The sequence below is a fragment of the Pseudanabaena sp. PCC 9330 genome (assembly GCF_055795045.1).
In genome coordinates this window covers 1-785,987 of the sequence record NZ_JAYFES010000115.1, presented here as the reverse complement: position 1 = coordinate 785,987, position 785,987 = coordinate 1, and the positions used below count along the sequence as shown (strand labels likewise).

Genomic DNA, 785,987 nt, shown 5'->3' with positions numbered 1-785,987 from the left:
CGACTGCGAGCCATGGGATTAAGTCCCACTTACAACCCAATACATTCATCGTTATACTCCCTAGTCCCGTCATAAGAACCTTAAGTTTGCTCCGATGGGGGCCTGCGCCCCCGGGAAGAAACAAAATTCTGCGGTGTTTTTCGGCCCTAGTTCTCTGCTGCATCGTCAGGGTTGGTTGCCATACTGGCCGCAGGACCAGACGGCTGATCTAGGCGCAGAGCCAGGGCCAAGGCCGATCGCGCCTGGGCCATTTGCACGAGTGGTTCCACTTGTTCTGTCGTTAGCCCGCTGAGCAGGCTGAGAGCCTGGCGATTTAGACCCTTGAGCAGCATCTCGATACACCAGGTGGCGCGAGCTTGCTCTACCCCGAGGCGATCGCCCGTGGGTGTGATCAGCCCCTGGGTCACCTCGGCCCAGACCTGCCGCACCCGGTAGGGGGTCATGGGCTGGTCGTCTAGCCCTAAGAACATAGCAGGGGAGTCATCGTTGCGGGCTTTGAGCCAGCGGGTGAAGGGGTTTTTGGTATAGGTGCCGTAGCGTCGCCCCATGATCCACTGATTGAGGGGCACCTGGCGGTGGTGGGGGCCAACCAGCAAAATGTGCTGGCTACTGTCGTAGATAGCGCTGGCGCGGGTCAGCAGCGGCACCTCAGTAACGGCTACCCCGGCCCCAAACAAGACATAGATCAGGGCGTAGGTCTGGCTGTCGGCCTTTCGAGCTGTCTGCATAATCTGGTGCACCACTGGGGCAGGCAGGTCGATCCAGGTTTCTGTATTGGTGGCAGCAGCAGACAAACTAGAGGAGTCTGGCACCAACTCGACCTTCACCGGCCCAAAGCGCAGCCCCAACAGCCAGCTCGCCAGGCTATCGACAAAGGCCGTCTGGCTGGGCCAGAGGCGTGCATGTTCGGCGAGGCCGAGGTCGTCGGGATGGCTCTCGGTAGCGCTTGCGATCGCGGTATAGCCCAGCAGCAGCGCCATGACCAACTCTGCCACCGCCTCTGGACGCAGGCTGGGGTTGTCGCCCAGGCCGAGCAGCGCCTCCAGATACTCAGCCATAAAGTCGCGAATGGTTTGCAGCCCGCGCCCCAGGGCCAGGCTGTTATCGGCTGAGAACTGCCCCGCCTCACCAATCACCGATCGCACCAATTCTGCCCGCTGCCCCAGAATGGCTAAACACTGGCTAAGAAAGTCTTGCAGGCTCTGTTCACTGGGCGCTTGCCCTAGGGTTTCTCGATCAAACATCGAGGCCATGCCTTGGGCCGAGCCAGACAGCACCTCAGCCTCGGTCATCACTGCCGCAAGCAAGCCATGCTTGCTACCAAACTGCCGAAACAGAGTAACCTCGTTCACCCCCGCCAGATCGGCCACCTGGCGGGTAGTCGTAGCCCCTACGCCCTGGCTAGAAAATAGCTGAAAGGCGGCATCTACAAGCTTTTGCCGAGCCGATTTGCGCTGATCTGCCATAGAAAAAAGAAAGCAACGCTTGCATTTTACCAGAGGGGTTTGCTAAGGTTGTTTTGCAAGCATCACTTGCACAAGACTCCCAGCAGTTCCCTCGGGGCAAAAAGGAGTTAGGCAAGGGTTTGCCCCGAGCCAGGCTAGATACCCGGCTGACGATTTTAGCCCCATAGCGCGTAAAGGAGTTGTAATGACAACAACAATGAAGCAAATCCCGCAGAAAAAGCGGATTACAGACTTAGACTGGACATTAGTGGGCTTTTTAGCTGCTATTCACGGCATGGCCCTGCTGGCCCCCTGGTTCTTTTCATGGTCGGCCTTGGGCGTCATGGTGGCGCTGCACTGGCTGTTTGGCAGCATTGGCATTTGCCTGGGCTACCACCGCTTGCTCACCCACCGCAGTTTGCAGGTGCCCCGCTGGTTAGAGTACGTGATTGCCACCATCGGCGCGATGGCGCTTCAGGGTGGGCCAATCTTTTGGGTGGCGGGCCACCGGCAGCACCACCTCTACACCGAAGATGCCGAAAAAGACCCCTACGCCGCCAGTCGCGGCTTTTGGTGGAGCCACATGCTCTGGATGGTCTACCGCAACCCGGCAGTCTTTAACGGTCAAATTTACCGCCGCTATGCCCCAGATATTGCCCGTGACCCCTACTATCGCTGGCTCGATCGCTACTTTCTGCTGCTGCAAGTACCGGTTGCGATCGCCCTCTTTCTGCTCGGCGGCTGGTCTTTCGTCATCTACGGCGGCTTTCTGCGCATTGTCACCCTCTGGCACTCCACCTGGCTGATCAACTCTGCCACCCACATGTGGGGCAAGCGCCGCTTTCAGCTCAACGACGGCTCGCGCAATCTTTGGTGGACGGCCCTGCTGACCTATGGCGAAGGCTGGCACAACAACCACCATGCCTACCCCAACGTGGCCCCCGCAGGCTGGCGCTGGTGGGAGGTCGATGTCACCTGGTACGCCATTTGGGCGCTAGAAAAACTCGGTCTAGCTCGACGGGTGGTGCGCCCCCCAGCCGAGGCGATGGCCCAAACTCAGCGCTAGAAAGCATCAGCCGGATGAAAGCGGGGGTGCAGGCGATCGCGCACTAACTCCCCTTTCCCCAAATGTTGCTCGACAATCGTTGGTACATCCTCAGGGGTGACCTGGCAGTACCAGGTATTACCGGGCATGACTTTGACCGTGGGGCCAGCACTGCACTGGCCCATGCAGTCGCTCTCAGCCACAAAAATATGGGCGCTTTGGTACTGTCGAAAGGCAGCTAAGACCTGCTCAGAACCGCCGCGATCGCACGATCGATGCCGACACACTTGCACCAGCCAGCGAGTTTCACCAGAAGAAGAGGGCTCTGTTGGCATCGTCTCTCACCTGCAATCTGATCTCAGCCTGACACAGACTGGCAACAGCGTCAGAGATAGTCGCCAGGGCGGGGAGCTAAAGCGACGTCTGGAAAAGAGTTTCCCAAATGGTGGGCAGTGCCCACCCTACGACCGCCGTAGGGGCTGAATTAAAGCTGGCATCTTCTTTCTTGGAAATCTGCTTATTCAAGGTAACGGCTAGTCATCGTGGTGCTGCTATGGCCAAGTAAACAGTCACCTCAGCTACCTCCCCACAATGCCATTCTGCCCATTCAAAGTCGATATTTCAGAAAACCAGTTGATTGCAGGAGGTCTAACGTTCCGCCTCACCCGTCGCTAGCAATCTTTTGAACTCAACGAAAAGACTCTAAACGGTCGGGTGCAGGCAGATTGTTAGCTTATTATGCATCTGTCAAATCTCTTAAGGTCTATCTGTTAGTTAGCTTCACGGTGACTGTAATCTTTACCCCATAGGCCGCTGATGATCATCCATATCATTTTGAACAAACCCATAAAACCCAATTTATGAATCATGGTTTCTACACCTAATACTATGTTGAAGTCGTAGGTATAAGCGATTCCTGGCTTTGGTGTACGATTAAGGGCAATGAACATGAAGTCATTGGGAGACAGCAATCTTATAAACTCGCCAATTAACACCCGCTCAGTTTCTGTAAACATAAGTGAGCATTGGAAAAAATGTTCCAACTCCTGCTCCGCATGGGCTACGATGCTCGTCGCAGCAGGGGCAAGAGTTCCACCCATCGCGAAATCAGGTTTTGCTGCTGCAATTTTGTTTGCTTTACGCTCATACAGATAATCCACCATATTCGCCACCAAAGTATCCCGTTCCTCAGGACTTAAATCATCTGCACTTGGATACTTGGAAGGCGACAGTATCAGCTCTATAGGAATTCTAGGCCACTCGTTTCGTGTATTGAAGACTTTCCCACAGGTATCTTTTAATTCTGAAGACGGAACCAGACCAAAAGTGTTAAACATATCCAAAACAAAATCGAAATCATTTAATTGATCAAGCTCACATTCAAAATATGTTATTCTTGGGAATTTTTTCTTGTAATCCTCAGCCCGAAGCCGGACTTCTTCCACGTACCACTCGCAGATATCATATAAACCAGCATTTTCAGGAGGACAACTCAAATTTCGTTGTGCACCAGATTGGAGATACCAAGTTCTACTCCACTCAGAAACTCCAGGTGCTTCATGGACACGAAGTAAGCTGTAAACTGTTTTTTCAACAGTTCTGCTAAGGATAACCACACCTATTTCTTCCTGGGGAATGTATTCATCAGGAATTAAATACCCCCAACCCTTGATATAGGAATGGTTGGTTTCGCAATACACTTTTTTGCCATTTTTATTCTTCTTTAGTATCTCTTTCATTTTCAATGGCATTAATCTACGTAAGGCTGAGCTGTCTCCATTGTTGAACTGCTGCATTTCAATACCATTCATTATCGGAAGTCCTTCGTGAATACTCATAGAATTCACTGCCATAGATAGCAGTTCAGTTAAGTAATCCGATCCTGACCGTCCGGTATTGATACTGAAAATATATTTGATGCTCACTCGTAGATACTCCTGTAGTAATCCCAACCTAATTTAGATGACGTGCTTCTAACCATAAGAATGGCATTTTATTTTTCGATAACTACTCACGTTGAAGCATAGTTGGTATAGTTGGATTACCCAAGAAGACTTACTTGAGTGTATCCAAAGTATTAAGTGCGATTGCTCTCATCTACGAGTAACTCGTTATTAGAGGGAAAATTTCTGCCTAATACTCCCATGCAGGATCTTAGGTGGAAATCTGTCTGCCTAAACACCTCCACAGGGATCTTAGGTGGAAAAATTCAGTGTAAATCCTTGGCGACTGGGAGGCAGACAACTTAAGATTCCCTTACGGCCAGTACAGAATTACTCATGGATGGTTCAACTCCACCACGGCGCTTGCTTGACCATGTGCGCGATGCGATTCGGCTGAAACATTATTCTTACCGGACGGAGCAGTCCTACGTTCAGTGGATCCGTAGGTACATTCTGTTTCACAACAAACGGCACCCCAATGAAATGGGGGTGCCAGAGATTGAGGCATTCTTAACCCACCTAGCAGTACAAGAGCATGTGGCTGCATCTACGCAGAATCAAGCCTTAAGTGCCCTGCTGTTTTTGTATCGGGCAGTGCTTTTTCTGCCGTTGGACGAGCGGATTGATGCCGTTAGGGCAAAGCCATCTCGTAAACTGCCTACAGTGCTGACCAAGGACGAGGTGCGTTCGATCCTTTTGCAGATGACGGGGGTGCATCGACTCATTGCTCAAACCCTCTATGGCAGTGGGCTGCGCTTACGAGAGGCGATGCAGCTCCGAGTCAAAGATTTAGACTTTGCCCAACATCAAATTGTGGTGCGTGATGCAAAAGGTCACGAGAGCCGGGTGACGATGCTACCGAGCCGTCTCGTAGCCCCCCTCCAGGAGCATCTTCGTGGTGTACAACGCCTGCACCATCAGGATCTAGAGCTGGGTTATGGGGCAACGACATTACCCTTTGCCTTGGCACGCAAATATCCCAATGCTGATCGCCAGTGGATCTGGCAGTTTGTCTTCCCATCATCAACCCGGTGCCGGGATCCTCGTAGTGGGGTTATTGTTCGCTATCACCTGCACGAGAGCGGTTTGCAAAAAGCGGTCAAACAAGCGGTGAGGTGTGCAGGGATTCAGAAACGGGTTGGATGTCATACGTTTCGCCACAGTTTTGCCACCCATCTGTTACAAAATGGCTGTGACATTCGCACCGTGCAGGAAGTGCTAGGCCATAAGGATGTGAAAACTACGATGATCTACACCCATGTGCTAAATCGGGGTGGTCGCGGCGTGATTAGCCCGTTGGATGATTAGGGACTTTGTGCCCACAATGCTAAGGTCTGTCTTCCATCGGGTATCTTTTTTCTCAGAAATCGACTACGGCTGCAAATATTGCCGAAAAAACTCAATTTGCAGCTGGGCCGCCAGGGGCTGATAGCCCGACCCGTAGAGACTGTGGCCCACCCCCTCAAACTCGTAGAGGGTCACCGGCACCGCCGCTAGATCGAGCACATCGTGGAAATTGCGGGCCATGTCAATCTGCAAAAAGTCGTCGGCACCGTGGAACAGCAGCGTTGGCGTGCGCACAGCCCCAGCGCTGTAGAGGGGCGAAGCCTGGAGGTAGGTGGCAGGGGCCACCATTGGCGTTTGCCCCACCAAGTACGACAGCAGCGACGAATAGCCCAGTTGCCACTCGGTCAAGAGATCGAGCAGCGAGCACTGGGGATTGGCCGCCGCCACTAGCTGTGGAAACTGGGCGATCATCTGGGCGGCGTAGTAGCCGCCGTAGGAGCAACCTGTCACACCCACCCGCGCTGCGGTCGTCCACCCCCGCTGAACCAGCTGACCCAAAATTTCAGCACCTTCGACCACATCCACCCGGCCAAAGTTTTGATCCTCAGCTAGGGCAAGGTAGCGATCGGGGCCAAAGCCCTCCCGGCCTGAGAGGGGCACCACCAGCACCGACAGGCCAAAGTTGGGCAGCAGGTTGAGCGGCATTTCTACCTCGGTGGCAAATTCGTTAACCATCGAGCCCCCCGGCCCGCCCTGCTGCCAAAACACAATCGGCTGCTCTACCGGCGGAAAGACGCTCCCCGCTGGCTGAACCAGAAAGCCCGATCGCACCCCCTGGCTAGTGGTAAAGCTCACCGGCTGCATCTGCACCCGATTGCGATCGGCGACAGCGGCGTTGATGTTGGTGAGCGATCGCGGTTCTTGATCCCCGTCTAGGTCAATGGCGTACAGCTCTGGCGGCTGGGTCACCGATGACAGGCCATAGACCACCGTGGCCCCATCCTCGCTAGCAGTGACCGCTAACGGATCCACCGCCCCCGGCGGCAGTGGCAGCGGTGTGAGCTGCCGCTGCGCCAGATCGTAGACATGCAGAGGCCGGTTGAGCCCGTCGGTGCCCCACAGCAACAGGCGATCGTTGCCCAAAAACCAGCCGTCAGACTCTTCTGGGCCTTGCAGAGGCTCGGCGTCAATGGTGTCGAGCACAGTGCCCTCCAGATCAATCAGCTGAAAGTAGGCCGATTCAGGGAAGACATAGGAAGGATGCGATCGCCCCGCCAAGACACTGGGCCGATAGCGCTTGATCAACACCCGCTCGCCGTCAGGGCTGATCTGGGCACCGCCAAAGGTATCGCCCCCGAGGGCTGGAGCCAAAAGCTCTAGCCGCAGCGGCTCGGCCTGGGTAAAGTCAAAGACCCGCAGGGCACTGTGCTGGTAAAAAGGATTGTCTTCTGGGGTCAGGGTACCCAGAGCATCTTGCACCAGAGGGTCGGCCAGGCTAGGGCTGCTAGGAGTGCGATCGAACAGGCGGCTTTCTGCTCCGGCGGCGGTGACCAGCACCACGCGATCGCCATTCGCCGACCAGGTCGGCGGCTGAATCTGCAAGTCCTCCGGCAGCCGTGCCACCTCTAGCCGCCGCAGCGACGGCAAAAACACAACATAGATGATGTCGTCATCCTCGCCATAGACCCGCAGGGCAAACTTAGAAAAATCGGGGGCAATACCGAGAATTTCGCCATCTTCCGGCTGAATCGGGTAGATGCTAGTGCGCGAGGCGATCTCCGTGACCCGGTTGACCGTAATGATTTCCCAGGGGCCGTAGACATCTTGCTGCACAAACCGCAGAGTGTCATTGTCAACCCAGCGGAGGGGAAGCTCAGGGGCAAACAGATCACTTTCTAACACCAGCGCCTCACTGAGTTCGCCGCTGTCAAGGGTGAGAAAGTGCAGACTGCGCTCCCCTTGACCCTGGCGGTTGCTGACCGCCACCACTAGGGTGGTGCCATCGGGGCTGAGAGTACTCAAAATCTCGATCTGCTGCACCCCCAGCAGCGCTTCGAGCCGAGTTTGGTCGTCTGCGGAGAGAGGGGCCAGCTCCAGTCCGTCAAGGCCCACCGAAATGATTTCTCCCCGTCCTGGGGCAACGGTCAGCGTCGTGGCCAGGGTGGCAACTAGAGTGGCGATCGCCCCCATCCAGCTCAGCCGCCGCCCCTGCCTTACTCGCCCAGGGTGGCGCTCAACCGAGCAGGGCAACAGAAAACTAAAAATACGCCAGGAATTTGCCACCAGGGGTCTGTAAATAGAGACAAGTCATCATACCGTCATCCCCCCGGCGATCGATGTGTCTAGCCGTAGTTTGTTAACAACCCGTCGCCCCCCATCCCCGACATGGACACCACAAGCTACCGTGAAAGAAACTCATCCCTACCGTCCAGAGCCCAGGCCGTGACCCAGAAATTTCATCTCTCTATTACTCCCGTGGGCCCTGACACCTACTGGCTGCGCACCGAAGCCGTCGCCAGCGGTGTACCCCTGGCCGAAGCTCAGGTCGTCTGGCCCCTAGAGACCTGGCTAGCTCAGACCGAAGCCCTATTTCAAGATCCGCTGCAAGCGCTGCTCCAGACCCCTGTCGAGGCTCACCTCGACAACGCCTGGATGGCCCTGGGCCAGGCTCTCTATACCGGCCTATTTCAGGGTCGCATTCGCGATAGCTGGGTAGCGGCCCAGGGGGTGGCCCAAAATCGCCGACAACCCCTACGGCTGCGGCTGGGGTTTAAAGACAGTCGGGTGCAGCGTCTCCCCTGGGAGCTACTCTACGGAGACGATCGCCCCTTGGCCACCGGTCTAGACGTCACCCTCTGTCGCTACTACCAAGGCCAGACCGTCACCGACCTAGCCACCATGGTTCCGCTGGCTCCTGCCACTGTTCCCATTCGAGTGCTGGTGGTAATCTCGGCACCCAGCGATCAAGATCGTCTAGCCCTGCGTCAAGAAGTGCAGCGTCTGGTCGAAAGTCTGCAAATAGCCCCCGTCGATGCCAGTACCCTGGCCTTAGACATCACAATTTTGGAGCAGCCGGGCCGCCCCGAGCTGGTGCAAGCCCTCGAACAGGGCAACTTTCAAATCTTTCACTACGCCGGTCACAGCGACATTGGTGAAGTCGGAGAAACAGGCGGTAGCCTATATTTGGTCAATCGCCAAAACGGCCTCTCTGAAAAGCTCAGCGGCGGTGATCTGGCCGGGCTGTTGGTCAACAACGGTACTCGCCTGGCGGTGTTTAACTCCTGTCGGGGTGCCTACACCCCGCAAGACGATGCCCAGGCCAACTGGCTCGATCAAAACCTCGTGCAGGCCCTGGTCAACCGGGGGGTGCCGGGGGTGATCGCCATGGCCGATCGCATCCCCGACGATGTTGCCCTCACCTTTACCCAACTGCTCTACCGCAACCTGCACCAGGGCCACCCCATCGATCTCTGCCTCAGCCGCGTGCGCCAGGGGCTGATGTCGGCCTACGGCTCGGGCCAGCCCTTTTGGATGCTGCCGCTGCTCTACCTGCGGGCCGACTTTGACGGCTACCTGTACGCAGGCGATCGCCCCACCTTCCATGCCCTAGACAACCTAGACGATGACGACCTCAGCACAGTCGCCCTGATGCTGCCCGACTACAGCACCGACCCCGATATTGCCGGTCTAGCCGCAGAGATGCTCACCCCCCAGGCCGAAGAGTTGCCCAGTGCTCCAGTCAGTGATGACTCCCCGGCCCCGCTCTACGACTGGTTGCCAACCATCGCGGCCCCAGACTCAGACCCAGCAGCAGACACCACCGTCACCAGTCTAGTGCAGCGGCTCTCTGGCCCAGCGGCCTCCCAGCCCGATCAGCTCCTCCCTGCCGATCTGAGCGAAAATCTTTTGCCTCCGGCTCCCCAGCCCCCTCAATCCAATAATTTTCTTTTCCAGCCTACGGAGCCCGACTCTCCCCCAGACGCTCTGGTAAGGGTGGGCAAAACCAGGCTCACCATCCCGTTTAATCTCCTGGCCTGGGGGGGGCTAGGCCTGGCGGGGCTAGCGGTGGTGTGGGCCTTGGCCCTAGTCACGCTCACTACAACTAGCCGCCCTGGCGACCCCGCACTTACGCCTACCCCCACAGCCAGTGAGAACACCCCAACCGCCGCCACCCCAACCGCTACCCTGGTCGAGAGCAGCGTCGCCGCTATCGGTCTGGGCAATACCGAGACAGCCCGCGATCTGCTTGAGCAATTGCTCGATCGCGGCGACTTGGTCAGCGTCGAATCTGTCCTCGAGACGGTACCTGGCCCCTTGCGAGACGACTCTCAGCTTGCCTACGTGCAGGGTCGCTTACTGTGGCAGCAGGCGACCACCGGTGGCAACCCCGATGCCAGCCCCTACGACGCCCGACGAGCCTGGGATCTGGCCACTCAGGGCAATCCTGATTTCGTAGAAGCCTGGGTGGCGCTAGGGTTTGCTCAGTACAGCCTGGGCGACTATGCCGAGGCGATCGCAGCCTGGGAGCGGGCGATCGCGATCGACACCGACAACCGCCGAGACATTAACCCCGAGGTTGCCCAGGTCGCCAATCCCTTAACCATCAATGCCTATGCCGGTCTAGCCATGGCCTACCGGCAAGAGGGTGCCATCACCCTGCTACCTGAAGAGCAACTGCCCTTTGAGCAGCAGGCACAGAGCTACTTCAGACAGGTGCTGGCCCTCGATCCTAGGCTTGTCAACCCCGGTGCCCTGGCAGTTAACTGGCTCTGGTCACAAGCTCTCCTTAGCGACTGGCAGACGACCGTGACCCAGCTAGCCAACGGTGATCCCAGTTCCGAGACCGCCCCCTCTAACTAAACCGGCATTAGCATGACAAGTCATAGAGCAGACTAAAGTCTGGGTGGTAGCATTGGGACATCGTTGAGATTGCCCTATGCCCAGCACCCTAGCTGTTCTTGCCCACCCCACCCAAATAGACAGCGTTCTAAACTGGCTCTCTAAACACCAGCGAGTTTTAACCCACTTTCAGATCATGTCCCCGGTAGAGATGGCCGAGGGCATTGAGCGAGGTTGGAGTAATGTGGCAACCATCGATCTGATTACTCTCAAAGCATCGAGCCAGGGAGGCGACATTGAGCTAGCTAGCCACATTCTCAATGGGGATGTCGCTGGGGTGCTTTTCTTTACTGAACCGGAGGCGATCGCCACCGCGTTCCCCAGCCTGCCCCTAGTGCTACGGGCCTGCCAACTACGGGGCATTCCTATCGCCCTTAACGATGCTTCGGCCACCCTGCTGCTGCGGGGCATCGCCGAAAGCCAAATCGCCTACCTGATCTTCAACCCCGTGGCCGGCCAGGGCAACCCCAATATGGATCTCGCCCTGATCAAAGAAGTATTAGAGCCTCAGATCATGGTCAACGTGACCATGACCCAGCCCGACCTAGACCCCGCTGACCAAGCCCGAGACATCATCGAGCACATTAAGTCTAAAAACGAGCACGACCTAGGCCGCAGCCTGATCATTGCCTCCGGCGGTGATGGTACTGTGTCGGCAGTAGCCGGGGCCGCGATGAATACCGGCATTCCCTTGGGCATCATTCCCCGGGGCACTGCCAACGCCTTTTCGGTTGGGCTGGGCATCCCCACCAACCTACGGGCCGCCTGCGAGACTATTTTGGCGGGCAACACCCACGTGATCGACGGCGCTCGCTGCAACAACATTCCTATGATTTTGCTGGCTGGGGTGGGGTTTGAGGCCGGTATGGTCGACGGCGCCACTCGTCAGCTCAAAAACGAGCTGGGCAACCTGGCCTACGTGCTCTCTGGGGTACGGCAGCTGGCCTCTGCCACCCCCTTTACCGCCACCCTTGAAATCGAGGGCGAAGTCTCAACCGTCACCACCAATGCCATCACCGTCGCCAACGTCGCCCCCTCAACCTCAGTCTTAGCCCAGGGTCTGGGCGAGGTGATCCCCGACGATGGGTTGCTCGAGGTCACCATTTCCACCAGTACCACCCGGCTCCAGGGCATCAACGCCCTAGCCTCGCTGATGGCCGCCGCCGCCTGGGGTAACCCCACCCAGCGCGACGACATCACCTGCCTGCGCACCAACCGCATCAAAGTCACCACCGACCCACCGCAAAAACTGGTGATCGACGGCGAAATTTTAGAGGCCAACCCTATGGAGTTTGAGTGTCTACCCCAGGCTCTGACAGTGTTTGCCCCCCTTAAAACCGTTTAGCCGATCCAACGGACTGGGAGCAATGTCATGACTGGTCTCTGGGTGGTTTAGCAGGTCTAAAGCACATCATTTACTGTACCAAGATGGGCAAACCAACACTCTTTACTTGAGCGATGGTTGCGCTGCCTGTCTAGCGTGTTGAGGGCCGCTCGTCTAGAAACTGCGGTGCATCTAGTAGCTGTGGTGCTGCTCGTCGGGGCGATATTCTCGCAGCCAGCAGCGCTCTAGGTAGCGCACCTGATGGAGATACCAAAACCGCCAGGGATTTAGGACAGTCTTGTAGGTGCTACTAAAGACAGGCTGATGCAAATAGGGCAATAAAGGAAACCGCATGGTTATAAATCGGATTGATAAAACGTGAAGTAGCCGATTAGCATTGGCTCAAAGGGCTGATTGGGAGGGCAATACAGCCTTCGACCTAGGCTGATATTTTTAGTATAGGCAGATGCAAAAAGAGACCCAACAGAGGGTCTCTCACTTGGAACGATAATTAATAATCGATTACAGAATTTATGGTGAATGCCCGGTGATCTTCATACCCCTGGTGGGTGCGGGATGACTCAGGCCTCGGTCTCTATCTCGATCTGGATTAAAAATCCTCTCCCCACACCTACCTGTCTAAGTGCCCGCTGTGCTCCTCAGTTAGGAGAGGCAGCTAGGATCCTCTGCGCTACAAATTACATCCACAAGACCTGTTACGGCAGCAGGCAAATATCGACTAAAGTCATTTCCACCAGAGAAAACTCCCCCAGCTTTTGACTCGTCCCGAGGGCGCAGACCCTACGCTCCTAACGGACTGGGGCGTCTTCTTTGCTGGAGATCTGTGGACGTGGGTGGCGATCGCAACCTATAACCGCAGCTAATAAAGCTAGAGCTTTATGGAAATGGAGCTGACGGGAGTCGAACCCGTGTCCGCTTTGAGTATTAACACACCACTCATTCACAGGCTTAGCCCATCTAACCCTCAGGGCCGGAACCGCCACTTATCCCGGACGGCGGGATTCTCTGGCTAAGTCTTAGTCAATGGATCCACCAGAGGAGATTCATTGAAGCATCCGTTGGGGTTTGTCTATAGCTCTTAACGGAGTCGAACTATAAACGCTCGCTAACTAGGTTAGAACTAAACTAGGTTTAGATTAAGCGGCAACAGGTGCAGCTTTACGAGCAAAAGGAACGATGTTGTTCGCATTTACGTTTGTTTTGAGCCTTGATTTACGAGAGTAGACTCCCTCTCGGCCTGTATCACAGCGTGACTTTCGTCAAAACGTCGAAACCGTTACAGCCCCATGATCTTGTGTATACATTGATTATAGATCATTCATTTAGAGATGAGAGTGGGGATGAAGGCATATCTAGCATTTGGCTTAGCACCGCGATCCCCGCTGCCTCACCCGGTACAAATCCCTTATGAGGGCAATAACCTTTCATAAACTCGATGGTGTAGCCATCAAAGTATAATAATTGCTTAACGGTTCTGTTATGGCGGGGGTTGCCCACCGGCAGCATGCGCCCAGGCAGACTCTAGACCAAACCAAGTCCAACTCAGAGTTTAAGCTTCCCCTCCGGGAAACTTCAGGTCTGGGCTTGAGTTTACATGACTAATTTCTTTTCATAGTCACCTCAGCGTTTTGCCCCCTGGGCAGCTGTTTGCAGCTAATAAGGACTTTTTACTCCCATGACCACCACCGAATCTAGCAACGGTAGCGCCGATACCCCTGAAAAAGAGCCCACTGCCAGCCGTTCTAACCGAGGTAGCCGCACTAAGCGCGGCGCGTCGTCTACCGGGGGCATTGTCAAGGCCAGCCCTGAGAGCGGCGACGTGATTGTGCTGGCTGACCACACCCGTCTGGTGGAAACCGACAGCCTGCCCAACCATCGCCCGATCGCCCTGAGCACCTTTGAGATTGTGGGTACCCTCGATCGCGCTGGTGTTCGCCCTATCGGTGCCAATACCTTTGAGATCTCCACTACCGACACTCTGCCTGGGCACCGTCCAGTGGGGGTCAATACGCTGCATATTGCCGACATTCACACTCTGCCCGGCGATCGCCCCATTGCCGACAACGAAGTCGATCCGCCGTCATCAGTGCTGATGGGCTATTTAGACTAGACACCCCAATCTAAATTCCCACTAAAAAGCTCCCCATATGGGGAGCTTTTTAGTGGGAGCAAACGGTGGCAGTCTGATCGATTAACTCAATCGCAATGCTGACTCTACCCAGCCCAGATAGCGTCTCAAAGCCAGAAACCCTACGCAGATACTTCAGCTGCTGCGGGGTAGACGCTGACTTTTTTCTTGTTTTTGCCGCGACGCTCAAAGGTGACGATGCCGTCTACCAGAGCAAACAGGGTGTCATCCCCACCGCGACCAACATTTTCACCGGGGTGAATTTTGGTGCCCCGCTGACGAATCAAAATGTTGCCAGCGGTGACGACCTCGCCGCCGTAGCGCTTAACGCCCAGGCGTTTGGCGTTTGAGTCACGCCCGTTACGAGTACTACCTGTACCTTTCTTATGAGCCATGGGTGTCTTCCTTAACCTACCTACTGTTTAATCTAGCGCGTCAATCTAGCCTGGGTCTAGCTGTCAGCTGCGACTTCAGCCGTAGCATCTACCGTTGCCGGGGCGGCAGTCTCGCCTGCGATCGCCTTACCGTTCACTTCGATAGCGTTGATCATCACGCGGGTGAGCTCTTGGCGGTGGCCCTGCTTTTTGCGGGTTTTCTTTTTGGGCTGCATTTTGTAGACGATGATTTTGCGGCCCCGCAGATGGCTGACCACGCTACCCGTCACCGTCGCGCCCTCAACCACAGGCTGACCGACCAAGGCCTCGCCATCGTTGTCAACAAACAGCACCCGTTCCAGGGTGACGGTGTCGTCTACCTCTAGAGCTAGGCGGTCAATGTCGTAAAAACGGCCCGGCTCTACCCGCAGCTGCTTTCCACCCGCTTCAACAATTGCGTACGTCATTTTTTACCTCATAACCGCCGTGCAGGTGCCAACCTGGCAACCCAGCCAAAAACAATTTGCCGGGGCGTTAGCCTTAGAAACCTGATCCGAGCGCATAAACAAAACAGTCTTTTATTATCGTGAGTTGCTTTCAACTCTGTCAAGGGGGCCAGCAAACCCGATAAGATCCCACGGCCCTGGTTAGCCTGTCTGCCATTTCGTCCTGATGGAGACGTTTTGTCAGGGAAAGGATATCAGAAGTTCTGCAAGACAGGTATGGATATGTGGCTCTTGGCGGCCCAGCTGACCATGGGTGGGTTTGGCCCTCCCAGTCTGACTACCACCAATACAGTGGCTACCCTGCCGCCAGAACTAGAGACCAGAGGGTGCGCGGCCTCGCTGGCAGAAACTGACTTTGAGACAGTGTGCTCAAATCCTGGCATGGTGACCTCTGGGATGGCGGCGATCGCCGATTCTGTCCCTGCGCCGCAGCCTCAATCTATGAGTGCCGCCGCCGCCCGCTGGCCTCGCCCCGAGCAGATGATGACGCCCCGCACCTCCGCTCTGCCCCCAGGACGTGAGCACCTCAAACCCATCACCGGTTCGCAGCTCTACCAGTTTCGCCTCGCGGCTCTACAGGCCGGAGAAGCCTACGCCCAGGCGGAGCCCTATCGCTATCTCAATCAGTGGCAGGGGGCCTTTGACAGCCCTACCCATGACCAGTGGCGGGAGTTACTGGCGGCAGAGGCGGCAGCCATGGCCCGCCGTCAGGGTCAGGCCTCCCTGACGGTCTTGGTGGGCGATTCTCTGGCTCTGTGGCTGCCCATCGACGATCTGCCCGTCAACCAGCTTTGGCTCAACCAGAGCATTTCTGGCGAAACCACTGCCCATATAGGGCAGCGACTCCACTACTTTGCTGAGACCCGGCCCACGGCGATTCATGTGATGGCAGGCATCAACGACCTGAAGCAGGGGGCCACCGAAGCAGAGATCATCGACAACTGGTACCAATTGCTGACCCAGCTCAAGCGGCAGCATCCCCAGGCTAGGCTGGTGGTGCATTCAATCTTGCCCACACGACAGCTAGATCTGCCCAGCGATCGCATTCAGCGCATCAACCACCGTCTAGTGGCCCTGGCTCGAGCCCAGGGAGCCATCTTTGTCGATTTGCACCCAGCCTTTAGCGACGACCAGGGCCAGCTGCGGGCTGACTTGACCACCGATGGGCTGCACCTCAGCCCGCAGGGTTATGCTCTGTGGCGGGCGGCTCTGGTTACCCCGTAGATTGCCGCGATTGTGGGTCGGCACCGCGCCATAATAGGATCACCACAGTGCCCTTTGCCCGAGCTCATGCCCCGTGCCTAAGCGATCTGCCCAACCCAAGCTGGGACGCCTCAAAAAACTCGACCCCACCGACTATTGGCAGACCCAGGCCGATTTTCAGCAATGGCTGACGGATGAGGAAACCCTGGAACTGCTGGGAGAATCTCTGGGCCTGAGCTTCTGCCTGGCGAATGACCTGCCTGCTGAGGGCTATAGCCTGCTGAGTCTCGCCCTGACCGAACAGGACGAGGGCGCAGGCAAAACAGCAGCTCTGGTGGCGGCCCATCTAAATACTCCCAACGCCGCTGACTTGGGCTGGCTGCTGACCTGGGCCGCCGTTGAGAATGTGGCCACCGTGCTCTGGGTAGCCCCAGAGTTTTCTACTGAGATGGTGCTGACCTTTGACTGGCTGAACCAGACCAGTGACGTCACCTTTGTAAGGCTGACAGTAGAACTGTGGCAGATTGGTAAAACGGCAATGGCGGCTAATTTCATCCCCGCCTGCGGTGCGGTGGTGGATGACGGCGATCTCGACGACGGGGACGATGAAACCGATACACCCACCGCAGTGACGCCCAGCGCCCCAGAGCCAGAGCCGCTGACACCCCTACAGCAAGAAAATTTAGATTTTTGGGGAGGCTTGTGCGATCGCCTCGACCGCCATGGCAGCCTGGTTAAGCCAGGGTCTCCCGCGACGGCGGCGACCATGGGCTTTGCCATTGCCCGGGCCGGGTTTCGCCTCAATGCCATTCTCGATCGCGACCATGGCAGCCTCTACGCTGAGCTGCTGCTGTCGGGCGTCGACGCTCAGCCCCACTTTTATCTGCTGGCCGCCGAGCGGGAGCAGATCGCCGACGAGATCAATCTGCCGCTGATTTGGGACGAATCGGGTGAACACAGCTGTGTCATCGCCAGTACCTTGACCGAGGTCGATTTAGCCGATCGCGATCGCTGGCCTGACTACCAAGCCTGGTTCTGCGACTGCCTAGAGCGCTTCTACGAGGTCTTTTTCGACCGCATTAAGCAGCTTGACGCCGCTGGCTATCAGCCGCCGCGTCGGGCCAAGCCCCTGGTAGATGCGCTAATTTTGCCCGCCAGTGGGCGATCCTAGGGGCGAGCACCATGGCTGAGCCGATGCCCTGCCCCTGCGGCCACGGTCGCCCCTACACCGACTGCTGCCAACCCTACCTGACGGGTGCCGCCTTGCCCCCCACGGCGGAAGCGCTGATGCGATCGCGCTACACTGCCTACCACCAGGGCAACGCAGACTATCTCATCGCCACCCATCACCCCACCCAGCGCTACCCAGCGCAAAGGGCCGCCATTCTGCAAACCATAGCGACCACCACCTGGCTGAGGCTGCAAGTGCTGGCGACCGCAGCGGGCCAACCAAAAGATAGACAGGGCGTGGTGGAGTTCATCGCCTACTACGCAGACCCTAAACCGGGTCAGGTCCATGAGCGATCGCGCTTTGTGCGGCAAAAAGACCGGTGGATCTACACCGATGGCGACCCCCTGCCGCCCCTAGTGCCTCAACGCAGTGACCCCTGCTGGTGTGGCAGCGGCAAAAAATATAAAGCGTGCCACGGGCGCTCAAAACCTTAGACCCTGATCTCCACCATGGCCGACCCCGTCAAGCTCCAGCCGTCTAACGAGCCATCTCATCAGCCAGCGGCGACCCTCACGCCCGAGGCGATCGCCCGCGTGCGTGAAGGGGTAGCCATGGCCCAACATCCCTCGGTGCGGCGCTGCATTGAGCACGACCTGGCAGAACTGAGCGCGATCGCCAACAGCACCGCCGATCGCCGGGTCAGTGGCCGATTTCGCCGCTGGGCCATGCGCCGGTTTATCAAAAGCTTCTTTCGGGTGCGCATTGAGCATCCAGAGAATATTCCCAATGAACCCAACATTCTTACCGCCAACCACCTCAGCCATCTGGATCCATTTTTAATTCTTGCCTTTTGCCCACCTCGCCCCTACTACTACATCTTGGGCGATGCCCGCACCCTGTTCAACAAACGCTGGAAACGCTGGCTGATCGACTGGGCCGGTGGGGTCATACCCCTAGAGCGCTGGTGGAAGGAAGAAATAGCCGTGATGGCCGCCGCCGATGGGGGCAGGGAAGATCTAACGCCTCTGGCCACCGAAATTCGCGATCGCGTCCCCAACGGCAGCTCGATTCAACAAATGCGTCAGATCGACCAGGCAGTGCAGGCGATCCTGGGCCGGGGCGATGGCATTATGCTGTTTCCCGAGGGGCGGCTGGGCGCAGAGGAGGGGCAAATGCATCCGCTCAAACGAGGTACCGTGCTCTACGCCATGCGATCGGGAGTGCCTATCTACCCCGTCGCCATCATCGGCACCAAAACCCTATATTTTCGCAAGCGCCTCACCCTGCGATTTGGGCCGCCCGTGCAGGTGCCCCACCAGGCCAGACCCAAGCGGGCCGACATTGACGCCGCCCTGGCAGACCTCAAACGGGCCTTTGACGCCCTACTGCCCACCGACTATCAAGAACCCCAAGGGCCTAAGCTATTGAGCGGATGGCTAGACCACCTGTTTTGGTAGCGACATCAGCGTGCCACAGCTAGCAGTGGCACCAATGACCTATCTTGACCAGCATTTATCTTTCTCAAAGCCCTTAACGAGATTTGAACTCGTGACCTCTCCCTTACCAAGGGAGTGCTCTACCACTGAGCTATAAGGGCAATTGTCGCGGATGGGCCGGGCTGGATTCGAACCAGCGTAGGCGTAGCCAGCGGATTTACAGTCCGCCCCCATTAACCACTCGGGCACCGACCCGCCCTATCCACGATTTTCAATCCTAGCATGGGTTGTGCACTTATCTTTGCCAATATTAAAAAGTTCTACCAATTATATTTTCCAGTCGTCGCGGCGGCGCTTTGGCGGGCTAGCCTCGATAGGCCAACCAAGCAAAAAACCAGCCAACCAGCAGGCCTAGCCCACCAAAGCGCACCGCCTGCCAAAAGGGTTCTTGCAGGTGCTGCCAAGACATGACGCGGCTAGCTAGCTCCAGCTCAAAGGCATCGACGGCCTCCTGTAGCCGCAGGGTCTCCTGGGCCGCCGCTTGGAGATCGTCTGCCGGAGGAGCCGTTTCGGCCTGCTGGAGCTGTAACAGGTTAGAGAGACCGGCCTTGAGCTGATGGAGTCGGGCTTCTAACCCTTCTAGCTGCTGCAACAGCTCTGGCAACGAGGGGCTGGCACCCTCAGGACTGCTCCCAACAGAGCCCTGCTGGCTATGGTTTCTGTGTCGCCGATAGACTCGCTTCATGGTGCAAAATAAATAAATGGAAGATGCTGCCCATTGGCCAACGGATTGAACAGGGGATTAGCCTCAGCCAAGGCCAGAAGCGAAGTTCTACCGAGGAAAACCGACGGCTACCGAGCTGGACTTGGGATATCTTCTAGTTAACCCCAACTGGTTTCAGTATCTATGGCTTTTTCATTTGATTCATCGCTGCGGCCTTCGTCGCCCCAGCCCACCGATGACCTCACCGACCTAGAGCTAGCCCAGGCGTTGGCCGAGCGACTGGCAATCAAACCGGCTGACTGGCACCGGCTCAATCGCGATCGCCGCATACGCGCCAAAGAGCAGCTAGCCGCTGCACTAGTCTTTTTGCTCAGAGACAATTCTGAAGAAGCGCTGGCCCGAGTGGAGCAGGCAGCCGGGTGGCTCAACCACAGCCTGCAAGCGCCCCCCTGCCCAAGCCACGGCGATCGCAAGGCGCGATCAGCTCAAGATAGCTAGACTGCCTACCCCATTACCCTACCGAATCAGCGGTAGCCTGTGGGCCTGACGCACCACCTTGCCAAGGTGTAGCTCACGACCGCCATTGCGCCAGGTGACCTGATCAAATACCTGGTAAAGAATATAGAGACCACGACCGCACTCTCCAGGGTGAGAGGTGCAGTTGCTATCTTCAGCTTCGTCGCAGTTGCAGGGATGGTGAAAGCCACTGCCTTGGTCAGCAATCACCCACCAGATCTCAGCAGCCGAGGCAGTGTACTTTACGGAGATACATTTGGCAGGGTCTAGGGCGTTGCCGTGCTTAGCTGCATTAACTAAGGCCTCTTGTAGACCTAGGCGAACCTCTGCCTGCCACAGCACCGGCACATCTTTGAGCAAGAGGTCTAGCACCGGCTGCAAGTATAAGGTAGACACGAAACTCAACGTGTCCCACTTTTGCCGTTGTGCAGATGGAGAAGTTGCAATCACTCAGGCCATCTCCAATGTCTTGAGTTGAGGGTTTTAGAACAGACAGGTTCAGAAGCTTGGCACTAACCTGTGAGGATAAATCGTAACAACCAATAAATTATTTTTATGACATGCCCTACACAAATCTTCAGGCGTCAGCCTTAAAGGCTTTTACCAGAACATTAATTTAGGCATTGTTTAAACTAATGCTCAATGAGCTCAAACTAGTACAGAAATAGTAATACGAGCACTGCTTTACTATAGCAAACTTTGTCAGGCCATCGCAAATGGAGCATGGTTTTGAGGCATCCAGCTATTTCAAGGCTATTTTGCCTGCATAGGAATTTTGTTTGCTTCTACCTTGACAGGCAAGTGACAAAAGTTGCTCTATTTGCCCGCTGCTCAATCTTTAGGAAAGTTAGCGCTTTTCTGAGAGGGTGTTAAGCAGTGTTAAGCAAATTTGAAGTGTCTTAGCTCGTCAAAGGTGGTGGTGCTAACGGGTTAAATGCTGGCGAGCTGCGCCCGCTACGATGTCAGACTCGTCTTGGGTGAGCTGTTCTAGAGCGGCTTTTGCTTCGGGTTCCGCAAATTGCGCCAGACTCTGCACCAGTCGGTGGCGCACCTGCCAGTCTGAATGTTGGGTATAGGTAAGCAGCAGGGGCAGGGCACGGCGATCGCCCAGCTCGCCCAACGCCCCAATAGCGGCGGTAGCAATCAACTCGTTGTCTGAGTTGAGGGCTTCTTGCAGCAGGTCAAAGGCGTCCGGTTCTCCTAGCTCCCCTAGGGCGGCGACAATGCTAAATTTCACCAGCCACTCTTCAGTGCTGTGGTAGAGCGCGGCCAGATCGGGGTAGGCGCTGGTCAGCTTGAGCCCGCCAATGGTGTCAGCGGCAGCGGCCTGCACATCGGGCTCAGGGTCTTGGGTGAGCGATCGCCGCAGCAGCGGCTCTACAGTAGCCAGATCTTGCTGCCCCAGGCTGGCAATCTGGCTAATCGCTGCGTAGCGCACCCGGGCATTGCCATCGTTGGCCGCCAACTGCACCAGCTCAAAGGCCTCTGCTGGTTCTAGCTCACGCATTTGGTTGACGGCTCGCAGCCGATCCCCGTAGTCGTCAGAGTGGAGCAGCTCTCGCACCGAGTCAGGAGTAATCGCCATTTTGTAGAACCGAACACAATTCTGTTCTTTCTACTATCGGCCATTTTGGGGATCGGCGATAGGGGGGATTGAGTGGGAGAGTTTTGAAGGTTGAATTTTGAGTTTTGAGTTGAAGCATTACCGAAAGAACTCAACCCTCAACCCTTAAAACTAAGTCCTTAAAACTCACCCTCCATCAGGCGTAGCTATTCGCCATCTCTCGCACGATGTCGCCCCGAGTGAGAATGCCGACGACCTGCTTCTCGGCATTGACCACAGGTAGGCGACGCACTTTCTTTTCGTGCATCAGGTGGGCAGCGTCGCGGAGCGATTGGTCGGGGGCGATGGTAACGACGTGGTCGGTCATGACGTCTTTGACCAGTTGGCCCAGGGCTTTGTGAAGTTCTTGGTTGTACTGGGTGGGGTTTTTGAGGTAGATGACGCTGTCAAGCAGCATGATGTAGGCCGGCATATCGACCCCGGTGGTTTGCCACATCAAGTCAGATTCTGACAAAATGCCCACTAGATCGCTGTCTGCGTTGATCACCGGCAGCCCGCCCACGTGGTTGTCGGCCATGAGCTGAATGGCGTCTTTGAGCACGGTGTCAGGGGTCACCGAGATCGGGTTGGGAGTCATCACATCTGAAACGGTTTTGGCCATAGCTTTGCCTGAACGTGTTTGCCGAAAGGGGCTTAATTTTATTCTAGAAAAGGTTTGGGCCTAACCTGGCCCCTGTCACAGGTCGTTACAGTAGTGCTCTAGAATGTCGGCGCAGTGGGCGATCGCCCCCAAATGCGCAATCTCATACCCATGGGTGTTGTGGGTAGGGAAGCTGAGGCAAGCGGCCCGCGACACATGGCCAAACTTCATGGCGATCGAGGCGTCGCTGCCAAAGCCACTGATCACGGCCATCTGGAGCGGGACATCGTGCTGGGTCGCGGCGCGGCGCAGTTCGGCATTCAGCCCCTCATCGTAGAGGCCGTAGCCATCCTGACTCAGCAGGACGGGAATGTCTCCGTCCTGAATGGGGTATTCCTTCGAGAGCGGGCAGATTTCCAAGGCAATCAGCGCTTCCAGCCGTTGCCGCTGGGCAAAGTACAGCGCTCCCAAGGCCCCCACTTCTTCCTTCGCGGAGGCCACCAGGTACACGGTCACGGGCGGCTCCTGCAGCCGTTCCGCCAGCATCAGTAGAATGGCCAAGGATGCTTTGTTATCGAGGGTGTAGCTGGCGATGTAGTCACCCAGACGAAAGGGAGCTTTGCGGTGCTTGCCGACGACCACCCGGGTGCCGGGGCGAATACCAGCGGCGGCGAGTTCTTGGGGCGATCGCTTGGTTTCGACCCAGGCGGTTTCCCACGTCACTGGTTTGGTCTCCTGCTGGGCCTTTTGGGGCGACTCGTGGGAGACATGGCGCGAGCCAAAGCTGAGAATGCCGCTGATGGTTTCGTGATCCCCCAGCAAGTCCATCACGCCTTCGCCATAGACCCAGGGAAACGAGCCGCCCAGTTTGCGCACCGATACGCGGCCATCGGCGTAGATGCTTTTGACCAGGGTACCGATTTCATCTTTGTGGGCAGTGATGGCAACGGCGCGGCTGTCGTCGCGGCCCGGAATTTTGGCGATCACGTTATCGGCCTCATCGCGCCAGTGGTCTACCCCGAGGCGAGCCAGGTCATCCATGAGACGCAGGTTAATTCCGTCTTCTACACCGCTGGGAGAGTGGCACAGGACGAGGTCTGAGATCTGCGCAAAGAGAGTGTCGTAGGGCATGAGAATGGGATGGGGATAGGGGGGGTGGGCAGGGGCGCTAGCGTTGCTGCTTGGTTAAGAAGCGATCGAGCTGGTTGGCAAAGGCGGCGGTGTCTCGCTGGCTAAAGGGGGGTGGGCCGCCGGTTTCTACCCCGCCGCTGCGCAGTTCGTTCAAGAAATTTCGCATCGATAGGCGTTCGCGAATGTTGCCGGCATCGTAGAATTCGCCCCGGGGGTTGAGGGCGTAGGCTCCTTTTTCAATGGCCTCGGCAGCCAGGGGAATGTCGGCAGTAATGACTAAACCCTGGGGCTGGAGGTGCTGAACGATGTAGCTATCGGCCACATCGAGGCCCGATCGCACCTGCACAAAGTCGATGTAGTCAGATCCTGGGATTTGGATCTCTTGATTGGCCACCAGGGTGGTTTTGATCGCAACCCGTTTGGCGGCCCGAAAGAGAATTTCTTTAATCACATTGGGGCAGGCGTCGGCATCGACCCAGATCTGCATGGTGTATCACCGTTTTCCGTTAGCCTATCGCGCTCTGTGGGATTCCTAAACCCATAGAAGTTTTCCTAAAGCTTGTGCATCTACCACTTTCTCCTCGGCCTAGGTCTGCTTGGCTGCGCTGGGCGATCGCCTTTGGACTGGGCCTTCTGCTATTTGTGGGAGTCAGTAGCCAGTTTCGCAGCGAGGCGACGCTGCCCACCCTCGATCCGCTGCCGCAAGATCCTTATATTCAGGCGTATTTTAACCAAAACCAGGCGGCGGTCTACACTGACCCCTACCGTCAGATCACGCGCTACGGCGACGATCTGGAGCAGGTGGTTGTAGATGCGATCGCCACCGCCCAAACCTCTATCGATGTCGCTGTGCAAGAGTTTTCGCTACCGGCGATCGCCCATGCCCTGGCCGATCGCCAGGCGGCGGGGGTAACAGTGCGGGTGATGCTAGAGAATACCTACAGCAAGCCGATGGCGCAGCGGGGCAACCCAGCCGCCTTTGCCCAGCTCGACGAACACTACCAGGACAAGGCCAACGACCAGTTTGCCTTTATCGATGTCAATGGCGATGGGGTGCTGAGTGCAGAAGAGTTGGGCGATCGCGACGCCCTCACCATTCTCGACCAGGCAGGCATTCCTCGCCTTGACGACACCGCCGACGGCAGCAAGGGCAGCGGCCTGATGCACCACAAGTTTATGGTGGTCGATGGCCGCACCGTAGTCATGGGCTCAGCGAATTGGACGCTGAGCTGCACCCATGGCGACTTCACCAACCCCGACAGCCGAGGCAACGCCAACAGTATTTTGGTGATCGATAGCCCGCCCCTGGCCCAGCGGTTTCAGCAGGAGTTTGACCTGATGTGGGGCGATGGCCCCGGCGGCAAAACAGATAGCCTGTTTGGTCTGCAAAAGCCCCACCGGGCCTCGGCCCTAGCTTCGACCCCCGGTTCCGTTTTAGAACTCCAGTTTTCGCCCACCTCTAAAACCCAGCCTTGGGCGCAGAGTGTGAATGGATTGATTGCCAAAACCCTGGGCCAGGCCACCCGGAGCGTAAACCTGGCGCTGTTTGTGTTTTCGGAACAGGCGATTAGCGATCGCCTATTGCCCGTAGCCGATCGCGGCATTCCCGTCAAAACCCTAATCGACCCCGGTTTTGCCTACCGTAGCTATAGCGAGGGTCTGGATATGCTGGGCCTCACCCTGCCCGACCACAACTGCAAGCGTGACAGCAGCGTACCCTGGGCAAGGCCGATCACCACGGTGGGCACCCCCGCCCTGCCCGATGGCGACAAGCTGCACCACAAGTTTGCGGTGCTTGACCAAAACATCGTGCTGGTGGGGTCTCAGAACTGGAGCCAAGCAGCCAACAACACCAATGACGAAAATTTACTGGTGATTCGCAACGCCACGGTAGCAGCCCACTTTGAGCGCGAGTTTCAGCGCCTGTACGACGGAGCCAGCCTAGGTATGACGGAGCAGTTGCAGGGGGCGATCGGCCGACAGCAAGCTAAATGCGGTTCATAGCTGCTAGGAGACTGTCCTCGAAGAGGATATATCTACACAATGTTGAAAGAACATCCTGAGGACTATCCAGAGGATGGTTTCCTAAGCAATACTGAAAGAACATCCTGAGGACTATCCAGAGGATGGTTTCCTAAGCAATACTGAAAGAACATCCTGAGGACTATCCAGAGGATGGTTTCCTAAGCGATACTGAAAGAACATCCTGAGGATTGTCCGGAGGATAGCGATGAACCCTGGGGAAATTGATCGGTATCCAGTCAATCAGTTGCAAGACCGTTATAGTCTGGCCCGCAGCGCTGTGTACAAACGCATGCAGGACTTGGGGATTGTCCCTGACAAGGTTGGACAGCGCTCTTACATCACCGCCCAACAGTTGCAGCTGATGGACGAATTGCATCGATTTATTAACCAAGGGGGCAGCGCCGCTGAATTTATTGAGGCACGAGGGCTGAGGCCGCGATCGGGGAACAGTGGCAGCGGTCAATCTGGCAGTGGCTCTGATCTGGCAATTAATCCGAATGATTTTGGCGGCATGATCGGCGCGCTGGCCGAGTTGTTGGGGCGTATGGGAATTGGCCAACCCGACCCGCTGAAATACTTTGAGACTTTAGAGAATGCGGCTAAAAATGGTTGGCTGCCTAGTACCAGGGAGCTGGCTGAGCTGATTGACCTGTCACCTAGAGAAATTGAGAGCTACGGCGATCGCTTCTCTGAGGCCGGGTTTATCTTCAGCCGTGCTGGGTACCGAAAAAATGGTGAGATTGCCTGGAAGGTCACCAAGCGTTTAAAATAAAAAGACCAGCACTGGAACTGCTGGTCTAAATAAGCTAGTTGTTTTCTTTTTTTCCTTTGGTGGTGATGTTGGTGGTAGCACTGGCATCACCTCTCTTTTTGAGGGGTGACGGGTTGTTAACCGCTCTGGCGTGAGAGTTTGCCAGCGGGAGCTATACCCACCAGTGGGGGCGGTGTCTCCCTGGGCCCTTCAACCTTGGTCTTATCCTAACACGTCCTGAGGACAATCCTGAGGACAAAGACAAAATATTCCTCAGGATTGTCCTCAGGACACATCGACAAAGATTAGGAGGAGCTTTACGCCCACGAAATATCTGTTTTGGAGAAATCGTTCACTTTGAATAGCAAAGGCTGATTTCTGGCTTTTGCCAAAGCGTTAGGCAAAGCGGTCACTCTAAGCTGGGCAGTCCATAGTCGCCATAGCCCACAATTTCGTCTGGACTGCGGCTGTCAAAGTCTGGCAGGGCGGCGCAGCGCAGCGCAATCTCATTCAACCGTTCGACCAAAGGGCGAGGCTCGGACGTAATCTGGTTAGCTTTGATCTGAGTAAGCGCCTGCTGAAGCGCCATTTTGACGGCGTCGGTAAGACTTTGGCCGGTCAGAGCGGCTAACTCCTGAGCCATGCTGTGGGCTTGGGGGTCTTTGATATTCATACCCATAGGAGCAATGGTAGAAATCTATAGACATTCTACCTAGATAAGAAGTGTCGCCTTCTTTAAGGTCTAAAGGGCTGCTAGCGGCTGGATGAATCTCGCATCCTGAGTCATCTTGCTCATTCCCAGGCTGAAGGACTGGAGGGTTATTTGTAACGGCAACCTGCATTATTTGCTGAGCTGGCACTGGAGGGCGGCGATCGCATCGTACTCCCGCTCAAACACCACCGTCAGGTGTTCGAATACTGGCAATACTTTCTTATAAACCGTCACATTTTCTGCGATTGGCTGGTGGCGATAGGTTTCGCCAATCATCGTCGATACCGTCTCCAGCGACGGCACCCGGCCCAGGGCGTAGAGGCCCAGCACTGCCGCCCCCAGGCAGGAGCTTTCGTAGTGCTCAGGAATCGTCACCTCGCGGTCAAAGATATCGGCCATCATCTGCCGCCACAGGGCCGACTCGGCAAAGCCCCCCGTCGCCTGAATGAGCGTCGCGGGGCCAGCAAAATCTTCTAGCGCCTTGAGCACCAGATAGAGGTTGTAGACAATACCTTCTAGCACCGATCGCACCAGGTGCGACTTGGTGTGCTTAACGCTGAGGCCAAAGAACGAGGCCCGGGCATTGGCGTTCCACAGGGGCGATCGCTCGCCCATCAGGTAGGGGTGAAACAGCAGCCCCTCTGAGCCGGGGGGCACCGCGCCCGCCATGGAGGTCAGCAGACTATACACGTCCTGGCCCAGGCGTTTGGCGGTGGCCACCTCGGCATCGGCCAGCTGGTCGCGCACCCAGCGCAGGGCAATGCCGCCGTTGTTGACCGCGCCGCCAATCACCCAGTGGTGCTCGGTGAGGGGGTAGCAAAACAGCCGCTCTTGGGGGTCGGTAATGGGGCGATCGACCACGGCCCGCACCGCGCCGCTGGTGCCCACGGTGACGGCCACCAGCCCCGGCGAAATTGCCCCCACCCCCAGATTTGACAGCACCCCATCGCTGGCCCCAGCAATGATCGGCGTCTCGACCCGCAGGCCCATGGCTGCCGCCATGGCGGGCTTGAGTCCGGTGAGCACGGCGGTAGTGGGCACCAGTTCTGAAAGAGAATCGGGGGCGACTCCGGCGATCGCCAGCGCCCCCGCATCCCAGTCCAGCGTCTCTAGATTCAGCAGACCCATGGCCGTGGCGATGGAGTGATCGACCACGTAGCGGCCCAGCAGCCGGTAGAACACATACTCTTTGATCGAAATAAACCGCACCGCCGACTGAAACAGCTCGGTCTGTTCGTGCCGCAGCCAGGCCAGCTTCACCAGGGGCGACATCGGGTGAATTGGAGTGCCCGTGCGCCGGTAGACGGCGTGGCCCTCCATATCAGCCTTGACCCGCTTTTCCCAACCGGCGCTGCGGTTATCGGCCCAGGTGATGCTGCGGGTGAGGGGTTTACCATCGGCATCGACCAAGATCAGGCTGTGCATGGCGGCGCTAAAGCACAGGCCCAGCACCTGGGAGGGGTTGAGCACGTAGGCTTCCATCAGCTTCTGCACGGTTTTGACCACGGCGGCAAAGATTTCCTCCGGGTCTTGCTCGGCGGTGGCGACATCGGGGGTGTAGAGAGGGTAGGTGACCAGGGCTTTGCCCACCACTTTGCCTGCCTCAGTAAACAGCACCGACTTGGTGCTGGTGGTGCCAATATCGACCCCGATGATGTAGTTTTGGTCAGCCATGGTAAGGAAGGGTGTGAGAAATGTTGATGGGGTAGGGGCAAACGGTTGTTTGCCCTGGCAAAATTCATGCCGCAGTGATGTCGAAGCCTGTCTGGTTACCCCCGATTAGGCAGGGCAAACGCCGTTTGCTCCTCCAAAGTGCCTCGTTTTTGAATCGGAGATTTTGAACTCGGGTTTGGTATTGGACCTTCTTTAGAGGAACAGCCCCACGAGCAGCATAATCCCCAGGCCTACCAGGCCAACGATAGTTTCCATCACCGTCCAAGACTGGAGGGTCTGCTTCTCGGTCATACCTAAGAATTTGCCCACCAGCCAAAAGCCCGAGTCGTTAACGTGGGAGAGCACCGTGGCCCCGGAGGCGATCGCAATCACAATCGCCGCCACCATAGGGGCCGAATAGTTGGCCAGCTCCACCGCCGGGGCCACCAGGCCCGCCGCCGTCACCATCGACACCGTGGCCGAGCCCTGGCTGACCCGCACCACCGTGGCAATCAAAAACGCCAGCAGAATAATCGGCAAATTCGAAGCGGCCATTGCCCCCGCTAGGGCTTCTCCGACCCCGGTTTCAATCAGGGTGCGGCCAAACACGCCGCCTGCCCCAGTCACCAAGATGATCATACCGATGGGCTCAAACGACTTGGTGGCAATGCGCTGAATGTCGTTGCGGGTGTAGCCCCGCATCGTGCCCAAAAAGTAGAACGACAGCAGCGTCACAATGGTCAGGGCCGTGAACGGGTGGCCAATGAACGCCATCCAGTCGCGCACTGGGTTACCCTCGGGCAGCGTTACCCCCAACACGGTGTTGAGCAAAATCAGCACCAGGGGAATCGCTACTAGCGTTATCACCATCGTAAAGCTGGGCAAGTCTTTGAGGGGAACGCCCTGGGGCGGCGGGGCAGCCTCTTCCATCTCAGCGGGGACATTGAGGTGAATCTTGCCCGCAATTTTTTTGCCGAAGTAGACCCCGCCAATGGCCATGGCCGGAATACCCGCCACCAGACCCATGAGAATAACCCAGCCCAGGTCGGCCCCAATTAGCGAGGCCACCGCCACCGGCCCCGGCGTCGGCGGAATGAACGAGTGGCCCACCGCAATGCCCGCCACCAGAGGAATGGCGTAGTAAAGCAGCGATCGTCCCGTGCGCCGCCCCAGGCTATACACCAGCGGAATCGACAAAATCAGCGCCACATCAAAAAACACCGGAATGGCGATCACCAGACCGGCCAGGCCCAAGGCCCACTGGGCCTTGTCTTCGCCAAACTTTTTCACCAACGAGTTGGCGATCTGCTCGGCCCCGCCCGAGACCTGGAGCATTTCGCCAAACATCGCCCCCAGGGCAATCACAATGGCAATGTAGCCCAGGGTATTGCCCATGCCTGTCTGAATCACCCCGGCAATTTCGGCGGGGGGAATGCCGCCAATGACGGCGACAAAGAGACTCACCAGCAGCAGGGCCAAAAATGCCTGCAACCGCACCACAATGACCAAGAAAAGCAGTAAGGCAATACCCAGAACTGCAATAAACAATAATGAAAAAGTGGACATATTTAAAAATCCTAACTATCCAACGTCAAGACCCAAGCTCGCGCAGATTTTTAAGCCTTTACCATCGCATTCAGCCAAGAAAAAACACTACTTTTCTGCTGAAAGTCAATCAGCCAAAAGACAGATATTTTGCGCCTCGTGCCCCGCCCAGAGAGCTTTACAGCAGCTTCCAGATATTTCTCAAGAAAAGATTGAGCCGAAGCACTGCTCTAGAACTAAAGTCAATCTCCCATGAGCAGATCAAGACTTGCTTAACCCTATACACGGGCGAAAAAATATAATTGCTGCCTTTCGTAAGGCTTTACCACCTAATTTTTGCAGCTACTTTTACCATAAAAAGAAATGAGCATTAAATATTCATCTGATTTACAAAAGTAAACCAGCCTCGATAGGAATGGCGAGGTGTCGGGCATGAAAGAGGCATTTTGCCATCGTTTCATCTAGGCAAACCTAACTCGGCCCTTGCCCGTTGGCCTGATTTCCTCAGGGCGCAATTTATGGTTAGCGATTTAACATCACTTCTCGGTAATGGGGTTCGACGGGGTGGTGGGGTGAGACTGTCTGCTGAGCTGACTGAGGCTGGAGCCGCAACCTGTGGTTCAGGGCGGCGATGTCTACGGTGAGCACCCGTCCCTGATCGACCAGCTGTCGCCCCTGCACCCAGGCGGCTTCGACCACATCGGTGGGGCGTCCCAAAACCAGCAGTTGCAGCGGGTTGTTGCGGGGCAGCATTGAAGGATGGTTGAGGTTGTAGAGCACCAAGTCAGCGTCCATACCGGGGGAGAGGGTGCCAGTGCGATCGCCCAAATTCACCCCTTTAGCTCCGCCCGCAGCCGCCATCTCCACCGCCTGCTCGGGAGTCAGCCAGTTCTCGTAGTCCTGATCGGTGACCGTGTGCAAAATCGTGCCCAGCTTGATCGCGTCCAGCATGTTTTGGGCGTCGTTGCTGGCGGCCCCGTCGCAGCCGATCGCTACGTTTAGCCCTGCTTGCAGGCATTTGAGAATGGGAGCTAACCCGCTGCCGAGGCGCAGGTTGCTGACGGGGTTGTGGACGAGGGTGGATCCGGCATTGGCTAAGAGTTCAATGTCGGCGTCATCAATCCAGACCCCGTGGGCCATGGAGGTGCGGGGGGTAAGGCAGCCAAGAGTCTGTAGGTGCTGAACGGCGCTGATGCCGTAGCGCTCTTGGGCCAGGCGCTGCTGGGCGCGGGTTTCGAGCAGGTGGGTGTGGTAGCAGAGATCGTGGCGATCGCTCAGTTCTGCACAGCCCACCAGCAGTTCATCCGAACAGCGGTGAAACCCCGTCGGCCCCACACCGATATAAATGCCGCTGTCGGGGTCGTGGAATTCTGCAATGATTGCCTCCATCATCGCTAGCAGATGGGCCGCCGACCTTGGCAAGGTCGACTGGGGCAATAGGCACCCTTGCGGAAACCCAGCCGCAAAGGGCAAATCTTGAATCAGCGGCGCGATTACAGCGCGAATGCCCACGGCTTTGTAGCCCTGCACCAGGGCATCCACCGTCTCCAATTCCTGCCCTGGAATCACATAGGCGTGATCCATCAGGCAGGTGCCGCCGGAGAGCAGAGTATCCACTGCCGTGCTGACTGCGCCCCAGTAAAACTGGTCGAGCTGTCGGGGGGTAGAGTCGAACACGTTAGCCAGCCACAGTTCTAACGGTAGCTGGGGAATTAGCCCCCGCTGCCACACCTGGGAGGAGTGGGTGTGGCCGTTGACAAAACCCGGCAGCAGCAGCTTGTCCTGGCCCGAAATCACCCGCTGGTGGGGGGCGACGGGCAGGGTGTGGGCGGGGGCGACGGTGTGGATGCGATCGCCCACCAGCAGCACATCCACCGATTCAAGGGTGCCGTTTTGCAGAGCGAGGACGGACTGGATGATGGTTTGCATAGGAATTTTAGATTTTGGCGGGTTGAGAATATGGGTGGCTGGGACTTCGCTAGCTTGGCAATGAATTGCTAGGCTGGCAGCGAAAGATCTCTGGCCAGGACAGGTGCTTTTGTGAGTCGCGGTATGATCAGGAGTAATATGCTTGCTCCATACTCGGTTGGACATAATCAATGGCCACTATGTCGAATAAGCGACGGGTGTCGGTCACTCTGGATGCTGAGCTTTTAGCTGAAATCGATCGCCTCTCGGACAACCGCTCAGCAGCGATTGAGGAAGCGCTGAGGCTTTGGCGTAATCAAAAAATTGATGACCAGCTGCGGCAGTTTTACCAATCGCGCGGCCAAGCTGATTTAGATCAAGAGGAAGCATGGGCAGAGTTTGCGCAGCAACAGTTTGAAGAAACCATAGAGAATGGGGAGCTCTAGGGGATTGTGGCAGCTTACCCACTCCAGGGGGAGATTTACTTGGTCAGAGCTCTGCGCAGTCTGGGAGATAGCAAAAAGCGCCCAGTAGTTGTGGTGTCGATCAACCTTCGCAATGAGTTCAGCCAAACAGTTTTGGTGGTTCCCTTTACCAGCGACCTGGGCAGTGGTGAGACACCGACGCGCATTTTGGTCAAAGCTGGGGAGGGTGGGTTGCAGGCAGATTCTCTAGCAATCTGCGATAACATTTTGGCCGTGAGCAAAAGCTATCTGGAGCAAGGGCCGTACGGCAGGGTCAACTCGCGATCGCTACAGCATATTCAGCAGGGTATTCAACTTGCCATCGGCATCTACCCCGGCTAGGGCAGGCAATGCTCACCAGCGCTACACCTCCGCCAAAACCCGCCCATTCTCCTGAACCAACTCATAGGTCTTAATCAGCGCGGCGAGCTGTCGGCGCATGATGATGCCCGGCTGATCCGACGGCATGTGTTGCTCACAGGACACGTCCACCGGGGTGTCGTAGTCGGTCGATTCGAGCACTAGCTTGTCTTCGTTGACCACCTGGCGATCGAAGGCGATGATCGCCTCGGCGCTGGCCTCAGCCTCGCTGTCGTTGCGAATGCAGAACTGCACGATCTGGGAGATGCGATCGCTCACTGGAGTCGCCGCCGTAAAGATCAAGTGCATCAGCCCGTTGGGATAGGTAATCTTCAGCGTGCGGCTAAAGGGCACGTACCAGGTCGATTCCACCTCCCGCATGGTCAGGCTGTCGGGAATGTTGAGAATCTGCTGCTGGATTGGCGGGTTGACCACGGGCACGGTGGCGTAGGCCTTGAGGCCCAGCTCCAGGGGCACCAGCTCTGATCTGACGGGCTTGGGCTGCTCGGTCACGCCAAAAGATTCGGCATGGACGATGCTGAAGTGGGCGTTGTCGAAGGAATTTTCCATCACCCGCAGGCCGCTGCACTGCCAGGGTTCGTAGAACTGGGGAATCAGCCGATTGTTGGGCTCGTCTGCCTCAGGGATCTCCGGCAGAGGCAGCAAGGGATCGTCGGCCAGGCAGACCCAGGCGTAGCCGTAGCGCTCAGCACAGTGGAAGGCATCGACCCGGTAGGTGTTGGGAATTGCCGCGCCGGATTCGAGCTGGGGCACTTTCGCACAGGCCCCAGTTTCATCATATTCCCAGCCGTGGTAGGGGCAGCGCACACAGCCGTTTTGCACCATGCCCATGGAGAGCTTGGCAGAGCGGTGACAGCAGCGATCGCGCAATGCAGCCGGTTTCCCTGCCGCCGTTAGCCACAGCACCAGGGGTTCCCCCAGCAGCGTGAAAGATTGGGGGCCATCGCTGAGGTCGGCGATGGGGATGACCGGATACCAAAAGCGTCGCAAGACAGGATGTTGGGTGACAAGCATAGGTGGTCTCGGGGTGGATGGGTGAAGGGATAGGAGTAGGGTGCATTGCTTCGCTTCGCTACACGAATGCACCCTACGGGGTGGTGGCTGCTGCCAATGGTTTAGCAGGCACGATCGCCGTCCTGGCTCGCCTCTGCTCCACTTCGCCGTGTTCTTTTAGCAGTTTGGCCAAGCGGTGGCGCATGAGAATACCGGGGCGATCGCTCGCCATGTGCTGTTCCTCAGCCAGACTCAGGGGTGCATCGTAGTCGGTGCCTTCGAGAATGACGCGGTCTTCACTGGTCACCTGGCGATCGAAGGCGATGATGTCTGCCGCCTTGGCCTCGGCCTCGGTGTCATTTCGCAGGCAAAACTGCACCACCTGGGAATTTTGGTCATCAATCGGGGTGTAGGCGGTAAAAATCAGGTGTTCTAGACCGTTGGGATACTGAATTTTGAGCGTGCGGGCAAAGGGCATATACCAGGTGCGGGTATTGGTGCGAATGGTTTTTTCTTCGGCGATGCCCAGGTTTTTCTTTTGCAGGTCGGGGTTGAGCACCTCTAGCCAGTGCTTCATCACAAAGCCAAAGTCGGTTTCGGTGACGTCATCGATCGGCGGCGGCTGAGGGTTCGACATATCGCCCCAAGAGCTAGCGTGAACAAAGTGCCCGTGGGCGCTGTCGAAGGAGTTTTCGATCGCCCGCAGCCCCCCAACTTTCCAGGGTTCATAAAATTCGTGAATGAACCGAAAGTTGGCATCGGCAAATTCAGGAATCTCGGGAATCGGCTGAAGGGGATTTTCATCCAGACAGATCCACACATAGCCGTAGCGCTCGACGCAGTGGAAGGCATCGATCCGGTAGGTTTTGGGAATCGCCGCGCCCGCGTCGAGCTGGGGCACATCGACGCAGGTGCCGCTGGCGTCGTACTGCCAGCCGTGGTAGGGGCAGCGCACGCAGCCGTCTTTGACAATACCCTTCGAGAGCTGGGCAGAACGGTGACAGCAGCGATCGCGCAGGGCGGCGGGCTTGCCATCACCATCGATCCACAGCACCAGAGGTTCTTCGAGCAGGGTGAAGGATTGCGGGCCGTTAAGCAGATTATCCAGAGGAATGACGGGGTACCAAAAGCGCCGCAGCACGGGCTGTTGAGTGGTGAGCATGGGGATTTCTCCAATTAAGGGCAAAAGGTGGAGGTGGTAGGGTGCATTCGCGCTAGCAATGCACCGATGAAGGTTTTTGTACATCAAGAATTTCGTCGCCATTATGTTGACGGAATCCTTTTTGCAAAAGCTTTGGTGCATTGCTTCGCGAATGCACCCTACAAGAAATCGGGCTAGTTCTCGTGGGTCATGGCGCTGGCGTGCCAATCTTTGAGCAAATAGTTCGACAGGGCTGAGAGGGCGGCGAAGATGGCAATCCCCGACACCGTGATCAGCAGCAGTGCCGCAAACATACGAGGAATTTGCAGGTTGTAGCCCGCCATCAAGATCTGGTAGGCCAGTCCTGATTGAGCACCGCCAGTACCGGCGACAAATTCTGCGACTACGGCTCCAATCAGCGCGAGGCCACCGCTAATTCTTAAACCTGCTAAGAAGTAGGGCAGGCTGGTGGGCAGGCGCAGGTGCCACAGGGTTTGCCAGCGGCTGGCCTTGTTGAGCTTAAACAGGTTTACCAGCGAGGGGTCGGTGCTGTTTAGCCCCAGCACAGTGTTCGACACGATGGGGAAGAAGGCGACAATCCAGGCGCAGACCACCAGGGCGGCGAAGGTGTTGCTCTTCAGCCAGATGATGATCAGCGGAGCAACGGCGACGATGGGCGTGGTTTGCAGCAGCACCGCGTAGGGAAAGAAGCTGCGCTCGATCCACTTACTCTGGGCAAAGAGGATCGCGACAAAGAGGCCCGACAGGGTGGCGGCGACCAGTGCAGTGAAGGCGATCTTCATGGTCACAAACCAGGAAGGAATCAGCGTCGGCCAGTCTGTTGCCAGGGTTTGCAGAATCAGGATAGGGCCGGGCAGGATGTAGGCGGGAGTATTGGTGAAGCGGACGGCCAGTTCCCAGGCGGTGAGCAAAACGAGACCGACGATGACGGGAGCGAGCACGTCGGGGGAGAGGAGCGCCTTCAGCCACCGGGGCTGCGTTTGGGGCTGTTCTAGGGCGGGAGAGAGCATGGGGGTTAACAATTTTGGATGGAGGATTTTGGATTGCCAGAACCCGGTTTTTAATCAAAAGGCCAGGTGTAGGCTGGGTGAAGCGCTAGCGGAACCCAGCAGAGGGGTTGGGTGCGTTGGGTTCCACTCCGTTCCACCCAACCTACGCTTGAGAAATCGCTAAAGCGCCAGGGCCAACGACTCGCCCATGGCCTCAGACAGGCTGTGGGAGACATCGCGGCAGTAGCGGTTGAACTGGGCGGAGGTGCGGTAGTCGGGTTCGCGCGGGTGGGGGCTGTCGATCGCAATCTCCGCCACCACCCGCCCTGGCTTCGAGGCCATTACCACCACCCGGTGAGCCAGGTACACCGCCTCATAAATGCTGTGGGTGACAAACAGAATCGTCAGATTACGCCGATGCTGAAGCTGGAGCAGATCCTGGTTGAGCTTGCCGCGAGTCATCTCATCTAGAGCCCCAAAGGGTTCATCCATCAGCAGCACGCTGGGGCAGGTGACCAGGGCGCGGGCGATCGAGGCCCGCATTTTCATGCCGCCAGAGAGTTCGCGGGGGTAAACCCGCTCAAAGCCTTGCAGACCGACTTGGGCGATCGCATCTGACACCAGCTCCAGCGCCTCGCGCTTGGGCACTCCCGCCAGCTTCAGCGGCAGGCGAATGTTGTCGATCACCGTGGCCCAGGGCATTAGCGCCGCCTCTTGAAAGACGTAGGCCAGCTTGTGGTCGTCGCTGTTTTGCCAGGTCATGCGCCCGGTGGTCAGGTCGCCCAGTTCGGAAATAATTCGCAGTACGGTGCTCTTGCCGCAGCCCGATGGCCCCACCAGGCTGGTGATTGTCCCCGGCTCGACGGCCAGGTTAAAGTCTTGCAGGGCCACCGTGCCGTTGGCGTAGGTTTTGCCCACATGCTCCAGGGTGAGGATGGGTTGGGTCTGCATGGCGATCGCATTGGGTAACGTTGAAACAATCATCGGCCAAACCTCCGGCCTGGAGGGTCGTAGGTGAACAATTCGATAACGGGCGAGCTAACCCACCCCTCCGAGGAGGGGATTTAGCCTCCCCGTCCCCTCCTCGGAGGGGTGCCCGCAGGGCGGGGTGGGTCACGAGGACTGGGCTGACCCACCCCTACCCCTCAGAGGAGGGGATTTAGCCCCCATTCCTCCTCGGAAGGATGCCCATTCGCGAAGCGTTTCGGAGAAAAGGGCGGGGTGGGTCTAAGCCTGGTATGCCTCTGGCCCCTTATTCACAAAGTCGAGGGAATAGGCCTGCTTGTAGTCAACCGAAGCATCAAACGCCCCCAGGTCAGACATCACCGTGAAAATTTCTTCCCAGCGCGCATCGGTCATCGCGCCAATGCCCTGGGTTTCGGCATCGCCGCTGAGAATGATGCCGTACTCCGCCATTTTCTCTAGGCCAAAGGCGATCTGCTCATCGGTCATCTCGGGGTTGTCTTGTTTAATCAGCTCGTTCCCCGGCGCAGGATTTTCCAAATAGCTATACCAGCCTTTGATCGAGGCATCCACAAACCGCTGCACCAGGTCGGGGTTGCTCTCCATGATTTCGCGGCGAGTTTCGATGGTGGTGGTGTAGTTGGGATAGCCATGGTCGGCCATGAGCAAAATTACTGGGTCAAAGCCCCCCTCCCGATTTACCGCGAAGGGTTCAGACGTAATGTAGCCCTGCTGTACCAGGTTTTTATCGGCGACAAACGGCCCCACGTTAAAGGTGTAAACCCCCATCTGGTCATCACTCAGATCGTACTTAGCCTTTAAAAACGGCCAAAAAGTGGTGTGAGCAGCGGTGGACATCAAAATCGTCTTGCCCTGCAGATCTTCAAAAGCATCTATCCCAACCCCAGGGTGCGCCATCAGCGCCTGAGGATCTTTTTGGAAGATAGCGGCCACCGTCACCTTAGGCAAACCCTCTTTAATGCCGTTAATCGCATCAATGGCATAGCCCATGTTGAAATCGATCGCACCCGCCATCAACAGCTGGTTGCCGTTGACTTGGGGGCCACCCATGCGAATGGTGACATCAAGGCCGTGCTCTTCGTAGATACCGGTGGCTACCGCCTGGTAAAAGCCGCCGTGCTCAGCCTGGGCAAACCAGCTGGTGCCAAAGGTGACTTTGTCTAGCTCGCCAGGGGCCGCGCCCGTCGAAGTATCTGTCGGCGCAGTGGTGGTTGACGTGCCGCCCCCGCAGGCCGCCAGCACCCCGGTGCCTAGAGCCAACGAGCCATAGCGCAGAAAGCGGCGGCGGTTGAGTGCGATCGCAAAAGACTCAGCATGACGCAAAAATGACATAGCAAAAGGCCCAATTTAATAGAAAGAACACAACAGTTAGACAGAACAGGGGCCAACCATCACTCCCCCAAGAAATCCTTTTAGCTTAGTATCCAGAACCCAATGGGTTGCGTATACTAGACATACAACAATGAATGCCCCAGAAAATTTAACCCTGAATTCAACGTTGTATACAAGAGACGTTAGTGGCTTTGCCTAGGCGCTTCTGTGTTTTCAGGCACAGTTTTTATTTCATCTTGACAGTTGGAGTGCGATCGTGGCCAAAGCAGGTTCCCAGGCTCCCCAAACCCAGGCCGCCCCAGCAGCCAACCCCCAGGCCAGTAAAGCCCGCAAGCCCTCCGGCAGCAGCGTCGATCGCATCTACGAGCAGCTCAAACAGATGGCGATGACCTACAAGTTTCGCCCCGGCGAGCCGCTCAATGAAGTAGAGCTAGCGGCCTCCTTTGGGGTCAGCCGCACGCCCCTGAGAGAAGTGCTAAACCGCCTGGTGGCCGAGGGCCTGCTCGACTTTGTGCCGCGCAAGGGCTTCTCCTGCAAACCGCTAGATACCAAGCGCGTGTTTGCCCTCTACGAAGTGCGCTGCGGCCTGGAGATGATGAGCGCCAAACTGGCCACTGAGCGCGCCAGCGACGACGAAATCGACGCCCTGATCCAGTTTTGGCAGACTGCCAGCGAAAATTTTTGCACCCTGTCGCCGGTCGACTGTGCCCGCTGCGACGAAACCTTTCACGAGCGCCTGGCGGAGCTGTCGCAAAATAGCGAGCTGCTGCACATGCTGCAAAACGTCAACGCCCGCGCCCACTACCTGCGGCTGATCTCCATGGAGCAAGAGCCCTACCGCCGCAACACCTGCGCCGAGCACCAGCTAATTCTCAATGCCGTTCAGAACCGCAATGTGGAGGCCGCAGTGAACTGCATGTCGGCCCACGTCAGCCTGCGCCAAGAGCAGCTGGTGGAAGTGATCAAAGAAGGCGTGGCGCGCTTATATATGAGTTGATACGAGTTGAGCCGCACCCACGCTCCCATGGCTGACTGATTGTTTCTATGGCTGACTCTACACCGGTACCCCTACACTACCGGGGGCGGCTGGCCCCTACGCCCACCGGGCACCTGCACCTGGGCCATGCCAAGACTTTTTGGACGGCCCAGATGCGATCGCAGCAGCACCACGGTACCTTGATTCTCCGCATTGAAGACCTCGATCGCGATCGCTGCCAGCCCCAGTACGCCGCCGATCTGCTCGAAGACCTGGCCTGGTTTGGCCTGCGCTGGCAGGAGGGGCCAGACGTGGGCGGCGAGTATGGGCCGTATACCCAGAGCGATCGCCAGCCCCTGTACCGACAAATCTGGCAGCAGCTTAACGAGGCCGGGGCCATCTACCCCAGCCCCCACTCCCGGCGCGATGTGGCCCAGGCGCTCAGTGCGCCCCACGAGGGCGATCGCGAGGTAATCTTTCCTCCCCAGCTACGCCCCACCACCTGGAAACCCGTCAATGAGCCTGGCGCAGTAAACTGGCGCTTGCGGGTGCCCGATGGCGAAACCATTGCGTTCATCGACCAAAATTTGGGGCCGCAGACCTTCACCGCAGGCCAAGATTTTGGCGACTTCATCGTCTGGCGACGGGATGGATTTCCCAGCTATGAGTTGGCGGTGGTGGCTGACGACCACACCATGGCCATTACCGAGGTGGTGCGGGGCGCAGATCTACTACTCTCTGCCGCCAAGCAAATTTTGCTCTACCGCGCCCTGGGATGGGAGGTGCCCCAGTTCTACCACTGTCCGCTGGTGCGTGACGAGACCGGTAGGCGGCTGGCCAAGCGAGATGGGGCGCGCAGTCTGCGATCGCTGCGACACCAGGGCATGGCCCCAGACATTCTGTGCTCAACCTGGGAGAGACCTTGCCCCGACCACGCCAAAGGGTAGCGCCATACGCTCAGGCCCACTGCGGCCATGACCAGCAGGGTTACGCCTTCTCTCGGCCCATGGATCTAGAAGCAGCTACGACCTTGATCACCCAGCCTCTAGCACACCTAAAACGGAAACGGCTTGTAAGGAATCCATTGAGCCCACAGCTTGGCCAGAGTGCCATTCACAATCAGCTGGTTGAGGGCGTGGTTGAGGGCTTCGAGCAGTTCGCGGTTGCCGGGCAAGACCCCAATGCCAAAGGGATGCTGGGTCGGCAGCTGAAAAGCTACCCGCAGATGTTTGCTGTCAGCCTCGGCGGTCATCAACATCAGGGCATCGCCCACCAGGGCATCGATGGTGCTATCTGACAGAGACGTCATTAGGGTAGCCAGGGTTTGGTCTGGCCCGGTAAAAGCCACCCACTCCAGGTCGGGGAGTGCCTCGGTCAGAGCTAAGGGGGTGCTGCCCGCCAGTGCCCCCAGGCGCTTGCCCGCCAGGTCGGCGGCGGCGTAGATGGGGCTCTCTTCACGCACTAGCACCGCCTCATCAAAGCGCCCATAGGGCCGGGTAAAGTCGGCCCAAGCGCGGCGATCTTGGGTGATGGCCTGGCTAAACCACACCACGTCGTAATCGCCGGTGCTGAGGGTGGGGTAAAACTGCTCTGGGGCAATATCAAACCACACCGGGTCTAGCCCCAGCACCTCCCCCACCGCCCGAGCCACAGCGGGTTCGTAGCCAAAACGCTCACCCCCTTGCACAAAGCTCATGGGCCGAGCGTCAAAGTCGCTAGCGATGATTGACAGCTGCCCTGGGCAAACGGTGGTGAAATCCATATCTACACAAAAGACTGTAGGGCTATTGTGACACCAAACTTGGCATCCCCATGGGGGCTAAATCCCCCCAACCACAGAGAACTCAAGCGTCACCCATTCTGCCCTTGAAATCATCGGCCATTCTGTGGAATGGTAAAGGCAGTATTACGAGACTATACGAGAGCGGCATGACTGTTGGTAACCCTGCAACCGATCCGGCCTTTGCCCCCCTACACGAGCTGCGATCGCTGCTGCTCAAGGCCCACAAAATTTTGATGGATGCTGAAAAAGACCGCTACGAAGCCAGCCACGGCCCTATCGCCCACAAGGGTGACTACCTGCGTCTGGTGCTCAGCCACGAGCAGTTTAGCTGGCTACGACCCATTTCTCAGCTGATTGTGCAGATGGATGAGGTGCTGATGGCCAAGCAGCCCCAGCCCCTCGATCGCGCCCCTGAGCTGCGCGACCAGGCACGGCATTTGCTCTACGACAGCGAAATTGGCCAGGCCTTTCAAGAACGCACCGAGGCCGTCGCTCCCCAGCATCCTGACTTGGCTGCCATGGCCCAGCGCATCGCCCACCTGACCCAGCCCGATGCCCCACCCCAAAGCACCAACCCCGCCTAATCTACCAGCGTTGACCTGGAGCACCGGGGCCATCCTGTGCAAAGATAATAGGGTTGTAACCAAGTTTTCCACCTGGGTGCCAGGCGCTAGGGAGGATTGAACAAGAGCGAGTGTGTGCTATGAACGTTGGCGATCGCGTCCGAGTCAAAGAATCTGTTACCTTCTACCACCACCCGCTACACCGCAACGAAGCCTTCGAGGCCAAGGGCTTGGAGGGGGTTGTTGTGAATATTTTGACCGACTATAAAGGTCGCCCAATCAGCCCTAACTTTCCTGTACAGGTCGAGTTTGCCGTTGAAGGGGCTAAGCGACCCATGCGTGCCCACCTCAAGCAAGGTGAGCTAGAGGCTCTATAGTTCTAGCTTGTTTTTAAGACGGTCTTGCCCCATCAGTTGAGCCGACTCTGCAACCGGGCGGCGGCTCAACCAACCCAGTAGATTTAGCTCCGATCGCATGCGGGCAAAATCTTGTCGGTTTTCAGCGGCTACCTGGTAATACCACTGGCAATAGGCTTCTACCTGAGCCCGATGTTCCAGCTCTAGACGAAATGCCTGGGCTGCTTGGTGCAGCTCTAGATATTCAATGATTTCTGACGAGGTGGCCTGTGAGCGTGGCAACAGGTACTCAAACATAACAGCCCAGCAAAACACAAAGGCATCATAACCTGTCACTTCTAGCAGACAGGGCCAACTGGGAAACAGAACCGAGGGAAATACCAGTTCATTCTCTGTAGCCTAAACCGGCCAGCCAGGTCTAGGCTTCTCCGTGCCCTACCAAAGCGGCTACTGCTACGCAGCCCCAGCCCAACATCAGCGCCGCACCGCCCAGGGGTGCCACCGCCCCCAATATGTTTTGCCCGGTCAGGGCCAGGGCGTAGAGGCTACCCGAAAACACCGCGACTCCGGCCACAAAAGCCCACCCCGCCGTCGTGAGCAGCGCCGGTGCCCCCAGCCCCTGACTGCGAATTACCACCACCAGCAGCAGCGCCAAGGCGTGATACATCTGGTAGCGAGCACCCGTCTCAAAAATGGCCAGCAGGCGATCGCTGAGCTGAGCCTTGAGAGCGTGGGTTGCAAAGGCCCCAGCGGCCACTGCAGTGCCGCCCAACAGCGCTGCGATCGCTATAAAAACTTGCTCTATCCCCATGGTCATCCATTGCGCTGTTACTGCAATATCCCCGGTCAAACCCTGGGGCCACCCCGGGCTGACCCCAACTATTTCGCCAAGCTAATCTCTAACCGCTTCTAGCATGCGCGAGAAGTAAAACTGAGTTTTCGTCATCGCCCGCCGCTCGATGCGCCAGCCATCGGCCTCCAGCGCTTTGACAATGTCAGCTTCCCGGTGCAGGTAGGCGCGGGTCGTTTTGCTAGGGCCAGGAAAAAACTCACCGACCTTTTTCAGGGCGCTGTAAAACACCGTCTTAGGGGCAAAGCTCATAATCAGCCGCGACTCCGCCAGAGAGCTCAGGTGACTGATCATGCCCTGCACCTGGTCTTGGGGATAGTGAATCAGCACATCTAGACAAATCACCGTGTGGTAGCGCCCCGACAAATGCTCCAGGTCTTTGACCTCAAAGGTGGGCAAGTTTTTGCCCTCTAGGGCAACCTCGGCTCGGCGATGGGCCTCTTCGACCATCTTGGCAGAGATATCACTGGCATAGACCTTAGCCCCTGCTTGCGCAAGGGGAATGGTCAGACTGCCAACCCCACAGCCCGCGTCGCAGCAGGTCAGCCCAGCCAGGTTGCCATCGGCCTCTAGCCAGCCCAGCAGGGTGTCAACCGTGCGCTGGTGCCCCTTACGAATGTCGAGTTGCACCTTGTTGACCTCGCCATCGCCGTAGATGCGCTGCCAGCGGTCAAACCCCGTGGCATTGAAATACTCGCGAACTACGGTCTTGTCGTCAGTGGCAGTCATGGTCAGGTGCTTAGCTTTGCTAACTTCTGTAAAATTCTATGATGTTTTGCTGCGCCAAACCCACCCGCAACGAAACTCAATCTTTCCTTGCTAGAGGCAACGACCCCCACCGAAGCCTGCGGGTGGCATGATGGGAAAGCAAAATCTAGCGGTGGTTGAGGCTATGACCCTCTCTGACAGTGGCCCTGAAGTCGGCATCATCATGGGCAGCGACTCTGACCTGCCCACTATGGCGGCGGCGATCGAAGTTTGCAGCGAGTTTGGTATTGCCCACGAGGTGGCCATCGTGTCGGCCCACCGCACCCCCGAACGCATGGTGACCTATGCCCAAACTGCCCGCGATCGCGGCCTTAAGGTAATCATTGCTGGCGCAGGAGGGGCAGCCCATCTGCCCGGCATGGTCGCCGCCCTCACCCCCCTGCCGGTGATCGGCGTGCCCGTGGTGAGCAAAACCATGCAGGGGCTCGACTCGCTTTACTCGATTGTGCAAATGCCAGCGGGTATTCCGGTCGCCACTGTGGCCATTGGCAATGCCAAAAATGCCGGACTGCTGGCAGTACAGATATTAGCCACCGATCGCCCCGTCCTCCTCGATCGCATTGCCCAGTACCGCAAAGATCTAAACCAGGCCGTCTTGGCTAAACAAGAGGAGCTAGAGCGCCTCGGTCCCCAGGTCTATCTGCAAAACATGACCATCCCTGCTCACAAATGACAAAACGCACAGGTCAAAAGATGACTTGTACGTTCTGTCGTGGCAAACTAACCCCGATTTACTGGCTCACCGACGGAGCTTTGAGCACCGGTAGGGCGGCGATCGGGGCTGAGCCTTCGGTTACCGCTTCGCTAGCGATAAACACATCCCCCAGCCGCGCTGTCAGCTTTTGAGTGGTAGCGTCGTAAATCTGGGTCAACATCTTGGGGTAGAAACCAAAGCCGATAATCGGCACGAGCAGGCAGGCGATGATAAACACCTCGCGGGGTTCGGCATCGGCTAGCACCTCGTTTTCGATCAGTTCTTTGTTTTCAGGGCCGTAGAAAATCTCCCGCAGCATCGACAACAGATAGATCGGAGTAAGAATTACGCCGATCGCCATGAAGATGACCGTAATCAGCCTAAAGGTAAAACTGTAGGCATCGCTGGTGGCAAAGCCCACAAACACCATCAACTCGGCCACAAAACCACTCATGCCTGGCAGCGCCAGCGACGCCAGCGAGCAGGCAGTGAACATGGCAAAGATCCTCGGCATCTTTTTGCCCACACCACCCATCTCATCCAAAATCAGTGTGTGAGTGCGATCGTAGGTGGCCCCCACCAAAAAGAACAGGCTAGCCCCAATCAACCCGTGGGAGATCATTTGCAGCACCGCGCCGCTCAGCCCCAAGTTGGTAAACGAAGCAATCCCAATCAACACAAAACCCATGTGGGAGATCGACGAGTAGGCAATCTTGCGCTTGAGATTGCGCTGGGCAAAGGAAGTCAGTGCCGCATAAACAATATTCACGCAGCCCAAGATAACCAGAATCGGCGCAAAGTAGGTGTGGGCGTCGGGCAGCATGCCCAAATTCATGCGAACTAGCGCATAGCCGCCCATTTTGAGCAGAATGCCCGCCAGCAACATGTGTACCGGGGCCGTGGCCTCGCCATGGGCATCGGGCAGCCAGGTGTGCAGCGGAATAATCGGCAGTTTGACGGCGTAGGCAATCAAAAACGCACCGTACAGCAACAGCTGCAGCCGTAGCGGATAAACCTTCTCCGCCAGCGCTCGCATGTCAAAGGTGATGGTGTCGCCGTAGAAGGCCATTGCCAACGCCGCCACCAAAATAAACAGCGACCCACCCGCCGTGTAGAGAATAAACTTGGTCGCCGCGTAGAGCCGCTTCTTGCCACCCCAGATCGACAGCAACAGATACACCGGAATCAGCTCTAATTCCCAAAACAGGAAGAACAGCAGCATATCCTGTACGGCAAACACGCCGATCTGGCCACTATACATGGCCAGCAGCAAAAAATAGAAAAACTTCGGCTTTAGCGTTACCGGCCAGGCTGCCAGGGCCGCCAGGGTGGTGATGAACCCGGTCAGCAGCACCAGCGGCATTGACAGACCATCGACCCCCAGCGACCACTTGAGATCGAGCTGCGGCACCCAGGTGTAGCTCTCGACTAGTTGTAGGCCAGGATTGCTGAAGTCGTAGTTGAGGTAAAAGGCCGCCACAATCAGCACAAAGTCGATCAGCCCCACCGACAGGGCATACCAGCGCACCGTCTTGCCGTTGTCGTCGGGCAGAAACGGTATGGCTATGCAGGCCACCAGCGGCAGCAGCGTAACGGTAGTCAGCCAGGGAAAAGTCGCGAGGTCCATATCGTCGTTTCTCGTCGCGTTCTGCTAGAAGGGCAGGATATTGGGGCAATTGAGACGGTGGTGAGTAGGCAGGGGTGGGAACGCTGGCAGGTTAACAAGTTAGAGCCTGCTAACCTAACAACCTTCAAACCTCTAAGTCACACCCGACAGCAGCACTAGCCCCAGCACCGCGCCAAACACAATCAGCGCGTAGAACTGGGCGCGGCCATTCTCCAGGTACTTGAGTCCTTCGCCGGTCACCAAGGTGACTAGGCCCGCCAAGTTGACGATGCCGTCGACAATGCGGATATCGACTTCCAGCACCTGTTTGGCCAGCTTGCGGCTGCCCTGGACAAAGAGCACCTCGTAGATGTCGTCGATATACCACTTGTTGAGCGAGAGGTTGTAGAGGAAAGGAACTTTAGCAGCGATCGCCTTCGGGTCAATCGTCTTGGTGCGATACATCAACACGGAGATGATGATGCCGACAGTGGCGATCGCCACAGAACTGCCCGCCATGAGCGCAAACTCGTTCCAGTCAAAGGCTGCCGCCGTCTCTAGCGCCTCCACCACTTCACCCGGAGGATGGATGAAGGCCTCAAAATAGTTGGCGAAGGGCGTACCCAGCAGACCTACCAGCACCGAGGGCACCGCCAGCGCCATCAGCGGAAAGATCATGGACAAGGGCGACTCGTGAGGCTCATGGGCGTGGTGCCCGTGGTCATCATGGGGGGCATCTAAGGTCAGTTCCTGAGGGTTCATCGCGCCGGGGCCAAGGGAGGCACCCATTTTTTGGAGCTGTGCCCGCTTCAGATCACGGCGAATGCCTTCGTCGTTGCCGCGAAACTCACCCTCAAAGGTAGAGAGGTACATGCGGAACATGTAGAAGGCGGTGATTCCCGCCGTCAGCCAGCCCACGGCCCAGAGAGCTGGGTTTGCCGCAAAAGTCGCACCTAGAATCTCATCCTTAGACCAGAAACCCGCAAAGGGAGGAATGCCGCAGATCGCTAGGGTACCGATCAAAAAAGTGTAGGCGGTAACGGGCATATACTTCCGCAGGCCGCCCATCAGGCGCATATCCTGGGCCAGCACCGGGTCATGGCCCACGACCGCCTCCATGCCGTGGATGACAGAGCCAGAGCCGAGAAACAGCATGGCCTTGAAGTAGGCGTGGGTCATCAGGTGAAACAGACCAGCGCTATAAGCCCCGACACCCATGGCCATGACCATATAGCCCAGCTGCGACATGGTGGAAAAGGCCAACCCTTTCTTGATGTCGTTTTGGGTGATGGCGATGGTCGCGCCCATGAAAGCAGTAAATGCCCCGGTGTAGGCAATCACGGTCATTACCGTGGGGATGTGCTCAAACACGGGGTACATGCGGGCCACCAGGAACACCCCTGCTGCCACCATCGTCGCCGCGTGAATCAGCGCGGAGATCGGAGTAGGGCCTTCCATGGCGTCAGGTAGCCACACGTGGAGGGGAAACTGGGCCGACTTGGCCACGGGCCCGAGGAACACCAGAATGGCGAAGATGGCGGCGACGCTAGCGGGCAGGGTGGCCAAACCTACCATGCCGGTAAGCCGTTCACCCATGATTTCAAAGTCAAAGCTGCCGGTGGCCCAAAACAGCCCGAGGATGCCCAGCAGCAGGCCAAAGTCGCCGACGCGGTTGGTGACAAAGGCCTTTTGACAGGCATCGGCTGCGGGCTTGCGGTTGTACCAAAAGCCGATCAGCAGGTACGAACACATACCCACCAGCTCCCAAAACACGTAGACCTGGAGCAGGTTGGGGCTGATCACCAGACCCAGCATGGAGGAGCTAAACAGGCTCAGATAGGCATAAAACCGTACATAGCCAGGGTCGTGGGCCATGTAGCCGTCGGTGTAGATCATCACCAGAAAGGCAACGGTAGTGACCACGACGAGCATGAGTGATGCCAAGTGGTCGATGGTATAACCCATCTCGATGCGGAAGTCGCCTGCCGAGGCCCATTCAAACATGGCCTGGTAGGGGGCGTGCCCCTGCCACTGGCTCCAAAAAATTAAAAATGACAGCACCATCGCCGCCCCGGTGAGGGAGACGATCAGCGCCGCCGAGGGCTGCCGTAGCTTGCTGGTGGCTTCGCCGTAGGAAATTAACCCTACACCGACGATAGTCGCCCCAATCAGAGGCAACACCGGAATCAGCCAGGCGTATTGATAAAGCATGTCTACAGAATTCATTTCGACTGCCTACTCCAAGAGCTTGGGTGAGTTGGCAAAAAACCGCTTACATTCTGACATACCCTTCCCCAACGAAAAGTCGGCTGGATACCAAAGTTGGGCAGATTTAGCGGCGATCGCCCCTTAAATCAGTCAGCCCGATACCGCGTCTAAGCCTTGTGCTAGGCCCATTTTGGGGATACTGGCCGGGCGATCGCGGCTTTCTTAAGAAAGTTGTCGGATTCTCTAAGTGCTTCCTCATGGGGATCAATCCTACTGAGACATTCCATAGAGGAGCGAGGGGAGACGGGCTAGCGATTTCTGCCCACTATTTTTACCTACTACAGGCTCCTGCAATTAGAGGCGGCATTCCCTAGAGATTGAGCCATAATCGTGACAGCCTGAACTTGGTTAAGGAGACAGTGCGCTGGCTGACCGTGTGCCGCCCCTCCCCAGGCGTCGTCAACAACCCCTTCCATGAAGCTCTGGATCGTCTCCTTTTTGCTGCTCTTCTTTGCTGCTGAAACCGCCCAATGGCTTGGTCAACTGCCCTGGCTGAGCAGCCCAGAGCTATCGATGCCGCTCACGATCTTGGGTGGCGTCGGCCTAGCGATCGCATCCAACTCGTCCTATCGGGTTAACCGATCGCGGTCTAAACTCGACACTACGGCCCCAAAGCCCCAAGAGACGCCCCTGCCCTCCCCACAGCTTGAGTCACTCTCGCCAACTCAACAGCCCAAAGCCAGCAAAGCAGACACTATCTCCTTTGAGATTAAGAAAGCCAGACAAAAGTAGAGGCGGCGGCACAGCAACCATCGCGCAGGAGTACCTAAAGCCTCCTAGCGCTGCTAACAAGGCTACAGCTAAAACCAGTTATCCCCAGGCTTTGAAGGGATTGCGGGCCAGGTTGGAGTTGTGATATCGAGTATCCCCGCTAACTTCCTCACCAATCCAATCGGGCAAATCGACCGCCTGATCGGCATCGGTCAGCTCCACCTCAGCCATGACCAGGCCTTCGTTGTCGCCCCAAAATTCATCGATTTCCCAAACGATGTCGTCCTGAGGGAGGCGGTATCGAGTCTTTTCAATCAGCGGCGGCTGGCAGAGGATGTCGAGGATGGCCTGGGCATCGTCAACCGGAATGGGATACTCGAACTCGGGGCGCACTAAGCCCACAGCAGGGCCTTTGAGGGTGAGGTAGGCGCGATCGCCCACACGCCGCACCCGCACCGTGCGCGCATCCTGGGTAGGGATGTAGCCCTGACAAATCACCTCGCCCTTAGACTGTTCACGCCAGGCATTGCCCACCACCAAAAACTTGCGCTCAATCTCTTGACCCATGGAGCTGCCTTGAATGACCTCTGTAGATTGAGTTCACTGTAATTTGAATGGTGGCAATTGTCGTTAAAGAACCGCGACCCCGTGGGCTATAGCATTGCACCCTCACAATACTCAATCCGTTTAGGAGCAAGGGTTTTAAGCGCAATGGCCACCGCACACTTGGCAACAGCCTCAAAGCGCCAGCAGCTGGTCTAGCGCATCTAGCGCTTCGCAGCGGGGAGAGGTAGTGGGCGATCGCCGGGCATCGGCAGGTTGCGCTTCACGATGGCTGAGTCGGGCAGAGTCTTGAACGCCCCTGCTATCGTTCACGTCCAATGGACGGCCGTATAAATAGTCATCGCAGTAGCGGCGAAAGACCGCTTCAACCGCAGCGCGGGTGTTTTTGAGACCCCACTCGGCAGCAATGCGATCGGCTTTTTCGAGCACGTCCTGACTGAGGCGCACTTTATTGTCTTGCCGGGTTGTACTCGACTTTACTTGGTGGTCATACATAGTTGGGTATCCCCAGTCATCAAAAACAGGCCGCGAACGTTGGCAAACTGAGGGTCACCCATGACAGCGAATAGGTCATGTCCCTGCAGGCGATCGGCAATCAGATGCGAGCCACCACCGGTCACCAAAAACCTAGTAACGCGGGGCATATAGGGGGTGTACTGGGCCTTTACGGTTTGAAAAATTCCCTTAAACCAGGGGTCGAGGTACTCATCGAGCCAGTCAGCCCAGGCCAGCCCAGTGTCGGCGTAGACATGATCAATGCGAAAACCATCCATAACGATGCAGGGGTCGGCGCTGCTGCCCAGAAGATCGGTGAGGCGATGGTCAAAGCTGATGGCGGTGGCCAATTCGTAGGTGCCACCACGATCCATGATGTTTTCATCGATCACTTCGCCGTCGGCATCCACCAGGCGAGTGAGCCAGGTACCACCGCCGATATCGACCACAATGGTATACCCCTGGCCAGGAATGATGCCCTGGGCCTTGGCGTAGTGGTAAGCGCCCATACCCTCGCGGCCCACTTCTACCGATTCCACATTGATCCGAAACGGAGTTTCATTGCGGATGAATTCGTGGATGCCAAGCAGTTGCCGGCGAATGTCTTCACCGTTGCGGGCGGGATCGGGGGTGGAGACATGGAGGTTGAGGGTATAGTCGGCCACGTCACCAGGCAGAGGCTCTAGGCAGGCGTAGAGGTGCAGCTTGGCCAGCTCGACCTTATTCTCGATCACGGTTTGCTGTTGGCGACGGTATTTATAGGCCTGGGCGCCAAAGTGGTAGCGGCGGCCATCAGGCAGCTCAATCAGGGGAGAGGCCTCGGAAAAACTAACGGCGTCGCGCCCCTGGGGCAGCTGGTAACGCACGGAGCGAATCGCCTTGGGGTGACCGCTGCCAGCGAAAAACTTGAGGTCGTAATTGCCAGCATCGAGGGCGAGCACTGGGGCAGTGGCGGTCGGCTGTGTGCCGCGAGCCTTGGCCGAAGACCGAGCCGCACCAGTGGCGCGGCTGCGGGGGGCGGTAGTCGTGGTCATAGGACACTCTTTTGACAATACAGGGCAGTAGTGTTGTGGAAGTGCGTCTCACCGGGGTGGGAACGGTTGTACCCACAAGTACACATGCACCAATACTAATTCAAGCGTACTGCCGTGGCAAGGGGTGGCGCTTCATTTGCTGAGTGCTGCTGTGGATTTGCGGTGGCAAAGTCTCTCACCTCACACCAAGGGTGTAGAGCAACTGTGCCCATGGTCAACCCTCAACGGCTACGTCGATACCCGGTTCCTAAATATCGATGAACCGGCTGCGCACTGCGCTTTCTTCACCAATACGTTTCCAGAAAACAACACTAATACCATCACGATCGCCTTGGTTCGACCGTCGATCACAGTCTTGATAAAAACTTGGCGAGATGAACGTTCTAACGCTGGAACGTTCATCTCGCCAAGTTTACAACCTGCTAACCCTCACCCCGGCAATGTTCCTACACCAAGACTAAGCGCACCCTATAGGGATCATCTAAAAACCACTATCGTGTTGCAGGTCACATTCCATCACAATCTTCCCAAAGACCCCTTGTCAACCGGTACCCTCGGCCTCAAACTGTAAATGTTGAATAAAAATGGCGTAAAACAAGCCAGCGTCTGTGGCTTATCGAGGGAAACTTGTGAAATCAGTTCTAGCCATAATCTTAGGCGGCGGTGCCGGCACTCGCCTTTACCCATTAACGAAGTTTCGGGCCAAGCCAGCGGTTTCCCTGGCTGGCAAGTACCGCTTAATTGATATCCCTGTCAGCAACTGCATCAACTCTGAGATCCATAAAATATATGTGCTGACCCAGTTCAACTCCGCCTCGTTGAATCGGCACATTGGTCGCGCCTACCAGTTTTCACAATTTACCGAAGGCTTTGTGGAGGTACTGGCAGCTCAGCAGACGCCCGAGAGCCCTAGCTGGTTTCAGGGCACAGCTGACGCCGTGCGCAAATACCTCTGGCTGTTTGACTCTTGGAATGTAGAGGACTTCATCATCCTTTCGGGCGATCACCTCTACCGCATGGACTACAGTCTGTTTGTTCAACGCCACCGGGCCACCAATGCCGACATTACCCTGTCGGTGGTGCCTATTGGCCATAAGCAAGCGTCAGACTTTGGGCTCATGAAGGTCGATAGCAGCGGCCGCGTCGTTGACTTTAGCGAAAAACCCAAAGGCGACGCCCTAGAAGCCATGAAGGTTGACACTACATCCCTCGGGCTGAGCCCAGAGCAAGCCAAAGAGCAACCTTTTATTGCCTCAATGGGCATTTATGTATTTAAAAAGCAGGTTCTCATTGACCTATTACGCAAAAACCTCGACCAAACCGACTTTGGCAAGGAAATTATTCCTGCCTCAGCCCGTGACTACAACGTACAGGCTTACTTGTTTGACGGCTACTGGGAAGATATCGGCACCATTGAGGCCTTTTATGAGGCCAATTTAGCTCTAACCCAGCAGCCCCACCCTGACTTCAGCTTTTACCACGAAGACGCACCCATCTACACTCGCGCTCGCTACCTGCCGCCCAACAAACTGCAAGACTGTCATGTCACCGAGTCAAGCATTACCGAGGGCTGCATTCTCAAAAACTGTCGCGTTCACCATTCGGTGATTGGTCTGCGCCAGCGTATCAATGCTGACTGTGTAATCGAAGATTCGCTGCTAATGGGGGCTGATTACTACGAGCCGCTGTCGGAGAGCAGTCAGAACCTGACCCGCAGCAAAATTCCCATGGGCATTGGCGAGGGTTCGGTCATTCGCCGCGCCATCATCGACAAAAATGCCCGCATTGGCCGCAATGTGCAGATTGTGAATAAAGAAAATGTGCAGGAAGCCGAACGCGAAGACCTAGGCTTCTACATCCGCAGCGGTATTGTAGTAGTGCTGAAGGGGGCAGTGATTCCCGACGGCATGATTATCTAGACAGTGAGGGGAAATCAGCCTAGCGCTGATGTTGCCATCCCTCTGCTAATGCTTGTCGGCATTCCTGGCAGCGGCAAATCGACATGGGCCAAAGGCTGGGTGTCATCCAATCACCGCTATCAGATTGTCTCCACTGACGCGATTCGTGCTGAGGTCTACGGCAATGACGCTGTGCAGGGCGACTGGCGACAGATATGGGAGACCGTTGTGGCCCGGTGGCGGCTAGGGGTAACGGCAATCTCCCAAGGCAATTTAGATGGTGTCATCTACGACGCTACCAATGCCCGGCGCAGGCACCGACGGGAGACGATCGCCGCCGCTCGTCAGGTCGGGTTTACCTATATCACCCTAGTTTGGTTTGATGTGCCCCTGCGGGTGGCGCTAGAGCGAAACCGGGAACGATCGCGTCAAGTACCCGCAGACATTATTACCACCATGCACCGCCAGCTTCAGGGCGCACCACCAGCGGTAACTGAAGGGGTCGACCAGATGATCCATAGGCGTGACATGTCGTAAAACTAACCGGATTTGTTCCCGCTCCATGCGTAACAACCAAAAGCGTGAACGGTTTAGAGCACCCGATGAGAAGTACCCCAATTTTGACCTGCGCCTCGCTGCTGGCGGTAACCGGCTACGGCACCGCCGCCAAAGCGACCACCGTGATTTCTGACAACCAAATTAAAACCGACCTCAAGGCAGCCATCTGTGAGCAAGACTGGCAAAAGGCGATCGCCTTTTCGAGTCGTCTGATGGCGTCCAGCACCATAACTCCCGAGCATCGGCAAGAGCTAGTCACCTGGCGGCATCGGTTTTCTCAGTACGCCGCCGGAGGCACCTATTTCGACCATATTCCCAACTGTGAGGGCTTTGCCCCCTACCAGGGGCCAAAGCCCTCGGAAACTGCAGCAGCCCAGGCTGCTACTGCCGCGGCCCAAGCGGCCCATGCCCAGACTGAGCAGATTAAAGCCGATCTTAAAACGGCTATCTGCCTCCAAGATTGGCAGGGTGCCGTAGCCCTCTCAAGTCAGCTGATGGCCTCCAACACGATCACTGCAGACCACCGCCAAGAGCTGGTTAAGTGGCGCTATCAGTTCACCCAGTACGCCGCTAGCGGCACCGTCTTTGCCGAAATTCCCAACTGTGGCTACACCAGTAACCCCATGGCCAAGGCCGAGGATCACGTCTCCAGAGCTGACTCGCTGCCACTAAGTACCCCCCGAGCAACATCCAGGACTCAAACAGCAACGACCATCGCACGACCCCAGCCCACCGCCGCGCCCAATGCCACCTGCTACATCACCTACTCCGATGGACGCACCATTAACCTTGGGCACCTGTGCGGCGGCTAAGCACCTATCAAAAACAGTAGCGGTGGCCATATGACCACCGCCACTGGGTAGGGCGTCGCAGCGATAGCAGTTTAATCGCGCATCGGCATTAGTGAAGTCTACAGGCCAGCGATCGGCTATACCAGTGGACAGACTACACAACTAGAGAGAGTTTGCCCCAGCCACCACTTCCAGAATTTCCTGGGTAATGGCGGCCTGTCGCGCCTTGTTATAGGTCAGGTTAAGGGTCTTGGCCAGTTCCTTCGCGTTGTCGCTGGCATTGTTCATTGCGGTCATCCGAGCCGCTAGCTCGCTGGCCGCAGACTCTTGCAGAGCGCGCAGAATCTGGTTATTTAGATACAGCGGCAGCAAAGCGTCAAGAATTTGCACCGGGTCTTGCTCAAAAATCATATCCTGGGGAAACTCTGCCGGAGTTGGCCCAGCTACTTTCTCGCGCTCCACCTGGAAGACACCCCCTCGTGTGGTGAGTCGGAAAATTTCGTCATCAGACACTTCTAAACCCTGAGGATCGAGGGGCAGCAGCGTTTGAATGACCGGACGTGAGCTGACCAGAGAGACAAAACGGGTGTAGATCAGCTCTACCCGGTCAACCTCGTCTGACAAAAATAGCGACAGTAGTTCATCGGCAATGGTGGAAGCTTCATCCGCTGTGGGAATCTGCTCCATGCCTGTGAAGCTAGCTTCGATGGGCTGCTCTCGGCGCTTAAAATACTGACTAGCTTTACGCCCCACCAAAATGAGGCGGTAGTCAACACCCTCCGCCGCTAGTTCTTGAGCACGAATCTCGGCCCGGCGAATGACGTTGGCGTTATAGCCACCACATAGGCCGCGATCGCCAGAGATGACCAGCAGGGCCACGGTCTTCACCTCCCGCTGCTTGAGCAGAGGTAGGTCGGCTTCCTCAAACTTGAGGCGGCTTTGCAAGCCGTAGAGAACCTGGGCTAGGCGATCGGCAAAAGGACGGGTAGCAATCACCTGCTCCTGGGCACGACGCACCTTGGCAGCAGCCACTAGACGCATGGCCTCGGTGATCTTGCGAGTATTTTTTACAGACTTAATGCGGTCTCGAATCGCTTTTAGGTTAGGCATAGTGGATCCCTAAGGGGTCGTCGAAAACCGAGACGCTGAAATAGTCAACGCCTCGGCTAGAACAGAAGTTTAGACTGCCGCCAAAAAGGCTTGCTTAGCTTCAGCGATCGCTTCTTTCAGAAGGGTTTCGCTTTCATCACCAAGCTTCTTCTCGCTACGGACCAGTTCCGCAAACTTGGGCTTGTTGTTGCGAATGTAGTCGCGCAGCGCCTTAGAAAAGGCCACCACTTGATCGACTGGCACCTCATCCATAAAGCCATTAATGCCAGCGTAGATAATCGCTACCTGCTCTTCCACCGGAATGGGAGAGTACTGGGGCTGCTTCAGCAGTTCCCGCAGACGCTGCCCACGAGCTAGCTGTTTCTGGGTGGCGGCATCCAGGTCAGAAGCGAACTGGGAGAAGGCCTGCAGTTCGTCAAACTGGGCCAGTTCCAGCTTCACCTTACCGGCGACCTGCTTCATGGCCTTGATCTGAGCCGCAGACCCTACCCGAGATACCGAGATACCGGCGTTGATAGCGGGGCGCAGACCTGAGTTAAACAGGTCAGAGGACAAGAAGATCTGACCGTCGGTGATCGAGATCACGTTGGTGGGAATGTAGGCAGATACGTCACCGGCCTGGGTCTCAATCACGGGCAGGGCGGTCATGCTGCCTTCGCCCAGTTCGGGGCTGAGCTTAGCGGCTCGCTCCAGGAGGCGAGAGTGCAGGTAGAACACATCACCAGGGTAGGCTTCACGCCCAGGAGGACGACGCAGCAGCAGCGACATCTGGCGGTAGGCTTGGGCCTGCTTGGTCAAGTCGTCGTAGATGATCAGGGTAGCTTTGCCTTTGTACATAAAGTACTCAGCCAGGCTGGCGCCTGTGTAGGGAGCCAGGTACTGGAGCGGAGCGGGGTCGTTGGCGCTAGCAGTAACCACAATGGTGTAGTCAAGAGCACCGCGATCGCGCAGTACGTCCACAATCTGAGCCACCGAAGAGGCCTTTTGACCAATCGCTACATAAACGCAGACCACATCCTCAGACTTTTGATTGAGGATGGTGTCAATGGCGATCGCCGTCTTACCAGTCTGGCGGTCACCAATGATCAGCTCGCGCTGGCCCCGACCGATAGGAATCATGGCGTCAATGGCGGTAATGCCGGTCTGCATCGGCTCGTACACCGACTTACGGGCAATAATGCCAGGAGCAGGAGACTCAATCAGGCGGGATTCGGTAGTTTGAATGTCACCCTTACCGTCAATAGGGCGACCCAAAGCGTCGACCACGCGGCCCAACATAGCCTCACCTACGGGCACTGACGCAATCTTGCCGGTAGCGGTAACCGCACTACCCTCTCTAATATTAATGCCGTCGCCCATCAGCACCGCACCCACGTTGTCTTCTTCTAGGTTGAGGGCAATGCCCACGGTGCCGTCTTCAAACTCCAGCAGCTCGCCGGACATGGCGGTTTCGAGACCGTAGATGCGGGCGATACCATCACCCACCTGCAACACAGTACCAATGTTGGAGACTTTGACCTCCTGGTTGTACTGCTCGATCTGCTGCTTAATGATGCTGCTAATTTCGTCAGGTCTGATACTAACCATAGGACTCGCTCTGGATAAACCTACATAAACACGAAAAAATCAGAGAAACTGCCCAGCTATGGGGCCAGCCTATTGTTACTAGGCAGTGGTCGCCAACTGCATACCAATGCGGCGAAGCTGCCCCCGCAGGCTAGCATCAACCACCTGAGAACCCACCTTGATCACTAAGCCACCGAGTAGGGATGGATCGAGCTGAACCGACAGGTCGACGTTGTGGGCACCAGTCATGGTTTTGACGCGATCGCGAATGGCGTCTTTCTGCTCATCAGTCAGCTCAACGGCAGCAATGACTTCGGCTAAAACCGTTTGATTTTGCTCCCTCAGCAGAGCCTGATACTGCTCTAGCACCGGCTTTAGAAACGCAACCCGACCTCGGTCAACCAGCAGCAGCAGGAAATTCAGCAAAAAATCGCTCACCTTACCTTCGGCGACCTGGCGCAATACACCCTTCTTGGCGTCGGCAGACATCAGCGGGTTGGCCAAAAAGCGGGCTAGCTCATCAGAGCTGGCCAAGACTTCGAGTAGCTCGGCCACTTCGCCCCCCACCTGATCCACCGCATTGTGGTCATTGGCCACCGACATCAGAGCCTTGGCGTAGGGACTAGAGATTTCAGAACTGAGTGTTGAGTCATTCATAGCTACTCTCCTTTAAGCAGAGCGATGCTGGAATCAACCAGTCGTCGCTGCAAATCATCGTTTAGCTGGCCGGGCAAGTTGGCTTCACTGCGCTCAACTGCTAGGGCAGCAATACGCTGCTGGAGCTCCCGCATCACCCTAGATTCCTGAGATGAGAGGTCTTGAGCAGCACTTGCCCGCATCCGCTCAACATCGATTTGAGACTGCGCCAAAATAGATTCACGAGCTCGCTCCGCTGTGAGCTGAGCGTCAGCCAATATCTTTTTGGCCTCTTCTTGGGCTTGGGCCAGCTTCTGCTGCTGCTCTGCCAGAGCGGCAGCAGCCGATTGCTTACGCTGCTCCGCTTCAGTAATAGCTGCAGCAATGTCTGCCTGACGCGTCGACAGAGTTTTGCCTAAAAATTTGCCGCCAAAGTAGTACAGCACGCCAATAATAATGACCAGATTAATCAGGTTGGTTTCTAGAATGTTGAAATCCAGACCAACCCCACCTTCTGCCGCTAGTAACCAACCAATAGTCATATCCCTACTTTCCGTCAACGACGCGGGCAGCCCTGAGTGGGCGAAACCAGCTATTCACCAATCACCTAGGCCGCTAGAGATCCCAGCAACTTGTCTAAGATCTGCTGGCTCAAACCATCGACCTGCTGCTCCAAAGTAGACAGGGCCTGGCTCTTTTGCTCATCCAGCTCTCGCTGCACCTGCTCTCGCTGGGCCTGAGCCTCTTGCTGAGCGGCGGCAACGGTTTGAGCTGCAATCTTCTGCGCTTCTTCCTGGGCACCAGCAATCACCGCTTGAGCTTGGCGACGGCTATCGGCCAATTCTTGCTCATACTGCTTGGCAATCTTCTCAGCCTTGGCCAAACGCTCGGCAGCGTCGACCTGATTAGAACTGATGTAACCATCTCGCTCGTCGAGCACCTTACCTAGCGGCTTGTAAAAAATTGCATTCAGCGCCACCGCCAGCAGCACAAACTGCACCGCCATCAACGGCAGCGTTGCGTCTAGATCAAATAACCCGCCGCTTTCTTCTGCAGCTTCAACCGCCAGTAACCAAACAAAATTCATCATTGTGGATATGCCCTTCAAATCGGCCCAGGGCCAACACTACAAAGTGACAAGAGACAATCTCGACAGGCCGGGATGAGTGTGACACCCTATCCCAGCCCAGCGAATTGAGTCTACGCGAAGGGGTTGGCAAACAGCAGCACTAGGGCCACCACCAGACCATAGATAGTCAGGGCTTCCATGAAAGCCAAGCTCAGCAGTAGGGTGCCGCGAATTTTGCCTTCAGCCTCGGGCTGGCGGGCAATCCCTTCTACCGCTTGACCTGCTGCATTACCTTGACCAATACCAGGGCCGATAGCTGCCAGACCAACGGCTAGAGCAGCAGCAATTACGGAAGCAGCAGCGATAATAGGATCCATGTCTTTACCTCGATTTGGACAATTTAACAACTCATTAATCAGGTCGTAGACAACGCGCAATCGGCGTCTCTTGTGGATGTGGCCCTAGAACCACGTCGGCTGGCAGCACCTGCCCCACCAGCCAATGCAAACTGAATGACCCCCAAAAGGGAACTACTGAAGGTCATCCATGCTCTTCACCACCATGCCCCTCAATCGCCTCGCCGATGTAGGCCGCTGCTAGGGTTGCAAAGATCAGCGCCTGAATCGCACTGGTAAACAAACCTAGAACCATTACTGGCAGAGGCACGAAGAGAGGTACCAGCAAAACCAGAACAGCGACCACTAGCTCATCGGCCAGGATGTTTCCAAACAGACGGAAACTAAGGGAGAGAGGCTTGGTGAAATCTTCGAGAATGTTGATGGGCAGCAAGATTGGGGTGGGTTCGATGTACTTGGCGAAGTAACCTAAGCCACGCTTGCTAAACCCGGCATAAAAGTAGGCTAGGGAGGTCAACAACGCTAGCGCCACGGTGGTGTTGATGTCGTTTGTGGGAGCGGCCAACTCACCTGAAGGCAGATGAATTAGCTTCCACGGAATCAAGGCCCCAGACCAATTGGAGACAAAGATGAATAGAAATAGGGTGCCAACAAAGGGAACCCAAGGTCGATACTCCTTTTCACCAATCTGATTTTTGGCTAGGTCGCGGATGAACTCCAGGGCATATTCCATAAAGTTCTGAAGACCAGAGGGTATGCGCTGAATGTTGCGAGTGGCCAAAAACGACACCAGCAACAGAGCACCAATGACAAACCAGGAGGTCAGAAATACCTGACCGTGGAGCTTTAGGCCACCGATCTGCCAATACAGATGCTCGCCAACTTCTAGCTTTGCCAGAACTAAGGGATGAATCGTTAACATAGTGAGCGCCATCTCTTAAATCGACTTTTCCTCAAGACCCGCCAGGAAAAAGCATGCTATGCTGTGGAACCACCGATCTAGGAAGACCCAGACACCTGAGACGACTCAGATGGTGATTTTGGCAGCACTGCAGTCCAGAGGGTGTAAGCAATTAACGCCCCCTTGTAGGTCAAAAACCCAAGAAACACAGGCACGATCTGAAGCTGTTGCCACTGACTAGCTACCAGTACTAAACCAACCACAAGGGCTAGCCGACCACTGCCTAATCTAGTGCTTCCGCGCCCAATGTTGGCCACGCTTTTTGCCAACATCCTCAAGTAAACCACACCGCCGCACGCTCCTATTAAATAATTCAGAGCGATTGGCAAGGAGTAGACCAGCCAGACGCTCAAAAAAATCACACCAGTGAAGGCAAGAGTAGTCAGCAGCAAGTTTTGCTGGAGCTGATAATACTCTTCCATGGCCGTTACTGAGGCTGGAGGCAGAACTTGACCATCGATTTGGCCGGGGTCTGCCTCTGACTCAACGGTAGCAACCGGGTCGGTGTGTTCGGAGGGCAATGGAGCCACGAAAGCGCCTAATCCTTAGCCGTTAAAGGGTTTTACCTGTCGTAACAGGCCGTAGAAGATCATATCACGGCAATAATACTTAATAGACGCTCCTCAAAAGGAAATCTGGCATTTTCGACTGAGCCTTGTTGAAATCACTGTGACGGCTGCAACAGGATCAGCGATCGCCGCTGCAGGTCTCGCACATCCTCAAGGCTTCCGGGCCATTGGGTGAGCAGGTCGGCCACTGTCGCTGGCTGGTCTTTTTGAGCACCATCGCAGGCCTGCAAAAACTCAAACTCCGACGCTGTCAGAGAGATGATCTGATAGTTGTGGTCAAAAATACTCTGGCTGGGCCAACCCTCCATGCAGGGGTTGCGGGTGGGAATGGCGGCGAGCAGATCGGCGTCATTCTCCCAGCCCATCTTGGGGTAAGGGGGGCGGGCCAGAAACCATTCGAAGTGGGTGATCTCAGGATCGAGCAGTTCTACCAGACGCTGCTGATCAGTGACAGACAGCTGCTGAGCCCGAGCCAGTAGATCAGGATTGTTTGCCAACAGGCGATCGATCTGCCACACCTCGGGATTGGAGAAGCCCAGGAACTCAAGCCCTGAAGCGTCTATCAGCTCAAACAGGCTATCCAATCTATAGTCCACCTCCTGGGGATGAACATACATATCGGCGAAGCATTCGTCGCGGTGGTTTTCCATGGCCCAACGGGTTTGCTCTCGCTGCTTCAGCCGATTGCCCTCAGGCAGGCTAGCGAAGATCTGTCGCCCCACCTGCACGCCGTCGCGGTAGTCGCCCCGCTGGCTGCCCTGAACGAGGGCGATCGCCCGCTGCATGAGCGAAATCTCCCAGCGACCAATAGCGGCATAGACAAACAGATGCATGAACCCGCCGGGGGCCAGTTTGGTGGCCAAAGCCTGGAGTCCTCGCAAGGGGTCAGGCATGTGATGGATGACACCGACGCAGTTAATCCAGTCAAACTCGCCCTCAAGCTGATCGACGTCATAGATGCTGAGCTGGCGAAAGGTGACGTTGGTTGCTCCGGAGGACTGGCAGCGCTGGGTGGCAGTGGCGATCGCTCCCTCGCTGAGATCGATGCCCAACACCTCGGCCTCGGGGTTGAGATGAGCGATATATTCTGTACTCACCCCTGTGCCACAGCCCGCATCTAGCACCCGCACCTGATGACTGGCAGGTGTCGCCCCAGTACAAAAGCTGTGCACCGTAGGCCAGTACCACCGCCAGTTATAGCCCGGTGGCGCTTCATCTAGAAACGGCTCTGGGGGAAATGGGTAGGTGTTGTAGAGGCTGGCCACCGCATCACTGACCGCCTGGTTTTTAGTCGAGTCGTCCATAGGTTTACAGAGAAATTAGTTAAAGAACTTAGTCTGCCGACCCTCTGATGCCATGACCAAAAGCAGCGCAGACGTTCACTCAAACAGCTCCAACAGAGCCAGCGTTACAGTAGTCGACGAATCAAATTCCACAGCAGAGGAGACTTTGGGCCGTTAGCGGCCTCGGCTTTATCACGAAACGTTACAAAACTTATCCGCCTTCTCAGGGGTGTAGTGACCATCCTCTATGATGACCACAGGCATTTGTCAGGTGGGATGTTACACACTTTTTAATAATCTGTGTTGCTGTCCTGAAACGGTTTAATCTGATTCCAAGTCAGCGAACAGTCCGCCCTTCATTGATACCGCATTCGGCGTCCGGCTCGGGTGTGTACCAGGTGAGGTTAACAACGCTTTACCTTGAGGTGGGTTGAGGGTTTGGCGCTACCCATTGAGAAAGCATTTTGGATGCTTTTTCTTGGTCGGCGCTTTGGTCTGCACCTGCTTACCGTCTTGATAGATTCTTTTTTTGATGCCGTCATTGTCCGCATAGGGAGCCTTTGAAAACGCATGAGTGTTAAAGCAAGTGGTGGAAGTGCACCAGCGCGGCCCCAGCTCTACCAAACTCTGCCAGTGGCCACAATTTCCCAGGCCGAGCAGCAAGATCGCTACATGGGCCGAGGGGAGCTAGAAGAGCTGTCGGGCTTTTTTAACTCCGGTCTGAAGCGAGTGCAGATTGCTGAGTTGCTGACCCGCTATTCTGAGTTGATTGTCTCCCAGGCGGCCAACCGTATCTTTACCGGTGGCTCTCCCCTGGCTTATCTAGAGAGAGTAGAAACTGAATTACCCCTAGAGAAGACCCGAGCCGGTACAGTTCTGGATGAAACAGAAGCGTCTCGACTGGGGACTTCAACGTTTATTGAGAGCGGCGGTGGGCTGTTTCAAAACCTGTTTACCTCGACTCCGTCGGGGCCAGTGCCTCCTGGGTTTCGGCCTATTAGCGTGTCACGCTATGGCCCCGGCAACATGACCAAGTCGCTGCGCGACATGAGTTGGTTTCTGCGCTACGTAACCTATGCGATCGTAGCAGGCGACCCCAACATCATCTCGGTCAACGTGCGCGGCCTGCGCGAGATTATTGAGACGGCCTGCTCTTCGGCGGCCACCATTGTGGCAATTCAGACCATGCGGGCGGCGTCGCTGCGCTATTTCAATGGCGACTCTGATGCCCAAGGCATTGTGGCGCAGTACTTTGACGTGTTGCTGACCGAGTTCAAGGCACCAACACCTTCTAATAAAGTGCGCCAGCGCCCCTCCAGCGACCTGCAAGGTCTGGAACTACCGCAAATCTATTTCAACGCGGCGGAGCGGCGACCCAAGTACGCCATGAAGCCGGGCCTATCGGCCAGCGAGAAGAATGATGTGGTGAAGGCCGCCTACCGGCAGGTCTTTGAGCGTGACATTACCCGCGCCTACTCCCTCTCAGTTTCTGATCTGGAGTCAAAGGTCAAAAACGGCGAAATCTCCATGAAGGAGTTTGTGCGGCGTCTGGCCAAGTCACCTCTGTACCGCAAAAACTTCTTTGACCCCTACATCAACAGCCGCGCGCTAGAGCTGGCTTTTCGGCATATTCTGGGGCGTGCGCCTAGCTCCCGTGAAGAAGTGCGCAATTATTTCTCAATTGTCTCGAGCGGCGGCCTACCTGCCCTGGTTGACGCTCTGGTCGACTCTAAGGAGTATGGCGATTACTTCGGTGAAGAGACTGTGCCCTACCTGCGCGGTCTGGGGCAAGAAGCTCAGGAATGTCGTAACTGGGGGCCGCAGTTTGAGCTGTTTAACTACAGTGCACCCTTCCGGAAGAAGCCGCAGTTTATTACGCTGTTTGCCTCCTACGAGCAGCCCCTGCCCGACCAGCACCCCTACGGCTCGGGCAATGACCCTCTGGAAATCCAGTTTGGGGCCATCTTCCCCAAAGAGACTCGCAATATCAGCGCCACTCCGGCCTTCTTCAACAAAGACACTCGCCGCATTCTGATTCACCGCGGCCCCGGCATCAACAATCAGCTCAGCAACCCCGCCGCCCGGCCCGAAAATCCTGGTTCTCTCGGAGCCAAGGTGTTCAAGCTGGATCAAATTCCCCGCACGGGTAACACCAAGGCGAGCGTGCGCTACTCCGAAAGCTCGACTCAGACGGTGATCAGTGCTGCCTACCGCCAAGTATTTGGCCGCGAAGTGTATTCGGGCCAGCGCTCTAACGTCGCTGAGATCAAGCTGGAGAACGGCGAGATTACGGTGAAGGAATTTATTCGGGCGATCGCCAAGTCTGAGGCTTTCAGAAAGACCTACTGGACCTCGCTGTACGTGATGAAGGCGGTGGAATACATTCATCGTCGCCTGCTGGGTCGCCCCACCTACGGTCGTAAAGAGACCAACGCCTACTTCGACATCTCTGCTAAAAAGGGCTTTTATGCTCTGGTTGACGCCATTATCGACAGCCAGGAATACGCCGAGGCCTTTGGCGAAGATACCGTACCCTATGAGCGCTATCTAACGCCGAAGGGATTGGCCCTGCGCAGTATGCGGGCAGGCTCTCTGGCCGAGAAAGGTATGGTGCCTGTGGCTGACACCACGGTGCCCCGCTTTGTGGAGTTGGGCGCGGTTACCGAAGATCGGGCAATTCTTGATGTGCAGCGTCGTCTTAACCAGGGTGTCAACCGTCAGCGCCAGCAGACTAAGGTGTTTAAACTCACCTCTCTGGCCGACAAGCCCAACCTCAAACAGGTGACGGCTGCCGCCTATCGGCAAATCTTTGAGCGCGATATTGCGCCCTACATTGTCAAGAACGAGTTCACCGCCCTGGAGAGCAAGTTGGGCAATGGCGAAATCAGCGTCAAGGAATTTATCGAAGGGCTCGGCACCTCAACGCTCTACATCAAAGAGTTTTACGCGCCCTACCCCAACACCCAGGTGATTGAGTTTGGCACCAAGCACTTCCTCGGTCGGGCACCCCTCGATCAGGCGGAAATTCGAAAGTACAACCAGGTGTTGGCCAGCGCAGGGATTCGCGGGTTCATTCAGGCGATGCTCAACACCCCTGAGTACGCCGACAACTTTGGGGAAGATACGGTGCCCTACCGTCGCTATCCGACCTTACCGGCTGCGAACTTCCCCAACACTGAGAAGTTGTATAACCGTTTGACAAAGCAAAACCGCGATTTGATTGTGCCTAGCTTTGTCAGCGCCAATGGCAAGGTGGATGTGGCCGACATGCCGCTGATGGCAGATGCGGTGGCCTCGGCGGCAGCGGCCTCGGCTCAACTGGCAGCTACGGTGGGCCGATCTGCTGTAGAGACTGAGACCGTAGTGGCTCCGTTGGTGACGCGGTTCTATCGGCACCAGGCTGGTGCCAGTGCCGATCGCATTAACGAGGTGCTCGAAGCCGTTTACCGTCAAGTAATGGTGCTGCCCGAGGGCGACATTCCTACCGAGTGGCGGCTGACTGAGGCGGAAGCAGCAGTAATGGGCGATCGCATCACCCTACGCGAGTTTATTCGCCAGTTGGTGCAGTCTCCGGCCTACCAGGCCAGGTTTGTGGCGGCCTACCCAGTCGCCAAGGTGGTGGCGATCATGGGTCGCCAACTGCTGGGGCGAACTGTGGATGCCGATGAGTATGGTGCCACTGCCGCCGAGCATGGTGCCATGGCAGTAGCTACGGCCATGCTCGACTCCACAGAGTACCTGCGCTACTTTGGTGAACAGGGCGTCCCCTACCGTCGCGCCTAGGTTAGCTACTTCTCCCTGAGGATGGGCTGTGATGGCTCATCTTCAGGGAGTGCTGCTGCTTCAGGGAGCGATCGTGGCGATGGCAGGGCTTTGTCCGTCTGCTGTGCTCCATCAGCTCAGTAACGAAATATTAAATCTCAACCCTAAATTGAGTCAGATTGGTGGTTTTGCCTGGTCTAAGCTGTCTTAGCCCGGCTCCTGGAATGGCGTTGCCATCAGGCTTCAGCAAAACTGAGGAAAACTATTACAAAATATTTCGCAGCTTTGAAGAAGGTTGACGCAATACCGGACAATTAATCGGGAAGGCTGCCAGGTCTGAGGTTCTTCATAGAGTTAGCTCTGGTCCCGAACCCTTAAATGCCAGTTTCAAATCATCTGGTTATATTTTTCGGAGGAATCCATCAATGAGTATTGTCACGAAATCCATCGTGAATGCCGATGCTGAGGCTCGCTATCTCAGCCCCGGTGAGCTAGACCGTATCAAAGGCTTTGTCACCTCTGGTGAGCGTCGTCTACGCATCGCTCAGGTGCTGACCGAATCCCGTGAGCGCATCGTCAAGGAAGCTGGCAACCAGCTGTTTCAGAAGCGTCCCGACGTTGTCTCTCCCGGTGGCAATGCCTACGGCGAAGAAATGACCGCTACCTGCCTGCGCGATCTGGACTACTACCTGCGCCTTGTGACCTATGGCGTAGTGGCTGGTGACGTGACCCCCATTGAAGAAATTGGCCTGGTGGGCGTAAAAGAGATGTACAACTCTCTGGGCACTCCCCTAGCTGGTGTAGCTGAAGGCGTACGCGCCCTCAAGGCTGTTGCGGCCGGTCTGCTGTCCGGTGAAGATGCCGCCGAGGCTTCTGCTTACTTCGACTATGTTGTCGGTGGGCTGCTCTAAGCCACCGTCTTCATTGCGTTGTCAACTCAACTAAGGTCTTTTAGGGAAAAATCATGCAAGACGCAATTACTTCTGTAATTAATTCTTCTGACGTGCAGGGCAAGTACCTGGATAGTTCAGCTCTAGATAAGCTTAAGGCTTATTTTCAAACTGGTGAACTGCGCGTTCGTGCCGCTAGCACCATTAGCGCCAACGCTGCTGAAATCGTGAAGGAAGCTGTGGCTAAGTCGCTGCTTTACTCCGACATCACCCGCCCCGGTGGCAACATGTACACCACTCGTCGCTATGCTGCCTGCATTCGCGACCTTGACTACTACCTGCGCTACGCCACCTACGCCATGCTGGCTGGGGATCCCTCCATCCTGGATGAGCGGGTGCTGAACGGCCTCAAGGAAACCTACAACTCCCTGGGTGTACCCATCGGCGCTACCGTCAACGCCATTCAAGCCATGAAAGAAGTGACCAGCAGCCTGGTGGGCGCTGACGCTGGCAAAGAAATGGGCGTTTACTTCGACTACATCTCCTCTGGCTTGAGCTAATTCAGGCTCATCCATCGCGCTTTGGCCGTTAGCCAGAGCTGACCCAAGCCAGAGTCAGGGGCGAGTGTTGAAGACACTAGGTTGTGCTGTATTGTCTTCCTGCTGTCTAAGCATTGGCTTTCGACTCTGGCTTTTAAGTGTTTGTACTAGGTCCAGCTCGGAATCTGTGGTTTTGCCATCAGCAAAACTCCATTTCTGGACTTGGATTTGGTTTACATCTGTCCAATGAGGTAGTAGGAGAGTTTTCGGCCATGCGCATGTTTAAGATTACCGCTTGTGTTCCTAGCCAAACCAGAATTCGCACCCAGCGGGAACTGCAAAATACCTTTTTTACCAAACTGGTGCCCTACGACAACTGGTTCAAAGAGCAGCAGCGGATTCAAAAGATGGGTGGCAAAATCGTTAAGGTTGAACTGGCTACCGGACGCCAAGGGGCCAACACTGGTCTGCTTTAAGGAGCTTATCCCAGGAAAGAATCCGATAAAATTTTTACTGCATTCTCAATGCTGCGATATGTGCAGGGTCGGCCAGTGGGCTAGCCCTGCTGTCGTTTTTGGGGCATAAGAAAGCCGATTTCTTCAATCAGGAACTGCAAGAAAATACTACGTGTCATTTTCAGCTAAATTTAGCCGAGGCCGCAGATCTTCGGTTAAGGAATGGGTTAGGAGTTTGTGGGCATGCTGAGGAGACCGAATGGCCCAAGTCATTATCAGGGCTATGGCATAGGCCAGATAACCATTGGTATTGATCAGCGGCGGTACAAACAACGGCAGAAGAATAAAGAATTTCCCCAGGGTTGTGGTGCGCTCATAAAGATAAACAAACAGCGGGATGTACCAGCTGACTCCCATGATCCAAGCTTGGGCATTAAAGAGCGGAACCGTAGTCAGAACAGCAAAAAACTTGTACTGGCTCGATAGTTGACGACTGGCCAGCAGAAGCACTGTTAGGGCGATCGCGCCAAATATGAGAGCAGCCACCGCATTAGCGGAAAACAGGGGGTTCATCCGCCCGTTGACAAAGTCATGGCCGAAGATTTTGCCGTTCCCCTGCAAGGCTTGGACAATAAAAAAATTCAGCACACCCTGACCATGGACATTGATCGGGGTTGGGCTAGAAATAGCCCCAAACACCCCCGGCAGCGATCGCTTCAAGAAACTTACATAGACCCCAGAACCAAAGTAGAGCAACGGAGCCAGGGACAAGACAACCGTAATCGCCAGAGTTTTAAGGATGAGTTTAAGATCTCGTTGCTCGACAAAGTAGGCCAGGACAAACAGGGGAAAGACTTTGATAGATGAGGCGATCGCTAGGAACCAGGCCGTGCCCCAGTTGGCTTGTTTTGGCTTGTAGACAACAAAGGCTCCAACCACCAGCCATAGCAACAACAGATCAATTTGTCCCCGCTCAAAATGGGCCAAGATGGGAAAGCTACTCATGGCAAATAGAATGGCCGTTCCTTCTATCCGCATACCATTCAGTCGGGCGAGGTAAAAGCAAGTCAAAACAAACAGCCCAAAGTTCAGTAGGCTAAACAAGATCCGTGAGGGCTCATAGGCCAATAAGCCAAGGGGCGTAAACAGCAGTGCCGCCAGCGGCGGATAGCGAAATCCAGAGGCTGGGTTGGCATCGGCGTTTCCAGCAGCAAAGAGTTCTGGGAACTCAGAAACCGGGTTCAGGTAAGGATCGAGGTGATGCAGCACAGATTTAGCTGCCACATAGAAAGCTCGGAAGTCCATTTGATAAGACTCAGCCACCAGATAGCCTAGGTACATAATTGGGGCAAAGTAAATCACGTAGCGGCTAAGAAATTGGCGAAAAGTCATATTTGGCATCGGCAGAAGGGGACGGCAAGGGAGGACAGTACTCCGATCAACAAGGTCTGCACTGTGCAAAAATCTCGCTGCATTGAGAGCAGTGTTTTTTGGTTGCAGTGTCACCAGTTAGTCAATTTACGCATCTGTGCATAAGGACGCGGAGGATAGACCCTGGGTAGTTCGAGGGTTTGGACGAAAAGATCAGCTTTTTGAGAGGATATTTGAAAAGCCGGAGAGAACCCGCCTTGATTCTGCTTGCGCAGGATCAAGGTAATTCATACTGCGAGTATTTGAAGTAGCCCTAAGGCTACACCAGAGGATATCTCTTTTCAAACGCCCTCTGAGAGGAGTTGTAGAGTGTTCAAGAGCACTGATCAGCCCACAACTCGTCCCGAGAATCTTGGCTTACTTCAACCCCCTCCGCTATACTTGGCCCTTGAAACACTCAGCCCTTGGGCACGCGGAGTAGCAGGGTGAACATCGCTCGATTAGTACCATGGATGGACTCAACGGTAAATCTTTGGTCGGCGGAGGCCCGCTGGCTGCGTTGGCTCACCCTGGTTTGGTTAGGGGGCGGACTGATGGTGCTGTTTTCGGCCTCCTACGCTGTGGCCGTGGCCGAACGCGGTTTTGGACTGCACTACGTCATGGTGCAACTACTGTGGGTGGCCATCGGTCTACTGGTGTTTAATCGCATGGTTCACACCTCCTTAGATCGACTGCTCCAGGGATCGGGAATTGTGCTGTTGATTTTGGTGGGACTGGTAGCGTTGACGCTCGTGCCATCCCTCGGGGTGACGGTCAATGGAGCCACTCGCTGGCTGCCCCTGGGGCCATTTATGATTCAGCCGTCAGAGTTGTTGAAGCCTTGTCTGGTGCTCCAGGGGGCACGGTTGTTTGGGCGGTGGCACCAGCTCACCTGGCAAACGCGGATCACCTGGTTGGGTATCTTTGCCGCTATTTTGGGGCTGATTTTAATGCAGCCGAATCTGAGTACTGCTGCTGTCTGTGGTCTTACCCTATGGTTGATTGCGCTGGCTTCGGGGTTGCCTTACCTATACCTGCTGCTAACGGCGGGGAGTGGGCTGCTGGTGGCGGCGGTGAGCATCAGCCTGAAGACTTACCAGCGCCAGCGCATTATTTCTTTTCTTAACCCTTGGGCCGACCCTGGAGACCAGGGCTATCAGCTAGTGCAGAGCCTCTTGGCCATTGGCTCGGGTGGTTTTTGGGGTCAGGGGTTTGGGATGTCACAGCAAAAGCTGTATTCGCTACCCATTCAGTACACCGATTTCATTTTTGCGGTGTTTGCCGAAGAGTTTGGCCTTGTCGGCTGTGTGCTGCTGCTGCTGTTTTTAGGCATCTATGCCTCGATCGCCATGGTGGTCGCCCTACGGCTCAAACAGCCCTTGCATCGGCTAGTGGCCGTGGGGGCCATGGTGTTGCTAGTGGGCCAGTCGCTGTTAAATATGGGGGTAGCCACGGGGCTGTTGCCGACGACAGGGCTACCCTTTCCGCTGCTGAGCTACGGAGGAAGCTCTATGGTGGCCAGTTTAGCTACAGCAGCGTTGCTCGTGCGAGCCGCTCGGGAAATTAATTTGGATGCACCTGTGCCCCTGCGGCGATCGCCTCTGCGCGGTCTGAACGGTGGCCGCTCGCCCGTGGCGTAGTTCTCTATCAGCTGCATATAAGTCCCAGGACATTGGTTGAATCATCACGACACCCTGTGAACGTTTGAACGTTCATGGAGAAATGTCTCAACCAGACTGGCCCCAGCTAAACCTGAGAGCCGGTTAAAGGATTGTTACAATGGTGAGTGCTTTTGCGTTTCACCGGGCGGCAATGTTTGAAAGCCTTCAGCTCTATCTGTACGAAATCGCCCAGTGGGCTAACCAGCTGGTCAATGCTCAGCTAGCCCAGGTGTCTTGGGTCAGCCTGACGGTGGTGGCCCTGGCGGGGTTGCTGACCAGCCTGTCGCCCTGCCTGTTGTCGATGCTGCCGATTATGGTGGGCTATATGGGAGCCTACGAGGAGGGGAGTAAAGGCGGGGCAGTGGTGCGATCGCTCTCCTTTGCCCTGGGTCTGGCGACCACCTTGGCGCTGCTGGGCCTGATTGCTGGTCTGTTTGGCCTGGTCTATGGTCAGGTGGCCTGGGGGCTACCGATCGTGGTCAGTCTAGTGGCGATCGCCATGGGGTTAAACCTGTTGGGCATCGTACCGCTGGCACTGCCCGCTGGTGCTGGCCCCACCTTTGACAATTTGAACTTGCCCCCCTGGCTCAGAGCCTACGCTCTGGGGCTGACCTTTGGCATTGTGGCGTCGCCGTGCAGCACTCCGGTACTGGCGACTCTGCTGGCGTGGATTTCGACAACGCAGGATCCTGTCCTGGGAAGCGCTCTGCTGCTAGCTTATGCGGTGGGCTATGTGACGCCCCTGGTGCTGGCGGGCACGTTTACCGCTAGCCTCAAGCGGCTGCTGGATCTGCGGCAGTGGTCGAGCTGGGTGACCCCCGCCAGCGGAGCGCTGCTGTTGGGGTTTGGGGTGTTTTCGCTGCTGTCGCGGCTGCTGCCAGCCACCCTGGTGTGACGGCATTAGGGCGCACCGCATTGCGCCCATACAGGGATCAAATCCCTTGCTTAGCTGTGTTTAGATGGTCTGAAGAATTTTATGGCTCCGTCTGAGGCCTCGCGCTCTCGCCCCTGGGACGGGGTGCGCAACTACTTTCAACAAGATTTGCTGCCGCTGCTGGCGGATCTGCGGCTGGCGATCGCCCTACTGCTGGCGATCGCCGTCTTTAGCATCAGCGGCACCGTGATCGAGCAGGGCGAAACTCTGGAGTTTTACCAGACCCACTACCCGGCAGATCCGGCCCTGTTTGGCTTTCTCAGCTGGAAGGTAATTCTCACCAGCGGTCTGGATCATGTTTACCGCACCTGGTGGTTTTTGGCTCTGCTGATTGTGTTTGGGGCCAGCCTGGTGGCCTGCACCTTTACCCGCCAGTTTCCTGCCCTGGGGGCCGCGCAAAAGTGGAAGTACTACAGCCAGCCGCGCCAGTTTCAGAAGCTAGCGCTGAGTGCCGAGCTGGCCGATGCCGATTTGGCGACCCTGGCGGAAGCTTTGACCCAAAAGCGCTATCTCGTCTTTCAAGAGGGCAACCAGCTCTATGGGCGCAAGGGCATTGTGGGTCGCATTGGCCCTATCGTTGTCCATGCCAGCATGATTTTGATTTTGCTGGGGGCGATCTTGGGAGCCATGACCGGCTTCTTTGCCCAGGAGATCGTACCCAGCGGCGAGACTTTTCAAATCCGCAATATTTTTGATGCCGGGCCTTGGGCCGAGGCGCAGATTCCTAAAGACTGGTCGGTGCGAGTCAACCGTTTTTGGATTGACTACACCCCTGAGGGCAACATTGATCAGTTTTACTCTGACCTGTCAGTGCTTGACCTTGGCGGCGACGAGATCGACCGCAAAACCATTTTCGTCAACGAACCCCTGCGCCACAAGGGCGTGACTCTCTATCAGGCTGACTGGGGCATTGCAGCGGTGCAGGTAAAGCTCAATAACAGCCCGGTGCTACAACTGCCCATGCAGCTGCTAGACAACGACGGACCCCGGTTTTGGGGCACCTGGGTACCAACGAAGCCCGATCTGAGCGAAGGCGTGACGCTGCTGGCCAGCGACCTGCAAGGCTCGGTGCTGATTTACGACAATGCTGGGCAGCTAGTCTCGACGGTGCGCCGGGGCATGGCTACGGAGGTGAATGGCGTGCGGCTGTCGCTGGTGGATGTGGTGGGCAGCACCGGGCTTCAGATCAAGGCTGACCCTGGTATCCCGCTCGTGTACGGCGGGTTTGGTCTGCTGATGCTGGGGGTAATTATGAGCTATGTGTCGCATTCCCAAGTGTGGGCGCTGGCGGAGGACGGCAAGGTGTATGTGGGTGGCCGCACCAACCGAGCCCAGGTGGCCTTTGAACGAGAGCTGCTGGAGCTGCTAGAGGGAGGGCTGTCGGCATCTTCTCTAGCTAACTCTAGGTCGGAGGCCCGGATGGCCTGATGCTGGGCATGGTATTGTGTCAGGCGCATTTTTGGGTTGCGTTCGTGGTGCGATCGCCCCTGCCACCGCCACCTCACCGCAAGGGCGTCAATCATAGTTATGGAGTTTTCCATCGCCGCTTGCCCCTTGTAGTCGGCTATTGTAGATCATGCGGTTTGTGGCCTCGTTCGCCTTGTCATATCCCAGTCAGAGCTCTACTGCTGGCCTTGGGTTTGGTTTAAGGTTCGGGCCAGGCTAGACCGAGGTTCCTCCACACCCAGCAGTGCTATGCCCACCTACCGTTCTAAAACCTCCACCCAAGGGCGCAACATGGCCGGGGCTCGTGCCCTCTGGCGCGCCACCGGTATGCAGAGCGAAGATTTTGAGAAGCCGATCATTGCGGTGGCTAACTCGTTTACCCAGTTTGTGCCCGGCCACGTTCACCTCAAAGATCTGGGTCAGCTGGTGTGCCGCGAGATCGAGGCAGCGGGCGGGGTCGCCAAAGAATTTAACACCATCGCCGTCGATGACGGCATCGCTATGGGCCACGACGGCATGCTCTACAGCCTGCCCTCCCGCGAGATCATCGCTGACTCAGTGGAGTACATGGCCAACGCCCACTGCGCCGATGCCCTGGTCTGCATCTCCAACTGCGACAAGATCACCCCTGGCATGCTGATGGCGGCCCTGCGGCTGAATATTCCTGCTGTGTTTGTCTCGGGCGGGCCGATGGAGGCGGGCAAGACCAAGCTGGCCGACCACAAGCTTGACCTGGTCGATGCCATGGTGGCCGCCGCCAGCGACACCATGAGCGACGAAATGGTAGAAGAATATGAGCGCTCCGCTTGCCCCACCTGCGGCTCGTGCTCGGGCATGTTTACCGCCAACTCGATGAACTGCCTCACCGAGGCGATCGGCCTGTCGCTGCCGGGCAACGGCACCACCTTAGCCACCCACTTTGATCGCAAAGACCTATTTCTCACCGCTGCCCGCACCATTGTCGAGATCACCCGCCGCTACTACGAGCAGGGCGACGAGTCGGTGCTGCCCCGCTCCACCGCCAGCTTCAAAGCCTTTGAGAACGCCATGATGCTGGATATCGCCATGGGCGGATCCACTAACACTATTCTGCACCTGCTGGCGGCGGCCCGCGAAGCCGAGGTGGACTTTACCATGGCCGACATCGATCGCCTGTCGCAGCGAGTGCCCCAGCTGTGCAAGGTAGCCCCCAACACCCCCAATTACCACGTCGAGGACGTACACCGGGCCGGGGGGGTGTACGCCATTTTAGGCGAGCTTGACCGGGCCGGGCTGCTGCACAGCGACGTACCCACGGTTCACAGCCCCACCCTGAAGGCAGCCCTGGAACGATGGGACGTGACCCGCACTGCCGACGAAGCCGTGCACACCTTCTTTAGGGCTGGCCCGGCGGGCATTCCCACCCAGGTGGCCTTCAGCCAAGACACCCGCTGGCCCTCGCTGGATCTGGACCGCGAAACCGGTTGCATTCGCAGTGTGGAGCATGCCTACTCCCACGACGGTGGCTTGGCCGTGCTCTACGGCAACCTGGCCGTCAATGGCTGCGTCGTCAAGACCGCAGGCGTTGACGAAAGCATGTTTGAGGCGGAGCAGTTGCGCTACACGACCAGCGTCCCGACCTCGACTCTGCGGGTGTTTGAAGGGCCTGCCCGCATCTTTGAAAGCCAGGATGCCGCCGTCACCGCCATTCTCAACGACCGGGTGCAGGCGGGCGACGTGGTGGTCATTCGCTACGAGGGGCCAAAGGGTGGGCCAGGGATGCAGGAGATGCTTTACCCTACCAGCTATCTGAAGTCGAAAGGGCTGGGCAAGGTCTGCGCCCTGCTCACCGACGGGCGGTTCTCTGGGGGCACCTCGGGCCTCTCTATCGGCCATGCCTCACCTGAGGCGGCAGCGGGGGGCAATATTGCCCTGGTGGAAGAGGGCGATCGCATCGTGATCGACATTCCCAACCGCACCATCAATGTGGATATCTCTGACGAAGAACTGGCCAGCCGCCGCACTGCCATGGAAGCCAAGGGCGACGCCGCCTGGCAGCCTGCCGAGCCTCGCCAGCGCAAGGTAACGGCTGCTCTCAAGGCCTACGCCCTATTAGCCACCAGTGCCGACCAAGGTGCTGTGCGAAATCTGGAGATGCTCAAGTAGGGGCAAACGGTCGTTTGCCCTTTGCCCCAACCAGGAATGTTGCGGTTTTGATGCATACCCAATCCGAGTGACACAACCCCGATTTGAACCGATACCTCGTAGGGCGCATTGCAGTGCAATGCCCCTACAAACCGGGGGTAGACAGATAGAATTGGGTGCCACACCTGCACCCAGCAGCGCTAGGTTTTCTCTCACTGCACCAGCAAATTGAGCTGGTAGTGGATGCGGCCCGTGCCAGTGGTCTGCTGCTGCACCACAGTATCTGGCCCATTGAAGGCGATCGCCACTCCGGCGGTGGGGGGCGAGTAGCTGCCGACAATGGTGATGCGGGTGATCGACTCGCTCAGGTAGGGGCTAACGTCTAAAAACTCTGAGCTGGTGCTCAGCGGCACCCGGGTGTGACCGTCAATCTCGATGTAGCCCTGGAGACTACCCCCGGCAGGCACGCTCACCGACAGCAGGTGGGGCTCGTCTAGGTTGGCGCGATCGAGGCTAATGGTGTTGGTTTGCCGCTGATAAGACTCCATGACATCCTTCGCGGTGGCCTTAGACAAAATGGTGCTGAGGGCTTGGTAAGTGCCCGCAAACGACTGATTGCCATTGGCCGACGATGGCCCCACGGCCGTCGTGACAGCCACCAAAATTAACAGAGCAACTCCGAGAGCTGAGGGATGCTTCATGACCATGACATCTCCAGGAAGAGGGAAGGTCACCCTAGATCTGAGCCAGCCCGCTGGGGGCCAGTCAGACCTGGGGCAGACATTATGATGCCTTAGACTGCATTGCTCTAACGATCGTTCCAGTTGACTGAGGGTGGTCTTTCGCCAAAAGAGCCTAGCGCCGGAGGCGATCGGCTGGGTTGTAGACATCGACCTGCACCTCTACGGGGATGGCCACCGTCGGCCCTGCCCCTACCGAACTCTCAGACCCAGACCCGCGAATTTGGTGGCGGCTCTGGCGAGTTTGACGCACTTCGCCCGTACCGCCCACCTGCACTTGGCGGCTGGTGCTGACGCTGGTGTTACCCCGGCAAGCACCGTCGGCATCGATGGCGACATCATTGGCTTGATTGGCCGGTGGGCCACCGTGAATGGCGGCCTGAATAGCCACATCGGCTACCACGCAGGTGGCCGATGCTGGTGCCATTGGCGTCAAAGTGGCCAGAGCTCCAGCACAGAGGAGCCCCAGGCCAACGTACTGAGGTTTAATCATAGTGATAGCCCAATGGTAAGTTTCGAAGGGTGCAACTCAGGAAAGAAGCACCCCTACTGGCACACCCGAGTGGTGCTGCGGTTTTCGCTATAGACCACGCCCCCCGCCGTCGAGCGGGTGGAATGGGCACTGTGGGATCGCGCTGTGCACCCTGGAGCAAACGTCGCGGGGCGCAGCAGGGTTGCCCCTGACTGGGTGACCCGAGGTAGGTTAACGGTAGGGGCGTCGGCCAGGGTTCTGATGTAAACCTGCCCATTGTTGCCCACCTGCACCTGCACTCGATCGGTAGAAATAGACACAGCGCTGGCCAGGGCCGCAGGGGTTAGAGTCGCCAGGGCGATCGCCCCCAACAGCCCTGCTTTGATGATGGAATGGGTCATAGTGGTCTCCTTGCTACAGCAAGCGGCGGAATCGGCAGGGTGCGATCGCCAGGGGCGGCAATCGCACCCCAAGGGTCTACTTACGCATGTCGATGCGAGCGCCCCGGCCACGGGTGTTGTTGGGCTGTACCCGCTCACGGATGACATTGGTCTGACGGCTCTCTTGGTAGACAGCGTTGTCGTCGCCCAAAACAGTACCAGTTTGGTAGATGTCTTGCACTACCCCACTGGCCTCTACCCGACGCCCAGACGGCCCCTGACGCTCAATGCGATTGCTCTGCTGACTGCGCTGCACGGTGCCATTGCCGTCGCCTTGAATATAGATGTCTTGCACGCCCTGCTGGATGACAGCGGTATCGGCGCTAGCGGGCAGAGCCACAAAGCCCAGAGCAGCAGCAGCCAGTAGACCCAGAGTAGAAATGTGCTTCAACATGAGAAATGTCCTCAACGGATAAATTTGCAAAGCTAAGCTGGCGAAATCAGGCATTCTTAAACAGATTAAAAGGAGCAATTTAGCTCGCCAATCAACCTAATTTAATTCGTCCCTATCACACACTCTATGACCCCATAGATTCCTCGAAGGTTCCCAAAATTAAAACTATTTTTGACTGATTTTTGAGAGCAAATAAAAATTCCCAAAGACACAAATGCCTTTGGGAATTTCTCAAAACTGTAGGAGACTACAAATCAGAAAATAGTCAAACTGGAAGAGCTGATCTAGATCTTATGGGGGCAACTCATCAAAACCTTTGCACAGCCAACCCTTCGCACTGTTGCTTCATGACTTTGCCCTATCCACGTTTTTTATACTCCGGCCTAGGGCAACTAGATAGGCTGAGGACAATTCTGGCAATCAACATACCGGAAGGGCGCAGGCCCTGCGCCCCTACATGGAGGTATTCTCTTTCCCAGAAATTTCCTTAGTCGTCGTCATCATCATCATCATCGCGATCGCGATCATGACCCCGCCGCTGGCCTCGGTTCCGGCCCCGATCATCATCATCGTCGTCGTCGTCGCCAAAGCGGTTGTTATTGCCCCGATTGGGCCGACCGGTAGAGCGTTGCTGGTTAATTTGGTTAGATTCTTGGTAGACGCTATTGCCATCGCCATCGATGGCGACACCCTGGTAGATATCTTGAACTGTGCCGCGACGGCTGTTATTTCCCAGTCCGCGACCGAGCCCTGGATGGCTGATATTGACCTGATTGATCACCTGAATGACTTGGTTGTTACTGCCGTTGATAGTGGCCGACTGTGTGCCAATTTGCTCACTGGCTGTATTGGCAAAAACAGGTAGCGCCATCGTGCTAATGGCCGCTGCTCCTAATAGACTAAAGGCTCCGTGCCGCTGTTTCATTGTGGTTCAATCCATCAACAGGTGAGACGAGTTAATAGACCGCAGCGGATAGTCAAAGAGTTCCAGATTTTTCGTAAAGCTTAGGTAAAGGCGATCGCGATCGGGTCAACGTTCACCGATTAAGGTTTGATACACGGCTAAGGTTTTTTGGGCCAGATAGGGCCAACTGTAGCGCTGGCAGACCTTCTGATACCCAGCCTCGCCCAGGGCAACTCGTTGGTCAGCATGGTGGAGTAAGTAATTGATGCGATCGCCAATTTCTGCTGCCGACTGCTCGACCAAATAGCCATCTTGCCCATCACTCACCACCTCGGCAACGGCGGGAATATTGCAGCCAATCACTGGCTTTTTAAAACTCCAGGCTTCGGTGTAGACACCGCCAAAGCTCTCTTGGCTGGAGGGCACGCAGAGCAGGTCACAGGCGGCTAGGGCGTTAGTTTTTTCTTGCAGCGAGACAGCTCCGAGACGATGGATGCGGGGGTCAGCGAACTCGGCAAACACTGCTTCAGAATCATTGACAGGGGGGCCAATAAACACAAACTGAGCATTGGGGTGCTGCGCCCACACGGCAGGGGTAGCGTCCAGCACCTGGCGGAAGCCTTTGTAAGAATAGTGCTGACCTAAAAACAATACGACTGGCCCCGTTAGCCCGTGGGTAGATCGAAAGGCCGTAGGGTCGGACTGGGAGGCCAGCACAGGGCCATGGCCGGTGATATGAATGCGATGTTGAGCAACACCCAAACCAGCCAAAATCTGAGCTTCGGCTTTGGTTAGGGCAATCACGGCGTCGGCCTGCTGGTAAAGCTTAATGTATTCGCGATACCGCCAACCCACCCAGCGGGGGTGATGCACAGGGGTGAGCACAAAGGGAATGTCGCGCTGTCGCGCTACCTGTAACGAAGCGTAGGTGAGCCCTTCGCGGCCAATGCGCACGTTGTGGATCAGGTCGCTGGTTTGGGCTAGGGCGGCGATGGGCTTGGCGATTACCTGGGCAATGGGGGGCAGGGCCGCAGCCATCCAGGGATAGTAGAGGGGTAGCCAGGGAGCCATACGCAGCTTGTCGGCCCAGCTAAACCCCAGGCGGCGAACAGAAATGCCGTCAACATCGTAGTTGTGAGGTTGACTGTGGGCCTTGAGGGTGGTGCCGAGCAGCCAGTCGGTGCGATTGTGGTTCCAAAAGGTGGCGACTTGGATGCGGTGGGTAGCCTGAAGCTGCTGAGCCAGCAGGTGCTGATGGAGTTGGGCGCCGCCAATGTAGGGAGGGTAGGCGGTTAGTGTATAAAGAAGATCCATTTACCGAGAGACGATATTTCTTTTATTGATGTGATAGAACCGTGGAATACGATTCTGCACTAGAGCCAGATTTAACTAAGGCCTAGATGAGTTTTCGATAATCGGCAATAAACTTTCCTACATCAGCAATATCAATATCTGAGACACCGGCAGATGACAGCTGCTGAGCCTTCCCCATGTGGGGAAAAATCAAGGGCACATAGTTTGCGCCAGTTAGCATGGCGAGCTGCCAAAAACACCAGTGAACATAATCAGCATTAAATAGCTCAATAACGAGAGGCTTTTTCGCACAAAAAACGAGGTTGGCAAGCCCCGCACCGTGGGGGGCAATAATCTCCCGAGCATGATAGAAAAGATTGATTTGCTCTTTCCAGGAGAAGTTTTCTAGGTGAACACGGGCAAATCCGTGAGGTTCAAGCGATTGAAAAAAGCTGTCTTCATTGACTACCCGTCTCACCCCGGCTGACTGGCGAGAAATAAACAGTTTTTCAGGATAGGAAGCTGACGGAGATATTAAATGAGCAACCGCCTGAGTCAAACGTTCTACCAGATAGGGGCTTGGCTTTCCGGTGGTGGCTACGTAGGAGGGGACGATCAGAGCATCGCATTGATAATGCTTGACCTGATCTAAAAAATTGATGGGTTTCTTATCTAGCCCAAGGTGTTGTATAGCCTCTCGGCAGATACGACTATTTTTAGAACACACAACTTGGTCGTATTCTGGCAGATTGGGCAACAGATGGCGGGGAAGCTCATCGAGGAGCCAATGATAGTAGCTGTGGGTGAGCCAGGAAGCTACGCTGAGGATTCGGCCTCTGAGGCTATAGCTACGGTGAATAGGACGATTGAGCAGGTAGTGCGACTCGAAGGGATGGGTAAAGTCTAGGGATAAATCGCGGGCCAGTGTAGAACCATCAGGAGAGAGAACAACCCCATTAGCATAGGTACGCCCGCATGGAATTTGGGAGAGAGTAACAGCTGGGTATTCGCCATGGGCATGCTGAGCAAAAAAGTCGGTAAGGGCCGGATTGTCTGATTCAGGAAGAGGGAAGTCATAAGATCCCCCGTCTAGGATGGTGGTGTGACTACCCCCTGCAGCTATAGCAATGTCGGAGACTAGGCCACAGCGAACTGGCCCACGGATTGGGGACAGGGTTGGGCCATCGTAGGGCTGAACGCTTAGATAGGTGTCTTTCAGCGTTTTTTTGAGCAGACCAGAGGGCCAACGGGCCGCCATCACCTTCAACCAACCAGGTCGCTTCATTGGGCTAGCTCCTTCGGTGGTGGAGAAGAATTTAGGAGCATGAACGCTTTCATACCTTGGCAGCGACCGAGTGATTGATCCTTTTTAATCGGCAGGTACAGTATCACCATAACGAAGCCGTAAATCAAGTAGGCCAATAACCCTAGCGCTGTACCATGTTGCCTGAGAATTAATAGTCGGCCAAAGACATAGTTTTTATACATAGACTGTACATTTCTGCCAATAATAGAAGAAACCCTGTGGCTTACCAGAGTTTTGTTAGTGACTGCTACCCGACGGCCCTGATTGGCATAGCGCAGGCAGAAGTCAACATCCTCAAAATAAAGAAAATAGCTGTTGTCGAATTCAGGCAATTCTTGGAAACGGACTAGATTAATGATTAAACTACAGCCCGTCACCCATTGAACAGACCTAGTCAGCTGATTGTCGCCAGGGGCTGTGATGGGGTTGCTCTCATGTTTTAGCGAGCCCGTCCAGCGGTTAAACGTCCCTTCAGAAAACCAAGTGCCGCCGCTTTCTGTTCTAATTTGCGTGCCGAGAATAGCAATGGTGGGGTCATCTAGGAGGCATTTGTGAATGTGAAGATCAGCGTCGGGATCTAGGGTAGCATCAGGATTAATGAGCCATACTAAACTCTGGCAATCGCGCTCCCAAACGTGGCGAATGCCGAGGTTACAGCCCTGACCAAAGCCTAGATTTTCACTGGCCTCGATGACTCTAACCTGTGCTCCGGCAAGCTGATGAATTGCAGTGTCTTCTGGTGAGTTATTAACGATCAAAAGCTCGTAGGGGCTAGTGATGCCAGCATGAATTGAGTCGATTAGGTCTTTGACAAGTTCTGTAGAGTAGTAGTTGACGGTAATGAAGTAAATCATGGCTATGAGTGAGGGCTATTCCTCCGCAGCCAAAAACGTAGATTTTGAATTAGAGCCTTTAGCGCAGGGAATCGATAATATAAATATTTTCGAGTTTTCATGGAGAATAAGCCAGGCCTATAGGTTGACATCAGGGTTTCTTTTAGCACTTCTATTCTCCAGAGAGCATAGCTCCAGGCTTTGATTTTATCTTGATCTGGTACACCCACTTGATCATTCATAATCAAGGTAGAGTTGCTTAGATCGCTGAAGACTCGATACTCACTCACCACTTCTTCGACATAAGTGGGCAGATGATGAGTGGCTAACTTAAGCAAAAATGCATAGTCTTCGGCTAGATTATAGCTTTCGTCGAAGGTGAGCAGATCAGGACAAATTTGATCTCGATCTAATAGGTAGCTGTTAATCGGGATGAAATTGCCTTGAAAAAGCTGCTGGAGCGAGAACCCTGATGCTCTAAACGGATAATCTACACTGTGCTTAACAATGGAATTTTCAGTAGTCACAGAGCAGACTACTAAAGCCACGTCTCCATAGGCCCAGGCAGTGTGCTCTGAAGTTTGCAAAGGCTTTAGCAGAGATGCGATCGCATTGGGATAATAAATATCGTCTTCATCTAAAAAGCCAAGGTAGCGACCAGACGCTCTAGCGATGCCCAAGTTAAGGTTTTTAGCCCGTTCATCTTGTGCTGATGGGTTAACTATGACCACGGCCTCACAACTGTCTCGACGGTATTGTGAGGCTAGTTGTTTAACCTGATCTAAGAAGTCATCATCTAGAGTTTGCGCCACTATCACAATCTCAATAGGGCGATAAGAATTCTCAGACAAGCTGCGAAGAGTTTCTGCCAGCAACGGCAATTTCTTGGGGCTATGGGTTCTAACGATTATAGAAACGAGATTTTGATCTAGAGTTGTCATAATCTACCTTGAGGATGCTGGGCTTACCTCTGCCCACGCCTAAATTAAGCCGTCAGGCGTCGTTTTAGGGTCATTATTTTTTTGCGGGTGCTAATTGGCAATAGGCGCAGCATGGTAATGATGGTGAGTTTGGGCAGCAGACTGAGATACTTAACGCCAAACAGCCACACCCCTAAAAGACCATGATCTACGGTGAGTAAAACCCACCATACCCGCCAACTCAAGATAGATTGCGGCTGAAAAATAAGTTGAAAAATTTTGCCTGGGCCGCCCGTTTGGAGCATCCAAGAATTTGGCTGGAGTGCAGACTCTCCAGGCATATCGGTAGGGCTTGTGCGACCATCAACGTGCAGATTAAAGCCAGCCTGGCGGGCTCGAATGAGATATAAGGTGTCACCACCGTAGTGGGGCAGGATGATATCGGGCAGGCCAATGGTGGCAACAACGGCCTGAGACAGGCAAACCAGGTTGCCGCTGAGCATATCGCAAGGTGCTATTTCGCCGGAGGGGCAGGGAAACAGGTGATAGTAACCGTGGTGCAGGTGCTTACCGCCAAAGACCAACTGACCACCTACGCTATAGCCCTGGGCACCAATAATGGCCCTAGGCTGCTGGTCTACAAAGCTAATTAAGTTATGGAGGGTGCCGGGGGGAACTAGGCAATCGTCGTTGAGCCAAATAAAGTGCCTGGCTCCCTGCTGGTGGGCGTAGTGCATGCCTTGGGCGATGGCCCCTGTCCACCAAAGCTGACCGCTGCCGGAGAGTACTGTGACTGAGGGATACTGAGCCTGGATGGCGGTAGAAGTGCCGTCTGTAGAGCCATCGTCAACCACGACTACCGAGTATCTGTCTAGATCGCCCTGAGTCTGGAGATTGGCTAGGCAGCGCAGCGTAGTGGCACAGCGGTTGTAGACGGGGATGATGATAAAAACGGAGTGGGTATCCCCTGGGTTAGACGAGGGCATAGAAAGGGCGGTGAAAGGGGCGATGAGCTAAGTTTAATATGCCCTGCAAAGCCCCAAGCGCTGCAAGGGTTTACAAGAGTTAGACTAATTGCGATGCCTACAAAGATGCCAGAACTTTTTTGTAGAGGCTGATGTAGCGATCGCACTGAAGTTCAATAGAGTATTCGTTGATGGCAACATCACGGCAAGACTGTTTTAGACGATGACGCAGCGATTGATTTTCAAAGATTTCAACTATTTTTGTTGCTAGATCCGATGAGTCTTCGGGGTGGGCCAGCAGACCCGTAATGCCTGGTCGCACCATTTCAGAAACGCCACCAACATCAAATGAAACGATAGGAGTGCCGCAGGCCATACTTTCTTGGATTACGACCGGCAGGTTATCAGCACGGGTTGGAAAAACAAACACATCAGCCGCCGAATAAATCAATGATTTGAGGCGGTCTCCTGCCACATAGCCTAATGACAGGGTTGGAATATCTACAGCGTTAGTCAGTGAATTGCCGCCGTTGCCGACAGTTACTAAAACCAAGTCGCTCTTGAGCGAGGCCGGTAGTTGTTGTAAGGCGGCCAGCAATAAATCACCGCCTTTGCGGGAGTCTTTGAGGCTTTGAGCCATAAACAACAAAACTTTTTGACTAGAAGATAGCCCTAGGGAAGCTCTGCATAGGTCAGGATCAAGCGGTTGATAGGCAGTGATATCTAACCCGTTAGGAATGTGATAAATAGGAAACTGTTGAAGCAAACTTTGACGAGCCAGGTTTGCCAGCCACTGACTAGGCGTTACAATTGTTAAATGAGACCGGCTGTAAACCCAGCGTTTTAACTTCCACTCAAGGGCAGTGCTATCAAGCGTTATTTCAGGGTAGGTATCAGGATAAGGGCATTGCCCACAGCCATGTTTCCAGCGATCGCAGTCAAAGCTGTAGGCACAGTGCCCTGTAAAGCTCCACATATCGTGGAGGGTATGAACAGCCGGTTTGGCTTGGGTGAGCTTAGCAATGGCAAGATAGTTAAAATAGCCGCCATGGAGATTGTGAAAGTTAAGTAGATCTACTTTTTGATAGATTTCACTGGAGGCAATTTTATTGGTTCCCAAGATGTGGAGATAGTTTAAGCCTAGTTTAGAGGAGAGGCGTCCTGCTAGATCTTCAACAAATCGCCTACGCTGAATGCAGTAGGTTGTTGAGTCATCTTGCGTTGCGATATCTACCAGCAAATATGAATCTATTAACTGCTTACACAGCTGCTGATGCAGACGATAGGCCGCAATATTGCCGCCGCCTGAGAGATCGCCTTGATTGATCTGGAGAACCTTCATAGACTCCCTTTAAGTGCCTCAATAAAAAGAGAATCAGGCTTACAAACACTTCCATCAGGCTCGGTGTCTAGGTTAAAGGTTGACCAGTTAGCAATATAGCTTTCATTAGCTTGGCGTTGCACGATGTTGACAAAGCCACATTGATCTAGCAAACGTGTTAAAGAATAACGATCATACATCCAGTAGTGAATTTCACCACTTTGACGCACTCGCCCGATTTCCAAATTAGAATACTCGCGCCCTAGCATTAACTTAAGCCAAAGGTCTCGGCGAAAACTTGAACTGATAAGAAAAAGATATAAGGGTTTGAATACTTTTTTGATTTGAGCCAGGGATTTTTTTCTATCTTTACGATCTTGATTTTTATATAGGTCTTCAAGGATATGATTGGCTTCTGAACCAATACGACTTTGAATAAAATCTAAGTTAGTCATATTAGGATTGCTCAAATACTCTACCATGGCACCGCCAGGAGTATTCCGAGACATTTGATCAAAGAGTTCTAACAAGATCCAGTCGTAGTTGACTGGCCAGCCTGGCTCCCCTGAGAGAGATTTTTCTAAAGCTAACAGATAGGCACGGGTAATTTGCTCCAGGTCTGGCACAACAACTCTGATCACACCTTGAGGCTTTAAAACCCGGTAGCACTCTTGCATGAACTGAAAGCTAGATGCTTTTGTGAAGTGTTCTAAAACGTGGGAGTGATAGACTACATCAAAAGATGCCTCTTGAAAGGGAATACCTTTGCCTAAGTCATGCTGGATAACATCTGGACTGCTAGACACGAAGTCTAGGTTAAACCAGTCAAGATTAAATCGGCTTCCACAACCTAGGTTGAGATATTTCATGATATCAAGCTACTCACAAATTGACGTGCTTTGTGCAAGTAAAAATGGATCATCATAATTAAGCTAGGAACTAATGCACTACGCTTAACGGAAGCACAAAACCATACATTTTGATGCTGATTACTATTCTTAAACAATAGCCTTAGAGCCAGTTTAAGATTATACTTTGGAGCTAACTCATATAAAATACTTTCAGCCTGATCCTCTGCGAAGAAGAATTGACCAAAAACATCAGCCTCCAACTGAGTTGGAGAAGTAACCAACTCACACAAAAGTAATTCCGAGGCTTCTAGCCAATTATCTAAGTTGAAAGTGCTAGCTTCAAAAATTTCCACGGCTTGCTCAGTAAATTCCAGCACAGCCTGTTGTAAGCAGTTGAGACCCCAATACAAGGCTGACGTGTTAGTCTGAGAACGCAATACAGGTTGGTAACTGTGATCATCTTTAGTAAAGGATAGTGTACTGCCATGGGTGGCAGAAACAAATAGCTCTAATAGTGCCAAGTGACACAGCTTGTCTCTTGAGCTTGGCTTTTCGCAATCAACGAAGTAAGCCATAAGCTTATCTTCAGGATGAGCCTTGAAGCGATTAAACAATCCAAAATAAAAACCTGTTATTCCGTCGGCTGGATAAAGGCCTTCAGTTTTCAGGATTATGCTTAAAGATCGTTGAAGCCTGCCATTCCATCCAACATCAACCAACGCGAACTTACTTGTGTCGTTGATACCTTCTTGTTTTAGATAGCCAACTAAGTTTTTTCTATAATGCTGGGAACGTCTAACAATTGGTTCTTGGATAGCATCTTCTAAAAACCAATTTCTAAGTCTTTTTCTCTCCTCTACACTCAAGTTTTTCTTCCAAGCTTCTTCAGAAAATCCTGAGGAGACGAGTTGGCTTTTAAATTCTTGAGGATCAAAGTTAATTCGTTTAAGGGCTGATTCAACAGACAAAAAGTCTGTTGGATCTAGGATCCAGTTTAGAGCAATATCGTCTACTGTCTGAATGGAGGGGAAATGCCAGGATTGTCGAGATGCATACAGATAGTGACAATCAATTGGAATGTTCCATTTTTCTACTATAACTCTAGCAATCTGAAGTAGTATTTCACCATCCCTTGCTAAAAAGTAAAGTTTCTCTATTCTTAGCCGTTGAGCCTCTAAAAGAACCCACCAAACAAAGCCGAAGAGAAGTGGGGCGACGACGTTAGAAGCAGTATCCCAGATTGTTTTATGATGAAAATCAAGATATTCAAGATTTTGTAGGCGAGCCAGGCGACTAGCACCTGCTACAAGAGATAAAAAAACAGGATCACAATTGCTAGCTTTGAGCAATAAATTCTCATAGCGATTGAGTTTAACTTCCTGAAAAAGCTCTGCCTTAATACCTATTTTTTGAGGCACCTCCAAATCAGACTGTTCATTATCACCTTTGTGGTGCAATTGTTCAGGCAAACATTGCGCTTCCTGTATGACAAGCTTGAAAAGTTCACCAAAGGCTTTATTTTTTCGATGCTCGGAGGAAACATACAACTTATCTTGTTCACCCCACAGGCCATAAAAAGCAAGTCGGTTTTGAATCACTTCACTGGGCAGATACATGTCAGATAAGTAGTAAATACTTGCCCCTAGGCTGTGAAGTTCATGTATTTCTTTTTGAATTGTTGGAACGGGTCTTAAGCTAGCTTTTTCGTATTCTATCTCTAGCCCTATAGCTTTTTCAATTTGTTCTGAACTCCAGCCAAGGCGTTGAGAAATTCGAACATAGATCTCTGATAGACGAATTTCAAGGTTCTCAAACTCTTGGCGAGATTCACGCTCTGTTGTTATTCTAAGGTTTACCCATTGTTTAATAGATATATTCAGAAAGCCGCAACTATCCAACTGTTCGCCAAGTTCCCAAAACAAGTCGGTGGGCTGTGCCCAGATACGAGTTAAGACCGTATCAAAGACATCATAACTATAGATGACAGACGGGCTCTTCATGGTTTAGTTGCTGTTGCCAAAAGATTTAAGGAAAGAGGAACAGCTTTGCCTTGTTCCCATCCCAACTCGGCCATCATTGTTAACCGATGACTAAAACGCACCCAACGAAGCAACCACCAATGAGTTTGAGCCTTCCAATAGCCCTTACTGAAAATTGCTTTTTTAAAGGAGCTGATTTTTGGCTTCTCAAAAAATTCAGTTTCAAGCACTGAAATATCATGGAACCCAGCGTTAAACAACAAAAAATCTAAACTATGTTCCGAAAAACTGATGTGATGAGTCCAATCAATATAGCGCCAGCGACTAGCCAGGATAGAACTTGCGTTGGGTACTGTGCAGACAAGCCTACCTCCATCTCTTAAGGAATTTGCAATGCTTTTCACAAAAGCCAATTGTTCAACATAAGGAATGTGCTCAATTACATCTAAAGCAATAACCAAATCATATTTATTCCTTCTGCTGTTGAGGTAATTAGCAGAATCTTCTACCTGAATTGCATTTAAACCTTTGGCCATGCAAGACTTGATCTGACTAAAATCGATGTCTATCCCTTCGATATTTCTATAGCCTAGATCTTGCACAGCTAGCATAGCAAAGCCCATGCCACAGCCGACCTCTAAAATTTCAATATCTTTCTCTTCTGGCAAAAATTCCTGGACAATCTTGCCAAAGTATTGCTTCATCGCCTGAATATGCTCAGGTGTGTCAGAGTGCCATTTTTGATAGATTCGTGTGTAGTCGAGTTTGCTTACTTCCATTTTTTTCACGATTGACAAATCACTACGCCCTTACAAAGCTAAATATTTTGGAGCTTACTTTTAGCCTAATAACAAGCCTTTTTGGGCAAAATCGATATTTATTTGGGCCACCAATTTCGTCTTAAAGAATTTAGTATTCTTCTGATTCCAAATTTCACCTTTGCCTTCAGTGTATTTGGTCTTGAATTATTCAAAAGCATCAAGTAGCTAATGTCATATTCACAATCTACTTTAATTTCTGATGGGTACACTAAAGGAAACTGCAAAGACTGAACTGAATAATTAGTGAATATATTTTCATTTTTTGTGTGTGTCGCATCTATACCAAAGCCAATATTTTCAATTAGATTTTTCTGGGGAAGGACAGATAGAGTATATTCCTTTACACAAGTAAATGCCCAGTATGAATCCCAAGTGTCAACTAGCTCTCTATATGCAGATTCAAAGACCTGATATACATTCTCTGCTTCTGAACCAAAATACTGAATATCATTAGTTTTACAGTAACTAATCCATGAAGACATATTTGCATCATACCTTTCCCATGCTCTTCTCCAAGTGGCCCATCCCCAGATAGGAACCAGGCGAGAAAAGACAAAACTTGACTTGCAATGGGGCAGTGGCAGGAGATTAGTCCCTGCTATATGAAAAACGCTGTGATTGTCTCGATAGGCATTTAGCATCTCTTCGCAAAACGGAAAAAAGCTCGGATCTGGTAGGCAGTCATCTTCCAAAATGATCGCCTCTTCTACCTGGCTAAAGGCCCAATCTAAACCTGACGATACACGCTGACGACAGCCCAAGTTAGTATCCGAATAGTTTCTAAAAACCTCACAGTCCCAATCCACTTGTTCTGTAATAGTTCTGGCTTCTTGACAGCGTAAAGCCTCTTGAACATCACGAGGGCCATCAGCAACCACAAAAAGTTTTTTAGGCTGAGCTAGGCGAATTTGTTCAAACACCCTTGCCGTCACGTCGGGGCGACGAAAGATAATAAAAACAATTGGTGTAGAACAGGTCATAGGAGAGGGAGTACAAGGAGCAGCAATAATAACTTAAATATCTACATAGCGTAGAAAGTCAGCTTCTATAAATTGAGGGAACCAGTGACCTGATCGATGACCAGCCCAAAATCGAGGAGCCAGGAACAATTTACTATAGTTTTGAATTTGAGATAAATAGGCAGCCCACCATGAGAAGCTGCTTGCAGAAAGAATACCACTTTCACACAGTGTCATCAAAGCAAAGTCTTCAACATCGCTTTGCTTTGAAATATAGCTGTCTTTAACGTTACTAAAACAGTCTTGCACATAAAAAGGATCGTCTGACACGAAAATAAAAAATGGATTTGAAATTTCTGAGCGAATAATATCGATGCACTTCAGATAATAACTCGCTGATAAGATTGCAGGTGTCTCTTGGCTAGGCCACCTTACATAATCTCCTCTGCGTATATGAACAAAAATTGGCGTTCTTCGCCCTGCTATTTCTTGAATCAATTTCTTTGCCTGATTCAAGAGGACTGATTTAATTTTTAATGACTGAGCTTTTTCTGCATCAAAGAACTTTTCGCCTTGAAAATAAGTCTTTCCCGAAAATTTGACTTCCCTTATCAATCCCAGCTTAATGACAGACTCTTGCAAGTGCTTGGATTCTTCAATCCTAGAGAATATTCTGATAGAGGATAACTTGTCAGCCAGTTCATACAGGCGATAGAAAAAATATCTCTCAAGCCTAGAACTATGTTGGTTAATTATTTTTGCCTCAATACCATCAAAAACAACTTGTAGTGCCTCAAAGCCAAGCAGTATGATTGTTTCTCCATCTTGGCAGATCGTACGGAGAGCCAAGTATTGAAACAGTTGATTGCCTAATCTCCCTTCTTCTCTGAAGATAATCATAATGCCGATTTACTATCGCAGAAGATCACTTATGACTATGCAGCAAACTACATCTAACTCTCCGGAGAAATACCGGCATTCTTCTGCTGACAGGTTCTTCTAGTTCTGCGATCGAGAACTGAAAGCTTTTGTCATAATTATCCCGAATTGAATTAACGTAATTTATTGCGCTTGAGTTGTCTTTTAAGGCAATCAGATTTCCGTAAACATCATCTTCCTTAAATAGATTTTCAGCAGAGAAAGAATCGCCCTCTAAATCAGATACTCTTATTTTTGCCTCTGCCGAATCAATAATGAGAATCTGTTTGTATGCAAGCTGCTTAAGAAGAGTGATGGCGTTAACGGTATCATCAAAGATTTCTTTTTCCCAGCCACCTACACCACTTTTCTTAGTATTACCTCCACCATATTCAAACATTAAGATATCAGGTAGTAAATCTTTTTTCAGATCAGATAACTGATGAATAATAGAAAATTCGACACCTTCAACATCAATCTTAATGCATGTAATTTTTGAGTACTTTACCTCTTTCAGTAGATCATCTAAATTCATAGATGGGACAATTACTTTTTGAGCACTACTTCCCCACCAATCATGTCTCAAAGAACTAAGATTTAAGTTTTCCTGACCCTCAAATTCTCCTATGAACATCGCCACATCGCCTTGCGTTTCAGAGATGCAAGTTTGAATAAGTCTAATATTCCGACGACAGCAGATTTTGACAAGCTGCTTGGTAGGCAAAGGCTCTACCGCGACTGTTTTAAATCCCAGCTTGTCAAACAGTTCGCAGTAAAATGCAAAAGTCCCTACACCAATATCAAGAGCTAGACCGCGTCTTTTAGGATCAACTAGGGGCAGTAATTTAGATAGTATTGACTGACAACAATCTTCTACGTACACCGGAATAATACCTTCTTTAGTTGCTTTTTCGATCTAGATTATGTCCCCAAACTAGTAGCGATATCTCGCAACTTGCATCAAGATCACTCAGTCTTGATTTGGATTTTATGATCTCAACTTTATCTAATCTTGTAAGCAGCTCTGACTCCGAATATTGCTGTGAATCCCAAGTGTGAGTCTTGAAATTACAAAGCATGTATCCTCGTGGGCTATTTTTTAATATTTTCTCTAAGTAAACATCCTGGATATCTCTTCGAATTTCACTAAATGCATAGTTGCTAATGACCAAGTCGGATTTAAGCTCGCTAGGCAAATCTTCACTAGTCTTGTAATCGACGTTTTTTACTTGAAGACTAGAAAGATATCTTTGAGAAAGTTTAAGGCATGGCGATAAATCCAATATTGTATAGTTCTGAACATCAAAAATATCGCCTATAATTTTACATTGTCCGCCATAGCCTCCACCAATCTCAACGATCTTCATGTCGTCAAGATTCCCGAAAAAAAACATAAGATCACTTAGAACTTTAACGTATCTAATAGTTGTTGGAGAAAGATGGATTTTTGGAGAAAACCAACTAACTTTATAAGGAAATACTTCTGGGTCACCCAAACGTTCACTAGACGCAAACTTGTCAACATACTTCTTAAGGACTGGTGTTTGTTCAACAGCAATCTTTAAATATTCTTTCCCATTTCTATAGGGCACTGTTTCAACTATGCTTGTATATTCAGGAGAGCGCCTGAACGTCTTAAATGTTTCGTCATCTGTGGCAGCACGCAAACAGAATTCAGGATATTCTTCATTATCAGAGCAGCTTGACTTATTTTTCACGTTAGATCCTCTCCTCGTTCAAAGGCTTTACTTTCCATTCTGCTCGAACCAAACATATACCATGAGAAAGAGGTGGTACTTCACCAGAATTGTAAAAGTCTCCATCAATCACTGTGACTCCAAAAGCATCCTTTAAGGAGTCATAATATTTACCATCAAGTCCATTATTTGGCATGATGCTATAACTTACCTTATAAGTGCCTGCTGGCAGTGGAACTGAGAGCAATCGGCAAATAAATACACCCTTGTCTTTGACGTGATTGAATTCTTGTCTAATTAAGCGGTTATGATGCAAAAAGACTGGCTGATCTAATTCAGTTTTAAATGATATTCCCGCTAGAACCTTGTTGAATTCTTTAATTCCTTCGCACTGAAAACAAAGATGAATATCAACAGTTTGGCCAGACTTTATCACTTCTAGCTGATCACCATTTTCTCCACATATTTTTACTTCTGTAATCTTAATTTCTCCACTTCCTTGTCTATCTTTTCGCTCCTCTAGAGAAATATATAGATCTGTTGAATTAGATAAATATTGACTGATGGCTTGAGTGCTATCGCCAAGGAATACTAAGCCTCCTTTTTGAAGCAGCAATCCTGTTCTACATAAATATTCAATAGCTGCCATATTATGACTAACAAATAGAACCGTTCTCCCTTGTTTGCTGACCGATTCCATCTTCCCCAAGCATTTTTTCTGAAATGCCGCATCTCCCACTGCCAGCACTTCATCCACCACCAAAATCTCTGGCTCTAGGTGTGCAGCCACCGCAAAAGCCAGCCGCACATACATGCCGCTGCTGTACCGCTTAACCGGCGTATCTAAAAACCGCTCTACCTCTGCAAAGTCAACTATTTCGTCAAACTTGCGTTTGATTTCTACCCGGCTCATGCCCAAAATGGCACCGTTCAAAAAAATATTTTCTCGCCCCGTCAGCTCTGGGTGAAACCCCGTACCCACCTCCAGCAAACTCGCCACCCGCCCCCGCAATCGCACCCGCCCCTCCGTCGGCTCGGTAATGCGGCTCAAAATCTTTAGCAGCGTCGACTTGCCCGCCCCATTGCGGCCAATAATGCCCACTACTTCGCCTCGCTTCACCTCAAACGAGACATCTTTCAGCGCCCAAAACTCTTCTTGGTTGGGTCTTACCCTCGGCTTGCCAGGGTGGCGCAGCCGTTGCCCCAGCGCCCTCGCCCCATCGCTCAGCACATCCCGCAGAGCCACGTAGTGCGATTGGCCCTCCTGTTGGTGGCCAATGATGTACTTTTTGCCGAGATTTTCGACCTGGATAACCGTGTCAGACATGGGGCTGTGAAACGGGGGCAATTCACTTAGCGGTTGCATCCGCCATTGTGCTCATTGTGCCCCCTGACTTCATGAAAATTGCATGAACACATACTTAGTTACGCAGTTTCCCAGCCAGCTCGACCGCCCACCACCTTACCCTAGCCCCTAAACTCAACGGATATGATAAAAGAACCAAGCCACCACCTATCCCTATGGCCACCACCGCTGACGACGTCTGGCGCATACTGGGCGAACTCGCCGAAGCCCAAAAAGAAACCGAGCGTCGCTTTCAAGAGACCGATCGCCAATTCCAAGAGACAAAGCAGCTCATCAAACAGCAAAACCAGCAGCTCAACGAGCAACTAGGCAAGTTGGGCAACCATCTGGGCGAGTTTATCGAATGGCAAGTGCGCCCTGCTGTCGCGCGGTTGTTTCAAGAGCGCGGCATTGCGGTGCACGAGTTTTATCCTGGCGCGTCTGCCCAGCGCGATGGTGAGGGTATCGAGATCGCCCTGTTGGTGGTCAACACCACAGAAGCCGTGCTGGTAGAAGTCAAAAGCAAGCTTACCCAGGCCGATGTCGATGAACACCGGGAGCGCCTGCGCAAATTTAAGCGGCTCATGCCCCGCTACGGTGATGTTCAAGCCATGGGGGCCGGTAGTGCCTGACGACGTAGCCCGCTACGCCTATCGTCAGGGGCTGTTTGTACTGGCGCAGTCAGGCGACGGTGTAGTAATTCTCAACGATCGCAGCTTTCAGCCCCAGGTGTGGTGAGCGATCCACCTCAACAGCAGCATGCCTTACGCGCCTTCCTGCTCCGCTGGCGCTGATGCCTGAGCGATCGCCGCTGGATGAGCCTGCAACCAGGCCTCCAACGCAGCCAGATCCGCTAAATCAAACAAAACCTCCGACAGGGCATTGAGCTGCTCCAGCGACAAAGCCTGCACCCCCACCACCTGCTCTTCCGACAATCTCCCCAATCGATACCCCAGAAACCGCAGAAGGAGCATAGCTTCTGCTTCTCGCCGCCCCTCCTGAAGACCCTCTTGACGCCCCTCTTGGAGGCCTTCCTGACGGCCTTCCTGGCGGCCTTCTTCTAAAATTTCTTGAAAGAAGCGGGTTTGGCGAAGGTCGGCGGTTTTAATATCTAACATTGCTAAAACCTCCTGGGTGGTTAACTGGGGAAACTTACTTGCCAGTATAGCTTCCACCAAATTGAGCATCTGCTGAACCGCCTCTGCTCCCTGAGGCTGAACGTTGTGCAGTAGAGTTTTTGCCGCCTGAGGAGTTGCCTCATTGGGCAAGACAATTAATTGCAACAGGGCTAGACCGGGGGGTAGCTGCGTTTCATCCAGCAGATCGTTCAAATAGATGCGCTGTACTTTGCCACCCAGCAGGTCGCTATAGTGCGCTTCATCGCCATGGTTGTGCTGCCGCGACTGAAAGATCAATAGCCCTCGCCAGGGCCGCTCTACCTGGTATTGGTAGAGATAAAGATAGGTCTCGGCAAAGAAGCGCCCGTAGAAACGGCTATCGGGCTGCATCTGCGCTTCGATAAAGATGACCGGCGCATTGGGGTTCTCGGCAGTAGGTACCAGCAGGCCATCGAGACGAAACTCGCTTTCTTTGACCACCGGGGCGACGTACTCAAATGCACAGTCGTCTGGCAGCCCAGGGATAAGGTCTGCCAGTAGGGCGGGCTGAGTGAGAAAGATTTGGTAGTAAAGTTTATCGGTTCTCATGCGATCGCCCCATCTGCCCCCATCGCTGGCCTAAGCGACCCCGGCAAACATCGCGTCGTAGGGCTGGGGGTTGGCGTTGTCTTGGGCGACGATCTCTACAATTTTGTTGCGCGACTGGGGCAGATACAGCGCCTCTACGCACGCCTCGGCCACCTTGAGGCGCGGTACGCTGCCCTCAAATAAGGTGTCGGCAGGGGCCATGACCAGGGGCCGGGCATCGGTGTCGTCATCCTTGAGGCCGCCGGGGCGGACGATGGTGTAGGTGAGGCCGCTGGCCTGGAGGTAGGCCTCGGCCTGGTGCTTCCAGTAGAGAACGAGAAAGAACAGGTTGAGCGGGTGAAAGAAGCGGGAGACGCAGAGGGATGACACCATCACAAAGTGGTCGATGCCGACTTCTTTGGCCACATCGACCAAGTTTTTGGTGCCTTCGTAGTCGACCTGGTAAGGGCCGGTGGGGTCGAAGCTAGGCCGGGCTCCGGTGGCGCAGAGTAATACGGTGCAGCCTGAGAGAGCGGCACGAATGCTGGCTTTGTCGGTGACCGTGCCCTCGGCCAGGGTGACCTCGGGGGGGAGCGTGGCGCGGGCGCTGGCAGCATCGCGCACAAAGGCTACCACCGGCACGCCGCGATCGACGAGCTGACGCACAATTCTCGATCCGGTGGCTCCGGTGGCCCCTGCAACAAATGCTTTCACCGCTCTCTCCCCGCTGTAAACTTGGCCTGATCTTACGAAATCTCTGCCTAAATAGAAACTCACCCAGGGGCATAGTCGAGCAAACCGTGATCGGCATCACAGTTCTAGGGGGCACAGTTGAGATACTAAGGGCTTACGATAGGCTAAAGCTTTGGTGCAGTTTTACGATTCAGTGTCGTTTTAGCGTTTGGTTTTACCGTGGCTCTGGAATCTATGTCGCCCGCTCAAAATTCTGACTCGTTGCCCTTGGGGGCGACGCAGGAGGGGGCTGAGGTAGACCCGGTGACCCGTGAAGATGCGATCGCCCCCAGCGCCCCCCAAGATCTCAGCCCCGCCCACGATGCTCTGCTGCTAGAGGGCCACTACGCCGGCAAAATGGATATGGCCGCCGATGTAGACACGGTGGGCCGCTACCTCAACAGCCACCGGGGCTGGTTTACCCGCTCGGCTCACCCCATGCAGGTCGAGCCGATCTCTGACCATGGCTATGCGCTGGTAGTAGGGCATTTTGCGGTGCTGGGCTACGAGGTAGAGCCCAAGGTGGGGCTATATCTGTCGCCCCTCGACCACGGGGTGTATCGCATCGACACCATTCCCATACCTGGCTATGTGGCACCGGGCTACGAGGTAGACTTTCAGGCGGTGTTGCGGCTCAAGGAGGGGGCTGAGGTGGTGCCCCCGGCTACGGCCCTGACCGAGGTTGACTGGGAGCTGAGCCTAGCGGTGAAGATTCATATGCCGCGCATGCTGAACTCGGTACCGCGATCGCTGCTCAAGGCCTCCGGCGATCGCCTGCTTAACCAGGTGGTGCGTCAGGTTTCTAAGCGGCTCACTCGCAAGGTGCAAGAAGACTTTCACCACAGCCACAGCCTGCCGCTGCCAGAGAGCTACCGGGGCCATCACTTTTGGTCAAACTGGGGACGGCGGGGCCAGTCTTCGTGATTTGTCTGGGCTTTGCAGTTAAATAGGGGATGGTTCTGGCGGTGGCCAGATGCTGTTTACCCGGCGAGGCCCTGTGTCAGACGCAAAACCCTCTCGTTCTTTGGCCAATATTGCGGGCATTGTGGCGATCGCCACCATTCTCAGCAAGTTTGTGGGGCTGTTTCGTCAGCAGGCGATCGGGGCGGCCTTTGCGGTGGGGCCGGTGGCCGACGCCTACAGCTTTGCCTATATCATTCCGGGCTTTTTGCTGATCTTGCTGGGGGGCATCAACGGGCCGTTTCACAGTGCGATCGTCAGCGTGGTGGCGCGGCAAGACCGCAAAGACACCGCCAAGCTGATCGAGGCGGTGAATACCCTGGTGGGGCTGATTTTGATCGGGGTGTCGGTGCTGCTGTTTGTACTGGCGGGGGGCATCATCGATGCGATCGCCCCCGGCCTTTCCCAAACCGACACCGTGGCGCGAGACATCGCCGTGCTGCAGCTGCGGATCATGTCGCCCATGGCGCTGCTGGCGGGGCTGATTGGCATTGGCTTTGGGGCGCTGAACGCCGACAGCCAGTTTTGGCTGCCCTCGATTAGCCCAATTTTCTCCAGCGGGGCGGTGCTAGTGGGGCTGGGGCTGCTCTACGGGGCGATCGGCGGCGACATCACCAATCCAGAGTTTTACCTGCTGGGGGGCGCGGTGCTGGCGGCCAGCACCCTGGGCGGCGCGGTGTTGCAGTGGCTGGCCCAAATTCCAGCATTGTGGAAGTCGGGGCTGGGGCGACCGCGCCTGCGGTTCGACTGGTCGATTCCGGGGGTGCGCGAGGTGATGCGGGTGCTGGTGCCCGCCACCCTGTCGTCGGGGATGCTGCAAATTAACCTGTTCACCGATTTGTTCTTTGCCTCGTTTATTCCCGGCACGGCGGCGGCGCTGAGCTACGCCAACCTGCTGGTGCAGACGCCCCTGGGCATTATCTCCAACGTGATTTTGGTGCCGTTTTTGCCGCTGTTTGCCCGGCTGGCCGAGCCGCAGGACTGGCCCGAACTCAAGAGTCGCATTCGCCAGAGTTTATTATTCACGGCGCTGACTATGCTGCCGTTGGGGGCGCTGTTTGTGGTGCTGGCGCTGCCGATTGTGCGGGTGATCTACGAGCGGGGCGCGTTTGACCAGGAGGCGTCGAACCTGGTGACCTCGGTGCTGATGGTCTACGGCCTGGGCATGTTTGTGTACCTGGCCCGCGACGTGCTGGTGCGGGTGTTTTATGCCCTGGGCGATGGGCAGACCCCCTTCCGCATCAGCCTGATCAACATTGTGCTCAACGGGGTGCTCGACTTTTTCTTCATTCGTTGGCTGGGGGCACCGGGTCTGGTGCTGGCCACGGTGGGGGTGAATGTGTTTTCGACCCTAGCGCTGACGGTGATTTTGCACCGCAAGCTGCGGGGGCTGCCGCTGGGGGAATGGGGCGGTGCGATCGCCCTGCTGACTCTGCTGAGTGCGATCGCGGGCACCGCTGCCTGGGGCGTTTTACAGGGTTTAGAATCTTGGCTGGGCACCGAAGGCTTTGGGGTGCTGGTGCTGCAACTGGTCATTCCTGGCGGGGTCGGCCTGCTGGTATTTACCCTGGGAGCCTGCTTGCTGCCCATACCTGAAGCGAAGCAGCTAGCCGCACGTCTACGAGAACGCGTGAGGCGCTAGGTGCCCTTTTAGCAATTGGGTGATGTGATTCGGATTTCGTATAAGTTGGAATAATTACGAGATTGACCTTGAACCGCCCTCTTCCTCAGCGAACAAGCCGCATCATCTTGCTTCACGGAGCCTCAAGTTCCGGAAAATCGACGTTATCGAAAGCCATACAGACAGAGCTGGATGAGCCCTTTCTGCATTTCGCATCTGACTATCTCGCTCTCGGGCTGCCGACGCGGCGCGACCCCGACGGGCCGTTTCAATGGTGGGGCAACCTGCGTCCACGGTTCTTCGACGGGTTCCAGCGTTGCATTGTCACCCTCGCCATGGCGGACAACGACCTCATCGTTGAGCACATCATTGAGTTTCCAGAGTGGCGAGCCGATCTCAGGGAGCTGCTGAAATCCTTCGATGTCTTTCTTGTCGGGGTGCACTGCTCTCTAGAAGAACTGGAACGGCGTGAGCACGCTCGTGGCGATCGCTGGATCGGAGAGGGGCGCTCCCATATCATCGACGATAAAATCCACAGCTTCGGCCCGTACGACTATGAAGTCGACACGACTGGCCGCGAGCCGTCCGAGGTGGCAGTGGATGTCGTTCACCGCTGGAGAGGGCGATCGGTATCTGTTTTGTTCAACGAGAACTCGGCCAGCTAACCTCTAGAGGGAGCCGACACGCCCATCATCCTGGCACACGCGACTAGCAGCTCCGGCAAGTCTACGGGTATGGCGGCGGCGGCGATCGCCCTAACCCAGCCACTGCCGCATAATAGAAGTACGCGCGCAGCGACAGGATACAGACGATGGCAGAGCCAATCACCCTCGACGACATTTACGCCCTATTTCAAACCTCCCAAGCCGAGGCCGATCGCCGCTTTGCAGAAGCCGATCGCCGGGCTGCTGAATCTAAAGCAGAAGCTGACCGCCGGGCGGCTGAGGCCGATCGCCGGGCTGCAGAAGCAGCCCGATCGATGGAAGACCTGAGGCGTCTTGTGGACAACACTACCCGAGCCGTAGACGGGCTCACCACTCGCTGGGGGCAGTTTGTTGAAAATCTAGTCGAGCCTTCGGTGGTACGGCTCTTTCGCGAACGGGGTATAGAGGTGCAAGAAACCTCTCGCCGAGTAAAGTCACAGCGCCCCGGAGCCGAGATGCAAATCGACATCTTAGCTATCAATGGCGATGTCGCTGTGGCGGTGGAAGTCAAGTCGCGACTGTCGCGCCAGGATGTAGAGTACTTTTTAAGCTGTTTGAAACGGTTTAAGCAGTCGTTTCCCCACTATGCAGACTATGACATTTACGGTGCCGTGGCTGGTATTGAGATCGACGAAGGGGTAGATCGCTTTGCCTATCAGCGGGGGCTGTTTGTGATTAAGCAAACGGGCGACACCGTGATGATTGCCAATAACGCAACCTTTCAGCCCACTGCTTGGTAAAATCTATGACCACGGCAGCACCCGTCGATCGCGAGGCGGCGCTACAGGAAATTCGGGCCGGGCTGCGGCGGGGGCAGCAAGAACTGGCAGACTGGGCTGGGGGGCGGCTGGCAGTGTCGGCGGTGCCCGGCTCCGGCAAGTCTACGGGGATGGCGGCGGCGGCGGCGATCGCGATCGCCCGTCACCAGCTGCACCTCAATCGCCAGCTGGTGCTGGTCACCTTTACGCGATCGGCGGCGGCCAACCTCAAGGCAAAAGTGCGCGGGCACCTGAAAACTTTGGGATTGCCCCAGACCAGCTTCACCGTCTCCACCCTGCACGGGCTGGCCCTCACCATTGCCACCCGCAACCCCGAGCTGTCGAACCTAAACCTGGACACGCTGACGCTGGTTTCTCCGGCGCAGAATAACCGCATCTTGCGCACCTGCGTGGAGCAGTGGATTGTGGCCCACCCCGACCTCTACTACCGCCTGGTTGAGGGCCGCCAGTTCGACGGCGAAGAAACCGAGCAGCTGCGTCGCCAGTCTGTCTTGCGTACCGAGGTGCTGCCCAGTCTGGCCCATACCGTAATTCGTGAGGCCAAGAGTTCGGGCCTGATGCCGGGCGAGCTGGGGGAGTTGGCTACCACCGTAAACCATAATTTGCCCGGCGATGGTTCAGACTACGACGTGCTCACCATTGCGGCGGGGCTGTACGATCGCTACCAAACCCTGCTCCAGCAGCGGGGCTGGATCGACTACGACGACATGATTCTCGGTGCCCTGCGGACGCTGGATGACCCCGACAGCCGCCGCTTTTGGCAGGGGCGCACCTTTGCCGTGTTTGAAGACGAGGCCCAAGATTCTTCGCCATTGCAGAGTCGATTGCTGACGCTGCTAGCGGGCAACCCAGACGACCCGACCAGCGAACCCAATCTGGTGCGGGTGGGCGACCCCAACCAGGCAATCAACTCGACCTTTACCCCAGCGGATCCAGTATTCTTCAACCAGTTCTGCGACGACTGCCGAGTGCAGGGGCGCTTGGTGACGATGGACCAGGCGGGGCGCAGCACCGGGGTGATCATGGCTGCCGCAAACCGCATGTTGGCCTGGGTAAATCAGGCGCAGGTGGCCGGGCCAGAGACCCCCTTTCGCGATCAGGCGATCGCCCCTGTGCCCCCCGACGACCCCCAGCCAGGGGCAAACCCACACCCCCTGGGGGCTGGGGTAGAAATACTCTCGCCGCCCACCACGGTGGAGTCGGTGAAGCTGATCGCCCAGCGAGTGCGCAATCTCTATGGTGAGAATCCCGAGACCAGCTTTGCGATTTTGGTGCGGGAGGGTCGCCAGGGCCAGTTTGTTGGCAGTTTGCTGCGCGACCCCGAGCAAGTGGGGGTAGATCTGCCCGCCCTGGGGCTGGCAATTTACGACGTGGGCGAGCAAGACCGGCAGACCAAAGTGCCCGAAGACATGCTGGCAATGCTGCAATTTATCGAGCGGCCCCACTCCGCCGATCGCCTCAAGGGGGCGCTGCGGGTGCTGGTCGATCGCCAGCGCATTCCCACCCAAGATCTCAACGCTCTGGCCCAGGCTCCCGAGCAGTTTCTCTACCCTGGCCCGCTAGATACGCCGCCCGATACCGAGGCAGCTCGTGCAGCCCGACGATACTGTACGGGGCTGCTCAGAGCCCGCCTAGAGCTGCCCCCCTACAGCCTGTTTTCCTTCATTGGCCTGACTCTGAGCTACAACCAGAGCGAGCTGGCCACCGCCGACAAGCTCGCCGCCCGCGTCAGCCAGCAGATTCGTAATGACGATACGCTAGCCGCTGCGATCGCCGTCCTCCAAGACATCGTCGGTTCTGAGCGCTTTACCGCCGTCGATACCGAAGACACCGACGATCGCTACACCAAGCCGGGCCAGCTCACCCTGATCACCATGCACAAAGCCAAAGGCCTCGATTGGGACGTGGTGTTTCTGCCCTTTCTCCACGACAAAACCATCCCCGGCACGCTCTGGGTGCCGCCCCAGGGAGAATTCCTCGGCGACTTTACCCTAGCAGAGGTGGCCCGAGCCCAGATCCGCGCCCGCGCCCACGCTGGTGCCGCTCACAGGCAAAGCGAAATTCCCGACATTATCGCCGCCTGGCAGCAGGCCAAACACCTCAAAGCCGCCGAAGAATACCGCCTGCTCTACGTCGCCATGACCCGCGCCAAGCGCCTGCTGTGGATGTCAGCGGCCCAGCAAGCTCCCTTTACCTGGAGCAAACCAGAGAATGTACAGACGGCAAACCCCTGCCCGGTGTTACCAGTGTTGAGAGAGTGGATAAAGGGTGAGGGGTAGGAACAGACCTCTGGGTCTGCCCGTGAACATCAGGCATTCGCAAAGCGCCGCCAGCATAAAACCACAACCGGTGACCCGCCATGGGTCACCGGTCACCCCTCCAAAATCTAAGGGCGTCAGTCGATGCGTTCAATTTGCCAAAGAATTTGATTACCTTCGCGCCGCACCCGCAGCACCGACCAGTTGCGCCAGGCCCAAGATTCACCTCTGCTGGTGACGGCACTAGCATTGACATCCATCAAATCAGCTAGCTCAGAGCTAGTGATTAAGTAGCCCTGCTTGGCAATTTCGTCGGCGATTTGCAGGGTTTCTAGAACGTTGCGGAGGCTATCTACCCTAACCTCGCGCGAGAGCGATTCAAAATTTTCACTAATCGAAGAAGTTCCAGAGTCTGCCATGATTCATAATGCCGTGCAAAGCTAAAATCAAGCTAAATTCTACCCTTAGACCTTGAGCTTGACAGTAGTTCGGGCCATAAATCATTTATCCTTCTCATCAGAAAAACTTATACAAGACGATAGGCTAGCCGATCGCAACCCGCTTAGGCCTCTATCTTCAAGGGCACATAGATGGGGCGCATCCTAGTTTTGCCCGTTGGCCTGCCCCAGGGGCAGCCGCAAGGGTTCGTCACGCGATCGCCAGGGCATCTAGCTCATACGGTCAAAATTTGATCGATATCTAGCAAAAATAAGGGGGGCTCGTCGCTACCCAGGGAAACCAAAACCTTGACGCCGCGCAGGCGATGGGTGATCAGGTAAGCGACCGGCACCGGGCTAAAGGCTGACTGCCGGGCGCGTTTGAGGGCGGGGGTATGGTCAACGACGAGCCCGATGCGACCGAGACGGGGAGATTCGACAATCAGAACAGTTTGGTCAGGGGCGGTGTCCTCCAAGCTGGGTGAGACGCTGTCGGGCAGCAGTGGCGCTTCGGAGAAAATCCACGGAGCAATATTGACCACAGGGATTTGCTCGGCCTGGACTTGCACTAGACCAGGGCTGCGGGCGGCCTCAGCCGCCGGTCGATACAGCACCCGGTGGGCAGCGGCCAGGGGTAGGCAAAAGTGGGCCTGGCGAAGAACAAAGCTAATGAGCCGCAGAGTGGGCTCTGGAGCCGCAGGACGGCGGTAGCGAGTGAGGGCAGTCATAGGGGTGGGGAGTGGGGAGTGGGGAGTGGGGGCCTTAGGGCGATCGCTGGGAAAGCAAATACCCTCCGGTGGGGGTGCGGGGCCTGCGCCCTCGGGAGGGTATTTGCTCGATCAGAATTGTCCTGACTCAAAATTCAAACCTGAGACCTCAAAACGGCTTTAGAAAACCAAGGCGGGCTGGATCATGTCTTCGAGGGTTTTGAGCAGGGTCTGCTCGTTGTAGGGCTTGGTAAAGTAGGCGGCGGCTCCGAGGTTCATGGCCAGCTGGCGGTGCTTTTGGCTGCTGCGAGAGGTGAGCATGGCCACAGGTAGATCGCCGTAATCGGTTTCAGAGCGCAGGCGGGCGAGAAAGCCGTAACCGTCGAGGCGGGGCATTTCTACATCGCAGATGACGGCTTCGACGGCGAGCCCGGCAGTAAGTTTGTCGAGGGCGTCTTGACCGTCTTTGGCCTGGGCCACCTGGTAGCCCGCTTTCTCTAGGGTGAGGGCCAGCAGGCGACGCACGTTGATCGAGTCGTCGACCAGCAGCACCGTAGGGCGACGCGAGAGGCTGCTGGCTTCGTAGCCGGGGCCGCTAGTGAGAAAGGCAGGGATGGGGGTTTCTGCCAGGGTGGCGGCTCCGGAGACTTCGCAGCTGGCGATCCAGTAGAGCATCTCGGCGGTGTTGACCAGGGGCACCACCTGGCCGTCACCCATGATGGTGCAGCTATTAAAGCCTTTGGGCATGGGCAGGTTGCCAATGACGCGGCGCAGAGCCACCTCCTGCTCGCCCCACGATCGCTCGACTTGAATGCCCACAATCCGCTGGTTGACCTGCACCATCAGCACCGTGGGGGTAGAGATGGCGGGGGCGGTTTCGGGGCTTTCGATCGCCACCGGGCAGTTGAAGTGCAGCCAGTCGGCCAGACGCACCAGCTGCACCAGCTCGCCGTTCCACTCAAAGCTGTCGCGGCCAGCGGTGGTGAGAATGTGCTCGGCGGGCAGGGCCACAATCTCTTCGATCGCATCGACCGGAAAAGCCATGCGCATACCCCGGCTCTCGGCGATCAGCACCCGCGTCACCGACAGGGTGTAGGGGATAGAGAGGGTGAAGGTGGTGCCCTCGCCCGGCTGGGTGTCTACCTGAATGTCGCCGCGAATGTCTTTGAGTTTGCTGCGCACCACATCCATGCCGATACCGCGACCGGAGAGGTCGGTGACCTCGCTGGCGGTGCTAAAGCCGGGCTCAAAGATCAGCGACAGCAGCTCTTGGGTGCTGGCGACGGCCAGTAGCCCCTCGTCGAGGCCCATCTGGCGGGCGCGATCGCGAATTTTTTCTACCGCAATGCCGCCGCCGTCGTCTTGAATGGTGATGATGGTGCGGCTGCTCTGCTGCTGGGCACTGATGGCGATCGTGCCGACGGCGGGTTTGCCTCGCTGCTGGCGGGTGGCGGCGTCTTCAATGCCGTGGTCAAAGCAGTTGCGCAGAATGTGCATCAGCGGCTCTTGCAGGGCTTCGAGCACGTTGCGATCGACCAGGGTGCGATCGCCCCGCAGCTTGAGCTCCACTGGTTTGTTGTACTGCAACGACATCTGCCGCAGGGAGCGGGGGTAGCGGTCAAAAATGTCGGCCAGGGGCCGCATGCGCAGCTGGGTGATGTTTTTTTGCAGCTGGCGCGAGGTTTTGCGCAGGGTGTGGGTGGTCTGCTCGGTGCCCTCCAGCGACAGCTCAATGTCGGCCCCCACCTCTTGCAGCTGAATGATGGTCTCGATGGTTTCGCGGAAGGGCAGGTGCAGGTCGCGGTAGTGGTCGAGCTCAAGCACGTCAAACTGCGATCGCAGAGACTGGTCGGCAGGCGGGGGAGAACCGCCACCGTTGTGAACCCCGTTTGGCCCCTGGGCGGCGGGCAGCAGCGGCACCGATGCTGAGCGATCTTGGGTGGCGACGCGATCGTAGGCGGCGCGCAGATCGTTGTTGACCTGGTCGAGGGTGCGCATGCGGGTTTGCAGGGTGCCCACCAGCCCTCGCAGGCGGCTCACCTCTAACTCTAGGCGGTGGCGCTCAATGGTGAGTTCGCCAAACAGGTCGCTGAGCTGGTTGATCTGCTTCACCGGCACCCGCACGGTGCTGTCGCTGTCGGCCTCGTCGGGGTCGGCAGTGGGGGTCTCGGGGGCGGGCGTCTCAGGCTCTCTGCCTAGCTCTGGCTCCGCTTGAGATTGGCCCCAGCCCGCGGCCGCAAAGTCGTCAAACTCTTCCCCAGCGATGGCTCCAGCAGCCGCATCTGGCCAAGACTCTACGGCGGCGTCACGGTCAAACTCTACCGTCAGGTCAATATAGTCGGGCCGCAGCAATTCATCGTCGCTGGGGGGCCACAGGCCAGCGGTGATCTCGTCATCGTCTAAATGGGGAATCGCGTCATCTACCAGCTCGGGGATGGCAATGGTGGCGATCGCCCCAGGCATTTGGGTGGGCAGGGCACTGAGGTTGCCGGTCAGTACCAGGGCCTGGGCCTGCCGCCAGATTGTCAGCGCCTCCTGCACCACTGCCTCCAGCCCGTCGTCAGCGGTAGCGTTGACCTGGGCGGTGACCGACTGACACAGGCTGACAAAACTCTCGAGCTGGAGCATTTCTCCCAGGCCACCCAGCTCCTGGGCCAAGATCTGGGCCTCTTCGCGCAGGCAGGGCGATCGCTCCGCCAGTACCCCCTCCAGCCGTTGCAGACAGCCCTCGACCTCGCTCTGAAACAGCAGCAGCACCACGTCGTGGCCATCTTCGGGCGACAGCATCGAGTAGGCGTCTTCGTCTACCGGGTCGCCCAGGCGATCGTGCAGTTGCTCAAAGATGGGGAGAACGTGCTGATCGAGCCAGCTTTCTTCTACCGGCAGCTGGTGGGGGTGGCCCTGGCTGAGGCAGTGGCGCTGGCCCACCATCACCTGGGCCAGGCAGTCAACCGCCGCCAGCAGCAGCTGCTCTAGGGCGGCGTCGATCTCGACCTTGCCCCGCTGCACCTTGAGCACCTTGAGGCTGTCTTCGAGCCGGTGGCCCAGGTCGCTGAGCAGCTGAAAGCCCATCAGCGCCGCCCCGCCCTTGATCGAGTGGGCCGCCCGCAGGGCTTCGTTGATGGTACTGGCCTCAAAGGTGTGGGACAGCCCCATCAGCTGGGTGCCCAAGCTCTCCAGATATTCTTGGGCCTCGTCGAGAAACTGGAGGCGAATTTCGAGTTCCTTTGCGTCGGACATGGTTGGGGAAGGGGTTGTGGGGATGGGGAGGTGGGGAGTGGGGGAGGTGGGGAGTGGGAGATAGAAACTCCATCACCCCATTACTCTTCGCCGGTCTTAAACGTTCCTACCGTCGCCTGGAGCGATCGCGCCACACCGACCGTCTCGCGCAGCGATGTGGAGATATCCAGCGACGACTGAGAGGTACGAGTCGACTCGGCGGCAATGCCCTGCATCAGCTGGGTGACAGTCTCAGAAATTTTCACCTGGGAGACGGTGGCGTCGGAAATCGATCGCACCAGCAGGTCGATCTGCTGGGAGACGTCGAGAATGCGGCTGAGGCTCTGCTTGGCGTCTTCGACTAGGCGGGTACCGGCAACGACCTCGGTGGTGCTTTGGTCCATAGCGTCGACCACCTCAGCGGTTTCGCGCTGAATGGTTTCGACAATGCGCTCAATTTCTTTAGTCGCTTCGGCAGAGCGGGCGGCCAGTTCGCCCACCTCTTCGGCCACTACCGCAAAGCCCTGGCCCTCTTCTCCGGCGCGGGCAGCCTCGATACCGGCGTTGATGGCCAGCAGGTTGGTCTGCATGGCGATCTGGTTGATCAGCGAGACGGCCTTAGAAATCTGCTGCGACGACTCGCCCAGGCGTTTTACCTTTTTAGAAGTTTCGCCAATGATCTCCCGCAGGCTGAGGATGTTTTGCACCGTTAGATCCATCGCTTGGCCACCGCTCTCGGCGGTCGCAGAGGCGCTGTTGGCCACCAGGGCAGCCTGCTGAGCGCTGGTAGCCACCTGCTGAATGGAGGCGGTCATGGCTTCTACCGAGGCCAGGGTTTGGGTGACCTCGTCGGCCTGGCGCAGGGCCTCGTTGGCCAGGTCTTGAATGGCCCCTTCGTTTTGCCCCAGGGAGGCATTTACCTGCTCGGCAGAGGTCTTCACCTTAGTGACGATCTGCCGCAGGCTCTCGACAATGGAGTTGAAGAAGTCGGCGACGGTGCCGATCTCTCCGGCGGTGACGTCGGCGCGCACGGTGAGGTCGCCCCGGGAGGCCCCTTCTACCTCGCTGAGCAGCTCGATCAGCTGCATTTGCAGGGCCTCCTGCTTTTGGCGGCGCTCTTCAGAGAGGGCTTCGGTTTGGGCATAGAGGCGCGATTGCTCTAGGGCAAAGCCCAGCTGGGTGGCCACCTGGCGGAAGAAGTTGACCTCCACGGCCTCCCAGTTGCGGGGGCGGCTGCACTGGTGGGCGATCAGCAGACCTACCAGCTCTTCGTTAATGATAATGGGGGCGACCAGGTTGGCCTTGACGTTGTACTGCTCAAGCTGGCGCAGGTGGCACTCGGTGAGACCGGCATCGGCCAGATTGGCGACTGCCTGCACCCGACCCTGGCGGTACTGCTCGATGTATTTTTCTTTGAAGCAGGGGTCGTAGATGTCTTGGCCCAGGGCGGTGGGCCAGCCCTGTTCTACCGACTCAGCGACAAAGGTGCCCTTCCAAGTTTCGTCAAACTGGTACACCACCACCCGGTCGGTTTGCAGCACCCGCCGAGTCTCGGTGACGGCGGTGCGAAAGATGCGATCGGCTTCTAGACTTTCGCGCAGGCGAGAGACAATCTCGTTGAGCTGCCGCTCACGGGCCACGGTCAGCTCCTGCTGTTGCAGCAGACGGGCCTGGCTGAGGGCGTAGCCAATCTGCACCGATACCTGTTGCAGGAGGTCAATTTCCTCCGGTGTCCAGTCACGGGGGCCGCTGCACTGGTGCACGCACAGTAGACCAATCAGCTCATCACCGGCCAGCAGGGGGGCGACCATATTCGCCATCACCTCCAGCTTTTCGAGAATCTCGCAGTGGCAGTGGGCGATCGCGGCAGTGGTGCGGTTGGCCATAGCGGTCACCCGACCGGCATAGTAGCGATCTAGAGCCTCTGGGGTGAGAGGGTCTTGAATGATTTGCCCCAGGGCTCGCTTCCAGCCTCGGTTCACCGATTCGGCAGTGACATCGCCCCCTTTAAAGTCGGGGTGGAAGCGGTAGATCAGAACTCGATCGACCGCCAACACCTCCCGCAGGCCATCGACGCTGGTGCTGAGAATGGTCTGCTCGTTGAGCGACTGGCGAATGCGGCTGGTGAGGTTGGCCAATAGGTTGGCCCGGGCAGCGGAGAGCTGCTCTTTTTGACCCTGGCGGCGCAGCAGGTCTTCGGATTCGACCACGTTTTCGGCCAGTTGGTTGAAGGCCTGGGCCACCTGGCCGACCTCGTCAACGGCAAAGACCTCGGCCCGGGCGGTGCGATCGCCCATGCCAAAGCGCCAGGTGGCCTGCTGCAAGTTTTTCATCGGGCGCAAAATCGATCGCCCCAGCAGAGCGGCCAGCCCCACATCAGAGGCCAGGGCGATCAAGGCAATCAGCATTTGCAGCCGCAGGCTGTTGCCGATCAGCTGGTTGAGGGCGGTCTCGGAGGTGCCCCGCACCATCACCGCTACCGGCTCGCCGTTAAAGTCTTCGATCGCCCGAGCGGCCAGGGTATAGGTGGTGCCGTTGATGCGATCGCGGCGGGCAATGTCTTGGCCGGGGCGAGCCACGGCCTGATTGACCAGGGTCAGCGCATCGAGGGGCACATTCTCGGCGGCGGCCTCAATGTCGGGGTTGTCGCCCGCGTAGAGGCCGGTGGCCAGCTCAAACTCGCCGTTGTCGCCCCGCTGGTAGAGGGCGCTGTAGCCGTTGCCAAAGGGGGCGATCGCCCCCTGCGGAATCACCGTCTTGCCGTTGACAATGTCGCCCGACACCAGCGCCCCCACCACCTCGCCCGAGTCGGGGTCATTCACCGGAGTAATGGTGTAGCGCACCAGGGCGTCTTGGTTGGCAAGGCCGGGGGGCAGGGGCGGCGCTTCGTTGCGCAGCTCCTCCCAGCTGACGATGGCGCTGGCTTTGATCTGGCGCGGGTTTTGCAGCACCGTGCCCACCAGGCCATTGGGGTCAAACGGCTGCCCCCGGCGATCGCGGTTGGCGTTGGTGATAATTCTCAAGTCGTTGCCCACCAGGGTGGCGTACTCGATGTTGCGCGCCTGGATCTCGTTTTGAAGAATTTGCTGCACGTCGGCGATCGCCCCCGCCGACAGCGCCTCACCTCGGGCGTAGGCCGCCGCCGCATCAACAATGGCGCGGTTGTCAGACTGCCCGCGAAAGCCAAAGCCCATCTGATCAATTTTGATGTTGTAGCGAATGTCGGTGACCGCCAGCTCAGCCTTGGCCTGGTTGAGCAACTGGCTACGACCGCCCGAGATAATCAAAAACGACCCCACCCCCACCAGGCCCAACACCGAGATCACCTCGGAGGTAAACAGACCGGTGAGCTGCTTTTGCCGCACGCTCAGATTGCTAAACCACTGCACCGGGCCAAACCGCGATCGCCGGGTAATTTTGACGGCCTCGGGGCTGTCGGCACCGTAGGCCACGCCGCGATATTTGAGCCCTCTGGCTGCGTCGTCTGCCAGGGGGGCAGGAGCAACCCCATTGGTGGGTTCCTGGCTGGGGTCTGGGTCAACTTGGGCCGGGGTGTAGGGTCGAAAGTCGGTGGTCATGGGTCATCTACCTTCTTGAATTGGGATTGGGTGGGAGTGAGGTGAGTTCTAAAAATGCACATGCCAGCAGGAGTACAGCGATCGCCGCTGTAGGGTAGGCAATGCCCACCATGGGGAGAGATGCTTTCTAGAAATCACCTCAAGCCAGCGCGGGGGCGACACCGGCGATCGATCGTGAACCTTAGAGATGCTGAAGAGACACTGATGGTAGGGAGAAGATCTACAGCGGCTGCAGGGCCGGCGCTCTGAGCAGCGCCTCGCCATCGAGGGCCAAGAGCACCGTGCCCTCCTGCACCACACAGCCCCGCAAAAAGGGCACCAGCCCTGGGGGTACGTGGGTGGGAGCAGGCTGTAGATGCTGATGCGGCAGGCTGAGAATGCCGTCGATCTGGCTCACCCGCAGCCCCAGAGAGACCGCCCCCACCTGCATCAGCACCAGGTTGTACTGCTGCGAGTTGGGGTAGGCGGTGGGCAGCCCCAGCAGCAGGGCCAGATCGACCACCCACAGCACCCGACTGCGGCGGTTGATCAGCCCCAGCAGGGCCGGAGCCATGTTGGGCATAGGGGTAATGCGGGCGGCGGGGGTGGCGATCGCCTCCTGCACCTGGCGCGTGGGTAGTAGAGCAAGCTGGCTCCCCAGGGTAAAGCGCAGGTAGCTGTGGGTCAGCGGGGTCAGCGATTGGGTGGCGAGGGCAGCTTCTCCCCAGGGGTGAGGCTGCACTAACGACAGCTTGCTCATCGGTTTACCCTCACCACGCTGAGCACCACCTGCACCAGCTGCTCGCGGCTGTAGGGCTTGGTCAAGTAGGCGTCGGCCCCCTGGCGCATGCCCCACAGGCGGTCAATATCCTGATTTTTTGAGGTGCAGAGCACAATCGGTACGTGGGCGGTGGTCGGCTGTTTTTTGAGGCTGCGGCACAGCTCAAAGCCGCTCATGCCCGGCATCACCACATCGCTGACGATCACATCAGGAATCTGGTTGGCAGCTTTTTCGAGCGCCTCCTGGGCGGTGACGGCGCAGATCACCGTGCAGCCACTGTCACGCAGGTAGTGCACCATCAGCTCCATTTCTGAGGGGGTATCTTCAACCACTAAAACGGTGCTGGTTAGAGTCGCTTGCATAGTCAAGTCACCTAAAGAATAAAGAACTGCAACCCGAGCAGAATTCGCTGCCTAGACTGCTGCGATCGCCAGAACTATGAGCCAGAGTCTGATGCTGTAGCCGGGCTGGGGCGCGCCTAAATCTACAGAATTGCCGCATCAGAACTGGGCTTTGACAAAGCCATGTTTAACAGCAGAGAGCGAGCTGGCCAAATCCAATTCACCCCTAGATCTGGAGTGCCAGTCATGGCAAAACTACAGACCCAAAATGCGTGTGAACTGGCCAGCTAATTCAAATATTTAAAAATAAACTTCAGCAGATCAGACTGATTAAACGGCTTGGTCAAATAGCCCGACGCTCTCACCAGCTTTGCCTTGGCACGATCGATAAAGCCGGTGTTGCTAGTCACCATAATAATGGGAGTATTTTTAAAGTCTGGATGGCGTCGCAGCAGAGAGCACAGCTCATAGCCATCCAGACTGGGCATAGTGACATCGAGCAAGATCAAATCGGGCTTGGTTCTGATCACCTGCATCAGCGCCTTGACCGGGTCGTCAATCATAATGACTGAGAAAATTTTGTCGTCTAAAAAGCTATTGATCGCCTGCAACACCGTGGGGCTATCGTCGATGCAGGCAATGGTGTAGTGAGCTTTTGCACCGGTCGGCATCGCCCTCGGCGGTGCCCCCTCGGGGGCCAACGCCGCCGGAGCCTGGGCACCCGCCGCGATCGCCCCGCCAAACTGCTGGTAACTGCCGTTAGGGCTGGCCCCACCAGTGCGCCGCTGCTTGAGCCGAGCGTAGCAGGCTTCTACCGTGGTGCGCAGGTTGAGTTGGCAGTAGCGCGGGGCGCCGCCAAAGCTGTCGCCCTCCACCAGTTCGTAGCTGCCCTGGCGCACTTCTAAAAAGGCTTCTAACACCTCCTGGCTGAGGGTTTCTACCAGGGTAGAGGCCTGCTCGGGGTAGAGGTGCTGCTGCTCGACCAGCCAGCAGATCGCCTGATAGTCGGCTAAGGGGGTGGGCTGTTGTTCAAACAGCAGGCGCACCTGCACCCGCACCGCACTGACCAACGAGGGCACCTGCACACTCAGCCGCCGCAGATGGCGGTCTAACCGTTCAAAGGCCCGGTCGGTGGTCGAAACGTAGTTGAGCTGCCCCTGGTTGAGGTGCAGCAGCCAAGTGGTGGTGGGTGTCATCACCTGGAGGCAGCCGGTCACCTGTCGACTGCTCACCTGAGCCAGCAGACTCAGCGGGTGCAGCGGTGGAGAGGAAGACGGAGATGCCATGGGAACGGTGTTTAAGAGCGAAGGTTGCATAGCGATTCACAACAGAAAGCGGGAACACGGGAGGTAGATGAACGCCATCAGGCCGCGATCGCACTGGGGGGCAGCAGCGCAAACATCGCGGGCGACAATACTTAATCGATGAGAACCTAAACAGTGCGGCCAAACACCACCAGAGAAACTTCACCAGCGGCAAAGACCATCTCAAGGGCTGCCATCTCAATGGACGATCGAGGGGTTCGCCAAATACAAGATTCAAAACGTCGTCGCTGGGATGACGCTATCTACGGCGATCGCCGCAAACAAACCTTTAAAGACTATGGCAACGATACTGACCGATCGCAAAGAGATGCCGTTCTTAGACCCGATATTCGAAGGCTAAAACTGTCGCTTTTATGTCGATAGCTTTAGACAAATAGATGCTAAGCAAATGAGGGCAAAGCTCGATCTAAACTGGAGGGTTGACACAAGCCCTAACCTGAAAAATAGTCAAGCTTTGATCGAGAAGTCAGGAACCAATTGAAACGTGAGCGATAGTCAGGAATGAAGCGCTAAACCGTTACCTAATAAATTAATACTAACAGCTAGGGAGACAGGAATAATAAAAAACAAATGAACGATCGCAACCGAATAAGTTGAATCATAAAGAGGCGGTAAAGTTCTCGATCGGCCCTCAGCAATATGATTTATCTTTTGTGCGATCGACTACAGATACAGCAATCGCCCATTGAATGGAGGCGTAGAAAGCCTGAGAGCGTTGGCAGGTTGAAACGTTCAAACCCGTTGAGGCCGTACGGATAACGGCTGTCTGGCGTTGCTGGATACAGGTATGAATCAAAAATGCCAACGGCTCTCGCAAGGGCAAACGGCCGTTTGCCCCTACCCAAATTCATGAGTCGGTTCAGCAACGCCACAGCTGTCTTAAATCTGAAGCGCAGATCCTGATGTAGGCATTACGCCAGCGATCGCAACAATGTCTGAATCTTGCGCCGCTGCTGGGCCGCCAGGGCGGTGGGAAACACCAGCTCCAGCACCAGCCGCGACTCCGTTCCGGGCCGGGGGGGCAACTCCATCGCCTCATAGACCTGGGCCACCAGGCTTTGGGCCGTAGCCAGGCCAGGCCCCGCCGGAAACAGCAGCCCCACCGTAGGCAAGGTCTCTAGCAACGTCGCCCGATCGAGCTCGGTCACCTGCTGTACTTCTAGACGCAGGTCGCGGCTGCCGATTTCGACCACGCGAGCCTGGTAGCTATCGCTGTGCCAGCCATCCCAGGCTAGCTCTACCGGGGCCTGCACCTGCTTGCGCATTTTTTGCCCCGTCGCCGGCTGAAACTCAGTGAACACCCGCCACAGGGTGGTGGCGATAAACTGGAGCGATCGCAGCGGATGATCGACCTGCTGGCGGTTTTGCGAATACCACTCTTTAACGTCAGAAAACAGCACCAGGGTGAGATCGTCAGCCTGAGCAGGGCTCAGGTCAATAAAATTGAGCGACAGCTCGGTTTCTAGGCGGCTGGTGGCCGTAGCTCGCACAATTTGCGCCTCGACGAGCACCCGAGCATCGTAGTCACCCACCAGCTCAACCCGCACCTGGTCGGCCACATTGGGCCATTCATCGAGCCTGATCTGGGCACCGCTCTCGCTCACATCGATGGTCTTACCCATCCACTGTTGGCCATCGCTGTGGAGAATGGCAGTGAGCTGCCGGGGCAGGCGGTGGGCGCGGCGCAGCTGGGGTTGTTCGAGCGCCACCAGGCAGGCGGCCAGCACCAGCACCAGGTTAAAGCCGCACCACAGGGCGTTGATCAGCACCGCCTGGGTATCTTCGGGGCTGAGCAACAGCCAAAAGGGCACCGACACCAGCGAGGCCGCTGTCAACAAGCCCAAAATCAGCAGATATCGCACCGTACTGGCGTCAAAGGTGCGCTGGTTGACCACCAGCCCCTTAGCGGTGACGTTAAAACTGCCCAACTTAGGGTTGACCAACGCCAGCAGGGTGACAATGCCCGCCTGAAACGACATGGCAAACTCGTAGATCTCATTCCAAAACGAAAACCGCACCCGCTTGTAGGGAATGTGGTTAGTCTGCATCGACAGCACAATGTGGGGCAGGGCGTAGAACAGCGTCTCAATGCCCAACCCCTTGACCGAGTTGATGCTAAACAGCAAAAACAGCGTCGGTGCCAGGGCATACATCAGCCGGGGAAAGCCAAAGAAAAAGTGCGAGGTGGCGCTGAAATAGCAGATGCGCTGAGACAAGGACAGCTTGAGCCGCCGGTTAAACAGCGGATTTTCTAACCGCAAAATCTGGGCCATGCCCCGCGCCCACCGCACCTGCTGCCCCACGTAGGCCGAAAATTTTTCCGGGGCCAGCCCCGCCACCATAATCTTGTCGTAGTAAATAGTGCGGTAGCCCAGCGAGTGCAGGCGTAGGGAGGTGTGGCAGTCTTCGGTGACCGTTTCGGTAGCAATGCCCCCTACTTCGAGCAGATGGTTGCGCCGCACCACCGCCGCCGAGCCGCAAAAAAACGCCGCATTCCAGGCGTCGTTGCCCTTTTGCAGCACCTTGTAAAACAGCTCGTTGCCCACGGGCACCTGGCCCTGGGTGAGCAGGTTGCGCTCAAAGGGGTCGGGGTTGTAAAACCAGTGGGGCGTCTGCACCAGGGCCACGGTGGGGTCGAGAAAGAAGCCGACGGTCTCTTGCAAAAAGGCCCGCACGGGGATGTGGTCGCAGTCGAGAATGAGCACCAGATCGCCATGGGTGCGCCCCAGGGCGGTGTTGATGTTGCCCGCTTTGGCGTGGTCGTTGTTGTCGCGGATCAGCAGCTCTGCTCCTAGCTCGTCGCAAAGGGTTTGCAACTCGGCTCGCCGCTCGGGGTACTTGCGCCCGTCATCGAGCACGTAGACCTGTTTTTTGCCGAGGGGATAGTCGATCGCCACTGCGGCTACGACGGTTTTGCGCACGATCGCCACGTCTTCGTCATAGGTGGGGATGTACACATCTACCGTGGGCCACTGGCTGGGGGGCACCGGGGTGAGATCGACAGATTTGCGATCGCGCAGCCGCAGGGTCTGAAAGTACGACAAAAACAGCGTTCCCAGGGCGTACAGCTCGGCCCCGTAGAGCAGCAGCGAAAATACGGCATCTAGCGGGGTGTCAAAGTTGAGCGTGTAGCGGGTGCGGTAGTAGAGGTAGCGCAGAGTAGTCAAACTGCTGAGGGCAATCATAAACAGGTGCAGCCGCTCGCGATCGCCACTACTGCGGGCCTGACCATCTTCTAAATGCAAAATGCCGTAGCCCAGCACAATCAGCAGCACCGCCACTACTGCCTGCTGCCAGACCGCCAGATGGGCCAGCAGCAGCGGCTTGGTCATCAGCCCCAAACAGCCCAACAGCACCAGCATCTGCCAGCGGCTGAGGTAGCGCATCAGGGCATGGGCGCGATCGGGCAGGGTTTTAGTCAGCCAGTGGTGCAGGGGTGGGGTGGGGTGGAGCATGGGGTATGGATGGGGTGAAGGGTGGCTGGGGCACGGGGGACAGGGAGCAGGTGACCGGGGCAAAACGTCAGGACAAAGCGTCAAATCACGCCTCCACCCACCCATTCATCTACTCCCCATCACTCCGCCGCAGGTACGACTGCGCTGCCCCGTACAGCAGCAGGGCCAGGGCCACAGTGCCAGGAACGATCAAGAGCCAGTTGTGGCGGGTGACTTGCCAGAGCCAGGGGTAGGAGGCGGTGGTCGCCAGCTGCACCGTGGGGGTCTGACGCAGGGTGGCAATGCGGTAGTGGTTGCTGGTGTAAGGGTCGGGGTCGGGTACCTGGGCGCTGACCAGCACCGTATCGCCGTCGATCTGGTAGAAGAGGGGGTCGTGGCGCAGCAGGTCGGCCACCTGGGCCAGACCGATGTCATCGCGACCGCTGAGGGCCAGCACTAGCCGCTGGGAGTTCCAGGGGGAGATGACTGACTTCATCAGGCCTTCGCCGTCGGGCAGGGGCTGCACCTGGGTGGTGCCCCACTGGCGAGTGCCGCTGCCGCGCAGGGCAAAGCCGTTGTCGGTGAGTAGCTCCGGCAGGGGAAATCGGGGCTGGGGGCCGATCGCCACCAGGTGCTTTTCATTGCGATCGCCCTCGGGTAGGTCGCTCTGTTGGTAGACCGCCAGCTGCACCGAGTCAGCGCGGCTGAGGCGGCCCAGGCGATCGGCCAGCTCCAGCAGCACGGCAATGTCGGTCGAGCTGGGCGCGTCGGGGACGACAACAGCGGTGGTGGACAGATCTTGCGGGGCGGTGAAGGGGTAGCCGGTTTTGAGCAGATCTAAGTCGGGCAGACTGGTGACGGCGGTGCGGTTGAGCTTAAAGCTGGTGTCGCTGTGGATGGTGCCCCACAGCTGCTGGTCGGTGACCCGGCTGCACGATCGCCGCTCGCGAGGGTCAAGGCGAAAGTTGACGTGCAGTTGGGAGGTCGGGGTAATGCGATCGCCCGGCAGATCGACCACCAGGGTGCGGCGATTTGCGCCCTTGACCTCGGTCAGCCGCTCACCCTTGAGCGAGACGCCGTCTAGCTCCACATCTACCATAGAGGTCAGGGGGTTGACCTGGGGGCCATAGCTGTACACCAGACGCATTTGGCTGCCCCGCTCTAGGCGATCGTCGGGCAGCGCCTTAAAGTCAACGGCAATGGCCGGAGACTGAGACCCCCGCACCGTGACCTCATCTAGCGGCTGGCGAGTAGAGGTAGAGAGGTCGGTGAGCAAAAAGCTGTCGGCTTCCGGCAGGTAGCCCGGCCACTGGCGGGGCGAGGGGGAAGAGACTGCTCCAGCCTGGTGAACTATCAGCCCGTGGCCCGTAGCGATCTGCCGATCTTGGGGCTGCACCAGATACTGCACCGCCTTGGCCACCCCGGCCTCGCCATTGCCGCTGACCACCAAAACGAGGGAACGGTCATCGGCAGCGGTGGCCCACATCAGCAGCCCCGCATCGTCAGGCAGCGGGGTGCCATTCTCATCGACAAACTGCCCGTCGGCGAGGGCAAAGGGCAGAGTTAGATCGGCGAGACTGGGCTGCTGGGCGGGGGTGCCCAAGACCACCAGCTTTTCGTCTATCTCCAGATCGGTCAGGTCAGCTACCAGACGGCTGTCGAAGGGGCGGTAGTGGGCGGTGCGGCCCAGGTAGGTTTGCAGCCGTGCCGTCGCCGTCAGCCAGGGGGTGTCAGCGGCAGCGGGTTGCAGGTACGCCACTCGGTTGGTCTCCAGACTCAGCACGTCAAACAGCGGGTAAGGAAACTGGCTAAAGTCTGGCGTTACAGCCTGGGGCTCGTAGTCAAACACTAGCTTCGAGTCGGGCAGCACCTCGGTCCACAGGGAGGGGTCGTAGGGGTCTTGGGTGCAGGTGGGCGAGTTGTTTTGCAGCACCGCCACCACCAGCTCATTGTTGTCTTGCAGCAGATCGATCGGGATCTCCATCACCGCGTCGCCAATGTCACCCATGGGCTGGTTGAGGGGCAGACTGCCAATGTTGGTGTCGTTGACCAGTACCGTCAGGTTTGAACGGGTGGCGTAGAGGGCGGCAGAGTGACGATAGCGCAGCAGCACTTTGACCGATTGTGGATGCCAATTGCGGGGCCGGGTAAAGTACAGCCGCTGCTCGTCGTAGATGCCGCTAAACCGCAGCCGATTGCCCACCACCGCACTGCGGTTAAACTCCAGCACGTATTGGCCAGGGTCGCCGGGGGCGATCGCCGGAGCAGCGGGCAGATCGCTGGGCAGGCTAATCTCCGCCAGGGGCAGAGCGTCCTCGCCGCTGGGGGCATTTTGGGCCAAGAGCGGTTGCCCGGTGATGAGCACCAGGGTGACCAGGTAGATCGCCAAACGGCGGCGGGCGCGGGGAGAGAGGGGAAGCATGGGTAAAAAGGTGAGGGAGGTGGGGAGATGGGTAGGGGCGCACCGCTGTGCGCCCGCCCAGGGGAGATGGAAAAAATAAGTGACCAATCCCCTCGTGGGAGGGGCAGGGGCTTCTAGGGAAAAGATGACGTTAGGGAGAGCAAACACCTCCAGCAGCGGCCTGCAGGCGATCGGGCGACACCTCCAGGGGCAGCAGGCCAAACCAGGCCAGGTTTTGGGTGTAGTAGGCGATGTCGCTGTCCCAAAAGCCCTTGTCGTAGGCGGGCTGGAGTTTTTGCTGAAGGATCTGATCGGCAATTCGCCCCGGCAGCGCCCCCTCCACCTGCACCAGGGCCAGGTAGAGCATGGCGTAGTGGGCCGTGGCTTCGTAGCTGCTTTCGGCACCGCCGTCGAGGGTGATGCGGGCGGGCAGACGGCCATCCCGCTGCCAGCGGCCCATCAGCTCCGGCAGCCGGGCTTCGAGGTAAGCCTGGGCGCGGGGTTCGCCAAACCAAGCCGCATCTTGGGCCACCCGCCACCAGACCCGAAAGGCATCAAAGCTGTAGCGGCTTTGCAGAGCGTGGTCGAGGGGCAGCTGGCCGTAGGTGCCCAGGGCGGGGGTGTAGGCCACCCAATCGGGGGGCAGCCCGGTAGCAGAAAACTCTCCCAGGTCGGCCAGCAGGGTGTAGCCGCTGTCGATCAGGCTCTGCCAGTCGCGGTCTGGGTCTAGCTCAGCAAACAGCCGAAAGCTAGCGGGAGCAAAGTACGACGGGTTGAGAATCACCTGGGCAGGCTCCAGGCGAAAGTCTTCGGCGGGGCCGGGAATGAGTTGTCGGGTGCCGTCGGGCAGGGCCAGGGTGCCGTGATTCCAGATGTCGGCCAGCAGGGCGCGGGCTTCGTCACGGTACTGGGGGCAATTCCAGCGATCGGCGGCGAGAATCAGGGCAGTGGCGGCGTCGATGTCGGCGTCGGTGGCAAAGTTAGAGTCGAGGGTGCCCCAGCTGCCATTGGGCCGCTGGCCCCACTTCCAGGCCCAGAGGCGGTCGGTGGGTTGCCCAGCTTCGTCTACGCGGGCCAGGTTAGTTTTGGCCCAGGTGTAGGTGCGATCGAAGGTGACGGGGTCGTTGATGGCGACGGCCCGCAGCATGGCGTAGGCCTGCCCCTCTGAGACGGTGCGATCGCCGTCTTCGCGATCAATCACCCGCCCATCGGTTTGGATAAAGCGATCGCGGTAGGCCCGCCAGCTCTCTAGCAGTTGGTCATTGTGAATGCTCTCGACCGGTAGCGCTAGAGCAGCCTCGGCACCCGATGCCAAACAGGGGCAGGCGAGGCTCTGCTGGGTGCAGCCGGGGGCCACCACCGCCAAAACCGTTACCAAAGGCAGTATCGAGAGCAGCAGGGGTCTGGGCAATAGCCGCAGGAAAAAGAATCGAGCCATAGTGGTCACCGAAAAGGGTGGATGGGTGAATCGTGAATCACCCCAGGGCTTAGGGTGGGCACGGCCCACCCTGCCCTAAAGCTTTAGGGCAGGATCAATACCGTTCCCAGCCCGGCTGAAAGCCCCGGCGGCGCAGCAGGTCAAACTCCACCTCTTGGGCTCGCTGCTCCAGGTTAGCCGGAGCGGCCTCGGGGGGAATTTGGCGCAGTTGCTCCAGGGCCAGCTGCCGCTGGTCGTCGGCGATGTTGAGCTCTGCGATCGCATATCGAGCCTCCCAATCGTCAGCCTCTAACGCCAGCACCTGGTCGTAGAGGGCACGGGCCGCAGGCAGGTTACCCTGCTGAAACTGCACCCCCGCTAGGGCACTGAGGGCACCGATATTGTCAGGGTCCTGGGTCAACACCCGCTGGTAGGCAGCGGTGGCTAGGGACAGATCGCCCTGCTGCTGGGCCAGCCCACCCTGCCAGAAGTACACCGTGATGTCGTCGGGGTTGGCGGCGATCAGCGACCCCAGCTCGGCCTGGGCCTGGGCAGGGTCGGTCTGGGCCACCAGCTCAATAGTTCGCCAGCGCAGCCACAAGTCGCCAGGTCGCTGGGCTAGTAATGCTTGGTAGAGGCTGGCGCGATCGCCATCGGCAGGCAGAGCCCCCACTAGCTCAAACAGCTCAGTCGGGGCCGAGTCTAAGCTTTGGGCTCCACTCTCGGACACCTGCCAGGCCGCTAATGTTGCCGCCGCTTCGGCAGCAGGGATCTGCCCGGTGCGGTAGGCCAGCAGGGCATAACCCAGCGGCAGGGTAGGATCTTCAGGGTAGGTGGCCAGAGCCTCGGTGTATATGAGGGTTGCGGCCTGGGGCTGACCTTGCAGAGTGCGCACAAACCCCAGCCCCCGCAGAGCCTCGGCGGTCACCCTGGCCCCCGGCTGGGCAGCCACCACGGCTTCGTAGCGCTCAGCACTGGCCTCCAGATCACCCAGCTGGCGCTCTAGGTCGGCCAGCAGCAGATCGGTACCCCAGTCGCCCTGGCCCACTGGCGTCAGGCGGTAGGTCTCCAGAGCGTTTCGCGCCGCCTGTAGATTGCCCTGGGCCAGGTGCATTTGGGCGATGCGGTAGGTGAGCAGAGGCGCATCCACCGCCATAGCAACGGCGGCATAGACCGGCAGCAGGGCCGGATCAGGGTTGTCGATGGGCATTAGCGCAGTGGCCATGGCCCGCTGCTCAGGCTGGGATGGGGGCATCGGATCAACCAGCGGCAGGATGGTTGCAGCCGCCTCAGAGGCGCTGGCTCTCCCCAGGCGGTAGGCCAGTAGGTCAGCTTTGACCGCCAGGCTGGCTACGGCGGGGTTTTCTTGGGCCAGCTGCTCCACCATCTCCAGGGCCACCGCTTCTGTATCGGGCCATTCGCTCAGCACGTCGGCCACCTCTACCCGCAGGCCGTAGCTGGGGGCTGGGGTGGCCGCCAACGCCTGGCGATAGAGCACCGTAGCCTGCTCAAACAGATCGGGGAGCTGCTGGCGGCGAGCGATCGCACTGTAGGCACGGGCCAGGGCCAGCCCCGCCTGGGGTTTTCCCTCCAGAGGAGTCAGGAGAGCCAGCGCTTGGTCGGTCTGGTCGCTAGCATCGTAGGCGTTGGCCAGCCCGGCCCGCAGGCTGAGGGAGAGATCGTCGGTGCGCTCCGGCAATCGCAGCTCTGGCTCCAGCAGGGCGATCGCCCCCTGGACATTGCCCGTCTCTTGCAGCGCCAGGGCATAGGCGGGCAGCGCCTCGGTGGGGAATGGCCCCGTCTGCCTATAGCGGGTGAACAGCGCCAGCGCCCCGCTGTAGTCACCGCTAAAGGCGTAGATCTGCGCGGCCCCCAGCAGAGTCTGGGGCGAGGGGTTGCGAGCCAGTAGGCGGTCGTAATCGGCGAGAGACTCGCTAAAGCGGCCTTGGTAACCGTAGAGCAAGGCCCGCTGGCTCAGCACCGCCGTATTTTGAGGATTTTGCCCTAAAAGTCGGGTCAGGGCGCTAATTCCCTCCGCCTGCCACTCGGGACGATAGCCCCCCAGGGTGCCGATCGCCTCCAGCGCCACGGCATTCTCGGGGCTGACCTGGAGCACTGCCTGGTAGGCCACCCAGGCGTCGGCATCGCGGCCCGCCCGCTGATAGGCGATCGCCAACCCCAATCGCGCCTCTGGGGAATTTGGCTGCTGGCGCAGGGCCGCTTGGAAGGCGGCGATCGCGTCATTCATCCAGCCCCGTTCTAGCAGGCTGTAGCCCGCGCTTGTTTGGGGCGATCGCTGGGCTAGGGCGGGGCTGAGTAAGGCCAGTTCTAGGCCAAGACCGAAGGCTACGGCTAGCAGGAAGATTCTCAGTGGGCCAAAGCTTCTAGGGATCCCCCCGGTTGCTCTAGGGAAGAGATTCCCTCGGTCGCCCCCCTTTCCCAAGGGGGGCGTTTTTGGGCGATTTTGAAGTCCATCACGGCCCCCCTTTCTCAGGGGGGTGGGGGGGGTCGTCTTCATTCTGCTGTCCTCCGGAATGGTTGCCACCTGAGGTCGTAGCGCACCCGCAGACCCAGGTAGGTCTCGCTAAAGCCGTTGCGCTGCTGCACGCTCACCCCGGCCCGCAGGTGATCGATGATCTGGGCGTCGTAGAACAGCTCCCACACGTCGGGGATGCCCCCCTGCTGGAGATCGCTATTCGAGAGCTGGCGACCGTAGCCCAGCCCCAGGCGATCGCCGGGCAAAAACACATCTAGCCCGTTGGCCCCCAGGCTAAAGGTCTGGCCGCTGGCCCCCAGGGTTTGGTTGCTGTACCAGCCGTAGCGGCCAAAAAAGCCCAGCCTCAGCTCTGGGATAAAGGCCTCGGCGTTGAGGCCAAAGCCTGTCTCGCGATCGCCTGGCAGCGCCCCAAACTGACCATTGCCCCGATCGATTGCCCCCAGTTCCGCAAAGCCATCCTGACGGCCAGCATCGACCGAAGACACGTAGGTGCCCCGCACAATGGCGTTGCCCAGGCGCACCCCCACCTCCCCAGCAAAGGAGTCGAGGGCAAAGCTGCCCAGGCTGCGATTGGCCGAAAAGGTCGTGGCCGTCAGCGAGACCGCATCCACCGGCATCCAGTTCACCAGGGCACCGGGGCGCGAGGCCACATTGGCCGTGGCCAGGGCCGGGTTGGTTTGAAACACCGGGTTAAAGAAGTGGGTGAGCGAGTCTTTGGCAAAGCTGTTGCGATCGAGGTAAGAGGTCAGGTCCATCAGCCCCATCGTCAGCCGCAGTTCGGGCACATTGGCGGGCGAGGCGGTCAGGTACAGCTCGTTCAGGCGCAGCCCGGTCTGGTCGCTGTCTGAGAAGGCCTGCCCGGTGCTCAGGTCGGCGGTTATACCCGCTAGCACCGAGGGGCTGAGCACGTAGATACCGCCCCCCCGCAGCCGGGCCGACAGGTCATATCCAGTTTGCAGATAGGCCGCCTGCACAAACACCTCCGATCGCTCCGCCGGGGCTACACCCTGGGGCAAATTCAGAGAGGTTTCGGGCTCTAGGGTATCGGCCTGGGCGATCGGGTCTGGCGGCTCAGCATTGGCGGCATCAGGCAGGGCCGCCGCTGAGAATAAATCTGGGTCGTCGGGGGCACTGGTCGAGGGTCGAGCCGCTGGGGCAGTCGCCTCATGGTCCAGGCCAGCCAACGCCCTCTCTGGGGCTAAAAATGCCGCCTCTGGCTTGGCCACCTCAGGCTTAGCCACCATACCCAGCCCCAACTCGCCAGACCAAACTGTCTCGGCGTCGCCCGTCGCCGGGGGCGATGCTCCCTGGCCCCAGGCAGGCGATGGGGCCGCAGTTAGCGCCGTGGCCAATGCGATCGCCCCCAGCGCCCACCCATTCAGCACCCATGGGAGCGCTATCCAAGCACCCAAAGAAAAATTCATAGAACACTCAAAATAAGAGAAAAATAGTCGAACCAGACTACCTCTGCCCCACGTTAAAACCAGGGTCAGCGTTGATAACTAAAGGCCAGACCGCCCGTGAGACTAAGCAGCCCAAATAGGGCACTCAACCTCATGTGCTGCGGATGATTGCACCTAAAATAGTCAGCCAAAAATGGTTGCCCAAAGACACCAAAAGCTGTCAAATCAAAGCTGCACACCGCCACTAAGGCAGAGCAAGAGTTATCTAGAAAGTCAATTAACGAGACCAAGACAAAGGCTTGATCAGCCCATGAATGTGTCGAAAAAACTAAAGGCTAAACCTGAGTATTCAGTGACGATATATCAAGCCCAGCTTAAGACCTGTAGGTTTTCTACAGGTAGAACTCCATATCTAGGCTTGAATCAGGTTTAGATCAGGGTCGAGACGATTTCAGTCGGGTGATTGATAGAGCAGTGGCCTAGGCGCGATCGCCCCAGAGGACAAGTCACCGTTGCCATTAGTCTATCTATAGGAGCTAATCACGATTAGGTAATGGGTTAGCCAAACACTTAGCGCTACCCCTTACTACAAAGCGAATTTACTCTGTCAGGACAGAAATTCAAAAAAATGTGGACATCATAGATCTCTGTAGAGAGTTCCAAATTTTGCCGTTGCACCGCAGGCAGAGACGCTTACCTATGATTTGATCATACTCAGTAGCCCCCTCTGAGAAAGTTTCTGAGAAAGTTGCAGATTGCGCTCTCGCCACCCTCGACCACCCGCCAAATCAACCGTTCCGCTCTTGCCCCATCTACGCTCTCTCCCAGGCCTACTTACCGACATCTCGCCCATGACTCCGCGACCAAGACAAACAACGTCTCTATTGCTGTCGATGCTGGTGCCGATCGCCGGTGCTGGGTGCCAACAGACCCTGCGATCGAGCCCTGCCCCCGTGTCAGCAACAACCACACTCACCCTAGAGGCCACCCCCCTCGAAAATGGCAAGTTTGCCCTCACTGGCACCACCAACCTGCCCGACAACACCCAACTCACAGCCCTGGCCCTGCGCTACTGGGTGCCCGCTGGGGCAGAGGCTCCAGATTCAGCAGATGCTATTAATCCATCGACCCAGACTGCCGTCGGAAAATTGGCCCCCAGCCAGCAGCCCCTCTACTCAGTACTCGACTACCAGCCCGTAACCGTGACCAAAGGGCAGTGGTCAGCCCAGATCCAGCTCTGGCAGGTGGCCGCCGACGGTCGCTACCAAGAGCCCTGGCAGGCCCAGGCCGAGAGCCTCAACTTGACTGCCATCCCCCACGACACCGTGCAGTTTGCCATTACCCTGGCCCCCGATCGCCTGGGGGCCGTCTTGGATCAGGTGGGGCGACAGCGGCTGGCCGGGGTGCTGCGGGTCACCGCCGACGGCGAACCCTTTCTCTGGGCCGATCAAACCCTGCCAGCAGCTCTGCCTCGGGGGCAGACCACACCCCCTGCCGACCTGCTGGCTCGCACCAACGGCGGTTGGGGCGATCGCCATGTGCTAGTGCCAGAGCCACCGTTGCCCTATACCCTCACCCCAGAGAATGCGCGGCAAACCGACCAGCCTCTCACCTTTGATGAGCTGCTGCGGTAGGTGCTGTCATCTCAGGTTATTTGAGAGCCGGGCACTGGGAGTCGCGAGTTGTGCCGTCGGGCATGATCGTCTGACAAAATTTTGCTCCCGTCAGGTTGGCACCGGTCAAATTGGTGCCAGTCAAATTGGTATAGCGGAGGTTGGCCCAGTAGAGATTGGTGTGGCTGAGGTCGGCATGACTGAGATTGGCCCCCTCAAGATTGGCGTGGCTGAGGTCGGCATGGTCGAGGCGACTTTCGCGCAGGTCGGCATTGATCAGGGTCAGCCGATGGCCTTGGGCTCGGTGCAGGTCGGCCTCGCGCAGCACAGCATGGGCCAGAGACGCATGCCTTAAGTTGGCTTGACCCAGATTGATTTGGTAACCGTCAATGTGGGTGAGATCGGCCCGGTTCAAGTTAGCCCGAGCCAAATTAGTGCGTCGCAGATCGGCCTGGGGCAAATGGACTGAGGCCAGGTCTAGCCCTTGCAGGTCTAGACCATGGAGGTCGCGGGCACCAGCTTGGTAGTAGCGGTTGACCAATTCTCGCAGAGTAGCTGGATTCATCGTTGCCATGCCCTCACAACAACAGGGGTATGACGCTGGGGCCATGGCTCTATTGTCTCTCTGCGATCGCCCCAGCGCATCAAGCATTACAAGAATGCTACATTTCCCTGGCCTCAGCGGTTCTGGCCTCAGGCCTAGAGCCGGTACCACCAGCACCAGCACAGGGGCTGCGACGGCAGACAGGGGGCGATCGCCATACAACTCGCCCTCCTGGGGCAAGGCGCTGCTGATTTTAGAGATGACCGATTGCTGTAGCTATTGAAACTCGTTCAAATGTTGGCAAAGTAGTACTGCCATTCTGCAACAACTGCGTCAGCAAGTTGGCAAACTAAGCATAAATCTCTATCTTGGGTGCGACCTGATTATTAAAATAAAAAAATAAGATAGCAGTATTGGATACCTTTTAATAATTAAAAAATGTTTACCACGCCCGAGCCATCTAAGTTTCATATCTTGGTGGTAGACGATCTCAGTGACAACCGCTTTTTGCTGCAGACCGTCTTAGAAACGGAAGGATACAGGGTTGATACAGCCGAAGACGGGCAGTCGGCCCTAGCCAAGATCCAGGCGACACCACCCGATCTCATCTTGATGGATGTGATGATGCCCGACCTAAATGGCTATGAGGTGACCCAGCAAATTCGTCAAAATGCTAGCCTGCCGACTATGCCTATTTTGATGGTGACCGCCTACGACGACACGGTACACCATCAAAATATGACCGTAGAAACCAATGGATTTATCCGCAAGCCCATTGACTTTAATCAGCTATTGACTCAAGTTGCCCACCTGCTAAGCGTCGGTGTAGCGTAACAAACCCATCTACAACGACTGCATGAGAGTCGCGATCGCCCCTAGCAGTTCCTCAGCCTCAAAGGGTTTGCTGAGATGGCACTCAAAGCCAGCGGCCAGAGCGTTTTGCCCATTCACGTCGCCAGCATAGGCCGTCAGGGCGATGGCCTTAAACGGCAGCGCTCCGTCCTCAGCGGCATGCTGAGCCACGATCTGCCGCATCAGTATATAGCCATCCATATCGGGCATACCGATATCGCTAATCAGCAGGTCGATATCTAAGTTGGCCAACAGGGTGAGGGCTTCGATCGCAGAGCCAGCGGCGGTAACGATCGCCCCTGCCTGCCCTAAAACAAACACTACCAAGTTACGCGCATCGGCCTCATCGTCTACGACCAAGACCCGTAGATTGTCTAGCCTGGTAGGCAGAGCCAGGGGATTTGTCGGGTTAGCTGGCATCTGAGCCATGCTCAGGGCCTGGCGCAGGAGCGGTAGCCTGACGGTAAACGTGGCCCCCTGGTCTTCGCCGGGGCTATCGACCGTGATGGTGCCACCGTGCAGCTCTACCAGCTGTCGCACAATTGCCAGCCCCAGCCCCAGCCCGCCAAACTGCCGCGTAGTCTTGCTGTCAGCCTGGCGAAAGCGCTCAAAGATGTGGGGCAGCACCTCTGGGGTAATGCCTTTGCCCGTGTCGCTGACCGTGATCTGAGCTTGAGCGGCCCCGCCCTCACCCACGGCCTCAAGGCGCACCGCCACCCGGCCCCCCTGGGGGGTAAACTTGACGGCGTTCGAGAGCAGGTTCCACACCACCTGCTGCAAACGACCGGCGTCGCCCAGCACCCGACCGAGGTTTGGGTCAACCCAGGTGGCGATGGCAATGGCCTTGGCCTCTGCCGCCAGCCGCACGGTCTCTAGGGCAGATTCGAGCATGATCGACAGATGCACCTCTTCCACATTGAGGGTGAGCTTGCCGCGCAAAATCCGCGATACATCGAGCAGGTCTTCGATCAGCTGGGTTTGCAGCTTGGCGTTGCGCTCAATGGTCTCTAGGCCCTTGGTCAAAATTTTGGGGTCGTGCTGGCGAGTTTGCAATAGCTGGGCCCAGCCCAAAATCGGGTTGAGGGGCGACCTCAACTCGTGGGAGAGCACCGCGAGAAATTCATCCTTGGTGCGGTTGGCGGCTTCGGCTTCGCTGCGGGCAGTTTGTTCGGCCTGGTAGAGTCGGGCATTGTCGGTGGCGATCGCCACCTGGTGGGCAATGTTTTCAGCCAGAGCCAAATCGACAGGGGCATAGGTGCGGTCTGACTCGGCGGTAATAAACGAAATCGCCCCCAGAATTTGCCCACGCGCGATCAGGGGGGCCACAATGCAAGACTTGAGCCCCAACGCCTGCAACTGCTCAAGGTGGTCGGGGCTGTGGGCGATCGCGTCTAAGGCCTGGGCAGGAATGTTGGGCACCAGCTGGGTTTGGCCAGCGCGCAGCAGCGTGACCATGCCCTCGCTGTCATCCATCGCCGAGTGCTGGTGCAGTTGCCAACCCAGAGCCACCATGGCCGGGTCTGTATGGGCGATCGCCACGCGCTCGATCGCCTGATCGGCGTGGAGCAGATCGATCACACACCAGTCGGCAAAGGCGGGCACCACTCGGTCGGCAACCTGTTGCAGGGTGTCGGTATGGTTGAGCAACGAGGCCAGGGTAGTGCTGATATCCACCAGCAGCGCCGAGCGAAACTGCTCAGCCTCAGCCTCTAGTCGGGCCGCCTGCTCGCGGATGAACTGGGCGCGTTCGGTCTCAGCTAGCTTGCGATCGGTGATATCAAAAAACGAGGCCACCACCGCAGAGGGCTGGTCGCTGTCAGACTGAAACAGCGGTCGGGCATTGATCGAGATCCAGGTGAGGGTGCCGTTGGGTTTGCAGACTCCCATCACCACGTTGGTCTGGGGTTTCCCGGTGCGCAGAGTGACCATAGCCGGGTGCTCGTCTCCAGAGAAGGGCGACCCATCTTCATGAATCGAGGCCCAGCGCGCATCGAGGGAGGTACGCCCCATCATCTGATCGGCGGTCAACCCCAAAATCTCTTCGGCACTGGCATTGCAGGTAAAAATTTCGCCGTCAGCCTGCTGCAAGACAATGCCTTCGGCGGCGGTCTCAATCACCGATCGGTAGCGTTCTTCTGACTCTTGCAGCACGGTCTCGGCCTGCTTGCGCTCGGTAATGTCGCTGATAGAGGCCACCACATGGGTGATCTGGCCCTGGCTATCGACCATGGGCGAGGCGTTGATGCAGAGGATGGTGCGGCTGCCGTCGGCATGGGCAATGGATTGCTCGACGTTGTAGACGGCTTGGCCGGTGCGCATCACCTGGGCAAAGGGCAGATCGGCTTCGGCCACGGGCTGCCCGTCAGCATCGGTGATCTGCCAGGCCACGTCGTTGTAGGTGCGCATAGCCAGATCGCTAACCGACAGGTGCAAAATCTTTTCGGCGGCGGCGTTGGCGGTCACCAGTTGCCCCGTCGCATCGAGAATCAAAATGCCGTCGGGAATGGTTTGAAAAATGCTGGAAAGCTGAGATTCTCGATCGCGCAGCGTGTTTTCCATCTCTTTGCGTTCGGTGATGTCGTGCATCACCACCACGGCCCCCAGCCGATTGCCGTTGAGATCGGCGATCGCCCGCCCGCTGGCCAGCAACGCCCGCACCTTGCCCCGCTGCGGCGCAATTACCATCTCAGCATTGTGGATAATTTCGCCCTGCAACGCCCGAAACAGCGGAATGGCCTCCTTGGCCATGGGGGTTTTGCCATCGCTCAGGTAGAGGTCGTAGTAGTCGGCCCACTGGTCGGCGGGCAGGGGGTGCTCGGGCAACCCATGAAAATCGCAGGCCGCTTTATTAAACAGGGTCAAAATGCCCTCGCTGTTGCAGGCCACAATGCCCGCCTGCACACTGTCGAGCAGCACTTGCAGCGTCTCTTGATCTTTTTGTAGGGCGATCGCCGTCTGCTGCCGCTCGGCACTCTCGCGCCGCAACTGCTGGTTGGTCGCAGACAGCTCTGCCGTGCGCTGGGCCACCAGCTGCTCTAGCTCGGTTTGCATTTGCTGCCGGGCCGCATCGGTGCGCTGGCGATCTAGCTCTGTAGCCGTGCGCAAGGCAAAAATAGGCAGCAGGGTTTCGGCCAGGTGCACATTGGTTAAGGGCTGGCGATGCATAATGCCCAGCAGCCCAATGGCCTGGCCCGCCCCGTCAAAGCAGGGCACCGCCGCATAGCTCTCGATGCCCAACTGGCCGAGCATCGGGGCGCGCGGAAACTGCTGCTGCACACCGCTGGGGTAGCAGCACAGCTGGCGATCGCTCAGCACTTTAAAGCAGGGGCTATGGCGCAGGGGATAGTCGAAGTTGTCGGCAATGGTGCCCTGGGCGCAGACCGCCAGGGTTTGCATGGTCTCACCGTCGCTGACCAAACCAATGTAGGCGTAGTCAACCCCCAGGGTTTTAGTAAAGCGCTGCACCAGGGTTTGCAAAAAAGCATCCCCCGTTTGAGTCGCCACATCCTGGGTTACCTCTACCAGGGCCGACTCAATCTCCAACACTTTGCGGGCATTGAGACGCAGATCTAGGGCATCCATTACCATGGCGGCCAGGTCGGCCAGCAGCGATCGCTGCTCAGCCTCAAACGCCTCCCGGGGCTGGGTATCTAGCACACACAGCGTGCCCAAAACAAAGCCATCGTGGCTGACCAGGGGCATACCGGCATAAAAGCGTATCCCCGCTTCTCCCTGCACCAAGACATTTTGGCTAAAGCGCTGATCCTGCTGAGCATTGAGAATCACCAGGCCATCGCTCGATTGCAGGGCCAGACTGCAAAAGGCCCCATCGCGCGGCACCGATTCCTTAGCGATGCCGTAGCACGACTTAAACCACACCCTCGACTCATCGACCAGAGAAATCAGGGCCATGGGAACGTCAAATAGACGCGCTGCCAGGGTAGTGATGCGATCGAAGGCAGCTTCTGCAGGGGAATCGAGAATGTTGTATTGCCGCAGGGCTGCTAAGCGCTCAGCCTCATTTTTGGGTACTGGGGCTGAGGGCCATAGCGGCTTAGAGAAGGCATCAGCCATGGGGGAACGCAACCATCAACAGGGGTCAAGGCAAGATAAGACCATCAGACAATCACATCCTACCCGTTTTCCACCCATGGATATACCAGCTAAAGCCGTGAATAGGGCGATCGCGATAGAGCTTAAAGAAGGGTCATTTTATGCGATCGCAAACTTCTTATGTCTAGCAAAATATTGACAGCTAATCACATTCCATAGCATCCTCCCTAGGGAATACTTTAAGCCTATGCCAAGGCCAGAACAGGAGCTGTAGCTTTCCTATCGGTAGACTTCTACATGAGGAGTTATGTGCGGTTTAGATCGGGTGAACGCAGCCCCAGCGATCGCCGTCAGTTCGACCCTAGGCAAATGACGACTGACGATCGCTGACTAACCGCAATAAAATTACTCTTCCCAAAATTTATTAGCAGACCGCTTTCTCTACGGCCAGCACTCCCTTTTTCAGCAGTTTTCTTAATCTATCCCACTGAATCTGTCTAACAGTAGACGAAAATCATTGAGTCAATCTTTAACTTAAAAGAACAGGCCGGTTAGTTAGTGCCGCCATTCCAGACACTGACAAGGCACTGTTTTTTTGAGAGGAGATTTTGTAGCAGTAGGCTCAACCTGAGCGTAGCCGACTACAGGATCTAAAAAACCTTTTTGTTTGCTCACCTCTGACATCACCCTGAGAGTAGGAAATCACCATGTGGAGTATTTTGTTATCCGGGCTGGCTACAGCCCTCAGCCTTCTAGTCGTTGATTTAGTTGTACCTGGTGTCACCATCTCTACCCTGACGGCGGCGGCGATCGCGGCTGTTTCGGTAGGTGTGGTCAATGCCTTTGTTAAACCCGTGCTGCAAACCCTGACCCTACCCTTGAATGTGGTTAGCTTTGGAGCATTTTCGCTGATTGTCAATGGCCTTTGTCTGTGGCTAGCCTCCACCGTGGTGCCTGGGTTTTATGTCCAGGGCATCATTGGCTTTTTGCTGGGGCCAGTGGTGTTGTCAGCGGTCAATACCTTTATTGGCAGCTACTTCGACAAAAAAGCCCCGGTCTTTCTTAAGTCTGGGTCTCAAACCAGCACTGAGCTAACCACCGACAGCTCGGCTCAATCTTAAGGTCCCTGGCCTAAAGGTCCTGGCCTAAAGTGCCGAGACAAAGCGCAACAACAAGGGTTTCTCCCGCAGATAGCCAGTTTGATCGGGCGATCGCATCAGAGAAACCCTTTTTTATGGTTGCTCCCGGCCACCCACGCTTTCTGATCAAGGGTGGCACCCCCTAATAACGGCCCGTTGAGCAGGTTGCCCAACCACAAGGCATCGAAAATTCAACGACTTTAGCCGCCGTAGATGGGGCACTGCCCACCCTTGGTGAAACCATTTTCCAGCAGCCCCTCCACCGCCGTTCAATCGACTGGCATGTCAGCGTTCTATCTACCTGTTGCAGAAAGGATCGGTATGCAAGGCAATTGCTTGGAAGCAATTCCTGTTTTATCTCCCCCGCCCCCAGACCCACCTTCGCCAACGGGGCCTGTCTCCCGATGGCGCGCCTCTGGTCAGGTGAGTCGGCCACCGTCGCTACAAACCCAGGTATCTGTGATTGTGCCCGTGCGCAACGAAGCCGAAACCCTGCCTGGCACCCTGCGGGCGCTGGCCGATCAGGTCGATTTTGAGGGGCAGCCGCTGGCCCCTGACAACTATGAAATCATCGTCTTTGCCAACAACTGCACCGATCACTCCGCGGCCCTGGTGCGGCAGTTTGCCCGGCAGCATCCCCAGGTGCAGCTGCATCTGATCGAGCAGACTCTGCCGCCAGATCAGGCCCACATTGGCCGCGTGCGACAGATCTTGATGGATGAAGCCTACCAGCGGCTGCGGTGGATTGGTACGCCTAGAGGTGCGATCGCCTCCACCGATGGCGATAGCCGGGTTGACCGCCATTGGGTCGCCGCCATACGACACGAAATCGATCGCGGTGCCGATGCCCTGGGCGGGCGCACCGTCACCGATCGAGCCGAACGGGCTGCCCTCGATGCCGCTACCCGCGCCACCTACCTGCGCTTTGTGGGCTACCGCTATCTGATCAAACAGCTCGAAGACTACCTCGACCCCGACCCTTTTGATCGCGCCCCCCGGCACTATCAATTTTTTGGCGCTAACTTTGCCGTCACCTACGAGATGTATGCCGCCGCCGGGGGCATGCCCCCACTGCCCACCGCCGAAGATGTTGCCTTTCATCGCGCTTTGGTGCGGGTGGGGGCCAGGGTGCGCCACAGCCCGCTGATGCGGGTGACCACCTCAGCCCGCCAGTGCGGTCGCGCCTCTCTGGGGTTGGCCGATCGGCTGAGTCAGTTTCAAAGCCTGGGCCAAACCCGGCAGGCGTTTTTAGTTGAGCCTGCCGCCGCCATTGAGGCCAAGCTGCTAGCCCGTGGCGATCTGCGGCGCTACTGGCAGCAGTACTCTACCGGGCAGCCGCTGTCGGTGCTGGCCCCCCCACAGCTGGTGCAGTTGGCCACCCGTTTAGCGGTGCCTATCGCCGCGCTACGTCAAGCGGTCGAGCTAGCGTCGACCTGGGGCGACCTCTACCAGCGCGTAGAGCAGTGCCAGCAAGATGCTGATCTATGGCAGCAGCAGTGGGGCACGGTAGCGATTGAACGGGCGATCGCCGACCTGCGCCTGCGCCTTTACCACCTGCGCCAGACAGCTGACCATGCCTAACCTGAGTTCAGCATCAGCCAATCCTCTAAGCAACCTAGCTATCTGACCCCGCCTCGGCGGGGTAGGGGTGGGTTATTTGCGACAAAAAAGTCTTTATCCCACAAGCAGAAACTCTTTTGTCGTCAGCATTTTGACCCACCCCGCCCTCCGGGCACCCCGCCGAGGAGGGGACGGGGCCAACGTTTCCACGGCCTAAGGTTTGATCGAGCTGACGTTGATCTACCTCATACCGCCTTGGCGTAGAGATCGAGCCGGTAGTCGTCGGTGCGGTGCCCCAGCAGATGGGTAAGCCGCGAGGCTGCAAAATTGTAAAACGCATTGTGCACGTCATCGCCGCGCAGGGGATAGCGGGGCGCTTCGTGCAGCCAGTGCACCAGCAGCAAGTGTCCCCCCGGCTGTAGCGACGCATAGATACGCTGCTGGGCTAGGTGCAGATCGGCCCAGCACCAGTAGTAGCCCACCTCAGAGAGCACCACCAGATCAAAGCGATCGGTAGGGTAGTCCTGGGGCACATTCATAATTTGAAAGCGCACCTGGGGCAGGTGTTGGCAGCGCTGTTTGGCCTTGGCCTGGGCAATGGGAGACAGATCGACCGACAGCAGCGCGTCGCAGTGGAGGGCGAGTTGCTCGGTGAGCACCCCAATCGAGCCGCCAATTTCAAAGGCCGAACGGTATCGCCGCTGGGGTAAGGCAGCGATGGTCGCGGCATATTTCGCGGCTTCGTACTCACTGGTCTCAAACTGCCAAGGGTCGGGGTCAGCCTCATAGAGCTGATCAAAAAAGTCGGCCCCTAGCGATGGCAGCGATGGATCGGTCATGGGGCAAGCTCCAAAAAAAGTTCCCACGGGTTGAGAAAGGTGGCGATCAGCTCTGGAGCGAGGCGAAACCCGGTGGGGTCATCGTGAATCAGATCGGTAGTCTGGGAGCGGTAGCAGGCGATCGCCTGGCGCTTGACCTCTAGGTAGGGGGCAATATCCAGCCGCCAGGCCTGGTAGCGGGCATCTAGCGGCTGGCGCTGCTGGGGGTCCCAATCCCAAATTGGGTACTCAATCAGCCGGGGGCGCTGGGGCAGACTGGCGATCGCCGCTTGCACCAGGCTCCAGGTAGCCCGATGGTCACGGTGGGGGTCGTGCCGGTAGGGCACAAAAATTGTGCCGGGGGCAACCCGGCGCAGCTCAGCGGTGCAGCGCTCTAGAGCCACCTGGACGGCGGCGGTTTGGGGCGGCCAGGGGCTGACGGCGGGCACCGAGCCATCAGGCAGCCCCAAAAACGTCACCTGCTCAGCCTCTACCCCCAGCACCGCCAGCGCCAACCGGGTCTCAGACTCGCGCACCTGCCGCAGCCGAGGGGCTGGATATGCTCGGGAATTGGGATGAGATCGAGTGCCATCGCTCACCACCAGCACCTGCACCGCCGTGCCGCTGGCCCGCAGTCGGACGATCGCACCGCCGCAGCCCAGGGTCTCATCATCGGGGTGGGGGGCCACCACCAAGACCGGATCCTGTACCGTTAGCGATTGCATGGGCAGCGCCTCTGGAGTGGCCAGGGGTGAGAATGCCAGTTTTTCAGCGGTTATTTCAGCGGTTATGGGTGCCATAGATCCTCCGCTGGAGCGGTCTGCGACAGCACGTAGGCTCCGGCTCCGGCGATCGCCGCATCGTAGGCGGGCTGCCGCAGGTAGAGAGTCAGATCGCGCAGCACCCGCTCTAGAGGGGCGGGGGGCAGCAGTCCCCGCGTGCCTACCGATCGCTGACAGAGCTGCATCATATCCATACAAATTTGCTCGATCGCCGTGCGCATCATATTGGCGTAGGCCAACAGCTGCGCCTGCCGAGGGTTTAAACGCTCCGGGTCGCCAGCAAACTGGGCGTCGTAGGCGGCGATCTGGTCGGCAGCCCCGCGCAGCCACAGCTGGCCCGTCTCTAGGGCGATCGCCATCTGCCCCAGCCGCTCTTGTTGAGAGGGGTGGTCAACCCGACCCAGCGACTGCAAATACTGCCGGGTCAGGTCAAAGATGGCCTCGGCCCCGCCCAGCTGCACCGCCGCAAACCGCACCACCCCCGCCGTCAGCCAGGGCTGCCGCAGGTAGTCACCGGGCTGGCCAATCAGATCGTCGGCCCCCAGCTCAACACCGGTAAAGTCAATTTTGTAGCTGGCGGTGGCCCGCATGCCCATGGGCTGCCACCAGTCTCGGTTCCACTGGGTGCTGACCTCATCCATCGGCACAATGGCCATCTGCCAGGTACCGTCGGGCAGTTTGCCGTTGACAAAGGGGCGATCGACATAGCCCGCCCCTGAGCAAAAGGTCTTGGCCCCCTCCAGGCGATAGCGTTGGCCCTGCCCATCGCCCCCCACGGGCACAATGCTCAGGCCCTCGGCATCCTCGGCATTCCAGACGCCAAAGATTTTGTGGCGATCGCGCACCGCCTGCCCATAGCGCTCGATCTGCGCTGCCGTGCCAAAGGTTTGAATGATCTGGAGGGCGTTGACGTGGCCCTCATACACCCGCCCCACCGCCAGATTGCCCAGGCCAATATGCTGAAGCGATCGCAGCAGATCGTAGGTGGTCGAAGCCTCAATGCCCAACCCACAACCCCCCAACTCCGCTCGCAGCGGGGCGACCAAAAACCCTGCTGCCGCCAACCGCCGGAAAGACTCTACCGGAAAGGCCTCTGGGCGATCGACCGCCGTTGCTTCGGCGGCAAAGTTCTCCGCTAGCTGGGCCGCAAGCCGCACCAGATCTGCGCTCCTCGCCACCACCGGCGGCAGCGACCGATCAGCTGCGATCGAAACCCCTCCCGAAATCACGCCTGCCACCCCGAAGCCCTCCCAGATCAGCAACAATCCCTAACTGCCCCCTCAGTCCTTCGGTACCCACACCGACACCGACCCGGCTGCGCAGCTAAACTCAGCCCAGCCTTCATCGTTAGTCGTCACGGTTTCCTGAATGTGCTCGGTGATGTCGTAGTAGACGCAGTTGGGCTGACCCACCTCCATCCACTTGCGGCCATCGTCGCCGTTGGTCAGCACCACGGCCATGCCGCCGGGGTTTTCGTCATTGCCGAGGCGAGTCCAGCCGACGGTGCTGGGGTGGTCAAAGTAGTCGTACTGGTCGCCAAAGGCGTAGGTACTGCGCACGCACAAAAATTTGTCGATCAGCCAGCGGTGGCTGTCGAGCCAGACCTCGTATTCGCCGCCGTCGTTACCGGTGTCTTTGTAGTGAGCCCCGTAGTAGTCGGCGTAGAAAATGCAGGGATAACCGTCTTGCCGCAGCAAAATCAGGGCGTAGGCCAGGGGCTTGAACCAAGGCTCCACCACCGACTCTAACGATTGCAGCGGCTGCGAATCGTGGTTATCGACCAGGGTGACGGCCAGGGCGGGCTGCTCTTTCACCAGGGTATTGTCAAAAATGGTGGTGAGGTCGTAGTCGCCCCCGGCCTTGCTGGCCTCGCTGAAGTTATAGTGCAAAGGCGCGTCAAACAGGTGCACGTCGCCACCGGTAGTGTCAATAAAGTGGTGCAGCGCCTCAATTTCGTAGGACCAGTACTCGCCGACGGCAAACAATCTGCGTCCGGCGGTTTTGCGACAGTGCTCTAGCCACTTGGGAAAGAACCCGGCCCGCACATGCTTGACCGCATCGAAACGGAAGCCATCTACCTGGGTAATCTCGGTATACCAAGCCCCCCAGGCTTTGAGAGCCTCGCGCACCTCGTCTGACTCCATGTCGAGGTCGCAGCCCATCAGGTAGTCAAAAGCACCTTTTTCCAGGTCTACATTTTCGTCAAACGACTTGCCTTCAAACAGGTAAACGGCGTTGTAGTCGGGGTTATTTTCGTCATAGTCAACGGCGTCAAAATGCCACCAGTGCCATTCCATGTCAGAGTATTTGCCCTGGCGACCGGGAAAGGTGAAATGAGTCCACACCTTTACGGTGCGGGGCTCGTCAATGGGTTCATGGCGGTTGTCATCGCTCATGGGGGTGGCTGTGACTTCCTCGGCCTCATCGCCGCCCAGCATATGGTTAATCACCACATCGGCATAGACCCGAATGCCTGCGTCTTTAGCTGTTTTGATCGCCTGAAGGTATTCGTCTTTAGTCCCGTACTTGGTGCGAACACTGCCCTTTTGGTCAAATTCTCCTAGGTCGTAGAGGTCGTAGACGCTGTAGCCCACGTCGTAGCCGCCCGCATTGCCCTTGTAGGCGGGGGGCAACCAAACCGACGTAATGCCTGCCTCGGCCAAGTCTTTAACGTTCTCAGCAAACTCATTCCACAGGTTGCCGTCGGGCTCGTTATACCAGTGGAAATATTGCATCATGACGCCATTGGGTTCAGACATAACCCCTAGTCTCCAAAGGTTGTAAAAAGGTTTGATCGAAACAGTGCCGCGCTTCGGCTGGGTAATCTAGTCGATTTGACTGACAGGAAAGCCAAGGCCTCACGCTAGACTTGGCGTTGGATTTGGTTTAGCTATGAAATCATGGCAGATCAACCATCATTTCCCAGTCTGCCTACGGAGATATTTCCACCGATGACCGAGACCAAAAGTCATCCCTATGGCTGGCTCGATCGATCGCTGGCAGCCCTGCACCGCGCCCACCGCTATCGCTCGGTGCAGACCGTTGACGGCATGGCTGGGCCAACGGTGCAGCACCAGGGGCAGACCCTGGTAAATTTTGCCAGCAACGACTATCTGGGGCTGGCCAGCGACCCCAGGCTGGCCGAGGCGGCGATCGCGGCCATTCACACCTACGGCACCGGCAGCACGGGCTCGCGTCTGCTCAGCGGCGATCGCCCACTACATCGGGAGCTAGAGCAGGCGATCGCCGCCCTCAAAGGCACCGACGATGCGATCGTATTTAGCTCGGGCTATCTGGCCAATCTGGGGGCGATCGCCGCCCTCGTCGGCACCCCAGATCTGATCTTGGGCGACGAGTACAACCACTCCAGCCTGAGAACCGGGGGCAAAGCCAGCGGCACTACGATGTTGGACTATCGCCACGGCGATCTGACCCACCTGCAAGCCTTGCTGGCCACCCACCGCGATCGCCATCGCCGCTGCCTGATTGTCACCGACAGCGTCTTCAGCATGGACGGCGACCTCTGCCCGCTGCCAGAAATACTTAAGCTAGCCGACACCTATAACGCCATGGTGCTGGTCGATGAAGCCCACGGCACCGGGGTGTTTGGCGATCGCGGTGCTGGTGCGATCGCACATTTGGGCTGCGTCGGGCAGCCCCTGGTGACGGTCGGCACCCTGAGCAAGGCCCTGGGCAGCCTAGGCGGCTATGTAGCCGGTTCAACGGCGCTGATCGACTTTCTCCGCAACCGGGCACCGGGGTGGATCTACACCACCGCCCTCTCCCCAGCCGATGCGGCAGCGGCCCTGGCAGCGGTGCAGATAGTACAACAAGAGCCTCAGCGTCGTCGGGCTCTCTGGCACAATGTAGCGCTTGCGATCGAGCAAATTGATCAGCTCTTAACCCAGGCCAAACCCTCAGCCTTGAGTTGGCGACGGCTACCCTCAGCCTCACCGATTATTTGTCTAGAGGGGTCGTCAGCAGCAGCAATCATGGCTGCTAGTCAACAGTTGCAACAGCACGGTCTGTGGGTTGCCGCAGTGCGCCCACCCACGGTGCCCACCAGTCGCCTGCGCCTTACCCTGATGGCCACCCACGATCGCAGCCACCTCGATCGCCTACTAACGGGGCTCCAGAAGTTGATCGGCTAAGCAGCAGTAGCGATCGGCCAGGCCCAACCATGAAAAAACCTGTGGTCTCTCGTACCGACACAGGAGACTACAGGGATATTTCTACTCACCGTGGCTTGGGGCGTGGCGTCGAGCCAAGACCGGCGTTGAGCAATACAGGTCTAGAACACCTAGCCCAGCAACGTAGCATAGTCTGCACTGACGGTGGTGGTAGTGCGAGGCTGCTGCATCCGCTGTAGAGCAGAGCGAGTCCAGAGTGAGTCGGCCTGCCCTGCCGAGGCCTTGCTCTCAAGAATGTAGGGCATGTCTGACAAGGCTTCTAGATTTAACCCATGGGGCTGGGCCAGCGCCTTGAGAATCCAGGGTAGGGCATCGGGCAGCTCTGCCCCCACCAGCGTGAGATAAAACTGGCAGGTACGGTTGTGGCGGCGAGTGCCCCGGCCAGCCCCCGCCCCCATAAATAGCTCTGCCCCAAGGTTAACCCCCACCCGGAGCACCAGAGGGCGATCGGGCAGCAAAACATCTGGGGCAGAGTGCCCGTACATGCACAGGTAGTTTGAGCGACCCTCACCATCTAACCAAGACACCCGGGGCAGAGTACTGGCGTAGGATTTTTCTCGGGTAATAGTGACAGCGGTACCAAGGGCATCGGCGAACGAGGCATAAAACTGCACACGCAGTTCTGAAACCTGCTTTGCTGACTCGGGAAGCATGAGCCGGTCTCCTGTACAAACGATCAAAATAACCGAAAAATCCTAGCCAGAAGGCCTGAGAAAATGCCCAGGAAAGAAGCTGCAAGCTTCAACTCAGCAGCATAGCCACAGTTAAGTGGGCAATGCCCACTCTCTAGAAAGCTATTCCCTGAAACCATCCTGGCTCAGTTCCTGCAAGCATCTAGCCATAGCAGCCCTAGAGAGCTAACAGTACAGCCGTAACCACAACCTATTGGCTTCAGCATAGAGACTCTGCAAGCCCAGCCTGATGTTTTGCTAGCGCTTCGATCCCCAGCGGCGCTGCTTTTGACGAGCGATCGTTTTGCGCTTTTTCTTTTCGATGGGGGTTTCAAAGTGACGATTTTTTCTCATGTCTGAGAATATGCCAGCCCGAGCCACCTTGCGCTTAAATCGCCGGAGGGCTGATTCAATGTTTTCGTCTTCTCCCAATACAACCTGGGCCATTACTACTCCTAAAAACTTAGCCAACGCTAGCCAAACATTGCCCTAGCAGCGTCAACCCTAAACTACCGGGTACCGCATTAGCGGTACCCTCACTTGAAAACTTAAAGCTCGACAGATGCAAAGCACCAGGGTAAGCCTTATCGGTTTACCTAAGGTAGCGCGTCTAGCGGCGGTTGTTCCAGCCGCCGCCGCCACCGCCGCCAGTGCCACCCCGAGACTCGCGGGGGCGAGCTTTATTCACCTTCAGGTCGCGACCCATCCACTCAGCCCCGTCAAGGGCTTCAATGGCGGCATCTTCGTCGGCTTCTTTTTCCATTTCGACAAAGGCAAACCCCCGAGGACGACCGGTTTCGCGATCGGTGGGCATGCTGACGCGACTGACAGCACCGTACTCAGCAAAAACCTCGGTCAACTGATCTTGAGTTGCGTTGAAGGCGAGGTTGCCTACGTAAATTGACATGACTACATCTCCGGATAGAGAAAAAGGACAGGAAGTTTTAGGAGATGTACTCAAACTCAGACCGAGGTCCAGTCGGTAATGCAACTAACAACTCACTAGTGACACCATAGCACAGGGCTTTCATGGGTTATGGCCAAGTTGCGCAGCCTCTTAATCTTGAGCTACGGGCTCCCATTCCAAGTCCAGCCTGGGAACTATAGTTTTTCCACAGGCAGAAGGTTTCCCACTGGCAAAACTCCACGTTTGGACTGGGATGAAGTCTCGTCTTCGGGTTTAGTCTTCGGGCAGCACCCACTTGGGCGGTTGAGCAGCTCGCTCCAGCATCTTTCGCTGCACCGCTTCGTTGGCCAGAGCCAGTAGGTCGTCAAGGGAGGTATCTGAGATAAATTTTGAGGCTTCTGCGGTGTACTTGAGGTTAGGGCAGTCGTTGCCGAGTACACAACCGTCTTTGCAATCTATCGCGCAGTTCACTGCCATGGGTGCTCTCTCCTGCTGCATTGAGTGGTCTGGGGATATAGTCTTCAAAAATTGTAACAACCTGAGTTCAGCTCTCCAAGACAGAATTTAAACCGTTAATGTTAGGCAAAACCCTAGGTCAGGCTATGAATCGATCGCCCCAGCCACCGCCCCGATGGCCGCTGTGGATTTTGGCTGCAACCCTGCTGCTGCTACTGGGGCTCACCTACATCTATTTGGTTCAGCCCGATATGCTGGCTTGAGATTGGCTATCTAGGCGAGCGGTGATGCCTGTAGCCGGGAGGGGATGGGCAAAAAAATAGCCCTGCCCCGTCTGGCAGCCCAGCTGGTGGAGCAACTGGTGCTGGTAGCCAGTTTCTATGCCTTCGGCGACGACGGTCATATCCATCGCCTGGGCCAGCCCGAGAATGGCGCGAATGATCCCCATAGCTTCGGGCTGGCTGTTGTCAGGGTGGATGGCTTGGATGAAGGATTTGTCAATTTTTAGCACGTCTAGGGCAAACCGCTGGAGATAGCTGAGCGACGAGTAGCCGGTGCCAAAATCGTCCAGGCTGAGAGAAATGTGGCGTTGGCGTAGGGTGGTCAGCACCTCGGCACTGTGGGCGGTGTCTTCGATCAGGGCGCGCTCGGTAATTTCGAGGTGCAGGTAGGTGGGGGCTAGCCCGGTATCGGCCAGGGCGCGATCGACCATAGCGATAAACCCTGGCCGCTGGATCTGCTGGCTGGCCACGTTGACGCTGCCGTAGAGGTGAATATCTGGAAACTGCTGCTGCCACTGGCGGAGTTGAGCGCAGGTGGTTCGCAGCACCCATTCGCCGATCGCCCCAATCAAGCCAGACTCTTCAGCAATGGGAATAAACACCTGAGGGCTAATCATGCCCTGGGTGGGGTGGGGCCAGCGGGCCAGCGCCTCTAGCCCCACCCACCGGCCCGTAGCCAGATCGACCTGGGGCTGAAAGTACACCTGGAGCTGATTGGTCTCTAGGGCTTGGCGCAGATCGTGCTCGAGGTTGAGGCGGTGGAGCACTTCTTGATGCATCTCGGGGTCGAACACTTCGTAGCAGGCTCGACCTTGGCTTTTGGCTCGGTACATGGCGATTTCGGCATCGCGCACCAGCTCGGTGCCGCTCTGGTAGTGGGGGGCCGACCAGACGATGCCAATGCTGGCGCTGACCACTACGGGCTGGTGTTCGAGGGCGATCGGTTGCTCTAGCCCGGCCTGAATGGCAGTGGCCACGTCGACGGCGCTGGTCATGTCGTCGAGCTCGGGCAGCAGTAGGGCAAATTTGTCGCCTCCCCAGCGGGCCAGGGTGTCGAGGGAGCGCAGATAGCTACTGAGCACCTGCCCAACAGCCATGAGCAGCTGGTCGCCGGTAATGTGGCCCAGGCTGTCGTTGATCAGCTTAAAGCGATCGATGTCGATAAACAGCACGGCAAACGGTTGCTGGTGCTGCCCCTGGTGCAGAACATAGTTGACCCGCTCCATAAACAGGGTGCGGTTGGGCAGCTGGGTGAGCTCGTCGTAGAGGGTGTGGTGGCGCAGCTGCTCTTCGGCCTGCACCCGCTGGGTGATGTCGCGGGAGACGGTCTGCACCTGGCTAATCTGACCGCGATCGCCCGCAATTGATCGGGCTAGGGTCTCAACCCAGATATAGTCTCCCGATCGCTGGGCAACCCGGTAGACTATCGACAACACCTGGCCGGGCTGGTGCAGGGTTTGCAGTTGTAACTGCACTCGCTCCCGATCGTCGGGGTGAATCAGATCGTAAAGGCTGCGACCGACCAGAGCCTCAGCGGCATAGCCCAATACCCCCTTGCACGACGGGCTGAGATAGACGTAGCGCCCATCGGGGGTGTGCAGCCCCACCAGATCGCTGATGTGGTCGGCTACCAGCCGGTAGCGGGCTTCGGACTCCCGCAGATGTTGCTCAATCCGCTTGCGGTCTTCAATTTCGTGACGCAGGCTTTGGTTGGTGGCGTCGAGCTCAGCCGTGCGCAGCTTGACCTGCTGCTCTAGCTGCTGGTTCATCTGCTGAATGGTGGTTTGGGCTGCCTGCAAAATGAGCTGGTTTTTGACCCGCACCAGCACCTCGTCGAGCTGAAAGGGCTTGGTGATGTAGTCTACTCCGCCCACCGCAAAGGCCTGCACCTTATCTAGGCTGTCGCCCAGGGCGCTGAGAAAAATGACCGGAATGTTGCCGGTTATCTCGCCCGCCTTGAGGCGACGACAGACCTCATAGCCATTGAGGCCAGGCATCCGAATGTCGAGCAAAATCAAGTTGGGGGGGGCGGCCTGGGCAGCGCGTAGGGCCATTTCACCGTTGATCACCCCCCGCACGTCATAGCCCTGGTTAGAGAGAGCGGCATTGAGCACCCGCAAATTTTCAGCAGTGTCATCTACGATTAGGATGATCGGCCTCGGTCGTTGCGCCACGAACTCGCTCCACCAGTTCGACAATTTTGTCACAGCGAAAGTTTTGCACCCACTGCCGTAGGGCCTGGGCCAAGGGGGCTTGGGATTCAGAAAGTTGCCCGATTAGGTCGGTGAGAGCCTGGTTGTTGACCGCGATCGCACTTTCGTAGAGGTTGGCAATCCATTCGTCGGGCATGCTCGCCAAATCTACGGCGGCAGCGGGCTGTGACGGGGGGGCAGGAACGTCGCGATCGCCATATAGATAGCGTACCCCGAGACACCGCGAAATCTCGTCGAACAGCTCGGCCTCCCGAATCGGCTTGCGCAAAAAGCCGTCACAGCCACTGCCGAGGGCCACCTGTTCCTCTTCGTCAAAGGCGCTGGCGGTCAGAGCCAAAATTATCGGTGGCGCAGCGGTGGCTTTGATCTGCTGGGTCGCCTGGTAGCCATCGAGCACCGGCATCCGCAGATCCATAAAAATCAGCTGGGGCTGCCCAGTGCGCCACTGGTCAATGGCCTCTTGGCCGTTCGTGGCCGCCTGCACCTCAAAGCCCACAGACTCTAGCAGCGTCACCATGAGGCGACGGCTGGGTTCATTGTCGTCGGCCACCAAAATGCGCACCGATGGCTGGTCGGCAGCCAACCCCACCACGCGGCGGGTGGGGCGGCGGGGCTTGAGTTCCACTTGGTGGACTGAGGTAACCGGCAGCCGCAAACAAAAGGTGCTGCCTGCGGCAGTAGAGCTCTCCAGGGTCAGATCTCCCCCCAGCAGGTGGGCAAACTGGCGACTAATCGCCAAGCCGAGACCACTGCCCTCCTGAATGGCGCGTCCAGCCTCGGCCTGCCCAAAGGGCTGAAACAGCGCCTGGGCCTGGTCGTCGCCAACACCAGGCCCAGTGTCGCTGACGGTAAACAGCAGGGTGGCCGTGGTTTCGTCATTGGGGATGGGGTCTTGTGCCACCTGCACAGCCAAGCTCACCCTGCCGGTTTCGGTAAATTTGAGGGCATTGTCCAGGAGGTTGAGCACGATTTGCTGGAGTTTGCCCTGGTCGCTGCGGATATAGGCAGGCACCGCTTCATCGACGGTGAAGGTCAGGGTTAGACCTTTGGCATTGGCCCGAGGCAGCACCATGTCGATCAGGTGCTGCACCAGGTCGGGTAGGCTAAAGGCCGTCTCGGTAACGGTCATTTGGCCCGCCTCAATTTTGGCCATACTGAGAATGGCATTGATCAAACTCAGCAGGTGCTCGCCGCTGGTGTTGATGGTGTCTAGGTAGCTCTGGGTGTCTGCCGTCAGGGTCTGGTCGCGCAGCAAGTACTGAGCGTAGCCAATGATGGCGTTGAGGGGGGTGCGCAGCTCGTGGCTCATGTGAGAGAGAAACTCACTCTTGGCGCGGCTGGCGCGCTCGGCGGCGGCTCTGGCCTGCTGGGCTTGCTCTAGCAGGGTAATTTGGTACAGGGCCACACCCAGGTGGTGGGCTACCTGGGACAACAGCGCCATATCTTCTGGCTGCCAGCGGCGGGGGCCGCTATTTTGATAGGCGCTGAGCAGGCCCCACAGCTGGGCTTGGCCTTTTACTTGGCTAAAGATCGGGACGATCGCATAGCCCCGCACCTGAAACTGCTCCAGAATATCTAGGTGGCAGGGGGTGTGGTCACTGAGGTAGACATCGTCGATGGCAAAGGTTTCACCCCGGCGGTAGCGGCCCCCCTCGGTCTCTTGTAGATGGGTGTCGGCCCATACGGTGCGGGCATCGGGGCCAACTAGGGGCAGCCAGCCATTGGCGACCGACTCAGCCACAAAGTAGCCGCTCCAGTCGGGGTCAAACTGGTAAATAGAGGCGCGATCGCAGCTCAGCAGCTGCCGCACATCCTGGGTGGCGACGGCAAAAATGTCGTCTAGGCTAAAGCTCTGGCGCAGGCGATCGACCAAATGACCCAGGGTCTGCTCGCGCTCGACCCGCTGTTGCAGGCGCAGTTCGGCCAGCTTGTAGCGGGTAATGTCGCGCCCCACCGCCCGAATTTCAGTTAGCTGGCCCTGGGCATCGAATTGGCCCTGGTTGTACCACTGCTGCCAAAGCACCTCGCCAGTCGCCGTCCGAATGCTTGACTCGTGGTTAATCTGGGGATGGCTGGGAGTCAGGGTGAGCAGGTTGAGCTGGGGCCACCCCTCTAGCCCCTGGGCCAGGTGGGGTGGCTGGGCACACTGGTCTAGACTGGCCTTAGCCCAGCCAAAGTAATTGCAGTAGGCAGCATTGGCAGAGATTACCCGGCCATCGGCCCGGAACTGGCACTCTAACTCTGCTTGGGTCATGGCATTGTGGCCTTGGGCATGGCTCTGCCCAGGTAGGGTGTGAACTGCTCGTCAATTTAGATTAATGGCATTTTTGAGATAAATAGAGAGATGTAACAGTTTGGCAATAGCCGTGGATCCGGCAAAATTCCCGTCAAACCTTGCATATTTGCCTTGATTTTTCCGATAGCATCAGGGCAAACACTGAGACTGGGTAGTAAGAGACTATGGCTGTGCGTCGGTTTTGGCTGCTGGTGGGGGCTACGCTGGGCCTAACAACGGGGGCCTCGTGGGCCACGGTGGCCATGGCCCAAATGACTGCCCTGGGGGCTGCCCCCGCCAACCAGGGACAGGCGCTAGCGCTTCTGGGGGCCGCAGAGACGATCGCCTGGTCGATGCCCCGCCGCCTCGCCAGAGGCCTCAGGCGAGCGATAGATCTGTCGCCAGAGCTGCTGCTGCTGGGGCTAGGCCTGCTGGGCAGCATCTTGCTAGTGCTCACGGTGCTGTGCCTTTACCAGCAGCAGCGCCGCTGGCGACGGGTCGATCTGGCTCGCCAGGAGGTGAAGGCCTTTCGAGAGCGAGAGGCGGTCAAAAACGTGCTGGATATTCTCGACTATGAGGAGTACCGCACGTTCTATATCCACCACCCCGAGGATGGTCGGCTGATTGGCTTTGAGGCCAATGACTATCGCCTGAGGCGGGCACTGCGATCGCACGACCAGATGGTCAAAATGCGCAACGGCCTCGACGAAATCAAGCGTTTGGCCGACCAAAACCACAGCATTGCTCCCAAAACCCTAGAGCTGGTGCAGCAGTACGACAACGAAGAGTTTGTCATTGAAATTGCCCTGCGCGACTGGTTTGACTCGTTTCTCAGCGGGCTAGAGTACTTCGAGATCATGATCGAGTCGGGGCTGGTAACCGCCGAGGAGATCAAGCCATTTATTATTTACTGGATTAATTTAATTGGCGATCGCCGCTATCGTCGCAAGGGCGGCTCTGGTTTCTACGACAAGCTGTTTCACTATATCTACTGGGCGGGCTACGGACGGGTACAAAACCTGTTTGAGCGCTACGGCTTCAAGATTTTGCCGCCCCCTTACAGCACCCACGACTTTAGCGGCATTGAGGCAGACAGTAAGTACGACACCTACCGAGCCCTGTGCCTGGCCAAAGCCGCTCACCTAGTCTACGAAGACCGAGAATACGTGACCGACATTTCACGGCTGTGGCTGAGCGACGACATCGACAACCGCTGGAAGCGGATGTCAAATCGGCAATACGTGGTCGAGGTGATCAAAGACTGGCTGCGAGAAGGCGAAGAAGTGAGCGAGCGCGACATTCGCATGAACTTCAAGTACCTGAATATGCTGATGACCAACACCCAAGCGTTTATGTTTCGCAAGGGCGACAACCTGATTTTGGTGTTCAAAGGTACTCAGCAGCTCGCCGACTGGAAGACTAACCTAAAAATTCGCCTAAAAGAATTTACGGTACTGGCCGATCAAGAATCTATCCCCCCTACCGGTCGCGTCCACCGGGGCTTTTTAGACGCCTGGCAGAGCGTCGAAAAGCAGGTGATCTATTACCTGCGCAAGTGGTGGACCCCCGACACTAAGCTGTGGGTGACAGGCCACAGTCTAGGTGGTGCCCTAGCGGCGGTGGCAACCATTTCTCTCGAAACCCAGGGCTTTAAGGTCAGCGGGCTCTATACCTATGGCCAACCCCGAGTGGCCGGCTGGAAACTGGTCAACTACATGAATAAGCGCATGGGCGATCGCATCGTCCGCTACGTCAACAACAACGACATCGTGCCGCTGATTCCGCCCCAGATCATTCCCTGGGTGCCGACGCGGGTCTATGGCCACATGGGCCAGTTTCGCTACTTCAACGACTTTGGTAGCCTGCGTCGGCAATCGTTTATGCTCCAGCGCTTCCCTGATCGCCTGTTTGGCATTGTGCGGGCAATTCTCACCTCCGGCAGCCCCGACGCCGTCGATGACCACAAAATGGAGTTCTACGTGGCCAACCTGCAAAAAGCCCTCGACCGCGAAGCCGAAGAGGCCCAGCTAGAGGCAGAGCAAGAACAGTTGAGCAGTGACTTTGTCGAAGGGATGAAAGAGCGTATGCGAATTCGCCGCAGCCGCGCAGAAGAGTAGGCAGGCAGGATTTGTATCAGCCCCAGATACCTCTAGGGCGGGTAAACCATATATGTGGAGGCAAAACCCAGTGGAATTGGCGATCTGGCTATCAGTAGTGCTGGCTATTCTAGGCTTTGGCATGGGGGTCATGGTCTGGGCCTACCGGCGGCCCCTGGGCAATAGCCCCCTGTTCCCCGCTCCGGTGGTCGATCTGTCGATTCCCCTCAGCGCCGACGGTCGGGCTCAGTTTGAGGCGGGTTGCACCGCCTTTGCCCAGGGCCAATACCCCGCCGCCATCGACCAGTTCACCGCTCTGATGACCATCGAGCCCGACTGCGCCGAGGCCTTTCACAACGGTGGCTTAGCCTACGCCAACATGGGCACCGATGGCCTGGCGGTGCAGGCCTTACTCAAAGCCTGCGATCGCTACGATCGCCAGGGCACCAAACCCGGCCTCGACCTGGTCAAACAGCAGCTCGAACAAATCGCCGGTCGGCGGGGGCTAGCCGTCTCAGCTCCGAGCCAGAAGGAAGGATCCCAGGAAAAGGGATTTAAGAGTTGACCATGGCCAAACAACGTCTCGATGCCCTACTCGTAGAACGCGGGCTGTGTGAGTCTCGCCAACAGGCCCAGCGGCTGATTCGCGCTGGGGAGGTGCAGGTCAACCATGCCGTCGTCGATAAACCGGGCACAACGTTTCCAGAGACCGTCGAACTGTTGGTCAAGGCGCGATCGCCCTTTGTCTCTCGGGGGGGCGAAAAGCTAGCCCAGGCGCTGACGGAGTTTCCCCTCTCGGTTGCAGGCCGCATTGCCCTAGATGGCGGTATTTCAACCGGTGGGTTTACCGACTGTCTGCTACAAGCTGGAGTAGAGAAAGTCTACGGCGTCGATGTGGGCTACGGCCAGGTGGCCTGGGCCTTGCGCCAAGACCCGCGCCTAGTGCTGCGCGAACGCACTAACCTGCGCCACCTCACCCCCGATCAGCTCTACAGCGAGGGCGACCCGCGCCCCGACCTGGGAGTAATGGATGTGTCATTTATTTCGCTCACCAAAGTGCTGCCAGCATTTTGGGCGCTGTTGGTGCCACCTCGGGAAGCGGTGCTCCTGGTGAAGCCGCAGTTTGAGGTGGGGCGCGATCGCGTCGGCAAAAAAGGCGTGGTGCGAGACCCAGGCGATCAGGCGGCGGCGATCGCCAGCGTTCTCAGCGCCGCCCAAGCCCTAGGCTGGGTCTACCGGGGTCTCACCTGGTCGCCCCTGCTTGGCCCAGCGGGCAACATCGAGTATCTTTTGTGGCTGACCGAGTCGGGCTATGGAGAAGCGGCTACCGTGCCAGATCTGAAGGCGATCGCCGTCAACGCCCGCCTTGCCTTAGGCGATTAACGCTCCAGGGCTACTCGGGTTGAAGCTTGCCGCCCGTAGCGATAGATTAAAAGCCTACGCCAGGCTGCCCCCGGCCCCTCGTATCATCTGCCATTCCGCCTGAGGACAATACCCATGGCTAGCGCCACCAACGTACTCGGAACCGAACTACTGCCTTGCAGCACCGACCCCATGACCGGCTTTTACCGCGACGGCTGTTGCACCACGGGGGCCGGTGACCTGGGGGTGCACGTAGTCTGCGCCCAGGTCACCACCGAGTTTTTGGCCTATACCAAAGCCCAGGGCAACGATCTCTCTACCCCAGTACCGGCCTTTCAGTTTCCGGGGCTAAAGCCGGGCGATCGCTGGTGCCTGTGCGCCGCCCGCTGGCAAGAAGCCCTTGAGGATGGTGTTGCCCCGCCGGTAGTGCTGGCAGCCACCCACGCTGCCGCCGTAGAGCACGTGTCCTTGGCTGACCTCAAAAAGTATGCGATCGACGGCAACTAAATCGCCCGCAGATGCTCTAAGAAATTTCTGGGCAAAAAGATACCCCATGTAGGGGCGCAAGGCTTGCGCCCTCGAGCAAAAGCGGAGTTCTTCGGCATTTTTTGCCAGAATTGTTCTAATCTAACCGCACCGCCGTGCCGCTAGCGGCCACCATCAGCATGTTGCCGCCGTTGGTAATCTCCAGCGACTCATAGTCAACATCGACGGCAATGATGGCATCGGCACCCAGCTCCTTTGCCGCCTGGGTCATCTCTTTGATCGCGGTATTGCGGGCCTGGCGGAGAGAATGCTCGTAAGCCCCCGATCGCCCCCCAACCACATCGCGAATGCCCGCAAAAAAGTCTTTGAAAATATTGGCACCTAAAATAGCCTCGCCATGGACAATGCCGCAGTACTGAGTCACCTGCCGCCCATCGACATTGGGGCCTGTGGTTAAAATCATCGGTCACCTCCGGTTAGAGCAAGCTAGAGCGATACCATCTGCATACTAATATCCAGCCAGGGGGCCCGGGTGACCGGGGCACTGCTAGAGATAAAATCTACCCCCGTGGCAGCAATAGAGGCCAGGGTGTCTAGAGTGACATTGCCCGAAGCCTCGATTTTGATCTCTGGCCTGGCTTCACGAATGCGGGCCACCGCCGTTGCCATGGTCTCTGGCGACATGTTGTCGAGCATGATGATATCGACAGGGCAGCCCAGCGCTTCATCAACCTGGGCCAGAGAACTGGTCTCTACCTCCACCGTCAGCGGATAGGGAATCGCTTGTCGAATGTAGGCCACCGCAGTGGTAATTCCTCCAGCGGCGGCGATGTGGTTATCTTTAATCATCACCGCATCGTCGAGCCCCAGCCGGTGGTTGATCGCGCCCCCAACTCGGCTAGCGTACTTTTCGAGCTGGCGCAGGCCAGGGGTGGTCTTGCGGGTATCGACAAATTGCGTGGGGCTATGGGCCAGCTGGTCAACGTACTGGCGGGTGGCTGTGGCGATACCGCACAGGCGCATTACCAGGTTGAGCGCCGTGCGCTCCCCGGTGAGCAGAGCCGCCAGGTTGCCCTCAATCTGGGCAATGGTGGTGTCTTTGGCGCAGGCATCACCCTCCGCCACCAGGGGCGTAAAGCTACTCTCGGCATCGAGCCGGTGAAACAACCGGCGGGCAAAGGGTAGCCCCGCCACCACGCCTGGGGCACGGGTGACCCAGATCGCTTGACCGGGCCGCTGCACCAGATCGCCCAGCCCAGCGGTAGTCCAGTCGCCCCGACCCATGTCTTCTTGTAGCCAGGCTTGCAGCCAGGCATCTAGGGTCATCTCAGATATCAAAGGCGGGGAAATCAGGGGCATAGAAGACCATAGAGTGAGGTTGGGAAACAATACAGGAGGTAGCGTCACCGGCCACCAGCCCTGCAAAGCCTGGAATATTTCTGACACAGCTAGAAATATTGTGTTAATTTACGAGTAATGCCGCTGTTACGGCAGTTAGCTCTACAGATTTTATCGTTTAGCCACTCAGGAGGTGATGCCCATGCAAGAGAGTAGTAAACGTATGGGTCTTCAGGTTGAGATCAGCCGGCTGTGTGCCGGGGCTGTACTCTAGCTTCAGTGCTGGCTGTCTAGGCAAATCGCTGCTTCGGCAACTGGCTAAGCTCTCGAAGCTGGCTGAGTAGGGTTCCTCCCGGCAGTCAGGTTCAACCTAAGATCCAACTAGACCGCCCCTGCTTAGGAAGAGTTTCTTCCCCTGGCAGGGGCGGATAGCTTTTAAAGGGGCAATACTCAAACGGCAGCGCTTAAGTAGCCCTCGGTTAGATGCGATCGCAAACTCACCGCCCTAGGATTAAGGGGCACTATATCCCCTTTCTACCATGGCCACTCTCCTCAGCGATCGCGACATCCAAACCCACCTCACCCAGCTCCCCGACTGGAGTTTGAGCGGCAAGAGCATTACCTGCACGCGCAAGTTCAAAGACTTTATCGCCGCCGTTGACTTTGTCAATCAGCTGGTAGAGCCCGCCGAAAGCGCTGGGCATCACCCCGATCTAGAGATTTCCTACAATAAAGTGGTGATTACCCTCTCCACCCACGATGCCGGGGGGCTGACCGAGAAAGACTTTGCCCTGGCCTCGATCATTTCTTCCCTAGGGTAAGGCGCTACATGGCAAGCCTGCGGAGACAAGCCACAGGCATTCGAGAAGACCCCAGGGGTCATCCCTGTCCCGCTCGCCTCGCCCCAAAAGAAAGATTTAATCCGTTCTTAGTGAGATGGTCAGTCAGGGTTAATGCTCCTTTGACGCGGCCCTAAGCGGACTCAGATAGTTTTGTTCATGATGCACAGACGAGAGCAGGGATATATCTGTCGCTTTGTTGTCGCAGATATATCTTTCCCTCTCCGGCATCAAGTTCAATGATTCTGCGGCGATTCTATGCCTGTAGATAGTGGTCTATCGGCATAGAACTGCCTCCATTAGTCTGCTTAAGGTGTGAGGAGAAATATTGAATGACTAAGTCTATCTGGCAATCTCTGCTGGCCCTGCCTGCTGCGGTGGCTGTATCTGGCTCTGCGATCGCAGCCGAAGCTACATCTACCGTTCCAGTCAGCAACTTCAATCAAGACTCGATCCAGCTAGCTCAAATCACCAGCGTGTCAGAGCTCACCGACGTGCTGCCCTCCGACTGGGCTTTCCAAGCGCTGCAAAGCCTGGTTGAGAACTATGGCTGCATTCAGGGCTACCCCGACCGCACCTTTCGTGGCCAGCGTCCCCTGACCCGCTTTGAGTTCGCCGCTGGCCTCAACTCCTGCTTAGACGTGGTCGCTACCCTGATCGCCCAGTCCGGCATCAACCCCGACGACTTGGCCACCATCCGTCGCCTGCAAGAAGAGTTCCAGGCTGAGTTGGCCACCCTGCGCGGTCGCGTCGATGCCCTAGAAGCTGAAACCGCCACCCTGCGCGCCCAACAGTTCTCCACCACCACCAAACTGCGTGGTCAGGCTGACTTCCACATCGTTACGCCGTTCGATACCCTACCCACCGAGACCAGCACCAGTGTTGCCGCTCGGGCTCGGCTCAACTTCGACTCCAGTTTTACCGGTCGCGATCGCCTGCGCATTCGCCTGCAATCGGCTGATGGCAACGCCGTTGCACCGGCCACCCTCGGCGGCCTGGCCAACGCTAGCGGCGGGGCTTACAACGTAGCTGTTGACGACTTTTATTACAGGTTCCCAGTGGGTAGCCGCATCAGCGTCACTGCGTCGGCCCGCGGCCTCTCAGGTGGCGACTGGGTAACCAGCACCATCGTGCCTTTCGACGGCCCTTCCGTAGCTGATGCCGGTGGTCCTCGGTTCTACGATGTTTTCGGTAGCTCGTCCAACGGTGCTGGTCTGGGTGTCAACATCAATTTCACCGACAATATTGCCCTTGACTTGGGCTACACCGCTGGCAACCCTGGCGGTGCCACCAATCCCAACGTTGGTCTCTTTGCAGCTCGCAACCAGAGCTACATCGCCCAGCTCAACTTCCTGACCGACAGCTTCTTCAATGCTGCGGTTACCTACCTGCACAGCGATGGTGCTGCTGCCGGTAGGCTGGGGTCTACTGATACCTTCGCTGGCTTGGTCAACCTAGACTTCGGTGGTTTCTTTATTGCTGGCCACGGTGCCTACAGCACCTTTGCTGACAATGGCAGCGGCAACACCAATGACTTCAGCTGGACTGCCGGCCTGGGTTTCAACGACCTCCTGGTAGAAGGCTCGAAGTTTGGTGTCTATGGAGGCCAACTTCCCACCGTCCTGGCTGACAATCCCTTCCTCATCGAGGGTTATTGGGAAGTGCCCTTTAACCGGTTCCTGACCATCACCCCGGCCCTGATCTATGGGGATACCAACCTGGGCGGTACAGATGACACCGGCTTCTGGGGTGCTCTGCGCGCCACCTTCCGGTTCTAGATCGAGACCTCTTGGAGGCTCTGCCGATCGCCGCAGAGCCTCCTCCTTCACGAGGTTTAGCCCAGGGCCCAGGGGGTGCAGCTCCGCCAGGGCCAAGTTTTCTTCTGATCAATAGGGTTATTCTGCCTCCATCCGGGAACCTTAGGCACAGATAGAGCGTCTTTACCGCCAGTTAGATTGACAAGCTTTGGCCACTCAAGGTCAAATCTTATCTAGCCGATGGTGAGTATATCTGCTACTATCGTTTTGAGATGTACGCAAGGTTCAGCAACTCTGCTCTGTGGTGGGTCGAGTCTGTTCCGTATTTCGAGAGATTGGCTTAGGTCAATCCCTTTGTCAGGTACACAATAACCTTGTATAAGGTGTGAGGAGAAAACTACGCATGGCTAAACTACTCTGGCAATCTTTGCTGGCTGCTCCCGCTGCTCTGGGTGCGGCTGTAGCTATTTCTGGGAGCGCGATCGCAGCTGAGTCTGCTGTCACCACCCAGGTCAGCAGCTTCGACCAAGATTCTATTCAACTGGCTCAAATCACCAGCGTGTCGGAACTCACCGATGTGCTGCCTTCCGACTGGGCTTTCCAAGCGCTGCAAAGCCTGGTTGAGAACTACGGCTGTATTCAGGGCTACCCCGACCGCACCTTCCGTGGTCAGCGTCCCCTAACTCGCTTTGAGTTCGCCGCTGGTCTCAACTCCTGCTTGGACGTCATCGCTACCCTGATCGCCCAGTCCGGCATCAACCCCGACGACTTGGCCACCATCCGTCGCCTGCAAGAAGAGTTCCAGGCTGAGCTGGCTACCCTGCGCGGTCGCGTCGATGCTCTAGAAGCTGAAACCGCTACCCTGCGCGCTCAGCAGTTCTCTACCACCACCAAGCTGGCTGGTCAGGCCGACTTCCACCTAGTCACTCCCTTTGACATTGTGACTGGCGAAACGAGCACCAGCATTGCAGCTCGTGCACGGTTGAACTTTGACTCCAGCTTCACCGGCAACGACCGTTTGCGCATTCGTCTTCAATCTGGCGATGGCAATGCCATTGTTCCAGGTGTACTAGGCGGTCTGGCTAATGCTGGCAACAGCGGCCCCAACTACAACGTTGGTATCGACGACTTCTACTACAGCTTCCCTGTTGGTAGCCGAGTTACCGTTACCGCTTCTGCTCGTGGCCTAGTAGCCGATGACTGGGTCACCAGCACCATCGTTCCCTTTGATGGGCCTTCTGTGGCTGATGCCGGCGGCCCTCAGTTCTATGATGCTTTCGGCAGCACCTCCAACGGTGCCGGTGTTGGTTTTAACATCGCTTTCACCGACAACATCATTCTTGACTTGGGCTACACCGCAGCCAACAACTCCACCGATGTTGCGACCGGTATCACCACCTTTGGTGCAACCGATCCTTCCGTTGGTATCTTCGCTGCCAGCAGCCAGAGCTACATCGCTCAGCTTAATTTCCTGACCGATGGCGTCTTCAATGCTGCTGCTACTTACCTGCACAGTGACATCCTTGGCAGCACCGACACCTTTGCTGGTCTTGTGAACTTCGACTTCGGTCGCTTCTTCATCGCTGGCCATGGTGCTTTCAGCAGCTTCGATGGTGGGGATGACTTCAGCTGGACTGCTGGTGTTGGCTTCAAGGACTTTTTGGCTGAAGGTTCTCAACTTGGTGTCTACGGTGGCCAACTTCCCACCACGGGCCCTGAAAATCCCTTCCTAGTTGAAGGTTATTGGGAAATTCCCTTCAACCAGTTCATGACCATCACTCCTGCTGTCATTTACGGGAATGCAAACTTTGGCCTTCCCGGTGTTGATGACACTGGTTTCTGGGGCGCTCTACGTGCCACCTTCCGCTTCTAAACTACTTAGCTAGTTTTTGAGTGTAGAGGGCGCTGCCATTACTGGCAGCGCCCTTTGTTTTTGCAGGCTTTGCTTTGGGTTAGCCCTGATTGTCCTCAGACCATGCTCCCCCAGGCAGCCATCGACCACCCAGGGTGATAACTCTGCCGGGTGACATCACGTAGACCCAGGCACCGCCCAAAGGCTGCTGTCGTAGGTCATAGATAGGCTGCTGCTGGCGCTGGTATTCGCTGTCAGCCGGGCGATCGGGGTAGTAATCTTCAAAAACATCCAGATCTGCCAAGACAGTCGAGCTGGCAAAAGTCAGCAGCACTCCTTGCACCCAGCCGCCGGGCTCTAGGGTCATAGCCGGGTAGCCCAGGGGCAGATGGTAGAGACGGCCTGGGGTTTGGGCCGGTTGAGTGGCGATCGCAAAGGGCTGGCATAGCTCCGCAAAGGCACGCTCACCCGGCTTCAGCGTGCCATATGCAAAAAGACAGCAGGGAGGGTTCATAGATGTGGAAACGCTACTTATTCAAATGCGTACCGTAAAAAATAGACTCCCTAAGGTATGAGTCCTACAAAACTTTACGAAGAGCTAGTAAGGGAAGCAACAATTTTTCTGGGTTGCCCATCGGCAACTCAACGGTGGCATTTAGACAGGAGTTAAATTTAGATACAAGTTAAATTATTGGTTACTACCCACCCGCTGATAAACCTAATTAATAATCACTGCCCTATGAGAATTCTCGTGACCGGCGGAGCCGGATTCATTGGCTCCCATCTAATCGATCGCCTCATGACCGAGGGGCATGAAGTTATCTGCCTAGACAATTTTTATACGGGTCACCGGCGCAATTTGCTGCAATGGCTAGACCACCCCTACTTTGAGCTCATTCGCCACGATGTGACCGAGCCCATCCGTCTGGAGGTTGACCAGGTTTACCACCTCGCCTGCCCTGCTTCCCCGGTGCACTACCAGTACAACCCCGTCAAAACCATTAAGACTAACGTCCTGGGCACTATGAACATGCTCGGTTTAGCCAAGCGGGTAAAGGCAAGGTTTTTGCTGTCGTCTACTTCAGAGGTCTATGGTGACCCAGAGGTGCATCCCCAGTCTGAAGAGTACCGAGGTAACGTCAACCCCATTGGCATTCGCAGTTGCTACGACGAAGGTAAGCGAGTAGCTGAGACCCTGGCCTTTGACTACCACCGCCAAAATAACGTCGATATTCGGGTAGCCCGCATTTTTAACACCTACGGCCCTCGAATGCTTGAGAACGATGGTCGAGTGGTAAGCAATTTTGTGGTGCAGGCGCTTCAGGGCAACCCTCTGACGGTCTACGGCAGCGGTGCCCAAACCCGAAGCTTCTGCTACGTGTCTGACTTAGTAGACGGTCTGATGCGTCTGATGAATGGCGACTACATTGGCCCGGTCAACCTGGGCAACCCCGATGAGTACACTATTTTACAGCTGGCTCAAGCGGTGCAGCAGATGGTGAACCCTGACGCTGACTTAATCTACAAGCCCCTACCCCAGGATGATCCCCAGCGCCGCAAGCCAGATATTACTCGGGCTAAAACTTTTCTTGATTGGCATCCTACGGTACCTCTACAAGAGGGCCTCAAGCTCACCGTTGAAGACTTTCAGGCTCGTCTCACGCCAGCGGTGCTTACGTCTACAGTGCCTTCCTTAGCTGCCTCCTAGGGTAGCCCAGCCTTAAATGGCGGCCATCAATTCTCTATCTAAATACCCCTAGCTTTAAGGAAATTTTCTATGCAAGTATGTGTGATTGGCACGGGCTATGTTGGCCTAGTCACGGGTGTCTGCCTAGCCCACGTGGGCCACGATGTGGTCTGCATTGATGTCAATGAAGAAAAGGTCAAGCTCATGCAGTCTGGGCAGTCGCCCATTTTTGAGCCTGGCCTCTCTGAGTTGATGAAGTCTTCTATGGCCGCAGGGCATCTACAATTTTCGACCGACCTCAAGGCTGGCGTTGAGCACGGTGACATTCTCTTCATTGCGGTGGGCACCCCGGCGCTGCCTACGGGCGAGAGCGACACCCGCTATGTAGAAGCCGTGGCAAAAGGCATTGGCTCTCACCTGAATGGGGGTTACAAGGTGATCGTCAACAAATCTACGGTGCCCATCGGCTCGGGCGACTGGGTGCGCATGATTGTCATGGATGGCGTCACCGAGCGGCAGCAGGTGCCGGTCACTGCTGGTAGCATTCCCGAAGTCGCTCACCCAGAGATGACCGCTGACTTTGACGTGGTCAGCAACCCTGAGTTTTTGCGGGAGGGGTCGGCAGTCTACGATACCTTTAATCCCGATCGCATCGTGCTGGGCAGCAACAGCCCCCGCGCCATCGCCATGATGAAAGAGCTCTACACTCCGATCGTAGAGCGTCAGTTTGCCGAAAATCAAACTACTGAACCAGTGCCTGTGGTGGTGACCGATCTGAGTTCGGCAGAGATGGTGAAATATGCTTCTAACGCCTTTTTGGCGACCAAGATTAGCTTTATCAATGAGGTCGCTAATATCTGCGATCGCGTCGGAGCCGATGTCACCCAGGTCGCCCAGGGCATTGGCCTTGACTCTCGCATTGGCAAGAAATTTTTGCAGGCGGGTATTGGCTGGGGCGGGTCTTGCTTCCCTAAAGACGTCTCGGCGCTGATTCACACCGCTGACGACTATGGCTACGAGGCTCAACTGCTAAAGGCCGCTGTGGATGTGAATAATCGCCAGCGTCAAATCACTCTTGAGAAGCTCCAGCAGGTGCTGAAGATTCTCAAGGGCAAGACCGTGGGGCTGCTGGGGCTTACCTTTAAGCCCGACACCGACGATATGCGCGATGCCCCGTCATTGATCTTGATCGAGCAGCTCAATCGCCTAGGGGCCAAGGTAAAAGCCTATGACCCTATTGTTTCTCAGAGCGGTCTGCGCCACGGTCTCAGCGGGGTGATTGTCGAAACCGATGCCCAGCATCTGGCTGACCACTGCGATGCTCTGGTACTCGTGACTGACTGGCAACAGTTTCAAGACCTAGACTATGCGGCTATGGCCCAGCGCATGAACAGTCCCATCCTGATCGATGGCCGCAACTTCCTCAATCGCGAAGTCATGGTGCGGGCTGGTTTCCAATATCTGGGTATTGGCTGCTAGACAAAAATTCTCTAGAACTCTCTAGAACTCGCTAAAGCCCCAGGCAACATCGAGTTTCCGGGGGCTTTAGTTTCTCTAGGGGTAAGATATAAGACATCTCTACGGGTTGTGCTGCTATGACTGCTTACCAATCCACCTCTAGCTCTGCTTACACCTTGGACGACGAGGCCTGGTGGGTACAACGATGGGTCGAGCTGCTCAACACGTACCGCTTTAAAAAGCGCCTAGAGCGAGGCCGCATTTACGCCCGAGAAGGTCATATTCTCAGTCTTGAGTACAAGGGGGCCAGGGTAACGGCGCTGGTGCAGGGCACCGCAGAAGAACCCTATAAACTCTCGATCTGGCTAGACGCCTTCACCGATGAAGATTGGAACTATGTGATTGATTCGATGTCGGAGCAAGCCATCTATTCTGCCCAGCTCCTGGCTGGGGAAATGCCTGCGGAGATTGAGACAGTGTTCACCGCCAACGGGCTTAGCCTCTACCCGTTCAACCTGTCGGAGGTGCATTCAAAATGCAGTTGCCCTGACCCCAAAAACCCTTGCAAGCACATTGCGGCGGTGTATTACCAGCTAGGCGACTTTTTTCGAGAAGACCCGTTTGTGCTGTTTCAGCTCAGAGGGCGGAGTCGAGACAGTATTTTAGAAGCTCTACGGCAGCGGCGTCAAAACAGTGGCCCTGCTGGGGCGATCGCCCCAGGGCAGTCAGCGGCCCCAGAGACTCGCCCTGAGCCGGCCAAGGGCGTAGACCTAAACCTGTTTTGGATCTACGCCGCTCCCCTCGACCCAGATCTGGTGGTGATTACACCATCTGAGTCAACGGTGCTTGACGTACTGGGCAAAATACCTCTGCCGCCCGAAGATGCTCCTGCCGTGATGGGGCACCTGCGGGCCATCTATCAAGCCACAGCCCAGCAGGCCATAATGCAGGCCCTAGGATGAAAAGGTTACTGGCCATTCCCCCTGGAAGACAGCAGGCGACGTAGGCCAACCCAGCCGATAGTAGAGTATCCCGCCGCCAGCAAGAGACTAATTAAAGTGACACGCAGCCCCGATCGTCGGGCCTCGGTTTTAACCCGGCGCTCAGCTTCACTACGACGAGTGCTGATTTCGGTTTCGATTTGCTGCTTGGCTTGGTCTGCCTGTTGCTGAAGGAACTGAGTCAGGCCTTCGGGGTTGTCGCGAAATTGGCCAATGTCGGGGGGAAGCTGACCACTTTGAATCGCCTGGGAGAGCAAATCTTCGTTTTGCAACAGAGCACCCAACTGGTTTTGCTGCTGGCTGAGCTCTGTCGACAGCCGCTGCTGGAGCTGGGCTGCGGCCTCGCCAGCTTCGTTGTTAACCTGGTCTAGGGCCTGCTGGCTAGAGAGCCGCACTGCGCTTAAATGCAGCAAAATTAGCAGCAGGTAGGCTAACCCAAGGAGGCTGGCCAGGGCACAGATCCAAATTCGGAGGTTACCGATCAGCTTTTTGGGTTGGCTCAGATTTGAGGTGCCGCCGTCGACCCAGAAGCCAGTGAGCAGCAGTGCCATACCCACCAGCGGTACGATGCCTCGATCGACTAATTGGGTGGTGGTAGCTAACTGCCACTGGGCATTGGCCAAGTTGGGCGGAATTAGCAGAATTAAAAAATCTAGCAGGGCTGACAGAATGGCAATCGCGCCCGCCACCTTCAGGGCGATCGCAGCCAGGGGAGACACCACCGGACTGGTGACAGCAGGTTCAGAGGTCATAGGAATGGGGTCGGTTGCTACAGATAACCATTCTGCCTTGGCTGTGCCAGAAAACCACAAAATCACTGGAAAAGTCAGCCCTGTCTAGGCGCTGCGGTTAGGCTCTTAGGAGCACGGTACTGGCAGGAGCACAGTACTAGAGATGCGCTTTGGGTAGAAGGTAACGACAGAAGCAGGCCACAGGCAGGCAAAGCTGACGGTATAGAAGCCAGCATGGTCACCAACAGGCAACCGCTCAGCGTCTATTCTGCCTTCTAGCGCACCGTCAGGAACCGCTCTCTGTCGGAGCCGGTCGCCACTGACCGATCGCCCAGGTACTAGCATCCCAAGGGGTAAATTCAACATCGGTGAGGCGATCGCTAACCGCATTGGTCATCGCCCGGTGCACGATAGGGATCACCGCCACGTCGTCTGCGAGCAGTTGGTTCATCTGCTGGAAGAGCTCAGCCCGGCGATCGGGGTCGAGTTCTTGCTTGGCCTCTTCCCAGAGGCGATCGTAGTCGGGGTTGCAGTAGCGGGCATTGTTGGGCTCTTGCCACTGATTGGCCTGAGAGGCAATTTTGCCACAAGTCCACCAGCCCATGTAGGTACTGGGGTCGGGGCTTTCATTGCCGATAGAGTACACCTGCATGTCGGCAAAGAAATGGTTGAGGCTGTTGGTATCGGCGGGGTCAGCAGAGAAAAACTCATCTATCCGCACCCGTGAAATCTGCACATCGACCCCCAGCTCCTTCAGGCTGTCGCTGACGATCGCCTGGGTCTGCTGCCGCACCGGGTTCACCGCCGACTGAAACAGCACTTCCAGAGGCACCCCAGCCTTTTCACGAATGCCATCGCCGTTGGTATCGACCCAGCCCGCCTCGTCTAGCAGCGCCTTGGCCTGATCCAAGTCATAGGTGTAGTCGATGGCGGCAGATTGGTAGTCGTCGGGGGCCACCAGCAGTTGAGCCGTGGGCTTGCCTGCTTCACCGTAGAGGGTCTTGGCAATGGTGTCGCGATCGACCGCCAGGTTGATCGCCCGCCGCACCCGCACATCACTGAAGTAAGGGTGAGGAATCTGCTGGCTAGAGCGCTCCCCGTCCTCAGTGCGGGCAAAGGGATGGGAGAAGTTCAGCATGATCCGCTCCACCTGGGAGCCAAACAGGGTTGATACATGACCGATCGCGTCTGTTTCTAAATCATCTAAGGCCTTGGCCTCTACCTGAAGGTTGTAAGCAAAGTCGGCACTGCCCGTCTGCAAAACATCTCGCGCCGCCGCATAGGGCGACAGCCCCCCCACCAGCTCCACCCGGTTAAAGGCCGGTCGGCCGTCCCAATAGCTGGGGTTGGCCTCATAAATTACAGTACCGGCTTCAAACCCCACTGCTTGGTAAGGCCCAGTGCCCACAGGCTGGAGGTTAGCCAACGCCTCGCGGGCATTAGGGCCGTTAAATTCTTCAAAGATGTGTCGGGGCAAAATTAGCCCAGTTTGGCCGGTAAAGGGCACTGACCAGGCTGGAGTTGGCGCAGTAAAGGTGATCTCAACGGTGTAGTCATCGATCGCCTCGACCCTCTCCACCCCTTCGTAGTACTGAGCGGTGGCCGCCGCCACCAGCGGGTTGCGAATAAACTCAAAGGTAAACACCACATCGTCAGCGGTGAAAGGTTCGCCATCGGCCCAGGTGATGTCGGGGCGCAGCGTCCAGGTGACCGAGGTGCCATCGGCGGCCACACCGCCATTCTCTAAGGAGGGAATTTCGTCAGCCAGAAAAGGTACCAACTCTCCTGCCTGGTTGTAGCTAGCCAGGGGCTCGTAAACAATGCGGGCCGCCTCAAAGTCTTGATATCCGGTAGCCAAGTGGGGGTTGAGGGTCACCGCCGATCGGCTATAGAGCAGCCGCAGCGTATTTGCATCGCGCCGTGGCTCATTGGCGGCAGTGGTCGCAGGCGCATCTGAAGCACCGTCAAGCTCTGTAGATTGACTGCAAGTCACACTAGCCGCTAAAACTGCACCGGCGGCGGCTACTAACAGCAATGTGCGAAACCGTGATCTAGTCATTGCTGAACAGCTTTCAACCTCAAAATAAATCGAACTCAAGCCCAGAAGGAGAGTTTTGCCCCTCGGCAAACTACCGCTCCTGGGCTAGGCAAGGTGCCTCGATGCCGCGCTAGGTTTGGGCAGGCTGACCGGGAGGCAGTGATGTCTAAACCTATGGTAGTCAATCTGCTGACTGAACGAGGTTGAATTGAGGTAAGTAGCGGCTATAGTGCTCGGGACGCATGTTGGCCTTGGCCGAGATCATGACCGCAATCGACTCTTCTGGCGTTGCGGCAAAAAACTCAGCCATCTGGGCCTGATCCATAGGCCGGGGAGTCCAGTAACCGTGGCAGAGATTCTTCCAGTCAGGGAAGTGAGCAGCAGCCACGCCCATAATGCGATCGACAAAAACCCCGTAGAGCATATACTCTGACATACTTTTGGCCCAGGCCAGGGTTTCTAACCAGGGGCGACCCGACACCTGTTCGATGCGATCGCAGAGAGCCATAACGTTGCTCTTTCGCCAGCTAATGAGGTTGCCGATGTAGTTGGGGCGGGGGGTTGCGGGGGGATAGCCCTCAATCCCAAGCAGACGGTAGGTTGAGGTGTACAACGGCTCAAAGGTAGGATCATAGAAATCTGCCACTCGCAGTAGACGAGTTTGCCCCCGACGAATAAAGTGATCGAGGCTAAAGGGGCGAACAAACACCACGTCAGAATCGACGAAAATCGTGACGGGGGCAGGCGCATTTCTGGCAAAGGAGATTTTGATCATCTGCTGAATCATCCAGTTCCGGATGGGGGGCGACTTAAGGCTAAACCAGGCCCACCGGAGCCAAGGAACGCGGTAGATCCAGGATGATAGCAGCGTCTCAGCAATTAGAATCTCAGTGGTGCTGGTGGCCAAGGGTTTGAATAACCCATAATCGCGCCGGTCAACGATGATGTAATGGCGAATCGGTGTTTTGCTCAAGGCATGAACACTGTCTACCAGCAACTTACAGCGCTCAAAGTCAGCACGGTAGCTGGGGGTTGCTAGAACAAGGGTTGGGGATGTCATTGGTATTATCAACAGAAGTTGTACCCCCGGGGTGCATATCGAGAGCGCGCCCGTTAGCGGGTAGCAGGCCAGACAGCTCTAGACCGCAGATATAGCCCTCTGGACGTACTTCATAAATCTCTAACTAGCCACCCCTCAGCTTAGGGCGGTGACCGCAGTCATTCACTAAGCCTTCATGTAAAATCGGTAAAGCCAAGCTTAAGGTGAAACCAAACGCTGAAGGGCACTGCGATCAAGGAGCCTACGGCGAATTCTGAGAGTTCACAATTACTGAAATCTCGTTGCTGATATCAACCAGGCTGTCTTTTTCGAGGTGCCCTTGAGAAGAAAAATAATCAGATGCATCGAGCCCACTTCAGGCTCTGGACTTAGCTAAGGTTGAATTTTTCGCGATGGACCCAGGAAAGGGTGAATAAATTGGGAAAATTAGTTATTCTTATGCGTCAATAGCCCTATTAGTGGCTGTGTGTTGAGTGTGAGACTACGCGACCAGGATCAGGCACCCCTATGACTGACACTACGGCTTCGAGCGCATCCCCCCAGCCCCATGGGGACGACCGGTTAACCAACCCGGCAGATGTTCCTGGTGAGACTCCGACCCCCAGCAGCAATAAGGGGAATGGTGTTGGCGAGTGGAATACAGTCACCTTCCCAGGTCAGCTGTCGCTGACAGACAGCTCGACCGCCGAAGCCCCTGAGCCTTCTATTCCGGGCATTATGCTAACAGAAACTGATCAGGCCAGCCCCGCTGATGAGGTGGCATCCCCAAGTCTCGAGCCCGAAAACGTTATTCAGCTGATTCAAGATTTGAACCAGTGCAATGATGCGCTGTTGCTGCGGGTGACCGAACTGGAGGAGGCTTTGGAGCGATCGCAGGTGGCTCTCCAGTCAGAGATTGAACGCCATCAATCCGCCCCTGGTAGCCTTCCCCTCACTGCTGTACCAGGCCCAGTACAGCAGCAAATTGCCCAGCTCTTGAACGAGCTTGAGATCGCCAACGATGGCCTGCGGCGTACCACGATCCACAATGAAACCCTGCAAGCCGAGCTCAACGTCAACCAGCAGCGGGTGGCTCAGCTAGAGCGAGAATGTACCCTACTACAGCAGCGCTTTAGCGAAAAGAGCACCGCCCTGCACCAGGCTGAAGAGACGTGCCGCGACCTCAAGGCTCGCTTGCATCGTCAGCAGCGCTATACGCTTCAGTTTAAGGCAGCCCTAGAAAAGTGTCTCAATATGTCTGCTGCCCCAGCGGCAGTGGAACCTAGCTCGGCGATCGCCCAAGGGCAGCTTCCCCTCGGCCTACAGCAGATGCTGGCGTTCGATGACGCTGGTCAGCCGCTTGGGCTACCGCGATCGCAGCAGATTCAGCCCTGGTCAGCAGGGGGAGAGACCCCAGCTGAGTCCCCCGACTTGACCCAGCTACTGCGCGGTCTGCAAAGAGCGGCTAGCGGTGTCGCTCCCGCATCCCCACCCGCACCCGCTATTGAGCCAATCCAGGCGCCGATGGCAGTGGTCGAGCCAGCGATCGCCCCAGCATCGCCTCAGCCTGTACCCATAGCTCCTCTGCCAGAGGCTTTACCTAGGGCGGTTGCCCCTCCAGAGGCTGCTCCAGCCGCCGCCGACCCCTGGCTTGAGGAAGCAGCAGCGGTCACAGCTGACCCTACTCCCTCTGTCTTCACTGAGCCATCTCCCTGGGGTGAACCGATCGCGCCCCCCGTGGTAGCCGCCCCAGCCCCAGCCCCAGCCAGCGTAGCCGCCCCAGCTATGCCCGCCGCCGCTCCCACTGCGGCCCCAGCCATGGCTGCCCCTGCGCCAGTGCCCGCTTACCTCACAGCCAGTGCACAGGTATCGCCGTCGCCGCTAGTCTACCCCCTGCGATCGCAAAAGAAAATTAAATCTATCGCTGCCGTTGAGCTGCCCAGCTTTGGGCGCACGGCTCGCCGTCGCTAGGCAAACACCTAGTACATTAGCTGGCACATGGGGCCAGTCACAGGCAATGAGGCCTACCTCAGCAGGTTACCGGCTCGAGGGACCTACTTGCTGTGGTAACCAATGACCATCTGGAGCAGGGTAGGGTCGCCACCGGGCTGGTGGTACTTATCTGCCCAGGCCCTAATCACCTCATCTAGCTCCTGCAGAGCGGCCTCCCGCGTCTCAGAGGGAATATCTAACTCTTCTAACACCCGCATGGTGCCAGGAATATGATTGGCCCATTCGCGCATCATGCGAAAGTACTGGGCAGTGTCTTCGACCATGGCATACATACGCTCTTGGTCGTCGACCGGCGCGTAGGAAGTGCGCACTAGCCCATAGTATGACGCTCCCCAGGAGGCATCAATGCGGGTCACAGTGCCAGAGTAAATCAGGCGGCGGCGAATGTGCTCGGCCAGAGCCTCGCTGAGAGGAATGTGGTGGTCAGCCGGCAGGTCTTCCTGGGCCTTTTCGTGGAGAATTTCGATCAGCTCTAGAAACTGAAAGGAGTTGATAATGCGCGCGTCGGGACAGGGGGAAGGCAGCTTGCCTTCCAGCATTGCCCTCTCAGCTCCGGTGAGAGAGGTGCCCGCCACCCGCGATTTCCCAGGCTCCCAGGGGTAGCGCCGCAGCCACATATAGGGAAATTGAATCAGGTAGCGCGGCTCCTGAGAGCCCAGCATTTTGAGCAGCTTGCCCTCGGTCAGGGCCTGGCGCATTTCTTCGACGATGGCTTTGACCCGCTTGGGCTCAATGTGGTGCAGGTGACCCGTCATGCGCAGGTTTTCGCCCTGCTCTAGATAAGTCATGTAGATGGCACACTTGGCCGCCGTCGCCGCTGCATCTAAAAAAGCCCCGTGGCGATGCCCCCCAGTGCGCATGGCGCTAAAGGCGAGGTACAACAAAATCTGATCAATGGCACTCGGGCTCAGGCAACGGATGAGCGCCTCGTCCTCAACTGCTGCGATAGACGGGGACATGGAGAAGATCGGATTAGCCATTGAGCGTGCAATACCCAAAATAACAGACAGAGGTGCAGCCGAGGCCGCTGAGGGGCAATACCGCCAAAATACCCTGACATAGCTAGCGCAGCCCGGGCTCAATGGCTTTTGAAGAGGTCTACCTGAGGTTATCGGTAGCTTCTACATCAACCAGCAATTTGCCTGACTGGCCCTAGGCCATGGTTTCCACAAGAATAGACTCTCACCGGTACAGCGGAGTAGAGTCCGAGGGCTGCCCAAAGAAGCCAGTTGAACTTGCTGGAGCCCCATGGCTCACGCTGAGATGCCTGATTGCCCCTAAGTGTGGCGCAAAAGTAAGACAAGAAATGCTTTTAGCCAGCAAATGTTTAAGGTTTTTAGGTCTTATTTTACGTAATCTTGTTTTTCGTTATCGGTAGGCAACCGTTGCTCAGCTTAATTGTCGGTAGCTAGAACAGCGAAAGCTGGAAACCTTTGCCCCCTCACCAGTTAACTGATGCGGGGCTGGGTAATTCTGCCACTGCCGCGATAGGCGACGGGGCTTTGCCAGGAGTTAGCAGGGGCGGGGGGAGTGGGGTCAATTCGCCCACTGCCACGAAAACTGACCATATCAGCCAGGATTGGCACCCGGGTGAGGCGTCCACTACCGCGATCATCTTCAGACCGCGAGGCAGATTGGATGAGCCCAGAGGAATGAACCTCTCGGGCGGCAGCCTGCCAGCCCAGGGGAACTGCGGCTACTACCACTAGGCCTAGGCTAACGGCATAGACCACGCGATTAATAGAAAAACGGAGAGTAGGAGGATGCATAGGACCTGGCCTTGTTAGCGCTTCTAGTCCTAGTTACAGAGGTTTTCACCCTCAGTCAGGAAAATCTTTATGCGTAAATCTGCTGATTTCCAACTTTTGCTGATCTATAGCCCAGGTTCAGAGTGCTGGGGCAGATAGTCATGAGCAATGATCAGTCTGACTAAGGGCTCACCCCTGGCTGTATCTTTGGGGCAGATAGGCTGCTGAAGGGCTGCCCGAGGCTATGTCAGGAAACCCGACCGACTACCATAGCCAGAACCTGTCAAACGATCTACTCTTATGGGGATATTCTGTGATTGAGTTTGGGTTAAGGGTCTTGTTGCCAGATGCTCTGTAGGCTGGAAAGCTCTTAACCATTGTTTGTTGAGGTGTGCCCATGCCCCCGTTAGCCCTGGCCAGTCGTGTTACCTGCGTAACGCCGTCAATGACTCTGGCCATCTCAGCCCGCGCCAAGGCCATGAAGGCTGAGGGGTTGCCCGTCTGCAGCTTTAGCGCTGGAGAACCCGATTTCGATACTCCCGACCACATTAAAGCGGCAGCTAAAGTAGCCCTTGATCAGGGCAAAACCCGCTACGGCCCAGCGGCGGGAGAACCGGCACTGCGTCAGGCGATCGCCCATAAGCTCCAAACCGACAACGGCCTCTGCTACGGCCCTGAAAACGTCATCGTCACCAACGGCGGCAAACATTCTCTCTACGGCCTGATGATGGCCCTGATCGAGCCGGGCGATGAGGTGATCATTCCGGCCCCCTACTGGCTGAGCTACCCGGAGATGGTGAAACTGGCGGGCGGCACGCCCGTGATTGTGCCCACTACCGCTGAGCAAAACTACCGCATTACCCCTGAGCAGCTGCGTCAGGCAATTACCCCCAAAACCAAGCTGTTTATTCTCAATACGCCCTCTAACCCGACGGGGATGGTGTACTCCCCGGCAGAGATTGCAGCCCTGGCAGCAGTGGTAGTAGAGACTGACATCTGGGTGGTGTCAGACGAAATTTACGAAAAAATTCTCTACGGTGGAGCCACCCATCTGAGCATTGGGGCAGTGTCACCCGAGGCGTTTGAGCGCACAATTATTAGCAACGGGTTTGCCAAGGCCTACTCGATGACTGGCTGGCGAGTGGGCTACCTGGCGGGGCCAGCGGAGTTGATCAAGGCGGTGGCTACCATTCAGGGCCACAGCACCTCCAATGTCTGTACCTTTGCTCAGTACGGGGCGATCGCAGCCCTTGAAGGCCCCCAAGACTGCATTGCGATCATGGGTCACGCCTTTGCCGAGCGGCGTCAGGCCATCATTCAGCGCTGCCGGGCCATCGATGGCCTCAGCTGCGGCGAACCAGAAGGGGCGTTTTACCTATTTATCGACATCAGCGCCCTGGGTTTACCCTCCCTCGATTTTTGCACCCAGCTGCTCAATGAAAAGTACGTGGCGACAATTCCGGGCGTCGCCTTTGGGGCTGAGGGCACCATTCGCCTCTCTTACGCTACCGATATGGACACGATTTTAGAAGGCATGGATCGGTTGGATGCATTTGTGGCGGCTCAGTTGGGGTAGCGACTATGCCTAAGATTCGTTACATCTGATGTCAATCGCTTAGTTTTTGCCCCAGACAGGAATACTAATAGGACTATTGGTAGTTCATGTTACATGAGGCATCGTTTCTCGAACTTGCTCCACCGAGGTAACGTGAGCCGTCTACCGCTGCGGGTGCTGATCGTGGTGCCCTTTGTGGTGCAGGTGTCGGTGGCTGTAGGACTGACCGGGTGGCTGTCGCTGCGCCAGGGGGAGCGGGCGGTAAACCAGGTAGCCAGCCAGCTGCGCGACTCGGTCTCGCACCAGATTGAGTACAAGCTGGAAGACTTTTTAGCCACCTCCCACCTGATTAATCAGCTTAATTACGACGCCATTACTCTGGGCCAGCTCGACCCCAACAATCCTGAGGCGCTGTTTCGCCACTTTATGCAGCAGTCTTACACCTTTGAGCATATCGACTCAATTATGTTTGGCAATGCCAATGGCGAATTTGTGGGTCACACCAACCTGGGTCAGCAGGCTCACCAAATTATGCGGGCCGGGCCGTCGTTAGAAAACCACATTCAGTTTTCAGAGGTCGATCTGGCCACGGGTCGGCCTACCCAAATCATGACCTCTACCCCCGGTTGGGAGACCCAGGGGCGGCCTTGGTATCAGGCGGCGGTGCAGGCCAAAGGGCCAGTTTGGGGCAAAATTTTTCCGTACCACGCCTATCCGGTGCTAGCGATGCCAGCATCTCGCCCCATTTACGGAGAGGATGGCAAACTGATTGGGGTGCTGGGCAACAATTTCTTTCTGACCCACATCAGCGATTTTTTGCGGGCGATGCCTATTAGTGAGCATGGGCAGGCGTTTATTGTCGATCGCTCTGGTCTCTTGGTCGCTAGCTCTACTCAGACAGCCCCTTTTGACCTAGTGGCGGGGCGACCGCAGCAGTCGTACTCGGTGACGAGCAAAGATCCCCTCATCCGCGCCAGTGCTCAGCTATTGCTCCGCCAGTCAGGGGGTGACTGGAGCCAAATTCAGTCCCAGCAGGCGGAGTTTAAGCTAGGGCGCGATCGCCAGTTTATGCAGGTGGTCACCCTCACCGATGACTACGGCCTCGACTGGCTGATCGTGGTGGTCATGCCCGAGAGCGACTTTATGACCGAAATCAATGCCAGCCGTCGCAACACCACTGCCCTGTGTGCCCTGGCGCTGGCAGGGGCGATCGCCTCTGGCCTCTACACCAGCCGCTGGATAACTCGGCCCTTGAGCGCTTTGAGTACCGCCTCACGGGCGATCGCCGTCGGCGACCTCGACCAGAAAATTGACCCCACCGGCCTACAAGAGCTAGACGGGCTAGCCCAGGCCTTTAACCACATGGCAGCCCGGCTCGAATCATCGTTTGGCGATTTGCAGCGGTCTAAAGGGGAGGTAGAGCGCGCCAATGCCGAAATTCAACATCAGGCGGCGCTGTTTCGCCTGATAGCTGAAAACATGAGCGATTTAGTCTGCCTCCATGCCCTAGACGGCACCTATCTCTACGTCAGCCCCTCGGTGGAGTGGCTACTGGGCTACACCCCAGATACCCTGATTGGGCTACATCCCTGTAGCCTGGTGCACCCCGAAGACATTGCCCTGTGCCGCCAGTACCTGCAACTACCGGCAGAGGGTACAGTTCTAGCTCCGGTGATCTGCCGCATGCGCCATCGCCAGGGCTATGATCTCTGGCTAGAGACCTTTACCCGGCCCATTGTCGATGCTACCGGCGCAGTGGTGCAGCTACAAACCGCCTCCCGCGACGTCACCGACCAGGTGAGAATGCGCCGTCAGCTAGAGCACGACGCCTGCCACGATAGTCTGACGGGTCTACCTAACCGCAAGCAGCTGCTAGACCAGTTAGAGAGCGCCCTAGAACAGATGCGCCAGGGCAGTGGCTACTGCTTTGCCCTGCTGTTTTTAGATATTGACCATTTCAAGGTGGTCAACGACAGCCTTGGCCACCTGATTGGCGATGAGCTGCTGATGGAGGTGGCCAGTCGGCTCAAGAGCGTGCTGCGGCCGGCAGACCTGGCGGTGCGCTTGGGGGGCGACGAGTTTGTGGTGCTGCTAGAGGGCATTGGCCATTTTGAAATGGCCCAGGCAATGGCCGAGCGAATTTTAGCGGCTCTGCGCCAGCCCTTTCAGCTCAGCAGCCATCAAATGTTTGCCACGGTAAGTCTGGGGCTGGTGATGGGCAACGCCAGCTACCAGTCGGCCTCAGAGCTGATTCGCGATGCCGATACGGCCATGTACCGGGCTAAGGCCGGGGGGCGCGACAGCTATGAGGTGTTTGACAGCGCCATGCACGATCGCGCGATCGCGCGCCTCACCCTAGAAACTGAGCTGCGCCGGGCTCTGCTTGAGCACCCCGAAGAGTTTGTGCTGCACTACCAGCCCATTGTTGACCTACAAACAACCGAAGTGAAAGGGTTTGAGGCTCTGGTGCGATGGCATCATCCCCAGCGGGGTTTGATCTGCCCTGGCGATTTTATCGCCGTAGCCGAGGAGACAGGATTGATTGTGCCCCTAAGCTACTGCCTGCTGGAGCTGGCCTGCAAGCAAATGAAAGTATGGCAAAGCACCTATGCCCAAGCGCTGGGGTTAACCGTGAGCGTCAATCTGTCGGCGATGCAGCTCCACAGTGTTGGCCTACTGGAGCGAATAGACGAGGTGCTGCTCAAAACCGGGCTGTCGCCTTGCAGCCTAGTGCTTGAAATTACCGAAAGCATGCTGATCGACAACATTGACGACACCATCGTGGTGCTCAACGGACTGCGTCAGCGGGGCATAGCCTTGAGTATTGATGACTTTGGCACAGGCTACTCATCCTTGAGCTATCTACACCGCTTTCCGATTAGCAATCTAAAAATTGATCAATCCTTCGTCAGCCAGATGACAATCAGCCCCAGCCACGAAAGAATCGTGCACACCATTATCACGCTCGGTCGGCAGTTGGGCTTTAGGGCGATCGCTGAGGGCATCGAAACCCCTCACCAGGTCAACACCCTCAAACGCCTCGGCTGCGACTACGGCCAGGGCTACTGGTTTGGCAGACCCCAGACTACGACAGACATATACACCTGGCTGGCCAACATGAGTACCCACTACCGCCCCCATGCGGTTAGCTGAGCCGCCGATCGACCCACCGTTTTGCTTTATAGATCGCCTCAGACCGACTCACCACCCCCGGCACCGCCACAGCACAGCCGGTATCGTAGTTAGCCCACACCGCGTAGAGGGGCACCCCATTGTCAATGCTCTGGTCGAGCTCAAGGCGAAAACCCCGGTAGTTGAACGACAGCACTATGTGGGAAAAGTCTGGATCGATAAAGTGCATAGGTGTTTCTGGGCGGAAGGAACAGGTGAGCGCAAAAAAAGGGTAGGCTCTAGCCCACCCTATGCGTCACGGAGAATGGCTGCGGTAGGCCTGTCTAGGCAGCGGCGAGGTTGCTGGCGGCAAAATCCCAGTTCACAACATTTTTGAGAAAAGTCTCGATATAGTCGGGCCGTTTATTTTGGTAGTCGAGGTAGTAAGCATGCTCCCACACATCCATCGTCAGCAGGGGTACATGCCCGGCGGTAAGGGGATTGTCGGCGTTGAGGGTCTTGGTCACCTTGAGGGTGCCATTGTCCAGCACCAGCCAGGCCCAGCCGCTGCCAAACTGGGTAGCCCCCGCATGCTTAAATTCTTCGGCAAATTTGTCAAAGCTGCCAAAGTCGGCGTCAATCTTGGCGGCTAGGTCGCCACTGGGGAGGCCACCGCCACCGGGCTTGAGGGAATTCCAGTAAAAGGTGTGGTTCCAGGCCTGGGCGGCGTTGTTGAAGACGCCCTGTTTGGAGCTGTCACCGGCGATCGCTTTGATCACATCCTCAATGGGCTTACTGTCGTGGTCGGTGCCTTTGACCGCATCGTTGTACTTGCTGACGTAGGCGGCATGGTGCTTGTCGTGATGAAACTCGAGGGTGCTTTTAGAGATGTAAGGCTCTAGGGCATCGTAGGCGTAGGGGAGAGAAGGCAGTTCGTAGGCCATAGGTCTTTTGGTGGGGCTCTGGGGAACATCTACAGTCACACCATAAATTGTTACTAAAACGAAAACTATCCCCCTCCGGTGGAGGGGGATAGGCTGAAACCCACATTTGCCTGTGTCTTTAGGTAGAGGGGGGGGCGCGTCGGTCAGGCCTGAATCGCCACGAGTTCAATGTCAAAAATCAAGGTCTCTCCCGCCAGGGGATGGTTGGCATCTAGGGTGACCTCAGCCTCTGACAAATCGGTCACCATGACCGGCACCATTTGGCCCTGAGGCCCTTGAAGCTGGAGTTGCAGGCCCACATCGAGGGGAATATCATCGGGGATGTGGTGGCGCTCGACCACCATCACCATGTCGGCCTGGTGGGGGCCGTAGGCATTTTCAGCCGGGATGACTTCGGTTTTGGCGTCGCCAGGGGCCATGCCCACTACCGCTGCCTCAAAGCCAGGAATGACTTCGCCATTGCCAATGGCAAACTCTAGGGGGTCGCGATCGCGCGACGAGTCAAACACGGTGCCATCTTCGAGCCGACCCGTGTAGTGAATGGCAACGCTGTCGCCGAGTTTAGCCTGAGTCATAGAGCTGTCCTGCAATGAAGGGGGGTTTTGCTAAAGGGTTTGTCTCCCCTCACGCTAGCGGCCCTTTTGTGAAAGCCCCCCAATACTAGAGATTTTCCTAAGGTTTCGTCGATGACTGAGGGCAGCACCTGTTCTTTCAAGCATTCAACCCTGAGTTCCATGAACGATACTGATATCAGGCCAAACACTGCTACAAGCCCCAGCCAATTGTAGTTAATTGTAGGATGGGCAGTGCCCACCGGCCCTAGTTTGCGACCTGCCTATCCATGGAACAACCTGCTGCCAATGCCCCTTTGCCTCTGGAGCCCAGCATTTGGGTGGCCGAATTTCAGGCGATTTTGCAGGGGGCTATGGGGGGCTTTTTGTTTGGCATTCCGCTGTTGTATACGGTAGAAGTGTGGGCCATTGGCGAGGCCACAGGGCCGCGCTGGCTGCTGGCGGTGTTAGCCGCAACTCTGGTGGCCGTGAGTCTGCTGACCCAGGTGCAGGGCTTTCGCCAGACCCTGAGGCTGCACCCCATTGAGGCGCTGCTAGAGAGCATTGAGGCCGTGGCGATCGGGGTGGTCTGTGCGGCGATCGCGCTCATGCTGCTCTGTCGCATCACACTGGCCACTCCCCTGGCCGAGGCTCTGGGCAAGATAGTGTTTGAGACGATGCCCTTTTCCCTCGGGGTGGCCCTAGCGCGATCGACCCTGCAAGGTCGCCAGGGCCAACTGGCTGGCATTGACCGCACCGCTAGCCGCCGGGTGACGGCACCCATCTCTCAAAGGCTAGCAGCCCTGACGCGGGTTACTATCCGCGATGCCCTGATCGACTTTGATGCCGCGCTCATTGGCACGGTGCTGATCGCCTTTAGCATTGCCCCCACCGAAGAGGTGCCCCTGATTGCAGCATCACTACCGGCGCCCTGGCTGCTGCTGATCATGGCCGCGTCTCTCGGCCTCTCCTACGCCATTGTGTTTGCCTCGGGCTTTACCGATCGCGCCGAGCGGCGACAGCGAGGGCTGCTGCTCAGCCCAGTCACCGAGACCCTAGCAGCCTACCTGCTGGCCCTGCTGACATCAGTGGTGTTACTAGTGCTGTTTCAGCAGCTCAACCCCAGCGACCCCTGGTCGGAGTGGCTGCGCGATGTGCTAGTTTTGGGCCTGCCCGCCTCTATTGGTGGGGCCGCAGGACGTATTCTTATTTAGATAGGCCAAGTCCAGCTCGGGATCTGTCGTTTTTTCGCAGGTAGAACTTTACTGCTGACTTGGCAGTGGTTTATGAGCAATATTTTGACGTGAATTTGCCCAACGCCCCCGACCGGCAACCGCCTGCTGACCCCACGGGCAGTTTCACCCAGCGCACTGCCGCCGAATGGGTGACCTTTGTCGTCGCCTCTGTGATTTTGCTGGGGCTGGTGGCGCTGATTTGTTTTGAGTGGCAGACCAACCAAAACCGCCCCCCGGCCTTTTCGGTGGCGGTCTCTGAGGCTGTACGGGTCACCGATGGGCGCTACTACGTGCCCTTCGCCATTACCAACACCGGGGGGCGCATTGCCCGCATGGTGCAGGTCACCGCCGAGCTTGACATAGCCGGGGTAGATGAGGAAACCGGTGAGCAGCAGATTGATTTTCTCTCAGGCCATGAGACTAAGGCAGGGAGTTTTGTCTTTTCCCATAACCCCCAGCAGGGCGATCTGGTGGTGCGGGTGGCCAGCTATCGACTACCGTAGAATTTGTTTGGGGTGGAGCGCACAACCGAGGGCAGCCCTCAAGGACAACAGGGGGGTACATGCTCGGCTATGGCTTAATTTTGCTGGCGACGATTTGCTTTGGGGCGCAAAACCTGATCACGCGGGTTTTATTTATTCCGTCCAACTTGCTCGGGCTAGCGGAGACCGGTGGCTTTGTAGAGCCTACCCTGCCCAATTCGTTTTTGCTGATGTTTATGCGCATGGTGGTGGGGGTGCCTCTAATGGCGGTGCTGCTGCCGCCGGTCTATCCCCAGCTGTGGAGCGACCTCCGCCGACTGCGATCGCCTAACTACCGCCGCGAACTCTATCTGGCGCTGGGGGGCGGCGTTCTGATGTTTTCTTACCTGGCGCTGCTCTATGTGTCGGTGGGGCGAATTGCGGCAGGCATAGCGCTGACGCTGTTTTTTACCTTTCCGGTGTATACCGCCCTGCTGGACTGGTACTGGTTTGGCCAGCGCCCCAGCCCTAGCCGCTGGGCGATTTTGGCCCTAATTTTGCTAGGTAGCGCCCTGACCATTCCGATGACGGGGGCGGCGATCGAGAGCTGGCTAGGGGTGGCGTTTGGCCTGGCCTCAGGGGTGGTCTACGCCTTCTACACCGTGGCGGCCCAAAAGGCCTTTGAGACCTTCCACCCGGTACCGTTTACGGGCATCAGCTTTGCGGTGACGCTGGTGCTGTCGGCGATTAGCCTGCTGCTGTGGCCGGGAGATCTAGCAGGGCTGCTGTGGCCAGCGCTGTGGGTGGGGGGGCTGCTGTCGGCGATCGCCACCCTCAGCGGTCACGTGCTCAACAACCTCGGCATTCGCGCGGTGGGGGCCACCGCCGCCTCTATGCTAGGGGCGGCCAACCCGGCCCTCACCGCTGTTTTGGCCTGGGGAGTGTTGCAAGAGCAGCTATCTTGGGTGCAGGCGATCGGGGTGGGGTTGGTCACCGTCAGCGTGGCCCTACTGAGCCTGAGCAAACCCGCTTAGGGACTGGGCCTCTGACCATCTAAAGGCCCGGCGAAAAATTTGCCGCGCTACCCCGGCCACCCATGGCGTATCATTAACGGTTGTTTTCGTCAGGCCGTTGGTTCTCTAGGAAAGTTGGTTGCGTCCATGACTCGCATTATCGTAATGACCTCGGGCAAGGGGGGCGTTGGTAAAAGCACCTGCACTGCCAACTTAGGGATGGCCCTAGCCCAGCGCAACCAGCGGGTCGCCGTCGTCGATGCCGACTTTGGCCTGCGCAACCTCGACTTGCTGCTGGGGCTAGAAAATCGCATTGTCTATACGGCGCTAGACGTGCTGGCGGGCGACTGCAAGGTCGAAAAGGCTCTGGTTAAGGACAAGCGCCAGCCCACCCTAGGTCTGCTGGCCGCCGCCCAAAACCGCAACAAAGAAGCCATCACCCCCGACCAGATGAAAGAGCTGGTGGCGGGTCTGGCCCCCAGTCACGACTTTATTTTGATCGACTGCCCGGCGGGCATTGAGCTGGGGTTTCAGAATGCGATCGCCCCGGCCAAAGAGGCGATCGTGGTCACCACTCCTGAGATTTCGGCGGTGCGCGACGCAGACCGCGTGATTGGCCTGCTCGAAGCCAACGATGTCAAATTCACCAAGCTGCTGATCAACCGCATCAAGCCCAAGATGGTGCAAGAAGACCAGATGATGTCGGTGCGCGACGTGCTCGACATTCTGGCCGTACCGCTGCTGGGGGTAGTACCCGACGATGAGCGGGTGATCGTCGCTTCCAACCGAGGCGAGCCCCTGGTGCTCGACCAGGAACTTTCCCTAGCCGGAGTCGCCTTTACCAATATCGCCCGCCGCCTGATGGGCGAAGAGGTGCCCCTGATCGACCTCAACGCCACTCACAACGATCTGTTCAGCCGCCTGCGCCGATTCTTTCGGGGCAGCTAGGGAAAAGTCTTGGTTTTAGCCACTCCCTTGGCCTCACTACGGATGTTCAATGTTTTCTCTACCTAGCCGCCCGTGCCGATGCTAAGCGAACTTCTCGATAAGCTGTTTAACCGCCACCGCCACCTCTCTAGCCGAGCAGCGGTAAAACAGCGCCTACAGTTTGTGCTGGCCCACGATCGCGCCGACCTCACTCCCGAAATGGTCGAACAAATGCGCCAGGAGATTCTCGCGGTAGTCTCCCGCTACGTCGAACTCGACCAAGATCACCTAGAATTTACCCTCGAAAGCGACCAGCGCATGACAGCACTGATCGCCAACCTCCCCATTCGCCGAGTGCGCCCCGAGTCGCCCCTGGTGCCCCCACCCCAGGCCCCAGAAGATTCCCCCAAGACCTCTACCGAAACTCAACTAGAAGCAACTCAACCCACTGAAGCCAACCCCGACTCTGCCATAGCGCCTGCCCCTGAGATTGCTACCACCCCCGCGACTTCTAGCGCTGATACCCCAGTAGCTGAGACCGCTGAACCAGCCGTAGCCACCGATCACCCACCCGACAATACCTGACCAAACAAGCGGTTATTCCCGCTCTTAGCGCTTCAAAATCCAGTTCACTAGGGGAATGGCCGCCTGGGCAGGCAACAGCTGTACCGAGAAGCGAAAGGGCAGCAGCAGCACAATGGGCCTCGCCCCCCGTCCCGAGAAGGGCATCAGCTGCACCACCAAATCGAGGGAATAACTGGCCATTTTTAGCCCCGCCACCTTCGGAATATCGACCAGGGGGGATGCCACCTGAAGCACTTGGGTTTCGGGGTTGCGGCCAAAGCAGTCTTCGCTGGTCACCGCCGTGCTGAGAAACTGGTTGGGGTTGACCACGCTAGTCACCTGGGGCAGGGCCAGGTCAAGGCGCATGCCCGGCGTATGGCGAATCACGCGGCGAATGTCGCTGCCCAGACGGGTGATGGAGCTACGGTCCCAATCGATCGTGACCTGAATAGCCCGGCTCTGGTTGACCACCTGTACGATCAATCCGGAGAGAGGCTTAAGGGGTTGCGGCCCCTGGGGCAGCACCTGCACCATTATTTGCCCCTCAGCCCGTGAGCCATCCTTTTCAGGGCCATAGTTTTTGGGCTCAGGCATGGCTAAGCGTAGAGTCATGGCTGGCTTGAGCGGATGAGACCCAGCGGCCAACACCTCTACCGATTTCGCTCCAAAGCCCTGGCGCACCAGCTGATCGCGAGCGCTGCTCTCTAGGGCGTCGGGGTCGGGCACCAGCTTGACTTGGTCTTCGAGGTCGGCCTCAATCGACAGCGCCATCTGATAGACCACGTAGCCGATGCAGATGAAGTACACCGTCAAAATGAGAATATCGCGCTCCATGCCAGACCAAAATGGAAAGTGAAAAGAAGGTCAGCGATCGCCCCCCAGCCAGCTCAAAAAAGCTCAAACCATAGCCAGGCGACGATCTAGGGTAACACCGATAGCTGCAATCGAGCCCGAGTCGGGCGGGTGTTACCCCGGTAGGGCATAGGCCTGCTGCTTCACCAGGCAAAACGGCCCCATCTGTGGCCCCCAGGTAGCCTTACCGGTCTCGGGGTCAACACCGCGATCGCCCATTTGCAGCACTACCGGACTGCCGACAGCCATCGACGCAGGGCCAATATCTAGCAGCAGACGCACATAGGTCGTGGCCCCATTGGCGGTAAAGCTGCACAGACGATCGCCCGGCAGACGCCCAGAGAACGTCGCCGTCCCAGGGTCATAGGTAAAAGCCAGACCGCAGGCAGGTAGATCAATCAGCGCTTGGGAGGTGAGGTCGGCCAGACGCTCGGGTGCGATCGCACTGCCCGCATAGGCCGAAGGATCGGCCAGGGCGTAAAACTGGCCCCACAGCTGATTATCCTTAGCAGTGACATGGAGAATGCGCTGCCGATAGGGCGGTTGCCCAGAGGCCACGCTGACCTGCTCGATAAAAAAACCGTAGCCCTCTGCAAACAGGTGCCGGGGCAGAGGCCGATACCACAGCCGCAGATGCAGATACCAGGTCGGGTCTGCCAGAGATTGCGCTTTGTTGTCAAACTCACCGGCCAGAGAGGTAACTAGGTGTTCAAGCTGGGCTGCGATCGCGATCGCCATAGAGCCACATCCTATGATCAGAACTACGGTCTAGCCCTGATGCTACCGGAAAGCGCACAGGTTTAGCCGTCGCTACCCACCCTCAACAAATCAGCAAAACGATGCCCCTGACCCAAAATCTTCCTGACTACGAGCACCACCTGCTATTGGCCATGGCCTACTTCCTAGGGCGCGACCCCGAAGCCCAGGCCCGCGCCTGCTTAGCGATGTATCTGCGCCAGGCCGAGCCCCGCATCATGGCCCAGGTGCGCTACTACGCCCAGCGACTCACGGCTCAAACCGGTCAGCCCATAGAAGCCTATGACCTACTCAGCCTGATTGCCCAGTCTCCCGAACTAGTCACCGAGATGCTACCCACCCTCGGGCATGTCCATGACCCTAACCAGCCCGACCGATTTAGCGAGCCCTCTGACTAGTTGATCAGCGCACCGGTTTAGGCCACAACAGCCCAGTTTCTGCCGGTTAAGTTTCGCAATTTATGCGGAAATCAAGTCGGCACCTATGTATAGATTTTACCAAGGCACCTAGTGGAGCTTCGCCATGGCCTTCTTTTCTCAGGCTTTAAACCCAAACCTCAGCGCTTCAGGAAAAATGCTGAGGCGACAGCTCGGGACAGCAATCCTGGGTGGCACCGTCGCCCTAGCATTGGGGCACCCAGCCCTAGGGCAGTCGATCACCTCTGCCACCATCACTGAAGTCCTTGACAGCGACCAAGTCTATATCCAAAACCGAGCGGCCCAGGTTAACAGCGTTGCCCAGCAGCGTCAGCAGGTCAGAACCCAGGCTGCCCGCACATCTTTGCGCTTCAACACTGGGGCAGTAGGTCGCCTCAGCCACAACTCAAGTCTGGTGATTGGCCAATGTGCCCAGCTGAGTCGAGGCACACTGCTGGTCAATGGAGCGGTGAATGGCTGCACAACCTCCACTCTAGCTGGTGTACGCGGCACGATTTATACCATTCAGGTCAACGAGGCAGGGCAAACCATCGTCCAAGTATTTGAAGGTGAAGTGGTCGTAGAGCGCCACAATCAGCTCGAACCCGTTGCCCCAGCGGAGGGAGAAGACAATATCAATCCTTTAACCGATCCGGTGGTGCCTTCTACCGACCCGGTCGTGCCCTTCGTCAACCCAGCAGAACCCCCTGTCAGCCCAGCAGAGCCCCCCCTGGGGCCGAGCCCAGACCCGGGCAATCCAGCCGATCCATCGTCTCCGCCTCCAGAGCCACCGACCCTTCAGCCCCCACCCGATACGACCGCTCCCCCCGAGACATTTATTCTCAATTTCAGCCCGTTCAACTCCTTTGAGACAGCCGAGACGGCAACCCTCAAGCTCTCTAGTCTGCGGGCAGCCTACAACAAACAAAATGCATCGCCCTCGACATCCATCGAGGCTCCCCAGAGCGATGCGTCAGCAGGCCATACCCCAGGCGACTCCATAGATTTCACCGAGAACGACGTGATTACCGTAGCTGAGGGACAGCAGGTGATGATTGATGCTGAGCGCGATGAGGCCGTTGTCGCTCCTCTCACCCCAGAAGATTTTCTGGCTCTATTAGAAGGGCCTTTGGTACAGGGCTTTGCCGTTGATTTACCGGGTCTGGGCAACTTGAGAAGTGCCTTTGAGCGTCTCTTCCCAGGCATTCCTCTGCCCTCCTACTGGAGACCGCCTATTCCTACTCCCCCAATCCGCTTTCCCTTTCCGTTTTAGGGCGACGCTGGTGCAGACGTTTGGATCAACGCCGTGGTTAAGTCTCATCGACGCATTTTTCAGCTAGGGCACGGTCTCATGGTAAGTTGGGCGGTGTTTGGCGCTATTGCCTTGGCCTCTCAGCACCCCTGGATTTTGCTGATTGAGGGCCAGGCCCAATCCTTTTTGCTGGGTTTGCGAGGGCCAGTACCGGTTCCCGAAGACATTGTCATTCTGGGTATTGACGAATATTCCCTTTCCCATGGCGATCTCTATCGGACCGAACCGAGTCGGTACCCTTTTCTAGCCCCCCTGGAGGCTTGGCCCTGGCAACGCCGGGCCTACGCCCAGGCCATTGATCAACTGATGGCAGCTGGCGCTAGGGCGGTAGCCCTCGATGTGCTTTTGGTTGACCCCAGCAGCTATGGGGCCGATGACGATGCGGCCCTAGAGCAAACCCTAGACCGCTGGGGCGATCGCGTAGTTTTAGCGGCCAGCTACGACACTGGCGGCGCTATCTTTGGTGGTTTTAGTACCCTCATGGCACCGATTTATGGCGATCGGGCCCACGCAGGGCTGATCAACGTTGGCGTCGACAGCGATGGCAAGCTGCGAAATTTTCCCGATCGCGAGATTGAGCGCCTCCGCCAAGAGCATGGGTTTACCGACGAGTTGCCCTCTCTGGCCCAAGCCGCCCTCGTAGCCGCCAACCTGCCGCAACCTAGTCATAACCGCCAAGGAATTTTCTTTTACGGCCCCGCTGGCACGTTTCAGTCGATGTCCTTCGTGGATGTGATTGACCCCATCAACTGGCCCCTCTATCGCGATCGGTTCAAAGACAAGATTGTGCTGATTGGCCCTACAGCCGAATCCTTCCAAGACTTTCACCGGACGCCGACCGCGAACAAAATGCCTGGGATCGAAATTCACGCCCATGTCCTGGGGTCGTTGATAGAAGGCCGGGCAGTGAATGCGGCGATCGCCAACCCCATACTCCAGGGCTTGCTGACCGCGATCGCGATCGGGGCGGTGGGCTTGGGCTTGGGCTACCGATTGACCCAGCCGATTTCAAGACTGGCGGGGTTTGTGGGAGCGATCGTGACCTGGGGTGCCCTCGCCTACCTGCTAATGGTGAACCGCGATCGCCTCATACCCGTAGCCATTCCCGTGGCCTGCTTGGGCATGGGTGGTGTCACCTACATCGCTACCGGCGCGGTCAGCAACCGCCTCGAAGAGCAGCGTCTACGCCGCACCCTAGAGCGCTACGTGGCCCCATCCGTAGCTCAAGAAATTCTCAGCCAGCCCGAAGACTTTACTAGCCTCACCGTAGGCCGACGGTTTCAAGCAGCGGTACTGTTCTCAGATATTCGAGGGTTTAGCCGCATCTCATACCAGTTGGGAGCAGCAGAAACCGTCAGCCTGCTCAACACCTACCTCGACGTTATGGTCGACGCCATTCTCAAACATCGGGGCACTATTGACAAATTTATTGGCGATGCCGTAATGGCTGAGTTTGGGGCACCCACCTCCCAAGGAGCCGAGCAAGATGCCTTGGGGGCCGTGTTAGCCGCTCTGGCCATGCGGCAGGCCCTGGCCAAACTACGCACCACGCTGCACACCCAAAACCTACCGCCCTTATACAACGGCATTGGCATTAGCTACGGCGAGCTAGTGGTTGGCAACGTCGGTTCAGTGCAACGGCTGGAGTACACCGCCATCGGCGATACCGTCAACGTCGCCAGTCGCATCGAGGGGCTGACCAAACTGATTGGCACCGATATTCTCATCACCCAGCCCTGCTACGAGCTGGTCAAAGACCACATTGTCGCCGTTGACCAAGGCACCCACCTGCTAGCCGGGCGCGAACATGAGGCCGTGCAGGTGTACGGCGTAGTGGCGCTCAAGGGCGAAAGCGATGCTCTCTACCATCAGGTTCAAGCCGATCTAGTGCAGCATCTGGGGCAGCTACCCCACACTCCCAAACCCTGAGCCCAAAATTACAACATCAGACGGTTCAACAATTCCCCTGCCCTTGCCGCGCAAAGCCACTCAACGTCTGTTTACATTCCGAGACCACCTCTCAGGGAAACCACTGACCTGCGCGGAGTAGCCCAGCGCAACGATCAAAACCTGTCAGCGCAAAAATTAAACTTAATTGGCCCCATCCGGCAAAGCGACCTTGCTTAACCAAAACTTTACGGCCCTGTGGACATTCTGCAAAGGCATCAAAAAGCCCCGCCAAACAAGGGTTATAGGTCGCACACAAGATGTTTTAGACCACCTTATAACTAGAGTGGAGCCGTAACAGAAACAACAGACCCACCCTCAACACAATTTAAGGCAACAGCTCCCATAGAATATGAGTATATGGAGAGGGTCTCCGTGGTTTTGCCATTGTGACCCGTTCTCCCAGCCATTAGGCTGATATCACGAGCACACGATCCTGTCCTACCTATGCATTGGTTCATTCCTTCAGCCTGTTCTCTAGGAGATACCTAGGCGATCTCCCAAGGGTGAAACCAGAGAATTGACTGAATTTGGTCGTCGCTTAGAGATCTCGCTCCCAGCGGGTGCATACATCTCTTAAGGCGTGCAGGTTCCCAATGCGCGTGGTTAAGTTAGTTTCGGCTGGATTTGACGTTTCCTGAAATCGCCATGGTTGCTACTTCTCAGTTTCAGTCTAAAGGCAGCACCCTAGAACTGCTTCGGCTCTATCAAAGCCAGCCCAATCTCAACTTGCGCAACCAGCTGGTACAGCTCAATATTGGGCTAGTGCGGAGCGAGGCCTACCGCTGGCTGCGACAGTCTACCGAAACCTATGACGACCTCATGCAAGTGGGCAGCCTTGGCCTCATTCGCGCCATTGAGCGCTTTGACATGGGCAAAGGCTACGCCTTTAGCTCCTTTGCAATTCCCTACATTCGCGGCGAAATTCAGCATTATCTGCGCGACAAGAGCACATCAATGCGTATTCCCCGTCGTTGGCAAGCCCTGCAAAGCCAGTCATTGCGAGTGATTCGCCAGCTGCAAGCTGACCTCGGTCGGTCGCCTACCGATCGAGAAGTGGCCGAGGCTCTCGACATTCCCTGTGCTGAGTGGCAAGAGGTAAAGCTGGCCAACCGCAATCGGTCACTGCTCAGCCTAGACGCCCCGGTGCAAGACGAAGAATCAGCCTGTCTAGGCGACCTGCTGCCTGACCTGAAGTATAAAAGCTTTCAGCTTGCCCAAGAAGACCAAATTCGCCTCCAGCAAGCTCTTCACCAGCTTGAGCAACGCACCCGCGAGGTATTAGAGTTTGTGTTTCTCTACGACCTCACCCAAAAGGAAACCGCTGAGCGCATGGGCATTAGCTCTGTGACCGTATCGCGCCGTGTCAAACAGGGGCTTAAGCACCTCAAAGCCCTGATGGTCTCTAGCGAAGATTAAATAAAAAAGCCCAGGAGATTTCTGGGTAAGCAAGGACGAGCGTTGATGCAGCGACTGGAAACACTGTAGAGCAGTCACTGCCCGCCCTGGGGAAACTGCTGTTCAGCGGTCATCTCAGCAAGCGGGCAAAATCCTAGGACAAACCCAGCACCAGCCTTCTGTAGCCAGAGCTTCATCGTCTAGGCCCGTTGGCGTTTTGCGCAGGTAGATTTAAGCAGGTAGATTTAAGCAGGTAGAACAGTGCACTAAGGCCGTGGCTTAGCCAGGCAAGCCTGCCCCGGCCAAAGCGCTCTGCATTTGCAGAAGTGAGCTATCTTTGAGGAACATGGGCTCAGGAAACAAGGAGGCTTGGCCGTGGGGGCGATCGCATTTGTATTACTGCTAATTCTAGGGTTTCTAACGGCTGTGGTAGGCAGCGTCGTTGGCCTAGTCGACGCTTTTCGAGTCAGTCCGGTCTGGGGGTTACTCTCACTATTTATTCCCTTCGCCTTGCTGGTCTTTTGCCTCAAGTTTTGGAACCGCAAATGGGCCCGCAATAGCTTGATTATGAGCGTCAGCGGCGTTGTCATGATGCTGCTTTCTACCCCTTTCTTGGGAGCGTTTAACGCCCAGCGAGCCAGCCAAGCCCCACCCAGCGGCGAAACTTTTCCCATTGAGGAGGGCACGGTTGAGGCCGTACCCATTCCCGAAGCAGGCACCCCCAGCACAGAAGAATTTGCCGAACCCCTTGTGCCGGTCGCTCCTCAGCTTTCCCCCATTGCTCGGGCTGATTTGATTCAGTCCACTGACCCCAACGAGCGGCTTCAGCAGATCAACGATGGCCGCACCGATCCCTTTGCCGTAGTGCCTATTCCCCCCGCACCGCAAGTGGTGACTCCCCCGCCTCCGGTGCCCGCAGGGCCACCACTGCCCACAGCCGGGCCAGGGCAACCCGGTGCTGGCACTCCCGGCGGGTCGGTGGCCAGCACCCCTGGTAGTCCCGGTGCTGCAGGAGGGACCACACCTGGAACCTCAGGCGGCCCTGGCCGACCCAATACCCCTCCCGCTCTATCGCCTTTACCGCCATTGCCCCAGCCTACTCAGGCCGAAGCAGTGCAGGTCTCTGGGGTGATGACCATTGGCAACCAAAACTTTGCGGTGGTGCAAACCCCGGCGGGTAGCCAATATGTGAGAGCTGGCCAGCGCATTGCCAATGGTCAGGTGCTAGTAAAGCGGATTGACATGCGTGGCAGCGACCCCGTAGTGGTGCTAGAAGAAAATGGCATTGAGGTCTCTCGCCCGGTTGGCGTCTCACCCGTCGAGGAAGAAGTCGCTGTCAACGACGCCCCTGCGCCTGGTGTAGCCCCCCAGGTGCAGTTCTAGCCACCTCCTCGGCCAAGTCGTGTCAGAATGTGAATTGCTCGACACGCTTTGGAAATGGTTATGCCGCTTGAAACGGTTGTTTGGCAAAGTCTTTGGGCTGCGATCGCCGTTGTAGTAGCAGAGATGGTGCGGGATATGTACCATGCGGTGAGCCACTACTGGCCACCCCTAATGAGACTGCACAACTGGCACCACCGCGCCTACAAAAAAGACTTTACGCCGGTCAGCCCAGAGCTGTATCGCCAGGCCCAGCTGCATAACGATGTGCCAGAGTCGATCGTCATGACGGGTGCCCTGGCCGGGCTGGCCATCTCTACGGGCATTGCGGGTTTGTGGGTGGGGTCGTTCTATGGGTTGGGCTTTATGGCGGCGGCGATCGCCCGTTCCCAGGGTTGGCTGCTGACCACCGATCTCACCCACGAGCCGGGCGAGCTGACTACCATTCCAAGTAACTGGTGGGTCAATCGCACTTACCACTGGCGGCACCACTTTGACGATACCAACGCCTACTTTGCCGGATCGTTTACCCTGCTAGATAAGCTGATGGGCACCGCTGTTTCTCTCAAGGGCAAGACTGTGGCCGTCACCGGAGCCTCGGGCACTCTGGGCCGGGCTTTAGTGACAGCACTGGCCCAGCAAAAGGCTCGCCCGATCGCCCTCACCACCTCAATTGACGCTGATTTTGATGAGGGTATTGCCTGTTGGCAGTGGCAACCTGGGGCTGAGGCCGACCTGAGGGAGGCTCTCAAGAAGGTCGATATTCTCGTGATTAACCATGGGCTAAATGTCCACGGCGATCGCACTCCCGAAGCCATCCATACCTCCCTAGAAGCCAACGCTCTCTCAGGCTGGCGGCTGATGGAGGTCTTCTTCAGCACCGTAGAAACCTCAGCTCAGCGGGCCAACAAAGAGGTGTGGGTCAATACCTCCGAAGCCGAGGTCAGCCCCGCCTTTAGCCCCCTGTACGAGGTGTCTAAGCGCCTGATGGGCGACCTGGTTACCCTACGGCGACTTGACGCTCCCTGCGTGGTGCGCAAGGTAATTTTGGGGCCATTTAAAAGTAATCTGAACCCGATTGGGGTGATGTCTGCTGACTGGGTGGCTTGGGCGGTCGTGGCTCTAGCCAAGCGCAACATGCGCAACATCATTGTCACCATCAATCCGCTGACCTACCTATTCTTTCCTCTGAAGGAATTGGGTCAGGGCATCTATTTCAGGCTCTTTACTCGCCGTGGCCAAAACTAGCTGCGGTTAAAAAACTCGACCTCGGGCAGGCGAGCGTCGCTTACCATGCCCAGGCCCTGAAACCCCCAGCGGTTGATCAAGGGCTTGAGATTGGAAGCAGTAACCGTTTCAACGGCAAATTTGTCGCTGAGGTCGGGGGCGTGGGCGTTGAGGTAGCTGAGGGCGTCGTAGTCAGCAGAAAATACTAGCAGAAACCCTAGCGGAGTCGGCTGGTCAGGGCTGCTACCACCATGAGGACGGGCTACCAGGTAGCTGCCGTCGGCGCGCGATCGCAACAGGTAGTAGAGCTGAGAAATCATACGACCAAGGCCTAAAAGTTAAGGATGAGGGTCAGTAGGAGACGAGGTTGTGCAGATGGCGACCCGGTTAACCGTCAATTCGCGAACCAGGATATAGGTCGCCACCACCAGATCAAAGCTGATACAGCTGATGGCGTACCATTCTGGCGCGAAGTTGGCTCCACGGCCTGACAGGTGCAGGCCTACATCCCACAGGGGATGAACTAGCCAGCCCAGCATCAGCCACCAACTCGATTGACACAGCCCCAGCCAAGCGATCAATCCATAGATGCCACCTCCTGCGGTTTCGATCGCCAGCCAAGGGGGCGGGGCGTGACCCATAGTGACGAAGGCAACGTATATAAGCGCAGCACCCCCCAACCCCAGAGCCAAAAACCGGTTTTCCTGGGGCGATCGCCGCCCAAGCGCCAGAAAGACCGTCCCCCCCAGGGCTCCCAATACTAGCCAGAGCAGGGTAAGCATAGGCTACCTAATTCATATCCGACAGGCGAATACGGGGATCGACAGCGCTCAGGAGTAAATCGGCCAGCAGGTTGCCGAGGATCAGCATCACCGCCCCCATCATCAGACTGGCCATCACCAGATAGAGATCCTGGGCCTGCACCGCTTCAAGAATGAGCTTGCCCAGTCCGGGCCAGTTGAAATAGGTTTCGGTGATAAATGCGCCTCCTAGCAGGCTGGCGAACTCAAAGCCCAGCAGGGTGATCAGCGGGTTGACGGCATTGCGCAGGGCGTGGACGTAGATCACCCGATTTTCTGCCAGCCCCTTGGCACGGGCGGTTTGGATGTAGTTTTGGCGCAGCACATCCAAGAGCTGGCCCCGAGTAATGCGCTGGAGCCCAGCAAAGCTGGTAATGCTGAGAGCCAGGGTCGGTAAGATCAGATGCCAGCCTACGTCGAGAATGCGGCCAAACCAGTTGAGGTCGTCGTGGATAATGCTGGTGCGCCCGCCGATGGGAAACAAAGGGGCAACGCTCTGGGCAAAGAACAGCAACAACAGGCCAGTCACAATAGTGGGCATGCCCTGGCCCAGGTAGCTCAGCACCCGCAGGGCTTTGTCAAGCAAGCGGTTTTGGTTCACCGCCCCGATGACGCCCAAGGGGAGGGCAATCGACCAGGTAACCACGATCGCCGCAAAGGAGAGCAGCAGCGTGTTGGGTACCCGCTCCCATAGCAGATCAACCACCGGGCGCTGGTAGGCAAAGCTGAGACCAAAGTTGCCGTGAAAGATCACCTGGTAGAGCCAGTTGAGGTACTGCCGCCACACCGGCTGGTCAAGGCCAAACTGGGCCTCAAGCTGCTGCAACGTCTCGGGAGAAAACTGCGGGCTTTGCCGATACTGGTCGAGAAAGTTGCCCGGCGCTAGCTGAATCACAAAAAAGCTCAGGGCTGAGGCCAGCAGCAGGGTTAGCAGTGCCTGCAAGATGCGCTTCACCACATAGAGTACGGTTTCACTGGTGGCAAAGGCGACCAGACGATCCCATGGGCTAATCTGCAAGCGGCGAGACGAAGAAGACTGAGCCATCCCAACTATCGGTAAAGGTGCGCTGTGGTGATTCTAAACCAATTGGGCTTAGCCCTTAGGCCAGATCGGGGCGCGGGTGTTGAAATCTATTACGATTCGCCGCAATTTCGCCCCAGTTATCAGCGCTATTGCAACGTTAGATTGCTGAATTGAGCGAACTAGGGTGGCCATATCTTTTGATATTTATATTCCGGTTTAGCGGTCTTGCCCTAGGGCTGCGGCTGCGATCGCACCCATGCTCCTGATGGCTTCCTCTCTTCGCCAAGACAACTCCCTATGACCACCCTTCAAACTCCACTGGCAAAAACCAACACCCTAGTGCTGACGGCCCCGCTCTCGGGTCTAGTGGTGCCGATTGAGTCTGTGCCTGACCCGGTGTTCGCCCAGAAGATGGTGGGCGACGGGGTATCTATCGACCCGATTAGCCAGGTGCTGCTGGCCCCCTGTGAAGGGGAAATCGTGCAGTTGCACAGCGCCAACCACGCGGTGACGGTCAAGTCCCCCGAGGGGGTTGAGATTTTGATGCACATTGGCCTCGACACCGTGGCGCTAAAGAGCGAGGGCTTCACGCCTAGGGTCAAGGTGGGAGACAGGGTTAAAACTGGCGATATTCTCATCGAGTTTGACGCCGACTATGTGGCCCTCCATGCCCGCAGCCTGCTGACCCAGATGGTGGTGACCAACAGCGATCGCGTGGCCGAGTTTAAGCCCGCTAGCGGCATGGTCAACGCCGCCCGCGATACGGTGCTAGAGCTGGTACTTGCTGGGGGCACAGCGGCTAGTGCCGAGGCGAGCGGGCCAACGGTCACCTCTCAGCCCATCATCATTCCCAACCCGGTGGGGCTGCACGCCCGTCCGGCGGCGGTGCTGGTGCAGCTAGCGAAAAAGTACCAGTCAACCCTTCGTCTGCATCGAGGCAGCGACAGCGCCAACGTGCGCAGCGTGGTGGCAATCATGGGGCTAGAGGTGAGCCGGGGCGATACGGTGACCCTAGAGGCCACAGGGGCCGATGCCGAGGCGGCGATCGCAGAACTCTCCGTCGCCCTGCGCGACGGATTAGGCGAAGAGGGAGCCGTCCCCGTGACCGCCGCTGCGGCTAGCATTGCCCAAGCCGATATTTCTGCCCCGGCTCCCCGCCCCAAGAGCGACGACCCCAATATTCTCTTGGGGGTGGCGGCTTCTCCAGGGGTGGCGGTGGGCAACACCTACCGCCAGCGACGGCACGAGATTCGCGTCGAAGAAACCGCCGACAGCCCCAACGCCGAGCAGCGCAAACTCGACCACGCCATTGACCAGGCCGCGCTCGAAATTGAGAGCCTGCGGGCCAAGGTGCACGGCCAGGGAAACCCCAGCAAAGCCGCTATCTTCGCCGCCCACCAAGAGCTGCTTGAAGACCCAGAACTGATGGAGATTGCCAGTAGTGCGATCGCCAAGGGCAAGAGTGCCGCTTTTGCTTGGCAGCAGACCTACACCACCCAGGCCGATACCCTGGCCCAGCTCAAGAGCGAGCTGCTGGCCCAGCGAGCGAATGATCTGCGGGACGTGGGCGATCGCGTGCTGCGCATTCTCACCGGGGTCAAAGCAGAGACGCTGGTCTTCCCGGCCAACACCATTTTGCTGGCCGAAGACCTGACACCATCAGATATGGCCAATATCGACCCGGCGCGGGTGGTGGGCTTTGCCACAGTGGCCGGGGGGGCTACCTCCCACGTGGCAATCTTGGCTAGGTCAATGGGCATACCGGCGATCGCCGGGATCGAACCCCGCATTCTCGACCTGGCTGACGGCACTCCGGTGATTCTTGACGGCACTAAAGGCCGGGTAAAACTCAATGCCTCTGTGGCCGAACTAGAGCAAACCCAGGATCGCATTACCCGCCAGAAGGCCAAGCGGGCTATCGATCTGGAGCATGCCTTTGAGCCCGCCATCACCACCGACGGGCGACAGATTGAGGTCGTAGCCAACATCGGTAGCCAAAAAGACGCCGAAGCATCTCTCAAGGTCGGCGGTGAAGGGGTAGGCCTGCTGCGGACAGAATTTGTCTTTATGGAGGCCAGCTCTGCTCCGAGCGAAGACGAACAGGAGATAATCTACGCAAACATTTTGCGGGTGCTGGGCGATCGTCCCATGATCATCCGCACGCTAGATGTCGGCGGCGACAAGCCCCTGCCCTACCTACCCATGGCCCACGAAGAGAACCCCTTCCTGGGCGAGCGGGGCATTCGCCTTGGCTTTGACCGCCCCGAGCTGATGCGCACCCAGTTTCGCGCCATTCTCAAAGCCAGCACCGCAGGCAAAGCGCGGGTGATGTTTCCCATGATCGCCCGCATGGAGGAGCTGACCATGGCCAAGGCCGTGATGGAAGAGGAGCGGCTCAAGCTGGGTGTGCCTGCGATCGAAATTGGCATCATGGTGGAGGTGCCCGCCGCCGCTGTGTCCGCTGAACGGTTTGCAGAACAGGTCGACTTCTTCTCCATCGGCACCAACGACCTGACTCAGTACACCCTGGCGATGGATCGCGGCCATCCTAAGCTGGCCCCCTACGTGGACGCCCTCAACCCCAGCGTGCTGCGCATGATCGACCTGACGGTGCGCGGAGCCGACAAACACGGCAAGTGGGTGGGAGTCTGCGGCGGCGTCGCGGGCGACCCCCAGGCGGTACCCATCCTGGTCGGATTAGGGGTGAAAGAATTGAGCGTCAGCGTGCCGGTGATTCCAGCGGTGAAGGCTCAGGTGCGGGCGCTGAGCTATTCCCACTGTCAAGCACTAGCGCAGCAGGCATTGAATTTAGATTCTCCTGCCCAGGTGCGCGATCTGGTGCCGCTAGAGGAGGTTTAATCTGGCCTGCCCCTCCCAGAAGGGGCAGGCCAGTGGGTAGGGTGCATTTGGCGACTAGGGTGTATATCCAATGCCCCATTGTCTCCGCGCCGCCAGGGCACCACCCCAAGGCAGAATTGCCCAAACCGGGGCATTGGCGAAGCGACAGGGGAGGGCCATCAAGCCATACCTCAATCGCCGAATGCAACCTACCGATGCTCTACGATCCGAAATTCTTGGCGCAGGGTTTAGGGCAGACCACGTGTTGGCCCCTACGCACGCCCTCATCTCCCCCCCACTCATCCCCTTACCCATCCATCCCTAACTATGAACATCAAAGCCACCTGGGATAAAGCCTTCGGACTGCTGCAAAAAATGGGGAAATCCCTCATGCTGCCGGTGTCGGTGCTGCCAGTGGCAGGGCTGCTGCTGGGCCTGGGCAGCGCTCGGCTGATCGAGCTACAGCAGATTGAGCAGGGCGTGCTCACTGACCCGAAGTTTTGGTGGCTACCGGAATGGCTAGCCGCGATTATGAAAAGTTCGGGGGACGCGATTTTTGCTAGTCTGCCGCTGATTTTTGCGATCGCCGTGGCGATCGGGTACACCGGTAACGATGGCGTCTCAGCCCTGGCCGCTACCGTGGGACTGATGGTGTTTCTCGCTACCCTGGGCACCGTGGCCCTGGGCATGGGGCTTGAAACCAATACAGTGCTGGGCATTCCCACACTAGATACGGGGGTGTTTGGTGGGTTGATCATGGGCTGCATTGCCGCCTACATGTTTAACCGATTCTTTCGCATTAGCCTGCCCCGCTACCTGGGTTTCTTTGCGGGCAAGCGATTTGTGCCGATCATCACCGCCTTCGCCGCGATTTTGATGGGGCTGGTGATGAGCGTGATCTGGCCGCCGATTGGGGCCGCCATCAACAGCTTCGCTCAGGCGGCAGCAGAGGGCGACAATGTGCCGCTAACGGTGGCGATCTACGGTTTTATTGAGCGGCTGCTGATTCCCTTTGGTCTGCACCATGTGTGGAATGTGCCATTTTTCTTTGAGATTGGCTCGTTCCAAGACCCGATTACCGGCGAGACGGTGCGGGGCGACATTGCCCGATTCTTTGCAGGCGACCCGACGGCGGGCATTTTGGGCGGGGCCTACTGGTTTAAGATGTTTGGCCTGCCTGCTGCGGCGATCGCCATTTGGCACAGCGCCAAGCCCAAAAACCGCAAGCAGGTCGGCGGTCTGATGATTTCTGCCGCCCTGACCTCGTTCTTGACCGGCATTACCGAGCCGATTGAGTTTTCGTTCTTGTTTGTGGCCCCTCAGCTATTCGCCATACATGCTGTGCTGGCAGGGTTTGCCGACTGGCTGTTTGTCACCCTGGGGGGGCGCATGGGCTTTACCTTCTCCCACGGGTTGATTGACTTTGTGCTGTTCAACGGCCTGGGTACTCGGGTGTGGCTGATTCCAGCTCTGGCTCCGTTCTTTGTAGCGCTGTACTACTTCGTCTTCCGCTTTGCTATCCACCGCTTTAACCTGCTGACCCCAGGCCGCGAAGACGATGTGGAGGTGGATGAATCGACCACCGCGATCACTGGCGACAAGGCCGCCATGGCCCAGGCCCTGGTGCTGGCTTTTGGCGGTCGCAGCAATATCAAAAACCTCGATGCCTGCATCACCCGCCTGCGTATAACCGTCGACGACATGGCCAAGGTTAATGTGCCCCGCCTGAAGGCCCTGGGAGCCTCGGGAGTGTTGCAAATGGGCAACAACGCCCAGGCTATCTTTGGCCCCCAGTCAGACAACCTCAAGACTGACATGGCCGACTACCTGCAAACCGCCGGGCCTGAGGCCGACGCAGTGGAGGTACCCGCCGAGGGCTTTGTCGATGAGACGGCTCCCGATCTGGCCAAAATTCCGCCCGATCCTCAAGCGGCGGAGAAGGCAGCGGCGATCGTGGCGGCCCTGGGCGGTGCCGACAACATTCGCACAGTAGATGCTGTGGCCCTGACTCGCCTGCGGGTAGAGGTGACCGACCCCGTTGCGGTAAATGAAACCGCGCTGCAAGTCGCAGGGGTACAGGGGATGATGAGGCTACAGGATGACGTACTCCACCTGGTGGCGGGGCTAAATACCGAGCAGTATGCCCGTGAAATTGCCGAGCACCTGGGTAGCAAGGTGTAACCGGCTGCGATCGCAACTACTTCTAAAGTCAAAAATCGAGCTGTCTTAGGGAGCTCTGGTGATCTCTTTGGATCCCAAAGCAGCGAAGATTTGGGCTCTGTGCCCCACAAGCCATCCAACAAACCTACGGCATTCCTAGAAAAGTGCGGTTTATTTTTTGATGTGATGTTTTTACAAAACCTTGCCATGAACTCTAAGCTAAACCGGGGCGCTCTCGTTCTGGGCGCTAGCCTGCTCGGGTTCAGCCCTCTGGCCGCTGCCACCCTAGGCCCCAGCCCGGCGACCATCGAGGCCCCGATGCTGGCACAGGTAGAGCCAAATCAAGACAACCTACAAATGCAATGTCCCGGATCCATCGGGGTCAATGACGTCAACTTTACAGCCCTCTTTACCCGCGAGGCTGGTTTCTCGCGCATCGTTCTACGCCGTCGCAGCACTGGCCAACAAATTGCTGAGGCTTTTCTCAGCTACGATCGCAAAAACACCAAGGGCCAAGACATCTGGCGCGGCTCTGTGCAGGGGGCAGCTGACATTGTGCTGGTGCACCTAGCCTCTCGCCCGGCCCAGGTGGGCGATCAAATATCGGTAGGGTATGACGGCCAGTGGGGGCGCGGCACCTGCGCCCGTTCTAGCACACCGCTATAGGACCAGCCCCGGTGAGCCTCAAGCAGGCTGAGGTCTCACCGGGGCAAGCCGCTATATTAGAGAGCGCCATGGGCGCTTTAACTCCGCTAGGTTAACCGTGCTGAGATCAATTTGTTCTATCTCTGTTTGTCTCTTTGCTAGTGGGTTGTCAGTAGCGCTAGGGCTGATGGGTTGCGCCCCTCTGCCCCCTGGGCCAGAGGCAGCAGGGGTGACTGGGTCAACCGAAAAGTTAGACCACCCCCCGATCTATGAAACCATTGCCCTGCCCGCCGCTACGGTGCATGTAGTGACCATTCCCGACCCAGAGCAATACCCGGTGCGGGTGGCTGTGGTTGAAGCTCTGGCTCGGGCCGATCAAATTGCCGCTGAGGTCTGTCCAGAGCCTGGTTGCCTCGCTGCCATCAATGCCGGGTTCTTTGACCCCAACAATGGCCTGACGACTTCTCATGTAGTAGTGGAGGGCACCTTGGCAGCTGACCCTAGGTTAAACGATCGCCTGGTGGGCAACCCAGACCTGACCAGTTATATGGATAGCATTCTCAATCGCTCTGAGTTTCGTCGCTATGACTGCGGCAGTACCCCCCGCTACGCCATTACCTTGCACCAAGATTCAATCCCGATGGGATGTACTTTGGTGGATGCGGTAGGAGCTGGCCCCCAACTGCTACCGGAGGATACATCAGAACTTGAAGGCTTTGTCGACCCCACGGTGGGTCGAGATGCCCTGGGCAGTCAAACGCCCAACGCCCGCTCGGCAGTGGGGCTCAAGGCCAACGGCAGTGTGGTGCTGGTGATGGTGGCTCAAGTGCCAGGGGTGTCGCCCTCGGGCCTGACCACGGCTGAGGTGGCGGCATTGATGGCCGATCGCGGCGTGGTGCAGGCGCTCAACCTCGACGGTGGCAGCTCATCAACCCTGGTTTACCAGGGCACTACCCATTACGGGCGACTAAATGCCTCTGGCGAACTGGTGCAGCGCCCCATAAAATCAATTTTGTGGGTCGCCCCTGCTGACTGACCCCAGGGAATTTGTCCTTTACTAGGGTTACCGCAGATCGCGCCACCCCTCCACCCCATCACCCTTCCGTCGCTAGCCGCCGCTCGGCCACCGCTCGACTGCGCTGGAGATTCAGCTCTAGTTCTACCAGGTCGCTGAGCTGATTGGTGAGCAGGTCAACCCGTTTTTGAGCAGTTAGTTTGCGGTGCAGAGCAGCTCTGGCCAGATCGTCGCGATCGCGCCCCAGGGCTGCTTCGGCCACCCGTTGCCAAGTACGCAGGTCTTTTTGGGCAGTCTGCTGGTCGGCCAGAGTGGTGGTGTAGGCGGTAGCGATATCGCCTAGCGCCTTTTGAAAGCTGGCCCGAGCCTCGGCCGGAGAGGGAGTGGCGCGACTGGAGCCAGACACGCCCTCCGCCAGACGCCGCAGCTCGGGCAGGTTGAGTTGGTCTACCCGCAGACCAAAGCTGGCCAGCTGACGACTTTCACTACGGCCCGTGGTACACCAGTTGGCAAAGTGTTCGCAGTTGTTTTGCAGCAGGTCGTACTGACGCTCGCCCAGGCGGCTCTCGGCCCGCTGCACAACCAGGTCAGGGGTGTAGGCATCGGTCTGCCGCGCCGGATTAACCGGGTTGCCCCAGGCAAAGGCGTCGTAGCTGGTGCGGGCAACCTCGGCGATTTCCCGAGCCTTGCTGTAGTGAATGACAGTACCATCGCCACAGTCGATGCCGTGGTGTTGGTATAGACCCGGCAGGCCTACCAGGTCGCGCATGACGTAGATTTGGTCACCTCTGGCCATGGGTGTGTACTGTCTCCTGAAGGCTGCTGGCGCACGGGCGATCGCCCTTCTCGCTATGGTAGCCCCCGCCGATCGGAAAGGGTTTGCCCCTCAGACCAAATCCGAGTCCCATAACCCCGATTCCCAAAAGGCCGAGCCGTGTTGTTTGCCCTACCGCATCGCGGGTAGCCAAGGAGGATTTAGTATCAGACCCTGCCATGGTGATTACAGCTTTAAGTTGCCACTAAAAACCCCCTTAATGTAAGGGGGAATCGATAGGAGACAGACCCACAGAAGTATAGAAAACCGGACTTGCTTAGAGAACTTCGACAGTCTCGGCGTAGGTGTCGCCGTCAAAGGGCTGTACCCCAATTTCGGGATAGTTGTTGTCGTCAGGGGCAAAAATTCGGCCAGCGGGCTCGGCTAAATATTGCATTAACCCGTTAAAAAAGTAGCCAAATACTGAGAGCTTCAGGCCTTTCATGACTGGCACCTCGCGGCTAAGGGAGTAATTTTGAGTTGTCGGTTAACTTGTCTGGGGCGATGCGGTGTAGCGAATATCCAGGGCTTTATTTGGTGTACCCTGATACTTAAATCCTAGGGGATCCCTAGACAGCTTTGACTTAACGGTGATCATTCTTTACAGCGGTTGGCAAGTTGTAATATGTGAGATGGAGTTCTTAAACTCGGTGGGTTGAGGCATCTGAATCCCCGGTTTAGCAGTTGAAGGAGAGTGTTCTGTGAGACGCAGTTACGCGGCGATCGCCCTTTTGTGTGGGGTCATGGGTGGCCTGTCAGTAACCCCAGACGCCCAAGGGGCCTCCACCGCAGCTTCGGCTTCGGCGATAACAGTACCCCAGGCTGAGAGTTTTTTTGGGCTCGCCCAGGCAAGCAGCACCGGCCTCAGCTCAGCCCAACAAGATCAAGTCGATGAGCTGCTGCGTCAGGGGCAGGCGCGGGTATCGGCCCGCGACTATGCTGGGGCGATCGCCATCTACCAGCGGGCGGCGGAGATCGACCGCCAAAACCCGCGACTGTTCTCTGGTATTGGCTATCTCTACGTGCAGCAGGGTAACTATGCCGAGGCGATCGCTGCCTACCGCCGGGCGATCGCCCTCGACAGCAACAACCTCGCCTTTCGCTACGGCCTAGCCCACAGCCAGTACAACAATGGCCAGCTTGACGACGCCCTGGCGACCTACCAGGCCATTCTCGCCACCGCTCCCCGCGAGATCAACGCCTCTCTAGGCATTGGCAGCATTCAGCTAGAGCAGGGAGACATCGATGCCGCCCTGGCTACCTACCAAAATTTGGTGCGCATCGCCCCCGGCAATGCCCAGGTCTACACCGCCCTGGGCAGCCTCTACATGCAGCAAGAAGACTACGATCAAGCCCTGACCTATCTAAACCAGGGTTTGAGAGCTAACCCCAACAGCGGCGACCTCTACGTCAGTGTTGCCAACCTCTATATTCTCCAAGGCGACTACGACAAGGCAAAAGAAAATTTGCAGCAGGCGCTGCGCATCGAGCCCCAAAATGCCCAAGGCCAACATCAGATGGGCTATGTACTTTACCAAGGGGGCGATCGCGAAGCCGCCTTTGACTATCTGCTGCGATCGGTGCGCCTTGACCCTGACCTCGTAGCAGCGCACGCTCTGTTGGGAGCATTACTGCTAGAGCGAGAGCAGTACCTGCAAGCGGTGCTCTCTTACCGCAAAGTAGTCGAGGCTTTACCCAATGACCCTGCCGCCCACTACAACCTGGGTTTGGCCCTCTGGGGTCAGGGGCTCCAGGCCCAGGCGCTGTCTAACGTAGAGCTAGCAGCAATTCTCTATGCCCGCCAGGGAGACACCGAGGGTGCCGATCGCTCCCGTGAACTGATGAATTTTTGGGGGTTTGAGCGGTAGCCCATGCCCGAAGGCCCCGAGATCCGCCGTGCCGCCGACAAGATCCACCGGGCGATCGCTGGCAATATCGCCTCCGACGTGTTTTTTGCCTTCGACCACCTCAAACCCTACGAAGATGAACTTATAGGCCGCACGGTAGTAGCGGTAAAGCCCTACGGCAAAGCCATGGTCACCTATTTTGACAATGGTCTCGGGGTCTACAGCCACAACCAGCTCTACGGCAAGTGGGAGATCTGCAAGCCCGACAGTGCCCCCGCCACCCGCCGCCAGCTGCGCTTTGCGGTGCACACCCCCCAGCGCTGGGCCTTGCTCTACAGCGCTTCAGAGATCGAGGTGCTCGATGCTGAGGCCGTGCCCAACCACCCTTACATCGCTAAGCTCGGCCCTGATACCCTTGATGCCACCGTCACCCCGGCACAGGTGGCAGAGCGCACCCTCAGCCAGCCCTTTCACCGCCGCCAGTTTGCTACCCTGCTGCTCGACCAGGGGTTTCTCGGCGGCATTGGCAACTATCTGCGCACCGAGATACTCTACGTGGCGGGCATTCACCCCGGCCAGCGGCCCATAGACTGCACCCCCGAGCAAATTGCCACCTTCGCCGAGGCAGCCCTGGCTCTACCCCAGCAGTCTTATCGCCACAGCGGCATTACCAACGACCTAGGCCTCGCCGCCCAGCTCAAGCAAGATGGCTACCGTCGCCGTGAGTATCGCCACTGGGCCTTTAGCCGCCAGGGCCAGCCCTGCCACCGCTGCGGCAACACCATCGCCAAGCTTATGATCGGTGGCCGCCGCTGCTATATCTGCCCCCAGTGCCAGCCAGGTTAGTGTTGAATATCACTCAATGCTAACCCCGCCAAAGGTTTCAGCTTTCTTGCCTGCCCGCGCCGGAACCGCTTTTTCGAGCTGGCGGGCCTGCTGCCGATGGCCTTGAAAGTGGCTGAGCCAGGCTTCGGGAGCATTCATGGTTTCACCGCCGTGCTGGGTAAGGCGCTTGCGCACTTGGCAGAGCACTGGAGTATTCACACAGGCTCCCGACACGATCACCTGCCCCTTAGTCAGCGAGGGCAGCTCCTTGAGCAAATCCCGCCCGGCAGCCTCAACCCCGTACTTGAGGCTGTCCTGGTCTACGGGGTTGACGATGCGCATGAGGAACTGGCTCATGCACTGGCTGAGCACATCGGAGTCGAGCTTGCCGGGGCGCTGGGTGATCAGCCCCACCCCCATGCCAAACTTGCGGCCCTCGCTGAGAATGGTGCGCAGCACCTGCTTACAGCGAGCGGGCTCGTTGGCCGGGGCAAACCGGTGGGCCTCTTCGATCAGGATGAACACCGGGTAGGGCAAGTAGTTTTCGTCATCGGCAGAGATTTTATCTTTGGCGGTGTTGATGCGGGCCTGGTAGCTCTGGCGCAGCACAGCGGCGCAGATCACCTGCTGCTCTTCCTGGCTGATCTCGTTCATTTGCAGCACGGTGACCTGGCCGGGGGCGAAGAGATCCTTGGGAGCCAGGTGCTCCATGCGGTGGAAGTAGTCCGATCGCTCGAGTTTGCCCAGCTTCCACTCCAGTGCTGGAGCCGAGGAGCCGGTTTTCTCGTTGCCCTCGTCGTCGGTGGTGCGGTCTGACTCATAGCAGGCCGAGATTAAATCCTGCACATCCCAGCGGTGTTCGCCAAACTTGTGCTTGCCCAGCAGGCTAAAGGCCTTGTTGAGAATGGCCTGCTGGCGATCGCTCATATCGGGCAAGAGCGTCAGAATGTCGTAGTAGTCGAGCGACGACATACGAATGCGAATGTCGTCGGGGGTGAGCAGCTTCACCTCGGGGCTGTAGCCATCGTCGCTGCTAAAACTGGTGTGCCCACGCATATCGGCCAAGGTGCCATACTCGCCGTGGGGGTCAAAGATCAGCACCGCCGCCCGGTTGTAGGGACTGAGCAATTCTTCGATCAGCACGCCCGCCGTGTAGCTTTTGCCGGAACCCGTACCCGCCAAGATCGCCATATGGGTACTCACCAGCTCTTTCACATCTAGCGTCACAGGCACCCGCCCGCCAGGGCGCAGCAGCAGCGAACCGATGTGGGCCGAGCCGATTTCCTCCCGCTGCTTTTTATTGATGATCTGGCGCAGACTGTCATCGTCGGCCAGGGTGACCTTGGCCCCTGGGTCGGGGGCAATGCGGGGGTTCATAAACCCTAGGGCGGGGTGAAAGTGGCCCACCACATCTACCGTCACCTCATAGATCTCGGGGTTGGGGTGGGCAAAGCCTACCAGGGCGGCGATCGCCTCAGGGTCAATATCGGGGTCGGCAAAAATGCGATCGGGCAGGTGGTCGATCAGGCGGCGGTCGGAAATTTTACCCAAAATCTGGGCATTGGGGATGTCTGCGAGATCAACGGTGTAGTAGACAAACTCACCAATCTTTACCTGACGGTTGTCGGCGGTGATAAACACGTATTGGTTGCCGTCTTCTCCCGGCCCCTTGACGGTGCCAATCACCTGAGAAGCCGAAGCCTGAGAAGTTGAGGATCGTGCCGACCGCGCCATAGGTAACTACCCGATAGAAAAGCCGTTGCTGCCAGTGTAGCCAGAATCGTTGTGGCCCAGACTTCATTAATACTAATGTCCTGCTGAAGATTAGGGTAGGGGAAACCATCAAGGCATATGAAGACGGCGTAAAACCGCTGATGCCATTGCCCGGAGATTGCGGAATTCTCGGGGCAGGAGGCTGAGAAAGATTGGCGAATTCACGGATACTGCCGCTGGGGCTAGTCGATACGCTAGAGGTGGTCGGAGGTAAGACTGTCGCTGGACTTACCTCCGGCTCAGGAGGTTGAGGAACCTGTCGCTCGCTGGTTGCCCATGGCATTTGAAAACTCGCCGGTTCTGTTCCAGGCCCGCCCCCCAGAAAGATTTCGACCCGAGGGGCTATCGCTGGCCTCTCCCAGTCTGGTCGATGGGCGAGAAACCTGGCCACTCGTTCACACCCTTGCCGCTACTCTCAATGACCCCAACCCCTTGCCCGCTCTAGCCGAGGTGCTAGGCACCCACACTGGGGCCAAGGCCTGTTTGCTGCTGTGCCACTATCCCAGTACTCAAGATCTAATTTACATTTGCTGGCACCAAGGCGCTGCTCCCGCTAGCCAGCAGCTCACTGGGTCTAACCTAGACTGGCAGCGTCGGGTAGCCCTGGAGCTCATTCAGCAAACCCTTGACCAAGCGGCAGGCAAAGCCCGACTGCACTGGCAAAAGGGGCTGACGGCACTGCTGCGCGATGGGGACTGCGCCCCGGCGTGGCTGCGCACCACGGCCACCTGCACAGCGATCGCCGTCGATGGGTCGGGGTTGCAGGGGGCCATTTTGCTGCTGGGATCGGCGAACTTGGCGGTGGAGCCAACGGTGCAGGCTAACCTGGCCAGTCTGGGAGCGATCGCATTCCAGCAATACTTTCTCCAGGGGCAAGCTCAGCACCACACCGAACAACTCCGCTATCTGCAATACCTTAAAGAAGACTTTCTCAGCACTCTCAACCACGAGCTGCGCACCCCCCTCACCAGCATGATGCTGGCCATTCGCATGCTGCGCCGCCCCGACCTCACCCCCGAGCGCTCGGCGATGTATCTAGACATTCTGGAGCAGCAGTGCAGCCGCGAAATTAACCTGGTCAACGATCTGCTGATGCTGCAAACGCTGGAGTCTAAAGTTTCCCCAGTGGAGCGCCAATCTACAGATCTAGGAAAACTGCTGACTGAGGTAGCGGCCCCATCAACCACCCAGTTGCAGCAGGCAGAGTTGACCCTAGAGTGGCAGTTGCCCGCCAAACCAGTGGTGTTATTCACCGATGCAGAACAACTGACCAAGGTGCTACAAGAGCTGTTGAGCAACGCCTGCAAATATTCGGCACCCCAAACCACCGTCACCCTGGCCCTGGCCGACAACCAGACCCAGAATGGGCGGGTCACACTACAGATTAGTAACCTGGGGGCGGCGATTGAAGCAGAAGAACTGCCCCATGTGTTTGACAAGTTTCGGCGGGGGCGCAACGCCACCAAAGACGGCATCGCGGGCACCGGCACCGGCCTTGCCCTAGTACGTGGGATTGTTGAACAAATCGGGGGCACTATATCGGTGTCGAGCCAGCCCATCGCTGGGGGGCTCTGGCAAACCTGTTTTACCCTTGAGTTTGAGCACCACGACCGCACCACCTAGAATTTATACCTAGGTTTTACGAGACCAATATTGTTCTACCGATTTTTGCTGGTATCCTGGGCACAGGCGTGGTGGCCAGGCCAAACTAAACCGTTACGGTTGGTTTAACTCATGATTGCGAAAAACCCCGACACCACTAATCTTGAGGCTGTACCCCTGGATGCCAGGACAGATTTGGCGATCGCAGCAGAGACCGGGGTGAGCATCCACACTGAGAAGCTGGAGGGTCAGCAACGCCGCATTCTAGCCTTCACCGAGATACCCGCCACGGCAGAGCAGGTGTGGCAGGTGATCACCGACTACGACAACCTGGCCAGCTTTATTCCTAACCTGTCGTGCAGCCAGCGGCTGAGCCATCCTCAGGGGGGCATTCGCCTAGAGCAGATTGGATCCCAGTGCTTTCTCAGTATTAAGTTTTGCGCCCGGGTAGTCCTCGACATGGTCGAGGCCTTTCCCCAAGAACTACGCTTCTCCATGGTGGAGGGAGACTTTCGCCAGTTTGAGGGCAAGTGGACATTGGAACCTGTGGAAGGGACTGAGGAAAACCGGGTGCGTCTGGGCTACGACCTAGTGATTCGCCCGCCCCGTGCTATGCCAGTGGCGCTGATCGAGCGGCACATTCGCCATGACTTGACCCGTAATTTGCAGGCGATTGGCGATCGCACCACCGCCTTATTTTCTGCCTAAGGGGCTCTGGATTGCAGCGGTGACGTTGAGTCATTCCGTTGCCCCATTAGGCCAGTGGCTTGATTAGGTACTTGGGCGACTCGGTGTAGCCCTGTCGGTAGTAGAACTGATGGGCACGATCGCGGCGACTGTGGCAATGTACCTCAATGCGATCGCATCCCCGCGCCCTGGCCAGCTCGCAAGCGTAGGCTTCTAGCGCCGCCCCTACGCCCTGCCCCCGCACCTCGGAGCTGACACAGAGATAGCTAATGCGGCAAAAGTCACCCGCTAGCCCCAGCTGAGGCACAAAGTTGAGGGATATTACCCCGACCGGGATGGTCTGGTCTACGGCTACAAACAGGGCTGCATCGGGGTGATCGATCTGCCGCTGGATGCTCTGGGCCATAAAAGGTTCTGTCACTGGGTAGCCCAGGTCGGTGAGCAAAGCGGCGATCGCCCTCTGGTCTCCTACCGCTGCGAGTCGAATCTGCATGGCCCTAACCCAACGCTATCTGCGGCCAGGGTAAGGGATTCGCTGGGGCCAAGTCTAGGGAACGTGTGGTTTGACCAGGGGCTCCAGACGCTCGGCAATCACCGCGTAGAAGGGGTCGCCGCCGGCCATGCCCAGCATTTGCAGAATTGATGGAACGCTGGGCGTGTGGACGATCACCTGGGGGGTGCTAAAGCCCGGCACCGAGCCAAAGTAACCCTTGACCAGGTTGACTCGGCGGCTTTCACTGCCGTCACGCCAGGCGGCGATCGCCTTTTGGTAAAACATCCGGTTTGAGAAGCTCACGATCGCAATTCCCCCCGGCTTGAGAATGCGGTAAATTTCCCCAAACACCACCTCGGGCTGCTGGAGGTACTGCACTGACACGGTGTTCAGCACCGCATCGAAGGATTGATCTTCTAGGGGCAGCCTGGGGTTTTCGTTCAGGTTTTGGACGAAGTAGTGGTCGAGGCGGCGGTTTTTGGCCAGTTCTTCGCCGTTCAGACCGTGGCCCTCGACCCAGTCAAACTCCACATCGCTGGGCAGGTGCGACACCCAGCTGCTCATCAGGTCGAAGATGCGGCTGTGGGGAGCGAGGCGATCGCGATACAGATCCGTCAGGCGAGCAATAAAGCCATCGTCCACGTGGGTGACAAAGCGAGGGGCACCGTAGAAAAAGGTGTCGCTCGATTCGTCAAGCTTGGTGCGCTGGTCAGGTTGAAGCAGCATGGGGCAGAGGGCTAAGACTATTCTCTGAGTGTAAACAAATCTTAAGACTAAGGGAACGGCCACCGTCGCCATGGAGATAGCCATCTGCAGCCGCCCCTAGGCTACTCCAGGGGCGATCGCTCTGCCTACAGCACCAGGGTGTACCACTGAATGTCAGGGGGATGATCCACCAGATCGGGAATTTCGCACATAAACTCATCCATGTAGCCAGAGCGGTAGTGAGCCTGAAACGTGGCGTCATCCTGCCAATCGCCCAGGGTGACAAACTCACCAGGGTTTGCGTTGCCCTGCAACAGCTCAAACCGCAAACAGCCAGCATTTTCGCGGGCCAGTTAGACCACTTCGATCAGCAAGGCCTTGAGGGCTTCTTCTTGGCCAGCACGGGCGATTACTTTGGTGATGGTGCGAATGGTGTTGGCCATGGCTGCCTTGGTGAGATTGCACCCCCTGAGTATCTCAAACATCGAGCAGGGATGGCTAGGAGCAGGGATGCTCCGGTTGCAGAAGCAGGCCAGTTAAGGAGCCAAGTCCTAGACTGCGTTAGGATTTTACAGGTTACAGGGGGGCAGCGAGCTTTGGCAAAAGGTTGGGTAAGGGGAGTGCTGGTGCTACTGCTGGGGGCGATCGCCGTCTTTGCCGCCCCCCAATCGTCTCTGGCTACCACCTGGTACCCCGTGGCCGAGGCCAGCCAGGGCCACCAGCAGCAGTTTGTCGATATTGACTCCATTGAGCCCATGGAGCTGGGCCACGTGCGGGTGAGCAGCTACTATATCGACCGGCGATCGGGGTCTGCCCAGCGCACCACCTATCTGACTGAGTACGACTGCCCCAACCGCCGCTTTCGCGATGTCGAGTTTGACGGCCCCGTAGGTAGCGATCGCTGGCTGTCAGTAGCCCCTGACCCGCTGAATACGGCAGCAATGGAGTATGTTTGTGCGATCGCCCAGACCAGTAGAGGAGTGGGAGATTAGATCGTTGCTCGGGGATCGTCTAGCCCACCACCATCACCTGCACCGTTGATCCATCCGGAATCAGCATCGTCCCCACAGGAACTACCGCTAGGGCATTGGTGCCCGCCAGGTTGATCAAATTGCCAGAATTGTGGCCGCCCCCGGCCAGCTCAAACTCGTAGCCCTGGGGTGTGGCCTCCAGTCTGCCCCACAGGTAGGTCTCTCGCTGCCCCCCTGCCTTAAGCCCATGGCGGGTGGTGGCGGGCACAAACACTGGCCCCCAATCCTTCCCTAGCCCCGATCGCTTGCGCAGGGCCGGAGCCACAAACCGCCAGAACGTGACCAGGGCCGACACCGGGTTACCCGGCAGCCCAAAGTACAACGGCACCTGCCCAGAGACCTCTGGAAATGTGGCAACAGTCAAGGGCTTGCCGGGTTTGACCGCCACCGCGCGAATGTGCAGCGTGGCCCCCAGCTCCACCAAGATCTCATCCACATAGTCAAAGTCGCCCACCGACACGCCGCCCGATGACACCACCACATCGGCCTGGGGCAGAGCCGTCCGAATCGCTTCGCGCAGAGCCTGGGGGCGATCGGGCACAATGCCCAAGGGAAGAGGAATGCCGCCAGCCTGACGCACCAGCGCCGCCAGGGCGTACTGGTTAGAGTCAACAATTTGCCCCGGCTGTAGGGGCGTCTCTGGGGTCACCAGCTCATCACCAGTGGAGAGAATCGCCACCCGAGGCTGACGAAACACGGGTACTTGAACGCACTGGGCGGCGGCCAGCACCGCCAGCTCTGGCCCACCGATGGCCAGCCCTGGGGCCATGAGTGGCTCCCCGGCACGGCAATAGCTGCCCCGATGCCGCACAAACGCCTGGGGTGCTGGTGCTTTTAGCACTATCACCTGCTCCCCCTGCCGCCGAGTCACCTCTTGCATGACGATGGTGTCGGCCCCAGCGGGCAGCATCGACCCGGTGAGAATGCGAGCCGCCTGGCCTGGCCCCACCGGTAGAGTGGGCAACTGCCCCGCTGGAATAGTCTCGGTCAGCAGCAGCGCCACTGGGGTGTCAGCCCTGGCCCCTTGCACATCGTCGTAACGCACCGCGTAGCCATCCATCGCCGAATTATCCCAGTGGGGAAAATCTAGCGGGCTGGAGATAGATGCTGCCAGCACTCGCCCCAACGCCGCATCTAGGGCAACAGACTCGATCGCCGTCGGCAGCCCCACCAGATCAAGAATTTTTTTCGCAGCCTCAACCGCAGGAACCATAGGGCAAGGGGTCAAAAATCGGGGCGAGTGATCAGGCAGCTGAGCCCCAGAGCCACCGACCCCGCCAAGGTAGCCGCCGCCGAGGCATCGGTGCCGAAAAACACTAGCAGGCTGTATAGCCCCAGCCCCACGCTAGCCACTATACCCAGGGGAGTGGTCAGAACGTCGAAGAACTCCAGCAGCCCTTCCAAAAACCGCAAAAACTGAAGCCAGCGTGCCAAGAGTGCCATAGGGGTTACCAATCAGGTAGCGTTGGCCAAATTGCTAGGAGATCAGCTTAAGTAACTATTTCCACAATAACTGTCGTGACCTTAACCAAAGCTAGTTGGCGCAAAATTCTTCAGATTTTTCTCAGTCTTGTAGCTAGTACAGAGCCTGCATCAGACGTTTGCGGTAGGTGATGGTGAGTGGGTCGCCGTCGCCCAGCAGCTTAAACACCGCCAGCATGGCTTTGCGGGCACCATCGCTGCGGTAGGCGCGGCTTTGCTCCACCACGCCTAGAAAGCCTTCCAGAGCCGTGGCAAAATCCCCCGATAGGGCACCATTACTTGCTTTACCAAAGGCAACATCGAGTTCGCCATCGCCTAGGTCAGCCAGCGACTGGCGGAGGGTGATCAGCCCTCGCAGGCCATCGGCTTGGTCGGCGGCGGTGCGATCGCTAGGGTCAATCAATTCCAGATATTGACTGGCCAGGGCGTCATCTCCCTGAGCCATGTAAATCTGAGCTGCCTTCAGCAAAATCTGGCCGTTGTTGGGGTAGCGGGTCAGCAGTGTGGACAAGGCCGGTAAAACCGCCGCCAGATCGCCTGCTGCCTGGGCCGCCTCTAAGGCGGCTAAGTCTTCTTCTAGGGGCGATCGCAACCCCAGGCCATTTAGCAGCTCCCGCAGCTGGGGCTCAGGCAGCACTCCCACAAACCCTTCCCGCACCTGCCCCTGGCTGACAATGCGCACGTCGGGCACCCCCTCGACCCCAAAGGCCTTAGCCAGCTCAGGGTTTTGGTCAATGTCAACCTTGGCCAGAGTGAAGTCGTACTCCTGGGCCAGGGTTTCGAGCATGGGTTTGAGCAGCTGGCAGGGGCCACACCAGGTGGCAAAAAAATCGACCAGCACCGGCTGCTGAAACGACGATTGCAGCACCGCCTGCTCAAACTCGGCCTGGTTAACGGTAATTGACTGTCCCATCGATACCTCTGTAGGGGGCGTTTAAGTATAGTGATGACCATTGGCCTTATTGCCATTGGCCTTATTGCCATTGGCCTTATTTCAAAGACATACCCCAGCCACGATTAAGAACTGGGACAGCTCAATGGCGCACAGGGAAACCATTTTGTAGACGTCGCCTAAACGCGGAGTCATTAAAACCGAGGTCTTAAAAATAGGTCGTAGAGCGACAGCAGCACTTCTACCACGATTAGCAGCACCACGTACCACTCTAGGCGCAGGCCGGTCTGGTGGCGCTGCAGGTCGAGCACAGTTTCGGCGGTGCGGCTGACCAGGTCGAGCTTGCGCTCTAGGGCCGAATGGCGATCGCGAATCTCGTACTCATCCTCTAGACGGTGGTAGAGGGGGTCGAGGTCAGGATACTCCCACAGCAGCTCAGGCTTATCGACGATCTCGACTCGCCCCACAATTTTGTGCTGAATCATCAGCGTTTGGCCGATCTGCTTGAGCAGCTGTGCACCCTGAATGCTGGTGCGACGCTGGGATTGTAGGTCGGCGGCGTAGGGCTCAATGCGGTCAAACACAGCAGCGGCACCAATTTCATAGTGGGCCAGCACCACACTCTTAGCCATCACATCCGCCACAATTTGCAGCCGCTCTCCGTCTAACGACGACAAGAAAATCAGCCCATCCTGCACCTTACCGCTGCTGTTGGGGGTGAGGCGAATCGTAGCCGCCTCGGTTTCGGGTTGGTCGAAGGGGTTAGCGATGTGGGGCTTGAGAGTGGCGATAAAGGCCTGCTGTGCCCCGTCGGCCAGCCCAAACAGCACCGCCGCCCCATAGCCAAACAACACGCCCTGGCCCCTGTCGCCAATGGGCACCACCAGAGGCGAGGTGGGGGGTAGGGCCGGTGATGGGTGATCGGCGATCGCCCATCGGTCTCTGGCCAAGGCCATTAAATCAATGCTCTGGCCCAAAAAATAGGCACAAACCATCACATCAGGAGCATTGGCTTCGGGTATCTTTGCGGAGGGCGACATTACTGGCCCCGGTGGCAAGGTAGTCATCGTAAAAGAAAAGCTCGGTATAGAGTGATCGGCCAAAGTACCCTAACGACAACATTGCTATACATCGCTCTAGGGTCAAAGTTTCAACAGCCGAGCGAGCATTGAGAACTATTGCAGAATGCCCGCAGTACAGCCATGTCCCGTACATGCCATCTTAGGTTATGTTAAAAAACTGGCATGGGTTTATCTCAAGGTACTCTAGGAAAAGTAACTCTAGGGTGAGTTCCCGAGCTGCTCCCCCCGCTAGAGTAGGGTTAGGGTGGTGCTCAATCTAGCTGTCAGCGGTTAAATATTGTTGATTAGGGCCGCAGCCATGAAGCGTGTGGTATTCATTCTCGGTGTTTTAGAAGACGAAGATGTCGATTGGCTCATCGCTGCGGGGCAACGTCAAGAGTTACAGTCTGGCGATGTCTTAATTTACGAAAGCGCGCCCTGCGATCAGCTATTCCTCATTTTAGATGGTGAGCTTGAGGTCTCAGTAGCCGCCCTGGATAGTCAAGCCATTGCACTGCTAGCTACGGGGGAGGTGGTGGGCGAAATGTCATTTATTGATGGCCAGCCCCCCTCGGCAACGGTGACTGCCCTAGAGCCAAGCATTGTGCTGGCTATTTCATGCAAACTACTGCGCCAAAAGCTTGAGCATGATATTTGGTTTGCGGCTCGGTTCTATCGCGCTCTGGCAATTTTGCTATCGAGTCGCCTGCGCAGCACCGTTAAACACCTCCAGGGTGAACATTGGCGTCCGGTCGCTAGCCTTGATGATCTGGGTATCGATGAGATGAGCGACATGCTGTCTATGGGCAATATTCGCTTTGACTGGATGCTGAAGCGCCTACGCGATGTCAACTCAAACCCCTGGGACGACATGGAGCCAACTTCTGCCGATAAGAATAGCTAAGGAGTCATTGTCTAACCTGTCTCCCTGATAAATTTGTGAGGCCGGTTTTGAGATCTGCTCAGGGATGTTCGTTAACTCTGTCAGCCAGCTATCAAGGATTCTGCTACCATTCAGGCAATGGTTATCGGGACGTGAGATCAAAGACCAAAGCTGTTGCACCCTCTGGGGTCGTACCCCTCCTGGCCAAAGATTGATAGAGCATGCCAATCCACACCAAACTCACTAACATTCTCATTGTCGAAGACAGCAAGGGCCGTCGAGAAATTACCTTAGATGGGTCGGTGTACTCGATTGGCCGCGACCCCAAGTGCGATATTCGGCTATCGTCTCAGTTTGTCTCGCGTCACCACGCTACCTTGGTGCAACTACCCAAGGATGATGACTCGTTTTACTACCGCATTGTCGATGGCAACCTCAAGGGTAAACCCAGCGCCAACGGCATGTTGATCAACGGACGCAAGCTACAAGCCCACGACCTCAAAGACGAAGATGAGATCGTGTTTGGCCCCCAAGCCCGTGCTGTCTATTACCAACTCAAGCGCGACAGTCAGTCTACCCTACCCCCCGACGAGTTTGATATCACTCTGATTAGCCCCAACATGGTAGAAGAGGGCGAAGAAGAAAGCCTAGGGCTAGACGATGATGGAGATTTTTAGCCCAGCCAAAGGTCTCTCGCCGCAGCTTTAGGGTCAGGAATACTCAACCTATCAGGCAGTCGCTGTAACCACAGTAACGTTAACCAATCGCCCCAAACCGTTGCCACTGGGTGGGGGGCGGCATGAGAAATTCGTAGGCTCCGGCGGCCTGGCCGGGAGCAGCGGTGAGCACAATGTCAAAGGAGAGCGACAGGCGCAGATCGTCGGTGTGGTTGGGCGTGACGCCGTGGCGCTGCTTGGCGGGGAAGATGATCAGCCTGCCCTCGGTGGGTAGGTAGAGCGCCTGGTCTTGGTTGAAGTAGTTCCATGTGGCGATGATGTTGGTATTCTCGCTGCCGAGGCCGGGGCTAACTTCGTTGGGGCGAGCGTCGTCTAAAAAGGTGAGGCAGCCTGCGGCATCGGTGCCTGACTCAGGCACGGCGACGTAGTAGACGGCGCTGACGTGGGCGGTGTTGTGGCAGTGGGCACCGACCTCTTGCTGGGGGCGCGACACCACCGGCCAGGCCCGCTGAATGTAGAGCTCGACCTGGCTGAGGTCAAGGCCTAGCTCGGTGAGGTAGGTAACGACGTGAGTCTCGACCTGGCTGACCACCCAGCTAAAGCGGGGATCGGTGTGCACTTGCTCGACCCCGTGGAGGTCGCCCGTCCAGGCCATTTCGGGAAAGTTTCGGGGCTCGCTGCCGTTGGCTTCGAGATCGAGAATGGCCTCGGCTAGGGCAGCGTTGTGCTGGGCAGCATCGGGCAGGTCATCGTAGTAAACCGCGAGGGGAAACCAGGTATCAACGGGCATAGGGGGGTTGGCGGGGATAGGGGGTTGGTCGTACTTTAAGGAGAGAGACGACGGTAAGTGATACAGGCAAAAATTAAGACAGCTTGACCCGCGTGTAGGTTAGCCCAGCTTAGCAGGGTAGAGGATGCCCCCGATGGAGTGGATTACGACTCGACCCATTGCCCACCGAGGCCTACATCACGATACGGCCGTGCCAGAAAATTCGCTGGCGGCGTTTGAGGCGGCGATCGCCGCCAATCATCCCATCGAGCTAGACGTGCAGCTGTTGGCCGATGGCCACCTGGCGGTGTTTCACGATCGCGGCCTCAAGCGGCTGACAGGCTGCAAGGGGCGCATCACCGACCAAAACCTCCGTAGCCTCAAGGGGTTTTATCTGCGCGGCAGTGACCAAATCATTCCCTCCTTTGCTGAGGCGTTGGCCTGCATTGATGGCCGGGTGCCGGTGCTGATTGAGCTTAAAAACGAGAAAAAAGTCGGCCCCCCCGAGCAAGCCCTGGTCAAAACCCTGGCTAACTACCGGGGCGAGTTTGCGGTGCAGTCGTTTAACCCGCGATCGCTCCAGTGGCTGCGGTACCATGCGCCCCACATTACGCGGGGGCAGCTGGCCCGGCGGCCCCAAAAATTCTTGCGCAGTAACCTGCTGCTCACCTGGCTGAGCGCGCCCCACTTTATTGCTTACAACGTCAAGGCGTTGCCCAACCTGCCCACCACCCTAGCTCGCAACTACTTTAACTTGCCCCTGCTAGCCTGGACGGTGCGTAGCCAGGCGGAATGCGACAAAGCGCATCAGCACGCCGACAACTATATCTTTGACCCATTCTAAGGAGTCTAGCCGCTGGGCTCAGCCAATACTTAGGTGCCATTCATCAAAACCACCCCTGGGATTGGCTACAGTAGCGCTTACGATTGCCTGGCTCTCCACTGCCGCTAGGGCTTTGCCCCGATGTCTTGGTTCCAATGTCTTTGCCCCACATTTCGATTATTGTGCCGACCCTCAATGAGGCAAGTAACTTACCAAAGACCTTGGCCACCTTCGCCGCGACGCCTGAGATTGAGGTGATTGTAGTCGATGGCGGCAGTGCAGATCAGACCGTAGCCGTGGCCACACGCTTTGGGGTGAGGGTGATTGGGTCTGCACCGGGGCGATCGCGTCAGCTCAACCGGGGGGCCGCAGCGGCCACGGGCGAAATTCTGCTGTTTCTCCATGCCGATACTCGCCTACCCAATCGGTTTGACCAGGCGATTCGCTCTACCCTGGCGCAGCCGGGGGTGGTGGCTGGGGCCTTTTGCCTGGCCATTGATGGCAAGAGCTGGGGGCTGCGCTGGGTGGAATGGGGGGTGAATCTGCGATCGCGCCGATGCCAAATGCCCTACGGCGACCAGGGGCTTTTTCTCAGGGCCGAGGTCTTTGACAAAATGGGTGGGTTCCCCGACCTGCCGGTGATGGAGGACTTTGAGCTGGTGCGACGGTTGAGGACGGTGGGGCGGGTGGCGATCGCGCCCAGGGCGGTGGTAACGAGCGATCGCCGCTGGCGCACCCTCGGCATTTTGCGCACCACTTTGGCCAACCAAGTCATGATCGCCGGTTACCTGCTGGGGGTTAATCCCAAAAAACTGGCTCGCTGGTACCGCAATCTGGGTAAACCCCGCCCCATGGCCTAGGCCATGGGGAACGATTATGGCGCTTTAAGCACCGTCAAAATGACTACGATTTAGTAAGATTCGCAGTAGGATGACCTAATATCCCATACATCACGGGCATCTCAGGCTGAACGAGTGGGCCTAGGTGCAGGGGTTTGATATCATTGCCATCCCCAGTTTTTCGTCACGCAAAGGTTCATTGCTCCCATGTCCACCGCCCACCGCACCGCCCTGCAGGATGACAACAACGGCTACAAGTCGTTTGAAATGCCGGGGGCCAAACCCCACTACAACCCCGATCGCCCTGGGCAGGTCGAACATATCGCGCTGGATTTGAGCCTAGATCTTGAAAACAAAATCTGCGAAGGCACCTGCAAAATTCGCATTAACCCCGTGCGCGACGGCGTTGATAGCCTGACGCTGGATGCGGTAAACCAGCAGATCGAGTCGGTGAAGGTGGGCACCGCCAAGCAAGACTTTGACTACGACGGCGAGCAATTGGTAGTGCGGCTGAAAAAGCCGACCGTGGCGGGGGAGAGCTTTACCGTGGCGATCGCCTATCGCCTGGTGCAGCCCGAGCGCGGCATTTATTTTATCGGCCCCGACAAGCACTACCCCGACAAACCCGTGCAGGTCTGGACCCAGGGCGAAGACGAAGACTCCCGCTTCTGGTTTCCCTGCTTCGACTATCCCGGTATGCTCTCGACTTCAGAAATCCGGGTGCGGGTGCCCGCCCAGTACCAGGTCGTCTCCAACGGTGACCTGCTAGAAACCAAGGAGGACGGCGACCACAAGGTCTTTCACTGGCACCAGCAGCAGGTGCATCCTACCTATTTAATGGCTCTGGCCGTGGGCGAGTTCGACGTCATCCAAGACCAGTGGCAAGACATTCCCGTCACCTACTACGTTGAGAAGGGGCGCAAAGACCAGGGCCAGCTCACCATGGGCAAAACTCCCCGCATGGTGGAATTCTTGAGCGAAAAGTACGGCTATCGCTACGCCTTCCCCAAATACGCCCAGGTGTGCGCCGCCGACTTCATCTTTGGCGGCATGGAAAATACGTCGGTGACGATCTTGACCGATCGCTGCCTGCTGGATGAACGGGCTGCGATCGACAACCGCAACTCCGAAGCCCTGGTCGTCCACGAGCTGGCCCACCAGTGGTTTGGGGATTTGCTGGTGATCAACCACTGGAGCCACGCCTGGGTCAAAGAGGGCATGGCCACCTACTCCGAAGTGATGTGGACCGATCAGGAGTACGGCGCGGACGAGGCCGCCTACTACCGCCTCGGCGAGGCCCGCAGCTATTTAGATGAAGACAAAAGCCGCTACCGCCGCCCCATGGTCACCCACGTGTACCGCGAGGCCATTGAACTCTACGATCGCCACATTTACGAAAAAGGGGCCTGCGTCTACCACATGATTCGCGCCGAGCTGGGCGATACCCTGTTCTGGAAAGCGATTCACACCTTTGTGCAAGACCATGCCCACAGCACTGTCGAAACCATCGACCTGCTGCGGGCGATCGACAAAGCCACCGGGCGCAACCTGCGGCCCCTGTTTGACCAGTACGTGCTGCGCGGCGGCCACCCCGACTACAAAGTCACCTACAGCTGGGATGGTGACAGCAAGCTGGCCAAGGTCACCGTCACCCAAACCCAGGCCAAAGACGGCGACACCAGCAGCACCAGCGGGTTATTTGACCTACGAATCCCCATCGGCTTTGGCTTTGTTGGCAAAGGAAAGTCCACCAAGGTCGAAGTCAAACCCTTCACCGTGCGGATTCACGAGCGCGAACAAGCCCTGTTCTTCCCCCTCGACAAAAAGCCCGACTTCCTGAGCTTTGACGTGGGCAACCACTACCTGAAAACGGTGGAATTGGAATATCCTGTGGCGGAACTCAAGGCCCAACTCAAGCACGACCCCGACCCCCTCTCGCGCATCGAGGCGGCGATCGCCCTAGCCAAGAAGGGCAGCCTCGAAGCCGTCACCGCCCTCACGGAATCTTTGACGGACGAACCCTTCTGGGGCGTGCGGGCTGAAGTAGCCGAACAGCTAGCTTCCGTGAAATTGGATCAAGCCGTTGAGGGATTGCTGAAAGGTCTCCAAGACCCCGAAGCCCGCGTGCGCCGTGCCGTGGTGGAATCTCTGGGCGACATCAAGACCGCCGAGAGCTACAAGGCGCTTAAAAACATCGCCGAAAAAGGCGACCCCAGCTACTACGTCGAAGCCGCCGCCATCCGCTCCCTGGGCAAAGTCGGGGCCGCCGACCTGGAGGGCAAAGCCAAAGACAAGAAAACCCTCAAGCTGCTAGAGAGCATTCTCAAAGAGCGTCAGGGGTGGAATGAGACGGTCAGGTCGGGGGCGATCGCGGCCCTGAGCCAGTTCAAATCCTCCGAAGAAGCGCTAGATCTGGTGCTGAAGTACACCGAACCCGGCATCCCCCAGGCCCTGCGGCTGGCGGCGGTTCGCGCCTTGGGTGCCATCTCTAAAGGGCAGAGTAAGCCCAGCGTGGAGCGGATACTCGATCGGCTAGATGCGATCGCCCACGAATCCTTCTTCCTTACCCAGGTCTCTGCTGTCTCGGCCCTGGGCAGTATGGAAGCCTCCCGCGCCATCTCCATTCTGCAAAGCCTGGCTGACCACACCCCCGACGGTCGCGTGCGCCGCCGCGCCCAGGAAGCCGTGCAGGATGTTCAGAAAGCGATCGGCAAAGATAAAGCGGTGGAAAAACTGCGCCAAGAACTCGACGACCTGAAAAAGTCTAACCAAGACCTCAAGAGCCGCCTCGAAACCTTAGAAGCGAAAGCAAAGTGACTGAGTACTGTCGAGGCTTCTATCCAGTTATGGAGTCATGACACTAAAGAGCTGCGCCCAGCAAGAGAATCTTGAGCCCAGTGGGCACACTTCGCTTGCCCCTATGCAATGAGGTTTTGCTTGCTTAGCGAAAAATCTCAGCCATAGGAGTACTAAAGCCTGGCAGTAGCGGAGATGAGAGAGTGTCGTCAACCAAGAGCGTACCAGCCAGCTGGAGCTGGGCTTCAGCGCGGCGATAAATTTCCAGGGTTTTGAGTTGCCAGTTGACGATCCAATATTCCTGCACCCCGTAGCGCGAATAGAGTTTGAGCTTAACTTCCCTATCTCGCTGCTCATTGAGATCGCCAGGGGACAGCACCTCCACCATCAGCTCTGGAGCCACGATGAGGTGCCCGGCATCGTCTACCCCATCGGCTAAGCGCGTCTGGCTAATCCACACCACGTCGGGAATTACAGCGTCTATCGGGGTGAAAACGACCCCTGGAGCCTGAAATGCGGAGCCTAACCCTGTCTGCTCAGACCAATTTTCTAGACGCACATGCAGCTTTCCGGCTGCACCCTGGTGGCGAATGTGGGGGGCACGGGTCACGTAGAGTTCTCCGTCGATAATTTCGTAGCGTTTCCAGCCGCCGTCGTCGGGCATGGCGGCTAAATCGCGGGTAGTCCAGGGTTGGGAGTAGGCGACCATAGCAGGTACCGATGGGCTTGTTTTAAGTCTAGTAGCTTCCCTGATAAAGCTGCTCCCAAGGGCGGCAATTTTTGGGCGAGCGATCGCCCTACATCTGGCTCTGCCAAAGCGACAGTTCGGTGGCGGGGTCAAAGAGGTGGGCTTTTTCGGGGGCGATCGCCAGCCACACCGCATCCCCAATGCGCACCACCTCATCGGGTGGAACCTTGGCTAGCAGCGTCAGCCCCTCGCTCTGAACCGTCAGATAGGTCTCACTGCCCAATGCTTCTAGATGGGTGATGTGGCCGTGAAAGTTTTTGGGTGCGGGCAACGCTAGGCTCAAATGCTCGGGGCGAATACCTAGCAGCACCTCATGGTTGTCGAAGGGCAGCAGGCGGTCATCCCACTCGCTGGGCAGCGATAGGCGAAACTCAGGGTGCACCAGCAAAAATGGAGCCTGCACCCTGACCGGGATCAGGTTCATCGGCGGGGAGCCAATGAACCCAGCCACAAAGCGGTTGGCGGGGCGGTTGTAGAGTTCTAACGGTGTGGCCACCTGCTGAATTTGGCCCTGGTGCATCACGGCGATGCGGTGGCCCATGGTCATGGCCTCCACCTGGTCGTGGGTGACGTAGATGGTGGTGATGCCCAACTGGCGCTGTAAATTCACAATCTGGGCACGGGTCTCCATGCGCAGCTTGGCGTCCAGGTTTGACAGGGGCTCATCCATCAAAAACACCTGGGGGTTGCGGGCCATGGCGCGACCCAGGGCCACCCGCTGCTTTTGCCCGCCCGAGAGCTGGCGGGGGTAGCGGCCCAGCAGCCCATCAATTTGCAGCATTTTGGCCACGGCGCGGATGCGATCGTCGATCAGCCGCTCGGCCTCAGACACGTAGCGCAGACCGGGGGGCAGCCTGCGGGTGACTGAAACCAGGGGCTTTTCCCACCAGCGGCTGTCGGTCAGCAGGCGCTCTAGCTCCTGGTTGGCGGGGGAGTCGCTGAGGGGGAGAGGGGTTTCGCCCAGCTCCGGCAGGGCCTGGCTCAGGTCGGCCCCCATGCGGCGCAGGCCAAAGGCGAGGTTGTCGTAGACGCTGAGGTGGGGGTAGAGGGCATAGCTCTGGAACACCATGGCGGTGTCGCGCTGCTTGGGGGGCAGGTCGTTGACTTTGCGATCGCCCACCCAGATACTGCCACCCGTAATCTCTTCTAGCCCTGAGATCAGCCGCAGTAGGGTGCTTTTGCCACAGCCCGAGGGGCCGACTAGCACCATAAATTCGCCGTCGTCAATGGTGAGGTTGATGCGCTTGAGCACCGCCAGAGAGTTGGGATCGGTGTCTGCCATGAGAGCCGCTTCGTCGGTAGACTGGCGCGACTTGGGGAAGGTTTTGTAGACGTTTTCGATTGCGACGTGGGCCACGGGGTTGGGCGAGTGTGAGGAGTATGCGGAAGATGTTTGGGGCTGCGTAGGAAGATGGCTTAGGAGAATCGTAGAAGGTGGCGCATTGCTAGCGCGAATGCACCCTACGGTAGACCACCAATCCAAAATTTATCTTACTCTTCTTCTGCCGATGCCCCTTGATCGGGCAGCGTAACCCGCCGCACCTGGGTCACAGTCTCACCTTTGTTGGGCTTGACAATGCGATCGCTCTCCCCGGTTCTACCCTGACGCGGCACAGAATCTACCGAAATAACGGCGGTTCTGTCGGCGCTGGTGAATAGCGTCACTGATTCTTGAGAGACCGCCGGCAGCAGCGCCACCAGCCGGTCGGTCTTGAGGCTGAACTGGAACGATTGGGTACCGATGTCGCCGCGCTTGGCCACCCGCAGCCCCTCCACCGGCAGGCGCTTAGCGTAGCCCGCCGCCGTCACCAGCAGCACACAGTCTTTGCCCGACTGCACCCGCACACAGCCCGCCAGAGTTTCGGTCTTGCCCAAGCGAATGCCCTGAGGCCCCTGGGCGGCACGGCCCATGACTTGCAGATTGTCGTCGTCGATCGGGAAGCGCAGCAGTCGCCCACCCGTGGTGCCCAACACCAGGTCGTCGCCCAGCTCGGCCAGGGTGACGTAGGCCAGCTCGTCGCCGTCCTTCACCTTCATCGCTGTCAGGCCGCGCCCGGTGAGGTTGGTGAACTCACTCAGCGGGGCGCGTTTGATCTTGCCCCTTTGGGTGACCAAAATCAGGTCATGCTCCAGCAGGTCTTCGCGAATCACAAACTGAGCCACGATCGCATCGGCATCCGGCGGCACTGACCCCGGCAGCAGGTTGACCAGGGGCGACCCCTTGCCCTGGCGCGGGTTGTTGGGGATGGCCTCTACCGCCACGGTAAAGGCGCGACCGTCGCGGGTGAGGGTGAGCACCTCCTGGGTGGTGAGGGCAGGCTCGGTTTGGATAACCGGGTCGTCGTCAATTTCGTGAAGTTTAGGATCGGTGTCAGCTTCTAGCCGCGCCTGCCGCCGCTGGTAAGACTTTTGCGAGTAGCGACGCACGTAGCCTTTCTGGGTGAATTCCACCACGGCGGCTTCTTCGGCCACCTCAGCGATGATCTCCTCTACCTGTTGAGATTCCTCAGCCCGCTCGGCCTCGGTCTGAATGCGGGTGCGGCGGGGGTCGTTGAATTTTTTCTTCAGCGCCCGCAGCTCTTTTTTCATGGCTTTGAGCAGCTCATGGCGATCGCTCAATAACCGATTCAGCTCGTCTCGCCGCTGGCCCAGTTCCTCCGCTTCGGTGGCCAGGCCCTGGCGCTCCATGCCCGTGAGCTTGCGCAGGGGCATGGCCAAAATCGCGTCCGACTGGCGCTCGCTGAGGTCAAACTGCTGCTGAAAGATCTGCTTGGCGGTGGTGCCGTCGGCTGCGTTGCGGAGGATGTCGATGATCGCATCCAGATTGTTTAGCGCGGTGAGGAGACCCTCGGTGATGTGCAGCTTGGCCTCGGTTTTCTCTAGCTGGTGCTGGTACTGGCGGGTGAGGGTGGTCTCGCGGAAGGTGAGAAACGCCTGCATCACGTCGCGCAGGGGCAGCTGGCGGGGCTGGCCATCGTCTAGGGCCAGCATGATCACGCCGAAGTTGGTTTGCAGGGGCGTGGTGCGGTAGAGATCTTGCAGCACCCGCTGGGCCGGGGTGTCGCGCTTGATCTCGATCACCACGCGCATGCCGTCGCGATCGCTCTCGTCGCGGATATCGGCAATCCCCTCCAGCCGCCCCGCATTCACCAGCTGGGCAATCTTCTCGATCCAGCCCGCCTTGTTTACCTGATAGGGCAGCTCGGTGACGATGATCGCGTTGCGCCGCTGCCGCCCCTTGCCCGGATGCACCTCCTCAAACTGGCAAATGCCGCGCACCGGAATGCTGCCTCGCCCGGTGCGGTAGGCATCCAGAATGCCCTCGGTGCCGATGATCTCGCCCCCGGTGGGGAAGTCGGGGCCAGGAATGAGGCGAAACAGCTCATCGTCGGAGAGCTGGGGGCGATCGATCATCGCCACCAGCCCGTCGATCACCTCGCCCAGGTTGTGGGGCGGAATGTTGGTCGCCATGCCCACGGCAATGCCCGAAGAGCCATTTAGCAATAGGTTGGGCAGCTGGGTGGGCAGCACCACCGGCTCCTGCTGAGAGCTGTCAAAGTTATCGCTAAAGTCAACTAGAGCCTCGCTGATATCCTCCAGCATCGCCCCGTGGCTGATCGGCGACAGGCGTGTCTCGGTGTAGCGCATCGCCGCCGGAGGGTCGTTGTCGACCGAGCCAAAGTTGCCGTGGCCGTCGAGCAGCGGGTAGCGGCTAGAGAAGGTCTGCACCATGCGCACCAGGGCATCATACACCGCCTGATCGCCGTGGGGGTGGTATTTGCCCAGCACGTCGCCGACCACGCGGGCGCACTTGCGGTAGGGGCGATCGGGGGTCAGCCCCAGCTCGTGCATGGCGTAGAGAATGCGGCGGTGCACGGGCTTGAGGCCGTCACGCACGTCGGGCAAAGCGCGGCCCACAATCACGCTCATGGCGTATTCCAGGTACGACCGCTGCACCTCGGTGTGGAGTGAGGTGGGCACAATTTGCCCAGAGGCAAGCATGTCGAGTTGGTCGGCCATGGAAGAGTCCTGGATAAAAAAGCGACGGTTTAGGCGGCGTAGCCCGGTTGATAGCTGAGTGTAGCCACAGCCTGAGACTGAATTAACATTTCACGGCTTAATTTAGAATGCCTTGATAGATTGGCATTAACAATGCTGTAACTTATAGGCAAGCCTGTGGCTATGGCAAGCACCTGGGCAGAGTTTTAGTTCCATAGTCCTCCGATGACAGGGGTTAGGCACACGCGATGAAGACCGTCTTACTGGTTGAAGACGACCTGGTGAACGCTCGGGTATTTTCGAAGATTTTGACCAAGCGCGGCGGTCTGGCGGTCAAGCACACCGAAGATGTGGAAGAGGTGATCGCCATTGCCCGCAGCGGTGAGGTAGATGTGGTGCTGATGGATGTCTCCCTGGCCCACAGCATGTACCAGGGCAAGCCCATGGATGGTATCAAGATTACCCAGCTGCTGAAGGCCGACCCCAATACGGCGAAGCTGCCGGTAATTTTGGTGACGGCCCACGCCATGGAGGGCGATCGCGAAAATTTCTTGAGCCAGAGCGGTGCCGATGGCTATATCTCTAAGCCAGTGATCGACCATCAGGAATTTGTAGATCAAATCAAAGCCGCTATGGGAGACGCCGAATAAGTACATTTGTACTTTATTCATCCGGTTTCTGCAAGCTGAATTCGGGTATTGGGCTTTGGGTGCTGAGATAGGTACCGCCATAGGGCCATGGCAGCGCAATGCCCTAAGGCAGCCGCGCGGTGAGCAAAGTTCTCCTATCTATGGAGCCGATCCTATGGAGCCGATCCTATGGAGCCGATCGCACCCGTCGGTCAGGGTTTGTGAACTTATCTGGCGAAAGTGGGGGCGATCGCATCTATTTTGTAAAAATAAATACAGAAACTTTTGATTCTTCTCTTTGGCCGAGTCTCTCTCCAGGGGCATCCAGAGGCTGCAATCACGAGTCTTGACCGCCTGGAGACAATACCAATGATTCCCAACCTCAAAGCCCCCGCTGCCACAGCCTCAGACTGGAGCCCGGCTTGCCACATTGCCTACACCCGCGACACCTGGGTAAAGTTGGCCATCCTGCTCAACCCCTACGCCGCTGACGAGGCCCAGCTACTCTGCCAAGAATCGCCCGACACCTGGGTGGTTTGGGTGCCTGACCACGGCGAAGTCGTGTTGAACAAGAGCCACTTTTACGTCTAATAGCGGCCCCATCGCCCATGTATGGGCATGAGCTATGCGCGTACTTGCCTGGCATCTCCGCACCCCAAACCCATGTCAGCCCAGCTTTCCACCGCTAAACCCCGCTCCTCCATCGTGATCATGGGAGCTGCCGGGCGCGATTTTCACAATTTCAACCTGGTCTATCGCAATGACCCTGGGGTGGAGGTGGTGGCGTTTACCGCAGCCCAGATCAGCGGCATTGGCGATCGCACCTATCCCCCCAGTCTGGCTGGCCCGCTCTACCCCAACGGCATCCCCATTGTCGAAGAGGTCGAGCTAGAGACCCTCTGCCGCCAACACCACGTCAGTCAAGTAATTTTTGCCTATAGCGATGTCCCCCACAGCCAGGTGATGCACCTGGGGTCTAGAGCGCTGGCCACCGGGGCCGACTTTGTACTGCTGGGGCCAGCGCGCACCATGGTACAGGCTACTGTCCCCGTGATCGCCGTCTCAGCGGTGCGGACAGGTTGCGGCAAATCTCAGGTGACGCGCTGGCTCTCGCAGCGGCTGCGCCAGCGGGGTCTGCGCCTGGCGGTCATTCGCCATCCCATGCCCTACGGCGATTTAGAAAAACAGCAGGTGCAGCGGTTTGCCACCCTGGCCGACTTAGATGCGGCAGCTTGCACCGTTGAAGAGCGCGAAGAGTACGAGCCCCACCTGGCGGCGGGCAATGTGGTCTACGCCGGCGTCGACTATGGCCAAATTGTCGCCCAGGCTGCCGCCGAGGCCGACCTGATTTTGTGGGATGGCGGCAACAACGACTTTCCCTTTTTGCGGCCTGACTTGCACATTGCCCTGGTTGACCCCCTGCGGCCCGGTCACGAAACCAGCCACCACCCCGGCGAGGTGGTGCTGCGCATGGCCGATGTGGTGGTAGTAGCCAAAGTCGATGCCGCAGCCACGGCGGATGTGCAGCGAGTGATTGAAACGGCGCGATCGCTCAACCCCCAGGCCAAAATTGTGCGCGGCGGCTCGCCCATTACTCTGGCCCAGGGCGATCGCGTCAACGGTAAGCGGGTGCTCGTGGTCGAAGACGGCCCCACCACCACCCACGGGGGCATGGCCTACGGCGCAGGCTATGTGGCCGCCACCCAGGCCCAGGCGGCCCAAATTGTAGACCCGCGCCCCTTTGCCACTCCTGAAATTGCCGCTGTCTATGCCCAGTACCCCCACATTGGTCCGGTATTGCCCGCCATGGGCTACTCAGCCACCCAGCTAGAGGCGCTGCGCCAAACCCTCAACCGAGCTGAGGTAGATGTGATTATCTCCGGTACCCCCATCGATCTGGCGGCTCTGATCGAGGTTAACAAGCCCATTTTGCGTACCCGCTACGAATTTGCTGACCTAGACGAGCCTGGGCTAGGGGCGATCGTCGAGCAGTTTTTGCTGCACCTGGATGGACTTGAGCCCACCCAGGTGCAGCGGTAGTCCGCAAGTTATCTTGAATCTGAATGCCATACCCCCGATTTCCCACCGGCCAACCTGTAGGACGAACCGCGGTTTGCGCTGCTAAATCGGGAGCAGACGAGCAGACTTGGCGCTGACCATAGCCCAGCTTTTCATCGTTGGGGTGTCGCGCCAGCGGCATGGACGATTGGTCTTATCGATCTATGCGGCGATCGCCCTGCTGGTTCAACTGCCGCTAGCAGAGCCAACTCCTCAGCTTAGACATCCCTGCATTCCAGAGGGCTTGGGGTCAGTCACGATAGACACGCTCGATGGTGAAGTCGTGGATCGTGTCTTCAAAGCGGTTGAGGGTAACCCGCATTTCGCCGTAGGCTCGGGCGGTGGAGACACCCTGCGGCGTCGGACACTGCACCTGCACCAGGGTTTGAAACGACTCAAATACCTCGTGGGTGTACAGCGTTTTTTCGCAAACAGGGCTAATGAAGCCTTCAATGGCCAGCTGGTTTAGCGCTGCAATACCCAAGGGGCTTTGCAGCACAACGCGCCAAATGAGAGCCTGATCGGCTTCGCTAGCCGGTTGCCAAACCGATGGCAGAGCCGCCGCCTCAAAACCTTGGGCCAGGGCTGCGGCCTGGGCAGTCAGCCCTAGCCCGAGAATGCCGCCCAGGGCAACGACTCCACAGGCAAGGGAGGGAGGGAAGGACATGGCGCTTTTCTCAACGGTTGCCCTCATTTTAAGGGTTGCGATGAAGGGTGAGATATCTCAGGGGCTAACCCAGGTGACTACCCAGGCGGCTGCGCCTTGGTACAACAGCCGTCCTGGGAACAGGCCAGGCACTAAGACCAGTGAGCATTGTCCACCCTGCGATAGATCGGAGCCCTAATTGCCCAGCGCCTCATCCAGAATTTGGCGGGCATGCTCGGCCTGGGCACAGGCTTCTTTGAAGCGCAGATTGCTCTGGGCAAACGACTTTAGCAGCTTGAAGCCGTCTTTTAAATCGGTGAGCTGGGTCTCGGTGATGGGGTCGTCGACAAACAGCAGATCGATCAGATCGCGCACCTGAAGAGCCTCATCGCGGGAAGACTGCACCTTGACCTTGAGGGTGGCCAACTGGGTTAAGACCTGGATGGCTTCGACTACGGCGTCTTCTTGTTGCTGCACGGCTTCAGAGGTAGTTGGGGGCTGAACTTCGACCAGTTGCTCGGCGCTAAAGCCGTCGGCGAGGGAAGTGGGCAGGTCACCCTCGTCGAGCATAGCCATAAGCTGATCTAGGGCTTTTTCTCGCGCTTTACGAGAGTCTTTGCCAGATACTGTCAAGACCACCTCTGGGCTTTGGGCCAGGGTATATTGAACCATTTTTATAGGCCTTATGTACTAGCCCAGTATAGACCACCGGGGCTCTAGAGCCTAGCCTTAGTCTCTCATGCCGCCTTTGACCACTGCCCTCAGCCGCTGGTGCAGCTCAGAGCTATCTTGCCGGGGCACAAAGGGCTGAATCTCTTCGGCCTGGGGCCAGGCCGAGGCGAGGTCAGACACCAGAGGCTGAAAGTTGGGAATGACCGCAGAGGGGCGGTTGAGGTGGCCAGGAAGGGCGATCGCCGCTGGATTCCCGCCCTTCTCATTGGGTAAGCTGGCCTGGGAACCCTCGGTCTGGGAACCTTGGAGCTGGGAATCTTGGACAGACAGGTCGGCTACGGCCCCATTGCCTCCTTTGAGACCAGGCGAAGGCTCGATCGTTTGAGTCGCTGGGGTAGCGGCGGGGCCTGCGTCACGGCTGTCGCTACCGTCGCCATAGCCCGTGGGGCAGAGCAGAGCTTGGCCCAAAATAATTGACTCAAACTCTCGATTAAAGTGGCGAATAGGCTGTCCTCGGCGCTGCCACAGCTTGAGAATGTGATCGATCGAGACTACCTTATAACGCCCTTGATAGAGCGCTTCGGTAATGGCATGACTCACCCACACAGGGCCACACTCCTCTAGCCAGCCACCAATAACGGCATCCATAGCGTAGGCTTCGGTATCGAAGCTATAGCTGGTGAGCAATTGGTATATCGGCTCAATATCGGGAGAGTAAATAGACTGAGTCATGGTGTTAGCCTAGGCTTGACCCCACTTTAAATAGGCCATATTCGGCATTTTGGGGTACGGGTCTTGGAAAAGTTTTGGGGCACAGGCTGTGTCTACTAGCTTAATTCTACGCTATCTCAAAGACCACACTCGTAAGCATGATTACCGTTGGGCTAGATTTAGGGCACAGTGACATCAGTGGGGGCGTCGGGGTCGGCATCTAAGGGCGCTGGACGCCCGCTCCAGTCAAAGGTGCTAATACGAAAACCCACAAACCCGGTCTCCTGCTGGGGGCTGTAGGTCAGTAGCAACCCATAGGCCCGGCGGCGATATTCTAGAATGACATTGGTATCGATGACGCGGCCAGTATTGAGGTTGATTTGACTTTGAAAACCCGCCAAAAAAGGGCCATAAATTTGTTGCACGATGCCCCCGTTCAGCACTAGCTGATCAACGATGCGATCGAAGAGAAATGGGGAGGTGTCGCCCCCAATAAAACTGTTGCTCACACCAATGTTGAACTGGGTGTAGTCAAACAGATCGCGCTGCAAGCGACCAACCTGGCCCGTGAGAGACACTCTGCCCTCCAGAGACTCTTGGATATCGTTGCTGGTGTAGTAGGTGGCGACCCCCCGCAGACCGGCATTGAGGCTGAGGTTAGGCACCAGCGGTCGGTCAGAGTAGCGCAGCCCCTCCGTAGCCGTAGCGGGCAGCGGCTGCGCCTGCCACAGCAAAAAGCTGCGGCTGAGGTCAGCGGAGCCCTGAAACCGCCCTAAACTTGCCAGGCCAGTGCCCTCTCCGGGACTGATCAGATCCAGGCGATCGGTGTTAGCAGTCACGTATTGGCCCGAGAGCTGATAGTTAAGGTTGAGGCCAGTGTTTCCCAAGATAATATTGGGCGACTCTAGCAGCATGCCCAAGCTGGCTTGCACATCTTGAAAGCCCAGGGAGCCGTTAAATAGGCGATCGCGGTAGCTGTACTCAAGGTTGAGGCGATGGGTGCCCAACCGCTGCTGCCCCCTAACACTGGCCCGCAGGCGATTTTCTAAATTGGCCAAATCGAGCCCAGACAGGCTCAGGTTAGCCGTGACAGAGGTGCGAGGCCCCAGCGGGCCATTGACGCGGGCGGCCAGACCAAAGTTGGCCGGGTCGGCCAGATTGTAGTTAGAGTCGCCCAGCCAGCGCGAGACCAAAAACTGCGGCGCGATCGAAACACTCAATGGCCCGGCCACAGCGATGGGCAGCTCACGCTCTACAAACATCCCATCGCGATCGCGGCCATCAAACCCAATACCGGTGGGAAGCGGGTTAAACGCATCCTCCGGTAGCTGGCCCCGGTTGAGTACGTAGCGCCGCCGCAAGATGGGAATGCTCAGCCACTGATCAAGCACCAGCCGAGGGGCAGAAAACACCAGCTCATCTTCCTCTTCGTTGAGCGGTGTCAGTCGCACATTATCGGCCCTAAACTCTAGCTGGGGCGGCGAGAAAGGGTCGTTGGTCAACCGCAGGCCCTCGGCATACCAGCCCTCGGCGTCAAACGATAGCTGATCGGTCTCAAACCGCAACCGCTGAGGAGTCGCTGTCGCTTGCCCACCGGTTAAAGCAGCGGCGTCGCTCGTAGCCACCGCCGCCCGGCCAGTTCCTGTTGCCTGAGAAATCGACCCCCGATTTTGGAGCCGGTAGTCGAGGGGGCGTCGATCTCCTGGGGTGGCATCAGCAAACGGGTCAGATAAATCCTGCTCCAGGGTAGCAATCTGCAATTCGCCGCGACCGTTCTCTAGGGTGCCAGCCCCCTGGAGCAGGTTATAGGTGGCTGAGTCGCCCTCTATGACCTGGTTATTGCGGTTAAAGAAGACGTTGCCTGCGGCCCGCACATGACGATTGGCCAGGTTGATCCAGAGGCGATCGGCGGCAATCTGGCCAGTACCAAACTGAATCAGCACGTCTCCGGTGGCGGTGACAATCTGCCGGATGGGCTCAAACACCTGGCGATCGGCCCGCAAAAAAATTGAGCCCTCACCCATCGGCGGAGAAGCCGAGTCTAAGGGCTGGGTGGGCTCTACCGGAGACCCAGCATCCGTCGCCGGAACGGGATTATCACTGCTGCCTGAGCTATCGGGCTCGCCCTCAGCCTCAGGATCTGCAGCGTCACCGCGCGCGGGCTCGTCACCGCCCCTGTCAGCCTCTGGCTCCGTCTCACCACCGTCTAAATCATCGGAGTTGGTCAGGGGTTGGATAGGTGCGGCATCTTGTGGCGAATTCTGAGCCAAGGGGTATAGCCACCGGGCCTCGGTTAGAGGCGTAGTCTCGATCACCTGCGGCATCGACGCCTGCGGCACCGACACCTGCGGCACTGGCACCTGCTGCGCCACCACGGCCCTATCAGCAGTGAGGCTATCAGCAGCAGGCACCACTAACTGCGCTACTCGATCTGCCTTTGCAACCACAAGCATATCGGCCGGGGGAGGGGCCGAGGGCACAGCAGACAAGATTGGCAGCAGAGGCATGGGCTGGCATCCCCAAAGCAAAAACAAAGCCCGACAAGCGGGCTTGAGAAGGTCGCGGCCACTAAGCCAACAACCTTGGGCAAAAGGCTTTAGCAACAAAAGCTAAGTCGGGGCAGCAATCACCTTACCGCCCCAGTTTGCAAAGACTAGATTAAAGGATGAAGGTTCCGCTGGCCCACATGCAGACTCAGATCTATGAGCACCGTGCACCTCACACCAACCTAGTCCATATCTTGACGGCCGGGGTTGCGAGAGGGGTCGCCACTCAAGAAGCCAAAAATAAACAGCGAGACAAAGAAGGCAACCACGAGGTAAACCACGATTTTGAGAGTCAGCATGAGTTAGGTCTCCAAAGGGCTAGCACAGTAGGCGCAAGACCTGCCCAAAACAGCAACAGCATTCCACAGTTGGAAACGGCCCTGGTGCAGGACTAAGCTTGAACTATCATATCGCCAAATGTTCGTCTCTCTGGGTCGGGGCTCTGCTTTACGCTTTGGTTTCCCTGGCCGAGGCAGGGCCATCTACCATTGCTGTCGCAGCCAGGCCCAAAACAGGCGCAGACGAGTTTCGATCGCAAATAGCACCCAGTCTAGACCACGCAGCACTAGCACCAGCGGCGAGTCAACATAGCTAACCTGCACCACTTGCACATCTAGGGTGTTTTCTTCAGGGGTGGCGGAGAGATGATGGCCAGAGTTGAGGCTGTATGCTGACGTTGCCGGGCCTGGGGCGGCTTGCTCTAACGCAGCTAGGACGACGAGGTCGCCCTCACCAACAACCGTCGGCAACGACTCTAGAGCCGCTGGTGGAGATACCATGAGGCCCGGTTGCAAGCCCGCCGCTGCTGGGTTGGCCAGGGGTGAGGGAGCGACAGCCACTGGTCTAGAGGTCGCTGCCGCCAGCTCAACTATGTGATCTAAGGCGGTCGTCAGGGGCAGAGATGTCAGATTAGCGGCCAGCTCGTCAGAGGGCAGGGGCGATCGCAATGGCGATCGCAATGGACTATACCTACCCCCAGAAAACTTGACTTCGGGCTGCGGCTGGGCAGCAGATAGAACGGGGCGATCGCCCAGCCGCCTGCCCTGGCGACGAGCCATCGCCTGGGTCGTCTGGTCGGCCTCGCCAAACAGGTTGGTCGCCGCCGCTAGGGGGCTAGTCTGCATCCACCGTACCAGAGACGGCAGCCACCGCAGGGGGGGCAGCAGAGCGGGGTTGGATTGAGGCAGGGGGAGACCTGGCGATTGCAGCTGGCGATCGCCCGCCCGCCGTCGCTCTAGCCGACCATATTCTGCCAGCATGAGCACAATGGCCCGCTGCAACCGCTGCTGTTGGTCTGCCGTCAGGTCAGTAAAAATGTCGTTATCTACCGTGACGAGCACCAGACGGCGATCGCTCAGGTCTGAGGCAATGCCTCGAATCTGGGTCTGCCAGGGCACCAGCTGCCACTGCCCTGGGGTGAGCACCGCCCCCGCCTGAGACTGTTGCAGCCACTGACCGTAGACATTGACCAGCCGCAGGCCACCCAGACGCACCAGCGCAGACGACATGACTGGCGGCTGCACCACCGACAGCAGAGCCCGAATCGGCAGATCGGTCGCCACCAGGTCTGTGGGGCGGCGACCCGTCAACTTGTTTACCACCGGCTGCCAGGGCCGCGCCGCCTGCAACTGCCGGTAGCCCACCCGCAGCCCCTGCACCGCTGCATACAGCGGATAGATCGCCACCTGCAAGCCCCACACCGCTGCCGTGCGCCCCCGGCGCAGCCAGTGCCCGGCCCCCTGGGCCACCTGCCGATACCCCGTCACCAATCGGGCCACGGTCTGGCTTTGAAATCGGCGCGACGACGTCGCCATAGCGCTGCCTACATTCTCTGCATAAACTGGGGAGACTGCCTAAATCATACCGGAGCCATGCCCTCTGCCACCGTCGCCGCCGCCGCCCAGATTTTAGCCATCCTCGATCGCCTGCGCAGTCTCAGCCAGCTAGACGTGCGCGGCAGCTGGCACCACGGCGCTGCTCCAGGGGATATTCCTCCCAACGTCGAGGTCTCACTGGCCTGGCCCCTAGCCCCCCTGAGCGATCGCGGCCATATCGTGTGGCCCCAGGGCCAACGGCCCCTCTGGCTGCACCAGCGCTTTACCTGGCCCAGCCACCTCAATGGCTACCCCTTGCAGGGCCTCACGGCGAGGCTAGCACTGCGGTGGTGGGCCGATCGCGCTGATATGTTTATCGACGGCAAGCTAGTGCAAACCGGCGATATTTTTGACTGCTGGACGCGCCTTGTGCTGAGCGAAGGCGTGGTGCCGGGAGAATCGGTGGATGTGGCCCTTAAACTACTCAGCCCCGGCCACGACGCCGGGGCGCTGGTAGAGGCCACCCTGATATTTGAAGTCCCTGAAAACGCACCGGAGGACTGGGCGGCCCTGGGGGCAGAACCGGGCTTTGTGGCCGATGAGCTAGGGGTGTTGGCCACCTACCTGGCCCAGTTTCAGCCGGAGTGCCTGGATGAGCTGGAGCGGGCGTTGGCGGGCATTGCCTGGGAGGCGCTCAGCGATCGCACCTTAGGATCCAGCTCTGAGCGTCGCGATCGCTTTCAACGGTCTCTGCTGGCCCTGCGAGAGACTCTCCAGCCTTTCTCGCCCTGGCTCAAACAGCGCACCATTCACTGCCTGGGCCATGCCCACCTCGATCTGGCCTGGCTCTGGCCCGTAGCCGACACCTGGGTGGCCGCCGAAAGCACCTTTCGCTCGGTGCTTGCCCTACAGCAAGCGTTTCCCGAACTCACCTTTAGTCATTCGTCGCCAGCCCTGTTTGCCTGGCTAGAGCAGCACCGCCCCGAGCTATTTGCCACCATTCAAGCCCAGGTCAAGGCCGGGCGCTGGGCGATCGATGCCGGGCTGTGGGTCGAGCCCGACCTCAACCTGCCGGGGGGAGAGGCGATCGCCCGGCAGATTCTCTACGGCCAGCGCTACTGTGCGGAGAAATTTGGTGCGGTCAGTGCGATCGCCTGGCTACCCGACACTTTTGGTTTCTCGTGGCAGCTGCCCCAGCTGCTCACCCAGGGCGGCATTCGCTACTTTGCCACCCAAAAGCTGCGGTGGAACGACACCAACCCCTTTCCCCACGACCTGTTTGCCTGGCAAGGGCGAGACGGCACCGCGATCGCCGGGGTCACCCTGCCCCCCATCGGCACCGATCTTGAGCCTATGGCCATGGCCCAGTACGCCTGCGGGTGGGAAGCCAGCACGGGGCTGGCCGAGGCGCTCTGGCTGCCGGGGGTCGGCGATCACGGCGGTGGCCCCACCCGCGATATGCTGCAAAAAGCCCGGCGCTGGGCCAGGTCTCCCTTTTTCCCCACTTTGGCCTGGGGCCACGCCGTGCCGCTGTTCGACCGGCTCGCTCAGACATTACCGGCAGAGCAGACCCAGGGGTCTGCCCCTACGTCCGTTCTCCCGATCTCCCCCTCTCCTCATCCCCCTCTCTCCCCATCCCCCCACCCTCTCCCGCTCTGGGACGACGAACTCTACCTCGAACTCCACCGAGGTTGCTACACCACCCACGGCGACCAAAAGCAGTACAACCGTCGCGGTGAAGACACCCTGTTTCAGGCTGAGCTGTTTGCTGCTATTGCCGCTATCTCGGGCTTGCAGCCCTACCCCCACCCTGAGCTAGAAACCGCCTGGAAGCAGGTACTGTTTAACCAGTTCCACGACATTTTGCCGGGGACGTCTATTCCTGAGGTGTTTGAGCAGGCCAATGAAGGGTGGCAGGCGGCGCTAGAAACGGGCGATCGCATTCTGCAAACCTCTCTCCAGGCCCTCGCCCAGCGCTGCCCCCAGCCCTCGCCCCCCGAGGCCAATGCGGTGCCGGTGGTGCTGTTTAACCCGCTGAACTGGGCCCGCAGTGAGGTCGTGACTATTCCCCTAGGGCCAGCCCTTCAGGGCCAGCCATGGCAAGCGCAGGATGCTAGCGGTCGGCCTTTAACCACCCAGCTCACCCAATTCCCAGCGGCCTCGCTGCTGGTCTATGTTTCTGACCTGCCGCCCGTGGGCTATCAGCTCCTCTGGCTGGTTCCTGAGGAAGCTGCACCGTCCCCGGCTCCGCCCCCAGACTGGCGGCTAGAAAACGACCACCTGCGGGCGACCATTGACCCGGCGACGGGCCAGATTGCCAGCCTGATTCACAAAGCGACCGGCCGTGAGACCTTTCAGGGCACCGGCAATCAGCTCCAGGCCTTTCAAGACCAGGGCCAGTACTGGGATGCGTGGAATATTGCCCCCGACTACCAAGACCATCCCCGCCCGCCCGCCCAGGTCAAGAGCATTGAGTGGGTTGACTACGGCCCGGTGCGCCAAACCTTGCGCGTCGTCTATCGCCTTGGCCAATCCACCCTCACCCAAGACTACGGGCTAGAGGCGGGGTCGCCCCTGCTGACGGTGTACACCCAGGTCGATTGGCAAGAGACCCAGGTGGTGCTGAAGGTGGCCTTTCCGCTGACGATGTCGGCCCCCGAAGCCACCTACGAGATTCCCTTTGGGGCGATCGCCCGCGCCACCACCCCTGCCACCCCCCAGGCGGCAGCGAAATGGGAGGTGCCCGCCCTGGGCTGGGCCGACCTCAGCGATGGGGAGCGGGGAGTGAGCATTGTCACCGACTACAAACACGGGTTTGACGCTACCCCTAACCAACTGCGGCTGACGCTGCTAAAGGCACCGCTGTGGCCCGATCCAGGGTGCGATCGCGGTCTGCAAACCTTTCGCTATGCCATCTATCCCCATTGCCAGGGCTGGCAACAGGCCAATACCGTGCAGATAGCCCGCAACTTTAATCTGCCGGTTTTGCCTGTGATCGTTTCGCCCTCAGGCATTTTGTCCTCCGACAGAGATCAGGCTTCAGCACCTACGCCTGGCCCTACCCGCGCCAGCTACCTCGATCTTGGCGACTCTAGTTTTGTGATCTCCGCCTTTAAGCGGGCTGAAGACAGCGAGAGCCGCTATATTTTGCGCGGCTATGAAAGCGTTGGTGCCAGCACCTCTTTTTCGGTGAGCAGCCGCTTGCCTCTGACTGTTTTGGGACAAACCGATGGCTTGGAGCAACCCTTAGAGATCGATTCTGATGGCCATTCCGATGTCGTCCATCGCCCTGGGAAGATTGCGCTGCGACCCTGGCAGGTGGTGAGTGTCGCGATCGCCAGCCCAGAGGGAGGGCCTTTTAATCAGCGGCCATAGTTGTAGCCATTGGGCAAGATGGTAGTGCGATCGCAGTAGCCATCCCTCAGGTCTACCCCTGTCGCCCGAAACAGATTGCAGCGGCTCAAGCTCGCCCTGGAGAGGATAGCCCCGTCGAGCTTAGCTCCGCTCAGGTTGGCCCCCGTCAGCTTGGCCTCGGTCAAGTCGGCCTGACGCAGATCGGCCCCGCTGAGGTTGGCCTCACTCAAGTTGGCCTGGCACAGCTTTGCTCCCCGTAAATCGGCCCGGTCCAGGTCGGCTTCCACCAGCAGTGCGCCGGACAAATCGGCCCCGTAGAGGTTGATGTCAGCCAGCTGAGCCTTGACCAGGCTGGCGTTGCGCAGGTGGGCCAGGCTGAGGTTCCCGTAGGGGATGTAGCTCTCGTCAAGGCAGCTACCCTGCAAGTTGACCTGGCGTAAATCCACCTCAAAGAGTTCAATGCCGGACAAATCTGTCGGGCCAAAATCTCGTTGGCCAGTTTTGTAAGCCCCTAGCAGGGCCTCTCGAGTGAGTCGATCCATCGCTGTCAAAACCAGGCAGGATGCCTGAGTATTTCTGCTTAATTAAACGTCAGCACTTACTCTAGACGTTTACCTTTCGCAACATCGATGGGTTAAGCATCTCTTCAGATTTTCTAGCTGTGCTAGGTCGAGCCCATGCTCGCCAGTGCAGGCACCCTATTTCTTGCCGACACTGACTTAAGCGCAGTCGGGCAGGTTAAACGCAGGGGGGCGATCGAGCAGGGCTAGGGCCTCTGGTAGGGGAAGCGGGTGACTAAAGAGAAAGCCCTGGCCAGTGGCGCAGCCCATGGCCTTGAGTGCGGCCATCTGCGCCGGAGTCTCAATGCCCTCGGCCACGGTGGGCAGGCCCAGCTTATGAGCGATGTCGATGATAGACCCCACTAAGATTTTGGCGCGATCGCTAGTGCACAGCTTTTGAATGAAAGATTTATCGATTTTGAGACAGTCAATCTCGCAGCGCTCCAGGTAGTTGAGGCTAGAGTAGCCGGTGCCAAAATCGTCGAGAGAAACCTCAAAACCAGCGGCGCGGCATTTGCCAATTGAATCAATGGCCTCCATTTCATCTAAAAAGATGCGCTCGGTGACCTCTAGCTTGATCTGATGGGGACTGACACCGTGGCGCTGGGTACAGGCGGCCAGACGCTCAAAAAAATCAGCCTCTTGAAACTGTCGCACCGAAATATTGATGCTGATAAAGAAGTCAACGCTACTCTGTCCGACCGCTGCTAGCTGGTCTTGAAACCGGCGCAGATCGGCGCACGAATGCTCCAAAATCCAGTTGCCCATGGGCAAAATGAGCGAGGTCTCTTCGGCTAGGCCAATAAACTGGTTGGGGGCCACCATACCGCGCTGGGGGCAATGCCACCGCAGCAGCGACTCAAACCCAATAATCTTCTCGCTGCCCAGATCAAGGAGAGGCTGATACATCAGCGACAACTCGTTGTTATCGACGGCGTTGCGCAGGTCAGACTCTAGCTTGATATCGTCTAAGATTTGCTGGTATTGCTGGGTTTTGGCATAGCTCTTTTCGGTGACAGCCGGGCTGGGCAAGCTCACCTGAGGGTTGGAGAGGGTTTTGAGATAGGCATTGTAGGTACGGTTGCGATGCAGTGACATCGAGATAAACAATCGCACCATGGGCGACGACGACTCGATGCGCTCCGCCACCTGGGCCGCCGATACCACAATGCAGCGGCAGGGGCCAATGGCCTTAGCTGAGGCCGATCGGGGGGAGGCATCGATAATGCCCATTTCGCCAAAGATATCGCCTGCCCCCAGCACGCTAAGCTGAAGGGAGTCTGGGCCACTGCCGACAAAAATCTCTACGTAGCCCGTCTCAATAATGTAGGCTCTGTCAGCAGAACTACCCTCGGTAAAAATAGTCTCCCCAGCACTAAACCAGCGGATGTTGCAGTCACTGCCAACGGCAATGTCTGCGACGAGAGCGCTGTTGTCACTATCGTCGGCTGACTTTTCCATGGTGGCTATTGACCCGATAGGGATCGGTGGCGACAGACGAGACGATTGTTTCATGACGATAGCTTCAGGGGAATTTAGATCTAGCATCCCGTATTTCAATGGGAACCATTGGGGGCAAATTGTGAAGTGTCGGTAAGCATTTTCAAAGCTGTTGAGTCATCACTACAGCAGCATCGATATGTCACCCAAACGCCATGATCTAAATCACAACAATAACGTTTCAAATGGTCTTGCTTCCGGCAAGATGAAACTGTAGCTGGGTTCACTTCAACGTTTGACCTGTTTTTGGAGTGACATTAATTCTAGCTTTATATAGTCATCACCAGAACAGTTAGGCTATGCCTTATATGTCTAGGACACCGCTACATACCAGATCCATTTCAGGAACCGTATTTTCCCCCAAACAGAACTCCACTTCTGGAATTGGATGAGGTTCATTACTCAGCTTTTCTTTACTTAGGCCTAAGTCTTCCTATGTCGCTTCCCCTTACTGCCCCAGTCTCTTGTCAGCCCAGCCAAATCGCCGTCGTGGGCGCTGGCAACGTGGGCAGCACCCTGGCCCAGCGCATTCTGGAGCGCAATTTGGCCAACGTCGTGCTGGTTGATATCGTCGAGGGGCGGCCCCAGGGGGTAGCGCTCGATCTGGCCCAGGCGGCGGGCTGTGAGGGGCACAACCGCACCATTGTGGGCACCAACGACTACCAAGACACCGCCAACTCCGACATTGTGGTGGTCACCGCTGGGCTACCCCGCCGCCCCGGCATGACCCGCGACGACCTCACCCAGGTCAATGGCAAAATTGTCATTGACGCCCTGGGCAAAGCCTTGGCAGTGTCACCGTCGGCCAGCGTGATCGTCGTGACCAACCCCCTCGATGTCATGACCTACCTGGCCTGGAAGGTGAGTGGGCTGCCGCCCCAGCGGGTAATGGGCATGGCTGGGGTGTTGGACTCAGCTAGGTTTCAGCGGTTTATCGCCTGGGAACTGGGGGTGCCGCCCCAGGATGTGTCGGCCATGGTGCTGGGGGGCCACGGCGACCTGATGGTGCCCTTGCCCAGCTACACCACGGTGAGCGGCATTCCGGTGACGGAGTTGCTGAGCAGCGATCGCCTGACGGAGCTGATCGATCGCACCCGCAACGGCGGCGCTGAAATTGTGCAGTTGCTCAAGCAGGGGGGCGCTTACTACGCTCCGGCGTCGTCAGCCTGTGTGATGGTGGAGGCAATGCTGCTCAACCAGCGCCGCATTTTGCCCGCTGCGGCCTACCTTCAGGGTCAGTACGGCCTGGAGGATCTGTGCCTGGGGGTGCCCTGTCGGTTGGGTCGGGCCGGTATCGAGACGGTGCTAGAGCTGTCTCTGACCGAGGCAGAGCAGGCCGCTCTGGAGCGATCGGCGGCGGCGGTCAAAGATCAGCTCCAGGGCGCACTGGCGCTCATTGAGTGACCCACCCCTCCCCCACCCGGTGGGGGACAGTGAGCCTGCTTTTTTAAAGGATTTTCTCATCTCGAACTCCAGGTTGGGCTATTAACCGAACAGCTACTCAAAGGCGGGGAGGCCCAGATCTTCTTGACTGCCCGAGGCTCCGGGAAGGGGATCTAGATTGAGCAGCCCATTGAGGGGGTCGCTGTCGTCGGGCAGGTCTTCGCCTAGCTCTCGTAGGATTGGGGCAGCGGGGGTAGGTTCTTCTAAAAAGATCGTCGACAGTACCGAGGCCAGGGTGGGGGCCATGGCAATGCGGTTTTGATAGACCATGATCACGCGGGTGAGGGCAGGCAGCTGGTTTTGCTCGGCCACCAGGTAGAGAGGCTCGACGTAGATCAGCGATCGCTCGATCGGTATCACCAGCAAATTTCCCTGCTGGGCGCGAGATCCCTGGGTATTCCATAGAGAAATGCGCTGGGAGATCTCGGGGTCTTGGTTGATGCGGGCTTCGATCTGCTCAGGGCCAAACACCAGCTCTTGCTTGGGAAAACGATAGAGCAGCCGCCGGCCGTAGCGATCGCCGTCAGATCTGGCCGCCAGCCAGGCGATCAGATTGTTGCGCTGGGCCGGGGTAAACAGCCGCAGCAAAATAAACTCCTCCGTGGCCTCCTCGGGCAGTTTCATGATCAGGTAGTAGGGCTCGACCCGCTGGGTCTCACTGGCATAGATCTCGGTGGGGGCCCGCCACTGGTCTTCGCGGTTGTAAAACACCTGGGGGTCGGTCATGTGGTAGGTCATCAGGGTCTCGGCCTGCACCGAGAACAGATCCTGGGGGTAGCGAATGTGGTCGCGCAGGTTGCCAGGCATTGCCTCTAGGGGCTCAAACATGCCGGGCAGCAGCCGACTCCAGGTTTGAATGATCGGGTCGCTGGGCTCGGCGACAAAGAAACTCACCGCCCCGTTTAAGGCGTCGACCACCACCTTGACCGAGTTGCGAATGTAGTTAAAGTCGTTGTCGCCGGGGTCGGAGTAGGGGTAGCGGCCACTGACGGTGTAGGCGTCGATCACCCAGTAGAGGTAGTTGTCGCCGGTTTGGGTGTTGAAGTTTTCGAAGGTGATGTTGGGGTCGCGCTCCAGAAAGTCTTCAAAACTCACTTCTGCGGGAGCGCGACTGCCGTGGGCGGGGCCGATGCCCCACTGGCGCGAGGCATCGCCAATGTTGGCCGTGACCAGGTAGGGGTCGGTGTCAAAGCGCAAAAAGGGGGCGATCGCCTGCACCCGCTCGGCAATGTTACGGCGAAACAGCAGCCGCGTGTCGGGGGTAAAGTCTTCGGTAAACATCATCCGCCAGTCAAACAGGTGACGGGCAAACAGCAGTCGCCGCCAGCCGTCGTTGAGGTTGATGCCGCCGCGCCCCAGGTAGGTGGTGTAGATATTCTCGTTGCCGCTGGGGTAATCGAGCTCTAGCACCCGCGTGTTGGTCATGATGTAGGTATCGGTCAGCTCGCCAAAGTAAAGGCGCGGGTCACCGATGGGAATGCTCTGGCGCACCTCCTCACTGCTGGGGAGATTCTCAATGCCGCGCACAAAGTAGGTGGGCAAGCCGTCGGGGCCAGCGGTATTGACCGGGCTCATGGTGAAGCCAAAGCCGTGGGTATAGACCAGGTGCTCGTTGACCCAGGTTTTGGCGATGTCGGGCACCCGCTCGTAGTTCAGCTCGCGGGCCGAGATCATCACCTGGCGGCGCTCAGACCGGCGTTCGAGGTTGAGAATGTTGTAGCGATCGAAGTCGGCGTCTTTAAATTCGTAGTAGAGGCGAATCTGCTGGAGCTGGCGATTGCTCTCCAGCAGCGGGCGCGGATCCCACAGGCGAATATTTTCTAGGGTGAGGTCGTTTTGCTCCAGATCTTCTGCGGTGAGATCGCCACTGGGGTCAAAGGGCTCGTCGTCGATCGCCTCTAGGTCAAAGGCGGCCCGAGTCAGGGCAATAGAGTCGATGATGTAGGGGCGCTCGCGCTGAAGTTCGTTGGGCTGCACCACCAGCCGCTGCACCACCGCTGGCGCGATCACCAGACCCAGCAGGGTCAGCACCAGGTAGCCGCAGACCCCCTTCACCAGCAGGCTGGTGTGGCCAACACTGGCCCACCAGCCCAGAGGCACCGGCTCGCCTAGGGGAAATTTGTCCGCAGAGGGGCCAGGGTTGGTCAGCAGTCGCCCCCGCACCAAAAACACCAGCCCCAGCACAAGGGTGAAAATAGCCAGCACCCAGTTCATCGGCAGCAGCACGTTGACATGGGTGTAGCCAGCGCCGTAGACCACCCCCTCGCGGGAGTAAAGCACCTCGTAACGCCCTAGCCAGTGGCTAAAACTGGTGGCCAAAAACAACAGCCCCGCCAGGGTGTACAGGTGTCGCTGCTGGGATAGCGAAAAGCCAAAGAAGCGCCCCTGGCTGAGGGTACTTTTGCCCAGTAGATACACCAGGTAGACGCTAACCAGGGTAAAAAACAAGGTGCCAATGACCCAAAACTCCACCAGGTGGAGTACCGGCAGGCGAAAGATGTAGAAAGCAATGTCGCGCTTAAACAGTGGGTCAACGGTGTTGTAGGGCACCGGGTTGAGCGCCAGCAGCGCTGCTGGCCACTGTTTGGCCAAGATCAGCCCGTAGCCCAGGCTCATGAGCACCGCCGCCAGCCGCCCCAGCTGCCGGGGATACAGCAAAAACGCTACGGTGCTAATACCCAGGGCAATCAGCAGCCAGGGCTGGGCCACAAAAATCTGACCCACCACCCCAAACAGCTGCAGTTTGGGCCACAGGGGCAGCGGCGTAGCCGAGTCGTAGAGGGTGGTTGACTGTTGCCAAAAGTCTCGGGCGATTTGCCCCTGGTAGATCAGCTGCACCCCCACCAAAAAGCTCAGGGTGCCACCCACAGTCAGCAGACCCGCTAGGCCCAAACTATCTAGACGAGAGGCGCGATCGCCCGGCGGCGGCAGTGCCTGAGCGCGATCGGCCAGGGTCAGGTTGCCCCAGGTAAACAGCAGCGTCACCAAGATTGGAATGATGCCCAGCAGCAGCTCAGATCGCAGCCGCAGCCAAAACACCTCCAGGTAGTTGACCTCGACAAACCACAGCCGCTCGGCCTGGAGGTTGATCAGAGCGTCGAAAAACAGCAGAGTGACGAGCAGCAGCCCCAGCCAGCCCCAGCGAGGTAAGTGCTTAGTCAAGGTCTTGCTGGCAAATGCCTTACTCACCATGGGCCTGTCAACTAGAGGGCTAGGCCAGTCAAGCTTACCTGACGGTGCCATTGCAAAGCCGCTGAGAAAAAAGATTGTCGCCCTGATCTAGCGATCGCAGGCAGTCAGCAATAGCCACCACTCGGGCTCAGGTTTCCCGACTGTTTCCTAAATTCTACCGCTGCCGCGCCAGGGCATGGTCTCGCCCCCGATCGCCGCCCCAGCCCCTAGGCAGGCTGGGCCAGAGTTACCGACGCAGAAGCCTGGTCTTCTGCCGACTGAGCCGATCGATCGGCCACCGGTAGGGGCTTGCGGCCAGAGCTGAGCTGGTTGAGCCAAAACACATCTTCGGTGCGCACCTGCTCAAACCCGGCGTAGCCCAGCCAGGCATCGACATTGCCCTGGCTGTATTCGCCAATGAAGGGCTCTTCAAAAATGGTGCTGAGCCAGTCGGTGGCGCGCAGGGTGCGCTGATTGCCGTCAAGTACCAGCATTTGTCCGCCGGGGGTGAGCAGTCGAAAAGCCTCGGCGAGGATGGTTTTGGCCACCGCCGGGGGCGTCTCATGAAACAGCAGCGTGGCACAGACCACATCAAAGGAGGCCGGGGGTAGCCCTGTCACCATGGCGTTGCCGTGGCAGAAGGTGACCTCTACCCCAGCGGTGCGGGCCTTGCGGTCAGCCATGATCAGCATCTGGGGCGACAGGTCAAGGCCCACCACCGCCGCCGCAGGAAACCGGCGCTTGAGCATCAGAGTGGTGGTGCCGGTGCCACAGCCCAGGTCGAGAATGCGGCGGGGATCGCCTGCGATCGCCTTTACCAGACTCTCTCGCACCCAGGTTTCACCGGGGGGTAGCACGTACTGGGTGATGGGGTCGTAGGTCAGGGCCGCGTCTGTGCTTAGATACCCATTTTTGACGCCGTGAAAATTGCTGGTTTTGTAGTAGTTGGGGTAGACCACCTGGGGGTTGGTGAATTGTGTCTCCCCAGCCTCCCAGTCAATGCTTTTGCTCAGGTGCACCAGAGCATCGCGATCGATCAGGTGCGAAAAAAGCGGGGCGAGAAACTGCTCGAACAGCGTTTTAGACTGAGATGCCATAGACCGACTAAAGCCCGATAGAACAAATTATACAAAACCTTGCTTGGCCACCCCCGATTCAGCCGGGCAAACAACCGTTTGCCCCTACGGTTTGGCCTTTTGGAAATCGGGGTTATGTGACTCGGATTTGGGATTAAACACCCGTGGGAGTTGAGCAGCAGAATTCTACCCGAGGCAATCGACAAAGCCCGCTCTAGACTGGGTATGAACTTGCCCTCAGCCTAGCAAGTTCATTTCTCTCTCGCCAGATTTTTTAGCTAAAACTATGGGTCTAGATCTGCCCAGCCTGCTCAGTTGAATGTAGAGATGAATGTAGAGAGATCGTCGGGCTGCGCTGGTTTAAGCTGCCCCGGTCATCCGTCGGCAAAGTTGGTTGAACCTCCAAGGATAGAGAGATCTGAGGGGTGCTGCGGTCTATACTCGTGTCATTCCAGAACCGTTTGGGCGATCGCGGGAGGTGGCTTTTATGGTGACGACTAAACAGGAAGCGGCAAACACAGTAGAGTCGCCAGTAGACGATCGCACCCGGTTTCAGCAGCTCCAGGCCACCCTGCGTGATCGCTGGCTATCCACCGACGCCTTTGACACCGAAGAGCGGCACATTGTGGTGGTGCCCTCCCTCAGCCTCGATCAAGAAGAGCTGCTCAAAATCGAAGGGGTCAACCACTACGAAGAGCGGCTGCTGTTTTCGCTGATTCGGCTGCGCAACCCCAAAACGCGCATGGTCTACGTCACCTCTCAGCCCCTGCACCCCAGCATTGTCGACTACTACCTAGAGCTGCTGCCGGGCATCCCTAGCTCCCACGCCCGCGATCGCCTCACCCTGTTTGCCGCCTACGACGGCTCGCGCAAACCCCTCAGCCAAAAGCTACTAGAGCGCCCCCGCCTGCTTGATCGCATTCGCCGGGCCGTAGACCCCCAGCGGGCCTACATGACCTGCTACAACTCCACCCCTTGGGAACGCGATCTTTCCCTGGCGCTCGATCTGCCGCTGCTCGCCCTCGACCCCGACCTGCTGCACTGGGGCACCAAGAGCGGCAGCCGGGAAATCTTTCGGCGAGCGGGCATTCCTCACCCCATCGGCAGCGAGCTGGTGTTTAACGAAGCTGATCTGGCAACGGTCACCGCTGAGGTCTGGGAGCGCGACCCCAGCCTCAAACGCATGGTCATCAAGCTCAATGAGGGCTTTTCGGGGGAGGGCAATGCCATCTTAGACCTGCGCCCCCTGGGGGCCGTGGCACCGGGGCAGGGGGGCCAGGGCGATCGCACCCAGGCCATAGCCGACGCCTTTCACCAGCTCAGCTTTCAGAGCGATCTCGAAACCTGGGAGCATTTTTCGGCCAAGATACCGGTGCTGGGGGCGATCGCCGAGGCCTTTATCGAGGGCGATCGCAAAGAGTCGCCCAGCGTGCAGGGGCGCATCACCCCCCTGGGCGAAGTCGAACTTCTCTCTACCCACGACCAGGAGCTGGGTGGCCCCGATGGCCAGATCTTTCTCGGCTGTTCCTTTCCCGCCCGGCCCGACTACCGGCTTCAAATTCAGGCCATGGGGCAGCGCATCGGCGAAGAACTGGCCCGCCAGGGTGCCCTCGAACGCTTTGGCGTCGACTTTATCGCCGTGGCCAAGGGCAGCCCTGAAGCCCCAGATTGGGATCTCCAGGCGATCGAGATCAACCTGCGCAAGGGCGGCACCACCCACCCCCTGATGGCCATGAAAATGCTTACCGAAGGCCGATTTCACCCAGCCGACGGGCTTTTTTACACCAAACAGGAGCAGGTGCGCTACTATCGCGCCTCCGACAATCTGCAAAAACCCCACTATCGCGGCCTGCTGCCCAGCGACCTGATGGATATCATCGTCGCCCAGCGGCTCCACTTCAACTCGATCAGCGGCGTGGGGGCGGCCTTTCACCTGATGGGCAGCCTGTCGGAATACGGCAAGGTGGGCCTTACCTGCATTGGCACCAGCCCCGACCACGCCCGCGAAATCTACGACCAGGTGGTCGCCGCCCTCGACCAATCGACCGGTGGCTAGAGCCTCATACCGAATCCGACTTCTATACACCCGATTTCCAAGCGACCAACCTGTAGGGTATCAGGGGTATGGACTTCGGATTTGGTATAACTCGATTGCTGCCCCCACCGCTTGCTGCTTGTGGCATCTCACAAAAGGCACAAAAAACCCCAGCCGTCCAAAGCTGGGGTCAGGGGAAATGGTTCATTCAAGGGCTTGATTTAAGGTTTTGATTTAAAGGTTGGATTTATTTAGAATGCAGTAGTGCTAACTCTGCCCGAGAAAGTCAACTGTTCTAAAGGCCTAGCCTATAAAAACGGGTCAGCAATCTCTAACATTGTGAACACTGCATACACACTATGGTAGCTCACCAGCAGCTGCCGTTACAAAGACTACGTTTAAACAATTCCCACATTAAAGTAACAAAAATTCAACGTTGCAGCTTTCCAGGGATGAGGCATACCAGATCGGAAATCTATCACCCCGATCGCCAATTGGCCAACCTGTAGGGGTGCAGCCCTGTGCACCCTGCTGAAGCGGGGGTAGCCAAGCAAGATTTTGTATTTGATCAGGCGATCGCCCTACCGGATCTCCCGCGCTGCGTTGTAGATCGTCTCGTTGGCCTCCACAGACTTTTGCAAATCGACCACCGGGCGAGGATAGTCAACCCCAAGGGTGACGCCAAACCGCTTTTGCTCCACCGGCTGAAGTTTCCACGGGGCGTGAACTTTTGCCCCAGGCACATTGCCCAACTCGGGTAGCCAGTGCTTGACGTAGACTCCGTCGGGGTCGTAGTCCTTTGACTGCTTGGGAATGTTGAAATAGCGAAAGCCCCGAGCGTCGTTGCCGACCCCGGCGGTGTAGTTCCAGTTGCCGTAGTTGCTGCACGGGTCGTAGTCAACCAGCAGCGACTCAAACCACTCGGCCCCCAGGCGCCAGTCAATACCCAGGTTTTTGGTCAAGAAACTGGCTACATTCTGCCGCCCCCGGTTCGACATAAACCCAGAGCAGGCCAGCTCTCGCATATTGGCATCGACCAGGGGAAAGCCGGTTTTGCCCTCTCGCCAGGCGTCGAAGCGCTCCCAGTCCTGTTTCCAGTCGATCAGCAGGCCGCGCAGACCCGAGGGATAGAAGATGCGATCGCCGTGCTTGGCGCCGATAAAACGAAAGTAGTCGCGCCACAGCAGCTCAAAGATCAGCCAGTAGGTCGAGTCGTTGCGCACTCGCTCGGCCTCGTAGGCTTGCACGGTCTCGTACACCCGGCGCGGCGACAGACAGCCCAGCGCCAGCCAGGCCGACAGTTTAGATGAATAGTCGGCCCCCACCATGCCGTTGCGGGTCTCTTTGTAGCGGCGCAGGCAGTCGGTCTCCCACACGTAGTGGTGCAGGCGGGCCAGCCCGGCGGTTTCGCCCCCCGCAAAGGTCAGCACAGCGCGATCGTCAGCCCCGGGCGGCTCCAGGCCAAACTCTGCCAGCGTTGGCAACTTCCCTGGCTCCACCGGGGGCAGAGGGGGCATTTTCTTTGGCGTTGGCAGCGCCCCGTCGACCGTGCTGTGCTGCTCAACTTTTTTGCGAAACTGAGTAAACACCTCAGGCAGACGACGGATGTCAAAAGGCAGATTGTCGGGGTGGTAGAGCGTCGCCCCCCAGTACACCTCGCTGGCGCAGCCCATCGCCGCCAGCTTCGACTCTAGGGCCTGCTCCACGTCTAGCTCTTCGCGGGTGACCTCTTCGTGCCAGTAGACCCTGTCGATACCGTGGGCCTTCACCAGGTCTGGGATGACCTGCTCTGGCTGGCCTACTCGAATGACCAGATCGCTGCCCAGGGTTTGCAGCGATCGCCGCAAATCGGCCACCGCCTCTAGCAAAAACTGCGATCGGTAAGCCCCTGTCTTGGGGAAGCCAAAGCGGGTCTGGCCAAACTGGCGCGGGTCAAAGCAATAGACTGGCAAAATTGGCTGCCCCGCCCGCAGCGCCTCGTCGAGGGGCTGGTGATCGTGAAGGCGGAGATCGTTGCGAAACCAGACGAGGGTGGGCATAGGGGTAGACGAGTAGGGGGTGGACGGGTGCGTAGGGGAAATTCGGCGGCAGATTCCCTGGGCCTATAACCCACAATCCCCATGCCGCCAATGCACCGTTTGGGATCTGCCTACGGCGGTGCATTGGCAGGGCAGGGACGATCGGCCATTAAACCATCCCACCTGCCCGCCGAATGCACCCTACGGGTGATGGGAGAAACTCATTCGCCAGCCACGCTGCCGCTTTATTAAGTATTCTAAAGAACTATTCCCCCTCGCGCAGGAGACTCTACCCATGGCCATTGCCGTCGGCGACACCGCCCCCGATTTCACCCTGTCCAACCAGGCAGGCGACAGCATCACTCTCAGCAGCTTTCGCGGTCAAAAGGCCGTCGTGCTGTACTTCTACCCCAAAGACGACACCCCCGGCTGCACGGTAGAGTCTTGCTCCTTTCGCGACAGCTATGAAGACTTTGTCGCCGCTGGGGCCGAGGTGATCGGCATCAGCAGCGACTCACCCGACTCTCATCGGGCTTTTGCCAGCAAGCACAATCTGCCTTTTACCCTAGTGAGCGATACGGGGTCTGCGGTGCGCAAGGCCTACGGCGTACCGGCTACCCTGGGGCTGCTGCCCGGTCGGGTCACCTATGTGATCGACAGAGAGGGTGTTGTCCGACATATCTTTAACTCTCAGTTCAACCCCAAGGGGCACGTGGCCGAGGCCATGGGCATTCTCAAAGGTCTACAACCTGCCTGATACGGATATGGAGATCAAACCCGAGCACTACGAGCTAACCATTGCCCTCTCAGCCCTAGAGGGGGCGCTAGGGGGTCTGTGGTACCCCAGCGAAAGCGACGCCCTGGTGTCGCTGGTCATTTTTGCCGACCCCCTACCCACCCCAGAAGCCGTGGCCCAAAAGCTCGCCACCGACAGCGATCGCTGCGAAATTCACCCCGCTGCGGCTTTCTTTAGCCCCATTCTCAACAACCCCTACTGGGCCAGCGAGCAGGGCGGCCACCTGGCCCAAAAATATGCCAACCTGCGCGACGTGCTCGAAACCCACTTAGAAGACTTGCACAGCTATCGGGTCGGTCAGGTAAATGTGACTCTGTACATTCTCGGGCGGCATTCGAGCGGCTGCTATTTGGGTGTGTGCACGCATGTAGTGGAGACCTAGGGGCAGACCGAGGAGCCTAGGGCAGTTCCCAACCGTCTGCCATGGCCAGCTAGCCCAGATGGCGGTAGCCTATGCGTAGCAACCGAGGCACCAATTCCATGGCTTTTCAAACCCCAGACTGGGTTAAGCACGCGGTCTTTTACCAGATCTTTCCTGACCGATTTGCCCGTACCCATCGGCATCTGGATGACCCCTCAATGGCGGTGGCGCTAGAGCCCTGGCATTCGCCGCCGACCCCATCGGGCTACAAGGGGGGTGACCTCTGGGGCGTGGCCGAAAAGCTCGACTACCTACAAAATCTAGGGGTGACGGCGATTTACTTTACGCCGATTTTTCAGTCGGCCTGCAACCACCGTTACCACACCCACGACTACTACCAGGTCGATCCACTGCTGGGGGGGAATGCGGCGTTTTTTGACCTGCTCGAAGCTGCCCACAGTCGAGATATGAAAGTTGTGCTGGATGGCGTGTTTAACCACGCCAGCCGGGGCTTTTTCTTTTTTAACGACATTCTTGAAAATGGCCCCCACTCACCCTGGCTCGACTGGTTTAGGGTGAGTGCCTGGCCCCTGTCGGCCTACGATGGAGCGCTGCCGGCCAACTACCACGGCTGGGTTGACAACCGCGCCCTACCGACTTTTAACCACGACAACCCGGCGGTGCGCGAGTACATCATGCGGGTGGGAGAGTACTGGGTGCGCCAGGGCATCGACGGCTGGCGGCTGGATGTGCCCTACGAGGTTGAGACCGAGGGCTTTTGGCAAGAGTTTCGCGATCGCATCAAAGCCGTCAACCCCGAGGCCTACATTGTCGGTGAGGTGTGGACTGACGCCCGCCAGTGGCTCGATGGCACCCAGTTTGACGGGGTGATGAACTATCTCTTTACCGGGCCAGCCCTGGCCTATGCGGCGGGCGATCGCATTCGTATGGATCTAGTTGAGCTGCCCCACTACTACCCCTACCCGGCTCTCAATGCAGCAGGCTACGCGGCGAAAATCGAGCACCTGCTCGACCTCTACCCCTGGGAGATTCAGCTGACTCAGCTCAACTTGCTCTCTAGCCACGATGTGGCCCGCGCCTACTCTGTCGTGGGCGAAGACGAGGCCAGTCTGGTGCTGGCGACGCTGCTGCTGTTTACATTTCCGGGGGCACCGAGTATCTACTACGGCGAGGAGGTGGGGCTGCCGGGCGAGCTAGACCCCGACTGTCGTCGCACCTTTCCCCCCGAGGCCGACTGGCACCGGGGGATTTTAGAGATTCACCGCGAGCTGATTGCCCTGCGCCACGGCTACCCGGCCCTGCGCACTGGCACCTACAAGACTCTCTACGCCGAGGGGGATGTCTATGTGTTTAGCCGATCGCTGGAGGAAGAAACGCTGGCGATCGCCCTCAACACCGGCACCAGCCCGATAGCCTTAGACGCCAGCACCCTCCTCGGTTTAGAGGGCACTGTAGTCTTTGCCTACCAGGGGGCTGAGTACCAGGGCGATCGGCTAGAGCTGCCGGGGCGGTCTGCGATCGCGTTGGCAAACTCTCCATCAGAGAGTCGCGCTTTAGGGGGTTGATAGCGAGGCCTATGGGCCGTCTTCATCTGGGTGGCGGGCGATCGCACCCTACCGCAGGAGCCGCTGTTAAACTGCAAACAAGTAGTTGATTCTCGTAGGGTGCATTCGCGGCGCGATCGCACCTACTATCCCTCTTCACCCCCGCCCTGCCGCAATGCACCAATGACGGGGCGGCAGATACAGGTTCTCTCGATGGGTGGGCGGTGCATTGCGGCGCGGGGATTGGCGGGTGGTAGGCGTGGATTTGGGGCCGCGATCGCACCCTACCGCAGGAGCCACCACAGCAGGGCGGCGATAACGAGATCCACCAAAAACCAGGCGGCGATGGGGATTTTGTGGGTGGGGTGGGGTGCTGCGTGGGGCAGCGGGCAGCGACTTGGCTAGCCAATCGGGTTCTTTGGCCGGTGGTTCGCCAATGGTGGGGGCTGGCTTGGGCTGCATGACCTCCATTTAGCCAAGGCTATCAAGAGCCCGATCGCACTGTTCTACTCTATGAGCCAGCCCCATGTCTTGGAATAGTGTCTGCGCGGCTTCATAGGTTTGGCGGGCGTCCCATTTTTGGTCAACCGTGGCTAGGGCAATGCCAAGGTTGAAAAGGGAAATGGCCTCGCCTGGGCGATCGCCAATCTCCCGCATGATCGCTAACTGCTGCTGATAGTACTCAATAGCCTGAGGGTATTGCTTCAGTGAATAGTATGCAATGCCCAAACTGCCCAGGCTATTGGCTTCGCCTCCGCGATCAGCAATCTCTCGCTTGATGGTTAACGACTGCTGGTGGTACTCAATGGCCTGGAGGTATTGCTCCAACGAAAGGTACGCATTGCCCAAATTGTGCAAGGAATAGGCCTCGCTTTGGCGATCGCCGATCTCCCGCGCGATTGCTAACCATTGCTGTTGGTACTCAATGGCCGTTTGGTATTGGCCCAGCGCACGGTACGCATTGCCTAAGTTGCCCAGAGAACGGGCCTCGCCTTGGCGATCGCCGATCTCCCGCGCGATTGCTAAGCATTGCTGTTGGTACTCAATAGCTAGTTGGTATTGGCTCAGTGAACTGTACACAAGACCCAAATTGCCTAGGGAATGGGCTTCACCTCGGCGATCGCCAATCTCCCGCGCGATCGCTAACTGCTGCTGGTGGTACTCAATGGCCTGGGAGTATTGCCCTAGAATCTGGCTGACGAAACCAAGCTCATTTAGCGTTGCTACTTCACCACTGCGATCACCCAACTTCTGATACTTACTCAACGCCTGTTGGTAATAATCCACTGCCTGAAACGGTCGTCCGCACTTCCTCAACGCATCCCCTAAATTGCGTAGCGACCTGGCTTCCCCGGCGGAGTCGCTTTTGGCGGTGGTCAGAGCCAGCGCTTTTTCGTACAGTTCTAACGCTGGCTGATACTCGTATTGTCCCTCATACACCTCCCCCAAGTTGTTGTAGAGCGTAATCAGCAGCGGCGACTCTGGGGCGGTGGCCTCTAGCTGGGCGATCTGCTGTTGCAGGTCGGCCATAGCCACCGGGCTTTTCTCCCGCTCCGCCGCAATTTCGCGGCTGGGCATCGACAGAAGCTCTCGCCCCGGCCCTGGCTCCCTAACCTCGGCCACAAACTCAAATACACCGCCGCGCCAGCTCCAAAAGTCGGGGGACTGCTGGGCCAGGCGGGTCGCCACCGCATCCGGCAGCCACAGCACAATGGGGAAGGCAAACTCCCGCAGCGCCTCCCGCGTCCACTGCAACGAAAAGAAAAACTTCTCCTGCTCAGATTTTTCGTCGTTCAGGCGCACCCCTAGCAGCTCGCCCGCATTCAGCACCGTCACCACAGCGGGTTCCCCCTTTTGCAGGGCGGGGGTTTGGGCCACCAGCTCCTCTAGGGTGGCACGCAGGCTGGGGCGCTTGGGGTCGAGGCGGGCGCGCAGGGGGGCAATGCCATGGGCCTTTAGGTCGGCTTCGTAGGCCGTGATCAGTTGGTCTTGCAGGTTGCGATCGTCAGTAATGGCGATCAGCAGATCGAGCCGCTGGCTGTTGAGGGTCAGCGTCAGCAGCAGCTTGCGATACTCGCGATTATTCAGCGGTGAGAGGTCGGCTGGGGGCATTGCCAAAACCAGGGTTACGCCATCCCCTCCTCGGAGGGGTGCCCGAAGGGCGGGGTGGGTGAGAGTCTGGGCTGACCCACCCCTACCCCTCCCAAGAGGGGAGCTAGATCAGGTTTTTGCGCTTGAGCAGATCCGTGACTAGGGGGTGCAGGTCGTACCAGAGGTCGTCATTCTCATATTCCAGCACATACAGCCCGTGAAGGAGATCTAAAAACTTCTCATCCCCCGCATCGGGCGGGGCGAAGGAGCGGTAGGTCTCAGCCAGCAGTGCAAACTGGTTGTTACCCAGGGGGCGGGCGTACTGGTTGCGCAGCGACTTTTGGGCGGCAGTGAGAATAGCGGCATCAATTTTTTGGCTGGTGTTGGCGGGGTCGAGCTTCAGCTCTAGCCGACATTCGCGGCAGCACTCTTTGCCTAGGCGCACCAGCTCCCGCAGCACGCCGCCGCTTAGCAGTACAATCTGCCGCAGGGTATCGGGTTCAATCAGATCCGGCTCAATGCGCTTTTTCAGCATCGCTTCTAGCGTCGCCACGCTGGACTCAATAGGAGGGGCATCGGGCTGGTGGGCAACATTCTGAGGGTAAAACTTGGTTACGGGCAGCAGCACCACCTGGCACATTGTATCTAGCGTTGCCTTGAGTCGCGTATCGCGCACCACCGCAATGGGGATAGTAAACAAAATGCGAATGCGCGGCGAAAATAGGGCGTTGATGTTGTCGCTAAAGATAGCTTCCACCACCGCCAGATCGAGCTTATCCAGATCGTCGATAATGACCAGCACCTCTTTGCCTGTGGCGACCTGGATAGCAGCGGCGATTTGGTCAATGTGCTGAGTCAGATCAGAGACACGGCGTTCGTAGGTTTCTGTGATTTCTTCGCGAAAGGAGTCTTCCTTTTGCAGCTTGCCTGTAAACAGCTTAAAAAAATCAACGCCGAGGGCCATCTCCTGCTTGAGCTGGTCGGTGTAGGTGCGCGACGTGGTTTGGGTAAACCACGTCGTAAGTGACTCCCGCACAGCATCGGGAATCGGGGCCTCTAGGTTAACGGCCCGCTGCAACAGCTTCAGCGCAATGGAGTAGAGAATATTGATGTGGTTAACCGCCGACATCTCCACCATCTCGGCAATAGAAAAGAAGGAAACAAACAGCCCCTGCTTACGCATGTTCAGCGCCAGCTGGTTGAGCAGGGTCGATTTCCCACAGCCCCGATGGCCGGTAAAGACTAGCTTACCGTCGGCATCAATGTCTAACAGGGCATCTTCAAGGACGGCCAGGGTGCGACTGCCGTAGGCCACCCGAAACTGCTCAATATCTTCCGACGACAGCAGCGGATCCAGATTAAGGTGACGCGAAGCGACGGTAAACCGCTGAAAGAGTTCGTCGTTCATACTCAGGTCTAAAGAGAGCCTAGCCCATCATACCGAAGGCATTGATCGGCGCTGTAGTTTTGCTGGGTCAGACGGCTAGTTCTAGAGCCTCAGTCAGCATACCCGCCAGCTCGGTCTTGCCCAGTTGCCCCTGGGCTACCTGCATGGTTAACTCGTAGGCTTGCTCAGGGGGCAGTCCCAGACGAGCACCGTTGAGCCTGATGAAGGTATCCATCACCGCAAACGCTGTGCGCTTGTTGCCATCCACAAAGGGATGATGTTTGGCTAGATGGTAGAGGTACGCCGCTGCCTAATCGGCCAGCATGGGGTGCAGCAGTTCGCCGCCAAAGGTGGCCTGGGGCTGAGCCAGGGCAGACTCCATCAGCCCGCGATCGCGCACTCCAGCCGTACCGCCAAACCGCTCAATCTGGCGGCTGTGGATCATTAAAACCGTTTCTGCATCGAGAAATTTAGGAGTTGGCAAGACGGGTATAGACCTCTTCGTACTCTTGCTCTGACGCTAGATAGGCCTGCATCGCGTCTGCTTGCGAGGCGATCTGGGGACTGCCGTTCAACGCCTTTACATAGGCCAGGGTTTCAACCAGAGCGTCTAAAGAGAGGTCATCTAGCTCGGCCAGAATTTGTTCTTTGAGGGTGGCGGTGGCAATTGTCATGGCTCTGGCCTCAATCAAATGGCTTGCGTCAGGCTGCATCACCATTTTAGCTGGGCTGATTCACTGGAGTGTGCCTGTCGATCGCATAGTCCAGACGTGGGACAATAGGCACCCTGTGCGCAAATGGTAACAACGGTATGACGGCGGCAATGCCCTATTCTCCTGAGGTGATCGAGTCAGCAATGCAGGCGGGGGAGCTGACCTTTGCTCTGCCCGACCCCACCGACGACAAGATCTCTGACTACGAGTTTAACCAGCAGATGGAGGCCGCCTGGCAGGTGTGCGATCGCTTTGATCTGCAAACCGACATCTGGCGGGGGCGAATTTTGCGGACGGTGCGCGATCGCGAAAAGAAAGGCGGCGACGGGCGCGGCACCGGCTTTCTCAACTGGCTCAAAGACCGCGAAATCACCAAAAGCCACGCCTACAACCTGATCGAGCTGGCCGAGAGCGCCGACCAGCTGCTCGACGCCGGTATGCTCACCCCTAAAGAAGTCAACCAATTCAGCAAGCGGGCCTTTGTAGAAACTGCCAAATCGGCCCCCGAGGTGCAGCAGCTGGTCAGCGACTCAGCCCGCAAGGGCGACCACATCACCCGCCGCGAAGTGCGCCAGGTGGCCAACGAGTGGGCCGCCATGACCTCTGACCTAATTCCTGAAAGCCTACGGGAAAAAGCCGCCGACAACACCATCCCCAGCCGCTACATCGCGCCCTTGGTGAAGGAAATGGAAAAGCTGCCCCCCGTGCACCAGAGCACCCTCAAAACCGAGGTGGAGCTAAACCCCGACCTAGATACCCTCAAGCAAGTTACCGCCGAGGCCCGCTACCTATCGAAGTATCTGGCTTCCGCCAACCAGGTGCAGCTGCTCGAAGCCAGCGGCATTGATCTAGAGCTGGCGTTGGAAGAAGCTCTGCGGGTGGGCTGCCTAAATTCTGCTGCCGATATGGTGGCCCAGGCTGCCCAGATCGAGCAAACCGCCGTCAAACTCTTCACCGCCTGGAAGCGGCTAAACCAGTTGGCTGAGCGGGTGTTTGTGGACAGTGGCGAGAGCACCCCCAACCTGCGGGCGCTGCTCACCGCCCTTGGCCCGGTCACCAGCGAAACCGTACAGGTGCGCCTGGGCGAAATCGACAGCGTCACCTCCCAAACCATTCGCTGGCGACTGATGGTAGAAGAGGATTAGAACAGCATCTTAAAATGTTGCCGTGCTTACTTTAGAAACTCATCTGGGGTGATGCCAGCCTGCTTCAAAATAGCCCTGAGAGTTCCTTCAGGCATATCACCCGGATGGTTTGGAATAGTGGTGTAGCAATTGGTTGTAGGGTTGTACCAAATATCTCAATCATAGTGCTCAGACCCAATGGGCTCTGGTTAAGAGCCGCAGCATAACTGCTAAATCATCTGCTGGCACTAATAGAGGCATAGTGAGACTGTAAAGCCTCCATCCCCTGGGGCGTGAGGCAGAGACAGACGATCGCACTCCGATACGCCACAATCAAGCCCTGGTCGACCAGCCCCGTCAGCAGTCGCTGGCGATCGCCCACCGGCACCCGGTGGTGAATCTGCCCTGGGCCAATGCGACCCCCCAGGCACGAGCGCAGAATCAGTCGCTCATCCGGCGTCACGGGCCACACTGAGCGATCGAGGCCCAGCAGGGTTTTGCCAGTCAGGGTGAGGCCAAACTGAGTCATATCGAGGTCGTAGGTGAGCCAGCCGCGATCGCTCAGTTGCTGGCAGGCTAGACCTCGCTGCCGGGCCGAACTCTTTAGCGTGATGGGCAGCGCCGTCAACGTCGGGCAAGCGCCACCAACCGCCTGGAGCTGCTCCAGAATGTGGATTTCTAGGGCGGTAGGGGCTGGGTTTGGGGATAAAGAATCAGTCATCGGCTGAAAATGATGCTGTCGTCCTGAGTCCATTCCTCCTGAGGTGAAGTGTAATGGAAAGGGGTCAGACACCTTCTACGAATAGAAATTGGCTGGCGCGCTCTGCATCTTACCCACCGTGACCGCTACTGTGTCTTTGAACTCGCAAACCTACCTGGGCCACAACCAGGCCGTCTACCAAGAGCTGCGCCTAGCTCTGCAACTCAACCTGCGGCGGCAGTTGCTGCTGGCGGTGTGCGACGACGTGGCCCTGCAAGCTACGCTGGCCCTGCGCCTAGAGACCAACTTTAGCCCCCTGCCCGAGACGGTGCCAGTGGCCCCCGAGGTGCGATCGCGGCAGCTGACCCTAGTGACCTTGCCCCTGAGCGGCGATCGCCCCGATCTAGTGCGCGAAGTCTTGCTATGGCTCAAGCAGCAGCGGCGACAGCAGGGCAGCCTGCCCGCCACGCCAATTTTTCAAATTATCGGTATCGATCAGCTCACCCGCCAGTCACCCACGGTGCAAAATCGGTTTTTGGCCTCGCTGCTGCGGGTCGATGCGCTGCTGACTCAGCTCGACTGTCGGCTAGTGATTTGGGTGCCGCGTCCGTGGCTGGGCAAGATTCGCCAGGCTGTGCCGGGGTTTTGGCGATCGCGCAGCGGCCTCTTTGAGTTTATGGGCGAGCCCAGCCCCCAGACAGCCGCAGCAGAGCCACCTCAGACACCAGCAGAGCCCCCCAGCCCGCCAGCCTCTGCCGGTAGCCAACCCGACCTCTGGCGAGTGCTGCGCGACGATCTCTCTACCTTTGAGCAACCTGCGCCCCCCGCATCAACGTCTCCGGCCCCGCCCCCGCCGCGCCCCAAACCCACCCCGGTGGCCCCGCCCCCCCTCGCGTTGCCCACGCCCGCTTTGCCTACGCTCTGGGGGCAAACGCCATCGCCAACTGCCACCGACCTGGGGGAGGGGGTATTTTCTAGCATTGTGATGCCCCCAGAGGCGGCCACCACCGCCGAAACTTTGGCGGCCCTACAACGGGCCGAGCCCACCCCACCCCCGGCCAAAATACTGGCAGAAACTCTGGCCCCGTCAACAGCAAGCCCTGCCGCTGCGGCCCCTCTAAACCCTGAGCCCAGTGCCACCCTGCAACTGCCTGCCCATCTGGCTCAAGATGCCGAGCTAGCCAACCTGTGGCGCTACATTCAAGCTCTAGCCAAGCAGCAGGCCGGGCCATTGACTCTGTCACGGGCCTACCTGGCGCTGGGGCAGATCGGGCGCGATCGCCTGGTGGGAGAAGCGCCAACTCCCGACACCCTAGACTTTGTGATCGCCGTTTACGATCAGGCTCTAGGCCACTTGCCCGAGGGCACCACCGACTGGTGCGATGCTCTCAACGACCTGGCCAGTCTCTACTGGCTCCAGGGCCAGCACGAGAGCACTACCGACCCCACTCCCTGGCTACGCCGCAGCGTGGCCACCTACAAAAAAGCGCTCAAGGGCGGTCAGGGTCATATCCCTACTGATACCCTGGGGCGCATCTACGGCAACCTGGCCACGGTCTACGGGCTGCTGGCAAACATAGAGGAACCGGTGCCCTGCCTGGAGCAGGCCGTAGAGGCCTATCAGCACGCTCTAGACTATAGCCCAGCAGAGCGATCGCCCCTCGACTACGCCAACCTGCAAAACAGCCTGGGGGCGATCCACTGGCGGCTGGCTCAGCACCACCAACCTCAGCACCACCTGGCCCAGGCGATTCAGGCCTATGCCGAGGCGCTGCGCTGCCACACCGCCGAGGCTAACCCCCTCGACTACGCCATGGTGCAAAATAACCTGGGCATTGCCTACTGGAGTCTGGCCCAGCACCAGCAGCCGATATTTTTGCTAGAGCGGGCGATCACCGCCTACCAGGCCGCCCTCACCCATCGCACCCTGGCCACCACCCCAGCGGGCTGTGCCGCCACCGCCAACAACCTTGGCACCGCCTACTGGGATCTGGCCCAGCAGGGGGCGATCGCCGTCGATCAGCGGATCCTCACCCTACAGCAGGCCACAGCCGCCTACGAAACCGCCCTCAGCGCCGCCGAAGCTGCCCTGCAAACCGCCCCCTCTCCATCTCTGGGGTTTGACCCGTGGGCCACTTGCCACAGCGCCGGAGTGGTGCACGACCAGCTGGCCCAGGCTCTCCCCCCAGGGCAAACCGAAGCGCGCCAGCACCACCTAGAAGCCGCCCTAGACCATTATCTGCTCGCCTACCAGGGCTGGCACGACAGCCCCCAACAGCTAGAGGTGCTACTCACGGCGATCGTGTACAACGTGCATCTCAATTTTGAAATTTTTGGCATTTCTGGCCAGCAGGCGGTGTTGTCAAAGCTGCCGGGTGAATTGCTACCCCAGGTGCTGAGACGGCTTTGATATCGTGGCAGCCCGATGACATCCCATGCAGCAGCAAAGCTGGCCACATCCCCTCCGTGGAGGGGTGCCCAGAGGGCGGGGTGAGTCAAAACTGCTGCGGAATACACCAGATACGGTGAACTCTCTTACTGGCATAGACTAACTGGCCTAGACTAAAACCACCCCTACCCTTGATTGGGAGGGGACAGTGAGCCTGCTGCACCAAAGACTTCCTTATCCCAAAATCAGGTCATGTCAGGTTTACTGCGTCTACTGATTTGCGGGTTTTTGGCCCTGAGGCCGACTCATCAGCACCACCGACGATCGCGGCCCAACCGGGTATAACGTTCCCTCGACCATAGGTGACTGGTCGGGGTAGCAAAAGTCTCGGGGCGGTGCCACACAGGTATCGACAATGCGGTGCCAGTGATTGCCCGGAGCCAGCCCAGGCAGATCAAACATCAGCGGCTCCCAGTAGGCGTTGAGCATGACGTGAATCTCTTCCTTGGCGTCGGGGTGACGTAGGGTAAACGCCAGCGTGCGCGAGTGTTCAGACCAGTCAGGCTGGCCCAGGCGAGTGCCATGCCAGATGAGGTGAGGCTCTGGGTGCCAGGTAGTCGTCACCCGCAGCAGATACTCCAGACGAAACACCTGGAGGGTTTGAATAAAGTGAATCAGCCCTTGGGTAAAAACCAGCAGCGCTTTTTCTTGCCCGACGGCATCCCAGTTAAACCAGCTGATCTCGTTGTCTTGGCAGTAGGCGTTGTTGTTGCCCCGCTGGGTGCGGCGAATCTCATCGCCCATCAGCAGCATCGGGGTGCCCTGGGCCATAAACAGCAGTGTGAGAAAGTTTTTGATCTGCCGCTGACGCAGCTGTTCGATCTCTGGCGGGGCCTTGGGGCCTTCGACGCCACAGTTCCAGCTATAGTTGGCGTCGGTGCCGTCGCGGTTATGCTCACCGTTGGCCTCGTTGTACTTTTGGTTGTAGGAGACCAGGTCATTGAGGGTAAAGCCGTCGTGGCAGGCGACAAAGTGAATGCTGCGGTTGGGCTCACGGTCGGGCTTTTGGTAGATGTCAGGGCTACCCAAGAGGCGGGCCGCCAGGTCGGGCACCACGCCGGGGTCGCCTTTGACAAACTGACGTACGTGGTCGCGGTAGGGGCCATTCCACTCGGCAAAGCGATCGCCGATAAACGTGCCCACCTGGTATAGCCCGGCGGCGTCCCAGGCTTCGGCGATGATTTTGGTACCCGCCAAAATCGGCTCCGACTCAATATTCCAGAGAATGGGTGGATCTTCTAGGGGCTTACCGGTGATATCTCGCGACATGACCGAGGCCAGGTCAAAGCGAAAGCCATCCACATGCATCTCCGACACCCAGTAGCGCAGGCTGTCAAGAATCATGCGGCCCACCACGGCATGGTTGGGCGATAGGGTGTTGCCGCAGCCGCTGTAGTTAGAGTAGTAGGCCGGGTCGTCTTCAAGCAGATAGTAGGTTTCGTTGTCGATGCCCTTAAAGCTGAGGGTAGGGCCTTCGTGGTTGCCCTCAGCCGAGTGGTTAAACACTACGTCAAGAATGACTTCGATACCGGCCCGGTGCAGCGCCTTGACCAGATCGCGAAACTCGTTCACTGGCCCCAGGGGGCTCTTGTCTGAGCTGTAGGCGCGGTGAGGGGCAAAAAACCCCAGGGTGCTGTAGCCCCAGTAGTTTTCGCGGCCGGGCATGGCGTCTTGACGGTCAAACTGGTGAATGGGCAGCAGCTCAACAGCGGTGATACCCAGATCTTTGAGGTAGGGAATTTTTTCAATCAGCCCCGCGTAGGTGCCCCGCTGCTCTTCGGGCAGCCCCGAGGAGGGGTGGTGGGTAAAGCCGCCCACATGCATCTCGTAGATGACGCTGCGAGAGTAGGGCAGCCGCAGGGGGCGATCGCCCTGCCAATCGTAATTGCGGGTGTCGGCCACCACCCCCTTGAGGGCAGTAGCGCAGTTGTCGCCGGGGCAAATAGCCGCCGTGCGATCGTAGGCGTCATCCCCGACAATAGCTCGGGCGTAGGGGTCGAGTAGCACCTTGGTGGGGTCAAACCGGTGGCCTAGGGCGGGCTCAAAAGGCCCCTGAACGCGGTAGGCGTAGATCTGACCGCTCTTGAGCCCCGGCACAAACATATGCCAGTAGAAAAACGTGCGGTTCCACTCTGGGTCGAAGCTGATCACCCGGCTGGGCTGGGTCAGATCGGCAGCATCGAACAGCAGCAGCTCAATGCCCGTGGCGTGTTTGGAGTAAAGGCAAAAGTTGACCCCGACAGCATAGACGGTGGCCCCCAGGGGGTAACTCTGACCCGGCAAAACTTTTGGACTCATGGCGTGACCCAAGATCCCCACCCAGGGGCCTGAAATGATGCCTAACCCTAACACCGAAGATGGCTATATCCCCGAGGTGCAACACTAAATTAAGAGATGAACAGTCTAGAGATGCAGCTCAGTGGTGAGCGGGCCTCGGCCCCATTGGTTGCCCTTGGGGCTCTCAGCCAGGGCGATCGCGAAATGCAGCTAAAAATGCACCTACAATCAAAGAGAACTCTTGCAGGGAACTCCAAAGGCTCGCTATGCCCACGCCCCTAGCCGAACCCAGCCCAGCCCTGTCCCTTCGCTATCCCCGGCGATCGCTCCAGCGGGCCGAACGTGCTTTTCGGTGCTCTTCCTTACGGCTAGAGCTGCTGGCCGATCTGCGATCGCAAAGTGTTTCCATTCGCCAGGTGTGCGGTTCAGCGGGCGTCAAGAGCGGCTACAGCCGCCGCCGCCTAGCCGAGCTCCAGGCCGAAAACGAAATGATGTGGCTGATTGCCGTGGGCCTGCTGCGCCGCGAAGTCGACGGCCAGGGCCTCACCGATAGCTTTCGCCTCACCCCCCTGGGGCGGCAGGTATTTAATCACCTTTCTGCTCTCTCCCCAGCCCAGTATCGCCCCTCCCTAGGCGATCATCTCTATAATGCGTGGTGCCGATGGCTGCGATGGCCCTATGGGGTGGGCATCTGAGCACTATCCCGCCCAGAGCCAAATAGACCCTAGGCCAAAGTTCCGGCCCAAAGCCCCAAAGTAGAGTCTTGCCGGGGTAAAACCAGGCACTACGCCACGTACTTGAGATAGCATCGTCCTGATAAGTTGTGTTGTTCCTGAAGTATCTGCATAGGGAGCGGCTTCGGGCACAAGCCTGAGCCCTGCCGTCAAGCTCATTCAACTTTGGAGACGCTCCATGAGAGCAATCATGGTAGTGGGAACAGCCTCCCACGTGGGTAAATCATTAATCACCACGGCCCTCTGCCGCATTCTCAGCCGTCGGGGCTGGCGGGTTGCCCCCTTCAAAGGGCAAAACATGGCCCTCAACTCCTACGTCACCGCCACTGGCGGCGAAATGGGCTATGCCCAGGCAGTCCAGGCCTGGGCTGCTGGCGTGCCCCCCCAGGTCGAGATGAATCCGATCCTGCTCAAGCCCCAGGGCGACATGACCTCCCAGGTCATTCTCAAGGGCCGAGCCGTGGGCCGCACCACCGCCATGCAGTACTACGAAAACTTCTTTACCCAGGGCTGGCAGGCCATTCAAGAAAGCCTCACTCGCCTCGGCCAAGACTATGACTTTTTGGTCTGCGAGGGGGCCGGTAGCCCAGTCGAGGTCAACCTCAAGCACCGCGACCTGACCAATATGCGGGTGGCCAAGCACCTCAACGCCCCCACCGTGCTGGTGGCCGACATCGATCGCGGCGGCGTGTTTGCCCACATCGTCGGCACCCTAGAGCTAATGGATCCTGAAGAACGCGCCCTGGTCAAAGGCATCATCATCAACAAGTTTCGCGGCCAGCGCGAAGTGCTAGAGCCCGGCCTAGCCTGGCTCAAAGAGCGCACCGGCATCCCCGTGCTCGGCGTCGTGCCCTGGATTGAAAACGCCCTACCTGCCGAAGACTCGCTGAGCCTGCTCGATCGCACCCCCGGCAGCAAAAAACAGGCCGACATCACCATCGCCGTCATTCGCCTGCCCCGCATCTCCAACTTCACCGACTTCGACCCCCTAGAGGCCGAGCCCAACGTCCGCGTGGTTTACCTCAGCCCCAAAGAAAAACTCGGCTACCCCGACGCGGTGATCATCCCCGGCACCAAGACCACCATTGCCGACCTGCTGATTTTGCAGCGCAGCGGCATGGCCGAAGAAATTCAAAACTACGTCGCGGCTGGGGGCACCGTCATGGGGGTCTGCGGCGGATTTCAAATGATGGGTCAGTTTTTAGCCGATCCCGAGGGCATTGAGGGTCACGAGGGCCGTTTCCCCGGCCTCGATCTGTTTCCCCTGCGGACAGTGATCACCCAGCAAAAAATTGCCCGCCAGCGCACCGTCAGCTCCCGCTTTCCCCAAGAAGGTCTGCCGGTGTCGGGCTACGAACTGCACCAGGGCCGCACCCAGCTCATTCTCTCCGAAGGAGAAGAGCAGGGCGGCAACAAGTTTGAGTTTTTGTTTGAAGACCGCAGCCTGGGCGTAGTCGACGCCAGCCAGTCGCTATGGGGTACCTACCTCCACGGCATTTTTGACAACGGCCCCTGGCGGCGGGCCTGGCTCAACCGCCTGCGCCAGCAGCGGGGTCTGGGGTCGCTGCCCACAGGCATCCCTAACTACCGAGAACAGCGCGAGGCCATTCTCAATGAACTCACGGAGGCAGTGGGTGAGCACCTAGATCTCACACCGCTGCTGGGCTAGTCAACCCGCATGCAGATCGGGCTGGTCGATAGCCAGTACCCGATCTCAAACACCCCACTGCCGAGCGGCCTTGATCTCGGCGATGTTGAGCTGTTGTCGACGCCGCTTTTGGGCATACATGGCGGTATCGGCCTGGGAAACCAGCTGATTCAACGTTGGGTTGGCACCCTCCGCCTGGCTCACCGCTAGCCCCACACTCACCGAGAGGGGATAGGGGAGATCGTTTTCTTGGGCAAAGATATCGGCATTGGCTTTGAGTCGATTGACCACCTCTTGGCTATCGGCGCAGTCGATCGCTAGCGCCACAAATTCATCGCCCCCCAGCCGCGCCAAAATATCACCCTCGCGGAAGGTTTTGTGCAGACTGGTGGCGGTGCCCAAAATCAGCCAATCGCCTGCCTCGTGGCCATAGTGGTCGTTGACCTGCTTGAGATAGTCAACATCTATAAAGAAGACCGTCACCGACTGTTGCTGACGATGGGCTTGCAGCAGCTGTGGGTTAGCCAACAGAAAAAAGCCGCGTCGGTTGTACAAGCCGGTCAAGCTATCGGTGAGCGAGAGCCGCGTTAGCTCAGCTTCGGTCGTGTGGCGCTGCAAGACTTCGGCCCGCAGTTTGGCATTGGTGTGCTCAAGTACTTCGAGCTGCGATCGCGCCTCCGCCTCTGGCATCTCTTGATCGAGCAGGCGATCGAGCACCGTGGCAGTGGTGTCGGCTAAGATTTGCAGCAGTTCCACCTCCTCGGCCAGGGGGTGATGGCGTTCGGCCCAGTACACGCCGATCACGCCGACCGGGTTGTTCTGACGCATGGGCACGACAGTCAGGCTTTTCACAAAGGTTGGGGCGTAGGCTTCTACCGGAATCCGCGCATCGCTGTACACGTCTTCAATGATGGCGGCCTGTTTATGGTTAATCGCCCAGCCACAGATGCAGCTACAGAGCGGAAACCGCTGCCCCTTCCAAAGGGGGGCCACCGCGTTTTCGTGGGCGTAGAAGCACTGATCCCCCTCTTTGAGTACAAAGGTAGCCCCATCGGCATGGGTGAGTTCGCGGGCAGCGACTCCCACCAGGGTCATGAGAATATCGAGGCTAGGGGCGAGGCATAAGTCTCGAATAATCTCAACTAAGCGCTTTGTGGCCTGTAAATCGTTAGCCATTGGTGTCCTCCACCGCATACTAGGTGGTTCGATAGAGGCGCTTAGTATGGCTGTAGATGGGGTCTTGACGTGTCGGTTCGCGCTATATTGCCGGTTGACATGGCAAGGTAGTCGCTACATAAAACGCTCTCGCCTCTATTAACTCCGATCTTCAGGTCAATCTAAATCCGTAAAGATACTGCTTCTTCATGAAATCTTTAAACAGCGTTCTGTCATCTGATTGTCTAGAGCAGCTTGTAGTGAGGAGATTGCTGAAAAGAAGATACCCTCTGTAGAAATGCAGGGCCTGCGCCCTCGGGAGGCAACAAAATCCTGAGGTATTTTCGCCAAAGTTGCCCTAAAGAGCCTCTACCATCGCCAGCAGCTGCGCCGGATCGGCATGGGAGTGCAGCAGCGAAAATAGATGACTGGAGCGCAGCCGTCCCTGGGCGTCGAGCACAAACTGAGCTGGCAATGGCGATCCCCAGGCCCGGCCAGTGTGGTAACGGCGGAAAGTGTCGCCTGTCGGGTCGCACAGCAGCGGCAGCGTGAGCTGTAGATCGCTCACCATCGCCTGCCCCTGGCGCGGTGCAGCAGGGGTCACCGCCAGCACCTCAGCCCCCGCATTGCGAAAAGTCGGGTAGGCCTCATTCATGGCCACCAGATGAGCGTATCGCTGGGGACTGTAGACCAGATCAGCTAAACCCCGCACAAATGTAATCACCACTGGCTGCTTACCGCGCCAGTTGGCCAAACGCACTGTGCGATCGTGGGTGACATCCCAGAGAGCAAAGTCTGGAGGAATTTGCCCCAAGAGAAGATCAAAACGCGGCGGCAGCGGCACCCAATAACGCCAGCCAGAAACAGTCGAAGGGCTAGAGAGAGCCGGTGTCATAGGGAGAGAAGAAGAGGTTAGACCTCAGCAAAGAACTCTTTCGATTTGACCGGGTCGGGGTTCATCGTTTTATCGCCGGGCTGCCAGTCAACGGGGCAGACCTCGTCAGGGTTGGCCTGCACATGCTGAATCGCCTGCAATACCCGCAGGGTTTCATCGACCTTGCGGCCAAAAGCCAGGTTGTTGATGGTGGCATGCTGCAATACCCCATCACGATCGACGATAAACAGCCCCCGCAAGGCAACGCCGCTCTCAACATCGAGTACGTTGTAGGCCGTGCTGATTTCTCTTTTAAGGTCAGACACCAGGGGATAGTTGAGGTCGCCCACACCGCCCAGCTTGCGCTCGGTCTGAATCCAGGCTAGGTGAGCAAACTCACTATCTACAGAAATGCCGAGTATCTCAGCGTTGAGGTCGCTAAACTCACTGTGGCGATCGCTAAAGGCTGCAATTTCTGTCGGGCATACAAAGGTGAAATCGAGAGGGTAAAAGAAAAGAACAACGTACTTACCCCGGTAGTCAGACAGCCTGACCACCTTGAAAGTTTGATCGACAACGGCGGTGGCAGTAAAGTCTGGCGCCATCTGACCGACCCGTAAACAGCCTTCCTTCGCATCAGTCATAGCGCGCTTCCCAACAGTACAAGCCCATGATGAACAATACCATCATAGTACTTAGCCTATGAAGGCTGCTGGCGCTACGTCGGGTAAAAATGGCTCAGGCGTGATTTGAACACGCGACCAAGGGCTTATGAGTCCCCTGCTCTACCACTGAGCTACTGAGCCATAACGATAGATTAGTTGCTTATAGGTTGGCCTATTGGTGGGCAAAAGCCAACTATGTAACAACTAACCAACAGTTAATAAATTTATCACACTATAGGTCTCTATACCAAACGAGATTTGATACCGAATCTGAATTCCCTAGCCCCGATTTCCAACCGGCCCACCTGTAGGGGCGAACAGTCGTTCGCCCTGCTGAATCGGGGGTAGGCAAGCAGGATTTGTATGAGCTGCTTCCCACTTTTGTCGCCCGCCCTGCAGGAAGCCAGCTATAGCTGTGATCCCGCTCCCGTTTTGGCAGCAGGGCTTCAAAGTCTAAACCAGCAAGAGTCGAAAAACTCATATACCCAAAAAGCGGGCTAGCCTGAAGCTAGCCCGCTCAAAATTTACGTATAAGCCTAAACCAATGCCATAAGCGACATTTGAACCTGGGGAAACTACTGCCCCAAGTTAGGCCTGACGTAACTGATCTATCGACCTGGCAGGTAAGCCATGGGGTTGACCGTACCAGCGCTGGGCAAATGTACTTCAAAGTGAAGGTGAGGCCCAGTGCTGTAGCCCGTGCTGCCCATGGCTGCAATCTGCTGCCCCTGGCGCACCTGCTCACCTTCACGCACCAGCAAGCGGCTGTTGTGGGCGTAGCGGGTCATGCTGCCGTCAGAATGACGAATGTCAACCAGATTGCCGTAGCCACCTGAGTTCCAGCCGGAGCGTACGACAGTACCACTGGCGGCAGCTACAATCGGGGTGCCCACCGGCCCAGCGATATCAATACCCCGGTGCATGCGGCCCCAGCGTGGGCCATAGCCAGAGGTAAAGGTGCCTTGAGTAGGCCATATATAGCCATTTGACAGGGCAGGTGCCTCAGGCAAAAACTCACTGGCCCCAGGCATCATCGGCATACCTGGAGTCACCGACTGCCCCACAGGCACATTAGGTGCAATCCGGTAGGCCTCAGCCCCAAGGGGCGCGGCGGCTAAAAGATAATTGGGTGCTGAATTATCGCCAGTGATAGAGGGCTCATCTGCAGTGACCGCAGTATTTTGCCGAAGAGCCGCAATTTGTTGGGGCTGCTCTTGGCCTGCATCGCTCTGAACGACATCAGCTTGGGCGACATCCGTAACCGTCCAGTCGGCCAAAGAGGGTTCAACTCCCTCTCGAACGCTTAGAGCAGAAGAAGATGTGGCCGGCTTAACGCCGTCTACGCTGCTAGACGCCAAGGCGACCGGCTCGGGAGCGTAGTACTCAAGGGAAACGGCCTCAGGGGCGACTGCCTCAGGAGCATCTTCACCACGGCTACGGGCCAGCTCATCTCGAGCATCGCGAATGCGCGCGTTTAACTCATCGCGATTAAGCAGTGCGTTGTTGGTCTCACGAATACGGGCCAGATGATCACGAATCACCTGGTCTCGATTGCGAGGAGCCACCGCCAAGCTGGAGGTGCTGACCACAGCAGACTCAGTCGCCTCCGCTGCATCAGCATTGCCTGCGATCGCAGGCAGGCTGAGATTGTCACCCACTGCCAGAGCTTCAGGCTGGCTGACCGCCTGGTTATGGCTGAGCAGCTCTTGCAAAGTCAAACCATTGCGGGCAGCAATGGACCAGAGGGTATCGCCAGGCTTGACTTGATAGGTGCGCGCATTGACCGCAGGACTGGAGACTTGGCGTGCCGCTGAAACGGAGGGCAAAATCGCCACCAAATCTTTTTTAGTGCTGCTCTCGCTAGCTGCCTCAGGAGACGAAGGCTGAGGCTCAACGGCAACCACCTCCTCATGGAGGGGGAGACTAGCGAAAGGGACAGAAGATTCGGACTCAGTCGATGAGGACGAAGCAATAGCAGGCTCTGGGGCAGGCACCGTCGCGGCAACGATCGGCTGAGCCTCTGTGACAGACCACTGATCATCAGCCTCGGGTGTCGGGGGAACCAGAGCAACTTGCACAGACGAGGTTTGTGGAGCAGCCTCAGCCAAGGTAGAGCCTTCGCTGTCGTCTAGAAGTGAGTCGACAGTAGACGCGGTATGGCCTGGCTCAAGCTGAGCAGACAACTCGTCATTGTCCAAATCAGCATCGGCAGACAGCAAGGCCTCAAGTTCTGAAACCTTCTCCAGATCGTCAACCAGAGGAATAATTGGCGCAGCACTGGTGGTGGCCAGCGACGACATCATGTCACCCCCAACACCGCCGGTGGTATCAAGCTTCAGCGCTAGGCGAGAGACTTCGGCATCAGTAGCCAGGCTGGACATACCAACGGAGGGCACACGAATGACCTGTCCTACTCGCAGCACGTCGTCAGAGGCAATACCGTTAGCGACCTTGATCGACTGAACATCGGCCTTGTGACTAGCTGCGATCTGCCACAGGCTCTCACCCGGGGCCACAGTGTGATAGGCAGATGGCTTGGTGCCCTGGGCAGCAGTGAACTCAGAATACTGGGGCGAGGCTTGGCTCGACGCAGGCAAGACTTTGACTGTAGAGCCGTCGGCGGCTAGGGCCATCTCCGGCTCGGCCAGCAGCGAAGCAGGTGCTCCGAAGGACAAAGCTATACCGAGCATGGCTGCCGAAGTTTGCACTCGGCGATAACCTCCGGATATCTCAACTTGAGAACCACTCAAACTCGGACTGTGGCTATCTACCTGAGACTCTTGGGGAACTACGCGTTTCAAGGAACGACCTCCTGTAAACCAGCGCTTAACAACCTATGAAAACCTATGAGCCGACCGAACTAAAGAGGCACCAAGGGGTGGAAACCTCAGACAGAACGAAACTTTAGGTGGGCTGTCAGCTACAGAACAACAACGGATCAACAGAACTTCGCCTTGGCTAGGTAAGATTACCCCGCTTTGGCAATCAAGGCAAGTTTACATGACTTAACACGAAAATCAAGTCTAAACTTTCTGCCTTCTTCCTGCGTTTGGGTATGCAACCGGATAGACTGCGATATTTTTGCAGGCTCAACATAAACGTTTAACCCTAAAAAAAAGTATTTGGCAAGCGTGTTACCTACCACAGTACTAAGGCCTATATCAGCAGCCTAGCTCCACTGCCAGGCCGACAAGATGTCTCAGACAAAAACCATAAAACCTTTGCTGACAGGCTCGATCGCTATTGTGTAAGACCGTCTTAGCCGAGGTCGCATAGTCGGCCTTCTGGGCAGATCGTCCGGTTTTTGACCAGGCTATATGAATTTCTTATCGGGCTTGCCCTAGTTTGGTATCGCCGATGACCGCTATTTTCAGAGTCAGCTCGTTTGCCTAAAACTGCTGTGCAGATGGAGCGGATGAAATGGGCTCAAGCCTTTGTTCTAGGGGCTGTTGCCCAGGCAGCAAGGGCACCACCAGTTGCTCTATGCATCACGGGGGAGGATTGGCAATGGGCAGGATTCCCATTACTCCATAGTGATTAACCGCTTCACCTTAATCAACCGATCTCTGCCAGCGGGCTGTCTAAAGCACCTAACCTGGCCCACGAGAGGCACCGATCGGTCGATGGCTTTGAACTAGCAGCTTTGGGGTGGGCTAGCTGCAAGCTGGCGCAAGGCTTCAAAAAGACCAATGGCTGCACTGACCGACAGATTGAGACTGCGGACAACGCTGCGATCCATCGGGATGAAGGCGGTCTCATCGCAAGCGGCAAGTATGGGCTTAGGCAGACCTTCGGTTTCACTGCCAAACAGAAGCCAGTCATCGGCTCGATAGGCGATGTCTGTATAGCTACATCGCCCAGAGGTACTAAACCCGATGGTGCGCCCTCCCCTTTGGCGGTGCTGGGCAGCAAAGGCCTCCCAGTCGGGGTGAAGAGTGAGGTCAACCTGGGGCCAATAGTCGAGACCGGCTCGCTTGAGCGCGCGATCGCTCAGCTCAAATCCTAGGGGCTCTACCAGGTGTAGCGGGGTGGCTGTAGCGGCACAGGTGCGGGCTATGTTGCCCGTATTGGGGGGGATTTGGGGATTAACTAGGACGATGGCGGGCATGGCGATCGCAGCAATAACGGCAGCTTGGGTAGATTGGCGCAGGATTGATCAGGAGGAAAAGCAGAAAAGTCTAGGGGATATAGATTTTATTAATACTTCCCTCCGCAATTTCACCCTGATGGAAAAGTAGCTCGGGGCAAGGGGATCGGGTTCTACTTATAAAAGCTTTCCTTATTGCTCCTATAAGTAAATATTGACCCTAAGGGCGCTTTAGGCTCAGGCCGCGCAGGGTTCACAGAGCTCTCGAGCGAGCAGTCCTTCGCTGGTGGCAACATCGGCGATCGCCCTCTGGATCACCTGATCGATAGACTGTCCTGTTTTATGCTCGCTCAGCCAGCGTTGGGCTTCATTACCTTCCCGCAGAATTTTTTTGACCGGGCTAAGAAAGCAGCTGATGCCGTTGGCCTTAGCGATCGGCCAGACTTCATCGTACAACTCTTGGATCCACTCTCTTGCAAGCATAGGACGCCCGTCTTGCCAGTGGTGCAGGGTGGCATCGAGGCTGTGCTTGGCAGCGGCCATTTCGTTGGCATCGCTGAGGGCCACCAGGTCATCGTTGCGGCGATCGGCGGGGAACTGACTCAGCTTGAGGGGATCTAACTCAGGATTTTGGATCAGCTGCATTAGCCGCGATTCTAGCAGGGCCGCCACCGCCAGCAGCGCTACGGGGTCGCTGATTAGATCGCAAATGCGCAGTTCGAGGCGGTTGAGGTTGTAGGGGCGGCGATCGCCGTTGGGCCGCACCGACGACCACAGATGGCGCACGTTTTGCATGGTGCCTGCGGCCAGTTGTTGCTCGGTCCACTGAATGTGGTGGGCGTGGCTGGTAAATAGGGGCACGTGGGCGGGCGTCTTGGGGAACACCTGCCAGCGGCTAGAGTGGGAGCCAGTAATCTGCCCGCCCAAAAAGGGCGACGAAGCGGTGAGGGCCAGGTAAAGGGGCGCTTCGACCCGCACCAGCCGACAGGCTCGCATCAGGGTTTCAGGGTCGGAAATGCCGATATTGATATGGACGCTGGCGGTGACCACGGTGGTGCCATAGGTCTGCTCGATATAGGCGTGGTAAGGGTTGCTGGGGTCAGAGCGATAGAAGCGATCGGTGTCGCCCAGGGCGAGAGTGCTGCCGGGTATGAGGGTGTAGTCGCCCAGGGTTTTGAGGTAGCGGCGCAGCTCGTGGCGGGGGCGCACCAGTTCGCACAGCAGTTTTTCGTACTGGCACAGGGGCGGGGTGGTGTATTCGACATTGCGACTGTCGGGTTCGCGCACAAAGCCATTCAGGTTGGCGACAATGCGATCCGAAAGGCCGACGATTTCCCCCGCCGGGGTGCCGGTATACATCTCGATTTCAAAGCCTTTAGACAGCAGCACAGCATTCCTCGCTGGAGACAGCACTCTATATATATTGATCGTCTCTATTGATCGTCGTGTGAACGTTAAAACGTTCTAACGTTCACACGTTCGGACGCTTAAAGGTCAGGGGCGGTGGTCAGGGCGATCGCCCGTTTGGCGGCAAAGGCCCGAGCAATCACATCGCAGCGCTCATTGCCGGGGTCGCCAGAGTGGCCGCGCACGTAGACCCACTGGAGGGGGCGATCGAGGGTTTGGTTGACTTCGATCACCAGGGCATCCATGACTTCCCACAGATCGCGGTTGAGCACGGGCTTTTTGGCCGAGTTGACCCAGCCGCGCCGCTTCCAGCCCGCGATCCACTGGGTGATGCCCTTGAGCACGTACTCGCTGTCGGTGTGTAGGGTGAGAGGGGTAGTTTGGCCGCTGTCGCGCAGCAGGGTGAGCCCGGCGATCGCCGCCTGCATTTCCATGCGGTTGTTAGTGGTTGGGGCCTCGCCACCACCAATTTCATGCATCCCGCCATCGGCCAGATACAGCACAGTACCCCAGCCACCGGGGCCGGGGTTGCCGGAGCAAGCGCCGTCGGTATAAATTCGCTCGATGATGGCCATTTGTAACAAAAGTCCTTAAAAATCGCGGGTTAGTCTCTGTCGAGTTGACCCTACCAGAGGGAATGCTAAGGGCAAGACCGGATTGTCCTCCCTGGACACCATCAACAAGGTCATGGGCAGGGTGTACCTACTATCGTCACGACTCCCCACGGTGTAACCCCATGATGCTACGAGAACTGGACGCATTTGAGGCTTGCTGGCTAGATCTTAAGGATATTTACCCGACCAACAGCCAAGACAACATGCTGATTGCCCACGCCATGGGGCAGTTGGTCGATTTGCTAGAGAAACCGGCCCAGGTGGAGCAAGATCTGCCCGCCCACCTGAAAGACCTGTTTCGACGGCTAGCGCTGGCCTATTTTCGAGGCTATGGGCCGGGCGACAGCCCCCCACGGGCGACCATGATGGCGCATTTGCCAATTGCTCCGCCACCCGAGGCGCAATGCCAACGCCAGCAAGACATTTCAGCGGCGGTCAGCCAGGTCAAAGTCTTGGCCCAAAAGACCCAGGCACGAGTCCGTCAAAGCCGGGGGCAGGCCTCCCAGATCGCCATGTCTGAGATGGAAACGCTGATCATTGAGCTTCCAGAACACTGGCAGCCAGCCTAGACCGCTTAACCTATCGGGTTAACGGGCCATCGGGTCAGCGGGCACGGTATCTTAGTGCTATGGCCTACGAACCCTTGCACCACAAGTATCGCCCCCAGACCTTTGGCGCTCTGGTGGGGCAAGATGCGATCGCCACCACGCTCACCAATGCCCTCAACCAGCGGCGCATTGCCCCAGCCTACCTGCTTTGCGGCCCGCGCGGCACGGGCAAGACTTCTAGCGCCCGCATTTTGGCCAAATCGCTCAACTGTATTGCCCAAGACCACCCCACCCCCCACCCCTGCGGCACCTGCGAGACCTGCCGCTCGATCACCAACGGCTCGGCGCTCGATTTTATTGAAATTGACGCTGCCAGCAACACAGGCGTCGACAACATCCGCGAACTGATCGAGCGCGCCCAGTTTGCCCCAGTGCAGTGCCGCTACAAGGTCTATGTGATCGACGAGTGCCACATGCTCAGTACGGCGGCGTTCAATGCCCTGCTCAAAACTCTAGAAGAGCCGCCGAGCAATGTGGTGTTTATTTTGGCCACAACGGATCCGCAGCGGGTGTTGCCGACGATTATTTCACGGTGCCAGCGGTTTGACTACCGGCGCATTCCCCTAGAGCCGATGATTGGGCATCTGCGGAAAATTGCTGATTTAGAAGATATTGCCATTGACGACGAAGCCCTGCGCCTGGTTGCTCAGGTATCTCAAGGGGGGTTGCGCGATGCTCAGAGTCTGCTCGACCAGCTGAGTTTACTAGAGCCACCCATTGGGGCCGACGCAGTATGGGATCTGGTGGGGGCGGTGCCCGAGCGCGATCTGCTGGCCCTGGTGCAAGCCATTCTCAGCGACGACAGCACCACCGTGCTCGATGTGGCCCGCCGCCTGATGGATCGAGGCCGCGAACCGCTGATTGTGCTGCAAAATTTGGCGGGGTTTTATCGCGATCTGCTGATTGCCAAGACGGCGGGCGATCGCCAGGATCTAGTCGCCATTACTCCCCCTACCTGGGCCGAGATGCAGACCCTGGTGCAGCCCCTAGATGCCACCATTTTTTTGCTGGGCCAGCAGCACCTGCGGGCCGCCGAAGTGCAGGTGAAAAACACCACCCAGCCCCGGCTCTGGCTAGAAGTTACCCTCCTGGGCCTGCTGCCCTCGACTTTGGCAAGTCAGGCTATGGGAAATGGAGGTGCGATCGCCATCCCCAAGGCCAGTTCTGCCGCGATCGCCGCTCCCACTCCCCTACCGCCCCAATCAACACCACTCCCATCCTTATCTCCACCCCCCCCTCAATCCACCCCCACCCCCGCCGATACCTCACCCCCACCGCCTGTTGACCCAGTCTCTCCCCCTGCCGACAGTGGGCAGGCTTCTTCGTCCCCTGTCCCCGGCGGCAATTTAGCCGATCTATGGATCCAAGTTATTGCAGTGCTAGAGCCCCTCGGCACCCGCGCCCTCATGCAGCAGCAGGGTAGCCTGCTGTTTTACGATGGTGTGGTCGCCCGCGTGGGCATTAGCTCTAGGCCGCTGTTCAAAATGGCCCAGGGCCGCATTGACAATGTCGAAGCCGCGTTTCACAAGGTGCTGGGGCAAACGGTGCAGGTTTCCCTGGAGGTGCTGCCCGACCCAAAGCCTGAGGCCCCGGCGGCCAATATCAGCCAGGCTGTCGGTCAAAGCCAGCCCCCCGTGCCAGCCCCATCGCCAACCCATGCGCCAGAACCAGCCGTTGCAATCCGGCCCATAGGAGCGGCACCGGTTCCCCCGCCGCCGGTTTCGTCCCCAAAGACAGACTCAGCTCCAGCGTCACCCCCGCCCGATCACACCCCGCCCGCGCTGCCGGCCATTGCCAGCGACTTCGATCGCGCCGTTAAGAACTTTGCCCAATTTTTCAACGGCCAGGTGGTCGATTTAGATGACGGGCCGTTGGGGAATGAGCCGCTAAAACCTTCAGAGGCCGCCGCCAAACAACCCTCCCACCCTGACAAAGACGTACCGTTTTAGCGCCGGAAAGCATACCTCAGTAGTGCAACTAGGGTGCGTTTTAACCAGGCGCAACTCGGCATCGATGTAGAGGTTGCTGAGCTAGGGCCAACCTTGGCAACTTGCTCGCCCTGTCTTGCAGGTTCTTCAGCCTCGTTGCCCAAAGCTGCGATCGCACCCCTCAGGATACGTATCTTTGGCTACCCATAGACTCAAGTTTATGAGTTCCTTAGATTTGGACCATAGAGTAAAAAAGTACAAAAGTTCTGCTCAGCTAATCCAATTTCGGCCCCAATCGTCGTTCCTAAGGCTCTGCCGGGGGGAAGCGCGGCCTGATGGACGTTCTCGACTGATTTTAAGGATCCATACCCTATGAAAATACGCAATCTGGCGATCGCCCTGGTGAGCGCCGCCGCCGCCGTCGGTCTCTCCATGGCAGCCGCCTTTGCCCAAGTGGCCGAGGTGCGTACCGACTTGTTGAATGTGCGCTCTGGCCCCGGCACCAACTTCGCCGTGCGCGGCACCCTACCCAGGGGCACCCAGGCCAAAGTGATTCAGGTTGATGGCAGCTGGCTCTACATTGTCACTGGCCCCATCGAGGGCTGGGTGTTTGCCGCCTATGTGGAGCTGTACGAAGATCAGCAGATCCCCGGTGTGCCAGCACCCGCCGCTGAGACCACGGTGCTGATCTGTAATGGCACCAACCGCACCACCGCCCGCGTCTATCGTCGCGACAACGACCTGATGCTGCGGGTGCACGATCGCCTCGACGGCATCACCTGGCTCGACACTCCTGCTCGCATGGAAACCGGCGGCGGCGCAACCACCTACTCCAACATTCGCGGTGAAACCACCGTGCGGGTGATGCAGAGCCAAAGCAGCCCCTCACGGTGCTCTATTCAGAGCACCAACATGCCGCTAGAACCGGGCAGCGTGACTGGGCTACAGCCCTAGTTAGGATTGCCTACCGATACTGACCGGGGGCAGTGCCCACAAGGTGTTATCTGCCCATTGCGGTGTCGATATCAGCCGGGGTGCCACAAAAACTTAGCCAAAGGTGCCGCCATTCCAGCCCCACATCACTCCGGGGGCATCGGCAAACTCTATATAAATACGGTTTTTGGGCACCTCCAGAGCACTTTCGACCTTCGCACAAAACTCCTGGCTCATGGCCTTGGTCTTGTTGCCCATGGTGCCCACGCTTTTGATTTCGATGTAGCACACCGGGTCGGTGGTACCGCCAAAGGTCATCGGCACATCTCCCTCAAACGCCGTCATCACATAGGATTCGGGCTTGCCCAGGTGGCTGGCCAGGGTGGCGGAGAGATCCTTCAGTAGCGTTTCAACCTCGGCTTTCTCAGGGGTGGGGATAGAGGTTTGAATTTTGATCAGGGGCATGGAGGATATGAGAGAGGATATGAGAAGGGTGGGGAAGATGAAGGAGAGCTTTGAATTTTGGATTAAAGCTTTACCCGGACAACTCAGCATTCAAAACTGAGACTTCAAAACTTACTTAGCCGCCGTAGTTCCAGCCGGTGCTCTCTAGCAGCAGTGGCTCCCCTTCTCGGTGGATTGCGGCACCGACGACTTCGCCGACAAAGACGGTATGGTCACCGTGCTCGACACTACCGACGACTCGGCACTCGACATAGCCAAGGGTGTCTTTGATCACGGGGCAGCCGGTGACCGGGCCAGGGTAAAACTCGATGTCTTCAAACTTGTTGCCCGTGCGGCGCAGGGGCTTGAAAAAGTTTTGGGCCAGATCTTTCTGCCCCGCCTCTAGAAAACTTAGGGCAAAGACGCCGCTGGCTTTGACCATGGCATGGGAGGTGGAGTCATTCTTAACGCAGTTGACCACCAGGGGCGGTTGAAAGGAGGCCTGCATCACCCAGCTGGCGGTAAAACCGTTGAGGTCGTCGCCATCTTTGACCCCACAGATGTAGAGCCCGTGAGGAATTTTGCGCAAAAGCGTTTTTTTAGCCTGTTCGTCTAGCACGATAGAACCTGGGGGACACGTCTCTAGGGCTAGTGTAGTACAGACATTGCCACCCACCTCTACCCAGCACGATAGAAAAACGGCAATAAAAAGGCGCACCGAAGTGCGCCGAGTGTTGCACATACAACCGCTACCGTCAGCTCAGCGTCAGAGTCTCGCAATAGACAAAACCCTAGAACTGGGCTGAGGTGCGATCGGGCAACCTACTTGTTGGGTTGGGGGGTCATGCGCAGGTAGGGCTTGATCTCGGTCACGCCCTTGGGGAAGCGCTGCTTGGCTTCTTCGGTAGGAATGGTGGGGACAACCACCACATCGTCGCCGTCTTTCCAATCTACCGGGGTGGCGACGCTGTAGTTGTCGGTCAGCTGCAGGGAGTCGATCACCCGCAGAATTTCGGCAAAGTTGCGCCCGGTGCTAGGCGGATAGGTGATGGTGAGGCGCAGTTTTTTGCTGGGGTCGATCACAAACACGCTGCGCACAGTGAGCTTGGCGTTGGCATTGGGGTGAATCATGCCGTAAAGGTCAGAGACCTTTTTGTCGTCGTCAGCAATAATCGGGTAGTTGACGCTGACACCCTGGGTTTCGTTGATGTCACCAATCCAGCCCTGGTGCGACTCGGCGCTGTCTACGCTGAGAGCGATCACCTTAGCGTTGCGCTTTTCAAACTCGGGCTTGAGCCTGGCGACGCTGCCCAGCTCGGTGGTGCACACGGGCGTATAGTCGGCGGGGTGCGAAAATAGCACCACCCAGCTGTCGCCAGCCCAGGTGTAAAAATCGATCTCACCCTCGCTGGTCTGCTGGGTGAAATTTGGAACTTGATCGCCAAGTTGAAGCGTCATATCTAATCTCCGTTAATCTCTCTCGACAGGGGCAAAAAATGCTGCTCAGCAGTTGCTGAAGCTATTCTCCCACAAACCCCGGTATTCCGGTCGGGGTTTAGAGGATTGTCTTAATGATTGTATCGCGGTCGGCTCAGGCTGTGGGCGATCGTCGGCTTCAAGGCCGTGACCCAAGCTGTGATGCTGGCGCTGAGAATGGCTTGGATACAAGAAGGCACCCAGGGTGATACCTAGGTGCCTACTGGTGGGCTCACTGACGAGCTTGGGTTAAATCTGTCGATCAAAGACTTTTGGGGCATAGCTGCTACAACCATCGCAGGGGCCCATGGGGTTGACGGCGCAACGGAGGTAGGGCGATCGCGCATTTTGGTCGCAGGTAATGTCGCCAATCATGTAGCCCAGCCCCTCAACAAGGTGCATGTCGGCATTGCCGTCGAGCAGTTTGCGCATACCCTGGCCCAGGCCTGTCGCCATCGCCGAGCAATCGTTTTGCTTTTCGTCTTGGTCAGCCCGTACGCTAAACCAGGCCGAAATGATGGCTGGGGCAAGACCGACAACAAAAATCAGACCGATAACGAGCATAAACCTGCCATAGGAAATGAGCAAAATCATCCTACCCTAAGCGATCGCCTACTTAGGTGACGGCAGCGATGAATTGGTACCTAGCGTTGCGTTCCTTAGCTTTTCTCCATGTACTTTTCGTTACATTCTTCGCGGTAGCTTGCACTACTGCCCGATCAAAGCTGCCGCCCTCACCCCCACCTCCGCTGGCAGCGTGGATTTCATGGCCATTACTCGGTAGCAGGCCAGGGCGTCAACCGGGTCAAACAATTGGAGCCGACGCCCCCACGCCGAGAAAGTTCCCAAGTTGGCGGAATATTTTGATGGATTTTTGGGTAAGCTCAGAAAAGCGGGCATTTTTTCTCCAGTTCTCGCTCTTAAAGCTTTGGCTTACCCCTTTCCTGACTAAGATCCAGAACTTTCCAGAACTTTCATGTATTGGCGGATCTGGGTCTATGGCCGATTATTTAGACATCCTGTAGACTCGCGTGTGCTCCAAAGCTAAGGCCGGGTAGGGCCACAGGACATTGCGGGGGTTCGCTCCTCCTCAGTGATAGCGCCTTACCCGGCTTTTTATTTTTAAACGTCTCAAAATCCTGCTTGGTTATCTCCGATGAAACCGGGCACACAGCGGTACGCCCCTACAGGTTGGCCGATTGACCATCGGGGGGGTGGAATTCGGATTCGGTATGAGACCAAATTCTGCTTGGTTACCCCCGATGCAACCGGGTGCACAGCGGTACGCCCCTACAGGTTGGCCGGTTGGGAATCGGGGGGGTGGAGTGCAGATGCAGTATCAGCAAGTATGCGATGCGGATTTGGTGTAACTGAGGGCTCTGTCTAGGGATAAGGCCATCGGTTAGTCGCCAGGGTCTAGAGATTGAGCCCAGTCAATCTATGCCTAGCCCTCCTTTGGCCCTCTTTGCCGATGCCAATTACGGGGGCGAGGTACCCACTGCCATGGCCCAAATCTCTAGCCACTCAGCCACAACGTAGGGGGCTGCTACCAGTCGGGCATCTGGAGCTTTGGCCTGGGGCACCAACAGGGTGAGGGGAATGGGCTGTGAAAGCTGACTGAGAACCGCCGCTAGATCGTACTGGGCCACGTTGTCGGGTAGGGCCTGGGTTTCGGGGTCTAGGGCAGGGGAAGCCAGCCACCGTGTAGCAGTGCCAGTCTCAATGAGCAGCTCGCGCCGCAGGTCTACCGTAGCCTGCCCCGGAAATCCTACCAGCCGCAAGTAAGCTCCCTGGAAGTCTTCTCCCACATAGCGCTTAAAGACAGTGGCCTGCCAGGCCATATCGTTTTGGTCGCGCAGGCTCTGGCGCGATCGGTAGGTGGTCTGTCCTGGCTGTTCGTGGTAGGTATGTACCGAAGCCAGGGCCGGGGCCGCCAGGGCTAGCACCAGCAGCAGAGCTAGGGTCAAGGCTACTAGCAGCGATCGCACCGTCTTCCAAAAAGGCATCCAAAGGGGCATCACTCAGCTCACCTTTGGGGCCAGGGCCGCCTTGGGGTAAGCGATGCGCTTGTGGTTGTACTGCTGCCACACCTGCACAAAAATTTCGGCAATCAGGGCCATGTGGTGGCGGGTAAGCCCTGAGTCGACTAGCTGGTTGTCTTTCCAGCGAGCGCGGAGAATGCGGTTGACCATGGCCAAGGCCTCGTCGGGGGTGGCATCAGTGAGCGATCGCAGCGCCGCTTCGCAGGAGTCAGCCAGCATCACAATGCCCGTCTCAGGCGATTGGGGCGTCGGGCCATCGTAGCGAAAGTCAGCTTCTTTCACCGTGAGAGTGGGGTCGTCTTTGGCCAGTTCTTGGGCCTGGTGGTAGAAGTAGCTGATCTGCATAGTGCCCTGGTGCTCAGGGATGAAAGCCCGCACCGCCTTGGGCAGACGGCACTTGCGGGCCATGACAACGCCTTCGGTAACGTGTTTTTTAATGATGTCGGCGCTGAGCCAAGGGTCATTTAACTCGTCGTGCTTGTTGGGGCCACCCATCTGGTTTTCGATAAAACCCTGGGGGTCGTGCATTTTGCCGATGTCGTGATAAAGGGTGCCAGCTCGCACCAGTTCGACATTGCAGCCCAGGGCACGGGCGGCGGCTTCGGCCAGACTCGACACAAACACCGTGTGCTGAAAGGTGCCCGGTGCCTCAGAGGCCAGTCGCTTAAGCATGGGCCGGTTGGGGTTTGACAGCTCTGCCAGGCGAATGGGGGTAACCAGGTCAAACAGATGCTCTAGGTAGGGGCTCAGGCCCAGGGCCGCCACGCTAGAGATGACCCCGTAGATGCCCTGGAGCGCTGCCCCAGTGAGCATACCCGACCAGGCAGAGATCAGCGACACAGGACTGACCACCAGGGTGAGCAGCAGGTAGGCGACCCCCTGGGTGAGGCCAACCCCACCGCCAAGGAGAGCCAGCTCTTCGCGCGATCGCATGCGTCCGGCCAGCAGACTACAGACAAAGGCTCCAGCGGCCCCTGCCATAAACGAAATGCCGCTGGCCCCCGCCCCTAAGGGCAACAGCGTAGCCACCAGCAGCACCAGGGTACCCCCCAGCACCGGGCCGTAAAAACTGCCTGCCAACAGACCAATGGCCGGTAGCCCGTAGGCCGCCACCCCCACCATTTTCATCACCCCGGTGCTGACTACCATGGCGGTAATCAGCAGATAGTCTTGCTGGCGCAGGCGCTGGGGCACCCGATGCTCGATCAGCAGAAATAGGCCTACCCCCCCAGCCACGAGGCCGCCAAACATGCCCAGCCCCCAGTAGTTAAATCGCCGCTGGCTAAGGTTGAAATGGTCAAGCAGCACAAATGTGCTCTGGGTGATGGGGTCGTCGGCATTGACAATCAGATCGCCTTGCTGCACCTCGACGTAGACAGGCTTGACCGCCTCAGCAGCCATATCGGCCTGCAGTCGGGTGCGATCGGTATCTTCTACCAGGTTGGGCTGAAGACTCGAAAGGATCAATTCGCGGGCCAGGGGTTCGACGGTACGCGGCACCGTATCTTTGAGCTGGAGATACACTGCCCGGTCAAGCATCTCCGGGGGCAGACCCGCAGCAATGCCCTGGGCGAGCATGCGCTCCACCGCCCGGCGAATCTCAACCTGGGTAGTGGCCCAGTCCTGCGAGGGCAGATCAAACACCTGAGGCGTGGGGGTAATGTTCTCGGTTTGACTGGCCAGCAGGGTGAAGTTAGCCATGGCCTGCTGATAACCCTGCCGGGCGGTTTCAACGGCAGTCAGCAGCTGGCTCAGGTCACTGTTGCTCGAGCGCTGGCCGTAGCTCCACAGTTCACCCAGGGCTTGCTGCTGGTCAGGGCTGAGGGCTTGGTTTCGCAGCAGCGCCTCTAGGGAAACGGGCTCTCCCCGTAGGCTGTCGTCAGCCAGGGGGTCGATCAGGCTGCGCAGCTTTAGCCAGGTGGCATCGTCAGAGCGGCGTAGGTAGATCTGCACCTGGGTCGACAGCCTCTCAGTGGAGACAAAGGGCACAACCCCGGCCTGGCGGCGAATGTCACCCAGCTGAGTGATTGTGTTGCTGAGCGATCGCAGCACAGCATCATCGGTGGTGGGTTCGACACGCATCACCCGTAGCGCTCCATTACGGGCGTCGCGACGACGCTCTTCGGTGGTCTCTTTGTCTTCGACCCGGGCATCGTCGGGAGCAAAAATAGTATTGGGGGCCACGCTGCCCACCTGCAACCCGGGCTGGTTGTAAAATCGCTGACCCAGCACTGCCGTCAGGGTGAGCACCGTCAGGGTAAAGGCCAATTTAGGATGGCGAATGCCCTTGCGACGACGGTTAGATCGACAGGGTTGAGGTCGCCCTCCAGAGAGCAACCTGGACTGCGGCACCAAAAGGTCAACGGTGGCAACAGGCTGATCGGGCTGGGAGGAAACGCTGGGCGATCGCGTTGCCGTTGCCGGGCGCGATGCCAGAGACCGCAGAGCCTGCTGCTCCAACGCCCACCAGCGCTCAACCGCCGCCACAAGTTCTTGTATCGCCTTCATAGATTACGACAGCTAAAGAGGCGCAGACAGAAACCCGCAAATTTCAGCATCTCCGGGCTGGGGCGATCGACGCATCGGGTTCGAAAACCCGCCGCGCGTCCCTGCCGTCATTATAAGCGGCAGCCTAGGCCTCCGAGTGCGCCAGCCCCCAGGCCAGCCCATCGGCCATAGAGATTAGCCGTAAACCGCTCCAATTCAGCCGCCTCTAGCCCTTGCCAAGGATCGGTAGCCATCGGCTGAGGTTCGATCAACCACTGCTGACGCAGGGCTGCACCCAGGCTAGCCCGACCCCCAACCCAGCCCACTAGCAGCCCCACCAGCGCTAGCGAGGCCCCACTCCAGCCGCGTCGTTCGGCCAGAGTCAAGGCTGGTGTCCACTGGCCCTGGCTCTGGGCTACCAGGGCGATCGCAGCGGTCAAGCCATCTTCCCAGTCATGACCCGCCAGCTCCCTTTCCCCCGCCGGCATCGGCCAAGGCCCGCCGGGGCGGCCAAGGCCCGCCCCCGTACAAAACAGCTGAAATAAACCCAGACAGGCATTTTCAGCGGCAGGCGACAATTCTAAATCGGCCACCCAGCCCTCTAGGGCAGAGCGGTGGTGGCCATAGGTATCGGCCTGCTGCCACAGGTAGGGCAGCGTCACTAAAGCCACCGCCGCCGGTGAGGCCAACCCCTGCACCAGTGGTTTCCAGCGATCTGGCGATCGCCGCCCCCGAGCACAGAGGTCGCTAGCCGCCAGCAGTGCCTCCCGCCAGCCGCCATCTGCTAGGTCAAGAGCCCCGCGCCGATGGGTGGCCCAGCGATCGCTGATCACCATCGCTTCGACCATGGCCCCCAGGCGATCGGGCAGGGCTACCGATGCCCAAGGCAGGCGAGTTATGTCGTGATCGCCGAGACTTGCAGCCGCCGTCATCCTTTGTACCCATCAACCATAGTCAGCCTCATCCACCGATCAGTATTCAGTCATATTCTTCTGTCTTCTGCCTGCCCTAGTGCGTCCACCGCGCCTTGGTTGCTCGAGCATCTAGATGCACCAGGGCTGGAAACTGGCCGTAGCGCCCCAACCCACCGGGCCACCAGGGATCGAGAGACCAGTAGACCTGGTTGCCGGTGAGGCCTACGCAGTAAAAGTCGATGGCATCGCCGACAATGTGGCGGCTCTGAGACGCACCGCCCACCCGGCGGTTGATCTCTGCCGGGCGATACCAGCTGGTGATCAAAAAAGGCCGACCAATGCGATCGCGGGCCTGCTGGGCCAGGGTAGCAATGCGCACAATAGCATCGACCGTCGCCTGGTTGGGGGGCATGCGCGCGCCGCCTCGGGTGGCCTCGGCCCAGGTAAAGTTGCCATTGGGCACAATGCTGGCATCCAGCTGAATGTTGTTGGGCGTCCACTGTCTGGGTCGCGGGGGGGCGGGGGCTGGCACCGGCGCAGGCATGGCCTCGGGGGCGCTGGGGGCCGCCCGCTCCAGCCGCCGCAAATCTTCAAACAGCGACTGAATGGTGGGAATGCGCCCCTCCTGCCGCCGCCAGATCTGCACCAGGCGAATCAAGGCCTCCCGCTGCTGTTCGGTGGGGGTGTAGGCGGTGGGAATGCTGGCAGCAAAGTCAAGCAAGGCCCGGTCGAGGGTGCGGGCAGTGGCCACCAGCGCCTCTTGGTTTTCGGCATTTTGCACCAGATCGCTGGGGTCAACCCCCAACCGCTCGATCGCCGTGGTGCGCGAGTCGAGGCCCAGCCAGCGGCGATAGCCCTCGGTCAGGGCAAAGCGCAGGTCACCCTGGCCCCGGTAGGCCTGGGGAATGTTCTGCACGAAGGCGATCAGAGCCGGGTCGATGATTTCCAGATTGGTTTCGTGGGCAAAGGGGTCGTTGGTGAGCAGCCATTCCACCGTCTCTTCGCGTGAATCGATCTCGCGCCACAGCTGCACCAAACGAATCAGCGCCTCTCGCTGGTTGGGGTAGCCCGAGTAGTAGCGCGCCGCCGACTGCATAAAGGCCACCAGGGCATTGTCGAGGGCAGCCTCGTCGGGCACGTCATCAACCACCGCCACCCCGAGCGCGTCATAGGTCGCCGCCCTGGTATTGAGCTGTCGCCACAGGCGCACTGCCTCCACCATGGCCTGTCGCTGAAAGTCGAGCCGACTGTAGTTGGGTGGCACCCGCTCGGCAAAGGCCAGCAGGGCCGGGTCAAGCTTGGCCAGGCTCTGGGGCAGCTGGGCACCGCTATAGTCGGTGCTGATGTCTTCGATATAGGCTTGCAGCAGCGCCACCGGGTCGCTGGGTTCGAGCTGGGCGGCATCGCGATCGCCCACCCCTGGCACAAACCCCTGGGCCACCGTCTCTATGAAGCGATCGCTGTAGCGACCGACGCTGGCATCCCAAATATCGCTGCTGCTCCACCCTTGCTCGACCAGGCTATTGGTGAGGCTGCGAATCGTGTTGGCACCGTACTGCACCTGGGCCGCAAAGGTATCGACCTGGGCCATCGCCACCTGGTTCGCTGGCGAGATGCCCAGCCCCGTTTCGCCATCGGTCAACTGCGGCTGGTTGTGCACGGCGTAGAGAGCCGCCAGAATGGGCTTGTGCACCCCCGCCCGCCCCCCTTCGATGAGGTAGTAATAGTTGCGCTGATCGGGTGCTAACGTGCTCATAGCCTTCACCGTTTTGTCGTCTCAAAGTGTAGACCCGATGGGCCAGGTTCAACCAATCCCCCTAGCTAAGTTCTCAGGGGCTACCAGTCTCAAGCTGCTGGCCACCGATATGGATGGCACCCTCACCCGGCGCGGCAAGTTTACCGCTGCCCTACTCAGCGGGCTAAAGCAGCTCCAGGCCGCCGGGCTCCCCGTGGTGATCGTCACTGGGCGATCGGCGGGGTGGGTCAACGGTCTCGCCCACTACCTGCCCATTGCCGGGGCCATGGCCGAAAACGGCGGGGTTTATTTTCCCCCAGCGGGGCCAATGGAGTTGCTGGTCAACCTGCCTGACCTCACCGCCCATCGCCAGGCTCTAGCTGCCGTCTTTGCCCAGCTCCAGCAGCGTTGGCCCCAGCTGCAAGAGTCTGACGACAATCGCTATCGCCTCACCGACTGGACTTTTGACCTATCGGGGCTGGCCCAGGGCGATCTAGACGCCATGGCCGATCAGTGCCAAGCCCTCGGCTGGGGGTTTACCTACAGCACGGTGCAGTGCCACATTTTCACCCCCAACCAGTCTAAGGCGGCGGGGTTGCAGCAGGTGTTGCAACACCATTTTTCGCCCATTACCCCCGCTGAGATCGCCACCCTGGGCGACAGCCCCAATGACGAGAGCCTATTTGAGCGATCGCTCTTCCCCCATGCGATCGGGGTGGCCAATGTGACCGACTACCTGACCCGACTCACCCACCACCCGGCCTACATTACCCAGGGGGCTGAGGTAGAGGGCTTTTTAGACGTTGTCAATGCCCTAATGTCGGCTTCTTAGCCCCTCGGAATCAGCCTTCCTGGCGGCTCATCTGTCAGGTGCCGTCCTAGCGATAGTGAGGTTGCCCTGGAAATCTCTCAGGCTCGGCGAGGTTTACATGACATCGTCTAGCCGCAAGGCAAGCTCGGGAAATAGCCCTGACACCAGCGGTTGTCCCAGGCGATAGATCTGTTCCTGATACCTGTCTTCAACTAGCTGACACACCGTCAGGGTTGGCTGCTTGGGTTTGCCGATAAACTCAATACCTCCCAGACCTCGAAAGTCCACAATCCAATATTCGGCAATTCCCAGCAGAGCGTAGTCTTCGACCTTGCGGGCATAGTCGTCTTGCCAGTTAGTGCTGACCACTTCTACGACCAGGGCGATCGCCTGACCAGAGCTAATTACAGGCTCTCTTTGCCACAGCGGTTCTGTGGTTAGGGCCACTTCATCTAGCACAATGACATCGGGGCGCAGGGCCGTTGCAGTAGCGGCGGGGGGGCTAATCAGGCAGGTTTTAAGAATCGTCCAGGGTTGCTTGAGGCGGAGAATTTCTGCAAACAAATACCCAGCAATCTTGCCAGCAACGATTTTATGGGGGCCAGTAGGTTCCAAATCTCGCAGTTCCCCATCGATCAGTTCGTAGCGAGGGTCATCGCCATATTGAGCCAGAAAGTCTTCAAGGCTCAGCGTTTTGGCTGGCGTATAGGTCATAAAAAAAGGCCTCTGCTACTGAGGGTGCAAGGGCTTTGGGCACATCTTTTGCCAGTTATTCTACCAAGCCAGGCAGCAACCCGGCTTTTCGCCATTTCTAGGTGTCCTCCAAGGCTGCGGTGGGCCACCCCAACAGGGTAAGATCTCTCCTTGGTTGAGCAACTGAGAGGACAGACCCCTGAAAACCCGCGTTATTATCGTTCGCCACGGGCAGAGCACCTACAACCAGCAAAAGCGCATTCAAGGCCACTGCGACGAGTCAGAGCTCACCCCGGCGGGCGAGGCCCAGGCGCTACAGGTGGGCCAGGCGCTGGTGGGCATTCCCTTTGATGGGGTGTGGGCCAGCCCGTTTAAGCGCGCCCGCAAAACGGCAGAAATTATCACCGCTGAGCTGCAAAAGACTGCCCCCAACCTAGCCGGGCCAAGGTTTTCTGACAATCTCAGAGAAATCAGCCTGCCCCTGTGGGAGGGGGTGCCCTTTGCCGAGGCCGAGGCCCAGTACCCTGAGATTTTTCGTCAGTGGCGCGAAGACCCGGCCAACATGGTGATGGCGGTGCCCCAGCCCGATGGCGCGATCGCAGACTTTTACCCCATTCGTGAGCTGTATCAGCAGGCGGCGCAGTTTTGGCAAGAGCTGTTGGCGGAGCACACCGGCAAAACCATTTTGATCGTGGCCCACAGCGCCATCAACCGAGCGCTGATCAGCACCGCCATCGGCCTGGGGCCAGAGCGGTTTAACAACCTCAACCAGGCCAACTGCAACATCAGCGTGCTCAACTTTGAGGGCGGCTGGGGCAGCCCAGTGCAGGTGGAAGCGATGAACCTGACCAGCCACATGGGGGCACCCCTGCCCGAAATGCGCCGGGGTCATCGGGGGCCGCGTATGCTGCTGGTGCGCCACGGCGAAACCGAGTGGAACCGCCAGGGCCGCTTTCAGGGTCAGATCGATGTGCCGCTCAACGACAATGGCCGTGCCCAGGGCCAAAAGGCGGCAGAGTTTCTCCAGCCGGTGGCGATTGATGCGGCCTACACCAGCTTCATGGCCCGCCCCAAAGAAACAGCGGAGATCATTCTGCAACACCACGCTGGGCTGACGCTGCAATCGGTCAACGAATTGCAGGAGATCAGCCACGGGGAATGGGAGGGCCTCTACGAAGCCGACATCGAGGGCAACTATCCGGGGATGCTGGAGCAGTGGCAGAGCCAGCCCGAGACCGTGCAGATGCCGGGGGGCGAAAATCTGGAGCAAGTGTGGATGCGATCGATCGCCGCCTGGAAAGCCATCGTCGCCGCCCATAGCGGGGGTGACACCGTGCAGACCGTGCTGGTGGTGGCCCACGACGCGGTCAACAAGGCGCTGCTGTGCCACGTGCTGGGCCTGGGGCCAGAGTCGTTTTGGCGGTTTAAGCAGGGCAACGGAGCGGTGAGCGTGATCGACTACCCCAACGGCATCGACAGCGCCCCGGTGCTGACCACGGCGAATATCACCATTCACCTGTCGGGCAGCGTGCTCGATAAGACCGCAGCGGGGGCGCTGTGACGGAGGTTGCGGGGCCTGGAGCGCAGCTGATCCAGCAGGTGCGGGTGCTGGATGCGGTGACGCAGACCGACCAGGTGGCCGATGTGCTGGTGCAGGATGGCGTTGTGGCCCAGATCGCCCCATCGCTGACGGTCATTCCCGCCGATGCCGAGATGATCACAGGCCAGGGCAAAATTCTCATGCCAGGCTTGGTAGATCTCTACAGCCACTCCGGGGAGCCAGGAAACGAATCGCGGGAAACCCTGGCATCGCTGCTGGCGGCAGGGCAGGCCGGGGGCTTTACCCGGCTGGGTATGTTGCCGACGACAGAGCCTGCGATCGACCATCCAGCCATGGTAGAGAAACTGCTGAGGCAGCGAGAAGCGCTGGCCCAATCCCATCCATCGCTACCCTATCTGTACCCCTGGGGGGCGCTAACCCAGGGTGGCCAGGGCGATCAGATGGTAGAGCTGGTGGAGCTGGCGACGGCCCCGATCGCAGGCTTTGCCGACGGTCGAGCGCTGCAAAATCCGCTCTTAACCCAGCGGCTGTTGCAGTACCTCAAGCCCCTGGACAAGCCGGTGGCGCTGTGGAGCTGCGATCGCACCCTCCGAGGCGCTGGCGTCGCCCGCGAAGGCCCCTTCTCGCTGATCTACGGCCTGGTGGGCGACCCCGCCAGTTCTGAGACCGCTGCTTTGGCGGCGCTGCTGGAATGCGTGGCCGAGGTGGGCACCCCCGTTCACCTGATGCGAATTTCTACCGCTCGGGGCGTGGAGCTGGTGCAGCAGGCAAAGGAGCGGGGCTTGCCCATCACAGCCAGCACCACCTGGATGCACCTGCTGTGGAGTGCTAAGGATTTGGGCAGCTACGACCCCACCCTGCGACTGTCGCCACCATTAGGCAATCCTGAGGATCAAGCAGCCTTGATTGCCGGGGTGAAGGCGGGTGTGGTGGATGCGATCGCCATCGATCACACTCCCCACACCTACGAAGACAAGACCGTCGGCTTTCCCTCCGCGCCTGCCGGTGCGATCGGCCTAGAGCTAGCGTTAGGAATTTTGTGGCATACATTTGTGGCCAACGGCGATTGGTTACCCCTGACGCTGATTCGAGCCCTGAGCACCAACCCCGCCACCTGCTGGGGCCAGACCCCGCCCACCATTCAGCTCCAGCAGCCTGCCGAGATAGTGCTGTTTGACCCGGCAGAGAGCTGGACGGTGAGTGCATCGACGCTGCGATCGCTCTCCAGCAACACCCCCTGGCTCAGCAAATCAGTTGCAGGGCGGGTCATCCGCAGCTGGGTTCCAGGGGGCTAGAAGGTTGCGATCGCAAGCCTTCTGCATGAAAACCCTCCCAAAATGGGCACTCTAGGAAAGTAGTGCGTTTTGGGTTGGGCGAAGATTCTATGGTGGCGCGTACATTGGGTTGCTTGGGTACCGCTGTGGTGGCGACGGCGGGGCTGGCGGGCAGCATTTGGGTGCTCAACCTGCCCTATCCGATGATTCGCTGGCCCGTGTCGCGGGTGGCCCCCATCGTGCTGCTGCCCAGCTACATCAAAATGGATCGCGACTATCGCCAGGCTATTTCCCTGGTAGAACAGGCCGACCAACTCGTCAACCAGGCCACCTCCGCCAGCGATATCGACCTGGGTGAACAAAAAGTTGACCAGGCCCAGGAACATCTGGACGGTTTGCCAGTGTGGTTTCTCGGCTACTATCCCCAGGGCTACTGCAACTTTTTTGGCTGTAGCTGGCGGTTTACTGTCGATGAGTTTCAGTCGGCCCGAGCCGAGATTGGCCGGATGGAGGCGGTGGTGTTTCAAGAGCGCAACGCCCAAAGCCTTTTAGAAGAGGGCACCCTGGCGGTAGAAGGAGCCCAGCAGGCCTTTCAAACCTCCCAATCTGGCCCAGACCGAGCCACGGCCCTGGCCACCTGGCAGCGCGGCATGGATCGGCTGAGCGAAGTGCCCCCCACCACGCTGGCGGGGCGACAGGCAGACACCAAACTGGTGGCCTACCAGCGCGACTACCAGCAGGTAGCGGGGAATGTGGCTGGCGGCGATCGCTCAAACACCCTAGTAGATGCCGCCAAAGCCTTCGCCTACCAAGCCGCCCTGGCTGGTCAAAACCCACCCCACAGTGCAGCCACCTGGGAGACTATCGCTGGGCTGTGGCAAACCGCGATCGCCCGTCTAGACAACATTCCCGTGAGTGACTCTGGCTACGGCGAAGCCCAAACGCTACTGGCCCAGTACCAAAGCAACCTCGGCATCGTCAAAGAGCACAAAACCAAAGAAGAATCCTCCAGTCGGGCTTTGGAAAGCGCTACCGATAAAACCACCCGCATGCTGGCGCAAAATCTTGAAGCGATGGATCGCAATCAGGTAGCCAGCCTGTTGCAAGACATCATCAACGACCTGGAGAAGGTGCAGCCCAACACCACCAGCGCCGCCAGAGCCAGTGAAATGCTCAGGTCTGCCAACCAAAAGCTGGCTCAGCTCAAGTAGCCAGGCAATTTGCGGCGATTGCTGTAGTTTTAGCTGGAAAGGCACCATTAGCTGGATAGTATCCCTTGCGGTGGAAAAGCTGGCCTCATCCCCTCCTTGGAGGGGTGCCCGAAGGGTGGGGTGGGTCAAAATGGTGACAAAAAATGAGTTTCTGAGTTCAGAATAAGGACTTTTTTGTTCAGACTAACCCACCCCTACCCCTCCCAGGAGGGGACGATCAGACCGTTACCCAAGCATTATTTTTGTCGAACTCAGGCTCTAGCCAAAGTAGGGGGGCTCATTCCCTGGTGCCCACTTAATGTTGCAGCCGACGCTGGGGGTTTGGTCAGGGGAGACGGGCTTACCCGCCAGCACCGCATCAAGGGCGGCGCGCAGATCTTTGCCGGTGACGGGCTTGCCATTGCTGGGGCGGCTGTCGTCGAGCTGCCCTCGGTAGACTAGGGTCTTGGCCTGGTCAAACACAAAGAAATCGGGGGTGCAGGCAGCGGTGTAGGCCTTGGCTGTGGCCTGGGTTTCATCAAAACAGTAGGGAAAGGTAAAGCCCACTTCTTCCGCCTGGGCCTTGAGGTGCTCTGGCCCATCTTGGGGATGGGTTTGCAGGCTGTTGGCGCTGATCGCGACAATGCCCAAACCCCTGGGTATGTAGTCTTTGCCGATGCGGGCCAGCTCCTGCTCCACATGCTTGACAAAGGGGCAATGGCGACAGATAAACATCACCAGCAGAGCCTCGTCGTCGGTAAAAGTGTCTAGGGTAATGATCTCGCCACTGACTACGCTGGCAAGAGCAAAGGCGGGGGCGGCGGTGCCCAGAGGCAGCATGGTAGATTCCACCATAGCCATGGGTTGAGTCTCCAGGTGTGTTTTCTCTATCCTACCGAGATAACCTACGGTAAAAACCTACCGTGAGAATGGAACGAGGGCATGGGGTATGACCAACGCTAAGCTGAGCGACATTACCAACTACCTAGCCATTGGCCCCCACCTGGGCACCGCTGGCCAGCCCACCGCCGCGCAGTTTAAGGCAGTGGCCGATGCGGGCTATGCCGTGGTCATCAACCTGGCGCTGTCGACCTCCGACAACGCCCTGCCCCATGAGGCTGAGCTAGCCAAAAGCCTGGGCATGAGCCATTTTCATCTGCCAGTGGTGTGGGAAGCGCCTACCCAGGGTGACCTGGCCCTATTTTTTCGGCTGATGGATCGCAATCGCCACCTCAAGGTGTTTGTCCACTGCGCTCTGAATATGCGGGTTTCGGTGTTTGTCTACCTCTATCGCGTGCTCCACCTCAGAGAAAGCGAACCCACCGCCTACGCCGATATGCGCCGCATCTGGCAGCCTAACCCCACCTGGCAAGCCTTTATCGAGCAAACCTTAGATTGACCCAGCCTGCCCTGGCCACGGCTCTAGGTCATCCTCGCTCCCCCAATCTCTACTGCCCTACCCCTCCGGCCCGGCCTCCCTTAAAATATTTTTATGGAAAAGGCTAACGAGACCCACTACCAAACCCTCGACGTGCACGAGACGGCGACCCAGGCAGAGATTAAGCGCGCCTACCGCCTGCTTGCAAAGCTGTTTCACCCCGACAGCAAGACGGAGCAAGCCTCCCACGATCGCATCGCCCGCATCAACACCGCCTACGAGGTGATCGGCGACCCCTCACGGCGCACGCTCTACGACCAGCAGCGCCAGGGAATGTCTGTGGCCGACCCGGTAGAGAGTGCCGCCAACCGGGCCAAGCGCGCTGCCGAGGCCCAGGCGGTCTATCGCTCCGTTCGCAAGGCCACCCAATCGTCTGAGGCGAGAGAAGACGCCTGGCTAAAGCTGGTCTATGGCCCGGTCGATCGCCTGCTGGGCAAGATTATGTCGCCGCTGCGGGCAGAGATTCGCAAGCTGTCGGCAGACCCCTTTGACGACGAGCTGATGGAAGGGTTTATGGCCTATCTAGAGCAGGGGCGCGCCTGGCTAGGCCAGGCCCAGAGCAAGTTTAATAGCATGGCAAACCCGGCCAGCACGGCTGGGGTAGCGGCAGATATTTACCACTGTCTGGGGCTGCTAGAAGATGGGCTCGATGAGCTAGAGCGGTTCACCATGAGCTATGAGGAGAGCTATATTCACACGGGAACTGAGCTATTTCGGCGGGTGAAGCTGCTGCGGGCAGAGGCAAAAGAACGTTTGAAGCAGTTGGCGTAGAGTATTCCTCTGTAGGGGCAAACGGTTGTTTGCCCTCCAAGGCATTGTTTTTCAAAATTCAACCCGTAGGGTGCATCCGCGCAGCGATGCACCGTTGCCAAGGACTGCATGAACCAAGGGTGGGTCTACACCGATCGCATTACCACCACCGAAGCCAATCTCTCGGTGCTCGACTTCTACGCCAGCCGCTACCGGCACTCGACGCGGGATGCGTGGCGCGATCGCATTCTCGCGGGCCAAATTCACCGAAGCGGCATTCCCCTAACCCCCGACGATCGCTTGCAGGTAGGGGAAACCCTGACCTACCACCGGCCCCCATGGGAAGAGCCGGAGGCCCCGCTGGAGTTTGAGGTGCTGTACGAGGATGAGGATTTAGTGGCGATCGCTAAGCCCTCTGGCCTGCCGGTGCTCCCCGGCGGGGGCTTTCTCACCCATACGCTGCTGCACCAGCTCCGGCTGCGCTATCCAGAGAACCCGCCGATTCCGGTGCATCGGCTGGGGCGGGGCACCTCGGGGGTGATGCTGTTGGCGCGATCGCCCCTGGCCCGCTCTGTGCTCAGTCGCCAGCTGCGCGACTCTACTGCTGCCGCCGCCGATCCCCAAGCCCCACACCCCATTCGCAAGACCTACCGAGCGCTGATTGGGGCCAGCGATCTGCCCGATACCTTTACGCTGACCACCCCCATCGGCAAGGTCGATCATCCCGCCCTGGGGTATGTGTATGCAGCCTTACCTACGGGCCTACCCTCCTACAGCGATGGAAAAGTCATCCAACGCCGACCAGACTCTACCCTGGTAGAAATCACTATTCGCACCGGGCGGCCTCACCAAATTCGCATTCACCTGGCGGCAGCGGGGTTTCCCCTGACCGGGGATCCACTCTATGGGGTCGGCGGCCTACCGCTGCCAATTGTACCGGCTGAAAATGGCAGAGTCCCCGTGCCTGGCGACATGGGCTATCACTTGCACGCCTACCGTCTCAATCTGACCCATCCCCGCAATCAGGAGGTTTTAGAGATTGTGTGTGCTGCCCCAGCCGCATTGCAAACTGCCAACAGCTCGGTGCTTTAATGTCAGTTCTGGCCACAAAAATACCGAAAAATTTGTTGCCTACCGAAGGCGCACGCGGTGCGCCCCTACAGGTTGACCGATTGGGAATCGGGGGTATGGGATTCGGATTCGGTATCACCCATTCTTGCCCTTACCCACCAGGCCGCACCATCAACAACTGCTCCGCCTGGGTAAAGCCATACTTTTCGTAGAAGGGCTGCATCTCGGGGGTGCAAAACAGCTGAATGCACTCTACCTGGGCGAGTTTAGGATGGGTCGTCACCAGCTCGATCAGCCTGGCCCCTAGCCCCTGGCCGCGATAGTCAGCTGCCACAATCACGTCAAAGACGATCGCCCGATAGACCCAGTCGGTCAGCACTCGGCAAAAGCCCGCCAGTCGCTGGGCATCCTCATTCCACAGGCCAAAGAGTAGGTCGCTGCTACTCAGCAGGGTGGGCACATCGGCCAGGGTGCGCTCCTTGCTCCACCATTCTTGCAAATACATCTGGTGTAGCTGCTCTATTTGGGCCGAGTTGAGCTGGTGAATGGGGGTCAGCATGGGTGATTATCGTTTCGTTAACGGTACGGGGATCCTCCCCCGCTGGTCTGAGTTGAGAGCTACGATCGAAGGGTAGCTCAGGCAAAAAGCCTATCTTACTGCCGATGGCAGGTCGCCAGGCCGCCGATACCGTAGTGATATAGCTGCGATCGCTTTGTTGTTGCCCCTCATCCCTGCGATCGTGAGCTGCCGCCAGCTTACCCCTATGGCTTTACTGAGATTAAACCCTAGGCTTTGGTACTGGCTCTGCCGCTTTACCCCGGAGGATCTCTCCATGAAACTTACCCTACTAGTCGGTGCCGCCGCTGCGATTCCCTTTGCGATCGCCGCACCGGCCCTAGCCGAAAACCCCACCCACGTGCAGCAGCTGCTCGAAACCAATCTCTGCCAGGGCTGCGATCTGTCAGGGGCCGATCTAACCCAGGCCCACCTGATCGGGGCCGACCTGCGCGACGCCGATCTATCGGGGGCCACTCTCTACGAAGCCAACCTCGAAGGAGCCGACCTGAGCCGCGCCGATCTGTCAGGTGCCAACCTTACCCGCGCGTTTTTGACCAATACGTCGCTGGTAGACGCCAACCTCGACTGGGCCGACCTGACCGATGCCACTATTTACTTTGCCGATGTTACCGGCGCTTCGTTGCTCAATGCAGATCTGACCGGGGCTACGATCATCGGCACCCCCCTCAGCATCGGTGGAGATTGAGGCCGTAGTGACAACGTTCTCGGCCTTAGTTGATTCAAGGGTCAGCTAGCGCCTTAGCAAAACCAAATCTTAGGGTCACAGACACCCTCAAAGACCTAGGGCTTGGTCTTGGCGCTGCATAGGCCATCGTCAATCCGATCCTAGGGCGACTGTTGCACCTCAGTTATTCCTAAGCGATTGCCTTTTAGGGCTGATAGTCAGCCCTAAAAGGCAATCGTCCCGCTTGCATGAAGGGCCAAGCATTTTTCTAGACAAAATAGTACAAATGCACTAAATTGATAGAGCATTCGTACGGTCGAGGGTTGACCTCGGTTTTTGTCTCTATGGACGTTCGCCAGAGCAGAGGGTTCGCCCTGAGATGGATTGTTGTGCTGAGTTTGGGTGTTGGCATCATGGCAGAACTGATCAAATCGGCTCCCCAAGGCATCGCCGACGATCAGGTCGCCGTGACGGCTGCGGCCAACCCCTGGTCTGGGGCATCGTTTCCGTTAGAAAATTTTTCGCGCTATACGTCGCCCTTTGGCTATCGCCAGCACCCCATGGGGGGGCACCGCTTCCACTACGGGCTAGATTTGGCCGCCCCCATGGGCAGCTACATTCGCAGCTGGTGGGAGGGCAAGGTGATCGAGGTTCACGACCACACCGCCTGTGGCACCGCTGTGATCGTTCAGTCTGGTCGCTGGACTCATATCTACTGCCATATGCAGGGCCATCTGGTGGTCGAAAAAGAAGGCGGGCGGGTGATCGTCGATCGCTCTGGCGGCATCGAGATTCGCCAGGGGCAACGGGTAACCTCGGGCCAGCGCATTGGTCGGGTAGGTATGACCGGCAGCACCACCGGGCCGCACCTGCACTGGGGGCTTAAGTACGATGGTGTCTGGGTTGACCCCGCCATGGTGATCAAGGCCGGGGCTGACTACCAGCTACGGGCCTCGCAAGCCGTAGATTAGCCCCTGACAGACCCCGGTGAGAAAGCCTGGGTCAAGGGTGTCGAGGGTGTCGGTAGCCTTGTGATAGTGGGGGTTGCGCAGATTGGCCGTGTCGGTGATCAGCAGTGCCGGGTAGCCCAAATCCCAAAAGGAGACATGGTCGCTGCGGCGGCTGTCAGGCACCGATCGCCCCCCATTCACCACCGGTAGCCACTGGCTCCGTACCCCGACAGCACGAAACCCCCACCACAGCCGCACCATGGTGGGAATGCTCTGCCAGGGGCCAATCTGGGCAATGTAGTTGCCGCAGTTGGGGTAAAGACGATTTAACCCCGGTGGATAGGTCTGAGAGTGGGGCTGGTGGCAGCAGTAGCCCAGCATTTCGAGGGAGATCATGAGGCGGATGGGGTCGTCGCGATCGCGCAACATTTCGGCATAGTGGCGGCTGCCCACAAAGCCCAGCTCTTCTAGGTCAAAGGCCACCAAACGCAGCGGCGACTTGCCTGGTTGCTCGGCAAAGGCGCGGGCTAGCTCTAGCAGTACCGCTATCCCAGTGGCATTGTCATCGGCCCCAGGGGAACCGGGCACAGAGTCGTAGTGAGCCCCAATCAGAATCGGCGGGCGGCGAGGGTCTTGCCCCGGCAGGTTTAGAATCCAGTTCGTATGCGACTGCCCCCGAAATTCAAACCGGTGGGCCGTGACCTGGCCCCAGCGAGCAAGTTCTTGCTGGATATATTGCTGAACGAAGAAGTGTTTGGCAGAGGCGAGGTAGGGGCTGCGATCGCCCACCACTTGGTGGAGATGGCCCATTAGACGCGATCGCAGGTCGGTCTGGTTCACCCCTGATCTCCTAGGCGGGCTTTTGTAGGCTCTTGGTAAAGCCTGCCAGGGTTTTGCGAGACACCAAGCGACTCCCCAGCGATAGCAGCTTGTTCACCCTGCCATGCACCGCGAGGCGCTGGCCTTTTTCCATCGCTTGGTAGCCGTAAATGGCAACCTCAGCAGAGGTGGGCAGGTTTTTGCTGTCAAACAGCTTGCCATCTTTAATCTCAGCCCGCTCTTGAAACTCAGACTGGGTCGGGCCAGGGCACAGGGTGGTAGCGGTGACACCCGTGCCTTCGAGTTCGGTGGCAATACCCTCGGTAAAGGCCAGCACATAGGCTTTGCTGGCGTAGTACACCGCCATGTACGGCCCCGGCACAAACGCCGCTGTCGACGCCACATTGAGAATGCGGCCCTGGCCCTGAGAAACCATACCCGGCAAATAGAGTCGCGTCAGATGGGTGAGCGCCACAATATTCAACTGGAGCATTGCGTTTTGCTTGGCCCAGTCAGACTCTGCAAAGGGGGTAAGGGCACCAAAGCCAGCGTTGTTAATGAGGGCGTAGGGGACAATGCCCTGCCCCTGGGTCCAGGTAAAAAACTGCTCGCGGGTCTCGGCCCCAGTCAGGTCGCCGCCGTAGGTGAGCACTTGCACCCCATGGGTTGACTCCAGATCGGCCTTCAGCGCCAGCAGGCGATCTTCTCGGCGGGCAACCAGTACCAGGTCGTGGCCCTTGGCTGCACCAACTTTGGCCAGTTCGTAGCCGATGCCGCTCGAAGCGCCGGTAATAATAATCGGCTTTGCCATGGCTTGCCCCTGTAGATCACCGGCTTGATTGTAACCAATAGGGCTAATCACCCGACTGAGTTCTAAACTCTTGGGCCTTGAGATAGATCTGCACCCACTGAGCCTGAATTTGTCTCGACTTTAGCCCCAGACGACGAGCGAGCTCATCGAGGGGCTGGTTCTCTTTGTAGGCGGTGAGAATCGCCCGCTCTTCAGCCACTAGCCTCTGACAAAACTGATCCCACTGGCTGGGGGTAAGGCCAAAATTGTGCTCTTGTAGCGAGGTTTTGAGCCAGCCCAGTACCAGGGTTGGCTGCTCCTTGAGGGCAAAAATTCTCACGGCGTGGTAGCTGATTTTTTCGCGCAGACGGTAGACCTGCTGAATGGGTAGGTCTAGGTTTTGGGCGATTTGCTCTTGGCTGAGGCCCTTGAGGTGCAGCTCTAGCCAGCGAGCCGCGGTGTCGTCGAGGTTGCGGCTGAGGTAGTTGGCAAAAGAGGTTTTGACCTGGTGGCGCATACTCTGCTGCTCCAGTTCACTCTGCTGGGCCTGGTACTGGTTCCAGGCTTCTACATCGAGCAGGCTGAGAGAGTCGTCGCCCTCGGTGGTGGCAATCTCGTCTGAGATCAGGCGAATCAACTCTCCGGTGGGCACCTGGGTCATGCCGCCCTTTTGGCTGCGGCGCAGATAGTTGACAAAGCGATAGACAATCAGGGGCTGGTTCCGAATGGGGCGCAGGCAGTATTCTTCAATGCTGGCCAGCATCAGCAGGTTGCGCAGCCGAGGGCTCCGAGTACAGGTCGAAATCCACTGGAGCTGCTGGGCGAGATGGCGATCGCTGCGCATCATTTCTTGGATCACCTCCTGAATCACATCGACCACGGTGCGGCGGCGATCGCGGCTCAGGGCAATCCAGGTTTTGATCTTGCTACGAATTAAAAACAGGCTGCTGAGACGCTTAATCAGCCGCTTGTAGCCTTCCTCAGGGCCGACATTCCAATACCGCTGCTGCAAAATGCGATAGCGATACTCGATCGCCCGGTGAGCGATCGCCAGCTCAGCCTCGGTTAACGTCAGCAGGCGATCGGGGGCCTCTCCCAGCAGCCAGCTCACCACACTTTTGCAAGTTGACTGGGGCTGGCCAGGAAAATCCTCCTGCAAGCGCGATAACCAAACCTCGGCTATGTTGTCTGCCGCGACCATGCAATCAGTCCTTTACTGTCCCTGGAGTTGGCTGTGGCCCTATCTTAATATCTGTTTCAGCTTGCCCCATGGTTTAGAGCATTGATCCGGAGCATTTTCTGGTTTCAGGACGTCATAAACCAAGTCCACCTCAGGGACTGTAGTTTTCCCCAGGCCGTACCCCACTTTTGAACTCAGATTTGAACTCAGATGAGGGAGATTAGGCCCATTGGCCTTCTCCAAAAGCTTTACATAAAATTTACGCTAATTGCCTGAATGCCAAGATCTTACGAATCCTCGGCTTTACCAGCAAAAACTACCTTGACACAATTGATACTGTTCCTACGCGCAAACATAGCCACGATTGTTCAGCTTGTGATGGTTGTCACACTAAGCCCCACGGGGCTCTAGTAGACTTGCCAACACAGTTAAGCTCCGTAGAACCATGGGGAGCTTAGCGTAAAAAAGTTGCAAAATTGCCTGAGCTTCAGTGCCATCACTGATACTGCCAGCACAAAGTTTACTTGGTTTGTTCAGCACACGCATTTCATCTACAGGGCCTACCATGTTCACTGCTAGCCAAATTCGCACCCAGAGCGATTCCCCAGGATGTTCCATGCACCCGTCGACTAAGTGTCTAATCAAGCGCTCTATAGATGTGCTGGGTGCCTTAGTCGGTCTGCTCATACTCGCCCTAGTGGTAGTGCCCGTCGCCTTAGCCATCACCTTAGACAGCCCTGGGCCAATTTTCTACAGCCAAAAACGTTATGGCTTGAAGGGCAAACCCTTTACCATTTGGAAGTTTCGCTCCATGGTGACCGATGCCGATCGCCTCAAGCAGACAGTCGTCAACCAAGCCCAAGGGCTGATTTTTAAGAACGAAAACGACCCCCGCGTCACTCGGGTGGGCCAGTTTTTGCGCAAGACCAGCCTCGATGAGTTTCCACAATTTTGGAATGTGCTCAAGGGAGACATGAGCCTGGTAGGTACTCGCCCCCCCACCGAAGACGAGGTCTCACGCTACAGCCCCCATCATTGGCGGAGACTAGACGTTAAGCCCGGTATTACCGGTCAATGGCAGGTCAGTGGCCGCTCGGCTATCAAAGATTTTGAAGAAATCGTACATCTCGACCTTCAGTATCAATTGCTCTGGTCTCCGCTTTACGACCTAGGCGTCATTGTCAAAACTTTTGCTGTCCTCATTAACCGCACAGGGGCCTATTAGGCAATGGGCATCACCCATCTCCTGTGTCATCCCGACAGCAGCCCGCCGCTCATGCGCTTCATCACCCGACTGGCAATGTCGGCATAGCGCACTTCTCCAGTCAAAATTTGCCCCAGCCGCTGGGTCGCGGTGGGTCGCTTAATGCCCACTCGGTAGCCGATCCCCGGCACGCGAAAAAATAACCCCGCAATGCGTTTGGCCCAGGGCATGTCTTCGCCCCAGGTGGCGTGCATGGTGGCGGTATAGCTCGCCAGCGCCTTCGCATCTCCCCCTAGAGCGGCGTGGATCGCCTCTGCGGCCCGCACCCCGCTAATCATGCCGGGGCGAATGCCCTCGGCGCTGAGGGGGTCAACAATGGCACCCGCTTCGCCCACCAACACCGCCCGATGGGTATGCAGCGGATGGTTGCCATCCCACAGCTTTAGGGGGTGGCTGTAGACCTGGCCTGCATCGAGGCCGACGCCAAAAGAATGGCTATATTTTTCGAGCACCTTGCGGTAGTCTGTCGTGCCCTGGCCGAGAAAGTTGGCCACCCCGATGGAGTAGCTCTCGGCCTTGGGAAAGTTCCAGGCGCAGCCCTGCTTGACCAAGCCAAACTCAAAGTTGATAGCGCAATCGTCGCCCACGGGGGCGGGCACTTCTAAAATGCTGGCGGTGCGCAGGGTGAGATCGGGAAAGCCCAGCCACTTCGCCATCGGGCCGGTGGCTCCGTCGGCGGCCACTAGGTAAGCGGCGTCTAGGGTGCCCTCGGTGGTGCTGACCTGCCAATAGTCACCCTTGTTCTCAATGCCCGTCACGGCGATCGCATCCTTGAGCTGTGCCCCCTGACCCTGGGCCTGCTGCACGAGAAAGTGGTCAAATACCTGACGATTTACCATCCAGATTGGGTCGGTGGTGGTGAGTTCGGCCTCGATGGGGTCGCCCAGCTTGTAGGTGTAGCGCACCCGGCGCATGGAGCGAGACACCACCGGGGCAAAGTCAAAGTCAAAGAACTCGGCCACGCTGGGCGACACCGCGCCACTACAGGGCTTGTAGCGGGGTAGGGCATCCTTCTCTACGATCAAAACCGAATGTCCCTGCTTAGCCAGGTGATAGGCGGTCGAAGCTCCGGCGGGGCCAGCCCCTACCACAATGACGTCGTACATAAAGTTTGCCCAGCCCACTGAAATTCTTTGCCCTCATCCTACCGTTCTAAAAGCTAAAGAAATCTAGGAGAACTGAGGGAGGGTGCCCCCCCAGGGCATTGAAGTTTATGGATTATCGGGGTTAAGTAAACGGGTTGGGCTACGGTTCAAGGTGCCAGATATGACCTGGCTGTCGTGGCATAACTCGGCTCTGCGGCAAGATTTCTGCTCCAAGATTTAGTGATTGATTTAGGTTTTATGCAACACAACACATTCAAGCAGGTGGCTATGGCCATGGTCGCTAGCGCCACCCTAGGCGGGCTGGCCGGCTGCGGTGGCGATCGCCCCACCGCCACCGCCCCTGCTACCGATGTCCCCGAAACCGCCAGCGCTGATGGCGAGACCGGCACCCTAGTGATTCGCGCCAATGGCGAAGATTTTGTGCGCGAGGGGTTCACCACCAAAGACGGCTGGGAGGTTGAATTCGACAATGTTTTTGTCTCCCTGACCGACATTACCGCCGCTCAGACCGACCCACCCTTTGACCCCGAAGCCAGTACTGAACTCCAGGCCAAGGCCGAGGCCAAGGTGGAGGGCACCCAAGTGGTAGATCTGGCCGAGGGCGATGCCTCTGCAGAGCCAATCTCCGTGGCCGAGGTCGAGGCTCCGGTGGGACGTTTCAACGCTCTGGCTTGGCGCATGGTGCCTGCCGAGAGCGGCCCGTCAGAGGGCTACACCGTCTGGATGCAGGGCACAGCCACCAAAGACGGCGAAACCGTGCCATTTACCATTCGGGTAAATGAGGAACTAGCCTTTACCTGCGGTGACTTTGTCGGTGATGAGCGCAAAGGCATTCTCACCGCTAACAACGAAGCTGACTTAGAAGCCACCTTCCATTTTGATCATCTGTTTGGCGATGGCGATGCCCCCGCTGACGACGGCATCAATACTGGAGCGCTGGGCTTTGACCCGCTATTTGCCCTGGCCCAAGGGGGCGTAGTCGATGTGGACAGTGCCGCGCTCCAAGCAGGGCTGTCGGATGCTGACTACACCACATTTCTGTCGATACTGCCGAGTCTGGGTCACGTGGGCGAGGGCCACTGTGCAGAAGTGAAGCTGACTACGCTATGAGACTAGACTTTGTTTTGGTACTGGCCTTGGGAACGGTGGGCTGGGCCGCACCAGCGCTAGCTCACGGGGTTGAGATTGAGCAGCGCCAGGTAAGCAGCGTGGAGCTAGAGGCCCGGTTTGAAACGGGGGAGCCCATGGCCCAGGCCCAGGTGCTAGTCTATGCCCCCGGCAACCCCACCGAGGTCTGGCAGCAGGGCACCACCGACGACCAGGGACGGTTTAACTTTGTGCCTGACGAAACTCAGCCCGGCACCTGGGAAGTGATGGTGCGCCAGGCGGGCCACGGCACAATTGTGACGATTCCGGTCAGTGCAGAGGCGGTTGGGGATAACCCCGAAGCAGTGTCACCAACGCCCGTGGCGGGTGAATCGGCCCCGACAGCAGAGGGAGAGCCAACGGCCAATTCTATAGTTTCCCAGAGCACTAAGCTACCTCCAGTGCAGCGGGGCATTACCATGGGTGCTGTGATCTGGGGCTTTATCGGCACCGCTCTATTTTTTGCTAGGGGCAAGCGTTAGTGCACATTCCCGACGGTATTGTATCGGCCCAGGTCTGCGCGGCGGGCTATGCCATTACTGGGCTAGCCACCTGGTATTCGCTGCGGCAGATCAACCGCAAGCCCGACCCCACGGCAGAAATTCCTAAGGCATCGCTGCTGACGGCGGCGTTTTTTGTAGCGTCGTCGATCTATATTCCGGTGCCACCCGCCAGTGTGCATTTGATTCTCAACGGGCTGCTGGGGGTGGTGCTGGGGTATTTTGCCTTTCCGGCGATTCTGATTGGTCTGTTTTTTCAGGCGCTGGTGATTGGCCACGGCGGGCTCACGACCCTGGGGGTCAATGCAGCGATGATGGGTATTCCGGCGCTGCTGGCGTACCATGTCTTTCAGGCGCGCAACTCGGTGGGCAAGGTGTTGTCAGAGCCGACCCGCACGGGGGTGTTTGCCTTTTTGGGTGGTGCGATCGGGCTGGGGATATCGGCGCTGATCTTTTTGGCGCTGATTATTTTGAATATTCCGGCGGAGCTGGATGTGGGGGCCGAGCGGGCGGCGGTGCTGACGCTGTCAATCGGGCACATTCCCCTGGCGATGGTCGAGGGCGTGTTTACCGCCATGCTGGTGCTGTTTTTGCGCCGGGTCAAGCCCGAACTGTTGGAGGGGTAGACCGCTGTGGGAGCCGCTAGTTTTGATACCTACATTCACCGTGAGTCGGTGATTCACCTCTGGGCACCCCGGCTCAAGCTGGTGAGCCTGCTGGTGCTGATGTTTGCCTTTGCCACGGTGCGCGAGTTAGCCCTGGTGCCGTGGATGCTGGCGCTGGCGGCGCTGCTGTACCTGCTGTCGGGGCTGCCCCTGGCATTTTTGCGTCAGCGGCTGAGCTATCCGGGGCTGTTTATTTTGACGGTGGTGGTGCTGCTGCCGCTGACGGTGGGCGACACGGTGCTGGCCCAGTGGGGCTGGCTCACCCTGCGGGAAGAGGGGCTGCGGGCAACGCTGCTGATTGTGGGGCGGTTTTTGTCGATTTTGACCCTGGGGTTTATTTTGCTCGGTACGACGCCGTTTTTGACCCTGCTGCACGCCATGCGATCGCTCGGGCTACCCACCCTGCTGGCCGATATGACGCTGCTCTCGTACCGCTATCTGTTTGAGATAGCGGCGATGCTAGCCACCATGCAGCAGGCTATGCGCCTGCGAGGGTTTGGCCAAAAGCGCCAGCGCTGGCTGCGGATCAATAGCCAAACTATGCAGCAGCTGGCCCTACTGGCGGGGAATTTGCTGATTCGCAGCTATGAGCAGTCGGAGCGGGTGTACAAGGCCATGCGGCTGCGGGGCTACGGCTACGGTACGCCGTCTACCCTAGGGCAGAGTGCAATGACTCAGCCCACGGCTCTAAGCTGGGGGTTGACCGGGGCGGTGTTGACGGCGGCGATCGCATTAGTAATGGCAGAACTCGGATGGCGATGATGAATATGGTCTCGACCGATTTTGACCCCGTGGCCCAGGCGAGAGGAGAGCGACCGATGGCGATCGCCGCCCAAGCCCTCTCCTTTGGGTACCCCGACCAGCCCCATGTGCTGTGCGACATCTCGCTAACAATTCAGGCGGGCGATCGCGTCGGCATCATTGGCCACAACGGCTGTGGCAAAACCACTCTGTTCATGCTGCTGTGCGGCGTCCTACACCCCGCCGCTGGGGAAATCCAGCTGTTTGGGGAGCCGCTCAAACCCGGCCAGTTTCGCCCCGAGGTGGGCCTGCTGTTCCAAGACCCCGACGACCAGCTGTTTTCGGCCTCGGTGCGCGACGACATTGCCTTTGGCCCCCAAAACATGGGCTTTGAGCCTGCCGAAGTCGCCGCCCGCGTCACCCAGGCCGCCGACATGGCGGGCATCACCCACCTGCTCGATCGCCTGCCCCACCACCTCTCGGGCGGCGAAAAGCAAATGGTAGCGATCGCCGGCCTGCTGGCCATGACCCCCCAAATCATTCTCTACGACGAACCCACCGCCAGCCTTGACCTGCGCACCCGCCGCCGCCTGATCCGCTTTTTGCAAAACTCTACCGAAACCGTGCTGATCTCCTCCCACGATCTGGAGTTTGTGCTGGAAGTCTGCGATCGCGTCATTTTGATCGACGAGGGCTGCATCATCGCCGACGGCTGCCCGAAGGCGATCATGGGCGATCGGGCGCTAATGGAGAAGCACGGCCTAGAGAAGCCCCACTCGCTGATTCCCCACGGAGACCCGCACCACAGGTAGAGGCCGCCGAGACAGACCCATAGGTCTGCCCAAAGCCTAGGGCATTACTCAAGGGCGTCGACGGTGGCTTCGATCGCCGGTCTGGTCGGTAGCGCACTGCTAAAGCCATTGATTAAACGGCTCTCTTGCAGACGCTGCTCGGCTGTGGTGCGATCTAGGGGCTGCACCTGCTGCCGCAGCACCTCAATATCGGTTTCGCCAGGGGTGACAAACAGCTGCTCACCGCTGGTCAAGATCACCTCTTCACCACCGTTGACCAGCCGCACGGCAACCTCGCCTTCCCAAGAAAAAAATTCGATGGGCGCGGTGGGGTCAGCAGCTATGTTGACAAAGACCGTGGTGCCGCGAATACCAGCGATGGCGACGGGGGTAACAATCTCAACGGGCGCTGCCAAGGCCCCTTCGGCCCAGGTGATCATTTGTCCCTCCGTTAGGTCGATCTGGTTGGGGCGCAGGGTGAGAGAGGCATTGCCGCCAACGCGAAAGACCGCCCCATTGATCAGCCCTACCTCGGCCAGAGCTTGATCTTCGGTGCGCAGGCGATCGCCGTAGGCCATTTCTTGGGCTGGTTGGGCGGGCTGTGGTGCCCCCTGGCCCAGGGTGACCCACACCGGCTGGGCCACAATAGCCTGAATAGTGGCGATCGCCTCGCTCGGTGGTGCCTCGGTAGAGTTGGGCCTGACAGCAGACTCACAGCCAGCGAGGGCCAGCGACAAAGCTACGGTCAGCACCCAGCCCGGTGGGGTAATAGAGATGCTAGAAATTGAGCAGGGCATGATCAGCGGTGCCTCTGTAGAAGGCATGACGGAGCAAATGTGGAATCCCTTCGATGGGTAGAAATCTATCTGCATGTATCCCAGCAGCCATTCTGCTTAGAGACTCTGGGCGGTTTCGTAGTCTAGTAGAACGCAGGGGCCTAGCCACATTCTGCGCTCCTGGAAGTTAATCGATAGGGTTAGTTTCTCCTGATCGGCATTACAGGTCGCTGGGGAGCCCTGACCGGCGCTAGATTCTTGGTAGTCGAGTTGCCCACTTAGACTCATACCCTTGAGGTTGGCCGCCTTGTAATAGCGGTAGGGCTCTCCAGGTTTAACCACGACAAAGCCCAGGTTGACGCCGTCGCTACTGTCTTCTACCGCTTTGCGAATGTCGTCAGTTGTTTTTGCCCCAATCGGGAAATATAGCAGCTTCTCAATCGTCACATTGGTACCAAAGGGAGGCTCTACCTTGGGCACAGACTCTACGTGAACCGAGAGGGTTTTTTCATCGACAATGCGCCTCACCTCGGTATCAGACATCAGGCTGGGGCTAGGGGAATTAGGCCGATAGAGTCCCACTTTTGTATTCAACGTCCAGGGGTTTAGCCCGAGCTTAGTGGCGTTGAGATACTGATCGAGCAAATCCAGAACAGCCTCTACATCTAGACTCGCTAGACGTTCATCGGTTGAGTCAACAATTTGCTGTTCAATTAGAAAAGTTTTTAGTTTAGCAATATCTACACCGCTCTCTATGGGGGCAAGCACCTTATCAATTTGAGTCAATATAAGCAGAGAGCTGAGGGCTAATAAAATGATAAAAGTTGCCGTTGGCCCTTTGGCCTTAAATTTAAGACCCGGCAAAACCTTGATAATATTTTCTCCCTCGGCCTCAATGGCTTCTGTCGGAGAAATTCTAAAGGCCAGCACTGAGATAATAATGGTCGCAAGCAGAGGAATAAATAGCCATAGAGAAAGCAGCAGAGCAATTGACCAAATATTGCTCGAAGCCGCTGATGCGATCGCGCTTTCAACCGGCGCCCCCTGGGCAAGGCCTTTATAACCCATAGTTAAGGCAGCAAAACTAAACCCCAATGGAATAGTAAACTTGACTATCCACCGGATAGACTTATTGCCCATAGTTCTTTGAGATTACACTTCACACCTGCAATTATGCATTGGCCGCAGGGGCATAGTCTTGAAGCGATCACTAAAACGACAAATAAATCATCATAAATACAAGAACTTTTGCCCCCAGACATCCCTAAAGTCTCGGTAGGATCTTAGGAATGATCGTTTTTCTTGGTTTGGGACGGGTTGATGACTGAACGAGGGCATTACCTTTCATGGGGATGTTGTTCTATCTAAGGGAGTCAAGCGCTAGCAAGTCGCAATAGCGGCAACATGTTTAGCCCTTGACTCCCCTATCTCGCTGGCATCTTGGCTGATGCCTCTGTTGGCGAAGAAGGCAACGCCAGGATCGGCAACTAGGGCAAGGGCGCAAAATCAAACCCAGTGCCCGAGCGGGTGCCGGGCTGCACCTCAACCAGCAGTACGGTGGTGTTGCGATCGCCCGACGGCAAGAAGCTAATCGCTCCAGTAGATCCATTAGCGGCGAACCCTTGGGCGGCTAGAGCCTGACCGATCGCAGTGCGTCCCGAAGTACCGCTGCCGGGAGCTACGTTCCCAACCGTGCGGGCCGAACTCAACGCCTGGAAGGCGTCGTAACTGAGAGCAGTGCGCCAGTTGACATCGCCACCCCAGAGACCCGAGGAGGTCTGGGCAAAGGGTGGGGTCGATTTGAGCGGGTGCCAGGGCACGGTGACGACGGTGCCCGTCAGACTAGCGCCGCCCTTTTCTAACGCATCAATGCGGTAAAAGGCGTCGCCCGCCAGCACCGGCAGTTGGCCATTGTTAAGCTGGGCAACGGCGATCGCCGCGTCAAAGGTGGCCGAGTCGGGCAGCAGCACGATCGCATCGGCCCCGCTGCCCTGAAGCTCGGTGGCAGGGTTGCCCTGAGAGAGATCCACTAGCTTGGTCACCTGTCCCCCCTCTAGGCCCAGGGTGGTAGAGAAGGCCTCTTGCAGCGAGTTGCTGTAGGAACTCTGGGAGTTGTAGAACACGATGGGCCGACTTTGCCCCTGGGCCAGCATATGACGGGCCAGGGTGGTGCCGGTGAACTGGTCGCTGGGGATAACCCGGAAAACAAAGTTGCCGCCGTCTCTGGTCAGCGTGGCCAGCTCGGTGGTGGTGCTGGTGGGGGAGATGATCGGCAGTTGCCCCTGCTGGTAGATGGGGGCGGCAGCCAGGGTGGTAGTGCTGGTGCCGTGGCCGATAACGCCAACAACGTTGGGGTCTTGAACGAGGGCGTTGGCGATCGCCGCTGCCTGGCCCGCATCGTTGCGATCGTCGGCAATCAGCACCTTCACAGGGGTGCCGGCCTTGATCGCCTCATCCTGGGCTTGGGCTACACCGCGCAGCAGCTCGCGGGCGGTGTTGGGGGTGTCGCCGATGGGCACCACAGCGGCAATACCCAGGGCGGGGGTGGCCCCCAAGCGGGCGTTGTTGAAGTAGATCAGCGCTTCGGGGTCGTTGCGGACGGCCTGGCGGGCGGCCTCGAAGCGGGCGGCGGCGGTGGCGTAGTCGCCCGTGGCAAAGGCGGCGGCCCCGGCCTGCATGTCGGCGTTGGGGGCGTCGGTAAAGAGGATGCGATCGCCCCAGCTCAGTGCATTCGCCACATTGCCCGGCTGCCCTGAGGTCGTCGGCGTCGCAGCCGTCGGATCCACTCCCGTATTAGCATTGGCATCCACCGGAGGATTAGTGGGATTGGTGGCCTGGGGAACAGGCTGGGACGCATCCTTACGAAAAAAGGCGTTGTAGCCCGTGAAACCCAAGGCTCCTAAAAAGATGGCGGCCCCGACCCCTGCAATGACGGGAGCTATCGACTTACTTTTTTTCAGAGGCTGGCCGCAGATCTCACACTTCTGGGCCGTGGTGGAGTTTTCTTCGTAGCCGCATTTTGGGCAGGTGACGTGGTTGAAGCTGTCGGTCATGGTGTTTTAGGAAAGGAGGGAAAGGTAGTGGAGTAAATGGATTTTGGATTTTGGATGGGGAACCCCCGGCAAATTGACGATTCCCGACTTTTCAGGAAACAGTCCAAAATCCAAAATCGCGAATCTAACATGCCTATGGTCTATTCATTTCAGCGCGCACGTTGTCTTCGATAGTGGCGACCTGTTCGTTGGTAAGGCCTATTTCTTCCTGGAGTTCGAGCAGTTGGGCCTGCTCTTCTAGGTCGATTTCGCCGTCGTTGTCGAGGAAGGCGCGAAACATTAGGGCAAACTCGGCGGCGGCTTGTTCGAGGGTGTCTTGGGGAAGGAATTGGGCGGCGATCGCATTCGCCTGTTCCACCGATACCCCGTACTTCACCCGAAACTTCTCCAGCAGCTCTAACTCCGTGGCGGAAGGCGTACCGCGACGGTAACAGCTTTCCACTAGCTTGGCGTATTTGGCCAAGTTTTCGGAATCGAGAACGACGGGGGCGGGGTTGGTGACAGGGCGGGCAGCCACTGGGGTCGGAATGGCCACAGCCACCGGGGGTTGGTCGCCGGGGATAAACAGGCGGTGGGTGGTGACGAAGTTGGAAATCGCCGCCTGAATGCGCTTGAATTCATCGCTGTCGGAGCCGCCGGGGAGCGTTTGCTCCTGCTGTTGCAGGTAGGTCATCACCTGGGTGTATAGGGCTTGTTTCTGGGGTTTGGTGGCGGCCTGCTCGCCGATCGCCCGAATGCCGTTGTCTAGAGTTTCGGCCAAGCGACGGTTCTGGTCGGTAAGGAGGAAGTCCTCCGCCTCTTGCCAGGTGGTGCCCATGACCTCGGTTTTGTCAAAGCCGGTGAGCTTGTCACGGTAGGTAAATTTGACCTCCGCAAAGCCCGTCACCCGGTTGTCTTCGCGGCGCACCAGGCCCAGGGCGTTGGCCAGCATCAGGTTGTAGCGGGCCTGGCGCTCGTTGCTGGTTTCGGGCATGACATCGCCAAACTGGCGATAGTCTTGGTGGGTGTGCAGGGGGTTGTGGTCAGCTTGGCTGACGGCGCGGTAGAGCGATCGCATCCGCTCCATGCCCTCAATCAGCCGCAGGGGGAACGCGCCAATCTCCTGCACAAAGTAGATGTGGTAGGGGTCGTTGAGGGGGCGAATTTCTTTGTCGGTGACGGTACTGGTTTTGCGAATCATCGGCAGCAGAGCCGAGACCGCCGGGTCGGTGGGTTTGCTGCCGCCCTGGATGCCGACCAGTTTTTGGTACTTTTCCAGCTTGTCGTCCCAGCCCAGTTTTTTCTGCTCCTGGCTGAGGCGCAAAAAGGCTTCCGACTTCTCGAAGGTGGTTTTGATCTGGGCCTCCTGCATTTCCACCGTAGGGTACTGCTCTAGAAATTTGCGGGCGGTGGAAATGTCGAGCTGGCTGCGGCGACGAAACACATCCATCGCCTGACCCAGCAGCCGCTCGTAGAGGTCTTTGGTCTTGAGGGCGTCGTAGGGGTAGAGGTCAAACAGGCGCAGCCGCAGTTCTTCGAGCACCTGCTGGGAGAGGGTTTGGCAGAGGGTTTCTTCCTGGTCGGCGACGGTGTTGCGGTAGGCGGCGTCGATCTCTTTTTCGTCGTAGAGCAAAATACCGTTGACGGTGAGGCCGCCAGTCTCGCGGGTGTAGACGCGCTCTTTGTCCTTCAGCTCGACCTGGACGTTGGCCAGCACGGTTTCAAAGGCGGTCAGATCGACCAAGAGCTGGTCAATTTCTTCGCGCAGGCCGTCGAGCAGCATCACCCCCAGGGTGCGGGCTTTGACCTCCACTTTAGAGACATAGATCTGCTCTAGCGCCTGCATGATGCCCTGAAAGTCGTCTTCGATGACTTTCTTACGGTTGAGCATCATCATCTGCTTGGCGTGGTTGTCGATCTGCTTGAGCAGGGTTTGCAGGGCATTTTGGGCCGATCGCTCGCGGGGCAGCCAGTATTTTTGTCGGTCCTGGTCAAATTTGCTGCGAAAGTCGGCGAAGACCTCGATTAAGACTTCTAAGAACTGCCGGGTAAACTTCGGCCCCCGGAAGCGGTCTTCCACCATTAGGTACACCGCCGCCCGCAGTTCCTTGCGCTTTTCGGGAATTAGCCAGGTGAGGTTGTCCCACATTTTTTGGAAGTAGTCGCTCCAGCGCTTTGGATCCGTCCCGGTGTCGTGGAAGTGGGGGGAATATTTCTCCTGCTCGTTGGAGATGAACCGTTGCAGGTTCTCAAAGGGGATATTGAGGTCGTTGCGGCGCTTGCGAATGCCCGCCGCCCAGTCGGCGACTTCTTTGGCGTAGGGCTTTTTGTTGTCGCCCATGCTGATGCTGTCAACGATCTGGTGGTCGTGCTCTGACTCAGCGAGGAACAGCCCGGGGAGAATCTCGGTGCGAATCAGGTCAGACATGGCCGCCGGAGCCGGGGTGGGGTTGCTCCACCAGTCGACTAGTTTGGCAGCCAGGCGGGCGGAGCAGGCGTTCAGCACCCGCTCCACCGGGAACTGAATGCTGGAGAGGCCAAAGCTCATGAAGTTTTGCGGATAGCCCAGGGCGTCGGGGCTGGCCCAGTGTTTGCGCACGTTGTCGCGCACCAGCTTTTTGTACTGGCTAAAGCCGGAGCTAAAGTCGAGAAACACGTTCTGGGCGACCATTTCGAGTACGTCGCCCAAGGTGGGAAAGGTGACTTTGTCGTTGCTGTTGCCCACCAGGTAGGTGAAGTTGAAGGGCACATCGAGGCCGCTCTGGCTGGTGATGCGATCGCTCTGGCTGTCGCTGTACTGCACGTCAAAGCGGGTGTCGCTGCGGCTGTAGTGGTTCAGCTCCATCAGAGCGGCGTAGGCGTTGGCGATGACGCGATCGCCCAACCCCGAAAACGCCCCCGGCAGCACTAAAAAGGCGCTGGTCTGGGGCAGTTCTGACACCGGCACCCAGTCGCGCAGGTTGTAGGCCAAATCCATCACCATGCCCGAGCCGGTGCCGCCGGAGAGCGAGCAGACCACAAAGATGTTAATGCCCTTGTCGAGTTGTACCTTCCAGCGATCGAGCATGAACTTTTCGTGGCCGACGATGCGCCCCTTGGCCTTGGTGAAGTAGTCCTTGATCAGCGGGTAGTTGAGGCTAAAGGCAAACCGGCCCAGGGCGCGAATCTGACCGGCTCCCGAGAGAATCGAGTCGGTGCCCTTGAGTTCGCTGGGGAACCATTCGTCTAAATATTGGTAGGCCGAGAGCTTGTTGAGAATGGCCTTGGCGTCTTCGACCTTGGCCCACACCTGCTCGATCGGTCGCAGAGAGATGTCTTGCTTGAGGACGGTTTGCGCTTCGGAGACGCGGGCATTTTGCTCAGTATCAATGTGCAAAAACGAGACGATCGGCAGGGCGTCGAGGGAGCCATACTGCTCCACGATCATGCGGCGAATTTTGATCAGAATCTCTTTGCCAGTGCCCCCCACGCCAATGATGACGGTGGGGGTCATGCCTGTATATTCGCTCATAGGTGGGGCACCGAGGGAGGGCTACTGCTTGTAAGGTTTCCCAGGTAACTTCCGTAAAATTCCGGACATTCCGCACGAGCTTAACAAAAGGTGACAATGGTCTTGAATCTCAATCAAGTCGAGCAGTGGAGTTCTAGCGATAGGAAAGCTAACGATCCCGAGCTGGACTCGATATGGCCGGAACAGTCTAAAAAAAGTTAAGCCCTCTAGAATTAACAACCTTCTCAGGGGTGGAGATCGCTAGACTTTAAGAGCCTGGCCCTTAGAGTATGTCTCTGAGGCTATTGTTTCCGCCCCTAGTTGCCATCCTGTGACCTACTCTCCTGCGAAGTCGCTCCGAGCCCGTCGATTGCTGCCCTGGTTGGTAGCCGTTACGCTACTGCTGGTATTTTCGGGCGGCCTGGTGCATCTGCTGACCGAGTCGTGGTGGTTTGAGTCGGTAGGCTATGGCTCGGTGTTTTGGCTGCGCGTTAAGTGGCAGCTGGGGCTAGGGCTGGGGGTGTTTGCCCTCTACGCCGGGGTGCTGTGGACTAACTATGTCTTTGCCCAGCGGCTGACGCGCGATCGCAGCTACCGTTTTCTCAGCCGCTACAGCGACCTGACCCAGCGAGAGCAACTTGAGCGGTTGATCAACCTGGGGGTAGTGGGGCTGATCTTTTTGCTCGCCCTGGGGGTGACGCTGCGGGCCGCCGGGGGCTGGCAGACGGTGCTTCAGTTTCTCAACCCCACATCTTTTGGCACCGTTGATCCGATCTTTGGCCGCGACATCAGTTTTTATATGTTTCAGCTGCCCCTGTGGCAGGCGCTCCAGACCAACCTGCTGGGGCTGCTGGTGTGGGCGCTGATGCTCGCCGCTGGGGTCTATGCCCTTAAGGGTGAGGTGCGCCCTGAGCGCGGCTGGAAGTACTTCATCACCGGGGAGGCTAAGGCGCACCTGTGTCTGCTGCTGGCGGCGATCGCAGTGCTCCTAGCCGCAGGCTTTTGGCTCGATCGCTACGGGCTGCTGTACTCCGACACCGGCGTCATCTTTGGGGCGGGCTACACCGATGTGCACGCCCGGCTGCAATCCTACTGGCTGATGGGCTTTGTCACATTGGCAGTGGCGGTGCTGTTTTTGATCGCCCTCTGGCGCAGCGGCTTTTCGCTGCCGATCTTTGGCATTGTCATCTACCTCGGGGTGCTGGTGCTGGTAAATGGCCTCTACCCCTGGTTTCAGCAAAACTTTTTTGTGGAGCCCAACGAGCTCACCATTGAGCGCCCCTACATTGAGCACAATATTGCCTTTACTCGCGCGGCCTACAACCTCACCACCGTCAACACCCAGCCCTTCCCCGCCGAAAACAACCTCACCCGCAGCCTGGTTGACACCAACGGCCCCACCATTGGCAACATTCGCCTGTGGGACTACGCCCCGCTGCTGAGCACCTACAAGCAGCTGCAAGAAATTCGCCTCTACTACAACTTTGAAGACGTCGACATTGACCGCTACACCCTCAACGGCGACTACCGCCAGGTCACCCTCTCGGCCCGCGAGCTGCCGGTCGAGCAGCTGCCCCCCGAGGCCCAAAACTGGATCAACCGCCAGCTCAAGTTCACCCACGGCTTTGGGGTGGTGATGAGCCCGGTGAACCAGGTGACCCCCAACGGGCTGCCAGATTTCTTTATTCGCAATGTGCCCCCGGTCTCAACGGTAGATGTGCCCCTCGACCAGCCCCGCATTTACTATGGCGAAAGCCCCCGCAACTACATTTTTACCGGGGCCAATACCGACGAGTTTGACTATCCGCTGGGCGACACCAATGCCTCCTACCGCTATACCGGAGATGGCGGAGTTCCCCTCAATTCGCTGCTGCGAAAACTGGCCTACGCCTACGACCTGGGCAACTTTCGCATTGTCATTTCCAACTATTTCAGCCCCGAAACCCGCATTCACTACCATCGGGTGATCACCGAGCGCGTCCGCCAAATTGCCCCCTTTCTCACCTACGACACCGACCCCTACCCGGTGGTAGTCGATGGGCGCATCAAATGGGTGTTAGATGGCTATACGAGCAGCGATCGCTACCCCTACTCAGAGCCGCTCAACCGCCGCACCGATCTGGTCTCCCTGGTCGATAGCGCCAACCCGCTGATGCGCAACGGCGTCAACTACATTCGCGATGCGGTCAAGGTGTTTATCGACGCCTACGACGGCACCCTAGAGTTTTACGCCCGCGACGGCGAAGACCCGATCTTGGCTACCTACAGCCGCATTTTCCCAAACCTGTTCAAGCCCATGGGCGATATGCCAGCGGGCTACCGCGAGCACCTGCGCTACCCCCAGGATATTTTCACCGTGCAGGCCCAGATGTACCGCGCCTACCACATGGAAAACCCCGAGGTCTTCTACAACCGCGAAGACCTGTGGCGCTTTCCTGAACAGACCAGAGACGGGGTAGCCGAGACCATGGAGCCCTACTACATCATCATGAAACTGCCCCAGCTCCAGGGGGAAGAGTTTATGCAAATTCTCCCCTTTACCCCTGCCAACCGCGACAACATGATCGCCTGGATGGCGGGCGGCTCTGACGGCGACAACTACGGCCGGCTGCTGCTCTACGAATTTCCCAAGCAGGAGCTGGTGTTTGGCCCCACCCAGATCGAAGCCCGTATCAGCCAGACTCCCGAAATTTCCCAACAGCTCACCCTCTGGAGCCAGCAGGGCTCCGGGGTAATTCGCGGCACCCTGCTGGTGATTCCGGTGGAGCAGTCGCTGCTGTATGTGCAGCCCATCTACCTGCGGGCCGACCAGGGCGAACTGCCCGAGCTGCGCCGGGTGATTGTGGCCTACGGCGATCGCGTGGTCATGGGCGAAACTCTCAACCAAAGCCTAGAGGCTATCTTTGGCAGCGCACCAGCCAGTCCTACTAGCCCAGACACGGCCACCGGATCAGAGAGCGGCACCGCTGAGCCGCCGCTGCCCACGGGTCTCACCGACTTAATTCAGACGGCGATCGCAGCCTATGAAAAGGGCCAACAGGCATTACAGCAGGGAGACTGGCAAAGCTACGGCGAAGCCCAACGACAGCTCGAAACCGTGCTGCGACAGCTAGAACAGCAAAATCCTTAAGTTCTCAACAATCAGATCGCAACGATTCGTCCGTAACGATCCGTAACTCCTTAACGATTTGAAATATTGAAAGTCGTACCATTGAGGGGGACAAAACACCCAGTTTCAGCACTGCTTCAGGTTGATTGTGCCAATATCTGTCACCACGGGCATACTATAGGGAATTCTCCGGCCCGTGCGCTGAATTCATAGAATTCAAGAGAGCCCTATGTCTACTACGCCTCAGACTACTCTACAACTAGCCCGCCAAGGCGACCCAGACGCGATCGCGGCTCTGATGAATCGCCACCTTGAGGCCCAGGGCATTACCGCCCAGGTGGTGCAACAGGAAGGCACCCTGCGCGTCAGCCTAGAAGCCGACCAGGTGCCTAACCAAACCGACCTAGTAGCTTACGTTAGAAAAGGCATTACCGGTCTAGAGCTGGCTCACATCGATCACCTGACGGTGATGGCCCGCCAACCCGGCACCGACGCCCAGGCCTGGAGCGAAGATCTGGCCCTTCAGCCCCAGCCAGCCTCCCTAGAGACAGATCTCAATCTGTCTAGCACTAATGATCTCGACTTTGATCTCGACGGCCCTGCCCTTGAGGTACACAGCCTAACCGATCTCGATGCTGTTTTAGACAGCGGTATCGACAGCACCGATCTCGACTTTGACCTAGACTTCACCGACAGCAGCCATGAAGAGCTCGGGCCTGTCGATGATTTTGACCTCGGGTTTGCCAACGGCGACCTCGACCTCAGCGAGGGCAGTGCCGTTACCAATGCTACCGACTTTGACCTGAGCTTGACCGATAGCGACCTTGGCTTTGATCTAGGCCCAGATAACACGGCTGCACCAGCCGCCCTCGACTTTGACCTCGGGTTTGACGACGCCCCCGCCGAGACCCCTACAGATTTAGATTTTGACCTTGGGTTTACCGACACTCCCGCTGAGGCCTCCACAGATTTAGATTTTGACCTTGGGTTTACCGACACTCCCGCCGAGACCCCCACAGATTTAGATTTTGACCTTGGGTTTACCAACACTCCCGCTGAGGCCTCCACAGATTTAGATTTTGACCTCGGGTTTGCCGATACTCCCGCCGAAGATTTGAGCTTTGATCTTGACCTAGCCGAGGCGATGCCGCCAACCGACGCCACTGACGACGACTTTGACCTGGGCGCAGACACCACCAACATTGATTTAGATCTAGGGTTAGAGCCAGAAGTTCAATCAGATGCTACCCCCCTCAACTTTGAACCAGTGGATCTGAGCTTTGACTCCGAGACCGATCTGGCGGCAGAGCTAGGTTTAGCAGCTGAAACAGATTTTGACCTCGAGCTCGGTTTGGTTGATGGGTCAGAGGCGACGATCGGCGCCTCTGATGAGACCGACCTTGGCCTCGACCTAACCGCCGAGACTCCGAGTCCCAGCGACACCATTACCTCCGATCTAGACGACCTCTGGGAAAGCAGTACCACCGGCACCTCTGACCTAGGGTTTACCGCCGCTGCTGATAGCTCCAGTGACTGGGAGCTAGACGTCGATTTTCCACCCCTAGACGACATGGCTGCGCTGGAAGAGGATGGGGCCTTAACCCCAGAGGCCACCGCTAGCGTTGACGACCTAGCCGGCATAGATTTTGAGCCCATCCCTGGAGGGTTCGAGACAGAAGGGTTCGAGACAGAAGGGTTCGAGACAGAAGGGTTCGAGACAGAAGGGTTCGAGACAGAAGGGTTCGAGACAGAAGGGTTCGAGACAGAAGGGTTTGAGCCAGAAGGGTTTGAGCCAGAAGGATTTGAGCCAGAAGGGTTTGAGACCGAGGAGTTTGACCTCACGAATCTGAGTTCAGAGGATGTGGCCCAGGCAGAATTTGGGGCAGAAGCCCTAGATGCTGAGGCGATCGCAACCGAAGACATAGCCTTCCCTGACTTCGATCTTGCCTCAGGCTCTGGCCTAGACGATCTATCGCCAGAACTGCTGCCCTCTGAGGAAGTAGCCTTTGAAGATCTTGGCTCTGCTGACATCCTTGACCTCTCTTCCCCCGCCAGCGACGCGGCCTTTGCCACCCTGGAGCCATCGACTCCGGCAGAAGACGATCTAGATAGCTACCTATCTTCTGGCACTGAGGAATTTGTAGCCGATCAGGTTGACTGGGGCAGCACCGATACCCCAGTCATCGATCTCGAACCTAGCGATGACCTAGACCTCTACACCTCTAGCGAGGAGGGTCTCAGTACTGGCTCTTTAACCAGCCCGAGCGCAGGCGCTGCCCCCGACCTAGCCTGGGACCTGGGCTTAGAAGAACCAGCTGCCGCTGACGAGCCAGGCTTTGTCGGCGACTCTAGTGCCCCCTGGGGAGAGGGCGGTTTTGATCCCGATCTCGCCCTAGACAACCCTGAAGATGCTGAGCTTGACCTCGGCAACGAGTTTGACCCTGGTCTGGTGTTTGCCCCCGCCGCCGAGGCCGCTGACGCAGCTGAAGCTAACGCCTTCGCCAACGATGACTTCGCCACCCCCGACCTGAGCTTTGCCCACAGCGAGCCTGAGGCTGAACCCGATTTTTCCTTTAATTCCACCATGGAGCTTGACGAAACCGTTGAAGGTGACTTCATCGTCCCTGGGGAGTTTGATGATGACGCAGCCTTCTTGGCAGAGACCCCATTCCCCCTAGGGGACATGGCTGAACCGGGGAATCTGGACTTTGGCGGCACCGATGAAGACCTCGCCTTTGAGTCCGTCGAGCTGGGGGCTGAGGATCTAGCCTCAGGGGGGACTACCGCTGCTGGCTTTGACAGCACAGGGCAGGGCAATGAGGACATCGACGTCATCAATTTTGACGAAGAAAGCTTTGACACTGACCTATTTAGCGATAGTGCCAGCGACTCCAATGGCTTTATCCAAGACCACGGTGGCCTGCCCCTATCCAGTGACGAGCCCGACGCTACCGATGACTTCATTCAAGAGTTTGGTACAGATCCGTCTACCCACGTCTCTCTCTCGCCCGATCAATTTGACAAAGACGGCGGGGTGAAATCATCTGGTGGTTCAGGGTTGCCTATGCGGCTGATTTTGGGCCTCGGCCTGGGTGCCCTGATTTTGGCCTTGGCCGGGCTGTTGCTCAACGGTCTGCTGGGGCGCATGCGTCAACCCACCCCCAGCGACCCGGTGGTGACTGAGCCCGAGGTCTCTGCCCCCGATAGCCCCAGCCCCACTCCGGCCCCCGTCGCTGAAGCCGACTTTTTTAGAGAGGCGGTGAATGCGGCCCAAACCGCTGCCAACCAGGCCCAAACCGCTAGTACCTCAGCCCAGTGGCAGGCGGTAGCAGACTCTTGGACCAGGGCGATCGATCTGATGCAGCAAGTGCCTCAGTCTGACCCTAACTACGCAGTGGCCCAGCAAAAGGCGGTCGAGTACCAGCCCAACCGCAGCTATGCTCAGCAAAATGCCGATCGGCTGCGGTAAGATGACCCAGGCAAGCCGCCCATCCCCCTAGTCGGGGCGTTGAGGCAGCAAAATACATCATGACTATGGTCGCCCCCGCGCTCAATGGTCGATCGCCAGTTTTTGCGCCTCTAGAATGCACCTCTAGATGTTCGCCATCCCCTTACTTTGGGGTTGGGGCAGCGACGTCAGATTGAACTTGGGGCAGTGAGGCCGCCCCAAGTTCAATCGGTTACAAACAGCTATACCCTTTATCATGAGGGCCATACAGACTTTTGAAGCGATTTTATGACGCCATGACTTGTAAAGAAGTCGGCCACAAGGCTTTATATTTTGTTACAACAATAGGGGAATTAGGTTGGTAATAACCTCTATGTTCGGTGGCTTTACCGGGTTTCAGTCCAAAGGATCCAATGACTTTGGCGAACGAATGATCAACTCTGTGGCTACCCAGTCGCTGCGTCACCTCTTTAGCCGCAGTGATGTGGTGGAGGTTGCCGTGCGCTGTTCTCCGCCCAGCAAGATGTTGCAGGGCACTATTGACAGTTTTCGCATGGAGGGGCGTGGTCTCGTCATTCGCAAAGAATTTGAGGCCGCTGAGATGATGTTTGAGACCGATGCGGTCTCTATCGATGTGGGTTCGGCGATTGGTGGCAAGATTCGTTTGCGCCAGCCCACTCAGGCGGTGGCCCAGGTGGTGCTGACTGAAGATGCTATCAACCGCGCCTTTGAAGCCGAGCTGGTGCGACAGCATCTCGAAGGGGTGACCGACGAAGCTGTCACTACCCTGTCGGGGGGTGACCCGGTGACCTTTCGTAACATTCACATCACCCTGCTGCCCGACCAGGGGGTCACTATCTCGGCTCTGACTGACCTGCCCAACCGCAAGGATGTCCCCATTCAGCTGTCGGCTCAGGTGACGGTAGAAAAACGGCGACGAGTTATCTTCGCTAACCCAGAGTTTTTGCCCGAGGGCATTCCAGAATCAATTCTCTCGATTTCGTCTACCTTGACCAAGGGCTTTGCGGAGGTGCTCAACCGCATGGTTGATCTAGAGCGGTTTAACCTCGACGGCGTGCTGCTACGGGTGAATCGGCTAGAGACCAAGGGTAAGCAGCTGGTATTTAGCGGCTACGCTCAGATCGAGCACTTCCCCGGCACGATGTAGGGGAGCAAAGGTCAAAGGAGCCGCTTGAACCTTGTCCTCTGCATGTTGAACCGTAAACCTATCTAGGCCAGTATCATGGTTGGGGTTCTAGGGTAAAGGTATATGGGTAACTGGTTTGCAGCGGGGGGCATTGTGATGTGGCCGCTGCTGCTGTGTTCGCTGTTGACCCTGGCCCTAGCGGTCGAGCGCGGCTGGTTTTGGCTCCAAATCGGTCGGCAACAGCGAGGGCTGATTCCCCAGGTGCTGAGTACTTTTAGCCAAAATCCCCAGCGGGCGATCGCCAAACTGAAGCAGCACCAGCAGTTGCCCATTGCTCGCATTTTTCTGGCCGCCCTCACCCTGAGCGACGCGACGCCAGAAGAGTTTCGTCTGGCCTTAGAGAGTGCGGCTCAGGCTGAGATGCCCCTACTCAAGCGATTTCAGACCCTGTTTGAAACTGTGGTGGGGGTGGCTCCTCTGCTGGGGTTGCTGGGCACCGTGCTGGGGCTGATGCAAGTCTTCTCAACCCTGCGTTTGGGAGAGACTGGGGGGCCAGCCGCCAGCGGCGTCACCTCGGGGGTAGGCGAGGCGTTAACCTCCACGGCGGCGGGGCTGGTGGTGGCACTGCTGGCGCTGCTGCTGGCGAATCTGTTTCAGGGGCTGTACCGCCGTCAGCGGGCCGCCATTCAGGCGGCGGGGGGCAAGTTAGAGATTCTCTACCGGCGGAGCCAGCGCCAGGGCGGGGTGAGCACGACGGTCTACCCGCCGGGGAGTCTGCCGTGAGCAGCGCCCATTCGACGGTGATTGTGGTGGGGGCCGGGGCGGCGGGGTTGTTTGGGGCGATCGCCTGCGCCGAAGCCAACCCCGACTGCTCGATCCACATTTTTGAGGCGGGGCGCGAGGCCCTGGCCAAGGTGAGAATATCGGGGGGTGGGCGCTGCAATGTCACCCATGCCTGCTTTGACCCGGCGGTGCTGGTGGGCAATTACCCTCGGGGCAAAAACGCCCTGCGCGGCCCCTTTAGCCGGTTTCAACCGCAAGATACGGTGGCCTGGTTTGAGCAGCGAGGGGTGCAGCTCAAGACCGAGGCCGATGGCCGCATGTTTCCCACCACCGATGACTCGGGCACCATTGTCGACTGCCTGCTGGGGGAAGCGCGGCGGCTGGGCATTCACCTGCACACCGGCCAGGCCATTGCCCAGGCAAAGCGCGACGACGAGGGCTTTGCGCTGTCAACGCGATCGGGCGCTGAGTGGCACTGTCAACGGCTACTGCTGGCCACGGGCAGCAGCCCTGGGGGCTATCGTCTGGCCCTCAGTCTGGGCCACGATCTGGTGCCGCCCGTACCGTCGCTGTTTACCTTTACCATTGCCGATCCAGATCTGCATCAGCTGGCGGGGGTTTCGGTCGAGACCGTGCAGCTGCAATTAGTGCTCGAAGATGCCCCCGTTCTCACCCAGAGCGGGCCGCTGCTGATCACCCACTGGGGCCTGAGCGGCCCGGCGGTGCTCAAGCTCTCGGCCTACGGTGCTGTAGGGCTACACCGCCAGCGCTACCGGGCCACCCTGGCGGTGAACTGGCTACCTGACCTCAAACCAGATCAGGTACGGCAACAGTTACTAACCCTCAAGCGAGACCAGGGCAAGCGCCCGGTGGCAGCGTTTTCACCCTTTTCGGCCCTGTCGCGGCGGCTGTGGCAATACCTGGTGCAGCACCGCGCCGATCTGGGCACTGGGCTAAACTGGGCCGATCTGTCGAAGGCGCAGATGCAGCGGCTGGTGACGGAGTTGAGCCGGGGGGAGTATGCGATCGCAGGCAAAGGGGCATTCAAAGACGAGTTTGTCACCTGTGGGGGCATTCCCCTGCCCGAGATCAACTTCAAAACCCTGGAGAGTCGCTGCTGCCCAGGGCTCTATCTGGCGGGAGAACTTCTCAACATTGACGGCGTGACCGGCGGGTTTAACTTTCAAAACGCCTGGACTACCGGCTGGCTGGCGGGTTGCGCCATGGCCCAAGCCTAGGCCGTCAGACGGTCGATCCAGTCCAGAGTGCGGTTCCAGGCCCACCAGGGGTCGCTGTCGCCCGCCTGGCGCTGGCCCACACTGCCGCTGTAGTAGCCCACATGGCCACCGTAGTCAGTCAGCACCAGGTCGAGCTTGGGGTTGGCCCCATCAATCTGCCGCAGGTCGGGGATGATCGCCGGACTAAATAGCGGGTCATCGGCAGCGTAGAGAATCAGGGTGGGAATCGTCAGGTCGGCCATAAAGGGTAGGGGGCTACTGGCAGCGTAGTAGTCTTCGACTGAGGCAAACCCTAGGCGACCAATCACCAGCTCGTGGTCAAAGCCCCAGATGCTATTGGCGCGATTAATTGCTGCCAAGTCAAAGTGGTCAGGGTGCAGCTGGTGCAGCCGTTGGGCCAGGCGCTTGAGCTGCCTAGCGATAGATTGCTCTAGCTGTCGCCCCAGGGGGTCGTCGGTCAAATATTTGAGCGATCGGGTGGAGTCAAGGCTGGGGCACACCACCGCCACGCCGCCAATATCCCCATTTACCAGGCCGCTATCGGCAGACAAATTCATCGCCGCCTTGCCCCCCCACAGGGCCAGTTGCCCGCTGAGAGAATAGCCCACAAACCAGTAGGGCGGTGGACAGCCCAGCACCTTGGCCTGGGCGGACAGGGCGACGTAGTCGTGCCCCTCGTAGATGCCGTCGGAGGTCAGGGTGGGCGATAGCTCGCCGGTCTTGCCGTGGGCGCGCCAGTCAAACAGCACCAGGGCATAGCCCCGGTGGTAGGCTTTGCGACTGAGAATCTCAAGCTGCCACTGATCGTCGAGGCTGCCGGTAATGCCGTAGGTGGCGATGATAGTACCTTTGGGGTTGTTTTTTGGCAGGGTAGGCACCGCCCAACGGCCAAAGATGGGCACCGCTCCATAGCCCGTAAAGACGTGGTCTTGATAAGCTACGGGGGCCAGATCAATATTCTGATGCCAGGTCTGGCTGGCCACTGCGGCGATGTAGATGGTCATGGCCAGGCCATTTTGTAAAAACCAGGGCGGAGTATAGGGGGGCATGGGGGAGTGAAGAGGTGGGGGAGTGAGGGGGAGGACGTCCGTTAGGCTGCTATCCCACTTACCCCACTATCCCCCAATGGAGAAAAATCAGGGTACACAGCAGAAGGAGAGCATGGTGGATGACAGGGTACGGGTCGGAATAGTGGGCACTGGGTTTGTCGCCCGGTTACGGGCTGAGGCCCTGGGCCAGATGCCCCAGGCGCAGCTAGGGGCGGTGGCGGGCCAGCGCCAGGCTGAGACTGAGCTATTTACCGATCGCTATGGTGCGATTGCCCTGCCAGACTGGCAAACCCTGGTGCACCATCCTGAGGTGGATTTGGTGATGGTGTGCCACATCAACAGCGGCCATGGCGAGGTAGTGCGGGCCGCGCTGGAGGCCGATCGCCACGTCGTGGTCGAATATCCCCTCGCCCTCGATGCCGACGAGGCCCAAGCCCTCATAGCGCTGGCCCAGACCAAACAGCGCCTGCTGCACGTAGAACACATCGAGCTGCTGGGCGGCACCCATCGCGCCCTCAAAGCCCATCTGGCGGCAGTAGGGCAGCCCCACTATGCCCGCTACTGCACGCTCTCGCCCAAGCATCCGGCCCCAACCTCGTGGACCTACAGCCGAGAGCTGTTTGGCTTCCCCCTGGTGGGGGCGCTGTCGCGTCTGCATCGGCTGATCGACTGCTTTGGGCCGGTGGCGCGGGTGTATTGTCAGAACCACTACGGCGGACTAGAGAGTGAGAGTGGGGTGGTGGGAAAGGTGGGGGAGTCGGGGAGTGGGGGAGTGGAGTGCTATAAGACTTGCCTTTGTACAGCTCAGCTTACGTTTGCATCGGGGCTGGTGGCGGAGGTGACCTATGGCAAGGGAGAGGGCATTTGGCAAGCTGCGAGGCAGCTAGAGGTGTGGGGAGACGCTGGAGCGCTGTGCTTTGACGGCGACGAGGGGCGGCTTGTGGATAGACAGGGAAATCGCCCCATTGCGGTGGGTTCTCGTCGGGGGCTGTTTGCCACTGACACGGCCCAGGTGATCGACCATTTGTTGACGAGGCAACCCCTGTACTGCCAGCCGGAGGACAGTTTGTACACGCTACGGGTAGCGATCGCCGCCCAGCAATCTGCCGCCACCGCTCAGGCCATCTATCTCAGCTAACATTACCCCGCCACCGTATATCCCGCCTTCTGAATGGCCTCAGTCAGCGCCTCAGCACTCACGCTGGCATGAATCTCCACTGCCTTAGACTCTAGATTGGTCTTGACCTCAGCGGCAGGGTCAATCGCCTTCACCGCTTGGGTAATGGTAGTGGCGCAAGCCCCGCAGGCCATATCAGGCACGGTTACAGCAAGAGTAGTCATAGCAAGCCAGCCAGAAACGTTTGGGACTCTCACTACTCTAGGCGATCGCCCCAGATAGACCCTATCGAAACTTGGCTCAGTTGACAGTAGGCCTAGGGTTGATCAAATGATTTGGTAGCGTTGAAGACGGCAGGGCGATCGCCCCCATTGGAATCATAGGTCAGAGAATGGGAGTAACAACTACATGACTGTATGTGAGTACCGACCCGGTTTAGAGGGTGTACCGGCCACCCAGTCGAGCATTAGCTACGTGGATGGCAAGACGGGCATCTTAGAATATCGCGGCATTCCCATCGAAGAGCTAGCCCAGCGCAGCACATTTTTAGAAACCTCTTACCTGCTGATTTGGGGTGGGCTACCCTCAAAACCTGAATTGGCTGCCTTTGAGCACGAAATTCGCTACCACCGCCGCCTTAAGTACCGCATTCGCGACATGATGAAGTGCTTTCCCGAGAGCGGCCACCCCATGGATGCCCTGCAAGCCTGCGCGGCAGCCCTAGGCCTGTTCTACTCCCGCCGCGCCCTGGATGATCCTATCTACATTCAAAAAGCAGTGGTGCGGCTGCTAGCCAAAATTCCCACCATGGTGGCGGCGTTTCAGATGATGCGCAAGGGCAACGACCCAGTGCAGCCCCGCGACGACCTCGACTACGCCGCCAACTTTCTCTACATGCTCAACGAGCGCGAGCCCGACCCCCTGGCGGCCCGCATTTTTGACATTTGCCTCACCCTCCACGCCGAGCACACCATCAATGCCTCCACCTTTTCGGCCATGGTGACGGCCTCCACCCTCACCGACCCCTACGCCGTGGTAGCCTCGGCGGTGGGCACCCTGGCTGGCCCGCTCCACGGCGGTGCCAACGAAGAGGTAATCGAGATGCTAGAGCAGATCGGCTCGGTCGAGAATGTGCGCCCCTACGTCGATCGCTGCATTGCTGAGAAGTCTAAAATCATGGGCTTTGGCCACCGGGTCTACAAGGTCAAAGACCCCCGCGCCACCATTTTGCAGGGGCTGGCTGAGCAGCTGTTTGACAAGTTTGGCCAGGATGAATACTACGCGATCGCCCTAGAGATGGAGCAGGCCGTCTCCGAAAAACTGGGAGCCAAGGGCATCTACCCCAACGTCGACTTCTACTCAGGGCTGGTCTACCGCAAGCTGGGCATTCCCACCGATCTGTTCACGCCGATCTTTGCGATCGCCCGAGTGTCGGGCTGGCTGGCCCACTGGAAAGAGCAGCTCGGCGAAAACCGCATCTTTCGCCCCACCCAGATCTACACCGGCCCCCACGACCAGCACTATATCGACCTGGCCAACCGCCCTCAAATCTGGGACAAACAGGGATTTTCTACCTCTGTCCCCTCCTAGGGGATGCCCTGAAGGGTCTGACCCCCCTGGGCACTCGGCCCTTTAGCTCAGACTATTAGTACAGTGACGATTTTCAGGAACTCCTGCCCCTCTAGCGCTTGCGCTGGGGGGCTTTTGTTTGGATAGGTTCCAGGTATTAGGGAAAAGCCCAAAACCCGACGCCCAATCCCCTACCTCCCCTCATCCCCCCGTTGCTGCCCACACCATCCCGATCACTCCCGCTAGGCCCAGGTAATAGGCCACCACGGGCAAAAGCTGGCGAATGAGAATGCCCTCGCGACCCAAAAGCCCCACTGTCGCCGCTGCGGCCACGACATTCGATACACAAATCACGTTGCCTGCCGAAGCTCCCACCGTTTGCAGGGCCAAAACCAGCGGCGAAGGTGCAGCAATATTTTCTGCCACACCAAACTGAAACAGCGAAAACATCATGTTGCTGACGGTGACGCTGCCCGCCACAAAGGCTCCTACCATACCCACCACCGCTGCAAAAAGAGGCCAAGTCCCCCCCGCCACCGCCGACATGCCCTCCGCCAGGGCCAGGGGCATACTGGGCAGCCCCGCGCCATTCACGCCAGAGTTAATAAATACCCGCGCCATCAGCACCGCCGCTCCTAGGGCCAGGGTAGTTTTTTGCAGCACGGGCAGCGATCGCCCCACCGCCAGCCCCAGATCCCTCGGCTGCATCTGGTGAAGAAAGTAGGTGATCGCCACCACCGCCAAAAACATGGTGGCCGGTAGATAAAACGGCGTAGAGGCAGCGACGATCGCAGTGCCAAAAATGCCCGTCCACGAGGCCCGAATGCCCTGGAGCCAGCCCTTGAGGGGCACCTGCGACAGTCGCGACAGCACCAATAGCCCCCCTAAAAGCACGTAGGGTAGCCACGCTTTCAGCACCGTCATCCCCGGCGGGGGCATGGCCAGGGTGGGCGTTATGCTACCCGACCAGGCGTCGGGCCATTGCTCCTCCGGCGGAAAGTCCCAGGGATGGGTGGGTTGTAGCCAGCCCTGCCGAATCACAGTGACGACGATCGCCAGCCCCACCAGCCCGCCAATCATGGATGGAAACTCTGGCCCCAGAAAAATCGCCGTCAGGGCGTAGGGCACCGTAAAGGCCAGCCCCGACACCAGAGCAAAGGGCCACAGGCTCAGCCCCTCTTTTTTAGCTTCCCCCACCCCAAACAGGCGGGTCATCAAGACAATCAGCACGAGTGGAATAAAGGTACCGATAACAGCATGGACGATCGCCGCCCGCGTCCCTACCTGGGCAATGTAGTCCAACAAACTCACCCCTCTAGTGGCCAGGGATGCCTCCACTGCCGGTGCCCCGCTCAGTCCCGCCTCCATGCCAAACACCAGGGGCGTGCCCACCGCCCCAAAAGTCGAGGGCGTACTCTGGATGATCAGCGCCGCCGCCACAGCCGCCATCGCTGGAAACCCCACCGCCACCAGCAAGGGCACACAGATCACCGCCGGGGTGCCAAACCCCGACGCTCCCTCAATAAAACTGCCAAACAGCCAGGCAATCACAATCATCTGCACCCGGCGATCGGGGGATAGCACTAAAAGACTCTGGCGAATGACGGCGATCGCCCCCGAGGCTTGCAACACATTCAGCAGCAAAATCGCCCCAAAAACGATGAAGAGAATTTCGGCGGCAATCACCAACCCCTGCACCAGCGACGCCGCAATGTAGTTTACCGGCACCCGCCATACCCCCCAGGCCACCAGCGCCGTCACCGCCAGCGCTCCGGGCATCGCCTGACTCGCCGGTCGCCGCGCCACCACGAGCAGCAAGCAGACCGTCGCGATGGGCAACAGCGCCACAAGAGAAGTCAGCAGCAGAGACATAGTTCAAGCGATTAACAATGGTCAGAGGGTACTGCATCTGAGCCCAGCAGGGGTGTTAGGAGAGATTGCCGGAGAGCGAGAGGAGTTTTGAACGTTGAATTTCAAATTAAAACGCTGCCACAAGCACTCAAAACTCAGCCCTTAAAACTTTCTTCCCACCCGCTTCCTCAATCCCTACCCCCCAAAACTTCCCATGAATCCGCTGCTCCCACGCCGGTGAATGGGGAAAGATGACGGTAGAATCTAAAGTGTTTTCTCTTTGCCAGAGTTAACCCTACCGTTGCTAAGGACTGGCCCATGAATCAAGGAATTGACCTACAGGGTAGTTTCGTCAGCGCCCTAGTTGACCTAGGGGTACCCGCCGGAGCCGCCAAAGCTCTGTGGCTACCGCTGCCCATGGTAGTGATTCTGATTGGGGCCACGGTGAGTATTTTTGTCACCGTCTGGCTAGAGCGCAAGATTTCCGCCGCCGTACAGCAGCGCATCGGCCCCGAGTTTGCTGGCCCCTTGGGCACCCTTCAGGCCGCCGCCGACGGCATCAAGCTGATCTTCAAAGAAGATATTACTCCTGCCAAAGCTGACCCCATCTTGTTTACCCTGGGACCTGCGATCGTCGTAATACCAGTATTTCTGTCGTATTTGATTGTCCCCTTCGGCCAAAATTTGGTCATTACTGACCTGGGCGTCGGCATCTTTCTTTGGATTGCACTGTCCAGCATTGCCCCCATTGGTCTGCTGATGTCGGGCTACTCTTCCAACAATAAGTACTCTCTGCTGGGCGGTCTGAGGGCCGCAGCCCAGTCGATCAGCTACGAAATTCCCCTAGCGCTGGCGGTGCTGGCAGTGGTACTGATGTCTAACAGCCTCAGCACCATTGACATTGTCAACCAGCAGTCAGGCTATGGCATTCTCGGCTGGAACATCTGGCGTCAGCCCGCCGGTTTCCTAATCTTTTGGATCGCAGCTCTGGCCGAATGTGAGCGTCTTCCCTTTGACCTTCCCGAGGCAGAAGAGGAACTGGTGGCAGGCTATCAGACCGAGTACACCGGCATGAAGTTTGGCCTGTTCTACGTGGGTTCATACGTCAATCTGGTGCTTTCAGCGCTGATTGTCTCGATTCTCTACTTGGGTGGCTGGGAGTTTCCCATCTCGGTGAGCTGGCTGGCCAGTCTGATCGGAGTGAGCGAAACCACCCCCTGGCTTCAGGTGATTACCGGCTCCATCGGCATCATGATGACCCTGTTCAAAGCCTATGCGCTGGTATTTATTGCGGTGCTGGTACGGTGGACTATGCCCCGCATTCGCATCGACCAACTGCTCGACTTTGGCTGGAAGTTTTTGCTGCCGGTGTCGCTGGTCAACCTGCTGCTAACCGCTGCCCTCAAGCTCACCTTCCCGGTGGCCTTTGGTGGCTAGGTCATAGCGACTCTGGGGATGTTGTTTTACCCTGTAGGTAGTAATCCCTAGAGAGCTTTAAGCCACCTTTTACCAGCGACCGACGCCCCATCGCCAACCTGTAACCATCTGGAGGTCACCGCCCATGTTGGGTTTTCTCAAACAAGTCAGCGACTACGCCAAAGAAAGCTTGCAGGCGGCCAAATACATCGGCCAGGGGCTATCAGTCACCTTTGACCACATGAGCCGCCGCCCGATCACGGTGCAGTACCCCTACGAAAAGCTGATTCCCTCGGAGCGGTATCGGGGTCGCATTCACTTTGAGTTTGACAAGTGCATTGCCTGCGAGGTCTGTGTGCGGGTATGCCCCATCAACCTGCCCGTGGTGGATTGGGAGTTTGACAAGACCACCAAGAAAAAGGATCTCAAGCACTACAGCATCGACTTTGGGGTCTGTATTTTTTGCGGCAACTGCGTGGAGTATTGCCCCACCAACTGCTTGTCAATGACCGAAGAGTATGAGCTGGCGGCCTACGATCGCCACGAACTCAACTACGACAACGTTGCCCTCGGTCGCCTACCCTACAAGGTCACCCAAGATCCCATGGTTACCCCCATGCGCGAACTGGCCTATCTTCCCAAGGGCGTGATGGATCCTCACGATCTGCCTGCTAACGCGCGACGGGCCGGTCAAATGCCCCAGGAAATTTTAGAAGCCGCCCAGGCCAAGGAAAAGTCTGAGGCCAAGCCCGATGCAGGCAGTGCTGGCTAATCACTCTGTAGGGTTCCGTGGTACATTCGCGTTGGCTACCACGGCTGTCATAGCTCGATTGTTTATCAGGAGTTCAAAACTGTGACGCTAGCGGAAGGGGTACAACTGGTTGCCTTTGGCATTTTGACCATGATGACGCTGGGGGGTGCCCTGGGGGTCGTGCTGTTAGACAACATCGTCTACTCAGCGTTTTTGCTGGGGGGGGTGTTTACCAGTCTATCGGGTCTCTATATTTTGCTCAACGCTGGCTTTGTGGCGGCAGCGCAGGTGCTGGTCTACGTCGGTGCCGTCAGCGTCCTCATCCTGTTTGGGATCATGCTGGTGAATAAAGAGCAGCCCTTTACCCCAATCAAGCAAGCCTGGGTAGGTAAAGTCGCAGCCGGTGGAGTTTGCGTTGGTCTGTTTGCCCTGCTGGCCGCGTCCACGCTGAACACCCCTTGGGCGATTTCTAGCGAAGTGGCCAGCGGTGACATGGCAACCGTCGCCATTGGCATCCACTTTTTCACCGATTACCTGCTGCCCTTTGAGCTAGCGTCGGTGCTGCTGTTGATTGCGCTGATTGGGGCGATCGTGCTGGCCCGCCGCGAGTTTATTCCCGATGCCGCACCCGGCGAGCCAGAGTCGGAAGCGCTACAGCTGCCCGAGCGTCCTCGCGAACTGGTATCTTCCATCTCTATCCCTGACGCCGATAGCTAACCGCTGCCAAAGACCCTAAAAAAACTCTGGGACGTTGGCCAGATTCTCTAGCGATCGCCAGACATAACCCTGGGATCTCTCCATTTTTCCACCCCATCACCCCCTCTGCCCTAGCCATGCAACTTGAGTACTTCCTCCTTGTCGCCGCCGCCCTATTTTGCATTGGGGTCTATGGCCTGGTCATCAGCCGCAACGTGATCCGCGTACTGATGTCCATCGAGCTGATGCTGAACGCGGTGAATCTGAATCTGCTGGCATTCTCCAACTATCTCGACCCGGTGGGCATTAATGGTCAGGTGTTTGCGGTGTTTGTGATTAGCATTGCGGCGGCTGAGGCGGCGGTGGGCCTAGCGATCGTGCTGTCGATCTATCGCAACCGCGACACCGTCGATATGGAGCAGTTCAACCTGCTGAAGTGGTAACTCACTTTGCAACTCGATCAAGTCATTATCGTCCACAAGGCCGGAAATCGCCTGAGCCAGCAGTGGGCTGGCAAGTGTGCTCAGCAGCTAGAGGCCCAGGGCAGCAGGGTGCTGCGCGGCCCCAGCGGGCCGAAGGATAACCCCTACCCGGTATTTTTAGCGTCGGTCAGCCAGCCCATCAACCTGGCGATCGTGTTTGGTGGCGATGGTACTGCCCTTAGCGCTGCCCGCAGCCTGGCCGCAGAGAACATCCCCATTCTGGCGGTGAATATTGGCGGGCACCTGGGGTTTTTGACCGAAAGCTCTGAGGAGATGGACGACACTGAGGCCGTGTGGGAGCGGCTCAGGAGCGATCGCTTTGCCGTGCAGCGCCGCATGATGCTCCAGGCCCGTATCTATGAAGGCCATCGTACTAACCTTGATCCAGTGAGCGATGCCTACCTGGCCCTCAACGAAATCAGCATTAAGCCTGCTTCCCCCGATCGCATGATCACCTCCCACCTCGAAATGGAGATCGACGGGGAAGTGGTCGATCAGTACCAGGGCGACGGTCTGCTGATTAGCACCCCCACCGGCTCTACGGGCTACACCGTGGCCGCTGGCGGCCCAATCATTCATCCGGGCATGGATGCGATCGTGGTAACGCCCATTTGTCCGCTCAGTTTGTCTAGCCGCCCCATCGTGCTGCCCCCCGGTTCGGTGGTCAGCGTCTGGCCCCTGGCCGACCCAGACCTGACCACTAAATTGTGGACTGACGGTGTTTTGGGTACGGCCATCTGGCCCGGACAACGGGTAGATGTGCGCATGGCCGAGGCTATGGCCCAGTTCATCATTCTGCGGCAAGACCATTCCTACTACGGTACCCTGCGCAATAAGCTTAACTGGGCCGGCACCCGCATTACCTACACCAACAACGACCGTAATTAGGGCTCCTACGAAAATTTCTAGGATCAGTAGATCGCAAAGTCCCTGCACCCCTCACCCCCAGCCCCTCTCCCAAGAGGAGAGGGGAGCCGGAAGCTGCCTTCAAAGTCCCTCTCCCAAAGGGAGAGGGATTTAGAGTGAGGGCTGGCTCGCGGCAAAAGAGCGCGTTTGTGATCTACTGAGGATCAGAAGATAACTGTATCCTTCCAGCGACTGTAGCCGCTGAAAGGTGGGCACTGACTGCTATTCAATCCTTTGAGGAAACTTAGGAGGCCACCATCGAGGTTTTGGGTCTAGCAAATATCATGCGACCAGCAGAGGTTTGCAGCGACCCGGTCACGACCACCTCTAGATCTTCGCCGATGTAGCCACGGCCCTCTTCGACCACCACCATGGTGCCGTCGTTGAGATAGCCCACCCCCTGGGAGGGCTCTTTGCCCTCCTTGAGAATTTTTAGATCAATGTCGTCGCCGGGCAGGTAAGCGGGGCGAATCGCCTGGGCTAGGTCGTTGATATTGAGCACTTCCACATTTTGAAAGCTGGCGACTTTATTTAGGTTGTAGTCATTGGTCAGCAGCATGGCATTGAGCTCTTGAGCCAGCTTCACCAGTTTGGCATCGACCGTCGAGATATCGTCATAGTCAACGGAGTTGATCAGCAGGCGGTTAGGGTAGGCTTCGCGAATGCGGTTGAGCACATCTAGCCCTCGCCGACCGCGATCGCGCTTTTGGTCGTTGCTGGCGTCGGCTACGTTTTGCAGCTCTTGCAGCACAAACTGGGGCACCAGCAGCTGCCCTTCTAAAAAGCCCGTATCCATCAGGCCCTCAATGCGACCATCGATAATACAGCTGGTATCGAGCACCTTGGTTTTGCTAGATTTGAGGGTGCCCTCGGCCACCAGAGTAGACTCTAGCGTGCTGGGGCTGATCAGACGCAGCAGCGATCGCCCATGGGTATCGGCTAGGTTCATACCCGAGACGGCGAACAGTACGCTGCCCAGCACCGCTGTCATCGGTTTAATGAAACCAAACTCTGAGGGAATCGGCAGCAAAAACAGCGGTGCCAGCATCAGGTTGGCGATCAGCAGACCCAGCACCAAACCCACGGCGCGGGTGAGCAGGCGATCGGGCGGAAGCTCTTTGATTTGGCGCTCTAGGCGGCGGTAGCTAGTCTGCATGACTAGGCCCAGTCCGGTGCCGATTAGCCCGCCAAATACAGCGGTGACCGCCCCCAGCGCCTCAATGTTAGTCACCTGCTGCAAAATGGGCTGGGGCAACAGATCGATGCTGTAAAACCCAATGCCCGCCCCGGCCAGGATAAATGAAAATACAATCAGTGCGTCTAGCATGGTGGTCTGCGGTTCTGGCCTTGATTTTGCAGCGGCTACAGGCTATCTGCCTACAACTCCCAGTGTACTCCCCTAGATCAAAAGCGCCAGAATAGACGCAAGAGGGCAGTTAAGCTGGCAAAAGTATACCGCTAATAGCCGTTTCCCTAGCCGCCCTACTGACTCTGCAATAATGGGGGGGTTATTGCACTTGCGTTCTCCATGGCTTTGCCCTTTTTGCGATCGGCGGTGGTTCAGCTAGCGGCCTACCAGCCCCACGTTGAGTCAGCCGATGACCCGGCCCCCGCCAGTCTCGATATTCTCGATACCAACGAGTGCCCCTACGACCTGCCCGAGGCGCTGAAAGCAAAGTTGGCCTGGCATCTGCACCACGACATTGCTGCCAACCGCTACCCCGACGGTGGTCATGGGCCGTTAAAAGCTGCGATCGCCCAGTACGTCAGCGAATCGGCTGCCGGAGCCGACTTTAAGGCTGACCACATTTCCGTCGGCAACGGCTCTGACGAGCTGATTCGCTCGCTGCTGATCGCCACCTGTGTTGGTGGTGAAGGGTCGATTTTGGTGGCCAACCCCACCTTCTCGATGTACGGCATTCTGGCCCGCACCCTGGGCATTGGTGTGGTGACAGTGGGACGCAGCGAGGACAGGTTTGAAGTAGATCTGGCCGCAGCCCAGCAAGCCATTGACCAGCCCCAGGCCGCACCCGTGCGAGCGGTATTTATGGTGCATCCTAACTCCCCCACTGGCAATGCCCTCACCGCTGCCGAGGTAGACTGGCTCACCGCCTTGCCCCCCGAAATCCTCGTGGTGGTGGATGAAGCCTACTTTGAGTTCAGTCAGCAGACCACCGTGGCAGAAGTGCTAACTCGACCCAACTGGGTGGTTATGAGAACCTTCTCGAAAGCCTTTCGCCTGGCGGCTTACCGGGTGGGCTACACCGTGGCCAATCCAGAGCTGACCCAGGCGTTGGAGAAAGTGCGATTGCCCTACAACCTACCCAGCCTCACCCAGGCGGCAGCCCAGATCGCCCTAGCCCACCGCCAAGAGCTGCTGGCGGTGGTGCCCGAGATTCAGCAGCAGCGGCGAGAACTGGCCCATGCGATCGCCCAGCACACACCCCTGCGTCTCTGGCCTAGCGATGCCAACTTTCTCTACGGACGCCCTCCGGTGCAGGCAAACCAGCCCCTCAATGCAGAGCTAGAGCGCTGGTTTAACAACTTGCGGCGTCAGGGCACGCTGGTGCGTCACACGGGCGGCGGTCTGCGAATTACCATCGGCACTCCGGCAGAAAACCAGCGCACTCTTACCCACATGCAGCAGCTTTAAACTTCTCGGTAGGGGCACTGCATGTCATGCCCCTACACCAACGCCCGAGCCCGACGGACGGTGTAGGGCAACACCCCCACCAGCAGGGCAAAAGCCTCATCTGGCACCTGGTCGACAATGCTCTGGTCAAAGTAACTCTTGAACTGTTCAAGGATCAGCTGAGCGCGATCGACCGGAACTGGCTTATCGGTAAAGTTTTGGGTCAGTCGCACCCACTGAAGGCGAATCTTAAGCGCCTTTTGCTGGGCCTCGGCGGAGTCAGGCTCAATCAGCGATAGGCTGCCCAAAGGAATAACTGCTCGACAGTCGGCATCTAGACCGCCGCCGACCGCCGCCCCCGGCCCAGCAAACTCGGTATAAAACTCCTTGTGAATAATCAACCCATTGCGACGACGGCTATTGACGACCCACAGATCGCCGCCACGAATTTTTGTCAGAATATCGTCGTCCTCTGACATCAGCAGGCTTGACTCAGAAAGAGGATGGAAGCGACTCACGGGACTAACCGAAGGAAGGCTCGGCGTGGAGGAGCGATGAGGAACCTCATGGGAGTGTAGAGAACTCCCGTAGGTTGACGCTGAGATATTCTGCTGAAACTTAGAAAACATCCCCGTCACATAGTACTGACAACAGACCGATGAATCGATGCGCCACGACCTGCTAACTTTTAGCGCCTTAACTTTTAGCGCTCTGGTCACCTGAGTTCTGTAGATTACCTTAAGGTCGGCAGATCATCATTCTAGGGTAAATGCCCTAGACTCCTGGGCAGAAATGTTCAGATGCCCTGAAGGAGGAGTGAATTTCTTCCCTAAGAGTTTGAGGTTTCAATAAAGTCGTCGAGGGACGCGGCTACTGGAGACGGATCGGCAGCGGCAGCAGAGCTTTGTGTAGCAGCAGTCTACGGGCCTGGAGTCCAATCCATGAAGCTGGCGAGTCTTCGGCTTGCAGGGTTAAGAACCCAGCATCTCGGTAGAGCGCCCGGGCAGCGGGGTTGTCTTCCATCACGTGGAGGCGCAGCTCATCGATCTGCCACTCTCGAGCCACCTGTTCACAGGACTTTAGCAGTGCAGTAGCAATGCCTCGGCGTCTAAATCTCTGGCCTACGGCCAGATTGGAGATATATCCGTGACGATCGCCCTGCCAAGGCCAAGGCGATCGCAGCGCAATCTCAATCGTACCGGCAATCTTGGCCTCGCCCGCCGAAGTCAGCACGGCGGCCAGACAGACATAGCGTGGCGAGTCAGCCCGCAGCCGCTGTTTTAGATCTTCTTGTATGCCTAGACGAATAAAGGGATAGATCAACTGCCGCCAGCCCTCAGCCTCATAGAAGCTAGCAGTGATGACATCAGTCAACCGATCGATGTCATACAGATTGGCAGGGCGAATCTGCACCGGCAATTGAGCACATGTCGACTGGGACGGAAGATGAGGGTCAGTCTGTACCATCGGCCTCTGGGGCGAACACAACTTTGTGCCCCTAACGGGCATGTCTTGCTAGATGGAATACCTTAAGACAATATACCCTCCTATTCTTGCCCCAGGGCGGTCGGGGCTCGGGCCAGCAATTTTTAATCAAAGGATTACTATCATGGGATAGATAGAGCGATCGCCCCATAGATTTTTGGAGAGTTCGTGCGGGTGAGATCACCTCTGGCCACAGCCAACTCCTTATTTTTAACCAACCAACCTCACCACCGCGCCCCTAAACTGCTGTGGCCGTTGGCCGCCGTAGTCTCAGTGGTAAGTCATGGCCTAGCCCTAGGCTTGGTGCGCACCCTCACGCTGCAAACCCCAGCCTTGCCAGCGGGGGAGATGGCACCGGTACCGATTCAGCTCGTTACCCTACCCACACCAGATCAGCTTCCAGGCCAGCCGCCAGAAAGTACCGGTGCGTCGATTGTTTCTACCCCGGTCACTCCGGTCGCTGAGCCCGCTGAGTCCCCTATGGCAGTGGCTCCCCAGACTGCTCCCATGGTCAGTGCCCGCCCACCCGCTGCCCTGCCAGAGCCAACTCGCCCCTTTATAGAGCCTTTTGTCTCGGCACCACCCTCGACCGTGGCGAGTCGTCCTGGGGCTGCGCCGAGGCCCAGCCCCCAACCCCCAACCGTTACCCCTGAGCCGCCTCGTCCCGCTTCACAACCTGTTCGTCCGTCCGCCGGTACTGCGCCCCCTCAGGTAGAGGCCCCGCCGTCGGTCACACCAGGGCCCGCTGCCCCCCCAGCAGATTTACCTGGAGCTGCGACCCCTGACCCCGGAGGCAGCTCGGGCGAGGGTGGGCAGGTAGTACCCGTAGGGCTACGCCCTAACCCCCAGGGTAGAGATGTGCCTGAGATTCCGCCTCAGCTACTGGGTAGCAACACCATCGCCATTCAGCCCTTGGCCTCAACCTGTGGGTTTACTAACTTAGCCGCCCTGCTGGGCGGAATGGGGGCGACCACGGTGCAAATGCAGATTCGGGTAGAGACCAGCGGCGAGATCTCTCAGGTCAGGCTGTTGCAGGGCACGGGCAACAGCGCGGTGGACGATTTAGTCGGCTGTGTGGTGAAGCAACGCCTGCGGCTACAGCCAGCTAGCTCAGCGGGGGTGCCCCAGCTCACCGATGCCTTCATTCTCGATGCGCGCATCCAGTTTTTCTAGGCGGGAGACCCAAAGCCTGAGCGCAGCCTATCTGCAAGACAGACAACTGCGCTCGGCCCTCGGCTCATGAAGGTTGAGCGCAGTCGAAACCTGGCTTCTGGGTAGACCGTTAGCCCGCAGAGCCCCTAGGGCGTGCCACGCCCGTTCAAACAACAGGCTAGGGGCTGTAACCTCTGGCCCTTGGGCCATACACGACTAATTGATGACAGCCCCTAAGACTCAAACCCAAAATCCCAGACAATCGGCTCCCAGCCGTAGGCACTGCCTTGGGCGCGCACGTGGCCGAGGCCAGGGAAGGGCATGTGGGGCACCAGCAGCATACGGCGATCGCCCACGACGGTATCCAGCAGCTGTTTCCGCGTTGCCACACCCTGGGTGGGATCGGTGTCAAACACCACTTCCCAGTCGGGGTTTTCCAGGTTGAGGGGGTCGCTAAAGAACACATCGCCGGTGGCTAGCAGGCTGTCGTCACCGGAGGTGATTAGGTAAGCGGCCTGACCGGGGGTATGGCCCACCGACGGCACCGACACAACGCCGGGGATGATCTCATCGCCCAGGGCAAAGCGGGTGGTGCGGTCGGCGATCGCCCCCAGCCATTCCTGCGCTACGCCCACCAGAGTCGCCTGGGTATCCTCATCCACCAGAGTGTTGGGCATATCCACCGTCGTCGCTGTCCAAAAATCCCACTCTGGCTCAGAGATGTAATAGCTGGCGTTGGCAAACACCGGGTCGCCGCTGGCGTCGAGAATGCCACCAATGTGGTCGGGGTGGGCGTGGGTGACAATGATCGTGTCAATGCTGTCGGGGGCAATGCCCGCCGCTTCGAGATTGCTAGCCAGATAGCCCACAGTGGGGCCAAAGGTGTTGCCTGCCCCGCTGTCGATCAGCACCCGGTGCTCGGCAGTCTCCAAATACAGCACATTGAGGTGGGCCAAGACATTGTCAGTTGGCAAAAAGTTGTCCGCTAGGGCGGCGGCGGCGGCATCAGGATCGGCATTGGGCACAAAGAACCCCACGGGAAACGTCAGTGTACCGTCGCTCACCACCATGGCTCTATAGTCGCCCACGGTGAAGCGGTAGGTGGTGGCATTGGTGGGGGTTGCCCGTTCTACAGCGGGCTCAGCCTGGGCCAAGGCTGTCAAAGGCTGCCCGCCCAGCCAGAGGGAAAGGCCAAAGGCCATGGTAGCGACTAAGGTGATCAGGCCCCATCGCTTGAGGCCCCACCGCGTTGAACGCTTTGTAGCAGCTAGAAAATTGGGCACGGATCGTCTCCTCAGTACAATGTCAGGCTGATATCGGGGAATTGCCTCCAATATGCTCATCTATGGTAGGACAGAAGGTTTGTCGCTGCAGGTTGCTGGATTAGGATAGAGCTAGCGATCGCCGCCCATCTCGTCCAGAAAGGAACGTCATCAGGTCTCTGGTCTGTCAAGCGCTGCTGCAGGGCAAGGTTCTCTATGGTTGGCGATAATTACCCTAGATGTCTATGTTTCAGGCGACTCGGCGGCGACTGGCGCTTTGGTATACGGCGGTAACAGCGGTGCTGCTGCTGCTGTTTGCCAGCGGATTTTACCTCTACGTGCGCACCACTCTGGTTGAGCGAGTCGATGACACCCTCAACCATGTGGTAGAGATTGTGGAGCGATCGCTCGTCATCGAACCCGCCACCGCAGGCGATCGTATCTTCACCACCGTCGATGCCGACGGCCCTCCAGTACGGGTGAATGTTGAGGCCAGCTTTCGCGACAACGCCCGAGCCGTCGAAGACGACCACATTGACCTAGAGTGGTTTGGCCCCGGTGGACAGTTGCTGTGGTCAACCTTTTCAGAGGTAAGCCCTGTACCCCTGCACGTCAACCCGGCAGGCGAAACGGTGCGAGTGGGTCAAGAAACCTTTTTTCGCCAGATCACCGAGCGGGTGCAGGCCGGCGGCCAGGTGCTGGGCTACCTGCGAGTCAGCCACCCCTGGTTTGAGGTCACGAAACCCAGCCGCAGGCTGATTGTGGACCTGGCCCTGGGCATCAGTTTGATGGTCGGGGCAGTGGCGGCGATCGGCTGGCTGCTCTCGGGCATTGCCATGGCCCCGGTGCGTGACTCCTACCAACAGCTCAAGCAGTTCACGGCCGACGCCTCCCACGAGCTGCGCAACCCGATCGCCGTGATTCAGACCAATGCTCAGGTGGCGCTGTCAGATCCTCACCCCGATGTCGAGATTCAGCAAAAGCAGTTTCAGGTGATCGAGCGGCTCACCCGGCGACTGGGGCGGCTGGTGGATGACCTACTGTTTCTTGCCCGCCAGGAGAGCGGCCTGATTGCCTTCACCCCGGCTTCCCTCAGCCTGGAGGGGCTGCTAGAGGAGGTGATAGAAGAACAGCAGGTGATGGCCAACGAACACCAGATCTCTCTACAGGTAAATGTGGCTGAAGATAGTTCTGGCAAACCACGGTCTAAACACACCGCGTTATTGGCTGCCCCCCCCACCGCCAGTTCCACGATTTTGGGCGATCCGGGCCAGCTCACTCGGCTGTTTACCAATTTGATCAGCAATGCGGTGCAGTACACCCCCGACGGCGGCACCGTGACGGTGCAGGTCAAGCCCACTAAGCACCAGGGGCAGGCAGCCGTACAGGTGACGGTGCTAGATACGGGCATTGGCATGAGTAGCGAGGCGCTGGCCCACGTTTTTGACCGTTTTTACCGGGCCGATCGCTCTAGAATGCGCAGTGGAGAGCAGGGGACGGGGCTGGGCTTGGCGATCGCTAAGGTGATCGTCGACACCCATCGCGGCCACATTCACCTCGACAGCCAGCCGGGGAAGGGCACGGTGGTGACAGTGGTATTGCCCCAGGGAAGCAGGGGCCTAGGAGAATAACCGCTTAGATTCCAGGCCACCCGTTTTGCATCCTGCCTGGGCATCCGTCAGGTTCGGTACGGCTTTCTATACCCGGCGTTTTGAGAATCTCTGACAGAATAGACGGGTGGCTGACAAGCCGTTGAATCTGCGCTAAACATCCACAGACGGCGCATGACTTGCCTGCCCCCGCATACAACAAGGAGAGTTTCATGGATACCAACAACCTTTTGCGCCAGCTCCTGATGATTGGCGTGGGCACGACCTCTCTGGTAGCGGAGCGAGTCAAGGTGGTGGCCGAAGAGTGGGTGCGCGAAGGCAAGTTCAACCCTGACCAGGCTAGAACACTGGTGGATGAAGTAATGGCCCAGATGAACGAGGGCAACGGCGCGCTAGAAGACCAGTTTCAGCGGCTGTTTCGCAACACTCTGCAAGACTTAGGCGTACCTCGTCAGGCCGAAATGGACGAGCTGCGCGGACGGCTCGATCGCCTAGAGCGCCAGGTACGCGATCTGGAAAACCGAGCTTGGAAGTAGCCTATTGAGCCGTCGAGGTCTTCGAGGGCAAAGACGTGGGGATCGGGGTCTTGCACCCACAGCCAGTGTCTCCTCCAGGGGGTGGCGTTGAGGGGCAATTATAGGATGAGGGCGTCGGCCTTTGCGCCCTGCTCAGCTGAGGCCGCAGCCTTGGATCCGCAAATGCAAGGTCAAGGAGGGCTGCCCTACCTCTGCTAGGGTCAGGAGATACGACGTCGGCAGTGAGAAGGGCTACACTCAGCATCAGACTATGAGTTTTCTCGGGCCAGTCATCGGTGCAAATTCTCCTTGACTTTATGGTGGGCAGCTTTGCGGCTCTGTTTCCGGTGGTAGACCCCATTGGCGCGGTGCCGATCTTTTTGGTGCTCACTACAGGAATTCCGGCCAGTTTGCGCAATCGCTATGCCCTGAATATTGCCCGTAACGTGGTGGTGCTGCTGATTGGCAGTGTACTGGTGGGGGGCAGCGTGCTGCGGTTTTTTGGCGTCTCGCTGGCGGTGGTGCGGATTGCCGGGGGCATTGTGGTCTTCCATGCCGCCTGGAAAGCGATGAACTCTGACCCCAAGCTCAACGAGGTGGATAATCAAGATGCAGTCCACCGACTCGATGAGCATAAAGATATTTCGTTTATGCCGATGACTATACCGCTGCTGGCGGGGCCGGGGGCGATCGCCGTGGCGCTGGGTCTGGCCGCTCAGGCGGGAGGCGACCTATCGGTATCGACGGCGATTAATCTGCTAGTGATCGCCGCCGCTATTCTGCTGATTGGCATCGTGATTTACCTGTCGCTGCGATCGTCTACGCTACTGCTCAAAGTACTGGGGGCTAGCGGCATTCAGGCCATGAGTCGGCTGCTAGGCCTGTTTGTAATGGCGATCGGGGTGCAGCTCATTTTAAACGGGTTGGCCGACTGGTTGGCCTCGCTCAACCGGGTCTTGCCCTAAGGCGTCGGGCAGCCGCGTTGGCAATCGGTTTTTTGACTTAAACTTGGGATGTTCCCTGAAAAAGTTCATACCCTCAACGATTCGGCAATTGAGGTTGGGTGCGGATCCAAGCCAGCGCTCGAGCAGTCTTTCGCTGTTCTCAAAGCCCTTGAGAGGGTAAAGCTTGATTTGGCGCTGCTGCATGTCATTGACCGCCAGCCTACCCTGGGAATTCTCAACCTATGAGCTATCCAAGCTTTCATAGCTTTATTAAACTTTTGCGCAGTCTGCTTAAGCGCAGACAGCCTATTTTGTTCGAGGAATCTATTTTTCTAGCCGATCTCTGTTTGGCCTATGGCACCATTGCAGGACTGAGCGATCGCGACAAAAAAACGCTGTTTTTAGCTGCCCACTTTAAAAACTTGGGTGCCATTTACCTCGAAGACTACAACCTCAAGCAACAGTACGCCGACCATAGCCAAGTCATCACTCAGATGGAGACTCTGTTCAACGCCAGCGCTCAACTGGCCAAAGACGCCGGGCTAGACGAGGTAGCCACAGTACTAGAGCAGTATCATCTGCGAGCTATTCCTGAAAATACGCTGGCCCGCATCTTTCAAGTGCTCAACGCCTGGGTGTCGTGCCGCCAGCGCAAGGGCTGGCGTAGCTCTATGAGCGACAAAGAGGCATTGATTATTCTCAAGCAGCGTGCCGAAATGAAATGGTCTGATCCCAAGGTGGTGTTTCACTTTATCGAACACCTGTGCCGCTATTCATCGCGACCCGAGCGTCGCCAGGCCTGTACTTTGACTGGGTTTGAGGTGCCGCCCCAAGTACCCGAGGTCAGAGACTACGGCTTTGACACCCTAGAAGACCAGTTTCAGTATCCCCTAGAAGTCGAGCCCGCCAAGGGCATTTAGTCTAGTTAGACTGGGATGTAAATTACAGATAGCGCGATCGCAACTGAGACGTCTTCTGAAAAACAGGCTTTCCTGCTGGGCACGGCCCACCCTACAGCCACCGGATAGCGTTGGACTTTTCTTTCCCTAGAATTCTCCTCAAGTCTCTGTGCAGTGAACGTTGTCTTACCCACCTGGTGCCAGCATTATGGTTCAAACCAACCCCCCGCAAGCGGCCAAGGCCACCTTGCCCACCATGTACGATCTACCCAGCGAAAACCCGGAGGAACCTGGCTTGCCTGACGAGTTTCATCTGCTTCAGCCTGAGTTATTACGTTCAACCTTTCGTCCCCCCGCCTACTCAGCCGATCAGATCTTCTCTGCCAGCGATCTCAACCTCTACTACGACGCTAACCATGTGCAGTGGTACAAACGCCCCGACTGGTTTGGGGTGCTGGGGGTATCTCGCCTCTACAATGATCGCGACCTGCGTCTGAGCTACGTCACCTGGCAAGAAGGCGTTACCCCCTTTGTTGTCGTTGAGCTACTCTCGCCCGGCACCGAGGCCGAGGATCTAGGCCGCACCCTGCGCGATGCTAGCAAACCGCCCAACAAATGGACGGTCTATGAGCAGATATTGAGAATTCCCTATTACATCGTCTTTAACCGCTACACTAACGAGCTACAGGCTTTTGGCCTGATGATGACCCGCTACCAGCCGCTGCCCCTAGAGGGTCTGGGGATATGGTTTGAAGATGCTGAGCTGGGCCTCGGGCTGTGGGCAGGAGAATACCAGGGCATTAGCCGCCTGTGGCTGCGCTGGTATAATCGCGACCAGCAGTGGGTACTCACCCCAACGGAGCAAGAAGCCCAGCGGGCAGAGCAGGAAGCCCAACGGGCCGATCGCCTGGCGGCTCAGCTGAGGGCACTCGGGGTTGAGCCAGAAGCCTAGGGTCTAGACTTGCAGTTTTATCAGGAGGTCAGCCGTGGTCAAAATCCTTAGTCGTCAGTCTCTCGGCGTGCAGCCTGTCTACGACATTGGCGTGGCCCACGATCACAACTTTTTGCTGGCCGATGGCTCGGTGGCGTCTAACTGCTTTAACAAATCGCACTCCACCGCCTACGGGTTTGTCACCTTTCAGACCGCCTACCTGAAAGCCAACTACCCGGTGGAGTACATGGCGGCGCTGCTGACCTCCAACAGCGGTGACCAGGACAAGGTGCAGATGCACATCGGCAACTGCATTGCCATGGGCATTGAGGTGCTGCCGCCCGACATCAACCGATCGCTGGTCGATTTTACCCCCGAGGGCAAGAGCATTTTGTTTGGCCTGTCGGCGGTGCGCAACGTGGGCCTGGGGGCGATCGAGTGCATTCTCAAACACCGCGAGGCAGAGGGGCCGTTTAAGTCGCTGGCAGAGCTGTGCGATCGCGTCGATCTGCACTCTGTCAACCGCCGCGCCCTAGAATCGCTGATTCTCAGCGGGGCGCTCGACCCCATTGACCCCAACCGCAACCAGCTGATGAAGGATCTGGAGCTGGTGATCGACTGGGCCCAGGGCCGCGCGAAGGATCGCGAGATTGGCCAGGGCAACCTATTCGACATGATGGGCGGCGGTGGCGATGCTCAGAACGCCACTCCTTCCACGGGTTATGAAACTGCGCCCAAAGCCGCCTCAGTGGAGGATTTTGAAGCCCAAGAAAAACTCCGCCAGGAAAAGGAGTTACTGGGCTTCTATATCTCTGACCACCCCCTCAAGTCGGTGCAGCGATCGGCGCGGGTGCTGGCCCCGATCAACCTGGCAGAGCTGCACGAGCAGCCCGACAATGTGACCCTGAGTGCGATCGTAATTCTCGCCAGCGTCAAGCCGGTGGTGACCAAGAAGGGTGACAGAATGGCGATCGTGCAGCTTGAGGATCTAACGGGACAGTCCGAAGCCGTGGTCTTTCCCAAATCCTTCGAACGCATTGGGCAGCACATCGTTGCCGACAAGCGGCTGATGATCTGGGGCAAGGTCGATCGCCGCGACGATCGAGTACAGTTCATCATTGACGATGCCGAATCGATCGAAGACGTGCGCATGGTCATGGTCGAGCTCGATCCACGCCTGGCAGGCGACATTGAGCAGCAGCACCGCCTGCGCAACGTGATTCGCAATAACCAGGGCGACGACCCCAAGTATGCCCGCGTGCCGGTAATCGCAGTGATTGGCGGCAACCAGCAGCGCCAGTTTGTGCGCCTGGGAGCCCAGTTTCGAGTGAAGGATCCTGAGGCGGCGGTGACGGCTCTGGTGAATGCAAACTTCCAGGCCAAGGCGACACCACTGATTAGTGCGTGAGAATTTTACGCCAGCCACCGGGCTGCCGGGCATGGAAGTTAAGTTTAGTAACGGCGTCTGGGCTAGCCTTACACAAGCGCTGAAAAAACCCGCCTATTTTCAAAGCAATGGTGAGCGTTATCGCTTTGTGAGTCTGTGCTGGGTACCCTACCAGTACTTTTGAGGGGTATGACCCCCCACGGCTATGCCCCCCATGAACCTGCGCCAAAAGACGCTCTTGCTCACCACGCTGCCACTGCTGGGGCTGCTGGCAATTTTGTTTGGCAGCTTTTCGGCCATTTTGCAGCGCAGCTACGGTCGTCTAGAGCAGCAAGACGCCCAGCGCAACCTCCAGCGGGTCGACGAAGCCCTGGCGGTAGACCTCATGCAGATGCAGAGCGTCACTGAAGACTGGGCCGCCTGGGATGACACCTACGCCTTTGTGGGCGATCGCAATCTCGACTTCATACGCTCTAACCTGAGTAAATACGCCCTAGAGAGCCTGCGTCTCAACCTGGTAGCCATAGTCGATCGCCAGGGAGAGATCGTCTACAGCACCGGCTACGACCTTGAGAATCGCGACTTTTTGCCCCTGCCCGCCGATATCAAGCAGCATCTAGGGGGCGATCGCCCGCTGATGCAGTTTCCCAATCTGGCCCACCACTACGAGGGCATTATCGCCGTCGATGGTCAGCTGATGCTGGTGGTGGTCGAGCCAATTTTGCGCAGCGATGCCACCGGCCCCGCCAGGGGAGCGCTGCTCATGGGCCGCTACCTCAATAGCGACTTAGTGCGATCGCTGTCTCAGCGCACCCAGTTAGACCTGGCGCTGTATCCTCTGCTGGGGGGTGACCTGCCCACCGATCTCCGACTCCCTTTGGCCACCCTGTCAGGTACCACCAACGCGGCCCAGTCTCCCACCCTAATACAGCCTCAAACCGCCAACACCCTGGCGGGCTACATGCTCTGGTCTGACCTCTACGGCGACCCTGCGGCGCTGCTAGAGGTTAGCCTACCCCGCGACATTTACCACCAGGGGCAGATTAGCCGCCACTACCTGGGCTGGTCGCTGCTGGGCACCTGCCTGGTGTTTACCGGCGGGCTACTGCTGCTGCTCGATCGCGTCATTTTGCAGCGGCTGGTAGGCCTCAGCCAAGCGGTGCAGCAGATCGGGCGATCGAACGACCTGACCCAGCGGGTACATGTGCAGGGCAACGACGAGCTGGGCCATCTGGGCTACCAGATCAACACCATGCTGGGTGAGCTGCAAGTCAGCAACGAAAAGCTGGCGGCGGAGCAGCACAAGGCCGAGCAGCTATTGTTGAACATTTTGCCGGCGGCGATCGCCGGAGAGCTGATGCAGACCCAGGCGTCGGTGCCCCAGCACTTCGACGAAGTCACCATTCTATTTGCCGACATCGTCGGCTTTACCACCCTCTCCCACCACCTGTCGCCGATCAAGCTGGTCAATCTGCTGAACCAGATTTTCTCTGCCTTCGACGGCCTGGCCGAGCAGCTGGGCCTAGAAAAAATCAAGACCATCGGCGACGCCTATATGGTGGCAGCAGGGCTGCCCACGCCGAGAGAAGACCATGCTGAGGCGATCGCCGAAATGGCCCTGGCCATGCAGCAGGTCACCGCCTCCTTCCAAGCTGAGTCGGGCGAACCGCTCGAAATCCGCATCGGCATCAACACTGGCGTGGTCGTGGCCGGGGTGATCGGCACCAAAAAATTTATCTACGACCTCTGGGGCGATGCGGTCAACGTCGCCAGCCGCATGGAATCATCCAGCGAGCCAGGCCAAATTCAGGTCACCGCCGCCACCTACGAGCGGCTCAAAGACCGCTACCGGTTTGAGTACCGGGGCTCCATCGCCATCAAAGGCCGGGGTGAAATGGAAACCTACTGGCTGCGCGGGCATCGCCCTGAGGCATTATTCTGCTCTCTGCGCGCCGCTAGCACCAGTCCTCAAAGTCACTCAGCTATAGGCGGCCCGATGAGATGATCTGGGCGGCATTCAAACCGTCGTTGGCGGTGGCATTGTGCATCAGAATTGGAGCGATCGCCCCGATCCTACTCTGTAGTCCCCGGCACATCCATGCCAGTGTGAAGAAAGACTAGCAATTCTCTCCGGCTGCTTCACAGTCTCTAGAGCCCCCTCACAGCCTCTCTAGAATGGAAGAAATCCTCAGCGTTGGAGTGGCAAGCAATATGGGCTCGACGATCGCCGGTACGTTTTTGGTAGTACTGCTGATCCTGGGCAGTATGGGTATTAAGCTCGATCGCGAATACCAACGGGGGGTAATCTTTCGGCTGGGGCGGTTAAAGGGCGTGATGGGGCCAGGCCTATACTGGATTGTGCCCTTGGTCGATCAAAAGGTGCAGCTGGATGTGCGCACCAAAACCGTTTCCATTGAGCCCCAGGAAACCGTCACAGCCGACAGCGTCACCATTAAGGTCAATGCTGTTTTGTATTACCGAATTCTGCGGGGCGATAAAGCCATCAACCGGGTCGAGAACTACGAGATGGCCGTATACCAAGTGGCGCTGACGACCCTGCGCAACGTGGTCGGTCAAAATATGCTGGATGACGTGCTGCAAAATCGCGACAAAATCAACCTCAAGGTTCAAGAAATCGTGGACGAAATTACAGAGCCCTGGGGTATCGAGATCGAGCGCGTGGAAATGAAGGATGTGGAAATTCCCCTGGGCATGCAGCGCGCCATGGCCAAAGAGGCGGAAGCCCTGCGCGAAAAACGGGCTCGTCTGATTAAAGCGGCGGCAGAACAAGAGGCCTCCGTCAAGCTCTCAGAAGCCTCCAAAAAAATCATGGAAAACCCGGCTGCCCTAGAACTGCGACGCCTGCAAATGCTCACAGAAATCGGCACCGAAAACAACACCACAACAATAGTTATGCTCCCTTCAGATCTGATCACGCTGGCCAAAAATTGGTCAGTTCTTCCCGGCCCCCCCCAGCCAGCCCCAGCGGTGGTGGCACCGATCGAGCCGCCCAACCATGCCAACATTGCTGAATCTTAGGAGGGTCTGGTCGGCCCCAGCGGTCAAGCGCGATCGCCCTCAGACAAAAAACTACTAGAGGGCTGTGCTCGGGTTCTAAATCTATCGGTTTAAACAGTGGTTCAGCGTATCGAGGGCGTAGGGCGCAAAGGAGCCCAGCCAGGCATTCCAGGTGGTTTGGCTGACCTCGGCGTCGAGCAAGGCATTGACGGTGGCCACCCACTCGGGGTCGTCGCTGGGCAGGGCCAGGCTGTAGTATTCGCAGGTGAGCGGCAGCTCGGGTACCTGGGTCAGGCCTGCGGGCGATAGCCCACTGCGCACCACCTCGGCAAAGGTGAGCACATCATCGCCAAAAAAGGCATCGATTTGACCGTCTACCACCGCCTGCACGGCGTCGGTGCGCCCAGTGGGGCCGTCAAACCGGGTCACGGTCGCCTCAGGAAAGCGCTCTCGCAGCACCAGCTCGTTGGTGGTGTTGGCCAGCACCCCCACCCTCACCCCTGTCAGAGGCAGGGCTGGGTTAAGTTTGGGAGGCTGAGCCTGGGTGGTGAGAAAGCGACTGCCGGTGGCAAAGATCAGGCTAGAAAACTCAATGCCGTCGATGTCGTCACGCACGGTGTTGGGGCCACATTCTAGATACACCTGGCCGTCTCGCACCAGATCGTAGCGATCGCCCAGGGTAGAGGGCAGCGCCACCAGCTCAATGGCAATGGCGCTGCTGGTCTCTTGCTGTACGTAGTCGCGCAGGGCTTCAGCTAGGGCCGGGCAGTAGCCCGTCCAGCCAGTACTATCTACATAGCCAAAGGGGGGAGCATCGCGGCGCATGGCAATTCTCAGCTCGCCAGTGCGCTCAATAGCCGCCAAAATCGACTCTTCCCTCGGCGGCACTGGGGTGACAGGGGGCGGCACAATCGCCACGGGCGGGGTACCCACGTAGGCGGCGTTGACCTGCTCAGCGCTCAGACTGGTGACAATATCCATCACCATCGGCTGACCGGCGCTGGCAGATTTGGCATAGGCGGCGCTCAGGTAGGGCAGGTATTGGTCATCGCCCTGGAGATGCGCGCCCAAAAAGGCCACAGTCAGCCCCTTGTAATAGCGAGAGCCCACATCCCGGTTTTCGCCCATCAAAATATTGGGTACATCCCCGGCCCCTTCACCCGGTGGCTTCGTCGAAAAGTGGGTGCCCTGCTGCAACATCACCAGGTAGCGAGGCTCGGCATTTAACCAAATGAAAGGGGCAAACTGCTGGGTCACCACCGGCGAGGTGACATCGACATTGCCCGACACCATCATGATCGGGATGTCGATCTGGCCCACCCCTTCGGGGCCGTAGAGGGTGGATCCCATATGGTGGGCTGAGATCACCGCTTTAATGCGTGGGTCAGTCAGGTTAAAGTTTTTGGGCGGCAAAAATCGAGCCCGGCACTCTAGATAGAGGGGAAAGCTGAGGGTGAAGGTGCGGCGATCGCAGGTTTCTACAATCCGCGATCGGTTAATCGGTGCCCCCGCCAGGGCCATCACCGTCGAACTGCCCAGAGAGTCGCCGATCGCCCCAATGCGATCGAGATCTAGCCGTGCTGCCCATTCTGGCGAACTAGCCACCAGCCGCTTTAGCTCGTCAATCAAGAATGAAATTTCTTGTGGCCGGTTAACAAACTCAATCGGGCTCAGCAGCGTGTTTAGCCGACCGCCCAAAAACTCGCGCCGATAGCTCAGGTCACTGCCCACATGCTCTGGGGCAATCACCACATACCCATAGGAAGCCAGGTGCTGGTTGAGAAAAATAAAATCCTCCTTCACCGCCCCAAAGCCGTGGGAGACAATCACAATCGGTGCTGGCCCCGATCGCCCCTCCGGCAGATACACATCCACATCAAAGTCGTAGTTCACCGTCAGCCCCTGCCCCGTCTGGCGCAGGGCAGGGTTGGTCACCGTGATCGTGGTTTGCGAAAACGAGTGAGGGCCTGGCTGGGCTAGATCGGGCAGAGCGCTCACATTAAGGCCTGCTTGGGTAGCGGCCTCGGCCTCGGCCTGAGCCTTGATCGCCTGCACCGCCGCCCGGTTGTAGCTCAGGTAAATGGCCAACTCTCGCTGGAGCGCTTGCAGCCCCTCCAGATTGACGCTGATCGAGTCAGCCGGAAACTCGCGCATAACGTCGATCAGCGTCCAGCCCTCAGGCTCTGCCTTGGCCGCCGCGTTAATCACCGCCGCCCGCATGGCATGAAACCCATTTTCATCGGGGGTAGACTGAAAAATCATGCCCAGATTGGCCATCACATCGCGACCCAGGGGCGAATAGCTGAGGTTGCCCGCAGTAGCGACGTCAATCGGAAAGCGAAAGGTGAGCAGCGGGCGCAACCCGGCCAAGGCCTCACCGCTCAACACCCGCGCCAAGAGACGAAAATTGCCGGTGACCTGGCCCGTTTTAGCAAAGGTTTCTAAGGAGTCAACCGACAGATTAAACACTAGCGGCCCGGTCAGGCGAATGGTGAATGCCTCAGCGCTCAGGGCCGCCTGGGGGTGTAGCCAGGTTGCGCCAAAGCCTAGACCCGCTAGACCTAGGGTCGTGGCCAAAGTACCAGAAAACAGCCGGGTGCCCATAGACCGAAAAAAGGTCATCGGTGAAGTTCCTGAAGGAATGCTTCCAAATAATAGGATTAACCCAGGCAAGAAACTAGCCGGTTGAGGTCTCAAACCCAAGTTTTACGGCATTATAGAGAGTCAAATGACTGACCTCTGAGATTGCGTCGCGCCTACTCATGAAACCTGGCAGCAAATACTACCCGCTCTTTAACCACCTCCAGACCTCTGGCCAGGCCGAGATCGTGTTGACCTTTGGTGACATTGAGACGCTGCTGGGTGGCCCCCTGCCCAAGTCGGCCCTAAAGCGCAAAAACTGGTGGAGCAACCGCGACACCCCCACCGCCCTTCAGGCTAGCGCCTGGGTGGGGGCCGGCTATCATGTCTATGCGATCGATCTAGAGGCTAAAACCGTCACCTTCCGCAAATTTGAGGCCCAATACAACATCGAGCAAAAAGACGGCAAAATCATCTGGCAGCAAGATGCCATTCGTGCCCTGCGCAAACACATGAGCCTCACCCAAATGGAGTTTGCCGAGCAGATGGGCGTGCGCCGCCAAACCGTCAGCGAGTGGGAAAACGGCGTCTATGACCCCGATCGCAGCACTTCTAAGTTCTTTGAGCTGCTGGCCAAAACCGCCCGTTTTGAAGTGCCCCCGACAGAAGACAGTTGACCACTCTTGACTTATGTCCGTCCAGCGTTCATAATGATTTTCAGGCTGCTATGCGGCCTGAAAGCCATTATGAATTTGGGAGTCTTCTATGTCGTCCGAGCGTCCGCCTCTGCCTCTGCCCGCCGTCGGTGAGGCCAACATTCTGCGGGTGATGGCCATTGGCACCCTCGATGTAGTCAACAACTACGTGGTCACCCAGCATCGTCTCGGCTTTGCCGAAGTCGCCGAATGGTCGCGCCCTCTGCCCACCGCCAACCCTGGCGAAATCATGCGCATTCTCACCAAGCGCTTTGGTAGTGAGCGCTTTGGCAGTGAGCTGTCGTAAGTCGTGCAAAATCCGCATAAAACAATGAGTCCCTGGCTTCAAAGACAGAGATTATCGTTTTACCAAGTTGCTCACGCTCTACAGCGAACTGGAGTCTAGACTGGCCGCTTCTTCGGGTGACTGGGGCAGGTGCAGGCCACACTCTTGCTTCAGCCCCTTAAACCGGGTGTCGCGCTCGTTGGCGTCGGCAGCGGTGATCGGGCGGCTAGAGTGCCAGTCGCCAACGGTGACATAGCCCTGATCAAACAGCGGGTGGTAGGGCAAATCGTGGGCCACCAGGTACTCATAGACATCCTTAGATGTCCACTTGAGAATGGGCAGCAGCTTGTAGCGCCCCCCCTGCTGCCCTACCCGGTCTAAGGATTTGCGGTGGTCGGTCTGGTCAGAACGCAGCCCAGTGAGCCAGGCCGTGGCCTGCAACTCGGTCAGAGCGCGCTGCATCGGCTCGACTTTGCGAATGCGATCGTAGCGGTTGAAAGACTCTACATCGTTGTGCTCCCACAGCCGCCCGTGGAGTGCCTCCATGCGGGCCGGGCTGAGGGGTGACTGGTAGACCTTGAGGTTGAGGCTAAGGCGATTGGTCAGCTCGTCAGCAAAGCGGTAGGTCTCTGTTGGCAGATAGCCCGTATCGACCCAGATGATCGGAATCTCTGGCACCACCTGAGTCACCAGATGCAGCATCACCGCCGACTGAATGCCAAAGCTAGTGCTCATGACTAAGCCGTCACCAAAAGTGTCATGGCCCCACTGCACTAGACGAAGGGCGTCAGCGTCTGCCCATTCTCGATTAATCGCGTTTAAGTCAAGCATGGGAGCGGTCTGCACCTGGCGGGGCAAAAGTGCGGTGTCTGCCATGGATTTACTTCTTCCGTTTACCAATGTGGTAGCTCCATTGCCACAGATCTGGGGGTCAGGTGGATGGGGGGCGGTAGGTGGAGCCTGAGGCTCTATCGAGGTCTGCCGTTAACCATCGCAGCATCGCTAAGGGGTAAATAGGGTATTAAAGCCCTATTTTATGAATGTTCCATAGCCCCATTGACGATCTTTATGACATTAGCCCATCTGCTGATCATAATCGACAGCCTATGAACATTTGTATAAACGCAGGCTGACCCAAGATTTTGTCGCAATAGACTCGTTTTTTAGAGGAAAAACAGCTTTAGTGGATCCATTTTTGACTAGGATAATGGGTCAACGCCGGTATTGCTGCCCCATAAAAGTTTGCCCTGGCTGGACGTATATTTTGTATGCACTGCGTTGTTAACCCTCGCCTCGTTTTATGACTGTTAATCCCCCCTATCCTCGTGATTTGATCGGCTATGGTCGCACTCCGCCCCACGCCCAGTGGCCCGGTAACGCCCGCATAGCGGTGCAGTTTGTGATCAACTACGAAGAGGGGGGCGAAAACTGTATTCTCCACGGCGATGCGGCCTCGGAGGCGTTTTTGTCAGAGAGCGTAGGGGCGGCACCGCTGAAGGGAGTGCGCAATATCAATATGGAGTCGATGTATGAATACGGCAGCCGGGCCGGATTTTGGCGGCTGCACCGGCTGTTTACCAGCCGAGGCCTGCCGCTGACGGTGTACGCCGTTGCCATGGCCATGGCCCGCAACCCCGAGGCGGTAGCGGCTATGAATGAGGCCGATTGGGAGGTTGCCAGCCACGGCTACCGCTGGATTGACTACCAATATTTGGGCATCGATGCTGAGCGCGAGCATATTCGCCAGGCCGTAGACATTCACACCCAGGTGGCGGGCACCCGGCCCCTGGGCTTTTACCAGGGCCGCAACAGCCCCAACACTCGCGCCCTGGTGGTCGAGGAGGGCGGCTTTCTCTACGATGCCGACAGCTACGCCGACGACTTGCCCTACTGGAGCACCGAGTACGGCAGACCGCACCTGGTCATTCCCTATACCCTCGACAACAACGACATGCGCTTTGCCACCTACGCGGGCTTTAACTCGGGGGATCAGTTTTTTGCCTACCTGCGCGATGCCTTTGACACCCTCTATGCCGAAGGCGACGAAGCGCCCAAGATGATGAGCATTGGCCTGCACTGCCGCCTGGCGGGGCGTCCGGGGCGCACGGCAGCGCTGGCCAGGTTTTTAGATCATGTGCAGGGGCGCGATCGCGTCTGGATCTGCCGCCGCATCGACATTGCCCACCACTGGCACGAACATCATTCATGCCCTAGCGTCGGATAAGCCAACAGCCACGCTCAACGGCTACCCACAAGCGCGCGCTCCTGGCCACACCGTGCAGACACGTATCGGTAAAGCGGCCCTGTTGTCTGTCATGGGTGAGTCATTTGCGGCTTAGAAAGTGTGGCAGATTAGATGTTGCGTTGACGCGAGGCAAGCTATGGGTGACGGCAACGGTTCGGCAGCGGCAAACAGTACCCAGCCAGGGCTGACAGGCCCTTCTAAGCGGCACATTGTTTTGACCTCGCACCCCAGCCGCTCGGGCCTCAAGGGTGCCCCCATCTACTGGGGAGCGGGTGACCCGGCAAAACGGGGGGCGATCGTAGCCACGGTGAGCGACCCCAGCCATCGCAATGCGATCGGCACCCACTCGGGGTCCTACGCGGTGTATCGAGCGCTGGCGGTGGCCAGCGGGGTGCTCAATCCTGATCATCGGCCCGACTTTACCAATACAGCACCCACCATCCCCATTGGCCCTTACCCTAGGTGGGGCGATCCAGAGAAAATTGTTTCTCTCGACCCCTTTGGGGCGCTGGTGGGAGAGGTGTATCAGGATCTGCTAGCAGCGGGCATTGATGTGCGGCCCACGATCGCCGTCACCCGCGCCCACATTCAAATGCCGGAGCTGCTGGAAGCGGTGCGCCAGGGGCGAATTAAAGCAGATGGCGAAATTGTCAAAGCCGGTGGCGACCTGGTGGTGACCAAGGCGGCAGTGGAGCCGGTGTGGTATTTGCCGGGGGTGGCCCAGCGCCTCGGGGTGAGCGAAGAGGACTTGCGCTACGCCCTGTTTGAGCAGACCGGGGGCATGTTTCCGGAGCTGGTGACGCGGTTTGATCTGAAGGTGTTTTTGCCCCCCATCGGCGGCATTACAGTGTATGTCGTGGGCGATATGGCGGCGATCGCCGACCCCGATCGCCCCCTGGCGGTGCGAGTCCATGACGAGTGCAATGGCTCGGATGTGTTTGGCTCCGACATTTGCACCTGCCGCCCCTACCTGGTGCACGGTCTGGAGGAATGCATTGCCACGGCTCAGGCCGGGGGCGCAGGGCTGATTGTGTACTTCCGCAAGGAGGGGCGCGCCCTGGGAGAAGTGACGAAGTTTTTGGTATACAACGCCCGCAAGCGGCAGGAGGGGGGCGATCGCGCCGATGCCTACTTTGCCCGCACTGAATGCGTCGCCGGGGTGCAGGACGTGCGCTTTCAAGAACTGATGCCCGATGTGCTGCACTGGCTGGGGGTAACCCGCATCGATCGCATGGTGTCGATGAGCGATATGAAGTACAACGCTATTGTGCGATCGGGCATTGAGATTGTCGAGCGGGTGCCGATCCCCGACGAGCTGGTGCCACTCGATGCGCGGGTCGAGATCGAGGCGAAAAAGGCAGCGGGCTACTACACCGAGACCGTGGCACCGACAGAGGAAGATTTGGCCCAGATCAAGGGACGGGGGTTGGAGTAGGGATGGGGTCGTCAAGCCAAGATGGAGCTACGCCAGCAGCGGGGGCAGTCTATCTCCAGAGTCCGCAGGCCATTCGCGATCGCACCCGCCTGCTCTTTACCCTGGCCGAGCAAGATCAGCTCCAGCACTGGCGCTACCATCCTGAAGCGCTGCCTGCCACGGCCGCCTATGTGCTCCGGGTGATGGAGCAGCAGTATCCCCAGGGCGAGATCCCCGTTCACTCTCGCTGGCGGCATTTTGAGGTCGAGGGGCGATCGCGGCTAGAACTCCTGGAACCCAAGCTGTCGGGGCTCTCCCCCATCGAGCAGGCGCGGCTGAAGGTCGATCTGGCTGTCACCAGCGTGCTGCTGGATGCAGGGGCAGGGGGTCAGTGGCGCTACATCGAGCCGGGCACAGAGCTGGGGTTTGCCAGGTCAGAGGGGCTGGCGATCGCCAGCTTCCACGCCTTTGCCGCTGGCCTGTTCTCTAGCCAGGTCGACCAGCCCTGGCAAGCCGACGCCCAGGGATTGATCAATCTGACCGCCAAAGACTTGGGGCAAGCCTTTCAGGTCCATGACGACAACCCTCTGATCGGGCTAGAAGGGCGAGTCTCCCTGCTGCAAAAACTCGGACACACCCTTCAACAGCAGCCAGAATTCTTTGGGGCAGACCTGCCCCGACCGGGTCATTTGGTCGATTACTGGCTGACCCTGGCGATGGATAACCGACTCTCTGCCCCCACCCTTCTGCAAACCATTCTCCAAGGTCTCGGCCCGATCTGGCCGGGGCGAGTAGAGCTGGCCGGGGTGAATCTGGGCGACGTGTGGCCCCATCCACAATTGCCCGATACCGGCCCCGGCAGCAATCTGGTGCCCTTCCACAAGCTCTCTCAGTGGCTCACGTATTCGTTATTAGAGCCGCTGCAAGACCTGGGTCTGGCGATCGCTGACCTCGACCAGCTCACGGGCCTGGCCGAATACCGCAACGGTGGCCTGTTTGTAGATAGCAGCGTACTGGGTCTGAAAGATCCCACCGCTGCTGAAAGCGCCCACGCTCCTGGTTCGCCCTTAATTGTTGAATGGCGCGCCCTCACCCTGTGCCTGCTAGACGAGCTGGCCACCCACATTCGCCAAACCCTCGGCGTGGATGCGGCGACCCTGCCCCTGGCCAAGATTCTCCAGGGTGGCACCTGGACGGCGGGACGGCAGATGGCGGCGGCAAAGCGCCCCGGCGGCGGCCCGCCGATACAGCTTGCCAGTGACGGTACGGTGTTTTGATCAATGCAGCAGGTCGGCAATGGTCTTGAGCAGATCGCGAAAATCGTAGGGCTTGGGCAAAAAGACCCTGGCCCCGGCGGCGATCGCGGCGGGCTGGTAAGTGGCCAACCCGCTAGTGGCCACAAGGATCAGCTCGGGCTGGCGGTGCTTGAGGTGCTGCATCAGGGTGAGGCCATCCATGCCGGGCATCATCATGTCGAGTACGGCGAGGGTGGGCTGGTGCTGGGTGCAGAGTTCGAGGGCTTCGGGGCCACTGCTGGCGATCAGCGGGCTGTAGTTGTAGCTGACAAGCAGCGATCGCAGAGCCTGCTGTACCGAGGGATCGTCATCGACCAATAAGATCATTTCTCCCTGCCCCAGGGGGGGAGCCTCGGAGCCAGGGGCCGGCAGACTGGGGCCGGCAGGGGTATCTAGGGCCGGCAGGTAGACCTGCATTTGGGTGCCCTGCCCCAGCTCGCTCTCGACCTGCACAAAGCCACCGCTACCCTTGACAATGCCCAGCACCGTGGCCAGGCCCAGCCCAGTGCCCTCGCCCTTGGTGGTGAAAAAGGGGTCAAAGATGCGATCGCGCACCCCTGGGTCAATACCGGTACCGGTATCGGCCACGGTCAGCCGCAGATACTGGCCCACCTGGGCATCGAGGTTGATGGCGACGGTGGCAGCATCGATCGCCACCGGCTCGGCGGCAATAGTGAGCGTGCCCCCCTCAGGCATGGCGTCGCGAGCATTGACACAGAGGTTCATCAGTACCTGGTGCAGATGGGTGGGGTCGGCACTGACGCGGGGCAGCTCTACCCCCGGCTCAAACCCCACCGATTGCAGCGTAATCTGCCTGGGCAAGCTCTGCTCAAGCATGCGACTGAGGTCTTGCAGCAGCGGCGGTAGGTCAACCTCAGTGCGCACCCCGCTACTGGTGCGACTGATCGACAAGATTTGCTGCACCATGCTGATGCCCCGTTTGGCGCTGTCTTCGAGCAGACGCAACTGCTCTTGGGCATTGCGGCCCAGGCCCGTTTGGGTATAGCGCAGCAGCTGGGCCATGGTCAAAATGGGGGTGAACACATTGTTGAGGTCGTGGGCAATGCCGCTAGAGAGACGACCCAGGCTCTCTAGCCGCTGGGCCTGGTAAAACTGGGCCTCTAGGGCTTTTTTGTCGGTGATGTCGGTCTCTACCGACAAAATAAACCCAGGCTGCCCCGTCTCGTCGGGCACCAGGGTCCAGCGGGCCGATACGGTGACCGACTGCCCGGCTTTGGTGATCTCGTGCAGCTCGCCGCGCCACTCGCCCTCGGTGTAGAGGGTCTGCATAATGCTGTCGAGCCGGAGCAGGTCGCCGCGCAGCAGATCACTCACTGGGCGATCGAGAGCCTCAGCAGCACTCCAGCCGTAGAGGCGTTCGGCCCCACGGTTCCAGTAGAGCAGGCGGTGATCGAGGTCACGCACAAAAATGGCGTCAGAGGCGATGTCGAGCAGAGCCGCCTGCTCCTGAAGTTTGCGATCGGCCTCTTTGCGCTCGGTGATGTCTTCGATGGCACTGACGTAGCCGCTGCTGTCGCCCGTAGCCGTGCGCAGGGGGGCGATCGCCACCTGCACCCAGCGCACCTCGCCGGTGGGGGTAAGCAGACGAAACTCGGGCAGGTGCTGGCGCTGACCCGCCAAAAACGCCTCCCAAGCGCGGGCCAGCAGGGCGCGATCGTCTGGATACACCACCTGCATCCACCCGTTCCCCAGGGAGGCCTCGGCGCTCAGCCCCGAGATCGCCTGCCAACGAGCGTTGGTGTAGATACAGTGCCCATCGGCATCGATCTGGCCAATGCCGATGGGGGCGGTGGCGCTGAGGGTGCGAAACCGGGCTTCGCTCTCTTGCAACACCTGCTGAATGCGCTGGCGCTCTTGCAGCTCTTGCAGCACCTGTCCATAGAGCTCTGACTGCTGAATGGCAACGCTGGTCTTGTTGGCAATGCGCTTGACTAAGGCAATTTCGGCGGGTTGCCACTGACGAGCAGCGGCACACTGGTGGGCAATCAGCAGACCCCAGAGCCCCTCACCCTGTAAGATCGGCACCACCAGGTTGGCCCTGACCTGAAAGAGCAGCAGCAGATCGCGGTGGCAGGGGGCTAGGCCGACCTCGTCAATGTCGTTGATGGCACCCACCCGACCCTGGCGGTAGGCTTCGACAAACTGATCGCTAAAGCAGGGGTCGTGAATCGTGCTGTCAAGAATAGAGGCAAACCCGTTGCCCACCGACTCGGCAATCACCTGGCCCTGGTCATTGCTCTCTAACCGAAACACAATCACCCGATCGCTCGCTAGCACCGCCCGACTGCGTTCGACGACTCGGGCCAGCACCGCCTCAAAATCAAGGGATTGGCGAATGTCGTCGGTGATGTCGTTCAGTAGATACTCTTGCTGAATTTGGCGCTTTAGGGTGAGGTCTGCCTGCTTGCGATCGGTAATGTCGCGGCCCTCGGGCATCAGCATCACCACCTGCCCGGCCTCATCGACAATCGGCTTGAGCGAGAAGTCGAGCCAGGCCTGGGTGCCATCGGCCCAGATGTGCTGGGTTTCAGTCTGAATGGTTTCGCCACTAGCGGCCCGGCGAATCAGATCTTGGAGCTGCTGCTGCTGCTCAGGAAACTGCGCCCACCAGCGGGTTTGCCAAAAGGGCAGACCGACCACATCCTCGAGGTCGGCGGCGATCGCATCGAGGGCCGTGCGGTTGGCATCGATCAAGATGCCCTCAGGGGTGAGCATGCCCATAAACTCAAAGGTGCTATTAAAGGCAGCCCGCAGCTTGCGCTCGCTGGCTTTCAGGTCGGCCTCAGCCCGCTTGCGATCGGTAATGTCGTGGTTGACCGTGGTGACGAACCAGCAATCCTCAGCTATTTTGCGGGAGTTGTAGGAACTGGAAAACCAGTGCATCTCGCCATCTTGGCAGCGGAACCGATACTCGACGCTGGCCTCGCCCTCGGCATAAAAGGTCGCGAACAGGGGCATAAGCTGCTGCTCGCGATCGTCAGGGTGTACCTGCGCTAGCCAAAACTGCTTGTCGTCATAGTGGTCTAGGCTGTAGCCAAACAGCCGTTCGCACCCGGCAGACCAGTAGTCGTACTCAAAGTCGCCGTCGGCATAGACGCGAAAGCTGGAGATGGCGGCGATCGCGCTGTTGAGCACCTCGCTCAGCTTGGCTTCGGAGGCCGCCAGGGCCTGCTCCATCTGCTTCTGGTGGGTCACATCCTGGTTGATCGCTATGATCTGCCAGCCGTCCTCGCCCAGGGGCTGCGAGGCGTGGGTGCAGGACAGCCACCGCAGGGAGCCATCGCGGTGGTGAAACCGACACTCAAAGGAGGGGGCCTCTCCGGCAAAAATAGCGGTCAAGAAAGGCTCAAATAGGGCGTTCAGATCCGCTGGTTCGACCCGCGAGAAAAAGAGGTTAGGATCGGCCAGCAGCTCAGCGGGGGTGAAGCCCAGCAGGGTTTCGCAGCCCACCGAAAAGTAGTCGTATTGCCAGGTTCCGTCGCGAAAGAGCTGATAGCTGACAATGGCGGCATTGGCGCTGTCGAGAATGGAGCTAAGCCGCGCCTCGGAGGCGGTGAGGGCCAGGGCCAGCTGCTTGCGCTCGGTAATATCGGTGGCAACGGTGGTCACCCGCCAGCAGGCATCGGCCTCATCCCACTGGGCCATGAGGGTTTCTGAGATCCAGCGCAGGCGATCGGATTGATCGAGAAAGCGATACTCAACGGTGAGGGTACTACCCGCAAAAATCTGCTCGAAGGCCCGCTCTACAATGGTTTCTAGATCCTCGGGTACAATGCGCGCCATCCACTGCTCTGGATAACTGCGGAGGTATTCTGGAGAATAGCCGTAGACTATCTCGCAACCCGCCGACATAAAGTCATTCACGTAGGTGCGATCGCCATAGACGCGAAACTCGGCGATCGCGGCCCCAGCGCTATGCAAAATGCGGCTCAGCTTGGCTTCGGAGTCCGCCAGGGCCTGCTCCATCTGCTTCTGGTGGGTCACATCCTGGTTGATCGCCGTGATCTGCCAGACGCCCTCCCCCAGGGGCTGGGCGGTGTGGGTGCAGGAAATCCAGCGCCGGGAGCCGTCGCGGTGGCGAAAGCGATAGTCCACCGTGGGGCTGCCCCCGGCCAGCACCGCGTCGATAAAGGGTTCCAGGCTGGCGTCGAGATCCGTGGGCACCACCTGGGACAGCAGCAGCGTGGGGTCGGCCATCAACTCGGCAGGGCTGTAGCCAAACACCCGCTCGCAGCCCGCCGAAAAGTAGTCGTACTGCCAGGTGCGATCGGCGAACAGGCGAAAGCTGGCGATCGCGGCGTTAGCGCTGTCGAGGATAGAATTGGCCTGCGCTTCGGAGGCGGCCAGGGCCAGCTCCAGCCGCTTGCGATCGCTGATGTCCTGGCCCACCACGGTAATTTGCCAGCCGTTGTCGGCAATTTTTTGCGCGGCGTAGGTGTTGGACAGCCAGCGCCAGCCCCCATCCCGGTGGCGAAAGCGATACTCCCACACGGTACTGCGCTCGGCCAGCAGGTTGGCCAGCCGCTGGTCGAGGACGGCCAGATCGTCGGGGTGCATGCGCGATCGCCACAGGTGCTTGTCGGCCATAAACGCCGCAGGCGAGTAGCCCAAAATGCCCTCACAGCCCGCCGAAAAGTAGTCATACTCCCAGTCGCCGTTCTCAAACATGCGAAAACTGATGATCACGCCGAGGGCGCTGTCGAGAATCTGACTGAGCTGAGACTCAGAGGTTTGCAGCGCCAGCTCTAGCCGCTTGCGATCGCTAATGTCGCGCAGCAGCCAGTAGAGATGGGTGATCTGGCCCTGGCGATCGCGCTCAGCCGACACCGACACCGACACGCTCAGAGGCGACTGCTGACGGGGCAAAACCAACAGCTCCTGATCTTTCAAGATGACCGTCCCAGTCGAGGCCGCTGTCGGCGCTGTCGGGGGGGAAGCCAGATCGGGTGAGCGCGAGTCGAGGCGGTTGAGCTGCTCATAGATAAAGCCGTGGTCGGCTTCGGCAATAAACACCGTTAGGGGTTTGCCCCCGGCATAGTCAGCCTGCACGTTGATCAACCGGGCTGCCGCCCCATTGATCGCCTCGATATTGCCCTGGGCGTCGGTGACCACATAGGCATCGGGGGCAAAATCAAAGAGATTTTGGTAGCGCTGGCGCTCGTCTTCGAGCCTGTGCTGAGTGACGACTAGGGTTTCGTTTTGCTGGCGCATAGACTCAACGACCATCTGCAACTTTTCTAGAGCCACCGAGGTCTCCATGATCGAGGCCGCCAGCAGCGGGTTATGGTCAGGCAAATGGGCGATCGCCTCCCGCTGAATCTCGTTTAGACGCTCCTGGGCTAACTCGATCTGGCGCGCTAGGTCTAAGTCGTTGATCATGGCTCCCTCCGCTCCTACTTCGCTCTGACCCTAGCTCTACCTCTTCCCGCCCAGACCAGCTCTAGTGTTTTGGGGTACATCTATCATCGACTCAAAAAACTATTTTCTGACAAAGAATCGTTGAGTAATTCTTCAAATTTGTGCAAAAAAGTGGGAACTTTTCTGCCCCTCACAGTTCCCTCACAGCAAACCACTAAACCTGAGATTAAAGTGTTGAACGCTACTGCCCTGGGTTTAGGATTTTGATCCTAAACCCAGGGTGTTTTTCCTGAATGGGTTAATGTCATGGCCTCGTGTGCTCCGGTTCATTTCGCCAGTATCTCAGGGGCGATCGCTCACCCAGTTCTCAAACTCTTTGGCCCGCTGTCGCTAGAGGCTGCTGCGAGCCAAAGCAGCATTTATATCTACGATCTAGTCAACCAAAGCAACCTAAATTTGACGGCTTCAGTCACCACCCTGCTGGGGTATGACACCGAGACCACTGCCGTGGCAAAGGATCTCAGCCTGGGCCACCTCATTCACCCCGACGACCTCGACCGGGTGGCCGATCACTTTCAACGGTTTAGCACCCTGCAAACTGGTGAGGTGATCTCGCTCGACTATCGCATGCGCCAGGCCGATGGTACCTGGCGCTGGTTGCGCAGCCATGAGTCATCGCTCATGGCCACTCACGATGGGCTGCCGCTGCAAATTCTGGGCATAGTTCAGCTGTTGCCTGGGCAGGTCTCGAGTACCTCGGTGGCAGCCTGGGAGTCGATCCTTAGAGAGCGTTTGAAAAGTGATGTGCTGTAGCTTTAGTCACCTGCCGATCCCCCCTGCCCCCCTTAAAAAGGGGGGTAAAAGTCCCCCTTTTTAAGGGGGATTTAGGGGGATCTCCACTTTTGCTACAAGAAATAGGACTTTTCAAACATCCTCGTCAACCCCAAAACGAGCTAACCGCGCACAAAATCAGGGGTTTCAGCCTCTTCAAAAATGGTCAGCTGCGTCGGGTGACATTGCTTGATAATCACCTGTAGGGTGTGAACGCCCTCCTCAAGCAGGTCGTCTACATAGCCAGGTCGCGCCATCTCGGCCTCTTGAAAGGTACTAAAGGGGCCAAAATAGTAGATACACTGGGGTTTACTGGTGATCATTTCTACCCACCAGTCACCCTTACCAAGCTGGGCAAGATTGAGGAAAAGTTGTTTTATCATTAATTTTTAGCTAAAAGAACAGCCGACCTGGCGCAAAGCCTAAAACGGCAGAATCACTACAGATATTTTTAAGGTTCTTCTGTGAGCAAGTTGTGAGCCTTCCCCACAGGTGTAACAAAAACGTTACAAAGATTGATTTAATTCTATTTAAGTCTTGAGAACTCATTAAGCTGGTTGGCAGAGCAGTCGTAGATACTTAAGGCATCAGGTTCCAGGTTTATTTGCCCTGGCCCTGAGGTTGCTTAGAGTTTGCATCGCGATTTGTTTAGTTTTGTACCGAGTTCAGATTCAGGTTTGTCGTTTTTTTAAACAGGCAAAGCCCTCTTCTAGATATAGATAGGTTTTAATATCTGTTTTTTTACCGTCTATAGTCAAGTCACTCTGGTTTTTATCTCATCACTTAATTTTCGCTAATTGACGCTAACTGACTGGCTAAATGTCACCCTTCACCGCGCTGCCGCTAGCAATAGACCCCAACGGTTTGCGCCTCTTGAGGCTGCTGACTTACCCGGCTTGATCGCTGCCCTGAGGTGGGGGCAATGATCAAAGGCTCCAGTCTGGGTTGAGCTACGGCCTCGATCATCGCAGTCCTAGGGAGATGGCTATGCGATTTTTAGTTGTAGAAGACGATAGGTTTGTAGCCCAGGCTCTCAAGCTACTGCTGGCAGAGCAGAGCTACAGCATCGACCTAGCCCCCACCGGTAGGCTCGCCCTAGAAATGGTGGATGCGTTTGACTACGACTTAATGATTTTAGATCTGCTGTTGCCCGACATCGATGGCGTACACCTATGCCAGCAACTGCGGGTGCAGGGCTACTCAATGCCAATTTTGCTGCTGACAGGAAAAAACGAAGTCGAGCAAAAAGCCATTGCTCTCAACACCGGGGCCGACGACTACATGGTCAAACCCTTTGACAGCCGAGAGTTAGTCGCTCGGGTGCAGGCCCTGCTGCGGCGGGCTGGGGGCCAGACCCTGCCATTGCTCACCTGGGGCAACCTCCAACTCAACCCCAGCAGTCGCCAGGTGACCTACAACAGGCAGGAAATCATTCTGACTCCGAAAGAATATGCCTTGCTAGAACTCTTGCTGCGCCACAGCGATCGCACCTTTAGTGCCAGAGTCATTCTCGATCGCATTTGGGCCGCCGAAGACTATCCCGGTGAAGAATCTGTGCGCACCCACATCAAAGGGCTGCGCCAAAAGCTGCGCTCAGCCGGTGCCCCCGCTGATCTCATTGAGACCATTCATCGGGTAGGCTACCGCCTCAACCCCCTGGCTAACCGGCCAGAGGCGATGCCCCCAGCCCCAGAGGCAGCCGCGCCAACCTCAGCGCTTACAACCCGCCTATTAGCAGTGGCCCCCAGAGCCATACACCCCAGCCTACAGCAGACCCTTGACGATGACAAAACCCTAGAGCTCACCATCGTCAGCGAGTACGCTGACCTTTGGCCCGCCCTCAAAACCTACGATCCCGCTCTGCTAATTTTGAGCTACGACCTAGACCCAGAGCAGTGCCTAGACATCTGCCGCACCCTCAGGCAACAAACGCCCTGGCAGACGCTACCGATTATTCTGGTGCTATCTGCTACAACTATTAACGCCATCCAACAGGTGTTTGTCGAGGGTGCCAGTGATGTGGTCATGCAGCCCATTTTGGAGCCAGAGCTCAAAGGTCGCATTGCTCACCAGCTGAGCCTGAGCAACTCCTCTAGGTAGCCCGCCGGGCATCCTGTCCTCAGCCCTACCGCGACACCCCCAGACGCTCTGCGCTCAGGCAACGGCTCTGCGAAGATGGCGCTGCCTGAGCGATCGCCCCCACCACCAGCCGTGGGGAGACCCTGAAGCGCCCAGCGCCACCCCCTCACCCTCACTCACCACCGTCCTATGCCCGACCTTCACCTGATCGATCACCCCCTCATTCAGCACAAGCTCACCCTCATGCGCCGGGCCGAGACCAGCACGGCAAAATTTCGCACGCTGTTAAAAGAGATCAGCCTGCTAATGGCCTACGAGGTGACGCGAGACCTGCCCCTCAAGCTAGAAACTATTCAAACGCCCCTGGCGACGATGGCCGCCCCGGTGCTGGCCCCTGAGAAAAAGCTGGTGGTGGTGTCAATCATGCGGGCCGGGCAGGGCATTTTGGATGGGATTTTAGAACTCATGCCTTCGGCGCGGGTGGGGCACATTGGGCTGTACCGCGATCCGCAGACCCTGCGGGTGATTGAGTATTTTTTTAAGGTGCCGGAAAATTTGAGCGATCGCGACGTTTTAGTCGTAGACCCCATGATCGCCACGGGCAATACGGCGGTGGCAGCACTGTATCCACTCAAGCAGGCGAGGCCGCGATCGCTGCGCTTTCTCTGCCTGCTGGCCGCCCCCGAAGGCGTGGCCCACTTTCACCGCGAGCACCCCGATGTGCCCCTCTACGCCGCCGCCGTGGATGAAAAGCTGGATGAGCGGGGCTATATTTTGCCGGGGCTGGGAGATGCGGGCGATCGCCTGTTTGGCACCAAGTAGCTTCAACGGGCGCTCTGATTACATCTGATACCAAATCCTGCTCGCCTACCCCCGATTCAGCAGGGCGAACCGCTGTTCGCCCCTACAGATGGGCCGGTTGGGAATCGGGGGTGTGGAATTCGGATTCGGCATGATAGAACAATACAAATTGACCCCAGGAGATGAGGCGCTCAGCCTCCTGAAAGATTACTTTTTGCCAGATTGGGCTGGGCTAGTGTAAATTTCAATCGTGAGTTCTTCCGTAAACCCATTCACCAGAGATGGCCACTTGGGTGCCCCAACCCGCAGTACAGCCCCAACGCGATAAATCGTATCGGCTTTTAGCCCTACCGACAGGGGGGAACCGAGCGCCAGCGTGGGCGCATAGGTCAACACATCAGGCTGGGTGTGAATGGCCGTTGTGCCCAAAACCATACCCGAGTCTGGGCCTAGGGGCTTGGTATAAAACTCTACCTGAACAGCTAACGACAGGGGCATAAGGGCGATCGCACCCGGCCCAGAAAACTCAACCGTAACTTGCAGCGAAAATGGCTGGTGGCCCTGCAAAACGGTCTCTGAAAACCCTTGGTTAGCATTGGCCGTAAACACAGTCAGGTTAGACAGTTGACAGACGATCGCGCCAACATTAACTTGAGAATCGCTCATGAGGCGTAGGGTAGACGCAAATGGGGCAAATCTTGCCGCATGAATGACGGAACTTCATGAGGCATCATACTACCCTAAGGATTAGAAACCGGCTGAACCTTGCCGTCTCTCTCACAATACGGCGTTAACGGTCTGTCTGCCATAGCGATCGCTAGTATGGTTAGGACATTTCAGAATTTCTGGAGCAATGGTTATACGCCAGTTCGCCACACGAGTTTTCGCCATTGCCATTTGCCCATGTCCTAGCGAACTGGCCACTGCCATATTCAAGCGAAAACCCGCCTTGAGCGGGTTTTCGGATCGGTTCAAAGGGTTTGACTCTACAGCAGCTGATTCAAGCTCTGCACAATGGGGCATGCTTGCTTCTGCTTGATCGTGCGATAGGCGGTCACTATCTCAGCCGCCACCCATTCTTCCACCTCCATAGCCGCCTTTTGCGTACCGCAGGACTGATACAGCTCCGGGAACCGCTTGGGATTCAGCGCCGTCTGGACGATTTCTTCGAACAGGGCTTCGTCGATGCCAGAGCTAGGCGGCTGGGTTGCGGGCTCTGCCGCAGCCATGGGCTCAGGCGGCCAATTCTCGCCCTGGTCACTACTACCAGAGGGAGTAGATTCAGAGATAGCCGTCTGCACCGAAAGGCCAAGGGTGAACCCCCCGGCAAAACCCTTGGCATGCTGCGAGAGGGAAGGCATCTCGCCATCTGGAATAGCCTCTTGCACATAGGTTTGACCGCCTAATCGCTGAACCGACGCGATAACCGTACGGCCGGTGGCATCGGCCATTAACTGGTTATGGGCGGTGAAACGGGCAAAGGTGCGAGAGGGAAAGGTCTTAGGATCAATATCCATCTTGGGTTCGAGTAACGAGAACAACACAACAGTCGTCAGCGCAATACCGCTAGCCTGCAATACCGGCTAGCCAATGCCACCAGCAGATTAAGGCTATGGTAATGCCTGTTGTGTATTCAGGTTACCCAAAGGTGTTGGCCCCTTACCTTCACATGCAGCAAGGGGCAGAATAGTTTGCCGGTCACACCACGTTTAATAGCGGCAGTTCAACGGAAGATAGAGCCATGGCTGCCCCTGAAAGGCTTGTGATCACGTGCAAACGATACATACCCGAGTCTAGGGTTTGGTTGAATAGCCCTGCCATGTAAAGCTGGCTATCATCCGTTAAGACCATCGGTCGCGTTTCCCCAAGATTTATCCACTGGTGGGCAGTGCGCTTTTGGGCAAACACCTGAACTTTGTAAAAGACTTCCTCCAGGGCGATCGCATCGGCCCATTGCCCTGCTAGGCAAAATTCTACTTCTACAGAAAATGGCTGCCGACTGTTGAGAGAGCCCAGCCCAGTGGATGGGGACTGCCGCAGCTGTGCCGAACGCACCACAATTTGATGGGGGGCTTGCTGAATCAAAAGCTGATGGATCTCAACATTGATGGCGAGATCTATCTCCTGGGGAGGGGCCGCTTTGGTGGTTTTCTTGCCCAACGATGGCTTGCTTTCAGCAACCGCCGCGACTGGCTGGGCTAGGGGGACTGGCATGGTTGCGGCCGTCTTGGCGGCGATCGGTTGCCTGGGGTCAGCGGGGGCCTCGCGCAAGGGAATAGTTTTAGCCTCTGCTAAATGTTGGCGCAGCCAAAGTTGCAGCGGATGCTCCTTCAACCCCGGCCAGACCTGTGGTGGAGCCGGTTCCCCAGCGTTCACGACGGTTCTATACTCGGCCTGGTCATCCACCTGTCTGGCTTGAAGTTCTACCGTTAAGCGTTTTAGGGGCTGCCAGGAAAGGGGATCTAGCTCGGTTGCGGTCTCTGACAGAGGCTCAATTGCTGGGGGATCAATGCTCGTTTCCCGCGATGCAGAAACAGGCTCTGGGCCTAAGCTGGCTGTACCGACATCATCGGTAGCGGGGAGTTCGGCAGTGGCTGGGTGATCGGCTGGGATCGCCCATTCCCGGCCCTCAGCAACATGCCCTTGCAATTCCAAAAAAGCCTGATACTCTGCCTCCATCATGGCTTGAAAGGATTGGTAGCGATCGGCCCCTGGCAGATAGTCAGCAAAAAACCATGCCTCCCACTCGCCGTCGGGGGTGACCACCTGAGGGTTCAGCAGATAGATAGAATCAACCCCTACGTCGCTAATGGCAATGGCCGTTTGCAGATACTCAAGTCGAAGTTTGCTAGGGTCCTGCGCCTCACCATACTGCAAGTATTCCTCATCGGAAACGCCAACCAGCTCCCACTGATTGTCCAACTCCTGAAACTCGTCATCCACAGGAATATCAGAGACTGCTTGGCGCTCAATAAACGCCCTAATCCACTGGGGATACCGGGCAACAAACCTCTCAATATCCTCAACAGACCAGAACTTGTGGTTAAAGCTAGCGGTTTGTCGCCAACCATTCGTAACCTTCAGAAACTCTCGGTAAGACGGCGGCAGCGTTGCCCGAAGACGAGCCTCTGCCCTGGCGATTTCAGCCTCTGTTGCGCCTGGATAGCCCAGCCAACTAGATTCCACCACCTCTAACGGCAGTAGCTGCCGCTCTTCCTCATCCATTGTCTCCAGAATGGACTGACTCCATGGCCGCAAAAAGCTTTCCCAGTCGAAGGCACTCATCTCCATCTATTCCCCTTGAGTTAGCCTACGGATACTTTTTCTTTGGGAAAGTCTAGCCCATCTCAACTGAGAAGTTTAAGCTTTTTCACCAGAAGCCCTAGACAACCTGCAAAATGGGCACCTCGAACAGAGTAGGAGGTACAGAGGCATGATGCAGCGTTACAACAATATCCAGTTGATAGGGACCTGGTGAGAGTTTGATATCAGGTAAGCACATCGTGTAGCTATACTGATTTTCAATTAAATGAGATAACTGATTGCTACCCACAGAAATATTAGCCCCAGTCATGCGATTGTGAAACTTACTTTGAATTTGGTAAGGGAGAGCCTGCTGAATTAGTTCAGCTACATCTAGTCCAACTAGCTTAAAGGCCACCTCCAGTGCAATGGGCTCATTGCTATTGAGTAGGCCTTGGGGAAATGCATTAGCCTCATCCACCGCAATAGCGACGCCAGCGGCAAGAGGCTGTAAGAATCTGACCTGGGTAATCTCAATAGTTGGGGGTGCTATCCTTGGTTGCTCTGCCTGGGGAAGGCGTTCTAAGGCTTTGGCAACCCGATGCAAAATCCAAGGATAAATAGTATCATCATCTAAAGCCGTCCAAACATTCTCGTCATCACCCTCAATATATTGAACAACAACCTGCTGATCAGGATAATGGTCAACTGACCGAGTCTGAAACTCGAGAGTAAACGATGCAATAGGCATCCATTTTTTCAGGGATTCATTTTCTAGAGGCATACTCTCCTGATCTTCGGGAATGGAATTATTGAGCTCAAATTTATCAGTATTCACTGACGAAGACCCTTCTGCTTGATTTACTTTATCAAAATCTTTCATGCTTGCTTGATCTTCCTGATTTATGCTGTTTTCCACAGCAGAATTGACTTCAGATTCCATAGGATGAACCTCTTCCGAAACGATTTTAATTATTTATACTTGTGCGTGCCGAGAAGCTCGGATGTGATCCTCACTGCTAGGTGGATTCAGGTAAGTTAAAGAAAAATAATATTGCGCGATTGGATTAGTGAAGTGATTGAATATTAAAATCATTCTTATTCTGGCAAAAACGGTTTTATTGAAGATGTTGATTAAAGATGAATTCAAGGCACCATTTAAGCTGTATTGGCTATCTGGATTGGCACCTTTTGCTCCCGGCTGGCCGGGAGCAAAAGGCATCTTTTGGAAATAAAATAGGATCTGCTGAGAATAATTTATGGCAGATTCTATTTCATCTTTGCACTGAGAATCAATCAGTCGGTTTCAATGACTTATGCTTCAAGTGCATTGATCTGGAGCATAGTTTCTTCGTATCCAACCCACCCTTTGAAAGTGGGAAAAGTAACTACAGCGATCGCCTTATAAACCCCTTCGGGTAAGGCTAGACCACCTGAAAGTGGAACACCTCCTGTCAGAGTAATTTTTGTGTCGTCTCCAGAATAGCTGTACTTGCCAGGCGTGAGAGACCCAGTCTTGACGCCAACGACTGCCTCTGGAGCAGGACCCGTTAAACTGTTCACAGTGTAAGTCACTGTAAAGGGTACTCCACTATCACACATGCCCTCAAAAGTTCCAGAGCCATTAAAGCTGACTGCCAACTCGAAGGTTTCCCCTAGATCGATAATCGATGGAGGGTTAGCTCCTGCTGGCTCGAGAACACTAAGTGTGCTGATCGTGAACGTACTTGTTGCCACACCAGGTTGAGAAATGCCCATTTTTGGTCTCCTATTTTGTGTCTAAATGTACTTAAATTAGGAGTGCTTTGAACAAGTAGTAGTCATGTTTTTGACTGACTGTTTTTCCGCCTCTCCATGACTGAATAATCGCAGGATTTTCTCGATCTGAAATACTTACCCTAGGGCTATTTCACTCAGTTCATTCCCCAGAAACGATTCCAAGGGCCCAAATCACAGGGTGTTTAAGCCGTTTATTGCCACCACAGCTTTAGTACTGCCATATTGCAAAATATTACGTTGCGCGATCTATCCTGGTACTTTCTCGAGCAACTGGGCAGTCCTGCGAACGATGGCTATCTCTAACCTACTCCCTGGGGGAGTAACGCGCCCTCGAAAAGGCCTGATAGGCTAATAATGGGAAGGCTTAGATCAGTAATCTTCTGGCCCAAGCCTCTCTGAAACTAAATAGTTAGTGGAGGATTGGTGCTACTCCTGGCCCTGTCGATCGCAGCGATCAGCCATGCCCAAGTTAGTCCATAACCCGTCATAGAAGCGCTCTGGTCGAAGCGTTTAGAGCTTTCTTAAGTATTAAAAGACGGGGGCAAGGTAGTTAATGAGACTCTCAAATATCAACTTGTCTGCTGATCAGCGCTTGCTATGGAGTATTTGGCAAATTGGCATGTTAAGTCTTTGAATTTGAGTAGTAGTAGTATCTTGGGTTCAGTTGCAGGATTCATTGTATTGGGCCAGGCATGATGTAGATTGGTTCACAATTTTAGGAATGCGCCCCAAAAATGCTAAGCCTTAGTCAGTGAAGATGTTCCTGTAGATCAAATGTTTTATCGGATGCGATCGCATCAACCATGACTCTCTGCTTTTCGTCAGGGCAGATTTTTTCTCTCTCATGCTGAAGAGCGTGCGTATAAATTTCTACCCTGAAGAGTTCTGAGAGCTATTTTGTTGTGTTTTAGTGCATGGGCTCTTCCTGGTTACTTTCCTATGGTTGCAACAACAGTGGCTAGATACGCATACAGATGGCTATAGGATAAATCAAAAATAGATATTTGATTTACGTCTATCACAAACGGGGTGGATAAATCATGCTTTTTATTCGGGTGCCGATAGAAAATCTTTTGCGAGATAAAAACCAGGCTGGAGAAGCGCTGGAATTTACCGATCAAGATCAGATCGATATTCGGGATCCGGTGGTTGAAGAAGCACTGACCAAATTAACCAACGGAATTTTGATTATTACCGAAGGCAGCCAGGTGCTCTATGCGAACGACTGTGCTTGCCGAATTTTGCGGCAGGTTAGTCAGCAGAGGCATTCAGCGGAGGCAATCCCAAAGGAGATCAGCTATCTTTGTGACTCTATTGCTGATATTCGCCGAAGATTTCCTGGGCAGCACTGGGTGATGAAAACCAAAATCTGTATCAGCAGTGCAGTCACTTTCAGCGTTACTGCCCGCTATATGAAGCTGGATACCCTAGGCAAGTCTTGCATTGTCTTTGAACTGCGAGATCAGTACCAGCTGATTAGAAACATTGCAATGGATGAAGCAAGAGATTATGCTCTCACGGAGCGTGAAACCGAAATATGGCTTCTGCAGCGGGCGAACTATACCTATAAGCAAATTGCTTCAGAGCTATTTATTGCCCCTAACACAGTTAAGAAGCATATGCAGAACATTCACCTTAAGCAAAAGGCTGCTTCCGAAGGTTCCCTGTGGCCGATGCCCAAGTGTAGTTGAGCCGACGACGCATTTCTTTATTGCCCTGCATCATGCAGACAATAAAATGCTTAAGATAATTAGGATCATTGACCTAGCACTGGAGCACGGTGCCTGAATGTTATTACCGAGCTCAATGTAACAGCGCTTTTGGCGACATTTAGAATACTTCATGAAATTTTCGTTACATTTGAACCGACCTCAGGGTAAGGGTTTCGGGCTTGGCAAGCCATTTAGCCTAGGCTCTGACGCACTAATTAACATAACTTAATGGTTTGAAATCACCTCTTCATACTATTGCGCTTAACACTTTCTTCGGGATTGGGCAAATGCACTGTGTAGCGGTGCATGGCGGCGATCGCAGATGGCATTCTATCGCTTTCTTGGCGGTCTTGAGCAGGCTTTCTGTCGGCAGATTTTAGAGTTCTTTCTGCGCTTTGCTAGGCCCCTTTGTTGGTTTTGCGACAGTGGTTTATTTGCGGCCAGTTAAAATGGGGCAATATGTTAATGCCTGAGCGTATAGTTTTTGTGGGTTTATGGTTTGGTCGGGGCTTGACGGGTAACTAATTTGGTCCCGGTTCGGGTTTGTTGGTGTCAGGGTCATGGGCAATTTAATGTTCCATTGGCAAAGTGCATGGTCTGACTATGCCCGAGGTAGGGCGATGTGGCCTCTACTTCGAGCCTACGGGCTACCAGCAAATTCTTGTACGGTAATTACAGTCTTGAAGGATTTCTATGGTTAAGCAATCTGTTCATCTGCCCCAGTCGAGCACGGTTACAGCGATGCCGCTGTCGCTAGAGGCTGAGGGCAATGTTGCCTTAGATGCCGAAGCCCAGGTCAAGCAAATACAGCAGACGTTGGTCAACAATCTGCACTGGGTACAGGGCAAAGACGAGCAGTTTGCCAGCGCCCACGACTACTACATGGCCTTGGCTCACAGCGTGCGCAACCAGCTACTCAAAAAGCGCATTCGCACCGCCAAAGTCTACGCCGACCAGCAGGCCAAGACAGTCTATTACCTGTCGGCAGAGTTTTTGATGGGTCGCCAGCTGGGCAATGGGCTGATTAATCTGGGCCTCTACGACACTATGCGCCACGCCCTGGCCGACTGCGGCTTAGATCTAGATGAACTGCTAGAGCACGAGGCCGAGCCCGGCCTGGGCAACGGTGGCCTAGGCCGTTTGGCCGCCTGCTTTATGGATTCGCTCACCACTCTCAACCTGCCAGCGGTGGGCTACGGCATTCGCTACGAGTTTGGTATTTTCACCCAGCTGATTCGCCAGGGCCACCAGGTAGAGGTGCCCGACAAGTGGCTCCGCTACGGCAACCCCTGGGAAATTGCCCGCCCCGACTACCGAGTTGAAATCAAGTTTGGCGGCCACACCGAGGTCTACAAAAACGACGGCGACGATGACTACCAGGTGCGGTGGATTCCGGGCCAGACGGTGATTGGCATTCCCCACGATGTGCCGGTGCCCGGCTACGGCACTGAGAATGTCAACATTCTGCGGCTGTGGAAGGCCGAAGCTGGCGAAGCCTTTGACCTGGGAGCCTTTAACGCGGGCGACTACTTTGGGGCCGTGGCCAACAAGATGGTCTCTGAGAACATCACCAAGGTGCTCTACCCCAACGACGAAACCCGCCAGGGCAAAGAGCTGCGCCTACAACAGCAGTATTTCTTTGTGGCCTGCTCGCTGCAAGACATCATTCGCCTGCACCTGCGCGACCACGGCGACCTGACCAAGCTGGCCGAGTCGTCGGCCATTCAGCTCAACGACACCCACCCGGCCATTGGGGTGGCTGAGCTGATGCGCCTGCTGCTCGATGAGCACCATCTAGAGTGGGAGACCGCCTGGCAGATTACCCAGCGCACCTTTGGCTACACCAACCACACCCTCATGCCCGAGGCGCTGGAGAAGTGGTCAGTGGATCTGTTTGGCCAGCTGCTGCCCCGCCACCTAGAGCTAATCTACGAAATCAATCACCGCTTCCTCGACCAGGTGAAGCTGCGCTACCCCAACGACCCCGATCGCCTAGAGCGCCTCTCGCTGATCGAAGAAGGCGGCGAGCGGCGGGTGCGCATGGCCAACCTGGCCTGCGTGGGCAGCCACGCTATCAATGGCGTCGCCGCGCTGCACACCGAGCTGCTGAAGCAAGAGGTGCTGAAAGATTTCTACGAGCTGTGGCCCGACAAGTTTACCAACAAGACCAACGGCATCACCCCCCGTCGCTGGCTGTTGCAGTGCAACCCTCGCCTGGCCCAGCTGATCTCTGAAACCATCGGCGATCGCTGGATTACCAACCTTGACCATCTCAAGGATCTAGAAGCCCACATCGACAGCGAAGAATTTCGCCATGCCTGGCAGGCCATCAAGCAGGAAAACAAGTGGGCCTTAGCCCGCTACATTCACGACGCTGTCGGCATCGAGGTGAACCCCGACTCGATGTTTGATGTGCAGATCAAGCGCATCCATGAGTACAAGCGCCAGCTGATGAATGTGCTGCACGTGATCACCCTCTACAACCGCATGGTGCAAAACCCCGGCGATCACGTCGTGCCCCGCACGGTGATCTTTGGCGGCAAGGCAGCTCCGGGCTACGCCATGGCCAAACTGGTGGTGAAGCTGATCAACGGCGTCGCCGATGTGGTCAACAACGACCCCATTGTGGCCGGACGGCTGAAGGTGGTGTTTTTGCCCAACTACAACGTCTCCCAGGCCCAGCGGCTGTTTCCGGCCTCTGACCTGTCAGAGCAAATCTCCACCGCTGGCATGGAGGCCTCGGGCACCGGCAACATGAAGTTTACCCTCAACGGGGCGCTCACCATTGGCACCCTCGACGGCGCCAATGTGGAAATCCGCGAAGAGGTGGGGGCCGACAACTTCTTCCTGTTTGGCCTCACCACCGAGCAGGTGGCTGCTTGTAAAGCCGTGGGTCACAACCCCTGGTACTACTACGACACCAACCCCGAACTCAAGCGAGTGCTGGATTTGATCGCCTCCGGTCTGTTCTCCCCGGAAAACTCTGATCTGTTTTTGCCCATTCTCGACTCGCTGCTGGTGGATGACCCCTACATGGTGATGGCCGACTACGCCGCCTATGTGCAGTGCCAAGAGCATGTCAGCCGCACCTACGAAGACCGCGATCGCTGGGTTCGCATGGCGATCGTCAACACCGCCCGAGTCGGCAAATTCTCCGCCGATCGCACGATCGCCGAGTACGCTCGCGATATCTGGAAGGTGAAGGCAGTTCCGGTAGGGGAGTAGATACGTTGTCAGGGGCGTGGTTTCGAGTTCTAGTCAGCAGAATTCAAAACCACGCCCCTACCCTTCTTTCCCGATCGCTATCATCGCTTGGTGCAAATGCTGGTGAATGCGGGCCAGGTGCTTACTCACTCGACGCAGCCAGCGAATCGCCCCCAGGCGAGCGGTGCCGGTGGCCACATCGAGGCTGCCGTTGGCCACCTCAACCAGGGTGGCTTCGCGGTAGGGACGCACTTTTTTGTGCACCTGGCGGGCCGCCTGACCGGTCTGATAAGCAGCTTTGTCCCATTGGTTGAGCGGCAGGGCGTAGATCGCATCGGCGATCGCCTCCAACACCAAAGCCCGCTCTTCCGCCAGCTCAGCGGTGGCATTGACCAGGGTGGCGCGATCGGCCTCTTCCTCGCAGCGCTCAAACAGGCGCTGGAGGTGATCGAGGCTGTGCACCAGGTTGATCAGGCGGTTCCAGCTGGGGTCTTGGTCAGCACTCAGGTGGATTTGATCCAGGTAGGCAGAGGTTTCTTCCATGGCGGTTTCTAGCTCGGCTAGATCAATGCGCTGGCCCTCAGGGTCGCCCAAAATAGCCCGCAAGTGCCACAGCAGCGCCAGCAGCTCCGATTGAATCGCCCCCTGCACCGCGTTGAGAGCCAGGTCGGGCTGTTTCAGCAGTTCATCACTCAGCCCGTTGGTGTAGGCGGCCCCCTGGCCTGGCAGCAGTCGAATGATCAGCCGGGCGAACCCTTGGGTGACCGGCAAAATGGTCAGCACCCCCAGCAGATTAGACGAGGTATGAAACATCACCAGAGCCAGCCCCGACTCTTCAACCAGCCGCCCTGGGGCCAACTGGTTCCACAGCCAGATATAGATCGACAGCAGGCTGAGCGCCAGAGTCCCGGTCCACAGGTTGTAGAGAACGTGGGAGAGAGCCGTACGCTTAGCATCGATCGACCCATCGAGGCTGGCGACCACCGCTTTGACAGTGGTGCCCAGATCCATGCCGATCACCAGGGCAGCAGCCTGCTCAAAGCCAATGGCCCCGGCATAGAGCGCCGTCAGCGCCGTGGCCACCCCCGCCGTCGACGACTGAGTGATGACCGTAAAGATCATTCCCAACACCACCAGCTGCAGCCGCCCCAAAAATGTGGGGGCGGGCAGGGTCTCGGGGTCGATCAACGCTGTCAGCCCGGCCATGGCCCCTTGGAGGGCGGTAATGCCGACAAAAATTAGGCCAAACCCAGCCAGGGCATAGCCCACGTAGCCCGTCTTGCCCTTGGCCAAGAGCTTCAGGCTGGCACCCATGAAAATCAGAGGCAGAACCGCCGTCCCCAGCTGAAACTGAAACCCCACCAGAGCTACCATCCAACCGGTGGCCGTGGCACCCACGTTGGCTCCCAGGATGATCCCTAGGGACGCGGTGAAGGTGATCAGTCCGGCGCTGACAAAGCCGATGGTGGCCATGATAACGGCGCTGGAAGAGTGCAGAATGGCGGTGGTCAAAGCCCCGGTAATAGCCCCAGTCAGGGGAGTGCGGGTAAACCGCATGAGCACGCTGCGCATGGCGTTGCCCGCCAGCGATCGCAGCCCCTCGGTCATGACAATCATGCCCAACAAAAACAGGCCCAGGCCACCCGATGCCCGCACCACAATTCCAACTATGCCGTCAATCGCTGTCACCTACTGAGTCACATCACCATCCAGTCGTAGCAAGGTCTGGTACGTCCCAGCGCCCAGGGGTGCAAAAGCTAGGGTTTCTTCATAATGAAGGCTGCTCTAGGCCTCTCCCCGCTTAGCCGGCTCTCGCAGGGCCGCCACCAGCAGGCAGACAATGCCGATGTTAATGCAGATATCGGCCACGTTAAAAATGGGAAAGCGAATCAGGCGAAAGTCAAGGAAGTCAATCACCTCTCCGGCCAGGAGGCGATCGATGCCATTGCCCAAGGCTCCGCTGAGAATAAAGCCGTAGCCCACCTCTTCCCAGCGGTTGGGCAGTCGCGCCCTAAGCCCCAGCACGACCAGGCCCAAGCTCACCGCCATCGAGAGCCATTTGAGCCATTCGCCGTTGTTGCTAAACAGGCTAAAAGCCGCACCGCTGTTGGTGACGTAGGTAAAATAAAACACCCCCGGCCAGATCGGCAGCGAGTCGGGCGGGGTGGTGAGTTCAAAGGTCTGGGCTACCCAGAATTTAGTCAGCTGATCGAGGGCAAGCCCAACTCCAGCAGCGATCCAAAACCAACGATTGCGCAATCTCATGGGCCTAATAAAACAACAGCTGCCGCAGCACCAGCGACAGCACCGCCACTGCACAGACCACCACCAGTTGCCCAGGTAGCGGCAAAATCGAGTAGCTCAGCAACAGCTCCCAGTAGGAAGCTGACACAGTCTGTAGCCAGCCTAGCAGGGAGGCGAGAGTCAGGTAAATAATCCCTAGTGCGTGGATAATGCCCAACCCGCTGAGACCACTCAGAGCCAGCCGCTCTAGCTTGGGCGGGTTCTGAAAGGCCAAGTAGCCGCACACCCACCCAGCGGGCACAAAGCCCAGCAGATAGCCAAAGCCCGGTTCGCGCACGTAGCTCAGCCCGCCGCCCTGGGTAAACACCGGCAGCTCAAAGACTCTAAATAGCGCCAGCCCCAGCACCAGGTAGGCAATCTGCGACAGGGCCGCTGCATTTTTGCCCCCCACGCAGCCGGTCAGCAGCACCGCCCCCACCTGAAAGCTCACCCCCAGAGACAAAATCGCCATGCCCGACTGGCCCCAGGCCCAGGGTGCATTGAGGGTAAAGGCCTCCATCCAGGTGGCCACAATGGTGAGCACCAGCCCGATCAAGGCCCACATGAGTTCAAATGGTGCTAACACTGGCGACGACTTCACCCGATGGCGACCCTGCAAAATTAGACATTTAGCCTAGCAGGGTTTGCCAAACTGAGCGCGATTGTTAGACAAAATATTTCTTGAGCCATTGCCTGGGCATCTCAGAGCCAGGGGCAAAGCCACAATCAAGCTTCGCTCCCGCATCTGTCAGGGCCACAACAGCCGGATTACAAGCAATACACAGGCAACAATAAGCAGTGGGGTAGAGATGGCCACCACCCGCGCCGACAGCCAGGGGGGAAGGTAGATGTCAGTCACTGGCTGGCCCGCTGGGGTGAGGTCTTCGGCCAGAGTTCTTAAGGGGCAGCGAAAGCCGTTGCCAGCGTAGATGATCACTTCTACAGAGATTAGCCCAAAGGCAAAAGCCGTCCAACGGGTCAGGTGATTGACCAGGCCGCAGTAGAGCAGGTAGAGAATGGCCCCAAACATCACCACAAATACCACGGTGTGCAGCAGCTTAACCCAGGTCAGCCGCATGGGGTTTCTCCCGAAGTCGGCTCGTTTTTGAGCCAGTAGGCCGAGCCGTTGGGCAATCGATCAACGAGGCCGCGCTCAAACATTTCACGTCGTAGCAGAGCCGGGTCGCCAAAGGTGTGGTGCTGGTTGAGCAGGGCGTTGACCTCGCGCTCATGGTAGCGGGTGGCAGGCTCAAACTTAGTCGTGAGATACTCCAGCGCTAGCTGCTGAAAACGGCCCCTGTTGCGTTTGGAGGGCCATTCTTTGAGCCGCCCCTCGGGGTCTAGATAGTGCCGCAGCTCGGTTAGGTAGTCCATATCGGTTGCCTTGGGTCAGCCTCTCTCGATCTCTCGCTACAATAGGCGACAGACAGATTACGGAATGCATTTCTATGAAACGCTTGCTCCTTGCTTTGGTAATGGCTCTGGCCCTGGTGGGGTTTCCGGCCCAGGCGTGGGCGCACCAGGTTGAGACCTTCTACACCCTAGATCGCCAGCTAGAGTTTCAGTCTCTATTTAGCTCTGGGGAGCCCTTTGCCGGGGCAACGGTGAGCATCTACGCCCCCAACAACCCCGACCAGCCCTGGATGACCACCACCACCGACAGCGAGGGGCGGTTTGCCTTTGTGCCCGATGAGTCGATCCCGGGCGACTGGGAGGTGGCCATTGAAGATGCCGACAACCTCAGCCATGCCGACTACTGGACAGTGCCAGTGGGCGACAAGGGCATTATCTACGATGGCATTAGCCTAGACTCTACCGAAGATGTGCACTATCGGGCAGCCATGGCGTTTATGCCGATGGTGATCTCCATTGGCGGGGCGCTGGCCTGGCTAGGGTTTACCCGGCGGCGCTAGGGGGGCACGGGTAACTGCGATCGCCGCTCCACCCGGTCAGCAGCTGCTCAGTGGCAGCCACCGGCAGGGGCCGCCCCAGATAGTAGCCCTGGCCGTAGTCACAGCCCATGGCCCTGAGCTGGGCTAGCTGGGCCTCGGTCTCGATGCCCTCGGCGATGATGGTGGTTTTGAGGGCGTGACCCAGGGTAATGATGGCCCGCACGATGTCGGCGCTGGTGGCCAAATCTTGAGTAAAGGAGCGATCGATTTTGAGGGCGCGGATGGGGAACCGGCTCAGGTAGCTGAGGGAAGAGTAGCCGGTGCCAAAGTCATCGATGTCGAGATCGATGGCGCGGGCTTTAAGCTGATCCATCAGGGCAATGGCGCTTTCTACATCGTCAATCAGCATGCTTTCAGTGATTTCAAAGGTGAGGCTGCGGCCCGGTAGCCCGGTGGTGGCCAGCACCTGATCGACCTGGTCGAGAAAGTTGGCCTCTTTGATCTGCTTGACCGATAGATTGACGCTGATCGTCAGGTCGGGCTGGTCAAACTGCTGCTGCCACTGGCGAGTCTGGCGGCAGGCGGCCTGCATAATCCAGTGGCCGAGGGCAACGATTAGCCCGGTCTCTTCGGCCACCGGAATAAACTCATCGGGGGAAATCAGCCCCTGGGGTGGGTACGACCAGCGCACCAGGGCTTCTAGCCCGGCCAGGGTCTGGGTTTTGAGATCGACGATGGGTTGGTAGTAGAGCTCAAACTGCTGCTGCTCTAGGGCACAGCTCAGGTTGCTTTCGAGCTGGAGCTGCTTGAGGGCGGCCTGGTGCATGCCGGGGTTAAAAATTTCGTAGCGGGCCTTGCCCTGGCGTTTGGCCTGGTACATGGCGATATCGGCGTCGCGCAGCAGCTCGGCCCCTTCGCGGTAGGCAGATGAGCTAAGCACAATGCCAATGCTGGTGGTAATGATTACCTCGCGCCCCTCGATGACAAAAGGCGATCGCATCTGCTCTAGAATGCGCATCGCCACCTGCACCGCCTCGTGGATGCCCTCAATGTCTTCGAGCAGCAGCACAAACTCGTCGCCCCCCAGCCGCGCCAGCAGATCGACTGGGCGAGTGATGGTCTCTAAGCGCGCCGCAATCTCAATCAGCAGCCGGTCGCCCACGCCGTGGCCCAGGCCATCGTTAATTAGCTTAAAGCGGTCGAGATCGAGAAACAGCACGGCAAAATGCCGATCGGTGTAGCGATCGCTGCGGTGCAGCGCCAGCTCTAACCGCTCCATCAGCAGCGCCCGATTGGGCAAATCGGTGAGGCTGTCGTGGAGAGCGTTGTGCATCAGCTGCGCTTCACTCTGCTTGCGATCGTGAATATCAGACACCGCCCCAATAAAGCCGGTAAACTCGCCCTCCAGGTCAAAAAGCGGCACCCCCGTCCCCTGCACCCAGCGGTAGGTTTGACCGACGGTTTGCAGACGATATTCCAGGGTGAAGGGCTGGTGCTGGGCAAAGGCCTGCTGAAAGGTTTCCAGGCACAGAGGCCGATCGTCTGGGTAGAGCACCGTGGTCCAACCGTGGCGCTGCATGTGGGCCAGGGTGCGCCCGGTAAACTCTAGCCAGCGCTGATTGACAAACTGGCAGTGGCCCTTGGCGTCTGCCATCCAAATCAGCACCGGGGCAGCGTTGGCGACAATGCGAAAGCGAGCCTCGCTGGCCTGAAGGTCAGCGTTGAGCTGGGTGAGGGCCTGGGTGCGCGCCGCCACCCGCTGCTCCAACTCGGCATTCAAACTGAGAATTTCGACCCTGGCCCGCTGCAAAGCCAGGTGGTGCTCTACCCGCGCCACCACCTCTTCAACCTGAAAGGGCTTGGTGATGTAGTCAACCCCGCCCGCCTGAAAGGCCCGCACCTTGTCGAAGGCGTCATCCAAAGCGCTGAGAAAGATCACCGGAATATCGCGGGTGATGGGGCTGGCCTTAAACCGCTGGCAGACCTCAAAGCCATCCATCTGCGGCATTTTAATATCGAGCAAAATGAGGTCGGGGGGATTGGCCCGAGCGCCGGTCAGGGCCAGGGCTCCAGAAATGGCGCACTGTACCCCGTAGCCTTGCTGAGCCAGGGTATCGGACAGCAGCCGCAGATTTTCGGGTACGTCGTCGACAATGAGCACCGTGGGATGGGACATGGATGGATCTAGCGCATTCATGGTTCAGCCCCATCCTGGGTGAGCTCCAGCAGGATATCGTAGCGAAAGTTGTGGACCAACTGCTGCAGGGGTTGGACCAGGGCGCTGTGCTCTGGGGGTAGGGTGGCAATCACCGCGAGCATCTGTTGGGCATTCAGGGTTTGGGCGGCCTGGTGCAGCTGAGATTTCCAGGGGGCGGGCAGCAGGGCTAGGTCGGTCGCTGCCAGCAGGGCAGCGGGCTCGACGAGGGGCGCTGGAGTGTCGTACACAAAGACCACCCCCAGATGCTGGGCCAACTTACTAAATAACTCGTCTTCGCGAAAGGGCTTGCGCACAAAGTCGTCGCAGCCCACGGCCAGCACCAGGGCTCGCTCTTCTTCGTAGGCACTGGCGGTAAGGGCAACAATTTTGGTCGGTGGCCGCCCTGGCTGGGCCGCCTCTAGGGCACGAATCTGGCGGGTGGCCTCGTAGCCGTCCAGGCCAGGCATGCGCATGTCCATCCAGATCAGATCGGGGTGCCAGGTTTGCCACCAGGCGATCGCCTCCGTGCCGTCCTCGGCTTCCTGAGTTTCGTAGCCCAGCAGACCCATAATGCGCACCACCAGCTGCCGATTTTCCCAGCGATCGTCCACCACTAAAATGCGGTAGATCGGCTGCCCTGGCTCAAGCCCTATGACCCGGCGTATGGGCAACCGTTGGGGTAACTCGGCGGCACTGGCCACCTCGACCGGCAGGTCAAAATAAAACCGCGACCCCTGGCCCAGGGTGCTCTGCACCGCCAACTGACCGCCCAGCAGCTGCACAAACTGGTGGCTAATGGTCAGCCCCAGCCCGGTACCCTGGCTAGTCAGCAGGCCTGCTTGAGTTTGCACAAAGGGCTCAAACACGCGATCGATTTCCTCGGGGGCAATGCCTGAGCCGGTATCGGTGACCGCAAAGAAAAGCCGCAGCGGGAAACCTGCCTCAGCCGGGTCTGGCGCTGCAGCGGCGACTGCTGGCCGTTCTATCGTCAGGGTGACCTGGCCGGTGGTGGTGAATTTGATCGCGTTACTCAACAGGTTAATCAGCACCTGGCGCAGCTTGCGCTCGTCGGAACGAATGTATTGCGGTACCGCCGCTGAGTGACTGACCACCAGCGTCAGGCCCTTGGTTTCTGCCCGCAGATGAAACATATCCTCCAGGGTGGCGAGCAGCCCGTAGAGGTCGAAGCTCTCTAGGGTGAGGGTGGTGCGCCCGGCTTCGATTTTGGCCATGTCGAGCACATCGTTGATCAGGTTGAGCAGGTGCTCACCGCTGGTACTGATGATATTTAAGTAGTTGCGCTGCTCGTGGTTGCCGTTGATCTGGCGCTTGAGCATCTGGGTAAAGCCCAGAATGGCATTGAGGGGGGTGCGCAGCTCGTGGCTCATGTTGGCGAGAAAGTCGCTTTTGGCCTGGTTGGCCACCTCGGCCGCCGCTTTAGCCTCTTGCAGCTCGGCGGTGCGCTCGGCAACCCGGGTCTCTAGCTCGCTGAAGGCGGTTTTGAGCTGGTAGGCCATCTGGTTAAAGGAGTGGGACAAACTCTCTAGCTCTCGCACGCCGGTAGTTGCGGTGGTTTGGTCGAGGTCGCCGCTGGCGATCGCCTGGCTGGCCTGGTTTAGCCGGATGATCGGTCGGGCAATCCATTGGGAGGTCAGCAGACCCAGCCCCGTGGCGATCGCCAGCGCCAGCAGACAGAGCACGATGGTCGAGCGGGTATTGGCTTGAATCTGGGCCATAAAGTCGGCCTCGGGCACCACCACCACAATCAGCCAATCGAGCCCCCGTCCGTCGTTAAAGGGGGCCACCTGCACAAACTCCCGCTGCCCATTGAGCTGAAACTCCAGCTGCTGGGGAGTGCGAATTTGGGCTAAATCGCCGTATTTATCCGCTAAAAAGCGGCTGGTTTCCCTAATGAGCGGCACCTGGCTATCGCTGGCGCGCAGACGTTCGGTGGCTTTGCCATCTGCCCCCGTGATAAAGGGAGCTTCATCGGTAGACGAAGCGACGATCAAACCCGTGCGATCGACGATATAGGTCTCCCCCGTGGTGCCAATGCTGAGATTGTCTAAAAATTCGCTAATGCCGATCAGATACATGTCGGTGCTCACCACGCCGCGAAATGTCCCGGTCGCATCCACGTAGGGGCGGCTGGTGGAAATGCCCAGATTGGCCTCGATAAAGTACTGGTAGATATCGTTCCACACGGGCTCTCCCGCCGCCTTGGCATTGACATACCAGGGGCGCACCCGGGGGTCGTAGTCGGGGTAGGTTTCGATCGCACCGGTGGGGTTGCCAGCCCCATCTACCACTGCAATAGTGTTGACAAAGTTGGTGGAAGCGTCGGTAATCTCGATCACCAGGGTGCCATCGGCCTTGCGACCCGCCCCGGCATACTCGGTCTGCTCACCCCCAAAGCTGATGTAGCTCACCGCCGGAAACTGCTGTAGCTGCCAGAGAAAATAGCTGCGTAGGGCGCTCATGTCCTGCGGGTTCCACAGGTCGAAGCGGCCAATGGCATCGACGCTAATGGCGTTAACCGTGTGGGGAATATCGAAGTAGACGGTGAGCTGCTGGTCGATGCGATTGCTAATTTCGCTCCGCAGCTGGCTGGCCACCTCGTTGACCGCCTGCTGGCCATTGCGCAGCGAGAGCCAGCCGGTCAACCCCACCGCCGCAAAAATCTGCGTCGCAAAGGGCACAACCAGTAACAGCCGCAGGGGAATGCCCCGCAAAAAGCGCGATCGCCCAGAGTGCGAATGTAGAGGTGAAACGGGTGCTCGGGCCATGACCTAACTCTCCTAGCCAACCCCAGAATCGGCATAAATTTTTTGCGCCCTACCAAGCCCAGCTCGGAATCTGTAGCTTTCGCCAGGCAGAGCTCCATGTCTGGCCTGGGCCGAGGTGTATGGGGTGATTTTGAGCCTCTACACTCTCTATCCTTGCAGAAGCCTCCCTCAAGATGTCCGAACCGTGATCAATCCCTAAAAAAGCTAACAATTCTTGAACAGAGCCCGCACACCACTACCCGCCAAGGTGGTTCTAATTCCTGCAACACCCTTAATAATCAAAGCAATCCATTCAGCGATCGCTATCCTGACCTGTATCCCCCACCCGCCTGCCTGCCATGGCCGATGTTTTTATTTCCTACTCGCGCCGCGACAAAGAGTTTGTGCAGGTGCTCTACGATGCCCTGCGGGCCAGCCAGTACGACACCTGGGTAGACTGGCAAGACATTGCTCCCACCACCGAGTGGTGGAAAGAAATTGAAGCGGGCATCGAAGCGGCCCACACGTTTATTTTTGTCATCAGCCAAGACTCGATCGCGTCGAAATACTGCCGCAAAGAGATTGACCACGCCCTTCAACACGGCAAACGGCTGATACCCGTGCTGCGTCGCAAAGATTTTGCTCGGGAAGATAGTCACCCCCGGCTGAGTCAACACCAGTGGATTAGCTTTCAAGCTGAGGATGATTTTGACGCGGCTTTTGCCACTCTGGTAGAGGCGATCGACACCGACCTGGAGCATAAGAAAAACCACACCCGGTTGGAGGTACGGGCGATCGAGTGGGCACAGAGCCACCGAGATGACAGCCTGCTGCTGCGGGGCAGTGAGCTAAACCGGGCGGAGCAATGGCTGCTCCAGGCCAGCGCTGGCAAAGACCCCAGACCCACGGAGTTGCAGGCAGACTACATTGCCGCAAGTCGTGAAGAAGCAACTCAAGCCCAAGAGCGGGCGAACCATCGACAGCGGCTGACGGTGGGAGGCCTTTCGGGTCTGCTGGTGTTGGCGATCGGGTCAGGCATTTGGGCTTGGGTGCAGCAGCAAAAAGCATTGACTGGCGAAGTCAACGCCCAGTTTTTAGCCGATAGCTTAGCGATGGAAAACTATTTAGAGTCAGGCTTAGAGCAGCAGGCTGTAACAAAGGCCATGCAGACCGGGCAGGCTTTAAAGAGTAAAAAGGCCTATCGGCTAAAACCTAGTGCTCGTTTTCGCGCCATTTCTTCAATTCGTGAAGTGATGTACGGGGTTAAAGAACGCGATCGCTTGATTGGCCACAGCGATTGGATCTTAAATGTGGCCTTTAGCCCCGACGGAGAGACCATTGCTACTGCCAGTGTTGACCAGAGCATCAAGCTGTGGAACCGGCAGGGGGAAGAATTACAAACCCTCAATGGCCATAGCGATTGGGTCTGGGCAGTGGCCTTTAGCCCCGATGGTGAGACCATTGCCACCGCCAGTGCTGACCAGACCGTCAAGCTCTGGAACCGGCAGGGGGAGGAATTACAAACCCTCAATGGCCATAGCGCTAGTGTCTGGGCAGTAGCTTTTAGCCCAGATGGCAAAACGATTGCCACTGCAAGTAAAGACCGGAGCGTGAAGTTATGGAACCGACAGGGGGAGGAGTTACAAACCCTCAATGGCCATAGCGCTGGTGTTGGAAGTGTGGCCTTTAGCCCCGACAGCGAGACCCTTGCCACCGCCAGTCATGACCAGAGCATTAAATTGTGGAACAGAAACGGAGAGGAATTGCAAACCCTCAGAGGCCACACCGATTGGGTCAATAGCGTAGCCTTTAGCCCCGACGGCACGACTATTGCCACCACCAGTTATGACCAAAGCGTAAAGCTGTGGAACCTCAAGGGTGATAACCTACAAACCCTTAAGGGCCATACTGCTGGAGTTACTGCAGTAACTTTTAGTTCAGATGGCAAAACGATTGCCACTGCCAGTACAGACCAGACTGCCAAGTTATGGGAGTGGCAAGGGGAGGAGTTGCAAACCCTCAGAGGCCACACCGATTGGGTCAATAGCGTAGCCTTTAGCCCCAATGGTGAGACTATTACCACTGGCAGTAATGACCAGAGCGTCAAGTTATGGAACCGACAGGGGGAGGAGTTGCAAACCCTCAGAGGCCACACTGATTGGGTCAATAGCGTAGCTTTTAGCCCCAACGGTGCAACTATTGTCACCACCAGTGATGACCAAAGTGTGAGGTTATGGAACCTCAAGGGAGAGGAACTACAAACCCTCAATGGCCACACCGCTGGTGTTAATGCAGTAGCCTTTAGCCCTGATGGCGAGGTCATTATTACCGCCAGTAATGACCATGCCGCCAAACTATGGAACCGGCAGGGGGAGGAGTTACAAACTCTCAAAGGCCATAGTGATAGTCTCTGGGCGGTGGCCTTTAGCCCAGACGGCGTGACTATCGCTACTGCCAGTGCGGACAACACCGTGAAGCTATGGAGCAAAGATGGCAAGAAGTTACAAACTCTCCACGGCCACGCTGATTGGGTCAATAGCGTAGCTTTTAGCCCAGATGGCAAAACTATCGCTACTGCCAGCGGGGACAACACCGTGAAGCTATGGAGCAAAGATGGCAAGGAGTTAGAAACTTATCAAGGTCACATCGCTCCGGTCTTGTACCTTGCTTTTAGCCCAGATGGCGAGACTATCGCCACTGCCAGTCAGGACAACATAGTTAAGCTGTGGAGCCGTCAGGGAGAGGAGCTTCAAACCCTCCAGGGCCACAGTAGTGCAGTTCGGGGTGTAGCTTTTAGCCCAGATGGCAAGACTATCGCTACAGCTAGCGAAGACAATACTGTGAAACTGTGGGACTTTCAGCTAGATAATTTGATATCTAAAGGCTGTAAATGGCTAGGAACGTATTTTGTAAAGCAATCTCCAGAGTTACTTATGGAACTAGAAACCTGCCAGGACAGCGACCCGTCGTTAAAAGCGGCGGCAGCACCCATGCTAGTGACACAGGGCGAAAAACTAGCCCGTAACGGCAGCATTAAACGAGCTAGAGAGTTATTCGAGCAAGCCATAGAGTGGGATAGCAACCTTGACATTGACCCCAAAACTAAATTACAAAACTTGGCCCAAGCTCAGACCCTAATCAGCGCGGCAGAAGATTTAGCTCAGGCAGGGCAAATGTCTGATGCAACGGCTAAGTTTGCTGAAGCCAAACAGCTAGATTCTGGTTTAGATTTCGACCTAAAAGCACGCGAGTATCTGGATCAAGGCAACCGGTATATTAGCGCAGGCAATGTTTCAGAAGCGCTATCAGCCTATCGCCAAGCCGAAGCCATAGCTTCGAAAGATAGCATTTCAACCAATGATTGGAACGCGCTTTGCTGGGATGGCAGCACCTATAGCCAGGCAGAAGCCATTATGTTCGCCTGTGAAAAAGCTGTTGCCCTTGCGCCAGAAGACGGCAACATTATTAATAGCCGTGGCTTAGCTCGTGCCCTTGTTGGCGACACCCAAGGGGCCATTGCAGACTTCAAAGTCTTCATCGAATGGACTCAAGACGAAGAAAAGAAAGCCCAGCGCCAGGAGTGGATTAAGGCTCTAGAGCAGGGCAAAAACCCTTTTACGCCAGAGGTGCTAGAGTCGCTGCGGTAACAGTAGGTAGTCGCATAGTTGCCCGGCCCTTTGCCCCATTGATTGCTATGGATAAATTACAACTCCAGCCCGGCCCCGTGACGCTGGTGATTTCAGAATTGGTGGAGCCCAGCCAGGTGCCGGCCTACGAAACCTGGACCAAGGGCATCAACCGTGACGCCAGAGAGGTAGAGGGCTTTGTGGGTGTGGAGATCATTCGCCCGCGCGATCGCAGCCACCCCGAGTATTTGGTGATCGTCAAATTTGACACCTACGAAAACCTGCACCGCTGGCTGGTGTCGCCCACCTACCGCGCCTGGCTAGAGCAGGCTGGAGGGCTGATTGCGGCGCGTTCCCAGCAGCACCTGGCCAATGGTTTAGAGCTGTGGTTTAACCTGCCTCAGCAGCGCACAGCCTTAGAGGCTCCCCAGCCGCCCTACTACAAGCAGGTGGTGGTGGGGGTGCTGGCGGTCTACCCGCTGATTTTGCTGGCCAATGGGCTGCTGGGGCCGCTGCTGGCGGGTCTACCCTCACTGCTGGGGCTGTTTATCTCAGTGATTTTTGTCTCGGCGTTGCTCACCTACCCGGTGCTACCCTGGCTCAGCAAGGGACTGGAGTTTTGGCTGTACCCCAAAGCCCGCCGCCCTCGACGACGTTCCTAGAGTCAGCCTATTTTCAGGGCAAATTCGGCTCACAAACCCCCGACTCGAACCCAATACCGGGTAGAGAGCAGTGCAGTGCAATGCCCCTACGCATTGGGGTCGTACAGACAAGGTTTGCTATTAAACCGGTGAATCAATCAGCCCCGGATGATCTGCCGGGCGGGGGCCAGAGGTATCCCAGAAGAAGCGACGTTCTGATTCGGCGATGGGTTTGTCGTTGATGCTGGCTTCGCGGCGACGCATCAGGCCGTTTTCGTCAAATTCCCAGTTTTCGTTGCCGTAGGCGCGATACCACTGGCCCGCGTCGTCGTGCCACTCGTACTGAAAGCGTACGGCAATGCGGTTCTCGCCGTAGGCCCAGACTTCTTTAACCAAACGGTAGTCGAGTTCTTTATCCCACTTGCGGCGGAGGAATTCGCGGATGGCCTCGCGGCCCTGAAAGATCTCAGCCCGGTTGCGCCAGTGGCTGTCTTCGGTATAGGCCAAGGCCACGCGATCGGGGTCGCGGCTGTTCCAGGCGTCTTCGGCCATGCGGGCTTTGGCGATCGCAGTCTCTAGCGTAAAGGGAGGGACGATAGGGGTGGGCATAGGGGTGTGGATGGGTAGGGCATAGGAAAGGCTGTCAGCGATCGCCAACAGCCCGGAGATTTTGAGTCAGGACAGGAAACAGAGGTCTACCACTTTTTGTAGGGCAGGAATTTGCCGTTCATGATCACTTTGACGCGATCGCCCTTAGGGTCTTCTTCCTTCTCTACATCAAGGGTAAAGTCGATGGCGCTCATGATGCCGTCGCCAAATTTCTCGTGGATGACGGCTTTCATGGGCATGCCGTAGACCTGCATAATCTCGTAGAAGCGGTAGATCAGCGGGTCGGTGGGGATGACGGGATCGAGACCGCCTTTGACGGGGAAGTCGGTCAGGGCCTCAGCCAGCGAAGCGTCGGCCCCCAGGATTTCGATTAGCTTGGCGGCTTCTTCAGGGGAGGCGCTGGCCTGGCGGTAGAAGACGGAGGCAATCCACACTTCGTCGTAGCCGGTCTTGGCTTCCAGGTCGGCGAAGCTGAGGCCAGCGGTTTTCTTAGCGGCCAGCAGCTTTTCGGTAATGGGGGAAACGGTCATGGTTAAGTCCTCTTGAGTACGTCTGGTGTGTAATTTCAGCTCCCCTCTCCCTGGAGGAGAGGGGTTGGGGGTGAGGGTCGCAGGGTCTAGGGGAACCCACCCCTACCCCTCCGAGGAGGGGATGAAGTCCGCCGTCCCCTCCTCGGAGGGGTGCCCGGAGGGCGGGGTGGGTTCGTCTTGCCACGGTGGGTGGTGGGTTACGGCGGAGCAGGGATAGGGTGAGGGAGCCAGGGTTTAAGTGGCCGCCTAACCCACCCTACGGTTGTTCGGGGTTCACCCATTCACTCCGTCACTCCCCTACTTCCCCACCCTGGCCGCTTCCACTGCGCGGGTTTCGCGGAACAGGTGGCTCTCCATCTCGGCCTTTAGCTCGTGGTAGGCGGGGTGCTGGTCGATGGTCTCGCGATCGCGCGGTCGCGGAAAGGGCACCTCCAGAATTTCGTCGATGCGGGCGGCGGGGCCACGGGTCATCATCACAATGCGATCGCTCAGCAGCAGCGCTTCATCAATGCTATGGGTAATCATGATCACGGTCTTGCGCTGCTGTTCCCAGATGCGCTCGACCTCTTCTTGCAGGAATCCGCGAGTCAGAGCATCCAGCGCCCCAAAGGGCTCATCCATCAGCAAGATCTGGGGGTCGATGGCCAGGGCGCGGGCGATGCCAACCCGCTGGCGCATGCCGCCCGAGAGTTCGTGGGGATGTTTCTTTTCGGCCCCGGTGAGGCCGACGAGCTGAATGTGCTCTTTGATGATGCGATCGCGCTTTTTCGGCGAAATCTTTGGATCCACGGTTTCCACCGCAAACCGCAGGTTTTCTTCCACGGTCATCCAGGGCATCAGGGCGTAGTTTTGAAACACCATGCCCCGGTCTGGCCCCGGCCCGGCGATCGGCTGACCATTGAGCAAAATTTCGCCGCCGGAGATCGGGCTCAGGCCCGCAATCATATTCAGCAGGGTCGATTTGCCACAGCCCGAGGGGCCAATGATCGACACAAAGGTATTGGGCTCAATCTCCAGGTTAATGTCTTGAATGGCCACAAAGTCGCCGCTGGTTTTGCCCGTTACCTGGTTAAACAGCCCCTTTTTGCCGGGGAAAACCTTAGTGACACGGCGAATCGACAGCTGAGCCGTAGGTGAGGGCGGATCCGCAGAGACGAAACTATTCACGGGTGCAGTTCTCATGAGTTTCGACCAAATGCAACAAACTTTTCCAGGGCGGCAAACAAACTATCCAGCAGCAGCCCCGTCAAACCAATGATGAAAATCGCCACCAAAATGTTAGGAATCGACAGGTTGTTCCACTCGTTCCAGATGAAGTAGCCAATGCCGGTGCCCAGCAGCATTTCCGCCGCCACAATCACCAGCCAGGCAATGCCCATGCTGATACGCAGCCCCGAGATGATATTCGGCAGCGCCGCCGGAATGATCACCTTCCAGATGGTGCGCAGGCGGGAAGCACCCAGGGTCTTAGAGACATCCAGGTAGTCTTGATCGACGTTGGCCACCCCAAAGGCGGTATTGATCAGCGTCGGCCAAATGCTGGAAATGAAGATGATGAAAATCCCCGTCTTCTCGGAGTCGCGCAGCAGGTAGAGGCCCAGGGGTAGCCAGGCCAGGGGCGACACCGGCTTGAGCAGCTGAATGTAGGGGTTAAACGCCTTCATGGCCACGGGCGAAATGCCGATGAGAATGCCCAGGGGCACTGCCACCAGTGAGGCCGCAATGTAGCCGATCGCCACCCGCCGCAGGCTGATCAGCAAATTCCAGCCGATGCCCAGGTCGTTGGGGCCGTTGCGGTAGAAGGGGTTGGTCACCCACCACCAAAATTCTTTGATGGTCTCGCTGGCGGTGGGCACCCCCTGCACAAACCAGCCCGCCCTAGCCCCCACTTCCCAAATCAGCAAAAACAGGCCCAGGGAGAGCATGAACAGCCCGAAGGCTCTCACGTTTTCGTTGTCCCAGACGGGGGCCTGTTTCTCGGCCCCGACCAGTCCAGGCGGAGCAGAACTAACTGCCATAGCCATATCCTCAAAACTGCATGGAACGAACCTGCGGTGGCATTGCTGCCCGAAAAGCTGACGGAGCTGACCGTGCCACCCTACCTGGGCTGGGACACCCTAGCCCAGGACAATCGCTGAGCGGCTACACGCCAAATTTGTCGATCTGCTCTTTGACGTAGTCGCCGGGGGCTGCCGGGTCAAAGGTATCAAAGGCCAGCTTTTCTTCGCGGTTGGTGTCGGTGGGGGGGTTTTGCCCCAGCTCCTGGGCCAGTTCCCGTGCTAGGTCAGTGAGAAAGACCTGCTCGCCCACGGTGTCGTAGGTGCCATCGGTGATTTCTTGGGCGGCCTTGCCGTCGCCCTGCAAATCCCACCGCACCAGCTGCGACGAGATCCACTTGGCGAAGCTCTGCCAGGGGTAGGGGTCAAAGCCAATGCGATCGGGCACGTCCAGGGTGTTGCCGTTGCCGTCTTCAAAGCTGCCGGTGAGCACGGCTTCTACGACTTCGGTGGGCTGGTTCAAAAAGGCGCGATCGGAGATGGCGGCGGCAATCTCGGACCGGTTGGCCGGGTCTTGGGCATAACCAGCGGCCTCAATAATCGCCTTATTCAACGCCCTAAAGGAGTTGGGGTTTTCGCCAATCCAGGCGTCGCTGGCGGCAAAGGCGCAGCAGGGGTGGCCGTCCCAGATCTCCTTAGACAGCAGGTGAATGTAGCCTGCCCCCTCGTACACGGCCCGCTGGTTGAACGGGTCGGGCATTAGCATGGCGTCGATGTCGCCCGCAATCAGCTGGGCGATACTGTCCGGCGGGGGCACCGGGCGAATCTGCACATCTACGTCTGGATCTAGCCCGCCCGATGCCAGGTAGTAGCGCAGCAGCAGGTTGTGCATCGAGTAAGGGAAAGGCACCCCAATCACAAAGCCCTTGAAGTCTTCGGGGCCGTTGACGTTGCCCTTGTGGCGCTCGGCCACGGTGATCGCCTGGCCGTTGATATTCTCAATGCTGGCCAGCTTGACGCCGAAGCTGCCGGAACCGAGGCCCAGGGTCATGGCGATGGGCATGGGGGCCAGCATATGGTAGGCGTCGAGTTCACCTGCGATCGCAGAATCGCGCACCGCACCCCAGCTCGGCATCTTCACCACCGTGGCGTTAAAGCCGTACTTTTCGTAGAAGCCCAGGGGTTCCGACATAATGATCGGCGTCGCACAGGTGATGGGAATAAAGCCCACCTGAATGTCGGTTTTCTCCAGGTCGCCGGTTCCCACCGGGGCATCGGCGGCATCTTCCGTGGCAGGCTCGCCACCGCTGGCACAGCTAGCCAGGGTAACGAGAGCTGCCCCCACCGCCATGTTGCGGAGAAACTCACGCCGGGTGGCACCGCTGTTGCGCACGGCATCGCCAAAGAATAGGCCTGCCTGGGGGCCAAAGGCGGCGGCAAAAGCATTCTCTAGACCACCCGCCTGCTTGCAGAGCGCCAAAATCAGTTTTTCACGCTGGGGGTCGCCCCGCCCTACCCGCTTGAGAAACAGCGCCTTGCGCAACTCATAGGCGTTGACAGAGTCGGCGGCGCGCAGCTGGTTCTCTTTATAGATGCCCATTTTTACCAGATCATCGACCATATCCACCGGATCTTGGGGCATGGTCTGCATAAACTGCGCGTGACTGCCGGTAAAGTGCATACCCCCACAGGTGCCACAGGGCTGACCCGGCAGCGCTAGGGAGGTGCAGCTTCCCCAGTCGCTGAGCGATTTTGCTACTGTTGAAATGACCATAGGTGAAGAGTTGAATGCGACAAAAACCTTTCCCGTACCAGCGGATCAGCCAAATCTTCAAATGGTCATATACCACCTGAATCTTGTGCCATAGCTATCCCTTGGCATCTACCAAACCAACGATTGCCTAGGGCTGGATCTAGCGCGATTTATCAGGCAAAAACCTAAATTCCTCGACGCAAGATCTGGACAGAAATCTAATTAGCTTTACCCTATCAAGACTGACTCACATACACATTGGATCATTTTTTGGACTCGATAGGATTTTCTTTTGGACTTATTTTTGAGCTTGAAATTAATCGCTAATTTGTTAGTTCTGCTACAGATTGCTGTCGCCAGGCCTGGGGAGAAAGGCTGTGAACCTGACGAAATTGCCGCGTAAAATAGCCCGCATCGCTATAGCCAGAGGCCTCAGCCACTTTGCGCACCGGCTGGTTGGTGTGGGCCAGCAGGGTTCTGGCCTGGGCCATGCGCCGCTCAATAATCCACTGCTTGATAGTGCGCCCGGTTTGCGACTGCACCAGGTTAGTCAGGTAGGCGGGGGAATAACCGGCTTCCTGGGCCACATCGTTGAGGCTCAGGGGCTGACGGTAGTGGGTTTCGATGAAGCGAAACACGTTGGCCAGATGCGGGTCATTAGGAAAAATCGAGGCATCTCCAGGGTTACAGGATGCCTTAGAGGAATCCCCCCTGCCCCCCTTTGAAAGGGGGGTAACGAGGGGATCTGAATTAGCAAAGGTCTGGGGGGATCCGTCGCCGTACAGGGCTGAAAGCTGGTCGTGGCGGTGCAGGCGGCTGTGGATGGCGGCGAGAAACTGCTCTACGGTGCAGGGTTTGGTGAGGTAGTCGTCGGCCCCGAGTTCCATGCCCCGGCGCAGGTCGGCCATGGTGACTTTGGCAGTGAGAAAAATCAGCGGAATTAGAGCAGTCTGGCGAGATTTGCGCAGGGTTGAGAGCACCGAATAGCCATCCATATCGGGCATCATAATGTCGCAGACGACTAGGTCGGGGTGGTGCTGCTGGGCCAGGGTGATCCCGGTAGTGCCGTCGCTGGCCCCGACCGCTCGAAACCCTTCAAACTCCAAACATTTGACAAAAATATTTCGGGTCTGGGTTTCGTCTTCAATGATGAGAATGGTTTTCACGACAACTTTAGCTGATGGAACTCTGCCAGGATTTTTTTGATAACAGTTGGGGTGAAAGAATTATCTTAGATACAGCCCAAAACCCTGTGGGTTATCTCTAGGAAAAAAGGATTTCTAATGGTGGGCAGCGCCCAACCTACAATGCTGGCGATCGCTGAACCCAAGACAAAATTCTCCTGCCTTTAAAATCACCCGATAAACGCGTATGGTTGGGTTTCAGCTAGCTGCCCTGTTATTCTTTAGTAAACCTTAAGAAGCCGGGCTGTTGTGTAGCGCGATACATTCTCTAGGAAGACAGCCCGAGGATGAGAAGCCTGCGCTGGGCTGAGGATTAACCGATTTTTTGTTGCGATCGCCCCTGCTCCAATGCCCCAAACCTACTGGCTGCCCCCGCGAGAATCGTCCGAAGTTGCCACCGAAGCCCCGCTGGATCACGAGCTAGAGCACCTGCGCCGTCAGCACCAGCTGATTCTCAACGCCGTGGGCGAGGGCATCTACGGGCTGGATCTCGATGGCAACGTCACCTTTGTCAACCCCGCCGCCGCCGCCATGATCGGCTGGTCGGTCGAGGAGCTGATTGGCAAATCCATGCACGCCGTCATGCACCACACCTTGGCGGACGGCAGCCCCTACCACCGCGAAGCCTGCCCGATCTATGCGGCATTTCAAGACGGCAGCGTGCGACGCATCACCAACGAGGTGTTTTGGCGCAAGGACGGCACCAGCTTTCCGGTGGAGTACATCAGCACGCCCATGCGCGATGAAGACGGGGCGCTGATCGGCACGGTGGTGACCTTTCGCGACATTACCCAGCGGCGCTGGGCCGAAGAGATTCTCCAGCGGGCCAACGAGGAGCTAGAGCAAAAGGTGCAGGAGCGCACGGCGGAGCTACAGAGTGCCAACCAGCAACTGCGGCAGCTCAGCGACATGCGATCGCGCTTTGTCTCCATGGTCTGCCACGAGTTTCGCAACCCGCTCAACAACATTGCCCTGACGGTGTCGTCGCTCAACCGCTACGATACCCAGCTGCAACCGCAGGAAAAAACCGACTACCTGCTCACCATCAACGCCAACGTCGAGCGCATGACCCAGATGATCGACGACATTCTGGTGATCGGCAAGATCGAGGCCAAGGTGCTAGAGGTCAACCCCCGCCCGCTCGATCTGGTCACCTTTTGCCAAGAACTGCTGGCCGAGGGCGACTACCGGCGGCCTCAGGTGCCCATTCAATTTGTCTGCCGCAGCCGCCAGGTATTGGCCTGTCTGGATGAGCGGCTGATGCGATCGATTTTGAGCAACCTGCTGTCGAACGCGATTCGCTACACTCCCGAGGCCAACTCCATCTGGCTCAAGCTGGCCAAGCAGCGGGGGCAGGTCATGCTCAAGGTGCAAGATGAGGGTATTGGCATTTTGACGGGCGATCGCAAGGCGCTGTTTGAGCCCTTTCACCGGGGGCAAAATGTCAGCAACATTCCGGGTACGGGGCTGGGGCTGAGTATTGTGAAGCAGTTTGTGCAGCTCCAGCAGGGCACCATTAAAGTCACCAGTCGGGTGGGGGTGGGCACCACCTTTACTGTGAGCCTGCCGGCCTAACGGGGCTAACTATTGAGAGGGCAGGGCCAGCGCAATAACGGCTGGCCTATGCCACAATTAGCGCCGTGTGATGGGGAGATGACATTGTGATCCAGAAGTCGGGCCGGGGCCTTTTTATCGTTGCGATCGCGGGGCTAGCGGTTGGGTTGAGTCTGCCCCAGCGATCGCTGTTAGCCCAGGATGCTGTATTCCCAGACCTAGAGCACAGTGATAGTGCTGAGGGTATTGCCGAAGATGGGGCCTTACCGATCGACGCCCCTGGGGCCGACCCTGAGGCCGATGAGATTGCCCCACTGCCGTTAGAAGATCCATCTCTTTCGCCCCGCCCCGGTCGGCGACCGGCCCATACCCCAGCGGTGCCGCCGCTGCCCCCGTCTCAGCGGCCCAGAATTCTTCAGCCGACTAACCCAGACCCCGCTACGACCAACTTGCCCAGCCCTGGCGACCCGGCGGAGGAAGTGGCCCCGGCGGTGATCGAGCTATCGCCTACGCGCCCCCCCAGCCCCGTGGTGTTTTTGGCCATGCAGCAGGAGCTAAAAAACCTGATTGGCCGCTTTGAGAGCGCCCTGATCATGGCCAGCTCTGGGGATATGCCCACGGTGGTCAGCCTGCCCGAGCGCCAACCCGTGCTGACGGCTACCACCGACCCGGTAAACGTGGCTGGGGGACGCGGCACGTTTTTACACCCTGCCCTGGGCGAAGCGCAGCAGCTCTTAAATGAATGGGATGGCCTGTTGACCGCCGGAAAACATGCCGAAGTGCGCGATCGCTGGCTGGCCGTCCGGGCCGCCCTATGGGAAAACTTTCCTGCCGATCGCACCGTAGACCAGGGCGAAATTCGCGCTGTGTGGCTCGATCGCGGCACCATTGTCAGGGCGCGATCGCCCCAGGGGCTGAGCCAGGTCTTCGACCAGCTAGCCGCCGCTGGCATTAACACCGTCTTCTTTGAAACCGTAAATGCGGGCTATACCATCTACCCCAGCCAGGTAGCCCCCGAGCAAAACCCCCTCACCCGCCAGTGGGACCCTCTCGCCGCCGCCGTTGATCTGGCCCACGAGCGGGGCATGACCCTACACGCCTGGGTGTGGGTATTTGCGGCGGGCAACCAGCGTCACAATCGCCTGCTCAATCTGCCCAACGACTACCCCGGCCCCGTCCTCGCCCGACATCCTGGCTGGGCGGCCTACGACAACAGCGGCAACCTCATCCCTCGTGGCCAAGACAAGCCGTTTCTAGACCCGGCCAACCCCGAGGTGCGCAGCTACCTAACCCGGCTGATGACCGAGATCGTCACCAAGTACGAGGTTGATGGGCTGCACCTCGACTACATTCGCTACCCTTTTCAAGACCCAGGGGCCAACCGCACCTACGGCTACGGCGAAGTCGCCCGCTGGCGGTTTCAGAGCATGAGCGGCGTTGACCCAATGACCCTCAACCCTCGCCCCGACAGCGGCCTAGAGCGCAATAACCAAATTCAACAGCAGGTGCTGTGGGAACGCTGGACAGAATTTCGCGTGCAGCAGGTGACCTCGTTTGTAGAAACCATCTCCAGCACCCTGCGGCGGCAGCGCCCCGGACTGGTCATGTCGGCAGCAGTGTTTGCCAACCCCGAGCATGAGCGGCTCCAGCGCATTCAACAAGACTGGGGCACCTGGGCGCGGGCCAACTACCTCGACTGGATTGTACTGATGAGCTACGCCGCCGACACCAGCCGCTTCGAGCGCCTGGTGCAGCCCTGGCTGGTCGATCAATCTTTTGGCTCGACCTTGGTCATACCGGGTATGCGCCTGCTCAACCTGCCGAATGCCGCCGCTATCGACCAAATGCAGGCCAGCCGCGACCTACCTACCCCCGGCTATGCCCTGTTTGCTGCCGCCGATTTGAACACCGACCTGAGCACCGCACTCGCCCAAATCCAAGGTAGTAGCCAGGCTGGCCCCACCACTCCCTACAGCATGGCCCAGAGTCGCTACGCAGCGCTCCAGCGCGAGTGGGCCTGGCTGCTGACCCAAGAGCGCCTCTGGATGAATAGCGACACCCTGGCGCTCTGGATCAATGCCGTAAACGACCTAAGCAACGAGTTTGAAGCCCTTGCCCAAGAGCCATCGCGGCGTCATCTGGCCACAGTCAGGGCGGGGTTGGCCGAGGTACGTGCCCCCCTCAACCGAGATGTTTTGATTGATACGACCAATGGCAGCTATCGACTGCGATCGTGGCAGCATCGACTGACGGCGATCGAGCAGTTACTAGAGCACGGCGAAAGACAACAGCCCTAAAGCCTAACTGGGCCCTTAGCGCGTAGGTGTAGAGAATTGAATTGGATTCAGCATAACTCTGAGCCTGTAGCTTTGGAGTAGTTCCGCTGTTGCCCAAAGAATCACCGTCACCCCTACCATCTCCAGCAGTTCCTCGATATGCACAGTCAAGATACGCGCAATACTCGCCCCTGAAACAAAATTGATCAGAAGTTCAACACCTAAGGCACCGCCTAGAAATATGACCAGTCCGACCATATATTTAGAGACAGAGCCTGGCCTCTCATCAAACAAGGGTTTTAGCCTAGCTGCCAAATAAAATAAAAAACAAGATACTGGTATACCAACTAAAAATATCCACACGCCAGTCAAAGTAAAGGGTGTGTTGACGCGATCGCCGCCTGGCAGCAGAAAGTCTGTCAGACTGCCGATACGCTCATGGATCTCCGCGGCTTCATCCAAGGAGAGGACGAGAAAAATTCCAGCCATAAAGCAGATGAGCCAGGAGATAGTATTTTTCCGGGAAAAGTTCCTCCAGGCAAATAGGCCAAACATAACCGACAGCACAAAAAGCTTAGTAGAAGAGTACCAACTCGGCAGATTGCCTTCCATATCGACATAAAAAAACCGGAAAATAGAACCATAGAAACCGTCGTCTTCAAAGCCCTGCAGCCACAGATTGACGAGCAAGCTAGCAAGCACTATGACCAGATCAGTCATCAATAAGACAGTCGCCAAGACCAGCGGCCAATCCATAATAGACAAACCACTCCTAACAGTCTTTAGAGTCATTATTATTCCTCAGTTTTATAGGGGTCGCCCAATCAATTTCCACCTGTTGTGCAGAGGTGAGCCAGAGCAACCAACGTCGCATAAATAGGAGTAGCCACTGTGCTTAAGACGACTACCTTAGTCCCTAGCGAAAAGTGAGCAGCACCATGACATATCACTACCGCCTGCGGAGAATAGATCATGCTCCAGTTCCGTAAGCGATAGCGATGGACTTAACTCTGCTCTAGTGATTGAGTTGACTCAATATGCGTGATTCCACGGCTTTAGACAACCTTTCCTTAATGTACCTTTAACTATCTTTTAACTATATGGTGGTTACTTTGAGGAGTCTATGAAGATTTCGTGAGAGCTTTTTAATATTGAGGGCAAATACGCCCTCTCGCACAGCTGTCCCCCATGGCGTTCATAGACAGGCTCCTAAGGAGAAAGGCGCAATTAAATACAAACCCGCTTAGGCTGGACACGGGCAGCAGTTCTCAATACGCTTTTTTGGGCAGTTTTGAGGCGACAATCTCGTCTATGAACGACCTTAGGGCGACAAAACGGTAAATTGACCTTGGAAGCCTCCTCATCCGCGAGAATCATTCTCATACTGAGAACTGCTGGGACACGGGCTTTGCCCTTGGCCATTCCTACGTTTAATTACAACTTGCCTGCCGCTCCACACGGGTACAGCCCTACATCCTTTTGGCCTGCGGTAACAGCTCTGCTTACTCTCCCAGCCAGGCTAATTTGTTGTTATAGACACGATTCTTGGAAGCAAGTTAAAGTGGTACTGAGTATGCATTACGTCTCTGCCATGAATGAGCAAGCCGAGTTAAAGAAACCCATTGCCTCCCTAGACGATGCCATTGAGCGTTGTCAGTCTCTCGGCATGCGGCTGAGTCGGCAGCGGCGCTACATTTTAGAGCTGCTGTGGCAGCACCAGGGCCACCTATCTGCTCGCGAGATCTACGATCGCCTCAACCAGCAGGGCCGCGAAATCGGCCATACCTCCGTCTATCAAAACCTCGACGCTCTCTCAGAGCAGGGCATTATCGAATGCGTCGAGCGGGCCGATGGCCGACTCTATGGCCATTTAAGCGACTCCCACAGCCACGTCAACTGTCTCGATACCGACGAGATCATTGACATAGAAGTGACCCTGCCCACCGACTTGATCCAGCAGATCGAAGCCCGCACCGGGGTTACCATCACCGACTACCGCATCGACTTTTTTGGTACCACCGCCCGGTAGGGGCAAGGTTTTGGGTGTACGGTTCACAGCAGACCTGAAACCTAAGACCCAAACCTCTCCCCCTTTGCTTGATCTCAGTACTAAGGACAATTCTGGCAGCAAAAATACCGAAGATTTTTGATTTCTCCCAAGGGCGCAGTCCCTGCGCCCCTACATAAGGGTATCTTCTTTCCCAGAAATCTCCTAGGTCGATCGCACCGGATTGTGGCGGCGCGATGCAGCTTTGGTTGGAGCGAGGATCTGGATCATCGGCTCTACCAGCCAGGGGGCCAGGCGCTGGGCCAACACAGCAGCGTGGCTCTGCCAGCCGACTAAAATTTCGGCTCGCCCCTGGCGCAGCCCCCGCACCAGGGCATCGGCTACCTGGTCGGGAGTCGAGGGTTGCACCCCGCGAAACCAATCAAACCCTTTCACCATGTCGGTATCGGTGAGGGAGGGCAGCAGCGCCACCACCCTGACCCGGTGGGGAGCCAGCTCGCTGCGCAGGGCCTGGGTAAACCCCACGATCGCAAACTTGGTAGCCGAGTAGGTGGCCATAGTCGGGGCCGCCACCTTACCCATCAGACTCGATACATTGACAATGCAGCCCTCGCGGCGAGCGGCCATGCGGCGGGCAATCAGGCGAGTGACGGTATAAAGACCGATCAGATTGGTCGAGATCTCAGACTGCACCTGGGGCAGCTTGGCCTGCAAAAACGGGGTCTGGTGGGCTACCCCGGCACAGTTAACCAACAGGTGAATGGGGCCGTGGTGCTGCCAAACTCGGGCGATCGCCACATTGGCCTGAATCGGATCGGTCAAATCGACGGGCAAGATCACCGTCTCAGCGCCCAGGGCTTGCACCTCAGCGGCCACCTTCTCCAGTCGCTGGGCACTGCGGGCCAGCAGCACAATGCGCTGCATACCCTGACGAGCCAGGGCGTGGGCAATGGCGCGACCAATGCCGCGCGACGCCCCGGTAACCAAAGCGGTTTTACCGTAAAAATCCATAGAAAACCTCCTGCTGAACCGAGAATGGGTATCAGCGCAATTGAAAAATTGGTTGAGAATTAAGCTTTAGAGCAATTCAGCAGAGCGTAGCTGGGGCGGCCTCTGGCCCCTGAACTGTCTGCACGAGACTGTTTGAATTGGACTGTTTGAACTGAAACGATAGCGATCGGCCCTGGGTTAGGAAGGTATAGTCGTGTACTCTTCTCCATCCATGAGGGGAGACTTGCCTGGGGCCGAGCCAGGGCAGGCCAGCGCCTAGGGGGTAACTCGGTGCGATCGGCAACGGTGAATCATGGCTGTAGCTCTCCTGAGTGAAAGACCATTCGAACCATTGACTCAGACGTTAGCACCGGGATCAGCCATCGACAACGATCCTGAATAGGGCCAAAAAATTGTAACAGTGCTTATCAGATTTCTCAGAAAGCTCCAGGCAGGAACCCTAGGTTTTCCTGCGGCCATTTTTTATGCCCCACAGAGAATTAACGGGCTATCAGCAATATCAGGATCCACAGCTTGCCATGAGAGCCGCAACCTAGGGGAACCCAAATCTGAGAAGCCAGTAAATAACTATTTCAGTGGCAGGAGGCTGGTCACGCGCCTAGGTGACTACACCGGGTCAGCCGCAGCAGCATGGCATCGAGGCGAGACAGATCGCCAAAGCCACCTCCTTGCCCGGTGCCAAAACCGCCCGCCACCAAAGAGGTCAGCCGTGGCATCTGCCAGTACCACAGCGCTGGCAGATGCCCCATGGGTGCATCCAGGTCAAACTCTAGCTGAGAATAAAACTTGAGAAACCCGACTGGCCGCAGGGGAAAGAGCATCAGCCAGCCCACTGCTTCAAAAAACGGATGGGGGTTGCCCCAGTTGTAGAGGGATGGGTCAAAGTCTTCAGCGGCGAGAATCTCTTGATAGACCTGGAGCTGGGCCGAAAAGCCAAACTGCCCGCCGCTGGCCCACCGCCAGCGATCGTCAATGGCGTAGAGCAGTTGACAGGGAGTATAGGCCAAGGCTTCAGCGGTGAGCCAGGGACGTCGCCCCAGTCTCGGTACAGCGCCAGAGTCAAGGTTTTGCTCTAGGGCCAACAGCAATAGATCAGCGGTGAGGCGATCGGCCTCTGCCCAATCTTCGTCGCTGAGCAGCAGACTGAGATCGTCGAGATTGGCCCTGAGGTTGCCGTCAAGCAGGCTAGCTATCACCGATCGCGCTCCCCGTCATTGCAGTCGTACTAAATGTCGCCATACTAGCGGCTTCTAAGGGCATCGACTGATTGAGATGGGCCATGACAGCCTCTACAAACTCTGCGTCGAGATGGTAGCGATGCCCCAGACTAGAACAGCCCCAGCGCCAAGTGGGCAAATGCCCCTGGGGTGCTTCTAAGGAAAAATCAAGCGCGCCGTAGGGTTTCAATCCTCGGTACCACCAGGTGGGTAGGTCTCGCCAGCCCAGATCGATCTGAAAGTCTCGCCAACGCCAGCTCTCGTCGCGCTGGATTTGCTCTTGATGCCGGTAAACCTGCTGCTGCACCTTAAACCCAAAGCGTCCGCCACTATAGCGGCTCCACAGGGCATCGATGGTAGCCAGATCGATCGCGGGCAATAGATGCACAGTCTCAGCAGTGACGGGCTGCATATTTGGGTTGAGGGCTTTGAGCAAGGCGGCCTCTGTCTCAAGATCTGCGGCCTGCCAGTCTTGCTGGTGCAGCAACTCTCGCAGTCGGCTGTAGTCGACCCTAGCCGCAGACTCGATGCCGCCGTAGAGCTCAGCCCGCACCGCTGCCTCGATCTGGACTGCCTCATCTCGTGAAATCTCACGCAGTCGCCGCGCCTGATCGATGCGCCCCTGATCGTACTCAGAGGGGTAAAGACTCTTGGCCATGGCCTCGCGGCACAGGGTCTTGAACTGGTCGCGCCGATCTTGGGCCTGCTGGGCCTGCTGCTTGCGATCGGCTTCGGCCTGGGCTTCAGCGGCTAAGCGCGCCTCTTCAGCATCCTGGGCTGCTTTCAGCGCTCTATCGTTCTCATTATCACTGTCGTAGCGCTGCTGCTGTTCGCGATAGATGCCCTCGGCTACGTCGATGGGGAACCCTAGGTTTTCAGCCAGCTCCCGTAGCACGGGCCAAATATCCTTGGTAGCAAAGGGTGGGCCTTTCCGCATCGATCGCAGGCGACTAAACTCCGCCTGGACGGTTTCTTCAAAATGATGGCGCTTCTCAGATTGAGTTCTATAGGGGCCAGCCGCCTTGGCATTGAGAACCTCAGCGTACTCGGCTGAGAGACCCAAACTCTGACGTAACAGGTTGAGATTATCCATCTCGGTGGGCGTCAGTTCGCCTCGGGTGCGGCTGTAAGTTTCAACCTCAGCTAGATAGTCGCGTTCTGGGGCAAACAGCAGCCCGCTGCGAGTCATAGCGATCAGGCCCGTCAAGTCGTCAGCTCGATGAGTTTGAATTTGCAGCCTAATGTCGGAGATCTGAAGGAGAAAGCAGGTTTGAAGGGGATTGTAATAGAGGCGATCGCGCAGCCGTCGCAAAATTGACCCTAGCTGAGTTGAACTCGCCACAAATTGGATACCAACTTGAGTTTCAGCCGCATCCCTCACTTCTGAATAGATCTCATAGCGCACCTGGCTCATTCCTTCCAGGTCACGCAGATCTTCGATCAGATAACGTACCTCAGTAGCCACCTCGTCGGCCTTGAGCTGTTGATCTTCAAATTTGATTAAAAATTCTACCTTTTGTGCCAAGCCAGCACCCCAAAGACGCACTCAGCCATGGGTCAACAGTAGTCAGTTGAGCCACTGAAATCTTATATTACGCTCGATAACAAATACAGCTCATCGAATACCTTCTTTTCTAAGGTGTCGATCTCTGGCTGGCTGAGGTTGTAAAACTCTCTGGCTTGGTTTAGCCTGCCGCCGCGAAAGTCGGAGGCAGATAGGCTAGCTAAGAGGCTCTGTTTGAGTGCTGCTGAATCTTGCTCTAAAAAACTTTGGTCAATAGAGCCTGTGCCGATTACTTCGCTCACCAGTTGCTCAAAGATGTGTCGGTAGGCGATCAATCGCTGCTGTTGTTCGAGGTACTGCTGGCGTTCGGCTTGGGCTTTGGCCTCAGCTTGATGCCGACTTTGGGCCGCCTCGGCCCTCAAGATCTCTAAACGCTCTGCCTTAAGAAACTGAGCATCGGCCCCAGGCAGTCCCATGGTAACGGCCTTATCCTCCATGACCTGCCAAAAGTCTCCCCCAAGGGCGTCCTCTTGCTGACACACCAGCAGCTCTTTACGAAAATGTTGATATTTCTCCGCCAGGCTCTTAAAAGGCCCCATGGTCTGGTCATTGATATCGTTCGCTTCGTCTATTCCCAGCCCCACCCGCTGACGCACAAGCGCTAGATTGGCCCTACATGCCGGGGTAAAGTCACCAAAGGTGTCGATATAGTGCTTAGCCTTAGCCCAATAAATCGCTTGGGGAGGAAGGAGGGCTTCCCCAAGGGGTAGCAGCTGAGCCAACACTCTAGCCTGACTAGTTTGCAGAGTCATGGTGTAGGTAGGTGGAATCTCAATGGCAAAAAGATTTTTGTGACCAGTGCGATCGAGCCAGTCACCTACACATCGCAAAACCACCTTAAACTTGTCAAGCGGTGCCTCAAATTGCAGCCCAGAAGAAAAAACAGGTTTAACAACCTCAGATGATTTAGCCAAATCTGGGCGAGCGCTGACGGTATGTACCGGGGAAAAAGTGAACGGTGTTTTCTCTAAGTCACTCAACAGGCAGATGCGATCGCGCAGCGCCTGAACATAGTCATTCACCAGGCTTGGATCCAATTTCAAGTCTAGAGACTTGACTGAAAATCTGAACCCCTGTAGCGAGTCAGTGCTCTCAAACATAGCAGCCTGTTGAGCGAACGAAATTAGTATATCAGCACTGTCAGATCTGGGTTGATCGACAAAAGATCAAGGGCTGGCGGCGGCTAAAAGCTAGACATAGGCCGACACGCCTCGCCTACGCCAGTTGAGGGCAATCATCCAAAAAGTCTATATTTCGTAAGTAGACGGCCCTAAATAAACCTAGTTTTGTCCTATTATTCGCGAAGCGAAAGCGTCATGACATCGTTTAATTATGATGCTCTACCTACCAAGCCCAAATCTGCTTCTATAGCTTATCTCCAGGCAAAACGCCGCTGCTCCTTCATAACCTAAAAAGCTTCAGCCTCTTAGGAGGCTGAAGCTTTTTGGCAAACAGAAAGATATTTATCTTAAGCAGTGGCGACGTTAGGAAGTAGCACTATGTCTACTTAAAGCCCACAGAAGCCTGCCACACAAAGGCCAGCAGCAGGAAAAACACGGGGATGATAGGCAGCACATCCACCAGGGGATCAAACAAAGAATAGGCTTCGGGGAGCTTCGCCAGCAGCATTGCGACTTCCATTGACTTGTTATCCTCTCATTACACAGCCAGGACGGGCCAACCTCAGAGGCCAGCCGAGCCCTACCCTTAGCGCTTTGGCTGAAACCTGAGAATTGGTAAATTTTCTTCGCATTTTATCACGGCTGGGGGGCGTCCAATGCAGTTGCTATCGGGTTTGGCGCTAACCAGTGGGCAAATTCTTCGGTGAAGCGATCGCCCAAAATCGCCTCCCGGATCCGCTGGGTAAACCGCACCAGTTCCGTGATGTTGTGAATCGAGATTAGCGTAAACGCCAGCATTTCCTTAGCGTGGATCAGGTGGCAGAGGTAGGCGCGGGTGAAGTTTTGGCAAGTGTAGCAGGGGCAGCTAGCGTCGATCGGGGTGTAGTCGCGGCGGAACTGTTTATTTTTTAGATTCCAGCGTTCCCCATCCACCAGTGCTGCCCCGTGCCGCGCCAGCCGGGTGGGAATGACGCAGTCGAACAGGTCTACCCCAGCGGCGATCGCCTGGGCCATTTCCCGATAGGTGCCCACCCCCATCAGGTAGCGAGGCTTGTGCTCGGGCAGGCAGGGGGCCGTGGCTTTGACGATGGTTTCAATCAGCTCCGGTGGCTCGCCCACGCTGACCCCGCCGATCGCATAGCCCGGCAGATCGAGCGTCGCCAACTGCTGAGCCGCCTCGGTACGTAGGTCGGGGTAGACACCCCCTTGCACAATACCAAACAGCGCCTGGTCGGGCCGCTTGTGGGCCTCAGCACAGCGCAACAGCCACCGCCAGGTGCGGTCTGTAGACGCTTTGATAGTCTCGCGGCTACACGGGTAGGGGGGGCATTCGTCAAAGGCCATGATCACATCGGCCCCCAGATCGTTTTGGATCTGAATCGAGGTCTCGGGGCGAATATTAATGATGCGGCCATCCTTGGGCGATTTGAAGGTGACACCGTCTTCGGTAATCGTCCGCATTTGGCTGAGGCTAAACACCTGAAAACCGCCCGAGTCGGTCAGCATGGGGCCATCCCAGCCCATGAAGCGGTGCAGCCCGCCCGCCTCGGCGACAATGTCTTCGCCCGGTTGCAGGTGCAGGTGGTAGGTGTTTGACAGCACCATCTGCGCCCCGGTGGTGGCCAGCTGCGCCGGGGTGACGGTCTTGACGTTGGCCAGGGTGCCCACGGGCATGAAGCGGGGCGTGTGCACAGGGCCGTGGGGGGTGGTAAAGGTGCCCGCCCGCGCCTGGGTGTGGCTACAGCGAGCGTCGCAGCTAAAGGAAAAAGCCTGGGTCAAGGTCGCGAACCGGGGGGTGAGAAAGCGGGTTTCATCATATCACCCGACATTCCGGCATGGGTGACGGGGGCGGGCAAGACCCTGGGTTAGGCGCAGGCTCATCTGGATCTAACTTGGGCAATTCACGCAAGGTCACTGGGGGACAAAAAAGAGGCTGGACAAATCCGAATTCCATACCCCCCAGTTCCAACCAGCCAACCTGTAGGGGCGCACCGCCGTGCGCCCTGCTGCATCGTGGGTAGCTAAACAGAGCTTGGTGTAAGCCGAAAACGCACCCTATAGTTTGGATGGATTGGCGGGATGCAATTGATCCTCTTGCCAGGTAACAGGGTTGTTGTGGATGTATTGCTGAATGTAGTGGAGAGAATCTTCGCTACGAATAATGTGCTCGTAGTAGTTGCGCTGCCAGATGGGCGTTCCTGCTGTATTGCATTGAATGTTGATCTGTTTTGTCGTTACAGATTTGAATCCGGCGATGAAGGACGAAACAAAATAGGGCCGACGATAGGCGATCCCTGGTTTTGCATTAGGCGGGGGTTTACCGCCGTGCGTCCGCAGATCCCCAGACGCATGGGGCATACCGGGCGCACGGCGGTGCGCCCGGTATGCCCCATGCGTCTAAAGGTGGGCTATAACTGGGAGACAGCCCCAGCCGCCCTTCGCCTGGCCCATGCAGAAGATCAAGCTATTTTTGGCCTCTTCCTCGGAGCTTAAAGAAGATCGAGAGCAGTTTGAAATTCTTATCTATCGCCAATGCAAGGCATGGTTTGACCGGGGCATTTTTTTGCATTTGGATGGGTGAGAAGACTTTATAGAAAAAAACAAGACTGGGCCTCAGTCAGCAGGTAATGAGACTGCAAACCAATGTCTATTCCCCAGGACTCTACAAATTATTATGCGGTCTTAAAGGTTACGCGCCTGGCCAGTCTAGCAGCAATCAAACAGTCTTACCGGCAGCTAGCCCGTCAGTTGCACCCCGATCTCAACCCTGACAATGAGGCGGCGGCAGAGCAGTTCAAAATCTTAAATGAAGCCTACGAAGTGCTTTCAGATAGTGCAAAGCGCAGCCAGTACGATCGCTATGGTGCCCATTGGAAAGAATTTCAGAAAGGCAATGGGTCTAGCAGCTACCCCAACGCTAGACCGCCTGACGACTTTGACGAAATGGAATTTGGCCGCTCCGGTAGCTTTGAAGACTTGCTGGGGGATCTGCTGAACCGTTATCGATAGCAAACCCAGACCGCAGACAATTTCCCCACCGCCAAAGTGCCCGCAGACCCACCCCTGCCCCTCCGAGGAGGGGATTCTGATCCGCCGTCCCCTCCTCGGAGGGGTGCCCGCAGGACGGGGTGGGTAATCCAGGCCGGAAGAAAGCTTACTCCATGAAGCGTTGCCCGCAGACCCACCCCTGCCCCTCCGAGGAAGAGATTCTGATCCACCGTCCCCTCCTCAGAGGGGTGCCCGCAGGGCGGGGTGGGTAATCCAGACCGGGAGAAAGCTTACTCCATGAAGCGTTGTCCGCAGACCCACCCCTGCCCCTCCGAGGAGGGGATTATTGCTTTACAGGTGCGATCGCACCCGGTAGCCCAATTGACCAAATCGAGGGAATCCCGCATTCTAGAGTGGTTCTAGCTAGATCTGCCCCATCTCTGAGGAGTCCCCATGAGCTATCGCATGGATCGCCGTGCCTACGCCGAGACCTTTGGCCCCACGGTGGGCGATCGCATTCGCCTAGCCGACACCGAGCTGATCATTGAAGTCGAGCAAGACTTCACCACCTACGGGGACGAGGTCAAATTTGGCGGCGGCAAAGTCATCCGCGACGGCATGGGGCAGTCGCCCATTGGGCGCGAGGCCGGGGCGGTAGATCTGGTGATCACCAACGCCCTGATTCTCGACTGGTGGGGCATCGTCAAGGCCGACATCGGCATCAAAGACGGCAAAATCGACAAAATTGGTAAAGCGGGCAACCCCTACATTCAAGACAACATCGACATCATCATTGGCCCCGGCACCGAGGTAGTGGCCGGAGAAGGCATGATCGTGACGGCGGGGGGCATCGACAGCCACATTCACTTCATTTGCCCCCAGCAGATCGACACCGCGATCGCCTCGGGCATTACCACCATGATTGGCGGCGGTACCGGGCCAGCGACAGGGACAAATGCCACCACCTGCACGCCAGGAGCCTGGAACATGTGGCGCATGCTGCAATCGGCAGACGCCTTCCCGATGAATCTCGGATTTCTTGGCAAAGGCAACAGCGCCCAGCCCGAAGCCCTAGTGGAGCAGATCAACGCCGGGGCCATGGGCCTCAAGCTGCACGAAGACTGGGGCACCACCCCTGCCACTATCGACACCTGCCTGGGCGTCGCCGACGAGTACGATGTGCAGGTGGCCATCCACACCGACACCCTCAACGAGGCGGGCTTTGTCGAAGACACCATCGCCGCCTTCAAAAACCGGGTAATCCACACCTACCACACCGAGGGGGCCGGGGGTGGCCACGCACCCGACATTATCAAAGTGTGCGGCGAGGCCAACGTATTGCCTTCCTCCACCAACCCCACCCGCCCCTACACCCGCAACACCCTCGACGAACACCTCGACATGCTGATGGTCTGCCACCACCTCAGCCCCAGCATTCCCGAAGACATCGCCTTTGCCGAATCGCGCATTCGCCGCGAAACCATCGCCGCCGAAGACATTCTCCACGACCTGGGGGCCTTTAGCATGATCGCCAGCGACTCCCAGGCCATGGGCCGGGTGGGCGAAGTGGTGATTCGCACCTGGCAGACCGCCCACAAGATGAAGGTGCAGCGGGGGCCGCTGGCCGAAGACAGCGATCGCAACGACAACCACCGGGCCAAGCGCTACGTGGCCAAATACACCATCAACCCCGCCATCACCCACGGCATCGCCGACCACGTGGGCTCTATCGAGGCGGGCAAGCTGGCGGATATTTGCCTGTGGCGGCCCGCCTTCTTTGGGGTCAAACCAGAAATTGTGATCAAGGGCGGCTTGATCGCCTGGGCACAGATGGGCGATGCCAACGCCAGCATTCCCACGCCGCAACCGGTGCACATGCGGCCCATGTTTGGCAGTTTTGGGGGTGCGATCGCCGCCACCAGCCTCACCTTTGTCTCCAAAGCCGCCATGGATCTAGGCGTTCCCGCTCAGATCGGCCTCACCAAAGCCACCGCTGCCGTGGCCCACTGCCGCAGCCTGAGCAAGGCCGACATGAAGCTCAACGACTACCAGCCCCACATGGAGGTGGATTCCGAAACCTACGAGGTGCGCGCCGACGGCCAACTGCTCACCTGCGAACCAGCGGACGTACTGCCCATGGCCCAGCGATATTTTCTGTTTTAGATTCTGTTTTAGATAAAGTGCGACGGCCGGTCTACCGTCGCACTTTACTTAATCGTCAGAGCTGTCGTCGTCAAAATTTAAAAACGAGCCTGAGATGGTGTGCTCTAGCTCCATGCGCTGCTCCATCTGACGGAGAAAATAGCCCGTCATCATGGCAGAAGCCAACAGCCCGGCCAAATTTTCGCGATCGGTGGTGATCTGCACGTTAAACCCATCGCTAGGCAGCACGCCAACTAGCCCCTGCACATTGTGGGCAATGATTTGTTTGATCTCACCGCTGACCGACTGCGCTACTCGGGTGAGCACCTCCGGCGACTGGTGCTGGAGATATTTGAGCAGCTCATTGGCGGTGTCGGTGTCGGTCGACATACCAATGAATTCAGCATCTTCGGGGTTGAATACCATGTAATCTCAGAGACCTCTGGTCACGACGTAGGCGACGGCGGGAGACAACCAGCATGGGCTGTGTAGATCCACTGTAACAAAAGGCAACCCTTACCCGGCCTGTACCTATCAGTATTCCCGATGATAGCGTAACGAATCCTTCACGGAGTTGAGGCAAGGAGTTAGGATGCTGCACTGACCTCTGGCTCTACCCTAGGGTCATTGTCCTCATCGGCCTCTTCGTCAGCGGTGACATCGGCTTGGGCAGCGCTAGAGCCCTTAGGGCGGAGCTGAGGAAGCTGATCGATCTCAAAGTGTTGGTAAAACTTGTCGGTCACCTGCACCAACGACGAGCGGCCATCGGCCTGGCGACGCTTGCGCACAAAGCCCTGGGCCACCAGCTCTGGCACATGCTGATAGACGCCAGAGCCACGCAGATCAACCAGGTCGGTCTGGCTAATGGGGCCTTTGAGGGCGATCGCCGCCAGGGTGCGCAGCGCCCCCACCCCCAAATCGATGGGAATCAGCAGATCGACCAAAAACCGGTAGCGCTCCTTGAGCTGAAGACAGTAGCCATCGATGGTTTCAACAATTTCCAGAGCACCGTCTCGGTGGGCGTACTCATCGATCAGTTCGATCAGGCCTTCTTCGACATCGTCGCGATCGCAGCGGGCTAGCTCAGCCAGCTTGGCAATATCGAGGGGCTGCCCCTTGAGATACAAAATTGCTTCAATCGTTGTGGCCAAACCAGACATAACCATCGCCATTTGTTAGACCAACCCTCAGCCTAGCGTCAATCGCTAGAAACGGCGGATCTTCAGTACTAATCGTGATCTCAGCCCAGTCGTAGGGTGCATAACGCTAAGGCGAGGCTCCACCCACGCACAGCAATGCACCACTAGGAAAGCTGGCAATCAGTATCTTGTTTTCTTGCGCGTCCCTACTCATGATCCAAGCTCAGCAGTAGAGTTTTACCTGTAGGAAAACGCCAGCCCCCAGCTAAACCCGACTTACTCAGGCTCGACCCAGCGCCCGTCGGACTTGATCAGGTTGATCAGCTCCGCCACGCCTTGATCTTCGGGCACCTTTTTGATCTCGTCGCGCCCCCGGTACAGCGAAATATAGCCGGGGGTTTTGCCCACGTAGCCATAGTCGGCATCGGCCATTTCGCCGGGGCCGTTGACGATGCAGCCCATCACCGCAATGTCTAGCCCGGTGAGATGCTTGGTGGCCTCGCGCACCTCATGGAGCACGTCTTCGAGGTTAAACAGGGTGCGGCCACAGGAGGGGCAGGCCACATATTCCACCATGGTTTTGCGCAGGCCCAGAGCCTGCAAAATGCTGTAGCAGACGGGAATTTCCTTCTCCGGTGCTTCGGTCAGCGACACGCGAATGGTATCGCCAATACCCTGGGCCAGCAGGGTGCCAATACCAGCGGTGGATTTGATCCGACCATACTCGCCGTCGCCCGCCTCAGTGACGCCCAGGTGCAGGGGGTAGTCCATACCCAGCTCATCCATGCGGTGGGCCATCAGACGGTAGGCGGCCACCATCACCGGCACCCGCGACGCCTTCAGCGAAATCACCAGATTGCGAAAATCCAGCGATTCGCAGATGCGGATAAACTCTAGGGCGCTCTCCACCATGCCCTCGGGGGTATCGCCGTAGGTAAACAGCATGCGTTCGGCCAGCGACCCGTGGTTGACGCCAATGCGCATGGCCTTGCCCTGGTCGCGCAGCGAGACCACCAGCGGCTCTAGGGTCTCGCGAATCTTGAGGCCAATGTCCTCAAACTCGGTTTGAGAATAGTCGGTGCGGCCCGCCTGGGGCTTCTCAAACACGTAGAGACCGGGGTTGATGCGCACCTTATCTACATGCTTGGCCACCTCCAGGGCGATTTTCATGCCGTTGTGGTGCACGTCCGCCACCAGGGGCACAGGGAGGTAGGTGTCTTCAAGAATTTTGCGAATGTCGGCCAGGGCCTTGGCGTGGGCCATGCTGGGCACAGTAACACGCACAATCTCGCAGCCAATCTCGTGCAGACGGCGAATGGCGGCAGCAGAGCCCTGGATATCGAGAGTGTCTTCGTTGATCATCGACTGCACCACGACCGGATGACCACCGCCAATGGTGACGCTACCTACTTGAACCGGACGAGTCTGGCGGCGGTGAATGGTGGTGTCGAAGGGGTCAAAGGAAGAGGTGGCAGGGGCCTGGGAGACGGGGTTGGAAAGGGTTTGCATAGCCTTGGCTCAATGGTTGCCGATGCTGAGGACAGCGATCTATTCGCGATTACACATCCACCTCCAAGGTTGCCACAGAATGGGGTCTCCAGGCGATGAAAAAGCTCTGTCTATCTCTCAATCTACCCAAGGCCGAGGTCATCCCCATCGCTACAGACCATCGCTGTACATGCAATCTCCAGCCGATGTGCTTGGCAGATCAGCGGCGGGCGGCGGGTCTTGGGCCAGAGCTATAGACCAGCGCTTTAGGCCAGACTCCGACCGGTTGCCTTGATTTCCCCCAAAAAATAGGTCCAGAATAGATGTATCGCTAAGACCGTTTCAGGCTTCTATGACTGCCACCACGCCACCACTTTCCTCCTCATTGCCTGCGAACGACGCCCAGTTACAGGAATATGCGTCTCCGCTGACGGTAGATGTGGCCATTGTCGGCGGCGGCATTGTGGGGTTGACCCTGGCGGCGGCTCTAGCGCCCAGCGGTATGCGGGTGGCTGTGATTGAGGCGCAAACGGCGCTGAAGGCGTCCTCGCGGCCGCGAGCCTATGCTTTTTCAATCACCTCCGCCGACATCTTCAAAGGATTGGGCCTGTGGCCGCAGATTGGGCCTTACATCTGCCATTTTGACCAAGTGCGGCTGTCCGACGGCGACTACAGCAAGGCAGTACAGTTTCTGCCCACCGATCTCCACACCGAGGCGGTTTACTATGGGGCCGAGCACGGGGTGCTGATGGCGGCGCTCCAGGGGGCGATCGCCGCTGCGCCCAACGTCCACTACCTGACTGTGGCCACCCTAGGATCCATTGAAGACGGCGACCCGGTCATGCGGGCCGAGGTGACGACGCCCCAGGGGGCGATCGCCCTAGAGACCCCGTTAATCGTGGCCGCCGACGGCAAAAACTCTCCCCTGCGCCAGCGGGCAGGTATTGGCAGCGTGGGCTGGCGCTACCGGCAGTCTTGCGTCACCACCGTTTTAGCACCCGAAAGCTCTCACCAAAATACCGCCTACGAGCGGTTTTGGCCCAGCGGCCCGTTTGCTATTTTGCCCCTGCCGGGCAATCGCTGCCAGGTGGTGTGGACGGTGCCCCACACCGAGGCCGAAGCCATTCTCAACCTGCCTGAGGCCGAGTTTATGGTCGAGCTAGAGCAACGCTACGGCACCCAGATGGGGCACCTCAAGCGGCTAACGCCGCCAGCAATGTTTCCAGTGCAGCTCATGCAGAGCGATCGCTACGTACAGCCCCGATTGGCCTTGATAGGCGACGCGGCCCATAGTTGCCATCCCGTTGGCGGGCAGGGCCTCAACATGGGCATTCGCGATGCGGCCGCCCTAGCCGAGGTGCTCATCACCGCCCACGAGCGCGGTCGCGATCTGGGCAGTCTCTCGGTGCTGCGCCGCTACGAACGCTGGCGACGACTCGAAAACTGGGTCATTCTGAGCTTTACTGATCTGCTGACCCGCACGTTCTCTAACCAAATTTGGCCAGTGGTGGTAGCGCGACGGGCTGGGTTGTGGGTGCTCAGCTCCATTTCACCGCTCAAGCAACTGGCTCTCCGGTTGATGACTGGCCGACTGGGGCGAGTTCCCCACCTTGCCCGCCGAGGACGCCTTAATACTGATACTGAGCCTCCGATCGGGTGTAGTCGCGCAGCGGAACAGCATGATTGAGGGCTAGATTTTTGGCAAACTTAAACAGGCTGTCATAGTTGCGCTGGCTACAAACCAAGCGGCCATTTCCAGAATATTCGTTGCCATCATCGCGCAATTCGACAACGCAGTCAGACACGTATACAGAAAAAATTCGAGTTGCAACATTCATGGCGATATGCGACCTTGCCTAAAACTTCTTGAATAAAGCAACGACTCTCGGTGGGCAGATTCAACCCGAAGGCAAAGCCCAGACTGCTATAGCCCAGACTCTGTCAAAGGTCAGAACCTAAACGGTGATCAACCAGCAATAAAGCAAACAATGACTTAACAAAAGGCTTTGATGTTAGCGGGGTCTACGTAATAGCAAGCGGCGCTGTCTAAACAAATATGAGCCCAGCCTGCGGCGCTGACATCTACCAACTCATAGGTAGTCTCTTGCACAAAAAAGCCCCGATGGTCGCGGGTGCCAGGCAGCACCGAAAAGCAGTAGCCTTTATCGCCTTTGGTATTCATGGTGGGTTCTAAAGAGAGAATTTTTAAGCCAGACAGAAAACCCTCCTCACTTCTTAATCTTATATGAAGGAAATATGAGGCAAGCTTATTTTTTGCGAATTAATTTTAATCTTTACCTTCAATTCCGAAAATGTTGTTACAAATACTGTTTTGAGAAAATCCTCATTAATAACCTTTAAGCAGGTATGGCTCTCATTACCAACTGTGTTGAAATCCATAGACCTATGTCTTCAGGCTATAGACGCAGCATGAGTTGCAGAGTGCTCACCCTTACCTCCGTATCAATGCCTTAAATCAGGGTCAGTTAATGCGTTCTGCGACCCGCAGTTTAGCCGATCGGGCGCGGGGGTTTTGGCTGATTTCAGCCTCAGTGGCAATGACGGGTTTTTTGGTAATCACCTTGAGGGCCAAAGAGTCTTTAAGGGTGTGCTTCACCAGGCGGTCTTCTAAGCTGTGAAAGCTGATGATGACCAAGCGACCACCGGGGGCTAGCCAGATGGGAGCCGCCGTGAGCAGAGTTTCGAGCACCTCTAGCTCACGGTTAACCGCAATTCTCAGGGCTTGAAAGGTGCGGGTGGCGGGGTGAATGCGGCCATAGCGATAGCTGCGGGGCACACAGTAGGCGATCGCCTCAGCCAGGTCGGTGGTAGTTTGCCAGGGGCGCTGATCGACAATTTTGCGGGCAATACGGCGCGACAGGCGTTCTTCGCCGTAGGTGTAGATCAAGTTGGCCAGGTCGGTCTCATCCCAGTGGTTGACGATATCGGCGGCGGTGAGCTCTTGGCGCGGATCCATACGCATGTCGAGAGGAGCACTCTGGCGAAAGCTAAAGCCGCGATCGCCCACATCCAGCTGCACCGAGCTCACCCCCAGGTCAGCTAAAACACCGTCAAAGGACGGGCCAGTCGGTTTAAACTCAGCAAAGTTGCCGTGCCAGTAGGTGACGCGATCGCCAAATTCGGCCAGGTTGGCCTGGGTGGCCGCGATCGCATCCCCATCCTGATCCACCGCCACCAGGCTCACCGTGGGGTCAGCTTCCAGAATCAGCCGACTGTGCCCTCCTCCCCCAGCCGTCGCATCCAGGTAATGGCCACCGGGCCGAATGTTGAGCCCTTCGATCACCGCCTCGGGCAGCACCGGTATGTGGTGAAACTCTGGCTCTGCCATTGACAATCTCAATCCTCGCTTTGTATCGCCAAGGCAGGCGATACCCATTAAGATACTCAAAGATACAGCACAACCAGCCTTCGACCATTAGGTAGCCCCTATGTCGCTCATTCAAACTAAGACCGAACCCATGGTGCTCAACATGGGTCCTCACCACCCCTCGATGCACGGGGTGCTGCGGCTCATTGTCACCCTCGACGGCGAAGACGTGGTTGACTGCGAGCCGGTGATTGGCTATCTGCACCGGGGCATGGAGAAAATTGCTGAAAGCCGCACCAACGTCATGTTTGTGCCCTACGTCAGCCGGTGGGACTATGCGGCGGGCATGTTTAACGAAGCGATTACCGTCAACGCTCCCGAGAAGCTGGCCGATATCGAGGTGCCCAAGCGGGCTAGCTACATTCGCGTCATCATGCTGGAGCTAAACCGCATTGCCAACCACCTGCTGTGGCTTGGCCCCTTCTTGGCCGACGTGGGTGCCCAGACGCCCTTCTTCTACATCTTCCGCGAGCGGGAGATGATCTACGACCTGTGGGAAGCCGCTACCGGCAGCCGCCTGATCAACAACAACTACTTCCGCATCGGCGGGGTAGCCGCCGACCTGCCCTACGGCTGGATCGACAAGTGTCTAGATTTCTGCGACTACTTTTTGCCCAAGGTCGATGAGTACGAAAAGCTCATCACCAACAACCCCATCTTTCGCCGTCGCATTGAGGGAATTGGCACCATCACCCGCGACGAGGCCATCTCTTGGGGGCTGTCTGGCCCCATGCTGCGCGGCTCTGGCGTCAAATGGGATCTGCGCAAGGTAGACCACTACGAATGCTACGACGATTTTGACTGGGAGGTGCAGTACGAAACCGCTGGCGACTGCATGGCCCGATACCAGATTCGGGTGCGCGAAATGCGTGAGTCGGTCAAAATCATTCGCCAAGCCTGCGCCGGTCTGCCCGGTGGCCCCTTTGAAAACCTTGAGGCCAAGCGCATGGCCGAAGGCCCCAAGTCTGAGTGGAACAGCTTTGAATACCAGTTCATTGGTAAAAAGATTGCCCCCACGTTCAAAATTCCGGCGGGCGAGCACTACGTGCGCCTAGAGGCTGGCAAGGGTGAGATGGGCGTCTTCATCATGGGCGACGACAACATCTTTCCCTGGCGGTTTAAGATTCGTGCCCCTGACTTTAACAACCTGCAGATCTTGCCCCACCTGCTCAAGGGGGTGAAGGTGGCCGACATTATGGCCATTCTAGGCAGTATCGACGTGATTATGGGCTCTGTCGATCGCTAGGCGATCGCGCAGGGTATCGCTAGGCGATTGCTGAGGGCGACACCCTAGCACAACATCAACAGTCAATGCACTAGTATAGCGATGGCTGATTTTTATAGCTGTGGCACCGCTGCCCCAGGTTGGCGATCGCCCGTCGTTGTTCTGTTAGTCTGTCGCCTGTGACCTCACTACGCTCGAACCCCACTCGCGATCGGCGTCGGCAGCGCCAGCGCGCCAAACGGCGACGAGCCACGTCGATCTTGGTGGTGCTGCTGTTGGGTATGGGGCTAGTGGGCGTGCGATCGCTGCCTCGCCCCACCCTGCGGCAGATCCAAGAGACCGTCTGGGTCAGTCACCCCGAACCCTTAGCCATGAGCGGCGGCGACCCCTATATTCGCGCCTTGATGCGCACCATCTCAGCCGCAGAGTCTAACACTGCAAGGCCCTACAATGTGCTCTACGGCGGCGACGAGATTACCCAGCTCAGCCGCCACCCCGACCTCTGCATTGAGATTGTAGCTGGCCCTAACCAAGGCCGCTGCACCACCGCTGCCGGACGCTACCAATTTTTAACCAGCACCTGGCAAGAAAAAGCCCGTCAATATCATCCTAAAGCCTCTACCTGGTTTGGCGGGTGGGGCGACTATAGCTTTGATCCCGAATCGCAGGACTTGGTGGTTTACCACTGGTTGCGTGACACCTCCGCCTGGAACTTAGACATTTCTGCTGCCCTGCGGGAAGACCGTCTCGATGATGTGCTGCGCCGCCTCTCTGGTACCTGGACCAGCCTGGGCTATGGCATTGAGTCCAATAGCATGACAGCCCGTCTTCCTCGCATTTATGACAACCTGCTGCAAGAAGAACTAGAGCGATCGCCCTCCAGCCAGACGCCACCTACATCTCCATAACTGACTCAGGCCTAGCTCGTCTAGGATGAACCATAGATCGCCAATAAAAAGCCCCGCGCCCTGGGTAGGTTATACCTGGGGTGCGGGGTGACTCAACTTAGCTTTGCCAAAGAGAGATACAGCATGGCAGGCTGTCATTCCGCAAAGAAGGATCGATCAACTCAGAAGTCTCTTGAGTCGGCGAAGTTCACCCCAACATCAGCCCAGCAGTGGAGTTAGACCAGGGGGAAAGTTCCAGCTCCCAAGCAGGACTGGGTATAGATGCACCAGAAAGCCTCAGCTAGGCCAGATTGGCCTTGTCAAGACGCTCTTCGCGGAGCTTGCGAAAGTCAACCTTGTCGCGGTTCTCTTCGCGCAGGCGGTCAAAGTCTACAGCAGATTTTTCAAGGTTCTCTTCACGCAGTTTTCTGAAATCCACTTTGTCGAGGTTCTCTTCACGCAGGCGGTCAAAGTCTACTTTTTCAGTCGCTTCCTCGCTAGTTTCGTAGGATGGGGTAAGCGCTGCGAAGGCAGGAGATAGCGTGGCAACAGCCAGAGCCGTGGTCAAGATCATCAGGGCAGTGCGTTTCATCATTTTCAGCTCCTTTAGAACGAGTGTTGAGGAAATCAATCAACTTGAGTTCTATAGTGCTGAGGGCACCTGAGAAATCTCTGACCTCAGCCTGAGGGAACCTTAAGAGCTGCCTGAGAAGACTGATATCAAATCCGAGCCACATACCCCCGATTCCCAAAAGGCCAAACCGTAGGGGCGCACAGCGGTGCGCCCGGTTTCATCGGGGGTAACCAAGGAGGATTTAGTATGAGAGCTCAATGACGCAGGCGATAGGCTGGCTTTTATCTATCGTGAGGTCAAGGCCTGCCCCTGTATCAGGAGAAATCCTGAGCTTTGCCATCGGCGACGGCCTCAAGAACCAGATTGTCTCGGTGTACCACGGTATCAGCCCCCCCGTGACCCAAAATAGCGGGAATGTCCTCAGATTTGCGCCCGATAATTTTTTGCAAATCAGCGGCGCTGTAGTTCACAAGGCCTCGGGCAATGTCTTCCCCTAAACTGCCGCAGATGGCTACCGCATCTTGAGCTTCAAAGCTCCCCTCAATGCGGAGAATACCGGCGGCCAGCAGCGACTTGCCACCCCGCAGAATGGCCCTAACCGCGCCCTGGTCGAGGTAGAGCCGACCGGCAGGAGCTATGCCCGCCGCAATCCAGCGCTTGCGCCCCCGGCTAGGCCGGGGGGAAGGAACAAATTGTGTACCCACCGCCTCTCCCGCCAGCGCTTGAATCAGGTTTTGTGGCTGACGACCATCGGTGATCACAGTGCGCACTCCGGCGGCACCAGCAATCTCAGCGGCCTCTAGCTTGGTCAACATGCCCCCTGTGCCCCAGGCAGACCCTTGCCCTCCGGCTCCGGCCTTAAGGGCTTGAATGTCGGCCAGGCAATCGATGGTGACGATGGGCTGGGCGCTAGGGTTCGATCGCGGATCAGCAGAGTAAAGGCGATCAACATCGGTGAGCAAAAACAGCCACTGGGCCCCAATCAGGCTGGCGACTAGGGCCGAGAGCGTGTCATTGTCGCCAAATTTAAGCTCCTCTACAGCGACGGTGTCATTTTCGTTGACGATGGGAATGACCCCCAGCTGCAGCAGCTGACGAAAGGTGCGGTAGCTGTTGACATAGCGCGATCGCTGGCCCAAATCACTGCGGGTCAGCAGCACCTGGGCAATGGGTTGGTTGAGCGCCGAGAAGAGGTCATCATAGATGCCCATCAGCCGACCCTGCCCCACCGCCGCCACCGCCTGCTTCATGGCTAGAGTCTTGGGGCGCTCCGTCAGCTGTAGGCGGCGACAGCCGATGCCCACCGCCCCCGAAGAGACCAACACCACCTGATGCCCCTGCTGCCGCAGGATGCAAAGGGTTTCGACCAGGTTGGCCAGAGTAGAAAGCGCAAACTGACCAGAGGTGGTACCCGTCAAGCTAGAGGTACCAATCTTAACCACCAGGGTTTGAACGGGGCTCACAGGCAAAGGGCAAAACTCAGCAAAGTTAGCTCTGGCAGTATACCAATCCCTTTAAAGAAACATTGGGTGCCTCACCAAGAAGCACCCAACATATAGATATCAAAGTAAGAGCCTATATAGAGCGGGCTCCTTTTGTATGTTATTAACTCTACAGCGAACGAAAACCTTTCAAAGTGACTCTAATATTTTCTTTATGTTTAGCCCTATAAACTTTTTGCCACCGGTCATGGACTTTTGCAAAGTTATGTTACAAGAAGATCTCTGGAGAAATCAGAAGGTAACGCCAAAGTATTGAGAGATCATGACTTCTAGGGTGCGCACTGGGGAAGTTCGCACAACTTGGTTGACCCCAGGCATAGGGTCAACCAGAATGGTGAATAGGCCAACTCGGTTGCCAGCAATGATATCGGTAAATAGGCGATCGCCCACCATGGCGACCTGGTTCACAGGTAGATCCATCGCGGCTAGGGCTAGCTTGAGCTTGCGCCCTGAGGGTTTGCCTGCGCTCGTTAGGTAGGGCACATCGAGCAGGTGGGCAATGCGGCTGATGCGGTGAGCGTTGATGTTATTGCTGACTAGCCAAACCGAGGCGACAGATTTTATCTGAGTCATCCACCGGGCTACGTCAGGGTTGGTTTCTGCCTGTCTGATCGGCACCAGGGTATCGTCTACATCTAAAATTAGGCCCTTCAGGTTGTGCTGGGCCAACAGGGCAGGCGACATAGTTAAGATGCTGCCATCTAAAACTAAATCGGGTTGTAGCAGGCGCGAAAAGGACATAATAAACCAATAGCCCCAAAGCAAGCATAATCTAGATTGACGAATCACGGTTAGGGTTCTGAGGAAAGGCTAGTCAGTCAACTGCGCACCTCCTTAGACAACATCCTGTTGAGACAGATAAACTTAGCCCAGAGAGTCGATCGCGCCGCAGGCTAGGTTAGAGATTCCCTTAGAACCCTCTCAGCTGTGTTTCCTGATACAGAGGATTCCCCCAGTTCGAACCAATCTAGATGTATGTAGGTCTGAATGTAAATGACAGTCAATACTCGTGAATTCTGCTGTTGCAGGCTTGGATAAATTTGGCCCCGACGTACCCAGCCAGGCTCGACTGCTACTCGATCTGCAGCGAGTCAATAAGATCGCCCAGCGGCTATCGGGATGCTTGGACGTCGATAGCTTGGCGAAGACTGTCACCGACGGATTGGTTGATCAGTTTAGCTGTGCCTTGGCTCGCATTTGGATCGTTGAGCCAGACCAAGCCAGTCTTAAGTTAGTAGCGTCTTCAGGACTTTACACCCACACTGACGGTTCCTTTGCACGGGTACTCATGGGTGCCTATAAGGTAGGCAAGATTGCCCAAAACCGTGTCCCGTTCCTCAGCAATCGCCTAGCCGAAGAAGCCTGGGTCAAGGACCGGGATTGGGCGATCGCCAACCAGATTCAAGGATTTGCGGGCTATCCGTTGATGACCGGCGATCGCGTCATTGGGGTGCTGGCCACCTTTAGCCACAGCACCATGGCACCAGAGTTTCTAGAGGTGTTGCAGGTCATCTGCATGACGGCCACTATTGCCCTAGACGCCGCCCTACGAATAGCCAGCCCAGCTCCGGCCAGCCCAGTCGTGGGGCAGCCGTGGTCTCTATCTGACCAGTTGGCCAGCATTCTCACCACCGCTACGATGGCCCTTGTCGGCACGGAAAAGCCCCTACCGGCCTCCCTCAGCCATATTTTTATCAGTTTGGCAGAGTTGCTCAACGAGGCTAAGTGCGACTACGCCCGCCTGGTATATGGTGCCGAAGAGGTCGCCTTAGAGGCGATTGTTGCTATCCCCGCTGCGGCTCAGGCCAACGATGATAACACTAAGAATTTCGGGGCTCAATGGCGATCGCGCTGTCACCAGATCAGATTTATGGCCACCTGCCTAGGGGGCAGCTTGCGCACTGAGCCAGGCCCCCAGCAGCAGATGGTGCAGGTAACCCTGCAAATGTCTTACCCCAGCGAACAACCCAACGGCAAAGTCAACATTCAGTGCGATACGGCCCTACTTCAGGTGGCACTCACCGCCCTCGCCTACCGCGCTGGGCTAACGGTATGCGGCCCCTCTGAGCCAGAGGCCATCTTAATCACAGATAGCGTAGTAGCCGCCCAGGGCAAATCGCCGGTACTTTGGGTGCAAGCCCAGCCCTCTGCCCCAATGCCCTCCCAGGTCTCAGCAGTCATCGACTGGTCTATCGATGCTACTCAGCTCCGTCAGCTGGTACAGGCTCTAGAAGAGGGCCTGCCGGTCGTGCCCCTGTCCGCAGGAGACAATGCCCCTCGTCTGTCGGAGCGCGAGCAAGTTATCATGGCTCTGCTGGCTGAGGGGCTGCGCGATCGCGACATCGCCAACCGCCTTTACATCAGCGAAAGTACCGTAAAATTTCACATCAACAATAGCCTCGCCAAGCTGCGGGCTAAAAACCGCTATCAGGCCGTCTACCAAGCTGCCATTCAGGGATGGATCTCAGCAAAATCATCTTAAAAGAGACGAGTCTAAGTTTGGGCTGCAAATGCCGTTAGAGCGAGGCCATCTGGGCACAGTAGGTCTAGGTGTCACCTACCCCACTCGCGTCAAAGAGCTGAGCTGAGAACGCGGTCACAAGGAGCTAACCATGGATGAACTACTCTACTTAGTAGTGCAGCTGCTAATCGCCCTAGCCTGCGCCTTTATCGCCAATATTTTGGTGCCGCGCCAGATTCCCGGCAAAATGTTTGGCTTAGTGCTCATCGGCCTGATTGGAGTTTTGCTAGGCCAGTGGGTAGTGGACTCGCTGTTAGACCAATATGAACTAGCCCTGCCCTGGCTCACCTGGGCTGTTCAGGGCGTACCGATCATCCCCTCGGTGGTGGGGTCAATGATTGTGCTCTACCTGGTGACAGCGTTTCTCAGCTGGGGGCGTTACGGCAACCGCTAAAAAAATCCTCAGTGCAGCGCAATCAACTCAACCCCGGCCGAGGGCAGGTTATCAATTCTGGCAGAAATCTTAAACTCATCAGCCGTACCACGCCCGCCCCAAAAATAGGCTAGGGGCTGTGACTACTGACCGTTGAGCCGCCAGGGGCAAATTGCTAGCAGCCCCTAGCGATCGCTGTAGCGCTCCTCTGCCCAGGGTTCACCCCGCTGGTGATAACCATTGCGCTCCCAAAAGCCTAGGGCCGGAGCCGCCAAAAACTCAATGCCGCTAATCCATTTAGCGCTTTTCCAGGCGTAGAGGTGAGGCACCACCAGCCGCATGGGGCCGCCATGATCCGCAGATAACGGTGCGCCTTCCAGGGTGTGGGCAAAGAAATTTTCGGGCCGGTTAAAATCTGCTAGAGCCAGGTTGGTGGTGTAGCCGCCGTAGCAGTGCAGCATCACGTGAACCGCCGCTGGCTCAACCACCAGCTGCTGCATCAGATCGGGCACACGAATACCCCGCCAGGTCACATCCAGCTTTGACCAGGTGGTCACACAGTGAAAGTCGGCGGTAAACTCTGTCTGGGGCAGCGCCATCATGTCGTCCCAGGTAAAGGTTTTAGCCTCAGCCAGACCAGTAATTGATAACGACCAACTCTGTGGAGTAACCACAGGCGTGTCACCGTAGGTGAGCACTGGAAAGCCCTTGGCTAGGTGCTGTCCGGGAGGGACGCGATCGGCCAGCTCTGGCCCTGGTTTGTGAAAAAACTTACCGACCATCGGTGCCTCGCAACTAGGGTAATGCCATTGTCACCCAATCAGGCGGACTGTAGCCACTGGGCTAGGCGGCAAGATCTCTGATCAAGCGCTTGAACCAGTGGGGCGATCGCACATCGACGTAGGCACCACAGCGAGAGCAGCGACGAATTCCGCGCACCCCAATGCGCAGCAGGCTGTGGTTATTGCAGTGGGGACAGTGGTGTTGCTGAGCCATAGCTATGTCAGAAAACTAATATTTCAAAGATCAACCCTCGGCCATAGCCCCCTGGGGGAAGCAAACCACTTGGAGGGTCAACGCATCCCAACCCTGTCATTCTGACAAGCCTGGTCTAGGCCTTAGCATGCCCAGAGACAGAATCTAAATTGTCTTCGTCGCAAAGTTATCAGCCATTTCCCCTAGACCCTGATCACCGCCCCTCGTGAGAGATGGGGCGGCACCCGGCTGTCTATCGCCATCGCGTCAGATCGAGGGAGAATGCTCTGAACAAGCTGGCGATGCTAGTTACAGACAAAAAACTGCACCTTGCCACAAGGACAAGGTGCAGTCGAAGCAGAGCTAACCGAATCTCGAAACCCTAGTCAATCTCGGCAACAGCCCCACTGGGCAGCTGAGCTACGGTGACCTGAGGGGCAACCAGAATATGGGCATAGAGCGACGAGTTAGAATCAGCCGCCAGCAGGGTGTCCTGCACTCGGCTAGCCACCTGCACCGTTTTCACATCGTAGACCTGAGTCGCCAACTTGGGGTAGAGACCAATGCCAATGATGGGCACTAGCAAGCAGGCCGCGACAAAAGCCTCACGGGGCCGAATGTCGATGATATTGGCAACTTTAGCCACTACTTTGCCAGGGTCACCGTAAAAGATGCGACGCAGCATCGACAGCAGATAGATAGGCGACAACACTACTCCGACTGCGGCACCAACAATAATGACTGTCTTGAACGTGGTGCTGTAGACATCGCTAGTGGCCATGCCCAAGAACACTGCAATCTCGCTAACAAAGCCGCTCATACCGGGCAACGCCAGCGATGCCATCGAGGCAGCAGTGAAGAAAGCAAAACTAGTAGGCATCTTGCGAGCAATGCCACCCATTTCATCCATATCGAGGGTCTGGGTGCGCTCGTAGGTCACCCCAGAGAGGAAGAACATGACTGCCGCAATCAACCCGTGGGAGATCATCTGCAGCATGGCACCACTCATGCCCAAGGTGGTAAAGGCCGCGCAGCCAATCAGCACAAAGCCCATGTGAGCTACCGACGAATAGGCCATCCGGCGCTTGAGGTTGTCTTGACCAAAGGCGGTCATAGAAGCATAAATTACATTCACCACACCCAAGATGGCCAGGAACGGGGCAAAGTAGAGGTGCGCATCGGGCAACATCTCAATGTTCATGCGAATCAGGCCATAGCCAGCCATCTTCAGCAATACCCCAGCCAAAATCATCGACACCGCTGCTGGCGCTTCACTGTGAGCGTCTGGCAACCAAGTGTGCAGTGGGAAGATCGGCAGCTTGACCGCAAAGGCGACTAAGAAAGCGGCATACACCCAGAGCTGAAATGTCAGGCTGTAGTCTTTCTGAGCTAGCTCAGCCAGGTTAAACGTAACATTGTCTCCGTAGAAGGCCATCGCCAGGGCCGCCACCAGGATAAAAATCGAGCCAACAGCCGTGTAGAGAATAAATTTAGTGGCCGCATAGAGCCGTTTCTTGCCGCCCCAGATAGAAATCAGCAGGTAAACCGGTACCAGCTCCAGCTCCCACATCAAGAAGAACATAACCAGGTCTTGGGCCAAAAACACACCGACCTGGGCACTGTACATCACCAGTAGCAGGCTGAAGTAGAGGCGGGGCCGACGGGTGATGTTCCATGAGGCGAGGATGGCCAGGGTCGTAACCAGGCCGCTAAGCACTACCAGGGGCATGGCCAAACCGTCGGCGGCCAACGACCAAGTGAGCCCCACCTGAGGCACCCAGTCGTAGCGCTCAACTAGCTGTAGACCAGGCTGGTTGAGGTCGTAAAAATTAAAAAAGGTGTAGAGAATTAAAGAAAACTCAATGAACCCAATACCTAGGGCGTACCAGCGCAGGGTCTGTCCGTTGCGATCGGGCAACAGGGGAATGGGCAGAATCGCCAGCAAAGGCAGGATAACTAGGGTCGTCAGCCACGGAAATTGCTCGGTCAGCATGAGAATTCGCGTGAATAGTACTACAACAAAACAGCCAGCGCACTCAGATTCCGGTTTAGTGTCTGATTTGAGGCGGACACACACCCTGGAGGAGCCATTAAAAATGGTCAACCTTGCTGTTCGCGGCGGCCTACCCTAGGCGAGGAGGTCGGAGGACTTCAGCGAGCAGTCGTTACCGATGAGGGCACGACGGAGAAACAAACCGGACTACAAGATTGATAGAGAGATATACCTATCTTTGCGCCCGTTTTCAGTATAGGAAACTTAATAAACATTTGAGAATTAATTTCTAGCAAAAATCCAATGAATTTTGCCGCTCCAGCGCTGGATATATAGACTGAGCAAGGGTTACAGCCATTTTGGCGCTTGATTTAATTAAAGCGAGCATTCACATTTAGGTATGTCAATAGTCTGCGCTGTAAACTTCTGTGACAGGCGCTCATGGTGGCTAGACAGGCATTGGTAAGGCCCGTTCGTTAGTGGTCAGAGCACTGTTGGATGCAGACTAGACGCTAGGGGTGGTGGATACAGTTGCTCCTTGGGTGTCGAGGGCCAGCACCTGGGCCTTAACGGCTTGCCCAGCAACTTGCCATGCCGTAGCCAAAGCAGTACACACCTCAGCCGCGATCGCAGCAGGGGCCAGAGCCAGCAGGGTAGGGCCTGCGCCACTGATCACCAGACCGTAGGCTCCCGCTGCGATCGCCGCCTCAGACACTGCCCCATAGCCAGAAATTAAGGTTTGCCGGTAGGGCTGGTGGATGCGATCGCCCAACGCCACCCGCAGCCAGTCACCGTGGCCGCTCTCTAGCCCTCGCAGCAGCAGCCCCAGGTGAGCGGTGTTAAAAATCGCGTCGGCGCGGCTGTAGGTAGCGGGCAGCACTCGACGGGCTTCAGCAGTAGACAGCTCAAAGTCAGGAATGGCCACCACCGGGACAACGTCGCTGTGCCAGGGAATGGGGCAGAGCGTGAAGGTACCGTCGTCGTTGGCTACAGCCAGTTGACAGCCGCCGACCATGGCGGGCACCACATTGTCGGGGTGGCCTTCGAGGGCGATCGCCATCTCCACCAGCGCCGAGCGATCTATCGGCTGATCACACAGCCCATTGGCCCCCAGCAGACCGCCGACAATAGCGGTAGAAGAGCTACCCAACCCTCGCGCTAGGGGCACGTCTAGGTCAATGGCGATCGCCACTGCCGGTACCGAAAGTCCTCGACTGTGGAAGTAGTGGGCAAAGGCCTTGTAGGCCAGATTAGAGCTGTCGGTCACCACTCGCTCTGCCTCTATCCCCTGCACAGCAATGGTGACGGTTCCTGTGGGCTGGTCGAGGGCCGTGAATTGAAAGCGATTGTAGAGGGTCAACGCCGCCCCCAGACAGTCAAAGCCAGGGCCAATGTTGGCGGTGGTCGCGGGGACAGTGACAGAAATAGATCGAGACACCGCAGCAGCCTCCGGCAGGTGGGGAACATTCAGGCCAGAGATAGTATCACTTTTTTGGGATGCCCTGGGCCGTCGGAGGGTGCAAAAGCGATAGCCGATTCGCTAGGTTTATATGGAAATGGTTGTACCAAGTCCAGGTCACGGTCAGGAGTTCTCCCCAAACAAAACTCTATCTCTGGACCCGGCTTTGGGTAAAACAGGCAAGCAGCAAGGAAAACCTATGAATTCACTCATTCGGGCAGGTTGTGGAATGGCGGCAGGTATCGGAGTCAGTGCCGGGTTGGCGATCGCTCCTGCCCAGGCAGAGCCTGCACCTGCCGCCCTCACTGAGGATATCGCTCAAACCGGTGAGCGGCAGCTGGTGCTGCCCTTTACCGATGTACCCCCCGATCACTGGGCCTACGAGGCACTCCTCAACTTGTCCGGGGTCTACGGCTGCATCAGCGGCTACCCCGACGGCACTTTTCGGGGCGACAATGCCGTCACCCGTTTCGAGTTTGCGGCAGGCATGGACTCATGCCTGAGCGTGCTGGCGGAGATGGCGGCTCAGCAAGCCGAGATCCGCGATCGCGAGGTGCAGTCTCTCATTCAGTCCATGGAGCAATCCCTCAGCGACCTGCGCCAGCTAGAATCTGACCTACCCGAGACGCCCTAGCTACAGGAAGAGCCCCAGTTCACTGATTGCCCTAGAGTCCTTTTGGGCTGACAGGAAAAGCAACCGAGGTTCTGAATGGTCATTAGAAATCTTCCCGAGCCGCGATCGCCCCAGCCACCCGCTCCACAAACTCCGCTACCGACAGCGCCCCCAGCTCACCCTGGGCGCGGGTGCGAATATTGAGGGCGTTGGCCTCCACTTCCTTCGCCCCAATCACCGCCATGATGGGAATTTTGCCCTTTTCGGCATTGCGCACCATCTTGCCGAGGCGATCGCCGCTGGCATCCACCTCCACCCGCACGCCTCTGGAGAGGAGCTGATCGGCCACCGATTGGGCAAAGGCCAGCTGCTCTTCAGTCACCGGCAGCAGCCGCATCTGCACCGGAGCCAGCCACAGAGGAAAGTCGCCCGCGTACTCCTCGATCAAAATACCGATCAGGCGCTCTAGCGAACCAAAGGGAGCGCGGTGAATCATCACCGGGCGCTGGCGCGAGCCGTCTTCGGCCACATACTCCAGGTCAAAGCGCTCGGGCAGATTGTAGTCAACCTGCACCGTGCCCAGCTGCCACTCCCGCTCTAGGGCATCGCGAAAGATAAAGTCCAGCTTGGGGCCATAGAACGCCGCTTCCCCAGGGGCCTCAAAATATTCCATGCCCAAGGTTTGCACAGCGCGGCGAATGGCGTTCTGAGAGGTTTCCCACACCGCATCACCGCCGATGTACTTGGTAGATTCCGGGTCGCGGAAGCTGAGCCGCGCCTTAAAGTTTTTCAGCTTCAGGCTGCGAAACACCGTCAGAATCAGATCCACCACCTTGAGAAACTCGTCGTCGAGCTGCTCGGGACGAACAAACAAGTGAGAATCATCCACCGTAAAGCCCCGCACCCGAGTCAGGCCGCCCAGTTCCCCCGACTGCTCATAGCGGTAGACCGTGCCAAACTCTGCCAGCCGCAGGGGCAGCTCCCGGTACGACCTGAGTTCGCTCTTGTAGATTTGAATGTGAAAGGGGCAGTTCATCGGCTTCATCACAAAGCCTTCTTCCGCCAGGCGGGCCGCGTCGTCATCCGCCATCAGCGGAAACATGTCTTCACGGTAGTTTTGCCAGTGGCCCGAGATCTTAAATAAATCAACTCGGGCAATGTGGGGAGTCACCACCGGCAGATAGCCCCGCTTGGTCTGCTCATCCTTCAAAAAGCCTTCTAGAGTAGAGCGCAGCACCGTACCCTTGGGCGTCCACAGGGGCAAACCTGGCCCCACATCGTCAGCAAAAATGAATAACCCCAGCTCTTTACCCAGCTTGCGGTGGTCGCGGCGCTTGGCCTCTTCGCGGCGACGCTTATACTCCTGCAACTGCTCAGGGGTTTCCCAGGCAGTGCCGTAAATGCGCTGGAGCTGAGCGCGGTTTTCGTCGCCACGCCAGTAGGCTCCAGCCACGCTCTCCAGCTCAAAGGCCTTGGGATTGAGGTCGGCGGTGCTGGCCACGTGGGGGCCAGCGCAGAGATCCCACCACTGGTCGCCCAGATGGTAGAGGGTGATGGGTTCTTGCAGATCTTTTAGAATCTCAAGCTTGTAAGGCTCGCCGAGGGCTGCGATGCGGCGCTGAGCCTCTTCGCGGGCAACGGTTTCTTGAGTGACTGGCAGCTTTTTGTGGATGATCTTGATCATCTCTTTCTTAATCGCCTTCAAATCTTGCTCAGTGAAGGGCTCGGGGCTGTCAAAGTCGTAGTAAAAGCCATAGTCAATCCAGGGGCCAATGGTGACCTGCACCTTGGGAAATAGCGTCTGCACCGCCATCGCCATGACGTGGGAAAAGGTGTGGCGAATGCGCTTGAGCGCCTCTGACTCGCTGGTACGAGGCAACACCATGGGCACACTGGCTTCAGATACAGAGAGGTCGGTTTGAGCCATTGGTCAGTAATGAAGGCATCAATAAAAAAGGCAATCTCTAGTTTAGCGACTATTGCGTCAAGCCTTAGACCCAAGTAGCCTTGAACCCAATCAGCAGTAACCCGCCCACACTGGGTACGGTAATCTTCCCCTCATGTTAGGCGTTTCCCGAGGGCAACAACCGGTGTCGCCAAGTACAATAGTGGTTGTGGCCGGTCGTCAACTCAGATTGTGCCGTTGGCATAGCAAAATACGCATGAGCCAAAATTGCGCTTTTCCTCGCTTGTGCTATGCTATTTTCCTGAATAGAGGGTTAGTGCCTGCGCAAGTTTCAAGAGTGTGCAGATTAGCTCTCACCTAACGTTCTCAAGAGCTTTTTTAATCGAAAATATGACTGAAGCAATCGCCGACTTAATTGTCGCTCACCCGATGGTGAAATTTCAGCGCCAAGTTGAATCTCTAGTTAAGAAATCTAAAGTGATCAGCCCTAGCGATCCAATCTGGAAGATAGCTTTTCTGTTTGGGGATGACTGGGCCCACTGGAAGCACGAGCTAGAAGAGTTTGATTTTTCTACCCAAGACCCGATTGGCGAGCTATTGGCCGTCCAGTCGTGGGAAGAAGATTAGTAGTCTAGGGATCTGGCCCCTTGCACTCTTCATGTAGAGCAGCTTTCATACAAGGCCCAAGTCTAGAGTTTTTCCAAGGGGCAAACCTACATATCTAGACCTGAATCAGGTTTAGCAAAGACAATCCCAGCTTCTAGCAATGACTAGAACTAGCCCATCAGGGAACCCATGTCGGGCTGGAGTTTGATTCGCACTAGGATGGTCGTGACATTGTCATGACCATTTTTTTCGTTGGCTAAATCAATGAGTTGAGCAACGCCCTTGTCTAGGCTAACCCGAGAACTCAGCAACTCAGCAATATGAGTATCGACATGACGCTCCAGAAGATTGTTATCGCTCAAACCATCAGAGCACAACAGCAGTAGCGTATCTTCGGTAATCTCGTGGTAAGCGATGCTGGGAATAATATCCTCTTGGCTTCTTGGCCCCAGCGCTTGAGTGAGTTGATAGGCATCTGGTCGGGCATAGGCAATGGCTGGCTCGACTCCTCGGTTGATTTCGCGCTGACCCACTTCGTGGTCTAGGGTCAGTTGCCTGAGCCCCCGGCGCTTGCTGTAGCTATACAGTCGGCTATCGCCCACGTGCACTACGGCAATAGTTAGGTTGTGTATCAACACCATCACTAGGGTGGTGCCCATGCGCCCTATCCCCGAGGTGGCCTTAGATTGGTTGATGTCGAAAATAGCCTGGTTTGCGGTAATAACGGCCTGGGTTAGGGTTTCATGATCGGGCAGGCGATCGCCCCAGTGCTCAGTCAGGTAGTCTCGCAGGGTCCGTACAGCCAGCTGACTAGCCACCTCACCCGACGCATGGCCACCCATACCGTCGCACAAAATATAAAGCCCTTTAGATCGCAGCACGGTACCGTGGGGGCCACTGACTTTGTGCAGCTGAGTCTGCGTAAAAAACCAATCTTCATTATGGCGGCGCTGCTGCCCGACATGGCTTTGGCCGCTGTCGTCGAACTGGGCTAGCTTCATGGGTAAAACCATGGTGGGAGCTTCGATTAACCCATTCCCATCGTCATCGGCAATTTCCTCGGCCTCAGCGGCAATATCGTCTGAGTCGTCGACATCATCCTCAAGCTCAAGATCGAGGGCAAAGTCTAAGTCTGCGATCGCGTCTATCAGCCCAGAATCATCTCCAGACGCGTCTTTCCACTCCTCTGAGTCAATCCAGGTGCTAGCAATTATGTCAGCGGCGGGCTCTCGATAGTCTTGGGCAGCCTCAGCGAGGGCATCTTGCACCTGAGCGAGAGCGGTAACACTGCCCTCCGCCACCGCCGTCACCAGATCTTGCACTGCTAGCGGTAGGCAGATGTTACAAAGACCCAACAAGCTCTGCCACATCTGCCCAAGGGTACGCAGCGGCAAGGATGGGCCCTTGATCAGCTGATCAATCTGGGTCAGACAAATTAAGTTGCTGTTATTCAACGTCAGCCGATGGGGATGGAGCAGAGTAGATTGGCCGTGCCAAGGGGCCAGGGCATCCCACAGTAGAGTGGTTTCAAATAACCACTGAATATGTTCTAGCGGTTCACCTGAGGTGGCCCAAGCCTCGGTCAGCAAAGGCCAGCCTGAACGGTCTTCAAGCAGCAAAATCGTGCGCTGAGGATTGCGCCAGGCATGGTGCACCTCGGGAATAGCCGGAAAGTAATCTGCCTGGAGGGCCAGGTAAGGATAGGCCTCAGCAGGAACCTCAGCCGCCAGGGGATGGTTAGCAGGTTTGAGAGTAGGGGTGTCTAACCAGGCCTTTTGCAGATCTTGCAGAGGAGAACCCAGCTTAGGCTGACAGTCAATTACTATCAGCCCCCGATCGCCAGCATCGTCTGTGGGAGAAGGCAACAACCGATAGCGCTGGGCGTCATCAAGGAAGATGTCATTACCGCGATCGCCCACGGCAAGAGGTGCCGCCCCAGAGCTGGGCAAATCTATAACACGCCAACGCTGCAATAGCTGACCACAGGCATCGCAGGATAGCTGTTCATAGGCATTTTGAGCTTTACAAAACGGGCAGGTCAGCATCCTAGCGTTGATCCAAAGTTAGGCTAGTGAGCCATCGGTCAAGACAATAGCCATTACGTAGCCATTGAGCAGGTAGATAAATGAAGCCGGTAGATAAATGGTTGAGTTGGTAGCCAAATGAACCTCAGGTCATGACCTCCAGGTAAATTGACTGAGAACCTGGTCACACACTCTCACAGCAGGACAGCGCAAACCTCATATAGATCGACGGTAGAGCCAGCCCTGTCGGGGGCGCTGTAGCTCTATGGTAACTTACCGTTTCAGCCCAAACATGCCCATCCCATCGATTCTTGACCCAGCATCCGCCAATTTGCTTACGGCAAGGCAGACCTACAGTCGCAGCAGGCCCTGGCGCTCATGAGGGGTGGCCAATCGCCACTGACCGGGCTCTAGGGTGCCGAGCTGGAGATGGGCGATCGCCACTCTGACCAGGCGCAGGGTGGGGTGGCCCACGGCGGCAGTCATTCGCCGGACCTGCCGGTTTTTGCCCTCATGGAGGGTGATCGCCAACCAAGCGGTGGGAATGCTCTGGCGATGGCGAATTGGCGGAACTCGGGGATGTAGAGTCGGCGTCTCCCTCAGCAACTGCACCTGGCAGGGGCGCGTTCGATAGGTCTTGATGGTCACCCCCTGACGCAGCTGATCTAGGGTCGCCGCGTCAGGCACATGCTCAACTTGAACCCAGTAGGTGCGGGGATGCGCAAAGCGCGGATCACTGAGGCGATGCTGCACTCGGCCATGGTTGGTGAGCAGCATTAACCCTTCGCTATCGCGATCGAGCCGCCCCACAGGATAAATATTGGGAATCGGCACAAAGTCTTTTAGGGTTAGCCGGGGCGAAGCGCTAGCCGCTGGCGGGGTTGAGCCCTCGGTAAACTGGCTGAGCACGTTATAGGGCTTATGGAACAAAATAAATTGATCTGCCATTGTGAAATCCACCTCACAGGGTGCAACATTTCATTGCAAGGTTTGTGGAAATGTTGAGAAACCATAGCGAGCATGGCCAGCCCGATATGCTGATCACTATTAGGACTGATCGTGGCAGGAAAACGCAATGGACTTTGGGAATAAGTATCGTTTTAAGTGCACCCTCACCTTTGGCGACATCTACGGCCAAATCATTGCCTGGCTGGTGATTTTGTTCATCAGCCTGGCGGCCTCCCTCGCCCTCATGGGTGCCCGACAGCCCGTGTTTGCTCTGGCCACCGTAGGGTTGATCTTGGTGCTATCGCTGCCGTTTTTGCTGTTTGCCTTTGTCACCACCCTGTTCAACCACATTGAGTTTGAAACCGTGGAAGCTAGCCCAGCAACCGCCGACCGGTCAGAGAGATCTTTGGGCGCGACCTCCCCAGCCCAGGTGTTGAGCTAGCCTATTCGGCGGCATCTGGCAATGGCAGTTCGACGGTTTCGCCGCCATCCCCTGCTGGGGTTTGGCTCTGGGCGGCGATCGCATCAATTTGGTCTTTGAACTGGGCGGGGGCAAGGGCCGTGGCCTGGGCAAAGAGTGCCTTAGCGGTGTCAACTTCCCCCTGGTCTTGGAGCACCAACGCCTTCGCCAGCACTGGACGAAAGTCTTCTGGGGCGGAAGCAATGGTTTCGTCGTAGATGGCCAAGGCCTGATCGGGGCTATTGGCCTCGACATGCACCTGGGCTAGCAGCAGCTTGACAGAGACAGTGTCAATATTTGCGACCGCACCCTCAGATTGCAGCTGCTCAGAGGTCTTAAGGGTGTCTTGCAGCAGCCCCACGGCAGCCTGGGGCCGATTTTGCTGCACCAGTAACACCGTTAGCCCCTGCAGAGCATTCATGTTGCCAGGCTGCTGGTCGAGCACTTGACGATAGATTTGGGCCGCCCCCTCTAGATCGCCGAGCTGTTGCTTGGTTTGGGCCAGCAGCACCGCGTAGTTGGGCACATCAGGATTGAGCTCTACCAGTTTTGTCAGCGGGTCAACGACCCCCTGCACATCGTTGAGCTGTACCCTAGTATCGACCAGGCCCTGAAGAGCAGTCTGATTGTCAGGCTCACGTTCGAGCACGAGCTCATAGCCGCGCGCCTGGGCCTCTAGCTCAGCCTGCATAGAAGCCGGATCGGCCGGGGCAGTGGCATCGGCGGTCACCTCTCCGCGACGGTTACCAGTGCCACCCAAGATGGGCAGCAGCGACAGCGACAAAAAAGCAGCGAGGGCGAGGGTCAAAACAGTGCCGACGAGCCATCGGTTTCGGTTTGCAGTCACAGGTTTCTACCTCAATTAAGTGGAAAGAGCAGGGGGCGATCGCGCAGACTTTAGGCCAACAATAGTAGCGCTTTGACCACCATCCTGCACCGGGGGCACAGAAGACACCACCCCAGTCGCCAAGAACACTAGCAAAGAAGTTGGCGAGAAACTCAGAAACAATACGGATTGATAACCGTCAGCTGTGAAAATTGAAGCTGTTAGCCCGTAGAGGATAGGCTGGGGCCATGGGCTTGGGCTACGCCCAGGCTGAGCCGCTGAAATCAAACCTTAATCATTAGGCGAATTGCCTATCTGATTAAAGTTTTGTAAGCAGCGGCGTCTATTCCCTAGCATCTGGAAGAGCCTTGCTCAAATATTGACCCTGTCAATGCATATGAAAGGGTGAATGTTACGCTAGGCTTACAGGCTAGGTCATGCGCATACTTGCTTGCGCCCGGGTGGTTAGTCAATGTTGAGAGTAGATCGGTGGTGTCATGGGTTCTGCAGATCAAGACGCATCTAAAAACGACGTTCACGCCAAGGTTGGCCATGATCAGGGGGAGACAAGACCACCACTGATGTCACCGCCACAGCGCCCCGTGCGTCCCGTGCGCCCTGCGGTAGCACCCGAGGCTAGCCCAGTAGCTGCTAAGCCAGCGCCCAAAGCCCCAGCGGCTGTCACAGTTGAAGCGACAGCCACCCCTCCGGAGCCAGACCCATCAGCCTACCGCTACCAGCCGATTGCCCCGCCCAGTGAGCCCATGCAGTATCGGGCCATTGGCCTGGTGCGTGGCACCTACGAGCCCAGCGAAGCCGACCAGCTGAATCGAGGCAATCTGACCACAGAAGACGGCCACGTCATCGATTCCGTTCTGCTGGGTCGCATCACTAGCCTAGTTAAAAAGCACATCGATCTGTCGATGCCTCATCTTTGGGTGGTGTATCCGCGCACTCGCCGCGAGCTCGACACCGACGATCAAGACCTTCATCTTCAGATCGTTGGAGTCTGGGAACCCGAAACCCTCGGCCTACCCGGCGAAACCCCCAGCAGCGAGGCTGATGGCGAAGATGCCGACACCGATGAAGCCGCCCCGGAGAAAGCTGCCGAAAAGCCCAGCTTGGCTGACCTGCCACCCGTAGACGACAACTTCTTCTCCATTCGGGGCGAAGTGGTGAAATACACCCCTGAGGACGAGTGCATCACGGTCAAAATTTTGCAGGTGGCCAAGCGCGCCCCAGGCACGGCGAAGCCTTTTAAGCTCATGATTCAGGGCACCATTGCGGGGCGCACCGTGGGCTATTTTTGGGACTTTAAAGTCAAACGTGAGGCCAAGACCCTCGTGCTCAGCGAGGCTTCGGTAGTGGGGATAGTGCCGCCGAAAAAACGGCCCAAGGGCAGCAGCGGTGGTCCTCGCCGCAGCAAGCCGGGTCTGCGCAGTGGCCCCGGTGGGGGCAGTCGGCCCCCCATGCCCAACCGACGGCCTACTGGTGCTAAAGTCAGCGATCGCCCCAAAAAGCGAGACGATAACTCAGAAAGCCATCCGGAGAAAAGTGCTGACTAGCCTCAGCTAGCCCCCCAGGGCGTCTTGCGGTAAAAAGGTGCGATCGGCGGGCAGCGGTGCCACAGGAGCCGTCAGCTCAAACCGCTGGGTCTCTATCCATCGTTTTAGCTCATCGGCGACCTGGCGGGCAAGGTAAATGCTCGCCAAGGGGGCCGTGCGCACTGGCTGCCCTTCGATGGTGATCGTACCTGACTTGAGCTGAGCGTAGCTAACCAGGCCAAACGTAGGGCGCACCCGCCGAGGAATTGAGAAATCCATCACTGGGGCCACAATATCGGCATCCTGAACTGCGCAGCGAGCCGCCACCGCTTCACTAATCAGCGGAATCGGCACCCCCACCCCTAGCATGAGCGACGGGCCATAGCCTTTGAAGTAGCAGCCTCGTACCCACTGGGGCTGCATTTGCTTAGCGTCACCGATGAGCGCCAGGGTAGCCGCCGGGCCGACCGGGGTGCGGTTTGGCAACCGCCGCTGAAGCGGAAAATGCTGAGTGCCTTCCCAAGCGACATAGCCAACCCCGCCCCCGTAGAAAATGCGAGTGCCAATGCCGATCACGTCTAAGTCAGGGTCGTTTAGCAGTGGCGACAACGCACCAGGATTGGCGTACACAGCATTGCCCAGCCGTGGCTGCAGCGGGCCCAGGTAGGTAGAGAGAGGGCGATCGCCCCCATTTACCCCGACAATAAAGTTTTGATACAGCCCCCGGGGGCTATACAGATAAAACTGGTTGATCGTGTCGCGGGTAATGGTGGTTTCGAGTGCGGTGCGGGGGTAGCAGTCTGTACCGTGACCAGTCGCCTGGATCTGCACAGTGCGACCAGCCACTAAATCAGCAATCACATGGCCACCGCCGTGCTCCCTCAGGTCTTCGCCTTCGCCCAGATCAGCGCCACGACCGGCTACCGCTGGCTGGCTAGCTCCCAGGCAGACATCAACCGCTCCAAAACCTGCATAGGCCGGCACCCCATCCAAAAAGCACTCCAGCAGCTTTATTGGCGGGTCAGTGTGGCCCAGATTCAACATGGCCCCAGACGATTCCATGGGTTCAAACGTGCCCGTGACCACCACATCTACGGCCTTTGCCGCAGCGGCCACCCCCTGCTCTCGGACATGGGCCTTAAAGGTTTCGGCAGTCTGCACCACCACCGTGCCCTGGCGAATCTTGTCGTTGATGCTGTCGATGGTGCGCATGGTCTGAGAGCCTTGATACGGTGGGTTGGAGACCCCAGGGTTCTACCAGGAGATACATCCACATCCACAGGATTAACCCCATAACCGTAGGATCTCTAGAATTTAATCTATCTCAGCATTTGACCCCAGGTCAGCGCCGCGCTGCAGCCAGAGCAGGCCCCCCATCAGGGCCGAGGGGGCGATTAGCAGCGCCACTACGGTAGCCAGGGCAGGGGTGTTCTGCGCGGCTGGAGAGTTGCCCAGCAGCCCTGGCAGCAGGTACTTGATGCCAACACCGATCGCCCCAGACACGAGCAAAACTTTGACTATAAAGCTGAAACTAGAGGCATTCATCGGGTTACTGCTGAGAAGATCGGCGAACATTCAAACAACACCACTCCTGTCTTCGCCACAGGGTCGCCACCACCCAGCCATGCTGCTCTAGGGTATCGGCCACCAGCTTCGACTGGTCGAGCAAGATGCCGCTGAGAATGCCCCAGCCGTCGGCGGTGACAATGGTGTGCATCTGAGGAATCAAATCCATGATCACCTCTGCCAAAATATTGCAGACAATGCCGTCTACGGGAGCGTCGATCGCCTGGGCGATCGCATCTAAACTCCCGACCAACAGCGGCATGGTCTCTTCGGTGAGCCCATTGAGGGCACGGTTACCCATGGCCGAATGCACAGCCAAATCGTCAATATCTGCCGCGTAGGCTTTCTTCGCCCCCAGCAGCAGCGCCCCGATGGAGAGAATGCCAGATCCACAACCAATGTCAGCCAGAGTGATGTCAGACCGCTCGTGAGTAAGCCGCATTTCTAACGACTCTAGGCAGAGCTGGGTAGTGGGATGGTTGCCGGTGCCAAAAGCCACCCCTGGGTCGAGGCGCAACACCAGGCGCTGGTTATCGTCAGGGGGCTCTAACCAGGCGGGGGTAATTAGGAAGCGATCGCCAATCGGCTCCGGCTGCCAGTGGTCTTTCCAGCTCTTTGACCAGTCTTCTTCTTCGATAATCTGCCAGGTAATGCGAGGCAATACCTGGTGGCTACAGAGAGCATCTTGCTTGATCAGCAAGGCCAGGGCCGACAAGTCTAGCAGCTCCATGCGGTGCTGCGGAAAATAGGCTTGAACAACACAAGACGATCCACGCTTTTGAGTGGACGTACCCTGGCTGCCAAAACTGTCGAACCGCCAAAAAACTGTGTCCTCCAGGGCCGGATCACACAGTACTTTTACTTCCCACCAGGTGCTAACCACAGCCATTCGCCTAAAGATTACAAGTTAACGGTGTAGGCGTCGCGAATGCCCGGCACTTTGAGAATTTCCTCCAAAATGCCCTCGGGCAGAGGGTCATCGAGGCTCAGGGCCATCACCGCATCGCCGCGCACAATTTTGCGGCCCACCTGCATACTGGCGATGTTGACGTTAAAGCTGCCCAGCAGCGAGCCAATCTTGCCGATAATGCCCGGCATATCGCGGTGCAGAGTAAACAGCATGTGCTGGGTGGGCGGTACGTTGATGGGGAACTCGTCGATGTCGGTGACGCGAATTTCGCTGCCCCCCAGCAGCACCCCAGTGACCGAGTGCTCACCCAGACTACCCTTAGCCGAGAGATTCAACGAACCCGTGTAATCGCGAATATCGGCATCGCGGGTTTCGATCACATGAATGCCGCGCTCCTTGGCTTCGATCGAGGCGTTGACGTAGTTGACTCGCTCTTGCAGCGCGTGGGAGAGTAAGCCCTTCAGCGCCGCCACCATGATTGGCTGGGTGTCGCCCCCGGCAATATCGCCCTGGAGCCGTACCGTCAGTTCTTCTACCCGGCCCCCAGCGAGCTGCCCCACCAAATTGCCCAAAGTTTCGGCCAGTTGCAGGTAAGGGCGCAGCTTTTGCATCACCTCGGGCCGCAGACCGGGGATATTCACCGCCGATCGCGCCGGTAGCCCTAGTAGTACGTCACGAATCTGCTCCGCCACATCGATCGCCACATTCACCTGGGCCTCTTCAGTCGAAGCCCCCAGGTGAGGCGTCAAAATAATTCCCTTACCCAGATCTCGCAGCTCAGACTCACCCAAAGGTTCTGCTTCGTAGACATCCAGCGCGGCCCCGCCGATGGTGCCCTCACGCAGGGCCTTAGCCAGCGCGGCCTCGTCAATGATGCCACCCCGGGCACAGTTGATAATTCGCACCGTGGGTTTCATGGTGGCCAAAGCTTTCTCGTCTACCAGATGGGTAGTCTCAGGAGTTTTGGGCAGATGTAGGGTAATGTAGTCGGCCTCACGGAAGAGCAGGTCTAAGTCAACTAGGCGGCAGCCCAGCTGTTCGGCCCGCTCAGCCGAGATAAACGGATCGTAGGCTAGCAGCTTCATGCCCATAGCCCGGGCCACCGTGGCCACGTGGGAGCCAATTTTGCCCAGGCCTACCACGCCCAGGGTCTTCTTGTAGATTTCGACCCCAGTGAAATCTTTGCGCTTCCATTCGCCGGCCTTAACGGAGCGATCGGCACTGGGAATATAGCGCGACATCGACATCATCATCGCCAGGGCATGCTCTGCGGCTGCGATAGTGTTACCCTCGGGGGAGTTGACCACCACAATGCCTCGCCGGGTGGCCTCGGGCACGTCTACATTGTCAACTCCAACCCCAGCCCGCCCAATAATCTTCAGATTTTGCCCAGCCTCAATCACCGCTTTGGTAACGCGAGTGCCAGAGCGAATCATCAGCGCATCGTAATCGCCGATGGCGGCTACCAGCTCCTCCGGAGACAGGCTGGTGTTGACATCCACCTGGGCAACTTGGGAGAGAATATCGAGGCCCGCCTGATCGATAGGGTCGGAAACTAAAACCTTGGGCATGGGTCAGCCATAAAAATGTCACAGGGATCTACTTTACTGCAAAGACGGAACCCGGCATTAGTATGAGGAGCACTTTTGAGGCGGATGGTACGGCTTTGATCTCGTTTACTTGCTCGAAAAATCGCCGGAGCTGCGCCGCCCTTCGCGGTAGCGCTCTAGGCGCTGCATGGCCATTTGTAGACTCATCTGCATGCGGTTAAAGGCCTCTGCTAGCTTGCCCACCTCATCGTTAGAGTTGACCACAAACTCAGCTCCGGGGTCGCCCATGCTCGCAGCCTCTGCGGCTTGGGCCATGCGGTTGAGGGGGCGCACCACGTAGCGCTTTAGCCACAGATTCACCAGTAGTATCGCTACCGAAAACGCCAGCACAAAAATCCCCAAGATCAGCACCAGAGACTGACGGGCATTTTTCAGCACCTTCTCTGCCGGTACCGAGATCATTTGAGCCCCGACAATTTCGTCGAGCTGCCAGCCAAAGCCGTTGCTGGCACCATAGCGATCGACCATGCTGGCAGGGGCAGCGGCGGGGGTGCTGTGGCACTCTAGGCAGCTAGCCTTGGTAATTTTGATGGGGCGAGCAATGTAGTAGAGGTCGCCCGCTGGGGTTTGCCGAAAGCCGCTGGTCTCTTGGGCAGTACCCTGCTGCCTGAAGTTTTCGACTAGCTGAGCCTCAAATCCGTCGGCCTTATCACGCAGGTTGGTCGGGTTAAGCGTCGCCTCTTTATAAAAAAAGTCGGCATAGATGGGGTTGCCGCGAAAGGTCTCAAACACTTCGCGGGCCGAGTAGGCGGGCACCGTCTCAGGTAAAAATTCGGCTGTTAGGCGATGAGTTAGCTCTGGGCTGACCTGGTTCGTGGTGTAGTCTCGCACCGAGTTCATGGTTTCCATCAACATCAGCGCGTTGGTGGTTAGTTGAGCCTGAGCGTTTCGATTTAAAACTGAGGATAGGGCGATGCTGCTGGCAATGATGCCGCCGAGAAAAACCAGCACCAGCAACAGGGTAAATTTTTGACCCAGTTGTAAATTGTCAAGCTTCAACATGGCGGTAGATGTGTGGTTAGTTCCGTCATCAGATACACCTGTGACCGACCTGTTTCCGGAGCTTTCAGGAGCTTTGCAAAGAAGAGCAACACTCGCAGATACTCAGGCAAGCTATCCAGCGACGGCTAACGGGCATGGCATGGCCAGTAGGATACCCATAACGGGTCACAACCTAGAGATAATCGCCTGGAACCACCGACTAGAAAACGCCAAGACCCGGTGGTGCCCGAGTGACGACCCCATGGCTAAAGCCTGAGTGACAGCGCAATGTTGTGGATAGGATATCTGCCTCAGTCGCAGGCTGCGACTGAGGCAGATATTTGTGTGTAGAAATCTATACTCTCTTGTCGAAAACCTACAGTATCAACGACAGCCTGAAACCGTAGCCTACTATACAGATATAGAAATACATCGTTCATCTCCCCCGCTAGAGCGTGTGCCCCTCAGACGCTACGGTCAGGAGACGGAAGTAGGGACACTCCCGAAGGAACGCGCCTCACTACGCCATCGCTTCTAGGAGGCGACATTATGAAACTCACCTATCGCGGCATCAGCTACGACTCTACTCCCAACCCCGCTCCTAAGCTGGGTGAAACCATTGATACAGGTAACTACCGGGGTGCCCCGGTGGTTTTCAAAGCCCTGGCTGAAGTACCCGCTCAGCCGGCAAACGACTTAACCTGGCGGGGTGTCCCGTACCGCACCGGCATTGCTGCCCCAGTGGTGGCCCCTGTTGCTCTGCCTACTGTGGCCGCTAGTGTTGCGACTCCGGTGGTCGAGCCAGTGGCCGTCCCAGTGGCGACGGTGTCTAATATTCCTAACTTGGCCCGCAATCTGTTTATTCGTCGGCACCAGCGCAGCCGTAAGCGTGAGCAGGGCATGATGGTGCGACTGGCGGCTGAAGTCGGCATGCCGGTTGAAGATGCGGCCCACTACGAAAGCCACATTCAAGGCAAAATGCCCCACGATTTTGCTGGGTACGATCGCGGCTCATCAGCCATGAGCTAACTCTCAGGACGATACGGCAGATGGCCCGGTGCACTGGCACTCCGGGCCATTTTTTAGGCTATTTTTTTGCACCAGGGCGTCGATCTCTGCCCACTCTCGCTGGCTCAAGGGTTGGGGAATGAGTTGCCCCTCAAAACAGCTTTCTGCGGCCTGGGTAAGGGCATCGATAATCTGAAGCAGGATGAGGCCATTCTTCACGGCGATCTGGACTTCGGTGGGTGGCGCGGCTGGGGTTTGAAACACCTGCTGCCAGAGGGCTGGGTCGGTGGCTAGGCCCATAGACCCATGCTGCAATAGGTGAGCACCGCGCCGCAGTTGGGCGCTACCGATGACCTTGCGACCCTGGGCATCTACCAGATCGGCACTAGTGGCGAGGGCAAAGCAGTTGTGCGATCGCCCATAGTCTCGCCTTGGCTGCCCAAAATCGAGCTGTATCCCCAGCTTTGCCCAGCCTTTAATCAAAAACTGGCACAGCCGTCGGTAGGCTTGGTCGCGGGTACCGGCAATGTGCGACGTCACTAGGGCATAGGTTAGATCGCCCTGGTGCAGCACCCCCCGCCCTCCGGTCGGGCGCTGCACTAGATCTATCGGCTGCCCCTGCCAGACCAAGGTTTTCCAATGCTTGGGAACCTGCCGCCGCTGGCTCGCCCCAAGGGAAATGGCTGCCGGGCTCCAGGTATAGAACCGCAGGGTAGAAGGATGGCCGTAGTACTGATGTTGATCGAGCAGCCACTCGTCGATCGCCATCTGCACCGCGCCAGAGGCTTCTATTAGTGGAATCAGCCGCCAAGTCGTCTGACTCAAGCCGATTCTCCCGCGTGGTACGAACTGCGGACGAGGGGGCCAGAGCGTACATGGTCAAAGCCCAATTCTCTGGCAATGTCCCCCAGGCGATCAAATTCTTCTGGTGTCCAGTAGCGATCGACCGGGCGATGATCGAGGGAGGGGCGCAGGTACTGGCCAATGGTGATGCGATCGCACCCCACCCCCCGCAAATCTCGCATGGCCTCAATCAGCTCTATCTCGGTTTCGCCATGGCCCACCATCAGCCCCGACTTGGTGGGCATGGCCGGGTCAAATTCTTTGACTAAAGCAAGGACTCTGAGGGAGCGATCGTACTTGGCCCCGCGCCGCACCGGGTCTTGCAGTCGCCGTACGGTTTCTAGATTGTGGTTGTAGCAGGCGGGTTTGGCCGCTACGACAGTGCGCACGCGATCGGCCTGGCCCTCGTCGCGGCTGGTGCCGCCCCAAAAGTCTGGGGTCAGCACCTCAATTTCTATGCCCGGATTTTCTTGACGAATGCGATCCATAACAGTGGCGAACCAGCCTGCGCCATGGTCGGGCAGATCGTCTCGCGCCACAGAGGTCAGCACCACGTAGCGCAAACCCAGCAGCCGTATCGATTCGGCTACTTTCTCTGGCTCGTGGGGGTCAAGAGTCATAGGGGCATGGCCCTTCTCCACCTGGCAGAATGAGCAGGCGCGGGTACACACCGAGCCCATCAGCAAAAACGTGGCGGTGCGGTTGGCATAGCATTCGCCCCGGTTTGGGCAGCGGCCTTCTTCGCAAATGGTGTGAATCTGCCGCTCTTTGACCAGGCGCTGCACGGTCGAAATCTCGCTGGCGTTGCCAATGGGGCGACGTAGCCAGTCAGGCATGCGCTCTAGCTCTGCCCTAAGCTGCTGACGGGAGTTGGGTGAAGAAGGAGTCATTAGCCACTGTAGGGTGGGCACTGCCCACCAAATTCTTTGCCACCAGCAGGATTAAATCGCCCTACAAACTCAGGGTAAACGACCCTTTGCCCCTACTGGATTCTATCGCGGGTGATTTCTACTGCAACCTGGCCGGTGTAGTCGGGGATGGGCGGCGTGAGTTTGGTGACCTTGACCGTTACCCGATGAAGGCGTCGGTCAGAATCGAGGGCCATGGCAGCGATCGCCCCCGCCAGCCGCTCAATCAGCGCAAATTTCTCTTCGCGGATAATGCGCTGGGTGCCGTTGATCACGGTGCGGTAGTCGTGGGTGTCAGTGAGGCGATCGCTCTCGGTCGCCGCCGCCAAATCTAAATACAGAATGACATCGGCCTGAAACCACTGACCTAACACATTTTCTTCCGGTAGCGCCCCGGTATAACCAAAGGCACGCAGGTTAGTTAAATGAATAGCATCCATGCGATAGAGAGTTAATGGGGAGGGCTAGTTGCCGGTGCGATCCCCCCAGATACTTGTGACCAACACCTCACTCCCCCGCCTTAACCAGAAGATTAGGGGAGACTTTGGGCAAGGATTTCTGAGATGAAATGATTTGAGTGTCGCGAAACTCTGAGAGCACACGACCATTGAGGGCAAACAACCGTTTGCCCCTACTTGAGCCAGCCCTTGAGGCGAGCCGCCACCTGGGGACGGCGTAGCTTGCGCATGGCCTTGGTCTGGATCTGGCGCACCCGCTCCCGCGACAGGTTAAAAATGCCGCCCACCTCTTCGAGAGTATGGGTTTCGCCAGTCGCTAGGCCGTAGCGCAGGGTAATAATGTCTTTTTCGCGCTCCGTCAGCACCTCAGACAGCACGCTGGTGATTTCTTGGCGCATCATGTTTTCGCTGATCTTAGACTCTGGCGTCTGGGTGCTGCTGTCTTCGAGCAGTTCCATCAGCTCGGTGTCTTCACCTTTGCCAACGCGGTGGTTCAGAGAGAGCGATCGCCTGCGCACCTGCTGCAAACTTCTAAGCTGATCGACTGTGACATCCAATGCATCGGCCAACTCTTGCTCGCTGGGGTTGCGCTGTAGATCGCGCCGCAGATCGCGGTGGGCTTTTTTGAGCTTATTCAGCTTTTCCACAATGTGGATCGGCAAACGAATGGTGCGGGCATCGTTGGCGATGGTGCGAGTAATGCCCTGACGAATCCACCAGTAGGCGTAGGTCGAAAACTTATAGCCCTTATCGGGGTCAAACTTTTCGGTGGCGCGGTTAAGGCCAAGGGCTCCCTCTTGGATCAAATCGAGGAAAGGTACGCCTCGATTTAAATAGCGCTTTGCGATCGACACTACCAGCCGTAGATTAGATCGAATCATACGTCGCTTAGCCGTTCGACCCTCGTGCAGCTTTTGGGTAAACTCAGCTTCGCTGACCTTCATCTTTTCGACTAATTCTTGTCGAGTGGGCTTTCGACCCAGCTCTTTCTGAAGTTTCTCGCTGGCCGTCTCTACCTTAGATAGAAACCTAACCTGACGAGCCAGCTCGATTTCTTCGCTGGGCTTGAGCAGTGGGTAGCGCGCCATCTCTTTAAAGAAAGCGCCCACGGCATCGTCAGTAATGGTTTTGCTATAGCCCGACAGCCCCATCTCTGACATGGCTTCTGACTGAGAAAACTTAGCCAATACCTCGCGATCTTCATCCCATGCAGTGAGGTCGGGAGTAAGCTCGCCATCGGCGGCAGAGACCTTGTCGGCCACACGATTGAGGTCGGGAGCAAAGCCATCTAGCGCTTCGTCAGCCCAGGCAATAGAACTATCTCTGTCAGAGTTATATGTAGTAGTCATGGGGTAAATAGAACTGTATACCTACAGGGCTGAGCATGCAGATTTGAAGATTGAATATCAGGGTGCCCTGCCGATGGCAACCCCTCAGCAAAACCTCTTGATCTCAAACCGAATCTTTCGGATTCATTTTGTGTGTCCACAATACGAATTTTTCCAAGAATTCCCAGGCAATGTAACATTTCTTTGGCATCCTGCGTAGTGTAACAGCGAATCCAAAAAATGGGCGACAAACTCAAGGTAATCATTGGCCAAAAATTTGCTATCCTCGGGTGCTTCCTTAATCTATTGATCGTTATTCACGAAAATCACCCCGCCAGATAGCGTGATGATTGCTTGTTGTTGACCGGCCACGACTGCAAAAAATTTCTGTTTACACCCCAGGAGCAGTTTTCCACAAAGGGGAAAAGTTTTCCACAGGCCAGCATCTGTGGAACACATGAGGCTTTTGGGCTGAAAAATGGTGCGAATTAGAGTCTGAAAATAGCCCTGTAATCTAGGGCTAACGCTTCCGGCTGCTTCGCCCAGCTCTTACACTGGCAATGAGAATGTAGAGGATAAACGCGCGTGGGCCTTGGTGACAGTGAGACTCAGCCCCGTTGGGTCAACGTTTTAGTAGACTATGGCGGCCAGCCTGCGACCTATACCTACGAGATACCTAACGATCTAGAGGTGCAGGTGGGCGACATTTTGACAGTGCCCTTTCGTCACCAGAGCATTGGCGCGATCGCCCTGTCCCTGTCCTCAACGCTGCCCGCGAACCTACTGCCCAGCCAAATTCGCCCGGTGGAGGGCATCGTTGAGCAGCGGTTCTTTGCCCCCAGCTATTGGGCACTGCTGCAGCGGGTGGCGCAGCACTACCAGGTACCGATGATGCAGGTGCTCAAGACGGCCCTGCCACCAGGAATTTTGGCCAGATCCCAGCGCCGCATCCGGCTGCTGAACCCTGACCTCAACCAGGGCACCACCCGCCAAAGCCTGGTAGACGATTTGATGCGATCGCCCACCCGCGACTATACCTGGCAATACCTGCAAAAGCGGGGCCACAGCTATCGCACCCTACAGCAGCTCATTCAGCTGGGGGCAGTGGAGTCGTACCTGGCCCCGCCTGCCCCGCCTAGAGCTAAGCAGCGCCAGGCCGTCACCCTGGTCTGTGGCGACACCTTGCCTCCCGATCTCACCCCCCGCCAGCAAGACATTGTCACCACGCTGCGGCGGCAGGGGGGCGACCTCTGGCTCAGTGATGCCCTGCAACTGTGCCAAACCACTAGCCCTACCCTCAAGCGGTTAGGTCAAGCGGGCGTGTTGGTGATCGGGCCGCGCGAGCAGCTACGGGCGGAGGCGGGGCCACGGCTTGCCCCTGATCAGCCCAAGCCGCTGACCGCCGATCAGGCTGCTGCGCTGCACCTTATAAATGAGAGTAAGCAAGGTAGCCAATTTTTGCTCCATGGCGTCACTGGGTCGGGCAAGACTGAGGTGTATTTGCAGGCGATCGCCCCTCGCCTCGCCGGCGGCCAATCGGCCCTGGTGCTGGTGCCCGAGATTGGCCTCACCCCCCAGCTGACCGATCGCTTTCGCCGTCGGTTTGGCGATCGCGTCTGGGTCTACCACAGCGGTCTCTCCGATGGCGAGCGCTACGACACCTGGCGGCAGAGCCTGCGCCCCGCCCACCCCCTCGTCATCATCGGTACCCGCTCCGCCATCTTTATGCCCCTGCCCAACCTGGGGCTGATCATTCTCGACGAAGAGCACGACAGCAGCTACAAGCAAGATGTGCCTCCCTGCTACCACGCCCGCACCGTCGCCCGCTGGCGCGCCGAGCTAGAAAACTGCCCCCTGGTACTTGGCTCCGCCACCCCCTCCCTCGAAACCTGGGTACAGTGCCGGGGGCTGGGAGAGTTGTCCCCAACTACCGCGACATCCAACCGCAACCTAGGGGCACTGCCCACCACCAGCACCGACCGGGCTGAACCACCTGCTGCCAATAGTCACCTAGACTGCCCAAGTTCCCCAACTACAGAGAGTCTAGAGCCTCCATCGCCTCCCCCTCTCCCCTCTCCCCTACCCTGGACCTATCTCTCACTGCCAGAACGAGTCCAGGCCCAGCCGCTGCCCGAAGTGAAGGTCATCGACATGCGCGAAGAGCTGGAGGCAGGCAACCGCAGCATTCTCAGCCGCCCGCTGCAAACCGCCCTCACCCAAATGAAAGCCGACGGCAACCAGGGGCTGCTGTTCATCCATCGGCGGGGGCACAGCAGTTTTGTGTCGTGCCGCAGCTGCGGCCACGTGATCATGTGCCCCCACTGCGACGTATCCCTCTCCTACCATCAACCGGGGGCTAATGGCGCTATGACCCTGCGCTGCCACTTCTGCAACTACAGCCAGGGCCACCCCAAGCAGTGCCCCGCCTGTAGTTCGCCCTATCTCAAACATTTTGGCAGTGGCACCCAGCGGGTGGTGAATGCTCTGGCCGAAACTTTTCCAGAGTTGAGCTGCATTCGCTTTGACAGCGACACCACTCGCGCCAAGGGCTCGCACCGTGCCCTGCTGACTCGCTTTGCCGAGGGCGGGGCCGATTTGCTCGTGGGCACCCAAATGCTAACCAAAGGCATCGATCTACCTCAGGTCACCCTCGTGGGCATTATCGCCGCCGATGGACTCCTATATATGAATGATTATTGGGCCAGCGAACGGGCACTGCAAATGCTGATTCAAGTGGCAGGGCGGGCGGGGCGGGGTGACCTGCCGGGTCAGGTGATTTTGCAAACCTACACCCCCGAGCACCCGGTGATCGAAGCCGTTACCGGCCACGCCTACGAGGGTTTTATCGCCGCTGAGTGGGCCCAACGGCAGCTATTGCAGTACCCCCCCGCCGGGCAAATGGTGCTGCTGCGGCTGAGCAGTTCCGACGAAAAAGCGGTGCAGCAGACTGCCCAAGCTCTGGCCCAGCGGGTCACCCAGCAGTTAACCGGTACAGCCTTTCAACTACTGGGGCCAGCCCCAGCCCCTATTCCTCGGGTGGCCCAGCGATTTCGCTGGCACCTGGTGGTCAAAGGGCCATTGGGGACGCCGCTCCCTGAGTTGCAGAGCCTCAAGCAGCACTGCCCGGTCGCAGTCAGCCTCACGATCGATGTCAACCCTTTGAACTTAGCCTGAAGATAGGGCTCAACTCACTACCCTTAAGCCTATTCCTATGTCCTTGTTTTAGGCCAGATTGCTAACATTGCAAACCACTGTAAAGACGAATCACAATCCGTTAACTCCTTTCGATCGCCTCTTGGGGTGTGTTAGTTTAGATATATAGAAAACAACTGAATAGCTCCGGCCTAACTCGGTTTAATTGTATTTACGAGCTGGCGTTTAGTTCGGAATAACCCCAAACCTCGCTTGCCAACAATCCATTTTAAGGTTGCCATTGCTGGCTATACCTAACCCAACTGTCGGTCAGACAACGGATTGTCACGAGCACTGTAGTTTAGTGAGTTTGCTAATTCTGCTTAGTTCTTCGCTTTTTTCTAAGCTGTTTCGATCGATTGAGCAGCCATTCCAGCCACGGCAATCCTTCTATTGTCTGGCCTATGTCAAGATAACGCCTTAACGAAGAGTGGCCAAGATGGTCACTCTTCAGTTGTTTAAAGAGATATTTTTGGCAAGCAGTTTTTTTATTGAACAGAAAAAGTTAGATGCTCAGCTGAGGCGAGATCAGGTCGCAGCAATCCCTTTCAATTTTTCTCATTCCTTGACATAAGTTAGTAGTCTTAGCATGGGCGAGAGGCAAGATTTTTGGCTGGGGCTGATCATTGGTAATACCCGCTGGCACTGGGGATTGTTTGAGGGCGATCGCTGGCTAGGCGGCTGGCATACCCGCCAGCTTTCAGAGGTAGAGGCGCGATCGCTCCTATGCACGCCCCTTACCACGGCCTTTCTTGCCCTTGACCCATCCCTCAGGCTGCCCGATCTTCCCAAGACCCAGCCAAATCTATGGGCGGCCTCGGTGGTGCAGGCTCCCCTAGGATGGCTGGTGGATGATCTGGCGGTTCACACTGTAACCCTGGCGGCAGTGCCCCTGGGCAACACTTATCCCAGCCTGGGCATCGATCGCGCCCTTGCCCTGGTGGGGGCCGGGGCGGTCTACGGCTGGCCCGTGCTGGTGATCGACTGCGGCACAGCGATCACCTTTACCGCTGGAGCCGATCAGAGCTTGATTGGCGGTGCTATTTTGCCGGGGCTGCGATCGCAGTTTCGCGCTCTGCACACCGACACCGATCAGCTGCCTCTGGTAGATAACTTGTCCCAGGGCTGGCCCCAGCGGTGGGCTAGGGATACGACAGGGGCGATCGCGAGCGGCATTCTGTATACCCAACTAGCTGGGGTACTCGACTTTATCGGCGCATGGCAGGCCGAGTACACTGCTGGTGCCGTGGTGATCACCGGCGGCGACGGCGGCATTATCGCTGCTGGCCTAGAGCGACAAACCCCAGACCTAGCCCAGCAAATCAAGCTGGATCTGGATCTGGGGTTTTGGGGGTTAAGGGTCTGCCGAGGGCGATCGCTGGCCTCCCTATAGACCGCTGGTACGGCTGCGGTAGGCTGCGGCATCCAGGCCAGCGCCGGTATTGGTGTAAGTGCCTGAGTTGTGCATGGCCTGAAGGTTGCTCACCCGGTTACCGGGGTTGGGGTGGGTGCTCAAAAATTCGGCGGTACCCCGACCCCCCTCAAGCTTTTGCATAAAGCTAATAAAACCTGTGGTGTCGTAACCCGCCCGACCCATATTGTGAAAACCACGGCGGTCGGCATCGTACTCGGCCTCGCGGCTGTTGGGCAACTGCAGAGCCAGTTGTACACCCAGATTGACCATGGCGTCTTGGCGTACCCCCAGGCTACCGGCTACACCGCTGGCTAGCGCTTGCTGCCGCATTTGGTTGATAGCATGGCGTCCGGTAATGTGGCCAATTTCGTGGGCCATCACCCCCGCCAGTTCGGCCTCGTTGGCAGCGGCGCGAATTAACCCAGTTTGAACATAGACAAACCCGCCGGAGGTGGCAAAGGCGTTGACGCCGTTGTCATCGACGACCTGAAAGGTATAGGGAATGCTAGGGCGATCGCTGGTGGCCGCCAGCCGCTGGCCAATCTCATTGATATAGCTGTTGATGGCAGGGTTGCGGTTGTAAACACGCACCCCCTGGGCCTTGAGTTGGCGATCGATTTGGGTGCCCAGGGCGACCTCATCGCGGTCAGATAGGTTGCCCAATTGCACGTAGCGAACGCCCTGAAGCAGCAGCTCAAAAATGCTGGCGTGGGACGGTGTCGGCGTCGCTAGGCCAATGGTGACAGCCATGATGGTGGCCATCAAGCCATACAGCCCACGCCGAAATAAAGAGTTTTTCTTAAACAAGGTGAGAGGAGAGAGCATAGCAGCGCCTCGCGTGCGGCGGAGGGTCATAACTATAACTATCTTGCCCGGCCTAGCGGTTTGCGGCCACAGTCAGTGGTCAATAATAAATTTGGCACCATCTTATTGCGATGGCCACTGATGTCAGAACGCCAACCCTGACCAATGGTGAGACCACGTGCTTATGGCCTGCATCTTCGCCTGGCGGGCTGGGCAAATGCCCCAAAAGAGTCGGCCTATGATTCAATGGTATCGGCATTCTCCTGTGCTGCAAAGACCTAATCACCCCGTCGAGGGCACCCCAGCCATGACTCTTCTTGACTCTAAAGGCCGCCTGTTTGGCAAAGTCAGCATCTTAGATGTGGCGGCAGGCTTAATCATTTTGATGGTGCTGTTTGGCATTTTTCTCTACCCAGGCACCTCGGGGTCGGTGGCACAGGTCGGAGCCGTAACTAAGCCCGTTGAGGTCGATGTGATGGTGCGGGGGCTGACTTCTTCTAACCCAGAGGGGCTGTTTCAATCGATCCAAAACTCTGAAACCACCAACATCATTATTCGCAACCAGCCCTACGGCCAAGTCAAGATCAAAGAGGTGAGAAAGCTACCCCGCAGCACCGTAGCGCCCCAGCCCGACGGCACCGTGCTAGCTCTGCCCGACCCTCGGCCTGAGCTCAACTACACGATTGATATGCTGATCACCCTAGAAGACAACGCTCAGATTACCGACACGGGGCCGGTGTTTGGCAACAGCAAAGTCAAGGTGGGCACCCAGATTGAGCTCGATGGTGACCTCTACAACTTCAACACCAGCACCGTTGACGTGCGAGTACTAGAGAATAGCTAGGAGATCATCTCTAGGGTGTCAGTTTCTAGGACAATAGAAGCCTCAGTTCACCCACAGCCCTTGGCCTTTTTGCTATGACTGTTACCTCTCTCGCTACCTCCCGCACTGACTGGCAAACCCTGGCAGACCAGGCTCTAGCAGGGGAGGTGATCAGCCGTGAGCAGGCCCACAGGGTGCTCGCGGCTCCTGACACTGAGCTGCTCGATCAGCTGGCGGCGGCCTACCGGGTGCGACGGCACCACTGGGGCAATCGGGTGCGGCTGCATTTTTTGCTTAACGCCCAGAGTGGCCTCTGCCCCGAAGACTGCCACTACTGCTCCCAGTCGAAGATCTCCTCGGCGGAGATTGAGAAATATCCCTTTATGGCTCAGGAGAAGATTTTAGCGGCGGCGGAGCGGGCCAACAGCCTCAAGGCAGGCACTTTTTGTATGGTGATCTCGGGGCGATCGCCCTCTGACCGCGTCTTTGGTGAAGTGCTCGATGCTGTGCGCCAGGTCAAGGCCCGCTACCCCATGAAAATCTGCGCCTGCCTGGGCCTGCTCGATGAGACCCAGACTGAGCAGCTAGCGGCGGCGGGGGTAGACCGCGTCAACCACAACCTCAATACCAGCGAGGCCAACTACGGCGACATCTGCACCACCCACACCTTTCAAGACCGGCTAGAAACCATCCAGGCAGTGCAGGCGGCGGGCATGACCACCTGCTCCGGCGGCATCTTTGGCCTGGGCGAAAGCCACGACGATATCATCGACATGGCCCTAGCCCTACGGCGTCTGGGGGTGACCAGCGTACCGCTGAACTTTCTCATTCCCATTGACGGCACACCGTTAGCAGGTCGGCAAGACCTGAACCCGCGCCAGTGCCTCAGAATTCTCTGTCTCTATCGGCTGCTGCTGCCCAGTCAAGAGATTCGCATCGCTGGAGGGCGTGAGGTGCAGCTGCGCCAGCTTCAGCCCCTGGGCCTCTATGCCGCCAATTCCATCTTTGTCGGCGACTATCTAACCACTCCTGGCCAGGCCGCCCAGGCCGACTACGCCATGATCCGCGATGCGGGCTTTGTGCTGGAAGGGCCTGATGGCAATGAGATCGGCCTGCCTTCGCTCGCCCCGCTATAGGCGACCCTTCTCCTTCTTGGGGTAGACCTGGCGAGGGGCCGATGTCTCCCGATGGGGTGAGCGATAGTCATGGGTCACCCTGCTAGGGTAGAGCCTACCTTCACATCGTGAGGGTAGCTGCGGCTTAGCCTGGGAGGTAGACTGTGCAATATCGGCGAAAACAACCTGCGAACAGCATGACTCGGGGCACTAAGGGGCTGATCAGCTACTTTGTGATGTTTTTTGCCATCGGCTTTTTGCTGCTACAGCTCTTTTCTCGGGTTGTGTGGACCTTTGGAGACTCATCAGAGGCCGGGTTTCGCAGCATCGCGGCGGCAATACTGCCGCTGATGATATCGGCTTACTTTGGGTTTATTGCGCGTCCGCGCATGCCGGTGAGGGATAGTCGTGCCCCGATCATCAATAACTTCATTATTTTTCTACTGTGGACTGTGGTTGTCATCGGCGTCGATCGCAGCATTGGTATTGCTGTCTTTCCCCTGGCTGAGTTGCTCTACTCTATTACTCTGGCGGCCATGCTGTGGCGCTATCGCTATCTCGATTCGTTAAAGTCGCTGATCGCCGCCTGCTACGGCATTTTAGCCGGTGCTCTGGCAGCCATTATTATCTTTGGCGGACTGGTGATCTAGGGAATGACTGTGCAACACTGCTGAACAGCAGCCCCCTAACGTCAATCTATGTCTGGTTCTTCCCCCGCCGCCGGTCAGCTCCCCATTCCAGAACGGTTAGCCAAGCACACCGTGCGCTACGCCGACCACCACTCGGTGAATTGGGACGACCTGACGCCGATGATGCGCCACTACGTGGAGATGAAGGAGCAGTATCCCCACGCTCTGGTGCTGTACCGGGTGGGCGATTTCTTTGAGACCTTTTTTCAAGATGCGATCGCGATCGCCCGTGAGCTAGAGCTCGTCCTCACCAGCAAAGACGCCGGTAAGGCGATCGGGCGGGTGCCCCTGGCGGGCATTCCCCACCACGCGCTGGACCGCTATTGCACGCTGTTGGTGGAAAAGGGTTATGCGATCGCCATCTGCGACCAGGTTGAGGACCCCGCCGTAGCTCAGGGCTTGGTCAAGCGCGAAGTCACCCGCGTGATCACCCCCGGCACCGTGATCGAAGAGGGCATGCTCAGCGCTAGCCAAAACAACTTTTTGGCCTCGGTGGTGGTGGCCGGGCACCACTGGGGCCTCTCCTACGCTGACGTCTCTACCGGGGAATTTCTCACCACTCAGGGCGAAGACCTCGACCAGCTCGCTCAAGAACTGCTCCGGCTCCAGCCCGCCGAGGTGCTGTTTCCGGTAGATGCGCCGAACTTGGGGGCTATGCTCAGACCGGGGGATCAATCCGATCAACTGCCGAATTGTTTGCCGCGACAGTTTTGCTACACCCTCAGGCCCCAAGGCCCCTACAGCCAGAGTGAAGCCCGCCAGCGCCTGCTCCAGCGATTTCGGCTCAGGTCGCTGGAAGGGCTGGGCTGCGATCATCTGCCCCTGGCGGTGCGGGCGGCGGGGGGCCTGCTGCACTATGTGGAAGAGACTCAAAAGACCGTACAGGCTCCTCTGCAACCCCTCTGCACCTACACCCTGGCCGCTTACCTGGTGATCGACCACCAGACCCGCCGCAATCTAGAGATCACCCAAACCCAGCGCGACGGCACCTACAACGGCTCGCTGCTCTGGGCGCTCGATCGCACCGTGACGGCCATGGGCGGGCGCACCCTGCGGCGCTGGCTGCTGCAACCGCTGCTGGATGTGAAGGGCATTCAGGCGCGACAGTCCACAATCATGGAACTCTTGCAGGACGGCAACCTGCGGCAAATGCTGCAACACAAGCTCAAGCAAATTTACGACCTAGAGCGGCTGGCAGGAAGAGCGGGTTCGGGCACGGCGAATGCCAGGGATCTGGTGGCCCTAGCAGATTCTTTCTTGCGCTTGCCCGATTTGGCGGCCCTGGCCGAACAGGCGCAATCCCCCTATCTGCAAGCACTTCAGTATGTGCCGCCAGAGCTAGAGCAGCTGGGTCAAACGCTGCGATCGCACCTGGTCGAGACCCCACCCCTCTACCTCACCGAAGGCCACCTGATTCGCGATGGGGTGAATGCTCAGCTCGACGACCTGCGGCAGCAGGCAGTGGACGACCAAAAGTGGATCGCGGAGCTAGAACCCGCCGAACGCAAGCGCACCGGCATTTCTACCCTCAAAGTCGGCTTTAACAAGGCATTTGGCTACTACATCAGCGTCTCCCGTGCCCGCGCCGACCAGGCCCCAGACGACTACATTCGCAAGCAGACCCTCACCAACGAAGAGCGCTACATCACCCCCGAACTCAAGGAGCGAGAGGCGCGGGTGTTCAACATCGAGTCTGAGATCAACGCTCTGGAGTACGAGATCTTCAACCAGCTGCGCGACAAAGTGGGCGAACAGGTCGAACTGATCCGCAAAGTCGCCGCCGCCGTCGCCGCCGCCGATGTGCTCTGTGGACTGGCGGAAGTCGCCATCTTCCAGGGCTACTGTTGTCCAGAAATGGATGAGAGTCGGGCGATCGCCGTCACCGAGGGCCGCCACCCAGTCGTCGAGCAACTCCTTCCCGCTGGCTTTTTCGTGCCCAATTCAAACTTTATGGGCACGCTTCCGGCAGATCGCGACGCCGCTCATCCCCAAGACCTGATCATTCTCACCGGCCCCAACGCCAGCGGCAAGAGCTGCTACCTGCGCCAGGTGGGGCTGATTCAGCTGATGGCGCAGATGGGCAGTTTCGTGCCAGCGAAGGCGGCCAGGCTAGGGGTGTGCGATCGCATCTTCACCCGCGTCGGTGCCGTAGACGACCTGGCCAGCGGCCAGTCTACCTTTATGGTCGAGATGAACGAGACCGCGAATATTCTCAACCACGCCACGCCCCGATCCCTGGTGTTGCTCGACGAAATTGGCCGGGGCACCGCCACCTTCGACGGTCTCTCGATCGCCTGGGCGGTGGCCGAGCACCTGGCCGTCGAGATTGAGGCCCGCACCATTTTCGCCACCCATTACCACGAACTGAATGAGCTAGCAGCCCTCATTCCCAATGTCGCCAACTACCAAGTCACAGTCAAAGAATTGCCCGACCAAATCATTTTTCTCCACCAGGTACAGCCCGGCGGAGCCGACAAATCCTACGGTATCGAGGCCGGGCGGCTAGCGGGGTTGCCCAGTTCGGTGATCCAGCGCGCCCGCGACGTTATGCGCGAGATCGAGCGCAACAGCACGATCGCCGTGGGCCTGCGGGGAGAGGTACCCAAAGCCACCAAACCCCGTCGCCGCGCCAGAGATTTAGCCGCCACCTACGATCCATCAGAACAGCTCGACCTATTTGGCAAGCCGTGAAGTTTGCCGTGGTGACAGCACACTATCGTTTGCCGCCGTCAATTCAGGGGGAGCTAACGACCATGCATTCTGATCCTGTTCAAAGCGAATATGCGCATCTTGCGTCTCGGTATGATCGCCGTTGGTCGTTTTATGTAGATGCAACGGTTGAAGAAACGATACAGCGTCTAGATCTCAATGCTCACGAACGTATCTTAGATCTTGGCTGTGGAACAGGAACTTTAATTCAGAGACTTTTGCACTTAGCGCCAGAGCTAGAGATTGTCGGCTTAGATCCTTCCGCAGAGATGCTGAGTGTAGCTCGGCAAAAATTACCACAGTCCGTTGAGTTGCAAGTTGGTAGTGCCGCTAATATTCCTTTTCCAAACGATAGCTTTGATCGAGTCATTTCAACGAATGCGTTTCATTACTTCCGCAATCCTGCCCAGGCGATTCAAGAGGTGAAGCGAATTCTTAAACCCAATGGTCAGCTCGTAATTACGGATTGGTGTGATGATTATTTAACATGCCGCATCTGTGATATTTTTCTAAGCCTTTTTAATCGCGCTCATTTTCGCACCTATGGCATCAGTGAATGTCATGCAATTCTTCAAGGTGAAGGATTAGCCCAAATTTCAGTTGAGAAATACAAAATCAATTGGTTTTGGGGCATGATGACAGCAACGGCTACCAGGGAAGCAGCTACACCATAAACGACCCAGCTAGAGCGCACTGTCAAACCAAACCCCCCATTGGGGCTAAGATCGTTAAGCACCTCAATCCCTCATCAGCATGACTGCCCAAGCTGCCGCCCCCTTCAGCCCCGACGAAATTGCCGCCGAAGGCATCAAGCCCGACGAGTACGACGACATTGTGCAGCGTCTGGGTCGCCACCCCAACCGGGCCGAGTTGGGCATGTTTGGGGTGATGTGGTCAGAGCACTGCTGCTACAAAAATTCGCGCCCGCTGCTCAAGCAGTTCCCCACAGAGGGGCCGCGCGTTCTGGTGGGGCCGGGGGAAAATGCTGGCGTGATCGATGCGGGCGACGGTCTGCGGGTAGCCTTCAAAATCGAGTCCCACAACCACCCTTCGGCGGTCGAACCGTTTCAGGGAGCGGCTACCGGGGTGGGTGGCATTTTGCGCGACATCTTCACCATGGGGGCGAGGCCGATCGCCGTACTCAACTCCCTGCGGTTTGGCGATCTCAATGACGCCCGCACCCGCCGCCTCTGCCAGGGCGTAGTCTCGGGCATTGCCCACTATGGCAACTGCTTTGGGGTGCCCACCGTGGGTGGCGAAGTGTATTTTGACTCGGCCTACAACGGCAACCCACTGGTGAATGCCATGGCGATCGGCATTATGGAAACCGACGAGATCGTGAAGTCGGGGGCGGCGGGTCTGGGCAACCCGGTAGTCTATGTGGGCTCGACCACCGGGCGCGACGGCATGGGTGGGGCCAGCTTCGCCAGCGCCGAACTGACCGATGAGTCGGAGCAAGATCGCCCTGCCGTGCAGGTGGGCGATCCGTTTCTAGAAAAATCGCTGGTGGAAGCCTGTTTGGAGGCATTTAAGACGGGGGCGATCGTCGCCGCTCAAGATATGGGGGCGGCGGGCCTTACCTGCTCCACCGCCGAGATGGCGGCTAAGGGCGGCGTCGGCATCGAGCTGGATCTTGACCTGATCCCCGTGCGCGAAACCGGCATGGTGCCTTACGAATACCTGCTGTCAGAGTCTCAGGAGCGGATGCTGTTTGTGGTCGCCAAAGGCCGCGAAGCCGAGGTGATCGAGATTTTTGAGCGCTGGGGACTGCACGCCGTGGTGGCTGGCACCGTAATCGCCGACCCCATCGTGCGGATTTTGTTTCAGGGCAGCATTGCTGCCGAAATTCCGGCCTTGGCGCTGTCAGAGAATACGCCGATCTACCACCGCGAACTGCTGCCCGAGCCACCCGCCTACGCCCAAACCGCCTGGGCCTGGCGCGAAGACAGCCTGCCCCCCTGCTCGCTGTCAGGCATAGCCCTGCCTGACACGGGGGAAATTTCCTGGACTGGGGTTCTCCATCGGCTCTTGGGTCAGCCCACGATCGCCTCTAAAGCCTGGGTCTACCGCCAGTACGACCACCAGGTACAAAACAACACCGTGCTGCGCCCTGGCCAGGGCGACGCCGCCATCATTCGCCTGCGGCCCCAAGAAGCAGTTCCTGGGTATCAACCCGGCGCTGTGGCGCGAGGCCTCGCCGCTACCGTAGACTGCAACGCCCGCTATGTGTACTTGAACCCCTACGAGGGTGCCAAAGCTGCCGTGGCCGAAGCCGCCCGCAACCTCAGCTGCGTCGGTGCCCTGCCCCTGGCGGTAACCGATAATCTGAATTTTGGTAGCCCCGAAAAACCCATTGGCTATTGGCAACTGGCCAACGCCTGCCGGGGGTTGGCCGACGCCTGCCGCGAGTTTGAGACCCCGGTGACCGGCGGCAATGTCTCCCTCTACAACGAGACCGTGGATAGCCAGGGCAACCCCCAGCCTATCTACCCCACCCCCGTGGTCGGCATGGTGGGGCTGATTGACGACCTCACCTACACCTGCGGCCAGGGCTGGCAGCAAGCCGGGGATGTGATCTATCTGCTGGGGATTCCGGTGGAACAGTCCACGACAGCTACAGCAGGCGATTGGCCCCTAGTCACCCTGGGCGGCTCGGAATATTTAGCCGGGGTACAGGGGCTGGCGACCGGCCACCCCCCGGTGATCGATATGGCCCTCGAAAAACGGGTGCAAGCAGCCTGCCGCCACGGCATTGCCCAGGGTTGGGTGCGATCGGCCCACGACTGCGCCGAGGGCGGGCTAGCGGTAGCCCTGGCCGAATCTTGCATCGGCGGTGAGTTGGGAGCGATGGTGCAACTGCCCCTGGCTACGACCCAGACCGATCACCGCTGGGATCGACTGCTGTTTGGCGAAGGTGGCGCGCGCATTGTGGTTTCCGTCAACCCAGAGCACCAGGCGGAGTGGGAAGCCTACCTAAGTCAGCAACTGGCTGAGACCTGGCAGATGCTCGGCACTGTGCAGGGCGAGACTCTGACTGTAACAACCGAGGAGGGGCAGGCGGTGATTGCAGACGGTGTTGCGGCTCTGGCGGCTACCTGGTCGGGGGCGATCGCCCAGAAGCTGTCAGGCGATCGTTAACCTCTGTCGGATAGCGTCCCCTCCTGGGAGGGGACGATCAGCCTGTTTGCCCAAATAACATTCTTTGTCGAACTTGCGATCGCTACAGTACGCGCCCCGACGCCCCGCGCGGCAAATACTCGCCCATGCCCGATCGCCCTAGCCATTCATCCCCATCCACAATGCACTGGCCGCGCAAAAAGACCTTTTTTACCTTGCCGGTGACCTCGCGCCCCTCAAACAGCGAATAATCGACCAAAGAATGGTGGGTGCTAGCGCTGAGGGTGTGGGTTTCGTTGGGGTCAAACAGCACCAGGTCGGCGTCGCTGCCGACGGCGATCGTGCCCTTGCGGGGAAACAGGCCAAACATTTTCGCCGGGGCAGTTGCGGTGAGCTGCACAAAGCGGTTGAGGTTAATGCGCCCCGCCCTCACGCCGCCGTCATAGAGCAGGGTGAGGCGCAGCTCTACCCCAGGGGCACCGTTGGGGATGCGGTTAAAGTTGTCGCGGCCAAACTGCTTTGACTTGAGAATGCCCAGGGGGTTTTCATTCATACAAAAAGGGCAGTGGTCGGTGGCGACCAGCTGCAAATCGTCGAATTGCAGGCCGCGCCAGAGGGCGTGCTGGCAGTCGTGATTGCGCAATGGCGGAGTCATCACGTATTTGGCCGCCTCAAAGCCGGGGGCATCGTACTCCGACTCATCCAGAAATAGGTAGTGGGGGCAAGTTTCGGCAAAGGCATGGATGCCGCGATCGCGCGCTTCCACCACTGCATCTAGTGCCTCCTTAGCCGATAGGTGCACAATGTACACTGGCACCTCCGCCAGCTCCGCAATGCGAATCACCCGGTGGGCGGCTTCGCCCTCCATCAGGCTAGGACGGGTGAGCTGGTGGTACTTGGGCGAGGTGTTACCCTGCTCCAGCGCCTCTTCGATTAAAGCCTGGATCACCACCCCATTCTCAGCGTGGAGATTGACCATGCCGCCATGGTCGCCCGTGCGGCGCATGGTTCTGAAGATGTCGGCGTCGTCGACCATCAGTACGCCGGGGTAGGCCATGTAGAGCTTAAAGCTAGAGACCCCGTCGTTGTTGATTAGATCAGGCAGTTCCGCCAAAGATTCCGGATTAATGTCGGTGAGAATGACGTGAAAGGCGTAGTCAACACAGCACTGGGGTTCGGCGGCGGCCAAGCGGCGATCGAGTGCGGCCTTGGGGCTGTCGTCGTGGAACTGCTGGGCAAAGTCGATGATCGTAGTAGTGCCACCAAAGGCCGCCGATCGCGTACCGGTTTCAAAGGTGTCGCAGGTGTAGACATCGTTGCCCATGGGGGTTTCCATGTGCACATGGGCGTCGATGCCGCCGGGCAGTACGAGCAGCCCAGCGGCATCATGGCGCTCGGCATTCTCTACCGAGAGCTGGCGACCAATGGCCTCAATGCGACCATCTTGAATGAGAATGTCGCCCACGTAGTCGTCTACGGCGGTGACAATGCGACCACCCTGAATCAGTACCGAAGTCATAGCAAGCCTTTTAAGTCGAAAGGGCTGACCGCTGGGGCCAAGCTGCGCTGCCCGGATAAGCGAGCGGCGAGGCGTTGCTATGACTATAGAGATGCGTCTAAATCTTGCCCATTAAATAATTGTGCAGGAAATAGCTGTGCAGCATCCTAGCTGCGATAGTGCAGTTCTTCCAGCCAGACCCGCAGTTCGTCGGCGGAAGCATGGTCGATCGCCAAATGGGTAATGGGGTCGTAGGCATTCCACAGGGTTTCACCCTGGGTATTGTTGGCCTTCCACACTCGCGGCTCTGAGGTGGCTTCGAGGTGGGCCAGTGCCCCTTGCCAAAAGTTAGCTAGCTGAGCCACCAAGCTGGGAGCAGGGCTGGATTTATGGATGGGCCAATAGCTGGTGTTCATAGCAGATCTCCGGTTGCGTTGAAGGGTTTTCACCCACAACTCAAGAGTACATTTTGGTATCTAAAGTTACAAAAACATCCTGTCATGGTAGCTATGAATAACTTTCATAGAAGGCAACGATGGCCAGTCCCGTCTGGGTTCTGCCGTTCCCGAGGATAGACAGCATTCTATTCCTGCACCTGGATGAGGTTTAGTACCAGGTGCAGCTCGAAATCTATGGTTTTCCTACCGGTAGATCTCCACGTCTGGACTCGGATCAGATTTAGAGTCACAGAATGCGAAGAAGGCCTAGAATCCGGGAGTCTGTCGGTCTAAGCTGCATAGGGGTGCCACTTGACAAGGACATGTTGGGATGGCTTCTGGCCTAAAACTATGGAACAACTGGGGCGGTGGTGGCGATTTTGTTTAGTGGGTCTGCTGGCCGTGCTGCTGGTCAAGGCCTCAGGTTGTGGCCCGGTCAAGGTGTATGAGCAGCCCATGCGGCTCACCGTAGGACTGGTCAGCTATGACGACGGCGCTAGCTCCCTAGACAAATATCAGCGCTTTCAGGCCTATTTGGCTGAGCAGCTCAAGGCGGTGGTCGAGCTAGAGCCGGTGTTTAACGAGATTCGCGCCGTGGAGCAAATCCGGGCGGCGAACTGGTCACTGGTGTTTGCCCCCTCGGGGCTGGCGGCGATCGCCATTGCTGAGGCCAACTATCTGCCGATCTTTCCGCTGCTGGGCACCCCCAACCAGCGATCGGTATTGGTGGTGCGCGACGATAGCCCCATGCAGGCGCTGGGCGATCTGGCAAACCAGGCGATCGCCCTAGGTGAAGCCGGGTCGGCCACAGGCTACTATCTGCCCCTCTACGATCTCTACGGCCTGACCCTGCAAAAAATTGAGTTTGCCCCTACCCCGGCGATCGCCCTGGGCTGGGTAGCCGAGGGCCGGGTCACCGCCGGAGCCATGGCCGAAGAAGATTTTCAGCAGCATCGCGCCGACTTCGATAGCGGTGTCTTTCGGGTGTTGCACACCAGTCGCGCCATTCCGCCGGGGGCCGTGTTGATCGGCCCTGGCGTCGATCGCAACCAGCAGCAGTATATCGAGCAGGCCATGCAAAACGCCGATTCGAGCATGGCCGCTGACGCTGGCTATATCGCCAACGCTGCCCCTCCCGACCTGTCGCAGCTGATTCAGCTGGTAGAAAAGGTGCGCCCCCTTGAGGCGCGGGTCAACGAGCAGCCAGCGGTGCTGACCCTAGAGACGACGAGCCTGTCTTCAGGCTTGACCAAGGGGCTGAGTTAGTGAGCTAGGCGACAGCCTGGCTCAGAGGGGCAGCCTAGGATCAGGAGTGCTACTACTGGGCTTCATATTCAATCCGACTCATAACCCCCCGATGCCAAACCGATACCCGGTAGAGATGTTGCAGTGCAACGCCCCTACGAATCTGGGGCATACAGACAGAACCTGGACTCAACCCAAATCCGAATCGCATAACCCCGATGCTAAACAGGCGGATTGCGTGGGGGCAAACGGTGTTTGCCCAGCCCAACCGGGGCTAACCAAGTCAGATTCGCTATCAAAGGGTTTTAGTAAACCGCTGCGGATGGAATGAAGCTAACTATAGTGAATGGATAAGGTGCAGCCCTAGCTGACCCAAACTTCTCTTGCGCCCCTTGGAGCTGACTCCCGTGACCCACGGATACCGCACCCTAGCCGCCATTATGCTCACCGATGCAGTGGGCTTTAGCGCTCGCATGTCGGTGCATGAAGAGCTCACCCTCTCTCAGCTACAGCGCGACCAGGCGCTGATGAGTAGCCTCTGCGAACAGTTTGAGGGCAAGGTGCTCAAGTCAACCGGAGATGGTCTGTTAATGTACTTTGCTAGCGCGGTGCAGGCGGTCAGCTGCGGGCTAGAAATTCAGAAGGCAATGCACCACATTAACGCCGACGCCGATGGAGACTTAGCCCTGCTCCACCGCATTGGCATACATCTAGGAGATGTGTTTTTTAGCCAGTCTGACGTCATGGGCAACGGCGTGAATATTGCCGCCCGCCTGCAGACCGAGGCCCGCCCCAGCGGTATTTGCATTTCTAAAATTGTCTATGACGTGGTCAGATCGCGACTCGATCTAGATGTGACCTATGCGGGGCCGCTCCAGCTCAAAAATATTCAGGAGCTGGTGCCCGCTTACCATATCAATGTTTTCTCCGAGGGTCACCAGGTTACCACTCCAGAGCCAGACGAGGTTCTAGAACCGCCTGTAGAAACCCCAGCAGACCGCCAGCTTTTGGCTCCGGGCAATCGGGTAGGGGGGCGCTACACCATCCAACGGGTGCTGGGCCAAGGAGGCTTTGGTCGGTCTTATCTGGCCGAAGACTCCCAGCGCTTTGGTGAAGCCTGCGTGCTAAAGGAGTTCTTTCCGGCCAAAAAATCGGGCCGCAATCTGCAAAAGGCGCTAGATCTATTTAAGCGGGAGGCCAAAACCCTCTACCAGCTCAACCACCCCCAGGTACCTAAGTTTTTGGCCTGTTTTACCCAGCGCAACCGGCTGTTTATTGTGCAGGAATATATCGATGGGGTGCCCTACTCTCAGCTGCTGAAGCAGCGCCGCCAACAAGATAGCCAGTTTTCTGAGGCAGAGGTGGTGCCGTGGCTGATGCAAATGTTGCAAGTGCTCGACTATCTCCACGGGCTCAACATTGTGCACCGCGATATTTCGCCTGACAACATCATGTACTGCCGCGATCGCAGTCTGCCCGTGCTGATCGATTTTGGCCTGGTGAGCGACGCCATCAGCACTCTGCTCTCCGGTGATGTCGACGCCGCTGACGATGGGCAGCCGGCGACCATGGTGGGCAAATTTGGCTACTCCCCGCCCGAGCAAATTCACCTGGGCCAGTGTTTTCCCAGTAGCGATCTCTATGCGCTGGGGGTGACAGCGATCGTGCTACTCACAGGCCGCTATCCCCGCGATCTGATCGATCAAGAGACCCTGGAGTGGCGCTGGCAAACCTACGTCAGCGTGGGCCAGGGTCTAGCAGCCATTCTCACCCAGCTGGTACAGCAAAAACCAAAAGCTCGCTTTCAGACCGCCCAAGCCGTGATGCAGCAGCTAGTCCAACTCACAGAGGCCGCTGCAGATCCCATCTCTCCCCTAACTATAGAACCGGCTTGGGCTAGCGCTACGGCCCCGGCGCTAACTTCCTCAGAGCTGTCCAACCCGGCCTTTATCGAAGCCTGCCGCCAAGCCCTGACCCACTGCATTGGGCCCATGGCCAGCGTCATCGTCGAAGACATGATCGATCAATACCCCCAGGCAACCCCAGAGGAGTTTGTCGAAATTTTGGCCAGTCAGCTCTCTGACGGACGTCAGGCCACCAACTTTATCAGCCGCATTCAGGGGGTAGTCGAGGAGCACTCTGCCAGCCAAGAGCCCAATCCTCACGACGTAACGATGCCCGATCTAGAGCCGCTGTCTGAGCCCCCATCTCCTGTCGCAAACGCTCTCAGCCCAGAGTTTATCAGCCGCTGTCGCCAAACTCTGATGCGCTGTATTGGCCCCATGGCCAACTATCTCGTAGACGATACCCTAGCCGATTTTCCCCATCTGTCGCCCCAAGATCTAGTGACTCGCCTAGCAGCTGAGATTCCCGATCGCAAAAAGGCCGATGACTTTCGCCAACAAATGCAGTAGACAATGTTGCCCGCCCACAGTGCCTGGGGTAGAGAGTTATTTTTTGGGGAGATCATAGCAGGCAGCTGACTTGAAGCTATAAGTCTTGGCCAGTCCGTTAAAACGACACCACCTCATTCGTCACCCAAATCTTCCACAGCGCGAAAGCAGTCGGAGAGCACAACATTGGAGAATAAAAAGCCCTCAGGATCGCTGAGGCGCAAACGGCGAAGAGTGGCCCAGGAGTCGCCCTCAACCATGACCAACCCCGCTTGTATATGCGGCTTCAGAGTTTGATAGAGAATCATCCAGGTAGCCGGAGAGCAGTAAGACCGCACCTCATCCCCACTGATCCCCTCCTTGAGCCGCAACCCCACCATGAGCCGATCTAACAACTGCTCCAGGGCCGGCGTCGGTAGTTCGCTGTGGATGCCTCCGGCGGCCTGAAAGGCGGTCACCCAGTCGCCGTAGGACGCTAGCGTTCTGGGACGACTGACGCGCTGACGTTGGGTGTAGCTGGTAGCCCCGAGGCCAAAGCCGTAGTAGGGCTGATTGCGCCAGTAGGTCAAATTGTGCTGACATCGGTGCCCCGGCAAGGCGTAATTGGAAATTTCGTAATGCTCATAGCCCTGGGCCGTGAGCACTGTTTGAGCGAGCTGATACATAGTGGCCGTTTGCTCGTCCGTAGGCAGGGGGGCATTGCCCGGTTGGTAGCGTTTGGCGAAAACGGTTTGTGGCTCTACGGTAAGGTCGTAAATGGATAGGTGGTGGGGATGAAGGGCTACAGCTTTAGTGAGTCCAGTTTCCCAGTCGGTTAGGGTCTGGTGGGGCAGCCCAGAGATTAAATCCAGGCTCCAGTTGGCCATGGCAACCTGGTGCAGCCAGTCCACAGAGCGATAGACATCGGCAGTGCGGTGGTAGCGACCACAACTTTCCAGCGTTCTATCATCCAACGCCTGGACACCCAGACTGATGCGGTTAATACCTGCGGCCAGGTAGCCTTGTAAATGCTCCAGGTCAAAGGTTCCCGGATCCATTTCCATAGAAATTTCGGCGGTGGGGGCGATGCCAAAGCGGCGATCAAGGTGGGCAAGAAGCCTGTCTAGCTGCGGGATGGAGAGCAGGGAGGGGGTACCGCCGCCAAAAAACACCGTGCTGAGAGGGGGGTCGTTCAGCTTGGGAGTGGCCGCAATCTCTTTGCAGAGCAGATCCACGTAGCTTTCTACGGTGCCAGAGGTCTCGCCCCGCTGCTGGTTGCCGAGCACCGAGATGGGAAAGTCGCAGTAAAAGCAGCGACGACGGCAAAAGGGAATGTGAACGTAGGCAGAAGCAGGGCTACAGATCATGCCACCACGCTAACACTATCCCCAACCCGGAGGACTTGACCTGCCTGCCCACAGATATTGGTATTGACGGCCAGTTTGTAAAAATGGTTGAACCGTTGGGTTGAGGCCCAGGCTGGCAAGGTTGCCGCGCGCTGCTGAGCAAACGTCTTTTGAAAGTCAGGGGTAGCCGTGCCGGTGAGGGCGTTGCGGGTGGGCACCACACAGCGCTGGCAGGGGTTGATGCCCTCTAGCACCACATCACCGATCGCAAAGCGCACCGGGCTACCATCGGTGCTAAACAGCTGATCTTCCCAGAAGGGGGGTACGCCGTCGATTTCGAGATTGGTGCGAAAGCGGCGGCGGGCTTCTTCTAGGGTAAGGCTGTGCCAATCGGCAACGGTCTGAAGGGTAGCGGTGCTAATCACCGTTGGCCCAGCAGCGTTGGTGTCGTCAGGGAATCCGCTGTCGGGATTAGCTTGAAGTGCGATGGGCTGCTGAAAGTAGGTGCTGAACCAGGCTTCGAGTTGTGAACGCTGCTGCTGAAAGTGAAAGGTGGCAGCAGGGGGCTGGTCGTCAACGGCTAGGGTGATGGACTGGCCATCCTCAGAAAAAGTTGATCGCAGGCGGTGAATGGTGGCAGTTTGTTTGGCGTTGATGAAGCGGTTTTGGCTGTTGAAGAGGGCGTAGGTGCGATCGCCCCCCAGCGCCCCACTCTCTAGCACCCTGGCCCAGGCCACCGAAACCCCATCCAGCGACTTGACCGGAAAAATATCAATGCGGGCGAGATGGCCGGTCATAGACAACTATGGCAAAGAACCCTAGCCATAGTAGCGACTGACAGCAACTACCGGCCACTGGCGTGGGAAAGGTCGACGGTGCCAAAGTTCAAGCTCATGGCGACGTTGATATTTTCAAACATGTTGACCAGCCAGGCCACCGTATCGCTAGAGGCAGACTCGTAGTGGTTAAACAATAGCGAAAAGCGCCGCTCCAGAAAGGGTTTGACCTTCTGACAAATCAGCAGAATGCGCAGCAGCAGCCCAGTAGTATTGACCGGGCCGAGGTTGTTGATCAAGTCGAGAAAGACATAGTGCTGCCGCCCAGAGCTGGGGTCAACCACCAAAAAGTTGAACAGATTGCTACAGGTTCGTACCTTGAGAAAGTCGTCTACTGGCTTGCCATCGCTGGTGGCAAAGGTAGAGAGCAAATGGTCTTCCAACATGGTCTTAAACTGCCGCTGACCATAGCCAGTGTCTATATCAGCCATGATGTAGTCAAACAGATCGGCTTTGAACTGCCGAAACGAAGATCCCTCGTTGTGGGTAATCAAAAAGCGCTGAGCACCGTCACGATAGCTTTGGCCCTGGTCACGACGACGAGAAAACTGCTTGAGTGAGACCACTAGGTCTTTGTCGCTCAGCAGCGTGGGGTTGGGCACCTCCCGCAGTTTGGTGGCAAAGTCGGTCTGCCCCTGGCGATGGAGCCGCCCCTGGCGCACCCGGTAGGTGACGTAATGGCTGAGGTCTACCTCAAACTTGCGCTGGGCCTCGGCCTGCATAATACGCACATGCTGCTGGTGCTGAGTGTCGCTGTCTTCGGTAACTAAGCAGTGCTCGTAGAGGTAGGGATAGCGGTTGATGAGAGACCCGAGGGGCACCACATCTGCCTGCCGATTGCGGGGCAGACTAGACTGACGCGCCTCAACCACACAGGCCAGGCGCTTGAGCGCTAGATATTGCTCGGTATCGAGAAACCCATGGGTAACCTGGCGCAGGCGACGCACAGAACGAGAGCGAGACAGCTCGGGCACTCGACTCGGAGGCGTAGACTCAAGCAGCCCTATCAGGGTGGGAATGGCGGGCTGAAACTGAGTATTGGTCTGCCAGCGGTTGATCAAGATGTGGCAGCAGCGGTTGAGAATGAACCGGTAGTAGTCGTCAATTTCTGGGTTGGACAGCAGATGGTCGAGAGCCTCTGCGATCGCGCGATCGGGGTAGCCAAAGCCATTGATAAATAGCGCCTGAAACCTTTCTACCATGGCTTCAGGGGACTCTACCGCCACGCAGGAAAGCAGGTGGTTGTACAGGCGTTGCTCGTCTGCCGTAGTGGTTCTATTGTTGTGAGTTACTTTTGTCTTCACGGCTTCACCGCCCTGATCTCATCTACAGATGCGCCCAACTTCACATGCCCAAGGGGCATGCGATCAAACGGGCTGCGATGAGAAGAACTTTGCAATCAACTGACCTACTCTACGAACCTAACGAAATGCACGAAGCTGATAGCAGCAACAATCTCTAGATCTATTAAAGGCTGTTGGCCCCCAGTGCGCGTCAGTTTTTACACCGGCTTACCCCTAGTATGTCTCTAGACTACTGCGTAAATTTTCTAGTTTTGGGGACTGTGTAGGGTACGCAAACAAAGTTCTGGCAAAGTTTGCTACCCAATTGTGAGGCCACCATGAACAACCGAGAGACCTTGGGCACCATCGAGACAGCTTGGCCCCAGGATAGGCCATTGATTGAAGGGGGCATCGACTCTGGCCTCATTTTCAACCATCGCAAGCAGTCAAGCCTCAGAGCGTCAACATGCTAGCCCCCAGGGTACCCAAATTCCAGAGACAGTTATAGCCACTTTGCCGGGGTAAGTTTCCTTTACAATCAGAGCACTATGGAGAAAAGCTTGGGCAAAGCCCGGCCGCAATGCAGTCTCCGCTACACCACACCCTTGAGGGCTATGAGTTTTTCTTCCCTAGCTACCCTGGCCGATGTCATCGGCGCATCTCTCGACCATGTGTCGCCATCGCCCCTCAAAATTCAGGTAGCAAATATCACCACCGATACCCGCAATCTCAGTGAAAACGCTCTGTTTATAGCCCTGGTGGGAGAGCGATTTGATGGCCATGGGTTTGTCGAAGCCGCGATCGCCCAGGGCGCGATCGCCGCCGTTGTCGAGGCGGGTAAGCAAATTCCACATCTTCCCTGTCTGCCCGTAGCCGATACCCTAGCGGCCTACCAGGCGCTGGGGCGCTGGTGGCGGACCCAGCAGGCCGCCCGCATTGTGGCCATTACCGGGTCGGTGGGCAAAACCACCACCAAAGAACTAATTGCGGCAGCCCTGGGCACCCAGGCCCCAGTCCACAAGACCCAGGCCAACTACAACAATGATATCGGCGTGCCCAAGACCCTGCTCCAGCTCCGGCCTGACCACGCCTTTGGGGTAGTGGAGATGGGCATGCGGGGGCCGGGAGAAATCGGTCGGCTCGCCCGTATCGCAGCTCCAGATGTGGCAGTGATTACCAATGTGGGTACGGCGCACATTGGTCGGCTGGGGTCAGAGCAGGCGATCGCCGCCGCCAAGTGCGAGCTGCTAGCCGAGCTGCCATCCCAGAGTACGGCAGTGCTCAACCACGACAACTCCCGGCTGATGACCACGGCGGCTCGGGTATGGTCAGGGCGCACTCTCACCTTTGGTCTAGAGGGAGGCGATGTTAGAGGTGAGCCAGTGGGGGCAAACACCCTGGTGGTAGAAGGAGTACCCATACCCATGCCGCTGCCCGGTCGTCACAACGCGCTGAATCTGCTGGCGGCGATCGCCGTCATGCAGGCTCTTGACCTCGACTGGCGCGTGCTCAGCCAGGGCCTCACCGTAGATCTGCCCAGCGGCCGCGCTCGCCGGGTGGCGTTGCCCAACGATGTGTTGCTGCTCGATGAAACCTACAATGCCGGGGCTGAGTCAATGGCAGCCGCCCTGCATCTGCTGGCCGAAACCCCTGGCCAGCGCCACATTGCCGTACTGGGCACGATGAAAGAACTGGGAGAACGCTCCATAGACCTGCATCGCCAGGTGGGCGAGACCGTTAGTCAGCTGGGCTTAGATGCCCTGCTCACTCTAGCTGACCCAGACGAGGCCTTAGCCCTGGCCGAAGGAGCAGCAGGGGTGAAAACAATCGGCTTTGCCGACCACGAGACCCTAGCCGATTACCTGCGATCGCTGCTGCAACCGGGCGATCGCGTCTTGCTCAAGGCCTCGCGATCGGTCGCCTTAGATCGGGTCGTCAATCAGCTAGTAGAAACCTTGCCCCCCCAGGCTGACTAGCTTCGTCCTAGAGTCTAGCCCTAGCGACAACCTGACCACGTCTAGTAGTCGTACTCGTTTACCGGGTTCATGGGGTCGGGGGCAAAGGCCAGCCAAAGAGGAAACTGGAGCAGCGCCAAGCTGATCACCGACTCAGCTTCGTCGACCACAATAAAGGGCAGGCCATTCTCAGCTGTGATGCGATCGGCCCGCTGGGCTAGAGGTTCAGGGGCGTCGAACAGCATCACCCCCTGGCCGGTGCCAAAGTCAACCCGAGAGATGCCCAGGCAGTCTTGCAGGCCGCGCCGCCAGTCACCCAAGCGCTCGGGGCTATTAGAGAGCACCAGGGTGCGCAGGCGGCTACCGTAGAGGGCATAGAGAATGGAGATCGCCGCCGAGGCCACCAGCACGTTTTGTAGGCGGCTGCCCATGCTCTTGACCGCACCACGACCCCCCTGGGCAAAAAACCAGTTGGAGATGCGATCGGCGTGGATGGGCTCAAAGGTGCGTCGCAGCTGCCACAGGGGGCCATAATAGTCGGGCCGCATGCGGTACTGATCGAGCAGACTGCGAATGCGATCGGTCTGGTCTTGAAAGCTGCTAGAGGCAAAGGCTGGCTGGGCAGTTGTGGCCTCCTGAGAAGTAGCTCGGCGGGAGGGGCGATTCGCCAGGCGTTCTGTGCCAGTATCGCCACCGCGCTCGACTGCTGGAACTACAGCCGGACGAGTGGGGGCTAAATTGAGCTGCTCGGCCGCCACCGACAGATCCTGCAAGCTGCCCACTAAATAGTCTTTAAAACCCTGTACCCGCACCGCCAGGTCTTGAGACGCACCCGCAAAGGTGGTGCGCATTTCGGCCTGAATGCGCTCTTGGCGACGCTCCAGGGTTTCAATTTCCTGCTGGAGGGTGCGCTTGCGCTGCTCTAGCTCAGCAGTGCCCTGCTGCACCATGCGGCCAATGTCAGTCTGGATTTTTTGGAACTGATCTTGGGTGAGGCGATTGTAGGTCGCTTGCAGGTCGACAATGCTGCGTTTGAGGTCAGCTTCCTGCTGGCGTAGGGCGTCAATGCGGGTGCTCCAGTCTGACTTAAGACCCGCTCCCTCCGCCGAGCCACCGGGGGCATCACCGCCGCCGCTGCTCTGTCCCAGGCTTGATTTCGATAGCTCCTCTGCGGTCATAACGGCTCCATAGACCTGTTGTCAGCCTATCAGATGAGAGCCAGGGTGAACCCTGGGCAGCCCGATTACGCCAGGTCTTTGGCTGAGGCACAGTGGTTTTCTAAACAGACGCGCAGTTCTCCAGGGCTAAAGATAATCGGCAAAAAGTGGATGCTGTTGACCTCACGAAAGTAGAACAGCACCGGCACCGGCTCCCAAAAGATCTCCCAGTGCTGCCATTCGGCATAGGGAAACTGACGAATCATTGTTTCCCTGCGATACACCTCTAAGGCGCTGTCGGTAAACCGTAGAGTGAGCATGAGGGTCTGCACCAGCAAAAAAAGTCCAAAAACTCCTACTACGGCCCCTAGCCAGAGCTTTGCAAAGGCTAGGGGTATCGCCAGACCAATCACCACTAGAGGAATACGGAAGCTGGGAGACAGGTCGGTGGAGATCGCTGTTGGGGTAGAGGTCACGGGGGCAATGACAGATAATGGTGCTTTTCACAGTATAGAAGAAGCGGAGGCTGGCGTTTTCTAGCCTATTTTGAAGAGCGTTGGCCCCATGACCTTGCACGCCCGTAGCGACCACTCCGCTCACAGGCCAAACACGGTGCCAAACGTCATGGAGCACAGAACTAGGCTTCAGTGCTCTAAAAATTTCTCATGACAGCGCTACTGGTGCCCTGGAACATCAGCCACGAGAGAAAGAAATTGCTGATGAAGATCGCCAAAAGAGCGGTAACAACCGCAGTGGTAGTGGATTGACCTACCCCCTTAGCGCCACCGGTAGTAGTCAGCCCCCAGCTGGTGCCAATCACAGCAATTAAAATGCCAAAGAAAAACGCCTTGATCAGCGAGCTGACTAAATCCCAGACCGACAAAAAGTTCTTAGCTGAATCTAAAAACACTGAATAGGGAATACCGTACTGGCTGGTGGCGATCAGTAGGCCACCGGTCATACCCGTAATGAAAGACAGCACATTGAGCAACGGCAGCATCAGGGCACAGGCAATCACCCGAGGAATCACCAGGTAGTCGATGGGGTCGGTTTTTAGAATTTGCAGGGCATCGATCTGTTCGGTAACTCGCATGGTGCCAATTTCGGCGGCAAAAGCTGACCCCACCCGCCCGGCAATAATCACCGCTGTGAGCACCGGCCCCAGCTCGCGGGCCAGGGTGAGCGCTAGCACACCACCGATCGCCGCACCGGCCCCAAAGGTCAAAAACTCTCGGGTGACTTGAATGGTAAACACCATGCCCACAAAGGCGGCGGTAATCAGCGCGATCAGCAGCGACTCTGGCCCCACGGCGGCCATTTGGTCGAGGGTATTGCGCCGATGTACAGGTCGAGAGATTAGGTGGATCACCACCTGGCCCGACAAGAACATTGCTGCTAGGGCGCGCTGGGCCCAGAGCTTGAGGTTTGAGCTATCTACCGCCTGTGTCAAAGCCCGCCCCTTTATACAACTATGCGAACTCTACCCAGGATCTAAGGCTTTTGACAACTGCCTTGGGCAAGGCACTGAGCCGCCCAGGAACGCTAGCCCAGAAGAATGGTCATTGCCCGCAGGACTCCACTATCCTGATAAGCGGAGTCTTTACTCAGTGATTACTAACCCTGTGTTTGATGGCAGCCGGATGAATCAAGTACCGCACCATACTCAACCCCGTGCCCGATGGTCTGTAGATCGGCTGGCCCCCCGCCTGGGCCGATGGCTAGTGGGCTGGGTCGCCCTGGTCAGTCTCGGGCTGATGTGGTCGCAGCCGGCGATCGCCCAAGGCGCTATTCAAACGGCCCAGACCATACAGCCCTATCTAGACCGAGTGGCGGCGGGGGTGACGGAGTTTACCCTCGACAACGGCATGAAATTTATTGTGCTGGAGCGCTCCCAGGCCCCCGTGGTGTCGTTTATGATTTACGCCAATGTGGGGGCGGTGGATGAAACCGATGGCAAAACCGGAGTAGCTCACTACCTAGAGCACCTGGCCTTTAAGGGTACTAGCCGCATTGGCACCAAAGACTTTGCCGCTGAGCAGCAGATCTTTGCGCAGCTCGATGAGGTGTTTGAGGAGTTTTTGGTCGCCCAGGCGGCAGGCGACGAAGCCAAAGCATCTGAGTTGCAGTCTCAGCTAGAAACGCTGCAAAAAGAGGCGGCTGGGTTTGTGGAGCAAAACCAGTATGGGCAAATTATTCAGCAGGCGGGGGGGGTCGGGCTCAACGCCACCACCTCCGCCGATGCCACTCGATATTTTTACAGTTTGCCGGCCAACAAGCTGGAGCTGTGGATGTCGCTGGAGTCGGAGCGGTTTTTAGATCCAGTATTTCGGGAGTTTTACGAAGAGAAGGACGTCATTCTCGAAGAGCGCCGCATGCGGGTAGACAACTCTCCCATTGGCACCATGATTGAGCGGTTTTTGGAGGAGGCCTTTGTCAGTCACCCCTATCGCCGTCCGGTAATTGGCTACCAAGAGGATTTGTTTGTCGCCACCCGCGACGATATTCAGGCGTTTTACGACACCTACTACGGGCCTGGGAATCTGACTGCTGTGGTAGTAGGAGACGTGAATCCGGCTGAGATGCAACGGTTGGCGGAGGTCTACTTTGGCCGCTATCAATCGCGCCCAGCCCCCCCACAACCTGAGATCAATGAGCCCCGGCAGACAGCACCGCGCGAGTTTACCCTGGCTCTGCCCTCTGAGCCCTGGTATCTGGAGGGCTACCATCGCCCCGGTATCGATCACCCCGACCACGTAATTTACGGCATGATCGACAGTTTGCTGATGGGAGGGCGCACCTCGCGGATCTACAAGGCGGCAATCGACGATGCTCGCATTGCGCTTGATGTAGGCAGCTTGAATGGGTTTCCGGGCGATCGCTACGACAATATCTTTTTGCTCTACGGTCTGACGGCTCCCGGCAATACCCCAGACGACCTAGGCGCGCTATTTACCGACGAGCTGCAGCGGCTGCAGCAAGAGCCGGTCACCCCCCAGGAGCTCGAGCGGGTAAAGACTCAGTCCCGAGCTGGGCTGTTGCAGACCCTGGCCTCAAACAGCGGTATGGCTTCTCTGTTGGCCGAGTATGAAGCCAAAACTGGCAGCTGGCGCAATGTCTTTGACGATCTGACCGCCATTGAGGCCGTTTCAGCGGCAGATATTCAGCGGGTGGCTCAGGAGCTGTTTCAGCCTGCTAACCGCACGGTGGGCAAGCTCGTCCCAGCGGAGTCACCTCAATAGTTGTTGGGGGCTAGGCTCAGGGGCGCAGGTAGGACTGACCAATCCATCGCCGCTGTTTGTTCAGGATCTTTGCACAGAGTTTCGCACAGGATAATTACAGGGAACCCATGGTGATGAATGCGTTCAGATGGTTGGCGGAAACCCGACGGTCGGCGAGACGGCGGTGGCTGATGCCGCTGCTCACCCTGACGGCTCTGCTGGGGGTATTGCTGCTGGCCTGGCAGGCTCCGGCCAACGCCCTCACCCCGCTTCACTACGACGAGCTAGAGTTTCCCCCCCTGCGGGACATTGAGATTCCGGCCTATGAGCGCTACGAGTTGCCCAATGGTCTGGTGGTCTATTTGCTAGAAGACCATGAACTCCCCCTGGTGAGTGGGTCGGCGACCTTTCGCACCGGGTCGCGGTTTGAACCGGCCGACAAGGTGGGGCTGGCCAGCCTTACCGGTGACGCCATGCGCCTGGGCGGAACCGAGAGTCTCGATGCCGATGCTCTCAACCAGGCCCTAGAACAGCGGGCGGCGGCGATCGAAACCAGCATTGACACTAGCGAGGGCAGCGCCACCTTCAGTGCGTTGAGCGAAGATACAAGGGCAGTGTTTTCCCTGTTTGCCGACGTGGTGCAGCGGCCTGCCTTTGCCGACGATCGCATCGATCTCCTCAAGCGCCAGTACAGCGGCAGCATTGCCCGCCGCAATGACAACCCCGACAGCATCACCAGCCGCGAGTTTCGCAAACTGGTGTACGGGGCCGACAGCCCCTACGCTCGCACCACCGAGTACGCCACCCTGGCTGCCATCAGCCGGGAAGATATTCAGTCGTTTTACCAGGCCTCAATTCGCCCAGAGCAGACTATTTTGGGCATCGTGGGCGATTTTGACAGCGCCCAGATGAAGGCGTTAATTGCCGAATACTTTGGCCCCTGGCAGCCTGAGGGCACAGGTCTAGCAACCGATCTACCCCCAGTGCAGCAAGCCCAGACGGGAGTATTTATGGTGTCGCAGCCCCAGCTGACCCAGAGCTACATTCAGCTCGGGCACCTGGGGGGGCAGCTTGACTACCCCGACCACGCCGCCCTGGCGGTGATGAACGAGGTGCTCAACGGCTTTAGCGGCCGCTTGTTTAATGAGGTGCGATCGCGCCAGGGGTTAGCCTACTCAGTCTATGCGCTGTGGGCCCCCCGCTACGATTACCCTGGGCTATTTGTGGGCGGTGGCCAGACCCGCTCTGAGGCGACGGTGCCGTTCATTCGCTCGACCCTAGCTGAGATTAACCGTCTGCGCGGCGAACCCATTACCCAAGCAGAGTTGTCGCAGGCACAGGATTCGGTACTCAACAGCTTTGTATTTAACTTTCAAAGCCCTAGCCAAACCCTGGCGCGGCTGATTCGCTACGAGTACTACGACTACCCCCAAGATTTTGTGTTTCAGTTTCAAGATCAGGTGCGCGCCACCACCGCCGAGGCGGTGCTAGCGGCCTCTCAGGCCCGCCTCAGCCCTGACCAACTGGTGATTTTAGTGGTGGGCAACCCCGCTGAAATTCAGCCTGAGCTGAGCAGTCTCACCCCCAACACCACCGTGCAGGCGATCGATATCACCATCCCTCAGCCCGGCGCTTAGCTAAGGTTGAGGCGGGTCACTGGCACCGGGCATCAGGCTGGTGGTGTCAAACCAGTTGCCCGGCAGCATGTTGGTATCTTCGGTAGGGTCGATGTCATCCCAGTCTTCGGCGTCGGTAGAGAGCGCTGGCGAGCCCAGCGACCCGCCAGCGACGGCAAGTGAAGCGAGAAAGTTGTCGGGTAGAGGCTGCGATCGCACTACCGCTTCGACCCCGGCCAGGTCAGCCAGCACTTCTTCGGCCCGCTGGTAGCGATCGGTAAAATCGTAGAGCACTAGCCGGGCAATGATGTCACCAAAGGTAGAGTCGAGGCCAGGGGCCTCGTGCCGCCAAATCACCTCACCGTTAACATCCCTCCGCAGGGCATAGGCCGGAATGCCCGTCAGCGCCTCGATCGCCGTAATGCCTAGGGCGTAGAGATCGCTGCCAAACTTGGGCAACCCCGCCGACTGTTCGCTGGGCATATAGCCCTGGGTGCCCACCCCCACCGTGGAGGTAAGATGCACCCCCGTATGGGCCAGCTTGCTAGAGATTTGCTTGACCGCGCCAAAGTCAATCAGCACCAGCTGCCCATCTGCCTGCCGCCGAATAATATTGGAGGGCTTAATGTCGCGGTGAATCACCCCCTGATCGTGGACAAAGGCAATCACCGGCAGCAGCCCCAGCAGTAAATCGAAAACGTAAGCTTGGGGCAGAGGGCGACGGGTGGCCAGTTCATCGCGCAGCAGGTGCCCCTCGATCATTTCTTCAACCAAATAAAACGAGCTTTGGATCTCAAAGTAGGCCAGCAACCGGGGAATTTGGGCATGGTGCCCCAGTTTTTCGAGGGTCTCAGCCTCGCCCTCAAAAAACCGTCGCCCCAGCCGGTGAGCCCGGGGGTCGTCGCTGATGATGCGCAGCTGTTTAACCACGCACACGGGCGAGCCAGGCCGCTGGGTATCTTCGGCCACATAGGTTTCGCCAAAGCCTCCAGAGCCCAGCAGGCGCACAATCCGATAGCGGTTGGCTAATAGCAGGCCAATCACCTCAGCTTCCCGCAACTTGAGCAGGTCTTGAAGGTCGTCCTGCTGACTGATGATCTCCTGCACGATAGGCGAGGTGACGTACTGCTCTAGGGTTTGGCGCAGCCGCTGCTTGCGAATCTGCTCGGTCACAATGTCAGCCACGATATAGGTGCCACCCAGCACCATCAGCCCCACCAGGGGAGCGCCCGTAGGCAACAGCACCCCCGCCCCGGCAAAAGCCCCATAGCTGAGCCAAAACCAGCTGCCAATGGTGGCACCCGTCCAGCCGAGGCGGGCCACGGGGCGGTTAAATCGACGAAGCAACAGCACAAACCCCCCGCCACCAGTCATCACCAGCAGCCCCCGTAGCCAAGCATTGCTCAGCCCCTGTCGCAGGGCTTGGCCGCTGCGCAGATTGGCCACATCGGTAGCTAAGATCTCAACCCCAGCCATGGCTTCGGGGTGCAACAGCGTCTCCGAGAAGGGGGCCTGATGAAAGTCTTGGAGAAATTTGGCGGTGCCCCCAATGATGACAATTTTGTCCTTGAAATACTGGCCGTCGTTAAGCTGGTTGGCCCAGGGGTCGGGGTCGAGCACGTACCAAAAGGGCAGATGCCTAAAGCTGCGGGTCGGCCCGTAGAAATTCAAAAAATCGCCCCTGGGGGGAAGCTGCTCAACCCCCGCCGCCGCCAGAGTGGCCTCAGCAAAGGACTGGGTAGCATCGACCTCACTGCCAATCTCACTGGCCTCGTCGAGGTCGGCCTGGCTGGCCCCCAGCCCGTTGAGGTAGGCCCGTCCGTGGCGATGAATGCGGCCATCGGGCTCGATGGGAAAGTTAATATTGCCGGTGCGGGCGGGGGTGTTGAGCAGCTTGGGAAAGGGCTGGGTCGGGCGCACCAAGGCCCCCTGGCGCAGACCAGCATCGTCGACAGAAACCGCCAGTACGACGCGATCGCCGTAGCGCTCCAGCACATCTGCTAGGGCCTGATCGTCGGCGGGGCCGTAGCTGCTCTCTGAAAACATCAAAATATCTACCGCTACCGCTCTAGCCCCCGCCGCCAGCACGCGCTCAATGGCGATCGCATGGGCTCGCCGCTGCCAAGGACTGCCCGCCAGGGGAGCCAGATAGGGATACTCGTCGGGGTCGGCACGGTAGTACTCGGCCTGGCCAAAGGATTCTTCATCCATCGCCAAGATGACGATGTCGTCAGGGGCTACGCGGGGGCCGCGAATTTCAAAAAAGAGGGTTTGTAGACGTCGTTCCAACAGCTGGGCAGGCACCGAGTCGGTAGCCACATGGGCCGCCAAAAAGCTCAGCCACAGCCCCGCCAGCGAGAGCTTCACCCAGTCTCGCTTGATCTGCCGCAGCATCCAGCCCTTGACTCGATAGGCGGTGGGGATAGCGGCAGTGGCGGTTTTGGGAGAACGGGTCATGGGCGATCGCACAGCAGCCCTGGGCAACGGGGGTGCAGACCCAGGCTAGAACTCTCCTAGCTTAGTCACCCCAGGGGTCAACGGGGGCGGAGTTTACGGAATCTTAGCCCCCGCCGCTAGCGGCCATCCCTGAGGTGTGCCGCCAGGGTTTGCAACAGCCCTGGAGACAGCTGAGGATGGGGAGTCGTATCGGCAATGATAAGGGTGATTAGGACTGCCAAAACCAGACGGTGCCATTTCAGATCGAGCTTAGGGTAGGCCTGCATAAATCGCGGTCTCTCAATGGTGGGGGACTCAATAACTACACCGTCACCAACGGCAACTTCTGATCAAAGCTCAACAAGATTGAGCAACCATTCCACCTCGACCACGCCAGGGCTGACTCTAAAACACCCTAGCCAGGGCACCTTTAAGCATAGAAGACAGTAATTTTGGCCCCGGCACAAAGACGATGTCTAGCTGCTGCATTAGCCCCAGCGCTCGGCAATACTATGCTTTGGCTGCATAGGGCAGGCTGTACAAACCGACAAAATCAAACTAAACGGTTTGGTAAAATTAGTCAATAGCCCATTACCATTAGAGGTATAAGCCTATACTTTGCTGCAAAACATCCTGCGGGATGCTCTGGGGGAGAAGCGCCTCAGGATGTTCCAACTAAAAAACATCCCTTTCCAGGAGGCGAACTTATCCCGTGGGGCCGATCGCAGTCAAATTCTGGATAAGTATTTAGCTGGAGCACCCTGAACCTAATTGAACAGGGTGCGGGGTGATGACCAGCAATCGGGTGCTATACATGGAATCAGTCGGGTTAGAGAGGTGAAAGCGCGTGGTTCACAGTCCAGCAGTGCTGAATGAAAAAGCGGTGCAAATTTTGCAGGGGGCGATGCAAGAATTCCTACAAAATGGCTACGCTGGCACCAGTATGGACCGAGTGGCGGCGACCGCTGGTGTGTCAAAACCAACGGTATATAGCCATTTTAAAGACAAAGAGGGGCTGTTTAGAGCGCTGATACAGTACGTAGCTGAGGCCCGCTGCCAGCAGGTGATGGGCGACGGCAACCTAGAGGGTCGCCCTGAGGAGGTGCTGCGGCGGTTGATTACCAACGCCATCGAGAGTGAGCTGCACGACATTGACTACCAAAACTTTGTGCGCCTGGTGGCCGGTGAGTCGGGTCGGTTTCCGCAGTTGGCCCAGGCCTTTGTGGAGTATCTCACTAAGCCCGCTGCCGATCAGCTGACCGACTACCTCAAAACCTGCCCAGAGCTTGACCTGCCTGACCCCGAGGCCACAGCCAGGGTCATACTCGGGGCCACAATTTTCTTCATCATGTCCCAAAGCATGATGCATGGGGAAGCTATTATGCCCATGGATCCGCAACGCCTGGTCGATAGCCTGGTGAGTTTGGTGACGCGATCGCAGACTGTCTAGCCCTGGCTCAGGGCACCCACGCCGCTAGCTTGCCTCATCAAAAATTTTGAAGGTTTGGGAACTTATCGCCGGGGCCATCTAGCGTTGAATAGTACAGTGCGCGATCGCATCTCCCATGGCCCCCACCGCAGACATCATTATCATTGGCGCTGGCATCTCCGGGCTGGCCGCCGGGTGTTACGCCCAGATGAACGGCTACCGCAGCATCATTTTTGAGGCCGACGATCAGCCGGGGGGCCTGTGCACGGCATGGCAACGGCAAGGCTACACCTTTGACGGCGGCATTCACTACATCTTTGGTACCGGACCGGGGCAGCCGTTCTACTCGCTATGGCAAGAGCTAGGGGCCTTTGAGGGGCTAGAGTTTGTCAACCAAACCGAGTTTATGCAGATTCATGGTGCCCAGGGGGAGGTGCTGCGGGTGCACAGCCAGCCCGATACGTTGCAAGCGCATTTGCTGGCGATCGCCCCCGACGATGCCAAGCTAATCGAGGCCTTTTGCAAAGGGGTGCGCAAGTTCAAAGAGTTTGACCTGTCGATGTTGCAGCAAAAGCCCAAGTCGCTGATGACGGCGGCAGACTGGGCGCGGCTGGGCAAGCAGGTGCTGCCCTTTATGGGGGCGCTGGGCAAGTGGAGCCAGCTGTCGTTGCGCGACCTCGCGGGGCAGGTAAAGCATCCGTTTTTGCGATCGGCGCTGCCCCACATGTTTGCCTGGCCCGATGTGCCGGTGATGGTGGGCATGTCGCTGCTGGCCTACCTAGACAACGGCAACGCAGGGTCGCCTGTGGGGGCGGCCATTAGCTTTGCCCGCGCCATTGAAAAGCGCTACCTCGATCTGGGGGGCGAGATTGTCTACTCGGCTCAGGTCGAGCGGGTGCTGGTGGAAGATGATCAGGCGGTGGGGGTGCGCCTCTACAGCAACGAAGAGTATCGCGCAAAGCGGGTGATCTCGGCCTGCGACGGTCGCCGCACCATTTTTGACCTGCTGCAGGGTGAGTACATCAACCGCCGCATCGAGAAGCTCTACGATGGGCATCTGCCGCTGCATTCTCAACTGCAAGTGTCGCTGGGGGTAGGAATGGATTTTTCGCATCGACCCCACTGGGTGACCCATTTGCTCGATAGACCGATCGCGATCGCAGGCCAAGACCGCTACGAAATCGGCGTCAAGCACTACGGCTTTGACCCATCCCTGACTCCGCCGGGCAAGTCAGTGGTGACGATCATGCTGACCAGCCCCTACAGCTATTGGCAACAGCTCTACGGGCGCACCGCCTACCACGCCGAAGAAAGCCAGGAGGCGAAAATTTTGATTGAGCGGCTAGAGGAGTTTTATCCGGGACTGGGGGCCAGCATTGAATGTATGGATGTAGCCACCCCCCTTAGCTACGAACGCTACACCGGCAACTGGCAGGGGGCCAGCTGCGGCTGGCTGCTGACCAAAGACACCCTGCCGCTGATGATCAAAGGCGTGCCCAAGCGCCTGCCGGGTTTAGACAACTTCTACATGGTTAGCCAGTGGACGGAGCCCGGCGGCAGCCTGCCGATCGTGGCGCTGTCGGGACGAAACATGATCTATGAGATCTGCCGGGAAGATGGGCGGGCGTTTGAAGCGGCAATGCCAGAATAATCGATCGTCACGCCCCATCCGATCTTGAACCGTGGGTCACAGGGTTTCGCTTATGTTTGGCCGAGTTGGGTGGGGATGACCCACGCCATCCCTCCACCCCCTTACCTCTTACTCCCGGCCCCCCACAATTTCCTGCGGTGAAAGGTTATGAAATGCGATCGCACATCACACTTCATTGCATTACCCCGCCGCCGCCAAAACTCCGCAAGACAATAGAAGTAAGGAAAACGGTTGCACCCTAGTGACGTTACGACCTAGGTGCAACGAACCAAAGCCCCCTAGACGTGCCCGGCACGGGGAGGATCACGCCATGCTATCCCTCATTTTTACCTATCACGACTCGCTCTATCTCACGACCGAACTCGGTGCCCTGGTGCTGGTGCTCTTCCTCTGCTGGCTGACACCCCGCCTAGATCACCATCGGCCTCAGCACCACTAGACCACCCACTAGATTCATCAGCTACAGTTACCGGGAGGACGCCCATGTACCAAAAACTTCTCGTCGCCCTAGACAACAGCCCCAGTAGCGATGCCCTATTTGCCGAAGCCCTAGACATGGCCCAGGCCACCGAAGGGGCGCTTCTACTCGTACACAGCCTGTCTAACCAAGACGACGATAGCCCTCTACCGATGTCGCCCAAGCTCAACAGTATCTACTGGGCACCGGGCACCGAGCTTAACCTTGAGGCCTGGCGGCAGGAGTGGGTGCGTTACGAAACCGAGAGCAGCGATCGCCTACGGCACTACACGGCGATCGCCAATACCGCTGGCGTCACCACCGAATTTCGTCAGCTAGTGGGCGATCCTGCTGCTGTCATCTGCAAAGCCGCCCAAGACTGGGACGCCGACCTGATTTTGATCGGCAACCGGGGCCGCAAAGGGCTGGCCGAGCTGGTGCTGGGTAGCATCAGCAACGAGGTCATGCACAAAGCTCCCTGTTCTGTACTGGTGATCAAGACCAAGGCGCTTACCCCAGTCGTCGAACCGGCGATCGCAGGCATCGCCTGACGCTAAGACTAGGTGTGAGGACATTACCTAAGACAAGGAACCCTGCTCAAACGTGCAGGGTTCCTTGCTTTAAAAGTCAGGGGCTACAGAAAGAGACATGGGCGTGGCGACTGATGAAGTGGATGGGTAATGTGACCCATAAAACGGTGTAGAATGGATCCGGCAATGAGGTATTTTCTCCCCATTAGTTCCCATCAGACTGGAAAATGCTCAGGGCAAGACAGCTCATCCCCCGGCAGGCAAAAAGCCCACAGCCCAAGTTCCATAAGCTTTTTCGGATCCTGGCCAGCTGAGAACCAGAGCCTAACATAACGTTTTGTAACGTTTCTCTCAAATATTTCTGGGGAAAACAGAGCAAAAGCCGGGGAAAAGCCTTCCCTTTAAAGGGGATAACCTCTCGCTTTGGGTAGAGATTGTCTCACCCACTTCCATGGGTGTGGAAAGTGGAAAGAGTTTTCCTTACCTTTTCCCCATCTCCGTTAGCAAAGCAGACCATACTGGGCAAATGCTTCAGCGGTTCTCCCCAGTTTTCACAGGCTCTTCTACTACGACTACCTTTTAAATTTTTCTTCTTCCGGAAAGCAAACCTGACTTAACAGGGCCAGCATTGGTAAACCAAAGATAGGGTGATACGATAAACGCCCAATCGAAAAGTAGCTTCTTTCAAAACGCTACAAAGCTCTCTCCACAAAGGATCCAGCCTCTTTAGATCTGGCACTCAAGGGCACTTTAACCAGGAATCTATGGCAAAGGTGAGATACTGCTAGTACGGAATTAGCTATGCTTCACCGATCAGCCGTTGGTCATAGCCTTCTGCTCCAGTTGCGTTTCTTTTTCTCTCTGCCATGAAGTTTACTTGCCCCCAGAACGAGCTGAGTTCCCAACTGTCGTCGGTCAGCCGCGCCGTCTCATCTCGGCCCAGTAGACCTGTGCTGGCCAACATTTTGGTCAAGGCTGATATTGAGAGCCAGTCGGTCACCCTGGTGGGCTTTGACGAAGTGCTCGGTATTGAAACCCGCTTCAGCGCTCAGGTCGATGAACCCGGCACCCTCACCCTGCCCTCTAAGCTCTGGGGCGATATTGTCTCGCGCCTAGCCAACGAAGACATCATCCTAGAATCTGAGGGTGACAGCACTACCGTTACCCTTACCTCGTCCTCAGGTCGCTACGAGGTAAGGGGCCTCAGCGCCGAAGACTACCCCTCACTACCGACCGTAGAAGATGGTGAGGCCATATCGCTCTCTGCCGATGCCCTGCTCCACGGGCTGCGCGGCTCGCTTTTTGCCACCAGCGGTGACGAAACCAAGCAGGTGCTTACCGGCGTGCACCTGCTCTCTGAAACCGACTCCCTTGAGTTTGCCGCCACCGATGGCCACCGCCTGTCGGTGGTTTGCACCACCGATAACTCGACCACCGACACCCCAGCGATGGATGTCACCGTGCCCGCCAAGGCTCTGCGGGAGCTAGAGCGCATGATTCAGGGCTACACCTCCAACGAGCCGGTAGCCCTGCGCCTCGATGAAACCCAGGTGCTCTTTGACCTGGGTGCCCAGCGCCTCACCACCCGCCTGCTCGAAGGGCAATATCCCAACTACCGGCAGCTGCTGCCGAAGCAGTTTGCCCGTCAGGTCACCGTCGATCGCCGCCTGCTTATGGCTAGTCTAGAGCGCATCGCCGTGTTGGCCAGCCAAAAAAACGACATCATCAAAATCACTCTCAACCCCGGCGACCAGAGCATTGCCCTCTCGGTAGAAGCCCAGGAAGTGGGTAGCGGTCGCGAAGAACTGCCCGCCCAGGTCACGGGGGACGAGCTAGATATAGCCTTTAACGTGCGCTACCTGCTGGATGGACTGAAGGCGTTTGACACCACCGAGGTACAAATGCAGTGCAATGCGGCCACCAGCCCAGCCGTGTTTGTGCCGCTGGGTGAAACCAAGATTACCTACCTGGTTATGCCAGTGCAGATCCGGGGGTAGACGGCAAAGAATGGCTCAGTACCAATTCTTTGCGAGAAGAGTTCGGTTAGTTTTGCGTCAAGGAGGAAAATCAACGAACAAAAGGGCAATGAACAAGAGCTTCCACCTTCTTGCAACATTGCCCCAATGAATTCGGTATCAGGCACGCTCAGACAGTTCAAGGCGATCAACCTAAGTCTGTAGCGCTGCCAACCTAGTAGAGCTTTAGAGGCCTGTAAACCCCCAAGGCATGTAGGACAGCATATCATAGCTGTACCAACTTTATGCTGCAAAGTTTTATAGCTTCAAAAGTCTCTCTAGAAACAACAAGTTGAAAAGTTGTTCATTTTTCGAGAGGAAATTATGGCTAAGAGCAAGTGGAAAAAAGACGATGAGATTAACTGTGAGCTAAAAATTTGCGATTACTTGAATAGGCGCTCAAAGAGACTGTTCCTAAAGGATGTTTGCAGACCCGAGCTTATGTATGCAACGAGAGATTGGGCTGTTGAAAATAAAGTTAATCCTCGTCAATTGTGCGCTCAGGTGCATGACCAGATAAACCTTAAACTCCAAGGTTTAACGTCCAAGGAAATCAGGCATTTACTTGAAATTGGAGACAGAGAACTGATCCGAGATCGCTTCGATACAGGTTCTCTCAATTGGTACTCATTGATCAATATTGCGGCTGCTAACTTTATTAAACGGGGAGTTGATCCATTGAGTGCAGTTAATCAAGCCTGTGAAATTTGCCTTTCGCCTGACTATGTTCCGCGTCCTGCCATTAAGCAAATAAGCATACACTTACAGGGACTAGCGATAGTGAAACGGATCAAAAAGATGAAACAGCAAACCACAGAAATTCAACTTGATTTGTTTAAGGAGGTTTCGTAGAGATGGCTGATAACAAGTAGCTAGAAATTACAGTTGCTTACTTTAACGGCTTTCAAGCTTGAACTTAATATAGCAATCCGACATGATTCTTGGACAGAAAAGAGGGCCGAAAGCCATACCTGGAAAGAGTGTCTATTTCACGAATCAAATAGGATTGCTATAGCATCGACCATCATCGTGGTCGACTCGCATGTGCCCACCTGTATTTGCCCTGTGAGTACACAGCCGCCGCCGAGCAACTGCTGAAAAGAAAGGGAATCTGACAAAGCCTGGCCTATTAATGAGTAGCCTAGCGAAAATAAGTGGCTTTAGCTCCTTCTCTAGCGACAGACAAATTTCATATTGTAGAAATATTAAGTGTTGCAAAACACTTTTATTGTTGGCCCACAGGAGCAGGCTGGATTGATTAGGCTGACGGCATCAACAAACTCGTAGTAAGTATGACTTGAGTCGGGCCGGGTTAGCCCCTCGGTTTAACGGGGCCACTCGCATCGGCTTGACTTAGTTGGAATCTTCTACCTCTAGCTGAAGTCGAGTAAGGAGCTGGGCCAATGTTGTTCCACTATGGGGGCCAGCGTGTCCCCCACATAACATTTCGGCTGTTTTCAAAGGCGGGTTGGTACGACCTCTCAACGACCGATCTCTTTGAGCATAAAACGGTGGTCGCGTTTGCGGTGCCAGGAGCCTTTACCTGTCCCCATTCACCGATTCAGCTATTGGCCTATAACGAGTATGCCCCCATATTTCGAGCCAACGGTATTGATGAAATTCTCTGCATTTCAGTCAACGACCCGTTTTCGCTGGCGAGTTGGGCGCAAGATGAAGGGGCTGATCAGGTGCGTTTGATCCCCGATGTGACGGGTGACTTTACCCGCAACCTGGGGATGCTGGTAAACCTTTCTGACAAAGGCATGGGGTATCGCTCAAGGCGCTATTCCATGCTGGTTAAAGACGGCGTGATTGAAAAAATGTTTGTAGAACCAGAGGGCTTTGAAGCCATGCCCGTCGTTTCTGACGCTAAGACTATGTTGCACTACGTTAATCCAGAGGCCAAGCCGCCCATGCAGACCACTGTGCAAATGCAAATGTGGCAGACGATGCTTTCTGCCTAAAAGGAATCGTCACCCAGAGAAGAACCCAAACCCCAACAGGAAAGAAATTATGACGAGTAGCCAAATGAAATGCCCGTTTCCTATGAGCAGCAAGCTAATGGATATCTGGCGGGCTCTATCCTCTGTTCTGACGTCTAGCAGCGCCGAAAATGTTGAAACTGCTAGTCTGCCCCAGTCTGCCCTAGCCAATGGCGGCAGCAGCAAATGCCCGGTGATGAGCGGGCCGCTATCTCGGGTCGGGCCTTCTAATCGCGATTGGTGGCCGAGTTCGTTGAATCTCAACATGCTCCATCAGCACTCAGCCAAGGCTAACCCCATGGGTGAGGATTTTAACTACGCGGAGGCCTTTAAGAATCTCGATTTAGCGGCTTTGAGGGCAGACATCTACGAGCTGATGACCACGTCGCAGGACTGGTGGCCCGCTGACTATGGCCACTATGGGCCGCTGTTTATTCGCATGGCGTGGCACAGCGCTGGCACCTATCGCATTGGCGACGGTCGCGGCGGGGCCGGCTCGGGCAGTCAGCGGTTTGAGCCGCTGAACAGCTGGCCCGACAATGCCAACCTCGACAAGGCGCGCATGCTGCTCTGGCCCATCAAGCAAAAATACGGCAACAAAATTTCCTGGGCCGACCTGATGATCTTTGCAGGCAACTGCGCTCTGGAGTCGATGGGCTTTAAGACTTTGGGCTTTGCTGGCGGGCGTGTGGATGTCTGGGAGCCAGAGGTGGATATCTACTGGGGAGCTGAGAAAGAATGGCTTGGCAATGAGCGCTACGAGGGCGATCGCGTACTCCTAAACCCCCTCGCCGCCGTGCAGATGGGCCTGATCTATGTCAACCCGCAGGGGCCAGACGGTGAGCCAGACCCCCTGGGCTCAGGGCGCGACATTCGCGAGACCTTTAAGCGGATGGCGATGAACGACGAGGAGACCGTCGCCCTCACTGCCGGAGGACACACCTTTGGCAAATGTCACGGTGCGGCCGAGGATACCCACCTCGGGGAGTCGCCGGGGGGGGCCACCATTGTTGATCAGGGGCTGGGCTGGAAGAGCAACTTCAACACAGGCGTCGGGGTCGATGCGATCACCAGCGGCATTGAGGGGGCCTGGACGCCTACCCCCACCCAGTGGGACAACAGCTATCTTGAAACCCTGTTTAAGTACGACTGGGAGCTGACCAAGAGCCCCGCTGGCGCGTGGCAGTGGAAGCCCAAGGGCGACTCAGGGGCGGGCACCGTGCCCGATGCCCACGATCCGTCGAAGCGACACGCCCCGATGATGACCACGGCGGATATGTCGATGAAGATGGATCCGATCTACAACCCGATCGCCCAACGCTACCGCGATCACCCCGATGAGTTTGCCGAGCAGTTTGCCAAGGCGTGGTTTAAGCTCACCCATCGCGACATGGGGCCGCGATCGCGCTACCTGGGCCCCGAGGTGCCCCAAGAAGAGTTCCTGTGGCAAGATCCTATCCCTGCCCTCGATCACGACCTGATCGATGAGCAGGATATCGCTGGCCTCAAAGCCAAGATTCTTGAATCGGGGCTGTCGGTCTCGCAACTGGTCACAACGGCCTGGGCCTCGGCCTCCACCTTCCGCTGCTCCGACATGCGCGGCGGCGCGAATGGGGGACGCCTTCGCCTTGCGCCCCAAAAAGATTGGGAAGTCAACCAGCCCCAGCAGTTGGCTACGGTGCTGCAAACTCTGGAGAGCATCCAGCAGGCGTTCAACAGCTCGCAGTCGGGCGGTAAACGGGTTTCGATCGCCGACCTGATCGTTCTAGGCGGCTGTGTGGGGGTTGAGCAAGCGGCGAAGAACGCCGGCCACGAGGTGATGGTGCCCTTCACGCCAGGCCGCATGGATGCCACCCAGGAGAAAACCGATGTGGAGTCCTTTGAGCCCCTGGAGCCGATCGCCGACGGGTTCCGCAACTATACCAGCGGCAAGCACAGCGAATCGCTGGAGGAGCTGCTAGTGGATCGGGCGCAGCTGCTGTCGCTGTCGGCCCCGCAGATGACGGCGCTGGTGGGCGGCCTGCGCGTCCTCGGGGCAAACTTTGGCGGGTCTAAGCACGGCGTCTTCACCGATCGCCCCGAGACCCTGACCAACGACTTCTTCGTCAACCTGCTCGACCTGGGCACCACCTGGAAGGCAACCTCTAAGGAGGAGATTGAATTTGAAGGCAGCGATCGCAAAACCGGTGCCAAAAAATGGACTGCTACCCGAGTCGATCTGATCTTTGGCTCTAATTCACAGCTCCGGGCCCTGGCAGAGGTTTACGGCGCTGCCGACTCGCAGCCCAAGTTCATCCATGATTTTGTGGCGGCGTGGGATAAGGTGATGAACCTCGACCGCTACGACCTGAGGGCAGTCCAGGCAGAAAGCTCTGCCAGGGGGTTCTAACGCCATATCCGGCCCACACCCCGATTAAAACTGATCACCCTGTAGTGGTGCACAACTGTGCGCCACTACTTCATTCGATTTCAGCGGCAAAATCGCCAGGGGGCAGTTCATAGCCCACAGCCGCGCTGGTAGGAGGGGCGATCACCTCCACAATTCCAGTCTCACCATTCACCCGTACCCACTGGCCATTGTGCAGCCGCTGGGTGGCGTTGGTCACATCCATCACGGCTGGAATGCCGTACTCCCGCGCCACGATCGCCCCGTGGGAGAGACGGCCCCCGACCTCGGCAATCAGCCCCTGGGCGCGGGCCAAGACCGGTGCCCAGCCCGCATCGGTGTAGGGCACGACGAGAATAAAGTCATCCTCGCTGGGGGGGAGAGCTTCGAGGTGGGTCATCACCCGCACTGGCCCAGCCACAATGCCAGCGCTAGCGCCAATGCCCTTGAGCGTTTGCTGCACGGTAGCGGTGGGGGCGATCGCGCGATCGCGGCTGGGTGGCTCGTTGCCAAACACCAGGTAGGGCACAGCGGCCATGTGTTTATCTTGGTCGTACTGGGTCTGGCGACGGCTAATCAGCCCCCGCACCGCTGTCCAGTCCGCCGATGTTTGACTCACCAAAGCTCGAATTTCCTCCAGGGTGAGCAAGAAAATGTCGTCGCGCTCCGAGAGGTGGTGCTGCTCGTGCCACTGGGTGGCCAGGGCCAAAATGCTGTAGCGCAGCTCGGCCAGCAGCTGGTTGTAGAGGGTGTTGATCTGGCCCTTGAGGTCGAGGCGGTGCTGCACCAGGGCGGCTTTGCCCGCTGGCGTTGCGGTAGCGGTCTTGGGTGGTGGCGGTTGGCGCACAAACTGGGCCAGCAGCTCGCGCACCGGGGCCGGGTTTTCTCGCCAGGTGGCGACGGCAATGTCGGTGCCCACGGGGCTGAGGTAGCCATAGCTGTCGAGAAAGCGACTCATCGCCGAGAGTAGTGATTCGCCGTCGGTGCTCTCGGCTAGGGCGGTCATTAGCGCTGGCCCGTCGGTGATGCGATCGATCTCGGCGGTTGAGAGCACCTGGCGAATGTCTTGGGCGATCGCCCGCAGCTCATCCAGGGCCGCAATTTCCTCATTTTGCATGGGGTTTAGGCTTTCTTCGGGCACCTGGAGCAAGGCACGGCGCAGGGCAAAACTGAGGGGGCCGAGAATGTTGAAGTAGGTGACGCGGCTGAGCAGGTCGAGTATTTGGTCGATGCGGTTGAGCAGGTCTGGGGACGTTAGAGATTCCCTCGGGGTGGCGTTGAGAGATTGTAGGGCGGGGGCAAAGCGATCGCGATTTTCCCGCCTAAACTCCTGCTCTAGCTTCAGTTCTCGACCTACCAGCCGCAGCAGACCCGGAACGTTGCGCAGGGTAGACCCCAGGGGCGGCTTGCTAAACTTGGCCCCCCGGGTAAGAAACTCCAGACTCTCAGCGGGCAGACCCATGCGGCGAAAAATATCCCCCAGTAGGGTGGCGTTAAAGTAGGCGTGGGCATGGTGCAGGGTGGCGGTCTCTTCAAAGTCGAGCCCGGTGGCGCGATCGCCCAGCACCACCGTAAAAATCTCGCCCCACACCCCGCAGGTCAATGGCCGGTTGATCGACCAGGTCAGCGGGCGAATGGTGCCGGGTATCACCTCGGCGGCGATCTTGCGCGTCCACAGCGGTTGCAGGGTGGTGATCGGGCGGCTCTGCAACAGCCACAGGGTCTCGCCGTCGTAGCTCCACTCAATGTCTTGGGGAATGCCCTGGAAGCGGCTCTCTAGGTGGCGGGCCAGGTAGGCCACCTGTTGCAGCAGCCGAGCGGGCACCTGGCCGCTGCCCTCCACCGTTAACGTCAGCGCGTCTGAGATCTGCCAGTCGGCCTCGGCAATCTCGGCCAGAGGTGGCACGTCCTCTGGCTGCACCAGCACCCGGTATTGCTCGGGGGTGACCTGGCCACCCACCACCTGCTCGGCTCCGCCGGGCAGGGCCTCGATCACCACCGCATCGCCACAGCGAGCAATCGGGTCGCGGCTAAAGGCTACCCCCGAAAACTGCCCCTGCACCTGCTGCTGCACAATCACCGCCAGCCCTCGCTCGGGCAGATTTTGGCTTTGGCGATAGGCGATCGCCCGCTGGGAGTTATAAGACGAAAACACCCGTAAGATTGCCTCTGACAGCCCCTCTTTGTCAGTGATATTTAAAAATGACTGGTAAACCCCTGCTGCCGAGGCACTGGCAGTATCCTCATCCTGGGCAGACGATCGCACAGCGAGGGGCTGAGCTGTGGAGGGGCTGGCAATCTCTAACAGTGCTGTTGGGTCATCGCCAGCGGGCAGCACATAGCCCCGAGGCACCGGGTAGCCCCAGGCGGTAAGTTGGCCCAGGGTCGCCGCCTTGTGGCCATACTTAGCGGCATCCAGGAGTTGGTCGAGGGCTACTAGGGCGCGATCGCCGCGAAAAAAACGAAACATGGTGCGAGACTCCAAGCGTCCTTCGTCGTCGGGCAAATCGAGATCGTCAGGTAGTTTTTCATAGATCCAGGCGATCAGCACGCTGAGACAGGTCATCGCCATGGTCAGCGCCCCATCTTGGTGGCGCAGGGCCGTGATCAGCGGCAGCAGCACCAGTGCCAGCAGTCGCCCCTGCCGCCGCTCCCGAAAAATGGTAAATCCTAACCCGCTGAGCAAAAACGTCAGCACCGCCGTGGGCCAATCGTAGGCCACAATACCCCACACCACATTGGTGGTGCCCGCCCCCTTAGCAAACCAGTAGCGGCCCATCACCAGCCCGATCAGAGCCATAATCTCCCACGCCGAATCTGCCGGGAAGTAGTACCGCGCTAGCAGCACCACCCCAATCCCCTTGGCTGCTTCCAGCAGCACCGCCGCAATGCCCGCCACCTTACCGCCGTGGTAAAACGCCGCCGACACCCCCACATTGCCCGTGCCCACCCGGCTCAGTCGCTGCCCTGTTAACAGCCAGGTTGACCACCCCGTCAAGGGCAACCCGCCCACAACCGGAGCCAGCACAAAAATTAAAAAAGCACCCCACACCTGGGCGAGAGTCATAGAACGTTTCGATTTGGAATGGGCACGTTGGGAGCGGTGAGTTGGAATGGCTGACGGCGAGGCTGCTTGTCTAAAACCTTACACCTTCTTCCCGATTAACTCATCACTCCCTCTATTCCTTCACTCCTGGTAGGGGTCCTTCACTCCTGGTAGGGGCGTACATCGTACTGCACGTAGGGCTGCTGTTGTGCCGGGGGCGGCAGCGGCTGCCGCTCATAATAGTAGTAGGGGCTGGGCGGCATCCGCATGGGGTAAGCCACGGGTGGTGGCTGGTGGGCCGTGCGCCGCTGAATATGCATCAACCACAGGGCAATGATGGCAAAGGCCGTGCCCCCGCCCAGCATCAGCATCAAAAATAGCCCCAAGATGCCCCAGAGAATCATGGTCTGGGTTTCATTGTTGCGCGGAATAGACTCAATCAGGCGCACCTGTTGAGAGGTCATCTCTTCTACGGCTGTCTGGTAAGTGTTGAGTTGGGCTAGCACCTGGTCAGTTTCGGCCTGCTGACGCTCAAGCTGGGCCTTGAGGTCGTCAGCCAGATTTTTTTGGGCGCGCAGCTCGTCTTGCAGACTGCTGACCATATCTTGCTGCCGGGTGAGGTCGTGCTCTAGGCGGCTTTGCTGAATGTCACCAGCACTGGGCGGCGGCGGCACTGGCACTGGCTGCAGGTTGAGCACTTCGGTGCTAGGGGGTGGAGGCGGCAAGGTCGGGGTTCTACCCGTGCCCGATCGCACCATCAGCATCAGCAGCACTAACGCCCCACCGGCAGCGCAGCTGGTAATCAAGATCGACCTTTCCTTCATCAATCCCCGATGCAAAATCTCATTACCTTGGCGTGGTGGGTGTGGTGAGTCAGGAGTTTCAGGAACTGTAGAGGGTGAGTCAGCTAGATCGCGATCGATGGCTAGCGTCAAAGACAGCTAAAGGCATCAAAGGTAGCCAAATCTGTCTGCCATAAACCTAAGGAAAAAAGCCCAAGGTTGCAAATGGTGCTGAACCTGGCAGTCAACCCGCGATCGCATCTGACAAATAGTAAAAACGATGGCGGATAAACCCTCTATTTTTCAAGGTTTTCACCAAATTATTATACATCTGGTCAGAATTGGCACAACAAATATACTGACGCCCCCCAAGTTAGGCCCAGACCCTCAGCTTAAGCGTGGAAACCCTTGGGCGATCGCGCCATGGCGAGCGTCATTCTAGACTCCCCACGGGCCTGTAGATACGCCCCTGCATCCTCAAAACCGGCCCATAAAAAACCGGACTTCTGCTGGGGTTGCCTAGGTCAGGCGATATCTCCCGTTAGAAATCCGGTAGGGCCGTTGTGACGATGATTGACCACTGGCCGCAACGCGGTCAGTTAAACGAGCATTCCACCGTAATTTTTAGGTTGCTCTCAGCGGTGCCTTTAGTAACATAAGGAACGCCTGCCTCTCCGCCGACCTTCAGGCCAAACTCTAGGGTGACTTTTTCAACGTTGGCTGTGGCCATATCTTTGAAGGCATTCATGGTGTAGCCGGTATAAGCACGAATGGTGCCCTCAATGGCCTTAAAACTCTGGGCCGTGTGGATTTGGGCCGTCGGGTTAGGCATCCCCAACCCCTTAGCGGTGCGGGTGGTTTCACCGTAGGCGTCAGCCGGGGCCGAGTCTGGGGCAACCACATCGTCGGTGGCCTCCATATAGATCTCGGTGCCATCCTCCAGGCGGATCGGTACCAGTTGAGTCATAGTGCACACTCCGATGGTTAAGATGCATATCCATCGATTAGCATTCCCGAACGGCGCTAGCTCTCACCATTTTGGCGCTAGAGGCGGTGACGATAGGTTTTCCGTACCCTAACCGCCCCCGCAATTCAGCAAATTTTGTCTATAACCAAGAAAGGGGCTTTGCTTCCCAGGTTTTAGCGACAGAGAATAGCAATGGCCGATTTACTAACCGATCTGTACTCCAGCGACGGCGAATTTTTATATCCCGCCGAAGACGCTCAGCAGATTTTGAGCCTTGCGATCGCCCGTCAAACCGATTCAGGTGAGCTTTCCCGCGCCCAGCTACTAGAGATTGCCGATGAACTGGGCATCTCTGCCGATACCATCGCCGCAGCCGAGCGCGAATGGGACGTAAAAAAGTACGAACTTGCCGACCAAAGACTGTTCGATAGCCAGCGCAGGCAGCGGTTTCACCACGGGCTATCTCAGTTCGCCATATTTGGCGGTTTCTTGCTGCTGTTCTTGGTACTGACCGGCGGGGTCGGCTTTTGGGGCGGGCTGGTAAAGTTTTTGCTTTACCTTGGCGTTGCCCCCTGGAGCCTCAAGCTCAGCTGGGATGCATGGCGCATCTACCGCCCCAATGAGTATAGCTACCGCAAAGAATTTCAGCGCTGGCGGCGCAAGCAGCAGATGAAACGAGCTGTAGGCGGTGCGGTGCGCCGCCTGTTGGGGTCGTGGTAAGACTCTAACTAAACCTGATTGAGACCGCCTTACTGTTCTGGGGAGCTGGGCCAGATCGACTCCCAGTCGGGGCAGTGACGCTCTTCCTCGGGGCCATAGGGATGCATCGCGCACACCAGCGTGTTGCCCCCAAAAGACTGGCCACAAAAATTGCGACAGCCAACACAGGCTGGATAGTTTTGCAGCAGCGGCTCTACAGTGCTGTTGATCGGGCCGGAGACCTCCTCAAACCATTGATCAATACCTGACAGCCCAGCCACCAGCGGCCCCAGCACCTCATTGAGCTGTTCGACAACTCCATCGAGCTGGCTGTTGAGCGATACCCGAAAAGGGGTCACTGCGTAATTGATCTCATTGACGATGCGATCGATCTCCGGGTCGATCGTATCCTGCACCTGCTCTGCCCATTGATCAGTTGTCTGCACCATCGCATCAGAAGCGCTGGCTAACTGCTCAGATAGCTCGTCGAGCCACCGCTCTGTGTCGTCTGATAGCTGCTGAGTCAACCCCTGCACGGCATTGCCAAACGTATCAAACCATTGCTTTGACCAGTCATCCATAGGGCTAGTTACTCGACTTTTGCTTTAGGGTTTCCAATTCTTGCCGCAGGGCGGCTACCTGCTCTCGCAGGGCAGCGGTAGAGTCGGCGGCGGCAGGTTCTTCATCGTCTAAAATTTCGATGGGACGAGGCTCGGGAAAAGTTTCTACGGTCTCATTAACCGTGGTTTGAGCCCGGTTGACCATCTCGTTGACCAGCCGCTGGGCTTCTTCAGCCGTTATCTCACCCCGAGCCACCAACTCGTTGACAACGCCCTGGGTTTGCTCGCGCAGGTCATTGAGGGTGTCGCCCGCCTTTTCTCCAGCATAGGAGGCTACCCCCACGCCCAGGTAAAACGCTTTTTTCACCAAATCTCCAAAACTAGCCATGGTCGGCAGCCTCCCGTCACTCATGTACAGTGCCAGCCTAGATAAAAATGCTAGCCCACCACCAGGGGCAATATCACACCCTCTTAGGTGGAAAACCAAACCCCAATTCTTCTAGCCTAAACAAAACTGCGCAGATTGGGGATGAGGAGAAATTTTACGTTACTCTAGGGCGTTACCTTGGGGTCGCAGCCGCTGTAGCGTTACAGCTACGGCCCCATAAAAGCTAAAAGACCCGGAGTCCACGCCTGTCACAAGCATCCCGTAATGCTGCTACCTTCCGGTTCTGACATGATTTGGGCGTTGCGACCGCATGGGTCCGAGTCATTTACATCATAGCACTTGCCTTCCATGACAAACCAACGGCTCCAGCAACAAATTGCCTTCGTGGTTGAAATCGACCGGCTCAAACAGGTCTTGCGCCAAACCCAGCTAATGGATGCTAGCCGCCGCGAAAACAGCGCCGAGCACTCCTGGCACCTGGCGATGATGGTGCTGACTCTGGCCGAGTATGCTCCCGAGGGCGTCGATCTCCAGCGAGCCCTTCACCAGGTGCTGATCCACGATTTGGTAGAAATCGACGCGGGGGATACCTTTTGCTACGACACTGCCGGGCATGACGACAAGGCGGAGCGAGAGCAGCAGGCTGCCGATCGCATCTTTGGCCTGCTACCCGAGGCGATCGCCCAAGATCTGCGCCAGCTGTGGGACGAGTTTGAGGCCCAAGCCACCCCCACCGCCCGCTTTGCCGCCTCGCTCGATCGCATTCAACCCCTGCTGCACAATTGGCAGACCGGCGGCGGCACCTGGACGCAGCACCACATCAGCCGCGCCCAGGTGATGCAGCGCATGGCTCCGGTAGAAACCGGCGCTCCAGAGCTCTGGCCCTTTGTGTTGGAGGTGATTGAGGAATCTGTAGCCGCAGGATATTTGGCAGCCTAAACAATCTGACGCGAAAAAGCTCTGGCCATTGGCTGCGACGAGTACGACACCCAACCCATCGAGCTGCCGCGCCTGTTCAACAACATGACCGCACTCCTGGGAAAAAACTCGGACGCCCTAGACCCAGCAAACTCGGCCAATCGATAGCGCTGCTCAACTTTTTTAGTGACAATAGAGAGACATTGCCCAACGGCATCGGTGGCCAAGAGGTCATCGGATACCGTGGCAGTTCTGCATCTCTATCTCTACTTTACGTCTGCCCTCCTACAAAGCCCTCCTGTGTCATCTGGTGCGGGAGGGCTTTGTAGGCCGTCTTAGCCCTATTGCCTCCTGGTATGACCGCTGAACCCAACTTTGTTCTAGATCTCACCCTGGCCCTCGGGTGCTCTGCCTTGGGCGGCTACATTGCCCATCGCCTGAAGCAGCCAGCGCTGCTGGGCTACCTGATTACCGGGCTGGTGATTGGCCCTTTTGGGCTGGGTCTACAGACCGATGTGGAGCAAATTCAGGCATTGGCGGAGGTGGGTATTGCCTTTTTGCTGTTTGCCCTAGGGGTTGAGTTTTCGCTGGGCGAGCTGAAGCGAGTGAAGGATATCGCCCTCAAGGGCAGTTTTCTACAGATGGGGCTGACCACGCTGCTGGTGTGTTCGGTGTCGCTGCTGTCGGGCACAGCCAACTCTCCCCTGCAGGGCATTTTTCTGGGGCTGGTGCTGTCGCTGTCCTCCACGGCGGTGGTGCTCAAAACCCTCACCGATCGCGGCGAAACCGCCACCGTCCACGGCCAGGTGATGCTGGGCCTGCTGATCGCCCAGGACATTGCCCTGGGGCTAATGCTGGCGGTGCTGCCAGTGCTCAACCAGCCCGATGCCCTGGGGCCAGCCCTGGCGATCGCAGCATTGAAGTTTGGGCTATTTTTGGCCGGGGCGATCGCCCTGGGGCGCTGGGTAGTGCCGCCGCTGATTCAGCACATTGCCGCCACCGAGAGCAGCGAGCTGTTTTTGCTCACCGTGGTTGCCCTCTGCCTGGGCATCGCCTGGATCACCTCCAAACTGGGCCTCTCCATCGCCATGGGGGCCTTCGTGGCTGGGCTGATGATCTCCGAAATTGACTACGCCGACCAGGCCCTGGGCAAAATTTTGCCCCTGCGGGATACCTTTGCCTGCCTGTTTTTTGCCTCCATCGGCATGCTGATCGACCCCCACCTGATCGTCAACAACCTGGGCAAAATTTTGGAACTGGTGGCGCTGATCATGGTGGGCAAGGCGCTGGTGATTTTGCCCATTGTGATGGGCTTTGGCTACTCCCTCAAAACGGCCCTCAAAACCAGCTTTGGCCTCAACCAAATCGGCGAATTTTCCTTTGTGTTGGCGCTGATGGGGCTGGAGCTGGGGCTGATCACCGAGGAGCGCTACTCGCTGCTGCTGGGCACCATCGCCATTTCGCTGATGCTCACCCCCCTGTGGATGAACCTCGCCCCTCGGGTGTCGGACTGGCTCCACACCCTGCCGGTGGTCAAAGATTTTCTCGACCAGGCGGAAGAACCCACGCTGCTGTCGGTACCCGGCGACCTGCATGACCACGTGATTGTGGCCGGGTATGGCCGGGTGGGCGAGGTGCTGGTCAATGTGCTGCTCAGCCGGGGCTACCCGGTGCTGGTCATCGAAAACAGCGAAACCGCCATTCAGCGCTTGCGCAACCGCCACGCGCCCCTGGTGCAGATTCCCTACGTCTACGGTGATGCCGATAGCGAGCTGGTGCTCGAAAAAACCTACCTGGAAACCGCTAAGGCTCTGGCTATTACCCTACCCGACCCCGCCACCACCCGCCTGGTGCTACAGCGGGCATTACTCAGAGCGCCGGAGCTGGATATCATTGCGCGATCGCACAACAACGATGAAATTGACATTCTTACCCAGCTCGGTGCGCGGGAAGTAGTGCAGCCCGAGTTTGAGGCTGCCCTGGAGCTAGGCTCTCACCTGCTCAACACCCTGGGCGAAAAGTCGATCGAAATTCAGTCGGTGCTCGATTGGATTCGCCAAGACCGCTACCGCAGCATTCGCCCCGCGGCCCAGGTGGGCGAGGGGTAAGGGCCATCGGTGCATTCAGGCAGACTAAACTATAGACGTAGGTCTGACAGGCATTGCCCCCATGGTTCAGCAGCTACAGCCCGACGCCTCAGCCCAAATTGATTACCCCGACAGCGATGGGCAGCCCATAGCCGACAACACCAAGCAATTCCGCTGGATTGTGGTGATCAAAGAAAACCTGGAGCTGCTGTTTGCGAATGATCCCCAGGTTTTCGTCGCAGGCGACTTGCTGTGGTATCCGATCGAAGGCGATAATGCCATCCGCCAGGCTCCCGATGCCATGGTGGTGATAGGGCGGCCCAAGGGTGACCGAGGCTCCTACCGCCAGTGGGAAGAGGGTGGCATCGCCCCCCAAGTGGTGTTTGAAATTTTGTCGTCGGGCAATCGCTTTGGCGAAATGCTGCGCAAGCTGAGCTTTTATGATCGCCACGGCGTCGAAGAATACTATATCTACAATCCTGACAAGCCAGAGCTGACCGGACTTCAGCGCGGTGAAGGGGGGCTAGAGGTGATTGACACTATGGACGGTTGGGTCAGCCCCCGGCTGCAAATTCGCTTCCAAATGGCAGACTCAGGGCTTAAAATCTATCGCCCCGATGGTGGGCTGTTCTTAACTTACACAGAGCTGGGGCAGCAGCTAAAACAAGAGCGCGAACGTACACAGCAGGAGCGAGATCGGGCTGATCGCCTGGCAGCGCAACTCCTGGCGGCAGGCATCGAACCCGACCTGTAGCCCTCATCATCATTGCATCCGATCAATGGTGCGGTACTGGATCGCTTCGGCGATGTGGTGGGTTTGCAGGTGCTCAGCGCCATCTAGATCGGCGATCGTGCGACCGACTTTGAGAATGCGATCCATGGCGCGGGCTGACAGCCCCAGCTTGCGTACCGCCCCTTCTAGCAGCGTTTTACTGGTGTCATCTAGCGGGCACCAGTGCTTGAGGTGGCGGCTCTGCATGTCGGCGTTGCACTGCAAACCCGGTTCAGCTTTGAAGCGATCGTGGGCGCGCTGGCGGGCAGCTTGAACGCGATCGCGCACCGGTTCTGAAGCTTCCCCCGGCTGGTGCTGGGTCATCTCTTCGGGCTTAATGCGGCTGACCACCACCTGCAAATCAATCCGATCCATCAGCGGGCCAGAGAGTCGCGACCAGTAGGTTTCGCGGCTGCGGGGGCTACAGGTGCAGGGCTGTACCGAGTCACCATAGAACCCGCAGGGGCAGGGGTTGGTGCTGGCAATCAGGGTGAACTGGGCAGGGAAGACGACGGACTGGCGGGTGCGAGTAATGGTGACGTAGCCGTCTTCCAAGGGCTGGCGCAGGTACTCCAGCACGTCGCGCTTAAATTCGGTTAATTCGTCGAGAAAAAGGATCCCCCGATGGGCCAGGGAGATTTCCCCCGGCTTGGGGTAGCTGCCGCCGCCCACCAGGGAAGGGCCAGAGGCCGAGTGGTGGGGGCTGCGAAAGGGGCGGGTATTCACCAGGGTGCCTTTCTCCTTCAGCAATCCCGCGACAGAGTGAATCTGCGTCACATCCAGCGCTTCTTCAAACTGTAGCGGCGGCAGAATGGAGGGCAACCGGCGGGCCAGCATGGTTTTGCCGCTTCCAGGCGGCCCCACAAATATCAAATTATGGCCGCCCGCAGCGGCGATCTCTAGCGCCCGCCGGGCCTGGGCCTGACCTTTCACATCCCGCAGATCTAGCGCGTTGGGGGCAGCATTCATCGCCAGGGTGGTATCGACGGCCACTGGGTTGTGACCGGAGGGATTATTAAGAAAATCGGCCACCTCCGATAGGTGGCTAAAGCTGTAGACCGTTAGCCCCGGCACTACGGCGGCCTCGCGCCCGTTGTCTGTGGGCACCACCAGGCCGCGAATACCCAGTTTTTGCGCGGCGGCGGCGATCGGCAGCACCCCGGCCACTGGTCGCAGACTGCCGTCTAATGAAACTTCGCCGAGAAACAGCAGATCGTTGAGGGCGTCGGTATTCACCTGTTCTGACGCGGCAAGAATGCCGACGCTGATGGGCAGATCAAAAATCGGGCCTTCTTTGCGCAGGTCGGCGGGGGTGAGGTTGACCACCACCTTGCGCATGGGGAAGGGGAAGCCAGCATTTTTGAGCGCTGCCTTAACCCGCTCACGCGACTCTTGTACGGCGGTGTCGGGTAGGCCAACCACCACCACGCCGGGCAGTCCGCCAGAAATATCGACTTCAACGCCTACCTTGAGGGCGTCGATGCCCACCAACGCTGCGCTCCAGACCCTTGCCAGCATGTTGTATTTCCCCTGAGATGGCCCCTGATTCTGGGGTTTAGGGTGCCCAGGGGATGGGGTGCGATCGGTAAATCAGCATTTTTTACGATGAAATACTGAAAGTGGGTTGTTGTCTTTGTGGCTTAGGCATCACCGTCTATGAAGTACCTGAGTACCTAGGGTTCGAGATGACCGAAACCGACATTCTCAATGACTTCCCCCATCTGACGCGAAAAGACCTGCAAGCCTGCATCAGCTGACGGCATTAAAATGTTGAAGGTTTGGGAACTTTTGCCCTGGGCAATCTAGGGTTAAAAAACTATCCGCAGTCGACATAAACCTGCCTACTCTGCGATGTGTTTGAGTATGCGCTTGTCGGTTGTAGAGAGTACATCGTCGCCCATGGTCTGGGCTTGCTGGGCGCGATCGCTCAGTTCTTGCATTTTTTGGCTAGCGGCGTCTCGACCTGTCTCAATCGCCTGGTTGCGGGCGTCGGTCTTGCCGATAATGTCTTTGGTGGTGTCGAGGCCGCTATAGACCTGTTCTGAGAGAGCCTTGGCCTTGTCGGCGGCCTGCTCTAGCTGCTCAGAGCCTATGGGCTGAGGAGCAACCTCTTGCCCATGGCTGGCCGCAGAGAACGAGGTGCCCCACACAATCAGCCCAATGGCGATCGCCAGTAGCCCGGCTGCGATCGCGCCGCTGAGAGTAAATATCCGCTTCCTGAGTCCCATAATGCTTTCCATGCAGCGTCTTTAGCCTAGACATTGGGACTGGCTGCGCCATCCTTCTCCCGAGAGACACCGGCTTGCCTCGGATAGTTATTGTCCAGGGAGCGATGGCCAAGCTGGAGGCGATGGTAGCAGGGTGCTCATTCCATTTGGGTTAGCGGCTAGGTCTTGGGATTGACATAGAAAAGCTGAGGTACTGGGGTGTCAAACCGAAATGGCTTGGCTGCGTCAGGGCTGTTCTTGCTCCAAAATCGCCAGTAGCTCTAGAAAGACGCCGTTAGTCCAGCCGAAGCCGACCTCGTTGCTGCTGTAACCAAAGTCGATCGCCCCTGATACATTGCCCGTGCATTTCTCAATGTCATACTTCTCTAGCAGCACACCGCAGCGTTCAAAGTCTTTGACCAGCAATGAGACAAACTTTTCGGCGAGGCGCAGGGCCTCGGTTTTGTAGCCGTAGCGCAGCAGCCCCTTGACGGCAAAGTGCTGTAAGGGTGCCCAGCCAAAGGGGGCATCCCACTGGTTGCCAGAGACAAAGTTGCTGGTGCGGAGGCCGCCGGGGGCTTCAAACCGGTGCAGGTTGTCTACCATACGCTTGGCCTGATCGGCGGTGGCAACGCCACTCCAGAGGGGGTAAAAGGCGGTGCCAAATTCGTAGCGACGGTAGCAGTCTGAGCGGAAATTGTAGTCGAGAAAGAAGCCGCTCTCTTCGTGCCACAGGTACTGGTGGATCAGGCACTGGCGGCGATCGGCGCGATCGCGCCACTGGCTGGCCAGCTCTGGAATCTCGATAATGTCGTAGATGTGGGCAATGTCGAGCTCCATCTGGTGCAGCAGCACGTTGAGACACACTGGCGCGTAGTGGATTACATCGACGCTGAAGGGGCCAAAGCGATTGGTGGGGTCGAGGCCTGACTCTCGCATAGCGCGATCGCCCTTATAAAACAGATCTGTCAGCTCATCGGCCTCGGCGTCGTAGTACAGCGAGACATCGTAGTCGGTGACCTCGTGGGTGCGGTAAAACTCGCGCACCCGGTCAAAGTGGCTGCGGCCTTGCTCATCGCGCTCAGAGTAGAGCACCTCTGGGGCAGGGCCATCGGCCACGGCGTAGTAGCGCGATAGGCCCGTGGCCTGGTTGAGGTGAGGAGGCACCACCCAATAGTAGTAGTAGCTTTCGAGCTGGGGCAGGGTATTGGTCAGCCAGTCGGTGTCGTGGCAGTGCTCGTACCACTCCAGCACCATGCGCGACAGCAGCGGCGGCTGGGAGCGGTTGAGGTAGTAAGTACGGTTGGCGTTGAGCACGGTGCCATAGTGCTTGACCTCGTAGAGCAGCTGCTCGATCAGGCTTTTGGCCAGGGCAAATTCGCCATCGCGCAGCAGACCAAGCTGAATGAAGTAGCTATCCCAGCCGTAGAGTTCGTTAAAGCGACCACCGGGCACCACATACTCGCCAGGCAGATAGAGCAGGCCGTGGCCCTCGATCTGATCGCTCTCCAGGGGCAGCGGTTTGACGGCGATGTTGGCCATCTCCGCTGCCGAGACAAACTGGCTGAGGTGGGTGGTGATATTGTCGGCGTCTTCTTGACCAGAGACATAGATCAGCCAGGAGCCATTTTTTTCGTGGGCAATTTTTTCGTCGTAGGCCGCATCGAGAATATGGTCGTGGGAGCGGGTCAGCCCGTGCCACTGCTCGCGAATATAGGTTTTGATAGCGGGAATGGTGGGGGACTGGAGAATGGATGCGGTGGTCGCTGTCATCGGTATTTGGGTTAGTGGGTTGATGGAAAGTCTAGATTTAGGAATCACTGCCCACGAGAATGGCGACGGGGAAGGTGGCGAGCAGGTCGGCTAGCTTGGCGTCGCCATCGGCGCTAAAGCTTTGGCCGGTGATCCAGTTGTGCCAGGGGCCAGAGTTGGGCAGGGCCAGGGTGGTGTCGCCCCAGCAGTCTTTGCCGATGGGCAGTTCGCCGGGGGCAATGCGGCCGGTGAGAAAGCGGGGGGCGATCGCTACCACCTGCTGCCCTTGCCACTGGCGACCAAAGGCCACCACGCTGTCTTCGGCTTTGCCCCGAGCAAACAGCGGCTCGTAGTCGCCCTGGGCAAACAGCTCGGGGTAGGTACGGCGGGCCGACAGGCCACAGTGGGTGAGCCACAGCTTAATGCGGCCATCGTGGCGAAATTCCAGCAGGTTGTGCAGTAGGCCGGGGCGATCGGTCTCGGCCCACTGCTTGAGTTCATCGAGCCACTGGCGGCGGCGATCGTAGTCTACCGGGCGACGGTTGTCGGGGTCTACCAGGCTAAAGTCCCACAGCTCTTGGCCTTGGTAGATGTCGGGCACCCCCGGCAGCATCAGTTTGAGGGTTACCTGGGCCAGGGCGTTGTAGATGCCGTAGTCGGCGATGGTCTGCTGAAACTCGCGAAAATCTGTGAGAAAGGCGTTGTCGTCATCGGGGGCGAGAATGGCGCGGGCGAAGTCTACATAGCCATCTTCATAGTCGGTGTCGGGGCGCAGCCAGGCGGTGTGTACCTTGGCCTCGCGCACGGCCTTAACCACGTAGGCGGCAATGCGATCGCTAAAGCTGGCCAGTTCATTTGCATCGAAGGGAAACGCCCCCACCAGGGTCTGGTAGAGGAAATACTCATCGTTGGCGTCGGGCACCACGCGATCGCGCACTACCTTTTTGTAGCTGCTATTCAGGCTGCGCCAGCGGTTTACCGCCGCCTCCCACTGGCTGGGCAGTTCTGAGAGCACATTGAGCCGGGCGCGCAGGTCTTCGCTGCGCTTGGTGTCGTGGGTGGAGGTAGCCACCATGGCCTGGGGCCACTGGCGCTGGCGCTCCTGCTGGAGCTGGTGAAACTGGCGCAGCGACAGGCCAAACTGCCCTGGCGACCCACCCACCTCGTTGAGGGCAATAAAGCGGTTGTAACCGTAGAACAGGGTGTCTTCTAACCCCTTGGCCATCAGCGGCCCGGTGAACTGCTGCAACCGCATGACAAAGTGCAGCCACTGGGCCTTTTCTGCGGCGGGTAATGAGTCTTCGTAGTTGAGGCAGAGAAACTTTTCGATCAGGTTTAGCTCGTTGATCAGCTGGGGAATGCGCTTGCGAGCGGCCTCGATCGCCTCTTGCACGTAGGCCAGGTCACGCTGAGAAATACCCTCTTCGTTGGCGTAGGTGCAGTAGATCGGGAACGCGATCAGCACCTCTTCGATCGCCGTGCGCAGGCCATAGAGGGTGAGGTCGCGGCCATAGCGGTACTGCTGGCAGACCCGTTTGAGGTAGCGGGCTAGGTTGTTGATGTCGCCCACCAGGTTAGTGTCGGCGATCAGCCGCTTTTTGGCCGCGACCAGCTCGCTGTAGGCGGTGGTTTCGCCCGTGATCTGGTGATAGATGCGGGTAAACTCTTCCTGGTTGGCCTGCTGGCAAAACAGGCCGTTGATCTGAACCAGGGCGTCGTAGCCAGAGGTGCCCTGAATGGGCCAGGTGGTGGGCAGGGTCTCCTCGGCTTCAAGAATTTTTTCGACCACGGTGTAGGTATCGCCCAGGCGATCGCGCAGCCGCCCCAGGTAAGTGGTCGGGTCGTAGAGGCCGTCAATGTGGTCGATGCGCACACCCGTAAACTGGCCCAATCGCACCTTTTCGGCGATCAGCTCGTGGGTCTGCTCAAACACCGGCTCGTTGTCCATCTTGAGGCAGATCAGCTCGTTGACGGTGAAAAAGCGGCGGTAGTTGAGTTCTTCCGCTCCCACCTTCCAAAACGACAGCCGGTAAAACTGTTCGCAGAGCAGTTCGTCGAGCAGATCAAAGCTGCTGGGTTCGTCGGGGGTGCCGTTGAAAATCACCAGGTTTTGGTCGATAAACTCCCGCACCGCGTCGCTGTTTTGGTAGATATCCCACAGCAGCCCCTTAGCAAACTGAGCCTGGTCGCGGTAGGCCTTGCCCGTCAGGTCGGCGATCGCATTTTTGACCACGTAGACCAGGCCAGAGATTTTCACAAAAGTGCGATCGCTCTTATCTAAATGCTGGGTCAGCCGCCCCGACTGATAGCTCAAAAACCGCCCGTAAGACTCGATTCGCACCGGAAACCGGAGGCCATAGTAGTTGACGCTGAGGCCCGCCTCGTCGTAGCTGAGCTGAATCTCGCCTCGCTCCAGGCACTGGTCGTAGAAATCCCCCAGCATCGGGGCCAGCACCTTGCCTCCCAGCTCCTCCGACCCATCCCACTCGATGTCAAAAAAGTTGAAATATTCGGAGTCGGGGCCAAACTCCATGACGTCCATCAGGTAGTGGTTTTGCCCGTCGTAGGCCATGTGGTTGGGGACAATGTCTTGCAGCCAGCCCATGCCGTGGTGGTGCACGGTGTCGATCAGCGGGCCAAAGCCATCCTCGCCCCCTAGTTCAGGGTTGAGCTGGGTGGGGTCGACCACGTCGTAGCCGTGGGTACTGCCCTGGCGGGCCTTAAAAATCGGCGAGGCATAGATATGGTCAATGCCCAGACTGCTGAGGTAATCGACCATGCCCTGGGCGGCGGCAAAGCCAAACTCAGAGTTGAACTGTAGGCGGTAGGTAGCGGTGGGAATACGCATGGGGGTGGGGAGTGGGAGGGTGGGGAATAGAGTTCTAGGTTTGGCCTGCTACCGTCATGCAGCTAGGTACATCACAAAACTCTGGGGGGATAGGGTGAGGGGCTGGGGCCCAGCGACGGTGGCAGGAACGCTGCTGCCGGGGCCATCCCAGGTGGGGTCGGCGGAGTCGATTTGCAGCTGCCAGGGCCTGGCAGAAGGGGGCAGATCGGTCGAGCTGGCAGCCTGGCTAAAGTTCATCGCGCACCACAGCACACCATTGTTGAGCGCCCGCTGGTAGATCACGATTTGCTGAGCTTCATGGGCACTGGCGTGGATATCTTTGCTGGAAGACGGCAGGCCGATCTGAAGCTGTCGCCGCAGCTGGAGCAGGCGCTGGTAGTAGTGCCAGAGGGTTTTGTGGTGGCCCTGATGGCGCAGATTCCAGCTGAGCTTAGAGGCTAAAAATGTGTCTTTGTGGTGGGCGGGGGCGGGTTCGCCAAAGCCGTGGGCGTCTTTGCACTCGCGCTTGCGGCCCTGGTAGACCGCTTCGATCAGATCGGCATCGCTGTGGTCGATAAAGTACTGAAAGGGGGCGGTTTCGCCATATTCTTCGCCCATAAACAGCAGGGGAATGTAGGGAGCGGTCAACAACACCCCTGCCGCCAGCTTGAGCGCCTCAAAAGAAACTGTCTGGGTGAGGCGATCGCTGCCTTTGCTATTGGCCACCTGGTCGTGGTTTTGGGCACAGACCACAAACTGGCTGCTGGGCAGATCGCTGGCCGAGTTGCCGTGGCGGCGGTGACGAAAGGGAGAATACTGGCCGCTGTAGACAAAGCGATCGCCGATCGCCGTCGCCAGAGCCTCGCAGGTGCCAAAGTCTCGGTAGTAGCCATAGTCATCCCCCGTCACCAGAGTGTGCAGGGCGTGGTGAAAGTCGTCGCTCCATTGGGCGGTGAGGTGGTAGCCCCCCTGGTCGGCGGGGCGCAGCAGGCGGCTGTCGTTGAGATCGCTCTCGGCGATTAGATAGAGGGGTTTACTCAGCGTCTGGCCCAGCTCTGTCACCGCCTCAGCCATCTCGGCCAGCAGGTGTCTAGCGCCAAAGTCATAGATCGTGTGAACGGCATCTAGCCGCAGCCCGTCAAGGTGAAACTCGCGCAGCCAGTAGAGGGCGTTGTCAATGCAGTATTGGCGCACGCCGTCGCACCAGGCGTCATCGAAGTTGATCGCGCCGCCCCAGGGGGTGCTGTATTTCTCGGTGGTGTAGGGGCCAAAGCAGCCGCTGTAGTTGCCCTCGGGGCCAAAGTGGTTATAGACCACATCTAAAATTACCGCCAGACCCTGCTGGTGGCAGGCATCGACCAGGCGCTTAAAGCTGTCGGGGCCGCCGTAGGAGTTTTGGGTGGCGTAGGGGTAGACGCCGTCGTAGCCCCAGTTGCGATCGCCCGGAAACTGCGCCACAGGCATGATCTCAATGGCGGTGATACCCAGAGAAACTAGATCGGGGAGGCGGGCGATCGCCGCCTCAAATGTGCCCTCAGCGGTAAACGTGCCGATGTGCAGCTCATAGATCACATAGTCGGCCCAGGGGATGTTGGCCCAGTCGCCGTCACCCCATTCATACCGGCTGTGGTCTACCACCGCCGAGGGGCCATGCACCCCCTGGGGCTGATAAAACGAGGCCGGGTCGGGGCGTAGAGTTACCTCGTTGCCATCAATGCAGTAGAAGTACTGGGTGCCCGCCGCTACCCCTTTCACCGTCGTGCTCCAGTAGCCACCTTCAGCCCTCTCCAAGGAAACAGTGCCGACCTGGGGCGACAGCAACCGCAGTTCCAGCGTTTCTAGCTCTGGCCCCCAAACTGTAAACTGGCATTGCTCGCCATCCGTTAACCATGCCCCTACGGGTTGGGTTACTGCTGTATTGGCTGTCATTGTGAAAGTCTCAACTTACTAAGTCAGCACCCGCTACCTGCAATCTGCATAGGCACGCGCTCTGCCCAGTAAACCTATCAGGGCTGTCTTACCAGCGAATCCTCTGGTGGGTAGACATTCTGCCGGGGCATGCCTATCTATAGACATACTCGCCAGATTTGCTCGCCCAGAGCCGCGGCTGTGAGAGCGTTCATTAACCCAACCATAAACTTTGGTATCATCCCTGGCCATGGCTGAATAGAAGGAGTATCTTAATAGATAAGGAAGTGAATTAACGAATACAAAAACGTGATTCCTTCCCCGACAGATCAAACGGTTCAGTCCTGTTAAATAGGAGGTACGTTATCGATTTAACGTCTGAATCTATCTCGTCAAATACCAGCAGCACTTTACTAGGTTGTTGATATTTCCTCTCTTTAACTGGAGAGAGCTCTGTTAAGAAATGCCCAGAGACGCTATAAACCCCACGCGATGGTTTCTTTACGACGGCATTTAAACATCTCTACTTAAAACATACTTGAGGAAAACTCTCAAGTTGACCAGTCAAAGTGCTGCTGGCTTCAAATCGTTCTCAAGGCAGTTTGTCTAAGGAGATTTGCTCTACAGCAATCGTCTAGTTATAGGTCTAACTTAAAACCCCCCGGCAAATATTGCCGGGGGGTTCTGCTATCAAGGTGCAATTCACCCCTGTGGATGCATCACTACCAGACGGCTGGTGTAAGCAGGCAGCGTGACGTTGATCTGCCCTGATTGAATTGGCGAGATCTCTACTAGCTCGTCTTGAACAGCTTCGCTAAACTCCCAAATACTCCCTTCACCATCGATTAACCAATCAGATACATCCACACTCAGGAACTGGGCCATAGGCTGATCGTTAACTACCAAGAGAGATAAGTCTCCTGGTTTTGACTGAGTTGCAAGAACCATGGCTGAGCCATCGTTAATTGTGCTCAATAGAACTGATCGGCCCCCTTGCAGTGCTCGAATGCCCATGCGAAAGGCATAGTAGCTGAGACGGCGATCGCCCTTGGCACTGACTAAACCCTCAAAATCACCTCGCTGCCCCCAGTCATAGAGCGAAAAAAGATGACTCCCGTACACGTAGGTGTCTCCAGGCTGAGACATCTGCATCATATTTTTGATTAGATTGAGGGCAAAAGCGAGATCGGTGTAGTCTCCGGTATAAGTGCCCCATTCCCCTAGCCACAGGGGTGACTGGGCATGACGAGTACCCTGCATCCATTTGCGTACCTGGCGCACGTAGGGGGCAATATCCCAGTCGTAATTATGGACATTGACACTGTCAAAGTAGGTGGGAATAGTCGTTAAAGCATCCTCTGGCCAGCGACTACCGCCCACGGTTTTAGGCGCATGAATATGCACAACGCGATCGGGCAGATAGGTGGCATAAACGTAAGAAATTGCATCTGCTGCCACGCGCACCATCTCAAAATAATCTTGTTGGTTGCCGCCCCAACCCTGCTGTCGATTGTCAGGCTCGTTGTGAATTTCAAAGTCATCAACATGGTAGTCATTTCGCACATTTAGCCAGTAGACAGTGGCAAACACATGCTCCCACCACTCGTTCCAATCTGCCTCGGTGCGGGGTGGGTTAAGTTGTAATGCCCAATCTGGCCCCCAGCCTGGGTCTGTATTGCGAATTGTCAGCACAGGGCGAATCTGGCCTTGCTTTAGGGTTTCAAATATCGTTTTTGCACTGCCCTGCCACAGTTCTTCAGGAACTCCTGAAAAGGCATAATCGGTGCCTGTGGCAGGCTGAGTCATCACTGCATCCCACCGCTCCCACGGCACTATATCTGGGTTGGCTTTGATCTGAGCGATAGTTGGGAATCCATACATCTCGTCATCATCTTCGGGTTCCCACCGCGACATTCCCCCATAGATGCGATAAGTATTGATGCCCAGGTCAGTAAAATCTGCGAGGTCAAAGTTGACACTACCTTCGCAGACCCCAATATGATGGGTACTAAGCCCAAGAAGCCGGTTGGATACTTTTACTGTTGTAGCAACTGGGCGACCTAGGGCAGAATTAGCGAGGCCTGCTTCTCCTAAAGAAAGTGCCAAAGCCAAGCCTAGTGTGAATATCAAAATCCACTGAATCAGATACGAAAATGCTCCAGTTCTGAGAGCTTTATATTTGACTATAAGCCTTAAATTCATGATTACTTGTTGATAACAGGGGTGCCACCCTGAGACCAGTAGAGGGGTGGTTGGATCACTCCCTTCTGAGGAACGGAAGACTGGATGGTTAAGGGATAACGATGCCAGTGAAAGTCATATATTTCTGCCCAATCAATTGAAAAAATGCCGGGATTGATGAAATAATCTCCTTTTGCCAGATCTAAGCGATCTATCTTCAACTGTGTTAAAAAAGGAATACCTACCTCCGCTGACATGTTCATCTCAGTAAAGTCTGTGTCTAGGTAGATCTCACCTAGTGAATTACTAAGGCTAATAGAAAATAAAGCTGAACCAATAGATTGATTAAATTTATAAGAGAGTTTAATTTCTAAGCTGTCGCCACTCTGAATTGTGGCTAATGGAAAGAGAGAAATGTCCAAAATCTCAATAGATTGAGTTAACTTTAGTTTGCTCAGATGCCTCAAATTAACTGAGTCAGTGAAGCACTTTTGTAAATAGATCGCGGGATGAACAATCGCCGTCTGATTATCTTTACTTTGAAAAATATCTTTTAGTTTAAGATTGTTTTTGAGGAAATCTTTTTTGACAAAAAGAAAGCTGTTTTGAGCATACCAAGGTTGAACATCGGGATCAGCCCAGATCCTCTGACGCAGGGCATCAATGACAACGTAGCCATGGGCCTGAAACCGAGTAATCCAATAATCTGGCCATTGCTCATTGACATGATTGGTGCCGCCCTGATGGGGAATTGCCGCTGAGAATAGAATTACATCACTGAGTTGCACTAGGGAGGTTACAAAGCTATCAGCACTGTCTGATGGCAGGTGCTCGGCTACCTCTAGAGATACTGCCAGATCAAACCGACGGCTTATCTCAATAGGCTGACTCAAGTCCCAAGGCATAAAACGTTCTGGAGGAATCTGCAGCAAGTCAGGCTGAACATACTCACCGTCTATGCCTAAAATATCGTCTACCCCATGAGCCTGAAATACAGAGAGCCAGGTGCCGTCACCGCTACCTACATCAACTACACACTGCGGTCGAATCCAGTCCATTACCAAGGGAACAATCACCATAGCGGACCGTTGAGAACCCTCTCGTAAATCCTTAAAAAACTCAGAATCGTAAGGAACTGCAAGTTGTGGTTCGGTCATAGCATAGGGATAATTATTTATCCGTTTCAGAGAATTAATGCGTGACTATACGATGGGTGATGATGCTATATCAAGGGCTACGACTTCCCATCGCATAGGAGGGTATAAAATTCCTTTGGAGACTGTCTGCTTGTCGACAGTGAAAGAATATACATGTCGATGATAGTCGTAGGCATAATCCCAGTTTTGCTCATACATGCCAACATTAGCAAAGTACTTACCACCTTGAAGGTCGAGACGATCAATAACTAATCTGATCTTGCCCCTCTCCTTTAAAGGGATATAGGAAATACCCATTGCTAGCGTATTTACATCTAGGCATGGCTCACCATTTTCTTGGCTGATCGTAAGGCTAAAAATAGCGCTGTCAATAGGCTTGTTAATTTGATAGTCAATTTCGATATACAGAGGCTCTCCAGGGTCTAGTCGAGACTTGGGGAGTAGCCGTACATCGGTAATCTCTGCCTCTAGGGAGCCAAAGCGATTTTCATTAACTTTAAGTTCAGCCCCAGATTGTGTAAGCTGAGGGGGGCGCTCGGGAGTTAACTCCTGAGATCTGAGCCGCATTTCCATGGTGTATTGCCCTACGACTACGGCGGGTTCACCATACGCCATGACGGTGCCGTGCTTGAGCCAGAGGGCGCGATCGCACAACCTTTCTACCTGTCCAGCATCATGAGATACCAGCATAACGGCACAACCTTGGGCCTGCATTTCTTTAATGCGGTTAAGACATTTAGCCTGAAAGGCTAAATCTCCTACCGATAGAAACTCATCTACCAGCAAAATATCTGGGTCAGTGTGCACAGCCACCGAAAAAGCCAGTCGCATCATCATGCCAGAACTGTAGGTGCGCACTGGATTATCGATAAACCCTTCCAGTTCTGCAAACTCAACGATCTTGTCAAAGCGGCGAGTTACTTCATGCTGCCGCAGCCCGGCGACAATGGCAGTCACTAAGACGTTCTCACGTCCGGTCAAGTCACCGTGAAATCCGGCCCCTAGATCGAGCAGTGCACCCACTCGTCCCCGCATTTTAATACGCCCCTCGTTGGGGTAAGCAACTTTGCCTAATACTTGCAACAGGGTAGATTTTCCGGCACCGTTGTGGCCAATGACGCCTAGCATTTCACCTGCGGCTACTTCAAATGAAATGCCTCGCAAAGCCCAAAAATCATCCATTGGCTGAATGCGCCTTAGACCCGACAGCGCTGCCTCCATTAGGGTGACGGGCTTTCTGGCATGGTAGCGATGAAATCGCTTGCCTAAATTTTCAACCAGAATTGCAGAACCCATTTTAAATTTCTTCTACAAATCGTAGACTTTGACGTTTGAAGAGGGTGTAGCCCAGAGGCATGAGCACGGCAACTATACCCGAGATAATGGCTAGAGCTAGCCAGTCGGGCTGCGTACCCCACATTAAAATCTGTCGATAGCTGGTGACAATATGCACCATCGGATTCAGTCCATAGAAAGCCCAGTAGCGGTTTGGAATATTATCTATCTCATAAAAAATAGGGGTTAAATAAAATAAAAACTGAAGCAGCACACCCAGAGTATGTTGAGTATCTCTAAATGTGACATTAATCGATGCAAGAAAATAAGAAAATGTAACAGTGAGAGCAAATTGAATAATCTGAATTATCGGTAACACCAGCACAATAGGTGTGAGACGAACTCCATCAATGAGTAGAAAAATAAATAGCACAGGCAACGCTAAGACAAAATGAATTAACCCTGTGGTGACGACAACAACAGGTAAGACAGCATTGGGAAAACCCGGCTGTCGAATGAGTGGACGACTGCTAATAATAATGCCAGTGGCCTGAAACAGAGAGTTTTGAAACCAGTTCCAGACGAGTAATCCCGTAAAGACGTAGGAAGAATATTGAGGAATATCAATTTTAATGATGACTTGGAAAACAAAAACGAAAACCAATAGCTGAAGCAAAGGGCTGATCAATGTCCAGGCGACTCCTAGGGTGGAGCGCTTGTACATGATTTTCATGTCACGATCAACCAGCGATCGTAATAGATCCCAAAGATAGAGTACGCTCAATTTATCACTAAGCTTCATTATCTGGCGTTGTACATTCATCGGCTAGATGACCTTTGTGGCTTGGTAGAGACCTGAATTTTTCTCTAGGCGTCTATCATCTCCTCTTTGCGGGAACGGATCGCTAAGACCTTCTTTGTTTACCCGGATACGGGATCTCCACAGCGACCAGGGTCCTGCTAGGTTTCCCCAGATTTCAAGTAAAATTAGCGACAAAGGATAATCCTTTTCCCTAAGCAAATATTTTGCGATTCTAAATACGTGATAAGTTGGAAGCCCGATAAGGATTTGGTATATTCCCCGCCAGTCTCCATCCCGCAACCATGTAGTCAGGTTATAGGAAACATGTCCCTTGCTATAGCCGTATAGCTGTCGGCGTAATGCTTTAGTATCTTGACGGTGCTTATGCCATAGATAAGCAGAAGGTTCATAGGCAAGTGTGTAACCCGCCTTAATTGTCTTATAAAAGAGGTAGGTATCTTCTCCAACTCCTGAAGGCATTCCAGGCCCAAGGGCTTCATACATTAGACCAATTTCAGGATGTGATAGTATAGTTGCCCTAAAAGCAGCATTTGCTGTAGCACCTAACTGCCAAGTTGGGATTGCGTAACGAGGAGAAGACTCGAACCAATTGGCATTAACCTCAAAGCGTTTAAATCCTCGACCGAGACCACCATACTTTTCAAAAAATTGTTGAGAAGGTGTTTCTAACTGGAGAGGCAGAACATTTCCGGTGACGATCATTACATCCGATCGTACAAAGGGGGCTACCAATTTTTCCAACCAATCTTTTGGGATGGTGACATCATCATCTGTAGCGATGATAATATCTCCGGTACTGGCAATGAATCCAGTGTTACGAGCATAGGCTAAACCCTGTCTGGGTTCATTCACTAGTTTGATATTAGGAAACTCGGAAACTACAGGAGGAGTCAATCCCGATTCTGGATGATTATCAACAACAATGATCTCAACTTCCCGGTCAGTTTCCTGATTTTGCAAACAGGTGAGACAGTTTCGCAAATCATCTGGCCTGTCAAAGGTTGCCAAATTAATTGAAACCTTAATATTTGTAGGTAGTTTCAATAGCTGTGACTCTGGCTCTACACCATATATCCTCAACAAAGCATTCTGAACCTTATCAAATAAATTAGACTCATCGATTTTTAGGATTACAGAGAGTAATTTATCTGAAAAATTGTTTGCCAGAATGTCTTGTAATTTCCTGGAGCTGATCGAACTGTATCGGTTTTCAATGTCGTAACTTCCAATGAGATCACCATGCCAAGTGAAAAAAAGACGCGTTTTAGGATAATTTTCAATACCTGAAATCGTCTTTATCGGTTCTTCTAAATTAATTTGCCGTATCGCGACACTCTGGCTAAGCTTTTGTTTCTGATGCTCTGAGATTATAAGTCGATGTTCTGGCTCAAAATTTTTCTCTGAAATTGCATCAGAAGCCTTTGGAAATAGTTTCTTAGATGTCTTTATACTAGATTGACTAGGTGACTGACCACCAAATTCATCAATAATTACTTGAACTCTCTGGCTGGCTTTCTTGTAACGGCTCAAACCGAGAAAAGCACCTTTGAACTCTACCCAAACTAGTTCAGCAGGAATTTTATTAGGATGCTTAAATGAAATCCAAGCGCGGCGTATATCCCAATAGACAAACCACCAGATTCCAAATTGGAGGAAAGCCCAAAACAGATCGGGATATGACTTGGTTTCACAGACAAAGTAAGAATACAGTCCCACCCCATTATTGGCGATTTGTGTTCTTAACTTCTCATAGCTCTGACGGTGTCGATGTTTAACCATAGCTGCCGGTTCATAGACAAGCAAATGATTCTCTTTGACTATCCGAAAGAACATGTCTAAATCACCACCGCCATTAGTAACTGTGCCAACATCTAGGGCAGGATCAAATCCCCCGATAGTCTTAAAGACTGAGAGGCGATATGCCATATTTGCCCCTGTCCCATATTGACCTGCTCCCAGCATCCAATGTGGTATGGTCTGACTAATTGGTGCTTCATACTCTTTGTATTGGAAACCTTTTCCAAATCCGCCATACTCTTCAAACAAAACTTGGGCTTCGGTTTCTAGCTCGTAAGGGACAACTAGACCTGTTACCGCCATCACATCTAGATTTTCAATAAAGGGTTGAACAATTGCCTTTACCCAACCTCGATCTACTACTACATCATCATCGGTGTAGGCAATAATCTCGCCTTTGGCTGCTAAGATAGCGCGGTTGCGTGCCCAGTCTAGGCCAGGGCGAGGCTCTCGCACATAGCGCACCTGAGGATAATGTTGGTTAATTAGATCTTTAGTGCTCTCTGTAGTAGGGGCATTATCCACCACCAAAATGTCAAGGTTGGGGTAGTCAAGCTCGTTAATGGCCTCTAGGCAGAGCTTGATGTCGTCCGGGCGATCGCGCGTACAAACTGCCACCGTCACTAACGGCCATTCTCCTTGGTACTCTACAGGGGGTAGATCAATTAGGCTCTCTAGGGTAAATTCTGTTGAGCGATCGGGTGACGCTAGACCATTTTTCAACAGTTGACAAATAATCGCCCAGCTATACTCTTCTAAAATCAGCTTGCTTAAAGTTGCAGCAGTGCATTTGCCCAAGGAAATTGGGGCCTTAACATAGCCCAGAGGCACACCATGCAAACGCACTAGCCCTTGTAGACCCATATACCCATCCAACCCCTCAAGGTTAGGAATGGGCTGGCTCAATTCAATATCAATAACCTTAATCGGATACAACATAGAGACGCTCCAAGCTAATTATAATTGGCAAAATTAACCGACTAATTTAGATGAATTGCAACATGCGATGTAAAATTTCGTTGATCCACACCTTGAACCATACCTTGGGGTAGCTGGCTCGAAGAGCTAAAGGAGAAGCCGCTGGCATGCGAGAAAAATCTGAAAGAGATGCTGTTTGATTTGAACGTTTGACAACTCCCCGTGTAGAAAGATCGCTGTGGCCAAGCCCTAGCCGGAGCAAACTGCTAATCAACAACTGGTAAAATCCAGGCCGTACCAAAGGGGTTATTGGGTCAGCTTTAAGCGCTTGCCACAGCCAAAAGATCGTGTTGGTAGCATGCCCCTGGCTATGGCACTGATGAGCCAGATATATGTAAAAGCTGCTGCGTGATAGCCGATAAAGAAATCCAGGAACTTTAGGATGGTTTTGTTGGGCGGCTTCTAGCATGAACTGCTGCGATCGCGCCATTTGCTGGTAGTCACCTGACATGCTTGTGGTTTGCTTGCGGTAGCCCACCAAAAACTCTGGTACAACAGCAAACGTATACTTTGCCGCGAGGCGAAGATAGAAATCCCAATCTTCGCAACCCTGAGCTTGCTGGGCTTTTAGCTGCGAGTCGTACCCACCCACCTGATCAAGACAACTCTTGCGAATTAAAGTAGAACTGGCATTGCCCAAAAAATTGTGACAAATCAGCGTTTTGTAGACGTTGTCTTCAATTGCCGCCGCATGGAAGCCACCCGTAGGCTGATCTTGCTGGTCAATGTCTAACGACCAGGTGTACACTACTCCCACATCTGGGCGAGATTGTTGAAAGCGGGCTACCAGTTTGGCGATCGCCTCTGGATTCCAAATGTCGTCGGCATCAATTGGGGCAATAAACTCTCCTCTGGCTACTTGGATTGCTAAATTTCGAGCAGCGGCAACTCCAGCATTGGCTTGGTGAAGTAGTTTGATCCGATCATCCTGATCCCTATACCAACTAACAATTGCCGCCGTGTCATCTTGAGAGCCGTCGTCTATAACTAGCACTTCGATATTGTGGTAAGTCTGGGCCAATACCGACTCCAGCGTTCGGGCAATAGACTGCTCTGCGTTATATGCTGGGATAATGACCGAAACTAGCGGTGTCTCAGCCAGTCTTAGGCTGTTTACGAAAGCAGCTTTGTCGTAGCCTCTGCTGATAGATATGGGTATGTGGCGGCGAAATAGCCATGGACTTTCTAACTGCATTTTCACGGGCGATATTCAATAATTAGAATGATTAACCTGCTTTAGAGAAAAGGATCTTTTTCTAGACCGTTGACAGGGGGGGCGCGCTGTTGGGCAGCATCTGATTCACCTGCCGACGGTTCCATTCCTCGTTCGTGAAGTTTTCTTGGTACGATCTCTCCACATTTACATTCCACAGATTGTGGTCTTCACCCAGAATATTTTTTGCAGCCAACAGGGCTGTCAGCATCGAGTGATCTTGATTGTTATAGCGGTGCATGCCGTTTCGGCCTACGGTTTGCAAGTTCTCAAATGTCAATATGTAATCTTGAAGTACCTGTAAATGCTGTCGATACTCTCCGTCATACACGGGGTAAGCCTTACGCTGGCGGATAACACAGCCATCTTCCACATCTCTAGGTTTGACTCCCAAATTAAGCCCAATAATTTCTTGGGTGGCCACTTCAATTAGCTGGGTTTCTGATAATTTCCACAGATCATCGCCTTCGCTGCAAAAATACTCCATGCCTAGACAGGTTTTGCTAGGGTCAGGCACCATTGCTGGACTCCAGTTCTTAAAGTTTTGAATGCGCCCTACCCTAAAGGACGGACTGTGGATATAAATCCAGTTATCGGGGAAAAGTTTGTCGCGGTTAATGATCAGCGAGACAATCAAAAAATCTCGATACTTTAGCCCTCGCGCTGCGGCCAAAACTTCCTCGGGAGCGAGGGGGTCAAGGCGGTGGACAAGGGCTGCGATCGGCATAGAATTGATGAAGTGGTTTCCAGTTAGCTCAAAGGTTTCATTACCCTGCTGAGCAATAACCTTGGTAATTCGGCTGCCCTCTCGCACCACCCGCACCACCTTGGTATTGAGATGCACAGGGGAACCCTGCGATTCAATAATTGCTTGGCAGCGCTCCCACATCATGCCGGGGCCTAGGAGCGGATAGTCAAATTCTTTGATCAGGCTCTTGGCATTTTGGCTACCAAAAAGGGCGTTTATCACAGCTCGCTTTAGAGACATGTCTTGAATACGCTGCGCTGCCCAATCAGCTCGAATCTGGTTGCAGGGGATGCCCCAGACCTTTTCGGTATAGGTTTTGAAGAAAGTTTGATACAGGCGCTTACCAAAGCAATCAGTCACCCAATCCTCAAAGGTCTCGACTTCTGAGCTCAAACGCAGAAACTTTTTCAGCTTAGCGACTAAATAGCTGAAAAGAATTAAGCCACTGCGAAGCAGGCCAAGATTAGTAATTGTTGTGATCAGCGTTAGAGGATAGTCATAGAATTTGCCATCATAGTAGATTCGCGACAGCCGAGGCACTCGAATAAATTCATTGCCTAAAATTTCTTGCCAAAGGACATTGACTTCATCAACCTTGGTAAAAAAACGATGGCCACCAATATCAAACCGATAATCTTTATAGGTCTCAGTTCGAGAAATGCCTCCTACGCGATCGGATTGTTCAAGCACTACCGATTGAACACCGTGCTTTTGCAGTTCATAGGCAGCAGTCAAGCCCGCAGGCCCCGCCCCAATAATTACAGTGGAATAATGATCCATAGTTCTCAAAAAATTAGCTAATAGCTTAGATGACATCTAGATCATGCTCAGCTAACGGCGAGGGAAAAAGATGTCGATTAAATATGTGAAGTCGCCAAAAGCCAATGCAATCGGCCACCAAAATGATTTCAGCGGCGATGTCATCTAGGAAAGGCAAAAAACTTTCTAAACTCTGGAGGTAAGCTTAAAAGGCTGTGCCTCCGTTATAAAAAGGAGTGATACTGAGAATGTAGGGTTGCATCAAAGTAGGCATAAACAAGTCTGAGGTGGCACCTAATTAATTATTCCCAATAGCTAAGCAAATCAACAGTGTTGGCTCTCTCGGCTTCGCGGTGATAAGACGGTCTTATGCCAAATCCGAGTCACATAATCCCGATTCCCAAAAGGCCTAACCGTAGGGGCAAACGGTTGTTTGCCCCTACTGAATCGGGGGCAGCCAAGAAGGATTCAGTATTGTGTCCTGATGTAGCTAGGTTCCAGTCGTCAATCAAGCGCTACTTTGTGTCGTCCTATACAGTTTCTGGTATGCACCCGGAAGGGCCACAGTTTTTTAGCTAGCTTTATCGAAATTACACTTTTCAGCGTTGCTGAATGAGGGTATGACGTTGTCTGATTACAAACGAGGCTCCAGGCGTCACAGCCCTCGGTTCATAACCATAATCACGACATCCACTTTGCCAAGGTTGTGATGAGGCGCCGTTGAGCTGCTGTAAAGCCTTTCCGTTCACCCAACGCGGGGCACTGGTTCACTAATAGGAGCTGGATGGCTGAAGGTCTTTCTGAACAAGTGTCTCCATCATTTTAGGTGGAATTATCTCAAGCCATTGCTGCATAAGGGCTTTGGAGGTTAATCACCGCTTGAGAAACCCGCGCCGATGGGCAGATCGTCGCGTGCCTATCCTAGGTCTAACTACTGCTCACTTAGACTTTGGCAGTGGGCAAGATCAGCATGGCATCGCCAAAGGAATAAAACCGATAGTCTTGGGCGATCGCCTCTGCATATAGCGCCAGCAGCCGCTCTCGCCCCACCAGGGCGCTGACCAGCATTAGCAGGCTAGACCCCGGCAGGTGAAAGTTGGTGATCAGCCCGTCGATGACTTGGTACCGATAGCCGGGGTAGATAAATAGGTTGACTTTGCCCTGGTAAGGTTGCAATTTGCCCTCCTGGGCCGCCCCCTCCAGTGCGCGCACCACGGTGGTGCCTACGGCGATTACGCGGCCACCCTGGGCTTTGGTGGCGTTGATTTTTTCTACCGTTGCTTCAGAGACATCGATCCATTCGCCGTGCATGGTGTGGTCGAGAATGTTGTCGGCCTCCACTGGGCGAAAGGTGCCGACGCCGACGTGGAGGGTGATGTGCGATCGCCCTACCCCCATGGCCTCCAACTGTTCAAATAGCTCTGGGGTAAAGTGCAGCCCGGCGGTAGGTGCCGCCACCGCCCCCGGTGACTCAGCGTAGACCGTTTGGTACTGCTCGGGTGTCGCTGAGCTATCGGTAATGTAGGGTGGCAGGGGCACTTCCCCCAGTCGCTCAAACAGGGCAAACAGCGATTCATCGACCTGGGGCTTAAATTTGAGCACCCGGCCATTGGTGTCGGGGTCGGTGGCCAGCACCTCAGCGACTAGGTCGGGCTGGGTGGGTGAGCCAAAGTACACCGTCGCCCCCGGCTTGAGACGCCGCCCCGGTCGCACCAGCGCCAGCCATTGGTTGTCGCCCTGGTCTTCGAGCAAAAACACCTCTACCTGGGCACCGCTGGGTTTGTACCCCCACAGCCGAGCCGGAATCACCCTGGTGTCGTTGAGCACCAGCAGATCTCCGGGCTGTAGCAGGGCGGGCAGGTCGCGGAAGTGGTGGTGGCGGTGGGTGGTGGGGCTATCGACCACCAGCAGTCGCGAAGCATCTCTCGGCGTGACGGGGGTTTGGGCTATTTTTTCGGGCGGTAGAGAATATTGGTACGCCGCCAGGGAATACTCTGCTGATGAGCGATCGCCCACTGGATTAATCTCTTTATCTAGCCCTTGATCTGGCCCTAAAGCAGCCTCTGCGTCTGCGGTAGACGAGTTTGTTTGGGGCGAGTCTAGTTCTGGGATAGCCGCCGAAGTGGTTTGATCGCGATCGCACATTGCCCAGCCAAGATGGGGGGATACACCCAGACCAGGTAGGGGGACTTAACCCTAACCGTTCTCAGGCGCATCCAAGACAATAAGAACTGTAGCACCTGTCTAAAGGTCAACGATGGAATACACCTACTACCTCGCCAACGCCAGTTTGACTCTCCGTGTGGTCGAGCACCTGCTGAGTTGTGCCCGGCTGCCCCTAGAGTTTATGACGGTGATTCATCAGATTGACGGATGGGTCATTCGCATCAAAATGGATGACAACATTGGCGTCTGCGATTCCGAAGATTTTCGCGCCTATATGAATGAACTGGGCATTGCCTACGACCCCGGCATTCGGGTGCGGATGGCTCTGTGGGGTCTAGAGACTGGGCAGTCGCCCATCGATGTCATGCGCCGCTACCAGGTGGCGATCGTTTCCCACGGCAAGCCCGATCGCGAAGAGATCGAAGCCTTTCGCCGTCAGTTTGTCATGGGTCTGGGCTACTGCCCCGAAACTTTAGCCTAGGGCGATTCCCCTGTGGCCAGCTTTCTGTCAGCTAGACGCATCTCCTAAAAGGGCGGACCACCCGTCCTTTTTTATTGGTTGACGGACCTTTCACAGGCGATCGCAAAAAATCAAATACCCCAGGGCATCCAAATAGGCCTCAATAGACGCCATGACCACATCCTGGTGAAAGCCGCGACCGGGGAAGGGCATACGCTGGCGCTCTAGCAACACCATGGCTGACACCGGCGAATCTGCGGTAGTAGCTAGGCAGCGGTAGTACACCATCCGCACGTCAGCTACGGGTATGTAGCGGTTGACTGCCAGATTGAGCGCCCTGAGGGCGGCATCCACTGGCCCGACCCCCGAAGCGGTCTCCTGGCAGATGTAGCCCAAGGGGGTTTGCAGCCGCACGGTGGCCGTGGGCTGGGCCTGACCGCAGCAGACCTGCACATGCTCTAGGTGCCCCAGCCAGTCGCGCTGGTGGGTTGTAGCGTCGTCTTGGTACTGGGTTTCGAGCTGACGACGACTGTGGTTTAGGGCACCAGCGGTGTACTTGACCAGTAGGTGACCGGGGGTGTACACGGGCACCTCTTCAACGCCGGTATCGGTGACGTAGTCGAGGGGCCGATGGGTGACAATGCCATCTAGCCCCAGGTGGGTGGCGATCGCGGTCTGTAGGGCAAAGGGCCATCCGAGCGGCAGGGCCTGGGCGGTTTTGACCACGGCAGGGTCGAGAGGGCAGCGGGCAAAGAGGGTAGAGATCTGAGCCAGGGCGGTTTTCTGATTGCTCTTTTGGGCAGCAGATCCGGTCATGTGCAGGGTGTAGCGCCCCACCTGCCCCAGGGCCAAGTCTGTCACGTAGGCTTTGATGTGGCCTTGCAAGATCAGATCCCACAGGCGATCGCTCTGGCCCATGGGCAGGGGGTGGCCAAACAGTAGCTCTAACAGCAGACCTTCATCTAGCAAAATACGCCGCATGGCCATAGGTGACTCCTGTGGAAAAGAGGTTCCAGGATGCCGATGTGTCTAGTCTGGGGGGGCCAGACTGAGCAGCTTGCGCAGGGCGGCCAGGGGCATTTGCACCACCTCTTGAGACTGCTCTCCACCGTAGGCAAGGGGATCGAGGGTAGACATGGCGGGGCCAGTAGCCGCCAACTCATCCTGAGACTGATCCCGACGCACGGGCTGAAATGACGGCTTCAGCCTAGGGCCACTCGACTCGCCACTGGCGGTCAAGGCGTCGATTTTTTGCTCTAGGGCGATCAGCCGGTGGGCTAGGGCCTCGGGTGAAGGGGCGATCGCCCCTCCTGACAACCCCCGGCTAGCCCCCTGAGCAGCCAGCTGCTGTTCTAGTTGGTGCACGATCTGCTCCAGGTGTGACATCCGTTGTGCCAAGGGGGCATTTTCAGCCTCTGCTCCTAGACCTTGACGCAACAGCCGGTTGACTAACTCCGTAGCAGAGATGCCCTCGCTACTGGCCCTCACCTTGATTGCCTGCTGTAGATCGTCTGCCAACCGATAGCTGACCAACTTCCTCGCCATGGGGTCTCCTTGTGCGGCTTGTAGGGCACCGCTCGTATAGGTCACTGTACACCAGATAAATATACATAAGCAGCGTGAGTGATATACAAAGTTGTAGCGAAGTTATGACAAAGCTTTGCCGCCTGCTGGCGTAATCATCTATGGGCAAAGCCTGATCTAAATCTCTGAAAGCTTCGCTATGACTGTCACAATCCGGCTAATTCTCTCACTAGACATTAAGACTGTGGAGCAGCAGTGCGTACATCAGCCTACGCGATCGCACCAGGAGTGAAATACGAAATATATCTATCAGGAGAAGACCCCCATGATGGTTCCCTTTCACCAGCCCCACGAGCCGCAGATCGAATGCCCCCAATGCCGCCGTCACAGCATTGTCAAATACGGCGAAAGTGAATACGTTTGCCTCAGCTGCGATTTTCGCCGCGATCTGGCCCAGCCCCACCTGGGCGGCTTGAGCTGGGTGTTAATGGCCCTGTTCGGCCTCTTCCTGGCGGTGATGCTAGGGGGGTAGACCCTGGCCTAGGCTTTGACCCACAGGGCCAGGCCACCGCCCCGCCCCCGGGCGGCAATGTAGCTGTCTTGGGCGGCAAAAAACGCAAAAAACGGCAGCTTAGCCACCGGAGCACTGGCAAAGTCTGCTGGGGTCGATCGACCCCGCAGGGGCAGGTTGATCAGGCTCAGACCCCCGATCAAGAGCTGAAGGCGAGTAAAGTCAAAGGCCAGCAGATTCTTTTTGGGCAAAAATTTTGCCGGGCCGGTAAACCGCAGCTTGAGTGGCCCCACCTGGAGCTGATTTTGAATGGTCAACGGCTCGCCAGGGGCAGACCCTGGGCTAAAGCTGAGGGTGGCTGCGGCCAGGCCGGGTATATAGAAGCCATTGCCCTCAGGCTGTCCAGCTTTGTAGGCGGGTTTTTTAGGGGCGGTAAATCGCAGCCGCCAGGTGCCCAACAACGCCTGTGGAGACCATTGCTGTCGTTGCTGCTTGGTCTGGCGCTCGGCATCTAGCAGAGCCTGGGTCAGCTGCTTGGTGCCGGGGCGCGGGGTTGAAGATGACGCCGCATCGAGTAGCAGGTTGGGTAGCGCTGGGGCAGTGTCGAGGGCAGTCATAGCGATCTCCAGGGGCGATTCACGGGGTCATACCAAGCCCTATCTGTATATCCCCTGTAAATCGGTTTTGGATCGGGGTTTTGTGGGTCGGATTGGGCCTAACTTCATTATGCCTGTCTCTGCTAGACCGAGAGGAAGACCAGTCGCTCTGGCATAATAGAGCCTGCTCTCTATCGCGTCTCTACCGCGCCGCTATGGCCACCACTCCGCGATCGCCCCTGCTGCGCACCTCCCCGGCTAAATCTGCCGCCAATGTCTCTACAGTACTGATGTGGGCGGGTATCGCCATCACCCTGGGATTTATTCTCATTGCCCTATTGGCCCCGCTGATGCAGTCCTGGGGATTGATTGCCGACCCCACCACTGCCCTGCAAAACCCCATTCACCAGCCCCCCAGCGAGAACCACTGGTTTGGCACCACTCGCCAGGGCTATGACGTGTTTGCCCGCACCCTGTTTGGCACCCGAGCGGCCTGGCAGGTGGTGCTCTTGGCCACTCTGCTCAGCGTGGCGATCGGTGTGCCCCTGGGCATGGTGAGCGGTTACCTGGGCGGCTGGCTCGATCGCGCCCTGCTGTTTTTTATGGATACGATCTATACCCTGCCGGGGCTGCTTCTGTCGGTCACCCTGGCTTTTGTGGTGGGGCGCGGGGTGGTGAATGCGGCTCTGGCCCTGAGTATTGCCTACATTCCCCAGTACTACCGAGTGGTGCGCAACCACACCGCCAGCGTTAAAAACGAGCTGTTTATCGAAGCGGCCCAGGCCATGGGGGCCTCGACCTGGGTGGTGCTGAGCCGCTACCTGTTTTTGAATGTGATTCAAAGCGTGCCGGTGCTGTTTACCCTCAACGCCGCCGATGCCATTTTGGTGCTGGGGGGGCTGGGCTTTTTGGGGCTGGGTTTGCCCGAGCAGGTGCCCGAGTGGGGGGCCGACATTCGCCAGGCGCTCGATGCGCTCCCCACCGGTATCTGGTGGACAGCATTGTTCCCAGGGCTGGCCCTGACCCTGATGGTGACTGGGCTATCGCTGGTGGGCGAGGGGCTCAACGAGTTGATGAACCCCCGCCAGCGCCGCGAAAACTGGCGCTAGCCTTGGCCAACGATCTCTATCGGCCAGATTGGTAGGATAAGGGTTCACCCCCATGAGGTTGGCAGTGAGGAAATCGCTCAAAATAGCTCGCGTGATGCTGTCGGTGTACTACGCCTATATGGTGGAGTACCGCGCTGAGTTAGTGTTTTGGGTGCTGTCGGGCACCTTTCCGCTAATTCTCATGGGGCTGTGGGTGGAGGCGGCCCAGGGCGATCGCTTTGACCTCACCCCCACTGAGCTGGTGCAATACTTTTTGGCGGTGTTCTTGGTGCGCCAGTTCACTGTGGTCTGGGTAATCTGGGAGTTTGAGCGCGAGGTGGTAGAAGGCAAGCTGTCGCCCTACCTTTTGCAGCCCATCGACCCGGTCTGGCGGCACTTCTTTAGCCATGTGTCAGAGCGCTTTGCCCGGCTGCCCTTTGCCTTTTTGCTGGTGGGTTTATTTTTGCTGCTCTACCCCTACGCCGCCTGGCTACCCCGGCTCGATAACCTGCTGCTGGGGCTGCTGGCGATCGCGCTGGCCTTTTGCCTGCGGTTTCTCATGCAGTACACCTTTGCCCTCGCCGCCTTCTGGACGGAGCGAGCCAGCGCCCTAGAGCAGTTCTGGTTTTTACTTTACACCTTTCTGTCGGGCATGGTAGCCCCGCTGTCGCTGTTCCCCGACGCGGTGCGGGAGGTGGTGCTGTGGACGCCGTTTCCCTATCTGATTTACTTTCCGGCTAGCCTGCTGATCAACCGGCCTGAGCATGTCGCTCAGGGCTTTGCGGCGATGGTGATCTGGTCGCTGGTGTTTTGGGGGCTCAACCGCTGGCTGTGGCGGCTGGGGCTGAAGCAATATTCGGGCATGGGGGCGTAGATGAAGCGCTATTGGAAGGTGCTGCGGCTGTTTTGGGCGACGGCGATCGCCGCCGAGCTAGAATACCGGCTCAATTTTCTCGTCACCGCCCTGATCAGCCTGGGTGGCCTCGTGGGCAGTCTGTTTGGCCTGTTTCTCTTCTACCGCACTGGCTACCAGTTCGAGGGCTGGAGCTGGGAGGCGGCTCTGCTGGTGCTGGGGCTGTTTACCGTGCTTCAGGGCTTCTCAGCCATGGTGCTCATCCCCAACCTGAACAAAATTGTCAACCAGGTGCAGCAGGGCACCCTCGACTTTGTGCTGCTCAAGCCGATTAGCTCTCAGTTTTGGCTCTCGACCCGCATCATCTCGCCCTGGGGGCTGCCCGACGTGGTGTTTGGGCTGATTATGATTGGCTATGGCGGTAGCCGCCTGGGGCTGGGCTGGGCCGACTACGCCTTAGCGCTGGTGCCGTTAATCTTGGGCGCTATTACCCTCTATAGCCTGTGGTTTATGCTGGGGGCCACCAGCATTTGGTTTGTCAAAATCTACAATGTCACCGAGGTGCTGCGGGGGCTGCTAGAGGCGGGGCGCTTCCCGATCGCAGCCTATCCGGCGGCCTACCGAGTGTTTTTTACCTTTGTGGTGCCGGTGGCGTTTTTGACCACGGTGCCAGCTCAAGCCATGTTGGGTCAGGGTGGGCGCGGCTGGCTGCTGGCCTCGGCCCTGCTGGCGGGCATCTTGCTAGTCGTGGCCAACCGATTCTGGCGGTTTGCCCTGCGGTTTTACACCAGCGCCTCAAGCTAGAGTGCTCATCTCCTCTTGCGGCGCGCCTTCCAGGTGCCGCCGTAGCGGTAATGGGGGTTTTGGGCACTCTGCTGCTGTTGACAGGCGGGGCATACTAGCATCCAACCGGCCTCAGGCTGGCACTGAATGCGGTAGCGCACCGTTGCCAACGTCTGGCACAGGTCGCAGGGCTTGGCCTGCATGGGCGGAGCCAAGCTATTTTTGATTGGCCGACTTGAACCGACCTAGACCAAAGTCTCGCTGGTGCTGGTGCTTGGTCTTGCGCCCCGTCACCCGCTTGCGCCACATCCGAAAGCTCGACGGCTGCATGGCGCGCCGCATGATGGCAATCACCTGCGGCTCTGTCAGTCCAAACTGAAACTCGATCGCCTCAAAGGGGGTGCGGTCTTCCCAGGCCATCTCAATGACGCGGTCAACGGTCTGGGGGTCAAGCTCAGGGTGCGCCATAGATTGAGCAAAGCAGCGGTTTGTGGAGGGTGGCTTTGTTAAGCTAACGAACCCCTCTCTCCAAAGCAATACTTCGCTACCTTAACTACCCAACGTTGGCACGCTCCAATATTTTAAGGTCGTCTCCAGCGATCGCATCTACCCTTGATGAGCATGGTCTACCAAAACCACCTAAAACGTTGGAAAAAAGACCGCTCGGTAGGCTCCAATCAATGTTTCGCCCCAAAATATCGTCAGAACGGCACCAATCGCCAAAAATGGCCCAAAGGGCATGGGCTGACGGCGGCTGATCAGCTTGAGGGCGATCGCCCCGCCGCCCACTACGGCCCCCACCACACAGGCCAAAAACCCGCTCAGCAGCACCCCCTGCCAGCCCAGCCAAGCCCCTAGCATCGCCGCCAGCTTGGCATCGCCACCGCCCATAGCGGTCTGCCCCAGGGCCGCCGAGGCAAAGATAGTAATCAAATCAAAGATCCAAATGCCCAGCACTGCTCCTAGCACACCGCCGAGCAATCCCTGAATTGGGCTGGGCCAGGGTTCCCCTTGCAGCCAGGGGAGGGCAAATTTCACCGCTAGCCCCAGTGCCAGGCCCGACTGGGTGAGGGCATTTGGCAGCGTCAGGGTATCAATGTCGATAAAAGTTAGCGCCACCAGCCAGCTCAAGAGCAGCCAGTAGCCCACCGTGGCCCAGCCCAGCCCCAGCAGCCAGTAGGTTGCCAAAAACAAGCAGCCCACAAACGCCTCAATCAACGGGTAGCGGGGCGAAATGGGCGATCGGCAGTAGCGGCAGCGCCCCTTGAGCCAGAGCCAGCCCAGCACCGGCACATTGTCACGGGGCTGAAGCCGAGTTTCGCACTGGGGGCAGCGCGAGGGCGGCTGCACCAGCGATAGCCCCGCCGGTATGCGGTAGATCACCACGTTGAGAAAGCTGCCCACGGCAGACCCAAACACAAAGACGAGAACAGAGGTAACGATCGCATCCATAGCAAGGGCAAGAAACGAAATAGGGGTCTTCACCAGATATTGTCAGCATGCCCCCCTAGAGCCAGCGAACTATCCCCACCGGAGAACGGCTCTACAATCGAGAACATCGCTTTCCCAAATTCTATGGCCTCTGAATCCTATGGCTCCTGACGCTTCTTCTTTCTCGCCTGAGACCCAAGCCATCCACAGCGGCAGAGACATTGACCCGGCCACCGGGGCGCTCACCCCTCCCATTCACCTGTCGACTACCTTTGAGCGCGATGGCGACGGCAGCTACCCCCACGGCTATGTCTATGGCCGCAGCGGCAACCCCAACCGCGACGCCCTTGAAACGGCCCTGGCCACCCTCGAAAACGGCATAGAGACCGCCACCTTTGCCTCGGGGTCGGCGGCTACCTTTAGCCTGCTGCAAGCCCTGCGATCGGGCGACCATGTGATTGCACCCCAGAGCGTCTACTTTGGTGTGCAGCAAATGCTCAGCCAGATCTTTACCTCCTGGGGGCTGAGCCACACCCTGGTAGACACCACCGATTTGGAAGCCGTGGCCGAGGCTCTGCGCCCCAACACCCGGCTGGTGCTGATCGAAACGCCCTCGAACCCGCAGTTGTCGGTGACGGATATTCGAGCGATCGCAGACCTGACCCACCAAGCCAATGCCTACTTGGCCTGCGACAACACTATCGCCTCCCCAGTGCTGCAAACCCCGCTCACCCATGGGGCCGACTTTGTCATTCATGCCACCACCAAGTATCTGGCGGGCCACGGGGATGTGATCGGCGGTGCGGTGGTAACCCGCGAGTCTAACCCTATCTTCGATCAGCTGCGGCTGGTTCAAACCATTGGGGGAGCTGTGCCATCGCCCTTCGACTGCTGGCTCACCCTGCGGGGCCTGCAAACCCTACCCCTGCGTGTGCGCGCCCAGGCCCAGACCGCCCAGACCGTGGCCGAGTGGCTGGCCCAACACCCGGCGATCGAGCGGGTGCTCTACCCAGGGTTAGCCGATCATCCGGGCCATAGCGTGGCCCAAAAGCAGATGACTGGCTACGGTGGGCTGCTGTCGTTTTTGGTCAAAGGCGACCAGGAACAGGCCATGGCCGTCGCTGCTAAGACCCGCCTGATCGCCCGTGCCACTAGCTTTGGCAGCCCCCACAGCACCATCGAGCACCGCGCCTCTATCGAGAAAGGCACCGCCACCGCCCCCAACCTGCTGCGCCTTTCCATTGGCTTAGAATCTGTTGAAGATATCATTACTGACTTAGATCAAGCCCTCGGCTGAGGTCGAGCAAATCCTGTTCTTCGGCTTTAAGTTGCCCAATGGGGGCGATCGCTCTCCCGATGCCGCCTAGGTCGTGGGAGGCACTGACCCCAGAGCAGCGGCGCAGGTTTCCGCCGATCGCGCCCGACTTTGTGATTGAGCTGCGCTCTGAAACCGATAGCCTGCCAACTCTCCAGGTCAAAATGCAGGAATATATGGCCAATGGGGTGCGCCTAGGCTGGTTGATCAACCCCCAAGACAAACAGGTAGAAGTCTATCGCCCAGAGCACCCGGTCGAGGTGCTAGACAACCCTGGCTCAGTCTCGGGAGAAGGCGTTTTGCCCGGTTTTGGGCTCAGTCTTAGCCGCCTGCTGTAGGTCAACCTTTACTCACTTTGGTTCCCCAGACCGTGATCCCTTGACTACAATGGAAAGATTGAGAAGATTTTCTCACCTTTAATTTAGTGATCTGGGCGTCTAGCAATGTGTGGCTTCCAGGTCTACCGAACCATTTATCTGTTCTAAAGGCCCAAGTCATGCCTCTGCCAATTGTTGCGGTTATCGGACGCCCAAATGTGGGCAAATCTACCTTAGTGAACCGCCTGGCCGGGGCTCAAGACGCTATTGTCTACGACCAGCCAGGGGTGACGCGCGATCGCACCTATCAGCCCGCCTTTTGGCGCGATCGCGACTATCTGGTGGTCGATACCGGCGGCCTAGTTTTCGACGACGACACCGAGTTTTTGCCCTACATTCGCGAACAGGCCCAGCTAGCGCTGTCGGAAGCCAGCGCGGCGGTGCTGGTGGTCGATGGCAAAACCGGCCCCACCGAATCTGATCGCGAAATCGCCAGCTGGCTGCGGCAGCAGTCGGTACCCGTGGTGCTGGCGGTGAACAAGTGCGAATCGCTCGACAACGGCCTGGTGCAGGCGGCGCAGTTTTGGGAGCTGGGGCTGGGCGAACCCTTTGCGGTCTCCGGCATCCACGGCAATGGCACAGGGGAACTGCTCGATGCTCTGATAGAGTTTCTGCCCGAAACGGTGGAAGAAGTGGCCGAAGAGGAGATTAAGGTCGCCATTGTGGGGCGGCCCAACGTGGGCAAGTCGAGTCTGCTGAACGCCTTTGTGGGCGAAACCCGCGCCATCGTCAGCCCGATCTCGGGCACGACCCGCGATGCGATCGACATGCAGGTGCAGCACGGCGACAAAATCTACCGCCTGATCGACACCGCCGGCATTCGCAAGAAAAAAAGCGTCGAGTACGGGCCAGAATTTTTTGGCATCAATCGCGCCTTTAAGGCGATCCGCCGGGCTGACGTAGTACTGCTAGTCATCGACGCCCTCGACGGTGTCACCGAGCAAGACCAAAAGCTGGCGGGCCGCATCGAAGAAGACGGGCGCGCCTGCGTCATCGTCGTCAACAAGTGGGACGCTGTCGAGAAAGATAGCCACACCATCTACGACTTTGACCACCAGATTGCCGCTCGGCTCAACTTTCTCGACTGGGCCAAGCGCATCTTTGTCAGCGCCAAGACCGGCCAGCGAGTACCCAAAATTCTAGAGCTGGTGGATGTGGCGGTGGAGCAACACCGCCGCCGGGTCAGCACCTCGGTGGTTAACGAAGTGCTCGAAGATGCGGTGAAGTGGCATACGCCCCCCACCACCCGCCAGGGCCGCCAGGGCCGCATCTACTACGGCACCCAGGTCACCGTGCGCCCCCCCTCCTTCACGCTGTTTGTCAACGATCCCCACTTGCTTAAAGATAACTACCGTCGCTACGTGGAGCGGCAGTTTCGCGAAAACCTGGGGTTTGAGGGCACGCCCATTCGCATCTTCTGGCGGGGCAAGGCCATGCGCGACCTAGAGCGCAACAACCCCAACCGAGCGACCAAGGTGTAGGAGGTTGGGATGGGTAGTTTTGGCTGAGTAGCGTTGGTTAGTGGGTCGTTAGCGGCTATGGTTTCACCAGAATTGATCTCTAGCTTGAGAGAGCTGAGTCGTCCAGACAAGTTCTACATCATGCAGCTTTTGATTTCAGAACTGGCCCAGCAGGAAGCTGATCTGCTTAAACCTGGTCAGGCTTACCCTATGTGGTCTCCCTACGGGGCAGATGGGGCCGCCGCGACCATGCTGGAGGCTCTGCCAGCCGCCAAACCGCCAAACCATGCGTGATCCTGAGCAGTACCTCTTTCTCTCGGGCGATCCGGCTCTGGGAGCGGCTAGTTTTCGCCCATACCTGCCGCCCCGCGTAAGGTTGATCCGTGGGTAGAGTTAATAGGATGCGCTCGATCGCCATCTGCTGCTTGCCGCTCTAGAATCTGTTGTCTCATTTGATCTGACTCGATGGATCTGCTTCGCTCTTTACCCATTGGCCTTTACCTGGAGCAGCCCGTTACCTGGCTGCACCGGCTCGACCCTAGGGTTAAAATGGCCTGGCTGACGAGCATTTTGGTGACGCCGATTTTGGCCAATGCCTATTGGCGGTTTGGTCTGGTGGCGCTGCTGGTGCTGCTGACCTTGGCGGCGTGGATTCCGCTGCGGGTGTGGCGGCAGCAGATGGGCTGGCTGGTCCTGCTGAGTACCCTGGTGATGGGGTTGACCTTTGTGATGCCGGACGGTTTGCAGGTGGCACAGACGCCGCGTCTGCCGACGCCAGGGGCGATGGCGCAGATGCCAGAGCCGCCAGAGGTGCTGCCGGAGCTGCCCCAGCCGACCTCATACCGCTACGTGGTGTTTGACTGGGGGCCAATTACGGTGACGCGGCGATCGCTCGATCTGGGCATTCGCATTGGCACCCTGCTGTTTACCCTGATCTACGGCACCAACCTGTTTTTGCTGACCACCGCGCCCGAAGAAATTACCGTGGCCCTAGAGGCGCTGATGGCCCCGCTGCGCTGGTTTCGCCTGCCGGTGACCGAGATTGCGCTGACGGTGACCCTCTCCCTGCGGTTTATCCCGCTGGTGCTAGAGGAGGTGCAGAATTTGGTGCGATCGGTGCAGACCCGCGCCATCAACTGGAAGAAGCTGGGCTTTCGCGGCTCGGCCCAGGTGTGGCTGGCGGTGACGGAGCGGCTGCTGCAAAACCTGCTGCTGCGGGCCGAGCAGATTGCGGCGGCGATGGAGGTGCGCGGCTTTACTAGCCCCAACGAGCACCGGGTGCGCTGGTACCAAATGGTGCTGCGCCGCTGGGACTGGTTTGCCCTGGGGCTGCTGGCGGTGTTTTGGTGGGGGCGCTGGGTATGGGGCGGCGAGCTTTGAGCCCCATTCACACTTTGTGGGTGCGATCGCAGCCCCTAGCGCACCGCACCGGCAGCGATATCTTTCAAAACCTCTACGGCGACCTGTTGCAGCGGCCCCCCAGTCTCTCCACCCTGGTAGCGCTGCTAGAAAGCCCCTACCCCCTACCCACCGCTGCCCAGCCCCACGCCGTCCACAGCCGCTACTCGATCTGTGCCGGGCCACCCCGCTACGTTGGGGCGCTTCCACAGGTGTGGACTCCGGCGCTGGGAGACATTCTGCCCGTGCTGGCGGCGCGGTTGGCGGGGGAAGAACAATTTCAGCTGCTTGGAGATGCAGCAGATGCAGCAGAAACCCTGCCCTTTACGGGTGGCTGGCTGGGCTGGCTGGGCTACGACCTAGCCTGGGAGATCGAGCGCCTGCCCACCATAAATAATGATCCGCTGCCCTTTCCCGTTGCCCTCTGGTACGAGCCAGCTACGTTCGCTGTGCTCGACCACCAGGCCCAGCGGCTGTGGCTGTTTGCCCCTGCTCAAGAGGCGCTAGATGCCATGGAGAAGCAGCTCAGCCGGCCGGTCGGGGAAGAGTCTCTCATTGCCCCAGTAACGGGCAATCCCGGCGTTGTGACCCTAGGCATGGCGGCGGCAGAATACCAGCAGGCGGTGCGGCGGGCCAAGCAGCACATTCAGGTGGGAGATGTGTTTCAGGTCAATCTTTCCCTGCGGTTTTCGACTCAGACCACTGCCCATAGCTGGGCGCTGTACCGCAGGCTTCAGCACATCAACCCGTCGCCCTTTGCCTGCTACTGGAGCACCCCCTGGGGCGATGTGATCAGCTGCTCCCCCGAGCGGCTAGTGCAGCTTCAGAAGGGCATGGCCCAGACCCGACCCATCGCCGGTACCCGCCCCCGAGGCGCGACCCCCGCCGAGGATGCTGAACTGGCCCAGACCCTGCTTAGCAACCCCAAGGAGCGGGCCGAGCACATCATGCTGGTCGATCTGGAGCGCAACGACCTGGGCCGGGTGTGCCAATGGGGTACTGTGCAGGTAGACGAACTCTTAACGGTGGAGTACTACAGCCATGTGATGCACCTGGTGAGCAACGTGGTGGGCAATCTGCAAAATGAGCACACCGCCATCGACCTGATTCGCGCTGCGTTCCCCGGCGGCACCATCACCGGCTGTCCTAAAGTTCGGTGTATGGAGATTATTGAAGATTTGGAACCCGTGCGCCGCAGTTTGTTTTATGGCTCTTGCGGCTATCTCGACCGGCGGGGCAATCTCGATCTGAATATTTTGATTCGCACACTGCTATTTGGGCATACTGATGGTTTGTTAACGGCCTCTACCGTGTGGGGCCAGGTGGGGGCGGGCATTGTCGCCGACAGCGACCCCCGGCACGAATGGCAAGAATCGCTGCAAAAAGCAAAGGCGCAGCTGCTAGCCCTAGGGTTAGGCTGATTTGCAATCAGTCTCAATCAGCTCCTGCTTTAAACCCAAAATGTATAGGGAATGCGCGGCAAGTTCTAGAATGCATGTGGCGAATTTTACGGACGAAACCATCATCCTGTCGTATAGACGACGCCTTTTCATACTTGAATGAGCACTGAAACCTATCTCAATCATCCCAATTTTGGCCTGCTCTTCAGAGTATGCTCTGTAGATGATGGGCAAGAGTTGTATGCCACACTCTATGCCCAGCGGCTCTTTTTCTTGGTTACCCAGCCACCGGGAGAGGGGCTGGTGTTTCAGCCCCTAGGGCGCAGCAATGCTCGCCTCATGCTCGAAGGTCGCCTACGCAGTCTGCGTCGCGCCGGTCAGCAGGTCGACTTCGATCGCCTCCAGCACACCTACAAGCAAACCTTTCAATGACCGTGGCCCCCGGCAGCCTGCCCGAGCAGTTCGATCGCATTGTTAGCTCCATTCCTCCCAGCGTCACGCTGGTAGCGGTGACTAAGTTTCTGCCGGCTGAGACGATTCGGGCGGCCTACGGCCAGGGCCTGCGCCACTTTGGCGAAAGCCGGGTACAGGAGGCGATCGCTAAACAGGCCGAACTCACTGACCTGCCCGACATCACCTGGCATCTGATCGGCGCGCTCCAGAGCAACAAAGCCCGCAAAGCCGTCGAACACTTTGACTGGATTCACTCCGTTGACACTCTAAAGCTGGCCCAGCGGCTAGATGCGATCGCCGCCGAAACCTGCCGCACCCCCCAGTGCTGTCTTCAGGTCAAGATCGTGCCCGACCCGCCCAAAGCTGGCATTGACCTGGCAGAGTTAGAGGCTCTCCTGCCAGAATTTGACCAGCTCGCCCATCTCAAAATTTGCGGGCTGATGGCCATTCCCCCCCAGGGAGCCAGCGAGGAAACAGTGCGCGAAGTGTTTAGTGGGGCAAAGGCACTGGGCGATCGCATCAATCAGCAGGGCTTTAGCCGTCTACACATCGACCAGCTGTCGTTGGGCATGTCAGGAGATTACGAAATAGCGATCGCTGGTGGAGCCACTATGGTGCGTCTGGGCACCGTCCTGTTTGGGCCAAGACCCACGCCGATATAGAAAAAATCCCTGCGATCCTCACCCCCCGATTACCTCACCTTTGACAGCAAAGGTTTTGCCCATCTTCCCTACCGGTTGCTAACCCAAACTGAGGGCGAGGGCAGCGGTGGGGCAAGGGGTTAGGGCGATTGCATCCATGTTTTAAGCCCCATGACTCATCCCACTAGAATTAATATCTGAGGAGTCAACCAAAAAGTACTCAGGCAAATTTTTAACTAATTGTGAATCGCCTATTGCTTTTCAAGATTTCGTGTATACTGTGGACTCAATATTCTGCGTACAGGGTATTAACGTAGAAATCCTAAGCCTGCCTTAGCTCAGCGAGAATCACATCACTTCGGTGAAAGATTCTAACCTTGAGTTTTGACCCAGGTTTAGGCGGTCAGCCATTCTCTCAGAGGGGCTGACTAGCCCTTAACCACAGGTAAGCCCCATAAATTTTCAAAACAGACGTTGCAAATGGAAATTTGGCGCTATCATGGCCCTCGGATAACCGGAGCATGATGGCCCCCCATCGGTCAATGGCCGAGGGGTTTGCCTACCTAAGTGATAGTCATCGTGGAGTGTAAGTTGTGAGCAACATGTTTTCTAAACTGCGGGACTTCGTTGGTCTAAACGACCCAGCAGACTACGACTACGAATACGAAGAAATGGATGGAGAGGAGTACCAAAACCTCTACCAAGAAGAGAACACCCAGCCGATTGTGCAGCCGCCCCAGCCCGAAGAAGTGCGGCGGGCACGCCCCCGGCGCGAACGTATGATGCCCACCGATGCAGGAATGACGCCCATGGCCAGCAATGTAATTGGAATGCCCGGTGCCATGAACGGCACCTCCGAAGTGGTTGTAATGGAGCCCCGCTCCTTTGAAGAAATGCCCCAGGCCATCCAGGCCCTGCGCGAGCGCAAGTCTGTGGTGCTCAACCTGACCATCATGGATCCTGACCAAGCTCAGCGCGCCGTTGACTTTGTGGCAGGCGGCACCTACGCCATTGACGGGCACCAAGAGCGCATTGGCGAAAGCATCTTTCTGTTCACCCCCAACTGTGTGCAGGTGAGCACCCCCACCGAGTACGAAGAAGAAATCTTCATGGGTCAGCCCCAGGGTATGCCCATGCCCGGCCAAATGCCCCCCGCTCCCGCTTGGGGTACCGAGCCCATGGCTCGCATGGCCTAGGCACATCGAGTTATCCAACCGCTCTGACGAGCGCTCGACTTTGACTATCACGGCCCCTAGACTAGCTCTAGGGGCCTCCTTGAGGTATGGTCATCACTGACGGCAACAATGGGAGTCGTAGGTGAGCTATGCCCAAGGCAACATTTGGGGTTATTGGCGGCGGGATCATGGGCGAAGCGCTCATTGCCCGCCTTTTAGATCAAGATATTTTTGCCCCTGAGACCGTGATCGTGAGCGATCCGCAGACGGCTCGGCGCGAAGTGCTGCATCAACGCTACGGTGTGCAGACTACTGATGAAAACCAGGCGGTAGTCGACGCCGCTGACACAGTTTTGCTTGCGATTAAGCCCCAGATGCTCGGGGCCGTGGCAGAAAATCTCAAATTCCCAGAGCGAGAGAAGCCACCGCTGCTGCTGTCAATTTTGGCCGGGGTGCCCCTAGCCCGTCTAGAGCAAGAGTTTTTGGGCTGGGCGGTGGTTAGGGCCATGCCCAACACTCCGGCTACGGTAGGCGCGGGGGTGACGGCCTTGGCGGTAGGGGAAGCGGTAAGCGCTGAGCAGCGAGAGCGGGCTCGCACTATCTTTGGCAGTGTCGGCACCGTTGTTGAAGTTCCAGAATCGCAGATGGATGCGGTGACGGCGTTGTCGGGCTCTGGCCCCGGCTACATTGCCCTGGTAGTAGAGGCCCTGGCTGATGGGGGTGTGGCAGTGGGGTTGCCGAGGGCAACGGCGCTGGAGTTGGCGATCGCCACCGTGCGCGGTACCGGTGAGCTGCTGCACCAGGGCGACCTACACCCCGCCGTGCTCAAAGATCGCGTCACTAGTCCTGGCGGCACCACCATCGCTGGCATTGCAGCCTTAGAGGCGGGGGGGCTGCGATCGGCGTTGATGGGGGCGGTGCGGGCCGCGTATTTAAGATCTAAAGAACTCGGGCAGTCTTGATCCATGGCAGGATTAGGCTTATTGCAACCATCGCAGGGGTAGCCACTATTCCCTATAGCTATGCTGTCATCGGAAGCCAAAATCGCATTGCTAATTGATGCCGATAATGCTCCAGCAGCCAAAATTGAGGCGATTTTGGCAGAAATCGCCAAGTACGGTGTGGCCAATACCCGGCGCGCCTATGGCAACTGGAAAAACCCTACGCTTAAGCAATGGGAAGACAACCTGCACGAGTTCGCCATTCGCCCGGTGCAGCAATTTGATCTTACCAAGGGCAAAAACGCCACCGACGCGGCGCTGATCATCGACGCGATGGATTTGCTTTACACCCGTAACCTCGACGCTTTTGCTATTGTCACCAGCGACTGTGACTTTACTCCATTGGTAATGCGCATTTTGACCGATGGCCTTAAGGTCTACGGCTTTGGCGAAAAGAAAACCCCCAAGCCCTTTGTCTACGCCTGCTCGACCTTTCTCTATCTGGAAAACCTTGGCCAAGATGCCGAAGCAGGTCCGACCAAGGCAGTTGACAGCGTTAAGAAAACCACAAAAGAACTTCGGCAGGATGCAAAGCTTGTCAGCCTGCTGCGCCGCGCTGTGACTACTGCTCAGGATGATGATGGCTGGTCAAACCTGGCGCTGGTTGGGGTGCATGTGTCAAACCAGGCCTCCTTTGACTCGCGCAACTATGGCTATGCCAAGCTCAGCACTTTGGTGGAAGCTACTGAATTGTTTGAAACGCAGCGCCGCCAAAACGGAATTTACGTTAAAGACAAACGCGAGGTCAAAGCGGCTAAGACTTAAGGAAATATACTTACGACCCCATTGCTACCTCATTGACGGTTTGCGGTGCCCTGGGGTGACTGCCCCCGGCTCGGGTGGCAATCTGTTCCGCTAAATACTCTGCGTCGCGGGCAATGCCGGAGAACCGCGCCGACCCCCAGGTGTAGAGCCAGGGCAGGCCAAGAAAATACAGCCCTGGCACGGTAGTAACCCCTCGACGATGGCCGGGATAGCCCTGGCCATCGAACACCGGCAGCTCAATCCAGCTAAAGTCGAGGCCATAGCCGATGCACCAGATTACCGAGGTAATGTTGGCCTCGCGGTAGTTGATCGCCGTCTCCACTACCTCCGGTTCCCATACGGGGCGGTAGGGCGGGTCGATCGGGGCATCAATGCCGTTCTTTTCGATATAGGCGTCGATGGTGCGCTTGATGCTTTCGGCTACGGCATCGGCTTGGTCGAGATTTTTCTTTAGGTCGTCGCTAAAAGTGAGCTGGGTGCCCTGAATATCCGTTAACCGCCCGTGCAGGCCCATGCCCTGGAGGGCAAAGTGGCGCAGGTCAATTTCGCGCCCGCCGCCGCGCCCGGTGACGTAGTGGTTGGTCTTGTGGCGCACGGTGTCTTTTTGAGGATGGTCGTCGATCGCCAGGTCGTAGTAGCCCATCTGGTCGAGCCATTCGACTACATCTTTGCCTCGGTAGCGGCGGGGCGATCGCGGTGCCCCCCCCACACATAGGTAGACCTTACGGCCCGCCAGGTGCAGGTCTTCGGCAATCTGGCAGCCCGACTGCCCAGTGCCCACTACCAGTATGGCGCCCTCTGGCAACGATTCTGGGTTGCGATACTCGGCCGAATGCAGTTGCACAATATCTGACGCTAGCCGCTCTGCCAGGCGAGGAATTTTTGGTGTGTGGTAGCCGCCCGTGGCGACTACCACCTGATCGGCGGTGAAGGTTCCCTGGTTTGTGACCACTTCAAAGCTGCCCCCGTTGGGCTGGCGCACGCGCTCCACTTTAACTCCGGTTTTGAGCGGTAGGTCAAAGTGGCTGGCGTAGCGCTCGATGTAATCCACGATCGCATCGCGACCCATGAAGCCCTCGGGGTCTTCACCGGGGTAGGGAAAGCCGGGTAGCTGACACTGCCAGTTGGGGGTGACCAAGCAGAACGAATCCCACCGCTTGGTACGCCAGGAGTGGGCGACCTGGTGCTGTTCAAAAATGATGTGGTCAATGCCTAGGCGACTGAGGCAGTAGCTAATCGACAGCCCTGCCTGGCCGCCGCCGATCACAATTACGCCGTAGTGCATCGTCATACTGTATGTCCTGCAAGTGGTGCGAGAGGGGCCGAGGTTCTTTTCGTACCCTAGGTCGTTGTTCAGAGGCTGCTTGTACCCCCGGCTACCGAACGTCTTGGTCTAGCACTAGTGGTAGGAGGGTAGGTGTGATTTTCCTTCGGAGAGGCTGCGCCAACGTCGTTCTGCTCATTTCTGTAGCTCCGACAGAATAAATCTAAGCCCTATGCCTGTCGAAAGTGATAGGGGTACTCCTCGGCCTTGGCCATCAAACTAGCAATTTGCCCCTATGCCCCTGTTGATTAGGCCAGACCGCCAAAGTTTGTAGTTGCTGATACGCGAGCCCAGGGCGATCGCCCGTAAGGTTCTGTGACATGCAGCCACAAATTCTTGACTGCCGCCAAATTTTCTGCCAGCAATTCTGCGAGGAACGAAATCCATGCCCGAAGTAATGAAGCCAGCCAACCAGGCTGGAGATTTTTTGGTCGATTATGAAGAGAAAGTATTTCCCGATGTGCAGGCAGAACCGGGCGAAAAAGCTCTCGTCACCTTCCACACTGTGGCCTTTGAAGGCTCTATCGGCCTGGTTAACCTTCTGCAAGCTACCCGCTTGATCCGCAAGGGCTTTGAGACCTCGATTTTGCTCTACGGCCCCGGTGTCACTCTGGGTGTGCAGCGTGGCTTTCCCAAACTGGGCGATGAAGCCTTTCCGGGTCACATGGCCATGAACAACCAGATTGTCAAAGTGATGGAGTTGGGCGGTAAGGTCTACGCCTGTCGCTTTGCCCTCCAGGCGCTCTATGGCCACGGCGAGCCTTCCCTCATCCCCGGTATTCGCCCCATCAACCCCCTTGATGTGCTCGACCTAGTGCTCATGCACCGCAAAGAAGGAGCCTTCATCCTCGACACCTGGACGATGTAGCTCTCACCCCTGACATCTCCCATCCCCTCCTGGGAGGAGTGCCCGCAGGGCGGGGTGGGTTCAAGCCCACCTCTGCCCCTCCCAAGGGAACCCACCCCTACCCCTCCCAGGAGGGGACGTTGGAATTTTGCTCTTTCCACCACCGATTCCCATGGACTACACCAAAACCGTCCGCGCCGCTGCTGCCCAGATCAGCCCCGTGCTGTTTAGCCGCGACGGCACCACCGAAAAGGTGCTGGAAACCATTGCCGAGGCGGCCCAAGCCGGAGTGAAGCTGATTGTCTTTCCAGAGACTTTTATTCCCTACTACCCCTATTTTTCCTTTGTGCAGCCGCCAGTGCTCATGGGCAAAGAGCACATGCGCCTCTACGAAGAAGCGGTGGTAGTGCCGGGGCCGGTGACCGATGCGGTCAGCCGAGCAGCGCGCTCCTACGGCATGGTGGTGGTGCTGGGGGTGAATGAGCGCGACGGCGGCTCGATCTACAATACCCAGCTAATCTTTGACGCCGACGGCACTCTGGTGCTGAAACGGCGCAAAATCACCCCCACCTACCACGAGCGCATGGTGTGGGGCCAGGGCGATGGGGCCGGTCTCAAGGTGGTAGAAACGGCGGTCGGGCGCGTGGGGGCTCTGGCCTGCTGGGAGCATTACAACCCTCTGGCTCGCTACGCGCTGATGACCCAGCACGAGCAGATCCACTGCGGGCAGTTTCCTGGCTCTATGGTGGGGCAGATTTTTGGCGACCAAATGGAGGTGACCATGCGCCACCATGCCCTGGAGTCGGGCTGCTTTGTGGTCAATGCCACGGGCTGGCTGACTCCAGAGCAAAAGCAGCACATTACCCCCGATGAAAATCTTCAGCGGGTGCTGTCGGGGGGCTGCTACACCGCCATTATTAGCCCAGAAGGGGTGCCGCTGACCGAGCCGATTACCGAAGGGGAAGGGCTGGCGATCGCCGATCTCGACTTTTCTTTGATCACCAAGCGCAAGCGCATGATGGATTCGGTGGGCCACTATGCCCGCCCTGACCTGCTGCGCCTCAAGGTAAACACCGAACCCTGGTCGGTGGTAGAAACAACTAGCCAGGCGGCGGCACAGCTTTCCTCTGACATGAATGGAGCTTTGCAGACCGCCCCGGCGTTAGCAGATGAAGCGGCAGTTAGCCTACCTCCCAACCTTGGTCTGCCGACCGCCTAGACCACAATTTTCACGACTCCATGGGTTATGTGCTCGCTAGCTCGTTTTTAGCGGCAATGGTTGACGCAGGTTTTTATCGGGTATTGAACAGCAGGCCATGAACAAGCAACGGCTGATCACAGAGCTACAGTCTCACGGGCTGCGGGTGGTAGATGCGACCCCCGGCGCAGCGGGGCGGCGGGGCGGGGCAGGCCCATCGGACCACCGCGCCATCACCATCGACGGCACCACCGTTATGGTGCCGGTCTACACCGACAGTGCCGCCCACTCTCCCTACACCATTGGGGCTACGGCGGCTAGCCCGCTGCATTTAGAAGCCTCGGGGGAAGCGATTATCCCCATCGATATGCCCAACGCGCCCAAGTTCTACGGCCTCACCACCGCCGACGGCATTCCCTATTCAAAAATTGCCCTGCTGCACGGGCGCGATGTGCTGGCTACCACAGTGCAGCAGACCTGCATGCGCTACCGCGACCCAGCCACCGCCTGCCAGTTCTGCGCGATCGAAAAATCCCTCGATGCTGGGCGCACCATTGCCCGCAAGACGCCCCAGCAGCTTGCAGAAGTTGCAGAAGCTGCGGTGCGACTGGACGGCGTAACCAACATGATTATGACGACGGGCACTCCGAATACGAGCGATCGCGGTGCCGCCTACCTGACCGAATGCGCCGCCGCTATTCGTCAGCGGGTGCCGCACCTGCCCATCCAGGCCCAGTGCGAACCGCCGGATGACTTTGCCTGGTTCGATCGCATGAAGGCGGCGGGCATCGACAGCCTGGGCATGCACCTGGAGGCAGTGGATCCCGAAGTGCGGGCCAAAATCATGCCCGGCAAGGCCGAGGTGCCGCTGACAGTCTATTACCAGGCCTTCGAGGCGGCGGTGCGGGTGTTTGGCTGGGGCCAGGTGAGCACCTACCTGCTGGCGGGCCTAGGCGACAGCCTAGAGACTCTGGTAGAAGCGAGCGATCGCCTCATTCAGCTCGGCGTTTACCCCTTTGTGGTGCCTTTTGTACCCATCGGCGAAACCCCCCTGGCTCACCATCCTGCCCCTAGCAGCGAGTTTATGTTTGCCCTCTATCAGCGGGTGGGGGCGCTGCTAAAGCAGTCGGGCATGGCCTCGGCGGATATGAAGGCGGGCTGCGCTAAGTGCGGTGCTTGCTCGGCCCTGTCTACGTTTGAGGGTTGACCCACCCCTGCCCCTTCCGATGACCCACCCCTACCCCTCCGAGGAAGGGATTGCCGGAATCGTCTCCTCCTCGGAGGGGTGCCCGGAGGGCGGGGTGGGTCACAGGTCTGGGCTAGCTCACCCTTTCCCCTCCCAAGCGGGGATTTTTCTGACCAGCATTCACTTAATGGTTAAGACCATGGCACTCCATCGCTATAGCTTTGAACTGGCCAAGACCTCCCAGGATATTGATGGCTATTTCGCCCTGCGCCAGGCTATTTTCTGCGAAGAGCAGAGGTTGTTTGACGCCGACGATGCCGACGATTTAGACGGCGTTGCTTACCCGATCGTCGCCATTGACCACGAAGCCTCCCCCGAGAACCGCGTGGTGGGCGTGGTGCGCATCTACGAAAAGTCGCCCCGTCTCTGGTATGGCGGTCGCCTGGGCGTACACCCCGACTATCGCCGGGTGGGCCGCATCGGCAAGGGGCTGATTTACAAGGCGGTGACCACGGCCAATACCTGGGGCTGCGATCGCTTTCTCGCCACCGTGCAACAGCAGAACGTCCGCTTCTTTCAGCGCCTCCACTGGGGCTCGCTGGAGGAGATGGTGCTGTGCGATCGCACCCACTACCTCATGGAAGCCGACCTGGCCCATTACCCCCCCGGCGACGAGGTGCGGCCCCAACTGCCCTGGTCGGTGCAGCAGGTGTCGTGATGCGGCTATGACCGACGAGCTAAAGCTACGGGATCTGGCGGCTGAACTGCGGCGATCTCTAGGCATTTTCCACAAGCAGGACATTCAAACAGCGGCGGATCGCCTCGGTACCTATGTCTGGGCAGCCGATCAAAAGCCAATTCTTCTCGGTGATGACTGCGCCGCCATTCCCGATGGCGATGGCTATCTGCTGCTAGCCGCAGAGGGCATGTGGCCGACGCTGGTAGAGACTGACCCCTGGTTTGCCGGGTGGTGCGCGGTGATGGTCAACGTCAGCGACATTTGCGCCATGGGGGGACGGGCGATCGCCGTGGTAGACACCCTCTGGAGCCAGTCAACCGAGGTAGTGGATCCCTTATGGCAGGGTATGGTCGCGGCCTCCCAGGCTTTCAACGTGCCGATCGTCGGTGGCCATACTAGCTGCCACAGCCCCTACGCGGCCCTGTCGGTGGCCATCCTTGGCCGTGCTAAGCACCTGATCACCAGCTTTAGTGCCCAGCCGGGGGATGTGCTGCTGCACGTGGTGGACAGGCAGGGCCAGATGCACCCGCAATATCCCTTTTGGAATGCGGCGACGGAGTGCGACCGCGATCGCCTGCGCGCCAACCTAGACCTGCTGCCCCAGCTCGCCGAAGCGGGCCTCTGCAACACCGGCAAAGACATCAGCATGGGCGGCATTGTGGGCACCACGCTGATGCTGCTGGAAACATCGAGGGTGGGGGCGGTGTTGGATTTGGGGGCGATCGCCCCGCCCCCCGGCGTTGACCTGACTGCCTGGCTGCTCAGCTTCCCTAGCTACGGCTACCTGCTCAGCGTCAGACCTGAATCTGTCGGCCTGGTGCAACAACACTTTAAACCCCACGATCTGGCCTGCACCCCAATGGGAACTATCACCTCAGACTCTTTGCTCACACTCAGTCTGGGGGATGCGTCGCTCCGCTTTTGGGATTTTGAGACCGACGCCCTGACTGGGTTTGGGGGCGATCGCCGTCAAGACCCATCAATTCTGCCCTGAGAATCTAGCCATTGGTCGTAGGCCATATAGGCCCAGTCGATGATCAGTCGCTCAGCCTGAGAATTGCGCCTGTAGCTCAGTCTGGTAAGGCTCTAGGGCGTTGTCTAATTCAGGAAAGAACACTGGCGAAGGAAACAGCGGGTCAAAAAACTGCACCACAGGGATATTTTCTAGGCGGGGCAGAAAATCGCTGGGGTTGGGGCCGTCGATATTGCGGCTGAGCACCCCAAAGCCCAGGCGCTGGCTGCGGGGTCGCCAGCTGGGTGCGGTGCGCTGTAGCCAGTCGGTGAAGTCGGCGGCGGTGGCCATGCTGCCCACCAGCTCGGCGATCACGTTGTCGGGGGGAAGTGACTGGTTGAGATCGCCCGTATCTTCGGGCTGGGTGAGCCAGGCCTTGACCAACAATGCCTGCCGCTGATCGGGGGTTTGCCAGGCGAGAATGGCGTTTTTGGCCGGGGTCTCAGGCCAGGAGCTGACATCTACAGCCGCGCCCTCGGCCAGGGCAAGTATCCCTTCCTGAAGCTGACCGCCGTGGCGTTCCCAGTCGTTGGCGGCGGCGGGTAAATCGCCCCGCCACCAGTGCAGGCTGCCCCTGGCCTGGTGCAAGAAGCTGACTAGGGCTGGGGCGTCGGCCTGTTCTAGGAGGTCGCCATAGTGCTGCTCTAGGCGATCGAGAGCGGTGGGATAAATCTGTGAGAAGGGAATGGCCTGCCACAGAGGGCTGGCGATCAAAGCGGGATGGCGCAGCATCTCTAGGGCCATGGCCTCGGTGGCGCAGTCAGATTCGCCCCCCTGTAGGCAGGCGACCCCCAGGCCAAAGAACAGCCCCATTTTGGCCGGTATCAGGGCGATCGCCTCAGCAAACGAGGCCTGGGCTGCTTCAATGTCCCCATTTTCTAACTGGAGCCAGCCCAGATTGCTGCGGCCAAACTCCTGGTAGGGCGAGGCTTGGTTGCCGGTTTGAAACCAGGCGATCGCATCTGTGAGCAGCGTCTGGCGCAGCGGTGGACTGTCGCTTTGGGCCGCCAGGTCACCCAGGTTATAGCCCAGTTGGTAGGGATAGTAGGGCTCCCAGGGGGCGAGGGTGTGGGCCTGCTCTAGCTGGGTGGCAAACCGGTTAATATCGGGAGGGTCATCGGTGAGGGCCGAGAATCCACCGCTGGCCGTACTCCAGGCGCGATGGACGGGCACCAGCCATAGGGTCATGGCCAGGGTCAGGCCCAGCCCCAGGCCCGCTAGCCAGCGGTGGCGGTGCGGGCCAGCTGTCTCAGCATATGCCTCAGGCGCTGTGGGGCTGAAGGTGCGGGCGAGCACGGCAACATAGAGGGCGAGGGTACCTGCGATCGCCGGAATGTCGAGCTGGTAGTCGGTCAGACTCATCAGCCCAAAGGCCAATCCCCCCGCCAGCAGGCTCCACACCAGCACCGGGGGCAGCCCCGCCGGGGTTGCCTGCGCCCCCTGGCGCATCCACCGCATCACCAGCCAACCCAGGGCCAGCCCTAGCGCCAGGGGCACCAAAACTCCCCAAAGGCCATACTCGCCCCAGAGCTGAGCCGGGGTGCTGTGCAGCTGATATTGCAGCTCAGCATCGCGCCCGGCCCAGTGGGGGCGGTAGCGCTGGTAGACCAGAGGCACTGACCCTGGCCCCGCCCCGGTGAAGGGCTGACTCAGACCCATGCGCCAGCCCGTAGCATTGGTCACCACCCGGTAGGACAGTTCTCCCCCGGCAAAATTGCCCCGGACGATATTGCCCAGAGCTTGCCAGAGTCGCTGGTTGACCGCTAGCCCCAGGCCCAGCAGCCCCAGGGCAGTCCCCCCCAGGGCCAGGGCCAGGGGTCGGGGTAGCCGGGTATAGATCAGCGAAACCCCCACCGCTACTAGCCCGGTCACCATCAGCGCCAGCCAGCCGCCCCGCGAACTGGTGGTGTAGAGGTTGACGATGCCCACCAGCAGACCCGCCAGCCACAGCCAGCGCTGCCAGCCCCGGTCTACCCAGGCCAGCCCCGCCAGCAGGGGCAACACCAGCACCAGATAGCCCGCCACATAGTTTTGGTGGCCAATGGGCTGCCAGTTGCGCAGGCTGGTCTGGCTAAAGCTAAAGGCCTGGTCGAGGCCATAGTCTGCCAGGGTTTGCAGACGGGCCAGCTCAGGCAGGTAGATTTGCGTAATCCATAGCAGCAGGCTCAGCAGAATAAAAGCCAGGGCCAGGTAGCCCTGAAACCGCAGCAGAATATACAGACGCCCCAGGTCGCGCAGCCAGCTAGCCAGGGCATAGACCAGGGCGATCGCCCCCACTGCGGCCCAGGCCTGCCACCGCGCCTGGGCCGCAAACTCTGCCCCCAGGGTAGAGACGACCAGCCCCACCAAGGCCAGCAGCGCCATCCAGTCAAACCCGTTACCTAGCCTGGGGAGAGGCCTTTGGGCTAGCTGCCAGAGCAGCCACAGCATCGGCAGGGTTAGCCCCACCTGCCACAAAAAGACCCAGGGCCACGACACCATCAGGGTGCTGCTGCCCGGCACCAGGGTAAAGAGACTGTAGAGAGCCGCGATCAGCAGAGCCAGCAGTGTGCCATCACTGGGGTCTGAGGCAGCCTGCTGGGTTTTGGTTAGAGCGTCCTCAGTCATTGTCACAGCCCCCGTGTGTGCAACCGTAATCCTAGCAAGTCCATCGCTAAGCGGACTCTAAAGCATTGTTATCGGGTTTAGAGCCGTCATCTCGGGAACTATGAGTGGCTGACTTACCGCTGTGGCCGTTGGTCTCTAGTTCAGGATTGACCCCGGCAAAGATCTGCTGCGGTACGCCGATGGCAATACCCGCTCGGTCAAAGGCGATGTGCAGACGACGGCGAAATTCGCGGGCGACCAAAAACTGCTTCAGGGGTCGAGTGCGAATCCAGATCAAAATGGTGATGCCAGCGTGGGTCATGGCGTCTACCCCAAGCATTTCTACCGGGTTGAGAATGGCGTAGCGCCACTCGGGGTCGCTGGCCATGGTATGGGCAGTTTCGTGCACTACCCACAGGGCTTCATCCACATTCGTGCCGTAGGCCACGTCGATCCGAATATTGGCCCGCGACCAGCTGCGGCTGAGGTTTTCGACCTGGGCAATCAGGCTGTTGGGCAGGGTGACTAGGCGACCGTCTTCGCCACGAATCTGGGTAATGCGCAGGTTCAGGTTTTCGACAATGCCGGTGGTGGTGCCGGTGGTGACCAGGTCACCAATGGCGTACTGGTTTTCAAGCAAAATCAAAAATCCGTTGACCAGATCCTTCACCAGACTCTGGGCAGCGAAGGAAAGAGCCAGGGCCGCTACGGCTCCAAAGGCCAGCAGCGAAGCGGGGGCCAGCCGGAGAATTTGCAGCACCAGCAGGGTGGCCGTGGAGTAGATGATGGCGGTTTTTAGCCCCTTCAGCGCCCCGGTAATGGTCGAAATCCGCATGGATTTTTGCTGGATGTCATCTAGGTCGCCCAGCTCATTTTTGCCCCAGGCCTGGGCCACGCGCTCAATGCCAAGGTTGGCCAGGCGGTTGAGCAGCCCGGTGATAAACCAGGCCAGCAGCAGCAGCACCGGAATGGAAAATAGCCGAAAGGCATAGCCCCGGGTTTGGGGGAACAGGTAGAGTACGCTGGCGATGCCGGTGACCCATACGAAGGCAATGCTCCAAAACATCAGCCAGCGCAAAAAGGCGACGACCTGAAGCCGCTGAGTCAGGGTCATTTGGTAGCGAAACAGCTGCTGAAGCTGCTGCTGGGGCGACGGGTCTTCATGACTCAGGGCGGCGTTGTCGCGGGGGAGGGGCAGCGCCTCTTGAGCCGTTTGTTTTTTCTCGAGGGCGGTTTTGCGCCAGCCCAGCACCTGCCAGCACCCGGCCAGCACCAGAGTGAGCAAAACGCTGACCAGCAAAATCAAAAAGGTGCGGCGAATTTGCCGCTGGCGGGCTTCGGGCAGACGACCCTCGATCGCTCTTCGAAGGCCATCGCGCAGTATCACCTGCCAACGTTCGGCTAGATCGCCCTGGGAGACGCCGTTGTATTGGGCATCGGTGTCGATCACGGTGAGCAATACCCTCGGCTCGGCCAGACCGGCTCCGGTGGCAAAGAGCACCGGCTGACCACCAATGGTCTCAATGGTGATATCGAGAGAAGAGCTGTCGATGGTGCCATCGTCATAGATCAACCCCAGGGCGCGGTTGACCACCTGGTTGAGGTTGGTTTCGATCTGGCGGGCTCGCACTTCTACGGGCACTTCGCTGCCCGCTTCGTTGCGGTTAAACACCGCCGGGGAGGCAATGTCGAACAGGGGAGTGCCGTCGAGCAAAACCGAGGTCACCTCTAGCAGGCCGATGCGCTGCACGCTGGCGGGGGGGAGATTGTTGCTGCCCCCGGCAAAGGGGTTAGAAAACTGGGCGATGGCTGGGGAGGCCGCCCAGCCCTGACCGAGGGCCAGCAGTACCCCCAGCAGCAGGGCTAGCAGCGATCGCAGCGCCCTGCGCCCCCCAACGGTGGGCCGAGACTGGCTGGTGGGATGGGTGATGGCAGGGTTTGGCATGGGTAGGGGCAAGGTATCGGGCGATCGGGCATCGACCCAGACCAGAGGCAGGTTCGACACCGCAGCGAACTAGGGTACAGCCATGAGGTGTTTTACCACCTCGACGGCTCTGGCAGACAATCGTCTTCGACAGTTCATCATAGATAGATGACTGGGGTTTTGTAGCGCTGTCGTTAGCGGGTGCGGTGCGGTATTGTGGCTGGGGGGATTGGTCGGGCGATCGCTGGCCAGCCAGGGAACTCCCTACAATATCGGGCATTCAGGCTGTCACCACGGACACTAGGCTCTCGCCATGAACAATGCGAAACGTGCGCTCATCACCGGCATCTCAGGCCAGGACGGATCGTATCTGGCGGAACTGCTGCTGGCAAAGGGCTACGAAGTGCACGGGCTGGTGCGGCGAGCTTCGCTAGAAGACTCGTCTCGGCAGCTCTCTAAAATTGATCCCGTCAAAGAGCAGATCACCTTTCACCCGGCAGCGCTAGAGAATGAGCTATCGCTCTACAAGCTGATTTCTAAGGTGCAGCCCGACGAGTGCTACCATCTGGCGGCGTCGAGTTTTGTCAGCTACTCCTTTGAGGAAGAGTCGTCGATTTTAGCCACTAACTTTAGCGGCACCCACTTTTTGCTGGCCTCCCTCAAAGAAGCAGTTCCCCACTGTCGCTTTTTCTTTGCCGGGTCGAGCGAAATGTTTGGCACCGTGGAGACGGTTCCCCAAACCGAGCAGACACCGTTTAACCCCCGATCGATCTACGGCATTTCTAAGCTGGCCAGCCACCACCTGGTGCGCAACTACCGCAGCCAGTACGGCCTGTTTGCCTGTACCGGCATTCTCTATAACCACGAGTCGCCGCGCCGCGATTTTAAGTTTGTTACCCGCAAAATTACCGCCCAGGCCGCCCGCATCAAAATGGGCCTGGCTGACAAGCTCTACCTGGGCAATCTGGCTGCCCTGCGCGACTGGGGCTATGCCCCTGACTACGTGCAGGCGATCTGGCAGATGTTGCAGCACGACACGCCCGATGACTATGTGATCGCCTCGGGCACTAACCGGTCGGTGGCGGAGTTTGTAGACTGCGCCTTTAGCCACCTGGGGCTTGACTACCGTCAGTACGTGGAGATCGACCCCCGGTTTTACCGCGAGGCCGAGGCTGTGCCCCTGCGCGGCGACGCCACCAAGATTTACCAGACCCTGGGCTGGCAATCGACGAAGCCCTTTGAAGCGATCGTTGAAGAGATGGTTGACTACGATTTGGCGCTGCTGGGGTAGGGGGTGACCGGCATGTGATATCGGCTTTTTGAATATGTCAAGACCCGGTTTGGTCACCTAACGCCGGTCACCTCAGAAAAACCAGCCATAGCTGTGCAGCCCTTTGCCCAAAATATTTACCCCCAGGTAGCAGACCCACACCACCACAAAGCCAGTAGCCGCGAGGAGAGCCGGGCGGCGACCCTGCCAGCCCTTGGTAATGCGGGCGTGGAGGTAGGCGGCAAACACCAGCCAGGTGATCAGCGCCCAGGTCTCTTTGGGGTCCCAGCTCCAGTAGGAGCCCCAGGCTTCGTTAGCCCAGACCGCCCCGGCAATAATGCCAATGGTGAGCAGTGGAAAGCCCAGGCCAATCATGCGGTAGCTGATGTTGTCGAGGGTGTCGGCCAGGGTGAGCCGCTGAGGCGAGAGCTTGACGGCAGCAGGTTTTTCGAGCACAGCGGTGCCCCCAGCCGTGACAGCCAAGACCTGAGGATTAGCGGCGGCTTCTTCAGCGCGGTGCAGTTTGACGTTGCGAAAGCCCCCGGTGCCCACGGAGCTGCCCTTGAGCTCGACGGCCTGACCCTGGGTGACGAGGAGAAAGGCGATCGCCAACAAAGCCCCCACCAGCAGCGCCGCGTAGCTGAGCAGCATGACGCTGACATGCATCATCAGCCAGTTCGATTTGAGCGCGGGCACCAGCGGCTCTGAGCCCTGCATGGTGCCGGGGAGGGTTAGGGTGGCAAAGGCGGTGATGGCCATGGCAATCGGGGCTGTCACCGCGCCCACTAGGGGGCTGCGGCTCATGCCCTCGGCCACCAGGTGCATGGCGGTAATGCCCCAGGCCAGAGCAAACAGCGATTCGTAGAGGTTGCTCATGGGAAAGTAGCCGCCCTCGACCCACCGAGCTACCAGCAATGCGGCGATGGTGAGGTTGCCCACGGCCATGGCGGCGGTGCCCAGGGCGGGCAGTAGGGCCGCTTTAGGAAAGGCCACGCCGCACCAATAGAGCAGCATGGCGCTGAATAGCACCGCAAAAGAGGCGTTGTCGAGCCAGCCCTGGAGCGCGATCAAATCCATAGGGGTCTTAACACAGCGTAGGTCTGTCTATAATCTTACCGAGTTTGGGGTCTACCGAGCTTGAGCGAGGAAAAGGCTGCTGTCGGGGCGTTTCCTGTTAGGGGTATGTGGTGGATGGCCAAAACCCTGATCGCTCGGGCAATGGCTTGGTTCGTCTCCCCAACCGGCATGTTTTTTTGATGGCATACTTTTAAGTCTGATCCTGAAGCATCGCGGTTAGCCGGTATGAAATTTCAGCGCAGCACATTGATTCTGGTTGGGGTGGCCTTTTTGCTGGGGGCCGGAGTGCTGATTGCGGAGTCGCAGCGATCGCAGTCTTCTGCCCCCACCGCCGCCGACTCATCCACTGCGCCCATCTTCACCTTTGACGAGAGTGACGTTGTGGCCCTCACCGTCGATCGCGGTGACGAAACCCTGGTGTTTGAGCAAGACGCGGAGGGCAACTGGCAGATGCTGGAGCCTGAGATGGCCCTAGCCGAGCCGGGGGCAGTGGCTTTTTTGCTCAGCCGCCTCACCGTTGACTCAGCCCTGCAAACCGTCACCATGACCGCCGACCAAGCTGCCGACTTTGGTTTTGATGCGCCGCTGGGCATCGCCACCGTCACCCTTGCCGACGGCACCGAGCACGAGCTGATTTTGGGTGGCCCTGACTTTAGCGGCAGCGCCGACTACGCGGTCATCGACCCCGACCCCTGGCCCCCCGAGCCTGAGACAGACTACTCGGTGCTGGTGGTTAACCGCGACGTGGCCAACGGCATCAACCGCCCCCTTGCAGAATGGCTCATGCCGGTCGAAACATCTGATGCTGAGGTGAGCGAGGAGGAAGAGACTATCCCAGGCGATGGCGAAGCCCTAGAAAATCCGGTCGATCGAGAAGTGGCTCCCGATCGCCCTGCCGATCCAGCGGCCCCAGAAACTAACGCTGAAACCACCAATTGATGCACGTTCCTCCCATGGCCTCTCCCACCGCTATTCTGCTGTTCTCCTGCCCTGACCAAAAGGGGTTGGTGGCTAAGATTGCCAACTTTATCTACGCCAACGGCGGCAACATTCTCCACGCCGACCAGCACCGCGACCCCGAGGCAGGGTTGTTTCTCTCGCGGCTGGAGTGGGAGCTAGAGGGGTTTAACCTGCCGAGGGAGATTGTGGGGGCGGCCTTTGGGGCGATCGCCCAGCCCCTGGGGGCCACCTGGCAGCTGCACTTTTCTGACGATGTGCCGCGTCTGTCGATCTGGGTCAGCCACCAAGACCACTGCCTGCTCGACCTGCTCTGGCGACACAAGGCAGGCGAGTTCAAAGCCGAAATCGCTCTGATTGTTAGCAATCACCCCCACCTGAAGCCGATCGCCGACCAGTTTGGCATCGCCTTTGAGCACATTCCCATTACCAAAGACACTAAGGCCGATCAAGAACAGCGCCAGCTAGACCTGCTTAAGCAATACAACATTGACCTGGTGGTGCTGGCCAAATACATGCAGGTGCTCAGCTCAGACTTTCTAAATCAGTACGATCGCGTGATCAACATTCACCACTCGTTTTTGCCCGCCTTTATGGGGGCAAACCCCTACCAGCGGGCCTTTCAGCGGGGGGTGAAAATTATTGGAGCCACCGCCCACTACGTCACCAGCGATCTCGACGAAGGCCCGATCATTGAGCAAGACGTGGTGCGCATCAGCCACCGCGACGACGTTAAGGAGCTCATTCGCAAGGGCAAAGATGTGGAGCGCATTGTGCTGGCCCGCGCCGTGCGCCTGCACCTACAAAACCGCACCCTGGTCTACGGCAACCGCACTGTGGTGTTTGCATGATACAAGACCGCCTGGGGATCAACAGGTTGGCGAGGGCTTCATTACTGAGGCTGTGTGGGCGATACTAAAGCAGCAGTGGTACACCCGGTGACGAGGAGATTATCCATGCAGACCATGCAAAATGCTCTGAAAACCCTAGGACTGGCGATCGGCGCAGCCGCAATAGTGGTGGTGGAGACCCCGGCGATCGCCCAAACGACCGACCTTCTGGCAGCGGCAGATCCAGTAGCGGCTCCGGCGGTGGCTCCAGCCCTAGAGACTGCCTACACCTATGCAAATCTGTTTTCTATTGCCTTTCCGGCGGGGTGGCAGGTGAGAGAGCAAGCCGATGTGCCCCAGGTCGTTGCCGCCAGTGCCGCTAGCTCTACCCAGCCGGCCATTCGCACAGAGGTGGTCTGGCGCGACACTCCCCCCGGTGAGGTGGTGGGTGCCGCCCTGCAGGAGATTGAGAATAACGGGTATACGGTCGCGCGCTACGATGCCACCACCATTGATGGGGTCACCGCCATTCGGCTGTGGTTGAGCGAGCTACCGACCGAGTTACCCAATGCGTTTATTACCTATGTGGGCTATCCGGGCGCTACGGCCACCATCACCAGCTACTACGGCGATACTACCGCCGACCCTAGCCCGGTGCTCAATGCGATTCACCAGTCTTTCCAGCGATCGCGCTAGGGGCCGTCATCAATGAGTCGCGTATGGCCCAAGGGGTAGTTACAGCCCTTAGCCTGGTGTCTGGGGCGGGTGCGGCAGGGCTGATCAAGGGGCTTGGTTGCAATTGATGGCACGCCCCAGGGCCTCTCTCATCCTCCTCACAATGCTTAACACCTCGGCGACCCCTCAACCTCTAACCTAGTTGAGAGCCTTTTGCTTGTCTGAGTTTGCCCCCCAACCCTAGCCAGACCCACGCCATGCAAATAGATTTTCATCACGGGGTCACCTATGTCTGTGCCCGGTTGGCGGGCTTTGAGCACCTAGAGGCCGAGATCGTGGCCTACTGCGCCCAATACGTCGACGACTCGACCCAGTCGGGGCTAATTCGGTTTGATAACGGCGCTATGTTCGATCGCATCAGTTCGGCTCACAAGCTGCTCGACTACCGCAACTTCAAAGAGCTGGCCAACTACAAGGTGTGGATACCCTTTCACTTTTTGCCGGGCAATGGCGGCTTCCCGGCTGGGCAAGACCCGCCGGGCACCTTTATCGAAAAGCTGATCTGTCGGCCCAACAGCCCCGTGGCCCAGGGCATGGTGACCGAGTGCATTGAGCAAAACCACCGCAGCTATAGCCTGCACCGCCTGGGCATTACCCTGCATGTATTTGCTGACACCTGGGCCCACCAGGGGTTTGCCGGGGTCAGCCATGCCGTCAACGGTGCCCGCAATTTGGTAGATGGCGAGGGCAATCCTGACCAGAACCTAATGAACCGGCTGAGCAATTTCTTCATTGGCGGGGCGCTGCCCCTGGGCCACGGCACCGTGCTGGGCAACCCCGATCGCCCCTATCTGCGCTGGGGCTATACCAATGGCCGAGGCGAAAAGATTCAGCGCGACAACCCGAGAGATTTTCTCGAAGCCGCCGATGAGATGTGCAAGGCCATGCAGCGCTACCGGTTGAGCAACCCCAAAGCCCCTGCCCCTGGTCTCTCCGAGGCCGATCGCACGAAGATTGCCCATTTGTTTGAGACTATTCGCGGCGAGGGCGACAGCCGTCACCAGCAGTGGCTAGCCCACATTGCTGAAGGGTACTTTAGCTTTGGCCCTGCCGAGGTTAAATACATTGCCAATGGCCAAGGGTCGTGGAAGCAGCAGGCATTGCAGGCTGAGGCCGACAGCGAACTGCGCAAAGAAGCCTGGCTGCTGCCCTACTCTCCCAACTTTCTCGCCAGTAATTGGAAGCTGTTTCACGACGCCCTCAAGGCCCATCACTTTTTCATCGTCCATGACCTGCTGCCCCAGTACGGCATTTGCGTAGCCTAGGTTTGGGTGGGTAGAGTTTTTGTGCGGAATGATCCTGAACGCGGGGGGGCGGGCTATGCTAGGCCTTGGTTTGTGCTGCCTATTTGTACTGCTGTCCTGTGGTTTCTCCCGTTCTGCCTCGTCCCGTTCTAGATGTCTCGTCAACCCCTTCGCCGCGCCCCGCGTCGTTACTACAGAGGGGCTGGCCACGATCGCTGCCGCGACCTAAAAATCCTCGACTGTGGGGGTTGGGGGTGGGCAGTGTGGCATTGGGTCTGGTCAACGGAGCGCTGGTGATCTCTGCTGGGGTGGGGCTGGTGGCCTATCAGCAGCTATTGCAGCTCTCGCCCCGCCAGCGTAAGGGGTTGATGCAGCGCCTTCAGCAGGGGCTGCCTCTGCCCGCCACGCTCCAGCAGCAGGCGCTGGTGTTGGGTCTGGTGGCGGGGGTGAGTACCTACACCTTTACGGCTCTGTGGCACAGCACCCATTCATTGCTGATGGCGCTGCTGCTGACGGGGCAGGGGGCGCTGGCGCTGTTTGCGGTGGGGGCGCTGGTGCGTTCTTCGCGGTCGCCTGACCGCAGCGACGCTCTGTGGAATGCTGCTCCGGTGGCCCAGATAGAGCACAATCTGACCCTGCTGAGTCATCCTGACCCGCTAAAGCGACTGGTGGCGGTGCGGCGGCTGGTGCGACTGACCCAGGGCGATGAAGACTACCTGGCGGGGGTGTCGGTGCGATCGCACCTGATCGACTGCTTTCAGCTACGCCTCGGCCAGGAGAGCGAGGAAATTGTGCGATCGGCCCTAGAAGAGGGGCTAAACTTGCTGCAACCGGCTAAACCGTTGCCTCCTAGCGCCGCCGCTTCCTTGGCCGTAGACTTTACCGCTGGCGCTGCCGAGGGGAGTCAGCCAGCATCAGAGGTGCAATCTGTTACTCCGCTAAATCTGCCAGATTCGCTGAATCCTCTAGAACTGGGGAATGTTGCAGTATCTCTAGAGCAGGCAGGCCTAGAACAGCATTCAGCGATCGCTGCCGAAGAATCACCAGAGGCATCTACAACCACACCACCGACCCGTCTGTCTAAACCCGTTCCCAAAGGACGCCGCACGGTCGAATACGTGGAATACTTAGACATTTAATTCCCGGAAATCTGCGCTATGGATCGCTTCACCGTTGAGGTTATTTCTCAAACCCCCAACCCTCAACAGACCATGTACGCCGCCATGCACCAAGACTACGCCGAGGGCTTTGTCGCCCACGATCGCGACGCATGGCCCAGCGAAGAGCGCTGCGGCGAGATACTCGTCACCAGCCTGCTCAAGGGCGGGCGCGGCCACTACGGCCCCCTAGAGCACCCGCAGATTGTGTTTAATGTGGGCTGGTTTCCCCACAGCACCATGCAGCAGATCCGCACGCATCGGGTGGGCGTCAGCTTTGATGTGCAGAGTTTTCGATATACCGGCCAGCGCATTCTCGATGTGGTAGACGGCAAACGCGAGGTAGAAGAGGTCTTTTACCTGCGGCCCCTGGGCTACTACAGCGATCGCCAGGGCAAGAAGTACGAATACACCGCCGAGGCCCGCCAGCAGGATCTCGACTGGTGCCTAGAGGCCAGCCGCCGCTACAAGACCCGCATCGACCAGGGCTTTGCCGAAGAGCACGCCCGAGGGCTAATTCCCTTCGATATTCGCCAGCACTGGGTGATGTCGGCCAATGTGCGATCGGTGATGCACCTGCTCGATCTGCGCTGGAAAGCCGACGCCCAGCTCGAAGCGCAAAAAATGTGCGAGGAGATCTGGCCCCACTTTGCCGCCTGGGTGCCGGCGATCGCCGCCTGGTACGAAGACAACCGGCTCAAAAAAGCTCGGCTTGCGCCCTAACCACCAATTCATCAGGGCGCACAGCGGTGCGCCCCTACAGATGGGCCGAGGAGAGATCGGGGGCATGGACTTTGGATTTGGTACAACCTTTGGCAACAACTGGTCAGAGGTTGGTCAATAAAAAAAAGCGCGATCGCCAGCGATCGCGCCTTTTCGTGGGTCTAGTAACTTAGCTCCTAACGGTATCTAAAGTTGCGATAGACCAGACGCGAGTTGAGGTTGCGCCCCCGCAGGAAGCTGACTACCGCCTCGGCGTCGTTGCGCCCGGTACACTCAGCCGCATTGATAAACCGACCCTGGCGGGCATCCTCAAAGCGTGGGTTAATGGCGCAGGTGAGGCCGCCCACATTGCGACCGCCAGCCCCGGGATTGAGCACACGGCGCACTTCGTTTAGCTCACTCTCGCCGCCAAACACCGCTGCGATATAGGGAGCTAGAGAACCGCTAACGCTGCCGCTCTCGCCAAAACAAGCGGGGCGATCGGCGGCAGGAATGTTCGTAACCAGGGGGGTGGAGGCGATTCTAGGTTCTGTGAGCAGCACCCCGCCGTTGGCGCCAATCACCTCTAGCAGCGCCTGGCCACTACCGCTCACCCGAATGAAGTAGCGGGCCGAAGCACCGCCAAAACTTTGCCCCCCAAAGTAGCTCACCCAGCACTCGTAGGGGGCGACACCGGGCACCTCTGCGGTGGCGGGTTGACCATTCACCACCTGCTGGTTAGAAGGCTTGTTAAACACATTCATTTTGGTCACACCCTGGTCGGTAAACACCCGCACAGAATAGTTTTGGGTGTCAAAGCCCACTAAGGTACGCGCCAGAACATCGCCCTGCCCGCCGCCGGTCTCTCCCTGGGGCACGTTGAAGTCGCGAATGCTGGTGCTGTTTTGGCTCAGCAGCACAGAGTTAGAAGAGGCATCGATAACTTCTAAACGAGCCTGAAAGGCGTTGCGGTTGGCGCTGGCGCGGTAAATAACGTTGCGACCGGCGCGGGAGCCAAAGCTGTCGTAGCTGACCCAGCCATCATTGTTGAGCGAACCGCGAAAGGTGGCAGGGGCGTTGAGCTGCTCAGACTGGCGGGTGTCTCGGTTGTAGACGTTCATAAACAGGGTTTGGGTGCCCCTGGGGTGAACGCTGACGGTGAAGGTGGGGGTTTCAAAATAGAGGGTGGCGTTTCCGGCGGTGTTTTGGGCCACTAAGGTCTCTAGCCCAGCTGTGTCACTTAGGGGCAAGGCGGGCTGCCCGGCGCTCTGAACTGGCACCGCTAGCCCTGTGGCCAGAAAAACTGAAGCAACAAATAGCGTAAGCGTCCTTAGCAACCGCTTTGACCAGCGGCTAAGGGCAAGGTTGGGCCAGGCTGGTTTCATGAAAATTTGCTCCCTATACTCCTCACGTGAGAAACCCTTCAGGCCGCTGATTTAGAGGCAGGCGGGCAGATAGCCCCGGTCTCTCTGCAAATACGGCTGTAATTTTAGCTAACTTTCCCAGAAGCGCTCTTTTTTATGCCTAGAATTCTGATCTCATGGATGGGGGCGAGTCGTGGGGCGGGGCCCTCAGCGATCGCCTACTGACCCGTTCAACCGCTGCAAAAGCTGCTGGATTTCGGGCGAAAGCTCAAGGGGCAAGCTGCCTGAGCGAATGTGCAAATCTCGCTGGGGAAAGGGAATCTCAATCTCGTGACGACGCAGGCTGGCTTCGATCGCAAAGTACAGATCGCTTTTGATCACCAGCTGGCGACTGGGCTGGGCAATCCACACTAGCAGCTGAAAATCTAGGGTGCTGTCGCCAAAGCCCAGAAAAAACACCTGGGGGGCAGGGGCTGAGAGAATTTCTTGGTTCTTTTGGCAAGCCTCTAGCAGGGCCAGTTTGACCTGCTGGGGGTCGGCGCTGTAGGCCACCCCCACCGGTAGGCGAATGCGCGACACTGGGTTGCCGTGGCTCCAGTTGGTAACCTCGTTGTCGAGGAAGTGGGAGTTAGGCACAATGATCGACACCTGGTCGAGGGTGCGGATCTCGGTGCTGCGAGAGCCAATGCGAGCCACGGTGCCCTTGAGCTGGCCCAGATCAACAAAGTCGCCCACCTGCACCGGGCGCTCAAACACCAGCACCAGGCCGCTTACAAAGTCTTTGACCAGCCCCTGCAAGCCCAGACCCACACCAATGCCCAGACCGCTGGCGATCAGCGCGATCGAGCTGAGGTCAAGACCCCACAGCTGCAAGATCACCACCGTGCCCAGCAAAATGAGAGTGTACTTGGAGAGTACCGCGATCGCTTCCTGAGCCGCCAGGCTGATGCCCGTGGCCCGTAGCACCCGCGATCGCAGTAGATTGGTTACTGCACTGGCGGCAACGACCACCCCCAGCAGCGTGAGCACCACCAGCAGCAGGTCGAGCAGCGAGTACGACCGACTGCCCAGCAGCAGGCTCCGCTCCAACAGCCCTGTCCGCAGGCTTCGCATCACCTGGTAGCTCACCCGTCGACTAAGGGGAAACAGATTGGCTATGTAGGCCGCAGTCGCCAGCCACACCGCCCCCCGCGCCAGCCCCAGCGTCAGCCGAAAGAAGAGATTGAAGCTGCCTCCCCCATCGTCATCCCTGTTGTCGTTCCCATGTTCGCCCCCGTCTTCCCAGCCGGAGAAGCGGTCGATCAGTGGTTTGAGCCAGTGGTGCCACAGCCATCCCAGCAGCCAGTGCAGCCCCAGGGCGATCGCCAGCGCTGCCAGCGCCTGGGCCAGAGCGCGGGTCAAAAAGCCGCTCTGGCGCTCGGCCCTGGCCTGAGAAAGGGCATTAGATATCACCTGCACCCAGCGGTCGGCTAGAGCCTCGGGGCTGGCTGCGCCCACCGCCTGCACATCGGCATTGGTGACGGTCATGATGTAGCGATCGCCCGCCAAAATCACCGGGTTGCCCTGGCCGGGTTCGCCCGTACTGTCTCGCAACTCTGCCTGCACCAGTGCCGGCTCCTCATTGTCGAGTAGGGGCGTCAGATTGGTGCCAATGGCCAGCGCTCGCTCCACGGCGGTGAGGTCTCCGGCGGCGGGCACATCAAACAAAAACAGCCCGTCGAGAAACACCGGCTCAACGTCGATCGCCTGAGCTAGCCCAGGTAGCGGCCCCACCCCTTGCAGTGCCAGCGCCAGCGCCAGGCCCAGCAGCAGGCGGGTAAGCCAGTAGATTAGGTTTCCTCTCGCGGGCATGGGGCCTCTGTCATTGGTCGGGCATTGGGCGGGTGTTGGCCGGGGCTAAACACGACACCAGCATAGCGCTCGGTTAGTGACGCAGGCAGCTGTAGCAGGCGCTAACGTCTCGACCAGCAAAATCTAGATCGCCTATACTTAATTACATAGCCATGCAGTAATTTATTCAGAACTATGTACTACATTGTTGAGACATCTAAGACCGTTGAGCAGGCTGCCGCTGACCTTGAGCAAGCGGTCAAAAACGAGGGCTTTGGCGTGCTGTACGTCCACGATCTGGGCGCAACCCTGCGCAGCAAGGGCGTTGACTTTGCCGAAGATTGTCGAGTGTTTGAGGTCTGTAACCCACACCAGGCTGCCAAGGTGATGGCGGCTGACATGCGACTCAACATGGCCCTGCCCTGCCGCATCTCTGTCTTTACCGAAAAAGGCATTACCAAAATTGGCCTGATCAAACCTGTCCCCATGCTGATGGGCCTAGTCGACAATGATGAACTCACCCAGGTGGCCCAGGAGGTAGAGGCGAAGGTGATCGCTATGGTGGATGGGGCGAAATAGGCCCTTTGAGTTTTGCTTAAGACCTTGTCTTTTGGGGCGCTCCCCTTTCCCACTGTGGTCTAGCTGCAGGCTAGCTGTTGTTGGAGGCGATCGCATCGGCATTGGGCAGCGCTTCATTTAGCGCCTTGCGGGCAATGCGGGTGACGTAGAGGGTTACCCCCACCGTGGCGATCAGACCCACAATGCGAATCATCCACTGGATGCGGGCGGCTTCGGGCGGCTGGTTGGTATCTGCCCCCAGGGTAGCCAGGTTGCCCACCAGCGACCCCAGGTAGACGTACATAATCGTGCCGGGCAAAATACCCACTGTGCCCACTACGTAGTCTTTGAGAGAAATTTGGCTCAGCCCCAGACCGTAGTTGAGCAGGTTAAACGGAAAGACCGGCGACAGCCGCAGCAAAACAATAATCTTGCGGCCGCTCTGGGCGATCGCATTGTCGATCGCCTGGAATTTAGGATTTTTGGCGATTTTGCTGGCCACCCAGCCTCGTGCCACGTAGCGACCCACCAAAAATGCCGCCGTAGCGCCCAGCATAGCCCCGATGAACACCAGCACCGAGCCCTTGACCACGCCAAACACCACCCCAGCCCCTAGGGTGACTACCGAAGCGGGCACAAAGGCGACGGTGATGACAATGTATAAGAGGATGAAGGCCAGGGGGGCGATCGCACCCAGCCCGTCAATCCAGGCTAGAGCATTGACCAACTGCTGCTGGAGTGAGGCAAAGACTGACAGGTCGGAGCTCGCCGCTGCCCCCTGGGCCAGAGCAGGAGACGCTGGAATAGCCAGCAACGCAACGCCAGTCCACAACAAAAAACGAAGCATCTTGGCTGACACCGGGCGTGGAGAAAGTCTGATATTCATCATTTTAGGTGCCTTGTAGAGACGACAGGCAGCGTCCCGTCGTTTGCATGGGTAGATATCGCGATCGCACAGAGGCTAATCCCAAATCCGAGTCACATAACCCCGATTCTCAACAGGCCAAACGGTTGTTTGCCCTGCTGAATCGGGGGTCACCAAGGAGGATTTGGTATAAGACGCTTATGGGCCAGCTAGCCGTCTCAGTCTTAGCGATGAATCGATCACCCGTGTTCTAAGCTGGCTGGCCAACGCTATACCTATCTAACCCTGGCTCCCTGAGACTGTCCTGAAAATCTTGCTCGGATTGCTTTTGATGTCAGCCACCAAAAAAGCCCGACCGAGGTCGGGCTTGAGAATGTGAGTCAGGTGCGAACCATGTTTCTGAAGAAGTGCTTCAGTGGTTCTCCCTTATCATCGCCGCTAGGCTGGCGGCCATTGGTTAATGGCAGATTAATTTATAGCTGCCGCTGAGGGTGGATGCCACTCATTCAGCTACCGTTGTGCTTCAGGGGGCAGTGTTTCCCGAGTGGAGCGCTCTAGCATTGAAGCGCGACGATTTTGCTGCTGCTGACGCTGGCGCACGGCAAGGCTACGGGCCTGATCTTGGGTGGAAAACATAGCAAACCTCTAAAACTGTATTCAAAGTTACCGAATATATTCCGATGATACCTCTTGCTCTCCAGCGTTGGGGTTAAGGTTTCCCCACCTTGACGTTAATGTTTGAGAAGCCTCTTCCCGCCATCCATCCAAAATCTAAAACCAGGACAGACCTCCGTATCTGCCTCTGCCCTCATCTCCTTCAACCATCCATGGGTCGACCCCTTACCATTGCCCTGTTGACTTACTCCACCAAGCTGCGGGGTAGTGTTGTTCATACGCTAGAGTTGGCTACAGCCCTGACTGGGCTTGGCTACGACGTCTGCGTCTATGCACTCGACAAAGACGGGCAGGGCTTTGAGCGATCGACCGCCGCTCGGGTGCAGCTGGTACCAGCCCAGCCGGTGCCAGCCGATCGCCCTGGAAATGACGCCACAGACGCTCTGATTCGCCAGCGCATTCAAGAATTTGTCGACTATTTTCTGGCCCATCCCGAAGTCAGCCACGATATCTACCACGCCCAAGACTGTATCGGTGCCAACGCTCTGGTGCACCTGAAGGCGGTGGGGCGAGTGAGTCGCGTTGTGCGTACCGTGCACCACGTTGAAGACTACGCCAGTATCTACCTTCAGCAATGCCAGGAAAAATCGATTCGTACGCCCGATCTATGTCTGTGTGTGAGCGATCGCTGGCAGATGGCCCTTCGCGACGAGTACGGCATCGCTGCCCCCATGGTGGTCAACGGCGTCGACCTCCAGCGTTTCTCGCCAACCCCCTCAGGCCAGGAAGAAGGGATCAAATCTCGCTACAGCCTGACCGGCTCCCCCATCTTTCTCACAGTGGGCGGCATCGAGCCCAGGAAGAATTCAATTCGCCTATTGGCGGCCTTTGCTCGGGTGCTCACGACCTATCCCCAGGCGCAGCTCGTGATTGCGGGCGGGGCCACCCTGTTTGACTACGAACCCTACCGCCAAGACTTTCTGGCCCTGGCGAAGAATCTGGAACAGATCCACGGGCCGCTCATCGGTACCTCGGTTCTACTGCCAGGAGTGATTCCCGATGACGAGTTGCCTGTGCTGTACCGCGCCGCCGATGTGTTTTGCTTTCCCTCGACCAAAGAGGGGTGGGGGCTGGTAGTGATGGAGGCGCTCGCCTCTGGCCTGCCGGTGATCACCGGTAACCAGCCGCCCTTTACCGAATTTCTCACCCCCGATCAGGCGCTGCTGGTGGATGTAGAGTCTGTGGAGGCGATCGCCGCCGCCATGGTCACAGCACTGAGTCCGGCAGTTTCGCGCGCGCTGGTTGCCAACAGCCAGGCTATTTTGCCCCGCTACACCTGGCAGCACTCCGCCCAGCTTCACCTCCAGCAATATCAGCGGCTGTGTGGTCAGGTTGGGGGCGAATCGGTCTAGGCTGGCCCTCGGGCAACGATATAGAATGAGGTGCCTACGCCACCCTCGCCGCCATGCCCGACGACTATACCTACGATGTCTTTTTGAGCTATCGGCGGGCTAATCCGGTAGGAGATTGGGTACACAACCACTTTCATCCCCTGTTGGCAGAGTGGTTGCCCCAGGTAATGCCGCGCGACCCCAAGCTGTTTATCGACACCCGGAGCATTGAGACAGCAGACGATTGGCCGCTAAAACTGCAACAGGCCCTGCGGGGATCGCGCTGCGTGGTGGCGGTCTGGTCAGCCGATTACTTTCGTTCACCCTGGTGTGTAGCCGAGTGGCAGAGTATGCTAAAGCGAGAGGAGCAACTGGGCTATAGAACTCAGGATCGTACTAGAGGATTAGTCTATCCTGTGGTTTTTTTCGATGGGGAGCATTTTCCTCCGGAGGCAAAACGCACCCAAAGCAGAGACCTGCGTCGCTGGAGCAATCCCGATCGCAGTTTTCGCGATACCCAAGACTTTTTGGGGTTTACCCAGGAAATCAAGACCATTGCTGGCGAGATCTGGACAATAGTTGACCAGGCACCGCCCTGGCAGCCCGACTGGCCTATTATCATTCCCGATCAGCAAGATGAGACCGTTTCTGTTACCTTGCCGAGGCTGCAATGACTGAGGGAAGCGTCGTCACATTCTATTCCTACAAAGGGGGCGTTGGTCGCACCTTCGCCATGGCTAGCATTGGAGCTTCGTTGGCCAAGTGGGGCTACCGAGTCCTCTGCATTGATTGGGACTTAGAGGCCCCTGGCCTTCAGCTTTATTTCTCCCGCTGGATACAAAACCCCAACCAGCCGGGGCTCACCGAACTGATTCAAGCCTACGTCGGTGGTGCGCCTTGCGCTTGGCGTGATTTCGTCACCGAGGTGCGCTTTCCCGACGCCCGCGAACCGCTAATGTTCATGCCCGCTGGTCGGCAAGATGACACCTACGTGAAGCGTATGCAGGCGCTCAATTGGTCTGATCTGTATGAGTCCTATGACTTCGGCAATTTTTTAGAAGCTAGGCGCAAAGAATGGAAGCAGGAATTTGATTTTATATTAATTGATAGCCGCACCGGCATTACCGATATCGGTGGTATTTGTACCGTTCAACTGCCAGATTTCTTGGTGCTGTTATTCACAGCTAATCACCAAAATCTGGATGGAGCCTACAACGTCATTAACTTAGCCCGTAAGCAGCGCAACTATTTGCCTTTTGATCGCGCTAAGCTGCTGGTTTTGCCGGTGGTGACTCGCTTTGAGGGCCGAGTCGAATATGAGACTGCCCAAGAGTGGCTCGACATTATTAACCAAAAACTAGAACCGCTGTTTTTAGATTGGAGCGATCGCCAGATCAGCTCCTCTGACCTGCTGAACTTTACCCGGCTGCCCTACGTGCCCTACTGGAGCTTTGGGGAGCGTATTCCGGTGCTCGAAGAAGATACCAAAGACCCCGAAAGCGCAGCCTATGCCCTAGAAACTCTGGCAGCTTTGATTGCTTTACGCCTGGGCAATACGGCAACGCTGATGTCGGGTCGTGATCAGCTCGTGGCTAAGGCCAAACGTGGCCCTGTTCGTCAGTTGGTCGAGCCTGAAGCTGACGTTTGGCGCAGCACCACCTCGGGGGTCAAGCTATTTTTAAGTTATTCTCTCGAAGATCAGCATTTTGCTAACGAGCTGATGAAGCATCTCACCCTGCTGCAACGCCAGGGAGTGCTAGATGTTTTCTATGATCGCGAAATTAGAACCGGCTCTGAGTGGGCTAACGAAATCAGCATTGCCCTGGAAGAGGCGCAGATCATTTTGCTGCTGATTAGCGCCGATTTTCTGGCCTCAGACTATGCCTACGATCTGGAGGTTAGGCGCGCCATCGCTAAACACGAAAATCGCGAGGCAATTGTGATTCCGGTGGTGGTGCGGCCTGTAGACTTTAAAGAATCGCCCTTCGACAAAATGCAGGTCTTACCTAGAGATGGCCGCCCCATTGCCCAATGGCCCAGCCAGGATGAGGCATGGCTAGATGTGGTCAGTGGTATTCGCAACGCTATTGCTCAGTTGCAGCCTGAGGTGGCTGCTCTCTCTAGGCGCTAGGGTGGAGGCTAAGGCATCAGTCGTTACCCCAGGTGAGATCATTCCAGGTGGCTAATACCAGGCTGGCGCCAGGAACGGGCGATCGCCCCCACCGCTCCGATACCGAGATAAACCCTGCTGCACCGGCTTGTTCTGTCAGGGCAAAATCGGCCCAGCTATCGCCCACGATCAGGGTACGTGCTACAGAAACCTGGAGGCGATCGCACACCTCCCCTAATAGGGTTGGGTCGGGCTTAGGCGGCTCCCCCGATGCGGTGCCCCGCCCCACCTGCACCCAGGGCGTTAAATCGTAGTAGGTCAGAAATTCTTCAACGTAGGCGGGGCTATCGGACGACAGCACGCCAATTTTGAGCGGGCTGTGGTGCAGCCGCTCCAGCATCGTGGCGGTGCCCTCAAAGGGTGGTGTGTAGGCGGCTTTACCGTTGCGGGCAGTGTTTACGGCCTCAAAACACTCTGCTACCAGACCCGTCACCTTTTCCGGGGCGTACCCCGCCTGTACGAGCACCGCTACGGCTCCCTCTCGATTGGCCTCGCGGGTGCCCGCCGCCATCAGGCCATCGGGGTCAATGGTGGTGGCCGAAACGCCAAAGCAGTCTAGCAAGGCTTGAACCACGGCATCCCCAGCACCGACGGCGGCGGCACAGGCCTCGGCGCGGGCGATCGCTGTGCGCTGCAATAGCCTCCGGGAGTCGGCCAGGGTGCCGTCTTTGTCAAAGACGATCGCCTCTATATCGGCAATGAGATACTGCCCGCAGCGGATTTGCACCATACAAAAAATTTCGTTTCCAGCTCACCCACTATCCTAGATAATGGGAAGGTTTTGAAATTTGAAATAGAAGCAGCTCACTATGCGCACCCACTACTGCGGCACCCTGCGGGCCAGCGACATTGGCAGCACCGTTACCCTGTTCGGCTGGGTCGATCGCCGCCGCGACCATGGGGGCGTCATCTTTATCGATCTGCGCGATCGCACTGGGGTAGTGCAAATCGTCAGTGACCCTGAGCGCACCCCCGCCTCCTATCCCCAGGCCGATCCGCTGCGCAACGAGTACGTGGTCAAAATCCAGGGCCGGGTCAGCCAGCGCCAGGAGGGGGCGATCAACCCCAAGCTGCCCACCGGGGAAGTGGAGATCTATGCCGACACCATCGAGCTGCTGAACGCGGTGCGCAAGCCCCTGCCCTTCCAGGTGTCCACTGCCGACTCTGAGAACGTGCGTGAAGACCTGCGGCTGCGCTATCGGTATCTGGATCTGCGGCGCGATCGCATGGCCCAGAACCTGCGCATTCGCCACGAAGTCACCAAGGCCATTCGCCGCTTCCTCGAAGACCAGGAGGGTTTCTACGAGGTCGAAACCCCCATTCTCACCCGCTCCACCCCGGAGGGCGCGCGGGATTATCTCGTCCCGTCACGGGTCAATCCTGGCGAGTTCTACGCATTGCCCCAGTCGCCCCAGCTGTTTAAGCAGCTACTGATGGTGTCAGGGGTCGATCGCTATTATCAGATCGCCCGCTGCTTTCGCGACGAGGATTTGCGGGCCGATCGCCAGCCCGAGTTCACCCAGCTCGACATGGAAATGAGCTTCATGACCCAGGACGAAATCCTGGCGTTGAACGAAGCCCTAGTCGCCCATATCTTTAAGGAAGTCAAAGGCGTTGAAGTTCCCCGCCCCTTCCCCCGGCTGACCTACGCCGAGGCTATGGATCGCTACGGCTGCGACAAGCCCGACACCCGCTACGGCCTGGAGCTGGTAGATGTGTCTGACCTGGTACGCGACTGCGGTTTTAAGGTATTTTCTGGCGCGATCGCCGACGGCGGCATCGTCAAGGTGCTGCCCATCCCCAACGGCAACGACCAGATCTCCAACGTGCGAATTAAGCCGGGCGGCGATGTGTTCAAAATCGCGGCGGATGCTGGGGCCAAGGGCCTGGCCTACGTGCGGGTGCGGGCCGATGGTGCAGTGGATACGATTGGGGCCATCAAAGACAACCTCAACGCCGACCAAATGGCGGAGCTGCTGAGCCGCACCAACGCCACCGAGGGCACACTGCTGCTGTTTGGGGCGGGGCCGACTGATATTGTGAATGCCACCCTGGATCGGGTGCGGCAAGCGATCGCCCGCGAGATGAACCTGATCCCCGAGGGCATCTACAACCTGCTGTGGGTCACCGATTTTCCTATGTTTGAGTGGAACGCTGACCAGCAGCGGCTCGAAGCCCTGCACCACCCCTTCACCGCGCCCAACCCCGACGATATTGGCGATCTCAAGACTGCCCGGGCGATCGCCTACGACATCGTGCTCAACGGCTACGAGATCGGCGGCGGCAGCCTGCGTATCTACCAGCCCGAGGTGCAGAGCCAGGTGTTTGAAACCATTGGCCTCAGCGAAGACCAGGCCCGCGACAAGTTTGGTTTTTTGCTCGAAGCTTTTGAGTACGGCACCCCACCCCACGGCGGCATCGCCTACGGGCTCGATCGCATCGTCATGCTGCTGGCGGGCGAAGAATCTATTCGGGATGCGATCGCCTTCCCCAAAACCCAGCAGGCCCGCTGCCTGCTCACCCAGGCCCCCTCGACGGTGGACGAGGCCCAGCTCAAAGAGCTGCACGTCGCCTCTACCTACGAGCCAGACGCAGACGAGTAGAATTTGGGTTAGGGTGATGGCCCATATCAATGGTGGGCAGTGCCCACCCTATACCTGGAGTTGCTGATGGTTGCTACGAAGCTCTCTCTGGCCGATTTTCTGAGCCTGGATCCAGGCCCAGAAAATCGCTGTGAATTTGTCAATGGGGAGATCGTGGAGATGCCGCCAGAGAGCGAAGAGAATGTGGTAATCGGCGGCTATTTAGTAGCCCAATTCTTGAAAATATTGCCCTTTGAGCGAGTGCGGCAGGGTAAAACTGAGCTAGTCGTTGCCGGGCGAGTGCGGATTCCAGATTTTATGGTGCTCAGCGCAGAGCTGGTGACGGCTTTAGATGGTCGTTCCCGCAGCACCATTACCGAGGACATGCCCGCACCGCTGCTGGTCGTTGAGGTAGTTTCCCCCGGCAAGGTCAACGAAGACCGCGACTATCGCTACAAGCGATCGGAGTATGCGGCGCGGGGCATTCCCGAATACTGGATTGTTGACCCGTCCAGAGCCACAGTGACGGTGCTAACGCTGATGGATGGGCTGTATGAAGTCCAAGAGCTACAGGACAATGCAGTGTTGCAATCACCCCAGTTCCCGTCGTTGAGCCTGACCGTGGCCAAGGTACTATCTCCCAAGGGTTAAACACCCGGTAAACTATCTGTCCTTGTCACTGTTGCCTTGCACCACCAAGACTGAGCAGGGAGCATGGTGCATCACGTAGTTGCTCACACTGCCTAAGAGGGCGGCCTTGAGCCCCCGGCGGCCCCGGCGACCGATCAAAATCAAATCGGCGGGCCAGGTTTCGGCGACATGGCAAATTTGTGGGCCAGCATCGCCGCCGCGCCAGTCCCAGGTGGTGTCGACGCCGGCTGTGGTGGCCTGGTGTTCTAGGGCGGTGAGCCATTGGCGGGTTTGCTCTAGGGTGCCGTCGAGCTGCTGCTGAGCGATCGCCATCGACTCTTTAATGCCATCGCGGTAGCGATCGCCAAAGTCGAGTTGGGTCGGCAACGGCAGCGCCAGGCAGTGAAGAATTCTCAGATGGGCCTGGTGGGCTTTGGCCATGTCGATGGCCATGTTGACCACTGGCTCGGCCAATTCAGACTGGTCGACCGCGATCAAAATTCGCTGGTACTGGGCCATAGAGTACTGCCGCGCTTTCACTAGGTGGGTTAAACCATAATTACCACTAATGGCGCTGTAGGGCGTAGCCATAGGTTACGAGAACGTTGCGATCGCCCCGGATGCCTCCCTTCCTTGGCACACTAGACCTCAGCGAGGCCGATGTTGGCTGCGATCGCTGCATTTTATTCATCTATAAAAAGGCAAGACCGATGTTTCACCGCATACTTGTGGCGATCGATGGTGAACCGACCGTGACCCATCAGGTGTTATCTGAAGCCCGGGCGATCGCTCAAGCCAGCGGTGCCGCCCTCAACATCATGCAGGTGCTGCCTCCATTCAACGCCATTCCCGCAGCATCAATACCGATGACGGGCACCTTTAGCCGCGTCGATACGGGGGCGGTAACCGCCTATATCGAGCTCTGGCAACAGCAAGAGCAAGCGATCCATACCCGCCTACAGACCCTGGTCACTGAGCTCGAAGGCGATGGTTTGACCGCTGAAGCGACCTTCGCTACCGGTGAGCCAGGCCGTGAAATTTGCACCGCTGCCAAAGACTGGGATGCCGATTTGATCGTGCTCGGACGGCGGGGGCTGGGCGGGTTTGGGCAACTGCTGTTGGGGAGCGTCAGTAGCTATGTTATGCATCGGGCCGCCTGCGCTGTGTTGATTGTGCAGGGAGAAGCCCCAGGTCAGTGAGGCGGGTATCACCCTGGTGTCGCCTTTCCAGGCCAGCCTGGACTATCAGTTTGCCCCTGGTATAAAAATCTGCGCCATGAACGGTATTTCATGGCAACCTATGGGCTTATAGAGAGAGTCCATTGGAGCCGTGTGGTCGTTATGTCGCAGCAACAAATAGCCGTTAGTCAGCGATGGCACCCCCTCAGCCAGCCGGGGGGGCGCTGGCGCTACATTCCCTGGGTCAGCCTTGGTGTCCTAGCCCTACTGTGCCCTGCGGCTCTGGCCCAGGGGGCCGAGGCTGCCGATCTGCAGGTGGCGCTAGATACGGTTTGGGTGCTGGTAGCAGGGTTTCTGGTGTTCTTTATGAATGCCGGGTTTTGCATGCTGGAAACTGGCTTCTGCCGCAGCAAAAACGCCGTCAACCTGCTGGCTAAAAACCTGATTGTGTTTGGCCTATCGACTCTGGCCTTTTGGGTGGTGGGCTTTGGCCTCATGTTTGGCGACGGCAACCCGCTGTTTGGGTTTTCGGGCTTTTTGCTTCAGGGGGCCGACAATAGCCCGGCGATCGGGGAGGCCTACCAGGGCACTTTTAGCGCCCTCAACTGGGCCGGAGTGCCGCTAGAAGCTAAGTTTTTCTTTCAGCTAGCCTTTGCCGGTACCGCTGCGACCATTGTGTCGGGGGCGGTGGCCGAGCGGATCAAGTTTCTGGCGTTCTTTATTTTTAGTCTGCTGTTGGTGGGCATCTCATACCCCATCACTGGCCACTGGGTGTGGGGCGGCGGCATGCTCTCAGGGCTGGGCTTTTACGACTTTGCTGGGTCTACGGTGGTGCACTCTGTGGGCGGTTGGGCAGCCTTGATTGGGGCGATTTTGCTGGGGCCCAGGCGGGGACGGTTTCAGGCTCGTCCGGTGGCGATGCCGGGGCACAACCTGAGTATTTCGGCCCTGGGCTGCCTGATTCTCTGGCTGGGCTGGTTTGGCTTTAACCCTGGGTCGACCATGGCCGCCGACCCCTTTGCGATCAGCCACATAGTCGTGACTACAAACATCGCCGCTGCCCTGGGGGGGCTAGCCGCTACCGTCACCTCGTGGATTTACCTCAGCAAGCCTGATTTGTCGATGATTATCAACGGCGTGCTGGCCGGGCTGGTGGCGGTGACCGCTAGCTGCGCCTACGTCAATTTGGGCAGTGCGGCGCTGATTGGGCTGGTGGCTGGGGTGGTCGTAGTTTTCTCCGTCACGGTGTTGGACTCGCTCAAAATTGATGATCCGGTGGGTGCGGTGTCGGTGCATCTGGTGTGTGGGGTGTGGGGCACCCTGGCCCTGGGTCTGTTTAGCGCCCCGCCGGGGGTTTATCGCTGGTATGGCGAGGCCGATGGCCCTCTGGCCGGACTGTTTATGGGGGGAGGTATTCAACAACTGCTGGTGCAGCTGTTGGGCATTGCGGCGGTGGGGGCATTTACGGTGGTCTTTAGCCTGGTGTGCTGGCTACTGCTGCGGGCCACCATCGGCATTCGCGTCAGCGACGCAGAAGAAATTCAGGGGCTTGACCTGGGCGAACACTCGATGGAGGCCTATCCCGAATTTCAGGTGGGGCCTTAGGCAGAGTCAGGGGGTAGGTCGTGGGGAGATGGACTAGACAAAGTGGTAGGGGGGAAGCGGTTCACTGATCAGGATTTGCCAGTGGACGAGCTGCGATCGCACCTCGTCCATCCACTGCTCTAGGCTGTCTTGCCCACGGTCTACCAAAATATAGATTCGCGCTTCCCCGGCGGGGGCCTCGGTCTCGATGCAGTCGCTGTAGGTGTCCGAGATAGCGTCTAAGATCTGGCCCAGCTCTAGCTGCTGCTGCTCTTGGGCATCGCCTTGGTCTTGAAGGCGTTGTTTTTTGGCCAAAAAATAGTCGCGCCCGGCTAGCCCCTCGGGCAGGGGAGGCAGGTCTATTGACCGGGCGATGAGCTTGATCTGGTACTCGACTTTGGGTGCCAAAATGTTGAGTTTGGCGGTGTAGTCGGCTTTTTGGCTGGCTAGGTGAGCCTTGAGATGCTCGATCGAGGCGATCTGGGTACCAAACCGCAGGGGTAGCAGTGGTGTCTGCTGAAATAGCTCGCAGATGACGCGATCGTGACTGAGCACAGCGTTGAGCAGCTGAGGTTCGTCGGTTTGCACGCTTTCTAAATCGATGCCGGTTTCGATCAGAGCAGCAATGCCGTCAACGGCGATCAGCTGGGTGGGCTCGGCCAGCCCCTGGGGCAAGGGCAGCGGCTGCAAGGGGGTGGGGCAAATGCTGTAGAGATAAATCGGCCCTGAAGTCAGATCTGAAGCCACGATGCTAAACGCCCTCTAAATGCGCCACAGTGCGATCTCACTCTAGCGGAACTTGGCATAACCCAGTCTGACGCTGGGGCTCATTAACTGCCAAACTAAGGGTTGGCAACTCACAGCGGTGACCCTATGGCTCGACGACCCACGGCAGACGATGGCATCGATCTGGCCCCCTACATTGACCATTCATTGCTCAGCCCGATCGCTACCTCAGAGCAGGTAGCCCAGTGGTCTGCAGAGTGCGATCGCTACGGGTTTGCGGCCCTGTGCATAGCCCCTAGCCACGTAGCCGAGGCGGTCGATCGACTGCACAACACCAAGGTCAAAGTCTGTACCGTGATTGGCTTCCCCACTGGGGCCACCACTTCTACCACCAAGCTCTATGAGGCTCAAGAAGCCGCCGAACGCGGAGCTGATGAGCTCGATGTAGTGATCAACCTGGGCTGGCTCAAGGAAGGCAACACCGAGGCCATCCACCGCGAGATTGCCACCATCTGCGAAGAGACCGGCCTGTTGGTCAAAGCCATTCTCGAAACCGCTGTGCTCAGCCCCGCCGAGATCGCCCTCGCCGCCGAGGTCTGTATGGATGCTGGCGTCTCATTTTTAAAAACCAGCACCGGCTGGCAGGGCGGGGCCACCGTCGCAGTAGTGCAGCAACTGTGGGAACTCACCCAGGGACGGGTGGGTATTAAGGCCAGCGGCGGTATCGGTACAGCAGCCCAGGCCGTGGCCCTGATCCAGGCTGGTGCTACTCGCCTGGGCACCTCTCGGGGGCCAGAGCTGATGCGCCAGCAAAAAGAAGAGCCGGTGTCACCCGACTAGGCTGGCTTCAGCGTGGGGCGATCGCACAGACGCAAACCTTTCGGCCAAAGGATTTTCCGAAAAAATTCCCGGTCGGGTGCCGCGCTATAATCGCGGTACTTTGGGGGTTATCTCTCCAAGGCATCAACTCGGCGATCTTTCGCAGCAACTCCCTAGGCGTTGAGACCACTCTATGGGCACACCCACCGTCGATCAGAGCGGCCACATCTTACTCGTCGGCACCAACGAAGGCCAAACCCGGCAGATGGCCCTCGACCTGCAAGAGGCTGGCTATCATGCTGTGGTCGCTACCAGCGCTAAAGCTGGGCTGGCCTTGACCAATGAGAGCACCCCCGCCCTGATTGTGGTCGATCGCCTTCTAGGCAGTGAGTCGGGCCTCACCCTATGTCAAACCCTGCGCAATCAGGGAGTCAAAACTCCCATTCTGCTGCTCATGGCCAAAGACAGCCTCGAAGACCGGGTAGCCTGCCTAGAGTGCGGCGCTGACGACTACTTTCTTAAGCCCTACCGGGCCGATGCCTTCTTAAAAATTGTGCAGCTTTACCTACAGGCTACCCCCGGCGAGGTCGAAAGCCTGCGGTTTGGCGATCTTACCCTCGATCTTGAGAGCCGTCATGCCCTGCGGGGCGATCGCGTCATCGATCTCACCATGAAAGAATTTGAGCTGCTCAAGTACCTCATGGAGCACCCCCGCGAGGTGCTGCCTCGGGAGCAAATTCTTGAGAATGTCTGGGGCTACGACTTTCTCGGTGAGTCGAATGTAATTGAGGTGTACGTGCGCTATCTGCGCCTCAAAATCGACGGTGAAGACGACAAACGCCTGATTCAAACCGTGCGCGGGGTGGGCTACGTGCTGCGCGAAAGCTAGAGGTGCAAAAGCTAGAATAGAGCCTGCCCGCCGGGGCCATTACCTCCACTCTTTCCAGCCTTCGCAATGACCTACCCTTCTCCTTTCCTTATTAATCGTCGGTTGGGCCTCTGGCTCAGAGGGCACCTGTTGCTTGGTCTAGTGGCCGGGGCTCTAGTGTTTGGGGTGGGGTGTGGGCCGATTCCCGACCCAGCGTCTCCGACGGCTAGTGATGACTCAGCCCCACCGGTTACGACTCCCGCCGATGTGCCCATGGCCGACCCCCGCGCCCAGCAGTTGCCGATCACGGCGGTGACCACCTTGGGTGGTGAAGAGATTTTTCTCGAAGTAGCGACAACTCCTCAGCAGCAGTCCCTCGGGCTGATGTACCGCGATGCTCTACCCGCCGATCGCGGCATGTTGTTTCCCCTGGGGCGTCCCCGCCCGGTCAGCTTTTGGATGAAAAACGTGCCGGTGCCGCTGGACATGGTGTTTGTCTACCAGGGTACCATTCAGGCGATCGCCGCCGATGTGCCCCCCTGTCTCGCCGAACCCTGTCCCACCTATGGCCCCGACGGCCAGCTCGTCGATCAAGTGATTGAGCTCCGGGCTGGGCGATCGACAGAGCTGGGCTTAGCGGTGGGCGATGCCGTCATCGTTAGGCCTTTAGATCCTTAGGGCACCTTCCAAGCCATCCCCGCTCCTCTGACTCCTGGGGATTAGGAGTCAGACTAAATCCTCCTTGGCTACCCCCGACTCAGCAGGGCAAACAACCGTTTCCCCCTACGGTTCGGCCTTTTGGCAATCGGGGTTATGTGACTCGGATTTGGTATCAGAGGGGCGGGGTTGGCCCTGGGTTACGGGCTACTCAGTCAGCTTCGGGGCTCGTTTGGCGATCATATTCTCACCCTTGAGCATGCGCTGGGCGGCATCCAGCAGCATTTCTTCCAGGTAGGGCTTGGTAAAGTAGCCTTTAGCGCCCAGGTCTACGGCCATTTGTCGGTGGCGATCGGCGCCCCGCGATGTCAGCATGGCGATGGGAATCTGGCTGAGATCCTCGTCTTTTTGAATGCGTGACAGCAGCTCTAGACCATCCATGCGGGGCATTTCAATGTCGCAGAAGACCAGGTCGCAGGGCAGGCCAGACCGCAGTTTCTCCCAGGCTTCTTGGCCATCGCGGGCCTGTTCGACTCGGTAGCCCACCTTGTTGAAACTCATCGACAGCAGCTCACGTACCGTAATCGAGTCGTCAACAATCAGCACGGTTGGATCGTTTTGGGCGATCGCCTCCTCGGGTTCATCCGCCGCCGTCTTCGTCCACAGCGAGGTCGAGACATCACGGCGCACGCGACCGCTGGCCAGATCGATCAGCTCTAGCACATCGGCGATAGGCATGACCCGACCGTCGCCCAGCACCGTCGCCCCGGCAACGCCCATGGGCTTGGGCACCGGCCCCTCTAGCTGCTTAATGACAATCTCTTGTTCGCCAATGACCTGGTCAACCTGGAGGGCGATGAAGGCACTGGCGCTGCGCAGCACCACGATAGAAACCACCCCCTCATCCTGAGGCCCGCCGTAGACTCGACCTCGGCCCAGGCTACGGTTGAAGTGCAGCAGATCTCCTAGAGGCCGGAAGGGCAGCAGCGTATCGCGCCAAAGGATGCAAGCGTGCCCCTGGGCATCGGTTTGAATGCGCTCCTTAGGGACGTCGAACATATCTTCGACCCCGTCCATGGGGAAGGCAATGCGAGCTTGGTTGTTGACGCAGCTCAGGGCCTTGGTAATGCTCAGGGTCAGAGGCAGGCGAATGGTGAAACTGGTGCCCTTGCCCACCTCAGACTCAATCGTGATCGAGCCGCGAATGTCGGCTAGGGCTGTGCGCACGACATCCATACCCACGCCGCGCCCAGAGAAGCTATCGGCTTGCTCTCGGGTGCTAAAGCCTGGCAAAAACAGCAGGTCATAGACTTCAAGTTCGGTCATAGTCTGGGCTTCGGCCGGGGTGATCAGCCCCTGCTTAAGAGCCTTAGCCTTGACCACTGCCGGGTTGATGCCGCCGCCGTTGTCGGCGATGTAGATGACGGTCTGGTTGCCCTGGTAAAAGGCCCGCACCGTGATCGTGCCCTCCCGAGGTTTGCCCGTGGCCAGGCGCTCCTCAGGTGACTCGATACCGTGGGTAATGGCATTGTTGACCAGGTGGGTCATCGGGTCGTAGAGGCGCTCAAGAATCATTTTGTCGATTAGGGTGTCGCGCCCTTCGACCACCAGTGTTGCCTCTTTGCCACACTGGAGCGAAATGTCGCGCACGGCCCGAGGCAGTCGATCGGCAGTTTGGCCAAAAGCCACCATGCGGGCCTTATTGAGCCCTTCCTGGAGCTGGGTGGTCACCTGACGAAACTGCCGAGCGATTTGGTCGGTGGAGTCGATGGTGAACTCAATGTCCGACGATGCCTCCCGCACCCGCACAATCAGTTCGATCATCTCCTGGGATAGGGTGTGGAAGCCGGTGAAGCGATCCATCTCTAGGGCGTCAAAGGTAGCGCCGGTGGCGTGGCTGCTGCCACCGCGATCGGCACCGCGTAGGGCAAAGGCCTGGCGGTTGGCAATCAGGGAGCTTTCGAGCAGCGATCGCTCGTAGAGATCGCGCATGCGCTGGCCCACATCGTTGAGTTGAGACACCTGGTGCAGCAAATTGTCGAGAAACTGCCGCAGTCGCTCCTGATCCTGCTCTAGGGAGTTGCGGTTGACCACTAGCTCGCCCACCAGGTTGCTGAGGGTGTCGAGGTGGCCCACCGAAACCCGCATGGTTTGGTCAGCGGTGCTGCTGGCGCGGCGCGGCGATCGCCGCGCCGTGGGCATGGCTGACCGGCGACCACTGAGGCTCGGGGCTGAGCCCCCCAGTTGATCGGCTTCTTCGAGCAATTTTTCGAGATCGCCAAAGCCGTCTTCATCGCCCTCTAAGGGTTGAGCCCCATTGGCAGGGAGAGATTGCTCGTCACCCCTGGTATCTAGAGCGGCAGGCTCTCTGCCATTGGAGACGCTAGCCACTTCCGGGGGGGCATCCTCCAGCAGGTCTTCGCCTAGCAGGGCTTCTAGCTCGTCAAAGCCATCGTCACCAAGGTCGGGGGATGGCGCAGCAACCTCCGGGCGATCGACAGCGGGGAAATTGTCATCGAACCCCCTGTCCGCCGTGGCAGGAGCTTCTGCTGGTGCTAGGTCGAGATCTGCCTCAAAAAATAGATCGGCACTAGCGGTAGCTGGGGGCTCTGAGACATCGGCAAGATTGGCCATCTCCCCAAAATCGACCAGATTGTCCACGGCGGCAATCGGGGCGTCAGCATCAACAATGCCATCATCCCAGGAGAAATCATCAAAGTCGAAGGCGTCAGGGATAGCGCCAGCGACCGGTGCTGGTGAGTCAAGATCGGCCGGGGCGAGGTCTAAATCGGCGGCGGCGGTCAGGGGCGAGGCAAATCCGTTGTCGGTCAGAGCCAAATCCCCGAAGGGATCGTCCTCTTGCCCACTGTCAAAGTTGAACTCGGGCATCGTTTGAGCATCATCATCGTCAATTGGCCCATGCTCTACGGAGTCAAAAAAGTCTTCTAACTCTTCGCCAAAGCCAGTCTTAGGCCCTTGAGCAGCAGTAGAGTGATCGAAGGCAAAAAAATCATCCCCAGCAGTGTCTGCTGGTCCGATCGCAACCTCGGGGGCAGCTGCTGACTCAGTGAGAAAATCATCTAAGGCATCGGCTACGGCGGTAGAGGCAGGCGATGGGGCAGAGTCTTCTGGCAGGTCTACTAGAGGTTCTGTTGTGGGCTCGGTGAAAGAGTCTGGCTCTAGGGAGGGGGAGGCATCAAGGTCATAGCCAAACAGGCTGGCCATGTCATCGATTTCGCTTGCCTCCATCTCGCTTGCTCCCAGGGCGCTAGCACTGCTGTCATCCAGCAGCAGGTCGGCAAATTCTGCATCCGTAGCGTCGGAGGTGTCATCTAATCCCAGGTCAGCCAGCGACACCTCAGGAAGATCGTCGTCTTCCCACATCTCGGTCAGCCCCTCAGCGTCAACCTCAAAGAGATCTGCCAAGCTGTTTAGTTCCGCTGCCCCTACTGCAGGGCCACCGGTACTCTGCCCCTGCAACGTCGCTGGTCGAGGCTTTAGTGGTGCATCCCATGACTCCAGCACCGGCTCTAGAGCAGTATCGGTAATGTTGTCAGAAGCATCTAAATCGAGCTGATCGAGCCAGTCATTTTCGATCAGGGCTAGATCGGCAGCGTCACCCTCTTCAGCCGTGGCAAAGAGATTGGCCAAGTCTTCTGCGGCACTGCCTTCGTTGAGGGCCTCGGCCAGCAGATCGTCCAGGCTGGAGTCATCTTCGCCGCCCACGGCCAGTTCGACAGCGGGGGCGGGCAAAAGATTTTGCAGATCAGCGGAGGCGCATACCTGGTCAAGGGTTCCTGCTAGTATCTGGCCTTGAGCCTGTTTCAGGTCTTTAATCACGACCGGGGCCAGGGTTCGGTAGGTCTGATCGGGGTTGGCGATCGCCTGTTCCACGTTCTGGGTTAAGGCACACCATTGCTCGAGTTCAAACTGCTCGCCCAGGCTGTGCAATCGCTGACACAAGCGGCTCAGCTCTTGACGCGACAGGGCGCTATCAGGCTGCTTAAAAGTAGTCAGCATATCTCGCAGCAGCACCGGTATATCGCTGCGAAAAACTAGCTGTAGAGCGCTGGTTTCGGGGTGAACGCTGGCGGCGACCGGTCTTGGGGCGGAGGCTGCCGCCGGGGTCGGGGCTGGAGCGGCGGGAGCCGCCGCCATCAGCCCATTGATATGGGACTCCGCTTGGACAAACATAGGCTCCAGTTGAGCCATGATTTCTTGAGCCTGGTCGTCGGTGAGGCCAAAGGGGCTCTGAAGCTGCTCTAGCTGCTCCTGTAGGCCGTCAAAAATTTGCAGAAGAGTACTTTCTAAGCTGCGATCGGGCTGCAACTTAGCCTCTTTCATGATTTTGAAAAAATCTTCCATCCGATGAGAGGTGCGGGAGATGCTGTTGAGTCCCAGCATGGCGGCTCCGCCCTTCACCGAGTGAGCCGCCCGAAAGACCTCGTTCATCATCTCAGGGTCTTCGACGGTGTTCCCCAGATTCAGCAACCCCTGCTCAATGGTGTTGAGGTGATCCTTGGCTTCTTCGATGAAGTAACCCAAGATTCGTTTTTGATCTTCAGGTGACATGTCGATTCCCCTCTTAACGCTTCCGTACCCGTATTGGCTTACTCCCGTCGGCTCATCACCGCCCCTACACCTCTGACTTGTTGACCTTAAAGCGCTCCACCGAGGTGAGCAGATCGCGGGCAACTCCCACCAGGTTCTGCAATGACCCTGACACCCGCTGGGCCTCCTGGGAGGTCTCCTGGGCGGTGAGTTCAACCGACTGCATTACCTGGGCTACGGCGCGGGAGGTCTCGGTCTGCTCGACGGTGTCGGCGGTAATCGATCGCACCAGCACGTCGATCCGGTTAGATACCTGAATGATGTCTTCGAGCGATCGCTTCGCCTGTTCCGCCAGGCGGGTGCCCTCGATCACCTGCTGGGTACCCTCTTCCATGGCGGTCATCACCCCGCCGGTCTCACTTTGAATTTGCAGCACGATCTGCTCAATCTCTTTCGAGGCCTTGGCCGCCCGGTCGGCCAGCTGCCGCACCTCGTCAGCCACAATCGCAAAGCCTCGGCCCGCTTCCCCGGCTCGGGCCGCCTCAATACTGGCGTTGAGGGCTAGCAGGTTGGTGCGGGAGGCAATCTGCGAAATCAACGCCACAATCTTCGAAATTTCCTGGGAAGATTCCGCCAGGCGCTTTACCTTGCGCGTGGTCTCTGCCACCGTTTCGCGAATCTCCAGAATGCCCGCCACCGTGCGCTCTACCGACTCGCCGCCCTTCAAGGCGGTAGACGATGCCGTGCGCGCCACTTCCTCAGCCTCGCGGGCGCTCTCGGCCACCCGCTGAATCGAGTCAGTCATCACCTGCACCGAGTTCAGGGTCACGGCCAGTTCCTCAGCCTGACGCAGGGCATCTGCCGACAGACTGCGGGCAAAGATCTCGTTTTCGGTCGAGCCTTTACTCACCTGGCGGGCCGCCACACTCACCTGCTCCACAATCTCCCGCAGGTTTTGAATGGTGAGGTTAAAGGAGTCGGCCACAGCCCCCAGCACGTCAGCAGTCACCTCCGCCTGCACCGTTAGGTCGCCCCGAGCCGCCCCTTCCACGTCGTCTAGTAGACGAATCACCTGACGCTGCAAGTCTTCTTTTGCTTGCTCCTGTTCCTGAGCTTTACGCTGAGCCTCGCTGGTGGTGGTGAGAATGACCCGCGACATCTTGTTAAAACTGCTGGCTAAATGGCCAAACTCATCTTCGGTAAACACCGTGGCTCGGGCCGACAAATTGCCCTGAATCACGGTATTTAACTGGGCCTGCAGGTCTTCGACGCTGCGTCTCATCTGACGATGAGACAACCGCCCAACCACCAGAGCAGAGCCAAACCCTGCCACACCGCCGGCCACAGCCATAGCCGCATGGACGGCCTTGGGCATCGATCGCCCCGGTTGTAGATTTGAGGCGGCAAAGTTGACGACCCCAACCGCCAGGGTCGAGGCTACACCAGCGGCGATCGCCACAATCATTTCTTTGGTTGGCAGCGGGGCATTGTCCAAGAAGGCAAGCCAGTGTTGATCAGCGACGGCCTCAACCCCCAGGTCATCGCCCTGACTAAAGACTGGTAAGCTCTCCGCAGCCCCGGCAATGCTGAAGATATCGTCGTCGCTGATTACCGCCTGGTCACCGGCATCGCCCAGATCAAAGGTTGAAGAGCCAATGATAAAACTGCTGTTATCGTCGGTAGAACTGAGCCCCGAGGTACCCACCGATGGGGTTGTAAAACCGGCTGAGCTATCGGATAGCTCAAAGTCGGGGAGATTGCCCAGATCGTCAAAGTCACTAAACTCGTCTAAAAAATCGACATTACTGCTGGGCTGAGCGCTGGCTTCTAAACCTGAGCTATAGCCATTGTCATAGGCGTCGTAGCCCGAGCTGCTGCCACTATCGCCAGCGGTATCTAGGTCGTCGTCGAGCAGATCGGGCTCTGGGGCAAACACCGTCATGTCGTCACCGCCGTCGTCGGCGGGGGGCCAGCCCTGGTTGACCATATCGATATCGTCGTAGGCTCCAGCTCCAAAAGGATCGTCGCCAACACCGACTTCTAAGGAGTCAAGAGAGGCGTCATCATCGAAGGTGATATCGTCTACATCACCACCCTCAGCCCAGTTTTGATTCCCCAAGGAGAGCGACCTCATGTCAGACCCTGAGGAGGGGGTAGCAAAAGGATCATCGCCATCCGCGACAAAGGGATCGCCCGCAAACGGGTCACTGCCAAAGGGATCGGCGGCAAATGAGTCGCCCATTTCGAGATCATTTACCCCTGAGAGGGGCAACTCATCGTGCTCACCATCATCGAGGCTAAAGTCACTCAGATCGAGGGGGTCGACCGCACGGTTGGCTCCAAAGCTACTCTCTAACCCCCTGCTTTCTAACCCCATAGACAGCGAAGCGTTGGCATCAAAGAACGTGTCTCCGGCATCGGCATCTACCTCGACCGCCGTCCCTGAGATGAACTGATTGGCATAGTCTAGGCCGTTGCTGGCATAGTCGACATACTCAGGCTCTGAGGTGAGGTCAAGCACGGTACTGTACTGGGCGGCGGCCACGTCGTAGCGTTGCAGTCCGTAGCAGTAGATATGGCCTCGCAGCAGCAGGACGCTGGGGTCATCGGGATAATCATCAGCGAGCTGATCGATAACCGCTGCCGCCTCGGGGTAGTTGCCCTGAACGTAGGCCTTTTCCGCTTTTTGGTAGGCCTGAGAGTAATCGATGCTGGAAGCCATGGTCTTCTCCTGCCGGTGCAAGTGTCCTAAAAGGGTGGAAAGGGGCTCTGCCCTAGGTGGCCCAGCGGGCCGAGCGAATTACCGCAACGTGGTCAAGCAGCCTGAGGGTCTTGTTCTCTTCAGAGTCAAGCACCCATTCACCGCGCAAAAACGGAGCCATGGTGTCTGGGCTGGTGTCAGAGGCCCGAGTCTTGTCGGGGCTGAGCCAGCGAGTGCCGACAATTCGGTTAACGGCCAAGCCTAACATAGTTCCCTGATCTTCGATGGCGATTACTGAGATCTCGGGCCGGTCGGTGTTGAGTACTGAGGAGTAGCCGAGAAATTGCCCCAGGTCGGCCACCCACACCACCCGTCCCTGCTCGTTGAGGGTACCCAACAATAGGTGCGACACGTTGGGGATGGGGGTGATGCGATCGGGAGGTTGCTCAATGATGCGGCGAATGCCGGTAGCAGGCAGAGCAAACTCGTCTTCAGCGGTGACAAAAAAACGCAGGAAGAGCTCACCATCGGGCGTCTCTAGCTCTTGCAGTTCTGGATCTTGGTCTTGCCCAGTCTGGGTGAGAAAGTCAGGATTACCTACCATAAGCCCTATATAAAAACTATCCCCTGAGTAACTGCTTCACCGTGCCCATCAGCTCAGTGGGCTGAAACGGTTTGGCAATGTAAGCGTCTGCGCCCTGTTTCATGCCCCAGTAGCGATCAAATTCTTCGCCTTTGGAGGAGCACATCACGACTGGCATGTTCTGGGTGGCGGGGTCGGCTTTGATCCGGCGGCATAGTTCGTAGCCATTCATGTGGGGCATAACGATGTCGAGTACTACCATATCTGGCCGCTGGTTTTTAATTTGCTCAAGCGCTTCTAGGCCATCGCTGGCAACAGTGACGCTCAGCCCCATACCTCGCAATAGTTCGGTAATCATCTCCCGTTGAGGAATGCTGTCCTCCACCACTAAAACTGTGCCCATGGGTTGCTTTAAATAGCCTCCTGAGGTGGCCATACGTTGAGTGTTGCCAGGCGGCTATCGATCGCTTGCGCTGGTCAATATGACCGATGGCAAGGAGGCTAGCGTTCTAACGTTCTGCTTAGGAAGGGCAGAGGTTGCGGCTCCAAATTTTGTGCTCCGTCTGTGGTCTTAAAGTACCCCCAAACATCAGCAACACTTTAGGTTTAGACAAATTAATCAACCCAGTTGTTTAGATTATGGCGAATCTTATCGAAATTGATGCAAAAACCCTGGTGAAACTAAGGAATGTTACCAGGTTGCCGTTACCGCCTGGGGTTATCGGCTGAGGGGGGCTTCGCTAAAGTCAATATCGAACTCGTCTTCGATCGCCTCGGCGAGTAGGGTGTCGGGGCGAGGTCGATCGCGATCGCCAGGGCCAACATATTTTTCGACCAGGGCCAGCAGTTCGCCAGAGCCAAAGGGCTTGGTCAGGTAGTCGGTGGCTCCGACCATTCTGGCCTTGACTCGATCGAGAAAGCCATCTTTGCCCGTGAGCATAACAATAGGGGTTTGGCGAAAGGCACTAGAGTGTCTCAGCATGGCGCACAGCTCGTAGCCGTCGAGCTCGGGCATGGTGATATCGCAGAGAATCAGGTTGGGTTGTAGCTGAAACAGCAGCCCCAAAGCCTTGAGCGGGTTGCCGATCGAAGTGGCCTCGTAGCCCTGCCCGTCGAGAATGCGTTCTACAGCCTGGCGCACCGTAGCACTATCGTCGACACAGACAATGCGGGGCAGCCGCTCGGGATCGGGGCGGGGGGTGGTCGGGGTGGGGTGGTCGGTGTCGGGGCTGTAGACCAGGCTAATCTGCCCCTGCTGAATGGCGGGCACGAGGCTGCGGGCGACGCTCAACAGATCGCGGCTGAGATAGCGAGCGATGCGGCGAATTGAGGTCTTGCCGTCCATCCAGGTCACCATGCGCTGGTAGCCCTGGTCAGATACGCCAGCTCGAAATGCCTCGGGTGCCAGCAACACCGGACACTGATCGGGAGACTGTAAATGGGGATGAAGCTGGTGCCAGGCTTGAATTTGCTGAGTCAAGCCCGCCACCAGATCGCCGATGGGGTGGGTCATGAGCTGGGGGCTGAGGGCCGAGCTGAGCTGAAAGACAAAGGCCCCGTGGTGCAAACTGAGCAGATCAAACAGGGTCTCATGCACCATGTGGCTGAGAATGCTGCGTCCTTGGTCTGGAGTAATTTGATGCTGCTCTAGCAGTGCCCAGAGGGTGCCGTACTCCAAGGAGTTAAACGCGGCGATCGCAGCAGTGGTGCTGGGGTCGGGCAGACCCTGATCGAGCCCATAGCGATGCAGGTGGTCACGCAGTCGATCAAGGCGGTTGTCGGTGGTGCCAGCGTAGACCAACTGGCCATTGGCCACAAACATAATCCAGGAGGGAGGGTCAGGGTTATGCAGAAAGCCCTCATTGGGCTGCCCTGTTTGAGAGCTAGAGCTGCCATAGCTCTCCAAATAGAGTTCGCCAGTGCGCTGTCCCAGCTCAATCAGCTGCAAAATACTGCGGATATCAATTTCTGATAAGTAACCCTGCATGAGGCAACCCAACCATGGGAACAGCACCTGTACTAACAGGCCAGTTGTAGCAGCGGAGTCAAGCTCAGCCTGTCCAATGAGAATGCCCTAGAGGGCAAGTTTTTGCACGTTTAGCTCGATGAGATTGCCTCGTTGGCTTGGCGCTGGCCTATAGATGCTGAGCTATACATTGCAGCATCTATGCCGGAACCGATAACTCTATATCCACATCTACTACCCTGGGTAATCTCTATACGACGGCGGTTGTCTAGGCTTCTAGTATAGAGTCCTTTCTAAGAGATGCTGATCGCCACTGCGATCGCCTCAGCCAAGCCAATGCCGTGTTCTCGATCGGGGTTTAGGGGGCATCCTGGTTAAGATAGTGAGAGATCAGAGTATACATTCCCCAGCGATGAGTTCTCTGAGCTACGGTTGGAGTGAAAAAGGTCATAGTGACACAATGCCCCATTCGCCTAGTGCCGGGTGAGCCATTCCCCAGAGTTTCGTTATGCTGTCAAGATTGATAACGTCTAAATTGCTTTCTATTTGCCTAACCCACTAGAGTTGCCATTCTAAGCCACAAGGATCACCAGCGTGCTGTACCTAGCAGAAGTGCAAAAAAAGACCGGATTTATCGGCAGCGGCAAGCCAGAGTTTAAGCTGCTTGCCTGTCAGCGCAGCGAACATAGCTGGAGCACGGTCACCGGAGAAGAGACTCTGGTCGCCCCAGACGATGCCTCCTACAACGCTGGTGCCTTAGTGATGGTAGAGGTCAGCAACAACCGCCAGATACAGCGTCACTATGAGGCTGGCCGTACTCTGACCAGCATTCTGCAAAACTTCTCAAACCTGAGCAAAAAATCCAAAACCCAAGAAGAAGAAATTGAGCAATGGAAGCAGTCTCTGACCTTTCAGAGTCAAGAGCTCAACCGCCGGGAGCTAGAACTAGAAACTCGCCAAGAGCAGGTAGAGCAAGCTGAAGCCGACGTTGAACGAATTGATGCCCAGCGTCAAGAGCTCGATCAGCTGCGCCAAACCCTTGAACAGCAGCAGGAAGAACTTAACCGCAAAAACCAGGATTTAGAAGGTGCCTGGGCCCACCTCAACGGTGAAATGCGCCGCTTAGAAGAAAGGCGGGCGGAGGGGGGCGACTCTGGCTTAGACCCAGCTCAGATCGCTACTCTACAGGCTGCTCTCAGCCGCTTAACCGAGGCCGTTGTTCCTGTCGAAGCTCTGCGCGACCCCCTCAACAACGCCAATGACGGGCTCAGCTATCACCAAAATTTGCTGGGGGACTATCGCCAATCTCTCGAAAGCCAGCGTCAAGAGCTCGATCAACGGCAGCAGGATCTCAATCAGCAGGCTAATCAGCTCGATCAACGTTGGGCTGACTGGCATCAGGCTGAGGCAGCCCTAGGGGCCAAGCGGGAAGACCTCAAGCTGCGTCAGCAGTCTCTCAAGACTCAGCAGGAGCAAGTTCAAGCTCTCTCGATTACCCTGCAAACCCAGACCAACCTCCACCAGCAAATCTACGACCTGCTCAACACCACCGATAAAGTGCGCCTGAGCAAAAAAGTGGATGTGGCTGTCCTAGAGGCTATGGACTTAGATCATCTCCAAACCCTGGTAGGTGATCTCGAAAAAGACCTGGAGAAAATGTCGCGCTTTGTCTCAGATCAAGAAGAAGAGTTGGGTCTAGAGCTGCAGGTGGTCAATGAGGTCAAAGACAAGATTGAGCAGGCCAGTGAGTTTGAGCGCCTCCAGCTAGAGACAGAGCTAGCCGAAGAGCAAGACCGCTACGACATGCTCAACGAAACTCTGGTCGGACAGCGACGCAACCTGCTCGAACGGGGAGAAGTGTTGACCCAGCACCAGGCCGTACTACGGCGGCGCCAGGGGCTAGCCGTAGAAGAATCGGTGGCCGCCATGGTCAATCTAGAACCTCTTTTAGAATCGGTCGACGGTCAACGTCAGCAGACCACTGAGGCCATTCAAGCTCTTGAGACAGAGATCAAACAGACCCAGGAAGGGGTCAGTCAGCTCAAGCGCGATATCGAGAGTGCGGAGGCAGCCCTAACGGCCCAACGTACTGAGGTAGAGACTTTTGAAAGCCAGATCCGTCAGCAGCAGCAAGACCTAGCCGCTCTGATGGGTAAACTGGCAGTCTGCGAAGAGTTGCTGAACCCGGCTCAGGAGAGCATTCACGGGCTACGACAGTCGCTGGATGGGTTGGCCGGTGGGGTGACTAAGCTCCAGGAAGTCAACGATTACCAGCTTCAGGCGATCGCCGAGCTGCGTCAAACCGTAGAGAGTGTTGCAACCCCTCAGATGGCTGCATCTTAGGGTTAGCCTCAGACTTGAGCCGTAGATTTAGATGCTGGGCTGGAGACAGAGGTGCTAGAGTCGGTGGACACTATGTAAAGGGTTAGGCGTTTATGATTTGGGTCAACGAGCAAATTGATCCGTCCGGTATTATCTACTCTTGCATTGCCTGTATCGACGAGGCTCAGGCTCAGGCCTGCCATCGGTCTTTTTTAGATGACCTTACCGATGATCAGAAGGCTGCTGGGTGGATAGCCCAGATGCGCACGGTAGAGTCGTGGGAAGAGGTACCGGTCAACGCCCTTAAATTGAGCTTCTGATCTATGTCATGCAGAGACGCTCTCTAGGCTAGAGGTGTTGCTACTGTTGCTAGCGGCTCGACTGCCGCCATCGCCATCGCTGGTCTAGCAGAGTGCGGCTGAGTACCCGCACCGGAGTCTGGGTTTCGCCCGAAAAGAGGGCAAAGTCGATAGGCCCCCAGGTTTGCTCAGCCTCTTCAGCCAGGGCCATTAGAAAGGGATCGTCAAGGGCGATGCGGTGGTCAAGGCGGAGGGTAAGCAGGGGCAAGCCCCCATGCCCGGCCCCGGTCACAATGCCCCAGTCGTGCTGGTCTAGCATTAGCTGGAGCGACTTCCCGACAGCGTGGCGAAACTGCTCCAACTGATGCTGTTTTTGCCTCAGTTCTTGCAGAAGCTGGTGGTTTGTTAACATTGTGCTCCTCTGCGGATAGCCCTGTTGTAAACGCTCTATGTCGAGTGTAAGGGGCAATCGAGGCTCTGGAGTGGAAGACTTTCTGTTGCTCTGAACATCTTCTGAGCATCTGTGGGGATGCCACCGAATAAAATTTATCTACATCAACCCTTCTTGCGCTATGCCTAGTATCGACTACATCAAGCTAGATCAATTTCTTAAACAGACCCAGGTGGTCGCCACTGGCGGACAGGCCAAGCTGATGATTCAAGACGGGGAGGTCAGAGTCAACGGAGAGGTGGAAACGCGACGGGGTCGAAAGCTCGTGAATGGCGATCGCATTGAGGTTAGCGGCCAAGGCTGGGTCGTCGATCTCGCCAGCTTGGGTTAGGCCACAACAATCTGACCCGATGGGTAGTCACGCTATGGCTTCCAGCCCAACCTCCCAACAAAATTTATCGGCCCGTTAAGCAATTGGGAATTTTTCTCAGAACAGACTCGTTGGCCTAATCGATATGAAACACTGAGCTAGACTTAACCGCCGTTATAGATTAATACTGCTATGGCATTGAGCGATATTTTGAATGACCAGGCCGTTAAGGCCCAGATGATAACTGACTGCGCCCAACTGATCGATCGCCAGGTTGCGGCTAAAGGTGGACTGGGGGGCATGGCGCTTAAAGCTGCCTACAGTGTGGTCAAAGGCATTGATGCCAGCTATGTACCTGGTGCTATTGGGCGAATTTTGCCCGAGGTTGTGACGGCCCTTGACCCGATGTGGGCGGTGGGGGTGCAGGCTGGTGATCCGGTGGCCTACCTGAGCCAAAACCAGGCACAAGCAGCCGATGTCATCTTAGGCACCACCGATCGCCGTATTGCCAACACCAGCAACGGCCTGGTGAAATCGTCTTACAGCAAGCTGCGGCAGTCGGTCAAGGGCGATGTGGCCGACGCGGTGCCAGGTGTGGCCCAGATCTTAGGAGCCTACAGCACTGTTGCCCAGTAGGCTTCTAGCCAGGTCTGCCTTAGCCGGTGGTCTGATAGAGGGTTTCCCAGTAGGGTTGGGCAAACTTTACCAGCCAGTCTTTGACGTGGTATGTGGCTCGGCAGTCGTCTTCGTTGTAGCGCAGAATAGATTCTAGGTAAGCGCGATCGCCGGTTTCGGCCCAGGCGTTGTACCAGCAGATCGACTGAGCACCATTGGCCCCTTCGTCGCGCCAGTCAAAGCCCATCCAGCGGGCAATATGCTTAAGCGCATAGCTCTCGATGGGCAGCGTCACGCCGTCGGTGATGCACTTATGCACGTCAAAGAAGCGATCGAGCAGGGCTTCGATCTGACGGTAGGGAGTGCCGTAGGTCTGCCCTAGCTTGCGTACTGTCTGGGCCTCGTAGGGGCAGAAGTGATAGACCGGCGCGTAGGGATAGGTATGCACCAAGTCAAGGAAGTCATTCCATGCGGCCCGCTCTTGGCGGTGGCTTTCGGCCAGCAGAGCGTGAAAATTGGTTTCGCCGGTGCGGTTGTTTACCACCAGCACGCCGTGGAGGTAGATCAGGTTTTGATCGGGAGCCGCTTCGATGTCGAAGTACAGCTCAACTTCGCCCTCAGGCAGATCTTCGGGCCATAGCGGAAAGCCATGGGGAGAATGGGGCGCACTGCGGGGAATGGCCCGGTTGTCGAGGAGCGCCTGAGCCTGGTGCACTAGTTTTTCGGCTACCTGTTCGCCAAACCCCGGCAGCGGTGCCAGATGGGCAGGGCTGGCCTGGGCTAGGGCGGCCACGGTGGTCAGATGCTGCTGCTTTAGAAATTCGTATCGGGCTGGGGTGACCCCTGGCAGCAGCGAGAGGTGGCGGGTTGCTTTGGCTTCGCTGTAGCAGTGGTTAAACCAGTGGCATAGGTCACAGCGACTGTGCGAGATAAACAGCTCTGGGGTGCTGGGGCGGCGCAGATCGATCAGGCAGTCGCTGATCACGGTTTGTAGCTTGGGCACTAGGCGAGCCAGATCGATGGCGTACATTTGGCCACCGCGCAGAGCTAAATAGCTGGCCTCGGGCCAAACCCCCTGCACCCGCGACAGTACGTAGGCGTGGTAGGCGGCTACCACCTGATAGTCGAGTTTGGGCTTTTTGCCCAGCTTGATATCGACAGGAAGGTAAATCCAGTCACCCCAGCAGGACCAGCCGGGCTGCCTGACTAAAAGATCAGGCTGGCTGACCAGCTTCACCCCGGCGACCGTGGAGTCGGCTAGCAACACCCCCTGCTGAATCGCTTCTACGCCATCGGCCATCAGCTCAAGGGTGGCTTTGGCTCCTGCCGCCCAGTCTCCGGGGTCAAACTCGGGGCGATGGAGGGGGTAGTAGTCGTCAAATACCTGCTCCCGGTGCAGAATGCTGTCTTGTCTGAGCTTGAGTAGGTAGTCTGAGGGTGGGTCGCGATGGGTGCGATCGCTATACAGGTCTAAAAACGCCCGGCGACCACAGCGCTGGTAGTGAAACAACACTTCGTCGGTCAGCCAGCTCAGGGGAGAATGGGGGAGGGCTGCCGACTCAGCCGAAGGAGTCAGGGGGCTGAGCGGGCCACCCCCTGAACGTGAACTTGGCGGCAAAGGGTGACTAGCAGACAAAGCGAGTGACAGAACAAGGGCAAAAAGAGGTACCCAAAACAGCTTGGTGACAACTCAGCATTAACGGTTGGCCATCGATATCAGATGCACTGGCCACCGGCAGCGATGATGCCCGCTTCTGCCTAGTCTCTGTCTTGGGTTGAACCAACATGCAGGGCATGGCTAGATCTAGCTAAGAACGCTCTGGGGAAAGGCGTAACTGCTGTCACGCTAAGCTGTAGTACTTACCTATGCATGTTATACCCTATCAGCGTTTCCTGGGGAGCCGAGAGCCGGGGCTTGGGCGGAGATGGCCAGTTGCCCCCGGCGTTGGCTAGGGTCGAGACGGTGTGAAGGCAAGACGGTATGGGGTCGAGACGGTATAGGGTTGAGACAGTTTTTATTGTCTCTGTTTAAGCATGACCCATTCCTCTGTGGCGATCGATCGCCTCATCGCCCATCGTCAGCAGTTTCCAGCTCTGGTGGGCAAGCAGTACTTTAACTACGGTGGCCAAGGGCCGATGGCCCAGACTACCCTAGAGGCCGTCTTTCAGGCTCACCAGCAGATGCAGCAGCTGGGGCCGTTTTCTGGGGCGGCCAACCAGTGGGTGACAGCCGAGATGGCCCAAACCCGCGCTGCGATCGCCGCCGAACTGGGCACCACCGCTGACACCATTAGCCTTACCGAAAATGTCACTGTGGGCTGCAACATTCCTCTCTGGGGTATCGCCTGGCAACCTGGGGATCATATCTTGCTATCTGACTGCGAGCATCCCGGTATTGTCGCTACGGTGCAGGAAATTTGTCACCGGTTTGGCGTCACCCATAGCTTTTGCCCATTGCTTGAGACCGTCAACGGTGGCGACCCAGCGGCAGTAGTGGCCGATTACCTGCAACCCAGCACCCGACTGCTGGTGATCAGCCATATTTTTTGGAATACAGGGCAGGTGCTGCCGCTAGAGAGCATTGTGGCGGTTTGTCACGGCCAGGCGGTGCTGGTGCTGGTAGACGCCGCCCAATCTGTCGGCTCGCTACCGCTAGATCTGCCCGCCTCAGGGGTAGACTTCTATGCGTTTACCGGCCACAAGTGGTGGTGCGGCCCAGCGGGCCTGGGGGGGCTTTATACTCGTCCAGAGGCAATAGATCAGATTGCGCCTACCGCGATCGGCTGGCGGAGCATTACGGTAGATGCCGAAGCCAACCCAACGGGCTGGAAGCCCAACGGACAGCGGTTTGAGGTAGCTACATCGAACTATGCGCTGCTGGCGGGGTTAAGAAGTGCGATCGCCCACCAAAACCACTGGGGCACACCTGCCCAACGCTACCACCGCCTCATAGAACTCAGCCAGCGCCTGTGGAACCACCTTCAGGACATACCCCAGATTCGCACTGTTCGGCAGACCCCGCCCGACTCAGGCCTAGTTTCATTTTGGGTGCTAGAACAGGGAGAGCCTTCCCCCATCTGGCACAAGCGACTGGTGGATACCCTAGAGGGCCAGGGCGTTTATCTGCGCACCCTGCAAGCACCTAACTGCGTGCGCGCATGTACCCACTACCTGACGCTAGAATCTGAAGTGGATGAGCTGGCACATCAGCTCAAGACTGTCCTGTCAGGCAGCTGAGCATAGCGGCTTGACAGCACTTCTGAAGAATCAGCACTGGCAGCGGAGTCGGCGACAGCAAAGCGCCAGCGGAGCGAAAAGCTGGCTACCAAACTGCGGGAGCTATACTAAGTCCTGCTTATCTATCCCCGATTCGGCAGGGCGAACAGCGGTTTGCCACTACCGGTTTCCGGTTAGAAATCGGGGGTTATGGAATTCGGATTCGGTATTAGGGGTAGACCAAGGCAAAGTCTTGGGTTAAGCCTGCTATGAGGCTAAGACAGCGATGCCGAACCCACCGACCCGCTAAGATTGATCACATCTGGCCATGATTGCGTCACCTATTGAGTCACAGCCCGCATGAGCGCTTTGGTAGAGTTTTTAGATGAGTACGATGTGGTCGTTGTGGGGGCGGGCCACTCCGGCTGCGAGGCAGCCCTAGCCTCAGCGCGACTAGGCTGTCGCACCCTGATGATTACCCTCAATCTCGACAAAATTGCCTGGCAGCCCTGCAACCCCGCCGTGGGTGGCCCCGCAAAATCCCAGCTCACCCACGAAGTCGATGCCCTAGGGGGCGAAATTGGCAAAATTGCCGATCGCACTTACCTGCAAAAGCGAGTGCTCAACAGCTCTCGCGGCCCCGCCGTCTGGGCACTGCGGGCACAAACCGACAAGCGCGAATACGCCGCCGTGATGAAAGCTATCGTCGAAACCCAGGAAAACCTGGTGATTCGCGAGGGCATGGTGACCGACTTAGTGCTCGGCCCCAACGACGAGGTGGTGGGGGTCGAGACCTATTTTGGCGTGGCGTTCAAATGCAAGGCGGTGATTCTTACCACGGGCACCTTTCTGGGCGGTACGATCTGGATTGGCGATAAATCTATGGCCGCCGGGCGCGCTGGAGAGTTTGCCGCCACGGGCTTAACCGATACCCTCAACCGCCTCGGTTTTGAAACTGGACGCCTCAAAACCGGTACCCCAGCCAGGGTCGATCGCCGCTCGATCAATTTCGATGTGCTCGAACCCCAGCCCGGCGATGACGACGTGCGCTGGTTTAGCTTTGACCCTGAGGTGTGGGTCGAGCGCGAGCAGATGCCCTGCCACCTCACCCGCACCACCGCCGCCACCCACCAGCTGATTCGCGACAACCTTCACCTGTCGCCCATTTACGGCGGCTGGGTCGACTCCAAAGGCCCCCGCTACTGCCCCAGCATCGAAGACAAAATCGTCCGTTTCGCCGACAAAGAGAGCCACCAGATTTTCCTCGAACCCGAGGGACGTGACATTCCTGAAATCTACGTACAGGGCTTTTCTACCGGGTTGCCCGAGCAGCTACAACTGACCATGCTGCGCACTCTGCCGGGGTTAGAACACTGCGCTATGCTGCGTCCCGCTTATGCTGTGGAGTACGACTACTTGCCTGCTACCCAGTGCTACCCCACGATGATGACCAAGCGGGTACAGGGGCTATTTTGCGCTGGACAGGTGAATGGCACCACTGGCTATGAAGAAGCAGCGGCCCAAGGCTTGGTGGCGGGGGTAAATGCGGCCCGACTGGTGCGCGGGCAGGAGATGCTAGTGCTGCCTCGCGAACACAGCTACATCGGTACCCTGTTGGATGACCTCTGTACAAAGGATTTGCGCGAGCCTTACCGGATGCTGACGTCTCGCTCAGAGTACCGGCTGCTGCTGCGATCAGATAATGCTGACCAGCGTCTGACGCCCCTGGGTCGAGACATTGGGCTGATCGACGATCGCCGCTGGGAGCTTTTTACCCAAAAATACACTAACATCGCCGCCGAAAAAGATCGCCTGCAGGCCACCCGGGTCAAAGAGCACGATGACCTGGGTCAGCGCATCGCCGCCGACACCGACCAGCGCATCAAGGGTTCGATTACCCTGGCCGACCTGCTGCGTCGCCCCGGCTTTCACTATGCCGATCTCGATCGCTACAGTCTGGGCAATCCTGCTCTTCATCGTCAAGAGCGGGAGGGGGCCGAGATCGACATTAAATACTCAGGCTACATTCAGCGACAGCAAAATCAGATCGATCAGGTGGCGAGAAACGCCAATCGCCCGTTGTCTGAATCACTCGACTATGCGGCGATCGACACCCTCTCCAAAGAGGCCCGCGAAAAGCTCAGTCAAATCAAACCCCTGACCGTTGGTCAGGCCTCCCGCATTGGCGGTGTCAACCCTGCCGATATTAATGCCCTGCTGATATACCTCGAGATTCGAACTCGGCAGAGTCGGCCAGCAGAGGCGATCGGAGCACCCTTCTGAGCTGGCAGCAGCATGTAACTTGTCAAATCTAGGGTAGAACGCAGGGAAGCGCTAAAACTTCTTTGCCCTCAAGATGGTTAGGGTCAAGGGGGCCAACTTAGGGCGATCGCCAACCTTGCGATCGCCCCAGTCTTAACCATGAACGCTTCATTGCGGCCACAATTCGCTACTATAGAGCTACCTAGGCCTTCGGGCTTGGGGTCCTATAGCAGAAATGTTTTGGGAGGTGGGCCGAGGCCCACTTTTTTATTGGCATTATTTTAGACGCAATTAGTTCAGACGTTAGATGGTACATCCCCTGATTCCCCAGGTGCTTGATCTGGCGGCCCCCGTTGCCGAAGAACTGGGGCTAGAAGTTGTCGAAGCCGTTTTTCAGACCAACCAGTCGCCCCCCGTGCTGCGCATTTGCGTGCGCAGCCTGGAGAACGAAGACACCGGCCTCAGCGACTGCGAAAAAATGAGCCAGGCCCTCGAAGCCGTTCTCGACACCACCGACATCATTCCCGACGCCTATGTGCTAGAAGTCTCTAGCCCCGGCGTCTCACCGGCCCTAGAGACCGATCGCGATTTTGTCGTGTTCAAAGGGTTCATGGTAGAGGTCAATCTATCGGCTGCTCACAAAGACAAACGGTGCTGGGTTGGCCAGCTAGTCCGGCGAGACGAGACCACTGTGGTGCTGAGCCAAAAAGGTAAGACCATCCCTATCCCCCGCGAATTGATAACCATGGTGCAGCTCAGTGACCAGAGTCCTGACTGAGTAACCCTGCATCTAAAACCCTTCCATTGATTGAGATTTAGCCCCTAGAGGTGAGTGATTATGTCGCTAGTTAGTCTGCCAAAATTGCAGGAAATGATTGATGTCATTAGCCACGAGCGCAACCTGCCCAAGCACGCCGTAGAAAATGCCCTGCGAGAAGCGCTGCTCAAGGGCTATGAGCGCTACCGCCGTACCCGTGAGATCGACACCCACTTCGACGAAGAATACTTTGACAACTTCGATATCGAACTCGACGTCGAAGACTACGACGACCAGGGCTTTCGTGTTCTGGCTACCAAAACCATTGTCGAAGAAGTCACCAGCCAAGACCACGAGATCGCCCTAGCCGAGGTGCGTGAAGTCGCCCCCGAGGCCCAGGCGGGCGACACCGTAGTGCTCGACGTTACCCCTGATCAGGGCGATTTTGGCCGCATGGCGGCAATTCAGACCAAACAGGTGCTAGCTCAAAAGCTGCGCGACCAGCAGCGCAAGCTCGTCCAAGAAGAGTTCCAAGATTTGGAAGGCTCCATTCTCTCGGCACGGGTGCTGCGGTTTGAGCGGCAGTCGGTGATCATGGCCGTCAGCAGCGGTGTCGGCCAGCCCGAGGTTGAAGCTGAGCTGCTCAAACGCGATCAGCTGCCCAACGACAACTACCGCGCCAATGCCACCTTCCGTGTGGCCCTTAAAAAAGTCTCCGAGGGCTCGCACCGTGGCCCGCAGCTCTTGGTATCGCGGGCCGATGCCGCGCTCGTGGTCGAGCTTTTCACCAACGAAGTGCCAGAGATTGAAGACGAAATCGTCCGTATTGTGGCCGTGGCTCGAGAGGCTAACCCGCCCTCTCGATCTGTTGGCCCTCGGACCAAAATTGCTGTCGACACCCTAGAGCGCGATGTGGATCCTGTCGGGGCCTGCATCGGTGCCCGGGGGTCACGCATTCAGGTAGTCGTCAACGAGCTGCGGGGCGAAAAAATTGACGTCATCCGCTGGTCGCCCGACCCGGCCACCTACATCTCCAACGCCCTCAGCCCGGCTCGGGTTGACGAGGTGCGCCTCGTCAACCCCGACGACCGCCAGGCCCACGTGCTGGTGCCCGAAGATCAGCTCAGTCTGGCGATCGGTAAAGAGGGCCAAAATGTGCGCCTAGGTGCTCGCCTCACGGGCTGGAAGATCGACATCAAAGACTCCGGCAAGTACGACTACGAAGAAGAAGACCGCAAAATTGCTGAATTGGCCGCCGCCCGCGAAGCCGCTGCCCGCGAAGCCGCCGAACTTGCCGCTGAAGAAGCAGAGGCAGCAGAGTGGCGAGCTAAGGCCGCTGCCGAGCGAGCCGCTGCTGAAGCCAAAGCAGCAGGTCTAGAGGTCGAGGAATTGCCCGCCGAGAGCGTTGTGCTGCCAGAAGCCACCCTGGAGTCAGAAGCGGTAGACGCGTTGCCTGAGCCCGTAGCTGAAGCCGCCAGCGTTGAGGAGGAGCCTGTAGAGGCAGAGGAGCCTGAGAACAGTTCGACTCTCGAAGAAGAGTAAAGGTGCCATGGCACAGAACGACCGGCGCTGTGTGAGCTGTCGACGAGTGGCACCCAAGGCTGAGTTTTGGCGGGTAGTGAGGGTCTATCCAGACCGCAGGGTAACGATCGATGTAGGGGCAGGCCGATCGGCCTACCTCTGCCCCCAGGCCGACTGCCTCCGCCAGGCCCAAAAGAAAAACCGCCTGGGCCGATCCCTCAAGGTGCAAGTGCCAGAGCCGATCTTTCAGCAGCTGTGGCAGCGCCTAGGCGTGGAGCTACTCCCCTAGCCATTGGCCCATCAGCCGCTGCCGGAGGCTTCTACCGTTAAATCGTCCTCTAAAGGGGATGACTAATTTAGGGTAGGGCTTGCTGGGCAAGCCGTAACGGGTGAACCTGAGCATGGATTGTCAGCAGCACAAATTCGCCCAATCCTTAAGAAAATTAGCAATATTTCACGCCTGGCTGGGGTTTGGCAAAGTTTCTGTGGGCAAAATTCTGCCTTTAGACCCGAATTTGACTGGTATGAGGACTTCAACCAAAAATTTTTGCAAATGAATTGCTTTAAAGGTGTCTCCCTCTGAGATTCTGTTCATTGGGGAGGCAACTGATTACACTCATAGTAAGGGTATTGGCCGATAGCCTAGCTGTCGGTAAACTTGCTGACCACCCCATGTACCCATGGTGTTGGTTTACAATGCCATGTTAGGACTAACGTCTAATCCGTCAGAATGGTTTGATGTCGTTTTGTTGGACGAAGCAGGTTGGTATGTAACACAAGCTTGACTAGCGTAGGGAGTTGTGGATGAACGGCAAAGTGAGAATATACGAGTTATCGAAGGAATTGGATTTGGATAACAAGGACATCTTGGCGATCGCAAGTCGCTTAGACATCGCCGTGAAGAGTCACAGCAGCACCATCGCTGAGTCAGAAGCCGACCAAATTCGGACGGCGGCCCGTCAGTCTCGCACTAGCGGCGGCGGCGCCAATCGACCAGAACGGCCTCGCCCACCTGCTCCGGCTAAGAGTGGCCCACCCCGGCCCGAGCGCAAGCAGCAGATCTTAGAAATTCGCCGCCACCGGGTGACCCCCAAAGCAGATACGACTCCAGAGGCAGTGGCCCCCAGTCCAGCCGCCCCTCCCACTCAGAGCAAGCCTGTGCGCCCAGGTGGCGATAGTCTGTCTCAACCCCCTAGCCGTCCTGGTTTCACCCCCCAGGGTGAACAGGTCAGTGACCAGCCCAAGCCGCCCGTAGCTCTGAGTCAAACTGAAGATCCAACCCCTGTTACGCTGGCACCCCCAGAGCGTCCTACAGTCGCATCCGTTAAGCCCCGCCCCGAGCGAGTTGGGCCAGTGTCTCGCTCTGCCCCTGAGGACAACAGCGATCGCGCTCAAGCTGCGGTCGATGCTCCGCGCCCTCCCCGGCCAGTAATTCGCCGACCTGAGGGTCGCCTGCGAGACGATCGCGCCACCGATGGCCGTGCGATCGATGGCAGTGCACCTAGGCCAACCATTCCTATCCGCGAAATTGACGACGACGAAGAGGTTACTCGGCTCAAGCCCAAGCCCAAGCTGCGCCGACCCAACGCTGATGCCGAAACCGTCAGGGCTGAAACCGCAGCCCGTGCGGCCACTCCTGCCGCCAACGACTCGATTTCTGTGTTGGGGGGCGTTGGCCCAGATGATTCTCATCCGCGTCGGCCTTCGCCTCCGCGTCACAAGCGCGACGAGCGAGAAGACGAAGACGACGACCAGAAAATGCGCGAGAAGGCCAGCAAGGTCGGCAAGACCAAGCGCCGAGGCCAGGGTGTGCTGGGCGAAGACGATGAAGATCTGGATGTGCTGGGAGATGACCTAGACGAAGGTGAGGAGCAGGCCACTGACGTTCAAAATCTGAGTGTTTCCCTTGCCCGACCGCCTAAGCCCAAGAGCGCTGGTGGTGGCAAGCCTTCGTCGCCTACGGTCAAGAGCCATAAGCCGCAGCATCGTGACAGCAGCGGCGGTGGCGGACGCTCTCGTCGTGGTCGCCGCGGTGAGGCCCAGCCCACCCAGGAGCGGCCCGAGTTTATCGTGCTCTCCGAAGGGTTGACGGTACATGAGCTAGCCGAACAGATTTTGGTGCCCGAAACCGAGCTGATCAAGTCTCTGTTCTTTAAGGGCATTGCCGCCAACATTAACCAGACCCTCGATATTGAAACCGCCAAAATGGTGGCCGAAGAGTTTGAGGTGATGGTAGAGACGAGCGAAGTCGAGTCAGAGGCCAAGAAGGTCACTGAAATGCTCGACGCGGGTGATCTCGATAGCCTTCAACGTCGGCCTCCGGTGGTCACCATCATGGGCCACGTCGACCACGGTAAAACTACCCTGCTTGACTCCATCCGCAAGACCAAGGTAGCCCAGGGCGAGGCTGGAGGTATTACTCAGCACATTGGCGCTTACCACGTCGACGTCGAGCACGATGGCGTCTCCCACCAGATCGTCTTCCTCGACACTCCTGGCCACGAGGCGTTTACCGCCATGCGGGCGCGGGGTACTCGCGTCACCGACATTGCCATTCTGGTGGTGGCGGCAGACGACGGGGTGCGGCCTCAGACCATTGAGGCCATCAGCCACGCCAAGGCAGCCGAAGTGCCTCTGATTGTGGCTATCAACAAGGTCGACAAAGAGACCGCTAACCCCGATCGCGTCAAGCAAGAGCTGATGGAGCACGGTCTAGTGCCCGAAGAGTGGGGCGGCGACACCATTATGGTGCCGGTGAGCGCTCTGTCTGGCGATAACCTCGACAGCCTGCTAGAGATGATCGTGCTGGTAGCTGAGGTGGCCGATCTTCAGGCCAACCCCGATCGCCTAGCTCGAGGCACCGTGATCGAGGCCAACCTTGATAAGGCTCGCGGCCCAGTCGCCACGCTGCTTATCCAAAATGGCACCCTGCGGGTAGGTGACTCTTTGGTGGCTGGCCCGATTTTGGGCAAGGTCAAGGCCATGCTTGACGATCGCCTTAAGCGCGTTCAGGTAGCTGGTCCATCCTTTGCAGTCGAGGTATTGGGTCTCAACGACGTACCTGCTGCCGGTGATGAGTTTGAGGTCTACCCCGACGAAAAAACCGCTCGGGCCGTGGCTGACAGGCGCATGCTCGACCAGCGGCAGTCACGACTACAGCAGTCGATGGCCTCTCGCCGGGTAACCCTGAATACCATCTCTGCCCAGGTACAGGAGGGCGATCTTAAGGATCTCAACCTGCTGCTTAAGGCCGACGTGCAGGGTTCGATCGAGGCTATTTTGGCGGCGCTTCAGCAGTTGCCTCAGCACGAGGTGCAGATTCGCGTACTCTTAGCTGCGCCGGGCGAAATCAGCGAAACCGACGTTGACCTAGCCGCTGCCAGCGGAGCGGTGATTATCGGCTTCAACACTACCCTGGCACCGGGGGCGCGGCAGTCTGCCGATCGTCAAGGCGTTGACGTGCGCGACTACGAGGTCATCTACAATCTCCTCGACGACATCCAGGGGGCTATGGAAGGCCTGCTCGACCCCGAAATGGTGGAAGAGTCCTTGGGTCAGGTGGAAGTACGGGCCGTGTTCCCCGTGCGCAAGGGGGCTGTGGCTGGCTGTTACGTGCTCTCGGGCAAGGTGACTCGCAACTGCAACCTGCGCGTCGTGCGCGGGGGCGAGGTGGTCTACACCGGCAAGCTCGACTCGCTCAAGCGCATGAAAGAAGATGCCAAAGATGTCGCCTCTGGGTTCGAGTGCGGCATCGGTATCGACAACTTCAGCGACTGGAAAGAGGGCGACATCATCGACGCCTTCAAGATGATCACCAAGCGTCGTACCCTGGCCATGGCCTAGGACAGTGCTTGGCGGTAGCCCCGCCCGGGAGGAAACTCCTGTCGGGGCCGCTATGTAAAAAGCAACGGAGTCAACTATGAAACCCTGGCGTTGCGATCCATATCTGTGGGTACATCTAGCCGGATTGGCTACCGTACCCTTGTGGATCGACCTGTGCCTGCTGGGGCTGGCGGTGGGTAATCCTACTCTGCCAAGGCTAGAACTGGGCTTGATTGTTGCCCTCGGGGCGCTACCGGTGCTGGTCATGCAGCTGTGGCGTCCTTTCTACATTTTTAGTCTGCCGGGGTTAGCCCTGCGCCCTAGGGTTCTACACGATGATCAGCGTCGCCTGCTTACGCAATTCCGCCGCTGGCGGGTGCGGCTGGGGGCTTTGCTGATGCCGATTCCGTTGGTATGGGCACTGGTAATGCTCTATCCCCTGGCGTTTTTAGCGCGAGATGTGACACCCTTTGGCGACTGGGGTCGGCTTGGCGGAGTGGCGATCGCAGCCCTGAGTTTTTTGATGGCCAACCTATTTCTCCAGGTGCCGGTGGCGATCTTGCAAGTACTAGCCACCCCAGATCGCCGTTTCCAGGGCGTTGTGCCCTACCCCGTCGATCGAGTTGCCGCTGACTTTAGCTGGCTGGGGTTGCCTGTGGGTAAGATTCTGCCGATTATTGTTCACCCTGTAGCCGACCGGCAGAGCCATCCTTCGGTACAGAAAGAACTTAGCCGTACCGATGAATCAATAATCCTGGTCGAGACCGATAACCCAGTTGAGGCCAGAGGCAATCGGGCTATGACTGAGCCTCGCCCAGTGCCAGCGGCCAATTTAGAACATGTCGACACCTCAGTCAAAGCCGACGATGAAGCGCCAGATCTAGGCGAAGCTCTTACGGCCCCTCCCGGTTCCTATCCTGAGCCGATGACATCGCTGCCCGTTGTCTTAGAGGAGCCTGAACTGACTATTGCAGCGGGCTCCACAAACACATCTACCGCAGACGTTGAATCAGAGCCTGAGAACTCTGTCTATACCATGCCAGAGGCGACACCCCAGCAGCCCGATCGCTCGGACCCTTTACCCCGGCACCACCCTGAGATGGACGATCTAGGCGAGGACACAACTGCCGAAGATCATGGCTCTAGCTATGCTGCTGGCAATCATGTTCTTGAAGATCATCCTCTGCCGCCCCCAGCCAATCAGCCAGCTACTGCGGTCGATCGCTCTCGGATCCCTGCCAACCCTATCACTAAGAGTGGCTAGATCTCCAGAGGGGAACTAGGAGAGATAGGCTCAGCCATAGACTTAACTCAATCCGGCTTACTGTTGCCTTGGTCACAATAGCAGCGGGGTGATTGCGCTATCTTGTATGAGTGGCTTTTTACACTCCTAGAGTGTATCTCTAGCTCAAGTCTTGGTTGAGCAGTTCTAATCTCTAGAGCGACACAGTTTGAATCGCCACCCTGAGAGCGATACAGCTTGAAATAAAACAGCATTTAGTCTTTATCTGAGAGATCTCCGAGGCAGCTATGGCCGTAACTCGTTCTGCAAATTCCGCTTCCCTCTCTGACCATGCCCGCATTTGGTACAGCCTCAAAAATGCGATCGCCAGTAGCTCTGGGTTTAAAAGCTGGAAAGGTGAACTGCCTTCTGCTGAGGCCGATGCTGCACCCTTAGATCATTTAGTGCGCCGCTACCTGCGTGAAACCTTAGAAACCCTTGCTTATTAAAGTCTGTTAGTACATCAGGTACTATTCGCAGACTGATGGATGTTCTTTTCATGAGAGTTCTGGGGATGTTTCTGTAAGGCCCAGGAGCTTTTTTGTGTCGGAGCAGGTGGTGATTGTACCTTTAAGATCTCCGATTGGTGTCAGGGCGTGCCTGGCCATTTTGTTCAAGCTTGCGGCCGTGACCTGCATGAAACGCCGCCACTCTAGGGCTTGGCGGTTGTCGGAGTGACGATTTTGGCGGTCTGCGCTCTAGATTGGCATGGGCGGGGCGCTGTATAACTCGCAACGTTACTTCTGCGTCATCTTCATATATCGGTCAAACGCCCTGCCTGTGAGCTTTGTGTAGAGTTAGATGGTGTGGTTCGCCCTATTCCCACTGCCCGATAGCTGCCGGGCGACAAGTGAGCCAATAAACCTTGCTATCTCAGCCAAGACTATAGCGATGCCCTGAGGCTGAATAGCGCCAGGCAGATACTCAGAGGGGCCAAAACCTTAAGTCTTTTGCCTATTTTTGTCGTCCGTAGCCCCGGCGAGGAGCCATTGTCGCCATCGGTGTTAGGATCAGGCCAAAGTAACACAAAAGAACGGAAAAGAGAAAGGACGTAGTCGTACATGCAAGAATTTGAAAAAACAATTTCCTTCGGCGGTCGCGACATTCATCTTAGGGGTGGGCTGTTGGCCCCCCAGGCCGGAGGAGCTGTGTTGGTACAGTCGGGGGAAACAGCGGTTCTGGTGACCGCAACCCGATCGGCAGGCCGTCAAGGCATTGACTTCTTACCCCTGCTGGTGGATTACGAAGAGCGACTGTATGCGGCTGGGCGTATTCCTGGTGGCTTTCTGCGTCGCGAGGGTCGCCCCCCTGAGCGCGCTACTCTGATTTGCCGACTGATTGACCGTCCTATGCGGCCTCTATTTCCTCAGTGGCTGCGCGACGATATCCAAATCGTTGCTACCACCCTGGCCATGGATGAGCAGGTGCCGCCCGATGTGCTGGCGGCAACCGGGGCTTCGATCGCTGTGCTGTTGGCTAAGATTCCCTTCTTTGGGCCGATGGCGGCGGTGCGTGTGGGTCTGGTGGGTGATGACTTTATCATCAACCCTACCTATAAAGAAGTTGAAAACGGCGACCTTGATCTGGTGGTGGCTGGCTCTCCTGACGGTGTGATCATGGTGGAAGCCGGGGCCAATCAGCTGCCCGAGGCCGACGTGATCGAGGCGATCGACTTTGGCTACGAGGTGGTGCAAGATCTGATCAAAGCCCAGCTCGATCTCATCAAAGAGTTAGGCATTGAGATTGTCACTGAGCAAGAGCCGGAGACTGACCCCACCCTGGCCACCTTCATTGAAGAAAAGACTGCTGCCGACATCCAAGAGGTGCTCAAGCAGTTTAGCCTCACCAAGCCCGAACGGGATGAAAAACTAGATGCCATCAAGGCCGGTCTGGCAGAGACGATCGAGGGTCTAGAGGATGACAGCCCGATCAAGGTGGCCGTAGCAGGGAATAGCAAAGCCCTGGGCAATACCTATAAGTCGGTGACTAAAAAAATGATGCGCCAGCAGATTGTCGCCGAGAATGTGCGGGTTGATGGCCGCAAGCTCGACGAAGTGCGGCCGATCTCCTGTCGGGTGGGCCTGCTGCCCAAGCGCGTCCACGGGACGGGGCTATTTCAGCGGGGTCTGACCCAGGTGATGTCGGTGACCACCCTGGGCACCCCTGGCGATGCCCAGATGATGGATGACCTGCACCCCGACGAAGAGAAGCGCTACCTGCACCACTACAACTTCCCTCCCTACTCAGTGGGTGAAACGCGGCCTATGCGATCGCCCGGTCGGCGCGAGATTGGCCATGGTGCCCTGGCAGAACGCGCCATTGTGCCCGTGTTGCCTCCCAAAGAAGAGTTTCCCTACGTGATTCGGGTCGTCTCTGAGGTGCTGTCTTCCAATGGCTCTACCTCTATGGGGTCGGTTTGTGGCTCTACCCTGTCGCTCATGGATGCGGGCGTGCCCATCACCAAACCCGTTAGCGGTGCCGCTATGGGCTTGATCAAAGAAGGCGACGAGGTGCGCATTCTGACTGATATTCAGGGCATTGAAGACTTCTTGGGTGATATGGATTTTAAGGTGGCCGGTACTGATACTGGTATCACCGCCTTGCAGATGGATATGAAAATCACCGGTTTGCCTCTCTCGGTGATCGCTGATGCCATCAACCAGGCCAAGCCCGCCCGCCTACACATTCTTGAGAAAATGCTGGCGGCTATCGACACTCCCAGAACCGAACTGTCGCCCTACGCCCCCCGACTAATCAGCTTCAAGATTGACCCTGAGATGATCGGTATGGTGATTGGCCCCGGCGGCAAGAAGATCAAGGCGATTACTGAGCAGACCGGGGCTAAGGTTGACATCAACGACGATGGCACCGTCACTGTGTCGGCGATCGAAGGCGAAAAAGCGCTTCAGGCCAAGGCGCTGATTGAGTCTATTGTCTTTAAGCCTTCTGCCGGAGACGTGTTTGTCGGCAAGGTCATGCGGGTGATTCCTATCGGGGCCTTTGTGGAGTTTATGCCGGGCCAAGAGGGGATGATTCACATCTCTCAACTTGCTGACTACCGGGTGGCCAAGGTGGAAGATGAGGTCAATGTGGGCGATGAGGTAATCGTCAAGGTGCGTGAGATCGATGGTCGCGGACGCATCAATCTGACTCGTCTCAACATTCACCCCGACGAGGCGGCGGCGGCTCGTGAGGCTGCTGCACTGCGGTAATACCAAATTCTGCTTGACTACCCCCGATACCTCTGGGCGAACAGCAGTTCGCCCCTACAGGTTGGCCTTTTGGGAATCGAGGGTATGGAATTCGGATTTGGCATAACACAGCTACCCAGGTTTACCCCTAGCAAACCCGCTCAGTATCTCGACTCTACGAACCAAAATGCCCACCTGTGACCAAAGCGGCACGGGTGGGCATTTTTGGGTTTGAGAGGACGGTGGCTAATCGGTCTATCGTCTGTACTTGCCGCTGGCAAAGCTAGGCTATAGCCCTGCTAGACCTGGGGGCGAGGCTACCCCCGTGTTGGCCAGGCTAAAGTTGCGAAAGTGCTGGGCCTGGGCCTCAATGCGGCGGGCGAGGCGATCGCACACCAAACCGCACAGATCAAAAATCAGCTCGTCGGCCACGCTGTAGTAGGCCGAGGTGCCCTCGGTACGGCGGCTGAGAATTCCCGCCTGTAGCATCACTTTCAAATGCTTAGAGACGTTGGCCTGGCTGGTTTGGGTGGCATCGACCAGCTCTTGCACGCATTTTTCTCCTTCTCGCAGCAGGTTGAGAATGCGCAACCGCATGGGTTCGCTCAGCACGCTAAAGTACTCGGCCACTTGCTGCACGACTTCAACTGAAACCGGTTCTACAGGATCCATCGGGTTAATAGGTAGACTCGTGGGTGTGCGAACGATTCTCAGTAATCTTAACAACTATTTTATTTTCGCAGTTATCTATAGCGATACAGTCATCAAATCTTGTCAATTACTTAGCCCTGATCCCCGTGGGGTTTTTCTCCATGGTGGCTGAAGAGATTTGGTCTGGGTCTTGGGCCAGGGGCCACGCCATGAGATTCTTAGAGATATCGCTCATCCACCGCTGAGGATCGCCGTGAAAGCTATTACCCTGCTTGGTTCGACTGGGTCTATTGGTACTCAAACCTTAGATATTGTGGAGCACCATCCCGACCAGTTTCGCCTGGTGGGCATTGCCGCAGGGAATAACGTAGATCTGCTGGCTCAGCAGGTGCGCCAGTTTAAGCCCGAGATTGTCGCTATTTGCAACCCCGCCAAGCTGGGGGAATTGCGCGATGCCCTGGCCGGGCTCGACCCCATGCCCCAGATCCTTGCGGGTGACGATGGCGTGGTAGAAGTCGCCCGCTACGGCGATGCCGAGGCGGTGGTGACGGGCATTGTGGGTTGTGCGGGGCTGCTGCCCACCCTGGCGGCGATCGAGGCGGGCAAAGACATTGCCCTGGCCAACAAAGAAACTCTGATTGCCGGTGGCCCCGCCGTGCTGCCCCTGGTGGAAAAGCACGGCGTCAAACTTTTACCCGCCGACTCTGAGCACTCCGCGATCTTTCAGTGCCTCCAGGGTGTGCCTAAAGATGGCCTGCGGCGGATTTTGCTGACGGCCTCTGGCGGTGCCTTTCGCGACTGGCCGGTGGAAAAGCTGGCCCAGGTGACGGTGGCCGACGCTCTGAAGCACCCCAACTGGTCGATGGGCCGCAAGATCACGGTAGACTCGGCCACGCTGATGAATAAGGGGCTGGAGGTGATCGAGGCCCACTATCTGTTTGGCATGGATTATGACCACATCGACATCGTCATCCATCCCCAGAGCATTATTCACTCACTGATTGAGCTGCAAGATACCTCGGTGCTGGCCCAACTGGGCTGGCCCGACATGCGCCTGCCTCTGCTCTATGCGCTCTCCTGGCCCGATCGCATTTATACCGACTGGAAACCGCTGGACTTGGTAAAAGCAGGCGATCTCACCTTCCGCGAACCCGACCATGCCAAATACCCCTGCATGGACTTGGCCTACGCCGCCGGGCGGGCCGGGGGGACTATGACCGCCGTGCTCAACGCCGCCAATGAGCAGGCCGTGGCGCTGTTTTTAGATGAAAAAATTCACTTTTTAGAAATTCCTAAGGTGATTGAGGGGGTGTGCGATCGCCACCGTTCTCATAATGTCGCACAGCCAGTGCTAGCGGATATTCTGGCTGCTGACCAATGGGCCAGGGCTGAGGCTACTAGCGTCAGCGAAGCGTTGACCCCAGCTACCGTTGTTTCCCTAGGCTAGGATTAGCACTGACGTAGCAGCGATTTATCCTCACCGCAAAGCTCGGACACCCAGATGGCCCAGTCCAAAATCGCCAGTCTAAAATCCAAAATCGTTCCTGGGAGGCTGCCGTGGAACTACTGATTGTACTGGGGGCGATCGTTGTTGCCATTGTGTTGCTGGGGTGGGTGTTTAAGCTGATCAAAAACACTGTTCAGACGGTGCTGCTGGTGGGCTTTTTGCTGCTGGCGTTGTATTTTCTCTTTGGCATTGGCCCCGATAGCATCTGGCAGCAACTCCAAACCTGGTTGGGCAATTTGCTACGTCGTTAGCGCGATCGCTCTCAACCCACTGGCCCTATCCATCTCCAGGCCAGGCAAAATCCATGCATCCCAGACTAGGAACAACCGCCGTCTACCCCACCCAGGGCAGGCACGTCTGCCCCCACTCCCTACCCCCTACTCCCTCCCATGGCTTCGGCTCCCGACTCTGACCCCAAACCTGGCTACCTTTACGTGGTGGGCACCCCTCTGGGCAACCTGGAAGATATGACCTTCCGGGCCGTGCGGATTTTGCAATCGGTAGATCTGATCGCGGCCGAAGACACCCGCCACACCGGCAAGCTGCTTCAGCACTTTCAGATCACTACGCCCCAGATCAGCTACCACGAGCACAACCGCCAGAGCCGCATTGTTGAGGTGCTGCACCATCTACAGGAGCGCCAGCACGCCGTTGCTCTGGTCAGCGATGCCGGTATGCCAGGAATCTCAGATCCTGGCTATGAGCTGGTGGTTGCCTGTGTCGAGGCGGGCCTGCCGGTGGTGCCGATTCCTGGGCCGACGGCGGCGATCACAGCGCTGTGCGTGTCGGGGTTGCCGTGCGATCGCTTTATCTTTGAGGGCTTTTTGCCCCTCAAAGGCAAAGATCGCATCGCCCGGCTAGAAACTCTAGGCCAAGAAGAGCGCACTATGGTGCTCTACGAAGCGCCCCATAGGCTGCTCAAGACCTTAACCGACCTGACGGCTACCGTGGGCGCAGACCGGCCCGTCACCCTAGGCCGCGAGCTGACCAAACGGTTTGAGGAGTTTTGGCGGGGTACCTTGGGTGAGGCCGTTGAGCATTACCAAACTGAAGCCCCCAAGGGCGAATTCACGGTAGTGGTGCAGGGGGCAGTTCGCCAGACCCCGGTGCTGTCTGACCAGGCCATCAAGGCCGAGCTAGAGCAACTGCTCGGTCAGGGGCTGTCTAGGGCCGCAGCCAGTCGTCAGCTGGCCCAGGCCACTGGTCAGCCCAAAAAGGTGATCTACCAGCTTTCTTTAGGAATCAATGCTGGCGATGTAGAGCCATAGCTCTTTCAAATGCCTGGGGGATGTTGTTCTTGTTGTTCTTCCTTATCTGAGGCTCTACTGCCTGAGGCGTGGGTGCTAACGCCAATCTCCCTCGATTGGCGTTGAGTGGCTCTGCCTCGCAACAGATTTACTCTGCTCAGACGATAGCTAAGGTCTAGACAAGTTGAATGCTCTGTTGCGCAATGCCTTGGCGGCACTGGCTGGCAACATTGAACCTGTCCTTAACCGTGGAAGTTTTGCATGATGAACACACTGAACGACGACATTAACTACACTCCTAACCCTGATAGCAACCCCGACCCGATTACCGGGGAACCGGGTGCCCGCCCCGTCGGTGCTGGTTTGGGTGCCGCTGGCGCTGGCGTCATTGCCACCGCTGCTGGAGTTGCGGTGGGTGGCCCCATCGGTGGTTTAGTAGGGGCTGCGGTGGGCGCTACTGTCGGAGGGCTGATGGGTAAAGGGGTTGCTGAGACCCTTGACCCTACTGTAGAAGATGCCTACTGGCGCGAAAACTATGGTAACCGCCCCTACGTAGACCCCAACCATAGCTATGACGACTATAGTTTGGCCTATCGTACCGGCTATGAAGGTTATGCCACCTACTCGGCCCAAGGGCTGTCTTACCAAGAGGCTGAGCCCCACATGCGCCAGCAGTACGAAAATCAGTCGGCCTCTAGCCGTCTCGGCTGGGATCGAGCCCGACTGGCTAGCCAGGACGCCTGGCAACGGCTGGAGTATGGCGCAGCAGGTACCGACACTGAGCGGTAGGTAAGTTTGGTATAAACCCCGCCCAAGCCCTAGACCCAGCGCTCTGTCTCGGTGGAAGCTCTCGAGACTATGGGCTGGAGTTAGTGTGGCCGATTCAATCGGGCAAGCAGCGTTCGCCGTCGCCAGTAAACGCGAGGGGATAGTCGGGGCTCAGGGGGTAACCCTCTGGCCCCGACTTAAAGCCGTAGCCCCGAACAATTTCGTAGGTCTGTAGCACCCGGCCAAAGCGTCGCACTGTCACTGTCTCGGCGGGCTCTACCCGGTCAAACATGACCAGGTGGGTGGGACAGATGGGGTGCCAGGTTTCGCCCAGCAACACTGCGTCGCGGCCCTCTAGGGAAGGAGCGTCGTGCCAAAAGTCAAATTGATCAAGGCGACCGGAGATGGCGAGAACGTCTGGATTATCGAGGGTGTAGGCTAGGGCCGAGGCTGAACGGTAGTCTGTGGTCAGCAGTAGGGGATCGTTCAGAGTGGCGGCCTGATTTTTAACTGCCTGGGCGATTTGGGGCCAGCCAAAGAGTGCCGCACCATCGGGGTCTACGGCGCCAAAAAAAGCACCGAGGGGCACGACCGTGTAGTAGGTGACTAAGACCGTGGCAGCAAATAACCCTAACCCCTGGGCGATCGCCATTTGCCCTTGCCTCACCAGCTTTTGCCCGTGGGGACGATAAAACTGATCGCTCAGCAGCGGAAACAGCAGCGGGTAAGCCAAAATATTCCAGTAAAACAGAGCGGTGGAGACGGCAGACAGGGCTGTAAAAGCAGCGGTAGATAGGCCAAACACCCACAGCGCTAAGGCTGGGTAGCAAGATGTGCGGGCAATGGCGGTTTGCCCCCGATTTTTCAGCAGTCGGCCCAGACTCCATGACTGAATGGGGCCAAGAATGAGGCCACAGAGGGCGAGAAAGACGACGGGTTGCAGCAGATTGAGGTTAGGCCCGCCCCCAGCCGTGCGATCGCGGTAAAAGCGAAATGAAAAAAAGTCGTGTTGTATATTCCAAATCAGAATCGGGGAGAGCACCAGCGCTAGCAGCCCTAGGGCCAGGTAGAGACGGCGATCGCGCAACACTCTCCACCGCTGCCTATTCGTTGTCAGCAGCGCCACAAAGCCCAGCCCCACAAACAGAGCATTGTACTTACACAGCCCGGCCAGGCCTAGACAGAGAGCTGCTCCAAAAAGATCGCTCCCCCTGCCACCGCCCGGTTGCTCCACCGCGCCATCCACGTAGCGCACAAACAAAAAGCTGCTGACTACCGTTAACGTCACCAGCCAGTGGTCATGCCAGGCCAGGCCCAGGTACCAAAAAAACAGCGGCGACGACAGGCCCAGCAGCAGTAGGATCCAAAAACGATCCTTGGCCTGGTCGCCCTCAGAGTTGCCATAGAGGTAGTGGCAGATGTGGTAAATCGTGAAGCCTAAAATGCCGCTGCTGACCACATTCGGCAGGCGCAGCACAAACGCGGAGCGCCCCAGCACCGCAAACAGACCCTGCACCCAGGCGTGCAACGGTGGGTGGTCGTAGTACGAAAACCCAGGCCGCTGCCCCCATAGCCAGTAGTAGGCTTCGTCAGGGTTGGGGAAAGCCGTCAGCCAAAACACCACCCGCAGGGCCAAAAACCCCAGCAAAAACCACCGCCCCCATTGCCAAGCAGGCGACAAAAAAATAGCCCAGCGTTTACTCATCGGGCGATTCTAGGGCGCTGGTGTCGATATCTTCTAGGCCGGGAATGTCGCTGAGGTCGAAGCTGCTGGGTGCCTCAGCTACTTCATCGGCTTCAGCCGCAAAGGGCAGTTGCACCGTGGGTAAACCCGCCCCGCGCAATCCTCGGATGATGTAATTGGGCGTTTCTGGAAACACCACAAACAGCGGATGGCTTTTGTCGGTACCATCGTTGAGCAGGTGCTCGTAGCGCTGGGGCAACAGCCACTCGTAGCCCCGATCGATCAAAATCTGGGTGTGCCGCCAGCGCATTAGCAGGTCAGAAAAATCTTCCTGGGGGCGGTGAATATACACCAAAATCTCGACCCCGGTTTTGATTTTCCACTCTGGGTCGCACATCAGTAGGGCCACATCGCAGGGCAGAGATACTACAGAACCAGGAGCAATGCTGGGGCTGTGAGGGTTGAGGTGCACCCCTTCGCGCAGCCGAATATTGGGCAAGGGCAGCGTCACCAGGCTCTCGTCGGGGCGTCGCATGCTGGGCACCGCTTCTAGGTAGGGGCGATGGCGCTTGAGTAACTCTAGAGCGCCATCGTGGTCAGTGCAGACCGAGAGCAGCGTCTCGTACTGAATGGGTTTGATAGCCATTGCCGTTGCCGGAAAGTTGCAGGTCAGGGTCAGTATTCCCTGCATTCTATCTAACCCAGTGGGCAAAACTGGCCGATCGCTGGATCAGAGCAGCGATCGCCAATTCTAAACATCCGCAACAAACCTGAAAAAAACCTATCGGGATCGGGGGGTTCGTACTGGCGCAACGCTAGATTGGGGCTACGATTGCAGAGGCAACATGTCACTATGACGCCCTTGCAATTGCTTGTCCCGTCTCCTGCTTCGTTTGAAGAACTGGCGGCTGCCCATGTATCTACCCTAGGGGTTTGCGACCTATGCACGAGTCTCAGCCTCTCAGTCTGCGCAAACTGGTGCTCATGGGAGCCCTTCAGCTCAGCACCGTGTGGGACTTGATCACCACGATGCTCGGCATTTTGATCATTCTCGGCAGCCGCAATCTGGTCGCCATCAGCCTAGCGGTGATTGGCACTCTCATGATTGTGGCCTTCAACTTTTCTACCCGCAGCATCTGGCAGCGGCGGCAGCGCTACAGTGCCTATGGGCTGCCGCTGTTTGGGCTGCGGGTGGTGTGGCTCATGGCCATAGTGGTAGATCTATGGACTTCGTTGACCTGTAATGCCTGGTTTATTGGCCCCCAGCCGCCCCAGGGCGGCGTGGGGCTAGGAGAGTTGTTGGGCAATCTCAACCTTAGCCAGCTCATTATTGTGGTGTTTATCACGGTGGTGACGGTGGCGAGCCCCATGCTGGTGGGCTATCTGCGCGACCAAGACATTGATAGCCTGCTGAATTAATTTTATTTAGAGTCCATTGGTCCACGGGTAACGCCGAGTTTGCTCTGTACTTGTAGGGTGCGCCAGAGCTGGCTGCCAGAGATGTCTCCGGCTAGTAGCTGGCGGTACTGGGCGATCGCCCTTGCCACTTCCTCTGCGCCCTCATTCAAAAACTCTAGCCGAAAGTGTTGTGCCCCCGCCTGCATGAGCCGCTGGGCATACTCGGCCCCGGTCTGGGCCACACCGTTGAATAGGGTATTGCGACAGCCCGCATCGGCAGTCAGAATGTGCTCGGTGCCGACGCGATCGCGCAGCTTGACCTCATGACCCTCACAGGGCCGTCCACAGTCACGAAAGTCTTTGCCCTCAGACATGAAAGCGCAAAACACGCAGTGCTCCATGTGGAACATGGGCATGTGCTGGTGCAGGGTAATCTCAAACCACGGCGGCGGCGCAGAGCCCAGCAAATCCACCAGTTGGTCGGCGTTGAGGTCGTAAGAGGCCGTCACCCGCTCTAGCCCGCAGTGGTTCACAAAATAGTCCGCCGTCAGCGCATTGGCCACGTTCAGCGAGAAATCGCCCACGCAGCGCTGGTCAGCAAAGTAGGCCAGGTGGTCGTAGTTGCGCACTAGGTAGCCGTCGGCTTTGGAGCGCCGCACCTGCTCCAGAATGTAATTCTCCAGCGGCTTGGCAATGCGCGGCGGCGCGACCCAAATGGCTTGGAACTCCTGGACGCGGTTGATCCGGAACCAATCCACCGCGTCTTTGTAGGTAGCCGGATTTTCAAACTCACAGTAGATTGTCTCGATGCCCGCAGCGGTGGCGGCGGCGAGCTGGGAGCGATTGCGAACGAGGGTGGTGAGGTGGGGGAGTGGGGAGTGAGGGGTGGGGAGTAGGGGGTGGGGAGTAGGGAGTAGGGAGGTGTAATCCCCTCCTGGGAGGGGTAGGGGTGGGTTTCCTAAGCCAGGAAGCAGTTGTTGTAACGATGCCCCCTCGTGCAGTTGCCAGGGGCGGGGGCGCGATCGCATCTCCTCTAGCCCCTCCGCCAGCTCCCGCCGCAGTCGATTCAGCTCGCTGACGGGGATCATAACGTTGCCCTGGAGCTGGTTATCCAGAGATTCTAAATGAAACGGGGTGTTGCCCAGGCGACCCAATTGCTGGGTGAGGCGATCGCCCGTCAGCGGCTTTGAGTGAGCTTCCACCAGCGGCATCTGCGAGGTGACCTGGGCAATGTGGCCCTGGCCGTCGCGGGCGATCGCCACCAGTTCTTCCCCCACGCTGCCGTGGACTTCGACGGCGATGGGCCGGGTGAAGCGGGGTTGATCCCCAGCGTAGGTCTGCTGAATTTCTTTATCCAGGGCGGGGTCGTTGGTCTTCCAAAGGCGATCGCCCACGTGCACCCGCCGCCAATTCACCGCATCGCGGCCAAACTGCAACCGAGTCTCCTGGCCAAACACATCCACCTGGTAAACCCGCCCGCCCTGCTCTTTCTGCGCCGGGTGGCCGTCGTCAAACACCACCCCATCCCCTGGCTTGATCGGAGCCTGCGATCGCAGCCACACCGCCTCTCGATCCACGCGGGTGATCTCGCCCAGGAACACGCCCCGCTTTTTGCCAAAGCGAGCATGAACCAGCGCCTGGTTGTCGATGCCTTCAAACCAGCCGGTGTAGAGGCCGCGAGAGAAGGCCATTTCTAGGCGGTAGCGATCGTCAGGGGAATGGGTAGATGGCGAGGTCTGCTCCCCTCCTGGGAGGGCCAGGGGTGGGTTCCCTCCCAGCCGATCCAACGCCTGACGATACACCCGCGTCACGTTCGCCACATACTCCGGCGCTTTCAGCCGCCCTTCGATTTTCAGGCAGCTCACCCCGGTTTTGACGAGTTCCGGCAGCACCGCTAGGCCCGAGAGATCTTGGGGGCTGAGCAGGTAGGCGCGATCGCCCAGCTCCACCTTTTCCCCATCCGCAATCAGCTCGTAGGGCATGCGGCAGGCCTGGGCGCACTCGCCCCGGTTGGCCGATCGCCCCCCCAGGGCCTCGCTGGTCAAGCACTGGCCTGAGTAGGCCACACACAGCGCCCCGTGGACAAACACTTCCAGCGGCAGGGCAATATGCTTCTCCCCCATCTGCGCCTGAATTTTGGTGATGTCTTTCATCGAGCACTCCCGCGCCAGCACCACCAGCTGGCAGCCGAGTTCCTTCGCAAACGCCACCCCGGCGGCACTGGTCACTGTCATCTGGGTCGAGCCGTGGATAGGAAAATCCGACGATAGATGGCGAATCAGCCGACAAATGCCCACATCCTGCACGATTGCCGCATCGACACCGGCAACAATCATGGTCTTGAGATACTGCTCTGCCTCAGCCAGCTCTGCGGGAAACACCAGCGTATTTAGCGTCACATAGCCTTTCACCCCCCGCCGATGCAAAAACGCCATCAGCTCTGGCAGGTCAGCCTCGGTAAAGTTTTCGGCGCGCATGCGGGCATTGAAGCGATCGAGGCCAAAGTAAATGGCATCGGCCCCGTTTTCCACCGCCGCCTTGGCGCACTCCCAGTTGCCTGCCGGGGCTAGCAGCGCGGGCAGAGTCGGCCCAGTCATCGAGGTGCGGGCATGGTCAGCTTGGTCTAGGGCAGGCATAAAAAGGTCTCAGCAGTTAGACGGTCACCACGGGCTAGCGGCGCAAAAAGGAATGCCCAGAATAATCTCAATTTGCAGAATGTAGTACTCTTGCGGCTCAATTTGGATGAGGGTATCGACCAGTTTGAAGTCGCTACAGGCCATCCTTTGACCTTGCTACGCTGTATCGCCATTGTACGCAGTACAACAAATAGTTGGGTGATGATCCCCCGGCTTCCTACAATGGAGAGATTAACTTTTGGTTGCAGACCCTGGAGGCAGTATGAATCGTCCGATTATTCTCGGCATTGTGGGTGACAGCGCAGCGGGTAAAACCACCCTGTCGCGGGGGATAGCCCAAATTCTAGGCGAAGACCAGGTCACCATCATCTGCACAGACGACTACCACCGCTACGATCGCAAACAGCGCAAAGAGATGGGCATCTCGGCCCTGCACCCCGACTGCAACTATATCGATATTATTCAGCAACACCTGGGCCTGCTGCGCACTGGGCAGCCCATTCTCAAGCCCATCTACAACCACAGCACTGGCGAGTTTGACGCCCCTGAGTACATCGAGCCCAAACGCTTTGTGATTGCCGAAGGGCTACTGGGTTACTCGACTCGGGCCTGCCGCGACGCCTACGATGTCAAAGTTTACCTGGCCCCGCCAGAAGACCTGCGCGCCAACTGGAAGATCAAGCGCGACACCCGCAAGCGCGGCTACACCCCCGAAGAGGTAGTGGAGCAAATCAAAGCCCGTGAATCCGACTCTGAGGCCTTTATTCGTCCCCAGCGTCAGTGGGCCGATGTAGTGGTGACCTTCTACCCTCCCGACGGGGAGAGCGGCGGCGATGAGCTGCTGCTCAATGTACGCCTGGTGATGCGGCCCACTATTCCCCATCCCGACTTTACCCATCTGCTAGAGGACAAAAATAGTATTGCTCTCGGAGATGCGGTGCGCCTAGGCCTCGATCGCGACATGGGCAAGCCAGTAGACGTGCTCGAAATCGACGGCCACGCCACCGAAAAGCCCGTACAAGAGCTAGAGCGCACCCTGTGCAACGAGATTCCCTACCTGGGCAAGTTTTGCAGCATTGAGGGCAACACCGATATTGGCAAAGTGGTGGGCACCACGGGCGAGACCTTGCAAAGCTACCCCCTGGCGCTAACTCAGCTATTGATCACCTACCACATGCTCAAGGCGGCCAACATCTACGAGTGACGGTGACAACCTCAAGCTCGGCAGGGTATCTAGTCGGCGGTTAATTGCCGCTGCTTGCCCCTGCCGAGCGCGAAGCTTCTGGTAGATGCAAACTCGATTGCCCGCTGCCGGCCTACCCCACCAGAGCTACTGTTGAGAAATCGACTCGCCCCGCGACATCTCAGTCAGCATCATTTCAATAAAGCTGGAGGCCACCTCGGGAGATTGCTCATGGGTGGCAAAGACAACGGCAAGGCTGCTGTCATCACCTGCACCGTAGCAGAGAATGCGAAAGGCCCCGTCTTCAAAGTAACCAGTGCGATCGATGCCACCCTGATCAAACTGCACGCCCAGACTCTCAATGAGGCGATCGGCTCGGGTTAAGCAGCCCTCGACGTCGGTGCTCAACAGCTGATCGCCGCTGGCGATCTCAGGGCGGGCCAGAGCCGGCAGAGTAAGCGTAACTAGACCCAGGCTAGCCAAAGCAATGCCGGAACAGATACGGGTTGCGAGTCGGTTGCCGAACACTTCGCGAATTATGTATAGATGCCGGTTCATAGGATTTTAATGTACTGCAGGACAGAGGCTGATCGCTGGGAGAGCCGAACCGCCACCGGTCGAGTCAACGACTGACGGTTTCCCATGGCCTCATTAGTTAATACACGCTGCTCCATCGCTTTCCGGATGCCCTTGGCCCGTCTACAAAATTGGGGTACACACAAAAAAGCACCGGAGCTAGCTCCGGTGCCTTGGGTGTTGAGGAGTGAACGATTGATTTTTAATATAAGCGTCGGGTATGGCGCTGAGATATCTGAGGTATGACAACCCTGTGACATTTTTTGTCATCGATGGTCTAGGCTGTATCTCTCAGCCCTGGCAAATCTAAAGTTGCCGATCGCCCCGGTTCAAAATCACCCTAGCTCGTCCTCTACTCGATCTGCATCTGTGACTCAGCCCGAAGCCCTTCGCACTCTGCTCAATGCCGTTTCCCAGGGGCAGATCAGTCCCGATGCTGCCCTCGACCAGCTCAAACATCTCGACTTTGAACCTATCGATGACTTTGCCAAGGTTGACCATCACCGCACCCTGCGCACTGGCTTTCCAGAGGTGATCTGGGGGCCAGGCAAAACCGTACCCCAGATCGTACAGATTATGCGCAGCCTACACCAGCGCAACCCGGTGGTCATGGCCACCCGCATTGAACCAGCGGTGTTTGCCCAAATTCAGCAGCACATTCCCGCCGCCCTGTACTACGACATGGCCCGCATCTGCGCCCTGGTGCCGTTGGCCTGGGCGGCCCAGCACCCCGGCACCATTGGCGTGCTCACCGCTGGCACCGCCGACCTGCCCGTGGCCGAGGAGGCCGCCGTTACCGCCGAGCTGTGCGGCTTTACCGTGCGGCGCCTGTGGGATGTGGGGGTGGCCGGGCTGCACCGCCTGCTGCACCACCGCCAGTTGATCCGCGACATGGATGTGCTGATTGTGGTGGCGGGCATGGAGGGAGCCCTGCCCAGCGTGGTGGCGGGGCTGGCCGACTGCCCGATTGTGGCGGTGCCCACCAGCATTGGCTACGGGGCCAGCTTCAACGGCCTCTCGGCGCTGCTCACCATGCTCAACTCCTGTGCGGCGGGCATTGGCGTGGTCAACATCGACAACGGCTTTGGGGCGGCGGTGCTAGCGGGGCAGATTTTAAGAACCGGAACGAGATTGGGGAGGAAAGGGGTGGAGCAGTAGAAAGTCTTGAGGCCTTAGTTTTATAGCCATCGCCAGAATCGTTAGGACATAACCACTACCCCCGAAGCGATGGCTATACGCCATTGCGCCGCCCCAGTTCTCAGCCGAAGCTGAGGCGTATGTCCTAAGCGCAATGGCCATCGCTATAGATGTTAGGTTTTAGGTTTTATGCCCTGGGGTGGCTAAGTTGCAGCATCACTTTGGGGCGGGGGAAACAGCCGTTTGCCCCGCCGAGAGACGTTGCTTTTGCCGTCTTCCCTACCGTACCTCAGAGGGCATGGCCGCAGGTTTGACCGCAATCACCTGGTCTTGCCCATCGCGGTGAATTTCGAGGTTGAGCGTATCGCCAATGCGGGTGGCTTCGACTTTGGCCTGCACGTCGGGGGGGGTGTCGACTGGGTCGCCCTCAATGGCGCGAATGACATCGCCCACTTGAATGCCCGCATTTTGGGCTGGGCTGTTGGGCAACACGCCAACGATCAGCACACCGGGCTCGTCATCGTTGGCAATCTGAAGGTTGAGCTGCTGCTCTTGGTTAATGCGCTCGACCATCTCTGCCGATAGCTCGACCATTTGAATTCCCAGGAAGGGGTGCTGCACCTGGCCGGTGGCAAACAACTGGTCGGCAATGCGTTTGGCGGTTTCGATGGGGATGGCAAACCCCAGCCCCTGGGCGTTGGCGCGAATGGCGGTATTCATGCCGATGACTTCGCCGCGATCGTTGAGCAGGGGGCCACCGGAGTTGCCGGGGTTGATGGCGGCATCGGTCTGGATAAACTGTACTCGCTTGTCGGGAATGCCCACCTGGTTGCTGCTGCGACCTAGGGCGCTGATGATGCCAGCGGTGACGGTGTTGTCGAGTCCGAGGGGGTTGCCGATGGCGATCGCCCACTGACCAGGGGCTAGATTTTGCGTACTGCCTAGCTGCACAGCGGGCAGGTCTTCGGCGGTGTCAATTTTGACCACGGCGACGTCGGTGACCGAGTCGACGCCGACTACCTTGCCCTCAAACTTGCGCCCGTCGCGCAGGGTGACCTCGACGGTTTTAGCTCCCTCGACGACGTGGGCATTGGTGATAATCTGACCCGTCGAGCTGAGAATAAACCCGGAGCCAGTGCCCTGTTCTATGCGATCGGGTAAATCGGAGGGGGGCAGCTCTTCTTCAAAAAAGCGGCGAAAGAAGGGATTGTTAAAGGTATCGGGAGAGATGCCAGACACCGATCGCTCGGCATCGATGCGCACCACCGCTGGCCCCACTCGCTCCACGGCCAGGGCAATAAAGTTTTGGTTGGTGGCCCCTGGCAGGCTGGCGGCTAGAGTCTCGACAGGCGGCTCAGCCAGGGTTGTGAGAGAGGTTTTGAGGGTGGGCGCAGACTCTGAGGCCGCCTCAACTACGCTCTCTGTGGCCGTTTGAGACACATAGTGATGGCTAGCCCATCCAGCGGTGCCCCCAAAAGCCAAAGCCGCTGCTATCCAAGCGGTCTGCCGGGGAAACTGCTTTGGCCATGAATCCATGTCTATGCCCTCTGTTACGGTGCCTGCCTCTTGTGGACCTTTTTGGCCTTTGAGTCATATATCTCAAGCCCACAGGATTATTGCCTGGGGTGAGATGAGGTTTGCTAAACCTGAGGCATTTGGCCTCAGGAAAAGACTGCTTAGATTTCTTAATGTAGCCCTACTTTAGCGAACATTCACCAGGAAGACGATCTGCAATAGATTTGGCCTGGGGTGACTGAGCCCAGCCAGACTGGCTGCCCCCCTAAACAATCGCCTCTCAGCTTGCCTATCATGGGGCTGTACCTCCTGCGGTGGTTTGATGAGGGGGCAGACCCCAGACGACGACCTCCATGAGAGTTATATGACGTTGGGCCAGGTTGGTAGATAGGCGATAATGTTGCGAGTTTTTTGGGGTCGGCCTTGCGATCGCAGGCAGCCCAGGCCAGTAGAGAAGGTTTTATGTAAGGCTCTTGCCGGGCTGGGGTTAGCTCTGGGCGGGGTTGGGTTGGCTGCTCTGGGCGCTCCTGCGATCGCCCAAAGCAGCGGTGCTTGCCCCCAGCCAGTGTTGTCACGGCTGACTCGCCACCGGGTGACCCAGGGTGAAACTTTAGAGGCCGTGGCCCAGCGCTATGGCCTGCTGCCTGCCACCATTATGGGCCTTAACCCTGCCGCCCAGAGAGGCACCGTCAGCCCTGGGCAAGAGCTGGTGATTCCGCCCTACAACGGCATTCGGGTTAGCGTCGCGCCGGGGCAGACTTGGCAGCAGGTGGCCGAGGCCCACAACAGCCGGGCCGATGTGCTGTTTGAGGTCAATGGCTGTGTCAGTACTGTGCCCTCGACAGTGTTTGTGCCGGGGGTGAACTGGTTTCCGGGGGTGCGCATGGTCTCAGCAGCAGCCCCCGCTACCAGAGAAAGCCCGCTCCAGGGATACCCGCTGCCCATGCGATCGCAGGTGATTGTCAACTACGGCTGGCAGCCTGACTCGGCCCAAGACAAACTGGTCTTTAACACGGGGGTGGCTTTGGCTAGCCCGGCCAGCACGCCTGTTTTGGCGGTGGGGCCAGGGACAGTGGCCTTTGCCGGGGCTGACTCTATCTACGGCAATCTGGTGGTCATCAACCACGCCCAGGGGCTTCAGACCCGCTACGCCAACCTGGCCGGGCTAGAAGTGCGCGTAGGGCAGACGGTGAACCAGGGCGATCGCCTAGGCCCAGTCGCTCCCCACAACGGCGATTCTGATTCGTTTGTTTTCTTTGAGGTGCGGCTTAACTCGACCATGGGCTGGGTGGCCCAAAATCCTGGTGATTTTGTGCCGACAATGGTGCTGCGGTAGCGGCCCTGCCAATTTGGGCAGTCTATCGCCATAGCTTAGCGAGAGGCCCATTTGCTAGCTCTGGCGTCTACACCCAAGAGCGCCTACAATTGGCCCTACGGGTGCATTGACCGTGCTGAGGCTTTGTAACTCGACGATCCCAAGTCTTCCTATGACGCAGCCCTCTTCTCGTTCACCCCGGCGTACTCCGCCCCAGCCCTTTTCTGAGGGGCAAGACCCTGCGGTCACCTCGGGCCTGTTTTGGGCGCGTCTGGTGACCTACCGACCGCTGTTTTTGCTGGGCGGGCTGTGGGCGGTCTTGGTGGGGCTGTCGGCGATCGCCTACCAGGGGCTGACGTTTAACGAGCCGATCGAGGTCTACGAAGAGGTACCTCTTACCCTGGCACCTGCTCAGCCCCCAGCCCTCGACACCAATATTCCTGAGGCCAATACCGCTGAGACAGATGACCCAGCCGCAGCGGCACCCCAGTCTGGCACCGTGGCCCTATGGGGGTTGTTTAGCCTGGTAGGGTTGTGCAGCTTTGGCTGCTTTGTGCTCACCCAGCAGATCAAAGCCTCTGCCCGCCCCAGGCGCAAGCCCAAGCCCAAACCAGCGCCGCGCCCGCGTCCAGCCGCTAAAGCATCCCAGCCCCAGGGGCCAAAACGCCTCGCCCCCTATGTGCCTCAGCGCGATGGAGTCGTTGTGCCCGGCGTTCGCATTGTGGAATCACCTCTGCTGGAATCGCCTCTGTTAGAAGCATCTAGTCCAGCGCCCGCTGCGGCCCCCACCCCACCCTACCCTGGGCTAAAAGCGCCCCAGCGGCCTAGGGTTTCTGGACGATTCGTTGACTCTGGTGTACCCGTAGCTCTACAGCCAACGCCCATGGCCAGCGTATCCCCGCTTCCGGGTCGCCATCCAGACTCAGGCACGGGGCCAGTATCTCCATCGGGCACCCCCAGCCCCGCAACGGTGGTTCCCGATAGAGAAGACCTCTCCCTCGACTACCCTGAGGGCAGCATGGCCCACGCCCTAGATTTGCGGCAGCGGCGATCGCTATCGTCTTTCATGTAGAAATGTAACTATAAAGACAGCGTTCTACTGGGGGCATTGAGCCAGCTTCCCGTTATTTACCACCCCGACTACGTGGCCCCACTGCCCGAGGGCCACAGGTTTCCAATGCCTAAATTTCGGCTGCTGCGCGATCGCCTGCTCCACGACGGTGTCATCACCCCCGATCAAATCTACCAGCCCGGCGAGCCGCCCCAGACCTGGCTAGAGTTTGTCCACCACCGTGAGTATGTCAACGCCTACCGCCAGGGCACGCTGGACGCCAAAGCCCAGCGGCGGATTGGCCTGCCCTGGAGCGCTGCCCTGGTAAAGCGCACCTGTACGGCGGTGGGGGGCACCATTCTCACTGCCAAGCTGGCCCTGGAGCGGGGGCTGGCCTGCAATACGGCTGGGGGCACCCACCACGCCTTCCCCGATTATGGATCGGGGTTTTGCATCTTTAACGATCTGGCGATCGCTACCCGAGTTCTGCAAAAGCAGGGCCGCGTAAATCGCGTGCTCATTCTCGACCTCGACGTTCACCAGGGCGACGGCACCGCCTGGATCTTTCGCCATGACCCCAATGTGTTTACCTTCTCCATGCACTGCCAGGAGAATTTTCCCGCCCGCAAGCAGGCTAGCGATCTCGATGTACCCCTGGCTCTGGGTATGGAAGATCAGGCTTATCTGGATTGTCTAGCTCAGTACATTCCCGATTTGCTGGCTCAGGTGCGGCCCGATCTGGTGCTCTACGACGCGGGGGCTGATCCTCACCGGGATGATCTGCTGGGCAAGCTGGCGCTGACGAATGCGGGGATCTACGGGCGCGATCGCTACGTGCTCGACACCTGCGTCAAAGCGGGCTACCCCGTCGCCTGCGTCATCGGCGGCGGTTACGGCAAGTCGATGAATGACCTGATCTTTCGCCACTCGCTGCTGCACCGTGCCGCAGCGGAGGTGTATTTGGCCTATCGACTGTAGGGAGCCGTGCGCCAGGTTTGGGCTGGAAAATCAGCTCTACTGGGTGATCGATGTCGCGTTTCAGGAAGAGGCCTCCCGAATTCCTAAAGACCACGCCCCGGCAAATCTTGCCATTGTCTGCCACCCCTGAGTATGCGTTTGCCCTAACTCATGAGCCTGGGGGATAGGCAGGGTAAGCACAAGAGGATACATTGGGATTGACACGACAACAGCCTCTTGACAAGCGGTTTGCTGAGCGCTGTTTTGCAACTATCGCAGAGTCAGTTTGCCTTGGGTAGAATGGCCCTGGACTGAGATGATTTGGCAATAGCTACCAAGGGTCTGTTATGAGTAACGACACAATGGATATGGAACGGTCTTACGCCCGCTCACTGTCTGAAGATGGCATTGGAGTGGCCTCTTACGTTGGCACCATAGAGGCGGTGATCTCGAGTCTTGACCAGGGCGATGGCGCTATGGTGAGCCAGACCCCAGAGGGCCATCTGTGGAAGTTTAAGTACGGCAGCGTCGATGTCTATGTGCAGTTAACCGGCGAAACCGAAGAAGACACCCTGACGGCTTGGTCTCCAGTGCTGAGACTGCCCGCCAAGAATGAGCCCGCCCTAATGAAGCTGCTGCTTGAGAAAAGCTGCAACGAGACCTTAGAAGCCCGTTTTGGCATTTCTGGGGATCAGGTGTTAGTGATTTCGAGCCGCATTCTCAAAGATATTTCAGCGGCAGAAATCTCGCGGTTGCTGACCATTGTGGCTACCATTGCCGATGACTCTGACGAAGCTCTCGTGGCAGAGTTTGGCCTGTAGGAGTTGTGGTCGGCGCTGTAGGGCTACGGTGCCACAGCACATCTTGCCTACCTACTGTCGATTGATAGCGTGGGCCAGTGCCTAGGGCATCGGTAACCGTCACTAGCGAAGACTCGGCTGACGAACTAGCGATCGCCCCAGCTTTAAAAGCGCTGGCATGTCTTAACCATGGCGGCTGTAGCCGGAGGAGGGCAAACGCCAAACTGCCCTTGTATATCCGAAAAACCGTAGGATCAAACGACTGTGCGTCTAGACTTTCTAAGCGCTGGCTTCTTCGATCACTGACTTGGCGATGGAGGGCAGCTGCAAGCCAGGGGGATATTGACCTTCATCTTTGATGCGCTGGATCATGGCTGGGGAAATGCGCAGGCCTAGGCGATCGGCGATCGCGCGCACTACATCTCCGCGATCGAGGGTACCAGCCACCGCATCAGCCGGTGTGAGCACAGTAATGCGGGGCAGTTGCAGGGCTTCAAGCTGATCGATCGCCTCGGTGAGCGGGGTGCCCTCACGAACTGAAGGAATATCTAGCAAGGGCTTGGCGACAGCGCTGAGGGGCAGAGTTTCCCACTGGCTGCGCTCGATCGCTCGCATGTCTTCAATGCTGACCAGGCCCCGGTAGCGCCCCTCTGAAGCCGCGAAGTAGGCAGGGGCGCGGTCTTCTTCGAGCAGGTAGGTGTCGGCAAACTGCCGTAGTGACCCATGGGCATCGACCACCTTAAAGTCGCGGGTCATGGCATCGGCGACGGTGAGTGCCAGCATGGCCTCTTGTAAATTAGTGACCTGGTTGTAGGCGGCGGCGTTGCGTAGGGCAAACCAGCCGATGGCGGCGATCCAAAAGCCGGAGAAGGCCTGGTAGGCCAGGGCCATGATGAGACCAAAGGTGATTGCCAGCCAGCCTAGCACCTGGCCCGATCGCGCCGCCCAGCGAATGCCCTGGATGCGGCTACCGGTGCCTTTCCAGACGAGGGCCTTGAGCACTTGGCCCCCATCGAGAGGCAGGCCAGGAATCATATTGAATAGGGTCAACACCAGGTTGATTTGGGCAACGCTGCCGGTGATGACACCCACCGGGGTGGGCAAACTAGGAATCTGAGAGACGGCGGTGAGAAGAATAAAAAGACCAAAGCTGACCAGCGGGCCTGCGATCGCCACCTTGAGCGCATTTCCGGGGGTTTTTGACTCTTTGTCGATGGAGGCAATGCCGCCAAACAAAAACAGCGTAATCGAGTTGACTGCAATGCCCTGCATCTTGGCGGCGACGCTGTGGCCCAGCTCATGGAGCAGCACCGAGGCAAACAGCAGCAGCGCCAGGGCAAAGCCCATCACCCAGGCCAAATTGCCCCAGGCGGAATGCCAGCTAGGCTCTAGCCCGTAGGACACGGTCACCAGCAGCAGAATGATAAACCAGGAGCTATCGACAAACAGGGGAATCCCCAAAATAGCCCCAATACGCCAGCTGGATTGCATCGCCTAGCCCTCAATGAACACGGTCAAGTACCTAATGCAGACCGGATTTTTTGCCGATCAGCAAAAAATCCGGTCTGAGGTGTAGCTCTATTCTATCAACCGGCCCAATATCGTGCTGGGCAGAGAACCGTCTAGAGCAGGCCAGCGTTGCCCAAGCCCAAGATCATACCGGCCCCGAGAATGTGACCCAGACTGGCGATCGCCAGTAGCTCGGGCAGACCAAAGCCCTCAAACACCATGGGCAGGCCTACGGGTAAGGCCGGACCAACTCCAGGTTTTTGGATGGCATACTTGCCGATGGCCAGTACAAACAGGTTGCAGGTGATCATAATCAGCGCCACTTTGAAAGACCACTCTGGGGTGGTGGGCACGGTGGTAGCGAGTAGCAGGCTAGAAAATAGCAAGGTCATGTCTCCGCTAGAGGTCTAAAATCAAAATTGCAACACCCTTAGGATTATAAAAATCTCTCGCCACCCCCCCAACGGAATATTTAATAGAGTTAACATGCGGGTCAAAATCTGCGGCATTACCCAGGTCGATCAGGCGATCGCGATCGCCCGTCATGGGGCCACCCACTTGGGCTTTATCTGTGTCCCCCAGTCGCCCCGCTACATCGATCGCGACGGCCTAGCCGAGATCACGGCGGCGCTCAGAGGGGCTGATTTGGCGATCGCCACCGTGGGGGTTTTTGCCGATGCCCCCCTGGCCGACATCTGCGCTGTTGCCCGCCAGACCCGTCTCAGCCATATCCAGCTCCATGGTGGCGAGAGTTTAGAGCAGTGCCAACAGCTGCAAGCCGCGTTGCCCGACGTCGCCATTATCAAGGCCATTCGAGTTCGCAGCGAGGCCGATCTGGCCCAGGCTGAGACCTACGCCCCCCTAGTCGATGCCCTGCTGCTCGACGCTTATCACCCTCACCAGTTGGGTGGCACAGGGCTTACCCTAGATTGGCAGACGCTGATCGCTTTTCAGCCTGCCTGCCCCTGGCTACTGGCGGGTGGGCTCACCCCCGAAAACGTAGGCAATGCCCTATCGGCCCTCAACCCCGATGGCATCGACCTCTCTAGCGGCGTAGAGCACCGTCCCGGACTGAAGAATATGACCCTGGTGCAGCAGCTGTTTGATCAGCTGAGCCCCTACCTGAGTAATGGTTAGGGCTATTTTTGTAACCAGCGTTTTAGCCAGAGCCCAGACGGAGTCAAGCTGGGCTGATCGCTGTGGCGAAGACTCTCGGCGACGTAGAAGCGTTGCAGATAAATGGGGCCGTGGTGCGATCGCTCCCGAGCCCTCATCAACCAGCGCTGATAGCAATCCAGATCACTCCCTTTCAGCAGCAGCCCTGGGTCGCGTTGGTGACGCTCCCATTGCAGTGCCCTGGTTAGGAGCTGGGTGTGGGCCTGGTGATAGTCGGCCTCATGGTGCAGCATTTCAACGATTTGGCGGCCCTCGGTTGTCTGGCTCAAGGGCCGCTGGGCCGACCTCATGTCAATCAACTCGAGGGTCTGGAGGGGGTCGGGCAGATGCTCAAAGGCCACTGACTCGGCCATTACGGGCACAATCCGCTTGTTCATGCTGAGGGCAAAGAGGAGCCCCTGTAGGCAACAGTCATCGCTCAGCGCTGTAGGTGAAAGCACCAATAAGTAGTTATCGCAGGCCTCCGTCGCCCTAGAGACAGCCGCCTCAGCATCTTGGGCCGGGTCACAGCACCGAGGGTGCTCCCAAAAGGAAATCTGGGACTGAGTCAGCAGGTGGCGCAGCGCTTGTACCGCAAGAGCTTTAGGGCTGAGAGGCTGGGGACTGAAATCTTTCGACTGAGCAGACTCGCTGTCGAGAGTAGAGTCGGCGGCGTAGGCCAAAAACACCTGGGTCTGGAGGCCAGTACTGTACCGGTATGATGAGTTGGTCAAGACTTGCACCCATGGTTGCAGTGGGCCAAACTGTTGCGCCGGACTGTTATGTCGGGCTGTGGCCTGGGTCGATAGCTCTCTCTACCCAGGCCACTACTCCAAAGCTTTGTCTCTAGAGCATACCCACTTCAGAGCCAGATACGACAGAGCTAAATACGCCTCCAGGGCATATGAAGGGGCGCTATACCCATCATTTCCTGACTCAGAAAACATTCTTAACGTTTTGCCCACAGACTTTGCGGCGTTCTTGTACCATGCCAGGGAGTAATGCTGAATCTCAGCCCCTGATAAATCCAGCCTTGATGGTTGATTTCTTGAGCTTAGAATCTGGCTTGAAATCCAAAAACAATCTGAATATCTAGGCCATCTCGGTCGTTAGGGCAGATTGTAGGTGGACTGCCGCTATTTTTTCGTCGATGCCAACGCTGGCCGATGAGTACTTAGACCCGAGGCAATTTCTCTACAGGTGACTTTGCCTTCGGTGGGGCGGTGTAGTGTCTAGCCTTGATCCGTTGGCCAGTCCCATAAATTTTCTGGAGTTGTTTTTGGTACTCAACGGTCGGGGGTTGGCAAAGCTTAAAATTTGCGTCTGCTAACTTTAGATTTGGGTTGACTTCATCAGTTTATCAACTCTGCCTAGTTCGGGAACTGTAGCTTTCCCAACGAGAATGCGACAGTTCTGGACTTGAGTTTGGTTTATTTGGTTTTCGGGCACCTGCGCTTGCTTTTTTCTCGATTGTTTAGGCCACTTCGGTAGTTTATATCTATGACTCTTGCAGCATCCCAAGAAAAATCTGTGGCCAGTCCAGCGGAACCGGTTGCCACAGCGTTAAAAGTGGGCATTCCCAAGGAGATCTTCGCGGGCGAACAGCGGGTGGCCGCCACCCCCGAAACCGCCAAAAAACTACAAAAGCTAGGCTTTGAAGTCTTGGTCGAAACCCAAGCCGGAGCCGGGGCCAGCTTTACCGATCGCGCCTATGAGGCCGCTGGCTGCCAGATTTTGCCGGATGCGGCCAGCCTGTGGAATGCGGCTGATGTGGTGATCAAGGTGCGATCGCCCCAGCACCATCCCGACCTCGATCGCCATGAGGCCACCCTGCTGCGGCCCGATCAAACTCTGGTCAGCTTCATCTGGCCCGCCCAAAACCCAGAGTTGCTAGCCCAGCTAGCCGACCAGGGCGGCACGGTCATGGCAATGGACTCTGTTCCCCGCATTTCTCGCGCTCAAAAGCTCGACGCCCTGAGTTCGATGGCCAACATCGGCGGCTATCGAGCGGTAATTGAGGCAGCCCACCACTTTGGCCGCTGCTTTACTGGGCAGATCACTGCTGCGGGCAAAATGCCCCCGGCCAAGGTGATGGTGATCGGCGTTGGCGTGGCCGGGCTGGCGGCGATCGGCGCGGCCAAGAGTTTAGGGGCGATCGTCAAAGCCTTCGACACTCGCCTGGTAGTCAAAGAACAGGTGCAGAGCCTGGGCGCAGAATTTCTCGAACTGCACTTTGACGAAACCGAAGACGGCAGCGGCGAAGGCGGCTACGCCAAGGTGATGAGCCCGGCCTTTATCGCCGCCGAGATGGCTCTGTTTGCCCAGCAGGCCAAAGATGTCGACATCATCATCACCACAGCGCTGATCCCCGGCAAACCCGCGCCGCTGCTGATCACCCAAGAGATGGTCGAGAGCATGAAGCCGGGCTCGGTGGTGGTCGATCTTGCTGCCGAACAGGGTGGCAACTGCGAAGTTACCCAGCCCGGCGAAGTCATTACCCACCACGGCGTCACCATTATTGGCCTTACCGATTTGCCCAGCCGCATGGCCTCCCAGGCCAGCCAGCTCTACGGCAACAACCTAGTACATATGCTGAGCGACCTGGGCGGGGCCGAAAACTTCTCTATCAATATGGAAGACCAGGTCATCCGTGCCACCACGGTGATTCACAACGGTCAGGTGACCTGGCCCCCGCCGAAGGTTGAAGCTCCGGCTCCGGCCCCCAGCGCCACCCCGGCCCCTGCTGCCGCTGAAGCATCTCCATCATCGACCAAGTCTGGACTCGGCCAGTTTCTCTGGCCCCTGCTTCTGGGCGGCTTGGTCGTGGCCATCGGCCTCTGGGCACCGGCTTCGTTTATCACCCACCTGACTGTCTTTGTCCTCGCCAGCTTCTTGGGGTGGAAGGTGATCTGGGATGTGTCGCCTAGCTTGCACACACCCCTGATGAGCGTCACCAACGCTATCAGCGGCATCATCATCATTGGCGGCATGCTCCAGATCTCTGGCGATATGACGTCGCCCATGACGATCTTGGGGGCGATCGCCCTCTTCCTCGGCACCGTTAACATTGCGGGTGGCTTCATGGTCTCCCAGCGCATGTTGAACATGTTTCATAAATAAATTGGTTTGAGTTGAAAATTCAAACCAATTTATTGCTCACCCCCACCCCTTCACTTCCCCAAAAATGGAAACCAACCTCGTAACCACCGCCTACATCGCCGCCAGCGCCCTCTTCATTCTCAGTCTGGCGGGGCTGTCGCAGCCCGAGAGCGCCAAGCGGGGCAACCTGCTGGGCATGGTCGGTATGGCCGTCGCCTTCGGGGCCACGGCATTCATCAGCCAGGGCTACCCGATTCAGCTGGGCTCTATTGGCCTGGGGGTGATGGTGGGGGCGCTGGCTGCCTCCCGTGTGGCGATGACCGACATGCCCGAAATGGTGGCGCTGCTGAATAGTTTTGTGGGCCTGGCTGCCGTGCTGGTGGGCTTTGCCGAATACCTCCAGCCCAGTGCCGCGCTCACGGGGGGAGATGTGACCGTTCACCGGGTAGAAATCTTTATTGGCGTATTCATTGGCATTGTCACCTTTACCGGGTCGATGATTGCGGTGGCCAAGCTGCGGGGCTGGGTGCCCAGCCGGGCGGTGCTGCTGCCCGCCCGCCACGTGCTGACCCTGGGAATGCTGGGGGCGATCGCCGCCCTGGGCTTCCCCTTCCTCACGGGGGCTGGCACTACGCCGCTGGTGGCTCTAGGGGCGATGACGGCGATCGCAGGCATCTTTGGCATTGTGATCGTGATGGCGATCGGTGGGGCCGATATGGCGGTGGTGATTTCGCTGCTCAACAGCTACTCGGGTCTGGCCTCGGCGGCGGCGGGCTTTATGCTCAACAACGATCTGCTGATCATCACCGGGGCGTTGGTGGGCAGCAGCGGCGCGATCCTCAGCTACATCATGTGCAAGGGCATGAACCGCTCTTTCATTAATGTGCTGCTCGGCGGCTTTGGCGAAACGACTAGTACTGGCAAGTCTGCCGCTCTGGTGGGCAGCGCCACCAGCACCACCACGGGCGAAGTGGTCGATCTGCTCGATACCGCCCAGAGTGTAGTGATCGTACCCGGTTATGGCATGGCCGTGGCTCAGGCCCAGCACGCCGTGGCGGAAATTACCCGCCTTCTGCGCGCCCAGGGCAAGCAGGTGCGCTTTGGCATTCATCCCGTGGCTGGCCGTATGCCCGGCCACATGAACGTGCTGCTGGCCGAGGCCAATGTGCCCTACGACATCGTGTTAGAGATGGACGAGATCAACGACGACTTTGCCCACACCGACGTGGTGCTGGTGGTCGGGGCCAACGACACGGTAAACCCCAGTGCCAAAAATGATCCCCATAGCCCCATTGCCGGTATGCCCGTGATGGAAGTGTGGGAAGCCAGTACGGTGGTGGTGCTCAAGCGCGGCATGTCGTCGGGCTACGCCGGGGTCGAAAATCCTCTGTTCTTTAACGACAACACGCTGATGCTGTTTGGCGATGCCAAAACCAACGTTAACGGCATTCTGGCCCAGCTCTCCAGTGAGACTGTCCCAGCCCTCGCCGCTGTCTAGGCCAGCCCAATTTCCCGTAGGGTGGGTTAGGCGGTGTATAACTCTGGCTAGCAACGGCTAACCCTAGCCCGCCGTAACTCACCCTTGGTTACGCGAAAGTTGCGTTTGCCGCTTTCGCGGTACTGCTTTTGCAGCGCATCTTCCGACTCGAAGTAGCGCAGGGCCGAGCGATCCAACAGTTGTACGGCAGTGTAGATTTCATTCAGCCGCACGGGGTAATCCATCCGCACGCAGGCGACTTTTAGGGTGCTGTGGCGATCGATGTAGCGGCGCACATAGTCCACCATCGCCTTTCTCAGGGCCAGGTTTTTGCCGATGTCCCAATCCAGCTTTTTGAGGGTTTCGGTGCCCTTGTCTTTCACCAGGCTGGTGATCAGGCCACCCAGGCCAGCGGCGGCGGCTCCGATCAGGGGTTCAAATCCGGTCATGGCAGGGACAGAGGTGGCGGTTGCCCACCACTATAGCCCCATAGCCTGGGCCTGGGGGCATGCCAGTTCCTATCATGACGGACACCCACCCCGAGGGCAGACACATAAGTCTGCCCCTACGCATTCACCCATCTATCCACTACCTAGAGAAAGTTACTCGCTGGCAGGGGGGTCGGCTTCAACTTCGGCTTCGGCTTCAGGGGCGGGGGGGCTGGCGGGAGCATCGGCTTCATCTGGGGCAGCACCCGGCAATGCCCCCGGTCGATCGCCCCGTTTTAGAGCAGCGGTAATGTCGTAGCGCACCTGGCGATCGCTGAGCACGGTTGCCGTCACCCCGATCGCCTCGATCGCTTCAGAGCTGAGCAATCCCTCCTGGGGCAGGGGCGGCAGCAGCAGATTGTTTTGGTCTGTAGCTAGGGCCTCTAGGTTGACGAAAAAGTGGCCATTGTTGGGGCGGGGAGCTTCTCCAGTGGTGGCTTGAAACAGAGCATTTTCGCCCAGGCTGCGGTTGGGAGTCGGGGCAATCAGCTCAGCTATGCCCTCGCCGACGGTAAAGAAGGCAACATCGCCCTCTAGCCAGCCGTAGGCCATCACAAGCGAGTCAAAGGGGGCCGTCCACCGGGTGACGGGTATGCCACCAATGTCGATCGCATCGACCGCAAACCGATACCGACTCTGCATGACGGCATCTAGCTGCTCAAAGGTAGCGGTGGCGGCGGCGCGATCGCTGGTCTTGACCATCAGCACCAGGGCTGGGTTAGGCAGCGGCGGGGTCTCGCTATTGCCGGGTGAGTCGGGCGGAGTCAACACCCCCAGAGCAAACTCTCCCGCCATCCAGGGCAGTAGGTTTTCGTCAAGGCTGAGACCCGTCGCGCTTTGAAAGCCTAGGGCCAGGTCTTCGGCCCGCAGGGGCAGCAGCGCCGACAGCTGCTCTCCAGCCTGAAAATCTTCCCAAAACTGCTGAAAACTGCCCCCCGAAACGGCAATTAACGATTCGTTGGGCAGCCGCTGGGGCATCTGGTCAGCCCGGTTGCCGGTGGTAAAGGTCTGGGAGCCAGGCTCTAACCAGCTCACGCCCTGAATCGCCACGCCGCGATTTGTTAGGCCAATCGCCCCTGCCAGCCCTCGCGGTGTCTGAAACGCCCTGAGGCGATTGGGAGGAAGGGGTGGGTCGGCAGCCTGACCAATGGTTTGGGCCAGGGTGGGCACATCTACATAAAAACGGGCCAGGGGTCGAGTCTCGGTCACCTGCTCAAAGGCTGTGGCTATGCCAGGGCGATCGACCAAGGAATCGTCGCCTCGGTAGGCATCGATCGATCGCTTGAGCTGGGCTAGCTGGGGGCTGAGTACTGCCGTTTCGGCGTTGAGCACGGCGGCGTAGAGAGGCTCAGCCCCTGGGCGGGTCACCTGCTGAAGCGAGATGCCTCGGTAGGGGGCAGCTTCGGCCTCGGGGGCGCTGTCTAGGCGATCGCCCAGACTGCTCTGGGCTCTGGCCTCATCGGCAATGGGCACCACCACCACCAGGTTTGAGGTCAAGGCTAGCTCTGGCGCGGGCAGCGATGAGGGCAGATCGGTGGCCGCTGCATCGGGAGGCAACAATGCCAGGGTGACCTCTGGCCCCACCCAGGGCTGAATGTCGCGGCCAAAGTCGAGGCCTTGATCGGCGAGCAGGCGATCGCGCCACTGCACCAATAGCTGGTCAAACTGGGCCTGGGTAGCAGGGGTGCCAAACTGCCGCAGTCGTCGCCACTGAGCCTCATCGCTGCTGAGCGCCAACACCATCAGCGCATCGGCGGGAATGGCATTGGCCCCAGTGGGTAGGGTCTTGGCCAGTTGCCCCCGACGACTGGCAACCCAAAAGGTCAGCCCGCCACCGCCAATAAATAGAAGAGCGGCAGCCAGAAGGAACAGCAGCGGAGGCTTTTTGGTCAGCGGCTTGTCTTGCAACACCATAGGGAGCCAGGGACAGAGCAAATTGGCCCTGTCACTCTAGCAAAGAACTCTGACAACGAACCAAGGCCGACCATTCTGCGTCATGGTGCGAGCTATGGCTCGCCCTAGCGAAATCGAAAGTCGTAGCCAGCGTAGCGATCGCCCTCGTAGAGCACCACCAGCCAGGTCTGGGGGTCAAAGGCTAGGGGGTAGGCCTCGCGATCGGCGGGCTGCCCCGCCTGGGTTTGGCCCGGCGACAGCACACAGTAAGGCCGCTGAAGAAACTCCTGCACGGTGCTCTTGGGCGATTGCAGCTCGGTTTCAAGCAGTCGTTTGAGCTGATCACGAGACACCACCGCCGTGGCCTGCTCCTGCTTAATACAGGTAAAAGGTGCCGCCTCTTCTACCTGAGACTGGCTGAGCTTTGGGGTAATGACCAGCGCCGCTAGGGCCAGCATTGACCCACTGGCCACCAGCCCAAGGCGGGGCTTAGCCTGGGAGGCCGTATGGGCTACATCCTGCCCAGGGGAATGGTAAAACCCTTGGGGAATGGGGATGGGCTGGCCATAGCCCTGGGTTTGCGGCTGTCTCCCAGCAAACTGCCCCCTAGACACCTGACCTCTATCTCTAGAGACAGGGTCTCTAGGGAGCGGCCCCCCAGAGGGTGGATAGATTGGAGACGCACCGCTGGGGGGCTGAGGCTGCCCCTGGGGTTGGCGGTAGTAGGCTGAGACAGGATAGGGAGATGGCTTTTCCATGGCGTTGACCTTAACTGGCGGGGTGTTTAGGGGCTCTCAAGGTTATCTGACTGGCATGGGCCACCGAGTCCCATCCCCAAACAAACGCCCGTCGGCAGGCGTTGTATTGCCAGGGAAGGAAATTCGAGAAAAGCATGCCATGAGGCCAGGCACCATTGACCACCCGATGGTCAGCGCCGCCAACAAATGGGCGGGCGGGGCAGCACAGAGAGCGGAGAAAGTTCTGAAATCCACTATAGTACAAAATTACTAATCAGTCTAAGGATGGAGACTTTATTTTTTGTTACGGTTTGAGAAGAGCTTTTTTCAGGCTTTGGCGAATTGCCCCGAGTGGTTTCTAAGGCTCAATGAACAGAACGATCGTCTGGTTTCGCCGCGACCTGCGGGTCGCTGACCACGAGCCGCTGCTGCGGGCCTCGATTCGGGGGTTGGTGCTGCCGGTATTTGTGTTCGATCGCGCCCTGCTGCACCACCCCGAAACCGGCTCGGCCCGGGTAGCCTTTTTACTGGCGGCCCTGCACGCTCTCGATGACGATCTGAGGCGGTTAGGTGGGCGGCTGATCGTGCGATCGGGTGACCCGGTACAGGTGCTACCCGACCTAGTCAACGAATGGCAAGCCGACGGCATCTACGCCCACACCGATGTCGAGCGCATCTATGGGCGCGTGCGCGATGCCCGCCTCAACGCCGCTCTAGCCCAGCGGCAGATGAAAATTCGCTGGTTTGAGCCGCCCGCTAGTGTCGATGCCCTAGTGCCCTATCCCCAGTACCGCGAGCTGTGGTACAAAGCCATGGCTCAGCCCCTGGTGCCGACCCCCGCCCAGGTGGCGGCGCCTCCCGATCTTCCCAGCGACCCTTTACCCAACTTAGAGGCTCTGGGCCATCGGGCCGACGAGAAACCCATACCCGCCGCCAGCAGCGCCGCCGCCCGCGCCCTGCTCCAAGGGTTTCTAGAGAACAAGGCCGATCGCTACTATTGGCAGCTGTCCTACCCTAGCGCCGAGGCCACCACGGGGCTCAGCCCCCACATCAAATTTGGCGTGATCTCGGTGCGAGAGTGCGTGCAAACCGTGCGCCAAGCTCCAGATGGAGGCGATCGCCGGGTACGCCGTAGCCACCAACAGCTGATCTCGCGGCTGCGCTGGGGCAATGGCTTTACCCAGCGGTTTCGCTATTTGCCCCAGCTTGAGCTGCGATCGCTCTACCGCACCTTTGACGACGAGGGCTGGGACTTTGACCCCAATCTCTATGAGGCCTGGCAGACAGGCCACACCGGCTTTCCGATTGTGGATGCTGCCGCCCGCTGCCTCCAGACCACTGGGGGCTATCTAGCGCTCAACTTTCGCACCCGCGCTATCTATGCCAGCTTTTTGAGCAACCTGGGGGGTATCGACTGGCGCTATGGGGCACTGCACTTTATGCGCCATTTAATCGATGGCGACTGCCCCATCGACCACTATCAATGGGCCATGCAGTCGGGCGTCACCCACTGCGTTGACAAAACCTGGACTCGTATCTACAACCCCGGTCAGGTGGCGGTCGATCGCTGCGACCCTGAGGGCAAGTTTATCCACCGCTGGGTGCCTGAGCTGGCCGATGTGCCGCCCCAGCAGTTGGGCAACCCGCCTACCCTGTCGGGCTACCCAGCCCCCATTCTCAACTACAAGGCGGCTCGCCAGCGCCGGGTCAAACAGCTCGAAGCCCAGCGGGGGCAGTTTCTCAACGCCGCCAATCTGCTGCCGTTTTTAGCCCCGATGCCAGAAGATGTCACCCCCTTTGGTACCGATCTGTACGGTGGTGAAACGACCTGGGCCACTGCCGCCGACGCTTTATTTCCGCCGCCGCTGCCTCTAGAGCAGCTAGACAGCCAGTCAGCGCAGACCTTGCGCACCTGGTTTGTGGCCCACGTCAATATTCTGCCGCCGAGGGCTCGACGGCCCCGGCCCACCACCCCCAAGCCCAGCCCCCATGGGCGGCAGCTCAGCCTGCTGGGCGATCTAGATTAGCGTTTGCAACGTCTGTCATGAAGGAATGTATAGCAGGACTCGGTGAATATACTGGGAGTAAACCCTGCTAGGCGAGGAGTTTTTTCCACAGAACTTTACCAAATCCTGTGGTGGCCCTGCTGGCCAGGCAAAAAATAAGGCAGCTAAGGCCTAGCGAAAACCATCTTGTATGGCGAGAAGATAATATTTCTTAATGGATGGCAGCAGCCGATCTCTGTGGTTCTGAAATAAACAATCAGGGCGTTTCTAAAGTGCGATCGCTCAAACGTTGACTTGTCATTCTCTAGGCTAGATTAACAGGCTTGGAGTTGTTTAAGTCGACAACAATACTTCACTAATTCAAGAGCTTTATTATCTATTTTTTTGAGCTGTAAGTACCTTCCCTTTCTAAAAATAAAGGCCTCTTTTTGTCACTAAACGTTAGAAATAAGATTGCTTTAAGAGTCTTTAAAAATATCCGGATTATTTGATTCTTAGGTATTCACGCCATGTTGGAGTCTGGGTCTAAGGCTGTAAAACAGGGATGTTGATGAGAAAGCACCCCCACAGGATTTTTCCTATGAGCCTTGAGCCGAAAGAATTTATGTCCAAGATGGTGTCGCGAATTGGTTTTGTCCCTGACGATCGCCAAGTGCTTCAATCGAATGCCGACTGGGGTTTAGCGATCGCTCCCGAAATGGCCGACTATTTCTATGAATATCTCGGTCGAGATGCAGAGATGAGCACCATTCTCAACGAGTCTGAGGGCAGAATTCACCGCCTGCGCGAAACCTTTGTGTCCTGGTTTCACGAAATGTTTACCGGCATGGATGACTGGGGCGATAGCTACGCCGAACGGCGCTGGCGCATTGGGCTGATTCACGTGCGCATTGGCATTGGGCCACAGCATGTGGTGCCCGCCATGGCCGTGGTGGTACATGAGGCGGGCAAGCGGGCGATCGCCGACGGCAAAGACCAGCAGCTCCGCGACGCCCTGGCCAAGATCTGCATGGTCGATCTGGCCTTTATCGAGCAGGCCTATATCGAAGTCTCTTCAGCGGCAGTGCTGCGCGAAACCGGCTGGTCTGAGGGGCTCTTCCGGCGTCTGGTAACTACAGGTGCCGGGGCCATGTAGCTCCAATCCTCAAAAGTTTTCACCTGCTTTAGACCCCATTAGTTTGCTAACCAAAAGCGAGAATCACCATGGCTATTAGTACCGAAAAGCTCACCTACATCCTGCAAAACTTTGTCACCTCAACCACCGACATTCAAGGGGCGGCAGTGGTTACCCCCGACGGTCTGCCCCTGGCCGCTACCCTACCCGGCGGTATGGATGAAGAGCGGGTTTCGGCCATGTCAGCCGCCATGCTCTCCCTGGGAGAACGCATTGGCAGTGAGCTAGCCCGAGGCGGCATCGATCGCATCTATGTAGAAGGCGACAAAGGCTACGGCATTCTCACCAGCTGTGGTGAAGACGCCGTGTTTCTAGTGCTGGCCGACAAGGCAGCTAAACAGGGCCTGCTGCTGCTTGAAATCAAGCGCGCCCTGGCCGACCTCAAAGCCGTTTTGATGTAGCCCCTTGTTCCAGACAGAGTGGGTTCGCCCCAGCTACGACCTACTCTGCACCCGTTTTTTAGGAGAAATCCCATGAGCTCCCTTGAATTGATGGTGTGCCCCCACGACACTGCCAAAGAACCCGATCGCTGGTACCGCTTCGCCCAATACCTCAGCCAGCATCTGGGTACCCCCGTGCACTTTTCCGTAGCGCTCGATTTTGACGAGTTTCACCAGCGCATGGCTGAGGCCGACCTGATCTATGCCAACCCCAGCGACACCGTCAAGCTAGCTACCCAAAACGGCTTTTGCCCCATCGCCCGGGTGCTGGGGCAGTCGGACGAGGTGGTGTTTGTGGCCCACCCTTCGGTGAATAGCCCTAGCCTCAATCTGATGGACGGCGGGGCGATCGCCACTGTTACCTCTATGCTGGCCAGCAAGCTGGGACTGCAAGTGCTTTACCGCCAGGGGATCATCCCCAGCGAAATCGTCGATCGCCCCACCTGGCTGAGCGTGATCAGCGCCGTGGCCAAGGGCACCCCCGCCTACGGCATTGTCTACAAAGACACCTACAGCGAAATGGCCAAGTCCACTAAATCAATGGTCAACGCCTTTGCCGCTTCCGACGAAAAGCTGGCCTTTCACGCCTTTGCGGTCGGCCCCGGTGCCATGGCCTACACCGACACCCTAGCCAACCTGTTGCCCGCCATGGCCACCGACCCCAAGGGGCAAGCGGTGCTGCAAGCCCTGCACATCGAAGGCTGGATGGCTGTCACCCCTGCCGATCTAGAGCCGATTCGCGCCCTGGCCTCGTCGCCCGCCACCGTCTAACGCTGTTCTTCATTGCCCGCGCCCATCCATGGAAATCATGCGTTTAGTGGTCACCGGCCCTGTGGGGGCCGGCAAGTCTACCTTTATCCGTGCTGTCAGTGAAATTGAGGTGGTCGATACCGATCGCCGCGCCACCGACGAGGCTCTGCTGATCAAAAAGCGCACCACCGTCGCCTTTGACTTTGGCCGGTTGCAGTTTGGCCCCGCCATGGCCCTACATCTCTACGGCACCCCCGGCCAGTCGCGCTTTGACTTTATGTGGGACATTTTGATCCACAAGGCCCACGCCTACATTCTGCTGGTGGCGGCTCACCGGCCCCACGAGTTTCGCGAGGCCCGCCGCATCATGATGTTTATGAAGCAGCGATCGCCCGTACCCATGATCATTGGCCTCACCCACACTGACTGCCCCGGTGCTTGGGATGCCGCCAATATTGCCCTGGCTCTCGGCTACCCCAACCCCGCCCGCCGCCCGCCCATTGTGACCGTCAACGCCAATGAAATCTCCTCCGTGGCTCAAGCGGTGATTGCCCTAGTCCAGCACACCTGGGCCGACAGCCTGACCCCCACCGCCTAGGCTCTCAGCGCATCGTTGCAATGCTGCCAGATCGATCGCCACTCTGCGGGATTTACGCATGTCAGGTTGAAGCCATTGCAAAGCACACCCAAAGGCCTACACCTACAGTAGGTCTACTCCCCACCCATAACCCGTCCACTCTCCCACTCAAAGGGATACCTCCCATGACTGTCACCGGATATCTAGCCGACTTCTCCCTGCCAGAGCTGTTTCAAATGCTGGATCAAGGCAGCAAGACTGGCCTGCTCACTATCTGCACCCTCAACGACAAGGCCGATGTCGATCGCCGCAATCATCACATCTGGTTTAGCCAGGGGCAGATTGTGGCCGCTGGCAATAGCCTCGACCAGCAAGGGCTGATGCGGCTGATTGCCCAGCGGGGGTGGATGGGCGATCGCGCCGTGTCACGACTGGCCCAGAGCTGCCCGGTCAACACCCCCCTGGGGCTGTGTCTCAAAAACCAGAGCGTGCTTACCGCCGAACAGCTCAAGCTGCTGTTTTATACCCAGGTGATGCGCCAGGTGTGTGCCCTATTTGCCATACCGGACGGCTGGTTTCAGTTTGACCCCAAGGCACCGCTGCCCTCGGCTGAGATGACTGGTCTGATCGCTACCGCCACCGACGTCACCCTGGCGGGGCTACGCGCCCTCAAAGACTGGAACGCCCTAGATGACAAGCTGCCCGACCCCTCCTCAGGCCTGGTCAGCGTGGTCGAGAGCAAGCCCAGCCTGCGCCTCAACCCCAACGAGTGGCAGGTGTGGGAATTTACTAACGGCACCATGGCCCTCAAAGATATTGCTCAACAGCTCAATCTGCCGATTGAGAAGGCCCAGCAGATCGCCTTTCGCTTGATTGTGACGGGCCTGGCCGAAGAAATACCCTTAGTTGCCACCATATCTCTGCGCCCTCTGGATCTAGATATTCCCGAGATCCTCGATCACACCCTGACCACAGGCTCCACCTCCGGTGCCGCCCCGGTGAGCCATTCGTTTTTGCAAAATCTAGTTGGTTTCCTCAAGGGTAAGGTGTAGCCATGACCCCAGATGCTCTCTGCTTGCTCCAAGGCTTTTTGCGCTTGCTCAAACTTGCAGACCTGCTCACTAGCCTCCCCGGCCTCGCCGTCTCCCTATGGATTTGGCTATACACCACTCTGCCCTACGATACTGCCCTGCCCCTCTGGCTCATCGCCCTGGTGCCCCTGATGCAGTTGCAGGGTGATGGCTGGAACCCAAAATCTCGAAGGAATTAGAGACCTGCCAAAACTCTCTACTCCCCACTTCTCCATTCCCTCACCCCCCTCACCCCCTAACTCCCATGAACTCCGCTACCCTCCAATCCTTCACCTGGGATGACTCTCTCAGCACCGGCGTGCCGATGATCGATGCCCACCACAAAGAGCTGATCGCCGCTGTGAACGATCTGGGACAGGCGATCGCCCACAATAAGGGCGCAACCGCGATTAAAAAGCTGTTTGTCTTTCTCAAGTTCTACGCTGAGTGGCACTTTGAGCACGAAGAAGCCTGCGCTGCCAAGCACCAGTGCCCGATCGCCGCAGTCAACCAGCAGGCCCACGCTACCTTTATTGAAACCTTTGGCCATCTACATGAGCAGTACAAAGCCAGCGACGCCAGCGAATCGGTCGCTCTAGAGATCTACGAAAAACTGGTGGACTGGCTGACTAGCCACATTCTCAAAATCGACACCCATATTGGCCGCTGCATTCGCAGCTCTACCACGGCATAGGCACTTCCGTTTGGCACACTCAGCCAGCAACGGCATAGCCAAACCAACCCCGGCCAGCGGAGGTCAGCAATGGGATAGACATCATGGCTGAAGCGGCCTCGACCAGCATCAACCCGTTGACTCATCGGGTACGCTGTCGCCACAGTAGGGCCGCGACAGTAGCAGAGACAAGATCGCCCGCCCACATAGCGTGGGCGGGTTTTTTGGGTTTCGCCTAAGTAAGGCTCGCCTGTGCTATAAGTGTGAAGTAATTATAAGCAATTCTCATGGGCTAATCTTTGTCCCATTAAGCTGTTTGCGGCGATTATCAGAGTTACTGAAATAGTTCGACTTGTTGATACCTCGATTTTGCAATCAAGCTTAAGCTCTGTTCGGCTCCCCGAGGGGTGAACAGATTTTTTTTGGGCAAAAGAGTCCATCTCTGATTTGCGCGCCCTTAAACGTTCGTGGAGACGATTCCTTGACTGCAATTTTTGAGCCATCCGCCAGATCTGTGGATGATAGTCCGTACAGCAACCTGACTCTAAAGCAGGTTATTCAAACTATTCCTAAAGAATATTTCCAAAAAGACACCCGTAAGGCCTGGACGGCAGTTGCCCTGAGCCTAGGGGCTGTCATTCTCGGCTATGTTGCGATCGCCTTTTCCCCGTGGTTTTTGCTGCCGATCGCCTGGTTTGTGACCGGCACTGCCCTGACTGGCTTTTTTGTCATCGGTCATGACTGCGGCCACCGTTCCTTTGCCAAACGCCGCTGGGTCAACAACTGGCTGGGGCACATCATGTTTCTACCGCTGATCTACCCGTTTCACAGCTGGCGGCTGCTGCACGACATTCACCACCGCCACACCAACGACATGGAGATCGACAACGCCTGGGCACCCTGGAGCCCAGAAGAGTTTGCCGGGGCGGGCATATTTTTGCAGACGGTGTACCGCAACATGCGGCAGTGGCTGTGGTGGCTGGCGTCGATTGTCCACTGGGGGGCACTGCACTTTGACCTGCGCAACTTTGAACCCCGCGATCGCGCCAAGGTGACTCGCTCTATCGCCGCCGTGGTAATTTTTGCGGCGATTTTCTTCCCCACGCTGCTCTACTTCGCTGGCCCCTGGGGTGTGGTCAAGTTTTGGCTGATGCCGTGGCTGGGCTACCACTTCTGGATGAGTACCTTTACCCTCGTACACCACACCGTTCCTGAGATTCAGTTTCGCTACAGCGACAGCTGGAACGAGGTCGAGTCGCAGCTGTCGGGCACCCTCCACTGCGACTACCCCAAATGGATCGAAGTGCTCTGCCACGACATCAACGTGCATGTTCCCCACCATGTCTCAGTGGGCATTCCGTCCTACAATCTGCGGCCTGCCTATGCAGCCCTCAAGGCAAACTGGGCACCCCTGATGAAGGAGACTCGGTTTTCCTGGGATCTAATGCGGACGATTACCGAGCGTTGCCACATCTATCACCCTGAGCAGGCCTACCAAACCTTTCGGGAGCTAAATCGCTAGTTTAGCCCTGGCCATCGGCCATAGCGCACTCAAAACCGGCTCAGAATTTCTGGGCCGGTTTTGTTTTAGGCAGGGACAATTGGTAAACTGCGACACGTTCATCGCCAAAGGAATGCTTGCGATCGCCACAATCATGGGTAGCATTGGGTGTCTTGCCCACTCTCGCCTCGACTCCAGCCCTCACACCGCCGCTTCACCTCGCTATGGCCTTGTTTTCTCGCTCGCTGTCTACTGTCATGACTACTGCTGCTGTGCTGCTGGCGGGGCTAGCTGCGGCCCCGGTGGCCCGTGCCCAGCAGTTTGGTCAGCAGCCCATTGACCCCAGTCTGACGGTGGCGATCGCCACCCCCGTGCGCAACGGCGCCTTTCACAACCTGATGATTTTGGAGCAAATTCCTAACCGGCGGCAGTGCTGGCAGGAGCAGCCCCAGGGCAGTGGGCCAGTGGTGGTAGACCCGCTGCTGCTAAATTTTGACTTTACCGGAGCCTGCGATCGCAAGACCGACGGCAACGGCTACTCGGTGCGTATCAATGGCCAAGACCTGGGGGTGCAGTACCGCTTAGAGATCTCGACCCGGCAAAATGACTTGGTGCTGTTTGCCCGACCCACCCGCGATCGCAGCGCCCCGCCGATCGAAATTGGCCGCACCAATGGCCGTACCGACGGTCTCTTGAAAATTCAGCTCAACCCCGGCTGGCAGATGGCCCGCCGCACCTACAACGGTCAGCCCGTGGGCCACATCTACCTCACCCACGACGCGCCCATGGAGGTTGCCCTGGCCGCAGGTACTGCCGGGCAGCCGACCACAGCCCCGCCGCCCGGTCGCCCGACCACGCCGCCTCGCCCCACTGCGCCCCTGCCGACACCGCCCCCGCCCAGCAGTCAGGCACCCAGCAGCCCCGCGCCCACCGGCAGCTACTTTCGCGTCGTGGTGCCCATCGTCAACGACGGCACCCTCCAGCAGGTGCGTGCCGTTGAGCCTGAGTCTTTTCGCACCACGGTAAATGGGGAATCGGTGGTGCAGGTGGGTCTGTTTCGAGAGCGCCAGCGGGCCGACGAGGTCTACAACGCCCTGATCGCCGCCAGCCTACCCGCCAAAATTCTCGGCGCTTCTGCTCCAGCGGTGGCCTCAACGCCCAACATTCCCCCCATTCCCCAGGGGGCGGTGGTGGTGGTGATTGACCCCGGCCACGGTGGCCGCGACCCCGGTGCTGTGGGCATCGGCGGCCTGCAAGAAAAGCAGATCAACACCGCCATCTCTAACCGAGTGCAGCAGCAGCTTCAGGCGGCGGGCATCACCGTGCTCATGACCCGTGAGAGCGATGTCTACGTCGATCTCGACGCCCGCGCCCAGTATGCCAACCGGGCCGGAGCCGACCTGTTTGTCAGCATTCACGCCAATGCCATCAGTATGCAGCGCCCCGATGTCAACGGTTTGGAGACCTACTACTTCTCCAGCGGCGAGCGTCTGGCCCGCAGCATTCATAGCGCGGTACTGCGAAATACTGACCTGGGCGATCGCGGCGTGCGCACCGCCCGCTTCTACGTGCTGCGCTACACCTCAATGCCCTCGGTGCTGGTTGAGACTGGCTTTGTCACCGGGGCCACCGATGCCGCCCGCTTTCGCAACCCCACGGCAGTTAACCAGATTGCCGACGGCATCGCTCGCGGCATTCTCAACTATCTAGGCCGATAGGCCTCGGCCACCTCGGCCTGAAAACGCTGTGACTGGCCTAGGCCGGGCTATACCCACCCAACAAACCTCATTTGAGGACGCCGCCTGCCCCAGGGTAGGTTCCTGACGGTTAAGTGTATTCAGTTGCCCTGCCGTGACTAGGGTTTGGATGCAGCTTGCACGTAGATAGACAGCCAGCCTTAAAGCTGGAAGCAAGCATAAAACCAGCTCGTGAGGCTCAGGGCCCTCAAGCCAAAAAACCGGGTTTCTCGGCCGCGAGGGTTAGGTTCTAGCCAGACTAATCCCAGAAATCTAGGTGCTCACCTCAGGTCTAGGCTGCTACCAGTGCCTGTACTAAACCCTGGAACACCGGCAAGCCGTCTATCCCGCCCAGTAGAGAATCTGCTGCCCGCTCAGGGTGAGGCATCAGACCCAGCACGTTGCCCTCGCGGTTGCAGATGCCCGCAATGTTGCCTAATGAACCGTTGGGATTGGCCGCTGCATCCACCACGCCCTCGGCGCTGCTGTAGCGAAAGACAATTTGCCGGTTGGCCTCTAGCTCTGCCAGGGTAGCCTCGTCGGCATAGTAGCAGCCCTCGCCGTGGGCAATGGGCAAGCTAATCACCTGGCCCGCAGAATATCCAGCAGTCCACGGCAGGTCAGTGCGCTCAACGCGGAGGGGAACGCGATCGCAGATAAACCGCATATCTCGGTTGCGCACTAGCGCCCCCGGCAGCAGCCCCACCTCGGTCAAAATCTGAAACCCGTTGCAGATGCCCAGCACTGGCTTGCCGGCGTTGGCGTGGGCCACCGTAGCCTGCATGGCGGGCGAAAAGCGGGCGATCGCACCACACCTCAAATAATCGCCATAGCTAAAGCCCCCCGGCACCACCACGACATCCACATCGCCCAGGTCGCTGTCTTCATGCCAGACCATGCGGGTGGGCTGAGCAAGAATATCGCGGGTGACGTAGGCCACATCGCGATCGCAGTTGGCACCGGGGAAGACAATGACGGCGAATTTCATGGGATAGGGAGGTGAAGGAATCTTGTAGCGGCGACGGCGTAGGGGCGAACAACCATTCGTCGTTACGCCGTCGCCAGAGTTTGTAGCTCAAACCGATAGTTCTCAATCACCGGATTGGCCAACAGCTGATCGCACATGCGATCGAGCTGCTCGCTGGCGGCAGCTTCACTCTCTGCCTCCAGGGTCAGCTCAATGTATTTGCCAATGCGAATGGGGCCGACGTTGGTATAGCCCATGTGGGCCAGGCCCGACTGCACCGCCGTCCCCGCTGGGTCAAGTACCGAGGGGCGCAGGGTGACATAGATGCGGGCGCTGTATTGGGTCACGGGCAGACTCCGGTGGCGGTTGAAAATAGGCGATTCATCAGCAATCAACATCCTACCGTATCGCCCGGTTGATAAAATTGAGCTAACACTAGTGAGCCAGCATGGTACGACGCACCCGCAGTCAAGAAAAAGTTTTAACCGTTCTCAAAGGGTTGAGCAAGCCAATTTCGGCCCAAGACCTGTACGTCGAAATGCGGCAAGACGGCAACACTACCGGCCTGGCCACGGTCTACCGCGCCCTCGATGCCCTCAAGCTGGAAGGGGCGGTGCAAATGCGCACCCTGCCCTCGGGCGAATCGCTCTATAGCCTGCCCCAAGAAGATCGCCACCACCTCACCTGCCTCCAGTGCGGCAATACCATTGCCATCGACCAGTGTCCGGTGCACGATCTTGAGCAGCAGCTGCACAAGGCCCACGAGTTCAAGATTTTTTACCACACGCTAGAGTTCTTTGGCCTGTGTCCTGGTTGCCAGGGCAGCCTGGCCATCGCCCAACCCAGCCCAGACGACCATGGCTGCGACACCCATCGGCATTAGGGTGGGCTCACTCTATCTGTAAATGACGCTGGCTGTAGATGACGCTGGAGCGTCGGAACGATGACCCGTGTCTGCGGCTGGAATGTCTTTGCCCTGCATAGCCAATCAAAAAGGCAGAGGCGATCGCCCCTGCCTTTTTGATTGACCCCAATAAGTCTAAAAACAATTGTGCTCTTCCCTAAAACCCGGCGTCGGAGTCAGTCCAGGTTTCGCAGGGTTCGAGACTACAGCCCACCATCATGACCTCAATCAAGAAATTACCCTCGTAGGGGGCGATCACTACGGGAACGGCATCTTCCATAGTGTCAGAAGACACCAGGTCGCCGGTTTCGGCGTCGTAGAGAAACAGGTCTAGGTCGTAGCAGTCGTCATCACAGATGGCACTTACGGCCTCGCCATCATAGAGGTACCCGTCGTACATGATGTTATCGCCGCTGCTGAGCCAGTCAACTCGCGACTGCGCCTGGGCAATGGCCGCACTGCTAGCTACTGCGATCGCCCCAAGAGTCAAGGCTGCCACCATCTTAAATTCACGCTGAGCCATAGGGTTTTCCTCTGGGTAAAGGGGTTAGAGCTAGAGCCGAAACAACTTACTAAGGCTTGTGCTCGACTCCTATGGGTAGCCTACCCAGCGCAGTAGCTAATGAAACACTAAGTGTGAAAAATATACGGAGGCTAGATTTCTTTGGGCAACGCAGCAATCTAGCCCATCGTGCCTGCGCGCAGTGTGGGAATGCGGCCTCGCGCTGCAGCGCCCCGGTCTATGATGGCGCTGGATCGTCTGGGGAATGCGTCTGACGCTAGAGCGCCGAGAGATGAACCAACCCAGGGCACTCTCACAGGGCGGTTGGGCAGAGACTTGGGCCAGATATCTGGGTGATGTGACAGCCCTGTAGCCCAGGCCAACTCGCCAACCCCCCAAACCGTTGCGTTCTTTACTTTAAGCAAGGGTTTCTCGGTAGGATACTACAGGCTTGCTCATCGTCTAAATTTGGCTTTACCCCACGGCGGGGTGGCAGCGGCTCATCGAATCACCAATGGAGTAAATGTCATGGTTGCAATTACATCGGTTCACGGCAGACAGATCCTCGATTCGCGGGGCAATCCTACGGTTGAGGTCGATGTGGTGCTAGAGGGTGGGGCCAAGGGCCGGGCCGGGGTGCCCTCTGGGGCATCCACCGGCATTCGCGAAGCGCTGGAGCTGCGCGACGGCGACAAGGCTGTCTACGGCGGTAAGGGCGTGCTCAAGGCGGTTGCCAACGTGAACGATGCCATTGCCCCGGCCATTATCGGTATGGATGCGATGGATCTGGCCGCCGTTGACCAGAAAATGCTGGATTTAGACGGCACCGACAACAAGGGCACCCTGGGCGCAAACGCCATTCTCGGCGTGTCTATGGCCGTGGCGCGGGCCGCCTCGATCGCCGCTGACATTCCTCTCTATGTGCATTTGGGCGGCCCCGACTCGGTGCTGCTGCCGGTGCCCTGTTTCAACATCATTAACGGCGGTGCCCACGCCGACAACAGCGTCGACTTCCAAGAATTTATGATTGCCCCGGTGGGTGCGCCGACCTTTTCTGAGGCGCTGCGCTATGGGGCCGAGGTCTACCACGCCCTCAAGGCGGTGCTCAAAGAGGCGGGCTACAGCACCGCCATTGGCGATGAGGGCGGCTTTGCCCCCAACCTCAAGAGCAATGTAGAAGCCATTGAGGTGATTCTCAAGGGCATTGAGAAGGCGGGGCTAAAGCCGGGGGATGACATTGCGATCGCCCTCGACCCCGCCGTCAGCGAGCTGTACCAAGAAGACGGCAGCTACCTGTTCTATAAGTCTGACAACAGCCGCAAGAGCACTGCCGACATGATTGACCTATGGGAAAGCTGGGCCGACCAGTTCCCGATTGTGTCGATCGAAGATGGCCTGGGCGAGCAAGACTGGGAGGGCTGGAAGCTGCTGACCCAGCGGTTGGGCGATCGCATTCAGCTGGTGGGCGATGACCTCTTCGTCACTAACCCCGCCATCATTGCTGAGGGTATAAAGACTGGGGTCGCCAACTCGACCCTGGTCAAGGTCAACCAGATCGGCTCGATTACCGAGACTCTAGAAGCGATCAAAATGTCCCACGATGCGGGCTACACTTGTATGGTCAGCCACCGCTCGGGCGAAACCCCCGACGACTTCATCGCCGACCTGGTGGTGGGGGCCATGACCGGGCAGATTAAGTCGGGTGCTCCCTGCCGCGGCGAGCGTCTGTCGAAGTACAACCAGCTGCTGCGCATTGAAGAAGAGCTGGGTGCCCGCGCCAAGTACGCTGGCCTCGGCACCTTTAAGCGCAAGGAGCTGGTCTAGCCCTCCTCAGCCTCTGCTTCTCGCCTCACCCCTCTCCCATCGGAGAGGGGTGAATTTTGTCATGGGTTCACGTTGGAAGACGCAAAATTCTCAGGCGTGTTTGTTGCCAGAGTTCTGCTTCGGCATGAGGCTATTTTTCGAAAAGAACGTCCCTGTATTGGGCCAACAACCGTTGGCCCCTGTGATTGACTGGCGATCGCCTAAGCAATCCCTGCGATCGGAAACTCGCGCCGCTGGTTGCTCTCGGCCTCGGCATTCACCGCGCGGCGGTAGGTATCGACAATGTGGTTGGGCAAAATGTCGCCCGCCTGGCTGAGAAACGACCACTCTTCGCCGATGTGAACAAACTCGGCCCGCAGCCGGGTAGGCGGCATGGTTGGGATCGGGTCAGCCAAGTTGGTAATGCGAAAACTGTTGGGCAAAAGCTTAGCGTAGCTGCGGACAAACTCTGGGTTGCCCACCCGTGGGCTGGCGTACACGTAGACTTGCAGGCTGGGCTGTAGCTCGGGCACCGCTAGGGCGATATCCATAGCCAGCACCGTGGCCAGGGCCGCCCCCAGGCTGTGACCCGACACGTAGCAGGGCTTATTGGGGTTGATCTGCTTCACCGCCTCCACTACCAGGGGGTTGATGATGCTGGTGGCAATGCGACGAAAGCCGGTGTGAATATTGCCCAAATTTTCTCCTGTGTTGGGGTCGAGGTAAGGCTGCTGTACCGCATAGATATTGCCCACCCACTCGGTAGTGCGCTGGGTGCCGCGAAATACCAAAATACTGTCGTCGTCAGACTCCAGCAAAAAGCCGTAAAACACCTCAATGCGCCGCCCCACCCGCACCGCCGCCGTCACCCCGGTGCGAATGGCGTCTTGGGTCTGGGAGAGAGTTTCTTCTAGAGCCGTGGGGTCATCGAGCAGGGTGGGGTCGTCGATGACGGCCTGGGGTACCTGAAGCTCGATGCTGTCGTTGACCTGGCGCTCTTGACCGCGAAAGTTGGTCACCAGACGGTACTTGTCAAGGCTGGGGTCGTAGTCGAGCAGCTGTTGCAGGTTGCCGTCGTAGCTGGGGTCGTTGCGCCCGGTGATGTACTGCTGAGTGGCCAGACGGCTGAGCAAGATCAGTCGCTTTGAGATGGTGCGGTTGTAGGGCACTGGCGGCGGTGGAAAGGCGGCGGCAGCCTGGATGGCCTGAAATTCTTCCACCATGCGGGTATCGCCCGTGACTGCCGCCTGAATGATGTCTTCAGGATCGTAAAACTCGGCGGCAAAAGCGTCGATCACGGCCTGGCGCTCTTGGGCGCGCTCTCGTCGCACGTACTCGGTGCCTAGGGTGGCGGCGGTGCCAGCGGCCACACCCCCCAGCAGCAGTTGGCGACGTTTGAATTTGTCCATACGCTGGGCTCCAAGGGTTGTGTAGGTTGAGGGGAGGGCTGGAAAGATCTTTTCTGGTGGGCAGTGCCCATCCTACGGCTTTACTGATTGGTTAGAAGCCATGAGGCTGGGGAAGGCTCGCTTGAGGGCGGTGAAGTCAGGGCGCTTTTGGCTGGTGTAGAACTGGGTCGTAGACTGACCCGCTACCCAGGTGGCCGTGGCAAAGGCGGCGGCCTGGGCAAAGGCCCCCGCGTAAGGCATCACCACCCCCAGGCCAACCAGAGTGCACCAGGCCAAAAAGCCGGCGATGACCGCCGCCATAAAGCCAAACAGGTTGCCAATCACCGCCAGTACATCCTGCCCCTGGGGTTTGCCCCAAAAAGTGCAAATATCCCAAATCATTTTGAGAATCAGCAGCAGCACAATCAGGAACTTGATTTCGAGAATGCCGCCGCCGCGCAGGGGCACCAAACCGACCATCGCCGCTCCCAGCGCGTAGTCAAAAATCAGCCGCCGCACATCGCCCTCGCGACCAATCAGCGCCGCCATCCCCGTCAGCGCCGAGTTCACCATGGGCTCTGAGGAGGCTACGCGAAAGGGTTGTCGGGCCAGAGCATGGGCTACCTCTGGGGAGAGTTGGAAGATGTCTCGCAACTGGCTGAGTAGCGCTGCTTCTTGGGGATCAATGCCTTTAGAATGGGCGATCGCCACTGCCCCCCGATACACCTGCTGCTGCATCTCCGGCGTTTGAATCTGCGGTAGCCAGTGCTCCACCGGGGTAGGGTCATTCAACAACCCCTCAGGCGTTATCCCCAGGGGTAAGGGGGCAAAGGTGTTGACCACCGCTAGAAACGCCTCAAACTCCCTTGGTGTGGGATCGCCTTTAAGCTTGGCCACGGCGGCTAGGGTTTCGAGACAAGCGAGTTTTTCGGCGTCGGTGGAGGTCATGGGGAGGCGGAGAGGTTTGAGTTTTAAGTGATTAGTTTTGCATTCAAGGCAGAACTCAAAATTTAAGGCTGAGCAACTTGGGTTTGTAAGCGTCCAAACCTCCGCCTCGGCAACCGTTCCTTGCCGCCGAAGGCGTAGATCCAAGTCATGACCACTGCCCAGTGGATAAGGACGATGGGCCAAAGGGAGCCGGTAATCCAATACACACCGGAGAGCAGCAGGCCCAGCCAGCCAGCCAGGGTGAGAAAGCGGCGATCGCTCAGCGTATTCCAGGCGGCTTTGTAAGTGGTTTTGCCCAGCAGCAGGTGGTAGAGCACAAAGAGCATCAAGCTAAGCATCGCCCACAGAATCCACTGGCTACCAGAGATACCTTCTTTAGGGTGGGGCAGCAGCATCACCCTAAAGACGATTTCTTCTAGCAGGGCGGGAAGCAAAAATACCCGCAGGGCGCTTAGGGCCATGGGCAGCGGGCTAGCGATGGCATTTTGGCGGCTAAGAAAGCGGGTTTTGAGACCGTAGGGGACGGCGATCGCCCCATACAACCCCAGCGCCACCAGGCCCAGCAGCCCATTGAACAGGTTTAGCGGCACCGTCACGGCATCGGCAAAGCGCTGCACCGCCCGCCCCACCAGCGGAATGCCACCCATCAGCGTAGTGGGCGGCACTGGCTCTACCCTGGGGTCATTGCCCCCCACCATATTGGTGCGCAAAAACCACAGCTGCGCCCCGTGGCGCAAAAACACCCGCGCCACCTCATCATGCGCCCAGCGGGGCATCATGCTCTGCCAGCTCAGCGCCCCGGCCAGCAGCCCGCTGTTGCTAATAAACGCTCCCTTTGGCGCTACCCCGGCTAGCGACTCTGCGTTGTTTTGCCAGTCGCGGCGCACCACACCGTAGGGCACCAGCATGTCCTCCATGGCCATACCCAGGGCCACAAACTGAATGGCGCGCACCACCTCGTGGCTGTCGGGGTTTTGCTGTAGCCACTGCGCAATGTCAGAGTTATTTTCAATCCGCCTGCGGATCTGCTGAATGGCGATGAACAGCGCCTGGTTTGAGTCTTGCACGCAGGAGGTGGCGGGCGTTACCCCGGCCACCCCGGTACCATCTCCCGTACGATAGCGGGCAGCAATCACCTGGGTCTGTTTGAGCAATTCCTCAAACAGCGAAATGCGGGTCTCGCCAAACTGAAAAGGGGTAATAAACGAGTCGAGCTTGACCACCACGTCAGAGATCGGGCGTATACCCAGCCAGCCCCGCTGCATGTCGCCGACGTAGCCCGCCCAGTCGTGGGTGCCCGAAAGCACCGCCGGGGAACTGTGGGCGTAGATCTGCTGGTACTGAATGTCGAACTGGAGTTCGTTGGTGATCGGTTCGCGCACTATCCGCGCTAGGCCGTAGGCAAAGTGCCCCGTCACCGTCCCAACGGGAATGAACTCACTATTTTCGCCGCCGATGCCGCCGAATAGGTGAATCACCAAGCCGTAGTCGCCCTCTTGCCACTGGGCGCGGGCGGCGTCAGGGCTGCCGCCGTCGGGGCTGAGCAACACCCGCTGAAGGCTGCCCTTGCGCTGGGGAGTATCGCGCCAGTTTTGGCGATCGATGTATTGATAGCCTGCGGAGCGGCCAATCACCACCTGGTCGGGCTGAATCTGTAAGAGAGCGCGGGGCTTCAGTGCCTGTACGGTAAAGATGTCATTGGCATCCCTGGCTCCGTAGATATACCACCCGGCCTGCCCCGCTGGAGAAGTCTCGAGGTCGCGCAGGTTAGAGAAAAACCGCTCCCCATTCACCATCGGCTGCTGGGGAATGCGCACGGTGCCAATGGGGCCGGTAAAGTCTTGGGCCGCCGTGTCGTAGAACTGCACCCGAAAAAACTCCGTTGGACAGGGCTCCGGGCCTGGACACTCTGTCGGCAAAGGGGCATTGACGCTGGGGTCTGGGCCGAGAATTTTTACCAGGCCGTATTCGCGCCCGGTGATTTGAATCGGTTCCAGCTCTGTTTGCAGTACCGGCTGGCCGTCCTGGATCGTGAGTTCAGCGTCTACCAACCGCACCGAGACATCATCCCTGGGTCGCGCCCCAGCCAGAGATTGCAGGGGGCCGACCTGCCGCCGCCCGTTGAGCCGAGTAGGCACCACGTTGCCGTTGGCCAAAAAATGCTCGGCCTGGGGGGTAAAGGCAATGTCGGTGGTGACGGTTTCGACGTAGGTGCGGGTTAGCTCTGTGGGTTTCCAGGTCAGCTTCAGCCGCTGTCCTACCCGATCAGCATCTCCATGCCACACCTCGAACCAGGCCCAGTCGCCGGGGTCGGCAGCGTAGTCGGCCTCGCTGGGCAAGATCAGCCGCCCAATCCAGCGTCCGTTGGGCCGCAGATTGGGCGAGGTGGGCAGGGGTGCGATCGGGTAGGTTTCAATTTGGTTGAAGGGCTGGGCCTGGGCCAGTTCGTAGTTTGAAACGGCAGGGGTTTGGGCACTGGCCCCACTGCCCAGCCACATCAGAACCACCGTTGCCAAGGCCAGAAAAACTCGAGGCAACCAGCGTCTGGGCCCAGGTCCTAAGCAGTCGCGCAGAGGAGTCAGCACCTTTTTTAAGCCCTGTAGATGAGAACGCATAGCCAGCGATCGCGGCCTGAGACAGCCATTATCTTCGACCTCAGCACCTTACCTAAAATCTGTAAGGAACTTGTAGGGAACCAGCGATGGCAACCCCCGCTTTTTGCAAGCAGCAGGGTTTTGGGCCTAGCCCCTTGGCTAGAGTAGTCTGCACAAGCACACAGACGCACGACGAGTAGGTTGTCTGACCCACTCATCAGCGTAAGAGTAGCCCCCGAGGGCTATTTTTGTTCGGGGTGGGTCGTTTCGGGGCGATGGTCGCCCAAGTCATTGAGCCGCCAGATAAACTGGTGCAGCTTGCCAAAATCGCGATGGTTAAAGTGCATCACCAGGCGAGGAAGGAGGATGGTTTCATCGTTGTACTCCTCCGGTAGGGCCGCCGTTTTTTCGATCTTACCCTTGGTTAAAAAGCCGCCAAATTCTTCGTTGAGCAGAGCGACGGCGCTATCGGGCAGATCGCACTTGAGCCGAATAATCAGGCGATCGCCTGCGTACCGACAGGAGTGGTAGATTCGATAAAAGCTGCTGATGGCATGGCAGGCGTCGTCTACATTGTCGGTGATAGTGTACAAACTAGGGTCATCGGTGCTGATCAGACCTCGGCTGAGCAGGTGAGTGCGAATATAGCTATCCCAACCCTGCCAGTAGTCGCCGCCGGGGTGATCGACCAGCACTATGGGCATCGGGTCAGCCTTGCCGGTTTGAATCAGCGTCAGCGACTCAAAGGCCTCATCCTGGGTGCCAAAGCCCCCCGGAAATAACACCAGCGCATCGCTCTCCCGCAAAAAGAACAGCTTTCGAGTGAAAAAATACTTAAAGTTGATCAGCTTGGGGTTGCCCGCCATCACTGGGTTAGCCCCCTGCTCAAAGGGCAGCTGAATATTGAGCCCAAAGGAGTGCTGCGGCCCGGCTCCGGCGTTACCGGCTTCCATAATGCCGCCCCCTGCCCCCGTCATCACCATAAAGCCCAGCTCGGTCACCTGCCGAGCAAACTGCTCGGCCAATTGGTAGTCAGGACTGTGGGATTGGGTGCGGGCCGAGCCAAAAATCGTAATTTTGCGGATGTGACGGTAGGAATAAAAAATTTGAAACCCCTGCTCCATATCCAGCAGGGCATAGTTCAAGATTTTCCAGTCTAGGCGATCGGACTCGCGCCCCATCATTCGCAAAATGGTCTCTAGCACCTGACGAATGAGCTTACCGTGCTCCATGTGGGGCAATTGCTCAAGCACCATGGCCAGATCGGCCTGAACGCTAGAGGGTAGGTCAGAGGGGAGCGCAACCATAAGCAATGGGTTTCATAGAGGCAGCAACCTATTCTAGCGAGATTTTTACCCCTACCGCCCAAAAACCTCCGGCAAGAGACAGCAGCTCACCGGAGGACAACAGCGCTATGAGTTGACATTAACCAGAGATGCTGATCAATGGCTAGAGATACTTCTCAAGGGTATTGGCCAGAGTAGTTTTGGGTACTGCACCCACCACCATGTCAACCCGCTGACCTTCTTTAAAGATCATCAGGGTAGGAATGCTACGAATACCGTACTGGCTGGCTACGCTGGGGTTTTCGTCAGTGTTGACCTTGACGACCTTAACCTGGCCATCGTACTGCTCAGCAATCTCTTCTACCACGGGAGCCACCATGCGGCACGGGCCACACCAAGGAGCCCAAAAATCTACAAGAACAGGAACGGTGCTTTCGAGAACTTCTTGCTTAAACGTAGAGTCTGTGACCGGAGCAGCTGCCATGCCTAAGTATTCCTTGCCTTTCATAACCAAACGCAATCTTACCACAGCCAACCCCTGGCAATTTGGGCTATTACTTAGCAGAGCTGCCCCACCCTTGAGGTGGGGTTAATCTATGGTGTATTTCCATGGTGTGAGCCCCTTAAGCATTGGGTCAGAATCGCCTTGGGACACAAACGTCAGGACGCAAGCATTGACGCGAAATGTTGATTGTCATAAGGAACCGCCCAGACCGAAGCCTGGGCGGAGTGTGGTGTGAGGAGTGAACGGAAACTTGCGTCTCCGCTTTAGATTTATTCTACTGTGGACACTTGCGAATCTGCCATCTAGTGCAGATTTTCTCAACAAGTTTATGGTAAACGCAAACTATGGTGGCTCTGGTCATAGCCGTGACTCTTTGGAGCAAGCCTGACTGTGTCAAGTCTATCTACCAGTCTGCCTGAGATGGCTCACATATTGATCAAGGCAGCCGCGCCCCGATCGGTTACTGTGGCTAGGCTTGCTCACCCGTGGGGCTACTAGGCGCTCACATCGCTGCTGCCACCGGCAATGGCGTCATTAGTGTCTGAATATCCGAATGATTATATCTAGATGTGTTGTGTCTGGACGTATTGTAGACACCATGCGATCGCCCTTGCTTCCTGACACAATGCAGATGGCTACTCAACAACGAAACTAGACCGATGTACAGGCGCATGCTTCCCCCTTTGACCTTTCGCACGTTGACTTTTCGTACTGGGGTTGGGCTATTGGCCCTGGGCCTAACGGCCTGCAGCAACCGCCTCAACACTAGTGATGTTGAGGCGGCGATCAAAGCCGATATAGAGCGTCAGGGTCGTCGCTTGGCGCTGAAGTCGGTGCTCTGCCCCAGCGACGTGACTCGACAGACGGGAGCCTACTTTCGGTGTGTGGGTGAGCTTGAGCCCGACGGCACGTTTACCATCAATGTCACCCAGCAAGACAGCCAGGGCAACGTCACCTGGGACGTGCCCAACTCCAAGGCGCTGCTCAACCTACCCAAGGTCGAAGACACTATTCAGCAGGGGCTATCCCAGGCCTTTGGTCAGCGGGCGCTGATCGACTGCGGCACGGCTACCTACCGAGCCAACCAGCCGGGCGATCGCTTTCAGTGTCAGGTGGTAGGTGGCCTTGAAACCGGCACCACCACAGTAGACTCAGTCTTGGTGAAGATTGGTTCTGATGGCAATCTGAGCTGGCAAGAGCTAACTACCGCCTCGGGGGCGGCTGGGCAGCCGACGACCACCAAGGCGGCTAACCCAGGCATTGCGCTGGGTTCGGTTGCGGCCAGCCCAGATCCAGTCACCGACGCACCCAGCCCAGCGGCCCAACTCGACCCGGCGATTAAGGCCACTACCGTTACTAGCCCCACTGGCCGGGTGATAAACCGACCCTACATTCGAGGCGACAACGACTAGTGCACCGTCAAGACTCAGCAATTAAGGGTTCGACAAACTCAACTCGAACGGGTCGTTTACGGTCACCTTGAGCTGGTTGAAGAGTCTTCGAGGGTATCTGTGACCCTAAAATTGAGTGCTGACTAGCCACTGGGCTAGGGGAAACCAAACTCAAGTCAGACCCAGGAGCGGGCTGCTACCTGCAGGAAACCACAGATACCGGGTGAGCTTGGTATAACGGGTATAGGAAGACTTAATCTACCCTTAAAAATATAATTTCTTTTTGTTAATGTGCCAGGCCATAGCTTTCGCTAGTCTTAGTCTGGATATTGGTGGCCGCAAGCAACGTAACTTAATCTTGGGCTATGTCAACTGTTTTTGAGTTTTTAGCAAAGGGTGGGCCGGTCATGGTGCCCATTATGGGTTGTTCGGTGCTGACCATTGCCACCGCCCTAGAGCGTGCCCTGTTTTGGACGAACCTGCTGCGCCGCGAAGACCAGGTGGTCAACGAGGTGCTCGATGCCTCTCGCCGCGACCTGACTCAGGCGGCGGCGATCGCCACCCAGTCACAAGATCTGCCCATCGGTCGTTTTTTGCTGGCTCCCCTGCGGCTCAAGCAACCCTCCCCCGACACCTTTCGTCTGGCGCTGGAGACAGCGGGCGATCGCGAGTTTGTCAAAATGCGCAAGGGCGACAAACTTTTAGAGACTATTGTTGCGGTGGCTCCACTGCTGGGGCTGCTGGGCACGGTGACGGGGCTGATTGCCACCTTCGGCAACCTCAACATCGGCGGCGGTGGCACTGGCGACCAGGCCAGTGCCGCAGCGGCGGGCATTGGCGAGGCGCTGATCACCACGGCGGCAGGCATGGTGGTGGCGATTATCGCGCTGCTGGTATTTCGCGTCTTGGTCACCCTCCAGTCGCAGCAGATCGACTACTTCTCAGACGCGGGCAACGAGCTAGAGTTGATCTACCGTCAGTACTGGTATGAGCCCACTCTGCTGGCCAACGAGCGCAGCCACTCGGCAGAGTTTGTCAGTACTGGCGATCGCCTAGGATAGCCCCATGCGTTTTAAGTCAAAGGCCGCCCCGCCGCCCCCTCAGGTTGACCTGATTCCCATGCTGACGGTGATGATGGGCATTCTGGCCTTTTTTGTGGTGGTCACCCTCACCCTGGGCAGCGAAAAGCTCATCGACGTGCAGTTGCCCGCCGAGCAGCCCGACAATGTGTCGCCCCCGCCTCTACCCGCCGACCCCTTTATCGTCGAGCTTGGAGTCGATGGCCAGGTTAAGCTCAATGGTCAGCCCACCGATGCCGATGCGGTCAAAGGGCAAATGGAGGGCTATCTGGCCCGCAACCCCGAAAACATCGTGTTTGTACTGCCTAGTCAAGACCTGCCCTACGAGCAGGTGATGCAGTTTTTGGGCGACATGCGATCGGTGGGAGGTAACCGGGTCTCGCTGGCGATCGAAGAATAACCCTTCCCAGGGCTCAGGGCTGCTCTGGGGTGACCATGCTAGGCTCAAGGCCGATCACCGTTGCACCTAAACCCCCATGGTCTGGAACCCTTTTCGCCTGCTAAAGACCCTTGCCCACTTTGAGGTGGCAGGCCCGCTGTCTAAGGGGCTGGGTGCCCTAGCAGCCCTGGTTGAGGGCGATCGGGGCACATCCTACCCGGCTAATTCAGAGATGTTGACTATGGATCGCTTAGAGCCATCCCCCCTCCCTTTAGAACTGCGGCTATTAGGCGAGTCTGCCCTTGCCGATCGACTGGCTGACCAGCTCACCCCCATGGGCTACAGCGTCAACACAGCTGCCCTAGACTCTAGCCAGGGCCTGGTCAACACGCCCCTGGTGGTGTTAACCCCTGGCGCAGACAACGTGATCCAGACCTTGATACAACAGCTAGGACACCTGCCCACATACCAGGAGGCTATGCTGAGCGATTTTCGTCAGCCCCACCGGGCGATCGCCGCTCTATGGGGCAGCCTCGACGACGGGGTGATGGGCGGCGTCAGCGCCAGCCAGGTGCAGTGGCAAGAGCAGGGTCTGCGGTTTGGTGGGCAGGTGTCTACGGCCAACAACGGTGGGTTTGCCTCCATTCGTACCCGCAATATTGACCCGCCCCTCAACCTGGGCCAGTGGCAGGGTACAGTGCTCTACGCCCAGGGCGATGGTCAGCGCTACAAATGGATTTTGCGCGACAACCCCGGCTGGGATAGTCTCGCTTACTGCCGATCTTTTGACACCGAGGCCAACGCTCTAGTCGCTGTGAGAAGCTCGTTTCGCGACATGGTGGCTACCCGCCGCGCTCGCACGGTGCCCGACGCTAGCCCGCTTAATCCCGCCCAGCTGTACTCCATGCAGCTCATGCTGAGCAAATTTGAGTACGACGGCGATCTCAATCCGGCGTTTGAGGCCGGGGCATTTGAGCTGATGGTGCAGCGGGTAGGCGTCTTTCGCCAGGGGCCAACGCCGTTGGTGCTGCTACCCCAGGGAACGGCTGGGCTGGGGCCGGGGCTGGCTGCTGCGGGGCTGACGGGGGCAATTCTCCAGGGAGATGGCGTTGGGGTGATCGGTGCCAGTGATCAACTGCCCCCGCAGGTTAGCCTGGAGGTGGTTCAGTCTATTCTTCAAGCCTTGGCGTAAGCAAGTTATGTCGAATCCGAGTTCCATACCCCGATTTGCAACCGGCAGACCTGTAGGGGCAAACAGCGGTTTGCCCTGCTGAATCGTCGGCAGGGGAGCAGGATTTGTATAACTTGCAACAAAAGACCCAGGGTTCCTGTTTGCCTTGCCGATGACCTGTGCAAAGCAGGACAGAACCCTGGGATCTGAGGGTATAGAACTCTGGGAGCTAGCTCCTAATAAGCCGATCGCATATCGCCCCGCTCGGCCCGGGCGCTTTCTTTAGCCTTGGCGGCGCTCTTTTTGAGGGCTTCGAGGCGCTTGATGTAGCGATCGCGCTGGCGTTTTTTGGGAGTTTGCTCGATCAGGGTCTTGAGGGCGCTACCCAGGCTCTTATAGGCGTTGGGTAGGGTGTAGCCAAAGCGGGTGGCAATGGCGATCGCCCGCTCGTCGGCACTGATGCTCTCTTGCAGGGTCTTTTGGTTGTTGTTGCGCTTGTAGAGCCGCCAGCTCGAAAAACCACACAGACCCAAGGCCAGCATCAGCAGTAGCCCATCCTGCACCCACAGCTCGCCCACGGCACCGCCTAGGCCAATGGCTAGGGCTGCCATCTCCCAGCCATCGCGGGGAATGGTGTCGTTTTGAATGCGGCCCACCTCGTGCCAAAATAGTAGATTGCGCTGATCGAGGGCTAGCTGCTCCCACTTAATCAAGTCAATCTGAATTTCCACTTGGTCTTTGCCCAGCTCTTCGCAGGTGACTAGCGGCGGTGTCACGTCGATAGCCGACTCCACTGTCACCCAGCTTTGCAGCTCGGGGGGGAGCAGGCTTCTCAGACGGCGAAGCTCACCCATATCGGCGCGGGCAGTGGCGGTGGCGTACGAGGTCATGAGGGTTACAGGGATGGAAACTGCAATGGAAATTTATCTATAGATCCTACCTTAAACCCCATTAGTCAAGGGGCGGATATCCGGGTTCGGCTGGCCAGGCCCAGAGGGGCATACCGTGAGCTAATAATTTGCCGCCGCTAGAATTTGATCGACCGCTAGGCTCAAGTCGGCAAACAGCTTCGATGCCAGGGCTTGCCCGGCAGTAAACCGCTGGATCTGGTATTCACCCTCCACGAGCTGGCAGATCGTGACCGTGGGCTGTTTGGGCTGACCGATGTAGCGCACGGCCCCCAGCGCCCGGTAATCGACAATCCAATACTCGGCGACGCCCATGGCCTCGTACTCGACCAGCTTGTGGCCATAGTCATCGCGCCAGTTGGTGCTCACCACTTCGATCAATAGCGGGATGGTTGAACCAAATTGCACTGTGGAGGCATTGTTCCACAGCGGTTCGTTAACCAGCTCCCGTTTGTCGAGCACGATCACGTCGGGTCGATAGCCGGAGTCGGGCTTCTGGGGTTTAATTAATCCGCTTTTAGGAATGGTGTAGGGAAGATTTTGCTGACGAAAGTGTAGGGTCAGCTCTTCCGCTAAGAATGCACCAATGAGTTTGTGGGCTCCGGTAGGCTGCATTTCGACTACGCATCCGCTGTAAAGCTCGTACTGGCTACCGTTTTCAGGCACCCAGCGCAGAAACTCCTCAAAGGTCAGATAGGTGGGGTTGAGGGCTTGCACCATGGTGAATAGCCTAGGGTAACGAGATCAATTGGGGAGGGTTAGGGGCGATCGCATTCCCCAATCCCGCGGCAGACTCTACCTGGGCGATCGCCCCATCCAGCAGGTCGTAGCCCGCCTCTACCGTATCGATCTGGCAGAGTCGCTGGCGCAGGGGAGCCGCCCCCTCAAAGCCCTTCACGTACCAGGCCATGTGCTTGCGGGCCTGATGAATGCCCTTTTGCCCCTTATACTGCCACAGCAGCCCCAGGTGTTCGCGAGCACAGCGCAGCATTTCACCCGTTGTAGGCGGGGGCAGCACTGTTCCGGTTTTTAGAAAAGCGTCAATTTCGCCGACCAAAAACGGGTAGCCCAGGGTGCCCCGCGAGCACATGACGCCATCGGCCCCGGTTGCTTGCAGGCAGCGCACCGCCGACTCCACCGAAACAATGTCGCCGTTGGCGATTACCGGAATCGAGAGCGCAGTCTTTACTCTGGTAATCCAGTCCCAGCGGGCGGGGCCGTGGTAGCCCTGGCTGCGGGTGCGCCCGTGGAGGGTGAGCATTTGGGCTCCGGCGGCCTCCATGCGGCGGGCAAACTCGACGGCGTTGATGTGGTCGTCATCCCAGCCGATGCGGGTTTTGACGGTGACGGGGATGGCCACCGCCGTCGCTACCGTGCGCACGATCGCTTCGGCCACCTCGGGCTGGCGCAGTAAAGATGACCCGCCGCCCTTTTTGGTGATTTTGTTCACCGGGCAGCCCATGTTGATGTCGATGGTTTTGGCCCCCTCGGCCTCGGCCCGGCGGGCGGCCTCGGCCATGAAGTCGGGGCGGCAGTCAAATAGCTGAATGCTGATCGGCTGCTCTGCGGGGCCGATATCCATGATTTTCTCTAGCTGCTGGGCGTGGCAGAGACCCGTAGCCTGCACCATCTCGGTGTAGAGCATGGAGTCGGGGGCATAGCGGCGCACCAGCTGGCGAAAGGCGCGATCGGTCACCCCCGAGAGGGGCGACTGGAGCACTCGGCTGTGGAGCGTGACTGGGCCGATGCTGAGGGGCGATCGCAGCCGCTGCTGAAGCTCTAGCGACAAACTTACCATGAGACGAAGCCACCTCTCCCTACTCCATTACCCCGTCACCCCCACTACCGAGACGCCTCAGCAGAATGTTCTTGCCCTGATTCTATCGCTTCAGACCACAGGCAGTAGCCGTTGCGACCGGCTTTTTTGGCGGCATAGAGGGCTTGATCGGCGCGCTGCATCAGCACCTCGGGCGACAGGGCCAGAGTTGGCACCAGGGCCGTGACGCCAAAGCTCAGGGTAACCTGGCCGTACAGCGGCGATGCCCGGTTGGGAATAGCCAGTCGGTTGAGGTGGGTCTGAGCCTCTGACACCAGGGCGATCGCCCCTGCCGGACTGGTATTGGGCAAAATTAGGGCAAACTCTTCCCCACCGTAGCGGGCCGCCAAGTCGGCGGGGCGCTTGGTGATTTGGGCCAGCAGTTGCCCAATGGTGCGCAGGCAGTCATCCCCAGATAGGTGACCGTAGGTGTCATTAAAACCCTTGAAATAATCTACATCTGCCAGCACCAGAGCCAGACTGCTCTGTTCACGCTGCAAGCGCTGCCACTCCTGGGTCAGGTAGCGGTCAAATTCACGCCGATTGGCAATCTGGGTGAGTCCATCGAGGTGTGCCAATCGCTGCAGCTCGTCGTTGGCGGTTTGCAGTTGCTGGTATAGGTCGGCCTGGTGCAGCGCCTGACCCAGCTGCTGGGCCACCTCTTCAATCAGACGCAGGTCGCTATACTCCCACGAGCCCACCTTGATCGATGCCATTGCCAACTGGTCTGGGTTAGGGCAAGCCCACAGCACGCCATGCACCTGACCATCGGTGCGAATCGGGCTGGCCACGTAGGCCGCTTGGCCTTGCACCACAGACTGCAATGAATGGGGCCTCACCGCCACCGGATGGGTGAGGTAAGGAGTGACCTGCTGGTCACTGTCGAGCAGTAGCTGCCGCCGCAGCGCGTCGGTAATCTCTAGGGGCGGTACCGTTTCCTCAGAGTCAGGGGTTTGGCCGCTGAGCAGAAATGGTGTAGGCAATTTAGGTAGGTTGTGGTGCAGCAGGGTAATACCGCACTGGCGCAGGTTGAGCGCTGTCCGCAGGTGATCGATGGTGCAGGCCAGAATCTGTTCAACCTCAAAGCTGGCGCGAATTTCATCGAGAATGTGGTTGAGCAGCACCTCCTGGCGGGCCTGACGCTGCACTTGGTTAAACAGACGACTCTGCTGAATGGCGATCGCCAGGTGCGCCGAGAGCTCTTGCAGCATCTCGACTTCCGCTGCCGCCCACTGCCGGGGTTGGTGGCACTGGTGCAAAATCACCAGTCCCCAGAGGTAGCGGGTCTGCCCCATCAAGTTGTGAATAATCGGCACTGTCAAGTTGGCTTTGATGCCAAAACTCAGCAGCATATCTCGATAGCACTGGCTCACCTTGCCCAAGGTCGCCACATCGTCAATTTGCCCGACGCGGCCAGACCAGTAGGCGATCGCATGGTCTTGGTCAAAGCAGGCATCGTTAATTTGACGATTGAGCATCGTTAGGCTCTCATCGACTATCGACTCATGGGTAATCACCCCCTGCCCGTCGCTCCTAAATTGATAGATCACCACCCGGTCAGCCTGGGTTTGCTGGCGCACATCCCGCACAGCGGTGCTCAGAATCGTATCTAAATCGAGGGAGTTGTGGATGCGTTGCAGGCTCGCCTTCAGCAGCGATGGGCGCGGTGCAAGGGTCTTGGCTAGGGCGATCGCCCCAGCATCTGGCTGGCTACCCTCAAGCTGGCGCTTCACCCGAGCGATGACATCTGCCGCAATCATCGGGCCGATTACATAGTCGTCGCCCCCCGCTTCAAAGACCTGGGTGGGGTTAGCCAGCACCTCAGCCACCCCGACAAAAATAATCGGCAGATGGGCTAGGGCCGGGTTAGCTTTAATCTGCTGGCAGAGCCGGTAACCGCGATCGCCATCGGCCACCATCGGAATTAAAACCAGGTCAGGAGTCTGTTTGAGTAGATCGAGCAAACTGTCAGCCTCCAGCGCGCTGCGGGTCTGATAACCCGCCGCCGCCAAAATTGTGCTCAGAGCTTGAGTATGGTGGGGAGCAGCCTCTGCGATAAAAATTGTTGCTTGCTGATGTGATGCCATGGCTGCTTCCTTACCCGAGCCCTTGCCAATCTAAACCTGCAATAGCCCTTAGCCTAAAAATTATAAGTGTTCTGATTGACCCTGCTTGGCTCGACAGCTCTCTCAAAACCCGTTGAGCTGACCACAGTGAGTTGGCCCAACCCGTACCAACACCAGCGTCTCTGCTGTCCGTAATCGATCCCTGTAGCGCTGCCGATTTTGCGTTCTGATTTTAGGTGCTGAGTGTTATCAGGCTAACACGGGCTAACGGCCAGCATAAGTGAAATCTCTAAGGGGGTTGACCGCCTACCTGAGCTATGGTTCCAGACTGTTGCCAGGCCCGAGCTAGATACGCCCTAGGAGCCAGTAGGTCATCATATGACCTCGCCCCTTGACGGCCACATGGCCACGGGGCTCCAGCAAAAATTTGTCCTTGATCCTTTCGTAGAGCTCTGGCGTGACCTGTATGCGCTGGGCTTCTCCGGTAGCCTCCATGCGGCTGGCAATGTTGACGGTGTCGCCCCAGAGATCGTAGGCAAACTTGCGCCGACCAATCACCCCCGCTACCACCGGGCCAGTGTTGATGCCAACTCGAATTTGAAAAGGCTGGCCGTCGGGTCGCGAATGCTGCTTAATCGCCTCGCAAATGTCGAGGGCAAAATGAGCTATGCCCTCGGCATTGTCGTCGTCAGGGGTGGGCAACCCCCCAGCCACCATATAGGCATCGCCAATAGTCTTAATTTTTTCTAGCCGATGAAACTCTGCCAGTTGGTCAAATATGGAGAATACTTCGTTGAGCATCTTGACCAGCTGGCGCGGCGTCATCTCGCTTGAGGCGGCAGTAAAGTCAACCAGATCGGCAAATAGCACGCTAACTTGGTCGAGGCTTTCGGCAATGGTGCGGGCCCCGCCCTTGAGCCGCTGGGCGATGCGGTAGGGCAAGATGTTGACCAACAGGCGATCGGCCTGCTGGCGCTGCTGGCGCAGCTCAGTCTCCATCTGACGGCGTTCGCTGATGTCGTGAACAATGCCCTCGTAGTGGAGAAAGTTGCCTGCTTTATCCCACACTTTCCAGATATCTTCACTCACCCAAAACGTGCTGCCGTCTTGGCGAAACACCTCTGACTCGGCATCGGTGATTTTTTCAAAGCGATTGAGATAGACCACCAGCTCATCACGGCGAGTTGGCTCCAGATAGATTTGGCGGCTGATATTCTCGACGGTGGCAACCATCTGCTCGGCTGAGTCATAGCCATAGAGCCGCGCCATCGACGGGTTAACGCTGAGCAACTGCCCAGTAGTAGCCGCCTTATAAATACCCACTGTGGCATTTTCAAAGATGCTGCGATAGTTCATCTCGGCGGCGATGAGAGCCTGCTCCATCTGGGTGCGCTCACGCACTTCTTGAATCAGCAAAGCATTTTGTTGACTGAGCTGCTGCCGCTGCTGGGCCAGGCGCAGCTGGTTTTGCACCCGTACCAGCACCTCTTGAATCGCAAAGGGCTTGGTAATGTAGTCAGTAGCCCCTACCTGAAAAGCCTTGACCTTGTCGAGGGAGTCACCCAGGGAGCTCAACACGATGACCGGAATCTCTGCCGTCAGCGCATCTGTTTTGATCTGTTGGCACAGGCTATAGCCATCTATGTCGGGTAGCAAAATATCTAACAACACCAGGCTTGGTTGCCGGTTGAGAATGCAATTTATTGCTTGTTGACCGTTCTCGGCCACTTGAACTCTGTACCCCTGCTGGCTGAGCAGCCGGTTCAGCAGGCGAGCTGTTTCGGCATCGTCATCAACGATAACCAAATCAATGGTGTTGGGGGCGTCATCCACGGCGCTGGGGCTGGGGCGAGGTCGGCTAGGTCACTGGCTTAAGCATACGGTCATTGAGTCTAAAACAATGCACCAAATCTAGCTCCGAGGGTATGGAAGCGCCAATCACTTAGGTCGTATTTAGACCAGTTTGAACTAGCCAGAGAGCTAGCGCACCCGGAGTGCTGAGCCGTGGTCGTTATAACCCGTTACTAAGCCTTGGCGAAAGGTCACTTCGCCAGATTCAAAGTGAAAGACCTCTTCACAGTTGGTGTCGTTGCGGCTGATGGCTAGGGGTGCCCTGCCTTCGATGCGGATTACCTCGGTGCGGCTAGAGCCCACTGACCAGGCGGGGGGCACTGTCTGACCTGCTGGCAGATCGGGGAGATTGATCGACAGCTTGAGATTGTTGTCGGAGTTGAGGTAGCCAATGACCTGGTCATTTTCCAGGAAAACTGAGCTCTTGCCGTAGTAGAGAGTGGTAAACCGGTTGGAGGTGTACTGCTCTTGACGGGTCGGGGTGCCCTGGAGCTGCAAGACTTTGGCTTCTGTGGATCCCAGGGTCCAGGTGCCGGGGTCGGCGGTGGCTGACAAGACTGTGGCTCCTTCGGCCAGTACGTTGAGGGTGCCGTCAGGGTTGTCGTACTGTTTGACGTAGCCATTATTGAGTTCGACAAGGCTGTTGCCGTAGCGTAGGGTCTGCAGGCAGGCGCTTGGGTACTGGATGGTCTGGGCTGGGGGGCCTTCAATGGCGATGACTAGATCGTGGTCTGAGCCCAGGGTCCAGTAGGTTTTACTGTCGGGGGTGCGGCTAGCGCGGGTGCTGACGTTGCTCTGGGCATACTGCATGTTGCGCTCATATTCAACCACTTTTTCCTGGGCGATCGCGCTGTTGGGGCTGGTTTTGGGGACTGCCTTCATCAAGGCGATCGCCTGTTGCCAGTCCATGACGACAGCGGCCCATTCTTCGCTAAATTCGGCGGTTTGGGTTAACTCTGCTGCGGCCATAGCTCGCTCCGAACCCTGGCGAAAGGGATCTTCTGCCGCAGGGGTAGAGCTTGGCTGTGATGACCAAAACCATGGCCGTGCCAAGGAGTTGCCCGCCGATGGCTTGAGCAACCCATAACCCACGGTCAAACCAGCTCCCAGGGAGAGACCTAGGGCGACCCACAGGAGCCGCTCTCGCCGGGTTTGACCGGGCCGCTTGAGCTGAAACGTATAAAGGGTCTCAGGGTTTTGCCCGTCTAGCTCGGGGTGGCTATGTTTAGTCATAGGAAAGTTGCGAAGGTACACTACGCCAGGTTCTTTGCCGCCGCAGGTAGACAGAGGTTTCTGGCACTTCGTTAAGCATGAAATCTAAGATATAAGACCTGTTGTAGAGCAAAGGCAGCAGGCTAGTCGTGATCTTTAGTCAGCTATTTGAGAGCAGAGACTAAGATAAATTTATTCGGTCAAATAATTCGGCCAAATAGATGAATCTACTCATCGTATCGTAGGAAGTTGGCCTAAAATTTTAGGCTTTATTTATTTTACGGAAGCTTCTTTAAATTGCCTACTTGGGCCAGACTCGCTCCATCTCAACCTCACCTTTTCTTGACTTAGCTTGATGGTTAACCAGGTTATTCAGGCCCAGCGTTGGAATGGCCCCTTGGCTGAGTCTTGCCCCCAGGGGTGGCTAGATGTGGTAGCCCAAGCGCTGCCCGGCGGTACCGATCGCCCTGCTCGGCTGGCCCAGGTGCTGTGGCAGCGGCAGATCGGTACACCGGAGACCGTGGCTGGCTGGCTAGACCCGAGAGCCTATATTCCGGCTGCGGCCAGCGCCTTTGGGGAGGCGATGGCGATCGCCGTCACCCGACTTCAGCAGGCCATCGACAGCGATGAGAAGGTGGCCATCTGGGGAGACTTTGACGCCGATGGGGTGACCGCTACCGCCGTGCTGTGGGACGGGCTAGGACAGCTGATTCCCAAGGGCGATCGCCTGACGTACTACATTCCCAACCGGCTGAGCGAGTCCCATGGGCTGTCGCGGCGCGGGCTAGAGCAGCTGGCGGCAGAGGGCACAACGCTGATTGTCACCTGCGACACGGGCAGCACCCACGGGGCCGAGATTGCCTACGCCGCCGAGTTGGGCATGGCAGTGATTGTCACCGATCACCACACGGTGCCGGAAGGAGATATTGGGGCAGTGGCGCTGATCAACCCCCGCTGCCTGCCAACCGAGCATCCCCTGGCGACGCTGTCGGGGGTGGCGGTGGCCTACAAACTGCTGGAGGGGCTATACGCATCGCTCAAGTCGCCGCCGCCCCAGCCCCTAGAGCATGTGCTTGACCTGGTGGCCATCGGCCTCATTGCCGACCTGGTAGAGCTGCGCGGCGACTGTCGCTACCTGGCTCAGGTGGGGCTACAGCAGCTGCAAACCCAGCTACAGCCCCGGCCCCCCTACCCCCGGCCAGGGTTGGCGAAGCTGCTAGAACTGTGCAAACGCACGGGCGATCGCCCCACAGACATTTCCTTTGGTCTGGGGCCACGCATCAATGCGGTCAGCCGCATCCACGGCGATGCTAGCTTTTGTGTAGAGCTGTTGACCAGTCAGGAGGTTGAACATACTCAGGCTCTAGCCAACGAGGCCGAGCTGGCCAACACCCGCCGCAAAGCTCTCCAGCGCGATCTCTATAACCAGGTCATGGCGCGGGTCGGCCAGGTCGATCTAGCTACCACCCGCTGTCTGGTGCTGGCCGACGAGCAGTGGCCGACTGGCATTTTGGGGCTGGTGGCGGGGCAGGTGGCCCAGTCGCTGGGGCGGCCCACGATTCTGCTGCGTATCGATCCACCTGCAGATCCATCCCTGGGGGACGATGGCCCTCGGCTGGCCAGGGGTTCGGCGCGATCGGTGAAAGGGCTCGACCTATATCAGCTATTTCAGACCCAGGCCAGCCTGCTGACGGGCTTTGGCGGCCATCCTCTGGCGGCGGGCCTGACCCTGCCGGTGGAGCATGTTGACTTGCTGGCGACGGCTCTCAACCGCATGGTGCGCGAGCAGTTGGGGGGCGACGGTTCCCCTCAGCCCAGCCTAGACATCGATTTAGCGGTGACGGTGGCCGACCTGGGTCAGCCCCTGTTTCGCGAGCTGAAATGGCTAGAGCCCTGCGGCATGGGCAACCCGGTGCCTAAGCTGCTGATTCGCAATGCCTGGTTTCAGAATGCCTTTCACAAGAATTTGCGCGATCGCCACAACAAGGCCGTCAGCTTTATCAAAACCGAGTTTGAGCTGTGGGACGACAGCGCCCAGACCGGCTTTCCTGGCGAGTGGTGGGGGCACTACCGCGACGAACTGCCCCAGGGCCGCTGCGATCTGGTGGTAGAGCTAGACCACAACAGCTACAACGGGTACCACGTCAAGCTGGTAGATGTGCAATCGGTGCAGGGCGAGCTGACCAGCGTAGAGAATACTGGCCGGTTAGATGGCCAAACCCTGGCTCTAGCGTTTTCCCCAGCGGTGGATGACCGAGATCCGGTAGCTCTGTGGCAAGAGCTGGTGGGCCTGGCTAAGTACCTTGTCCGCACAGCCCTGCCGGTGACCAAGGCTCAGCTCATCCGGCGATTACACCTTTCGCCCACGAGTCTGGCGTTGGGGTTGACCGCCCTAGCGACCACAGGCTTTGAGGTGGTGGCGATCGCTGCAGAAACCATGACCTTTCAGGCGGCACCAGAGCCGATTGATCCTGACCTGGCAGCGGTGCAGCACTTTCTCGACGCCCTGCAAGAAGAGCAGTTTCGCCGCCGCTACTTTGCTCAGGTGCCGGTCTCAGCCCTTTCCTGATAGGGTGAGCACTGGTTTCGTTCTCTGTCGCTCTTCGCTGCTCCATTTTTTGTTGCTATGGCTGCTGACTGGTTTTATCCCTTTCCGCCCCTGCTGGGGGGCACCCTCCTCAAACGCTACAAGCGCTTTTTTGCCGATATTGAGCTAGACAGTGGCGAGGTGATCATCGCCCACTGTCCCAATACGGGGCCGATGACCGGGGTCTGCCACATTGGCGGACGGGTGCTGGTCTCCCAGAGTAATGACCCCAAGCGTAAGCTGGCCTACACCTGGGAGTTGGCTGAGGTCAACGACACTGTACCCACCTGGGTGGGGGCCAATACGGCTCTGCCCAACCGGGTGGTAAAAGCGCTGCTGGAGGCTAAGCAAATTCCCGAACTGGGAGACTACACCACCATTCGCCCCGAGGTGCGCTACGGCGGCGACGGCAAAAGCCGGATTGATTTTGTGATCTCTGGGGAAGACAATGTCATCCCCACCTACATTGAGGTAAAAAACACCACCTGGGCCAAGGGCCGTCTGGCCCTGTTTCCCGATACGGTGACCACCCGTGGTCAGAAGCATTTGAAGGAATTGGCGGCGCTGATACCCACCGCCCAGGCCACGATGCTGTACTTCATCAACCGGGGTGACTGCACCGCGTTTTCGCCCGGCGATGAGGCCGACCCGACCTACGGGCTACTGCTGCGGGAGGCGATCGCCAGGGGGGTGCAGGTGCTGCCCTGTCGCTTTGAAGTAAAGCCTGAGGGCATTCGCTATCTGGGGCTGGCCCCCCTAGTCTTAGCCTAAGGCAGGGTAGTTTTGTTGTCATAGTAGAAAAATGGGCATGGTCTGAAACCCTTATCAGTACGTTCAGACCATGTCCCTCATCGACCAATTAACAACGATTGAGAATGGCAATCTGCAATAGGTTGACCAGTCTCTTTACGGCAACGTCAGTAAATCGATCAACCTAAACAGTAAAATCCGCAAAAACTGCTATTTTTACCCTTCAATATCAAATCCTGCTCGCTTACCCCCGATTCAGCAGGGCGAATAGCGATCAGGCCTTCGGCTAGGCTACGCCAACGCCCTACAGGTTGGCCGGTTTGGAACCGGGCTTGTACGATTCCAAACAGACGGATTGCGTAGGGGCAAACGGTGTTTGCCCAGCCCAACCGGTGCTAGCCAAGGCGGATTCTGTATCAGACCGCAGCGATCGGCGCATAAAGGCGGTTTGTCTAAATTTTAGTAATTGATTAGTAATTGAGATTACAACTGCGGTACATAAAAGCCTATTCACTTGGGAAGTCGTTTAGGTGTTTATGGTCTATTAACTCTATGAAATTGTTAAAACAACTCAAGCGACAGCTGAGAGCGTCACGGTGGCTGTTGCAGGTGATGGGCGGGGTTGGGGTTTGTCTGCTGGTGGCAACGGCCTGGTCGTCATGGTTTTCGCCCGCTGCTGCCCAGTATGAGACTTACGAGGTCAAATCCATTCCCGGCAACGTGATCTGGGGTGAGCTGTTTAAGCCCGACAGTGAGCCAATTTTGACGGTCAAATCGGGCGATCGCATTCGTATGGAAACCGTCTCTCACGAAGGCATCATTGCCGACCAGGGCGACACCGTTGCGTTTCTTACTGGTGGCGGTGTCAAAGAAGAAGACATTTTGCCCGACCAACTCACCATTAAGGGCACCGTGCCCAAGTCTGGGCCAGGCCCCCACGTGATCACCGGGCCGATCTACGTCGAAGGGGCAGAACCCGGCGATGTGCTAGAGATCAAAACCATCGACATCGAGTATCGAGCCCCCTACGGCGTGATTTCTAACCGCCACGGTAGAGGAGCCCTGCCCGGTGAATATCCCGAAAACGACGCGCCTATCTATACCAAAATTATTCCTATCGACGCCAAGAATGAGATTGGCATCTTTAAGCCATCCAATGGTCTACCCGATCTAGAAATTCCCCTCAAACCGTTTATGGGGCTGATGGGGGTAGTGCCTGCGGCGGCGGAAGATGCAGTAAACTCTGTACCTCCTGGCCTCTACGGCGGCAACATCGACATCAAGCATTTGGGTCGGGGCAGCAGCCTATATCTGCCGGTGCAGGTGCCTGGGGCGCTGTTTTACTCGGGTGACCCCCACTGCGCTCAGGGCAACGGTGAGGTGGCGCTGACGGCGATCGAGTGTTCTCTGCTGCCCACCTTTGAGCTGGTGCTGCACAAAGATATGGAGCTACCTGCCCCCATGGGCGAAACCGCCGACTCATGGATTGCGGTGGGTCTCGACGTTGACCTCAACGAAGCTATGAAGAAGTCGGTGCGCGAATATCTGCGCATCATGAATGACAAGTATGGTCTCACCAAGGCCGATGCACTGCTCTACGGTAGTGCCGATATCGACTTTGAGGTGTCGCAGGTGGTGGACATTGTGAAAGGCATCCACGGCGTGATTCCTAAGGAGCGTTTCACTGCTCTAGAGCAGTAGTTCCAAAGGTCTACGCTGTCTAGACAAGCACAAAGAGAACCCCGGTCTTGGCCAAGACCGGGGTTCTCTTTGTCTAAGCGTTGGGAGGGCTTGGCCAAACCTCGATCAAATGGCGGAGTGAAACTGGAAAATGTGGGGCAAAAGGCTTGCTGTAGCTTGCACAGAGCTAAGTTGCGGGGTGAAACTGCCAAACAGCTGTGCCAGTTTGCGTTTAGAGACCGGGTGCCTGTTGTCTTGACCCAAGACGTTGCTTGCAGCGGCAGGCACTCGGTCTCTTTGAGAGTCGCTACTCGATGAGCAGGGTCTTGGTCATGATCACCATCCACTGGTTGGGGTGATCGGTGGCTGCGGCACTGCTGGGCGGCACGGGGATAGGGTCGCTCCAGTCGTTGGGTTCGGCGTAGCCGTGGGCGTGGAGGATTTTGATGGTGCGGTCTATGGCGGCCCAGCTACCGTAGAGCAGATGGCGCACTTTCTCAGGGTTTAGGGACCGGGTCCCTCTGTTGGTGGCTCCAGATCTGGGTGGCACCGGCAGGGATCCGGTCCCTTGGTTAGTGCCTTGGTTGTCGTTGGCGTCTGGTTCGAGATATTCAAACATCGGTTCTGTTTTCTTTTTTGGTTGCAGTGAGCAAGCCCTGTCCCCCGCAAGGGGTAGAAGGGTGAGGAAAACAGAACGCGAAAACCCTAGCCACCCGCAGTTGAAGTGCAAACTGGAGTGACTAGGGTACGATCTCCCTAGCCTGGCAATCTGCGTGCTAGATTTGCGGGGTTAGCTGTCGGTTGGTGGTGCAAACACCTTACGGCAGCGCCAAAGTTTTCGAGTTCTGTATGACGACCGCTCTGCTCGAACGGCTTAACGTAAAAGAGTAATGGTACAAAAGCTCCCCATCAACCGTAGGGGTAATGCCTGAGGCAAATTAATTACTCCACCTAATTGAGTAAAAGGTTAAGGTGGTGACATGTTTAGACGTTGAATAATCCCTGAAGCTAGGGTATTGTCCAGAACTTCCGATGGATAACACACCGATCCTCTTACTGAACTCTCAAATCTGTGGGATGACATCTCAAAACGTCGAACTTTTCCCACAGATCTAATGTTTAATTCCTTAAGAATCAGATGTCATTCTCAGATCTAATGGATAATAGCGAGCGTCGAGGGCTTATCCAGCAGATACGTGGCTTAATATATAGCCATATACAAAAACGGAAATAAACATGAGCGATGACAAGAATCATACAAAAATAGACTTTTCATCCACTGCAATTGAAAAGGGAATAGATGTTGCGAAAAATTTCGCCGAAAAGCTCGTCTTGCCTTCAATTGAAGAACTTGGCTTATTAGTCAAAGATCAAATATCTTATTGGCGCTTTAATAACCAAGTTAGAATTTTGAATAAAGCCAAATCAATATGTGAGAGAAACAGCATAAGCATTAAAGCCATACCGCCCAAGCTACTCTGTCCTTATCTTGAAAATGCCTCATTGGAGGATGATGATGAACTCCAGGACAAGTGGGCTGCATTGCTTGTAAATATGGTGGACTCACAGCAAAATATTCAGAATCATGTCTTCCCGTACATTTTAAGTCAATTATCAAAAGATGAGTTTAATTTGTTGGAAGCGGTACTTATTGAGAAGAAAAGGCGAGTAGATGAGCTCAATAATGAAATCTCAAAATTCTTGGCTAATCGTTATAGTATAGAGAGCGGGCTGCAAGTAGAACTAAGTAATCTCAAAAATGAGCTTGCGAGTCTGTCGCCTGATGGACAGTATGTTTTCTCAAAAGAAGCCAGGAAATTAAGGTCATCTATTCTCTCGTTAGAAAGAGAACTTAGATCGCTCAACCACAGAGAGGTCATGCTGAAAGCGGAAATCGTAGCCCCTGAATCTATTCCTGAACAGAATGTAAAAGAATTCGAAATGGCCAATATTATTAGGCTTGGGCTGGCAAAGGTTGTCTATACGGCTAGTGCAGGAACACATAGTATTGACATTCCAAGCGGCGACCCCGATTTTAATACCTCTGTAGATTTCGATATTGACATAGAGACAGAAACATCAACAATACTTACGGAGTTGGGTGAGTTGTTTATTGATGCTTGTCGAGAAAAAACGTATCACAATTAGAGCGCTCGTAGATCTCCTGTAGTGCGATCGCAGCTCTCTTGTAGGTTGGGCTGACGAAGGAAGCCCAACAATCTCAGCGGCAGGTGTTGGGTTTTCTCCTAAGGGAGATGCTTCGCGATCGCTAGCTCAACTTAACTTACTAGCTCATCATATTTTGTGCAAACTATGCGTTCCAATATTGATCCTAAAAAGCTAGAGCAGTTAATGGACATCTTAGGTAAAGAAGCCCGTGGTTCAGGCTCTATATATTTCACAGGCGGGGCTAGTGCTCTATTAATTGGTTGGCGTAATTCTACTGTTGATGTAGATATTCGCCTAGACCCCGAACCCCCAGGCATTTTTCAGGCGATCGCTAAAATCAAACAAGACCTCAATATCAATATCGAACTTGCCTCACCGCAAGACTTCCTGCCTCCCCTGCCAGGATGGCGTGAGAGGAGTGTATTCATTGGAAAAAAAGGTCAAATTTCTTTCTACCATTATGACTTCACCGCTCAAGCCCTCTCAAAACTTTCAAGAGGATACGATCGCGATATTAACGACGTTCAATCTATGTTCGAACAGGGATTATTCTCATTAGCCAATCTGCGCGATTGCTTTGAGGCCATTGAACCCGATTTGATTCGCTTTCCTTCTCTTAATCCTGATGCTCTCAAAAGCAGAGTCGAAAATTTCATTGAGCAGGCTGACCAAATGCAAGCAGAGGGGCCATCATGAACTTAACTGAGCTACCAGGAGCAGAGCTAATTTTCCCTGGGCTGAAGGATTTGCGCAACGGCAAGACTGATACCGTTGGGGCATTGCTAGTTGCGATCGCATCAACCCGCTTAACCGCAGCGGGCTTAAACATTCCCAAAGATCATCTAGTTCCAGAGCCAGAGCTGGCCCTGTATGCCCGTCTTCAGGCTGAGCGAGACGATGCCTATCCCTACTACAATGCTTTGCTCAACAGCCTCAATAGCTTTTGCAATGCCCTCGAACTCAACTACCGATACGGGCAATCGCGGTAAACTTCTGGGCGCAGCAGCGAATACATCAGCGTTATGACCCGCCGCATTGCCCCGACTGAGGGCTAAAAAACAGGGGCAGCCTAGCGAGGCCACCCCTAAACTATCGAACAGCCATACAGGCTTATTCGTCTTCTTCCAGAGGAACAGTCAAATTCAACCGTTCTCTGGGTTCGGGTCGCTCTTGGCGAAACTCTACCCTGCCTTCATCAAACCGAATGCGCGTCTCGGGTCGGGGTTGCTCTTCAAGCTGAATATTGAGCTGGCCGTCGTCTACCGACAGATTTGGCCGCAGCTCTGGGTCGCGGTTGTCTCGTAGGTCAAACTCAACCTGGTCGCCAATCTCAAAGATTTGAGCCGTGGCCGAGGTAGCACCTAAAACCGTGGTGCTAGCAACAGCAAGGCCAATCAAGCTTTTAGTTAGGTGGTTCATAGTAGACCTCCTGTTCTAAACGTTTGTCTATAGTTTGGCGTGCAAAAAAAGAGCTGCCGTCCTTCAAAGGGGTTAAATCGGTCTGGCAGTGGGGACGCTCTTCGCAACTTACCCCCCAACTCTCTACCTTTTGGCTGGCTTTCTGGCACCCGGTACCCTCGCTATAGTGATAGACGGCGGCTGTTGTGAGATCTTTGACCATGACCCAACTCGACCAGACCGAGGATCAGGCTTCTTTGACCGCTGCCAGCGATCGCAACCTGCCCGATAAGCTTCCTGCCGCCGAACTTACGGCAGACCATGTGCCCATCGGTGGTGGTCTGCCGATCATTCAGTACTGGGCACAAAAAACCCTCTCGCCCCAGGGGCCGCAAATCTGGAAAACGCTATTTCACAAGAGCGCCTGCCTCTCCTGCGCCTGGGGCACGGGCGGGCAAAATGGCGGCTTTATCAACGAGCTAGAAGAACCGCTCCAGCGCTGCATGAAAAGCGTGCAGGCCATCTCCTCAGAGCTGCAACCAGGCCTGGGCGATCACTTCTTCGATCGCCACACTATTGCAGAGCTGCAAGCGCTCACCTCTCGCGAGGCCGATCGCCTCGGTCGCCTCAGCTTTCCAGTGATTCGGCGGGCCGGGTCTGACCACTACGAGCGCATTAGCTGGGAAGAGATCTACCAGCTCACCACCGCTGGCTTTTCGCTGCCGCCGGAACGGGTGGCCTCCTACAGCTCGGGCCGCTCCTCCAACGAGGCCGCTTTTCTGCTCCAGCTCATGGTGCGGGCCATGGGCTCTAACAATCTGGCCGACTGTTCTGACCTGTGCCACGCCCCCTCGACGGTCAGCCTCAACAAAGTTTTTGGCACCGGCACCTCCCTGGTCAGTTTAGAGAGCCTGCGCCAGGCCGACTGTTTAGTGCTGGTGGGCTCCAACGCCCCCGCCAACCACCCCCGGCTGATGAATGAGCTGATCGAACTGCGCGATCGCGGCGGCAAGGTCATCGCCATCAACCCGGTCAAAGAAGTAGGCCTAGTTAAGTTTGGCTCCCCGGCCCACCCGCTGCGGCTGGTGCAGGGCGAAGACATCGCCTCGCTATTTTTGCAGCCGATACCCGGCAGCGACCTGGCCCTGTTTGTGGGCATTCAAAAGGTGTTGCTAGAGCGGGGCTGGGTGCAGTTTGACTACCTCAAGGCCCACACCGAGCATTGGCAGGAGGTGATCGATCAGGTGGCCGCTACCGAGTGGGAGTCGATCATCGCCACCTGCGGCCTGTCACTGACAGAAATTGTTGCCGCTGCCGAGATCATCCACAGCAGCCAGAATGTGGTCTTTGCCTGGGCCATGGGCATTACCCACCAGGCCAACAGCGTTGACAACATCTACAGCATCGCCAACACCGCCCTGATGACCGGCAACGTGGGCAAGCCTGGCGCGGGGATGATGCCCATTCGCGGCCACTCCAACGTGCAGGGCTTTGGCTCGATGGGGGTGACGGCCCATCTCAAAGACAGCCTTCGCGAGGCGCTGGAGACGTTGCTGGGGCGATCGCTCCAGCGTGAACCGGGCTACGACGCCCGCGCTTTGATCGAAGCGGCGGATGCGGGCGACGTCGATACCCTGCTGTGTCTGGGGGGCAACCTCTACGCCGCCAACCCCGACCTCACCCAGGCCAAGCGCGCCCTCGGTAACATCGACACGATTGTCTATCTGGCCACCAAGCCCAACCAGGGCCACTTTCACGGGCTGGCGCGGCAAAACACCATCATCGTGCCGGTGTTTGCCCGCTTTGAGAACCCCCACAAAACCACCGTCGAGTCGGGCAACAACTTTGTGCGGCTCAACAGCCCCGGCAAAACCCACCTGAAAGGAGCTGATCTGGTGACGGAGATCGACTTTTTGGCAGAACTGGCCCACCGCATTCATGGAGAAGACCCAATTCAGTGGCGGCGGCTGCACGATCCCCGCTACGTGCGCCAGCTAATTGCCCAGACCATTCCCGGCTACGAAAAAATTGGCGACATTGACGATACCAATGCCGAGTTCACCATTGGCGGTCGCATCTTTCTAGAACCCAAGTTTCCCACGCCCTCGGGGAAGGCCGAAATGCAGCCCACGCCGCTGCCCGACCTGACGCTGCCCACCCTGCAAGACTTTGGCCTGCCGGAGACCCAGCATCCCGCCCTGGTGCTGGCGCTGATTACCGGGCGCAGCTACGGCCAGCACAACACCGTGGTCTATAAGGAAGCCGATGAGTACCGAGGGATGCCCCACCGTCACTGCATCTTGATGAACCCCAACGATGCTGAACGATCGGGCTTCGCGCATCACCAGCGGGTGAGCGTGCGGGGCGATGCCGGGCAGCTCGACGGCATCGAGATTATCTACGGGGAGGTGCGATCGGGGGCGGCGCTGATGTTTTACCCCGAGGCCAATGTGCTGATGAAGGCGCACATTGAGCCTCGGGCGGGCACTCCGGCCTACAAGCGTGTGCCCGTAGCGGTTTTTGCTGAGTCTGCCAAAGATTCTAAAGATTCTGCATCAGACTAAGCCGCAAACAAGGCTGGCTGACCGTTTGAGCTGCGATCGCCCTACAGCAGCGTCAGCAGATAGATCAGGCTAAACAGCACAATCCACACTACGTCGACAAAGTGCCAGTAGATCTCAGCCATCTCGGGGCCAACGTGGGTGATGTCGGTGTAGTGGTTGGCCCGGCGCGATCGCCACAGCACGCCCAAAATCAGCACCAGCCCAATGAACACGTGCAGACCGTGAAAGCCCGTCAGCAGATAAAAGCAGTTGCTAAACAGGTTAGTCTTCAGCCCGTAGCCCAGGTTCATATATTCATAGACCTGGCCCGCCAAAAATATCGCCCCCATGGCAGTGGTAATGCCAAACCACTTGCGCAGCCCCGCCAGGTCATTCTTCTTAATCGCCTTGGTGCCCAGGTTGATCACCAAACTGCTCGAAACCAGAATCAGGGTGTTGATGGCGGGCAGCAGCAGCTCTACCTCGGTTTCCTTGGGGGGCCACTCAGCCTTGCTGCCCCAAAACACCAGAAATACGGCAAAAAAGCCCGCAAACATCAAAAATTCTGAGCACAGAAAAGTGATCAGGCCCAGCACCCGCAAATCTTGGTGCTCTTCGTGGGCCGCTACCTCGTGGCCAGTAACGACGGGGGTGGAATCGATTGTGCCTTGCATAGGGTCCGTGGGGGTAAGGGGTGGATGGGTGTGAGGGCGGATGGGTGTGAGGGCGGATGGGTGGGCACTGCCTGCCCTACCGCTGCTTCGGTACTACGGCCTCGCCAGCGGGGCCAACCTCATCGGCTCTCTCCGAGCCATACTCATAGGGGCCGTGGGTGAGCACTGGCAGCACCTCCCAGTTTTCAATGATCGGCGGCGAGTCCGTCGTCCACTCCATGGTCAAAGCATTCCAGGGGTTGGGGCCAGCTTCTTTACCCTTGCTCCAGCTCCAGATCACATTGAAATAGAACGGAATCACCGACACCGCCAGAACGTAGGATCCAATGGTTATCAGCTGGTTGAGATCGGCAAACTGCGGGTCGTACATGGCCACCCGCCGAGGCATGCCCTGCATACCGAGCTGGTGCATGGGGGTAAAGGTGAGAATGGTGCCGATGAAGGTGAGCACAAAGTGCACCTTGCCCAGGGGCTCATTCAGCATGCGCCCGGTGATCTTGGGGAACCAGTGGTAAATGCCTGAGTAAATGCCAAACACCGAGCCGCCATAAAGCACGTAGTGAAAGTGACCCACCACGTAGTAGGTGTCGTGCACGTGAATGTCGAAGGGGGCTGCCCCCAGGGTAACGCCGCTGAGGCCGCCAAACACAAACATCGACAGCAGGCCCACGGCAAACAGCATGGCCGTGGTGTAGCGAATTTTGCCGCCCCAGAGCGTTGCCACCCAGCTAAAGATTTTCACCCCCGTAGGCACCGCCACAATCAGCGTTGAGATGGTGAAGAAAATCCGCATCCAGGGGGCGGTGCCGCTGGTAAACATGTGGTGTACCCACACAAACAGACCCACTAGGCAGATGGTCATAGACGAGTATGCGATCGCCTTATAGCCAAAAATCGGCTTCCGTGCATGCACCGGAATCACCTCCGACATAATGCCGAAAATCGGCAAAATCATCAGATACACCGCCGGGTGCGAGTAAAACCAAAACAAGTGCTGGTAGACCACCACGTTGCCGCCCGCATCGGGCTTAAAGAACGAAGTGCCAAAGTTAATGTCAAACAGCAGCAGCACCATCGCCGCCGCCAGCACCGGGGTAGCAAACAGGGCCAGCAGCGCCGTGGCCACCATGGCCCAGCAAAACAGCGGCATCTGATCCCACTTCATGCTGGGCACCCGCATCTTCCAGATCGTGACCAAGAAATTCACCGATCCCAAAATGGAAGAAGTGCCCACCATGATCAGCGCCACACACCACAGGGTCTGGGGCAGGTTGGCAGTGATCTCACTCAGGGGCGGGTAGGAGGTCCAGCCCGACTGGGCACCACCACCGACAAAGAAGCTGGCCGCCAGCAGCGCCCCCGCCGGGGGGTTGAGCCAAAAAGCCAGGGCGTTGAGCTTTGGGAAGGCCATGTCCCGCGCCCCGATCATTAGGGGAATCAGGTAGTTGCCAAAGCCGCCGATCGCCGCCGGCACGATCCACAAAAAGATCATGATCGTGCCGTGGTTGGTCAAAAAGGCGTTGTACAGCTCAGGGCTGAGAAAGTCTGAATCGGGGGTAGCCAACTCGGTGCGCATCAGCACCGCCATAAAGCCGCCCACCAGATAAAACAAAAACGATGTCACCAGGTACTGAATGCCAATCACCTTGTGGTCAACGTTGAAGGTGAAATAGTCGTACCACTTCCACTTATCGGGATGGCCGTGGCCACCCTCAATACCGATGGGGGTCAACAGATCTGCTTGAGCCATGAATAAAGTGTTGCTAAAGGGCTATGAATGTGGGGATGGTTAAGGACCAAGAGTGAGATGGTGGGCAGTGCCCACCATCCGATCGCAGAAAGCCTAGTGGGTCATGGTTGCCATCTGGGCGATCTGTACTGGGGCTTTGGCCAGGTCAGGGGCGATCGCAGCCAAGTAATCCCCGTCGGTAGCGTCTTCTATAGCCTGCGCCACGACGGTGGTCGGAGTGGCCGAGGCGACGCGGCTGGCCACCCAGTCGGCATACTCCTCGGTAGAGTGCACAATCACCTGGGTACGCATGCCGCCGTGGTAAGCACCGCACAGCTCCGCACAGACCACCGGGTAGGTGCCCTCTTTAGTGGCCACAAACCTCAGCTCAGCCGCTTCGCCGGGCAGGGCATCTTGCTTGAGGCGAAACTGGGGCACCCAGAAGGAGTGGATCACGTCTTTGGCCTCAATGATCAGCTGTACATCCTGACCCACGGGCACGTGGAGTTCGCCATCGACAATGTTGGTGTCGGGGTAGGTAAAGATCCAGGCGTACTGCATGCCAGTGACATTCACCGTCAGGTCAGGGGCATTACCCAAGCTCTGGGAGCCAGCGCCAAAGCCATAGACCTGAGTTCTAGAGAACACGTCCGCTTCGGGCACCTGGGCCAGCAGCGGGGCCACATCGATCACCGACTTTTGCGGAGCCATGGCCACCATGGTGCCGTGGTTGTGGTGACCACCGGGCGAAAAGCCGCCCATTTCTTGAAACACCACCACGCTGTAGAGGCCCAGACCCACCACAATGACAGCGGGAATGGCCGTCCAAAAGGCTTCTAGGGGCAGGTTGCCCTCGATCGGCAGGCCGTCAGTGTCGTCGCCTTTGGGCTGGCGAAAGCGAATCATTGAGTAGATAATGGCCCCCTGCACCACGATAAACAGAGCCGTGCCAATGGTGACCATGACGTTAAACAGATCGTCCACCAGAGGGGCCTGTTCTGATGCCTGCATCGGCAATAGGTTGTTGTTTTGCCCATACCACAGGCTGATCAGGGTGACCGCAACGCCGAGAACGAGGGTCCAAAAGGGGGCGGGAATTTGATTCATGGCTACTCTCCTAGGGAGATGGGCGATCGCCGCCACCCTCAACGAGCACGGGCGATCAGCGTTTGCGAATTAACTACCAGGGCCAAAAAATCATCAGCCATGTCTCTCTGCATCCTAAAGGGCAGAACCAGTCGGTCTCGCGAAACTTTTGATTTGCTTCAACTCTGTCCACAACCCACAGCGTTTTCAAGAAGTTTTGTAACCGATTGGGCAGGATGAAGTCAGGGCGTGAAGAAAAGAAATCCTCAGGTTTTGGCGCTGGCTCAGCAAATTCTGCAAAAATCCGAGGACTGCTAAGAACTAATTTTTGTTAGCCCATCGGGCTATGAGCTAACTGGGTGGGCAATCTAAAGATAATCTGTAGGCGATCGGGCTGCCCTGTCGTCTAAGTGCTATTCCAGGGAGACCCCCGCTATGGACTTTTCGATGGCCTCAAGCCAGCCCGACGTGCGTAAAGAAGCCCTTGTTGCCCTGACGGCTCAGTTTGTCAGGCAGGGACACCCGCCCAGCTACGCTCAGCACATGGCCACCGCCTCCATCTTTCAGGCCGACTTGGAGTTGCGCAATGCCCAGTTCACCCGCCTGATCGCCTGGCTGAAAGAAAGCCACGCCGACATCTACCCCGATGCCTTGGCGATCGCCGAGTCAGTGCGGCAAGAGTTTGAGCAGCGGGTCACCGGTCAGTTTTAGGCCCAACAATAAACCAATCAATAAAAAAGGGGCCAAACTTGGCCCCTTCTCTAGTATCTAGCTGGCAATGTAGCCGTGCATGGTGCTCTTGCGGCGGCGCAGGTGCTTGAGCGCCTGCTGCTCGAGCTGACGCACCCGTTCGCGGCTGATATTCATGCGGTTGCCCACCTTGGCCAGCGACAGCTCGTTGCCGTCTTCGAGGCCGTAGCGCAGGGTAATCACTTCTTTCTGTTGGGGAGTGAGTTCCGACAGCAGGTTGCGGATATCTTGCTTCAGCGACTCCTGGGCAGTGAAGGTTTCGGGCGAAATGCCGTCATCTTCCAGCAGCTCTTGCAGCTCTGTGTCCTGGTTGTCGCCGATGCGCACATCCAGGGAGATGGGCTGCCGGGCCAGCACTAAAAACTCGCGAATTTGCTTGGGCTCTAGCTCCAACGCTTCGCCAATTTCGACGGCGTTGGGAGCGCGCCCCAGCTGCTGAGACAGCTCTCGCTGGACCCGCTTGATCTTGTTGAGCTTTTCAGTGATGTGAATGGGCAGGCGAATAGTGCGCGCCTGCTGGGCGATCGCCCGGGTGATCGCCTGACGAATCCACCAGTAGGCGTAGGTCGAAAACTTGTAGCCCTTGGTGGGGTCAAACTTCTCCACACCGCGCTCTAGCCCCAGGGTGCCCTCCTGAATCAGATCGAGGAATTCCAGGTTGCGCTTCTGGTACTTTTTGGCGATCGCCACCACCAGGCGCAGGTTAGCCTCGATCATCTTGCGCTTGGCCCGTTCGCCCAGCAGCACAGTCTGCTTGAGTTTATCTTCGGCCAGACCGGCAGCTTCGGCCCACTCTAGGGATGTAGGCTCGCGCTCTAGGGAGGCCGTCAAGCCTTCTTTTTGCTCTAGCAGGGCCATGTAAGCCTGCACCTGCTTGCCGAAAATAATTTCTTCTTCGTGGGTGAGCAGCGGCACCCGGCCAATCTCATGGAGGTAGGTTCTGACAGCGTCGGCACTGTAGAGGGGCTTACTCTTTAATGTACGGGTTTTAGTTTTGGCCATGAATTAACCTTATCCTCCACTGACAATGCTGCGAACGCTGGAACACAAAACCTGAAACTTATGGAAACTGATAGAGCTGACCTAAACCAAAAGGCCTAAACTGTGGTGAATACTGACAATAAAAGGCTGACGTGACTTGAGTTTCTGGGGTCAAGTGCCTTACTATTTAACCGCTGGGGCTGCTCTAGAGCTGCGATGAGAGATCTGTCTGACCTGGGGCACGACCTACGGCAATTGGGTTCATTTGGCACGGGAGTCCGAGCCCAAACCACAAACATACGTCCCTCCACAATCTTCTCTGCCAAACCCCAACAATCAGGATTAAGTTCATCACTCGCAATGCAGAGATACAGGTTGAGCGCAGACTATCAGCGCCACAGGTATCCAGGTTCAGCATTAAAGTCTCTCCTCTGCCTAAAATGCCCTCCTCCACGAGTGCTCTCTTCTATCTCTCCAGAGTGATATGGGCTCAGAGCGACACAGACCCAGCAGCACAAACTCGAAGCCATTATGAGTTTACCTCTCCAGAGTATAACAACTTATCAGTTGCGTAAAGTGCTACAGGTGTAGTGTGTGTTTAGACGCTGTGGTACGTGACTTGGTTTCCACTGTCCCACAGTAGCTAACTCATCTTGGGCGGTCTGCATCAGATGCTTCAGTTCACAATTGCCACCCAGCCGCAGCATTGCTGACAACACATCTATTTTGCCGGACTGAGTTGTTAGACCCATTGGGGTTTGCCCCGTAGGAAAACCGAACCTGCCCTTCTAGACCGTAGACTGATCTCGTGGTGACCCAAAACCAGCCCATTGGTCTGCATCTAAGTAGGATGCGACCATTACATTTGTCAGCATAGCGATCGCATATCGCGCCCGTGTGTCGAACCTATGGCAACCCTATGGCAGGCTCTGCCTTCGTACTACAAGTCGGTTGCAGCCTGCCAAGACCACCTGCGGGTAAATTTCTGGCCGACCAACTAGCTACCGATCCAAAAACCGGTAGACTCAGTGAGATTATTTTTTATCTATAGGCACCAATACCCATGAGCAACGGGCTTAACTACCCCCTGCTGACGACCCAACCAGCTCCCATCGGCATTTTCGACAGTGGAGTAGGGGGGCTGACAGTGCTGCGCGAAATTTATCGCCAGTTGCCCAATGAGTCAGTGCTGTACTTTGGCGATACGGCACGGCTGCCCTACGGATCGCGATCGCCCGAAGAGATCCTCTACTTTGTGCGGCAAATTCTTACCTGGATGGCAGGTCGGGGCGTGAAAATGGTGATGATGGCCTGCAACACCAGCTCGGCCCTGGCCCTTGACCAGGTGCAAGGTGAATTTCCCTTTCCGGTGCTGGGGCTGATTCGGCCTGGGGCTCAGGCGGCGGCGCTGCAGGGCAAGCGCATTGGGGTGATCGCTACCCAGGCCACCGTCACCAGTCGGGCCTACAGCAGCGCCATTCAAGAAATTGACTCTACCTGTCAGGTCTGGGAAGTGGGCTGCCCCAAGTTTGTGCCCATCGTTGAGCAAAACCAAATTCGAGAACCCCACGCCCAACACACTGCTGCTACCTACCTGCAACCCCTCAAGGCCGCCAACATTGACACCCTGATCTACGGTTGCACTCACTATCCTCACCTGGCCCCGGTGCTCAAGACAATCTTGCCTAAAAACCTACGCTACGTCGATCCGGCTATCTCTATGGTGGCTGCCGCCGCCCAAGAGCTCGACGCCCTCGGCCTGCGCAGTAGCGTTCCGGCTTGGTCAACGCAGTTTTACGTCAGCGGGGCCGCCCAAGAATTTAGACAGCTAGCGGTGCAGTGGCTGGGCCATCAGCCCACCGTGGAGCGCATTTGCCTGCCGGAGCTGACCGCCAACCCCAAGGCCTAGGGCACAGGTCTTCGCGTTCGGCCTAGACGTCTAGCCTTCGGTACGCCGTGACCGATTAGCCCATTTAGCCAAGGTTAGGGCTCCGTAGACCAGCACTAGATAGGCGATCGCAAAGGTAGGAATAACCAGTAATAACGAGTCAGAATAGGTCATAATCGGCAGAGCATGGGGAACAAAAGCGATCGATCGCCACCGGGCACGCAAATTTTGAGCGATTTTCAAACCGCACAAAACAGCTTCCTCTTCTACAACAAGAGGTTTTTGCCCACTAGGCATCTAGGGTGAAAGCCACCCGCTAGAGTGAATTTGAAACGGCTCAGCGCCCAGAGAAACAGTGGAAAACCACCCAGCCCTGCCCCGCACTCAAAGGAATCGATAAGTGAACAGCTAATCAATTATCTTGAAGGCTGCACTTACTATCTTGAGAAATTCTTATGTTTAGCTTATCACGGGAACCTCTATGTGGGCAGCAAATATGAGGCTAAAAGAGACCGTTTTTTGGCCCATTGTTGAGGGGGGCACCGCCCCCCAGAAAAGCCTAGGGGCGATCGCACTCAAATGCTGCAATCCCAGGCTGTCAAAGGTTTTAGCGGCGACCTGAAAGCCTGACGACGCCCGGCCTAGGGAGGAATGGCAGAGAACAGCCCCAGCGGTTAGTCATAATCTCCCTCGGGGGTTGCCTTAGAATGACGATAGAATATGTAAAAATTCGTAACCTTACCGCTCTTGTCGGGGTCCATGACGTCAGTAACTTCCCTTTTTGCGCCAGTTGAGTCCGATCTTGACCTAATGACCCAGAACTTGAAAGGGCTCATTGGGGCACGTCACCCAATTCTGTCGGCGGCGGCAGAACACCTGTTTGGGGCGGGGGGGAAGCGACTGCGACCCGCCATCGTGCTGCTGTTGTCGAGGGCCACCCTCCAGGGCCAGGAGATCACCGCTAAGCACCGCCGCCTAGCCGAGATCACCGAGATGATTCACACCGCTAGCCTGGTGCACGACGATGTGGTCGATGAGGCGGCGGTACGGCGGGGAGTACCCACGGTGCACAGCAGCTTTGGCAACCGCATTGCCGTGCTGGCGGGCGACTTTTTGTTTGCCCAGTCTTCGTGGTACTTGGCCAACTTGGACAACCTGCGGGTGGTGAAGCTGCTATCGCAAGTCATTATGGATCTGGCCGAGGGCGAGATTCAGCAGGGGCTCAACCGCTTTGACACCAGTCTCACCCTGGAGTCGTATATCGACAAGAGCTACTTTAAGACAGCTTCGCTGATGGCCAATAGCGCCAAGGCGGCTGGGGTGCTGAGCGAAGTGCCAGAGGCGGTAGTCGAGCAGCTCTACAACTATGGTCGACACCTAGGGCTGGCGTTTCAAATTGTCGACGACATTCTTGACTTCACCAGTAGTGACGAAGTGCTGGGCAAGCCCGCCTGCTCCGACCTCAAGAGCGGCAACCTTACCGCTCCTGTGCTCTACGCGATGGCCGAGCATCCCTTCTTGACCACGCTGATTGAGCGCGAGTTTTCGGAGGCTGATGACTTTGAACAGGCCATCGATCTAATCCACCGCAGCAGCGGCATCGCCAAGTCGCGGGAGTTGGCCCTGACCCATGCCTCCCAGGCGGCAGACTGCCTAGAGCATCTGCCCCCCTCCGCTGCCCGCCAGGCGCTACAAGACCTGACCAGCTACGTGCTGCGGCGGATTTCTTAGCGCACTGAGCGATCGCCCCAATTACCGGTCGATCGAGTCGTACTGCTCACCCACCCAGGGCATGGTCGCCAGGTCTTCAAAGCTGACCTGGCGATCTTTTTCAAGCGCTTCGATGCGGCGCTTCTCGGCGTAGATCTGGCGCTGATATTCGGCAAATTGCTCGGGGGCGCTGGTGCAGTCGGTCTTTTCCCACAGGGCAAGAAAGTGGCGATAGCGTTTTTCGCAGAGATTTTTTTCCATGCAGGCGGCGGCGGCGCGAATGATCAGAGGGGCGCGCAGCACGTCGCGCTTGGTCTTTTCGCCCAGGTGCATGAGGTTTTGCAGGGGCGTGGTGGCCAGGCCGGTGTCGGCTAGCTGGTTGCGCAGCAGACCGACTAGATCAACGCGGTCTGGGGCGTCGGTCAGCAAACGCTGCATCTGCCGCCACAGGGCGCGGTGGTGGGAGTAGCTAAACTGCAAATCTCGATCTTCGAGCACCTGGCGAATCTCGTCGCGATGGGCGGCAGCGTGGAGAAAGATGCGCAGCAGGGCGGCTTCGGCCTGCTCTAGGGAACTGGCGCTGGGGGTAGGGGTGGGGGCAGAGCGGGTGGGGGCTTCAGACGAGGTTGTGCGGCGCTGGCGGCGCACCTGGGTAACCAGGTTTTCAGCGAGTAAGGGCACCAGGCGGCTGTCGCCATTGCTGAAGATTTCGGCGCAGTAGCGAACGTAGTGGGTACGGGTGTCGGCGTTGGCGATGTCGCTGAGCAGTTTGACTACTGCCTGGCTAGTCTGCTGAAACTGGTCGGCCTGGCGCAGGTCTTTGCCGCTGATCAGGTTGTGAATTTGCCAGTCGATCCAGAGGGGGGCGGCCTCGATCAGCTCGCGGTAGTCGGCGGCAGAGTGCGATCGCAAAAATTCGTCCGGGTCTTTGCCGTCGGGAATATTCAGCACCCGCAGCTGCACGTCGCCCCGGTAGGCCATCTCTTCGACTTCACCGATCGCCCGCTGGGCCGCCTTAACCCCGGCGGCATCGGCGTCAAAGTTGAGCAAGATTTGCTTGGACTCGGTATAGCGCAGCAGCTGGCGCACCTGGGCCGCATTGAGGGCGGTGCCCAGGGCGGCGACGGCATTTTCGAGCCCGGCGGCGTGCAGGGCAATCACGTCGAAGTAGCCCTCGACCACGATCGCCCGGTCGTCTTTAGCGATCGCCGCCTTGGCTAGATCGAGCCCGTAGAGGGTCTTGCCCTTGTCAAACAGCTCGGTGTCGGGGGAGTTGAGGTACTTGGGCTTTTCGTCGCCCAGGGCGCGGCCCCCAAAGCCAATCACCCGACTCTGGCCGTCGCGAATGGGAATCATCAGGCGATCGCGGAAGCGGTCATAAAACCCGTCGCCCTTTTGCCGGGGCACAATCAGCCCAGCCTGCTCCACCAGCGCCACTGGGTAGTGCTTTTGCTCGACCAGGTAGCCGTAGAGGGTCTGCCAGCCCCCCGGCGCAAAGCCCAGCTGAAACCGCTGAATGGTTTCGTCACTGAGGCCCCGTTCGTAGAGGTAGGCCAAGGCATCGGCTCCATCCATCTGCATCAGAGCATGCTCATAGAAACGGACGGTAACCGCCAAAATTTCGTAGAGCTGCTCCCGCAGGGTGAGCTGGCGCTGAAGCTCTTGGCGCTTGGCGGGCTCCAGCGTCGTCACCGGCACCTGGTAGCGCTGGGCCAGGTCGAGCACCACATCGGCAAAGGAGCGCTTGTTCAGCTCCATCAAAAACTTAAAGGCGTTGCCCCCCGCCCCGCAGGAAAAGCAGTAGTAAAACTGCTTGGTGGGGCTGACGCTAAAGCTGGGCGACTTGTCTTCGTGGAAGGGGCAGAGGCCCACGAAGTCTTTGCCCTGCTTTTTAAGCACCACATGCTGGGAAACCACATCGACAATATCGACGCGATCGCGCACCGCTTCAATCGTGTCGGGGTGGAGTCGGGGAGTATCCATAGCGTCGGGGCTGCGCGGTGACCGGAAGGCACACCACTATATATCGAGGTGGATAGATTGTAGCCCATCTGCAGCAGGGAGACGGATAGCCCTCACAACTCTGTGAGAACCCGATCTGCATAGCACCGGGTTGATGGAGAATGTGCCAGCTCCGCAGGGGAGCGATCGCTTCCCTGGAGTAGAACTCTACTTCTATCCTGCTCTACTTCCTGGAAAGAGGTTTAGCCCAGCAGGCTTTGGCATTGGCCAATTGGATATTGGTCTTGGAGATTAGTCGGTGTTGATCATGCCCTCTTCAGGGTTGACCAGCCGCCAGAGCTTTTGCTTGATCTGGGTGTCAAACACCTCCCACTTGAGCCGGTTGTACTCAGAGTTTTCGTAGAAACCCGACAAAAAACCCACCGGAATCTCAAACCCTCCGGCCATCGAGCGCCCGCCACCAAAGAAGCGACCCTCGCTGTCTTGGCCAAAGGCCTCTTTGATAAATTCATCGGGATCGAGGGTAATTTTGCTGGTGCGCAGGGAGCCGATCACCACCTCTCGCTCCTCATCTTCGTCGTGGACAATGCCGTAGACCACGGCGGTGTGCACATTGTCTTCGGTGACGAGAAAGTCTGCCGCCTGGGGAATAGCATCGCGATCGTCGTAGCGCAGGTAGCCTACTCCGGCGATGGAGACATTGTTGCGCACCTTGCGATTGCGCAGCGATCGCTCAATCACATCCATCACCCGCTTCGATCGCGAGGCTTGCAGCACCGCACTGAGCAGTTGGCCGTCATAAAACTGACTCAGGTAGGCCGCCGCCGCAAAATCGCTAGCCCCGGCATGCATGAGCTGGTTGGTGTCGGCCCGCAGGCCATGCATCAGGGCGGTGGCGCACTTGGTGTGCTTGCTGTTGTTGCGATCGAGGTCGAGCAGCCCCTGCTGCAGATACTCGGTCAAAATGGTGGCGGTGGCGCGAATGTGGGGCCGCAGATCGATATACTCGGCGTCGAGCTTTGACTGGGGCGCATGGTGGTCAATCACCAGCACCAGGGGCAGACCAGCCTCGCGCAGGTGGGCGTAGAGTTGACTGGTGGTGCCCTGATTATCGACCAGCACCAGCCCCTGGTAGTCGATCAGAGAGGCGTCATCGCTGGCGTTTTGCCAGCGACGGGCGGGTAAGTTGGTGAGCCGCACCAGGGCAATATTCTCCTGGTGGCTGAGGGTGCCAGCGTAGATAATGTCGCAATCGATGCTGTACTTGGCAGCAATTAGCTTGTAGGCCCAGGCCGACGACAGCGCATCGGGGTCAGGAAAGTCTTGCAGCAGCACTAGCTGGCGCTCTTCGCGATGGGCTTCTAGCAGTTGCCGCACGGCCTGCACCGGGTTGTGGATGTCGTTGTCGCCGTTGTGACGCGCAATCAACGACAGTGCCCCCTGGGGATGGGTGGCGACAGGGGCCTCTAAACTAGGGTTATTGGTCATGACTGCTGTTCTCTTCTGCGACTGCGTGCTCAACCGGCTAGGGTCTCCAAACTCTACAAACGTTGCCCCTGAGGTACAGATGAGCCATCTACCTGGGGTATTGCAACCGCCTAGTCTTGCAATTGATTAATATTTCGACTGCCTCCATTATCGCAAATTGCTACCGAAGCGCTAGCGAAACCTATCAGAGGACAGATCTACAGATCTGTGGTTATGAGATGCCGATAACGTACTTTTTCCACTCCTGGTGCACACCGCTGTGGATGTGTCGGGTGACCTCGAAGTAGAGGCTGCTGTGGGGTTTGCGCGGCTGACTAAACAGCGGCATATTGGCCTCGCGGGGGGTGCGGTTGCCTTTTTTGACATTGCAGCGAACACAGGCGGCCACCATATTTTCCCAGCTATCGCCACCGCCGCGCGATCGCGGCAGCACATGGTCAAGGGTCAGCCCCTCTCCACCGTAGCCGCAGTACTGGCAGGTGTGATTATCACGCTGGAGCAGGTTTCGCCGGGTGAGGGGAATGTCTTTGTAGGGCACTCGCACATAGTGGCGCAGACGAATGACCGACGGCAGCGGAAAGTCGGCATAGATAAACTTGCCGTTGTGCTCAACCCGCTCGGCCTTACCCTTAATGATAAGAACAACAGCCCGTCGCCAGCTCGTGATGTTGAGCGGTTCATAGGAGGCATTGAGCACCAGAACCTTACTCATTCCTATGGTTAATTGGCTAAAGAATATTAGCCCGATGGTAGCACAGAAGCTAAATTGGGGCTTTTGGCCCCAGAGACGCTGCCATAGCGCCCTGTCTCTGGGATCATCTGGGGCGCCATCTGAGGCGCTGGCCTGAAGCAGTTCAACCGGGGTAGAATCTGGCGCTATGATGGGGTCGCCAGCCCCCCAGGCAACCCCGGTGAAGGAGGAGTGAGCCGATGCTGAGTTGGGATCAAACCCCGGGCCTAGAGCCCATGCGCTGCTGCCGGGCCTGGGTCGAGATTGACCTGGCAGCTCTGCGGCACAATGTGCGGCAGTTTCGGAGCATTTTGCCCGCTACTACCCAGCTAATGGCGGTGGTCAAGGCTGACGCCTACGGCCACGGAGCGGTGACCGTAGCTCAGACAGCACTCCAGTCTGGGGCCGCCTGGCTGGGGGTAGCGACGGTACCCGAAGGCATTGAGCTGCGCACGGCCGGCATCCAGGCTCCGATCTTGGTGATGGGGGCGGTCAACAGCACCGAAGAAATGCAGGCGATCGCTCATTGGCGGCTCCAACCCACTTTGGTCAACCCCAAACAGGCGCTAGTATTTTCTGACACCCTCTCAAAGCTGGCCACCGCCCGGCCAGTGGGAGTCAACCTCAAAATCGACACTGGCATGTCCCGGCTGGGGTTTCCCTGGGCTGAAGCCGTCGACTTTGCCCGGTTTGTGCAGCCGCTGCCCCACCTCAAAATCGACAGCCTCTACTCCCACCTGGCCACCGCCGACGACCCTGACCCCACGGTCATGGCTCTACAGCACCAGCGCTTTGCTACCGCTGTCAATAACCTGCGCCAGCAGCACCTGCTGCCCCCCCGGCTGCACCTGGCCAACACCGCCGCTACCCTGGCCGCCCCGGCCCTGCACTACGACCAAGTCAGGGTAGGTCTGGGCCTCTATGGCCTCTACCCCGCCCCCCACCTGCAAGGTCGGGTTGACCTCCAGCCGGTGATGCAGGTGAAAGCCCGCATCACCCATCTAAAAGATGTACCGGCGGGCACGGGCATCAGCTACGGGCATCAGTATGTCTGCGATCGCCCCATTCGCATGGCCGTAGTCGGCATTGGCTACGCCGACGGGGTGCCCCGGGTGCTCTCCAACCGGCTCCAGGTGTTGGTCAAGGGTCGCCTAGCCCAGCAGATCGGCACCATCACAATGGATCAGCTGATGCTGGATGTCAGCGGCATTCCCAACCTGCAGGAGGGCGAGGTGGTGACTCTGCTGGGCCGCGACGGCGATCGCACCCTCAGCCCCGACGACTGGGCCACCCTGGCCAACACCATCAGCTGGGAAATTCTTTGCGGCTTTAAGCATCGTCTGCCCCGGATCGCGGTCGAGCAGCCGTTGCTCGAAGCCGCCAAGGTGCAGCGGTAGAGCCTGGCGCAGAGCAAAGCTTTAGGCTATGTCGGCTCTGAGGTGGCCAACTGTCAACCCTGCGAGCGGCGGTTAAATAATGGCCAAATGCCCCACAGGTCAGAGCTTTCCGCTATTCTGGCCATGGGTTTCTTATCAGGTTTAACAGCCATGACCGCTTCCCCCCAGGCAGGCCCGCGTTGGCGATCGCAGTTGATGCTTCCCCAGTGGGCCATCCCCTACCTATTTTTGCTGCCTGCCCTGGCAGCCCTGTGGATTTCGGTCTTCTGGCCTGCCATCAGAGCCTTTTACCTGAGTTTTACGACCTTTGGGGTCGACCTGACGGCAGCGCCTACCTGGGTGGGCGGGGCCAACCTCCAGCGGCTGATCAGAGACGATATCTTCTGGCAAACGGTACGCAATACCCTGGTGTATCTGGCCGGGGTCGTGCCGGTGCTCACCTTTGCCCCCCTGGGGCTGGCAATCTTAGTCAATCGCCAGCTGCGGGGCATCCACTGGCTGCGGGTGGCCTACTACTCGCCCGTGGTGGTGTCGATGGTGGTGGCGGGCATTGCCTGGCGCTGGCTCTACGCCGAGACCGGTCTATTTAACCAGGTGCTAAAGGCTCTAGGGCTGACAGAGAGCGGCATTCCCTGGCTGACCAGCCCGACCCTGGCCCTGTTTAGCGTCATGGTGGTGACGGTGTGGAAAGGGCTGGGCTACTACATGGTGATCTACCTGGCGGGGCTGCAAAGCATTCCCCAAGACCTCTACGAGGCCGCAGCCCTAGATGGCTCTGACGGGTGGCGTCGCCACTGGGATATCACCCTGCCGCTGATGCGGCCCTACCTGGTGCTGGTGGGGGTGATCTCTGCGATCGCCGCCACCAAAGTCTTTGAAGAGGTCTACATCATGACCCAGGGCGGCCCCCGCAACAGTTCTAAAACCGTGGTCTACTACATTTACGAGCAGGCCTTTCAAAAGCTGGAGATTAGTTATGCCTGCACCATTGGTCTGGCGCTGTTTTTGGTGATTTTGGCGTTGTCGGCCCTGCGCTTAGCGGTCAACGACGGTACCCAACCCATGGGCTAAGACACGCCCTTGGTTGAGCGGGCTACTCCACAGGCATGGCAGAAACAACTCCGACGGCCCAGAGCTATCTCTAGAGACAACGCTACAGTCGATCTGCATGAGATAGTCTCTAGGGCACCACCGATACGGCTGAGCTGATGCGGCCACGGTGAAGTCCTTAAACCTGGCAGCGATTCCGAAACGGATCGCTTTGCGAATTGCTGCACCCCTCGCCCAGCCGCGCCTCCCGCTCGGCCAAAATAGTCTTTAGGCTGGGTCGCCCAGTCACCGCCAGCCGCCAGTTGGCCCAGACGCCGTAGGCCCAGTCCACCAGGGGGCCAAGTATAGGCCAGCGGGTGGGGGCGTAGATCCAGCCAATGCCCAGCACGTCGTACACCTGACGAAACACTTCCACATTCTGGATCACGGTACCGTCGGCCTTGACCGCATGGATACGGCCCATGGCCGTCACAAAATCTACGCCGCCATTGTCTCCGGGGCTGTAGTCATCGGCGGCAATATCGGTGAAGACCACCAGCCCCCGCCCGTTGTCTTTTTTTCGCAAAAAGTTTACTTCGTGCAGACACAGCGGACAGTCGCCATCGTAGAGCAGCTTAATTTTCCAGCTCGGGGCGGCGGGCTGCACACTTTGATCGACAGCATCAACAGTGGTCGTCATGGGAATACAAAGCCTAGAGACGATAGAGAAAAATTACTCTATACATATCTTAATAACTCCAGGCCGTCGTGGCATTGCCCAATCGACCATCGACCTCGCTACCTCTCCGCTCTCTATAAAACCCTTGCCTTCACTAATGTTCCTGGCAGGGTCAGCAGCTTCCGTAGCCCCGGCACGTAGGCGCGCTTGGTGAACACGTCGTAGCCGTTTTCTTCGATCACATCCAAAATTTGACGATACAGCGCCAGGGCCGACCACACGGGCCAGCGGGCGTCTTCGCTCAGCAGCCCAATGCCGCTCTCTGCTTCGGTATAAAACTGCCGAGCGCGATCGATCTGAAAGGCCATCAGCGATCGCCAGCGATCGTCTACTACCCCAGCTATGAGGTCGGCCTCGGTGTAGTCGAAGGCCTGGAGATCTTCCAGAGGTAGGTAAATACGGCCCCGGCGGGCGTCTTCTCCCACGTCGCGCAAAATGTTGGTGAGCTGGTTGGCAATGCCTAGGGCGATCGCCTGGGGAATCGGATCGAGATTTTGCTGCTTAGCCCAGGGAGCCGTTTGCAGCTGGGTGTCAATGCCCATCACCGTGGTAGACATTAGCCCCACGGTGCCTGCTACTCGGTAGCAGTAGAGCTCTAAATCGGCAAAGGTTTCGTAGCGGTTGCGGTGCAGGTCCATACGCTGACCCGCAATCATGTCGCGAAAGGGCTGAATGTCGAGGGGAAACTGCTCCAGGGTATCCACGAGAGCCACGTCTTCGTCATCTACCGGGCAACCCGCAAAGATGGATTCTAACTGCGCCTCCCAGCGATCGAGGGTTTTTTCGCTGGTGAACTGGGCCTGGGGGCCATCGACCAGCTCATCGGTGCGGCGGCACCAGACGTAGATGGCCCAGATAGCGCGCCGCTTAGCGGGGGCCATCAACATGGTGCCAGTGTAAAACGTCTTGGAATACTTAGCCGTGATGCGCCGACACACCTCGTAGGCACCGTCAACGGAGGATAGGGATTGGCTAGGGGGTGAATCCGTCAGTTGCAGCATTAATAACCCAAACCTGGAGAATATAAATCTCAAACCGACTACAGGCAATTCTGCTTAACTTAGACTCTCACAACTGCACCCAACTTTGGCAAAACAGTTGAAATTAGCCCATTCTCCGAAGCAATCTGCCCCTGCCGTTCCTAACGATTATATGTTGCAAACTGTAACATTTGCTGTCAAGTCAAAATCTGCGGCTGAGATAGCTGTATTGCTGGCGCACCTCTGGCAAGCATCTACCAAATTTAGAGCGACCCAGATAAGATAATAGACTGCGTACTCACCGTGATTTTCTTGCCCATCCTGTTGCACCCTAGCTCTACAGCAATGATTGGCTCCACAGCAATCGGCGACTAGGAAATCACGCACCACGGGGAGAGTAGGCCGCTGGGGTTCACTGGCGATTCACTCCCTACAATTTTGTCCACTTAGTTAGTTCTGTCAACTGGGAGCCTAGCCCGTGCCTCAAACCAATTCTGATTTTCTACAATCGTCCGACCCGCAGCTGGCCAGCATTATTGACCGCGAGCTCCAGCGCCAGCGCGACCACCTAGAGCTAATCGCCAGCGAAAACTTCACCTCGGCAGCGGTGATGGCGGCCCAGGGGTCGGTGCTGACCAACAAGTACGCCGAAGGTCTGCCCGGCAAGCGCTACTACGGCGGCTGTGCCTTTGTAGATGAGGCTGAGCAGCTGGCGATCGATCGCGCCAAAGAACTCTTCGGTGCCGCCCACGCCAACGTGCAGCCCCACTCTGGTGCCCAGGCCAACTTTGCCGTTTTTCTGGCCCTGCTACAGCCCGGTGACACCATCTTGGGCATGGATTTGTCCCATGGTGGCCACCTCACCCACGGTTCTCCGGTGAACGTGTCGGGCAAGTGGTTTAAGGTCGCCCAGTACGGCGTCAGCCGTGAGACCGAGCAACTCGACTTCGATGCCATTCGCGCCTTGGCCTTAGAGCACCGGCCCAAACTGATCATCTGTGGCTACTCGGCCTACCCTCGCACCATCGATTTTGAGCAATTCAGGGCGATCGCCGATGAAGTCGGTGCCTACCTGATGGCTGACATTGCCCACATCGCCGGTCTGGTAGCGGCGGGTCTGCACCCCAATCCCCTGCCCCACTGCGACGTGGTCACCACCACCACCCACAAAACTCTGCGCGGCCCTCGCGGGGGCCTGATTCTCACCCGCGATGCCGAGCTGGGCAAAAAGTTTGACAAGGCCGTGTTCCCCGGCAGCCAGGGCGGCCCCCTGGAGCACGTCATCGCCGCCAAGGCCGTGGCCTTTGGCGAAGCCCTGCGCCCCGAGTTTCGCACCTACGCCGCTCAGGTGATCGCCAACGCCCAGGCTCTAGCTGCTCAGCTCCAGCAGCGGGGTATCAAGGTGGTCTCTAACGGTACCGACAACCACCTGGTACTGTGCGACCTGCGCTCGATCGCCATGACCGGCAAGCGCGCCGATCAGCTGGTCAGCGAGGTAAATATCACCGCCAACAAAAACACTGTGCCCTACGACCCCGAGTCGCCCTTTGTCACCAGCGGGCTGCGCCTGGGCTCTCCGGCCATGACTACCCGAGGGCTGGGCGAGGCCGAGTTTATTGAAATCGCGGACATTATCAGCGATCGCCTGCTCAATCCTGACAATGCCGCCACAGCCGAGCACTGTAAGCGGCGGGTGGCGGTTCTGTGTGAGCGGTTTCCGCTATACAGCCACCTGGGTGCCCAGGTGCCCGTCCTAGTGTAGAGATTTAGGGGGCAGAGATTGGGTGAAAGCCCCATCTCCCATCACCCGATATCCAACCCACAATGTCCAATGTCTTACTCCATGCAATCTGACCGAAAGTTAGGGTGACGCCTTAATGATCTGTCATAATTGCGTGGAGTTTTGCATGTTGGGCAAGAAGCAACCTATCCTATGGACTTGTTTCGGGCAAAATACGTCACTGGGTACTTTGTTTTCGCGACTGGCCCAGGGCGAAGTGCAGGATGAGATATCGCGATCGAACTACAAACCGTAGGCCAACGCCTAACGGGCTGGAGAATGCTCCAAAGTGGGAGGGGTGACTATGCCGTTTGTTTTGTATCACGTGTTGGCCTTTGGTATTTCCGCCGCGGTGGTACTTGGCACAACACCCATCGTTCGCCGCATTGGCCTTAAAAGTGGGCGGGTCGATCTGCCCGGCGGTCGAAAAGTTCATGACCAACCCATGGTGCGCCTGGGCGGCGTCTCTATTTTTCTTGGCACTCTGCTAGCCCTGCTGATGGTGTGGGCTCTAGGTGGCTTTATCGACGCCACTGGACAACACCTAGCCCCGCCCCAGGAGTTTCAAATCTGGGGCGTGACCCTGGGTGGGCTAGCCTTCTTTTTAATTGGACTTACCGACGATCTATTTGGCCTATCGCCCCTCAGCCGACTGATCATGCAGGCGGTGGTGGCCGCCATGGCCTGGCACGTGGGCGTCAGCATCGACTTTCTCACCATTCCCTTTTATGGGCTGACGCAGCTGCCCGACATTATTAGTTTGCCAGTCACCGTGATTTGGCTGGTGGGCATGGCCAACGCCATCAACTGGATCGACGGCCTCGATGGCCTTGCTGCCGGTGTTTCGGGCATTGCCGCCCTGGTGATGCTAGTGGTTAGTCTCTATATGAACCAGCCCGCCGCCGCCCTGATCGCCGCCGCCCTAGCTGGGGGTGCCCTAGGGTTTCTGCGCTACAACTTTAACCCTGCCAAAATCTTCATGGGTGATGGTGGGGCCTATTTTATGGGCTTTACCCTGGCGGCGGTGGGAGTGATTGGCCTGGTCAAAACAGTGACTACAGCAGCCGTTCTGCTGCCCTACCTCATCTTAGCGGTGCCCATTCTCGACATGTCAGCGGTAATTTTAGACCGTCTGCGAGAAGGCAAATCGCCCTTTGTGGCCGACAAACGCCATCTACACCACCGACTGCTGAAGGCGGGGCTGTCCCATCGGGTGACGGTGCTGTTTATCTATGTGCTGACGCTGTGGGTGGGCAGTCTGGCTTTGGCCTTTGCGGGTGTGCCCAGTGGTGTCGTCTACGCCCTCAGTGCCACGGCACTAGTTAGCTACACCGGCTGGCGGCTGCGTCAGCGCACTCGCTGAGGGGCCGTAGGGGTACTCGTACGGTCGCAGCAAATTGTTAGCGCGATAGATGTGGATGGTCTCGGTCACCTCGCCGCCCCGCATGAGCGGGACAGTGGCTAGGGGTTCGATGCTCTCAAAGAGTGGGCGGTAGCGATCGAGAATTGTATCATCTTGAGTAAATCGCTCTAGGGTCATGTACAGAGCGTCTTGCCCAACCCAGGCGGCAGGGTCAAACCAAAAGGCAAAGCCGCGTGGGTCTTGACTAAAGGTCGTAACGGGCACATCGACTAGAGGATGAATGCCCATGGCCAGGTAACCCCCCAGGTAGTATTCGTTGGTAAACACAAAGCCAACTTCGTCAAGGGCCACGCGAATCTCTGGCGTATCGGCAAACCGACGGCGGATCTGATCGGTATCGAGCAGTTCTGTCGAGTCGTCTTGCGCCACAGGCACGAGACCGCCAAACAGAGCGTAGGTGCTGGGCTGCTGCAAAATGCCCAGGCGCAGGTGCAGTAGAGCGACAACAGAGAGGGTAGCTAAAAATAACCCCGACCCCCACAGCCAGCGCTTTACCAGCCGAGGCCGCTGGCGCTGCCAGACCAAGGCCTGAGCCGCCAGCAGCATGACAATGCCCCAGTAGCCAGGGGCAGGCCAAGCGGGCAAGATCTGCTGCTTGGCCCCCAGCAGGGTGAATAGCAGCATGATCGGCAGCGACAGCCAGAGCACTAGCCCCTGCTTGTAGTGATCCTGCGCTTCATCACCGCTCAGGCTAGGGGCCGTCAAAAATAAGATCTGCTTGCCGCTCTGCTTGGCCGCCACCCACCACAGCGGAAACCCAAACAGTGGGAATAAATAGACAATTGACAGCAGCCAGTAGCCGACCATCTGCCCCAGGTTCACCCCGCTGCTGCCTGTGCCGCCGTCAAACCGCATACCCAGCTGAAAGCGAAAGGAAATCCAGTCGTGTTGGCTGTTCCAGTACCAGAGGGGAAAGAGAGTGAGCCCGAAGACCCCCAGGGCTAGCAGTGTCCAAGGCGATCGCAGCGCTGCGCGATAGGGTTTATAGGCTGCACAAAACCCCACTAAGCTGAGCCCTAGCACGAAGCCGTGGTATTTGCTCAAACCTGCCAGGGCAACGGTTAACCCCAGCAGCACAATCCGCCAGGTGGGCATATAGGTAGCCCGAATCAAGCCGTAGCGGCTGAGGCGATCGCTGCTGGGGAAAAACTCCCAGGCGGCTACCAGCAGTGTGGCGCTCCAGAACAAAGCCAGCGCGTTGTCGGGGGAGTTGAGAATGCCAAAGGCAATGGTCAGCAGCGGTATTAGAGTGACAATCACCAAGGTCATATAGCCCACCGCCGCCGAAAACAGACGGGTTGCCGTCAGGTAGAGCAGCCCCAGACTGATGCAGTAGATCACCAGCGCCCCCAACCGTAGGGTAAAAGGCGAGATCACCCCCGTCAGCCACCAGCCAATGCCGGTGGTCAAAGCCACCATGGGCGGGTGATCAAAATAGCTCCAGTTGAGATAGCGACTGTAGAGGTAGTAGTAGGCTTCGTCAAACCCCGGCAGCATCCACAGGGCAACCATGGTGCGGTAGATCAGGCCCCCCAGCAGCACGGTCAGTAGGCCATCGCCCCAGCCGGGCTTGCGATCGCCCCATTCCTCCCGACCGGACCAAGATGATTGTGGACTCCGTTGCCAACCTGCCATTGGGTCTCTCCCCTTGCACCAAACGCCGTATAGAGTTGACGAGCCAGCTGTTTTACCTCCGGTGGGCTGTGCCTGGCTCCCCTGCCATGGTCATAATGACACTATTGCGCCCTGGCATCTTTCCTACCGTTTAAAGGACTATCTATGCCCTCCAGCTCCCTATCCCAAACTGAGCCATCTGCTGTCCCCAGCCCAATGCGCAGTGCCGAGATCATCTGTGTGGGTACCGAGCTACTGCTGGGGGATATTCTCAACGGCAACGCTCAGTTTCTAGCCCAGGAGTTGGCGAGCCTAGGCATCGCCCACTACTACCAGACTGTGGTGGGCGATAACCCAGCCCGCATTCAGCAGGTGGTGACCCTGGCGGCAGAGCGATCGCAGCTGCTTTTGTTTACCGGCGGCCTAGGCCCCACCCCCGACGACCTCACCCTAGAGACCTTGGCCGACCTGTTTGGGGCCCCCCTGGTCGAGCAGACCGATATCTTGGCCGATATTGAAACTAAATTTACCGCTCGGGGCCGTACTATGCCCCCCAGCAACCGCAAGCAGGCCCTGCTGCCCGCTGGTGCCATGGTATTGCCTAACCCCCAGGGCACGGCCCCCGGCATTATCTGGTCGCCGCGCCCAAACCTGACGCTGATGACATTTCCAGGTGTGCCCCGCGAGATGCAGGTCATGTGGCGCGAAACCGCCGTGCCCTATCTGCGAGCCAATGGCTGGGTCACCACTACCATCGTCAGCCGCATGCTGCGATTTTGGGGGATTAGCGAGTCGGCTCTAGCAGAACGGGTAGCCCCCTATCTGAGTCAACAAAACCCCACCGTTGCCCCCTACGCCAGCAAGGGCGAAGCCAAACTGCGGATCACCGCCAAGGCTGAATCTGCCGAGGTAGCTCTGACCCAGATCGAGCCAGTAGAAGCGGGCATTCGGGATCTGCTGGGTGACGACTGCTATGGGGCTGACGACGACTCTCTGCCATCGGTAGTTGGCAACCTGCTGCTACGGCACCAGCAGACGGTGGCCGTAGCCGAGTCTTGTACCGGGGGAGGCCTGGGGCAGCTGTTTACCCAGATTGCTGGCAGTTCGGCCTACTTCTACGGCGGTGTGATCGCCTACGACAATGCCGTCAAGGTAAAGTTGCTGCGGGTCGATGGGGCTACCCTTGAGGCCGAGGGGGCGGTGAGTGCGATCGTGGCCGAGCAAATGGCCCTGGGAGTCAAAGCTTTGCTAAAAACTGACTGGGCCTTGAGCATCACCGGTATCGCAGGACCAGGGGGGGGCACCACTACTAAACCCGTTGGGTTGGTTTACATTGGCCTCGCTCTGCCCAGCGGCAGCGTAATGAGCTACAAACACGAATTTTCGGGCTATCGGGGTCGGGATTGGGTGCGTCAGCTCAGCGCCCTCTCGGCGCTGGATGCCCTGCGTCGCAATTTGCTGTGATGGTTAGGTTGATCATTTGACTCAAATGGTTATTATGTAATTATGGATTTAAGCGCACCCCCACTGGGCCTTAAGGCCCGTCTCAGGCGCGAGTAGCCGGGGTAGCGAGTGCCAGTAAGGAGTTTTGCCCCAATGGATTACATCGATAAGGCTCTCGAAAAGCTGCGCGAGTGGGTCGATAGAGTGATTGAAGCTCTCTTTGGCCCTGAAATTCAAGGTGAGCCTGAGCTGATTCCCATCCCTGTGGACGAACCCCGTCGCTAGATCATTGTGTAAAACTTGTGGTGTCCTTTGTCCCGGTTCTGAGCCGTGAGGCCATGAGTAAGAAATTTTTTCTAGTGACAGCTAGCTGCTTCAATGCGACCGATGAACCTGCTGCACGTAGGGCGTCTCAGCTCAGTTTAGGTTCGCAACCGTCAAACGATCGCTCACTGGTAGACCATTGATAAGCTTGCAGGTGATTCACGGCCCCAATCTAAACCTGTTAGGTTTGCGAGAGCCCGGCATCTACGGTAGCCAAACCCTGACCACTATCGAAGCCATGCTGACCCACGAGGCCGAGGCGTTAGGTGCGACCTTAGATTTTTTCCAGTCAAATAGTGAGGGGGCGCTGGTAGATTGCATCCAGTCGGCCTGGGGCAATAAAGAGGGTATTTTGATCAATCCCGGTGCCTATACGCACACCAGTGTGGCCATTAGAGACGCGATCGCCGCTGTTGGTCTGCCCACCGTAGAGGTACATCTCAGCAATATTCACAAGCGCGAGCCTTTTCGCCATCATTCCTACATTGCGGCCGTTGCAGTGGGTCAAATCTGCGGCTTTGGGGCCGATAGCTATCGGCTGGGCCTGCATGCCCTAGTACAGTATCTCAAGAGTCTTGCCCCAATTGCCTAGGCCATCGTATCTAACAGACAAAGCCCGGTAATGCCCCAATTGTTATCTTTAGGTGAGCTAGCTACCGGTGGCTTGAACTAACGTCTAAGCTCAGTTTTTCTCTTTATGGCCCCGGCTACTGCCACAATTAAGTTTCTCCAGACGCCAACCTCCCTAGCCTGGGTTGAGCAAGCTCTGGCCAACCTAGATGTGGTTTTGCTCGACCATGCCCAGTGCGAGCGCAAGGCCGCTGGCGTGGCCATGGGCTTGATCAATCGCTACCCCTCCGACGCCGGGTTAGTGACGGCGCTGACGGCGATCGCCCAAGAAGAGCTGGCCCACTTTGCCCAGGTCAACCAGTGGCTAGAGCGGCGGGGCGTCGCCTTTGGCCCCCTGCCGCCGCCGCCCTATGGCGCGGCCCTGCGCCAGCAGGTGCGATCGCAGGAACCCTATCGGCAGCTCGATCTGCTGCTGGTCTCAGCCCTGATCGAAGCCCGCAGCCATGAGCGACTGGGGCTTTTGGCTGACCACCTGGGCGATCGCGACTTAGCCCAGTTTTACCGCAGTCTAATGGCCTCCGAAGCCCGCCACTACGGAGCCTACTGGGTGCTAGCCACGGGCCGCTTTCCCCGGGCTGAGGTAGACGCCCGCCTCGGGGAACTGGCCGCTGCAGAGAGCGAGATGCTCGCGACTCTGCATCCCCAACCTCGCATTCACAGCTAACATGCTCTCTGACCACCGCAGTGCCTTTGGCCCGTTTTTGATTCGCAGTTGGCAGCCAGGTGATCGCGATGCCGCCATGGCCATCATTCGCCAGGTGCTGAAGGAATATGGTCTGGGTTGTGAGCCCGAGGGCAGCGATCGCGACGTGCTGGAGGTCGAAGCCTGCTACTGGGCCACCGGCGGGGAGTTTTGGGTGGTAGAGCGGGCGGGCGAGCTGGTGGGCACTGCGGGGTACTATTCCATTGATCGCGGCCCCCAGGCGGTAGAAATTCGCAAGATGTATTTACTGCCCGCCGCTCGAGGCCAGGGTCTGGGTCGCTACTTGCTGACCACAATAGAAGCCGTCATTCAGGCCAGAGGCTTTAGCGACATCTGGATTGAAACCGCGTCAGTGCTGAAGGAGGCGGTAAGGCTCTACGAGACCAGTGGCTATGAGCCAGCGAGCGGAGTAGAGACGGCGCGGTGCGATCGCGTCTACCGCAAACGACTCAATCCTCCCCTTGACACAGAAGTAGCGCCAGCCGGACAGAACTAATGCTCGACAGCAACACATCTTGCTCCTCCACATCAGCCGTTAGCTGGCCCCGGCCTAATTTCCCCTAAGCCGCCGAAATTTAGCTATAATCGCCACATTCACACTGAGAGCGGTCGTTTTGATTGCCATTTATCCCGGCAGTTTTGACCCCATCACCCTGGGCCATTTAGACATCATTACCCGAGGTAGCAGGCTCTTTGAACGGGTAATTGTGCTGGTGTCGAGCAACCCCAACAAAGTGCCCATGTTTTCTACCGCCGAGCGCATTCGACAGATTGAGCGATCGGTCAATCATCTGCCCAACATAGACATCGATCAGTACGACGGGCTCACCATTACCTATGCCCGCCAGCGCCGCGCTCAGGTGCTGCTGCGGGGTCTGCGGGTGCTCTCAGATTTCGAAAAAGAGCTGCAAATGGCGCATACTAATAAAACCCTAGCTGACGATATTGAGACCCTATTCCTCTCAACGTCGACAGAGTATGGCTTTCTCAGCAGCAGCCTGGTCAAAGAAATTGCCCGCTTTGGCGGCCCCATCGATCATCTTGTTCCCCACCATGTAGCGCGAGACGTTTACCAATGCTACGCCCAGACCCAGCCCGCCGCAGTACCCAATCCCGCCCTGCCCAAACCAATGGATTGTCTGTAGAGGCGACGGACGGTGCAGCCCTGCCCAACCCCGGCGATATCGACATTCAGCAAGATCTCAACAAGCTAGAAGAGATCATTCTCGCCAGCCCCCGGGTACCCTTTAGCGGCCGCACCCTTATCGACGAAGACCAGTTGCTCGACCAGCTTGACGCCATCCGCCTCAACTTACCCCCCGCCTTTCGTCAGGCGGTGCAGGTTTTGCAGCAGCGCAACACCATCGTCGCCGAAGCCGAGCGCTATGCCGAAGATTTGATTACGGCGGCAGAGCAGCAGGCCGCTCAACTGCTTGACGAGATGGGCATTGTGCGCCAGGCCGAGCAGATGGCCCAACAGATCAAAACCCAGGCCCAGCAAGACTGCGATGGTCTGCGCACCCAGGTCATGGGTGACATCGAGCAAATGCAGCTTCAGGCTCAGCGAGAGTGGGAATCGCTGCGGCAAAAGGCCCTGAGCGAGCAGACCATGATTCAGCAGGAGGCCGATGGCTATGCCGACCAGGTGCTTTCTAGCGTCGAGCAGCAGCTTTCCCAGATGCTGCGGATCATTCAAAACGGCCGCAGCCACTTGCAGCCACCCCAAGAAACAGCCCCTTCACCTCTGATTCAGCGGCAAAAGGGCGGCAAAAATTCTACGGCCATCCCGAGTGCGTCGGAGGCGCGGCCAGAGCACAGCGGTGAGCGATCGCCCAACCGTACCCGACCCAAAAAGCCCGACTCCGCCCCATGATCAGCTATCTCAAAGGGGCGCTGGCCGACATTCAAAAACCCGGCAACCACAAAATCATTGTCACTCTCGATGTCAATCAAGTGGGCTACGACATGCAGGTGCCGGCGCGTCAGCTATCGCTGCTGCCGCCCCTGGGCGAGGTGGTGCAGCTATTTAGCCATTTGTACTTTCGCGATGACCAGGCGGTGCTGTTTGGCTTTGGCCAGCGTCAAGAGCGAGACCTGTTTAGGCTGCTGATCAGCGTCAGTGGTATCGGGCCTCAGATGGCTCTGGCCCTGATCGACACCCTGGGAGAATCTGAGCTGACCCAGGCGGTGGTCAGCGGCAATACCCGGCTGTTGTCTCGCACCCCTGGGGTAGGCACCAAAACCGCCGAGCGCCTGGTACTAGAGCTAAAAACCAAGCTCCAAGACTGGCAAACCCAGTCGGGCGTTGGCCTCGTCCCCGCCGCTGGCCCTGTGCCTACCCTCTACGAAGAGGTAGAAGTTACCCTTAGTGCCCTAGGCTACAGTCAGAGCGAGGTGCTCAAAGCACTCCAGGCGGTAGGGCAAAGTACAACCCTGCAAAAGACAGCCGATCCTGAGGGCTGGGTGCGAGAGGCGATCGCCTGGCTCAGCCAGTAGCTATGGCAGGGGAGATAATCGGAGCAACAACCCCTGTGCTATAGTTGAAAATCCTGACTCAATCTATCCTTCTAGAAAAACTGTCTATCCCATGACTCTGTTGCAAGCGCGCAAGCAGGAACTTATTTCCGACTACCAGGTGCACGAAACCGACACGGGCTCTGCCGATGTGCAGATTGCCATGCTCACTGACCGCATCAATCAGCTGAGCCAGCACCTGCAAAAGAACAAAAAAGACTATTCGTCTCGTCGGGGTCTGCTCAAGATGATCGGCCAGCGCAAGCGCCTGATGGGCTATCTGCAAAAGCAAGATTCTGAGCGCTACCGCGCTTTGATCCAAAAACTTGGCATTCGTGGCTAGAACTAGCTTCACAGCTAAGCCAGTCGCTTAGCTGTGGCAGTTCCATGCGTGACAGTTTTATTCATGACAAGTTGTTCAAGATAATTCTGTAGGTATATGCCCTCTGAGTCTTCGCGCAAGCGTTTGCCCTTTGAGCCCGGCGGCAAGGATGCGGGCGAAAAGGCCGCTGGTAAATCTGCCACCCCTAAGCAATCGGCCACGTCAGCTCCTAGCCAGAGCGCCAAAAAGGCAGCCTCCACCAGGACAAGCTCTAAAAAGGTCGCGGCTTCTCAACACGGTTCGACCTCAGGGCGGCTATCTTCAAAACAGTCTGATAAAGCCCCGGTGGCTATACCTGAAGTTGTCAGCAGTAGAATGCTGCGGAGAATGCTGGCGTTTTCAGGAATACCCACCGTGTTAGGCGTGCTCACTTTTTTGGTGAGCTACTATTTGGTGGTCAATCAGGTGGTGGAGCTGCCCTCTTACTTTGTGTTGCTGGTCACCTTAGGCTGTTTTGGTCTAGGGGTAGTTGGGCTGACCTATGGCGTGCTCTCTGCCTCTTGGGATGAAGATCGCCCAGGGAACTGGCTAGGTCTAGATGAGTTTCAGGTCAACTTTGGCCGCATGACCAGTGCCTGGGGCGCAAAGTCAGACCTCTAGGGAGCAGGTAAGCCGCGCTACAGTCGTGCGTAAATCGTCTTGGCTGTAGCGAGACTAGGCTTTCTGGGGGCTATGGCGATCATCTGAAGAGTCTGCTCAAGTCGAGGGCGCGATCGCCACGTTAGGGCAGTTTGTCTGATTCTGAGTCGCCTGAGAAATGAATGATTTGGTCAACTTGCTCTTCCATAGTTTTGAGCAGCTGACTCAGGGACTCCAAGGTGCGAGCTGAGGGAGATTCGGCAACTAGCGACTCACAGGCGCGATCGCGAATTTGACTGATTCGGCTCTGGAGAGATTTAGCAACGCCCAGGGCATCTTCACCCATCTTTTTAACTTGCTGTTGTTGATAAAACCGCAGAGCCGCGCCGCGCAACACCTGTAGCGTAGCTTCTTCGCCGTGCTTGCCTGCAATTAGCCGCAGCCGCAGCAGCACTCGCTCTCCCTGGTAGAGACGCTCAATATCGGCCTCGGTGGTTTTGTTGCTGGGCAGCAGGGGCAGATGGGCAATGTGTTTAAGCTCGTTGATGACGCCCTGAAGCTGGTCCAGACTAAGCTCTTTGAGCGCCGCCTGCACCACTCCATCTTTGCTCCAAAGCACTTGGCCATGGTGAGGTCGCCGCTCAAAGTAGAGTCGCCCAATCCCTCCGGTGAGCACTTGGTTGAGCAAGGCTTGGGCTAGCTGAGGCACTTGCAGGTGGTACATCTGGTCAACCGACATCTGGCGGAGTGCAGGGTCAAGGCTCAGCTCCAAAGGTTGGTTGGCTGCGATCGCCGACTCCAGTGGTTTTTGTTGTTGAACCTGAGCACTGGTAGCTTGAGCCTCAGGAGCTTGAGCGCCAGCATCGAGAGGGGCACTGGGGCGATCGCCTGGGATGGGTGTAACAATCTCAGCTGGGCCTCTTGATGCAACGCCACGATTTACACCTAGATCACCACGGAGGTTCTCGGGGCTGTCAACAATAAAGGTCAGCAGTTCATCGCCAGGAACAGAGGGTGGCGCGGCGGCGACACTTTCAGCCTGGAGTTTAGCCTTGGCACGAGCCGCGTAGCTCAGGTACTTAGACAGCAGCTTGCGCTGCCAGTCAGAGGTTACAGGCCAAGACACTACTGAGCAGCGAATAAAGGCCAGCTGCTTGCGCGCATAGTCGATCGCGGCCACATCTCCCGGATCGACCATGCCTAAATGTAGACAGCTCGCCTCGACCGAGAGGGGAATAATTTCGTGGTAGAGACAGGCTTCAAAGGGCAAAATGCTATCGATTAGAGAGAGCATTTGACCGACGTTGAGGCGACTGTCAATCGCCTCATGGCCACTGAGCAGATCAGAGGCTGAGAGGTCGCTGGGCAAAGCGTTGGCATCTAGATCCGGCATGGGCCTGTGAGGATTAGGATCGAGCTTCTTTTATGCTACGCATCAATGAAAAATAAAGTGCTATTCCCTGGGCGCGGCCATTGTATCTTTACTTTCTTTGGCCTGGGTTAGGTCAGTTAAAGGTATTTGGAGATCTTGCTTCATACCTTTAGCCTGGTGAAGGAAACAGCGATGCAGGATTTTAGGATACCCAGAAATATGACGCTCTACCCAGGGGCTGTCGCGCCAGCAATGGCCACCGCCCCGTGATTTGTGGCAGGGTCTTTACCGAGGGCCGATGGCGGGGGCTCAACGCAGAAAGCATTACTCAGCGGTGGGGAATGCGATCGCCTCCCCAGGCACAGTCTCTACCCCAGGCTCGGATGCCGCCGTCGGGGCCAACTCTTCACCGGCCGCCTCTACTGAAGTAGAGGTGGGGGCCGGAGGCGGGGATTTTATCAGCTCGTCGGCTGGTAAGACGGGCTCCGGGGATGGTAGAGCTGGATCAAGGGTTAAATCCCTAGGTAAGTCGCCAGAAATCTTTGAACTCTCCCCCGATGGGGGTAGGGGTAACATGGCGTCAGAAAGTGGCTCAGCGGACTGGTTGGCTGAGGGGAGAGAGGTGGGCAGATAGACCTGGCTATCGGGAAAAGCTCCGGCTACGGGCTCAGCCGGGGCCTCTAAGAATGGCGCACTCTGGCTGCCCTCCCGGGCTTCGGCCCAGGTAGGCACTGCGATCGCCGTAGCAGCTTCCTGAGGGGATGGCGTCTCTACAGCACCGAGGATGGTCTCTTCTGCCAATGTCTCTTTTGCCAATGTCTCCTCTGCCTGAGCAATGGGATGGGGCACGTCGGCAATGCTTTCAGCGACCGGTTCCACGGCTTTCTCGGCAGGAGTGCCGCTGGGGTTAAACAGCCTCATTCCCGACGCCATCTGATGAGAGGCCGCCGTGCCCTGGTTGAGGGCCACCTGGGTGAGCCGCTCTACGGTGATCTGCCACAGATGCCCTAGGGGGTCGTCGTCCTCTAGGTGTGGCTCACTGGCTAAGGCCACTGCATCCGACAGAGCAGGGGGGTCGCTGGGGGCGGTCCACATAGTCAACACCTCATCGACAGGCTCTGATCGGGTGTCGTTTTGGGCCAGCAGTGCCTCGCTCACGGGGGGAGGTGATAGCACCCAGGCACTGGGATCAAGCTGAGGATCTTGATCGGCATAGGCGGCGATCGCCTTGGCCACAGCATTGGCCCGCCGCTGTTGGTCACGGCGAATACTGGGCTCGGTGTTACCCAGCCCAGGTGCATTCCAGCGCCCGGTGTTGGGGTTGATATAAGAACGAGTACGGGCTACTAAAATGGCTTCAGAACCTTCGTAGCCGTTGGCTTTGGCTTCGGCCAGCCGCTCTATATAGCCCACCCGCCCAATGGCCGCCAAAGGCGACTGATTGGCTAAGTCGAGGCCGTTGAGGGTTTCTTCGAGGGTGAGATTCATACCGTGCTTGAGGGCTCGCTGGCGGAGCACTTCCCCCTGATTTTGTAGCCGGGCTAGCTGTTTTTGATCGGCCTCCTGGGGGGTCTGGGCACCGTGTTGATACGAGAATGTGCCCATGTTCCAGACGCGATTGCCAGGGTCGGTATGGCCAAAGTAGGCGGAGTTAATAGCTCCATTGGGGGTGCGAGTGCCCTCGGCACTGCCCACAGCCCAGGCCACCAGAGAGTCTGAATTGCCCTCAAACAGGCCAGGCAGCGGATTGCTAACGGCGACGGTAGCCGCCTCTGCCTTGGCGCGCGCCACCACCACCGCCGCAGATGGCTCTAGGGCAAAGTCTAAAAGCTCTACCGGAGGTGCTGTGGGTACGGCGCTGGTCTGCACAGGCTGAGTTGGGGCCGCCGCCACCATCTGGGCCTCTGGTAGCGGTGGCGCGGGGGGCAGCAGCTGCGCGGGGGAGGTGCTCTCATTCAGCGCTACCGCCACCCCACGCCGATAGATCCCGGCAGGCAGCTGCTGCGGAGAGTGAAAGCGCATGGGCGGATTGACCGCCCCAGGGGGGATGGGTAGGGGCTGATTGTTGGGGTCAGCCTCAGTCCCCTCAGCCGCCGGGATGGGCGGGATGGAGGCAGGCTCAGCCCATGATACGGGGGAGAGGTCAAAGCTCAAGAGGTCATCTTCGGCCTTGACAGGGGAAGGGGCAAGTAGAGTCAGCAATGAGCTGACGGCCAGCAAAGTAGGAGTAGACTTCATGGGTAGAACAGCTTGGCAGAGAGGGGCTAATGCTTGAAACGCCGAATAAAAATGTCAGATCAATAAAGAACGCTCAGTCAACTTTGGGAAAATAGTCTTTTCAATAGTGGGCAATACTCACCTTGCGGTGGCTACAGTCAGCGAAAAAGCTGGCATCCTCATTCCAGAAATCGTCTAAAAACGCCAGGTGGGAGAGGGCTGATTGAGCGATTGCTCCAGTACGCGATCGGAGGGCTCTACCAGAGCCCAAGCGCCATCGGGCTGTCGGCGGAGGGTGGCAAAGTGGACGATGCGTCCCTTGCCCATGACTGCACCACTTGAAATAGCCCCTAGTCGGGGATGCGTTACGCCGCAGTACCGAAACAGATATGCGGGCACCTCAGCGGCAGAAAAATAAATGCAGTGGAACCCCTTAGCCGCTAACTCCACCTGCCCATCAAAGGGAGCCCGTAGCCGGATTCCCCTCAGTTGGACAGAGATATCACCCAGGCTACCGGTCACTACCTGACCGGCCACGCGATCGCCTGACTCAATTTCCCACGTCTGCTTCAGCACAATTTGCCGGGGCACCACCGGGGCAATGGTGCTACACCCAGCTAGGCCAATCCCCAAACTCAGAACTATTTGTCTTAGCCCTAGGCCAGTCAGCCCCTGAGCCCAGGGTGGAAGAAATCTGCTGATGGGTTTAGCCAGCTGAGTTCTCAGCTGTTTTAGACAGGGCAACACCTTACTGAAACCGAAAGCGATAGCCAGCGTACTCATCATTTTCGTAAAGAATTACCAGCTGTACGGAAGGATCCCAGGCCATGGGATAGGCTTCTCGTTCGGACAACACCCCCGATCGCACCTGGAGCTGGGGAAGACTGCAATAGGGCTCGGCCACAATGCCACGCACTGTCTCCTTGGGGTCACGCTCTGGCACCGCGAGCAGCTTAGCGAGTTGCTCACGGCTGAGTTGGGCATTGCTCTGCACAATTTTTTCGCAGCCCTCGGCAGATTTAGAGCCTGCTGTCGTCAACCAGCGCGGCCCTGGGCCCAATCGATCTAGTGCCATCAACCCAATGACCAGCATCAGACCGCCAGCGAGAAAGGGCTTGAGGGTCGCGATCGCGACTCCTGGCCCAGCCTGTGGGGTTGCAACCATAATCCGTCTCCTTCTGAGTTCGTCAGCAGTGAACCAAGCTCAATCGGCCCGGTGCCAGGCGCTACGGCGTTGGCACCGCTTTAGGGTAGGCTCAAGCCATCTTAGAGCTGCCCCCCCACCACCAGCCCTGCCACCAGCAAAGACACCCGAATGGCCGGGCCAAAGGCCAGCTTAGGGGCCAAAGTTGCCCGATAGAGAGCGTAGGCGGTCACAGCGGTAATGGCGGCAACCGCCACAGACCAGAGCCCAGGAAAAGCTGCCAGCAGCAAATTCAGCGCTAGCCGCCCAATCACCCCGCCCCCAAACCACAAAATGCCATCGACTGGGGTCAGCACAGGGATAGCGCTCCCAGGGAAACTCCGCCCCAGGGGCGGAGGACTCTGACTGGGCATCAGTAGGCGAGCTATCTCCTGAACCAACTGCCAAATGCCCAGGCCTAAGCCGGTCAAGAGGCGGGAGGGCTCTTGACCTAACGTTAAGGTCTCGGCCAGCAACGCCCGCCAGCCACGTCTTCTAACAGACGGAGACCCATAGGTAGCCCTGAGCTGGGCTGCCAACTGGTTAGACGGCTCAACTAAAAGCGGCGATGCAGTCGGCTGACTTGCCCCAGCAGCAACGCTGCGGTGAGAGAGCAATATATTGCCCTGGGGGTCGACCTCGGCGGCGGCCAGAGTCACCTGGCGTAGATCGATCTTGGGCAGGGCGAATCTAGCTCCGGCAGTCGGGGGGGCAAGCTGGTGCAACTGCGCCTGAATCGCCTGCATTTCTGCGATCGATCGCTCTTGCTCAGCCGAGAGATGATTGATTTTTGTCGCCATGGCCCTCAGCCGCTTCGCGTAGACCTCAGGAGGAATCCCCCCCGCTCCAGGTCCACCATTGGCCAGATGCACCGATCGCCATTGCAGGGCGTCTACCGCAGTCGAAAACTCCACCCCTGCTCCGTGCTGGGGGCGGCGTTCCGCAGGCTGAGACGATATACCCCAGTCGACTTGAACACTGCCATCGCCCGCACCTAGGGAGTTCACAGTCTGAATGAGCTTGGTTTGAACACTTTGCAAATCCATGGCGCAGTACCCCGCAGCAATAAAAATCTAACGACAAAACCCAAATGCAACCTGCCACCCCCTCAGCCACTGCCGAATAGAGCATTCACTCTCATGGGCGCGCTGATGGGCTGACTGAACCCAGACTCAATCAGGGCAACTGCCAGGGCCGACTTGATACAAATGTACCATGTAAAACCTGGAATTGTACTGTTTTTGTACTAAATCAAGCGCCTGGATTGCTCTGTTCTCTGGCCTGCCCTAGGACGGCAACCTGCCCTAGGACGGCAATCTGAAAACTATCTTCAGAAACCTCGATTGTGTTAGTCGAGTCTGTAGAGTTGACTTAGGCTGTAAGGCTATGAGCCCGATGGCGATCGGCTGCTGCTTTCGTCACCTGACAGGTGATGGTTGACCCTAGTCAAATGACTAGGATGATGGCCAAGCCAAGCCGTGGGGTTAGCCCCGTCGGTGCGCATCTGATGATTTTCTTTAACTGGGTTTAGGTTGTTGCTGCATACAGAATCTCTCCAGCCTAATCGGGCAAACTAAACCTTATCCACCTCCGCCCGTTGACTACCCTACGTGTGTTTTATGGTTAAGGCTGATCCCAAGACCCTAGGGCTATCTGGCTCAAAATCAATCCAATACGACTATCCTGCTCGACTGAGGCCAGAAGCAGCGATCGCGATTCGACAAAAGTCCTGCCTTTACCACATCGTAATGGCGTTCTTTTTGGGTGGTCAGGTGCTGATGCGCATTTTGAGAGGGGGCATCAATCACCAGCGCACCCTAGAGCAAATGGTGGCCGCCGGCCCCCAGACCCTCACTCCGGTACTTTTGACCAATCTGTTCGCCGGCATGATCTTCGCCATTCAAACGGGGCGGGAACTCGATCGGTTTGGGGCCACCTACGCCCTCGGCGGTGCTTTTGCCATGGCTTTCTGTCGAGAACTGGCTCCCATCCTCACCGCAGCGATTATGGCAGGGCAGGTGGGCACCGCCTACGCCGCCGAAATCGGCTGTATGAAGGTGACCGACCAGATTGATGCTCTCAAGGTGTTGCGCACCGACCCCATTGACTACCTAGTGGTGCCTCGGGTGGTGGCCTGCTGCATTATGCTGCCAGTGCTAACGGTGCTGGGGCTGAGCCTGGGCATCGCTGGAGGAGCTGGCGTGGCGTTTCATTTTTATGACATGCCGGTGGGTCAATTCCTCGATTCGGTGCGATCGCTGATGGCGCTCAATGACCTCATCGCTGTACTCATTAAATCGGTGCTATTTGGTGCGATCGTGGCCCTAGCTGGCTGTACCTGGGGGCTGACCACCACCTGTAGCCGATCCGTAGGCCGAGCTGCCACCTCGGCTGTAGTCACCACCTGGGTCAGCCTTTTTGTCGTCGATTTCTTTTTGTCGCTCCTCCTGTTTGGTAGTTCTGGGGTGGCGGTGCACTGATTGACCGTCTATTTCTGGTCTTAGATTAGGTTCAGGAGCTTTCCAGTCAAGAAAATACCAGTTTTGCCTGAGCGCCAGTTTTGCCTGAGCAACGGCAAGCGCTACAGGGTTTACGCGGCCCACCCTGGGAGAAACTATTTTGCAGCCGTCCCCCTAGAGCCCCATTGGGTCAGCACGGGGCTGGATCTAGATGCTGGCGTCTAGTTGACTTCTAAAGGGTGGTGCTCTGCTGCGCCTTGGTCTTGCTCAGAATATTCCATGACGGAGGAGTCAGGCATCATGGCACCTAAGAGGTTGGTGCCTTCGAGCAATGCATTGGTGAGATCGGCATCGCGCAGGTCAGCCCCTTGGAGGTTGGCATAGCTAAAATTTGCCCCGCGCAGATTTGCTCGCCTCAGGTTTGCTCCACGCAGGTCGCTGCCGCTGAGTACTGCTTCTCTAAGACTGCTGCCCTGCAAGTTGACCCCCATCAGCTGGGCTCCTGAGATCATGGCTCGATTGAGGAGAGCCCCGGAGAGATCAGCCCTAAAGAAGTCTGAGCCAATCAGGTTAGCCCAGCTGAGGTTGCATTTACGCAGGTTGCTAAAGGTGAACACGCCCCCAGGCATAAAGGCTCGCGACAGGTTTAGACCCTGAAGATTACAGTCAATAAATTCTACGAAGGGCATTCTGACCCCTTCGAGGGAGAGCTTGCGCAAGTCTAGGCTCTCAAACTTAAGCTGGCCACGGCTGTAGCCCTGGGAAAACAAATCGAGGGGAGAGGAAGAATGGGCAGCCATAGGAAAGCCTTGTAGAGGCGGTAAGAAGCGATCGCCGGTAAAACGCCTGTAACGGGTAGATAGCACCGCAGCCTGAAAGAGCTAGGCCAGAGCCCCATCACAATGACATCGAGACAACGACATCGGGGCATCACTCATATTTCCATCCTAGAAGAATTTAAGAACAGTAGAAATTTCTGCCCCTTAAATTTTGTATCGACGGTTTGTTTACTGATCTGCTCTGTAGGGATCGCCGCCGAGTTTGCACTCTCAACCGAGACACGTCCTGGGATGAAATACTTTAGCTCTATTGTGCCCAGCCTGGGGCCACCCTCCACAGGCCTATCGGAGGTATACCCAGGCAAAAAGCCCTACCATCGACGCAGCTTTTTCTGCAATTGCCTTTGACAATTTGTTACATTTGAGTTACATTAAGTTACATAAGCGAAGAACGTTGGCGCTCTGTTAGCCAGGGATAGATTGGGCAACGGGCTTTGCGACTGACATCGTTTCAAGCTAGAGGTTCGCAAATGTTTGCATTACTAATTTCTCTCTTCGTGGTGGGCTGGGTTGCCGTAGCTCTGATCGGTACTCAGGCTTACTTTCGCGGTGAACAAACCAAGCCTATCCATGAGCGCAACTGGCGCTCTGAGTCGTTTGATCAACTGGCCCAGGCTATGACGGGGCAGTCCACCGAAGGTGTAGATCGGGTGCCGGCCTACAGCGGCGACGCCTTCTCTAGCCAATCTATCTAGGCGCAGTCAGTGCCTCCACTGGGTGCTGATACCCTGCTTTGAGACTCTCCTCTAAGGCAATTAACCCACAGCCGCCCCCACCAGGGCGGCTGTTTTGTGCATGGGTTTGTGCCCTGACCTGGCGTTAGCCAGGGTCTCGCTCAACCACAATGACATTTTCGGTCAGTTGTTCAAAGGTGTCGTCATGGCTGATGACAAACAGCTGCTGAAAGCTTTTGATCCGCCCGATCGCTTCTGCCAGGCCCTGACGCCGGGCCTGATCCATATTGGTGGTGGGCTCGTCAAAAAAGGCAATATCCACATCGGCCAGTACCTTGAGTAGGGCCAGCCGCACTGCCAGAGCGGCACACATCTGCTCACCGCCAGAGAGGTTAATAAACCGCCGCTGGTTGGGGCCATCCTGCACGACGATCTCGTAGTCTCGGGTCCACTGCAGGGCCACATTGGGGCGGTTGAGCAACTCGCGAAACAGGCGATCGGCCTGCTGGGAAATGCTGCGCACGTACTGTTCGGTAATGCGCGGCCCGGCTTCGTTGTAGGCCTTGCGGGCGAAGTTGATGAAGCGTTTGGCTTTTTCCTGATCTTGGAGGGTTTGGCGGGCTGCATCGCGACGCTGGGCCAGGGCTTCTAGGCCGGCAATCTGCTGGTTGAGGTCGGTTAGCCGCTGCCGCTGCTGGGGTAGGCTGCCCGAGAGCTGGTCGGCCTCTGACTTAACGGCGCTGTAGGTCACCTCTACAGCTGCGGTAGCTTCGGGGTCAAAGCTGACCAGAGCAGCCTGATAGGCAGCATTGATCTCGGCCTGTTGGGCTTGTACCTGAGCTATGTCAGCCTGGGCAGCCGCTAGCTCACTCTGGAGTTGGGGATGTTGGTTGGCCAACTGCTGGTTTTGCAGGTAAAGACTGTAGCCCGGCTGATGCTGGGCGCGATCGCCCTGGGCCTGGGCTAGCTGCTGATCGAGACCGGCAAAATCTGCTAGCCGGGTGGCCAACTCGGCTAACTGCCGATCGACCTCGGCTAGAGCCTCAGCCTGAGCCTGGTAAGCCGCTTCAAGCTGAGCTTTGTCGGGCAGGGTGCGGGCCAAAATCTGGCTCTTTTCGCGGGGGCGCCCCAGGGCCTCTAGCTGCTGGTCGAGAGCGGCTAGGGTCGCCTGCACCTGGGGCTGGTTGGCTAGCTGCTGGGCGATCGCCCCGATCTGCGCGACCATCTCTGCCTGGGTCTGTTGAAGCTGGGCAATCTGCGCAGTGACATGGTTTAACTGGCCCACCTCGGCTCGCCAACCGTAGCGCTGCTGGAGGTCACCCTCTAGGTTTTTAAGCTCTCGCTTCAGCGTCTTTTCATCGGTCTGGTCAGCCAAGTCTTGCAAGATCGCCTCCAGGGCAGTGAGTAGCGATCCGTGCATGGCAGCAGTATTTTGAATCACCTGCTCAAGGCGGGCTCGGGTCTGGCTCGACAGCAGCGGCAGGCTGGTGGCCAGATCGGCTAGCTCTTGGAGCACAGCCTTGATTTCGGCCTGCTGAGCTTGGCCCTGGCCCTGGCTGGTGCTCACCAGCGATCGAATCTCGCTTTCAAACTGGCGGGCAGCGGCAATGTGGCTGAGCTGTAGCTGGAGGCGATCGCGCCGATCTTCTAACGCTTGAATCTCAGCCACTTGGGGCTGGAGGGCGATGAGGCGATCGCGGTTTTCGGCGGCCTGGGCTAGCTGCTGGGCTAGCTGCCCGAGCTGGGTCTCTAGCTGCTGCTGCTGCGACTGCTGCTGCCGGTGGTGGTCTAGCTGCCTTTGCAGATCTTGGCGCTGGGCCTCTAGCGCCGTTTGGGTTTCGATCTGGGGCTGGAGCTGGGCCAATTCTTGCTCACTGGTCGCCAAAGCCTCTAGCTGGGTTTGCCAGCGGGTAAGCTCTACCTGGGTTTTGCCTTGGGTCTTTTGTAGGGCTTGCGCCTCGCTCTGCAATCGCTGGCGCTGCTGCTGATCTTGGGCCAGGGCTTGGAGGGTTTGCTCGGCGGCCTGGTAGCCCGCGTAGGCAGCACGATGAGTCTGGCATAGGGCGATCGCCTGCTCCGCTTGCTGCACCGACTGCTGTAGGCGAGCCAACCCAGCCTGTTTGGCCTCTAGCTGGTGCCCTAGCCCCTGGTGCTGGCTGGCCAAAGCCTGCACCTGCTGGGCCTGGGCCTGGACTGCCGCCCGCTGGATTTGCAGATTAGCTAGTTGAGTACCTAGATCTTGCAGGCGTGTCTCGCTGGTGGCCATGGCCTGCTGTAACGCCTGCTGGCGCTGGTGCAGTTCATCCCACGCTTTGAGGGAGTCTTCAAACTGAGCAATTTGCCCCTTGGTGGCCTCTACCTGGTCTTCGGCATAGCGGCGCAGAGAATTCATCTGCTTGAAGGCCAGCTTGTAGTCTTCGACCTTGAGAATGGCGTCGAACACGGCCTTGCGCTGCTCTGCCGGCTGGAGAAAGTCTGCGGTAAAGGTGCCCTGGGGCACCCCCAGGGTGCGGGCAAACAGCTGGGGCAGATTGGTGGTTGGGCCGACGCCCAGGTGCTGGCGCAGCCAGGGCAGCACCTCGTCTTTAATGCGGGTGTAGGGCAGACGCTCGTTGAGCTGAGGGTCAAACAGGGCATAGCCCCGCTGGGTGCAGCGCTGCACCTGGTAGGTGCGACCGTCGTAGTTGGAGGTAAAGGCCACGGTTACCTGGGCGCTGCCGCTGCCATTGCGAATTAAGTCTTCCTTGGCGTAGTCGCCCTGGTAGTTAAACAGCACCCAGGCGATCGCCTCCAAAATACTGGTCTTACCTGCGCCATTTTCGCCACAGATGGCGTTGGTACCCGGCTGAAACTCAAAGTAGCGATCGCGGTGGGTCTTAAAATTTTGCAGCGCCACCGACAAAATTTGCATGCTTTACAGTCCACCGCTAACGCCCTGTAGCTTAGGATAGCCTGCTTTGCCCAGCCCAATCCCAGCAGCATGGGCCTTGACCCCCTGCCTTAAAATTTGCTGGTGCACGCTTCAGTTGGCGCTGTTTGACTGGAGGGCTAGCTGCCCCGAGCCGCCGTCGACGTAAAGCACACAGGCTCAGGTTGGGCCTGGGTACACCAGATTTGAATCACCATGGTTGGATCCTCCGGTGACACCCACCAAGATTCTAGACTTACGACCTGGTTAGCGTAGGGTAGCCCTTGGGAAGCTGGGGCCTTGGCCTTGGCTTTCAGCTGCCCACCTGGTGCTGGGGCACCCCCAAATGTACTGGCACTGGGTGCGATCGCTGATCGAGATGCCGCCGCTGACCCAGCCGGAACGGTAGTTGTCAACGACTCTAGCCCCTGGGTGCCGTGGGCTAAGGCCGACTGAAAGCTCTGGCCATTGAGTAGATGGGGCTCCATCATGAGCGGCTGATCTGGTGCCAACGCCCAGTTAAACACATGGGTACGCACAACCCCGGCTTGGGGAGAGCCCATGACGGGTGCCTGATCTTCCGGAGCGGGCATCAGTCCAGGTGGTTGGGCTGAACTGGGCTCCAGCAGCTCAAAAGCGGGGGCTAGACTGGCAGCGGCTGGGGCGCCTGCCTGGTTGGCAGGGGCGGTGTCAGGCTGGTTTAGATAGCTATGCCCATAGGCGGTGAGCATCCCTGTGAGCATGCTGATGGGAATTAGCGATCGCACCAGGTAGCGCTGGCGACGGCTGCGCCGATTGTAGCGATCGCAAGCTGCCAGGTAATAGTTGGCCTGCAATGAAAGCTGGTGGGGTTGCGCCTGCTGAAACAGCTTGGCCTCGCTCAGGCGAGTCTTGGTCAAAAAATAGTCAGGGTGCTCGGGCTGCCGCTGCTGGTACCAGTCTTGTGCGGCTACTTCAATAGCCCGCTGCTGCCTCACTACACTGCCTTGAGCCTGCAACCACTCTTGAAGCATGGGCCAATTGCGCAGCAGCGCCTCATGGCCAATATCGAAGTAAGGCGATGCCTTGGGGTGAGCCACGCTTGTCACTCTTAGGCCGTTGGTCATGTCGGCCAAACTCTGATCCAGGTCAATTGTCGACGACCAGCCCGGCACCGCCACGGCCAGGGGGGCACCTCCCAGATCCAACGATTGCACCTGGGCCACTACCAGACGGGCCGCCAACAGCTTATCGAGGGTCGTTTCAACGGCAGTCTGGGGCATAGTCTCGGTCACAAGCTCAGCCAGCTGCAGCTGACGGCGACTCAAGATAGCACCATCCCCCAGGTCACAAAGGCCCAGAAAAATTCGCTGAGCAATGGCCTGTTCGACAGGGGTCAGACTCTGATAGGTCTGGGTAGCGCGCTGGTTGAGCAGGTAGCGAATGCCCCCCATATCGGCATAGGCAGCCAGAGTCAGGCGAGGCGCTTCGGCGGCATTTGCGGTGGTCTCGCGGCGCAGCCACAAGGCCTTGAGTGCCATCTGTAGCATGGCCAGATCGGCGGGGGCGCTGACCACATCGAGTAAAAGGGTGTAGACCAGGTTGGCATCGTAGCGCAACCCAACTTTTTCGAGGGGGCCGACAATAGCAGCCTTGAGCTGGTTATAGCCCATCGGGGGCATAGCCAGACAATGGCCCATCACCAGCGCTTGAAACTCTGGGAACTCATTTAGGGCCTCTAGATGATGAGCCCGCAACCCTAATACCAGGTGTAGGGGCAGATGTTCTTGCTGCAGGGCGGCGGTCAAACAGTCTATGATCAGGCGGCGATGGCCGTTGTCTGGTTGAGCTTGATCGCCGCCTGGGGTAAGCAAGGCTTCAAACTGGTCGAGAATCAACACCATGGGGGTATCGCCGGTCACCGCCTGCACCAGTTGGCAAAACCCCCCTGGCCCCTGCTGCAAAAACGACTCGGCCTGGCGGAGCTGTTCGGCCCGCTGCAGCCCACTGGCCTCGGCCTCCACAAACCCCTCTGCCAGGTGGCGGAGGGGATCTGACCCCAGAGCCAGATAACGCACATCCCATGCTTTTCCCTGGGTTAGGCGAGGCCCTAGACCCGCCTTGAGCAGAGAGGTTTTGCCTGTCCCCGAGGCTCCCACCAGGGCACACAGCCGTGATGACACGACTCGTTTTTCTAGGGTTTGGGTGATTTCGTCACGGCCAAAGAAAAACTCGCTCTGGCGACTGTCAAAGGGTGCCGCCCCAGGAAACGGACAGAACCCATAGCGCAGCTTCTGCAGTCGATCTATCAGCGGCGGTGCCTCTGCTGAAGTCGGCGTGGTCACCCCCGATAGGCGGGTCAGAACAATCTCGCTGCCGGAGCTCTCGAACAAAGGCTGCTGCAACTCGCCCTTGAGCTTGCGGTTGACCGTATCGGTGAGAGAGTGACCATTGACAAGGCCACCTTTCACTTTGTAAGGGTTTAAGCCTGACAGCAGCGCCTGGGTAAACACGCTGTGGCTGCCATCGAGAGACTCGTAGGCTGACTCGTACTCACGGGAGGCGGCCATAAACAAGCGATCGGTACCGGCCCGAGCACCAGGATCGGCCTCTAGCATGTTAAAAAATTCGCCACTGTTGCAGCAGTCCAGCAAAATCACCCGCTGGCGCACCGGGCTCTCTTGCAGCAGCCGTCGCAGCCAGTGCAGCGATAGCCCGTAGTGCCCTGCCGCTGGGTTGGCATCGCTGGTAGCTAAATAGCCTTCTTGAATACCTGCCTGACGCTGCAACCCGTGGCCCGAATAGTAAAAGATAGCTGTTTGGGGAATGTTTTTGCCCGCAGGCTTAAAGAGTTTAATCAGCGCTTCTTCCAGCATTGGAGTAGTAACAGTGCCCCGTTGCCCAATGATTGGCTTCTGCTGGGCAATGACCTCTGGCTGCCGCACTACCCGGCATTCTCCAAAGCTTTCTAAACACCTTGCTACTGACTCAGCATCGTGAGCCGGTGCCTGCAAGCCAGGCAGATATTGATAGGTATTTATTCCGACAACAAGCGCATCCCGTGACATTTTTTCTCGCACCCCGATTTGGCGTTTTAATATCTGGCCGATCGGCCAATAGCATTAGGAACACTGCAACTTTAGCCATCATCTTTAGGTGAGATTTTCGGCAACTCAGCCTATGGAAAACCTCAGGGAACTATTCCAAAAACTGAGTACTTGCTGCTCAATGGGTTAAGTTTAGCGAAGCCCTAAAAATTTTCTAAGAGGGGTTTCACCCCTACAAATAGCGGTCGCGCTTTAATGATTTTTTTGACAGTAAAATATAACCGTAGAAACACGGAGGAGATCGTTGCTGTAGATGATCTGGTGGCGATCGCAATAGGGAAAACCACATTTTTAAAAGGGCGATCAATGGATTACTCCCCGGCTCGGGTCAACTTCTCAGTAGTAGTACGGAAGTAGTTTTGTTCTTCGGTCAATTGACCTAATGAGGTTGCCTTACCCATATTTTGGGAAAATGGCTTGGGAGGGCGCTGTTTTTTCTGCCAGACACTCTTAGCTGCCCTACCTAGGAAGCCTCCACTCTGAGGAGATAGTCTGAGGCCGGCCACGCAGATTGCGTTTAGAACATAATGGCGCTACCCCTGGGTGGGAGTAGAGGGCCTTGCTCTATCCATAGGGGATGAGAACGATAGAGTAGATCCATCAATCTGCTTCATCAAGCGCTGATCTATCAAACGACTTACAGCAATGCCCCAACCGCCGCCCGTCAACCAGTGGACTACTGCTAGTCATGCCCTCACCTATCTGGCTCGCGCCGATCGCATTCCCCACCGCACTGAGGGAGAGGCCGTGCTGCTCGACCTGGTGCCCACCACTGCTGGCCGGATTCTCGACCTGGGTACCGGCGATGGACGGCTGCTGGGCCTGCTGAAAATTGACCGCCCTGGGGCGGAGTATGTCGCCTTAGATTTTTCGCCCACTATGTTGGCGGCGGTGGGCGATCGCTTTGGCGATGACCCGAGCGTGACTATCATTAGCCATGATCTATCTAAGCCATTGCCCGATCTGGGAGGCTTTGATGCGGTGGTTTCTAGCTTTGCCATTCACCATCTACCCCATGACCGCAAAGAGGCTCTCTACGCTGAAATTTGGCAAGTTTTACGGTCAGGGGGCTGCTTTTGCAACCTAGAGCATGTGGCTTCTCCTAGCGATCGCCTGCACCAGCGGTTTTTGACAGCCATTGGCTACAGCCCAGAGGAGGATGACCCCTCAAACCAACTCTTGGATGTGGAAACCCAGCTGGGTTGGCTCCGCAGGCTGGGGTTTATCGATGTGGACTGTTACTGGAAGTGGTTGGAGATGGCGCTATTGGCGGGAACTAAGCCCTAGGAGTCTAACCTTTCGGTAGGGGGGGCGAGGCTTTGGGGCTGGCCTTAAGCCGAAACCTGAGGTTTGTAGTCTATTTACGACACCCAGTTGCCGGGCCAGGTGGTGACCAAAAACACCACCAGGCTAATAAAGGCGAGGATGCCCTGCAAAATGTTGCCCACCAGAGTGCCGACCACAATGGCTAGGCCCACCTTGGCCGATTGTTTAATACGCTGGAGCAGCTTTAGCTCGCGGCGGTGTAAAAATTCGCCAATAAAGGCTCCAAGTACCGTGCCCACCAGCAGCCCCAGCAGGGGAATGCCGGTAGGCAATAGGGGCAGCAGGCCAAATAGACCGAAAAACATGCCGACAAAGGCTCCGATTTGCCCCCAGTTGCTGGCCCCGACTCGCTGGGCACCCAGCACCCCGGCCAGGTAGTCGATGGCAATGCTGAGTAGAAATGCTGCGATCGCTACCCCCAACGCCCATTTGAGCCCAGCAAACCCTGCCACCAGACCCCAAACTGCGATCGCTCCCACAATTAATGTGATGCCAGGTAGGGCGGGCACCACGGCCCCGATTACCCCCACCACCATGACCAACACCAGCAGCCAGTACGCAGCCAGGTGCCACGCCTGATCGGGTGCTAAGACGGTAGGCAATTGGGCCGGCAGATGGGCGATGCTGTGACCAATGCCGACCATGTAGTCTCCGGTCGCGCTGAGGATCTGCATGACCCACTGGGTTAATTGCTGGTAGAGGTGGGCTATCCCCTGGGGGGCAGAGGGTAGGGCCGGGGTAGCGGTCTGGGCCAAGGCGTGCAGCATGGGAAAAAGCTTGGGGTAGGTGCCAGCAGCCCGGATAGAGGGGCTGGCAAGGATGGGAACCGATAGACCAAGTTCAGCTCAGAATCTGTTCGGCTCGGGATCTGGGGTTTTCCTGCCGACAAAGCTCTACTGCTGCACTTGGATGAGATTTATACGGCGGATCATAACTAAAACTGGGGCCAGGCAGTGCAGGCAGCTATTAATGTCGTTGATCACCCAGCATCAACGACATGGCTAAATGGGGTGGCCTGAGGGCGCTAGAGTTGGAGGGCTTGAATTGCGTCAATAGGGAAGCCCACCGTGTCACCACAGTCTCGATCGCAGCCGCTGCTGCCCAGGTTTACCCCACCCGCCTCGCTGCTGGTGATTGCGGCGATGGCCTCAACCCAGCTGGGGTCGACCCTGGCCAAGAGCTTGTTTGGCCAGGTGGGGCCACTGGGTTTGGTGCTGCTGCGGGTGGGGCTGTCGGCGGTGGTGCTGGTGGCCTGGTGTCGCCCCCGCTGGCGCGGCCACCAGGCCGCTGACTACCGCCTGCTGGTAGCCTTTGGGCTGTCGCTGGCGGTGATGAATGCGCTGTTTTACCTATCGATCGCCCGCATTCCTATCGGTGTGGCGGTGGCTCTAGAGTTTTCGGGGCCGCTGACGGTGGCGCTGGTGCATTCTTGCCGCTGGCTCGATGGGCTGTGGGTAGCGCTGGCGGCGGTGGGCATTGTGCTGCTATCGCCGCTCAACACCCCCGACCTCGACGGTCTGGGGGTGGCCTTTGCTCTGCTGGCAGGGGTGGCCTGGGGAGCTTATATTGTGCTGTCGGCCCGCATGGGGCAAGCGTTTAGGGGCGGCGAGGGGTTGGCCCTAGCGATGGCGGTGGGGGCACTGGCGCTATTGCCCGTGGGCATTGTGGCGGAGGGGCGGGCCTTGCTGTCGCCCCAAATTTTGCTGGTGGGGCTGGGGGTGGCGCTGCTGGCCAGCACTCTGCCCTATTCCCTGGAGATGAGCGCTCTGCGACGGATGCCGGTGAATGTGTTTGGGGTGCTGATGAGCCTGGAACCGGCGATCGCTGCCGCCATTAGCTTTGTGTGGCTCAAGGAATCGCTGAGCCCCGCCACGCTGGGGGCGATCGCCCTGGTGATGGTCGCTGCCGCCGGAGCCTCGCTGTTTCAGCGCCGCCTGCTGGCAGCACCTCCCCTCGACGGCCCCTGACGGATGGTGCTCGTCAAGCGATAACGCTAAGGAATCGGCCGCCGGGGTGCTGAAGTTACAGGTTGTGCCCTTTTGCCTGAGCCATCTCGCCGGGTGGGAATACTGTAGCGGGGCACAGCGCGAAAACCTGTCACCGCACCCACCGGAGATGACCATGGCAAATCGGAGTCGATCGGCGTGCCGCCTGGGCCTTGTTCTGCTTGGGGTAGCCAGTGGTGCGCTGATGCTGGGGCCTGGATTGCTGCCGGGGGCGGTGTCGGGAGGGAGACCGCCTGCTGCGATCGCCCAGACCGCCGATCAAACTGGCTACCCCCAGCGCCAAGACCCCATCATTAACGACTACGGCCAAATTTTGCTGCCCGCCGACCAGGCCCGCCTGCGGGAGACGCTGGAGCAGTTGCGGGCCACCACCGGCATTGAGACCGTGGTGGTGACGGTGCCCTCTACCACTATGTACAACACTGGCGATCGCAGCTTTGAGCGCTTTGCCACCAGCCTGTTCAACCGCTGGGGCATTGGCGATGCCCAGCGCAACGATGGGGTGCTGGTGCTGTTTTCTGAAGGCGATCGGGCGGTGCGCATTGAGCTGGGCCGGGGCTATAGTCGCGCCTACGACGCCCGCATGCAGCTGGTGATCGACGAATATATGCTGCCTCGGTTTCGGAATGGTGACTACAGCGCTGGCCTCTCCAGCGGCACCCAGGCGATGATCTCCCAGCTCACCGGGCCACCCCCCTCCACCCTCGAAAATTTGCCGATACAGGGGTTGGCGACCGGAGCTGGGGCACTGTTCTTGAGTGGCGGTGCGATCGCCGCCTTTAACCTCCTGCGCAACCTGTGGCGACCCAAGTGTGAGCTGTGCCAAGTGCCCATGACCAACCTGAGCAAAACCGCCGCCCAGGCCTACCTCAATGCGGGGCAAAGCCTAGAGCTGGAGCTAAAGTCGGTGTTTCACAACGTTTTAGAGTGTCCCCAGTGCCATAAACGCAGCAACCGTCAGTTGGCTAACCCGATGAGCTCCTTTAGTGCCTGCCCCAGCTGCCGCTTCAAAACCCTTGAAACCGTGAAGCAAACTACCTTGGTGAAACCCACCTATCAGGCGTCGGGAGAGGCGATCGCCGAGCGCCACTGCCGCCACTGCAACCACACCGATGAAACAACCGTGCACCTGCCTCGGCTGGTGCGCAGTTCTTCGAGCCACAGATCCTCGGGCGGTAGCTCGTCGAGCGGCGGTGGTAGCTCGTCGGGAGGTGGGGCCAGTGGTCGCTGGTAAGCCCCGGCTGATTAATTGCAAAGAAAGCCCGTCGCATCGATCAACCACCCGCATTCCGTGGAACACTGAAACACACAGGGGAATGCGTTCTACGGTCGGTTATGAGTCTTTGTATCAACCCAGGCTGCCCGCAGCCAAACCACCCAGACAACGGTGGTAGAGACGCCTGCGCTGCCTGCGGATCTGCCCTGGTACTGCAAGGCCGCTACCGAGTCATGCGGTTGATCAGCGGCGACAGCGGCTTTGGTCGGGTGTATGAAGCCTATGAGCGCAACATCCCCAAAATTCTCAAGGTGCTGAAGGAGAGCTACAACACCAATGCCAAGGTTGTAGAGCTCTTTCGCCGCGAGGCCCAGGTGCTCAGCCAGCTTCACCACCCAGGAGTGCCCCGGGTTGAGACCGATGGCTACTTTCTCCACCATTACGAGGGCAGAGCCGAACCGTCGCACTGCCTGATGATGGAAAAAATCGACGGCCCCAATCTGAAGCAGTGGATGGTGCAGCAGGGCAACCACCCCATCAGCGAAAAGCAGGCCATGCTGTGGATGACCCAGCTCACCGACGTGCTGGATCTGGTGCACCAGCACAACTATTTTCACCGCGACATTAAGCCCGAAAATATTATGCTGCGGCCATCGGGGCAGCTGGTGTTGGTCGATTTTGGGGCCGCCCGGGAGATGACCCAAACCTATATGGCCAACCTGGGGGACAGCGGCATCACGGCGGTGAGTTCGGCGGGCTATACACCGCCGGAGCAGGAGCAGGGCCAGGCGGTGCCCCAGTCTGACTTTTATGCCATGGGCCGCACGCTGATCTATTTAATGACGGCCAAGCTGCCCAGCGACGCTGAGATCTACAACTCTCGCACCAACATGTTTCTGTGGCGGCATCTAGCCCCGCAGATCTCTGCCCCCCTGGCGGATTTAGTCGACGATCTGATTGCTCCGGCAGCGGTGAACCGGCCCCAGACGACAGCGGTGATTTTAGACCGGCTAGCCCAGGTGCGATGGGCAAAGACCGCCCCCGAGGGGCCATCGCGCCAAACTTCGAGATTACCCGGCATCACTGCTGTTGTCTCCGACTGGCCCGAGACGACGCTTAACCCCCAAACTGCCAAAACCCTACCTGACCCGGTCAGCAGCTTTTTGCCCCCCTGGCTCGATCAGCGCCCCTGGCTGCTGGCGGGGCTCACCGGACTAGCTCTGGCGGTGCCCCTAGGCTGGTATGCCCTGACTCGACCGGCTCAGAACGCGATCGCCGACATGTCGGTGACCGAGCAGGTGCCCCAGATTACGGTGCAGCCCCTCGCGGCCCTTGCCGGTCACCAAAACGATGTGCAAGCCATGATGCTGCTCCGCGATGGCTATACTCTAGTGACCGCCAGCTCCGATCAGACGGTGCGATTTTGGGATTTGCAGACGGAGCGATCGCTGCGGGTTCTCCAAGACCACACCAACGTGGTCAAAGCACTGGCCATGACCACCGACCAAGAAATTTTGATCACCGCTGGCGACGATCGCACCATTCGGTTTTGGGCCATGGCCGACGGTGCCCCCCTAGCCACCATTGTCGATGCCCACCCGCTGCCGATCAATGCTCTAGAGGTAAGCAATAACGGCAAACTGTTGATCAGCGCCGACAGCGGTGGGGGCATCTACCTGTGGGATTTAACCGGTCAGACGGGCCGCATTGATCCCCAAGCCCTGGTTGATTCTGGCCCCACCCGCATGCTTCAGGCCGATGGAACGGTCAACGATCTGCGCTTTACCCGCGACGACAGCTACCTGGTGAGTGGCGGCAAGAGCCTCCACGTGTGGACGATGGCTGATTTGAGTCAGCCCGCTACCCTAGTGGGTCACGAGCCCTTAACCTTCATCAATAAGCTAGACATTAGCGAAGACAATCTCACCCTCGTAAGCGCATCGAGCGATCAAACCGTGCGCCTTTGGAATATGGCCGACCAAACCCCCAAAGCCATTCTCAGGGGCCACCAGAGCTATGTGAACGATGTCAGAATTGATGGCTCACGCCTGTGGAGCTCTGACGCGGCTCAAACCATTCGCGTGTGGGATCTGCAACAAAATCGGCATGTCGAAACCATCACCGGCTTTAACACCGATATCTGGCGGTTTGCCGTGCAGCCCAACGGCCACATCGTCACCCTTGGCGGCAAAGAGCATGTTGTCGCCCTGTGGCAGCTGCCCGCAGACACAGAAAATTAAAGGAGCGACCAAGGGTTAACCCGCCTGCCTCAGCTCGACGCCGCTGTCGCCAATACTTTGCGGTGGTTGATATCAAAGCGATCGCCGTGGGCCAGCAGGTGTAGCCTAAGCCCGTGGATGCTGAGGGGGTCGGCGGCGGTAATGTCGGGCTCGTTGGTGTGGGTCATGTCGCCGGGGTCGACCACGGCGATTACCCCTTTGCCGATCACCTGGAAGCTGCCGTCGCCTTCAAACAGGGCACAGGTGTCTTCGTCAATACCGAGGCCCAGGCGGTTGGGCTGCATGGCCATGGCACTCATCAGCCGGGCCATGCGGTTGCGGTTGTGGAAGTGCTGGTCAACAATCACCTCGGGCACAAAGCCTAGACCAATGGCCATATCTACCAGAGAACGGTTGGGTGACTCGCCGCTGCCGCCGCCGGCAATCATGTGGTGGCCCATGACGGCTGCCCCAGCGCTGGTGCCCGCCAGGGTAATCTCGCCCAGCTGCGCCCGCTGGCGCACGATGTCAATCAGGGGGGTGTCGGCCAGCAGACCGCACAGGCGCACCTGGTCGCCGCCGGTAATGAAAACGCCGGTACAGGGTTCAACGACGGTTTTCCAGCTGGGGTCTTCGCCCTGGGCGCGATCGCGGATATCCATCACCACGGTTTCGGCAGCCCCCATCTCGGCAAAAATCTGCTGGTAGCGGCCCGAAATCACCACCGGATCTCGCGAGGCGCAGGGAATAATGCCAATCCGGGCTGCGGCTCCCCCCGAGCGCTCAAAAAAGGTGTGCAGAATTTCTTTGCCGTGGACTTTATCTTCTGCGCCGCCGATGGCCAGAATAGCATTGTGCTTGACGGGAGACATGGGCCGCTCTACAAAGGGACGAGAATTGCTACCTAGACTCTATTACTGCATGATAGAGAGCGTTGTAATGTACCCATCAGGTCTGTAGACCTTGGCAGTCTAGGTTATGGCAATCGGCATCCACGGGGCGTCTCATCTAAGAGTAGATGTGGTCAGCCTGTTTCCAGACTTTTTTACCTCGCCCCTGGAGTCAGGGCTGATTGGGAAAGCCCTGGCGCGCCAAATTGCAGAAATTCATCTTACCAATCCACGGGACTTTACAACGGATAAGCACCACCGGGTCGATGACGAACCCTACGGCGGTGGGGTCGGTATGTTAATGAAACCTGACCCGATCTTTGCGGCGGTAGAGTCGCTGCCGGCGCTGCCCCGGCGCGAGGTGATTTTGCTCACCCCCCAGGGCGAAACCATGACCCAAGAATTATTTCGAGAATTGGTTACCCTCGACCAGCTGGTGCTGATCTGCGGCCACTACGAGGGGGTCGATGAACGGGTTAGCCACCTGCTGACCCGAGAGGTTTCTCTCGGCGACTTTGTGCTCACCTGCGGTGAGATACCGGCGCTGACGCTGATCAACGGCGTGGTGCGGCTGCTGCCGGGCACCGTGGGCAAGACCGACTCGCTGCGCTACGAGAGCTTTGAAACGCCGCTCTTAGATTATCCCCAGTACACGCGCCCGGCCAGCTTTCGCGGCTGGGAGGTGCCGGAGGTGCTGCGATCGGGCAACCACGAGGCGATCGCCCAGTGGCGACGCCAACAGCAGATCGACCGCACCCGCCAACGACGCCCCGACTTATACGCCCAGTGGATCGAGGATATAGACCAGCCTGACCCAGCCATTTAAACTCGGAGTAGGCCAGTGGTTACGGGTAAGCTGGAGCTAGGAGCTAAGCAAGACCTTAGAGGAACTGCTGCCAGTTGCCGCTCAGATAGAGGGCGCGCTCGGCGTTGCGGCGGCGCTGGAGGCCGGGCAAAATCTGAGCCCCCGCGTAGACCCAGCGCAAAAACTCGTTGGCGGCCCCGGCAAAATCGCCGCTATTGTGCTTGCGCAGCAGGGTTGAATCTCTAAAGGCTCCGGCCCCCACGTTGAATGTAAACGACACCATCGCCGAAAACTGGTCGCTGGTGGGGGTGCGGGTGACTGCCGCAGCAACGGCCTTTTCAAAGACACCCAGATCGCGTCTGAGAATTTCTTCTGCTTCGGCCCGAGTAATGGTGAGGCCAGGCTGCACCCTCGGTGGCCCAGCGGCGGAGGTGTGGCCGTAGCCAATCGTCCAGGGTTCGCCCCCGGTGCCGGGGTCGGGGTAAGCGCGCAGCTCTAGCCCTTCAAAAGACTTCACAATTTCTAAGCCAGCAGCGTTAATGGTGCTGCCAGAGGGCGGTGGCGGTGGCGGCGGTGGCGGCATGGGCTGAGGCTCTGGAGCCCCAGTGCCAATCGATACCGTCATGGCTCGGGGATAGTCGTCGCGCAAAAACCACGACTTGACGCTGCCAATGTTGACCACCTGCTCTTTAGGGTTGGCCTGGGATGGGTATTTGGTTATGCGAGAGATCCAGTAACCTCCCTGCATTAGGTAAATCGCAATGTCTGTTTCTTTGATCCAGGTTCCCATGTGACCTCGCCGGAGCAGCCCGCATACCAGGAATTTACAATACTTTCAGCAAAATGGACGATTGAGTTCTCTAATTGGGGCAGGTATTTGGGTCTGGCCTGAGCAAAATAACGTCGCCATCGGGGTGAGCGATCGCCCAGACGCACCCGAGAATTGCCCAAATCTGGATGTAGCTGGAGCTACTGACTCGATTTTCCCCGTTAGGTGCTTCAGTCGTTAAGATATTCAAAGCTCTACGTCTTGTTGCGAAGAATAATTTTATGGCTTTGCTCTCAGCGATCGCAGATCTGCCCGCTGGCCTGGTGTCCCCCACCATTCGCCGCCTCCCCAATGGCCTGACGGTCATTGCTGAGCAAATGCCCCTAGAGGTCGTCAACCTCAGTCTGTGGCTGAGGGTGGGCTCGGCGGTGGAGAGTGACGCCATCAACGGCATGGCTCATTTTCTAGAGCATATGATTTTTAAGGGCACTCAGCAGTTGCAGTGCGGCGAGTTTGAGCGCCGCATCGAAGAGCGAGGGGCCTACACCAACGCCGCCACGAGCCAAGACTACACCAAATATTTCATCACCACTGCGCCCCAAGACTTTGCTGCTCTAGCGCCTTTGCAGATTCAGGTGGTGATGGCACCGCGCCTCAGCGACGACGACTTTGAGCGCGAGCGCCCGGTGATTTTAGAAGAAATTCGCCGGGCCGACGACAACCCCCGTCGCCGTACCTACGCCCGCACTATGGAGCTGATGTTTGAACAGCTGCCCTATCGGCGATCGGTGCTGGGGCCAGCGGCGGTGGTAGAGAGGCTGACGGCCCAGCAGATGCGTGAGTTTCATAGCACCTGGTATCAACCCCAGAGCATGACTGTGGTGGCGGTGGGCAACCTGCCGGTAGAAACGCTGATTGCCACGGTGGCCGAGGGGTTTGACCAGGCTATGGCCCAGCGGGCTGCCTCTGATGCAGAGTCTGACTCAATCGAGCGCTTTAAGCCTCTGTTGTCGGGTGCCATAGAGCCCCCCTTTGACCAAGTGCGGCGGGCGATCCATGACGACCCAGCCATGGCCCAGGCGCGGTTGATTATGGGCTGGCGGGTGCCCGGCATGACCCAGCTAGATGAGACCTACGGCCTCGACATCCTGGCGTCGATCTTGGGTCGAGGGTTGACTTCGCGCCTGGTGCGCGACCTGCGAGAAGATCGCAAACTGGTGACCAGCATTAGCTGTAGCAATATGACCCTGGCCCACCAGGGAATATTTATGGTGTCGGCTCAGCTGCCAGCAGAGCATCTGGAACAGGTCGAGGCGGCGATCGCGGCGCACATTGACACCGTTATTCAAGATCCGATCAACCCTGCGGAGCTGCGCCGGGTACAAACCCAGGTGGCTAACCGATTCATTTTTGCTAACGAGAGCCCGAGCGATCGGGCCGGGCTCTATGGCTACTACCACACGCTGACGGGCGATATTGTCGACGGCGTTAACTACCCAGCCTACATTCAGCAGCTGGGGGTTGAGCAGGTGCTGCAATCGGCCCAGGCCTATCTCTCGGCAGACAGCTACGGTGTGCTGGCCATGCAGCCGTCGGTCTAGGGCTGAGGAAAGTGACGATGTGGACTGCGATCGCCCAGCATATTAGCGCCAAAACCGGCACTGCCTTCACCATTCAAGACCGGCGATCGGTCGGAGGTGGCTGCATTAATCAGGCCTACCAGGTCAGCGACAGCCGCCAATCATTTTTTATCAAAGTGAACCAGGCCACTCAGGTGGCGATGTTCGAGGCCGAGGCCATGGGTCTCAAGGCGATGTACGACAGCCAGACCATTCGCGTGCCCAAGCCCATCTGCTGGGGCACCGCCGATGGGTCGGCCTACATCGCCCTGGAGTGGCTGGAGTTAGGTGGTAGCGGCGATGCCTGGGGGCGCATGGGCGAGGCTCTAGCCGCCATGCACCGGGTGACGAGTGACAGCGGCTTTGGCTGGCATCAGAGCAATACCATTGGCTCGACACCGCAGCCCAACCCCTGGACACCCACCTGGCTAGAGTTTTACCGAGAACACCGCCTGCGTCACCAGTTTCGCCTGGCGGGGCGGCGGGGTGGGCGGTTTCCGCGCCAGCACGAGCTGCTGATGGTGCTGCCTGACCTGCTAGCGGGCTACGACCCTGCCCCCGCCTTGGTGCATGGCGATCTGTGGTCGGGCAATGCGGCGGTGACTAGGGATGGGGAGCCAGTTATTTTAGACCCGGCGACTTACTTTGGCGATCGCGAGGTAGACATCGCCATGACCGAGCTGTTTGGCCGCTTCCCCGCCGCTTTCTATGAGGCCTATACCGCCGCCTACCCGCTCAGCTCAGGCTACGCGACCCGCAAAGCTCTGTACAACCTCTATCACATCCTCAACCACTTCAATCTCTTTGGCGGCAGCTACGAAGCCCAGGCCAACCGCATGATTGATCAGCTCTTGCGCTAGGTTGGCGGTTTTGTCTGCTGTGCTCCCGCCAAAAAAAAGCCCCTGAGTTAGCTATCCTCAGAGGCCCGAATCAGGGTGCATCTACCACTCCCATCTCCTAGCGCAGCGGCTAAATTCCGGGGAAATACCAAGGGTTTACGGAGACTTGAGACAAACTGGCTATGATGCAGGGGCTGTGTGAATTTTGGCATTTTGCCCTATGGCTACCCCTGCGACCTCCCCTAAAATCCAAGATTTTTCCTCAAATACCCCGGTGGGGGATGCGGCTCTAGCTCCGGGGGTCTACATCGTGGGGGCAGGGCCAGGCGACCCAGAGTTGCTGACAGTTAAGGCTCAGCGACTGCTTAGCCAGGCCGATGTGATTCTCTACGCCAACTCCCTGGTGCCCCAGCAGATTTTAGAATGGACTCGCCCCGACGCCGAGCGCATTGGCACTGCCACCATGACCCTGGAGAGCATTCTGCCGCTGATGGTGGAGCGGGTAAGAGCCGGCAAGTCAGTGATTCGCCTGCAATCGGGCGATCCTAGCCTCTACAGCGCCATTCACGAGCAGATTCAGGCGCTGGCAGAGGCGGAGGTGCCCTTTGAGGTGGTGCCGGGCATCAGCGCCTACCAGGCGGCGGCGGCCAAACTCAACGCCGAGCTGACCATTCCGGGGCTGGTGCAGTCGATCATTCTCACCCGCATCAGCGGTCGCACCCAAGTGCCCGAGGCAGAAGATTTGGCATCGCTGGCGGCCCATAAGACCAGTTTGTGCCTCTACCTCAGCGCCCGCCATGTGGAAGAATCTCAGGCGCAGCTGATGAAGCACTACGAGCCCGATACCCCAGTGGCGATCTGCTTTCGCATCGGCTGGCCCGACGAGCAGCTGCTGGTGGTGCCGCTCTCGGAGATGGCCCAAACCACCCGTGAAAAAGACCTGATTCGCACCACGCTGTACGTGATTAGCCCGGCGCTGCGGGGGCAAAAAGTCAGGTCGCGCCTCTACAACCCCGACCACACCCACCTGTTTCGTCCCAAGGATCGATCTGTCACCCCCTCTGACGCGACCCAAGATGCGGTAACCGTTGAGGCTTGACCTCAGTGATGGCTGGGCTTAGAGTGTTGGCATTAAAACTGAATTTAAGCCTCTAGGGTTCCGGTTTGGCGATCGCGCTAAACGGCTGGTCCGAGAGAGGCGGGTTGGTAATTGCCAACTACACGGCGGGACAAAAGCCCGGGAGGATTCTAGATGTTGCTCGGTGCAGCTTCTTTAATTTTCCTGGGCTTTGTTGTAGCTGGCCCAGGAATTGCGTTTAGTCTATTGCTCAACTTACCCCTGTGAGGCTTTCCGATGACCACCGACCCCGCCAATGATCCGGTATTTCAAAGCCCCGACGGTAGCTCGACCGAGGCCCAGCGAGCGTTGGAGATGGAGGCCCGCCTGCCCATGACGGGCTGGCAGCAGGAGGTCTCCCAGGGGCTAGAGTATGGCCTGGAGGCAGCAGCCAGCATTCGCGATCGCACCATCCCGACCTTCTCTCGCGGCGAGCTGCCCCACTACGCGGGCATCAACACCTTCCTCAAAGCGCCCTATATCGAAGACGTGCGCCGGGTGGGTGAGTTTGACGTGGCGATTGTTGGCATTCCCCACGACTCGGGCACCACCTACCGCCCCGGCACCCGCTTTGGCCCCCAGGGCATTCGCCGTATCTCGGCCCTCTACACCCCCTACAACTTTGAGATGGGGATTGACCTGCGCGAGAGCATCACCCTCTGCGACGTGGGCGATGTGTTTACCATCCCGGCCAACAACGAGAAGTCGTTCGACCAGATTTCTAAGGGTGTGGCCCACGTGTTTGCCTCGGGGGCGTTCCCGATTTTGCTGGGCGGCGACCACTCCATCGGCTTCCCCACGGTGCGGGGCATCTGCCGCCACCTGGGCGACAAGAAAGTCGGCATCATCCACTTCGATCGCCACGTCGATACCCAGGAGACCGACCTGGATGAGCGCATGCACACCTGCCCCTGGTTCCACGCCACCAACATGGCCAACGCCCCGGCCAAAAACCTGGTGCAGTTGGGCATCGGCGGCTGGCAGGTGCCCCGTCAGGGGGTAAAGGTCTGCCGCGAGCGGGCCACCAACGTTCTCACCGTCACCGATATCACCGAAATGGGGCTGGATGCCGCGGCAGATTTTGCGATCGCCCGCGCCACCGACGGCACCGACTGCGTCTGGATCAGCTTCGACATCGACTGCATCGACGCGGGCTTTGTGCCCGGCACCGGCTGGCCCGAACCCGGCGGTTTGCTGCCCCGCGAAGCCCTCTACCTGCTCAAGCGCATCATTCAAGAAACCACCGTCTGCGGCATTGAAGTGGTGGAGGTGTCGCCTCCCTACGATGTCAGCGATATGACCTCGCTAATGGCCACCCGCGTGATCTGCGACACCATGGCCCATTTGGTGAAATCGGGCCAGCTACCCCGTCGCGAAAAGCCGTCGTACATTCACGAAGAAGCCAACATGAATGTGGATGAGCCTTGGGAGTAAGGAAGCCCCATGCACGAAACCGACATGACCAAGGCGCTGATTCTCACCGTGCGCGACTGGTGGGAGGTACAGCCGGGGCAACCCGCGATCGAAAAAGTTCACTTGACCGTGGGCAAGTTTACCTGTGTTGAGCCGGTGGGCTTGCAGTTTGCCTTTGAGGTGCAGACCAAGGGCACGTTTCTAGACGGGGCCGAGCTGGTGATTCGCGAAACGCCGCTGGTTGCCTTCTGCCACGACTGCCAGAGCGAGTATCGGCCCGAAATTGGGCTGCAATACGCCTGCCCCACCTGTAAGTCGCCCATGGGCGACATTCGCTCTGGGCGCGAGCTCAAGATCGATCGGGTAGAGTATGCGGAGGCGATCGCTCAACCGTAGGGTGCATTAGCGCAGCAATGCACCGCCTCTTGTGGGGTATGTAAAGACAAAGCCCCATCAATAGTTCCTGGACAGACCCACCCCTGCCCCTCCTGGGAGGGGAATTAGACTATTAAGCATCGGAATTCATCAGTTCAGCATCCTTGCCGACCCACCCCTACCCCTCCGAGGAGGGGATCCGGATCAGTCCAAATCGCACATCCAAAATCGCCCTATGCATCAGACCTTCGACGCTGCCCTCGGTATTGATCTGCTCCACGTCAACCAGAGCGGGGCTGACCACAACCGCGCCCACTTTGACCGCTGGGGCATCACCTGCATGAACATCATGAGCAGCCCTGGGGCGGGCAAGACGGCGCTGCTGGAGCGCACGCTGGAGGGATTGCATGGGGAGCTGGCGATCGCCGTGATCGAAGGCGACATGACCACCGAACTGGATGCCGATCGCCTGCGCCAGTACGGCGTGCCGGTGATTGCGATCAACACGGGGCGATCGTGCCATCTCGACGCCAAAATGGTCGCGGGGGGCATCCACACCCTAGAGCACAATTACGATCCCCAAACGCTTGATCTAGTGCTGGTCGAGAACGTAGGCAACCTGGTGTGCCCCGCCGAGTTTGAGGTGGGCGAACATGCCAAAGTGGCCCTGCTCAGCATCACCGAGGGGGAAGACAAGCCGCTAAAGTACCCAATCATGTTTCAAGAGGCTGACTGTCTGCTGATCACCAAGATCGATCTGGCCCCCTATCTGGATGTGAGCATCGAGCAGATCGCGGCCAACGTGCGGCAGATGAACCCCAAGGTAACCATCATCCCGGTGTCAGCCAAGACCGGTGAGGGATTAAAGGAATGGTTCTCCTGGGTGCATTCGCGCAGCGTCACCCGTCAATCGCTCGATGTCATTGAGCAGAAAGCTGGCTAACCCATGCCTCGTAAGACAGCGGCGATCGCAAACACCAAAAATAGGGATCCGGCAAAGATAGTAATAAACCGTTCTGACAGTCGCCCGGCCACTAACCGCCCCGCCACTACCGCTAAACCAATGCAGAGAAAAAAGCCCGACAGTGCCCCAAAGGCAACGCCTAGCGGCGGGTGACTGGCCGCCAGCATCACGGTCGTAATCTGGGTGCGATCGCCCCACTCTCCCACAAAAACCAGACCAAAGGTTTTGCCGACAATCCCCAGGGTTGACAGAGATTTGGGGTCAGCTTGACCCGCCTCTGCCGCCGCGATCGCGGCCTTGGCTTCATCGGCTTCATCGTCGTCGGGGCAGTGGTCACCCATGCACAAGCCGTTGTACAGCAGCTTGAGACCGAAGCCAGCAAACAGTACTACTTCCCCGATATGCAACCAGCTCGGGGGCAAAAGGCCAATTACCTGTCCAGCACTCACCGCCAGCAGGGTCATGACAGCCAAGGCCCCAAAGGCCCCCACAAACACCAGCCGTCGGGAATGCTTCATCGCCATCAGCGCGGCGATGAAGAACGTCTTGTCGCCTAACTCTGCCAGCCCTACCAGCAGCAGGCCAGCGGTAAAAGCGGTAAACAAATCTGAAAAAACCATGTTCGATTCCTCTCAAGCGAATTGCCTAGCTTGAGGGAACCTGGAGAGAAACACAAAGACCTCACCAAGCTCACATCTTGCTAGACATGAACTAAGTGAAGGTCTCGCGAATTGCTAATAACTGCTTGGGTAAACCAACCCCTAGAGCAGGTAATCTTGCAATGTTTGGGCCAGGCTCATCGCCAGTATGTTGACCCAGAACGTTTGACCGCAGTCAACCGCTACTCCCCTTCATGTGCGCAACTATACCAGATTGAGACACAGATCCACAAGATCAGCAATGCCACTGGCATTGGGCAGGCGGTCACCAAAACCCCAAGGAACTTTTCCCCAGGCCGCAACGGTCAAGGGGCTTTTCTATGGGAGTGCCGAGAGCAGCGGAAAGAAGTGGCAGACGGGGCCTTGGCCTTGGCCGATGGGCAGAGCGTGTTTGAGGGCGGCGGTGACATAGTCTTTGGCCAATTTGACCGCCGTTAGGGCGTCATGTCCCAGGGCCAGGTTGGCGGCGATCGCCGCTGACAGCGTGCACCCAGTGCCATGGGTGTGAATGGTCTCGACGATCTCTGTGGTCAGCACCTTAAGCTCATTGCCGTCAAACCACACATCGGTGCTCCGTAGATCGGCGGCCATGCCGCCACCCTTAACCAGCACTGCTGCAGGGCCAAGAGCGTGAATCTTGCGAGCAGCGGCCTCCATCTCTGCCAGGGTGGTGATATCTAGCTCGCTGAGCAGCTGAGCCTCGTAGCGGTTGGGAGTGAGAATTTGGGCCTGGGGAATAAGGTGGCGGGTGAGAGTGGCGATCGCATCGTCGTCAATTAGCTGGGCTCCGGTGCGCGACACCATCACCGGGTCTACCACCACCGGGGTCGCGTGGGGCAATGATCCTAGGGCTTCGGCCACCGCTCGAATGATACCCGCATTTAACAGCATGCCGGTCTTAACGCCCTGCACGCGAATATCGCTCGTCACCGCTTCGATCTGGGCAGTGACGGATTCAGGGGGCAGGGCATCGACCCGAGTGACCCCCAGAGTATTCTGTGCGGTAACGCAGGTCAGGGCACTGGTGCCGTGAACGCGATGAAAGGCAAAGGTGCGTAGGTCTGCTTGAATACCAGCACCGCCGCCGCTGTCAGAGCCAGCGATGGTCATCGCTGCCGGGCAGATAGGTGGCCTTGTCATCGCTACCGATTACCGTTGGGCCGCCGCCGCTGCAAAAATTCTGGAATATCGAGCCCAGCACCCAGTCCACCCGACCCACTGCTGGCGGGAGGGGCGATCGGCGGCGTGCTCAGGGTGCGTTTGAAAGGGGTAACCCGTGCCACTTCTATCTCGGGCTGAGCGGTTGCCCGGGTGTTAAATCCGGTAGCAATAACCGTGATGCGAACCTCACCCTGCATGCGCTCGTCGATGACGGCGCCAAAGATGATATTGGCGTTGGGGTCGACCCCTTCATAGATGATCTCAGCAGCGGCGTTGACTTCATGCAGGGTCAGATCGGTGCCACCAGTGACGTTGAACACCGCCCCTGAAGCCCCATCGATCGAGGATTCAAGCAGCGGTGAGGAGATGGCGGCGATCGCCGCTTCCCGCGCCCGCGACTTGCCAGAGCCCACCCCAATGCCCATCAGCGCCGTACCGGCATCGGCCATGATGGCCCGCACGTCGGCAAAGTCCACATTGACCAAACCGGGAATAGTAATGATGTCAGAGATGCCCTGCACCCCCTGACGCAAAATATCATCGGCGGTGCGAAAGGCCTCCTGCACCGGAGTTTGCTCAGAAATCACCGACAGCAGCTTGTCGTTGGGGATGATGATCAGCGTATCTACTCGACCCTGAAGCGCGGCAATGCCCTCATCGGCCTGGTTCATACGGCGGCGGCCTTCAAAGGTGAAGGGGCGAGTCACGACGCCTACCGTGAGAGCACCGGCCTCTTTTGCCACCTCGGCCACAATGGGGGCAGCTCCAGTTCCCGTACCCCCACCCATACCGGCAGTGATAAATACCAGATCAGATTCTTCTAGCGCCGCCGCGATTTCTTCGCGCGACTCTTCGGCAGCCTTTTGGCCGATGGCCGGGTTGCCCCCAGCACCCAAACCCCGAGTCAGCTTTTGGCCGATATGCAGGCTGTTGGTCATCGTGGTGTTGTCGAGAGCCTGGGCATCGGTGTTGACCGACCAGAACTCGATGCCCGCTAGGCCACTGCTGATCATGCGGTTAACGGCATTACAGCCGCCGCCACCGACCCCAATTACCTTTATGCGGGCGACACTGCTGGGCAAAGCCGTGTTGTTGGTATACATTTCTCCGGGCATAGCTCTGGCATTGTGGGGTTGACTGGGGTTCAATTCGCCGTGGCTGAATGGATTGGCGGGACTAGCAAAAGCAGTCACAGGGTCGGCTGATGACTGCACATCGGCAGAGGCAACCTGGTGTGACAGGTAGGTCTCGTAATCAGCACCGCTAGGGCCAGCACCATTGCCGTGGGAGTCGTCGGGGAGCATAGAATTTGGGGCCGTAGACACTATATAATCACCCGCTCTAGATAACCGAAGATAACATCTAGCTCTTAAAATCTAAGTTCTGGCCGATTCTAGACAACTATAGAGTACTTCGCCAAAAAAAAACAAATCGTTTGAAAAAGTCTTAAATCCGTCGATCTAGCCTCTCAAATAAGAAAAATAAACGCTTTCTCAGAATAGAAGAATAGAACCGTGACTTATAAATCAATCTCTATCGGGTTAGGGCCTAGTGCCATCCTCTCTGTCTATCGATGTTGGGGTAGAGTTGGGGTCTTCTACCACCGCCACCGAAGGAGCATCGGGGTTACTGAGGTCAATGCGGGAGACCTCAGTATTGGCCAACTGATTGGGCAAGTTGCGCATTTTGTCGAGAGTGGCTAACTGCTGCTCTAACTCGGGAGAGTAGGGGCCTAGGTAGACGGTGCCCAGGGCTGTTTGTAGTACTAGATTATTGGGATCGCGCCAGTCAATTTCAGTAATGTCAACCGGGCTGCTGAGAATGGTTTCGTAGATCTGCGGCCAGTAGCGCAGGTATTGAGGCTGCAAGCCCCGCACCTGCAAGGCCGGCAGCTGGGGTGAGGCAGCGCCTAGGCCAAAACTGACCAGGGGCATCCAGGCCCCTTGGGCATCGACAAAGCCGGCGGCTAAAAACTGGGTGTCGGCAGTGCTGTCAGGGTCGCCCACGGGCAAGACCACGGCCACCGGTACCCGCTCTTGAATGCGCACGTTGAGGCGGGGCGGCAGCAGTTGTCGACTGACATCGGCGGCGACAATGGGGCCGCGATCGCGCAGTTGCCGAGCCAGCACCTCGGGCTCGACCTTCATCAGCGGCTGGGGATAGGCCAAGGGCACCAGCTGCTGTACCGCCTGATCACTGAGTAGATGGTTGCCGCTGACATTGATTTGGTGAGGGCCGTCGATCTGCCAGGTGGGCCGGGTGGTGCCCCAGAAGATAGCGACAGTTAGCCCCGACAGCGCCCAAAATCGCCACAGCGTCTGGCTGATGGTGATCCGTCGCTGCCGGAGCAGAGTTTGCCGACGAGTTTTGAGCTGATCGGCAGAAAGAGAAGAAACACGGGTCATGGCATCAACGGTGGGGGCCAGTCTGGCCCAGGGCTAAGCACTACCACAAAACACAGAAACTAGAAGAAGCCGAGTTGTTCCAGTTACTGGTTTGCCTTTAAGCTGATGCCGATTTTAGCGCCTGAAGAGATTGATGTAACGCTTTTTGCCAGCGGCGAGCCAAATCGCTGTCGGTGAAGGGAATGCGGTAGGTTTCGCCGGTGTCAGTGTCCAGCACCAGATCGACCTTGCCCCTGGCTGGAGGCTCATTGTCATCGGCTATGAGCTGGCCGCTGACCTCTAGCTGTAGGGTAGTAACTGCCCGCAGCGATAGGGTGGTGAGATCGATCGGCCCCTGACGGGTGGGGTATCCCCAGGTGAGGTCGCTACCCCGTTGCCCCAGCATAGATTTAATATCGTATTTGCTGCGCTCAAACTGGGTGGCCCAGGCTTCGTAGGCCTGTACCTTTTGAAACTCGTGCCAGCCAGCCCAGGCCAGGCCGATAAACACTCCCAGCAGGGGTAGCCAGAGTAGTCCTCTTTCCATAAATACAGATGGTGCAGGGGTAAGGTGTAGTAATAACCGGGGGTGGCGATCGCCTCAATCTTTGCCAGCCCTACTTATCCTAGATCCGATGCGGTTTATCTGAGCTACGCTCTGGTAACCCCAGAAAATGTAAAGTGTTGCTACAGCGATCGCCGGAAAATCCCACACCCGTGGAAAAGTAGGCCTTAGGCAAGCGTTCTGCTGCCTCAAGCAATCTCATGCAACGTATGGAGGCTGGTACATTGGCTTTTCTACCTCTTTTGGCGGCGGTTCCCACTACTTTGACCTGGAGCCCCAAGGTGGCGGCGGTCATGATCATTTGCAATATCTTGGCGATCGCCTTTGGCAAATTCACAATTAAATACCCCAGTGCGCCCCCGGCCATGCCCTCCCCCAATCTTTTTGGCGGTTTTGGCCTGCCAGCGGTGCTGGCGACTGCGAGCTTTGGCCACCTGTTAGGCGCTGGGGCCATTTTGGGCTTGGCTAACCTGGGAGTGCTCTAGGCCGCTGACGAGTGAGCGGTCTGGCAACTAGATCCCCAGGCCACTATCTATGGCCGCTCCAGGGTATCTAGCCAAAATCAGCCATGTAGATGCACTTGGCGAACATCTCAGCTCCTGTCATAGCCCAAAAGCATTGATAGCTCAGAGACATCCACCGGATTGGCGACCACCCTGGGGCAGCCAGCCGGTGGATGTTTGCATGGGGATAAACCCATGGGCATACCTGAAAGCTTCTATCTCGAACAGATTGTGCGCATGACCAAAGCTAAGGCCCACCTCAACCTTCAGGCCAGCCAGGCGTAATCAGCTACATTGCCAACGCTCTGCGGGAACAGGTGCGCACCAGAGCCAAGGGCTGTTGTAAGGATTGCCTGATCCCAGAATTGATGGTCTTGGCACCCCACAAAATTGATCGCATCTTGGCGGCAAAGCACGGCGGTGAGACCATGGCCACCAACCTGGCTCTGTCCTGCCCCCTGTGCAACCAGCACAAGGGTAGCGACGTGGCCTCGGTGGATGCAGCATCTCAGGACATTGTGCGACTCCACCCCCCCGCGATCGCTGGAACGAGCACTTCGCGCTTCAGGAGGGTGTGTTGGTCAGGCTAACCCTCGTTGGACGAGTCACCGGGGCTTTGCTCAAGCTCAACCGAGGCGATCGCATCCAAGAACGACAACGTTTGATGTTGGGCGGATGCTGCTGGGCAGACTCTTGACCATTCCTAACCAATGCTCGCGCTCAAGCCAGCTGCGACGCAGTCTCTTCATCATCTGGCGCTCAGTTAGAGGCCGTCGCAGAGACTGCGATCGCTAGCATCAGCCTCCCTGTTAGTGCGCAGATAGTCAGCTAGCCAGTCGCAGCCGTAGGCCAGGGGGCGCAGCTGCAAAATGGCCGGGATTTGCCACAGCACCAGACTTTCGTCATCTCCGACCGAGGCCAGTACCGTGCCGTCGGCGTTAAAAGCGACACTGCGCACCCCCGAGTTGTGCTGCTTGAGAGTGTTCACCAGGGTGACCGCCTGGCCAGCCCCATCGGCCTCAGGCAAGGCCCAGAGCTTCACAGTTTCATCGATGCTAGCGGTGGCCAGCAGGCGACCATCGGGGCTAAAGGCGACTCCCCACACCGCCGCCTGGTGGCCCGTGAGGGTGGTCATCAAGGTGCCATCGGGGTGCCACAGGCGGGCAGTCTTGTCGCCGCTGCCGGTGGCAATCCAGCGCCCTCCAGGGCTGTAGGCCACTCGCCACACTGCCGAGCCATGCTCTAGGTTATGCAGCAGATCGCCCTCGCGACTCCACAGGCGCAGATGACCATCGTTGCTAGCGGTGGCAAACTGATCGCCCCTGGGGCTGTAGGCGATATCCCAGATCGGCGAGGGGGCGGCATTCCAGCGGGCGATCGCCTGGCCGTCGGCGCTCCAGCGATAGAGCTGACCCGTGACGCTGCTGGCCACGACCTCCTCCCCGCTCGGGTGCCACGCCGCCCCCAGCAGGGCGCTGTCATGCCCCCCAATGCTGTACAGGAGATTGCCATCAAAATCTGAAACTTTGAGTGTGGCGTCTTCGCTAGTGGAGGTTAGCCAAGGTTGCGTCGGATGGGGAGCCAAATTGGAGATACCGGCACGGTGCAGGGCCACACTGGCCATGGTGGCCGTGGTGGTGTCAATCAAGGTGATGGACTGATCGCTACCGGCGGTGGCCAGGGTGTAACCCCCTCCTGAAGACGCTGGCCGAACGGGGCTAAACACCGCCCCGAGGGCCAGGCTGCTCAGCCCTTGAAGCTTAGTATGAAAGGAATTTTGGGTTTGCCACAGCAGCACCTGATTATCGGCCCCAGCGGAGGCTAGGATGCTGCCGTCGGGGCTGTAGGCCACCCCCCAAACAGCGGCGCTGTGCCCCTCCAGGGTGCTCAGCAGCGTGCCGCTGGCGCTCCATAGGGCCAGGGTCTTATCCCAGCTGGCCGAGACAAACTCCTGGCCGCTGGGGCTAAAAGCCACCTCTTTGACCGGGGCGCTGTGGTGCACTAGGGTTTTTAACAACTGGCCGTCTTCTGCTCTCCACAGCCGGATGGTTTTGTCGATACTGCCGCTCACCAGCAGAGTGCCATCGGGGCTAAAAGCCAGGCTGTGTACCGGTGCCTCGTGCTCCTCTAGGGTGGTGATGTATTGGCCGTCGGGTCGCCACAGCGAAATCGTATTGTTGTTGCCCCCCAGGGCAATGAGATCGCCCCTGGGGCTGTAGGCCACCGATCGCAGCCCGGTCACCTCCCCAGGGTGCTGAAACTGCCCGGCAGGCTCTCCGGTGAGGGTAAACAGTTTGCCCAGATTGCCGTTGCCCCCGACTAAAATGCGCTGCCCATCAGGGCTCAGGGCCAGGCTCCAGATGCTGGCGATCGCCGTTGGAATCGTGCGCTCTAGCTGGCCTGCTGCCGTCCACAGATACAGGGTGCCGTCATCTCCACCGGAGACGAGCATGCGGCCATCGGGGGTATGGCGGAGGGCACGGATGGTAGCCTGGTGCCCGGTGAGAGTGGCGATCGCCGTGCCGTCACTGTGCCAGAGCTGGATCGTGGCGTCGACGCCCGCCGTAGCCAGTTGCCCGGCCTGGTCGCCGCCAGGGTTAAAGCTAGTGGCCAGCACCGCTGCATTGTGGCCACTGAGACGATTTTTTTGGCGCAGGCTGAGCACAATACGCTCTAAGACTGCATCGGACTGGGCATGGAGGGCTGGGTCACCCCCCGGTGACTGGTGCAAACGGCGCTGACTGCGAATGGCCTCGATCAACGCTTCAAACGACTGGTCAGACGAATACAGCGCCTCAGCACTGCGAACGATCGCCTGGGCCTCGCTGCGGGCGGCTTGGCGATACTGACGGTGGGCTACTCCCCCCAGGCCGATGGCCGCTACTAAGGCGGTGGTGACTGCCGCCAACAGTAGGCGCTGACGGTGCAGGTGGCGCTGCTGCTCTAGGGTGCGCTGGTGCTCTACAGCCAGTCGGGCTTCTACCTCCTGTAGGCGATCGGCCTCGGCGCGGGCCAGCGACTCTCGCCGGTCAAGCTCTTGGCTGGCGGCCAAAAACCGATAGTCAAGGGGGCTGAGCCGCTGACGGTCGGCCCAGGCCAAAGTTGATTGCAGGGCCTGGCCCCGCAGCAGATGCGACTCGTCGGTGTGGCCCGAGGCCACCCAGGCGTTGAGGGTAGCCGCGTAGGGCCGTAGCTGATCGAGCTGCTGCTGTACCCAGACCGGATTAAAAATGGCGGAATAGATGGGGTTTTTGACCTGGAGCTGGCCGTCGCGGTGGCTGACCAGACCCAGCAGCAGCAGCTCGGTTTGGCAGGGTGAGTTGTCTAGCGGTACCTGCCCGCGGTCGAGCACCTGTTGATAGAGTCCCAGCAGTTGCCCCAGCTGCTGCGGGCGGTGCCAGAGGCGATCGCGCATTGTGCGGAGGTGCTCTGGCTCATCGTTGAGTTCCCAGTTGTCTAGCATGTGCCGCTGCACCAGCTGATCGACGCGATCGTCAGCCCTAGCCCCATCCCACCGGCTGGCGGTACTGACCACCAGGTGGCAGAGCTTTTGGGTCAAAAAGGGCTGCCCCCCCGTCCAGTCAAGCACCCGCGCCAAGACCGCCTCGGCATCGTCAACCCAGCCCCTCAGCGGGGCAGCCAGGGGCTGGGCCTCGACCCAAGTAAACCCTTGCAGCTCGATAGCCTGACCAATGTTGAAGGGCGTGCGGGCTTTGTCGCTGATCAGCGCGCTGGGGGTGGTAACCCCAAACAGAGCAAAGGTCAGTCGCCCGTAGGCCGCGTTGTCGGCCCGGCGGTTAAAACAGGTGCGAATCAGGGCAAAAAAATCATCGGTGGGAAAGGCCAGCCCTAAAATGCTGTCGATTTCGTCAATAAAAACCACTAGGGGCTGCGTGAGGCTGGGCACCACCACCTGGTCGATCAGCTCGGCCAAGCGAGCCACCGGCGGCAGATGCCCTTGACTGCGCCACCAATCCCCCAGGGCTATGGGTAACTGCAAGCGTCGCACTAGGGAAGCCGCGATCGCCGCGTACCACTGGTCAGCTGTAATTTGCTGGCTACCAATCGCGGTCAGGTCAATGGCCACACTCTGCACCCCTCGCTGGCTGAGCGCGGCCATCGTGTACACCCTCAGACTAGACTTACCCATCTGGCGAGCATTAAACACATAGCAAAACACGCCCTCAAGCAGGCGCTCTTGCAGGGCAGCGTCAGCGCCGCGCCTAACGTAGGTAGGGGCGGCCGGTGGCAAACTGCCGCCCACTTGGTAAGGAGACTGTTGGGGATAGGTGAGCACTAGGGTTCTGGGAGAGTCGCAAAGTAGCGGCGGTAAAGCTCACAGCTGGCCACCGACAGCTGTTGGTCAAACCGCACCAAGCCCAACCCCTGAAGCCGAAATGCCGTGGGCAAGGGTAGCTTGACCCCGCCGGGATGGGTCGCCACCTCGGCCATGGCGGCCAGAAGATCCGGCTCCACAGACAACATATCCGCCTGGTGGCGCAGATGACTACTGTAGATGCCGTTGTAAGCCGTAGCATTCTCTGTGATAGTTGCCAGGCTTTGCTGCTGAGTGAGATAAAACAGGCTGAGCTGAGTCAGGTAAGGATGCCCTCCCACCAGGCCCATCAGCTGATCTAGATCGCTCTCGGTCAAAGCTAGACCACAGCGCAGCGCCAAATCTTCAACCTGCTCAGCGGTAAACGGTGGCAGTTCTAAAGAGCGCCCCACATTAAAAGGCGACTGGTGAATATTGAGCGGTAGTGAGGTTTCGGTAGAGTGAGCAATCACCAGCCGCAGCTGAGGCCAGAGGTGTTGCCCCGCCCCATAGCGGCCCTGCTCATACCAGGCGCGCAGCATGCCCAAAAAGTCGATCGCCACATCGCCGTGGGCAAATAGCTCATCGAGATCGTCAATCACCAGCAGCAGCGGCTGGTCAGAGGCAGGCAGCAGGTAGGTCTCAAAGTAATCGGTACAGCTGTAGCTACCACCAAATAGGCTATCCCACCGCTGGTTTAGCTCATTGGGCAGGCCCAGAGCACGGGCGACCACGGCACAAAACCAGCGGAGAGTCTGGTCAATATTGACCAGACTGCGGCGATCGATCGCCTGCATACTGACCACCGCCGAACGCAGGCCATAGTCTTGGGCGTGGCCCAAAATCAGGTTGACCAGCGACGTCTTCCCAAACTGTCGCGGTGCCCTAACGCGCACCAGCGCACCAGCAGTTAGCACCTCTTGGGTACAGCTAGGCTCAATGCCAGCACGATAGACATAGAATGGCGAGTCGAGAGTCAGCGGCCCATTGATCGGCCCCTGCTGGGCAGCGCTGAGGGCGTCGGTTCGCAGGGTGTCGTCGGGTAGCAGGTAATCGTCAGCGGTCAACACCAGGTTGAAAGCAGCAAAGTAGGTATCGAGGGTTGTGAGGTCGACCGGCTTTTGCCGCCGCCGGGCCTTGACCAAAGTATTGGCGCTCAGACCAGTCACAGCACAGAGCTGATCTAGGGTATGGGGGTTACCATTATTTTGCTGCACCGCCAACAGTTGCTCTGCGGCCCTGAGCCGCTGCCAGCCCTGAGCACTGAGAACTACACCCCGGCGGCGGCGATCGCTTGAATTCATGGCTTGAGTCATTTGCCTTACACATACGCGTCCCACGGGTGGGAGAGCATTTAGCAGTTTGCAGGTCGCCGCTGTGACCTATTCAACCGTACTTTGGCGCTTACCCTCGGGTTACTGACTATAAAAATACTCAAAATAGAGCGCGAACTAAAGCTGCTGCATGCTGAAAATCGACCCCAATAGCCCCATCGTATAAACCTCAAGACGTTTGGTTTTATCTTGCAGAAATATCTTGCGATCTTGAGTAGACACCAAAACATGTCTCCCACTATGTTGATGCTGTCTCAGGTAGATAGAGAGCCCAGATCTGCAAGGGAAAACTCCTTTGTAGCCACTTCCCTGAGCCTGAGCTGTTCCCTGTACTTCTTTGATATGACACCACTCAATCAGGATTTAGATTTTGTCAAGCAGTACAGCCTACTCCCCTGCACCAAATTCACTTTTTGCCCCATGGCCTTTCGCAACATCAAACTCAAGATCTAGGGAAGGCAATCTGCCTGCCCGACAGTTGCTGCTCATCGATGACGAGCCAGATATTTGTCTATTGGTGCAGTCAGCCCTCAACGAGTTTCAGGGCTGGCAGGTTGCCACTTGCCAGCACCCCAACACCCTTGCATCCCACAGTCACTCGCAGTGGGATGCGATTTTGTTAGAAGTTTCCATTACCCGGTTGGCGGGCTTTGCCCTGGTGTCTGCCCTGCGGGCTAGTCCGGTCACTAGCCGCGTTCCCATCGTACTGTTGACCTCTCAGATCAGACCTAGAGACTATGCTCGGTTTCATCAAATGGCCGTTGACGGTGTGATTGCCAAACCCTTTGACCCGGTCACCCTGGGCGATCAGATTGCCGCTCTACTGGGCTGGCCCGAGGCGACGGGGCAGCCCTCGGGCTAGGCCCCACAAACGGCCAGTGCACTGCTCCTCCGCGTCAAGTTTGCGGTCTTGCGCCCCATGTCTCTACCGCCTTCTCGACGACTCACCCTACTTCTGCACCACGGGTGATCCAGCCCCCCTTGACTGTCATCCCCAGCCCGTCAGTGACCCGGGTCGGCTTACCCAGGGGTGGCCTGGTGGCTGGAGAGTCGATTAGTCTTTTGTTACTGCACCGACGGCCACAGAGGCCGGGGTTGACTGCTGCTGCCATTCCCAAAAGAAGCCTGCGGCATTGGCCATTTGCGAGACGAGCAGCAGGACTGACAGCCAAGCGCCCCTGGGTTTGCCCTGGGCTAGGGGGTAGGCCAACAACTGCCAGTAGAAACGCAGGGGCTCGACTTTGACCTGCGCATTGCCCCGTTGGGCTTTGGCCCGGTGAAAACAATAGGCACCACGACCATAGTTAAAGTGCTGTCGCCAGAATCTCTTAGGCGACAGGTAGTGGCTGTGGTAAATAGTCATCTCTGACGCATAGGCCATGGGAAATTGATGCTGAAGCCAGCGATCGCAGAATTCCCGATCTTCCCCTGCTGCCAGGGGAAAAGTCTCATCAAACCCGCCCAGGTCGTTAAACCGCTGGCGAGGCACAGAGAAATTGTTAGAGGCAAAAAAGGTCGCGCCTCCTGCCGCCCGGTTAAAATAGTCGTATAGGTAATCAATCAACAATTGGCTGGCGGTAGAGTAGGGGTTGTCACCGAGGGCGTTGAGGGTGCGACCGCCGATTAGCGCCTGAGGATGGCTCTCTAGGGCTGTCTTAAGGGCCGTCAGCCAGTGGGAAGTGGGTTGACAGTCATCGTCGGTAAAGACGAGATACCGGCCCTGAGCCACCCTCGAACCGGTATTGCGTGCACTGGCGGGGCCTTCATTCGCTTGCATGAGTAGGGTGAGGTTGAGCTGAGATTGCAGGGGGGTGACCACAGGGTCTAAGGATTCGGTGCTGCCGTCATCAACAACAATGACCTCAAAGTTTTGCCTTGGGTAAGATAAGGCTGCAAGACTGCGGAGGCAGTCTTGCAGTCGCCAAGGGCGATTATAAGTAGGAATAACAACAGAGAACTCAAGGCTTGGCGATACTAGGGTCATTACAACTTGACGGTAGTGCTCAGCGAAATCGGGTAGGCGAAATCAAAGACGGAATTGAGGAATAATCAAGCGCGTTTTGAAACGCCCCCTAACTTAAGGCGCAGCTTTTCCCATGCGCTAATGTAGCGCAGGCGCAGCAGTAGCAGCAGCAGCCCGATACCCTGGGGCAGGGTAGTTACCAGGGGGTTGTTAAAGACGCTGATGGCAAAGTTGACCGGGGGGGTTAAATCGTTGCGGATGAGTTTAGAAAACACCAAGTTGCGTTTTAGCCAGTGAGGCTCTGACTTAACGTAATAGTCGTATAAACCGCCAGCGGCGCGCTCTGTCCGCTGTCGCAGAGCACCCCAGGTGGGCCGGGCCGGATGTTGCACTATGACATCGGGAGCATATATTTGCAGGTAGTTGGCCAGATAGACCCGATGCCCCCACTCAAAGTCACCAAAAGACTTGAGCGTATGCATAAATGGCCCTACCTGATCGATGACCTGACGGCGGGTAAAGACGTTGGCAGTAGCACCGCTCTTGTGCTCCTTTAGGTGCTGTTCTTGGGGAAACCCGATCACCATTTGATACCTCTCGACCAGGTTGGGGCTAGTCGAGTTTTTGGTAAAAACGTCGATTTTGCCAACCACCATGCCGCAGTCTGGGTGTTGATTGAGCTGATCGACGCCGCGCTCGAGCCAGTCTGGAGAAGGGATGCAGTCGGCATCGGTAAAGGCAATGATTTCTCCTCGGGCTAGGGTGAGGCCCCGGTTACGGGCGGCGTAGGAGCCTACGATCGCCTCTTCGGCAAACCGGGTGCCTGAGTAGGAGGTCACCAGAGTTTTGATAGCGTCGCGGTCGGCAGAGCCATTGTCGACGACGATGACCTCAAAGTGCGATCGCCCATAGGTTTGCTGCGCTAGAGCTGCTAGACATAGCTGCAAGCCTTCTAGATCATTAAAAACTGGAATAATCACTGAAACAAAAGGCTGCGACAACTCTGCCATGGGCTGATCCTCCTTGTCACACTCCAAGTTAGTTGCCTTCCAAGTCAGTCTCCTTGGCGTAGGGCTAAGACCGACCCCTGGGGTAGAGGCAACCGTTGCCAGCGATAAGCCGCACAGCCGTAGGCAAAGGCCGCCCCACCGTAGAGAAAGTAGAACCAGTGCCAGGGAATTACCCTCAAGGTAAACAGCCAGCCGCGCTTTTGATAAAAGAAGCGGTACACTCTCCAGTTGATCGCCAACAGTCCGACCATAGACAGCAGTGAGACGATCCACAGCGGCGGCCACAGCGCTCCCCCGCCCAGGCTACTCACCAGGGCAAAGCTCAGAATTACGCTGTAGCGGTTTGAGCGATCGAGATTGAGATCATTCATTGGCTGGCGCTGGTCTAAGATCAGCTCTGTCCAGGGCAGGGCGCGGTAGAGCACCTCGGCCCGCAGCAGCGACAGGGGTCGCCAGCACTTCAGGTGCTTGACCTGAATATGCTTACACAGTTGCAGACTATACCCTGCGGCCTTGAGCCGATAGCCTAGCTCAATATCTTCGACACAGGGCTTGCGGTAGCGCTCATCAAACCCGCCCACGGCCCTAAACACCTCTGCCCGCACGGCTCCACAAGCTCCCCAAAACGTAGAGGCTTCTTCGCGGCCCACCTGATGGGTGTAGTGATGCAGCAGATTTTTGTACTGCGACAAAAAGTTGTCGGCCCCTGGCTGATCGTCGTAGGAGCCGATCAGAGCGGCCAGAGCACCATCCTGCTGAAACGCCTGCTCAACCTGGGCAATGGTGTCGCGCCCCACGGTGACATCGGCATCGATAAAAAACAAAATATCGCCCGAGGCCAGGCTGGCCCCCCGATTGCGGGCGCGGGCAGGCCCCCCTGAGGTCTCGTAGCGAAACACCTTGGCCCCCCAGGCTTCGGCTATCTGCCATGAGCCGTCGGTGTCGCCATCGGCCACCACGATGACCTCGTCGGGAGGGCGGCTCGACTGGCCCAGGCTGCTGAGGCACAGCCGAAAGCTCTTACCGCCGTTGTACACGGGAACAATCACAGAGACGATCGCAGGCATCGATCGCGGCGATGCAGGGTCGGTCATGGGAGGGGTAGTCGGATGCATGGGCAGCATGTCTCAGCCAACAAGGGCAATCTCAGGGTGGGCAATTAGCTCTATAGCTTGGCCAGACCCTGATCCTAAAGGGCAAGATCTGTGGCCACGCTCAGCCCTTACCGTTGCCCCAAGACCGTAAAGCTTTTGCCAAGCTTGGGCCAACAACCTAGGGCGATCTTCATTTAGCCTTTACAACTATTCTGGCTCGGCTATAGCCTGGGAGTAAATTGAGCCGTTGCGTCCTATGCCTACCGGAGCCCTATTTGCGATCGCCTACGCCGTCCTCTCTGCCGTTGGCGGCTTGATGGGCTACGCCCAAGCCCGCAGCCAGGTATCGCTGGTTAGCGGCCTCGCCAGTGCCACTCTGCTGCTGCTGGGGGCTTGGCTGTGGCAGGCGGGTTCGCCGGGCGGGGCGGGCATGGCCATGGGGGTGACCGCTGCCCTGGTGTTTATCTTTATTCGTCGGTGGATGCAGACGCGCAAAGCCATGCCCGCTGTCATCATGATCGCGGCTGGGGTGCTGGCGTTTGTGGGCATGGGGCTGTCTTTGGTGGGCGTTCTCTAGGCACCCCCGAGGGCAATGGTCAAGGGCTGTAAGGGGTCGGAAATAGCTTGGGCACTTAGAGCGTGTTGGCCGGGGTGGCGGATGCTGGGGAGTCGGCTTGGCCACTGGGGCGCTGCAGCAGATCTGCGGCAGAGATGCCGTCGGTTTGGGTGCCAAAGCGCCACAGGGCAGCAGCGGCCTCGGCCTGGGAGACCCCCTTTTGGGGCTGAAACAGGGTCGTAAAGCCAAAGGCGCGGCGAATGTTGGCAAAGTCGCCATTTTGATGGTCAGCTAGCACCGCCCGCAGCGCTAGGGGCTCAATCTGGGCCGTGTCTTGAAAGCCCCAGACCGTGGTGACGGCATCGGCGGTGGCCGTAGGTAGGGCCGTGCGCGAGTCGAGGGGCACCTTCCACAGCACCAGGGCTTCGCGGGTGAGGGGGGCCTCGGGACGAAAGGTGACGGCGGTGGCGTTGCCGGTCTTAGCACTGGGAATGATGCCCGCCTCGGCTAGCCCCTGAATGGCGGCAAAGTTGGGGTGCGAACCGGGCACATCCTGAAACACCGGAGTGGTGCTGCTGGTGGCTGGGCGAATGCGCTTGGTGGGCTGGTCTTGGTAGAACCGGTTGTTGGCGGTCAGCAGCCACTGGGCAAATTCGCCTCGGGTAATCGACTGGTTGGGCCTAAAGTCTAGGGAGGGCGCGGTGCCCGAGGTAGATGACTGGTTACCTTCAGAACCGTTACCCAGGGCCAGCCAGTCTTGCACGTAGGGGCGCAAATCGTCGGGCACTTCGCTGAGCAACGCAGACCCGCCACCCTGGGGTGCACCCGGAGCCGGCCTGTCGACGACGGGAGTTTCGTCCTCAGGCGCGGCGATCGCGGTTTCTGCCCCTGCCTCTGCCTCTGGATCGTCTACATCGCCCGGGGTCTCGGGCTGCACTTCTGGCTCTGTATCGCTAAAGACCGGGCGATCTTGCAGCTGAGGGTCGGCCTGGAGCGACTCTTGCAGGCTACCGGCACAGCCCGAGACCAGCAGCAGCCCCAGGCCCGATAGCAAAACAGTTGTCCGACGAAGCGCAGCAGACAAGGGCGAACCTCCTTCAGGGGGGGATTTTTAGCAACAGCTCTGTACTTATTTTACGGTAGCGCCGCTTGGCTCGGCTGGCGGTACTGTGCCACCCCTGTGGCTATTGTGTAGAGATTGCGCACGAGGCTGTCTATGGCTGCAAAACCCTTGATCATTGACTGCGACCCTGGGGTAGACGATGCGATCGCCCTTCTGCTCGCCTTCGCCAGCCCTGACGAATTTGACCTGCTGGGGATCACCACCGTAGCGGGCAACGTGCCCCTGGCGCTGACGACAGCCAATGCTCGCCGCATCTGCCAACTGGCCCAGCGTACCGATGTGCCGGTGTACGCAGGCTGCCCGCGCCCGCTGCTGCGATCGCTCACTACCGCCGCAGAGGTTCACGGTGCTACCGGCCTCCAGGGCGCTGAGCTGCCCGAGCCCACCATGGCGCTGCAATCGCAGCACGCTGTCGCATTTTTAATTGAACGCCTCACTACCACCCCTGCGCCAATTACCATCGCCACCCTTGGCCCGCTGACAAATTTGGCTGTAGCGCTGATTCAGTGCCCGGCGATCGCCCAAGGTATCGACCAGATTGTCATGATGGGCGGATCCCTCGGCGGTGGCAACATCACCCCCGCCGCCGAGTTTAATGTCTATGTCGACCCCCACGCGGCCAAGGTCGTAGTGGATGCCGGTCTGTCTCTGATCATGCTCGGGCTGGATGTGACCCACCAGGTAGTGACCACCCCTGCACGGCTGGCAACGCTAGAAAACCTGGGCACCCAGGTGGGCAAAGCCGCCGCTGGCATGCTGCGCCACTACGGCCAGATCGATATAGAACGCCACGGCCTCTCGGCACCGCCCCTCCACGATCCCTGTGTGATCGCCTACCTGCTGCGCCCCGACCTCTTTACCGGTCGCCCCATGGTGCTAGCCGTTGAAACTGAGGGCTCTCTGTGTCTGGGGCGCACCGTCGCCAACGCCTATCCGACGATCGCTGCAGCCAACGCCACTGTGATCGAAACCGTCGATGCCGAGGGTTTCTACACACTTTTGACAGAACGCCTGGGGAAACTATAGCTGGGCACAAAACGGCCCGTTGGGGGTTGGTAAGATAGCCCTATGAGCTACACCACCGAACAACTCCTAGAGTTTCTCGATCGCGAGCTGCGCGCCACCTGGAAGGGTGAGCGGGTGGTGCTCTCCTCGGTCGATCGCATCGACAACCCGGTGCTCTCGAAGGCGATCGGGGCTGACAAGCTCAGCAAAGTGTTTGCCATCCAAGACTTTCGCGCCCAGATTCACGACTACCAGCACCAGCACAGCGTGTCGGGGCTGGTGTGGCACACCTGCCAGTTTCAGGGTCGCAGCATTCGGGTACCCGAGCTGCACCCCCAGCTGATCGCCATCCCCGCCGACAAGGCAGCGCTGGTGACGGCAAAGCCTGCCGTGGTTGACTTTTGGCGACAGGCGATCGCCGGACTGCGCCTGTGGGTGGCCGGGGGCGATCCCCAGATCACCACCCTAGAGGCGGTAGAAAATCGCATTGCTGCCAGCGAGTGGGCCGAGCTATCGGCGACCCGCACCGAGCTTTACCTGAGTCTGTGCTGGGGTGATCCCAAAGACTGCCACTGCGACTGGGCCAAGCCAGCGTCGGGGTGCGATCGCATCATCGCCACCGCCGGAGAACCCAGCGGTATCAAGGTGTAGTTTAATGTTGGGTAATGCCCAACATTAAACTACACCAAGGATAAAGACCTATGGCGATCGCAGTCGGCGTCATCGAAACCCAGACCTTTCCAGCGGTGCTGGCTGCCGCCGACGCCATGGTCAAAGCGGGCAATGTCACCGTTTCGGTGCAAGATCGGTCTGAGAGTGGCCGACAGTTTGTGGTGATTCGCGGTCTGGTGGCAGAGGTCAAGCGGGCTATGGAAGCCGGTCTCATCGCCGCCAATGCCTGCCCCAATCTGGCCGAGGTCACCACCCATGTGATCATTCCTAACCCCACCGACAACGTCGACGCGATTTTGCCGATTGGCTTTACCCCGGCCTCAGAGCCGTTTCGGGTGTAGAGCTCGGCGGGTATCAGTCTGACTATTACAACTCCCCACAGTCTTTAATAAATCGACACGGCGCGATCGCTACCACCGCCCCGTACAATAAAGGTTGAATTTTTTACCCACAAAGCTTTCTCAGGAGTACAACCATGCCACAGGCCGTCGGGTCGCTCGAAACCAGAGGGTTTCCCCCGGTGCTAGCCGCCGCCGATGCAATGGTTAAAGCCGGGCGCGTGACGCTCATTGGCTACATTCGCGCCGGTAGTGCCCGCTTCGCCATCAACATTCGTGGCGATGTCTCCGAAGTCAAGGCCGCCATGGCCGCTGGGGTAGAAGCCGCCGAAAAGACCCCCGGCGGCATTCTCGAAACCTGGGTGATCATTCCTCGCCCCCACGAAAACGTGGTCGCGGTACTGCCGATCGAGTTCAACGAAGAGACCGAGATCTTCCGTCAGGCCGTCGAGCAACCCATTTTGCCCGGCTCTACCGGTCGCTAGAACCCCCACCCATCAGGCCCCAGGATGCTGAGGTGAGTAGCCAGTTACTTTGGCTTTTTCACAGAAGGATTCTGGGGTTTTTCTCATACAGTTCCGATAGGTTAAACCTGCTGCCTGCTGTTGCTAGTGCAGCGTCAGCGCTAAGAATTAGGATTAGTGTTTCCCGAAAGTCTTTCTTGACAGGCTTTTCAAAAGATGGCAGTCCTAAAGTTTAAGTCTTGACGCTGACTAGTTAGAGGGCTAAGTGTTTATGATCAAAGTCAGCTACCGCGTAGCTACTAGCTAGAGCAGGCACCGCCTACCCTTTACCCAAGCACCCATCTCTCACCTCAGGCGTCACCATGACTGCCACCCTGATTCAAAGCCCCGATCGCGTCATCTTGCACAACATTAGCTGGCAGACCTACCGTTCGCTGGTTAATGACTTTGAGCAAGAACCGGCTATCCGTCTGACCTACGATCTCGGTACCCTCGAAATTCGGATGCCCCTCGATCCTCACGAAACGTTCAAGAAGCTGCTGGGTCGGTTGATCGAAGCAGCGACAGAAGAACTGGGGCTAGAAATTCGCAGTTTGGGCTCACGAACCTGCGATCGCGCTGACCTGGCCAAAGGACTCGAACCCGACCAGTGCTACTACATTCAGCACGAGGCCGAAGTCCGTGGTGTCACCCAAATCGACCTAGCCTGCTACCCACCTCCAGACCTGGCGGTAGAGATTGACATCACCAGCAGCTCCCTCAATCGTCTAGAGATTTACTCAGCTCTGCGCATTCCAGAGCTCTGGCGATTTGATGGCACCAGCTTGACGATTTACACTCTGCAAGGCGAAAGCTATGCTCTCAGCCCTACCAGCGTAGCTCTACCACCGCTAACTGACAGCGACTTAGAGCGGTTTCTACAGCTCCAGCCCACCACTGGCGAAAACAGCCTGGTCAGACAGTTTCGCCAGTGGCTGATCAGTCAAATCCCCCGCGCCTAAATCATGACGCGGAGGATGTGCAGGCGGGCAAATACCTAAGCCTCTGCTGGTACAAACTCCAGAGAGACGCCATTCATGCAGTAGCGCTGGCCCGTGGGGGCAGGCCCGTCGGGGAAGACGTGACCCAGATGCCCGCCACAGGTGGCACAGTGCACCTCAACCCGAGTCATAAAGAAGGAGCGATCGGTGGTGGTGGCAATGGCCCCCTCAATGGGCGCATAGAAGCTCGGCCAGCCGGTGCCGCTGTTGAATTTGGTGTCGGACGTAAATAGGGGTGTGCCGCAGCCCGAGCACTTGAAGGTGCCAGGTTCGTAGACCTTGTCTAGGGGGCTAGACCCAGCCCGCTCGGTGCCGTGCTGGCGCAGCACCCGAAACTGCTCAGGGGTCAGCTGTTCACGCCATTCGGTTTCGGTTTTGTTGACGGTAAATTGCTCGTTGGTGGTAGCCATAGGGTTGGGTTGCTTGGTGTCTAGTTGATTAGAGAAAACTTCAGCGGTGAAATTGCTCAAAAGCCAGGTGCCGCCTACAACGGCGGTGCCCGCTTCCAATAGCCTACGTCGCTTCATGGCGGGGTAACGGTAGAGGTTTTTGACGGCTGATCGCGGCCAGATGCCTCGATCTTGGCCTTGTTTTATTTAAGTTAACGTATCTGCCTGGGGCAAGGCTGATAGCCAGCTGAGAATTGAGAGTCTTATACAATTCTGAACCTGTTTTGGTAGGTCTGAGCCGTAGGTTAGATTAGGGGTGAAAGGGCCATTGCTACATCCCTGCTACCCCGCCCAGACTTACCGACAGGAGCCGATGGGAGTTTTTCTCTACTTTTTGCGCCACGGCCAAACCGCCTACAGTCTGACGGGTGGCTACTGCGGTATGCCTGAAAACGACCCTGGCCTGACGGCTGAAGGGGTGGCCATGGCGGCGGAGTTTGCTGAGACCTACTGCCACCTGCCCTGGACTGCGGCCTACGTCAGCCCCCTGCGGCGGGCGGTAGAGACGGCCCGGCCTCTGTGCGACAGCCTGGGTCTAGAGATGCAGCTGCGCGACGGGCTGCGGGAAGTAATGTATGGCCGCTGGGAGGGCATGCACCCCACGGCGGTAGATCGCGAGCACCACGACGAGTATGTGGCCTGGCTGACCGACCCGGCCTGGTATGCCCCGGTGGGGGGCGAGCGGGCGGTAGATATTGCCCGGCGCTCGGCCCAGGTACTCGATGAGATTGAGCACCGCCACACCAGCGGCCACATTTTGCTGGTCTCCCACAAGGCCACCATTCGCATTATGCTGTGCACCCTGCTGGGCATCGATGTGGGCCGCTACCGCGATCGCATGGATATGCCCGTGGCTGCGGTCAGTGTGGTCGAGCTGAGCCAGCGGGGGCCATTGTTTCACACCATTGCCGATCGCTCTCACCTGAGCGAAGAGCTGCGATCGCTGCCCTGCACCTGAGGACTGCACCCCATGCCCCTGAGGCTTTACCTACTCCGCAATGCCGAAACCGAGTACTGCCGCACGGGCCGCTACTGTAGCCGCGACGGGGTGGCGCTCACCGAGCAGGGGCAGCAGATGGCCGACTACTTTGCCAAGGCTTACCACCACCTCGACTGGAAGGCAATGTTTTGTAGCCCTCTCAACCATGCCGCTGCCACCCTCCAGCCCCTGAGCCAGATTACGGGGCTGGAGATACAGCAGCGCCACGACCTGCGAGAGCTGGCCTTTGGCCAGTGGGAGGGCATGGCCCCAGCCGAGGTCAACCGAGTCTTCCACGACGACTACATTCGCTGGCTGGCCGACCCCGCCTGGAACAGGCCCACCCAGGGCGAAAAGGCCATGCAGGTGGCCCGCCGCAGCTCTGGCGTGCTGGCCGAAATCGAAGACACCTACCCCGACGGTAACGTGCTGGTGGTCTCCCACAAGGCTACCCTGCGGATCATGCTCTGCACCTTGCTGGGCATTGATGTGGGCCGCTACCGCGATCGCCTGGCCATGCCCGTCACCGCCGTCTCTCTGGTCGAGCTGATGGAGTATGGCCCCTTTGTGCGCCAGCTCAACGACTGCACCCACCTGCCCCTGCATCTGCGCCGCCCCTGGGCTGGCAACGGCTCCGATGGCTAAGATTCTGGCTCGAAAGGATCTTCCCTGCATTGGGCAAACAACCGTTTGCCCCTACGGCTAACCCTTCCCCACTCACCCTCCCCCTCTTCCCCAAGCAACCTCTACCCAACGAAATATCCCCCCTGCCAGATGGCAGCACCCTGAAAAGCCGCTCTCATGAAGGAGAAGAGCGCAGAGGGATGCCCTAATGATTGGCCTGATGATTGGATGGTTGAGTGAGCTACAGACTCAAGGTACGCTTGGGCTGCTGCTAGCCCAGGCCCCGGTAGTCGATCCACAGATTACAACTCCGGAGGAGGCCGCCCTGATTTTTTCGGGGCCGCAGTTTTTTATTGCCCTGGTATCGGGCCTGGTGTTGGCCTTTGGGTTTCAGCTGTTGCTGACCAACCTGTCGGTAGCGGTGGGTATTTCTGCCATCGGGCCGGTCAACGCTAGCCGCCGCTCGTCGAGCAGCGGGGGCAGCACGCCGCCGATCGCCACAGCGGTTGGTGTTTGGACGATTATTACAGTGAGTCTGGCGCTGTTTTTTGGCTGCCTGCTAGCGGTCAAGCTCAGCCTCTACAGCAGTGCTCTGCTGGGAGCGATCACGGGCCTGGTGGTGTGGGGCACCTATTTTTGCCTGCTGTTTTGGGTCAGCTCTACCACCGTGGGCTCGTTGATTGGCTCGGTGGTGAAGACGGCTACCTCTAGTTTTCAATCGCTGGTGGGCACCGCTACCAGCGCCTTGGCGGCCAAAGCAGCCAGCAACCAGGTGGTCGCCACTGCCGAAGCTACTGCCGCCGCCGTGCGCCAAGAACTCATGACCGGGTGGAACGACACCGACATTAAAGAAACCCTGCGCGACTATTTGAGCAATCTGCAATCGCCTACCGTCGATGCCGACGCCCTAGAGTCAGAGTTTGAGCGGCTCTTGCAAGAGTCAGGCGTGGTGGCCCAAGCCGATCGCGATGCCTTGACCCAGCTCGATCGCAGCGTTTTTGAAGATCTGGTCAGCCGCCGCACCGATCTGTCGGCCAAAGAAACTCGCCGCATTGCCGATCGCCTCTACCGCAGCTGGTCTCGGGCCCTCGGCCAGACCCAGGGCCAGGCAGCGGGCCGCAACGGTCTGGCAGAGCTGGCAGAGTATCTGCAATCGGCCAAGCGCGACGACCTGGTGACCGGCAAACTGCGCGATCGCCTCGATCAGCTGCTGTCTGAGGAGGGCCGTTCTTCCTCTGGTGAGGGGGCTGGCTGGCTTCAGCAAGGGTTTGGCCTGCTGATGGGCATTGCTCTGCAGCGCCTCGATCTGTCTGACCTCGACATGGCCGACATTACCGGTCAGCTCAAGGATGCTCAGCACAAGGTGAGCGGTGCCGTAGCGGCGATCGCCGCAGGCGACGACAGCCAACCCTACAGCGTGGTCAAGGCCGATGTCGAAGCCTACCTCTCTAGCGCCTACCCCTGGCAGCTTCAGCCCCAGCGCATGAAGAAAGAATTTTGGGAGGTAATCTACGACCCGTTTGCTGACCCTGGCCAACAACGCCAGACGCTGCAATCGCTCAACCGCAAAGACTTTGCCGATGTTTTGGCCCGACGAGGGCTGTTGACTCAGCAGGAGATTGCTCAGGTCTCAACCCAGCTCGACGACGTGCGCCGCCAGGTGCTAGCCGAAGTGTCAGAACAGTATCGCCTAGAGGCGGCCAAGACCTTGCAAACCCGCGTCTACACCTTCTTGCAGCGCACCGATCGCGAGAGTTTGGTCAGCGGAAACGCCGTTGATACATTTAAAGCAGTCATCGATGACCCCTACGCCGATGCCGAAGACCTGCGCGATCGCTACACCGCCTTTAGCTACAGGGTGTTCAGCGACTCTCTACGGGCTCGGGGCGACCTCAGCGAAGCCGAGATCGACTCCATTGCTCGCCACTTAGAGCAGGCCCTGCACACCGCTCAGGCCGACGCCGTTGGTCTTCAGTCTGCCGCCCAGGCCCGCATCGCAAATCAGCAGCAAGCGCTAGAGCACTACCTGCGCTCGACCGGCAAAAATGAGCTCAATCCCGAGGGCATTAAGGCCGATCTGCAAACCCTGCTCTCTGAGCCCGATGCCGGTCTCCACCGGGTGCGTCAGCGCCTAGCCCAGTTTGACCGCGACACCCTGGTGCAGCTACTCAGCCAGCGCGACGACCTCACCGAGGCCCAGGTGCAGCAGACCCTAGACGAAGTCGAATCGGCTTGGTACAAGACAGTTCACGCGCCCGCTGCCCTCACCGCCCAGGCCAAAGCCAAGTACGACGAGGCCACCCAGGCGATTGAGACCTACCTGCTCAAAACCGGCAAGCCCGAGCTCAACCCCGAGGGCATCAAGCGCGATCTAGAGCTGCTAGTGAACGACCCCAAGCTGGGCTTGCAGGCGGTAAAAGAACGCCTGGCCGACATGGATCGCGACACCCTGGTCAAGCTGCTCAGCCAGCGCGACGACCTCACCGAGGCTGAGGTCAACCAGGTGATCGACGACATGCAAAGCACCGTCAGCGACCTGCTGAAGCTGCCCCAGCGCCTGGCCCGTCGCGCCAAGGCCGAGGTGGTCTCCTTTGAGCAGGCGCTCGAAGACTACCTGCGCAACACCGACAAGGCCGCCCTCAACCCCGAGGGCATCAAGCGCGACCTGCGGCTGCTGCTCGAAGACCCGCGCCTGGGGGCCGATCGCCTGCAAACCCGCCTGAGCATGATCGATCGCGATACCGTTGTGGCCCTGCTGGCCCAGCGCCCCGACATGACCCAGGCCGAGGCCGAGGCCGCTGTCGATCGCGTGCTTGAGATTCGCCACCAGATCATGGATCAGATTCGCCTGGTGCAAGACAAGGTACAGGGTGCGATCGACGGCATTCTCAACCGCATTCGCCAGTACCTCGACTCCCTCGATCGCCCCGAGCTTGACTACTACGGCATCAAGCGCGACCTACAGCAGATGATGGCCGACCCCAAAGCCGGGTTTGACGCCCTACAAACCCGGCTCAGCCAGGTTGACCGCGATACCCTAGTCGCCATCCTCAGCTCCCACGACTCGATCTCCCAGACCGACGCCGAACGGGTGATCGCTCAGGTCGAAGATGTGCGCACCAGCGCCCTCCACAAAGCCGAAAAGCTTGAGCATGAGGTCGAAAAGCGTCTGGCCGAAATGCGCTACCAGGTCGAAAAGCAGGTGGACGACACCCGCAAAACCGCCGCCGCCGCCGCCTGGTGGATCTTTGCCACTGCCACCGTATCGGCCTTTGCCGCTGCGCTGGGTGGTGGTCTGGCCACTCTCTAGGCCCATTGGTTAGGCTAAAGGCAGTCATCCCTACGGGGCTGGCTGCCTTTAGTCTGTGTTTAGACTCTCCCCTCTGGCGGCTGCGAGTTTGATCGCGATTAACCCTAGCGATGCAACTCGCGGCGGCAGAGAGCATGGGTCTCGTCCACCTGGATGCCTGCCCGCCCTGGATGATTCTGTAGAGACCCCTAAATTTAACGATGCGATTCAACCGTTTTTCTGTGCTCTTGGCCCCGCTGGCGATCGCCGTGGGTCTGGTCAGCTGCGCCGCCGCCACCCCGGAGGTAGCCGCCCCCACTACCGACTCTATTACCACTGGCCCAGACTCTGGCCCAGACTCTGGGCCAGAGACAGCCCAAGCTCCGGCTACCGTGGTTGCTTCTGTCGAGCCAGTCACCGTGGTCGAAGGCCTAGAGCACCCCTGGAGCATGGCCTGGCTGCCCAACGGCGACATGCTCGTGACCGAGCGCCCCGGTCGCCTGCGCCGCATTAGCAACGGCGTTTTAGACCCCACCCCCATTGCCGGGGTGCCCGACCTGCTGGCCTTTCGCCAGGGGGGGCTGCTCGACATTGCCCTGCACCCAGAGTTTGCCACCAACGGTCTGGTCTACCTGGCCTACGCCGACGGCACCGAGCAGGCCAACCGCACCCAGGTGGCTCGCGCCCGTCTCCAGGGCAACAGCCTCACTGACTGGACGGTGATTTTTACCAACAATCGCGATAAGGCGGGGGGGCAGCATTTTGGCTCGCGGCTGCTGTGGCTGCCCGACGGCACTCTGCTGGTGGCGGTGGGCGATGGCGGCAACCCCCCGGTAGAGCTAGACGGTGAGCTCATTCGTAACCAGGCCCAAAATCGCCAGACCCTGCTCGGATCTGTGGCCCGCCTGACGGAGACGGGGGCGGCACCCAGCGACAACCCCTTCGTCGGCGATGGGGAGGGCAATCCCTTGCTTTGGAGCTACGGCCACCGCAACATTCAGGGGCTGGCCCTCGACCCGGCCACCAACCAGGTCTGGTCTACAGAACACGGCTCCCGGGGCGGCGATGAGCTCAACCGGCTAGAGCCTGGCGAAAACTACGGCTGGCCGGTAGTCACCTACAGCGAAGAATATTCTGGAGGGCCGGTGTCTAATGAACAGTCGCGGCCAGGAATGGTTGACCCGCTTACCTACTGGACACCGGCCATTGCCCCCTCGGGGCTGGCGATATACCGGGGCGATCGCTATCCCCAGTGGCAGGGACAGGTATTTGCGGGCGGGCTGGTTTCCCAAGATGTAAGACGCCTAGAGATCGACGCCAGCGGCCAGATCGTCAACGAAACCTCGATCGCCATTGGGCAGCGGGTGCGCGACGTGCGCCAGGGGCCAGACGGCTACCTCTACGTGCTCACCGACGCCGCCAACGGCCGTCTGATTCGGTTAGAACCTGCCTCCTAGGCGCTGGGGTGGGCAGTGCCCCTTCAGCGCCTAGGAGGTGGCCACACTATCGGCCACAAACACTAAGGACGCCCCAAACTTGGGGCGTCCTTAGCTTTAATGCAAATAGCTTGTGATCTCGGGGCGGCAAGCAGTGTTTTGTCGGTGGTGCCGTCGCTTCAGCAACAGGAGCTGGGCTGCATCTACAGGCTCCGAAAAAATAGCCTGATTAGCTGACGATCGCTCCGCCTGACATTGGCCCTCAGCGCAGTGGAGACAGACCTAAGCCGCGTAGTCAAAGACAGCATCTAGGTAAAGCCGGTTAATGCGGCGATCGCTAATACCGTTCTGCATCAAAAATAGCGACAGGGCCGCACAAAATACCCGGTGCTGGCTCCACGACGGGTGGGTTTCAACGTAATCACGCATCGCCTCAAACAATTCTTCAGGCACCTCCACATTGAGACTAATTCTCGACGCCATGGCCGCCACTGACTGCTCACTCATGTCCACTTCCCCAACTGAAAAAATCGCCAGCACAATGCCGCCCCTGCCACCCTGCCACTTGGCTGGATCCCTTGTAACAAGAGGGATCTGGCCTACCGACGGGTGGGGACAGAGGGATTGCCTTCGCTGGTCGAATCATTGTCACCAGACTGCTGGGGGATGTCAATCTTGCCAAGGTCACCGCGATCCGCTAGTCATTTTTTGGGCTACACGAGGCTTCAGGGGTTTCAGCGATCCCCGTTTTTTGAGACTGTAGCTGTGACTACTAAGGCGATCGCATGTACTTGTGGAGAATAGGCCGCATGGCCAAAAGGCTCAGCCCCCAGTCCCCCATTCAACCCTGGGGAAAACCCCGCCTTTTCTGGGGAAAACCCTGGGGAAAACCTGGATAAAAAAAGAAGAAAAAATAAAATTCGAGAAGAGTTTTATTTTTTTGCTTACCCAATGAATTGCCTTTTTTAGGATCCAATTTTTCGTTTAAACAGCTAAAGGTTTGCCTCGTCCAAACAGGCCGATCGCTGGGCCAAAAAGCGACAAAATCAGAGTTTTCTCTGTTGTGGCCAGGCGGTTTTAACCACCATCTTTTTATCCCGTTTAGGGATCCTTTTCTACCTATCAGCCCTGGGGTTGCAGCGGGGCCAAACTTGGCCGAGGCGGCAACGCAGTGGGGCTAGTCCAGCGGTTGGCGATGGGCATGCGCCAGCCCATGCCAAAGGCGCGATCGGTCACCTTGAGCACTGGGGGAGCCTGCCGCCGCTTAAACTCGGCCCGCGCCACCAGCCGCACCACCTGCTCGACCACCGCCCCATCGTGGCCCGCCGCTACGATATCGGCCACAGCCTCGTGGCGCTGCACCAGACGATCGAGAATGTCGTCGAGCACCTCGTAGGGGGGCAGCGAGTCTTGGTCAACCTGGCCAGGCTTGAGCTCGGCGCTGGGAGGCTTGGTGAGAATGTTGAGGGGAATGAACGGGGCGGCACTGGTGCGATCGCCCAGACCACCTAAAACCGAGTCTAGGGTTGACTGCTGGCCCTCCCGATTGAGCCACTGACAGAGGGCGTAGACGCGGGTTTTGGGCACATCGGCAATCACCGCCAGACCGCCGTTCATATCGCCGTAGAGGGTGCAGTAGCCCACCGCCATCTCTGACTTGTTGCCGGTAGAGAGCAGCAGGTGTCCAAATTTATTAGAAACCGCCATCAGCAGATTGCCGCGAATCCGTGACTGGATATTTTCTTCGGCCACGCCAGCGTCGGTACCCGCAAACAGCGGCTCTAGCACCTGGTCGTAGGCGGTCATCAGCGGGCCAATGGGGAGGGTCTGATGGTCAATGCCCAGGGTGGTGGCCAGAGCCAGGGCGTCGGTAACCGAGTGGTCTGAGCTGTAAGGCGAGGGCATGAGCACCCCCAGCACCCGATCGGGGCCGAGGGCGGCAGCGGCGATCGCCGCCACCAGCGCCGAGTCAATGCCGCCGCTGAGGCCCAGCACCGCCTTTGAGAAGCCACACTTGCGGGCGTAGTCGCGCACCCCCAGCACCAGGGCCGACCAGATCGCCTCGTTGGTGTCGGCAGGCAGTGGAGCCAGCGCAGCGGGCACCAGGTCGCGTTCGATGGGGTCGTACTCCACTACCGCCAGCCCGCTGTGGTAAGCGGGCAAGCGGGCCACCAGGTCGCCCCGACGATTAAAGGCGAGGCTGGCACCGTCAAAGATCAGATCGTCGTTGGCCCCCACTTGATTAGCGTAGAGAATGGGGCAGCGAAACCGGGTGGCGCTGTGGGTCAGCATTGCCGCCCGCAGCTGGGCTTTGTTGACTGAGTAGGGCGAGGCCGACAGGTTGATCACCAGATCGACCCCGGCCTCGGCCAGATCGGCGACGGGGTTGTGGGGGTAGCTGCGCCCACCCCAAAACTCCTCGTCATTCCACAGGTCTTCGCAGATGGTCACCCCCACCCGCAGCCCCCAGTCGCCCAGGGGCACCGTGAAGCTGCTCGGCCCCTCGCCAGGGGCAAAGTAGCGGTCTTCGTCAAACACGTCGTAGGTGGGCAACAGCTGCTTGTGAAACACCTGCTGCACATGACCGTGCTGGAGCAGAGCGGTGCTGTTAAATAGGGGCTTTTCGCCCGAGTAGCGGGCTTTGGGGTTGGCGGCGGCATAGCCCACCAGCACCGCCATGTGGGGAGGCACCTCGGTGGCCAGAGTGGCTAGGGTCTGGGCCATGGCAGTAATAAAGTCGGGCTGGAGCAGCAGGTCGCGGGGCGGGTAGCCGCAGAGCACCAGCTCGGTGGTGACCAGCACCTGGGCACCTAGATGGTCAGCCTGGCGGGCGGCCTCTAGTACCAGCTGAGCATTGTGGGCTAGGTCGCCAACGGTGGGGTTGAGCTGGGCGATCGCAAATTTCATCGGCGGTACCAACCTTGGGGAAATTTTAGAGTTTGGATTGTTGAGTTTGGAGCGCCCCGTTCTTGCCGGTGCGCTGGGCGGCGAGGGTGTTGCGCTCCCAAAACACGCCGTCGGCATAGCCCTGGATAGCGGGGTCAGCGGCGGCCAGAGCCAGGCGTTTGGCCGCCAGGCAGCAGTAGTCGCGGTCTTGCTCGATGCCCACGTAGTGCCGCCCCAGCTTTTTGGCTACCACGGCGGTGGTGCCGCTGCCGAGAAAGGGATCGAGCACCACATCTCCGCCCTGGGAACTGGCGAGAATCAGTTTGGCCACCAGCTTCTCGGGTTTTTGGGTGGGGTGGTCAGTGTTTTCGGGCATCGACCAAAAGGGCACGGTGATGTCAGTCCAGAGGTTGGAGGGGTGGGTGAGGCGGTATTTTTCTCGGCCATCGTCGTCCCAGTCTTTGGGCTGACCGGCAGCAGTGCGGTAGGGGGCCATCACCTGGCGCTTGAGCTTCACGGCATCGACATCAAAGTAGTAATCGTCAGAGACAGTGCAAAACCAAATGTCTTCGCTGGCGTTCTTCCAGTTGTGCTGGGCACCGCGCCCTTTTTCGCGCTCCCAGGTGATGCGGTTGCGCACGGTGAAGTGCTCGTCAAGCACCGGAAACAGCAGGGTAGAGGTGGCCCAGTCGGCGCAGAAGTAGGCCGAGGCGGTGGGCTTGAGCAGGGGCTTGACCTGGGGGATCCATTGCTGGAGCCAGGCGGTATAGGTGGGGCGATCGCACTTGCTAAACCGGCTGCCGTTAAAGTTTTTGGTCAGGTTGTAGGGCGGGTCCACAATCAGCAGATCGACAAAGCCCAGGGGCAGGTGGGGCAGTGCCGCCAGCAAGTCCTGATGGATGATGGTGTCGAGCATGGCCGCCACCGCAACAGATTGATCTAAGGTAAGGAGCGATCGCCCCAAAACCTCCCGCTCCTCCGCCAGCAGGCTCATCGTTCGATTTCGCGGCGCTCTAGATTTCATGGCTTCCAGTCAAATAAACACCATCGCCTTTTCCTTCAGCGGCTCAAACGCCTCGGCGTCGAACCGGTAGAGGCTGGCGGGGCGACCGGCACCGCGCGACACCTTCTGGCCCGTATCTTGCAAAAAGCCCAGCTTGAGCAGCCGGGCGCGAAAGTTGGAATAGTCAGAAAACCCCTCTCCCAGCACCGTGACGTAGAGCTGGTAGAGATCGCCCAGGGTAAACAGCTCGGGCAGCACCTCAAAGGCGATGGGGCTGTATTCCAGCTTGTTGCGCAGCCGCCGGTAGCCATAGGTGAGAATTTCGCCGTGATCAAAGGCAAGCTGGGGCACCTCGGAGAGGGGGTACCAGGCGATGTCGCTGCTGTCGGCGATCAGCTCGGCATCCTCGAAGCGCACCAGGGCAAAGTGGCTGACCGACAGGTAGCGCACCGCAAAGGCATCGGGAGCCTCGCGGGGGTCGCGATCGGGGCCGCCAAAGGTGTAGAGCTGCTCTAGATATAGGGTATTGACGCGGATCTTTTCGGCTAGCACCCGGTAGGCGGCAGCTTCCAACGACTCGCCTTGGCGCACCAGGGTGCCGGGCAGGCTCCAGTGACCGGCAAAGGGGGCCTCGTGGCGCAAAACCACCAGCACCAGCAGCCGGTTTCGCTGGGTATCGACAGAAAAAATTACGTTGTCAACCCCCACCTTAAAGTCGGCCAGGGCCACCGGGCTCAGGGAGTGGTCAGAGGTGCTGTGGAGGTTTGCGGGCATAGGTAGAGGTGGTGTTGGGCAATGTAGGCCTGAACCGCTGGGGTCAGCCCCGGTGTCTCGGCCTGGGAAAAGGGGTGGGCAGGTGGGTGGTCAGGTGGATTGACAGAGAGGGGAGCACACTGGCGAAAGCGGGAAGAAGACACGTCGACGCTGGGCATCTGGGCCACGGTAACGGTGGTGTGTTGGCCCAGGGTCGCCAAACTGGCCGCGCTGAGGTCGTAGCCGGGCCGAGGAATGACTAGAATGCTCGCCGCCGCCAAAACTTCGTTGGCCCGGTACCAGGAGGGCAGCTGTTCGACCAGATCGGCCCCCACCACCAGAGAAAACTCGGCCTGGGGCCAGATCTGCCTGGCCCGCTCTAGGGTGACGACCGTGCGCATGTGGCTCAGCTCAGGGTGCACCTGCACCCGGCCAGAGGGAACATCTAGGTCATCGATCAGCAGCTCTAACATGCGAAAGCGATCGCCTAAATCGGTCTGATGTGCCTTAAAGGGGTTGTTCGCCGTCCACACCGCCACATGGTCAAACTGGGTGGCCAACCAGGCGAGAATGGCACCGTGGCCCCGGTGGGGCGGGTCGGCGCTGGTGCCAAACAGAGCAATTTTTAAAGCCGGTGAGGTCATAGTGGCAAATGCTTAGGGCAGGGGTTGGGGGGCCGGTTGGCCGCGGGTCTGGGTCGTTAGATCTATCAGGGATGCTGATAACTCTACGCCATAGGTCGTCGGTGTCTGTATCTGACGAACGGTAGAGGGCAAGGTGGCCACAGCGGCGGCGGTGCGATCGCGAATCGTCTCCAGACTCTCCGGCGGTTTCACCACCTGGCCCTGGTGCATCACCCGCTCTAGCAGGGGGCGCTCGTCGGCTTCGGGCAGCTCGGTGGCCAACCCCAGGCGATCGCCCAATGCCACCCTCCCGCCCAACCGCCGAAAGATCTGCTTGCGGCCAGGCAGAGTCGCCTTTTGGTCAGCCTCTTTCATCACCGGCAGGCCGTCAATTTCTACCAGCTTATAGACGCCGTTGACCGGCGTGCCAGTGACCAGCTTGGTGCCCAGGCCATAGCCATCTAGCACCGCCCCAGCTTTCTGGAGCCGAGCAATCTCGTACTCATCCAGATCGCCGCTGGCGAAGATTTGAGTGTCGGGCAGGCGCGATCGCACTGCCTGAGACAGGGCCACCAGATCGCCCGAGTCGAGCCGCACCGCCGTCACCTGGGCGGTGCCCCGTCGTACCTGAGCTGCCAGCCGATCGGCCGCCGCCACCGTGTCGTAGGTGTCGATCAGCAGTGCCGCCCCCGGAAAGTAGCGATGAAACGCCTCAAAGGCGTCGTCTTCGCTGCCCTCAAGGGCGCTAATGGCCATCACTAGGGCGTGGGCCATGGTGCCCGCCGGTTTTTGCCCCAGCTGCACCGCCGCTAGCACGTTAGAGGTGGCGTCGAGACCCGCCGCCAGGGCCGCGCGGGCCGCCCACAGCGCCCCTTGGGGGCTAAAGGCCCGACGGGTGCCAAACTCCAGCAGGGTGGCCCCCGGCCCGGCCACATCGCGCAGCCGAGCGGCTCGGGTGGCCACCAGAGTCTGGTAGTTGAGGGTGTTGAGCAGGTAGGTCTCGGCGATCTGGGCCTGCCACAGGGGCGCTTCTACCCGCAATAGCGGCTCATTGGCAAACACCGCCGTGCCCTCGGGCACCGCCCACAGATCGCCCGTAAAGCGGTATTCTCGCAGCCGCTGCCAAAACCCATCAGGGGCGTGGGCAAACAGCCCGGTCTGCTTGAGTGCGTCAATTTGCAAGCCTGAAAACCGCAGGTTTACCAGGTAGTCGATCGCCTGGGTCAGCCCCATGGCGATCAAATAGCCGTAGTTGGCGGGCAACCGCCGGGTAAACAGCTCAAAACTGGCGCGGCGATCGGCGACGCCCTCCCCGGCGTAACAGCTGGCCATGGTGAGCTGATACAGGTCGGTGAGCAGACTGTAGTCTTCGGGGTTGGCTAGCAGGGCGGGGCTAAACATCGGCAGCGAAGTATTTTAGTTATTTATACCATAATTATTTTGTGCCGCCCATTCGCCGCTGCCACCCCCACCTTCACAAACGCTTCAAGATCTGTCACAGGGCTGACGTTGAGTCCTAACACAGCCCTTTATCGTCCATCAATATCGGCTTTCCGCAGGGCCTATGGGTTGATTGCCGCCCCCGGAGATGGCCGCTGGAGTACCGCCAAATCTGTAGATCAACCTGATCCAAGGCCAGTCGGGAGGTCTACCTATGAAAAAACTCCGGTTTCTAAGCTGGACTTACCCAAGCGGAATGTCATGCCCATCAGCTACATCCACAGATCAAAGCCGCAGATCAGTCACAGATAACCCCCACACTGCACTTTCTCAATCAGAACAACGCAGTGAGCAAGACCCCGTAAAACCCCAACCACAATTCACTGGGAGGATAGCGATGAATCTGACCCACACTCTAGAACTCTTTGACGCCCCCAAGACCGCTCGGGTTGACTGCCCGATTACCGCCCAGGCCAAAGGGCGCGTCTTTTTTGAGGGCACTTACTGGCCTGCCCAGTTCTATGGGGGAGACCCCACGACCCCCTACGCCCTGGCCGTATCGACCTGGGTGCGAGTGGTCGGCCGCCAAGGGCTCACCCTCCTGGTTTCTCCGGTGGTAGATGCCTATGCTTAATTCTGTGAAAATCCCTGAAAATCGAGGAAAAAATTCTATGATTAGATCAGTTCAGCCTATTGCGTCTGCATCCCTTTCTTTTCCATTCTCTGACCTATGGATAGCCTGGCTCAATGCCATCTATGGCTGACTTGGGAGACCAGTTCAGCGATCGCCCCCGATAGAGTAGGTGCGATCGCTGCGACACGTCATCACATGGCGACAAAACCGGCAAGGGCGATTGCCCTGGGGCGCAGACCTTTGGCTGTGGCGGCGGGGGCGATCGTTTTGGCCAGCAGTCTGGGCAACCCCGCTGAAGCCAACAACCACCGCTGGGGCAGCACAGTCTATGCCAATACGCCCTCTGGCTATGCCCTCAACGTGCGCTGGGGGCCAGGCACCAGCAGCGGTGTCTACCGTCGGGCGCGGCGGGGTGAAGCTTTGCAGGTGTCTGGGGTACGCCGCAACAACTGGGTGCAGCTCGTCGATGCCACCTGGGTGGCGGGCAATTTGGTCAGCAACAACCCCGTGGCGGGCATATCCCCCTTGCCTCCCACGGTCGACAACCGCAACCTAGCCACCGTGATCACGCCGCAAAACTTTGCTCTCAACATTCGCAATGGCCCCGGCTTTAACTATCGGGTGGTGGGGCAGTTTCTCAACGGCAGCCGCATTCCCCTTACCGGGCGATTTAGTGGTACCTGGGCGCAGCTGACCAACGGCAACTGGGTCGACAGCACCAACATTCAGTACAGCGGCCCCATTCAGGGGGGCAATCAGCCGCCGCCCCAGCCGCCCCCAGTCCAGCCCAGCGCCGATGTGATGGAGGTGCAGCGGCTGCTGCGTCAGTTGGGCTTTTTGCCGGGCAACTTCATCATCTCGGGCATTTACGACGAGACCACCCAAAACGCCGTGCGCCAATTTCAGCGGGTCAATGGCCTGCCCGTGACGGGCAATGTCGATGAAGCTACCTGGCGAGCCCTGCGGGCGGCCACTACCCCAGTTCCCCTACCGTCTCCCAAGCCATCACCAGGCCCTAGCCCCAACCCGACCGACCCACCAGTAAACAACCGCCAGCGGCGGGTTAACACGGGCGACAGCGGCGAAGCCCAAATTTACAATGGCCCCGGCTCTGAATTTACCCTGGTGCGCAGTGTGCCCAACGGCACCATTCTCACTGTCACCGGCAACACCACCGGCAACTGGTCAGAGGTGGCCGAAGGCGGCTGGATTTTTTCGCTCTGGCTAGAGCCGCTCTAGCGAGCAAGTGAAACCTGAGGCCGAGGGTTCATAGTTGAGTCTCGTCTGCAGGCAAAACGCCTCTATGCAACCCCACATCTCACCCGATGGAAAACCCTGCGCCCGCCCCTACCCGCCGTCTGCTGGTGACTGGGGCCAGCGGCTTTTTGGGCTGGCACCTGTGCCGCGCCGCCCAGACGAACTGGCAGGTGGAGGGTGCCTACCATCGCCACTGCCCGCCACTGCCGGGAGTGGCACTTCACGCCATTGACCTCACCGATGCCAGGGCGGTGGTGCCTTGGCTAGAGGCGATCGCCCCCGATGCCGTGATCCACACCGCCGCCCTCTCCCAGCCCAACCGCTGTGAGCAAGAGCCCGACTATTCCTACGCCATGAATGTGGAGGCGACCAGGTTACTGGCCAACTATTGCGCTCAACGCCAGATTCCCTTCGTCTTTACCTCCACTGACCAGGTGTTTGACGGCCAATCTGCCCCCTACAGCGAAACCGATGCACCCAGCCCGATCAACCTGTACGGTCGCCACAAAGCCGAGGCCGAAGCGCTGATTCAAGCCCTGTACCCCAGTGCTACCATCTGCCGTTTACCGCTGTTGTATGGCCCCGCCAGCCCCACCGCCGAGAGCTTTCTCCAAGGCTTTTTGCGCACCCTGGCGGCGAGCCAACCCCTGCACCTGTTTGTCGATGAGTTTCGCACCCCGGCCTATGTGGAAGATGTGGCCGCTGGGCTGCTCTTGGCCCTGGAAAAGGCCAGTGGCCTGCTGCACCTGGGCGGCCCCGAACGCCTCAGCCGCTACGAGTTTGGCCTGCGCATGGCCGAGGTGTTGGGGCTAGATGCGGGGTTGCTGGTGCCGGGTAGGCAGGCGGAGGTGGCCATGCCCGCCGCCCGCCCGGCGGATGTGTCGTCTAACAGTCAAAAGGCGTTTGCTCTGGGGTATTGCCCTCGCGGCGTGGTGGCGGGGCTAGAGGCTACTGTGGTGGCGTCATCGGTCACCCTGGAGAATGGAGAGACTGTTCTCAATGCGTTTCCAGACCGTAATTTCAAAGGGCCTCAGCTATGAAGTTCCACTACTATCCTGAGACAGATTCGCTGTATATCAGTTTGTTAGATCGGCCCAGTGTTGACTCTCAAGAAGTGGCCAGCGGCATTGTGCTGGATTTTGATGCGGAGGGGCATTTGGTAGGTCTGGATATTGACCATGCCAGTCTGGTGGTCGATTTATCTAAATTGGAAGCCAGTTCTCTACCGTTAACTTCGCTGTCTCTAGCAGGGCAATCTGCTGCCTAAGACTTCAAAGCTCATGATGAGCGATGATGCCCCTTACTCATCCACCCTCTACCCATCCACCCATCTACCCCTACTCGGGCCAGCGCACTGCCACTAGCCCTGCCGCCTGCCCGAGGGATGACTCGAAGGGGCCAGCGGGGTCTGGGGTGCGGGGTGGGAGGTTGCAGAGGGCTCGGTCTGCGTCGGTGGCTTGGCCGTACTCTAGGTAGTTGTGCAGCCACTGGCAGCCCCAAGTCAGCAGCTCTGGCAGGGTTTGAATGTCATACACCTGCACTCGGCCATCAACGACTGTGGCAACTCGCCGCCCATCGGGGCTGAGCGCAGCGGGAGATCCTTCATAAATGGCTAGTTGCCGACCTTGTAAATCCCACACCCGCGCGGTGCTATCGGCGGAGGCAGTGACGACGCGATCGCACTGGGGTAGTCTTGGCTGGTTTGAATGTCGGTGCGGTAGTTCCACACCGTAATGCCCTGGCGCAGCAAAGAGCGACGGATCTGCTCGGCGGTGTCTCGATCCTCGTCGCTGTGGCACAAAAACACCTGGGTCATCAGGTTGTTGGCGTTTTTGGTGCTCTCGGTAATGTATTCGCAGTGCAGATCGGTGGGGGTGCAGGGCAGCGGTTCGCCCTCGGCAAAGCGGGTTTGCAGCCAGGTTTCGGCGGCCTGGCGATCGCTGCCCACCAGCAGGTAGCGGGTCTGGCGGTGGTGCCGCTGCCAGCTCAGGGCTTGGGTGAGCAGGGCGGTGTGCTGGTGCACATAGGCTTGAATGTGGGGCTGTGCTTCACCCGTTTGCTCGTGGCAATAGCTGAGGGTGCGGGTCAGTTTTTCTAAATATTGCTCGGCCTTGTCTAGCCTGTCGCGGCACCAGATCCAGTTGAGCTGGCGCACTGTGGCGCAGCCCTCAGGGTCGGCGATCGCCCAGGCGTTTGAGTCTCCCCCACCTACATGCAGCAGCGGAATAATGCGCTTGCCGTAGGCGATCGCCCTTGCCAGCTCTAGCTTGCAGTAGGGCGAGGCCATCGCCGAGGGCGAAATGACCTAAATAAAGTGGTGCGATCGCTCGATCGCCTCGTCAATTCGCCCCTGCCAGTCTGTCGCGGCGGGGATATCGTCCTGATCGAGCCAGATGTTCCCTAGCCCCCGTGCCCTGAGCTGTTCTTTAAGGGCGATCGCAAAAGCTCTGCTGTCGGCCCGTCCATAGGAGATAAACGCATCTTGAAGGGCAGGCATGGGGGGATTTTGGAGAAGGGGAGAGCTAAGGATTCCTAGTAAAGAACCCTAAAACCTGTGTTTGAGAACATTTTCTCCCAAAAAAATCTCCATCAGGCCAAAACGACTTGTTCGTTTACGTTTACTCAAAAAATGATGATCTTTTGCGGCCCAAGATCCTTAAGAAGACAGATTCTAGGGTTCTTTTGTGCTCCACCAGTGCGCTCAAACTTGAAACAGAACCCTGGGATCTTAGACGACCAGCGATTATTACAAGATTGTCATTTTTCTGCCATCGCTTGGTCACTATGCCGGGGCATAACCTAAGTATTTACCGGGTGGCGGGCCTTTAAGGCTGCCAGGCCTGCCCCAAAGTAACGGATCGAATGCCTATAAATAACAGCGATCGCATCTACTAAAAGGTAGACGCCCAGCCTGAGAACTGTAAAGTAAAGTAAACGCAGCAAAATAAGAGGGATTGAGCATGCTGGCAAAGCAGCTGAGGGGTAAGAGGCGTACCCTGGTGCGAGTTTCTGGAGTCTTGCTGATGGGCTGTTTGGCGATCGCCACCACTGCCTGTGGCCCCAATGCCGAACCCACTGCCCAAGCTCAACAGGGGCAGCAGGGTGGGCCTGGCGGCGATGGCCCCGCCGTCGTCGATATTGCTACCGCCACCGATGCCGATGCGGGTGCCCGCATTTACACCGGCAGCACTCGCCCGGCCCGACAGGTTTCCCTGCGATCGCAGGCCGAAGGCCGTCTGCTCTCCCTCACCCGCGACGTGGGCGACACCGTGCGCCAGGGCGAGGTCGTCGGCACCATTGACCGAGTGCTGCTGCAAACCGCCGTGGGCGAAGCCCAGGCCGAGCTAGCCGCCCGCCAGTTTGAGGTCACCCAGGCCGAGGCCGAGCTGGCCGACATTCGCACCTCGATCGAAGATGCTCGGGTACGCCTTCAGCAGGCCCGCAACGATGCCAGTCGGCTCCAATCGCTCTCTACCCAGGGGGCTGTGGCTGCCCAAGATGCTGAGCAGGCCCAAACTATAGTGCTCACCTCTGAGCAAGCCCTAGCCTCATCCCAAGAGCAGGTGCGCACCCGGCAGCAGGCAGTCTCTGCGTCCCAGCAGCGGGTCGAGGCCCAGCGTGCCATTCTGCAAGAGACCCAGCAGCGGCTCTCCTTTGCCAACCTCACCGCCTCCCTCTCTGGGGTCGTGCTAGAGCGGGTGACCGAGCCCGGCGATTTGATTTTGCCCGGCGAGGCCGTGCTCACCCTGGGCGATCTGTCTAGGGTGCTGGTGGTAATCGAGGTCGCCGACAGCAACGTGAGCGACTTTAGCCTGGGGCAGAGCATTCAGCTGGCGATCGATGCCTTCCCCGACGAAACCTTTACCGGCAGCGTCACCCGCATTTCTCCGGTGGCCGACAGCACCTCGCGCCTGCTGCCCGTAGAGATTACCGTCGATAACCCCGGCAACCGCATTGGCAGTGGTCTACTGGCCCGGGTCACTGGCGTGGGTACCCAGGGGAATGCGGTGGTGGTGCCCGAGAGCGCCCTAGAGACCGCCGAAGCCAGTGAAAACCAAATCTTTGTAGTTACAGAATCCGGCGATGAAACCATCGTTGAGGCTCGTACCGTGCAAGTGGGCGATCGCGCCGACGGCCAGGTCACCATTCTCGCTGGCCTGGCTCCTGGTGAACAGTACGTTGTCCGCAGCAGCCAGCCCCTGGAAGCCGGGCAGACCGTGGAACCGAGTTTGACCTCCGAAGGGTAAGCAAAAGCTTTGAGTGCTTAGTTTTGAGTTCTGGCTAAACCACCTCAACTCAAAACTTCCTCCCACCCTTCCCCACTCCCTCATCCCCTCACACTCCCACCCATGACTACCCCCTCCTCCTTCCCCAACAACCGCTTCAGCATCAGCGGCGTGGCCATTCGACAGCACATCGGCACCCTGATGTTGACCCTCACCGTCTTTGTGATGGGTTTCTTTATCACCTCCCAGCTGCCGGTAGATCTGCTGCCGTCGATTACCTACCCGCGCATTGGTCTGCGGGGCGATGCCCCTGGCCTGTCGCCCGAGGTGGCGGTCGATGAAATTACTAAACCTCTAGAAGAAGCCTTGGCGACCACCGAGGGGGTGGTGCAAATCTTTTCGCAGACGCGGGAAGGGCAGATCAGCATTGACCTGTACTTTGAGCCGGGGGGCGACATTGACCAGGCGCTAAATGACGCTACGGCCACCCTCAACCGCGCCCGCAGCGCCCTGCCAGAGACCTTTGAAACGCCCCGCTTGTTTAAGTTTGACCCCTCTCAGCTGCCGGTCTACGAGATGGCGTTGACCTCCAGCAGCCTGAGTTCCCAAGAGCTGCGCATTTTTGCTGAAGAAGAACTGGAGCGGGAGCTACAGCAGGTGCCGGGGGTGGCTAACACCGACGTGTCGGGCGGCGTCAACGAAGAGGTGCAGGTGAATGTAGATCTGCGCCGTCTCCAGGCGGTGGGCATTGGCGTCACCGATGTGATTGATGCGCTGCGCGATCGCAACCAAGATATTGCCGGGGGGCGCCTGCGCGGCGGCAGCGAAGAAACCCTCACCCGCCTGGTGGGCCGCTTTGAGTCGGCAGACGAGCTGCAAAATCTGCCGATTACCGTGCCTGGCACCAGCCCACCCCAGCAGGTGCTGCTGCGCGATGTGGCCACCGTGATTGACGGCACCGAAGAGCAGCGCATTTTTGTCACCCTCAACGGCCAGCCCGCCGTCAAGGTGAGCGTGCAAAAGCAGCCTGCCGCCAACACTATTGATGTGGTTGATGGGGTCAAGGCCAAGCTAGAGCAGATGCGCCAGGCCGGCCAAATGCCCGAGGGCATGGAGATGACCTCAACCCTCGACGAATCGCGGTTCATTCGCAACTCGATCAACAACGTCATGGTTTCGGGGCTGACCGGGGCGGCCCTGGCGGGGTTTGTGGTGCTGCTGTTTTTGGGCTCTCTGCGGCAGACCTTTATTATTGTCACCGCCATTCCCCTGGCGACCTTTGTGGCGCTGATCTTGATGGGGCTGTTTGGCCTGTCGCTGAATATATTTAGCCTCGGGGGACTGGCCCTGGGCGTGGGTATTGTGGTCGACAACTCGATTGTGATGCTCGAGAACATGGCCAACCGGGCCGAAGAGCTGGAAAAATCCCGCCAGATCGGGGGCGAGTACAGCCGTAGCGAGGCGATCTTTCAGGCTGAGGCCAGCAGTGCTGAGCTAGAGAGTGCGCTGTTGGCTTCGACCACCACCAACCTGGTGGCAGTACTACCCTTTTTGCTGATTGGCGGCTTTATCGCGCTGATTTTCAGCGAGCTAATTTTGACCGTGAGCTTCTCGGTGGCGGCCTCCCTGGTGGTGGCGCTGACTGTCGTGCCCGCCCTGGCGGCGCGGCTGATTATGGGTCGCAGTACGCGATCGCTCCAAAACTGGGGGCCATTCCGCTGGTTTAACAACCGTCTGGAGGGGGTGACCCTGGGCTATGGGCGCTTTCTCAACCAAGTGCTGCGCTATCGGCTGCTGGTGATTGCTCTGGCGCTGCTGGTGTTTGGCGGCGGCAGCTGGTTCATGGTGGGCCAAATTCCCCAAGAGATTTTGCCCCGCATTAGCACCGGACAGGCCAACGTCAACGTCAGCTTTCCGCCGGGCACCACGGTGGCAGCCAACCAGCGGGTGATGAGCATCATCGAAGAGCGGCTGCTGGCCCAGCCCGAAACCGAGTATGTGTTTACCACGGCAGGCGGCTCCCTGTTTGGCAGCAACACCAACGAAAACACCCTGCGCGGCAGCAGCACCGTCACCCTCAAGCCCGGCAGCAATACTGTGGCCTACGTCGATCGCGTCAATGGCGAACTAGCCCAACTTCCCCTGGTCGATACGCGCATTCGCGTCAGCCCTGGAGCAGTGCGGGGTCTGTCCTTGAGCAACTCGCCCGTGCGGGCCGACCTCGACCTGGGTCTGCAGAGCGAAGATACCCAATCTCTCCAACAGGCCGGACGCATGGTTGTGGGGGCGCTGGGCGAACAGGCCACCCTGGCCCGCTATCGCCCCGACGGTGAAGATCCCCAGGACGAGGTGCAAATTTTGCCCGACTGGGCTCGGGCCGAGGATCTGGGTCTGACCGCCGCCGCCATTGGCGATACGGTGCAGACGGCGCTAAATGGCTCGACCCCAACTCAGCTCCAGCGGGGCAACCGTCTGATCGATGTGAAGGTGCAGCTGGCCCCTGGCAGCGTGCAGCGATCGTCCCAACTGCTCGATATTCCCCTGTTTACCGACAGTGGTCAGCTGGTGCAGCTGGGCGATATTGCTCAGGTAGGACGCGGTGAAGCCCCCGGCGAAATTCAGCGCATTAACCGGCGGCAGGTGCTGCTGATCTCGGGCGACCTGGTCGATGGGGTCAGTCTGGGAGATGCTCTGGCCGAGGCTCAAGGAATTCTGGCGGGGCTAGACCTACCGGCGGGTGTCACCGTGCTGCCCAGTTCTGCCGCCGCCACCAACGCTGAGCTTCAGCAGGCGCTCAAGGTACTGGGAGCCCTGGCGGCATTCCTCGTCTTTGTGGTGATGGCGGTGCAGTACAACTCGCTGATCGACCCGCTGGTGATCATGCTGACGGTGCCCCTGGCGCTGGCGGGCGGCATTTTGGGGCTGTACGTGACTCAGACGGCGATCGGGGCCACGGTGGTAGTAGGCGCGGTGCTGCTGGTGGGCATTGTGGTCAACAACGCCATTATTTTGGTAGAGCTGGCGAACCAGATCTACGAGGCCACCGACTGCTCTCGCCAAGAAGCGATCTTGATGGCCGCCCCCCGCCGCCTGCGCCCGATTCTGATGACCACGTTTACTACGGTGCTGGGCCTGTTTCCTCTGGCCCTGGGCATTGGCGAAGGGGCAGAGTTTCTTCAACCCTTGGGGGTGGTGGTGTTTTCGGGGCTGTCGCTGGCGACGGTGCTGACACTGTTTATCATTCCGTGCTTCTATACCCTGCTGCACAGTGGCCTGGGTGGTGGTGGCAAGGGTAAGCGTCGGGTTCTCTCTACCAATGCAGATGAACCAGTTGAGACGGTCGCAACGCAGGAAGTGCTGCGCTCCGAATCTTGGCGAGAAGTCCCTGAAGCTTAGGGTGCGTCATCAATTGCAACCAAAACCCTTGTGGGATCAGCCCTGCCACGTCTGTTGCATACGGTGATGTTCAGCCGCTAACCCAGACTGACCCACCCCTACCCCTCCTTTGGAGGAGACAGCAAGCCTGTTTTTGCAGAGAATTTTCTCATCCCAAACTCAGGTTAAATAGCCTTTGCTTCATACCGAATCCTCCTTGGTTACCCCCGATTCAGCAGGGCAAACAACCGTTAGCCCCTACGGTTTGGCCTTTTGAGAATCGGGGTTATGTGACTCGGATTGGGTATCAAGCCCCTGCTAGAGAGAGGCCGCGAGCAGCCGCTCAGGCCTGTACATTGATGAACCCTTGGAGAATTTTGCTCTGAGGCTGACGACGGCTTCAGGCTGCGGTTGGGCAGATACATCCGGGGCGACGGGCCGGGTGGACTGGGGAGTGTCAGATGGAGGCGTGGCCGGCTCTGGGGCTAGCTGGACGGGCTGCGGCGCAGCGGGCTGCGGTGGAGCCACGAGCATCGGGCTGGGGATGATAGGCAAGGGCTGTGGTGCCGTAGACTCAGCACTGGGGCTGGCAGAGGCCTCGACTGGGCTGGGGGATGGGGTCGCCATGTTTTGAGCGGCACCTGGGGCTGCAACCTCTGGGAGACTAGGGGCACCGGGAATGGTCTCAATGCGATCGGGGAGAGGGGGGCGCCCCTGTCGCAGATGAGGCATAGGCGTTAAAAACCCTGGAATGGCCTCCGCAGAACCAGGGGTGGTCAGTGCTGCTGCGTCGGGGGTGAGGGTTTCTGGGTCGGCAGCGTTGGCGGGAGTAGTCTCGGGGTGGGGTATCACAGGCCTCTGGAGGGCGCGTAGGCGAGCCCGCTCAGCAGCAGCGATTTGCCACCGCCAGCTGGCGATCGCCGCCCGAGCTTCCCCATGCAGGGCACGGCCCGACTTAACGCTGCTGGCCTCGGCAATCGCCTGAAAGAGGTTGCCCTGGGCCGCCAGCGATCGCGCTCGTTCGAGTATAGGTCGATCTTCGATCACCTGAAGCTCGTTAGTCCAGACGTAGGCCCAGCTCTGGGCCTCGCTACGCAGCGCCCGATGTAAAGGAATGGCGTTGGCGGTTTGAATGGCCTCTCGCAGCCCGTCTAGGGTTTTGTCCTGGGCCAGCCCGTGGGCCTTAACCAGCTGGGGCCGGTCTTCGAGGCGCTCTATCTCTTGCCGCCAGTGGGCCACCATGGTCTGGGCTTGCACCCGGCGGGGGTGGCCCAGGGGCACCGTTTCGGCCTGGGCGATGGCGGCCTTGAGAGCGTCGATATTGCGCACTGCGCCTATGGCCTGGGCCGTTTGAAGCTGGGCTAGATCGCTCAGGTGGCGGTGCCAGGTGGTTACGCTCGACTGGGCCTGACCGTAGTAGGGGCTGTCTGGGGGCACTCTGTTGGCCGTCAGCAAAGCCTGATAGAGGCTGACCAGCTGATCGGGGGAGGTGCGCCAAGTGCCCAGGCTCTGCTGGGCTAGCTGCCGCGACTGGCTGAGCCAGATGAGTTCCTGGGCCGGTTTAGCCCGATCGGGGTTGAGGGCGGCACTGCGCCCTAGGGCGATGGCTGCACTCAAATCAGAGGCGTACCATTTATCGAGCCCCAGCGTGAGCAGCAGATCGCTCCAGCGGTTGAGGTAGGGCTGGGCATGGCGACGAGCATAGGTGTCTTCGTCAATCTGGCTGGCGGTGCGCAGGGCGGTACCCAGGCGATCGCTGCCCCCCGGTGCCGCAGTGGCGATCGCCTCACTCAGCAGCTCCTGAGCGCGACGCTCTTGGCGAATCTGGCGTGACAGAGCCTGCACCTGCTCAACCTGCCAGTGAGAATTTTTTAGCTCAGCCAGGGCCAGCAGCTGCTTGGAGGCAGTGGCCCAGTCTTTTTGCTGAAGCGCTGTCTGAGCGATGGCCATGATAGCTTGGCCCTGCTCCCACTCGGTCTGCCATCGGCCTAGGGTCTCTTGGGCCTGGGCAAACACCGAACTATGGGGCGGAATGTGGCTGACCAAGTCTTGGGCCTCGGCCATGCTGCCGTTGGTGCGCAGCTCCTGCTCAGCAGCTTGGATCACTACCCAAGACCACTGCTCAATCAGCGGCTGCACTTCGTAGTAAAGGGCGTGGTCGGTAGACCAACCGCTGGCCAGATCGAGGGCCACCACCACGTCAGCCAGTTCTCCTGACTCGGCGGCAGTTTGGGCGCAAAAGAGCTGAGCGCGATCGGTAGTGACGGTGGCAGTACTGTCGCAGTTGGCGGTAGGAGGCAGATTAATCAGCCAGAAAAAAGCGCCCAGGGCAGCACCACTGGCCGCAAAGCAGCTCATCAGCGTGATCAGCAGCAGCCGCCAAGACTGGTTGTACCGAAGTGCCGGGGTCGGCATGGTCAGGGCTGCTTCGTCCTCTAGACCAAGGGCAAACGATGGTAACCCCTCAACCAAAGGCTCTCCCCGCTGGGGATCGGGCTGGCTTGGTTGGCTCAGCATATACCCGCAAACTCCCGCAAAACCACCTGTCCCCACTGTACCCAGAATTTACGGTGGACGAAAAGCCACAGTTATGAATCGTTAGCGATCGTGAGGAAATATGGCCCTGATGTCCTCGAATCTTGATATATGGCTGCATCAAGTCCAACTTGGGATCGATAGTTTTCCCGCTGGTAGAACTCAGGCTCTGGGCTAGGGCGAGGTTTAGAGTGACTTCTGCAAAGTGGTTTCTTAAGGGTGGGAAGTGCCACCCTACAGCTCGCAGCTGATATTGTCTGCCTGAGCAATCGTTTAGTCGGCCAGGGTCCACCAGCCAAAGCTCGGCCCAATAAACCGCAGCGTGATCCAAAAAGCGATGATCAAGACAATGGCGCCCCAGGTGCCCTTGCTCGTCCAAGCCATAAACTGCTGCGATTGCTTTTTGGTGATCGGTAGCCAGGGTAAAATTGGCTCCGCTTCGCCATATTTGTCACCCAGCTGATCTTTGCGTCGTTTAGATTCGCCCATGGGTTTTTGCCCCCTAAAATCGCAACTATCACAACTATAGCGATGGCGGTGCAAATCCTAGCGTTCTACACCCACCCGCTCTAAACCCGACGTCTAGGGCCACAACATCTAGAGCCTAGTTCTGAACCCGCTCAACCCCGCCAATCGTCGGGTAGCGATCGCACACAGGCCGCCGGGCTCAGCGCCTCTAAAATCTGGGCACCATAGCTGCGATAGTGGACTCGGCTGTCAAGCAGCGCGACAGTGCCCGAGTGCAGCCGGGAGGGGGCGATCGCCCGCTGAAGCTCTGCGATCGCCGTCGGAAACAGGTATAGCCGAAACCAGTCTTGCCGCCGTCGTTTGTGAAATGCCACCTGGCCTGCCACCATTGGGTTTTCGAGCGATGGCAGGGGCAGGGTCGCCACAATCAATAGATCTGGGGGCGGCAGCAGGGCGCGGTGCTGCTGCCAAAACTGCCAGCCACTGACCAAAATACCGTTGGCGGCTAGCTCCGCTTGCTCCACCTGTACCCGCGAGCCAAACTCCCCAGCCAATTTAGCCGCCAACTGCCCCTTGAGCGGCAGATCGTCGAGCAAAATCACCGTCATGCCGGGGTGGGCCTGGCTGAGCAGGCGGCGAATCTCCTGGTGCAGCACCCCCTGAAACTGGGGCGTGTTGGGCAGGGGAATGTGGGTCGGCAGGTAGAGCTGAATGGCGTCGTTTTGACGGTGGGGGCCAAACTGTAGACAGGTGAGATCGTCAAGCCCTAGCCGCTGGCGAAAGTTGTCGGCCCCAGCGTCAGGGTCGAGGGCGGCACCAATGAGCACCACCGGCTGCCGCTGCCACACCGAGGCCATGGCGCTGGCCAACTCCACCGGGGCGCAGTGGAGGCCGATGTGACCGCGATCGCGATCGACGGAAAACCACAGCAGGTGATCGGGCGGGTTAAACTGCTGCCAAAACCTGGCCCACGGGGGCGGCATCGGCCCCTCAGGCTGAGGTGTCAGGGCGCGGCTGGCGGTCAGGCGCTGCTGCAACCGCTGGAGCTGCTGACAGTCGCTCTCTTCGAGCAGGTAGCGGTGGTAGGGGTTAGGCGGGCGCTGAAAGGCGGCGTGGGTGAGGCCCACGTGGGTGTCTTGAATCAACTTCTGGTGCTGGGGGTAGGCCAGGGCCAGGTGCACCCAGTCGAGGGGGCCAAGGTCGGCAGTGAGCTGCTGACGCAGCCCTAGTTCTAAGTGGTCGGCCTCGTCGATCAGCACAGGAATGCCGTCTGGGAAGTAGGTGCCAGGGCCCAGGCGATCGGCCAGCCAGGCCTCTGGTGTGGTCACCAGCAGGCCGTCAAAGGTGCTGCTCGGCCAGCGCTCGCCGCCCTGCACCGGTTTGCATAGATTGAGCTTGTCTTGCAGCCGGGGAATCTCTACCATCAGCAGTCGCTGGGCGGTGGGGGCGGGAGCCACCACGATGGCCGGGCCGGGCCACATCATCAGGGCAATCAAGTAGCTGAGGCGGTATTCGCCCTGGTAGGCTGACAGGCCACCCACCTGCAGCAGCGCACTGCGCCGCAGCCGCAGCGCCCGCGCCACCAACCGAGCCAGCGTCAAATGGTGGGGCCAGCTCGGCTCGCCCCACTCTCGCAGCAGAGCGCGCAGTTGTTGGTGTACCTGGACCTCAATCACGGGGCGTCGATCTAGAGTAACGGTGGAGAGAGTTGACGCAAACCATAGCCTGGAGGTGCCTGAGACGACAGGTTGATGCCTTTCTGCTCCAGCTATAAGCCTCCATTGTTGCATAGATAACTCGCCGGGTCGTCTGGGGAACCTCGCACCGATATGCTGGTAGAGTTTGCTAAAGATGAGGGGCTATGGAACGCATTGCCATCGTTGGCCTGGGGCTGATTGGGGGTTCCCTCGGGCTAGAGTTGGTCAAGCAGGGGCACCCGGTGATCGGCATCGCCCGGCGGCCCGAGACAGCGGCGGCAGCCTTGACTATGGGGGCAGCGACCGAGTCGAGCACCGACCTCGCCCAGGTGGCCGGGGCCGATGTGGTGTTTATCTGCACACCGATAGATGTCACGGTGGCAACGGCGGCGGCGATCGCCCCCCACCTCTCCCCCCAGGCAGTTATGACCGACGTGGCCTCGGTAAAAGGCGACATTGTGCCCGCCCTTGAGGCACTGTGGCCCAACACCGTCGGCGGTCACCCGATGGCGGGCAAGGCCGAGTCTGGACTGGCGGTGGCCGAGGTGGGGCTATTTCAGCATTGTGCCTACGTGCTTACTCCCACCGAGACCACTCCGCCAGCGGCGCTGAAGCAAGTGGGGGCGATCGCCGCCTCTCTGGGAGCCAACCTCTGCCACTGCACCCCCGCCCAGCACGATCGCGCCGTCGCCTGGATCTCTCATCTGCCGGTGATGCTCAGCAGCAGCCTGATTCTCGCCTGCCAGGGTGAGGCCGACCCAGCCATCTTGGCCCTGGCCCAAACCCTCGCCAGTTCAGGCTTTAAAGACACTAGCCGGGTCGGCGGGGGCGTCCCCGAACTCGGTACCCTGATGGCCCAGCACAACCGGGCGGCCCTGCTGAACGCCTTGAGCCAATATCAGCACCAGCTCGATCAGCTCAAAACCCTGATTGCCGCTGAAGATTGGGAGACCCTACACCGGACTCTGACCGAGGCCCAGGCGGCTCGCCCAGCCTACATCACGTAGGTCTGCAAGAGGCGAATCACCGCCGCCACCGACGCTAGGGAAGCGGTTTCGGTGGCGGTGTGATATTCGGTGGTGGGGATCTGTAGCGTGGTGCCGGTCACTGAGCCATTGGTGGCGGCGGTGAGGCGGCCCATCTCGGTACGCCCCAGGGAGTAGGGTTTGGGGCGGGTGAGATTTTGGCTGGCGATGTAGTCGTCTTTGTAGCTGTAGGCAATGCCGAGGCGATCGCAGCGATCGGCCAGCTCCTGGGTAATGCCGGGGGCAAAGTCAGCGCTGGCGTCTTTGCGGCGCAGGGTGATGAGCTGCTGGTCGGCGGCCTCGCGGTTGTGGTATGGGCTGGTGTCAAGGGCAATCAGGCGATCGGTGCCCAAGCGCTGCCGCTGAAACCACGACAGGGCGTAGCGCCAGCTGCGGCCTGACTCTTCTTGGGCGGTGAACAGGGCCGTGCCCTCAAACCCGCAGCGAAACAGGAAGATGATGATGGCCGCGCTGACCACATTGTCGAGCTGGGCCGAAATGTAGCCATCCTTAAATTGCAGGCGGTCTAAAAACGACACCGGGGTGCCCGGCTGGAGGTATTCCAACCCCTCCACCTCAAAAATCAGGTTTTTGCGCTCGGGGCAAATATAGCAGTGGGTGATCACGCCTTGGCCAATGTAGGTGCCGGTGTAGGGCAAATGGGCCTGCACCCGCTGGCCCTGAAAGCGGTTTTCAATGGTGTTGAGCATTTGCTCAGACACTGAGTCGCCGGTCAACTCGCTCTGGTTGCCGGCGATAAAAGCGGCATATTGAAACTCGTTTGGCCCCGTACACAGTAGCCCGTGGCGATCGATGTGGGCCGAAAGCATCAGCTCGTGGGGCCGAGCGCCCTGGGCCACCATCACTCCGTGGTAGTGGCTTACCTCGGCACCCACTTCTTCTAGCTCCCGGCGCAGCACTCGAAAGAACGAGTCTTCGCTGCCCACCACCGAGGGTTCGCGGATGAGGAACTGAAGAATTTCTAGAAAGTCAGCCAGACCTTCAAGGGGCAATGGGTCAGCAGCGAGCACGGCCTGGGCAGTGGCGGTGGGGCCGACGAGTTGATCGACAACCAGGTTCAGGGGGCTCATAGGAAAAGACCTGCTAGAGGTTTGCCTGCGGTGCTCAACACGGGACTGGAAGGGTGCCTGGGAGCGATGGCTAAAGACAGACCTAGGCAGGTATTGATACCAAACCTAGCGCGCCCAAACCGCGCGATCGCCCTACATCTATGTATCCCAGAACACCATTCATATCTCAGCACAGTATCCCGAAGCCCCGTGACGTTTAGTGAAGCCCAATACAAATCAAGAGTTTTTTTATTGCCCGGCAATCATGCAAACCCCAGTGGAGAACCGGAGTATACTGAGATGTATCGCACTTTACCCTCCTACCCTGTGGATTTGTCTTCTAAGAGTGAATATGCGCTGCTGGCCCTGCTGGAGCTGAGTCCCCACTTTGCCAGCGGCGAGCCCCTGCAAATTCGGCAGATTGCCAGTCAGCAAAATATTCCCGATCGCTACCTAGAGCAGCTGCTGGCGACCCTGCGCCGGGCGGGCTTGGTCAAAAGTCTGCGCGGTGCGCGCGGCGGCTACCTGCTGGCCCGTGATCCGTGGAAGATTAGCCTCTATGATGTGGTGAGCTGCATTGAAGGGTTTGAGGCCCAGACCGACCCGGCCCAGGGCTCGCCCACGCCAGAGGCGCTGGTGATTCAAGAGGTGTGGGGAGAGGTGCGCCAGGCGGCGGAGGGAGTGCTGCAAAAGTGCACCCTGCAAGACCTGATCGACAAGCGCAATGCCCAGCAGCAGCACGACATTATGTATTACATCTAGGCTCCATTAGTACCTCTAGGCCCATGCGAATTGCCGAAAACGTGACCCAGCTCATTGGCCGCACTCCCCTGGTGCAGCTCAATCGCATCCCCCAAGAAGATGGCTGTCTGGCCCGTCTGGTGATCAAGCTGGAGGGCATGAACCCCTCGGCCTCGGTCAAAGATCGCATCGGCATCAACATGATCGAAGCCGCCGAGGCGGCGGGCAAAATTACCCCCGGCAAAACCACTCTGGTAGAGCCCACCTCGGGCAATACCGGCATTGCCCTGGCTATGGCCGCTGCCGCCAAGGGCTATCGTCTGATTCTCACTATGCCCGAGACTATGAGCTCTGAGCGGCGAGCGATGCTGCGAGCCTATGGGGCCGAGCTAGAGCTGACCCCCGGCGTGGCGGGCATGTCGGGCTGCATTCAGCGGGCGCAGGAAATTCTCGATACCCTGCCCGATGCCTACATGCTGCAACAGTTTAGCAACCCCGCCAACCCCGATATTCACCGCCGCACCACTGCTGAAGAGATCTGGGCTGACACCGACGGCCAGGTGGATATGCTGGTGGCAGGCGTGGGCACGGGCGGCACGATCACGGGCGTGGCCGATGTGCTGAAGCAGCGCAAGCCAGGCTTTAAGGCGATCGCCGTCGAGCCCGTCAACAGCCCGGTGCTCTCGGGCGGCAGACCCGGCTCCCACAAAATTCAGGGTATTGGGGCGGGGTTTGTGCCCGAGGTGCTAAATGTGAGCCTGATCGACGAGGTGGTGCAGGTGACCGATGAGGATGCGATCGCCTACGGTCGTCGCCTGGCCCGCGAAGAAGGGCTGCTCTCGGGTATTTCTACCGGGGCCGCTGTCAAAGCGGCTGTAGAAGTAGGCCTGCGCCCCGAAAATGAGGGCAAGCTAATTGTGATCATCCAGCCCAGCTTTGGGGAGCGCTACCTGAGCACGCCGCTGTTTCAAGATCCTGAGCTGCTGACATCGCTGGCGATCGGTTAAGGCGATCGCCCTGGTGATAAGGCCGATGGAGTGGGTCACCCTTGCAGGTGGCGTTGCTTAGACGCTCAACCAACCAAACTGGGAAAGGTTAGCATTGGGAGTAATTTATGTGGCTCTTCCGGATCTGTAGTTGAAGTTGTATTGTTTAACACATTTCACCTTTCCTAGATTCACTGAAAGCCTTGCTGTGCCTAGATACTGGTTGACTGACAAAACTAATCGGCAGCATAGCAGTACGTGTGTATTTTGAACTCGATTCGATAGATGCGCTGCTCATGTTGTTTCCGAGACGCCA

Annotated in this window: 678 protein-coding genes, 3 tRNA genes, 2 other RNA genes, 5 pseudogenes and 2 riboswitches; of the genes and pseudogenes, 331 read left to right on the top strand and 357 right to left on the bottom strand. The window is 57.8% G+C overall.

Features of this window, described 5'->3' with window-relative positions; translation table 11 throughout:
- Positions 1-146: 146 nt before the first annotated feature.
- Positions 147-1,466 carry a TetR family transcriptional regulator gene (locus AC0QKW_RS20800; protein ID WP_473152996.1) on the bottom strand — a complete coding sequence of 440 codons (1,320 nt, stop codon included), beginning with the start codon at positions 1,464-1,466 and terminating at the stop codon, positions 147-149.
- Positions 1,467-1,662: 196 nt separating this feature from the next.
- Between AC0QKW_RS20800 and AC0QKW_RS20795 the strand changes: the two genes are divergently transcribed.
- Complete coding sequence (locus AC0QKW_RS20795) at positions 1,663-2,511, top strand: acyl-CoA desaturase (protein WP_473152995.1); 849 nt, start codon at positions 1,663-1,665, stop codon at positions 2,509-2,511.
- Here AC0QKW_RS20795 and AC0QKW_RS20790 read toward each other — a convergent pair.
- Together AC0QKW_RS20790 and AC0QKW_RS20785 are read right to left on the bottom strand one after the other, a co-directional pair.
- Entirely contained in the window at positions 2,508-2,825 is a 318-nt protein-coding gene (locus AC0QKW_RS20790) for a (2Fe-2S) ferredoxin domain-containing protein (RefSeq protein WP_473152994.1), read from the bottom strand. The genes AC0QKW_RS20795 and AC0QKW_RS20790 overlap by 4 nt on opposite strands.
- Positions 2,826-3,260: 435 nt before the next feature.
- Positions 3,261-4,328: a hypothetical protein gene (locus AC0QKW_RS20785; RefSeq protein ID WP_473152993.1), complete on the bottom strand. Its 1,068-nt coding sequence runs from the start codon at positions 4,326-4,328 to the stop codon at positions 3,261-3,263.
- A gap of 441 nt (positions 4,329-4,769) precedes the next feature.
- Here AC0QKW_RS20785 and AC0QKW_RS20780 point away from each other — a divergent pair, with 441 nt between their 5' ends.
- Complete coding sequence (locus AC0QKW_RS20780; protein WP_473152992.1) at positions 4,770-5,741, top strand: integron integrase; 972 nt, start codon at positions 4,770-4,772, stop codon at positions 5,739-5,741.
- A gap of 63 nt (positions 5,742-5,804) precedes the next feature.
- Here AC0QKW_RS20780 and AC0QKW_RS20775 read toward each other — a convergent pair whose 3' ends face one another.
- Positions 5,805-8,003: an alpha/beta hydrolase family protein gene (locus AC0QKW_RS20775; RefSeq protein ID WP_473152991.1), complete on the bottom strand. Its 2,199-nt coding sequence runs from the start codon at positions 8,001-8,003 to the stop codon at positions 5,805-5,807.
- A gap of 159 nt (positions 8,004-8,162) precedes the next feature.
- On the opposite strand from AC0QKW_RS20775, the gene AC0QKW_RS20770 reads away from it, so the two are divergent.
- Together AC0QKW_RS20770 and AC0QKW_RS20765 are read left to right on the top strand one after the other, a co-directional pair.
- Complete coding sequence (locus AC0QKW_RS20770; RefSeq protein ID WP_473152990.1) at positions 8,163-10,580, top strand: CHAT domain-containing tetratricopeptide repeat protein; 2,418 nt, start codon at positions 8,163-8,165, stop codon at positions 10,578-10,580.
- Positions 10,581-10,656: 76 nt separating this feature from the next.
- Positions 10,657-11,964, top strand: a complete 1,308-nt coding sequence (locus tag AC0QKW_RS20765) for a YegS/Rv2252/BmrU family lipid kinase (RefSeq protein WP_473152989.1) — start codon at positions 10,657-10,659, stop codon at positions 11,962-11,964.
- A 171-nt stretch (positions 11,965-12,135) separates the two neighbouring features.
- On the opposite strand, the gene AC0QKW_RS20760 is transcribed toward AC0QKW_RS20765, so the two are convergent.
- Positions 12,136-12,297: a hypothetical protein gene (locus AC0QKW_RS20760; protein ID WP_473152988.1), complete on the bottom strand. Its 162-nt coding sequence runs from the start codon at positions 12,295-12,297 to the stop codon at positions 12,136-12,138.
- Positions 12,298-12,846: 549 nt separating this feature from the next.
- Positions 12,847-13,250, bottom strand: a transfer-messenger RNA (tmRNA) gene (gene ssrA / locus AC0QKW_RS20755).
- 389 nt (positions 13,251-13,639) lie between these two features.
- Between ssrA and AC0QKW_RS20750 the strand changes: the two genes are divergently transcribed.
- Positions 13,640-14,074, top strand: coding sequence for a hypothetical protein (locus tag AC0QKW_RS20750; protein WP_473152987.1), 435 nt, complete (start codon positions 13,640-13,642; stop codon positions 14,072-14,074).
- 140 nt (positions 14,075-14,214) lie between these two features.
- On the opposite strand, the gene rpmA is transcribed toward AC0QKW_RS20750, so the two are convergent.
- Both rpmA and rplU read right to left on the bottom strand, forming a co-directional pair.
- A complete protein-coding gene (gene rpmA, locus AC0QKW_RS20745; protein ID WP_473152986.1) occupies positions 14,215-14,487 on the bottom strand; it encodes a 50S ribosomal protein L27 in 273 nt (90 codons plus the stop codon).
- Between the two features lie 56 nt (positions 14,488-14,543).
- Positions 14,544-14,933 carry a 50S ribosomal protein L21 gene (rplU, locus tag AC0QKW_RS20740; RefSeq protein ID WP_473152985.1) on the bottom strand — a complete coding sequence of 130 codons (390 nt, stop codon included), beginning with the start codon at positions 14,931-14,933 and terminating at the stop codon, positions 14,544-14,546.
- A gap of 255 nt (positions 14,934-15,188) precedes the next feature.
- Between rplU and AC0QKW_RS20735 the strand changes: the two genes are divergently transcribed.
- The 4 genes from AC0QKW_RS20735 to AC0QKW_RS20720 all read left to right on the top strand — a co-directional run bounded on the left by AC0QKW_RS20735 (position 15,189) and on the right by AC0QKW_RS20720 (position 18,803).
- Positions 15,189-16,196, top strand: coding sequence for a GDSL-type esterase/lipase family protein (locus AC0QKW_RS20735; RefSeq protein WP_473152984.1), 1,008 nt, complete (start codon positions 15,189-15,191; stop codon positions 16,194-16,196).
- A 73-nt stretch (positions 16,197-16,269) separates the two neighbouring features.
- Complete coding sequence (locus AC0QKW_RS20730; RefSeq protein WP_473152983.1) at positions 16,270-17,346, top strand: DUF4268 domain-containing protein; 1,077 nt, start codon at positions 16,270-16,272, stop codon at positions 17,344-17,346.
- Positions 17,347-17,357: 11 nt separating this feature from the next.
- A complete protein-coding gene (locus AC0QKW_RS20725) occupies positions 17,358-17,840 on the top strand; it encodes a YchJ family protein (protein ID WP_473152982.1) in 483 nt (160 codons plus the stop codon).
- A 15-nt stretch (positions 17,841-17,855) separates the two neighbouring features.
- Positions 17,856-18,803, top strand: coding sequence for a lysophospholipid acyltransferase family protein (locus tag AC0QKW_RS20720; RefSeq protein ID WP_473152981.1), 948 nt, complete (start codon positions 17,856-17,858; stop codon positions 18,801-18,803).
- 68 nt (positions 18,804-18,871) lie between these two features.
- Here the strand turns inward: AC0QKW_RS20720 and AC0QKW_RS20715 are convergent.
- The 3 genes from AC0QKW_RS20715 to AC0QKW_RS20705 form a co-directional block, all read right to left on the bottom strand.
- Positions 18,872-18,943: transfer RNA gene (locus tag AC0QKW_RS20715), tRNA-Thr, on the bottom strand.
- 12 nt (positions 18,944-18,955) lie between these two features.
- Positions 18,956-19,037: transfer RNA gene (locus tag AC0QKW_RS20710), tRNA-Tyr, on the bottom strand.
- Positions 19,038-19,146: 109 nt separating this feature from the next.
- The gene (locus tag AC0QKW_RS20705; RefSeq protein WP_473152980.1) at positions 19,147-19,527 is read right to left on the bottom strand and encodes a sll0565 family protein; all 381 of its coding nucleotides are present in this window, start codon (positions 19,525-19,527) and stop codon (positions 19,147-19,149) included.
- Positions 19,528-19,689: 162 nt separating this feature from the next.
- On the opposite strand from AC0QKW_RS20705, the gene AC0QKW_RS20700 reads away from it, so the two are divergent.
- Positions 19,690-20,004 carry a DUF6439 family protein gene (locus AC0QKW_RS20700; RefSeq protein WP_473152979.1) on the top strand — a complete coding sequence of 105 codons (315 nt, stop codon included), beginning with the start codon at positions 19,690-19,692 and terminating at the stop codon, positions 20,002-20,004.
- An 18-nt stretch (positions 20,005-20,022) separates the two neighbouring features.
- Here the strand turns inward: AC0QKW_RS20700 and AC0QKW_RS20695 are convergent, their stop codons facing one another.
- From AC0QKW_RS20695 to AC0QKW_RS20675, 5 genes are all read right to left on the bottom strand, one after another.
- On the bottom strand, positions 20,023-20,418 hold the full coding sequence (locus AC0QKW_RS20695; protein ID WP_473152978.1) for an ATP-binding protein: 396 nt from the start codon (positions 20,416-20,418) through the stop codon (positions 20,023-20,025).
- Positions 20,419-20,944: 526 nt separating this feature from the next.
- Complete coding sequence (nblB, locus tag AC0QKW_RS20690) at positions 20,945-21,607, bottom strand: phycobilisome degradation protein NblB (protein WP_473152977.1); 663 nt, start codon at positions 21,605-21,607, stop codon at positions 20,945-20,947.
- A 175-nt stretch (positions 21,608-21,782) separates the two neighbouring features.
- Positions 21,783-22,247: a CBS domain-containing protein gene (locus AC0QKW_RS20685; RefSeq protein WP_473152976.1), complete on the bottom strand. Its 465-nt coding sequence runs from the start codon at positions 22,245-22,247 to the stop codon at positions 21,783-21,785.
- Positions 22,248-22,322: 75 nt separating this feature from the next.
- Positions 22,323-23,357 carry a M42 family metallopeptidase gene (locus tag AC0QKW_RS20680; protein ID WP_473152975.1) on the bottom strand — a complete coding sequence of 345 codons (1,035 nt, stop codon included), beginning with the start codon at positions 23,355-23,357 and terminating at the stop codon, positions 22,323-22,325.
- Between the two features lie 37 nt (positions 23,358-23,394).
- On the bottom strand, positions 23,395-23,844 hold the full coding sequence (locus AC0QKW_RS20675; RefSeq protein WP_473152974.1) for a YaiI/YqxD family protein: 450 nt from the start codon (positions 23,842-23,844) through the stop codon (positions 23,395-23,397).
- 74 nt (positions 23,845-23,918) lie between these two features.
- Between AC0QKW_RS20675 and AC0QKW_RS20670 the strand changes: the two genes are divergently transcribed.
- Both AC0QKW_RS20670 and AC0QKW_RS20665 read left to right on the top strand, forming a co-directional pair.
- Complete coding sequence (locus AC0QKW_RS20670) at positions 23,919-25,361, top strand: phospholipase D-like domain-containing protein (protein WP_473152973.1); 1,443 nt, start codon at positions 23,919-23,921, stop codon at positions 25,359-25,361.
- Between the two features lie 226 nt (positions 25,362-25,587).
- Positions 25,588-26,154, top strand: a complete 567-nt coding sequence (locus tag AC0QKW_RS20665) for a hypothetical protein (protein WP_473152972.1) — start codon at positions 25,588-25,590, stop codon at positions 26,152-26,154.
- 388 nt (positions 26,155-26,542) lie between these two features.
- Here AC0QKW_RS20665 and AC0QKW_RS20660 read toward each other — a convergent pair whose 3' ends face one another.
- The 4 genes from AC0QKW_RS20660 to AC0QKW_RS20645 all read right to left on the bottom strand — a co-directional run bounded on the left by AC0QKW_RS20660 (position 26,543) and on the right by AC0QKW_RS20645 (position 31,972).
- Positions 26,543-26,812 (bottom strand): type II toxin-antitoxin system VapB family antitoxin, encoded by a 270-nt coding sequence (locus AC0QKW_RS20660; protein ID WP_473152971.1) that lies wholly within the window; start codon positions 26,810-26,812, stop codon positions 26,543-26,545.
- Between the two features lie 162 nt (positions 26,813-26,974).
- Positions 26,975-28,519: a gluconokinase gene (gntK, locus tag AC0QKW_RS20655; RefSeq protein WP_473152970.1), complete on the bottom strand. Its 1,545-nt coding sequence runs from the start codon at positions 28,517-28,519 to the stop codon at positions 26,975-26,977.
- Between the two features lie 192 nt (positions 28,520-28,711).
- Positions 28,712-30,064 (bottom strand): GntP family permease, encoded by a 1,353-nt coding sequence (locus tag AC0QKW_RS20650; RefSeq protein ID WP_473152969.1) that lies wholly within the window; start codon positions 30,062-30,064, stop codon positions 28,712-28,714.
- A gap of 501 nt (positions 30,065-30,565) precedes the next feature.
- Positions 30,566-31,972, bottom strand: coding sequence for an amidohydrolase family protein (locus tag AC0QKW_RS20645; RefSeq protein WP_473152968.1), 1,407 nt, complete (start codon positions 31,970-31,972; stop codon positions 30,566-30,568).
- Between the two features lie 170 nt (positions 31,973-32,142).
- Here AC0QKW_RS20645 and AC0QKW_RS20640 point away from each other — a divergent pair, with 170 nt between their 5' ends.
- Positions 32,143-32,397, top strand: coding sequence for a CopG family ribbon-helix-helix protein (locus AC0QKW_RS20640; RefSeq protein ID WP_473152967.1), 255 nt, complete (start codon positions 32,143-32,145; stop codon positions 32,395-32,397).
- A 6-nt stretch (positions 32,398-32,403) separates the two neighbouring features.
- Positions 32,404-32,757 carry a type II toxin-antitoxin system PemK/MazF family toxin gene (locus AC0QKW_RS20635; protein WP_473152966.1) on the top strand — a complete coding sequence of 118 codons (354 nt, stop codon included), beginning with the start codon at positions 32,404-32,406 and terminating at the stop codon, positions 32,755-32,757.
- 21 nt (positions 32,758-32,778) lie between these two features.
- On the opposite strand, the gene AC0QKW_RS20630 is transcribed toward AC0QKW_RS20635, so the two are convergent.
- The 5 genes from AC0QKW_RS20630 to AC0QKW_RS20610 form a co-directional block, all read right to left on the bottom strand.
- On the bottom strand, positions 32,779-33,810 hold the full coding sequence (locus AC0QKW_RS20630; protein ID WP_473152965.1) for an aromatic ring-hydroxylating dioxygenase subunit alpha: 1,032 nt from the start codon (positions 33,808-33,810) through the stop codon (positions 32,779-32,781).
- A 73-nt stretch (positions 33,811-33,883) separates the two neighbouring features.
- A complete protein-coding gene (locus AC0QKW_RS20625; protein WP_473152964.1) occupies positions 33,884-34,951 on the bottom strand; it encodes an aromatic ring-hydroxylating dioxygenase subunit alpha in 1,068 nt (355 codons plus the stop codon).
- Between the two features lie 173 nt (positions 34,952-35,124).
- Positions 35,125-35,961, bottom strand: coding sequence for an ABC transporter permease (locus tag AC0QKW_RS20620; RefSeq protein ID WP_473152963.1), 837 nt, complete (start codon positions 35,959-35,961; stop codon positions 35,125-35,127).
- A gap of 159 nt (positions 35,962-36,120) precedes the next feature.
- Positions 36,121-36,891 (bottom strand): ABC transporter ATP-binding protein, encoded by a 771-nt coding sequence (locus AC0QKW_RS20615; RefSeq protein WP_473153016.1) that lies wholly within the window; start codon positions 36,889-36,891, stop codon positions 36,121-36,123.
- A 276-nt stretch (positions 36,892-37,167) separates the two neighbouring features.
- Positions 37,168-38,256, bottom strand: a complete 1,089-nt coding sequence (locus AC0QKW_RS20610; RefSeq protein WP_473152962.1) for an ABC transporter substrate-binding protein — start codon at positions 38,254-38,256, stop codon at positions 37,168-37,170.
- A gap of 256 nt (positions 38,257-38,512) precedes the next feature.
- Here AC0QKW_RS20610 and AC0QKW_RS20605 point away from each other — a divergent pair, with 256 nt between their 5' ends.
- Together AC0QKW_RS20605 and AC0QKW_RS20600 are read left to right on the top strand one after the other, a co-directional pair.
- Positions 38,513-39,253 (top strand): GntR family transcriptional regulator, encoded by a 741-nt coding sequence (locus AC0QKW_RS20605; RefSeq protein ID WP_473152961.1) that lies wholly within the window; start codon positions 38,513-38,515, stop codon positions 39,251-39,253.
- A 47-nt stretch (positions 39,254-39,300) separates the two neighbouring features.
- Positions 39,301-40,179 carry a glutamate--tRNA ligase family protein gene (locus AC0QKW_RS20600; protein WP_473152960.1) on the top strand — a complete coding sequence of 293 codons (879 nt, stop codon included), beginning with the start codon at positions 39,301-39,303 and terminating at the stop codon, positions 40,177-40,179.
- A 107-nt stretch (positions 40,180-40,286) separates the two neighbouring features.
- On the opposite strand, the gene AC0QKW_RS20595 is transcribed toward AC0QKW_RS20600, so the two are convergent.
- Positions 40,287-40,994, bottom strand: coding sequence for a substrate-binding periplasmic protein (locus tag AC0QKW_RS20595; RefSeq protein ID WP_473152959.1), 708 nt, complete (start codon positions 40,992-40,994; stop codon positions 40,287-40,289).
- Positions 40,995-41,161: 167 nt separating this feature from the next.
- Between AC0QKW_RS20595 and AC0QKW_RS20590 the strand changes: the two genes are divergently transcribed.
- Together AC0QKW_RS20590 and AC0QKW_RS20585 are read left to right on the top strand one after the other, a co-directional pair.
- The gene (locus AC0QKW_RS20590) at positions 41,162-41,599 is read left to right on the top strand and encodes a hypothetical protein (protein WP_473152958.1); all 438 of its coding nucleotides are present in this window, start codon (positions 41,162-41,164) and stop codon (positions 41,597-41,599) included.
- Between the two features lie 119 nt (positions 41,600-41,718).
- Positions 41,719-41,955, top strand: coding sequence for a ferredoxin-thioredoxin reductase variable chain (locus AC0QKW_RS20585; RefSeq protein WP_473152957.1), 237 nt, complete (start codon positions 41,719-41,721; stop codon positions 41,953-41,955).
- Here AC0QKW_RS20585 and AC0QKW_RS20580 read toward each other — a convergent pair.
- The 3 genes from AC0QKW_RS20580 to bchM all read right to left on the bottom strand — a co-directional run bounded on the left by AC0QKW_RS20580 (position 41,950) and on the right by bchM (position 43,513).
- Positions 41,950-42,216 carry a hypothetical protein gene (locus tag AC0QKW_RS20580; protein ID WP_473152956.1) on the bottom strand — a complete coding sequence of 89 codons (267 nt, stop codon included), beginning with the start codon at positions 42,214-42,216 and terminating at the stop codon, positions 41,950-41,952. The two genes, AC0QKW_RS20585 and AC0QKW_RS20580, sit on opposite strands and share 6 nt — an antisense overlap.
- A 136-nt stretch (positions 42,217-42,352) precedes the next feature.
- Positions 42,353-42,745 carry a DUF423 domain-containing protein gene (locus tag AC0QKW_RS20575; protein ID WP_473152955.1) on the bottom strand — a complete coding sequence of 131 codons (393 nt, stop codon included), beginning with the start codon at positions 42,743-42,745 and terminating at the stop codon, positions 42,353-42,355.
- An 81-nt stretch (positions 42,746-42,826) separates the two neighbouring features.
- Positions 42,827-43,513 carry a magnesium protoporphyrin IX methyltransferase gene (bchM, locus tag AC0QKW_RS20570; protein ID WP_473152954.1) on the bottom strand — a complete coding sequence of 229 codons (687 nt, stop codon included), beginning with the start codon at positions 43,511-43,513 and terminating at the stop codon, positions 42,827-42,829.
- A 163-nt stretch (positions 43,514-43,676) separates the two neighbouring features.
- Here bchM and purE point away from each other — a divergent pair, with 163 nt between their 5' ends.
- Positions 43,677-44,225, top strand: coding sequence for a 5-(carboxyamino)imidazole ribonucleotide mutase (gene purE, locus AC0QKW_RS20565; protein WP_473152953.1), 549 nt, complete (start codon positions 43,677-43,679; stop codon positions 44,223-44,225).
- A 145-nt stretch (positions 44,226-44,370) separates the two neighbouring features.
- On the opposite strand, the pseudogene AC0QKW_RS20560 reads toward purE, so the two are convergent.
- Together AC0QKW_RS20560 and AC0QKW_RS20555 are read right to left on the bottom strand one after the other, a co-directional pair.
- Positions 44,371-45,873 (bottom strand): annotated as a pseudogene (locus AC0QKW_RS20560) (NAD(P)H-quinone oxidoreductase subunit 4); the annotation flags it as partial.
- Positions 45,874-46,005: 132 nt separating this feature from the next.
- Positions 46,006-48,078, bottom strand: coding sequence for an NAD(P)H-quinone oxidoreductase subunit 5 (locus tag AC0QKW_RS20555; RefSeq protein ID WP_473152952.1), 2,073 nt, complete (start codon positions 48,076-48,078; stop codon positions 46,006-46,008).
- A gap of 456 nt (positions 48,079-48,534) precedes the next feature.
- On the opposite strand from AC0QKW_RS20555, the gene AC0QKW_RS20550 reads away from it, so the two are divergent.
- Entirely contained in the window at positions 48,535-48,852 is a 318-nt protein-coding gene (locus AC0QKW_RS20550; protein ID WP_473152951.1) for a hypothetical protein, read from the top strand.
- Between the two features lie 78 nt (positions 48,853-48,930).
- On the opposite strand, the gene AC0QKW_RS20545 is transcribed toward AC0QKW_RS20550, so the two are convergent.
- From AC0QKW_RS20545 to AC0QKW_RS20535, 3 genes are all read right to left on the bottom strand, one after another.
- A complete protein-coding gene (locus AC0QKW_RS20545; RefSeq protein WP_473152950.1) occupies positions 48,931-49,398 on the bottom strand; it encodes a CYTH domain-containing protein in 468 nt (155 codons plus the stop codon).
- A gap of 171 nt (positions 49,399-49,569) precedes the next feature.
- The gene (locus tag AC0QKW_RS20540; RefSeq protein WP_473152949.1) at positions 49,570-49,890 is read right to left on the bottom strand and encodes a hypothetical protein; all 321 of its coding nucleotides are present in this window, start codon (positions 49,888-49,890) and stop codon (positions 49,570-49,572) included.
- Entirely contained in the window at positions 49,872-50,924 is a 1,053-nt protein-coding gene (locus tag AC0QKW_RS20535; protein ID WP_473152948.1) for a ParM/StbA family protein, read from the bottom strand. The genes AC0QKW_RS20540 and AC0QKW_RS20535 overlap by 19 nt, the downstream gene beginning before the upstream one ends.
- Before the next feature lie 629 nt (positions 50,925-51,553).
- Here AC0QKW_RS20535 and AC0QKW_RS20530 point away from each other — a divergent pair.
- From AC0QKW_RS20530 to AC0QKW_RS20520, 3 genes are all read left to right on the top strand, one after another.
- Complete coding sequence (locus AC0QKW_RS20530; RefSeq protein ID WP_473152947.1) at positions 51,554-52,843, top strand: glucose-1-phosphate adenylyltransferase; 1,290 nt, start codon at positions 51,554-51,556, stop codon at positions 52,841-52,843.
- A 48-nt stretch (positions 52,844-52,891) separates the two neighbouring features.
- The gene (locus tag AC0QKW_RS20525) at positions 52,892-53,359 is read left to right on the top strand and encodes an AAA family ATPase (protein ID WP_473152946.1); all 468 of its coding nucleotides are present in this window, start codon (positions 52,892-52,894) and stop codon (positions 53,357-53,359) included.
- Positions 53,360-53,424: 65 nt separating this feature from the next.
- Positions 53,425-54,192, top strand: a complete 768-nt coding sequence (locus AC0QKW_RS20520; RefSeq protein ID WP_473152945.1) for a hypothetical protein — start codon at positions 53,425-53,427, stop codon at positions 54,190-54,192.
- A gap of 141 nt (positions 54,193-54,333) precedes the next feature.
- Here AC0QKW_RS20520 and AC0QKW_RS20515 read toward each other — a convergent pair whose 3' ends face one another.
- The 9 genes from AC0QKW_RS20515 to AC0QKW_RS20475 all read right to left on the bottom strand — a co-directional run bounded on the left by AC0QKW_RS20515 (position 54,334) and on the right by AC0QKW_RS20475 (position 61,742).
- Positions 54,334-55,281, bottom strand: coding sequence for a F0F1 ATP synthase subunit gamma (locus tag AC0QKW_RS20515; RefSeq protein ID WP_473152944.1), 948 nt, complete (start codon positions 55,279-55,281; stop codon positions 54,334-54,336).
- A 69-nt stretch (positions 55,282-55,350) separates the two neighbouring features.
- Positions 55,351-56,868 carry a F0F1 ATP synthase subunit alpha gene (atpA, locus tag AC0QKW_RS20510; RefSeq protein WP_473152943.1) on the bottom strand — a complete coding sequence of 506 codons (1,518 nt, stop codon included), beginning with the start codon at positions 56,866-56,868 and terminating at the stop codon, positions 55,351-55,353.
- A gap of 78 nt (positions 56,869-56,946) precedes the next feature.
- On the bottom strand, positions 56,947-57,504 hold the full coding sequence (gene atpH / locus AC0QKW_RS20505) for an ATP synthase F1 subunit delta (protein ID WP_473152942.1): 558 nt from the start codon (positions 57,502-57,504) through the stop codon (positions 56,947-56,949).
- A gap of 2 nt (positions 57,505-57,506) precedes the next feature.
- Positions 57,507-58,025, bottom strand: a complete 519-nt coding sequence (locus AC0QKW_RS20500) for a F0F1 ATP synthase subunit B (RefSeq protein ID WP_473152941.1) — start codon at positions 58,023-58,025, stop codon at positions 57,507-57,509.
- 65 nt (positions 58,026-58,090) lie between these two features.
- On the bottom strand, positions 58,091-58,573 hold the full coding sequence (locus tag AC0QKW_RS20495) for a F0F1 ATP synthase subunit B' (protein ID WP_473152940.1): 483 nt from the start codon (positions 58,571-58,573) through the stop codon (positions 58,091-58,093).
- A gap of 110 nt (positions 58,574-58,683) precedes the next feature.
- Entirely contained in the window at positions 58,684-58,929 is a 246-nt protein-coding gene (gene atpE, locus AC0QKW_RS20490) for an ATP synthase F0 subunit C (protein ID WP_073606645.1), read from the bottom strand.
- A gap of 163 nt (positions 58,930-59,092) precedes the next feature.
- On the bottom strand, positions 59,093-59,842 hold the full coding sequence (atpB, locus tag AC0QKW_RS20485) for a F0F1 ATP synthase subunit A (protein WP_473152939.1): 750 nt from the start codon (positions 59,840-59,842) through the stop codon (positions 59,093-59,095).
- Positions 59,843-59,907: 65 nt separating this feature from the next.
- Positions 59,908-60,291 carry an ATP synthase subunit I gene (locus AC0QKW_RS20480; protein WP_473152938.1) on the bottom strand — a complete coding sequence of 128 codons (384 nt, stop codon included), beginning with the start codon at positions 60,289-60,291 and terminating at the stop codon, positions 59,908-59,910.
- A gap of 242 nt (positions 60,292-60,533) precedes the next feature.
- Positions 60,534-61,742 carry a class I SAM-dependent methyltransferase gene (locus tag AC0QKW_RS20475; RefSeq protein WP_473152937.1) on the bottom strand — a complete coding sequence of 403 codons (1,209 nt, stop codon included), beginning with the start codon at positions 61,740-61,742 and terminating at the stop codon, positions 60,534-60,536.
- A 549-nt stretch (positions 61,743-62,291) separates the two neighbouring features.
- Here AC0QKW_RS20475 and AC0QKW_RS20470 point away from each other — a divergent pair.
- The 4 genes from AC0QKW_RS20470 to AC0QKW_RS20455 all read left to right on the top strand — a co-directional run bounded on the left by AC0QKW_RS20470 (position 62,292) and on the right by AC0QKW_RS20455 (position 67,388).
- Positions 62,292-65,504: a phycobilisome rod-core linker polypeptide gene (locus AC0QKW_RS20470; protein WP_473152936.1), complete on the top strand. Its 3,213-nt coding sequence runs from the start codon at positions 62,292-62,294 to the stop codon at positions 65,502-65,504.
- Positions 65,505-65,908: 404 nt separating this feature from the next.
- Positions 65,909-66,394 (top strand): allophycocyanin subunit alpha, encoded by a 486-nt coding sequence (gene apcA / locus AC0QKW_RS20465; protein WP_473152935.1) that lies wholly within the window; start codon positions 65,909-65,911, stop codon positions 66,392-66,394.
- A 53-nt stretch (positions 66,395-66,447) separates the two neighbouring features.
- Positions 66,448-66,933, top strand: coding sequence for an allophycocyanin subunit beta (apcB, locus tag AC0QKW_RS20460; protein ID WP_275331390.1), 486 nt, complete (start codon positions 66,448-66,450; stop codon positions 66,931-66,933).
- 251 nt (positions 66,934-67,184) lie between these two features.
- A complete protein-coding gene (locus AC0QKW_RS20455; protein ID WP_017299912.1) occupies positions 67,185-67,388 on the top strand; it encodes a phycobilisome linker polypeptide in 204 nt (67 codons plus the stop codon).
- 147 nt (positions 67,389-67,535) lie between these two features.
- On the opposite strand, the gene AC0QKW_RS20450 is transcribed toward AC0QKW_RS20455, so the two are convergent.
- Positions 67,536-68,759: a glycosyltransferase family 87 protein gene (locus tag AC0QKW_RS20450; protein ID WP_473152934.1), complete on the bottom strand. Its 1,224-nt coding sequence runs from the start codon at positions 68,757-68,759 to the stop codon at positions 67,536-67,538.
- Positions 68,760-69,223: 464 nt separating this feature from the next.
- Here AC0QKW_RS20450 and AC0QKW_RS20445 point away from each other — a divergent pair, with 464 nt between their 5' ends.
- From AC0QKW_RS20445 to ilvD, 4 genes are all read left to right on the top strand, one after another.
- Positions 69,224-70,417 carry an FtsW/RodA/SpoVE family cell cycle protein gene (locus AC0QKW_RS20445; protein ID WP_473152933.1) on the top strand — a complete coding sequence of 398 codons (1,194 nt, stop codon included), beginning with the start codon at positions 69,224-69,226 and terminating at the stop codon, positions 70,415-70,417.
- A 172-nt stretch (positions 70,418-70,589) separates the two neighbouring features.
- On the top strand, positions 70,590-71,333 hold the full coding sequence (locus tag AC0QKW_RS20440) for a cytochrome c biogenesis protein CcdA (protein ID WP_473153015.1): 744 nt from the start codon (positions 70,590-70,592) through the stop codon (positions 71,331-71,333).
- 81 nt (positions 71,334-71,414) lie between these two features.
- Positions 71,415-72,800 (top strand): cytochrome c biogenesis protein, encoded by a 1,386-nt coding sequence (locus AC0QKW_RS20435; RefSeq protein ID WP_473152932.1) that lies wholly within the window; start codon positions 71,415-71,417, stop codon positions 72,798-72,800.
- A 267-nt stretch (positions 72,801-73,067) separates the two neighbouring features.
- On the top strand, positions 73,068-74,963 hold the full coding sequence (gene ilvD / locus AC0QKW_RS20430; RefSeq protein ID WP_473152931.1) for a dihydroxy-acid dehydratase: 1,896 nt from the start codon (positions 73,068-73,070) through the stop codon (positions 74,961-74,963).
- A gap of 191 nt (positions 74,964-75,154) precedes the next feature.
- Here ilvD and AC0QKW_RS20425 read toward each other — a convergent pair whose 3' ends face one another.
- From AC0QKW_RS20425 to AC0QKW_RS20335, 19 genes are all read right to left on the bottom strand, one after another.
- The gene (locus AC0QKW_RS20425; protein ID WP_473152930.1) at positions 75,155-75,643 is read right to left on the bottom strand and encodes a hypothetical protein; all 489 of its coding nucleotides are present in this window, start codon (positions 75,641-75,643) and stop codon (positions 75,155-75,157) included.
- A 154-nt stretch (positions 75,644-75,797) separates the two neighbouring features.
- Positions 75,798-76,175 carry a hypothetical protein gene (locus AC0QKW_RS20420; protein WP_473152929.1) on the bottom strand — a complete coding sequence of 126 codons (378 nt, stop codon included), beginning with the start codon at positions 76,173-76,175 and terminating at the stop codon, positions 75,798-75,800.
- 53 nt (positions 76,176-76,228) lie between these two features.
- Positions 76,229-76,555 carry a hypothetical protein gene (locus AC0QKW_RS20415; protein WP_473152928.1) on the bottom strand — a complete coding sequence of 109 codons (327 nt, stop codon included), beginning with the start codon at positions 76,553-76,555 and terminating at the stop codon, positions 76,229-76,231.
- A 76-nt stretch (positions 76,556-76,631) separates the two neighbouring features.
- Entirely contained in the window at positions 76,632-76,988 is a 357-nt protein-coding gene (locus tag AC0QKW_RS20410; RefSeq protein WP_473152927.1) for a hypothetical protein, read from the bottom strand.
- 487 nt (positions 76,989-77,475) lie between these two features.
- The gene (locus AC0QKW_RS20405; RefSeq protein ID WP_473152926.1) at positions 77,476-77,913 is read right to left on the bottom strand and encodes a hypothetical protein; all 438 of its coding nucleotides are present in this window, start codon (positions 77,911-77,913) and stop codon (positions 77,476-77,478) included.
- A gap of 105 nt (positions 77,914-78,018) precedes the next feature.
- The gene (locus tag AC0QKW_RS20400; protein ID WP_473152925.1) at positions 78,019-79,206 is read right to left on the bottom strand and encodes a glycosyltransferase family 4 protein; all 1,188 of its coding nucleotides are present in this window, start codon (positions 79,204-79,206) and stop codon (positions 78,019-78,021) included.
- Positions 79,207-79,288: 82 nt separating this feature from the next.
- Positions 79,289-80,470, bottom strand: coding sequence for a glycosyltransferase family 61 protein (locus tag AC0QKW_RS20395; protein WP_473152924.1), 1,182 nt, complete (start codon positions 80,468-80,470; stop codon positions 79,289-79,291).
- The gene (locus AC0QKW_RS20390) at positions 80,467-81,345 is read right to left on the bottom strand and encodes a glycosyltransferase (RefSeq protein ID WP_473152923.1); all 879 of its coding nucleotides are present in this window, start codon (positions 81,343-81,345) and stop codon (positions 80,467-80,469) included. The genes AC0QKW_RS20395 and AC0QKW_RS20390 overlap by 4 nt, the downstream gene beginning before the upstream one ends.
- 2 nt (positions 81,346-81,347) lie before the next feature.
- A complete protein-coding gene (locus AC0QKW_RS20385; RefSeq protein ID WP_473152922.1) occupies positions 81,348-82,265 on the bottom strand; it encodes a glycosyltransferase in 918 nt (305 codons plus the stop codon).
- Positions 82,266-82,309: 44 nt separating this feature from the next.
- On the bottom strand, positions 82,310-83,230 hold the full coding sequence (locus AC0QKW_RS20380) for a glycosyltransferase family 2 protein (protein WP_473152921.1): 921 nt from the start codon (positions 83,228-83,230) through the stop codon (positions 82,310-82,312).
- A 97-nt stretch (positions 83,231-83,327) separates the two neighbouring features.
- On the bottom strand, positions 83,328-84,551 hold the full coding sequence (locus AC0QKW_RS20375; RefSeq protein ID WP_473152920.1) for a glycosyltransferase family 4 protein: 1,224 nt from the start codon (positions 84,549-84,551) through the stop codon (positions 83,328-83,330).
- Positions 84,548-85,399, bottom strand: a complete 852-nt coding sequence (locus tag AC0QKW_RS20370) for a class I SAM-dependent methyltransferase (RefSeq protein WP_473152919.1) — start codon at positions 85,397-85,399, stop codon at positions 84,548-84,550. Before AC0QKW_RS20370 ends, AC0QKW_RS20375 begins: the two co-directional genes overlap by 4 nt.
- Complete coding sequence (locus AC0QKW_RS20365; RefSeq protein WP_473152918.1) at positions 85,396-87,381, bottom strand: HAD family hydrolase; 1,986 nt, start codon at positions 87,379-87,381, stop codon at positions 85,396-85,398. The genes AC0QKW_RS20370 and AC0QKW_RS20365 overlap by 4 nt, the downstream gene beginning before the upstream one ends.
- Positions 87,378-88,139, bottom strand: a complete 762-nt coding sequence (locus AC0QKW_RS20360) for a class I SAM-dependent methyltransferase (RefSeq protein WP_473152917.1) — start codon at positions 88,137-88,139, stop codon at positions 87,378-87,380. The genes AC0QKW_RS20365 and AC0QKW_RS20360 overlap by 4 nt, the downstream gene beginning before the upstream one ends.
- A gap of 98 nt (positions 88,140-88,237) precedes the next feature.
- Positions 88,238-89,161, bottom strand: a complete 924-nt coding sequence (locus tag AC0QKW_RS20355) for a glycosyltransferase family 2 protein (protein ID WP_473152916.1) — start codon at positions 89,159-89,161, stop codon at positions 88,238-88,240.
- Positions 89,162-89,194: 33 nt separating this feature from the next.
- On the bottom strand, positions 89,195-90,040 hold the full coding sequence (locus AC0QKW_RS20350; RefSeq protein WP_473152915.1) for an alpha-1,2-fucosyltransferase: 846 nt from the start codon (positions 90,038-90,040) through the stop codon (positions 89,195-89,197).
- A gap of 25 nt (positions 90,041-90,065) precedes the next feature.
- The gene (locus AC0QKW_RS20345; protein ID WP_473152914.1) at positions 90,066-90,941 is read right to left on the bottom strand and encodes an FkbM family methyltransferase; all 876 of its coding nucleotides are present in this window, start codon (positions 90,939-90,941) and stop codon (positions 90,066-90,068) included.
- Positions 90,942-90,957: 16 nt separating this feature from the next.
- Positions 90,958-91,776, bottom strand: coding sequence for a putative sugar O-methyltransferase (locus AC0QKW_RS20340; protein WP_473152913.1), 819 nt, complete (start codon positions 91,774-91,776; stop codon positions 90,958-90,960).
- Between the two features lies 1 nt (position 91,777).
- The gene (locus AC0QKW_RS20335) at positions 91,778-93,082 is read right to left on the bottom strand and encodes an ABC transporter ATP-binding protein (protein WP_473152912.1); all 1,305 of its coding nucleotides are present in this window, start codon (positions 93,080-93,082) and stop codon (positions 91,778-91,780) included.
- 194 nt (positions 93,083-93,276) lie between these two features.
- Between AC0QKW_RS20335 and AC0QKW_RS20330 the strand changes: the two are divergent.
- Positions 93,277-93,838, top strand: a pseudogene (locus AC0QKW_RS20330) (DUF3782 domain-containing protein).
- A gap of 26 nt (positions 93,839-93,864) precedes the next feature.
- Here the strand turns inward: AC0QKW_RS20330 and AC0QKW_RS20325 are convergent.
- Complete coding sequence (locus tag AC0QKW_RS20325) at positions 93,865-94,806, bottom strand: DUF2887 domain-containing protein (protein ID WP_473152911.1); 942 nt, start codon at positions 94,804-94,806, stop codon at positions 93,865-93,867.
- A 30-nt stretch (positions 94,807-94,836) separates the two neighbouring features.
- Complete coding sequence (locus tag AC0QKW_RS20320) at positions 94,837-95,499, bottom strand: SDR family oxidoreductase (protein WP_473152910.1); 663 nt, start codon at positions 95,497-95,499, stop codon at positions 94,837-94,839.
- 213 nt (positions 95,500-95,712) lie between these two features.
- On the opposite strand from AC0QKW_RS20320, the gene AC0QKW_RS20315 reads away from it, so the two are divergent.
- The 5 genes from AC0QKW_RS20315 (at position 95,713) to AC0QKW_RS20295 (ending at position 101,860) form a co-directional block, all read left to right on the top strand.
- Positions 95,713-96,441, top strand: a complete 729-nt coding sequence (locus AC0QKW_RS20315; RefSeq protein ID WP_473152909.1) for a DUF1997 domain-containing protein — start codon at positions 95,713-95,715, stop codon at positions 96,439-96,441.
- 49 nt (positions 96,442-96,490) lie between these two features.
- Positions 96,491-98,119: a murein biosynthesis integral membrane protein MurJ gene (gene murJ, locus AC0QKW_RS20310; protein WP_473152908.1), complete on the top strand. Its 1,629-nt coding sequence runs from the start codon at positions 96,491-96,493 to the stop codon at positions 98,117-98,119.
- Positions 98,120-98,187: 68 nt separating this feature from the next.
- Positions 98,188-98,763 carry a chloramphenicol phosphotransferase CPT family protein gene (locus tag AC0QKW_RS20305; protein WP_473152907.1) on the top strand — a complete coding sequence of 192 codons (576 nt, stop codon included), beginning with the start codon at positions 98,188-98,190 and terminating at the stop codon, positions 98,761-98,763.
- A 146-nt stretch (positions 98,764-98,909) separates the two neighbouring features.
- Positions 98,910-99,542: a hypothetical protein gene (locus tag AC0QKW_RS20300; RefSeq protein ID WP_473152906.1), complete on the top strand. Its 633-nt coding sequence runs from the start codon at positions 98,910-98,912 to the stop codon at positions 99,540-99,542.
- 5 nt (positions 99,543-99,547) lie between these two features.
- Positions 99,548-101,860 (top strand): ATP-dependent helicase, encoded by a 2,313-nt coding sequence (locus AC0QKW_RS20295; protein WP_473152905.1) that lies wholly within the window; start codon positions 99,548-99,550, stop codon positions 101,858-101,860.
- 116 nt (positions 101,861-101,976) lie between these two features.
- Here AC0QKW_RS20295 and AC0QKW_RS20290 read toward each other — a convergent pair whose 3' ends face one another.
- The 7 genes from AC0QKW_RS20290 to AC0QKW_RS20260 form a co-directional block, all read right to left on the bottom strand.
- A complete protein-coding gene (locus AC0QKW_RS20290; RefSeq protein WP_473152904.1) occupies positions 101,977-102,258 on the bottom strand; it encodes a hypothetical protein in 282 nt (93 codons plus the stop codon).
- Positions 102,259-102,512: 254 nt separating this feature from the next.
- A complete protein-coding gene (locus AC0QKW_RS20285) occupies positions 102,513-103,004 on the bottom strand; it encodes a chemotaxis protein CheW (protein ID WP_473152903.1) in 492 nt (163 codons plus the stop codon).
- A gap of 159 nt (positions 103,005-103,163) precedes the next feature.
- On the bottom strand, positions 103,164-106,223 hold the full coding sequence (locus AC0QKW_RS20280) for a hybrid sensor histidine kinase/response regulator (RefSeq protein WP_473152902.1): 3,060 nt from the start codon (positions 106,221-106,223) through the stop codon (positions 103,164-103,166).
- Between the two features lie 80 nt (positions 106,224-106,303).
- Complete coding sequence (locus AC0QKW_RS20275; RefSeq protein ID WP_473152901.1) at positions 106,304-109,780, bottom strand: GAF domain-containing protein; 3,477 nt, start codon at positions 109,778-109,780, stop codon at positions 106,304-106,306.
- A gap of 220 nt (positions 109,781-110,000) precedes the next feature.
- Positions 110,001-110,519, bottom strand: coding sequence for a chemotaxis protein CheW (locus AC0QKW_RS20270; protein WP_473152900.1), 519 nt, complete (start codon positions 110,517-110,519; stop codon positions 110,001-110,003).
- Positions 110,516-110,902 (bottom strand): response regulator transcription factor, encoded by a 387-nt coding sequence (locus AC0QKW_RS20265; RefSeq protein WP_473152899.1) that lies wholly within the window; start codon positions 110,900-110,902, stop codon positions 110,516-110,518. Before AC0QKW_RS20265 ends, AC0QKW_RS20270 begins: the two co-directional genes overlap by 4 nt.
- 266 nt (positions 110,903-111,168) lie before the next feature.
- Positions 111,169-112,167 (bottom strand): response regulator, encoded by a 999-nt coding sequence (locus AC0QKW_RS20260; protein WP_473152898.1) that lies wholly within the window; start codon positions 112,165-112,167, stop codon positions 111,169-111,171.
- A 219-nt stretch (positions 112,168-112,386) separates the two neighbouring features.
- Here AC0QKW_RS20260 and AC0QKW_RS20255 point away from each other — a divergent pair, with 219 nt between their 5' ends.
- Complete coding sequence (locus AC0QKW_RS20255; protein WP_473152897.1) at positions 112,387-112,569, top strand: hypothetical protein; 183 nt, start codon at positions 112,387-112,389, stop codon at positions 112,567-112,569.
- Between the two features lie 548 nt (positions 112,570-113,117).
- Here the strand turns inward: AC0QKW_RS20255 and bcsA are convergent.
- From bcsA to AC0QKW_RS20230, 5 genes are all read right to left on the bottom strand, one after another.
- Positions 113,118-115,661, bottom strand: a complete 2,544-nt coding sequence (bcsA, locus tag AC0QKW_RS20250; RefSeq protein WP_473152896.1) for a UDP-forming cellulose synthase catalytic subunit — start codon at positions 115,659-115,661, stop codon at positions 113,118-113,120.
- Positions 115,662-115,770: 109 nt separating this feature from the next.
- A complete protein-coding gene (locus tag AC0QKW_RS20245) occupies positions 115,771-118,062 on the bottom strand; it encodes a cellulose biosynthesis cyclic di-GMP-binding regulatory protein BcsB (protein WP_473152895.1) in 2,292 nt (763 codons plus the stop codon).
- Between the two features lie 130 nt (positions 118,063-118,192).
- Positions 118,193-119,479: a family 8 glycosyl hydrolase gene (locus tag AC0QKW_RS20240; RefSeq protein WP_473152894.1), complete on the bottom strand. Its 1,287-nt coding sequence runs from the start codon at positions 119,477-119,479 to the stop codon at positions 118,193-118,195.
- Positions 119,480-119,573: 94 nt separating this feature from the next.
- On the bottom strand, positions 119,574-121,976 hold the full coding sequence (locus AC0QKW_RS20235) for a tetratricopeptide repeat protein (RefSeq protein ID WP_473152893.1): 2,403 nt from the start codon (positions 121,974-121,976) through the stop codon (positions 119,574-119,576).
- Complete coding sequence (locus tag AC0QKW_RS20230; protein ID WP_473152892.1) at positions 121,973-123,379, bottom strand: carbohydrate porin; 1,407 nt, start codon at positions 123,377-123,379, stop codon at positions 121,973-121,975. Before AC0QKW_RS20230 ends, AC0QKW_RS20235 begins: the two co-directional genes overlap by 4 nt.
- Positions 123,380-124,209: 830 nt before the next feature.
- On the opposite strand from AC0QKW_RS20230, the gene AC0QKW_RS20225 reads away from it, so the two are divergent.
- Positions 124,210-124,992 (top strand): hypothetical protein, encoded by a 783-nt coding sequence (locus tag AC0QKW_RS20225; protein WP_473152891.1) that lies wholly within the window; start codon positions 124,210-124,212, stop codon positions 124,990-124,992.
- A gap of 16 nt (positions 124,993-125,008) precedes the next feature.
- On the opposite strand, the gene AC0QKW_RS20220 is transcribed toward AC0QKW_RS20225, so the two are convergent.
- Positions 125,009-125,536 (bottom strand): pentapeptide repeat-containing protein, encoded by a 528-nt coding sequence (locus AC0QKW_RS20220; RefSeq protein ID WP_473152890.1) that lies wholly within the window; start codon positions 125,534-125,536, stop codon positions 125,009-125,011.
- 7 nt (positions 125,537-125,543) lie between these two features.
- On the opposite strand from AC0QKW_RS20220, the gene AC0QKW_RS20215 reads away from it, so the two are divergent.
- Positions 125,544-125,798 carry a hypothetical protein gene (locus AC0QKW_RS20215; RefSeq protein ID WP_473152889.1) on the top strand — a complete coding sequence of 85 codons (255 nt, stop codon included), beginning with the start codon at positions 125,544-125,546 and terminating at the stop codon, positions 125,796-125,798.
- A gap of 155 nt (positions 125,799-125,953) precedes the next feature.
- Entirely contained in the window at positions 125,954-126,349 is a 396-nt protein-coding gene (locus AC0QKW_RS20210; protein ID WP_473152888.1) for a response regulator, read from the top strand.
- Between the two features lie 9 nt (positions 126,350-126,358).
- Here AC0QKW_RS20210 and AC0QKW_RS20205 read toward each other — a convergent pair whose 3' ends face one another.
- A complete protein-coding gene (locus tag AC0QKW_RS20205; protein ID WP_473152887.1) occupies positions 126,359-130,441 on the bottom strand; it encodes a PAS domain S-box protein in 4,083 nt (1,360 codons plus the stop codon).
- 686 nt (positions 130,442-131,127) lie between these two features.
- On the opposite strand from AC0QKW_RS20205, the gene AC0QKW_RS20200 reads away from it, so the two are divergent.
- Positions 131,128-131,541, top strand: a complete 414-nt coding sequence (locus AC0QKW_RS20200; RefSeq protein WP_473152886.1) for a phage holin family protein — start codon at positions 131,128-131,130, stop codon at positions 131,539-131,541.
- 339 nt (positions 131,542-131,880) lie between these two features.
- On the top strand, positions 131,881-133,140 hold the full coding sequence (locus tag AC0QKW_RS20195; protein ID WP_473152885.1) for a glycosyltransferase family 2 protein: 1,260 nt from the start codon (positions 131,881-131,883) through the stop codon (positions 133,138-133,140).
- Positions 133,141-133,364: 224 nt separating this feature from the next.
- Here the strand turns inward: AC0QKW_RS20195 and AC0QKW_RS20190 are convergent, their stop codons facing one another.
- From AC0QKW_RS20190 to AC0QKW_RS20175, 4 genes are read right to left on the bottom strand one after another with little or no spacing between them, the layout of a single operon-like run.
- Positions 133,365-133,958 carry an SAM-dependent methyltransferase gene (locus tag AC0QKW_RS20190; RefSeq protein ID WP_473152884.1) on the bottom strand — a complete coding sequence of 198 codons (594 nt, stop codon included), beginning with the start codon at positions 133,956-133,958 and terminating at the stop codon, positions 133,365-133,367.
- Positions 133,955-134,737, bottom strand: a complete 783-nt coding sequence (locus tag AC0QKW_RS20185) for a PIG-L deacetylase family protein (RefSeq protein ID WP_473152883.1) — start codon at positions 134,735-134,737, stop codon at positions 133,955-133,957. The genes AC0QKW_RS20190 and AC0QKW_RS20185 overlap by 4 nt, the downstream gene beginning before the upstream one ends.
- Entirely contained in the window at positions 134,725-135,984 is a 1,260-nt protein-coding gene (locus AC0QKW_RS20180) for an acyl-CoA dehydrogenase family protein (RefSeq protein ID WP_473152882.1), read from the bottom strand. Before AC0QKW_RS20180 ends, AC0QKW_RS20185 begins: the two co-directional genes overlap by 13 nt.
- Before the next feature lie 15 nt (positions 135,985-135,999).
- Complete coding sequence (locus AC0QKW_RS20175) at positions 136,000-137,478, bottom strand: alpha-amylase (RefSeq protein ID WP_473152881.1); 1,479 nt, start codon at positions 137,476-137,478, stop codon at positions 136,000-136,002.
- A gap of 192 nt (positions 137,479-137,670) precedes the next feature.
- Between AC0QKW_RS20175 and bioF the strand changes: the two genes are divergently transcribed.
- Complete coding sequence (gene bioF / locus AC0QKW_RS20170) at positions 137,671-138,870, top strand: 8-amino-7-oxononanoate synthase (RefSeq protein WP_473152880.1); 1,200 nt, start codon at positions 137,671-137,673, stop codon at positions 138,868-138,870.
- A 149-nt stretch (positions 138,871-139,019) separates the two neighbouring features.
- Here the strand turns inward: bioF and AC0QKW_RS20165 are convergent, their stop codons facing one another.
- The 6 genes from AC0QKW_RS20165 to AC0QKW_RS20140 all read right to left on the bottom strand — a co-directional run bounded on the left by AC0QKW_RS20165 (position 139,020) and on the right by AC0QKW_RS20140 (position 145,691).
- On the bottom strand, positions 139,020-139,562 hold the full coding sequence (locus AC0QKW_RS20165; RefSeq protein ID WP_473152879.1) for a hypothetical protein: 543 nt from the start codon (positions 139,560-139,562) through the stop codon (positions 139,020-139,022).
- A 276-nt stretch (positions 139,563-139,838) separates the two neighbouring features.
- Positions 139,839-140,027 (bottom strand): 30S ribosomal protein S21, encoded by a 189-nt coding sequence (gene rpsU / locus AC0QKW_RS20160; protein WP_073608157.1) that lies wholly within the window; start codon positions 140,025-140,027, stop codon positions 139,839-139,841.
- A gap of 163 nt (positions 140,028-140,190) precedes the next feature.
- A complete protein-coding gene (locus AC0QKW_RS20155; protein WP_473152878.1) occupies positions 140,191-140,487 on the bottom strand; it encodes an RNA recognition motif domain-containing protein in 297 nt (98 codons plus the stop codon).
- Positions 140,488-140,760: 273 nt separating this feature from the next.
- Positions 140,761-140,964, bottom strand: a complete 204-nt coding sequence (locus tag AC0QKW_RS20150; protein ID WP_473152877.1) for a hypothetical protein — start codon at positions 140,962-140,964, stop codon at positions 140,761-140,763.
- A gap of 220 nt (positions 140,965-141,184) precedes the next feature.
- Positions 141,185-143,398: a two-component system response regulator gene (locus tag AC0QKW_RS20145; RefSeq protein WP_473152876.1), complete on the bottom strand. Its 2,214-nt coding sequence runs from the start codon at positions 143,396-143,398 to the stop codon at positions 141,185-141,187.
- Positions 143,358-145,691, bottom strand: coding sequence for a hybrid sensor histidine kinase/response regulator (locus AC0QKW_RS20140; protein WP_473152875.1), 2,334 nt, complete (start codon positions 145,689-145,691; stop codon positions 143,358-143,360). The genes AC0QKW_RS20145 and AC0QKW_RS20140 overlap by 41 nt, the downstream gene beginning before the upstream one ends.
- 206 nt (positions 145,692-145,897) lie before the next feature.
- Here AC0QKW_RS20140 and AC0QKW_RS20135 point away from each other — a divergent pair, with 206 nt between their 5' ends.
- From AC0QKW_RS20135 to AC0QKW_RS20120, 4 genes are all read left to right on the top strand, one after another.
- A complete protein-coding gene (locus tag AC0QKW_RS20135) occupies positions 145,898-147,829 on the top strand; it encodes a lipase family protein (RefSeq protein ID WP_473152874.1) in 1,932 nt (643 codons plus the stop codon).
- A 70-nt stretch (positions 147,830-147,899) separates the two neighbouring features.
- The gene (locus tag AC0QKW_RS20130) at positions 147,900-148,373 is read left to right on the top strand and encodes a hypothetical protein (RefSeq protein ID WP_473152873.1); all 474 of its coding nucleotides are present in this window, start codon (positions 147,900-147,902) and stop codon (positions 148,371-148,373) included.
- A gap of 2 nt (positions 148,374-148,375) precedes the next feature.
- Positions 148,376-149,191, top strand: coding sequence for a TlyA family RNA methyltransferase (locus AC0QKW_RS20125; protein WP_473152872.1), 816 nt, complete (start codon positions 148,376-148,378; stop codon positions 149,189-149,191).
- A 114-nt stretch (positions 149,192-149,305) separates the two neighbouring features.
- Complete coding sequence (locus AC0QKW_RS20120) at positions 149,306-149,677, top strand: DUF2237 family protein (RefSeq protein ID WP_473152871.1); 372 nt, start codon at positions 149,306-149,308, stop codon at positions 149,675-149,677.
- A gap of 115 nt (positions 149,678-149,792) precedes the next feature.
- Here the strand turns inward: AC0QKW_RS20120 and AC0QKW_RS20115 are convergent, their stop codons facing one another.
- Together AC0QKW_RS20115 and nadC are read right to left on the bottom strand one after the other, a co-directional pair.
- Positions 149,793-150,119 (bottom strand): heavy metal-binding domain-containing protein, encoded by a 327-nt coding sequence (locus AC0QKW_RS20115; RefSeq protein ID WP_473152870.1) that lies wholly within the window; start codon positions 150,117-150,119, stop codon positions 149,793-149,795.
- Between the two features lie 23 nt (positions 150,120-150,142).
- The gene (gene nadC / locus AC0QKW_RS20110) at positions 150,143-151,015 is read right to left on the bottom strand and encodes a carboxylating nicotinate-nucleotide diphosphorylase (RefSeq protein ID WP_473152869.1); all 873 of its coding nucleotides are present in this window, start codon (positions 151,013-151,015) and stop codon (positions 150,143-150,145) included.
- A 518-nt stretch (positions 151,016-151,533) separates the two neighbouring features.
- On the opposite strand from nadC, the gene AC0QKW_RS20105 reads away from it, so the two are divergent.
- The 3 genes from AC0QKW_RS20105 to AC0QKW_RS20095 all read left to right on the top strand — a co-directional run bounded on the left by AC0QKW_RS20105 (position 151,534) and on the right by AC0QKW_RS20095 (position 155,463).
- A complete protein-coding gene (locus AC0QKW_RS20105; RefSeq protein WP_473152868.1) occupies positions 151,534-151,815 on the top strand; it encodes a 4a-hydroxytetrahydrobiopterin dehydratase in 282 nt (93 codons plus the stop codon).
- A gap of 350 nt (positions 151,816-152,165) precedes the next feature.
- Entirely contained in the window at positions 152,166-153,611 is a 1,446-nt protein-coding gene (locus tag AC0QKW_RS20100; RefSeq protein WP_473152867.1) for an iron uptake porin, read from the top strand.
- A 382-nt stretch (positions 153,612-153,993) separates the two neighbouring features.
- Complete coding sequence (locus AC0QKW_RS20095; RefSeq protein WP_473152866.1) at positions 153,994-155,463, top strand: iron uptake porin; 1,470 nt, start codon at positions 153,994-153,996, stop codon at positions 155,461-155,463.
- Positions 155,464-155,542: 79 nt separating this feature from the next.
- Here AC0QKW_RS20095 and AC0QKW_RS20090 read toward each other — a convergent pair whose 3' ends face one another.
- Positions 155,543-155,956 (bottom strand): gamma-glutamylcyclotransferase family protein, encoded by a 414-nt coding sequence (locus AC0QKW_RS20090; protein ID WP_473152865.1) that lies wholly within the window; start codon positions 155,954-155,956, stop codon positions 155,543-155,545.
- 225 nt (positions 155,957-156,181) lie between these two features.
- Between AC0QKW_RS20090 and AC0QKW_RS20085 the strand changes: the two genes are divergently transcribed.
- The 3 genes from AC0QKW_RS20085 (at position 156,182) to AC0QKW_RS20075 (ending at position 159,549) form a co-directional block, all read left to right on the top strand.
- The gene (locus AC0QKW_RS20085) at positions 156,182-157,150 is read left to right on the top strand and encodes a UDP-glucuronic acid decarboxylase family protein (protein ID WP_473152864.1); all 969 of its coding nucleotides are present in this window, start codon (positions 156,182-156,184) and stop codon (positions 157,148-157,150) included.
- Between the two features lie 69 nt (positions 157,151-157,219).
- Positions 157,220-158,608, top strand: coding sequence for a UDP-glucose dehydrogenase family protein (locus tag AC0QKW_RS20080; protein WP_473152863.1), 1,389 nt, complete (start codon positions 157,220-157,222; stop codon positions 158,606-158,608).
- A gap of 116 nt (positions 158,609-158,724) precedes the next feature.
- The gene (locus AC0QKW_RS20075) at positions 158,725-159,549 is read left to right on the top strand and encodes an SWIM zinc finger family protein (RefSeq protein WP_473152862.1); all 825 of its coding nucleotides are present in this window, start codon (positions 158,725-158,727) and stop codon (positions 159,547-159,549) included.
- Positions 159,550-159,554: 5 nt separating this feature from the next.
- Here AC0QKW_RS20075 and hpsJ-B read toward each other — a convergent pair whose 3' ends face one another.
- From hpsJ-B to AC0QKW_RS20060, 3 genes are all read right to left on the bottom strand, one after another.
- On the bottom strand, positions 159,555-160,340 hold the full coding sequence (gene hpsJ-B / locus AC0QKW_RS20070) for a hormogonium polysaccharide biosynthesis protein HpsJ (protein WP_473152861.1): 786 nt from the start codon (positions 160,338-160,340) through the stop codon (positions 159,555-159,557).
- Positions 160,341-160,605: 265 nt separating this feature from the next.
- Positions 160,606-162,378: a peptide ABC transporter substrate-binding protein gene (locus AC0QKW_RS20065; protein WP_473152860.1), complete on the bottom strand. Its 1,773-nt coding sequence runs from the start codon at positions 162,376-162,378 to the stop codon at positions 160,606-160,608.
- A 160-nt stretch (positions 162,379-162,538) separates the two neighbouring features.
- Complete coding sequence (locus AC0QKW_RS20060; RefSeq protein ID WP_473152859.1) at positions 162,539-163,417, bottom strand: DUF6492 family protein; 879 nt, start codon at positions 163,415-163,417, stop codon at positions 162,539-162,541.
- 507 nt (positions 163,418-163,924) lie between these two features.
- Between AC0QKW_RS20060 and AC0QKW_RS20055 the strand changes: the two genes are divergently transcribed.
- Positions 163,925-165,367, top strand: coding sequence for a hypothetical protein (locus AC0QKW_RS20055; RefSeq protein WP_473152858.1), 1,443 nt, complete (start codon positions 163,925-163,927; stop codon positions 165,365-165,367).
- Between the two features lie 83 nt (positions 165,368-165,450).
- On the opposite strand, the gene hetR is transcribed toward AC0QKW_RS20055, so the two are convergent.
- Together hetR and AC0QKW_RS20045 are read right to left on the bottom strand one after the other, a co-directional pair.
- Entirely contained in the window at positions 165,451-166,368 is a 918-nt protein-coding gene (gene hetR / locus AC0QKW_RS20050; RefSeq protein ID WP_473152857.1) for a heterocyst differentiation master regulator HetR, read from the bottom strand.
- Positions 166,369-166,857: 489 nt separating this feature from the next.
- Positions 166,858-167,178 (bottom strand): hypothetical protein, encoded by a 321-nt coding sequence (locus AC0QKW_RS20045; RefSeq protein ID WP_473152856.1) that lies wholly within the window; start codon positions 167,176-167,178, stop codon positions 166,858-166,860.
- Positions 167,179-167,554: 376 nt separating this feature from the next.
- Between AC0QKW_RS20045 and AC0QKW_RS20040 the strand changes: the two genes are divergently transcribed.
- Together AC0QKW_RS20040 and AC0QKW_RS20035 are read left to right on the top strand one after the other, a co-directional pair.
- Positions 167,555-168,733: a pyridoxal phosphate-dependent aminotransferase gene (locus AC0QKW_RS20040; protein ID WP_473152855.1), complete on the top strand. Its 1,179-nt coding sequence runs from the start codon at positions 167,555-167,557 to the stop codon at positions 168,731-168,733.
- A gap of 132 nt (positions 168,734-168,865) precedes the next feature.
- Entirely contained in the window at positions 168,866-171,865 is a 3,000-nt protein-coding gene (locus tag AC0QKW_RS20035; RefSeq protein WP_473152854.1) for a bifunctional diguanylate cyclase/phosphodiesterase, read from the top strand.
- Here AC0QKW_RS20035 and AC0QKW_RS20030 read toward each other — a convergent pair.
- The 3 genes from AC0QKW_RS20030 to AC0QKW_RS20020 form a co-directional block, all read right to left on the bottom strand.
- Entirely contained in the window at positions 171,858-172,073 is a 216-nt protein-coding gene (locus AC0QKW_RS20030; protein WP_473152853.1) for a hypothetical protein, read from the bottom strand. The genes AC0QKW_RS20035 and AC0QKW_RS20030 overlap by 8 nt on opposite strands.
- Positions 172,074-172,167: 94 nt before the next feature.
- Positions 172,168-172,767 carry a superoxide dismutase gene (locus tag AC0QKW_RS20025; protein ID WP_473152852.1) on the bottom strand — a complete coding sequence of 200 codons (600 nt, stop codon included), beginning with the start codon at positions 172,765-172,767 and terminating at the stop codon, positions 172,168-172,170.
- Positions 172,768-172,910: 143 nt separating this feature from the next.
- Positions 172,911-173,342, bottom strand: coding sequence for an FKBP-type peptidyl-prolyl cis-trans isomerase (locus AC0QKW_RS20020; protein WP_473152851.1), 432 nt, complete (start codon positions 173,340-173,342; stop codon positions 172,911-172,913).
- 266 nt (positions 173,343-173,608) lie between these two features.
- Here AC0QKW_RS20020 and AC0QKW_RS20015 point away from each other — a divergent pair, with 266 nt between their 5' ends.
- The 5 genes from AC0QKW_RS20015 to minE all read left to right on the top strand — a co-directional run bounded on the left by AC0QKW_RS20015 (position 173,609) and on the right by minE (position 177,539).
- Positions 173,609-174,532, top strand: a complete 924-nt coding sequence (locus tag AC0QKW_RS20015) for a TIGR02587 family membrane protein (protein ID WP_473152850.1) — start codon at positions 173,609-173,611, stop codon at positions 174,530-174,532.
- A gap of 65 nt (positions 174,533-174,597) precedes the next feature.
- Positions 174,598-175,056, top strand: coding sequence for a TIGR02588 family protein (locus AC0QKW_RS20010; protein WP_473152849.1), 459 nt, complete (start codon positions 174,598-174,600; stop codon positions 175,054-175,056).
- A 59-nt stretch (positions 175,057-175,115) separates the two neighbouring features.
- Positions 175,116-176,048 carry a DMT family transporter gene (locus AC0QKW_RS20005; protein WP_473152848.1) on the top strand — a complete coding sequence of 311 codons (933 nt, stop codon included), beginning with the start codon at positions 175,116-175,118 and terminating at the stop codon, positions 176,046-176,048.
- A gap of 126 nt (positions 176,049-176,174) precedes the next feature.
- Entirely contained in the window at positions 176,175-176,975 is an 801-nt protein-coding gene (gene minD / locus AC0QKW_RS20000) for a septum site-determining protein MinD (RefSeq protein WP_473152847.1), read from the top strand.
- A 78-nt stretch (positions 176,976-177,053) separates the two neighbouring features.
- Positions 177,054-177,539 (top strand): cell division topological specificity factor MinE, encoded by a 486-nt coding sequence (minE, locus tag AC0QKW_RS19995; RefSeq protein ID WP_473152846.1) that lies wholly within the window; start codon positions 177,054-177,056, stop codon positions 177,537-177,539.
- A 24-nt stretch (positions 177,540-177,563) separates the two neighbouring features.
- Here the strand turns inward: minE and AC0QKW_RS19990 are convergent, their stop codons facing one another.
- Both AC0QKW_RS19990 and AC0QKW_RS19985 read right to left on the bottom strand, forming a co-directional pair.
- On the bottom strand, positions 177,564-178,352 hold the full coding sequence (locus AC0QKW_RS19990; protein ID WP_473152845.1) for a hypothetical protein: 789 nt from the start codon (positions 178,350-178,352) through the stop codon (positions 177,564-177,566).
- A 132-nt stretch (positions 178,353-178,484) separates the two neighbouring features.
- Entirely contained in the window at positions 178,485-179,108 is a 624-nt protein-coding gene (locus AC0QKW_RS19985) for a chromophore lyase CpcT/CpeT (RefSeq protein ID WP_473152844.1), read from the bottom strand.
- Positions 179,109-179,209: 101 nt separating this feature from the next.
- Between AC0QKW_RS19985 and AC0QKW_RS19980 the strand changes: the two genes are divergently transcribed.
- The 6 genes from AC0QKW_RS19980 to AC0QKW_RS19955 all read left to right on the top strand — a co-directional run bounded on the left by AC0QKW_RS19980 (position 179,210) and on the right by AC0QKW_RS19955 (position 186,827).
- Positions 179,210-179,524: a hypothetical protein gene (locus AC0QKW_RS19980; protein ID WP_473152843.1), complete on the top strand. Its 315-nt coding sequence runs from the start codon at positions 179,210-179,212 to the stop codon at positions 179,522-179,524.
- A 124-nt stretch (positions 179,525-179,648) separates the two neighbouring features.
- Positions 179,649-180,815 carry a FecR family protein gene (locus AC0QKW_RS19975; protein WP_473152842.1) on the top strand — a complete coding sequence of 389 codons (1,167 nt, stop codon included), beginning with the start codon at positions 179,649-179,651 and terminating at the stop codon, positions 180,813-180,815.
- Positions 180,816-180,848: 33 nt separating this feature from the next.
- Positions 180,849-182,783 (top strand): CHASE2 domain-containing protein, encoded by a 1,935-nt coding sequence (locus tag AC0QKW_RS19970; protein ID WP_473152841.1) that lies wholly within the window; start codon positions 180,849-180,851, stop codon positions 182,781-182,783.
- Positions 182,784-183,449: 666 nt separating this feature from the next.
- Positions 183,450-184,220: an RNA polymerase sigma factor SigF gene (locus tag AC0QKW_RS19965; RefSeq protein WP_473152840.1), complete on the top strand. Its 771-nt coding sequence runs from the start codon at positions 183,450-183,452 to the stop codon at positions 184,218-184,220.
- 354 nt (positions 184,221-184,574) lie between these two features.
- Positions 184,575-185,582 carry a hypothetical protein gene (locus tag AC0QKW_RS19960; protein WP_473152839.1) on the top strand — a complete coding sequence of 336 codons (1,008 nt, stop codon included), beginning with the start codon at positions 184,575-184,577 and terminating at the stop codon, positions 185,580-185,582.
- Positions 185,583-185,642: 60 nt separating this feature from the next.
- The gene (locus AC0QKW_RS19955) at positions 185,643-186,827 is read left to right on the top strand and encodes a bifunctional sterol desaturase/short chain dehydrogenase (RefSeq protein ID WP_473152838.1); all 1,185 of its coding nucleotides are present in this window, start codon (positions 185,643-185,645) and stop codon (positions 186,825-186,827) included.
- Here the strand turns inward: AC0QKW_RS19955 and AC0QKW_RS19950 are convergent.
- Genes AC0QKW_RS19950 through AC0QKW_RS19940 form a run of 3 tightly spaced genes read right to left on the bottom strand, consistent with a single transcriptional unit; the run spans position 186,824 to position 188,651 of the window.
- Positions 186,824-187,126: a hypothetical protein gene (locus AC0QKW_RS19950; protein ID WP_473152837.1), complete on the bottom strand. Its 303-nt coding sequence runs from the start codon at positions 187,124-187,126 to the stop codon at positions 186,824-186,826. The two genes, AC0QKW_RS19955 and AC0QKW_RS19950, sit on opposite strands and share 4 nt — an antisense overlap.
- 18 nt (positions 187,127-187,144) lie before the next feature.
- Positions 187,145-187,588: a DUF6010 family protein gene (locus AC0QKW_RS19945; protein WP_473152836.1), complete on the bottom strand. Its 444-nt coding sequence runs from the start codon at positions 187,586-187,588 to the stop codon at positions 187,145-187,147.
- A 7-nt stretch (positions 187,589-187,595) separates the two neighbouring features.
- Positions 187,596-188,651, bottom strand: a complete 1,056-nt coding sequence (locus tag AC0QKW_RS19940) for an ABC transporter permease (RefSeq protein WP_473152835.1) — start codon at positions 188,649-188,651, stop codon at positions 187,596-187,598.
- 276 nt (positions 188,652-188,927) lie between these two features.
- Here AC0QKW_RS19940 and ptsP point away from each other — a divergent pair, with 276 nt between their 5' ends.
- The 4 genes from ptsP (at position 188,928) to AC0QKW_RS19920 (ending at position 195,309) form a co-directional block, all read left to right on the top strand.
- A complete protein-coding gene (gene ptsP / locus AC0QKW_RS19935; protein ID WP_473152834.1) occupies positions 188,928-191,489 on the top strand; it encodes a phosphoenolpyruvate--protein phosphotransferase in 2,562 nt (853 codons plus the stop codon).
- Positions 191,490-191,795: 306 nt separating this feature from the next.
- Positions 191,796-193,649: a glucose-specific PTS transporter subunit IIBC gene (ptsG, locus tag AC0QKW_RS19930; RefSeq protein WP_473152833.1), complete on the top strand. Its 1,854-nt coding sequence runs from the start codon at positions 191,796-191,798 to the stop codon at positions 193,647-193,649.
- A gap of 186 nt (positions 193,650-193,835) precedes the next feature.
- Positions 193,836-194,294: a hypothetical protein gene (locus tag AC0QKW_RS19925; protein WP_473152832.1), complete on the top strand. Its 459-nt coding sequence runs from the start codon at positions 193,836-193,838 to the stop codon at positions 194,292-194,294.
- Between the two features lie 166 nt (positions 194,295-194,460).
- Positions 194,461-195,309: a phosphodiester glycosidase family protein gene (locus tag AC0QKW_RS19920; protein WP_473152831.1), complete on the top strand. Its 849-nt coding sequence runs from the start codon at positions 194,461-194,463 to the stop codon at positions 195,307-195,309.
- A gap of 58 nt (positions 195,310-195,367) precedes the next feature.
- Here the strand turns inward: AC0QKW_RS19920 and AC0QKW_RS19915 are convergent, their stop codons facing one another.
- Positions 195,368-196,084, bottom strand: a complete 717-nt coding sequence (locus AC0QKW_RS19915; protein ID WP_473152830.1) for a lecithin retinol acyltransferase family protein — start codon at positions 196,082-196,084, stop codon at positions 195,368-195,370.
- 295 nt (positions 196,085-196,379) lie between these two features.
- On the bottom strand, positions 196,380-196,547 hold the full coding sequence (locus AC0QKW_RS19910) for an isochorismate synthase (protein WP_473152829.1): 168 nt from the start codon (positions 196,545-196,547) through the stop codon (positions 196,380-196,382).
- Between the two features lie 256 nt (positions 196,548-196,803).
- Here AC0QKW_RS19910 and AC0QKW_RS19905 point away from each other — a divergent pair, with 256 nt between their 5' ends.
- Together AC0QKW_RS19905 and nei are read left to right on the top strand one after the other, a co-directional pair.
- Positions 196,804-197,970 (top strand): tetratricopeptide repeat protein, encoded by a 1,167-nt coding sequence (locus tag AC0QKW_RS19905; RefSeq protein WP_473152828.1) that lies wholly within the window; start codon positions 196,804-196,806, stop codon positions 197,968-197,970.
- 3 nt (positions 197,971-197,973) lie between these two features.
- Positions 197,974-198,795, top strand: a complete 822-nt coding sequence (nei, locus tag AC0QKW_RS19900) for an endonuclease VIII (protein WP_473152827.1) — start codon at positions 197,974-197,976, stop codon at positions 198,793-198,795.
- 9 nt (positions 198,796-198,804) lie between these two features.
- Here nei and AC0QKW_RS19895 read toward each other — a convergent pair whose 3' ends face one another.
- Entirely contained in the window at positions 198,805-200,508 is a 1,704-nt protein-coding gene (locus AC0QKW_RS19895; protein ID WP_473152826.1) for an ATP-binding protein, read from the bottom strand.
- A gap of 315 nt (positions 200,509-200,823) precedes the next feature.
- Between AC0QKW_RS19895 and AC0QKW_RS19890 the strand changes: the two genes are divergently transcribed.
- Positions 200,824-202,170 carry a sensor histidine kinase gene (locus AC0QKW_RS19890; RefSeq protein ID WP_473152825.1) on the top strand — a complete coding sequence of 449 codons (1,347 nt, stop codon included), beginning with the start codon at positions 200,824-200,826 and terminating at the stop codon, positions 202,168-202,170.
- Between the two features lie 111 nt (positions 202,171-202,281).
- Positions 202,282-202,857, top strand: a complete 576-nt coding sequence (locus AC0QKW_RS19885) for an SRPBCC family protein (protein ID WP_473152824.1) — start codon at positions 202,282-202,284, stop codon at positions 202,855-202,857.
- A gap of 46 nt (positions 202,858-202,903) precedes the next feature.
- Here AC0QKW_RS19885 and AC0QKW_RS19880 read toward each other — a convergent pair whose 3' ends face one another.
- The 3 genes from AC0QKW_RS19880 to AC0QKW_RS19870 form a co-directional block, all read right to left on the bottom strand.
- Positions 202,904-203,329, bottom strand: coding sequence for a GNAT family N-acetyltransferase (locus AC0QKW_RS19880; RefSeq protein ID WP_473152823.1), 426 nt, complete (start codon positions 203,327-203,329; stop codon positions 202,904-202,906).
- 54 nt (positions 203,330-203,383) lie between these two features.
- Entirely contained in the window at positions 203,384-204,055 is a 672-nt protein-coding gene (locus AC0QKW_RS19875) for a class I SAM-dependent methyltransferase (protein WP_473152822.1), read from the bottom strand.
- 125 nt (positions 204,056-204,180) lie between these two features.
- Positions 204,181-204,387, bottom strand: a complete 207-nt coding sequence (locus tag AC0QKW_RS19870; protein WP_473153014.1) for a putative quinol monooxygenase — start codon at positions 204,385-204,387, stop codon at positions 204,181-204,183.
- Positions 204,388-204,630: 243 nt separating this feature from the next.
- Here AC0QKW_RS19870 and AC0QKW_RS19865 point away from each other — a divergent pair, with 243 nt between their 5' ends.
- Entirely contained in the window at positions 204,631-205,026 is a 396-nt protein-coding gene (locus AC0QKW_RS19865; protein ID WP_473152821.1) for a hypothetical protein, read from the top strand.
- A gap of 19 nt (positions 205,027-205,045) precedes the next feature.
- Here the strand turns inward: AC0QKW_RS19865 and AC0QKW_RS19860 are convergent, their stop codons facing one another.
- The 4 genes from AC0QKW_RS19860 to AC0QKW_RS19845 all read right to left on the bottom strand — a co-directional run bounded on the left by AC0QKW_RS19860 (position 205,046) and on the right by AC0QKW_RS19845 (position 208,506).
- Positions 205,046-206,278, bottom strand: coding sequence for a molybdopterin molybdotransferase MoeA (locus tag AC0QKW_RS19860; RefSeq protein WP_473152820.1), 1,233 nt, complete (start codon positions 206,276-206,278; stop codon positions 205,046-205,048).
- 11 nt (positions 206,279-206,289) lie between these two features.
- The gene (locus AC0QKW_RS19855; RefSeq protein ID WP_473152819.1) at positions 206,290-206,508 is read right to left on the bottom strand and encodes a hypothetical protein; all 219 of its coding nucleotides are present in this window, start codon (positions 206,506-206,508) and stop codon (positions 206,290-206,292) included.
- Positions 206,509-206,641: 133 nt separating this feature from the next.
- A complete protein-coding gene (locus AC0QKW_RS19850) occupies positions 206,642-207,460 on the bottom strand; it encodes a tetratricopeptide repeat protein (RefSeq protein WP_473152818.1) in 819 nt (272 codons plus the stop codon).
- 173 nt (positions 207,461-207,633) lie between these two features.
- Entirely contained in the window at positions 207,634-208,506 is an 873-nt protein-coding gene (locus AC0QKW_RS19845; protein ID WP_473152817.1) for an RMD1 family protein, read from the bottom strand.
- A 313-nt stretch (positions 208,507-208,819) separates the two neighbouring features.
- Between AC0QKW_RS19845 and AC0QKW_RS19840 the strand changes: the two genes are divergently transcribed.
- Positions 208,820-209,404 (top strand): cyclic nucleotide-binding domain-containing protein, encoded by a 585-nt coding sequence (locus AC0QKW_RS19840; protein WP_473152816.1) that lies wholly within the window; start codon positions 208,820-208,822, stop codon positions 209,402-209,404.
- 200 nt (positions 209,405-209,604) lie between these two features.
- The gene (locus AC0QKW_RS19835) at positions 209,605-210,060 is read left to right on the top strand and encodes an FHA domain-containing protein (protein WP_473152815.1); all 456 of its coding nucleotides are present in this window, start codon (positions 209,605-209,607) and stop codon (positions 210,058-210,060) included.
- Positions 210,061-210,139: 79 nt separating this feature from the next.
- Here AC0QKW_RS19835 and AC0QKW_RS19830 read toward each other — a convergent pair whose 3' ends face one another.
- Positions 210,140-210,850: a TIGR02466 family protein gene (locus AC0QKW_RS19830; protein WP_473152814.1), complete on the bottom strand. Its 711-nt coding sequence runs from the start codon at positions 210,848-210,850 to the stop codon at positions 210,140-210,142.
- 133 nt (positions 210,851-210,983) lie between these two features.
- On the opposite strand from AC0QKW_RS19830, the gene AC0QKW_RS19825 reads away from it, so the two are divergent.
- From AC0QKW_RS19825 to AC0QKW_RS19815, 3 genes are all read left to right on the top strand, one after another.
- Complete coding sequence (locus AC0QKW_RS19825; protein ID WP_473152813.1) at positions 210,984-211,673, top strand: glycerophosphodiester phosphodiesterase family protein; 690 nt, start codon at positions 210,984-210,986, stop codon at positions 211,671-211,673.
- A gap of 134 nt (positions 211,674-211,807) precedes the next feature.
- Positions 211,808-212,512 carry a TIGR04283 family arsenosugar biosynthesis glycosyltransferase gene (locus AC0QKW_RS19820; RefSeq protein ID WP_473152812.1) on the top strand — a complete coding sequence of 235 codons (705 nt, stop codon included), beginning with the start codon at positions 211,808-211,810 and terminating at the stop codon, positions 212,510-212,512.
- 186 nt (positions 212,513-212,698) lie between these two features.
- Positions 212,699-215,308 carry a M1 family aminopeptidase gene (locus AC0QKW_RS19815; protein ID WP_473152811.1) on the top strand — a complete coding sequence of 870 codons (2,610 nt, stop codon included), beginning with the start codon at positions 212,699-212,701 and terminating at the stop codon, positions 215,306-215,308.
- A gap of 124 nt (positions 215,309-215,432) precedes the next feature.
- On the opposite strand, the gene AC0QKW_RS19810 is transcribed toward AC0QKW_RS19815, so the two are convergent.
- The 3 genes from AC0QKW_RS19810 to gyrA form a co-directional block, all read right to left on the bottom strand.
- Positions 215,433-215,996: a Uma2 family endonuclease gene (locus tag AC0QKW_RS19810; protein ID WP_473152810.1), complete on the bottom strand. Its 564-nt coding sequence runs from the start codon at positions 215,994-215,996 to the stop codon at positions 215,433-215,435.
- Between the two features lie 88 nt (positions 215,997-216,084).
- Complete coding sequence (locus AC0QKW_RS19805; protein ID WP_473152809.1) at positions 216,085-217,392, bottom strand: ABC transporter ATP-binding protein; 1,308 nt, start codon at positions 217,390-217,392, stop codon at positions 216,085-216,087.
- A 134-nt stretch (positions 217,393-217,526) separates the two neighbouring features.
- Positions 217,527-220,055, bottom strand: a complete 2,529-nt coding sequence (gene gyrA / locus AC0QKW_RS19800) for a DNA gyrase subunit A (protein WP_473152808.1) — start codon at positions 220,053-220,055, stop codon at positions 217,527-217,529.
- Between the two features lie 227 nt (positions 220,056-220,282).
- Here gyrA and AC0QKW_RS19795 point away from each other — a divergent pair, with 227 nt between their 5' ends.
- The 3 genes from AC0QKW_RS19795 to AC0QKW_RS19785 all read left to right on the top strand — a co-directional run bounded on the left by AC0QKW_RS19795 (position 220,283) and on the right by AC0QKW_RS19785 (position 222,703).
- Positions 220,283-220,684 carry a response regulator gene (locus AC0QKW_RS19795; protein WP_473152807.1) on the top strand — a complete coding sequence of 134 codons (402 nt, stop codon included), beginning with the start codon at positions 220,283-220,285 and terminating at the stop codon, positions 220,682-220,684.
- A 348-nt stretch (positions 220,685-221,032) separates the two neighbouring features.
- The gene (locus tag AC0QKW_RS19790; protein ID WP_473152806.1) at positions 221,033-221,254 is read left to right on the top strand and encodes a hypothetical protein; all 222 of its coding nucleotides are present in this window, start codon (positions 221,033-221,035) and stop codon (positions 221,252-221,254) included.
- Positions 221,255-221,326: 72 nt separating this feature from the next.
- A complete protein-coding gene (locus AC0QKW_RS19785; protein WP_473152805.1) occupies positions 221,327-222,703 on the top strand; it encodes a cyclic 2,3-diphosphoglycerate synthase in 1,377 nt (458 codons plus the stop codon).
- Between the two features lie 268 nt (positions 222,704-222,971).
- On the opposite strand, the gene AC0QKW_RS19780 is transcribed toward AC0QKW_RS19785, so the two are convergent.
- From AC0QKW_RS19780 to AC0QKW_RS19755, 6 genes are all read right to left on the bottom strand, one after another.
- A complete protein-coding gene (locus tag AC0QKW_RS19780; RefSeq protein WP_473152804.1) occupies positions 222,972-223,388 on the bottom strand; it encodes a hypothetical protein in 417 nt (138 codons plus the stop codon).
- 174 nt (positions 223,389-223,562) lie between these two features.
- A complete protein-coding gene (locus tag AC0QKW_RS19775) occupies positions 223,563-224,039 on the bottom strand; it encodes a hypothetical protein (RefSeq protein ID WP_473152803.1) in 477 nt (158 codons plus the stop codon).
- 57 nt (positions 224,040-224,096) lie between these two features.
- Entirely contained in the window at positions 224,097-224,771 is a 675-nt protein-coding gene (locus AC0QKW_RS19770) for a DnaD domain-containing protein (RefSeq protein WP_473152802.1), read from the bottom strand.
- Between the two features lie 158 nt (positions 224,772-224,929).
- Positions 224,930-227,197: a DUF3769 domain-containing protein gene (locus tag AC0QKW_RS19765; RefSeq protein ID WP_473152801.1), complete on the bottom strand. Its 2,268-nt coding sequence runs from the start codon at positions 227,195-227,197 to the stop codon at positions 224,930-224,932.
- A gap of 281 nt (positions 227,198-227,478) precedes the next feature.
- Positions 227,479-227,595 carry a photosystem II reaction center protein I gene (locus AC0QKW_RS19760; protein WP_193969086.1) on the bottom strand — a complete coding sequence of 39 codons (117 nt, stop codon included), beginning with the start codon at positions 227,593-227,595 and terminating at the stop codon, positions 227,479-227,481.
- A 183-nt stretch (positions 227,596-227,778) separates the two neighbouring features.
- Entirely contained in the window at positions 227,779-229,110 is a 1,332-nt protein-coding gene (locus AC0QKW_RS19755) for a hypothetical protein (protein WP_473152800.1), read from the bottom strand.
- Between the two features lie 57 nt (positions 229,111-229,167).
- Here AC0QKW_RS19755 and AC0QKW_RS19750 point away from each other — a divergent pair, with 57 nt between their 5' ends.
- Entirely contained in the window at positions 229,168-232,485 is a 3,318-nt protein-coding gene (locus AC0QKW_RS19750; RefSeq protein WP_473152799.1) for an alpha-mannosidase, read from the top strand.
- Here AC0QKW_RS19750 and AC0QKW_RS19745 read toward each other — a convergent pair.
- Together AC0QKW_RS19745 and AC0QKW_RS19740 are read right to left on the bottom strand one after the other, a co-directional pair.
- Positions 232,473-233,006 (bottom strand): pentapeptide repeat-containing protein, encoded by a 534-nt coding sequence (locus tag AC0QKW_RS19745; RefSeq protein WP_473152798.1) that lies wholly within the window; start codon positions 233,004-233,006, stop codon positions 232,473-232,475. The two genes, AC0QKW_RS19750 and AC0QKW_RS19745, sit on opposite strands and share 13 nt — an antisense overlap.
- A 177-nt stretch (positions 233,007-233,183) precedes the next feature.
- The gene (locus AC0QKW_RS19740; RefSeq protein WP_473152797.1) at positions 233,184-234,539 is read right to left on the bottom strand and encodes an EAL domain-containing protein; all 1,356 of its coding nucleotides are present in this window, start codon (positions 234,537-234,539) and stop codon (positions 233,184-233,186) included.
- Between the two features lie 420 nt (positions 234,540-234,959).
- On the opposite strand from AC0QKW_RS19740, the gene mdh reads away from it, so the two are divergent.
- On the top strand, positions 234,960-235,928 hold the full coding sequence (gene mdh, locus AC0QKW_RS19735; RefSeq protein ID WP_473152796.1) for a malate dehydrogenase: 969 nt from the start codon (positions 234,960-234,962) through the stop codon (positions 235,926-235,928).
- Positions 235,929-236,021: 93 nt separating this feature from the next.
- Here mdh and AC0QKW_RS19730 read toward each other — a convergent pair whose 3' ends face one another.
- A complete protein-coding gene (locus tag AC0QKW_RS19730; RefSeq protein ID WP_473152795.1) occupies positions 236,022-239,159 on the bottom strand; it encodes a UPF0182 family protein in 3,138 nt (1,045 codons plus the stop codon).
- 206 nt (positions 239,160-239,365) lie between these two features.
- The gene (locus tag AC0QKW_RS19725) at positions 239,366-240,235 is read right to left on the bottom strand and encodes a class I SAM-dependent methyltransferase (RefSeq protein ID WP_473152794.1); all 870 of its coding nucleotides are present in this window, start codon (positions 240,233-240,235) and stop codon (positions 239,366-239,368) included.
- Positions 240,236-240,701: 466 nt separating this feature from the next.
- Between AC0QKW_RS19725 and AC0QKW_RS19720 the strand changes: the two genes are divergently transcribed.
- Positions 240,702-242,270, top strand: coding sequence for a peptide ligase PGM1-related protein (locus AC0QKW_RS19720; protein WP_473152793.1), 1,569 nt, complete (start codon positions 240,702-240,704; stop codon positions 242,268-242,270).
- A 560-nt stretch (positions 242,271-242,830) separates the two neighbouring features.
- Here the strand turns inward: AC0QKW_RS19720 and AC0QKW_RS19715 are convergent.
- Positions 242,831-244,288, bottom strand: coding sequence for a DASH family cryptochrome (locus AC0QKW_RS19715; protein WP_473152792.1), 1,458 nt, complete (start codon positions 244,286-244,288; stop codon positions 242,831-242,833).
- A gap of 81 nt (positions 244,289-244,369) precedes the next feature.
- Here AC0QKW_RS19715 and AC0QKW_RS19710 point away from each other — a divergent pair, with 81 nt between their 5' ends.
- From AC0QKW_RS19710 to AC0QKW_RS19695, 4 genes are all read left to right on the top strand, one after another.
- On the top strand, positions 244,370-244,519 hold the full coding sequence (locus AC0QKW_RS19710) for a hypothetical protein (protein WP_473152791.1): 150 nt from the start codon (positions 244,370-244,372) through the stop codon (positions 244,517-244,519).
- Positions 244,520-244,562: 43 nt separating this feature from the next.
- Positions 244,563-245,024, top strand: a complete 462-nt coding sequence (locus AC0QKW_RS19705) for a peroxiredoxin (protein WP_473152790.1) — start codon at positions 244,563-244,565, stop codon at positions 245,022-245,024.
- A gap of 7 nt (positions 245,025-245,031) precedes the next feature.
- Positions 245,032-245,445 (top strand): nuclease A inhibitor family protein, encoded by a 414-nt coding sequence (locus AC0QKW_RS19700; RefSeq protein WP_473152789.1) that lies wholly within the window; start codon positions 245,032-245,034, stop codon positions 245,443-245,445.
- Between the two features lie 98 nt (positions 245,446-245,543).
- Positions 245,544-247,010 (top strand): glycoside hydrolase family 13 protein, encoded by a 1,467-nt coding sequence (locus AC0QKW_RS19695; RefSeq protein WP_473152788.1) that lies wholly within the window; start codon positions 245,544-245,546, stop codon positions 247,008-247,010.
- Between the two features lie 135 nt (positions 247,011-247,145).
- Here the strand turns inward: AC0QKW_RS19695 and AC0QKW_RS19690 are convergent, their stop codons facing one another.
- The 5 genes and pseudogenes from AC0QKW_RS19690 to AC0QKW_RS19670 all read right to left on the bottom strand — a co-directional run bounded on the left by AC0QKW_RS19690 (position 247,146) and on the right by AC0QKW_RS19670 (position 251,141).
- Entirely contained in the window at positions 247,146-247,460 is a 315-nt protein-coding gene (locus tag AC0QKW_RS19690; protein WP_473152787.1) for a hypothetical protein, read from the bottom strand.
- On the bottom strand, positions 247,461-249,101 hold the full coding sequence (locus AC0QKW_RS19685; RefSeq protein ID WP_473152786.1) for a tetratricopeptide repeat protein: 1,641 nt from the start codon (positions 249,099-249,101) through the stop codon (positions 247,461-247,463).
- Between the two features lie 103 nt (positions 249,102-249,204).
- A complete protein-coding gene (locus AC0QKW_RS19680) occupies positions 249,205-250,488 on the bottom strand; it encodes a P-loop NTPase fold protein (RefSeq protein WP_473152785.1) in 1,284 nt (427 codons plus the stop codon).
- Between the two features lie 67 nt (positions 250,489-250,555).
- Positions 250,556-250,912, bottom strand: a pseudogene (locus AC0QKW_RS19675) (type II toxin-antitoxin system death-on-curing family toxin).
- A 25-nt stretch (positions 250,913-250,937) separates the two neighbouring features.
- Positions 250,938-251,141, bottom strand: a complete 204-nt coding sequence (locus AC0QKW_RS19670) for a DUF2281 domain-containing protein (RefSeq protein ID WP_473152784.1) — start codon at positions 251,139-251,141, stop codon at positions 250,938-250,940.
- 149 nt (positions 251,142-251,290) lie between these two features.
- Here AC0QKW_RS19670 and AC0QKW_RS19665 point away from each other — a divergent pair, with 149 nt between their 5' ends.
- Entirely contained in the window at positions 251,291-252,325 is a 1,035-nt protein-coding gene (locus AC0QKW_RS19665) for a hypothetical protein (RefSeq protein WP_473152783.1), read from the top strand.
- A gap of 26 nt (positions 252,326-252,351) precedes the next feature.
- On the opposite strand, the pseudogene AC0QKW_RS19660 reads toward AC0QKW_RS19665, so the two are convergent.
- Together AC0QKW_RS19660 and AC0QKW_RS19655 are read right to left on the bottom strand one after the other, a co-directional pair.
- A pseudogene (locus AC0QKW_RS19660) lies at positions 252,352-252,480 on the bottom strand (type II toxin-antitoxin system HicA family toxin); the annotation flags it as partial.
- A gap of 59 nt (positions 252,481-252,539) precedes the next feature.
- Entirely contained in the window at positions 252,540-253,025 is a 486-nt protein-coding gene (locus tag AC0QKW_RS19655; protein ID WP_473152782.1) for a hypothetical protein, read from the bottom strand.
- 130 nt (positions 253,026-253,155) lie between these two features.
- Between AC0QKW_RS19655 and AC0QKW_RS19650 the strand changes: the two genes are divergently transcribed.
- Positions 253,156-255,414: a tetratricopeptide repeat protein gene (locus tag AC0QKW_RS19650; RefSeq protein WP_473152781.1), complete on the top strand. Its 2,259-nt coding sequence runs from the start codon at positions 253,156-253,158 to the stop codon at positions 255,412-255,414.
- Between the two features lie 249 nt (positions 255,415-255,663).
- Here the strand turns inward: AC0QKW_RS19650 and glgX are convergent, their stop codons facing one another.
- A complete protein-coding gene (glgX, locus tag AC0QKW_RS19645; RefSeq protein WP_473152780.1) occupies positions 255,664-257,751 on the bottom strand; it encodes a glycogen debranching protein GlgX in 2,088 nt (695 codons plus the stop codon).
- Positions 257,752-257,996: 245 nt separating this feature from the next.
- On the opposite strand from glgX, the gene AC0QKW_RS19640 reads away from it, so the two are divergent.
- Positions 257,997-258,425 (top strand): Npun_F0494 family protein, encoded by a 429-nt coding sequence (locus tag AC0QKW_RS19640; RefSeq protein WP_473152779.1) that lies wholly within the window; start codon positions 257,997-257,999, stop codon positions 258,423-258,425.
- Between the two features lie 217 nt (positions 258,426-258,642).
- Entirely contained in the window at positions 258,643-260,133 is a 1,491-nt protein-coding gene (gene cobQ, locus AC0QKW_RS19635; protein WP_473152778.1) for a cobyric acid synthase CobQ, read from the top strand.
- Between the two features lie 45 nt (positions 260,134-260,178).
- On the opposite strand, the gene AC0QKW_RS19630 is transcribed toward cobQ, so the two are convergent.
- The 8 genes from AC0QKW_RS19630 to rnhA all read right to left on the bottom strand — a co-directional run bounded on the left by AC0QKW_RS19630 (position 260,179) and on the right by rnhA (position 268,875).
- Complete coding sequence (locus AC0QKW_RS19630) at positions 260,179-261,288, bottom strand: sensor domain-containing diguanylate cyclase (RefSeq protein WP_473152777.1); 1,110 nt, start codon at positions 261,286-261,288, stop codon at positions 260,179-260,181.
- 337 nt (positions 261,289-261,625) lie between these two features.
- A complete protein-coding gene (locus tag AC0QKW_RS19625) occupies positions 261,626-262,162 on the bottom strand; it encodes a peroxiredoxin family protein (protein ID WP_473152776.1) in 537 nt (178 codons plus the stop codon).
- Positions 262,163-262,179: 17 nt separating this feature from the next.
- On the bottom strand, positions 262,180-262,785 hold the full coding sequence (locus tag AC0QKW_RS19620) for a peroxiredoxin (RefSeq protein WP_473152775.1): 606 nt from the start codon (positions 262,783-262,785) through the stop codon (positions 262,180-262,182).
- 90 nt (positions 262,786-262,875) lie between these two features.
- A tRNA-Met gene (locus AC0QKW_RS19615) sits at positions 262,876-262,947 on the bottom strand.
- 467 nt (positions 262,948-263,414) lie between these two features.
- A complete protein-coding gene (locus tag AC0QKW_RS19610; RefSeq protein ID WP_473152774.1) occupies positions 263,415-265,607 on the bottom strand; it encodes a peptidoglycan DD-metalloendopeptidase family protein in 2,193 nt (730 codons plus the stop codon).
- An 833-nt stretch (positions 265,608-266,440) separates the two neighbouring features.
- Positions 266,441-266,914 (bottom strand): tRNA (cytidine(34)-2'-O)-methyltransferase, encoded by a 474-nt coding sequence (locus AC0QKW_RS19605; protein ID WP_473152773.1) that lies wholly within the window; start codon positions 266,912-266,914, stop codon positions 266,441-266,443.
- A gap of 216 nt (positions 266,915-267,130) precedes the next feature.
- Entirely contained in the window at positions 267,131-268,282 is a 1,152-nt protein-coding gene (gene gshA, locus AC0QKW_RS19600; RefSeq protein WP_473152772.1) for a glutamate--cysteine ligase, read from the bottom strand.
- A gap of 98 nt (positions 268,283-268,380) precedes the next feature.
- The gene (gene rnhA, locus AC0QKW_RS19595) at positions 268,381-268,875 is read right to left on the bottom strand and encodes a ribonuclease HI (protein WP_473152771.1); all 495 of its coding nucleotides are present in this window, start codon (positions 268,873-268,875) and stop codon (positions 268,381-268,383) included.
- A gap of 161 nt (positions 268,876-269,036) precedes the next feature.
- On the opposite strand from rnhA, the gene AC0QKW_RS19590 reads away from it, so the two are divergent.
- From AC0QKW_RS19590 to AC0QKW_RS19580, 3 genes are all read left to right on the top strand, one after another.
- Positions 269,037-269,483: a hypothetical protein gene (locus AC0QKW_RS19590; protein WP_473152770.1), complete on the top strand. Its 447-nt coding sequence runs from the start codon at positions 269,037-269,039 to the stop codon at positions 269,481-269,483.
- A 59-nt stretch (positions 269,484-269,542) separates the two neighbouring features.
- Positions 269,543-271,471, top strand: coding sequence for a DNA polymerase III subunit gamma/tau (locus tag AC0QKW_RS19585; protein WP_473152769.1), 1,929 nt, complete (start codon positions 269,543-269,545; stop codon positions 271,469-271,471).
- 351 nt (positions 271,472-271,822) lie between these two features.
- A complete protein-coding gene (locus AC0QKW_RS19580) occupies positions 271,823-272,404 on the top strand; it encodes an SH3 domain-containing protein (RefSeq protein WP_473152768.1) in 582 nt (193 codons plus the stop codon).
- Positions 272,405-272,497: 93 nt separating this feature from the next.
- Here the strand turns inward: AC0QKW_RS19580 and AC0QKW_RS19575 are convergent, their stop codons facing one another.
- The 9 genes from AC0QKW_RS19575 to AC0QKW_RS19535 form a co-directional block, all read right to left on the bottom strand.
- Positions 272,498-272,848 (bottom strand): phenylpyruvate tautomerase MIF-related protein, encoded by a 351-nt coding sequence (locus AC0QKW_RS19575; RefSeq protein ID WP_473152767.1) that lies wholly within the window; start codon positions 272,846-272,848, stop codon positions 272,498-272,500.
- Positions 272,849-272,963: 115 nt separating this feature from the next.
- Entirely contained in the window at positions 272,964-273,446 is a 483-nt protein-coding gene (locus tag AC0QKW_RS19570) for a flavin reductase family protein (protein ID WP_473152766.1), read from the bottom strand.
- Between the two features lie 203 nt (positions 273,447-273,649).
- A complete protein-coding gene (locus AC0QKW_RS19565) occupies positions 273,650-274,285 on the bottom strand; it encodes a peroxiredoxin (protein WP_473152765.1) in 636 nt (211 codons plus the stop codon).
- 267 nt (positions 274,286-274,552) lie between these two features.
- Positions 274,553-274,867 carry a DUF6464 family protein gene (locus AC0QKW_RS19560; RefSeq protein WP_473152764.1) on the bottom strand — a complete coding sequence of 105 codons (315 nt, stop codon included), beginning with the start codon at positions 274,865-274,867 and terminating at the stop codon, positions 274,553-274,555.
- A gap of 144 nt (positions 274,868-275,011) precedes the next feature.
- Positions 275,012-275,203, bottom strand: a complete 192-nt coding sequence (locus tag AC0QKW_RS19555) for a hypothetical protein (protein ID WP_473152763.1) — start codon at positions 275,201-275,203, stop codon at positions 275,012-275,014.
- Positions 275,204-275,781: 578 nt separating this feature from the next.
- Positions 275,782-276,321 carry a DUF3122 domain-containing protein gene (locus tag AC0QKW_RS19550; protein WP_473152762.1) on the bottom strand — a complete coding sequence of 180 codons (540 nt, stop codon included), beginning with the start codon at positions 276,319-276,321 and terminating at the stop codon, positions 275,782-275,784.
- Positions 276,322-276,324: 3 nt separating this feature from the next.
- Complete coding sequence (locus tag AC0QKW_RS19545) at positions 276,325-278,853, bottom strand: HD family phosphohydrolase (RefSeq protein ID WP_473152761.1); 2,529 nt, start codon at positions 278,851-278,853, stop codon at positions 276,325-276,327.
- 110 nt (positions 278,854-278,963) lie between these two features.
- Complete coding sequence (locus AC0QKW_RS19540) at positions 278,964-279,764, bottom strand: hypothetical protein (RefSeq protein ID WP_473152760.1); 801 nt, start codon at positions 279,762-279,764, stop codon at positions 278,964-278,966.
- Between the two features lie 76 nt (positions 279,765-279,840).
- Complete coding sequence (locus tag AC0QKW_RS19535) at positions 279,841-281,502, bottom strand: D-Ala-D-Ala carboxypeptidase family metallohydrolase (RefSeq protein ID WP_473152759.1); 1,662 nt, start codon at positions 281,500-281,502, stop codon at positions 279,841-279,843.
- A 37-nt stretch (positions 281,503-281,539) separates the two neighbouring features.
- Between AC0QKW_RS19535 and AC0QKW_RS19530 the strand changes: the two genes are divergently transcribed.
- Positions 281,540-282,313, top strand: a complete 774-nt coding sequence (locus tag AC0QKW_RS19530; protein WP_473152758.1) for an HAD family hydrolase — start codon at positions 281,540-281,542, stop codon at positions 282,311-282,313.
- A 93-nt stretch (positions 282,314-282,406) separates the two neighbouring features.
- On the opposite strand, the gene AC0QKW_RS19525 is transcribed toward AC0QKW_RS19530, so the two are convergent.
- Positions 282,407-283,006, bottom strand: a complete 600-nt coding sequence (locus AC0QKW_RS19525) for a Uma2 family endonuclease (RefSeq protein WP_473152757.1) — start codon at positions 283,004-283,006, stop codon at positions 282,407-282,409.
- Positions 283,007-283,184: 178 nt separating this feature from the next.
- On the opposite strand from AC0QKW_RS19525, the gene AC0QKW_RS19520 reads away from it, so the two are divergent.
- The 3 genes from AC0QKW_RS19520 (at position 283,185) to AC0QKW_RS19510 (ending at position 287,031) form a co-directional block, all read left to right on the top strand.
- Positions 283,185-284,546, top strand: coding sequence for a histidine phosphatase family protein (locus tag AC0QKW_RS19520; RefSeq protein ID WP_473153013.1), 1,362 nt, complete (start codon positions 283,185-283,187; stop codon positions 284,544-284,546).
- Positions 284,543-285,841, top strand: coding sequence for a dihydroorotase (locus tag AC0QKW_RS19515; RefSeq protein ID WP_473152756.1), 1,299 nt, complete (start codon positions 284,543-284,545; stop codon positions 285,839-285,841). The genes AC0QKW_RS19520 and AC0QKW_RS19515 overlap by 4 nt, the downstream gene beginning before the upstream one ends.
- 89 nt (positions 285,842-285,930) lie before the next feature.
- Positions 285,931-287,031 carry a hypothetical protein gene (locus AC0QKW_RS19510; protein ID WP_473152755.1) on the top strand — a complete coding sequence of 367 codons (1,101 nt, stop codon included), beginning with the start codon at positions 285,931-285,933 and terminating at the stop codon, positions 287,029-287,031.
- Between the two features lie 258 nt (positions 287,032-287,289).
- Here the strand turns inward: AC0QKW_RS19510 and AC0QKW_RS19505 are convergent, their stop codons facing one another.
- Positions 287,290-287,871: a thioredoxin family protein gene (locus AC0QKW_RS19505; RefSeq protein WP_473152754.1), complete on the bottom strand. Its 582-nt coding sequence runs from the start codon at positions 287,869-287,871 to the stop codon at positions 287,290-287,292.
- A gap of 88 nt (positions 287,872-287,959) precedes the next feature.
- Between AC0QKW_RS19505 and AC0QKW_RS19500 the strand changes: the two genes are divergently transcribed.
- From AC0QKW_RS19500 to AC0QKW_RS19490, 3 genes are all read left to right on the top strand, one after another.
- Positions 287,960-288,409 carry a protein tyrosine phosphatase family protein gene (locus AC0QKW_RS19500; protein ID WP_473152753.1) on the top strand — a complete coding sequence of 150 codons (450 nt, stop codon included), beginning with the start codon at positions 287,960-287,962 and terminating at the stop codon, positions 288,407-288,409.
- 93 nt (positions 288,410-288,502) lie between these two features.
- Complete coding sequence (locus AC0QKW_RS19495) at positions 288,503-289,219, top strand: J domain-containing protein (RefSeq protein WP_473152752.1); 717 nt, start codon at positions 288,503-288,505, stop codon at positions 289,217-289,219.
- 108 nt (positions 289,220-289,327) lie between these two features.
- Positions 289,328-290,290, top strand: coding sequence for an RluA family pseudouridine synthase (locus AC0QKW_RS19490; RefSeq protein WP_473152751.1), 963 nt, complete (start codon positions 289,328-289,330; stop codon positions 290,288-290,290).
- A 130-nt stretch (positions 290,291-290,420) separates the two neighbouring features.
- Here AC0QKW_RS19490 and AC0QKW_RS19485 read toward each other — a convergent pair whose 3' ends face one another.
- The gene (locus tag AC0QKW_RS19485) at positions 290,421-290,828 is read right to left on the bottom strand and encodes a GNAT family N-acetyltransferase (protein WP_473152750.1); all 408 of its coding nucleotides are present in this window, start codon (positions 290,826-290,828) and stop codon (positions 290,421-290,423) included.
- A gap of 274 nt (positions 290,829-291,102) precedes the next feature.
- On the opposite strand from AC0QKW_RS19485, the gene AC0QKW_RS19480 reads away from it, so the two are divergent.
- Together AC0QKW_RS19480 and AC0QKW_RS19475 are read left to right on the top strand one after the other, a co-directional pair.
- Complete coding sequence (locus tag AC0QKW_RS19480; RefSeq protein WP_473152749.1) at positions 291,103-291,534, top strand: pentapeptide repeat-containing protein; 432 nt, start codon at positions 291,103-291,105, stop codon at positions 291,532-291,534.
- Between the two features lie 392 nt (positions 291,535-291,926).
- Positions 291,927-292,484, top strand: a complete 558-nt coding sequence (locus AC0QKW_RS19475) for a M23 family metallopeptidase (protein ID WP_473152748.1) — start codon at positions 291,927-291,929, stop codon at positions 292,482-292,484.
- Here the strand turns inward: AC0QKW_RS19475 and AC0QKW_RS19470 are convergent.
- Genes AC0QKW_RS19470 through AC0QKW_RS19460 form a run of 3 tightly spaced genes read right to left on the bottom strand, consistent with a single transcriptional unit; the run spans position 292,458 to position 295,273 of the window.
- Positions 292,458-293,273 (bottom strand): M20/M25/M40 family metallo-hydrolase, encoded by an 816-nt coding sequence (locus tag AC0QKW_RS19470; protein ID WP_473153012.1) that lies wholly within the window; start codon positions 293,271-293,273, stop codon positions 292,458-292,460. The genes AC0QKW_RS19475 and AC0QKW_RS19470 overlap by 27 nt on opposite strands.
- Before the next feature lie 40 nt (positions 293,274-293,313).
- On the bottom strand, positions 293,314-294,093 hold the full coding sequence (locus AC0QKW_RS19465) for an SDR family NAD(P)-dependent oxidoreductase (protein ID WP_473152747.1): 780 nt from the start codon (positions 294,091-294,093) through the stop codon (positions 293,314-293,316).
- A gap of 43 nt (positions 294,094-294,136) precedes the next feature.
- On the bottom strand, positions 294,137-295,273 hold the full coding sequence (locus AC0QKW_RS19460; RefSeq protein ID WP_473152746.1) for a HetZ-related protein 2: 1,137 nt from the start codon (positions 295,271-295,273) through the stop codon (positions 294,137-294,139).
- Between the two features lie 544 nt (positions 295,274-295,817).
- On the opposite strand from AC0QKW_RS19460, the gene AC0QKW_RS19455 reads away from it, so the two are divergent.
- The gene (locus AC0QKW_RS19455) at positions 295,818-296,477 is read left to right on the top strand and encodes a sugar transferase (RefSeq protein WP_473152745.1); all 660 of its coding nucleotides are present in this window, start codon (positions 295,818-295,820) and stop codon (positions 296,475-296,477) included.
- A 26-nt stretch (positions 296,478-296,503) separates the two neighbouring features.
- On the opposite strand, the gene AC0QKW_RS19450 is transcribed toward AC0QKW_RS19455, so the two are convergent.
- Positions 296,504-297,622, bottom strand: coding sequence for a geranylgeranyl reductase family protein (locus tag AC0QKW_RS19450; RefSeq protein ID WP_473152744.1), 1,119 nt, complete (start codon positions 297,620-297,622; stop codon positions 296,504-296,506).
- A 237-nt stretch (positions 297,623-297,859) separates the two neighbouring features.
- Here AC0QKW_RS19450 and AC0QKW_RS19445 point away from each other — a divergent pair, with 237 nt between their 5' ends.
- Genes AC0QKW_RS19445 through AC0QKW_RS19425 form a run of 5 tightly spaced genes read left to right on the top strand, consistent with a single transcriptional unit; the run spans position 297,860 to position 301,486 of the window.
- Complete coding sequence (locus AC0QKW_RS19445) at positions 297,860-298,732, top strand: DUF4382 domain-containing protein (protein WP_473152743.1); 873 nt, start codon at positions 297,860-297,862, stop codon at positions 298,730-298,732.
- On the top strand, positions 298,729-299,250 hold the full coding sequence (locus AC0QKW_RS19440) for a carboxypeptidase-like regulatory domain-containing protein (RefSeq protein WP_473152742.1): 522 nt from the start codon (positions 298,729-298,731) through the stop codon (positions 299,248-299,250). Before AC0QKW_RS19445 ends, AC0QKW_RS19440 begins: the two co-directional genes overlap by 4 nt.
- Positions 299,250-299,894: a cobalt transporter CbiM gene (cbiM, locus tag AC0QKW_RS19435; RefSeq protein ID WP_473152741.1), complete on the top strand. Its 645-nt coding sequence runs from the start codon at positions 299,250-299,252 to the stop codon at positions 299,892-299,894. Before AC0QKW_RS19440 ends, cbiM begins: the two co-directional genes overlap by 1 nt.
- A 6-nt stretch (positions 299,895-299,900) precedes the next feature.
- Entirely contained in the window at positions 299,901-300,695 is a 795-nt protein-coding gene (cbiQ, locus tag AC0QKW_RS19430; RefSeq protein ID WP_473152740.1) for a cobalt ECF transporter T component CbiQ, read from the top strand.
- Between the two features lie 5 nt (positions 300,696-300,700).
- Entirely contained in the window at positions 300,701-301,486 is a 786-nt protein-coding gene (locus AC0QKW_RS19425) for an energy-coupling factor ABC transporter ATP-binding protein (RefSeq protein ID WP_473152739.1), read from the top strand.
- 44 nt (positions 301,487-301,530) lie between these two features.
- On the opposite strand, the gene AC0QKW_RS19420 is transcribed toward AC0QKW_RS19425, so the two are convergent.
- The 4 genes from AC0QKW_RS19420 to AC0QKW_RS19405 form a co-directional block, all read right to left on the bottom strand.
- Positions 301,531-302,289 carry a FecR domain-containing protein gene (locus tag AC0QKW_RS19420; RefSeq protein WP_473152738.1) on the bottom strand — a complete coding sequence of 253 codons (759 nt, stop codon included), beginning with the start codon at positions 302,287-302,289 and terminating at the stop codon, positions 301,531-301,533.
- 69 nt (positions 302,290-302,358) lie between these two features.
- A complete protein-coding gene (locus tag AC0QKW_RS19415; protein WP_473152737.1) occupies positions 302,359-303,309 on the bottom strand; it encodes a hypothetical protein in 951 nt (316 codons plus the stop codon).
- A gap of 419 nt (positions 303,310-303,728) precedes the next feature.
- A complete protein-coding gene (locus tag AC0QKW_RS19410; RefSeq protein ID WP_473152736.1) occupies positions 303,729-305,294 on the bottom strand; it encodes an ABC transporter substrate-binding protein in 1,566 nt (521 codons plus the stop codon).
- Positions 305,295-305,427: 133 nt separating this feature from the next.
- Complete coding sequence (locus AC0QKW_RS19405; RefSeq protein ID WP_473152735.1) at positions 305,428-308,784, bottom strand: tubulin-like doman-containing protein; 3,357 nt, start codon at positions 308,782-308,784, stop codon at positions 305,428-305,430.
- A 310-nt stretch (positions 308,785-309,094) separates the two neighbouring features.
- Between AC0QKW_RS19405 and AC0QKW_RS19400 the strand changes: the two genes are divergently transcribed.
- The 5 genes from AC0QKW_RS19400 (at position 309,095) to AC0QKW_RS19380 (ending at position 318,488) form a co-directional block, all read left to right on the top strand.
- On the top strand, positions 309,095-311,893 hold the full coding sequence (locus tag AC0QKW_RS19400) for a UPF0182 family membrane protein (protein WP_473152734.1): 2,799 nt from the start codon (positions 309,095-309,097) through the stop codon (positions 311,891-311,893).
- Positions 311,894-312,101: 208 nt separating this feature from the next.
- Positions 312,102-315,341, top strand: a complete 3,240-nt coding sequence (locus AC0QKW_RS19395; protein WP_473152733.1) for a hypothetical protein — start codon at positions 312,102-312,104, stop codon at positions 315,339-315,341.
- A gap of 352 nt (positions 315,342-315,693) precedes the next feature.
- Positions 315,694-316,488, top strand: a complete 795-nt coding sequence (locus AC0QKW_RS19390) for an LmeA family phospholipid-binding protein (RefSeq protein WP_473153011.1) — start codon at positions 315,694-315,696, stop codon at positions 316,486-316,488.
- 102 nt (positions 316,489-316,590) lie between these two features.
- Complete coding sequence (locus AC0QKW_RS19385) at positions 316,591-317,250, top strand: MotA/TolQ/ExbB proton channel family protein (RefSeq protein WP_473152732.1); 660 nt, start codon at positions 316,591-316,593, stop codon at positions 317,248-317,250.
- A complete protein-coding gene (locus AC0QKW_RS19380) occupies positions 317,247-318,488 on the top strand; it encodes a BaiN/RdsA family NAD(P)/FAD-dependent oxidoreductase (RefSeq protein WP_473152731.1) in 1,242 nt (413 codons plus the stop codon). Before AC0QKW_RS19385 ends, AC0QKW_RS19380 begins: the two co-directional genes overlap by 4 nt.
- On the opposite strand, the gene AC0QKW_RS19375 is transcribed toward AC0QKW_RS19380, so the two are convergent.
- On the bottom strand, positions 318,485-319,537 hold the full coding sequence (locus tag AC0QKW_RS19375; protein WP_473152730.1) for a YheT family hydrolase: 1,053 nt from the start codon (positions 319,535-319,537) through the stop codon (positions 318,485-318,487). The genes AC0QKW_RS19380 and AC0QKW_RS19375 overlap by 4 nt on opposite strands.
- Positions 319,538-319,613: 76 nt before the next feature.
- Between AC0QKW_RS19375 and AC0QKW_RS19370 the strand changes: the two genes are divergently transcribed.
- The gene (locus tag AC0QKW_RS19370; RefSeq protein ID WP_473152729.1) at positions 319,614-320,675 is read left to right on the top strand and encodes a Gfo/Idh/MocA family protein; all 1,062 of its coding nucleotides are present in this window, start codon (positions 319,614-319,616) and stop codon (positions 320,673-320,675) included.
- 2 nt (positions 320,676-320,677) lie between these two features.
- Here the strand turns inward: AC0QKW_RS19370 and AC0QKW_RS19365 are convergent, their stop codons facing one another.
- On the bottom strand, positions 320,678-320,878 hold the full coding sequence (locus AC0QKW_RS19365; RefSeq protein WP_473152728.1) for a heavy-metal-associated domain-containing protein: 201 nt from the start codon (positions 320,876-320,878) through the stop codon (positions 320,678-320,680).
- A gap of 184 nt (positions 320,879-321,062) precedes the next feature.
- On the opposite strand from AC0QKW_RS19365, the gene AC0QKW_RS19360 reads away from it, so the two are divergent.
- Entirely contained in the window at positions 321,063-322,244 is a 1,182-nt protein-coding gene (locus tag AC0QKW_RS19360; RefSeq protein WP_473152727.1) for a citrate synthase, read from the top strand.
- A 180-nt stretch (positions 322,245-322,424) separates the two neighbouring features.
- Here AC0QKW_RS19360 and AC0QKW_RS19355 read toward each other — a convergent pair whose 3' ends face one another.
- Positions 322,425-324,095 (bottom strand): L-lactate permease, encoded by a 1,671-nt coding sequence (locus AC0QKW_RS19355; protein WP_473152726.1) that lies wholly within the window; start codon positions 324,093-324,095, stop codon positions 322,425-322,427.
- A gap of 297 nt (positions 324,096-324,392) precedes the next feature.
- On the opposite strand from AC0QKW_RS19355, the gene nuoH reads away from it, so the two are divergent.
- The 5 genes from nuoH to AC0QKW_RS19330 all read left to right on the top strand — a co-directional run bounded on the left by nuoH (position 324,393) and on the right by AC0QKW_RS19330 (position 328,307).
- Complete coding sequence (gene nuoH / locus AC0QKW_RS19350; RefSeq protein WP_473152725.1) at positions 324,393-325,511, top strand: NADH-quinone oxidoreductase subunit NuoH; 1,119 nt, start codon at positions 324,393-324,395, stop codon at positions 325,509-325,511.
- Positions 325,512-325,638: 127 nt separating this feature from the next.
- On the top strand, positions 325,639-326,262 hold the full coding sequence (gene ndhI, locus AC0QKW_RS19345) for an NAD(P)H-quinone oxidoreductase subunit I (RefSeq protein ID WP_473153010.1): 624 nt from the start codon (positions 325,639-325,641) through the stop codon (positions 326,260-326,262).
- Positions 326,263-326,343: 81 nt separating this feature from the next.
- Entirely contained in the window at positions 326,344-326,958 is a 615-nt protein-coding gene (locus AC0QKW_RS19340; protein ID WP_473152724.1) for an NADH-quinone oxidoreductase subunit J, read from the top strand.
- Positions 326,959-327,074: 116 nt separating this feature from the next.
- Complete coding sequence (gene nuoK / locus AC0QKW_RS19335) at positions 327,075-327,380, top strand: NADH-quinone oxidoreductase subunit NuoK (protein WP_473152723.1); 306 nt, start codon at positions 327,075-327,077, stop codon at positions 327,378-327,380.
- Positions 327,381-327,386: 6 nt separating this feature from the next.
- The gene (locus tag AC0QKW_RS19330; RefSeq protein WP_473152722.1) at positions 327,387-328,307 is read left to right on the top strand and encodes an NAD(+) kinase; all 921 of its coding nucleotides are present in this window, start codon (positions 327,387-327,389) and stop codon (positions 328,305-328,307) included.
- A 262-nt stretch (positions 328,308-328,569) separates the two neighbouring features.
- On the opposite strand, the gene AC0QKW_RS19325 is transcribed toward AC0QKW_RS19330, so the two are convergent.
- Positions 328,570-329,652: a PIN/TRAM domain-containing protein gene (locus tag AC0QKW_RS19325; RefSeq protein ID WP_473152721.1), complete on the bottom strand. Its 1,083-nt coding sequence runs from the start codon at positions 329,650-329,652 to the stop codon at positions 328,570-328,572.
- Positions 329,653-329,853: 201 nt separating this feature from the next.
- On the opposite strand from AC0QKW_RS19325, the gene AC0QKW_RS19320 reads away from it, so the two are divergent.
- Positions 329,854-330,978 carry a histidinol-phosphate transaminase gene (locus tag AC0QKW_RS19320; RefSeq protein ID WP_473152720.1) on the top strand — a complete coding sequence of 375 codons (1,125 nt, stop codon included), beginning with the start codon at positions 329,854-329,856 and terminating at the stop codon, positions 330,976-330,978.
- A gap of 32 nt (positions 330,979-331,010) precedes the next feature.
- Here the strand turns inward: AC0QKW_RS19320 and AC0QKW_RS19315 are convergent, their stop codons facing one another.
- Positions 331,011-331,475 (bottom strand): hypothetical protein, encoded by a 465-nt coding sequence (locus tag AC0QKW_RS19315; RefSeq protein ID WP_473152719.1) that lies wholly within the window; start codon positions 331,473-331,475, stop codon positions 331,011-331,013.
- 352 nt (positions 331,476-331,827) lie between these two features.
- Positions 331,828-332,370, bottom strand: a complete 543-nt coding sequence (locus AC0QKW_RS19310; protein WP_473152718.1) for a GNAT family N-acetyltransferase — start codon at positions 332,368-332,370, stop codon at positions 331,828-331,830.
- Between the two features lie 246 nt (positions 332,371-332,616).
- On the opposite strand from AC0QKW_RS19310, the gene AC0QKW_RS19305 reads away from it, so the two are divergent.
- The gene (locus AC0QKW_RS19305; protein ID WP_473152717.1) at positions 332,617-333,615 is read left to right on the top strand and encodes a hypothetical protein; all 999 of its coding nucleotides are present in this window, start codon (positions 332,617-332,619) and stop codon (positions 333,613-333,615) included.
- 212 nt (positions 333,616-333,827) lie between these two features.
- On the opposite strand, the gene AC0QKW_RS19300 is transcribed toward AC0QKW_RS19305, so the two are convergent.
- Complete coding sequence (locus tag AC0QKW_RS19300; RefSeq protein ID WP_473152716.1) at positions 333,828-334,877, bottom strand: MBL fold metallo-hydrolase; 1,050 nt, start codon at positions 334,875-334,877, stop codon at positions 333,828-333,830.
- A gap of 224 nt (positions 334,878-335,101) precedes the next feature.
- Between AC0QKW_RS19300 and AC0QKW_RS19295 the strand changes: the two genes are divergently transcribed.
- The 8 genes from AC0QKW_RS19295 to AC0QKW_RS19260 all read left to right on the top strand — a co-directional run bounded on the left by AC0QKW_RS19295 (position 335,102) and on the right by AC0QKW_RS19260 (position 344,181).
- The gene (locus AC0QKW_RS19295; protein WP_473152715.1) at positions 335,102-336,487 is read left to right on the top strand and encodes a sensor histidine kinase; all 1,386 of its coding nucleotides are present in this window, start codon (positions 335,102-335,104) and stop codon (positions 336,485-336,487) included.
- A 191-nt stretch (positions 336,488-336,678) separates the two neighbouring features.
- A complete protein-coding gene (locus AC0QKW_RS19290; RefSeq protein WP_473152714.1) occupies positions 336,679-337,002 on the top strand; it encodes a phasin family protein in 324 nt (107 codons plus the stop codon).
- A 275-nt stretch (positions 337,003-337,277) separates the two neighbouring features.
- Entirely contained in the window at positions 337,278-337,946 is a 669-nt protein-coding gene (locus AC0QKW_RS19285; protein WP_473152713.1) for a MarC family protein, read from the top strand.
- A gap of 221 nt (positions 337,947-338,167) precedes the next feature.
- Positions 338,168-338,845 carry an HD-GYP domain-containing protein gene (locus tag AC0QKW_RS19280; RefSeq protein WP_473152712.1) on the top strand — a complete coding sequence of 226 codons (678 nt, stop codon included), beginning with the start codon at positions 338,168-338,170 and terminating at the stop codon, positions 338,843-338,845.
- A 187-nt stretch (positions 338,846-339,032) separates the two neighbouring features.
- Entirely contained in the window at positions 339,033-339,776 is a 744-nt protein-coding gene (locus tag AC0QKW_RS19275) for a Uma2 family endonuclease (RefSeq protein WP_473152711.1), read from the top strand.
- 34 nt (positions 339,777-339,810) lie between these two features.
- Positions 339,811-341,163, top strand: coding sequence for a helix-hairpin-helix domain-containing protein (locus AC0QKW_RS19270; protein ID WP_473152710.1), 1,353 nt, complete (start codon positions 339,811-339,813; stop codon positions 341,161-341,163).
- 184 nt (positions 341,164-341,347) lie between these two features.
- A complete protein-coding gene (locus tag AC0QKW_RS19265) occupies positions 341,348-343,147 on the top strand; it encodes an adenylate/guanylate cyclase domain-containing protein (RefSeq protein ID WP_473152709.1) in 1,800 nt (599 codons plus the stop codon).
- A 206-nt stretch (positions 343,148-343,353) separates the two neighbouring features.
- Entirely contained in the window at positions 343,354-344,181 is an 828-nt protein-coding gene (locus AC0QKW_RS19260; RefSeq protein WP_473152708.1) for a slipin family protein, read from the top strand.
- A gap of 81 nt (positions 344,182-344,262) precedes the next feature.
- On the opposite strand, the gene AC0QKW_RS19255 is transcribed toward AC0QKW_RS19260, so the two are convergent.
- Positions 344,263-346,782, bottom strand: coding sequence for an alpha/beta hydrolase (locus tag AC0QKW_RS19255; protein WP_473152707.1), 2,520 nt, complete (start codon positions 346,780-346,782; stop codon positions 344,263-344,265).
- Between the two features lie 140 nt (positions 346,783-346,922).
- Between AC0QKW_RS19255 and AC0QKW_RS19250 the strand changes: the two genes are divergently transcribed.
- Both AC0QKW_RS19250 and AC0QKW_RS19245 read left to right on the top strand, forming a co-directional pair.
- On the top strand, positions 346,923-347,417 hold the full coding sequence (locus AC0QKW_RS19250) for a helix-turn-helix transcriptional regulator (protein WP_473152706.1): 495 nt from the start codon (positions 346,923-346,925) through the stop codon (positions 347,415-347,417).
- An 88-nt stretch (positions 347,418-347,505) separates the two neighbouring features.
- Positions 347,506-347,742, top strand: a complete 237-nt coding sequence (locus AC0QKW_RS19245; RefSeq protein WP_473152705.1) for a hypothetical protein — start codon at positions 347,506-347,508, stop codon at positions 347,740-347,742.
- A gap of 78 nt (positions 347,743-347,820) precedes the next feature.
- Here AC0QKW_RS19245 and AC0QKW_RS19240 read toward each other — a convergent pair whose 3' ends face one another.
- Positions 347,821-348,597 (bottom strand): phosphoadenylyl-sulfate reductase, encoded by a 777-nt coding sequence (locus AC0QKW_RS19240; protein WP_473152704.1) that lies wholly within the window; start codon positions 348,595-348,597, stop codon positions 347,821-347,823.
- 424 nt (positions 348,598-349,021) lie between these two features.
- Here AC0QKW_RS19240 and puuE point away from each other — a divergent pair, with 424 nt between their 5' ends.
- From puuE to AC0QKW_RS19225, 3 genes are all read left to right on the top strand, one after another.
- Positions 349,022-349,945: an allantoinase PuuE gene (puuE, locus tag AC0QKW_RS19235; protein WP_473152703.1), complete on the top strand. Its 924-nt coding sequence runs from the start codon at positions 349,022-349,024 to the stop codon at positions 349,943-349,945.
- A 157-nt stretch (positions 349,946-350,102) separates the two neighbouring features.
- Positions 350,103-351,401 carry a GTP cyclohydrolase II gene (locus tag AC0QKW_RS19230; protein WP_473152702.1) on the top strand — a complete coding sequence of 433 codons (1,299 nt, stop codon included), beginning with the start codon at positions 350,103-350,105 and terminating at the stop codon, positions 351,399-351,401.
- A gap of 2 nt (positions 351,402-351,403) precedes the next feature.
- On the top strand, positions 351,404-352,657 hold the full coding sequence (locus AC0QKW_RS19225; protein WP_473152701.1) for a URC4/urg3 family protein: 1,254 nt from the start codon (positions 351,404-351,406) through the stop codon (positions 352,655-352,657).
- On the opposite strand, the gene AC0QKW_RS19220 is transcribed toward AC0QKW_RS19225, so the two are convergent.
- Positions 352,658-358,075: a PAS domain S-box protein gene (locus AC0QKW_RS19220; protein WP_473152700.1), complete on the bottom strand. Its 5,418-nt coding sequence runs from the start codon at positions 358,073-358,075 to the stop codon at positions 352,658-352,660. It lies immediately after the preceding gene.
- Positions 358,076-358,360: 285 nt separating this feature from the next.
- On the opposite strand from AC0QKW_RS19220, the gene AC0QKW_RS19215 reads away from it, so the two are divergent.
- The gene (locus tag AC0QKW_RS19215) at positions 358,361-358,867 is read left to right on the top strand and encodes a PAS domain-containing protein (RefSeq protein ID WP_473152699.1); all 507 of its coding nucleotides are present in this window, start codon (positions 358,361-358,363) and stop codon (positions 358,865-358,867) included.
- Between the two features lie 140 nt (positions 358,868-359,007).
- On the opposite strand, the gene AC0QKW_RS19210 is transcribed toward AC0QKW_RS19215, so the two are convergent.
- On the bottom strand, positions 359,008-359,268 hold the full coding sequence (locus AC0QKW_RS19210; RefSeq protein ID WP_473152698.1) for a DUF1816 domain-containing protein: 261 nt from the start codon (positions 359,266-359,268) through the stop codon (positions 359,008-359,010).
- Between the two features lie 604 nt (positions 359,269-359,872).
- Here AC0QKW_RS19210 and AC0QKW_RS19205 point away from each other — a divergent pair.
- Positions 359,873-360,985 carry a response regulator gene (locus tag AC0QKW_RS19205; protein WP_473152697.1) on the top strand — a complete coding sequence of 371 codons (1,113 nt, stop codon included), beginning with the start codon at positions 359,873-359,875 and terminating at the stop codon, positions 360,983-360,985.
- A gap of 168 nt (positions 360,986-361,153) precedes the next feature.
- Positions 361,154-361,786 carry a uracil phosphoribosyltransferase gene (upp, locus tag AC0QKW_RS19200; protein ID WP_473152696.1) on the top strand — a complete coding sequence of 211 codons (633 nt, stop codon included), beginning with the start codon at positions 361,154-361,156 and terminating at the stop codon, positions 361,784-361,786.
- A 186-nt stretch (positions 361,787-361,972) separates the two neighbouring features.
- Here the strand turns inward: upp and AC0QKW_RS19195 are convergent, their stop codons facing one another.
- The 5 genes from AC0QKW_RS19195 to AC0QKW_RS19175 all read right to left on the bottom strand — a co-directional run bounded on the left by AC0QKW_RS19195 (position 361,973) and on the right by AC0QKW_RS19175 (position 366,766).
- Positions 361,973-362,431 carry a hypothetical protein gene (locus AC0QKW_RS19195; RefSeq protein ID WP_473152695.1) on the bottom strand — a complete coding sequence of 153 codons (459 nt, stop codon included), beginning with the start codon at positions 362,429-362,431 and terminating at the stop codon, positions 361,973-361,975.
- 320 nt (positions 362,432-362,751) lie between these two features.
- Entirely contained in the window at positions 362,752-363,282 is a 531-nt protein-coding gene (locus AC0QKW_RS19190) for a hypothetical protein (RefSeq protein WP_473152694.1), read from the bottom strand.
- Between the two features lie 181 nt (positions 363,283-363,463).
- Positions 363,464-365,050 carry an SMI1/KNR4 family protein gene (locus tag AC0QKW_RS19185; protein ID WP_473152693.1) on the bottom strand — a complete coding sequence of 529 codons (1,587 nt, stop codon included), beginning with the start codon at positions 365,048-365,050 and terminating at the stop codon, positions 363,464-363,466.
- Positions 365,051-365,147: 97 nt separating this feature from the next.
- Positions 365,148-365,951 carry a hypothetical protein gene (locus tag AC0QKW_RS19180; protein WP_473152692.1) on the bottom strand — a complete coding sequence of 268 codons (804 nt, stop codon included), beginning with the start codon at positions 365,949-365,951 and terminating at the stop codon, positions 365,148-365,150.
- Between the two features lie 371 nt (positions 365,952-366,322).
- Positions 366,323-366,766 (bottom strand): hypothetical protein, encoded by a 444-nt coding sequence (locus AC0QKW_RS19175; RefSeq protein ID WP_473152691.1) that lies wholly within the window; start codon positions 366,764-366,766, stop codon positions 366,323-366,325.
- 1,061 nt (positions 366,767-367,827) lie between these two features.
- Here AC0QKW_RS19175 and AC0QKW_RS19170 point away from each other — a divergent pair.
- Positions 367,828-368,478 carry a helix-turn-helix transcriptional regulator gene (locus AC0QKW_RS19170; RefSeq protein WP_473152690.1) on the top strand — a complete coding sequence of 217 codons (651 nt, stop codon included), beginning with the start codon at positions 367,828-367,830 and terminating at the stop codon, positions 368,476-368,478.
- Between the two features lie 714 nt (positions 368,479-369,192).
- On the top strand, positions 369,193-371,724 hold the full coding sequence (locus AC0QKW_RS19165; protein WP_473152689.1) for a glycogen/starch/alpha-glucan phosphorylase: 2,532 nt from the start codon (positions 369,193-369,195) through the stop codon (positions 371,722-371,724).
- 57 nt (positions 371,725-371,781) lie between these two features.
- Here the strand turns inward: AC0QKW_RS19165 and AC0QKW_RS19160 are convergent, their stop codons facing one another.
- The 5 genes from AC0QKW_RS19160 to AC0QKW_RS19140 all read right to left on the bottom strand — a co-directional run bounded on the left by AC0QKW_RS19160 (position 371,782) and on the right by AC0QKW_RS19140 (position 375,360).
- The gene (locus tag AC0QKW_RS19160) at positions 371,782-373,392 is read right to left on the bottom strand and encodes a Na/Pi cotransporter family protein (RefSeq protein ID WP_473152688.1); all 1,611 of its coding nucleotides are present in this window, start codon (positions 373,390-373,392) and stop codon (positions 371,782-371,784) included.
- A 96-nt stretch (positions 373,393-373,488) separates the two neighbouring features.
- Positions 373,489-373,968 carry a signal peptidase II gene (gene lspA, locus AC0QKW_RS19155; RefSeq protein ID WP_473152687.1) on the bottom strand — a complete coding sequence of 160 codons (480 nt, stop codon included), beginning with the start codon at positions 373,966-373,968 and terminating at the stop codon, positions 373,489-373,491.
- A 4-nt stretch (positions 373,969-373,972) separates the two neighbouring features.
- On the bottom strand, positions 373,973-374,551 hold the full coding sequence (locus tag AC0QKW_RS19150) for a biotin transporter BioY (protein ID WP_473152686.1): 579 nt from the start codon (positions 374,549-374,551) through the stop codon (positions 373,973-373,975).
- Between the two features lie 183 nt (positions 374,552-374,734).
- Positions 374,735-375,064, bottom strand: a complete 330-nt coding sequence (locus tag AC0QKW_RS19145; protein ID WP_473152685.1) for a hypothetical protein — start codon at positions 375,062-375,064, stop codon at positions 374,735-374,737.
- A complete protein-coding gene (locus AC0QKW_RS19140) occupies positions 375,055-375,360 on the bottom strand; it encodes a DUF2087 domain-containing protein (protein ID WP_473152684.1) in 306 nt (101 codons plus the stop codon). Before AC0QKW_RS19140 ends, AC0QKW_RS19145 begins: the two co-directional genes overlap by 10 nt.
- A gap of 74 nt (positions 375,361-375,434) precedes the next feature.
- On the opposite strand from AC0QKW_RS19140, the gene AC0QKW_RS19135 reads away from it, so the two are divergent.
- Positions 375,435-375,899, top strand: coding sequence for a carboxypeptidase-like regulatory domain-containing protein (locus AC0QKW_RS19135; protein ID WP_473152683.1), 465 nt, complete (start codon positions 375,435-375,437; stop codon positions 375,897-375,899).
- Here AC0QKW_RS19135 and AC0QKW_RS19130 read toward each other — a convergent pair.
- The gene (locus AC0QKW_RS19130) at positions 375,883-378,075 is read right to left on the bottom strand and encodes a two-component system response regulator (protein WP_473152682.1); all 2,193 of its coding nucleotides are present in this window, start codon (positions 378,073-378,075) and stop codon (positions 375,883-375,885) included. The two genes, AC0QKW_RS19135 and AC0QKW_RS19130, sit on opposite strands and share 17 nt — an antisense overlap.
- On the bottom strand, positions 378,072-380,861 hold the full coding sequence (locus AC0QKW_RS19125; protein WP_473152681.1) for a hybrid sensor histidine kinase/response regulator: 2,790 nt from the start codon (positions 380,859-380,861) through the stop codon (positions 378,072-378,074). The genes AC0QKW_RS19130 and AC0QKW_RS19125 overlap by 4 nt, the downstream gene beginning before the upstream one ends.
- A gap of 338 nt (positions 380,862-381,199) precedes the next feature.
- Here AC0QKW_RS19125 and AC0QKW_RS19120 point away from each other — a divergent pair, with 338 nt between their 5' ends.
- Both AC0QKW_RS19120 and AC0QKW_RS19115 read left to right on the top strand, forming a co-directional pair.
- Positions 381,200-384,487 (top strand): WD40 domain-containing protein, encoded by a 3,288-nt coding sequence (locus AC0QKW_RS19120; RefSeq protein ID WP_473152680.1) that lies wholly within the window; start codon positions 381,200-381,202, stop codon positions 384,485-384,487.
- A 47-nt stretch (positions 384,488-384,534) separates the two neighbouring features.
- Complete coding sequence (locus tag AC0QKW_RS19115; RefSeq protein WP_473152679.1) at positions 384,535-385,128, top strand: antibiotic biosynthesis monooxygenase; 594 nt, start codon at positions 384,535-384,537, stop codon at positions 385,126-385,128.
- Between the two features lie 120 nt (positions 385,129-385,248).
- Here AC0QKW_RS19115 and AC0QKW_RS19110 read toward each other — a convergent pair whose 3' ends face one another.
- The 6 genes from AC0QKW_RS19110 to AC0QKW_RS19085 form a co-directional block, all read right to left on the bottom strand.
- Positions 385,249-385,716: a nuclear transport factor 2 family protein gene (locus AC0QKW_RS19110; protein WP_473152678.1), complete on the bottom strand. Its 468-nt coding sequence runs from the start codon at positions 385,714-385,716 to the stop codon at positions 385,249-385,251.
- An 86-nt stretch (positions 385,717-385,802) separates the two neighbouring features.
- A complete protein-coding gene (gene cynS / locus AC0QKW_RS19105) occupies positions 385,803-386,246 on the bottom strand; it encodes a cyanase (RefSeq protein WP_473152677.1) in 444 nt (147 codons plus the stop codon).
- 297 nt (positions 386,247-386,543) lie between these two features.
- Entirely contained in the window at positions 386,544-387,428 is an 885-nt protein-coding gene (locus AC0QKW_RS19100) for an ABC transporter ATP-binding protein (protein WP_473152676.1), read from the bottom strand.
- The gene (gene ntrB / locus AC0QKW_RS19095) at positions 387,425-388,264 is read right to left on the bottom strand and encodes a nitrate ABC transporter permease (RefSeq protein ID WP_473152675.1); all 840 of its coding nucleotides are present in this window, start codon (positions 388,262-388,264) and stop codon (positions 387,425-387,427) included. The genes AC0QKW_RS19100 and ntrB overlap by 4 nt, the downstream gene beginning before the upstream one ends.
- 124 nt (positions 388,265-388,388) lie before the next feature.
- Positions 388,389-390,017, bottom strand: a complete 1,629-nt coding sequence (locus AC0QKW_RS19090) for an ABC transporter substrate-binding protein (RefSeq protein ID WP_473152674.1) — start codon at positions 390,015-390,017, stop codon at positions 388,389-388,391.
- A gap of 302 nt (positions 390,018-390,319) precedes the next feature.
- Positions 390,320-391,162: a response regulator transcription factor gene (locus tag AC0QKW_RS19085; RefSeq protein ID WP_473152673.1), complete on the bottom strand. Its 843-nt coding sequence runs from the start codon at positions 391,160-391,162 to the stop codon at positions 390,320-390,322.
- Positions 391,163-391,528: 366 nt separating this feature from the next.
- Between AC0QKW_RS19085 and AC0QKW_RS19080 the strand changes: the two genes are divergently transcribed.
- Together AC0QKW_RS19080 and AC0QKW_RS19075 are read left to right on the top strand one after the other, a co-directional pair.
- Positions 391,529-392,755: a PAS domain-containing sensor histidine kinase gene (locus AC0QKW_RS19080; protein WP_473152672.1), complete on the top strand. Its 1,227-nt coding sequence runs from the start codon at positions 391,529-391,531 to the stop codon at positions 392,753-392,755.
- An 86-nt stretch (positions 392,756-392,841) separates the two neighbouring features.
- A complete protein-coding gene (locus tag AC0QKW_RS19075; protein WP_473152671.1) occupies positions 392,842-395,031 on the top strand; it encodes a glycoside hydrolase family 10-like protein in 2,190 nt (729 codons plus the stop codon).
- A 15-nt stretch (positions 395,032-395,046) separates the two neighbouring features.
- Here the strand turns inward: AC0QKW_RS19075 and AC0QKW_RS19070 are convergent, their stop codons facing one another.
- The gene (locus tag AC0QKW_RS19070; protein ID WP_473152670.1) at positions 395,047-395,766 is read right to left on the bottom strand and encodes a hypothetical protein; all 720 of its coding nucleotides are present in this window, start codon (positions 395,764-395,766) and stop codon (positions 395,047-395,049) included.
- A gap of 817 nt (positions 395,767-396,583) precedes the next feature.
- On the opposite strand from AC0QKW_RS19070, the gene AC0QKW_RS19065 reads away from it, so the two are divergent.
- A complete protein-coding gene (locus AC0QKW_RS19065; protein WP_473152669.1) occupies positions 396,584-397,039 on the top strand; it encodes a Fur family transcriptional regulator in 456 nt (151 codons plus the stop codon).
- Positions 397,040-397,222: 183 nt separating this feature from the next.
- On the opposite strand, the gene AC0QKW_RS19060 is transcribed toward AC0QKW_RS19065, so the two are convergent.
- The 7 genes from AC0QKW_RS19060 to AC0QKW_RS19030 form a co-directional block, all read right to left on the bottom strand.
- The gene (locus AC0QKW_RS19060; RefSeq protein WP_473152668.1) at positions 397,223-398,029 is read right to left on the bottom strand and encodes an SDR family NAD(P)-dependent oxidoreductase; all 807 of its coding nucleotides are present in this window, start codon (positions 398,027-398,029) and stop codon (positions 397,223-397,225) included.
- A gap of 590 nt (positions 398,030-398,619) precedes the next feature.
- Complete coding sequence (locus AC0QKW_RS19055) at positions 398,620-399,225, bottom strand: GUN4 domain-containing protein (protein WP_473152667.1); 606 nt, start codon at positions 399,223-399,225, stop codon at positions 398,620-398,622.
- Positions 399,215-400,771 carry a GUN4 domain-containing protein gene (locus AC0QKW_RS19050; RefSeq protein ID WP_473152666.1) on the bottom strand — a complete coding sequence of 519 codons (1,557 nt, stop codon included), beginning with the start codon at positions 400,769-400,771 and terminating at the stop codon, positions 399,215-399,217. The genes AC0QKW_RS19055 and AC0QKW_RS19050 overlap by 11 nt, the downstream gene beginning before the upstream one ends.
- Positions 400,772-400,833: 62 nt before the next feature.
- A complete protein-coding gene (locus tag AC0QKW_RS19045; RefSeq protein ID WP_473152665.1) occupies positions 400,834-401,832 on the bottom strand; it encodes a hypothetical protein in 999 nt (332 codons plus the stop codon).
- Positions 401,833-402,313: 481 nt separating this feature from the next.
- The gene (locus AC0QKW_RS19040) at positions 402,314-402,451 is read right to left on the bottom strand and encodes a photosystem II reaction center protein K (protein ID WP_017299971.1); all 138 of its coding nucleotides are present in this window, start codon (positions 402,449-402,451) and stop codon (positions 402,314-402,316) included.
- A 116-nt stretch (positions 402,452-402,567) separates the two neighbouring features.
- Positions 402,568-403,710 carry a tRNA guanosine(34) transglycosylase Tgt gene (gene tgt / locus AC0QKW_RS19035; RefSeq protein WP_473152664.1) on the bottom strand — a complete coding sequence of 381 codons (1,143 nt, stop codon included), beginning with the start codon at positions 403,708-403,710 and terminating at the stop codon, positions 402,568-402,570.
- A 276-nt stretch (positions 403,711-403,986) separates the two neighbouring features.
- Positions 403,987-404,289 carry a transposase gene (locus AC0QKW_RS19030; protein ID WP_473152663.1) on the bottom strand — a complete coding sequence of 101 codons (303 nt, stop codon included), beginning with the start codon at positions 404,287-404,289 and terminating at the stop codon, positions 403,987-403,989.
- A 285-nt stretch (positions 404,290-404,574) separates the two neighbouring features.
- Here AC0QKW_RS19030 and AC0QKW_RS19025 point away from each other — a divergent pair, with 285 nt between their 5' ends.
- Positions 404,575-404,940, top strand: a complete 366-nt coding sequence (locus tag AC0QKW_RS19025) for a DnaJ domain-containing protein (RefSeq protein WP_473152662.1) — start codon at positions 404,575-404,577, stop codon at positions 404,938-404,940.
- 432 nt (positions 404,941-405,372) lie between these two features.
- Positions 405,373-407,082 carry an urease subunit alpha gene (gene ureC / locus AC0QKW_RS19020; RefSeq protein WP_473152661.1) on the top strand — a complete coding sequence of 570 codons (1,710 nt, stop codon included), beginning with the start codon at positions 405,373-405,375 and terminating at the stop codon, positions 407,080-407,082.
- 48 nt (positions 407,083-407,130) lie between these two features.
- On the opposite strand, the gene AC0QKW_RS19015 is transcribed toward ureC, so the two are convergent.
- From AC0QKW_RS19015 to ispG, 3 genes are all read right to left on the bottom strand, one after another.
- Positions 407,131-407,487, bottom strand: coding sequence for a DUF760 domain-containing protein (locus AC0QKW_RS19015; protein ID WP_473152660.1), 357 nt, complete (start codon positions 407,485-407,487; stop codon positions 407,131-407,133).
- Between the two features lie 161 nt (positions 407,488-407,648).
- Positions 407,649-408,221, bottom strand: coding sequence for an SMC-Scp complex subunit ScpB (gene scpB / locus AC0QKW_RS19010; protein WP_473153009.1), 573 nt, complete (start codon positions 408,219-408,221; stop codon positions 407,649-407,651).
- A 255-nt stretch (positions 408,222-408,476) separates the two neighbouring features.
- Positions 408,477-409,709, bottom strand: coding sequence for a (E)-4-hydroxy-3-methylbut-2-enyl-diphosphate synthase (gene ispG / locus AC0QKW_RS19005; protein ID WP_473152659.1), 1,233 nt, complete (start codon positions 409,707-409,709; stop codon positions 408,477-408,479).
- 331 nt (positions 409,710-410,040) lie between these two features.
- On the opposite strand from ispG, the gene AC0QKW_RS19000 reads away from it, so the two are divergent.
- Positions 410,041-411,375: an FAD-dependent hydroxylase gene (locus AC0QKW_RS19000; protein ID WP_473152658.1), complete on the top strand. Its 1,335-nt coding sequence runs from the start codon at positions 410,041-410,043 to the stop codon at positions 411,373-411,375.
- Between the two features lie 306 nt (positions 411,376-411,681).
- Here the strand turns inward: AC0QKW_RS19000 and AC0QKW_RS18995 are convergent, their stop codons facing one another.
- Together AC0QKW_RS18995 and rsmH are read right to left on the bottom strand one after the other, a co-directional pair.
- Positions 411,682-411,870 carry a hypothetical protein gene (locus AC0QKW_RS18995; protein ID WP_473152657.1) on the bottom strand — a complete coding sequence of 63 codons (189 nt, stop codon included), beginning with the start codon at positions 411,868-411,870 and terminating at the stop codon, positions 411,682-411,684.
- A gap of 300 nt (positions 411,871-412,170) precedes the next feature.
- A complete protein-coding gene (rsmH, locus tag AC0QKW_RS18990) occupies positions 412,171-413,037 on the bottom strand; it encodes a 16S rRNA (cytosine(1402)-N(4))-methyltransferase RsmH (protein ID WP_473152656.1) in 867 nt (288 codons plus the stop codon).
- 100 nt (positions 413,038-413,137) lie between these two features.
- Between rsmH and AC0QKW_RS18985 the strand changes: the two genes are divergently transcribed.
- A complete protein-coding gene (locus tag AC0QKW_RS18985) occupies positions 413,138-414,322 on the top strand; it encodes an NAD(P)H-quinone oxidoreductase subunit H (RefSeq protein ID WP_473152655.1) in 1,185 nt (394 codons plus the stop codon).
- 158 nt (positions 414,323-414,480) lie between these two features.
- Positions 414,481-415,209 (top strand): glycoside hydrolase family 24 protein, encoded by a 729-nt coding sequence (locus tag AC0QKW_RS18980; protein WP_473152654.1) that lies wholly within the window; start codon positions 414,481-414,483, stop codon positions 415,207-415,209.
- 280 nt (positions 415,210-415,489) lie between these two features.
- On the opposite strand, the gene AC0QKW_RS18975 is transcribed toward AC0QKW_RS18980, so the two are convergent.
- From AC0QKW_RS18975 to AC0QKW_RS18965, 3 genes are all read right to left on the bottom strand, one after another.
- On the bottom strand, positions 415,490-415,783 hold the full coding sequence (locus AC0QKW_RS18975) for a hypothetical protein (RefSeq protein WP_473152653.1): 294 nt from the start codon (positions 415,781-415,783) through the stop codon (positions 415,490-415,492).
- A 293-nt stretch (positions 415,784-416,076) separates the two neighbouring features.
- On the bottom strand, positions 416,077-417,225 hold the full coding sequence (proB, locus tag AC0QKW_RS18970) for a glutamate 5-kinase (protein WP_473152652.1): 1,149 nt from the start codon (positions 417,223-417,225) through the stop codon (positions 416,077-416,079).
- Between the two features lie 270 nt (positions 417,226-417,495).
- Entirely contained in the window at positions 417,496-418,005 is a 510-nt protein-coding gene (locus AC0QKW_RS18965; protein WP_473152651.1) for a YqeG family HAD IIIA-type phosphatase, read from the bottom strand.
- A gap of 268 nt (positions 418,006-418,273) precedes the next feature.
- Here AC0QKW_RS18965 and AC0QKW_RS18960 point away from each other — a divergent pair, with 268 nt between their 5' ends.
- Both AC0QKW_RS18960 and AC0QKW_RS18955 read left to right on the top strand, forming a co-directional pair.
- Positions 418,274-419,746 carry a LuxR C-terminal-related transcriptional regulator gene (locus tag AC0QKW_RS18960; protein ID WP_473152650.1) on the top strand — a complete coding sequence of 491 codons (1,473 nt, stop codon included), beginning with the start codon at positions 418,274-418,276 and terminating at the stop codon, positions 419,744-419,746.
- Between the two features lie 130 nt (positions 419,747-419,876).
- A complete protein-coding gene (locus tag AC0QKW_RS18955; protein ID WP_473152649.1) occupies positions 419,877-420,179 on the top strand; it encodes a GlsB/YeaQ/YmgE family stress response membrane protein in 303 nt (100 codons plus the stop codon).
- Between the two features lie 164 nt (positions 420,180-420,343).
- Here AC0QKW_RS18955 and AC0QKW_RS18950 read toward each other — a convergent pair whose 3' ends face one another.
- The 4 genes from AC0QKW_RS18950 to thrB form a co-directional block, all read right to left on the bottom strand.
- Positions 420,344-420,940, bottom strand: coding sequence for a sulfite oxidase-like oxidoreductase (locus tag AC0QKW_RS18950; protein WP_473152648.1), 597 nt, complete (start codon positions 420,938-420,940; stop codon positions 420,344-420,346).
- A gap of 61 nt (positions 420,941-421,001) precedes the next feature.
- Positions 421,002-421,154, bottom strand: a complete 153-nt coding sequence (locus AC0QKW_RS18945) for a hypothetical protein (RefSeq protein ID WP_473152647.1) — start codon at positions 421,152-421,154, stop codon at positions 421,002-421,004.
- A 361-nt stretch (positions 421,155-421,515) separates the two neighbouring features.
- On the bottom strand, positions 421,516-423,126 hold the full coding sequence (locus tag AC0QKW_RS18940) for an NAD(P)H-quinone oxidoreductase subunit 4 (RefSeq protein ID WP_473152646.1): 1,611 nt from the start codon (positions 423,124-423,126) through the stop codon (positions 421,516-421,518).
- 505 nt (positions 423,127-423,631) lie between these two features.
- Positions 423,632-424,564 carry a homoserine kinase gene (gene thrB, locus AC0QKW_RS18935; protein ID WP_473152645.1) on the bottom strand — a complete coding sequence of 311 codons (933 nt, stop codon included), beginning with the start codon at positions 424,562-424,564 and terminating at the stop codon, positions 423,632-423,634.
- Positions 424,565-424,784: 220 nt separating this feature from the next.
- Here thrB and AC0QKW_RS18930 point away from each other — a divergent pair, with 220 nt between their 5' ends.
- The gene (locus tag AC0QKW_RS18930) at positions 424,785-425,219 is read left to right on the top strand and encodes an S-layer homology domain-containing protein (protein ID WP_473152644.1); all 435 of its coding nucleotides are present in this window, start codon (positions 424,785-424,787) and stop codon (positions 425,217-425,219) included.
- 82 nt (positions 425,220-425,301) lie between these two features.
- On the opposite strand, the gene thrS is transcribed toward AC0QKW_RS18930, so the two are convergent.
- On the bottom strand, positions 425,302-427,125 hold the full coding sequence (gene thrS, locus AC0QKW_RS18925) for a threonine--tRNA ligase (protein ID WP_473152643.1): 1,824 nt from the start codon (positions 427,123-427,125) through the stop codon (positions 425,302-425,304).
- A gap of 369 nt (positions 427,126-427,494) precedes the next feature.
- Here thrS and AC0QKW_RS18920 point away from each other — a divergent pair, with 369 nt between their 5' ends.
- Complete coding sequence (locus AC0QKW_RS18920) at positions 427,495-427,731, top strand: DUF4327 family protein (protein WP_473152642.1); 237 nt, start codon at positions 427,495-427,497, stop codon at positions 427,729-427,731.
- 149 nt (positions 427,732-427,880) lie between these two features.
- Here AC0QKW_RS18920 and AC0QKW_RS18915 read toward each other — a convergent pair whose 3' ends face one another.
- Positions 427,881-429,659: a serine/threonine phosphatase gene (locus AC0QKW_RS18915; RefSeq protein WP_473152641.1), complete on the bottom strand. Its 1,779-nt coding sequence runs from the start codon at positions 429,657-429,659 to the stop codon at positions 427,881-427,883.
- A 426-nt stretch (positions 429,660-430,085) separates the two neighbouring features.
- A complete protein-coding gene (locus AC0QKW_RS18910; protein WP_473152640.1) occupies positions 430,086-430,682 on the bottom strand; it encodes a pseudouridine synthase in 597 nt (198 codons plus the stop codon).
- Between the two features lie 127 nt (positions 430,683-430,809).
- Here AC0QKW_RS18910 and AC0QKW_RS18905 point away from each other — a divergent pair, with 127 nt between their 5' ends.
- A complete protein-coding gene (locus AC0QKW_RS18905) occupies positions 430,810-431,124 on the top strand; it encodes a hypothetical protein (protein WP_473152639.1) in 315 nt (104 codons plus the stop codon).
- 1 nt (position 431,125) lies between these two features.
- On the opposite strand, the gene AC0QKW_RS18900 is transcribed toward AC0QKW_RS18905, so the two are convergent.
- Complete coding sequence (locus tag AC0QKW_RS18900; protein ID WP_473152638.1) at positions 431,126-431,989, bottom strand: tetratricopeptide repeat protein; 864 nt, start codon at positions 431,987-431,989, stop codon at positions 431,126-431,128.
- A gap of 560 nt (positions 431,990-432,549) precedes the next feature.
- Here AC0QKW_RS18900 and AC0QKW_RS18895 point away from each other — a divergent pair.
- Positions 432,550-433,533 (top strand): hypothetical protein, encoded by a 984-nt coding sequence (locus tag AC0QKW_RS18895; protein ID WP_473152637.1) that lies wholly within the window; start codon positions 432,550-432,552, stop codon positions 433,531-433,533.
- Between the two features lie 6 nt (positions 433,534-433,539).
- Here AC0QKW_RS18895 and AC0QKW_RS18890 read toward each other — a convergent pair whose 3' ends face one another.
- The 5 genes from AC0QKW_RS18890 to AC0QKW_RS18870 all read right to left on the bottom strand — a co-directional run bounded on the left by AC0QKW_RS18890 (position 433,540) and on the right by AC0QKW_RS18870 (position 438,600).
- The gene (locus tag AC0QKW_RS18890) at positions 433,540-434,724 is read right to left on the bottom strand and encodes a homocysteine biosynthesis protein (protein ID WP_473152636.1); all 1,185 of its coding nucleotides are present in this window, start codon (positions 434,722-434,724) and stop codon (positions 433,540-433,542) included.
- A gap of 102 nt (positions 434,725-434,826) precedes the next feature.
- Positions 434,827-435,057, bottom strand: coding sequence for a hypothetical protein (locus tag AC0QKW_RS18885; protein ID WP_473152635.1), 231 nt, complete (start codon positions 435,055-435,057; stop codon positions 434,827-434,829).
- Between the two features lie 4 nt (positions 435,058-435,061).
- Positions 435,062-435,967 (bottom strand): 50S ribosomal protein L11 methyltransferase, encoded by a 906-nt coding sequence (gene prmA / locus AC0QKW_RS18880; protein WP_473152634.1) that lies wholly within the window; start codon positions 435,965-435,967, stop codon positions 435,062-435,064.
- An 11-nt stretch (positions 435,968-435,978) separates the two neighbouring features.
- Complete coding sequence (gene serA / locus AC0QKW_RS18875) at positions 435,979-437,559, bottom strand: phosphoglycerate dehydrogenase (RefSeq protein WP_473152633.1); 1,581 nt, start codon at positions 437,557-437,559, stop codon at positions 435,979-435,981.
- A gap of 105 nt (positions 437,560-437,664) precedes the next feature.
- Entirely contained in the window at positions 437,665-438,600 is a 936-nt protein-coding gene (locus AC0QKW_RS18870; protein WP_473152632.1) for a Tll0287-like domain-containing protein, read from the bottom strand.
- A gap of 410 nt (positions 438,601-439,010) precedes the next feature.
- A riboswitch (Glutamine riboswitch) is annotated at positions 439,011-439,096 on the top strand.
- A 32-nt stretch (positions 439,097-439,128) separates the two neighbouring features.
- Between AC0QKW_RS18870 and AC0QKW_RS18865 the strand changes: the two genes are divergently transcribed.
- Entirely contained in the window at positions 439,129-439,608 is a 480-nt protein-coding gene (locus AC0QKW_RS18865) for a DUF4278 domain-containing protein (protein WP_473152631.1), read from the top strand.
- A 3-nt stretch (positions 439,609-439,611) separates the two neighbouring features.
- Here AC0QKW_RS18865 and AC0QKW_RS18860 read toward each other — a convergent pair whose 3' ends face one another.
- From AC0QKW_RS18860 to AC0QKW_RS18845, 4 genes are all read right to left on the bottom strand, one after another.
- Complete coding sequence (locus AC0QKW_RS18860) at positions 439,612-440,412, bottom strand: lipoate--protein ligase family protein (RefSeq protein WP_473152630.1); 801 nt, start codon at positions 440,410-440,412, stop codon at positions 439,612-439,614.
- Complete coding sequence (lipA, locus tag AC0QKW_RS18855) at positions 440,409-441,320, bottom strand: lipoyl synthase (RefSeq protein ID WP_473152629.1); 912 nt, start codon at positions 441,318-441,320, stop codon at positions 440,409-440,411. The genes AC0QKW_RS18860 and lipA overlap by 4 nt, the downstream gene beginning before the upstream one ends.
- A 92-nt stretch (positions 441,321-441,412) precedes the next feature.
- Entirely contained in the window at positions 441,413-441,778 is a 366-nt protein-coding gene (gene folB / locus AC0QKW_RS18850; protein WP_473152628.1) for a dihydroneopterin aldolase, read from the bottom strand.
- A gap of 191 nt (positions 441,779-441,969) precedes the next feature.
- A complete protein-coding gene (locus AC0QKW_RS18845) occupies positions 441,970-443,145 on the bottom strand; it encodes an RNA polymerase sigma factor, RpoD/SigA family (RefSeq protein WP_473152627.1) in 1,176 nt (391 codons plus the stop codon).
- 564 nt (positions 443,146-443,709) lie between these two features.
- Between AC0QKW_RS18845 and priA the strand changes: the two genes are divergently transcribed.
- Both priA and AC0QKW_RS18835 read left to right on the top strand, forming a co-directional pair.
- Complete coding sequence (gene priA, locus AC0QKW_RS18840) at positions 443,710-446,298, top strand: primosomal protein N' (protein ID WP_473152626.1); 2,589 nt, start codon at positions 443,710-443,712, stop codon at positions 446,296-446,298.
- 607 nt (positions 446,299-446,905) lie between these two features.
- Positions 446,906-447,709, top strand: coding sequence for a pantothenate kinase (locus AC0QKW_RS18835; protein WP_473152625.1), 804 nt, complete (start codon positions 446,906-446,908; stop codon positions 447,707-447,709).
- Here the strand turns inward: AC0QKW_RS18835 and AC0QKW_RS18830 are convergent.
- Positions 447,704-448,555 carry a M48 family metallopeptidase gene (locus tag AC0QKW_RS18830; RefSeq protein WP_473152624.1) on the bottom strand — a complete coding sequence of 284 codons (852 nt, stop codon included), beginning with the start codon at positions 448,553-448,555 and terminating at the stop codon, positions 447,704-447,706. The genes AC0QKW_RS18835 and AC0QKW_RS18830 overlap by 6 nt on opposite strands.
- A 286-nt stretch (positions 448,556-448,841) precedes the next feature.
- Between AC0QKW_RS18830 and AC0QKW_RS18825 the strand changes: the two genes are divergently transcribed.
- The 6 genes from AC0QKW_RS18825 to purL all read left to right on the top strand — a co-directional run bounded on the left by AC0QKW_RS18825 (position 448,842) and on the right by purL (position 457,008).
- Positions 448,842-449,378 carry a DUF4330 domain-containing protein gene (locus AC0QKW_RS18825; protein WP_473153008.1) on the top strand — a complete coding sequence of 179 codons (537 nt, stop codon included), beginning with the start codon at positions 448,842-448,844 and terminating at the stop codon, positions 449,376-449,378.
- Between the two features lie 74 nt (positions 449,379-449,452).
- The gene (bioB, locus tag AC0QKW_RS18820) at positions 449,453-450,493 is read left to right on the top strand and encodes a biotin synthase BioB (RefSeq protein WP_473152623.1); all 1,041 of its coding nucleotides are present in this window, start codon (positions 449,453-449,455) and stop codon (positions 450,491-450,493) included.
- 176 nt (positions 450,494-450,669) lie between these two features.
- Positions 450,670-451,122, top strand: coding sequence for a hypothetical protein (locus tag AC0QKW_RS18815; RefSeq protein WP_473152622.1), 453 nt, complete (start codon positions 450,670-450,672; stop codon positions 451,120-451,122).
- A gap of 48 nt (positions 451,123-451,170) precedes the next feature.
- Positions 451,171-453,852, top strand: a complete 2,682-nt coding sequence (gene mutS, locus AC0QKW_RS18810) for a DNA mismatch repair protein MutS (protein WP_473152621.1) — start codon at positions 451,171-451,173, stop codon at positions 453,850-453,852.
- Positions 453,853-453,914: 62 nt separating this feature from the next.
- Positions 453,915-454,544, top strand: a complete 630-nt coding sequence (locus AC0QKW_RS18805; protein WP_473152620.1) for a class I SAM-dependent methyltransferase — start codon at positions 453,915-453,917, stop codon at positions 454,542-454,544.
- 79 nt (positions 454,545-454,623) lie between these two features.
- The gene (gene purL / locus AC0QKW_RS18800; RefSeq protein WP_473152619.1) at positions 454,624-457,008 is read left to right on the top strand and encodes a phosphoribosylformylglycinamidine synthase subunit PurL; all 2,385 of its coding nucleotides are present in this window, start codon (positions 454,624-454,626) and stop codon (positions 457,006-457,008) included.
- Between the two features lie 82 nt (positions 457,009-457,090).
- On the opposite strand, the gene hydA is transcribed toward purL, so the two are convergent.
- The gene (gene hydA, locus AC0QKW_RS18795) at positions 457,091-458,506 is read right to left on the bottom strand and encodes a dihydropyrimidinase (protein ID WP_473152618.1); all 1,416 of its coding nucleotides are present in this window, start codon (positions 458,504-458,506) and stop codon (positions 457,091-457,093) included.
- A 146-nt stretch (positions 458,507-458,652) separates the two neighbouring features.
- Entirely contained in the window at positions 458,653-458,901 is a 249-nt protein-coding gene (locus AC0QKW_RS18790; RefSeq protein ID WP_473152617.1) for a hypothetical protein, read from the bottom strand.
- 372 nt (positions 458,902-459,273) lie between these two features.
- Here AC0QKW_RS18790 and AC0QKW_RS18785 point away from each other — a divergent pair, with 372 nt between their 5' ends.
- Both AC0QKW_RS18785 and AC0QKW_RS18780 read left to right on the top strand, forming a co-directional pair.
- Positions 459,274-460,188: a phosphate/phosphite/phosphonate ABC transporter substrate-binding protein gene (locus tag AC0QKW_RS18785; protein ID WP_473152616.1), complete on the top strand. Its 915-nt coding sequence runs from the start codon at positions 459,274-459,276 to the stop codon at positions 460,186-460,188.
- A 386-nt stretch (positions 460,189-460,574) separates the two neighbouring features.
- Complete coding sequence (locus AC0QKW_RS18780) at positions 460,575-462,581, top strand: DUF8082 domain-containing protein (protein ID WP_473152615.1); 2,007 nt, start codon at positions 460,575-460,577, stop codon at positions 462,579-462,581.
- Between the two features lie 113 nt (positions 462,582-462,694).
- Here AC0QKW_RS18780 and hemW read toward each other — a convergent pair whose 3' ends face one another.
- From hemW to AC0QKW_RS18765, 3 genes are read right to left on the bottom strand one after another with little or no spacing between them, the layout of a single operon-like run.
- Positions 462,695-463,906 (bottom strand): radical SAM family heme chaperone HemW, encoded by a 1,212-nt coding sequence (hemW, locus tag AC0QKW_RS18775; RefSeq protein ID WP_473152614.1) that lies wholly within the window; start codon positions 463,904-463,906, stop codon positions 462,695-462,697.
- Complete coding sequence (locus AC0QKW_RS18770) at positions 463,903-464,682, bottom strand: MOSC domain-containing protein (protein ID WP_473152613.1); 780 nt, start codon at positions 464,680-464,682, stop codon at positions 463,903-463,905. The genes hemW and AC0QKW_RS18770 overlap by 4 nt, the downstream gene beginning before the upstream one ends.
- A gap of 47 nt (positions 464,683-464,729) precedes the next feature.
- Positions 464,730-466,025, bottom strand: coding sequence for a hypothetical protein (locus AC0QKW_RS18765; protein ID WP_473152612.1), 1,296 nt, complete (start codon positions 466,023-466,025; stop codon positions 464,730-464,732).
- Positions 466,026-466,618: 593 nt separating this feature from the next.
- Between AC0QKW_RS18765 and AC0QKW_RS18760 the strand changes: the two genes are divergently transcribed.
- Positions 466,619-467,980 (top strand): UDP-N-acetylmuramoyl-tripeptide--D-alanyl-D-alanine ligase, encoded by a 1,362-nt coding sequence (locus tag AC0QKW_RS18760; protein WP_473152611.1) that lies wholly within the window; start codon positions 466,619-466,621, stop codon positions 467,978-467,980.
- 41 nt (positions 467,981-468,021) lie between these two features.
- Here the strand turns inward: AC0QKW_RS18760 and AC0QKW_RS18755 are convergent, their stop codons facing one another.
- The 3 genes from AC0QKW_RS18755 to AC0QKW_RS18745 form a co-directional block, all read right to left on the bottom strand.
- Positions 468,022-469,137 carry a DUF3086 domain-containing protein gene (locus tag AC0QKW_RS18755; RefSeq protein ID WP_473152610.1) on the bottom strand — a complete coding sequence of 372 codons (1,116 nt, stop codon included), beginning with the start codon at positions 469,135-469,137 and terminating at the stop codon, positions 468,022-468,024.
- 65 nt (positions 469,138-469,202) lie between these two features.
- Positions 469,203-469,592 (bottom strand): DUF3119 family protein, encoded by a 390-nt coding sequence (locus AC0QKW_RS18750; RefSeq protein ID WP_473152609.1) that lies wholly within the window; start codon positions 469,590-469,592, stop codon positions 469,203-469,205.
- 176 nt (positions 469,593-469,768) lie between these two features.
- A complete protein-coding gene (locus tag AC0QKW_RS18745; protein ID WP_473152608.1) occupies positions 469,769-470,566 on the bottom strand; it encodes an MlaE family lipid ABC transporter permease subunit in 798 nt (265 codons plus the stop codon).
- Positions 470,567-470,756: 190 nt separating this feature from the next.
- Between AC0QKW_RS18745 and AC0QKW_RS18740 the strand changes: the two genes are divergently transcribed.
- Positions 470,757-472,355, top strand: coding sequence for a M16 family metallopeptidase (locus AC0QKW_RS18740; RefSeq protein ID WP_473152607.1), 1,599 nt, complete (start codon positions 470,757-470,759; stop codon positions 472,353-472,355).
- Between the two features lie 113 nt (positions 472,356-472,468).
- Positions 472,469-473,971 carry a M16 family metallopeptidase gene (locus AC0QKW_RS18735; protein WP_473152606.1) on the top strand — a complete coding sequence of 501 codons (1,503 nt, stop codon included), beginning with the start codon at positions 472,469-472,471 and terminating at the stop codon, positions 473,969-473,971.
- Here AC0QKW_RS18735 and AC0QKW_RS18730 read toward each other — a convergent pair whose 3' ends face one another.
- Together AC0QKW_RS18730 and AC0QKW_RS18725 are read right to left on the bottom strand one after the other, a co-directional pair.
- Positions 473,972-476,407, bottom strand: a complete 2,436-nt coding sequence (locus AC0QKW_RS18730; RefSeq protein WP_473152605.1) for a CHASE2 domain-containing protein — start codon at positions 476,405-476,407, stop codon at positions 473,972-473,974.
- A gap of 116 nt (positions 476,408-476,523) precedes the next feature.
- Positions 476,524-476,673, bottom strand: coding sequence for a hypothetical protein (locus AC0QKW_RS18725; protein ID WP_473152604.1), 150 nt, complete (start codon positions 476,671-476,673; stop codon positions 476,524-476,526).
- Positions 476,674-477,233: 560 nt separating this feature from the next.
- Between AC0QKW_RS18725 and AC0QKW_RS18720 the strand changes: the two genes are divergently transcribed.
- The 8 genes from AC0QKW_RS18720 (at position 477,234) to katG (ending at position 486,839) form a co-directional block, all read left to right on the top strand.
- Positions 477,234-477,836, top strand: a complete 603-nt coding sequence (locus tag AC0QKW_RS18720; protein WP_473152603.1) for a TetR/AcrR family transcriptional regulator — start codon at positions 477,234-477,236, stop codon at positions 477,834-477,836.
- Between the two features lie 115 nt (positions 477,837-477,951).
- Positions 477,952-479,466, top strand: coding sequence for a phytoene desaturase family protein (locus AC0QKW_RS18715; protein WP_473152602.1), 1,515 nt, complete (start codon positions 477,952-477,954; stop codon positions 479,464-479,466).
- A gap of 310 nt (positions 479,467-479,776) precedes the next feature.
- Positions 479,777-479,905 (top strand): hypothetical protein, encoded by a 129-nt coding sequence (locus tag AC0QKW_RS18710; protein WP_473152601.1) that lies wholly within the window; start codon positions 479,777-479,779, stop codon positions 479,903-479,905.
- 44 nt (positions 479,906-479,949) lie between these two features.
- Entirely contained in the window at positions 479,950-480,474 is a 525-nt protein-coding gene (locus AC0QKW_RS18705) for a universal stress protein (RefSeq protein WP_473152600.1), read from the top strand.
- A gap of 845 nt (positions 480,475-481,319) precedes the next feature.
- Positions 481,320-482,450 (top strand): DNA polymerase III subunit beta, encoded by a 1,131-nt coding sequence (gene dnaN, locus AC0QKW_RS18700; RefSeq protein WP_473152599.1) that lies wholly within the window; start codon positions 481,320-481,322, stop codon positions 482,448-482,450.
- 342 nt (positions 482,451-482,792) lie between these two features.
- On the top strand, positions 482,793-483,320 hold the full coding sequence (locus AC0QKW_RS18695) for a hypothetical protein (RefSeq protein ID WP_473152598.1): 528 nt from the start codon (positions 482,793-482,795) through the stop codon (positions 483,318-483,320).
- A gap of 551 nt (positions 483,321-483,871) precedes the next feature.
- Positions 483,872-484,432, top strand: a complete 561-nt coding sequence (locus tag AC0QKW_RS18690) for a redoxin family protein (RefSeq protein ID WP_473152597.1) — start codon at positions 483,872-483,874, stop codon at positions 484,430-484,432.
- An 82-nt stretch (positions 484,433-484,514) separates the two neighbouring features.
- Positions 484,515-486,839, top strand: a complete 2,325-nt coding sequence (katG, locus tag AC0QKW_RS18685; RefSeq protein ID WP_473152596.1) for a catalase/peroxidase HPI — start codon at positions 484,515-484,517, stop codon at positions 486,837-486,839.
- Positions 486,840-486,909: 70 nt separating this feature from the next.
- Here the strand turns inward: katG and AC0QKW_RS18680 are convergent, their stop codons facing one another.
- The 3 genes from AC0QKW_RS18680 to AC0QKW_RS18670 form a co-directional block, all read right to left on the bottom strand.
- Positions 486,910-489,903: a glycerol-3-phosphate acyltransferase gene (locus tag AC0QKW_RS18680; protein ID WP_473152595.1), complete on the bottom strand. Its 2,994-nt coding sequence runs from the start codon at positions 489,901-489,903 to the stop codon at positions 486,910-486,912.
- Positions 489,904-490,043: 140 nt separating this feature from the next.
- On the bottom strand, positions 490,044-490,688 hold the full coding sequence (locus tag AC0QKW_RS18675) for a hypothetical protein (protein WP_473152594.1): 645 nt from the start codon (positions 490,686-490,688) through the stop codon (positions 490,044-490,046).
- Between the two features lie 571 nt (positions 490,689-491,259).
- Positions 491,260-491,631 (bottom strand): CU044_2847 family protein, encoded by a 372-nt coding sequence (locus tag AC0QKW_RS18670; protein ID WP_473152593.1) that lies wholly within the window; start codon positions 491,629-491,631, stop codon positions 491,260-491,262.
- Positions 491,632-491,823: 192 nt separating this feature from the next.
- Here AC0QKW_RS18670 and AC0QKW_RS18665 point away from each other — a divergent pair, with 192 nt between their 5' ends.
- Entirely contained in the window at positions 491,824-492,351 is a 528-nt protein-coding gene (locus AC0QKW_RS18665; protein WP_473152592.1) for a 2TM domain-containing protein, read from the top strand.
- Between the two features lie 29 nt (positions 492,352-492,380).
- Here the strand turns inward: AC0QKW_RS18665 and AC0QKW_RS18660 are convergent, their stop codons facing one another.
- The 3 genes from AC0QKW_RS18660 to ffs all read right to left on the bottom strand — a co-directional run bounded on the left by AC0QKW_RS18660 (position 492,381) and on the right by ffs (position 493,601).
- On the bottom strand, positions 492,381-492,911 hold the full coding sequence (locus tag AC0QKW_RS18660) for a hypothetical protein (RefSeq protein WP_473152591.1): 531 nt from the start codon (positions 492,909-492,911) through the stop codon (positions 492,381-492,383).
- 4 nt (positions 492,912-492,915) lie between these two features.
- Positions 492,916-493,278, bottom strand: a complete 363-nt coding sequence (locus AC0QKW_RS18655) for a phasin family protein (protein WP_473152590.1) — start codon at positions 493,276-493,278, stop codon at positions 492,916-492,918.
- Positions 493,279-493,504: 226 nt separating this feature from the next.
- Positions 493,505-493,601: signal recognition particle sRNA small type (gene ffs, locus AC0QKW_RS18650), an RNA gene on the bottom strand.
- A gap of 25 nt (positions 493,602-493,626) precedes the next feature.
- Here ffs and AC0QKW_RS18645 point away from each other — a divergent pair.
- The 3 genes from AC0QKW_RS18645 (at position 493,627) to AC0QKW_RS18635 (ending at position 497,037) form a co-directional block, all read left to right on the top strand.
- Positions 493,627-494,217 carry an HD domain-containing protein gene (locus tag AC0QKW_RS18645; protein ID WP_473152589.1) on the top strand — a complete coding sequence of 197 codons (591 nt, stop codon included), beginning with the start codon at positions 493,627-493,629 and terminating at the stop codon, positions 494,215-494,217.
- Between the two features lie 335 nt (positions 494,218-494,552).
- On the top strand, positions 494,553-496,304 hold the full coding sequence (locus AC0QKW_RS18640) for a cation:proton antiporter (RefSeq protein ID WP_473152588.1): 1,752 nt from the start codon (positions 494,553-494,555) through the stop codon (positions 496,302-496,304).
- 61 nt (positions 496,305-496,365) lie between these two features.
- A complete protein-coding gene (locus tag AC0QKW_RS18635; protein WP_473152587.1) occupies positions 496,366-497,037 on the top strand; it encodes a Uma2 family endonuclease in 672 nt (223 codons plus the stop codon).
- A 9-nt stretch (positions 497,038-497,046) separates the two neighbouring features.
- Here the strand turns inward: AC0QKW_RS18635 and AC0QKW_RS18630 are convergent, their stop codons facing one another.
- Positions 497,047-498,573 carry a YifB family Mg chelatase-like AAA ATPase gene (locus tag AC0QKW_RS18630; RefSeq protein WP_473152586.1) on the bottom strand — a complete coding sequence of 509 codons (1,527 nt, stop codon included), beginning with the start codon at positions 498,571-498,573 and terminating at the stop codon, positions 497,047-497,049.
- Between the two features lie 71 nt (positions 498,574-498,644).
- On the opposite strand from AC0QKW_RS18630, the gene AC0QKW_RS18625 reads away from it, so the two are divergent.
- A complete protein-coding gene (locus tag AC0QKW_RS18625) occupies positions 498,645-498,812 on the top strand; it encodes a DUF433 domain-containing protein (protein WP_473153007.1) in 168 nt (55 codons plus the stop codon).
- A gap of 84 nt (positions 498,813-498,896) precedes the next feature.
- Here the strand turns inward: AC0QKW_RS18625 and AC0QKW_RS18620 are convergent, their stop codons facing one another.
- From AC0QKW_RS18620 to queA, 12 genes are all read right to left on the bottom strand, one after another.
- The gene (locus AC0QKW_RS18620; RefSeq protein WP_473152585.1) at positions 498,897-499,283 is read right to left on the bottom strand and encodes a hypothetical protein; all 387 of its coding nucleotides are present in this window, start codon (positions 499,281-499,283) and stop codon (positions 498,897-498,899) included.
- A 225-nt stretch (positions 499,284-499,508) separates the two neighbouring features.
- Positions 499,509-501,035: a trehalase family glycosidase gene (locus tag AC0QKW_RS18615; protein WP_473152584.1), complete on the bottom strand. Its 1,527-nt coding sequence runs from the start codon at positions 501,033-501,035 to the stop codon at positions 499,509-499,511.
- 37 nt (positions 501,036-501,072) lie between these two features.
- Entirely contained in the window at positions 501,073-503,862 is a 2,790-nt protein-coding gene (treY, locus tag AC0QKW_RS18610) for a malto-oligosyltrehalose synthase (RefSeq protein WP_473152583.1), read from the bottom strand.
- 54 nt (positions 503,863-503,916) lie between these two features.
- Positions 503,917-505,770 (bottom strand): malto-oligosyltrehalose trehalohydrolase, encoded by a 1,854-nt coding sequence (treZ, locus tag AC0QKW_RS18605; protein WP_473152582.1) that lies wholly within the window; start codon positions 505,768-505,770, stop codon positions 503,917-503,919.
- A gap of 681 nt (positions 505,771-506,451) precedes the next feature.
- Positions 506,452-507,951 (bottom strand): hypothetical protein, encoded by a 1,500-nt coding sequence (locus tag AC0QKW_RS18600; RefSeq protein ID WP_473152581.1) that lies wholly within the window; start codon positions 507,949-507,951, stop codon positions 506,452-506,454.
- 2 nt (positions 507,952-507,953) lie between these two features.
- Complete coding sequence (locus AC0QKW_RS18595; RefSeq protein ID WP_473152580.1) at positions 507,954-509,087, bottom strand: Wzt carbohydrate-binding domain-containing protein; 1,134 nt, start codon at positions 509,085-509,087, stop codon at positions 507,954-507,956.
- Positions 509,088-509,132: 45 nt separating this feature from the next.
- On the bottom strand, positions 509,133-510,383 hold the full coding sequence (locus AC0QKW_RS18590) for an ABC transporter ATP-binding protein (RefSeq protein WP_473152579.1): 1,251 nt from the start codon (positions 510,381-510,383) through the stop codon (positions 509,133-509,135).
- 1 nt (position 510,384) lies between these two features.
- Complete coding sequence (locus AC0QKW_RS18585) at positions 510,385-511,185, bottom strand: ABC transporter permease (protein ID WP_473152578.1); 801 nt, start codon at positions 511,183-511,185, stop codon at positions 510,385-510,387.
- 3 nt (positions 511,186-511,188) lie between these two features.
- Entirely contained in the window at positions 511,189-513,921 is a 2,733-nt protein-coding gene (locus AC0QKW_RS18580) for a glycosyltransferase family 2 protein (RefSeq protein ID WP_473152577.1), read from the bottom strand.
- Between the two features lie 46 nt (positions 513,922-513,967).
- Positions 513,968-515,155 (bottom strand): glycosyltransferase family 2 protein, encoded by a 1,188-nt coding sequence (locus AC0QKW_RS18575; RefSeq protein WP_473153006.1) that lies wholly within the window; start codon positions 515,153-515,155, stop codon positions 513,968-513,970.
- Positions 515,156-515,216: 61 nt separating this feature from the next.
- On the bottom strand, positions 515,217-516,701 hold the full coding sequence (locus tag AC0QKW_RS18570; protein ID WP_473152576.1) for an NAD(P)/FAD-dependent oxidoreductase: 1,485 nt from the start codon (positions 516,699-516,701) through the stop codon (positions 515,217-515,219).
- 921 nt (positions 516,702-517,622) lie between these two features.
- A complete protein-coding gene (gene queA / locus AC0QKW_RS18565; RefSeq protein WP_473152575.1) occupies positions 517,623-518,825 on the bottom strand; it encodes a tRNA preQ1(34) S-adenosylmethionine ribosyltransferase-isomerase QueA in 1,203 nt (400 codons plus the stop codon).
- Between the two features lie 112 nt (positions 518,826-518,937).
- On the opposite strand from queA, the gene AC0QKW_RS18560 reads away from it, so the two are divergent.
- Positions 518,938-519,327, top strand: a complete 390-nt coding sequence (locus tag AC0QKW_RS18560) for a hypothetical protein (protein ID WP_473152574.1) — start codon at positions 518,938-518,940, stop codon at positions 519,325-519,327.
- A 90-nt stretch (positions 519,328-519,417) separates the two neighbouring features.
- On the opposite strand, the gene AC0QKW_RS18555 is transcribed toward AC0QKW_RS18560, so the two are convergent.
- Together AC0QKW_RS18555 and AC0QKW_RS18550 are read right to left on the bottom strand one after the other, a co-directional pair.
- A complete protein-coding gene (locus AC0QKW_RS18555; protein WP_473152573.1) occupies positions 519,418-520,293 on the bottom strand; it encodes an alpha-isopropylmalate synthase regulatory domain-containing protein in 876 nt (291 codons plus the stop codon).
- Between the two features lie 42 nt (positions 520,294-520,335).
- A complete protein-coding gene (locus tag AC0QKW_RS18550) occupies positions 520,336-520,851 on the bottom strand; it encodes a hypothetical protein (protein ID WP_473152572.1) in 516 nt (171 codons plus the stop codon).
- Between the two features lie 304 nt (positions 520,852-521,155).
- Between AC0QKW_RS18550 and AC0QKW_RS18545 the strand changes: the two genes are divergently transcribed.
- On the top strand, positions 521,156-521,362 hold the full coding sequence (locus AC0QKW_RS18545; protein ID WP_473152571.1) for a hypothetical protein: 207 nt from the start codon (positions 521,156-521,158) through the stop codon (positions 521,360-521,362).
- An 8-nt stretch (positions 521,363-521,370) separates the two neighbouring features.
- Here the strand turns inward: AC0QKW_RS18545 and AC0QKW_RS18540 are convergent, their stop codons facing one another.
- Complete coding sequence (locus tag AC0QKW_RS18540) at positions 521,371-521,958, bottom strand: hypothetical protein (RefSeq protein ID WP_473152570.1); 588 nt, start codon at positions 521,956-521,958, stop codon at positions 521,371-521,373.
- A 194-nt stretch (positions 521,959-522,152) separates the two neighbouring features.
- Here AC0QKW_RS18540 and AC0QKW_RS18535 point away from each other — a divergent pair, with 194 nt between their 5' ends.
- The 3 genes from AC0QKW_RS18535 (at position 522,153) to AC0QKW_RS18525 (ending at position 524,682) form a co-directional block, all read left to right on the top strand.
- The gene (locus AC0QKW_RS18535; protein ID WP_473152569.1) at positions 522,153-523,046 is read left to right on the top strand and encodes an ABC transporter permease; all 894 of its coding nucleotides are present in this window, start codon (positions 522,153-522,155) and stop codon (positions 523,044-523,046) included.
- A 64-nt stretch (positions 523,047-523,110) separates the two neighbouring features.
- The gene (locus AC0QKW_RS18530; RefSeq protein WP_473153005.1) at positions 523,111-523,899 is read left to right on the top strand and encodes an ABC transporter permease; all 789 of its coding nucleotides are present in this window, start codon (positions 523,111-523,113) and stop codon (positions 523,897-523,899) included.
- Complete coding sequence (locus AC0QKW_RS18525; RefSeq protein WP_473152568.1) at positions 523,900-524,682, top strand: ABC transporter permease; 783 nt, start codon at positions 523,900-523,902, stop codon at positions 524,680-524,682. It abuts the gene before it with no gap.
- A 5-nt stretch (positions 524,683-524,687) separates the two neighbouring features.
- Here the strand turns inward: AC0QKW_RS18525 and AC0QKW_RS18520 are convergent, their stop codons facing one another.
- From AC0QKW_RS18520 to AC0QKW_RS18510, 3 genes are all read right to left on the bottom strand, one after another.
- Positions 524,688-524,864 (bottom strand): hypothetical protein, encoded by a 177-nt coding sequence (locus tag AC0QKW_RS18520; protein ID WP_473152567.1) that lies wholly within the window; start codon positions 524,862-524,864, stop codon positions 524,688-524,690.
- A gap of 13 nt (positions 524,865-524,877) precedes the next feature.
- Positions 524,878-525,129 carry a TIGR03643 family protein gene (locus AC0QKW_RS18515; RefSeq protein WP_473152566.1) on the bottom strand — a complete coding sequence of 84 codons (252 nt, stop codon included), beginning with the start codon at positions 525,127-525,129 and terminating at the stop codon, positions 524,878-524,880.
- A 171-nt stretch (positions 525,130-525,300) separates the two neighbouring features.
- Positions 525,301-526,113: a prepilin peptidase gene (locus AC0QKW_RS18510; RefSeq protein ID WP_473152565.1), complete on the bottom strand. Its 813-nt coding sequence runs from the start codon at positions 526,111-526,113 to the stop codon at positions 525,301-525,303.
- Between the two features lie 139 nt (positions 526,114-526,252).
- On the opposite strand from AC0QKW_RS18510, the gene AC0QKW_RS18505 reads away from it, so the two are divergent.
- The 11 genes and pseudogenes from AC0QKW_RS18505 (at position 526,253) to AC0QKW_RS18455 (ending at position 536,077) form a co-directional block, all read left to right on the top strand.
- Positions 526,253-527,389, top strand: a complete 1,137-nt coding sequence (locus tag AC0QKW_RS18505) for a trans-sulfuration enzyme family protein (RefSeq protein WP_473152564.1) — start codon at positions 526,253-526,255, stop codon at positions 527,387-527,389.
- 25 nt (positions 527,390-527,414) lie between these two features.
- Positions 527,415-527,745: pseudogene (locus AC0QKW_RS18500) on the top strand (Uma2 family endonuclease); the annotation flags it as partial.
- 158 nt (positions 527,746-527,903) lie between these two features.
- A complete protein-coding gene (der, locus tag AC0QKW_RS18495; RefSeq protein WP_473152563.1) occupies positions 527,904-529,265 on the top strand; it encodes a ribosome biogenesis GTPase Der in 1,362 nt (453 codons plus the stop codon).
- Between the two features lie 57 nt (positions 529,266-529,322).
- Positions 529,323-529,538, top strand: coding sequence for a hypothetical protein (locus AC0QKW_RS18490; protein WP_473152562.1), 216 nt, complete (start codon positions 529,323-529,325; stop codon positions 529,536-529,538).
- Between the two features lie 171 nt (positions 529,539-529,709).
- Positions 529,710-530,624 (top strand): energy-coupling factor transporter transmembrane component T family protein, encoded by a 915-nt coding sequence (locus tag AC0QKW_RS18485; RefSeq protein WP_473152561.1) that lies wholly within the window; start codon positions 529,710-529,712, stop codon positions 530,622-530,624.
- Positions 530,606-532,063, top strand: a complete 1,458-nt coding sequence (locus AC0QKW_RS18480) for an anthranilate synthase component I (RefSeq protein WP_473152560.1) — start codon at positions 530,606-530,608, stop codon at positions 532,061-532,063. The genes AC0QKW_RS18485 and AC0QKW_RS18480 overlap by 19 nt, the downstream gene beginning before the upstream one ends.
- 138 nt (positions 532,064-532,201) lie before the next feature.
- Entirely contained in the window at positions 532,202-532,474 is a 273-nt protein-coding gene (pipX, locus tag AC0QKW_RS18475) for a transcriptional coactivator PipX (RefSeq protein WP_473152559.1), read from the top strand.
- Positions 532,471-533,157, top strand: a complete 687-nt coding sequence (locus AC0QKW_RS18470) for a YggS family pyridoxal phosphate-dependent enzyme (protein WP_473152558.1) — start codon at positions 532,471-532,473, stop codon at positions 533,155-533,157. The genes pipX and AC0QKW_RS18470 overlap by 4 nt, the downstream gene beginning before the upstream one ends.
- 572 nt (positions 533,158-533,729) lie before the next feature.
- Complete coding sequence (locus AC0QKW_RS18465) at positions 533,730-534,332, top strand: cell division protein SepF (RefSeq protein ID WP_473152557.1); 603 nt, start codon at positions 533,730-533,732, stop codon at positions 534,330-534,332.
- A 128-nt stretch (positions 534,333-534,460) separates the two neighbouring features.
- Positions 534,461-535,273 carry a pyrroline-5-carboxylate reductase gene (gene proC, locus AC0QKW_RS18460; protein ID WP_473152556.1) on the top strand — a complete coding sequence of 271 codons (813 nt, stop codon included), beginning with the start codon at positions 534,461-534,463 and terminating at the stop codon, positions 535,271-535,273.
- Positions 535,274-535,333: 60 nt separating this feature from the next.
- On the top strand, positions 535,334-536,077 hold the full coding sequence (locus AC0QKW_RS18455) for an NYN domain-containing protein (protein WP_473152555.1): 744 nt from the start codon (positions 535,334-535,336) through the stop codon (positions 536,075-536,077).
- 10 nt (positions 536,078-536,087) lie between these two features.
- Here AC0QKW_RS18455 and AC0QKW_RS18450 read toward each other — a convergent pair whose 3' ends face one another.
- Positions 536,088-537,368, bottom strand: coding sequence for an MSMEG_0569 family flavin-dependent oxidoreductase (locus AC0QKW_RS18450; RefSeq protein WP_473152554.1), 1,281 nt, complete (start codon positions 537,366-537,368; stop codon positions 536,088-536,090).
- 418 nt (positions 537,369-537,786) lie between these two features.
- Between AC0QKW_RS18450 and AC0QKW_RS18445 the strand changes: the two genes are divergently transcribed.
- From AC0QKW_RS18445 to AC0QKW_RS18425, 5 genes are all read left to right on the top strand, one after another.
- A complete protein-coding gene (locus AC0QKW_RS18445) occupies positions 537,787-538,269 on the top strand; it encodes an MSMEG_0572/Sll0783 family nitrogen starvation response protein (protein ID WP_473152553.1) in 483 nt (160 codons plus the stop codon).
- Between the two features lie 151 nt (positions 538,270-538,420).
- On the top strand, positions 538,421-539,467 hold the full coding sequence (locus AC0QKW_RS18440; RefSeq protein ID WP_473152552.1) for a Nit6803 family nitrilase: 1,047 nt from the start codon (positions 538,421-538,423) through the stop codon (positions 539,465-539,467).
- Between the two features lie 97 nt (positions 539,468-539,564).
- A complete protein-coding gene (locus AC0QKW_RS18435; protein ID WP_473152551.1) occupies positions 539,565-540,653 on the top strand; it encodes an MSMEG_0568 family radical SAM protein in 1,089 nt (362 codons plus the stop codon).
- Positions 540,654-540,831: 178 nt separating this feature from the next.
- Positions 540,832-541,350, top strand: coding sequence for an MSMEG_0567/Sll0786 family nitrogen starvation N-acetyltransferase (locus AC0QKW_RS18430; protein WP_473153004.1), 519 nt, complete (start codon positions 540,832-540,834; stop codon positions 541,348-541,350).
- A 7-nt stretch (positions 541,351-541,357) separates the two neighbouring features.
- On the top strand, positions 541,358-542,365 hold the full coding sequence (locus AC0QKW_RS18425) for a sll0787 family AIR synthase-like protein (protein ID WP_473152550.1): 1,008 nt from the start codon (positions 541,358-541,360) through the stop codon (positions 542,363-542,365).
- Positions 542,366-542,416: 51 nt separating this feature from the next.
- On the opposite strand, the gene AC0QKW_RS18420 is transcribed toward AC0QKW_RS18425, so the two are convergent.
- On the bottom strand, positions 542,417-544,990 hold the full coding sequence (locus AC0QKW_RS18420; protein WP_473152549.1) for an O-antigen ligase family protein: 2,574 nt from the start codon (positions 544,988-544,990) through the stop codon (positions 542,417-542,419).
- A gap of 46 nt (positions 544,991-545,036) precedes the next feature.
- Positions 545,037-546,974: a mechanosensitive ion channel family protein gene (locus tag AC0QKW_RS18415; protein ID WP_473152548.1), complete on the bottom strand. Its 1,938-nt coding sequence runs from the start codon at positions 546,972-546,974 to the stop codon at positions 545,037-545,039.
- A 232-nt stretch (positions 546,975-547,206) separates the two neighbouring features.
- Here AC0QKW_RS18415 and AC0QKW_RS18410 point away from each other — a divergent pair, with 232 nt between their 5' ends.
- The gene (locus AC0QKW_RS18410) at positions 547,207-548,184 is read left to right on the top strand and encodes a GDP-mannose 4,6-dehydratase (RefSeq protein ID WP_473152547.1); all 978 of its coding nucleotides are present in this window, start codon (positions 547,207-547,209) and stop codon (positions 548,182-548,184) included.
- Positions 548,185-548,256: 72 nt separating this feature from the next.
- Here the strand turns inward: AC0QKW_RS18410 and ccsB are convergent, their stop codons facing one another.
- A complete protein-coding gene (gene ccsB / locus AC0QKW_RS18405) occupies positions 548,257-549,240 on the bottom strand; it encodes a c-type cytochrome biogenesis protein CcsB (protein ID WP_473152546.1) in 984 nt (327 codons plus the stop codon).
- A gap of 225 nt (positions 549,241-549,465) precedes the next feature.
- On the opposite strand from ccsB, the gene AC0QKW_RS18400 reads away from it, so the two are divergent.
- The 6 genes from AC0QKW_RS18400 to thyX all read left to right on the top strand — a co-directional run bounded on the left by AC0QKW_RS18400 (position 549,466) and on the right by thyX (position 554,886).
- Positions 549,466-550,179 (top strand): hypothetical protein, encoded by a 714-nt coding sequence (locus AC0QKW_RS18400; RefSeq protein WP_473152545.1) that lies wholly within the window; start codon positions 549,466-549,468, stop codon positions 550,177-550,179.
- Between the two features lie 14 nt (positions 550,180-550,193).
- Entirely contained in the window at positions 550,194-551,048 is an 855-nt protein-coding gene (gene purU, locus AC0QKW_RS18395) for a formyltetrahydrofolate deformylase (protein WP_473152544.1), read from the top strand.
- A 105-nt stretch (positions 551,049-551,153) separates the two neighbouring features.
- Complete coding sequence (locus AC0QKW_RS18390; protein ID WP_473152543.1) at positions 551,154-551,723, top strand: hypothetical protein; 570 nt, start codon at positions 551,154-551,156, stop codon at positions 551,721-551,723.
- Positions 551,724-551,959: 236 nt separating this feature from the next.
- Positions 551,960-553,027 carry a DUF6765 family protein gene (locus AC0QKW_RS18385; protein ID WP_473152542.1) on the top strand — a complete coding sequence of 356 codons (1,068 nt, stop codon included), beginning with the start codon at positions 551,960-551,962 and terminating at the stop codon, positions 553,025-553,027.
- A 98-nt stretch (positions 553,028-553,125) separates the two neighbouring features.
- Positions 553,126-554,145 (top strand): hypothetical protein, encoded by a 1,020-nt coding sequence (locus tag AC0QKW_RS18380; RefSeq protein ID WP_473152541.1) that lies wholly within the window; start codon positions 553,126-553,128, stop codon positions 554,143-554,145.
- Between the two features lie 18 nt (positions 554,146-554,163).
- Positions 554,164-554,886: an FAD-dependent thymidylate synthase gene (gene thyX, locus AC0QKW_RS18375; protein WP_473152540.1), complete on the top strand. Its 723-nt coding sequence runs from the start codon at positions 554,164-554,166 to the stop codon at positions 554,884-554,886.
- 176 nt (positions 554,887-555,062) lie between these two features.
- On the opposite strand, the gene AC0QKW_RS18370 is transcribed toward thyX, so the two are convergent.
- Entirely contained in the window at positions 555,063-556,250 is a 1,188-nt protein-coding gene (locus AC0QKW_RS18370; protein ID WP_473152539.1) for a hypothetical protein, read from the bottom strand.
- 186 nt (positions 556,251-556,436) lie between these two features.
- Positions 556,437-558,080 carry a mechanosensitive ion channel family protein gene (locus AC0QKW_RS18365; RefSeq protein WP_473152538.1) on the bottom strand — a complete coding sequence of 548 codons (1,644 nt, stop codon included), beginning with the start codon at positions 558,078-558,080 and terminating at the stop codon, positions 556,437-556,439.
- Between the two features lie 174 nt (positions 558,081-558,254).
- On the opposite strand from AC0QKW_RS18365, the gene AC0QKW_RS18360 reads away from it, so the two are divergent.
- Positions 558,255-558,638: a DUF302 domain-containing protein gene (locus AC0QKW_RS18360; protein ID WP_473152537.1), complete on the top strand. Its 384-nt coding sequence runs from the start codon at positions 558,255-558,257 to the stop codon at positions 558,636-558,638.
- 70 nt (positions 558,639-558,708) lie between these two features.
- On the opposite strand, the gene AC0QKW_RS18355 is transcribed toward AC0QKW_RS18360, so the two are convergent.
- Positions 558,709-559,464: a TVP38/TMEM64 family protein gene (locus tag AC0QKW_RS18355; protein WP_473152536.1), complete on the bottom strand. Its 756-nt coding sequence runs from the start codon at positions 559,462-559,464 to the stop codon at positions 558,709-558,711.
- Between the two features lie 528 nt (positions 559,465-559,992).
- Positions 559,993-560,118 carry a hypothetical protein gene (locus AC0QKW_RS18350; RefSeq protein ID WP_473152535.1) on the bottom strand — a complete coding sequence of 42 codons (126 nt, stop codon included), beginning with the start codon at positions 560,116-560,118 and terminating at the stop codon, positions 559,993-559,995.
- A gap of 191 nt (positions 560,119-560,309) precedes the next feature.
- Here AC0QKW_RS18350 and AC0QKW_RS18345 point away from each other — a divergent pair, with 191 nt between their 5' ends.
- The 3 genes from AC0QKW_RS18345 to AC0QKW_RS18335 are packed head-to-tail and all read left to right on the top strand — an operon-like array spanning position 560,310 to position 563,619.
- On the top strand, positions 560,310-561,509 hold the full coding sequence (locus AC0QKW_RS18345; RefSeq protein ID WP_473152534.1) for an MSMEG_0565 family glycosyltransferase: 1,200 nt from the start codon (positions 560,310-560,312) through the stop codon (positions 561,507-561,509).
- A 53-nt stretch (positions 561,510-561,562) separates the two neighbouring features.
- On the top strand, positions 561,563-562,162 hold the full coding sequence (locus AC0QKW_RS18340; RefSeq protein ID WP_473152533.1) for a toll/interleukin-1 receptor domain-containing protein: 600 nt from the start codon (positions 561,563-561,565) through the stop codon (positions 562,160-562,162).
- A complete protein-coding gene (locus tag AC0QKW_RS18335; RefSeq protein WP_473152532.1) occupies positions 562,159-563,619 on the top strand; it encodes a KGGVGR-motif variant AAA ATPase in 1,461 nt (486 codons plus the stop codon). Before AC0QKW_RS18340 ends, AC0QKW_RS18335 begins: the two co-directional genes overlap by 4 nt.
- A gap of 16 nt (positions 563,620-563,635) precedes the next feature.
- Here the strand turns inward: AC0QKW_RS18335 and AC0QKW_RS18330 are convergent, their stop codons facing one another.
- Positions 563,636-564,388, bottom strand: a complete 753-nt coding sequence (locus tag AC0QKW_RS18330) for an HAD family hydrolase (protein ID WP_473152531.1) — start codon at positions 564,386-564,388, stop codon at positions 563,636-563,638.
- 79 nt (positions 564,389-564,467) lie between these two features.
- Here AC0QKW_RS18330 and aspS point away from each other — a divergent pair, with 79 nt between their 5' ends.
- Together aspS and AC0QKW_RS18320 are read left to right on the top strand one after the other, a co-directional pair.
- Positions 564,468-566,261, top strand: coding sequence for an aspartate--tRNA ligase (aspS, locus tag AC0QKW_RS18325; protein WP_473152530.1), 1,794 nt, complete (start codon positions 564,468-564,470; stop codon positions 566,259-566,261).
- A 66-nt stretch (positions 566,262-566,327) separates the two neighbouring features.
- Complete coding sequence (locus AC0QKW_RS18320; protein WP_473152529.1) at positions 566,328-566,891, top strand: Uma2 family endonuclease; 564 nt, start codon at positions 566,328-566,330, stop codon at positions 566,889-566,891.
- Between the two features lie 12 nt (positions 566,892-566,903).
- On the opposite strand, the gene AC0QKW_RS18315 is transcribed toward AC0QKW_RS18320, so the two are convergent.
- Positions 566,904-567,461, bottom strand: a complete 558-nt coding sequence (locus tag AC0QKW_RS18315; RefSeq protein WP_473152528.1) for a universal stress protein — start codon at positions 567,459-567,461, stop codon at positions 566,904-566,906.
- A 29-nt stretch (positions 567,462-567,490) separates the two neighbouring features.
- Here AC0QKW_RS18315 and AC0QKW_RS18310 point away from each other — a divergent pair, with 29 nt between their 5' ends.
- Complete coding sequence (locus tag AC0QKW_RS18310) at positions 567,491-568,069, top strand: universal stress protein (protein WP_473152527.1); 579 nt, start codon at positions 567,491-567,493, stop codon at positions 568,067-568,069.
- A 141-nt stretch (positions 568,070-568,210) separates the two neighbouring features.
- A complete protein-coding gene (locus AC0QKW_RS18305) occupies positions 568,211-569,653 on the top strand; it encodes an ammonium transporter (RefSeq protein WP_473152526.1) in 1,443 nt (480 codons plus the stop codon).
- Positions 569,654-569,686: 33 nt separating this feature from the next.
- Here the strand turns inward: AC0QKW_RS18305 and AC0QKW_RS18300 are convergent, their stop codons facing one another.
- Positions 569,687-570,379 carry a GvpL/GvpF family gas vesicle protein gene (locus AC0QKW_RS18300; RefSeq protein ID WP_473152525.1) on the bottom strand — a complete coding sequence of 231 codons (693 nt, stop codon included), beginning with the start codon at positions 570,377-570,379 and terminating at the stop codon, positions 569,687-569,689.
- Positions 570,380-570,505: 126 nt separating this feature from the next.
- Between AC0QKW_RS18300 and deoC the strand changes: the two genes are divergently transcribed.
- From deoC to AC0QKW_RS18285, 3 genes are all read left to right on the top strand, one after another.
- Complete coding sequence (gene deoC / locus AC0QKW_RS18295; protein WP_473152524.1) at positions 570,506-571,198, top strand: deoxyribose-phosphate aldolase; 693 nt, start codon at positions 570,506-570,508, stop codon at positions 571,196-571,198.
- 172 nt (positions 571,199-571,370) lie between these two features.
- Complete coding sequence (gene nblR, locus AC0QKW_RS18290; protein WP_473152523.1) at positions 571,371-572,066, top strand: response regulator transcription factor NblR; 696 nt, start codon at positions 571,371-571,373, stop codon at positions 572,064-572,066.
- A 66-nt stretch (positions 572,067-572,132) separates the two neighbouring features.
- Complete coding sequence (locus AC0QKW_RS18285; RefSeq protein ID WP_473152522.1) at positions 572,133-572,723, top strand: DUF192 domain-containing protein; 591 nt, start codon at positions 572,133-572,135, stop codon at positions 572,721-572,723.
- A 186-nt stretch (positions 572,724-572,909) separates the two neighbouring features.
- Here the strand turns inward: AC0QKW_RS18285 and AC0QKW_RS18280 are convergent, their stop codons facing one another.
- The 5 genes from AC0QKW_RS18280 to AC0QKW_RS18260 all read right to left on the bottom strand — a co-directional run bounded on the left by AC0QKW_RS18280 (position 572,910) and on the right by AC0QKW_RS18260 (position 582,524).
- Positions 572,910-577,274, bottom strand: coding sequence for a response regulator (locus tag AC0QKW_RS18280; protein ID WP_473152521.1), 4,365 nt, complete (start codon positions 577,272-577,274; stop codon positions 572,910-572,912).
- A gap of 64 nt (positions 577,275-577,338) precedes the next feature.
- Entirely contained in the window at positions 577,339-579,975 is a 2,637-nt protein-coding gene (locus AC0QKW_RS18275; protein WP_473152520.1) for a methyl-accepting chemotaxis protein, read from the bottom strand.
- Positions 579,976-580,027: 52 nt separating this feature from the next.
- Complete coding sequence (locus AC0QKW_RS18270; protein WP_473152519.1) at positions 580,028-580,558, bottom strand: chemotaxis protein CheW; 531 nt, start codon at positions 580,556-580,558, stop codon at positions 580,028-580,030.
- A gap of 16 nt (positions 580,559-580,574) precedes the next feature.
- The gene (locus AC0QKW_RS18265) at positions 580,575-580,940 is read right to left on the bottom strand and encodes a response regulator transcription factor (RefSeq protein ID WP_473152518.1); all 366 of its coding nucleotides are present in this window, start codon (positions 580,938-580,940) and stop codon (positions 580,575-580,577) included.
- Positions 580,941-581,255: 315 nt separating this feature from the next.
- Positions 581,256-582,524, bottom strand: coding sequence for a response regulator (locus tag AC0QKW_RS18260; protein ID WP_473152517.1), 1,269 nt, complete (start codon positions 582,522-582,524; stop codon positions 581,256-581,258).
- Positions 582,525-583,097: 573 nt separating this feature from the next.
- Here AC0QKW_RS18260 and hmpF point away from each other — a divergent pair.
- Complete coding sequence (gene hmpF / locus AC0QKW_RS18255; RefSeq protein WP_473152516.1) at positions 583,098-584,846, top strand: pilus motility taxis protein HmpF; 1,749 nt, start codon at positions 583,098-583,100, stop codon at positions 584,844-584,846.
- Between the two features lie 92 nt (positions 584,847-584,938).
- Positions 584,939-585,145 carry a glycogen debranching protein gene (locus AC0QKW_RS18250; protein ID WP_473152515.1) on the top strand — a complete coding sequence of 69 codons (207 nt, stop codon included), beginning with the start codon at positions 584,939-584,941 and terminating at the stop codon, positions 585,143-585,145.
- 49 nt (positions 585,146-585,194) lie between these two features.
- Here the strand turns inward: AC0QKW_RS18250 and AC0QKW_RS18245 are convergent, their stop codons facing one another.
- Positions 585,195-585,536 carry a hypothetical protein gene (locus tag AC0QKW_RS18245; protein ID WP_473152514.1) on the bottom strand — a complete coding sequence of 114 codons (342 nt, stop codon included), beginning with the start codon at positions 585,534-585,536 and terminating at the stop codon, positions 585,195-585,197.
- A gap of 160 nt (positions 585,537-585,696) precedes the next feature.
- On the opposite strand from AC0QKW_RS18245, the gene yaaA reads away from it, so the two are divergent.
- Together yaaA and AC0QKW_RS18235 are read left to right on the top strand one after the other, a co-directional pair.
- On the top strand, positions 585,697-585,906 hold the full coding sequence (gene yaaA, locus AC0QKW_RS18240) for a S4 domain-containing protein YaaA (RefSeq protein ID WP_473152513.1): 210 nt from the start codon (positions 585,697-585,699) through the stop codon (positions 585,904-585,906).
- A gap of 171 nt (positions 585,907-586,077) precedes the next feature.
- A complete protein-coding gene (locus AC0QKW_RS18235) occupies positions 586,078-586,521 on the top strand; it encodes a DUF6918 family protein (protein WP_473152512.1) in 444 nt (147 codons plus the stop codon).
- Positions 586,522-586,540: 19 nt separating this feature from the next.
- Here AC0QKW_RS18235 and AC0QKW_RS18230 read toward each other — a convergent pair whose 3' ends face one another.
- Entirely contained in the window at positions 586,541-588,118 is a 1,578-nt protein-coding gene (locus AC0QKW_RS18230; protein ID WP_473152511.1) for a TM0106 family RecB-like putative nuclease, read from the bottom strand.
- Between the two features lie 416 nt (positions 588,119-588,534).
- Between AC0QKW_RS18230 and AC0QKW_RS18225 the strand changes: the two genes are divergently transcribed.
- The 9 genes from AC0QKW_RS18225 to AC0QKW_RS18185 all read left to right on the top strand — a co-directional run bounded on the left by AC0QKW_RS18225 (position 588,535) and on the right by AC0QKW_RS18185 (position 602,572).
- Positions 588,535-589,737 carry an aminotransferase class V-fold PLP-dependent enzyme gene (locus AC0QKW_RS18225; protein ID WP_473152510.1) on the top strand — a complete coding sequence of 401 codons (1,203 nt, stop codon included), beginning with the start codon at positions 588,535-588,537 and terminating at the stop codon, positions 589,735-589,737.
- A gap of 339 nt (positions 589,738-590,076) precedes the next feature.
- Positions 590,077-591,999 carry a tRNA uridine-5-carboxymethylaminomethyl(34) synthesis enzyme MnmG gene (gene mnmG / locus AC0QKW_RS18220; RefSeq protein WP_473152509.1) on the top strand — a complete coding sequence of 641 codons (1,923 nt, stop codon included), beginning with the start codon at positions 590,077-590,079 and terminating at the stop codon, positions 591,997-591,999.
- Positions 592,000-592,285: 286 nt separating this feature from the next.
- The gene (gene rimP / locus AC0QKW_RS18215; RefSeq protein ID WP_473152508.1) at positions 592,286-592,756 is read left to right on the top strand and encodes a ribosome maturation factor RimP; all 471 of its coding nucleotides are present in this window, start codon (positions 592,286-592,288) and stop codon (positions 592,754-592,756) included.
- A gap of 60 nt (positions 592,757-592,816) precedes the next feature.
- Positions 592,817-594,277, top strand: a complete 1,461-nt coding sequence (nusA, locus tag AC0QKW_RS18210; RefSeq protein WP_473152507.1) for a transcription termination factor NusA — start codon at positions 592,817-592,819, stop codon at positions 594,275-594,277.
- Between the two features lie 7 nt (positions 594,278-594,284).
- Entirely contained in the window at positions 594,285-594,545 is a 261-nt protein-coding gene (locus AC0QKW_RS18205; protein ID WP_473152506.1) for a YlxR family protein, read from the top strand.
- Between the two features lie 515 nt (positions 594,546-595,060).
- Positions 595,061-598,099 carry a translation initiation factor IF-2 gene (infB, locus tag AC0QKW_RS18200; protein WP_473152505.1) on the top strand — a complete coding sequence of 1,013 codons (3,039 nt, stop codon included), beginning with the start codon at positions 595,061-595,063 and terminating at the stop codon, positions 598,097-598,099.
- Positions 598,100-598,175: 76 nt separating this feature from the next.
- Positions 598,176-599,342, top strand: coding sequence for a low-complexity tail membrane protein (locus AC0QKW_RS18195; protein ID WP_473152504.1), 1,167 nt, complete (start codon positions 598,176-598,178; stop codon positions 599,340-599,342).
- 266 nt (positions 599,343-599,608) lie between these two features.
- Positions 599,609-599,809 (top strand): hypothetical protein, encoded by a 201-nt coding sequence (locus AC0QKW_RS18190; protein ID WP_473152503.1) that lies wholly within the window; start codon positions 599,609-599,611, stop codon positions 599,807-599,809.
- Positions 599,810-600,421: 612 nt separating this feature from the next.
- The gene (locus AC0QKW_RS18185; protein ID WP_473152502.1) at positions 600,422-602,572 is read left to right on the top strand and encodes a polyribonucleotide nucleotidyltransferase; all 2,151 of its coding nucleotides are present in this window, start codon (positions 600,422-600,424) and stop codon (positions 602,570-602,572) included.
- 267 nt (positions 602,573-602,839) lie between these two features.
- On the opposite strand, the gene AC0QKW_RS18180 is transcribed toward AC0QKW_RS18185, so the two are convergent.
- The gene (locus AC0QKW_RS18180; RefSeq protein ID WP_473152501.1) at positions 602,840-603,223 is read right to left on the bottom strand and encodes an ArsR/SmtB family transcription factor; all 384 of its coding nucleotides are present in this window, start codon (positions 603,221-603,223) and stop codon (positions 602,840-602,842) included.
- A 232-nt stretch (positions 603,224-603,455) separates the two neighbouring features.
- Here AC0QKW_RS18180 and dxr point away from each other — a divergent pair, with 232 nt between their 5' ends.
- The 4 genes from dxr (at position 603,456) to AC0QKW_RS18160 (ending at position 606,745) form a co-directional block, all read left to right on the top strand.
- A complete protein-coding gene (dxr, locus tag AC0QKW_RS18175; RefSeq protein WP_473152500.1) occupies positions 603,456-604,649 on the top strand; it encodes a 1-deoxy-D-xylulose-5-phosphate reductoisomerase in 1,194 nt (397 codons plus the stop codon).
- A gap of 110 nt (positions 604,650-604,759) precedes the next feature.
- Positions 604,760-604,960, top strand: coding sequence for a hypothetical protein (locus tag AC0QKW_RS18170; RefSeq protein WP_473152499.1), 201 nt, complete (start codon positions 604,760-604,762; stop codon positions 604,958-604,960).
- 138 nt (positions 604,961-605,098) lie between these two features.
- Entirely contained in the window at positions 605,099-605,977 is an 879-nt protein-coding gene (gene rsmI, locus AC0QKW_RS18165; RefSeq protein ID WP_473152498.1) for a 16S rRNA (cytidine(1402)-2'-O)-methyltransferase, read from the top strand.
- Positions 605,978-606,217: 240 nt separating this feature from the next.
- Positions 606,218-606,745, top strand: a complete 528-nt coding sequence (locus tag AC0QKW_RS18160) for a hypothetical protein (RefSeq protein ID WP_473152497.1) — start codon at positions 606,218-606,220, stop codon at positions 606,743-606,745.
- 94 nt (positions 606,746-606,839) lie between these two features.
- On the opposite strand, the gene AC0QKW_RS18155 is transcribed toward AC0QKW_RS18160, so the two are convergent.
- Together AC0QKW_RS18155 and AC0QKW_RS18150 are read right to left on the bottom strand one after the other, a co-directional pair.
- A complete protein-coding gene (locus AC0QKW_RS18155) occupies positions 606,840-608,429 on the bottom strand; it encodes an ArnT family glycosyltransferase (protein ID WP_473152496.1) in 1,590 nt (529 codons plus the stop codon).
- A complete protein-coding gene (locus tag AC0QKW_RS18150; protein WP_473152495.1) occupies positions 608,422-609,054 on the bottom strand; it encodes a hypothetical protein in 633 nt (210 codons plus the stop codon). Before AC0QKW_RS18150 ends, AC0QKW_RS18155 begins: the two co-directional genes overlap by 8 nt.
- Positions 609,055-609,350: 296 nt before the next feature.
- Between AC0QKW_RS18150 and AC0QKW_RS18145 the strand changes: the two genes are divergently transcribed.
- Positions 609,351-609,827: a hypothetical protein gene (locus AC0QKW_RS18145; RefSeq protein WP_473152494.1), complete on the top strand. Its 477-nt coding sequence runs from the start codon at positions 609,351-609,353 to the stop codon at positions 609,825-609,827.
- 2 nt (positions 609,828-609,829) lie between these two features.
- Here the strand turns inward: AC0QKW_RS18145 and AC0QKW_RS18140 are convergent, their stop codons facing one another.
- A complete protein-coding gene (locus AC0QKW_RS18140) occupies positions 609,830-612,442 on the bottom strand; it encodes a U32 family peptidase (RefSeq protein WP_473152493.1) in 2,613 nt (870 codons plus the stop codon).
- Between the two features lie 262 nt (positions 612,443-612,704).
- On the opposite strand from AC0QKW_RS18140, the gene AC0QKW_RS18135 reads away from it, so the two are divergent.
- Positions 612,705-613,646: a phosphoribulokinase gene (locus AC0QKW_RS18135; protein ID WP_473152492.1), complete on the top strand. Its 942-nt coding sequence runs from the start codon at positions 612,705-612,707 to the stop codon at positions 613,644-613,646.
- Between the two features lie 126 nt (positions 613,647-613,772).
- Here AC0QKW_RS18135 and AC0QKW_RS18130 read toward each other — a convergent pair whose 3' ends face one another.
- Positions 613,773-614,108 (bottom strand): hypothetical protein, encoded by a 336-nt coding sequence (locus AC0QKW_RS18130; protein ID WP_473152491.1) that lies wholly within the window; start codon positions 614,106-614,108, stop codon positions 613,773-613,775.
- Positions 614,109-614,570: 462 nt separating this feature from the next.
- Here AC0QKW_RS18130 and larB point away from each other — a divergent pair, with 462 nt between their 5' ends.
- The gene (larB, locus tag AC0QKW_RS18125) at positions 614,571-615,359 is read left to right on the top strand and encodes a nickel pincer cofactor biosynthesis protein LarB (protein WP_473152490.1); all 789 of its coding nucleotides are present in this window, start codon (positions 614,571-614,573) and stop codon (positions 615,357-615,359) included.
- Positions 615,360-615,617: 258 nt separating this feature from the next.
- On the opposite strand, the gene AC0QKW_RS18120 is transcribed toward larB, so the two are convergent.
- Positions 615,618-616,874: an HhoA/HhoB/HtrA family serine endopeptidase gene (locus tag AC0QKW_RS18120; RefSeq protein WP_473152489.1), complete on the bottom strand. Its 1,257-nt coding sequence runs from the start codon at positions 616,872-616,874 to the stop codon at positions 615,618-615,620.
- Between the two features lie 376 nt (positions 616,875-617,250).
- Between AC0QKW_RS18120 and AC0QKW_RS18115 the strand changes: the two genes are divergently transcribed.
- From AC0QKW_RS18115 to AC0QKW_RS18100, 4 genes are all read left to right on the top strand, one after another.
- Entirely contained in the window at positions 617,251-618,189 is a 939-nt protein-coding gene (locus tag AC0QKW_RS18115; RefSeq protein WP_473152488.1) for a peptidoglycan DD-metalloendopeptidase family protein, read from the top strand.
- A gap of 151 nt (positions 618,190-618,340) precedes the next feature.
- Positions 618,341-619,240, top strand: a complete 900-nt coding sequence (locus AC0QKW_RS18110; protein WP_473152487.1) for a hypothetical protein — start codon at positions 618,341-618,343, stop codon at positions 619,238-619,240.
- Between the two features lie 105 nt (positions 619,241-619,345).
- Positions 619,346-620,197, top strand: coding sequence for a histone deacetylase family protein (locus AC0QKW_RS18105; RefSeq protein ID WP_473152486.1), 852 nt, complete (start codon positions 619,346-619,348; stop codon positions 620,195-620,197).
- A 347-nt stretch (positions 620,198-620,544) separates the two neighbouring features.
- Positions 620,545-620,997: a YbjN domain-containing protein gene (locus tag AC0QKW_RS18100; protein WP_473153003.1), complete on the top strand. Its 453-nt coding sequence runs from the start codon at positions 620,545-620,547 to the stop codon at positions 620,995-620,997.
- Positions 620,998-621,255: 258 nt separating this feature from the next.
- Here the strand turns inward: AC0QKW_RS18100 and AC0QKW_RS18095 are convergent, their stop codons facing one another.
- Positions 621,256-622,467: a site-2 protease family protein gene (locus tag AC0QKW_RS18095; RefSeq protein ID WP_473152485.1), complete on the bottom strand. Its 1,212-nt coding sequence runs from the start codon at positions 622,465-622,467 to the stop codon at positions 621,256-621,258.
- Positions 622,468-622,598: 131 nt separating this feature from the next.
- Positions 622,599-622,877 carry a photosystem I reaction center subunit PsaK gene (gene psaK / locus AC0QKW_RS18090; RefSeq protein WP_473152484.1) on the bottom strand — a complete coding sequence of 93 codons (279 nt, stop codon included), beginning with the start codon at positions 622,875-622,877 and terminating at the stop codon, positions 622,599-622,601.
- 94 nt (positions 622,878-622,971) lie between these two features.
- Here psaK (AC0QKW_RS18090) and AC0QKW_RS18085 point away from each other — a divergent pair, with 94 nt between their 5' ends.
- Positions 622,972-623,622 (top strand): phosphoribosylanthranilate isomerase, encoded by a 651-nt coding sequence (locus AC0QKW_RS18085; protein ID WP_473152483.1) that lies wholly within the window; start codon positions 622,972-622,974, stop codon positions 623,620-623,622.
- A gap of 2 nt (positions 623,623-623,624) precedes the next feature.
- Here AC0QKW_RS18085 and AC0QKW_RS18080 read toward each other — a convergent pair whose 3' ends face one another.
- A complete protein-coding gene (locus tag AC0QKW_RS18080; RefSeq protein WP_473152482.1) occupies positions 623,625-624,374 on the bottom strand; it encodes a TIR domain-containing protein in 750 nt (249 codons plus the stop codon).
- 766 nt (positions 624,375-625,140) lie between these two features.
- Between AC0QKW_RS18080 and pntA the strand changes: the two genes are divergently transcribed.
- Both pntA and AC0QKW_RS18070 read left to right on the top strand, forming a co-directional pair.
- Complete coding sequence (pntA, locus tag AC0QKW_RS18075) at positions 625,141-626,760, top strand: Re/Si-specific NAD(P)(+) transhydrogenase subunit alpha (RefSeq protein ID WP_473152481.1); 1,620 nt, start codon at positions 625,141-625,143, stop codon at positions 626,758-626,760.
- A 64-nt stretch (positions 626,761-626,824) separates the two neighbouring features.
- Positions 626,825-628,237, top strand: coding sequence for an NAD(P)(+) transhydrogenase (Re/Si-specific) subunit beta (locus tag AC0QKW_RS18070; RefSeq protein ID WP_473152480.1), 1,413 nt, complete (start codon positions 626,825-626,827; stop codon positions 628,235-628,237).
- Positions 628,238-628,284: 47 nt separating this feature from the next.
- Here AC0QKW_RS18070 and AC0QKW_RS18065 read toward each other — a convergent pair whose 3' ends face one another.
- The 3 genes from AC0QKW_RS18065 to AC0QKW_RS18055 form a co-directional block, all read right to left on the bottom strand.
- Positions 628,285-628,665: a hypothetical protein gene (locus AC0QKW_RS18065; protein WP_473152479.1), complete on the bottom strand. Its 381-nt coding sequence runs from the start codon at positions 628,663-628,665 to the stop codon at positions 628,285-628,287.
- Between the two features lie 153 nt (positions 628,666-628,818).
- Positions 628,819-630,618: a DUF3352 domain-containing protein gene (locus AC0QKW_RS18060; RefSeq protein WP_473152478.1), complete on the bottom strand. Its 1,800-nt coding sequence runs from the start codon at positions 630,616-630,618 to the stop codon at positions 628,819-628,821.
- 104 nt (positions 630,619-630,722) lie between these two features.
- A complete protein-coding gene (locus tag AC0QKW_RS18055) occupies positions 630,723-631,355 on the bottom strand; it encodes a hypothetical protein (protein ID WP_473152477.1) in 633 nt (210 codons plus the stop codon).
- Between the two features lie 347 nt (positions 631,356-631,702).
- Here AC0QKW_RS18055 and AC0QKW_RS18050 point away from each other — a divergent pair, with 347 nt between their 5' ends.
- From AC0QKW_RS18050 to AC0QKW_RS18005, 10 genes are all read left to right on the top strand, one after another.
- Positions 631,703-633,361, top strand: coding sequence for an FAD-binding domain-containing protein (locus tag AC0QKW_RS18050; RefSeq protein ID WP_473152476.1), 1,659 nt, complete (start codon positions 631,703-631,705; stop codon positions 633,359-633,361).
- A gap of 559 nt (positions 633,362-633,920) precedes the next feature.
- The gene (locus AC0QKW_RS18045; protein ID WP_473152475.1) at positions 633,921-634,475 is read left to right on the top strand and encodes a protoglobin domain-containing protein; all 555 of its coding nucleotides are present in this window, start codon (positions 633,921-633,923) and stop codon (positions 634,473-634,475) included.
- Between the two features lie 68 nt (positions 634,476-634,543).
- Positions 634,544-634,915: a roadblock/LC7 domain-containing protein gene (locus tag AC0QKW_RS18040; RefSeq protein WP_473152474.1), complete on the top strand. Its 372-nt coding sequence runs from the start codon at positions 634,544-634,546 to the stop codon at positions 634,913-634,915.
- A 72-nt stretch (positions 634,916-634,987) separates the two neighbouring features.
- Positions 634,988-635,725, top strand: coding sequence for a phosphate/phosphite/phosphonate ABC transporter substrate-binding protein (locus tag AC0QKW_RS18035; RefSeq protein WP_473152473.1), 738 nt, complete (start codon positions 634,988-634,990; stop codon positions 635,723-635,725).
- 28 nt (positions 635,726-635,753) lie between these two features.
- The gene (locus tag AC0QKW_RS18030) at positions 635,754-636,302 is read left to right on the top strand and encodes a GTP-binding protein (protein WP_473152472.1); all 549 of its coding nucleotides are present in this window, start codon (positions 635,754-635,756) and stop codon (positions 636,300-636,302) included.
- A gap of 164 nt (positions 636,303-636,466) precedes the next feature.
- Positions 636,467-637,333 carry a DUF4388 domain-containing protein gene (locus tag AC0QKW_RS18025; RefSeq protein ID WP_473152471.1) on the top strand — a complete coding sequence of 289 codons (867 nt, stop codon included), beginning with the start codon at positions 636,467-636,469 and terminating at the stop codon, positions 637,331-637,333.
- Positions 637,334-637,335: 2 nt separating this feature from the next.
- Entirely contained in the window at positions 637,336-637,551 is a 216-nt protein-coding gene (locus AC0QKW_RS18020; RefSeq protein WP_473152470.1) for a hypothetical protein, read from the top strand.
- Between the two features lie 65 nt (positions 637,552-637,616).
- Positions 637,617-638,045 carry a bacteriohemerythrin gene (locus tag AC0QKW_RS18015; RefSeq protein ID WP_473152469.1) on the top strand — a complete coding sequence of 143 codons (429 nt, stop codon included), beginning with the start codon at positions 637,617-637,619 and terminating at the stop codon, positions 638,043-638,045.
- Between the two features lie 460 nt (positions 638,046-638,505).
- Complete coding sequence (locus AC0QKW_RS18010; protein ID WP_473152468.1) at positions 638,506-639,546, top strand: fatty acid desaturase; 1,041 nt, start codon at positions 638,506-638,508, stop codon at positions 639,544-639,546.
- Between the two features lie 203 nt (positions 639,547-639,749).
- Positions 639,750-641,243, top strand: coding sequence for a DUF3747 domain-containing protein (locus AC0QKW_RS18005; RefSeq protein ID WP_473152467.1), 1,494 nt, complete (start codon positions 639,750-639,752; stop codon positions 641,241-641,243).
- Positions 641,244-641,553: 310 nt separating this feature from the next.
- On the opposite strand, the gene purQ is transcribed toward AC0QKW_RS18005, so the two are convergent.
- Together purQ and purS are read right to left on the bottom strand one after the other, a co-directional pair.
- Positions 641,554-642,249 carry a phosphoribosylformylglycinamidine synthase subunit PurQ gene (purQ, locus tag AC0QKW_RS18000; RefSeq protein ID WP_473152466.1) on the bottom strand — a complete coding sequence of 232 codons (696 nt, stop codon included), beginning with the start codon at positions 642,247-642,249 and terminating at the stop codon, positions 641,554-641,556.
- Positions 642,250-642,311: 62 nt separating this feature from the next.
- Positions 642,312-642,575 carry a phosphoribosylformylglycinamidine synthase subunit PurS gene (gene purS, locus AC0QKW_RS17995; RefSeq protein WP_473152465.1) on the bottom strand — a complete coding sequence of 88 codons (264 nt, stop codon included), beginning with the start codon at positions 642,573-642,575 and terminating at the stop codon, positions 642,312-642,314.
- A gap of 101 nt (positions 642,576-642,676) precedes the next feature.
- On the opposite strand from purS, the gene AC0QKW_RS17990 reads away from it, so the two are divergent.
- Positions 642,677-643,111 (top strand): Fur family transcriptional regulator, encoded by a 435-nt coding sequence (locus AC0QKW_RS17990; protein WP_473152464.1) that lies wholly within the window; start codon positions 642,677-642,679, stop codon positions 643,109-643,111.
- Positions 643,112-643,289: 178 nt separating this feature from the next.
- Here the strand turns inward: AC0QKW_RS17990 and AC0QKW_RS17985 are convergent, their stop codons facing one another.
- Positions 643,290-643,655 carry a hypothetical protein gene (locus AC0QKW_RS17985; protein WP_473152463.1) on the bottom strand — a complete coding sequence of 122 codons (366 nt, stop codon included), beginning with the start codon at positions 643,653-643,655 and terminating at the stop codon, positions 643,290-643,292.
- A 507-nt stretch (positions 643,656-644,162) separates the two neighbouring features.
- Between AC0QKW_RS17985 and eno the strand changes: the two genes are divergently transcribed.
- Positions 644,163-645,458, top strand: a complete 1,296-nt coding sequence (gene eno, locus AC0QKW_RS17980; protein WP_473152462.1) for a phosphopyruvate hydratase — start codon at positions 644,163-644,165, stop codon at positions 645,456-645,458.
- Between the two features lie 200 nt (positions 645,459-645,658).
- Here eno and AC0QKW_RS17975 read toward each other — a convergent pair whose 3' ends face one another.
- The 5 genes from AC0QKW_RS17975 to trxA all read right to left on the bottom strand — a co-directional run bounded on the left by AC0QKW_RS17975 (position 645,659) and on the right by trxA (position 652,137).
- Positions 645,659-646,846, bottom strand: a complete 1,188-nt coding sequence (locus AC0QKW_RS17975; RefSeq protein ID WP_473152461.1) for a lipase family protein — start codon at positions 646,844-646,846, stop codon at positions 645,659-645,661.
- A 72-nt stretch (positions 646,847-646,918) separates the two neighbouring features.
- The gene (locus AC0QKW_RS17970; RefSeq protein ID WP_473152460.1) at positions 646,919-647,773 is read right to left on the bottom strand and encodes a hypothetical protein; all 855 of its coding nucleotides are present in this window, start codon (positions 647,771-647,773) and stop codon (positions 646,919-646,921) included.
- Between the two features lie 62 nt (positions 647,774-647,835).
- Entirely contained in the window at positions 647,836-650,280 is a 2,445-nt protein-coding gene (locus tag AC0QKW_RS17965) for a CPBP family glutamic-type intramembrane protease (RefSeq protein WP_473153002.1), read from the bottom strand.
- Between the two features lie 329 nt (positions 650,281-650,609).
- Positions 650,610-651,674 carry an LOG family protein gene (locus AC0QKW_RS17960; RefSeq protein WP_473152459.1) on the bottom strand — a complete coding sequence of 355 codons (1,065 nt, stop codon included), beginning with the start codon at positions 651,672-651,674 and terminating at the stop codon, positions 650,610-650,612.
- Positions 651,675-651,816: 142 nt separating this feature from the next.
- Positions 651,817-652,137, bottom strand: a complete 321-nt coding sequence (gene trxA, locus AC0QKW_RS17955; protein WP_473152458.1) for a thioredoxin — start codon at positions 652,135-652,137, stop codon at positions 651,817-651,819.
- A gap of 692 nt (positions 652,138-652,829) precedes the next feature.
- Between trxA and AC0QKW_RS17950 the strand changes: the two genes are divergently transcribed.
- The 4 genes from AC0QKW_RS17950 to AC0QKW_RS17935 all read left to right on the top strand — a co-directional run bounded on the left by AC0QKW_RS17950 (position 652,830) and on the right by AC0QKW_RS17935 (position 656,199).
- Complete coding sequence (locus AC0QKW_RS17950; protein ID WP_473152457.1) at positions 652,830-653,570, top strand: DUF4333 domain-containing protein; 741 nt, start codon at positions 652,830-652,832, stop codon at positions 653,568-653,570.
- Between the two features lie 344 nt (positions 653,571-653,914).
- Entirely contained in the window at positions 653,915-654,610 is a 696-nt protein-coding gene (locus tag AC0QKW_RS17945; protein ID WP_473152456.1) for a MotA/TolQ/ExbB proton channel family protein, read from the top strand.
- Between the two features lie 4 nt (positions 654,611-654,614).
- Positions 654,615-655,028, top strand: coding sequence for an ExbD/TolR family protein (locus AC0QKW_RS17940; protein ID WP_473152455.1), 414 nt, complete (start codon positions 654,615-654,617; stop codon positions 655,026-655,028).
- Between the two features lie 76 nt (positions 655,029-655,104).
- Positions 655,105-656,199 carry a CIA30 family protein gene (locus tag AC0QKW_RS17935; RefSeq protein ID WP_473152454.1) on the top strand — a complete coding sequence of 365 codons (1,095 nt, stop codon included), beginning with the start codon at positions 655,105-655,107 and terminating at the stop codon, positions 656,197-656,199.
- Between the two features lie 215 nt (positions 656,200-656,414).
- Here the strand turns inward: AC0QKW_RS17935 and AC0QKW_RS17930 are convergent, their stop codons facing one another.
- From AC0QKW_RS17930 to AC0QKW_RS17905, 6 genes are all read right to left on the bottom strand, one after another.
- Complete coding sequence (locus AC0QKW_RS17930; RefSeq protein ID WP_017300740.1) at positions 656,415-657,068, bottom strand: DUF3318 domain-containing protein; 654 nt, start codon at positions 657,066-657,068, stop codon at positions 656,415-656,417.
- Positions 657,069-657,188: 120 nt separating this feature from the next.
- On the bottom strand, positions 657,189-657,806 hold the full coding sequence (locus AC0QKW_RS17925; RefSeq protein ID WP_473152453.1) for a Uma2 family endonuclease: 618 nt from the start codon (positions 657,804-657,806) through the stop codon (positions 657,189-657,191).
- A gap of 10 nt (positions 657,807-657,816) precedes the next feature.
- Entirely contained in the window at positions 657,817-658,884 is a 1,068-nt protein-coding gene (dusB, locus tag AC0QKW_RS17920) for a tRNA dihydrouridine synthase DusB (RefSeq protein WP_473152452.1), read from the bottom strand.
- A gap of 44 nt (positions 658,885-658,928) precedes the next feature.
- The gene (locus AC0QKW_RS17915) at positions 658,929-660,989 is read right to left on the bottom strand and encodes a diguanylate cyclase domain-containing protein (protein ID WP_473152451.1); all 2,061 of its coding nucleotides are present in this window, start codon (positions 660,987-660,989) and stop codon (positions 658,929-658,931) included.
- 324 nt (positions 660,990-661,313) lie between these two features.
- Positions 661,314-662,801, bottom strand: coding sequence for an adenylate/guanylate cyclase domain-containing protein (locus AC0QKW_RS17910; RefSeq protein WP_473152450.1), 1,488 nt, complete (start codon positions 662,799-662,801; stop codon positions 661,314-661,316).
- Between the two features lie 147 nt (positions 662,802-662,948).
- Positions 662,949-664,052, bottom strand: a complete 1,104-nt coding sequence (locus tag AC0QKW_RS17905; protein WP_473152449.1) for a hypothetical protein — start codon at positions 664,050-664,052, stop codon at positions 662,949-662,951.
- Between the two features lie 334 nt (positions 664,053-664,386).
- Here AC0QKW_RS17905 and recJ point away from each other — a divergent pair, with 334 nt between their 5' ends.
- From recJ to AC0QKW_RS17890, 3 genes are all read left to right on the top strand, one after another.
- A complete protein-coding gene (recJ, locus tag AC0QKW_RS17900; RefSeq protein ID WP_473152448.1) occupies positions 664,387-666,600 on the top strand; it encodes a single-stranded-DNA-specific exonuclease RecJ in 2,214 nt (737 codons plus the stop codon).
- A 57-nt stretch (positions 666,601-666,657) separates the two neighbouring features.
- The gene (sfsA, locus tag AC0QKW_RS17895) at positions 666,658-667,389 is read left to right on the top strand and encodes a DNA/RNA nuclease SfsA (protein ID WP_473152447.1); all 732 of its coding nucleotides are present in this window, start codon (positions 666,658-666,660) and stop codon (positions 667,387-667,389) included.
- 531 nt (positions 667,390-667,920) lie between these two features.
- Complete coding sequence (locus AC0QKW_RS17890; protein ID WP_473152446.1) at positions 667,921-669,069, top strand: acetamidase/formamidase family protein; 1,149 nt, start codon at positions 667,921-667,923, stop codon at positions 669,067-669,069.
- Positions 669,070-669,355: 286 nt separating this feature from the next.
- Here the strand turns inward: AC0QKW_RS17890 and AC0QKW_RS17885 are convergent, their stop codons facing one another.
- Positions 669,356-669,667, bottom strand: coding sequence for a hypothetical protein (locus AC0QKW_RS17885; protein ID WP_473152445.1), 312 nt, complete (start codon positions 669,665-669,667; stop codon positions 669,356-669,358).
- Positions 669,668-670,284: 617 nt separating this feature from the next.
- On the opposite strand from AC0QKW_RS17885, the gene AC0QKW_RS17880 reads away from it, so the two are divergent.
- The 3 genes from AC0QKW_RS17880 to AC0QKW_RS17870 all read left to right on the top strand — a co-directional run bounded on the left by AC0QKW_RS17880 (position 670,285) and on the right by AC0QKW_RS17870 (position 672,206).
- Positions 670,285-671,196: an Abi-alpha family protein gene (locus tag AC0QKW_RS17880; RefSeq protein WP_473152444.1), complete on the top strand. Its 912-nt coding sequence runs from the start codon at positions 670,285-670,287 to the stop codon at positions 671,194-671,196.
- A 165-nt stretch (positions 671,197-671,361) separates the two neighbouring features.
- Positions 671,362-671,913 (top strand): DUF6036 family nucleotidyltransferase, encoded by a 552-nt coding sequence (locus tag AC0QKW_RS17875; RefSeq protein ID WP_473152443.1) that lies wholly within the window; start codon positions 671,362-671,364, stop codon positions 671,911-671,913.
- The gene (locus tag AC0QKW_RS17870) at positions 671,910-672,206 is read left to right on the top strand and encodes a hypothetical protein (protein ID WP_473152442.1); all 297 of its coding nucleotides are present in this window, start codon (positions 671,910-671,912) and stop codon (positions 672,204-672,206) included. Before AC0QKW_RS17875 ends, AC0QKW_RS17870 begins: the two co-directional genes overlap by 4 nt.
- Before the next feature lie 121 nt (positions 672,207-672,327).
- Here the strand turns inward: AC0QKW_RS17870 and AC0QKW_RS17865 are convergent, their stop codons facing one another.
- On the bottom strand, positions 672,328-672,636 hold the full coding sequence (locus AC0QKW_RS17865) for a hypothetical protein (protein WP_473152441.1): 309 nt from the start codon (positions 672,634-672,636) through the stop codon (positions 672,328-672,330).
- Between the two features lie 200 nt (positions 672,637-672,836).
- On the opposite strand from AC0QKW_RS17865, the gene AC0QKW_RS17860 reads away from it, so the two are divergent.
- On the top strand, positions 672,837-675,179 hold the full coding sequence (locus AC0QKW_RS17860; protein WP_473152440.1) for an FdhF/YdeP family oxidoreductase: 2,343 nt from the start codon (positions 672,837-672,839) through the stop codon (positions 675,177-675,179).
- A 41-nt stretch (positions 675,180-675,220) separates the two neighbouring features.
- Here AC0QKW_RS17860 and AC0QKW_RS17855 read toward each other — a convergent pair whose 3' ends face one another.
- The 3 genes from AC0QKW_RS17855 to AC0QKW_RS17845 form a co-directional block, all read right to left on the bottom strand.
- Positions 675,221-675,832 carry a cytochrome c oxidase subunit 3 gene (locus tag AC0QKW_RS17855; RefSeq protein ID WP_473152439.1) on the bottom strand — a complete coding sequence of 204 codons (612 nt, stop codon included), beginning with the start codon at positions 675,830-675,832 and terminating at the stop codon, positions 675,221-675,223.
- A 76-nt stretch (positions 675,833-675,908) separates the two neighbouring features.
- Positions 675,909-677,582 carry a cytochrome c oxidase subunit I gene (ctaD, locus tag AC0QKW_RS17850; RefSeq protein ID WP_473152438.1) on the bottom strand — a complete coding sequence of 558 codons (1,674 nt, stop codon included), beginning with the start codon at positions 677,580-677,582 and terminating at the stop codon, positions 675,909-675,911.
- Positions 677,583-677,675: 93 nt separating this feature from the next.
- Complete coding sequence (locus tag AC0QKW_RS17845) at positions 677,676-678,668, bottom strand: cytochrome c oxidase subunit II (RefSeq protein ID WP_473152437.1); 993 nt, start codon at positions 678,666-678,668, stop codon at positions 677,676-677,678.
- 414 nt (positions 678,669-679,082) lie between these two features.
- Between AC0QKW_RS17845 and AC0QKW_RS17840 the strand changes: the two genes are divergently transcribed.
- Positions 679,083-679,358: a hypothetical protein gene (locus AC0QKW_RS17840; RefSeq protein WP_473152436.1), complete on the top strand. Its 276-nt coding sequence runs from the start codon at positions 679,083-679,085 to the stop codon at positions 679,356-679,358.
- Between the two features lie 57 nt (positions 679,359-679,415).
- Here the strand turns inward: AC0QKW_RS17840 and AC0QKW_RS17835 are convergent, their stop codons facing one another.
- A complete protein-coding gene (locus AC0QKW_RS17835; RefSeq protein ID WP_473152435.1) occupies positions 679,416-680,399 on the bottom strand; it encodes an RNA polymerase sigma factor, RpoD/SigA family in 984 nt (327 codons plus the stop codon).
- 1,042 nt (positions 680,400-681,441) lie between these two features.
- Between AC0QKW_RS17835 and murI the strand changes: the two genes are divergently transcribed.
- Positions 681,442-682,287, top strand: coding sequence for a glutamate racemase (gene murI / locus AC0QKW_RS17830; RefSeq protein WP_473152434.1), 846 nt, complete (start codon positions 681,442-681,444; stop codon positions 682,285-682,287).
- A 30-nt stretch (positions 682,288-682,317) separates the two neighbouring features.
- Here the strand turns inward: murI and AC0QKW_RS17825 are convergent, their stop codons facing one another.
- Positions 682,318-682,440, bottom strand: coding sequence for a hypothetical protein (locus AC0QKW_RS17825; RefSeq protein ID WP_473152433.1), 123 nt, complete (start codon positions 682,438-682,440; stop codon positions 682,318-682,320).
- A 585-nt stretch (positions 682,441-683,025) separates the two neighbouring features.
- Here AC0QKW_RS17825 and sds point away from each other — a divergent pair.
- Positions 683,026-683,997, top strand: coding sequence for a solanesyl diphosphate synthase (gene sds, locus AC0QKW_RS17820; RefSeq protein WP_473152432.1), 972 nt, complete (start codon positions 683,026-683,028; stop codon positions 683,995-683,997).
- 21 nt (positions 683,998-684,018) lie between these two features.
- Here the strand turns inward: sds and dnaG are convergent, their stop codons facing one another.
- The 3 genes from dnaG to AC0QKW_RS17805 form a co-directional block, all read right to left on the bottom strand.
- Positions 684,019-685,959 carry a DNA primase gene (gene dnaG / locus AC0QKW_RS17815; protein ID WP_473152431.1) on the bottom strand — a complete coding sequence of 647 codons (1,941 nt, stop codon included), beginning with the start codon at positions 685,957-685,959 and terminating at the stop codon, positions 684,019-684,021.
- A 270-nt stretch (positions 685,960-686,229) separates the two neighbouring features.
- Complete coding sequence (locus AC0QKW_RS17810; protein WP_473152430.1) at positions 686,230-687,426, bottom strand: DHH family phosphoesterase; 1,197 nt, start codon at positions 687,424-687,426, stop codon at positions 686,230-686,232.
- A gap of 211 nt (positions 687,427-687,637) precedes the next feature.
- Positions 687,638-688,138, bottom strand: a complete 501-nt coding sequence (locus AC0QKW_RS17805) for an HNH endonuclease (protein ID WP_473152429.1) — start codon at positions 688,136-688,138, stop codon at positions 687,638-687,640.
- Between the two features lie 218 nt (positions 688,139-688,356).
- Between AC0QKW_RS17805 and alr the strand changes: the two genes are divergently transcribed.
- Together alr and AC0QKW_RS17795 are read left to right on the top strand one after the other, a co-directional pair.
- Entirely contained in the window at positions 688,357-689,553 is a 1,197-nt protein-coding gene (alr, locus tag AC0QKW_RS17800; protein WP_473152428.1) for an alanine racemase, read from the top strand.
- Between the two features lie 150 nt (positions 689,554-689,703).
- Positions 689,704-690,624, top strand: coding sequence for a carbohydrate ABC transporter permease (locus tag AC0QKW_RS17795; protein WP_473152427.1), 921 nt, complete (start codon positions 689,704-689,706; stop codon positions 690,622-690,624).
- A gap of 157 nt (positions 690,625-690,781) precedes the next feature.
- On the opposite strand, the gene AC0QKW_RS17790 is transcribed toward AC0QKW_RS17795, so the two are convergent.
- The gene (locus AC0QKW_RS17790; RefSeq protein ID WP_473152426.1) at positions 690,782-691,282 is read right to left on the bottom strand and encodes a thiol-disulfide oxidoreductase DCC family protein; all 501 of its coding nucleotides are present in this window, start codon (positions 691,280-691,282) and stop codon (positions 690,782-690,784) included.
- Between the two features lie 113 nt (positions 691,283-691,395).
- Positions 691,396-692,322, bottom strand: a complete 927-nt coding sequence (gene crtB / locus AC0QKW_RS17785; RefSeq protein WP_473152425.1) for a 15-cis-phytoene synthase CrtB — start codon at positions 692,320-692,322, stop codon at positions 691,396-691,398.
- A 457-nt stretch (positions 692,323-692,779) separates the two neighbouring features.
- Between crtB and glyA the strand changes: the two genes are divergently transcribed.
- A complete protein-coding gene (gene glyA / locus AC0QKW_RS17780) occupies positions 692,780-694,063 on the top strand; it encodes a serine hydroxymethyltransferase (RefSeq protein WP_473152424.1) in 1,284 nt (427 codons plus the stop codon).
- A gap of 322 nt (positions 694,064-694,385) precedes the next feature.
- Positions 694,386-695,444 carry a glycosyltransferase family 4 protein gene (locus tag AC0QKW_RS17775; RefSeq protein WP_473152423.1) on the top strand — a complete coding sequence of 353 codons (1,059 nt, stop codon included), beginning with the start codon at positions 694,386-694,388 and terminating at the stop codon, positions 695,442-695,444.
- On the opposite strand, the gene AC0QKW_RS17770 is transcribed toward AC0QKW_RS17775, so the two are convergent.
- The gene (locus AC0QKW_RS17770) at positions 695,400-697,139 is read right to left on the bottom strand and encodes an ArnT family glycosyltransferase (protein ID WP_473152422.1); all 1,740 of its coding nucleotides are present in this window, start codon (positions 697,137-697,139) and stop codon (positions 695,400-695,402) included. The two genes, AC0QKW_RS17775 and AC0QKW_RS17770, sit on opposite strands and share 45 nt — an antisense overlap.
- Positions 697,140-697,283: 144 nt before the next feature.
- Here AC0QKW_RS17770 and AC0QKW_RS17765 point away from each other — a divergent pair, with 144 nt between their 5' ends.
- The 10 genes from AC0QKW_RS17765 to AC0QKW_RS17720 all read left to right on the top strand — a co-directional run bounded on the left by AC0QKW_RS17765 (position 697,284) and on the right by AC0QKW_RS17720 (position 703,714).
- Positions 697,284-698,582 carry a competence/damage-inducible protein A gene (locus AC0QKW_RS17765; protein WP_473152421.1) on the top strand — a complete coding sequence of 433 codons (1,299 nt, stop codon included), beginning with the start codon at positions 697,284-697,286 and terminating at the stop codon, positions 698,580-698,582.
- Positions 698,583-698,714: 132 nt separating this feature from the next.
- A complete protein-coding gene (locus tag AC0QKW_RS17760) occupies positions 698,715-698,846 on the top strand; it encodes a hypothetical protein (RefSeq protein ID WP_473152420.1) in 132 nt (43 codons plus the stop codon).
- 178 nt (positions 698,847-699,024) lie between these two features.
- A complete protein-coding gene (gene aroQ, locus AC0QKW_RS17755) occupies positions 699,025-699,477 on the top strand; it encodes a type II 3-dehydroquinate dehydratase (RefSeq protein ID WP_473152419.1) in 453 nt (150 codons plus the stop codon).
- Between the two features lie 105 nt (positions 699,478-699,582).
- On the top strand, positions 699,583-700,179 hold the full coding sequence (locus tag AC0QKW_RS17750; protein ID WP_473152418.1) for a MiaE family protein: 597 nt from the start codon (positions 699,583-699,585) through the stop codon (positions 700,177-700,179).
- 1 nt (position 700,180) lies between these two features.
- Positions 700,181-700,714 carry a GNAT family N-acetyltransferase gene (locus tag AC0QKW_RS17745; protein ID WP_473152417.1) on the top strand — a complete coding sequence of 178 codons (534 nt, stop codon included), beginning with the start codon at positions 700,181-700,183 and terminating at the stop codon, positions 700,712-700,714.
- Positions 700,715-700,832: 118 nt separating this feature from the next.
- Complete coding sequence (gene coaD, locus AC0QKW_RS17740; RefSeq protein WP_473152416.1) at positions 700,833-701,363, top strand: pantetheine-phosphate adenylyltransferase; 531 nt, start codon at positions 700,833-700,835, stop codon at positions 701,361-701,363.
- The gene (locus tag AC0QKW_RS17735; protein ID WP_473152415.1) at positions 701,294-702,091 is read left to right on the top strand and encodes a hypothetical protein; all 798 of its coding nucleotides are present in this window, start codon (positions 701,294-701,296) and stop codon (positions 702,089-702,091) included. The genes coaD and AC0QKW_RS17735 overlap by 70 nt, the downstream gene beginning before the upstream one ends.
- Entirely contained in the window at positions 702,088-702,714 is a 627-nt protein-coding gene (gene ruvA, locus AC0QKW_RS17730; protein WP_473152414.1) for a Holliday junction branch migration protein RuvA, read from the top strand. The genes AC0QKW_RS17735 and ruvA overlap by 4 nt, the downstream gene beginning before the upstream one ends.
- Before the next feature lie 91 nt (positions 702,715-702,805).
- A complete protein-coding gene (gene rpsO, locus AC0QKW_RS17725; RefSeq protein ID WP_473152413.1) occupies positions 702,806-703,075 on the top strand; it encodes a 30S ribosomal protein S15 in 270 nt (89 codons plus the stop codon).
- Positions 703,076-703,171: 96 nt separating this feature from the next.
- Positions 703,172-703,714 (top strand): photosystem II biosynthesis protein, encoded by a 543-nt coding sequence (locus AC0QKW_RS17720; RefSeq protein ID WP_473152412.1) that lies wholly within the window; start codon positions 703,172-703,174, stop codon positions 703,712-703,714.
- Positions 703,715-703,835: 121 nt separating this feature from the next.
- On the opposite strand, the gene AC0QKW_RS17715 is transcribed toward AC0QKW_RS17720, so the two are convergent.
- The 5 genes from AC0QKW_RS17715 to AC0QKW_RS17695 form a co-directional block, all read right to left on the bottom strand.
- Positions 703,836-705,086, bottom strand: a complete 1,251-nt coding sequence (locus tag AC0QKW_RS17715) for a GspE/PulE/PilB domain-containing protein (RefSeq protein WP_473152411.1) — start codon at positions 705,084-705,086, stop codon at positions 703,836-703,838.
- A gap of 303 nt (positions 705,087-705,389) precedes the next feature.
- Positions 705,390-707,303 carry a hypothetical protein gene (locus AC0QKW_RS17710; RefSeq protein ID WP_473152410.1) on the bottom strand — a complete coding sequence of 638 codons (1,914 nt, stop codon included), beginning with the start codon at positions 707,301-707,303 and terminating at the stop codon, positions 705,390-705,392.
- A gap of 174 nt (positions 707,304-707,477) precedes the next feature.
- Positions 707,478-707,876, bottom strand: a complete 399-nt coding sequence (locus tag AC0QKW_RS17705; protein WP_473152409.1) for a hypothetical protein — start codon at positions 707,874-707,876, stop codon at positions 707,478-707,480.
- Positions 707,877-708,030: 154 nt separating this feature from the next.
- Positions 708,031-708,447 (bottom strand): hypothetical protein, encoded by a 417-nt coding sequence (locus tag AC0QKW_RS17700; RefSeq protein ID WP_473152408.1) that lies wholly within the window; start codon positions 708,445-708,447, stop codon positions 708,031-708,033.
- A 101-nt stretch (positions 708,448-708,548) separates the two neighbouring features.
- A complete protein-coding gene (locus AC0QKW_RS17695) occupies positions 708,549-709,511 on the bottom strand; it encodes a hypothetical protein (protein WP_473152407.1) in 963 nt (320 codons plus the stop codon).
- A 702-nt stretch (positions 709,512-710,213) separates the two neighbouring features.
- On the opposite strand from AC0QKW_RS17695, the gene AC0QKW_RS17690 reads away from it, so the two are divergent.
- Positions 710,214-710,945: an MlaE family lipid ABC transporter permease subunit gene (locus AC0QKW_RS17690; RefSeq protein WP_473153001.1), complete on the top strand. Its 732-nt coding sequence runs from the start codon at positions 710,214-710,216 to the stop codon at positions 710,943-710,945.
- A gap of 200 nt (positions 710,946-711,145) precedes the next feature.
- Here AC0QKW_RS17690 and AC0QKW_RS17685 read toward each other — a convergent pair whose 3' ends face one another.
- The gene (locus tag AC0QKW_RS17685; RefSeq protein ID WP_473152406.1) at positions 711,146-711,724 is read right to left on the bottom strand and encodes a pentapeptide repeat-containing protein; all 579 of its coding nucleotides are present in this window, start codon (positions 711,722-711,724) and stop codon (positions 711,146-711,148) included.
- 509 nt (positions 711,725-712,233) lie between these two features.
- Between AC0QKW_RS17685 and AC0QKW_RS17680 the strand changes: the two genes are divergently transcribed.
- Positions 712,234-712,458, top strand: a complete 225-nt coding sequence (locus tag AC0QKW_RS17680) for a photosystem II protein, Psb35-related (RefSeq protein WP_473152405.1) — start codon at positions 712,234-712,236, stop codon at positions 712,456-712,458.
- A gap of 124 nt (positions 712,459-712,582) precedes the next feature.
- Here the strand turns inward: AC0QKW_RS17680 and AC0QKW_RS17675 are convergent, their stop codons facing one another.
- Together AC0QKW_RS17675 and AC0QKW_RS17670 are read right to left on the bottom strand one after the other, a co-directional pair.
- Complete coding sequence (locus AC0QKW_RS17675; RefSeq protein WP_473152404.1) at positions 712,583-715,348, bottom strand: AAA family ATPase; 2,766 nt, start codon at positions 715,346-715,348, stop codon at positions 712,583-712,585.
- Between the two features lie 137 nt (positions 715,349-715,485).
- Positions 715,486-718,392 carry an nSTAND1 domain-containing NTPase gene (locus AC0QKW_RS17670; protein ID WP_473152403.1) on the bottom strand — a complete coding sequence of 969 codons (2,907 nt, stop codon included), beginning with the start codon at positions 718,390-718,392 and terminating at the stop codon, positions 715,486-715,488.
- A gap of 684 nt (positions 718,393-719,076) precedes the next feature.
- Here AC0QKW_RS17670 and AC0QKW_RS17665 point away from each other — a divergent pair.
- Positions 719,077-719,718 (top strand): class I SAM-dependent methyltransferase, encoded by a 642-nt coding sequence (locus tag AC0QKW_RS17665; RefSeq protein WP_473152402.1) that lies wholly within the window; start codon positions 719,077-719,079, stop codon positions 719,716-719,718.
- Between the two features lie 74 nt (positions 719,719-719,792).
- Here AC0QKW_RS17665 and AC0QKW_RS17660 read toward each other — a convergent pair whose 3' ends face one another.
- Positions 719,793-720,293 carry a DUF456 domain-containing protein gene (locus AC0QKW_RS17660; protein WP_473153000.1) on the bottom strand — a complete coding sequence of 167 codons (501 nt, stop codon included), beginning with the start codon at positions 720,291-720,293 and terminating at the stop codon, positions 719,793-719,795.
- 531 nt (positions 720,294-720,824) lie between these two features.
- Here AC0QKW_RS17660 and AC0QKW_RS17655 point away from each other — a divergent pair.
- The 3 genes from AC0QKW_RS17655 (at position 720,825) to AC0QKW_RS17645 (ending at position 725,219) form a co-directional block, all read left to right on the top strand.
- The gene (locus AC0QKW_RS17655) at positions 720,825-721,724 is read left to right on the top strand and encodes an EamA family transporter (RefSeq protein WP_473152401.1); all 900 of its coding nucleotides are present in this window, start codon (positions 720,825-720,827) and stop codon (positions 721,722-721,724) included.
- 154 nt (positions 721,725-721,878) lie between these two features.
- Entirely contained in the window at positions 721,879-722,997 is a 1,119-nt protein-coding gene (locus AC0QKW_RS17650; protein WP_473152400.1) for a TPM domain-containing protein, read from the top strand.
- Positions 722,998-723,098: 101 nt separating this feature from the next.
- Positions 723,099-725,219, top strand: coding sequence for a protein kinase domain-containing protein (locus AC0QKW_RS17645; RefSeq protein ID WP_473152399.1), 2,121 nt, complete (start codon positions 723,099-723,101; stop codon positions 725,217-725,219).
- Between the two features lie 29 nt (positions 725,220-725,248).
- On the opposite strand, the gene AC0QKW_RS17640 is transcribed toward AC0QKW_RS17645, so the two are convergent.
- On the bottom strand, positions 725,249-726,070 hold the full coding sequence (locus AC0QKW_RS17640) for a cyanophycinase (protein ID WP_473152398.1): 822 nt from the start codon (positions 726,068-726,070) through the stop codon (positions 725,249-725,251).
- A 106-nt stretch (positions 726,071-726,176) separates the two neighbouring features.
- Here AC0QKW_RS17640 and trmD point away from each other — a divergent pair, with 106 nt between their 5' ends.
- Positions 726,177-726,914 (top strand): tRNA (guanosine(37)-N1)-methyltransferase TrmD, encoded by a 738-nt coding sequence (gene trmD / locus AC0QKW_RS17635; RefSeq protein WP_473152397.1) that lies wholly within the window; start codon positions 726,177-726,179, stop codon positions 726,912-726,914.
- Positions 726,915-726,969: 55 nt separating this feature from the next.
- On the opposite strand, the gene AC0QKW_RS17630 is transcribed toward trmD, so the two are convergent.
- A complete protein-coding gene (locus AC0QKW_RS17630; protein WP_473152396.1) occupies positions 726,970-727,683 on the bottom strand; it encodes a lysozyme in 714 nt (237 codons plus the stop codon).
- A 260-nt stretch (positions 727,684-727,943) separates the two neighbouring features.
- Here AC0QKW_RS17630 and AC0QKW_RS17625 point away from each other — a divergent pair, with 260 nt between their 5' ends.
- From AC0QKW_RS17625 to hypB, 6 genes are all read left to right on the top strand, one after another.
- A complete protein-coding gene (locus tag AC0QKW_RS17625) occupies positions 727,944-729,263 on the top strand; it encodes a M16 family metallopeptidase (protein ID WP_473152395.1) in 1,320 nt (439 codons plus the stop codon).
- A 17-nt stretch (positions 729,264-729,280) separates the two neighbouring features.
- Entirely contained in the window at positions 729,281-730,141 is an 861-nt protein-coding gene (locus tag AC0QKW_RS17620; protein WP_473152999.1) for a fructosamine kinase family protein, read from the top strand.
- A gap of 199 nt (positions 730,142-730,340) precedes the next feature.
- A complete protein-coding gene (gene cobM, locus AC0QKW_RS17615) occupies positions 730,341-731,219 on the top strand; it encodes a precorrin-4 C(11)-methyltransferase (RefSeq protein WP_473152394.1) in 879 nt (292 codons plus the stop codon).
- Between the two features lie 41 nt (positions 731,220-731,260).
- A riboswitch (guanidine-I (ykkC/yxkD leader) is annotated at positions 731,261-731,366 on the top strand.
- Between the two features lie 108 nt (positions 731,367-731,474).
- Positions 731,475-732,671 (top strand): agmatinase family protein, encoded by a 1,197-nt coding sequence (locus tag AC0QKW_RS17610; RefSeq protein ID WP_473152393.1) that lies wholly within the window; start codon positions 731,475-731,477, stop codon positions 732,669-732,671.
- A 9-nt stretch (positions 732,672-732,680) separates the two neighbouring features.
- Complete coding sequence (gene hypA, locus AC0QKW_RS17605; RefSeq protein ID WP_473152392.1) at positions 732,681-733,046, top strand: hydrogenase maturation nickel metallochaperone HypA; 366 nt, start codon at positions 732,681-732,683, stop codon at positions 733,044-733,046.
- A gap of 214 nt (positions 733,047-733,260) precedes the next feature.
- Entirely contained in the window at positions 733,261-733,968 is a 708-nt protein-coding gene (hypB, locus tag AC0QKW_RS17600) for a hydrogenase nickel incorporation protein HypB (RefSeq protein WP_473152391.1), read from the top strand.
- Here hypB and AC0QKW_RS17595 read toward each other — a convergent pair.
- The 5 genes from AC0QKW_RS17595 to AC0QKW_RS17575 all read right to left on the bottom strand — a co-directional run bounded on the left by AC0QKW_RS17595 (position 733,965) and on the right by AC0QKW_RS17575 (position 738,740).
- Positions 733,965-734,609, bottom strand: a complete 645-nt coding sequence (locus tag AC0QKW_RS17595; protein WP_473152390.1) for a TMEM165/GDT1 family protein — start codon at positions 734,607-734,609, stop codon at positions 733,965-733,967. The genes hypB and AC0QKW_RS17595 overlap by 4 nt on opposite strands.
- A gap of 357 nt (positions 734,610-734,966) precedes the next feature.
- The gene (gene thiD, locus AC0QKW_RS17590; protein ID WP_473152389.1) at positions 734,967-735,788 is read right to left on the bottom strand and encodes a bifunctional hydroxymethylpyrimidine kinase/phosphomethylpyrimidine kinase; all 822 of its coding nucleotides are present in this window, start codon (positions 735,786-735,788) and stop codon (positions 734,967-734,969) included.
- Positions 735,789-735,790: 2 nt separating this feature from the next.
- Positions 735,791-736,924 (bottom strand): cell division protein FtsZ, encoded by a 1,134-nt coding sequence (gene ftsZ, locus AC0QKW_RS17585; protein WP_473152998.1) that lies wholly within the window; start codon positions 736,922-736,924, stop codon positions 735,791-735,793.
- 426 nt (positions 736,925-737,350) lie between these two features.
- Positions 737,351-738,214 (bottom strand): cell division protein FtsQ/DivIB, encoded by an 864-nt coding sequence (locus AC0QKW_RS17580; RefSeq protein WP_473152388.1) that lies wholly within the window; start codon positions 738,212-738,214, stop codon positions 737,351-737,353.
- Positions 738,215-738,311: 97 nt separating this feature from the next.
- The gene (locus AC0QKW_RS17575; RefSeq protein WP_473152387.1) at positions 738,312-738,740 is read right to left on the bottom strand and encodes a hypothetical protein; all 429 of its coding nucleotides are present in this window, start codon (positions 738,738-738,740) and stop codon (positions 738,312-738,314) included.
- 227 nt (positions 738,741-738,967) lie between these two features.
- Between AC0QKW_RS17575 and psaK (AC0QKW_RS17570) the strand changes: the two genes are divergently transcribed.
- Positions 738,968-739,243, top strand: coding sequence for a photosystem I reaction center subunit PsaK (psaK, locus tag AC0QKW_RS17570; RefSeq protein ID WP_473152997.1), 276 nt, complete (start codon positions 738,968-738,970; stop codon positions 739,241-739,243).
- A gap of 392 nt (positions 739,244-739,635) precedes the next feature.
- Positions 739,636-739,851: an HNH endonuclease gene (locus AC0QKW_RS17565; RefSeq protein WP_473152386.1), complete on the top strand. Its 216-nt coding sequence runs from the start codon at positions 739,636-739,638 to the stop codon at positions 739,849-739,851.
- Positions 739,852-740,024: 173 nt separating this feature from the next.
- Here the strand turns inward: AC0QKW_RS17565 and AC0QKW_RS17560 are convergent, their stop codons facing one another.
- Together AC0QKW_RS17560 and AC0QKW_RS17555 are read right to left on the bottom strand one after the other, a co-directional pair.
- A complete protein-coding gene (locus AC0QKW_RS17560) occupies positions 740,025-743,558 on the bottom strand; it encodes a WD40 domain-containing protein (RefSeq protein WP_473152385.1) in 3,534 nt (1,177 codons plus the stop codon).
- Complete coding sequence (locus AC0QKW_RS17555; protein ID WP_473152384.1) at positions 743,558-744,892, bottom strand: AAA-like domain-containing protein; 1,335 nt, start codon at positions 744,890-744,892, stop codon at positions 743,558-743,560. Before AC0QKW_RS17555 ends, AC0QKW_RS17560 begins: the two co-directional genes overlap by 1 nt.
- A gap of 496 nt (positions 744,893-745,388) precedes the next feature.
- Between AC0QKW_RS17555 and AC0QKW_RS17550 the strand changes: the two genes are divergently transcribed.
- A complete protein-coding gene (locus tag AC0QKW_RS17550) occupies positions 745,389-745,772 on the top strand; it encodes a response regulator (protein WP_473152383.1) in 384 nt (127 codons plus the stop codon).
- Positions 745,773-745,964: 192 nt separating this feature from the next.
- Here AC0QKW_RS17550 and AC0QKW_RS17545 read toward each other — a convergent pair whose 3' ends face one another.
- The 3 genes from AC0QKW_RS17545 to AC0QKW_RS17535 all read right to left on the bottom strand — a co-directional run bounded on the left by AC0QKW_RS17545 (position 745,965) and on the right by AC0QKW_RS17535 (position 748,977).
- Positions 745,965-746,894 (bottom strand): glycosyltransferase family 2 protein, encoded by a 930-nt coding sequence (locus AC0QKW_RS17545; protein ID WP_473152382.1) that lies wholly within the window; start codon positions 746,892-746,894, stop codon positions 745,965-745,967.
- A gap of 65 nt (positions 746,895-746,959) precedes the next feature.
- Entirely contained in the window at positions 746,960-747,883 is a 924-nt protein-coding gene (locus tag AC0QKW_RS17540) for a glycosyltransferase family 2 protein (protein ID WP_473152381.1), read from the bottom strand.
- Positions 747,884-747,927: 44 nt separating this feature from the next.
- A complete protein-coding gene (locus AC0QKW_RS17535; protein WP_473152380.1) occupies positions 747,928-748,977 on the bottom strand; it encodes a glycosyltransferase family 2 protein in 1,050 nt (349 codons plus the stop codon).
- 256 nt (positions 748,978-749,233) lie between these two features.
- Between AC0QKW_RS17535 and AC0QKW_RS17530 the strand changes: the two genes are divergently transcribed.
- Positions 749,234-749,554 carry a TMEM14 family protein gene (locus AC0QKW_RS17530; RefSeq protein WP_473152379.1) on the top strand — a complete coding sequence of 107 codons (321 nt, stop codon included), beginning with the start codon at positions 749,234-749,236 and terminating at the stop codon, positions 749,552-749,554.
- Positions 749,555-749,609: 55 nt separating this feature from the next.
- Here the strand turns inward: AC0QKW_RS17530 and AC0QKW_RS17525 are convergent, their stop codons facing one another.
- On the bottom strand, positions 749,610-750,617 hold the full coding sequence (locus AC0QKW_RS17525; protein WP_473152378.1) for an S-layer homology domain-containing protein: 1,008 nt from the start codon (positions 750,615-750,617) through the stop codon (positions 749,610-749,612).
- Positions 750,618-750,749: 132 nt separating this feature from the next.
- Here AC0QKW_RS17525 and AC0QKW_RS17520 point away from each other — a divergent pair, with 132 nt between their 5' ends.
- The 5 genes from AC0QKW_RS17520 (at position 750,750) to AC0QKW_RS17500 (ending at position 754,136) form a co-directional block, all read left to right on the top strand.
- The gene (locus tag AC0QKW_RS17520; RefSeq protein WP_473152377.1) at positions 750,750-751,682 is read left to right on the top strand and encodes a nucleoside hydrolase; all 933 of its coding nucleotides are present in this window, start codon (positions 750,750-750,752) and stop codon (positions 751,680-751,682) included.
- 42 nt (positions 751,683-751,724) lie between these two features.
- Positions 751,725-752,312, top strand: a complete 588-nt coding sequence (locus AC0QKW_RS17515; protein WP_473152376.1) for a hypothetical protein — start codon at positions 751,725-751,727, stop codon at positions 752,310-752,312.
- A 50-nt stretch (positions 752,313-752,362) separates the two neighbouring features.
- Positions 752,363-752,674, top strand: a complete 312-nt coding sequence (locus tag AC0QKW_RS17510) for a BMC domain-containing protein (protein WP_473152375.1) — start codon at positions 752,363-752,365, stop codon at positions 752,672-752,674.
- Positions 752,675-752,808: 134 nt separating this feature from the next.
- Complete coding sequence (locus AC0QKW_RS17505) at positions 752,809-753,156, top strand: carbon dioxide-concentrating mechanism protein CcmK (protein ID WP_073609987.1); 348 nt, start codon at positions 752,809-752,811, stop codon at positions 753,154-753,156.
- 341 nt (positions 753,157-753,497) lie between these two features.
- Complete coding sequence (locus tag AC0QKW_RS17500) at positions 753,498-754,136, top strand: Uma2 family endonuclease (RefSeq protein ID WP_473152374.1); 639 nt, start codon at positions 753,498-753,500, stop codon at positions 754,134-754,136.
- A gap of 35 nt (positions 754,137-754,171) precedes the next feature.
- On the opposite strand, the gene msrB is transcribed toward AC0QKW_RS17500, so the two are convergent.
- Positions 754,172-754,702, bottom strand: coding sequence for a peptide-methionine (R)-S-oxide reductase MsrB (msrB, locus tag AC0QKW_RS17495; RefSeq protein WP_473152373.1), 531 nt, complete (start codon positions 754,700-754,702; stop codon positions 754,172-754,174).
- Between the two features lie 235 nt (positions 754,703-754,937).
- Here msrB and AC0QKW_RS17490 point away from each other — a divergent pair, with 235 nt between their 5' ends.
- The 4 genes from AC0QKW_RS17490 (at position 754,938) to AC0QKW_RS17475 (ending at position 760,973) form a co-directional block, all read left to right on the top strand.
- A complete protein-coding gene (locus AC0QKW_RS17490) occupies positions 754,938-755,582 on the top strand; it encodes a histidine phosphatase family protein (protein ID WP_473152372.1) in 645 nt (214 codons plus the stop codon).
- Between the two features lie 12 nt (positions 755,583-755,594).
- Complete coding sequence (locus AC0QKW_RS17485) at positions 755,595-756,248, top strand: histidine phosphatase family protein (RefSeq protein WP_473152371.1); 654 nt, start codon at positions 755,595-755,597, stop codon at positions 756,246-756,248.
- A 199-nt stretch (positions 756,249-756,447) separates the two neighbouring features.
- Positions 756,448-759,537: an MFS transporter gene (locus tag AC0QKW_RS17480; protein ID WP_473152370.1), complete on the top strand. Its 3,090-nt coding sequence runs from the start codon at positions 756,448-756,450 to the stop codon at positions 759,535-759,537.
- A gap of 200 nt (positions 759,538-759,737) precedes the next feature.
- Entirely contained in the window at positions 759,738-760,973 is a 1,236-nt protein-coding gene (locus AC0QKW_RS17475) for a PQQ-dependent sugar dehydrogenase (protein ID WP_473152369.1), read from the top strand.
- A gap of 261 nt (positions 760,974-761,234) precedes the next feature.
- On the opposite strand, the gene AC0QKW_RS17470 is transcribed toward AC0QKW_RS17475, so the two are convergent.
- The 6 genes from AC0QKW_RS17470 to AC0QKW_RS17445 all read right to left on the bottom strand — a co-directional run bounded on the left by AC0QKW_RS17470 (position 761,235) and on the right by AC0QKW_RS17445 (position 767,618).
- Positions 761,235-761,459 carry a DUF2811 domain-containing protein gene (locus tag AC0QKW_RS17470; RefSeq protein WP_473152368.1) on the bottom strand — a complete coding sequence of 75 codons (225 nt, stop codon included), beginning with the start codon at positions 761,457-761,459 and terminating at the stop codon, positions 761,235-761,237.
- A 615-nt stretch (positions 761,460-762,074) separates the two neighbouring features.
- Positions 762,075-763,859 carry an NAD+ synthase gene (locus tag AC0QKW_RS17465; RefSeq protein ID WP_473152367.1) on the bottom strand — a complete coding sequence of 595 codons (1,785 nt, stop codon included), beginning with the start codon at positions 763,857-763,859 and terminating at the stop codon, positions 762,075-762,077.
- Positions 763,860-763,884: 25 nt separating this feature from the next.
- Positions 763,885-764,862 carry a DNA-methyltransferase gene (locus tag AC0QKW_RS17460; RefSeq protein WP_473152366.1) on the bottom strand — a complete coding sequence of 326 codons (978 nt, stop codon included), beginning with the start codon at positions 764,860-764,862 and terminating at the stop codon, positions 763,885-763,887.
- A gap of 9 nt (positions 764,863-764,871) precedes the next feature.
- Complete coding sequence (locus tag AC0QKW_RS17455) at positions 764,872-765,615, bottom strand: NUDIX hydrolase (protein WP_473152365.1); 744 nt, start codon at positions 765,613-765,615, stop codon at positions 764,872-764,874.
- Positions 765,576-766,238, bottom strand: coding sequence for a nicotinate-nucleotide adenylyltransferase (locus tag AC0QKW_RS17450; RefSeq protein ID WP_473152364.1), 663 nt, complete (start codon positions 766,236-766,238; stop codon positions 765,576-765,578). Before AC0QKW_RS17450 ends, AC0QKW_RS17455 begins: the two co-directional genes overlap by 40 nt.
- Positions 766,239-766,250: 12 nt before the next feature.
- Positions 766,251-767,618 carry a nicotinate phosphoribosyltransferase gene (locus AC0QKW_RS17445; RefSeq protein WP_473152363.1) on the bottom strand — a complete coding sequence of 456 codons (1,368 nt, stop codon included), beginning with the start codon at positions 767,616-767,618 and terminating at the stop codon, positions 766,251-766,253.
- Between the two features lie 436 nt (positions 767,619-768,054).
- Here AC0QKW_RS17445 and AC0QKW_RS17440 point away from each other — a divergent pair, with 436 nt between their 5' ends.
- From AC0QKW_RS17440 to AC0QKW_RS17425, 4 genes are all read left to right on the top strand, one after another.
- A complete protein-coding gene (locus AC0QKW_RS17440) occupies positions 768,055-768,291 on the top strand; it encodes an NfeD family protein (protein ID WP_473152362.1) in 237 nt (78 codons plus the stop codon).
- Between the two features lie 96 nt (positions 768,292-768,387).
- Positions 768,388-769,530 (top strand): peptidoglycan-binding protein, encoded by a 1,143-nt coding sequence (locus AC0QKW_RS17435; protein ID WP_473152361.1) that lies wholly within the window; start codon positions 768,388-768,390, stop codon positions 769,528-769,530.
- A gap of 86 nt (positions 769,531-769,616) precedes the next feature.
- Positions 769,617-770,588: an SDR family oxidoreductase gene (locus tag AC0QKW_RS17430; RefSeq protein WP_473152360.1), complete on the top strand. Its 972-nt coding sequence runs from the start codon at positions 769,617-769,619 to the stop codon at positions 770,586-770,588.
- A complete protein-coding gene (locus AC0QKW_RS17425) occupies positions 770,585-770,815 on the top strand; it encodes a DUF2283 domain-containing protein (protein WP_473152359.1) in 231 nt (76 codons plus the stop codon). The genes AC0QKW_RS17430 and AC0QKW_RS17425 overlap by 4 nt, the downstream gene beginning before the upstream one ends.
- Positions 770,816-770,885: 70 nt before the next feature.
- Here AC0QKW_RS17425 and AC0QKW_RS17420 read toward each other — a convergent pair whose 3' ends face one another.
- The 3 genes from AC0QKW_RS17420 to AC0QKW_RS17410 are packed head-to-tail and all read right to left on the bottom strand — an operon-like array spanning position 770,886 to position 772,045.
- Positions 770,886-771,188, bottom strand: coding sequence for a hypothetical protein (locus AC0QKW_RS17420; RefSeq protein ID WP_473152358.1), 303 nt, complete (start codon positions 771,186-771,188; stop codon positions 770,886-770,888).
- Positions 771,161-771,835, bottom strand: coding sequence for a toll/interleukin-1 receptor domain-containing protein (locus AC0QKW_RS17415; protein ID WP_473152357.1), 675 nt, complete (start codon positions 771,833-771,835; stop codon positions 771,161-771,163). Before AC0QKW_RS17415 ends, AC0QKW_RS17420 begins: the two co-directional genes overlap by 28 nt.
- A gap of 18 nt (positions 771,836-771,853) precedes the next feature.
- On the bottom strand, positions 771,854-772,045 hold the full coding sequence (locus AC0QKW_RS17410; protein WP_473152356.1) for a toll/interleukin-1 receptor domain-containing protein: 192 nt from the start codon (positions 772,043-772,045) through the stop codon (positions 771,854-771,856).
- 463 nt (positions 772,046-772,508) lie between these two features.
- Between AC0QKW_RS17410 and AC0QKW_RS17405 the strand changes: the two genes are divergently transcribed.
- Positions 772,509-773,795 (top strand): efflux RND transporter periplasmic adaptor subunit, encoded by a 1,287-nt coding sequence (locus AC0QKW_RS17405; RefSeq protein WP_473152355.1) that lies wholly within the window; start codon positions 772,509-772,511, stop codon positions 773,793-773,795.
- Positions 773,796-773,897: 102 nt separating this feature from the next.
- Complete coding sequence (locus tag AC0QKW_RS17400; RefSeq protein WP_473152354.1) at positions 773,898-777,170, top strand: efflux RND transporter permease subunit; 3,273 nt, start codon at positions 773,898-773,900, stop codon at positions 777,168-777,170.
- 297 nt (positions 777,171-777,467) lie between these two features.
- Here the strand turns inward: AC0QKW_RS17400 and AC0QKW_RS17395 are convergent, their stop codons facing one another.
- The 3 genes from AC0QKW_RS17395 to AC0QKW_RS17385 form a co-directional block, all read right to left on the bottom strand.
- Positions 777,468-779,666, bottom strand: coding sequence for a hypothetical protein (locus AC0QKW_RS17395; protein WP_473152353.1), 2,199 nt, complete (start codon positions 779,664-779,666; stop codon positions 777,468-777,470).
- 291 nt (positions 779,667-779,957) lie between these two features.
- Positions 779,958-780,173 (bottom strand): DUF2839 domain-containing protein, encoded by a 216-nt coding sequence (locus AC0QKW_RS17390; protein WP_473152352.1) that lies wholly within the window; start codon positions 780,171-780,173, stop codon positions 779,958-779,960.
- A 131-nt stretch (positions 780,174-780,304) separates the two neighbouring features.
- Positions 780,305-781,828 (bottom strand): ATP-dependent DNA helicase, encoded by a 1,524-nt coding sequence (locus AC0QKW_RS17385; protein WP_473152351.1) that lies wholly within the window; start codon positions 781,826-781,828, stop codon positions 780,305-780,307.
- Between the two features lie 185 nt (positions 781,829-782,013).
- Here AC0QKW_RS17385 and AC0QKW_RS17380 point away from each other — a divergent pair, with 185 nt between their 5' ends.
- On the top strand, positions 782,014-782,856 hold the full coding sequence (locus AC0QKW_RS17380) for a prephenate/arogenate dehydrogenase (RefSeq protein ID WP_473152350.1): 843 nt from the start codon (positions 782,014-782,016) through the stop codon (positions 782,854-782,856).
- Here the strand turns inward: AC0QKW_RS17380 and AC0QKW_RS17375 are convergent.
- On the bottom strand, positions 782,844-783,965 hold the full coding sequence (locus AC0QKW_RS17375) for a peptidase M42 (protein WP_473152349.1): 1,122 nt from the start codon (positions 783,963-783,965) through the stop codon (positions 782,844-782,846). The two genes, AC0QKW_RS17380 and AC0QKW_RS17375, sit on opposite strands and share 13 nt — an antisense overlap.
- A gap of 306 nt (positions 783,966-784,271) precedes the next feature.
- Between AC0QKW_RS17375 and AC0QKW_RS17370 the strand changes: the two genes are divergently transcribed.
- Both AC0QKW_RS17370 and cysK read left to right on the top strand, forming a co-directional pair.
- Complete coding sequence (locus tag AC0QKW_RS17370) at positions 784,272-784,706, top strand: RrF2 family transcriptional regulator (protein ID WP_473152348.1); 435 nt, start codon at positions 784,272-784,274, stop codon at positions 784,704-784,706.
- A gap of 23 nt (positions 784,707-784,729) precedes the next feature.
- The gene (gene cysK, locus AC0QKW_RS17365; RefSeq protein ID WP_473152347.1) at positions 784,730-785,692 is read left to right on the top strand and encodes a cysteine synthase A; all 963 of its coding nucleotides are present in this window, start codon (positions 784,730-784,732) and stop codon (positions 785,690-785,692) included.
- Positions 785,693-785,987: the final 295 nt, after the last annotated feature.

What these genes read in the sequence shown, in the direction of transcription:
- dnaN (WP_473152599.1), top strand. Translation starts at nt 481,320, where the DNA reads ATGAAGTTTACTTGCCCCCAGAACGAGCTGAGTTCCCAACTGTCGTCG.
- AC0QKW_RS19470 (WP_473153012.1), bottom strand. Translation starts at nt 293,273, where the DNA reads ATGGGCCATCTCCACCAAGTGGTGGGCGATCGCAGCCCCTACCTCGCC.
- AC0QKW_RS18385 (WP_473152542.1), top strand. Translation starts at nt 551,960, where the DNA reads ATGCAAATAGATTTTCATCACGGGGTCACCTATGTCTGTGCCCGGTTG.
- AC0QKW_RS18485 (WP_473152561.1), top strand. Translation starts at nt 529,710, where the DNA reads ATGGATCTGCTTCGCTCTTTACCCATTGGCCTTTACCTGGAGCAGCCC.
- AC0QKW_RS19625 (WP_473152776.1), bottom strand. Translation starts at nt 262,162, where the DNA reads ATGACACCGGCTCTCTCTAGCCCTTCGACTGTTTCTGGCTGGCGTTAT.
- AC0QKW_RS19525 (WP_473152757.1), bottom strand. Translation starts at nt 283,006, where the DNA reads ATGACCTATACGCCAGCCAAAACGCTGAGCCTTGAAGACTTTCTGGCT.
- deoC (WP_473152524.1), top strand. Translation starts at nt 570,506, where the DNA reads ATGGCTCGACGACCCACGGCAGACGATGGCATCGATCTGGCCCCCTAC.
- AC0QKW_RS20725 (WP_473152982.1), top strand. Translation starts at nt 17,358, where the DNA reads ATGGCTGAGCCGATGCCCTGCCCCTGCGGCCACGGTCGCCCCTACACC.
- AC0QKW_RS19455 (WP_473152745.1), top strand. Translation starts at nt 295,818, where the DNA reads ATGTTCACTGCTAGCCAAATTCGCACCCAGAGCGATTCCCCAGGATGT.
- AC0QKW_RS18105 (WP_473152486.1), top strand. Translation starts at nt 619,346, where the DNA reads ATGCCTAAATTTCGGCTGCTGCGCGATCGCCTGCTCCACGACGGTGTC.
- AC0QKW_RS18310 (WP_473152527.1), top strand. Translation starts at nt 567,491, where the DNA reads ATGCCTCCCTTCCTTGGCACACTAGACCTCAGCGAGGCCGATGTTGGC.
- AC0QKW_RS18265 (WP_473152518.1), bottom strand. Translation starts at nt 580,940, where the DNA reads ATGGGCACAGTTTTAGTGGTGGAGGACAGCATTCCTCAACGGGAGATG.
- trxA (WP_473152458.1), bottom strand. Translation starts at nt 652,137, where the DNA reads ATGGCAGCTGCTCCGGTCACAGACTCTACGTTTAAGCAAGAAGTTCTC.
- AC0QKW_RS20065 (WP_473152860.1), bottom strand. Translation starts at nt 162,378, where the DNA reads ATGACTAGATCACGGTTTCGCACATTGCTGTTAGTAGCCGCCGCCGGT.
- AC0QKW_RS18630 (WP_473152586.1), bottom strand. Translation starts at nt 498,573, where the DNA reads ATGCTGGCAAGGGTCTGGAGCGCAGCGTTGGTGGGCATCGACGCCCTC.
- AC0QKW_RS19495 (WP_473152752.1), top strand. Translation starts at nt 288,503, where the DNA reads ATGGAAAAGGCTAACGAGACCCACTACCAAACCCTCGACGTGCACGAG.
- AC0QKW_RS17650 (WP_473152400.1), top strand. Translation starts at nt 721,879, where the DNA reads ATGGCAAATCGGAGTCGATCGGCGTGCCGCCTGGGCCTTGTTCTGCTT.
- AC0QKW_RS18180 (WP_473152501.1), bottom strand. Translation starts at nt 603,223, where the DNA reads ATGGATCCTGTAGAACCGGTTTCAGTTGAAGTCGTGCAGCAAGTGGCC.
- AC0QKW_RS18410 (WP_473152547.1), top strand. Translation starts at nt 547,207, where the DNA reads ATGAACAATGCGAAACGTGCGCTCATCACCGGCATCTCAGGCCAGGAC.
- AC0QKW_RS17480 (WP_473152370.1), top strand. Translation starts at nt 756,448, where the DNA reads ATGATTGGATGGTTGAGTGAGCTACAGACTCAAGGTACGCTTGGGCTG.
- AC0QKW_RS19445 (WP_473152743.1), top strand. Translation starts at nt 297,860, where the DNA reads ATGCAACACAACACATTCAAGCAGGTGGCTATGGCCATGGTCGCTAGC.
- AC0QKW_RS18560 (WP_473152574.1), top strand. Translation starts at nt 518,938, where the DNA reads ATGGAATACACCTACTACCTCGCCAACGCCAGTTTGACTCTCCGTGTG.
- AC0QKW_RS20480 (WP_473152938.1), bottom strand. Translation starts at nt 60,291, where the DNA reads ATGGAAGAGTATTATCAGCTCCAGCAAAACTTGCTGCTGACTACTCTT.
- ptsP (WP_473152834.1), top strand. Translation starts at nt 188,928, where the DNA reads ATGACCACCCTTCAAACTCCACTGGCAAAAACCAACACCCTAGTGCTG.
- nuoH (WP_473152725.1), top strand. Translation starts at nt 324,393, where the DNA reads ATGAATCAAGGAATTGACCTACAGGGTAGTTTCGTCAGCGCCCTAGTT.
- AC0QKW_RS18370 (WP_473152539.1), bottom strand. Translation starts at nt 556,250, where the DNA reads ATGAAACCAGCCTGGCCCAACCTTGCCCTTAGCCGCTGGTCAAAGCGG.
- AC0QKW_RS18715 (WP_473152602.1), top strand. Translation starts at nt 477,952, where the DNA reads ATGGCCCCCACCGCAGACATCATTATCATTGGCGCTGGCATCTCCGGG.
- AC0QKW_RS17580 (WP_473152388.1), bottom strand. Translation starts at nt 738,214, where the DNA reads ATGACCCGTGTTTCTTCTCTTTCTGCCGATCAGCTCAAAACTCGTCGG.
- aspS (WP_473152530.1), top strand. Translation starts at nt 564,468, where the DNA reads ATGCGCACCCACTACTGCGGCACCCTGCGGGCCAGCGACATTGGCAGC.
- AC0QKW_RS18390 (WP_473152543.1), top strand. Translation starts at nt 551,154, where the DNA reads ATGCAGACCATGCAAAATGCTCTGAAAACCCTAGGACTGGCGATCGGC.
- AC0QKW_RS19265 (WP_473152709.1), top strand. Translation starts at nt 341,348, where the DNA reads ATGCCCCCCATGAACCTGCGCCAAAAGACGCTCTTGCTCACCACGCTG.
- AC0QKW_RS20555 (WP_473152952.1), bottom strand. Translation starts at nt 48,078, where the DNA reads ATGAATTCTGTAGACATGCTTTATCAATACGCCTGGCTGATTCCGGTG.
- AC0QKW_RS18015 (WP_473152469.1), top strand. Translation starts at nt 637,617, where the DNA reads ATGAACTCCGCTACCCTCCAATCCTTCACCTGGGATGACTCTCTCAGC.
- rsmI (WP_473152498.1), top strand. Translation starts at nt 605,099, where the DNA reads ATGGCTTCGGCTCCCGACTCTGACCCCAAACCTGGCTACCTTTACGTG.
- AC0QKW_RS20525 (WP_473152946.1), top strand. Translation starts at nt 52,892, where the DNA reads ATGCTTGTCGGCATTCCTGGCAGCGGCAAATCGACATGGGCCAAAGGC.
- yaaA (WP_473152513.1), top strand. Translation starts at nt 585,697, where the DNA reads ATGCCTAGTATCGACTACATCAAGCTAGATCAATTTCTTAAACAGACC.
- AC0QKW_RS17790 (WP_473152426.1), bottom strand. Translation starts at nt 691,282, where the DNA reads ATGACGACCACTGTTGATGCTGTCGATCAAAGTGTGCAGCCCGCCGCC.
- AC0QKW_RS19795 (WP_473152807.1), top strand. Translation starts at nt 220,283, where the DNA reads ATGAAGACCGTCTTACTGGTTGAAGACGACCTGGTGAACGCTCGGGTA.
- AC0QKW_RS17465 (WP_473152367.1), bottom strand. Translation starts at nt 763,859, where the DNA reads ATGAAATTTGCGATCGCCCAGCTCAACCCCACCGTTGGCGACCTAGCC.
- AC0QKW_RS18595 (WP_473152580.1), bottom strand. Translation starts at nt 509,087, where the DNA reads ATGACCGAACCACAACTTGCAGTTCCTTACGATTCTGAGTTTTTTAAG.
- AC0QKW_RS20195 (WP_473152885.1), top strand. Translation starts at nt 131,881, where the DNA reads ATGCAAGGCAATTGCTTGGAAGCAATTCCTGTTTTATCTCCCCCGCCC.
- AC0QKW_RS18260 (WP_473152517.1), bottom strand. Translation starts at nt 582,524, where the DNA reads ATGCAGGGTTACTTATCAGAAATTGATATCCGCAGTATTTTGCAGCTG.
- AC0QKW_RS20060 (WP_473152859.1), bottom strand. Translation starts at nt 163,417, where the DNA reads ATGACATCCCCAACCCTTGTTCTAGCAACCCCCAGCTACCGTGCTGAC.
- AC0QKW_RS19280 (WP_473152712.1), top strand. Translation starts at nt 338,168, where the DNA reads ATGAGCTATCCAAGCTTTCATAGCTTTATTAAACTTTTGCGCAGTCTG.
- rpsU (WP_073608157.1), bottom strand. Translation starts at nt 140,027, where the DNA reads ATGGCCCAGGTTGTATTGGGAGAAGACGAAAACATTGAATCAGCCCTC.
- AC0QKW_RS20750 (WP_473152987.1), top strand. Translation starts at nt 13,640, where the DNA reads ATGACCACCACCGAATCTAGCAACGGTAGCGCCGATACCCCTGAAAAA.
- AC0QKW_RS20295 (WP_473152905.1), top strand. Translation starts at nt 99,548, where the DNA reads ATGACCACGGCAGCACCCGTCGATCGCGAGGCGGCGCTACAGGAAATT.
- AC0QKW_RS20545 (WP_473152950.1), bottom strand. Translation starts at nt 49,398, where the DNA reads ATGGGTCAAGAGATTGAGCGCAAGTTTTTGGTGGTGGGCAATGCCTGG.
- AC0QKW_RS17645 (WP_473152399.1), top strand. Translation starts at nt 723,099, where the DNA reads ATGAGTCTTTGTATCAACCCAGGCTGCCCGCAGCCAAACCACCCAGAC.
- AC0QKW_RS18205 (WP_473152506.1), top strand. Translation starts at nt 594,285, where the DNA reads ATGGCACAGAACGACCGGCGCTGTGTGAGCTGTCGACGAGTGGCACCC.
- AC0QKW_RS19100 (WP_473152676.1), bottom strand. Translation starts at nt 387,428, where the DNA reads ATGAGAACTGCACCCGTGAATAGTTTCGTCTCTGCGGATCCGCCCTCA.
- AC0QKW_RS19990 (WP_473152845.1), bottom strand. Translation starts at nt 178,352, where the DNA reads ATGGAGCGCGATATTCTCATTTTGACGGTGTACTTCATCTGCATCGGC.
- AC0QKW_RS18640 (WP_473152588.1), top strand. Translation starts at nt 494,553, where the DNA reads ATGACCGCTGAACCCAACTTTGTTCTAGATCTCACCCTGGCCCTCGGG.
- AC0QKW_RS17680 (WP_473152405.1), top strand. Translation starts at nt 712,234, where the DNA reads ATGTTTGCATTACTAATTTCTCTCTTCGTGGTGGGCTGGGTTGCCGTA.
- AC0QKW_RS17810 (WP_473152430.1), bottom strand. Translation starts at nt 687,426, where the DNA reads ATGACCAATAACCCTAGTTTAGAGGCCCCTGTCGCCACCCATCCCCAG.
- dnaG (WP_473152431.1), bottom strand. Translation starts at nt 685,959, where the DNA reads ATGGATACTCCCCGACTCCACCCCGACACGATTGAAGCGGTGCGCGAT.
- AC0QKW_RS20375 (WP_473152920.1), bottom strand. Translation starts at nt 84,551, where the DNA reads ATGAAGGTTCTCCAGATCAATCAAGGCGATCTCTCAGGCGGCGGCAAT.
- AC0QKW_RS17870 (WP_473152442.1), top strand. Translation starts at nt 671,910, where the DNA reads ATGAACTTAACTGAGCTACCAGGAGCAGAGCTAATTTTCCCTGGGCTG.
- ctaD (WP_473152438.1), bottom strand. Translation starts at nt 677,582, where the DNA reads ATGGCTCAAGCAGATCTGTTGACCCCCATCGGTATTGAGGGTGGCCAC.
- AC0QKW_RS18620 (WP_473152585.1), bottom strand. Translation starts at nt 499,283, where the DNA reads ATGGGACTCAGGAAGCGGATATTTACTCTCAGCGGCGCGATCGCAGCC.
- nei (WP_473152827.1), top strand. Translation starts at nt 197,974, where the DNA reads ATGCCCGAAGGCCCCGAGATCCGCCGTGCCGCCGACAAGATCCACCGG.
- AC0QKW_RS19940 (WP_473152835.1), bottom strand. Translation starts at nt 188,651, where the DNA reads ATGGCTCAGTCTTCTTCGTCTCGCCGCTTGCAGATTAGCCCATGGGAT.
- AC0QKW_RS18590 (WP_473152579.1), bottom strand. Translation starts at nt 510,383, where the DNA reads ATGGGTTCTGCAATTCTGGTTGAAAATTTAGGCAAGCGATTTCATCGC.
- AC0QKW_RS20215 (WP_473152889.1), top strand. Translation starts at nt 125,544, where the DNA reads ATGCCCTCACAACAACAGGGGTATGACGCTGGGGCCATGGCTCTATTG.
- AC0QKW_RS18190 (WP_473152503.1), top strand. Translation starts at nt 599,609, where the DNA reads ATGGCCGTAACTCGTTCTGCAAATTCCGCTTCCCTCTCTGACCATGCC.
- AC0QKW_RS20640 (WP_473152967.1), top strand. Translation starts at nt 32,143, where the DNA reads ATGGCCACTATGTCGAATAAGCGACGGGTGTCGGTCACTCTGGATGCT.
- AC0QKW_RS17395 (WP_473152353.1), bottom strand. Translation starts at nt 779,666, where the DNA reads ATGCTGAGCCAACCAAGCCAGCCCGATCCCCAGCGGGGAGAGCCTTTG.
- folB (WP_473152628.1), bottom strand. Translation starts at nt 441,778, where the DNA reads ATGGATGCTATTCATTTAACTAACCTGCGTGCCTTTGGTTATACCGGG.
- AC0QKW_RS19185 (WP_473152693.1), bottom strand. Translation starts at nt 365,050, where the DNA reads ATGAGTGCCTTCGACTGGGAAAGCTTTTTGCGGCCATGGAGTCAGTCC.
- AC0QKW_RS20455 (WP_017299912.1), top strand. Translation starts at nt 67,185, where the DNA reads ATGCGCATGTTTAAGATTACCGCTTGTGTTCCTAGCCAAACCAGAATT.
- AC0QKW_RS19950 (WP_473152837.1), bottom strand. Translation starts at nt 187,126, where the DNA reads ATGATTTCTCAGCTCTACTACCTGTTGCGATCGCGCGCCGACGGCAGC.
- AC0QKW_RS20235 (WP_473152893.1), bottom strand. Translation starts at nt 121,976, where the DNA reads ATGAAGACGACCCCCCCCACCCCCCTGAGAAAGGGGGGCCGTGATGGA.
- AC0QKW_RS20315 (WP_473152909.1), top strand. Translation starts at nt 95,713, where the DNA reads ATGTCGCCCGCTCAAAATTCTGACTCGTTGCCCTTGGGGGCGACGCAG.
- AC0QKW_RS19785 (WP_473152805.1), top strand. Translation starts at nt 221,327, where the DNA reads ATGTCAGCCCAGCTTTCCACCGCTAAACCCCGCTCCTCCATCGTGATC.
- AC0QKW_RS20185 (WP_473152883.1), bottom strand. Translation starts at nt 134,737, where the DNA reads ATGGCACCCATAACCGCTGAAATAACCGCTGAAAAACTGGCATTCTCA.
- AC0QKW_RS19260 (WP_473152708.1), top strand. Translation starts at nt 343,354, where the DNA reads ATGGGCTCGACGATCGCCGGTACGTTTTTGGTAGTACTGCTGATCCTG.
- AC0QKW_RS18480 (WP_473152560.1), top strand. Translation starts at nt 530,606, where the DNA reads ATGGGGCGGCGAGCTTTGAGCCCCATTCACACTTTGTGGGTGCGATCG.
- psaK (WP_473152484.1), bottom strand. Translation starts at nt 622,877, where the DNA reads ATGACCTTGCTATTTTCTAGCCTGCTACTCGCTACCACCGTGCCCACC.
- hpsJ-B (WP_473152861.1), bottom strand. Translation starts at nt 160,340, where the DNA reads ATGACCTCTGAACCTGCTGTCACCAGTCCGGTGGTGTCTCCCCTGGCT.
- purE (WP_473152953.1), top strand. Translation starts at nt 43,677, where the DNA reads ATGACCCTCTCTGACAGTGGCCCTGAAGTCGGCATCATCATGGGCAGC.
- AC0QKW_RS17690 (WP_473153001.1), top strand. Translation starts at nt 710,214, where the DNA reads ATGGCGTTCTTTTTGGGTGGTCAGGTGCTGATGCGCATTTTGAGAGGG.
- crtB (WP_473152425.1), bottom strand. Translation starts at nt 692,322, where the DNA reads ATGCTGCAACTGACGGATTCACCCCCTAGCCAATCCCTATCCTCCGTT.
- AC0QKW_RS19030 (WP_473152663.1), bottom strand. Translation starts at nt 404,289, where the DNA reads ATGCCCCATGCGTCTGGGGATCTGCGGACGCACGGCGGTAAACCCCCG.
- rpmA (WP_473152986.1), bottom strand. Translation starts at nt 14,487, where the DNA reads ATGGCTCATAAGAAAGGTACAGGTAGTACTCGTAACGGGCGTGACTCA.
- AC0QKW_RS19375 (WP_473152730.1), bottom strand. Translation starts at nt 319,537, where the DNA reads ATGCCCCCCTATACTCCGCCCTGGTTTTTACAAAATGGCCTGGCCATG.
- AC0QKW_RS18455 (WP_473152555.1), top strand. Translation starts at nt 535,334, where the DNA reads ATGCTGTCATCGGAAGCCAAAATCGCATTGCTAATTGATGCCGATAAT.
- AC0QKW_RS19620 (WP_473152775.1), bottom strand. Translation starts at nt 262,785, where the DNA reads ATGACTGATGCGAAGGAAGGCTGTTTACGGGTCGGTCAGATGGCGCCA.
- AC0QKW_RS17430 (WP_473152360.1), top strand. Translation starts at nt 769,617, where the DNA reads ATGGAAAACCCTGCGCCCGCCCCTACCCGCCGTCTGCTGGTGACTGGG.
- queA (WP_473152575.1), bottom strand. Translation starts at nt 518,825, where the DNA reads ATGTGCGATCGCGATCAAACCACTTCGGCGGCTATCCCAGAACTAGAC.
- AC0QKW_RS19640 (WP_473152779.1), top strand. Translation starts at nt 257,997, where the DNA reads ATGCCCACGCCCCTAGCCGAACCCAGCCCAGCCCTGTCCCTTCGCTAT.
- AC0QKW_RS18580 (WP_473152577.1), bottom strand. Translation starts at nt 513,921, where the DNA reads ATGTTGTATCCGATTAAGGTTATTGATATTGAATTGAGCCAGCCCATT.
- AC0QKW_RS19440 (WP_473152742.1), top strand. Translation starts at nt 298,729, where the DNA reads ATGAGACTAGACTTTGTTTTGGTACTGGCCTTGGGAACGGTGGGCTGG.
- AC0QKW_RS19190 (WP_473152694.1), bottom strand. Translation starts at nt 363,282, where the DNA reads ATGGATATTGATCCTAAGACCTTTCCCTCTCGCACCTTTGCCCGTTTC.
- AC0QKW_RS17510 (WP_473152375.1), top strand. Translation starts at nt 752,363, where the DNA reads ATGGCGATCGCAGTCGGCGTCATCGAAACCCAGACCTTTCCAGCGGTG.
- AC0QKW_RS18515 (WP_473152566.1), bottom strand. Translation starts at nt 525,129, where the DNA reads ATGGCGCACCCTGAGCTTGACCCCCAGACCGTTGACCGCGTCATTGAG.
- AC0QKW_RS18585 (WP_473152578.1), bottom strand. Translation starts at nt 511,185, where the DNA reads ATGAATGTACAACGCCAGATAATGAAGCTTAGTGATAAATTGAGCGTA.
- AC0QKW_RS19275 (WP_473152711.1), top strand. Translation starts at nt 339,033, where the DNA reads ATGGTTCAAACCAACCCCCCGCAAGCGGCCAAGGCCACCTTGCCCACC.
- AC0QKW_RS19770 (WP_473152802.1), bottom strand. Translation starts at nt 224,771, where the DNA reads ATGACTCAGTCTATTTACTCTCCCGATATTGAGCCGATATACCAATTG.
- AC0QKW_RS18645 (WP_473152589.1), top strand. Translation starts at nt 493,627, where the DNA reads ATGACAAACCAACGGCTCCAGCAACAAATTGCCTTCGTGGTTGAAATC.
- AC0QKW_RS19465 (WP_473152747.1), bottom strand. Translation starts at nt 294,093, where the DNA reads ATGGCAAAGCCGATTATTATTACCGGCGCTTCGAGCGGCATCGGCTAC.
- AC0QKW_RS19825 (WP_473152813.1), top strand. Translation starts at nt 210,984, where the DNA reads ATGGAGTGGATTACGACTCGACCCATTGCCCACCGAGGCCTACATCAC.
- AC0QKW_RS18760 (WP_473152611.1), top strand. Translation starts at nt 466,619, where the DNA reads ATGAGTTTTTCTTCCCTAGCTACCCTGGCCGATGTCATCGGCGCATCT.
- AC0QKW_RS18665 (WP_473152592.1), top strand. Translation starts at nt 491,824, where the DNA reads ATGGCCGATTTACTAACCGATCTGTACTCCAGCGACGGCGAATTTTTA.
- AC0QKW_RS19830 (WP_473152814.1), bottom strand. Translation starts at nt 210,850, where the DNA reads ATGCCCGTTGATACCTGGTTTCCCCTCGCGGTTTACTACGATGACCTG.
- AC0QKW_RS20120 (WP_473152871.1), top strand. Translation starts at nt 149,306, where the DNA reads ATGGCTAGCGCCACCAACGTACTCGGAACCGAACTACTGCCTTGCAGC.
- hydA (WP_473152618.1), bottom strand. Translation starts at nt 458,506, where the DNA reads ATGACTTCGGTACTGATTCAGGGTGGTCGCATTGTCACCGCCGTAGAC.
- AC0QKW_RS18095 (WP_473152485.1), bottom strand. Translation starts at nt 622,467, where the DNA reads ATGCAATCCAGCTGGCGTATTGGGGCTATTTTGGGGATTCCCCTGTTT.
- AC0QKW_RS18320 (WP_473152529.1), top strand. Translation starts at nt 566,328, where the DNA reads ATGGTTGCTACGAAGCTCTCTCTGGCCGATTTTCTGAGCCTGGATCCA.
- AC0QKW_RS17710 (WP_473152410.1), bottom strand. Translation starts at nt 707,303, where the DNA reads ATGAAGTCTACTCCTACTTTGCTGGCCGTCAGCTCATTGCTGACTCTA.
- AC0QKW_RS18150 (WP_473152495.1), bottom strand. Translation starts at nt 609,054, where the DNA reads ATGGCTATCAAACCCATTCAGTACGAGACGCTGCTCTCGGTCTGCACT.
- AC0QKW_RS19220 (WP_473152700.1), bottom strand. Translation starts at nt 358,075, where the DNA reads ATGATCAACGACTTAGACCTAGCGCGCCAGATCGAGTTAGCCCAGGAG.
- AC0QKW_RS18070 (WP_473152480.1), top strand. Translation starts at nt 626,825, where the DNA reads ATGGAAACCAACCTCGTAACCACCGCCTACATCGCCGCCAGCGCCCTC.
- ftsZ (WP_473152998.1), bottom strand. Translation starts at nt 736,924, where the DNA reads ATGCCCGGAGAAATGTATACCAACAACACGGCTTTGCCCAGCAGTGTC.
- AC0QKW_RS18910 (WP_473152640.1), bottom strand. Translation starts at nt 430,682, where the DNA reads ATGGCAGATCAATTTATTTTGTTCCATAAGCCCTATAACGTGCTCAGC.
- cobM (WP_473152394.1), top strand. Translation starts at nt 730,341, where the DNA reads ATGGCTACCCCTGCGACCTCCCCTAAAATCCAAGATTTTTCCTCAAAT.
- AC0QKW_RS19145 (WP_473152685.1), bottom strand. Translation starts at nt 375,064, where the DNA reads ATGCGGCTGACCTGGGTTAAGCTGCTGCACACCGTGGTATTTGTGGTG.
- AC0QKW_RS20800 (WP_473152996.1), bottom strand. Translation starts at nt 1,466, where the DNA reads ATGGCAGATCAGCGCAAATCGGCTCGGCAAAAGCTTGTAGATGCCGCC.
- AC0QKW_RS20200 (WP_473152886.1), top strand. Translation starts at nt 131,128, where the DNA reads ATGTGGAGTATTTTGTTATCCGGGCTGGCTACAGCCCTCAGCCTTCTA.
- AC0QKW_RS18600 (WP_473152581.1), bottom strand. Translation starts at nt 507,951, where the DNA reads ATGAATTTAAGGCTTATAGTCAAATATAAAGCTCTCAGAACTGGAGCA.
- atpA (WP_473152943.1), bottom strand. Translation starts at nt 56,868, where the DNA reads ATGGTTAGTATCAGACCTGACGAAATTAGCAGCATCATTAAGCAGCAG.
- AC0QKW_RS19850 (WP_473152818.1), bottom strand. Translation starts at nt 207,460, where the DNA reads ATGGGACAGTCAATTACCGTTAACCAGGCCGAGTTTGAGCAGGCGGTG.
- AC0QKW_RS18950 (WP_473152648.1), bottom strand. Translation starts at nt 420,940, where the DNA reads ATGGTCGGTAAGTTTTTTCACAAACCAGGGCCAGAGCTGGCCGATCGC.
- AC0QKW_RS19555 (WP_473152763.1), bottom strand. Translation starts at nt 275,203, where the DNA reads ATGCCCGCTTTTCTGAGCTTACCCAAAAATCCATCAAAATATTCCGCC.
- AC0QKW_RS17865 (WP_473152441.1), bottom strand. Translation starts at nt 672,636, where the DNA reads ATGAACCACCTAACTAAAAGCTTGATTGGCCTTGCTGTTGCTAGCACC.
- AC0QKW_RS18340 (WP_473152533.1), top strand. Translation starts at nt 561,563, where the DNA reads ATGCCCGACGACTATACCTACGATGTCTTTTTGAGCTATCGGCGGGCT.
- bcsA (WP_473152896.1), bottom strand. Translation starts at nt 115,661, where the DNA reads ATGCTCCACCCCACCCCACCCCTGCACCACTGGCTGACTAAAACCCTG.
- AC0QKW_RS17770 (WP_473152422.1), bottom strand. Translation starts at nt 697,139, where the DNA reads ATGGCAGGTTGGCAACGGAGTCCACAATCATCTTGGTCCGGTCGGGAG.
- AC0QKW_RS20760 (WP_473152988.1), bottom strand. Translation starts at nt 12,297, where the DNA reads ATGCGGTTTCCTTTATTGCCCTATTTGCATCAGCCTGTCTTTAGTAGC.
- AC0QKW_RS17855 (WP_473152439.1), bottom strand. Translation starts at nt 675,832, where the DNA reads ATGCAAGGCACAATCGATTCCACCCCCGTCGTTACTGGCCACGAGGTA.
- AC0QKW_RS19325 (WP_473152721.1), bottom strand. Translation starts at nt 329,652, where the DNA reads ATGCTAGACGCACTGATTGTATTTTCATTTATCCTGGCCGGGGCGGGC.
- cobQ (WP_473152778.1), top strand. Translation starts at nt 258,643, where the DNA reads ATGAGAGCAATCATGGTAGTGGGAACAGCCTCCCACGTGGGTAAATCA.
- atpH (WP_473152942.1), bottom strand. Translation starts at nt 57,504, where the DNA reads ATGAATGACTCAACACTCAGTTCTGAAATCTCTAGTCCCTACGCCAAG.
- AC0QKW_RS19755 (WP_473152800.1), bottom strand. Translation starts at nt 229,110, where the DNA reads ATGGCGACGTCGTCGCGCCGATTTCAAAGCCAGACCGTGGCCCGATTG.
- apcA (WP_473152935.1), top strand. Translation starts at nt 65,909, where the DNA reads ATGAGTATTGTCACGAAATCCATCGTGAATGCCGATGCTGAGGCTCGC.
- apcB (WP_275331390.1), top strand. Translation starts at nt 66,448, where the DNA reads ATGCAAGACGCAATTACTTCTGTAATTAATTCTTCTGACGTGCAGGGC.
- AC0QKW_RS17960 (WP_473152459.1), bottom strand. Translation starts at nt 651,674, where the DNA reads ATGGTTGCGCTCCCCTCTGACCTACCCTCTAGCGTTCAGGCCGATCTG.
- AC0QKW_RS18360 (WP_473152537.1), top strand. Translation starts at nt 558,255, where the DNA reads ATGTACTACATTGTTGAGACATCTAAGACCGTTGAGCAGGCTGCCGCT.
- AC0QKW_RS19980 (WP_473152843.1), top strand. Translation starts at nt 179,210, where the DNA reads ATGCCCCTGACCCAAAATCTTCCTGACTACGAGCACCACCTGCTATTG.
- AC0QKW_RS18520 (WP_473152567.1), bottom strand. Translation starts at nt 524,864, where the DNA reads ATGCAGGCCAAGCCCTGCGACCTGTGCCAGACGTTGGCAACGGTGCGC.
- AC0QKW_RS19215 (WP_473152699.1), top strand. Translation starts at nt 358,361, where the DNA reads ATGGCCTCGTGTGCTCCGGTTCATTTCGCCAGTATCTCAGGGGCGATC.
- AC0QKW_RS19810 (WP_473152810.1), bottom strand. Translation starts at nt 215,996, where the DNA reads ATGGTCGCCTACTCCCAACCCTGGACTACCCGCGATTTAGCCGCCATG.
- AC0QKW_RS20090 (WP_473152865.1), bottom strand. Translation starts at nt 155,956, where the DNA reads ATGAACCCTCCCTGCTGTCTTTTTGCATATGGCACGCTGAAGCCGGGT.
- AC0QKW_RS19630 (WP_473152777.1), bottom strand. Translation starts at nt 261,288, where the DNA reads ATGGCTAACGATTTACAGGCCACAAAGCGCTTAGTTGAGATTATTCGA.
- AC0QKW_RS18655 (WP_473152590.1), bottom strand. Translation starts at nt 493,278, where the DNA reads ATGGCTAGTTTTGGAGATTTGGTGAAAAAAGCGTTTTACCTGGGCGTG.
- AC0QKW_RS19125 (WP_473152681.1), bottom strand. Translation starts at nt 380,861, where the DNA reads ATGGCCCGAGCACCCGTTTCACCTCTACATTCGCACTCTGGGCGATCG.
- AC0QKW_RS17640 (WP_473152398.1), bottom strand. Translation starts at nt 726,070, where the DNA reads ATGTCTCCCGTCAAGCACAATGCTATTCTGGCCATCGGCGGCGCAGAA.
- AC0QKW_RS18160 (WP_473152497.1), top strand. Translation starts at nt 606,218, where the DNA reads ATGATGAACACACTGAACGACGACATTAACTACACTCCTAACCCTGAT.
- treZ (WP_473152582.1), bottom strand. Translation starts at nt 505,770, where the DNA reads ATGACAGCCAATACAGCAGTAACCCAACCCGTAGGGGCATGGTTAACG.
- AC0QKW_RS18235 (WP_473152512.1), top strand. Translation starts at nt 586,078, where the DNA reads ATGGCATTGAGCGATATTTTGAATGACCAGGCCGTTAAGGCCCAGATG.
- mnmG (WP_473152509.1), top strand. Translation starts at nt 590,077, where the DNA reads ATGAGCGCTTTGGTAGAGTTTTTAGATGAGTACGATGTGGTCGTTGTG.
- AC0QKW_RS19080 (WP_473152672.1), top strand. Translation starts at nt 391,529, where the DNA reads ATGCCCCAAACCTACTGGCTGCCCCCGCGAGAATCGTCCGAAGTTGCC.
- AC0QKW_RS18065 (WP_473152479.1), bottom strand. Translation starts at nt 628,665, where the DNA reads ATGACCGGATTTGAACCCCTGATCGGAGCCGCCGCCGCTGGCCTGGGT.
- AC0QKW_RS20005 (WP_473152848.1), top strand. Translation starts at nt 175,116, where the DNA reads ATGCTCGGCTATGGCTTAATTTTGCTGGCGACGATTTGCTTTGGGGCG.
- AC0QKW_RS20370 (WP_473152919.1), bottom strand. Translation starts at nt 85,399, where the DNA reads ATGAAATATCTCAACCTAGGTTGTGGAAGCCGATTTAATCTTGACTGG.
- puuE (WP_473152703.1), top strand. Translation starts at nt 349,022, where the DNA reads ATGACTGTTAATCCCCCCTATCCTCGTGATTTGATCGGCTATGGTCGC.
- AC0QKW_RS18355 (WP_473152536.1), bottom strand. Translation starts at nt 559,464, where the DNA reads ATGCTTCGTTTTTTGTTGTGGACTGGCGTTGCGTTGCTGGCTATTCCA.
- AC0QKW_RS19985 (WP_473152844.1), bottom strand. Translation starts at nt 179,108, where the DNA reads ATGGCGATCGCGATCGCAGCCCAGCTTGAACACCTAGTTACCTCTCTG.
- AC0QKW_RS18330 (WP_473152531.1), bottom strand. Translation starts at nt 564,388, where the DNA reads ATGGTGCAAATCCGCTGCGGGCAGTATCTCATTGCCGATATAGAGGCG.
- AC0QKW_RS20385 (WP_473152922.1), bottom strand. Translation starts at nt 82,265, where the DNA reads ATGACAACTCTAGATCAAAATCTCGTTTCTATAATCGTTAGAACCCAT.
- AC0QKW_RS19110 (WP_473152678.1), bottom strand. Translation starts at nt 385,716, where the DNA reads ATGCCCACCCCTATCGTCCCTCCCTTTACGCTAGAGACTGCGATCGCC.
- AC0QKW_RS20115 (WP_473152870.1), bottom strand. Translation starts at nt 150,119, where the DNA reads ATGATTTTAACCACAGGCCCCAATGTCGATGGGCGGCAGGTGACTCAG.
- AC0QKW_RS17390 (WP_473152352.1), bottom strand. Translation starts at nt 780,173, where the DNA reads ATGGGCGAATCTAAACGACGCAAAGATCAGCTGGGTGACAAATATGGC.
- AC0QKW_RS20040 (WP_473152855.1), top strand. Translation starts at nt 167,555, where the DNA reads ATGCCCCCGTTAGCCCTGGCCAGTCGTGTTACCTGCGTAACGCCGTCA.
- ptsG (WP_473152833.1), top strand. Translation starts at nt 191,796, where the DNA reads ATGAACATCAAAGCCACCTGGGATAAAGCCTTCGGACTGCTGCAAAAA.
- AC0QKW_RS17925 (WP_473152453.1), bottom strand. Translation starts at nt 657,806, where the DNA reads ATGGTGCAAGCCCTCAACCCCACCTATCTGACCTTTGAGGAGTTTCTG.
- AC0QKW_RS18120 (WP_473152489.1), bottom strand. Translation starts at nt 616,874, where the DNA reads ATGGATTCATGGCCAAAGCAGTTTCCCCGGCAGACCGCTTGGATAGCA.
- AC0QKW_RS17715 (WP_473152411.1), bottom strand. Translation starts at nt 705,086, where the DNA reads ATGCCGGATCTAGATGCCAACGCTTTGCCCAGCGACCTCTCAGCCTCT.
- AC0QKW_RS19915 (WP_473152830.1), bottom strand. Translation starts at nt 196,084, where the DNA reads ATGGCCAGAGGTGACCAAATCTACGTCATGCGCGACCTGGTAGGCCTG.
- AC0QKW_RS20175 (WP_473152881.1), bottom strand. Translation starts at nt 137,478, where the DNA reads ATGTCTGAACCCAATGGCGTCATGATGCAATATTTCCACTGGTATAAC.
- AC0QKW_RS20125 (WP_473152872.1), top strand. Translation starts at nt 148,376, where the DNA reads ATGGCCAAACAACGTCTCGATGCCCTACTCGTAGAACGCGGGCTGTGT.
- murJ (WP_473152908.1), top strand. Translation starts at nt 96,491, where the DNA reads ATGCTGTTTACCCGGCGAGGCCCTGTGTCAGACGCAAAACCCTCTCGT.
- AC0QKW_RS18350 (WP_473152535.1), bottom strand. Translation starts at nt 560,118, where the DNA reads ATGTTTTCCACCCAAGATCAGGCCCGTAGCCTTGCCGTGCGCCAGCGT.
- nblB (WP_473152977.1), bottom strand. Translation starts at nt 21,607, where the DNA reads ATGGCGATTACTCCTGACTCGGTGCGAGAGCTGCTCCACTCTGACGAC.
- AC0QKW_RS18920 (WP_473152642.1), top strand. Translation starts at nt 427,495, where the DNA reads ATGACTGAAGCAATCGCCGACTTAATTGTCGCTCACCCGATGGTGAAA.
- AC0QKW_RS20410 (WP_473152927.1), bottom strand. Translation starts at nt 76,988, where the DNA reads ATGTTGAAGCACATTTCTACTCTGGGTCTACTGGCTGCTGCTGCTCTG.
- ntrB (WP_473152675.1), bottom strand. Translation starts at nt 388,264, where the DNA reads ATGGCAGTTAGTTCTGCTCCGCCTGGACTGGTCGGGGCCGAGAAACAG.
- AC0QKW_RS17675 (WP_473152404.1), bottom strand. Translation starts at nt 715,348, where the DNA reads ATGCAAATTTTGTCGGTGGCGCTGCAAAATTTTAAGACCCACCGCGAT.
- AC0QKW_RS18335 (WP_473152532.1), top strand. Translation starts at nt 562,159, where the DNA reads ATGACTGAGGGAAGCGTCGTCACATTCTATTCCTACAAAGGGGGCGTT.
- AC0QKW_RS19680 (WP_473152785.1), bottom strand. Translation starts at nt 250,488, where the DNA reads ATGAACGACGAACTCTTTCAGCGGTTTACCGTCGCTTCGCGTCACCTT.
- AC0QKW_RS18975 (WP_473152653.1), bottom strand. Translation starts at nt 415,783, where the DNA reads ATGATGAAACGCACTGCCCTGATGATCTTGACCACGGCTCTGGCTGTT.
- gntK (WP_473152970.1), bottom strand. Translation starts at nt 28,519, where the DNA reads ATGGCTGACCAAAACTACATCATCGGGGTCGATATTGGCACCACCAGC.
- AC0QKW_RS19910 (WP_473152829.1), bottom strand. Translation starts at nt 196,547, where the DNA reads ATGAAAGGCCTGAAGCTCTCAGTATTTGGCTACTTTTTTAACGGGTTA.
- AC0QKW_RS17685 (WP_473152406.1), bottom strand. Translation starts at nt 711,724, where the DNA reads ATGGCTGCCCATTCTTCCTCTCCCCTCGATTTGTTTTCCCAGGGCTAC.
- msrB (WP_473152373.1), bottom strand. Translation starts at nt 754,702, where the DNA reads ATGAAGCGACGTAGGCTATTGGAAGCGGGCACCGCCGTTGTAGGCGGC.
- AC0QKW_RS19820 (WP_473152812.1), top strand. Translation starts at nt 211,808, where the DNA reads ATGTCTTTGCCCCACATTTCGATTATTGTGCCGACCCTCAATGAGGCA.
- AC0QKW_RS20435 (WP_473152932.1), top strand. Translation starts at nt 71,415, where the DNA reads ATGGCTCCGTCTGAGGCCTCGCGCTCTCGCCCCTGGGACGGGGTGCGC.
- AC0QKW_RS19245 (WP_473152705.1), top strand. Translation starts at nt 347,506, where the DNA reads ATGTCGTCCGAGCGTCCGCCTCTGCCTCTGCCCGCCGTCGGTGAGGCC.
- AC0QKW_RS19015 (WP_473152660.1), bottom strand. Translation starts at nt 407,487, where the DNA reads ATGGTATTCAACCCCGAAGATGCTGAATTCATTGGTATGTCGACCGAC.
- AC0QKW_RS17400 (WP_473152354.1), top strand. Translation starts at nt 773,898, where the DNA reads ATGACTACCCCCTCCTCCTTCCCCAACAACCGCTTCAGCATCAGCGGC.
- AC0QKW_RS20450 (WP_473152934.1), bottom strand. Translation starts at nt 68,759, where the DNA reads ATGACTTTTCGCCAATTTCTTAGCCGCTACGTGATTTACTTTGCCCCA.
- AC0QKW_RS17840 (WP_473152436.1), top strand. Translation starts at nt 679,083, where the DNA reads ATGGACTTTTCGATGGCCTCAAGCCAGCCCGACGTGCGTAAAGAAGCC.
- AC0QKW_RS17975 (WP_473152461.1), bottom strand. Translation starts at nt 646,846, where the DNA reads ATGGACAAATTCAAACGTCGCCAACTGCTGCTGGGGGGTGTGGCCGCT.
- AC0QKW_RS19385 (WP_473152732.1), top strand. Translation starts at nt 316,591, where the DNA reads ATGGGTAACTGGTTTGCAGCGGGGGGCATTGTGATGTGGCCGCTGCTG.
- AC0QKW_RS19835 (WP_473152815.1), top strand. Translation starts at nt 209,605, where the DNA reads ATGCCAATCCACACCAAACTCACTAACATTCTCATTGTCGAAGACAGC.
- AC0QKW_RS19230 (WP_473152702.1), top strand. Translation starts at nt 350,103, where the DNA reads ATGGGTGACGGCAACGGTTCGGCAGCGGCAAACAGTACCCAGCCAGGG.
- AC0QKW_RS17405 (WP_473152355.1), top strand. Translation starts at nt 772,509, where the DNA reads ATGCTGGCAAAGCAGCTGAGGGGTAAGAGGCGTACCCTGGTGCGAGTT.
- AC0QKW_RS19115 (WP_473152679.1), top strand. Translation starts at nt 384,535, where the DNA reads ATGGATAAATTACAACTCCAGCCCGGCCCCGTGACGCTGGTGATTTCA.
- AC0QKW_RS18660 (WP_473152591.1), bottom strand. Translation starts at nt 492,911, where the DNA reads ATGGATGACTGGTCAAAGCAATGGTTTGATACGTTTGGCAATGCCGTG.
- AC0QKW_RS19745 (WP_473152798.1), bottom strand. Translation starts at nt 233,006, where the DNA reads ATGGATCGACTCACTCGAGAGGCCCTGCTAGGGGCTTACAAAACTGGC.
- katG (WP_473152596.1), top strand. Translation starts at nt 484,515, where the DNA reads ATGAGCAGCAAGCTAATGGATATCTGGCGGGCTCTATCCTCTGTTCTG.
- bchM (WP_473152954.1), bottom strand. Translation starts at nt 43,513, where the DNA reads ATGACTGCCACTGACGACAAGACCGTAGTTCGCGAGTATTTCAATGCC.
- AC0QKW_RS20495 (WP_473152940.1), bottom strand. Translation starts at nt 58,573, where the DNA reads ATGATGAATTTTGTTTGGTTACTGGCGGTTGAAGCTGCAGAAGAAAGC.
- AC0QKW_RS20055 (WP_473152858.1), top strand. Translation starts at nt 163,925, where the DNA reads ATGACTGACACTACGGCTTCGAGCGCATCCCCCCAGCCCCATGGGGAC.
- AC0QKW_RS17535 (WP_473152380.1), bottom strand. Translation starts at nt 748,977, where the DNA reads ATGACCGACCCTGCATCGCCGCGATCGATGCCTGCGATCGTCTCTGTG.
- AC0QKW_RS19425 (WP_473152739.1), top strand. Translation starts at nt 300,701, where the DNA reads ATGGTCTCGACCGATTTTGACCCCGTGGCCCAGGCGAGAGGAGAGCGA.
- rpsO (WP_473152413.1), top strand. Translation starts at nt 702,806, where the DNA reads ATGACTCTGTTGCAAGCGCGCAAGCAGGAACTTATTTCCGACTACCAG.
- mdh (WP_473152796.1), top strand. Translation starts at nt 234,960, where the DNA reads ATGTCGCTTCCCCTTACTGCCCCAGTCTCTTGTCAGCCCAGCCAAATC.
- AC0QKW_RS18995 (WP_473152657.1), bottom strand. Translation starts at nt 411,870, where the DNA reads ATGAATACCAAAGGCGATAAAGGCTACTGCTTTTCGGTGCTGCCTGGC.
- AC0QKW_RS18805 (WP_473152620.1), top strand. Translation starts at nt 453,915, where the DNA reads ATGCATTCTGATCCTGTTCAAAGCGAATATGCGCATCTTGCGTCTCGG.
- AC0QKW_RS18155 (WP_473152496.1), bottom strand. Translation starts at nt 608,429, where the DNA reads ATGAGTAAACGCTGGGCTATTTTTTTGTCGCCTGCTTGGCAATGGGGG.
- AC0QKW_RS19665 (WP_473152783.1), top strand. Translation starts at nt 251,291, where the DNA reads ATGCCCTATTCTCCTGAGGTGATCGAGTCAGCAATGCAGGCGGGGGAG.
- nuoK (WP_473152723.1), top strand. Translation starts at nt 327,075, where the DNA reads ATGCAACTTGAGTACTTCCTCCTTGTCGCCGCCGCCCTATTTTGCATT.
- AC0QKW_RS19195 (WP_473152695.1), bottom strand. Translation starts at nt 362,431, where the DNA reads ATGAGCGATTCTCAAGTTAATGTTGGCGCGATCGTCTGTCAACTGTCT.
- AC0QKW_RS18195 (WP_473152504.1), top strand. Translation starts at nt 598,176, where the DNA reads ATGAAACCCTGGCGTTGCGATCCATATCTGTGGGTACATCTAGCCGGA.
- nblR (WP_473152523.1), top strand. Translation starts at nt 571,371, where the DNA reads ATGGGCACACCCACCGTCGATCAGAGCGGCCACATCTTACTCGTCGGC.
- AC0QKW_RS20240 (WP_473152894.1), bottom strand. Translation starts at nt 119,479, where the DNA reads ATGGCTCGATTCTTTTTCCTGCGGCTATTGCCCAGACCCCTGCTGCTC.
- AC0QKW_RS18005 (WP_473152467.1), top strand. Translation starts at nt 639,750, where the DNA reads ATGGCCTTGTTTTCTCGCTCGCTGTCTACTGTCATGACTACTGCTGCT.
- AC0QKW_RS17970 (WP_473152460.1), bottom strand. Translation starts at nt 647,773, where the DNA reads ATGACCTCCACCGACGCCGAAAAACTCGCTTGTCTCGAAACCCTAGCC.
- scpB (WP_473153009.1), bottom strand. Translation starts at nt 408,221, where the DNA reads ATGTCTGGTTTGGCCACAACGATTGAAGCAATTTTGTATCTCAAGGGG.
- AC0QKW_RS19965 (WP_473152840.1), top strand. Translation starts at nt 183,450, where the DNA reads ATGGTTGCTACTTCTCAGTTTCAGTCTAAAGGCAGCACCCTAGAACTG.
- AC0QKW_RS20735 (WP_473152984.1), top strand. Translation starts at nt 15,189, where the DNA reads ATGGATATGTGGCTCTTGGCGGCCCAGCTGACCATGGGTGGGTTTGGC.
- AC0QKW_RS17775 (WP_473152423.1), top strand. Translation starts at nt 694,386, where the DNA reads ATGCCGTTTGTTTTGTATCACGTGTTGGCCTTTGGTATTTCCGCCGCG.
- proC (WP_473152556.1), top strand. Translation starts at nt 534,461, where the DNA reads ATGCCCAAGGCAACATTTGGGGTTATTGGCGGCGGGATCATGGGCGAA.
- rimP (WP_473152508.1), top strand. Translation starts at nt 592,286, where the DNA reads ATGGTACATCCCCTGATTCCCCAGGTGCTTGATCTGGCGGCCCCCGTT.
- AC0QKW_RS19540 (WP_473152760.1), bottom strand. Translation starts at nt 279,764, where the DNA reads ATGACGGCGGCTGCAAGTCTCGGCGATCACGACATAACTCGCCTGCCT.
- AC0QKW_RS19855 (WP_473152819.1), bottom strand. Translation starts at nt 206,508, where the DNA reads ATGGCACTCTTGGCACGCTGGCTTCAGTTTTTGCGGTTTTTGGAAGGG.
- AC0QKW_RS17860 (WP_473152440.1), top strand. Translation starts at nt 672,837, where the DNA reads ATGACCCAACTCGACCAGACCGAGGATCAGGCTTCTTTGACCGCTGCC.
- AC0QKW_RS20720 (WP_473152981.1), top strand. Translation starts at nt 17,856, where the DNA reads ATGGCCGACCCCGTCAAGCTCCAGCCGTCTAACGAGCCATCTCATCAG.
- AC0QKW_RS20600 (WP_473152960.1), top strand. Translation starts at nt 39,301, where the DNA reads ATGGCTGACTCTACACCGGTACCCCTACACTACCGGGGGCGGCTGGCC.
- AC0QKW_RS17445 (WP_473152363.1), bottom strand. Translation starts at nt 767,618, where the DNA reads ATGTTTAGCCCCGCCCTGCTAGCCAACCCCGAAGACTACAGTCTGCTC.
- AC0QKW_RS18730 (WP_473152605.1), bottom strand. Translation starts at nt 476,407, where the DNA reads ATGACCCGTTCTCCCAAAACCGCCACTGCCGCTATCCCCACCGCCTAT.
- AC0QKW_RS18510 (WP_473152565.1), bottom strand. Translation starts at nt 526,113, where the DNA reads ATGGATGCGATCGTTACCTCTGTTCTCGTCTTTGTGTTTGGGTCTGCC.
- AC0QKW_RS20625 (WP_473152964.1), bottom strand. Translation starts at nt 34,951, where the DNA reads ATGCTCACCACTCAACAGCCCGTGCTGCGGCGCTTTTGGTACCCCGTC.
- AC0QKW_RS19490 (WP_473152751.1), top strand. Translation starts at nt 289,328, where the DNA reads ATGAACCAAGGGTGGGTCTACACCGATCGCATTACCACCACCGAAGCC.
- AC0QKW_RS20700 (WP_473152979.1), top strand. Translation starts at nt 19,690, where the DNA reads ATGGCTTTTTCATTTGATTCATCGCTGCGGCCTTCGTCGCCCCAGCCC.
- ccsB (WP_473152546.1), bottom strand. Translation starts at nt 549,240, where the DNA reads ATGGATTTGATCGCGCTCCAGGGCTGGCTCGACAACGCCTCTTTTGCG.
- mutS (WP_473152621.1), top strand. Translation starts at nt 451,171, where the DNA reads ATGTCTGGTTCTTCCCCCGCCGCCGGTCAGCTCCCCATTCCAGAACGG.
- AC0QKW_RS19460 (WP_473152746.1), bottom strand. Translation starts at nt 295,273, where the DNA reads ATGGTCGCGGCAGACAACATAGCCGAGGTTTGGTTATCGCGCTTGCAG.
- AC0QKW_RS20360 (WP_473152917.1), bottom strand. Translation starts at nt 88,139, where the DNA reads ATGGAAGTAAGCAAACTCGACTACACACGAATCTATCAAAAATGGCAC.
- AC0QKW_RS19290 (WP_473152714.1), top strand. Translation starts at nt 336,679, where the DNA reads ATGGATACCAACAACCTTTTGCGCCAGCTCCTGATGATTGGCGTGGGC.
- purL (WP_473152619.1), top strand. Translation starts at nt 454,624, where the DNA reads ATGACTGCCCAAGCTGCCGCCCCCTTCAGCCCCGACGAAATTGCCGCC.
- AC0QKW_RS19450 (WP_473152744.1), bottom strand. Translation starts at nt 297,622, where the DNA reads ATGTACGACGTCATTGTGGTAGGGGCTGGCCCCGCCGGAGCTTCGACC.
- hetR (WP_473152857.1), bottom strand. Translation starts at nt 166,368, where the DNA reads ATGTCCCCGTCTATCGCAGCAGTTGAGGACGAGGCGCTCATCCGTTGC.
- murI (WP_473152434.1), top strand. Translation starts at nt 681,442, where the DNA reads ATGAGCAACGGGCTTAACTACCCCCTGCTGACGACCCAACCAGCTCCC.
- AC0QKW_RS20630 (WP_473152965.1), bottom strand. Translation starts at nt 33,810, where the DNA reads ATGCTTGTCACCCAACATCCTGTCTTGCGACGCTTTTGGTATCCGGTC.
- AC0QKW_RS19480 (WP_473152749.1), top strand. Translation starts at nt 291,103, where the DNA reads ATGAAACTTACCCTACTAGTCGGTGCCGCCGCTGCGATTCCCTTTGCG.
- AC0QKW_RS19710 (WP_473152791.1), top strand. Translation starts at nt 244,370, where the DNA reads ATGCCGCCAATGCACCGTTTGGGATCTGCCTACGGCGGTGCATTGGCA.
- AC0QKW_RS18275 (WP_473152520.1), bottom strand. Translation starts at nt 579,975, where the DNA reads ATGGCTTCCAGCATCGATTACTCTCAGGCCTACCAAAAAGCGGAAAAG.
- AC0QKW_RS20355 (WP_473152916.1), bottom strand. Translation starts at nt 89,161, where the DNA reads ATGACCTGTTCTACACCAATTGTTTTTATTATCTTTCGTCGCCCCGAC.
- AC0QKW_RS20225 (WP_473152891.1), top strand. Translation starts at nt 124,210, where the DNA reads ATGACTCCGCGACCAAGACAAACAACGTCTCTATTGCTGTCGATGCTG.
- AC0QKW_RS19355 (WP_473152726.1), bottom strand. Translation starts at nt 324,095, where the DNA reads ATGTCTCTGCTGCTGACTTCTCTTGTGGCGCTGTTGCCCATCGCGACG.
- AC0QKW_RS18570 (WP_473152576.1), bottom strand. Translation starts at nt 516,701, where the DNA reads ATGGATCATTATTCCACTGTAATTATTGGGGCGGGGCCTGCGGGCTTG.
- pipX (WP_473152559.1), top strand. Translation starts at nt 532,202, where the DNA reads ATGAGCACTGAAACCTATCTCAATCATCCCAATTTTGGCCTGCTCTTC.
- AC0QKW_RS18845 (WP_473152627.1), bottom strand. Translation starts at nt 443,145, where the DNA reads ATGACTACTACATATAACTCTGACAGAGATAGTTCTATTGCCTGGGCT.
- recJ (WP_473152448.1), top strand. Translation starts at nt 664,387, where the DNA reads ATGGTTAACCAGGTTATTCAGGCCCAGCGTTGGAATGGCCCCTTGGCT.
- AC0QKW_RS20790 (WP_473152994.1), bottom strand. Translation starts at nt 2,825, where the DNA reads ATGCCAACAGAGCCCTCTTCTTCTGGTGAAACTCGCTGGCTGGTGCAA.
- AC0QKW_RS17735 (WP_473152415.1), top strand. Translation starts at nt 701,294, where the DNA reads ATGCTACGCCCAGACCCAGCCCGCCGCAGTACCCAATCCCGCCCTGCC.
- AC0QKW_RS18490 (WP_473152562.1), top strand. Translation starts at nt 529,323, where the DNA reads ATGGTTTCACCAGAATTGATCTCTAGCTTGAGAGAGCTGAGTCGTCCA.
- lipA (WP_473152629.1), bottom strand. Translation starts at nt 441,320, where the DNA reads ATGACTCCTTCTTCACCCAACTCCCGTCAGCAGCTTAGGGCAGAGCTA.
- AC0QKW_RS17540 (WP_473152381.1), bottom strand. Translation starts at nt 747,883, where the DNA reads ATGGCAGAGTTGTCGCAGCCTTTTGTTTCAGTGATTATTCCAGTTTTT.
- AC0QKW_RS19485 (WP_473152750.1), bottom strand. Translation starts at nt 290,828, where the DNA reads ATGCTGACCCCCATTCACCAGCTCAACTCGGCCCAAATAGAGCAGCTA.
- AC0QKW_RS20205 (WP_473152887.1), bottom strand. Translation starts at nt 130,441, where the DNA reads ATGGCTGATGCCTTCTCTAAGCCGCTATGGCCCTCAGCCCCAGTACCC.
- AC0QKW_RS20520 (WP_473152945.1), top strand. Translation starts at nt 53,425, where the DNA reads ATGAGAAGTACCCCAATTTTGACCTGCGCCTCGCTGCTGGCGGTAACC.
- AC0QKW_RS17935 (WP_473152454.1), top strand. Translation starts at nt 655,105, where the DNA reads ATGGTCTGGAACCCTTTTCGCCTGCTAAAGACCCTTGCCCACTTTGAG.
- AC0QKW_RS18740 (WP_473152607.1), top strand. Translation starts at nt 470,757, where the DNA reads ATGAATCAAGTACCGCACCATACTCAACCCCGTGCCCGATGGTCTGTA.
- AC0QKW_RS19295 (WP_473152715.1), top strand. Translation starts at nt 335,102, where the DNA reads ATGTTTCAGGCGACTCGGCGGCGACTGGCGCTTTGGTATACGGCGGTA.
- AC0QKW_RS18025 (WP_473152471.1), top strand. Translation starts at nt 636,467, where the DNA reads ATGACTGTCACCGGATATCTAGCCGACTTCTCCCTGCCAGAGCTGTTT.
- AC0QKW_RS19760 (WP_193969086.1), bottom strand. Translation starts at nt 227,595, where the DNA reads ATGCTGACTCTCAAAATCGTGGTTTACCTCGTGGTTGCCTTCTTTGTC.
- atpE (WP_073606645.1), bottom strand. Translation starts at nt 58,929, where the DNA reads ATGGATCCTATTATCGCTGCTGCTTCCGTAATTGCTGCTGCTCTAGCC.
- AC0QKW_RS17950 (WP_473152457.1), top strand. Translation starts at nt 652,830, where the DNA reads ATGCTTCCCCCTTTGACCTTTCGCACGTTGACTTTTCGTACTGGGGTT.
- AC0QKW_RS20535 (WP_473152948.1), bottom strand. Translation starts at nt 50,924, where the DNA reads ATGACCACGACTACCGCCCCCCGCAGCCGCGCCACTGGTGCGGCTCGG.
- AC0QKW_RS19890 (WP_473152825.1), top strand. Translation starts at nt 200,824, where the DNA reads ATGGCATTTGAAAACTCGCCGGTTCTGTTCCAGGCCCGCCCCCCAGAA.
- AC0QKW_RS18110 (WP_473152487.1), top strand. Translation starts at nt 618,341, where the DNA reads ATGACGCAGCCCTCTTCTCGTTCACCCCGGCGTACTCCGCCCCAGCCC.
- AC0QKW_RS19255 (WP_473152707.1), bottom strand. Translation starts at nt 346,782, where the DNA reads ATGACCTTTTTTCGGTCTATGGGCACCCGGCTGTTTTCTGGTACTTTG.
- AC0QKW_RS17515 (WP_473152376.1), top strand. Translation starts at nt 751,725, where the DNA reads ATGAGCTACACCACCGAACAACTCCTAGAGTTTCTCGATCGCGAGCTG.
- AC0QKW_RS20475 (WP_473152937.1), bottom strand. Translation starts at nt 61,742, where the DNA reads ATGGACGACTCGACTAAAAACCAGGCGGTCAGTGATGCGGTGGCCAGC.
- AC0QKW_RS19360 (WP_473152727.1), top strand. Translation starts at nt 321,063, where the DNA reads ATGACTGTATGTGAGTACCGACCCGGTTTAGAGGGTGTACCGGCCACC.
- AC0QKW_RS20780 (WP_473152992.1), top strand. Translation starts at nt 4,770, where the DNA reads ATGGATGGTTCAACTCCACCACGGCGCTTGCTTGACCATGTGCGCGAT.
- AC0QKW_RS20165 (WP_473152879.1), bottom strand. Translation starts at nt 139,562, where the DNA reads ATGCTTCCCGAGTCAGCAAAGCAGGTTTCAGAACTGCGTGTGCAGTTT.
- AC0QKW_RS20150 (WP_473152877.1), bottom strand. Translation starts at nt 140,964, where the DNA reads ATGGCAGTGAACTGCGCGATAGATTGCAAAGACGGTTGTGTACTCGGC.
- AC0QKW_RS20440 (WP_473153015.1), top strand. Translation starts at nt 70,590, where the DNA reads ATGTTTGAAAGCCTTCAGCTCTATCTGTACGAAATCGCCCAGTGGGCT.
- AC0QKW_RS20095 (WP_473152866.1), top strand. Translation starts at nt 153,994, where the DNA reads ATGGCTAAACTACTCTGGCAATCTTTGCTGGCTGCTCCCGCTGCTCTG.
- AC0QKW_RS17545 (WP_473152382.1), bottom strand. Translation starts at nt 746,894, where the DNA reads ATGACCCTAGTATCGCCAAGCCTTGAGTTCTCTGTTGTTATTCCTACT.
- eno (WP_473152462.1), top strand. Translation starts at nt 644,163, where the DNA reads ATGGTTGCAATTACATCGGTTCACGGCAGACAGATCCTCGATTCGCGG.
- AC0QKW_RS19170 (WP_473152690.1), top strand. Translation starts at nt 367,828, where the DNA reads ATGCTTTTTATTCGGGTGCCGATAGAAAATCTTTTGCGAGATAAAAAC.
- AC0QKW_RS17575 (WP_473152387.1), bottom strand. Translation starts at nt 738,740, where the DNA reads ATGGAAAGAGGACTACTCTGGCTACCCCTGCTGGGAGTGTTTATCGGC.
- AC0QKW_RS20425 (WP_473152930.1), bottom strand. Translation starts at nt 75,643, where the DNA reads ATGAAGCATCCCTCAGCTCTCGGAGTTGCTCTGTTAATTTTGGTGGCT.
- AC0QKW_RS17885 (WP_473152445.1), bottom strand. Translation starts at nt 669,667, where the DNA reads ATGTTTGAATATCTCGAACCAGACGCCAACGACAACCAAGGCACTAAC.
- ispG (WP_473152659.1), bottom strand. Translation starts at nt 409,709, where the DNA reads ATGCAAACCCTTTCCAACCCCGTCTCCCAGGCCCCTGCCACCTCTTCC.
- AC0QKW_RS17435 (WP_473152361.1), top strand. Translation starts at nt 768,388, where the DNA reads ATGGATAGCCTGGCTCAATGCCATCTATGGCTGACTTGGGAGACCAGT.
- nadC (WP_473152869.1), bottom strand. Translation starts at nt 151,015, where the DNA reads ATGCCCCTGATTTCCCCGCCTTTGATATCTGAGATGACCCTAGATGCC.
- AC0QKW_RS18035 (WP_473152473.1), top strand. Translation starts at nt 634,988, where the DNA reads ATGAGCTCCCTTGAATTGATGGTGTGCCCCCACGACACTGCCAAAGAA.
- AC0QKW_RS19180 (WP_473152692.1), bottom strand. Translation starts at nt 365,951, where the DNA reads ATGGAATCTGAAGTCAATTCTGCTGTGGAAAACAGCATAAATCAGGAA.
- AC0QKW_RS19725 (WP_473152794.1), bottom strand. Translation starts at nt 240,235, where the DNA reads ATGGCATCTCAGTCTAAAACGCTGTTCGAGCAGTTTCTCGCCCCGCTT.
- AC0QKW_RS19975 (WP_473152842.1), top strand. Translation starts at nt 179,649, where the DNA reads ATGGCCTTCTTTTCTCAGGCTTTAAACCCAAACCTCAGCGCTTCAGGA.
- AC0QKW_RS19920 (WP_473152831.1), top strand. Translation starts at nt 194,461, where the DNA reads ATGGGTTGCGCCCCTCTGCCCCCTGGGCCAGAGGCAGCAGGGGTGACT.
- AC0QKW_RS18145 (WP_473152494.1), top strand. Translation starts at nt 609,351, where the DNA reads ATGCACGAGTCTCAGCCTCTCAGTCTGCGCAAACTGGTGCTCATGGGA.
- nusA (WP_473152507.1), top strand. Translation starts at nt 592,817, where the DNA reads ATGTCGCTAGTTAGTCTGCCAAAATTGCAGGAAATGATTGATGTCATT.
- AC0QKW_RS18040 (WP_473152474.1), top strand. Translation starts at nt 634,544, where the DNA reads ATGGCTATTAGTACCGAAAAGCTCACCTACATCCTGCAAAACTTTGTC.
- hemW (WP_473152614.1), bottom strand. Translation starts at nt 463,906, where the DNA reads ATGATCTGTAGCCCTGCTTCTGCCTACGTTCACATTCCCTTTTGCCGT.
- AC0QKW_RS18085 (WP_473152483.1), top strand. Translation starts at nt 622,972, where the DNA reads ATGCGGGTCAAAATCTGCGGCATTACCCAGGTCGATCAGGCGATCGCG.
- AC0QKW_RS18505 (WP_473152564.1), top strand. Translation starts at nt 526,253, where the DNA reads ATGGCTCCTGACGCTTCTTCTTTCTCGCCTGAGACCCAAGCCATCCAC.
- AC0QKW_RS18690 (WP_473152597.1), top strand. Translation starts at nt 483,872, where the DNA reads ATGTTGTTCCACTATGGGGGCCAGCGTGTCCCCCACATAACATTTCGG.
- AC0QKW_RS19575 (WP_473152767.1), bottom strand. Translation starts at nt 272,848, where the DNA reads ATGCCCCTGATCAAAATTCAAACCTCTATCCCCACCCCTGAGAAAGCC.
- AC0QKW_RS20665 (WP_473152972.1), top strand. Translation starts at nt 25,588, where the DNA reads ATGAACCCTGGGGAAATTGATCGGTATCCAGTCAATCAGTTGCAAGAC.
- AC0QKW_RS19120 (WP_473152680.1), top strand. Translation starts at nt 381,200, where the DNA reads ATGGCCGATGTTTTTATTTCCTACTCGCGCCGCGACAAAGAGTTTGTG.
- AC0QKW_RS17720 (WP_473152412.1), top strand. Translation starts at nt 703,172, where the DNA reads ATGCCCTCTGAGTCTTCGCGCAAGCGTTTGCCCTTTGAGCCCGGCGGC.
- AC0QKW_RS18140 (WP_473152493.1), bottom strand. Translation starts at nt 612,442, where the DNA reads ATGCCTGCCCTAGACCAAGCTGACCATGCCCGCACCTCGATGACTGGG.
- AC0QKW_RS17845 (WP_473152437.1), bottom strand. Translation starts at nt 678,668, where the DNA reads ATGAATCAAATTCCCGCCCCCTTTTGGACCCTCGTTCTCGGCGTTGCG.
- rsmH (WP_473152656.1), bottom strand. Translation starts at nt 413,037, where the DNA reads ATGGCAGAGCCAGAGTTTCACCACATACCGGTGCTGCCCGAGGCGGTG.
- AC0QKW_RS19415 (WP_473152737.1), bottom strand. Translation starts at nt 303,309, where the DNA reads ATGGGTTATAAAGGCCTTGCCCAGGGGGCGCCGGTTGAAAGCGCGATC.
- AC0QKW_RS19130 (WP_473152682.1), bottom strand. Translation starts at nt 378,075, where the DNA reads ATGAATGCGCTAGATCCATCCATGTCCCATCCCACGGTGCTCATTGTC.
- purU (WP_473152544.1), top strand. Translation starts at nt 550,194, where the DNA reads ATGGCCTCTCCCACCGCTATTCTGCTGTTCTCCTGCCCTGACCAAAAG.
- AC0QKW_RS20405 (WP_473152926.1), bottom strand. Translation starts at nt 77,913, where the DNA reads ATGAAACAGCGGCACGGAGCCTTTAGTCTATTAGGAGCAGCGGCCATT.
- rplU (WP_473152985.1), bottom strand. Translation starts at nt 14,933, where the DNA reads ATGACGTACGCAATTGTTGAAGCGGGTGGAAAGCAGCTGCGGGTAGAG.
- AC0QKW_RS20650 (WP_473152969.1), bottom strand. Translation starts at nt 30,064, where the DNA reads ATGTCCACTTTTTCATTATTGTTTATTGCAGTTCTGGGTATTGCCTTA.
- AC0QKW_RS19840 (WP_473152816.1), top strand. Translation starts at nt 208,820, where the DNA reads ATGAAGCGTGTGGTATTCATTCTCGGTGTTTTAGAAGACGAAGATGTC.
- AC0QKW_RS18615 (WP_473152584.1), bottom strand. Translation starts at nt 501,035, where the DNA reads ATGACAGCGACCACCGCATCCATTCTCCAGTCCCCCACCATTCCCGCT.
- AC0QKW_RS19070 (WP_473152670.1), bottom strand. Translation starts at nt 395,766, where the DNA reads ATGGATTGGCCGCTGGTCTTGGCGACTGTCTTATTGATGACTGATCTG.
- bioF (WP_473152880.1), top strand. Translation starts at nt 137,671, where the DNA reads ATGACCGAGACCAAAAGTCATCCCTATGGCTGGCTCGATCGATCGCTG.
- AC0QKW_RS18725 (WP_473152604.1), bottom strand. Translation starts at nt 476,673, where the DNA reads ATGCAGGCCTACCCTAAGCTCGATCTGAAATGGCACCGTCTGGTTTTG.
- AC0QKW_RS20365 (WP_473152918.1), bottom strand. Translation starts at nt 87,381, where the DNA reads ATGAAGAGCCCGTCTGTCATCTATAGTTATGATGTCTTTGATACGGTC.
- AC0QKW_RS19240 (WP_473152704.1), bottom strand. Translation starts at nt 348,597, where the DNA reads ATGGCAGACACCGCACTTTTGCCCCGCCAGGTGCAGACCGCTCCCATG.
- cysK (WP_473152347.1), top strand. Translation starts at nt 784,730, where the DNA reads ATGCGAATTGCCGAAAACGTGACCCAGCTCATTGGCCGCACTCCCCTG.
- AC0QKW_RS17745 (WP_473152417.1), top strand. Translation starts at nt 700,181, where the DNA reads ATGCTCTCTGACCACCGCAGTGCCTTTGGCCCGTTTTTGATTCGCAGT.
- hypA (WP_473152392.1), top strand. Translation starts at nt 732,681, where the DNA reads ATGCACGAAACCGACATGACCAAGGCGCTGATTCTCACCGTGCGCGAC.
- AC0QKW_RS18930 (WP_473152644.1), top strand. Translation starts at nt 424,785, where the DNA reads ATGAATTCACTCATTCGGGCAGGTTGTGGAATGGCGGCAGGTATCGGA.
- ruvA (WP_473152414.1), top strand. Translation starts at nt 702,088, where the DNA reads ATGATCAGCTATCTCAAAGGGGCGCTGGCCGACATTCAAAAACCCGGC.
- AC0QKW_RS18055 (WP_473152477.1), bottom strand. Translation starts at nt 631,355, where the DNA reads ATGGAAAAGCCATCTCCCTATCCTGTCTCAGCCTACTACCGCCAACCC.
- AC0QKW_RS19605 (WP_473152773.1), bottom strand. Translation starts at nt 266,914, where the DNA reads ATGCCCGCCATCGTCCTAGTTAATCCCCAAATCCCCCCCAATACGGGC.
- AC0QKW_RS18250 (WP_473152515.1), top strand. Translation starts at nt 584,939, where the DNA reads ATGATTTGGGTCAACGAGCAAATTGATCCGTCCGGTATTATCTACTCT.
- AC0QKW_RS20785 (WP_473152993.1), bottom strand. Translation starts at nt 4,328, where the DNA reads ATGAGTATTCACGAAGGACTTCCGATAATGAATGGTATTGAAATGCAG.
- AC0QKW_RS17450 (WP_473152364.1), bottom strand. Translation starts at nt 766,238, where the DNA reads ATGACCTCACCGGCTTTAAAAATTGCTCTGTTTGGCACCAGCGCCGAC.
- AC0QKW_RS19880 (WP_473152823.1), bottom strand. Translation starts at nt 203,329, where the DNA reads ATGCAGATTCGACTCGCAGCGGTAGGAGACCAGAGGGCGATCGCCGCT.
- AC0QKW_RS18815 (WP_473152622.1), top strand. Translation starts at nt 450,670, where the DNA reads ATGACTCGGGGCACTAAGGGGCTGATCAGCTACTTTGTGATGTTTTTT.
- AC0QKW_RS20585 (WP_473152957.1), top strand. Translation starts at nt 41,719, where the DNA reads ATGAACGTTGGCGATCGCGTCCGAGTCAAAGAATCTGTTACCTTCTAC.
- AC0QKW_RS20680 (WP_473152975.1), bottom strand. Translation starts at nt 23,357, where the DNA reads ATGCCCTACGACACTCTCTTTGCGCAGATCTCAGACCTCGTCCTGTGC.
- AC0QKW_RS18270 (WP_473152519.1), bottom strand. Translation starts at nt 580,558, where the DNA reads ATGGTAGGTAATCCTGACTTTCTCACCCAGACTGGGCAAGACCAAGAT.
- AC0QKW_RS19225 (WP_473152701.1), top strand. Translation starts at nt 351,404, where the DNA reads ATGGGGTCGTCAAGCCAAGATGGAGCTACGCCAGCAGCGGGGGCAGTC.
- AC0QKW_RS18865 (WP_473152631.1), top strand. Translation starts at nt 439,129, where the DNA reads ATGAAACTCACCTATCGCGGCATCAGCTACGACTCTACTCCCAACCCC.
- AC0QKW_RS18885 (WP_473152635.1), bottom strand. Translation starts at nt 435,057, where the DNA reads ATGAATGCCTCTAGTTTCAGCTTTATAGTCAAAGTTTTGCTCGTGTCT.
- AC0QKW_RS20075 (WP_473152862.1), top strand. Translation starts at nt 158,725, where the DNA reads ATGACTGCTTACCAATCCACCTCTAGCTCTGCTTACACCTTGGACGAC.
- AC0QKW_RS17455 (WP_473152365.1), bottom strand. Translation starts at nt 765,615, where the DNA reads ATGCCCGCAAACCTCCACAGCACCTCTGACCACTCCCTGAGCCCGGTG.
- AC0QKW_RS19370 (WP_473152729.1), top strand. Translation starts at nt 319,614, where the DNA reads ATGGAGAAAAATCAGGGTACACAGCAGAAGGAGAGCATGGTGGATGAC.
- AC0QKW_RS18575 (WP_473153006.1), bottom strand. Translation starts at nt 515,155, where the DNA reads ATGCAGTTAGAAAGTCCATGGCTATTTCGCCGCCACATACCCATATCT.
- AC0QKW_RS18890 (WP_473152636.1), bottom strand. Translation starts at nt 434,724, where the DNA reads ATGCGCACCATCGACAGCATCAACGACAAGATTCGCCAGGGCACGGTG.
- AC0QKW_RS20015 (WP_473152850.1), top strand. Translation starts at nt 173,609, where the DNA reads ATGGAACAACCTGCTGCCAATGCCCCTTTGCCTCTGGAGCCCAGCATT.
- AC0QKW_RS20400 (WP_473152925.1), bottom strand. Translation starts at nt 79,206, where the DNA reads ATGGATCTTCTTTATACACTAACCGCCTACCCTCCCTACATTGGCGGC.
- AC0QKW_RS18785 (WP_473152616.1), top strand. Translation starts at nt 459,274, where the DNA reads ATGGAACAACTGGGGCGGTGGTGGCGATTTTGTTTAGTGGGTCTGCTG.
- glgX (WP_473152780.1), bottom strand. Translation starts at nt 257,751, where the DNA reads ATGAGTCCAAAAGTTTTGCCGGGTCAGAGTTACCCCCTGGGGGCCACC.
- AC0QKW_RS19670 (WP_473152784.1), bottom strand. Translation starts at nt 251,141, where the DNA reads ATGACAATTGCCACCGCCACCCTCAAAGAACAAATTCTGGCCGAGCTA.
- purQ (WP_473152466.1), bottom strand. Translation starts at nt 642,249, where the DNA reads ATGAAATTCGCCGTCATTGTCTTCCCCGGTGCCAACTGCGATCGCGAT.
- AC0QKW_RS20595 (WP_473152959.1), bottom strand. Translation starts at nt 40,994, where the DNA reads ATGGATTTCACCACCGTTTGCCCAGGGCAGCTGTCAATCATCGCTAGC.
- AC0QKW_RS20420 (WP_473152929.1), bottom strand. Translation starts at nt 76,175, where the DNA reads ATGATTAAACCTCAGTACGTTGGCCTGGGGCTCCTCTGTGCTGGAGCT.
- AC0QKW_RS19690 (WP_473152787.1), bottom strand. Translation starts at nt 247,460, where the DNA reads ATGGAGGTCATGCAGCCCAAGCCAGCCCCCACCATTGGCGAACCACCG.
- AC0QKW_RS18135 (WP_473152492.1), top strand. Translation starts at nt 612,705, where the DNA reads ATGAATCGTCCGATTATTCTCGGCATTGTGGGTGACAGCGCAGCGGGT.
- pntA (WP_473152481.1), top strand. Translation starts at nt 625,141, where the DNA reads ATGACTCTTGCAGCATCCCAAGAAAAATCTGTGGCCAGTCCAGCGGAA.
- AC0QKW_RS20540 (WP_473152949.1), bottom strand. Translation starts at nt 49,890, where the DNA reads ATGTATGACCACCAAGTAAAGTCGAGTACAACCCGGCAAGACAATAAA.
- AC0QKW_RS20470 (WP_473152936.1), top strand. Translation starts at nt 62,292, where the DNA reads ATGAGTGTTAAAGCAAGTGGTGGAAGTGCACCAGCGCGGCCCCAGCTC.
- AC0QKW_RS18285 (WP_473152522.1), top strand. Translation starts at nt 572,133, where the DNA reads ATGACCTACCCTTCTCCTTTCCTTATTAATCGTCGGTTGGGCCTCTGG.
- AC0QKW_RS17835 (WP_473152435.1), bottom strand. Translation starts at nt 680,399, where the DNA reads ATGGCCAAAACTAAAACCCGTACATTAAAGAGTAAGCCCCTCTACAGT.
- AC0QKW_RS18635 (WP_473152587.1), top strand. Translation starts at nt 496,366, where the DNA reads ATGGTTCAGCAGCTACAGCCCGACGCCTCAGCCCAAATTGATTACCCC.
- AC0QKW_RS17485 (WP_473152371.1), top strand. Translation starts at nt 755,595, where the DNA reads ATGCCCCTGAGGCTTTACCTACTCCGCAATGCCGAAACCGAGTACTGC.
- AC0QKW_RS18965 (WP_473152651.1), bottom strand. Translation starts at nt 418,005, where the DNA reads ATGTCCTTTTCGCGCCTGCTACAACCCGATTTAGTTTTAGATGGCAGC.
- AC0QKW_RS18695 (WP_473152598.1), top strand. Translation starts at nt 482,793, where the DNA reads ATGGCTAAGAGCAAGTGGAAAAAAGACGATGAGATTAACTGTGAGCTA.
- AC0QKW_RS19025 (WP_473152662.1), top strand. Translation starts at nt 404,575, where the DNA reads ATGTCTATTCCCCAGGACTCTACAAATTATTATGCGGTCTTAAAGGTT.
- AC0QKW_RS18825 (WP_473153008.1), top strand. Translation starts at nt 448,842, where the DNA reads ATGACTCTTCTTGACTCTAAAGGCCGCCTGTTTGGCAAAGTCAGCATC.
- AC0QKW_RS20300 (WP_473152906.1), top strand. Translation starts at nt 98,910, where the DNA reads ATGGCAGAGCCAATCACCCTCGACGACATTTACGCCCTATTTCAAACC.
- AC0QKW_RS18435 (WP_473152551.1), top strand. Translation starts at nt 539,565, where the DNA reads ATGAACAAGCAACGGCTGATCACAGAGCTACAGTCTCACGGGCTGCGG.
- AC0QKW_RS19135 (WP_473152683.1), top strand. Translation starts at nt 375,435, where the DNA reads ATGAAACGCTTGCTCCTTGCTTTGGTAATGGCTCTGGCCCTGGTGGGG.
- AC0QKW_RS19720 (WP_473152793.1), top strand. Translation starts at nt 240,702, where the DNA reads ATGGTGACGACTAAACAGGAAGCGGCAAACACAGTAGAGTCGCCAGTA.
- AC0QKW_RS17555 (WP_473152384.1), bottom strand. Translation starts at nt 744,892, where the DNA reads ATGACTCAAGCCATGAATTCAAGCGATCGCCGCCGCCGGGGTGTAGTT.
- AC0QKW_RS17990 (WP_473152464.1), top strand. Translation starts at nt 642,677, where the DNA reads ATGGTACGACGCACCCGCAGTCAAGAAAAAGTTTTAACCGTTCTCAAA.
- sds (WP_473152432.1), top strand. Translation starts at nt 683,026, where the DNA reads ATGACGTCAGTAACTTCCCTTTTTGCGCCAGTTGAGTCCGATCTTGAC.
- AC0QKW_RS20245 (WP_473152895.1), bottom strand. Translation starts at nt 118,062, where the DNA reads ATGCTTCCCCTCTCTCCCCGCGCCCGCCGCCGTTTGGCGATCTACCTG.
- AC0QKW_RS19545 (WP_473152761.1), bottom strand. Translation starts at nt 278,853, where the DNA reads ATGAAGGCGATACAAGAACTTGTGGCGGCGGTTGAGCGCTGGTGGGCG.
- AC0QKW_RS18870 (WP_473152632.1), bottom strand. Translation starts at nt 438,600, where the DNA reads ATGTTGAAGCTTGACAATTTACAACTGGGTCAAAAATTTACCCTGTTG.
- AC0QKW_RS20350 (WP_473152915.1), bottom strand. Translation starts at nt 90,040, where the DNA reads ATGATTATCTTCAGAGAAGAAGGGAGATTAGGCAATCAACTGTTTCAA.
- AC0QKW_RS17905 (WP_473152449.1), bottom strand. Translation starts at nt 664,052, where the DNA reads ATGACTAAACATAGCCACCCCGAGCTAGACGGGCAAAACCCTGAGACC.
- AC0QKW_RS20265 (WP_473152899.1), bottom strand. Translation starts at nt 110,902, where the DNA reads ATGCAAGCGACTCTAACCAGCACCGTTTTAGTGGTTGAAGATACCCCC.
- AC0QKW_RS17660 (WP_473153000.1), bottom strand. Translation starts at nt 720,293, where the DNA reads ATGGTGGTGGGGGTAATCGGGGCCGTGGTGCCCGCCCTACCTGGCATC.
- upp (WP_473152696.1), top strand. Translation starts at nt 361,154, where the DNA reads ATGCCCGACCTTCACCTGATCGATCACCCCCTCATTCAGCACAAGCTC.
- AC0QKW_RS18540 (WP_473152570.1), bottom strand. Translation starts at nt 521,958, where the DNA reads ATGACTGCCCTCGACACTGCCCCAGCGCTACCCAACCTGCTACTCGAT.
- hypB (WP_473152391.1), top strand. Translation starts at nt 733,261, where the DNA reads ATGCATCAGACCTTCGACGCTGCCCTCGGTATTGATCTGCTCCACGTC.
- AC0QKW_RS20550 (WP_473152951.1), top strand. Translation starts at nt 48,535, where the DNA reads ATGAAGCTCTGGATCGTCTCCTTTTTGCTGCTCTTCTTTGCTGCTGAA.
- AC0QKW_RS19565 (WP_473152765.1), bottom strand. Translation starts at nt 274,285, where the DNA reads ATGACGCTTCAACTTGGCGATCAAGTTCCAAATTTCACCCAGCAGACC.
- AC0QKW_RS18940 (WP_473152646.1), bottom strand. Translation starts at nt 423,126, where the DNA reads ATGCTGACCGAGCAATTTCCGTGGCTGACGACCCTAGTTATCCTGCCT.
- AC0QKW_RS18895 (WP_473152637.1), top strand. Translation starts at nt 432,550, where the DNA reads ATGTCACCGCCACAGCGCCCCGTGCGTCCCGTGCGCCCTGCGGTAGCA.
- AC0QKW_RS20515 (WP_473152944.1), bottom strand. Translation starts at nt 55,281, where the DNA reads ATGCCTAACCTAAAAGCGATTCGAGACCGCATTAAGTCTGTAAAAAAT.
- AC0QKW_RS17750 (WP_473152418.1), top strand. Translation starts at nt 699,583, where the DNA reads ATGGCCCCGGCTACTGCCACAATTAAGTTTCTCCAGACGCCAACCTCC.
- AC0QKW_RS18550 (WP_473152572.1), bottom strand. Translation starts at nt 520,851, where the DNA reads ATGGCGAGGAAGTTGGTCAGCTATCGGTTGGCAGACGATCTACAGCAG.
- AC0QKW_RS17880 (WP_473152444.1), top strand. Translation starts at nt 670,285, where the DNA reads ATGAGCGATGACAAGAATCATACAAAAATAGACTTTTCATCCACTGCA.
- psaK (WP_473152997.1), top strand. Translation starts at nt 738,968, where the DNA reads ATGGAGGCTGGTACATTGGCTTTTCTACCTCTTTTGGCGGCGGTTCCC.
- AC0QKW_RS18670 (WP_473152593.1), bottom strand. Translation starts at nt 491,631, where the DNA reads ATGACTCAACTGGTACCGATCCGCCTGGAGGATGGCACCGAGATCTAT.
- AC0QKW_RS19405 (WP_473152735.1), bottom strand. Translation starts at nt 308,784, where the DNA reads ATGAGCGAATATACAGGCATGACCCCCACCGTCATCATTGGCGTGGGG.
- AC0QKW_RS18470 (WP_473152558.1), top strand. Translation starts at nt 532,471, where the DNA reads ATGACCGTGGCCCCCGGCAGCCTGCCCGAGCAGTTCGATCGCATTGTT.
- AC0QKW_RS20575 (WP_473152955.1), bottom strand. Translation starts at nt 42,745, where the DNA reads ATGGGGATAGAGCAAGTTTTTATAGCGATCGCAGCGCTGTTGGGCGGC.
- AC0QKW_RS20155 (WP_473152878.1), bottom strand. Translation starts at nt 140,487, where the DNA reads ATGTCAATTTACGTAGGCAACCTCGCCTTCAACGCAACTCAAGATCAG.
- AC0QKW_RS20210 (WP_473152888.1), top strand. Translation starts at nt 125,954, where the DNA reads ATGTTTACCACGCCCGAGCCATCTAAGTTTCATATCTTGGTGGTAGAC.
- thyX (WP_473152540.1), top strand. Translation starts at nt 554,164, where the DNA reads ATGGATCGCTTCACCGTTGAGGTTATTTCTCAAACCCCCAACCCTCAA.
- AC0QKW_RS20685 (WP_473152976.1), bottom strand. Translation starts at nt 22,247, where the DNA reads ATGGCCAAAACCGTTTCAGATGTGATGACTCCCAACCCGATCTCGGTG.
- AC0QKW_RS18985 (WP_473152655.1), top strand. Translation starts at nt 413,138, where the DNA reads ATGTCGCTCATTCAAACTAAGACCGAACCCATGGTGCTCAACATGGGT.
- AC0QKW_RS19365 (WP_473152728.1), bottom strand. Translation starts at nt 320,878, where the DNA reads ATGACTACTCTTGCTGTAACCGTGCCTGATATGGCCTGCGGGGCTTGC.
- AC0QKW_RS20660 (WP_473152971.1), bottom strand. Translation starts at nt 26,812, where the DNA reads ATGGGTATGAATATCAAAGACCCCCAAGCCCACAGCATGGCTCAGGAG.
- AC0QKW_RS20220 (WP_473152890.1), bottom strand. Translation starts at nt 125,536, where the DNA reads ATGAATCCAGCTACTCTGCGAGAATTGGTCAACCGCTACTACCAAGCT.
- AC0QKW_RS19700 (WP_473152789.1), top strand. Translation starts at nt 245,032, where the DNA reads ATGGAGATCAAACCCGAGCACTACGAGCTAACCATTGCCCTCTCAGCC.
- AC0QKW_RS18060 (WP_473152478.1), bottom strand. Translation starts at nt 630,618, where the DNA reads ATGGTGTTGCAAGACAAGCCGCTGACCAAAAAGCCTCCGCTGCTGTTC.
- AC0QKW_RS17415 (WP_473152357.1), bottom strand. Translation starts at nt 771,835, where the DNA reads ATGGCCTCGCCCTACTGCAAGCTAGAGCTGGCAAGGGCGATCGCCTAC.
- AC0QKW_RS19685 (WP_473152786.1), bottom strand. Translation starts at nt 249,101, where the DNA reads ATGCCCCCAGCCGACCTCTCACCGCTGAATAATCGCGAGTATCGCAAG.
- AC0QKW_RS19060 (WP_473152668.1), bottom strand. Translation starts at nt 398,029, where the DNA reads ATGGATTTTTACGGTAAAACCGCTTTGGTTACCGGGGCGTCGCGCGGC.
- minE (WP_473152846.1), top strand. Translation starts at nt 177,054, where the DNA reads ATGCTAAGCGAACTTCTCGATAAGCTGTTTAACCGCCACCGCCACCTC.
- AC0QKW_RS19175 (WP_473152691.1), bottom strand. Translation starts at nt 366,766, where the DNA reads ATGGGCATTTCTCAACCTGGTGTGGCAACAAGTACGTTCACGATCAGC.
- sfsA (WP_473152447.1), top strand. Translation starts at nt 666,658, where the DNA reads ATGGCTGCTGACTGGTTTTATCCCTTTCCGCCCCTGCTGGGGGGCACC.
- AC0QKW_RS17620 (WP_473152999.1), top strand. Translation starts at nt 729,281, where the DNA reads ATGTGGACTGCGATCGCCCAGCATATTAGCGCCAAAACCGGCACTGCC.
- AC0QKW_RS17665 (WP_473152402.1), top strand. Translation starts at nt 719,077, where the DNA reads ATGCCCCAACCGCCGCCCGTCAACCAGTGGACTACTGCTAGTCATGCC.
- AC0QKW_RS18245 (WP_473152514.1), bottom strand. Translation starts at nt 585,536, where the DNA reads ATGTTAACAAACCACCAGCTTCTGCAAGAACTGAGGCAAAAACAGCAT.
- AC0QKW_RS19420 (WP_473152738.1), bottom strand. Translation starts at nt 302,289, where the DNA reads ATGCCTTCTACAGAGGCACCGCTGATCATGCCCTGCTCAATTTCTAGC.
- AC0QKW_RS19885 (WP_473152824.1), top strand. Translation starts at nt 202,282, where the DNA reads ATGATTGCGAAAAACCCCGACACCACTAATCTTGAGGCTGTACCCCTG.
- serA (WP_473152633.1), bottom strand. Translation starts at nt 437,559, where the DNA reads ATGCCCAAGGTTTTAGTTTCCGACCCTATCGATCAGGCGGGCCTCGAT.
- AC0QKW_RS18905 (WP_473152639.1), top strand. Translation starts at nt 430,810, where the DNA reads ATGGACTTTGGGAATAAGTATCGTTTTAAGTGCACCCTCACCTTTGGC.
- prmA (WP_473152634.1), bottom strand. Translation starts at nt 435,967, where the DNA reads ATGGCTGTGGTTAGCACCTGGTGGGAAGTAAAAGTACTGTGTGATCCG.
- ilvD (WP_473152931.1), top strand. Translation starts at nt 73,068, where the DNA reads ATGCCCACCTACCGTTCTAAAACCTCCACCCAAGGGCGCAACATGGCC.
- AC0QKW_RS19165 (WP_473152689.1), top strand. Translation starts at nt 369,193, where the DNA reads ATGGTTAAGCAATCTGTTCATCTGCCCCAGTCGAGCACGGTTACAGCG.
- AC0QKW_RS20590 (WP_473152958.1), top strand. Translation starts at nt 41,162, where the DNA reads ATGACTGTTGGTAACCCTGCAACCGATCCGGCCTTTGCCCCCCTACAC.
- AC0QKW_RS19550 (WP_473152762.1), bottom strand. Translation starts at nt 276,321, where the DNA reads ATGCCCCTTTGGATGCCTTTTTGGAAGACGGTGCGATCGCTGCTAGTA.
- AC0QKW_RS19730 (WP_473152795.1), bottom strand. Translation starts at nt 239,159, where the DNA reads ATGGTGAGTAAGGCATTTGCCAGCAAGACCTTGACTAAGCACTTACCT.
- AC0QKW_RS19955 (WP_473152838.1), top strand. Translation starts at nt 185,643, where the DNA reads ATGCCGCTTGAAACGGTTGTTTGGCAAAGTCTTTGGGCTGCGATCGCC.
- AC0QKW_RS20390 (WP_473152923.1), bottom strand. Translation starts at nt 81,345, where the DNA reads ATGATTTACTTCATTACCGTCAACTACTACTCTACAGAACTTGTCAAA.
- minD (WP_473152847.1), top strand. Translation starts at nt 176,175, where the DNA reads ATGACTCGCATTATCGTAATGACCTCGGGCAAGGGGGGCGTTGGTAAA.
- AC0QKW_RS18835 (WP_473152625.1), top strand. Translation starts at nt 446,906, where the DNA reads ATGGGCGAGAGGCAAGATTTTTGGCTGGGGCTGATCATTGGTAATACC.
- AC0QKW_RS20335 (WP_473152912.1), bottom strand. Translation starts at nt 93,082, where the DNA reads ATGTCTGACACGGTTATCCAGGTCGAAAATCTCGGCAAAAAGTACATC.
- AC0QKW_RS17765 (WP_473152421.1), top strand. Translation starts at nt 697,284, where the DNA reads ATGCCCTCCAGCTCCCTATCCCAAACTGAGCCATCTGCTGTCCCCAGC.
- AC0QKW_RS19740 (WP_473152797.1), bottom strand. Translation starts at nt 234,539, where the DNA reads ATGAAACAATCGTCTCGTCTGTCGCCACCGATCCCTATCGGGTCAATA.
- AC0QKW_RS17530 (WP_473152379.1), top strand. Translation starts at nt 749,234, where the DNA reads ATGCCTACCGGAGCCCTATTTGCGATCGCCTACGCCGTCCTCTCTGCC.
- AC0QKW_RS20190 (WP_473152884.1), bottom strand. Translation starts at nt 133,958, where the DNA reads ATGACCGATCCATCGCTGCCATCGCTAGGGGCCGACTTTTTTGATCAG.
- AC0QKW_RS19945 (WP_473152836.1), bottom strand. Translation starts at nt 187,588, where the DNA reads ATGCTTACCCTGCTCTGGCTAGTATTGGGAGCCCTGGGGGGGACGGTC.
- AC0QKW_RS18770 (WP_473152613.1), bottom strand. Translation starts at nt 464,682, where the DNA reads ATGACCGGCCATCTCGCCCGCATTGATATTTTTCCGGTCAAGTCGCTG.
- AC0QKW_RS20275 (WP_473152901.1), bottom strand. Translation starts at nt 109,780, where the DNA reads ATGACCACCGACTTTCGACCCTACACCCCGGCCCAAGTTGACCCAGAC.
- AC0QKW_RS18555 (WP_473152573.1), bottom strand. Translation starts at nt 520,293, where the DNA reads ATGGCCATGCGGCGTATTTTGCTAGATGAAGGTCTGCTGTTAGAGCTA.
- AC0QKW_RS19530 (WP_473152758.1), top strand. Translation starts at nt 281,540, where the DNA reads ATGGGCCAGGTTCAACCAATCCCCCTAGCTAAGTTCTCAGGGGCTACC.
- AC0QKW_RS17375 (WP_473152349.1), bottom strand. Translation starts at nt 783,965, where the DNA reads ATGAGCCCCCTGAACCTGGTTGTCGATCAACTCGTCGGCCCCACCGCC.
- dusB (WP_473152452.1), bottom strand. Translation starts at nt 658,884, where the DNA reads ATGGTAAGTTTGTCGCTAGAGCTTCAGCAGCGGCTGCGATCGCCCCTC.
- AC0QKW_RS20100 (WP_473152867.1), top strand. Translation starts at nt 152,166, where the DNA reads ATGACTAAGTCTATCTGGCAATCTCTGCTGGCCCTGCCTGCTGCGGTG.
- AC0QKW_RS20135 (WP_473152874.1), top strand. Translation starts at nt 145,898, where the DNA reads ATGGCTGTGCGTCGGTTTTGGCTGCTGGTGGGGGCTACGCTGGGCCTA.
- AC0QKW_RS17490 (WP_473152372.1), top strand. Translation starts at nt 754,938, where the DNA reads ATGGGAGTTTTTCTCTACTTTTTGCGCCACGGCCAAACCGCCTACAGT.
- AC0QKW_RS18440 (WP_473152552.1), top strand. Translation starts at nt 538,421, where the DNA reads ATGGACTACACCAAAACCGTCCGCGCCGCTGCTGCCCAGATCAGCCCC.
- AC0QKW_RS17630 (WP_473152396.1), bottom strand. Translation starts at nt 727,683, where the DNA reads ATGGGAACCTGGATCAAAGAAACAGACATTGCGATTTACCTAATGCAG.
- AC0QKW_RS19875 (WP_473152822.1), bottom strand. Translation starts at nt 204,055, where the DNA reads ATGCTGCTTCAACCTGACCAGCGCACCAAGCTTGACGAATCGAGCGAC.
- AC0QKW_RS19750 (WP_473152799.1), top strand. Translation starts at nt 229,168, where the DNA reads ATGCCCTCTGCCACCGTCGCCGCCGCCGCCCAGATTTTAGCCATCCTC.
- AC0QKW_RS17890 (WP_473152446.1), top strand. Translation starts at nt 667,921, where the DNA reads ATGAAATTGTTAAAACAACTCAAGCGACAGCTGAGAGCGTCACGGTGG.
- AC0QKW_RS19535 (WP_473152759.1), bottom strand. Translation starts at nt 281,502, where the DNA reads ATGAGCACGTTAGCACCCGATCAGCGCAACTATTACTACCTCATCGAA.
- AC0QKW_RS19845 (WP_473152817.1), bottom strand. Translation starts at nt 208,506, where the DNA reads ATGACTACCTTGCCACCGGGGCCAGTAATGTCGCCCTCCGCAAAGATA.
- AC0QKW_RS17410 (WP_473152356.1), bottom strand. Translation starts at nt 772,045, where the DNA reads ATGCCTGCCCTTCAAGATGCGTTTATCTCCTATGGACGGGCCGACAGC.
- AC0QKW_RS17760 (WP_473152420.1), top strand. Translation starts at nt 698,715, where the DNA reads ATGGATTACATCGATAAGGCTCTCGAAAAGCTGCGCGAGTGGGTCGAT.
- AC0QKW_RS19250 (WP_473152706.1), top strand. Translation starts at nt 346,923, where the DNA reads ATGAAACCTGGCAGCAAATACTACCCGCTCTTTAACCACCTCCAGACC.
- AC0QKW_RS20380 (WP_473152921.1), bottom strand. Translation starts at nt 83,230, where the DNA reads ATGCCCTCGTCTAACCCAGGGGATACCCACTCCGTTTTTATCATCATC.
- AC0QKW_RS18680 (WP_473152595.1), bottom strand. Translation starts at nt 489,903, where the DNA reads ATGACTCTCGCCCAGGTGTGGGGTGCTTTTTTAATTTTTGTGCTGGCT.
- AC0QKW_RS17425 (WP_473152359.1), top strand. Translation starts at nt 770,585, where the DNA reads ATGAAGTTCCACTACTATCCTGAGACAGATTCGCTGTATATCAGTTTG.
- AC0QKW_RS19090 (WP_473152674.1), bottom strand. Translation starts at nt 390,017, where the DNA reads ATGGTCATTTCAACAGTAGCAAAATCGCTCAGCGACTGGGGAAGCTGC.
- AC0QKW_RS19590 (WP_473152770.1), top strand. Translation starts at nt 269,037, where the DNA reads ATGATGCTACGAGAACTGGACGCATTTGAGGCTTGCTGGCTAGATCTT.
- AC0QKW_RS18050 (WP_473152476.1), top strand. Translation starts at nt 631,703, where the DNA reads ATGAACAGAACGATCGTCTGGTTTCGCCGCGACCTGCGGGTCGCTGAC.
- AC0QKW_RS17945 (WP_473152456.1), top strand. Translation starts at nt 653,915, where the DNA reads ATGTCAACTGTTTTTGAGTTTTTAGCAAAGGGTGGGCCGGTCATGGTG.
- atpB (WP_473152939.1), bottom strand. Translation starts at nt 59,842, where the DNA reads ATGGCGCTCACTATGTTAACGATTCATCCCTTAGTTCTGGCAAAGCTA.
- AC0QKW_RS20795 (WP_473152995.1), top strand. Translation starts at nt 1,663, where the DNA reads ATGAAGCAAATCCCGCAGAAAAAGCGGATTACAGACTTAGACTGGACA.
- gyrA (WP_473152808.1), bottom strand. Translation starts at nt 220,055, where the DNA reads ATGGCCGACCAACTCGACATGCTTGCCTCTGGGCAAATTGTGCCCACC.
- AC0QKW_RS17670 (WP_473152403.1), bottom strand. Translation starts at nt 718,392, where the DNA reads ATGTCACGGGATGCGCTTGTTGTCGGAATAAATACCTATCAATATCTG.
- AC0QKW_RS19065 (WP_473152669.1), top strand. Translation starts at nt 396,584, where the DNA reads ATGCATTACGTCTCTGCCATGAATGAGCAAGCCGAGTTAAAGAAACCC.
- AC0QKW_RS20085 (WP_473152864.1), top strand. Translation starts at nt 156,182, where the DNA reads ATGAGAATTCTCGTGACCGGCGGAGCCGGATTCATTGGCTCCCATCTA.
- AC0QKW_RS20140 (WP_473152875.1), bottom strand. Translation starts at nt 145,691, where the DNA reads ATGACCCAAGCAGAGTTAGAGTGCCAGTTCCGGGCCGATGGCCGGGTA.
- AC0QKW_RS17940 (WP_473152455.1), top strand. Translation starts at nt 654,615, where the DNA reads ATGCGTTTTAAGTCAAAGGCCGCCCCGCCGCCCCCTCAGGTTGACCTG.
- AC0QKW_RS20675 (WP_473152974.1), bottom strand. Translation starts at nt 23,844, where the DNA reads ATGCAGATCTGGGTCGATGCCGACGCCTGCCCCAATGTGATTAAAGAA.
- AC0QKW_RS17985 (WP_473152463.1), bottom strand. Translation starts at nt 643,655, where the DNA reads ATGGCTCAGCGTGAATTTAAGATGGTGGCAGCCTTGACTCTTGGGGCG.
- AC0QKW_RS20020 (WP_473152851.1), bottom strand. Translation starts at nt 173,342, where the DNA reads ATGACTCAGGCTAAACTCGGCGACAGCGTTGCCATTCACTACACGGGT.
- AC0QKW_RS20260 (WP_473152898.1), bottom strand. Translation starts at nt 112,167, where the DNA reads ATGGCATCTCCGTCTTCCTCTCCACCGCTGCACCCGCTGAGTCTGCTG.
- AC0QKW_RS18955 (WP_473152649.1), top strand. Translation starts at nt 419,877, where the DNA reads ATGGATGAACTACTCTACTTAGTAGTGCAGCTGCTAATCGCCCTAGCC.
- AC0QKW_RS18365 (WP_473152538.1), bottom strand. Translation starts at nt 558,080, where the DNA reads ATGCCCGCGAGAGGAAACCTAATCTACTGGCTTACCCGCCTGCTGCTG.
- AC0QKW_RS17460 (WP_473152366.1), bottom strand. Translation starts at nt 764,862, where the DNA reads ATGAAATCTAGAGCGCCGCGAAATCGAACGATGAGCCTGCTGGCGGAG.
- AC0QKW_RS20030 (WP_473152853.1), bottom strand. Translation starts at nt 172,073, where the DNA reads ATGCACTTTATCGATCCAGACTTTTCCCACATAGTGCTGTCGTTCAAC.
- AC0QKW_RS19780 (WP_473152804.1), bottom strand. Translation starts at nt 223,388, where the DNA reads ATGTCCTTCCCTCCCTCCCTTGCCTGTGGAGTCGTTGCCCTGGGCGGC.
- AC0QKW_RS18445 (WP_473152553.1), top strand. Translation starts at nt 537,787, where the DNA reads ATGCCCGAAGTAATGAAGCCAGCCAACCAGGCTGGAGATTTTTTGGTC.
- AC0QKW_RS19715 (WP_473152792.1), bottom strand. Translation starts at nt 244,288, where the DNA reads ATGCCCACCCTCGTCTGGTTTCGCAACGATCTCCGCCTTCACGATCAC.
- trmD (WP_473152397.1), top strand. Translation starts at nt 726,177, where the DNA reads ATGGCAATCGGCATCCACGGGGCGTCTCATCTAAGAGTAGATGTGGTC.
- AC0QKW_RS20610 (WP_473152962.1), bottom strand. Translation starts at nt 38,256, where the DNA reads ATGTCATTTTTGCGTCATGCTGAGTCTTTTGCGATCGCACTCAACCGC.
- AC0QKW_RS20645 (WP_473152968.1), bottom strand. Translation starts at nt 31,972, where the DNA reads ATGCAAACCATCATCCAGTCCGTCCTCGCTCTGCAAAACGGCACCCTT.
- AC0QKW_RS18315 (WP_473152528.1), bottom strand. Translation starts at nt 567,461, where the DNA reads ATGGCTACGCCCTACAGCGCCATTAGTGGTAATTATGGTTTAACCCAC.
- AC0QKW_RS17825 (WP_473152433.1), bottom strand. Translation starts at nt 682,440, where the DNA reads ATGACCTATTCTGACTCGTTATTACTGGTTATTCCTACCTTTGCGATC.
- cynS (WP_473152677.1), bottom strand. Translation starts at nt 386,246, where the DNA reads ATGACCGTTTCCCCCATTACCGAAAAGCTGCTGGCCGCTAAGAAAACC.
- AC0QKW_RS18450 (WP_473152554.1), bottom strand. Translation starts at nt 537,368, where the DNA reads ATGACGATGCACTACGGCGTAATTGTGATCGGCGGCGGCCAGGCAGGG.
- AC0QKW_RS20705 (WP_473152980.1), bottom strand. Translation starts at nt 19,527, where the DNA reads ATGAAGCGAGTCTATCGGCGACACAGAAACCATAGCCAGCAGGGCTCT.
- AC0QKW_RS18545 (WP_473152571.1), top strand. Translation starts at nt 521,156, where the DNA reads ATGATGGTTCCCTTTCACCAGCCCCACGAGCCGCAGATCGAATGCCCC.
- AC0QKW_RS20280 (WP_473152902.1), bottom strand. Translation starts at nt 106,223, where the DNA reads ATGTCCGACGCAAAGGAACTCGAAATTCGCCTCCAGTTTCTCGACGAG.
- AC0QKW_RS17915 (WP_473152451.1), bottom strand. Translation starts at nt 660,989, where the DNA reads ATGGCATCACATCAGCAAGCAACAATTTTTATCGCAGAGGCTGCTCCC.
- AC0QKW_RS18945 (WP_473152647.1), bottom strand. Translation starts at nt 421,154, where the DNA reads ATGGCTCAGCAACACCACTGTCCCCACTGCAATAACCACAGCCTGCTG.
- thiD (WP_473152389.1), bottom strand. Translation starts at nt 735,788, where the DNA reads ATGACAAGGCCACCTATCTGCCCGGCAGCGATGACCATCGCTGGCTCT.
- AC0QKW_RS20025 (WP_473152852.1), bottom strand. Translation starts at nt 172,767, where the DNA reads ATGGCCTACGAACTGCCTTCTCTCCCCTACGCCTACGATGCCCTAGAG.
- AC0QKW_RS20080 (WP_473152863.1), top strand. Translation starts at nt 157,220, where the DNA reads ATGCAAGTATGTGTGATTGGCACGGGCTATGTTGGCCTAGTCACGGGT.
- AC0QKW_RS19775 (WP_473152803.1), bottom strand. Translation starts at nt 224,039, where the DNA reads ATGGTTCAATATACCCTGGCCCAAAGCCCAGAGGTGGTCTTGACAGTA.
- AC0QKW_RS17595 (WP_473152390.1), bottom strand. Translation starts at nt 734,609, where the DNA reads ATGGTTTTTTCAGATTTGTTTACCGCTTTTACCGCTGGCCTGCTGCTG.
- AC0QKW_RS18790 (WP_473152617.1), bottom strand. Translation starts at nt 458,901, where the DNA reads ATGAACACCAGCTATTGGCCCATCCATAAATCCAGCCCTGCTCCCAGC.
- infB (WP_473152505.1), top strand. Translation starts at nt 595,061, where the DNA reads ATGAACGGCAAAGTGAGAATATACGAGTTATCGAAGGAATTGGATTTG.
- AC0QKW_RS18430 (WP_473153004.1), top strand. Translation starts at nt 540,832, where the DNA reads ATGGCACTCCATCGCTATAGCTTTGAACTGGCCAAGACCTCCCAGGAT.
- AC0QKW_RS19410 (WP_473152736.1), bottom strand. Translation starts at nt 305,294, where the DNA reads ATGACCGACAGCTTCAACCACGTCACCTGCCCAAAATGCGGCTACGAA.
- AC0QKW_RS18020 (WP_473152470.1), top strand. Translation starts at nt 637,336, where the DNA reads ATGACCCCAGATGCTCTCTGCTTGCTCCAAGGCTTTTTGCGCTTGCTC.
- AC0QKW_RS18185 (WP_473152502.1), top strand. Translation starts at nt 600,422, where the DNA reads ATGCAAGAATTTGAAAAAACAATTTCCTTCGGCGGTCGCGACATTCAT.
- AC0QKW_RS17470 (WP_473152368.1), bottom strand. Translation starts at nt 761,459, where the DNA reads ATGAGTGAGCAGTCAGTGGCGGCCATGGCGTCGAGAATTAGTCTCAAT.
- AC0QKW_RS18400 (WP_473152545.1), top strand. Translation starts at nt 549,466, where the DNA reads ATGAAATTTCAGCGCAGCACATTGATTCTGGTTGGGGTGGCCTTTTTG.
- alr (WP_473152428.1), top strand. Translation starts at nt 688,357, where the DNA reads ATGCTGAGTTGGGATCAAACCCCGGGCCTAGAGCCCATGCGCTGCTGC.
- AC0QKW_RS20395 (WP_473152924.1), bottom strand. Translation starts at nt 80,470, where the DNA reads ATGAAGCGACCTGGTTGGTTGAAGGTGATGGCGGCCCGTTGGCCCTCT.
- AC0QKW_RS20105 (WP_473152868.1), top strand. Translation starts at nt 151,534, where the DNA reads ATGGCCACTCTCCTCAGCGATCGCGACATCCAAACCCACCTCACCCAG.
- AC0QKW_RS18755 (WP_473152610.1), bottom strand. Translation starts at nt 469,137, where the DNA reads ATGACCGCAGAGGAGCTATCGAAATCAAGCCTGGGACAGAGCAGCGGC.
- AC0QKW_RS17695 (WP_473152407.1), bottom strand. Translation starts at nt 709,511, where the DNA reads ATGGATTTGCAAAGTGTTCAAACCAAGCTCATTCAGACTGTGAACTCC.
- AC0QKW_RS17380 (WP_473152350.1), top strand. Translation starts at nt 782,014, where the DNA reads ATGGAACGCATTGCCATCGTTGGCCTGGGGCTGATTGGGGGTTCCCTC.
- AC0QKW_RS17475 (WP_473152369.1), top strand. Translation starts at nt 759,738, where the DNA reads ATGCGATTCAACCGTTTTTCTGTGCTCTTGGCCCCGCTGGCGATCGCC.
- AC0QKW_RS19205 (WP_473152697.1), top strand. Translation starts at nt 359,873, where the DNA reads ATGCGATTTTTAGTTGTAGAAGACGATAGGTTTGTAGCCCAGGCTCTC.
- AC0QKW_RS18705 (WP_473152600.1), top strand. Translation starts at nt 479,950, where the DNA reads ATGTACCAAAAACTTCTCGTCGCCCTAGACAACAGCCCCAGTAGCGAT.
- AC0QKW_RS19705 (WP_473152790.1), top strand. Translation starts at nt 244,563, where the DNA reads ATGGCCATTGCCGTCGGCGACACCGCCCCCGATTTCACCCTGTCCAAC.
- AC0QKW_RS18735 (WP_473152606.1), top strand. Translation starts at nt 472,469, where the DNA reads ATGAATGCGTTCAGATGGTTGGCGGAAACCCGACGGTCGGCGAGACGG.
- AC0QKW_RS18115 (WP_473152488.1), top strand. Translation starts at nt 617,251, where the DNA reads ATGTTGCGAGTTTTTTGGGGTCGGCCTTGCGATCGCAGGCAGCCCAGG.
- AC0QKW_RS18525 (WP_473152568.1), top strand. Translation starts at nt 523,900, where the DNA reads ATGAAGCGCTATTGGAAGGTGCTGCGGCTGTTTTGGGCGACGGCGATC.
- AC0QKW_RS20285 (WP_473152903.1), bottom strand. Translation starts at nt 103,004, where the DNA reads ATGACTGCCCTCACTCGCTACCGCCGTCCTGCGGCTCCAGAGCCCACT.
- AC0QKW_RS19580 (WP_473152768.1), top strand. Translation starts at nt 271,823, where the DNA reads ATGAAAATACGCAATCTGGCGATCGCCCTGGTGAGCGCCGCCGCCGCC.
- AC0QKW_RS19815 (WP_473152811.1), top strand. Translation starts at nt 212,699, where the DNA reads ATGTCCACCGCCCACCGCACCGCCCTGCAGGATGACAACAACGGCTAC.
- AC0QKW_RS20620 (WP_473152963.1), bottom strand. Translation starts at nt 35,961, where the DNA reads ATGCTCTCTCCCGCCCTAGAACAGCCCCAAACGCAGCCCCGGTGGCTG.
- AC0QKW_RS19655 (WP_473152782.1), bottom strand. Translation starts at nt 253,025, where the DNA reads ATGACTGATTCTTTATCCCCAAACCCAGCCCCTACCGCCCTAGAAATC.
- AC0QKW_RS17700 (WP_473152408.1), bottom strand. Translation starts at nt 708,447, where the DNA reads ATGGTTGCAACCCCACAGGCTGGGCCAGGAGTCGCGATCGCGACCCTC.
- AC0QKW_RS19395 (WP_473152733.1), top strand. Translation starts at nt 312,102, where the DNA reads ATGTCTACTACGCCTCAGACTACTCTACAACTAGCCCGCCAAGGCGAC.
- AC0QKW_RS20270 (WP_473152900.1), bottom strand. Translation starts at nt 110,519, where the DNA reads ATGAGCAAGCTGTCGTTAGTGCAGCCTCACCCCTGGGGAGAAGCTGCC.
- AC0QKW_RS18830 (WP_473152624.1), bottom strand. Translation starts at nt 448,555, where the DNA reads ATGCTCTCTCCTCTCACCTTGTTTAAGAAAAACTCTTTATTTCGGCGT.
- AC0QKW_RS19560 (WP_473152764.1), bottom strand. Translation starts at nt 274,867, where the DNA reads ATGCTCGTTATCGGTCTGATTTTTGTTGTCGGTCTTGCCCCAGCCATC.
- AC0QKW_RS17520 (WP_473152377.1), top strand. Translation starts at nt 750,750, where the DNA reads ATGGCTGCAAAACCCTTGATCATTGACTGCGACCCTGGGGTAGACGAT.
- AC0QKW_RS20500 (WP_473152941.1), bottom strand. Translation starts at nt 58,025, where the DNA reads ATGACTATTGGTTGGTTACTAGCGGCAGAAGGTGGGGTTGGTCTGGAT.
- AC0QKW_RS20255 (WP_473152897.1), top strand. Translation starts at nt 112,387, where the DNA reads ATGGACGATCGAGGGGTTCGCCAAATACAAGATTCAAAACGTCGTCGC.
- AC0QKW_RS18030 (WP_473152472.1), top strand. Translation starts at nt 635,754, where the DNA reads ATGGAAATCATGCGTTTAGTGGTCACCGGCCCTGTGGGGGCCGGCAAG.
- AC0QKW_RS19510 (WP_473152755.1), top strand. Translation starts at nt 285,931, where the DNA reads ATGGTGGCGCGTACATTGGGTTGCTTGGGTACCGCTGTGGTGGCGACG.
- AC0QKW_RS18425 (WP_473152550.1), top strand. Translation starts at nt 541,358, where the DNA reads ATGACCGACGAGCTAAAGCTACGGGATCTGGCGGCTGAACTGCGGCGA.
- AC0QKW_RS20290 (WP_473152904.1), bottom strand. Translation starts at nt 102,258, where the DNA reads ATGGCAGACTCTGGAACTTCTTCGATTAGTGAAAATTTTGAATCGCTC.
- AC0QKW_RS19790 (WP_473152806.1), top strand. Translation starts at nt 221,033, where the DNA reads ATGATTCCCAACCTCAAAGCCCCCGCTGCCACAGCCTCAGACTGGAGC.
- AC0QKW_RS19210 (WP_473152698.1), bottom strand. Translation starts at nt 359,268, where the DNA reads ATGATAAAACAACTTTTCCTCAATCTTGCCCAGCTTGGTAAGGGTGAC.
- AC0QKW_RS17795 (WP_473152427.1), top strand. Translation starts at nt 689,704, where the DNA reads ATGACCGCTTCCCCCCAGGCAGGCCCGCGTTGGCGATCGCAGTTGATG.
- AC0QKW_RS19475 (WP_473152748.1), top strand. Translation starts at nt 291,927, where the DNA reads ATGGCAGAACTGATCAAATCGGCTCCCCAAGGCATCGCCGACGATCAG.
- AC0QKW_RS17505 (WP_073609987.1), top strand. Translation starts at nt 752,809, where the DNA reads ATGCCACAGGCCGTCGGGTCGCTCGAAACCAGAGGGTTTCCCCCGGTG.
- AC0QKW_RS19860 (WP_473152820.1), bottom strand. Translation starts at nt 206,278, where the DNA reads ATGGTTCCTGCGGTTGAGGCTGCGAAAAAAATTCTTGATCTGGTGGGG.
- lspA (WP_473152687.1), bottom strand. Translation starts at nt 373,968, where the DNA reads ATGAGATTGCGCAATCGTTGGTTTTGGATCGCTGCTGGAGTTGGGCTT.
- AC0QKW_RS19390 (WP_473153011.1), top strand. Translation starts at nt 315,694, where the DNA reads ATGTTCGGTGGCTTTACCGGGTTTCAGTCCAAAGGATCCAATGACTTT.
- AC0QKW_RS17500 (WP_473152374.1), top strand. Translation starts at nt 753,498, where the DNA reads ATGACTGCCACCCTGATTCAAAGCCCCGATCGCGTCATCTTGCACAAC.
- AC0QKW_RS19040 (WP_017299971.1), bottom strand. Translation starts at nt 402,451, where the DNA reads ATGGAAGTCGCAATGCTGCTGGCGAAGCTCCCCGAAGCCTATTCTTTG.
- AC0QKW_RS17805 (WP_473152429.1), bottom strand. Translation starts at nt 688,138, where the DNA reads ATGAGTAAGGTTCTGGTGCTCAATGCCTCCTATGAACCGCTCAACATC.
- AC0QKW_RS18225 (WP_473152510.1), top strand. Translation starts at nt 588,535, where the DNA reads ATGACCCATTCCTCTGTGGCGATCGATCGCCTCATCGCCCATCGTCAG.
- AC0QKW_RS19000 (WP_473152658.1), top strand. Translation starts at nt 410,041, where the DNA reads ATGACTGCCACCACGCCACCACTTTCCTCCTCATTGCCTGCGAACGAC.
- AC0QKW_RS18045 (WP_473152475.1), top strand. Translation starts at nt 633,921, where the DNA reads ATGAGCCTTGAGCCGAAAGAATTTATGTCCAAGATGGTGTCGCGAATT.
- AC0QKW_RS17930 (WP_017300740.1), bottom strand. Translation starts at nt 657,068, where the DNA reads ATGACCTCGTACGCCACCGCCACTGCCCGCGCCGATATGGGTGAGCTT.
- treY (WP_473152583.1), bottom strand. Translation starts at nt 503,862, where the DNA reads ATGCGTATTCCCACCGCTACCTACCGCCTACAGTTCAACTCTGAGTTT.
- AC0QKW_RS18710 (WP_473152601.1), top strand. Translation starts at nt 479,777, where the DNA reads ATGCTATCCCTCATTTTTACCTATCACGACTCGCTCTATCTCACGACC.
- thrS (WP_473152643.1), bottom strand. Translation starts at nt 427,125, where the DNA reads ATGGCTCAAACCGACCTCTCTGTATCTGAAGCCAGTGTGCCCATGGTG.
- AC0QKW_RS20765 (WP_473152989.1), top strand. Translation starts at nt 10,657, where the DNA reads ATGCCCAGCACCCTAGCTGTTCTTGCCCACCCCACCCAAATAGACAGC.
- AC0QKW_RS19895 (WP_473152826.1), bottom strand. Translation starts at nt 200,508, where the DNA reads ATGGCGCGGTCGGCACGATCCTCAACTTCTCAGGCTTCGGCTTCTCAG.
- AC0QKW_RS17625 (WP_473152395.1), top strand. Translation starts at nt 727,944, where the DNA reads ATGGCTTTGCTCTCAGCGATCGCAGATCTGCCCGCTGGCCTGGTGTCC.
- bioB (WP_473152623.1), top strand. Translation starts at nt 449,453, where the DNA reads ATGACTGTTACCTCTCTCGCTACCTCCCGCACTGACTGGCAAACCCTG.
- AC0QKW_RS18345 (WP_473152534.1), top strand. Translation starts at nt 560,310, where the DNA reads ATGGGTCGACCCCTTACCATTGCCCTGTTGACTTACTCCACCAAGCTG.
- AC0QKW_RS18100 (WP_473153003.1), top strand. Translation starts at nt 620,545, where the DNA reads ATGGAACGGTCTTACGCCCGCTCACTGTCTGAAGATGGCATTGGAGTG.
- AC0QKW_RS20415 (WP_473152928.1), bottom strand. Translation starts at nt 76,555, where the DNA reads ATGACCCATTCCATCATCAAAGCAGGGCTGTTGGGGGCGATCGCCCTG.
- AC0QKW_RS18280 (WP_473152521.1), bottom strand. Translation starts at nt 577,274, where the DNA reads ATGTCACCTGAAGATCAAAAACGAATCTTGGGTTACTTCATCGAAGAA.
- AC0QKW_RS19585 (WP_473152769.1), top strand. Translation starts at nt 269,543, where the DNA reads ATGGCCTACGAACCCTTGCACCACAAGTATCGCCCCCAGACCTTTGGC.
- AC0QKW_RS20230 (WP_473152892.1), bottom strand. Translation starts at nt 123,379, where the DNA reads ATGAATTTTTCTTTGGGTGCTTGGATAGCGCTCCCATGGGTGCTGAAT.
- AC0QKW_RS19140 (WP_473152684.1), bottom strand. Translation starts at nt 375,360, where the DNA reads ATGGACTACCTAACCGAGCTGCGGCACTATCTAGACCCCGAGGGGCGG.
- AC0QKW_RS20615 (WP_473153016.1), bottom strand. Translation starts at nt 36,891, where the DNA reads ATGCAGACCCAACCCATCCTCACCCTGGAGCATGTGGGCAAAACCTAC.
- AC0QKW_RS19695 (WP_473152788.1), top strand. Translation starts at nt 245,544, where the DNA reads ATGGCTTTTCAAACCCCAGACTGGGTTAAGCACGCGGTCTTTTACCAG.
- AC0QKW_RS19150 (WP_473152686.1), bottom strand. Translation starts at nt 374,551, where the DNA reads ATGTGGGCCTTGATCGGGCTGGTGCTCACCATTGTGGCCACCTGGATG.
- AC0QKW_RS18535 (WP_473152569.1), top strand. Translation starts at nt 522,153, where the DNA reads ATGGCCACCACTCCGCGATCGCCCCTGCTGCGCACCTCCCCGGCTAAA.
- der (WP_473152563.1), top strand. Translation starts at nt 527,904, where the DNA reads ATGCCTCTGCCAATTGTTGCGGTTATCGGACGCCCAAATGTGGGCAAA.
- AC0QKW_RS19320 (WP_473152720.1), top strand. Translation starts at nt 329,854, where the DNA reads ATGGCTTTGCCCTTTTTGCGATCGGCGGTGGTTCAGCTAGCGGCCTAC.
- AC0QKW_RS18305 (WP_473152526.1), top strand. Translation starts at nt 568,211, where the DNA reads ATGTCGCAGCAACAAATAGCCGTTAGTCAGCGATGGCACCCCCTCAGC.
- AC0QKW_RS19500 (WP_473152753.1), top strand. Translation starts at nt 287,960, where the DNA reads ATGACCAACGCTAAGCTGAGCGACATTACCAACTACCTAGCCATTGGC.
- AC0QKW_RS18420 (WP_473152549.1), bottom strand. Translation starts at nt 544,990, where the DNA reads ATGACTGAGGACGCTCTAACCAAAACCCAGCAGGCTGCCTCAGACCCC.
- AC0QKW_RS17875 (WP_473152443.1), top strand. Translation starts at nt 671,362, where the DNA reads ATGCGTTCCAATATTGATCCTAAAAAGCTAGAGCAGTTAATGGACATC.
- AC0QKW_RS20045 (WP_473152856.1), bottom strand. Translation starts at nt 167,178, where the DNA reads ATGCATCCTCCTACTCTCCGTTTTTCTATTAATCGCGTGGTCTATGCC.
- rnhA (WP_473152771.1), bottom strand. Translation starts at nt 268,875, where the DNA reads ATGGCCATCATCGAGCGAATTTATACCGACGGCGCTTGCTCCGGCAAC.
- AC0QKW_RS20325 (WP_473152911.1), bottom strand. Translation starts at nt 94,806, where the DNA reads ATGAGAACCGATAAACTTTACTACCAAATCTTTCTCACTCAGCCCGCC.
- ureC (WP_473152661.1), top strand. Translation starts at nt 405,373, where the DNA reads ATGAGCTATCGCATGGATCGCCGTGCCTACGCCGAGACCTTTGGCCCC.
- AC0QKW_RS19505 (WP_473152754.1), bottom strand. Translation starts at nt 287,871, where the DNA reads ATGGCTATGGTGGAATCTACCATGCTGCCTCTGGGCACCGCCGCCCCC.
- AC0QKW_RS19925 (WP_473152832.1), top strand. Translation starts at nt 193,836, where the DNA reads ATGAACTCTAAGCTAAACCGGGGCGCTCTCGTTCTGGGCGCTAGCCTG.
- AC0QKW_RS17610 (WP_473152393.1), top strand. Translation starts at nt 731,475, where the DNA reads ATGACCACCGACCCCGCCAATGATCCGGTATTTCAAAGCCCCGACGGT.
- AC0QKW_RS17440 (WP_473152362.1), top strand. Translation starts at nt 768,055, where the DNA reads ATGAATCTGACCCACACTCTAGAACTCTTTGACGCCCCCAAGACCGCT.